Origin of the sequence: Nonomuraea sp. NPDC048882 (assembly GCF_040649755.1) — a bacterium.
In the GTDB taxonomy this organism is placed as follows: domain Bacteria; phylum Actinomycetota; class Actinomycetes; order Streptosporangiales; family Streptosporangiaceae; genus Nonomuraea; species Nonomuraea maheshkhaliensis.
The window spans coordinates 55,222-909,735 of record NZ_JBEZGB010000002.1 but is presented as its reverse complement, the minus strand read 5'-3'; the positions used below and the strand labels follow the sequence as shown (position 1 = coordinate 909,735).

The window sequence follows — 854,514 nt, the reverse complement described above, 5'->3', positions numbered from 1 at the left end:
CGGAGTCACCGTCGGAGTCACCGTCGGAGTCACCGTCGGAGTCACCGTCGGAGTCACCGTCGGAGTCACCGTCGGAGTCACCGTCGGAGTCACCGTCGGAGTCACCGTCGGGGTGGGAGTCGTTGTTGTGCACTCATCGATGTCAACGATGTTGGTGTCGAGGCTGACCTGACCGTTACGGGCCAGGAGCCGACCGTTGACAGTGGCGCCCGTGGTCGCGGAGATCGAGGTCAGGGCAAGAATGTTGCCGACGAAGGTGGAGTTCGTTCCCAGTGTCGCCGAACTGCCCACCTGCCAGAAGACATTGCATGCTTGAGCGCCGTTGATCAAATTGATGCTGCTGCCTGATCCGGTGATCAGGGTAGAGGCGATCTGGAAAATGAAGACGGCATTGGGATCACCCTCGCCGTCGAGAGTGAGCGTGCCCGTCAGACCGAGTGAAGAAGTCGAGGCGTAGATGCCATGTGGGAGTGTCTGGCCGACGAGATCGCCTGAAACGCTGGTTGCCGGAGTCCGGCCCGCAGCATCGTTGTACGCGACGGTCAAGTCGGATTGCGCCTGAAGTGCTACCGCGTCAGCACTGTGCTGCACCCCCCCGACAATGCCAGGCGGGAACCCGGTGATCGCGGTACCTGGGCTCACACCAAGATCGTCCGCGATCACGCTGGGACCGGTGTTGGTGACGGCGGACCCGGCCAGAACTGAGAAGCTGGCGGCCGTTCCCAGGTCAACGGGGGCCACTTGAGCAACGCTCTCACGCGATTGTATGAGAGCGAGAGCGCCTACGATGGCGATGAGTACCGAAGCCGCGGCCAGTCGGGAAAATCCGGGCAGCCCGAGCAAGGTCTGTCTGAAGGTTCCGTTCATTTAGCGAGTCGTTCTCCTTGCAGAAGGGCATCGGATACGCCCGGTTTCGTGTCTACAGAAGGCGAGCCATACACCTGCGCTGAGATACCACCCCACCGGGCTTGCCAACATGGAACGGTTGGCGCCCGAGAGCACTACCCCTGCGACTTGGCACGCTACTTGCAAACGTCAGCAATAGTGAGCACCGACACTTAAAAGGCACATAAACTCGGTTCCATTTTGACTGCCGCTTATACCTCGCACACAAAGGACGGCTACGGCGCACTTAGTCCGGTTTGTCACTTTCATGTGCACTACCGGCGACAAACTCGACGATCCGTGGCGACTCAGGCCGGTCACTGCGCTACAGATATCTGCTTCGACCGCATTCATGGAGCAGCGGTGCTGCCAGAACCGCGACAGGCGTACATCTCATACTGGACATGAGGCGCTTCGGTCGAAAAGGGCTCATATAGGACGATGTGCGGCAACGCGTAATGGAGTCGCATATATGCATTGCCAGCTTGCAGCCGGGCAAGTCTTTGCACTCATAGAGCCGGAGGAAAGGCGATCGACTGCCTTCGACGATGCTATATCTGGAACGCTCTGCAAGCCTGGAGTGGTTGTTCACCACTGCATCCACAAGTACTAGCTGCAGCGTTCATCTTTCCTCCGGGCTCCGTCGTCGAATTCTGGAGAGTTCTTCTTGCGTGATTGTTTCAAGCTGGCCATGCCCGGCTGCGGGGCAGGCTGGTCGACGAAGATTATTGCGTACAGCGCACTGACGGTTATGCCTCTGGCCGCTTCTTGCGGCACAGCCCCGGACAGGCCAACACGTACGGTGGCGCCGGTCGCGGCCACGCACACGGTCAGGCCGGTATCCGTGTCCGCGGAACAAATGGCGCGACTGCCGCGGGCAACCACCTTCACCAAATTGCGCGGAGCGCCGAAGGACACCGACTCTCGCGGTATGGGAGATGGGGTCGTGACACACCCCACGCGACCACAGATCGTTTATGCCCATCCAGGCGGGCCCCCTGTGGGTGTATTGCCGACCACCGAGATGGGAAGCGCGACATGGGTTCCGGTGGTACAGACTCAGCCGGGTTGGATTCGCGTTCTGCTGCCCAGCCGGCCGAACAAGTCGACAGGATGGATCTACAGCGACGGCGGAGGGCTGCAGAATGCCTACAGCCCGTACCGAGTAGAGATCGAGCTGTCCTCTCGCAGACTCACCCTGTTCAAGGCCGGACATCGACTGCGTTCATGGACGGTGGCCGTGGGCGCGACGACCACACCCACACCGACGGGACGGACGTTCCTGATGGCCGTCCTGTCCCCTCCCAATCCGACCTACACCCCACTGATCCTGCCGCTGGGCATGCACTCGACCACACTTGACAGTTTCGACGGCGGGCCCAGCACGATCGCCTTGCACGGATGGCCGGACGCGAGTGTGTTCGGCCAAGCGGTCAGCCACGGTTGTGTGCGAATTCCCGCCACTGCTCTGCGCGTATTGTCGCGAATCCCGCTGGGTAGTTCCGTTCTGGTCACTGCCTGACCATGACAGGTGAGAATGAGGCGGCCGCCGGCTGATCAGGCATCCGCCTCACTCCATCCAAGCAACACGAAAGCCTGCTGATCAGCTGCACTCGTATGATAACTCAGGAAAACGTCAACCGGCCCTGCCAGCCCCCACTTCGCTGGTGCGACGGGATGGGCCGGCAGGGCCGGTTGAAACTGTGATCGGTTTTCGAATTTCTAGCAGATATTCTGAACGCCGCCGGGACCAACGGATCCCATGTTCTCGGGTGCAAGCAATGGCAGTTCGATGGTGATCAGCTGGTATGCGAGAGCATTCATGGGCGGATCACAGGGGCTGACAGCAATGGTGCGACTGGCGGAGGCGGGTCCTGCGGTCAGCAGAGGAACGGCCAGAGCGGCAGTCGCAGCAGCCAGTGCGAGCATACGGGAAGCGAAACGCATGAGCGGTTGATTCCTTCCTTCGATGGGGTCGCCACAACACTACTTCGGCGATCAGGCAACGCTGCGCCCGACATGCCCAAGCAGAGCTATATACCGTTCAATCACTTAGTGTGGAGATGCTTATTGGGTTCCCATGGGTCCATCTCCGCGGCGTGGCAACATATTGCACATGCGGTCAGATCTGGCGTTCTCGGCTAACTAGAGATTGCTACACAGGTTGAATTCGTAGCTTCGTCGAGCCCTTCGAGAGATTCGGCGGCAAAGCTCGCCGGGGCTCATCCGCGATCGATGGCACCTCTTTCGAACTCGCCAGAGCCATGCGCGATGTGCTTCTTGGGGCGGACCCACCAGTACGGCTCACGCAGCGTGCGACGACTGCGCTTTCCACGGTTCGTGAGGACTCCATCGCCACCGTGCATCCAGGGGGAACGGTGATCGTTCGAGATGGCGCCGCCCTTCGCTGGTGGACGTGGGCGGGCTTCAGGGCCAACATGTCGCTCAAAGCGAGTCTCGGATCGCTGGTCGATGAGGCTCAGCGGGTAGATGACCTTTGTATCCGGTTGCGGAACGACCTGACGCTTCATGTCGACGACGCGTGAATACTGGGTCAGGCACACATTCCGTGATCGGAGCCGCTGAGTAGATCACGGTTCGGGCGTTCCAGCCGGTAGCCGAGCCTATAGTCACGAGCATCTGCAGCGTGTTGAGGCGGCCAGGTAGGCCAGCGCGCCGCCGCGGTCGTAGTCGTAGTCGTGGTTGACGCGCATCGCCCGGGCGGGGCCGGGCGGCAGGGTGGGATTGCAGCGGCAGCGTGCCTGGATCGAGGTTTTCTCGTCGGTGGAGATCAGGCTCGGTTCGGCTATGGCGATGTTCGCCCCAAGGCTGGCCAGACTGCCGATCATCAACATGATCCACGCCAGGGCACCGCCACGCGACCCGTACCTATTGGCCAGGAGGATGGACATCGAAGCGACCACGATCGCTCCGTCCACCGCGAGCGGGATGAGCACCGCCGCCAACTGATCCTCACCGTGCCGGAGACACAGCTCATGCATGTGCCGGAACGACACGACCGCCGCGACGCCCGCGAGAAGGAGAACCCCCGTGATCGTCGTACGCCGGATGCGACGCACGGCCCCCATAGTCGGCTCCACGACTGTTCAGCCCTCCCGACCAGGGAGAACAAGCGTGGTAGAGGCGCTGAACGGCATGTACGTATCGGCTGTGTCCCCCCTCGGACACCATGAAAGCCCTGAGAATGTGCAGGTCACAGGCTCGGGGCTTTTTCATTTCCGCCTCCAGAACGAGCCGTGATACTCCGCTGATACTTGTGGGCCTGAGCACAAGGGTTACGCGCTCTCGACCAGGGCCGCGAACCAGTCGGCGGCCTCTCGCTGATTGCCGGGCATGACATGAGCGTAGACCCGCAGAGTGATCGCGGGGTCGGCGTGGCCGAGGCGCTCGGCGACCATCTTCAGTGGCTTGCCGCCCGCGATGAGGATCGTGGCGTGGGTGTGGCGGAGGTCGTGAACGCGGATGCGCGGCAGCGCCTCGCGCCCGGCCTTCTCGAACGCCCTCGCGCAGCGCCCAAGCTGGTCCTGGAAACCGCGCGAGAACCGCTCGGGGTGCCGGTGGTCGCCCTCCTGGTCCCCGAAGACGAGCGCATCGTCCCGGGCGAGCAGTAGAGCCATCCCGCCCCGCTCGCGCTTGTACGCCTTGAGTAACGCCACGGTGGCCGTGTCGAGATCGACCACGCGGGGCTTGGCGGTCTTGGTGTCGCCCTCCTTCACGATGGCCCCCTCCCCCTTGACCCGCACGACGCCCACCGACCGGCGAACGTTCTTCAGCCGGTTGATCGCCCGTTCGACGACGTTGCGCGCTTTGTAGCGTTCGGCGTCGAAGCCGGTGGGCCGTCCCCCGGCCGAGCCGCGCCGACGGCGGTTGGCGCGTTGATCGCGTGGTTCGGGGATAGTGTGGCGGATCTTGCGGCGGCGCAGGTGGGCGCGGTTGGCGCAGGAGGAGTAGGCCTTGTCCGCGGCCAGGCTGTCGGGCCGGGTGCGCGGGCGTCCCGGTCCGAGCCGGGGTATGCGGATGTTGCCCAGCACCCGCCGGAACGGGGGGCTGTCGCCGTACTGACCCGGTGTCAGGACCAGCGACAGCACCCGGCAGTGGCCATCCGCCGACGGGTGGATCTTGGTGGTGAATCCGCCCCGGGAACGGCTTGAGCACTCCCCAGCCTGACCACCTCCGCCAGCCGGGCGGCCAGAGTGTTCAGCACCGGATCACCCCGGTTCGTCCCGGCGACGTCCCCCTTTTCGCCTCCCGGTGCGGGCGACGGCGAAGACGACGGCGGCGGTGTACGTGGCGCGCCGGCGGAGTGCTGGTGCGCCCGGACCGTAGTGGAGTCGACAGAGATGTCCCAGTCCACCCGCCCCTCGGCGTCCTGCTCGGCCTGGATCGCGGTCAGCAGCATCTGCCAGGTGCCATCTGCCGACCATCGTCGGTGCCGCTTGTACACCGTGATCCAGGAGCCGAACCGTTCGGGCAGGTCACGCCAGGGCAGCCCGGTGCGGGCCCGGTACAACACGCCATCGATCGTCGTGCGGTGGTCATTCCACCGCCCGCCCCGACGACCCCCCTCGGGCAGCAGCGGCCTGAGCCGCTCCCACTCGGCGTTCGTTAAGTCACCTCGACCCATACACCAATCGTGACAACCTAACCACGATTGGTCAGCAGATCTAAGAACCAGCTCTTAGGCCTTCCGCGCAGCCAATGGTCATCGGTGGCTTGATCGCCGCGGTGGTCGCCAGCGCGGCGACCGCGGCCATCGCAGCGGTGAGTTCGTCGGGATCAGCCTGGTTGTCGGCGGCGCGCCGATACCGGTGCCCGGGTTCGCCGTGCTGACCGTCATCTTCTCCGCGGTGGGGTTAGTGCTGGCGCTGGTGCTGGCTCGCTCGGTTGGCCGTCCGCGCACGATATTCGTCCGAACCACCATGGTGCTCACCGTGTTGTCGCTGGTGCCGGATGTGCTTGTGGATGCGGCCCCGGGCACAAGGGTGCTGCTGATGATGACGCACGTGGTCGCCGCCGCGATCGTGGTCCCGGCCATTGCCCGCCGCCTGTCCGCCTGATCCTTTCCAAGAGTTCGCGCCAGACCGCGCCGGCCACCGCAGGGCAGCAGCGCGATCACCGGTGGCGCGTCGAGCTCGCGCACCAGCCGACGCAGTGCCGTGACGAACGGCCCAAACGGCAAGCCGTCGACGCCGAGAGCAGCCGCCAGCGCCGCACGTTCGCGTCCGCCCCACCAGCACGGGACTCATCAGCCGACCGGACACGGGCACTGACCGCGCTCCTCATCCCCGCCGAACGCCGAGGCGAAAGCCTCGTCTGGACCCGGTGACCGGTGTTCCCACCGAGGAGGGTTTCCGGCTGGCGTTCGTCATCGGTGCCGCCGTGGCACTTCTCGCGCTGGTGGGGGCGCTCGCCGTATTTCCGATCGACTCCGGTTGTGCCCCGACCGACCGGTAGGTAGTCTACTCTCTCGAAGCCGACCGACCGGTCGGTCGAGAGGAGCATGGTGAAAGACACTGATATCCAGGGAACCGTCGCCAAAGGCTTCGAGTCGGTGAGGGACGCCTTCCAGCGCAACTTCACCCAAGGCGCGGAGGTCGGCGCAGGGCTGACCGTCTACCAGAACGGACAGCCGGTGGTGGACGTGTGGGGTGGCGAGGCCGACCCTGACACGCGCCGTCCGTGGGAGCACGACACGATCGCGGTCCTGGCCTCGACCACCAAGACCTTCGCGGCCGGGGCGTTGCTGCTGCTGGTCGAACGCGGACGGGTGGAGCTGGATGCGCCGGTGGCGCGCTACTGGCCGGAGTTCGCCCAGAACGGCAAGGGCGAGATCACCGTACGCGTGCTGCTCAGCCACCGCGCCGGGCTGCCGTCGATGGAGGCCAGACCGGTCACCTGGGAGGACCTGCGCGACTGGACACCGATCACCGACACCCTGGCCGCCGCGGCGCCCGAATGGCCGCCCGGCACATCGCACGGCTATCACGGCGTCACGTTCGGCCACCTGACCGGTGAGATCGTCCGGCGGGTGTCCGGCATGAGCCTGGGCGAGTTCTTCGCCCGCGAGATCGCTGCTCCGCTCGCTCTCGACTGCTACATTCGCGTGCCCGACGCCGAGTTGTCCCGGATGGCCACCATGGTGGTTCCCGACAGCGAACAGCTCATGCTGGGAATGGAGGTGCCGGAGCTGCAGGACATGGTCCAGGCGTTGAACGATCCGACCTCGCTGACCTACCGGTCGATGTTCGGCAGCGTCGCCATCGGCTGGGACGCCACCAACGACCCGAGCACTTACCAGGTGGAGAGCCCGTCCATGGACGGAGTCGCCTCCGCGCCATCGCTGGCCCGTTACTACGCCGCACTGATCGGCGAGGTGGACGGCGTCCGGCTGCTCGGCCCTCAGCTCATGGAGCAGGTACGGCACTCCTATGGCGATGGCGTCGACGAGATTCTGCAGGTGCGGACCTCGTGGGGGCTGGGCTTCGCGCTGCCCGGCGGCCCGATGTGGCCGGTACCGGAGGAGATCCCGGGCTTGTTCGGGCACAGCGGCGCCAGCGGCTCCTTCGCCTTCGCAGACCCCGAGCGCGGCCTGGCCTTCGCCTACGTTCCCAACCGTGGTTCCGAGCTTCTCGAAGGTGGCGACTTCCGGGTTCGTGGCCTGATCGCCGCGCTGTACGAAGGGAGGCTCTGACGGTGCTGGAACCGCGTTTCTCCGCCGTCGCCGAGGTGTTCGAGCAGATCGTCGGAAAGGGCACCGACCGGGGGGCGGCGCTCTGCGTCTACCACCGGGGTATCCCCGTGATCGACATCTGGGCGGGCACCGCCGATGTCAAGACGCGCCGGCCGTGGGCCGCCGACACGATCGCCCCGATCACCGGCGCCACCAAGGGGCTGCTGACGGTCGCGGTGCTGTCACTCGTCCAAGACGGCGTCCTCCACCTGGACACACCCGTGGCGGAGTACTGGCCGGACTTCGCCGCCGACGGCAAGCAGGGCATCACCGTGCGGTGGGTGCTGACGCACCGCGCCGGAGTTCCGGCGCTCGACAAGCCGGTCTCCTCGCGCAACCTGATCGCCGGCGACAGCCCGGCCGAGGCACTCGCGGCACAGGTCCCCGCCTGGCAACCCGGCACGGCACACGGCTACCACCCGAGCACCGGCGCCTGGATCCTCGACGAGGTCGCCCGCCGGGTCACCGGGTCCGGCATCGGCAAGGTCCTTTCTGACCGGATCGGCGAGGATGTGTTCATCGGGCTCGACGAAGGCGAGGCCGTACGGTTGGCGCCGCTGATCTTCCCGATCATGGAGCTGATGCGGGCCCGGCCCAAGGAGCCCGAGTTCGCCGAGTTCAGCAAGGCGGTCTTCTCCTCCAAGACGCTACTGGCCAGGTCGCTCAACGCGCTGTCCATGTCGAAGGTGGATCAGTTCAACGATCCTGCCTTCCTGGCCGTCGGCGAGCCGTCGATGAGCGGTGTGGCCAGCGCCTCCGGCCTCGCCTGGCTGTACGCGTCACTGATCGGCGAGGTGGCCGGGCACCGGTTGATCAACCCCGATCTGCTGGACGCCACCGTGCGGGAAGAGTCCCACGGCCACGATCAGGTCCTGCTCATGAACACCCGGTTCGGCCTGGGGTTCATGCTGCCCGGCGGGCCACTGTGGCCGGGCGAGACCCGTACCCAGTTCGGGCACGGCGGCACCAGCGGTGCCCTCGCCTTTGCTGATCCCGCGAACCACTTGGCCTTCGCGTACGTGCCTAACCGCATGTCCGGCTACATCGAAGGCGCGGACGCCAACGCCAGGCGACTGGCGGTGACGGTGTACGAGGCGCTCGCATAATCACCCGTCGGCGGCGCTCTGCGTTCTATCAGCGACGGCCGGACTGTGGTGTACCGCCCTGGCGGGCGATCACTCCGATGGCGCTCGTGCCCAGCATGTCAGGCCGAGGGCCAAGCCCGATGGGAAGTCCATCGCGAAGTCGGGCTCCGGCCGCCCGTTGTGTCGAGCGCTTCCGTGAGCACCGGCGAGGTGTAGCACGCACGTCCTCGCGGAGTGCGGGATGTGATCGGTCCATGACGAACCTGATCGCCCTGATCGGTCGGTCAGGTGGGACTGCCGATCTGAGCGCGAATCTCAGCCGTCGACTTCGCTGCCCGTACGGCGAAGATGCCGCTTGCCGGGGTGGTGCTCTGCCATAGCGCCGGTCGTATGGGCCGCTGCGTCGTGCTCGACTGCCAACCGACCGATTGGTAGGTAGGCTGATAGGCTGCGATGAACCGAACGCCGAATGTGGAGGATAACCGTTGTCTCGTCACGAGCCGGGCGACACCCGCAGCCGCATCATCGAGACAGCACGGGAGCTGTTCACCGCGCAAACCTACCGCGCGGCCTCCATGCGCGACATCGCAGAACGAGTCGGCATCACCAAGCCCACGCTCTATCATCATTTCCGCAGCAAAAGCGAAATTTTGGCCAACTTGGTCGGCCCGCCGATCGCCCAGCTAGAGGCTACGGTCGACGACGCGGCCGCTCGCCTCACCCAGGTCGAGATCAGGCAGCACGTGTTGGGCGGTTGCTTGGACGTCATGCTTGCTCACCGCGAGATCATGGCCATGCTCCTGCGCGACGCCTCGGTCTACGGCGAAGAGACGACCGAAGTCATGTCACGCATGGTTGCCATCGTGAATCGGGCCATCGACCTGCTCGCCGGACCCAATCCTGACTGGCGTCGACGCGTCCGTGCAGCCCAGGCATTCGCAGCAGCCACCGACCCCGTCAGTCAGTTCGCAGACGTGCCGGTGGACGACCTGCGTGCCGAACTCCTTCGCGGGGCAAGCGCCATTCTCGACCCCGAACCGATCGACTGACCCGGCGAAATGATCGGCAAGGTGCAGAACTTGCCATCGGTATCCGCAACATCATGGTCTGTGGGATCTTCACCGCCGGGCGGGACCGCACGCCACGCTGTGAGGCTCGAATGCTCGACTCACTTGGTGACCTGCAGCTTTTGGCAATCGGGCGGATGGTCACGATGCGGCCGGTCCCGGCGGTGGCGCACCGATCATGCAGGCGGCAGGTGGCGCACAGGCCGGTGAAGGTGGCACGGCGTTGCTGGTAGCGGCCTCCTGGTGCGGCGAGGGGACGGTGTGGCCGGCGGGCGGGCGACCGTGCCGGCCCTGGTGTCGATGGCGAAGTCGTCCAGGGCGAACCCGCCAGGCACGGCCGGCTTGAGCGCGGGCGGCTTGATCAGCAGCCGGTGTCCCGCCTGCGGTCAGGTCAACGCGCAGTTCAGCGGCGGCGTAGGCGGCATCGGCCAGGATCTGCAGCGGGCCGTCCGCATCAGCGAGCAGGTCGGGGGCCACGGCGGCTTCGTGGTGGTCGATGCCGGCGCCGATCCGCAGCGCGACCTCGGTGAACAGGCCGATCTCCGGCTCGATGGCCAGGTGGGGCCTTGTAGCCGTCGTCGCGCTGGTGCGCGCTTTTGTGGATGTGGCGGGCCTCAGGGCCGGCGGCAGAGAGGATCCGATCGATCCTGCCCTTCTGTCACATCTCCTTCGCCGTCCGCCGGAAAAGTGTTCGCGGGCGAGGCGATCACCACGGTGGTGCGGCACCTGCAGGGGTTCCTGGAGTTCTGCTGCTACCTGCGCAGCTTCTACCCGCTGGAGGTGCGCATCGCGATCATCTGTGACAACTTCAGCCCGCATCTGACGACCAAGAAAGACCAGCGGGTCGGTGAGTGGGCAGAGGCGAACAACGTCGAGATCGCCTACACGCCCACCAATTCCTCGTGGTTGAACCGCATCGAGGCGCAGTTCACCGCATTGCGCGAGTTCACCCTCAACGGCACCGACCACGCCGGCCACCGAGAGCAGGGCAGCATGATCCGCCGCTACATCGCCTGGCGAAACCGCAACACCGATGATCCTCGCCTACGCCGCATCGTGAAGAGGGCAAACGTGGCCTGACGCGGCACTAGATCCCGAAGCAGCGAGAACATTCTTCGTCGATTATGACCGAATCGCCTCCGACGTGGCCGCGAAGCTACGCATGGAAGCCGGCCGCAATCCGCACGACCAGGAGCTGATCGCCCTGGTCGGTGAATTGTCTACCCCCGGTGAACTGTTCCGGCGGCGGTGGGCGTCTCATGACGTCCGGCTCCACCGGTCAGGCCGCAAGCGTGTGCACCATCCGGTAGTGGGCCGGCTCGACCTGGACGTCGAGTCGATGGAGATGCTTGCAGAACCCGGCCTGCTCCTGAACGTCTACACCGCGCCCGCCGGCACGGCGACCGCGGAGGGTCTCGCCCTGTTGGCGTCGTGGGCGGCCAGCCAGGGGAGGCCGGCGACCGGGATTCAAGCACCCAGCTGATATTCCACCTTGCCGGGCCGCCCGGGGTGCGCCGTGCAGGCGGTGTGCGATGATCTCGGCTTGCCGTCCCCGGGCTGTCTAGGCCAGGTCGACGGGCCGTGTCCGCAGTTTGGCGGCGATGTGTGCCAGTGCCTTCTGGTCGGCGGCGGTGAGCAGGTCGAGCACGGACTGCCGCACCGAGCGTACGTGTGTGGGCGCGGCGGCGACGACCACCTCGAAGCCGAGGTCGGTGAGGGCGGCGATGGTGTAGCGGCCGTTGTCGGGGTCGGGCGAACGCTCCACCCAGCCCCGCTGCTCGAACCGCTTGACGACGTTGGACAGGCGGGAGAGGGAGCCGTTGGCCAGGTAGGCCAGCTCGCTCATCCGCAGGCGGCGCCCGGGGGCCTCCGAGATGTGGCTGAGGGTCAGGTACTCGAAGAGGGTCAGACCCGCCTCCTGTTGCAGCGGCGCCTCCAGGCGGCCCGGCAGCAGCAGCACCAGGGAGACCAGCCCGGTCCAGGCCTCTTTCTCGTCCGCGGTCAGCCACAGCGTCTCGTCAGGGGGGTTCCCGCCGGGTTCCGGGGTCGCGGTGACGGCCATGAGGTCACCCTACCGAGCACTCATGACTTTACGCGTGAAGTGAGAGCCTGATACGTTCACTTCAAACATGAAGTCAACTCGAGGGGATCGCCATGAGCAAGCCGGAGTTCTTCGCCACACCCGGGTACGGCGAGACGCAGCTGGCCGACATGCATTACCACCAGGCGGTTCGTATCGGCGACCGCGTCGAGACCTCAGGTCAGGGAGGGTGGGACGATGACTGGAACTTCCCCGAGTCCCTCGAAGACGAGATCGTTCAGGCCTTCGAGAACGTCGAGCGGACCCTCGCCACGGCCGGCGCCACCTGGCGCGACGTCATCGCCGTGAACTCGTACCACGTCCCCAGCTCCGTCGACTTCATCGGCGAGGTCCACAACCGGGTCATGGTCGAGCAGTTCCGCAAGCGCATGGGCGACCGCGCACCCATCTGGACCGAGATCGGCGTCCTGGCCCTCGGCGCCCCGAAGATGCGCGTAGAGATCCGCGTCACCGCCGTGATCGGGGGCGATGACTGATGGGCACGCCATGCGACCGGAGCCGGCCGGGTTGGTGGTGACAGGGCGCGGGTGCCGTCCGCCGGCCGAGGGCCGGAGGCGTCGCTGCGGAGCAGGCATCATCGCTCCCGTACCCGCAGCGCCCTGGCCAGGTCGTCGAGTTGGTCGGCCAGGCCGCGGCGGAGCATGGGGGTGGGCGCGCCGTTGCTGAGGCACTCCTGGCCGAGGCGGAGGGTTTCGGCGTTGATGGCGTGGATGGGGAAGGCGTGCTTGGCCGCTGCTTTGGCGATGGCGGGGCCGCGGCGGGCGGCGAGGGCGATGGCGTCGGGGTAGTAGCGGGGGACGTACGTGAGCAGCAGGTCGAGTTGCTCGGGCTGCCAGAAGCCCTGGGCGGTGGCGGTGAAGAGGTAGTTGGACAGATCGTTGCCGGCGTCCGTGGCGAACATGGCCTCCCAGGCCTTCGCCTTGGCCTCCTCGTCCAGCAGAGCGGCCCGACAGCGAGCGGCACCCTCCTGGCCGGTGGCGCTCGGGTCGCGCCGCAGTTCGGCGGCGATGGCCGCTTCGTCGGCGGCGCCGAGCACGGCGAGGCGGGCCAGGATGCGCCAGCGCAGTTCGGGGCCGCCGGGAACGGTCCCGTCGGTGAGCCAGCCGGCGATCGTGCCGGAGTGGGCGGCGACGTCGATGAAATGCCGTACAGCGATCAGGCGCAGGCCGGGGTTGTCGCCGCCAGTGCGGTGGATGAGGTCGCTGCACAAGGCGGAGAGCGTGTTCAGCGCGGCGGGCCGCTCGTCGGCAGGGAGGTAGCGGTCGGCGATGTGAGCCGATGCGAAGGCGAGGACGCCCTGGACGATGGCCGGGTCGGTCTCGTGCGGAAGGTGGGCCAGGGCGGTCTCCAGGTAGGCGGCAGCGGCCAGTTCGCCGTCGCGCAAGGCGTTCCATACGACCGCGCGGGTGAGCGGGTCGGGCAGGCCGGCGAGGCTCTTGTGGACAGTGTCGAGGGATCCGGGATCGAAACGGACCTTGGCGTAGGTCAGGTCGCCTTCGTTGAGCAACAGCAGGGCCGGGCGCTCGCCGATGGGCTGCGCGCCGGTCTGCGGGACGTCGATGTCAAGGCGTTCCCGCAGAGCGAGGCGGCCCTCGTCGTCACCGAGATCCCGGTCGTACAGGCCCACGGCGACGCGGTGCGGGCGGTCGCCGGCGTGGCCGACAGTGAGGGCGTAGGTGCCGTTGTCGCCGGGCGTGACGGCTGGGGTGAGGGTGTCGACGCCGGTGGTGCGCAACCAGCTGTCGGCCCAGGCATGGACGTCGCGCTGGGTGGAGGTGGCGAGGGAGTCGATGAAGTCGGCAAGGGTGGCGTTTGCGTACTTGTGGCGGGCGAAGTGGGTGTTGATGCCGGCCAGGAAGTCCTTCTCGCCCAGCCAGGCCACCAGCTGACGCAGCGCTGAGGCGCCCCTGGCGTAGGAGATGCCGTCGAAGTTGAGCAGCGCGGCCGCGGTGTCGGTGACGGCGGAGCGGAAAAGACGCTCTTCGGCGAAGGTGACCAGACCAGGGTTCTCCATCGCCAGGGTGTTGAACTCCGGCACGAAAGCCTGATCGTAGGAGTCGAAGGGATAGGGTTCGTCGAATTTCTCGTGGTAGCGGTCGAAGCACTGCCTGGTGATCTCGAAGAGTTCGTCGGCGTCGAGGTACGGCGCCATCGAGCGGCGGCAGTACCAGCCGAAGGGGACGCCACGATGCTCGGTGCGCACAGCGTGCCACGGGCCGGCGGCGACGGCTATCAGGCAGGTGGACAGCAATGGAGTGGGGGCGGCCTGCCAGCGGCCGTCTCCCACCTGCTCGGTGACGCCGTTGGACAGTACGGTCCAGCCCATGGAGGCGGTGACGCTGACGTCGAAGACGGCTTTCAGATCGGGCTGGTCGAAGGCGGGGAAGACTCACTGCACGTCGTTCATGAACAGCTGGGTGTAGACGTAGGTCTCGCCATCGGCGGGTCGGTGAAGCGGTGCATGCCCTCGCTGGTGCGGGAGTAGCGCATGGCGGCGTCGACGCGCAGTTCATGCTCGCCCGCTGCCAGATTCTGCAGCGGCAGGCGGTTGCCGTCGAGTGAGGCCGGGTCGAGAGGCCGGCCGTCGAGCATGGCGCTCCGCAGATGAGCGGGCTGAAGTTCGACGAAGGTGTCTCGCGATCGGGCGGCGGGTCGGGAAGGTGGACCGCGACGGGCGACGGCGGCCGATGTCAAGATGCGCCTGTTGGATGCCCGGCGTGGCAGGGGGCTGACGAATGGAGGCAGAGGGGCAGCCGGCTTTTCGCGTCCAGCACCACTCGATCGCCCAGCGGCTCTCCGAGACGCATGACGCCCTCGCCAGACTTTCCGACACCGGCGCATAGGCCCTTGGACGCCTGCTGGTGAACCTCTATTCCTAGGACCACGACATCGGATCGCTCGTCCGACCGCAGGCGGACCGTCGGTGTTCTCCGGCCGAGGCAGATGCCGTAGTCATAGTTCACCCGCAGTGTCTGTTCGTCGATTATTTGGAAGCCGGTGATGTCGTGGGGCCGGTCGTCGCCGACGGCGTCCTCGACGGTGCCGAGCGTTGCTCGGTCGACCGCGAGGTGATCGATGGGGCCGGGCAGATTCGAGAAGTGCAGCCGCCACGCCGGTACGGTGGCGATGCCGCGCACGGTCCGCAGACGCATGGTCGTGAAGACGGCAGAGGTCATCTTGTACGCCTGCTCGTCCTGCGCTGAAGCCTCGGATTCGTACGGGGACAGCGCAACCAGCGCCTGGCGTGCACTGATCAGGGGGACCTGCATGGTGGAGCCGTCGTCCCAGCGGATCCGCGCCTCCTTCGGGGTGGCGGGCAGGGGGCCGGCCACGGCGAAGCCGTACTCCTCATCACGCAGAATCTGCTTCTTCACGTTCTGCTGCATCTGGGTCGGATCGCCCGTGGGGACGAAGCCGTCGTCCCAGATCTCGGCCGCACCGCTGAGCCGCCAGGTCCAGACGGCGCGGGTGGCGTCGTCGTGGAACGTGAGGCTTTGGAGAAGGAGGTGGTCGCCTCTGGCGAGTGCGGTCACCGCCAGCAGTGTCACCAGTAATCGCAGCATCCGCAGAGCTTAGGACGCACGCGCCGAAACGCCCGGACGGCCATAACCGATGATGTCCTCACGTTGGGCGTGGTGGCCTCAACCGCCTTCTTGCCAGTTGAGTTGGCGCCGGCACTCGTCCGCCAGCGCCGGGTATGTGGAGGCGATGGTTTCGTAGGTGCGCCGTCTGAGGAGGCGTGTGCCAGCGTTCGGAGGGGCGGGCGGGCTCTAGCCTTGGACGATCTTCTGGTGCAGGTGGCGGAGCTCCGGTCCCGGCTCCAGGCCGAGTTCCTGGTTCATGGCCTGTCTCGCCTGTTGATACGTCATCACAGCGAATGATCGATTGCCCGATCGGGACAACGCCAGCATCCGCTGCGCCCAGAACCGTTCGTGCAGCGGGTGCATCTCAAGATGCAGCGAGAGTTCCTCCACCACCGTCTCGTAGTGGCCGAGTCCCAGCTCGGCCTCCATGAGGCTCTCGATCATGAGCACCTTCTGGCTTTCCAGCCGGTTCGCCTGCCCACGCCAGGCCTCGCGGTTGGGGAGATCCGCCAGGAGCGGTCCCCGCCACTGCGCCAGGCCGTGGCGCAGCGTGGCGCAGGCATCCTTGAAACGACCTTGGGTGACCAGCAGCCGTCCCTGCCTCAGCTGTTGCTCGAAGACGTCCACGTCTCGCTCGTCCGGCGCGATCTTCAACGCGTAGCCGGTGGGTCGGCGCTCGATCCTCTCTCGGCCGAGCAGCGTCCGCAGATGGCAGACGTGGGTCTGGATGTTCTTGACAGAGCTGGACGGTGGATTTTCGCTCCACAAGACGTCGGCCAAGCGCTCCTGGGTGACCAGATGTTCGCCCTCCACTATCAGGGCGGCCAGAATTACATCCAGCCGTTACCTCGTCTCCGTACCGGGGCGAATCGCCTTGCGGTTGAGGGGCTGGGATGAGCGTAGATAAGGCGGCTTTCGTTCTGCTATGGATCACTTCCGCCTCGGATGAGCCTGGAAAGTTGTGCGAGAAATCCGGGAGGCGTGTCGGATCGGGGCGGTGATGTTCGTAGCAGGGGTAAGGCCGCCGCAAGGCGCGGGCGACCAGCTTCCCGCAAGGAGACACCGTGACCGCCACCTACACCTTCGACATCTTCTCCACGCTTGACGGCTTCGCCAACCACAACGGCGACTGGGGCGGCTACTGGGGTAAGCAGGGCCCCGAATTCCTCGCCTATCGCGCCGCTGCCTACCGCGACCCCCTGCGCATGGTGCTCGGGGCCAACACCTACTTGTCGAACGCGCCGTTCCTTGACGCGGGCTTCGACCGCAGCCTGTTCGACGGGTGGATCACGCGTATGTTCGACTCCCCGGTCACGGTGCTCTCCAGCCGGCTGACCGAGCCGCTCGCGTGGGCGGGCACGACCATCGAGTCCGGCGATCCTGTCGAGGTGGTCACGCGTCTGAAGGCCGAATCCAATGTGCCGCTGCGCTCCCACGGCAGCCTGACGCTCAACCGGGCGCTGCTGAACGCCGGTCTGATCGACACCATCGAGGTGACGGTCTTCCCGGTGATCTCCGGGACGACCGGCGTGGACCGGATCTTCGACGGTGTGGACGACTTCGACCTTGAGCTGTTCAACGCCCGGACCTTCGACGGCCGTACGCAGGTGCTGACCTATCGGCCGACCCGGCACAGTTGATCGGCGACGGGGCGACGTTGCGCCATCCCGGGTCGTTGTCCTCGCCGCCCACACGGAGCCGCATCGGGCGTGGCCGGCTCAGGTCGGCAGCCGGCACGATGAGCGCGCGTTTGAGCGTGGTCATGCGGCCTGCTCGAGGATCTGGAACTCCTCGTCGGTGAGGTCGATCGCCGCGGCCGCGAGGTTCTCCTCCAGGTGGGCGATCGAGGAGGTGCCGGGGATCGGCAGCATCACCGGCGACCTGCGCAGGAGCCACGCCAGAGCCAGTTGGCTGATCGAGGCCTGGCGGCGGGCGGCGACCTGCGCAACCGCGCCCACCGGGTCGGGCAGATCGGTCCCGGCGAGCGGGAACCACGGGATGAACGCGATGCCCAGCTTCTCGGCGTGAGCCTGGTCGACCGTTCTTCGCGGTCCAGCATCAGGAACGGCCGGACGTCGGCCGGCGCCGCCGAACATGGCGGCGATGGTGTTCCTGGACGACGCGGTACGCGGCCTCTACGTGAACTGGCGGCGCAAGGCACAGGCGGTCGTCGGCAATCTGCGCATCTCCTGCGCTCGGCATCCGGAGGACGAGAGCCTGGCGCGCCTGGTCGGATCGCTCACCATCCGGAGCACGGAGTTCGCCGCGCTCTGGCAGGACCATCGGATCGAGCCCTGCGCCGCGATGGACGTCGAGCTGCGCCACCCTGAGCTGGGGACGTTCACGGTCCTGCAGCAGTCTCTGCGCTCCGGAGCGAGCCCGGAGCAGGTGCTTGTCGTCCACACCGCGCCTCAGGGCTCCGCCGGGGCGGACGCCCTCGCGTTGATCACTCACGTGCAGGCTGACACGAACAACGCGACGACGCAGCTGTGATCGGCGCCTCTAGGCGCCACGCGAGGGCCGGCCGCCTCCGGCGCTGCGAAGGTCGCCCTTGCGCAGCGCCGGCGTCCGCCTACTGCGTCTGGTCGGTCGGACGGATGAGGATTTCGTTGACCGCGACGTGCTGCGGCTGGGTGACCGCGTACACGACAGCGTCGGCGATGTCCTCGGGCCGCAGGGTATGCATGGTCGCGGCCATGTTCTGCGCGGCGGCCCGCATCGCGGGGTCGGTGATGTGGCCGGCCAGTTCGGTGGCGACGAAGCCGGGCTCGACGACCACGACCCGCACGCCCAGGGCGGTGACCTCCTGCCGCAGCGCCTCGGAGAAGGCGGTGACGCCGAACTTCGTCGCGGCGTAGACACCGTTGTACGCGGACGCGATCCGGCCCGAGGTCGAGGAGATCTGCACAATGGTGCCCTTGCGCTCCAGCAGGTGCGGCAACGCCGCGTGGACCGCGTACATCGACCCGAGCAGGTTGGTCTCGACCATGCGCGTCCATTCCGTGGTGTCCGCTCCCACGATCGGGCCGGCGAGCATCACCCCGGCGTTGTTCACCAGGACGTCGAGGGCTCCGAAGCGTTCGACGGTCTCGGCGACCGCCGCTCGTACCGACTCCTGGTCGGTCACGTCCAGTTCGAGGGCCAGCACCTCGCCGGGCGCCTTGGCCACCAGGGACTTCAACCGGTCGGCGCGCCGAGCCCCGACCGCGACACGAGCTCCTTGCGCTGAGAGAGCCAGCGCGGTGGCCTCGCCGATGCCCGACGACGCTCCGGTGACGAGGACGGCCTTTCCCTGCAATGTGGTGCTCATGTGCTTCCTTCGCTCTTAGTCGTCCGCCGGGACGGGCATCAATCGCCTCACCGGCGCGTACGAGCCGATCCGGCTCGCACGCCGACTAAGACCGGACAGCCTCCAGACTTGTGACGGGTGCCGCGACCTTCTTCTCAGACCGCTGTCAACAGTCTCGTTCCCGGCTGGTGAGCTGCGGGAAGGGGTCCAGTAGGCCGTTGCTCGGTGGCTCTCGCCTACTGACGGCTGCCGTGGAGTTTCGCTCGGACGTGTTCGGCGTCGGGGCTGCCGAGTTCGTCGAGGACGGTCAGGGCGTCCTGCCACGCCTGTCGCGCGGACTGGTCACTGCGCAGGGCGGCGTACGCGTCGCCGAGGTGCACCAGCGTTTCGGCCTCTGTCGCGCGATCCCGCCCGACGCGGAGGAGTTCGAGGGCCTGGTGGTAACGCGTGATGGCGTCGTCGTGGCGGCCGAGGTGGTGGTGGGCGTAGCCGAGGCCGGCCCAGGCCTGCCCCTGCCCCTGGAGGTTCTCGACCTGCTGGAACAGCGCGAGCGCCTGCCCGCAACAGCGCAGGGCCTGGTGACATTCGCCGAGCTCGACGTAGAGGAATCCGAGCCCGTTGAATATGTCGGCCTGCCCGTGCGGCACGTCCGCGGCGCGGTACAGGTCGAGGGCGAGCCGCATGTGGCGGATGGCCTCGTCGAAGTCGCCGCGCTGCCGGTAGATCCAGGCGAGTGTGTGGTGTGCTTCCGCCTGGCCCTCCTTGTCGGTCTGCGACGCGGCGGCCTCCCGCTCCCTGCCCTGCGCCGCCGCCTGGCGGCCCGCCTGGAGGTGCTCGGCCCATTCCAGCAGGTCGAGCGTCTCGGGCCCGGCGTTCAATGCATAGCCACCGGCCATGGTCGTGATCACGTCGGGGCAGCCGGCCGCGGTCAGGGCTTTGCGCAGCCGTCCCGCTGTGTTCTGGACCTGGCGCCGCGCCGAGGGCGGGACCCGACCGGAGAAACTGAACTCGACCAGGTGGTCCAGGGTTACCGTCTCGTTCGCGCGCAGCAGCAGGACTGCGAGCAGCTCGCGCTGGCGGCGCCCGAGATCGAGCATCTGACCGCCCGCGTTGAGCTCGACCCGCCCGAGAATCTGAAACCGCACCACGCGCCGACCCTTTGCCCATTCCGTCCTGTCGGCCAATAATCGTCGTCCACGGCCGCCGTAGGTTCAGGGATTTCCGTCATAGCTTAAAGCTGAATGGAACAAATCAGCGGGGAGTGGGCCCCAACCAATGGCTGTTCGGCCGCGGACGTGAGGGTCTGGACGTGAGGGTCTGGACGTGAAGGTCGCCTGGCGCCAGGAAACGGAAGCGTTCGCTTTCGAAAGCAAACGTTCGCGGTACGATGCCGGAGGAAGACGCGCAGAACCGGAAGGAGCCCCCCGTGCTGGCCGAGGAGCGACACGAGGCGATCTTGCAGGAGCTGAGCCGCAAGGGCTCGGTCAAGGTCGCCGAGCTGGCGGCCGGCCTCGGCGTCTCGGCCGTCACCATCCGGCACGACGTGCGCGAGCTGGCCGGGCGCAGGCTGTTGGTCCGGGTGCACGGCGGCGCCGTGTCCATGCCGGACGCGCCGCCTCGGGAGGCGCCGCCCGAGGCGGCGGTACCCGGAGGGCAGGGCAGGGAGCGCGCGGAGCCTGACAAGGCGCGGACCAGGAGTGAGCCGTACGTGCTCGGGATGCTCGTGCCGCAGAACGCGTACTACTTCCCGGCCGTGATCAGAGGCGCGCAGGCGGCCGCGCGCGAGCTCGGCGCGCGGGTCACCCTCGCGGTCTCCCGCTACGACCTGGACGAGGACCGCCGCCAGGTGGCGCAGCTACTGTCGTCCGGTGTGGACGGGCTGCTGCTGACGCCGAGCGAGAATCCCACGCTCTCCCCCGCCACGCAGCAGTGGGTCAACGAGCTCGACGTGCCGGTGGTGCTGGTCGAGCGGAAGGCCGCCTGGTCGATGCCGGCGGTGGAGCAGGTGGCCACCGATCACGCGTACGGCGCCTATCTGGCCACCTGCCATCTCGCCCGGCTGGGGCACGAGCGGGTGGCCCTGCTCGCCTGCGAGAGCAGGACCACCCCGTGGATCCGCGAAGGGCACGAGCTGGCCCAGCGCGCCCTCGGTCTGCCGGCCGGGGTCGTGCGCATGTTCCCGCGGGCGGCCGTGGGCGCGCCGACGGAGATGGGCGAGCACGTCGGCGAGTTCCTGGAGGAGGGCGTCCGCGCGGCCCTCGTGCACAACGACGTGGACGCGCTCTCCCTGGTCAGGCAGTTGCGCGGGCGTGGGGTCTCGATCCCGGAGGACATGGCGATCGTGACGTACGACGACGAGGTCGCCTCGCTCGCCGACATCCCGCTGACCGCCGTGTCGCCGCCCAAGGAGGAGGTGGGGGCCGCGGCGGTGCGGATGCTCGTCGACCGGCTGAACGATCCGGACCGGCCGCTGCGCAGCCTGCTGCTGCGGCCGGAGCTGCGGATCCGGGCCTCGTGCGGCGGTACGCCCGCCTGAAGGCGCGGCACCGCCCGAAGGCACGGCACACCATCTGAAGGCGCGACACCCACCCAACCTCCTTTCGTTTTCTTTCGCATTTCCGGCATGTGACGGGATTGTGACCGACACAGGCGCCGCAGTCCGTTGACAGGCTTCGTTCGAAATCAAATGATTGCACCAGCCTTCATCCCCCTCCCTGGAACGGTGCGTTATGAAGCCAAGAGGCCTGCGGATCATGGCCCTTCTCTCGGGCGCCGTCGTGTCGGTGTCGGCACTGACGGCCTGCGGGGGTGCGGACCCGGGTGCCTCCGGCACGAAATCGGGGGCGGACGTCATCACGTTCCGCTCCTTCGTCAAGGCCTCCGACGTCGTCACCGCCGCCTTCAACAAGACCCACAAGGACTTCCAGGTCAAGTGGGAGAACGTGCCGAGCGGCACCGACTACTACACCAAGCTCGCCAGCTCGGTGAAGGCCGGAAACGTCCCGGACGTGGCCGTCGTCGAGTACAACCAGCTGCCAGACGTGGTCAGCCAGGGCGGGCTTGAGGATCTCACCGAGACGGCGGGCCAGGTGGTCACCGGGAACTTCCCGCCGCAGGTCCAGCAACTGGTGACCCTCGGCGGCAAGACCTGGGGCGTCCCCCGTGACGTGGCCCCGCTGGTGCTCTTCTACCGCAAGGACTTCTACGCCAAGCACGACCTCGAACCGGCGAAGACCTGGGACGAGTACACGAAGCTGCTGGAGAAGGTGAAGAAGGCCGACCCCAAGGCCCGCGGCGGGATCTTCGCGACCGCCGACGCCAATCTGCTGGCCGCGCTCGCCTGGCAGGCGGGCGGACACTGGTACGGCACCGAGGGCCAGTCGTGGAAGGTCTCCATCGACGACGAGCCCTCCAAGAAGATGGCCGCGTACTGGACAGAACTGGTGTCGAAGGGGCTGGTCGGCAGCTACAACTCCACCAGCGACGACGCCTTCTTCCAGGCGGTGCAGAAGGGCGAGGTCGTCTCCTACATCTGCGCGAACTGGTGCGCGGGCGCCCTGCAGTCCACCGTTCCCGACCAGAAGGGCAAGTGGGCCGTCGCGACGGTGCCGAGCTGGGACGGACAGCCGGCCTCCGCCATGTTCGGCGGCTCGGCCTTCACCGTCCCCAAGGGCGCCAAGCACCCCGAGCAGGCCCTTGAGTTCATCAAGTGGATCACCACGGATCCCGAGGGCATGAAGGCCTGGCTCTCCAGCGGCACCAGCAGCATGCTCCCGGCAGCTCCTGCCCTGCTCTCGACCACCAGCGCCTTCAAGACCGACTTCTACGACGGCCAGGACATCTTCGCCCTCGCCTCGAAGTCGTACGAGTCGGTCCCGTCCGGCTGGATGTGGGGGCCGAGCGCCGGTGTGACGGGGACGGCGATCTCCGACTCGCTCGGCAAGGTCGCCGGCGGTGAGATGACGCTGGCCGACGTGCTCACGAGCGCCCAGCAGGCCACCGTGGCGGACTTCAAGGGCCGCGGCCTGAGTGTCGTCCAGTAAGGAGATGACGTGGTGACCCGTCAGGCCCAGCGGCAGGGGCGCACCGCCGCCCTGCTCGTCGGCCCGTTCCTGCTGCTCTTCCTCACCTTCTCCGTCGCGCCGCTCGTGTACGCGGCCTGGCTGAGCCTGTTCACCGAACGCAGTTCCGGACTCGGGTTCGGCGGGGTCGAGACCCTCTTCGTCGGCCTCGGCAACTACACCAGGGCGCTCGGCGACGCGGCGTTCCGCGACAGTTTCGTGGTGATCGCGACCTACGTGGTGCTCTACATCCCGGTGATGATCGGGGGCGCGCTCCTGCTCGCCCTGCTGCTCGACTCGGCCATGGCGCGGGCCAGGCGCTTCTTCCAGCTCGGCCTGTTCCTGCCGCACGCCGTACCGGGCCTCATCGCCGCGATCATCTGGGTGTACCTCTACACGCCCGGCCTCAGCCCCGTGATCGACGCCCTTGAGTCGGCCGGGGTGAAGTGGAGCTTCCTGTCCGCCGATCACGTCATGTTCTCGGTGGTCAACATCTCCACCTGGGAGTGGATCGGCTACAACATGGTCATCCTGTACGCCGCCCTCCAGGCGGTCCCGAGGGACGTCCTGGAGGCCGGGAAGGTCGACGGGGCGAGCGGGCTGCGCATCGCCCTGCGGATCAAGATCCCGCTCATCCGCCCGGCCATCGCGCTCAACCTGCTCTTCACCGTCATCGGCGCGCTGCAGCTCTTCACCGAGCCGAAGGTGATCTACCAGGCGTCGACCGAGATCGGCAGCGCGTGGAGCCCGAACATGTACGCGATGCGCGCCGCCTTCGAGAACCACGACTACGGTCTGGCCGCGGCCGCCTCGATCCTGGTCGCCCTGCTCGGCGGGATCCTGTCGTTCATCGTGACCCGGTTCTCCGCACGGAGGAGGCAGCCATGACGCTCACCGCCACGCCCGCACCTCCGGTCCCCGCCTCCCGGCGGCACGGGAGGCGGCCCGGCCGCCCGGCGCCGCGCCTGCTCTCCCACGCGGTCGTCAACGGCGTGCTGATCATCGCCGTGCTCTACACGGTGATGCCGGTCCTGTGGCTGCTCATGGCGGCCACGAAGAACATGCGCGACCTGTTCGGCACCGGCGGCTTCGTCTTCGGGCGCACCTTCGCCCTCGGCGAGAACCTGGCGCACCTGTTCACCGCGCAGGACGGCATCTATCTGCGCTGGCTCGGCAACACCGCGCTGTACGCCGTGGGCGGCGCCCTCATCGCCACCACGCTGTGCGTCGCGGCGGGATACGCCTTCGACAAGCTCTCCTTCCCGTTCAAGGAGAAGATCTTCGGGTTGATCCTGCTCGGCGTGCTCGTGCCGGCCAGCGCGACGGCCCTGCCGATCTACCTGCTGGCCTCGAAGGTCGGCATCGTCAACACCTTCTGGGGCGTCTTCCTGCCGAGCCTGGTCTTCCCGTTCGGGGTCTATCTCGCGCGGGTGTTCAGCGCCGCGTACGTGCCGGCGGAGGTGATCGAGGCGACCCGCGTCGACGGTGCCGGTGACCTGCGCACCTTCCTCAGCGTCGGCTTCCCGATGCTCCGCACGGCCTTCGTCACCATCTTCCTGTTCCAGTTCACCGGCATCTGGAACAGCTTCTTCCTGCCGCTCGTGATGCTGACCGACCAGCACCTCTATCCGCTCAATCTGGGCCTGTACACCTGGCAGACCACGTCGCTGAACCAAGGTCATCCGGAGGACTACCTGCTCGCCATCACCGGCTCACTGGTCGCGGTCGTGCCGCTGGTCATCGTCTTCGTGACGCTGCAGCGGTACTGGAAAGCCGGCATGACGGCCGGAGCCGTCAAGTGAGCCGTCCCCGCGCGTTGCTCGCCATGGCCCCGCGGTTCAAGGACGCGCTGTTCGGGCCGGACGAGCTCGACCGGCTCACCCGGCTGGTCGACGTCGATCCCGGCCTGGTCGTCAGCGACTTCGCCAGCGTGCCGGACCTGGCCTCGGCCGAGCTGCTCATCACCTGCTGGGGCTGCCCGGTCATCGACGACTCCGTGCTGCGCCGCGCACCCGGGCTGCGCGCGGTCGTCCATGTGGCGGGCACGGTCAAGGGCCTGATCACGGACGCCTGCTGGGAACGCGGCATCGCCGTCTCCTCGGGGGCCGCCGCCAACGCGCTCCCGGTGGCCGAGTACACCGTCGCCGCGATCCTGTTCGCGGGCAAGCGGGTGCTCGGTCTGAGGGACCTCTACCGCAGGGAGCGCCGTTCCCTCGACTGGGCCGCGCACTTCCCCTCGCTCGGCAACTACCGCAGAACGGTCGGAATCATCGGGGCCTCGCACATCGGCCGCCGGGTGCTCGACCTGCTCCGCCCCTTCGACCTCGACCTGCTGATCTACGACCCGTACCTCGCCGAGGAAGGAGCGGCCGCGCTCGGCGCGCGGCCGGCCAGCCTGGACGAGCTGCTGGCCGCATCCGACGTGGTCTCCGTGCACGCCCCGGCGCTGCCGGAGACCCGGCACCTGCTGGACGGGCGGCGCCTGGGGCTGCTCTCCGACGGCGCCACGCTCATCAACACCGCGCGCGGCTCGCTGGTGGACATGGACGCGCTCACCAAGGAGCTGGTCTCCGGCCGCATCGACGCCGTGCTCGACGTCACGGAGCCCGAGGTACTCCCGGCGAACTCTCCGCTCTACGACCTGCCGAACGTCCTGCTCACCCCGCACATCGCGGGCTCGGTCGGCGGCGAGCTGCGCCGGCTGACCCACTCCGTCCTCGACGAGCTGGATCGGTACGTACGGGGCCTGCCGTTCGCGCATCCTGTACGTGCCGACACGATCAGCCGCCTGGCGTGACACGGAAAGCGAGCCCGATGACGAATCCCCTCGCCGGCAACCCCCTGCGTACCCGTGCGGACCTGCAAGAGGCGGTACGTTCCCTGTGCGCGCCGCTCGCCCCGCGATTCAGCCCCGGCGGCGCGCGGGTACGGCTCGGCAGCTCGGGAGCCGCCTTCGACGACACCGCCGCGGAGCTGGAGGGATTCGCCCGCCCGCTCTGGGGGCTCGCCCCGCTGGCCGCCGGAGGAGGCGAGTTCGACGGCTGGGACGCCTACGTCCGAGGGCTGGCGAGCGGCGCCGATCCCGGCGGACCGGAGTTCTGGGGCGACCCCGCAGACCGCGACCAGCGCCTGGTGGAGATGGCCGCCATCGGCTTCGCCCTGGCCCTGGTCCCCGAGCGGGTGTGGGAGCCGCTCACGCCGCAGGCGCGCGACCACCTGGCGCGCTGGCTCTCCCAGATCAACCGGCGGCAGACCCCGGACAACAACTGGCTGTTCTTCCGCGTGCTGGTGAACCTCGGCCTGGCCAGGGTCGGCGCGGACCACGACCCCGGCGCGACGCGGGAGGCGCTGGACCGCTTGGAGAGTTTCTCCCTCGGGGACCACGGCTGGTACTCCGACGGGCCGACCAGGCAGCGCGACTACTACGTACCGTTCGCCATGCACTTCTACGGCCTGATCTACGCCGCGCTCGCCGACTCCTCGGAGCGGGCGGAACGATTCCGTGAACGGGCCGCGTTGTTCGCGCGGGACTTCGCGCACTGGTTCACCGCCGACGGCGCGGCCGTGCCGTACGGGCGCAGCCTCACCTACCGCTTCGCCCAGGGCGCCTTCTGGGGCGCACTCGCCTTCGCCGACGTGGAGGCGCTGCCCTGGGGCGTGCTCAAAGGACTCGCGCTGCGGCAGCTGCGCTGGTGGAGCCGCCTGCCGATCTTCCAGCCCGATGCGACGCTCTCCATCGGGTACGGCTACGCCAACCTGATCATGGCGGAGGGCTACAACTCGCCGGGCTCGCCGTACTGGGCGTTGAAGTTCTTCCTGCCGCTCGCGCTGCCGGAGACCCACCCCTTCTGGCTCGCGGAGGAGTCACCCCTGCCCGATCTGCCACGGGTGCACGCGGTGCCGGAAGCCGGCCTGCTCCTGGTCAGGGACGAGGAGGGCCGCCAGGTGACCGCCCTTTCCGACGGCGGCCAGTGGGCGGACTGGGAGCCGCGGCACGTGGCGGAGAAGTACACCAAGTTCGCCTATTCCTCCGCGTTCGGCTTCAGCGTTCCCGCCGGGAGCCGCGGCCTCGCGCAGGCGGCGGCCGACAACATGCTGGCCCTGTCGGAAGACGGCGTGCACTACCACGTACGCGCGCGTTCGGAAGAGGCGGCGGCGGAAGGTGAGGCGCTGCGCTCGGTCTGGTGGCCCATGCCCGGCGTCGAAGTGGAGACCTGGCTGGTGCCCGGCCCGCCGTGGCACCTGCGCGTCCACCGCGTACGCTGCGAGCGCCCGCTGACGGCGGCGGAGGGCGGCTTCGCCGTCGGCCGCTCCGGCCCGCTCGACACGCTGGAGATGGTGGGCGGCACCTGGGCGTGCGGCCCTTCCGGCGGGAGCGGCCTGCTCGATATGTCCGGTACGCGCGACGGGCGCGTGATCCTCACCGAGCCCAACACCAACCTGATCACCCCGCGCACCGCCCTGCCCACGCTCGTCTCCCGCCATGAGGCGGGGGAACACTGGCTGGCCTGCGCCGTCCTGGCCGACCCCGACCGCACCGCCTGGCGATCCGCCTGGTCCCGGCCGCCGGCGCTGCCCGCCTGGCTCGCCGAACGGATGAGCACGAGGTCGCCTTGAGATCGCTTTGAGCTGGGCGGATCAGGCGTCGGCGATGCGCGGAACGCGGACGGCCTCGACCCAGGCGGGCGGCGCCGGCGGATCCGCGCCGATGAGCGCGGCGACGAGCCTGGCCGACGACGGCGCCTCGGGCCACGGGGTGAAGCCATCGGTCAGCACGATCACGACGCCGGGCCGCTCCGGCAGGGCCAGGGCCGCCTCGATGCCGACCCGCATGTCGGTGCCGCCTCCGCCGGCCAGGGTCACCTGCTGCGCGGACGTCACCCGGGCCGCGGTGTGCACGTCGGCGTCGCAGGCGAGCACCGTGACCCGGTTGCCGCCGACGCCGACCTCCCGCAGCACGCCGGTGACCTCGGCGAGGGCCGCCGCCAGGTCGTCCTCGCCCATGGACCCCGAGGTGTCGATGACGATCGCGACGACCGGCAGCGGGCGGCGCAGGCTCGGCAGCACGACGCCGCGCAGCGCGGCGGTGCGGCGGGACGGCCGGTGATAGGTGTAGTCGATCGCCCCAGCGGCCCAGGCGACCGCCTCCCTTACGGCGCCCGCGAGCACCCGCCGCCAGTCGACCACCGGTTCCAGGACCTGGTCCGCCCAGAGCCGCCAGCCGGCCGGGAGGCTGCCGCGGTTGCGCTGATGGGCGCGCATCGCCTCGGCGGTGTGCCGGCGCAGAGCATCGGCCTCGACCGGGCTGACGCCGCCCCGGTCGCCGGTGATCTCCCACTCCCCCGCTGCGCCGTGGGCGCCGGAGCCGCAGTCGGAGCAGACGACGGACGGTGGCAACTGCGGGAGATACTCCTCGAACAGCCGTCCGGTCGCCAGTCCGAAAAGGCCGGGTTCCATCCGGCCTTGCGGCAGTGTCAGCCCGTCGGCGAGCAGGTCGTCGTTGATCTCGCAGTCCTGGGCGACGTTCACCCGCAACCGGTCGCGCTGGTCGGCGGCCGGCAGCCGGTCCGCCCGGCCGTGGTGGTCGCGCAGCACGTGAGCCAGCTCGTGGATCCACACGCCCGCGAGCTCGGGAACGGACGTCGCCGCGACGAACGCCGGTGACACGTAGCACCGCCAGTGCCGGTCGACGGCCATCGTCGGCACGCCGTCGCTCGGCACGACCGTCAGCGAGTAGAGCGCGGAGGCGAGGTAGGGCCGCTCGCTCGCGGCACGGTACCGCGCGGCGAGCAGCTTGACCTGGTCGAACGCGGCCATGGTCAGGAGGCGCCGGGCAGCGCGCCGGACAGCTGGAGCAGGTCGATGAACGCGTCGATGCCGCTCGGCACCGGCCAGTCGGTGTCGCGCAGCGCCGCGAGATCCGCGGCGGCCCTGGCCGCGACGTCGGGTACGCCGGCGTCCACGGCCTTGGCCAGCACCGTCCAGCCGGCCTCCCAGCGCCGCCGCGTGAGGTCGCTCTGCACCGCCGAGACGACCGCCGTCAGGAAGGCGAGCTGCCGGTCGCCCCTGGCCGGCAGCGCGAAGGCGTCCGGGTTGGCCAGCACGCGGTCCGGGTCGGGCAGGTCGAGCTGTTCGAGGTAGTTCAGCAGCTCAAGCCCCGCGCCGTCGCCCACCGCGCCGATCACCGCGGTCGCGAGCGCCTTCTGGTCGGCGCCGGCGGCGTACCCGACCGCCAGCAGGCGCAGCGCCATCTCCCAAGTACGCGGCGACGGCCAGGCACGCCCCCTGCTCTCCGCGTCGGCAGGCAGGTGGTGGGCCAGGCCGGGCCGGGCGGTGAGGAACCCGGAGATCACCCCTCGGGCGCGGGCGACCGCGCTGGGCACCCGGGCCGGGTCGATGCGCGGCAGGGGCACGGCCGGCCAGGTTCCGGCCATGCCCCGGGCGACCGTCCGCGGATCGTGCGTCCACTGCAGGTGGACGAACCGGTTCGCCAGCGGCGGGCTGAGGTGCCAGCCGTCCGCGGCGCTGGACGGCGGGTTGGCGGCGGCCACCACGCGGACGGACTCAGGGAGCGGCAGGCTGCCGACCCGGCGTTCGAGGACGACCCGCAGCAGCGCCGCCTGGACGGCAGGGGGAGCCGAGGACAGCTCGTCGAAGAACACGACGCCGCGCCCGGCCTCGGCCAGCCGCACCGCCCAGTCCGGTGGGGCCATCGGCACCCCGGTGGTGGCCGGATCGTCGCCGATGATCGGCAGGCCGGCGAAGTCGGAGGGCTCGTGCACGCTCGCGATCACCGTCTCCAGCGGGACGCGGAGCCCGGCGGCCAGCTGCTGGAGGCCGGCGGACTTGCCGATGCCCGGCTCGCCCCAGAGCAGCACGGGCAGGTTCGCCGACACCGCGAGCGACAGCGCCTCAAGCTGCGGGTTCGCGGCCGGCTCCGTACGTCCGGACGCGAGCCGGCGGACCAGGTCGTCGGCCGCGGCCAGCGGATCCGGTGCGACGTCCTCGTCGGTGACGTTCACTGTGCCTCGTCCTTCCAGGTCATCCGGCGGGCTCGTCCTGCTCCAGCAGGGTCAGGACGAAGTCCAGGTCGGTGCGCTCGATGTCGTCGATGAGCTCGGAGATCGACACGTCCCGCTCGTCGGTGACGCGGGGGTTCGCTCCGGCGGCCAGCAGCGCCCGTACCAGGGCTGGGGAGCCGTCGTCCGCGACCGCCACGTACAGCGCCGTACGCTCCTTGTAGTCCACGGCCTCGAGGTCGAGCCCGGCCGCCAGCAGGCGCGGCAGCAGCACCTCATGGTCCAGGTGGATCAGCGCATGCAGGAGCGTGCGGTCCCGGCCGTCACGCAGCCGCGGGTCCACCCCGGCGTCGAGCAGCTTGAGCACGCCCGGCGTGTCACCGTGCTGGACCCGCAGGAACAGCTCCCGCCGCAGCTCCCGCAGGGCCTTCGGCAGCCGGCCACCCTCGGAGCGCATCGCCCGCTGCACCGCGAAGCAGCCGGCGATCCTGCCGCCGAAGGCCAGTAGCGCCTGCTCACGCCGCTGCTCCTCCGCGCTGTGCGGCATCCGCAGTGCGCCGTCCTGGAAGGACAGCTCGTGCCACTCGCCGCGGCAGCGCACCCGGAACGGGGACGGGAGCCGCGGATCCGGCGGCCCGACCGGACCGGCGGGCTCCGCGCGCAGCGGGAACAGCGCCTCCCTGACCAGCGGATGCAGCCAGTCCGGATCCACGTCGCCCTGCCGGAGCACGTCGAGGTCCGGCAGCCGCCGCCAGCACGCTTCGGGCAACATCGCGGCGCCGCTGGCCTTCTTTCCGCCGACGAGCCGGATGCGCAGTCCGCCGGCTCGCTCGTCGCCTTCGAGGAGCAGGGAGCCGGGGAGGGGCTGCTGGATGAAGAAGCGGTGCCCGAGGCCCGCGCGGATGAGCCGCCGGAGCTCCGGCTCCAGCCTGGCCGGCGCCACCGGAAGCTTCTCCAGGACGCGTAAGGGATCGATCAAGCCGGCGTAGCCGGACTGGAGCGGTGACGGATCCACCTCGATCCCCACCGCCGCGAACGCCGCCTCGACCTCCCCTCGCTCATGCAGCAGGGTCACCCATTCGGTGTGGGCCGACGGGTCGGCGGGACCGGGGTCGGCCGTGGGCAGTTTCCCGGCGGGCCGCAGGGTCCCGTCCGCGTCGAAGAACGGCGGCCGGTCTCCGCCACCATGGCGTTCCAGCAGCTCGCCGGTGTGCCGCACATCCCACAGGTGGCGCAGCGTGGCCCAGTTGTGCGTGCCGGCCCAGTAGCCGCCCGAGCCGGCGATCCGCTCGAAGCTCAGGCGCAGCCGCTGCGGCCGCTCCCACGTCGCCGGTGTGGTGACGCGCAGACAATACTCTTCTCCGGCCGCGCTCAAGGTCACCCGCTGAAAGTTGCGGATCGTGGTCCATCCTCCCCCCAGTACCCGCGGCAGATGCCAGCGCAGCAGGTCCGGTGCGAAATGGAGGAGGTCGTCCTCGACCGCGGCCGCGACGGCGCCGCCGTGCTCGTTCGCGATGTCGGCCAGGTCGAACGCGACGTCGACGTTCGCCGCCGCGCAGGCGCCGCGCCAGTCGCCGGTGAGCCGTCGCTCAGTGGCCCGTTCGATCATCCACCGGGGGACGGCGTAGCGCAGGATCCGGCGCCGGCTCGACGCCTCGTGCGGTGGGTACGACGGCGTACGGCGCGGCGGCGGCGCATCCGTGGCGGGAATCGGCGTGCGGCGCGGCATCGGCGTATCGGTGGCGGGGACCGGCATCGGCGTATCGGTGGCGGGGATCGGCGAGTTGACGGCGTTCATTCTTCCTCGGTGAGTTCCGGATGCTCGCGTTCGATGCGATCCGTGATGAAGTCCAGGTCATCGCGATCGAGCCAGGCGATCAGGCGGTGGAGCGAGACGGGCTGCCCGTGGATCTCGCCGGTCAGGTCGATCCGCGCTCCCGCGGTGAGCAGCGCCTGAACGAGCGCCACCGAACCGTCCCCGCAGATCGCGGAGAACAGCGGCGTGCGCCGGTCGCCATCCCTGGCGTCGATGTCCAGGCCCGCCGCCAGGAGCCGCCCGAGCAGACCGTCATGGTCGAGGTGCCGCAGCAGGTGGGCCTGCTCGCGCCTGCCACGGCCGGGCACCCTCGGATCGGGGCCGGGGTCGAGCAGGTGCAGCAGGTGGAGCAGGGTGCGCCCGCGGCCGTCGCGGACGCGTGGATCCACGCCGGCGTCCAGCAGCCGGAGTACGCCAGGGAGGTCGCCGTGCTGGACCCGCGCGAAAAGGTCCCCCCGCTGGTCGCGCAGGGCCTTGGGCAGCCGTCCTGTTCCGGAGGTCCACGTGTGCCGGGCGGCGAAGCAGCCGGCGACCGCGCCGCCGAACGCCCGCATGGCGTCCTCCCGCTGCTGCTCCTCCGCGCTGTGCGGGATGCGCAGGGCGCCGTCGTGGAAGGAGACCTCGTGCCACTCGTCGCGGCAGCGGATCCTGACCGGCCGCGGGAGTTCCCGGCCGGACGGCTCGGCGGGAACGGCGGCGCGGCCGGGGAACAGGGCTTCGCGTACGAGCGGATGGAGCAGCTCCGGCGGATGCCCGTCCCGCAGCAGGTCGAGGTCGGGCAGGCGGCGCCAGCACGCTTCTGGGAGCACCGCGTCCGCAGGCTCCGTGCCCAGCTCGAAGGGGACGATCCGGACGCGCAGCCCCGCATCCGACGTCTCGAAGAGGAGCGCCGCGTACTGCCGGTAGGGAAGCCAGAAACGGCGGGTTCCCGCCGAGGCCGCGAGGCGGCGGATCTCCGCCTCCATCCGGGTCAGGGCGAGGGGCATCCGCGCGAGAACGTCGAGCGGGTCGACGAGCTGCACCGAGAAATAGGGCTCGACCTCGAGCGGCTCCGCGTCCAGCTCGATGCCGGCGGCGGCGAACGCCGCTTCGACCTCGCCGCGTTCGTGCGACAGCGTGACCCACTCGGTGCGCGAGGCCGGATCGGCGTGGCCCGGGTCGGACTTGGGCAGCTCCTCCGCGCCGCGCGGCGTGCCGTCACCGTGGAGGAACGGGGCTCGATCCTTGCCGCCGCCGCAGCGCTCCCGCAGGTCGCCGGCCTGGCGGGCATCCCACAGGTGACGCGATGAGCTCCAGTCCTGGACGACATCGCGCCAGAACGCGCTGTACGCCCAGTCGGTCTCCAGACAGGCGTTCTGCCGGCGCACCGGCCCGACGTGCAGCCGCAGCCGCTGCGGGCCGTGGGCCATCCAGCGGGGCGTCAGGAGGTGGAGGTACGGGGCGTTCGGGGCGTCACCCGGCCGCCCCAGGATCATCACCTGGTCGGGCACGATCGTCGTACGGCCGCGGTCCAGGCGGGGCAGGTGCCAGCGCAGCAGGTCCGGGGCGAAGTTGCACAGGTCGTCTTCCAGCGCGATGGCGACGGCCTCGCCGTGCTCGTTCGCGATGCCGGCCAGGTCGAAGGCGACGTCGACGTTGGCCGCTGCGCAGGCGCCACGCCAGTCGCCGGCGAGCCGTCGTTCGGTCGCCTCCTCGATCATCCACGAGGGCACCGCGTACCGCCGGATCCGCCGTAACCGGGACGCCTCGTGCGGCGGGTACGAACGGGACGGCGTACGCGCCGGCGGGGGCGCCGCACTCATCGGTAGAGGCTTCCGATCGCGTGCAGGTCCGGATGGGTCCGGGCGGCGGGACGCAGCCGTGGCGCCAGCGCACGCTTCACCTGACGGGGCACGCCGGGGCCGAACCCGACGTACTCCAGCCGCGTGTCCTCGGGAACGGCGGCCAGCAGGGCCTTGGCGCCCCGGCCGGTGACCCCGGTGCGGCGCAGCTCCAGCCGCCGCAGCGGGCTGCCGGGCAGAGCCGCGGCCAGCGCGGCCGCGCCCGTGTCTCCGGTGACGTTCGCGGGCGCGCCGAGGGTCCGCTCCGACGGCGGACGTCCCAGGTCGAGCGCCTCGATGCCGCCGAGCGCGCCGGCCAGCGCACGCGCGCCCTCCGGCCCGATGCCGTTGCCGCCGAGGCCCAGGCGTACCGGCCGGTCGGGGTCGGCCGCCGCCGCGAGCGTGGCCGCGCCGGCGTCGCCGAGATGGTTCGCCGGAAGGTAGAGCTCGCGTACGCCGGCGTCCCTGATCAGCGCGGCCAGCAGGTCGCCGGACTCGGGGCCCAGCCCGTTCCCGCCCAGGAACAGCCGCTCGACCGGGGTCGGCCGCTCGGTGAGCACGCCCAGCAGCGCCCGCAGCCCCTCCCGCGAGAGGCCGGTGTTGACCAGGTCGAGCGTGCGGATCGTGGTGTTGCGACGCAGCATCGCGGCCAGGGCGAGGACTCCGCCGTCGCCCACCGGGTTCCGCTTGAGCCACAGGGCGCGCACGGTGGTGTCGGTGGCCAGCCGATCGGCGAGCGCCCGCGCGCCCGCCGACTCGATGCGGTTGCAGCCGAGGTAGAGCGTCTCCAGGCCGTGCCCGGGAACCAGCGCGTCGGCGATGGTCCTGGCTCCGTCGTCGCCGATGGCGTTGGTGCCCAGCAGCAGATGAACGGCGTGCGGCGAGGCCACCGCGGCCGGGAGCAGCCGCGCCGCGCCCGCCGGTCCGAGGCCCTGCTTGCACAGGTCGACCCGGCCGTCGGGCCGTACGGTGCCCAGCGGGAAGGTCTCGTCGGCCGCTACTCTGGCCGGTGCGGCCAGCCGCGCGACCAGCGGACCCAGGTCCGCCGGATCGGCCGGCGGCACGTCGGGGTGCTCGATCGCGGGGCAGCGTACGGGCGTCGGCACGTCGAAGTGCTCGATCGCAGGGCGGCGTACGGGCGTCGGCTCCATCTTCACCACTCCACCGGTCGGTAGTCCTTCAGGAACAGGCCGGACACCCGATCCCCGCCCACCCCGCGCACGATCGGGTCGTAGACCCGGGCGGCGCCGTCGATGACGTCCAGCGGCGGGCGGAACCCCGCCTCCCGCTGCGCGATCTTGTCCGGATGGGGGCGTTCGTCGGTGACCCAGCCCGTGTCGACGCTGTTCATGTAGATGCCCGAGGCCGCGTAGTCCGCGGCGGCGGTGCGGGTCAGCATGTTGAGTGCGGCCTTGGCCATGTTGGTGTGCGGATGGCGGACGGTCTTCTGCTCCCGGGAGAAGCTGCCCTCCATCGCCGACACCTGCACCACGTACCGGTCCGGCCACGGCGACGCCTCCAGCAGAGCGCGCAGCCTGGACGTCAGCAGGAACGGCGCGAAGGAGTTCACCAACTGCACCTCCAGCCACTCGGCCGGGTCCACCTCGTGCAGCCGCAGGCTCCAGCTGTTGCGGTCGCGCAGGTCGAGCGGCTGACCGGTCTCGTCCGTCTGGCCGGCGGGGAACCACTCCTCCAGGGCGTCCCGCTGCCTGACGGCGGGGTGCGAAGGAACCGGCGCGACCTCCAGCCGCTCCGGCACGTCGATCCGCGCTGCCAGGCCCCTCAGCGGCACGCTCTCCGCGGTGCGAACCTCGCGATGGTAGGCGGCGGGCCGGCGGATCGTCTGGGCCGCGTTGTTGACCAGGATGTCGAGATGGCTGAAACGCCGCTGCACGGACTCCAGCAGCCCCGCGACGGCCGTCAGGTCGAGCAGGTCGACACCGTGCACGTGTAACCGGTCCAGCCAGGCTCCGGCGTCGGGCACGGCCGCGAACCGGCGCGCGGCATCCCTCGGGAAACGGGTGGTGACCAGGACGTCCGCGCCGTCGCGCAGCAGCTTCAGCGCGAGCTGGAAACCGATCTTCACCCGTCCCCCGGTCACGATCGCCCGGCGGCCACGCAGGTCGCAGCGGGCGTGCCGGCGGGCCATGCTCTCGTCGGCGCAGGCCGGGCAGAGCAGGTGGTATTCGGGATGCAGTTGCCGGTAGGCGGACTTGCAGACGTAGCAGCGCCGCGTACCCACCAGCGAGCGACGAGGCGGCGCGGCCCGATCACCGGACGAATCCGGCTCCGCGACACCGGCCTGATCGCTGGGACCAGCCTGAGCCCGGGGACCTGCTTGATCCCGAGGACCGGCTGAGATCGCCGGCGGGACGAGCGCGGGGGACGGATCCTGCTCTCGATAGCGCACCGTGGCCGCCGTGACCTCGTGGTCGCGCCGCCTGCGCTCGGCGTGCCGCGACGCCTTGCGCGACTTCTTCCCCGCCCGGTACAGGTGCGCCGCCGCCTCGTGCACGGCCGCCCATCGAGGGTCGGCCGGATCGGCCGCGCGCGCCTGGGCCATCACCCGCAGACAGGTCTCGATCTCAGTCTGGCCGGTCTCCGACCCGGGCGGCGGAGCCCCGGCCACGTCAGGATCGACGACCGACACCCGCACCCCCACCGATGACCTCAAGAGTTGGGGCAAGGCTGGTCGGATTCGAACCGACGTCCTCCAACCTGCTGTAAGGCGCGACGACCTCTGCGCTACAGCCTTGCCGCTGCAGAGCTTAGCGAATAGCACTGACATTCGAGGGCCGTTCTCGGCGTACGGGACCCGGTGGCCACTCGAACGACCTCCTAAGGCGCCTTGACCGCAGAGGTGTTCGCTTGAGGCGCGACCACCTGAGAAGCGGCGGCGCCCTTCCTGAGATCACCGGAGAGCCGATGAGAACCGATCACTGGAAGAACTCGACGAACGTGTCGCTCTACGACCGCGTCGTCGAACGCCAGCGCCTGGCACGCGTCATGGCCTGGCTGCTCTGGGGCGCCAGGCTGAGGCCGTGGTACGCGGAGCTGGACGAGCTGGGAAGACTGGCGGCGAGCAGATCGGTGCTCGACGTGCCGTGCGGGGGCGGCGTGGCGTTTCGCGGCCTGCGAGCGGCCTCCGGTCCGCGTTACGTGGCCGCCGATCTGTCCTCCGTGATGCTGGACAGGGCCAGGGCGGAGGCGGTTCGCCGTGGGCTGACCCACATCGAGTTCGCGCAGGCCGACGTGACGGACCTGCCGTACCCGGACGAGAGCTTCGATCTGTGCGTCAGCTACAACGGGCTGCACTGCTTCCCCGATCCCGGGTCCGCTGTCGCCGAGATGGCGCGGGTGCTTCGGACCGGCGGGGAGCTGATCGGCACAGCCATCGTTCTGGGTGCGGGCCGCCGCCAGGACGCCGTGATCGCCAAGAATCGCGAGCTCGGCATATTCGGGCGGGTCGGGACGGGCGCGGAGGTGCGCGGCTGGCTGAGTGCCGCCGGGTTCGGCGAGCTGCGGATCAGGCACAGCGGCGCCATGATGTTCTTCCGCACGACCAGGAACGGCTCAGCCGGCTTCCACTGACGGGACGCGCAGGTGCTGCTGCCCCCCTTCACCGCTTTTCAGTACGGCCCGCTGGAGCTGCTGGAGATCGAGAGAAGGCTCGATCCCCAGCTCTTCCTGGAGGGTCCGCCTGAGCACCTGGTAGACCTGGAGGGCTTCGCCGCGGCGTCCTGACCGTTGCAGCGTTCTCATGAGCTGCGCGTAGAACCATTCGTTGAGCGGATATTCGGCGATGAGCTGCTTCAGCTCGCCCACCATGTCGCGATGGCGGTCCATCAGCAGATCCATCTGTATCCGCATCTCCAGGGCCTGGAGGCGCTGTTCCTCCAAATGCGCGACATGCGCTCTGAGCAGGGGGCCCAGCGGGATGTCCTCCAAAGCGCCGCCGCGCCACAGCCGCAACGCCCGCCATAACAGGCGGGAGGCCTCCACGCGGTTGTCCTTCTTGAAATGCGCCCGCGCGTTGGCCAGATGCTCGCGGAACACCGCCACGTCGAGTTGTTCAGGGGCGAGATGGAGGATGTAGCCAGGGGAGGCGGTTTCGAGCAACTCGCTTTCCGGGCCGTCACACAGCCGGCTGAGGTTTTTGCGGATCTGGTAGACGTACGTCTGAGCCGTGGTCGTGGCGCTGCGGGGCGGTGTGTCGCCCCAGAGTTCCTCGATGATCGACTCCAGCGACACGATCCGGTTGGCGCAGACCGAGAGCAATCCCAGGACCTGACGCTGCTTGGGCGGGCGTGGCGAGTAGATTTTATCTTGGATTTCCAGCTCTAAGGTGCCGAGTACTCGCAATCGAGTCATTTCAGTGCTCCAAGATGGGCGCGGAGGCCGGTGCCGGCATGACTTTCAGCGGCGGAGCATTCATGACACGTCACCTTGCGACGGTGGGCTCCCCCGTTGGCGCAGATATTTGATCTTTGTTAAGTTTTCATTCATGCTAGGACAATTGATCTGGGTAGGCAAGGACTCTGCACCGCACATCGCCCATCGGCGGTTGTGTGCGGCGGAATATCCGCGGGATTGCCCTCCCAGCTGCCTTCATTAAGGCAGTCGGGCACGGCCATGACAACGAGACAATTCCCTGTTTTCCCAGCTCGAAGCGGCGTGACAACGACCTGGAACGCTTTAAGCCCGCCAGGCGGAGCGCCCCGCCGTATACTCGCCGTATACTTTTCATATACCAGCTCTATACCGAAACACTCCATCCTTCTTTCCGCCTCCTACCGCTCCTTTCTCTCGGAGATCAGCTTCTGGACGAGCGCGGTGGTGTGTTTTCCGTCCTGATAAGCCGGATGTGTAATCACCTCCTCGATGAATGCGAGTGTTGTTCGGATTCCAGGTCCCGAGACCCGGAGCTCGCCGAGGGCGCGGATCATGCGGTTGAGCGCCTGCTGGCGGTCGGGCCCCCATGACACGATCTTCGCCATGAGCGAGTCGTACTCCGCGGGAATCGTGTATCCGGTGCCGGCATGGCTGTCCGTCCTGATGAACGGCCCGGCGGGCGGCACGAACTCGGTGAGGGTGCCCGGCGTCGGCGCGAACCCCTTCTCCGGATCCTCGGCGTTGAGCCTGCACTCGATGGCCACGCCACGCAGCGATATGTCGCTCTGGGACACCGAGGCCGGCAGTCCTCCCGCGACTCTGATCTGCTCGCGTACCAGGTCGAGCCCCGTCACCATCTCGGTGACCGGGTGCTCCACCTGGATCCGGCAGTTGATCTCCATGAAGAAGAAGCGCCCGAACTCGTCGACGAGGAACTCGAAGGTGCCGAGTCCTCGGTAACCCAGCCGCCTGGCCGCCTCCATCGCCCCCAGCGCCATCCTTTCCGCCAGGTCCGGAGCCAGGCCGGGCGCCGGGGTCTCTTCGACCAGCTTCTGGTGCCGCCGCTGCACCGAGCAGTCGCGCTCGCCGAGATGCAGCACGTTGCCGTGGTTGTCGCACAGCACCTGGATCTCGATGTGCCGCGCGTTCTCGACGAAGCGCTCCAGGTAGACGCGGCCGTCGTTGAAGGCCGCGTTGGCCGTGGCGCGGGCGTTGCGGTAGGCCTGCGGGAAGTCCCTGAGGCTGCGGACGACGTTCAGCCCGCGCCCGCCTCCGCCCGCGCAGGCCTTGAGGATGACGGGAAAGCCGATGGCGTCGGCCAGCTCGCGCGCCTCGGTGCTCTCCAGGGCGCGCTCGCTCCCCGGCACCACCGGCAGGCCGGCCTCGGCCATCAGCTTGCGCGCCTCGGCCTTGTCACCGAACTGAGCGATGAGGCCGGCCGGAGGACCGATGAAGGTCAGCCCCTCCATCTCGCAGATCTCCGCGAAGTCCGGGTCCTCGGACAGGAAACCGTACCCCGGATGGATCGCCTCGGCCCCCGTGGCCTTCCCCGCCTCGATGATCGCGGGGATGTTGAGGTAGCTGTGCCTGATGGCGGCGGGGCCGATGTGCACGGCCTCGTCCGCGAAGCGCACGACGGGAGAGTCGCGATCGGGGGTGGAGTAGACCGCGATCGTCCGTAAGCCCATCTCCCGGCAGGTCCGCGCGATCCTCAGCGCGATCTCGCCGCGGTTGGCTATCAGTACGCTGTTGAACATCTCACCCTGCCATCGCGATCTCGATCAGTGGGTGGTCGTACTCCACGGACGTCGCGTCCGGCACGAGAATCCGCCGGACGATTCCCGCACACTTGGTCTCGATCGGTGTCATGAGTTTCATGGACTCGATGACCCCCACCTGCTGGCCCGCGACGACCTCGGCGCCCTCCTCGACGAAGGGCGGCGCGCCTGGCTTGGCAGCGCGGTAGAAGGTGCCGATCATCGGCGCGCGCACGTACTCCGTCCGCTCGGCCTCGTCGTCCGGCGCGTCGTCCGGCGCATCGAGCGGCTCGGCGGCCGGAGCCGGGCGGGTGGGTCCGGTGGCGGTGTCCGGCCACTCCACCTCAAGGCTGTTGGAGCCCTGTCGTACGCGGATTCGCGTGGGCGTCTCCGGCAACTGCCGCAGCAACGTCACCAGCTGATGGGCCAGGTTCTCGGCGTCGTTCACAGGCTGACCTCCTTCTTGACCGACTGCGCTCCGAAGCGGGCGAAACGGGCATGACGCCTGCGTACGAGTGCGTCGGCGTCCCAGGGGGTGAGCTCGTCGAGAGCCGCGGTGAGGTGCGCCCGCAGGATCTCCGCGGCCCGCGCGTGGTCGCGCTGAGCTCCCCCCGGCGGCTCGGGCACCATGTCGTCCACGATCCCCAGGCGCAGGAGATCCGGCGGGGTCACCTTCAGCGCCCGGGCGGCCGTCGGGGCGGCGTCCCGCGACCGCCAGAGGATGCTCGCGCATCCCTCGGGTGAGATGACCGAGTAGACCGCGTGCTCCAGGGCCAGGACGCGGTCGGCGAGCGCGAGAGCCAGCGCTCCGCCGCTCCCACCCTCGCCGGTGAGCACCGCGATCAGCGGAACGCGCAGTCCTGACATGAGCCGGAGGCTGGCCGCGATGGCGTTCATCTGCCCGTGCGCCTCGGCCTCCATGCCTGGATAGGCGCCGGGTGTGTCGATGAGCGTGATGATCGGCAGGCGGAGCTTCTCCGCCAGCGTCATCAACCTGGCGGCCTTGCGGTAGCCGGCCGGTGAGGCCATCCCGAAGTTCCGCCGCGCCAGCTCCGCCGCGTCATGGCCCTTCTGCTGGCCGATGATGGCGACCGGTCGTCCGGCCAGGTGGCCGAATCCGGCGATCATGGCGGGGCAGTCTCCGGAGACCCGGTCCCCGTGCAGTTCCTTGAACCCGTCGTACATGTGGTGGATGTAGTCCAGCGTGGTGGGCCGCTCCAGCTCGCGCGCCCTGCGCACCCGCTGCCAGGGGTCCGCCGCCTCCGGCTCCCCGAGCGGGCCGGGCGGCGTCGCCGGCGGGAGGTCGTCGCCGCCGGACGGCGGATCCGTGAGGGAGAGCAGCCTGGACAGGACCGTGCGCAACCTGACGCGGGGTACGACGTCGTCGATGAGACCGTGCTCCATCAGGGAGGACGCGGTCTGGAAGTCGGCGGGCAGCCGTTTTCCGATCGTCTGCTCGATGACCCGCTTCCCGGCGAACCCCATGCGGGCGCCCGGCTCGGCGATGATCACGTCCGTCTGTGTGGCGAAGGAGGCGGCCACGCCGCCGAACGTGGGGTCGGTGACGACGGTGATCGTCAGGACGCCCGCGTCGTTGAGCGCGGCCAGCGCCTGGCTCGTCCTGGCCATCTGCATGAGCGCCAGGGCACCCTCCTGCATGCGGGCACCGCCGGACGCGGTCACCACGATCAGCGGGATCCGCTCGTGCCGAGCGGCGTCCGCCGCGCCGACCACCAGATCACCCACGCTGGTGCCCAGGCTGCCGCCGAGGAACGCGAAGTCCATCACCAGGAGGATCACCCGCCGGCCCTCGATCGTGCCCCGCACGCTGACCGCGGCATCGCGCAGGCCCGTGGCCGCCCGCGCCGCCGCCAGCCGGTCGGGGTAGGCCAGCCGGTCAGTGAAACCGAGCGGATCCCCGGCCGGGATCCCGAAGTCCATCTCGCCGGCCGAGCCCTGGTCGAGGAGTTGCCCGATCCGCTGGAACGCGTCGAGCCTGGCGTGGTGGCCGCACTCGCGGCACACGTGGAGCTCCTGCTCGAACCTCTTCCGGTAGAGGCGGATGCCGCACTGCTGACAGACGATCCATACCGGGGATTCCGTCACCGATCCGTCCTCTCTTCCGTCTCAGGCGGGAACGGGATCATGGGGCCGAAGATGCCGTAGTCCCATTGGTGCCACGTGGCGCCGAACTCCTGGAACCCGCGCAGCAGGGAGGCGCCGATGCGACGGATCAGGTGGCGGACCGAGGTCTTCGCGAAGCTCATGCGCCGGTGTCACCTCTTTCTGCCGCACGTCAGATGAGCAGGGAGACGGCGGCCACGTTGACCGCGAACGCCAGGATTCCGCAGACGGTTCGGGCCAGGTTCCAGGCGGCCCACGCGCGCCGTGGGTCCAGCCGCTCCCAGTCGGCGGGCAGGTTGTGCGCGTCCAGGCGCATCACCTTGCGCTTCAGCGGGACGTTCCTGAAGCGGGAGATGATGATCACGGCGAGCGCGGCGACGGCCGACACGGCGAAGAGCGCACCCGCCGGTTGCGCCGGCGCGAAGATCGCCAGGAGCACGCCCAGGACCACGGTCACGCTGACGAGCAGCGGCTGGAGCCCGTCGAAGCGGTTACCCCAGAACTGGTGAATCTCGACGTACCGCTCCGCGGGCAGGCTGAGCAGCAGCGGGACCCCGCCCATGACCGACCAGAGCAGGACGCCCGCGGCGATGCCGCTGGCCAGGAGCGCGACTGCGATGAGGATCGGAAGAAATGCCTGCATGTCCGTCTCCTCGGTCACCGATCGCTCAACGGGACGGCCGCGGCCTCGACCTGCTTCTTGATCCGGGCCATCTGTACGACGGAGTTGCGGTTGATCCGATCCTCCATCGTCGCGTCGTCGACGGGAGCGTCGGACCTCATCGCGAACTCCTGCAGCCAGCGCATCTCCACGCCGCCGGGCACCTCGCGATACTCCCAGCGGATGTTCATGAACTCGAACACGCCCTTCTCCACCCGGTGCGCGGTGACGGTGCGCGACTCGGGATCAGGCGTACGCTCGGACACCCAGGTCCACTGATTGCCGTTCTCGTCGGGGTGCATGGTGAGCCGGAAGCGGATCGTCGCGCCACGCGTCTCCAGGATCTCGGCCGCCGCGTATTCGCTGAACAGCTCCGGCCAGGTGGGGACATCGTTGGTCATGCGCCAGACCAGGTCCATCGGAGCGTCGATGACGACGGCGTTGTCGGTGTGCACGCTCATCGGCCGACCGCCTCACGCAGCCGCGCGTTCACGAAGTCGACCACGTCCGCGGGCGTGGGCAGTTCCTGGACGGCGGTGTCGGGCACGACCACGGCGTACTCGTCCTCGACGCGGCTGGCCAGTTCGAGGACGGCCAGGGAGTCGTAGCCGAGATCGCCGAAGGCGATGTCGCCGATGTCGCCGTCCAGCGAGGTGATGTCGGTCTCCCCTCCGCTCGCTCGGAGGATTCGCTTGAGATCATCGAGCGTGAACTCTCTCACGGTGCGTTCTCCCCTGGTGACGTGTCGTTTCCGGTTACGGTGAAACGACCATTGGTGATCCTGGTAAAAGCGGGTCGGTTACCGAACGATGTTCAGTCGAGGATCAGTCGAACGATCAACGCGGCGTTGAATCCACCGTGGCCGCGCGCCACGACGAGCGCGGTGCGGAGGCTGGCGGGGCGGGCCTGATCGACGACCAGATCGAGGGCGGACGCGAAGGCGGGGCGGTGGACTCCCACCGTGGGCGGGATGATCTGGTCGCGCAGCGACAGCAGCGCGGTGGCGACGTCCAGCGCGGCGCCGCCGGCGTACAACCGGCCCGTCATGGTCTTGGGCGCGGTCACCGGGACGCTCCGCGCGCCGAACAGCGAGACCAGGGTCTCCGCCTCCAGCCGGTCGGCTGACGGCGTCCCGTGGGCGTCGGCGAACACGACGTCGATGTCCCCGGGGGTCAGTCCGGCGTCGTCGAAGGCGAGCTGGATGGCGCGGCGCAGGTTGGGAGGCCGCCGCGCATCGGGAGGGGGGTCGAAGGTGGCGCCGTAACCGACGATCTCGCCGTACATGTCGGCGGCGCCGCGCCGCCGCGCCTCGTCGAGCTCCTCCAGCACCATCATGGCGCCGCCCTCGCCGGGCACGTAGCCGCAGGCGCGCAGGTCGAAGGGCAGGTAGGCCTGTTCCGGGGCGGTCGAGCGGCTGATCTGCCCGTTGGCGAACTGGGCGACGACCCCGTACGGACACAACGAGGCATCCGTGCCGCCGGCCAGCACCAGGCGGGCGCCGCCGCGCAGGATCCGCCTGGCCTCGGCCAGCGCCTCGATCCCCCCGGTCTGCTCGGTGGCCAGCACGCGGCAAGGGCCGCGCATCCCGTACCTGATGGAGGTCTGTCCGGTGGATGCGGCGTAGAACCAGGCGATCGACTGGTAGGCCCCCACGGACCGCGGTCCCTTGCTCCACAGCTTCTGGATCTCCCGCTGGCCGAACTCCGTGCCGCCGGAGGAACTGGCCGTGACCACGGCCATGTCGTATTCGGGGAAGGCGGCCGGATCGGCCTCGGCGTCGGCCAGAGCCATGGCCGACGCGGCCAGGCCGAGGTGCGTCCAGCGGTCGGTCTGGACCGCGACGCGCCCCGGCACGTGATCCTCGGCGGCGAACGCCGGCACCTCCCCCGCCAGGCGGAAGGGGTAGGACGAGGCGGCGAGCCGGGTCATGGGGGCGATGCCGCTCTTGCCGCTCAGCGTGGCCGCCCAGTAGTCATCGAGGCCGGCGCCGTTGGGGGCGACGACGCCGATGCCCGTCACCACGGATCGAGCTCTCATCCCCGGACCGCCCCCAGCCGCTGGAGGATCATCGCGCTCTGGAAACCGCCGAAACCGCTCGCCACGCTCAGCACGCCAGCCACCCGGCACTCCCGTGCCGTGAGCGGAACGTAGTCCAGATCGCATTCGGGGTCGGGGGTGTGCAGGTTCGCCGTGGGCGGGACCACGCCACGGTTGATCACCAGGGCGCAGGCCGCCAGCTCGATGGCGCCGATCGAGCCGAGCGAGTGTCCCACCATCGACTTGATCGAGCTGACCGGGATCTCGCGCGCCCGGTCGCCGAGACTCCGCTTGAAGGCGGCGGTCTCGTGCCTGTCGTTCTGTTTGGTCCCCGAGCCGTGGGCGTTGATGTAGTGAACGTCCTCGGCGGACGCCCGGGCCTCATGCATCGCGCGCGCGATCGCCTCGGCCATCTCGCGCCCGTCTGGTTTGAGCCCGGTCATGTGAAAGGCGTTGCTGCGGGTGGCGTAGCCGGTGATGGTGGCATAGACGGATGCGCCGCGCCGCCTCGCCTCCTCCTCCGGCTCCAGGACGAACGCGGCCGCCCCCTCACCCAGCACGAACCCGTCACGGTGCAGGTCGAAGGGCCGGGAGGCGTGCTCGGGATCGTCGTTGTTGGGCGAGGTGGCCTTGATCGCGTCGAAGCACGCGACGCTGATCGGGGAGATGGGGGCGTCGGTCGCCCCCGCGACCACCACGTCGGCGGCCCCCTCCTCGATGATGCGGGCGCCGTGGCCCACCGCGTCCATGCCGGAGGTGCAGCCCGTCGAGATCAGGGCCACCGGGCCCTCGGCGCCGCAGGTCCAGGCCACTTCGCGGGCCAGCGTGCTGGGCACCATGTAGTCGTACAGGTGCGGCACGGCGTAGGAGTGGTCGACGTCCCAGTGCCTGCCGTGGTCGCTCAGCACGACGTACTCCTGCTCCAGCCGCATCGTGCAGCCCACGGCGCTGCCGAGCGCCACGCCGACCCGGTGCGGATTCAGCCGTTCCGGCTCCAGCCCCGAGTCGGACATCGCCTCCCGTGCGCTCAGCACGGCCAGCTGGGCCGCGCGGTCCATGCGGCGGATCTCCCGCGGGGTGAGCCCCAGCGCCGCCGCGTCGAAGTCGCACTCGGCGGCGACCCTGGACCGGAAGCCGGTGGGATCGAACAGCGAGATGGTGCGCGTCGCCGTTTTGCCGGACGTCACCAGATCCCAGAACGCCTCCCGGCCCGTACCGCCCGGTGCCATGACACCGATGCCGGTGATGACGGCCCGCCGGGAACTCATCGAGCCGGCTCCCCGTCGGGTCGGCCGCCCGGCGGTTCCTCGGTGTCGACGTGCCCGAGCTCCGGTCTGGGAGCCAGCGGGCACAGGTGGAAGAGGACCTCGACCGGGTCGTCCGAGGGGTTCTCCAGCCGGTGGCGGACGCCCTTGGGGACGAGGATCGCCTGGCGCGGCGCGAGCGGAACGGGGCTCCCCTCGATCCGCAGCACCGGCCGCCCGGCCATCACGTAAAGGTGCTCTTCCGAATAGGGGTGGTAGTGCTCGGAGACGAACTCTCCAGGCGCCAGCGTGACCACACCCATCAGGCCCGTGGAGGAGCCGCCGCTCTTCGGGCTGAGCAGGATGCGGATCTCGCCGCCGCGCTTGGTGTTGACGACGGCGTCACTGAAGTCGATCACAGTGTCCATGGTCGGCATGAGACTCCCTATGAGCGCGCAGATATCCCCTCAATGTGGACGAGGCGCTTCGAAGGCCGTTAGGGAATGGTTCGTGAGACAGGCTCGAACCGTCTCCAAGCGGATCGCGAGCCGCCGGTGCTTCACTCGCAGACCTCCGCAACGCGACGTCAGGACTCCGAGGAGGAACGATGAGGCACGAGACGACCGAGGTGCTGATCGTGGGGGGTGGACTCACCGGGCTCTCCGCCGCCGCCTTCCTCTCGGCCCAGGGCGTGGCCACTCTCCTCGTGGAGAAGCACGAAGGGCTCTCCGTTCATCCGCGGGCCCGGGGTCTCAACCCCAGGGGCGTGGAACTGCTCAGGGCGCTCGGCCTGGAGGAGGAGCTGCTCGCCGGCACCAGCGGGTTCGCCGACTTCGTCACCAGAGCGCGGGTGGAGTCGCTGACGGGGCCGGAATTCGAGAGCGTCACGCTGCCGCTCCGCGCCGACCTGCGCGACATCAGCCCGTCGCGGTGGTGTCTGACCAGCCAGGACCGGGTCGAGCCGCTGTTGTACGCGCGAGCGCGGGAACTGGGCGCCCGGCTGTCGTTCGGCACCGAGCTGGCCGGGCTGGAGCAGGACGACGAGGGAGTCCTCGCCCGGCTGCCGGATCGCACGGTACGCGCCCGGTACGCCATCGCCGCGGACGGAGCCCAGGGCGGGGTCCGCGAGCAGCTCGGCATCGCCCGCACCGGCCCCGGCGTGCTGGCGAACCAGATGAGCATTCTGTTCCGCGGTGACCTCAGCGGCCCGTTGCGCGGCCGCCGCTTCGCCGTCTGCCAGATCGTCAACCCCGAGGTGCAGGGGATTCTCGCGCACGACGACACCCTGAGCGTCGGCACCCTCATCGTGCGGTGCCGGCCGGAGGACAGGAGCTTCACCGGCGAACGGTGCCTGTCCCTGATCCGCGGGGCGGTGGGCGACCCGGCCTTCGACGCCCAGATCATCGCCGCCATGCCATGGGAACTGGCGGCCTGGTCGGCCACGCGGTACCGGGCGGGCCGGGTCTTCCTGGCCGGGGACTCGGCGCACGTCCTGCCCCCGGTCGGGGGCTTCGGCGCCAGCCTGGGCATGCAGGACGCGCACAACCTGACGTGGAAGCTCGCCCATGTGCTCCGCGGCGAGGCCGGAGCCGGCCTGCTCGACACGTACGACGCCGAACGCCGGGCGGTCGGAGACCTGACCGTGGCCTACAGCCATCGCCGCATCGCCGCGGGACGTGGAGTGACCGCGGGCGCGGCGCCGCTCGACGGCCTGGACGAGCTGACCATGACCTTCGGCTACCGGTACGGCGCGGATCCGGAGGACCCGCACCGCCCGGCCGCCTGTCCCGGCGCGCGTGCCCCGCATCTCGTTCTCGAGCGGCGGGGTGAGCCCATGTCGGTGATCGATCTGTTCCGTCGCGACCTGGTCCTGCTCGCCGGGCCGCAGGGCGACCGCTGGCGGGAGCCGGCGCGCAGGACCGCGCGACGCCTGTCGGTCCGCCTCGACGTCCACGTGCTCGCCGGGGAACTCCTCGATGTGGAAGACCGCTGGGAGAAGGCCTACGGCCTGGGCGGCGACGGAGCGGTGCTGGTGCGCCCCGACGGCTTCGTGGCCTGGCGGAGTGATCTGGAGGAGCCGCTGGACCGGGCCGTGGAGCGGGTGCTGTCGCTGAACGCGTGACCCGGTTACGCGCAGCCTCCCTTGTCGGTCAGCAGGGCGGCCACCGCGCCGGCCACGGGGCCGGCCACGGGGCCGGCCGCCGGGACGGCGAGCGGGTCGGCCGCCCCGGCGGCCGCGGCGGCCAGGGCCTCTTCCTCGGGCATGCCGACGAAGTGCACGACCTCCTCGTGGTTCGTGGAGCCGATGAAGTTCTCCGCGCCCGCACGGTAGTACAGGGTCACCGCGGTGCGCACGGGCTCGATGCGGGGCTTCCCTCCGGCCCGCAGCTCACGGATGATGCCTGGCGCGTCATAGCTCAGCACGAGGCCCTCACGGACGAAATAGGTCTCCCCCCGGACCGAGCGGGTCGGGAGAACCTCGGCGGGAGTGCCGGCCTTGGGGTGGTGGTAGAAGGGCTGAGTCAGCAGGTCGTAGTCGAAGATCACTTCCAGAACGGGCCGTGACTCCGGTTCCAGCAGCGGCGTGACCGCCTCGTCCCACCATCGACGCAGGAGCCGCCGCGCCTCTGGGTCGCCGAACAGATACTTGACCGCGTCGCCGTAGGCGACGTCGCTGTTGGCCTCCGTGGCGGCGGTGACCGCCGTCTGGAGCGGGAGCGCGGCCGGATCGTCGGTCCTCGACACCCACGCGTCCAGCGTGCGCAGCACCCGCGACTGGGAGACCCCGCCGATCTCGCGCAGGCCGACCCAGGTGTGCCGCAGGACCGCGTTCTCCGCGACGACGCGGCTCCAGAACAGGAAGCGCTTCATCAGCTCGTTGTCGGAGAAGGAGACGGTGTTGTGGGCGAGAATGTACTCGAAATCGTCATGGTCACCGCGGACCGAGATGATCCCGTGCTCGGCCTTCTTCTCCGCGTATTCGGTGTTGGGCAGCAGATGGAGCGGATAGACCGCGATACGTGAGACGTGCCGCGAGAGCCGGTCGTAGCCTTCGAAGAAGGTGCCCAGCGTCTCACCCGGCGCACCCCAGATCAGCTCGGCGTAGGCGTCGAGTCCCTCCCGGTCCAGCCATTCCGCGAGGTCCTCCCAGTCGTTGACCTTCATGTTGCGCCGGTTCATCAGCTGGAGCGCGTCGTCGGTGAGCGTCTGGAGGGCGAGGGTGAAAGAACTGCGCAGTCCTTCGCGCTTCATGGTGCGCACGATGTCGTAGAAGACCTTCGACTTGTTCTTGGCCCACGAGGTCTCCAGGGCTCGCGGGTAGCCGTAGCGGTCCCTGACCGCCAGCAGGTCCGTCACGAACTCCGCGTCGATCGGCAGCATCCCGAAGTTGGCGTCGCACAGCACGACCGTGTGCACTCCGTGGCCGGCGAACAGCTCCAGCTCCGCGCGGAGCCGCTCGCGGGAGAACGCCCGTACCCGCTGGCCCACCGCGCCGCCCCAGTAGCAGAAGGAGCACTTGTACGGGCAGCCGCGGTTGGTCTCCATGAGCGCGACGTCGTACCTGAAGCGGCCGGCGGCGTCGGTGAGCTCGATGGCGCCGGTCAGGAAGGGGGACGGGATGACGTCGAGGTCGTTGATCCGCTCTCTGGGCGGCGTGGTGACCACTTCCCCCTCGGCGTTCACGAACGAGATGCCGCCGATGCCGCCGAGGTCGGTCGCCGGGACGCCGGCCAGCCGGGCCTTGAGCAGCTCGACGAACACCTCCTCCCCCTCACCGTTGACGATGACGTCCACGTCGGGAAACATGCGGAAAGTCCGCTCGGCCTGGTTGGCCACATGGGTGCCACCGAAGATCACCCAGCCGTCGGGGTTCATCTGCTTGAAGGTCTCGGCGAGCGCGCCGAATTTCTGGTAGTTCCAGCCGAGCACCGAGAAACAGATGACGTCCGGCGCGCCGTCGTGGAAAACCTCGACGGCCATCTTCATGAGCGTCACGCCACCGCGGAAATTGTGGATCGTCGCGTCCACCCGCGAGCGCAGATGGTCATCGGACGACACCATGGCCTTGAGGTAACCCGAGGCGAGTGGCATCGACTCCAGCGGCATGTCCCAGACGCCTTGTTGCAGGAGATACACAGACAGCTTGCGTTGATCGGCCACCATCGCGTGCTCCTCTTGAATGTGCCTGTGAGTGATGACGAGATGGTGAGCGCAGCGATTAGAGCGTCATTCAATTCTTGGTGGAAGGCCTCGCCGGAGCGGGGCTGAGGAAATCCCTGAAGCGCCGGGCGACGTCGGCGGGATGCACGGTGGGCCGCCCCAGCGAGGCCGGGGATCCCGGCCTGATCGACAGATGGATGAAGGCCGGTCCCGATCCGAGCACGGCGGCCCGCAGGGCCTGGCCCAGCTCGTCGAGGCTGCGGCAGCCGTGGACGTACTGGTAGCCGCTGGCCATGGCGATCGCGGGCAGGTCCGCCTGGTGCGCCAGCGTGCGCTGGCCGCCCGTCGAGTCATGGACGCCGTTGTCCAGCACGACGTGCACCAGGTTCCGTGGCTGGCACGCGCCGACGGCCGTGAGCGTGCCGAGCCGCATCAGGGCGGCGGCGTCGCCGTCGATCACCACCACGGACCTGGAGGTGCTCAGCGCCGCACCGAGCCCCACCGCCGCCGCCGACCCCATCGCGCCCACCAGATAGAAGTGCTGGGGGCGGTCCGCGAGGGTGAAGAGCTCACGGCTGGTCATGCCCGTCGTGGAGATGATCGCGGCGTCGTCGGGCACCACTTCCAGGATCCGGTTCAGGGCGGCGGTCCTGGTGGGCCCCTTCCCCTGGGCGACCGCGGGCCACCGTACGCACTCGGTCTGGGTCCTGGCGGGCGAGGGCTCGTGCAGCGTCGTGGAGAGGAACGTCCCACGCCGCACCACCCACGCGTACGGCACGGAGCGCTCCTCCATCTGCCTCCATCCCTCGTCCAGGGTGGCGGCGACCCGGTCCGGCTCCGCGGGCAGCACCTGCCAGCCGATCCGCAGCAGGTCGAGCAGGTCACGGGTGATCTCGCCCATGAGTGCGTGCTGCGGCTCGTCGGGCTGCCGCGGCTCGCCCCGCCAGGTCACGATCAGCGGCACCGGGATGCGATGGGGATGGGTCAGTGACGTCAGCGGGTTCACCATGTTGCCCAGCCCGGAGTTCTGGCTGAACACGCACGCGGTCGAGCCGGCCAGCCACTGTCCCGCCGCGATGGCCAGCGCCTCGCCCTCCTGGGTGGCCCGGACGTAGGCGACCTCGGGGAAGCCCGCCACCGCGTTGATCAGCGACGCCACATGGGAGCAGGGAACGCCGGTGAACGCCGTCACCCCTCGTCGCCTCAGAGCGGAGAGGAACGCGGTGGGGTCGAGCACCGCCTCACGCCCCCAACTCGGCGTAGCCGTTGAGCTTGGTGAGCAGCTCCGCGTAGTGCTGCTCCTCGCGTTCGAGCTCCTCGTACTCCAGCAGCGTGAAGATCTCCTTGAGCGTGCTGATCGAGTCGTCCAGCCCCGTGGGCCCGTTCTCGCGCAGGACCAGGCAGGCGCGCCGCATGGCGGCCGTGGCCGCGCGCAACGCCTGGTTGGCCCAGATCACCCCGCTGATGCCCAGGCTCTGGAACTGGCTCATGGGTGTGCTGTGGTAGGTCGTGGGCGCCACGATCAGGGGCAGCCGGTCATCCCAGAGGGCGCAGAACTTCGCGATCTCCGCGACCGTCGGCTGCCTCGAATGGATGAAGATGGCGTCCGCGCCCGCGGCCTTGTAGGCGGTGGCCCGCTCCAGGGCGGCGTCCATGCCGGCCCCCGCGATCAGGGCCTCCACCCTGGCCATGATGACGAAGTCGGGATCGGTCACGGCGTCCCGGCAGGCGGCGATCTTCCCGCACATCTCGGCGATGGGGGCGAGGGCGTGGGCGTCGCCGACGAAGGAGTTCATCTTGGGCGAGGCCTTGTCCTCCAAGCAGATGCCGGCCGCGCGCGCCCGCTCGGCCCGGCAGGCGAACCGCCGCGCGGTGTTGAAGTTGCCGTGGCCCGTGTCGCCGTCCACCAGCACGGGCGCGTCCGTCACCGCGGTGATGTGCTCGACGACCTGGATCAGCTCCGTCCACGACGCCTCCTCGCAGTCGCGCACGCCGAGGGCGGTGGACATGCCCAGCCCGGAAGCCCACAGAGCGGGAAACCCGCAGTCGCTCCCGATGCGCGCGGACAGCCCGTCGTGCACGCCGAGGAGCGGGAACACCGCCGAATTTCGCATGAGATCGCGGAGCCGGGCTCCCTGACCTTGGACGGCACGGCGGTCGGAATGGGGTGACGACACGGTTCCTCCTCGCGAGGGCGATGACTGGCCGGGTCATTGTCATTCGCGCGATTCGAGTCTCGGTCGAGATCCGAGCCGAGCGTTCCTCGACCGTCTCTCTAGAGCGCCCATGCATGCTCTGCCTCAGCTTCGGCGAGAAGAAAGGACTTTCACATGGGCGGGATGGCCGGATGGATCGACTACCAGCGTGACCTCACACCCGCCCGTGACATCGTCGCCACCATGGCCGGCCAGGTCGCCTGGCGAGGGCCCGGCGGATACGGGATCTGGAGTTCCCCCCGCGCCGTCATCGGGCACCACCGGCTCGCTCTCGTCGACGTGGCGGGCAGCGCTCAGCCCCTCGTCGTCGAGGAGGACGGGCACCCGCTGGTCGTGGTCGCCCTCGACGGCGACATCCACAACCACCGCGAGTTGCGGGCCGCGCTGAAAGGTCACGGGCACGACTTCCGCACCTCGGGCGAGGCCGAGGTGGTGGCCAGGGCGTACCTGGAGTGGGGGATCGAGTGCGTGAGCAGGCTGGACGGCGTGTTCGCGATCGCGATCTGGGACGTGCGCGGCGAGGAACTGGTGCTGGTGGGAGACCGGCTGGGGCTGAGATCCATCTACTACCAGACCACCCCCACCGGGGTCCTGTTCGGCTCGGAGCCCAAGGCGCTCCTGGCCCATCCGGAGATCGACGCCGTGGTGGAGGAGGACGGGCTGCGGGACGCGCTGTCCTTCACCGTCGTCCCCGGCAGGTCGGTCTACAAGGACATGCGGCGGCTCAACCAGGGACACCTGGTCAGGATCACCGCCGGAGGGGTCAAGGAACAGCGGTACTGGACCCTTGAGGCCGCGCCGCATCCCGACTCCGCGGCCCGTACCGCCGCGACCTGGCGCGAGCTGCTGGAGGCGGCAGTGCACGCGCGGCTGGACGTGGACGTCCCCGTCGGCGTGCTGCTGTCGGGCGGTGTGGACTCCAGCGCGCTGGTGGCGCTGGCGGCCCGGGTGATGCGTGAGAGAGGCGGGCCCGCCCTGCGCACCTTCACCCTGGACTTCGCCGGCACGCAGACGGGTCCCGGGCTGCTCCAGGTGTCGCGGGACGCGCCTCACGCGGCCATGGTCGCCCGCGAGTTCGGCACCGACCACACGGAGATCGTGGTCGACCGGGCCGAGCTGGAAGACCCGGTGCTCCAGCGGACGATGGTCGCCGCGCAGCAGGACCGCCCGACACCGACCAGCGACTTCGCCATCGCCCTGCGCTTCCTGTGCCGGACGGTGAGCTCCAGCGTGCCGGTCGTGCTGAGCGGACAGCAGGCGGGGCTGATGTTCGGCGGCGCCTTGGGCATGAGCGACGAACAGAGCACCGGCGGCGCCACCTTCCCCTGGATCTCCTTCACCCAGCGCCGCACCCACCGGAGCGGCATCGGCACCGGCCTGCTCGCGCCCGGCCTGCTGGAACGGCTCGACCTGCCCGGATACTGCGCCAGGAGGTACCGGGAGACCGTCGCGGCCGTGCCCGTGCTCAAGGGGGAGAGCGAGTCCGCCAGGAAGGCGCGCGAGCTGCGGTATCTCAGCCTGTACGGCTGGCACGAGTACGTCACGGTCTTCGACACCGGGCTCACCCAGACGGCCGGCCTGTCGGCCCGCTGGCCGTACTGCACGCCCGAGATGATCCAATACTGCTTCAACATCCCGTACGACATGAAGGGTGAGGACGGCGGGCCGCTGAACGTGGCCTCCGCGGCCCTGCGCGACGACCTGCCCGAGGCGATCCTGAACAGGACGCCGAGCCCCTTCCCCATCGGGGCCGGCCCGCACGGCGGCGCGGCCATGCGGGAAAGGCTGGCCGCGCTGATCGAGGACGGCGGCAGCCCCGCACTGGACCTCATCGACGTCCCCGCGGCCCGGGAACTGCTCGATTCGCCGCCGCGGCCCGAGCGCGCGTGGCGCGACCGCACCGACATCCACATGGTCCTGCAGCTCGACGCCTGGCTGAGCGGTTACCGAGTGCGGCTCGTCTGATGGCGGCGGAACCGGGAACCATCGAGCCGGCCAGGGCCGCTCCCGCCGCTCATCCCGCTCGCCCGACGGCGATCGAGGTGCGGTCCCTGGTCAAGACCTACCCGCGCGGGGTGCGGGCGCTGGACGGGATCTCCTTCAGCGCCGCCCGCGGGGAGATCACGGCCGTCCTCGGCCCCAACGGGGCGGGAAAGTCCACGCTGATCAAGGCGATGGCCACGCTGACGGGGTTCGAGGCGGGAAGCATCGGCGTGGACGGCGTCGACGTCCGCGCGCGGCCCGCCGAGGTGCGGCGCAGGATCGGGGTGGTCAGCCAGGCTTACTCCTCCGACCCCTCGGCCACGGGATACGACAACCTCCGGCTCCAGGCCAGGATCTACGGCCTGCGTGGCGACAGGTTGCGCGGCCGGCTGCACGAGCTGCTGGAGTGGATGGATCTGGGCAGCGCCGCCGGACGCCTGGTGCGTACCTATTCGGGCGGCATGCGGCGCAGGCTCGAACTCGCCATGGGGCTCGTCCACGAGCCGGCCGTCCTGGTGCTGGACGAGCCGACCGCCGCGGTGGACCCCGTGGCGGCCGAAGGGCTGTGGTCGCTGGTCACCGAGCTGTGCCGGGACCGGCGGATGAGCGTCCTGCTCACCACGCACCAGCTCGACGAGGCGGACCGGCTCGCCTCATGGGTGGTGATCCTCAACAAGGGCGCCGTGGTCGTCCAGGGATCACCGCGGGATCTGAAGGAGGAGCTCAGGGGCGACGTGGTCTCGGTGCGGCTGACCGACTCCGCCACGGCAAGGCGGGTCAAGGCCGCGATGCGGCGGGTCGCGCAGGTCAGGAACGTGGCCTGGGCCGGGACGGAGTTGCGGGTCGACGTTCAGGGCGACGCGCGGGCGCTCGGCTCGGTCCTGGAGGTGCTGACGGCTCACTCGGTCACGGGGCCGGTGTCGGTGAGCCGCCCGTCGCTGAACGACATCTACTTCCGGCACGCCGGGGGCCGGCGATGAGGGCGGTGGCGGAGCACTCCCTCCTGCTCTCGACGCGCCAGCTGCGCGTGTTCGCCGGCCGCTCCTGGTATCTGGCCGCCACCCTCGCCCAGCCGCTCATCTGGATGGTCTTCCTCAGCGGCCTGCTCAGTGGAGTGGCCCGGTTGCCGGGATTCCCTGCGGCGAGCTACCCCCAGTTCCTCACGCCGGGGATGGCGGCCGTGGGCGCCATGTTCGGCAGCGCGTGGGCCGGCCTGACCATGCTCATGGACCTCGAACGCGGTGTGCTGGACCGGCTGCTGATGTCGCCGGTCAGGCGCGTCGCGATCATCACGGGCAACCTGATCCCCCAGGCGCTGATCGCCGTCGTGCAGACCCTCGTCCTCCTGGCCGCGGCCCTGCTGCTGGGGGTCCGCTATCCGGGAGGGCCGGCCGGCCTGGCGGTGATGACGGCCGCGGTCATGCTGCTGGCGCTCACGGTCGCGGCCCTTTCCAACACGCTCGCGCTTCGGGTCCGCAGCCGGGAAGTGCAGATCACCGTCATCCAGTTGCTGATCTTCCCCTTCGCCTTCCTGTCCACGGCTTTCATGCCGGAAGGTCTCATGGCCTCGTGGTTGCCGACCACGCTGAACCCGGTGAGCTGGGCCGTGGACGCAAGCAGGACGGCACTGAGCGCCCATCCGGACTGGCCGGCCGTCTGGCTCGGGCTCGGCCTGCTGACCGCCGCCTGCACCGTATCCATCCTGATCGCTGTGAACGCCTTCCGCTCCTACCAGCGATCCGCATGAAGGAGACACCCATCATGAGTTTCGACGATTCGATCGATGCCGGGCCGATCCTCGGCCTCAGCCACCAGTACTTCGCCTACACCACCGCGCTCGCGGCCGTGGAGTTGCGGCTGTTCGACCTGCTGGCCGACCGCACCCTGAGCGAGGCGGAGATCAGGGCGGAGCTGGGCCTGCACCCCAGGCTGACAGCCGATTTCCTCGACTCGCTGGTGGCCGTCGGCCTGCTCACGCGCGAGACGGGCGACTACGGCAACACCCGGCTGAGCGATCACTACCTGCGCGAGCAGTCCCCCACGAACGTGATCAGGTACGTCAAGGGCGCGCAGTTCCGCTGGCAGAACCTCCTGCAGGCGCTGCGCTCCGGAGAGCCGCTCGTCACGATGAAGCCGGCCGGCGCGACCATGGACAACCTGCGCCAGGGCAAGGACGACTGGCGCAAGTTCTTCGCCTGGGCCGACTACCTGGCCTCCGCGCGCAATGTCGCCCTGGCACGCCAGGTGGACTGGAGCGGAGTCGTCGACTTCGTGGACGCCGGCGGCGGCAACGGCACCGCCGCGGCGCACGTGGTACGGGACAACCCGCACGTCCGCGCCGCGGTCTTCGACCTGCCCAACGCCAAGCCCGCCTTCGAGGAGCAGATGGCCAGGCTCGGCACGCAGGGGAAGGTGTCCTTCCAGACGGGCGACCTCTTCGCCGACCCGCTGCCGCGGGCCGACGCCGTCCTGTTCGGCGGGATGCTCATCGACTGGAGCGAGGAGCAGCGGCTGGCCATGCTGCGCTCCGCGTACGAGGCGCTCCGTCCCGGCGGCGTCGTCCTGGCGGCCAACCACATGCTCGACGACGCCCGGTCCTCGAACGTGGCCAGCTTCATGGTCAGCCTGAACATCATGCTCGTGTCCAAGGACGGGCGGGTGCCGCTGATGGAGGACTGCCGCTCCTGGCTGCTTCAGGCGGGTTTCGCCCGCGTCGAGATCCGGCCACTGGCCCAGGGCGAGTCCCTCATCGTGGGACACAAGGACAAGTGAGGTAGTGACCATGGCGTTCGACGACACCCTGGACCGCTCTGCCATCTGGAAACTGGGCATCTCCTTCTTCGGGTACATGTCCCTGCTCACCGCGATGGAGTTGCGGCTGTTCGACCTGCTGGCCGGCCGCACCGCCACGGTGGAGGAGATCAGGGCGCGGCTGGAGCTGCACCCCAGGCTGCTGCCCGACTTCCTGGACGCGCTGGTGGCCGTGGGGCTGCTGCGGCGTGAGGGCGACAGGTACGCCAACTCCCCGCTGGCCGAGGAATACTTCCGGTGCGACGCGCCGACCAGCATCGTCCGCTTCTTCCAGGGCGCGAGACGGCGCTGGGAGGGGCTCCCGGGGGCGTTGAAGACCGGAGAGTCGCAGGTGCTGGTCAGGGGCGGCAGCGACATGTTCGCCTCGGCCCACCGCGGTCAGGAGGTGTGGCGCTCGCTCATGTCCTGGTTCGACTACCTGGGCGCGATGAAGAACCCCGAGCTGGCGCGCGAGTTCGACTGGAGCGGGATCGTCGACTTCGTGGACGCGGGCGGCGGCAGCGGCACCGCGGCGGCGCATGTCGTACGGGAGAATCCGCACGTCCGGGCCACGGTCTTCGACCTGCCTCACGCCGAGCCCGCCTTCGAGGAGCAGCTGGCCAGGCTCGGGATGCGGGAGAAGGTGTCCTTCCACGCGGGCGACTTCTTCACCGACCCGCTGCCGCGGGCCGACGCCATCCTGTTCAGCGCGATTCTGCACGACTGGGACGACGAGCAGCGGGCCGTGCTCCTGCGGCAGGCCTTCGACGCGTTGCGTCCCGGCGGCACCGTCCTGGTGACCAACCACATGATCGATCCCGACCGCCGGGGCAAGGCCTCCAGCCTGCTCGTCAGCCTCAACATGATGCTGATCACGCCCGGCGGCGGTGGCTACACGACGGAGCAGTGCCGATCGTGGCTCACGGCCGCGGGGTTCGTCGACACCGCCGCCCGGCCGCTGGGCGAATTCGAGTCGCTGGTGACCGGTCGCAAGCCGAATGATCGTTGACCCGGTCGGCCGGGTTTCCTAGCGTTCCCGGCAGAAACGTCAACAGTCCGCAACAGAGGATGAACTCCATGGCCGCCATGAGCGCGATTTCTGTCAGGCTGGGTGGCGTGTGCGCCGTCCTCGGCGCGGTCGGCTACCTGGCCGCCGGCGCGTTACACCGAGACCTGCCGAGCGGCGCGGCGAACGCGGTTCCGCACGTCGCCGCGCACCCCGAGTGGCATGCCATCCATCTGCTGGCCATCCTCGCCGTGGCCCTCTGGCCGATCGCCTTCGCCGGCCTCGCCGCCGCGCTCACCGAAGGATGGAGCGGAGTCCTCGCGCGGATCGCCACGGGTGCGGTTCTGGTCGGCTTCGTCATCTACGTCCTCGACACCGCCTTGGACGGGTACGTACTCAAAGTGGTCTCCGACGCGTGGGCCGATGCCTCCGGCGCCGGGAAGCAGGAGGCCTTCCTGATCGCGTCGGCGGTGTACCGAGCGCTCCAGGCCACCTTCGTCGCCGCCATCATCTGGCTGGTGGGCGTCCCCTTCCTGGTGATGGGCCTGGCGGTGGCCCTGGGCCGGGCCTTCCCACGCTGGCTCGGCTGGGCCGCCTTCCTGGTGGGGCTGCTCGTCACGGTGGCCGGAATCACGTACTACCTGGGCCTGGACGTCATCCCGCACCTGGCCGGATTCGTCGGCCCGAGCGGCGTCCTGATGATCTGGATGCTCGTCATGGGGATCCTCATGGTGCGGTCGTCCGCGCGGGCGAAGGTGTGAGCGACGATCATTCAGCCGTCCACGCGGGCGTCCTCCTTGACCGGGGGGACCGTCTCTCGTACGCGGAGCGCCGTGGCCATCCACCGGGGCAACCACCACGTGGCCGCGCCCGTCAACGCCACCAGGGCGGGCACGAGGATGGCGCGCAGCACGGTCGCGTCGAGCAGGATGCCCGCGCCCAGCCCGGTAGCCGCGATCTTGAGATCCACCACCGGGATCGTGGAAAGCAGGACGAAGGCCAGGAACAGGATCAGCGCCGCGCTCGTCACCAGGCGCCCCACCTGGCCGAGGCCGGTGAGGACAGCGGTGCGGGTCGAGCCCGTGGCGTCGTACTCCTCCCGCATCCTGGCCAGCAGGAACACCTCGTAGTCCATGGACAGGCCGAACAGGAAGGCGAAGACCACCAGCGGCACCCACAGCGCGATGGCGCCGGTCGCCTCGACTCCCCAGAGGAGTCCGGAGCCGTGCCCCTCCTGCCAGACCAGGGCGAGAATGCCGTAGGAGGCGGCGATGGAGATCATGCCGAGGATGATCGCCTGGCCGGCCAGGATGACGGAGCGGAAGGCGCGGGACAGCACGATGAAGGTGAACACCAGGATGGCGGCGAGCATGTACGGGAAGTCGCGGTAGAGCGCGGAGGCGGAGTCGATCGTCAGCGCGCCACGCCCGCCTATCTGGACGCCGGGGAAGTTCCGGGCGAACGCCGTGACGCGCTCCACCGTGTCCTGTCCTGCGGGAGTGCTGGTCTCGGCTGCCGGCAGCACACTGACCATCGCCGTGCCGCGCTGCCGCCAGGCGGGTGAGTCCGGAGCGACGGCCGCGTGCACGCCCTCCACGGCCGCCAGCCGCTGGGCCACCGTCTCCGGTGCGACACCGGACGGTGCCAGGACCTCGATGGGCGTGAGCACGCCGCGCGGCACGCCGCCGCGTTCGAGTTCGGTCAGCGCCGTGCCGGCGCTGCCCTCGCTCTGCAGCGCCGTGGACACCGGATCGCCCAGCCGCATCGTGGTGGCGGCGACCAGCAGCGGGGAGAGCACGGCCAGTCCCACGAGCAGGGATATCAGGGGCCTGCGGACGACGAACCCCGCCCACCGCCGCCACACCGCGCCCGACGGCACGCCGCGACCCCGGCGTGGCCATTCCAGCACCTTCCCGATCGAGGCGAGCAGCACCGGCACCAACGACAGCGTCACCAGGGTGCTGACCAGGGGGATCAACATGCTGCCGAGCCCGATGCTGCGGATGAACGGCACGGGGAGCACGATCAGGGTGCCCAGGCCGCCCGCGACGGTGAGGCCGCTGAAGACCACGGCCCGTCCCGCGGATTCCATGGCCCGGTGGATGGCCTCCTCAGCGGACATTCCCTCGGTGCGCCGTTCCTCCCGCCACCGGTTGACCAGCAGCAGGGAGTAGTCCACCGCCACCCCCAGCCCGATCAGCGCGATCAGGTACTGGATGGTGGCGTTCACGTCGGTGATCTCGGTCAGGCCCAGGGTGAGGAGGAAGGAGACCATGATCGACACTGTCGCGACGACGAGAGGAAGGACTGCAAGCGCCGAGCCGAACACCCAGAGCAGCACGATCAGCGCGCCGGCCCCGGCGATGAGCGTCTCGATGACCACGCTGTCGGTGGTGACTCCCTCGACCTGGTCTTCGAGCTCCTTGATGCCCGTCATCGCGACCTCGCTGCCCGCGGGCAGGGAAGCTCGCAGCGCTTCGGCGACGATGGGGGCGTACTCGATGGGCTCCCCCCACCTCTCCTCGGGAAGCAGGGCCAGCGCGTACGGCAGGCCGCCGTCATCGGGCCGGGGCAGCAGCCGTACTCGCGCCTGCTGGAAGAGGGCCGCGCTCGCCCGCTCCATACCCTCCTTGACAGCCGGTGAGCCACCCCTCTGGCCGGCCGGCAAGTGGATCACCGCCACCAGGGGTTCGGTCGCCCCGCCGTTGCCGTAGAGCTCCTGGATCGCGGTGTTGGCCTTGAACGCCGGTTCGTCGGGGAAGGAGTAGTCGTTGGCCAGCCTGTCGGGGACGATCGAAGCGGCCCAGCCGCCGAACACCGCCGTGACGGTCCAGAACAGGATGACCCAGATCTTGTGCCGCAGCACGAACGCCGACAGCTGTCGCATCACTCACTCCGTGCGGGAAAAGGGAGAGCTTCCGACGCTAGGTCCGGAGGTCGCGCGGGGGCGTCCACCCGTGAGCGGGTTCTCGATCCGGCAAGGGAGCAGGCGGCGTACACCCAGGGGTGTACGGGGTCACAGCCAGCGTGGCCGGACCAGCCCCACCTCGTACGCCTGGATCACCAGCTGGGCGCGATCGCGCGCGTCCAGCTTGGTCATGATGCGGTGCAGATGGGTCTTGACCGTCGCCGGGCTGAGGAAGAGCCGGGCGGCGATCTCGGCGTTGGACAGTCCCTCGGCCACCAGGGCGAGGACGTCGCGCTCGCGATCGGTCAGCGCCGACAGCCCCTCCGCGCCGTCGCCGGCCGGCCGGACGAACTGCTCGATGAGGCGCCGGGTGACGTTCGGGGCGAGCAGGCTCTCTCCGCGCACGGTCGCACGCACCGCTTGGCGCAGGCGGTCCGGCTCGATGTTCTTGACCAGGAAGCCGCTGGCGCCGGCCCGCAGGGCTTCGAACACGTACTGGTCGAACTCGAACGTGGTGAGGATGAGCACGCGGGTGGCGGCCAACTCCGGGTCCGCCCGGATCCTGCGGGTCGCCTCCAAACCGTCCGTTCCCGGCATCCGGATGTCCATCAGCACCACGTCGGGCAGGCTGGATCTGACCACGCTGACGGCCTCTTCGCCGTCGGCGGCCGCCGCCACGACCTCCATGTCGGACGAGTTCTCCAGCAAGGCCCGCAGCCCCGCCCTGACCAGGGGCTGGTCGTCGGCCAGCACGATCCGGATCACGAGGACCCCCGCCAGCCCGAATCCTCCTGCGGGGCGGGTAACCAGGCACGCACCTCGAAGCCTCCTCCCTCGCGGGGGCCGGCCTCGGCCCAGCCGTCCACGGTGCTCGCGCGCTCTTTCATGCTGACCAGGCCGTAACCCGTACCGCCCGTCGGTCCCCTGCCGTCGTCGCTCACCCGTACCGCCAGTCCCCGTTCGTCATAGGCGAGATCGACCTCCGCCGTCCTGGCCGCCGCGTGGCGCAGGGTGTTGGTGAGCGACTCCTGGATGATCCGGTAGGCCGTCAGATCCACCATCGGCGGCAGCGGCCTGGCCGTGCCCCGCACAGTCCGCCGCACCTCCAGCCCGGCTTCGGCGGCCGACGTGATCAGGCGTTCGACCTGGGCCAGGCCGGGCATCGGCTCCGACTCGCAGGCGCCCGCGCGCAGCACTCCGATCGCCGCCTGCATCTCGTTCATGGCCTCCTTGCTCGCGACCCGGATGACGTCCAGGGCCGTGCGCGCCGCATCCGGGCACGCGGCGCAGTCTCGCAGGGCCTCCTTGGCGACGCTCGACTGAATCACGATGACCGAGATCGTGTGGGAGGCGATGTCGTGGATCTCGCGCGCGATGCGCATCCGCTCCTCGTCCGTACGCCTGCGCGCCTCCTCCTCCCGGAGCCGCTCGGCCTCCTTCATCTGGTTCTCCACCATGACCAGTTGCTCCCTGCGCATCCTGGTCAGCTCGGCGAGCACCACCACCCCGCCGACGACGACGGCCCAGACGAGCAGGGTGCCGGCCGCGTAGTCCGAATCGTAGACGCCCAGCGGCAACCCCATGGCGGGGTAGAGGACCAGGAACGCCGCGGCGACCAGGCCGACGGGCCGCAGCCGGCTTCCGGGCTCCGCGATCACGCTGTAGGTGGCGATCAGGGCCGGGACCACGGCCGACCCGTACGGGAAGGCCAGAGCGTGGTAGAGCACCAGCGCCGAGAGGGTGACCAGCAGGGTGACCACCGGCCGGCGCCGCCTCAGGGGCAGGATCAGGCACGCCCCCGCCAGCAGCGCGCAGGCCGTCCAGTCCACGGTCCTGCCGTCCTGGTTGAGGCCGGCGATGACGGAGCCGAGGATGGTCATGACGGCCATGCCGATGACGAGCACCGTCTCCGCCAGGAACTCCCTGCGCAGCATCACCACGCCTTGAGCGTAAACCAGGCCACTCCATACGCCTTCGAGTCCGGCTTGAAGGCGGCTTGACATCATCACAGCTCCGGTACGGCTTCCTAAGGAGCGGGTGATGGCTCACCGAACCCTGATCGTCGCGCGGATGAACCCGGAACAGGCGGACGAGGTGGCCGCCGCCTTCGCCGCCTCGGACGCCAGTGAGCTCCCGCACATGATCGGCGTCTCCCGGCGCACGCTCTTCCGTTTCCACGGCCTGTACATGCATCTGGTGGAGGCCGATCAGGACATCACCGCCTCGCTGTACAGTGCCCGCGGCCATTCCCTCTACCGCGACATCAACCAGGCCCTCACCAAGTACATCAGTCCTTTCGACCCGAACTGGAAGGAGCCGAAGGACGCCATGGCGGAGCCGTTCTACACCTGGTCCGCGCCCGGTGGCGGAGCCTGCGGCTGCGGAGGGCAGGCGGCATGTTCCGGGTGATCCTCCGGTTCGCCGTCAAGGAGGGCACGGAGGCCGGGTTCGAGCGGGCCTGGGAAGACATCGCCGCAAGGGTCTCGGCGAGCTCCGCCAACCTCGATCAGTGGCTGCTCAGAGGCGACGAGGCGGAGCCGGTGTACTACGTGGTCACCGACTGGCGGGACGAGGCCGCTTTCCGGCGGTTCGAGCACAGCGCCGAGCACGTGGACAACCGGCGCGTGCTGGACCGGTTCCGGGCCGGCTCGACGATGACGACCATGCGCCTGGTCACCCACCTGCGGGGCAAGGGGGCCGCGGAGTGATCGACGGCGCGCTCACCCTGCTGACCCCGGGCCCCGCAGGCACCTCCAAGCGGGTGCGCGACGCCCTGCTGCGGGGCGATCTGTGCCATCGTGAGCCGGAGTTCGCCGAACTGCTGGAGCGGATCCGGGTGACGCTGCCCCGCTGCCTGCACCTCGGCGGCACGCACGAGACGGTGCTCGTGACGGGCTCGGGCACCGCGGCCATGGAGATGGCGCTCATCGGCTCGGTCCGCCGGGGCCGCGCGGCGCTCGTCGTCAACAACGGCGTCTACGGCGAGCGGCTGGCGCAGATCGCCCGGGTCCACGGAATCACCTGCCACGAGGTCAGGAACGCGTGGACGAGACCGGTGGATCCCGGGGCGGTGCGGGCGGCCCTGGCCGAGCACGACGACATCGACGCCGTGGCGTGCGTGCACCATGAGACCACGACCGGTCTGATCAACCCGATCGAGGAGATCGGCGCCGCGACGGCGTCCGCCGGACAGGCGCTCTTCGTGGTCGACGCCATCAGCGGCACCGCCATCGAGGAGCCTGACCTGGCGCGGGTGTCCGCCGACGTGATCTGCGGCACCGCCAACAAGGGCCTGCACGGCGTGCCCGGGGTGTCGTTCGTCCTGCTCGGTGCCAGAGCCGTGGAACGCGTCGGTGAGGTGCCGTCCAGGTCCCTGTACCTCGACGCCGCCACGCACCTGGCGAGCCAGCGTCGTGGCGAGGTCGCCTTCACCCCCGCGGTGCAGGCGTGCTACGCCCTGGACGCGGCGATCGCCGAGTACGAGGAGGCCGGCGGCTTCGCGGCCCGCACGCGGCTGTACCGGGAGCGCGCGGCGCTGGTCCGCGGCCAGTTCGATCGGCTCGGCCTGCCGATCCTGGTCGGTGAGCCGTTCAGGTCCAACTCCGTGACGATGCTGCGGCTGCCCCGCGGAGTGCTTTACCGGGCTCTGCACGACGAGCTCAAGAGACGGGGCTACGTGGTGTACGCCGGTCAAGGCCACCTGTCCGGCGAGTACTTCCGCATCTGCACGATGGGCGAGATCCCCTGGCACCGGCTCGAAGAGCTGGAGCGGAGTCTCGCCGACGCCCTCGCCGCCGTCACCAGGTGACGGGCAGCTCCGCCAGGCCGCGGATGAGCTGCCCGTCCTGTACGGGCAGCCGCTCCACGGGCATGGCGGGGCCGAGCCGGGGGAGCTTGCGCAGCGTCACGGCCAGGGCGAGCTCCAGTTCGCTCCGCGCCAGCCGCGCGCCGAGACAGTAGTGGAAGCCCAGGCCGAACGTCAGGTGCGGATTCTCCGCGCGCGTCACGTCGAACCTGTGGGCGTCCGGGAACACGCCGGGATCACGGTTGGCCGCCGAGATGGCGGGCAGCACGGCCTCTCCCGCCCGGATCCGCACGCCGCCGAGCTCGACATCCTCGGTGGCGATCCGCAGCAGCCCACCCCCCGTGGTCAGGGCGTTGTAGCGCAGGAGCTCGTCGACCGCGGAGTCCAGCAGCTCCGGGCACTTGACGAGCAGGTCGAGCTGGTCGGGATGGCGGAACAGGCACAGGAACGACAGGGCGATCTCGCTGGCCGTGCTGAGGAATCCGCCGGCGAGCACGGTCGTGCCCATCATCACCAGCTCCTCCTCGCTGAGCCTGCCTCCGGAATCGCGGGCCGCGATCAGCTCGCTGAGCAGGTCGTCGGCCGGCTCGTCGCGCTTGGCGGCCACCAGCGAGGCCAGATAGTCCTTCAACTCCGCCCTGGCGGCGGCCACCTGAGGCGGTGGGAACCGGGTCAGGCTGAGCATGATGCCGACCCAGCCGGAGATCCTGCTCCTGTCCTGGGCGGGAACGCCCAGGAGCTCGCAGATCACGGCGATGGGCAGGGGGCCGGCCAGCCGCGACACCAGATCGGCGGGCGGCCCCTCCTCGACCATGGCGTCGACCAGGTCCTCCACCTTGCGCTCGATCACTGGCTGGAGGGCCGCCACGCGGCGGTTGCCGAAGGCGGGGTTCACCAGCCTGCGCAACCTGGTGTGATCGGGGGGATCCATGCTGACCAGCGACGACGGATCCGACGGGATCGGCTGCAGCCTCGGCGCGTCGGGCCTGGTGGTCAACGCCCGGCTGAAACGCGCGTCGCTCAGGACGATCCTGTTGGCCTCGTACCCGGTCACCAGCCAGGCCTCGTCACCCGTGGGCAGGCGTACCCGAGTGACCGGCTGCCTGGCCCTGAGCAGGTCGAACTCCGGAGCCGGCTCACCCGGAAGCTCGGACGTGAAGGGGAACGCGTACGTGCTCATGCGGCACTCCTACCGGTGAGGAGGGCTCCATCCTCGCCACGGCCGGTCGCGTCGCCTTCGAGGAACGTTGGAGACCTTCGAGCAACGTCTGGAAGGACGTCGCGTACCCGCTCAAACCCCGCAGGACGAAACGCCCGGCGGCACCAGCGGGACACCAACGCGATACGAGTCCCCGCTGGCACCGTCGTCAGGACGGAGAGCCACGGGGTGATGATGGACCTGTTGCTGTTGTCTCGACTGCAGTTCGCCGCCACGGCGTCGATCCACTTCCTGTTCGTGGCCCTTTCTCTGGGTCTCGTGGTGTTCGTGGCGACCATGCAGACGATGCACGTGATCACCGGCAAGGACGTCTACTCCCGGATGACGCGCTTCTGGGGCACGCTGTACGTGATCAACTACGCGGTCGGCATCATCACGGGCCTGGTGATGGAGTTCCAGATCGGGCTGAACTGGAGCGGGCTGGCCAGGCTCACCGGCGATGTCTTCGGCGTCCCGCTGGCGCTGGAGACGTTGATCGGCTTCGTGGCCGAGGCGACGTTCCTCGGCATGTGGATCTTCGGCTGGAACCGGCTGCCCGCTCCGGTGCACCTGTGCCTCATCTGGCTGGTCGCCGCGGCAAGCTACGTCACCGCCTTCTGGATCATGGTGGCGAACTCGTTCCTGCAGCACCCGGTCGGCTACGAGCTGCGGGAAGGGCAGGCGCGCCTGACGGATTTCGGCGCGCTGCTGACCAACCCCGCCCTGACCGACGCCTTCCTGCATCTGATCTCCGCCGCGCTGCTGACGGGTGCCCTGTTCGTCGCGGGGATCAGCTCCTGGCAGCTGCTCCGGCGTACCGCCGACGCCGATGTCTTCCGGCGGTCGCTGCGCTGGGGGCTGCTCGCCGCTCCGCTCGGCGGGTTCTCCGCCATCCACTGGGGCTTCGTCCAGGAGAACGTCGTCGAGCGGTACCAGCCGGTGAAGCTGGCCGCCATGTCGGGGACGCTCGACGGAGCGGGGCTCGCGCCGCCGTCCTGGATCATCGTCCCGTTCGAGATCATGAAGGACGTCGCCTATGTCGTGTCGTGGGGGACGTTCCTCTTCCTCCTCCTCACCATCGGCGGCCGGATCCTCCGGATGCGCTTCCCGCTCTACGTGCTGATCGGGATGCTGCCGCTGCCTTTCCTGGCGGTGTCGATGGGCTGGCTGGTGCGTGAGGTGGGCCGCCAGCCCTGGGTGGTGTGGGGTGTGCTGAGAACCGACCAGGCGGTGTCCGACCTCGAACCCGTCGCGGTGGCCGTGTCGTCGGCCGGCTTCGTCACGGTGCTCGTCTCGCTGGCCGTCATGGACTACTGGTTGCTCGCGAAGTTCGCCCGGCGCGGAGTGAGCGCCGCGACCTTCGGGGCGGCGGCCGTCGGGGACGAGGTCCTGCCGCTCCGCTACTGATGGCGAGGAAACCCATGGACCTTCTCTGGACCGTCCTGCTGATGCTGTTCCTGAACCTGTACGCGGTGACGGACGGGTTCGCCATCGGCGTGGGCATGCTGCTGCACCGCGTGGGGAGGACGGGCGAGCAGCGGCGCACCCTGCTCACCACGATCGGCCCCTTCTTCCTCGGCAACGAGGTCTGGCTGGTCGTGGCCGGCGGCGTGCTGGCCGGGGCGTTCCCCCGTGCCGAAGCCCGGCTGGCGGAGTGGCTTTATCCGGTGGTGGTGGCGGGCCTGCTGATCTGGGCGGTGCGGGACGCGTCGGTCTGGTTCCGCAGCAGGCTTCCGTCCGCGCGCTGGCGGGTCGGCTGGGATCGCGTCCTGAACGTGGCCAGCCTCGCCTTCGCCGCCTTCTGGGGAGCGGCCGTGGGTGCGGCGCTGCACGGGATGGGGCCTTTTGTGCTGGTGTGGGCCGTGGTGGCGGTCGTGCTGCTCGCCGCGCATGGTGCCGTGTTCGCGGCCCTGAGATCACCGGCCGAGCTCGCCGAGGCCGCGAAGACCCTGGCGTCCGGCTTACTGGGGCCGGCGGCGCTCCTCCTGGCGCTCGTCCCGCTCACCGGATTCCTGATCAGCGGCCTCCCCGGCGAGAGCCTCCCGCTCGCCGCCCCTGTCGCGGTCGGCGGAGCCGGCGCTGCGGCCTTGTGGACAGCTCGGACGGCTGTCCGCGCGGAATCCTTCGGCCGTGCGGTGGCGCTGACGTCGGCTGCGATCACCAGCGTCACCGTGCTCGTCGGCGTGCGGCTCGGACCGGAGCTCATCCAGGCCGCGGCGGGAGCGGAGACTCTGCGGGTGCTCGGCGGGTTCGCGCTGATCCTGCTGCCCCTGCTGGCGGGCGCGCAGGTGTGGATGTGGCGGACGTTCCGGCGACGCGTGGATGCGAGGACTGCCCTCTTCTTCTGATGCGTCCCTAGCGCGGGCCTGCGATCCGCCGCCCGCTCCCGTCTGTCGCCTGTCCGATTCAACGCCACTTCGCACGAGGAGTGCTTCTACAAGTGATCGCGGTCGGCGTTCGCCCGGCACTTCTCATAGTTCGTGTGACGGATGGTGCGGAAGTTGTCGACCGACATCCATCCGTACGTCCTCGTCCCCTTCACCCGGCCGAAGACCCAGATCGCGCCGGTTGTGACCAGCATTCCTACTGCCTTGGCCGCGAATCGCATGGTGCCTCCTTTGTCCTGTTGCCCGACTGGCTATCCATATCGTGCGCGGGGCGGTGTTGTGAATCTGTTGAGTGTTCGTTGAGAGGGCGGGGAGCTGCCGATTCGGCGCAGTCGACTTGAGGCGCGGGCCGTTTTAGGAGCGGCAGGATAAGGCTGCGCACATCCAGGCCGCTAGCATGATGGATACCAAAAGCCGTAATTCAAAGGACGTTACCTCGTGCTTGAGATGTCCGATGCTGTGGACCTGCAGGTGGTTGTCGAGGGTGCGGAGGCCGAGACCCACGCGCTGGGGTTGTTCAACTGGCTCGGTTCCGAGGACGAACTGCGCGGACGGGTACGGCCTCAACGGCGGGCGCCGGAGCCGGGAGAGATGGGCTCGGCGGTGGAGTTGCTGACGGTGGCGGTGGGCTCCGGTGGCGCGGTGGTGGTGCTGATCCAGTCGGTGTGCACCTGGCTCACCTCCCGCGGCGCCGATGTCAAGATCACCGTCACCGCTGCCGACGGGCGGCGGGTCGAGGTGGATGTCCGTCGTGCCGCGGACCCGGCGGCGGTGCTGCGGGAGGTGGCGGAGCAGTTCCCGGCGGCTGTCGAGCGGCATGGTGAGTCGTAAGCCGTTTCCGGATGGCAGGGGCAGCCGGGCGGTGCTCATCGGGGCGGGTACCTTCCACGACCCGGAGTTGCCTGACATCCCCGCCGTGCGCACGAATCTCGAAGACCTGCGTCAGGTGCTGACGCATCCCGTCCATGGCCTCCTCGAAGCCGATCATTGTCAGACATTGGCCGATCCGGCGGATCAGGCCGCTGTCGGCGTGGCCCTGACCGCCGCCGTCCGCGAGGCGGAGGATCTGCTGCTGGTCTATTACTGCGGGCACGGGGTTCTCGACGACACCGGAGCACTGCATTTTGCTTTGACCGGCACCAACGCCGAACACGTCGGCTTTTCCGCCATTCACGTGGACCTGGTCAAACGCATGGTCGGCAGCGCTCGCGCCAAAGCCCGCGTGCTTCTCCTGGACTGCTGTTTCTCCGGCCAGGCCGTCACCGTCATGAGCAACCGGCGGAGCCTCGCCCTGGGGCAGCTCGATCTGACGGGCACCTATACCCTGACGTCCACGCCTGCCAATTCCCTCTCGCACGCTCCACTCGGTGCCCGGAACACCGCATTCACCGGAGCGTTGCTGAACGCGCTACGCGAACCCGGCCCGCTCACCTTGGATGAGATTCACCGCCACATCGACCGGGAACTGGTCGGCCGCGGCTTCCCCCGTCCGCAACGCCGCTCCGTCGGCAGCGCCGGAAATCTCGCCGTGACGCGGGGGCCGATCAAACCTCCACCTGCTTCCCGTCCGGCCACTTCCCGCTCCGGCAGGAAGCCGCCGAGCGCCGCGGCGAAGACCGGCCGTGCCCTGCTCGCGATGTTGCCGCTCGCCTTGCTCCAGGGCAGCACCTACGCACCCCTGGTGCCGGAACCATTCCTCGATGCCCCGCGCGTGGTGGTGGGAGTCTGGCGAGACGAAGGCAATCGCACCAACGGACCAGAGTCCAGCTACAACCACGACGTCATCACAGAATTGCTTCGACTTGCCGGCTTCAAGGGAGAAATAACCTTCAGGGAGGTTGCGCGAGAAGACGCGATAAGAACGGTGGCGAGGAAAGACGTCAACATCGCCGGCACGCTGGGCATCACCCCGTCCAGAGAAAGAGAAGTCGATTTCGTCGGTCCGCTCGCATCCTCGCGACTGGGCGTATTAGTACCTCGCGGCAATAAAGGCATCGAAAAAATTGGCGACCTCTCCTGGAAGCGTGTATGCGCGATAGCCGGATCGACAACGGTCGACTCTATGATGAAGGCCGAAAGAAGGGCACAGATCTCCGTGGCAGCGAGTCTTGATGACTGTCTCGCCAGCCTATGGTCGGGCAAGGTGGACGCGATCGTCGGAGACCGGTTGACACTCGCCGGCATGCAGTTGGCGATGCAAGACCGAACTAAACTTGTCCCGGGTATCAGGTTCGGCCATCTCGAATCCACGGGATTCGCGATAGCCAAGGGTAATAATGATACTTGCGAACGCCTCCGAGTCGCCTTGCAAAAATACGTCAGCAGCCAGGACTGGCGGGAACGCTTCAGCGAACGCCTGCCTTTGACGAAGGATATACTCGAAGCGCTTCCCACTTCTGAAGAGATCGACGAAATGTCTTGCCGAGCAGGCGCGGCAGGCTGAGTGGCCTGCGATGACGTGAGTTCTGCGCCAGGCCCGGCTCACCGGCCGGCCGCCTGGATGTCAGGGGAGCCGGGCGACGACGAAGTCGTCGAAATAGGTGCGGGTCTCGGCGACGCTCTCGACGAAGAGCCCGAAGCGGGGCGGGCCGACGGCCTTGCTCGCCTCGGTGTCGGCCAGCCGGATGACGAGCTGGTCGTCGGCCCACAACGCCAGATCGACCCGCCCGTCACCGCGTACGCACTCGGCGCGGAGCAGCGCGTTCCCCCTGGCGACGCCCTCCGGCAACGGGATGTCGCCGGTCATGTTCCGCGGGACGCCGCCGACGACCTTGGCGATCTTCCCGTGCCCGTCGCCGCGGATCTCCATGACGTACAGGATGTCGTTGGCGACCTGGTCGTCCTTGGAGTACTCGCAGTAGACCCCGTTCCAGGTCTCCGCGCCGGCGTCCGAGAAGTTCATCTTCACCGACGCCAGCGCGTGGTCGGGGAGTCCCTTCTTCGCCGGCGCCGGGCTCCAGCGGTGCCCTGCGCCGCGCTTCAGCCTGATCGTGTAGCGGCCGTCGCCCGTGTAGCCCTGACCGGTGTCCACCCCGGTGCCCTCGTTGTTCCAGCCCGAAGTGTCGGTGGCGAACGTCTCGCGGTACACCATCTCGCCGCGGGGAGGCGTCTCCGGCGCCGAGTTCACCACCCACACCATCACGGCCGCGGCGACCAGCGCGCTCACGACCAGGGCCGCCCCCGCTCCGATCAGCACGTCCCGCAGCCTGCGCCGTCTGGTCTCCTCCGGTAAACGGTGCCGCGCCGACCGGCCTCGGCTCCGGCTCTCCCGGCCCTCCTTCTTACGCAGCGGGCTCAGGTCGAGCCGTACGCTGCTGGCGACCTGGGCGGAGTCGACATCCGGCCGCTGCACCAGCGCGCCCAGCAGCTCCTGCGCGGTGGGACGGCGCGCAGGATCCTTGCTCAGCGCCGCCGCGACGATCGGCCGCAGGCCGGGGTCGAGGCGCCGCAGATCGGGTTCGTCATGGACGACCCGGTACATCGCGTGCGGCAGGTTCGAGGAGGCGAACGGGGAGGCGCCCACGGTGGCCGCGACGACCACGCAGCCCCAGGCGAAGATGTCCCCCGGCGGGCCCACCTGTTCCCCTTGGACCTGCTCCGGCGCCATGTAGTCGGGGGTGCCGACGACCATGTCGGTGGCGGTCTGCCGGTCACCGGCGTCCAGGGCGCGGGCGATGCCGAAGTCGATCACGCGCGGGCCGAGCGGCGACAGCAGCACGTTCGCGGGCTTGAGGTCGCGGTGCACCAACCCGGCGTCGTGAATGGCGGTGAGCGCGGTCGCCACGCCCACCGCGAGCGCCTCCACGTTCGAGCCCTCCAGCGGCCCGTTCTCGCGCAGCACACGACCCAGATCGGGCCCGGCGACGTATTCGGTGACGACCCAGAGCGGCTCGGCGTCTAACTGCGCGTCGAGCACGGGCGCGGTGCAGAACCGCCGCACCCGGCGCGCCGCCGACACCTCGCGCCGGAACCGCGCGCGGAACTCGGGGTCGACGGCGAGCAGGCGGTTGATCACCTTGATCGCCACCGGCCCCGCCGGCCCCTCGGCGAGGTAGACCGTGCCCATGCCGCCCTGCCCCAGCCTGCTGGCGATCCGGTACGGACCGATCTGCACGGGATCGGACGTTTCCAGGGCGAGAGGGGGATGCAGTCCATTGGACGTCACAATGGCCGATCCTAAGATGACTTATGCCGCAAAGTACCCACAACATGAAAGTGCTTGATAAGGTTCCACGTTTGACTTGATCCAAGATCTTCCCGGGCCGTCGTCTCGGGCACCGGATCACCCATGAAGAGTTCGTCCTGAGGGGCGGGCTCTTTCTTGTTGAGCGCGGCACCCGGGCCTCCCGTACTCAATGCGCGGCGAAGCCTTGCGCGGCGCGAGTACTCGTGTTTGAGTAGTCATATGCGAGCAACTCGTCTCTTCATCCTCGGCGCCCTGGCGGACGGCGGTCCCATGCACGGGCACAAGATCCGGGCCGCCGCCCAGATGGATCGGGTCGAGCTGTGGGCGGACGTCAAACCCGGATCGTTGTACGGGGCGCTGCGCCGGATGGCGGACGAGGGCGTCGTCGAGGTGGTTCGCACGGAGCAGGAGGGCAACCTGCCCGCCCGCACGGTGTACGGCATCACCGGCAAGGGCCGTACCGAGCTCGTCTCGCTGATCAGGTCGGTCCTCGCCGACACCAGGCTCCGGCCGGACGCGATCCAGTTGGTGCTCCTGCACAGCGGCGAGATCGGCCAGGACGAGCTGCGCACGGCCGTTGAGCGGCGGCGCGACTCCTTCGCCACACAGCTCGGCTTCTGGCGCAATCTGCGCGGCGAGGCCGAGCCGCATCTGAGCAGGCTGGAGGCCGTCGCCTTCGACTACACGCTGATGCGGCTGGAGACGGAGCTGGCCTGGCACGAGCGCTTGCTCGCCGAACTCACGCCCCAGGAGTGACCGCCCGGATCCGCCCTATAAGCCCGAATCCGCCTCCACCAGCGCGGGTGCGTCCCCATCGGAACATCGGAACATCGGAACATCGGAACATCGGAACATCGGAAGGAGAGTTTGCATGTCCGCTCGGCTCAAGCACGTCGCCGTGATCGGCGGCGGGATCGGCGGGCTCTGCCTCGCTCAAGGACTACGGCGAGCCGGCATCCCCGTCACCGTGTACGAACGCGACCGATCGGCCGACTCACGGCTCCAGGGCTTCCGGCTGAACATCGAACCCACCGGAAGCACCGCCTTGCGCGCCTGCCTGCCGCCCGCCCTGTGGGAGGTGCTGGTGGCCACCTCGGGCGACCCCGGCCCCGGGATCAGCTTCCGCGATGAACGCATGCGGCCGCTCGTACGCATCGGCCGGGACGACGGCAGGAAGCCGGATCCGCTGGACCCCACGGCCGGCCGGCATGCCGTCAGCCGCGTCACCCTGCGCAAGATCCTGCTGGCCGGCCTGGACGACGTCGTCCGCTTCGGCAAGGAGTGCACCGGTTTCGTCCGGGCGGACGACGGGACGGTGACAGCGGCGTTCGCCGACGGGACCACCGCGACCGCGGACGTGCTCGTCGCGGCCGACGGCGCCGGCTCCCGCGTGTGGGGACAGCTCCGCCCCGAGGCCGGCCGCACCACGCTGCCGGCGACGGCCGTGGCCGGCAAGCTCTTCCTCACCGAGGAGAACCGCCGCTGGCTGCCGGAGCCGTTGCTCGCCGGCATGAACGCGTTCTGGCCCCGCCAGGACTTCCTGTTCACCGCGGTCTTCCGCAGGCGCGAGAACCCGGCGGCGATCAACGCCAGGCTCGGCGACCGCCTACGCGCGCTCGGGCTGGAGCCGGAGCGCCTGCTGGAGGACTCCCACGACGACGACTACATCCTGTGGGCCTTCATCGCCCACCGCGACGCGCTGCCGGGCTTCACGGCGAAGGACCAGGTCGATCCGGTCGCGGTACGGGAGATGCTGGCCCGGCGGACCACCGGATGGCACCCCGACCTGCGCCGGCTGCTCGCCGACTCGACCCCGGACACCCTCTACCAGACCGAGTTCAGAGCCGCCCAGCCGCTCCGGCCGGCGGAGACGGGCAACGTCACCGGGCTCGGGGACGCCGTCCACCAGATGCCGCCGGTCGGTGGGCTCGGCGGCAACACCGCCCTGCGTGACGCCCACCGGCTCCGCACCGCCCTCATCGCCGCCGATCGTGGCGAGCAGCCGTTGTCGCGGGCGTTGCACGACTACGAGACGGACATGCTGCACCACGGTTTCGACACCGTGCGCGAGGTCGTGCGCAACACCGACGCCGCGATCGACCGCAACCCGCTGCGACGGACGGCCATCCGATGGTTCTTCCGCACCTGCGGAGCCGTCCCGCCCCTCGGCCGGGCGGTGTTCGGCGAGGGCTGACCTGGAGCTCGACACCTGGCTGCGTCCGGAGGGCCTGGGCTCGTCGGTACGGAACGGGATAGTTCAGGCGTCCGACGGGTCGGCGCGGTCGGCTGGGAGAAGATCGAGAGACCGGGCCCTCCGCAGTGCCATCACCCGGTCGTGCACGCCGAGCTTGCGGTAGAGGTTCTCCTTGTGCTTGTTCACCGTCGCCTCCTTGATGTTGAGGCGGCGGCCGATGGCGTAGGCGGTCAGCCCTTCGCTCAGGAGCTTCAGGACCGCCATCTCGCGCAGGGTGATCCTGAACTCGGCCGGGTCAGCAAGCGCGGGCAGGCTGAAGACCACCTTCTCGTGCGCTTCAACCGTGTCAAGGAGTGAGCGCGCGAGACCGGCGTACTCGAGATCCCGGCCGCTGTAGCCAGTGCCGTCGCGGCTCATGATGACGCCGCGGATCTGACCGGGCAGGGAATTCAAGGGCAGGGCGATCTGGCGATCGATGCCGATCGCTTCTCTGCCGGCGCGGTAGGCTTCGCTCCCCCACCAGTCGCCGCCGGCGACGTCGTCCATGGTCAGAGGCGTCCGGTCACCCGTCCGTGCGTAGTGGCGGAGCAGCGGGTGCGCACGCATGTGGGAGCGGATCAGGGCGTCCAGCGGTGCTTGGTGCAGCCAGTCGGGCGATCCGGTCAGCGCGTGCCCGGTGCCCGCCGCCCAGTCCAGGTCGATGAGCACCGCCAGATCTCCCGGCAGATCCTTTGTCAGCCGCTCCATCAGCAGAGGCCATACGCGTACGGGCGCTCTCGTCGTGAGGATGTCCATTGCCAGGTCGTGGATACGTCTCGCATCCGCCTTGAACAAAGACGCCATGAGCGCATTGTGCATGAACGGCTACCAGCTGACACAGCAAATGGGAAGTACGCACTTCTTCGTATTCATCGGCACGGCCGACCGGCGGGACAGTGTGGGTGACATGCACGAGAGGAGCCCGCATGAAGCGAAGAACTGCCCGTCTCGGATCACGTCTGGCGGGGGCCGCACTGCTCGTCGCCACCACGCTGACGGCGGTGACGGAGGCGCCCGCCCACGCCGGCACCCTCGACGCGATGCGCCGTTGCGCTGAGGGCCAGGTCGCGAACCACGACATCCCGCACCTGCTCGTCTGGGGCAACGGCGGCGGCGGCGTTCCCGTCGGCCGCAACCCGAACAACATCATCGAGCCGGGCGACGTGTTCCAGATCATCCCGGACATGAACTCGCGAGTGGATCCCGATGACTGGGAGGGCGGTAGCGTCGGCCCCGCCGGCAACGGGCAGGTCGCGCCGCAGGGATGGCCCTTCCCCGGGCTGGCCCAGTACTCCGCGGTGCTGCGCTTCAACAACAACCCCGCAGGCTGGACGAGCGACGCGCGGCAGGCAACTGCGTTCAACAGGTGCACAGTCTTCCGTGACAACGCCCCAGCCAGATTCTCGTTCGGCGTGAACGACCCCGGGCCGGGCGACAACGACGGCGCCTGGACCTTCCGCGTACTGATCTGGAAGGCGTCCGCCCCGGCCACCGGCCCCATGGACCGGTGCAGCCGGAACCTGCCGGCGACCGGACCACGCGACCGGGCCGACACCTCCATGGGAGTCGCCGGGAACGGCAGTTTCGGCAGTTTCCCCTCGGGAGCCACACCGGGCAACGTCCTGCGGCAAGGGGACGTCCTGCGCCTCGAACCCGATTACGCCAGCAGAGCCCGCATGGACTACTTCTTCGCCGACCACGGTCCCAACGGCACCAACAGGCCGGCTGTCACCTCCGGCTGGCCATACCAGGACCTGTTCGAGTTGTCGCCCATCCTGCGCTTCAACAACAATCCAGCCGGCTGGGTGGGAGATCCCGTGCAGGCGACGGCCCTCGGAGGATGCATGCTGTGGGCTGATGCCCAGCCCGTCCGGCTGCTGTTCGGCGTAAACGACCCCGATCTGTCCGACAACTCCGGACAGTGGCGCTTCCGTCTCCGGATCTACGGCCGCGACTAGAGCACGTCTTAAACGTTGGAGCGGCCGGTCGTTGACGGCAACGACGTGGGAGAAGGTCTCGAAGGGTGACGTCGTCGAGTCGACGGACTACACCTCGGTGACCGCGGACCTATCGCTACCTGCAGTGACGGCCTTCCGTTTCAGCTGGCTGCCAACGATGCAACCCAGGAGGACCGAACAAATGCCTTTCGATGACTACCAGCGGGAGAGCTCACGGCGGATAGACCAGCAATGCGAAATGGTCCGTCGCTCCAACGAAGAGTCGGCACGTAGACGCAATCGCGAAGATTGGCGTGCCCGCCGTAACAGCGACGAGGACGACTTGAGCTTCGGGACACAAGTCATCCTCGCCATTGTGGCGCTCGCTGTCTTCTTCCTCGTGGTATACCCGCAGTTGCCCCACCGCTGAGGAGCCGACAATCCCGATAGTCGAGCGACTGGCTCAGCAACGACGGTGAGCCAGAGGAGCCACAGTACTTCCCGAACAACCGTCCGTCGCACCACTGCGGGCCAGAGCCAGAGCCAGAGCCAGGGTGATGACCTCGGACGAGGGGGTCATGGCCATGCCCGCAGTTCCGCGCCGCGTGGGTCGTTCGCCACGGTCTCTTCCCTGTCGATGATCTTCGTGGTGCGGTGGGTCACGTCGTAGCGGTTCCAGCCGGGGTCGCCGGTTCCGGCGAAGGCGATCCAGGACGCGTGCGTACGGGCGGCGAGGTCGGCGGGTGGCTCGTCCGGGCCGAGCAGGGCGTCGGGCCCGCGCAGTCCGGGCAGGGCGGTGGCGTCGAAGACGAACGGCAGCTCCACGGTGTGGGCCGCGCCGAGTTCGCCTCCCAGTGCCGGCGAGCGCCAGGCGAAGTTGTAGACGTAGGTGGCGGATGAGCGATGCGCGGCGTGCGCGTCGGCCAGTCGCCGGTTGCCCACGCGGAAGAGGGCGTCGCCCATGATCGCCGAGCGCAGCTCGCCGCTGGACGCGAGTGGCCGCGCCTTGCGGTAGGTCTCGACGAGGTGGCCGGGCTCGGGGTGGGAGCGGGTCGCGGCGGCCGTGACGTCGGCGTCGGTCGAGGAGGACAGGGTCCCGAACGGCGCCAGGTAGAGGTTGCCCTCCTCGGTGGTGGTGCCCGCCAGCAGGTCCACGGCGGCTCCGCGGCCGGCGGCGACAGCCTCGGCGGGCTGCTGGTCGAGCACGACGCTGAACGGGCTGAGCCCGATGAGCGGGTCGTAGTGGGTGGCGGTGCGCAGGTCGATGCCCGACAGTTCGGGAATGACCTCGACGAGGCGCCGGTCGGGGACGTCGGCGAAGGACTCGGCGCGGGGCTCGACGCCCAGTGCCGCGGCGGCGGCGCGGGTCACACGGGCGGCCTGCTCGGTGGTGAAGGCTCCGAGGCCGCTGCCACTCTGGACGATCGCGCGGCGGAACAGGCCCTCCGCCTCGGGCGTCGCCAGCACCGCGCCCACGATCGTGGCGCCGGCGGACTGGCCGGACAGCGTGACGGTCCCAGGGTCGCCGCCGAACGCCGCGATGTTCTCGCGTACCCAGCGCAGGGCGGCGATGACGTCGAGCAGGCCCCGATTGTCGGGTGCGCCGGGCAGGTGGAGAAAGCCCGGGATGCCGAGCCGGTAGTTGAGGGTGACGAGGACGACTCCGTCTCGGGCGAAGGCGGCGCCGTCGTACAGGGGCGACCGGGTGGATCCGGCCACGAAGCCGCCTCCGTGCACGAAGACCAGCACGGGCAGGCGCGCGTCGGCGGCGGCGGTCTCGGGTGTCCACACGTTGAGGGTCAGGTAGTCGTCGCCGGTGATCCAGCCGGGTCCGAAATATGGGGACATATCTAGGCGACCGAGTTTGCGTTCGGACTGCGGCGCGTTCGATCCCGGCTCGGTGGCGTCCCTTATGCCCGTCCATGGGGCGTGCGGGCGCGGCGCCTGGAAGCGGCCGGCGCCCACCGGGGGCGCGGCGTACGAGATGTTCAGGAAGACGACGGAGTCGTCGCCGCGCCGTCCCCGGACGGTGCCCTGCGCGGTGACGACGTCCACGTGCTGCTTCATCAGATTTCCTCGAAGTACGGTGAGAACGGGGCCCAGCCCTTGACGGCGAACCCGCTGCCCTCCCTGATCACCTCGGCGGCGCCGTGCCCGCCCAGGTGCGCGGGGATGACCAGGGCGTTGTTGTCGGCGGCCCAGCCGAAGACCTTGGCGCGGGAGGCGCGGGCGGCCGCGGGGTCTTCGCAGAAGCAGCTGTTGACGTCCGGCTCAATGAACTGCACGGGGCTGTGCATCATGTCGCCGACGAACACCGCCCGGTCCGCGCCCGACAGCAGGGTGAGCACGGACGATCCCGGCGTGTGCCCGGGCGCGAGGTCCAGGCGCAGGTTCGCGTCGATCTGGTACGAGTCATCCCACAGCAGGGTCAGACCCGCCTCGTGGACGGGCAGGACGCTGTCCTCGAACACGTTCTGATTGCCCCGCCCGAAGACCGACTTGTGGTCGTTGGCCGGGTTCCAGAAGTCGAAGTCGGGCTTCGGCATCAGGTACGTGGCGTTGGGGAAGGTGGGCACCCAGGCGCGGTCGTCCTGAAACGTGTTCCAGCCGACGTGATCGATGTGCAGGTGGGTGTTGACGACGAGATCGACGTCCTCGGGCCGGACGCCGGCGCGGGCCAGGTTGCCCAGGTAGCCGGTGTCGAGGTAGCTCCAGACCGGCGCGTAGGGTCGGTATCTGTGGTTGCCGACGCCGGTGTCGACGAGAATGGTCCTGCCTTCGCTGCGCAGGAGCCAGGTCTGGATCGCGCTGTTGACGATGCCCGTTTCCGGGTCGAGGAACTGCGGCGCCAGCCAGGAGGAGTTGTCCTCCCAGGTCCGCGGCGAGGTCTCGGGGAAGAACTGCTCGGGCGTCATCCCGACCGGGCCGTGGTGCTCCCAGACGCGGGTGATCGTCACCTCGCCCAGGGTGATCTGGTCGACCGTTTCTCTGACCATGGGGAATCCTCCGTTGGATGGGTGGGGTGCCGGGGAACGCCTCCGCCCGACCATCGTGCGTGGCGGCGGCGGATCATCGGTATCCGTCAGATGACTGCACCCGATGTGACCGAGCGCGCTGGATGTGGCCGCCCCGTCGCTGCCGGCACTCGCTCGCGGCATGGTGGCGGCGGGTCGGTGGTGGGGGCGGGCTCGGACGAGGAGGTGGGTGATGAGGGGTGAACGTGCGCACGGACGTGCGGCGGGTCTCCCCGCCGCGGATGAGCCGGCGATCGTCGCACGGGAGCCGATGAGTGTCGAACGGGAGCCGTCGAGCCTCGGGCCTGAGCCATCGGGCCTCGGGGCGGAGCCGTCGATCGTCGGGCGGGACGCCGAGGTCGAACGGCTCGCCCGGCTCATCCGGGTCGGGGCCGGTATGCCGCACGACGGCGACCTGCGCGAAGCCGACGTGCCGCGTGGCGGTGTTCTGATCGTCGCCGGTGAGCCGGGGGCGGGCAAGAGCACCCTGCTGGAGGACGCCGCCCGCCGCGCCGCTCATGCGGGTCACCGTGTGCTGCGCGCGACCGGCCGCGAGTCGGAGCGGGATCTCGCCTTCGCGGGGCTCCACCAGCTTCTGCGGCCCGTACTGGACCAGGCGGACGCGCTGCCCGAGCGGCAGCGCCGGGCTCTGCTGGGGGCGTTCGGTTTCGAGGAAGCTCCCGGCGCACCCGACGATCCTGACGTACGCGACGCTCGCGACGTACACGATGCTCCCGACCTACACGACGCGCCCGACGCTCCCGACGTACACGACGTACACGACGTACACGACGTACACGACGTACCGAACGAACCCGAGCCCCTGCTGACAGGACTCGCGGTCCTGACCCTGCTGTCCCGGCTGGCCGACCAGACGCCCGTGCTGCTCGTGATCGACGACGCCCACTGGATCGACGCCGCCTCCGCCGGCGTGCTGTCCTTCGTGGCCTGGCGGCTGGACGACGACCCGGTCACCCTGCTCGTCGCCGTACGCGACGACGAGCCGCTCTCCGGGTTCGAGCACGCGTTCCCGGCGATCACGCTGGCGCCGCTCGACGACGCGACGTCCCGCCGACTGCTCGGCCTGCGCGCGCCGGAACTGCCGGCCGGGGTCCGCGAACGGGTGCTCGCCGAGGCCGCCGGCAACCCGCTGGCGCTGCTGGAGCTGGCGAAGGCCGCCCGTTCCCGCGACCCCGGCGACCTCGATCCTGGCCCGTTGCCGGTCGGCGAGCGGCTGGCGGCCGGCTACGCCGCCCAGGTGGCGGAACTGCCCGAAGCCTGCCGCCGTACGCTGCTGCTGCTCGCGGCCGCCGACGTGGAGGATCCCCCCGACGCCGTCCTCGCGCTGCTGCCCGACACCGGCGACAAGACGTGGATCACCCTCGAACAGGCGGGGCTGATCACCCAGGCCGGCCGGCGGGTGCGGTTCCGCCATCCGCTGATCCGTTCCGCGCTCTACCAGTCCGCACCCTTCGACGCCCGCTCGCAGGCCCATCGCGCGCTCGCCGACGTCCTCGGCGACGAACCGGACCGCCGCGCCTGGCATCTCGCGGCGGCCACGCCGTACCCGGACGCGGAGGTGTCGGCCGCCCTGGAGCGTACGGCGGACCGGGCCCGTCGCAGGGGCGGCTACGCGGCGGCGGCGAAGGCGCTGGCCCGCGCCGCGGAGCTGAGCCCCGTGCCCGGCGACGGCACGCGGCTGCTGGTCGAGGCGGCCGGCCTGGCCGTGCTCACCGGCCGCCTGGCCTGGGTGGAGGAGCTGGCCGAACGCGTGCGCGCCCGTACCGACGACCCCGCCGTACTGGCTGCCGCGACCCTGCGCGTCGGACGGCTGACGGCGCTGAGCCGGCAGCACAACGCCGTCTTCGCCGAGCTGATCGGGATCGCCGACGATCCGGCGGCCACGCACCCGGCGACCGCGCTGGACGCGCTGGCCGCCGCAGCCGTGCTGCGCTTCTACTCCGGCGACGAATCGCAGCGGCGCGAGATCGACCGGATCCTGCCGCGCCTGCCCGACGGGCCGCTGCGTGACTGGGTACGGATGGTGGCGGACCCGTTCGGCGCCGGGCGCCGGCTCGTCCCCCGGCTGCCGGGCATGATCACCACGGCCAGGGGCCGTCCGGAACGACTGACCGCGCTCGCCGTCGCCGCCTGGATCATGGACGAGACCGCGCTGGCCGTACGGACGTTCGACGAGGCGATGCGGTCATGGCGGGTCAGGGGACCGATCCCCGACGGGATGGGCGGCGTGGCGGCGCTCGCCTACTTCGAGTACGGCCGCTGGGCGCAGGCGCGCGAGGTGTGCGCCGACATCGGCGCGCTGGCCGCCGGGAAGCTCGACCACGCGGCGGCATGCGTGCTCGCCACCGACGCCATGGTGCTGGCCGCCCAGGGCGACACGGGCGAGGCCCGCGCCCTCGCCGAGCGGGCGTTGCACCTGGTCGATCCGCTGGAGAGCCGATCGGTGGCCGTGCACGCCCGCCGCGCCACTGCTGCCGCCGCCGCGGCCGAGGGTGACTACGAGAGCGCGTACGAGCAGTACCGGACGCTCTTCGACCGCGACGGAGATCCCGTCCACTACCACGCCTCGTACCCGGCGCTGCCGGAGCTCGCCGCGGCGGCGGCCCGCACCGGCCGTTCCGCCGAGGCGGCCGAGATCGTCGAACGTTCGGCCCGCGCCCTGACCGAGGGCGGATCCGACCGCCTGCGTGCCCTCGTCGAACGCAGCCGTGCGCTGCTGGCCGGCCCGGAGCAGGCCGAACGGGCTTTCCTGGCCGCGCTGGCGGAGCCGGCGCTGGAACACCGGCCCTTCGAGCAGGCCCAGACGCGGTTGGAGTACGCCGAATGGCTGCGGCGGCGGCGCCGCATCGCCGAGGCGCGACCGCACCTCGCCGCCGCACACGAGGTCTTCGCCCGGCTGGACGCGCGCCCGTGGGCCGAACGCGCACGGGCCGAACTGCGGGCCGCCGGTACGGACGTCACCGTGCCGGACGCGCTGGGCCTGGCCGAGCTCTCCCCGCAGCAGCGGCAGATCGTCCGGCTCGCCGCCCGCGGGCTGACCAATCGCGAGATCGGGGAGCGGCTCTACCTCTCGCCGCGGACTGTCGGCTCGCACCTTTACCGCGTGTTCCCCAAACTGGGCGTCACCACCCGCGCCCAGCTACGCGACGTGGTGGACGCGGGCGGCGTACCCCGGGACTGACACGCGGCGGCGGAATCGGCACGATCTTCACCAGTGCGGGTGCTGGGCCAGCCATCCGAGATGCCCCTCAGAGGGCGGCGTGAGGCAGATAGTGCTCGCCGAGGATGTGCGACACGAGCCGGCCCCGACTGCGTACACCAACCTTGGCGAAGAGCGACTTGAGGTGGTCCTGCACAGTACTGGCGGAGATGTGCAGCTCGGCGGCGATCCCGGCGGACGGCACCCCCGCGATCACCCGCTGCAGCACCTCCCGCTCGCGCGGGCTGAGGGCGTACGCGAGCATCAGCATTTGCGAGATCTCCGAGGTCGGAGCCGCCTGGATGACTACCGAGACGTCCCCTTCGCGGCCACCCTCCAACGGAGACCCCCAAAGCGACAACCACCGCCCGGTACGCGACCGTACCCGCGCATGGGCTTCGGCGCCGTGACCGGCACGAGCGGCCGCCGCCACCTCGTGCACAGCCATCCGGTACGGCGACAGTTCGTCCAGCTTTCCCCGCCCGGCCTCGTTCGCCGCCAGCACCACTCCACCCCGATCCACGATCAGCACCCCAGGACCGCCCGAATCGGCGCTCACCCCCACCCCAGCACCAGGCCGGCACGCGGCCCGCCGCAGCGCCACCGCGACGGAAGCGGAGACGGCCCGCACCAGCTCAGCGTCACCGTGCGTGAAATCGGGCCGTCCACCGTTCCGGAACAGGGCCACCCCGCCCCAGCACCTGCCGTCGGCCACGAAGACGGCCCGCAGCTCATGCCGCGCGCCGATGACGGGCAACACCGACCGGTACCGGTGGCTGACCTCAGGATCCCCACCGGTGCTCTGGCTGAGGATCGCCACGGTACGGCCGGACCGGGCCAGGTCCGCGAACTTGTCCACGTCCGCGACCAGGTATTCGTTGGGCGCCGCGATGGCGGCGGCGGCCGAGGGGATGCCGTCGGAGACCTCGTCGGTGATCAGCAGCGTCCACGGGTCGATCGTGCCGAAGCAGAACGCGTCCTGGGGAATCACGCGACGCAGCCGCTCGGCGATCCTGGCTCGCAACGTCCGCGAATCCAGGTCGAGGGAACAGATCGTCACAATGTCGCGTACGGCTTCACGCTGTGCGACAGAAAGCCCCATGTGCTGACAGCCTACCGACCGTGCCTTGAGCGAGATCCCAGAAATCTGGGATGCCGAAACCAAGGTCGGGCCCCTTACCGTGGCGATCGATTCGTACCTGTTCTGAAGAAAGGACCCCTCGTGACCCTCCCCTACCTGGCCCAGGCCGCCGACCACGAGCAGTTGGAATGGCTCGGCGGCGGCATCATGCAGATCCTGCTGGACGCCCGGCACACGGAGGGCCGGCTGACGATGTTCCGCTCGGCGGCCCCCGAGGGCTCCGCCGCACCGGTCCACGTTCACGCCGACGAGGACGAGATCATCGTGCTCCTGTCCGGCAGCGGCATCGTCTGGGCCGGCGACCAGCGTTACGAACTCTCCGAAGGCGGCGTCGCCTTCCTGCCGCGCCGGGTCCCGCACACGTACCGGATCACCTCACCGACGGCGGACATGCTGGCCGTCAGCACGCCCGCAGGCATGGAAGGCTTCTTCCGCACCGCCGGCCGCGCCCTCTCCCAGCCCAAGCCGGAGGGCTGGACGATCACCCCCGCCGACCTGGCCGCCGCAGCCAGAACCCACGGCCAGACCATCCTCGGCCCACCCCTCGCCACCGACGACCCGATGCCCGCCGCCTACCTCGACTGATGGCGTCGAATCGCCATACGAGCGATGACCATCGTGGCCCGCTCCAACCGAGTCCCGGCCGAAGAAGCCCTGGCCGAGGACCTTCCGTGGCTCACCTGGCTTCCTGAGCACGAGCGGCTGCAGTGTGTCCGCGAGCTCCTCGCCCACCTACGGGCCAGAGCGGACACCGGGGAGTTCCTGCCCTATGCCCGCACCCGCCGTTCGTGGAGGTCCACCGCTCTGGTCTGGAGCGACCCGGAGATCGCCCGCGACCTCGCCGACCCGTTCGACGGCAGCGGCGGGCAGCTCGTCGACGGCGCCGAGTGCTGAGCAGCCGGGTGGTGCGCTGCATGGTGCTGCCCGTGACGGTCTCGGTCGTCACGGTGAGCTGGCGGGCGCGCCGATCGCGGTCGAAGAAGAGGCTGTAGGAGACGGCCAGGCTGCCGTTCCAGCCCGCGCGCAGGCCGAGCAGCGTCGGCCCGTTTCCCGACGATCCCGCCCCGGCCTCGCCCCGCCAGGCCCGCGTCACCGCGAAGCCCTTGTCCGGGTAGAGGACCACTTCGGCGGCGGTCTCGGCCTCGCCGTCCACCTCCACGCCCGCCATCGGCCCCGCGCCCAGGGACGCCGACCCGGCCGCTCTGGCGCTCAGGCCGATCGCCGCGCGGTTCCAGCCGTCCGGAGGCACAACATGGCTGAGGACCTCGCGGGCCGAGCTCGCGTTCGGCCGCTCGTACACGAACGTCGCCGCCGCGTTCGCGGCGATCGAGCCTTCGAGGCCGGGGCCGATCTCGTTGATCCAGCTGCCGCCGTCGATCCAGGGGGCGAACGCGGAGGTGAAACGCCGGCCCGCACCCAGTTCGTACGACAGTGCGGCCGCGTACGTACGCTTCCCCCGTTTGGGATCCTTGACCTTCGTCGCCGTCGACCGTGCAGCCTGTCTGGATCAAGAGGGGCAGGGCTGCCAAGAAACATCTGCGGAGCTGAGCCATCGCCTGACCTCCCCACGCCCGTGGCCTTTCTCAATATGGCTGCTCCCCCGGTCGCCGGTAAAAGGAATATTCGGGGTGGAGGACCGATATAGCGGCTTCGTCCAGCCGAATGCCGGGCCGGGTGCTTTGTCGGTGGCCACCAAAGGTCGGTGCCGGGTTCAGCGGATCCGATGAACTGCTGGACGGTGTCGTCGTCGCAGGATGCTGGTATGACGACGACCTTGGTGATCAGCGGTGGCACGGTTCACGACGGCAGTGGCGGCCCCGGCCGGGTGGCCGACGTTCTGGTCGAGGGTGACCGGATCACCGCCGTGCGCCCCGGCGTGGGCGAACTCGACGGCGTGCCGGTGCTCGACGCGACCGGGCTGGTGGTCGCGCCTGGCTTCGTGAACGTGCTCAGTCACGCGTACTTCACCCTGGAGAAGGACGGCCGCGGCCTGTCCGACCTCTACCAGGGCGTCACCACGCAGGTCTTCGGCGAGGGCACCTCGATCGGGCCCCACACCCCTGAGGTGCGGGCGGAGCTCGAATCGGGCAACGCGCCGGACGATCCGCCGCTGGTGTGGGACCGGCTGTCGGAGTTCCTCGCCCATCTCGAAGGCAAGGGGGTCGCGCAGAACGTGGTGAGCTTCGTCGGCGCGCACAACCTGCGCATGATCGGGGCGGGTTCGGACGACCGGCCGATGACCGCGGCCGAGCTCTCCCGCGTCCGCGGCGTGCTGGACGAGGAGCTGGCCGACGGTGCCCTCGGGATCGGGTCGGCGCTCATCTACCCGCCGGGCTGCTTCGCCTCCACGGACGAGCTGGTCGCGCTCTGCGAGGTCGTCGCCCGGTACGGCGGCACGTACGTCTCTCATCTGCGCAGCGAGGGCGATCACTTCCTGGACGCCGTGGACGAGCTGATCACGATCGGCCGCCGGGCCGGGGTGCACGCGGAGATCTATCACCTCAAGGCCGCAGGGCAGCACAACTGGCCGAAGATGGCGCGGGCCGTCGAGCGCGTCGAGGCCGCCCGGGCGGCGGGGCAGCCGGTGACCGCCGACGTCTATCCCTATCTCGCCGGGCAGACCCAGCTCGGCTCCTCGATCCCGCCGGACTTCCACGAAGGCGGCCACGAAGCTCTCGCGTCCCGACTGGCCGATCCGGCCGAACGAGCCCGCATCCGCGCAGCCGTGACGACCCCGTCAGAGCGCTGGGAGAACCTCTACCTGGCTGCGGGCGGCGCGGACGGCGTCATGCTGCTCCCCGACCCGAACGGGCCGGCGGTCGAGTATCGCGGGCTCAGTCTGCGGCAGGCGGCCGACCAGCACGGCACGGACCCGGTGGAGATGCTGCTGCGGCTGGTCGAGCTGGAGCCGACGCTGCACGCCATGTACTTCATGATGAGCGAGGAGACGCTGCGCACCGCGCTGCGCAACCAATGGGTCTCCGTCGGTTCCGACGCGCCGACCTTCGCCACCGAGGCGCCGTACGCCGACGTGCCCACCCATCCTCGGGCGTACGGGACGTTCGCCCGCATTCTCGGCCGGTACGTACGCGAGCAGTCCCTGCTCACCCTCGGCGAGGCGGTGCGCCGGATGACCAGCCTGCCGGCGGGCAACCTCGGCCTGCGGGATCGCGGCCTGCTCGCCCCGGGCAAGTACGCCGACATCGTGGTGTTCGACCCGGAGACGGTGGGCGATCACGCGACGTACGAGGAACCGCACCGGTACGCGACCGGGGTCCGGCACGTGGTGGTCAACGGGCGTCCCGCGCTCGCGGACGGCGTACCCACCGGGCAGCTCTCCGGTCGGGCCCTGCGGCGCGGGCGCTGACACCTGCAGTTCCGAAGGGCCTGACGACCTGCTGTTTCGAAGAGCGCTGTTTCAGGCGGTGCCGTACATGTACATTCGCGGAAGATCCCGGGGAATCTCGCGGCGTACGAGTCGCGCTTCAGGAGGAAATGCATGCACGCACGGCCGCGAATGCTCCTCGCTGTTCTGCTGGGCGTCGCGATCGCGTCCGCCGGGTGCGGCCTGAGCGGCGGCGGCGTTTCAACGGCTGTATGTATGGACACGGCAGCGAAAGAAACCGCGAAACTCAGAAGCGCTGTGGAAGGATTGCTGCCGCCCGAAGTGGCCCGGACCATGACCGAGAACAATGGCTGCGATGCGGGCTCCAGCGATGCTTACCTTCTCTTCGAAGCAGGTCGCGCCGTGTCGGGGTACCAGTTGCTGGAGCCGTTCCGCGAGGACGAGTGGGAGGTGCGGGACGCGCCTACCGGCGATTGTTCCTACTGTGTCGCGGGCGTCAGCAAGGCACATGCCGGGCGGACGGTGGAGGTCTGGGTTTATGACCGGTCGAGCACCTCGCCCATGGAAGTCGAGGTGCGATCCCGCTGAGCGACGATTACTGGGAGGCCGTTTATGCCGTGCCGCCGCTCGACGAACTGGAGCGTCGCGACGAGTCAGCCGTTTTCGGATGGATCAGCCGTCACTTTCCGGCCGACGGGACCAAGATTGCCTGGGAGCGCGTCGAAGGCAAGCATGCGCACTGGAGAATCGCCGACGACCAGCGGCCGGCCGCCAAGGCGGCGGAAGAGGTGCGGCGGCGCTTGGGCCCCGGCTCCGTGGTCGAACACGTCGGCGACTCGCTCTCGCCTTATGGCGTGCGCTTCACCGATGAGAACGCCCTCGCGGTCGTGGCCGCGCTGCTCGAAATACCGGAGCACCACTATTTCCTCGCCGAGGACCGATCGTGGATCGTGGTCGTCACCATGGAGGGAGATCTGGACGTGTTGGACCGACCGCGATAGGTGACCCCGCGGCCCCCGTATGGGACGATCACTCGGGCTTATGCGCTCCACCCGCCCAATGGCTTTGCCCGCGTTGTCGTCGTGAGCGGAGGAAACGGTTGTGGGGAATGGCGGACAGGCGCTGCGGAGAAGGCACACGATGCGCCGGCCTGGAGCGGTGCTGCTGGTTGCGGTCGTCTTCGTAGGCGGATACTCGCTCGCCGGAATACTCGAACGTGAATATGTGGACTTCCTGTATGCGCGGACGCCCCCGGGAGAGGTCCCGTATCTTGCCGACACGGTGCAGTTGGCGGGCATGCGACTGTTCATGGTCGTGGGGATCGGGTTGTTGTCCCGGTTCACGTCCTACCGGCTGCGCGATTCGTTGCTGGGTCTCATTCCGGTCTATGGCGAGATCCTGCTCATCAAGCTGTGCTGGCGGGCGGTGTTCTTTCCCTATGTGGACTGGGTGCCGCGGGAGAGTGAGCGCGAGGGGCTTGAGGCCACGTCCGGACGGGCAGCGGCAGGAGGAAGGGTGGTCTGGCTGCGACGGCGGAGTGAGCAACCGGGCTGAGCGGCCCGAGCCGCGGCATGGTGATGCGCGAACAGCTGGGCCGCTCAGACCTGATCAGTGGTGGCGGGCCGGCGAACCATACGCAGCCGGGCTCACGTCCAGCTCCGATACTCGTCGGCGGGCAGAGGATGATCGACCGGGACGACGCGCGAGTGCACCGCCGTCAGGCAGCCGGGGCAGAACAACTGCCGGAAGACGATCTCCGCGTCCACGTACTCCCCCGGGTCGGGCCAGATGTGCGGACCCGCCTCCGCCGGCGGCGAGTCGCGGCGGGCCAGGCCCGTGACGAACGCGCCGCCCGCCAACGGCCCGATCCAGGTGCCGCAGTGCACGCAGACCACGGTTCCGCCGTCCGGTGACGACGACGACGGTGACGGGGACGGGGACTCCACGACGGCGAGGTTGTCGTCGAGTCGGCGGGCCGTGGTCAGGTCGGGCGCGCCGATCGGGGTGAGCCGCGTGCCGGACAGGCCGGCGTCGGACGCGCGGCGGTGCCGCAGCTTCTCGCGGGTCTCGTCGGTCGCGGCCGGGTCCACCTCGCCGTCCTCGTCGAGCACGACCCCGTAGACGTCCCGAGCCGCCCGCACTGAGACGCGGGCCTGGCGCACGTCCTCCCCCACCTGCCCGGCCGGCCGCAGCAGCGGGTCGCCGTAGCCGCCGCCCGCCTGCCAGTGCAGGTAGAGGGCGTCTCCGACGCCGAGGGTCGACTCCCCTTCGCAGGGCAGCACCTCGGTCTCGCCGCCGAGCTCGTCCAGGCCGGCGGGGATGGTGGCCGTCCGGGCGAGCTGGGGCGTGTCGATGCCGCGTACGACCAGGTCGAGCTGGGAGTTGCCCGGGTAGCCGCCGGCCAGGCCGACGTTCTGGTTCGCGACCTTGCCGGTGCCGGAGACGACCAGCGACATCGTCCCCGTCTGGGCAGGATGCTGGACGTAACAGACCGAGCCGCTCATCCCGCCCCGCTGCCGGCCCGGCCCGCCGGAGTCGGTCTGCTCGCGGCGCCACAGGGCGACGAGGGGGTAGAGGTACTCGGTCATCTCGACGTCAGGGGCCCGGGCGGAGGGGATGATGAGCCTGCCGCCGGTGTCGACGCCGTCGTAGTGCACCTGGGCTCCGTAGCCGCCGGCCATGACGTCGAAGACGGGCGAGACGAAGCCCTTGGCGCCGCCGCCGCGTTCGTCCACGCCGGAGACGACGCACAGGTCCGTGGTGCCGTTGCAGATCGACTGTACGTCGCCGCGATGGTCGGGTTCGGCGTCCAGCATCCTGGCCAGCACCTCGGCGACCAGGTTGCCCGCTCCCCACGCCGGCCCGAACGGCCCCTTCCCGACCGCGGCGGGGAAGGACGCGTTGGTGATGGTGTCCTCGTCGGTGATGATCTCGAAGCAGCGCATCAGCCCACCGGCCGCCCACGGGATGTCCCCGGCCAGCAGGGGCAGCATGGTGAAGACGATCCCGGCTCGTAATCCCGGGTACGGGCAGTTGATGATGCCGGTCTGCCCGGCGGTGCCGCGGAAGTCGAAGACGAGCCGATCGGCTTCCTTGGTCATCGCGACCTTGATCGCGTGCAGGCCGCGGTCGCCGGTCTGCGACTGTTCCTGGTAGCCGACCGCGGTCCAGGTGCCGTCGGGCAGGGTTTCCAGCTTGGCCCGCAGCCGGCGTTCGGCGTCGTCCATCATCCGGCGCATGACGATCTTGACGGTGTCGGCGCCGTACTTGGCGATGAGCCGCAGGATCTGCTCGGCCGCGTTCTTGTTGGCGGCGATCTTGGCCCGGAGGTCGAGACCCACCAGGTGCGGCAGCCGCGAGCGCCGGACCCAGGCGTCGGCGACGTCCCGTTGCAGCACCCCGCCGCGCACGACCTTCAGCGGCGGCGTCGGCACGGCCTCGCCGAACACGTCCTGCGCGGACGGGCTGAACGAGCCGGGCCGGGGCCCGCCCAGGTCCACCTGGTGCGCGATGGCGGTGGTCCAGCCGAACAGCTTGCCCTCGTGGAAGATCGGCGCCAGGATCGCGGCGTCGTTCTGGTGCAGCCCGCCGCCGATCCACGGGTCGTTGCAGAGGAACATGTCGCCCTCGGCGATGCCGGGATTGTCGCTGCGGTTGCGCAGCGTCCAGACGATGGCCAGGTCCATCGAGCCAATCAGGCCGATGTTGTACGTGCCCACCTGCACCTGCTCGCCGAGCTCGTCGCAGATGGAGAAGTTGAAGTCGTTGGACTCGGTGACGACGTGCGAGCCCGACATCCGCCGCAGGGTCTCGCCCATCTCCTGGGTGATGGCCCAGAGCCGGTGCCGGACGACCTCGTAGGTGAGGGCGTCGACCTCCCCATCATCGTCCACCTGGTGCAGCGACAGCGCCGGCGAGATCTGCCGCAGCAGCTCGGCTCGGGGAAGGGGCCTGCTGGTGAACTCGTCCGCCCCGGGGATCCTTGATGCCATGGAACGTGTCCTCACTGGTAGCTCAGCACGAGGTTGCCGAGGCGGTCGACGCGGCCGGTGACGCCGGCGGGGACGACGACCACGGTGGTCGGCACGTCGACGACGGCCGGGCCGACGAGCTCGTGGCCCGCGCGCAGCCGGGCGTAGTCGTAGACGGGGGTGGGCACGTAGCCGAGCTGCGAATCGAGGCAGACGGAACGTTCCTCGACGAGCGCGGCGGAGGGGTCGGGGCCGTCGGCCGCGGGGATCTCCGGCAGCCCGACGGGGAAGCCGAGCCCGGCCTTGGCGCGAACGCGGTAGGTGATCGCCTGCACGCCGGCCTCGCGGTAACCGGCGCCGCTGCCGTTGATGCGCTCGTACTGCCTCTCGAAGCGTTCGAGGATCTCCTCGCCGGTGCGCTCGGTGAATAACGCGTCGGGGACGGCCGTGGCGAGTTCGGTGACCTGCATCGAGTAACGCAGATCGACCTCGCGCTGCAGCGTCACGTCATGAAATTTCACCTTCTGCTGGTCGAGGCCGCGCTGCAGGTCGGCCTCCAGCCGGGCGAAGTGCGACTCCAGCACCGCGTGATGCACGGGGAACGACGACGGGTCGGACAGCTCGGCGCTCAGCACGACGTCCGAGGCGGCCAGCCCGTACGCGGAGAAGGCGGAGGCGACCGGGCCGAGCGGCACGACGACCTCGCTGACGCCCAGGTCCTGGCAGTAGCCGGCGCAGTGGGCCGGTCCCGCTCCGCCGAAGGCGTAGACGACGAAGTCGCGGGGGTCGTGTCCGGCCTGCACGACGGCCCGGCGCAGCAGGTCTCCGGCCTGCGCGTTCTGCACCTCGTGGATGGCGATGGCCGCCTCCTCGACGGTGAGGCCGAGCGGCTCGGCCACGTGCTCGCGGATCGCCTCGCGCGCCAGGTCCAGCCGCAGCGGCTTGCGCCCGCCGAGCAGCCCGCGCTCGCTCAGGATGCCGAGCACCAGGTTGGCGTCGGTGTTCGTGGGCCGGGTGCCGCCGTTGCCGTAGCAGGCAGGGCCGGGGACGGCCTCCGCGCTCTGCGGGCCGAGCCGCAGGTTGCCGCCCTCGTCCACGGACGCGAGCGCGCCGCCGCCCGAGCCGATGGTGTGCACCCGGATCGTCGCCGCGTTGATCGGGAACTGGTTCACGATCGAGCCGGGCGCCATGACCGGCTCCCCGTCCACGATCAGCCCGGCCAGGAACGTCGTGCCGCCGACGTCGGTGGTGATGACGTTGCGGTGCCCGAGCTGCTCGGCCAGGCGCATGCCGCCGACGACGCCGCCGGACAGGACGGAGCCGACCGTGGTGATGGCGTGCTCGGGAGCCCGGTCGGCGGTGATGGTGCCGCCCTCGCTCTGCATGACCAGCAGCGGCCCCTTGAGCCCGCGCTCCTCCAGCTGCTTCTGCAGCGGCAGCAGGTACGTGCGCAGCCGCGGCCCCACCTGGGCGTTCATGATCGTCGTCGAGGTCCTGGCGAACTCGCGGATGCGCGGGCTGACCTCGGAGGAGAGCGTGACGTACATGTCGGGGGCGATCTCGTGGATCAGCTCGCGGACCCGCTGCTCGTGGGCCCCGTTCTTGAACGACCACAGCAGGCAGACGGCGATGGCCTCGACCCCCTGCGCCACCAGGGTGCGGGTGACCTGGCGGACCTCGTCCTCGTCCAGCGGCACCAGGACCGTTCCCGCGTAGTCGATCCGCTCGGTCACTTCGAGCGCCCGGTACTTCGGGATCAGCGGTGCGGGCTTGCGCTGCCGCAGCGTGTCCTGGATCTCGTGGGCCGAGCGGCCGAGCGTGCGGCCCTCGGCGTTCATGATGTAGATCGCGTCCCTGTGCCCCTTGGTGGCGATGAGCCCGACGTCGGCCACCTGCCCCTGGACCAGGGCGTTGATCGACGCCGTGGTGCCGTGGGCGATGTAGTCGGTCTGCGCCAGCAGCTCGCCGACGCCGATGCCCAGCTCGCCGGCGAGGTCCTCGATCGCGCGCATGACGCCGACCTCGCGGTTCGGCGGGGTCGTCGGCGTCTTGGCCGACACGATGCGGCCGGCCCCGTCGGAGGCGACGGCGTCGGTGAACGTGCCGCCCACGTCGATGCCCAGTGCGTATGGCATGTGCGTTTCTCCTGGTGATCTTTACCGCTGGTGGGCGATGACGCGCCCGGTGACCGTGTGCAGGAGCTCGCGGGGGCGGGCGTCCGCGCCGCCCATCCAGGCGACGTGCTGGTCAGGGCGTACGAGCAGCAGCGCGGTGGGATAGCGCTCGCGGTGGTCGCCGGGCAGGTCGGCCACGGTGAGGGGGATCCCGAGGTCCCCAGCGGCCTCGGTCCAGGGGGTGACGTCGATGCCGGGGTCGGTGCGCAGCAGGGTGAAGCCGGGCCCGAGCACGTCGAGCGCCGAGCGGCCGTCGGCGAGCCAGACGTGCGGCAGCCGGAACCCGGGCCTGGCCCGTTCCTGGTAGTCGCCCATGGTGATGGCCGCCTGCTCCTCCCCGCCGGCCACGAGGGGGGAGCCGGCGTAGTGGTAGCCGAAGCTGAAGCCGTCGGGTGAGTACCGGTGCGGCTCGGTGACCGCGAGCCGCTCGGCCAGCTCGGCGCGGGCCTTCTCACCTTCGGGGCCCGGCAGGTGGATGTCCGGCGAGACGTCCGCGAACGACTTGCGCGCCGCCGCCCCCACGGCGCCGGCGAACTGCTCCCCCACGGGCTTGCGCTCCAACTCGTACGCGCTCAGCAGCCCGGGCGGCGCCCACCCGTGATGCACGGCGGCGAGCATCCAGCCCAGGGTGGCCGCGTCCTGGATGCCGGCGTTCATGCCGAACCCGCCGACGGGGATCCAGATGTGGGCGGCGTCCCCGGCCAGGAACACCCGGCCGTCCTGGTAGCGCTGGGCGACCAGCTTGCGTCCGGTCCAGCGCACGACGCCGAGCACCTCGTGCTCGACCGGGCCGCCTGCGGCCTCCTCCAGCAACCGCTGGGAGTCCTCGGCCTCGGTGTCGTGATCGGGCGGGAAGGCGGCGTGGTTGAGCCAGTGCTCGCCGCCGTCGATGGCGATCAGCGCGGCGGGCCGGCGGCCGTAGGTCCAGTACGTCCACGCCCGGTCCTTGGCCGCCAGCCGGCCCAGTTCGGGTGAGCGGACGAAGGTGGAGACGAACCGCTGGATGGCGTCGATGCCCTCGTACCGGATGCCGAGCGCGCGCCGGACGGCGCTGTGGGCCCCGTCGCAGCCGATCACGTACGCGTGGCGGAGGGTGCGGCGGGTGCCGCCGGACTCCACCACCGCCTCGACGTGGTCGTCGTCCTGCCGCAGCTCCACCAGCCGGGTGCCCCGGTCGAGGGTGATCAGCGGGTGCCGGCTTGCGTGCCGTTCCAGGATGGGTTCGAGGAACAGCTGCGAGATGCGGTGCTGCGGCTCCGGCGTGGGCCAGTCGTCCCGGCCGGCGCCGGCCAGCACGTCGCCGGCCGACGGCAGGTCGATGCGGAAGATCTGCTCGCCGCGCAGGCTCGTCCGGTACTGGATCGAGGTCGGGTAGTCCTCCGGCAGGCCGGCCCGGCGGATGTCGTCGGCCAGCCCGAGCCGCCGGAAGATCTCCATCGAGCGGGCGGAGGTGGTGTTGCACCGGGGGTTGACGCTCCGCTCCTCCGTGGCCTCCACGACGTGGCACGGCACGCCACGCCTGGCGAGGTCGATCGCGAGGGTCAGACCGGTGGGGCCGGCGCCGACGACGAGGACGGCCGGCTCATCGGGGGTGGTGGGTTGCGGTGTCATGCGCTCAGGAACTCCCCTACCAGGGTGCAGAACTCATCCGGCCGGTCGACGTGGATCCAGTGCCCCGCCCCCGCCACCACCTCAAGGCGGCCGTGGGGCAGGGCTGCGGCGAGCCGCTCGGAGACCTCCACCGGTTGGACCCGGTCCCGCTCCCCGTGCAGGGCGAGGACCGGGGTGGCGATAGTACCGGGATCGACGGGCGGCGGCCCGCCCGCGACCTCGGCGAACATCGATCGGAAGGCCGCTTCGGCGCCGGGGCGCAGGGCCTGCTCCAGCCGTAGGCCGGCCAGGTCGTCGAGGAGGTCGCGGTGCACGCTCTCGTCGGCGACCAGGCGGGCGAGGGTGGCGCGCATGGACGCCTTCGTCGGCTCGTCGTAGAAGGGGACGGTACGCGGCAAAGGCCCCGTGCCCGCGCCGCCCATGAGCACCGCGCGCCCGACCCGGTCGGGCGCCGCGGCGAGGAGAGCGAGTGCCGCGGCGCCGCCGGCGGCCGAGTTGCCGACGACGTGCACGCGGTCAAGGCCGTGCTGGTCGAGCAGGGTGAGGACCTGCCAGGCGCGGGACCGCGCCCACGCCCGCGGCCCCCGGAGGCCGGCCGTCCCGTCGCCGCTGATCCGCGTGCCGAAGCCGAGCAGGTCGGGCGCGAGGCAGTGGAACCGGGCCGCGAGCCTGGTCCGCACCCCCGTCCAGTTGCTCGCGGCGTCCACCCCCGGCCCGCCGCCGTGCAGCAGCACGAGAACGGGTCGCGCGCCCGCCTGCTCCGTCATCATGCTTCGGCCACCGCCGCCCTGGGCTCGGGCGAAGCGTCCTCGGTCGTACGCCGGAACCGGGTGAGCAGGAACACGGCGGCGGCCCCGATCAGGCCCGGGATCGCGAAGACCTGGAACATCGATCCCGGGGTCCAGCCGGCCTCCAGCAGGAATCCGGCGATCAGCGGCGCCAGCACGGCGCCGAGCCGGCTCACCGCGACGGCCAGGCCGAGCGCCGTCGCCCGGGACTCGGCCGGGTAGAGGCTCGGCACGATGACGTTGATCCCGGACACCGAGCCGTTCAGGAACAGCCCGACCAGCACCGCCACGACCAGCGCGGTGGCCAGCGTGCCGAGCGAGAACGAGAAGAGGATGAGCATGAGCGCGCCGGCCACGAAGTACGCCGCCGTCAGCCGGCGCGGTTCGAACCGGGAGGCCAGCACGCCCAGCAGGATCGCGCCCGTGACGCCGCCGAGGCTGAACAGCACGCCGCCGCTGATGCCCTGCTGGTTGGACATGCCCGCCTTCAGCAACAGGCTGGGCGTCCACGAGCTGCCGAAGTAGAAGACCAGCTGCGCGATGGTGAACGCCACCCAGACCAGCACGGTCCTGACCGCGTTACTGCCGCGGAACAACGACTCCAGCGCCACCTTGCCCGCCCCCGACCCCGATGGGGCCGGCAGGGTCTCGACGGGGGCGCGTCCCATCGACACCATGAGCCGGTTGAAGCGCTCCAGCGCGTTGGCGGGGCGGCGGGCGACGAGGTAGTCCATCGACTCGGGCAGGTAACGCAGGCCGACCAGGAAGAGGACGGCGGTGACGACGCTGCCGAAGACGAAGACCGAGCGCCAGCCGTACGAGCCGATCAGCAGGCTGGCCGCGATGCCGGCGATGACCGAGCCGATGCCGTACCCGGTGGTGATCAGCGCGACGACCAGCCCTCTGCGCCGGTTGCTGGCGAATTCGGAGGTGAGCACCGGCAGGCTGGCGGCCATCGCCCCGACCGCCGCGCCGGTCACCAGGCGGCTGGCGAGAAGCTGGTTGAAGTCCTGCGTGAGGGCCGCGGCGAGCATGCCCACCGAGGCCAGGGCGAGACAGATGAGGGTGAGCCGGCGGCGGCCGATGCGGTCGGCGAGCGGCGCCAGGAAGAGCGCGCCGATGGCCATGCCGGCCAGTCCGCCGCTCAGCAGGACGCCCACGCCGGAGGCGGACAGGCCCCACTCGCGGGTGATCGTCGGCCCGACGTAGGAGGTCACCAGGAGATCGAACCCGTCCACCAGGTTGATCACGAGGCACAGCGCGACCGCCCTGATCTGGGCGGGACTCATCGGTGAGTTCTTGACCTGCTCGAGAACGTTCAAGGGAAACCTCGCTTGGTTGCGCGATGGTCGAAAAGCCCCCGAGGAAGCCTGGACCGGCGCCCATGAGGGCGCCGCAGGCTGTGTATGTAGCGTTCGCTCTACAACAGTGGGGGTGCGCCGGCGGTGCCGAGGACGTCAGGGGCGCCCGTGCCCACCGGCGGGGATGAGCGTCAGGCCGCGTCGCGGTCAGCGGTGTGGACGGCTCGCTCGGTGAGCGGGGCCGGCCGGGTCACGACTTCGGTGCGGCGAAGGGGTTGGCGTTGGCGTGGTGGTGTCCCCAGACGTCAGGGCGGCCGAAGTCGTGCGGGACCCAGTCCTCGCCCACCTCGATGCCCGCGCAGCCGATCTCCAGGTGGAAGCCGCTGGGGTTGCGTACGTAGAAGGAGATCGCCTTGTCGTTCATGTGCCGGCCGAGGCTGATGGAGATCGGTACGTCGTTCTCCTTGGCCCGGTCGTAGGCCCGGCCGACGTCGTCGATCGAGCCGTGCTCGAACTCCAGGTGATGGATGGACGCATTCTCCGCACTGGCCAGGGCGATGCTGTGGTGGGTGCGGTTGCAGCGGAAGAAGAACAGGCCGGGGGCGCGGTAGTCGGTCAGCTTGAACTCCAGCACCGACTCGTACAGCTCGCGCAGCTCCTGGAGCTTGGGGCTGGCCAGGACGAAGTGCCCTAGACCGGTCGTGCCGGGACCGCCGGGCGGGCGGGCGGCGGCGATGCGTACCTTGGCCTCACCGACCGCGAGTTCCACGCGGTAGCCGACCGGGTCGGTGAACCAGCGCAGGTGGGTGGCGCCGCGCAGCTCCCTCTCCTCCGCGGTGCCCTCCGCGACGGTGAAGCCTGCGTCCGTGAGCCGCCGGGTGAGCCGGTCGAGCTCGCCCGGCGTGTCGACGATCCAGCCCAGCTCGCGCGGGCTGTCCTCGGTGGACGGATAGAGGGCCACGCGGTATTTGAACTCGTCGAGCTCGGCCAGGGCGACCTCGTCGGTGCCGGACTTGGCGAGGGTGACGCCGATCCCCAGAGTACGGCCGAGCAGGTCGGTCCACGCCTCGACGTCGGTGACGTTGAGGCCGACGTAGCCCAGCTTCCTGATACCCACGGTGTGTCATCCCTCCGATGCGGCGGCTGCTCCGCCCTGCAGAAACTCGCGGACGATGTGGTTGAACTCGGGCGCGCGCTCGTACTGGACCCAGTGCCGGCAGTGCGGCAGCACGCGCAGTTCCGCGTCCGGGATCCCGTCGAGGATCTTGGGCGCCCAGGTCAGGGGGACGGTCTGGTCCTCCCTGCCCCACACGAGCAGCGTGGGGGCGGCGATGAGGCCCAGGTCGTGGGTCAGGTCGCCGAAGTTCGGGGGAATCGGCAGCTCGGGGTGGGCGCGCAGGCTCGCCTCGTAGCGCTCGTCGATGAGTTCCTCGGTCGCGAGGCTCTCGTCGTAGACCATGAGCCGGACGAACTCGGCCATGGCCTCGCGCGACGGCTTGGCGGCGGCCATGTAGGCGAAGAGGCGGTCCAGGCCGACGGGCCAGGGCGGCGCGTCCGCCGGGAGGACTCCGCCCGGCGCCATGAGAACGAGCCGGTCCACGCGCTCCGGGTGGAGCATCGCGATCCGCATCGCCACGGCGCCGCCGTAGGAGTTGCCGACCAGGTGGGCCCGCTCGATCCCCAGCGCCGTCATCGCCCGGCACACCCGTTCTGCGGCGTGGAAGATCAGCGGCTCGTCCAGCTCGGGTCGCGGGGTGTCTCCCCATCCCGGCAGGTCGATCACGATGTTGCGGTAGTCGTCGAAGGCGGGCAGGTTGCCGCCGAAGTTGCTCAGACCGGTGGCGCCCGGTCCTGAGCCGTGCAGCCACACGACCGGGGCGCCGGCGCCGGCCTCGGTGTAGGCCAGGCGCAGGTCACCGACATCCAACGTGTTCGTCACTCCGCCGCCTCTCAGCTGGTGTATGTAGCGTTCACTATACAAATTTCGGCAGTGTTATCAAGAGTGACTTCGGTGCGGATTTCCTGAGGTCAGGCCTCGCTGTCGTCGAAGAGCCGCTGCGCGCCGTCGCGGTGCTCCGCGAGGCCGCGGACCAGGGCGACGAACGGCGTGACCTGCGAGCTGTAGGACATCTCGTCGAAGCTGTTGGTCACCGACAGACCGTCGGTCAGGGCGCGGCCGAGGATGGCCAGCCGCTGGACGAGGGCCTCGGCGGCCTCGCCGCCCTCGGGCGCGAAGATGGGCGTGAGCGCGTCGACCCAGGACGCGTGGGCGTAGTCGCGGATGCGGCGCACGGTCTTGCGCACCACCTCGGCGTCCTTCTGCGGCCCGACGCTGATCGCGACGAGCAGCCGGAGGTAGTCGGGCCGCCGGTCGAGCGAGCGGCACGCGGCTGAGAACCACGCTTCGAGCCGCTCCAGCGGCGCGAGGTCGTCGAACGAGGACGGATTGGGAAACAGCGCGTGCAGCTCGTCGAAGGTGCGCTCAAGGAGCGCCGCGAGGACGCCGAGCTTGTTGCCGAAGTGGTAGTAGATCGAGCTGGGCGGCAGCCCCGACTGTGCGCACAGGTCGGAGATGGCCATGCCGTCGTAGCCCTTTTCGCCGATGAGGGTGCGCGCCGCGTTCAAGATGACCTCGCGGCTGCTCAGACCGGCAGCGGCCGGCGCGGAGCCGGATTCCCTGACCATGCGGCCATGATAGATCCGCTCGGACGGCGGCACCCAAACGATGATCACAGAGCGCGGGGTGGAGCCGGTGGCCGGGCCGAAGGGGTCCGCAACGGCCCGGCCACCGGGGTTCAGGCGACGGTCGCGTCCAGGGTGACCGGGATGTTGCCGCGCGTCGCGTTGGAGTAGGGGCACATCGCGTGGGCGCCGTCGACGAGCGCGTCCGCCGTCGCCTGGTCCACGCCGGACAGCTCGATGTGCAGAGCGGCGCTGAGCGTGAACCCGCCCTCCGGAGTCGGGAGCACCTGCACCTCGGCGATGACCGCCGAGTCGGTGATCGGCGTCTTCCGCTGCGCGGCCACGGCCTTGAGCGCCGAGTGGAAGCAGGAGGCCCAGCCGGCCGCGAACAGCTGCTCCGGGTTGGTCGCGCCGCCGGGGCCACCCATCTCCTTCGGGATGGCCAGGGTGACGTCGAGCAGGCCGTCGTCGGTCCGCGCGTTTCCTCCCGCCCTGCCGTCCCCGGTAGAGGTGGCGATGCCGGTGTAAAGGGGTTGGCTCATGGTCGCGGTTCCTTCCTTAGAAGACCGAACGTTCTCCCTCAACGCATCATGACGGCCTACGACTCGAACGTCAAGACCGAACGTTCTACCTTTTTGAAATCAACTCCGGCGCAGTGTGCGGGAGAGCCCGAGCGCGGCCGTGCGCACCGCCGGAGCGAGGTGGGCCGGCCGGAAGTGCTCGCGCGGCACCGCCACCGACAGCGCCGCGACGGGCTCGCCCGCACCGGCGAACACCGGGGCGGCGATGCAGCTGATCCCGAGCGCCGCCTCCTGCTCCTCATACGCGAGCCCCGACACCTGGGTCTGCTCCAGCGCCGTACGCAGCCGGAACGGATCGGTGACCGAGTACGGGGTCAGCCGCGGCAGCGGCGCGGCCAGGATCGCGTCCGCCAGCTCGGGCCCGGAGAACGCGAGCAGCGCCTTGCCGATCGCGGTGCACGTGAGCGGCAGCCGGCCGCCGATCCGGGACGGCAGGGGGACGGCGTCATGACCGTGGATGCGTTCGAGGTAGACGACGTCACGATCGTCGCGGATCCCGAAGTGCACGGTCTGGCGGGTGCTCTCGAACAGGTCCTGGAGGAACGGCAGCGCGCTCTCGCGCAGGTCGTGCCGGCGCGGGACGAGCGAGCCCAGCTCGAACAGCGTGCCGCCGAGCCGGTAGCGCTCCCCGTCGCGCTCCAGCAGGCCGAGCCGGACGAGGTCGCCGATCAGGCGGAAAGCCGTGGTCTTGGCCAGCCCCGCTCTGGCCGCGAGTTCCGTCAGACGGAACGAGCCACCGTCAGGGCGGTAGACGTCCAGGATGGACATGGCCTTGTCCAGCATGTTCACAGGTGGGCTGTTCCGGTGCACGGAACGAACTTTGGCACACGCCCGCTCCGCCGCCTATACCTGGGACGTTCACAGCCATCCCTTCGGAGGTCCGCCGATGCCCTCGACCCGCTCGCACCGGGAGCCACGATGAGCGCCACCGTCCAGAAGGCCGCGGACCTGCTCGCCACCGCGACCGCCACCGGCACGCCGTGCCCGCCGATCCGCGACCTGTTCGCCGACGGCGACATCGACGCCGCCTACGACGTCCAGCGGCGCAACAACGAGCGCCTGATCGCGGCCGGCCATCGCCTCACCGGGCGCAAGATCGGCCTGACCTCGCCGGCCGTGCAGCGCCAGCTCGGGGTGGACCAGCCCGACTTCGGGGCGCTGTTCGCCTCCATGGCGCTGGCCGACGGCGGCTCCGTACCGGCCGGGCGGCTGCTCCAGCCCAAGATCGAGGCGGAGATCGCGCTGGTCCTCGGCGCCGACCTGACCGGTCCCGGCTGCACGCCGGCCGACGTACGCGCGGCGACGGCCTCGGTCCGGCCCGCGCTGGAGATCGTGGACAGCCGGATCGCCGGCTGGGACATCACGATCGTCGACACGGTGGCCGACAACGCCTCCTCCGGGCTGTTCGTTCTCGGCGACGATCACCTGTCCATCGAGGAGGTCGAACCGGCGGACGTCTCGATGCGGATGTACCGGGGCGATGAGCTGGTCTCGGAGGGCACCGGCCGCGACTGCCTGGGCGACCCGCTCAACGCCGCGGCCTGGCTGGCCTCGACGCTGGCCCGCCGCGGCGAACCCCTGCGCGCCGGCGACGTCGTCCTCACCGGGGCCCTGGGCCCCATGGTCCCCGCCGTGCCCGGCGACGTCTTCACCGCGCGGATCTCCGGCCTGGGCTCCGTCACCGTCGGCTTCGGGGAAGCGGCGTGAGCGCGCTCGCCAAGGTGGCGATCATCGGCTCGGGCAACATCGGCACCGACCTCATGATCAAGGTGCTGCGGCTGTCGGACCGGCTCGGCCTGGCCGCCATGGCCGGCATCGACCCCCAGTCCGACGGGCTGGCCAGGGCGCGCCGCCTCAAGGTCGCCACGACCCACGAGGGTGTGGACGGACTCGTCCGGCTGGACGAGTTCGCCGAGGTCGAGTACGTCTTCGACGCGACCTCGGCCGGCGCGCACCGGCGCCACGACGAGATCCTGCGCCCCCTGGGCCGCACCGTCATCGACCTCACCCCGGCGGCGCTCGGGCCCTACGTCGTGCCGCCGGTCAACCTGGACGAGCACCTCGACGCCCCGAACGTCAACATGGTCACCTGCGGCGGCCAGGCGACGATCCCGATCGTGGCGGCGGTCGGTGCGGTCACCCCGGTGCACTACGGCGAGATCGTCGCCTCGATCTCCTCCCGTTCTGCGGGACCGGGCACGCGGGCCAACATCGACGAGTTCACCGAGACCACCGCGTCGGCGATCGAGCGGGTCGGGGGCGCGGCGCGGGGCAAGGCCATCATCGTGCTCAACCCGGCCGAGCCACCGCTGATCATGCGTGACACCGTCCACTGCCTCGTCTCCGACGCCGACACCGAAGCGATCACCGCATCGGTCGAGGCGATGGTCGGGCGGGTGCAGGCGTACGTGCCCGGCTACCGGCTCAAGCAGAAGGTGCAGTTCGAGACCGTCGCCGCCGACGACCCGCTGCACCGGCTGATCCCGCCCGCCGCGCCCGGCGGCGGGATCAAGGTGTCGGTGTTCCTGGAGGTCGAGGGCGCCGCGCACTATCTGCCCGCCTACGCGGGCAACCTCGACATCATGACCTCGGCCGCCCTGCGGGCCGCCGAGCGGATCGCCGCCCACCGCAAGGAGAGCAGCTCATGACGGACCAGCCGACGAGCCGGACAACGAGCCGGCCTTCAACCGGCCAGCCGATCACGAGCCTTTACGTCCAGGACGTGACCCTGCGGGACGGCATGCACGCCATCCGGCACCGCTACACCGTCGAGCAGGCGCGCTCGATCGCCGCCGCGCTGGACGCGGCGGGCGTGGCCGCCATCGAGATCGCGCACGGCGATGGACTGTCCGGTTCGAGCATCAACTACGGGGTCGGCGCGCACACCGACTGGGAGTGGATCGAGGCGGTCTGCGACGTCACCCGGCGGGCCGTGCCGACCACCCTGCTCCTGCCCGGCATCGGCACCCTGCACGACCTGCGCCAGGCGCACCGGCTCGGCATCCGCTCGGTCCGGATCGCCACGCACTGCACCGAGGCCGACATCTCCGCGCAGCACATCGCTGCCGCCCGCGAGCTGGGCATGGACGTGGCCGGCTTCCTGATGATGTCCCACATGGCCGAGCCGGCCCAGCTCGCCGCGCAGGCCAGGCTCATGGAGTCCTACGGCGCGCACTGCGTCTACGTGACCGACTCGGGCGGGCGGCTCACCATGGACGGCGTACGGGACCGGGTCCGCGCGTACCGGGACGTTCTTCGGCCGGAGACCCAGATCGGCATCCACGCCCACCACAACCTGGGGCTGGGCGTGGCCAACAGCGTGGTCGCGGTGGAGAACGGCGCCTGCCGCGTGGACGCCTCCCTGGCCGGGCAGGGCGCCGGGGCCGGCAACTGCCCCATCGAGGCGTTCGTCGCGGTGGCCGACCTGCTCGGTCTCGATCACGGCTGCGACCTGTTCCCGCTGATGGACGCCGCCGACGACCTCGTCAGGCCGCTGCAGGACCGCGAGGTGCGCGTCGACCGCGAGACGCTGACCCTCGGTTATGCCGGCGTCTATTCGAGCTTCCTGCGCCACGCCGAGGCAGCGGCGGCGCGTTACGGCCTGGACACCCGCTCGATCCTCGTCGAGGCGGGCCGGCGCGGCATGGTCGGAGGTCAGGAGGACCTGATCGCCGACATCGCCCTCGACCTCGCCGCGTCGTCCTCGTGACCGGACCGGACGATGATCATCCAAGGTCGGACAGGTCGGGGCCAGGCGAACCGTCCCCTCAGTCCAAGTCGGACAGGTCGAGGACGAAGCGGTAGCGGACGTCGTTGCGGCCGAGCCGGTCGAGCGCCTCGTTCACCCGCGCCGAGGGCAGCAGCTCGATCTCGGCCGTGATGCCGTGCTCGGCGCAGAACTCCAGCATGGCGGCGGTCGCGGGACGGCCGCCGCTGCCGGCGGAGCTGAGCTTCTTGCGCCCGACGAGCAGGTCCATGGTGTCCACGGTGACCGGCCCGAGGTGGCCGAGGTGGCTGAGCGTGCCGTCCATGGCGACCAACCGCAGGTACGGGCCGAGGTCGTGCGGAGCGGAGACGGTGTCGATGACGACGTCGAACGTGTCGCGCGCGGCGGCCAGTTGATCGGGATCGGTGGACACGACGAACCCCTGAGCGCCGAGCCTGCGGGCGTCGCCGGCCTTGCCGGCCGAGCGGCTGATGACCGAGGTCGTGGCGCCGAGTGCCACGGCCATCCTGACCGCGAGATGCCCGAGGCCGCCCAGCCCCGCCACGGCGACCCGGCTGCCGGGGCCCACGCCCAGGGCGCGCAGGGGCTCCCAGACGGTGACGCCGGCGCAGAGGAGCGGAGCCGCGACGGCCGGGTCGAGGCCGGGCGGAAGCGGGTACGCGAAGCCTTCGCGGACGACGTACTCGCGGGAGAAGCCGCCCAGCGTGGTGGATCTGTCCTGCCGGTCGGTGCCGCCGTAGGTGAGGGTCGGGAAGGCGCGGCAGAAGTTCTCCTGGCCCGCCCGGCACATGGCGCACTCGCCGCACGAATCGACGATGTTGCCGACCGCGACGGGGTCGCCGGGGGCGAAACGGGTGACGGCGGGCCCGGTCTCGGTCACCACGCCGGTGAACTCGTGGCCCGGCACCAGGGGCTCGCCGGCGGAGCCGTCGTGGTGGCGGATCGCGTGCAGGTCGCTGTGGCAGACGCCGCAGTAGTCGATCCGGACCGCGAGGTCGTCGGGGCGCAGGTCGCGCCGTTTCAGCTCGGTGCGCCGCAGCGTCGCCGGGCCGTTCAGCTGCCATCCGGTCGTCGTACGCACAACGGTTCTCCCTAAACAGACTGTTCGGTTTATTCGATCGTAGGCACGCTCGGCCGCCGAAAGCAAACCAACTGTTCTGTCTGGTAGCGTGAACGACCATGGCGGACCAGCCCCTGACCACACGCGGCGCCGCGACGTACCAGCGCATCCTCGACGTGGCCACCCAGGAGTTCGCCCGGTACGGCATCGCCGGGGCCCGCATCGAGCGGATCGTGGCCGCGGCGCGCACCAACAAGGCCCAGCTCTACGGCTACTTCGGCAACAAGGAACGGCTCTTCGACGCGATCTTCTTCGCTTCGCTGGAGCGGATCGTCAACGTCGTCCCCATCGACGCCGCCGACCTCGCCGACTGGGCCGTGCGCCTCTACGACGAATACCTCCGCCGCCCCGATCTCATCCGGCTGGCCACCTGGGCCCGGCTGGAGCGCCGGCCGACCGGCCTCCTCGTGGCGGAGCACGACCGCCTCGACGACCACAAGCTGCGGGCCATCGCCGAGGCCCAGGCGGCGGGGCGGGTGCGTCAGGGGGATCCGTTCGATCTGATGGCGCTGGTCATCGCGATGTCCATGGCCTGGTCGCCGGTGAGCAACGTCTACGCCGCGTCCGACGATGAGCCCGCCGAGGTGCACGAGCGCCGCCGTGACCTGCTCAGGGAGTCCGTACGGCGCGCCGTCGCGCCCGGCTGACGTCCCCTGGACGCCTTTCACCAGCTCAGCACCTTCGGACGTCCGGCAGGAATCGTCAGCCGGTCCTGCAGCATCCGCACGCCCAGCGGGACCAAGGCCACGCAGAGCAGGCCGGTGACCAGCACGTCGGGGATGGAGGCGCCCTTCAGCACGCCCATCCACGTGCCTCCTGCCAGCAGCACCATCACGGCGCGGGCGGTGCCGAAGACGCCTGAGCGCCAGGCGGCGACGGCCAGGAGGAGCGAGCCCGCGTACTGGCCGGCCGAGGCCCAGACGGGCACTCGCCACGGTCCGTAGGAGATGTCGACGTATTCCCGCATGATCGCGTTCGTCGCCTGGCCCGGCCCGAGGACCTCGGTGAGCTGGAAGGCGGTCTGGTCGGCACCGGCGAAGTACAGGCGGGCGAAGAGTCCGGCGACCAGCAGCGTGGCGCCCCAGAAGGCGAGGCCGCCGCCGACCCGCTGAGCCAGGGCGACGAAAGCGGGGAAGAGCGCCAGCGCCCCCAGTGCGAAGATCGCGTAGGCGAGAGTGAGCAGGGCGGGATCCGAGGCGTAGGCGAGGAGCTGACCGTAGGCGGCGAACGGCCGCGCCTCGGCCCAGGCCTGCTGCTGAGGGGTGAGAGCGGTGATCGTGCTCAGGTGGCGCAGCAGGTACCCGGCGCACAGGACGACCGGGCCCAGGACGAGCGTCGCACCACCGATCCACCGTCCGGGAAAGTGAGTGGTCACGGCGGTGAGCCTGTCAGGGGCGAGCCGGGTGACTCATCTGCCGATCGTCACCCGGCACCCCCTACGAAAGTCAGCTCCTTGAACACCAGCGGCCCCGTGATCACGAATGTGATCACGGGGCCGCTGCTTCTTGATCTGCTTCGCCAACGGTGTCTCACGAACGGCATCGGCCGCGCTTCACGAGGAGCTGGTACGGCGGCGGGGCCGGATCTGGCCGGTGCGCTTGGCCCGCCGCAACAGCACGATCGTGGGGACCAGGCAGACCACCAGGGCGAGCAGGCTGGCCTCGGGGCCGAAGATACCGCCGGTCAGCGCGGACGGGCCGGTCAGCGTGACGTTCAGCAGGCCGTGGACCGGGGCGTCCGAACCGGAGAGCGTGACCCCGAAGATCCCGACATGGGTGAAGTTCCAGGCGAAGTGCAGGCTGATGGGCAGCCACAGCGAGCGGGTGGCGACGTACGCGGCGGTCGTCATGGCTCCGCCGGTCAGGGCGATGGACAGCACACCCCACAGCGTGGCGTTGACGTTCACCAGGTGGGTCGCGCCGAACAGCAGCATGGACACGACCAGCGAGATCACGGTGCCGAGCCGTTCCTCCATGATCCGGAACAGGACCCCGCGGAACAGCAGTTCCTCGGCGACGGCGACGCTCGCCATCATGCCCACGGCGCCGAGGAGGCCGCCGAAGGAGCCCCAGGAGACGGCCTGCCAGCCGCCGAACACCGCGATCAGCGCCATCAGCCCGGTGAACAGCCCGAACCCGAGCAGCGTCCCCTGCCGCAGCCGAGCCCGCCGGTCCGCCTTGTCCAGTTCGGGGATGTCCTGGCGGAGCTCGACGGCGCCGGAGAGGCGGCGGTAGGCGACGACCGCCGCGACGGCCAGGCCGACGCCCACCGGCAGGGCCAGCACCGGGACGGGCGCGACGAGCTGGTTGATCCCGGCGATCACCGTCATCACGGCGAACAGCGCGACCAGCAGGACGGGAAGGCGGAAGGTACGCAGCCGGCGCCGGGTCGTGGACAGGCCGGCCTGCGGATGGATCTCCTGGTGCTCCGTGGACGCCACGATCGTGTTCCTCTCGGTCAGGTCTCCGCGGCGTTTTCCGCGGTGAGAAAAACACTAGAGATCGGGGTTTGACCTGCCATCCCCCTGTGACGGGCTTCGTACGGTAGCTCGTACGGGGGATCGCAGGCCTGTCAGTCCACTGGCGGGGGGTGGCTACACCAGCCCCGGCACCACGAAGGCGACGTCCTGGGGCAGCGCGAACAGACCCCGGCTCGCGCCCGTCCGCACGTCCACCGCGTAGACCACCGCGGCACCCCGGCTCGGGCGCCTGGCTCCGCCCGGGGTGACGTTCGCGGGCTCGGCGACGGCCATCAGGGTCACCTCCGTGGCGCTCAGCCAGCCGCCCAGCCGCGCGGGATACTGCCCTTCCGGCAGCCCGGAGACCGGGATACGGCGCTCCTCTCCGCCCCGCGTGGCGTCGATGGTCACGATGGATCCGTCCGGCCGCACCATCGGCCGCCGGTCCCGGTCGTAGGTCTGCCCCACCCTGGCCAGGGTGCGTCCGTCGGGCGCCAGGGCGCTGTAGTGGTAGGTGAAGTCGGGGATGGTGATCGGGTCGTGGCCGAGCACCCACACCTGGCTGGTGTCGTCGTACGGCTTGGCCAGCACCACGGGGCCGGAACCGTCCGCCACGCTCACCGGCCACCATCCGCGGGCTAGGTCGGTCACCGTGCCGCGCCGCACGTCCACCAGCTTGTTCGGCGCTCGCCGGCCGCCCCATCCTGACACGATGAACCGCAGCCCGTCGGGCGACAGGCGCAGCGCGTACTCGACCTCGAAGTCCTCCTCGGGCTGCTTCAACGGCGACCGCCACGTCTTGCCGCTCGCCAGGTCGCGCACGACGATCCTGCCGTGCTTCGTGCTGTAGTACGCGATCCTGCGACCGTCCGCCGTGACCTGCAACGGCCCGGCCAGGTCGTCCCCGAGCCGGTAGGTGTCGCCCTGGTTCGTCACGATCCGCCAGGGGGTCTTCCCACAGGGGTCGCTGGAGCATGCCGCCCGGTAGGCGTACTGCACCGGCTCGACCCCGTCGGCGGGCAGCGGCAGCACCTTCGTCTCCGGCGGCGCCATCACGATCGGGGGCGCCGGACGAAGCCACGCCGACACGACTCCGCCTCCCACCACGGCCAGGCAGGTCAGCACGGCGCCGGTCAGCACGGCCAGCCGGGTCGTGCGCCTCCTGCGCGCGCCCCGCACCGCCCGCGCCGCCAGATCGACGGTGGGTGCCTGCTCGGCCAGCGCGTGCAGGTCCTCGCGCAACATGTCGTTCATCGGTACACCTCCTCGGGGGTGAGCCCGCGCAGCTTGGCCAGCGCGTAGTTGGTCTGGCTCTTGACGGTGCCGATCGAGACGCCCATGAGCCGGGCGGTCTCCCGCTCCGAGCGGTCCTCGTAGAAGCGCAGCACGATCACCGCGCGCTGCTTCGGCGTGAGCTTGGCCAGCGCGTCGCGGAGGGCCAGCCGGCGTACGGTCGCCTCGTCGTGCGGCTGTCCCGGCGTGGCCGACTCGGGGAGTTCGGCTCCCGGCAACTCGGCCCGCTTGCGTCTGCGCCACGAGATCGTCTGGTTCACCAGGGCCTTGCGGGCGTAGGCCTCGGGGTTGCCGCCCTTGGCGAGTTTCGCCCAGTGGGAGGCGACCCGGGTGAAGACCGTCTGCAACAGGTCCTCGGCGAGGTGGGGGTCTCCGGTGAGCAGGTACGCGGTCCGCATCAGCGACTGCTGCCGGGCGTGCACGAACTCATGGAACCCCTCGTATCGGTCCATGTACGTGAACAACTCCGCCGAGGGACTCAGGGTTGGAACGCCCAACGTATGACCCGGGCCGCGCTAGTGGCGCGCTAGCGGGCCGGGCGAGCATCTGAGGTCATGGTTCACGTGCTGGTGGCGAGTCAGGCCCTGCTCGCCACGGTCTTCGTCGTCTCCGCGTACACGAAGCTGCGCAGCCGTGCCGCGCTGCGGTCCTTCGCCGCCACGCTGGGGGCGCTGCCCGGCCCGATCCGGTTCCCCGCCGCGCTGGCGACGGCGGTCGTGGAGGTCGTCGCCGCGGCCGGCCTGGTCGTGCTTCCGTGGGCGGGGCTGGCCGCCGGCGGGGGGCTGCTGGTCGCGTTCTCCGCGTGGATCGCCTTCTCCCTGCGCGGGGGGCGGCGCGAGCCGTGCCGGTGCTTCGGCGCGTCGGTGACGCCGCTCGGCCCGGTGCATCTGGTTCGGAACGGGCTGCTGCTGCTCGTGGTCGGGGTGGGTGCGGTGGCGCTGGCGTTCACCGGCGGGACCGTGACCGGGGCCGGTCTCGCTCTGGCGGTGCCGGCCGGGCTGGTCGGCGCCGTCCTCCTGATCGCCTTCGACGACCTCGCCGGCCTGTTCCTGCCGGTTTCTGGGAGTACGTGACGCCGTACGTGATCGCCGTCGTCGTCACCACAGGTGACGGCGAAAGCCGCCGCAGGGGGCGGCCCTGCGGCGGCGGGTCTGGGGATGCGGCCCGTGGCCGGTCAGCGGTGGCGGGTGGCCTGGGCGGCGACGCGCTGGATGGCCTTGACGGCGACCTCGGGCTGGTCGACGTAGATGTAGTGCTCGCTGTTCTCGGCCGTGGTCAGCCTGCTGCGGGTGGACAGCTTGAGCCAGGCGCGCTGGCCCGCGGACCAGGCCCGCTCCAGCTTCGGCCCGTACGTGGGAATGGCGGCGAGGTACTGCTTGCCGTGCTTGAGCACCTCGACCGGGATCCGGCCGGCCGAACGGACCCTGCCGTCGGGGATGACCAGCTTCTCCGGGTTCTGCCCCGAGAAGATGGCGAGGTTCTGGGCGCGCAGTTCGGCGGCCGGGCCCGTGGCGGAGGCCGGGATGGCCTTCTTGAGGTCGGCGATCATGGTGGCCGGGGTCGCGTCCATCAGCACCAGGCCCTTGACCCGGTCGCGGTGCTCGGGGGCGTACCTGGCGGCGATCAGCCCGCCCAGCGAGTGCCCCGCCAGCACGACCGGCGCGTCACCGGCGATCCGGTCGAGCACCCCGGACAGGATCTTCCCGGTGCTCGTGAAGCTCTGCGGGCCGTCGGGCTGGTCGCTCGCCCCGGCGCCGAGCCGGTCGTAGGAGCACACCCGGTTCCTGCTGCTCAGCGTCTTCTGCAGCGCGGCCAGCTTCTCCACCCCGTCACCCGCGCCGTGCAGCAGCACCACGACCGGCTTGCCCCGCCCCTGGCGGCCCGAGCAGGACACGTTCACCTGCTTGCCCTCGACCTTGATCTTCTTGGTGCCGACGAACGGGTCGGCCTTGCGCCCGGCGAAGGGGTCCCAGCTCTCGGCGTTGGTCTTCGCGAAGGGGTCCCACTCGTCAGCCGAGGCAGCCGGTGCGCCAGCGATCCCCACGCCGACGACGGTGCAGCACAGTACGGCCGCAGCTGATGCCTTGAACGTGCGGAGCATGGCGTTCTCCCAGGTAGCTCATCGGCGCCGGGCGGATTCGCACCGGCGGTGGCGGGAAGCGGCTCGAACCGCTGTCGTCACGTCGACAACGCTAGGGAACCGGGGCACCACGGGTCGTCCCCGCACGGTGGACATTCGGGGATAGCTCGCACGGGGGACAAAGGCGCCGTACCTCGCTCCCCACGCTGTGAAGGGCCGTACGCCAGAGCGTGGCGGAATGCTTACCCTCGCCCTACTTTGAGCGCGCCGTTTGCGGTAAAGACATCCAGCATTCGACAACGGCTTCGGGGGGATCTGTGCCGGATACGCCATCCGGGCGCGCTCATGAGCGGCACGCGTCCGCCGCGCGGAGCCGGGCGGGAGGCGGGCCACCCGGACCGTTTCGTCCAGGATTCTGGCGCAACCCTCCCGGACCCTTTCGTCCGGGCTTCTGGCGCAGCCCGCTGCGCGGTCCCTGGCTCACGTCGGTGCTCGGCCTGGTCCTGCTCGCCGGTTTGACCGTCGTCGCGCTCACCGGTCTGCTGTCGTACGCCGCGTACGACCCCCGGCTGCCCGGCAACGACACGACCCCGGGCAAGGGCCTGCTGGGCTTCTACCTGTTCGACTGGCCGACAAGCCCGGCCTGGCTGTACCGGGTCACCCAGGGCGCCCACGTCATCCTGGGGCTGACGCTGGTGCCGGTGCTGCTGGCCAAGCTGTGGTCGGTGATCCCCAAGCTGTTCGACTGGCCGCCGACGCGCTCGCTCGCCCAGGCCGTCGAGCGCGTCAGCCTGCTGCTCCTGGTGGGCGGCGCCGGGTTCCAGTTCGCCACCGGCATTCTCAACATCCAGCTCTTCTACGTCTTCCCCTTCTCCTTCTACCCGGCGCACCTGTACGGGGCATGGATCTTCCTGGCGGCGCTGGCCGTGCACGTGGGCGTACGGCTGCCGGCCGCGATCCGCGCGGTGCGGTCCAGGGACCTGCGCCGCGAACTGCGTACGGGCCTGGCCGGCACGCGGCCCGAGCCGCCCGACCCCGACGGCCTGGTGCCGGTGGACCCGGCGCCGCCCACCATGTCGCGGCGCGGCCTGCTGGCGTTCGTCGGCGGCGGCTCGGCGCTGATGTTCGGCCTGTCGGCGGGGCAGACGCTCGACGGGCCGCTGCGGCGCACGGCGTTGCTGGCGCCGCACGGGCGCGAGTACGGGACGGGGCCCAACGACTTCCAGGTCAACAAGACGGCGGCGAGCCTCGGCGTCACCGAGGCGGACACCGGTGACGCGTGGCGGCTGATGCTCGTAGGCGCCGGGCGGGCGCTGCTGACCAGGGCGGATCTGCTGGCGCTGCCGCTGCACACGTACGCGCTGCCGATCGCCTGCGTGGAGGGCTGGTCGACCGAGCAGGTCTGGACCGGCGTACGGCTGGCGGACCTGGCCCGGCTGGCCGGCATCCCGCCCGGGGCGGCGGAGGTCACGGCCAGGTCGGTGCAGCGCGTGGGCTACTTCGGCCAGGCCTCGCTCAGCGCCGGCCAGGTGTCCGACCCTCGTTCGCTGCTGGCACTGCGGGTGAACGGCGCCGATTTGTCCCTCGACCACGGGTTCCCCTCGCGGATCATCGTGCCGAACGCCCCGGGCGTGCACAACACCAAGTGGGTGCGGGAGCTGGAGTTCCGCCGGGAGCCCCGGTGAACCGCGACGCCGGTCGGCGGACGGGCCGCTGGACACGCCGGCGGGCTCGCCGGCGGGCGGACCGAGCGGCGGACCGAGCGGCGGGCCAAGGGGCGGGCGCGTGGGCGAGGGTCTACGGGGCCGGGCCCTGGCATCTGCTGGGGCTGGTGGCCTGCTTCGTGGTCGCCGGTTACGCCGTCACCCGGGTGGTGGGGGCCGGCATCTGGCTGGGGTTCGCCGTGTGGTTCGTCGGCGCCGCCGTCTTCCACGATCTGGTGCTGTGGCCGCTGTACTCGGCGGCCGACGCCGTGCTCCGATCCCCTTCCAAACTCCGGGCGCGGCCGGACGGGCGGCCCCCGTTGATCAACCACGTGCGGGTGCCGGCCGCGCTGTCCTGCCTGTTGCTGCTGGTGTGGTTCCCGCTCGTCCTGCGCGGCGCCGAGCGCAACTACGTGGGCGCGGTCGGGCTGAGCACCTCCCCCTACCTGGCGCGGTGGTTGTGGATCACCGTGGCGCTCTTCGTCGTCTCGGCCCTGCTCTACGCGGTACGACGCTGGGCCGCGGGACGGCCGGATCGTTGAGCGGCGGCGCGATCGGCGATCCCGCGACGCTGTCGGACTGGCGGTCCTGCAGCGCGGTCTACGAGCACGGCCTGCGCGGCGGGCACGTGGAGGTCGAGTACGCCGACGGCCGCGTCCGGCCACTGGCCGCCGAGCGCTGGCTGCGCCCGATCGAGGGCGACGAGGACGTCCTGGCCCGGTGCGGCGGCCCCACGCTGGACGTCGGCTCGGGCCCCGGCAGGCTGACCGTGGCGCTCACCCGCAGGGGCGTCCCCGCCCTCGGCATCGACGTCACGCCCCTCGCCGTCGAACTGACCCGCCGCGCGGGCGGCCCGGCCCTGCTGCGCTGCGTCTTCGACCCCCTTCCCGGCACGGGACGGTGGGCGGAGGCCCTCCTGACGGACGGCAACATCGGCATCGGCGGCGATCCGGTGGCGCTGCTCACGCGCCTGCGGCAACTGCTCAGACCGGGCGGAACGGTCATCGCCGAGGTACGCCCGCCCGGCTCGAAGAGCACGGTGGACCGGGTACGGCTGCGTCACGACGGCCGTACCGGCGACTGGTTCGCCTGGGCGACGGTCTCCGCCGACGACATCGGCCCGCTCGCCGCCCGCTGCGGGTTCCCCACCACCGAACGCTGGAACGCGGCCAGGCGCTGGTTCGCCGTCCTGTCATGACCGTTCCGGCAGCGAGAGCGCGGGCCAAACCCGCCTCGCCCGTACGACGGAGCCCGTGACCACCGCCAGGGCGGCGACCGCGTAGGCGACCGTGCCGACGTGCTCGTGGACACCCAGGTACGCGGCGGCGCCCGCCAGCGGGATGCCGAGCCACTCCCACCGCCCGTCGAAGGCGGCGAGCGCGACGATCAGCAGGCCGTACCAGGAGTAGCCGGGCGTGAACAGCAGGAACGCGACCCCGGTCACCACCAGGGCCCCGTGCCACGGCCGGTCGGGGTCACCCCGGCGCAGCACGAGCACGGCAGCCACCGCGAGCAGGACGAGGGCCGCGGGCAGCGCCGCCGCGCCGGGCAGGACCAGCCGCAGCAGCGCGTACCTGGCGCCGCCGCCGGTGTCCGTGTCGTCGTACCCCTCCTCGTCCAGGTAGCCGAAGAGGTAGCCGAGGACCGAGGCGCGGGACGCGAGCACGTACGGCAGATAGGCGAGCGCCACGACGAGGACGGCGGGCCCGACGACCGCCGGTGCCCCGAGCACCCGCCGCCGCGCGGAGAGCGCTCCTGGCAGGGCCAGCGCGGGCAGGAACTTGACCGTGATCGCCCCACCGAGCAGCAGGCCGCCCCAGATCCTGTGCCGGCTCAGCACGGTCATGGCGGCGACGGTGAGCAGGACGCCGAGGATGTCGACGTGGGCGTTGTTCACCGCCTCCAGCGGAACGGCGGGACACCACGCCCAGCACGCGGCCCTTCGCTTGACCGCCGCCAGCAGGACCAGCGACGTCCCGAACGCCAGCAGCGCCCCGCCGATCTGGAATGGTTCGTACCGTGCGCCTTCCGGCGAGAGCCGATACACGACCAGGAAGTACAGCTCGGCCAGCGGCGGGTAGATCGTGTGCACGTCGGGCCGGTTGATCAGCGTGCACGTGCGGGCGGCCGGCCCCGAGTGGACGGCGTAGCGGTAGGGAAAGTCGCAGTCCACGCCCTCGGGGAAGAGCCAGCGCTCCCGCAGCGGGATGAGCGCGGGATCGGCGGGCGCGTGGGCGTAAGGGGAGACACCCGCCGCCTGCACCCGGCCGTCCCAGACGTACCGGTAGGAATCGGTGCTGGTCGTCGGCGGCGCGAGCAGGCCCGTGGCGGTCACCGCAGCCGCTCCGGCGATCACCAGGAACGCCGCCTGACGGGCCGGCACCCTGCGCAGCGTCCACACCGCCGCCGCGAACAGCACCCAGGACACCGCGTACCAGCGGATCAGGCTCGCGCGCTCAGCGGGGTGACCGGCGCTCATCGTCAGCACGAGCGCGCCGACCAGGGCGAACAGCAGCACGACCGTCCCGGCGACCCGGCGGCGGGCCGCGCCGTCGAGCGTCATCTTCTCTCACCGCGTCTCGTGGAAACCCCTCTCCGGTGGCGCGGCCCGTCAGGCCAAGGGGGCGGTGGCGAACTCCTTCATTCCCTCGGTGAAGCCGATGCGTGCGTGGAAGCCGAGCTCAGCCCCCGCCCGGTCCGGCGCGGCCACGATGTGGCGGACGTCGCCCAGCCGGTACTCCCCGGTGACGACCGGATCCGGGCCCCCGTGCTGCGCCGACAGGGCCGCGGCCAGCTCGCCCACGGTGTGCGGGTGCCCGCTGGCGATGTTGTAGGCGGCCAGCGTTCCCGGCGCGCCACCGGCCAGGGCGGCCACGTTCGCGTCGGCGACGTCACGGACGTGGACGAAGTCGCGTCGCTGGCCCCCGTCCTCGAACACGCGCGGCGCCCGCCCCGCCTCCAGCGCCGACCGGAAGATCGCCGCCACGCCCGAGTACGGGGTGTCCCGCGGCATCCTGGGCCCGTACACGTTGTGGTAGCGCAGGGCGACGGCGGTGCCGCCGGTCTCACGCGCCCAGTTGGCGGCCAGATGCTCCTGCGCGAGCTTGGTGGTGGCGTAGGCGTTGCGCGGGTCCGTCCGCGCGTCCTCGTCGATGGCGGCCGGGAGCACGTCCGCGCCGCAGCGGGGACAGCGCGGCTCGAAGGAGCCCTTCGACAGGTCCTCGGCGGTACGGGGGCCGGGGCGGACCCGGCCGTGCCCGGCGCAGTCGTAGGCGCCTTCGCCGTAGACCACCATGGAGGAGGCCAGCACGAGCCGCCCCACCCCGTGGCGGGCCATCGCGGCCAGCAGCACCGCCGTGCCGTACACGTTGGCCGCGGCGTAGTCGGGCAGATCGGCCACGTCGACGCCGAGCCCGACCTTGGCCGCCTGGTGCACGACCGCGTCGGCGTCCGCCAGCGGCCGGGCGAGCGCGGCTGCGTCGCGTACGTCGTCGCCGCACCGCAGGTCGAAGGCGGTCACCTCGTGGCCCCGCGCCTCCAGCGCCTCGACCACGTGACTTCCGATGAACCCGGCCGCACCCGTCACCAGCACCCTCATCGCGGCACCCCCAGCCCGGCCAGCGCGGCGGCGTAGCGGGACCCGGGGACGAGCGCCGCCACCTCGACCGCGTCCGCCATGGTGTCCACGTCGGTCAGGGAGGGCAGCGTGGCCACGCTCATCCCGGCCTCCTTCAGTCCGCGCAACAGGATCTCTCCGGTGGACGGCGTCGACATCGGCACTCCCACCAGCAGTGCCGGGTCGGGGTCGCGGAGCCCGAGCAGCCAGAAACCGCCGTCGGTCGCGGGGCCGAACACCGCGTCGTGGCCGCCGAGCAACCCCAGGGCGTCGGCCACAAGGGAGGCGGTGACCTGCGGGGTGTCCATGCCGATGAGCACCGTGGGTGCCGGCCGCAGCCGGTGAGTGTCCTCGAAGGCCGCGGCCAGCCGTTCGTCCAGACCACCGCCCCGCTGCGGCAGCACGGTGAAGCCTGGAGGAAGCCAGGGGCCGGGGGCGCCGTCGAGCGCGAGCACCCGGCCGGCGGCCGGCACCCGGGCGACGGTACGCAGCGTGTCCTCCAGCGCGGCGCGGGCCAGCCCGGCGGCCTCTTCGGGGGTGAGCGGCGGCACGAGCCGCGTCTTCACCCGCCCCGGCACGGGCTCCTTGGCGATCACGATGATCTGCCCGCGAAGAACACCGTCTTCGCGATCCGCGTTCACGCGCCGCCGCCCATCGCGCCACCGTGCGTCGCGCCGGCGCCGTTCGCCCGGCCGTACGCCGCGTTCACGCGGTCCCGTTCTGGCGGAGCATGACGCGGCGCATGTCGCCGACCGCCCGCAGCGTGCCGCGTACCGTACCGGTGACCTTGGATCTGCCCTGGCGGGGCAGGTAGTCGACGTCGGTCTCGCCGATGCGCCAGCCCGCCGCGCCCGCCCGCAGCACCATCTCCAGCGGGTAGCCGAAGCGCCGGTCCACCAGCCCGAGCGCGAGCAGTGGCAGGCGTTCGCAGGCCCGCATCGGCCCCAGGTCGCGCAGCCGGACCCCGGTACGGCGGTGCAGCCCCCTGGCCAGTACGGCGTTGCCGAGCCGCGCGTGCACCGGCCACGACGCCCCCGGCTTCAGGACCCGCCGGCCCAGGATCAGATCGGCCTCCCCCGCCACCACGGGATCGCACACCCTGGACAACTGCTCGGGATCGAGCGACGCGTCGGCGTCCATGAAGCACACGACGTCCGACACCGCGGCCGCGAGGCCCGCGTGGCAGGCGGCGCCGAACCCGGGCCGGGGCTCGCGCACCACCGTCGCGCCGAGCTCGGCCGCGATCCGCGCGGAGCCGTCGGTCGAGCCGTTGTCCACGACGATCGGATGGAAGCCGTCCGGCATCCGCCCGAGCACCCACGGCAGGGCGGCCGCCTCGTTGAGGCAGGGCAGCACCACGTCGATCTTCATGTCACCGACGTTATGGAGACATCCGCCCGCACACCCTGACGAACGGTGCCGTCTTTCCGAGTGTTGACCTGCCCAGAAGGCATTCCTGGCCGTCGCAGAGGCGCCGGACGGTACCCCTGGCTATACCCCCATTGGCCCGTACGCGGGAACGACTCGAAGGGCCCTCCGCTGATGTGCTGATCACTGTCAGTCAAGCGCTCCCCAAGGAGAGAGAGAAATGACAGTCGACAGCCGGCCGGTGGCCGAGCAGCATCCGGGACAGGCCGGTCTCGGGGGTTTCATCCGCCGGCGTCCGCTGGTCAGCTTCTTCGTCCTGGCCAACCTGCTGAGCTGGGTCGCCTGGGTGCCGTACGTCCTGTCCACGAACGGCCTCGGCGTCCTGAACTTCGGCTTCCCCGAGTTCCTCGGCACCTCGCAACTGCTCGGCGTGCTCCCCGGCGCCTACCTCGGCCCCATCTTCTCCGCCTACCTGGTGACCAGGGTCGCGGAGGGCAAGGAGGGCGTGCGCCGATGGATCGGGCGGATGACCAAGTGGCGGGTCAGCTGGGTCTGGTACCTGGTGACCGCGCTCGGTGTCCCCGCCGCCATCGTCGTCACCGGTCTCGCGCTCTCCGACGAGAAGATCAGCATGCCGTCCGTCGCCGTGCTGGTGGCGTACGTGCCGGGTCTGCTGCTCCAGATGGTCACCACGGGTCTGGCGGAGGAGCCGGGCTGGCGTGACTTCGCCCTGGCCCGCATGCAGCGCAAGTTCGGCCCGCTGGGCGCCACCGTCATCCTCGGCCCGCTGTGGGGTGTGTGGCACCTGCCGCTGTTCCTGAGCGAGTGGGGCGGGTGGCCGGACGTCACCTGGCTGCGGGTCGCCGAGTTCGTCGCCTTCGCCTGCGTCTTCAGCGTGGTCGTCACCTGGGTGTTCAACCGAACCGGCCAGAGCCTGCCCCTGATCATGCTGCTGCACGTCAGCGTCAACAACTTCATGTCGATCGCCTACTCGGAGGTGTTCCCGACGCTCGCCACGGCCGAGCAGGCGTCCCGCGTCACCCTGCTGGCCGGCACCGCGGCGGCGATCCTGGTGCTCGCCGCGACCCGAGGCCGCCTCGGCTACCGCCCGCCCGCGGAGCCGGCGCATCAGAGCTGAACGCGAGCGGGTGCGGGACCGAGATCGGTCCCGCACCCGCCGCGCTCGTCCGGACGGTCAGGGAGAGACGACTTCCAGGTCACCCGAGTCGCTGGTCAGCTCGATCAGGCGGGGCGCCGAGTCGTCGACGGAGGCCTTGATGTTCTTGCCGCCCGAGTCGGTCGTGGCGACCACCTTGTACGGCCCCTCCGGCACGTGGACCGAGATCCGGCCCGAGTCGGTGGTGGTGGTGACCTTGTCGGGCGCCCCGGTGAACGTGAGCCCGACCTGACCGGAATCGGTCTTCGCGGCGACCTGCCTGCCGGACAGCCCTTCGGCCTCGATCGCCCCAGAGTCGGATCGCGCGTCCAGCTCGCCGGACAGGCCGGTCAGCGTCAGGGCGCCGGAGTCGGAGGTGACCTTGACCCGCAGCCCCTTGGGCACCTCGACCTTGTAGCTCACGTCGCAGGACGTGCCCGCGGCCCCCCATCCCCAGGTGGAGGGGCAGTCGAAGCTCAGGGCGAGCGTGTCACCCCGCACCTGGTGGCTGGTCTCCGGCTTGTTCTTGCGCCAGCTCAGCACCTCGGTCACGTGGATGCCCTGCCGCTGCGACTCCACCACCTCGATCGAGCCGGAGTCGGTCTCCACCTGGAGGGCCGCCACCTTGTCGGCGACGTCGTACGCGACGGTGTCCTGCTCCGCCGGACCGCCGATCCCGCACCCCGTCAGCGCCACCGCCACGCCCAGCAGACCCGCGATCGTGGCCACACGCTTCATCCTCATGTCCCCCGATTCTGCGGCACGCGGGCGGCGCGGGCGTCGGGGAGGTCCCTGAGAACGTCCCTGACCCGCCCCTGGGGGCACCGGGTCCGCATCGAACCCCCGCCCAGCACTGGACAACCCGGCGTTTACGTGATCTGACGGAAGAGGTAAAAGCACCGACGATCGCGAACAGGAGTACCGGAAATGAGTGACACACCACAACTGAACACCGCCGGTACCGCGCTGCTGGAGCGGGCCCGCGACCTGCGCGCGCTGATCGACCGGGAGGCCGGGCAGGCAGAGGCCCAGGGCAGGCTCACCGACCCCGTCGTGGACGCCCTGCACGAGGCCGGGATGTTCGGCATGTGGGTGCCGGCCCCGCTGGGCGGCGCCGAGCTCTCGCCCAGGGAACTGCTGGACGTGCTCGCGGAGCTCTCCTACGCCGACCCCTCGACCGGCTGGGTGGTCATGGCGGCCAGCCTGGCGAACGGCACGGGCGGCGCGTACCTGGGCGACGACGCCGTCGAACGGATGTACGCGGGCCCGCGGATGCCGCTCATCGCGGGCCAGGGCACCCGGCCGGGCGTCGCCGTCCGGGAAGACGGAGGGTTCCGTCTCAGCGGGCAGTGGGGCTTCGCCTCCGGCATGCTGCACGCCCAGTACTCCCACAGCCTGGGCATCATCGAGGGCACCGACGAGGGACGGATCTTCATCACCCCCATCGACGAGGTCAAGCAGCTAGGCAACTGGGACGTCCTCGGCCTGCGCGCGACGGGCAGCATCGACTACGCCATCGACGGCGTCTTCGTACCGGAGTCGCGCAGCCACGTCTTCGACCTGAACGAGCCCCTGCGCGGCGGCGCGATCTACCGGCTGGGGCTGCTCGACCAGGCGCTGATCTGCCACTCCTCCTGGGCGCTCGGCGTCGGACGGAGGCTGCTCGACGAGCTCGCCAGGCACGTGGGGACCCGCGCGGGGCGGCCGGGCCAGATCGCGAGCAGTGACGCCTTCCACACCGACTTCGCCCGCGCGGAGGCGGGGTTCCGGGCGGCGAAGGCGCTGGTGCACGAGACGTGGGACGACGCCGAGCGCACGCTGGCCGCGGGCGGGCGGCTCGACGTGCGGCAGGAGACGATGGTGCGGCTCGCGCTCAACCACCTCACCTGGACGCTGGCCGAGGTGGCCGACTTCGTCTACGCCTCGGGCGGCACCTCGGCGCTGCGCGACGGGCTGATCCAGCGGCTGTTCAGGGACGTCCACGCGGGCACCCAGCACATCACCTCGGGCCCGCAGGCGCTGCGCGAGTGCGGGCGCGAGCTGGCGGGGCTGGCCCCGGGCGAGACGTGGCACCTCTTCGCCCTGGAAGCGTGACAGCGTCTGGGGTCAGCGTCTGGGGTGCGCGCCTGGGGTCAGCGCCAGATCTCCGCGACGCGAGTCGCGGCGGCGCGGCCCTGGGCGTAGCCGGCTTCGGCGCTCGGCGTGCGGGACGACGGGTCCAGCGCGTCGGCGCCGAACGCGGCCAGCGCGGCCTCGTCCGGCTCGATCACCTCGACCGTGCCCGGGAGCCGCCCCCACGACGGCTCCTCCGGCTCGGGCATGGGAGCGAGCACCACGACGCGATCGAACCCGGCCGCCAGGTCGGCGTTGACCATCGTGCGTATGCCGCCGTCCATGTACCGGGCCCCGTCGATGGTGACGCACGGCCACACACCGGGAACGGCGCAGCTGGCCGCCACCGCGTCCACCAGCTCGACCCCGGAGCCCGGGTCGAACAGCCGCGGCTCTCCGGTGGCGGCGTCCACGGCCACGATCACCAGGTCCCGCTCGGGCCACTTGTGCACGGGCAACCGCGCCTCGATCACCTCACGCCGCGCGGCCTCGGGGACCGTGGCGGCGGCCAGCGCCATCGCGCCGATCGCACGCCGCTGCTCCCCGGCGTCGAGCGAGCTCTCGGAGATGCGCTCGAACATGGCCCACAGCTCCTCCATCGGCACGCCGGACTGGAGCTCGGCGTTCTGCAGGCCGGGGTCGGTCTGGCGGGCGAGCAGCTCGGTCAGCGTCAGGCCGCTGGTGACCTGGGCGGCCACCGTGGAGCCGGCCGAGGTGCCGATGATCCGGTCGGCGCCCGTGACGTCTGCCCCGCCGTCCGCGAGCCCGGCCAGCACGCCGGTCTCCCACGCGATCCCGGCGAGTCCCCCGCCGCCCAGCACCAGTGCCCGCCTGATCTCACTCATCGGTCCTCCACACGTGGCCGCTCATCCGGCATCTACCCGCTCATCGCAACACCGGCCACCCGCGATGCCATCCCCCATCGGACCCGAAAGGACCGGCCGCCCACCGAGCCGAGCCGGGCACGGGGGCGGGCCGGGCACGGGGGCGGGCCGGGCACGGGGGCGGGCCGGGCACGGGGTGGGCCGGGCACGGGGTGGGCCGGGCGCGAGGACGGGCCGGGACCTGTTCCTCATGCGAGGCGCACGCGAACCGTCACAGAGGCGCCCTCCCGGTCGGCCAGGCGCCCGAACCTGAGCCCGCCCCGGGCCGCGACCGCGTCCCCTTCCAGCACGCCGGCGACAGGCCGGGGCAGCGTGACGGACAGTTCGCCCAGGTCGCGGCGGGGATCGGCGACGGTCACGGTGGCGCTCCCGCCGGGCCGCTCGCGCACCAGCACCGCGCACGGGGCCGAGACGGTCAGGCCGCCGGCGGTGCCCGCGTTCCAGAAGCAGGCCGCCGTCAGCCCCAGCGCGGGCACCTGCACGGCCTGCACCCGGGCGGTGTTGGCCGGCACGCGCACCCGTCCGGGATCCGCGGCGCGTAACCGGGTCTCCCACGGCGTCGCGCCGGGCAGCAGCGTGTAGGCGTAACCGGCGTCGCGCGGATCGACGCCGTGATCCAGCCAGAGCGTCGTGTAGTCCCTGCTCACCCCGCCGCCCGCGCGGCGATCCCGCAGCGTGCGCAGGACCTGCGGGCCCGGCACGAGGTAACCGCCGTGCCCCTCGACGTGCGCCCATCCCTCCCCCGTGGTGAGCGCGGCACTCGTCCTGCGGTTGTCCACGATCGTCTCGACGGCCACGCCGTCGCCGGCCGTGATGCCCGCGCCCAGGCAGACGACGGCGTCGTCGAGGAAGAACCACGACTTGAACGCCTCCATCGTGCTCTCCAGCCCGCTGAGGTGCTGGCCGACGGCCGCGTACGTGCCGTCGCTCGCCCCGCCCACCCACCGCCACGGCGTACGGGTGTCGCCCCATCCCGCCCCGGCCCCGTCGGGCAGCCGCCGGGTGGAGACGGTCGTGCCCGGCAGCCGGTAGGGGTCCACGGTCGGCCAGAACGCGTCGGAGTATTGATCGCCCGAGCCCTCGGCCCACCAGTAGAGCATCCCCGAGCCGGTGTGCCAGCCGCGCAGGTTCTCGCCGTTGCCGTGCTCGTAGTGGCCGATCCGGTGCGAGGCCATGCTGAGCGCCGCGCACCAGCCCGGCGCCCGGTGCACGGCCCTGGCGCTCATGGGCAGCAGCCGGTGCCCGAGCGGCTCGGGCGCCGCGGGCACGGCGTCGTCGTCCATGATCACCGTCAGGCGGGCGTGCAGCGCGGGGTCGGCGTGCCGCAACACCGGCCGGTACGTGCCGCGTACCGCCCAGCCCTTCACCATCGCCTGCCAGCGCGCCCGCACCTCGGTCGGCGCGCTCTCCCCCAGCAGCAGCACCGCGGCCGCGATGGCCCGCCCGCTCTCGTGGTCGCCGAACGCCCTCCTGCCGACCGACCGGCCGCGGACGAGGTCCATGCAGGCGCCGTCGCGGACGAAGGGGGCGAATGACCGCTCGACCGTGTCGAACACGTTCGTGTCGGTGAGCTCCCAGGGTGATCCGCGCAGCACCGCGTACAGCGTGGCCAGCCCCGACAGCAGCGTCACCCCGTAGGTGCCCTGGTAGGGCACGTAGGAGTGCTGGATGTACGACCCGTCGCGGTAGAACCCGTCGCCGTCGGAGACCAGCCGGAACACCGGCGCCAGCGCGGCGACGGCCGCCCGCGCCCGCTCGTGGTCGTCGTCGAGCATGGCCCGCAGCAGCGTCACCAGGCACAGGTCCACCCGGTTGGCGGCGGTGCTGGTGCCGCCGTAGGAGGCGAGCCGGCTCAGTGGCACGAAGTGGTCGACCGCGTCCCTCAGCTCAGCACTCGCCTGCCCCGTCAACACGGCCGCGTCGAGCAATGCCTTCGGCACGCCGATCTGCCAGTGCCACCAGTTGCCTGCGGGCTCGGCGCCGGCCGCGTAGACATGCCGGACATAGTGACTCATGCCCTCGGCGACCGCCCTCGCCAGCTCAGGACGCTCGTCCAGCGCGTACGCCAGCGCCATGACCCGCAGCCGCCGCGGCGTGGCCGTGAACGAGGGGAACCGCTCGTCCGGCCAGAGCCAGGACGGCCCCGGCGCCATCGTGTCGCGGTAACGGGCGGCGGCCCGCGCCAGCTCACGGTACGGCCGCGCCCTCGGATCGCCCGGCGGCCCCGTCGCCACCTCCCGCCAGCGGTGGCGCAGCAGCGTGAACGTGTCGTCCGGCGTGTGCGCGGCCCGTGCGGGCGTCAGCGCCCCCAGCGTCCCCGCCGCGCCCACGCCGCCGAGCCGGAGGAACGATCGCCTGGATGGCAGCGGCACGCCTCGATTATCACGCGCCGCGCAGGCCGGTGAACCAGTCGAGGATGCGCGGCAGGGCGCGGAACGGAGAGGTCATGTGGTCCACGTTCCCGACGTCGGTGAACGTCGCCTTGACCCCGCTCGCCTTCAGCTCCTTCAGGCAGAGGCGGGAGTTGGCGACGGCCACGTCCTTGTCGCCGCGCCCGGCGTAGAGCCGGACGGGCACGCCGGGCCGCCAGCCGGCGCAGGTGACGTCGTTGACCAGCATCGCGTGCAGCAGCGAGCCCGACGGCTCGGCCATGCGCTTGAGGTAGGCGGCGGTGACCAGGTCGCGGGGCGAGGCGGGCAGCCCGGCCGCGATCTCCTCGAAGCTGTGGTGCCCGTCGAAGAGCCGCTCCACGGCCGGGTCCTAAAACACCTCGGACGGGGAGTCATACAGGTGGTGCAGCCGGTTCATCGAGACCGTCCAGTACGCCAGGTAGAACGTGGCGCTGTGGGGGTCGAGCCGGCCCTTGAGCAGCGCGGGCATCTCGGCCCTGCACACGTGGAACGGCCCCGCGATCGGTGCGACGTGGTGGGCGTGCCGTCCACGGCGACGGTGCGGTAGACGACCGCGTACAGGTCGGCGCCCTGCGGCCGGGGCGGCACGGGGAAGCCGCCCTCGGTGAGCGTGGCCTCGACCTGCTCGGCCGACAGCCGCGCCAGCAACTCGGCGGAGACCACCGAGCCTCTGCCATCGACGGTCACGCTCCTGGACGATGTGGTGGAGGACATCTCGGATCGGGTCAGGTCGGACGTCCCCGATCGCGAGGCGGAGGACGTCCCGGTCGCGGCCAGCGCGGCCGGAGCGGTCGCGGTGGCCAGGACGAGCCCGGCGCAGGCGAGGGCGAGCAGCCGGGTCTTCATGGAGGTCTTCATGGCACGAAACGCTAGGGATCGCGGCGTCCGAGCCTCATCCCGCGCTCCGCCCAGCTCATGGTGGTGCCCGCCCCCTTTACACCGGCAGGACCGCCCCCGCCCGTTTCATGGTCCTGATGATCGGCCCCGTCTCGATGTGCCGGATGGCGGGCAGCGCGCCCACACTGTCGGTCAGGTAGCGGTAGAGCGCGGCGTCGTCACGGCAGACGATGCTGGCCGTCAGGTTGGTCGGCCCCGTCGTCGCGCCCGCGAACGCCACCTCGGGATGCTCCGCCAGCGCCCGCCCCGTCGCGTCGAGCTCGGCCGGCGGCACCGACATCCACAGCTGGGCCTCCACCTGATAGCCGAGCAGCGTGGGCAGCACGTCCATGTCGAAGAAGAGGGCGCCCGCCGCGCAGAGCTGTTCCATCCGGCGCTTGACCGTCGACTCCGACCAGCCCGTCACCGCCGCCAGGTCCGCGTAGCCGGTACGCCCGTCGCGCGACAGCGCGTCCACCATCGCCTGGTCGCCGGGCCCGAGCGTGAGCCGTTCGCCGTCGCCGCGCGGCCCGCGGACGCGCTCCGCCGCCAGGTGCGCCACCTGGTCGGGCGAGAGCACGGCCAGCCCCGACCAGCCGATCCGCCCGCCCACGAACGTGTGCAGGGTCCGGTGCGCCGACACCGACAGCACCCGGTTGGTCCGCGCGAGCTTGTCGAGCAGCAGCGACTCGCGCTCCTTGGCGGTGCGGTGCAGCGTGCCGCTGGAGATCTCCGTGCCGCCGGACAGCAGGTGTACCCAGAACGTGTCGGAGCGCCGCGCGAGCGCCTCGGCGATCGACACCGCCGCGTCGGGGGTGCAGCGCAGCCTGATCGCCCACGACTCGTAGCCGAGCCGCCGCCCGTCCACGACGCCGACCACCCGCAACATGCCGCTGGAGCGCAACCGGCGGTAGCGGCGCGCCACCCGCTGGTCGGACACCCCGAGCACCTCGGCGATGCGGTTGAACGAGGCCCGCCCGTCGACCTGGAGCGCGTGCATCAGGCCCCGGTCCACCTCGTCCAGCTCAACGATTTCCACCACCACAGGCTAGCTCACACGGAAAACCTGCAGAACAGCCGCTGTTGCTGGTGGGAACCCGCATCCGGGCCGCACTGTGGTCGCCATGACCCAAACCCGGATCCCCGAGACCGCGACCACCTCGTGGTCGCCTCTGGTGGCCGCCTGCCTGGGAGCCTTCATGCTCCTCGTGGACGTCACCATCGTCATGGTCGCCCTCCCCGACATCACCGCCGATCTCGGCATGTCCTTCACCGGCGGGCAATGGCTGCTCGACGGCTACGCGCTGGCGCTGGCCGCCCTGCTACTGGCCGCAGGATCGTTCGCCGACCACACGGGGCGGCGCAAGGTGTACCTGGCGGCGCTGGCCGTGTTCGCGCTGGCCTCGCTGGCCTGCGGGCTGGCCCCCTCCGGCGGCGTGCTGCTGGCGGCCCGCGTGGTGCAGGGGGCGGCGGCCGCGGCCATGATGGCCACCACCCTCGCCCTCATCAGCGCCACCTACCACGGCCGGCGGCGCGGCATCGCGTTCGGCGTGTGGGGCGGCGTGAACGGGGCCGCCGCGGCCGTCGCGCCCGTGCTCGGCGGCCTGCTCACCGAGCACCTGCACTGGCGGGCCATCTTCCTGGTGAACCTGCCCATCACGCTGATCGCCGGCTGGCTGACCGTGCGCGGCGTGGAGGAGTCGCGCCTGCCCGGCGGGGCCAGGCTCGACTGGATCGGCATGGCCACGTTCACGCTGGCGGCCGGCGGGCTCACGTACGGGCTGATCGAGGGCGGCGAGCACGGCTGGACGGCGGCGCGGACGCTGGTGCCGCTCGGCGCGGCGGCGGTGGCGCTCGCGGCCTTCCTCGTCGCCGAGACGCGCGGCGCGAACCCCATGCTGGACCTGCGCCTGTTCGCCGACCGGTCGTTCAGCGGGATCATGGCGGGCGCCGGGCTGCTCATGCCGGCCGCGTTCGCCTGCCTGGCCTTCACCTCGCTCTGGCTGCAGCAGGACCTGCGGCTCGGCCCCGTGACGGCGGGGCTGGCGCTGTCGCCGATGGCCCTCTCCTCGCTGGTGACCTCCGTGGCCGCCTCCCGGCTGCTGCCGACGCTGACGCCGCGCGCCGCGCTCGGCGGCGGGCTGCTGCTGATCGGCGCGGGTTCGTTCCTCCAGGGCCTGCTCGGCGCGGAGTCGGACTGGCCGGCGCTGGCGCCCGGCCTGATCGTCGTCGGCGTCGGCGTCGGGCTGGCCGTGCCCGCGCTCAGCTCCGCCGCCATGGCCCACGCCCCGGCCGGACGCGCCGGCATGGCGGCCGGCACGGTGAACACGGTCAGGCAGCTCGGGTACGCGCTCGGCATCGCGGTGCTCGGCATCGTGTACCAGGGCGGCGGACCGGCGTACGCCATGCTCAACGACGTCTACCGGGTCAGCGCGCTCACGGGTGTGCTGGCGGGCCTGCTGGTCCTGGTCACCATCACGGGAGCGGCCACGCGCCGCGCTTGAGCCGGGCCTGCGCGGTCCTCAGACCCCGGCTCTGATCGGCACGACGTTGCCCGCCGTGCCCTGGCGCGGGAGCGCGAACCAGGTGGCCTTGCCGACGAGGTCGGGGCGGGTGACGTAACGCTGGGGGTGGCAGCCGTAGAAGCCGTCGGAGAGCCTGGCGATGATGCGCAGGCCGCGTCCGTGCTCGGCCGCGAGGTCGTGGGGGGCCTGGGCGGGCAGCAGCGGGCTGCTGTCCACGACCACGCACATGATCTCTCTGGCGTCCACGTGCAGCCCGAGTTCGTACGGTTCGGCGCCGTACATGAGGGCATTAGTGATCAATTCGCTCACCATGAGAACGGCGTCGTCCATGACCTCGGAAGAAAGGGAGAGTTGTGACAATTCCGTGCGAATGACAGCTCGTGCCCGCCCCACTGTCCTGACGTCGTCGTGCAGCGGCCACGCGTACTGCATCCGGCTCCGCCGAGTCGATCGCAGCCTGGTCATGGCATCTGTCTCCTGTGCCGATGGGCAACGGATGCGCGTTTCGCTTAACAAGAGGACCTGCCCGGGGGTTGTCGTACATCGCCGTCGAAACATGTACGTACGGGAAGGCGTTTTGGGTCGATTCTTCGGCGAGAAATCGCCATTGTTTTGCCGGTCGCTCGAAACGGCGGCGCCGTGCCGGGTACTGACTCCCGCATGAGCAGTCCTGACGAGCACAAGTCCAAGATCGACGGCAAACGCGAACGCCACCGCCCCGCCGAGCCCGTGCCCGCCGGCCGCAAGGCCCTGGAGCAGGCGCTGTCGGAGTCGGGCATGGCCATCGAAGATCTCATCGGCCCCGGCGGCCCGGCATGACCCCGCACGACACGAACCCTGCAGCGAGGTCGCCGCGCGACACGAGCCTCGCGGACGGAGAGCCGCACGGCACGAGCCCCGCGGCGGGGGTGCCGCAGTCCGCCGGCGTCAGTTCCGCAGCAGGGACCACACGACGGCCGGCGTCAGAGGGACGTCGGTGACCCGGTCGGCGATCTCCGGGAGCGCGGCGGCCACCGCGTTGGCGATGGCGGCCGGCGGCCCGATCGTGCCGGCCTCCCCGACGCCCTTCATCCCGCCAGGGGTGAGCGGCGACGGCGTCTCCAGCAGCACGACCTCGATGCCGGGCACCTCCCGCGTGGTCGGCGGCAGGTATTCGGCGATCGGCTGCCCGTCGTCGGTGTAGCCGATCTCCTCGGTCAGCGCCTGGCCGATGCCCTGGGCCACGCCGCCCGTGAGCTGCCCCTCCACCACGGCGGGGTTGACCAGCACGCCGGCGTCGTTGACCACCCAGTAGCGCTCCACCTCGACCGCGCCGGTCTCGGGATCGACGGCCACGGCCGCCGCGTGGGCCCCGTACGCGAACGCGTAGCCCTCCGGGTCGTAGCTGACCCGTTCCTCAAGGCCGGGCGCGAACCCCTCGGGCAGGTCCCAGCCGCGCCAGGCCGAGGTGGCCAGCTCGCGCAGCGTCAGCGACGCCCGCGGATCGCCCTGCACCCGTACCGCCCCGTCGGCGATCTCCAGGTCGCCGGCGTCGGCCTCAAGCCGGTGCGCGGCCAGGGCCAGCAGCCTGGCCCGCAGCCGCGCGGCGGCCCGCACGAGCGCGCCGCCGCCGACCGCCAGCGAGCGGCTGGCGATCGCCCCGATCGACGAGTACGGCGTCGTCGCCGTGTCCCCCAGCACCACCCGCACCCGCTCGATGGGCACCCCCACCCGGTCGGCCGCGATCTGGGCCAGCGCCGTCTCGATCCCCTGCCCCATGGAGACCACCCCGGACGACACCACCACGGACCCGTCCTGCTCCATCCGGAGGATCGCCGTCTCGTAGCCGCCCGCCGCCGCGTTGATGGCCTTCATGTCCATCGACGGCCCCATGCCGGTGCTCTCCACATGGCAGGAGAAGCCCACGCCGCGCCGGCGCCCGTCGTCTTTCTCGACCGGCCGGACCAGGTCGCGCAGCGTGCGCAGGGCGCGCGGGTAGTCGCCGGAGTCGTACGTCTGGAAGACGCGCGTCGTGTACGGCAGCTCCTCCGGCCGCAGCATGTTGCGCAGCCGCAGCTCGACCGGGTCCAGGCCGAGCCTGCGGGCCGCCTCGTCGATCAGCCGCTCCCTGGCCAGAGCGGCTTCCGGCTGGCCGAAACCGCGGTAGGAGCCGGTCGGCGTGGTCGTGGTGACGACGCCGCGCACCCGTACGGCGAAGCGGTCGAACCGGTACGGCCCGGGCAGCAGCGTGGCGGTGACCGCGAACGTCGAGCCGCCCACGTTCGACGGATGGGCGCCAAGGTCGCCGAGCACGTCCACGTCCATGGCCACGAAGCGCCCGTCGCCGTCGAGCGCGAGCCGTCCCCTGTGCACGCCCTGCCGGGCGGGCAGCGTGGCGAACAGCCGGTCGCCCGGCGACTCCGACCAGCTCACCGGCCGGCCCAGCCGCATCGCGGCCAGGCAGGCGAGCGTCTCGTCCGGGTAGACGTGCTCCTTGCCGCCGAACCCGCCGCCGGTGTCGCGGCTGATGACGCGGACCCGGTCGTGGGACAGCCCGAGCGCGTCGGCCAGGTGTTCGCGGGCGTGGTGCGGCGCCTGGGAGGACAGGTGGACGGTCAGCTCGTCGTCGGCGTAAGAGGCCACCACGCCGCGCGGCTCCAGCGGGTACGGCGAGACCCGGCCCATCCTGAAGGTCATCTCGACGACGTGCTCGGCCCCCTCGACAGCGTCGGCGCAGTCGTCGTCGCCCATGGTGAAGTCGAAGAGCACGTTGCCGCCGAGCTCGGGATGGAGCGGCGGCGCGTCGGCGGCCAGCGCCCGCTCGGCGCCGACCACGGCGGGCAGCTCGTCGAGGTCCAGGTCGAGGAGGTCGCCGGCGTCCCTGGCGGCCTCCGGGGTCTCGGCGACGACGATGGCGAGCGGCTGGCCCACGTATCTGACGGCGTCGTCCAGCACGGGGTAGGACGTCATCGGCTGGCCTGGCATGACGGTCACGCAGGGCAGGCGGAGATCGGCGGCGTCGGCGGGGAGTATGACGTCGAGCACGCCCTCGACGGCCCGCGCCGCCTTGACGTCGCAGCCGAGCAGCCGGCCGTGCGCGACGGGGCTGCGCACGACGTGCGCGTACGCCATGCCCGGCAGGCGTACGGAGGCGACGTATCTGCTCTTTCCCGTCAGCAGTCTGGCGTCTTCCCTGCGTGGCGTCCGCGCGCCGACATACCCGTTCCCCATGGGCCGATTGTGCGCGCTGCCCGGGCGGCGGTCTATACGATCCGCGGGAAAGAGCACGTCAGCGGGGGGTAACGATGCAGACTTTCCTGCCATATCCGGATTTCGCGGCTTCGGCTGCGGTGCTCGACCCGCTGCGGCTGGGCAAACAGCGCGTCGAGACGTTGCAGGTCCTGCGCGCCCTCACCGTCCCCGGGTACGGCTGGCGGCACCACCCCGTCGTGAAGATGTGGGCCGGTTACGAGGAGGCGCTCGTACGCTACGGGCTGGAGATGTGCCGCCACTGGTGCTCACTCGGCCGCGCCGACACCTGCGCGGACACCATGACCACCGAGATCGCCCTGCTGCGCGGCACGCCCGTGGTCCGCGCGCAGGCCGAGCTGGCGGCGGCCGGGGAGCTGCCGCCCTGGCTCGGCGATGAGAAGCTGCACCTCAGCCACCGCTCGGCGCTCCTGCGCAAGGACCCCGGCTTCTACCGGCCGGTCTTCGGCGACGACGACCCCGACGACCTGGACTACGTCTGGCCCCGCTCCGACCGCCTGCCCGCCTGACCGTCCCGCCGTTCATTCGCGGGCCATCACCCGGATGAGCTGGGCGACACCGCCGCCGAACAATGCCACCCCGATCGGCAGGTGAAGGACCGTCATGTGCGCCAGCCCCAGGAGCGCCGCCGCGACCGTGAGCACCAGCAGCGCCGCGGCCGGCCCGACGAACCTGGCGGACCCGCCGCCGGGCCGCCAGACCAGGATCGCGGCGACCAGGTGAGCGAGCCCGATGACGCCCAGGGCGATGCCCGAGTTCTCGTGCAGCGCCCGTCCGCCGGGCGAGGAGAGCAGCATGCCCGCCGTCACCGCCTGGAACAGCAGCGCGACGACGTGCAGGACGACCACTGCCTTGAGCGCCTGCATCGGCCAGGGGGCGGTGGCGGGCGGGGTGGCGAGGGTGTGGTGCGCGGTCATGATCGCTCTCCTTGAATGGTTTCGGCCTGTACGCCGCCCGCCCCGCTCCGAACGGCCCCTTCACCAGCTCCCCCGCCGCCGGCCTTGCCGCCACCGGCGTGCCCGGCACCAGGACGTCCGGCTGCTGTGATGCGGACCTCCACGTGCGCGGCGGCCAGGATCGCCCCGAAAGCGCACAGCCGTACCAGGTCCTCGTCCGTACGGGCGCCGCCGCGCCAGGCGGCCACGTCGGCGTCCGTCACCCGGTACGGCGCCAACGCGGTGAGCAGGACCAGCCGCGCCCCCGCGCGGTCACCGGCGGGCAGGCCGGCCAGCGGCTCGTCCAGCCAGGCGGTGCCCATCGGCGGATGCGCGCCGTCCCAGCCCGCGACCGCGCGGGTCACGGCCGCCCGCGCCGGACCGCTGAGCAGGTCGCCACCGGCTTCCGCGACGGCCTTGAGCGTGGCGTACGCGGTCCCGGCCGGAGCCCCGTCCGCCCAGCCGGGCTCAGCACGGGCGGGCAGCCCGGCGATCAGCGGCAGCCCCGCCCCGGGAGCCGCCGACCTGCGCACCGGGCCCGCCATCGCCCGCCCACCCACACTCCTGACCAGGCGGAACCTCTGCAGGTTGCCCGGCATGAGGTTCTCGGTGAGCAGCGCGGAGGCGATCCGGTTGATGAAGTGGAAGCTCAGCGCGGTCCCGACGTACTCGGGCGCGAGCGCGTCAGGGTACGGCCGCGCCGCCCCGGGCGACCTGGCCCAGGCCAGCAGCGCGGCGTGCCCGGGATCCGCGGGCACCTCGCCACGGGCGATGCTCTCGCCCAGCCGGTGGTCACCGGTGGCGTGCAGCAGCGTCGTGTGCGCGGCCACGCAGAACGTGCACTGGTTGGCCAGCGAGACCCCCAGTGCCACGACCTCCTTGCCGGTCCTGGGCGCCGCCCCGGCCAGCAGCGACTCGCGCAGCGTGACCCAGGTCGCGGCCAGCACCTCCTCGGCAGGCGACAGGGTCAGGAACACCGCCATGCGCGCCATGCCGAAGTCCTCGGCGAGCTGGGCGTACACCTGCGCCGTCCGGCCGGTGGCGAGCCTGGCCGGTATGGGGGTGACGTAACGGAAGGAGCCGGCCATCATCGGCTCCCGCACCGGATCGTGTCCATGGCCGAATCGTCCTGCGCGGACCCGCCGCCGGTCATCGGCCGTGGGGAGACTTCCGTGGCTACCGCCGGCGGCCGGGAACCGGAACGCGTACTTCGCCGGTAGTAGTGCGGAATCACTTCCCCGCGCCGATGAGCCCGCCCGGAACTCGTTCTAATCTGCAGGGATGAGCTCTGTGCACGCGTGGCGGCCGGTCGCCGTGGACGGCGCGCTGGCCGTCGTGGTGGCCGTCCTGCAGTCGGTCACCGTGCTGGCCAACCCCGACGCGGGCGCCCTCGACCTCGTCGCCGTGCTGGCCGCCTCGGCCGCCCTCGTCGCCTGGCGGCGGGCGCCCCTGGTTCCGCTGCTGGTCAGCACGCTCGGCATGCTCGTCTACGCGGCGCACGCGCAGCCGGGCCCGCCCGCCGCCTTCCCGGTGATGGTGGCGGTCTTCGGCGCGGTACGCGCGGGGCACCGGGTGCTGCCCGCGCTGGCCGGCACGCTCTTCCTGGGCGTCACGCTGGCGGCCAACCTGGCCGGCGCGGCGTCCGGGCAGGACCCCCAGACGCTCGTCCAGGGGACGGTGCTGCTGCTGGGCTGGTTCCTGGCCGCCGGGGTGGGGGGCACGGTGACCAGGCACCGGCAGGCGTACCTGGAGCAGGCCGAGCAGCGCGCCGCCGAGGCCGAGCGGACCCGCGAGGAGGTGGCGCGGCGGCGCGCGGGCGAGGAGCGGCTGCGCATCGCCAGGGAGCTGCACGACACGCTCACCCACAGCATCTCCGTGATCAAGGTGCAGGCCGGGGTGGCGGTGCACCTGGCGCGCAAGCGCGGCGACGAGGTGCCCGCGGCGCTGCTCGCCATCCAGGAGGCCAGCGGCGACGCCATGCGCGAACTGCGCGCCACCCTGGAGGTCCTGCGCGACGACGACGCACGGGAGCGGGACCCGCACGACAGCCCAGACGGGGGCCCGCACGAGCACCTGCACGAGCGCCTGGACGAGCATCTAAACGGGGGCCCACGTGAGCGGGCGGAGCCGGTCAGACCTGAGCCGAGCGGGCTCGACCGGCTCGACGACCTGGTGGACCGGGCCCGCTCGACCGGCCTGCCCGCGACGGTGACCGTCTCGGGCGAGCGCAGACGGCTGCCCGTGGAGGTCGACCGGGCCGCGTACCGGATCGTCCAGGAGGCGCTCACCAACGTCTCCAGGCACGCGGGCGGCGCCGCCGCCTCGGTGCGCATCGACTACGGAGGGACGGAGCTGGTCGTGCAGGTGGAGGACGACGGCGCGGCCAGGAGCGACGCGCCGCCCGTGCCGGGCGTGGGCCTGGTCGGCATGCGCGAGCGCGTCACGGCGCTCGGCGGCCGGCTGCGGGCCGAGCCCCGCGCCGAGGGCGGCTTCACCGTACGGGCGGAGCTGCCTCTGGGGGACCCGTCGTGATCCGGGTGCTCCTCGCGGACGATCAGGCGCTCATCCGGGGCGGTTTCCGCGCCCTGTTGGAGGCCGAGGACGACATCGAGGTGGTGGCCGAGGCCGCGAACGGCGAGCAGGCCGTCGCGCTCGCCCTCGCGCACCTGCCCGACGTGGCGCTCGTCGACGTGCAGATGCCGGTGATGGACGGCATCGAGGCGACCCGGCGCATCGCCGGCGACGAGCGGCTGAGCGGTGTGCACGTGGTGATCCTGACCAACTACGGCCTCGACGAGTACGTCTTCGACGCGCTCAGGGCGGGCGCGGGCGGCTTCCTGGTCAAGGACACCGAGCCGGTGGACCTGCTGCAGGGCGTCAGGGTGGCGGCCAGGGGCGACGCCCTGCTGTCGCCCTCGATCACCCGCCGCCTGATCGGCGAGTTCGTCGCCCGCCGCCCCGAGCCGGACCACCGGGGCCTGGACGTGCTGACCAACCGTGAGCGCGAGGTGACCGCCCTGGTGGCCCGCGGCCTGTCCAACGACGAGATCGCGGCGCACATGGTGATCAGCCCGACCACCGCCAAGACCCACGTCAGCAGGGCCATGACGAAGCTGCACGCCCGTGACCGGGCCCAGCTCGTGGTCTTCGCGTACGAGTCGGGACTGGTCGTTCCCCGGGCGGGTCGCTGAGCCCCCTTTCGCACCCCTCGTGGTGGAATGGGCTCAGGAGGCGACGTGGGCATCATTTCGCGCGGTTTTCAGGGCAGGCGCAGAGACGCGGGCGACCGGCTGCCACCCGGCCAATACCTGGTGGACGACTTCCCCGTGCTGTCGGCGGGGCCGACGCCCCGGGTGCCGCTCGACCGGTGGGAGTTCGCCATCGACACCGAGGCGGGCGAGACCCACCGGTGGTCGTGGGAGGAGTTCCTGGCGCTGCCGCAGCAGACGCCCACGGCCGACATCCACTGCGTCACCAAATGGACGAAGCTCGACACCACCTGGGAGGGCGTCTCCCTGGACGTGCTCATGGAGGACGTGGAGAGCGCCGCCGAGTACGCGTTGATCTACTCCTACGGCGGCTACACCACGAACCTGCCGCTGGAGGACCTGCTCGACGGCCAGGCGTGGATCGTGCACCGCTTCGACGGCGAGGAGCTGGAGCCCCGCCACGGCGGCCCCGCCCGGCTGATCGTGCCGCACCTGTACTTCTGGAAGTCGGCCAAGTGGGTCCGCGGCATCCGCCTGCTGAACGAGGACTATCCGGGCTTCTGGGAGACGGCCGGCTACAACAACTACGGCGACCCGTGGCGCGAGCAGCGTTACGAGGGCGACTAGGGTGCGCCGCCTGGTCTGGCGGCCGGCCGAGCTGATCTCCGTCGTCGCCGAGACCGCGAGCGCGCGCACGCTGCGCTTCCGGGTGCCCGGCTGGCCGGGGCACCTGGCGGGCCAGCACGTGGACGTACGGCTGACCGCCGACGACGGCTACACGGCGCAGCGCAGCTACTCGGTGGCCAATCCGGCGGACGGCGACCTGGTCGAGCTGACCGTGGAGAGCGTGCCCGACGGCGAGGTCTCCCCCTACCTGACCGAGGTGATGGAGCCCGGCGACCGGCTGGAGCTGCGCGGACCCGTCGGCGGCTGGTTCGTCTGGCGGCCGGAGAACACGGCGCCGGTGCTGCTGGTCGGCGGCGGTTCCGGCATCGTGCCGCTGATGGCGATGATCCGAGCCCGGCGGCTGGCGGGCGGCCGGGTGCCGTTCCGGCTGCTGTACTCGCTGCGCGACCCCGGCCGCCGCTACTACGCCGAGGAGCTGCGCCGCCCCGACCCCGGGCTCGACGTCACCTACCTCTACACCCGTTCGGCGCCGGAGGGGGTGTCCCGCCCGGCCCGCCGCCTCATGCTGGAGGACCTGGCCGAGGGCGGCTGGCCGGCCTCGTTCGAGGCCGACTGCTACGTGTGCGGGCCGACGGGCTTCGTGGAGGCGGCGGCCGACCTGCTGCTGGCGCTCGGGCACGCCCCCGAACGCATCAGAACCGAACGTTTCGGTCCCACCGGAGGCTGACGATGACCGCAGAACACCTGGACGGCAACGCGCTCGCGGGCCCGCTGGGCGAGATCTTCGCCGTGGACGTGACCTCCGCGACGGGCCGCTGCGCCCACTGCGGCCTGGCGGGCCCCGTCGCCTCGCTGCTCGTCTACGGCCCGGAGCCCGGCTTCGTGGCCCGCTGCCCCGGCTGCGAGGAGGTCGTGCTGAGGGTGGTCCGCGGCCCCGGCGCGGCCTGGCTCGACCTGCGCGGCACGGTGTCCCTGCGGGTCAACCTGCCCGACTGAGGCCACGCGGGCACGCCCGACTGAGTACACTCAGGCACGTTCAACGGCCGAGATCAGTACGGCGTGGCTCTTGGCCAGGGGCGGCGGCCCTCGGCCCCGTCTCTGTGGGGAGTGACGTGAGCAGCGGGCTTGTCGACGCGCCTCCGTCCGGGCCGGACACGCCGCCACGGCGGCGCCGCCCGTGGCTGCGCTGGGTGATCGCGGTCACGGTGACCGTCGTCCTCCTGATCGCCGGCGCTGCCGTCGGCGTCTACGCGCGGCTGACGGGAAACCTCAAGCAGCAGGACGTCACCGCCGACGACCTCGGCGCCACCCGTCCGCCCAAGGTGGCCGGCACGGCGATGAACATCCTGGTCGTCGGCTCCGACCAGCGTGACGGCAAGAACGCCAAGTACGGCAGGGTCGCGGGCGAGCGCACCGACACGATCATGCTGATGCACGTGTCGTCCAGGCGCGACAACGCGATGGTGATCAGCTTCCCGCGCGACTCGGTCGTCCAGTTGCCCGCCTGCCGCGCCACGCGCGGCCTGCCCGGCCAGCAGGCCCACGTCGGCATGATCAACGAGTCGTTCAACTCGGGTGGCATCGCCTGCACCTGGAAGACGATCGAGTCGCTCACCCACATCCGCATCGACCACTTCGTGAAGGTCGACTTCACCGGCTTCAAGGGCATCGTGAACGCGGTCGGCGGCGTCGAGGTCTGCCTGCCCGAGCCGGTCAACGACAAGAAGGCGCTGCTCCACCTGCCGGCCGGGCGGCAGACGCTCAACGGCGAGCAGGCGCTCGGCTACGTGCGCGCCCGCTACTCCCTCGGCGACGGCTCCGACATCGGGCGCATCCAGCGGCAGCAGATGTTCATCGCCTCGATGGTGAAGAAGGCGATGAGCGGCGAGACGCTCACCGACCCGGCCAAGCTGCTGGCCCTGCTCGACGCCGGGACCAAGGCCATCACCACCGACAGCGGCCTGACCACCGGCGTGATGAAGGACCTCGCGACCAGCCTCCAGGGCCTCGACATCAGCAAGATCCGCTTCATCACCACCCCGTGGCACTACTCCCTCACCCAGCCGGGCCGGGTGGAGTGGGAGCGGACGCAGTCCCACCGGCTGTTCCAGATCGTGGCGAAGGACCAGAGCGTGGACGGCGTCAAGGGCGGCCAGGCGAAGGTGGGCCGCTCGAAGATCCAGATCGAGCTGCGCAACGGCACCTGGCGCACCGGCCTGGCCACCGAGGTCGCGGCCTACCTGGAGCAGCGCGGCTACCACATCGCCAAGATCGGCGACACCGAGCGCAAGCCGCAGCCGAAGACCACGATCGTCTACGGCCCCAACGGCGAGACCCGCGTGCCCACGCTCACCAAGGACCTGCAGCGCGCCGCCCTGCGCCAGGTGCCCGGCGCCGCCACCAGCCGGCTGATCCTGGTGCTCGGGGACGACTGGAAGGGCCTCAAGCCGCTGCGTACGGACGACACCGAGGCCATCAAGGGCTTCGACGCCACCCACGACACCTGCGCCACCTGACCGCCGGACCCTGACCACCGGACCCTGACCACCGGACCCTGACCACCGGACCCTGACCACCGGACCCTGACCACCGGACCCTGACCACCGGACCCTGACCGCCGGGCCCGATCACTGGGCCCGATCACTGGGCCCGATCACTGGGCCCGATCACTGGGCCCGATCACTGGGCCCGATCACTGGGGCCCTGATCACCACGTCCGATCGGGAACCCCGATCACCGACCTCCTGATCAGCGGGCTTCTGACAGGCCGCCCGCGTCGATGGCGGTGAAGCCGGCGTCCTCGATGAGCGGCACCACGGCCTTCTTGGCCTCGTCGTCGTCACCCCAGTAGGGCATGTCGGCCCGTGCCCCGCCCCGCTGCCCCGCGAGGCCGAGGTCCAGCAGCTCGTTCGGGTACTTGGTGTTGAACGTGCGCACCACGCGTACGCCCGCCCCCAGAACATGCTGCTGGTACTGCGGACTGGTCAGCCCGCACGGGACGGCCACCATCACGGCCGCGCCGTCGCGCTCGCCGATCGGGTTGCTCGGATCGATGACGATCTTGCCCGCGAGCGCGGCGCCGAGCTCCGCCACCACCGTGGGGAACGCCTCCCAGCCGACCGCCAGGACGAGGACCTCGCCGAACGCCGCGGCCTCGGCCGGCGGCCCGCTCCTGGCCCGGCCGTCGGCGCTCCCGGCGGGCACCCTGACCGCGGCACCGGCGGCGGCTTCGGCAAGAGCGAGGTCGGCGTCACTGAAGAGCACGTCGTGGCCCGCCGCGGCGAGCAGGCGGCCGAGCCGCGAGCCCAGCCTTCCGGACCCCACGATTCCTACGCGCATGTCTCGATCTCCTCGTCCTCCGTGGGTGTGCCCATCCCCACGGACGACATTCCTCCCGACCGACACCTTTTGCCGCCCGATAGCCCGCAACCGACGGCCCTCAGACGCCGTCCCCGGACAGCAGCTCTCGAACGACAGCCGTCAGGCGACGAAGGCGCCCAGCGCGGCCAGGACGTCCACGACCTGCCGGGCGTCCGGCGTGGCCTCGGGGTCGAGCAGCCACTGCAACATCAGGCCGTCGGAAATCGCGATCACGACCGACACCAGCGCCGCCGGCTCGACCGGCAGCTCCGTCTCCAGGCGCTCGGCGGCCCTGCGCAGCATGTCGGTGCCGGCGACCCTGGCCCTGGCGTAGGCGTCGGCCAGCTTCGCCCGCAGCAAGGGCTCGCGCACCGCCGCCGGGAAGCTCTCGACGCAGAGCACGAGCTGCGGCCGCATCTCGCCGAACACGTCCACCAACTGCTCCAGCGCACGCTGGAGCAGATCTCTCGGCGTGCCCAGCTCGCTCCCGAACAACGATCGCTCGACGCGCGCCGTCCACTGCTCGAAGAACTCCGCGATGGCCTCGTTGAGCAGCGCCTCCTTGCCGCCGAAGTGGTAGCCGATGGAGGCCAGGTTGGTGCCGGACGCGGCGACCAGGTCTCGTGCGGTCGTGCGGGCATAGCCCTTGTCCTGGAGGCAGCTCACCGCTCCAGCCAGCAGTCGTTCGCGGTATCCACCGGCCTCTGTGCTCGCCACGCGATCCATGCTACAGAGATAATACAAGCGTCTATGACAGACGTACGTATACGACAAGGAGAGCGACGATGATCCCTCCAGGGCCGAGAGTGCCGTCGATCGTCCAGACCGCACGGTTCGCGACGGACACGGAGCGCATGTTCGAGAGCTGTCACCGCAGGTACGGGCCGATCTTCACGCTCCGCTACGCCGGCTTCCCGCCGGAGGTCTACGTGACCACCGCCGAACTGGCCGCCGAGGTCTACCGGACCGACCAGGGCGGCGGGCAGGCCGGCGCGGCCCGCAAGGACTTCCTGGAACACCTGGTGGGCGCCCACTCGGTGCTGACGCTGGACGGCGAGCCGTGGTGGCACCACCGCAAGACGCTGAACCCGCCGCTACGCGCCAAGCAGGTCGCCGGCTACCACGACGACATCGCCGCCATCGCGGCCGAGAAGATCGCGACGTGGCCGCTGGGCCGGCCGTTCGCGCTGCGCGAGCGCATGCAGGACATCACGCTGGAGATCATCATCCGGCTGATCTTCGGCATCAGGGACGCCGGGCGCACCGGCCGGCTACGGGAGTTGCTGCCCGGCCTGCTCGCGACGGGCGGCTCCATGCAGGTCGCCCTGCTGCCGGAGCGGCTGCGCCCGATGGCGGCGCGGGTGCGGTTCCTGCCCTACGCGCGGTTCCTGCGGCTGCGCGCCGAGGTGGACACGATCCTGTTCGGCGAGATCCGCCGGCGCCGGGAAGCCCCCGGGGGCACGGACGTGCTCGGGCGGCTGCTGGAGACCGAGCTGGACGACCAGGAGATCCGCGACGAGCTGATCACCATGCTCATCGCCGGCCACGAGACCACCGCGACCGGTCTGGCCTGGGCCTTCGAACGGTTCCTGCGCATGCCCGAGGTGCTTGAGCGGCTGCCGGACGACGAGCCCTATCTCGACGCGGCGGTCAAGGAGGTGCTGCGGGTCAGGCCAGTGGTCTACGAGGCGCCGAGGCTGCTCGACGCGCCGCTGCGGCTGGGCGGGTACGAGATCCCCGCCGGATGGTACGCCGGACCGTACATCCCGCTCGTGCACCGTGACCCCGCCGCCTTCTCCGAGCCAGAACGATTCCGTCCTGAGCGGTTCCTGGAGGGGCACCAGAGCAGAGCCTGGATGCCCTTCGGCGGCGGGCGGCGCTTCTGCGTAGGAGCGCAACTGGCGCTCCTGGAGATGCGCGTCATCATCCGCGAGGTGCTGCACCGCCTGGAGCTCACGGCGCCCGATCAGGCACCGGAGGCCAGGCGGCTGCAGAACGTCACCTTGGCACCCGCGAAGCAGACCCGCGTCACCGCCCGCGCTCGGACTCCTGCTCGGACGGCGTAGGCGGGTAGTGATCCTCGCGTCGCGTGTCCGTGCCCAACTCCTCGCGGAGCCGGTCGTAGTCGATGTTGTGGTTGGTGTACTTCAGCTGGCGAGCGACCTTCGTCTGCTTCGCCTTGGCTCTTCCTCGGCCCATGGCAACTCCCTAGTCCCCGCTGTCATGCTACCCGACAACATAGCGACTTGAAGAATTATGCAACTGAACTGGATTACGCTAACCATATGCACGTGGAGGTCTACCAGGCCAAGGCCGACTTCTTCCGAACGCTCGGCCACCCCGCTCGCATCCGAGTGTTGGAGCTACTCCAGGAAGGGCCACTCCCCGTCAGGGACCTGCTGGCCCAGATCGACATCGAGGCTTCGAGTCTCTCCCAGCAGCTCGCCGTTTTGCGACGGGCGGGCATCGTCAGCGCGATCCGCGAGGGCAGCACCGTGGTCTACACCCTGGCCACGCCCGAGCTGGCCGATCTGCTCGGCGCCGCCCGGCGCATACTGACCGAGATGCTGGCCGACCAAGGGGAACTGCTCGCGGAGCTGCGCGCCGAGGTCACCTAGCGAGCGCCCGCCGCCTCAGGTGCCCGGGGTACCACGCGGTGAAGACGGCGGGTGCGACGAACGAGAGCACCTTGATGGTGATCACCAGCGTGGTCGCGTGGAGCGAGACGGACAGGACGAGCGTCAGAGCGAGCGCGGCGACGGTGAAGGCGGCTGCCCAGACGCCACTGATGATCACGTTGGCCCGGTGGAAGGCGGGGGTGCGCCACACCTTCTCGGGCGTCGTGGCGCGGGCGATGCCCAGCGTGAACGGCCTGCGGATGGCCAGCGAGCCCCAGGCCGTGCCGGCCAGCCAGACGTCGACGAGCGCGGGCCCGTACGGCGTGAGCGGCGAGCCGGGATCGAGCAGGGACAGCGCGGTGAGCAGGGCGAAGAACACCACCGCGCTGGTCTCGATCACCATCATGTCCCACGACCTGCCCGACCTGCGGTCCACGGCCACGAGCACCAGGGCGACGACGAGGCCCGTGATCGCGCCCCAGCGCCACTCGTCGCCGGTCGCGACGAAGCCGTAGACGATCCAGGGCAGAAAACCGAGCAGGCCGCGCATCAGGCATCCTCCGACATTCCTAGACAGACATGTCGAAGGTAGAATTTCCTCTGGAGACATGTCAACATAGGAATATGAGTCTTCGACATGCCGTGCTCGGCCTGCTGTCAGAGGGGCCGGCGAGCGGCTACGACCTGCTGAAACTGTTCGACGTCTCGCTCGCCAACGTGTGGCCCGCCACGCAGAGCCAGCTCTACACCGAGCTCGGCAAGCTGGCCGAGGCGGGGCTCGTGGACGTGACGGCGCAGGGCCCGCGCGGCCGCAAGGAATACACGATCACCGAGGCGGGCCTGGCCGAGCTGCGTCACTGGATCACCGACGTCGAGCCCACCCGGGTCGTGCGCAGCGACATGCTGCTGCGCGTGTTCTTCCTGGCCCAGGTCTCGCCCGAGCAGGCCAGGAGCTACCTGCGCCGCCAGGCCGAGCTGGCCGCCAAGCAGCTGGAGCACCTCGCGAGCATCCGCGCGTTCGTCGAGAGCGGCGAGGACAACCTGTCGGTGTACGGCCGGCTCGCCCTCGAATACGGCCGGCGCCTGGCCGAGAGCCAGGGCGAGTGGGCCGAGTGGGCGGAAGGGCGAATCCGTTAGGCTTCCGGCCATGGTCTCCGAACTGTTCGATCCCAAGGCGTGGCAGGCGGTCGAGGGATTCGACTTCACCGACATCACCTACCACCGTGCGGTCGACCAGGGCACCGTGCGCATCGCCTTCGACCGGCCCGAGGTCCGCAACGCCTTCAGGCCGCAGACGGTCGACGAGCTCTACCGCGCGTTCGACCATGCCCGGCAGAGCACCGACGTCGGCTGCGTGCTGCTGACCGGCAACGGCCCCTCGCCCAAGGACGGCGGGTGGGCCTTCTGCTCCGGCGGCGACCAGCGCATCAGGGGTAAAGACGGCTACCAGTACGCCGACGGCACCCCGTCCACCGGCCGGCTGCACATCCTGGAGGTGCAGCGGCTGATCCGCTTCATGCCGAAGGTCGTGATCTGCGTGGTGCCCGGCTGGGCCGCGGGCGGCGGCCACAGCCTGCACGTGGTGGCCGATCTCACTCTGGCCAGCGCCGAGCACGCCCGCTTCAAGCAGACCGACGCCGACGTGGCCAGCTTCGACGGCGGGTTCGGCTCGGCCTACCTGGCCCGGCAGGTGGGCCAGAAGTTCGCCCGCGAGATCTTCTTCCTCGGCGACACCTACAGCGCGGCCGACGCCCACCGCATGGGCATGGTCAACGCCGTGGTGCCGCACGAGGAGCTGGAGGCGACGGCCCTGGAGTGGGCCCGCAAGATCAACGGCAAGTCGCCGACCGCGCAGCGGATGCTCAAGTTCGCCTTCAACGCCGTGGACGACGGGCTGGTGGGGCAGCAGGTGTTCGCCGGTGAGGCGACGCGGCTGGCGTACATGACGGCCGAGGCGGCCGAAGGCCGTGACTCGTTCCTGGAGAAGCGCGAGCCCGACTGGTCGCCCTTCCCCTGGCATTTCTGAGCCCGTGCCCCTTGAGGTCCCCGGCGCGCTGGCCGCCGCGCACCTGAAGTACGGCGGTGAGGCCGGCGCCGCGTGGACGGCCGCGCTGCCGGCCCTGGCCGGGCGCTATCTCGACGAATGGGACCTGAGCCCGGACGGCGCGCCCCGGCACGGGATCATGGCGCTGGTCCAGCCCGTGGTGCGCGCCGACGGCACGAAGGCCGCGCTCAAGCTGCAGCCCGTCACCCCCGAGACCGTCCACGAGGGCCTGGCCCTGCGCACGTGGGCGGGCGACGGCGCGGTGCGGCTGCTCGACGCCGACCCCGAGACCGGCACGATGCTGCTCGAACGGCTCGACGGCAGCCGTTCCCTGGCCGCCGTGCCCGACGTCATGCAGGCCCTGGACGTCCTGTCCGGGCTGCTGCGCCGGCTGGTGGCCCGTCCCGCGCCCGAGGGCCTTCGTCGGCTGGACGACATCGCGCGGGCGATGCTGGAACGTGCGGAGAAGGCCGCCGTGCGGCCGATGCCCGAGGAGGAGCGCTACTGGGTCGGGCTGTGCGCCTCGGCGGTCACCGACCTGCTCTCCGACCCCGGGGAAGGCGCCGGGGAAGGCGCCGGGGAAGACACCAGGGACGGCGACCGGCTGCTGCACTGGGACCTGCACTACGACAACGTGCTGGCCGGCGAGCGGGAGCCGTGGCTGGCCATCGATCCCAAGCCGCTGGCCGGCGACCCGGCGTTCGAGCTGCTGCCCGCCCTGCACAACCGCTGGGACGAGGCGCTCGCGACCGGCGACGCGCCGCGCGAGGTGCTGCGGCGCTTCGACTTCATGGTGGACGCGCTCGGCCTCGACCGGCGGCGGGCCGCCGGATGGACGCTCGGCAGGGTGCTGCAGAACCTGCTGTGGCGCCTGGAGGACGGCCACGGGCCGGACGGCGTCCAGGAGCAGGTGGCGCTGGCCATGCGCGCTAGATGGTGAGCACGATCTTCCCCTGGCCGTGGCCGGTCTCGACCTCGCGGTGCGCGTCCGCGGCCTCCTCCAGCCGGTACGCCCTCCGTACCGGGAACGTGAACTCCCCCTCCGCGCACAGCCGGGCGTAACGCCCGAGCCGCTCGGCCGTGCGGTCGCCCCTGACGAGCCTGACGCCCAGCCCGGCCGCCTTGTCGTGCTCGACCAGGGTCACGATGCGCCCGCGGTCGGCGACCAGGTCGAGCGAGACCTCCAGCGCGTGCCCGCCGGCCCCGTCGAGTACCGCGTCGATCCCGCCGGGCGCGAGCGCGCGCACCCGGCCGGCCAGGCCCTCCCCGTACACGACGGGTACGGCCCCGAGCGCGCGCAGGTACTCGTGGTTGACCTCGCGCGCGGTGCCGATGACGGTGGCCCCGCGCCTCCTCGCGATCTGCACGGCCGCCGTGCCCACGGCGCCGGCCGCGCCGTGCACGAGCAGCGTCTCGCCCTCCGCCAGCCCCAGCCCGTCAATGGCCAGCTCGGCCGTCTGCACGCCGGCGGTCAGCCCGCCGGCCACCTCCCACGGCACGGCCCGCGGCTTGGGCGTCACGTTGGCCGCCGGCACGACGACGTACTCGGCGTAGGCGTTGAGTGCGGTGAACCCGAGCACGTCGCCGCCCGCCGCCACCCCGGTCACGCCCTCGCCGACCTGGTCCACCACGCCGGCGAACTCGTTGCCGGGAATGCGCGGATAGCCGGGGTCCTCGATGTACGGCGGCAGCCAGCCCTGGCGTACGGCCGTGTCGAAGGGCTGCACGCCGGCCGCCCGCACGCGCACCCGCACCTGGCCTGGACCCGCCTGCGGGGCGGGCAGTTCCATCACCTTCAGCACCTCGGGGCCGCCCGGCTCGGTGAACGCCGCCGCCCGCATCAGTTCGCTCATGCCAGCGAGCCTGCATGCTCAACCACGGTTGAGGTCAAGTGCCTTAACCGTTTCGGGAACTTTCTTCTTTAGTTGCGCTTTATCTAGATATAGTCCGACAGGACGTACACAGGGGGATCAGGTATACCGAGGCGGGATGACCGACTTCTTCACCATCGCACTGAGCTTTCCGACTGTCATTTTCAGCTTTCTTCTCGTGGTCGTCGCCGCTTACTGGCTGACCGTCATCACCGGCCTGTTCGAGCTGGAGGACGACGCCACGTGGCTGGGACTCGGGGGAGTTCCCGCCGGGATCACGCTGTCGCTGCTCATCGCGTTCGCCTGGCTGCTCTGCCTGATCGGCAGCGTGGTGGTGGCGAGCGGTGGCCTGCTGATCGCCGTCCCCTTCGCCGCCGCGGCGGGCGCCTGGTTCGCCGTCCGCGGCCTCGTGGTGCCGTTACGCAGGCTGTTCCCCGAAGGGGACCGGCACTCGCGCGGCGACTTCGTCGGCCAGATGTGCGTGATCCGCACGGGCACGGCCACCCCGGACTTCGGCCAGGCCGAGGTCACCGCCGCCGACGGCTCGTCCGCGATCGTGCAAGTCCGCACGACCGGTCAGGACCGCCTCGCCCGCGGCCAGAACGCACTCATCTTCGACTACGACAAAGACGGCGAATTCTTCTGGGTCATGCCGTACGAAAGTGAGCATTGATGGACGTCATCTCCACCGGGTTCGGCGTATTCCTCGCCGTCATCCTGATCATCGTGATCGGTCTCCTCCTCGTCGTCGGGCGATTGTTCCGTAAGGTCGAGCAGGGCAAGGCGCTGATCGTCTCGAAGGTCAACAAGGTCGACGTCACGTTCACCGGCGCCGTGGTCCTGCCCGTGGTGCACAAGGCCGAGATCATGGACATCTCGGTCAAGACCATCGAGATCGAACGGACCGGCCGCGACGGCCTGATCTGCCGGGACAACATCAGGGCCGACATCAAGATCACGTTCTTCGTCCGCGTGAACAAGACCGCCGAGGACGTCATCAAGGTCGCCCAGGCCATCGGCACCGCCCGCGCCAGCGACGAGACGACGCTGCAGGAGCTGTTCAACGCCAAGTTCTCCGAGGCGCTCAAGACCGCGGGCAAGCACCTCGACTTCGTCGATCTCTACACCAAGCGCGACGAGTTCCGCGACGAGATCGTCCGAATCATCGGCACCGACCTCAACGGCTACAGCCTTGAGGACGCCGCCATCGACTACCTGGAGCAGACCGCGCTCAGCCAGCTCGACAAGAGCAACATCCTCGACGCGCAGGGCATCCGCAAGATCACCGAGCTGACGGCGATCGAGCACGTGCGGACGAACGAGTTCCAGCGCAACGAGGAGAAGGAGATCACCCGCCAGAACGTGGACGCCCGCGAGGCGATCCTGGAGCTGGAGCGCCGCCAGGCCGACGCCGAGCTCAAGCAGCGGCGGGAGATCGAGACCGTCAAGGCCCGCGAGGAGGCCGAGATCGCCCGCGTCCAGGCTGAGGAGCGGCTGCGCGCCCAGGCCGCGCACATGAAGACCGACGAGCAGCTCGGCGTGCAGAACGAGAACCGGGCCCGCGAGATCGCCGTCGCCGAGAAGAACCGCGAGCGCGTGATCGCCATCGAGTCCGAGCGCATCGAGAAGGACCGCCTGCTGGAGGTCATCTCCCGCGAGCGGGAGACCGAGCTGTCGCGCATCGCCAAGGACAAGGAGGTCGAGTCCGAGAAGCGCTCGATCGCCGAGGTCATCCGCGAGCGCATCGCGGTCGACAAGACCGTGGCCGAGCAGGAGGAGTCCATCAAGCGGCTGCGCGTGGTCGAGGAGGCCGAGCGCACCCGCCAGCAGGTGATCATCGCCGCCGAGGCCGAGGCCCAGGAGAACCTGGTCAAGGACATCAAGGCGGCCGAGGCCGCGGAGGCCGCCTCCAAGTTCAAGGCCCGCGAGGAGCTGGTGCTGGCCGAGGCCAGGCAGCAGGCCGCCGAGCTGGACGCCAGGGCCAAGATCCGGCTCGCCGAGGGCATCCAGGCCGAGACGGCCGCCGGCGGGCTGGCGCAGGTCCAGGTCAGGGAGCGCGACGCCGAGGCCATCGAGAAGGTCGGCCGCGCCGAGGCCGTGGCGCTGAAGGAGAAGCTCGCCGCCGAGGCCGACGGCGCGAGGGCCATGGCACTGGTCGAGGGCGACCGGCTCAAGGCGCAGGCCGAGGGCGAGCAGGCCATGGCGCTGGCCGGGGCCGCCGCGGTGGGCGAGAAGCTCAAGGCCGAGGCCGAGGGTCTCACCGAGAAGGCGGCCGCGCTGGCGGCGCTGGACGAGGCCAGCAGGGCCCACGAGGAGTACCGCCTGCGGCTGGAGGCCGACAAGGAGATCCGGCTCAAGCACATCGACGTCAGCCGCCAGGTGGCCGAGTCGCAGGCCAGCGTGCTGGCCGCCGGGCTGGCCAAGGCCAACATCGACATCGTCGGCGGCGACACCATGTTCTTCGATAGGGTCGTCGGCTCGATCACCGCGGGCAAGGTGGTGGACGGCTTCATCGGCCACTCGGAGATCGCGGGCGCCGTCGCCGCCCCGTACGTCAACGGCACCGCCAGCCTGGCCGGCGACCTGGCGAGCGTCATCAGCGGCGTGAGCACCGCCGACCTGAAGAACCTGACCGTGTCCGCCCTGCTCATGCGGCTCATCCAGGACGGCGGCCCGCAGTCGTCGGCCCTCGGTGAGCTGCTGGAGACCGCCCGCAGGCTCGGCGTCGCGGACTCGCCGGTGGCGGCGCTGGCCGGGGCCAAATGAGCACGATCGAAGCGGGGCTGGAGGCGGGGACGTACGAGGTTCTCAGGAACCGCCTCCAGGCCCAGGCCAAGGCCCTCGCGGCGGCGGCCGAGGGGGTCAACCAGGAGCGGCTGCGCGTCTTCGGCGGCGCCGAGCTGCGCCTGCTGGGGACCGAGCGGATCCGGACCGAGAACAACTGCGTCCCCAGGGACATCGTCTCTCTGGGCGACGTGATGCTGTTCGGCTACAACGTCTTCATCGGGCTCAAGCCGGAGACGACCGTGGCCGACGTGTTCGCGGTGCACCGCTTCTCCAGGGACGGCGACGCCTTCAGGTTCGACGCGGACAAGCTGGAGACGCTGGCCGACCCGGCGTTCAAGAAGGACTTCGCCGAGCTGTACCGGTACTACAAGGAGACCAGGCTGCAGCAGCTGCGGCGGGTGGACGGCAAGCTGCTGGCCGTCTTCCGTACGGGGCCCGCCGACATTCGGGTGCTGCGCTGGACGGTCAGCAACGGCGGAGTCCCGAAATATGTGGACAACAGGGGTGAGCGCGATCACGTGTTCCCCCCGTCCCACGACTTCGAATGGACGGTCACCACCCGCGACGACCACGTGCTCGGCCGCCATCCGCACGTCTCCATCGAGGGCGAGGTGTTCGTCGAGACCCTCGGCGGCGACCTGACCATCAAGGTCGAGAACAACACCGAGACCGGGGCCGGCATCTACGCCGAGCCGGTGGCCGAGCCGCTGCAGAGCCTGGCCGACGCCGGCATCGACTACGCCCGCGTCGGGCCGCTCATCCTCATGCGGATCAAGCCGTACAAGGAGGAGGACTGGCGCCACCTGGTCTTCAACACCCGCACCAAGGCCGTGGTGCGGCTCGACGGCGTCGGCCAGGCCTGCCAGCGGCTGCCCGAGGACCAGGGGCTCATCTTCCCCGGCGGCTACTACCTGGCCACGGGGGTCAGCAAGACGTTCGACACCGACGTCAGCGACCTGGAGTTCGAGCGGGTGGTGCGCTCGCCCAACGGCGAGGACGTCCTGTACGTCTTCCACGCGCGGGGTGACGGGCGTTCGCTGCTGCTGCCGTACAACGTGATCAGGAAGGAGGTGGCCACCCCCATCGTCTGCCACGGCTACTCGCTGTTCGACGACGGCACGATGGTGGTCTTCCGCGCCACCTCCGAGGAGCCCACCCGGGTGCATCCGATGCAGGTGTGGCAGACGCCGTACGTGTCGGACACCTACGCCGCCGCCCAGCCGGCCGGGACCGGGCCGCTGGAGCGCATCGGCAACGCCGAGCTCGTCCGCGGCATTTCCGACTGCCTGTCCGTGTCGCGGATGGTCGAGGAGATGGCGCCGTCGGCCGGCACGTTCGAGGGCCTGATCGCCGCCTGCACCCGTACCTTCGACTCCTACCACTGGCTCGGCGAGCACGGCCTGCTCGGCCCGCTCACCGACGTACGCGCCACCGCCGAACAGGTCCTCGACGAATACGAGAACGTCGAGCAGCTCACCCGCCACGCCGCGCAGACCCTGGCCACGGCCACGGAGGAGACCACCCAGCTGGTCCGCCGCGCCAGGGCCGACACCCCCGTCACCGCCGACGCCTGGGTCACCCTGCTGGCCACGCTGCGCCGCGCCCAGGGCCGCCTGGTGACGCTGCGCGAGGTCCGCTACATCGACCTGGCCGCCATGGACAGGCTGTCGGCCTCCGTGGCGGAGGAGCTGGACTCGGCCGGCCGGCGCGCCGTGGACTTCCTGTCGGGTCAGGACGCCTTCACCGCCTACCACGCCGCCGTCGAGACCCTGGCCGCCGACGCCGCCGCCATCGCCACGGTGGCCGAGGCCGCGCCCGTGGCCGACCGGCTGGAGGAGCAGAGCGAGGGCCTGGAGGTGGTCACGGAGGTCGTCGGGTCGCTCGACATCGCCGACGCCACCGTGCGCACCTCGATCCTGGGCCGCATCGCCGAAGTGCTCAGCGGCGTGAACCGGGCCAGGGCCGTGCTCGACGGACGCCGGCGCGACCTGCTCGGCGCGGAGGGCCGCGCCGCGTTCGCCGCCGAGTTCGCCCTGCTCGGGCAGGCCATCACCGGCGCGCTGGCGATGGCGGACACGCCGGACAAGTGCGACGAGCAGCTCGGCCGGCTGATGCTCCAGGTCGAGAACCTGGAGTCCCGCTTCGGCGAGTCCGACGACTTCGCCGCGCAACTGGCCGCCAAGCGGGAGGACGTCTACGAGGCGTTCTCGGCCCGCAAGCAGACCCAGCTCGACGACCTGGCCCGGCGCGCCGACCGCCTCTTCGCCTCCGCCGAGCGCGTCCTCGGCAGCATCACCAGGCGGCTGGCCTCGCTGTCGTCGCCTGACGAGGTCAACACCTACTTCGCGACCGACCCGATGGTGGCCAAGGTCCGCTCGGCGGCCGGGGAACTGCGCGCGCTCGGGGACGCCGTACGGGCCGAGGAGCTGGACGGGCGGGTCAAGTCGGCCCAGCAGGAGGCGGGACGCGCGCTGCGCGACCGGCTCGACCTGTTCTCCGACGGGGGCGAGACGCTGCGGCTGGGCCGCCACCGCTTCGCCGTCAACACCCAGCCGATCGATCTGACGCTGGTGCCGCACGACGGGTCCATGTACTTCGCGATCACCGGCACCGACTACCGCGCGCCCGTGCCCGCCTCGTTCGCCGACACGCGGCCCTTCTGGGACCAGTTGCTGGTCTCGGAGACGCCGGAGGTCTATCGAGGGGAGTACCTGGCCGCCTCGCTCCTCGACTCGGCCACCCCCGCGGACGAGCTCGGCGAACTGGTGCGGCGGGCGGCCGAGACGCGGTACGACGAGGGATACGAGCGCGGGGTGCACGACCACGACGCGGCGGCCGTGCTCGGTGCGCTGGTGCGGTTGCGGGAGGGGGCCGGGCTGCTGCGGTATCCGGCCGAGGTCCGGGCGGCGGCTCAGTTGTTCTGGGCGTTCGGGGTGGACGAGGTTTCACGTAAAACATTCACCACCCGGGCCGTGTCGCTGGTGCGGGCGCGGACGGTGTTCGGACTGTCGCCGGCGCTGAGCGACCTGGGGCACGAGCTCGGCGACCTGATCGCCGCCTTCCTCTCCGAGAACGGGGGCGCGGGCGTCGGCTCGGGTCCGGGCGCCGACTCGGGTGCGGACTCGGGCGGCGGCGCGGGCGTCGGTGCGGGTGCGGGTGCGGGTGCGGGCGGCGGCGCGGGTTCTCCCGCGGACGCCGGGGTGGCTCGGGTCGCCGGTGAGTACCTGGTCGAGGAGCTGGGCTCCACGCCGACCGGCTTCATCACCGCCAAACAGGCCCGCGACCTGCTCGACGGCTTCCGGCAGACGCTCGGCCCGGCCAGGACGCGTGAGTTCGAGGACGACCTCAAGGCCCTGCCCCTGCCGGAACGCCTCCAGCTCGCCCGCGCCTGGCTGACCGCCTACCACCAGGGTCCCGAGGTCGCGGAGACCATCGCCGTCCTGCTGTGCGACCTGCCCCGCCACGACTCCAGCGCCGCGACCACGGCGACGGTGGACGGCCTGCTCGGTGCCAACCCTCGCATCAAGGACCGCAAGCTGGAGATCCGCCTGGACGAGATCCTCACCAGGACGCGCACGTTCGCCCGGGAACGCGTCCCCGCCTACCGCGCCTACCAGCGCCGCAGGAGCGAGCTGATCGAGTCCGAACGCCGCCGCCTGCGCCTGGACGAGTACCGGCCCAAGGTCATGAGCGCGTTCGTCCGCAACCGCCTGCTGGACGAGGTGTACCTGCCGCTGATCGGCGACAACCTGGCCAAGCAGCTCGGCGCGGCCGGCGCCGGCAAGCGTACCGACCAGATGGGCCTGCTCCTGCTCATCTCCCCGCCCGGCTACGGCAAGACCACCCTGATGGAGTACGTGGCCAGCCGCCTCGGCCTCGTCTTCGTCAAGGTGAACGGCCCCGCCCTGGGCCACGAGGTGACCTCGCTGGACCCGGCGGACGCCCCCGACGCGACGGCCAGGCAGGAGGTGGAGAAGATCTCGTTCGCGCTGGAGACGGGCAACAACACCCTGCTCTACCTGGACGACATCCAGCACACCTCGCCGGAGCTGCTGCAGAAGTTCATCTCCCTCTGTGACGCCCAGCGCCGCATCGAGGGCGTCTGGAACGGCCGCACCAGGACCTACGACCTGCGCGGCAAACGGTTCGCGGTGTGCATGGCGGGCAACCCGTACACCGAGTCGGGCAGGCGCTTCCGCATCCCCGACATGCTGGCCAACCGGGCCGACGTGTGGAACCTGGGCGACGTGCTCTCCGGCAAGGAGGAGCTGTTCGCGCTGAGCTACGTGGACAACGCCCTCACCTCCAACCCCGTGCTCGCTCCCCTGTCCGGGGGCGACCGGGCGGACGTGGAGCTGCTGGTACGCCTGGCCAAGGGCGACCCGACGGTCCGGCCCGACCAGCTCAAGCACCCGTACACGAAGCCGGAGCTGGACCAGATGCTCAGCGTGCTGGCCAAGCTCGTCCGGGTGCAGGAGGTGGTCCTGGCCAACAACCAGGCCTACATCGCCTCGGCCGCCCAGTCCGACGCCGCCCGTACGGAGCCGCCGTACCGGCTGCAGGGCTCGTACCGGAACATGAACAAGCTGGCCGAGCGGATCGTCCCCGCCATGAACGACGCCGAACTGGAGGCGGTGATCGACGACCACTACCTCGGGGAGGCGCAGACGCTCACCAGCGACGCGGAGGCGAACCTGCTCAAGCTGGCCGAGCTGCGCGGCCGGCTGACCCCGGCCCAGGCGCAACGCTGGGCGGAGGTCAAGGCCGCCTACCTCAAGGCGCGGGCGCTGGGAGGGGCGGAGGACGACCCGATGGTGCGCGCGGTGGGCGCGCTCGGCCTGCTGGCCGACCGGGTGAGCGAGGTCGGCACCGCCATCAAGGACTCGGCCGGCTGAGACGCCACCACCACGGCCACCCAGGACCGAAAGGGAGTACCTACTCCTCCATCAGCCCCTGGGTGGCCTCGCGCTGGAGGGCCGCCGAACGGTTGAGCCAGTCGAGGATCAGCTCCAGCTCCTCATCGCTGTACCGCTCGTACAACTGCGACAACGCCACCACGAACGGCTCGAACAGCTCCGAGAACCCGGCCACCCGCTCATAGTTGATCTCGACGATGACCCGCCGCCGGTCCTTGGTGTCGCGGACGCGCCGCACCAGCCACTTGCCCTCCAGCCGGTCGATCAGCCCGCTGACCGTCGCCGGCGCCAGGCCCGTGTGCTGGGCGATCTCCCCCGCCGTCAGGGGCCCCAGGCGTTGCAGCAGGTCGAGCGTCTTCTCCTCGGTCATCCCCAGGCCGAGCCGCCCGCCCATGGCGCTGTGGTACATCACGGCGGCGTTGCTGTGCTCGCGTCCCGCGACGGTGAGAGCCTCCAGCAATTTAGTTCGTCGATCCGAAATACCTCTCGACACCGCCCACCGCCTCTGCCTCTGCCTAATATTTCGTTCGGCCGAACGAAAGGTTATCACTACGCCGCCCACGCCACCTCGCCCAGCTCCGGCCAGGGCGCCTCGCTCGCCATCGAGGACGCGATCGTGCTGGCCCGGTGCCTGCGCGACAGCGGCGGGCACGAGGAGGCGTTCCGGCGCTTCGAGGCCGAGCGGCGCCCGCGCGTGGAGCGGGTCGTCGCCTACTCAAGGACCATCAGCAAAGCAAGGCCGCGGGCCCGGTCGCCCGGGTGGTCCGCGACCTGATGCTGCCGTTCTTCCTCAGGCGTGGCGCGAGCCAGGAGTCATTCGCCTGGATGTACCGCTACCAGGCGAGCCTGTGACACCGACTCCGCGCCGGCAGGCACGAGCGGCAGGCGCACGTCCGGGGTCGGGATCAGGCCCTGGGCGTGCAGCACGCCCTTGATCACCGTCGGGTTCGGCTCGGCGAACAGCGCCGCCGACAGCCGGGCCAGCCGGTGCCCGAGCCGCCGCGCCCGTACGGCGTCCCCGTCATGCCACGCGTCGACCAGGTCGGCGAAGCTCCCGGTCTCCAGGTGCGCGGAGGCGAGAATGCCGCCCGCCGCCCCGAGCGCGAGCAGCGGCGAGATGAACGCGTCGTCCCCGCCCAGCACCTCGAACCCGTCGGGCAGGTCACCCAGCAGGCTCACCGCGTCCTGGTCGATCCCGCCGGCCGCGTACTTCACCCCGGCGATCCTCGGGTGCTCGCCGAGCCGGCGCAGCGTGGCGGCACTGACGCTCTGCCCGGTCCGGTAGGGAATGTGGTAGATCACCAGCGGCACCGGCGTCTCCTCCGCCAGCGCCTCGAAATGCGCGACGACACCGCGTTCGCCGGGACGCAGGAAGTACGGCACGATCACCAGCGCCGCCCCCACCCCCGAGGGCAACTCACGCAGCGCCCGCGCGGTCGAGCGCGTGTCGTTGCCGGTCACCCCCACCGTCAGCAGCGCCTGGCGCTCGGCGCAGACCCGTGCGCACACCTCGATCACCCGCGCCCGCTCCCCGGCGTCGAGCGTGGCCACCTCTCCGGTGGTGCCCAGCGCCACCAGCCCCTTCGCGCCCTGGTCGAGCACCTGGTGGGCGAGCTTCTCAATCGCGTCCACGGCCACGTCGCCCGACGTGTCGAACGGCGTGATCAGCGGTACGTGGATTCCTCTCAACATGCTTCGAGCCTCACCCCTGCCGACCCGTTAGGTCCAGCACGGATTTCTTCGTTCGAGATTAAGCTCACCTTATGCTCGACCCGCGCAAGCTCCACCTGCTCCGCGAACTCGCCCGGCGCGGCACGATCGCCGCCGTGGCCGAGGCGGTCACGTTCACGCCGTCGGCCGTCTCCCAGCAGCTCAGCGCGCTGGAACGGGAGGCGGGCGTGCGGCTGCTCGAACGCACTGGGCGCACGGTGACGCTGACGCCCGCCGGGCACCTGCTCGTGGAGCACGCGCAGGCCGTACTGGAACAGCTCGAACGTGCTTCGGCCGCCCTCGCCGCCGTCCGTGGCGGCCCTTCGGGCCCGCTGCGGATCGGCGCCTTCCCCACGGCCGCCCGCGTCCTCCTCCCGCCCGCCCTCGCCGGCCTGACCGCCGCGCACCCCGGCCTGGAGCCCATGGTGTCCGAGATCGACCCGGCCGACGTCTCGGCCGCACTGCGGGCGGGCGAGCTGGACCTGGCCCTCGTCCACGAGTACGACTTCGTCCCGCCCGTCACCGACGCGTCCACCGAGACCGAGCCCCTGTTCACCGAGCCGATGTACCTCACCGACCGCCCCTCCGTGGCCGCCGCCCGCGCCGACGCCTGGATCATGAACAAGCCCGGCACGCTCTGCCACACCATGGCGATCAGAGCCTGCCAGGCGGCCGGCTTCGAACCGCTCGTCCGTCACCACATCGACGACTTCGACACCGTCCTCGCTTTCGCCGCCGCAGGTCAGGGGGTCGCGCTCGTCCCCCGCCTGGCGGCCGTCGACCCGCCGCGAGGCGTCCGGCTCACCCGGCTACCGCTGAGCCGGCGCACGCTGGCCGCGTTCAGGAGAGGCAACGGCGAGCACCCGGCCATCAGAGCCGCCATCACCGCCTTCCACACCGCCCTCCCCCACCTCCCCCTCTGACCCGGAACATCGGCAACCGCCCGAGCACCTGGAGAACCGGACACGGCCCGTACAGCCGTCGCCGCGACAAGACCGATCACCAGAATCACCACCGATCGCGGACACAACCAGGACGGCTACCGATGGGGGACCGCCACCGGAGTGCCTACCGATCGAGAACGGCATCGAGCACGGCGCCCGCACTGGTCTGAGCCTGGTCATACTCCCCGGCCGTAACCGCCACCACCAGCCCCTCCTCCGGAACCACGAGCAACCGCTGCCCGCCGTTCCCGATGCCCTCGACCCAGCGACGCTCGCCGGTGCTCAGGTACCACTGGTAGCCGTACTCGAACCCGTCCTCGATCACCACCCGGGGCCGCAACATCTCCTGGATCCAGGAGCCGGGCACGACGTCCCGCCCGCCGTCGAGCACGAGCTGCCCGATGGCGGCCAGGTCCACGGGCCGCAGCCGCAGCCCGGACGCGGCCGCCGCCACGCCGTCGCTCCCCTTGGCCCAGGCGTACCGGGTGATGCCGAGCGGCTTGAAGAGCCGTTCCGCCGCGTACTCCTCGATCGGCCGCCCGGTCCCCCGCGCGATGATCGCGCCGATCAGCGCCGACGCCCCGCCGCAGTAGTTCCACCGCGTGCCCGCCGCCTCCACGAGCGGCCGCCCCAGCACGTAGCGGTACCGGTCGGGCGCCAGCTCCATCGCGATCTCACCGTTGGCCGGATCGGTGTAGGGCAGTGACTCGTCCCACTCCAGCCCGAGGGTCATGGTCAACGCATGCTCGACCGTGAGCCGCGCCCGCCCAGGATCCGCCCCCAAATCCCGATATTCCGGAAATTGCCGCATCAACGACTCCTCCGGCCCCGGCACCAGCCCCTCACCCAGCGCGATCCCGTACACCAGCGCCACCACACTCTTGGACACGGACCGCAGATCGTGCAGCGTGTCCCGCTCGAACACGACCTCCCCCAGATCCTCACCGAGATGATGATCGCGCCCAGCACCGTACCGCTCGACCTCGACCCGCCCGCCGCGCATCACCACCAGCCCATGCAGCTGCGGCGCCCGCCCCGCCCGCACCACCTCGTCAACCCGCTCAGCCACTCCCACGGCACACCTTCCTTCGCCATCGACCTGTCCAGATCTACAGCCTTTTGGAGGGGCTTGGGCCGAGTTCCTTCATAGCGCGGTCCCAGGCGTAGGGGGCGGTAGTGGGGTCGGGGTTCGGGACGATGCGTACGCCGTCCGCGCGCAGATCCTCCAGGCTGCGCCGGTACGGTGTGCGTGCGGCGAGGGCGCTGTTGACGAACGGCAGGACGACGACCGGGATGCCCAGGCCCGGAGCCTCCGCCAGGACGCCGAGGGCGTAGGTGTCGGTGATGCCCTGGGCGAACTTGTTGATCGTGTTGTACGTGGCCGGCGCGACGATCATGGCGTCGGCCCTGGGCGGTTTGGGTTCGTGGGGCTTGCGGTAGCGGCTGCGTACGGGGCGGCCGGTCTGCTCTTCCAGGGCGGCCACGTCGATGAAGTCCAGGGCGGACGGTGTGGCCACGATCTGCACGATCCAGCCCGCGTCCTGGGCCAAGGTGACCAGCCGGCCGACGTCGCGGGCCGCGCCGGCCGCGCAGACGACGAGGTAGAGGACTTCGTCCGATGTCTCGCTCACGCGGTGCACTCACTCTCCAGGGAGGCGACAGGGTTCGCTCCCCTCCAGGATCCTCCGCGGGGACGCCTGCTGAGAGGGTCCTCAGTGTGTCTCAGGTGCTCCACAGCGGCCGGGGCGCAGGCTGGGCGGCATGGAGCAACTGCTGCGCAGCCCGGGCGTCATCGCGGGGCTGGTCAAGGTCGAGGCCAGGATCCGGCGGCTGAGCGGGTCGTCCGTGCTGCCGGACATCAACGCGGGCGCGGAGCGGGTCGTGTCCGCGGGTGGCAAGCGGCTGCGGCCCGCGCTGACTCTGGCCGCCTCCATCGCGCTCGGCAAGGCGCCCGATCGCCGGGTGATCACGGCGGCGGCGTGTGTGGAGCTCATCCACACGGGCTCGCTCGTGCACGACGACCTCATGGACCGGGCCGACCGGCGGCGCGGGCAGCGGACGCTCAACGCCGAGCTGGGGGACGGCAAGGCGCTGGTCATCGGGGACTTCATGCTGGCCAGGGCCGCGCTGGCGGCGATCGTGAACGTGTCGCGGCCGGTGGCCGAGGTGCTGGCGGCCACGGTGGTGGAGCTGGCGGAGGGCCAGTATCTGGAGACGGCCGATCTGTTCGACACCGGCCGTACGCGGGAGAGCGCGGTGCGGTCGATCACCGGCAAGACGGCGGCCCTGTTCCGGGCGGGCTGCCTGGCGGCGGCGTTGTGCGCGCACGCCCCGGCCGAGGACGGGGCGCGGATGGCGGCGTACGGTGAGCGGTTCGGGCTGATCTTCCAGGTGCTCGACGACCTGCTCGACCTGACCGCGTCGGACGAGCAGCTCGGCAAGCCGGCCGGGAACGACCTGCGCCAGGGCGTCTACAGCCTGCCCCTGCTCATGTCCGGGATCGACCTGGCCGGCGACGGTCTGGTGGGGCGGGACATGAGCGAGGAGCAGGTGGCCCGCGCGCTGCGGGTGCTGCGGGCGAGCCCGATGGCGGGCAACACGATCCGGTACTGCCGGGGCCTGGCCGCCGAGGCGCTGGCCGCCCTGCCGGTGCTCCAGGATGAGGAGATGGGGGTGGTGTTGCGTCGCCTGCCTTCCGCCTATATCGACAGTGTCGAACGCCAGGTGCTTCTTGCTTCCGTCCCCAGTCCCTAGAGGGCGTATCCGGTTCACAACGTTCTGGAGGTGGTGGTGCCGGGCATCCGTCGAAGGTGCCGTCACGTGGCCGGTTCGGTCTCCGCCTTCGAGAGTGGGGCCGCGATCTCCTCCAGCCCCTTCCGTTCGGCCTTCACCCCGAGGAACAGCTCCACCAGCCCACCGATGATCATCACCACCGCCCCGATGCAGAACGCCAGCGCCGTGTTCCCCGGCACCCCGCTCTCGACCAGGGAGGCGAAGACGAGCGGGCCGGCGATGCCGCCCGCGGCCGTGCCGATCGCGAAGAAGAAGGCGATGGCCATGGCCCTGGTCTCCATGGGGAAGATCTCGCTGACGGTCAGGTACGCCGAGCTCGCCCCCGCCGAGGCCACGAAGAGCACCGCGCACCAGCACGCCGTCAGCGTGACCGCCGTGAGCACCCCCTGGTTGAACAGCCAGGCCGTGCCCAGCAGGAGCACCCCGGAGCCGATGTACGTGGCCGAGATCATCGGCACCCGGCCGACGGTGTCGAAGAGGTGGCCGAGCAGCAGCGGGCCGAGGAAGTTGCCGATGGCGATGACGGCGAAGTAGTAGCCCGTGTGCGTGTCGATGCCGTAGAAGGTGGACAGGATCTGCGCGTACCCGAAGGTGATGGCGTTGTAGAGGAACGCCTGCCCGATGAAGAGCGACAGCCCCAGCACCGTCCGCTTCGGATAGAGCGCCACCATCGTGTGCGCGATCCGGACGAACCCGATCGACTTGCGCGTGTGAATGGTCATCGACTGCTGCGGCTCCGGCAGCTTGTCCTCGCCGATGTCGTGCTCGATGTCGCCGACGATCTTCTCGGCCTCGTCGCCCCTGCCGTGGATGAACAGCCAGCGCGGGCTCTCCGGGACGTTGCGCCGTACGAGAAGAATGGCCAGGCCGAGCACCACGCCGAGGCCGAAGGCGACCCGCCAGCCGATGTTGACCGGCAGGTCGTTCAGCAGCGGCACGGTCAGCAACGCGCCGCCGGCCGCGCCGAGCCAGTAGCTGCCGTTGATGATGATGTCGATGCGCCCGCGATGCCGGCTCGGGATGAGCTCGTCGATGGCGGAGTTGATGGCCGCGTACTCGCCGCCGATGCCGAAGCCGGTCAGGAACCTGAACAGGAAGAACCACCACGCGCTGAAGGAGAACGCGGTCATCAGCGTGGCCAGCAGGTAGACGACCAGCGTGATGATGAACAGCTTCTTGCGGCCGAACTTGTCGGTCAGCCAGCCGAAGAACAGCGCTCCCGTGCAGGCGCCTGCCACGTAGAGCGCGGCGGCGACGCCCGCGACCTGGGCCTGGGTGATCTCCAGGCCGCTGCCCGGTTTGGCGAGCTGCGCGGAGAGGTTGCCGACGATGGTGACTTCGAGCCCGTCGAGGATCCAGACGGTGCCGAGTCCTATGACGATCATCCAGTGCCAGCGTGACCACGGCAGCCGGTCCAGCCGTGCGGGCACTTTCGTGGTGACGGTGCCGGTTTCCACGTCGCTCATAGGATCTTCCCGATACCCGGGAAGCGGCGCGCAAACGTCGCGTCAGGCGGCCGGTTTCCTGGCCTCCACGATGCCGGTGGCGAACCACGGGCCGCCGTACCAGAACCGCCAGCCCGCGTTCCGCCTGCGTACGTCGATCACACCCAGGTCGCGCAGAGTGTCCTCGTAGGCGGGCGTGTGCTGGAAGTCCGCGATGAGCACCAGCCCGCCGGGCCGCAGCACGCGCAGCGCCTCACGGACGGCCTGGGCCCGTCCTTCGGCGTCGGGGATGTTGTGCACGGACTGGCTCGCGACCACCACGTCGTACGAGTCGTCGCAGAAGGGCAGGTCGCGCAGGTCGCCGGTGACCAGTCGCACCCGGTCGGAGACGCCTTCCAGCTCGGCGTTGCGCCTGGTGACCGGCGCGCGGTTGCCTGACTGGTCCTTGGTGCGCCATCGGTCGACGCCGGTCGCGCTGCCCCGCTCCAGCCGTCCGGCCGCGAGCAGCAGCACCGCTCCCCTGCCGCAGCCCAGGTCGAGCAGCCGTTCGTCGCCGCGCAGCCGCCGCAGCTCCCTGTCCCAGACGACGAACTTGCCGCGCCTGGTCGTGTAGAGGTAGCTGACCGCGCTGGCGAGCGTGTAGAGCCCGCCGAAGAGGAAGGCGACGCCGGCGGGGAGGACGTCGAGGGCGAACGAGATCCCGGCCAGGCCCAGCAGCACGATCGCTCCCAGGAGCAGACCGGCCAGTGCCCAGGGTGCGTCGAACCCGTAGCTGCCGTGACGCTTGCTCATGCTCACGTTATATCTCAATGTGTACTTGACGGTGATTTGACCGAACCCTTGCCCTTAGCAACGCCTGACACGCACCGCGCATTACTAACGTGCTTGGGATGGGCGCACATTGGGGGTTTGACCAGGCATGACGGGAGAGGACCGGCGATTCGGACCGGGCGCGAGCATCGCACTGACGCTGGCCTCGACCCTGTTGTGGGGCGTGGCACACCTGGCCGCCGAGCGCCGCAAGACCGGTCTGGCCCTGATGGCGGCATACGTGCTGATGCTGGCCGGCGTGCTGACCGTGTTCACCGCCTTCAGCGCGAACCTGCTGTCGCTGGCCGTGCAGCCCCGCTGGCTCACCTGGCTCACCGTCGCGCTGGTGGCCGTCGCGCTCGCCTGGACCGGGGTGATCGTCTGGTCGTTCCTGCTGGTACGCCCCGCCCGCTCCGACACCGTCGGCCGCTTCCTGACCACCACGCTCACGGTCGCCCTGTGCGCGCTCGTGCTGGCTCCGACCGCGTACGCCACCCGGCTGGCGTACCTGTCGCGCGACGTCGTGAACACCCTGTTCCCGCGCGGCACCACCGCCACCACCCCCGTCATGGCCCAGGACCCGTGGAACGGTGCGGAACGGGTGAACTTCCTGCTGCTCGGCGGCGACTCCGCGCCCGGCAGGCCCGGGGTGCGTACCGACAGCATGACCGTGGCCAGCGTGAACGTGGCCACCGGCGCGACCGTCCTGTTCGGCCTGCCGCGCAACCTGCAGCAGGTCCAGCTGCCCGCGGGTCCCGCCAGGGACCGCTTCCCCTACGGCTTCACCGGCGCGGGTCCCGACACCCCGGGGCTGCTCAACGAGGTGTTCCAGTACGCCGAGGACCATCCCGAGGTTGTGCCGGGCGTACAGAAGGGGCAGCGCGGTCCCACTCTCATCAAGAAGACCATCGCCGACATCCTCGGCATCCCCGTGGACTACTACGCGATGGTGGACATGAAGGGCTTCGCCGAGATGGTCGACGCCATGGGCGGCGTCCAGGTCACGATCAAGGACCCCATCGTGTACGGCCGTTACCGCGAGGGCCTGCTGCCCGCCGGCACCCGCAAGCTGTCCGGCCAGGAGGCCCTCTGGTACGGCCGCTCCCGCACCGACAGCGACGACTACGTCCGCATGGGACGCCAGAAGTGCCTGCTCAACGCGGTCGCCAAGCAGGCCGACCCGATGACCGTGCTGAACAGCTTCGAACGCCTCGCCGCGGCCACCAAGCGGGCCATCTCCACCGATCTGCCCCAGGACCTCCTGCCCGCGGTGGTCGATCTGGCGCAGAAGGTCAAGGGCGCCAAGATCCGCAGCCTGAACTTCGTGCCGCCGCTGGTCAACACCGCCGACCCGGACTGGTACGCGATCCGGCGCGAGGTGGACGACGCCCTGGAGGAGCGCTCCGCCTCGACCAAGACCTCGGGCCCGCAATCGCCGTCCCCGACGCCGACCGACGCCCCGGTCAGCCTCGACGCCACCTGCGCCTGAGCCCAGGGTCTCACCGAGGCCCAGCCCTTGTCCGCGTCTCCCGTGTCTCCCGCGTCTCCCGCGCGTTCCGAGAATGAATCTCATTTCGGCGTGCCCGCCGTTTCCCGTGTCTCCGCGCGACGCCTGTGGCATGATGGTGATCGTCCCCAACGGAAATGATTTTCATCCTCATCTGGAGCAACAGTGAGAGTGGCGTTCGTCGGAAAGGGCGGCAGCGGCAAGACGACGATGTCGGCCTTGTTCGCGAGACACGTGGCGAGCCAGGGCGGCCCGGTGGTGGCCATGGACGCCGACATCAACCAGCACCTGGCCCTCGTGCTCGGCCTCGATGAGCAGCCCGAGCCGCTCGGGGCCCACCTCACCGAGATCAAGGACCGGCTGCGCGGCGACAACCCGCGCATCCCGTCCGCCGAGGTCATGCTCAAGACCACCCCGCCCGGCCGCGGCTCCCGGCTGCTCCGCTTCGACGACCTGGCCGCCGACCCCTACGGCCTGACCACCCCCGACGGCCTGCGCCTGCTGGCCACGGGCCCGTTCAGCGAGGACGACCTGGGCGTGGCCTGCTACCACTCGAAGGTCGGCGCGGTGGAGCTGCTGCTCAACCACCTGATCGACGGCCCGGGCGAATACGTCGTGGTCGACATGACCGCAGGCGCCGACTCCTTCGCCTCCGGCCTGTTCACCCGCTTCGACCTGACCTTCCTCGTCGCCGAGCCGACCAGGCAGGGCGTGAGCGTCTACCGGCAGTACCGCGAGTACGCCGCCAAGTACGACGTCGCCCTCGCCGTCGTGGGCAACAAGGTGCACGGCCCGTCCGACGTCGACTTCCTGCGCGAGCACGTGGGTGACGACCTGCTCACCTGGATGGAGCACTCCGCCGCGGTCCGCGCCATGGAGCAGGGCCGCCACTTCACCCTCGACGACCTGGAGCCGGCCAACGCCGACGCCCTCGCCGTGCTCCGCAAGACCCTCGACGAGCAGGAGAAGGACTGGGCCCGCTTCGGCCGCCAGACGGTGGAGTTCCACCTGCGCAACGCGAAGGCTTGGGGCAACGAGCGGACGGGCGCCGACCTCGCCGAGCAGGTCGACCCGGGATTCGTCTACGGCCCCTGAACGCGGGCGAGATCACGCGACTGTTCCCGTCGGGAATCTGGAGCCCTTCCCTTTTCCGACCTAGCGTCAGATTCAATTCCTTTCGAGAGGAGACAGCATGTCGCTGACCGTTCCGAACGATCTGCTCGACCAGGCCAAAGCCGGTGAGGTCGACGACGCGGCCTTCCTCGCCTGCGTCCGCGACTCACTGCCCTACGCGTGGTCGCTGATCAGCGAGCTGGTCAAGCAGCGTGAGCACAGCGGGGCCGAGTTCGCCGACAACGAGGTGCCGCCGCCGTCAGAGGAGGCGCGCGGCCAGCTCCTTCGCTGCCTGGCGAGCGACTCGATGCGTGGCGCGCTGGAGCGTCACTACGGCGTGCGCCTGGCCTTCCAGAACTGCCACCGGGTCGCCGTCTTCGACCCGACGGCCACGAAGGCCCTGGCCGACTTCGTCACCCCGCGCGCTCAGATCCTCAACCAGAAACCGGAGCTCGTCGACTGCTGAGCCCCTGCCCCGGCGGGCCGGTCCAAGGCCGGCCCGCCGGATCAGCCGCAATCAACCGAAGCAGTCGGATCAGCCGGATCAGCCGCGCAACAGCGGCAGCACCTCGGCGCCGAACCTGGCGATGTTCTCCAGCGTCCGCCGATGCTCGCCCAGCCCCTCCACGAGCAGGATGAAGTGCTCGATCCCGGTGCTCTCCGCCGTACGCCGCAGCGTCTCGGCGCAGTGCTCGGCCGACCCCACCGGATGGATCCCGGTCAGCAACTCGACGTACGCGCCGGCGTCCCGAGCCGTGCGCGGCCGATCGTTCACCGGCACATATCCGGCCAGACCGGGCCCCAGCCAGGACGGCATCCGCTCCTTGAGCTCACGCACCGCCTCGGCCGTGGAGTCACCCACCAAGGCCACCCCGGCCGCGACATGGCCCCCAGGCGACCCCCCGTGCTCGCGGTACCGCCGTACCAGCGCCGCCTTGTCCGCGTCCCCGATGTGCATGCCCAGCAGCATCGGCAGCCCGCGCGAGGCCGCCAGATCGACGGTGCCGGGTGAGGTGCAGGCGACGACCGGCCGCAGCCGCGCCCCCGGCACCATCGGCACCTCGCGAAACCGGAAGAACTCCCCGTCGGCCGCCACCGACGCGCCCGACAGCGCCGACATCAGCAGGTCGAGCGACTCGGCGAACCCCCGCTCATACCGATCGAGCCCCGTCCCGAACACCTCCAGATCCACCCACGGCCCGCCCCTGCCCACCCCCAGCGTGAACCGCCCGCCGGACAGGTGGTGCAGCACGGCGGCCTGCTCGGCCAGCGCCACGGGATGCTGGGTGGACAGCACGCTGACGGCCGTGCCGAGCCCGATGCGGGTGGTCCTGCCGATCGCGACCGCGGCCAGGGTGAGCGGCGAGGGGCAGACGCCGTACGACATGAAGTGGTGTTCGGCGATCCACGCGTCGTCGAACCCCGCCTCCTCGGCCGCGACGATCCACTCCACGGCGTCCGCGAGCGTCGGCCCGGCCTGCCGGCCGGGGAACAGGCCCGCGACCACGAAAATGCCGATGCGCACCCACCGAATGATGGCCGATCGGCGCGACTACGCGAAGAGGCTGGCCTGCCCCTCGCCCGCCAGCGGGTCACGATGGTGCTTCAAGTGTCGCCATTGGGGCAGCTCGTCTAGGTATGACCAGGAGAGCCGATGGTGCGGGGTGGGCCCGAGACGGGCGAGCGCCTCCTGATGCACGGGTGAGGGGTAGCCCGCGTTCTCCGCGAACCCGTACTCGTCGCAGCCGATCGTCCCCATGTACGCATCGCGCCGCACCTTGGCCAGCACCGAGGCCGCGGCGACGGAGATGCTCGCCGCGTCACCCTTGACCTCAAGCCGCACCGGCCACGGCGCGCCGATGTAGTCGTGCTTGCCGTCGAGGATCACCGCGTCGGGACGGACCGGCAGCGACTCCAGCGCCCGGCGCGCGGCCCTGCGCAGGGCCTCCGTCATGCCGAGCGTGTCGATCTCCTCGTGCGTGGCCTCGCCGAAGCCGACGCCCGCCGCCCAGACCGCCAGTTCGGCGGCCAGCGGACCGCGTCTGGCCACGGAGACCTGCTTGGAGTCGGTCAGGCCGGCCGGCGGCTCGGACAGGTCGGTGACGACCGCGCAGACCGTGACCGGCCCCGCCCACGCGCCCCGGCCCACTTCGTCCACGCCCGCGACCGTCCGGACGCTGGGCTGGGAGAGCAGCAACTGCTCGATCTCGTACGTCGGCGCCATGCCCGCAGACGCTATCGCCTCACAGGACCATGACCGCACAGACCGAAGAAGAAGCAGCAGCAGACCCATACCGACCGTCACTCACCGAACGACCTCCCGACGACAGAGCCCGCCGACCGCACCGCGCCGCCCTCCCACCCGCCGCCGGAGTCGGAGTCGGCGGGGTCGGCAGAACGGTCCTTTCGCGACCGCTCAGCCAGCCGTACCGGCTCCAGGTCGGCCGCGATGTAGCGGGCGGCGACGTGGATGGCGCGCAGCGTCACGTGCACCGACGGCCGGTGCACGCTGGACCCGCGCGCAACCGCGTGCACGTCGCGCGCCACCGGATCGCCGGGGAACTGCCGCACGGCCAGCCCGCGCACACCGGCGGCCAGGGCCAGCGCGGGCACGGCGGCGATGCCGATGCCCTTGGCGACCAGCGACAGGATCGTTCCCAGCCCCTCGAACTCCCACGGCGTCGGCCGGGTGCCGCCCACGTCCACGAGCAGCCGGTCCACCGCCAGCCGCGAGGGCTCGCCGTCGGGGGTGGCCATCCACGGCTCGTCGCGCAGCTCCCGCAGGTCGAGGGGCACGTCGGGGTCGGCCAGGCGGTGCTTGCGCGGGACGACCAGCACCATGGGGTCGCGCAGCAGGGGGAAGGCGCGCAGGCTCTCGCTGTCGCGGACGCGGCCGTACCAGTCGTCGACGAGCGCGATGTCCACCTCGCCCGACTGCACCTCGCGCATCCCCCGCCCCGACCTGCTCTGTCCCAGCCGCAGCGTGAGCTCGGTGTGACGGCGCAGCGAGCGCGCCAGCGCGGGCGCGAACGCCACCGCCGCCGTCGGGAAGGCGCTCACCACGACCCGCCCGGACGGTGTGCCGGCGTGCGCGGAGAGGTCGGACTCGGCCTCCTCCACCATCGACAGGATGCGCTCGGCGTGCAGGACGAGCCGGCGACCGGCGTCGGTCAGCTCGGCGCTGCGCGCCGTCCTGTCGATGAGCGCCGTGCCGGTTTCGCGTTCGAGCGCGACCAGCTGTTGAGAGACGGCCGACGGACTGTAGCCGAGCGCTTCTGCCGTCGCCGCGATACTTCCCTTCCTTGCGAACTCGCAGATCAGGACCAATCGCCGCAATTCGAGCATCAGACTTCCTTATGCCTACCCACAAAAAGCTCCGCTTGTGCTGATGCCTTCATCCAACCACTCTGGGAACGTGACAAACATGACCGTAACTCTGTCCGCCACCCTGGCGGCGAATGAGGACATCGAGCGAAGACGACGCGCCGGGGAGCGCGTGCTGCACCTGGCCTTCGGTGAAGCCGGTCTGCCCGTCCACCCGGCGCTGCGCGACAGGCTGGCCGCCGCCTCCGAGCGCAACGGCTACGGGCCGGTCGCGGGGGCGCCCGGCCTGCGGGCCGCGGCGGCGGGCTACTGGACACGACGGGGGCTCACCACCGACCCCGACCTGGTCGTCTGCGGTCCCGGCAGCAAGTCACTGCTGTACGGCCTGCTGCTGGCGATCGGCGGAGACATCGTCCTGCCCATGCCCAGCTGGGTCAGCTACGCCGCGCAGGCCGACCTGGTCGGCTCACGTCCCCTCCTGGTGCCCGCACCGCCAGGAGAGGGCGGAGTGCCCGATCCCGACCTGGTGGCCGCCGAGGTGCGCCTGGCCAGGTCACAGGGCAGGACCGTCAGCTCCGTGCTGGTGACCCTGCCCGACAACCCGACCGGACGCCTGGCCACGCCCGAGACCATCGCCCGCCTGGTCCGGGTCGCCCGCGAGTTCGACCTGACCATCATCTCCGACGAGATCTACCGCGACCTGCTGCACGACCCCGACCTGCCCTACACCTCACCGGCCGATCTGGCGCCCGAGCGCACGATCATCACCACCGGGCTGAGCAAGAGCCTGGCCCTGGGCGGCTGGCGGATCGGCGTGGCCCGGCTGCCCGAGAACGGTCACGAGCTGCGCAGGCAGCTGCTCGCGGTGGCCAGCGAGATCTGGTCGGCGCCGGCGGCTCCCGTACAGGAGGCCGCTGCCTACGCCTTCGGCGATCCCGAAGAGCTGACCGAGCGCATCGCCCGCAGCCGCCGGTTGCACGGCGTGGTCGCCCGCGCGGTCCACGACAGGTTCACCGAGATCGGCGCCTGCGTGCCCATGCCGCAGGGCGGCTTCTACCTCTATCCCGACCTCAGCCACCTACGGCTCGGCGGCTCCGCCGAGATCACCAAGCTGCTGCTCGAAGAGCACGGCATCGGCGTCCTGCCGGGACACGCCTTCGGCGACACGCCGACGGCCGCCCGGGTCAGGGTCGCGGTGAGCCTGCTCTACGGCGACTCCGCCGAGGAGCGCGGCGCCGCCCTGAACAGCCCCGATCCACTCCAGTTGCCGTGGATCGCCGCCAATCTGGACTTCCTGTCGGCCGGGCTGAGCAGGCTGTCGCCGGTACGCCACAGCGTGGTGGGCGAACGGCCCGCCACCCTCGTGCCGACGGCATGTCACGGTTAGGCGAATCTTTCCCCAAGAGCGGGTTTACCCTCCCCCAAAAGGGGGCTCTGACCTGCGGAAACACCACATCCGCAATTCGGCCGGGAAGATGGTTGTGACTGCCTGGTGACGCGCACGCTCCGTAGCCCTCATCATGTGCTCATGCCCGCTCTTGTCACCCTGTCCGGGCGCCTCGTGCGCCTGGAACCTCTCAGCCTGGCGGCGGTCGAGGACCTCGTCGCCGCAGCGAGTGAAGACCGCTCCACCTACGCCTTCACTCGCGTCCCGCATGGCCGGGACGAGGTCGTCTCCTACGTGGAGGCGGCCATGGCTGAGCAGGCGGAGGGCCGCTCATTGCCCTTCGCCATCCGGTGGCTGAACACCGACCGCGTGGTCGGTGCCACCCGTCTCATGCACCTGGAGTACTGGCAGGGCCCCATGCCCTGGCCGCCGGGTACACGAGGTGCGGTGGGCGACACCCCGTCCGTGGCCGACATCGGTTACACCTGGCTGGGCGCCTGCGCCCAGGGCACCGGGGTCAACCGGGAGAGCAAATACCTCCTGCTCTCGCACGCCTTCGAGACGTGGCACGTCCACCGCATCACCCTGAAAGCAGATGTACGCAACACCAGATCCCGGGCCGCCATCGAGGCTCTCGGCGCACACTTCGACGGGGTGCGACGAGCGGATAGCCGAGGCGCCGACAACACGGTCCGAGATACCGCGTTCTACTCGATCCTGAACTCCGAATGGCCGCTCGTCCGCGAGCGCCTGGCCATGAGGCTCGGTCTGGTCGAGGCAGCCTGAGAACCCGTCCGCAATAACCCCGCCCGATTTGATCGGGCGGGGTCGTATTTTTTCCGGCCTACATTCCCTCTACATGACACACGCCCCCGCGATGCGTGTCACGCCTCACAGACCACCATCGGGGGCGCCGCTCAACACCCAATCAAAGGCGGATCAACGCTTCGGCGAACGATCAACCTGGATCTAGGTGACGAGAAGGTATGGATCTATCATTTGGTAACAAATCGTTCCATTGGCTTGGAGACATACGGCATGGTCGGTCAGAGCGTTGAAGGCGGGCTGCGCTTCGCCGTGCTCGGTCCTGTCCGCGCGTGGCGAGACGGCCGGGAACTCGACCTGGGCACGCCCTTGCAGCGTTCCATCCTCGGCATGCTGCTGCTCCGGCAGGGTCACGCGGTCACGCCCAACGAGATGATCGACGCGGTTTGGGGCGAGGAGGCGCCGCCGCGGGCCCTGGGGGCGCTGCGCACGTACGTCTCCCGGCTGCGTACGGTGCTGGAGCCCGACCGCCCCGCCCGCTCACGCCCCGAGCTGCTCACCTCCATCGGCCGCGGCTACGCGCTGCGCCTGCCGGACGACGCGCTCGACCTGGCCAGGTTCGAACGCGGGATCGGCCAGGCCGAGGCCGCGCGCAAGTCCGGCCGGCTGGCCGAGGCCGCCAGGGAGCTGCGTTCGGCGCTGGCGCTGTTCGAGGGCGAGCCGCTGGCCGGCACCGTCGGCCCCTACTCCGAGCACCAGCGCGACCGGCTCATCGAGCGGCGCATCAGCGTCACCGAGACGCTCATGGACGTTGACCTGGAGCTGGGCAACCACGCGGAGGTCGTCTCCGAGCTGATCGCCCTGACCGCCGACCACCCGCTGCGCGAACGGCTGCGCGCCCAGCTCATGCTCGCCCTCTACCGCTGTGGCCGGCAGGGCGACGCGCTGAGCGTCTTCACCGAGACCCGCGAGGCCCTGATCGACGAGCTGGGCATCGAGCCAGGACCCGAGCTGAGCGCCCTGCACCAGCGCATCCTGGCCGCCGACCCCGCTCTGGCGCTGGAGACCTCTGACATCCCGCAAGCGGATGAGCCCGCGCAGGAGCAGGAGGAGCAGCCGCCCGCTCCCGAGCTGCCCAGGCCGGCGCAGCTCCCCGCCGCCGCCGGCGACTTCACCGGCCGCAAGGAGATCGTGGTACGGCTGCGCACGCTCCTGTCGGCCCACTCCCCGGCTCCGCTGTCCACCACCAGGTCGGCGCCGGAAGGCGTGCCGGTGGCGGCCATCTCCGGCATCGGCGGCGTCGGCAAGACCGCGCTCGCCGTCCACGTGGCCCACCTGCTCGACGACGCCTTCCCCGACGGCCAGCTCTACGCCGACCTGCGCGGCTACAGCGACGAGGCCACCGCGCCCGCGTCGGCGCTCGGCGGCTTCCTGCGTGCGCTCGGCATCCCGCCCGATGTCATCCCCGACGGTGAGGCCGAGCGTTCGGCGCTCTTCCGCTCGCTGCTGGCCGAGCGGCGCATCCTCGTGCTGCTCGACAACGCCCGCGACGCCGAGCAGGTCAGCCCGCTGCTTCCGGGCGCCCCCGGCTGCGCCGCCATCGTCACCAGCCGGGGCAAGCTGGCCGACCTGCCCTCGGCCAAGCTCATCGACCTCGACGTGATGGAGCCGGACGAGGCGTTGCAGCTGTTCGCCACGGTGGCCGGCGCCGAGCGGGCCTCGGCCGAGCACGGCGCGGCCATGGACGCGGTGGCCGCGTGCGGGTTCCTGCCGCTGGCGGTGCGCATCCTGGCCGCCCGGCTGGCCGCCCGCCCGTCCTGGACGGTCGCCTCGCTGGTGTCGCGCCTTACCGACGAGCAGCGCCGCCTCGACGAGCTGCGCGTCGGCAACCTGGCCGTCGAGGCCACGTTCGCGCTCGGGTACGGGCAGCTCACCCCCACCCAGGCCCGCGCCTTCCGGCTGCTGTCGCTGCCCAACGGCCCCGACGTCTCCACGGGGGCGGCGGCGGCCGTGCTGGCGACGAGCGTCCTGGAGGCCGAGGAGGTGCTCGAATCGCTGGTGGACGCCAGCCTGCTGGAGGCCCCGGCGCCCGGCCGCTACCGCTTCCACGACCTGCTCAAGCTCTTCGCCAGGCGGACGCTGGACAAGGCCGAGCGGCCCCAAACGCGTACGACGGCGCTGCGCCGGCTGCTCGACTTCTACCTGGCCTCGGCGCGCTCCGCGCACACGCTGGCCTACGAGGGCAGCATGATCCCGGCCAACCTCGCCGTGGCCGGCACCGGGCTCGACTTCACCTCGGTCGACGAGGCCGTGGCCTGGCTGATCGCCGAGGGCGACTCGTTGTTCGCGGCCATCTATCAGGCCGCCGCGTCGGCCCGCGCGCCCGGGCAGCTGCTGCCCGCCGGCGACCTGCTGGTGGCGATGGAGCCGCTGCTGGAGTCGGGCACCCACACCCGCGAGTTCGACCAGAGCACCCGTGCCGTGCTCGCCGCCGCACAGAACATCGGCGACGAGGGCGGCGAGCTGCGCGCCCGCTACGTGCTGGGCCGGGTGCTGTTCGCCGGCAACCGGCTCAAGCAGGCCGAGGAGCAGTTCAGGGTGGTGGACGAGCTGTCGCGCGCCCGCGGGGAGAAGGTCGTCACCGGCGAGGTGCTCAACGCCCTGGCCGTCGTGGTCGGCAGGCAGCGGCGGCACACTGAGGCGCTGGCCCTGTTCGACGCGGCGTCGCGCTTCTACCGCGAGAACGGCGTGCCGGCCGGCGAGGCGCTGGTGCTCAGCTACTCGGCCCGCGACCATCTGGGCCTGGGCCGGCCCGAGGACGCCATCGCCGCGGCGGAGAAGGGCCTGGCCATCTTCACCGAGATCGGCAGCGGCGCCGGCACCGCCAGGGCCCGCTATCACCTCGGCATCGTGCTCAGCCGCGTCGGCCGGATCACCGAGGCCGTCCACCACCACGCCGAGTGCCTGGCCTTCTTCCGGGCCAGCAAGCAGCGGGTGTGGGAGCAGCGGGTCTGCTCCCGGCTGGCCGAGACGTTCATCGCCGCGGAACGGTACGCCGAGGCGGTGCGCCATGCCGAGGAGGCCCTGGTGGTCGCCCGCGACATCGGCCATCCCTACGGCGAGGCGCTCTCGCTCACCGTACTCGGCAAGGCGCTGCACGGCCTCGGCAGCAGGACGAGGAGCATCGACTGCCTACGGAGGGCGTTCGAGATCTTCGCCAGGCTCGGCGCGCCCGAGGCCGGCGATCTCAAGGCCCTGCTCGACGGCGCCTCCGCCGGCGAGTCCGTCAGCGGTCCCGTCGGCGGGTCCATGAGTGGCCCCGTCAGTAGCCCCGTGAGCGAGCCCGCCGATTCCGTCGTCGAGTCCTGAGTACAGCTCGTCGTCCAGACGTGTCATCCACACATGGTTGATCAAGGCTGTCCTTAGGGAGTCACGAACACCTCGTGATCGGTTGTGTTCAGCCCGGCCGGCCATCTCATAGGCCACCACACGTCGCTAGGGGGCCCGGTTATCCGGATGCTCCGCGTAGTGACCAGCCGCCTCACTTAAGACGGCCGGCCGGACCCGACACGGCCCTCGAACCCCCCAGGTCCGTGTCCTGGCTCAGAGCCTCCACCCTGGAAATTGACATCCAATCAACGGCGGATAAACCCTCGGATCAGAGCAGGAAGTAGCCCTCGGCGATGAGCGGCCTGATCGCGTCGGAGTTGGCGATCTCGCCGTCGCCGACCAGCTCGGCGATCACGTTGAGCAGGGGTCCGAGCGCCAGCTCGCCGTCGCACACGCCGGCCAGCGCGGCCTCCACCGTGCCGACCTCCTTGCTGCGGCGCAGCCCCTGGGTCTGGCGCAGCACGATGCGGATCGGGTCCTCGGCGCCCGGCAGCCCGACCCGCTCGTCGAGCAGCCCTTCGGCGGTACGCAGCAGCGCGCCGTCGAGGTCGTCGGCCCGGTGCGCGGCGGCGATGGAGTCGATGACGGAGTCGACGTAGTCACCGACCGGGAGCGCGACCTGGTGGGCGAGGTGCTCCACCCGGACGACCGGGTCGAGCGTGCCGGAGTTGCGCATGGTGATCCAGCCGAACCCGACGCCCTCCACCCCGCGCTCCTCGAACCAGGCCAGCCACCGGTCGTAGTGCTCCGCGTAGTGCCTGGTGCCCTGCTCGGCCGCGTCCTTGAGCCACAGCTCGACGTATTCGGCCGGGTCCTGCACGTCGCGCTCGACCACCCAGGCGTCGCAGCCGCTCTCGCTCAGCCAGCCGCCGACGCGGTCGCGCCAGTCTTCTCCCTCCACGTGCAGCCAGTTGGCCAGGAAATGGGCCTGACCTCCCGGGTTGAGGTAGCGGGGCGTCTCGCGGACGAGGTCGCGGCAGAAGTCGTCGCCGTCACCGCCCGACTCGCGGTAGGTCAGCTTGCCCTCGCTAGCCGGGGCGATGACGAACGGAGGATTGCTCACGATCAGGTCGAACAGCTCGCCCTCGACCGGCTCGAACCGCGACCCGGCCCGCGTCTCGACGCCCTCGACCCCGGACAGCTCCCAGCTCAGCCGGGCCAGCTCCAGGGCCCGCGGGTTGAGGTCGGTGGCCACGACGTGCTCGGCCCGGCCGGCCAGGTGCAGCACCTGCACGCCGCAGCCGGTGCCGAGATCGAGCGCGCGGCTCACGGGGCGGCGGGTGACCAACTGGGCCAGGTTGGCCGAGGCTCCGCCCGCGCCCACCACGTGGTCGGGCCGCAGCGCGGGGTCGCCTGGGCGTACCTTCCTGTCGGAGACCAGGTAGCCGCCGGTCTCCCAGGGCTGCAGGTGGACGGTGGCGACGATCTGGTCACCGTCGGCCGTGACCAGGCCCGAATCCAGCACCTCAGGCGGCACGCTCTTGGCCGGCACGGGGACGCCGAGCCACCAGAGCCGGATCAGCGTGGCCAGCGGGTCGCCGTCCGCGGTCGCGCGCAGGGCCGGGGTCAGCTCCTCCCTGGCCAGGGCTGAGGCGGCCATGGCGCCCAGGCGCTCGCGTACGCCGTCGATCGAGTAGCCGGTTTCGAGGAGGTGATGGCGCAGTCGTTCCACAAGGCCATCCTTTCACCGTGAAATCTTCCGCATGATCCGATACCGACAGTGCTCATACTGTTACTTAAGGACCCAAGCGTTCTGCAAGCGGGGGACAAGCCGCGCGCGATATCACTGTCGGTGTCGGCACGTCACCCCGAGGAGCGCGCCCCATGCTGATCCCATGCCTGGCCTGCGAGTCCCGCTTCGGTCCTGACGAATACTTCAACGCCTGCTCCGACTACAACCGGGGCATGGACCTCGTCTCCTGGACGTGCCCGCGCTGCGGCAACCGCGACGACCTTCGGGTGCTGCCCGGCGAGCTGGGCTTCGGCTATCCGCATCGGGGCAGGTTCGACGTGCACGACCGGCTCCGCGTCCCCGGCCTGCGCAGGCAGCGGGGCGATCTGCGGCTGGACATCTCGCTCGACCGGGCGAGCTGGCACGTGGCCACGCGCCTGCGCCAGCCCGCCTGACCCGCCGTCTCCCGGCCGCCCTTTCGCGGCGGCCGGACGCTCTGAGGGCCTTACGCGGTCGCCGGCGCGTACGCGTGCGCGGGCTCCTCCCCGCGCAGCAGCCGGGCGATGTCCTCCACCAGGGTCCCGGCCAGCTCCTCCCGGCTCTCGCCCGTGGCGTCGCCCAGCCGGGGCGTCAGCACCACGTTCGGCAGCCGGGTCAGCGGATGGGCCCGGTCGAGCCACTCCCCTTCGAAGTGGTCGAGCCCTGCGCCGCCCACCCGGCCCCAGCGCAGCGCGTCGACCAGCGCCTTCAGGTCGTGCAGCGCCCCGCGTGAGGTGTTGAGGTAGACGGCGCCCTGGCGCATCGCGCCGAACTCGGGGTAGCCGAAGAAGCCCCTCGTCTCGGCCGTGAGCGGCAGGTGCAGCGACACCACGTCGGCCTCGTCGAGCAGCGCCGGCAGCGAGTGGGTGGCCTCGGGCACGAACGGGTCGCAGACGATCACCCGCATGCCCAGCCCCTCGCAGCGCCAGCGCAGGGCCCGGCCGACGCGGCCGAGGCCCACGATGCCGATGGTCCTGCCGCTCAGCCGGCGGCCCCTGTGGCGCTGTGCGGGCGGGACCCGTCCCTGGTAGGCCCGGCCGCGCCGCACCTCCCGGTCGGCCATGACGATGTTCCTGCTGACGGCGAACAGCAGGGCCAGCGTCAGCTCGGCCACCGCCTCGGGATCGCGGGCGGGAGCGTGCAGGACGGTCACGCCGCGTTCGGCGGCCAGGTCCAGATCCACGCTCGCGGGCGGTCCCATGGTGGCCACGACGTCCAGGTGCAGCCCGAGCACCGACGTGCGCACCTGGTCGCCGTCGGTGATGAGCACGGTGGCTCCGGTCTCGATGACCAGATCGGCCAGCTGCTCGTCGGTGTAACCGAGGTTCGGTCGTGCGGGAGCCTCGGTCAGGTCGGCGATCTCGCCCAGGCGGGCGAGCGCGCTCTCCGGCAAGGTGGGCAGTACCAGCGCCCGAGGTCGTCTCACATTTGGACAATAACACCACAGACGGTGCTCAGATCATTGCTCCCCGCGCTGGCGCAGGCTCTGCCATGCGGCCTCGCCCAGGCCCTTGATCTCCTCGTCGGTGGGGGTGTGGGCGCCGGCGAACCACAGGCGGCACATCTCCTGCGAGGGGCCCAGCCACAGCACGTAGCACATGGTCGCGTGGACGGGCTGGAGCCGGCCGTTCTTCATGTGCGGCCGCCACCAGTCGGAGACCTGGCGGAAGAACGCGCGCCGCGCCTCGGCCACCTCGGCGCCGCCAGGCTCCTGCTTGCGCGGCGGGCGCTCGCTGATCAGCAGCCGGGCCCGCTCGGGGTGCTCGCCCGCCCAGCGCATGTGGAAGGCGACGATGGCCTCGATGCCGGCGCGGGCGTCGTCGTGGCGGACCAGCTCGGCGAGGAACTCGCGCTGGTAGGCGTCGAGGATCTCGGCGTAGAGGACCCCGAAGACGTGCTCTTTGCTGGCGAAGTGGTGGTAGAAGCTGCCGACGCTGACGCCGCTTTCCTCACGGAGACTGGCCAGGGTGGTGGCGGAGACGCCGTCCTGACTGAAACGGCGGAGTGCGCCCTCGATGATGCGCGTACGGCCGTCGCGTCCGTTCTTGACACTCTTCACACGGTCAATGGTGTGCTACCAGAACCTTGTTCCGCAAATAGGCCCGCCTCATCGATCGTAGCGGTCACTTCCACCGAACCCGAACTCACCTTCATCGTGGCCCGCGGCCACAGTCTGCGGATGAGCCTGAGCACCCGCCGGTTCTCGCCCAGCACGTCCATGCCCACGGTCTTCGCGCCCTTCACCGAGGCCCTCAGCAGCAGCGCGGCGATCAGCTCGGGGCCGAGCCCGCGCCCCTGCCACGCGTCGGTCACCACCACGGCGATCTCCACGTCGGCGCAGCCGCCCCGGTAGCTCATGGCATGGCCGATGATCTCCCCCTCGCCGGTGGTCACGACCAGCGCGTCGCGGCGGTCGTCCACCGCCAGCAGCGCCCGCACCAGCGGGGCGGCGGGGACGGTGACGCCGGTGAAGAACCGGAGCGTCTGCGTGTGCAGCGACAACCCCGCCAGGAAGCGCCTGATCCGCTCCTCGTCGTCGGGGCGGGCCGGACGGATCTGGGTTCCACACATAGACCCAGCCTGCCCGGCGAGGCTGAGTCTGTCAATCGAACTCAGGTATACTGCGATGATGAACGTGCCGATCCCTATGGGTCTCCGGGCGGACAACTGCTCGATAGAGCGCACTCTGGACGTCGTCGGAGAGAAGTGGACGTTCCTGGTGCTGCGCGAGGCGTTCAACGGCGTGCGAAGGTTCGCCGACATGCAGTCACTCACCGGCGCCCCCCGCCAGGTGCTCAGCGCGCGCCTGGCCCGGCTGGTCGACGAGGGCCTGCTGCGCAAGGAGCCCTACCGCGAGCCCGGTCAGCGCAAGCGCGACGAATACCGGCTCACCCAGAAGGGCCGCGACCTCTATCCCCTGCTGGTCGCGCTCATGCACTGGGGGGACAAATACCTCGCGGGCGACGAGGGGCCGCCGGTGCTGCTCACCCACCGCGACTGCGGCGCGCCGATCGAGCTGCGCTTCCGCTGCGCCGACGGCCACGAGGTGGGCGGGCCGCGCGAGGTGACGCCGGTGCTCGGCGAGGGCTCCGACCGCAGGAGCGCCTGAGCAGGTCGCGTTCGGGACCACCGGCCCCGGTGCCTAACCTTGGAGGCGTGTACCGGTTCCTGCTGACGCCCAGATGGCTCGCGCTCCACGTGGTGGTGCTGCTGGTCATCCCGGCCTTCGTGTTCCTCGGGCGCTGGCAGTTCGGGCGCTTCGAGGAGCGCTCGGCCAACAGCGAGCGGGTCACCGCCAACATCGAGGCCGCGCCCGTGCCGCTGGAGCGGCTGGCGGCGCTCGGGCGGCCGGTCAAGGAGGACGACCGGTTCAGGAAGGTCACGGTCGCGGGCACGTACGACCAGGGCCACGCCCTCGTCGTGCGCCGCCGCCCGCAGGAGGGCCGCAACGGCTACTACGTGCTGACCCCGCTCGTCACCGGCCCGGGCACGGCCGTGATCGTGAACCGGGGCTGGGTGCCGGCCGGCGCCACCGCCGACGCCGCGCCCGAGGTGCCGGCTCCGCCGGCCGGGCAGGTAACTGTAACCGGACGGCTACGGCCGAGCGAGACCGAGGAGTCCAGCGGCATCAGGGAGCGGCCCGGGCTGCCGCCGGGCCAGGTGCTGCTGATCAACGCCGGGAAGATCGGCCAGGGGCTCCCGTACCGGCTGGTGGACGGCTACGTCGAGCTCACCGAGCAGCGGCCCGAGGCGGGTGCGGCGCCCGCGCCGGTGCCCGCGCCCGACGTCGGGTCGGGCGGCGGGCTCAACCTCGCCTACGGCGTGCAGTGGTGGCTGTTCATCGGGATCGCGGTGGGGGGCTGGATCCTGCTCATTCGGCGCGAGGTGGCCGAACGGAAGGCGCAGGAGGGGCAGGAGGCACCTGTCGCCTCGAACGCGCCCACGGCCGCCAATTAATGTGTGGAGGGTGATCCGCCACATTGAGTTCACCAATCTCTGCAACTTCCGCGACATAGGTGGATATGCCACCCAAGACGGGCGCACCGTCAGGTGGCAGCGGCTCTACCGGGCCGACTCGCTCGGCTGGCTGGACGGAGACGATCTGACGACCTTCCGGGCGCTGCGCGTACGCAGTGTCATCGACCTGCGGCACGCGTACGAGGTCGAGAAGGCCGGGCGGGTCCCCGAGAGCGAGGGACAGCACTACCAGAACCTGCCGATCGAGGGCCGCCGCTGGCAGAAGGACCTGTTCGACGAGGAGCTCGGCGTCGCCCGCTACCTCGCCGACCGCTACCTGGAGATCAGCGAGGACGGCGTCCAGAACCTCAGGACCGCGCTTGAGACGATCGCGCGCTCCGACAACGCCCCCGTGGTCATCCACTGCGCCGCCGGGAAGGACCGCACCGGCGTGCTGGCCGCGCTGGTGCTGTCGCTGGCGGGGGTGAGCGAGAGCGACATCGTGGCGGACTACGCGCTCACCGGGTTGGCCACAGAGCGCTTCGTGGCCGACTGGACCAGACGGCATCCGGGCGCGCCACTGTGGCCCGGATTCGGGCTCGCGCCGGCGGAGGCGATGCGGCATTTCCTCACCGATCTCACCGCGCGGCACGGCTCGATCGAGCAGTACGTACGCCAGGAGCTCCAGCTATCCTCCACCACGATAGCCGAACTTCGCGCCCATCTGCTGACTGATCAGGCGAAGGAGGGGTAGTGGCCCACCGGGTCCGTCCTGCGCGATCGGGCCTTCCCACTCCCGGGATCGCCAGCCATCCCCCTCCCGGCGGTCCCGGGTCAACCCTCTCGGAGACCCAACGGATACGTCGCAGCTTGTTCGACGTTATCCGGCCGTCGTACGGTTACGTGCGTGACTACGCCGCTGCTCCCCGACCCTGACCCCAGGCGGCGCGACTATGTGATCATCTCAGCTGACGATCACCTGATCGAGCCGCCCGACCTGTTCGAAGGCCGGCTGCCCGAGAAATACGCCGAGGCCGCGCCCAAGGTCGTGGAGACGGAGGCGGGTCACCAGGTCTGGCGCTACGGCGGCGCCACCTACCCGTGCGCCGGCATCGACGTGGGCGCCGGGCTCCCCCGTGAGCAGTGGACGCTCGACCCCGTGCGGTTCGAGCAGATGCGTCCCGGATGCCACGACATCGAGGCCCGCGTCCAGGACATGGAGACCGCGGGCATCTGGGCCGCGCTCTGCTTCCCCGGCATGCTGGCCGGGCAGTCCGGCATGCCGTTCGCCAGGACCCGCGACCAGGAGCTCGGCCTGGCCCTGGTCAAGGCGTGGAACGACTGGCACATCGAGGTCTGGGCGGGCACCTACCCCGAGCGGATCATCGGCCTGCAGCTCCCGTGGCTGCCCGATCCCGACGTGGCCGCCAAGGAGATCAGGGCCAACGCCGCCAGGGGTTTCAAGGCCGTGGTCTTCCCCGAGTTCCCCACGCGGCTGCGGCTGCCCTCGATCCACTCGGGCCACTGGGACCCGTTCTTCGCCGCCTGCGAGGAGACCGGCACCGTGGTGTGCCTGCACACCGGCGACGCGTCGTGGTCGCCCGTGCCCTCGCCCGACACGCCCATCGAGGCCATCACCACGCTGATGCCGACCAGCGCCATGTTCGCCTGCGCCGACTGGCTGTGGTCGGGGCTGCCGCTGCGCTTCCCGTCGCTGCGCATCCTCATCGTCGAGGGCGGCGTGGGCTGGCTGCCGATGCTGGCCGAGCGCGCCGACTACGCCCTCGACCACCCGGTCGCCGGCGAGGCGCAGTGGGAGGGCGGGCTCAAGCCCAGCGAGGTGCTGCGCCGCAACTTCTTCTTCGGCACGCTCGACGACCACGCGCTGTCGGGCGTGCGGCTCGCCGTCGGCCTCGACCACGTGCTGCAGGAGAGCGGCTATCCCCACTCCGACTCCACCTGGCCCGACACGCAGCAGTCGGTCGCCCGCAACCTCGGCACGCTGCCGCCCGCCGACATCGCCAGGGTCGCCTACGGCAACGCCGCCCGCCTGTTCGGGCATCCACTGCCGTCACGCGCCTGGCTGCGGATGGAGGAGATCTAGCCTCCCTCCACCTGTCCCTTCACCGGGGCCTGGATGACCGTGTGCTCATGGTGCACATAACGCCCGCTCTCACCGAGCAGCGAGGCCATGAGCCACAGGAACACGCCGAAGTCGTCGGCCACCCCGATCAGCATGAGGAAGTCGGGGATCACGTCGATCGGTGAGACGAGGTAGACCACGCCCATGCCCATCAGGGCGAGCTTGCCCTTACCCATGCCGGTGTACTGGCCGCGCATCACCGCGCCGACCATCCGCGGGATGGCCCGGACCCTGGTCATCAGTTTGGGCGACCCGGGCTTGGTCACCTCGCGGTAGGTCTTCCACGCCGCCGCCGCCCGTGCTGCCTTCGCCATCATGTGCTTCCCCCTACCCCCGGCTCTTCACGACATAACGCGTCGAAAGGGCCAGGGGTTCCTGCCCTGGAAAAGTGCCACAGGCCCGATCAGCCCGGCCTGTCTAGGGAAGGGCCGCGTGTTCGAACGGCCTGGCCCGCTCGATCTGCGCCGCCACCCGTACCAGCAGGTCCTCCCGGCCGGCGGCGGCCACGAGCTGCACCCCCACCGGCAGCCCCGCGCCGGTCCTGTGCAGCGGCAGCGACACCGACGGCTGGCCCGTCGCGTTGAACGGCGAGGTGTAGGCCACCGCCCGCGTGGTCCGGCCGAAGGCGGTGCTGAGGTCGTCGGGCGGGATCCAGCCCAGCGGGAACGGCGCCACGCCCAGCGACGGCACCACCAGCAGGTCGTGTCCCTCGCTCCACCAGGCGGCCATGCGGCGGCGGAAGCCGTCCAGCCACTGCAGCGACAGGATGTGGTCGGCGGCGCCGCGCTCGCGCCCCGCCTGCGCCATGGCGGCGTTGCGCACCTCCAGCTCCTCCGGCCGCACCGGCTTGCCGCGCAGCTCGCCCAGACCGGCCACGTGGGCGGCCAGGTTGCCGGCCACGACCGCCCCGAAGTGACGGGGGAAGGCGGGCTCGCCGAGCGCCTCAGGGCCGCCAGGGGCCACGTCGTGGCCGAGCGACTCCAGCAGCGCGGCGGTCGCGGTGACGGCCTCGGTCAGCTCGGGCTCCGGCGGCACGTCGCCCCTGGGGTGCGTGGTGAGGAACCCGATCCGCAGCCGTCCCGGCTCGCGGCCCACCTCGTCGGCGAGGCTGCCGGGCAGGGCGGGAGCGGTGTACGGGTCGCCAGGGCGGAAGCCGGAGATCAGGTCGAGCGCCGCCGCGGCGTCCCTGACGGTCCTGGTGACGAAGCCGGGGGTGGAGAACCCGCTCCACCCCTCCCCGAGGGCCGGTCCCAGGCTGACGCGGCCCCGCGCCGGCTTGAGCCCCACCAGGCCGCACATGGAGGCGGGGATGCGGATCGACCCGCCGCCGTCGCTGGCCGTGGCCAGCGCGACCATCCCGGCCGCCACCGCCGCGGCCGAGCCGCCGCTGGAACCGCCCGCCGAGTACGCCGGATCGTACGGGTTCCGCGTCGCCCCGAACGCCACCGGCTCCGTGGTGATCGTGCTGCCGAACTCCGGGGTGTTGGTCCGCCCGAGCAGCACGAAGCCGGCCTCGCGCAGCCGTACGACGCCGTGGTCGTCACCGGCGTCCTCGACGCCGTCGCGTACCGCCGAGCCCGCGCTGTACGGCTCGCCCGCCTCCCGCCAGCCCAGGTCCTTGAGCAGGATCGGCACCCCGCGGAACGGCGCCCCGGCCGGGATGGCGTCGATCTCGGCCAGCGCGCGCTCGAAGCGGCGGTGGACGACCGCGTTCAGCTCGCCGTCGGCGGCCTCGATGCGCGCGATGGCGGCCTCGGCGAGCTCGCGCGCCGACACCTCACCCCGCCTGACGGCCTCGGCCTGCCCGATCGCGTCCAGTCTGAGCAACTCGTTCATGTTCACCTCTTCGTTCACCTCTCCGGAGCCAGTTCGCGCACCGCCTGGTCGATGGGGACATCGCCGCCCGGGATGGGGGCGAGTACGGGGGTGTCGAGACCGTTGGCCACGTATTCGCTGATCCTGGCCCGGCAGGTGGCGGCGTCGCCGTGGACGACGAGGGAGTCGACCACCTCGTCGGGGATGGCCTTGAGCGCCGCCTGCCGATCTCCCGCCGCCCACGCCTCGTGCATCGGGCGCAGCACCTCGCCCCGGCCGAGCCAGTCGTGGAAGGCGGCGTAGACCGGGACGGTCAGGTAGCTGGCCAGCATCCACCTGGCGGTCGCGCGCACGCGTTCGGTGTCCTCGTCCACGCAGACGAACAGGCGCGCGATCAGCTCGGTATCGGGGCCGATCTCCGCGCGCACCTTGCGTACGTCGGCGGGCGAGAGCCAGTTGGTGATGGCGCCGTCGGCCTCCTCGGCGGCCAGGCGCAACATCCTCGGCCGCAGCGCCGCCAGCACGATCTTCGGCGGCGTCTTCGGCGCCCGTTCCAGCTTGAAGCCCTTGATCTCGAACGTCTCGTACTTCTCCGAGACCTTCTCCCCCGCCAGGGCCCGCTTGAGGAACCGCAGCGTGTCACGGGTGCGCGCGTAGGGCTTGGCGAACGTGCCGGCGTTCCAGCGCTCGACGATCGCCGGCGAGGAGGCGCCGATGCCGAGCGTGAACCGTCCCGGCGCCAGATCGGCCAGCGTCGCCGCCGACATGGCGAGCAGGCCGGGCCCGCGTGTCGAGACCGGCACGATGGCGCTGCCCAGCCGCAGGCCCGGCGCCCACTGCGCGGCCATCGCCAGCGGCACGAAGCCGTCGACGCCGTTGACCTCGGCCGACCACGCATCGGTGTAGCCGAGCTGCGGCAACTGGGCGATCAGATCCTGCGAATTGCTCAGTGAACGGTCGTAGAAGGGGATCGTCATGCCCCAGCTCTGCGTCATGCCCGGCCTCCAGATCGTCGGAGACCAAACCTACCAACCGACCGGTATGCACTCCAGGCGCACAACCCGCTCCAGACGCGGCCCGCTTTAGGCGCGCAACTCGTGAACCGCCGCGATGAAGTCCTTCGTGATCCCGCGCAGGCCCGGCAGGTGCGACAGCCCGACCAGCCGGTCCACCAGCGGCACCGTCACGTCGATCAGGCGGTAGGTGCGCTCGCAGCCCGGCGAGGTGTCGTGCACCCAGAACAGCACCATGCCCATCGACAGCAGCCAGAGCAGCTCGGGCAGCTCCTCGCGCAGCTCGGCGTTCATCCGGTCGCGCGAGCCCTCGACGACCTGCCGGTAGATGGCGATGGACGCCTCACGCGCCGGCGAGGAGTGCTTGCTGAACGGGCTGAGCGGGTTGGTCGGCTCGGCCGCGTGCTTGAAGAACTTCACCGCGAACTCGTGGTACGGCTCCGAGACGCGCACCCACTCGCGCAACACCCCGCTCAACCTGGCCGCGAACGCCTGCTCCGTGGCCAGGAAATCCCGGCAGGCCGCCTCGTGCTCGGCCTGGGCGCGGTCGTAGTACGCCTGGATCAACGCTTCCTTGCTGTCGAAGTAGTAGTAGGCGTTACCCACGGAAACCCCCGCCTCGGCGGCGATGGCACGCATCGTGGTCGCGTCGAAGCCGCGCTCCCTGAACAGTCGCAACGCCGTCTCGACGATGACCTCTCGGGTGCTCTCCGCTCCGCGGTTTCGGGCTTCGGACACGTCCGTCACTTTACGTCGTCGAGCGAGGTTAGGTCATGCAGCCGCACGGTGATCACCGCCACAAGGCAAAGTTGCCCTCGCGGGATGAGTTATCTCCTGTGAAAGGTGGGATTGTCGTTTCAGGCGGAAGGGCTATTTCCGCGAAAAGGCATCGACATGTGGATACGTGGAACTGTGCGGCTGATCGTGGTCGCGCTCCTCGGCATTGAGATCACCATAATCGCGCTGGCCTCGGCCGCCTCCGCCGCCACCCACCCCGAAGGGTCACCGGTCCAGGGCAGCTTGTACGAGGTCGGGCAGCACACATGGGAGGACGCCCCTGCGGTGGCCACCGTCTTCGCCGACCCGTACGAGGTGGGGCCGCATCAGGCCGACGCCTGGGTCCTCGATCGGTTCGCACTCGGCCGGGAGAAGCTCGATGCCAGGCGTGGCTGGCCCAGGCTCGGCACCCGCCGGCCCGCGGCCCGTACACACTCGCTCATGGACGGATCCCGTACGGACGCGCCGCGTCTGAACAGGCGCCGTACGGACTCGCCACTCCTGGACTCTCGTACGGACTCGCCACTCATGGACGGGCCCCGTACCGACCAGGCACATGTGGACCGGACGGACGACTGGACGGACGACTGGACGAACACTGACGGGGCGCACGAGGGCTGGGACGACCTGGACCGGGTCCTTCCTGACCGGTCGTGGGCGGCGTTCGAGCACCGGCCGGCCGCCGACGCGCTGGTTCGCCCGCGCAAGGACGTGGCCCGCGCCGAGAAGGCCAGGACGCGGTCCTCGGCCACGAAGGCGGCCAAGCGCCACGTACGCACCGGAGTGGCCAAGATGCCCCGTACGCGGTCCCACGTCGCCCACAGGCGCGCTCAGGTCGATCTGACGCGGGTCCTGCCGCGCACGGCCGCCGTGCACATGTCGCACGCGACCGCCCAGGGCTGGCTGGACAGCGCCGGGCTGCGGACGCGGTCGACCGGCAACTGCACCAGCAAGCACAAGCACCACTGCACGTCACTCGACCGGGTGCGGACCGGGACCATCGCCAAGGTGATCCAGCTGAAGCGCGAGAGCGGCTGCCCGATCATGGTGACCGGCGGCACCGAGCGGGGCCACGCCTCGGGCCACTTCAGCCACGGGAACGGCTACAAGCTCGACATCTCCCACAATGCCTGCATCGACCGGCACATCACGAAAAATCATGAAAAGGTCGGGGTGCGGAGCGACGGAGCCCGGATCTACAAGTCAGACTCCGGCACCACGTTCTACGACGAGAGCGACCACTGGGACATCCTCTTCCGGTGACAGAGCCCGCCGTCCGTGCCCCGCACACAAGTGTGGCGCCGCACGGACCGCACGGCGCCACAACTCGGACATTCTCTAGAACTCGGCCGCCACCAGCTCGGCGATCTCCGCCGCGTTGAGCGCCGCGCCCTTGCGCAGGTTGTCACCGCAGACGAACAGGTCGAGCGTGTTGGGGAAGTCGATCGCCTGACGGACACGGCCCACGTAGGTCGGGTCGGTGCCGACCACGTCGATGGGCGTCGGGTAGACCCCGTTGGCCGGGTCGTCCATGAGCACCACCGTCGGCGCCGCCTCCAGCACGCGGTGCGCCTCGGCGACCGTGATCTCGCGCTCGAACCGCGCGTGCACGGCCAGCGAGTGCGTGGTGATCACCGGCACGCGGACGCAGGTCGCGGAGACCTTCAGCTCCGGAATGCCGAGGATCTTGCGGGACTCGTTGCGCAGCTTGAGCTCCTCGGAGGCCCATCCGTCGGCCTTGGCGGAACCCGCCCACGGCACCACGTTGAACGCGATGGGCGCGGGGAACGGCGACTCCTCCGGCAGCTTGTTGGCCAGCACCTTGCGTACGTCACCGACGCTCTGCCCGATCGTACGGTCGCCCGCCAGCGCCTCGATCTCGTCGTAGAGCCGCGCAGAACCCGCCACCCCGGCCCCTGACACCGCCTGGTAGGAGGCGACGACCAGCTCGGTGAGGGTGAACTCGGCGTGCAGCGCGCCCATGGCCGCCATCATCGACAGCGTGGTGCAGTTGGGGGTCGAGATGATGTTGCGCGGCCGGTCGCGCGCGTCGAGGGGGTTGACCTCGGGCACGACCAGCGGCACGTCGGGCTCCATGCGGAACGTGCCCGACTTGTCGATGGCGATCGCGCCGCGCTCGGCCGCGATCGGCACCCAGACGGCCGACACCTCGTCGGGCACGTCGAAGATGGCCACGTCGATGCCGTCGAACACCTCGGGCGCCAGCGCCTGCACCACAACGTCCTCATCGCGTACGCGCAGCACCTTGCCCGCCGAACGCGGCGAGGCGACGAGACGGATCTCGCCCCAGATGTCCGCCCGCGTCGACACGATGTCGCGCATGACGGTGCCCACGGCGCCGGTCGCGCCGATCAGAGCCAGACTCGGCCTCTTGCTCATCGTCCTGAACCTCCGTACACCACGGCTTCGACCTGGTCGGCGTCGAGATTGAAGGCCCGGTGGGCGGCCGCCACGGCCGCGTCGACACCGTCCTGCTCGACGACCACTGAGATGCGGATCTCCGAGGTGGAGATCATCTCGATGTTGACCCCCGCGTCGGCGAGGGCCGCGAAGAACGTCGCGGTGACGCCGGGGTGCGAGCGCATGCCCGCGCCGATCAGCGACACCTTCCCGATCTGGTCGTCGAACAGCAGCGACTCGAACCCGATCGTGGGCTGGATCTTCTTCAGCGACGTCAGGGCCGTCTGGCTGTCGGCCGTGGGCAGCGTGAAGGAGATGTCGGTGCGGCCCGTGGCCGCGGCCGAGACGTTCTGCACGATCATGTCAATGTTGATCTCGGCGTCGGCCAGCGTTTTGAAGATCGAGGCAGCCTCGCCGACCTTGTCGGGGACCCCGACAACAGTGATCTTGGCCTCGCTCCGGTCGTGCGCGACGCCGGAGATGATCGGCTGCTCCATCTCGGTTCCTTCGGTGTAAGGGTCGGAGACGACCCACGTGCCTTCCTTCATGCTGAAAGAGCTGCGTACGTGAATCGGCAGGTTGAAACGGCGAGCGTATTCGACGCAGCGCAGGTGCAGAATCTTCGCGCCGCAGGCCGCCATCTCCATCATCTCGTCGTAAGAGATCTTGGGGATCTGGCGGGCCGCGGGCACGATGCGCGGATCGGCGGTGAAGATGCCGTCGACGTCGGTGAAGATCTCGCACACGTCGGCGTCGAGCGCCGCCGCCAGCGCCACGGCCGTGGTGTCGGAGCCACCCCGGCCGAGCGTGGTGATGTCTTTGGTGTCCTGCGAGACGCCCTGGAAGCCGGCCACGATCGCGATGTGGCCCTGGTCGATCGCCTCCCGGATGCGGCTCGGCGTCACGTCGATGATGCGCGCCTTGCCATGGGTGGAGTCGGTGATCACGCCCGCCTGCGAGCCGGTGAACGAGCGCGCCTCGTGGCCGAGGTTGGCGATCGCCATCGCCAGCAGGGCCATGGAGATGCGCTCGCCCGAGGTCAGCAGCATGTCGAGCTCGCGGCCAGGAGGCAGCGGCGACACCTGCTCGGCCAGGTCGAGCAGCTCGTCCGTCGTGTCACCCATCGCGGAGACGATCACGACCACGTCGTTGCCGGCTTTTTTCGTCGCGACGATCCGCTGCGCCACCCGCTTGATGCAGGACGCGTCGGCGACGGACGAACCACCGTACTTTTGCACAACGAGTGCCACGAGAGTCTCCCGGTCTGGACTGTGAGGTGCCAGTCTACTTGGGGCCTCTCATGCGCCCGATGGCTCGTACCACTATGTGGGATCGGACGTGGGACCGGACGGTGGGCGCGGACCGGGCGCGCGATCAGACGGTGGTCGCTTCCTCCGCCACGTCGAGCCGCGAGTGCGCGGCCAGGGCCTGCAGCGCGCGCATCGCGGCGCCCGCGTGGTTGCCCCAGGTGTTGAAGTAGGAGTACTGCCACCACCACAGCGCCTCGTGCGGCCGGCCCGCGTGGTAGTGACGCAGCCCGTGGATGAGGTCGGCCGCGACCGCGGTCAGGTCGTCGGACAGCCGGTACGCCGTGACGCCGGTGTCCTTGTACGGGTCGAACACCTCGGCGTAGTCGTCGACCGCCTCCAGCCGCTCGGCCAGCGCCGTGCGCACCCCGTCGATGTCGGGATCCTCGCTCATCGGCGGCTCGTAGTTGCCGGCCAGGATGACGTCCTGGTTGGCGCCGAGTTTGGCCCCCGCCAGGCTCACCTGCGCGACCTCCACCAGCAGGATCGACCAGATGGCGTCACCGCCCTCGCCACCCGCCATGCGGGTCAGGCCGTCCACGTAGTTCTGTGCGTGCGCGGCGATCTCTTCCGCCAGCGTGCTCCACTGGTCAGACATCCAGCAGCCTCCGTCCTTCGAACGCGCGGCCCAAGGTCACCTCGTCGGCGTATTCGAGGTCACCGCCCACAGGCAGACCGCTGGCCAGTCGTGTCACTTTGATGCCCATCGGCTTGACCAGACGGGCGAGGTAGGTAGCCGTCGCCTCGCCTTCGAGATTAGGGTCTGTGGCGAGGATGAGCTCGGTGACACGGCCGTCGGCGAGGCGTGTCATGAGCTCGCGGATGCGCAGGTCATCGGGGCCGACGCCGTCGATCGGGCTGATCGCGCCGCCGAGCACGTGATAAGTGCCCCTGAACTCGCGCGTCTTCTCGATCGCGACGACGTCCTTCGACTCCTCGACCACGCAGATGACATGCGTGTCGCGGCGGGTGTCGCGGCAGATGCGGCACTCCTCCTCGGCGGCCACGTTGCCGCAGACCCGGCAGAAGCGGACCTTCTCCTTGACCTCCAGCAACGCGTGCGCCAGCCGCTTGACGTCGGCGGGATCGGCCGCCAGGAGGTGGAACGCGATCCGCTGCGCGCTCTTGGGACCGACGCCGGGCAGCAGCCCCAGCTCGTCGATCAGGTTCTGGACGACCCCTTCGTACATGCCTAGAACCCTGGCAACTGTCCGAGGCCGCCGCCACCCAGCCCCTGGGCCAGCGGGCCGAGCTTCTCCTGCTGCAGGTCGGCGGCCGCGCGCACCGCGTCGCGAACCGCGGCGATCACCAGGTCGGCGATCGTGTCCGCGGTGTCCTGCGCGTCGCCGGAGTCGATCACGCTCGGGTCGATCTTGAGTTCGAGCAGCTCGCCGGAGCCGTTGACGACGGCCGTGACCAGGCCACCGCCCGATGAGCCCTCGATCTGCGCATCGTTGAGCTCCTGCTGGGCGCTCACAAGCTGCTGCTGCATGAGCTGGGCCTGCTCCAGCAGCTGCTGCAGGTTGACATCCCCTGGGTTCACCGTCGTGCGCTCCTCGTGGCTCCGCGTTCTTGACTGCCACGAGCCTACGGTGTTTGGGCGGCGTCATGTACTGGGGTGTCCCCCTGTTTCCTGCCCGGGCCTCGCCCGGGGTGGTCGCCCCGCCTCCGTGGGCCGTCCCGGACGGGGGATTCCCGCCGCCCGGCACGGCTCTCGCGTCCGCGGTCCGACCCGCGTCGGCGTGTTCTGACGTGCTCCGGCGTCGCCGCCGGGCGCGGTTCTGGCCGGATCTCGGCCCCCCTCCAGCGTCCGAGACCCGGCCACCACGCCGGCGGAGCGGCCGCACCACGCCGACGCGTTGGTAAAGGACGCTAGCCGGGTGAACGTTGCACACACGTTGCGCTCATTCAATCACCCTCTGCAATCCCCCTGAACGGGTTGCGCGAAGGGCGCTCAAGACGGATCCTCTAGTTGACTACTTGGAGTGACCGATGAGTTACGCCCATCTCGACGCGTACTCCCGCCTTCTGCGCGGAGCGCATGAAGCCGCGGTGACCGGTCTGCCCTGGCCGGAACCGCCACGTCACCTGATCAAGGCATCCTGGCGCCGTTCGCTGGACGCCGGGGTCGATCCGGAGGGCCACAGCGCCCCGCTCGTGTGCGATCCCGCCCGCATCAGGGACATGCGCGAGTCCCACCCGCTGCAGGGCCTCCTGCCGCTGCTCGCCCACACCCTGTCCGGGCTGGCCGGCGAGACCGGCCACATCATGATCGTCACCGATGGCGACGGCCGCGTCCTGTGGCGCGACGGCACCCCCACCACCCTGCGCCGCGCCGACCAGGTCGGCCTGTCCGACGGGCACCAGTGGGCCGAGGGCGACGTCGGCACCAACGGCATGGGCACGGCCCTGGCGACAGGCGAGCCCGTTCACGTCTATTCGGAAGAGCACCTGATGCGCGTCCTGCACATCTGGTCGTGCAGCGCCGCCCCCATCACCGACCCCGACTCCGGCCGGGTCATCGGCTGCGTCGACGTCAGCGGCACCGCCCGCAGCCTCCACCCCGCCACGCTCGCCCTCGTCGCCGCCACGGCCAAGCTCGCCGAGACGCAACTCGCCCTGAGCATGCACGAACGCGACGAACGCCTGCGCCGCCGCTACGAGTCGCTCCACGGCCGTCCCGGCATCCTGCTCTCCCCCACCGGCCGCGTCATCTCCGGCGACCCCGCCGGCGGCCTCGGCGAACGTGTCCACCTCGGCGAGCAGAGCGCCCGCAGCCCCGGCCGGCGCATGATCCTCAGAGACGGCACCGTCGCCCAGCTCGAACCCTTCTCCGACGGCTTCCTCCTGCGCGCCACGCCGTCCGCCGCCCCGCAGCCCCTGACCCTCACCTTCCTCGGAGCCGGCGTCCCGTCCGCCGCCTTCTGCGACCGTGACCGCCCCCTGTCGCTGCGGCACGCCGAGATCCTCACCCTCCTCGCCCTCAACCCCCACGGCCTGACGGCCGAACAACTCTCCTTCCACCTGTACGGCGACGCCGGCAACCCCGTCACGATCCGGGCCGAGATCCACCGGCTACGCGCCCAGCTCGGGGAGGCCATCGCGGCGAAGCCGTACCGGCTGACCTGTCCGGTGGAGGCCGACTTCCTGACCCTGCGCCGCCTGCTGACGGCCCGCGACCCCCGCGCCCTGGCCCGTTCCTACGCCGGCCCGCTGCTGCCCCGCTCGGAGTCGCCGGAGATCCGCCGCGAACGCGACGAACTGGAGGCGCAGGTGCGGGCTTGCCTGCTGCGGGAGGGGTCGCCCGAGGATCTGTGGGCGTACGCGCAGACGTGCAACGGGCGCGACGACTACGAGGTCCTGGAACGCCTCGCCGCCCTCCCCTCCACCGACCCCCGCTCCGCCGCCGCCCGCTCCCGCCTCCTGTCCTGACACGAGTCACCGAGGGCCAGGCCGCACCACCATCGGCACGAGTCACCCGGGGTGAGGCGCTCGCCCACGACCACGTATCACCCACAAGGCAGTGCCATGCGGATGCGGCGGCATACCCGCATCACCCATCACCGATACGCGGACCCGCGCACCCCGAACTCACCCTCAGCTGTGATCGATTTCGCCGATCACCTGGGCGCCGAGCTCCCTCTCCAGCAGGGCCATGCCCGAGACGGCGTCCACATCCGCGTCCGCGTCGTTGAGCGGGTCCACCTCGTCGGAATCGGGGCTCTTGTCACGCCCTGGGACCTTGTCGGGCCAGGCGGCGGCACCGCCACGGGCCATCGGGACGCGCGGACCCGCCTGCGCGGCGGCCTTGGCGGCCGATCGGGCGGCGGCCAGGCCGGATCCCGCGGCCACGCTCGGACCCGCTGCTGCGGACTGAGCGGCGGCGACGGTGCGGGTGGGGTCGGGGTTCGGCGGAGCGCCGGGTCCGAAGTCGTCGGGGGCGTCGGGCCAGGACTCGTCGGTGGCCAGAGGTCCTGCCGGGGCGGCAGGAGGCTGGCCGGGGTCCTGCCCGCCCTTGTCCTCGGCGGAGTCTCCGTGGGACGCCGTACGCCCCTGGGGACCCGTCGTGCCCTGAGCCCCCTGAGGTCCGGGCGCCGTCTGACCCCCCACCACCTGCGGACCGCTGGGCCCTGAAGACTGGCCGGGCCCGGCCGCGTTCGGCCCTCCCGGCGCGGAACCGTGACCACCCTGAGCCGGACCGTGCGACGGGGCGTGGGACGGGGAACGGGCGGGCCCGCGCGCGGCCTGCGGAGCCGGCGAGCCGCCGACGACCGCCTCGACGCGCCACGTACCCCCCAGAACATCGCCCAGCGCGGCCGCCACCACGGCGTCCTTGCCGCCACCGGTGAAGTTCTTCATCGCGCCGACCTGGGCGAACCCCAGCGTGACCAGGTTGCCCTCAACCCCCACGACCTGGGCGTTGGTGCTCACGTTCGCCCAGACGACGATGCTGCGCTGCTTGAGCGCGGCCAGCACCGCGGCCCACTGCGCCTGCATGGCACCGGCCCCACCCGGCGTCGGCCCACTGGGACCGCCCGGGGCAGCCTGCTGAGCCCCGCTACCCGCCGCCGACGTCGCGCCACCTGCGGAGGCCGGCCCCGCAGTGGGAGCGGACGCACCGGGACGCACCGCCTCGGGCCAACCGTCACCACCATGAGCGGGCGCAGGGGACGACTCAGCCGCGCCCACGGGAGCCGCGGACCCACCGGCGGGCACGGCGGAAGCAGGCGTACTTGAGGAACCCTGCACTCCCGCAGCCGTACCGCCGACAGCAGGTGGAGCAACAACAGACGGTGGAGTAGGAGCAGCAGTGGGAGCAGTGGGAACAGCCGCCCTCGCGGCCATCTGAGCGACCGCGCCACCACGTTCGAGCCGTTCCAGCCGCGCCAGCAACGCACCCTCACCCTGCGCCGCCCCCGGAAGCAGGACCCGCGCGCACATGAGTTCGAGCAGCAGGCGCGGCGAGGTCGCGCCGCGCATCTCGGTGAGGCCGGCGTTGAAGATCTCGGCGGCGCGGGTCAGCTCGGCCGGCCCCATCGAGGCCGCCTGCTGCACCAACCGCTCCAGCTCGTCGGCGGGCCGGTCGAGCAGCCCGCTGGAGGCCGCTTCGGGAACGTTGGCCAGGATCACCAGGTCGCGGAAGCGTTCGAGCAGGTCGGAGGCGAAGCGGCGCGGGTCGTGACCGCCCTCGATCACCCGGTTGACCGTGTGGAAGACCTGGGCGCCGTTGCGCGCCGCGAACGCGCCGACGACCTCGTCGAGCAGGTCGCCGTCGGTGTAGCCGAGCAGGGAGACGGCCTTGGTGTAGGTGATGCCGTCCTCCTCCGCCCCGGCGAGGAGCTGGTCGAGGATCGACAGCGAGTCACGGGCCGAGCCGGCGCCCGCGCGCACGACCAGAGGCAGCGCGTTGGGCTCGAACGGCACGCTCTCGGAGGTGAGGATCTCCTCCAGCAGCGCCCGGAGCGTCGCGGGCGGCATCAGCCGGAACGGGTAGTGATGCGTACGCGACTTGATGGTGCCGATGACCTTTTCCGGCTCCGTCGTCGCGAAGATGAACTTCAGATGCGGCGGGGGCTCCTCGACGAGCTTGAGCAGCGCGTTGAAACCCTCGCGGGTCACCATGTGCGCCTCGTCGATGATGTAGATCTTGTAGCGCGCGGACACGGGCGCGAAGAAGGCCCGCTCACGCAGGTCGCGCGCGTCGTCCACACCACCGTGGGAGGCGGCGTCGATCTCGATGACGTCGAGGTGACCAGGCCCGGTCGGAGCCAGCGCGACACACGACTCGCACTCGCCGCACGGATCGGGGGTCGGGCCCTTCTCGCAGTTGAGGGAACGCGCCAGGATGCGGGCACTGGACGTCTTGCCACACCCACGGGGGCCGCTGAACAGGTAGGCGTGGTTGATGCGGCCGGTACGCAACGCCTGTCGCAGCGGGTCAGTGACGTGTTCCTGACCCTTGACCTCGGCGAAGGTCCCGGGTCGGTACTTGCGGTAAAGCGCAAGGCTCATACGACCATCCCGCCTGCGAGGGGGCTCCCAACGAAGAGACCCCCCGCACACCCGCCAGAGCCCGCTTATCCTTGCTGCCTTCCGGCCCTGGGGAGGTTCACAGGATGACGCCGCGCGAGGGGTCCCTGGACAGTCTAGCCGGATGCCGCAGTGCTCGCTCCACCCTGAGCCAACCCGCCGAAAACGTGGTCCGCACCGCTCGGGAAGTCCGGTAAGCTCGTCGGCGGAGGATTCGCCTAGTGGCCGAGGGCGCACGCTTGGAAAGCGTGTATAGGGCAACCTATCAGGGGTTCAAATCCCCTATCCTCCGCCAGCAGAGCAGGGGTGCACCGTGATGACGGTGCACCCCTTCTTGCTTTCCGGCCCCTGCGGAGGGCTCTCCTCCTCCGGGACGACGGCCTGAGGCGTCCAGGCTCGCTGGTGTACTCGCCGTCGAGCAGAGAAAGGTCGCTCATGGTCAAGCGCTTACTGGCGGCACTGTGCCTGTTAGTCGCCGTTTCCGGTTGCGATGCGACATGGTGGCCCGAGACAGTGATCAAGGTCGATCCTGGCGCGCTCACGGAAGTGCGAAGCGTGGGCCGCGTCGTAACGCAGACCTTCACGGACCCGGTGTACGAGCGGACTGTACAAGTCGATGAGATTCTGGTGGTCGACTTGCGGGCCGCCGACTTCCCCGAAGCACTCGACCTCGTGCGCAATCGACTGAAGCAGCTCGGGTAGAACGAGGTCAGCTCTATTGAGACGGTGGTCCACATGGAATCGAGTCGCTGGAAGGGGACGACCACGAGCCTTGGCCCTGTGGAGGATCTGGAATCGTTCGGGGCACAACTGGAGCCGGCGGCAGAAAAAGCACGGCAAGCTGATCCGAAGAAGTGGGCAACTTACGTCCTGGTGTCACTATCCAGCGTGAACGAGTAGACGTGTACTGCGACCGCTGAAACCCCTGTTTCCAACAGGGCACAAGGATGCTCAGGCAAGTCAGACCCCTCAAGAGTCGATCTGGAGACGCCGCGGTTCCGGCGGCGACCCGTACAGCTCGCGATAGACCTCACGAAGCTCGACGTCCGAGGTCGAGGTCTACGCCGGACGCATGCCGCCCAACCCTCCGGTCGTACGGATCGCCCGTTTAACACCGCTTCCGGTCGTGAATGATGTGCTAGGTGAACATTTCATCCCGCTCTTCTGTCAGCGCCGTCGCGCTCGTATTCGTGGCCCTTTTTCTCAAGGGATCGACCGTCCACGCCGACACGGCCGAGACGATGACCCCTCCTCAGAAGACAACGCTCATGAGTGTCCCCATCGCAGTCGGCAAGCCTCGACTCTTAACGACGGGCGGTATGGGCGGAGTCAGTGATCAAAACGGCTTCGAACTCTCAGTGGACTTCGTCAACGCGGGCAAGGAATCCGTGACCATAGTCGGAATCGGACGCAGCGGGCCTGGACTGAAGCTGCTCAACGCCGAACGGCGAGGGCCGTATGTGCTTCTCCCCGGCGAGAGCATCGCGCTCCAGCTGAAGTATCGCGTGACCAACTGCAAGACCGCCCCGCGTGGGAAATGGCCGGTACCCCTCCGTGTCCTCCGGCCGAAGGGCGAGGAGACCGTCTATCTGGATCGCTCCATCGCTGGAACGCGGGATACGTGGCTCCAAGGTTTCGTCAAGCACGCCTGTAGTTCGAGATAGCCCGGCCCCAGGTACCGTCCCGCCTCACCGTACGGTGAGAACCAGCTTGCCCGTGGTGCGGCCCGTCTCCCCCAGAGCGTGGGCGCGGGCGCCTTCGGCGAGGGGGAAGGTGGCGGAGACATGGGCGCGGAGGCTGCCCTGGTCGGCGAGGGCGGCGATGGCGCGCATCCCGGCCTGGTCGTGTTCGACGATCAGGGTGACGGCGCGGACCTGTGCCTTCTCGGCCGCGGCCGGGGTGTCCTCGGCGCCCGGCACCAGGGAGACGAGGACGCCGCCGGGGCGGAGCACGCTCACCGAGCGGGTGGCGGTCTCCCCGCCGAGGGGGTCGAGGACGACGTCGTAGCGTTCCTCGGTGTCGGTGAAGTCCTCGGAGCGGTGGTCGATGCAGGCGTCCGCGCCGAGTTCACGCAGGAAGGCGTGCTTGGGGGCGCTCGCCGTCCCCGTGACGTGGGCCCCGCGTTCCTTGGCGATCTGTACGGCGAGGTGACCGACACCGCCGGCCGCGGCGTGGATCAGCACCCGCTGCCCGGACCGCAGGTCCGCGGTCTCGACGAGGGCCTGCCAGGCGGTGAGCGCGGCCAGCGGCAGAGCGGCCGCCTGGATGTGGTCGATCCCGGTGGGCTTGGGGACGAAGGCACGGGTGGGGCCGGTCACGTACTCGGCGTGGGAGCCGGCCCCATCGGGGTAGGGCAGCATGCCGAACACCTCGTCGCCGGGCTGAAAGAGGGTGACGCCAGGGCCGGTCTCCGCCACGGTGCCGGAGACGTCCCAGCCGAGGGTCAGCGGCGGGGGTGGCAGGAAGATGCTCAGGGCGCGGTGCTTGTAGTCCGTGGGGTTGAGTCCGGCCGCGTGTACGGCGACGAGGATCTCCCCCGGGCCGGGCGTGGGCCGGGGAAGCTCGGTCAATCGCAGCACTTCAGGGCCGCCGAGGGTCGTCTGGTGCAGGGCGAGCATCACAGGGGCAGCAGGGTTCGGGGAGCCGAGATCGTCAGGGGTCATGCCTTGATCCTGGCGTCGCGGTCCAGCCCAGGGCGATGGCAAGAAGGTCACCCTCCGATACATTCTTGCCATGCCCATCGACCCTGCCGCCCACCGCGCGTCGGCCCGGGCCCGTGACCTCTCTGAACGCGCGGCCGCACTGGACCAGGCCCCGCGGCCCGGCGCGCACAAGGTCGTCGTCCTCGCCCTCGACGGCGTCTACCCCTTCGAGCTCGGCATCCCGCACCGGGTCCTGGGATCCGCCGACGGCCGCTACGAGGTGCTGTCCGCGAGCGTGGACGGGCAGCCCGTACGTACCGACGCGGACCTGACCGTCACCCCCGGGCACGGTCCCGAGGTGCTGGCCGAGGCGGACACCGTGATCATTCCTCCGTACGGGATCTCGCCGGCCACGGCCGCCGAGCCGGACCCGCTGGCCCTGGCCGCCCTGTCCCTCGTCTGCCCCGGCACCCGCCTGGTGTCCATCTGCACCGGCGCGTTCCTGCTGGCCGCCGCCGGTCTCCTGGACGGACGCCGAGCCACCACCCACTGGGAGCTCACCGGCATCTTCCAGGAGCTGTTCCCCCGGGTCGAGCTGGACGCCGGCGTGCTCTTCGTCGACCACGGCGACGTACTGACCTCCGCGGGAGCGGCCAGCGGTGTCGACATCTGCCTGCACCTGGTGCGCCAGGACCACGGCAGCGAGGTGGCCAACCAGGTCGCCCGCCGCTGCGTCGTGCCGCCGTACCGGGACGGCGGGCAGGCGCAGTACATCGAACGACCGCTGCCGCCGGCGAGCGAAACCGGCACGGGACCGACCCGCGACTGGGCCCTGGAGCGGCTGGACCTGCCGCTGTCTCTGGAGGAGCTGGCCGCGCACGCGGCGATGAGCACCCGCACCTTCGCCCGGCGCTTCCGGCAGGAGACCGGTCTGAGCCCTGGCCGCTGGCTCACCCAGCAGCGGCTGCGGCGGGCGCGGCACCTGCTGGAGTCCAGCGACCTGCCGGTGGAACGGGTCGCGCACGAGGTCGGCTTCGCCACCGCCACCTCGCTGCGGCGGCACCTGGCGGCGGAGACGGGGGTGGCCCCATCGGTGTACCGGCGCACGTTCCGCGTCTCGGCTCCTGCCGCGGGCGAGGTCGGGGAAGCCTCAGGGCCTGGGCGCTGAGGGGAACCGGTGGCGGACGGGCAGCGTCTGCAACGTGTGAAACCCATCCACTGGATCGGCGTCGTCGTGGCCGCGGTTCTGCTTCTCGTCGCGGTCGTCCTGGTTCCTGGCACGGCCGGCGCGCCCGTGCCGGCTTCGTGTCCGCAGCGATGGGACAGCGACCGGATCGGTCGCTGGGTGCCGGCTGCCGCCGACCTCGACGGGGTCGCCGACTCGCTCGTACCCGGCGAGCCGGCCGGCGCGTTGATCTGCGCCTACCCCGGGCACAACACGAAACCGGGCCGGCCGCTCGCCGGATCACGGACCTTGACCGATCAGGCCGCGTCGATGGCCCACGACCTGGGATACCTTCCGGTCACCACCGATCCCCCGGAAATGGTGTGCACATTGGTGGGCGGGCAGGTGACCAACTACCTCATCCGGTTCGCCTACCCCGACGGCCAGGCGCTGTGGGTGGGCAGTGCCGAGGAGGTCAACTCCTGTGTCATGACCACCAACGGCACAGTCGTCAGCAACGCCTACGTCGGGCCCAGCATCACCGCCGCCTACCGCACCGGGACCTGGAGGCTCCTGCCGCCCAAGGGCCCGTGCGAGCCGGCGACCGGACGGCGGGGGCAGGATGAGCAGATGGTGCCCGATGGGGCGATCAAGGTGCTGATTTGCCGGCAAGTACCGAGGAACTCCACGCCGAGCCCGTCTCCCGGGCGGGAGTACGGGGAACGACAGGCGCGCGAGCTGGCGGCGGAGCTGAACTCGCTGGACGCCGAGCCGAGCCGGAGCGTGTGCGAGGAAGTCGGCGGCCGACGGCGCGAAGTGCTCCATCTGCACTTCGGTTACGCGGAGGGGCCGCCGGCTTGGGTGCGGATCCTTCCTGCTTGCCGGCCTTCGGTGGACAACGGGATGCTCATGAGTGATGCGAACGTCGCGTTTCTCGATCGGATAGGTCGGCTGGCGCCTGCCTGAGATCGGTGATCGCCAGCTACGATGACGGGCCGTGGGGACGGATTGGGTGCCTGCGGCCGTGCGCGACGTCGCCCGAAGGGATCCCGGTGAGCTGGTACGGCTGACCCGCGCCCACGCTCGCCTGGCCCACGCACTGCGTACGGGCCCTCTTGAAGAGACCGGCCACGACCTCGCGCGGTGGCGGGATCTTGACGAGCGGTTGTGCTCGATGCTGGTGCTCGATTCGGGCCGTTCGCATCGGGTCAACGTCATCGGCGCCAATCCCGTCTTTCCGCCCGAATGGCGGGAGGCGGCCTGAACGACGCTCCTTCCCGATGAGCTGGCGGAGTGGGCGGTCAGGTGGCGGCGCTGGTACGACGAGACCAGCGCCGGCGGGTTCCGCCACTACCGCGAGCGGCTGCGTACGTGGGACACGAGCCGCCTGATCGCCGAGACCCAGGAAGATCTGCTCGCCACGGCGCGGGCCACCCTGGACCGTACGAACGCCTGGACCCGTAAACCCGCCTTCGTCGAAGCCCGCCACCATGTGTTCGTCCTGCCCAACCCGCCCATCGCGCCCACCCCGGGCCCGCCGCCGCAGACCGTCCGGGACGACGTCGCGGTGCCCGGCCAGCGGGAGCAGCATGAGGCGGTGATGCGGCACGGCGTGCTGCTGGAGCAGGCCACTCGCGGGTTCAGCCGCGTGGTGCCGGGTGCGTTCAAGCGCCGTCCGCCCGCGTCACCGGGCGATCCCGTGCGGGATCCGTGGGTGGAGGAGTTCTTCGACTGGCTGGATCCGGTCGTACGGGCCGGTCAGGGGCTCTACCTCTGGACCTGAGTACGTCCCTCTGACCAGGACCGACGCGGTTTGTCGGCGGCGGGTGCGATCATGCCGCTCAGGCGATCAAGGAGTGACCATGACAGAGGCCCCCGATGACCTTCCCTGCTTCCCCGGTTACGAGACGTTAGGTGAGATCTACTGCGTGTCCTTCGTCCGCGACCTGTCCCCGGAGGAGGCGCTCCGCCGGTTCGGCGTGGAGGAGGAGACCATGGAAGAGGTGACGTTCGAGGAACTGGACTATCTCTCGGCGGAGAGCATGAGGGACGACGCGGCCGGTTACATCGGCGCCGCCCGGGTCGGCGACTGGACCGTGGTCATCGAACCGGGGGGATGGATGATGGCCGTCGCCACCGAGATCTACAACCCGGTCTCGCGGGGAACCGAGGTCGTGGCGGTCTGCCGCCACGACTACGCCCAGGACACCTTCGCCTACATCGTCGACGGCGCGCCGGTCGTCTGGTTCGACCCGATGTACCCGGAGGAGCGATCGGGCAGCGATCCGGACCGCCTGGTCACGAAGATGCGCGAGGCCGGGCTGGATCCCGATCACGACATCGACGGACCGGGGATCGAGCATCCGATGGAGCGTTCGTTCGCCCTGGCGAGCGACATCACCGGGCTCCCGCTCACCACGGACCTGCGAAAGCTGCGCTACCTCGGCGCGGAACCCCACAGGGGCCCCAGCCCCAAGCAGAAGGTCTCTTCGCAGAGTCTTGCCGACGTGCTACGCGCGCAGGGTCTGCTGTAACGACGGCTGCGCGTCCGGTGAGCCGCCGTACGCCCGTTAGACCGGTTGAGGATCGTCCGGAGCGCTTAGGGTCGGGGCATGGATCATGAGCCGATGCGGCGGGTCGCCGAGTTTCGTGAGGTGTTCGACGGTGTGGCCGATGCGGCGCGGCCCGAGGTGGCGGAGCAGCGGCGGACGTTGCTGGTCGAGGAGGCGCGGGAGGCGGCCGAGGCTCTGACCGAGCTCGCGCAGGCGCTGCGGGCCGGCGGCGATCCGCTCAGCGCGTACCGGGCGGTGGCGAAGGAGCTGGCGGATGTCCTGTATGTCACCTACGGCGCGGCGGACGCGCTGGGGATCGATCTGCCGGCCGTGTTCGTCGAGGTTCATCGGTCCAACATGAGCAAGCTCGACGCCGACGGACGGGTTCTCCGCCGGGCGGACGGCAAGGTGCTCAAGGGGTCCGGGTACCGGCCACCGGCTCTGGACAAGCTCGTCGAGTGGCCGGTCTGAGAGCCCCCTCCGGGCGGCTTCGTCAAACTCCAGAAACCATGTCCAGCCAGGAGAAGTCGCGTGCACAACCACGCCCCCGCCGACTACCACTGCCCGTTCTGTCACCTCACCCCGGACCGGGAGCCCGACGTGGTCTACCGGGACGAGCGCGTCTTCGCGATGATCTGCCCCCGCTGGTGGCCGCGGAACGCGGGGCATCTGCTGATCATCCCCGTCGCCCATCACGAGAACCTGTACGACCTCCCCGCCGCCGACGGGCACGCGATCTTCGACGTCACCCGGCTGCTGGCCAGGACCATGCGCACCGCGTACGACTGCGCGGGCGTCTCCACGCGGCAGCACAACGAGCCCGCGGGCAACCAGGACGTCTGGCACTTCCACCAGCACCTCTTCCCCCGCTACCCCGGCGACGACCTCTACCGCACGTCGCCGGAGCCCGAGTGGCTGCCCGCCGGTCGTCGCCGGGCCTACGCGGAGCGGCTGCGTGCCGCGCTCAACCCGTAGCGCTTTTCCGAATGAGCTCAGCGCTTAGCGATGTGGAATTCGATGGTGTATTGCCGCGCTCCGCAGCAGCCGGGGTGACTCGGGTTGGGAGTCGTGATCCAGAGCTGCCCGAGGTCTCTCCCTCTTCCTCTGACAATTCTGTTGACCCGGTACGCCTTCGACTGGCCGTCGCAGATCTTGCCGTATCTGCGTCGCTGTGCCTCCCAGTTGTTCGCGTTCGCGAAGTAGAGGTCAGGGAAGATGCACGCGCCCCTGGGGAAGCCGTTCTCCCGGATCACGATGGTCCTTAACTGCGCGGACCTGGCATTCCGGTAGTCCCAGGTGGTGGTCACCTTGATCGGGTACTTCCGGCCGCGGTGGTCCTTGATCCTGACCTTCGTGACCACGGACTGGATCGGGCCGACCCGCTTGATGATGCTGATCTTCGCGTCGGGCGCGGCGTGTGCGGGGGCGTCATGAACAGCCCGGCTCCGAGGGTGGCGGTGAGCGCCACCCCGATCGTGGGAATCCGGAGTCGCGTGAGGGGTCGCATTGATTCTCCTTCACCGTTCACGGCATTTCCGAAAAGCGATCTTCCGACCGATCGGAAAACTTCGAGGAGCGCGATGATCAAACTCCTTTACGCAAGGAGTCCTGCGCCGAACGAACCCTACGAAATTTCGGTATGTACGGAGAATATGAAGAGCACACGGGCCGGAACGGCGCGGGTCAGAGCATGTTTCTGATCGGCTGAGGGGTTTCCGGCACGGCCTGGGCGAGGATGTCGCCGGCCTCCCCCGGCGTCAGCAGGCGGGCGTCGCGCAGGAGGCGGACGGAGTCCTCCCACTGCCGCCGGGCTTCGGCGTGGCGGCCGAGGCCGTGCAGCGTGGTGCCGAACCACCACCGCGACACGGCCTCCTTCAGGTGGTATCCCGCCTCGCGCAGCAGTCGTACGGCCGTCGTGTAGCTCTCCGCCGCCTCCGTGAGCCGGCCGGCGTGGCGGTAGGCGTCGCCCAGCGAGCCGTGGGCGATGCCCGCGTCGGCGAGCGGGCCCGTCGGCGGCGCCTGCTCCACGAGCAGGCGGGCTTCGGCGATGGCCTCGTCGAAGCGGCCCTGGCGGTAGTAGACGTGCACCCGGTTGTTGCGCAGGGTGGCCGTGGCCACGGGGCGTTCGGCCTCGTCGTTGAGCTCCAGCCCGGACTCCAGGTGGCCGAGCGCCTCGTCGAGGCGGCCCACGATGGCGTTGATGACGCCGAGGTTGTTGAGCACGCCGACCTTCCTGCGTGGCAGGCCGGCCCGGTCCCAGTCGGTGAGCGCCGTCCTCAGCTGCGCTATCGCGTCGTCGTAGCGACCCTGGTCCCGGTACACCCAGCCGAGGAAGCTGCTGAGCTGGGCCTTGTCCTCCCAGGCTCCGATGCGGTGGGCCACCTCGATGGCCTGCGCGTAGACGCCGTCCAGTTGCGTGTGCCAGCCCTGGAAGCAGAAGGGCCAGTGGAGTCCGATGACGAGGCCGACGACGGTCGCCGGGTCGGGGCCGGCCAGCGCCTGCTGCGCGGCGGCGAGTAGATTGTCACGTTCGTCCTGGACCCATCGTCCCGCCTCCGCCAGGTCCGCGAAGGGGCTGTCGGGCAGTTCGACGGGGGCTCGCAGGACGGCGTCGGGGTTGAGCATCGTGCTCGCCGTCCAGAGGGTGGCGACATAGTGGTGCAGCGCCCGCCGTACGGCGGCGGCGCGTTCTTCCTCCGGCAGGTCCTGGTGGGCCCGTTCACGGGCGTAGAGGCCGACCAGGTCATGGAAGCGGTAGCGGTCGGGGCCGGGTTCGAGGAGGCGGGCGTCATGGAGGCGTTCGAGAGCGGCCTCCGCGCGGTGGTACGGCCAGCCGGTCAGGGCGGCGGTGGCGGCTGGGGTGTGGGTGGGCAGGTCGAGCAGGCCGAGCCGGGGCAGCAGGTGGGCGGCGTCCCGGCCGGCGGGCTCTTCGCGCAGATGGTGGTGGCTGACGGCGATGCTGGCGCGGATGGCCAGGTCGGCGTACTCCAGCGTGTCCAGGCGGCGGGTGGCGTCGGCCAGCCGTGCCTCCAGGCCGGACAGGGTCAGGTCGGGGCGGGCGGCCAGGCGGGCGCCGATGATCCGCAGGGCGAGGGGGAAGCCGCCGCACAGGCCGACGACCCGCTCGACCGCCCGCGGTTCCGCGCGGGTCCGGTCGGGCCCGGCCAGGCGGGACAGCAGCGCGGCGGCGTCGGCGGCGTCCAGGGCGCCCAGATGCAGGTGGCGGGCGTTGTCGAGGGCGGCCAGCGGTTCGCGGGAGGTGATCAGGACGCGGCAGCCGGGCCCTCCGGGGATGAGCGGGCGGACCTGGCGTACGTCGCGCGCGTTGTCCAGGATGACCAGCAGGTTGGAGCGCGCGGTCAGTGAGCGGTAGCGGGCGGCGGCCTCGCCGGCGGTGGCGGGGGCGGCGGCGCCGTCCAGGCCGAGGGAGCGCAGCAGATGGCGCAGGGCCTGCTCCGGCGTCACCGGGTCGAGCCCGGGGGTGGACCCGTGCAGGTTGACGTAGATGACGCCGTCGGGGAACCCGGGTGCCACGGCGTGCGCGACGTGGACGGCCAGGGCGGACTTGCCGATACCGCCGGGCCCGTCGATCACGGTGACGGCGGGCCCGCCGTCGGGGCCCAGTGCGGTGCGCAGGTGACTGACCTCAGTGGCGCGGGCGGTGAAGGTGTGGGTGTCGGCGGGCAGTTCGGCCGGCGGGTACGACTCCCCGACCGTGACCTGCTGGGCCGGGGTGGTCAGGTCGAGACTCGGGTCCTTGGCCAGCACGGCCTGGTGCATGCGGCGTAGTTCGGCGCCGGGTTCGAGGCCGAGCTCGGAGATCATCACCTGGCGGGTTGCCTGGTAGACGGCGAGCGCCTCCGAGGGGCGGCCGGCGCGGTGCAGGGCGAGCATGAGCTGCGCGACCGGGCGTTCGCGCAGGGGATGAACCTGTACGTGCACCGCGAGTTCGGCGGCCACAGCGTGGTGATCGCCCGCCGCGAGGCGGAGATCGGCGTGGTCCTCCAGGACGGTGAGGTGCTCTTCCTCCAGGCGGGTGGCCTCGATCCTGGCCCAGGGGTCGGTCAGTTCGGCCAGCGGATCGCCCCGCCACAGCCCCAGAGCCTGGCGGAACAGCGCGTCCGCGCCGGCCCCCTGTGCCTGGGCGGTGCGGGCGCGTCTGGCCAGGCGCAGGAACAGGTGGGCGTCGACGTCGTCCGGTTCGAGCGCGAGCCGGTAGCCCCCTGGCACGGTCTGGAGGATCTCTCCGGTGGTGTGCGGGCCGAGGGTCTGGCGTAGTTTGGAGATCACGATGTGGAGCTGTTTGGCGGCGGTCACCGTGGAGCTTTCTCCCCAGATGTCGGTGAGGATGCGCTCGGCGTGTACGGCCTGCCCGGCGTTCAGCGCGAGCCTGGTCAGCACGCCGATGCGTCGGCGCCCGGCCAGCCGGACCGGTTCGTCACCGGCGAATACCTGCCACGGGCCGAGAAATTTGATCGCCAGCGTCACTAGGAGCGCTGCCCTCCTTCAACGGAGTCGACAATGAGCGGACCGGTCCCGCAATACCGGATTCAACGCCATAAATGCGGAAACTTCTGGCGCTTGAGTGCACACGTGCATGTATAGGAGTGCGGGCTTACAGCTCCCTTACAAACGACTCGCGAGGCGCCTGATCACCGGGGGACGCCCAAGCTCGGAGGGCGGGATCGACCGGCCTCGCGCCTGACGTCACGGGCGTTTTGTCGGGTGTTCACCTGACATCGTCATTTCGCGCCATGCGTAGGCTCGACCCCGGGGCGTGCACGAAACCTATTGTGTCGTGATCTCTGCGTCCAATACCCTTCACCCCCGCACGTTCGTAACGCGATGGAGGTCTTGTGACAAACGCCAGCCTGCTCAAGAAGCTCGCCCTGGTGGCCGCCGCCGGGCTCATCGGGCTCGGCATCGGCGCCGCGGCCGCCTCCTCGGCATGGGCTGTCGACCCGGACACCTTGCTCGACCGGCCCACGCCTTCCGGAGAGATCTCCGACTCGACCCAGCGGTGATCAGTCCTTGATGTTCGCCTCCGCCCGGTACTTGTCCGTCATGCGGGCGACCGCGGTCAGCTGCGCCTGCGCGTAGTCCTCGCGGACCTCACTCGCGCGGGCGGCGGCTTCCAGGGTCGGCCGCGACTGGCCCTGGAACTCGGGCATCACGTGCTGGGCGATGAGCTCGTACGAACGGTTCGTCGCCGCCGGATCGGCCCACTCGTGGGCCATCAGCAGCATCACCCCGAACCCGCCGGACTGGTCGAGTAGCCGCTGCACCTGGGCCTTGGCATCCTCGACGGTGCCGACCACGCCGATGCCCGACCCACGCACGAAGTCGATCATCTCCTTCAGGTCCCCGCCCTGGACGCCCATCTGCGGGAACGCGGCCACCTTCTGGAAGTAGCGGAACCAGGGCTCGATGCCGTACTCCACGTCCCGCGCGGCCTGCTCGCGGGTCTCGGCCACGTGCATGATCCCGACCAGCCGCCAGGCGGCGCGGTCGACCTCGGTCCCGTACGTGGCCGCGCGCTCCTCCATGACGTTCCAGTGGTGCGCCAGCGCGTCGAACCCGTCGGCGGTGAGCGTCGCGCCGATCGACAGCAGGCCCAGGCCGTGCCGTCCGGCCAGGCGCGGCCCCGTCGGCGAGGCCACCGCGGCGACGGCCACCTCGAACCTGGGCTCGGTGTACGGCCGCAGCTGCAACCGCGCGTCCACCAGCGTGTGCGTACGCGTCTGGGCCGTGACGCTCTCCCCGCGCAGCAGCCGCAGCACGATGTCGAGGTTGTCGTCGAGCAGCTCCCGCGTATCGGTGGGGTCGAGGCCGATCATGGCCGAGTCGGTGGGCAGCGAGCCGGGCCCCACGCCCAGCATCACGCGCCCCCTGGTCAGGTGGTCGAGCAGCACCATGCGGTCGGCCACCCAGAGCGGGTTGTGGTAGGACAGCGAGGTCACGCCGGTCCCGAGCCTGATGTGCCGGGTACGCTGCGCCGCGGCCGCGATGAAGATCTCCGGTGACGCGATGATCTCGCTGCCGGCGGAGTGGTGCTCCCCGATCCACGCCTCGTCGTACCCGAGCCGGTCGAGATGCTCCATGAGGGCCAGATCGCGGTCGATGGCCAGGGTGGGGTTCTGTCCCGCGGTGTGGAACGGGGCCAGGAAGACACCGAAACGAAGCCTGCTCACCGCTCCTCCTCTCGACGTGGGTAGGACTTCAGTCCACTCCGCGATTCCCGAGTCGGCAATCCCCGTCACGTATGCCGGTTCGGCCTGGTTCGCGGCCACGGCCATGTGGGGCGGCCTATGCTCGGCCCGTCGATCACTCTTCCCCGAGTCGAGAGGCTCGCCGATGTCCGAGGCTTACGCCGTCGAGGCGATGCCCCGCTCCGTGTCCGTGGCCAGGATCTGCATGGGGGTCCAGGCTGTCATGGGAATGGTGGGGCTGTTCCTGCTGTTCGTCCTGCTGGGCAGCGTGCCGCTGAGCACGATGGTGAGCGCGGCGGGCGGAGCCGTGCTGGTCGCGCTCGCCGTGCCGCTGCTGACGATCCTGCTGATCGGGTTCCTGGCGCTGCGGATCCCGACGCGCCGCTCGTGGGTGCGCGCGTGCGGGCTGGTCGTCGAGCTCCTGGTCACGTTGCTGGGTCTGTGGCAGCTCCTGGGCAGCGTCAGTCTCGGGAACGTGCTGGGCGTGCTGCTGGCCGGGGTCGCGTTCGGGCAGCTGTGCCGGTCGTCGTCCGCGTCGTGGTTCGACCGCTGAGCCCGCACGTTCAGACTCAGGCCCAGAATCAGGCGCTGACCAGGGCCTTGGAGCGGTCGGTCGCCATGCTGACGGCGAAGGCGCCGAGGATCGTGCCGGTGACGTAACGCTGCACCCGCACCCAGACGGGGCGCTTGGCCAGGAACGCGGCCAGGGCGCCCGCAGAGAGCACGATCAGGCCGTTGACGATCGTGCCGACGGCGACCTGCACCGAGCCGAGCGCGAGGCTCTGCAGCAGGACGTGCCCCATCGACGGGTCGATGAACTGCGGCAGCAGCGACAGGTACAGGATGGCGATCTTGGGGTTGAGCAGGCAGGTCAGCAGCCCCATGGAGAACAGCCGGCCGGGGCGTTCCACCGGCAGCTCGCGCGCCTCGAAGGCGGACAGGCCACCCGGCCGGATGGTGTTCCAGGCCATCCAGAGCAGGTACGCAGCGCCGGCCATCTTGAGTGCGGTGTAGGCGGCGGGCACGTACACGAAGACAGCGGTGAGCCCGAGGCACGTGGCGGTGAGGTAGGTGGCGAAGCCGAGGAAGACGCCCGTGAGCGAGATCAGCCCCGACCTGCGGCCCTGCGTGATCGAGCGGGACACCAGATAGATCATGTTCGGCCCGGGGGTGAGCACCATGCCGAGAGACACCAGGGCGATCCCGATCAAACCAACCGTCATAAGCCGCACATTAGCCGATATTTCGGTAGAAATCTTACAATATTGACTGCGGTGCGTATTCGTCGCGTCACAGGGGAGAACTGCGTCAGGGGGAGACATGCAGTTCGACGACGACAAGTCCCTCGACCCGTCGCAGGTCGAGGACGCACGAGCTTCGGGCCCGCAGCGCGGGGGCGGAGGCGGGGGCGGGTTCGGCCGGATGCCCGGCGGCTGCATGCTGCCCATCGGCGGCCGGGGCGGCGGCTGCCTGCTGCTGATCGTGGCGGTGGCGGCGTTGTTCCTGTTCGGGCTGGTCCCGACGCCCTTCACCGGCGACGAGGGCGGGCCGCAGGGCGGCGGTCAGCAGCCGAGCGCGCCGCCCCGGGCCACCGGCAACCTGGCCGAACGCTGCCGGACCGGCGCGGACGCCGACCAGTCCGAGGACTGCCGCGTCGTCGGCACGGTCAACAGCATCCAGTCCTACTGGCGGCAGGCGTTCGGGGACGAGGGGCGCAGGTCGTACACGCCGGCCAAGACCGTGCTGTTCACCCAGGCGGTCGACACCGCCTGCGGCGCGGCCGACTCCGCCGTGGGGCCGTTCTACTGTCCCGCCGACCGCCGGGTCTACCTCGACCTGACCTTCTTCGACACGCTCCAGCGCGACTTCGGGGCCGAGGGCGGGCCGTTCGCGCAGGCGTACGTGATCGCCCACGAGTACGGCCACCACGTCCAGAACCTGCTCGGCACCATGAACCGGGTCGGCCGCGACCACCGCCCCGGCGCCGGCAGCCCCTCCGTACGCCTCGAACTCCAGGCCGACTGCTACGCCGGCGTGTGGGCGCAGAACGCGGTCAAGACCGGCTTCTACGAGGAGCCGTTCAGCAAGAACGACATCGACCAGGCGCTCAGCGCCGCCGCGGCCGTCGGCGACGACAGCATCCAGCGCCGCACGCAGGGCCGCGTCACCCCCGACGGCTTCACCCACGGCACCTCGGCGCAGCGGGCGAAGTGGTTCAGCACCGGCTACGACACCGGCGACCCCGAGCGCTGCGACACCTTCTCCGGCGCGATCTAGCCCGATATCCCCGCCCGCCACGGGGAAGTGGTCCTTCTGGCAGTGCCCAGAGAGGATCTCAGCATGGACTTCAGAGACCAGGCCGACCTCGACGCCTCGCAGGTGGAGGACGCCGGTGCCGGCGGGGGCGGCGGTGGCGGCCTGTCCGGCTTTCCCAGCGGGATGATCGTCGGCGGGGGCGGGATCGTCAGCCTGATCGTGCTGGTGCTGGTCGTCGTCCTGAACAACGTCGGAAGCGGCGCGGAGCCCGCGCAGCGGCGGCCGCCGTCGAACCTCTCCGAGCAGTGCCAGACGGGCAAGGACGCCGACCAGTCCGAACGGTGCCGCGTGGTCGGCGTGGTCAACAGCATCCAGGACTACTGGAAGACGGAGGTCTCCGGCTACCGCCCGGCCAAGACCGTGCTGTACTCGGGCCGGGTGCGCACCGGATGCGGCTCCGCGAGCTCGGCGGCCGGTCCCTTCTACTGCCCCGGCGACCAGCGCGTCTACCTCGACCTGAGCTTCTTCGACACGCTCCAGCGCGACTTCGGGGCCGAGGGCGGGCCGTTCGCGCAGGCGTACGTGATCGCCCACGAGTACGGCCACCACGTCCAGAAGCTGCTCGGCGCCCTCGACGGGGGCAGCTCGGTCGCCGTCGAGCTCCAGGCCGACTGCTACGCCGGCGTGTGGGCGCGCAACGCGTACGAGACCGGCTTCTACGACCAGCCCTTCACCGCCACGGAGATCTCCGAGGCATTGGACGCCGCGGCCGCGGTCGGCGACGACAGAATCCAGCGGCGCGGCACCGGCAGAATCGATCCTGAATCGTTCACCCACGGCAGCTCCGCGCAACGCGTCAACGCCTTCCGGCGCGGATACGAAAAGGGCGCGCCCACCGACTGTGCCGGTGCCGACGCGGCCGGATAGCGCGAGGAATCGGAATCTCTCCTAAAATCAGGGGGGTGATCTTCAAGCTAGTCGGCGACGGACGCCCTTATCCCGACCATGGTCTGAGCCACCGAGAGTGGGCCCAGATTCCTCCACGGCAGGTCCGGCTCGACTCGTTGATCACCACGAAGGCCATGCTGGACCTGCACTCGCTGCTCGCCGCCGACTCCACCTTCTACGGGGATCTCTTCCCCCACGTGGTGCAGTGGCAGGGCGAGCTCTATCTGGAGGACGGCCTGCACCGCGCGTTGCGGGCGGCGCTGCACCAACGCTCGATCCTGCACGCCAGGGTCCTTGAGCTACCCAACTGAGAAAGGAAAAGAAACGGAGCCGCCGATTCGCCGCGGCTCCCTTTCTTTTCCGGGGTGCGGGGCGGCGCCGGGGGGATTTTCCGCACGATTATGATTATCAGCCGCTTTTCGGCGAGATCATTAAGCCGCGCCGTCCGGCCTCCGAACCCGGGGCGGACAGCCGAAAGGGCCCCCGACCCGGAGGTCGGAGGCCCTTCGCTGTGGCGGTGGTGGTGGGATTTGAACCCACGGATGAGTTGCCCCATCACACGCTTTCGAGGCGTGCGCCCTCGGCCACTAGGCGACACCACCGCGAACGAGCTTACCGGATCCTGCGAGTGGCGAAGAACCGCTTTAGCACCTCGCCGCATTCCCCGGCGAGCACTCCCATGACGACCTCGGGCCGATGGTTGAGCCGGCGGTCGCGGACGACGTCCCACAGTGAGCCCACGGCCCCGCCCTTCTCGTCCACGGCGCCGTACACGATCCGGTCGACCCTGGCCAGGACCGCGGCCCCCGCGCACATCGTGCACGGCTCCAGCGTGACCACGAGCGTGCAGCCGGTCAGCCGCCACTCGCCGCGCAGCCGGGCGGCGCGGCGCAGTGCGAGCACCTCGGCGTGGGCGGTGGGGTCGGCGGAGGACTCGCGGTCGTTGCCCGCCGCGGCCAGCACCTCGCCGTCCGGGCCGAGCACCACCGCTCCAACGGGGATCTCTCCCCTGTCGCCGGCCATGACGGCCTGCTCCAGGGCCGAGCGCATGGCGTCCTCGTACGTCACCGCAACCGGTCGAGCTCGTCGGCGAACGACAGCCGCTCGGCGATGACAGACAGGATGTCGGCGGGCAGGTTGCCCTCCTCCATGCTGAGCTCGATCAGCTCCTCGCTGCTCAGGCCCAGATCGCTGAGCAGCTCGAAGTCGCCCGCCGGGCGGACGCCGAGGCCGTTGCTCTCCTTGTCGGGAGCCACCCCGGCGAACTCGGCGAACAGCTCGCCGAGGCCGTTGGAGACGATCGCGTGCGCGTCGGACAGGAACACGCGTGGCTCGTCCTCGCCCCGGTATCGGGCGATGGCGAACCATTCGTCCTCGACCTCGACACAGAGCAACGCCAGCTCGTCGCCGGTCAGCCCCAGCGACTCCATGACCGCGTCGCCGAGGTCATCGACGATCTCGGCGTCCCCGAGATCGACCTCGGCCCCGCTCCAGCCGTCGGACGTTCTGACAAAAGCCGCAGAGAAGGTGTTGGACGCCATGTCCCTCGCTCCAGGGGGTCAGCCGAAGACCGATTCGATGGCACGCTCGAACGGCTCGGAGAAGCCGAGTCGTGCGGCGATGCTGGACAGCACGTCTTCGGGCAGCAGATCGATGTCGCCGGAGAGGATGCCCAGCTCCATCTCGTCCAACCCGAGATCGCTGAAGATCGACAGGTCTCCGGCCGGGAGCGCGGTCTCCTCGTCCTGGAGGATCTCGTCGAGCTCCTCCTCGTCGGGAACGGGCACGTCGAGATAGTCGAGCACCTGGCGCGCCAGCGGGAAGTCCCACGAGGCGGCGATGTCGGAGAGGAACACCTCCACCCGCTCGCCCAGGACGCGCAGCGCCACGAAGAACTCGTCGCCCACGGCGACCAGCCCGATCGTGCCGCTCTCGCTCGGCTGCTGCTTCATGGCATGGATCAGCCCGTGCAGGTCCGACGTGAGAGTGGCCGGCAGCAGCTCGGCATCCCAGCGGTCGTCCTCGCGATAAACCACGATGGCGAAGTCGAGAGCGTCTTCGTCTGTCATCGCCATCCCCACCCGACCTCTGACACGACAGATATCATCTGGACCCAATCGTTTCAGACCCAGCCACTGGGCGTGTGCCTCTCGGGCCAAATTGTGATCAAAACCAAAGATCTGAGGTGCCGGGCGACCGTGTGCCCGATTCCGTGAGGCCCGCGCGGCCCGCCGGGATCCGCTCCGTGAGGCGCGCGCGGCCTGCCGGAGTCCGCTCCGTGACGCCCGTGCGGCTTGCCAGAGCCCACCCCAGGTGAGAGGGGTCGGCAGCAGCGTTCACCAGGAGATAGCGTGTGGTCCCATGGAGACCCTCGTCGTCGATCATCCGCTCGTCGCCCACAAGCTCACCACCCTGCGCGACGTCCGCACCGACTCGCCGACCTTCCGCAGGCTCGCCGACGAGCTGGTCACGCTGCTCGCGTACGAGGCCACCCGCGACGTGCGCGTCACCGAGGTCACCGTCGAGACTCCCGTCTCCCCGGCGGCGGGCGTGCGGCTGGCGAAGCCGTACCCGCTGGTCGTGCCCATCCTGCGGGCCGGGCTCGGCATGCTCGACGGCATGACCAGGCTGCTGCCCACGGCCGAGGTCGGCTTCCTCGGGATGATCCGCAACGAGTCCACGCTGAAGGCCGAGACGTACGCCACCCGCCTGCCCGACGACCTGTCGGGGCGGCAGTGCTACGTGGTCGACCCGATGCTGGCCACGGGCGGCACGCTGGCGGCGGCCGTGCAGTTCCTGTTCGACCGGGGCGCCGTCGACGTCACCGCCATCTGCCTGCTGGCCGCGCCCGAGGGCCTGGCCTACATGGACAAGGTGTTCGCCAACTCGGGCAAGCCGATCCGGGTGGTCACGGCGGCGCTCGACGAGCGGCTCAACGAGCACGGCTACATCGTGCCGGGGCTCGGCGACGCCGGTGACCGGCTCTACGGCGTCGTCTGAACCGTCGTCTGAACCGTCGTCTGAAGGCGCATTTTCGTCACGCCGAGTCACCTCTTCGTTACATACTGTGGTTGAGTGGGTACGAAGAGAGAGAAGGAAGGCAACTTCCGTCATGCGCGTGGGGGAGCACGATGAGCGATCACACCGAGGCGGACCCGACTCCGTACGCGGACGTGGAGGCGGCGCTGTGCGACGAGTTCGCCGGCGTCCACTCCACGACCACCGTAACGCGCTGCGTGGAGGCAGCGCACTACGGCGCGCTGGAGGTCACCGGTTACGCCCATCCGAGCCTTGTCGAGCGCATCGCGCGCAAGCATCTTCACGTCCTGGCTCTGGTGGCCAGCGAACGCGGCTAAGCAAGATCAGAACTTACCCGCCAACTTACCTTTACCCCGGCATCCAGGTGGGTAATGTATACGGCGGGTGGAGTGGGTAAGTGGCACGGAGGCGACGGTGCAGGTCAAAAAGGTCCTCACATACGGTGGTATCGCATTTGTTGCGTACTACCTGTTCGCGCGACCAGCTGACGCCGCGGACGCGGTGAGAGGAGCGTTCGACACGGTGTTCAACGCAGCCGACTCTCTGGCTCAATTTGTGAACAGCCTCTCATGAGACTTGTGACCCACGGGGACTCAGCTCCATCGTCGGTCAACCGCTACCTCCTCCCCCACGAACAACAGGTCATCATGGTGCGACGGCACCCTGCCATTCTGCTGCGTCCCGTCGCCGAAGTGCTCGGCGGTCTCATCATCGCCGGACTGCTCAGCAGGTTCTTCGGCGGCGGCGAGGCGGGCGGCACGGCGCTCGTGGTCGTCTGGTGGCTGTGGCTCCTGCTTCTCATCCGTTTCGTCTGGAAAGTCGCGGAGTGGTCGGTCGATTACTTTGTGGTGACGTCGAAGCGGATGTTGCTCACCACGGGTCTCATCACGCGCAAGGTCGCGATGATGCCCTTGGGCAAGGTCACCGACATGAGCTTCCAAAGATCTCTGCTCGGGCGCATGCTCGGCTACGGTGAGTTCATCCTCGAGTCGGCCGGCCAGGATCAGGCTCTGTCAACGGTCGAGTACATTCCGTATCCGGAAACCCTGTACCTCGAGGTCTGTCAGATGCTTTTCCCCAGCAAGGACGACAGCGACGATTAATCACAGCGTGGCAAATTCTTCACGCGGGGATACCAGATTCGGCTACTTCATGCAATCATTGCGTGTTGTTGACCCTTCCCCGCCTTGAGAGATGAGATGCCGAGTCAGGGAACCATCGGTGACCGCGTCCGCGGATTGCGGCTGAACAGGCGGATGTCCCAGGCCCAGCTGGCCGGACCCGACCTGTCTGACAGTTATGTCTCGCTCATTGAGTCGGGTAAGCGCACGCCGACTCCTGTTGTGGCCAGACTCCTGGCTGAGCGGCTCGGATGCACGACGGAGTTCCTCCTTCACGGGATCGAACCTCGCCAGCGCATCGACACGGAGCTCGGATTGCGTCACGCCGAGCTGGAGCTGCAGCACGGCGACCCGTCCGTGGCCGCCGACCGCTTCACGGAGATCGTGAAAGCGGCCGACGAGGAGAACGCCATGCTGACCGCGCAGGCGCGGTTCGGCAGGGCGCGCGCACTGGAGGCGCAGGGCCGGCTCGGCCAGGCCGTGGAGGCCTTCGAGCGGCTGCGCAGGGAGGCCGCGGCTCATCCAGAGCGACTGGCCGACCTTCCGCTGACGATCGCGCTGAGCCGCTGCTACCAGCGGGCGGGCGACCGGCTGCGGGCGCGCGACCTGGCGAGCGCCGCATTGGCGCACGCCGAACGGCTTTCCATCACACAGGGCGAGCTCGCCACCGACCTGGCCGGTGCGCTGGTCGAGGCGCGCGGCGAGCGTGAGAGCGACTCCCCCGAGCTGACCTACGTCAAGCACGTCCTGGACATGGGCGGCTCTCCTGAAGTTGTGGACCGTTCCGGGGAGATCAAGGCGCTGTGGCACGCCAGTGCCGCCGCGGCCGCGGGCGAGGACTCCGCCCTGGCCGTGCGCCTGGCCGACGACGCGATCACGGCGGGCCGCCAGACGCGGCTCGCGCTGCAGCTGGCCCGTACGGCCATGCACTGGGCCCGGATGGCCTCGGCCCCGATCGACGAGGCCGAGCGGCTCGTCGCGGGCGCGGTCAAGGCGTTCGGCGTGTTCCCCTCGACCGCACGCGAGCACGGCGAGAGCCTCATCGTGCACGCGCGGGTCAAGCTGCGCGCCGGCGACTCCGCGAGCGCGGCCGAGCTGGCCGTGGTGGCTCTGGGCGTCTCCCAGGACCACCCTGGCACGACGCCCGCCGAGGCCCACCTCGTGCTGGCGACCGTGGTGCTGGAGCAGGAGGGCGACGCCTCGACCCATCTGCGCAACGCGCACGAGCTGCTCGGCGGGCTCGACCGTCCGGTGTTCGGCTCCGACCGTCAGGCCGCTCGTTGCTGGCGTGAGCTGGGCGACCTCTACGGCAGGGCCGGTGACCGAGCACAGCAGACCGCCGCATATCGTAAGGCCCTCGAAGCTGCCGGAGTTCGCTCCGCCATGGCGGGGGTGACGGTTGACGCGACAGTCTCCGGTTGATCCTCCGGGAGCTCCAGATTTGGCCTTTTGAGTCTGGAATAATTAGGGTCGACCAGTCATTGACTCATAGGATGATTGGTTTCCCCGGAGGAGGCGGACTGTGAGTCTGCGTACGGCGCAGCGGGCTTCGCTCGTCGACCAGGTCATCGATCAGCTCAAAGAGCAGATCACGTCAGGGTCGTGGCCGATGAACGGCAAGATTCCCACCGAGACGGTGCTCGCTGAGCAACTCGGAGTGGGACGTAACACCGTTCGTGAGGCTGTACGCGCGCTCACGCACGCCGGGCTGCTCGAGTGTCGCCAGGGCGACGGCACCTACGTCCGGGCGACCAGCGAGCTGTCCGGCGCGATGCTGCGGCGGCTGCGCCAGGCGGAGCAGCTGGAGATCCTCGAAGTGCGTCGCGCGCTCGAAGTCGAGTCCGCGCGCCTGGCCGCCACCAGGCGCACGGACGACGACATCAAGCGCATCGAGGCGGCGCTGGCCGAGCGCGATCGGGCCTGGGAGCTGGACGACCCCGACTTCTTCGTCGAGGCCGACCTGGCCTTCCACATGGCCGTCACGCACGCCACGCACAACCTCGTGCTGATCGACCTGTTCGAGGACTTCTCGGCCGCGCTGCGGGCCAGCATCACGGCGGCCGGTACGTCGCTCAACAGCAGCTACATCCCGCACGACGCCATCGCCAGGGCCATCGCGGCCGGCGACGCGGCGGCGGCGGAGCGGGCCGGGCACGCCTGCATGGAACACATCCTCATCGCCCTCACCGAGGCCTGATCCCCCGGCCCCCTGTCCTCAAGGACCGGGGGCCGCGGCGTCACCACACCGAGATCCAGCGAGGGGGTGCGTGGTGCGCAGGCAGGAGGACCCCGACCTCGGCGTGCTCTCCGGCCGGACCCTGTTCAGTCTGCAGCGTGAGCTGTTCGCCAAGCTCGCCGAGCAGGGGCATCCCGACGTCCGGCCGCGTCACGGCGCCGTGCTGGCCTACCTCGACGAAGAGGGCAGCAGGGCCACCGACCTGGCCGCCTGGTCGGGCCGGCACAAACAGGTGATCGGCACGCTGGTGGACGAGCTGGTCGAGCTCGGCTACGTGGAACGGCGGCCCGCCCCAGGCGATCGGCGGGCCAAGCTGATCGTGCCCACCGCCAAGGGGCGCGATCACATCGCCAAGTCGGACGCCATCCTCGCCGAGCTGGAGTCCGGGCATGCCCGGGTCGTGGGCGAGGAGGCGTACGCCGAGTTCAAGCGGGTGTTCCGGCTGGTCGCCGAACTCCAGACAGGCGAACGCGCACCGAACGGCGAACCCGCCGAACGGTAAGCACACCGCCCGCCACAATCCCCGTCGCGCGTCCTCAGGACTGGCGCAGTGACATGACCAGGTAGCGGAAGGCGGGCTCCGCGTCGCCCGGCACGTCCTGGATGAGGGCCGGCCTGGTGGGCGACTCCAGGTTGATCCTGGCCAGCTCGCTCTCGATCCCCGTCAGCCCGTCGAGCAGGAACTGCGACTGGAAGGCGATCTGGATGTCGTCGCCGCGCAGCTCGCACGGCACCACCTCGGCGCCGCGCCCGATGTCGCCGCCGCCGGCCTGGATCAGCACCTGGCCCTGGCTGAACGACAGCCGGATCGCGGTGTTGCGCTCGGCCACCAGCGCCACCCGCTTGATCGCCCCCACGAACGGCGCCACCGCCACGTCGGCCCTGATGGACCAGTCGGAGATCAGCCTGGCCCGGTAGTCGATGAACTGCTCGTCGAGCAGCCGCACGGTCGTGCTGCGCCCCACGCTCTCGAACCCGGCCACCCCGTCGCCCATCGCGACCGAGACCTCGCCGCCCCGCAGCGACTTGGCCACCTCGACGAGCACGCGGGCGGGCACCATGGCGGAGACGGCGACGTCGGGCCCGGCCGGACGCCAGGCGAAATCGCGGGCCGCGATGCGGTAGCGGTCGGTGGCCGCCATCGCCACCGCCTCGCCCTCGATGTCGATCCTGATGCCGGTGAGCATGGGCAGCGTGTCGTCGCGGCTGGCCGCGGGCGCCACCTGGCCGACGGCGGAGGCGAACACACCGCCGCCGATCGCGCCGATGCTCGGCGGCATGGCGGGCAGCGTCGGGAAGTCTTCAACCGGCATCGTGATCAGCCCGAACTCGGCGCTGCCGCAGGTCAGGACCGCTTCCTGGCCGTCTGTGGTGATCTCGACGTCTTCGGCGGGCAGGCTGCGGCTGATCTCGGCCAGCAGGCGGCCGGGGATCAGCACGCGACCCTCCTCGGCCACGTCGGCCTCGATCGTGGCCCGCGCGGAGACGTCGTAGTCGAACGCGGACAGCGTCAGGTCCTCGCCCGCCTCAAGCAACAGCCCGGACAGGACGGGCACCACGGGGCGGCTGGGCAGGACTCGGGCAGCCCATGCCACCGCATCTGCCAGAACATCGCGGTTAACCCGGATTTTCACCTGATACCACCTCTTCGTCGCACCGTGCCTCTATGAAAATAGCCGGTGCCACCGACAACTCCGTGCGGTTCGCCCCAGGTCGAGCCCGGGTGTTCAGCGGCTGTTGAGGTAGGCGAGCACGGCGAGGACACGGCGGTTGTCGTCGTCGGAAGGGGCCAGGCCGAGCTTGGCGAAGATGGAGGCCGTGTGCTTGGCCACGGCGCTCTCGCTCAGGTAGAGGCGCTGGGTGATGGCGGCGTTGGAGCGGCCCTCGGCCATGGCCTCCAGCACCTCGCGCTCGCGCGGCGTGAGCGCGGCCAGCGGCTCGTTCCTGGCGTTCCTGGCCAGCAGCTTGGCGATCACCTCGGGGTCCATGGCCGTGCCGCCCGCGGCGACCCTGCGTACGGCGTCGATGAACTGCTCGGCGTTGAAGACGCGGTCCTTGAGCAGGTAGCCGATCGCGCCCGAGCCGTCGGCCAGCAGCTCGCGGGCGTAGAGCTGCTCGACGTGCTGGGACAGCACGAGGACGGGCAGCCCCGGAAGCTGCTGCCTGGCCGCGAGCGCGGCCTGCAGCCCCTCGTCGGTGAAGGTGGGCGGCAGCCGCACGTCCACGATCGAGACGTCGGGACGCAGCTCGAGCAGCCCCTTCAGCAGCTCGGGCCCGCTCTCCACGGCGGCGACGACGGTGAAGCCGTGGGCCTGGAGCAGGTGGACCAGGCCGTCTCTGAGCAGGTAGAGGTCTTCGGCGATCAGTACGCGATTCATCGGCACCAGGGCTTCAACGGGGATGCTTCTTCCATGAACCGCTCCCGGTCGTGCGTGGCGGGGATGCGGATGGCCATGACGTGCATGAGGAGGCCGATCAGGGTCATGGCGATGATAACCGGCCACTGCCACGGCTCGGGCAGGTGCAGGGCCAGGAACCAGGCCTTCTCGTCGATCCCGAACGCCTTGAAGACGCCGGCCACGATGCCCTGCGGGAACGTGGGGCACCAGGCGGTGGCCCAGAGGACGACGAGCGTGATCGTCTTCCAGCGCGGCAGCCCGAGCAGGTTGCCCGCCCAGTGGCCGGGCAGCACGCTGGGCAGCTGCATGGTCACGGTCGTGGGCCCGCCGGGCGGGCTGTTCAGGGCGAGGACGCCGTCGAAGGCGGCCAGCCGCCGTTCGATGCCGGACAGGCCGCTGCCCTTGGCCGGGTCGGCGCCGCCGAGGCCGTCGTCGGTGACCGTGACGCGCAGGTCGGGGCCGTTGCCGCTGATGTCCACGGACGCCGTGCGCGCGTCGCCGTGCCGGGCGGCGTTCGACAGCAGCTCGCTGACCGCGAAGTAGACGGCCGCCTCCACCGGCGCCTCCGGCCGGTGCTCCAGCTCCACGTCCACGGTGACCTGCATGACGCTGTCCATGGCCAGGGCCCGGATGGCGTCGGCCAGCCCGCGCTCGGCCAGCACGGGAGGATGGATGCCGCGGATGACCCGGCGCAGCTCCGCGAGCGTCTCGGAGGAGGCGTCCCGCGCCTTGGCCAGCAGCGCCTTGGCCGCCTTCGGGTCGTCGTCGACGAGCTGCTCGACCGCGCCGAGCGTCATGCCGATCGCGACGAGCCTGGCCTGCGTGCCGTCGTGCAGGTCGCGCTCGATCCTGCGCATCTCGGCGGCCTGCGAGTCGGCGGCCAGGTTGCGGGTGCGCTGCAGGTGGCTCACCTGCCCGGCCAGGCGGCTGGCGGCGGTGGGGGCGAGCAGCAGTTCGCTCCACAGGCCGTACACGCGCAGGCCGCGTTCGGTGAGCAGCACGAACAGCGGCACGAGCGCGATCTTCACCGGCGGGTCGAGCAGCAGCCAGAGCTCGTCGCGCCAGGTCGCGGGATCGCTGACCAGCCACTTCCACCGGTTGTTCCACGCGGGCACGCGGGGCGTCTTGTAGAGCATGCGCTCCGAGCGGTACATGCCGTCCGGCTGCGGGACCGGCGGGGCGGGCGCCGGCAGGTAGGGCGACGGGATGTCGATTCCCGTCCATTGCCGGACGAGCCGCCGGTTGAGCTCCGCCAGCCGCCGCACCATGATCGCCTGCGGCGGGAACAGGAACACCATGCCGAGGGCGAAGGACAGCAGCAGCATGACCACGGCCGCGAGCAGCACGGGCACCTGCACCAGCGTGAACGCGAGCAACGTCGCGGTGCGACCGAGCCTTCGAAGCATGGCACCAGTCTGCGCCACCGGCAGTTCGCCGTCACTGCACCTAAGTACACCCTTGCCCGGCATCCACCCAGATTCCCCGGTGAACACCGCTTTTCTAGCGTCAGTGGCATGAAAATCATCGAAGTCGAGAACCTGCGCAAGCAGTACCCGAAGCACCTCGCGGTCGACGACGTGTCGTTCGAGGTGGCCGAGGGTGAGATCTTCGGCATTCTCGGCCCGAACGGCGCCGGCAAGACCACCACCGTGGAGTGCGTGGCCGGCGTGCGGCCCCATGACGGCGGCACCGTACGGGTGGCCGGCCTGGACCCGCGTACGCAACGCGCCGAGCTGCGTCACGTGCTGGGCATGCAGCTGCAGAGCGCGGCGCTGCCGGAGAAGATCAAGGTGTGGGAGGCCCTGGACCTGTACGCCTCCTTCTACCCCGATCCCGCGGACTGGCGCGCCCTCCTGACCAGGGTCGGCCTGGACGCCAAGCGCGACACCACGTTCAGAAAGCTTTCCGGCGGGCAGCGGCAACGCCTGTCTGTCGCGCTCGCGCTGGTGGGACGGCCGCGCGTGGCCGTGCTCGACGAGCTGACGACCGGGCTCGACCCCCAGGCGCGCCGGGACACATGGGAGCTGATCGCGCAGATTCGCGAGTCGGGCGTCACCATCGTGCTCGTCACCCACTTCATGGAGGAGGCCGAGCGTCTCTGCGACCGGGTCGCGCTCATCGACGCGGGCAAGGTGGTCGCCACCGACACGCCCGCGGGGCTCATCGCGCAGGTGGGCGGCGATCAGCGGGTGCGGTTCAGGCCGTCGGCGCCCGTGGACGACGCCGTGCTGCTGGCCCTTCCCGAGGTCCGTGAGGTCACCAGGAGCGGCGAGCAGATCGTGGTCAGCGGCTCGGGCAACCTCGCTCCCGCCGTCACCCTGGCCCTGGCCCACCACCAGGTCGTCCCCGGTGACCTGCGCATCGAGCAGGCCAACCTGGACGACGCGTTCCTCTCGCTCACCGGAAGGAAGCTGTCATGAAGCTGCTCCTCGTCGAGACCAAGCTGCACCTGCGGGAGTGGCCGTTCCTGATGTTCACCGTCGCGCTGCCGCTGCTGCTGCTGATCGTGCTGGGGACGAGCATCCCGCACTTCACCGAGGTCGGGGAGGGCGGGGAACGGTTCGTGGACACGCAGATGCCGACCATGATGACGCTGCTCTCGCTGCTGACGCTGGCCTGCAACGTCCTGCCCGCGGTGATGGCCACCTACCGTGACCAGGGCGTGCTCAGGAGAATGTCCACCACTCCCGTGCATCCCGGGCGGCTGCTGGGGGTGCAGTTGCTCATCAACCTGGCGGTCGCTGTCGTGAGCGTCGTCCTGCTGATGGTGGCCGGCTCGCTGATCTTCGGCTCGTCCGCGCCGCGGCTGTGGGTCTGGTTCGTCCCGGTCTTCCTGCTCGGCACCGCGGCGTTGATGGCCATGGGGCTGGTGATCGCCGCCGTGGCGCCGAACGGCAAGGTCGCGCCGGGGATCGGGTCGGCGGTGCTGTTCCCGCTGCTGTTCCTGGCCGGGATGTGGGTGCCGCGCGACGTCATGCCCGACGCGCTGCGGGTGATCAGCGACTATTCGGTGGCGGGGCCGTTCGCCCAGGCGCTGAAGGACACGTGGGCGGGGCAGCCGCCGCAGCTCATGCACGTGGTCGTGGTCGCGGCAGGGCTGGCCGTGTTCGGCGGCCTGGCAGTGCGGCTGTTCCGGTGGGAGTGATCCACGCTTTCGTCACGGTCTGCCTATCGTCTGCCCGCCGCCGCAGGGGCGCGGCGGGCAGCGACGTGTCAGCGCCCGGCCCACACCGGGCGCGCCCCTGTGACGTTGGTCATGAGGGAGTACAGCGAGGACGCGGCCGTGATGAACATGCGGTTGCGCTTGAGCCCGCCGAACACCAGGTTGGCGGTGAACTCGGGCAGCCGCAGCCGGCCGATCAGGGTGCCGTCGGGGTCGTAGCAGAGCACCGCCTTGCCGGCCGCGGCCCAGACCCGACCGGTGTCGTCGAGCCGCAGGCCGTCGAAGTTGTCGCCCTCGACGCCCTCGGCGAACACCTTGCCGCCGCCCAGCGTGCCGTCGTCGCCCACCTCGAACACCCGCAGGTGCCTGGCTCTGGTGTCGGCGACGTAGAGCCGCCGCTCGTCCAGCGAGAAGGCCAGGCCGTTGGGCCGGACGAAGTCGTCGGCCACGATGCGCACCTCGCCGGTCGCCGGGTCGACCCGGTAGACGTGGCAGCCGTCGATCTCCTGCTCGGCGGCGACGCCCTCGTAGTTGCTGATGATCCCGTACGGCGGGTCGGTGAACCAGATGGAGCCGTCGGAGCGCACCACCACGTCGTTGGGGCTGTTGAGCCGCCTGCCCTGCCAGCGGTCGGCGATGACCGTGATGGAGCCGTCGTGCTCGGTGCGGGTGACGCGCCGGTTGCCCTGCTCGCAGGAGATCATCCGGCCTTCGCGGTCGAGCGTGTTGCCGTTGGTGTAGCCGGACGGCTGCCGGAACGGGCCCACGGCGCCGGTCATCTCGTCCCAGCGCAGCATCCGCTCGTTGGGGATGTCGCTCCAGACCAGGAAGCGGCCGGCCGGGAAGTAGACCGGGCCCTCCGCCCAGCGGGTGCCGGTGTGGAGGATCTCGATCTTGTCGTCTCCGCCGATGCCGGCGAATCGCTCGTCCAGCACCTCGAACTCAGTGGGGATCGTGTCCGTCATACCGAACACCATACGAAGTTCGGCTTCGCCGGTGAATCTCCGGATAGCATCCTGTTGTGGATGACATCGACAGAATGTTGATCGGCCTGCTGCAGGAGGACGCGACGCGCTCGTACGCGATGCTCGGCAAGGCGGTGGGGCTGTCCAGCGGCGCGGCGCACGAACGGGTGCGCAAGCTACGCGAGCGCGGCGTGATCAGGCGGATGACAATCGAGGTGGACCAGGCGGCGCTCGGGCGCACGGTGACGTCCTATGTGATGGTGGACGGCGGGTCGTGGATGGGCGACAGCGCGGCGGAGCTGGCGGTGATCCCGGAGATCGAGGAGGCGCACGTCATCGCGGGTCCCGCGTCGGTGCTGCTGAAGATCCGCACACCCGGCACCCGCGAGCTGCAGGACGTGCTGCGCCGGGTCTTCCAGGTGGACGGCGTGACCGGGACGCGGACGATCGTCGTCCTGGAGACGTTCTTCGAACGCACCCTCAAGTAACCTTCAGGTATGACTGCTACGACGAAGGTGGCCTGGAACGCCAAGGAGCTGACGGTCGGGCAGCTCGCCGAGCGCAGCGGCGTCGCCGTCTCCGCCCTGCACTTCTACGAGGCCAAGGGGCTGCTCTCCAGCCGGCGCACGGCCGGCAACCAGCGCCGCTACTCCCGCGACAGCCTGCGCAGGGTCGCCTTCATCAGGCTCGCCCAGCGCATCGGCATCCCCCTGAAGGTCATCAAGGACGCCCTCGCCGAGCTGCCCGACGAACGCACCCCGACCCGCGCCGACTGGGCCAGGCTGTCGGCGGCCTGGCGGAGCGAGCTGGACGACCGGATCGAGCAGCTGCAGCGGCTGCGCGACGACCTCACCGACTGCATCGGCTGCGGCTGCCTGTCGCTGGACCTGTGCCCGGTGGCCAACCCGCACGACCGGCTGGGCGACGAGGGGCCGGGCGCGCGGCGGCTCGACACCCGGATCTGCCCGCCGCAGTACTGCTCACCCCCGCCCGCGTAACCCGGGTTTCACGCCTTCGCGGGAGGAACGATGAGCGTGGGCCGGTGGGCGTGGTGCAAGACGTGGTTGGAGACGCTGCCGAGCAGCACAGAACGCACTCCGGCCAGCCCGCGCGACCCCGTGACCACCAGCGAGGCGTCCACCTCGTCGGCCACGTCCACGATCGTCTTCCAGATCGACTCGTTGTCGGCCACCGCCCGGTAGGTGACGTCGCTCAGCCCCGCCGCGATGGCCAGCTCGGCCCCCTCCTTGGCGTGCTGCTCGGCCTGGGCCTGCGCCTCCTGCTCGGTGTCCGGGTCGATCGCGCCGGTGGCGGCCAGCGGGTACTTCTTCAGCTGGACGAGCAGCGGCTCCCACACGGTCAGGACGAGTGTGGGCTCGGCGGCGAGATGCTTGGCGGCGAACTCGATGGCGGCGCGCGCGTCGGCCGAGCCGTCGTAGGCGACGAGGATGGTCATGGTTTTTCCCTTCGCTTCACTCCCTCGCTAGAGCACCGAAGCGATCAGATGCCATACCTGAGATCAATGTCTGCTTTGTCACACCGTACGGTGCTAGCGGGCGGGCACCTCGACGGGACGTCCCGCCACGAGGGCGGCGACCGCGCAGGCCGTACGGACGAAAGCGGCGACGGCCGGGGAGCGCGACTCCTGCGGCCAGGCCAGCGCGAACTCCAGCGGCGGCAGATCGCTCACGCTCCGGTAGGCGACCCCGGGACGGGGATGCAGGCGAGCGATCGACTCGGGGACGAACCACACGATGTCCCCCAGCTCGATCAGGTTGAAGATCTGAGCCAGGTCCAGGCTGCGCGCTTGGCCGCTCCTGGGCGGCGCGGACTCCTCGCGGTCGGCGGGAGCTCCGTCGGGCAGCACCCGGCCCGCGAGGTCGGCCACGCGCAGGCTGGTGTGCGCGGCCAGCGGGTCGTTCGCCGCGACGGCGAGCAGGCGTGACTCCGTCAGCAGCGGCTCGACGTCGAGGTCGCGCTCGTCGAACGGCCGGACCAGCAGCGCGAGGTCCGCGCGGCCGTCGCGCAGCGCCGGCTCCTGCTCGGCCCGCCCGCCGAGCACGAGCCGCACCGGAAGGGCGGCCGGCTCCTGCTGGTACGCGGCCATGATCTGCGGCAGCAGCCCGCCGTCGTAGTCGGCCTTCAGCGCCAGCCGCAGCGCGGGCTCAGGGCGCCCCGCGTTCCTGGCCCGCCGGGCCGCCGCCGCGACCGCGTCGAGCGCCGTCCTGGCGTCGCGCAGCAGGGTCTCGCCGGCCGGCGTGAGGGTGACCCGGCGTGTCGTCCGCTCCATCAGCGTGACGCCGAGCTGCCGTTCCAGCTCGCGGATCGCCCGTGAGAGCGGGGGCTGCGCCATGCCCAGCCGCTCCGCCGCCCGCCCGAAGTGGAGCTCTTCTGCGACGGCCACGAAATAGCGGAGCTGCCTGACCTCCAGATCACTCATACCTGCACAGTATCAATGGCGTCCGAATCGGTCCTTCAGGTCCGCCGCCGCCGCGGGTTCACTGAAGAGCGTCATCGGCGGGGCACTCCCCCGCTCACCTGCACCGTCACAGAGGTGAATCATGATCGTCGTCACCGCTCCCACCGGCCGGATCGGCCGGCTGACCCTTGAGCGCCTCCTGGCCGCCGACGCGTCCGTCCGCGTGATCGTCCGCGACCCCGCCCGCCTGCCCGCCGCCACCCGTGAGCGGGTCGAGGTGGTCCAAGGCTCGCACGGCGACCCCGAGGTGGTGAACGAGGCTTTCGCCGGGGCGGACGCCCTCTTCTGGCTGGTCCCGGCAGACCCGCGCAGCCCCAGCGTCGAAGAGGCGTTCGTAGGCTTCAGCCGCCCCGCGAGCCAGGCCGTCAAGGACCAGGGCGTCAAGCGGGTCGTCAACGTCTCGGCGCTCGGCCGGGGCACGCCCGTGGCGGACACGGCCGGGTTCGTCACCGCCTCGCTCGCTGTGGACGACCTCTTCGCGAGCACGGGTGTCAGCCTTCGAGCGCTGGCCATGCCCTCGTTCATGGAGAACCTGCTGCGCCAGACCGAGCTGATCAGGACCGAGGGCCGCTTCACCATGCCGGCCTCCGGCAGCGTCAAGTCGCCCACCTGCGCCGTCGCGGACATCGCCGCCGTCGCCGCCGGCCTCCTGCTGGACGACACCTGGACCGGCGTCGGAGAGGTCCCCGTGCTGGGGCCGGAAGACCTCTCCTTCGACGAGATGGCCCAGATCATGTCCGACGAGCTCCAGCGGCCTGTCCGCTTCCAGCAGGTCTCCCCCGCCGACGTCAAGGACCGGATGATGGAGGTCGGCATGTCGGAGCCGATGGCTCAGGCGTACATGGACATGGCCGTGGCCAAGGACTCCGGGCTCGACAACGGCGTGACCCGCACCCCTGAGGGCAGCACGCCCACCAGTTTCCGTCAGTGGTGCCGGGACGTGCTCAAGCCCGCCGTCCTCGGCTGATCCCTCACGGCCACGTCATGTTGATCGACCGCTCGAAGTTGACGTATCCGGCACGCAGGAAGGCGTTCGCCATGGGGACGTTGCCCACGTCCGTGGCCGCCCGGATGCGCGGGACGTCCTTGGCGGCCAGGATGCGGGTGCCTTCTGCGAGGATGTCGTCGATGTACCCGTTGCCCCGGTGCTTGGGCAGCACGCCGATGTAGCCGATGATGGGGTTGTAGTCGTTGCGGGCCGGCGTGACGAACCCCACCGGCTCGCCGTCCGGCAACGTCGCGACCCGCCACCAGTCCTGCGGGGTCCGGTAGCGGGCGAGCTCCTCCTCGTAGTGGGCGACGGCCGCCTCACGGGCGGACATCCTGCTCAGCTCGTCCCTGCTGTGCGCGTCGAGCGTCCCGTCCAGCACCGAAATCATCAGGGAGATCATCTCCTCGGTGTCGCGGACCGGCCGGAACGCCAGCCGCCCGCTCTGCTCTGGCACGGGGGTGCCGGGACGCCACTCCAGGCGCAGCCGTTCGACGAGCAGGGCGGCGCCCAGCTGTTCCAGCGCGGTCATCCGGTCCTCGACGACGCGCCTGGCCGCCGGGGTCTCGCGCCAGTCGGGCGGCACCATGCGGATGTACTCGGGCGGCCGGGCGCCCTGCGGGAGGACCTCGGCCATGGCGGTACGCAGCAGCCGCGCGCCGACGTCTATGCCGTCCCCGTCGCTGTCGTCCAGGTCGAAGACGTCGAGGAGGAACGGCTCGGTGTCGCCGGTCGGGCACCACCAGGCGGCTCTGGCCACCAGCCGGTCGCCGCGCAGCGCCACCCACATCCATTCGGGCAGCCGGCGGCCGGCGGTGAGGTCGTCCGCCAGTTCGTCGTCGAGGACGTACGGGAGGCGGGAGAAGAGGTCGAGTTCTTCGCGCCCGGTGATCGGGCGCATGGTCAGGTCATGCGGTTCTACGGTCAAGGCACGCTCCGGTGAAGGCGCCCGTCCGCTCCGGGGGTCAGACTCGGTCCGCGCCCCGGGAGGGTACAAGCGCATTGATCTGGGACATCATCGGCTTATCCCTCCTTTCGCTGTCGTGGCCCCCGCGGTCCTGCCGCCGGGTTTCCAGCCGCAAGATCTATCCGATCACCCATCCCCACCGCAAACCCTTTTCCGGGGAGGGGACTCACGCGGGCGAGGTGCGTCCAGGCATCAGGGGAAACCTCGCGTTCGAGATCCATCCGGCGGCGAGGCCCCCGAGCAACGCGAATCCGTGCAGATCCCGCAGCGCCATCAGCACGACCGCCGCCGCGCCGAACACCGCCACCGGCAACCACCCCGGCAGGCGTTCGCGATGGTTGACCAGCTGCGACGCGGCGACGACCAGGACGACCGTGACGACCCAGCCCCACGTGTCACCGGACGCGGCCGGCAGCCAGGCGCCGGAGACGACCGCGTAGAACGCGCCGAGCGCCCGTTCGAACCGGCCGGACGCCAGCATGAGCCCGCCCGCCAGCCCGCACAGGGCGACGGAGTTCCCCGCGCCCGGCTGGTCCAGCAGGAACCCGGCGGCCTCACCCACCACCGCCCCGCTCAGATAGAGCACCGCCCAGCGAGCGGGCCCGAGCGCCCGCTCGGCCACGTACCCGAGCACGGCGAGAAGGCCCAGGTTGAACAGCGTGCCGAGCACGCCGCCGTCCTGCACGACCAGCGCCGTCCCCAGCCGCCACCACTCGCCGCCGGCGATGGCCGCCGGATCCCGCATGAGCGCCGGCTCCAGCCCCGGAATCACGAACTGCAGCAGACTCGGTACGGCGGTGACCACGAAAACGGCAGCCGTCAGGAAAGGCTTGACCACCGCACAAGCCTCGCACACCCTCCACAACCGACTCCGCCGGGCTGACACCTACGGCTTGGCCGACGAGATCACCGGTGGTCCGGCGCCCCTGCGTAGTCGGGCAGCTCGACGCCGTTGATCGCCCGCCCGATCAGTTCGGCGAACCATTCGCCGGCGAAATCGGGGCTCGGCTCGGCGTCCTGCCCCGTGATCCCGAGGCTGCGTACGTGCAACCGGCCCATCTCCTGGTTGGCCTCCACATACGAGCGCATCCGAGCCTCGTAGCCGGCGAACCCGGCCTCAGGGTCCCACCCGGCGGCGGCCAGCTCTCCGGCCAGCAGGTAGGCGCCGACCAGGGCCAGCCCGGTGCCCGCCCCGGACATCGGCGAAGCGCTGAACGCCGCGTCCCCGAGCAGCCCCACCCGTCCGCTCGACCAGCGGTCCATCACCACCTGAGCGACCTGGTCCAGATAGAAGTCCGGGGTGTCGTCCACGTGCGCGAGGATGCGCCGGGTCAACCAGCCGAAACCGTCCATCCGCTCGCGCAGCAGGCGCTTGTGCGCCGCGACGTCGCGGTGATCGACGTCGAAGCCGGCCGCGGGGAAGGAGAACATGGCCATCGCCCGAGTGGGGTCCGGGACGGGCCGCAGACCGGCGGACCGTCCGGCCTCCTGATGATCGATCATCCAGCGGTCCACTCCGAACTCGTTGGGCACGCTGAAGAAGGCCAGAACGAGCCCGAGATGGCGGACGAAGTGCTCGCGCGGCCCGAAGACCATCTCTCGCAACTGCGAGTGCAGCCCGTCGGCCCCGACCACCAGGTCGAAACGCCGCCGGTCGCCGCCGGCGAAGACCACGTCGACCCCGTCCGCGTCCTGGCCGAGCTTGGCGATCCGGTCACCGAAGACGTACTCGACACCGTCCCGGGTGTCGTCGTAGAGCACCCGGGACAGGTCCCCGCGCAGGATCTCGATGTCCGCGATGAACCCGTCGCCGCCGTGGTCGTCCGCGCGGTGGGTCTCCAGCACGTTCCCGTCCGCGTCCACGATGTACGCGCCGGCGGTGTCGGTGCGGGCCGCGCGCACCGCCGCGTCCAGCCCCATGCGCTCGATGACCTCCTTGGCGACCCCGCGCGCGTCCACCGCCTGCCCACCGGGACGCAGCTCAGGAGCCCGCTCCACCACGGTCACCTCGGCCCCCCTCCGGCGCAGCCAGTGGGCCAGCGCCGGCCCCGCGATGCTCGCCCCCGCCACCAGCACCCTGGGACCCTTCACCCGCTTCCCCTGCTCGCCGGTCCGGCTGTCGTGCTCCCGCTTGGAGTCGTCGACGCTCACCACTGCCTCCACGTGCTTCCGCCTGCGCAGGGACGTTCCCCGCACAGGCCCACCGCTGTCGGTGTGTCCAGCCGTACAGACCTCGGATCCGCCCAAAAGTCATCGTCAGGTTGCCGGCGCGTCCTCGATGATCCACTGGATTCCATGCGGGATGAGAAAGTCGAGGAAGGCGGTCGGATGGTAAGCCTGGGCGGGTGCGAGTACTCCCGGCTTGGCAGGATCGGCGATGAGACGGCGGGCGCTTTCGACGGCGATCACCGCGGTCGTGCCATAGGTGTCGGGACCCTGGACGATGCCGCGGGCGCGGCGGCCGTCGGCACTGGTGGCGTCGAGCACATAGGTGAAGTGCTGGGTGCGGCGGCTGTCCTCATCGGGTCCCTCCGGCAGGCTTTCGATGATCTCCGGTGTGAGCGGGGTGTTCAGCCGGTCACCCAACGCCGCCTCGGTCAGGCCCTCGACATGCCGAACGCGGACGTGACGGGGAATGGTCACCACCTCCGGCACCGGGAAGGCCATGACCGGGGTCGCCTCCGACTGTCCGGGCAGCCTGATCGCGGTGTGGCGGGCGGGCATGCCGGGGCGCCAGTCGCCGTCGTCGTAGGTCATGCCTCCCGCCTTGACGGCGTCGATCGTTTCGACCAGCGAGCGCAGCGAGCCGCGCGACATGCCGCCGCCCCCGACGATCACGTGGGTGGTGATGATCTCTTCGACCGGTTCAAGGCGGTCGGCCAGGATGTGGGCCACGAGGTCTACCGGGACGCAGCCGTCGGTGGCGGCGGGTACGACGGTGACCCCGGCGTTCTCCGCCTCCGTGGTGAAGGTGTCGAAGACCTTCTTGACGTAGAGCTGCTCACCTGAGGTGTCGACGTAGTGACAGCCGGCGGCGATCGCGGCGCGGACCACGGCCTCACCTGACGAGGTGAACGGTCCGGCGCAGTTGATGACGCCGTCGCAGCCGCGGAACGCACTCACAAGCGCCTCATCGTCGCCGGTGTCGGCCACGCGCCGTTCCGCGTCGGGGAGACCGATGACGGAGGCGGCCTCCTCCAGGCGCGCGAGATCACGTCCGGCCAGAACCATCTCGATGTCGCGTCGCGCCAGTTCGGCGAGTACGAGCTTTCCCTGGTATCCACTCGCGCCATAAACGGCGATCTTCATGTCGTCTCCTCACGATGGAGCCGCGCGGTAGCTCGGCCCATCAGCACAGTAAGGCGCTGACACAAGACGATTGAATGCATGATCCGCTCGAATATTTGCGTCATCGTCTTCACCGAGATCGTCTTTGGTTACACTGGCTGCGTGGATGTTCTGTCTGATGTGGTGAGTGCGGCGCGTACCGGTCGACCCCACTCGGGCCGGGTGACCAAGTCCGCTCCCTTCGCCGAGTGGTTTGCGCCGGTGCCGTCCGCCGGGTTCCACATCGTTCTCCAGGGAACGTGCTGGCTTCTCCCGTCGCAGGGTGAGCCGATCGCGCTCGGGCCGGGCGACGTGGCGTTCCTGCCGCGCGGATCCGCACACGGCCTGGCCAACGAACCGTCCACGCCGGTAAGCGAGCCGCCCGCAACGCTCACCGGAGTCCATGGCGACCGCGACGACCGGCCGCCGACGGTGGTCATGCTCTGCGGCGCCTACCTCCTGGACGGATCCGCGCCGCATCCGCTCCTGAACGACCTGCCCGAGGTCATCCACCTACCGACGCGGGTAGGGCGGCACAGGGAACTCCGCGCCGCGGTCGAACTCCTCGGCGTGGAACTGGACAACGATGCCCGCCCAGGCTCCGACACCGTTCTGCTCACCCTGCTGGATCTTCTCCTGCTCTACATCCTGCGCGCGTGGTTCGAAGAACAGCGCGTCTCCGGCCACTCCGCCACCGGCTGGGCCGCGGCCCTGCACGACCCCGCCGTCGCCGCCGCCCTCCGCGCCATCCACGGAGACCCCAGCCGGCAATGGACCGTCGAGGAGCTGGGCGCGCAGGCACGTCTGTCCCGCGCCGCCTTCGCCCGGCGGTTCACCCAGTTGGTCGGCCAGCCACCGCTCACCTACCTGACATGGTGGCGGATGACCACCGCAGCCCGGCTCCTGCGCACCTCCGACGCCCCCGTCAACACGATCGCCCAACAGGTCGGCTACAGCTCGCAGTACACCTTCACCCATGCCTTCAAACGCCAGTACGGGTCACCGCCCGGCAGTTACCGGCACCACGCCGGCTGAAGCGTAAGGATCTTCCTACGCGTGCGGTCACGCGCGAACCCGCAGCTGTCACCCGATCGAGTCAGCAAGCCGACCTGCCTCAGTGCTGCGCCATGTCCACGAAGCGGCTGTAGTGACCCTGGAAGGCGACTGTCACGGTGGCGGTGGGGCCGTTACGATGCTTGGCCACGATCAGGTCGGCCTCACCGGCCCGGGGCGACTCACGCTCGTAGGCGTCCTCCCGGTGCAACAGGATGACCATGTCGGCGTCCTGCTCGATGGATCCACTTTCGCGCAGGTCGGAGACCTGGGGGCGTTTGTCGGTGCGTTGTTCGGGGCCTCGGTTGAGCTGGGAGATCGCGATGACGGGGACCTCGAGCTCCTTGGCCAGCAGCTTGATGGCACGGGAGATCTCCGAGACCTCGTTCTGGCGGCTCTCCGTCTTCTTCGGTGAGCTCATCAGCTGGAGGTAGTCGATGACCACGAACCTCAGCTCGTTGCGTTGCTTGAGGCGGCGGCACTTGGCCCGGATCTCCATCATCGACATGTTGGGCGAGTCGTCGATGAACAGCGGCGCCTCGGCCACCTCGCTCATCCGGCGGGCCAGGCGGGTCCAGTCGTCGTCGCTCATCGTGCCCGAGCGCATGTTCTGCAGCGAGACGCGGGCCTCGGCCGACAGCAGACGCATGGTGATCTCGTTGCGGGACATCTCCAGGGAGAAGATGACCGTGGTCATTCCGTACTTGATCGCGGCGGAACGGGCGAAGTCGAGGCCGAGCGTGCTGTTGTGGGTGGGGACGCAGGCGCGGGAGGCGAGGTAGAGGTGATCGGCGTTGTCGACCTCCACGCAGCGGACCGGGCGCGAGGGGATCGGCCGTACGGCGACGATGTGGCGGACGCGGGTGGCCGCGGGGGCTGCGGTGGCCTGCGTGGCGGCCTTTCTGGGGAGCCGGAAGACCTGGCCGGGCGCGGTGAAGTCGATCAGATGGCAGGCGGGGGTCTCGGGCGTGGGGTCGGTGTTCGGCCCGGTCATTGGCCCGGTCATCGGCCTTGTCATTGGCTCGGTGCGGAGTGTCGCGGTGTGGCCGAGGCTGTGGATGAGCTCCAGCGTGTCGTACGCGAGGCGCCGGTTCGTCAGGGCGAGTTGGATGTGCCCGTCTGCGTCGATGTGTCCGGTGGTGTCGAGCAGGCCGGCCAGCAGGTCACGCCGTTGCTGCTCCGAGGCGCGAAGGTAGGCGGCGGGGATGTGCTTGTCGTGGAAAATGCCCAGTTCAAGGAGGATGTCGGGGACGTCGCCCCTGGAGGATGACCGGGGTGGCTGCTCCCCCACTGCTGGCTGCTCCCCCGCCGTTGGCTGTTCGGCCGGTGGCTGGGTGGCCGGTTCTGGGAGGGACAGGTCGTAGGTGAGGGCGGTGTCGGCTTCGGTGACGTGCAGGCCCTCGGACTCCAGGTTGGCGATGATCTCGGGGTCGGCGGTGCTGATGCGGGCCGTCGCGGTGTGGCCGTCACCCAGCCAGACCCCCAGCGCGTACGGCGGCAGCGGCACGGCCTGGGGTGTGAGCTGGAACGGCGCCGCCACGGGCACCGAGTAATTCGGCCGGCCGGTGGACGGGTCGAGGAGTGAGGCGGCGATCTCTTCCGTAGTGAGTACTGCTTGCCGCTCGGCCACCGTCGTGGTGTACGCAGGAAGAGCGCTGGAGACGGTGGTCGTGGCCGCCGCCAAAAAGGCACTGGACACGACAGGAGTGGCCGTCGTCAAGAGGGTGCTGGACGGTGCGGTGACTGTTGCGAGCTGGGGGTGGAGTGGGCTGGAAGCGGTAGCCGGTTCCGGTCGGGCTGAGGGCCTGGGGGTGTGGATGGTTGTGCGCCACTGGTGGTGGGCGTCGGCGATGATCACGGTGCCGTCGTCGAACTCCACCTCGTAACACGGCCGCCCCCGCAGCACCTCGGTCGCCGCGACCACCCCGGTCGGGCGGCCGTCAGCGTCCAGGAGCAGGTCGCCCACTTGGACTTCGCCCATCGTCGTCCAGCCGGTCGGCGTCGGCAGGGGGGTGTCGAGGGACAGGGCCTTGCCGATGGCGGGGCGGGCGGCGACGACGATCATCTGGCCGGGGTGCAGGCCGTTGGTGAGCTGGTCGAGGTCGGCGAAGCCGGTCGGGACGCCCACCATCTGGCCGCTGCGGCTGCCGATGGCCTCCAGCTCGTCGAGGGCGCCGGGCATGATGTCGGCCAGGGGCGCGTAGTCCTCGGAGGTGCGCCGCTCGGTGACCTTGTAGACCTCCGCCTGGGCGCGGTCGACGAGGTCGTCGACCTCTTCGTTCTGGCCGCCGTAGCCGAAGGAGACGATGCGGGTGCCGGCCTCGATGAGGCGGCGCAGGATGGCCTGCTCGCGGACGATCTTGGCGTAGTAGCCGGCGTTGGCGGCCGTGGGGACGACCGCCGTGAGGGTGTGGAGGTAGGCGGCGCCCCCTACCCGGGCCATCTCGCCGCGTTTCTGCAGCTCGTCGAAGACCGTGACGGCGTCGGCCGGCTCGCCGCGGCCGTAGAGGTCGGTGATGACCTCGTAGACCATCTGGTGGGCCGGGCGGTAGAAGTCGTCGGCGCGCAGGATCTCGACGACGTCGGCGATGGCGTCCTTCGACAGCAGCATGCCGCCGAGGACCGACTGCTCCGCGTCGATGTTGTGAGGCGGTGTGCGCTCGAAACCTGGGCCTCCGCCGGCCTCTTCCTCGTCAATGCTCACCGCGCCCCCTCAGACACTTGCAGGCGGTCGCACCACCCCCATATGTAGTCGACCGGTGTGACAGTTTCTCGGAGTCGCGGGCAGACGGCAACGTGGCCTGTGGACAACCCTGTGGTCAAGCTGTGCACTATCCCGCTGAAGGTGTGAACGACCTGTGGACGGCCCTGGGGATAACTCTTTCGGATATCCACAGAACCCCGGGTGAGCAGGGCGAACAGTGTCCACCGGCTGTGGACTAAAGAAAGTTGGCCCGACACGCCGAGTAAGGTCCATACTGGACGAATGCCCATTACCTCCAGAGATCGGGAGATTCTGCGGCTCGCCGTGCCCGCGTTCGGGGCCCTGGTGGCCGAGCCGTTGTTCCTGCTCGCCGACTACGCCATCGTGGGACACGGCCTGGGCACCACGGCGGTGGGCGCCCTAGGGGTGGCGGGCACGGTCCTGACGACGCTGATCAACCTGTGCGTCTTCCTCGCCTACGGCACCACGGCCTCCGTGGCCCGCCAGTCGGGCGCGGGCAACCACGCGCGGGCCATGCGCAGCGGTGTGGACGGCATCTGGCTGGCACTGGCGATCGGGGCCGGGCTGATCCTGGTGTGCTGGCCGCTGGCGCTGGCGATCGTGGAGCTGATCGGCGCGACGGGCACACAGGCCGCGCAGGCGGTGACGTACCTGCGGATCAGCCTGATCGGCGCGCCCGGCATGCTCGTCGTGCTGGCCGGCACCGGCGTGCTGCGCGGGCTGCAGGACACGGTGACGCCGCTGGTGGTGGCCGTGGGGTCGTTCGCGTTGAACGCGGGGCTGAACGCCTGGTTCGTGCTGGGGCTCGGCTGGGGCATCGCCGGGTCGGCGTGGGGCACGGTGATCGCCCAGGTGGCGGGGGCGGCCGTCTATCTGGTCGTGGTGGCTCGGGGGGCGATCCGGCTGGGTACGTCGCTGGCGCCCAGCATGGACGGGATCAGGCAGGCGGGCACGGCCGGGGTCGCGCTGCTGATCCGTACCCTGTGCCTGCGGATCGTGCTGATCGTGGCCACCGTGATCGCGACCAGGATGGGCGAGGCCGAGCTGGCCGCGTACGCGCTGGCCACGCAGGTGTGGACGCTGCTCGCCTTCGCGCTGGACGCCATCGCCATCGCGGGGCAGGCCATCACCGGGCGTTCCCTCGGCGCCGGAGATGTGCCCGCCACCAGGGCCGCGACCAGGCGGATGACCCAGTGGGGCCTCTGGTCGGGCGTGGTGCTCGGGCTGCTCGTCGTGGCCGCCAGGCCGGTGCTGCCCGGCCTGTTCGACGCCGATCCGCGGGTGGCCGAGCTGCTGCTGGCGCTGATGTGGCCGGTGGCGTTGTTCCAGCCGTTGTGCGGGGTGGTGTTCGTGCTCGACGGGGTGTTGATCGGGGCGGGCGATCAGCGGTACCTGGCGTGGGCTGGGGTGTGGACGACGGTGGCGTACCTGCCGGCGGCGCTGCTCGCGTGGGGGTTCGGGGTGGTCGCGCTGTGGTGTGCGCTGGGGGTGTGGATGGTGGCTCGGTGGATCACTCTGACCCGGCGGGCGGCCGGCACCGCCTGGCTGGTGACCGGCGCATAGACCTGTCAACGACATCCGCCTGACCGCCGCCGCTCCCCGCGCTCGGACCGCGCCTCCGCGCCTCCGCGCCTCCGCGCCTCCGCGCCTCCGCGCGCCCGAACGCCCGAACGCCCGAACGCCCGAGCGCGACGCCGCACGGTAGCCCTGGTTGGAGTGCCAACGTGATGGTTTCGTGCTTGCTGTTGTCCGAGGGGTGAGACATTGTGGGCGAGTTCCCTGAGCGGGGTGTTCCTTGTCCACGATCCTGCGGCGCTTACCGCCTTCCGAGGCGACCGGCCTGCGTACCGGCGCCCGGCACAGCCTGGCTGAGCTCTACCGCCCGGCCGACCTGGTGGTGCTCGGACTCGGTGTGATGATCGGCGCCGGCATCTTCAGCATCGCCGGCCGCCAGGCCGCCACCACGGCGGGGCCCGGCGTGATCCTGTCGTTCATGATCGCGGGGATCGCCTGCCTGCTCGCGTGCCTGTGCTACGCCGAGCTCTCCTCCACGATGCCGACCTCGGGCAGCGCGTACACGTTCACGTACGTCATCTTCGGCGAGGTCTGGGCGTGGATCATCGGCTGGGCGCTGATCCTGGAACTGCAGCTGGCCGCGGCGGTGGTGGCCAGGGCCTGGGGCGAGATCGCCGTCGGCGCGGTGGCGAACTTCGGCGTGCGCGTCCCCGCCTCCGGCATCGTGCAGGACCTGCTGGTGTTCGTGATCCTGGTGCTGCTCACCGGCATCGTGGCGCTGGGCGCGCGGATCGGGCTGCGGGCGCTGTGGATCATGGTATCGGCCAAGTTGCTGGCCATCGGCGCGGTCATCGTCGTCGGGGTCATGCACATCGACGTGGCCAACTACGGCGAGTTCTACGTCCCGCCCAAGACGCTGGAGGTCGCGCCGGCGACCATACTGGAGATCTTCTACGGCGAGAGCCAGGCGTTCGGCTGGTTCGGCATCTTCGCGGCGGCCTCGGCGATCGCGTTCGCCTACATCGGCTTCGACATCGTGGCCACCTCCGCCGAGGAGACCGTGAACGCGCGCAGAGCCGTGCCCAAGGGCATGATCCGCAGCCTGGTGATCGCCACCGTCATCTACATCGCGGTGGCGCTGGTCATGGTGGGTCTGGCCCCGTACACGCGGATCTCCGAGGACGCGCCGCTGGCGAGCGCGTTCAGGGCCGTGGGTGTGGATTGGATGGTGCACGTCATCGACGTGGGCGCGGTGCTCGGGCTGACCACCGTGATCCTCGTGCTGATCGTGGGGCAGACGCGGGTGCTGTTCTCGATGGCCCGCGACGGGCTGATCCCGAGCGGCCTGGCCACGGTCAGCCGCCGCTATCACACGCCTTCGCGAGTGACGCTGGTGATCGGGTTCGTGGCGATCGTGCTGGCCGAGTTCGTGCCGGTGCTCACGATGCAGGAGCTCGTGGTGCTCGGGACGCTGTTCGCGTTCGCGTTCGTGGCGGCCGGGGTGATCGTGATGCGGCGGCGCATGCCGCACCTGGAGCGGGGTTTCCGGGTGCCGCTCTCGCCGCTGCTGCCGGCGCTGTCGCTGCTGGCCACGCTCTGGCTCATGGTCAACCTGCGCGTCCTGACCTGGGCCTGGTTCGTCCTGTGGATGGCCTTCGGCCTGCTCGTCTATCTCGTGTACGGCCGCCGCCACAGCCTCCTGGCCCGCCCGAACCCGCCCCCGCGGCCGGTGCACGGCCGGCACAGGCGCTGAAACACGGCCGCTAGAACCGGCCCGACTCCAGCACGCTGCGCAGGAACTCCTGGGTACGCGGCTGCTCAGGCGCGGTGAAGATCTGCTCGGGAGGGCCCTTCTCCAGCAGCACGCCCCCGTCGAGGAAGCACACCGTGTCCGAGATATCCCGACAAAAGCCCATTTCGTGGGTCGTGAGGATCATCGTCATCCCCGACTCCTTGAGCTCCCTGATGATCCCCAGCACCTCGACGACCAGGGCCGGATCGAGCGCCGAGGTGACCTCGTCCAGCAGCATCAGCCTGGGCTGGGTGGCCAGCGCCCTGATGATGGCCGCCCGCTGCTGCTGGCCGCCCGAGAGCTGGTCGGGGTAGGCCCGCGCCTTCTCCGCCAGCCCGAACCTGGCCAGCAGGTCGTACGCCTGCTCCTCGGCCCGCGCCCGCTCCACCCGGTGCACCTGGCGGGGCGCCAGCGTGATGTTGTCGAGCACGGTCATGTGCGGGAACAGGTTGAACGCCTGGAACACGATGCCGAGCCGCTTGCGCACCTGGTCCACGTTCGCCCGCGGGTCGGTGATCTCCTCGCCGTCGAGGTAGATGCTGCCGTCGTCCACGGTCTCCAGCAGGTTGATACAGCGCAGGAGCGTGGATTTGCCCGAGCCGGAGGCCCCGATGAGGCTGACCACCTCGTGCGGGGCCACCTCCAGGTCGATGCCGCGCAGCACGTGGTGACCCTGGAAGTTCTTCCACACCCCTTCGATCGTCAGCAGGCTCATGCCGCCTCCCCTGCGGGGCTGTGGGTGGTCGTCGGCTCGCTCATGCTCCGCGCCTCCTGCGCGTCCGGGCGGCCAGGTGGTCGGTGAACCTGGCCATGGGGATGGTGAGCAGGATGAACAGCAGCGCGGCGACCAGATAAGGCGTGTAGTTGAACGTGCTGGACGCGTGGATCTGCGCCTGCCGCAGGGCCTCCAACGGCCCGATCGTGGCCACCAGGGCGGTGTCCTTCTGGAGCGAGACGAAGTCGTTCAGCAGCGGTGGCACGACCCGGCGGGTGGCCTGCGGCAGCACCACGAACCGCATCGTCTTGACGTGGCTCAGCCCGAGCGAGCGGGCCGCCGCAACCTGGCTGGGATGCACGGACTCGATGCCGGAGCGGAAGACCTCGGCCACGTAGCCGCCGTAGGAGAGGGTCAGCGCGATGATCCCCAGCGTCGCCAGATCCGTGGGGATGCCCTGCAGCCTGAGCGCCGGCAGCCCGAACCCGATGAGATAGATCACCAGGATCGTCGGCACGCCGCGGAACACGTCGGTGTAGAGGGTGGCCAGGGCCCTGATCGGGAAGAAGGCGGGCGTCCTGACGCCTCTGGCCAGCGCCACCAGCAGACCCACGATGAGGATCAGCGGCTCGGCGATGAGGAAGATCTTGATGTTGAGCAGGAAGCCTTCGAGCACGTCGGGCAGCGCCTCGGCGAACTGGCCGCCGTCGAAGAACGTCGCCCGCACCCGGGGCCAGCCCGGCGAGCGGGAGACCAGCCAGACGAGCAGGACGATGAAGACGATCGTCGAGGCCGTCGCGATCGAGGCCGAGCGCCGCGCGTACGACCTGCGGACCTGCTCCCGCTTGACCTGGCGCTCGGACTTGACCCACTCGCTCATCGCAGTTCGGGGGCGCCCGCCGCCGAGCCGAGCCACGCCTGCTCGATCTTGGCCAGTTCGCCCTTCGTCTTCAGGGCGTCCACGGCCTTGTCCACGCACGGCTTGAGCGCGCTGCCCTTCTCCATGACCAGCCCGAACTCCTCGGGCGTGCCGCCCGTCGAGCTGAACTGGCCGACGATCTTCGACTTCTCCACCTGGGCCGCCGTCACGTAGAACGCCGTCGGCAGGTCCACGACGAGCGCGTCGACCTGCTTGTTCTTCAGCGCGTTCACCGCGTCGATCTGCTCGTTGTAGACGTTGGGGTCGGCTGAGGGCTGGATGACGTTCTTGACCGCTTCGAGGGAGGTCGTCCCGACCTGTACGCCGATCTTCGCGTCCTTGAGCTCGGCCAGGCTCTTCGCGCCGGCGTACTTCCCGCCCTCGACCGCCACGATGGCCTGCTTGACGGTGTAATAACCCTTGCTGAAGTCGACCGCCTTGGCCCGGTCAGGGGTGATCGAGACCTGGTTGACGTCGAAGTCGAACTGCTTCTCCCCCGGCGCGAACGCGGTGTCGAACTTCACCGTGTTCCACTGCACCTCGGTGCGGTCGAAGCCGAGCTCCCCCGCCACGGCGAACGCCACCGCGCTCTCGAACCCCTGCCCGCTGGCAGGGTCGTCGTCCTTGAACCAGGGCTCGTAGGCGGGCTTGTCGGTGCCGATCGTCAGCTTGCCCGGCGTGACCAGGGCGAGCTGTTCCTTGGTGCAGGCGGTGGAGGTGGTGGGGGCGGCCGTGGTCGCCGTGTCGTCGACCGGTGCGCAACCGACGAGCGCCACGGCCAGCGCGAGCAGCATGAGGGGACGGCCCATGGCCAAGCCTCCAGGGGGAACGTGCCAGAACGAGGGCATTCTACGCCGATCAACTAGGGATTAGAGTGCCGGGGGCCCAGCTGACCACGGTAATCGGCCCACCTGGGCTCGCGTCACGGCGGCCCGCCGGTGAAGGGTCAGAGGCCGTTTCCTGGAGGGCCCTCGGCCGAAGTGCGGCGGGTGGTTCGCGGTGGCCTGCCGTAAAGGAAGAGAGCCTGAAAAAAAGAAAAGACCCCCGCAAGCGAGGGCCTTCTCAAAAACAGTCGTCAGCCTGCGACGACCTCGACGTCGACCGAAGCCGACACCTCGGGGTGCAGCTTGACGGTGACCTTGTGGGAGCCGACGCTCTTGATCGGGTTGACGATCTCGATGCGGCGGCGGTCGAGGATCGGGCCGCCGGCGGCCTTGACGGCCTCGGCGATGTCGCCCGTGGTGATCGAGCCGAACAGGCGGCCGGAGTCGCCCGCGCGGGTGGCCAGGCGGACGCGCAGCGCGCCGATCTGGCCGGCGACCTCCTTGGCGGTGCCGAGGTCGCGGATCTCGCGAGCGTCGCGAGCCTTGCGGATGGTCTCGATCTGCTTCTCGGCGCCGCGCGTCCAGCGCATGGCGTAGCCGCGCGGGATGAGGTAGTTACGGCCGTAGCCGTCCTTGACCTCGACGATGTCGCCCGGGGTGCCGAGGCCGGAGACCTCGTTGGTGAGGATGAGCTTCATTTCGACAGGCCTCCTTAGCGCGCGGTGCTCGTGTAAGGCAGCAGAGCCACCTCACGGGCGTTCTTGATCGCGGTCGCCACGTCACGCTGGTGCTGGGTGCAGTTGCCCGTCACCCGGCGCGCACGGATCTTGCCGCGGTCGGAGATGAACTTCCGCAGCAGCGCCGTGTCCTTGTAGTCGACGTAGGAGATCTTGTCGTGGCAGAACAGGCAAACCTTCTTCTTGGGCTTGCGCAGTGCCGGCTTGGCCATCGTGGTGCTCCTTTCAGAGCCCCGCCGTCAGAGCGGGAATGGACTCGGGCTTGTGGACTGGGATTTAGAAAGGCGGTTCGTCGCTGAAGTCGTTGCCGCCGCCGCCGAAGCCGCCGCTCTGCTGACCACCGCCACCGCCGCCGAACCCGCCGCCTCCGCCACCCTGGAAGCCGCCGCCCTGAGGCGGGGCGGGGGTGGCCGAGGCCCACGGGTCGTCGGCGGGACCGCCGCCGAAGCCGCCGCCGCCGCCCCCACCCTGACGGGAGGTGCGGTTGACCTTGGCGGTGGCGTTGCGCAGAGACGGGCCGACCTCGTCGACCTCGACCTCGTAGACCGTGCGCTTCTCGCCTTCCTTGGTCTCGTAAGACCGCTGCTTGAGCCGCCCCTGCACGATGACCCGCATGCCGCGCTGGAGGCTCTCGGCGGCGTTCTCCGCCGCCTGCCGCCAGACGTTGCAGGTCAGGAAGAGACTCTCGCCGTCTTTCCACTCGTTGGTCTGTCGATCCATGAACCGCGGAGTGGACGCGATGCGGAATCGAGCCACCGCTTGCCCCGTCGGGGTGAAGCGCAGCTCCGGGTCGTCGACCAGGTTGCCGACGATGGTGATTACGGTGTCGCCTGCTGCCATGGCTAGCGCTCGCCTTCCTGCACGCCTTCGCTTGGATTACGGCTCAGAGTACGGGGCTCCCCCGACAAAAACCGGAGGTTAGTGCACGTCCGGACGCAGGACCTTGGTGCGCAGGATGCCCTCGTTGAGGTTCATCTGCCGGTCGAGCTCCTTGACCGTCGCGGGCTGCGCGGACAGGTCGATGACGGCGTAGATGCCTTCCGACTTCTTGTCGATGTCGTAGGCGAGACGGCGACGGCCCCAGACGTCGACCTTCTCCACGGTGCCGCCGTCGTTGCGGACCACGGTGAGGAACTGGTCGAGGGACGGCGCGACGGTGCGCTCATCGAGCGAAGGGTCCAGAATGACCATTACTTCGTAACGACGCATGCGGGACTCCAACCTCCTCTGGACTCTTGCGGTCACGACACTCTGCCGTGACAGGAGGACGCTGACGTCTTGCCCCGGGCGGGCCCCTTTCGGCAGCCCGGGCTGATGGATCACCCATCACAACGCAGCGTGCCCAAGGTTACCAGCAGCGAGTAGGTGGGAAGGCCTTGAGGAAACCTAGGGGGTGGTGGTCGTGCCACATGTGCTTCAACCCTCCGAGAGGGAACGCTTCAGGCTCACGCTCAACACCGACGGACGCCCGCATCCGGTGGAAAACGTTCTCGCCGTCGTCACCCTGGTGTGCGGCGTGGTCGCCTTCGTCGCGACGTTCTGGACCTCGGCGCACATGATCGCGTCGTGGTTCGGCACGCTCGGGTTCGGCGTGGGGCTCTACTCACAATACGTCTCGGCGACGACGCCGCAGCGGGTGCTCAACATCATGGGGCTCGTCGGCGCGTTCGTCGGAGCCGCGCTGGGCATCGCCCACGGCGGCTTCCTCCCCCACCCATAAGCCTTGCGCACACGAGCGATGGCCCCGGCGACACGTCTGCCGGGGCCATCCGATATGTGACTCACGCGCCGATGTGCAGGTCTATGCCGAGCAGGATCAGGAACCAGAGGAACACCGCGAGCAGCGCCTCCGCGAGGTCCCGCAGCAGCCCCGGTGTGATGTAGTCGTAGACCCAGGCGACGTAGATGCCGACGATCACGTAGACCAGAACGATCAGCGCTCGTAAGCGCCAGCGGCTCATAGGGTTTCTCCTCGGGGTAGGGGGCGCCTCCCGACTGCCCTCCGGCGCGCCGGCCAAACGCCGCTCACCGGGCTCGAGACAGGGCTCGGGTTCAGGGGTCACGACAAGGGCTCGGGGCAAGCGCTCCGGGACCAGGGCTCGGGACGAAGGGCGCGGGATAAGCTCGTCGGCATGGTGCGTATCGGAGCTCATGTCGGTCAGGACGACCCCGCCGCCCACGCCGCCCAGGTGGGGGCCGAGGTGGTGCAGTTCTTCCTGGGCGACCCGCAGGGTTACGACAAGCCCGTGCTGCCCGAGCAGCCGGTCGAGGGCGTCGACATCTACATTCACGCGCCCTACCTGGTCAACGTGGCGACCACCAACAACCGCATCAGGATCCCCAGCCGCAAGCTGCTCGAACAGCACCTGAAGGCGGCCGCCGGGCTCGGCGCCAAGGGCCTGATCGTGCACGGCGGCCACGTCAACAAGAGCGACGACCCGCAGGCCGGGTTCGACAACTGGCGCAAGGTGTTCGAGCGCATGGAGTGCCCCATCCCGGTACTGATCGAGAACACGGCGGGCGGCGGCAACGCGATGGCGCGCAAGCTCGACCGCATCGCCCGGCTGTGGGAGGCGCTCGACGGGTTCGACGTGGGCTTCTGCCTCGACACCTGCCACGCGCACGCCGGCGGCGAGGAGCTGGTCGACGTGGTCGAGCGGGTCAAGGCCATCACCGGCCGCATCGACCTCGTCCACTGCAACGACTCGCGCGACGACTTCGACTCGGGCGCCGACCGCCACGCCAACCTGGGCCAGGGGAAGATCGACCCGGAGCTGATCCTCGCGGTCTGCCGGGCGGCCGGGGCGCCGATCGTGGTGGAGACGCCCGCCGAGGGCCAGGCCGACGACATCGCCTTCCTGCGCAAGAACCTGTGACCCACCAGTCCATGGCCGGTTGCACACAGCCTGTGGATAACTTCCCTGGATTACCGAGACGAAAAAGTGGGTAGAGGTCTCAGCCCGCCCACGCGCCACTCAGGAAACGCCCGGCGTTGACCAGCATCAGCGGCCCCGAGATCAGGGCATAAAGGACGATCACCCACGTCCGCCTGGTCGCGACCCTGGCCACCAGCACCCACAGCGGAAACCACAGCAGCAGCGAGCGCGGGATCGACAGGTAGTAGGCCGAGGTCATCAGCGCCGCCGCCTGCGTGCCCGTGTAGACGGCCTCGCTCCACCGCCGCAGGACGAGCAGCCAGACCAGCCCGACGACCACCACCACGGCCCCGGCCAGCTCCATCCTGAAGGCCACCGCGAAGTCGCCCCCGCCCATGGCGGTATGCCAGGTCGTCGCCCACGCCTCCCACGGCCAGGCGAAGTCCCGCCCCCAGCCGGCCTCCTGCGCGTGCTTCCAGGCCAGCCAGTCGCCGGTCCTGCCGTAGTGGTAATACGAGTACGCCACCAGCGGAAGCACCGGCACGACCAGCCACCCCACCCGCCGCAACGACTCCCCGCGCATCGCGAACTCCACCACCAGCGCGACCGCCAGGAACAACCCCGTGATCCGCACGCACGAGGCCCCCGCGGCCAGCAGCACGGCGGCCGGCCAGCGCCCCTGCCTGGCGGCCAGCCACGCCGGGATCGCGAAGGCCAGAAACAGCGACTCGCTGTATCCGGCGGCCAGGAACACCGCCACGGGAAAGAGCAGCAGCGCCAGCACGGCCATCCAGCCCGACGCGCCCTCGACCTCGGCCAGCCGGGCCAGCGCGACCATGGCCACCGCCCCGGCCACCAGCGAGACGATCAGCCCGGCCGTCGCCCAGTCCGGCACCACGAGGTGGACCAGCCGCAGCGCCACGGGCAGCCCGGGAAGGAACGCGGGCAGGCCGTCGTCCACCGGCTGTCCCGGCTCGCCGTCGTATCCGTGCTCGGCGATGGTGATGAAGAGCGTCGTGTCCCACTTGCGCCACTTGTCGGCGTACCCGGACAGCGTCGCGCCGAGCAGGGTCGCCATCAGCAACCCAGCCCGTGAGCCGAACCAGAGCAGCAGCGCGTCCCGGCCGGTGGAGCGGGTGATCATCCGGCCGGGGCCGCCGGCGCGCGGCGGGTGCTCATCGGACCAGGGACGCCAGCGTGAAGCGGTCCTGGGCGCCGTCGAACACGCCACCCGTCTGGTCGTCGATGCCCGCCTGGCGCACCGTGTCCTTCTCGGGGCGCAGGATGTCCCGCACCACGAACGCCATCATGATCCCGATGGTGATGATCCGGCCCCAGACTGCGGTGAAGTACGTGTCGTCACCGATGCCCAGGTCGTCGCGGTCGAGCGGCGACTGGCCGACCAGATAGAGCCAGATGGCCACGAAGTACCAGATCTCGGCCAGCTGCCACAACACCAGCGGCTTCCAGTTGGGCCTGGCCAGCACCGCGAGCGGCACCAGCCACAGCACGAACTGCGGCGACCACACCTTGTTCGTCATCATGAACGCGGCCAGCGCCAGGAAGCAGATCTGCGCCAGCCGCGGCCGGCGCGGCGCCGCCAGCGTGAGCACGGCGATGCCGGCGCACATGATCACCAGCGACGCCATCCCGAGCACGCTCACGTCGCCGGTGCCGAGGACCGGCCAGTTCTTGTTCTGGAAGAACAGCCAGGCCGAGCCCCAGTCGACCCCGCGTTCCTCGGAGAAGACGTAGAACCTGCGCCAGCCGTCCCACGCGAAGATCATGAACGGCAGGTTCACCGCCAGCCACGCGCCCGCGGCCGCGGCGGAGGTCACCAGGAACGGCCTCCATCGCGCGGTGCGCAACGTCAGCAGGAACAAGGCGCCCACGAACATGAGCGGATAGAACTTGGTCGCGATGGCCAGCCCCAGCAGCACCCCGGCCGTCACCTGCCGCTGCTGCTTCCAGGCCAGCAGCATGCCCATGGACAGCGCGCCGGCGACCAGGTCCCAGTTGATGTAGGCGGCCAGCACCACGGCCGGCGAGATCGCGTACCAGAGGGAGTCCCACCGGCGCGTCGGGCCGGCCACCGCGGCCATCAGCAGCACGCCGATCACGAGGCAGACGCCGAGCAGGACCACGGTCAGGTCGTAGAAGCGCACGGCCTGTGCGACCTTGTCCAGCTCCAGCGCCCGCGAGATCCAGCTCATCACCTGCATGACCTCGCCCAGCACCACGGGGTATTCGACCTGCTTGTCGAACGGCACCTGGGCGAAGTAGGGGTTCTGGGTGGCCAGCTCCCTGTCGAAGTAGAGGGGGTAGATGTCGGTGTAGCAGAAGTTCGTGTACGTGGTGACCTGGTCGTTCCAGCCCCCGGTGCGGCAGGGCAGGCGCACCACGTACGCCAGGCTCGCACCGAGGGCCGCGATCAGGCCGAGGGGCAGATAAGGCACGGCACGCGTCACCCAGGTGGCGCGTGCCTCTGTGCTCATCACTGGTCCTCTGGCCTGAAGTACATCGGGCCGGTCCCTGTGGGTCTGGCGTCGGGAGCGGAGCCACCGCCCGAGAAGTCGAGGTCGCCCGACCCCGGGCCGCCGGTGTCCTCGTCGAGGCCGTCGTCGATGGAGGCGTCGTCATCGGTGCCGGCGTCGTCGCCGCAGTTGATGAAGCAGTCCTCGTCACCCTGGTCGAACGGGTTGTCGCTGTCGAACGGGTTGTCGCTGTCCGGCGTCGGCGTCGGGGTCGGCGTCGGGCTCGGCACGATGTTCTCCGGCACGCCCACCTCGGCCCGGTCGGGGAACTGCTCGACGGGCAGGTTCTCGTGGGCGAGCTGCATGAACTTCTGCCAGGCGATCGTGGGCGGGCCGGCGCCTTCGAACCGGAGCGAGACCTCGTAGGGCCGCGTGTACGGGTTGTTCCACCCGTACTTCTTGCTGCCCTTGCGGAAGACCGGGCAGTTGGAGTGCTGGGGCGGAACGACCTTGCCCGACTTGGTCCTGCACTCCTCGCGGTAGAACCCGACCGCCGTGGAGATCTGCGGCGTGTAGCCGACGAACCAGGCTTCCTTCTCGTCGTTGTTCGTACCGGTCTTGCCGGCGGCCGGCCTGGCGCCGAGGCCCTTGCCCGCCGCGGTGCCGCCCGGCTTGAGCACCGCCTGCATGGCGACCGTGGCGTCGGCCGCCACTTGGGGGTCGATGACCGACTTGGCGACGGCCTGCTCGGGGTAGGCGACCTTGCCCTTGAGCTCGACCTTCTGCACCACGTGGTAAGGGGTGTACTTGCCGCCGTTGGCGAAGATCGAGTATCCGGCCGCCTGCTCCACCGGTGTCACCAGCGCGCTGCCGATGGCGAACTGGTAGTGGTGGACCTTGACGTCGTCCTCCATGCGCTGGGTGTTGAACCCGGCCGCCTCGACGAGGTTCTTGACGTCGTCGAGCCGGTTGGGCAGCGCGTACGCCATCGACACGAACGCCGTGTTGACCGACGCGGCGGTGGCCTTGATCACGTCCACGGCCGCACCGACGTTGTGGCTGTTCTTGATGCCGCCGGCCTGCTGTCCGGGCAGCTCCTTGGGCACGGTCTCGTTGCCCGGCACGTAGCTCTTGAGCGAGTAGCCGGCCTGCAGCCAGGCGGCCAGCACATACGGCTTGAACGCGGAGGCCGCCTGCTTGGTGGACTGGAAGGGCTCGTTCCACGGGTCGGTGAGGTAGTTGTCGCCGCCGTAGAAGGCGAGGACGCGCCCGTTCTTCGGGTTCACCGCGGCCAGGCCGCCGTGGAACTCGGTGGACATGTTGAAGGCCTGGCGCGTGCTCTTCATCGCGGTCTTCGCCGCCTGCATGAGCTTCCTGTCGAAGGTCGAGACGATCTTGTAGCCGCCGCTCTCGACCTCCTCACGGGTCAGGCCGCGCTGCTTGAGCTCCTTCAGCACGAGATCGACCATGTAGCCGTTCAAGCCACCGAGGCCGCCGTTGGGGTTGTTCTTGACCGTCTTGGGGAACTTGGCGGTCTTCGGCAGGTTGCCGTACTTCTCCGGCCACTGCTCGGACATGTACTGGATGACCGTGTTGAAGCGCTCCTTGAGCGCGGGGGCGTCGGGCTCCCATGCGGGCTGCTGGATGCGCGCGGCGAGGTAGGCGCCCTGCTCGGGGCTCAGCTTGGCGGCGGTGACGCGGGGGCCGAAGTACGCCTTGGCGGCGGCCTCCACACCGTAGGCGCGGCCGAAGTTCACCGTGTTGAGGTAGGTGGCGAGGATGTCGTTCTTGCTCATGGTGTCGTCGAGCTTGACCGCGACGAAGATCTCCATGATCTTCCGCTTGATCGACACCTCCTGGCTGAGGCCGTCGAAGTAGCCGCGGGCCATCTGCTGGGTGATCGTCGAGGCGCCCTGCAGCTGCTGACCGGTCGCGGTCATCCAGGCCGAGCGGACGATGCCGGAGATGGAGATGCCGGAGTCCTCGTAGAAGGTGTCGTTCTCGATGGCCACCGCGCCGTCCTTGACGCTGTCGGCCATCTTCTCGATCGGCACGATCTCGCGCTTGTAGCCCAGGTGGGCGATGACGTGCTTGCCGTCGCGGTAGTAGACCGTGCTCTGCTGGGCCAGCGCCTCGGCCTGCGCGGCGCTGGGCACCGGCGTGTTGGCGTACGCGACCATGATCATGCCGAACAGGCCGGCCGCGAGCACCACGGCGCCGGCCACCACGATCTTCCAGCTCGGGACGAACCTGCGCCAGCCGCCTTTGCCGCCGTCGTCGCCGTCCTTGCGTCTGGACGGTCCGGGAGGTCCGGGAGGTTCGGGCGGGCCGCCCGAGCCGCGACGGCGCGAGCGCCGCGGCCCGTCGCTGACGATCGTCTCCTGGCTGCTCATCCCGCGCGTGTCCTGGCGCGCGCGGGAGCGCGGCGGCTGCTCGCCACCGCGCTGGTAGGGGTCACCAGGGCCTTGGTGGTGCTCGGCGCGCGCCTGCCGCGGCTCGGGACGCCGAGGCGGGCTCTCGTCGTACGGCTGCGCGGCCATGGCGCCGGTCTGCTCGTACGCGGCCTCCGCGCGGCGTGGCGGTTGCCTGGAGTCCCAACTCTGGTCGCTGGTTTGGGGTGCGCCATTTTGCGGCAAAGAACGGGGTGAGCTGGAGCGTCGGCGTCTCCCCGGGCGGCCGGTCCCCTCGTTCATGCTGTTACTCACACGTCCTCGCAACGTCATCGGAACAGAAACGGCGGTCGGGCGTGAGGTTTCTCGCCGCCCTCGGTCATCACGCTTGGCCGACGAGGTCAGGCGGTCCGTTCCCGAGGACGTACGAAACCGTCAGGTGATTCCAGGAACAACCTTGGCAGACCTCGACCACGTACACCCGGAACTCATCGTAATCATGGGCCATTGCGGCGAGTTCTGATGCGACCTTTGCCTGACCGGCATGCCTTCCGAGGCAATCGCCGTAGACATAGGTCACGTTGGTGACGTTCTCCCTTTCGCAGACCGGGCAGGGGCGTTCGGTCGGTTCGCCGAAGTGGCGCGCCGCGCGAAGGAGGTAGGGCTGTGCGTCACAGACGTCGCCGCGCGAGGCGCGCCCCGAACGCAGGGAGCGGACCACCGCCCGTTTCGCGAGGCCGTAATCCACCACCCTTCTCTGTGACCACATGGGCGCCAGACTACGGCGTTTTTCGGGTTGATCCCAACGGCTTGGCAGATTCAGAGATTGCCGTCATATAGCGGCTCGACGTATCCTCGTGATGTATCGGCTCGATACATCGACGCGAGAGGGGACGGTTCCCATGGCCGGCGGACAGGGCAGAGTCCTGGAACTGGCCGTGCTCGGGTCGCTGCACGAGACTCCGCTCCACGGCTACGAGCTGCGCAAACGGCTCAACGCCCTGCTGGGGATGTTCCGTGCGTTCTCCTACGGGTCGCTGTACCCGTGCCTGCGCTCGCTCCTGGCCCAGGGCCTCATCGCGGAGGAGCAGCCCGCTCCCGCCGCGATCGTCGGCGGCAGATCGAAGATCGTCTACAAGCTGACCGCAGAGGGCAAGGAACGACTGCAGGACATGCTGACGCAGGCCGGTCCTTCCGCCTGGGAGGACGAGAGCTTCGGGGTGCACTTCGCCTTCTTCCGCCACACCGAGGCGGAGGTGCGCCTGCGCATCCTCGAAGGCCGCAGGAGCCGGTTGGAGGAGCGGCTCGACGCGGTGCGCACCGCGCTGGCGCGCACTCGGGAGCGTCTCGACAGTTACACACTTGAGCTGCAACGCCACGGGCTCGAGTCCGTCGAACGCGAGGTGCGCTGGCTGAACGAGCTGATCGCAACTGAGCGTCGGGCCTCGTCGGAGGACAGGCCCGAAAGAGATACGTCAACTGATGAGTAAAGGAGCGAGTGCGATGGGTTCGGTTCGCGTGGCCATTGTCGGTGTCGGCAACTGCGCGTCGTCACTGGTCCAGGGCGTTCACTACTACAAGGACGCGGACCCGGACACACGGGTGCCGGGCCTCATGCACGTGAAGTTCGGCGACTACCACGTCGGCGACGTCGAGTTCGTCGCCGCCTTCGACGTGGACGCCAAGAAGGTCGGCCGCGACCTGTCCGAGGCCATCGTCGCCAGCGAGAACAACACGATCAAGATCACGGATGTGCCGCCCACGGGGGTGACCGTCCAGCGGGGCCACACCTTCGACGGCCTGGGCGAGTTCTACCAGGAGATCATCGACGAGTCCGACGAGGCGCCCGTCGACGTGGTCCAGGTGCTCCGTGACAACCGGGTCGACGTGCTCGTCTCCTACCTGCCGGTGGGCTCGGAGGAGGCCGACCGCTTCTACGCGCAGTGCGCGCTGGACGCGAAGGTGGCCTTCGTCAACGCGCTGCCGGTCTTCATCGCCTCCGACCCGGTGTGGGCGGAGAAGTTCACCGAGGCCGGCGTGCCGATCGTGGGCGACGACATCAAGTCGCAGGTCGGCGCCACGATCACGCACCGCGTGCTGGCCAAGCTGTTCGAGGACCGCGGGGTCGAGCTGCTGCGCACGTACCAGCTGAACTTCGGCGGCAACATGGACTTCATGAACATGCTGGAGCGCAAGCGGCTCCAGTCGAAGAAGATCTCCAAGACGCAGTCGGTCACCTCGCAGATCCCGCACGAGATGGGCAAGGCCGACGTGCACATCGGCCCGTCGGACCACGTGCCGTGGCTCGACGACCGCAAGTGGGCCTACGTCCGCCTGGAAGGGCGCTCGTTCGGTGACACGCCGCTCAACCTGGAGTACAAGCTGGAGGTGTGGGACTCGCCCAACTCGGCGGGGATCATCATCGACGCGGTGCGGGCGGCCAAGATCGCGCTCGACCGGGGCATCGGCGGGCCGATCCTGTCGGCGTCCTCGTACTTCATGAAGTCGCCGCCCAAGCAGTACTCCGACGACGAGGCCCGCGAGTACGTCGAGAAGTTCATCAGGGGCGAGGTCGAGCGCTGAACCGCTCCTTCTGAGGCGCCGCACCCCCGGTCTGCGGGGGTGCGGCCCAGTCGTTACGGGCGAGCCGCCGGCGGCAGCTCGTCGAGGGAGGCAGGCGACCAGGTCAGCGGGTCGGAGCCGAGCTCGATCAGCAGCGGCACCTGCTCCCTGCACCACGGCGAGATCGCCAGCAGCCCGTTGCGCGCCGCGTCGGCGAACTCCTTCCACGGCATCCACCACGTCTCCCCCACCTCCTCCGGGTTGGGCGCGACGGGCGCGTCGACGAGCACGCGGTAGACCGGGCACAGCTCGTGCTCGACGATGCCGTTGGCCATCACCGCCCGATAGGAGAAGCCGGGCAGCAGCAGGTCGGCGCGCTCGGCCACCAGGCCCAGCTCGTAGGAGAGCCGGCGCACGACCGCGTGGTCGAGGGCCTCGCCCGGAAGCGGATGGCCGCAGCAGCTGTTGGTCCACACCCCCGGCCAGGTGAGTTTGTGATCCGCCCGCTTGGTGAGCAGCACGCGGCCTTCCCCGTCGAAGACGTAGCTGGAGAACGCCAGGTGAAGGGGGGTCTCACGGCCGTGCACCGACGTCTTGGGCGCGGTGCCGAGCGCATGGCCGTCGCGGTCGACCAGCACAACGTGTTCCTCTGTCGTCACGCTATGAAGCGTACGAGATCAGCTACACGCTTAGGAACCCGCTGCCCACCTGCTGCACCAACCTCTGCCGCATCCTAGACGACGGGGGCGGGGCTAGGCTGTCGGCGTGTCTTTCGTCGCCGATCTGCGTGTGGTCCTGCGGGGCAGGGACTTCAGAAGGCTTTTCGGCACCCGGCTGATCTCCCAGTTCTCCGACGGGATCTTCCAGTTCGCGGTGACCGGTTTCGCCTTCTTCAGCCCCGAGAACCAGACGACCGCGCTCGAGGTCGCCGCGGGCCTGGCCGTGCTGCTGCTGCCCTACAGCGTGCTCGGGCCTTTCGTCGGCGTCTTCATCGACCGATGGTCGCGGCGGCAGATCCTGATGGTGGCCCCGTTCGTGCGCGGCACGCTACTGCTGGTGGCCGCCGGGTTGGTGGCCGCCGACGCGCCCGACGCGGCCTTCTACGGGGCGGCGCTGGCCGTGCTGGGCGTCAACCGGTTCTTCCTGGCCGCACTCGGCGCCTCGCTGCCGCACGTGGTGCCCTCCGACCGGCTGATGGCCGCCAACGCGGTCACGCCGACGTCGGGCACCGTGGTCACCTTCGTGGGCGCGGGCGTCGGCTTCCTGCTGCGCGAGCTCGTCGGCGGCGACGACTTCGGCGTCGCGCTGCTCCTCGTCATCTCCGGCGTGGTGTTCGGGATGAGCGCGCTGGTCGCCCGGCTGATGGACCGGCGGCTGCTCGGCCCCGAGCCCGACCCGGAGCGGCCGCAGGCCCGCCAGGCCATGCGCAACGTGGTCACTGGCCTGGCCGACGGCGCCAGGCACCTGCTCCACCGGCGCACCGCCGCCGCCACCATGGGCGCGATGGCGGCCCACCGCTTCCTGTACGGCATGTGCACCGCGCTCGGCATCATCCTCTACCGCTACTACTTCACCGACGGCGACTCCGAGGCCGCGCTGCGCGGGATCAGCGTCGTGGTGGCCGTCTCCGGCTTCGGCTACTTCCTGGCCGTGATCATCACCCCGTACGCGACCGAGCGGTTCGGCATCGAACGCTGGGTGACGATCGCGCTGAGCGTGGCCGGGGTGCTGACGGCGGCGCTGGTGCTGCCGTTCCAGGAGTGGGGGCTGCCGCTGGCCGGGTTCGTGCTGGGCGTGGCCGGGCAGAGCGTCAAGATCTGCGCCGACACGACCGTGCAGCGTGACGTCGAGGACCTCTACCGCGGCCGCGCCTTCTCCATCTACGACATGCTCTTCAACGGCATGTACGTGCTCGCCGCGGCCCTGTCGGCGGCCATCCTGCCGCCGGACGGCAAGTCGTACCTGGCCGTGATGATCATCTCGCTGGGCTATCCCGTGGCCGGGCTCGCCTACCGGATGATCACCGCGCCCTCACGCGCCAAGGTCGTTTGACCTGGCCCACTCCCGCAGCGCCTCGGTGGCGGCCTCCTTGCCGATCAGGCCCTTGTCGAGCCTGAGCTCCAGCAGGAACTTGTAGGCCTGCCCCACCACCGGCCCAGGCCCGATGCCGAGCACGCCCTGGATCTCGTTGCCGTCGAGCTCGGGCCGGATCTTGGCCAGCTCCTCCTCCTCGGCCAGCCTGGCGATGCGCTCTTCGAGCTGGTCGTAGGTCCGCGACAGCGCCGCGGCCTTGCGCTTGTTGCGGGTGGTGCAGTCGGCCCTGGTCAGCTTGTGCAGCCGGCTGAGCAGGGGGCCGGCGTCGCGCACGTAGCGGCGCACCGCGCTGTCGGTCCACTCGCCGGTGCCGTAGCCGTGGAAGCGCAGGTGCAGCTCGACGAGCTGGGAGACGTCGGACACCACGTCCTTCGGGAACTTCAGCTCCGTCATGCGCTTCCTGGTCATCTGCGCGCCGACCACCTCGTGGTGGTGGAACGACACCCGCCCGCCGGCCTCGTGGCGGCGGGTCTTGGGCTTGCCGATGTCGTGCATGAGGGCCGCCCAGCGCAGGATGCGATCGGGCTTGCCGTCCTCTTCCTGGGCGATGGCCTGGTCGAGCACGGTCAGCGTGTGCTCGTAGACGTCCTTGTGCCGGTGGTGCTCGTCGATCTCCAGGCGCAGCTTGGGCAGCTCGGGCAGCACGTGGGCGGCCAGCCCCGTCTCCACCAGCAGCCGCAGGCCCTCGCGCGGGCCCGCGCCGCAGATCAGCTTGTCGAGCTCGTCGCGGATGCGCTCGGCCGAGACGATCTCGATCCGCTCGGCCATCGCGGTCATCGCCGCGGTCGCCGCCTCGTCGACGGCGAACCCGAGCTGCGAGGCGAACCTGGCGGCCCGCAGCATGCGCAGCGGGTCGTCGGCGAAGGACCGCTCGGGCGGGCCCGGGGTTCGCATCAGCTTGGCGCGCAGGTCGTCGAGGCCGCCGTAGGGGTCGACGAAATGGTGCCCCGGCAGGCGTACCGCCATCGCGTTGACGGCGAAGTCGCGCCGCTCCAGGTCGGCTTCGAGCGTCTCGCCGTACATGACGTCAGGCTTGCGCGACTTCGGGTCGTAGGACTCGCTGCGGTACGTCGTGATCTCGATCAGCCAGCTGCCCTTGCGCAGGCCGACCGTGCCGAAGTCGATGCCGATCGTCCACACGGAGTCGGCCCAGTCTCTGACGATCTCCAGCACCCGTTCGGGGTGGGCGTCGGTGGTCAGGTCGAGGTCGTTGCCGACGCGGCCGAGCAGGAGGTCACGCACGGGACCACCGACGAGGGCCAGCTCATGGCCGTGCGCGGCGAACAGGCGGCCGAGCTCGTCGGCCACCGGGGCGATCTTGCGGAACAGGTCGTTCATGGCCTGCTGCTGGCTTTCGGTCAGAGTTGTGTCGGACAAACTGAGTCGGCCTTCGTCGTGTGAGGTGGCTTCCCGAAACATATCCCCCGAGCCACACCAGGTCCGGGTTACCGTCGGTCCAAGGACCGTCGGGGGCCATGGAATGCGGCAAGGAGGACTATATGAAGGACGCCCTCGCGATCCACCGCTGGCTCCTCGCACACCAGGTCCATCATGAGATCGTACGCCTTCCGCGTCCCATGACATGCGCGGAAGAGCTGCCGGAGGCGGTCTCCGCGGCGCCCGCGCGGTGCCTGACGGTCACGGTGCTCGACGTCACGACCAGGGTCGGCAGCGAGGTCGTCATCGGGGTCACCTCGCCCGTCTCCTCGCCGCTGCGGCCGGGAGCCGTCGGCGCCCTGCTCGGCGCCCGCCAGGTACGCCCCGCGCCCGCTCGCGTGGTCAACGCCGCCACCGACTACGCCGACGGGCTCGTGTGCCCGCTGCTGCTGCCGGAGTCGCTGCCCATGTTCGTCGACGACCGGCTCGTCCTCGACGACGAACTCGTCTTCACCGCCACCGGCGAGCGGCACACAGCCCTTTCTCTTCGTGCGCTCGACCTGCTGACCGTCCTGCCAGGCAAGATGGTCGACCTACGCGGTCCACGCCTGCGAGGATCACGTGTGGCGGTCGCACGACGGCACTGAGCCCGTACCATTGCGGGCGTGCGTCGTCGTAGTCCAGGCCGGGCATTCGCGTGATCCGTAAGGCCACGCTGCTCGCCGCGTTGTCAGCCGCGCTGCTCGCCCCCCTGGTGGCGGCGGTGCCGGGCGCGGCTGCCACGAAGACGAGCGCCTCCCTCGCGGCCCGCCAGAGTCTCACCGTGTCGATCACCTCGATCACGCCGGACGTGCCGAAGAACGTCACCGATGTGATCAAGATCACCGGTACGGTCCGCAACGGCACCGGCGCCCCCATGTCCGGCCTCCAGGTGCGCCTGCGTTACGACGCCCAGAAGGTCACCGACCGCGCCGCCATGGCCGCCTACCTGAGCGACCAGAACAACCAGACGCTCCCCTTCAACGTGTCCACGCGCAACTCGTTCATGGACATCCCGCCGCTCGCCGCAGGCGCCTCGCAGCGCTGGGAGATCACCGCCACGCCCGTGCAGCTCGGCCTGCGGGAGTTCGGCGTCTACCGGATCGCCGTCGACGTCGCCCAGTTCCGCGTGCCGGTCACGGCCGAGCGCACCATGCTCACGTACGCGCCGGTCACGCCGCAGCGTCCCCCGCGCAACAAGCTCGCCGTCGCGCTGCCCGTCATCGACCAGCCCCACCGCGCCGCCGACGACAACCTGTTCGTGGACGACAAGCTCAGCCAGTCGCTCGCGGGCAAGGGCCGCCTGGCCGACCTGCTGCAGATCGCGCAGTCCGCGCCCGCCAGCGTCACCTGGGTGGTCGACCCGGCGCTGCTCGACGACCTCAACGCGATGACCAAGGGTTACAAGGTCAAGACCAAGGACGGCGATCAGGCCAAGCCGGCCAGCACTGCGGCCGGGCAGTGGCTGACGGGCATGCGCACCGCGCTGGCCTCCTCGCCCGTGGCCGCGCTCCCGTACGCCGACCCCGACGTGGCCGCGCTGGCCCACCAGGGCTTCGACACGCAGACCAAGCGGGCCATCGAGCTGGGCGGGCAGAGCACCAGGGCGCTGCTCAGCCGCAACGCGAAGACCAACGTCAACTGGCCGGCGGCGGGCGTGCTCGACGCCGACGCGCTCGACCTGCTCGCGGTCAGCGGCGTCAACAGGGTGCTGCTCAACTCCACCAACCTGCCGCCGCAGCAGCCCGTCACCACCACGCCCGACGCCGCCGCGACGCTCGACTCGGTCAGCGGCCCCGTCACGGCGCTGGTCGCCGACGCCGAGCTGAGCAAGCTGTTCGAGCCGGCCGCAGGCACGTCGGTGGTGCTCAGCACGCAGCGCTTCATCGCCGAGACCGCGATGATCTCCAGCGAGGCCGGTCAGCTCCTGCCGCGGTCGCTGGTCGTCGCCCCCTCGCGGCGCTGGTCACCCAACCCCACGCTCGTCACCGCGCTGATCAAGACGGCCGGCCGGCTGCCGTGGCTGCAGCTGGCCCCGCTGGAGTCGCTCAAGCCGGGCAAGGCGTCCGTGCCGCGGGCCGGCCTGACCTACACCGACCAGGACCGCAAGGAGGAGCTGAGCAAGAAATACCTGGCTCCGGTCGCGGACGCCTGGTCGAAGGCCCAGCTCACCTCGCTGATCACGGCCGAGAAGACGCAGTCCCGCTTCGACGCGGCGGTGCTGCGGCTCACCTCGTCGGCCTGGCGCAACAGCACCCGCGCGGGCCGCGCGGCCACCAAGCTGGTCAGCGCGGCGGTGGACGCCCAGACGAACAAGATCCAGATCACCGGCTCCGGCCCCGACCGGCCGCGTACGCTGGCCGGCAGCAACGGCGTCGTGCCCATCAGCGTGAAGAACTCGCTGTCCACCCCCGTCGAGCTCTACATCGAGGTCAGGTCGAACAACCCCGAGCTGCTGCTGGTCAACTGGCGCAAGGAGCTGCCGATCGGCGGCGGCCAGATCGGCACCGTCCAGGTCCCGATGAGCGCCGCCCCCGACACCAGCGGCGACGCCACGGTGACCGTGGAACTGCGGACCGCCGACGGCCAGGTCTACGGCAAACCGCAGCGCCTGACCATCCGCACCACCGGCTACACCGGGATCGCCCTGGTGATCGTGGGTGCGGCGCTGACCGTGATGCTCGCGGCCGTGGTGACGCGGCTGCTGCGGCGCCGCTCTCAGCGTAGACTCGCGCGGGCCAAGACCCGGGAGAGTGAATCCGTATGAGCCGCATGCTTCGGGCCAGCGCCATCATGGCGGCGGGCACCATGGTGTCCAGGGTCACGGGGTTCGTGCGGACGATGGTGCTCGCCTACGCCATCGGCACGGCGGCGCTGGGCGACGCCTACAACGCGGCGTACGCGATCCCGTACAGCATCCTCGACCTGCTGCTGCTGGGTGTGCTGAGCAGCGTCGTGGTGCCGATGATCGTCCGTGCCCAGCAGAGCGACGAGGACGGCGGCCGGGCCTACGAGCAGCGGCTGCTGACGATCTCCACGGTCGCGCTGGTCGTGGTCGCGGTGGCGGCCGTGCTGGCCGCGCCGCTGCTGATCGACCTCTACACCGACTGGGACCCGGGCAGCAGGCGCTTCGAGGTCGCGGTCACGCTGGCCCGCTTCATCCTGCCGCAGCTCGCCTTCTTCGGCGTCGGCGCGGTGGCCGGGGCCATTCTCAACACCCGTGACCGCTACGGCGCCCCCATGTGGGCCCCGGTGGTCAACAACCTCGTCGTCATCGTGATGTTCGTGCTCTACGCGGTGGTCGGCACCGGCGGCGACATCGACAAGGTCACCAACACCGACCTCGCGCTCCTGGGCCTCGGCACCACGGCGGGCATCGTCGGGCAGGCCGTGGTGCTCATCGTGGCGCTGCGGCGGGTCGGGTTCGCCTTCGTGCCCCGCTTCGACCTGCGTAACGCCCGGCTCGGTGAGATGGGCAGAGCCGGGGTGTGGACGATCGGCTACGTGGTCGTCACCCAGCTCGGCTTCATGCTGACGACCAATCTGGCCAGCTCGGCGGGCAACGTGGTCGACGGCCACGGGATCAGCCCGTACACGTTGGCGTTCCAGCTTTTCCAGCTTCCCTACGGCGTCATCGGCGTCTCGGTGATCACGGCGATGCTGCCGCGGATGAGCCGGGCGGTGGCCGACGGGCGTTTCGCCGACGTGCGGAGCGAGTTCGGCTCCAGCGTGCGGCTCGTCTGCTCGCTGATGGTGCCGGTGTCGCTGCTTCTCATGGTGCTCGGGCCGGCGATCACCGTGCCCATCTACGGCCACGGCGCCAACAGCGTCGCCGACGCCGTCTACATCGGCAACGTGCTACAGGTCTACGGGCTGGCGCTGGTGCCGTTCGCGGTGTTCCAGCTGCTGCTGCGCGTTTTCTACAGCTTCGGCGACACGCGCACGCCGGTCTTCATCGGGGCGGGCACGACCGCGGTCAACGCGCTGCTCATGGTGCTGTTCTTCGTGATGCTGCCGGCTCGTTACGCGGTGATGGGGCTGGCTCTGGCGTACGCGATCGCGTACGGGCTGGGCGCGGGCCTGGCCTGGATCCTGGCCTCCCGCCGGGTCCAGGGGCTGGGCGGCTGGGCCGTCGGCATGGCGATGACCAGGATGTATCTGGCCGCCATCCCCACGGCCGTGCTGGCGCTGGCCTCGGTCTGGCTGTTCACCACGGTCTTCGGCGGGCTCGACTTCCTCAACTCGGTGATCGTCCTCGCGATCGGCGGCGGCCTCGGCATGCTGCTCTATCTCGGCGTTGCCCACAGAATGCGCATCCCTGAGGTCAACTCGATCGTTGGGATGGTCGCGAGGCGGGTAGGTCGGTAAAGAACGCGGGCGGAATCTTCTCGGCACTACCATGGAGCCCGACACGCGCGAATGGAAGCAGGAGGGGCGTGGGCGGATCCATCCGACATAACGTGCCTTCGTGGGACACCACCACGCAGGCGCGTCCAATAATGAGCACGCCCGATCGGCGCAGCGGAGTGAGCCAGTGAGCAGCACGTCGGCCGTCGAACCCGGCACTCGTCTAGCCGAGCGGTTCAGGCTCGAGGACCGCGTGAGCGAGTCCGAAGGCGCCACGTTGTGGAAGGCCATCGACGAGATCCTCGCCCGGCCCGTGGCCGTGCACACTTTCGACTCCTCTTTCCCCCGTGTCCACGAGGTCGTCACCGCCGCGCGCGCCGCGAGCCGGCTGACCGACCCCCGCCTGACCCAGGTGTTCGACGCCGCCGAGGACGAGAAGGCCTCCTACGTCGTCAGCGAGTGGGTCAACGGCGAGTCCCTGACCGACCTGCTGGCCTCAGGGCCGCTGGAGCCCGACCGGGCGGCCGGGCTGGTCGCCGAGGCCGCCGAGGCGCTCGCGCACGCCCACGAGGCGCAGCTCTACCACCTGTGCCTGCAGCCCTCCCACCTGATCTGGACGACCGGCAACACGGTCAAGGTGCTCGGCGTGGCCGTCGACGCGGCGATGTACGGCCTGACCACCGACCAGCCCGCGCTCGACGACGCCGAAGGGCTGGGCCGGCTGCTGTACGCGGGGCTGACCGGCCACTGGCCGGGCGACGAGGAAGAGGGCGGCCTGCCCGCGGCCCCCATGAGCGACGGCCACTTCTGCACGCCCCGCCAGGTCACCGCCGGCGTGCCCGGCTACCTCGACGCCGTCACCGTGCGGGCCTGCCTGCCCGAGTCGCGCCGGGGCCAGAGCCCGCTGACCACCCCGTCCGAGGTGGCCGAGGCGCTGGCCGACGTGGCCAGGCCGATGCCGATCCCCATCAGCTACCCCTCGACGCCCGCGGTGGCCTCGGCCTCCCACACCGAGGGCCTCGACATCGCCCACCGGCACAAGGCCGCCGCTCCCCCGCCCCTGCCTCCCGCGCCGCCGCGCCGCCCCTCCAACGGCGGCGGCAGCACGCTCAACCGGGTGCTGATGACGCTCGTCGTGCTGCTGGTCATCGCCGCGGTCGGCGTCGGCGCCTGGACGATCGGCCGCAGCCTGGGCAGCCCGTCCCCGCCGGGGACGGCCAGCGCCGAGCCCACGACCTCCGCGTCCGCCTCCGCCGCGGCCGAGACCGTCAAACCGGACAGGGCGCGCGGCTTCGACCCGCTGGGCGACGGCGACGAGAAGCCCGACCTCGCGAAGCTGGCCATCGACGGCAAGCCCAGCACCCTGTGGAAGACCGAGACCTACACCAGCGCCGACCTGGGCCGCCTCAAGGACGGCGTGGGCCTGCTGCTCGACATGGGCAAGTCCGTGCAGATCAGCGACGTGGTCGCTACGCTGTCGGATGCGCCGGGCGCGAACGTCGAGCTCAAGGTGGGCGACTCAGCCGATCTCGACTCGTTGAAGACCGTGGCCACCAAGAAGAACGCCGCAGGTAAAACCACCCTTACCCCTGATGAGACGGCAAGCGGTCAGTACGTTTTGATCTGGTTTACGCGTGTTCCGACGGATGCAGGCACTTTTCATGGCACCATCTATGAGGTAGTGGTGCACTCTCCCGGATCGGCATAATCAGGAATCTCTCTTGTGAACTCCCCACCCGAGACACCCTCAGCAGCGGAGCGGCCGGCGGTCACAGACGCCGAGCTGCTGACCGCGCACATCAACGGGGATCCACACGCCTTCAGTGAAATCGTCAAGAGGCACCGCGACCGCATGTGGGCGGTCGCCCTGCGTACGCTCGGTGACCCCGACGAGGCCGCCGACGCCGTGCAGGACGCCTTCGTCTCCGCATATCGAAAAGCCGCCACGTTTCGCGGCGAGGCGGCCGTCACCACCTGGCTGCACCGGATCGTGGTCAACGCCTGCCTCGACAGGATGCGCCGCAAGTCCGTCAGACCGGTCGCCGACGACGAGCTCATCGAGGCCGCCGAGCGCGAGACCCCGCTGCCCGACCAGACCGTCGAGCGCGAGGTCTCCATGGAGGTTTCGGCCGCGCTCAAACGGCTGCCGGCCGACCAGCGCGCGGCGTTGGTGCTGGTCGACATGATGGGCTATTCGGTCGAAGACGCAGCTCAGGTGCTCCAGGTGCCGAGCGGGACGGTGAAGAGCAGGTGTGCCCGAGGACGCGCGAAACTTGCCCCAATTCTTTCGCATCTGCGGAACCGATCGGAACTCAATCGCGTCTCATCCGCGAAGGGAGCAGAACTTCGTGACGGGTGATACGCACTACGATCTTGAGATCCTCGCCGAACTGGCCGAGGACCTCTTGGACGTCAGCACGGCACGCCAGGTCCGGGAGCATCTCGCGGTCTGCGACCCCTGTGGGGAGCTACTGGCCGACCTGGCGGCGGTTCGCGAGGTGCTGGCGGCGACCCCCACTCCGGCCATGCCGATGGGTGTCGCACTGCGCATCGACAAGGCCCTGGCCGCCGAGGCGGGCTCCAGGCGCGGCGGAGGTGTCGGCCTGGCGGAAGCACCGGACTGGGACGAGCTCATGCGGGACTCCCCCTGGGAGCGGCGGGCCGCAGAAGCACCGCGGCCCGCGGGTCCAGACCCGGATGACGTCCTCCAGCCGGTCCGGCTCGGCGTGGTCTCCGACGACGGCAACATCGTCCCGGCCAGGAGCCGGACGATCCGGCGGCGCCGATGGGCGATGCCGGCGGTCGCGGCAGCGGCGGCGGCCGTCGTGGTCGGCACGGCCGTGGCCTCCACCAACCTGCTGGCCGCGGGAGGAGGCGGCGAAGGCGGCGCGGCACCGATCGCCCTGCCGGCGCAGACCCCGCCGCAGCAGTCGCAGCCGACGACCCCCCAGCAGCCGACGAGAGACGCGGTGAGAGCCAAGTCCTACGCGCTGACCGACAGCAACCACAACTACAGCGACCCCGAGCTGCGGATGAGCCTGCAGAGCTTCCTGGGTCCCGCGCCCATCATCGGCAGCTCCTCCGGTGCCGACGAGGTCGCCAAGTGCGTCACCACCGTGTCGCGGCGGGCCAAGCTCGACGTGTTCGCGGTGGACCAGGGCCAGTACAACGGCCAGGAGGCGCTCATCGTGGCCTCGTGGAAGCAGCGGGCCGCCAAGAAGGTCCGCATCGACGTCGTCGATCCGTTCAGCTGCAAGAACCTGCGCAAGCCCTCCCTGGGCCGCTGGTAAGCAAAGCTCCACGTCAGAGCCCGCTTCGGCGGGCTCTTTCGTTTTGTCTCGGCCGTGTCATGGCGTTGCCCGGTAGGGGCGGGAATCTCGGCGGCCTAGGATCTGTTGACGCCGGTGGCAACAGCAGACGAGGAAGGCGTGGGAGCGTTGAGCGACGTTCGTAACGTGATCATTATCGGATCCGGCCCAGCAGGCTATACCGCGGCCGTCTACTCCGCGCGCGCCGAACTCAAGCCGTTGATCTTCGAGGGTTCCGTCACCGCCGGTGGTGCGCTGATGAACACCACCGACGTGGAGAACTTCCCCGGGTTCCCCGACGGCATCATGGGCCCCGACCTGATGGACAACCTGCGCAAGCAGGCCGAGCGGTTCGGCGCCGAGCTGGTCGCGGACGACGTCGTCGAGGTCGACCTGGAGGCCAACCCCAAGGTCGTCAAGACCCACACCGAGACCTACTACGCCAAGTCCGTCATCCTGGCCATGGGCTCCGGCTATCGCGAGCTCGGCCTGAAGAACGAGAAGCGGCTGTCCGGGCACGGCGTGTCCTGGTGTGCGACCTGTGACGGATTCTTCTTCCGCAACAAGGACATCGTGGTCGTGGGCGGCGGCGACACCGCGATGGAGGAGGCCACGTTCCTGACCAGGTTCGGGCGCATGGTGACGGTGGTGCACCGCCGCGACACGCTGCGGGCCAGCAAGATCATGCAGGACCGGGCCATGGCCAACGACAAGATCCGCTTCGTCTGGGACTCCGAGGTCGTCGACGTGCTCGGCGACAGCAAGGTGGAGGCGGTGAAGCTGCGCAACGTCAAGACCGGCGAGGAGTGCGAGCTGGCCGCCGACGCGCTGTTCCTGGCGATCGGTCACGATCCCCGCACCGAGCTGGTCAAGGGCCAGATCGACCTCGACGAGGACGGCTACATCAAGGTCGCCTCGCCGACCACCGCGACCAACATCGACGGCGTCTTCGCCGCGGGTGACGTGGTGGACCACACCTACCGTCAGGCCATCACCGCGGCCGGCACCGGCTGTGCGGCCTCGCTCGACTCCGAGCGCTGGCTCGCTAACCACGAGAAGTAAGGAGCGCTACCGTGAAGGCTGTCACCGACGCCACATTCCAGTCCGAGGTCCTCAAGAGCGACAAGCCCGTGCTGGTCGACTTCTGGGCCGAGTGGTGCGGCCCGTGCCGTCAGGTCGCGCCCATCCTTCAGGAGATCGAGAAGGAGCACGGCGACAAGCTGGAGATCGTCAAGCTGAACATCGACGAAAATCCTGAGGTTCCGCGCGAGTACGGTGTGCTCCAGATCCCCACGATGAACGTCTACAAGAATGGCGAGGTCGTGAAGCAGATCATCGGCGCCAAGCCGAAGGCCATGCTGCTTCGCGAGCTCGAGGGCATCATCTAGCACGCCCCCTGCGGGGGCTCGCCCGATCTCGGGGCGCGCTCGGCCCGCCGAAAGCCCCTCGTTCTGGCTCACGAGGGGCTTTCGCGTATCCGGGGCTGCCTGCCTGGCGACCGCGTTCGTCTGTGCGGCTCTGAGGTGCTCTCAGACGGGACGTAGCGCCCGTTCCGGGCTCATGGAGCCGAGCAGGCGCTCCAGCGCCACCTCGACGTCCTCGCGCCACGAAACGGCGCTCTTCAGTTCCAGCCGGAGCCGCGGAAATCGCAAATGCGGACGAACCGTCTTAAACCCCACAGAAAGCAGATATTCGGCCGGAACTACGCAACTAGGTTCTTCCCACTTGAGGTCCCCGAAAGCTTCAATGGCTTTCACTCCGCGCCGGGTCAGGTCTTTGGCCACTCCCTGAATCAGCATCCGGCCCAGCCCGCCGCCGGAGAACTCGGGAATGATGTGCGCCGTCATCAGCAGCACCGCGTCGGCGCTGACCGGCGAGGTGGGAAAGGCCACCGAACGCGGCGTGTAGAGCGGCGGGCTGTAGAGCACGAACCCGGCCGGCACCCCGTCAACGTAGGCGATCTTCCCGCAACTGCCCCATTCGAGCAGGGTGCCGGAGATCCAGGCCTCCTTCTCCAGCGCAGGATCGCCTGAATCGACCGCCCGCTCCCCGCTCATGGGATCGAGCTCCCAGAAGACGCACCTTCGGCAGCGCCGCGGTAGATCTTCCACATTGTCCAGGGTTATGTTGACCAGCCGGCGCGACAACTACGGCCCCTATCCTTGACCCGGAAAAGCGCGCGAAAACCGCGTCTACAGGTGGCATGGTAGCTCAGTGAAGATGCCGCCAGCGGACACCACCACCGGCGAGCCCGGCGACGGGCGACATGTCCGTCTGGCGTAATCTGGTATTTCCGTCCGATATGAACCTAGGAGGTGGGCCGTGACGGAAGAGCGGGATCACGGTCAGACACCCGCGACCCAAGGGTCGCGCATCGACGCCTACGTCGATCGGTATGCCGCGCGAGCTACCGGGATGGTCGCCTCCGAGATCCGAGCTCTCTTCGCCGTCGCGTCCAGGCCCGAAGTGGTCTCGCTCGCCGGCGGCATGCCGTACGTCACGGCGCTCCCCCTCGACATGGTCGGCGCGCTCGTCTCCGAGCTCGTCACCCGGCGCGGCCCCGTCGCGCTTCAGTACGGATCCGGCCAGGGCGACCCGCATCTGCGCGAGCAGATCTGCGAGGTCATGCGGCTGGAGGGGATCAACGCCGGGGCGAACGACGTCGTCGTCACCGTCGGTTCGCAACAGGCCCTCGACCTGATCACCCGGATCTTCATCGACCCGGGTGACGTGATCCTGGCCGAGGGGCCCTCGTACGTGGGAGCCCTGGGGACTTTTGCCGCCTACCAGGCGAAAGTGGTCCATATCGCCATGGACGATCAGGGCATCGTGCCCGAATCGCTGGCGCAGACCATCTACGCGCTGGAGACGGCCGGGGCGCCGGTCAAGTTCCTCTACACGATCCCGACCTTCCACAACCCCGGCGGCGTCACGCTCAACATCGCCCGCCGGCAGCAGGTGCTCGACATCTGCCAGCGGGCCGGGATCCTCATCATCGAGGACAACCCGTACGGGCTGCTCGGCTTCGACGGCGATCCTCTGCCGGCCCTGCGGGCCGACAATCCCGACGGCGTGGTCTATCTCGGTTCGTTCTCCAAGACACTGGCCCCCGGCTTCCGCGTCGGCTGGGCGCTGGCTCCCCACGCCATCCGCGAGAAGCTCGTGCTCGCCATGGAGTCGGCCGTGCTGTCGCACTCCTCGTTCACGCAGCTCGCGGTGGGGGAATACCTGGCCACGCAGCCGTGGCAGGAGCAGATCAAGACGTTCAGGGAGCTGTATCGGGAGCGCCGCGACGCGCTGCTCGACGCGCTCGAAGCGCTGATGCCGCCCGAGGTCACCTGGACCCGGCCTGGGGGCGGCTTCTTCGTCTGGGCCACACTGCCGGAAGGGCTCGACTCGAAGGCGATCCTGCCCCGGGCCGTGGCCGAGCGGGTGGCGTTCGTCCCCGGGACCGGGTTCTTCTCCGACGGCAGCGGGGCGCGGCACATGCGGCTGTCCTACTGCTATCCCGAGCCCGACCGGATCCGCGAGGGGGTGCGGCGGCTGGCCGGGGTGATCGATCAGGAGATGCAGCTGAGGGACACGTTCGGCACGTCGTCCGCCCGTGACCACCAAGGCGTCGACACGCCCGGGCCCGACCTGGCCTGACCGCCGCGAGCACGTAGGGGGCCGGCGGGCGACGCCGGCCCCCTTTCTCGTTCGCCGGGAGGGGATTTCGCTGGGAGGGGAGAAGACACCGCCGCGTACACCCTTCACCGCCCACGCCGGTACGGTTGGACAGCGTGCCATCAGCGGCATCAGCAGAGGAGATGTGATGAGCGATCTGGGCCACGTGCTCGTGCTGGCCGGAGGCCTCTCCTATGAGCGGGAGGTGTCTCTGCGCTCGGGTCGCCGGGTCAGCGAGGTGCTGCGCGCGGCGGGCGTCGACGTCGAGGCCCGCGACACCGACGCCTCACTCGTCCCCTCGATCCTGGCCGACCCGCCGGACGCGGTGTTCGTGACCCTGCACGGCGGCGCCGGCGAGGACGGCGCCATCCGATCCGTGCTGGAGCTCCTCAACGTCCCCTATGTCGGTGCCGATCCCGACGCCTGCCGGGTGGCCTTCGACAAGCCCACCGCCAAGGCCGTCGTCCGCTCCTTCGGCGTGCGCACGCCCGAGTCCGTCACGCTGCCGAAGGAGACCTTCCACGACCTCGGCGCCACGGTGGTGCTCGGGCGCATCGTGGAGCGGCTCGGGCTGCCCCTGTTCGTCAAGCCCGCCCGTGGCGGTTCCGCGCTGGGCGCCTCCATCGTCCGTACCGCGGAGGAGCTGCCCGCGGCAATGGTCGGCTGCTTCGCGTACGGCGACACGGCGCTGATCGAGCGGTACGTGGAGGGCGTGGAAGTGGCGGTCTCCGTCGTCGACTTCGGCAACGGCCCCGTGGCCCTGCCCGCCGTGGAGATCGTCCCGGACGAGGGCGTCTACGACTACGCGGCCCGCTACACCGCCGGCCACACCGAGTTCTTCGCCCCGGCCCGCCTGTCCGCCCAGGCGGCCACCGCCTGCGCCGAAACGGCGGTCACCGCACACACCGCTCTGGGATTGCGAGACATCTCCCGTACCGACCTGATCGTGGACGCCGACGGGGTGCCGCACTTCCTGGAGGTCAACGTGGCGCCCGGGATGACGGAGACCTCGCTGCTGCCGATGTCGGCGGAAGCGGCCGGCCAGGATCTGGGCGACCTCTGCCGCACCCTCCTCCAGAACGCCGCCTCCCGCACCTGACCTCACTCCCCCGCGCCGATCGAGGGGCACCCCCGCGGAGCCCTCCGAGCCGCACTCAACCTCAGGCCAGGACAACGGAACCGAGACGCCCGATCCAAGGGCCGACCCCAGACATCTGAGCGGCGACATCCGAGTGGGCGACGTCCCAGCCGAGAGCAACCCGGCAGAGACATCCGAACGGAGCCGACCCCGGGCCCGAACAACGGGACCAAGACGACCAAATCCTTGCGGTGCGGGTCCGGGGCAGGCGACCTTCGTCCCATAAGTAGCCTTACCCATGTGCTGATCGATTCGATGTACCCCAAGAGCTTCGCCAGCGACAACCACGCCGGCGTCCACCCCACCATCCTCGAAGCCATCGCCGCGGCGAACCAAGGAGACGCCCCCGCGTACGGCGACGACAGTTGGACGTCGACGTTCGAGACCAAGGCGAAGGAAACGTTCGGCCCGCAGGCGCAGGGGTTCGCCGTACTCAACGGGGCGGGCGCCAACATGGTCGGCCTCGCTCTCATGCTCGGCCGCTACGACGCCATCCTCTGCGCCGACAGCGCCCACATCGCCACCCACGAAGCGGGGGCGTCGGAGCGGCTGCTCGGGGTGAAGCTCATGACGATCCCGACGGAGGACGGCAAGCTGCGCCCGGCCGACATCGAGTCACGCCTCGGCGGGATCGGCAACCCGCACGAGTCTCAGCCGACCGTCGTCTCCATCTCCCAGGTCACGGAACTCGGCACCTGCTACACCCCCGCCGAGATCGTCGCCCTCGCCGAGACGGCACACGGCAACGGGCTCCGGCTACACGTGGACGGCGCCAGACTCGCCAACGCGGCCGCGCACCTCGACTGCGATCTGAAGGCCATCACGACGGGCGCCGGAGTCGACGTGTTCAGCTTCGGCGGCACCAAGAACGGCGCCCTGGCCGCGGAGGCCGTCGTGGTCCTCGATCCGTCCCTGGCGGATGGCGTCCCGTTCCTTCGCCGCCAGTCACTCCAGCTCGCCTCAAAGATGCGCTTCATCTCGGCGCAACTCTCAGCACTCCTCACGGACGACCTCTGGCGCCAGAACGCGGCCCACGCCAACAGCATGGCCGCCCGCCTGGCGGATGGACTGACCGACGTTCCCGGCGTCTCCCTCGCCTACCCCGTTGAGGGCAACGCCGTCTTCGCCACCCTCCCGATCGCCGTCGCCGAGACACTCCGCCAGCGCTACCTGTTCCACTACTGGGACGAGACCGCCGGCACGGTCCGCTGGATGACCGCCTTCGACACCACCCCGGAACAAGTGGACGACTTCCTCGACGACCTCCACAAGACCGCCTCCGCCTAACACCGCCACGACACGGACCGGCGGGAAAGCCAAAGCCCCGCAGACTGAGGCACCGTAGAAGCCGATCGCCACCACGTCCAATGCCCGACACCGCAGAGGAACGGGTTCTGCGCCAGCACCGCCAACGACCCCCGCAAGACCGGTGCACCCGCATGCTCCACTTCTTCAGCCCGCACCTCCAACCGGCGACCCTGACCGTCCAACGCGACGCCCGCCAACCGGCCAGCGCCCCGCACACACCAGCGGCATGCATGGCGGACGGCGACACGGCCGCCAGACGACCCGCGCCTCGGACGGCGTGTACGCCGATCGACGCAAACGTGAGGCGGCCCACCCGCCCAGCAGCGTGCCCGCCGGACGGCGCAAACGCCGGACGACCCGCACGCCGGGCAGCGCGGACGGCGCCTACTGGCGGCAGCACCGGCAGACGCCTCGGGCAGCACACCCAGCGAGCGGCGGCATGAACGGCGGGCGCCCCGCACGCCCGGCGTTGCATACGTCGGGCGATGTGCACGTCGAACGGCGCACACAGCGGGGGGCGACACCGCCACCCGCCGGACCCGCAGACCGAGGGTGCGTACCCGAGCAGGGTGCACGCCGCACGCCAGGCGGCGCCCGTACGCCGCACGCCAGGCGGCCCGGACGTCGCATGGCACGAACGCCCGGCAGCACTGGCACACACGCTGGACGGCACACCCACAGCGCGCGGCAGCACGAACGTACGGCGCATGCACGGCTGCCCTGCACGCCCAGCGCCCCGCATGCCCGCAGACCGAGGGTACGTTCCCGGACAGCGCGTACGCCGGGCGATGTGCACCTCGCACGGCACACACAGCGGGCGACGACACGGACTCCCCGCGGCTCGCAGGCCGGGAGTGCGCACCCGAGCAGCACGCACTCCGGGCGGCCGGGACGGCTCACGCCAGGCGGCCCGGGCGGCGCACACCGGGCGATCCGGGCGGCGCACGCCGGGCGATCCGGGCGGTCGCACGCCAGGCGGCGCCCGTACGTCGCACGGCACGAACGGGCGGCAGCATCAGCACGCGTCCTGAACGGCACACACAGCGGGCGGCGGCACGCACACCGGACGCGCTATACGCGGACGGCGCGGACGGCGCGGACGGCGCGGACGGCGGGCAACGTGGACGCCGCACGCCGCACGACCCGGACGGGCGCCAGCGCCGACACGCGCCTCGGATGACCCGCGCATCAGGGCGGCACCTGCGGGCGCCGATCCTCACGCGCGCCTTCTGTTCGCCCCGCTCCCCCATCCCTCACGCCTCTAGGTTTCACGTGAAACATGCCCGCGCGGTCGGCTCGGTGACTGCCCCCGGACGTGTTTCACGTGAAACATCGGCGAGCAAGCCGCCCATCTACGTGGGAATGACACCCACTTACGCCCTCCGCTTCGTCTCTGACGTGAGGATGCAAGGTGGGGTGCCGTGTCACGTCGACCCCATCGCACCACGCATCAGTCAACGTGGGCAGCCGCGGATCAACTCAACAGGCCCACCCGAAAGGCGCTGCGATCGAGAGGGCAGAAAGTCTGCTGGACCACCCACACGCCGCGATACCCGGATCCCGCCGGGCGAAGGCCGAGGGGTGAAGGCCGAGGGGTGAAGGCGCTGCGAGGCGGGAGATCTCGGAGTCCGGAGAGGAGATGAGTGGCTGCGGCGGGAAGTCAGGGAGCCGAGACAACAGACGGCAGACGACGATCAGAAGCGTGGCGAAGACGGCGCTGCCTTCAACGAGGTAGGCGAGGGAGACGGTGAACGGCCGAGCACCCGGACGAGCGAGACGCCAGAAGGGGCGGAGATGGCGGACGCGCCGGACGGCGGACACCGCGGGAGGCGGACACCGCGGGAGGCGGACACCGCGGGAGGGGTTGTGGGGTTCGGAGGTGTGTGGCGACGGTGGAAGGGAGGGCGCACTGGCGAGAGGCATCACGGCGGCAGAAGGGGTTTGCGGTCAAGAAGAGAGGGTGGCGAGGGCGGAAGGGAGGGCAATTTGGGGAGAGGCGTCGCGACGGCGGGAGGGGTTGTGGGGTCCGGAGGTGCGTGGCAGCGGTGGAAGCAAGGGCGAACTGGCGAGAGGCATCACGACGGCGGAAGGGGGTGGGCGGTCAAGTGGAAAGGGTGGCGAGGGCAGAGGGGGGTGTGCGGTCTGGGGAGAGGCGTGGCAACGGTGGAAAGGGCGTGCGGTCGAGGGAGAGCTTGGTGACGGCGGGAGAGACATGGGTCTAGGAGGGGTGTGGCGGCCGTGGGAGGTCGGGGGCGCGGAGGGTGGCCGACAAGACGAAGGGCGTGTGTTTCACGTGAAACACACGCCCGCCCTACCCTCGAACGCTCACTCCTCAGAATCCCGCATCGCCCGCACAGCCTCCGGAGCCATCGTCCCGATGATGCGCTCAAGGTCGTCGATCGTGGCGAACTCCACGACGATCCGCCCCTTCCGCCGCCCCAGGTCCACCTTCACCTTGGTCTCGAAGTGATCCGAGAGGCGGTCGGCCAGATGGGTGAGGCCGGGGGCGGTGGGCTTGGCGGGCTGGCGCTCCCGGGGTGTCTTCTCGGCCCCCGCCGGGCTGCCCGTGGCGCTGCCCGTGGCGACGATCTCCTCCACTGCTCGTACCGAGAGGAGCTCGGCGACGATGCGCTTGGCGAGCTTCAGTTGCGCTTCGGGGCTTTTGAGCCCGAGGAGGGCGCGGGCGTGGCCGGCGCTGATGACGCCGGCCGCCACCGTACGCTGGACTTCGGGCGGGAGGCCCAGCAGGCGGAGAGTGTTCGTGATGTGAGAACGGGAGCGGCCGACCTTCTTGGCGAGCTGGTCATGCGTCGCCTGGAAGTCGTCAAGCAATTGCTGATAGGCCGCCGCCTCTTCAAGAGCGTTCAGTTGCTCGCGCTGCAGGTTTTCGATCAGCGCGTCCCGCAAGAGATCGGTGTCCTGGGTGTTGCGCACGATCGCCGGCACCGGATCCAAGCCGACCTGCTGGCAGGCCCGCCAACGCCGCTCCCCCATGATCAGCTCGTACTGACCGCCGCCCACCGAACGGACCACGATCGGCTGCAACAGACCGACTTCGCGGATGGACGCCGCCAACTCCTCCAAGCGCTCCACGTCGAAGACGTCACGTGGCTGACGTGGATTGGGGACGATCGCGGACAAGGCGACCTCTTTGAAGTACGCCCCGGCGATCGGCTTCGGCCCCGTCTCCCCCGTTGAACCGTTAGCAGGGGACGGCGCCGTCCCCGTGCCGTCAACGATGGGACCGGTCGGGATGAGCGCCCCGAGCCCCTTGCCCAATCCCCGCCGCTGCTGACTCACTGCGTCTCCTCATCCAGCCGGTCGATTCCGGTCACTCCAGGAGAGGTTACCGTCGCGGGCCCGACGTAGTGCCCCCTCGCCACACACCGCCCAGTTGGATTTACACCGACACGGTCACAAACCTGCCCAACTCGTGACCGAGCCCCAAGATGCGGATCCAGTGGATGCACCCCGTTTCAGCCCGTGCCCGCATGAGAGTGCCTGCACGCCGGTGCCCGTACGGGGTTGCCGCACGCCGGTGCCCGCACGCCGGTGCCCCCACGAAGGTGCCGAACGCAGCTCCCCGCGCGTTGGTGTCCGCCGGAGATGCCGCCTGCTGGTGCCCGTGCGTGGATGTCCGCACGGATATGCCCGCGCGAGAGTGCTCACACGGAGGTGCCTGCACGCGGGCGCCTGCAGGGCAGTTCTCACACGTGGGTGCCTGCATGCGGGTGCTCGCGGGGCAGCTCTCACCCGGGGATGCCTGCACGGGTTTGCGCAAGAGTCGCAGTGCGGGCCGTCGGTGATGAAGGTGACGATGACCGGCCACCGCATGGGGCGTGACGTGACCCTCGTCCAGGGCCCGAGCGGGGTACTCGCAAGCGGTGCTCATGCGCGCCATCCGGGGACGTTTCCATTCATGCGCAACGCTCAGAGGGCTGTCCGGAGACACCGCTCGCACGGCGGAGCATGGCCGACGCGGCACAGCACCGTCGGCGCGGCAGAGCATGCCCAGCGCAGCACTGCACGGCTGGCGCAGCGGAGCGGCCGGTGCGGTAGAGCACGACCCAGCACATGGCTCCCCCAAAGCGCGCATGACGACGCCGTCCACGACGCTATGCACCCATGACGATGCCGGGCCTCGGTGCCGTGGGAGCAGGCACCTGGATGCCCCATGGCCAGGGCGAAGGGCTGACGAGATCGTTTCGTCGGGATGGCGCGTCGCGACACCCGCGAACCCGCCCGTCCCCCGCCCAGATCAGCCAGCCTCGGGAGGCCGGCAAGCGCGGACGCCCAGGCGTTCTCAGCGGCGCCACCGCTCAAGCAGCCGAGCGGTGAAGGTCAGGCGACGGTGGCGCGGTGGGCTATTTCGCGGGCCGCGTCCATGTACGCCATCGCCCCACTCGACCCCGGATCGTACGTCATCACCGACTGCCCATAACTGGGCGCCTCCGACAGCCGCACGCTCCGCGGGATCACCGTGTTGAGCACCGTGTCCCCGAAATGCGCCCGTACTTCGTCGGCCACCTGCGACGCGAGCCGGGTGCGGCCGTCGTACATCGTCAGCACGATCGTCGACAGGCGCAGCGTCGGGTTGAGGTGGGCCTTGATCAGGTCTACGTTCCTGAGCAGCTGCCCGAGGCCCTCAAGGGCGTAGTACTCGCACTGGATCGGGATCATCACCTCGTCCGCGGCCACCAGCGCGTTGACGGTCAGCAGGCCGAGGGACGGCGGGCAGTCGATGATGATGTAGTCGAGCTCCATCGCCTCGTACGCCGCCAGCGCCCGCCGCAGTCGCGCCTCTCTGGCCACCAACGAGACCAGCTCGATCTCAGCACCAGCAAGATCAATGGTGGCGGGAGCGCAAAAGAGGTTCGGCATCTCCGGCACCTGCTTGACGATGTCCGCCATGGGGAGATCGTCCACGAGCACCTGGTACACGTCGGGCACATCGCCACGATGCTCGGTCGCCAGGGCGGTGGAAGCGTTGCCCTGGGGGTCGAGGTCCACCACGAGGACTCGCTGGCCGTGCATCGACAGGGCGGCGGCGATGTTGACCGAAGTGGTCGTCTTGCCCACGCCACCCTTCTGGTTGGCCACGGCGACCACTCTGGTCTTGGACGGGCGCGGCCAGGTGCCGTCGCCATCGCCGGAGGTTTCGCCGGTCTGGGCGGCCGTCTGGGTTGCAGATGTTTCACGTGAAACCACTGAGCTGAGCGCCTCTCGTACCAACGGCGAATCACCGGGGTTCAGGGGGGTCTGGGTCACGTTCGCCATCCTTTCAACCAGTGGTGTGCCGGTGCCGGGAATTTGCTGTCGCGACACGCCCATTTCGGGCCAGCCAACTCCGGTTGGGCTCTCAGACGGACGGTTGTCCGGCCAGCCAAGACCACTTGACGCGACTGGCACAACCGTCACCTCCTTCGTCGCCGCCTGGCACGCTCCGGCGCGCGACCCGCTACCACCCGAACCAATGTTGCAGGCGGCTCGACCTTACCGTGCCCGACGGTCACAAGCTCGGCCGTTCGTGCTCCGCTGGCCTGCAATTGCGACTGTGCCTCGGCGAGTTCACCGGCGGCCCGCTCCCCCTTCATGGCGATCAGCTCGCCGCCCTCACGCAGCAGCGGCATCGCCCACGTGAGGAGGCGGTCGAGCGGCGCGACCGCACGAGCGCTGGCCACGTCGAACTCGCGCTGCCCGGCCAGCTCCTCCGCCCGGCCGCGCAGCACCTCGACGTTGTCGAGCTTGAGCGCCTCGACACATTCCTCCAGGAACACGGTACGACGCAGCAGCGGCTCCAGCAGCGTAACCGTGATGTCCTGCCGGACGATCGCCAGCACCAGCCCGGGCAGCCCGGCGCCGGAGCCGATGTCCACCAGCCGCACCTCCTCCGGTACGGCCTCGGCCACGACGGCGCAGTTGAGCAGGTGGCGATCCCAGATCCGGGGCACCTCCCGCGGACCCAGCAGCCCGCGGACCACGCCGGGTCCCGCGAGCAGCTCGGCGAACGCGCGTGCGCGATCCCAAGCCTCCCCGACGAAGACGTCCCGCGCTATTTCCGGAGGCTCCGGAAGCTCATCGCTCACTGGTCGGTGGCCTTTCTGGGGCTGGTCGCCCATGCTCGGTGTTTCGCTGGAACGGGGTTCGCCGCCCGGTCTCGTGACCCCCGACGCGAAAGAAGCGGGGTCAACACGGTAAGGCGACGGTGTCTGAGAGTCCGGTCTTCACCCAAGGCTAAGGGTGAGATCACAAGGGAAGACTATCGGGCCCGGATGAAGGTGGCCTGTGAGCACGCCGTCAGCCAACCCTGGGTGTGCGGGTGCTCCTGGTCCCGGTACCCCTTCCAGGTGCGGCCGACCCCTCGGTCCGGGTGAGCTCCTCGGTGCTGCCGACCCTCCGGTGTGCGACCGGCCCCGCTGAGGGTGGACACCCGATCTGAGCGGCTTCCCGAGTGGGTGATCCGCGGCGCCGACTGCCGGCCGCTCCTCCGTACCGGGACAAAGGCTACGTACCAAAACAGAAGGGCAGGAACGCGAAACGGCCGTCTGCCGCGCGCGACGGCGGGCAGACGGCCGGATCGGATGGCGGGACGCGCCTCAGGCGGGCAAGACCACCACGTACCGCTGCGGCTCCTCGCCTTCGGACTCGCTGCGGAGCCCGGCGGCGGCCACCGCGTCGTGGACGATCTTGCGCTCGAACGGGGTCATCGGCTGCAGCGACTTGGGCTCGCCGCGCTCCTTGACCTGGTTGGCGATCTCGGTGCCGAGCTTGGTGAGCTCGGCCCGGCGCCGCTCGCGGTAGCCCGCCACGTCGAGCATCAGCCGAGAGCGCTCCCCCGTCTGCCGGTGCACGGCCAGACGGGTCAGCTCCTGCAGCGCCTCGAGGACCTCTCCGGCGGGCCCAACCAGCTCCGTGCCTTTCAGCCCGACGACGGAGACCAGGGCGCGATCGCCTTCGACGTCCATGTCGATGTCGCCGTCGATGTCGGCGATGTCGAGAAGCCCTTCGACGTAGTCGGCAGCGATTTCGCCTTCCTGCTCCAGCGCATTGAGATCAGGAGCCTTCTCCTGCTCGGCCTCGGTCATGGCCGGCCTCTCCTTCGTGTTCACGACTTCTTGCTGCCGGTGCGCTTGCTGCGGCTCTGCCTGCTCGGCTGCTGTCTGATGATCTTAGGCTCCGGAGGGGGCGGAGGGGCCTGTTCTTCCGGAGTGGTCTTGCGGAGCTTGGCGATCAGACCGGCCTTCGGCTCGACCGGGATCACGTTGCCCTTGGCGTCGTACTGCGGCATCGGGTGGCGGCTGTAGAACCAGTGCTGCTGACCGAGCGTCCACAGGTTGGTGGTGACCCAGTACATGATCAGACCGAGGGGGAAGTTCAGGCTGAAGAAGGCGAACAGCGGCGAGATGTACATGAGGATCTTCTGCTGCTGCGCCATGGGGTTGTCCGGCATCTGCGCCATGGAGCGGGTGACGCTCTGCCGGACGGTGAGGAACGTGGTCAGCGAGCTGACCGCGACGAAGATCCCCAGGACGATCTTGGTCTGGATGTTGCCGGCCCCGAACGTCTGGAGCTGCGCCTCCGACATGAAGAAGTTGGCGGGCAGCGGCGCGCCGAAGATGTGCGCCGCCCGGGCGCTGTCGACCAGCTCCTGCGTCATCCCGTACTTGGCGTGCCCGTCGGCCATGTTGTGCAGCACGGTGAACATGGAGATGAAGATCGGGAACTGGGCCACGACCGGGAGGCAGCCGCCGAGCGGGTTGGCGCCGGCGCCCTGGTAGAGCGCCATGACCTCCTGGTTCATCCGCTGCTTGTCGTTCTTGTAACGCTTGCGCAGCTCCTGAACCTTGGGGGCGAGTTCCTGCATCTTCCGCGACGAGCGCATCTGCTTCAGAAAGAGCGGGAAGATCAGGATCCGCATGAACACGGTCAGCGTGATGATCGTCAACGCCCAGGTCAGCCCGCTGTCCGGGTTGAGGACCGTGCTGTATGCAGTATGGATCCAGATGATGACTTGGGCTACGGCTTGGTACAGCCAGCTCAGCCAGGACAGCTCCACCGAGCTATCTCCCTTGCGTTTCGTGGGACCGGACCGGGCGTGGGGGCACCGGGTCAATACCTCCGGGATGGAATGGGTGGCACCGCCCGATGCGCCGGACAGTCAGCCAAATGCCGCGCAATGCTCCATGTACGGCGATCGCTTCGAGTCCGTACGCGCTGCAGGACGGGTAGAACCGGCAGCGTGGACCGAGCATGGGGCTGATGAACGCCCGATAGAACCGGATGGGGACGATCAGCGCCCGGGCCGCCAGGCCCGGCGCCGCCCCTTGCGGTTGCTCCGTCATCTCTGTCCACCCGTCGAGGACTCGCGCCGCCTGAGCAAACGAGCCAGCGCGAGATCGAGTTCGGCGGCCAGTTGCTCGAATCCCGCGGACGCGGCCGGTGGATTGGCGCGTACCACAAGCAGGCTACCTCGTGGCAGCGCGTCGAGACGGTCCCGCATGAGGTGTCGAAGCCGCCGCTTGACCTTGTTCCGGGTCACTGCGCCACCGACGGCCTTGCTCACGACGAAACCGACCCGGGGTGGCTCTTCCCCGGAAATGGTGAAATGCACCACGAGAGTCGGGCGGCCGGCGCGTTTGCCGCGCTTGACCGCCGCATCGAACTCCTCCCCGCGGCGCATGCGGGATTGACGGGACAGCACCGTATACGTCTAACGCCCGCCGGTATGAGGCACCGGCGGGCTGCTAACGCGAGGGACGATCAGGCCGACAGCTTCTCGCGGCCCTTACGGCGGCGAGCGGCGAGGATGGCGCGACCGGCCCGGGTGCGCATCCGCAGCCGGAAGCCGTGGGTCTTCGCGCGGCGACGGTTGTTCGGCTGGAAAGTACGCTTGCTCACGGGTGGGCTCCAGGCTTGATGGTGCGCCACGAAGGCGCCTAACACTCATGGATGGCCTGCCAAGGAAGCGAGGGCACGGCAAATAGCCGTCGCGTGACAAGCCGACCGTCGTACGTTACGGGGCAAGCACCGTCCAGGTCAAACCGGACCGGTTATCCACTAATCCACAGGCCACTTGTCCACCGCCGGCCCCACGTCCACAGTATGTGTACCCAGCTACCACTAGGCTGTGGACAACGTCTTGAACACAGCTGTGCACATGGATACTGTCGGCCCTTCCAGGCCCGCTCAAGCGCTGTGGACAGTCTGTGGATCTCCTGTGGAGAGCGTGGGCGGGATGCCCGGCCGCCACGTGTGGACGAAGGGCCGTCGATCATCAGCGGGCGGTCGTGCCATGTGGATAAACGATCGCGGGGGGCCGCGAGATGGAGGAGGGGAACCGCACCATGAACGGTGTCGACCTCGGCACGGTATGGGCGAGCGCCCTGAGCAACTTCCTCAACGAGAACGTGCCCATCCAGCAGCGCACCTGGCTGTCGATGGTGCGTCCGATCGCCCTGGCCAACGACACGATCGTGCTCGGCGTCCCCAACGACTTCCTCAAGGACCTCATCGAGGGCAAACTGCGCCCGCTGGTCGCGCACGCGCTCTCCCAGGAGCTCGGCCGGACCATGCGCCTGGCCGTGATGATCGACACCACGGCCCCCGAACAGCCGACGGTCGACTCTCATCAACAGCCTGTGACTCAGAGTTATCCCCAGGGTGTGGAGAGTCAGCTGCGTTATGCACAGCCTGCGCAACCGCAGCACAACCAGGCTTCCGAGCCCCCTCAGTTCTATTCTCCACAGCCCGAGCCGCCGCAGATATCCACCGAATATCCACAGCAGGGCTTCTCTTTTGAACAGGCGCAGCCGTACACACCGCCTGTGGAGAAGACGCCGGAACCGGCGCCCAATCGGTGGGAGGCGAAGAGCAACAAGCCCAGCGAACCGGCCAGGCTCAATCAAAAGTACACATTTGAGACATTCGTCATTGGTGCCAGCAATCGCTTCGCGCACGCGGCGGCGGTGGCGGTGGCCGAGTCGCCGGCGAAGGCGTACAACCCGCTGTTCATCTATGGAGACTCCGGGCTGGGCAAGACGCACCTGCTGCACGCCATCGGGCATTACGCCCAGAGCCTGTACGACGGCGCCCGGGTCAGATACGTGAGCTCCGAGGAGTTCACCAACGACTTCATCAACAGCATCCGCGACCACAAGGCCGACGGCTTCCGCGGCCGCTACCGGGCGATCGACATCCTGCTCGTGGACGACATCCAGTTCCTGGAGGGCAAGGAGCAGACGCAGGAGGAGTTCTTCCACACCTTCAACACGCTGCACAACGCCAACAAGCAGATCGTCATCTCCAGCGACCGGGCGCCCAAGCAGCTCATCACGCTGGAGGACCGGCTGCGCAACCGGTTCGAGTGGGGCCTGATCACCGACGTCCAGCCGCCCGAGCTGGAGACCCGGATCGCCATCCTGCGCAAGAAGGCCATCCAGGAGGGCCTGGCCGCGCCGCCCGAGGTGCTCGAATACATCGCCAGCCGCATCTCCACCAACATCCGTGAGCTGGAGGGCGCGCTGATCAGGGTCACCGCGTTCGCCAGCCTCAACCGGCAGGGCGTCGACCTGCAGCTGGCCGAGGTGGTGCTGAAAGACCTCATCACCTCGGAGTCCGACACCGAGATCACCATCGCGGCGATCATGAACCAGACCGCTCAATACTTCGGCATCAGCATCGACGACCTGTGCGGCACCTCCCGCAGCAGGGCGCTCGTCAACGCCAGGCAGATCGCGATGTACCTCGCCCGCGAGCTGACCGAGCTGTCGCTGCCGAAGATCGGCCAGCAGTTCGGCGGCCGCGACCACACCACCGTGATGCACGCCGAGCGCAAGATCCGCTCGCTGATCGCGGAGCGCAGGTCGATGTACAACCAGGTCAACGAGCTGACAATGCGGATCAAGCAGACACAGCGTGGATCTTGAGTTCATACACAGCCTGTGGAAAACGCTGTGGACCAGCGCAAACGCAAAAATTCACTCGCCGTTCGCCCGGCAATGGTGGGAAAAATCCGTCCACATTGGTTGGGGACAAGGGTGGGGACATCCTGGGGAGAACCTGGGGACTACCAGTGGACAGTGTGTGGACAGACTGTGAACAACGGATCTGGGGCTCCAGAAGGGCCCGTTTTACCCCGTGGACAACCTGTGGAAACCTCGTGGATAACCCCGGTCTGACGGTGGATGAAGGCACCATGATCTGGGGACGGCCTGTGGGCGAAGAATCGTCATCCCCAGGCGCGGAAGTTCTCCCCAGGCGTCACCCACATCCCCAGTGGATGAAAATATGGCCGCTGACCAGCCAAGACGCCGGTTGTCCACAGTTCCCACAGCCCCTAGTGTGATGACCTCTATATCTCTAACTAGGAAACTCAAAGACCCATAGAGGGGTTCTCCCGGAGCGCGAGTCCGGGAGGGTGGATCCTTGAGATCCTTGAATCAACGACGACCCAGGAGGCTGATGACCGTGATGTTCCGAATCGAGCGAGACGTCCTCGCTGAGGCGGTGGCATGGACGGCACGCAGCCTCCCGGCGCGTCCGTCGGTGCCCGTTCTCGCCGGCATGCGCCTGGAGGTCACGGAGGGGACTCAGCTCAAGCTCTCCGGATTCGACTACGAGGTCTCCGCCGAGGTGACGCTGGAGGTCCACACGGGCGAGCCGGGCGTCGTGCTGGTCTCGGGCAAGCTGCTCGCCGAGATCACCCGCGCCCTTCCCGCACAGCCTGTGGACTTCGTGGTGGACGGAGCCAAGGCCGTCGTCACGTGCGGCAGCGCCCGCTTCACCCTGCTGACCATGCCTGTGGAGGACTACCCGTCCCTGCCGGCCATGCCCCCGGCCGCCGGCCGCGTCGGCAGCGACGTGTTCGCCTCCGCCGTCGGTCAGGTCGCCGTCGCCGCGGGCCGCGACGACACGCTGCCGATGCTCACCGGCGTACGGATGGAGATCGAGGGCGACACGGTGACCCTCGCCGCGACCGACCGCTACCGCCTGGCCGTGCGCGAGCTCAAGTGGCAGCCGGACCAGCCCGACTTCTCCGCCATCGCGATGATCCCCGGCAAGACCCTCGCCGACACGGCCAAGGCGCTCGGCGCGACCGGCGCGGAGGTCGAGATCGCACTGAGCTCCGCAGGAGGCACCGGCGAGGGCATGATCGGCTTCTCCAGCGCCGGACGCCGTACGACGACGCGCCTGCTCGACCCCGAGTTCCCGAAGTACCGCTCGCTGCTGCCGACCGAGTTCTCCGCCCGGGCCGACCTGTCCACAGGCCCGTTCGTCGAGGCGGTCAAGCGCGTGGCCCTGGTCGCCGAGCGCAACACCCCCGTACGGCTGGCGTTCAAGAGCGGCGAGGTCGTGCTGGAGGCCGGCAGCGGCGACGAGGCGCAGGCCGTCGAGGCGCTTCCGGTGGATTACGAGGGAGATGAGATGAACATCGCCTTCAACCACCAGTTCCTGCTGGAAGGTCTCGGGGCCATCGACTCCGACGTCGCGCGGCTGCAGATGACCACGTCCACGAAGCCCGCTATCCTCACCGGTGGCAAGCCTGTGGAGGACCAAGCCACCACGGACTACCGTTATCTGATCATGCCCATCCGCCTGTCAGGCTGAACCGGTCGTCGGGAATGATGGAAGCCTGACAAGGGGGTAGAGGACAGTCATGCAGATCGGCATGGTGGGACTGGGCAAGATGGGCGGCAACATGGCCGAGAGGCTGCGCCGCGGCGGTCACGAGGTGATCGGCTACGATCGCGACCCGGCGGTCAGCGACGTCGGCAGCCTCAAGGAGCTGGCCGGGCGCCTCGAGACGCCGCGTGCGGTCTGGGTCATGGTCCCGGCGGGCAAGGCCACCCAGAGCACCATCGACGATCTCGGCGAACTCCTCAGCGAGGGCGACCTCGTGGTCGACGGCGGAAACTCCCACTATGTGGATGACCAGAAGCACGCCGCCGAGCTGTCCAAGAAGGGCATCGGCTTCGTCGACTGCGGCGTGAGCGGCGGCGTCTGGGGCCTGCAGAACGGCTACGCGCTCATGTGCGGCGGCGACAAGCCCGACGTCGACCGCCTCATGCCGATCTTCAACACGCTCAAGCCTGAGGGCGAGGACGGTTTCGTCCACGCCGGCGACGTCGGCGCGGGGCACTTCGCGAAGATGGTCCACAATGGCATCGAATACGGCATGATGCAGGCCTTCGCCGAAGGCTGGGAGCTGCTCGAAGCCTCCGACGTGGTGAAGGACGTCAGGGGCTCCTTCAGCAGCTGGCGCACCGGCACCGTGATCCGCTCCTGGCTGCTCGACCTGATGGTCCGGGCGCTCGACGACGACGAGCACCTCGAACAGCTGCGCGGCTACGCCCAAGACTCCGGCGAGGGCCGGTGGACGGTGCAGGCCGCGGTCGACCACGCGGTCCCGCTGCCCGTGATCACCGCCGCGCTCTACGCCAGGTTCGCCTCGCGGCAGGACGACTCCCCCGCGATGAAGGTCGTGGCGGCGTTGCGCAACCAGTTCGGCGGCCACGCCATCACCTCGGCCGAGGGCGGCACCGAGAAGGGCGCGGACTCCCCCGGCGCCGACGTGAAACCGCCGCGCGAGGCCGAGCGCTGACCGTGCGGGCCGTCCTGACCGTTCCGGCCGCTCTCCGGTCCGGAACCCCGCGCCGCCGGCTTCCGACAGCGAGGTTTTCCACAACGGCCAGGGTTTTCCACAAGAACGCATGCCGGTGACCCCGGTGACCCGCGAGGCCCACTAACCTTCGTGGGGTGCATGTCGCCCACCTCTCGCTGACCGACTTCCGGTCCTACGCGTCCGTGGAGCTCGGCCTGGAGCCGGGCGTCACGGCCTTCGTGGGGCCCAACGGCCAGGGCAAGACCAACCTGGTCGAGGCCCTCGGCTACGTCGCGACGCACTCCAGTCACCGGGTGGCGGGCGACGCGCCGCTCGTACGGCAGGGCGCCGCCAGGGCGATCGTGCGCTGTGCCGTCCAGCGGGACGACCGGCGGGCGCTCATCGAGCTGGAGATCAACCCGGGCCGGGCCAACCGCGCCCGGCTCAACCGCTCCCCCGTGTCCAGGGCCCGCGACGCCATCGGCCTGCTGCGCACCGTCCTGTTCGCCCCCGAGGACCTGGCGTTGTCCAAGGGCGACCCGTCCGAGCGCCGCCGCTTCCTCGACGACCTGCTGGTGGCCAGGGCCCCGAGGTTCGCCGGGGTCCGCGCCGACTACGACCGCGTGCTGAAGCAGCGCGGCGCCCTGCTGCGCACGGCCGCGCAGGCCCGCAGGGGCAGCAGGAGCGCCCGGCGGCAGGAGGGCGACAGCGGGTTCGCGGCGGCGGGCGCGGGCGACGTGCTGAGCACTCTGGAGGTCTGGGACGCCCACCTCGCCCGGTACGGCGCCGAGTTGCTGCGGGCCCGCCTTGAGCTCATCGAGGCGCTGCGTCCGCTGGTGGCCGGGTCCTATGCCGCGCTGGCCCCGTCGAGCGCTCCGGCGACCCTCGCCTACCGCAGCACGTTGTCCACAGGTGGGGACCAGGCTGAGGGTGATCAGGAGGGCGAAGTCCCCGGTGAGCGGGGATCTTTCGATACACAGACGTTATCCACAGACTTGGGGAAAACCCTTGAAGAACGTCTGCGGGAGCGGCTATTGGAGGTCCGCCAGTCGGAGCTCGACCGAGGCGTCACCCTCGTCGGGCCGCACCGCGACGACCTGATCCTCGGCCTCGGCGACCTGCCCGCCAGGGGCTATGCCAGCCACGGCGAGTCGTGGTCGTTCGCGCTGGCGCTCCGGCTGGCCGCCTACGACCTGCTGCGGGCCGACGGCGGAGACCCCGTGCTGATCCTCGACGACGTGTTCGCCGAGCTCGACAGCCAGCGGCGGCGCCGGCTGGCCGAGATCGTCGCGCCGGCCGAGCAGGTGCTGATCACCGCGGCCGTGGCGGACGACGTGCCGGGGGAGCTGGTGGGAGGCAGGTACGACGTCGCGGAAGGGAGCGTGACCCGTGTCCGATGACGACAAGCCCGGCGTCGGCGCCGGCCCGCAGGCGGGCGCCGACGCGGGCGGCGCCGCAGGCGGCACGAGCGGATCCGGGGCCGTTAGTGACGGAGCTGTCGGGAACGGAGCCGCCGGATCCGGGGCCGGTCGTCCACAGGCTGGGGACAACGGCACGGCGGCCAGGGGCGTGGCGCTGGCGCGGGAGAAGCTGGCCCAGGCCAAGGCCGACGCCGCCAAACGCGGTCAGCTCCCCCGGCGCGAGCCCAGACGCAAGGCGACGGGGCCGCGCAGAGACAGCGGCGATCCCCAGCTCTTCGGCCGCGCCATCGCCGACCTGCTGGCCGACCGCGGCTGGGAGCGCTCGGCGGCGGTCGGCGCGGTGTTCGGCCGGTGGGCCACCATCGTCGGCCCTGACCTGGCCATGCACACCAGACCCGAGTCCTTCGACGACGGCGAGGTGCTGATCGCGGCCGACTCGACGGCCTGGGCGACGCAGGTGCGGCTGCTCGCGCGCACCCTCGTGCGCAGGCTCAACGAGGAGCTCGGCGACGGCACCGTGACGAAGGTCAAGGTCAGAGGCCCGCAGAACGCGCCCCGGCCGTCAGGCGGGTTGCGGGTGACCGGAAGCCGGGGTCCCGGCGACACCTACGGCTAGCCTGTCAAGGGCGATCAGACCGCCGCAGACGCGATAAGCCCCCTTTCCGGAGGGGGGATGCTCGGCAGGGGGCAAAACGAGCTAGAGGGCATCACAGGCGCGTTCATTGCCACCTTGACCCTCCGGAAGCGGTAGAATGAAAAAGGATTCCGGACACGTCCGCTTGCGTGTCACCCCGGCAGCAAGCCGACTCCCCCGGGTGACCGCGCATCGGGGCACTCACGACGGTGACGGGCACGGCAGGGGCAGCTTTCGAACGTTGAACGCCTACCCAGCCGCGTGTCCGCGGCAGGAGGATTTCGCAGTTGTCCTACGACGCTAGCTCAATCACCGTACTCGAGGGGCTTGAGGCGGTTCGCAAGCGCCCGGGTATGTATATCGGCTCCACCGGCGAGCGCGGCCTTCACCATCTCGTCCAAGAGATCGTGGACAACGCGGTGGACGAGGCCCTGGCAGGTTACGCGACCAAGATCGACGTCACACTGCTCGCCGACAACGGCGTCCGCGTGGTCGACGACGGCCGAGGCATCCCCACCGGCATCCACCCGGTGGAGAAGATCTCCGCGGTCGAGGTGGTGCTGACCACGCTGCACGCGGGCGGCAAGTTCGACAGCCAGTCGTACGCGGTCTCCGGCGGCCTGCACGGCGTCGGCTCGGCCGTCGTCAACGCGCTGTCCACCGCCATGGAGGTGGAGGTCAAGCAGAAGGGCCACTACTGGCGCCAGCGCTACGAGATGTCCAAGCCCACGGCCCCCCTGGCCAAGGGCGAGGAGACCGACGAGACCGGCACCACGATCACGTTCTGGCCCGACCCCGACGTCTTCGAGACCACCACCTGGAACTACGAGACGCTTTCGCGACGCTTCCAGGAGATGGCCTTCCTCAACAAGGGCCTGACGATCTCGCTGGTCGACGAGCGCCCCGACCACATCAACGGCGAGCCGCACTCCGTCTCCTACCACTACGAGGGCGGCCTGGCCGACTTCGTGCAGCACCTCAACGCCAAGAAGGAGCCGGCGCACGCGTCGATCATCTCCTTCGAGGAGGAGAGCGACGGCCTCGCGGTCGATATCGCCATGCAGTGGAACAACTCCTACTCGGAGTCGGTCTACAGCTTCGCCAACGTCATCAACACCGCCGAGGGCGGCACCCACGAGGAGGGCTTCCGCGCGGCGCTGACGTCCATCGTCAACCGCTACGCGCGCGAGCAGAAGTTCCTCAAGGAGGGCAAGGACGACAACCTCTCCGGCGAGGACGTCCGCGAGGGGCTGACCGCGATCATCTCGGTCAAGCTGTCCGACCCGCAGTTCGAGGGGCAGACCAAGACCAAGCTCGGCAACACCGAGGCGAAGTCGTTCGTCCAGAAGGCCTGCAACGACCACCTGCGTGACTGGTTCGAGCGCAACCCCGGCGAGGCCAAGGACATCATCAACAAGTCCTTGCAGGCCTCACGCGCCCGCATCGCGGCCCGCCAGGCGCGCGACCTGACCAGGCGCAAGTCGCTGCTCGAAGCGGGCAGCGGGCTGCCGGGCAAGCTGGCCGACTGCCAGTGGAACGACCCGGAGAAGTGCGAGCTGTTCATCGTCGAGGGCGACTCGGCCGGCGGCTCGGCCAAGGGCGGCCGCGACTCGCGTTTCCAGGCGATCCTGCCCATCCGCGGCAAGATCCTCAACGTCGAGAAGGCGCGGATCGACAAGGTCCTGAAGAACAACGAGGTCCAGGCGCTGATCACCGCCCTGGGCACCGGTGTGCACGACGAGTTCGACATCACCAAGCTGCGCTATCACAAGGTCATCCTCATGGCCGACGCCGACGTCGACGGCCAGCACATCAACACGCTGCTGCTGACGCTGCTGTTCAGGTTCATGAGACCGCTGATCGAGGCAGGTCACGTCTACCTGTCGTGCCCGCCGCTGTACAAGATCAAGTGGGACCGGAAGGGCGAGGACGCCTCCTACGCCTACTCCGACAGCGAACGCGATGCGGTCATCGCCGAAGGCATCGCCAACGGCAAGCCCGACCCGCGGCCCCGCGACAACGTACAGCGCTTCAAGGGACTGGGCGAGATGAACGCCGGCCAGCTCTGGGAGACCACGATGAACCCGGAGACCCGGCTGCTGCGCCTGGTCACGCTCGACGACGCGGCCCAGGCCGACGACCTGTTCAGCGTGCTGATGGGGGAAGACGTGGAGGCGCGGCGCGACTTCATCATCCGCAACGCGCGCGACGTGCGCTTCCTCGACGTTTAGCCACAAGAAGGACCTTTACCTGTGACGGACGTGAACACCACTCCCCCGGCTGACCGCATCGAGCCTGTGGACATCCAGTCCGAGATGCAGCGCAGTTACATGGACTACGCGATGTCCGTCATCGTGTCCAGGGCGCTGCCTGACGTGCGCGACGGGCTCAAACCGGTGCACCGGCGGGTGCTCTACGCGATGTACGACGGTGGCTACCGTCCCGACCGCGGCTACTTCAAGTGCGCCCGCGTCGTCGGCGACGTGATGGGCACCTACCACCCACACGGCGACACCTCGATCTACGACGCGCTGGTCCGCCTGGCGCAGTCGTGGTCGCTGCGATATCCGCTGGTCGACGGGCAGGGCAACTTCGGCTCGCCCGGCAACGACCCGGCGGCGGCGATGCGCTACACCGAGTGCAAGCTCGCGCCCATCGCCATGGAGATGCTGCGGGACATCGACAAGGAGACCGTCGACTTCCGCCCCAACTACGACGGCAAGTCGCAGGAGCCCGACGTCCTGCCGGCGCGCATCCCGCAGCTGCTGGTCAACGGCTCGGGCGGCATCGCCGTCGGCATGGCCACCAACATCCCGCCGCACAACCTGCGCGAGGTCGCCAGCGCGGTCAAGTGGGCCCTGGAAAACCCGGAGGCCAGCGAGGAAGAGCTGCTCGAAGCGGCCATGAGGCTGGTCAAGGGGCCCGACTTCCCGACCAAGGCGCTCATCGTGGGCCGGCGCGGGATCGAGGACGCCTACCGCACCGGGCGCGGCTCGATCACCATGCGGGCCGTGGTCGAGGTCGAGGAGGACAAGGGCCGGCAGGCTCTGGTCGTCACCGAGCTCCCGTACCAGGTCAATCCCGACAACCTCGCGCTGAAGATCGCCGAGCTGGTGCGCGAGGGCAAGCTGACCGGCATCGCCGACGTCCGCGACGAGAGCTCGTCGCGGGTCGGGCAGCGCCTGGTCATCGTGCTCAAGCGCGACGCGGTCGCCAAGGTCGTCCTCAACAACCTCTACAAGCACACCCAGCTCCAGGACACCTTCGGCGCCAACATGCTGGCGCTGGTGGACGGCGTGCCGCGGACCCTGCGGCTCGACCAGTTCATCCGCCACTACGTGGCGCACCAGATCGAGGTCATCGTCCGCAGGACCCGCTACCTGCTGCGCAAGGCCGAGGAGCGGGCCCACGTCCTGAGCGGCCTGCTGAAGGCCCTGGAGCGGCTCGACGAGGTCATCGCCCTGATCCGGGCCTCCGAGTCCGCCTCGCACGCCCAGCAGGGCCTGATGGGGCTGCTGGACATCGACGAGATCCAGGCGCAGGCCATCCTCGACATGCAGCTGCGCAAGCTGGCCGCCCTGGAGCGGCAGGCCATCCAGGACGAGCACGACGCGCTGATGACCCAGATCGCCGAGTACAACGCGATCCTGGCCAGTGAGAGCCGCCAGCGGGAGATCGTCAACGACGAGCTCGCCGAGATCGTCGGCCGCTACGGCGACGAGCGCAAGACCGAGATCATCGCGTACGACGGCGACATGTCGATCGAGGACCTCATCGCCGAGGAAGAGATCGTCGTCACGATCACCAGGGGCGGCTACGCCAAGCGCACCCGGACCGACCTCTACCGGGCGCAGAAGCGCGGCGGCAAGGGCGTGCGCGGCGCGCAACTGCGCCAGGACGACATCGTCGACCACTTCTTCGTCACCACGACGCACCATTGGTTGCTGTTCTTCACGAACAAGGGCCGGGTCTACCGCGTCAAGGCGTACGAGCTGCCCGACGCGGGTCGCGACGCGCGGGGCATGCATCTGGCGAACCTTCTCGCCATGCAGCCCGACGAAACAGTCATGGAGGTTCTCGACCTACGCGACTACAACGTCGCCCCCTATCTCGTCCTCGCCACCCGCAGCGGGCTGGTCAAGAAGACGCGCCTGTCCGAGTACGACTCCCCCAGGTCCGGCGGTCTGATCGCGATCAACCTGCGGGACGACGACGAGGTCATCGGAGCCCGCCTGGTCTCCGAGTCCGACGATCTGCTGCTCGTCTCCAAGGGCGCGCAGTCGATCCGGTTCACCGCCTCCGACGAGGCCCTGCGGCCCATGGGGCGGGCGACCAGCGGTGTCATCGGCATGAGGTTCCTCGAGGGTGACGAACTTCTGGCCATGAATCGCATCGCCGACGGTCAAGATGTGCTTATCGCCACGAAGGCTGGGTACGCAAAACGGACGCCAGTGGATCAGTATCCGGTTCAAGGACGTGGCGGTAGGGGTGTGCTGACTGCGAAAATCGTATCTTCCCGTGGCAAGCTGGTCGGAGCCGTCATGGTCAACCCAGAGGACGAGGTCTTCGCGATCACGTCAGCCGGCGGGGTGATCCGGACGAGTGCCGGCGAGATCAAGCAGTCCGGCCGCCAGACCATGGGAGTGCGATTGATGAATCTCGCCGAAGGCGACAGCGTGGTAGCCCTCGCCCGGAACGCGGAGTCCATGGAGACTCCGATGGAGAGTGAGGAAGACGGGGGAGGAGAGTAAATCATGAGCGCCCAGGGTGGCACCGCCAGGACAAAGGCGGCTGCGGGTAACGGTCAGCAACCGAAGAAACCCGCAGAGACCGAAATATTCACGCCGGTCGAGGAAGGCAAGGACACCTCGCCCGCGCAGGGCCGGCCCCTGCCCGGGCAGGAGGCCGGCAAGACCGCGCCTCCTCAGCCCGGTCCTCCGCCCGGTGGCGGGCCCAATGGTCCCGGCGGGTCCGGTCCCGGTGGGCCTGGTGGGCCTGGTGGGCCTGGTGGGGCGCAGCCGCCGGAGGGCAGCGAGACCGTCCGGTTGCGTCCGTCACTGGCCACCGAGGCCCCGCCGGCCCTCGAACTGCCCAAGAAGAAGTCGTCCAACTCCGCGGGGGGTCGGCTCCCCCGAAAGGCCCATTTGGTCCTGCGCCGCGTCGAGCCGTGGTCGGCCATGAAGTTCAGCTTCGTGGTCTCCCTCGTCTGCTTCGTGGTGCTGTTCGTGGCCGTGGCCGTCCTGTACGGCGTGCTGTCGGCACTGGGCGTCTTCGACTCCATCGTCGACCTGGTCAACCAGCTCGGAAAGGGCGAGCAGGGCCAGAGCTCGATCCCGATCGACATCGCCACGTGGTTTGAGCCGGTACGCATCCTCGGCTACACGGCCCTGATCGGGGCCGTGAACGTCGTCCTGATCACGGCCCTGGCCACCTTGGGCGCGGTCATCTACAACATCGCCTCCGACCTGGTGGGCGGCGTTGAAGTGACGTTCAGCGAGGCCGAATAGGCATGGAGGCTCGCGCCGCGCGCACGGATCGCGCGGCGCGAGCAGCCTGCCGGACGCGGTAAGCTCTTCTCGTCCGAACAACCGGTTCGCCTCACTGGGGCGAATGCGATAACGTTCGGTGTGCGAGCGGGGCTATAGCTCAGACGGTTAGAGCGCTTCCCTGATAAGGAAGAGGTCCCAGGTTCAAGTCCTGGTAGCCCCACATAGTCCACAGGCCATTTCCGTAAATCGGAAGTGGCCTTTTTGATCTTCTGAGTGCCTATGGGGTTGACGCTCACCGAGTGACGTCGGTGAGCGGCACACCGTTCGCTGTGGCGGAACGGGCACACGCCTATGTGCGGGTTGCAGATGATCTGCGGGAGAAGATCCGCTCTGGCACGCTCACCGCCGGGGCTCGCCTGCCGGCCCACCGCGTCATGGCCGAGGAGTACGACGATGCCGTAGAAAGGCTGCTCAGCGGGTGCCTGCCGCACCTCGAAGGGGAACTTGCACCGCCCGGTCTCGTCTCGCCGACCCGCCTTCAGCACCCCGAGCAGGAACGCGGGCGCGCCGATCGCGAGTACCAGGAGCAGCAGTCCGTTCCTTGATCGTGGAGATCAGGCGTTTCGACTGAAGCATCCGATCAGGAAGATGCCTCAGGCTGAAGTCCTGGTAGTGCACCTAGTTGACCAACGACGAAGCCACTGTCCGGTATTCGCAGAGTGGCCCTTTTGCTGAGTGCGTGACCCAGTCTGGCACCGGCTGGCGATCACGCCCTACGAGTCGACGGCGGTGTGCCGTAGGACACCGGGGTGGAGCCGGAAATGGGCTGTCCCCGATGTCCTCGGTGAGGGCAGAAACGCTGAGGGCCTCTCTGGCGTCGACGTGCTCTGAGAGGGTCAGGACATATGCGCTGGGGCTTCTGCGTTGCTCAGGGCGCGTCTCCTGCTCAGCCTTGATCGCCTTCGCCGGCCTCTGCGCCTCGCCTCGAGAAGAGCGTCTTCAGCCATTGGAGCAGGGAGCGGCGGTTCGGCCTAGCTTTTGCTTGAAGAGCTCGGTTCCTCCGGCGGCTCTTCTGCCTCCGAAGAGGGCGGCTGAGGCGGGGGTTCCTCGACGACAGGCGTGGAGTGAATCTCCGGCTCGGGTGTCGCTGCGCTGCCACGGGTGAGATCGGTCAGGTTCTGGAAGAGGCGTGCGCTCTCCTGGTGGGCGGCTTCCGCACTTATCGCGATCTGTTCGTGTGCGATCCGCTGATGTTCCGCGATCTTCTCGTGAATGGTGGCTATGCGCTTCGTGTGTTCTTCCTGGGCGGCTGCCATGCGTCCGACGCCGTCACGGATTTGAACGAGCACGTCGTAGGGAATCGCCGTGCGCTCTTCGGTCTCCTGCTGCTCTACCAGGCCCCGCAGGTGCGACAGCTTTGCCTGGAGTGCCTGAAGACCCTCGTAGTAGTCGGTGGCCGTGGTGGCGATGCTCTCGTTCCAGCCGTTCTCGTTGCAGTGGGCCTGGAGATCTTTCGCTGCCTGCGTGGCCGATGTCAAGGCTTCGGTCTCTGAGTCGATCTTGGCTTTGGTCCATTCGAAATTGGGCATGAATGTGCTTCCCCCTGCTTCCAGGAATCGATGATCGGGAAGAGTGGCACCCCCAACTATCGGCCTGAAGCAGTTGATCGGAAAGCCTGGCCCTTCGACATATTCGCTGATCCGGGCGGACGGTCCCACCATGAGTGCCGTCCTGACTCTGGAGCAAACAGGAGCTAACAATAGCGGTCGGCATACATGTGGTCTTTGTGTGTTCGCGCTGTGGATTTGTGTGTGCGGATTTCAGGGATACGGCTTGTCTTCCGTTCCTGCGGCGCTGTCGTTGGTGTCAGGGGGTGCGGAGGCGGAGGTGGTGGCGTTGGGCCTTGGTGCGGTTGCCGCAGCGGCTCATCGAGCACCAGCGGCGTCTGCCTCCTTGTGAGCGGTCCACGAAGCGCAGGCCGCAGCGGTCGGAGGCGCAGACGCGTACGCGGGTCACTTCTGGAGAGACCAGGAGGTCGATGGCGTCGCGGGCGATGAGGCCCAGGGCGGCGGTCGCGTCGTTCACCGGGGTGTCGGTGCTGCTCGTTGTGAGGTGGTCGTCGGTGATCGTGAGTTGGAGGAGGGGGCGGGGTGCGGCCGCGACCGTTTCGTTGATCAGGTTGATGTCGTCCTGGGTGGGGAGGCGTCCTTCGGCTGTGGTCAGGACGGCGCGGTCGATGGCCTCTCGCAGGAGTCGGGCCTGGTGCAGTGTGGCGTCGCTTGGGCTGGGGAGACCTTCCGTTGCCAGCAGGCCGGCGCCGTAGAGCCAGCGCGTCAGGTCTGAGGGGTCGACGAGGGTTTCGTGGGGCACGCTCCAGCGGTCGCGGAGGGTGTTCGCCAGGTCGAGACACACCCGGCCGCCGTCCCGGATCCACTCGTCGGTCGGTGCCATGTCTTCCATTGTCGTCTCGAAAGCGCGTGCTAACGTCTCTAACCCTATGAAAAGGTTAGATGAAGAAGGAGCGCGTTCATGGAAGTGAAGGCCGGTACGGCCCTTGTCGATGGTGTTCGGCTGCACTACACGCGGGCCGGGTCCGGGCCGCTGGTGGTGCTGTTGCATGGGTGGCCGCAGACCAGTCTGTGTTGGGAGCCCGTGCTCGGGCGACTGGCTGCCGATCACACGGTCGTCGCCCCGGACCTGCGTGGGTACGGGCACAGCGACAAGCCCGCGAGTGGCTACGACAAGCGGCGGATGGCGATGGACATGGCCGGGCTGGTGAGGTCGCTCGGCTTCGACCGGGCGTCGGTGGTGGGGCACGATCGGGGCGCGCGGGTCGCGCATCGCTGGGCGCTCGACCGGCCCGAGCAGGTCGAGCGGCTCGCCGTGCTCGACGTGGTTCCCACTCGTGAGATGTTCCGCCGGATGGACGGGTTCGTCGCGGCGGGCTACTGGCACTGGCTGTTCCACCTGCAGCCGGACCTGCCTGAGCGGCTGGTCGGGAATGATGTTCGTGGGTATTTGGAGTACTTCTTCGAGCGTTGGAGTTACAACCGGGACGGGCTGACTCCGGAGGCGGTGGACGCCTACGTGCGGGCGTTCTCCAGGCCCGGTGCGCTGCGGGCCGGGTTCGACGACTACCGCGCTCACGAGCAGGACCTCGCGCTGGACGACGAGGACGCCGCCGCCGGCCGGCGGCTGACGATGCCGGTGCTGGCGCTGTGGGGGTCCGTGGGGCTGCCTGCTCGGCTGCCTACGTTGGAGATCTGGCGTGAGTACGCCGATGACGTGACCGGGGCTCAGATCCCGGAATGCGGCCATTTCATTCCTGAGGAGCGGCCGGAGGTTCTTCTGGACCACCTCCGGGACTTTTTGGCCTGACTTCCTGAGCTGATTTCCGCCGGGCCGTCGTGGGCTCGTCGGCCTGGCGGGTCGTGCCGGTCGCTGTTCGGTTCGTCGGGCATGGGGCGGGACGTGCGGGTGGTGGGTGGTTATTCTGGGCCTTCTTCGATCTTGTACTGCTTCGATGTTGGGGATGGCCCATGAGTGATCGTGATCTGTTTGTCTATGTGTGGTTAGCCGGTGCTTTCGCGCTCGCCGTCGCCATTCTCGGCGTGGTCTTCGGCAACGTGGCGAGAGAGCCGGGATTCGCGATCTCCTGTGCCCTGATCGGCATCGGGTTCATGGTCGGTGCGGTCGCTCTTGCCATTTACGGGCAGCGCGACAAATGAGTGAACGTTATGACGAGGTGATCGGGGCCCTGCGGGCAGCTTACGACGGGGGCGCCGAGCGTCGGGACGGCGCGGGTAAGCAGCGGTGGAAGCTGGCGGAGCGGGAGGCGTTCCTGGGCCGGGTTCTGGACGACGGTGGCGGGCGGCTGCTGGAGGTCGGTGCCGGGACGGGTCAGGACAGTGTGTTCTTCCGGGACGGCGGGCTGGACGTCGTCGCCGTCGATCTGTCGCCCGTGATGGTGGCGTTGTGCTGGGAGAAGGGCCTCGACGCTCACGTCATGGATTTCCTGGGGCTCGACTTCGAGCCGGGGTCGTTCGACGCGGCGTACGCGCTCAACTGTCTGCTGCACGTGCCCAACGCTGATCTGCCGGCGGTGCTGGAGACCGTTCGTACGGTGCTGCGGCCTGGTGGGCTGTTCTTCCTCGGTGTGTACGGCGGCGGCGCCCTGCACGGAGAGGGGATCTTCGAGGGGGACGATCACGAGCCGCCCCGGTTCTTCTCCTTCCGTGGGGACGAGGAGTTGCAGGAGTTCGCCGGGCGGGTGTTCGAGATCGTGGACTTTCATGTTGTCGGAGCGGATGAGACGCGGTTCCAGTCGTTGACCCTGCGTCGTCCGCGGTAGGGCTCAGGGGCCGACGTCGAGGAAGATCCACTTGTCTTCGCGGCTGTCTGCCCCGGGTAGCGGCGATCCGTCCGGGATCGAGATGACGACCTCGTCCACGTACTCCGTCGATGGGCCTCTGTCGAAGACCGTGTTTTCGAGCGCCTGGGTGGACAAGGCCAGGAGGAGCAGGGTGCCCGCGAACACGGCCCAGCGGGTGAGGCGGCGGCGGGTCGCCCTCGTCAGGGGCTCGCGTGGGTGGCGGGGCGCGGCCGGTGGGCGGTCCAGGACGGAAGGCTTGGGGGTGAAGCGCTTGAGGTCCGCGGCTGTGGGGGTGCCGAGGATCGGGACGGGGGCCGGCCGTTCGACTGAGGGCTCGGGGCCAAGGGTGGCGCGGGTGATGGGGATGGCGGGCGGTGGTTGGGTGATGGTGTCTCGGGGGCGGCGTCGTGCTGCCAGGAGTGCCGCCACGAGTGCCACGGCTGTCGCTAAGGCCGCTGCGAGGGTGAGCCGGGCTGCCCGGGAAGTCGTTAATCGCCGCACGTCCGGCAGGGTAGCTGGTTTCGATCATCATGGAGATCACGAATGGGGGTGGGGACGTGCGGACGGCGGGTGATATTCGGGTGGATACGACGCGGTTGTCCGTTCGGGAGGTTGTCGCGCGGGTGAGAGAGGTCTGGGTCTCCCAGAACCAGTGATCTCGGCTGTTGCTCAGGTGACGATGGGGGCGCACAATCCACGGGTGACGCCCAATCCGTGCCTCCCCTAGGAGCGTTCATGAGCAGCGTTGCTTTGATCACCGGCGCGGCGAGTGGCATCGGGGCCGCCGTGGCGCGGCGGCTGGCCGCAGGCGGGGCCAACTGTGTGCTGGTCGATCGGGACGCCGAGGGCGTCGAGCGGGTCGGCAAGGAGGTCGGCGGTGTGTGGGTGGTGGGTGACGTCAGCTCCGAGGAGACGTCGGTACGAGCTGTGGCGCTCGCCGGTGAACGTTACGGCCGCCTGGATCTCGTGCATCTGAACGCCGGCACCAATGGTGGCGTCGACTTCTCCGCGTTCGACGCCGAGCGGTACCGCACGGTGATGGGGATCAACGCCGACTCCGTCGTCTACGGCGTCGCGGCGGCGCTTCCGCTGCTCAAGAGCTCCGGCGGTGGCTCGATCGTGGTCACGTCGTCGATGGCGGGGCTGGTCGGGTTCGGCCCTGACCCGATCTACTCGATGAGCAAGCACGCCGTGATCGGGCTGGTCAGGGCGCTCGTGGAGCCGCTGGCGGGGGCGGGGGTCAGGATCGGTGCTGTCTGTCCTGGTTTCACCGATACGCCGTTGATCGCGCCTGCCAAGGACTTCCTGCTGGCGGCCGGGCTGCCGATGATGACCGCCGACGAGGTGGCGGAGGCCGTGGACGGGCTGTTTCGGGACGAGTCGTCAGGGACGGTGCTGGTGGTGCAGGGCGGGATGGAGCCGACGCCGTACCGGCACGCGGATCTTCCAGGACCGACCGGCTGACGGCGGGCTCAATCCGTGCGGCGGCGGAAGATGCCGTAGAGGCCGCCGGCCAGGGAGAGGCCCACGATCGCGATGAGCCGGATCACGTCGGGGCCGCCGGTCACGGCGAGTTCGCCGGTGGGCGGGATGAGGAAGCCGGTGGCCAGCGCCCAGGCCGAGACTCCCGTCACCGCGGCGGCCCACAGGTCGGCGGCGGCCAGTGCGTACGCGCATCCGGCCAGGCCCATCACGAAGAACCGCAGCTCGAACTGGGCGGCCGGGATCAGCACCGCGGTGATCGCGCAGGCCGCGACCGCCACGAAGAAGCCGATGCCGATCAGGAGCTCGGTGGGGCGTGAGGTGGCGGGTTTGAGGCTGCGGAGGGGCATGAATCCCCATTCAAGGGTGAGATGGTCTTCAGGGCAAGCGATCTCGGCGGCGGCCGGGGTGATGAGGCAGGGCTTTCTGGGGCTGCGGACGGCCTATCCAGTATCCCCGTGGTGGTGCTGTCGGGCCCGGTGTCAGGTCAAACCGGTCTCCACCGTGGCCGTGCTGTCGAAGGTTCATGGGCCGGTAGGTGAATCTGGTCTCCACTGCGGCGGTGTTACTGGGGCCGGCCTCTTGCGGTGGCGGGACAACAGGAGGAGTGTGCCGGCGACGAGGCCGAGTGCCACGGTGGCCAGGCCCGAGCTGCCGAGGGTCGGGCGCGGGCCGAGGGCCGAGGTGAGTGGTCCGCCGAGGGCCGTGCCGATGGGTGACGCGGTGAGCAGTACCGCGCTGCGGGCGGCGAGCATCGCGGTCAGGTGCTGCGGCGGCGCCTTCGTCTGCATGAGCGTCACCGAGAGCGCCACGAACGGGCCGTAGATCATGCCGCCGAGCGCGAAGCCCGCGACGGTGACGGGCACCGGCACGTCGAACCAGAACGGCAGCAGGCACAGCCCCCAGCCGATCACCACGCCGATCGTCACGGGCCAGAGCGGCAGTTGCCGCAGCGCGCCGGTCGCGAGCCCGCCGAGCATCGCGCCGATGCCGAACAGCATCCAGTACAGGCCCAGCAGGGTGCCGGGCGCGTGCAGGTCGCCGGTCACGTGCAGCGGCAGGGCCACCTCGACGGGGCCGTACAGGAAGTTGAAGAACCAGGTGAGGGCGAGCAGGCCGAACAGTTCGGGGTGGGAGCGCAGCAACGCGAGGCCGCCGCGGGCGGCCGTCCGATCGACGGGTGACACCTGCGCGTCGGGGTCCGGTTCGGGCAGCGGGTCGGCGGGTGACACGTGCGCGTTGGGGTCCCGTTCTGGCAGCCGGGTCCGTACGACGAGCACGGCGAGGAACGCGTACGTCAGGGCGTCCAGGCCGAGGACGAGGGCCGCGTCCACGTACGTGACCAGCACTCCGGCGATGGCGGGACCGGCGATCGTGGCGGCGAAGGCGAGCGAGCTGAGGAGGGTGTTGGCGGCGAGCCGCTGCTCCCCCGGCAGCAGCTCGGCCAGCAAGGTGAACTTGCCCGCACTGCCCCACGCGTGCAGCAGGGACGAGAGGGCGAGCAGTGTCACGTACAGGGGCAAAGAGAGCAGACCGGCCAGCCAGCACAGTGGCACGGCGCCGAGGAGCACGCAGCGCAGCGCGTTGTCAGCGAGCAGCAGCCGCTTGGCGGGCACGCGGCGCAGCAGGCGGCCGAACGCCAGCGCCCCGACCACCCCCGGCAGCGTGCACGCGGCCACCGCGGCGCCCACCCACAGGCCCACGCTCCCCGGCGGCGCCAGCTCGATGGCGAGCCAGGCGACGGCGACGAAGCTCATGCCGTCGCCGAGGTAGGAGACGCCGAAGCCGAGGGTGAGCCGCCGGAACAAGCGGTTGGCCAGCACAGGACGGTAGGCGGAGGGAACGCGGATCAGGGGCATCGGCGGCTCAGGCACCGGGGGTGCGGGTGGGGGTAAACGGCATCGGGCGGCTCAGGCGCCGACGTACGCGGCGAGGTGTTCGCCCGTGAGGGTGGAACGGGCCGCGACGAGGTCGGCCGGAGTGCCTTCGAACACGATCCGCCCGCCGTCGTGCCCCGCCCCCGGCCCGAGGTCGATGATCCAGTCGGCGTGCGCCATGACCGCCTGGTGATGCTCGATCACGATCACCGACTTGCCCGCGTCCACCAGCCGGTCGAGCAGGCGGAGCAGTTGTTCGACGTCGGCGAGGTGGAGGCCGGCGGTGGGCTCGTCGAGGATGTAGACGCCGCCGCGTTCGGCCATGTGGGTGGCCAGCTTGAGCCGCTGCCGCTCGCCGCCGGACAGCGTGGTGAGCGGCTGGCCGAGGCTGAGGTAGCCGAGCCCGACGTCGGCGAGCCGGCCGAGGATGGCGTGCGCGGCCGGGGTGCGCGCCTCCCCCGCGCCGAAGAACTCCGCGGCCTCCTCGACCGACATGGCCAGCACCTGGCTGATGTCGCGCCCGCCGAGGCGGTGGTCGAGCACCGACGGGTCGAACCGCTTGCCCTCGCAGTCCTCGCAGGTGGTGGTCATGCCGGCCATCATGCCGAGGTCGGTGTAGATGACGCCGGCGCCGTTGCAGCCGGGGCAGGCGCCCTCGGAGTTGGCGCTGAAGAGCGCCGGCTTGACGCCGTTGGCCTTGGCGAACGCTTTGCGGATCGGGTCGAGCAGCCCGGTGTAGGTGGCCGGGTTGCTGCGCCGCGAGCCGCGGATCGCGCTCTGGTCGATCGACACCACGCCCGCGCCCGCCGGGATGGACCCGTGGATGAGCGAGCTCTTGCCGGACCCGGCCACGCCGGTGACCACGACGAGCACGCCGAGCGGGATGTCCACGTCGACGTTCTGCAGGTTGTGCGTGGTCGCGCCGCGGATCTCCAGCGCCCCGGTGGGCTTGCGCGTCTTCTCCTTGAGCGTGGCGCGGTCGTCGAGGTGGTGGCCGGTGATGGTGTCGCTGGCCCGAAGCCCTTCGACGGTGCCTTCGAAGCAGACGGTGCCGCCCGCCGTGCCGGCGCCGGGGCCGAGGTCGACGACGTGGTCGGCGATGGCGATCGTCTCCGGCTTGTGCTCCACGACCAGCACCGTGTTGCCCTTGTCGCGCAGCCGCAGCAGCAGGTCGTTCATCCGCTGGATGTCGTGGGGATGCAGCCCGATGGTGGGCTCGTCGAAGACGTACGTGGTGTCGGTGAGCGAGGAGCCGAGGTGGCGGATCATCTTGACGCGCTGCGCCTCGCCGCCCGACAGCGTGCCGGAGGCGCGGTCGAGGGAGAGGTAGCCGAGCCCGATCTCCACGAACGAGTCGAGGGTGTGCAGCAGCTTGCCGAGCAGCGGCGCGACCGACGGTTCGGCCAGGCCGCGGATCCACGTGGCGAGGTCGGTGATCTGCATGGCGCACGCCTCGGCGATGTTGACGCCGCCGATCCGGGAGGAGCGGGCCTCCTCGCTGAGCCGGGTGCCGTCGCAGCCGGGGCAGGTGGTGAACGTGACCGCCTGGTCCACGAAGGCCCGGATGTGCGGCTGCATCGACTCGCGGTCCTTGGCGAGGAACGTCTTCCTGATCTTCGGGATCAGCCCCTCGTAGGTGAGGTTGACGCCGTCGACCTTCACCTTCACCGGGTCCCGGTAGAGGAAGTCCTGGAGCTCCTGCTTGGTGTAGTCGCGGATCGGCTTGTCCGGGTCGACGAAGCCGGACTCGGCGTAGACGCGCACGGTCCAGAAGCTGTCGGACTTCCAGCCGGGGATCGTGAACGCTCCCTCGGCGAGCGACTTGGAGTCGTCGTAGAGCTGGGTGAGGTCGAGGTCGGTGACCGCGCCGCGGCCCTCGCAGGTCGGGCACATGCCGCCGATGCGGGTGAAGCTCGCCTTCTCGGTCTTGCGGTTGCCGCGTTCGACGGTGATCGCGCCCTTCGCGCGTACGGTGGGCACGTTGAAGGAGAACGCCTGGGGCGAGCCGATGTGCGGTTGCCCGATCCGGCTGAACAGGATGCGCAGCATCGCGTTGGCGTCGGTGGCGGTGCCGACCGTGGAGCGGGGGTCGGAGCCCATCCGCTGCTGGTCGACGAGGATGGCGGTGGTCAGCCCGTCGAGCACGTCGACCTCCGGCCGCGCCATCGTCGGCATGAAGCCTTGGACGAACGCGCTGTAGGTCTCGTTGATCAGCCGCTGCGACTCGGCCGCGATCGTGCCGAACACCAGGGAGCTCTTGCCCGACCCCGAGACGCCGGTGAACACCGTGAGGCGGCGCTTGGGCAGCTCGACGCTGACGTCCTTGAGGTTGTTGACGCGGGCGCCGTGCACGCGGATCAGGCCGTGGCTGTCGGCGACGTGCTGCTCGGACGACTGCTGAGGGGGCGTGCTCATCGTTTCTCCATCGTGTCGGGGGCTGCCTGGGCGGTCTCCGCCGGTGTTGACTCGAATTTAACCAGCTATGAGCGATATGTCCGTTTGCCTTCCGCTCCCGCCGCGAAGCGGGAGCGGAAGCGGGCCGCTCACTTGTCCTGCAGCAGCCCGAGAACGTTGCCGTCGGGGTCGGTGAACGTGGCCACCACGCGAGTGCCGCCCACCTTGCGCGGGGCTGACTTCACGGTGGCGCCGGCCGCGGTCACCTCCGCCAGTTTGGCGTCGATGTCGTCGACCTGCCAGTAGACCGTGGGCGAGGACAGGTCCTCGGTCTTGCCGCCGGGCACCAGCCCGATCTGCTCGTTCTCGCACTCGAAACCGACGTAGTAGGGGTCGTCGGTCTGCGGCTGGAAGCCGAGCAGCGCGGCGTAGACCGCCTTGGCGGCCTGGATGTCGGACACGGGGTGCAGCACGGTCTTGATGCCCTGGTTGGAGGTCATGCTCGCTCCTGGATTCGTGGGTTCACCAGCCCGGAGACGGTGCTCCGGGCTGTTCGTGACCTTCACGCTAGGGGCGGGGCGAGGGGTGGCGCTTCTCGAATCCTGCTCGCTTGGTTTCGCCCTCCGCGAGCTGCTCAGCGAAGGGCTCAGAGAGAGAACGTCATCGTGCCCGCGCCGTGGACGCCGGTGATCCCCCGGGTGGCGCAGGTGCTCACGTTCGAGGTCGGGGTCGCGGTGCCGGCGGTACGGGCGCCCGCCAGCGGACCCCTGACGATCTTGCCGCTGAGCAGCATGTCGCCGGGGTTGTGGCTGCGTACCTGGCCGGCCTCCGGGCGCAGGGTGGACACGCCCGCCTCCCGGCCGTCCGCGCCGTACCAGGTGATCTGGCCCTTGCCGCGGATGTTCTGCACACCGGTGCAGAAGGCGCGGCCGGTTCCGTGGACGGTCAGGCGGCCGGAGCGCAGGTTCGCCGCGGACGGAGCGGTGCCGGAGCAGCCGGTGAGAACGAGCGTGCCCTGGGCGGTGACCGTACGCGGGAGGAAGCCCACGGCCGGCGTGAACGTCACCGGCTGCCCGGCCGCGGTGCTGATCCGGCAGGTCAGGACGGTCTGCGCGGCGTGCGTGGACCCGCGCGTGGACACCGGCGGCGCAGCCGCGGCCATGCAGGCGACGGCGGCGAAAAGAATCTTGGACATGTTCGTGCTCCCTCGGTACGGGCTACCAGCGCAGCAGTACGGTTCCGGCGCTCACCCCGCTGGCCAGCCCCACCAGGGCGACCAGGTCGCCGCGCTGCACACGCCCGGCTCGGATCGCCTGGTGCAGCTGCGCCGGCAGGCTGGAGGCGACCAGGTTGCCGTGCTCGACGATCGTCACCTCGACCTTGTCGAGCGGGATCCCGGCCAGCTCGCAGATCAGGTTCAGCGACGCCAGCGACGCCTGGTGCACGCAGATCGCGGCCAGGTCGTCCCATTCGAGCCCGCGCTCGGTCAGCGGCCCGGTCAGCGCGGCGCGGTCGAGTTTGCGCACGCCGACGGCCAGGTCCACGAAGTCGACCCGGAAGGGGGCCACCTCGAAGCCGCCCTCGGGGGCCGGCGTGATCGGCATGACGGCGGCCGGCCAGTGGCTGGAGTTCGCGCAGAAGCGGTGGGCGACGACGCCGGGCGCGGCGGCGGCCTGCAGCAGCAGGGCCGTGCCCGAGTCGGAGACGGTGTAGGAGGGGATGGCGGCGACGAAGTCGTCGGGCGACTCCACCCGCCAGCGGATGGAGGAGGTCGCGATCTCGCCGCAGGCGATGAGGATCGTCCGGTACAGGCCGGCCGCGATGAGCGCGTCGGCCAGCTCGATCGCGTTGAGCACGCTGTTGCAGGCGTTGCGCACGTCGAACACCGGGCAGCCGGCGCCCAGCTCGGCGGCGACCATGTGCGCGGTGGCGGGCTCGACGGCGTCGCAGCTCACCCCGGCGAAGATGATCAGATCGAGGGACGGCGCGGCCAGGCCGGTCTCCTCCATCACCTGGCGGGCGGCGGCGACGGCCATCGTGGCGGCCGTCTGGCCGGGGCCGGCCAGGTGCCGCCGCTGCACGCCGGTGGCCTGCTCGATGAGGCCGCGCGGGATGCGCACGCCGGGGCTGCTCTCGGTCAGCCGCTCCTCCAGCTCGGCGGTGGTCATGCTCCGCTCGGGCAGGTGCACGGCCACCCCGGCCACGTGCGCGTAGTTCATGCTCATCCCCCTCGTGTCCCCGTGCGGCCACGATAGGGAGGGGGCGGGATCGCGGCCGGTGCGCGAATCGCCGCACCGGCAAACTTGATCAATTCCTTAACGGGTGGCGTCGCGTCACAAGTGATCATCTTTCCCGCCATCGGCGAGGCTGGGCGACACAACGGTCAGCACGCCCGGCGGAAGGAAGCGGACATGAGCGACGAGGAGATCATGACGTTGGTACGCGAGCGCTGCGCGAGCATCCTGAAGGTCCACCCGAGCAGGGTCACCGAGGACGCGCGGCTGCGCGAGGACCTGGAGGCCGACAGCCTCGACCTGGCCGAGCTCCATGTCGTCATGGAGGAGGAGTGGGGGTCGATGCCGCGCGAGGCGCTCGCCGACGTGCGGACCGTGGGCGACGTCATGGTGCGCGCCCGCGAGTTGGTCGCGGAGCGCACGGGATGAGGCCGCACCAACGGATCGCCGTCACCGGCATGGGCGTGCGCACGCCCGCCGGCTCACGGCTCAAGGAACTGTGGAACGCGCTGCTGTCCGGGCAGTCCACCGCCCGGCGCATCACCTCCTTCGACACCACCGGCATCGGCACCGAGTTCGCCTGCCAGATCCACGACCTGGACATCACGGACTACCTGACGCCCAAACAGGCCGCCCGGATGGACCGCGTGACCCAGCTCGGGGTGTGCGCGGCGGCCGACGCGCTGGGCGACGCGGGCGCCTTCCGGGTGCCGGCCGAGCGGCAGGCGGTCGTGACCGGCAGCGGCTTCGGCGGCACCCTGACGTACGAGGACTGCCTGCTGGACGCCAAGGCTCCGGGGCGCGGAAACCCCGGGCCGCTGCACGTGCCGATGGTCATGCCGAACGCCCTGGCCGCCGCGATCAGCATCCGCCACCGGATCCTGGGCCCCAGCCTGTCGGTGGCCACCGCGTGCGCGTCCGGCGCCCATGCCGTGGTCGAGGCGGCCCGGCTGCTGCGCGACGGCACCGCGGACGTGGTCGTCGCCGGGGGCGCGGAGGCGTGCGTCACGCCGACCGTGCTGCTGGCCTTCCACCGCTGCCGCGCCCTGTCCGAACGCAACGAGGCCCCTGAGCTGGCCAGCAGGCCCTTCGACCGCGACCGCGACGGGTTCGTGCTGGCCGAGGGCGCCGCGTTCCTCGTCCTGGAGAACCTTGAGCACGCGCTGGCCCGCGACGCCCACGTCTACGCCGAGCTGACCGGCTGCGGGCTCACCTCCGACGCCCACCACATCACCGCGCCGCCCGCGCAGGGCGACGGGGCCGCCCGCTGCATGCGTGCCGCGCTCGCCGACGCCGGGCTCGGCCCGGAGGAGATCACGCACGTCAACGCGCACGGCAGCGGCACGCCGCTGAACGACCTGGCCGAGGCTCAGGCGATCAGCGCCGTGTTCGGGGCCGGCGCGGTGCCGGTGACTTCCACCAAGGGCATCACCGGGCACGCCATCGGGGCCGCCGGGGCGATCGAGGCCGTGGCCGCCGTGCTGGCGCTGAACGAACGGACGATTCCGCCCACGGCCAATCTCCATTCGATCGATCCGGAGTGTGCTGTGGATGTCGTCGGGCAGGTGCGGCCGATGGCGGCTGGGCCGGTGATGTCCAATTCGTTCGGGTTCGGTGGTCACAATGCCACTCTGATCTTCGCGCCGGTCTGAGGAGAGCTTTCATGCGCGCTTACACCGCCGCCTGCTGTGTCGCCCTCTGTGCCGCCCTCTTGCCGGCTGTCCCGGCGGTCGCTGATTCCGAGGACTCCTTGGTTCCCGTGGAGCCGGTGCCGGTCGGTGGGGATGTGCTGGGCAAGTTCTGCATCAGCGTTCCCGTGAACACGCTCGCCCAGACCTTCGCCGCCTTCTTCGGCCTGGCCGGCACGGGTGGCGGGACGGTGACCGCAGCACAAGCCGGGGTCCAGTCTGCGGTCCCCGCTCCGGCTCCGGTTGCGGTGCCGGCTCCGGTGAACGCCTCGCTCGCCGGTACGCAGTCGCTCGCGGGCGTTCCGCTGATGGAGCGGCTTCTCCTGGATACGGGCCTGCCGCGGGACCTGACCATCCTCGAGGCCGTGCCCTGCTAGGCGAGGCCGCCTATCGGCGAGTTGTTGTAGAGGCCGCCGACGCAGATCAGGCGGCTGGAGCTGGCAGCGCTGGGGAGGACCACGCCGGCCCCCAGCACGCAGTCGATCGCGGTCACGGTGCCCGGCACGGGCGCGGCGGCGGCCTGGGCCTGGCCCGCGGCGGCCAGTGACAGCACGGCTCCGGCGGCTCCCGTGACGATGGCGGCGGCAAATCGGTGCATGGCTACTCCCATCACTCTTGGTTATATTTCGCTACAGATCGTTACCAATGGTGGATCATCCAAAACGCTTGGAGGAGGTGGCATCGGTGGGTTCAGGGCTTTTCGACGTCGTGGCGATGACCGAGCGATGGGTGCACACCCGTCCCGACGCCGTCGCCTGCCACATCGACGGCCGCCGTCACGCCGAGACGCTCACGTACACGGAGCTGAACGACCTCATCGACCGCACCGCGCGGACCCTGGTGGGCGCGGGGGTGGGCGCGGGGACGAGGACGGTGGTGCTGGTGCCGCCGGGGCGGGAACTGGTGGCGGTGGTCATGGCGCTGTTCCGGCTGCGGGCGGTGCCGATTCTGGTCGATCCCGGGCTCGGGGCGCGCGCCATGGGTGCGTGCTTCGCGGAGGCGGCTCCCGAGGCGTTCGTCGGGGTGCCGCGCGCCCACCTGGCGCGGGTCCTGCTGGGGTGGGGGCGGGGCAGCGTACGTACGACGGTCACGGTGCGCTCGCATGGCCGCCGGCCGGCAACCGGGCTAGCGGTGGAGTCCGGGACGGGTGGTGCCGAGGACTTGGCGTTGATCGCTTTCACCTCCGGGTCCACCGGTCCGCCCAAAGGGGTGCCTTTCCGGCGTCGGCATCTGGCGGGGCAGACGGAGTTGCTGGCCCGGCTCGGTGCGCTGACGCCCGGCGCGGTCGTCTACTCGACCTTTCTGCCGTTCGCGCTGGCCGCGCCGTCGATGGGCTGCGGATCGGTCATCCCCCGGCTCGACCCGCGTCATCCCGAGCGGGGTGACCCGGCCGTGATGGCCGGCTCCATCGCGGCCCATGGCGTCACCGGACTGTTCGCCGCGCCCGCGTTGCTGGATCGGCTCGCCCGTCACTGCGTCGAACGCGACCCGCGCCTCGCCACCGTCGAGACCGTGCTCACCGCGGGCGCGCCGCTGCCCTTCTCCGTGCTCCAGCGCGCCCAGCGGTGCCTGCCCGCCCACGCCGAGGTGTGCTCGGTGTATGGCTCCACCGAGTGTCTGCTGGTGAGCGCGGCGGACGCGGCCGAGCTGACCGCGACGGCCCCCGCGACCGCGCACGGCGCGGGCACCTGCCTGGGCAGGCCGCTGCCGGGCAACCGGGTACGCGTCATCGCCGTCACCGACGAGGCCATCTCCGAGTGGTCGGACGATCTGCTGGTCCCGCCGGGAACGGTGGGGGAGATCACCGTGGCGGGCCCGGCGGTGAGCGACCCGTACCTCGGCCGTCCCCATGACACGGCACTCGCGCGCATCGCCGGCGAGGACGGGCCCGTGCACCGCATGGGGGATCTGGGCCGGTTGGACGAGCAGGGACGGCTGTGGTTCGCCGGCCGCAAGAGCGAGCGGGTGCGTACGCCGGACGGCGATCTCTACACCGACCAGGTCGAACCCGTCTTCAACGCGCTGCCGGGCGTGCGCCGCACCGCGCTGGTCGGCGTAGGCCCGGCGGGAGGCCAGATTCCCGTGCTCTGCGTGGAGTGCGAGCCGGGCACGTCGCGGCGCGAACGGCGCGAGATCGCGGAACGGGTCCGCGCACACGGCCCCGACCTGGGCGAGGTGCTGCCGCACCGAGGTTTCCCGATGGACGTCAGGCACGCCAGCAAGATCCGCCGCCCGCTGCTGGCCCGGTGGGCGGCCCGCGAGCTGGGCCGGTGCGGCCGATGAGGGTCCTGGTGACCGGCGGCGGAGGCTTCCTCGGCCGCGCCGTCTCCCGGCTCCTCGCCGAACGCGGTCACGAGGTCGCCACCTTCCAGCGCCGAGTCCTCGACCCGGCCATACGGGACATCGTCCATTTCGCCGGTGATGTCCGTGACCCGGATGCCGTGTACGCCGCCGTCCAGGGCCGCGATGCCGTGGTGCACTGTGCCGCCCTGGCCGGTGTCTGGGGCCCGGCCCGCGACTACCGCGAGGTCAACGTCGGCGGCACGGCCAACGTGATCCACGCCTGCCTGCGGGCCGGTGTCCCCCGCCTGGTGCACACCTCCTCGCCCAGCGTCGTCCACGACGGGCGGGATCTGGAGGGCGTGGACGAGTCGGCCCCGTACGCCCGCCGCTTCCTCGCCCCCTACCCGGCGACGAAGGCCAAGGCCGAGCGGCTGGTGCTGGCGGCCGATGGCGGGCGGCTGGCCACCGTGGCCCTGCGTCCGCACCTGATCTGGGGGCCGGGGGACCCGCACTTCCTGCCCAGGTTCGTGGAACGGGCGCGGCGCGGCCGGCTGGTGCTGCCGCGCGTGCCGGGCAAACGCGTCGACACCGTCTACATCGACAACGCCGCACGAGCACACGTGCTGGCGCTGGAGGCGCTCTCCCCCGGCTCGCCGGCCGCCGGCCGGGCCTACTTCGTCGCGCAGGACGAGCCGGCGCCGATCGCGGACTGGATCAACGGCCTGCTCGCGGCGGCGGGGCTCGCCCCGGTCACGCCCCGGGTGCCGGCCCGCGTGGCCCGGCTGGCGGGCGGCGTCGTCGAGCACGCCTACCGGCTCGCCCGCGTACGGTCGCAGCCGCCGCTGACCCGGCTCACCGTCGTGCAGGCCACCACGTCGCACTGGTTCGACCTCACCGCCGCCCGCCGCGACCTCGGCTACGAACCCCTGGTCAGCACGGCGGAGGGCCTGTCACGGCTGACCGCTCACCTCAACGGCCACCGGAGTTAAGAGCGTCATGACCCTGCCCGGTTACCCGTTCGCCTCGCACTTCCTCACCCGCGCCGGCCTGACCCAGCACTACGTGGACGAGGGCGACGGCGCGCCCGTCCTCATGCTGCACGGCAACCCGTCGTGGAGCTACCTGTGGCGCCGCCTCATCGTGGCGCTGCGGGCCGAGCACCGCTGCGTCGCCCCCGACCACATCGGCATGGGCCTGTCGGACAAGCCGGACGAGGACCGCTACGCGTACACGCTCGCCTCCCGCGTGGACGACCTGGACGCGCTCACCGATCACCTCATCGCCGCGCAGGGCGCCCCGGAGCGCGGGTGGACGGTGGTGATGCACGACTGGGGCGGCCCGATCGGCATGGCCTGGGCGAGCCGACACCCCGAGCGGGTGGCCCGCCTCGTGGTGCTCAACACGGCCGCCTTCCCCAACCCGCACGGCGCACGAGTACGCCCCGCGCTCCGTCTGCCGCTGTGGCTGCTGCGCGAGACCCGGATGGGCGCCCGGCTGTTCCTGCGCCACCACGCCTTCGCCAGGCTGGCCACGCTGCCGCCGTTCGGGGTGCGGCGCCGCCTGCCCAAGGAGGTGCGCGACGCCTTCCTCGCCCCTGACGACGGACGGGGGCACCGGGTGGCGGTGCGGCGGTTCGTGGGGGACATCCCGCTCGGTCCCGGCGACCAGGCGTGGCCGTTGCTGACGCGGACGGGGGAGAGCCTGGGGGAGTTCGCCGACCGGCCCGTGCTGATCGGCTGGGGGCTGCGAGACCCGGTCTTCGACCCGCTCATGCTGACCGAGTGGCGGCGTCGCTTCCCCGGCGCCGAGGTGCACGCCTTTCCCGACGCGGGCCACTACGTGCTGGAGGACGCGTACGAACGGCTCGTCCCCGCCATCGAGGAGTTCCTGCGGCGCTGACCCGGCAGCCACCAGTTGTGCCGGCCGAGCAGCCGCATCAGCGCCGGGACCAGCACCATCCTGATGAGAGTGGCGTCGAGCACGATCGCGACGGCCACGGCGAACCCGCCCTGCTGGAAGTCGAGCCGCCGGGTGAACATCAGCCCGGAGAAGGTGACGGCCATGATCGCGGCGGCCAGCGTGATCGGGCGCGCGGTGTGCCGCAGCCCGTGCAGCACGGCGGCCGTGTTGTCACCGGTACGGCGGTAGTGCTCGTGGACGCGGTGGACGAGGAAGACCTCGTAGTCCATGGACAGGCCGAACACGATGGTGAAGACGATCAGGGGGAGCAGCGCGTTGACGTCCGTCGCCGGATCCTGGAAGGTCAGCGTGAGCAGGCCGAACGTGGCGCACACGCAGAGCAGGTTCATCGCGACCGCCTTCAGCGGGATCAGCAGGCTGCGGAACGTGATCAGCAGCAGCGCGAACGAGGCCAGCAGGACGACGAGGAGCACCCGCCACAGCCCGTCGAGCGCCCCCGCCGTCAGGTCGCGCAGCCGCGTCGCCGGCCCGACGGCGAGCACCCGCTGACCGGCGGGCAGCAGGCGCGCGGCCCGTTCGTGCACGTCCCGCAGGAAGGCGACGGCGGCCGCGCTGTCCGGGGCGGACCGGTCGGCGACCAGCATCAGCGTCAGGTCCCTGCCGTTGTCGAACTCGCTGACCACGGACACCCTGGGGTCGGCCCGCAGCGCGGCGCTCAGCGCGCTCGTGTCCACCGGGCCCGAGCCGGGCGGATGCGGCAGGGCCAGGCTGGTCAGGCTGGCCACCTTGTCGGCTTCCAACTGCTCCAGCCCGGTGCCCATGTCGGTGCCGGCCAGCGTGGCGCGGTCGTAGTGCAGCCCGGTACGCAGGTGCAGGGCCGGCAGGGCGAGCAGGAGCAGCACCGCGACGGCCGCCGCCGCGTACGGCACCGGATGACGCATCAGCTGCCGCGCGCCCCGCACCCACCTGGGCTCCCGCTCACCCCGCGCCCACGCGGGCTCGCGTTCCCGGTCGCGTCGCCGCCAGGGGAGTGTGCCCCACGCGAGCAGGCCGTCCAGCCGGGGGAGCAGCGCCGGCGCCAGGGTCAGCGCCGCCGAGAGCGTGGCCAGGGCGGACAGCAGACCGGCCAGCGCCATCGAACCCGCCCACGGCACCCCGGCCAGGAACAACGCACAAGAGGTGATCATGATGGCCAGGGCGCACCAGGTCACCGTGCTGCCCGCCGTGGCGACGGCGTGCCCGGCCGCGGACTCGGGGGACCGGCCGCCGGCCCGCGCCTGGCGGTACCGCAGCAGGATGAGCAGGCTGTAGTCCAGGCCGAGGCCCAGGGTCATGGTGACGGTGTAGGTGAGCATGGTCGAGTCGGCGTGTCCGTACGTACCGGCCAGGGCGAGCGCGCCCATCGCGGTCAGGATCGCCGCACCGCCCACCAGCAGCGGCACCAGGGCCGCGCCCACCGCGCCGAGCCCGAGCACCAGCAGCAGCACGGCCACCGGGACGGTCATGGTCTCCATCGCCCGCAGATCGGCCATGTCGGTGTGGGCGAGCTGGGCGAACGCGCGGCCGGCGCCCAGGATCGTGACCGAGACGGCTCCCCCCGACGCCTGTCTCGCCGCCTCCTGAGCGGTCGCGAGCTGGGCGGGCAGGTTGCGCTGCCGGGCCCGCTCGTCGCCGTGCACGCCGGTCAGCACGTACGCGTGCCCGGGATGCTGGCCGGCGACCTCGGGCAGCGGCAGCAGCGCCCCGACGTCCTGACGGGCGGCCATCGCGTTCATCACGGCGGCCATCACGCGCTGGTACCCCGGCTCGGCGGCACGCAGCGTGGCCGAGGTGAAGGCCAGCACCACCTGCTCGGTGCCCTGCTCGGGGAAGCCGCGCGCGATCACGGCCGCCGCGACGGCCGACTCCGAGCCAGGCACCTCCAGCGAGGGCGGCGCCAGCCGCGCCGGCAGCCCGGGCAGCAGCGCCGCCGCGCCGGCGGCCAGGACCAGCCACAACGCGATCACCAGCCGCCCGCGGCGGGCCATGGCGGACCCCCACCTGCCCAGCGCGCCCGGCGTGGGTTCGACGAGGGCCGGATCACGACGGATGCTCCCGACCGGCATGAGTCCCGCCTTTCCCGATCAATCGGGGGCTCACAGTAGGCAAAGCAGCGGCGGCGGACCCGGCTCACCCGCCCGGCCGCGCACACACGTTTGCCGGGGCATTGACCAGCTTTGATATCGGCTCCGCTATCGACGCGCGGGGGATCTCAATATTGGACGCCCCTTGATCGGCTCTGCTCTGCTGGAGCGACGTCGCATCCGGGCGAGTGAAAGCAGGTACGAGGCGAATGTTCCTTGCGCAGTCCACCACGTCCCGCCGGGCCCTGCTGTCGGCCGCGGCCCTGCTGCCGCTGGCGGGCGGCACCCCCGCGCAGGCCACCACCGCGCAGGCCGCCGCGCCGGGGAGCGCGCGCGACCACTACGCCAGGGCGGCGAAGCTGGCCGGCCGCGATCCGGTGCTCAAGTCCCTGGTCAAGGCGCTCACTCCGGGCGTGACAGCGCCCAATCCGAAGGCGCCGGAGCCGCTGCGGATCTTCGACAACGTGGCCGTGGTGAGCACCGGATTCGTCTCGGTCACGGCCCTGCTCACCTCGGGCGGCGTCATCCTGATCGACGCGCTGGGATCGCCTGACGAGGCCGCGAAGGTCATTGTCCCCCAGCTGAAGTCGCTGGGCGTCGAGCCGTCGGCGATCAAGTACGTGGTGGCCGCCCACGGGCACGCCGACCACTTCGGCGGCGCCCAGTACCTCGCCGACCGCTACGGCGCCCGCGTCATGATGAGCCCGAAGGACTGGGATCTCCTCGCCGCGGAGAAGCCGCAGCACGCCCCCAAGCGTGACCTCGACATCGCCGACGGCCGCCGCCTGACCCTCGGCGACACGACGATCTCCTTCCACCACACCCCCGGCCACACGCCGGGCACCGTCTCGATGATCTTCCCGGCGCGGTGGAAGGGACGGCGGCACACCGCGATGTTGTGGGGCGGCACCAACCCGCCTGCGGCCGTCGCCGACAAGCGGGTCTACCTCGCCTCCGTGCTCGCCTTCGCCTCCCGGATGCGCAAGGCGGGGGTGGAGGTGGAGCTGAACAACCACGGGTCCGCCGATCACGGCCTGGCGCGCATGGAGGAACTGCGCGCGGGGGCGGCGGCGAACCCGTTCGTCCTCGGACGGGCGCGGACGCAGCGGTTCATGAAGGTCATGGAGGCCATGATGCGCGGCCGGATCGCCACGGACCTGGAGGCCGGGAAATAACCGGTGGACGTCGGCGGACAGGCTGTTCTAGCCTCGCCCGGACGACTCTCGAGCCACGCGATGAGGTGCTTTGTATGAAGGTCCAGGCGCGTTCGGCCGGTGCGAACCGGTCCAGTCACGTACGAATCGCGTCTACGACCCGAAGGAACCTCAGAAGTGGATCTTCCACGTAGCATCACCATCCGCGAGCACAGCCACCGCATCCTCAACCCCGTCACCGCCGGCAAACTCGCCACCCTGGGCCGGGCGCTCGACCTGCCGGCCGGCAGCCGGCTGCTCGACCTGGCCAGCGGCAAGGGCGAGATGTTGTGCACCTGGGCCCGCGACCACGGCGTACGCGGCACCGGAGTCGACGTCAGCACCGTGTTCACCGCGGCGGCGCGCGCTCGGGCCGCCGAGCTGGGCGTCGGAGCGGCCGTCACGTTCGTGCACGGCGACGCCTCCACCTACGTCGCCGACGAGCCGGTCGACGTCGTGTCCTGCATTGGCGCGACCTGGATCGGCGGCGGCCTGCGGGGCACCGTCGAGCTGCTCGAACGCAGCCTGCGTCCCGGCGGCCTGATGCTGATCGGGGAGCCGTACTGGCGGCTCGACCCGCCCGACCAGGCCACCGTCGAGGGCTGCCACATGCGCGACAAGGGCGACCTGCGCTCCCTGCCGGGGCTGGTCGGGCAGTTCGGCGAGCTCGGCTGGGACGTCGTCGAGATGGTCCTGGCCGACCAGGACAGCTGGGACAGGTACGTGGCTCCGCAGTGGCTCAACCTGCGGCGCTGGCTCGACTCGAACCCCGATGACGAGCTGGCGGCCGAGCTGCGCGCGGAGCTGGACGAGTCGCCGGTGCGGCATGTCCGCTACCAGCGTGAATACCTCGGCTGGGGCATCTTCGCCCTCATGAGGCGGTCCGGCTGACCCGGGGCGGGGCCCCGGTCCTTCGCGCCGGGGCCCCGCCGACCACCACTGATCAGTTCGAGAAATTTTGATCCGACGGGGTGACGCGCGGGCCCGCCGATACCATCCGGCCGGTGATGATCCAGAAGATGAGCGTACGGACCGGCGCCGTCGTGGGCGCGGTCGCCGTGCTCGCCGGCATGAGCGCCCCGGCCCAAGCGGCGGAGAACTACGGCCAGTACTCCATGTTCGGCGCGCGCAGCGCCGGCCAGCACTGGGCCGACGGGCAGGCGGCGGGGCAGTGGACCTGGAAGCCCCTGTCGTCCACGACGTCGGAGATCAGCTGGGGCGATCCGAAGAAGTGGCCGCCCGCGTCCGCCGAGAAGTTCGTCCGCACCGGCGGCTGGCTGATGCTGGACGGCTGGCGCGACAACGGCACCTACTACACCGTACGGGTCACCAAGGAGCAGATCGGTGACGCCAAGTGCGGAAATCTCACGACTATCGCCACCTCGGGGCGGCAGCACTACGTCAAATGGGCGATTCCCGCACAGGGCTACTGCATGAAGGCGTGGGGGACGATCACCGAGCAGTCGTCGGGCAAGACCATCGACTTCGGGCACACCCAGATCTGGTCGCCGCCGGCCTCCTGCTCGAACCAGTACCTGGGGGCTCAGACCTGCGTCAAGCAGTGGGAGTCCTGGTGGGACAACCGGGGCAACCCGGGCGAGCCGATCGTCAGGAAGCTCGAACGCGATCAGTACATCGCGCGGGGCCAGGGCATGGCGTTCAAGATTCACCAGTACTTCCCGAAGGAGTGGAAGTCCGAGGCGCGGTCGTACTGGAACTGGTGACGGAGGCCGCTCCACCGGGTCGTTCGTCCACAGGGTGTGGGGTGCGGGCTGGGGAGGGGCGCGTACCCGTCCCCATACAGGTACGGGCCCCTTCCTCGCCGCCGTTTCAGGCAGCTTTTGAGGTGTGGTACGGACACTCGTTGCCCGCCGAAAGCATGGCCCTGACCTGGGAGAACACACTTCTTGCCGAGGTGGGGCCATGGGGTCGCCCGAAGTCGCGGCCGTCACCGGCGGACGGGCGGCCGCGGGAGCCGTCCGGCGCGGAGGCCGAAACGACGTTATCCACAGGAGAGGCCAGTTATCCACAGACTGTGCATCGTGTGGAAAAGAGCCCCGCCGAGCCCCTCTTCAGCCGCCGGCCGCGCGCCTGAGTTGCCGGGCCCGCGCGCCGGCGTCCGTGGGCAGGCCGCGCTCGGCCAGCCCGGCCGAGACCCGCTCGCGCACCTCCGGCCGATGGTCGTCGAACTTGAACTTGGCCCGCACGTCCACCACCCGCAGCCGCAGCCCGCGCAGCGCCGACAGCAGCTTGTGGTACGGCCCCGCGCCGGCGGCCATCTCGCCGTGATCGCCGTCCGGCTGGTGGTGGGCCAGCTGGCGGCGCACGATCTCCGCCTTGCCCTCCCTGTCGTCCACGATCTCGGCCTGGCAGACGAGCTGGACGGAGGCGTAGTAGCTGGTCGGCACGCCCGTCTCGGGAGAGTCGCCACGCCAGCCGCTCGGGATGAAGGCGTAGTCGTCGTACACGCTCACCACCGCCGCGGGGTTCGCCTCCAGCGCCGCCCAGATCGGGTTGGGCCGGGCCAGGTGCAGCACGATCTCCTCCCCGTCGAACAGGAAGTGGGTCGGCACCACCACGGGGGCCGCGCCGCCCACGCCGTTGACCGCGATCTGGCCGAAGTCGCGCGTACGCAGCCACTCACGCCACTCGTCCTCGTTCCTGGCGGCGTCCCATGGGTTGATGAGCATGGCGAACCTCTTTGTATTAGTACATACTTAACATTGTGCTAGAAACATATCCGTTCACCGGCGGAACGGCCAGCGAGATCGCGTCCGGAGTCGAGGTCGCCGTGTCCGAGGGCCGGCTGCCACCAGGGGCGGTGCTGCCGCCGGTGCGCGAGGTGGCCGAGCGGGCGGGGGTCAGCCCCGGCACGGCGGCGGCCGCGTACCGGCTGCTGCGCCAGCGCGGCGTCGTGGAGACCGCGGGCCGGCGCGGCACGCGGGTCAGGCCGCGACCCGCCAGCACGTTCCGCGAGGAGATCCGCATCGAGGCGCCGCCGGGCGTGCGCGACCTGTCCCGGGGCAACCCCAATCCCGCCCTGCTCCCGCCGCTGCACGAGGCACTCGCCGCCGCCGCGCGGGCGCACGAGGAGAGCCCCGCCATGTACGGCACCGGCGACGACGAGGAGCTCATCACCCTGGCCAGAGCCCGGCTGCGGGCCGACGGCGTACCTGCCGAGGCGCTGGCGATCACCTCCGGCACCCTCGACGCCGTCGAACGCGTGCTCACCGCCCACCTGCGTCCCGGCGACCCGGTCGCCGTCGAGGACCCGGGCTGGACGGCCCTGCTCGACCTGGTCGCCGTCCTCGGGCTGCGCCCGGTGCCGATGCGGCTGGACGAGGAGGGCCCACTGCCGGACGAGCTCGCGCGGGCACTGCGGGCAGGGGTGCGCGCCGTGGTGATCACCGCTCGCGCGCAGAACCCGACGGGAGCGGCCCTGTCCGCCGCGCGGGCGCGGGAGTTGCGGGCGCTGCTCGCGGCCAGTCCTGAGGTGCTGCTGATCGAGGACGACCACGGCTCCGGCTTCGTGGACCTGCCGCCGTATCCGCTGGCCGGGGCCACCGCGCGCTGGATCCACACCCGCTCCACCGCCAAGGCGTTCGGCCCCGACCTGCGCCTCGCCCTGATCGCCGGCGACCCGGTCACGCTCGACCGGCTGCGCGGGCGGCAGCGGCTGGCCGCGGGCTGGGTTAGTCATCTGCTGCAACGCGTCGTCGCCCACCTCTGGCGGACGGAGGCGGTGGACTCCGCGGCGGTCGCGGCGGCGTACGGGCTGCGCAGGAACGGCCTGGTGGCGGCGCTGGCGGCGCGCGGCGTCACCGCGGACGGCCGCAGCGGGCTGAACGTGTGGATCCCCGTCGCGGACGAGAGCACCGCGATCACCCGGCTGCTGGCGCGCGGCTGGGCGTGCGCGCCCGGCGCGCGCAACCGCATCGGCTCGCCGCCCGCGCTGCGCCTGACCGTCTCCACCCTGACCCAGGAGGAGATCGAGCCGCTGGCCGACGACCTGGCCGCCGCCCTGCGCCCTGCCTCGACGGGCAGGTACGGCTAGGACGGCGGCCAGCCTGATGATCAGGAGAGCAGGGTCTCCCCGATCCACCCGCCGGGCGCGCACCCCGGCGGGATGGCGAACACGGCCGACCCGATCGCGCTGATCCACTCGTTCAGCAGGTCACCCTCGGCCAGCATGCGCTGCACCGGGACGAACTGCCGGCCGATGTCCGCCTGGAAGGAGGCGAACAGCAGCCCCGAGTCCGACTCGCCCTCGGCGCTCAGCCCCTCGTCGTAGTTGTAGGGCCGCCGGAGCAGTCGCGACGCGGGATCGGCCACGTGCGCCCGCCGGATGTGGGCGAACTCGGAGATGACCGGGAACCCGAGGGCGTTCTTGCGCGCGTAGTCGGGCGCGTCGCGCTCGGCCGCGCCGGTGAGCGGCGCGCCGTCGCTCAGCCGCCGCCCGATGGTGAACTCCCTGGCCACCCGGTCGGCGGCGTCCCAGGTCTCCAGTTTCATCCGGATCCTGCGCAACACCATCGTGGTGCCGCCGCGCATCGGGCCCTGGCCGATCCAGACGGCCTTGTCGAGGTCGGTGGCGTTGCCCGTGCCCTCGATCTGGCCCATCAGGTTGCGCCTGGTGGGGCTGTGGAAGCCGCGCTGCGTCCACCGTACGCGGGCGAAGGAGCGTGCGTCCTTCACGATCATCCGTACGGCGTGCGCCACGCTCACGCTGTCGTCCGCGCACACCTGGACCAGGAGATCGCCACCGCTCCAGCGCTTGTCCAGCCGGTCCGTCTTGAACGCGGGCAGCGCGGCCACCGGCGAGTCCACCCCGGCCGCCGCGAACAGCCCCGGCCCGAACCCGAACGTGCACGTGAGCCCGCCCGGGGTCATGGCCAGTTCGGGCTCGGTGTCCGCCAGCGCGGGCCGCCCCTGGGTGAGGCGGGCCGCGTCGTCGGTCAGGAGCTGGAGCAGCCGCACGATCGCCTCCTTACGGGTGCGCGGCAGCAGGTCGAAGCCGAGGAACACCGCGTGCGCCTGCGGCGGTGTGGCCACGCCCGCCTGGTGCGTCCCGTGGAACGGCGTCACCTCGGTGGAGGTGAGCCTGATCACCTGCCGCTCGGCCCGGTGCGGCCCGAGCACGCCGGCGGCGGTGACGGCGCCGCCGGTGATCAGCCCTCTGCGGCTGATCACTTGTGCCCCGGCTGGTAGTCCTCCTCGCCGCCGGCGAAGTCCTTGCCCACGGCGGTGAACTCCAGCGGCGCGCCGCCCTGAACCTGCAGCGTGAACGAGATCCTCGCCCCCGGCCGCACCTCCTCGGTGACGCCCATCAGCATGATGTGGTCACCGCCGGGCTTGAGCTCGTGGGTGCCGCCCGCAGGCACGACGAACCCGCCCTCCTTGGGCTGCATGACCATCTTGCCGCCGGATTCCACCACCTCGTGCAGCTCGATCTTGGGCGACAGCGGGGAGGCGCCGGAGACGATCGTGACGGGCGCGGCGCCGCTGTTGACCAGCGTCCCGAACGCCGCGGTCATCCCTTCCTTCGTGGTCTTCACCCAGGGGTCGGTGATGCTCAGTCCGGCGGCCGGGGCGGTGGCCGGAGCGGTGGCTTGGGCTGAGGTGGTGGCCTGGGCCGAGGTGGTGGCCTGTGCGGCGGGCTCGTAGGCGTCGGCGCAGGCGGTCAGCGCCACGGCGGTGGCGGCGAGTACGAGGGCATGTCGAACGAACATGGCAAAAGGCCTTTCTCCGCCCGGCATGCCGAAGCAGACCCTGCCGGGCGGCGGGGGTCGTCATAGAGGGGAGAACGTCTTGCCGGACCCGGAGGTCAGGCGGCGACGGCCCGCGGCGGGCCCCTTCTGCTGACGACGTGCCGCAGCACGGCCGAGCGCAGCACGCGCGGCTCGGGCGTACCCAGGGATGCGGAGAAAGGAGTGACGAGCAGCGGCAGCCGGACGACGACCAGCAACCGCACGGCCAGGCGGCGCAGCAGCGCCCAGAGCGCGGCCTCGCCGCGCGCCAGCCAGAGCGCGGTCAGCCCGACCGCCCAGCCGTGGGCGGCGAGCATGCCCAGGCCCGGCACCAGCCCCGAGTGCAGGTGGATGGCCGGCGCCGCGGGCGAGACCGTGTGGGACAGGCTGAACAGCAGGTGCAGCAGCACCTGGAGGCCGGCGAGCAGCGGCAGGATCAGCGCGAGCGAGCGCTCACGCCCCGCCAGTGGGTACGCGGCCCCGAACGCCAGTCCTAACGCCACCACCATGGCGGGGGCGGGCACGGACGAGCCGCCGAGCACGTGAGCCGCCACGCCGAGCCCGAGGCACACGACGGCGAACACCGCGGTGCGGGCGAGACGGAGCGACAGCGCCATGGATCTAGCATTCCACGCCGGCCCGGCGGTCCGGGCGTCGATCCCGATTCACGTGAAACCATCGCCCTCGCCACCAAGACCCGGATAATCGAGTCTGATGCCTAAATTTCGGGACTTGTCGGAGTATGCGGCGGAAATCGCCCCGGTCATCAACGTCGCCCACGTCAATGTGCACGCCTCGGCCGCCCAACCCCTCGCCGACCTGGCCGCCGCCTCGGGCCTGACCCCCGCGTACCTGTACGACCTGCGCTTCACCCTCCCCCTCCGTCCGCTGCCCCGCACCGGCCTGGCCGTCCTCTACCGGTACGCCTCCGACCAGGAACGAACCCTCCTTCAGCACCTCGACGAAGGCACCTTGACCGAGGACGGCGACGGGCTGCTGCGGCTGACGGACAAGGGCCTGGATTTCGTCCACCACGTCTACGACCTGCACGCCGCCGCTGTGGCCCGCGTCTGGGCGGGCCACGACCTGGCCGGGCCCGCCGAGCTGGTGGGCCGGGTGCTCGCCGCCGCCGAACGGCTGCCGGGCGGGGCACTGGAGCTGGTGGCACCGCCGTACGAGCCGGAGGGCACGGGGCCGGGGCTGCGTCTGTTCAACCGTCTCGCCGCCCTCCGCTACCATCGCGCCGACGCGCATGCGGCGGCATGGCGTTCGGAGGGCCTGTCCGCGTCCGAGATCGTCGACCTGCGGGACGGCCCCGAACGCACCGCAATCGAGGCCGAGACAAACCGGCGCGCGTCGGCACCGTACGGGGCACTGTCCGAGACGGAACGCGACACCCTGTACGACATCCTCCTCAAACTCATCTGACCGCCCCGCGCAAGCCGTCCCGACCTGAGACGGCCTGCGCAGGTCGATCTGGATGTCTGCTCACAGGGCGGTCAGCAGGCGGGCTACCTGTGTGCGGTCGTTCACGCCGAGCTTGTCGTAGGCGGCCTGGAGGTGGTTGGCCGCTGTCCGGGTGGAGAGCGTCAGCCGGTCGGCGATCTGCCGGTTGGTCAGCCCGGCCGCCGCGAGCTGGACGATCTCCCGCTGCCGTGGCGTGAGTTCGGGCGTGGCCAGCTCGACCAGCGCCGGTGTGCTGATCCCCGAGCAGCGCCTGGCCAACGCCCATGCCCGGGTCCGCGCACCCCTGGCCAGGGTGCCGCGCCCCGTCTCCCGGTACGCCACCGCCTCGTGCGCCGTGGCCTCGGCCGCGTACAGCAGCAGGCCCCGGCGCTCGAACTCCCCGGCCACCTCCCGCAGCGCGCCCGGATCCCCCAGCGCCCGCGCGTGCCGGGCGAGCAGCTTCACCAGCGGCCCTTCCACCAGGGCAGCCAGCTCCCGCAGCCGCTCCACGGCGGCAGGAGCGGCCCCGAGCCGAACCAGGTCGTGCAGCGCGAACATCAGGTGACCGCGCAGCTCGTGCCGCTCCGCGTGCTCGGCCGCCGCCAGGCACCGCCGTACGGCGTCGGCCACGTCACCGCCCGCCGCCGTCACCCAGACGGAGGCGTGGAGCACGTGCTGACGGGTGAAAGCCCACCGGGACGCCGCCTCTTCGGCCTCGGCCAGCGCCCGCGTGGCCTCGCCCAGCCTGCCGAGCAGCGCGAACGCGTGCGCCTGCTCGGCCAGGCACCGCCCCAGGTACGGCTCGCGTTCCGGCAGCCTGGCCAGATCGTCCCCGCACCGCCGCACCGCCTCCGCCGCGTCGCCCCTCAGCCTGGCCGCCATCGCCAGATGCGCCGCGAACCCGGTCACCGGCAACTCGGCGGCCGGCAACTCCATGCCCCGCTCCGCAGCACGTGCCGCCTCCTCCAGCCGCCCGGAGAACAGGTGCGCCACACACAACGCGTCGAGCAACGTCGGCAACGCGTGCGCGGACTCCAGCACGTCCGGCACAGCCAACAGCGCGTGCGCGGACTCCCGTGCGTCCAGCGACGCGGGAGCGTGCGGCCGGTCCAGCGACGCCCGAGCATCTGCCCGGTGCAGCGGCGTCGGAGTATTGGGCCGGTTTGCTCCGGTGTCCGCCGTTCGGCCGGCTCGGGCGAGGGTGCGTTCTTGGCGGCCCGCGTAGGCGTCCACCCAGGTCTCCAGTGCCGCCGCGTGGGCGCGGCCGCGGGCGGTGGCGGGCACGCAGGAACGGGCTCCGGCCAGCGACTCGGCCGCGTCGCTCAGCCGGCCAGCGAAGCAGTCGGCGACGGCGCGGTAGACATACGCCTCCTGCCGCCACCCCGGCTCCGTCAGCGTCGCGACCGCCGTGTCGAGCACCCGGCACGCCTCGGCGTCCGCACCCGCCCACGCCAGGTTCATCCCCAGGCTGCAGGCGTGCTGCGCCCGCTCGCCCTCGGTCATCGCATCCCGAGCCCCGGCAGCCCTCTGCGGCCCAGCAGTCCCCTGCGCCGCCGACGTTCCCGAAATTCCCGAAACGCCCGACGCCGACAGCGTCCCCGACGCCCCTGCCCCTGACTCCGACACCGACGTTCCCGACGACAGCGTCGACACCGACGACAGCGCCGACGACAGGGCCGACAGTGCCGGGCCGGTCTCGCCCAGCACCGTGAGGACCTCGCCGAGCACCGCCACCGCCCCCACACCCGCCCCCGCCTCGATCGCAGCCCTCGCCAGCCGAGCCGCGAGCCGAGGATCCTGCCGGCTCCACGCCTGCCGCGCCGCCGACGTGAGCAGCCCGGGGTCGGTGGGCGAGCCGCTGTCCAGCCGCCACACCGCAGCCCGCAGCTCGTCCTCGCGCCGCCGCAGCCCCGCCGCCTCCAGCCCTTCGGCCAGTGTCCGCAGCCGCCGCCGCGTCCGCAGGGTGCCGCAGTCGCCGCGGATCACCTCACCGTAGAGCGGGTGGCCGAGCCGCAGGTTCTCGCGCCGGCCGTCGGTCACGGTCACGACCAGGCCGCGCGCCTCGACCCGCTCGACCGCCCGCGCCGAGGTGAGCGCCGTCAGCAGCTCGATGCCCACCGGCTCACCGAACGCCACCAGCTCAAGCACCTCGCGCTCGTCCTGGTCGAGATGGCCGATCCGGTCGCCGACCAGCTCGCGTAGCCGGGTGGTCATGGCCGGCTCGCCGCTCCACCGCCACGTGCCCCCGCGTTCGGCCAGGCAGCCCGAGTCGCGCCCCGCGTGCACGAGCTCGCGCAGGTAGAGCACGTTCCCTCCGCTCACCCCCGCGAGCTGCCGTACGGTCCGCGCCGAGACCTCCCCGCCGAGCGCCGCTTCGAGCACCTGACCGACCTCCGCCACCGTCAGCGGCGGCAGCTCGATCCGCCGCAGCAGCTCGTCCTTCCACAGGGCGGTGACCGGAGCCGGCTGCGGCTCCTCCGACCTGACCGTCACCAGCAGTTGCGCCTCCCCGCTCTCGGCCAGGTAGTGCACCAGCGCAGCCGACGCCTGGTCCAGCCGCTGCGCGTCGTCCACGCTCACCAGCAGCCCCCGCCGCCCCGCCTGTCCGCGCAGGTGCCGCGCCGCCCAGCGCAGCAGGTTCTCGCCGCTGCGCGGCGGCCCCGTCAGCACGTGCGCGAACGCGCCGAACGGGATCGCGGCCGCGGTCTCCGTCCCCAGCGCGTGCACCACCGCGTATCCCGGCAGCCCAGCCACGGCCTGCGCCGCCAGCCTGCTCTTGCCCACCCCTGCCGCCCCGGCGATCATCATGCCCGCTCCCGACCGCAACGCCTCCCGTACGGTCGTGAGTGACCCCCCTCGCCCGACGAACGGCCAACAGCTCCCGTGCTCGCTCATCGTGCCTCCTCTCGTCACCCATCGTGGCGAGAGGTGTTCGCGGGAGGTTCAGGTCGAATCTCTGCGTAGTCCCGCGGCCACCATCAGCATCTCGATGACGGCTTCCGGGCCGCTGAACGGCACCGGTTCGCCTCCGACCTCTTCGAGCAGCCCACGGAGCTGGCCGCCGGACTGCTCGGGCTCGACCAGCCGGACGATGACCGTTCTCATCTGTGCACGATCTCGCCAGGCGGTTCAGGTCTGGTTCAGGTCGGGATGCTAGCCGGGGTACGGTGCGGGCTCGACCTCCAGCTCGCGCATCAGCTCCGCGTAGAACTGGTAGCGCCTGCGGGCGTCGCCGCGCCGGCCCGCCAGGTCGAGCACCCGTACCAGGCCCAGGTGGGCGCGCTCGTCGTAGCGGTCGCGTTCGAGCAGCCGCAGCCAGTAGCGGGCCGACTCGTCGTAGCGGTGCGTGCCGGCCCGCTCGGTGGCGAGCCTGGCCGCCGCCTGCACGTACGCCAGCCGGGCCTGCTCACGCAGCCCCACGGCCCAGTCGGCGTAGGGGTCCTCCTCGCAGAACTCCCCGCCGTACGCGTTCTCGGCCGCCGCCCACCGTTCCAGCGCCTCCGCCGTACGTCCGGCCTGATCGAGCCGTACGGCCTCAGCCACCAGATCCAGAAATATCTCTACATCGACCTGTACGTTGGCCAGCTCCAGCCGCAACGCCCCCTCCTCCGAGACCACGATCTCGTCCGCCGGCCATTCGTGCCCCGGATCCAGCACGGCGCGCAGCGTGGACACCATCACGTTCAGCCGCCGCAGCCCCACCGCCTGGTCCTCCTGCTCCGGCCAGATGATCTCGACCAGCCGCTCCCTGCCGATCGCGCCGCCCCGGCGGCTGACCAGGATCTTCAGCAGGTCACGGGCCTTGCGCGACTGCCAGGCCGTACGCGGTACGGGCACCGCGCCCCTGAGCACGCGGAACGTTCCCATCGTCTCCACGACCACCTTCGCCTGGCGTGGAGGAGCGGCGCGGGCCACCAGCGCGTCGATGCGGTCGTCGAGCGCCCGGCAGCCGATCGCGTGCACCCGTTCGCGCACCGCCACGGCCACCTCGACGCCGGTCGCGGGGTCGGCCAGCGCGGCCCTGACCAGCTCGGCCCTGGCTCGGCCGATGGGGTCGCCGAGCATCGTCCACCGGCGCACCGCCTCGTCGGCGGAGGCGACGTCGCCGTCCAGCTCCGCGCGCACCTCCGCGACGGCCGCCAGCGCGGCGTGGTCCCTGCGGCCGGCCGCGACCGGCTCGACCTGCTCCAGCAGCGCCCTGGCCTCCTCGCGCCGCCCGGCCGCCAGCGCCACCCGTACGGCGGCTATCCTGGCCGCCACCCCGGCGATCCCGTCGGCGTACCGGAGCGCCTGCCGGGCGACGCGCGCGGCCTCGTCGGGATCCTCGTACGCGAGCAGCTCGGCCAGCCCGTTGAGCGCGTGCGACAGCGCCTGCACCTCCCCCGACGGCTCCGCCTGGGCGATCACCCGCCGGTAGAGCGCCGCCGCGGCCCCTCGGTCGCCGCGCAGCGCGTGCACGGTGGCGAGCTGGTTCATGCCGGTGCCGGTCAGCCTGGAGCCCATCGCCTCCCACCTGGCCACCGCGTCGGCGGCCTCGGTCAGTGCCTCCTCCAGGCGGCCCAGCCGGGTCAGGGCCTGGGCGCGGTTGGCCACGTTCAGGGCGGCGAAGGGGGCGAAGGCCACCAGATCCGACAGCCGGCCGGCGATCTCCGTCTCGGCCAGCGCGTCCTCGTACGCGGCCTCGTCCAGGTGGCGTGAGGCCCGGTTCGCGTGGATGCGGATCAGCTGGACCAGGTCGCCGGCCCGCTCGGCGTAGGCCAGCGCCCGCACGTAGTAGGCGTCGTTGGCGCGGCGGTCGCCGTCGAGCGCGGCCAGCATCGCGAGGACCGTGTTGGCCATGGCCAGCGCGCCCGGATCGCCCAGGCTCCTGGCCTGCTCCAGCGCCTTGTCCGCCAGCTCGGCGCAGGACACCCGGTCGCCCTTCAGCCAGTGCACCGAGGCCATCGAGGCGGTGCACATGGCCGCGTCGGCGGGCGGCAGGCCGAAGGCGTGACCCTGCTCGTACATGGCCAGCGCCCGGTCCAGCTCGCCGCGCAGGTGGTCGATGAAGGCCAGCCGCCTGGCCACGGAGGCGTCGAAGGCCGGCCCATCGGCGGCCTGGGCGAGCAGCTCGCGGGCCCTGGTCCAGTGGCCGCGGTTCTGCTCGGCGAAGCCGGCCAGCTTGAGCATCGGGGGAGAGCGCCTGGCGGGCTCGGGCAGCAGCTCCAGCGCGGCCGGCACGTCGCCGCGTTCGGCCAGGCGCGGGCCGTGCGCGTCGAGCAGCGAGGCGGCGAGCACGGAGTGGGCGGTCGAGATCGCCGCGCGCAGGGCCAGCTCGGGCCGGTCGTGCTCGACGTACCAGCGGGCCGCGACCGCCGCCACGTCGTGCGCCTCGTGCCGGTCGAGCGGGGCGTGTTTCGCCAGCACCTGGCCGCCCTGGGAGGTCAGCCGGCAGCTCTCGCGGCCCGGCTCCAGGAATTCGAGGAACAGGCCGCGGCCGGCCAGCGCGTCCAGCGTGTCGGGCGGTGCGCCCAGCGCCCCGGCCAGGTCCGGCGTCAGCACCGGCAGCACCGTGGCGGCCCGCAGCAGCTCACGCATGGCGGCCGGCAGGTCCTCGAACGCGGCCACCGTGAGCCGGTCGAGCGTGGCCGAGTTCGCCGTCAGCCCGGCCACGGTGCCGCGCCAGGCGGCGGGGTCCTCGCGGGCCAGCGCGTCGAGCGCCGCCTGCACCGCCGCGGGCCAGCCGGCGCACGTACGGTGCAACTCGGCCGCGATATCGGCGCCCGCCTCGCCCAGCAGGGCCCGCGCCCAGGCGGCGGTCTCCTCCGGCGTCAGCGCGAGATCGGTGGCGTCCAGGTCGAGCACCTCGTGGTCCTGCCGCAGCCGGGCCGTCGGGAACGGCAGCGGCGCCCGCGACGCGGTGACCAGGTGAAGGTGGCGGGGCGCGGCACGTACGAGCGTCTCCACATACCGGACGGGACCCGGCGCGCCCGCGATCACCTCGACACCGTCGAAGACCAGGACCAGCCCCCGCCGCAGCCGCCGCGACAGAGCCTCGGCCAGCGCGCCCGCCAGCGCCGCCGCCCTGGACGCCTCGTCGGCGCCGGGCCCGAGCGGCGCCCCCGCCGCGGTCACCAGCTCGGCGGGCAGATCGGGCACCTTGGCCGCCACCGCCGAGGCCACCGCCGCGGCCAGCGTGGGCAGGTCACGATCGGCGCTCCCCAGCCGGTGCAGCACCGCACCCACGGCCTGGCTCCAACCAGCCAGAACGGTCGACTTCCCGTAGCCTGTCGTCGCCACGAGCGAGGTGAGCCGGTGTACGAGTGCGCCGTCGAGCCGCCGGTCGAGGGCGGGACGAGGCCGCACCCACCCTCGTTCCACCCCCGCATGCTACGCCCGGCCTCGCCGGGGGACTCCAGAGTTCGCAAAGTGCCACCTCCCGGTAACCAGCGGGCAGGCGCACTATGGTCGTACTTCGACAGGAGGCACCGTGGAACAGGATCTGCCCGGCGGTGCGCGGCTGATCGTCGGGGTGGACGAATCCCCGGCGGCGCGCTGGGCCCTGGCCTGGGCCATCGGCGCGGCGAGGCTGCACCGGATGGCTCTCGTGGCCGTGCACGTCAGCCGCGCGCCCGTCCACCCCTTCCCCGAGGCGCTGCCCGTGCAGCACGCCGTCCGGGCGGGTGAGGAGGCGCGCTGCACCGAGGTGATCGCGGGCGTGTTCGAGGACGTGGCGGGCGGGGTGCCCGACGACCTGGCCACCTTCATGGTCGGCCGCGTCGGCGACCCCGGCTACCACCTCGTCGACCTGGCCCGCGAAGGCGACCTGCTGGTGCTCGGACGGGGGAGACGCGGCGTGCTCAGCCGCATCTTCCTACCCTCGACCAGCATGTACTGCGCACGGCACGCTCGTACGACGGTCGTGATCGTGCAGCAGCCCTCCCCGCCCGACGACCCCGAGATGTCGGGGGAGCGCAACCGCAGATTCTGGACCCGCCGACATCCCTGACCAGGGCCTCTAGCGAATCGTCGACCTGAGCAGGCGCAGTCCCTCCGGGATGGCTTCGGTGCCGATCCCGCCGTACCCCAGCACCAGGCCCGGCTCGGGCGTGCTCCCGTCGTAGTACGCCGCCAGCGACTCCACCGCCAGCTCCGGCACCGGACGCATCATCACACCCGGCGCGAACCGGGCGCACAGGTGCAGCCCCGCCGTTGACGGCACCGGCAGCAGCCGGTCGTCTCCCGCCAGCGCCTCGGCGATCAGAGCGTGCCTGGCGGCGTACTCGCGGGTCGCCTTCCTGATGTGCCTGGCCAGCAGCCCCTCGTCGATGAAACGGGCCAGCGCCGCCTGCGTGGGCAGCTCCCCGTGCCAGTCGGACAACTGCCTGGCCGCGCGCAGGGCCGGCGCGAGCGAGGCGGGCGCGACCAGGAAGCCGAGCCTGAGCATGGGCAGCAGTGTCTTGGAGAACGAGCCCACGTAGATGACGCGGCCCGCCCGGTCGAGACTCTGCAGCGGCTCCAGCGGCCGCTCGCCGAAGCGGAACTCGCTGTCGTAGTCGTCCTCGATCACCACCGCCCTGCGGCGCTCGGCCCAGGCCAGCAGGGCGGCGCGGCGGGCCAGCGACATGGGCGTGCCCAGCGGGAACTGGTGCGACGGCGTGACGTACACGACGCGGGCCTCACCCGGGATCGCCGTGACGTCGATGCCCTCGCCGTCCACGGGAACGCCGGCCACGCGGGCGCCCAGCGAGCGGAACAGCAGGCGGGCCGGGGGGTAGCCGGGCTCCTCGACGGCGACGACCGCGCCCGGCTCGATCAGGACGCGGCCGATCAGGTCGAGCGCCTGCTGGGCGCCGTTCGTGATCAGCACGTCGCCGGGGCCCGCGTGCACCGAGCGGCTGAGGCCGATGTGACGGGAGATCGCCGCGCGCAGCGGCTCGTGACCGGCAGGATCGCCGTAGCCGGCGGCGCTCACCCGCAGCTCGCGGGCCACCAGGCGGCGCCAGGTCTCCATGGGGAACAGGCGCGGGTCGGGGACGCCGGCGCGGAAGTCGTACCGGGCGGGGGTCATGGGCTGCGGGAGGGGCAGGTCATTCCACACCGGACGCGGGCGTACGACGCCTTTCGGGGCGGCCCGGCCCCTGACCGGCTCCGCCGAGACGAACGTGCCCGCGCCCGCGCGACCGACGAGGAAGCCGTCGGCCACCAGGCGGTCGTAGGCGAGGGCGACCGTGTTCCTGGAGATCTCCAGGCTGCGGGCCAGGTCTCTGGTCGGGGGGAGGCGTTCGCCCGATCTGAGGCGGCCGTCGAGGATGGCGTCGAGAAGCTGGCGGTAGACCTGTGCGGCCAGGTCACCGCGGCCTTGGAGGGTGATGTGGACGTCCATCTTGGCCCAATCATTTGGGGGATAATTGGAGCTTATCTCGGGACAAGTGCGGGGCCAGGATGAACGTATGACACCAGCCTCGGCCGTTGCGACTCCCGCCTCCGACTCCCTCGCCACCTCCCCTACCGGCTCTCTCCTTGTAGCCGGGTCGCCGAGCACCGGCGGCGGCCCTGGGGGCGTCGATTTTGGGGGCGTGAGCCGCGGGGACTTGAGCCCTGGGGGCGTGGGCCCCCAAATCCCGAAATATCGCCGCATCCTGGCACAAGCGCAGCTTGCGAACTCCATCGGCGACGGCCTCTACCTCGTCACCTCGGCGTTCTACTTCTCCCAGATCATCGGCCTGTCGGCGGCCCAGATCGGCCTAGGGCTCACCCTGGGCTGGGCGGTCGGCCTGGTGGCCGGTGTACCCCTGGGCCACCTCGCCGACCGGCGCGGCCCCCGCGGCGTCGCCGTCCTGCTCGCGCTCACCACCGCCGTGGCGGTGGGCTCGTTCCTGTTCGTCGGCTCGTTCGTGCCGTTCGTCCTCGTGGCCTGCCTGTACGGCACCGCCCAGACCGGCCTGTCGGCCGCCCGCCAGGCCCTGCTCGCCGCCCTGGTCGAGCCTGCCGAGCGGACCACCGTACGGGCGACGCTGCAGGCCACGCTCAACGGCGGCCTGGCCGTCGGCGCCGGGCTCGGCGGGCTCGCGCTGCACCTCGGGACCCGCGAGGGCTACCTGGCCGCGTTCGCGGTGGACGCCCTCGGCTTCCTCCTCGCCGCCGCCGTCCTGCTCCGGCTGCCTTCCGTACGGATCACCGCCCCCTCCGCCGGCCCCCGTCTCGCGGTGCTCAAGGACCGGCCGTACGCGCTCGTCACGCTGGTGAACGCGGTGATGCTCTTCTACATGCCGCTGCTCAGCCTGGTGGTGCCGCTGTGGATCGCCGGGCGTACCAGCGCGCCCACGTGGGTGGTCGCCGTGCTGCTGCTGCTCAACACGGGTGGCGTGCTGCTGTTCCAGGTACGGGTGGCCAAGCGGGTCAAGAGTCTGCGGGACGCCTCGGTGGCGGTGCGGCGGGCGGGGGTGACGATGTTCGCGGCGTGTGCGGTGTTCGCGCTGAGCCCGTACTGGTGGGGGTTCCTGATCGTGGCGACGGCGCTGCTGGTGGCCGGTGAGATGCAGCTCGCCTCGGGCTCGTGGGAGATCGGCTTCGGCCTCGCCCCCGACGACCGGCAGGGCCAGTACCAGGGCTTCTTCGGCAGCGGCGTGGCCGTGGCCAGGATGCTCGGCCCGGTCGTGCTCACGACGGTCGTCCTGGGCGCGGGCACGCTGGGATGGCTCCTGGTCGGCGCCATGTTCGTCCTGGCCGGCGCTTCCATGACCCCGGCCGTCAACCGCGCCCGGCGAACCCGTGCCTGACGTTCAACCGCGCCCCGCGAACCCGCGCCTGACGTTCAATGGGTGTGGTCATGGGTGGCGGACGGGGCGTGCCCATCGGACAGCGTGGCCGTCGCCGTGAAACTCGCCGTCCGCACCTTCCCCTCGTGCTTGAAGTCGAGGAACAGCCGGTAGTCGCCCCGGCTGGGCGCCTCGGCGACGAACGTGATCTCAGGCCCCGCCTCGTCGCTCTCCTCCGGATGCACGTGCAGGTACGCGAGATCGCCGGCGCGCAGGGCGACCAGATGGCCGTACGCGCCCAGGTAGGGCTCCAGATCGTCGACCGGCTCGCCGTCCTTGCTGACGGTGAGCACGAGCTTGCTCGCCTGGCCGGGAACGATGTTCCCCGCGAGGTTCACGGTGTAGTCGTCGACGGCGGCCGTACGACTGACGTGCGGCAGCGGCTCGGGCCGGTAGTCGCCCGCGGCCTGCAGATCCACCCCCAGCGTGAGCTTCTGCTTACCTTTGGGGACGAAGTCGGCGAACGCCCGGTACGACCCCGCCTTCGGCACTGAAAGGCCGACCGCCCAGGTGCCGTCGGGGGCCATGCTCGGGTGCACGTGCTGAAAGCTCGTGAGGTCACGGGAGGCGACGATGAAGTGCATCTTCTTGTCGTGCGCGACCTCGTAGTCGGTGACCGGGGTGCCGTCGGGGCCGATCACGGTGAACCTGAACTCCGCCGGGGCGCCGCCGGTCGTGATCGAGGTGATCGGGTTGAGCGTGTAACCATCCTGGGAAACCTGCAGCCCACCGGGCACCGTACCGGAGTTGGCCCTGGCTTCATGTCCAGCATGCTCCCCTACCGTCACACTCGCACTTGGGCGGGGAGCCGGCGGACCGACCATGGCCCCCGCCCCCACAGCACCACCGAACACCACAACCAACACCAGACCGTACGGACCGAACCTGGCCGCCGCCTTCATGACCGCCCCACCCTGCAGTTCCACGTGAAACCTGGCACCGTACCCCCTGGGGATGAACAGCGAGCCGCCGACTTCAGGGACCCACATCACCTTCTTCTCGACTTCAGATACGGCGGAAGCACCCACTACGGACGGGCAGATCCGTACCGACTTCCCGAGCCCCCCTCACCTCCCGCACCCAACCCCCACCGGACCAGCACAAGAGTGGGCCACCGGATACCCCGTCCCCGCGCCTGCGCATCAAGCTGGGAATTTTGGCATGATCGAGCTGTTGTCCATCCATGAACCATGAACCGTGGAGCATGAACCACGGCGCATGGAGAATCTTGACCTGCAACGCTCGAACCATCGTCACTGGGATGTTGTCCAAGATGGGACGGGTAGTACGGCCCCACCAGGGGCTGAACACCCGCCCTTCGCACATTCCACACATCTGGTCCGTGCGCAACACAGGGAGCCCGGCCATCCCTTGCTAGGCTGCTTGTCAACCGTTGGGTCTCACCCCGGCAGGTGAGGCCGTCGAAGAAGTGGGGTCACACCGTGAAGAAGCTGCTCGTTCTGGCGCTGATCGCCCTTGGGGGGTTGCTGATCTGGCGTAAGGTGCAGGCCGACCGCGCAGAGCTCGATCTCTGGACCGAGGCGACCGGCAGCGAGAACTAACCGACGGCGAGGCGATGAGTGACGTCGTCCCCATCAAGCTGGTGTGCCTGGACCTGGCAGGCACCACAGTCGGTGACATCGCCATGGTCGAGCGCGCCTTTGCCGAGGCGATCGCGACCCAGGGCATAGTGCCCGGGACCGGAGCGTACGCGCGAGCCATGGTTCACGTGCACCGGTCCCGGGGCTGCCCCAAGATCGATGTCTTCCGTGGGATCTTCCCCGGCAACGAGGCCCAGGCACAGGCCGCGAACCTGACGTTCGAACGCTCCTACGAGGGAGCGCTGGAGCGGGCGGGTCTCGTACCCATGCCCGGAGTCATGGAGGTCCTCGACAAACTCCGTGGCAACGGCATCAAACTAGCCCTGATCACGGGCTTCAGCCGCACCACCCTGAGCCGCATCCTGAGCGTCCTGGGCTGGCACGACAAGATCGACCTGGCCATCTCCCCCGAAGACGCCGGCGGCCGCGGCCGCCCCTGGCCCGACATGGTCCTCCACGCGGTCCTCCGCTCAGGAGTCCCCGACGTCCGACAGGTGGCCGTCATCGGCGACTCGGAAAGCGACATGCTCTGCGGCAAACGCGCGGGCGCCTCCATCGTGGCGGGGGTGATGACAGGCGTACACAGCAAGGAACGCCTGCTCAAGGGCGGCGCAACTCACATCCTCGACTCGATCGCCGACTTCCCGAATCTGGTCCTGAGCGATGACCTTGGTACGACGCAGGTAGCTTCCTCCGCCCGGTAAGCTATCTTCGTCGAAGGGGCCTTAGCTCAGTTGGCAGAGCGCCTGCTTTGCAAGCAGGAAGTCAGGAGTTCGAATCTCCTAGGCTCCACCAGCGACAACGCACCCCCACCTAAGATCACTAAGTGGGGGTGCGTGACTTACTGAGTGACTACGCCTCTTCTTGTACTGGGAAGATACTGTCCATGGCCTCCGCTCCTTCCAGCAGCACCGGCCGGAGCTGGAACCGGTAGACCGTCTCCGTGACCACGGTGTTCGCGTGGCCCACCAGCCGCGAGATGTCCTCGATCGGCACGCCGGAGTCCGACAGGAGCGACACGAAGCTGTGCCGCAGCTCGCGGGGCGTCCACTCGCCACCCGCCAGGCCCGCGCTCACAATGACCTTGCGGAAGTCCCGCCGCACGTTGGTAGCGCTCAGGGCCGTGCCGTTCTTCGTGCAGAACACCAGGCCCTCTGTCCCGCCGACCACCGCGGCCGGCGCCTTCTCCTGGTCCTCCATCAGCAACTGCAACGCCTTCACCGCGCGAGCGGGCAGCTTCAGCGTACGGCGCGACTTCACAGTCTTCGTGTCGCCCTTCTTGCGCACTGATCGCCAGACGTACATAGCGAACTCCCGATGCGCCCACCCGGCCCCAGCGACCGGAAGCCACGCCTGGCGGCTCTCGTCGAAGGCCACGACGTGCGACCACGTCAGCGCCCGTACCTCTTCCGTACGAGCTCCAGTGAGCAGCGAGAGCAGGACGTACGCACCGATCCGGATGTCTGCCCGTTCGGCCGCGACGATCACAGCTTCAGCCTGCGCCACGGACAGAGCTCGGGAAGGCCGGCCAGCCTGCCCATCGGGCACGTCGCACAAGTCGACGACATTCCGCCGCACCTTGTCTCGCTTCATCGCGTTCCTGATCGCCCGGTTGAGCACGGAGTGGAGCAACTTGAGCGAGCGGGTGCTCAGTACGGTGGCCTTGTCGGCCAGCCACTTGTCGACATCCTCCACCGACAGGTCACGGAGCTTACGGCGGCCCAGAGCCGGGACGATATGGAGCCGGGCGAAGTCGGTGTAGAGCCTCACCGTCTTCTCGTCCCGGCCCCGGAGTCCGTGTTCCACCCAGTAGGTCACGGCGTCCGACACGGTGTAGTCGTGCGGCGCGATGGCCAGGCCGTCCTCGTGGTCGCGAAGGATCTCCTTCAGCTTGGCCTTGGCCTCGGTCTTAGTCTTGCCGCTGCCCTTCTTGACGATCCGCTTCCCGGCCGAGTTGTAGCCGATCGTCACTGAGGCGATCCAGCGCTGCCGCCCCTCATCCCAATGAAGACCGCCGTCTCCTGGGCTCCTTCTCTTGGCCATCATCGAGCCTCCGCCTCACGTTCGAGGAGAGCGATGTACTCGCAGATGGCGGTCGAGGGAATCAGCCGAGTCCGTCCTTCCTTGACCGAGCGCAGGCGGCCTGAACGGATCAGCTCATAGATCGACGAACGGCTCTGCCCCAGGAGCGTCATGGCATCCTGGACCCGATAAAGCCGCACGTCCTCGGTCGTGTTCATGATGGAGGGCCCTCCTTCGGTGGGTCGAGAGAGTCGATGAGCAGGGATTCGCCCGGGGTGTAGCCCTGGCCGGCGAAGCTCCAGTGAGCGAGCACGAGCGTGCTGCCGTCCTCCTCCGGCATCAGGCCCGCCGCGCGCAGCTGCTCATGCCGGTAGTCGGTACGTTCCTGCCGAATGGCGCCGAGCGTGGTCGAGTAGGCCCGGGACCGGGTTGAGAAGTGACCGCGGAACCCGAGCATGTGAGCCCACTTGCGCAGCCGTAGGCCGGTCAGCTCGGGATGGGTGCCGGGGTGGCCCAGCTCCCAGGCTGTGCGGATCAGCCGAGCAGCGTGGGCGGTGGCGCCGCGCTCGTGCAGGTGGGTGAGATCGTGTTCATGGATACGGCGATCGAGCGTGCCGGAAGACTCGGCGGCTTTGGTGGCGTATTTCGCGATGTAGCCCGCCACAGCCTGCTCTGACAGCTGGCCGGCGAGGTCGCTCCCGTGGATCGGCTGGACGTCGACCTGACGACCCCAAACGAGATGCCGCGTCGGCTGGCCGACCGTAGGTGCGTCGAGTTTTACGGCGGCGGCGGCCGAGCGGATCGCGTCGTCGAGCAGCTGCACGGTGGCCCAGTGCGGCGGTTCAAGGACGTCGGCCGGATCGGTGGTCCGGGCATCGAGACGGATCACGGCGTGGAAGTGCACGACGCCGCGGGCCTGGTACTCGGCGACTTTGGCGAAGGAGACCCGAACCGCCTTGTTGAACGCGGCCTGGGTCAGGCCGACCGAGGCGGCCAGGCGGCGCCGAAGGTAGATGGTGAAGCGACGCCAGAGATCACCAGCGTGCGCGTTCCACAGCACGTGCCCGATGTAGTCGTAGGTGTCCGGGTCGAGCGGTTGCCCGATTCTGGTGTCGTCGGCCTTGTGGCGCTGGAAGCAGGCCAGACCGGTACGGCGTGGATGGCAGACCTGAGGCTTGCCATCCTTTCCGGCACCGCGATGCACCGGCCCGAACGAGGGCGCCGTCAAAGTGGCGAACACCTTCGGGTGCTCCCGGACGGTCGCCGGCACGCCCTTGGCACCGCCGAGGAGACCAGCCCGGATCAGATGGTAGGTGTCGCGGCGGTAGAGCTCGGAGCAGGACGGGCAGCGAGAGGCACGACGGTTGCCGCACCGGATGAGCAGTTGCCCGTGCGGCTCGTTGTCAGTGCGGTAGTGGGACAGGACTTCACCGGAGATGGCGTTCAGGGTGAGGCTTTCGCCGGTCAGCCGGACTGGTTCCGCGCAGCCGCGCAGGCGGTGGACTTGGTCCAGCCAGCGGGCCAGGTGGGTGCTCGAATGCCGGGCCAGGTCGCGGACGACCGGCCCGGCCAGTTCGGCGAGCGCCCCCGCGTCGCTCACTGAATGATCCTCCTCACGTCGACAATGACGGTGTGCGTGCGACAGGCCGCGCACTGCTGGTCGGCGGGCAGCCGTCGAGCGCAGGCAAGTAGCCGTGCCTGGCCGCAGCCGCGGATGGTGACCGGGTGCTCGCACCGGCCGCTTCGGTCGTGGCCTACGACCTGCCGTGACACACTCCACGGGAGGTCAGCGCCACGGGCGTACGTCTCGATGACGCGGACGCGATACTGGTTGACCATCAACGGCGACGTCTCCTTTGCGATCTCGAAGCCATGACGTTCCGGGCACCCGCCCAGCGGATCGAACTGGGCAAGCTGGGCGGGCACCCGCAACCTCAGCCGTCGCGATCAGTCGAGGAACTCGGCGTCGCTGTCGGCCTGGCTCAGGCAGGCCGGGCAGTCGCCGCAGCCGTGCCAGGAGCCATCGATGAACTCGGGATCGCAGTCCTCAAGCGGTTCGGGCATGGTCAGTCCCTCCCTTCGGAGTGGAGCGATTGATCTCAGCCGTCGCGATCAGTGGAAGGTGACCCAGAACGAGTAGCGGCAGTTCGGGCAGCCGACCTGAAGCCCGTGTTCGCCTACCAGCAGCGCTTGGAAGCGCGCGAGCCGGGTTTCATAGCGGCAGCCAGGGCAAGTCACCCGGTGGTCGTTGACGCCGGTCGGTGTCGACATGGTGGTGGCCCTCCCTTCTAGCGATCGCATTTGGGGCAGGTTTGGGTCCGGACGTACAGGTAGCCGTGGCAGATCGAGCACCGGAGCAGCGGCCGCGGCGGCGGGAGTTTTCTGCTCACCCGAACCAGCGCCCCAGGCCCTTGCCGCGAGCGCCGGCCTGTCGCAGGGCGTTCTCACGCAGCCGCTTGGCCTCCTTCGTACCGACCGCGGCCTGCAGTTCGGCCTCAGCCTTACGCCGCTCAGCGGCGGTCACGCCGTGACCGTTGGCGGCACGGGCCAGCTCGTTCAGCTCATTGGCGTTCTGCGTCCTGGCCCTCAGCTCGGCCAACTGCGCAGCGCTCATCCGATCTCTCATCGCTGCGCCCCCCGAGCCTGCTCACGCTCGGTACGCTCCGCCTCTTGCTGAGCGAGTAGCTCGTCGTAGGCATCGCGTATGGCCTGGGGTTCACCGCCGGGCCAGATACCCGGCTTGCCAGGGTGGAAGATCTGCGTCTTTGCTGCCATCGTGGAGTTCTCCCTTGTGGAGCCTCCAGGGCCGGGAATCTTTGCCGGATGAGCGGCCCTGGAGGAATCTTCGTCGTCTGCCTTCGTTGAAGCTGATCGGTGCTCACGTTCGGCTCCAGGGATCGCTAACCGCCCTGGTCGATCGCGTCGAACATGTCTTCCTCGCGGGCCTTCAGATCGGCCTGCGCTTCGGCGAACGCTTGCCGGCGAGCCTGGGTGAGGCTGTAACCGTTCTGCTCACGGAGCTGTCTGACGCGCTGGTCGAAGTTCATGGCCGTCTCCTCCCTTCTGCCGTTTCAGTCGTCGACGTGGTTGTCGATCCCGGTGCCGGTGCAGTCGCGGCAGGTCTGGTTCTCGCCGTCGATGCCGGTGCCGTTGCAGGTGCAGCACTGGAAGGCCCAAAGAGCCATGGGTTCCTCCTTTGTGGCTCAGAGCCGCGGTTACCGCTTCGGCCGAATCTCCGTGATCATCACGTTCTCGCTGGTGAACGGGAGGTCGTCGTAGAACGCCTCCTCGTGAGGAGCGGCGTTGACCTCGATCTGTTCGCCGTTCTTGGTGTGGATCGTGACCTTCGACATGGCAGTCATCCCTTCGTCTGGGGCCAGTCGCCCCGGGCACCCGCCCGATGAAAGGGGAGACACCGGGCGAGCACCCTGGGCGGTCGGTCACAGCGGTAGGGGATGTGCGCTGAGTTGGTCCATCAGCGCGTCACCTTCGTTCGGGCTTGCCGAGGTCGGTCCACCAGCACTGGTCTGCCTCGCATGTGATCGGCGGCGGCGTGCTGCTACTGGTGGGGGTCGTGGCCGAGATGGTGGGGGCTGGTGCAGCCGGGTCACTCTCGCCGAAACCGCCGGACAAACCCAGCGCAACGAGCGCCACGCCACCGACGGCCAGCAGCGCAACCGTGCCCCTGAACGTCCGGCCCTGCTCAGGCAGGTAAACGCTCACGTCGTCACCGCCCCTTGGTAACTCAGGGCCGCGGTGTACTCATTTATGGCTTGCTCGCTGATCGCGATCGCGCGGTAGGCGATCGGCCCGAAGTCCCGTGCCGTCTGGTAGTGCGTGCCACCACTCGTGGGTGCGCCGATGAGCTCCGCCACCCGATCCACCGCCGCGTGCTGCTCCTGCTCGGTGCCGCTGGCATGCACGCTGACCGTCTCGCCGTAGCTCGGGACGGGCACCTTGGGGTTGTCAGCCAGAAACCGCGCCAGCGCGCGCAGCCCGGCGATGAACTCGGCACGGACGGTCGAGTCGGTGGTCATCATCAGGGAATCTCCTCATCTGTCGATGTCGGTCGAAATTGATGCCTCAGTCGCCGTCCACGCCCAGCCGGTCCACCAGTGCGGCGGCCAACTCCGGGGCGACGTTCATCCGGGTGCGCAGCACTTCAGCGGGAATCCGCCTGCCGTGAGCTGCCTCATACTCGGCGGCCACGCGGCGCGCGTAGCCCACCAGCGCAGGCGCCGGCACTGGCCCGTCCTTATCTGGGGCAGCAAGCGAAGGCGGACCCTGTTCGAGCTGCGGAGGCGCCTCGTTTTCCAGCGCAGCCGTCAGCTGCTCCCGCTGCGCAGGTTCCTCTTCTGCCGGAGCCTCCTCGTACGCGGACACAACCGGGCGAGCGCGGACCGCCACCGCGTCAGATTTGGGATGACTCGCCCGGCGCTCCAACATCGACATGGCGATGAGGAACGCTCCGGCCGGAGTCGCCGCGAGGATCCAGCCCCAGCTGGTTTTCGGAGCTTCGGCCAGGTTCGCGGCCAAGGTCAGCACGATCCCGCCAGCCAGCACCAGAGCAGGCCACGACAGCAGCCCGCGGCGGCGCCGGCCGGTGCGCTTGTCGCGCTGGATCTCCCGCGCAGCCATCACGCACAGCAGGTCGATACAGACGGCCACCGCCCACGCCCGCCAGCCGTGCTGGCCATACTTACGCGCCAGGCTGGAGATGTGATCGAACGATCCGACAGCCGCGATCACAGCCAGGACCGTCACCGGTGCCGAGTCGACCACCACCGAGCGGAGCCGGTTCATCGCGCGCTCTTTCACGTTGGTACTCCCGAATCAGGCATGGATCAGGTAGGGACATGGCGTGATCACGGCTCACGTCAGGCCACGGGGAAGAAGGTCCGCTCTGCAGCCGAGGTTGCGGCTACAGCCACACGTTCCAGCGGTCCTCACACGTCCGGCAGAAGTAGTCGACCCGCAAGACGTCCCGGGCAAACCGGCTGAGGCCGACGCAGGTCACTTCGGTGTCGCTACTGCCGCAGGTCTCGCACACGACGTCATCGAGCTGCAACTTCACCGGCCTCCTTTCCGGCTAGACGGGCATGTCCTCAAGGTCGGGTTCGGTGAACTCCTCCACCGCCCGCTCCAGCTCCGTCGCGTCGGCCACCTCGATCGCCGGTCCGCCAGTCAGGAGCGCCCACGATGGAGCCAACTCCGCATGCTCCTCAGCCGCGGCTTCGGCTTCCTCCTCGGTGACGTGCACCGAGCGCTCCATATGCCAGCGGCTATCAGCCCCCAGCACCACCGCCGTGCCCGGCCGGTCCGCAGAGATCTGCCGAGCCGCCGCCACCGCGCGCGAGTCCATGTCGCCCAGGCACATCTTGGCCGTCTCGTCATCGTTGACCATGTGGCAGATCCGGCCGGTCAGCTGCGCACGCAGCGCGGTCACCCCCGGCCCCAGATCCGAGCCCACGCGCTGCCCGCACACCACCAGGTAGATCCCGAACGCGCGGCCCAGCTGAGCGATGCGCAGCAGCCGGGTAGCGACCGCGGCGACCTCTTCCTTCTCCGCCTTGGGATCGGCCATCAGGAACAGCTCGGCCACCTCATCGACCAGCACCACGATGGGCGTTGGCCGTGCCTCCTCCGGCAACCTCGGATGCCAGATGTTCTTGACCCGGTGCTGGCGGCACAACGCCATGCGAGACGTGATGATCCCGACCAAATCGGCCAGCAGCCGCGCACACTCGGCACGCTCAGTGGCCAGCGCCGAAAGCCGCCGCTGATACGGGGTGAACTCGACCCCGCCCTTCAGATCGAATCCGACCAGCGCCACCGGCTGCGGAGCCAGCCCCGCGATCAGGGCGTTAGCCAGGTTGGACTTCCCGGACTGAGTAGCGCCCACATTCAACCAGTGCGGCACCTTCCGGAAATCGATCACAAACCACTCACCGGAGTCCAACCGGCCGACCCGCACTCGCAGCAGCCCATCGGCCAGCGAATGCCCGCCGGCTACCGTCTCCAGCGGATCGGTCATCGTGGCGGCCAAGGTCACCTTGCCCGGCCGCCAACCGACCAGGCGCACATTGTGCACCCGCCAGGCGTGCGCCAGCTTGTCCAGCACCCGCTCGTAGTCGTCGGGAGTCTGCCCATCGTGCAGTCGCACCGTCACCCGGAACCCCGTGGACGTCGGCCGCAACAGCCCCAGCCGCGGAGCCCGCTCGACCTCCACCCGTCGCAGGCCACGACGCTGCTTGGCAATCATCAGGCCTCTCACCCGGGGTACCTCCCCTTGGCATAGGCGATGGCGTCCAGCACCGCACCGCTATCACGGTCGGCCAACCACGCCAGCGCACAGTCAGCCTGCTCCGGCGTCAGCTCCGCCAGTTCCTCGTTGAACCGCTTCCAAAACTCCCCGAGTTCCATACCTCAGCCCCCCAACCCGGGGAAGCCGGGGAAGGTCCACCGCCAGCGACGCCGACGCTTGGACAGACCGCAGCCCGAAGCCACCGCCCGCCACGTCCCGTATACCGCCAGCGCCTTGGCCGGGAACCCGATCACGTACCAGAACGAGGTCGGCGCCCACCGCCGCCACGCCCAGAAGCCCACGCTGGCAGCCAGCAACGCCAGCCCCAGCCAGACCGCGAAGTCGGCCATACTAGACCGGTCTCCTCTCCTCTTATCTGGGTGGACGGAGACCCCGGAGCGGCCCAAGCCGCCAAGCACACGGCCGCTCCGGGACCTCTTGGATCAGGCCGCCTTCTCCGCGGCCGGACGAATCGCCTCGCAGCGAAACCCCATCCCGGAACGCCCGTTCATCTGCCAGTAGAAGCAGGTCAGCCCCACCGGCTTGACCTTGCTGCCGACCACGATCTGCGGGAAGGTCGCGGACGGGAAGGTCACCGTGATCACCGGGTTGCGCCGGTCGTCGTTCGGCATGGGCAACAGCGGCAGCGTGTACAGCTCACGCCCCTCCGCGTCCTTCTTCACCTCACCGGTCGCCCGATCCACGATCTTCGGCTCAGCCTCGCCAGCGACCGTGAACGACATCGACGCGATGTCCACCGGAATGTTGCGCATGTGTTCTCCTCTGATCTCTTGGTCCTCGGCAAGCCGTGGTTTCGAGGTTCTATCGCAACCATACTGCCTTTTCGATAAGGCAGCAAGGCGTTGGGTAGACTTCTTTGAGGGCAGGGGACAAATCCATCCTTATCGCCTTGCCAGTAAGGTGGCTAGGTGGTGTTCCTGCGGGATGAGCTGGTGAGGAGTGGTGGGTCGTGGCCGACCAAGAGAGCTGGAGCAGCGTCTCAATGCCGTACGTGCTACCCCGAAGGGCGGACCAGCCGGACGCTTGGGCAGAGGAGGCCGCTGAACACGGCCACACTGGCAGCAACGTCCTCCGTGAAGTAACAGTGCTGCGCCCTCCGGCCAACGTGGGAGCAGCGCTCGGCATCCGTGAGGACGAACCCGTAATCGTCAGACGTCGAACCGTGCTCCTTGACGAGCAGCCCATCGAGCTGGCCGATTCGTACTATCCCGTGTCCATAGCTCAGGGAACCCGCCTCGCTGACAAGAGAAAGATCCCTGGAGGAGCACCAACGCTCCTCGCCGAGCTGGGTCATCAACTCGTCCACGTCGAAGAGGACGTATCTACTCGGCCGGCCACCGATGAGGAGCGGAAGCTGCTCCGGCTCCAGGAGCACGAGTGGGTGCTTGTTCTCTTCCGGCTATCGCGATCTCGCGACAACACGCCAGTCGAAGTCAGCGTGATGACCATGGTCCCTTACGGGCGCCACCTTCGCTACAAGCTCTCCCACTGAGCAGAGAGGCTCTCCCTTGGTCCAGTACCAGGACACCCGTCCGAAGCACCAGCAGATTGCCGCCGCCATTCGAGCAGACATCATGGCCGGCCGACTGTCTCCTGGCGCGCAGCTCCCATCGACTCAACAGCTCGTGAGTCAGTACACGACCGCGAACGCCACAGTTCAACGTGCGCTCTCACTGCTGAAGGACGAAGGCTTCCTGGAAGGCCGTCCTGGCAAGGGTGTCTTCGTCCGCGCCAAGCAGCTGGCCGTTGTCGAGGTCTCTTCCTACTTCGCACCATCGCCGCGGGGCTACAGCTACGAGCTACTCAGCGTTGACGAAGTCGTTCCGCCCCGTGACGTGGCGGAAGCCCTTGGCCTCGGTGATGGTGACAAGGCCGTTCTGCGTCATCGCCTGCTTCTCCACGATGGTGACCCTGTCGAGCTCTCCTGGTCGTACTATCCATCGACTCTCGTACGAGGCACGCCCTTGGCAGGCTCTAAGAAGATCAAGGGAGGGGCGCCCCAGGCGTTGGCCGACCTCGGCTACCCGCAGCGTGAGTTTACGGATCTCCTGTCGAGCCGCCCTCCAACAGTCGAAGAGGCTGAAGGGCTGGAACTCCCAGAGGGAGTACCCGTGATGAGGCAGTTCAGAGTGGTCTACGCCGACAATCAGCGCCCTGTTGAAGTCTCAGTGCTGGTCAAGGGCGGACATCTCTACACGTTGCAGTACCACCAGCGCACCACCTGACGAAGGCAAGCGCATGACCCGTTCTATGCATTCGGTGAGTGTCGCCGGCATCGTTGTCGACGACGCTGGCCGAGCCCTGTTGACTCGCAGGGCCGACAACGGCGAGTGGCAAGCTCCAGGTGGCGTACTCGAAATCGGAGAGACCATCCCGGACGGTGTTCGTCGCGAGGTCCTCGAAGAAACCGGCCTGATCGTAGAACCCTTGGCCCTCACTGGCGTCTACAAGAATATGACCCGCGGCGTCGTGGCCCTCGTGTTCCGCTGCAAGGCCACCGGCGGCCAGCTCATCATCAACGACGAGGTCACCGCTTTCCACTGGGCGTCCGAACCTGAGATCCACGACATGGTTACCGAGGCGTTCGCGGTTCGCATCCTTGACGCTCTCCACAAAGGCACCCCAGCGATCCGGCACCACGACGGATTGAACCTCATGTGACCTCTGGTCAGGCTGTTACAAGTTTCCCTGCGGTTTCAAGCCCGCCGCGCAGCGGCGGGAACCACGTGATCATGCAGAAGTGACGCACTGGTCGCGCAGTTGAGGGCCGACGAGGAAAACATAGGACACGTCTCCGGGAAGAAGCGGTGAAGGGGCGCCGTCACGGGCACGGGCTTGGACCGGCAGCTCCTTCGGACCCTCCATCGCCGAGAACGACGCGAGTCCCAGCAAAGCAAGCGCCAGCCAGCCTCTGCACTCGTCTCTGTCAGTCCGCCCGCCGGCAGCGCACCACCGCGGCGAATTGACGAAACGTCGCCGCGGCCTCGCGCGCCCGCTCGCGGCGGGCTGCGGCTCTTCGGCCGGTCCCGCCGCGGCGGCGCGCATGCCGGCAAGCCGGCACCTCCAGAAGACGACCCACAACAGTCGCCAGGCGCTGCGCTTTCCCCCAGAACTCCGCATCCCCATCAGGTGATAGACGGGACCAGAACGAGCTAGCCAGGTCTCAAGCCTCAGTGCCCTGTAACTCCGCCTGGAGGAGCCGAATGGCATCCAACTACACGAGGACATCGGGAGCTGGGAGAGGGAAAGGCATGAAGACCTTGGGGCTCTGCCCCAAACCCCGGCCCTCCTCGGAGATGAGCCAGGCCGCGCCGACCATGGGGAATGGTTGAGGTCCTGTGCGGTCATCTCCTCGCCGGCCACCCTAGGGACACCAGACCAGCCGCACCAGGGCAAGCCGTCATGTGCAGGCAGGACAACCAGCGCGCGAGGAAGCTCGCCGGGACACATGTACACGCGAATGACGGCTTGCCCTGGCACGTCCGGCCCGGTATGGCTACGCCTGCCCGACGAGGAGATGACCACACAGCACATACGCGTGTGGATCAGAGGTAATCGCTCTTACCCGACTGGTCTCAATCGAGGCTGAGCCGCGGGGAAGAGTTCGTTGTGCTCCGGCGTAGCGAAACCTGCGAGATAGGCAATATCGCCCGCAGCCAACCCTTTGCGCGACAGAGCGTTACCGATGTCGACAGGCAGCGTTGGATGCTCAGGAGCGAGCTCGCCACTGAGCGGTTCAGTGGTTCGCCATCCTCTGGCGCTGAAAGCCTTGTACATGTTGGAACGCTCGGTAGCACTCATCAATCCGCTGCCATGTGCTCTCTCCACGAGAGCCTGCATAGATACGCCCCACTCGCGCTTCAGATCATGCAACCTCCCGATCTTCAGGTTGCGAAGTTGTGGCCGAATAACCTCGATTGGCATCAGAAACTCAGCCGCGAACTCGTTCGCTTCTGCCTCAACATGTTCCGAGACATCGACTGAATGCAGGCACAAGTGTCCCAGCTCGTGCGCCAGCGTCATGCGCTTACGATCAATGGGAGCCCTCATATTGATCAGAATTATCGGGTGATCATCGATCCATTGGGATAGGCCATCGACCCGAGTAGTGCCGAAGTCTTCCTCAATGACCAGACATCCCGCAGACTCAAGCCAGCGAATCAAAGACCGCACTGGCCCCAATGGCATACGCCATTGCATGCGCACGAAACGTGCCGCGTCAGCAGGAGTCAGCTCTATTGGATCAAGAGTCGGAACACGCTGCTCCGCACGAAGTGATACCTCCTCAAACATCATCCGGGCGTGCAGGCGATACATATTGAGCTTGGCCTCTAGTTGCCGCCAGACCGTGGGCTTGGCAGTCATACGCCGGCGCATATGCGCATCAATCGCCATGCCACCATGCACACGTCCCGCCCGGGCCAGGAACGTCTCAGTGACGCCCAAGGCCCGAGCCAACCGCGCAAGAACCTCAGGCTCGGGCTGTCGAAGATCGTTTTCGTATCTCGACAGCGCCGCCTGTGTAACTCCTGCTGCGGTCGCAAGCTCTTCTTGCGTCAATCCGCATGCCCGGCGAGCTGTGATTAGCACCTCGCCGAGGTCTTCCATGATTACGGGCTATCCTCTCCGTTGGTCTCTTGAGCCGCATCTTCCTGGCCAACGTCGATGATCGGAGCGGACGGTTCCGGAGCGGCTGGCACGGGCGTGACCGTAGCGCCGCCATACCCGGTTCCTGCGTCGGGAAGCTCAATGAGCCACACGATGTCGTTGCGGCCGTCTCGGAGAGACAAGACCGCTTGCCCCATCTCCCGGCTTTCCTTATCCCAGATGTAGCCGACTATGAGTCGAACCTCCTCCATCCCAGCCAGCGTCGGCTGGGATGGAGGTTGGAACAGGAAGTCCTTCGCCCCGGAGGTGAGGTAGGTGCTGATGTCGCCGTCATCCCCATGCCGCTTCGCTCGAAGGCGGTAGCGAATACCGACGTAGATCTCTCGCGTTGGCTCCTCGTCTACAAGCTGGACGCCGGGAACATCATCAAGCAAGACGGTCAGGTGATACCAGAGTCGATCATGAATCCAGTTCGCCAGTCCCCGCTCGCTCGCCTGCGACACAAAGGAAGGCATGCCCTGGCGATACTTCACCAGGTCATCCGCCGCACGCGCTACCGACCGAGCGAACGCCTCGACGACCTTGTCGCCAAGGTCAGCCTTGACCTCGTCCGGGTCTGGGTACGAATTCATACCGGAAAATATACCATCAGCGATCTTGGCTCGGGTCACGATGAGGTATCAGCGTGTCCAAGCTTCCACTCCCTCCTATCAAGACGGCCGTCCCGTGCCACAGCAAGGTGTGTAGCAACCTCACCAACACCAGCGACCACGTCGCGATCGGCCCCGAGAGCCTGACCACCACAACGACCGCCAACGACCCTCACGTCACGAGCTCACACCCAAGGAGTCATCCGTCGCGGGGTGACATGATTCGTCGAATCTACAGACGGCACGTCAAGGGCCGGCGTCCCGCGCCACCTCGCGGCCTAGAGCTGCTGGTGGCGATCGGTGCCCAAAAGACATGCCCCCAATCACCCGCGGATGATGGGATGTGTTCATTATGTCCGATTTCGGCTATTCACGGTCAGAGAGGGATCCCCGGCTTAGGCCTCTCTTGCTGGAACAGTTCTGTCGGTCTCGTCGGGTACTCTGCCTAACTGCACAAGCCGTATGTGAACAAGAGCTCTAAATCGTCGTAGACGCATGGATGAGGGCTGGAGGGCCTTGTGGCAGCATCGAGCATATGGGACAAAGTCGATCTCACTGTTTTGGCGGAACGCGCCAACGTGACTCAGTCGTCATCAAGGAAAAGTCGTCATGCCGCGCGTAAGCGTCGAAAGTTGAAGCGTACGATATGGATACTGGATTTCATTGCTATCCTGCTTTGGGTTTATGCGTTGAGCAAGCTATTCGTCTTTGATGTAGATGAGTATATCCTTGCCCGAATCGCCCCCGGCATGATGGAGGCACTGAACTATCGCGTTTTCATATTCTTGCTGGCCTTCACGTTCGTCGTGATCTTCTTCAGACGATACTATCTAGGTATGGCCTATATTCTTTTCTTCCCTCTAGTGGTATTGGTTTGGAAGATTCCTCGCCTTGTTTATCGAACGCGTAGCTGGGTGGCCGCACTTGGCGTCATCAATATGGCTGCCACTCTCATAAGGGACTTCAAATTCAACCTTGTCGCACTTACTGCTACTGCCATCTCAGTAGTGCTGGTAGCTGTTTCCGATAAGGCATATATCTTGGTTCCTGCGGTGCTAGTGCTCGTCGCTGTGCTGCTTTGGACTAGCGTTAGAGTCGTCAAATGCTCGTTGACCCCATCTCGATTTCTGTCGCTACAGCAAAAGTTGATCGATCGTGCAGCAAGCTCTACTTTTATTGCCCAGGTGACCGAAGTTAATTCCGAGCTTAGGAAAGCTGAAGTAGAAAGATTCAACCATACACAACTGTCCACGTTTCAGGCGAGCCTGTCGACTGCGATACTCGTTTGCAAGTTCAGCTACTACTGGGCGTATCAGCTAGAGTGCTATCGCCGTAGTGCGCTAATACACCTGTTCGGCACCCTTTCTTATTTTAGGCTATTTATTCAAACCGCCTTGACGTTCGCCTTGGCGAATTACGCTTTGCTCAAGGCTTCGCCCGAGTCATTCTCTTTCGATTCGCAGCCCACCTTTATTAGGGTTTTTTGGTATTCGCTTAGCGCACTGTTTGTGAACGGCATCGATGGGCTCGCGCCAGCTTCTGATATGGCTATTGTGATCGTAGTTGTCCAAGGGGTATCGGGGCCATTGATCCTTTCCATGCTTGTGCTGCACTATGTTCAGAGTTTTCGCCAGGCGCGACGTGAAAGCGAAATTAAGGAGGTAGTGGCAAAGATCAAGGCCAATGGTGATCTACTTGAAGTGCGATTGCGGGAGCAGTATGAAGTCGGCGCGGATGAGGCTTGGGTGCGCCTCCAGGCCTTCGGACAGGGAGCTTTCTCAACGGCGATCGAGTATTTGTTGGCGAGAATTCCCGTCGATTTTCTCAGAGTCCCTGATTGATCTATCGATGTGCTGTCATCGGAGTATGGCTGGGAAGCACAACGGGGTAACTGAGCGGCAGGGCCGGGGAAGACACTGATGGTGAGGGGCACCATCCTCGCCGACCAGCCAGACCCGCCTGCGTCTGAGTGTCGAACTGAGTGACAACGACCTATCATGAGCGCGCACGTGCATGGACGCCCATGGAAGTCATGCCGACGCGGCTACTGATGTCCTCCAAGCTGGACGTGCTTCGACTTCGTTTGCAAGCAGGAAGTCAGGAGTTCGAATCTCCTAGGCTCCACTGCACTTCGAAGGCGAACGGGTAGGTGGTCCATGGCCACCCACCCGTTGCCCGTTTTCGTGGTTGCCTGCCGGGACCCCACCCCGATCGGTCCTCGCTCCGCTCGGGCTGTCTCGCCTGGGGCGCGCCTCCGGCCCGCAATGTCTTCGCGATGGGAGCGCTTCGCGCACGGGGGCTCAGCCGTCGCTCCCAGTCGAGCCCAGCCTCGACCCCTGCAAGCCTTCGCTCCGCTCAGCCGTTTCTTCTCTTGACAGGCGCAGGCTACGCCTGCGTCTCAGTCAAGTCTGACGGCGCGTCACGCTACGACAAGCAAGATCCATTCTTTTTGTAGGTCCCGGGTTATGGGTGTATCCACGGGATCCACGACGGCGCCGCCCCCGCACGCAAGGGAGCCGCGCCGTCTCAGTGCCGCCTACACCTTCTGACTTGCCAGCACGGCGGCCCAGATCTCGGCGGCCTCGTCGCAGGACCACCGATGCGTCTCGTAGATCGTCTTGCCGCCGTCACCGCCGTATTCGGTCTTGCGGATGTAGGACTGGCCGCCCAGATGACGCAGCTCGTACACAGGTGAACGGCAATCGCACGACCAGGCCACCACCCGAGCATGGTCGCCGGCCCTCGACGGCTTGTGCCAGACCAGTTTCATGTGCCCCTCCTGAGCCTGGTTGACGTGCGGACTGATGCAGCCGGTGATGATCTCCACTAGGTCGCCTGCTTTCTACCGACTCCGGAACACTCGAAGCAGGTCACCTGCACACGCTCGACCCCCGTCCCGTCGAGCCAGCACAGCGCGCCGGCACGGCTCTTGCGCATCCACCGCCATCTCTTGGCCCGGCAGGCCCGGCACCTCTCGCTTGTCAGTTGATCGCTCCGAGTCATGGGACAAGGGTGTTCACCTGGGGCAAGGCAACCCATCCCGCGCCGGAATCCTCAGGTGGGATCAGCACTATCCCTGACGGGATAACTCCTATCCGTGAGCGTTTAGTTACCGGCAGTCCAAGGACGCAAGGAGAACCCGCATATCCCCGCAGGCGGGGCCGAATCGGTCTTGTGCGCGCGGTTGCGACAAACTCACGGTCTTCGTCAAGCGCTATCGAGCCATGAAGCGATAGGCAGCGTTCCACTGCGGGCGAAGGTTCTGGGAGATGGTCCCTTCAAACGCCATCCCATCCCTTCCACCCGTACCAAGGACCAATAAGGTGCCTGTACTGGTCGTCCCAGTTGTCGGTCGGGAGCTGACCGCTGGGCAACCAGACGAATCCTCTCGACGCCATGAGCGGCCAGTCCGTTACAAGGAACCGGGAGCCACCGGGGATGGCTTCACTAGCGCGCTCCGAGTGGTCTGATTGGGACATACCTCCGCCATACCGCGTCTCCGTATGGTCTCACCTCGACGGGGAAATCAACGGAGGGAACCATATGAAGATCATGCGTACCGCGGTCGTCGTCGGGGCCATGGGGGCCGTGGCCATGATGGGCGCGCCCGCGTCGGCGTCGGTGACTGCGTCCGCCTCGGCGTCCGCGCCGGCGGCGTCGGTGACCACGTCGGCAGCCAAGGCCCTCGTCGCGACCTGTTCGAAGGGGTCCTACAGGCTGAAGGTGACCGTCACCTACATCAACACGACATTTGGGCACCGCTTCAGCCGTGTCCACTGGACGGCCTCCGGAGGTCGCACCACCGTCAAAGTCAGCCTCGTCCAGGATCGGGGCGGCCGTCCGGACGCCGAGTTCCTGGCGACCGTGATCACGGGCAACTCCGGCAGCAGGGCGATCTCGGCGACCCGGCCGATGGCGCATCGGGTCTTCGTGAAGCTGGCCGGTAGGAAGGGTGTCACGAGCTGCGTCGGGCAGAGCGGCGTCATCTGATCCGGACCGCTCGGCGCCCGCCGTCGTCAGACGGCGCTGGCGTTCCTGCGTGGTGCTGTACGGCACCCGGATACAGCAACGTGCAAGGTCAACTCGATGGGGCGCTTTCGCGCACGGAGGCTCAGCCCGCTACTCCCAGTCGAGTCAAGCCTCGGCCCCTGTAGGCCTTCGCTCCGCTCAGCTGTCCTTTGTGGGGGGCGCAGGCTTCGCCTGCGCCCCCGGTGAGCTGGTCAGGTCTCGCGGCCGTCGCGCCACCCAAAGAAAGATCCACTTTCATGTGTAGGTCCCCGGCTTGTGGGTGCATCCCCGGGCACCGGCAAGGGTGCGGCCCCTCCATCCAGGGGGACCGCGCCGTCCACCACCACCTACACCATCTGACCTTCCAGCACGGCGACCCAGATCTCGGTGGCCTTGTTGTAGGACCACCGATACGTCTCGTAGATCGTCTTGCCGCCGTCATCGCCGTACTCCGTCCGGCGGATGTAGGACTGGCCGCCCAGGCGACGCAGTTCGTACACGGGTTACCGGCAGTCGCACGACCAGTCCACCACCTGGGCACGGTCTTCGGCCCTCGCCGGCTGGCGCCAGACCAGCTGCATGCGCCCCTCCTGTGCCTCGCTGACATGTGGGCTGATGCAGTCCGTGATGATCTCCACTACATGGCCTGCCTTCCGCCGACTCCGGAACACTCGAAGCAGGTCACCTGCACACGCTCGACCGTCGTCCCGTCGAGCTGGCCCAGCGCGTCAGCGCGGCTCTGGGCTTCGCTCGATTCCGCGATCAGCTCCGAGGCGGCCCGTTGGCCGGTTGGGGGGCGGCCAGGTGCCGGATCGCGCGGGAGGGCGATTCCACGCGATCCGCCGTCAAGCGGGCTCGGGATCCGTAGGGGTCACCTGTCAAACGTTGCCGCCTGGTAAGTGGTTGGGAAAGAACGTATGCGGCAAGATAACTCAAGGATCAAGGCGGTTCGGAGCCGTTGCCAGCACCGGGAAAGGGCGCGCAACATGACTGACATCGAATCGGAAAAAGTGTACAGAATACGGAACGCGAAGTCCGGCACTTATATCGATATCACTGAGGACGGCGGCACAGTCCATGCCGTCGGAAATCCTTTGAATGACAGCGAAACCCAGATGTGGCAGCTCAACCGGATCGGACCGGGGTGGACCCTGCGGAACGTCGGAACAGGTACATACCTCAGCACCAATCTTGAGCCGAGGAATGACGACGGCGCTCTTCTGCAGGAATCCCCGTTCGAGTGGCTTGTGTGGGAGGATGATGCGGTCACGCAGTCCTGCCGCTTGTGTGTCCCCCACTGCAAGAAAGATCTCGAAGTTACGAACCACGGGTCCTCCGGCCCGGGAACGCGGATAGCGGTGTGGGGAAGATGGGCGGGGCAGAGCCAAATGTGGTTCTTCGAAGAGTGTAAGTCATAGCGCCGATCACGCACCTTGACCGCCCTGGTCGTCCACGACCACAGCACGATCTGGGCCTGGCCGCTCGCTGTCTGGGGCACCTGGCCAAGCGGGCGCTGGTCCACAGCGGACGCGGTGAAACCCGTGTGCTGGAGCGACGCGGGACGGCTCGACTTCGCTTCCCTGCCCATGGGCGGGCCACCTAGTTGGGCTTCGCCCAGGCGCAAGCCGAGGACGAGCACCAGGACGCAGGCCGGGTACATCGGGTCCTCGTTCAGACGCGAGAAGTTCGGAGAGCGCCGAAACGCTCACTGCCGGGGTGCCGACCGTACGGTCGCGCCAGATACGGTTCCTGATCGTGGTCGACGATTCGACATGCCCGCGTAAGTTGCCCGTCCTTCGGACACCCTTGCCATGCCTTACCCTGAGCCCGCTCACCGTGGCTGACGCCGGGACCTACTACGACCTCATCGCGAAGAACCGTGAGCACCTGACTCGCAACGGTGACTATGAGGAGGTCAAGACCGCCACGCGCGAGTCTGTCACGGAGTACTTCATGAGCCCGCCTGACCGCACCATCAAGTACGGCGTGTGGGAGTGCGATCGGCTTGTCGGCAGAGTGGATCTCAACCCAGTGAATCCGCCCCGGTACTCAATCGGCTACTGGCTCGACGAAGCCGCGACCGGCCAGGGCTACATGACGGCCGCTTGCAGTGCGTTGATCGATTTTGCGCGCACCACCCTTGGCGCAACAGATGTCTTCGCCGGGGTAACGCATGGCAATTCAAAGAGCGTCGCTGTCCTTGAGCGCCTGAGGTTCAGCCCTGCTGCTGATTTCGAGCACTACACAAGATTCCGCCTCCCACTGAGCTGAGGCACATGTGGGCGGAAGGAATGCAGGACGCGCATGGCAACCTCCGTAGGCTGTACACGTGATCGCCACGCCATTCGTGGGCCATCCATCAGGCGAGGAGGGGGCAGCGCGGTGATCAGTGAAGAAGGTCTCCGGCTCGGTGTGCAGGCCGCGCGTCGACTGGTGGAGTTGGACTGCTGCGAGATCGAGGAAGGACTCTCCGAGGCGGAGCTGGCGCGGATTGAGAAGGAGTACGGATTCGCGTTCGCCGACGATCATCGGGCTTTCCTGACGGCAGGGCTGCCGGTGCGTCAGCCTTGGGAGGAGGGGCAGACGTGGAAGAACCCCTGGCCCGATTGGCGGAACGGTGATCCCGAGGCTCTGCGAAAGCACGTCGCCTGGCCGATCGACTGTCTCTTGCGGGATGTCGAGCACGGCCACTGGCGATCGAGTTGGGGCGAGCGGCCGAGTGATCTGTCGGAAGCCGTCGAAACGGCCCGGCTCCTGCTGGCGGGCGTCCCCAGAATGGTTCCGGTCCATGCACACCGGTTCCTACCGGCCGGCCGTGGAACGCACGGGCATCCCGTCCTGTCCATGTGGGGCTGGGACATTATCTACTACGGCACTGACTTGGCCGACTACATCACCCAAGAGTTCCAGGAGCCACGCCCCGAACGTGACGGGGAATGGCAGCCACACGCCACGGTCCCGTTCTGGCGAGACTACCTGTGAGCGCAGGCCGCCCGTACGTGGGAGTCGGATCAAGATCCGGGATATGCGCGGATGATGCCGTAGGCAGAAACCATGGCGAAGGCTGTAAGGCCAGCTCAGCGGCCCGTCGGGGTCTTAATTGCCGACGCGCTGTGAAACCGTCGGCGGTTGGCGCCTCGTCCTTATCACCCGGTCTGCGGCGAGTTGTCATAGGTGGTCGAGGGCGGGCGAACCCGTAGCTCGGGTGTGCTGGACGCCAGGCATGGGCCCCGTGCGAAGAGGCATGTCGAGGCGTGGTCGTGCGGGCCATCAGCGTGCTTTCGCGCATGGAGGCTCAGCCGCTACTCCCAGTTGAGCCAAGCCTCGACCCCTGTAGGCCTTCGCTCCGCTCAGCCCTTCTCGACAGGCACAGGCTGCTCCTATGCGCGCCGGTTACGTCCCGTCGGGTGGTTAACTCCGCTTCGGTTTCCCCATCCACTTGGGCTCCGCCGTCCAATAGCAGCGTCAGTTGATAGCTCACACGGATCTGGATCACCTGCATGCCACGGTACGGCGTCAACCAGCGGTCCTCCAGTTCGACCAGGTCTCTCGGCCGGTCCATGTAATGCCTCCGTGGCAGTCAACCGCATCGAGGGTTTGATCGCCTGGCTCTGACCCGGTTTCCCTTCGAGTAGGTCGATGGCAGACGGGTGATCGGGCGGGGACTCGTGGAGTGGATCACCACTCGCGCCATTGGTCGGTGATCTCCGAGCGCTCGATTCCTCGACGGGCAGCGAGTCCGTCGAGATCGATCCCAGCCTCGCTGAGCACGCCGTCGATGAACTCGCACAGCTCTTCTCTTTCGATCGTGTCGTAGTCGTGATCGTCATGGGCGCCGTCGACGTCGTTGAGCCCTTCGACCACCCGTTGGATCGCTGCGAAGACCTCTCCATCGGAAGGCGTGTCAAAGCCCCGTACCTCATGCTCGAAGGCTGTGAGGACGTGCTCGGTCGCCACTACCAAGGGCTCTGGATACAGCGCGGCGAAGTTCGAGTCCTCGACACTCCTAAGGCCGGCGGCACGCTCAGCGAGTTCCTCGGCGACGTGCTCGCGCCAGATGTCTGTTGGTCTTTTCGCCACTGCGTGATCGTATGACCAGACACTCGCCGGCCGACAGCCTGAGATGCGAGGGCAGTGACTGACAACCGCTTGCTCTGAACATCCCGCTCCAGCGGCCGCTGAGATCGCCACGAAGGCGGCAATGGGATCGGGAGAAGCACCAAGAGGACCGCGAGGGCGGTATTTGCGTACTCCAAGCACGACAAGAACGCTCATCGCGTTACGGTGGGCACCGATGAGGTCATCGTAGGTTTCTCGAAGCATTTCGCCAGCAGCCTGGGCCTGGCAAACGAATCACGATGAACCTCAGCGAACAGACGTGCCCGTTGCGTGCCCGTCAGCCGTTCAGACGGTTCTCCAGGCCGCCGCCGACAACGCCGGGGCGGCCGTCGAGTACTCGTTGCAGGTTGAGTACCCGTTGCACAAAGAGGGCCCGCCGGCGCGACGATGCTCGGCGGGCCTTCCCGTGCCCGGATCAGGCGCGAATGTGCTCGGCGGCCTTCGCCTGGAACGCCTCGGTGGAGGCGGTGGAGGCGGGCGATGAGCGGGCCGTGCTCACTCGGGACGGGTCCCGATGCGGCGGTCAAGAGATACTCGGGCTGGCGGCACCAGTGAAGACCGCATGGCCAACTTCGCCGCCTACTACATGGTCGAGGAACTGAAGTCTCGGCTGCTGTCCGCTTTCCCTGCACCACAGGCCCGAATACCTCTCAGGCCGCTGATCGTTTCAACACGAGCTGCGACCTGAACGAAAAGGTCCGCGCCGCCGTACAGAGCGCCGGTGGCAACGTCAGCGCAATCCACGGGCGGGTCGTGCTGGTCAAGCACCCGGACGGATCTCTTGAACTGTTGACGCTCTTCGTGGCCAACGGGAAACTGATCGACGCCACCGGCGAACCTATGCTGATCTTGACGACTTCCGCGCGAACAACGACCTTCTCAGCTCGGACGACGTCATTCTGGCACCGCGCAACATCACCGCCGCGCCGGGCGAGGGCGAGATCGTCACGGTGTGGGGTAAGGAGTAGCGCCGGCGCGCTCGGCTGCGGGCCGGTTACAGCACTCCCGCGTCCCGCGCTGTCCATACCGATGGGATTAGAGGGCGGTAGCCCAGTTCGTGACGGATACGAGTCGTCGACATCACGCCGTGCCACGGATCCGGGGCATCCTTGTCGTAGGCTTCCTGCGGCACCGGCAGCCCCTGGAACAGGATGAGGTCGACCATGGTGACCGGGGCGTCGTCGGCGATGTTGTAGATACCGTGTGCCCCGGGCGCGTACAGCAGCCGCCGCAGGCCTTGCGCCACATCAATGTGGTGGCCCATGTGCAGGCGCTGCATGGCGGGCCACTTCAGCACCCACTCCATCACATCGGCCAGATGCGGGTCCCCGTCGCCGTACACGAACGGCAACCGTCCGATGCGGAGGTCATCGAGGCCGTCCAACGCCATGAGCGCACGCTCGGCTTCCCGTTTGGACTCGGGGTAGGCGCCCCACAGTTGACCGCCCGGCATCGTCTCGTCGCTCTCGACCAGCGCCCTGCCCCGCCCCTTGCCGTACACGAGACCGGTGCTGACCTGTACGAACCGCCGTACGCCTGAAGCCACCGCGGCCCGGCCGAGCTCGATGGCCGCGTCCCTGTTGACCGCCCGCGCCTCCTCGTCCGGTACCCCGCGGAACGCGGCGGCGACGTTCACCACCGTGTCCACGCCGGCCGTCGCTTTGCCGAGCGCCTCCGTGTCACGTAGATCGCCGATCAGCACCTGGGCGCCGAGTTCCGCGAACCGCTCGCCGCGCGCCGCGTCCCGCACCAGGACCCGTACCTGGTCGTCGGGCGCCGCGCTCTGCAACAGCCGCGGCACGAACCGCCGCCCGACCTGGCCCGTCGCTCCTGTCACCAAAGTCAGCATGGCCGCCTCCTCGTTGTCGTAGCCACCTTTGAAGCGTGTGGGAAGGACGGGATCGGCGGGAGAGACGCGGTCATCCAGGGATCGGCGCTCCCTGGATACATGGCCGGGAGCAGGGCATCCTCGAACAGTGGACCGTACCGAACTCGCCGACTTCCTGCGCCGGGCCCGCACCCGGCTGGCCCCCTCCGACGTGGGCCTGAACGCGGGTCCGCGGCGCCGTACCCCGGGCCTGCGCCGCGAGGAGGTGGCGCAGCTCACCGGGATGTCCACCGACTACTACACGCGGCTGGAACAGCGCCGCGGCTCCCACCCGTCGCGGCAGATGCTCACCGCTCTCGCCCGTGCCCTGCGGCTCACGGACGTGGAGCGCGACCACCTGTTCCACCTGGCGGGCCAGGAGCCGCCCCGGCCCGGCGACTCCTCGGACCACGTCCGCCCGGGGCTGCAGCTGATCCTGGACCGGCTGCACGACCTCCCTGCGTCGGTGCTGAGCGACTGGGGCCAGATGCTCGCACAGAACACCATGTCAGTGGCCCTGACCGGCGACCATGTAGGGACGAATCTGATCCGCCGCTGGTTCATGGTGCCGGGCGCACGGGACCTGGCCCCGCCCGAGAAACACGAGGAGCATGCCCGCGCACACGTAGCGACCCTGCGTGCGGTCACTGCGGCACGCCCTCACGACCCCGGCCCCGCCGCCCTCGTGGCCGAACTCCGCGCCGCGTCGAACGAGTTCGAGAAACTCTGGGAGTCGCATGACGTCGTGGTACGCCGCCCGTCGCCGAAGCGTTTCCTGCACCCCGTGGTCGGTGTCCTCGACCTCGACTGCGAGGTACTGGTCAGCGATGGCCACAGCCAGCAACTCATCGTGCACTCGGCGCGGCCGGGCACCGAGACATACCAGCGGCTCGAACTACTGCGGGTCGTCGGCCTCCAGAACCTGACCCCCAGCTCCTAGTAGGAGAGGTAAAGCGAGACCTGGCGACCACAGTGAGGAGGGTGTCTGCCACTGCAGGGCGGCACGCGACGGCCGCACATCACCGCTGACCTTGGACGACGTCACGGACCAGGGCAGTCGGTCTGCCCGAAGCGGAAGGTCGTCATGCTTTGCATGCTGGACTCCGTCGTCGGTCTGTACGTGGACGCTCTGCGAGGTCATGAGCAAGATCGATCGGATGAGGCAGGCGCAAGGTTCGGCCGCCGCTTCCAGGCAGCGGAACGTGTAAGGGCTCGGTCCAGTTGGCTGGAATCGCCGACGTGGCCGAGATGATGATCGACGAGCCCAACAGGCATCTGTGGCGTGTGGTGGACGCCGCATACAACCGGCTCATCTGCACCGAGTGCGGCAGCAGGCTGAGCCGGGGGCCAGCTGGCTGCACCGCCTGTGACCTGGCGAACGGGTTCCGGTACGTCGCCGTCGAGATCGACCGGCCCGGCGTTCCGCCAGGCAACGAGCACGCGCTACGGGTCAATGTGTCGGTGGTGCGCAGGCCGTCCGGAATTTCGTGGCGTGAGGTATTGGCACGGCGGCTCTTGCTCCCCTTCCTCCTCGACGGGCACCTGCCCACGATCAGGCAGGCCCAGGCAGTACGGGCTCTCCTCGATAAAGGGGGCACGGCTGAGGATTTAGCGGAGCATCTCAATCTTGTCTGGGGTAACGACGACCGCTAGCTATGGCCAGGCGTGCGGAAGCGAACAGATGGCAGTCGTGATCGCCGTGCCATTAAATCGCCGTGCCATTAGAGAGCAATTAACGGGAGTCAGTTTGCAAAATCCTCGCCGACCTAGCCCCACCAGAAGTCAGCGGATGGGAGGCCGGCGGACGTATGGTGGCGTGCCGGCAAGGGCGGTCAAGCTGAAGCTACGTGTCCAAGGCACTCCGTATTCTGGCGGCCAGGGCAGCGGTCTCCTCAGGGGTGCGCTCGATGACCCCGTTCTCCGACATGAGAGCGTGGTACTGCTGCTGCTCGTACGGCACCCCAGGCGGCAGGCCCGCGATGTGCCAGTGCAGGTGGGCGTTCCCCTGCTGGCTGCCCAAGGACAACAGATACGTCCGCTCGCACGGCACGCATGCCTCCACGGCCAGCGCGATTCGACGCACTACTCTCATCACCGCGACGAACTGATCCTCGGGAAGGTCTCGGACGACGTGCTCGACATGGGCCTTGGGCGCCACGAGGACGTACCCCGGCAGTACGAAAAAACGGGGCAGAAACGCGATGTGCTCCCCGTCGTCGTAGACGATTTCCTCCGGCTGGTCGGAAACTCCGTTGACCATCGCGCAGATGAAGCACGGTCTCGTCTGCGAACGACGGCTGTAGCTTTCCACGTCGAACGGCACCCGCTTGATCGAACCCGTCATCATCGCCCTTCCTGGGTGGAGCTCTCGGCCCGGACCACGCCATGATCATCGTGCCATCGAGGCCGTACAAGGCCGCGGTCGATCGCGGACCGTCGCCACCGATCTGATCACCTCCACCAGTCCCGGTCAGGAAGCCTGAGCCACACATCAGGCTCGAATGAGATGGATCGGGCATCGGTCGGCCGCAGGCCCGCGCCGGCGAAGCAGTACGCCACCGCTTCGCCCTGGTAAAGGTAGGTGGCGAGGATCTCCTCCGCGGGTTCGTCGGCGGAGACGGCGCCCCCGCCCGGATGGGTGTCCCATCCTTCGGTGGAGCCGTCGCGGGCGACGACTCCCTGCTTGCCGCTTTTGGCGTTGGCGAACATTCCGTAGCAGACAGAGCCGACCGACAAACGCCGCACGACGCCGGGAACGTACGCGTTGTATCCCCATGGCTGGAAGACGACGCATCCCCCGGGCACGTCCGTGACGCCGATGAAGCCCAGGCTGTCGTCGAGATCCGCGAACGGATCGTCCATGACCTCCTCGATGTCGTCCTCGTCAGCCGGTACGGCTTCCAGCCGCCGCGCCACCTCGGCTGCGGTGATGCCACCCGCGCAGGCGAGGCTGAACCCGTCGTCCACCAAGTGGTCCAACGCGGCGATCAACTGCCGGGCGTCGACCACGGCGGCGGCCTCGTCGGCGGACAAACCGGCTTTCCCGGCCGGCAGCGTGAACAGATCAGGGGTCGGAGTGGCCAGACTGAGCCGTCCGGGCGACCAGCCGTTCATCATCGGCCGCCACGGGTCCGCCCCGGCCTCGACCAGGACGCGGGCGTTGTCCGGGCGGTTGTTGAAGACGGCGGCCCAGAGGGCGGTACGGCCCTCGTGCTCGGCATCGACATCGTCCACCCGCCGGGATAATTCCGCGACCACCTCGGGCGAACCCACTCCGGCGGCGGCGTGCAGCGGCCGTACGTGGAAGCTCACACCCGTGTTGGGATCGGCGCCCGCGTCGAGCCGGGCGCGGATCAGACTCAGATCTTTCCAAGAATCCCACCCGATTCCGGACCATCCGGGCCCATCGGTGACGACCATAACCCCTCCTCGCAGGACGTCGGGGAGCTGTCTTCGAGGGCCGATCATGGCGTACGGGACCGACAGTTTCCGGGACGGGCAGGGCGTGAGCAGAGCGAAGGTTGGGCCAGTATTACCGCATGGACCTTCAGAAACTTCGCGAATCCATCACCCAGGCCTGGGCGACGGACGTGCTGCCCAGCCTCTCCGGCTTGGTGGAGATTCCCGCCGTGTCGCCCGCCTACGACGCCGCCTGGGAGGAGAACGGCCACCTGCGGACCGCCGTAGAGCACGTACGGAACTGGGTGGAGTCGCGCGGCCTGTCCGGCGCGCGGTGCGACGTCGTGCAGCTCGACGGCCGCGCGCCGCTCCTGCTCGTGGACGTGCCCGCGACGCCGGGCGCGGCGGCGACCGGGACCGTGCTGCTGTACGGGCACCTCGACAAGCAGCCGCCGCTCGGCGACTGGTCGGAGGGGCTGGGCCCGTGGCAGGCGGTGATCCGCGATGGCCGGCTCTACGGCCGCGGCGCCGCGGACGACGGGTACTCGGGTTACGCCGCCACGACCGCGCTGGAGGCCGTACGCGGGGCAGGTGGCGAACACGCCCGTGCCGTCATGCTGCTGGAGACCGGTGAGGAGTCCGGCAGCCCGGACCTGCCCGCGTACCTGGAGCATCTCGGCGACCGGCTCGGCGAGGTGTCGCTGGTGGTCTGCCTGGACGGCGGCGGCGGAGACTACGAACGGCTGTGGCTGACCTCCAGCCTGCGCGGCGCGGTGCAGGCGACCGTCACAGTGCGCGTCCTCGAGTCGGGCGTCCACTCAGGGCTCGCGAGCGGCATCGCGCCGAGCTCGTTCCGTGTCATGCGCCAGCTGCTCGATCGGGTGGAGGACCCGGAGACCGGCGAGGTCAAGGTGCCCGAGATGGTGGTGCCCATTCCGGACGAACGGCGCGCGGAGGCGGCGGAACTCGTCGCGCATCACCCGGAGGTCGCCGTGCCCCGGCTCCCACTGCTGCCCGGAATGAGGCGCGTCTCCGACGACGACGTCGAACTCGTCCTCAACAACACCTGGCGGCCGACCCTGTCCCTGACCGGCGCCGCCGGGCTCCCGGACCCCGCGGTGGCGGGCGCCGTGCTGCGACCCTGGACCTCCCTCCGGCTCAGCTTCCGCCTGCCTCCCTCGGCCGACGCCGAGGCGGCGCGCGCCGCACTGGAGAAGATCCTCACGACCGACGTGCCGTACGGGGCGCGGGTCGAGGTCGGCGACTTCATGGTCATGAACGGCTGGCACCTGCCGGCGACGGCCCCCTGGCTGGCCACGGCGTTGCAGCAGGTCGGTGATCGCGTGTTCGGCAAGCCGTGCCAGAACCTGGGCATCGGCGGCGGGATCCCGTTCATGGAGATGCTCGGCAGGCGGTACCCGCAGGCGCAGTTCGTCGTCACGGGGGCGCTCGGTGCGGACTCGAACGCGCACGTACCGGACGAATGGCTGAACATCCCGTTCGCCACACAGGTGACCGAAGCGGTCGCACACCTCCTCGACGCGCACGCACACGAGAACGGGCCTGCCTGACCCGACGGGATGGGTCATCACCGTTCTGACGACCATGCTGGATTACTACGGACTCCCGGCCGACGCGCCCGGCATGGCGACACGTCCCTCGGGGTCGCCGTACGACCGGGTGACTCATGTCGAGCGTGCCATGGCTGACACCATTGGTCATTCTCGCTTTCTGCCACACCTGGTACTCCACGAACTGGAGGCATGGGTTCTGGTGGGTCATGAGGCGCTTGGCGAACTCACTGGCGATGACGCGCTCGCCCAGGCCGTGCGAGCCATGGTGACGCACGCCAGAGGCGCCGAATTGGTCAACGACGGGGTCAGCACAGCGCCTTCCAAGCGTCTGCTTCGTCTATATCCGCGATATCGCAAGACCTCTGACGGCCCGCTCGTCATAGCCGAGATCGGCATCGACACCATCAGGAGCACCTGTCCGCACGCGGACGCCTGGTTCTCCGCGATGAACGCTGTGCTCACGAAAGAACTCTGACGTATCGGGGCCCAGGTGCCTGGGCGGGCCGGCCACGTTGCTGAGTGGGGTGGCCGGCCCGTTCAACGTCAGTTCTGGAGCCGCTTCTCGTGCCAGGTGTAGTAGATGTAGGTGCTGCCGGGCCCGGTCAGTGTGCCGTAGACCTGCCAGAAGCTGTCGGGTGGGAGTGAGAAGCGGAAGATCTTGTCTCCGGGCCGATCGTCCACGAACGTGCTCGGCACCGTGTTGGTCCAGCTCCGTACTTCGATGGTGAATCGCTCGTTGTCGGGGATGTCGAGGCAGATTTCGTACGTGTACGCCGACGGGCCGCCGATGTTGTAGGTGCGGCCGTCGATCGCGGGCCTTTCGACGTTGGTGGGGACGTAGCTGTTCACGACCCGGGTGTAGCCGCCTGCGGTGCAGTCGATGGGGGAAGTGGCCGCGGAGGCGGGGCCGTTGCCGGTGAGCGTGGCGCCGAGGACGCCGGCGGCGACGAGAATGGGGATGGTGCGCTTCATACCTCTCCTCATCCGTGCGGTGACGCTCCAACCAAGTAGTTGAAGGCGAAACTGATTCTGGCTTGGTCGCCGCTTTCGGACAAGGCCGGGAAAGATTTTGTGCAGTGGTGAGTAAAGTCGGTGCCTTCTGGGCTCTACCCGTCAAAAACGCTCTGCGATTGAGCAGGTGACGGGACGTTCGTGCCGTTAGCATGCGCGGGGCAAGTGCTCCACGGTCCCATGCGTGTCTTGAGGCCGGCGTCGGAGCGGGATGATCAGCGAGTCCAAAACTGGATCTTGTTCAGCTCGATCCGAGCGACCACATGGGGAAAATCCGGCTCCTGCTCGGTCTGCAGAACCTTGGTGGCTACCCGGGTGGACCAGGCCTGGCCGCGTTTTCCCAGGTCGAACTCCATATCGTGGGAATAACCGGCTGCTCCCCAGGCTTCGACGCCGATCAGTTCGGATTTCAGTGAGAGCCGGCCCGCCCACAACTCTTCCCAGTCGTCCTCAGGTGGCGGCCCGTCCCAACGCTCCAACCGGTTGTGGACGGCATTCAATTCGCGATCGCCGTACGCCGTCCGAATGATGAGCCCGTCGTGTCCCGCCGCTATTCTGCCGTCCGGTGGATCCATCCGCCCTTCGACCGCCGAACCGATTGGTTCGCCGTCGATGATGCCGGCGACGGCGAAGAGTCGGTAGTTGGGCCATAGCTCGTTCGTGAGTTTGCGGGTACCGGTTCCAGGTCAGGCTGAGCGCGCCGAACCCCAGCGTGTACGGCACGAAGGCCACCCCCGCCTGCAGCGGTGAGAAGCCCAGCGTGGTCTGGAGATGCAGGGTGAGGGTCAGGACGAAGACGGCATAACACCCCATGGTGATCCAGCAGGCCGCCATGCCCGGCTTGACCCCGTTCGAACGCAGCACCGCCGGGTCCAGCAACGGATGCCGTGCGCGCGCCTCATGACGGAAGAACCCCGCCAGCAGCACCCCGCCGCACCCCAGCGAGCCCCAGGCCCAGGCGGGCCAGCCCTGGTCAGGGCCGAAGATGAGCGGCACGGTCACCGCGGCCATGGCCACGGTCAGGACGGCCACTCCGCCCGGATCGAGGCGCGCCCGCCCGTCCGTACGGGAGTCAGGCAGCAGCCGCGGACCGAGCACCAGCAGCAGCACCCCAATTGGGACGTTCAGCAAGAATACGGGCCGCCAGGACAGGCCGAAGAGGTCGGCACCGACCACCAGCCCGCCGACGACCTGCCCCAGCGCGACCCCGAGGGCGAGCACCATGCTGTAGAGGCCGATCGCCCGGCGGCGGGCGGCCCCGTCCCAGTGCAGCTGGATGAGCGCGAAGATCTGCGGAGTGAGCAGCGCCGCCCCCACGCCCTGCCCGACCCGGGCGAGCACCATCGCGGCCGCGTCAGGGGCCAGCCCGCACAGCAGCGACGAGCAGGTGAACCAGCCCAGCCCGAGCAGGAACGCCCGCCGCTGCCCGACGACGTCACCGATCCGCGCGCACGTGACGAAGAGCACGCCGGTGGTCAGCAGGTAGCCCGACACGATCAACTGGATCGCGGCGCCGCCGGCGTGCAGATCGTCACGAATCGTCTGCGCCGCCACCGACACGATCGAGCTGTCCATGGTCGCCATGACCTCGCCGGTGAGCAGCACGGCCAGCATCCGGCCCCGGCGGGCGGCCGTCGCCGATGTGGAGGCGAATGTAGTCATTCGCCCAGCATTGGGGGTACGTACGCGCTCGGTCTTGAAGAAATATGCGGAACGGAATTGTCGGTGCCGGTACGTAGGGTCGTGGGGTGCGTACCGCGAAGAGGGTGATCGAAAACCCGCACGTCGTGATCAGGAGCGTTCGGTGCACGGACGACCGGGTCCGCTGGTCGGAGCCCGAATCATCGCATGCCGGCCCAGATCGTGCTGGTCCGGCGGGGCCGCTTCCAGGTGGAGTCCCGAGGGCGGCGCGTGACCGTGGAGCCCGCCACGGGTTACCTGCACCGAGCGGGGGAAGAGCTGCGTTTCGCCCATCCCGCGGGAGGCGACGTGTGCACGGCGGTCACCTTCGTCGACGACGAGCTGACGACTGGCCTCGATGCCGCCCCTTCCCCCGCGATCCACGTGGACGCCCGGCTCGAACTCGCCCACAGCCTGCTCCTGCGCGCCGCCCCCGAGGCGCGGACGTCGCCGCGGTTGAGGCGGTCCTCGACCTCTTACGGCTGTCCCTGCGCGGCCGGTTCCAGGCCACACCCGCGCCCGGCCGGGAAGACCTGGCGAACCGGGCCAAAGAGGCGATCCTCGCCGACGAGCCCGCCGGCACCGGCCTCGTCGCCCTGGCCCGCCTGCTGCGGACTTCGCCGTCCCATCTGAGCCGTACGTTCCGCCATCACGCGGGCATGCCGTTGAGCCGTTACCGCAATCGCGTACGCGTCAGCCGGGCACTGACCTCCCTGGAACAGGGCGAAACCGACCTGGCCGCGCTCGCGGTCAGGCTCGGCCTCAACGACCAGGCCCACCTGACCCGCGTCATGCGCGACGAACTGGGACACACCCCCGGCCGCGTCCGCACCCTCCTCGCGCGGCAGGGCTATCCGTTGGACGGGAGGGTCGTCGTGGGAGTGTCGGTCGGCGGCTGAGCCGCACCTTCGCCGCGAAGGGTGACGAGGGACGGGTGAGCGCCGACGTTGTGGTGGATGACCAGCGTGGCCTGCGTCGTGCCACCCTCGGCCGGCGCACTGAAGCTCACGCCGAACGAGCAGGACACGCCGGCGGCCAGATTCTTGCGCTCGCAGGTGGCGTCGTGGCTGAAGTACGCCTTGCCGTCGCCCTTGATCTCCATGTAGGTGACCTTCAGCGTGGCGTCGCCGACGCTTTCGATGTGCACCTCGCTGTCGCAGCCGCCCTCGGCGGTGCAGGTGATCTCACCCGGGGTGACCTCCACGCCCGCCTTGCCGCCGGGCACCTGGATGATCTGCTTGTCGCCTCCGCCACGGGGGCGCTCCTCAGCGGTCCCCTTGTCGGTGCCGCAGATGAAATCGGGGCAGATCGGCGCGCGCGACGTGATGAGCGCCGCGGTGATGACCGCCCCCGCCCCGATGAGAGCGACCGCGATACCCGCTCCCTTACCAGACACGAACTCCTCCGATGTCCCTTATGAGGGCCGAAAAGCGTAAATGATCGGCGGAAGAGCCGAGCCGCCGTCAGTACCGGATTCCTTCACAAAAGGGAGAAACCGGCGTATCCGCGCGCGGCCGTCCCCGCGACGGCCGTCCTGCCATGCGAAATCGGGCTCCGGCGCCCAGCCATCGAGAGCCCCGGCCCGAACCCGCACATGTCAACGATAAACACTTCGCGGTTGCAATTCACATAAATAATTCTTGGCGCACGCTGTTCCGGCCGGCATCGGGCTGAGGGCGCGGGTGCTCTCGACGCCCGCGAACCCGTCAGACGGCGGCGGGCGGCGCCGGCTGCGCTTCCTGGACCGCGGGGGTGAACCAGGTTCGTGCCGGAGGAAGCAGGAGCAGAGTCACGATGAGCGCGGACCAGGGGGCGGTGATGATCCAGTCAAGGGTGCCCTCGATCAGGAAGTAGACGAGGTCGAACAAGGGGATCGCGAGCTGGACGGCGATGGTGACGAGCCGGACTCGGGGGTGCCGGGTGCGCCACCGGTTCGCCAGCAGACCGGTCGCGAGTGACAGGGCGTAGGAGGGGGCGTAGAGCAGGTGCTCAAGGTTCTCGTCGAAGCCGGCGGCCAGCGCCAGGATGAGCATGACGACGCTGATCAGGGCGATCGTCGCCTGGAGCCAGATCAGGTTCCGGGCGAACTTCAAGGACAGGGGCATGTCGGGAGGGCCACCTTCGGTTTTCGGGGGGTACGGCGGAGCCTGTCGTGAACGGCTCCGCCGTACCTATGGTTTCACCTCCACCACCTGTCGCTGTAATGGCGAGTGACGCGTTCGCGGAATGGGACGAATATCCCTTTAATGGGTCCTATTAACCGACGAGGGCTTGGGTGATCTGGCGGGTGGTTTGGGTGGCGATTCTGGGGTTGGTGGCGGCGTAGGTGGTGTAGGCGTTCAGGCCGGTGGCGAGGGCCCAGCCGCGGCCCCTGGTCCAGGTGGCGTCGTCGAGGTCGAGGGTGGTGCGGAAGGCGGCTCGGCTGATGGGTGACATCAGGGTGAAGGCGATCATGAGGTCGCAGGCCGGATCGCCGATGCCGAGGCCGCCGAAGTCGATGACCGCGCCGAGACGGCCGTCGATGGTCAGCAGGTTGCCGGTGTGGAAGTCGCCGTGGAACCAGACCGGGCTTCGATCCCATTCTGGGGCGTTCAGGGCTTCGTTCCACAGGGCCGTCATGGCGGTGGGGTCGAATATGTCGCTGACCGCTGTGATGGCGGCCCGGGTGGCACGGTCTCTGGCGGCCAGCGGCTGGGTGGTGAGGTCCGCGTGGGGTTCCCTGGCGTATTCGGGGCCGAAGCGCTGCAGGGCGGTGAGGAATTCCGCCAACTGGACGGCGGCCGTGGACGAGTCGGCCAGGGCCTCGACCGTGGCCACCTCGCCCTCCAGCCAGCGGGACACCGCCCACCGCCACGGATAGCCGAAGTCGGGCTCACCCACTCCTACCGGTACGGGGATGGCCAGGGGAAGGTGCGGGGCCAGGCGGGGTAGCCACTCGAACTCCTTCTGGGCCTGGCGGATGGCGCCGCCGTGGCGGGGCAGCCGGACGGACAGCTGCTCGCCCAGCCGGTAGATCACATGGTCCGAGCCGGCCGGATCGAGCAGTTTGAGAGGCAATGCGGCCCACTGCGGGAACTGCGTGTCGACCAGCTTTCTGACCAGTGCGGCAGTGATCGTGGGGCGGTCGTTCGCGGTTCTCGCGGTCGCCAAGAGCAACTCCTGCGATCGGCCCGCGCCATACGAGCGGGCGGTTGGAGCATCACCGTGCATGAACCGCGGCTGTTCTGTCGATCGAATTTCCCCCTGGCGTACTGGCCGCCTCAATGAGGTCGTCAGCCGGTATTGGTCGCCGCCGTCGCGTGACAACTGTCATGTCGTCCTCATGACTGCGACGTCTACGCCGTTACGCGCTTCTGCACGAAGATGGAACCATGACGAGCGGCAAGAAATCCTTCAATGGGAAGGTCGGCATCTGGCCGGGCATCGCGATGGGGATGGCCCTGGGTGTCGCGTTGGACAACTTCATCCTCGGCACGTCGATGGCCGTGTGCCTCGGAATCGCCCTCTCGTACGCGCTCGCGACGAACGAGAGGGCCGAAGGAGAAGACGAGTAGAAACCGCCTCGGTCGCATGCCGGCCCGTTCCGAGGCCGGTCGGTTGGTGATGAGTTTTGGGCGCGTGAGGAGTCTCCTTTTCGAGTGCGGAGTGATTCGAAAGGAGCGGTTTCGTGGACATGCACAGCGTCGTGTGCGTACGTGATCGGGCGGTGTCGCTGAAGTGGTACGAGGTGTTCTTCGGGCGGCCGGCGGACGAGGTCATCGGCGAGGAGTACCTGTGGCAGGTGGGTGAGAACGCGTACCTGGTCATCGACGATCGGGACGTCCGGGCCGCACGCGTCGGCGGCACCATGATCACGTTCGGGGTCACCGACCTCGATGACTTCCTGGCCCGGCTGGCCGCGCACGGTATCGAGCACGAGCCTGTGGAGACCTACTCCAACGGGGTGCGGCACGTCGAAGTTCTCGATCCGGACGGCAACAGCATGTCGCTCGCGGGGATCCCCCAGGCCACTGAAGAACCATCAGGAGGGTGACTCGATGCGGTCGATGAGCTGCTCGCTCCACGCGCGGATGGTCGTGGCCTGCTCAGGGGTGAGTGAGTCGAGGAAGTAGCGGCGGATGTTGCCGGCGTGCCCGCGTACGGCGTCCTGGATGAGGCGGCGTCCCTGGGCGGTCAGGCCGATCCGGGTGCGGCGGCCGCTGGGACCGCCCTCGGTGCGCGCCACGAAGCCGCGGTTCTCCATGCGGGTGAGCTGGTGGGAGACGCGGCTCTTCTCCCATTCGAGGGAATCGACGAGTTCGCCGACGCGCATCTCCCCGCCTGACGCCCGCGACAGCGTCACCAGCACGCTGAACTCCGCCTTCGAGATGCCGTGGTCGCGCTGCAGGCCGCGGTCGAGTTCGCGGACGAGCAGGCGCTGGGCGCGCATCCAGGTGTCCCAGAGGTTCCACTCGTCGGGTTCCAGCGTCTCCGGCATGGCGGAATCGTACCTGGTGAGCTGCAGTTGACGCGACAACTTTGCCCTCCTAGAGTTGATGCATCAACTTCAAGGGAAGGACGCGCATGGCCGTGAGGACATTGGTGCGTGGTGGCATGGTGGTCAGCGTGGATCCGGAGGTGGGGGATCTGCCGCGGGGGGACGTGCTCATCGAGGACGGGCGGATCGCCGCGGTCGGTGCGACTGTGGACGCGGCCGGCGCCGAGGTGGTGGACGCCACGGGCAAGATCGTGATGCCGGGGTTCGTGGACACCCACCGGCACACCTGGCAGACCGCGTTCCGTGGCATCGGCGCGGACTGGACGTTCGACCAGTACCGCGTCGCCGTGCACGGCACACTCAAGCCCCACTACCGTCCTGAGGACGTCTACCTGGGTAACCTGCTCGGCCGGATCGAGGCGCTGAGCTCGGGTGTCACGACCATGCTCGACTGGTTTCACTGCTCCGACCGTCCCGAGAACGCCGACGCCGCGATCCAGGCGCTGCGCGAGGCGCCCGGCCGCTCGGTGTTCTGCTACGGCGCCATCGGGCCGGACATCACGCCGGAGATCACGCGCGTACGGGCACAGCTGTCGGACGACGGCATGGCGCTGGGCCTGCGCGGACCGCAACTCAGCACCATGGACGACACCGCCGCCGACGTCGCCCTGGCGCGCGAGCTCGGGCTGCGGGTGAGCGTGCACGTGCACGGCGCCACCGGCTGGCCCAGCGGCCGCCGTCCGGTCGCCGGCATGCGTGATCGAGGGCTGCTCGACGACCGTACGACCTTCGTGCACGCCAACGGCCTGTCCGACGACCAGGTGGCGATGCTGGCCGACGCGGGCTGTTCGGTGTCGATCAGCCCGGACGTCGAGCTGAAGATGGGCCTCGGCTGGCCGGAGACCGGACGCATGCTGGCCGCCGGGATCCACCCGTCGCTGTCGATCGACGACTGCCCGTCCGTGGGGGGTGACATGTTCTCCACCATGCGTACGGCCTTCTCCGTGCAGCGCGGCCTGGTGACAGGGGGTGGTCTTACGGCGCGGGACGTCCTCGGGTTCGCCACGGTGGAGGGCGCGCGGGCGTGCGGGCTCGATGCGAGGACCGGCAGCATCACCGTCGGCAAGGACGCCGATTTGGTCCTGCTCGACGCCGAGGACCCGTCGATCTTTCCTGTCGGCAACCCCGTGGGCTCCATCGTGGCCGCCGGTCATCCGGGGCTGGTGGACAGCGTCTTCGTCGCCGGTAAGGCGGTCAAGCGGGGTGGCCGGTTGCTCGGCGTGGATCTGCCGGCGCTGCGCGCCCGGCTCCTGGAGTCGCGTGAACGCATCGCGGCGGCGGCCGGCATCCCGATCGGCGGATCATGGGTGCCCGAGGCACGGTGAGCGGCCGGCCGACGCATCGGGGGGTCTGTCGCGGTGGTCCTCGGGCAGGCAGGCCTCGGGCAGGTGGGCTCCGGCCACCCGCCCGGGCTCGAAGGACCGCTCAGTTGTACGGGTTGTCGTAGGTGAGGGACTTGGTCCGGCTGTTGTACGTCTGGCCGGGGTAGAACCAGCCGCCCTGCACGTACACGGTGATGTTGGCGATGGTGGAGGGGTGGGTGTACTCACCGTCGTGGTGGTACAGCGACAACTGGCAGCCAGCCGGAGCTGGCGAGGTGCTCGTCTGGCCCGGATAGAACGTGCTGCTGCCGTTGACGGAGACGTACAGGTTCGGCCTGGGGTAGGACCCGCTGCCCCAGCACAGCCGGAGCGAATACCTGAACTTCGTGTTCCCGTCGTCGAACGCGACCGTGCCTGTCACCTGGGCGAGCATGAGGGGCGGACCGGCGTTCGAGGTCACCGTGATGGAAACGGGCAGGTCCGCGCCGTAGGTGGCGTGGGCGGGGGTGACGGGCATCAGGATCGCCACGAGGGTGGCGATGACGATGGCGGCGGAGCCGGCCGCACGACGTGCTGGCGAACGTGTCAATTCCAACCTCATCTCGTCAATGATGTCGGTGAAGCCCGCCCGGAGAGTACGGTCGGGACCCCAGACCGTCCAGAGATCCGGTCGCGGGCGGCTGATTCGGCCCGGCGCTAAGGGCTGCGAGGGAGCCTGGGCGGACGGGGCGAGGTGTGCTCACCAGGCCGGGAATCGGGCCCGCGCGGCCGTATTGCCCGCGTAAAGGTTGAAAGTTTCATCGACGCGGCCCCGGGGACGACACGGCACACGGGGCCGAGGGGCAGGGCTTAGGGTCGGCGGATGGTGAAGATCCTGATCACGGGGATGTCGGGCACCGGCAAGTCCACGGTGTCGGAGCTGCTGGCGGCCAGGGGGCATCGCGCCGTCGACACGGATACCGACCGGTGGAGCCGCTGGGAGACCCTGCCCGACGGGACGGCCGACTGGGTGTGGCGGGAGCCGGCCATCAGTGAACTGCTCGCCGGCCACCGTGACGGTGCTCTCTTCGTGGTGGGCTGCAAGTCCAATCAAGGACGGTTCTATCCGCAGTTCGACCAGGTCGTCCTGCTCAGCGCCCCCGCTGAGATCATGCTGGCCCGCATCGCGACCAGGACCAACAACCCCTTCGGCAAGCGTCCTGCGGAACGTGCGGCCATTCTGCGGGATCTGGCCGACGTGGAGCCGCTGCTCAGAGCGACGTGCACGGTCGAGATCGACACATCCGCGCCGATCGACGAGGTCGTGGGGCAGCTTGAAGGGCTGGCGGGCGGTCCCGAGGCTCCAGCCGGTACGGCAGGACGGTGAGCGCCGTCGTAGGCTGCCGACACGGGACAGAACGGACAGGAGGCTGACGTGGCTCGGACGACGGTGGCCAAGACCCCAATCCAGACGACTGCCCAAGCTCAGGCGACGGTGGCTGAGCTGATGGCCGAGCTGGCCGGGCTCGAAGACCCCCGGGCGCGTGAGGTGAACGAGCGGCACGGCGACGACCACGGCGTCAACCTCGGCAAACTCCGCGCCGTCGCCAAACGCCTGAAGACGCAGCACGACCTCGCCCTCCTGCTCTGGGCGACCGACGACACCGCGGCCCGGCTGCTCGCGCTGCTCATCTGCCGCCCGAAGGCGTTCTCGCAGGCCGAGCTGGACACCATGATCCGCCAGACACGCGCGCCCAAGGTGCACGACTGGCTCGTCAACTACGTGGTGAAGAAGAGCCCGCACGCCGAGGAGCTGCGTCGAGCCTGGTTCGCCGATCCCGATCCGGTGGTCGCGAGTGCCGGCTGGGCGCTGACCACCGAACGGGTGGCGAAGAAGCCGGAAGGTCTCGACCTGCCCGCGCTGCTCGACGTCATCGAGGCGGAGATGCGAGACGCCCCGGATCGCCTGCAGTGGGCGATGAACCACTGTCTGGCCCAGATCGGCATCGACCACGCCCAGCACCGCGCCCGTGCCATCGACATCGGCGAGCGCCTGGAGGTGCTCAAGGACTATCCGACGTCCCCGGGGTGCACGTCTCCGTTCGCGCCGATCTGGATCGACGAGATCGTCCGCAGGCGGCAGGGCGAATAAACCGGATCACGCGTCCCAGGTGACGGGGAGGCTCTTGAGCCCGTGGATGTCGGCGGTCTCGGGACGTAGCGGAATCTCTTCCGCGGGTACGGCCAGCCGCAGGCCGGGGAGGCGGTTGAGCAGCGCGGGGAAGGCGACCCGCATCTCGACGCGGGCCAGCTGCTGGCCCAGGCACTGGTGGATGCCGTGGCCGAAGGCCAGGTGGCCGCCGTCCTGCCGGCCGAGGTCGAGCACGTGCGGGTCGGTGAAGCGCTCGGGGTCGCGGTTGGCGGTGCTGTACGACAGCAGAAGCGTCGTACCGGCCTTGATGCTCTGCCCGCCCAGCTCGACGTCCTCCAAAGTCACCCTGGTGAACATCTTGGCCACGCTCAGATAGCGCAGCAGCTCCTCCACGGCCGGCTCGGTGAGCGTGGGATCGGCGCGCAGCGCGGCCAGCTGCTCCGGGTTGCGCAGCAGCGCGAAGGTGCCCAGGGCCAGCATGTTCGCGGTGGTGTCGAAGCCGGCCGACAGCAGGATCAGCGCCATCCCGCGCAGCTCCTCGTCGGTGAGGTCGCTGTCGAGCAGGTCGCTGAGCACGTCGTCGGTGGGGTTGGCGCGCTTGGCGGCGACCAGTTCGGCGAGGTACTCCTGGGTGGCGAGGTAGGCCGCGTACAGCTCCTCGTCGGCCGCCTCCCCGCCGAGGAACTTGTCGATGTGCTCCTGGAAGGAGCCTCTGTCCTCGTACGGGACTCCGAGCAGCTCGCAGATGACGACGGCGGGGATGGGCTTGGCGAACGCGGTGACCAGGTCCGCCGGCGGCCCGGCCTGCTCCATCGCGTCCAGGTGCGCGGCGGTGACCTGCTCGACCCGCTCGGTGAGCAGCCGCATCCGCCGCACGGTGAACTTGCCCACCAGCGGTTTGCGGTAGCGGCTGTGCTGGGGTTCGTCCATCAGCAGGAACTCGCCGGGCGGCGCAGGAGGGACCTCGATGTCGCCGTAGTCGATCAGCGGGTGGTGGCGCATGAGCTCCTTGCGCGAGCTGAACCGGGGGTCGGCCAGCACCGATCGGACCAGGTCGTAGCCGGTGACCAGCCAGCCCTCGTGCCCGCCGGGGAAGGGGTAGCGGCTGATCGGGCCCTGCTCGCGGGCCTGGAGCAGCTCCTTGGGCGGGTCGAAGGGGCAGCCGGACGGCCGCGCGGCCGGCAGCGCCGACGCGGTGTGGACGGTTTCGCTCATGGCCGTGCCTGCTTTCGCGATAGTACGTGTTCGGCTCAGCATGAAAGCTACGTTGCATTCGGAATGAGGTCAATCGGCGACAGGGAGTTTGCCCAGCTAAAGGCCGATAAATTGATGCAATGACCCTGTCCGTGAACGCAATGCTGCGTTGCAATGACTGGCGGCGAAGGCAATACTGACGGCATGCCAGGAGGACGGTTGACCCAGCGCGAACGCCAGCGCATCGCCGCCGGACTCGCCGGCGGGCTCTCCTACGCCGAGATCGCCCGGCGGCTTGACCGGCCGACGTCGACGGTCAGCCGCGAGATCGCCCGCAACGGCGGCCCCGGCGACTACCGGCCCCAGCAGGCGCACCAGGCGACGGTCCGGCGGGCCAGGCGGGGCACGCCGGCGCCGCCGCGCGCGGACGAATCGCCGGACAGCGTCGTGGAGGCGGAGATCCTGGAGCTCGCGGTCAAGACGGGCCTGCCGAAGCTGACGGCGCGCGTCCACTTCGACCTGCTGCTGTCCGAGGACGGCAGACGCACCGCGGCCGAGCTGACCACCCGGCTGAAGGTCAGCCCCGCGTTTGTCTCCGTGGCCGTCAACTTCCTGGTCGAGCAGGGGTACGTCCGGCGCGAGCGCGACCCACGACGGCGCCGCGACATCTACGTCGTCGACGACGAGACCTGGTACCACTCGGTCATGATCAGTGCCCGGCAGACGCTGGATACGGTGCGGGCCGCGCTGGCGGCGAAGGAGACGTTCGACCCCGACAGCCCCGTGGGGCAGCGGCTGGCCAAGGGCGGGGCGTTCCTGGAAAGGGTCTGCCTGGACATCATGGAGTCGGCCGAACGCTCACGCCACCTCCTCGCCTGACGTTCAGCTGAGAGCGGGACTCGAAGGAGCAGCGGGCCGGGCGTAATGGGCGGCGACCGCGGTGAACGCCTCCTTGGGCTCCCACGGCATGTCGGGATAGGTGACGCCGGTGCGGCCCGGTTCGTAGACCTTGACGATGCCGGGGCTGGCGAGGTCGAGGTCGTCACGGGGGTCGCCGTCGGGGCGGTGCGGGTAGTTGTAGAGGGCGAAGAGGTACAGGAAAGCGCTGTCGACGCCCTCCTCGTCGAAGATGTCGAGCAGTTCGGTCAGGTACGCGGCTTGTCCGGCCTCGTCGCGCTCGTACGCGCCGTCGATGCGGGTGCGGCCGGTGACCTCGTCGTGGCGGGCGATCTCCATGCTGCGCGGGGCGACGTCGGCCGCCCCACGCCAGGTCGCGCAGGCGAAGCCGGTGATCGCGACGGGCTTCTGCCGCGCGGTGACGATGGCGCGTACGCCGTCGCGGAACCGGTCGGCGACCTCGGCGGAGCGGATGAGTTCGAGCGTGACGAAGTCGAACAGGTCCCAGTCGACCTGTTCGAACTGGATGGCGGCGTACGTCACCTTCCCGTGGAAGCGCTCACGTACGGAAGGCACGACCTCGCGGAAAAAGGCGTTGAGCCGGCTGCTCACGGTGGCGAGCCGTTCCGGCCTGCCGTCCGGGTCGGCCAGCAGGTGGCCGAGCCGCTCGGCGATGGTGTCGCCTTCGACGAACCCCCGGTTCATGATGCTCAGCTCGACGCCGGCCACGAACACGACCTCCGCCCCCTCGGCCCTGAGTCGCTCGGCCCGCTCCGCGCAGTCGGCGAACAACGTGCGGATCTCGCCGAGAGTCAGCTCCAGCGGGTACGGCGAGAACCAGACCTCCAGCCCGAGCCGGGCGGCGTGACGCGCGGCGATCTCCAGCCGGTCGGGGTCGCCGCCGACGAGGTGGACCGCGTCGCAGTGCAGGTCGTCGCGGATGATGGTCAGCTCCCGCAGGACCACGTCGGGGTCGAAGGGCTCGCGGGAGCTGGGGTGGCCGGGAAGGCCGATGAAGCCGGTGTCGTAGGCGATGCCTCTGGCTCGCATGGGGTGGGTCCTTTCGTACGGATGATGGCGGATCGACCGTACCGCAAAAAGATGCGTACGCGCAAAATTGCGTTTACGTAAATTTGCGCGGGAGTAGGCGATCCTGGGAGGGTGGAGGGGTGACTACACGCCGTCCGGGTCTGCGGGAGCGGAAGAAGCAGGCCACGAGGGAGGCGCTGCGGGTCGCCGCCCTGCGGCTCGCCCTGGAGCAGGGGCCGGAGAACGTCCGCGTGGACGACATCGCCGAGGCCGCCGGCGTGTCCCCGAGGACGTACAACAACTACTTCTCCAGCCGTGAGCAGGCGATCGTCGCAGCCGTCACCGCGGACAGGGAGTCGCGCATCGCCGCGGCCGTGACCGCCCGGCCGGCCGGCGTCAGCCTGTCCGAGGCCGTGATCGACGCCGTCGTCGAGCAGTTCACGGATCCGGGTGACGAGGCGCGGGACGCGCTGCTGATGATCACAACCAGCCCCGCACTGCGCGAGACCTACGCCGAGACCGCCGGGTCGCTGGCCGGGCCGCTCGCGGAGGCGCTGGTCGAGCGCACGGGCGGCATGGACCGGCTCGCCGCCGAGGTGCTGGCCGCCTGCGTCGGCACGGCGGCCAAGCTAGCGCTCCAATCGTGGCTGTCGTCGGTCGGGGCGTCGTTCGGAGCGTCGGCGGGCGGGCTGGAGAGCGCGTCGGCCGGCGGGCTGGTGGTGCCATCCGGCTCGCTGCCCGACTTGATGCGGGCCGCCTTGTCGCCGCTCGCCCCGGCACTCGACGCCGCCGCCCCGGCGAGTCCGGTCCTTGAACAGAGCGAAGGTGATCGGGAATGAACAGGATCGAGCCGCTGGTGCTCGCCGGGGTCCTTCTGCTGGTGGCGGCGGGGTGTGGCGGTCAGGAGCCTGTGAGCGTACGGGCGACGCCCGCCGCGACGCGCCCCGGCGAGCTGACCACCTCTGCGCCGCCCGCCGATGTTGGGCTGCGCAAAAGTGACATTCGCTGGAACGGCGAAGGCGATCCGTACAACGCCATGGCCGAGCTGGACGACGGCCGGCGGGTGGCCATGCACTATCGACGTGGCAAGGGCCTCTATGAGCAGCACTCCAGCGGCCCGACCGGCACCTGGACGCGGCCGCGCCTGATCTACGGCACGAAGACCGAGGCGTGCCAGGGCATCGAGCTCCGGGCCTTCGGAAAGACCGTCGCGGCCATCGCGGACTTCGGCGACTACTGCTCGGACGGCGAGCCGCCGATGGAGTCGATCGCCGCCGTGGGCGTGAGGGACCTGCGCACGTGGGCGCACCATCTCACGCGGAGCTTCGACGGCTGGGAACGGATCTCGGCGGGCGACGGCGGGAACCAGATCACCTTCAAACGCGGATCGTCCGTGTTGCGGTGGAGCAGGACCGGCGGGTTCACGAAGTGAGCGCGAAGGCGGCCGTCCGCAGGACAGGCGGAGCGAGCGTGAAGGCGGCCGTCCGTAAGGCGGGCGAAGGATCGCGGCTCAGCCGGCGGGCGGTGCTGCTGGCCGCCGGAGGCGTGCTCGCGGGCTGCTCCTCCCCGCGCTCCGCCGCCGGTGTGACCGACATACGCCTGGCCACCGGACCGGCGGGCGCGGTGTACCGGCGCATCGGCGGGGCGCTGGCCGCGCACATCTCCGAGCAGGTGCCCGGCGCCACGGTGGTCACCGTGCCGAGCGGGGCGTCCACCGACAACATCCAGATGTTACGGGCGGGCGAGGTGCACCTGGGCCTGACCAGCCTCGACGCCCTCATCACGGCCGACGGCAGCGCGCCGCGCGGACTCTCGGCGATCTGCCGCCTGTACGACAGCCACCTGCACCTGGTGGTCATGGCCGGATCGAAGATCGAGAAGTTTCGTGACCTTCAGGGCAAGCGCATCTCTCTCGGCGCCCGCGACTCGGGCACGGAGTTCACCTCGCTGCGGCTGCTGCGGCTCGGCCGGGTGGAGACGGAGAGCCGCAACCTCAGTCAGGCCGAGTCGGCGGCAGCGCTGCGCGACGGCGCGATCGACGCGATGTTCTCCCTGACCGGCGTCCCGACACCGGCCATCACGGAGCTGGCGCAGCAGCACGCGATCCGGCTGATCCCGATGGACGCGCAGGCTGACGGGCTGTTCACGGCGTTCCCCGGCCCGTACGCGCCCGCCATGATCCCGGCGACCGCCTACACGGGTGTCCCTGCCACCCGTACCGTGGCGGTGCCGAACGTGCTGCTCGCCCGTGACGACCTGCCCGCCGACCTGGTGTACGCCATCACCGACACCATCTTCACGCACACCCGCACGATCACCTCGGCCAGCCGCGACGAGGCCGAGGCCGTTCCGGAGGCGTGGCAGATCAACGTGCGCACCGGGATCGCCACCGCCTCGGCCCCGCTGCATCCTGGCGCGGCCGCCTGGTTCAGAGAACGCAAACGCTGACCGTTCAGTGTTGAACGCAAACGCTGACCGTCACCGTTGAACGCGAACGCTGAGGTCAGCTCGGCGCGAGCCACCAGCCACCAGCCTCAGTCCGTTTCGGTCACGACCGGCAGCGCGACGACCGCCGCGAACCCGTGCCCGTCCCCGCCGGGCCGAGGCAGGCCGTCCTCCAGCCGCAGCTCACCCCCGGCAGCCCCCACCAGATCGGCACAGATCGCCAGCCCCAGCCCGGTCCCCGGCACGTTCTGATGCCGCGGCGACCGCCAGAACCGCCGCACCGCCTGAGCCCGTTCCGACACGTCGATCCCCTGACCGTCGTCACGGACGGCGATCTCAACGGCTCCACCGGCGACGCGGGCGCTCACCGCGACCAGCCGCGCGTCCGACAGCCGCAACGCGTTGCTGATCAGCTCGTCCAGGATGCTGCCCAGCCCCCCGGGCGGCTCCAGCAGCCGCAACCCGGCCGGCACCTCGACGGTCAAGGTCTGCCCCGCCGTCGCCGTCAACGCCCGCCACCGCTCCACCCGGGTCGCCAGCACCGCGTCCAGATCCACGGGCGACGCCGTTCTGATGCTCTCCATCCGGGCGCTGGCCTGCAGCGAGTTCAGCATCCGCTGCATCGCCTTGAGCTCGTCCACGGCGACGTCGTACACCAGACGCCCTTCGCCGTTCTGCCGCAGGTGCGGCTCCAGGCTCTCGACGGCCAGCCGGAGGCTGGTCAGCGGGTTGCGCAGCTGGTGCGAGGCGTCCGAGACGAACGCCCGCTGCCGCTGCACGGCGTTCTCGACCGCGTCCATCATGGTGTTGAACGACTCCGCCAGCCGCCGCAGCTCGACCGGGCCCGCCTCGGCGTCGGCTCTGGTGGTGAGGTCGCCCTGGGAGATGCGTGAGCTGGCCGCGTCCAGTTCGCGCACAGGCCGCAGCACCCACGCCGACACCGGCCAGGCCACGGCCGTCAGCGCGACCAGGGGGAGCAGGCCGAGCGCGGCGAGCTGGGCCCACTGGAGGAGGATGCCCTGCCGGGTCTTCGACAGGTCGGAGATGGTCACGACGGCGCCGACGACCTCGCTGTCGCGGCCCACCGGCTCGGCGACCACGAGCGCGGAGTCGTCCCACGGCGTCCAGTCGCCTGACGGCTCCGGCCGCGTCCCGGCCAGCGCCGCGGTCACGATGCGGGGCAGCGCGGGCTCGTTCCTGGCCGCCTTCTGGTACGCGCCGACCGGCCCGATCAGCACCGTGCCCGAGGTGTCGATGACCGCGACGGGGATGCCGTAGAGCTCGTGGTAGCGGGCCAGTTCCCGGTGCAGCGCCTCGGTCCGGCCGGTCGAGAGCGCGGTCTCGGCCAGGGAGGCGAACCTGCCGACGTCGTTGAGCCGGTCGACGTACGTCTCCTGGATCTCCCGCTCGGCCACGCTGACGCTGAGCGGCAGCCCGAGCGCGGCGACGAGCAGCACCGCGAGGGGCACGAGGACGACCAGCAGGCGACGATGCACGGGAGATCAGCCGATCAGCTCCGGATGGTCGGCCAGGAGCCGATATCCGACCCCGTGGATCGTCCGGATGATGACGGCGGGCCCGACCTTGTGGCGTAACGCGGCGATGTGGGTGTCGAGGGTGCGGCTGGAGGATTCCCAGGTCGCGCCCCAGATCTGGTCGAGGATGACGTCGCGGCTCACCACGTTGGGCGCCCGGCGGGCCAGCAGCAGGAGCAGCTCGAACTCCTTGCGGGTCAGCGTCACGGGAGTGTCCTCGACGGTGACCTCGCGCGTGCCGACGCCGATCCGCATCGGGCCGAGGACGAGCGGCTCGTCGGGATGGCTCAGGGCGCGGGCGACCCGGGTGCGCCGCAGGACGGCGTCGATCCTGGCCAGCAGCTCGGGGATGCCGAACGGCTTGACGATGTAGTCGTCGGCGCCGGCGCGCAGGCCGCGGACCCGTTCGTGCTCCTCCGAGCGGGCGGTCACGGCGATGACGGCGGTCTCGGGGCGGTCGCGCAGCTTGCGGATCACGTCGAGCCCGTCGCCGTCGGGCAGGCCCAGGTCGACGAGGACCACGTCGGACGGTGCGGCGCGCACGGCCTCGGCCGCGGTGGCCAGGCGATGGACCTCGAAACCCGCCTGAGCCAGGACCGTGACCAGGCCCCGCGCCACGCGGTCGTCATCCTCGATGATGGTGATCCGCATACCGGATTGTACGACCAGCGTCGCCACCGGCGTTAGCCCCCGAGTTCTTGGGATTTCTCTGACATCTCGCACATTCCTTGGGATTCCTCTGACACCATCCGCGCCCCCGCCATTCGACACTGAGTCGGCGCACTCACCGACAAATGCGCATGCGCTGACGAGGAGGCCGCGACATGAGAACGTTCAGCAGGTACAGGACCGCCACGCGGATGATCACCGCGATCGGTGTGGTCACGCTCGTCGCGGCCTGCTCCGGCAACGGCGGCACGGGTGGGGGCACGACGGCCTCGACCGGCGCCGGCTACCCGGAGCAGAACATCACGTTCGTGGTGCCGTTCAGCGCGGGCGGCCCGACCGACACCGTCACCCGCCTGATCGCCACCCCGATGGCGGCCAAGCTCGGCGGCAAGATCGTCGTGCAGAACGTCGAGGGCGCGGGCGGCACCGTCGGCGCCGGCGAGGTCTCGCGCGCGGACCCCGACGGCTACACCGTGCTGATGCACCACATCGGCATGTCCACGGCGCCCGCGCTCTACCAGAACCTCGGCTACAAGCCGGTCGAGAGCTTCGAGACGATCGGCCTCGTCACCGAGGTGCCGATGACGATCGTCGCGCGCAAGGACTTCGAGCCCAAGACCCTGCAGGAGCTGGTCACCTACGTGAAGGCGAACTCCGGCAAGGTCACGCTGGCCAACGCCGGCATCGGCGCCGCCTCCCACCTGTGTGGCCTGCTCTTCCAGAGCGCCACCGGCGTCAAACTGCAGGAGGTCCCGTACGAGGGCACAGGACCCGCGCTGACCGACCTCGTCGGCGGCCAGGTCGACTTCATGTGCGACCAGACCACCAACACCAGCGGCCAGATCACGGCGGGCGAGGTGAAGGCGTACGCGGTCACCACGCCTGAGCGGGTGAAGAGCCTGCCCGACCTGCCCACCACGACCGAGGGCGGGCTGCCCGACCTCAAGGTCAGTGTCTGGCACGGCCTCTACGCGCCGAAGGGCACGCCGAAGGAGGTCGTCCAGAAGCTGTCCGAGGCGTTGCAGGCGGCGCTGACCGACCAGAAGGTCATCGACCAGATGGCCAAGCTCGGCACCGCCCCGGTCCCGGCCGCGGACGCGACGCCGCAGGCGCACCTGACCAAGCTCCAGGAGCAGCTCGGCACCTGGGCGAAGGTCATCGCCGACGCCGGCGTGAAGGCCTCCTGAGTGGAGCGCCGCCGGTCTCTCCCCGACGTCCTCGCCGGGGGGATCTTCGTCCTGATCGGTGGCGCGTTCGTGGCGGGGTCGCTCGGCTACGAGCTGGGCACCCCGCTGCGGATGGGCCCCGGAGCCTTCCCGCTGCTCGTCGGCCTGATCGTGGCCGGGCTGGGCCTGGCCATCGTGGTCAAGGGCCTCGTCGCCGGCGAGGTGATCACGTTCGGGCCGATCCCGTGGCGGGCGGTCGCCGCCATCACGGTCGCGGTCCTGTTCTTCGGCTTCACCGTACGCGGCCTCGGGTTCGTGCCGACGTCGGCGGTGACGGCCCTGCTCACCACGCTGGCCAGCACGCGCGTACGTCCGCTCATGGCCGTGGCCGTGGCGGCCGGGCTGACCGCGGCCAGCACGCTCATCTTCGTCGTCGGACTCCAGTTGCGGATCCCGCTCGTGGGCCCGTGGCTGGGATTCTGACGCGGCTTCCGGATTGAGGCATGGAACTCCTCGACAACCTCGCCCTGGGCTTCTCCACCGCCCTCCTGGTCCAGAACGTCCTCTACTGCTTCGTGGGAGTGCTGCTCGGCACGGCGGTCGGCGTACTGCCCGGCATCGGCCCGACGGCGACGGTGGCGATGCTGCTGCCGATCACGTTCAGCTTCGAGCCGGTCACCGCGCTGATCATGCTGGCCGGCATCTACTACGGCGCCCAGTACGGCGGCTCGACGACCGCCATCCTGATCAACCTGCCCGGCGAGTCGTCGGCGGCGGTCACCGCGCTCGACGGGCACGAGATGGCCAAGCAGGGCCGGGCCGGCGCGGCGCTGGCCGCCGCCGCGGTCGGGTCCTTCGTCGCGGGCACGATCGCCACCGTCGCGCTCGCCGTCGCCGCCCCGCCGCTGGCCCGCGTCGCGCTGCAGTTCGGGCCGGCCGAGTATTTCGCGCTGGTGCTGCTCGGCCTGATCGTCTCGATCGCGCTGGCCCGCGGCACGGCGCTCAAGGCGCTGGCCATGATCGCGCTCGGCGTCCTGCTCGGCACCGTCGGCCAGGACATCTACACCGGCACCCCCCGCTTCGTGTTCGACCAGCGCGAACTGTACGGCGGCATCGACTTCGTCTCCGTCGCCGTCGGCATGTTCGGGCTGGCCGAGATCCTGCGCAACCTGGAGAACGAGCAGACCCGCACGGCGATTGTGGGCCGGGTGAAGAACCTCTGGCCCACCCGCGAGGACCGGCGCAGGATCATCGGCCCCATCCTGCGGGGCACCGGACTCGGCGCCGCGCTCGGCGTCCTGCCCGGCGGCGGCCACGTGCTCGCCTCGTTCACCTCGTACGCCGTCGAGAAGCGGATCTCGAAGCGGCGGCACGAGTTCGGCAGCGGCGCGATCGAAGGCGTGGCAGGCCCCGAGTCGGCCAACAACGCCGCCGCGCAGACCTCGTTCATCCCGCTGCTCACCCTGGGCCTGCCCGCCCACCCGGTGATGGCGCTGATGGTCGGCGCGTTCATCGTGCACGGCATCACCCCGGGACCGAACGTCATCACCGACGAGCCCGCGCTGTTCTGGGGCCTGATCGCGTCGATGTGGATCGGGAACGTGCTGCTCGTGCTGCTGAACCTGCCGCTGATCGGGATCTGGGTGCGCATGCTGCACATCCCGTACCAGGTGCTGTTCCCGATGATCATCCTGTTCGCGTCGATCGGCACGTACTCGCTGAGCTTCAACGCCTACGACGTCTACGCGATCGTCTTCTTCGGGCTCCTGGGCTACGTGCTGATCAAGTGCGGCTGCGAGCCGGCGCCGCTGCTGCTCGGCTTCGTCCTCGGGCCGCTGCTGGAGGAGAACCTGCGCCGGGCGCTGATCATCTCCCGCGGCGACGCGTCGGTCTTCCTGACCCGGCCGATCTCCGCGGTGCTCCTGGCCCTGACCGTGGCGGCGCTCGTCGTCGCCGTGCTGCCCGCGATCCGCCGGCGCCGCGAGGTCGTCTTCACGGAGGAGGAGTCGTAGTGCTCAACGCCGCCAGACGAACTCCAGCCATGGCGGTGCCACCGCCATGAAATGGTGCCAGCTCCCCGGCTCCGCCTCGGCGTCGCCGTCGTCGACCTCGGCCAGGAAGCGCAGGGTGAAGCCCTCGGCGACCAGGCTGTTGACGATGCGGCTCAGCGTCTGCCGGTATTCCCTGGGCCGCTGCACGGTCCGGCCGCCCGGCTCGCGCTCGTAGACCCAGTCCTGGTCGGGGTAGCTCGTCTCGGCCCCGTCGGTGTAGGGCTGGTCGAGCGGGTAGCCGGCGCCGTTCCAGGCGTGGTGGGTGAGCCCGGAGTAGAACGGGTTGGCGCACATCAGGTAGTAGTGGCCGCCCTCGGCGACCACCCCGGCCACCTCGCGGAAGACCACCCGCGCGTCGGGGACGAAGGTCAGCGAGTACGGATGCCAGACCAGGTCGAACGCGGAGCCGCCGAGGGCCGACAGGTCCCGCATGTCCCCCTGGACGGTACGGACGGCGACGTCGTAGTGGTCGGCCGCCTGGCGGTCGCGTTCGAGCTGGCCCGAGGAGATGTCGAAGACGGTCACGTCGGCGCCGAGCAGGGCGAAGGCGGCGGACTGCTGGCCGCCTCCGCTCGCCAGGCAGAGCACCTTCGCGCCCGCCACGTCGCCGGGCAGGCCGAGTCGTTCGAGGCCGAGATAGGCGCGGGCGCTGTGCTGGTCGAGGTCGAGCATGGGCCTGGTGAACAGGGCGTCCGCCGCGACCAGGGCCTGCCAGCGCTCTTCGTTGTAACGATAGACACCGTCCCGCATGGCCGACAGCGTAGCGATCTTCTTGGTACGCGGTCGAGCGCATTGTTGACAGCCGGGGGCGGGCGCCGCTTCAATGGCCGGGCGTGTCGTGTGACGCCGATCGGGAGGACGTCGGCGGGTGGGCGGCACCGTTCACCAAGGGGATGATCATCGTGGACTCACACGTCACAGGTCGCGCCTGAGCGCTCAGCGCCCGCGCGTCATCCCCGGCTGACCGGCTCCTTGCCGACGCACTGATCAGGTGTCGTCGGCGTACCGATCAGGTCTTGTCGACGTACCGATCAGGTTGGTGCGTGCTGTCCGGGCGATGATGATGCGCCGTTTCCGGCTATAACCGCATTTTCCCGGTTACCGGCTCTTTCACCGCGTCTTCGCGGCGTCCGGTTGTTTCGCCGCGCTCGCGCGGTGCCCGGATTTCGCCGCGTCTTCGCGGCTTCGGCCTTCCCACCGCGAATCTTCGCGGTCATCTCAGCGTGCCCGTGTGCCCCTGCGTGCCTCGGGCGATCAAAGGACCTCCTTCTCATGAACATCACCCACATCCCCGCCACCCCGCAGGAAGCGGACGGCGTCCGTGCCCAGATGGGCGGGCTGTTCTCCGCCCCGCCGTCTCTCGGCGGCGACGCGAGCCTCGACCCCGTGCTGCCGTCCGTCGGCGGCGTGCCCGGCGCCTGGGTCACGGCCGGCGGAGTCACTCCGGAGGCCGGCGTCACCCTGTACGTGCACGGCGGCGGCTTCTCCATGAGCAACCCGCCGATGGAACGGATCATGGCTCACCGCCTGTCCAAGGCCACCGGCCGCCCTGTCTACGCGGTGGACTACCGCCTGGCGCCCGCCCATCCGTACCCGGCCGCGATCGAGGACGTGCTGGCCGCGTACCGGGGGCTGCTCGGGCAGGGGGTGCCGGCCGGCCGGATCCTGCTGGTCGGCGAGTCGGCCGGCGCCACGCTGATCCTCTCGGCCCTGCTGCTGCTCGCCGCCGCCGGGGACCCCATGCCCGGCGGAGCCGTCCCCGTCTCGCCGATCACCGACTTCGCGACCTCGTTCCCCGCGCCGGGCGAGGGCGGCGGGCGCGACTCGATCGACCCGTCCATCATGGAGCCGATCGCCGCCCAGTACCTCGCCGGCGCCCGCCCCGACGAGGCGCCGCAGTCGCCCGCTTACGGCGATCTGCGCGGGCTCGCACCGCTTCTGCTGTCGGTCGGGGGCGACGAGATCCTGTTGCCGGATGTACGCCGCTTCGCCGAGGCGGCGTCGGCGGCGGGAACGCCGGTGGACCTCGACGTGTACGAGGGGATGCCGCATGCCTTCCACGCGGCCGTACTGGTCGCCGAGGGCGAGCACCTGCCCACGACCAGGACCTTCCTGAGCCGGCTGGCCACGTGGGCCGGACGGCGCTGACGTAAAACCTCCGCTGAGCAGGGCGGGCAGGACTGGTTTCCCGGCAGGGTGCTCGCCCCGGACTTGAGACGAGTAGGCTGTCTACATATAGACGTCTTCGACCCACCGGAAAGGGGCATCCCGATGAGTGATGACCAGCACACGGCATCCGTCGTCCCGGCCGTCCGGCTCATCGCCCTGCTCATCGCGGGGATCGTCGTCGGCAACGTGCTCGTCACGCTGCTGATGGACCGGAACCCCGCCCTCGGTGCGGACGAGCTGATCGCCTTCGGCGGCGGCGCCCTGCTGGGGCTCGTCGCCGAGTTCGGCATCTTCCGCCGCAACCGAGGACGGGCCGGTCGTACCCACTGATCGGCCCGCTGACCGGCCCGGCTCAACCGGTCGAACCCGCTGACCGGCCGGAGCGGCGCGGTGTCCGCTTTGGGATGAGTTGGGACGGGTCGGTTCCGCTCTGGGATGAACGGGACCGTCCGCTGTCCGCTCTGGGATGAACGGCCGGGGGCGGGCCGAGCGGGCGGGTTAGCCTCGGATCATGACGTGGGAACCCGCTGCCGAGGGAGTGCTGAGGCTGCCCTCGGGGCGTCTCGTCCGGGGCAGGGGTCTGCGATATCCGCTGCCATCGGGGCCGCTTCCGGCCTTCGCCCTCTACCTGCTGGGCAAGCCGCCGCCACCGGTCGAGTGGGAGCACCGGTGGTTACGCTGGCCCGACTTCTGGCTTCCCGCCGACCGGGCGGCCACCGTCGAGGCCCTGCGCGAGGCGTGGGAGCGGGCCGGGTCCGAGCGCGTCGAGGTCGCCTGCGGCGGCGGGCGCGGCCGCACCGGCACCGCCCTGGCCTGCCTGGCCGTGCTCGACGGCGTGCCCTCTGACCAGGCGGTGGCCTACGTCCGCGAGCACTACGCGAAACACGCCGTCGAGACCCCCTGGCAGCGCCGCTTGGTAGCCCGCTTCGACGCGGGCCGGCCTGACCACCCCTGACCGCCGACCTTCGGCTTACTCCACCGTTCGTAAGATCTGCTCGATCGTGGTGGTGCGTGCGCGAAGTTCCGCCAGGTCGGCGGCTACCCGTTGCTGGGCGTCCATGGTGTTCTCGGCCAACTGCTCGAAGCGCTGCACGAGCCGGCGCAGGTCGTCCGCCTGAGCGGCTTGAAGCTTGGACTTGCGGGACTCGAACAAGCCCACGATGACCACGCTGATGAGGAATGTGACGAGGATCAGCACACCGAGAAAGAAGATCACCTCGGGCCAGGTCATGGGCATCGGGAGGGCTCCTAGCGTCCGGGACCCTCGGCGGGGTCGGGGGTGGTGAGTGTCTTGGCCGCCTCGGCCAGTGTCGACGCGGTCAGGTGCAGGCTGAAGTCGGTGACCTGGTAGTACTTCATGGCCTTGCCGTCGTCCGACAGTTCCAGGCTGCCGGCGATGAGACCGGCGGCCTCCAGCCGGCGCAGGTGCATGTGCAGGAGCGGGCGGCTGATGCCGATCACGCGGGCCAGGTGGCTCACGTAGTCGCGTCCGGCGGCCAGTTGCGCGACGATGCGCAGCCGCAGGGGGTTGGCCAGCGCCGCCAGCATCTCGACCAGGTCGTCACCTGTCGGCCCGGCCTCCGTCATAGCTTCCCATCACGTGTAAGTGCGCTGTTACAGGTGCAACGGTAACACCGGCCGCCGTGCGCCTGCCAGCACGCCGTTTCGCGTTGTGGCTACGCGACCTCGGCCGGTTCTCGCTGCTCGGCCTCCGCCCGTCGGCCGATGAACGGGGTCCTGGTGCCGGCGAAGGTCAGCCCCACCGCCAGGCACACGAGTGGGATCGCCGGGATCACGTACCGGACGTCGAACGCGGCCAGGAACGGCGGCGAGACGGCCAGGGCGAGCGCGGCGACCCCGGGCAGGAGCGCGTCCCACCGTCGCCGGAGCGGCGCCGCCACCAGCGCGCCGACCAGGGCCAGCATGAGCAGTGGGAACGGCACGTACCCGAACCGCTGGTACGCCCGCAGCCACCCGGCGAACGGCTCCACCACCCGCGTCGCGGCCGGCCCGGCCTCGTACGACTCGGCCACGCCGCGGACGGACCCGCTGATGGGCCGCTCCGAGGTGGGCAGCTTGTACGGCGTCTTCTCGTCCACGGCCGTCCGCTCCCAGCGCAGCAGCTGGGTGAGATCCGTCGCGACGGCCCCGAGGTAGCCCCCGGGCTGGGCGAGAATGGCCTGCCTGGCGAACTCGCCGGCCAACTGGTTGCGGTTGGCCGCCCCCGGCACCTTGAGCAAGGGCGAGAAGCTCTCCCACAGCCAGTGCGGCGGATAGGGCCGCTGCGCCACCGGCATATCGGGGCAGAGCACGGCCAGTCGTTCCGGCGGCTTGATCACCGCGCAGTCGGCGAAGCTCATGGTCCTGGACCACAGGAAGTTGCCGTCGGCCTCGGTCAGGCCGAACTTGCCCTTCTCCACCTTCATCCAGGTGGCGTACGCGCCCAGCGGAATCACCCCGGCGACCAGCAGCGCGACGAGGGGGCGCCAGCCGTACCGCCTGATCAGCAGGTAGGCGGCGGTCAGGATGAGCAGCGGCAGGCCGACCGTCCTGGTGATCCCGGCCAGCCCGAGCAGCAGCCCGCCCACGGCCGCCGTGGTCGGCGAGACGCGCCAGACGATGAGTGCGACGGCCGCCGTGACGAGCACGACGAAGACCGCGTCGGCCATGATCATGTGTTCGAGCAGCAGGAGGAACTCGTCGTACAGCAGCGGGGTGACCAGCAGCGCGGCGCCCCAGCCCGGCAGGCCGCGGCGGCGCAGCAGCGCGTACACCGCGACCGCGAGCGCCAGCCCGAGCAGGTGCTGCAGGACCGTGACCAGGGTGAGGCTGTGCGCGGGCCGCAGCACGGCGAGGAGCAGCGAGTATCCGGACGGTCGCGTCGTCCCGGGCGTCAGCTCCTCGCGCAGGAACGCGAAGGAGTCGCCGTAGAAGAGGATGGCGGGAGGGAAACCGAGCACGGCCAGCACGCGCAGCCCGATCGCCGGCAACATGGTGATCATCAGGGCGCGATGGGCCAGCATGATCCGCTTCCTCCGTGTGTCCGAGCCACCACAATAGTGGACATCTCGCTCAGGTAATCGGGCGTTTCACTGCGCCCCTCCGCGACCGCTCACCGCGCCTCGCCACGACCGCCGGGGCGGCCGGCTGCGTGCAATCGCGGCGCGGAGCTTGTCGGAGGCCATTTCCGAATGACATTCTGGAATTGTTGTCGCCCCGTCCCCGTCTCCGGAGGGATGCATGACAGAGCGCCCGACCATCGAGAGGGACGCCCTTCGCCGCAAATACCGCGAAGAGCGCGACAAGCGGCTCCGGCCGGACGGCAACGACCAGTACCTCCGCCTCACCGGCCGCTTCGCCCACTACCTCGACGACCCCTACACCCCGATGACCGAGCGCGACCCCAAGACCGACCACGTGACCGTTGCCTTCATCGGCGGCGGCTTCGCCGGGCTCGTCACCGGAGCCAGGCTGAAGGAGGCCGGCATCGACGACGTGCGCATCGTCGAGAAGGGCGGCGACTTCGGCGGCACCTGGTACTGGAACCGCTACCCCGGCGCCCAGTGCGACACGGCGTCGTTCGTCTACATGCCGCTGCTCGAAGAGACCGGCCACATGCCGACCGAGAAGTACGCGCACGCCCCCGAGATCCTCGAACACTGCCGCCGCATCGGCAAACACTTCGGCCTGTACGACAACGCCCTGTTCCACACCGAAGTCCTGGACCTGACCTGGGACGAGGCCCGCTCCCGCTGGATCATCAGAACCAACCGCGGCGACGCGTTCACCGCCCAGTTCGTCGCCATGGGCATCGGCCCGCTGCACGTGCCGAAACTGCCCGGGATCCCGGGGATCGAGGAGTTCGGCGGCCACTCGTTCCACACCAGCCGCTGGGACTACGACTACACCGGCGGCGACCCCACGGGCGCGCCCATGGACCGGCTGGCGGACAAGCGGGTCGCCGTCATCGGCACCGGCGCCACGGCCGTGCAGTGCGTCCCGCACCTGGCGCGGGCCTGCGCCGAGCTGTACGTCTTCCAGCGCACGCCCTCCTCGGTCGACGTACGCGACAACCGGCCGACCGACCCCGGCTGGTTCGCCACGATCGCCACGCCCGGCTGGCAGCAGCGCTGGCTGGAGAACTTCACCGCGAACCAGACCGGCGGCGCGGCCGACGAGGACCTGGTGATGGACGGCTGGACCGACATCGCCCGCCGCTACCGCTCCAAGATCAGCGCCATCCCGCGAAGTGAGCTCACCCAGGAGAACATGCTGGCCGCGTTCGAGGACTCCGACTTCGAGAAGATGGAGGAGATCCGCGCCCGCGTCGACAGCATCGTGCGTGACCCGGAGACCGCGCGGCGGCTGAAGGCGTGGTACCGCCAGCTCTGCAAGCGGCCCTGCTTCCACGACGAATATCTGCAGGCGTTCAACGTACCCGGCACCCACCTCGTGGACACCGACGGCAAGGGCGTGACCCGGATCACCGAGAAGGGTGTGCTGGCGGCGGGGAAGGAGTACGAGGTCGACTGCGTGATCTACGCCTCCGGCTTCGAGGTCGGCACCGACTACACCCGCCGGGCCGGCTACGACCTGACCGGGCGCGACGGGGTCCTGCTGTCGGAGCGCTGGGAGCGGGGCATGCGCACGCTGCACGGCATCCACGCGCACGGCTTCCCGAACGCCTTCCTCGTGCAGCCGACGCAGGGCGCCAACCTCATCTCCAACATCCCGCACAACCTGACGGAGGCGGGCAGGACCATCGCCGCGACCGTCAAGCACGCGGTCGAGCACGGGTACGCCCAGGTCGAGGCGTCGGCGGAGGCCGAGCAGGGCTGGGTCGAGCTGCTGCTGTCGGGCGCAGGCCGCATGCTCGGCTCCCCCGACTGCACCCCCGGCTACTACAACAACGAGGGACGGGACCTCGGCATGAAGGACCGGCTCAACGTCGGCCACCCGCACGGGGCGGTGGCGTACTTCGCCTTCATCGACCGATGGCGGACGTCGGGTGCGTTCGAGGGCCTGACGTTCCGCACGTAACCACCAAGATCCGGCACCTAGTACCTTCGTCCCCCATGAGCTACGACCTTTACTTCACCCGCCGCGCCCCCGGCCAGTCATGGGACGAGGCGCTGGAGGCCGCCGACGCGCGGGCGGAGCCGCTGCGGCCCGACCTGGAGGCATGGGAGAACATCGTCGGCCGTACCCGCGAGCTGCTGGGCGAGGTGCGCATCGTCGAGTACCCGCCGAACTGGGAGCTCGACCACGAGGACACCGGCATCTCGGTCAATCACTGGGAGGGCGGCTGGGAGATGAGCGTCCCCTACCGGACCCATGGCGAGGAGGCCCGCCGGGTGGTCGGGCTGCTGTACGAGGTGGCGGCCGTGGTGGCGGGCGAGTCGGGGTTCGAGTGCTTCGACCCGCAGCTCGGGCAGCCGGCGGCGGAGGTCGGGGATCTGGGACGCGCGGTGGAGCTGTTCGACGCCGTGGCGGACCGGTACGGCCGCCGGGGCACCGTGACCGCCTGACGACGCGCGGTCCGTACCCGGTGAACGGACGCGACGATCGGGCGTGCTGAACGGGGTGTCGTGAGCGGGCTCGGGTGGGCGAAATGCTCTACCCAGCACTACTGTCTGCCCTCCCACCAGCGGATACGGTCACAAGGTGCTCAACAGGACCGCCCTCGAAGCCCTGACGCGGCGCCCCCTCCCGTTCCTGGCCTCCGCCTGGCCGTGGCGTGGCGCGGCGTACCTGGTGGCCGGAGTCGTTCCAGGGACGGCCGCCGGGCTCGTCGCCGCGGCGGCCTACGGCGGCACGCTGATCACCCCGGCCCTGGGCGTCGTGACGGGCCTGGCCGCCCTGGTCGCGTCGGTCCCGATCGTCGCCCCCTTCGAACGCGCCCGGCTGCGCCTGGTGGACGCCGTCCCGCTGCCGGTGACCCAGGACAGGCGCGGGCGCGAGGCCGGGCTGGTCGTCATGACGCTGCTCGCGCTGTGGTGGATCGACCTGGTCATGCTGGTGGTCACGGTCGGCGGCCCGCTGGTCGTGGCGCTCACCTGGTTCGTCCAGCCGGAGGCGACGCGGGTCGCCGGGGTCCTGGCCTTCGTCGCGGGTGTCCTGCTGCTGCCCGTGGCCGCGTACACGATCACCGCCTGGGCCGGGGCGAGAGGGGCCATGGTGCGTGCGGTGCTGGCGCCGCAGGGCTCCGAGCTGAACGAGGTGCTGCGGTCGCGGGCGCGGCTGGTGGACGCGTACGAGACGGAACGCCGCAGGATCGAGCGGGACCTGCACGACGGCGCGCAGCAACGGCTGGTCGCCCTGACCATGACGCTCGGGATGGCCGGGCTGGACCTGCCCGGGGACTCCGAGGCGGCCCGGCTGGTCGGGGCGGCCCAGGCGGAGGCCAAGCAGGTGCTGGCCGAGCTGCGCGAGCTGATCAGGGGCGTGCACTCCCGGGTGCTCACCGACCGAGGGCTGGCGGCGGCGGTGCACGACGTGGCGGGGCGCTCGCCGGTGCCCGTGGACGTGGACGTGTCCCTGCCGGGCCGGCTGCCCGCGCCGGTCGAGGTGACCGCGTACTACGTCGTCAGCGAGGCCCTGACGAACCTGGCCAGGCACGGCCGGGCCACCAGAGGGCACGTCACCGGCCGAATCGAGGCGGGCACGCTGGTCGTCGAGGTACGCGACGACGGCGTCGGCGGCGCCGATCAGGCGAAGGGGACGGGGCTGACCGGGCTGGCCGACCGGCTGGCGGTGGTGGGCGGAAGACTGTCCCTGTCCAGCCCGCCCGGCGGCCCGACCCTGGTCCGCGCGGAGATCCCCTGCCCATGAGCGCGCGAACCCGTGCCGGGCAGAGTTTTCCTGTCCGTGAGCGCGAACCTGTACCAGACGGACTGTCAATGAGCGCGAACCCGCAGACCGCGAAGGGAAGGAAGAGCACGTGCGCGTGGTGATCGCCGAGGACGCCGTCCTGCTCCGCGAGGGCCTGGCCGGGCTGCTCGAACGCTTCGGCCACACCGTCGCCGCCGCCGTCGGCGACGCCCCCGCCCTGATCGAGGCCGTCGCCGCACACCGCCCCGACGTGGTGGTGACCGACGTGCGGATGCCGCCCGGCTTCGCCGACGAGGGGCTGCGGGCCGCGCTGGAGCTGCGCCGACGGGATCCGGCGCTGGCGGTGCTGGTGCTCAGCCAGTACGTCGAGCAGACGTACGCCAGCGAACTGCTCGAAACAGGAGCGGGTATCGGTTACCTGCTGAAAGACCGCATCGGCGACGTACGCGAGTTCGTCGAGGCCCTCGACCGGGTGGCCGCGGGCGGCACGGTGGTGGACCCCGAGGTGGTGCGCCAGCTCCTGCGGCGGCGGCGCGATCCGCTGGCCCGGCTGACCCCGCGCGAGCACGAGGTGCTGGGCCTGATCGCCGAGGGCCGGTCCAACGCCTCGATCGCCAAGGAGCTCTACGTCACCGAGGCCGCCGTGGCCAAGCACATCGCCGGCATCTTCGCCAAGCTCGACCTCCCGCCCGCCGCCGACGGGCACCGGCGGGTGCTGGCCGTGCTGGCGTACCTGCGCGGCTGACGCGGGTAGGTCCCCAAGGCATATGCCATTCACCGCGGCTAAAAGTAGGGTTCCTTGGCATGAACGAGCAATGGCATGAGGTCGGCGACCGGGTATACGTCCGGCGTCATCGGTCGTTCGACCTGAACACGGGGCTGATCGTGGGCGACGGGCACTGCCTGGTGCTCGACACGCGCAGTTCCCACCAGGAGGCGGCGGATCTGGTCGAGGCGGTCAGGCGGATCACCGCCGCCCCGTGGACGGTCGTCAACAGCCACTCCCACTTCGACCACTACTTCGGCAACGCGCTCTTCCGTCCCGCCGAGATCTGGGGCCACGCCAGGTGCGCCGAGGAGATCGAGCGGTTCGGCGAGGAGAGCCGGGCCGGCGTGATCAAGCATCACCCCGAGCGGCGCGAGGAGATGGAGGAGGTCACGATCGTTCCGCCCGACCACACGTTCACGGCCGCGGCCAGCCTCGACATCGGCGGGCGCATCGTGCATCTGCGGCACTTCGGGCTCGGGCACAGCAGCAACGACATCGTGGCGCAGGTGCCGGACGCGGGCGTGGTGTTCGCCGGGGACCTGGTGGAGGAGGGGGCGCCGCCGGCGTTCAGCGACTCGTACCCGCTGGACTGGCCCGCGACGACGGCCGCGATGCTGGCGGAGATGCCCGAGCCGGTGATCGTGCCGGGGCACGGCGCGGTGGTGGACCGGGCGTTCGCGCAGGAGCAGCACGACGAGCTGGTGCAGGTGGCCGAGCTGGCCAAGCGGGCCCATGTGGAGGGGTTGCGGGACCTGATCAAGCTCTTCCCCTATCCCGAGGACGTCACCAGGCAGGTCATCGAGCGCGCCTTCATGCAACTGGATGCCTGAGACGGTCCGCCACACTCAATAGTGCAACTTGCAATATAGGAAGTAGCGCTATAGCGTCATGCCCTGACGACCTGGCGTGGTCTCATCGACCGCGCCGCGGCAGAAGGAGCCATGACATGTCCGCCGAGATCATCCGACTGACCGAGCGCATGACCGAGACCTGGAACGCCGGGGACGCCGCGGGCTACGCCGGCCTGTTCACCGAGGACGCCGACTACATCACCTACTTCGGGCTGCACCTGGAGGGCCGCGAGGCCATCGAGGAGGTGCACAGGAAGCTGTTCGAGACCCCGATCAAGCTCGCGGGCGGCGACCGGGAGCCGCGGATCAGGCAGCTCACCGACGACGTCGCCGTGCTCGTCATCGGCGGCACCTCCACCCTGAACGGCGAGCCCGACCCCAGCCGAGCCTCCGTCATCACGCTGACCGCCCTGCGCACCCCAGAGGGCTGGCGCTTCGCCTCCTTCCAGAACACGCGGATGAGCCGGCCATGAGGAAGAAGCTCATCACCGAGGTCTCCGGCGTGGTCGCGGCCGACGGGCTCGTCCGCATCGGTGATCGGCTGGGATGTTCCGCCCGGCTCGCCTAGGCTGCCCGGCATGAGGTGGGGATCGCTGGAACCAGGGGACGCCGGAAGGCTGGCCGAGCTCTACGCCGCGGTGGAGGCCGAGGACAGGACCGGTGAGTTGCACGGCGTGGACGAGGCCGCCGAGCGACTCGCCCACCCCCTGATCGACCTGGCCGAGGGCACGATCGCGGCCAGGGACGGCGACCGCATCGTGGCGTTCGGCTACCTGCCGGTCCGGCAGTCCGCCGAGGGCGGAAAGCACTATCTGCGCTTCTCCGGCGGGGTGCACCCCGCCTACCGCAGGCAGGGGTTCGGCCGCCGGATCGTGGACTGGGCCGTCCGTACGGCGCCGGGGCTGAGCGCCAGGGCGTTCCCCGGCGCGGAGGCGGAGCTCCATCTCCTCGCCCACCACGACAACCACGGCCTGCGGGCGCTGGCCGAGCGGACCGGGTTCGCCGTCGCCCGCACCTTCGCCGACATGGAACGCCGCCTGCCGGGCGAGCTGCCCCCGCTCAGGACCCCGGAAGGCGTGCGCATCGCCACCTGGACGCCCGAGCTGGACGACGGGGCCCGCCGCGTGCGCGACGAGTCGTTCCGCGACCACTGGGGCTACGTGGCGCACACGCCGGAGAGCTGGAGGAGCCAGATCACCGGCTCCGTGAACTTCCGGCCGGAGTCGTCGTTCCTGGCGCTGGCCGGTGACCGGGCCGTGGGCGTGCTGATCACGCACGTCTTCGAGACCCAGAACGCCCGTCGCGAGGAGCGCCAGGCGTGGATCCAGATCGTCGGCACGCTCAAGGAGTGGCGCGGCAAGGGCGTGGCGGGCGCGCTGATGGCGCACGCCCTGGCCGTCCTCTCCCGTCAGGGCTATCACAGCGCCGGGCTGGGCGTCGACGTCGACAACCCCACGGGGGCCGTCGGCGTCTACGCGCGCGCCGGGTTCGCGATCGCCAGGCGGCACATCACCTACGCGCTACCCGTCGTACAGGGGGAAGCGCGCGACGAAGCCGGAGCCGGCGTACACGAGTGAGCCCTCGTGCAGGAGCGCGATGTCCCGCGCGATCGGCAGCCCGAGCCCCGCGCCGCCCGCGTCCCTGGCCCGCGCCTCGTCCAGCCGGGTGAAGCGGTCGAACACCGCCTCCCGGTGCTCCGGCGGGATCCCCGGGCCGTCGTCGCACACCTCCAGCACCGCCTGGCCCGCCTCGGCGGCCACGCGCACCCGTACGGTCGAGGCCGCGTGCCGTACGGCGTTGTCGGCCAGGTTCGTCACCAGACGGTCGAGATGCGCGCTCGATCCCCGCATCACCACGTCGGGCTCGACGTCCAGCTCGACCCGCACCTCCGGCCGCCGCCTGGCCCGCAGCGACGCCTCCGCCGCCACCTGGCCCAGGTCCAGCTCGGCGGCCCGCAGCGGCTCGCCCGCGTCCAGCTTGGCCAGCATGAGCAGGTCGGCGGCCAGCGACTGCAGGCGTTCGACGTCGGCCAGGGCCTCCACGGTCAGCTCGCTCGACTCGGCCAGCTCCAGCCGGGCCCGCAGGGTCGCGATGGGGCTGCGCAGCTCGTGCGCGGCGTCGGCGACGAAGCGCTTGTGCCGCTCCACGGCCGTCTCCAGCCGGTCGAGGGTGCCGTTCACGGTGGTCGCCAGCGCCGCGATCTCGTCCTTCGAGCTCGGTACGGGCACCCGCTGGTGCAGATCGCGGGCCGTGATGTCGGCCACCTTGGCCCTGATCGCGGCCACGGGGCCGAGCGCGCGGCCCACCGAGAGCCAGGTCATGCCGGCCACCACCAGCAGCAGCGCGGGCACGCCGGGCAGCAGCGCACCGTACAGCGTGTTCAGCGCCTCCTCCGCGCTCTCCAGCGAGGCCCGGCCGATCACCACGGCGGGGCCTGCGGCGGTGGCCACCTGGGCCCTGGCGACGGCGTACTGGCCGGGCTTCGCCCAGCCCTCCGCCGCGTCGGCCCGCCTGGTCAGCAGGACGTCGGGGTCGGCGATCCGCGCCACCGTGCCGTCCTTCGGATTCGCCTGGTAGACCCTGATCGGAGCGGTCATCCCCGCCTCCGTGGGTTGTGTTCTGACGGGTGGGCTCAGGGGCTCCGCGGTCCGCTCCTCGGTTCGCCCAGGGGCCGGCTCGTCGGTCCGCCCGGAGGTCGGCTCCTTGGTCCGCGCGCCGGCCCGCCCGTCTGTCGGTTCGGTGGTCCGCTCGAAGATCCCGCTGGGCGGCGCCTCCGCGGAGTAGAGCTCGATCGTCTCCGCGTACGGCAGCACCGCCGAGACCTTCCTGGCCGCCGCGGCGTCGGCGCTGTTCTCCAGCGTGCCCCGCAGCGCCGTGATCAGTACCAGGGCCGCCACTCCCAGGGCGAGCGCCACGACCAGCGTGGCCGCGACGGTCGCCCGCACCCGCACCGACGAGAACCCGCCTGCGGGTCCGCTCGCCAGCCCGCCCGATGACTGCTCCCGTCGCATCCAGGCGGGCCAGGTGACCAGCCGGAGCGGTGCGCGCCAGGTGAACCGCCGAGCCGCGCTCACGCCGCCTCCAGCCGGTAGCCGGCCCCGCGGACCGTCATGAGAGTCGCCCTGCCGAAGGGCACGTCGATCTTCCGCCGCAGAGCGCTGATGTAGACCTCGACGATGTTCGGGTCGCCGTCGTAGGAGAAGTCCCACGCCTGGGAGAGCAGTTCGCTCTTGGAGACCACCTCGCCGGGCCGGCGCGCGAGCGCGTGCAGCACCGCGAACTCCTTCGGCGTCAGCCCGATCTGCACCTCGCCTCTGCGGCAGCGCAGCCCGGCCGGATCGATCACGAGGTCGCCGACGCTGATCGACACGGGCCGCTCGCGCCCGCCCCGCCGGACCAGCGCGCGCAGCCTGGCCAGCAGCACCACGTACGAGAACGGCTTGGCCAGGTAGTCGTCGGCTCCGTTGTCGAGCGCCTCGGCCTCGTCGTAGATGCCGTCCTTGGCCGTGAGCATCATGATCGGCGTCCAGTCGCCCGCCTCGCGCAGCTTGGAGCAGACGGCGTAGCCGTTCATCCTGGGCAGCATCACGTCCAGGACGATCACGTCGTAGGTGTTCTCGGTGGCCATCCACAGCCCGTCGCGCCCGTCGTGGGCCACGTCGACCGCGAAGCCCTCGCCCGCCAGCCCGCCCTTGACCAGGTCGGCCAGCCGCTCCTCGTCCTCCACCAGTAACACTCGCACATCGTCCAGGGTGCCTCACGGGACCTAAAGCCAAGCTGAAGATCATTTGAGCCCTCTTCAGGATCACTTCAGGTACGGCAGGTCAATCTCGGAGACGTTCGATCGATTCCCAGTGAGGAGCCCCCATGTTCAAGAGACGTCTCGCGGTGCTCGGTGCGGTCGCCGTGCTCGCCATCACCGGTGTGGCCGGATCCGCGATGGCCGACCAGACCCCCGCGCCCACGGCCGGCTCGAAGGTGGTCTGCACGACGAGCGACGGCAAGACCATCGAGCTCACGCCGGCGCTGCCGGCCAAGGACGTCCTGACCGTACCCGACGGCAAGGCGGTGCCCGCCGGAGCCGAGGGGGTGGCCCTGCGGGTGGTGGAGCCGGGCGACGGGGCCGAGGGCGAGCCGCAGATGGTCATCAAGGCCAGGAAGCTCGCGCCGGGTGAGGTCCCGGAGAAGGGCGCCATGCTCCCGGTCGAGGCGGAGGCGGGCCACGCCGTGGCGGCCGAGCCGGCCGAGCCGAGCCACACCGAGGCGGGTCAGCCGCCGAAGGACGGTGTGGCCAAGACCGTCTCGATCCACTGCAAGAAGGCCGAATAACGGCTCAGTCCGTGAACGACGGGTGCGGCCCCAGGGCCCAGTACTCGTAGAGTCCATGGCCGACCAGGCCGTCGTACTCGAAGCGCCCGACGGCGTCGACCAGGCCCCACATCCTGGCCGCGTCGTCGGGCAGCCGATGCGTCACGCCCTGCACGACGGGCTCGGGCCCCTGGTACATCCCGTGGCGCCACTCCTGCTCAAGCCCGTAGCCGGTGCCGACCATGAGGTGGACGGGGAGCAGCGGCGTGCAGCGCACGTCGAACGGCTTGCCGCCGGGCGGCGCGAACGTGATCGTGGCCTCGACGACGTCGCGGGTGCCGGGGGCGTAGACCGGACGGTACTCCGGCCTGCCGAGGTATTCCTCCTCGCGTCCGTCGGACCAGACGCGTACGGCCTCCTCCAGCAGCCGGCGGCCCCGCTCGTCCTCCTGGATGATGCAGAGGATGGCGTGGTCGTCGAAGCGCATCGGCGTGTAGAGCCAGTAGAACGTGCCGGAGTTCTTGGCCTGGATGCCGGGCGGCTCGGGTTCGCCGACGGGCCTGATGCCCCAGCTCCGGTCCCTGGTGCCCATCCAGCGGTCGGAGGTGACCGGTATCTCCTCGTCCGCCCCGATCCTGATGTGTCCTGACCAGCGGCCGGTCTGCGCCATGCGTACGGAGTCGAAGACGATCCGCTCCTGCCAGCGCAGGAAGTGCCGGGGCTCCAGCACGGCCGGGATCGTCCCCTCCCAGGTGAGGTCGAAGGACAGGCCGTGCTCGTTCGGCTCCAGGACCACCCTGAGCCGCTTGAGCCCTTCGATCACCTCGACACGGAAGGGGCCGACGCTCGTGTCCATCCGGTCGGCGCCCAGCTCGCGCGAGGCCCGGACGACGCGGTGCAGGTCGCGGGTGCGCAGGCAGGCGAAGGCGTCGGTGACGCCCAGGTTGGGGTACTGGCCGAGGCCGACGATCAGCATCAGCTCGTCGGAGGCGGCGTGGCAGTTGAAGTAGTAGCGGTCGTAGAAGTTGCGGTCGCCGGTGGTCACGTGCCGCATGACCTGGGCCGCCTGATGCACCGGGAAGTCGTCGAGGGGTGACAGCGCCATAGCGGGGTTGTAGCAAGCGCTTGGTCGTACGTCAACGCTCCCGTACGCGACGGAAGCGCCCCGCGAACGACGGAAGCGCGCCCCCGTTCGCATTCGGGGGCGCGCTTCCAGCGAGATCAGGACATCTTGCGAGACGTCTCGTCCGCCTTGTTCGACACGTCGGTCGCCATCCGGTCCGTGGACTCGGAAGTCTGCTCCGCCTTCTCATTGACCCATCGTGAGGCATCGGAGGCGGAGTCCTTCATGTGCTCGGTCCACTGCTGTGCGTTGCGGCGGTAGAACATGTAGCCGATCGCCCCCACCGCGAGACCGGTGAGCAACATCAGCATCGGCCAGCGCCGCGACCGCGACGGCGTGGGGTCGATCTTCCTGGCCGCGGTGGTCAGCATCTCGCTGACCCTGGGCGCGACCTGGTCCTCGAATCCGTGCGCCGCGGACTCCAGCCGCGGCGCCGCCCAGTATCGGGCGTCTTCGATGCGCTGGGCGGCGACCACCTTGGCCTGGTCCGCCATGGGCTGCATCCGGTGGCCGGTTCGCACGGCCTGAGCCTTCATTCGGCCCATCCACGTGGCGGGAACCTCTATGACCACGCGGCGTCTCTTCATTGTCAGGGACACGACAACCTCCCCTGTCTATCGGGGCCCCGAGCCTGACCTTCCCTGGACAAGGCGGCTCAATCATGGCCGTCCATGGGAGGATGGCTCAGAAGGCCAGACGGCCATAAATGTCAAAACACCACAAAACCAACCCTGTACATAGAGGGGGGCAGCTGTCTCGTGGCTGAGAAGCTGATCGCAAATCTGAAGACCAACCGCGGCAATATCAAGGTAGAACTCTTCCCCACCAAGGCCCCGAAAACGGTGCGAAACTTCGTGGAACTGGCCGAAGGCCAGCGCGAGTGGACCCACCCGGGCACCGGTGAGAAGAGCACCGGCCGCTACTACGACGGCACGATCTTCCACCGGGTCATCCCCGGTTTCATGATCCAGGGCGGAGACCCGCTCGGCCAGGGCATCGGCGGCCCCGGCTACGAGTTCGACGACGAGATCCACCCGGATCTCTACTTCAACCGCCCTTACCTGCTGGCCATGGCCAACGCAGGAGTCCGTGGCGGCAAGGGCACCAACGGCTCGCAGTTCTTCATCACGGTCGTGCCGACGCCGCATCTCAACGGCAAGCACTCGATCTTCGGTGAGGTCATCGAGGGTCAGGACGTGGTCGACGCCATCGCCAAGACCCGCACCGACCACCGCGACCGCCCGGCCGAGGACGTCGTCGTCGAGTCGGTCACCATCGAGCAGGTTCCTGCCTGACCTGTCCCGATCGCGGACCCCCGGCTCGCCTGAGCCGGGGGAGTCCGCGCTGCCCTTCAGGGCCCGCGCAGCACGCTTCGGCAAGCCTTAGGCTTCGGTCATGACCAGCCAGCCGCCCAGCCCGCCCCCGCAGCCCGAGCAGCCCGAGCAGGCGGTGCCCACGTGCTACCGACACCCCGACAAGGAGACGTGGGTACGCTGCCAGCGATGTGAGCGTCCGATCTGTCCCGACTGCATGCGCGACGCCGCGGTCGGCTTCCAGTGCCCCGAGTGCGTGGCCGAGGGCAACAAGGGTCTGCGCCAGGCCAGGTCCACCTTCGGCGGCAACGTCGTGCGCACGCCGATCGTCACGTACGCCATCCTCGCGCTGAACGTCCTGGTCTTCGGCGCCCAATACCTGACCGGCGACCAGGTCACGGCCGAGCTGGCCATGTGGCCCGCCGGCGTGGCCGTCTACGACCAGTACTACCGGCTGATCACCGCGGCCTTCGTGCACGGCGGCGTCTTCCACATCCTGTTCAACTGCTGGGCCCTCTACGTCGTCGGCCCCTACCTGGAGCGCGCCTTCGGCCACGTCCGCTACACGGCGCTTTACCTGGTCAGCGCGCTCGGCGGCTCGGTGCTCGGCCTCTGGCTCGACCCGCTCACCCAGCCGACGGTCGGCGCGTCCGGCGCCATCTTCGGCCTCTTCGCCGCCGTCTTCGTGGTGGGCCGCAAGCTCAACCTCGACGTGCGCGGCATCGCCGTGCTCATCGTGATCAACCTGGCCATCACGTTCCTGGTCGCCGGCATCAGCTGGACCGGCCACATCGGCGGCCTGATCACCGGAGCGCTGCTGTCGGGAGCACTGGCCTACGCCCCCAAGAACAACAGGACCCTCTGGCAGGTGCTGGCGATCGCGGGAGCGCTGGCCGTGCTGGCCGTGCTCGTGGTGGTCAGGACCTCGGCCATCCTGGGCGCGGTCTGACTTCCCCAGCCTGTGGAAAAGACTGTGGAAAGAACTAACGCCAGCGGGTGGAAAGCACCACTCCGAAGATGATGAAAACGAACCCGATCAGCAGGTTCCAGTTCTGGAGGTCGCTGAAGAAGGGCGCCTGCGGTGCGACGTAATAGATCGAGATCCACAGGATGCCGACGATCCATGCGACGACCATCGTGGGCGCCAGCCAGCGCGGGCTGACCTTGACCTGCTGTGATCTCTGCGGCGGGGTGTAGACCGCCTTCTTGCGAGCCTTGGACTTGGGCACTGGATAACTCCTGCTGAGGGCCTGGGCTTCCGGATCGTCCACAGGCTCTTCGATAAGCGTAGTTGAAGCGTGCCCCAGGATAGTCGCCACGCGCATGACATGGCGATCCCCCTGGGCCTCTTCGCCGCCGAATACGCTGACCGGATGCGGGCCATGCTGCGGGCCGTGGGGGAGATGTGCATCACCGCGGGCCTGATCCTCATGCTGTTCTGCGCCTACCTGCTCTGGGGCACCGGCGCCTACACCGAGAGCCAGCAGCTGCTGCTCCAGCGCCAGCTCGCGGAGAAGAAGGCCGGGCAGCCCAGGCCCGAGCGGCCGGTCGAGCCGGGCCAGGCCGTCGCGCTGCTGCGCATCCCCAAGCTGGGCCGCGACTATCGCTACGCCGTGGTCGAGGGCGTCGGCGCCGACCAGCTCAGGAAGGGCCCTGGTCACTACCCCGACACCGCCATGCCGGGCCAGGTCGGCAACTTCGTGCTGTCGGGCCACCGCACCACGTACGCGGCGCCGTTCAACGAGATCGACGAGCTCGAACGCGACGACGAGATCATCGTGGAGACCCGTGACGCCCGCCACACCTACCGTGTGACCTCCCAGGACATCGTGCGGCCCGACGAGGTCGACGTGCTGGCCCCCGTGCCCGGCAAGCCCGACATCCGGCCCATCCGCGCCTTCATCACGCTGTCCACCTGCCACCCCGAATACTCGGCCGCCGAGCGGCTCATCGTCTACGGCGTCCTCAAGGACAGCGAACCACGCGAGGAGTGACATGTACGCCTGGCTCTGGCGCAAGCTTCCCGGCCGCCCGCGCACCCGGGTACTGACGGCCCTCGTCCTGGCCGGTGTGGCGGTGGCCGTACTCTGGTATGTCGTGTTCCCGCTCCTGGAGCCCGTGGTGACGCTGGACGAGGTGACCGTAGAGAAATGAGCCGCGTGCTGGTCGTGGACAACCACGACAGCTTCGTGCACACCATCGTGCAATACCTGCGCGAGCTGGGCGCCGACTGCGACGTGCGCCCGCGCGACGACGTACGCGTCCACGACGCCGACGGCTTCGACGGCGTGCTGATCAGCCCCGGCCCCGGCCCCCCCGAGGCGGCCGGCGTGAGCGTCCCCCTGGTCCACCACGCGGCCGGCAGGCGCCTGCCGCTGCTCGGCGTCTGCCTCGGCCACCAGGCCATCGCCATCGCGTACGGCGCCACCGTGACCCGCGCCCCCGAGCTCTTCCACGGCCGGACCAGCGCCATCGCCCACGACGGGCAGGGCGTGTTCGAGACGCTGCCCTCACCCGTGCGGATGACCCGCTACCACTCGCTGGCCGTGCTGCCCGACACGGTGCCCGCGGCGCTCGACGTGACCGCGCGCACGGAGGACGGCGTCATCATGGGCCTGCGGCACCGTGAGGCCCCGATAGAGGGCATCCAGTTCCACCCCGAGTCCGTGCTGTCGGAGCACGGTCACCGCCTGCTCCGGAATTGGCTGTGCGGAATCGTGTAACGAACCTCTCGCCCGGAGCGAGGTACATGTGAGCGTCCCCGCCGTTGCCCCCGAGCGGCGGGGGCGCTTTTTTTCATGCCTCTGCCTTCATGCCAGGCACAGCCGAAGGGCCGCCCTCCCCCCGCCGGGGAAGAGCGGCCCTTGGCGCGTACGCGGGACCTCAGCCGTTCAGGCCGCCGCCGAGGCCGTCGTCGCCGGTGTCACCGTCGCTGGGCGGCTCGTCCTGGTCCGGGAAACCGTCGCTCGGCTGCTCGTCCGTCGGGACCTCGTCCGTCGGGACCTCGTCGGTGGGCGGCGGCGCGCTCTCCTCGGGACCGGTGGACACCACGATCGTGACCGTCGTGTTCGCCGGATACTTGGCGCCCTCACCCGGGTTCTGCTGCACGACCGTGCCCTCCGGCACGTCGTTGCTGGGCTGCGGGTTGACCTTGACCTTGAAGCCCGAGGACTTGAGCTGCGCGGTGGCGTCGGCCTGGGTGAGGCCGATCACGCTGGGCACCTCGCCGAGCTCCTTCGGGATGAAGAGCGTGACCGTGCCGTTGAGCTCGACCGAGGCTCCGGCCTTCGGGTCGGTGGCGATGACCGTGTTCTGTGGCCTGGTCGAGTTTCTCGTCTTGATGACGGCGCGCAGCTTGGCCTCGGTGAGGATCGCCTCGGCGTCCTCCTTGGACTTGCCGATGAGACCGTCGGGGACCTTCACCTTCTCCGTGCCCTTGGACACGATGAGCTTGACGCCCGACTCCTTCTCGACCTTGGTGCCCTCGGCGGGCTCCGTGGCGATGACGGCGCCCTTCTCGACCTCCGAGCTGAACTTCTGCTCCAGCGTGACGGTCAGCCCGAGTTTTTCCAGCTCGCCCTTGGCGTAGGAGCCCTCCTGGGAGGCGAGCGACGGAATCGTGACCATCGTGTCGGACGGCGAGTCCTTGCCGGCGAACACCACGTAGCCGACCGTGATGAAGCCACCGATGATGAGCAGCGGAATGATGATCCACAACGCGGTCTTGAGCACGGTGTTGCCGCCGCCGTTGTTGGCCCGGCGCCGGCCGCCGCGGCCGCCCTCGTCGTACTGGTAGTCGGGGATCGCGCCCGTGCGCTGCGTGGCCGGGCCGCCGGCCGTCTGGGTCGCGGTCATCATCCGCGTGCCCTGGTAGTTGCTCATCGCCATCGTCTGGGCGTCGACCGGCATGCCGGACATCGCCCGCTGGATGTCGGCCCGCATCTCGCCGGCGTTCTGGTAGCGGTGCGCCGGGTCCTTGGCCATGGCCTTGAGCACGATCGCGTCGGCCCACGCCGGGATCTCGGGGTCGATCTGCGACGGCGGGATGGGCTCCTCGCGCACGTGCTGGTAGGCGATGGCCACGGGGGAGTCGCCGGTGAACGGCGGCTGGCCGGTGAGCAGCTCGTACAGCAGGCAGCCGGTGGAGTAGATGTCGCTGCGCGCGTCGACCCGCTCGCCGCGAGCCTGCTCGGGCGACAGGTATTGGGCGGTGCCGATCACCTGGGCCGTCTGCGTCATCGTGGCCGCCGAGTCGGCCATCGCGCGGGCGATGCCGAAGTCCATCACCTTGACGTCGCCAGCGCGCGTGATCATGACGTTGGCCGGCTTGATGTCGCGGTGCACGATGCCGCCGCGGTGGCTGTAGTCGAGGGCGCGCAGGATGCCGTCGACCAGCTCGACCGCGCGCTCGGGCAGCAACCGCCGATCCTGGCGCAGCAGGTCGCGCAGCGTCCGGCCGTCGACGTACTCCATCACGATGTACGGCACGGGGTTGCCGTCGGTGGAGTCTTCGCCGGTGTCGTAGACCGCGACGACGGCCGGGTGGTTGAGTGAGGCCGCCGACTGCGCCTCACGGCGGAAGCGGGCCTGGAAGGTGTGGTCGCGCGCCAGGTCGGAGCGGAGGGTCTTGATCGCGACTATGCGGTCCAGCCGGATGTCTCGGGCGCGATACACCTCGGCCATGCCGCCGCGCCCGACGACACCGTCGAGCTCGTAGCGACCTCCGAGTAGCCGAGGCTGAGTCATTTCCTGCACTGTCCCTTACCGTTCATCTTGGGTACCGGCCGGCTCGGGGGGCCGCCGGTGTCCATCATCGACCCCGTAGCGCATCACGTCTCCTCTTTGGGCGGGTTTGTTTCACCCGGGTCCGGCGAGGCGGTGGGTGTCGGACTTGTCGGTGTATCTGTGGGCGTTGGGGTCGGGGTGGGCTTAGGGGTAGGGGTGGTCCGGGTCGGTTTCGGCGTCGGCTTCTTGGTACTAGGAGCCGTCTTGCTTACCGTAGCCGAAGGTGAGGCTATAGGCCTCTGCGTCTTCGTCGGAACCACCGTGGGCCGGCGTGTGCGCGGCTTCGCCTTCGACGGTTTCACCCGCTGGGGCGAGGGCGCCTTCGTCGTCACGCGTGCCGTCACCGACGGCTCGGCCACCTCGGGCGGCGCCGGTGGTTGCCGGTTGGCGAAGGAGATCGCCGTCAGCCCCACCGCCGCGGCGCAGCCCGCCGCGGCGACCAGTGCCAGCGTCCTGGCGCCCCTCCTGCGGCCGCCAGGACGCTCCTGCATCGTCGCGGCCGGTTCGAGGTTGTCGGTCGCCCGCTCGTCCTCAGGGGCCGGCTCGCGTACGCGGAAGCCCCCCGGGTCGGTGAGCATGCTGAGCTCGGCGCCGTGTGCCACGCTGGCCAGCGACTCGCGCAGCACGTAGGCGCGGTCGGCCAGCTCCAGAGCGGTCGCGGGACGCTGCGCGGGATCCTTGGCCAGCAGCGACATGACCAGCTCGCGCACCGGCGCCGGCACGTCGACCCCGAGCGGCGGCGGCTGCTCGTTGAGGTGCTGCAGCGCGATCGCCACCTGGCTGTCGGCCCGGAACGGCGTGCGCCCCGCCAGGCACTCGTAGGCCACCACGCCCAGCGAGTAGAGGTCGGTCGACGGCGTGAGCGCGAAGCCCTGCGCCTGCTCGGGGCTGACGTACTGGGCCGTGCCGAGCACGGTGCCCGTCTGCGTCACCGGCGCCGCCTCCAGGGCGCGCGCGATGCCGAAGTCGGTCACCTTGATCGTGCCCTCGGGCGTGACCAGCAGGTTGCCGGGCTTGATGTCGCGGTGGATGATCCCGGCCGAGTGCGCCGCGTGCAGCGCCTTGGCCGTCTGGTGCACGACGTCGAGGGTCACCTCGGGCCCGATGGCGCCGTTGCGCGCCAGGATGGCCGACAGCGGCTCCCCGTGCACCAGCTCCATCACGAGGTAGGCCAGGTCGTCCTGCTCGCCGTAGTCGAAGATCTGCGCCACGCCCGGGTCGGCCAGCGCCGCGGTGATGCGCGCCTCGTTGCGGAAGCGCTCGCGGAAGGTGAGGTCGGCGTAGATGTGGCTGCGCAGGATCTTCACCGCCACCTCGCGGCCCAGCAGCTCGTCGCGGGCACGCCAGACCTCTCCCATACCGCCGGTGGCGATGCGGGAGATCAGCAGATAGCGGTTACGGAGCCGCATGATGCAGCAGGTTACCGTCACTCACTTGTTCAGCACCGCCTCCAGCACAGCCTTTGCGATCGGCGCGGCGGTGTGACCGCCGGTCGCCTCCGCGCCGACCGAGGCGGCCCCGGACTCGACGATGACGGCCAGAGCCACCTTCGGGTCCTCCGCGGGCGCGAAGGAGATGAACCAGGCGTGCGGAGGCTTTCCGTCACTGGTCTCCGCGGTGCCCGTCTTGCCCGCTACTTGGACGCCCGGCACCTGCGCCAGGTTGGCCGTGCCGTTGGAGACGACGCTCACCATCATGTCGCGCAGCTTGCCCGCCGTCTCGGAGCTGACGGCGGTGGTCAGCTCCTTGGGGTCGGCCGCGTCGAGCTCGTCGCCCTTGGAGTCGGTGATCTTGTTGACGAGGTACGGCTTCATCACGGTGCCGTCGTTGGCGATGCCCGCGGCGATCATGGCCATCTGCAGCGGCGTCATCCGGTTGCTGCGCTGCCCGATGGAGGCCATGGCCACGGCCGCCTGGTCTTCCTTCGGCCCGAAGTCGCTCTTGGCCACCGGCATCGGCACGGCGACCGGCTCGCCCATGCCGAACTTCTCGGTCTGCTCCTTCATCTTGTCGTAGCCCAGCTCCATGCCGATCGAGCCGAACGGCGTGTTGCAGGACTTCTCCAGCGCGTAGACCAGGGTGACCTGGCCGCTGCCGCAGGCCGCACCGCCGTAGTTGGGCAGGCTGATGTTCGTGTTGGGCAGCGGCAGCCGCTGCGGGGCTTCCACGGTGGTGTCCGGGCCGCGCGAGGAGTCGTCCTCCAGGTACGCCGCCGTCGTCACCACCTTGAACGTCGAGCCCGGCGCGTACGTCTGGGCGATGGTCCGGTTGAGCAGCGGCTGGCTCTTGTCCTTGGCCAGCTCGTCGTAGCGGGAGAACACCTTGCCCTTGTCCGTGCCCGACAGCTCGGTGGGGTCGTAGGTGGGCAGGGAGACCATCGCCAGGATGCCGCCGGTCTTCGGGTCGAGCGCGACCAGCGCGCCGCGCTTGCCGCTCTGCCGCAGCGCGTCGTAGGCCGCCTTCTGCGCCTTCGGATTGATCGTCAGGTCGACGTTGGCGCCCCTGGTGGGCTCGCCCGTGAACAGGTCGATGCTCCGCCGCAGCAGCAGGTCGGCGCTGGAGCCGTCGAGCAGCTTGTTCTCGGTCGACTCGATCGCGTCGGCGCTCTCGGGGGAGAAGAAGCCGGTCACGTGGGCGTAGAGCTTCGCGTCAGGATATTTCCTGACGAAGCGGAACTCCTTGTTGCCGGTGTCGACCGACTGGGCGATCACCTTGCCGCCGGCCGTGATGCGGCCCCGCTCGATCGCGTACCGCTCGAAGAAGTTGCGCCGGTTACGGGCGTCGCTCTGCAGGTTCTCCGCACGTACGGCCTGGATGATGTTCACGTTGACCATCAGGAGCGCGAACATGGCCAGACAGGCCACGGCCGCGCGCTTCAATGTCCGGTTCATCGCTGGAACACCTGCGTCAGTCCTTCGTTCTGGATCGCCTGGGGCGGGGGCCTGCGCGCCGCGTCTGACATGCGTACCAGGAGCGCGATAAGGATCCAGTTAGCCAGCAGCGCCGAGCCGCCCTGCGACATGAACGGCGTCACCAGGCCGGTCAGGGGGATCAGGTTCGTCACGCCGCCGACGATGATGAAGACCTGCCAGGCCAGGATGAACGACAGGCCGCCCGCCAGCAGCTTGGAGAACGGGTCGCGGGCCGCCAGCGAGGTGCGCAGGCCCCGCTGCACCAGCAGCGCGTAGAGCATGAGCAGCGCCATCAGGCCGGTCAGGCCCAGCTCCTCGCCGGTCGCGGCGAAGATGAAGTCGGAGAAGCTCAGCGGGATCAGGTAGGGGTGTCCCTGGCCGAGCCCCGTGCCGAGGATGCCGCCGGCGCCGAAGCCGTAGAGCCCCTGCATGATCTGGAAGCTCTTGCCGCACATCGAGTCGCCGGGCGGGCTGGTCTGGCAGATGTCGGCGTTGCCGTAGTAGACGTCGTTCGTCGGGTCGAGCCAGGAGTCGAAGCGGGCCCCCACGTGGTCGAAGACCTGCCCGGCGAGGAACGCGCCGCCGACGAACAGCAGGACGCCGATCAGCACCCACGAGGTGCGCTGCGTGGCGATGTAGAGCATCGCGATGAACGTGCCGAACAGCAGCAGCGAGGTGCCCAGGTCCTTCTCGAACACCAGGACCAGCAGGCTCAGCACCCACGTGGCGAGCACCGGGCCGAGGTCTCTGGCCCGCGGCAGGTCGATGAAGAGCAGCCGCCGCCCGGCCAGCGCCAGCACGTCGCGCTTGGCCACCAGGTAACCGGCGAAGAAGACCACCAGCGCCAGCTTGGCGAACTCGCCCGGCTGGATGGAGAAGCCGCCGATCCTGATCCAGATCTTCGCGCCCTGCACCTCGCTCAGGCTGGCCGGCAGCAGCGCGGGAATCGCCAGCAGCACCAGTCCGACCGCGCCCGCGGTGTACGTCAGGCGCTGCAGCATGCGATGGTCACGCAGCACGACCAGCGTGATCGAGAACATGACGACGCCGAGCGCGGTCCACATGATCTGGCTGTTGGTGGAGGCGCCGCCCATCTTGGCCGCCTCCAGCCGGTAGATCATCACCAGGCCGAGCCCGTTGATCAGCGTCACCAGCGGCAGGATCAGCGGATCGGCCCACGGGGCGAACTTGGCCAGGACGAGATAGGCGGCCAGCATCAGGGCGCCGAGCCCGAGCCCGTAGGCGAGCATGCCGGCGGGGATCTGGCCGTCGACGGCCAGGCCCACGTTGGCGTAGGCGCCCATGATGACCACGACCGCCAGGGCGAGCATGACCAACTGGGCCACGCGCCGCTTGGCGGGCATCGCTACGGGGGTGGCGGCGACTTCGCTCATCTATCGCTGTTTCGTCTTGGTGGCGGAGGCGGTGGGAGTCGGGCTCTCACTCGCCTCGGGTGGGGGTTCCTCGTTGTCCTTCTGCTCTTCGGTGAACTTCAAACCGTTGATCTTCGTGATGCCTTCGGCCTCGGTGGTGACGGGGATGCCACCCTTGATCAGTGCCTGATCCGCCTCTGACAGCTGGGAGATCTTCCTGCCAGTGGCCTTGGTGACGTGAAAGAGCGGGAAGGGGCCCAGCTCCTTCTGTATCCCCTGGAACACGACCACCTCGTCGCCCCTAGCGCCGACGAAGAACTGGTCCTGAGTCCACTGATATCCAAAGTAACCGCCGACGCCCACCGCGACGACGCCCACACCGAGCACGGTGACCAGCACGGGCCAAACCCGACGACGTTTGCGGGTGCGCCGGGGCGCCGCCTCGGCGACCGGCTCCTCGAACGCGTCATCGGTGAGCACCGGCTGGGGTGCGGTCACCGCGCCGGCTCGCCCCGGCGAGGTTTCCTGCGGACTTCCGTGCAGCCTGGTCATGCCCGCGGCGCCGACCACAGCGGCCTCCACGGGCACCTGCTGCCCGTCGGTGATCTCCAGCACGTCGGCCAGAACGCAGGTGATGTTGTCAGGCCCGCCACCCCGGTTCGCCAGATCGATGAGCTGGCGGACGACCTCTTCAGGATCGTCGATGTTGGTGAGCGTGGCGTGCATCGTCTCCGCGCTCACCACCCCGGAAAGGCCGTCGGAGCACAGCAGGTAACGATCGCCTATCTGCGCCTCGCGCAGCGTGAGGTCCGGATCGACCTCGCCACTGCCGTCGAGAGCGCGCAGCAGGATCGAGCGCTGCGGATGGGTGGCCGCCTCTTCCGGCGTGATGCGCCCGTCGTCCACGAGCTGCTGCACCAGCGTGTGGTCATGGGTGATCTGGTACAGCTCACCACGTCTCAGCAGATAGGCGCGCGAGTCGCCCACGTGGACCAGAGCGACCTGGGTGCCGTGCCAGAGCATGGCCGTGAGAGTCGTGCCCATGCCTTTGAGGCTGGGATCCCGCCCCACCATCTCGTGCAGCTTGCGATTGGCGTCGCGTACCGCGGCCTCGATGGCGTTGAGCAGGTCACCCCCCTGTTGGGCCTCGTCAAGAGAGGCCATGGCGGCGATGGCGACTGAGCTCGCCACCTCGCCGTGTGCGTGCCCGCCCATGCCGTCGGCGACGGCGAGCAGGCGGCCGCTAGCGTACGCCGAGTCCTCGTTTCCTTCGCGGAGGAGGCCGACGTCCGAGCGGGCGGCGTAGCGGAGTGCGATGGTCATTTGCGCAATTCAATGACTGTCTTGCCGACGCGGATCGGAACACCGAGCGGCACCGGGGTCGGGCGGGTGACTTTCGAGCGGTCGAGATACGTGCCGTTGGTGGACCCAAGATCTTCCACGATCCATTGACCGTCCTGAGGGAAGAGCCGGGCATGCCGGCTGGAAGCGTAGTCGTCGGTGACTACCAGCGTGGCGTCATTCGCCCGGCCAATGGTGATGGGCGTCTCCGTGAGAGTGATGGTGGTGCCTTGGAGGGGGCCACCGGTGACGATGAGCTGGCGTGGCTCGCCCTTCTTGCTCTTGGGCTTCGCCACGGGTTTGGCGGGTTTCGCGGCTTTGAGTGCGCCTGCGGTGGCCGTGCGTGAACCGAACAAGTCAGTCCGGATCACGCCGACTGCGGCAATGACGAAGAACCACAGCACCGCCAGGAATGCGAGCCGGATCAGCAGCAGCGTGAGCTCGGACATGGACCGTCTGTCTACCCCTAATCGCGCCGGAACACCAGAGTCGTACGCCCCAGAGTCACTCGCGTGCCGTTCTGAAGCTCGATCCTGCGTACCGGCTGGCCATTGACGAAAGTGCCGTTCGTCGATCCGAGATCCACGAGGGCCACCAGCTGGCCCTCGACACGTAGCTCCGCGTGATGCCGAGAGACGCCCGGATCGACTAGACGAAGATCGCAGTCCGTGCCCCTGCCGAGCAAGGTCACCGGAGTGGTGAGCTCGTAAGAGCGGTCACCCTGCGGATCGTCCTGGGTGGACACGAGCAGCCGAGGCCGCCCGTTGAACGCGTGCGGCCTCGACGGAGGCAGGTCGCTCGCCGGCTGGCGAATCTCGTCCTGCTCCACCGTTGCGCCACGGATGACCCCAGACCGGATGCGGAACAAGCCCACAGCCAGATCGCCTGCGGTTTCGAAACGGACCCGGACCGGTCCCACGAAAGAGTAGCCCTGTTCTTTGGCGTACTCCCTGGCGAGGTTGGCCAGCTCGTGGCTGATGCTGTCGGCGTAGACCTCAAGCCGTTCGCTGTCGGTCGTGGACAACTCAACCACGAAGTCGTTGGGCACGAGCGTGCGACCTTGGGCGACGATCGCCGCACGCTCATCCATCTCCCGCTGAACCGCGCTGGCGACCTCGACCGGCTGAAGGTCAGATTTGAACGCCCGCGCAAAGGCTCCCTCAACCAAGCCTTCGAGCCTTCGCTCGAAGCGCTGAAGGACTCCCACCGGGTACCTCCCTTCCTCCGTGCATATGATCGCGGCCCCCAGACGCTCCGGCGCCCGGTTTCCGCTCGTTCCCACGTCACGGCCTTCCAGACGCTCATCGGCTGTCGCGCCCAGCTCCTCCGCTCCCGTGTCTTATGCGATCGTATCCGGGTTCAGTACCAGTGACTGTTCCGTGCTACTGTTCTTTCCGCACCCACAAGGGCGGGTGGCGGAACGGCAGACGCGCACGGTTCAGGTCCGTGTGTCCGAAAGGACGTGAGGGTTCAAATCCCTCCTCGCCCACTCGGTGACTGGGGATCCTTGGTCGCCGACCTTTGGTCGGCTTTCCTTGGGTCCCCTCGTCATGTCTGACCGGGGGGTGACCCCCGGACCCCCAGTGTTTTCGCTTTGCTCCTGGGGCCGGAGGCCCCAGACCCCCATCACAACCCCGTTCGGGTTCCGGATTGGGTGGTTCTTTCCTTTTTGGGTTTGTTGGGTTCTAGCTGGTCTTGGGAGAGCTCTCGCGGCTTGAATGCCTGGCCCCCCGTCTGGGCGTCTTCGTCTATGTGCCGGTTGCTGGCTTCACCACCTTGGCGAAGGTTGGGGAGGGTGGCAAGAGGGTGCGTCTTTCTTTTCTGGCACCTGTTGGTAACGGCTGTGGGCGCCTTCGGAGCTTGAGCCCGGGTGGTTGCAAGGTGGTTTCTGGTTGCTTGCTGCCACCCGGGCATTTTGTGGGTTAGGTCACAATTAAGCGGCTCTGGTGTCCAGGAGTTCGCCCACCAGGTCGGTGAGGCTGACCATTCCTATGACGGTTCCCTCCTGATTCGTTACCAAGGCCAGGTGGGATCGCTGCTCCTGGAGGGTGGTCACCGCCTCCGGGACCTGGGTTGTGCAGGGCAGTTTGGGCAATGGTCTGGCTAGCTCTCCTGCCGTGCTTGCCGGGGTCAGCAGGGCGTCTCTTACGTGGAGTGCGTGGTCTATGCCTGTGGGGCTCTCCACCAGGAGGCGGAGGTGGGCGCTGCCTGCTGCTGTCTTTCTGATTTCCGCCGCTGTCGCTGTTGCCTTGACCTTGATCGCCCTGTCTATGGGGACCATGAGGCGTTCTATGCCCTCGTCGTCCAGGCGTAGGGCTCTGGTGAGGAGGTCGTGTTCGGCTCGGTCCAGGAGGCCCATTCGGCCTGATTCGCCTACCAGCAGGGCCAGTTGGCGGGGGGTTCTGGTCGTTGCCAGTTCGTTTTTTGGCTGGACGCCGAAGAGGTGGAGGATCAGGTTGGTCACCGCGTTCAGCGCTGAGAGCAGGGGGCGCATGGCCGTGGTGAAGGCTCTGAACGGGAAGGTGAGGATCAGGGCCGCGCGCTCGGGATGGGTGAGGGCCCAGCTCTTCGGGGCCATCTCGCCTACCACCATGTGGAGGAAGGTGACCAAGGCCAGGGCCAGGGTGAGGGCGATGGGGAGCCTCATCGCCTCGGGGATGCCGACCGCCGCGAAGACCGGCTCCAGATAGTGCTCGATCGCCGGCTCCGTCACCTGGCCGAGGCCCAGGGTGCAGAGGGTGATGCCCAGCTGGGCGCCGGCGAGCATGAGGGACAGCTGGCGGCTGCCGCCCGCCGCCGACTTGGCCGCCAGCCTGACCAGGCGGTTGCCGCCCGTCGCCATCTCCTCCAGACGGTGGCGTCTTGAGGAGACGAAGGCGAACTCCGCGGCCACGAACAGGGCGTTGAGCGCCAGCAGCGCGAGGCTGAGAACGATCATGGTCATCGGCGGGTCGCCTCCGCGTGCTGGATGGGAGTCAGGCGCACCCATTCGGGCACCCGGCGGTTCAGCGACATGACCGTCAGCTCGGCCTGGTGCTCCTGATCCTCTTCCGCGAACGGATCTGTGTTGTCCGGCGTGACCGGCACCGTTACCGTGTCGCCGGGGTTCGGCATTCGGCCCAGGCGGGCCAGCACCAGGCCGGCGAGGGTGTCGTAGTCGTCGCTCTCGGGCAGCGAGAGGCCCGTCGCGCGTTCGACCTCGTCGAGCCGGAGGGTGCCCGGCACCTCCCAGACGCCGCCCGGCTGCTCCACCGCTCCGGCGGGCTCCGGGTCGTTCTCGTCGACCAGCTCGCCCACCAGCTCCTCCGCCAGGTCCTCGATCGTGATGACGCCGGCCAGGCCGCCGTACTCGTCGATGACGAGGGCGATGTCGTCCTTCGCCACCCGCATCCGGTCGAGGACGGCGGGCAGCGGGACGGAGTCCGGCACCATGAGGGCGGGCCGGGTGATGCGGGCGACGTCGCCGGTCTCCAGGCCGGAGGCCAGCAGTTCGCGTACGCCCGTCACGCCCGCGACGTCGCCGTCCTCGCTCACCACCGGATAGCGGGAGTGGCCGCAGGTGCGCATGGCGTCGAGCAGGTCGGAGATGGGCTGTGAGCTGCGCAGGGCCACCACCCTGGGGCGGGGGACCATGATCTCCTCAGCCGTGCGGTCACCGAACTTCAGAGCCCGCTCCAGCAGGTCCGACAGCCGCGGCGGCAGCTCGCCCGCCTGCGTCGACTCCGCGATGATGCGGGAGAGCTCCTCGGGGGTGGCGCCGTGCTCCACCTCCTCCACCGGCTCGATGCCGACCCGCTTGAGCAGGCCCGTGGCGGCGGAGTCGAACAGCTTGACCACCGGGCCCACGACGGCGAGATACGCCAGCGTCGATCCGGCCAGGAACTTGGCCACCGGCTCCGGCCTGGCGATGCCCAGGTTCTTCGGGGCCAGCTCGCCGAAGACCATCTGCACGACCGTCGCCACGAAGACGCCGGCGGCCACGGAGACACCCGTGATCATGGCGTCGGGCAGGCCCGCGTCGGTCAGCCACGGCCGTACGATGACGGCGATCGCCGGCTCGGCCAGGAAGCCGACCAGCAGCGCCGTCACCGTGATGCCCAGCTGGGCGCCGGAGAGCATGAAGGACAAGCGGGAGGTCACTTGCAGCGCCTTCTCGGCGGCGGCGTCGCCGGCGGCGGCCTGCTCACGCAGCAGGGAGCGGTCGGCGGCGACGAAGGCGAACTCCTGGGCGACGAAATAGCCGGTCGCCGCGGTGAGGAGCAGGAGGGCCAGCAGCCCGAGATAGGCGCTCACCGGAGTGAGCCCTCAGGGGAACCCGTGCCTGAGCACGGGCGAAGATCCCACGGGTCCGGATCGGACACGATCATCCCTTCGATAGACGTCGTCCATAACCGTAACGACGCTGTCGGCATCTATGTTTCCGCAGTGACTCTCAGCTAGTTCCGCGTACTTTTCCGTGGGAAAACCTTGCCGGAACGTCTTCACTGCTGAGGGGTTCGACGTAGCGTTTATGACAAAGCGAAGGGAAGTAGGCGAAGTGACTGAGGACGACCGTACGCGGGCGATGCGCTCACCAGGCGACGGCCGCCCGCTGCCACCACGGCCCGGTGACGTGCCGCGTTCCGGTGGCGCGCCCGCGCATCGCATGCCCGGAGCAGGCCCAGTGGGAGGGCCCGTGGGAGGGCCCGTGGGAGGGCCTGCCGGAGGTGCCGCGGCGCCCACGCACAAGCTTCCCGTCGCCGGCTCCCCCGGGGCCCAGTCCGGGGCCCAGTCTGGGGCCCAGTCCGGGGCCCAGTCCGGGGCCCAGCCGGGCTCCCAGGAGCCTTCCGCGCCGGGGTCGCGGTCGCGGGTCTACGGGCGTGCGCGGTCCGGCCGGAGCCCGGTCAAGCCGTTCGGGTCGCGGAGCGAATCCGGCGAGTCCGACGAGCAGGCTCCGAGACGGCCGCGCAGGAAGATCTCCTGGAAGCTCATCGTGGGAGGCGTGGCCGGGTTACTGGTTCTGCTGCTGGTGGCCGCGATCGGCATGTTCTTCTACATCGACTCCCGGCTGGCCGGCATCGACGGCGTGCTCGACGACTACGAGGGGCGCCCGGCCGACACCCCCGGCACCAACTGGCTGCTGGTGGGCTCCGACAGCCGCAAGGGGCTGAGCGCGGCCCAGCGCAAGAAGCTCGCCACCGGGCGGGCCGCCGGGCAGCGCACCGACTCGATGATGTTGCTGCACATCCCCGAGGGCAGCGACAAGCCGACGCTGGTCAGCCTGCCGCGCGACTCCGCCGTCACCATCCCGGGCAGGGGCCGCGACAAGCTCAACTCGGCGTACGCGCTGGGCGGTCCCAAGCTGCTGGTCCGCACCGTGGAGACGGTGACGGGGGTGCACGTCGACAACTACATGGAGATCGGCTTCGCGGGCTTCGTGGACATCGTGGACGCCGTCGGCGGCGTCGAGATCAACGTACGCGCGGCCGTCAACGACCCCAAGGCGGGGCTCAAGCTGAAGAAGGGCCCCCAGGTGCTCACCGGCTCCCAGGCCCTCGGCTACGTGCGCACCCGCAAGGGCGGCGCGCTGCCCGACTTCGAGCGCACCAAGCGGCAGCGGCAGTTCCTCGGCGCGGTCGTGAAGAAGGCCGCCAGCCCCGGCGTGCTGATCAACCCGTTCACCTCGATCCCGCTGGCGTTGAGCGCCACCGACGCGGTCGAGGTCGACTCCAGCACGGGAGCGTTCAACATGCTCTCCCTGGGGCTGGCCATGGGCGACAGCCCGGTGACCACGGTGGTGCCGTTCGGCGGCAACGAGACGGTCCCGAGCGGCGGCACGGCCGTCAAGTGGGATCGCACCAAGGCGCTGGCGCTGTTCAACGCGCTGAAGGAGGACAAGCCGGTGCCGAAGGAGATCGTGGACGCCGGATGAGCCCTCGTCAGGGGCCCGCGCTTCGCGACTAACCTCCTGACCATGAGCATTTCCGACAAGCTTCATGCCATTGGGCGGCCCCTGCTCCAGGACCAGCTCGCGCATCCGACCGTGGCCGGGATCGGGCGTGGCGACCTGCCGGAGCAGGTGTTCCGGTCGTGGCTGGAGCAGGACTACCTGTTCCTGCTGGACTATGTACGGGTCTTCGCCCGGCTGGCCTGGCAGGCGCCCGACGGGCATCTCGGCGACCTGGTGGATCTGGCGCACGCCACCTACCACGACGAGCTGAGCCTGCACCGGTCTATGTCGGCGGGGTTCGGGGCCGATCTGGAGGGGGCGGTGAAGGGCCCCGCGTGCGCGGCGTACACGACGTTCCTGCTGGAGTCGGCGGCGTCGTACGGGGAGGGGCTGGTGGCTCTTTATCCGTGCATGTGGGGATATTCGAGTCTCGGGCGGATATTGGCGGAGAATCCGCCTGCTGAGCCGAGATATCGGGCCTGGGTGGACACGTACGCGGACCCGGGGTTCGTGACGCTGACCGAGCGCATCGCGAGCATGATCGACGAAGTGGATCCGGACCCGGCGCGGGCGGAGGCCCTGTTCAGGACGGGAATGGCGCATGAACTGGCCTTCTGGGACGTGCCGTAGAACAGTCGGTGGCGCGTCGTAGTCTGGGGGCATGCCCGAACTTCCCGAGGTGGAGTCGCTCACCCACTTCCTGCGCGAGCGGGCGGTGGGCCGCACGGTCCTGGGGGTCGACGTGGTCGCCTTCCAGGCGCTCAAGACGTTCGATCCGCCGGTCAGTGCGCTCGGCGGGCTGACCGTCACCGGCGTGACCAGGCACGGCAAGTTCCTCGACCTCGACTGCGACGGTCTGCATCTGGTCATCCATCTCGCCCGCGCGGGGTGGCTGCGCTGGCGTGACGACCTGTCGGGGGCCAAGCCGGTGCGGCCGGGCAAGGGGCCGCTGGCCGTGCGGGTGCGGCTGGCGCCCGACGACGAGGGCCTGGCGCCGGGGTTCGAGCTGACCGAGGCGGGGACGCAGAAGCGTCTCGCCGTCTATGTCACGAAAAGTCCGGACCAAGTGCCCGGCGTCGCCGCCCTCGGCCCCGACCCCCTCGCCGACTCCTTCACGGTTGAGGCGCTCAAGCGCATCGTGAGCGGCAACCGCACCCAGATCAAGGGGCTGCTGCGCGACCAGAAGGTCATCGCCGGCATCGGCAACGCCTACTCCGACGAGGTGCTGCACGCCGCCAAGATGTCCCCGTTCAAGATCGCCGCGAGCCTGACGGACGCCCAGATCGCCGACCTGCACGAGGCCATCGTCACCACGCTGGCCGACGCGGTCGAGCGGGCCCACGGGCTGGCGGCCAAGGACCTGAAGGCGGAGAAGAAGTCGGGGCTGCGCGTGCACAACCGGGCGGGGCAGCCGTGCGACGTGTGCGGCGACACGATCAGGGAGGTCTCGTTCGCCGACTCCTCGCTCCAGTACTGCCCCACGTGCCAGACAGGCGGCAAGCCGCTGGCCGACCGCCGCCTGTCCAAACTTCTCAAATAGCCGGTTCGGACCGGCCCCTCCTGGCCGCGTGCCCCGATGGCTTCACGCGGCGCTGAGGGCGCAGTCTCTCGTTCGCGTACGCAGGCCGCTCACGGCGACGAGCGCGCCCAGCAGCGTGGCCGTGACGGGCACCAGCAGCGCCGTCCGCATCGCGGCCAGCCCGGCCTCGGGGTCTGTGGCTCCGCCCAGGGCGGCCACGTTGACCGCGGTCACCATCGACAGGCCCAGCGCCGCCCCGAACTGGAACGAGGAGTTGATCAGCCCGCCCGCCAGCCCCTGCTCGTGCTCGGCGACGCCGTCCGTGGCCACGATGGTCACCGGGCCGTAGACGAAGGCGAACATCAGGCCGATGAGCAGCATGGAGGGCAGCATGGCCGCGTACGTCCAGTCGAGCCCCACCCCGAGGAACAACGCGTAGGCCAGCAGGCCCGACAGCAGGCCGCCGAGCACGACCCTGGCGCTGCCGTACCGGTTGACCAGCCAGGGCGTGAGCACCGGGGCGAGCACCACGTCGATGGCCGCCGCCAGCAGGGCCAGGCCGGTCTGCACGGTCGACCATCCGCGCAGCTCCTGGAGGTAGAGCGTGACCAGGAACTGGAAGCCGAAGAACGAGGCCGTGAGCAGGGCGGCCATCACGTTGGCCCGGATCAGCGGCGCCGAGCGCAGCAGGCCGAGCCGGACGAGCGGGCTGGCCGACCGGCGCTCGACGGCGGTGAACGCCGCCACCAGCGCGAGCCCGCCGGCGAAGGCCGCCACCGTGAGGGGCCAGCCGTCGGCCGGGTGCTCAAGACGTACGACGCCGTACGCCAGCAGCATCATCGCGCCCGTGATCGTCACCGCGCCCAGCACGTCGAACCCGCCGGCCGCCGGCCGGTGCTCCCTGGCCGGCTCCCTGATCAGGGGGACGGCGGCGATCAGGATGAGCAGCGACATCAGCACGGGCGCGAAGAACACCCAGCGCCAGCCGATCGCGGTCAGCAGCCCGCCGGCCACGAGCCCGAGCGCGAAGCCGCCCGCCGCCGTGCCCGCGTAGATGAGCAGGGCCTTGTTGCGCAGCCGGCCCTCGGGAAAGGTCGTGGTGATCAGCGAGAGCCCGGCCGGCGTCAGGAACGCGGCGGCCACCCCCGTGACGAACCTGGCCAGCAGCAGCACCCACCCCTCGTTCGCGAAACCGCCGAGTCCCGAGAAGACCAGGAACACCACCAGCCAGAGCAGGAACATCCGCCGCCGTCCCAGCAGGTCGGCCGCCCGGCCGCCGAGCAGCATGAAACCGCCGTAGCCGAGCACGTACGCGCTCACGACCCCGCTCAGCATGCCCGTGGACAGCCCCAGATCGGCCCTGATGGCCGGCAGGGCGATGTTCAGCATGGCCACGTCGATGCCCTCAAGGAAGATGGCGCCGCACAGAACGATCAGCACGCCCCACGATCGGGCAGGAACAGACATCGCAAGACCCCCGGTTACTTTTCTGCATATCGGTTATCTCTTGTAACCGTCCTCATCATGGGTCAGCATGAAAGACGATGGAAGACGGCACTTTCGAATCACTCGGTTACCGCGAAGGCACCATGGACGACTACGACGTTTGGCAGTGGGACACCCGGGAGGACTGTGAGGTCAGGCAGATCCTCGACCGCATCGCGGACAAGTGGTCGCTGCTGGTCATCGCCCTGCTCGACTGCCAGAGCCTGCGCTTCACCCAGTTGCGCCGCGAGATCGACGGCGTCAGCCAGCGCATGCTCAGCGTCACCCTGCGCCAGCTCGAACGCGACGGCCTGGTCAGCCGCACGGTCCACCCCGTGGTGCCGCCCCGGGTGGACTACGCGCTGACGCCGCTCGGCCGTACGCTGCACGAGACCATCAAGTCCCTGGTCACGTGGACCGAGGCGCATCAACAGGAGATCGCCGCGGCGCGTGCCGCCTACGACGCGCGGCGCGAGATGATGGAGTCATGACCGTTCCCGAGATCGAGGCGGGCGCCGTTCCCGCCGATGCCTACCTGCTCGACGTCCGCGAGCAGGACGAATGGGTGGCGGGCCACGCGCCGCAGGCCGTCCACATCCCCATGACCCAGATTCAGGGCCGGGTCGACGAGGTCCCCGCCGACACGACCGTCTACGTCGTCTGCCGCGTGGGCGGCCGGTCGATGCAGGTCGCGGCCTGGCTCAACCAGCTCGGGCGCGAAGCGATCAACGTCGGCGGCGGCATGCAGTCGTGGGAGTTCTCCCGCCGGCCGATGGTGAGCGAGACGGGACAACAGCCGTTCGTCGCCTGAATCGGTAACAAGGCCCCCACTATGGCGGTTCTGCCGTCATTAAGGCATGATGAGGGCGCAAATTACATATCGTCGCGGGAGCTCGGGGTGCCGGGCTGAGAGGGCAGCCACATCTGCTGCCGACCGCCGGAACCTGTCCGGATAATGCCGGCGTAGGGAGTGTGCGATGTCGCACGGCGTCGAAGAAGTCCCCCTGACCCTCGAAGGCGAAGCGCCGAAGACTCTGGGCGTGCTCGATCAGGGTGCGCTCTGGGCGAATCTCGGAGTGAGCCTCCTCGGCTTCTCCGGCGCCCTGTTCCTGATCAACCCGCTGGGCGATGCCCCGCTCACCCTGGGCGCCGCGCTCGTGGCCACGGTGGTGGGCAGCCTGATCGGCACCGCCATGGTGGGCCTGTCGGCCATTCCCGGCACCCGTACGGGGCAGCCGGCCATGGTGCTGCTGCGCGGCCTGTTCGGCGCCAGGATCTCCTACGTGCCGACGGTGCTGAACATCGTCCAGATGCTCGGCTGGGGCGCCTTCGAGCTCTGGGTGATCGCCAAGGGTGCCACGGCGATCTTCGGCTCGGTGCCGTACCAGGCGTGGGTGATCGTGGCCGGGATGCTGACCACCGCGCTGACCATCTGGCCGCTCGGCTCGATCCGGCTGCTGCGCCGGTACGTCACCGTCGGTGTGATCATCGCGATGGTCTGGTTCACGGTGTTCTTCCTGCGTGAGGCGCCCCCGCAGACCGGCGGGACGTGGACCGCCTTCCCCGCCGCGGTCGACTACGTGATCGCATTGTCGGTGTCCTGGGTGCCCATGGCCGCGGACTTCGCCCGCCACTCGCGCTCCAGCAGGGCCGCCTTCACCGGCGTGGTCGGCGGCTACACCCTGGCCCAGGTCGCCTGCCTCGGGCTCGGCGTCTACGCGGTGGCGCTGGCGGGCGTCGCCGCGGTGCAGGCCGACGGGACCGCGGTGTTCGGCCCGTTCGTGGCGATGCCGCTGGGCGCGCTGTTCTTCGGCATCCTGGTCCTGCGCGAGACCGACCAGTCCTTCGCCAACGTCTACTCGACCACGATGTCGCTGCAGAACGTGCTGCCGCGGATGGACCGGCGCGTCTTCTCCGTGCTCATCGGCGTGCTCACCGTGGTGATCGCGCTGCTGGTGGACGTCACGTCCTACGGCGCGTTCCTGGGCGTGATCGGGGCCGTGTTCGTGCCGATGTTCGCCGTGCTGGCCGTGGACTACTTCGTGCTGCGCCGCGGCGCCGGCTGGAACACCGCGGAGGACGCGCCCTCACGCTGGTCGATGGTGGTGCCGTGGGCGCTCGGCTTCGTGGCCTACTGGCTGACCACCTCGACGCCGACGGTCGAGGCGTGGGACGGGATCTGGGCGAGCCTGCGCGAGGCCATCGGCTTCACCCGGCAGACGTGGATGAACGGCGCGCTCGGCGGGGCCTTGGTGGCCGCGCTCGTCACGCTGCTCATCGGCCTGGCGCTGCGCCGGCCCGCTGTTCGACGTTGAGCAGGTGCTGCTTGGCGACGGGCCCACCCGCGTAGTCGCCGAGCGCGCCGTCCTCGCGCACCACCCGGTGGCAGGGCACGATCACGCAGACGGGGTTGGAGGACAGCGCGTTGCCGATCGCGCGCAGCGCGCGCGGCCGGCCGATGCTCTGGCCGATCTCCTCCAGCGTCGTGGTCGTGCCGTAGGGGACGGCCATCGTCTTCTGCAGCACCGTACGCGCGAACGGCGTCGCCAGCGCCAGATCCACCGGCAGCGTGAACGCGCGCAGCCGCCCGGAGAAGTAGGCGTCCAGCTCTCTGCGTACCGGGTCCAGCCGCCTCGCCTCGGGCCCGATGAAGCTGCCCACATGCCTGCTGACCAGCTCGAAGACGTCGTTTTCCGCCTCGAAGCTGCACGCCGCGACACCCTTGCCCGTCACGGCCAGCACCAATCGGCCCACGGCGCCGTCATAGGTGCCGAAAGCGATGTCAGGCGGCGTATCACCTCGATAGGTGCTAGAGGTCACACGCAGCAGGGCATCGAGATCGTTGCTCGACATACCCTCAACCTCCACCCGCCGGAATCACCGTGACCGCAGCGTATCGGACGGATCGCCCGACGCACCCACCGCGCCACGTGCACTATGGAGGAGTGGGGGACGAATGGGCCGGTAGTGACGATGAGATCGCTCGCGCGGCGCTTGACAGCTCGCCCAACGCCGTCGTGGCGCTCGACAGGGACCAGAGCGTCCTGGTGTGGAACGCCGCCGCCGAGCGCGTGTTCGGCTGGGCGGCCGAGGAGGTGCTCGGGCGCAGGGCGCCGATCGTGCCCGACGAGCTGACCGCGGAGCACAACGCCGTGCTGGAGCGCGTACGCACCGGGGAGCCGGTGTCGCTGCGCACCAAGCGGCTGCACAACGACGGCGCCCTGCTCGACCTGCGCGTCGACATCAGCGCGCTGCGGCTGGGCAGCGCCGTGGGCGGCTACGTGTGCGTCTACCACCCGGCGCAGGCCGACGAGCTGGCCAGGAACCGGATGGCGCGCCGGGCCAGGCTCGTGCGCCGGCTCACCGACGTGGTCGGCGACATCAACTCCGAGCTGGAGCTGTCGGCCGTGCTCGACCGGATCTCGGCCAACCTCACCGAGCTGACCGGGGCGGACGCCGGCGGGTTCGTGCTCATCGAGGGTGACCGGCTGCGGCTGGTGAGCACGTACCAGCTGCCCGACTCGATCAGAGGCACCACCACCGACCTGCGTACGAGCCTGGTGGACCGGCTCTTACGCACCGGCAAGACCGTCATGCTGGAGTCCGACGGGCTCGACGACCTGGTGTGGGCCCAGCTGCGCGGCCTGCACACGGTCGCGCTGGGACTGGCCGCCGTGGGCGGGCGGCCGTACGGCGCGCTGTACGCGCTGTTCGCCCGGCGCAACCCCGGCCACCTGGAGCTGGAGCTGCTGGAACTGCTGGCCGGGCACGCGGGCATCGCCGTCGGCAACGCGGTGGCCTACCAGGAGGCGGTGCGACAGCGGGCGCACGAGCGGGCCGTGTTCGACGCCAGCGCCGACGGCATCGCCGTGCTCGACCAGGACGGCCTGGTGGTGCGCTGGAACCCGGCCGCGGCCGGCCTGACCGCGCTGGCCCCCGAGTCCGTCATCGGCGCGCCGCCCCCGTTCCCGCTGCCCAAGCCCGGCGAGAAGGTCACCTTCCAGATGGAGAACGGCAGGTGGCTGGACGTGGTGAGCGCGCAGATCGAGGAGACGGGCGAGGTGGTCGTCGACTTCCGCGACGTCACCTCGGCCAAGGAGCTGGAGGAGGCCAAGGACCTCTTCCTGGCCACGACCAGCCACGAGCTGCGGACGCCGATCACGATCGTGCGGGGCTTCGCCAGCACGCTGGACGCGCGCTGGGACAAGATGGCCGACGCCGAGCGCCGCGCCGCCGTGCACACGATCGCCGAGCGCTCCAGGTCGCTGGGCGAGCTCATGGACCACCTGCTGCTGGGGGCCAGGGCGGGGGCCGAGGAGCTCAAGGTGCGGATCGAGGAGGTCGATCTGGCCGAGCGGATCGACGCGGCCACGCTGGGCCTGCCGGCGCTGTCGGACAAGCACCGCGTGGAGGTGGACATCGCCCGGGGGTTGCCGCACGTGCTCGGTGATCCCCTGGCCACGGACATCATTCTCGGTCAGCTCTTGGAGAACGCCTTCAAGTACTCGCCGAAGGGCGGGCTCATCAGCGTGGCCGCCTGGCCGGACGGTGAGAACGTGGTCGTCGTCGTGGACGACGAGGGCGTCGGTATCGCCCCTGGTGACCGGGAGCGGATCTTTGAGCGCTTCGTCCAGGTGGACAGCGGCGACCGGAGACGGTTTGGTGGAGTGGGGCTCGGTCTCTACATCGTCCGCAGTCTCGCGCGCGCACAGGGAGGAGATGTGAGCGCTCATCCGCGACGGGAAGGGGGCACCAGGATGCGACTCGTGCTGCGATGCGCTTCCCCTATCGGATCCGACACACCGATGCGGTAACGAGGTGGTCACGGTTGAGCTGATCTATCGTCCAATGAGTACAAGCTGTGATCGCAATGCGGTTTCTGGGATCGAGTAACGGGGCATTTCGGTCGTACCGGGGAGTGTTCCCGCGGGGGGCACAGGTAACGGGGAGGTGGGTGTGTCAAGCGTGGTGCTGCTGCCGTACGCGCCGTCCAGCGTCGCCGTCGCCCGCCAGCGTCTGAGCACAGATCTGCAGGACAGTGGGGTCTTCACCGCCGCGATCGACGACGCGGTGCTCGTGGTGAGCGAGTTGCTGAGCAACGCGCTGCGTCACGCGCATCCGCTTCCGTCCGGCATGGTGAGAGTGGCGTGGCTGCGAAGCGACGAACACGTAGAGGTGGCGGTGAGCGACGGAGGTGCGGCGACCGAGCCGCGCGCGGGCCGCCCGACCCTGTCATCGCTCGGGGGCCGGGGGCTCGGCATCGTGGAATACGTGGCGGAGAGCTGGGGGGTCAGGCACGACGGTGACACGACGACGGTCTGGGCCATCCTGCCCGCCCCCAGCCAGACGGTGAACGGGCAGGTGGCGGCACTCAGAGAGGCCGGCTAGCGAGCACCCCGCGCTCGCCTGTGGCCCACGCCGTGGAGACGAGCAGATAGAGCCCGGCGGCCAGGGGGAGCACCAGCGCGGCCAGCACGGAGCCGTACGGCATCAACCGCATGATCTTCCGCATCACCTCGGGCTGCCCGCCCGCGATCTCGCCTTGCCTGGCGGCGTTCGCCGCGATCTGCCGTGAAGACCACCATGCCACCGCCGCGACCAGCACGATGACCAGTATGAAGACCGAAAACGGCAGGCTGACCAGACCGTAATTGGCCACAATGCCCGCCACCTGCTGACCCAGCGGAGCCCCCAGCAACGAATGACCGGCCAGTGCGGTCGGATGCGTGGCGACCCGGAACATCAGCCACATGAACGGCAACTGCGCCAGCATCGGCAGAATCCCGGCGAACGGTGAGCTGCCCTCCTTCGCGTAGAGGGCGTTGAGCTCCTTGGCCAGGCGCTCGGGATTGCGGCTCCAGCGCTTGCCCAGCTCCTGCTGCTTGGGTGCGAGCCGTTCACGGATCTTCGTCGTGCGGGCCTGGCGCACGTTCAGCGGGAGCAGAAGCAGCCGTACGGCCAGAGTGAACAGCACGATGCCGAGGGCGGCACTGCCGCCGGACATGCCGATGACGAACGTGACAAGAGAATCGATCATGAGCCCTGTTTTCTCGTAGGTGTCTCGTGGACTCGTGCAGAGTCGAGGGCTCACCCGTACGAGGGAGCCCCGCTTGACGGGAAGCGGGGCACGCCTAAGGAGCTCGTGGACGCGAGCGACCGGCCGCGTCAGGATCGCGCTGCCGCTGGAAGGCGGTGCGGCGCGCGTAGGACAGCGGGAAGCCCGGTGGCTCTCCGCCGAGGACGGGCAGCAGCGTGGCCGCCCACATGGCCAGCAGCAGGATCGCCATCATGGTGATCCCGACCAGCCACGGATCGAACAGGAACTGCATCAGTGTGAGCGGGAGGACTTGCTCACGACGGTGACCGCGATGAAGGCGACGAGGGCGATCACGCCGACGATCAGGGCCAGCTTGACCAGGCCTACCAGCATCGGCAGGAGGAAGTTGAAGAGCACGAAGAGACCCAGGAGAGTCCCGACGACGAGCATGACGACTTTACCCATGAGGCAACCGTACGTCCTCGGCGGATGATCTGCGAGGCTTACGAAGCAACGACGCGGATGATCGGCGAGGCCCGCGCGCCGATGACCTCGCGAGGCTTACGAACCGGTGACGTGAACGCGGCTTCCCTGGGTTGTGGCCGTACGGTGAAGTGGTGAACACGCGCATCCTGGTGGTGGACGACGATCCCACGGTCTCCGAGGTCGTGGCGCGCTATCTGGAGCGCGACGGGCACGAGGTCGAGTGCGTCGGCGACGGCGCCGAGGCGCTGCGCAGGGCGCTGGCGCACCCGCCGGACCTCATGGTGCTCGACCTGATGCTGCCCAAGATCGACGGGCTGCAAGTGTGCAGGAAGCTCAGGGAACGCTGGCCCGTGCCGGTGATCATGCTGACCGCGCTGGGCGAGGAGATCGACCGGGTGGTCGGGCTGGAGACCGGGGCCGACGACTACGTGACCAAGCCGTTCAGCCCGCGCGAGCTGGCGCTGCGGGTGCAGTCGGTGCTGCGGCGGGCGCGCGGGGCCTCCGTCACCGGCGGCACCGGCGTGCTGCGTGACGGGGACCTGGTCGTGGACGTGGGCGCCCACGAGGCCCGGCTGCGGGGCGGCGAGGTGATGCTGACGGCCAGGGAGTTCGATCTGCTCGCCTACCTCATGCGCAACCCCCGGCAGGCGTTCAGCCGGTCGGCGCTGCTCAACCAGGTGTGGGGCTGGTCGTTCGGCGACTCGTCCACCGTGACCGTCCACGTGCGGCGGCTGCGGGAGAAGATCGAGCCCGATCCGACCGAGCCGCGAAGGATCGTCACGGTGTGGGGGGTCGGATACCGGTACGAGCCGTTGGAGGGCTCCTGATGCTCGGTCCGCGTGCGGCGGTCGCCCCGGCCGTGGCGGCCGGGGAGCTGCCGATGGTCGTGGCGGTCACCGCCGGGTTCGGGCTGCTGATCGCGCTGGCCGGCATCTGGGTGATGTGGCGGCTGCGCACCAGGTCGATCGGGGTGATGCTGGCCGTGGTCGTGGTGGTCGCGGTGGCGGCCACACTGGCAGGCGTCGTGGCGATCATCCAGAAGATGATCATCGAGGGGGAGATCAAGGACTTCGTGCTCAGCGTCGTCGCCGTGGGCGGGCTCGTGGGATTGGGGGTGGCGTTCGTGCTGGCCAAGCGGGTGGTCGGGGAGAGCAAGAGGCTGATGGACGCCGTACGCGACCTGCCGTTCGTGGCGCCCCAGGGGCTGCCGGCCGAGCTCCAGACGATCGCCAACACCCTTGAGGAGGCGTACGCGCGGGAGCGGGCCCTGGAGGAGGCCAGGCGGGAGCTGGTGGCGTGGGTGAGCCACGACCTGCGTACGCCGCTGGCCGGGATGCGGGCCATGGCCGAGGCGCTGGAGGACGGCGTGGTGTCCGACCCCGAGACGGTCGCCCGCTACCACGGGCAGATCAAGCTGGAGGTCGAGCGGCTGTCGGGCATGGTGGACGACCTGTTCGAGCTGTCCAGGATCCACGCGGGGGCGCTGCGGCTCTCGCGGGCCAGGATCGGGCTCGCCGACCTCGTCGCCGACACCCTGGCCGGCGCCGAGCCGCTCGCCAGGGCCAAGGGCGTGCTCCTCACCGCCGAGGCGTCGGCGGCCGTGCCCGTGGAGGCCGACGCGGGGGCCCTGGGGCGGGCCCTGGGGAACCTGGTGGTCAACGCCATCAGGCACACGCCGTCCGACCGCGGCGTGGTGCTCAGGGCCGGGGTGGACGACGAGGGCATGGCCTGCCTGTCGGTCACCGACTGCTGCGGCGGCATTCCCGAGGAGGACCTGCCCCGGGTGTTCGAGGTGGCTTTCCGGGGGGAGGCCGCACGTACCCCTACCGCCGATGGCGGGGCCGGGCTGGGGCTCGCCATCGCGCAAGGGATCGTGGAGGCGCACGACGGGATGATCGGCGTGGTCAACGACGGGCCGGGGTGCCGGTTCGAGATCCGGCTGCCCCAGATCGGCGGCTGACCACCGGTCAGACGTTCTCCTGGAGGTCGCGGGTCGCACCGAACGACTCCGACATGGCGCGAAATGTCGGGCACGGCCAGCGCCACATGCAGCTCCGGCAGCGCAGGATCGGATGCGCGGTGTCACTCGTGATCCCGCCCGCGTCACGCGGCTGGTGCAGGTCGAGCAGCCTGAGCCCGAGCTCGGAGAACCTGAGCAGCTCGGTGCGGGCCCCGCCGAGGAAGTCGAGGTCCTCGATCCCGAGCCGGGTGCTGATCGGCACGTAGCCCTCGTGGTTCACCAGGCCGCGCAGGCGGTCGGCTTCGTCATGCCATGGCGTCGCCTTCTCTGTGTTGATGAGGATGGCCTCCAGACGTTCTCGGAGCCCCTGACGCTGAGGATCTTCGGGTTTCTCTGCGTTCATCGATGCGGGGCCCGTCGGTCGCGCCCCAGCCCCTCCCTCGCCGCGAAGATGTGCCGCTTCCGGTGTCACGCTGTCAAGCTTCGCGTACTCTCCGTTTTCATGGAGCCCAAACGGAGGACAAAAACCTGTGGTTCCCCTATCGGCGTGACAACGTGACCGGAAGCCATCGCCCCGCTAGCCTGCCCATGTGGAGCTCAAGGTCTCGACTCGATCACATGCCGGGTGCGCGCTCGTCGCCATCACCGGAGAAATCGACCTCTATACGGCGCCCCACCTGCAGTCCGAGTTCACTCGGCTGCTGCAGGACGGGCCCAGCCGGGTGGTCATCGACATGTCCGCCGTGGATTTCTGCGACTCCACGGGGATGAACGTGCTGCTTTCGGCACTCAAACGCATGAAAGAGCAGGGCGGGTCGCTCGAAGTCGCCGCGCCGCGTCCTGCCGTACGCAAGATTCTGCAGGTCACCGGGCTCGACTCGGTGTTCACCGTGCATGATGAGGTGCCGCAGGAATTCCTCATCGCCGAGGGATCATGACCGGATCGGCGGGCGCGGGTCGCGGCCGCTCCAGGGTCCCGCGGTCGGCGGGCGTGGAGCGCGGTCGTTCCGAGGTCCCGCGGTCGGAGCGCGGCCGTTCCGGGGTCCCGCGATCGGCGAGTGCGGAGCGCGTCCGTTCCGAGATCTCGTGCAAGGGAGGTGAGGGCTCGTGAGCGGCGACACCGCCGTCGTCATCCCGGCCGCCAACGAGGCCGATCGCATCGCCTCGACGGTCAAGGCCGCCGCGGCCCTGCCCGGCGTCGATCTCGTCGTGGTTGTCGACGACGGCTCGTCCGACCAGACCGGACGGGTGGCGCGCGCGGCCGGAGCCCGGGTGGTGCGGCACAGCCGAAACCGGGGCAAGGCCGCGGCGATGGAGACCGGAGCCGAGGCCGTGCGCCTCCTCGACGAGGACGCCGAGCCGCGCCATCTCCTCTTCCTCGACGCCGACCTGGGCGAGACCGCCCAGGCCGCGGCCCCGCTCATCGAGCCCGTACGCGCGGGCACCGCCGACATGACGATCGCGGTGTTCAGCACACGGGTGAAGCTCGGGGGCCACGGCTTAGTCGTACGCCTGTCGAAAGAGGGCATCCGCCGGGCCACCGGCTTCGACGCCGCCCAGCCGCTCAACGGGCAGCGCTGCCTCACCAGGGCCGCCTTCGAGGCGGCCAGGCCGCTGGCCCACGGGTTCGGCGTCGAGACGGCGCTGACGATCGACCTGCTGCGCAGGGGATACCGGATCACCGAGGTCGAGGTGGAGATGGCCCATCGGGCGACGGGCACCGACTGGCGGGCTCAGCTCCACCGGGCCAAGCAGTTGCGGGACGTGGCGCGGGCGCTGGCCGCACGGGAGCATCTGGTCGCCCACAACCTCGACAAGCTGCTGCGTCCCAAACGCTGACCCTGTCGCGCCGAGGGCCCTGTGATCTAGACTCACCGGCCATGACAGACCTGGACGAGCAGGGCCGTCCCGAACCTCCCATCGCCGCCGACGAGACCGGGATCCTGCTGGGCTTCCTGGAATTCCAGCGCGCGACCTTCGCATGGAAGTGCGGCGGGCTGGACCGGGCCGCCCTGAAGGCGACCGTCGGGGCGTCGACGATGACGCTGGGCGGCATGCTCAAGCATCTGGCGTACGTGGAGGACTACTGGTTCTCCCGGACGCTGCACGATCGCGAGGGGCAGCCGCTGTGGAGCACGGTCGACTGGAAGGCCGACGTCGACTGGGACTGGCACTCGGCCGCCGACGACTCCCCCGAGGAGATCTACGCGCTCTGGGACGATTCGGTGTCCCGCTCGCGGGCGGCCGTGGAGGAGGCGCTGGCGGGCGGGGGCGGCATGGGCCAGCTCGCCCAGCGCACCCGGTCGGACGGGACGGCGCCGAGCCTGCGGTGGCTCGTGGTGCACATGATCGAGGAGTACGCGCGCCACAACGGCCACGCCGACCTCATCAGGGAGTCGGTGGACGGGCTCGTCGGCGAGTAGCCGGCCGCCGGCCCCCTCCTGCCCCGGACGGACTTCTTCGGGTGTTGACGGCCTCTTCCGAGGGTTCGGCCACCTGGCCGAGGGTTCAGGAGGAGGCCTGCTCACCGGTCTCGGCCGCGCCGGCCGGGTGAGGCTCAGGAACTCCCGGACGCGGCCCGCCACAGCCGGCCTGCTGAGGCTCATGTGTTCCCGGGCGCCGGCCGCCACACGAGAGCGCGCCGCGAACCGTCGGGGGCCACGCCCATCCGGTGATCTCGCCCCGCGCGTTGACGGAATCGGCCATCGTGGCGGTGCCGGTCGCCGGGTCCGGGATCGGACTCTTTGTCTGAGCGCCTGAGCCGGATCCACCGGAAGATGGGCGACGGATCCACAGGAGTGCACGGAACCCGCTCGTAGTCATCCACAGGTTGGGCCGTTATCCACAGGCGAGCCAGGTCTGGCGGTGACCCTTCCGCGAGTGTGCTGGAATTTCCCGGTGACTTCGGAGACGTGGCAGGAAAGGGTCAGAGACCGGCTCGCCGGGCCGGCCATGGCGGCGATCGGCATGGCGGCGATCGGCGTCTCGATCCTGCTGACGATCATCATCGGCCTCATGGGCCCGTCACCGATGGTCCCCGCCCTGCCAGGGCCGGCCTGGCACCCGCCCTACTCGCTCGCCCTCGCCCCTGACCCCCACCTGGTGGTCATCCTCGCGACCGCCGCCCTCATCCTCGGCGGCCTCGGCCTCCTCACAGCCCTGTACGCGACAAGATCTCCCGCCCACCTGCCGACCCCCCGTGTCCAACCACAAGGGAAGGCCCGCTCCCTACCGCAAGGGAAAGGCCGTTCCCAACCACAAGGGAAAGTCGGGTCCCAAGCCGCAGGCCGACAACGGATCGGGGTGTTCTCCGGTGGGGCCCAGACACTGGTGCTCATCGGCTGCACGGCCGCCGCGATCCTGGCCTTCCTGCCGCCCTCCGGTTCCGGCGACCACCTCAACTACGCCGCGTACGGCCGCATGGTGACACTGGGCCTCAGCCCCTACACCCACGGAGCGGCCGACCTGCCCGGCGACCCGATCGCCGACGCCGTGGAAAATCCATGGCGAGAGGAGCCCAGCGTCTACGGCCCGGTGGCCACCGCCCTGCAAGCGGTGGCGAGCTGGATCGGCGGCGACTCGCTCCGGCTGACGATCTTCGTTCTGGCCCTGTTCAACGCCGCCGCCTTCATCGCGACAGCCCTGCTCATCGACCGCTTCACCAGAGCCGACCCGGCCAGACGCCTGCGCGGAGCCCTGCTGTGGACGGTCAACCCGCTGCTGCTCTACCAGTTGGTGGCGGGCATGCACGTCGACACCCTCGCCATCGCCTGCATGGTCGCCGCACTTCTGGCTAGGGCCCGGCCGGTCGGCTCCGGCGTCCTGCTCGGCCTGGGCGTGGCGATCAAGGTCAACGCGGGCCTCGTGGCGCTGGGCCCGGCCTGGGAGCTGCGGCGCCGCCCCGCCCGGCTGGCGGTCATGGCGGGGTGCGCGGTCGCGGTGGTGGCGGTGGGATACGCGATCGTCGGGCCGGACGCGTTCGAGCCGATGACTCGTACGAGCAAGTCCATCTCGCACGTCTCGTTCTGGAAGCTCGTCCAGGGGTGGTTGCAGTCGATCGTGGGCCTGGGCAGCGCCTACCGGGGGGAGATCCAGATCGGCTCGCTCCTACTGCTCGCCCTCATCGCCTGGTCCCTCCTCCGCCACCACGCCCCCGCCCACCCAGACTCCCTCCCGCCCACCGGCGCTTACCGCACGGGCTCCCTCGCGCAGGGCCCTCATCCTTCCCCCAGCGGGGGGCTGGAGGCGCCGGTGGTGGCGGTCGGGCTGATGGTGGCCTACCTGTTCGCGACGCCGTACATCCTGCCCTGGTACGACGGGCTGGCCTTCGGGTTGCTGGCCCTGGTCGGGGTTTCGGCGCTCGACGGGTTCGTGGTCGCGCACCTGCTGGTCCTGTCGCTGGCCTACCTCCCCGCGAGGGTGGACGGGCAGCCCGACGACCTGCTGTGGCTCAGGGAGGTGGTCAGGCCTCAGCTCGCCTGGGCTCTGCTGGCTCTGACCGTGGCGCTGGTGGTGTGGGCTTGGAGAGTTGCAGGGCGCGAACGCACGCCGCCAGCGTTAGCGGAACGGCCACGGTCAACGCCATAGCGGGGATGGCGATGCCCGAGTCGTTCATCAGGAAGCCGACGAAGGCGGACGTCAGGGCCCCGAAGAGGCCGGCTCTGAGCGTCGGGGCCAGGCGGTAGGCCTGGCCGAGGGCGGGGGCTCCCCAGCGCGAAGGACGGGCCAGTACCAGGAACAGGAAGGCCAGAGCGACCAGCGAAAGGAGCGTCAGTGACCAGTTCCCCACGGTTACGCCGATCATGGCGCCGAACTTGCGGCCGACCACGGTCCACGCCTGCCCGTCGATGACCTGCTGGACGAAGGTGCCCAGATGGGTGCGTTCCGCGTCGGGCCGCAACCAGTCGAACACGGAAAGGGCGCCCACCAACGCCACCCCGGCCAGGCCCACGAGCGCGAGCCGGAACAGGGAAACTCGCTTGCCCGACAGCAGGATCAGGAAGACGGCCAGACCGATCACGAACGCCGGCACCCCACCGAAGTCCGCACCCCAGGAGGGCCATCCGTCCGCGAACACCGCGAATCCCCCGTACAGACCACACAAAACCACGACCAGGACCCTGGGCAGCCCCCGGCGCAGCAACCACTGAGCCACCCCCGCGAGCCCCAGAACGGTGCCCGTGGCGTAGATGGCGAAGGCGATGTTGCTGAAGCCGTAGAAGCGGCCTCCGGTCACAGGCTCGTAACCGGACACGGCATTGACCTGCAGTTTCGAGCCGGTCATGACATCGAGGAGGAGGGCGACCGAGGTGACGGCGGAGACGACGGTGAGCGGGCCGAGCACGTCCGCACGCCACGGACCGGCGAAGGCGGCGGCGGTGATGAGCCCGGCGATGGCCAGGATCGTCACGATCACCGACACCATCGGCACGGGCAGGCTCCACCAGGGCACGAGCTGGGCCAGGAAGGTGGAGACGGCGATGGCGCCGCTGACGACCGCGACGATCTGCACGGAGACGAGAAGCTTGGACGTGCTCGCATGCGGCCGGCCACCTCCCCCGAGCTCGCCCGCGGAGGCGTCCACGTCATCATCCCCTGCCCGAGCGGCGGTGCCGTCCGCGTCACTTCCGTCCTGTGCCGCGCGATCCGGGGTGGACGCAGGCTGGGTCCGCGGGACGGGCTCGGAGGCCGGTACGGCTGAAGCTCGCGAGGAGTCCGCTTCTTGGACGAGGGGTGATGAGGCGTGGGCGGGGCTGGAGGGGGCGGCGCCGTCAGCGGTGGTACGGCGGCGGCGGAGGGCCAGGGCGGCGAAGGCGTAGAAGAGGAGCTGGATCGTGACGAAGACGGCGAAGAACGGGCCGCGTACCTCACGCAGGACCTGGCTGGCGAGGTCCTCGTCGGCGAGCTCGCTCACCGTGCCGGACGGCGTCGCAGGAGCCGCGCCGCCGGGGCGCCACGGGCGGCCGACCACCGCACGCTGGGCGGGCAGGCCCAGGAGGTCGATGGCGGTGGCGGTCAGGTCGGTGATGGCGACGAGGCCGTCCTGGCGGGTGGAGGTGGCGGTGAGGAAGCCGTGCGGGTACGGCCGGCCGTCCGGGGCGGGGCCGGTGGCGATGGCGACGTGGAGGTGGGCGTTCGGGGTCACGTCGGAGATGCCGGCCACCAGGACGGTGGTGTCGGTGGGGAGCCGCCCGAGCAGGGCGCCGATCTGCTGGTCCGCGCGTTTCGTCGCCTCCTGGCGAGTGGCGGGGGCGAGGGAGGCCGGGACTCCGTACTCGTCGAGCGGCTGCTTCGCCCAGGCGTTCGCGAGGTCGGCGGCTTCCAGGACGATCAGGTTGTACGGGGCGGGGTCGCCGAGGTCAGCAGGGGTGGGGGCGTATTTAGCGATATTTCCGGACTTGTCGGCTGCGGCCAGTGCGGCACCCGGGCCGATGGCGGCGACCTTACCGCCGCCGTCCGTCACGAGTTGCCCCAGCGTGCCCAGCTGCGCGTTGTAACCGGTCTCCGCCTGGTGCGCGGCCAGAGCACTCCAGCCGGGCACCGTGGCGCCACCCTGCGGGGTGGGCTCGGGCTGTGGAGGTGCCGGGCAGCCCTTGCTCGCCGTACCGGCCCGCTGACCTGCCGATACGGTCAGCCACCCGGCGATGGGGCAGGTGATGCCACGGTCAGGCGGCGGCACGGCACGGGTCGAGAGCGAGGCCGAAGCGCCTTGGTCGACGAGACGCCACAGGTTGGGGGTCCTGGCCTCGTCCAGGTCGCTCCACTCCAGTCCCGGCACGCCGACGATGACCACCCGCCCGGCGACCGCGGCCTGCGCCTGAGCCGTACTGGGGCCGGAAGAGGAAGTGACGACGGCGGGAAGCCCGGGGGACGCGACTGAGGCGGCGGACGCGGAGGAGCCGACAACGGAGGAGCCGACAACGGAGGAGCTGACAACGGAGGAGCTGACAACGGAGGAGCTGACGGCGGAGGAGCCAGCAGCGGAAGCGATGAGGGCGGCCGAGGCGGCGGAGGAGGCGACGAGTCCGGAGGGGGTAGCCGAGGCGGCGGAGGAGTCGGAGATGGAAGGGGCGCCCGAGACAGCGGATTTGGGTGCGTTGCCCGCGTGCGCGCCTGAATGCGTACCGGAATCTGCGCCTGAATGTGCGCCTGAATGTGCGCCTGAGTCGGACGACGGGGTGGCTGCGGCGGGGGCGGCCAGGAGGGGGGTGAGGGCGAGGGCGAGCAGGGCGGTGGTGAGGGAGCGGGCGAGTCTGCGGCCAGGAAGGGGAGAAGGCAGGCGAGGGCCGGGGTGGTGGCGCGCTCCGTGCCGGCCCTGGAGCGGGTGCGGCGTGGCGTTCGGCATGTACGGACTCCCCATGTGTGCCCCTCGATCAACAACAGCCACGGTAACGTGCCACACCGTGACAAGTGGCGAGGTGCGGGTGACGCAGCGGCAGTGGTGGGCGTGGGTGATCGTGGCGCTCGCCGTCGCGGCGGCCGTGGCGCCTCTGGTGCACACCTGGCTCACCAATCCCGACGACCAACGGCTGGTCGACCTGGACGTTTACCGTACCGGCGGGCAGATGCTGCTCGAAGGCCGGCCGGTGTACGACTACGTCACGCCCGCCCCGCAGTTACTGCCGTTCACCTACCCGCCGGTCGCGGCCATGCTGGCCGTGGCGCTGGCCGGGATGTCGTGGGTCACGGCGCAGTGGGTGTGGACGGCCGGGATCTACGTGGCGCTGGCCGTGACGGTCGGATTCTCGTTCCGGCAGGTGCTAGAGGGGCCGCGGCTGCGGAAGTACGCGCCGTGGGTGTTCGGGCTGCTCATGGTGGCGTGCGCGTACCTGATGCCGATCAGGGACCAGGTGCGGTTCGGGCAGGTGGACATCCTGCTGGTCGCCCTGTGCGTGGCCGATTGCGTGGCCAGGCGGCCCTGGTGGCCGCGCGGGTTCCTGATCGGGCTGGCCACGGCGGTCAAGCTGACTCCCGGCGTCTTCCTGATCTACCTGCTGATCACCAGGCAGTGGCGGACGTTCTTCATGGCGTCGTTCGCGGCGGCGGTGCTCACGCTGCTGCCGTTCGCGGTGATTCCGCAGGACGCGGCCGACTTCTGGTTCTCGGCGCTGCTCGACCCCGAACGGCTCGGCGCGAACGCGGCCACCACCAACCAGTCGATCAGGGGCATGTTGATCCGGTTGTACCTGCCCGACCTGCTCACGTCCGTGATCTGGGTGGTGGTCGTGGCCGCCGTCGGGTGGTACGGCTTCAGGGGGGCGCGGGAGGCGTACCGGACGGGTGATTCGCTCACGGCGGTCGCGCTCGTGGGGCTGATGGCCGTGCTGCTGTCGCCGGTCGCGTGGATCCACCACCTGGCCTGGGTGGTCGTGGTGCTGGCCGCGATCGTGGGCGACGGCCGCGACCCGGTCAGGCTGCGCGTCGCCGCCGGGGTGTGGCTGTACTACGTGGTGCCCGTCCCGTGGTGGGGGGTCTCGCTCAAGGCGGCCGACATTCCGGGCGTCAGCCTGGTGCTGGGCAAGATCGTGCAGAACGGGTTCGGCTTGGGAGCGCTGGTCCTGGTGTGGTTGTTGGTGTCCTGGCTGCCGAAACGCCGTGAGCCGGCTTGACACAGCCATTACCCTCTGTGCCGTGCTCGTTACCACTTGGGTGATCGTGGGCGTGGTCGCCGGGGTCACCGGCGTGTCGATCGGCTTCCTGGCGTTGCGGCAGGCCAGAGCCACGATGGAGGAGTGCCGGCGCATGCTCGTCCGGCAGAGCAGCGAGGCCCCGGGCGACCTCAGAGCCATTCGGGACGTGGCCGTGTGCCGGTACGACGCGCTGTCCGAGATGACCGGGCGGCTGTCGTTCTCGGTGGCGATGATCAACGGGCTGGGCGACGGGATCGTGCTGACGTCCATCAACGGACGCAGCGAGACGCGCACGTACGTACGGCCTGTGGTCGGGGGGCGAGGGCAGCAGCCGCTGTCGCCGGAGGAGGAGGACGCGGTACGGGCCGCCCGACTCGGCCTGGGCCCCTTCGTCACCCCCCGCCCTTCCGAGACCTACTGACCGCCGGGCCAGGCTGCCGCCGGGCGACGCCGACCGACACCTCCTCCCGAGGTCTGTCGACCACCCGCGCAGGTTGCCGCTTGGAAGTGCCGACCGGCCTCTTCCCGAGACCTACTGAACGCCCGCGTAGGTTGCCGCCTGGAGGTGCCGAGCGACCTCCTCCCCAGATCCGCAGAGCGCCTGCGCAGGGCCTTCGACCTGCGGATACGCCGTGGGAAGAAACGGCCGCAGGCGCTCTCCACCTGCGGATACCCTGGACGCATGCCCAGACTCGCCTACCTCGGGCCGGAAGGGACCTTCACCGAAGAGGCCCTGCGCCTGCTCGACCCCACCGCCGAGCGGCTGCCCTGCGCCACCGTGAGCGCGGCGCTCAACGCCGCCCGCGCGGGCGACGCCGACGGCGCGGTGGTGCCGCTGGAAAACTCGATCGAGGGCGCGATCACCACGACGCTCGACGAGTTCGCCTGGGGCGAGCCGTTGCTGATCACGGCCGAGCTGCTGCTGCCGGTGCAGTTCTCGCTGCTGGCGCCCCCGGGCACCGAGATTCCGCACATCAAACGGGTCTACACGCATCCCGCGGCCATCACCCAGACCCGCGCCTTCCTCGCGCGTGAGCTGCCCGACGCCGTCGTGGTGGCCGCGCCCTCGACCGCCGCCGCCGCGCAGGAGGTCTCGCTGCCCGGCTCGCCCTATGACGCCGCCATCGCCGCCCGCATCGCCGGCGAGCACTACGGGCTGGTGGAGCTGGCCACCGACATCGGCGACAGATCCGACACCGTGACGAGGTTCGTCCGAGTCGGCCGTCCAGGCGCGCTACCCGACCCGACCGGCTCCGACCGCACCTCGCTCGTGGTCTTCCTGGCCGACGACCACCCGGGCGCGCTGCTGGAGATGCTGACCGAGTTCTCGGTGCGCGGGGTCAACCTGACCCGCATCGAGTCGCGACCGACCGGGGGCGGCATCGGGCGCTACTTCTTCCACTTCGACTTCGAGGGCCACGTCGCCGACGCCCGCGTCGGGGAAGCCATCGCCGGCCTGCACCGCATCTGCGGCGAGGTCCGCTTCCTCGGCAGCTACCCCCGCGCCGACGGCATCGCACCCCAGATCAAACCGGGCACCTCCAACCTGGAGTTCACGGAGGCCGGCGACTGGCTGACCAGGATCCGAGCCGGCAAGGTCTGAGCGAGGGCGGTCGGTTGCCTGGTCTTCGGGCCAGGGCCGGCGCTCCGCGTCGGCACATGCCTTATGCCGGCCCGTGGCTCCGGTCATGAGCGGTTCGGGCGGAAGGCGGCTGGCCCGCGTTCACCCCGCCAACCAAACGACTCACCAACCCCATTGGGACGTGACCCCCAGCCAACCAAGCGACTCACCAACCCGCCAGCCGGAACGACTTTCCGGCTCCAGGCTGCTTCAGTGACGTCGGCCCGCCGCGTCGGACCTCGTCCGACCTGCCCGTCAGACCGACTCCTCACCACGAGCCCAGCTCAGCAATCGGAACCACATTCCCGACCAGAGCCGGTCCCCAACACCGGGAGTCGTTCCATGGGGGGATCGGGTGGTTCGGTGGCGCGGGTGGGAAAGCAGGGGCGGAACGCCTCCGTACGCCGGTAGCCTTTGTTTGTGATTGACCTGCGTACCCTTCGTGAGGACCCCGACCGGCTACGGGCGTCGCAGCGTGCCCGCGGTGAGGACGACTCGATCGTCGACACGCTGCTCGACCTCGATGAGCGCCGCCGATCCGCGCTGACCTCGTTCGAGTCTCTGCGTGCCGAGCAGAAGAGTATGGGCAAGTCGGTCTCCAAGGCGCAGGGTGAGGAGAAGGCCGCGCTGCTCCAGCGGGCCAAGGAGCTCGCGGGTCAGGTGAAGGCCGCCGAGTCCGAGGCGGAGAAGCTGGCCGCCGAGCTGGACGGCGTGCTTCAGACGGTGCCCAACATCGTCGAGGAGGGCGCACCGGAGGGCGGCGAGGACGACTACGTCGTGCTTGAGACCCACGGCGAGCCCCGCACGTTCGACTTCGAGCCGAAGGACCATCTGGAGCTGGGCGAGGCGCTCGGCGCGATCGACATGGAGCGCGGCGCCAAGGTGTCGGGCTCGCGGTTCTTCTTCCTCAAGGGCGTCGGCGCCCGGCTGCAGCTCGGCCTGCTCAACATGGCCATGCAGCAGGCGATCGAGGCCGGGTTCATCCCGATGATCACTCCGGTGCTGGTCAAGCCGGAGACCATGCAGGGCACCGGCTTCCACGTCGCCCACGACAAGGAGATCTACCGGCTCCCCGAGGACGACCTCTACCTGGTCGGCACGTCGGAGGTGTCGATGGCCGGCTACCACGCCCAGGAGATCCTCGGCGGCGACGAGCTGCCGCTGCGTTACGCGGGCTGGTCGTCGTGCTTCCGGCGCGAGGCCGGCTCGTACGGCAAGGACACCAGGGGCATCATCCGGGTCCACCAGTTCGACAAGGTCGAGATGTTCTCCTACGTGCGCCCTGAGGACGCCCAGGAGGAGCACAAGCGCCTGCTCGACTGGGAGAAGGAGATGCTGGCCAAGATCGAGGTGCCGTACCGGATCATCGACACGGCCGCGGGCGACCTCGGCATGTCGGCGGCGCGCAAGTTCGACTGCGAGGCGTGGATCCCGACCCAGGGCCGCTACCGCGAGCTGACCTCGACTTCCAACTGCACCGAGTTCCAGGCGCGCAGGCTGGCGGTCCGCTATCGCGACAAGGACGGCAAGCCCCAGCACCTGGCCACCCTCAACGGCACGCTGGCCACGACCCGCTGGATCGTCGCCATCCTGGAGAACCACCAGCAGGCCGACGGCTCCGTGGTGGTCCCCGAGGCGCTGCGCCCGTACGTGGGGCTGGACGTGCTCACCCCGGGCAAGTGATCGGAGCCGCGTGACCGGCTTCGCGTGACGGGTGACTCTGTTTCGAGTGACCGGACAGGGTGACTGGACAGGGTGACTGGATGCGCGTGGCCGGCTCCGGGCCGCCGGGCCGCTGACCACCGAGCACTGCTTTCGGCCACCGGTTTCGGTCGCAGACTGCGGGAGACCGGATTCGCGCGGCCGATTCCGGGGACCGGCTGCGTGAGACCGGGATCTGGGGGACCGGATCGAGGTGGGCGGTAGGTCCGGAAGCGGTTATTCGTCCGGGAAGTGCTTCGGGTGGCGGGCGTCGCGTCTGATGAGGGCGGCGCTCGTCAGGACGACGACGGCGGTCAGGAGTGTCGCGAGGGCGGCCGCGGCCGAGTACGACTCGGGCGTCCCCCGGGCCCACCCCTCGAACGGCAGGTAGACGCTCGCGTACACCAGCGGTGCCGCCAGCACCCCCACGGCCGCCGCCGCGGGTCGTGTCCGGCCCGTCGCCGCCAGCACGACGCAGATCACGCCGCCCGTCAGTAGGGCGAGGAAGCCGAGGACCCGCAGCGGGAGCCAGTCGTCCGAGGATGCCACCGGCCAGCCGTTGAGCAGGAGCAGCAGGCCCAGACAGGCGGCCACCGCGGAGCCCGTGTACGCGCGGGTGTACCGGCGCAGACCAGCCCCCACTCCGCCGAACAGCACGCAGGCGGCGAGGAAGAGTGCCACGCCCCATTCGGGATCCATGTCCACCTCGACCGTTCTGAGCCCCGGCCAGCCGATCCGGCGCCAGGTGCCCGATGTGTCGCGGATCGCCAGCCCGTCCATGCCGTTCGCCACGATGACGACGTGCCCGCCGGGCCGCGCCTGGACGGCCAGGGCCTTGGAACGCAGGTCGGTGGGCAGGCCCCCGTACTGCCTGGACACGCGCTCCAGCGCGTCGCCGGTGACCTCCCAGGAGGGCTGCCACGTACGTCCCCCGTCGTCCGACTGCTCCACGCCCAACCGGTTTCCGATGATCCGGTAGCACCTCGTGGCCTGCCCGGGCACGCACTGGGCGCTCTGGCCCGGCCTGGGGTCGTGGTCGCCGGTGATCTGCGACCAGCTGAGCCCTCCGTCGTCGGAGATCCACGTGGTCCTGCCGTACGTGAACACGCTGATCCGGCCGCCCGAATCCACCTCGACGGACTCGGCCGAAAACGGGGGCGTCGCGGAGGAGGTGGCGGTGACCGCGATCAGGGCCAGCGGCATCGTCACGATGATCCGCCACCGGGACGAGGAGGGCTGTCTGAGGCTGCGGGCGCGTACCCACCAGGCGAGGGCGAGGGCGGGCAGCGCCAGGAGGTCCGTAGGATCGGCCAGGACGCGCGAAGGGCCCGCGACGAGGGTCCAACCCTGGGAGGCGAGCTCAGCGCCCGTCTCCGTCGTCTTCACGAGCGCGAAGGCCACCCCCGTCACCATGATCGCTGCCAGGTCCGCCCGGCGCGGCAGCAGCGGTGCCAGCAGGGCCGGCGCCACGACGAGCCCCGCGACGTCGCTGAGCTTGCCGGTGACGAAACCCGGCCAGGTGTGTTTGAGCAGGTGGTCGTTGATCAACAGCACGAGCACCCCGGCAACGGTCACGGGGTGACACAGCCACGCGTACCTCATAAACAGGACGACCGCTACGGGCGTCCGGTGGTTCAAGGGTTACGTGAGTCGAGTCACAGCCGTGACCAACCCGACACCAGCACAACCAGGGAGCGGGCCGGCCGGCAGATGAACTTGTGGACGCCGCCGGGGTACCCGCAGGGGTGGCCGCAGGGGTGGCCGCAGGGGGTGAGCGTGACCGGTCCGATGTCGGTGAAACCAGTCGGATGCACCTGCGGGGCCGGGTCCGACGCACGCGGGATGGGGTTCGGCGCAGGCGAGGCTGACCCGACACGGGCGTAACCGGCTCGATGCCAGTGGGACCGACCCGACCCACCAGCGGGACCGGTCTGAGGCAAGCGTGATCGCCCTGGCCTCAGCGTGATCGGCCCGACGCAGGTGGGACTGGCCGGACACCCGCGTGGTCACCCCGACGCAGGCGCTCCGCCGGCGGCGCGGCCGGACGCAAGCGTGGTCCCCCGACATCGGCGTGATCGGGCCGACACTGGCGGAACCGACCCGACCCGACCCGGGCGGAACGCGGAACCAACCCGACCCGGGCGGTACCGACCCCACAAGGGCGGAGTCGAACCGACACGGCCGGAGCCGACCCCACGCGGGAGCCGACCCCACACGGGCGGACCAACGGATGCGCTCGGACCTGTCTGATGCAGGCGGGGCCGGCTGGATACACGTGGAACCGGCCCCACACGGGCGGGCCGGCCCCACACGGGCGGGGCAGGCCCCACACGGGCGGGGCAGGCCCCGTACAAGCAAAAGACCGGAGCCCGCTGGAAGCGAACTCCGGTCTATCTCGCTGCTACAGGTTAGAGGGCTCGGACCTGTGAGGCCTGCGGCCCCTTCTGGCCCTGCGTGATCTCGAACTCGACCCGCTGGCCGTCTTCAAGGCTGCGGTAGCCGTTGCCGACGATCTCGGAGAAGTGCACGAACACGTCCGGCGCACCGCCGTCCGGGGCGATGAAGCCGAAGCCCTTCTCGGCGTTGAACCACTTGACGGTTCCCTGAGCCATAAAAGCTCTCCCTCAGGATGTGAATCTATGGGACCCACACCTCGTGGGTCCCGGTGTGTCGTACAGCAAGCACCCGGGGTGGCTCAGACAAAGTCATGCTGGTTTTCACTACGGGATCAGCTAATACAACGCCATCACATCTAACACCATTCTGGAGCGTTGGTGTTCCCGTCCCAACGAAGATTTCTGTCAGGCGGCATCACCGGGCAAACTGGAACCTGTTATGCAGAGCCTTCCCGCACCGCGCCTAGTGGCCACCGACCTCGACGGTACCGCGTTGCGCACCGACGGAACCGTGTCTCCCCGCACGGTCGCCGCCTTCGCCAAAGTCGAGGAATCCGGGGCCGTGCTGGCGTTCGTGACGGGGCGTCCGCCCCGGTGGATGGGCGGTGTGGCGAGTGCGGTACGTCACCGTGGGCTGGCCGTCTGTGCAAACGGAGCGCTGATCTACGATCTCCATACCGAACGGATAGTGGAATCTCACCTGATCACGGTCGAGGTACTCGAGGAAGTCGTCGCTCAGCTAAGAGCGAACGTGTCGGATCTCGTATTTTCGGTCGAGTATGAAGCGGGTTTTGCGCATGAGTCGGATTTCCTGCTGAGTGACCGGGACAGGCGCCCGGGAGCCGTCGGCGCCGCCTCGATGACCTCGCGCCCGTGCGCCAAGCTGCTGGCGCTGCATCCGATCATGGGCGCGGACGAGCTTCAGGCCACGGTGGAGGAACTGGTGGGGCATCTGGTGACGGCCACGCACTCCAGCGGGAGGGGCCTGATCGAGATGAGCGCCCTGGGCGTGACGAAGGCGACGGCCCTGGCGGCGCTCGCCGGGCAGCACGAGATCAAGCCTTCGCAGACCGTGGCCTTCGGTGACATGCCGAACGACCTGCCCATGCTGAGTTGGGCAGGCACGTCGTACGCGGTCGCCAACGCGCACCCGGCCGTGCTGGCGGCGGTCGATCACGTGACCGCGACCAACGACGACGACGGGGTCGCGAAGGTGATCGAGGAGCTCTACGCGTAGCCCCCGCCCGCCGAGCGATGAGCTCTACGCGTAGCCCCCCGGCCGCCGAGCGATGAGCTCTACGCGTAGCCCCCCGGCCGCTACACAGCCGGTCGCTACACAGCCGGTCGCTACACAGCCGGTCGCTACACAGCCGGCCGCTACAAAGCGGACGGCAGCTACACAGCGGTCGGCGGCTACAGGTAGGGGCCGGAACCGCCGTGGGGTCGCTGGGGGCCGCCGTCGTCGCCCTGCGGCACGCCCGGCAGCGCCCTGCGCATCTGCTCCAGCTGGGCGCGCGCGGCCATCTGCTGCGCGAACAGCGTGGTCTGGATGCCGTGGAACAGGCCTTCGAGCCATCCGACCAGCTGGGCGTGCGCGATGCGCAGCTCGGCCTCGCTCGGCGGCGTGCCGTTCTCGTCGGTGAACGGGAGCGACAGCCGCTCCAGCTCGTCGACCAGCTCGGGCGCGAGGCCGTCCTCAAGCTCCTTGATGGAGGACTCGTGGATCTCCTTCAGGCGCTTGCGGCTGGCCTCGTCGAGGGGAGCCGCGCGGACCTCCTCGAGAAGCTGGCGGATCATGCTGCCGATGCGCATCACCTTGGCGGGCTGCTCGACCAGGTTGGTGACCGAGCGGTCGTCCTCGCCGCTATCGCCCTGACCTTGGAAGTCAGGACCCACCACCACGATGTGGGGGGTGTTGTTGTCCTCAGCATTCATAACACTCACCGTACTAGCAGGATCTTGCCGACGTGCTCCCCTGAATCCAACATTCGGTGAGCTTCGGCGGCATCTGACATGGGCACCTCCGCGTAGATCACCGGACGTACGGCACCGGCCCCGACCAGGGGCCAGACGTTGTCGACGACGCTGCGGACGATGACGCCCTTCTCGTCCACGGGACGCGAGCGCAGCGCCGTGGCGTGCACGGAGGCGCGCTTGGCGAGCAGCATGCCGAGGTCGAGCTCGGCCTTGCGCCCGCCCTGCAGCCCGATGATCACCAGCCGACCGCCGGTCTTGAGCGCGCGCACGTTTCCGGCCAGGTATTTCGCGCCCATGATGTCGAGGATGACGTCGGCGTGAACCTTGTCCGCGAAGTCCTCCTCGCGGTAGTTGATCACCTCGTCGGCGCCGAGCTCCCTGACGCGCTCGGCCTTGGCCTCCGAGCCGACCGTGGTGACGACGTACGAGCCGAGCGCCTTGGCGAGCTGGATCGCGAAGCTGCCGATGCCGCTGGCGCCGCCGTGCACGAGCAGCGTCTCGCCCCTGCGCAGCCGTCCGAGCATGAACACGTTCGACCAGACCGTGCACGCCACCTCAGGCAGCCCGGCGGCCGCGTGCAGCGGCACCCCTTCGGGCACGGGCATGACCTGCTGCCACGGTACGGCTACGCGCTCGGCGTAACCGCCGCCCCCGAGCAGCGCGCACACCTCGTCCCCCGGCTTGAACTGCTCCACGTCCGCCCCGACCTCGGCCACCACGCCCGAGACCTCCAGCCCCAGGTACGGTGACGAGCCGGGAGGAGGGTCGTAGAATCCCTGCCGCTGCAGGACATCGGCCCGATTCACCGCCGAGGCGGTCGTCTCGATGAGCACGTCGCCCCGCTCGACGCTCGGCTCCGGCACCTCGTGCCACTCCAGGACCTCGGGTCCGCCCGGCTTGACGATCTCAATGGCTCGCATGCGAACCACGGTAGCCGGGCAAAGAAGTTCTGGGTTGCCGGGCTGTGCCGGAGCATGTGGCGTTAACCTGCAATGTATTTGCTGCCCCTTTAGACCCACCCGAGGGGGAACACGGTGGCAAGACACGATCGAGAAGAATCTCTCGAGGAACAGCTGGCCTGGCTCGACGCGATCAAGGAGACGGAGGAGGCGCCCGTTCCGGTCAGCGCCTCGGCCGCCGTCGCCGACGAGCCGGTCGCTTCGCCGTACCCCAAGGACCCCTGGCTGCACGTGCCGCAGCAGCACGACACGCCGACGCCGCCGCTGTTCCGCGCGGCGGTCGACTCCGTGTACGGCCCCGAGGCCGCCGAGGACCTTCCCCAGGCGGAGAGCGAGGCCACCCAGTGGCTCGACCGGGCCGCTCTTCAGGACAAGCCCGCCCCGAGCGTCGAGGATCCCTTCCACGCGCCGCTGAAGCCGCTGCCGCGCCCCGACGACACCGACGCCTTCTCGCTGCCGCTCACGCCGCCCCAGCCGGCTGAGAGCAAGCCCCAGCCGGCCGCGAGCAAGCCCGAGGCGGCCGGGAGCGGCACCGAGACGTCGGGGAGCAGGGCCGAGGCGGCGCAGGACGAGCCGTGGCCGCACATCCCCGACTGGGCGCGGGAGTCCACGGAGAGCGAGGAGACGCGGCGTCCCGAGGCCGTCAAGGAGCCCGCGGACGACGAGTCGGCGGGTGCCGAGTCGGCGGGTGCCGAGGCCGCTTCTGTCGAGCCCGCTCATGTCGAGTCGGTACGCGACGAGCCGGCCGTGACGGAGACCAAGTCCCCGTGGGCGGACACCCAGCCGCGCAACGAGGCCCCGTCATGGGCCCAGGAACAACGCGACGAGGAGCCGGGCGCAGCAGCGGGTACGGCGGAGGCGCCGTCTTCCGCGGAGCGGCCGCCGTGGGCCGAGCCGTCCGAGACGCTGCCGCGCAGCGAGCGCCCGCAGTGGGGCGAGCCCGAGCCGCGCTCCCAGGAGTCGTCCCCGTCGTTGCGGACGCCGCTCCACGGGTCCCAGGAGCCGTCGCGTGACGAGGCCGCGGAGCCCGAGCGGCTGTCGTGGAGCACGGAGCAGCCCGCCAAGTGGGGCGACGAGCAGCGGCTCACCTGGTCCGACGAGCCGTCCGCGTGGTCCGGCGAACACCCCGCGTGGTCCCAGGATCGTTCCCAGCAGGATGACGAGCGGGCGCACAAGGACGAGCGTCCGCAGCGGGACGACGAGCGTTCCGCCGGCGACGAGGCACGACCCCAGCAGGAGGAGCCCCAGCGCTCTCCGTGGGACGAGCCACAACGTTCCCCATGGGACGACCCGCAGCGGTCCCAGCGCGAGGAGCCGCAGGGTTCCCAGCGGGACGAGCCGCGCCGTTCGCGACGGGCGCAACAGCCCGACAACCCGGCCAGGAGCGAGCCGTCCGAGCGCCCCCAGTGGGCCGACCAGCCGCAGTGGGCCGACCAGCAGGAATGGCGGCCCGCCGAACGCGAGATCCCGCCGCCGACTCAGCCTCGCCGCCGCCCGGCCCCCATCCCCGTCTTCACCGCCCCGCCCAGGCCCCCGGTCACCGGACGCCCGACGGCGGAGAGCCTCGACCCGGAGTCCCTGCTACGCGGACGGCGTAACGCGCCCTCCAAGGGCTGGCGCCGTGTCGTCTACAAGGCGTCCGGCGGCTGGATCAAGCCGGGCGAGCCCCCGGAGGTGCGCCGCCGCCGCGAGCTGCTCACCAGGGCCCGCACCCCGGTGACGGCCGGGCACCACCGGGTGGCCGTGCTGAGCCTGAAGGGCGGCGTGGGCAAGACCACGACCACGGTCGGCCTCGGCGCCACGCTGGCCTCCGTACGCGGTGACCGCGTCATCGCCGTCGACGCCAACCCCGACCGGGGCACGCTGTCCGACAAGCTGGCCCTGGAGACCTCGGCCACCGTGCGCGACCTGCTCAACGAGCGCGACCAGGTCAAGCGGTACGTCGACATCAGGGCGTTCACCTCGCAGGCGCCCTCGCGGCTTGAGGTGCTGGCCTCCGACCGTGACCCTGCGGTCTCCGAGGCGTTCAGCGGCTCCGACTACCAGGACGTCTCCCAGGTCCTGGAGAACTTCTACTCGATCTGCATCACCGACTGCGGCACCGGCCTGCTCCACTCCGCCATGGGCGGCGTGCTCGGGCTGGCCGACCAGATCGTGCTGGTCAGCTCCCCGTCGGTCGACGGCGCCAGGGCGGCCTCGGCGACGCTCGACTGGCTGGAGGCCCACCACTACGCCGACCTGGTCAAGAACGCCACCGTGGTGCTCTGCAGCGTCAGGCCCAGGTCGAAGTCGGCCGTCGACATCAGGAAGCTGGAGGCCCACTTCGCCGCACGGTGTCGTGCGGTGATCAGGGTGCCCTATGACCCGCATCTGGAGGAGGGCGCGGAGATCGACCTGGACCGGCTCCAGGATGCGACGAGGGAGGCCTACCTGCAGCTCGCCGCCAGTGTGGGCGATGCCTTCGCGGGGACCCGCGAGTGAGCGGAGGGTGTGGGATTCGAACCCACGAGGCCATCGCTGACCTGGCCGCTTTCAAGGCGGCTGCACTCGTCCACTATGCGAACCCTCCCGTGCGGAAACCACGATAGCGGCTGTGGTGGCAGGGGTGTACGTTCAGGTGGTGGCGGATCTCGACGTCGAGGTGCAGCGCGGCGCCTGCCGAGCGCTCGTGCGCCTGAGCGGTGACCTCGACAAGCTCACGGCTCCGCTGCTGAAGGACTGCCTGGTGACGCTGTTCACCGAGGGGCGCGTGGAGATCGTGATCGACGCGGCCGAGCTGGAGTTCTGCGACTCCAGCGGCCTGTGGGTGCTGGTCGAGCACCAGCGCAGGATCTCCGCGCACGCCGGGAGCCTGGGCCTCGTCGGCGTGCACGGCGTCTTACAGCGGGTGCTCGACGTCACAGGGCTCAAGGCCGCCTTCGACCGCGTGGTCCCCGCAGAGCTCTGACCCGCCGGAGACCTGACCGCACGAAGACCGCATGAAGCGAAGACCGCGCGAAGACCGCACGAAGCGAAGACCGCGCGAGCCCGTCCGACCGGCGCGAGCTCAGCCGCCGAGCTGCGTGAGCAGCCACTTGGGGCCCACGGTTTCCGCGCCCAGCTCCCCGACCCGCTCCTTCAGCCCCCGGTCCGCCGTCACGACGAGCACCCGCTCCCACGGCTTGGCCTGACGCACGACGTCCACGATGGCGTCGTCGCCGCTCCCCGTAGCCGCCACCACCTGGATCCCCGGTACGGCAGGAGCCTCACGGGCCGCCCCCTCCACGACCGCCACCATCCGCGGATACCACTGCGCCAGCACCGGATGCGTCAGCCGCAGCCCCGACACGTCGTTCAGCAGCCGCGTCGCCGCCCCCAGCCGGTCGTTCCACCAGCCGCGCTCGGCCCGCGCCCCGACGATGTTGGCCACGTCGAGCACCAGGGTCTCGGGGTGGATCGCGCCCTGGATGTCGCTCCACGTGGCGGCGAAGCCGGGATGCAGCTCACGGTCGGCGATCTCGGGCAGCGCCAGCCAGCGCAGCTCGGTGCTCTCGCCGTTGGCCGGCGCGGCGGCCAGCAGCTCGGCCGAGGCGGCGATCACCGTCTCGAACGTCCACCCGCCGTGGTCGTCGAGGTAGACGCCCCGCACGCGCAGCCCTTCGCCGCCGAGCGCCGCCTCCTCGCGGGCCTCGCGCAGCGCGCTGGTGACGGCGTCCTCGTGGCTGTCGCGGGCGCCGCCAGGCAGCCCCCAGGTGCCGCCGTGGTGACTCCACAACGCGCGCTTCTGCATGAGCACGTACGGCACGCCGAGCTCGTCGTGGTGGACGACCAGCAGCCCGGAGGCCCCATGGACGCCCCAATGCCGATGGCCCTGCGCGCACTCGGTCCAGCCGTCGCCGTCCTTAGCTGCCATGAGGGGATTGTCTCAGCCTCCGCCCTTGGAGAAATGCTGGTAGTCCTTGGTGCCCGACCAGTAGCCGCCCCACTCCCAACCGACGCGGGAGAAGGCCTTGACGACCTTGTCACCGGGGTTTACTACACCTTTACCGCTTACAGGCCGTTTAGCGAACTTTTTCGCATTCTGGTGTGCCGTGCTGCCACTTGCGGTGACATATGGGTTCTCGCGGGGATTGATGTCTATCGCTTCCCCATAGGCGTGATTCGACCAGTTGCTCGACCCGGTCGCCGGGCGGCAGTTGAAGGCCGAGGTGTTGTCGGCGTCGATCGAGTCGTAGTCGTCGCCCTTGTACGCGTCCACCAGCTTCATCTGCTTGATGGGCCAACGCCATCCGTACAACCTCTTGAAGACCGTCACGATGTCGCCGGTCACCGTCTTACGCACGACCAGCTGCCCGGTGTGCGCCTTGTCGTCGAAGCCCCAGTACGTCAGCGTGACCAGCCGCAGGTCCCGGTAGTGGACCGGGCAGCCGGGACGCCAGGAGTACGGGAGCTGGTCGCGCGCGACCCGGGAGACCTTCGCGCTGAACGGCGGCGGCCCGGTCGGGCTGGGGGCCGGAGTGGACTTCTGCCCGGCGGAGGCGGGCACGGACATGGGTGATTCGGGCGTCTCGTGGACGGAATCCGAGGTCGCGGGCGAGGCGACCGGCTCTCCCGCGCCGCACGAAACGGACGCGAGCACCACGAACGCCATGGCGGCAGCACGTTTCATCTCGCCACCATATGCGACATCCGCCCTGGTCAGGGCACTATCAGCACAGTACGGCGAGCCCGCTTCGCCAGCCCGGAGGAAACCGAGCCCAGCCACGACCTGCGCGAGCGGCCCACGACGATCGCGTCGGCCCGGTACGCGCTGGCCAGCGTCTCCAGCTCGCGCGCCGCGTCACCCCGCACGCTGACGAACTGCCACGGCACCCCGGCGCCGCGCAGCTCGTCCCTGAGCTCCTCGGTCAGGTCGCAGGCCGAGTCGGGGATGATCGGCGACCCGGCCCAGAACCAGAGGGGGGTGGCGTAGAGCGCCTCGACGAAGGCGATGAGCAGCGCGGCGTCGTCCCTGCGGGCGAGCCCGGCCGCGTACGCGAGTGCGTTGCGGCTCGGGCCCGATCCGTCGAAGCCCACGACGAGCAGGCCGGCGCCGTCCTTGCCGATCTCGAAGCGCCCTTCGGGGAGCTCGCCTTCCAGCGGCTCCCACCGAGGGTCCGCGCCATTGCCGAACACGGCATGTCTCGCGTCAGGACTCGGTGCGCCTGCCGCGCGAGGCCAGCTCGCGCAGGGCATCGGCGGCGTAGACGACGAGGGTCACGAACGACACCGCGGCGATCCCGCCGCCGAGCCACAGGTCGTTGACCGTCGCGTCCGCGTAGGTGGCGCCGCGGGGCTGGTAGCCGACCGCGAACGGCGCGGCGACCAGCCACAGACCGCCGAGGAACAGCAGGACGAGGGCGGACACGCCCAGCTTCGCCGTCATCGGTTCTCCTCCACTCCAACGAGGGACGTCTTGCCGTTGTGGCGGTGCTCGCCGCCGCCGGGACGGGATCCGGTGCTCAGGTCCTCACGCAGCGCCTCGACGAGCGGCGCCAGCAGGCTGGCCAGCTCCGCGGAGGACGCCTGCGGCGCGGGGACCGGCACCGGCTCGGGCTCAGGCTCGGCCTTGCGTGGCTTGGGCTCCACCAGCCCGCGCAGTACGAGCTCCTCGCGGATGGCCAGCACGAAGGCGATGGCGCCGATCAGTCCCACGACCGCCACGCCGAGCCCGGTGAAGAACTCGGACTGGGTGGCGTTCGTCCAGTCGGCGTCCTCCGGCTGGCCGCCGAGGGCGAAGGGCGCGATCATCAGCCACAGCCCGGCCGGCACGGCCAGGGCCGCGGCGACGGCGCCCACGAACTTGCGAATCATTGCGAGATTCCTCCTGTTACGAGGTCCTTCTGTGGCGGCGTGGCCTGCGCGATCAGGGTGCGCGAGGTGGGCCGCAGCACGTCGTGCACGACCGCCCTGGCCCGTTCGCGCTCGGAGCGCTCGTCGGGTGGCGCCAGCCTGGCGACCGCGCTCAGCAGCGCCGAGCGCTCGCCGTTCACCCGTTCGATGCGCTGGGAGATGAGTTCGAGCAGGAGGCCCGCCAGGACCAGGTCGTCCTTGCTGAGCGGCTTGGCCGCGGGCTCGGGCGGCAGGCTCGAGCCCCGCAGCGGCAGTTCCTTGAGGAAGAGCGTGGCCAGGAACCCGAGCAGGGCGATGGGCACGCCCACCAGGAACACGGTCTCCAGGCCGCGGGTGAACGACTCCAGCACGATGTTCTTGATCGGCGTGGGCAACAGCTGGATGGCGTCGGGGCTGCCGAGCTTGACGTCCCCGCCGCCCGGCAGCGAGATGTGCGCGGCCTGCAGCATCTCGGCCATCTCGTCCTTGAGCCGGCCGGTCAGGATCGCGCCGAACGCGGAGACGCCGACGGCGCCGCCCAGCGACCTGAAGAACGACACGCCAGACGTGGTCGCGGCCATGTCGCGCAGCTCGGAGCCGTTCTGCGCGGCCAGGATGAGCATCTGCATGGACAGGCCGAGACCGGTGCCCAGCACCGCCACGTCGGCCCCGATGAGCCACTCGCTGGAGTCGACGTGCAGCCTGGACAGCAGGAACAGGCCGGCCGCCACGATGAGCAGGCCCATGACCGGGAAGATCTTCCACCTGCCGGTCTGGGTGACGATCTTGCCGGAGATCACGCCCGACAGGAACAGCGCCACCACCATGGGCAGCGTCATCAGGCCCGAGTTGGTCGGGCTGAGCCCCTTGACGATCTGCAGGTACTGCGGCAGATAGATCATCGCGCCGAACATCGCCATGCCGACGAACAGCGAGGCCAGGCTGGTGAGCACGAACGTCGGGTTGCGGAACAGCCGCGGCGGCAGGATCGGGTTACGCGCGGTGCGCTCCGACAGCACCGCCAGAGCCAGACTGAGCAGCGCGATCGCGGACAGGGCGTAGGTCCAGAACGAGTTCCACTCGAACTCGACGCCGCCGAGCGTCAGCAGCAGCATGAGCGCGCTCGCGCTCGCCGTGATCGTGGTGGCGCCCCAGATGTCGATCGACGTGCTGCGCTTGATCCGCTCCAGCTTCAGCACCTTCTGGATGACCACGAAGGCCACCACCGCGAACGGCACCACCACGTAGAAGCACCAGCGCCAGCCCAGCCAGTCGGCGTCCACGATGAATCCGCCCAGCAAGGGGCCCGCGACCGTGGAGATGCCGAAGACGGCGCCCATGTAGCCGGAGTAGCGGCCGCGCTCCCTGGGAGAGACGATGTCCCCCAGGATCACCTGCGACAAGGCCGACAATCCGCCCACACCCAGGCCCTGGATGGCCCGCGCCGCGATGAGCTGTCCGATGTCCTGCGACAGGCCGGCCACCAGCGAGGCCGCGACGAACAGCCCCAGCGCGGTCTGGAACAGGAGCTTGCGTCCGAAGACGTCGGACAGCTTGCCCCACAACGGCGTGGACACCGTCATCGTCAGCATGGTCGCGCTCGCGACCCATGAGTACTGGTCCTGACCGCCTAGTTCCCCCACGATCGTCGGCAGCGCGGTGCCCACCACAGAGGTCGAGATCATCGACGTGAGCATCGCGAGCATGAGCCCGGACATGATCTCGAGGATCTCGCGGTGGGAATAGTGCCGCTTCGCGGGAGATGCGGCCTGCGCCTGGGCTACCAAGACACCCACATCCCCTTCTTACAGACATAAACCACTTGAGTATACGCATGTTTACTAGCCGCGCGGTTAGTGGGGTGTGGGTTGAGTAGAGTGCGGGCATGAGTCCCCAGGTGACTGAGGTCAGGCCACGCGATCGCGAGGCCACCCGGGAGCGGATTTTGCGGGCCGCCCGCATGTTGTTCGGCGAGCAGGGCTATGAGCAGGTGACCGTACGCATGATCGCGGCGGCGGCCGATGCCAACATCGCCCTGGTGGGCCGGTATTTCGGCTCGAAGGCCGGCCTCTTCGCGGCAGTCCTTGAGGGCGAGCCGGCCTTCAGCGCGCTGTTCGAGGGCGACGAGCGGGGGCTGCCCAGGCGGCTGGCCGAATACGCGGCCGAGCGCATGCGGCAGCCGCCGGACAGCCCGATCCTGCGCACGCTCGAACGCTCGGCCCGCCACCCCGAGGTGCAGGCAGTGGCCAGGGAGCGGCTGATCTCGGCGGTGCTGATCCCACTGGAGGCCAAACTCTCCGGGCCCGACGCCCGGTCAAGGGCCCGCATGGCCGCGTCGGTCTTCCTCGGCATCGGGGTCATGCGCCGCAGGGTCGGCCCCGAGCAACCCACGCCGGCCGACGTCGACCGGCTGACCGCCGTCTTCGAGGCCTGCCTGACGGAGTGAAAGTTTCACCCGCTTCCTCGGGTTTGACCTGCGGTGACGGCTAAAGGATCGATCCGATGTCTTTGTCCGGCGAGCCCGGCTCCCTAGCATCCGGGGTGCCGGTGGGAGCGCTCCCACACGACGGACGGAGTTATCCACATGTCTCGCAGCAGGTCCGTGCTGGCGGTGCTCCTCGCGGCGGCCGCCTCGGCCGTGGCGGGGGCGGTCGTCCTCTCCTCCTCCACCGCCCAGGCCGCCGACTCCGCTTTCTACGTGGATCCCCAGACGAACGCCGCCAAGTGGGTGGCGGCCAACCCGAACGACAGCCGTACCGGAGTGATCAGGGACAGGATCGCCGCGGTGCCGCAGGGCCGGTGGTTCGCCACCTACAACCCCGCGACCGTGCGCGGCCAGGTGGACGCCTACGTCGGCGCCGCCGCGGCGGCCGGCAAGATCCCGATCATGGCCGTGTACGCCATGCCGAACCGCGACTGCGGCGGCCCCAGCGCGGGCGGCGCGCCCGACCACGCGGCCTACCGGGCCTGGATCGACCAGATCGCGGCCGGGCTCGGCGGCCGGCCGGCCACCGTCGTCCTCGAACCCGACGCCCTGGCGATCATGACCAACTGCATGAACTCCTCCGAGCAGGCCGAGGTGAAAGCCTCCATGGCCTACGCCGGCAAGCGGTTCAGGGCGACGTCGCCGCAGGTGAAGGTGTACTTCGACATCGGGCACGACGCCTGGCTGTCACCCTCGGAGGCCGCCTCCCGGCTGACCGGCGCGGACGTGGCCAACAGCGCCGACGGCATCGCGGTCAACACCTCGAACTACCGCGCCACGGCGGGGCTGGTGTCGTACGCGAAGAACATCATCGCGGCGACCGGCGTCTCCCGGCTCAAGGCGGTCATCGACACCAGCCGCAACGGCAACGGCCCCGCCGGCAGCGAGTGGTGCGACCCGGCCGGGCGCGCCACGGGCACCTGGAGCACCACGGACACGGGCGACTCCGCGATCGACGCCTACCTGTGGGTCAAGCCGCCCGGTGAGGCCGACGGGTGCATCGCGCAGGCGGGGCAGTTCGTGCCGCAGCGGGCGTACGACCTGGCCATCGCCGCGCCGCCTCCCACCACTCCTACGGTGACGCCCACTGTGACCCCGACTGTGACCCCGACGGGCGGACCCGGCGGCTGTACGGCGACGTACAGCGTGACCAGTCAGTGGAACAACGGCTTCCAGGCCGAGGTCACCGTGCGGAACACCGGCACGTCGCCGCTGAACGGCTGGCGGGTCGGCTGGACGTTCCCGAACAACCAGACGATCTCCCAGCTCTGGAACGGCAACCTGTCGACGGGCGGCGGCTCCGTCACCGTCACCAACCTCGACTGGAACGGCGCGGTCGGCGCCGGCGCGACGGCCACGTTCGGCTTCCTCGGCGGACACTCCGGACAGAACGGCACCCCCGCCACGCTCTCCTGCACCGCCTCCTGAACGCCTTCCGATCCCCCACGGCCGCGCCGTGGGGGATCAGTCATGAAATAACGCCGCATTAGATGCTGTTGCATAGAGCTGGTCACACCGCTCTGCGAAAGGCGCGTACTCATGGCTCTGCCGCTGTCCATCCTCGATCTGGCGCACATCGGCGAGGGCGAGACGGCGGGCGACAGCTTCGCCGCCAGCGTCGCCCTGGCACAGCGGGCGGAAGAGCTCGGATATCAGCGGGTCTGGTACGCCGAGCACCACAACATGGCCAGCATCGCCTCCTCCGCGACCAGCGTCCTCATCGCCCACGTGGCCGCCCACACCAGCACGATCCGCCTCGGGGCGGGCGGCGTCATGCTGCCCAACCACTCGCCGCTGACCATCGCCGAGCAGTTCGGCACGCTGGAGACGCTGCACCCGGGACGCATCGACCTCGGGCTCGGCCGGGCGCCGGGCAGCGACCAGCAGACCATGCGGGCCCTGCGGCGCACGCACTCCTCGGCGGACTCGTTCCCGCAGGACGTGCTGGAGCTGCAGGGCTACCTGACGGGGGAGTCCCGCATCCCCGGCGTGGACGCCACCCCGGGCAAGGGCACGAACGTGCCGCTCTACATCCTCGGGTCCTCGCTGTTCGGCGCGCAACTCGCCGCGGCGCTGGGCCTTCCGTACGCGTTCGCCTCCCACTTCGCGCCCGCCGCGCTTGAGGAGGCCGTGGCCATCTACCGCCAGGAGTTCAAGCCCTCCGCGCAGCTCGACCGCCCCCACGTCATCGCGGCGCTCAACGTGATCGCGGCCGAGACGACGGAGGAGGCGCAGGAGCAGTTCCTCGACTCCAAGCGGCTGCGGGTCACCAGGTTCCTCGGCAGGGGGCGCACGTTCACGACCGAGGAGGCCGACATGATCCTCCAATCGCCCGCGGGTCAGCAGCTCGTGCAGATGGCCAAGTACTCGGCCGTCGGCGACCCGGCCGAGGTGAAGGCGTACGTCGACTGGTTCGCCGAGCACGCCCGCGCCGACGAGCTCATCGTGGCCTTCTCCGCGCCCGACAGGAAGGCGTGGATGCGGTCGGCCGAGCTGCTGGCGCAGGCGTACGGGGACTGAGGTTCAGTCCGCGACCAGCCGGGCCCTGGTGCCCTCGTGCTCGCGCTGGCGTCTGACCACGTACGTGCCCGGCGCGCAGCCCGAGCCCCCGTGCTCAGGATGGAGCAGGTAGACCGGGGCCGAGGCGGTGAAGACGCCGATCGCCAGGCCGTGGGAGTCCATGACGTTCGTGGTCCAGCGGCAGGTGCCGGGGTCGGCGACGAGGGTGTGCGGGTTGCCGCCGGCCGCGCCGCGCAGCAGCTCGACGCCTTCGGCCCGCACCGGCTCCCATCGGTCTTCTGGAATCAGTGTCACCGACGTGGCGACGAGCGGGAGCGGGATGACGATGAGGTCGCCCTGGGCCTGGAGGCCGTCGACGACGGGGATGCGGACCGACTGCTCAAGGTGGTCGAGCACGGCGAGTCCGGTTCGCTGGGTGAGAGAGGCGAGTGTGACAGTCATGGGCATCACCTAGGTTCTGCGGAGGAGTGTGGCGTACTGCTCGCCGGACAGCCCGTACGTCCATCCGGCGGCCTCGATCGGATCGTTGAGATAGGCGGGCACGGTGAGCCCGTACCTGCGTCGGTGGCCGTCGCGCTCGACCGAGCCGTTGACCGCGAGGAGCACCCTCGTGCCCCGGCGCACGTCGTAGAGCCGCAGCTCGGAGCCGGGATTGCCCGGGTCGGGCGCCCCTGAGACCAATCTCAGACCGGCCTGCTCGATGTAGGCGCCCCAGCCGAGATGCTCGATCGCGCACCGCCTGACCTCGACGTTGACCTCGTCGGCGATGCGTTCGGCGGTCGGGTTCTCGATCACCCAGGACGGCACCTGCGTGCCGTGCCAGGCGTGCACGGTCCATCCATCCGCGTACCGGACGGCCGGGCCGCGCGCGTGGTGCAGCCTGACCTCGTCGTCGTCGCCGATGACCTCGGTGCGCAGGTCGACCGGCCGTTCGGAGACGACGCACACGTGCCGGTCAGGCCACCACCAGTGGGACGAGCCGAGCGCGGTCGCCCACACCTCGAACCGGGCGTCGAGCGCCAGGCCGGCGATGCGGCGCAGCGCGTCGTAGCGGGCGAGCCAGGAGACGTACTGGGCCTGCTCCCAGCGCATCCGGCCGGGCGGCCCCCAGCTGTGCGCCCGCCGCAGCGGCGGGATCAGGCAACTGCTGATCGAGCGCTGGAGCGGGAAGAACACCTCCTGCTGGACGATACGGTCGAACGCCCAGTGTTGCTTGCGCATGCCCGCGTCGACGGACCGGCACCATTCGTCCCTGAGCTCGGCGAACCGGGTCAGGAGCGGCCACTTGTCCGGATGCTCGATGGAATGCGACAGGCCGGGGGGAACGGTCGCCAGGGCCGCCAGCGGTGAGGCGACCCAGTGGAACCGGGGTGGGGACAGCCCCGCCAGACGGTAGAGGGCGGAGACGGCGGCTTCGACGGCCGGGCGGTCGGTGGGGAGCGTCGACAGCGCCCGGCTCAGCCATTCGTGGCGAATCGCGGCAGCTTCCCGCTGCACGAGCACGCTCACCGGTTGAGGGCGGAAGCGCCCTCCTTTCGCATGATCATGCGATAAATGGTGACAGACGCCGGCAACTCTTGTCCACCACCCCTCGCTTCGGCGAGCCGCTCGGGTCATTCCATCCGGGGGTGCCGGCGCTGGTAGGGCCCGGTCGTCTCGGACGCGGGCGCCGGGGCCAGGCCCGCCGAGATGAGCTGCGCACGCAACGTGACGACCGTGCGTTCCAGCGCCCTGATCTGTGCCTGGAGCCGGTTGATCTGGTCGCGCATCGCGGTGGACGCACTCTGCTCGGTGGCCAGGTCGGTGCTCACCTGGGAGGTGTGCGTCTGCATCCGGACCAGCTGTTTCTCCAGCTGGCTGAGCGCGTCCTCGTAGATCGTCTTGGCCCTGATGAAAGCCTCGGCGTCCACCTTGGAACGCTCCAGCTCGGCCTGGCGCTCGACCTGGAGCAGCGAGGTCTCGTGGGTCTTCTTGTTGGCGTCGGTGGCCGACCGGAAGGCCATGTACGCCACTCCGAGCGGGACGGCGCCCACGGCGATCTGAATGAGAATGTCAGTCAGGCTCGGCATCGCCACCTCCTCCGACGGGCCGGATCACGCCCGTGTAGGCGATCCCGTCCTCGTGATGCCAGGCGTTCACGGTCAGCGCGATCGGAAACTCGGTGCCGTCGCGCCGCAGGCCCACCAGAGGGATGATGCGCCCGGACAGCTCGGAGCGGCCGGACGTGCTCACCCGGACCAGCCCGGCGGAGTGCTGCTCGCGCAGGCGGCGCGGCATCAGCATCGTCAGCGGCCGCCCCACGGCCTCCTCGGTGCTCCAGCCGAACAGGTCGGCCGCCTGGAGGTTCCACGACTGGATGATCCCGGCGGCGTCGGCGACCACCACGGCCGCCGCCGGCTGCAGGGCGCCGGGCAGCCGTCCGGGCGGCCGAGGCGCCTCCGGCCAGGTGGCGATCAGCGCGATCCAGCTCCCGAACGCCAGCCAGACCGCCCCGGCGACCCAGCCGCGCTGGTTGGCCCCGGTCAGGGTGGAGACCATGTGCACCAGCCCGTACAGCAGGAGCAGCGCGGTGGCGGCGGCGAACGCCATCCGGTCGGAGCGCATGAACATCTGCACCAGGCACAGGGTGCCGACGAGGAACCAGGCCAGCGCCCAGACGTTCAGCGGGACGACGGCGGTGAGCGTGGTGTAGGCCGAGGTGTTCCGCTGGGAGGCCGGGGCGAACGCCAGCGAGACGGCGATCACCTGCCCCAGCAGGCCGACGAAGGCGAGCGACGCGCCGCGCCGACCGATGCGGTGCAGGACGCGGCGGATTAAGGTCGCCCTGACGACGACTCCGTTACTCACGGTCGCTAGATTAATACATATAGTTAGTCCTAGATGGCTTTATCGTAACCTCTGCTCAGCGGGTTTTCCGCTGGGGTCGAGGTCAGGACATCGAGGGCTGGACCGGTCGCCGTATGGCTCGTTAGAGTACCCGTATGACTACTCTGGGTTACGACATTGATGCGCTGCGTAGTGCGTTCCCCGGCTGGTCCTTCTTCTACAGCGACGAGGGTGTCCTGTACGCGACCAGGCGCGGTGTCCGGCTGGATGACGACGAGATACACCGCGGCCTGCACCAGACGGTGAGCGCCAACGACATCGAGACGGTCGTCGACCTGCTCCAGGACCAGCAGCGCGTCGAGGCCGCCTGACCTGCCGCGCCCCTCTCAACGGCCTCTCAACGGATCCTCGACCTCCGCCGGCGGACGATTCGCGCCAGTGATGGACGACGAGGGAAAGAGGCACAGCATGAGGCAGGCGATCGTACGTCTGGGCACCACCGTCGCCGCGATGGCCCTTCTCGGCGCCACCCTGGGCGGGACGCCCGCCCAGGCGAGCGCTCCGGGCGGCACGTGCACCGGCTGGTCCCACGGCAACTACGACGACAACTGGGACACGATCGAGTCCTGTTAGCGGCTTCCTTTCCGAGAGGTCCTAGGATATACCTAGGAAGTCTTGGAAATGAGGAGGGCGCATGGCGCGGGCCGGGCTGACGGCGGAGCGGGTGACGGTCGCGGGCGCCGATCTCGCCGACGAGGTCGGGCTCGACCGGGTGACGATGTCGGAGGTCGCGCGGCGGCTCGGCGTGAAGGACGCCAGCCTCTACACGCACGTCCGCAACGTCGAGGACCTGCGCGGGCGGATCGCGCTGGTGGCCGCCGACGAGAAGACCGTGCGCATCGCGGAGGCGACCGCCGGGCTGGCGGGCAAGGAGGCGCTGGTCGCGTACGCGAACGCGTGGCGGGAGTTCGCCCACGAGCATCCTGGGCGCTACATGGCGACGCAGGTGCCGATCAAGATCGATCCAGAGCTGGCCGCCAAGGCGACGGGGCCGCGGCGCGCGGTCGAGCTGACATACAGCATGCTGCGGGCGTACGGGCTGGGCGAGCCCGATCTGACCGACGCCGTACGGGTGCTGCGCAGCACCTTCCACGGGTTCGTCGCCCTGGAGGCCGCGGGCGGGTTCGCCCACGCGCGCACCCCGCAGCAGACCTGGACCCGCACGCTCGACGCCCTGCACGTCCTCCTGGAGAACTGGCCGGAAGGAGAGCCCGCATGAGCGGTCTCCTGGACAACCGGCCGAGAGGAGCTCGCATGAACGACAGCCTGCGTGTGCGCGGTGCCACCCTGCACTACGAGGTGTGCGGCGAGGGGCCGCCGCTGCTGCTGATCCCCGGCGGGACGGGCGGCGCCGCCTCTCTGGAGGCCGTCGCCGCGGACCTGGCCGCCGAGTACACGGTCGTGACCTACGACCCGCGCGGCCTCGGCCGCAGCCCGCTCGACGACCCGGAGGCCGAGCAGCGGGTGGCCGAGCACGCCGACGACGCGCTGCGCCTGCTGGACCTGGTGGCGCCCGGCGAACCGGCCCGCGTCTTCGGCTCCAGCTCGGGCGCGATCGTCGCCCTGCACCTGCTCACCGCCCACCAGGAACGCCTCGAACGGGTGGTCGCGCACGAGCCGCCGGTGGTGGAGGTGCTTCCGGACGCCGCGGTCCACCGCGCCCTCGTCGCCCGCGTACGCGAGACGTTCCGTACGGAAGGGCTCATGCCCGCGATGGCCGTGTTCGCCGCCGGGCTGAGCAAGGACGGCGAGCCGTCGGCCGAGCCGGTTGAGCCGCCCGAGCCGGCTGAGGCGCGGCTTCCGCCGCAGGCGGCGGCGCGGGCCGAGCAGACCATGGCCGGCCTGCCGTTCTTCGTCGGCCGCATCGTGCCCGCTTTCATGTCCTACGTCCCGGACGTCGACCGGCTGGCGGCGCTGTCGGACCGGCTCGTGCTCGCCGCCGGCCAGGACTCGCGCGGCGAGCTGCCCTACCGCCCGGCCGCCTGCCTGGCCGAGCGCTTCGGCGCCGAGCTCGTGCACTTCCCCGGCGGGCACACGGGCCTGACCACGCATCCCGCCGAGTTCGCCGAACTGCTCAGGAAGACCCTGCGCGCCTGAGGCCGGTACGCGGACGAGCCACCCGGGACGCACCCGGGTGGCTCAGGACGGACCGGGCCGGTCAGACCTCCTGGACGTTGGCGGAGCGCACGGTCCACGGCGGCCCGCACGTGCCGCGCCCGGTGAACCGGTTACCGGCGAAGATGATCGGGCTGGCGAACGTGTAACCGTCGGAGCAGGTCACCACGATCCTGATCGCCCCGCTGAACACCGAGCAGTCGATGTCGATGTAGTACGCGGGGATGGGGACTCTGCGCGAGCACGAGTACTGGGCGTTCAGCGACGCCCCGCCGTCCTTGCCCGGCACGTCCGCGAGCTCCGAGGTCGACTGGTCGGTGAAGCCGCGTTCCGGCGCCGCGGTGGCCGTACCGGTGTGCAGCGCGACGGAGAACAGCAACGCCGCGATCGCGCCGAGCACGCCGATGAGCATTCTTCTTGCATGTACTGCCATGTCGTCGAAACCTTTCGCTGGTTTCCCTTTTCCGGCCCGGCCGAGCCCTGCGCCGTTACTTTCGCCGAGCCCGGGACTCCCGGTCATCGTCACTTCGCGAGAAACGCCGTCGTGGCGACTGGGCGGCGATTGTCACTCGTGCCAAAACAGGCCCGGTAAAGGAACCGGACAGGGTCAGATAAGGGTGTGTTCGTTCCACGCGCCCGCCAGCAGTCTGGCCACGGTGGTGCTCAGCACCCGGACGCCGTGGGTGGAGCCGGGCTCGATCCCCACCAGTTCCCGCACCCGCCGCAGCCGGTAGTCGAGCGTGCGCGGATGGATGTGCAGCGACTCGGCCGTACGCAGGCGGTTCATGTCGTGGCGGTAGTAGGCGTCCAGCGTCGGGACCAGGTCGGGCCCGTCGCCGAGCCGGCGCGCCGTCTCCCGCAGCCACTGGTCCACCTGCGGCGTCTCCACCGCGCCGAGCTCGGCGAACACGTCCGCCACTCCGTACGAGCGGCGCGGCACCCGCTCCATCGGCGCCACCCGGCTGACCTTCCGAGCCAGCGCGGCCGCCTGGGCCAGGGTGTGGCGGCGCCCGTGCGCGGTGCCGGTCGAGCACGGCCGCCCCACGATCTCGGCCACCGTCCGCGCCAGCGCCAGCCCCGCCCCCTCGGCCGCCGTACGGTGCTCGGGCCGCGTCCCGTGGTACGGCACCAGCGCCACCAACTCGTCCGGCTCCTGCCACCCGAACGGCACCCGGTGCCGCCGCAGCAGGGCGGACACCACCTCCTCCCTGTGCTTCGGCGGCGGCGCCGCGGCCACCCGGACGACCGTGACCAGGTAGTGCTCGGCCGTCGGCACCCCGAGGTGATCGGCCAGTTCGGCGGCCATCGGGTCGTCGTGCAGCACCATGGTGGCCAGCAGGTGCACGCGCGAGGCCATCGGCAAATACCGCTCGTACCCGCGGAAATAGCCGCGCGTGTAGGCCGCCTGCGCCGTCGTGCCGTTGCGGCCCAGCCAGTCGATCAGGCGCATCGTGTCGGCCAGATCGCCCGGCCCGGCCGCCTCCGAGATCTCCCGCAGCGTGAAGGCGGCGTGCAGCGCGAGCGCGCCGCGCTGGCAGGCGGGCGCCACGCCCTGCGCGCCGCGCTGCTCGCCGACGGACTCGATGAAGGCCAGGTCGCTGTCCAGCAGCGGCTCGCCGGACGCGGCCAGCTCGGCCGTACGCCTCCGTACGACGACCGCGAACTCCATCATCGACGCCCGCGCCCTGGGCTCGGCCGCCTGGAAGCCGGCGATCTCCCTGGCGCAGGCGTCCACCACTTTCCTGGCATTGTCGTCGGCCCGGCTTTTGAGCATGCCGAAGAGGTCCCCCATGTCGAATTCTCCCCGTGACGTCGCCGTGTCTCCATGAAACGCGCAGTTCCGTATTCGCCGGAGCGACGCCCGCGTATCAAAGGAATTTTCCGGCGCCACTGACAACGTGTCGGAACGCGGCGCGGGACCAGGAGAATGAGCCCGATCCCGAATTTCGGCCGGCCGTTCCACGGTGAAAGTTTCACGACGCCGGCGCCCCGTGAAACCCGGCCGAGGGTGCCGTGAAACCGGCGCCGCCGAGAGTGGCGCCATGAGCATCACAGAACTCGACCCGCCCCCCGACGTGGCCGTACGTGCGCGGGGCTTGGCGAAGACGTTCGGCGGCCACCGCGCGGTCGACGGCATCGACCTGGACGTGCGGACCGGCGAGATCTTCGGCGTGCTCGGCCCGAACGGCGCCGGGAAGACCACCATGCTGCGGATGCTGGCCACCCTGCTGAAGATCGACGCGGGCCGGGCCGAGATCTTCGGGGTCGACGTGGTCGATCAGCCGCACGTCATCCGCCAGCTCGTCGGTGTCACCGGACAGTACGCCTCCGTCGACGAGAGCCTGACCGCCCGCGAGAACCTCTGGCTCTTCGGCCGGCTCCAAGGCGTCGCCAGCCCGCGCGCCCGGAGCATCGCCGCCGAGCTGCTGGCCCAGTTCGGTCTGGAGGAGGCCGCCGACAAGCCGATCGCGCAGTTCTCCGGCGGCATGCGGCGCCGCCTCGACCTGGCGGCCAGCCTGATCACCAGGCCGCCGCTGATCTTCCTGGACGAGCCGACCACCGGGCTCGACCCGCGTACCCGCGGCCAGATGTGGGAGACCATCCGCGGCCTGGTCGCCGACGGCTGCACCGTGCTGCTGACCACCCAGTACCTGGACGAGGCCGACCAGCTCGCCGACCGCGTCGCCGTCATCGACCACGGCCGCAAGGTCGCCGAGGGCACGCCCGACGAGCTGAAGACCGCGGTCGGCAACTCGACCCTGCAACTGCTGCTCGCCCGGCCGGACGACGTACCCGCCGCCGTGCAGGTGGTGCGGCGCGTGCTCGGCTCCGACCCCGTGCTCAGCCCGGAGCAGGGGCGGCTCAACGTCGCGCTGGACCAGGCCGACCTGGCGGCGGAGGTGCTGATCGCGCTGCGCACCGCCGGATTGTCGATCACCTCGGTGAGCGTGGCCAAGCCCAGCCTGGACGAGGTCTTCCTCGCCCTCACCGGCCACGAGACGGAAGACGGCACGACCGGCCCCACGGAGGAGAACCGATGAGCACCACGATCGCACCCGCCCGCGAGGCGGTCCGCGCCACCGACCGCGTGGCCGCCGCCCGTCGGCGTGTCACCGTCGCCGAGACGTTCGGCCAGACCATGACGCTGGCCTGGCGGGCGCTGAAGCGGATGCGGCGCAACCCGGAGCAGTTCTTCGACGTGGCGTTGCAGCCCATCCTGTTCACCGCGATGTTCGCCTACATCTTCGGCGGCGCCATCGCCGGCGACGTCGAGAGCTACCTGCCCCTGATGATCCCCGGCATCCTCGCCCAGACCGTGCTGACGACCTGCATGGCCACGGGCACGCAACTGCGCGAGGACATGGAGAAGGGCGTTTTTGACCGGTTCAAGTCGCTGCCGATCGCCAGGATCGCGCCACTCGCCGGCCCCATGGTCGCCGACCTGCTGCGGTACACGATCGCGGCCACGTTGACCTTCGGCATGGGGATCGTGATCGGCTATCGCCCGGGAGGCGGAGCGGTCGGCGTGCTCGCCGCGATCCTGCTGTCCATCTTCACGGGCTGGTCGCTGGCGTGGATCTTCACCTGGATCGGCACCATCGCCAGGAGCGCCCAGGCCGTGCAGGGCATCTCGATGATGATCCTGTTCCCGCTGACGTTCCTGTCGAACGCGTTCGTCCCGGTCGAGACCCTGCCGGACTGGCTGGCGGCGTTCGTCCGGATCAATCCGGTCTCACATCTGGTCACGGCCGCTCGTGACCTCGCCAACAGCGCGGTCGTCACCGGGGAGGTGGCCTGGACGCTGCTCGCCGGCCTGATCTTCATCGCGGTCTTCGCGCCCCTGTCGGTACGCAGCTACAAGCGGCACATGTGACCCGGGCCTCGGGGCGGCCCGCTCCACGAGCCGCATCGCCTCGGCCAGCAGGTCGGAGCCGCGCCGGGCGCCGTACTCGGCCCGCACCGCGGCGAACGTCCCCGGCGCGATCCGCTCCGCGCACGGCTCGATCCGCTCGATGGACATGCTCGGCATGGTGCCGTTGTACGCGAACCGCTCGGCCAGCAGCAGCAACCTGATCGCGTCACCGGGATCCATGGCCCCCCGCAGCAGCCCCCAGGCGCCGAGCCCGAAGAGCATCGAACCGCACATCGGGTAGTCGAGGACGGGGTTGTCGGGGAGCAGCAGGTCGTAGCTCCTGACGACGGCGAACAACTCCTCGCCGTACGGGACGTCCTCCGGCGTCGCGTGGTAGGCGTACGCCGTCAGCGCGATCGACTCGGCGATCACCGTCCACGGCGCGTGCTCCATGCGCGGCACTTCAGGCATGCGCAGGTCGCGCGCCCGTTCGACGGCCAGCCGGTACTCCGCGAGCGCGGCGGACGTCCGGCCGCGGGCCAGCGAGAGCTCGGCGGCGCACAACGAGACGATCGCCATCCCGCCGATCACCGCCTCGCTGTCGTTGATCCTGGAGACCGCCGCCAGCTCCGCCTCCGCGCCGTCCAGGTCGCCCTCGGCGATGGCGCAGGCCACCAGCACCGCACGCAGCTGCGCCTCGTCGTCGCCGGCGCTGAGCCGGCTCAGCACCGGGATGGCGAGCCGGGCGTACTCGACCGCCCGATGGCGCTCGCCGAGGTTCAGGGCCAGGTGGGCCAGCATGGCGTGCAGGATCGCGACCAGCCACGGACCCTCGTCGCCGCGGACCAGCTCCAGGGTCCGCTCGGCGGCCGCGATGGCTCCGCGCACGTCGCCCGCGTTCTCCAGGATGTGGGCGATCTGCCGCGCGGCCGCGAACGCCACGTTCCTGTCGGGGCTCTCGGCCAGCGCCGACAGCCGCTCCAGCATCTCGGGGCCGCCGAGCCCGTCGCACTCGAGCATCACCCACCCCAGCGCCGCGACGCGCGGATCCGTCGTCTCCGTGATGGGCAGCGAACGGAGCAGCTCGCGCAGCACCACCCCGTGATCGTCCACGATGATCATGATGTTGACCAGCGCGATCAGCAGCGCGCTCCTGGTCACCTCGACCAGGTGAGGCGGTGGTGTCCAGCCGGCGAGCACCTGATTGATCGCGTCCCGATGGGCGAGGACCCGCGTGTGGTCGCCGCGGATCGACCACAGCGCGCCGATACCCGTGAGCAGCCGCACCGTCATGACCGGATCGGACTCGCCGAGGGCCTGTCTGAGCAGGTCGGCGAGGTTGCTCTCCTCCGCGCGCAGCGCGTCGGCCGCCGCGAACTCCTCCGGGCTGAACAGCCGCGAAGCGTGGTCGAGCGCGTACGCCGTCGCCCACGCCCGCTGCGCCGCGCGGGCGGGCTCCTCCTCGCCGGCCTCCCTGAGCCGCATCCGTCCGAACTCCCTGACGGTCTCCAGCATCCGGTAGCGCAGGCCGTACGCGGTCTCGCGGACGCTCAGCATCGACTGCTCGGTCAGCGCGGCCACGGCGGGCAGGGCGTCAGGGCCCAGGACGTCCTCGGCCGCGGCCAGCGTGAACCCGTCGCCGAACAGCGACAACCAGCGCAACGCCCGCCGCTGCGGCTCGTCCAGCAGGTTCCACGACCAGTCGATGACCGCGAGCAGCGTCTGATGCCGGTCGGGGGCCGTCCGGTTACCGCCGCGCAGCAGCGCGAACCGGTCCGCCAGCCGCCGCGCGATCTCCTCCACCGACATCACCCGCACCCGCGCCGCGGCCAGCTCGATCGCCAGCGGCAGCCCGTCCAGCCGGGCCACGATCTCCGCGACGACTTGTTCGTCGATCCGCACGTCGGGGCGGGCCGCCGTGGCCCGCTGGCGGAACAACTCCACCGCGTCACCGGTCGGCAGCTCGCCGAGCAGGTAGACGCGTTCGGCCGGGATCGACAGCGGCGCCCGCGAGGTGACGAGCACCCGCAGGTCGCGGGTCGTCACGGTGAGGAACGCCACCAGGTCGGCGACGGCCTCGATCAGGTGCTCGCAGTTGTCCAGGATCAGCAGCGCGGGAGCCTGGTCGAGATGCCGCGCGATCCGGGCGCGGACGTCCGTACGCTGCTCGGCGGTCATCACCCGGCGGCTGCTGACCGAGTCGCGTACCCCCAGCACCGAGCCCACCTCGCCCACCACGCCCTCCGGCGAGGAGACGCCCACGAGCTCGACGAAATGGGCGACGGGCTGGGCCGCGTTCCTGCCCACCACATGAGCCAGCCGCGTCTTGCCCAGCCCACCCGGGCCGATGATCGACACCACCCGGTGGGTGTGCAGCAGCGCGTGCACCGCGCGGATGTCATCGTCCCGGCCGAGCAGCGACGAGCCGTCGTACAGGATGCCCTGACGCACCGGCCGATCGGCGGCCAGCAGCTCGGCGTGCACGCGGGCCAGCTCGGGCCCCGGCTCCGTACCCAGCCGCGCGACCAGCCCGGCGCGATACCGCTCGTACCGCTCCAGCGCGGGCCCAGGACCCCGTACGGCGGCCTCGCTGCGCAGCAGGCAGGCGAGCAGCTCCTCGTCCTGCGACCGCCCGGCCGCGACCTGCTCCAGCAGGGGCAGCGCACCCTCGTGGGCACCGCTCCGGCTCAGGGCGACGGCCGCGATCCGCCGCGCCTCACCCACCCACCCAGCCGCCACCCCCCGCAACTCACCGAGCGCCCCGACCTCCTCAGCGACCACGGCGCCATATGCATCACCGGCCCTCGAAGCACCACCACCGATACCACCGGCCCTCGAAGCACCGCCACCGGCACTACCAGACCTCGAAGCACTCCCCACACCATCAGCCATGATCATCATGGCCTCATCGGCACGGCGGCGCGCAAGCACCATGTCACCCTCGGCCAGCGCCTCCCGCGCCTGCTCCACCAGCCCGCCGAGCAGCAACGCGTCCACCTCGTCAGCCGGCAGCCCGAGCCGATACCCGCGCGGAATCCGTACCACGACATCGGCCCCGGTCGCCGCCCTCGTCCGCGAGACGACCACCTGCAGCGCCTTCGTCGGATTGGCCGGCGCCTCCTCGGGCCACAACTCCTCGACCAGCCGCTCGTCACTCACCCCCGCGCGCCCGTGCAGAGCGAGCACGGCCAGCAGCGTATGGGCGCGATCCCCGACCACGCGCACACCCCGCCAGCGAACTCCGTCCAGCAGGACCAGGGCAGGGGACATACACACAGCTTACGGACGACCGCCCGCCAAGGCGCGGCCCGGAGCCCGCCTCATGATCCCCACCGCACCCGAACCCCCACCCGATCGCCCGGATCAGGTGGCCGGATCGATGATCATATGCTTGAAGACGAGGTCCAGCGCCGCTTCCGCGTGCTCGGCGACAATCGGTGCAGGCGGGCTGAGCTGCACGATGTTGCGGTGATCGTGATGCAGCCGGTATAGCCACTGATCGTCGAACGCCAAGTTGCCGCTGGTCTCCAGAGTTTCCCGAGCCTCGGCGATTTCACTGCTTATCCGAACGATGAACCGGCGTGACATCGATGGCAGCGCTGGAGGCGAATCTCTTGACGCGTTCCCGATTGCTCACCCGCCGAACGGCCCAGTCGCCGGTCGAAGGACTTCCGGCAATGGCGCCGACGTTGACGAATTCCCCGGTCCGTGGGGCAGGGAGACAGCGAACGATGGAATAGAGATACCCGCTCACTGGGTCTTACGCTCCCTTCAGGACCAGCGCTCGGAGACGGCCTGCCACGGCGGGTGCCCGATGCATCAGGAACCAGCCGAGGGGCTTCGTCTGGCACTGGCCACGATGCCGGCACGGCACGCAGGATCTTGACGTCGATATGTGAATAGTCCCCCGAGAATTGATCATGGCTCTCTGAGAGACTTACCGCATCCCCAGCCCAGCGTGGCGACTGAATATCGGACCCTTCGCCGGAATAAGGGTTTCCCCTCCAGAAAGGTGGATGCATGAGCGTTGTTCTGGCGTTGCTCGGTGTTGTTGCGTCGATCGCCGGAATTGTCCAAACCGTGGTCGTCATCATCGAGCGGGCCGAGCGCAAGCGCCGAGAACTGCAGACAACCACATCGGACGACAGGAGCAGTGGGGCCGGTGACCAGGCGGCACCTCGCGTCGACTCCGCGGCGTTCAGCATAGAGGCGCCCTGGAATCCGGATCTTGTCAGCAGCTCATGGCGTTCGGCCCTCGCATACCTTCTCGGGTTCGTCGGAGGATTGATCTTCTGCCGCAATCGCCGGCCTCAGGTGCGTTTTAACGCCGTGCAGTCGATTCTCATCGACATCGTCTCCGTCGTATATTTCTTGGTCAGTCTGGTGTTGGTGGTCGTCTATATTGCAATTCGATATCAGGGCGCTGAGATCCCACCAAGCGACATCGTCATGTGGACCTGGACGCTCGCATCCCTGCTCGGACCGCCGGCCCTGCACCTTCTCCTGACCATCCTGGCGCTCACTGGCCGGAACCCCCGTATCCCGCTGCTCTGGAAGGTCGCGGCCTCCGTCACCGCTCGTCCGGCCACGGACGCCGGCCCGGCGAGACCCGTCTCCTCCCAGCCCCGGCCGAGGCGGTCCCAGGGCGCCGGTCCGGCGAAGACCGGATCGGCCGCTCATTCCTTCGACCCCGTCTGGGGCCGAATCAGACGGCACGCGGGCGAGGCGTTCCAGCTCCGCCGCGGTGCCACCTTCACCTATCGGCTGAGCGAGAACGAGATCTACCCAGACCGGACGAAGATCGGCATTCACCGCTCCAACTTCGCCCGCGCATGGGACCGGCGCCCGCTGTCGGGCCCTGGGCAGCTCAGCAAGGACATCATCGGTCCTTCGTACGTGTACGCGATCCTCACCGACCCGCGGATCACAGCCGAAGGAGTCGGATCACGCCCCATGGCAACCGAACTGGTCGAGGAACACCCGTACGAACCGGCCCTGCACCGCGGGCGCCGCGCTGCCGAGGGCGGATGTTCCTGGCACGGCAGTACCTGCGAAGACCCTGTGGTCGCCAGCGTCCTGACCCGGGACAAAGGCGGAGAGACGTGGCACGCCGTCTGCCGTCGAGCCTTGAACGCCCTTCGCGGCGGCAACTGACGGGCGAGGCCGGCCAGGTAGGTGATCTGTTCTGGCCTGAGGTGTTCGTTCGACGATGAGGGGCATCGCGTGATCAGCCGTCGTCGCGGCACAGGCAGAAGGGGTGGCCGGCCGGGTCGAAGAGCACCCGGACGTTGTCCTGTGGCTGTTCGGCGGCGACCGAGGCTCCGAGAGCGACCGCCTCGGCGACCGCGGAGTCCAGGTCTCCGACCTGGAAGTCGAAGTGCATCATCGGGCGCTGCTGCCCGGCGGCGGGTGGCCAGACGGGAGCCTGGTATCCGGTCGCCTGCTGGAACACGACATAAACGGATCCCTCGGGGGCTGCGAGAATCGTTGTTCCCGGCTCCTGATGGCCGATGGGCCACCCGAGCAGTTCGGAGTAGAACTTCGCCAAAGCAGCGGGGTCGGGTGCCTCGATGGCGGTGCCCCACCACATGCCCTTGGTCCGAGATCGCACGGGTGCACCTTCCACGTAGGCGTCGGTCGTGGAGGCACGCTACCGCCGGTTGCGGACGATCTACTTCCGGAAAGGTGCACCATTGGGTCGCTCGCCCGAGAATCGATCACCTCCGGCGTCGTCCCGCCGACCACGGTCGTGTCCCCGTCGACGACCGTGAGCATGGGAACGCCGTGACCGCGAAGGCGGTGGCGGCAGGTTGAGGGCCGCGAGCACGTACGGCTGCTCGAAGCGAACCGGACGGTGACCATGGTCTGATCACCGTCCGTTCCGACTACGGGCGCCGCAGCACCGGGGTCAGGTCAGGAGACGCACTTGGCGCCGTCCTCGTTGGACTGCTTGTTGGACGGGCCGATGCCCTTGACGTCGTCGACCTTGATCTTCCCGTCGATGTAGTCCTGGAGACCGGCCTGGTCGCCGTGCTTGAGCATGACGTCGACCAGACAGTTCAGGGCCGCCTCGGGGACGCCCTGAGCGTCCTTCTCCGTCTTGAACTTGGCGAGAAGGCTCGCCTTGTCGACCCCGCTCCCGCCCGTCCCGCCGCAGGCGGCGAGGCCCGAGGCGAGGGACAGGGCGACGACGAACAGAGCGGCGGGACGGGCGATGTCAGAGAAGGACATGGATGTTCTTTCTTCGAAATGAGATGGGATGACGTGCTGCCTGCGGCAATTCAGCGGACGGCGACCAGGGGTCGATCGCCGTTCCGTGATTCGGTCAGGCGACGCTTTCGGCCACGGAGATCGTGCTTTCGGCCACGGAGATCGTGGCATCGGCGCAGATAGGCGTCGTATACGTCCCGTATATGCGCCCGGCCGCATGACCTACCGGACGGGCGCGCCACCGAGCCGGTCGAGGTGATCGCGCACCACACCGGCCTTGTCGTGCCCGAGCTCTTCGTAGACGGCCAGCGCCGCTTCGAGGTGGGCCGCCGCCTCCTTGACGCGCTCCCGTGCGACGTGCGCGAGACCGAGCGCCTCGTGGGACTCCGCGCGCAGCACGGTGTCACCCGCCCGGGTGGCCAGCGCCAGGGCGCGCCGGCCGCACGACACCGAGCTCTCGTACGCGCCCATGTCGCGGTGCAGCGCACTCATGCTGACCAGGATCTGGGCGATGTCCCGGTCACCGCAGCCCGTCTCGCTGATCTCCAGCGACGTGCGATAGTGGCTCATCGCCTGGTCGAGCCGCCCGACGAGGTGGTGCGCCTCGCCCAGATTGCTGTGCAGCAGGGCGTGGAAGTGGTGGGCGTCCGGCAGGGACGTGCCCAGGGCGGCCGCCTCGTCGAGCCGGCGGATGGCCTCCTCGGGGCGGCGGGCGTTGACGTACACGGCGGCGAGATTGAGCAGGGCCGTGGCCGCGCCCAGGGTGTCTCCGAGCCCGAGCCGGAGCCGGTGCGCCCGCAGGCACGCCGCCACGGCGCTGTCGGTGTCGCCCAGCAGGCTGTGGGCGACGGCGAGCCGGCCCGTGATCATCGCCTCGCCCCCGGGATCCCCGGCCCGCACGGCCGCCTCCGCCGCGACGGTGTAGAGGTCGGCCCACTGCTTGGTGTGGTGGCGCCGTTGCAGCCAGCCGTACATGGCCGCCGCGATCTGCCAGGCCGGCGCCGGATGCGTGTGCGCCGCGGCCCGTACGGCGGCGTTCAGGTTCGCGGCGTCGGCGTCGAACCAGGCCAGGGCCGCGTTCTCGTCGGCGAACTCCACGGGGCCTGCCGGGGAGGTGAAGTTGGGGCGTTCTTTCGGCCGGAGCACCCGGTCGGCCGCGTTCGCGGCGTCGCGGTACCAGGTCAGCATCGCGGTCATGGCCTGGTCACGCCGCTCCGCGCTCTCCTCGGCCAGGCAGCGTTCGTGGGCGTAGATCCGTACCAGATCGTGCATCACATAGTGGTCGCCGGAGACCGGCTGGAGCAGGTGGGCGGAGACGAGGCGGCCGAGGAGCTCCCTGGTCTCGCCGGCCGATCCGCCCGCCAGGGCGACGGCGACGGACAGGGACGGCTTCGGGCCGGGGTGGAGCCCGAGCAGGTGGAACGTCCTGCGGGCGGCCTCGCTCAGCGGGCGGAGCGAGGCGCGCAGCACCGCGCGGACCGAGATCTCGTCCTCGTCGACGGCGAGCCGGTCCAGGCGTACGCGTTCGTCGGCCATCTCCGCCACCAGCTCCGCGACGGCCGAGTCGTAGGTCGACATCTCCAGGCGGGAGGCGGCGATCCGCAGGGCCAGGGGGATGCGGTCGCACAACTCGGCCAGCCGCTCAGCGCCTTTCCCGTGGTATGGGAGCCGTTCGCGGATGAGGGCGACGGCGTCGGCCATCGGCAGCGGCCCGAGCGATAATCGCGGCACGCCGTGCGTGGTGGCCAGACCGTCGAGGCGGAGCCGGCTGGTCACCAGCGTCAGTCCCCGCGCGGCCCCCGGGAGCAGCGCGCGCACCTGCGCGGCCGAGGCGGCGTTGTCCAGCACGACCAGCATCCGCCGATCGGCCATCAGCGAACGGAACACCGCTCCCCGCTCCTCCGTCTCGGCGGGGATCCGCCAGGGCGGAACGTCCAGGGCACGCAGGAAACGCTCCAGCACCAGCCCGGGATGCAGCGGCGCCTCGGCCCCGAATCCCCGCAGGTCCGCGAAGAGCTGCCCGTCGGGGAACAGATGGCGGGAGAGCTGAGCCCACCGGACTGCCAGCGCCGTCTTCCCCACCCCCGCCGGCCCCACCACGGCGACGACCCCGGCGCCCTCGGTGATCTCGTTCAGCCGGTTGATCTCGGCGTCGCGTCCCACGAACCCGAGGGGGCTCCCCGGCAACTGGGCCGGCACCGGCCCTCTGGCCGGGACCTCCGTAGCGTCCGTCCGGCGAAGCTCCGGGTCGGAGGTGAGGATGGCCCGCTCCAGGGAACGCAGCTCCGGGCCCGGCTCCAGCCCCAGCTCGTCGACGAGGACGCCACGCGCCCGCCGATAGGTCTCCAGCGCGTCCGCCCGGCGGCCGGACCGGTAGAGCGCGAGCATCAGGTGTGACCACAGCCGCTCACGGAAGGCATGCCGGTTCACCAGGGCGGACAGCTCGGCCACCAGCGAGGCGTCCTGCCCCAGGCGCAGGTCCGCCTCGATCCGCTGCTCCAGGGCGACCAGGTGCCACTCCTCCAGGCGGGACCGCTCCTCGCTCAGCGCGGACGTGGCCGAGAGGTCCACGAACGGGGGTCCCTGCCACAGCTCCAGCGCCGCGCCCAGCTCCCGCCGGGCCCTGGCGGGGTTGTCGGCCGCCAGGGCCTCCTGACCTTCCCGTACGGAAGCGACGAACCGGCAGGCGTCGACCTCGGCGCAGTCGACGTCGAGCCGGTAGCCGGCGCCCCGCTCGCGCACGACCCGATCGGGCCCGAGGATCACGCGCAGGCCCCGCGTGTACAGCCGCAGGTTGGCCCCCGCCGAAGGCGGAGGCTCGGAGCCCCACAGCGCGTCGACCAGGTAGTCGGCGGAGAAGCTGCCGTGCGGGTGGCCGAGCAGCACCGCGAGCAGGAGCCGCTGCTTGCGCGGCCCCAGGACCGGGACGACGTCGCCGGACCTGACCCGCAGCGGACCCAGAACCTCGAACTCCACGATCACGCTCCCTCCGCGTGTCGCGTATGGCAGCACCCGCGCATGACGGCAACGGCGACGTCATGGCGGAACGCTCAGAGAGGACACCGGAAACGCCCGCCGGAAGGAGCCCCCACTCGCTCGGCGGTCATCCGTCACCTTAGCCGGAGTAGATCATCCGGAGTGGCGGATGCGGGAAACCCCTCGGTGGATCACGCGCCGGAGGGCAGGCGGGTGTGCCGGGGGATGCTGCCGAACTTGCCCGAGTGGAAGTCACGGTAGGCCTGCTCGATCTCGGCGCGGGTGTTCATCACGAAGGGGCCGCTGGCGTACACGGACTCACCGATGGGCCGCCCGGCGAACAGCAGCACCTTGGTCCGCTCGTCGCCGTCACCGGTGGCCAGGGTCAGCGTGGTCGGGTCGCCCGGCCGCGACACCGGATCCGACCAGGCGATCTGCCCGGTGTGCACGGTCCGGCCGGCGATCGTGAGCTGTCCCGAGAGCACGTACGCGAACGCGCGCTGGTCACCGTCGAGCACCTGCCGGTACGCGGTCCTCGGATCGAGTGTGATCACCATTCCCAGGATCGGCCAGTGATTGAGCGCCAGTCCACGCGCCCGCCCGGTCTCTCCCGAGATCAACTGGACCAGCACGCCGGGCTCGGTGTGCACGGCGTGCGTGCCGGCCCGCAGGTCCTGATAGCGCGTGGGTACGAGCTTGCGATCCGCCGGCAGGTTGACCCACATCTGGATCACGTGCGCCCGCTCCGACCTGGCGGCGACCTCCCGGTGGATGATGCCCCGCCCCGCGGTCATCCACTGCACGTCCCACGGGCCGAGCACACCGGCGTTGCCCAGGCTGTCGCCGTGCTCCAGCGCCCCGTCCAGGATCAGGGTCACCGTCTCCATCCCACGGTGCGGATGCCAGTCGAACCCCGGCTGGTTGACGAGTTCCTCGCCCATCACCAGGAACGGATCGGTCCAGGCGTCGCTTCCCGGCGCGATGATCATCGAACTGTGGTCGGACATCGGGGTCGGACCGAGGTCCGTCTTGTCGAGAACCCGGTCCACCCTCCGGCTCACTGACGCGGTCATGATGACCTCCCTTTCGTCGGTCAAGGGAAGTATCGGTCCGCTGACCAGCGTTGACAAACGTCGGCAAAGTTACTTACTTTTGGCAAGTGACTACGCCGTCCGACAGTCCGGTGGACGAGGAGAGCTGCCACCGCATCCTGCGCGCGATCGACATCATCGGGGTCCGCTGGGTCGGGCCGATCCTTCTCGCCGGGGCCCGCGGCGCCCGCCGGTTCAAGGAGTACCGGGCCATGGTGCCGGGCATCTCCGATCCACAGCTCACGCTGCGGCTCAAGCAACTGCAGGAACGGGGGCTCGTCGAACGTACGGTGATCCCCAGCACGCCGGTCCAGATCACGTACGCCCTCACAGCCGAAGCCGAGGAGCTGATCTCCGCGCTGCAGCCGCTGGCGCACTGGAGCGAGCGACACCTCCTCACCTGACGGTGCGTCTTATTGCGGCAGGTCGGTGAACGCCCGGACGAACGAGGACACGCAGACGTCCGGAGCCACCAGCGACGCGACGATGTGCCCGTCGATGCTCAACGGCGGATCGAGCGGCAACGCGCGGATCCGGCGGGCCGCGAACCCGGACAATTGCTCGGCGGTCAGCAGCGTCCACGCGCCGTGCCCCGCGCCGATCTCGATCAGGACGGTCAGCAGCGAGCCGCCCGACCGGCCCGTCGAACCCCCTCCGGCCTGGTGCAACGACGAGGTGACCGCGTCGTGCAGCGCCGGGTCCTCCTCGCGCGCGGGCAGGCGCAGCGCGGCGCGGTCCAGGTCCGCGAGCGTCGCGACGGGGAGGCCGGCCATGGGGTGCCGGTCGGACACCACGGCCAGCAGCGGCTCCGACCATGCGCGTACGACGCGGACACCGGTGGCCTCCACCCGGCCGCGTACCAGCGCGAGATCCAGCTCACCGTCACGGACCGCGGCGAGCCGCGCGGGCACCGGCATGTCCACGAGCACCGCCTCGGCGGGCCGTTCGCCGTCGTGCAGGAGCTCGGCAGCGCGCTCCAGGCGCGCGGTCAGGCCGGGGGCGACGCCGATCCGCACGCGGGCTTCCTCTTCCCCGGCGACCACGCGGACGCGGGCCGCCGCGGCGAGCGTCTCCTGTGCCGCCTCCAGCACGCGCCGGCCGGCGGGGGTGAGCCGGACATGGCGCGGGGACCGGTCGAACAGCCGGGTGCCGAGCTCCCGTTCGAGCCGGGCGATCTGGTGGCTCACGGCCGGCTGCACGATGTTCAGCCGCTCGGCCGCCCGGCCGAAGTGAAGCTCCTCGGCGACGGTCACGAAGTACCGCAAAGCACGCAGCTCCACGTCTCACGCTCCTACGATGACAAAAAGTAATCGCTGGACAGTCTAACTGGGGCTGGTTCCGCCGGGCATCCGGCCGCTGGGATGGAGGCATGCACTATGGCACTAGTTTGATCACTCCCACGTCCCCCGCCGAGGTGGTGGCCGCCGCGGCCGACGCCGCCGAGCGCGGGCTCGACAGCTTCTGGACCAACCAGAACCCCGGCGGATGGGACCCGCTCACCCTGCTGGCGTCCCTCGGCCGCCGACCGGCCGAGGTGGGCACGGCGATCGTCGCCACCTACCCCCGTCATCCGGTGACCACCGCGACCGAGGCGCTGACCTTGCAGGCCGCCTTGGGCGGCGGTCTCGCCCTGGGCGTCGGCCCGAGCCATGCCTGGTACGTCCAGGACCAGCTCGGCCTCCCCTACACCTCACCGCTGCGGCACACCCGCGAATATCTGACCGTGCTGCGCCCCCTGCTGGCCGGCGAGCATGTCCGGTACGCGGGCGAGTTCTTCACCGTCGACACCCGCCTTGACATCTCCGCCCCGCCTCCCAGCCTGCTGATGTCGGCACTCGGCCCGCGCATGCTCGAAGTGGCCCGCGATCTCGCGGACGGGGTGGTCGTCACCTGGATCACGCCGGAGATGATCGCCAAGGACATCGCGCCCCGTACGGCTCCCGGCGCCCGCATCGTGGCCCAGGCCATCACGGTGCTGAGCCCGGACCCCGACGCCGCCCGAGCCGGCTACGCCGAACGACTCGCCGCGGTCGGCCAGTTGCCCGCGTACCGCGCCTCGCTCGACCGCGCCGGGCTCGCCAATCCCGCCGACACCATCGTCATCGGGGACGAATCGACCATCACGGACGCGCTGAAGCGCTACGCGGACGCCGGGGTGACCGACCTGGTCGTCACACCCCTCAACGAAAGGAGCCGTACCTTGGACCTCATCGCAAGGGCTTGATCAGGCCGGCCGAGCGGACCACCGCGGTGAGGGCATCGGGATCGCCGGTGCGCCGGTGGACGTCCAGGGCCGTGTCGGCGAGCTTGATCACATGCTCGTTCCCGTGCCGGATCGCGAGCTCGAACACCTCCTCCGCCTCCGCCGATCCGACGGGCAGATCGCCGCGGGGAGCGGGCTCGTCCGGCGCGTAGGCGGCCGTCACCGCGGCACCCGCTGCCCAGGCCGCGTTGAAGCTGGCCACCCACACCTCGGCAGGCAGCGCGGGCAGGGCCCGCAGCACGGCCGTCGGCGCCGTCGCGGTGTGGACCAGCATGATGGCGTTGCCGTGCGCGTGCGTGGCGTACCGCAGGGTCGCCGCGTCCGCGAGCTCGGTGAGGTACGCCCGAGCCTGCTCGGGGTCGGCGGCCGGCTTGAGCGCGGCGAGCGAGGAGCCCCACCCCGGGAGGTCGGCCAGTTGTCCGAGGCGATGATTGATGCCCGCACTCTGGTCCGGCACCCGGGGCACTCCGGCCAAGGCCCGCTCCGGCCCGTCCGTACCGGCCGGCGCGCCGGCGCGTTCGGGCCCGGCCGTACCGTCCGGCGCGCCGACCCCCGCGATGACCTGCCACCGCGCCGCCCAGTACCCGAGCGCCTGCCCCAGCTCCGCGATCCGCGGCTCGTCCTCCTGCCCCAGCAACGCATGGATCGCATGTCCCGTGCGAATCACCCCGTGCGTGGCTCCGGCCGCGATACCGGGCAGCAGCCGCGGCCACCAGGTTCCCAGCACGGCCCGCCACGGCTGCTCCCTGAGCTCCCTGTCGAAGTACGCCAGCCAGTCGCCCAGCCGGGTCGGATCGCCGAGCGCCTCCCGCCATTCGGCGGCCTCGATCGGCGAGCTGCCGCGGGGGAGATCGTCCAGGCGGCTGACGTACGTGTCGAGCCAACGGTGCACTTCCCGGCCGTAGCCGTGCCTGACCATGGATTCGACCGCCATCGGACCGTGGTTGGACAGCCATCCGTCGAACTCGGGTCCTGTCGTGTGCAGCCGTACGTACGCTTCGTCCAAAGTCCCAGTGTCATTCATGACAAGGGACGCTAACCGCCGATCGCCGACGAGCACCTCGGCCGTCCGACCGACCGGCCCTACTGCTTTGGACCTACGCACCGTCCCTAGTAGTCGAGGTGGCGTACCTACCTGCTGTGGCCACAGATCGTGATCAATGCGTGTGCGTCGCGAGACGGCCGGATCCGATGCTGGCAAGTGTGGATACGACCAAGACGAGCGTCTCACCGTTCGCCTACCCAGTGGCCACCCTGATGAGCTCGCCACGCCTGTCGTGGCGGGGCCGCAGCTTGGTTCTGGCCCTCTTCGCGCTGTTCTGCGCCTTCCTGGCACTTTCGTAGAGGTAGCGGTTCAGGCCGCAGGTACGGTCCGCTGCTCCCACGAGAAGACCTCGGGTGACTTCGGCTTGACGGTGACGCGCAGCCACTGGCTCGCGGTGTCGCCGAACGTCTCCAGGCGGGTCAGGTTGGGCACGCCGGCGTAGTTGGGCTCCGCCTCCTGGACGTGCTCGTCGCCGTGCACGAGCAGCACCGGCTTGCCGTACGCACGGGAGCGCTCGACGATCCGCTCGCGGATCTCGGTGAAGCCGTCACTCGCCGTCGGCTCGGCCTGCAGCATGAGCAGCACACCGGGGGCGTGGGTACGTTCGGCCGCGTCGAAGGTGCCGTCGATCCAATCGAGCGCGGCGGCCTTGCGCGCCTCATACTCCGCGAGCCGGAGCTCGGGCCGGTCGCCGCCGGGCAGCTCGTTCCACGGGGCCAGGCCGTTGGCGCTGCCCACCACGTGCGCGGTGGCGAAGACGACACGCTTCTCGGTGAAGCGCGTGTTCTCCACATAGTCGCTGTGCTTGCGGTCGCGCGCCTGGGTCTCGACCTTCATCGGGTGGCCGCCGATGGTGCGCCCGGCCACCGGGTAGAAGATGCGGCGCATCGCTTCGAGCCGCTCCGTGGGCAGGAAACCACCGGCCGCGGCACGGTGGCAGTCGGTCCAGTCGTTGTCGCCCGGGGTCAGCACGAAGGGGTCGTCGAAGGTCTGGTAGAGCTCTTTTGTCGCGGTCAGGTGGGCGTCTTCGCACGAGGTGGAGCCGCTCTTGACGTCACCCGCATGCAGGACGAGCCGAACGTCCTTGGCGGCGTTGACGTCCTTGACCAGCTGGGGGAACACCGCCTCCTGCGCCTCACCGTAGGGCGTGTCACCGAGCAGCGCGAAGGTGAACGAAGGACCCTGGCCAGCCGCAGAGGCCAGGCCGGGTGAGACGAGCCCGGCAGCGAGGGAGGCGGCAACCATGGCGGCAGTGAGAACAACGTTACGCATGTAACCATTTCCTGCCCCTCCGGCCTCCACCCGGCGACAACCAACCGACACCCTGACGAACCTTGGCTGACGATTTCCAACGTCGACCCAGCTCGATGGGAGGTGGAAAGTACCTTGGCCCGCGCGGCTCAGCCGTCGGCGTCTTCGCGGAGGCGATCGGTGAGTGAGGCGGACCCGCGTTAAGCAGGGGTGCCGGCAAGATCGCGAAATTGTCCTGACAAGCACAAAGGCCCGCTCCAGAGGATCCCTGGTGGCGGGCCTTTCATGCTGTGCGCGGCCGACAGGAGTCGAACCCGTAACCTTCTGATCCGTAGTCAGATGCTCTATCCATTGAGCTACGGCCGCTCGCTGCGTAAGCAAGCATAGCGGGTTTTCTGCAGTGCCTCGAACCGGATACGGGCTCAGGGCTGACGTTGGTTCCGGGGTGGGGGTGGATGTGGGGTGGTGTGTGGGGGTTTGAGCTGGGGGAGCTCGTGGGGATCAGAGGGTGCGGGCTCCCTTCTCCGTTATGTGGTGTCCGTCTGTTTCAGGAGGACGTCCAGCAGGATGGCCATGTCGGTCAGTCTGCGGAGGATGTAGGCGTACTGGTCGTGGGTCTGGATGCGGATCTTGGTGAGCTCGTCGGCCGTGTGCCTTCTGAAGCTTTCGATCTCGTCGTTGAGTGCGGAGAAGTCTTGGTTGAGCTCCGCTTGTAGGCATTTGACCTGGGTCTTGGTGTCGAGGTGCGGGTCTCCTGCCGGTGTTCGGGGGTGTCTGCGTCGGCGGCGGGCTCTCAGGCGGGTGGAGGCCGGGTCGCCGGTACGTACGCTTGCCTCAAGGGCATCTGCGCGGAGTTTCAGTTGGCGAATCTCCGTCTCTATATCCACGTACCTCTACCTTCGCGGTCGTTGGAAGGGAACCGCTTGCGAGGGCGGTCTGCCAGTGGTCCCACGTTCTGTGAGCACATGGTGGCAAGGAGTGGGGGAGGTGGGAAATCAAGCTGCGTGTGGCGGGGTGAGGACTTTCCCCTGGGGGTGTAGTGGAGATCACCGTGGGGGTTGGTTCTCTGCTCGAGGGGTGGGTGGCGAAGGTGGCATCTGTGGTGAGAGCTGGCAAAACGCTGGTTCAGGCCTTGGACTTGGACGTCGCCGGTGGTGGTGCTTGTCGGGCATCCCTACGTGCCCGTGCCCTCGGGCGGCGTTTCTACGTGCCCTCTGAGTAGTAGATGGCGGCTTGGACGCGGCTTTTCAGGCCGAGTTTGTGGAGTACGCGGCTTACGTGGGTCTTCGTGGTGGCTTCTGCCATGTCGAGTTCTCGGGCGATCTCGGCGTTGGACAGGCCCCGTCCGATGCAGGCCAGGACTTCTTGTTCCCGGGGGGTCAGCCCGGCTGGGTCGGTGGCCGGGTCTCTGCGGGCGGGGAGTTGTTCGGCGAAGGCCGCTATCAGGCGGCGGGTGACGCCTGGGGAGATGAGCCCCTCGCCGCGGGCCACCACGCGGACCGCCTCCAGCAGGGATTGGGCGTCGGTGTTCTTCAGCAGGAAGCCGGCCGCGCCGGCGCGCAGGGCGCCGAAGACGTATTCGTCGACGTCGAACGTCGTCAGGATGAGCACGTCGCAGACTCCCGCCAGTGCGCGCGTGGCGGAGATGCCGTCGAGCCGGGGCATGCGTACGTCCATCAGGACCACGTCGGGGCGTAGCTCCGACGCCATGGCGACGGCGCGTTCGCCGTCCTCGGCCTCGCCCACGACCTCGATGTCGTCGGCCCCGTCCAGGATCAGCACGATTCCGGTCCTGACCGCGGCGTGGTCGTCGGCCACGAGCACCCTGATGGTCACCGTCCGCCTCCAGCGTTCTTCTTCTCGGCGGCCGAGTCGGACCAGGCCCGGCTCGGGCTCGCGTTCAGTTCGGTCGTCGGGAGGGCTGCTGAGACGCGCCAGCCTTGCCCGTCGACCGCTCCGGCCTCGAACCGGCCTCCGACCAGGGCGGCGCGTTCGCGCATGCCGATCAGGCCGGCGCCGGCTCCGGGCAGTCCGCCTCGCCGGTCGGCGCTGAGCGTGTTGTCGACGCGGAGCACGACCTGGTCACGCTCGTAGCCGACCACCACGGAGACCGGGGACTCGCCGTGTTTCATGGCGTTGGTGAGGGCCTCCTGCAGAATGCGGTAGCCGGCGAGATCGACGGACGGGGGCAGCTCGCGTGGCTCGCCCTCGATTCGGCTCCGTACGTCCATTCCTGCTTGCCGTACGCGCTCGACCAGGGGATCGGCGTCTCCAAGGCGGGGCCGGGTCGTCTCGCTCTCGGCCTCGTCGCCTTCCTGTCTCAGCAGGCCGATCATGGCTCGCATCTCGGACATGCCCGCCACACTGTTCTCCCGTACGGACTCCATGACCTTCCGCACCGTCTCCCGATCGAGATCCTGGCGGGACAGGGCGGCGGTGGACTGGATGGCGATGGCGCTGAAGTGGTTGGCGATCATGTCGTGCAGCTCGCGGGCCATCCGGGTGCGTTCGGCGGTGATGGCGGCCTGCCGGTCGAGCTCCGCCAGGCGCGCCACCTGCTCGGCCCGCGCCCGCTCGGCCGCCGCCCGATCTCGCTGCTCTCGCAGGTAGACCGCGGTGAGAACGGGCGTGACGAGCACCAGCCCCGCCTGCACTCCCATCACGGCCAGCGCGCGCCAGTCGGCGGCGAGGAACCCGGCCGTGGCCCCCGCCCCGACCGCGAGCACGGAGGTGGTGCCCAGCAGGATCCGGGTCAGGCCGGCCGGGCCGTAGAGCGCGGCCGCGTACAGGTTGTCGGTGAAGATCAGCACCGCCCCCAGGGACGGGCCCACGAACCCGTCGATCGTGATCCCGACGATGCCCAGGCCCAGGCAGAGCAGCGGGGCGCGCGTGCGCACCACGACTCCCGCGCAGGTGAGCGCCAGCGGCACGAACAGGAGCCAGGTGGGCGTGCCACGATGGACGTACGACCCGCCCGCGATGAGCAGCGCGCCCACCGCGAAGGCAAGCGCCGCTCCCAGCGTCACCCGGTTCATAGAAATCTCCGAGGAAGCCCTCGCCTTCAGGCGGGGGAGGAATCGGGCCCCTGCGGGGCAGGACAGGGGCAGGCGATTCGCCGTCAGGCGGACCGTCGTCGAAACGCGGTGCGATGCCGCGAGGTTCGATAATGTGTTCGGCAGCGGCGATGACCAAGCCGCCGGAGCAACGATCGGAAATATCCTCGCCGCCGGGCTGGCGGAGAGGTGAAACGCCTGTGGAGCTGGTGTAAGACCTCAACGAGAGATCCTTTTCTCGGGCGGGCGACCGGCGATGAAGCAGGAAACCTCACGGGCGACCGTGGGGATCCCCTCCTTCAGGAGGGGGGAGGATGTCAAGGCTTCATCCCATCACCTCTGGCCAGCGTTTTCCTCCTGCGTAGGTCCGCCTGTGGATACACCGTTCGATGTATCCACAGGTTGAGGATCTGTGTGTGCTGGCGTCTCGGGAAGAGTCGTTCTGGTATGTCTGGTGCGAGCGCGATGGCGTTTGTTCGGGGTTTGGGGGCGAGCGCGTCGTACTGTGTGGGGGTGAGCGAATTGCCGCCTCCGCCGGGTCCGCCGTCTGACTCGTCCTCGCCCTCGTCGTCGGGTGGTGAGCCGCCGCCTCGGCGGACAGGGGTGGTGGTCGGGCTGGCGCTGGTCGGGATTCTCGGCTATCTCGTGGTCAACGTGTTCGTGGGGGTCGTCGTTCTGAGCCTGGAGTCGACGGTGGCGATCGGGGTGGGGGCGGGGGTGCTGGCGGTTCTGGGGATCGGGGCCGGGGTGGTGCTGCTCGGGCTGCGGAGGTCGTGGTCGGTGGGATTGGGGCTGGGGTTGATGATCGGGTGGGGGCTGGCGTCGATCGTGTCGGCGGGCTTCTGTACGGGGCTCAACCCTGAGATGTATACGTAGGCCTACGAACTGTTGTGCGTGTGATGATGACGGTGTTGAGCGGATGTCGGTCGCGGGCTCGGCTCCTGGTCTGATCGCGACTAGGGGGTAGAGCAAACGAATGAGTACGAGACCACCGACGCCGCCGACCCCACCACCACCGTCGTCGTCCGGGGATCCGGAGGAGTCGGGCCAAGGAGCGGGGTCGGAGCTGGAGGGGGAGCCGGAGTTTCTGCCGCCTCCGACCGGGGAGAGGGTGGCGCCGCCTGTGGCCGGTGAGCGGGCTCCTGCGCCGGCGCCGCCTCCCAGCGGTGAGCCATCGCTGCTGCCGCCGCCTCCGACGGGACGGCCGGTGTCCCTGCCGCCGCCTGCCGACCCGACGAAGCTGTTGCCGGCGGGTGGAGGGGAGTCGGGTGAAGCGTCACCGTCGGTCGGGCGGTCGGGTGGTTCCTCGTCGGCCGCGCAGAGGCCCGGTGTTCCGCCTGGTGCGGGGCGGCCGTCCTTCATCGCGCCCGTGGTGAAGCCCGCGTCTGCGGGGCAGCCGGGTTCGGGCGGGCAGACGCCGGGCCAGGCAGGTCCGCAGCACGGGCAGTCGCCGTACGGATATTCCGGAAATGTCGCAGGAGGTCAGGGGCAATCGCCGCAGGGGCCGCCACCCGGGCACGGAGGCCCGCCGGAGTATGGTCCCCCGCCTGGTTACGGCCCCTCGGCCGGTCACGGTGGCCCACCTTCTCACGGAGGCCAGCCTTCTTACGGTGGCCCGCCTCATGGCGGTTCGTCCCCTTACGGTGGCCCGTCCGCTCAAGGCGGCCCGTCCGGCGGCCCGCCTCCTCAAGGCCCCCCGCAGTACGGCCCCCCGCCTCCAGGCCCGCACCCCGCCCCCTCCTCAGGAAGCGGCGGCGGCACAGGCGCCCTGATCGGCTTCCTGTTCGCGGGCCTCGCCGCCTACAGTGCCCTCAACATCGTCATAGGCTTCTTCGTCTTCTTCGCCGCCATGAGCACCCCCGCCAACTCCACCCCTTACCTGGCCATCGGCGCCATAGCCCTGGCCCTGGCCGGACTGGGCGCGGGGATCGGGCTGTGCTTCGTCCGTAAGACCTGGAGCCGAGGACTGGGGCTGGGGCTGATGATCGGCTGGGCGCTCTGGTCGATCCTGTCCGCCGGCTTCTGCACCGGCATCAACCCGGGCCTGTACGGCTGACATGCCCTACCACGAGATCTTCGTCGGCCTGGGCGTCTTCGTGGCCTCCGTCGTCTTCGTCAAGGAGGCCAGGAGGCGTGGCGCGCTCAACGAACAGTCCCTGATCGCGGTGGCCGGCGCCCTGGTCGGCGGCGCGATCGGGATGCGGCTGGCCGGCTGGCTGGAGACGCTGGAGCTGCGCGACCTCTGGCTGTACGGCTCCCGCAGCATCCTCGGCGGCCTGACCGGCGCGTACGTCGGCGTCCTGGTCGCCAAGCGGATCATCGGCTACAAGGAGCGCACGGGCGACCTGTTCGCCCCGGCGGTGGCGCTGGGCATGGCCGTGGGCAGGATCGGCTGCCATCTGACGGAGGCGCCGGGCCGGCCCACCGACCTGCCCTGGGGCGTGCACGCCTCGCCGGCCACCCCGGAGTGCCCGGGCTGCCTCACCGGGCAGGCCATGCACCCGTCGTTCATCTACGAGATCGTCTTCCAGTTGGCCGCCTTCGCCGCGCTGCTCTGGGCCCGCAAGCGGCTCACGCAGCCGGGCGAGCTGTTCACGCTCTACCTGGCCGGGTACGCCGCCTTCCGCTTCCTCGTCGAGTTCACCCGGGCCAACGAGACGGTCTGGCTCGACCTGACCAGGCCTCAGTGGTTCCTGATCCCGGGGCTGCTGCTGCTCGGCGCTCGGCTCGCGTACGGCTGGCGGCGCGGCTACTACGATCCCCTTTTCGAGCGGAAGGTCATGACATGAGTGCAGGCATGGGATTGCGGGGTGACCGCATCCTCAGGTACGTCAACGCGTTCTGCCCGCGCTGCCACGACCGCGAGCTGTCGCAGGTGGAGCGGCTGAGCGGCTATCTGGCCGAACGCGACGGACTCGTGTGGCTGGAGCGCGGGTGCCGCGAGCACGGTCTCATCAGCACGTTGTACGACGAGGACCCGGAGATCCTGGCGTACCTGGAGGAATGGACCGCCCCGACAAAGCAGCACGTACCGGATATATCCGGAAATTTTGACCCCGTCCCCGCCGCCTACCTGCGCGGCCTCCCCGAGCTCCAGACCCAGCACACCTGCATCCTCCTTGAGGACATCGCCGAAGCCTGCAACCTGCGCTGCCCCACCTGCTTCGCCGACAGCTCGCCCGACCTGGCCGGAATCGTCCCCGTCGAAGACGTCCTGGCGAACGTCGACCAGCGCCTGTCCAGGGAGAACGGCAAGCTCGACGTCCTCATGCTGAGCGGCGGCGAGCCCACCCTCCACCCCGAGCTCGACAGACTCCTCGCCGAGCTGGCCGAACGCCCACCCGCATCCTGATCAACACCAACGGCGTCCGCGTCGCCAGGGACGACGCCCTGCTCGACCTGCTCACCGCGCACAGGGAGCGGGTCGAGGTCTATCTCCAGTACGACGGCAGCTCGGCCGACGCGTCGCGACACCACCGGGGCGGCGACCTGACCAGGATCAAGGCGAGCGCCGTACGCCGCCTGTCCGAGCGCGAGATCTTCACCACGCTCGTCATGACCGCCGCGCTCGGCGTGAACGACGACGAGATCGGCGACGTCGTCCGCCTGGCCCTGGACACCCCGTACGTCGGCGGCGTCTCCCTGCAGCCCCAGTTCGGCTCGGGCCGGTCGGCCGCCATCGACGAGCGGGACCGGCTGACCCACACCGGCGTGCTCAAGCGCCTCGGCCCGCAGACCGACGGCTTGGTGACCTGGCGCGACCTGACCGCGCTGCCCTGCTCACACCCCCACTGCTGCTCGGTCGGCTACCTCATCCGCGACGACTCCGCCCGCTGGCGCTCGCTCACCGAGCTGATCGGCCACGACCGGCTCAAGGCGAACCTCGGCCTGGTCTCCAACCGCATCGCCGACAGCGAGATCCCGCGCGAGCTGCGCATGGCCGTACAGGAGTCGCTGCTCGGCCTGCTGTCCGAGCAGTCGTCGCTGTCGCATCCGCAGGTCGGAGACCTGTGGCGGACCATCTGCGAGAACTGCGACCTCGGCGTCTCCACCCTGCTCACCCTCGCCTCCTCGGCCCTGCCGGGCCGGCGCAGGAAGCTGCGCGCGATGCTCGGGGAGCGGGTCGTGCGCATCACGGTCAAACCGTTCATGGACCTGTCCACCATGATCGAGGAACGGCTCACGCAGTGCTGCGTGCACGTGGGCACGCGGGCCGAGCAGGACCAGTGCGCGCCGTTCTGCGCCGTGCAGGCGTGGCCGCAGCTGTCCGGGCAGCGGCTGTCGGCGGTGGCCTCCAAGTCGAGGGGGCCGTTCGAGGTGGTGCTGTGAAGGAGGGGGCCGTTCGAGGTGGTGCTGCGAAGGAGCCGTACGATCCGCTCCGCCTGTGCGTGTACGCGACCGTCGCGCTGCTCGCCTGGCTGCTCGGGCCGTGGGCGGTGCTGGGGTTCGCGGCGCTCGGGTTCGCCGGGTACTGGCGGGCGCGGCGAGCCGGCTGACCAGGAGCAAGTGCTTCCTGCGCGACACCCGGCTCGTGCTGGCCTACCTCGGCCTCATCGGCCTCGCCGCACTGACCGCGATCATCCTGGGATGGCTTTGAGGTTGAGCACCGTCTGCTGCTTCCCGTCCCCCCAGAAGAGCACGCTCGACGGCCTGGAGGAGGTGTCGTGCGACTGGACGGGCCCGATCGCGGCCATCGTCCCGGTGCTCAGGTCGTACAGAACGGGCTGCTGCCGGCCGGGCATGTTCAGCAGGAAGAGCGCGAAACGGTCACCGTACAACCACCGGAACCCGACCCGGACGAGCGTGCCGGGCAGCGTGCGCCGTGCCGATCCGTCCACCCGCTGCACGACCAGCCGGCTGTCCCGCATCCCTGCGCACCACTGTGGATGGCACTGCATCATGTCGACACCCTGCGGGATCGGCACGGTGGTGGCCAGGCCGGTCTCCAGGTTGACCATCTTGGTCATGTTCAGCCCGGTTTCACCTTCATGGGCCCAGGGCCAGGCCGACAGATGCAGTCCGTCGCTGCCCGGCAGCCGCTCAGGCGTCCCGCCGGTCAGTGGCATCCGGTAGACGCCGCCGCCCTTCTCCAGCGACCAGACGAGGTGGTCGCCCGCGATGCCGGTCCTGTCCACGTCTGCGGCGACCTCGCCGACACGCCGCGCCCGGCCGCCCTCCCTCGGCATGATCCAGAAGTCGGCCCGGTCGCCGTTCGCGCCCTTCTCGGCGTGCCAGGCGATGTACTTCTCGCCGACGTCGAGTGACTGCGGGTAGTAGTCCTTCTCCGGGTACGGCACGTCGCCCAGCACCCGGGTCCTGCCGGTCGCCGCGTCGTACACCTCCAGCCGCTCGGCCTTGCCCTCCCCGGGCATGGCGTACATGAGCAGCTCGGTGGCACTGACGGCGGTCACCGGCGTCGTCCGCCAGCCGTCGGCGTCCACGGTGGGCACCTGGAACAGCGCCCGCGGCCACACCGAGGCGACCGGCTCGATGGCGCCGGGAACCGGCGACGCCACCGGTGGGGGCTCCCGCAGGACCGCCGTCGTGCCGCCCGCGACGATCACCACCGCGGCGGCAGCCAGCGCCGCCCCCAGCCTTCTCCTGGTACGCCGGGCCCGCCGCCGTCCGGCCACCCCGTCCGCGAGGTTCGCGGGACCGGCCTGCGCGGCGGCCGTCCGCAGGGTCTGGACCAGGTCCTCTTCGCTTCTCATCGCGCCTCCCGCAGCACAGGTGTCTCTCGCTTGATCCGGAGCTTGTCCAGGGCGCGGGCCGCCTGGCTGCGTACGGTTCCACGTGAAACGCCGAGAATCTCGGCGATGTCGTGGTCCGGCAGGTCCTCGTAGTACCGCAGCACGAGGACGGCCCGCTGCTTGCGGGGGAGCTCCTGGAGTTCGGCCCAGAGGTCCGCGTCGCCGTAGCGGTCGGGTTCGCCCCGCTCCGGCACGGCGGCGACCAGGTCCTCCCGGCGCCGCCGGCGCCACGACCTGATGTGCAGCCTGACCATGGTCGTGCGCACGTACCCCTCGGGGTCGTGTTTGTTGCGCACGCGGGGCCAGGCGTCACCCAGCCGGGCCAGGGCCTCCTGTACGAGATCGGCCGCGTCCTCCGTGTTGCCGGCCAGCACGTAGCCGTACCGGAGAAGCGCGTCGCCCCGGGTCCGGACGAACTCGTCGAAATCCTCCACGAACCCAGGGATCACGTCACGCGGGCTTCTGTTGCACGCGGGCGAGAGATTGCGCGGGAGAGAGATTGCCCAGGCGAGGTTACGGGGCGGGGACGTACAGGCTGAGCGTCTCGGCGATGCAGGCGGGCCGCTTCTCGCCCTCGATCTCGACCGTCACCTTGAGGTTGGCCAGGTAGCCGGCCGGCGTGCCCTTGACGTCGGTGAGCTCGCCGAGCGCCCTGATCCGCCCGCCGACCGGCACCGGCCGCGGGAAGCGGACCTTGTTGAGGCCGTAGTTGACCCCCATCGCGATGCCCTCCACCTTGAGCAGGGCGAACATGAACGACGGCAGCAGCGACAGCGTCAGGTAGCCGTGGGCGATCGTGCCGCCGAACGGCCCCTCCTTGGCCTTCTCCACGTCGATGTGGATCCACTGATGGTCGTCGGTGGCGTCGGCGAAGAGGTTGACCTGATCCTGGGTGACGGTGCGCCACTCGGTCGGGCCGAACGACTCGCCGACGGCCGCCTTGAGCTCCTGAACGTTCGCGAAGGTCCGCATGGTGTCGAACGCTATTGCGCGCGCGGGACGGCTGCCAAGTTCGGGTCTCTTCCGGACTCGTCACGAAGATCTTTACTCGAAACCATCGCATAGGTGTTCGAGTCCGCGCTACAGTCTTAGGTACCGCAATCGAACAGAGGTTCGGCCTGGTGAGAGGGGGTGTGTCCGGATGACGGTGCTCGCGCTCGCCCCTGCTCGGACACGCCGTAGCACTTTCTTCCCAAATCTAAGACGGCCGCTATATCCGGCAATAAAGTCCGAGAGCGTGGACCCTGTGCGAAACCCCTACGCTCCCGGCGCCGGGCAGCGCCCGCCGGAGCTCGCCGGGCGTGATCGCGAGCTGCAGCAGTTCGAGGTCGTGCTGGAGCGGGTGGCCCGCGGCCGTCCCGAGCGCAGCATGGTCGTGACCGGCCTGCGGGGCGTCGGCAAGACCGTTCTGCTCAACACGTTCAAGTCCATGGCCATGCAGCGGCTGTGGGGCACGGGCAAGATCGAGGCCCGGCCCGACCAGTCGATCAGACGGCCGGTGGCGGCCGCCCTTCACATGGCCATCCGCGAGCTGGCGCCGCGTCATCGCGCGCCCGAGCGCATCGAGGAGTTCCTCGGCGTGCTCAAGGCGTTCGCCATGCGCGATCCGGCCGCGGCCAAGGGCACCTCCCACTGGTCGCCCGGCATCGAGGTGCCCGCCAGCCGCGGGCGCGCCGACTCCGGCGATCTGGAGATCGACCTCACCGAGTTGTTCGTCGACGCGGCGAGCGTGGCCACCGACCTGGCGGTGGGCATCGCACTGTTCATCGACGAGATGCAGGACGTGCAGGCCGCCGATGTCTCGGCGCTCTGCGCGGCCTGCCACGAGCTGTCGCAGTCGGGCGGCCCGCTGATCGTGGTGGGGGCCGGCCTGCCGCACCTGCCGAGCGTGCTGTCGGCCAGCAAGAGCTATTCCGAACGGCTCTTCCGCTACGCGCGCATCGACAAGCTCGACCGTGACGCGGCCGACCTCGCGCTCATCCTTCCCGCGCGGGAGGAAGAGGTGGAGTTCACCCAGGAGGCGCTCGACGCCCTCTACGAGGCGGCCGACGGCTACCCCTACTTCGTGCAGGCGTACGGCAAGGTCGCCTGGGACCTCGCCCCGCGCAGCCCGATCACCATCGACGACGTCAAGGTCTCCGCGCCGGAGGCCGAGGAGGAGCTCGCGGTCGGCTTCTTCGGAAGCCGCTACGAGCGGGCCACCCCGGCCGAGCGCGACTACATGCACGCCATGGCGCAGATCGGCGACGAGCCGGTCGCGACCGCCGAGGTGGCCGACGCCCTCGGGCGTAAGCCGTCCAGCCTCTCACCCGCCCGTGACAGCCTGATCAAGAAAGGGCTCATCTACAGCGCCGAGCGCGGCCTGATCGCGTTCACGGTGCCGCATTTCGGGAGATTCCTGCGCGCTCAGCCGATCTGAGCGACGCCCCTAGACCTCTATTGGGCTGTCTAGTGGGGAAGCTAGACAGCCCAATAGAGCTATATCGCCATGCCTGTCGAGGGAAATCTAGTGCTCTCTAGCGTCAGGCCGATACGGGGATATAGTCCGGCAGAGAGTCGCTGCCCTCCCTGCTGACCACGGCCATCCGCACCGCCGGGCGGCGCCCGCTCAGATAGACGGCGAAGACCACGTCGTCGTCCTCGTGGTTTCTGAAGGCGAAGAAGCGCCAGCACAGCTCCCGCCAGCTGTCATACGGCTCCGCCGAGGCCAGCTCCTGCCGGTGGGCCCGCCAGGCGCCGCTCGACCTCAGCCTCGACAGGGTCACCGACTCCGCCGGGCCGCGGCGCTGCTCGCAGGGGGCGCGATACCGTACCCGGTCGATCAGCTCCTCGATCTCGGGCGAGAGCAGCGCGAGCAGGGCCACCCCCGCGGCGGCGTACCACGGCGGCCCCGCCTCCACCCACCCGGTCGCGGCCGCCCACCCCGTCACCGGCGACCACACCGACACGCCGGCCAGGCCGGTCAGCGCGACAGTCCGGCCGATCGAACGCCACCCGACCGGCGCCGAGCTCACCTCGCCGAAGCAGCCGCAGCCCGCGTCGGGCACGCGCCGGCGCAGCTCCAGCAGCACGTACGTGGACATCGCGAAGAACGCGACCGTGCCCCAGCGGAAGAACGGATGCGTGCTGAACAGCAACCCCGCCGCCAGCATCAGTTCGCCGGCCGCGCACACCAGCAGCGCGGGAGCCTGCATGCGCCCGGGCACCAGCACCGCAGGCCCCAGCCTGGACAGCGCTCCCGGTTCGCCTCCCGAGCCGACGGTGCGCACCTTCGCCACCGTGCCCAGGATGAGCATGACGATCAGGAGCGGGAGCTGCGATTCCAGCACGAGCGTCACCCTAATCCGATCTGCGCGTTGAAGCACCCTTTGATCAACTCGCCGCCGAGCTCCACGTAGGAGGACGGCGACAGCTCCGCGATCCGCCCGCGCGGCGAGGTGTCACATTCGACGCAGCGGTCGCAGAAGCGCCCGGCCATGCATCCGCAGGCGACCACGGGCACGTTGGCGGAGCGGTTGGAGCAGACGTTCCTGACCTGGAGCAGCGAGCCGACGGCCAGATACGGCAGGCCGGCGCACGAGACGCCGGTCATGGGACAGCCGGTGTCGGTACGTTCCAGCATGGGGTACGCCGCGCCCCGCTCTTCCTCGTCGAACGTGTCCGACCAGGTCGCGGTGCCGGCGATGCGCGCCTGCGTGCCCGCGTAGGCGGGCGGCGGGGGCGGCACGGACCGCGCCGGGTAGGGCGGCTGCGAGGTCGCGGGCAGCAGGGCCAGGCTGGCGCCGTCGCGCCTGATGCCGATCGCGTCGAAGAGGTAGCCGGGTTCGAACTGGGGATGGCGCACCTGGAGCCGTCCCGACGCGCGGTAGGGGATGACGACCGAGCGGTGGCCGCGATGGGGCCCGCAGTCGAGCTCGACTGTCAGGTCCTTCTTGCCGGCGATGGAGATGATCGTCCCGGTGATGCGGGTGGTGTCGGCCCAGATGCGCTCGACCACGCGGCCGTCGCGCAACGTTCGCATCAGCACCATGGAGCCCACGTCCAGATCGCCCGGCGTCGTGTCGGAGCCGTTCCACGCGGTCGCCCACGGCGCGATCACGAGCCGCTCCTGGGCGCCGCCGGGAGTCTCGATGGTGATCAGGTGCGGGCTGATGTCCAGGACCTCGCCGACGACGGCCCGCAGGGGCTCCGCGTCGCCGGGATCGGCACCGGGGACGCGGCCCTCGCGGCCGAGCACGGCCGCGGCGAGCACCCGGCGGCGCTCGACGCTCGGATGACCCATGAACCCCTCCCTCGTCGGGTACTAGATTCACATGACTTGGGGGCGGGCCACACCGTAGTAGTTCAGATGGGAGCAAAATACCCATCCCCGGGGAAGGGAGTTCACCTACGGCGTCGTACAAACCGCCACCGACCTATACGGACCTTTATCGTCGGCGGGCCGAAACCTGAATTGCGGTTCCGGCACAAACGGGCATCAGGCTGCGATTCTGGCCACGATGCAGACCACGAGCTGGGAAGACGAGTTCCGCGAGTACGTCACGGCGCGCGGTCCCGCGCTGCTGCGCGCGGCCCATCAGCTCACCGGCCATCCGCTCGACGCCGAGGACCTGCTGCAGAGCGCGCTGGCCAAGACGTACCTGGCCTGGGACCGCATCGAGGACCGCAACGCGCTGGACGGATACGTGCGGCGGGCCATGGTCAACATCAACATCTCGCAGTGGCGGCGGCGGAAGCTGGAGGAGTACCCGTCGGACGAGCTGCCCGAGCCGGCCGCCCGCGAGGCGCTGCCGGCCCCGGAGATCCACGAGGCGCTCGAACAGGCCCTGCGCGAGCTGCCGGAGCGGATGCGGGCGGCGATCGTGCTGCGGTACTACGAGGACATGACGGAGCCGGAGATCGCGAGGACGCTGGGGATCAGCGTGGGGACGGTCAAGAGCACGGTGTCGCGCGCCATGGCCAAGCTGCGGACGTCACTGGGCCTTTCCTAGGGCTGCACAGGGGGACCAGACGGGGGATCCTAGGACTCGCAGGGGGACGTCTCCGGCGGGGTCTCCGCCCCGGCGGTGGCACACGGCCGTACGATGGTCCTGATCTTGCGCAGCGTGCCCAGGAACGCCTCCAGCTCGTCGGGGCTCAGCAGCCCGGTGAAGAGGTCCTCGATGTCCTGGAGGTGCTGCGGCAGCACGCGCTCCAGGCGCTCGGCGCCCGCCGCGGTGAGCACGGTGTAGGACGTCCGCCGATCGGTCGCGCAGGCCTCCCGCTGCACCAGCTCCTCGCGCTCCAGCCGGTCCACCACCCGGGTCACCCCGCTCGTGGACAACCCGGTCTGGCCGGCGAGATCGCTCATCCGCAGCCTCTGCCCGGGGGAACGTGCCAAACGAATGAGCGTCTCGAAGTCGATCTCCGACAGCCCCGCGGCGCTCAGCGCCGGTGCGAACCTGCTCGTCAGGCCCGCGTGCACCTCGGCGAACAGCCCGATGGCCGTCAGCCGGGAGTCGTCGTACAGCCGGTGGGCGTCCACCCGGGGGTTGTCGTACTTCATCACACTCATACCTTAGACGACGATAGTTGACGTGCGGAATATTCCTCATGTAGAAAGTTGTTGCCGCAGACATCCGCACAGCAACCTTCTACTAGGAGCCTCCGATGACCACCCGCACCTGGGAATCCCTGACCATCCCGGCCGCCGGAACGTACAACCTGGACGTAGCGCACACCAGCATCGGCTTCGTCGTCAAGCACATGATGGTCAGCAAGGTCCGCGGCCGTTTCGAGAAGTTCGAAGGCGCGGTCACGATCGCCGAGAACCCGCTGGAGTCGACCGCCGAACTCACCATCCAGACGGAGAGCATCACGACGGGCGTCGCCGACCGCGACGGCCACCTGCGCAGCGACGACTTCCTGTCCGTCGAGAAGTTCCCGACCATCACCTTCAAGAGCACCCGCGTGGCCGGCCACAAGGGCGACGAGTTCACCGTCGTCGGCGACCTGACCATCCGTGACGTGACCCGGGAGGTCGAGCTCACGGTCGAGTACGGCGGCGCCGGCACCAACCCGTGGGGCCAGGCCGTCTGGGGCTACACGATCACCACGGAGTTCGACCGCGAGGACTTCGGCCTGACCTGGAACCAGGCGCTGGAGACCGGCGGGGTGCTGGTGGGCAAGAAGGTTAAGATCGAGATCGAGGGCGAGGCCAACCCGGCCGCCTGACGTTATCCACAGCCTGGAAGCCCGCCCTAGCTCTGGGCGGGCTTCATCCACAGATAGTTACCCACAGGCTGTTGATAACTCTTGGTGAAGGCGTGCGGCGCAATCGCTTTGCCGCCTCGCCAGAAGGCCGGTACGCTGTGCTTGCCGCGATGGCTTCCAGGAGGATTCGCCTAGTCAGGTCTATGGCGCCGCACTGCTAATGCGGTTTGGTGGCAACACCATCCGGGGTTCAAATCCCCGATCCTCCGCAGATGAGAGGCCCTCTTCCCACGTACGGGGAGAGGGCCTTTTTGATCTCTGTGGACAGCAGGGTTGCAGTTCGGGTTGCAGTTGGCCTCAGGGCGATCCCCAGAGCGCGGCGCCCATGCGTTCACTGGCGTCCTTCATCTGGAGGGTTGCCACGTGGGTGTAGCGCTCAGTGGTGGTGACCCGAGTGTGCCCGAGGATCTCCTGTACGACACGGATGTGGACGCCTTGCTCTATCAACAGGGTCGCTGCGGTGTGCCTGGCGTCGTGCACCCTGGCGTCTCTGACGCCGGCCTGTTTGAGGATGGCCTTCCACTGCTTCCAGTCCTCCGTACGCTCGATCGGGCCGCCGAGCTTCGTCGTGAAGACCAAGTCATGATCGGTCCACCTGTCCCCCGCCGTCAGCGGTTCGGCGGCCTGGACCTCCTTGTGGGCCCGCAGGAGGGCCAGGAGCGCCGGAGGGCATTGCAGGGTGAGCTTGCTCTTGCCCTTGCGTTGCCGAAAGACGAGACCTCCGTCCGCGCGCTTCTGGCACTTGTCGGCGTGGCTCGTGCAGTCCTTCGGGCACGGGCGCTTGCAGCAGCGGTGAGCACGCTTCTTACAGGTGGGCTGGCAGTCGTTCTCATGCCGGTGTTCGATGTACGACCAGCGGAGTCCGATGGCCTCGCCCTGACGAATGCCGAGAGCGAGGGCGACCGACCAGCGCGCGCCATTCCTCTTCGTCTTGGCAGTCCGAATGCCGGTGTGCGGGCGGTGATCGCCAGACGGTGGGAAGCCGCGGGCGCGAGCACGAGGAAGGAGCTAGATGCATTGCCGACCGAGATGCGGACGTTCAGAGCCGTGCGGCATCGTCACGGTATGACGCATCCCAGCATGGAGGAGATCCGCGAGCGCACCTCCACCTCGCCGTCGGGTGGCCTGTCCCCGTAGGCAGTCGCAGGTCGCTGGAAGCCGTCCGCCGTACAAAGCATTCGTCGCACTGACGCGTACTTACCGTCCCAAGGCGCTCTGTCGCCGACCATGCGGCCTCGCCAAGATCCGTGGGTGCGCCGGCGCACTAGGACGATCAGCCCTATCTGAATGACAAGTAGCACCAGCGCGATCAGTCCCGATGTGGCGGTCATCTCTTCCTCTGAAAGTCCGCCAGCACATTCCGTAATGTTGCCGCCCTCGTATAAGAAGGCGCAGTCGCGTCCAAAGGATCATGGCAGCGATGAACCAGTTGGCAAGCAGAAGGGGGACCGCGCTCAGGACAAAGAGCAGTGGGATGTAGTTCATCCTCCCACCTGCCGGGTTCACCTTCGCCGGAACAGGTTCGAGACGCCCGCCTATATCGGAATCACGACTCACTCCGAACACATAAGCATAGGCAAGCGATCAGGACAAGGTCGGTACGGTGCACTTCCTGTGCAATATACGTGCAATGATCATGGTTCGCATCGTGGTGAGACATGGTCATGCCGCAGCTGAAAGGCCCTCTCCCTTGATCGGGGAGAGGGCCTTTTTGATCCTCGGAAGCGTCGTAGTTGCAACGGCTAGGGATTTCCCCAGAGCGCGGAGGCGAGCCGCTCCCGCGCATCAGGGGTGTGGATACGTGTCCCCTGGATCCCCTCGCTTCGGGACCCGGCGCGGCCAAGGTGGGTAAAGCAGGCCGGCCCGCTCCGACCTCGACTGCTTCGTCCCGAAGCCACACCACCGGAGCGTCGACCTGACTCAGCAGGAAGTGGTCGTCTCGGCTATGCAGGAATCGGTGCCCGGCCCGCCGTTAGCGGTGTCGGTGCCCGGCCCGCCCAGGATCCGGTCGTTGCCGGCTTCGCCGTCGAGGGTGTCGTTGCCGTCGTCGCCGCTGATGTCGTCGTTGTCGTTGCCGCCGAAGACGGTGTCGTTGCCAGAACCGGCGGAGACCCGGTCGTTGCCCGCAAAGGAGAGGATGACGTCGTTGCCGCCCAGCGCGGCGATACGGTCGGCGAACGGTGACCCGCAGATGACATCGGCGCCTGATGTGCCGACGATGGTCTGCCCCGAGGTGGCGGTGCGCCGGTCGATGGTGCAGCCCGGTCCGTTCTGGAGCGTCCCGTCGACACTGCTGGTGTTGAAGTAGCCGCTGCCGGTCTCTGCGGGGTTGTTGGTGAGGACTAGGCTCGTCACCCCGTTCAGCGCGCGGGTTGCGCCCTGCGCCGACGCCACGTCGTGAAGCAAGATCCGGTCGGAGAAGACGTACGCGTCGTCGTGTGGCCCCGAGATCTGCGAGCGAACCGACTGAGCCGGGACGGGAGCACCGCGGAAGTTGTAGTTTGCGCTCTGTGTCGCGCTCATCCCTGCTTGGTCCATGAGCGCGTAGCCCTGGTAGGAGAACTCGGCGGTGGAAAGCGAGGTCCCCGGCGGCGTATGCACGTTCAGCGAGAGCGTGCATTCCTTATTCGAAGCATCAGTACCGGGTTCGATGAGCGTCTCGTATGAGCTGAATGTAACGGTGAACGACTTCCCGTCGGGGCTGATCGCCGCCTCCCATGTCCCGGGCGGGCACCCGTTTCCGTTCGCACTGACGCTCGAGATGTATGCCTCGGCCGGGTTGGGGGCAGAGGATGCCGCGACCGCGGGCGTCATGACCACTGCGGTGAGGACGGCGGCGGCGAGTGTACGTGCGGCCAGCTTGGGGAGTGTGTTGCGCATGATGAATGGCATAGGGTATTCCTTTCCGTGGTGAGCATTCCCCGCGAGAACGTCAGGCGATTTCCTGAGGCTCGTTGACCTGTGTCAGATCGAGCTCGTGAATGGTGTCGCGGTAGCGCGGATGCCGGAGCCGTTTTTTCGTATCCGCCCACACCGCTGCGATAGTGCGACAAGGGAGATACCCCAGCGTCAAGCATGAAAGACGCGCGCACGCTTATAAGCGGGCAAATAATCAGCAAGGAGCGAAAAGGGGGAGTGTCCTTGATGTCCGAATATCCGCCATTAGAATGGATGTTATCCTGACGCGTAGCTCCCGAAAATTCCGATTCGCGCAGATATGCCATGATTCCGAGAATCTGGCCCCTGGCGCGGCGGCGGGCCGGGGGCAGCAACCGCGCCATATCCGGGCGACCTTGAGCGGCCGTTAACGACCCCTGCGAGCAACGCAAACGACCTGTAGCGATCTCGCTGCCGGAATTTCATGGCTCTGGGGTTTCCGCGCTGGACTCGGCGTCGGCCTGGGAGACGGTATCCCACTGCTCGGCTTCGTCCCCCTCGACGCACAAGCTCGTGCTCGTCGGGGCCGCTTTGGTTTGCCGACAGTCTTAATGGCTGTGCGACTTCTGCGGCACGCCCACGGTCCTCAGCCCGGAAGGCGACGGCGTGGTCATGGATGTCAGGAGCGCGGTCACGCGCTGTAAAACCGTCGGCTCAGCCTACGCAAGTGCGAACCTTGCGCCTGCCACGAGCAGTAGTGCAGCTCAGATGCCTCTTCTCTTAGTCGAACCAGACCACCAACCGCACGCCATCGGGCCTGAAGCGCCGCCCCAACGCCTCCATCACCCCGAAGACGTGTTCCCAGCCTGTTCCGGGGCCCAGCACGGCCTGCCGTGTCAACGGGCCATACTCGAGCGTCACATCGGGAAGGTCCCATCGACCAGCCAAGGCTTGATCAGGCGAGACGCCGAAGGGCGGTATGGAATAGAGGTCCACGAGCTCTTCCGGCCACTGATCGTCGATTCGATACTGATGGATCACCGATTTCGCCGAGCGGATCTGCAGTACTCCGCGAGCGGCGGGTCGGACACTCAGGTCCAGGTCGCGAAGCTCCGCCCACGCAACCCATGTGCAGCCGTGCACGGCGGTATCGATGTTCGCCGACTTCTCGTAGTCATGACGGATCGCTTCCGAAGCGTCGGCCGGTAGGCCTCGGCCGGCCGCGACGGGAGTCCAGCCGAGCCGGTTGCGGACGCCGAAGAGACAACCGAAGGCGTCGTAATCGCGGCCGTCATAGAGGGGATAAAGGGGCGTCGATACCGACCAGGGCTCTCCGTCGTACCAGTCCTCGTCAGCACACGGGTGACGAGTTTCGATGAAGCCGTAGATGTCGGTTCCCACGGTGACAGAGTAGGGACACGGATTCCTTCGGGCACGCAGAATAGTTCACCACTCACGCCATTCGTCTGTGATCTCAAATCGCTTGATTCCCGACGAGCGGTGAGTCCATCAAGATCCCAGCCTCGCTGAGCACGTCGCCGATGAACTCGCACAGCCTCGCGTCGGCGAGCCGTCAGAGTTGCAGGTCGAGTTGCCATGCAAGGCCGTTCAAGGCCGTTCAGCATGGACCCTCCCGTGCCCTTGGACCTGCATTGAACTACCTGGAACGGCCGGAAGTGGATCCTTCAAGCCGTAGGTTCAGATTTCGAGCGCCTGCCACAATCAGGATGTGGACCTGGACTCCTCGCTGTTGAAGGCCGCTCAGTTCTGCTCCCCCCACATCCGGACCGAGGCCGGTGCCAGCCTCTCCGATGGGCTGGAGTACCTGGAACACGGCGAATGGGAGATGGTCCTTCTTGTGCTCGAGGAGCTCGGCGACGCGCACCCCCAGCCGCCCGAGTTCTGGGATCTGCTGGCTGATGCCGCCCGAGTGATGTGGCTCGAGTCGCATGTCGCCTGGTACGAGTGGCGGGGCAGCGAGGCCCGGAACGGTGCTCTTCGGGCTGAGCTTTGCCTCGTGCCCACCGAGGAGGGAGGCCGCAAGGTGCCGATACTTCCCGGAAAAGGGCTTCGACCCATGTGGGACGTCGGACAGCGCACGCCTGAGGGGGAGCTGTCGGTCAGTATCGCCCTTCTCTGGGTGGAGGGTCGTACTCCGCTGGAACCGGGAGAGTGCGCACCTGTGCGACTCCTTCCTTTGACCCCTGAACACTGGCGACACCTCACACCGGGTGACGTGATCACCATGCACGAGATGCGACCACCCAGCGGAACGGCCCGCATCGTCGAGGTAGTGCCGCCCGTGGCGACCGTTCCCTAGTCGCAGTCGTACGGGCATCAGGAGTAGCGGGAAGGGAGATGGCGGAGGACCGCGCGGACGGCTTGGTTGATGTCAGGGAGCATGTCGCCGGCCAGGATGGGGTCGTGCCCGGGATGATCACGGTCATCACAGTAGGCTGTCCACCCCTCGACCGTGCGGCCGAACATCCCGCTGCGACGGAAGCTCTCTCGCTCCACCCGGCCGACGGGAAGTCCGCCATCGCCATCGCGGTCGTCCCAGCACACGAGGATGGTGTCCTCGTGTAACTCGCGGAGGGAGATACTGCGGCTCTCCATCAGTGTCGTGAGGGACGGCTCTATGTTGTCCAGGTGACCCATTCGTCTTTCCTCCAGGCATCGGCGGCATCACAGGCGTGGTCGGTCGCGTACTCGACGACGTGGCACGAAGCCTAGGTTCTTTGCCGGTGGGCCTACGTGCTTTCCTCTCATCGTCTTGATGGCGCACACGGTGGTGGAAAGCAGGAGATCCGACCCGCCAAAGCCTGCTTGCCGGGCGCCCTTGCGTCAGCCCCTAGGCTTTGCCGTTGTGACGGACGAATTGGACCCCGTGGCCTATAACCGTGCTGCCTGGGATCGCGAGGTGGAGAGCGGTAACGAATGGACCCGGCCGGTCGGGCCGGAGGTCATCGCTCGGGCGCGGGGCGGCGATTGGGCCGTCATTCTGATCGGTCACGAGGCGGTGCCGCGCGACTGGTTTCCGGCTGAACTGGGCGGTGCCGAGGTGTTGTGCCTGGCTTCCGGGGGAGGGCAGCAGGGGCCGGTGCTGTCGGCGGCGGGTGCGGTCGTGACGGTGCTGGACAACTCGCCGCAGCAACTGGCCCGCGACCAGGAGGTGGCCGCCCGCGAGGGATTGGCCGTCCGTACGGTGCTCGGCGACATGCGCGACCTGAGCGCGTTTCCCGATGGCAGTTTCGATGTCGTCTTCAATCCGGTGTCCAATGTGTTCTGTCCCGATCTCGCACCGGTCTGGCGGGAGTCGTTTCGTGTGCTGCGTCCGGGCGGGATCTTGATGGCCGGGTTCCTGAATCCTGACGTCTTCATTTTCGATGTCACGGCGATGGAGGAGCGGGGTGAGCTTGTAGTGCGCCATTCGCTCCCGTTCAGCAGCCTCGATCTTCCGGATGCCGAGCGGCAGCGCTCGTACGGGACCGGGCCGATCGAATACAGCCACTCACTCGCCGGGCAGATCGGTGGTCAGCTCGCGGCCGGCTTCACCCTGACCCACTTCGACGAGGCCCCGCACCACGCGGATGCCACCGCGCGGTATATGCCTGGTTACTTCGCGACCCGGGCCGTCAAGCCCCTGTGAACGCCGCTTTCCTGTACGCCCGCACCCCTCTAGTCTGTCCGTGCGCGACACGCTCGCTGACGTTCCCGATGAGAGGCTGGTCGAGCTGGGTGAGCGGTGGGCGGAGAGTGACGAGGACTCCATGTTCGGCGCCGAGCCCGCTCAGTTGGCCGAGTTGATCGCCGAGTTGCGTGGGCTGGCCCGGCGGGCCCGTGACGAAGGTCAGTTGATCTATTGCTGGAGTTCTCTGTGAGCGGTCCGGCTTCAGAGGTCGCGGGGGCGCTGGTAGCGGAGGTAGACGATGCCGTTGCTGGAGGGGGTGCTGGAGACCAGGTCGAGCTGGTACGACTCGGGGACGCCGTCGAACAGGCGGGTGCCGGCGCCTGAGATGTAGGGGAACATGCTCAGCCGGAGTTCGTCGATCAGGTCGAGCCGCATGAGTGAGCGCCAGAGGGTGACGCCACCCCAGACGATGATGTGGCCGTCGCCGTCCAGTCTGAGCTTGTCGATCTCTTCTGTCGTGTCGCCGGCGGCGATGGTGGTGTTGGTCCAGTCGGCGGTCTTGAGGGTGCGGGAGAAGACGATCTTGCGCCCGGGGTTCAGGATGTCGGCGAACGGGTGGTCGGCGGATGCCCGCATGCCCGCGGAGATGCCCTCGTAGGCGGTGCGGCCCATGACGTGGGCGTACGCGTTGTGGAGGAAGTCGAGGTGGGCCTGGTCGGCGGGCTCGCGGTTCTCGGGCAGGTCGAAGCAGAACTTCCAGAAGTCGGTGCCCTCGTCGGCGAGCAGGCCGTCGAGGGAGTAGTTGAACACTGTCGCTATCAGTTTCCGCATGATGGGGGCTCCGGGGTCTGGGGCGTCGTTGGAATCGTGCTCGGCAGGGGAAGTACGGGTTCCGGTGCCGGGGTGATGGCGTGGTTTGGCGCCGAGGTTGTAGACGGGCCTGGTGGCCGGAAGTCATCGGTGCCTGCTGGTGTCGCCGGTGTTCTAGACTCGGCGCGCATGCGGGTGAAGATGATCTTCGCGTTGGTCGCTGTCTACGCCGTCGCGGCCGCGCCCGCGTTCCTGCCCGGTGGGTGGCGCGTGATCGTACAGCCCGCTACGGAGGACGCGGTCGAGGTCTACTACCAGCCTGTGTCCCCCGAGAGGTTCAGGTCGTACGAAGGCATCCGGCCGTTCCAGCGTGCTCTGGAGGCGGCTGAGCGGCGGGTCGAGGCGCACCCGTACGATCTCGCTCCGCCGTACATCCTGCATGGGCCGTACCGGCTGATCGCCCCCTATGTCACCGAGCGGGGACGTGAGCTGGCCTCGCCGCTGATCTCAGGAATGGACTGGCCCGAAGGGGTGGCCACCCCGTACGCGGTCGTGCCTCAGGTGCGGCCGGTGGTGAACAGTCAGGCTGAGCTGCGGGCGCTGGTGCTGATGAGGGGCTGGGTGTTCCACGAGCCAGCGGTTCTCGGCATGGGGATCGAGCCGGAGCTCAATCGGGTCGTCATCAGTACGAACGCCTTCGACCAGGGTCTGCGTCACAGGCTGGCCAGGGAGTACGGGAGCCGGCTCGTGGTCGTCGAGTGGGATCCCCTCGCCCGGCCGATGCGGCTGCTCTGAGGCCGGTCAGCGAATGATCTGGGTGACGAGGAAGTCGAGGCGTTCGTCCTGGGGCTCGGACGGGATACGGCCGCTGTCGGACAGGACCGCCATGCCGTGCAGCGCGCTCCACGTGACCTCGGCGAAGAGTTCGCGGCGCTCGTTGGCCGGCGGGAAGCAGTTGACGAACTCGTCGAAGCAGGCCCGGAGCGGGGGCGGGGTCTCGGCGCTGGCGAACTTGAGGTCGGTGGGCATGATGAACATGGCCTGGTACAGGGCGGGGCGGTCGGTGGCGAAGTCGAGGTAGGCGCGGCAGACGGCACGCAACGCCTGGCCGGTGTCGGCGACGGACTGCCCGGGGCGCAACGCCTGGCCGGGGTCAGAGGCGGGGTCGGAGGCGGACTGGCGGGCGCGGCGCAGGTGGGTGGCGAGTTCGGTGAAGCCGTCGAGGGCGACCGCGCTCACGATGGCGTCCTTGCCGTTGAAGTGGCTGTAGAGCACCGGCTGGCTGTATTCGACGCGTTCGGCCAGCCGGCGCGTCGTCACCGCCTCCCAGCCCTCCGACTCCGCCAGTTCGCGCGCGGCTGTGATGATCAGCTGGTGACGGTGGGCGCGTTCACGTTCGCGGCGCTCGCTGATGGCGGACATGAGGACACTCTAGCGCTGCTTGTGATTCTGTCGAAGCTAGAATCTCCGGTGGTCCACAGGCGCCACACGTGTTCGCCAGCGGTCGGGTAGGTGCGTTCGATCCGGACGCTCTTGGTCTCGGGTGAGACGGTCATGATGCTCCCTCTGAGGTGGGGTACCCGATCCTCCGCGTGAGCGCCCGGAGCGAACAGCTGCAAATGTCCGATGAGTTACGTCACCGTGGTGCTAGCCGCACTTGGTCGACACCAGCCGGCCGGTCCGCTGGTCCACGCACTTCTCGCAGACGCGCTTCGGGTTGGTCGTGCTCGGTGCCGGGGTCGAGGTGCACTCGAGCTCCACCGGGCGCCTCTCCTTGGCCTTCTTCTCGCAGTACTGGCGCTTCCAGCCGCCGCCCCGCTTCTTCTTCTGCTTGCAGTAGAAGCAGCGCTTGTTGCCGTCCTGCATCCACTTGCAGACGGCGGAGGTGCAGGTTCCGGTGACGGAGGCGGCCTTGGCGTGGGTGGCCGGGGCCGTGGCCCGGGCCGAGGAGGCGGACGTCGGAGCGAATATGGCGGCCGCGAGAACGGCGGCCGCGCATGCTTCTTTCAGCATGGATCCTCCCGCTGGAGTTCCTCCCTCTGTGTTTCTCATCGTCGCGCTTCGCGCTCGGGAGTCGTCAAGGCGTCCTGCCGGGTTTTCTTTTCCGGACGGAACGGGTTTCGGCCGGGTCAAACAATTCTCCGGCCATTCTTGGGCGGTCATTTGAGAAATGATTGGCTGTTTTCCAGGGCCGCGGGAGCCGGGACTCCGGCCAGGCGGTCGCGCAGCAGCGCGTGGCGGAACTGGAACGCGCCGCCCACCTGACGCAACGCGCCCCGCCGTACGCCGTCCTGGAGGAACGCCATCGCGTGCCACGGCATCCGGCCGGCCACCGACAGCGCCATGCGGGCCAGCAGGAACTGAGTGGACGCGGTGGCCAGGCACGCGGCGAGGCCGCCCGCGACGCCCAGGCGGGCCGCGGCGGACGTGATCAGCCGCCAGTCGCGGGTCTCGCCGAAGCTGAAGACGACCGCCAGGAACAGCAGGGTGACGGCCGCGGTGACGAGGCCGCCTGCCAGCGCGGTGACGAGGGTCCAGACCCGGTCCGCGCGCAGCACCTCGTCGGGCAGCCGGCCCTGCCCCAGCTCGACGTCGTGGAACATCGTGACGAACTCGGCGGCGAAGCCCACGGCGAGCCCGTACACGAAGCCGCAGGTGAAGCCGAACAGGAAGGCGTGCAGGGCGGCGACGGCGAAGAGTTCGGCGTGTCCGGCCGGGCCGGGCTCAGGCGCGGCCAGAGCGACGATCGCGAGGACGATGAACGTGACGGGCACCCCGCTCCGCGCCCCGTCCGTCGCTCCGCGCCACAGCCCGCTGCCCAGCGCGCGGCACAGGCGCCACCACAGCGGCCTGCCGGTCCGGCGGACGGTGCAGCGGTAGAGCCTCGGCGCCCTGGGGAACAGCGGTGTCCACAGGCTGTTGACCGCGCCCATCAGCAGCCCGCCGCCGGCTCCCCAGCGCAGGTCGGAGAGCACGCCGGCGGCCGGGTCCGGCCCGGTGAGCTGCCACGGCAGGCCGACGAGGACGTTCGCGGCGGCGAAGACGACGGCGGCCACGACGGCCCAGATCGGCATCCTGGCCCGCAGCGGCACCGCCCTGGCCAGCTCCCACCAGGGCAGGTCGTAGGCGTCGCGGCGGTGCAGGTGGCGGGCGAGGAAGGAGAGCCAGCGGTGCGCGTCGCGCAGGGTCCAGGCGCGCGTGCCGGCGGCAGGATCGGGCACGTCGGGATAGAGGACGCTGATGAGCTGGTCGAGCAGGTGGCCGCGCAGCGCGGCGGTGCCGGACAGGCGCAGCAGCAGGCCGGGGTCGCCGGGGCCGTCGGCGTAGGTGAGGCGGGTCAGCGACAGGTTGAGCGGGGTCGAGAGTGTCCGCGCCAGCAGGCCCTCCGGCTCGCCGCTCATCCGGTCGAAGACCTCGTCCCAGGCCGCGCCCCGGTCGGAGCGGGTGGCGGTGGCCAGGTAGTCGCGGATCACGCCGGGGGTGAGCGGGTCGAGCTCGATCACGGCGGCGCCGGTGAGCACGTCGGCGTCGCGTACGGCCTCGTGGTATTCCGCGCCGCGGCTGGTCACCACGAGCGACAGACCGGGCGCGAATGTGCTGTTGACGGCCCGCAGGGCCGCGCCGCGCGCCGCGGGCGGCATCTCGTCGAGCCCGTCGAGCACCGGCAGCAGCTCGGCGTCCCACGTGACGCCGCCGACGCCGTAGTCGAGCTCCACCTGCTCGGTGATCCACCGCCGCAGCGTGCGGGCGGCCGGGTCCCACGTGGACAACCGCAGGATCACCGGTACGGGCCCGGCCCCGGACGCACGGGCGGCCAGGCAGGCGCGGGCCAGCCTGACGACCAGGCTGGTCTTGCCGGACCCCGGCCCGCCGAGCACGACCAGCCGCCCGGTCGGCACCGTCGCGCTCACGACGCGGTGCAGGTCGTCGAGGGTGCCGTCGAGCCGCAGCGGCGTGTCGCCGGCCCCCTGGCGGATGACCGACCAGTGGTCGGAGTGCGGCGGGCCGAGGGTGTGCCAGGTGACCGGCAGCGGATAGGGATCGAGGAGCCGGCGCTGCTCCTCCTCGGTGGTGCAGTGATCGCCCATCCTGGCGGCCAGCCAGTCCAGCCGGCGCGCCCGTTCTGTCTCGTCGCCGGTGTCGTCGTCGCGGCGCAGCCGGCCGATCAGCGTCGCCGAGCCGCCCAGGACGGCGACGCACGCCGACATCACGCCCGCCCACTCGTCGGCCGCCCCGGCTCCGTCCAGCAGGAGCACCACCCCGAGGCCGAGCAGCCCGGCGCCGGCCATGACGGCCACCGCCGCCACGGTGAGCGGAGAACGGTCACGTCGGCTTCGCACGCACCAAGGATGCCGCATCTTCGGGTTCGGACGGTAATGCTTTGACAGCGGAAAGTCAGCGGCGGACCTGGGCCCAGACGACGCGTTCGCCCTCAGCGTTGACGGTCGTGTCCCAGCGGCCCTCGGTCAGCGCGTCCACGATCAGCAGGCCGCGGCCCCGTTCGTCACTCGACCGGGAATGGCGCGGAGGCTGGGTCTTGCCCGAAGGGCCCGGGTCCGTCACGGTGAGCCGCCAGGAGTACGGCTCGCGCTTCAGGCTCAGGCGCACCCAGTCGGCGTCGGCGTGCAGGATCGCGTTGGTGATCAGCTCCGAGGCGATCTCCTGGAGGTCGGGCAGGGCCTTGTGGTCCGGGCCCAGCCACTTCGCGAGTTCCTTGCGGGCGAGCGAGGGCACGCGTTCCGGTCCCACCTCGCGGGTGGCCCACACCTTGACGCATTCGTGCAGGGGATCGGACACGGTTATTCGCATGGTCGCCTCGGAGCGTGCATAGCTCAACTGTATTTGTGTGGATACACAATCAAGAATGACCGGGTGGAATGGTCATGTCTTAGCGAGGCGCTGGCGAATCTTTACCTGTTAGGGCTGCTTTTTTCGATTATTCGCAGAGGGTGTACGACGGCGCGGCGCCCCTCCCCGGAGGGAGAGGCGCCGCGGGGGGTGCGAGGGGTCAGCCGGTCCTGAGCGTGAGGCCGTACACGCTCAAAGCCTCGTTGACCGGCTGGTGGTACGTCGTGCCGCCGACCGAGCAGTTGCCGGAGCCGCCGGACGTCATGCCCTGGGCCTGGTTGCCCGAGATGAACGAGCCGCCGGAGTCGCCGGGCTCGGCGCACGCGGTGGTGCGGGTCAGGCCGGAGACGGTGCCCTGCGCGTAGGTGACGCTGGCGCCGTGCTGCCTGATGACGCCGCAGCGCCATCCGGTGGTCGAGCCGGAGCGGCAGATGGACGCGCCGACGGCGGCCTGGGTGGAGCCGCGGACGGTCACGTTCGCGCCGCCGGAGCCGCGTACGTACGGCGTGGCAGTGTTGTTCGGCGCGGCGACCCAGGCGTAGTCGTTGCCAGGGAAGGACGAGCCCTGGAAGGTGCCCGTCGGGCTCGTGGTCCTGGAGCCGGCCCGGCCGCAGTGTCCCGCCGTGGTGAAGCCGGGAGTGCTGCCCCTGGTGACGGCGAAGCCGACGCTGCACCGGCTGCCGCCGATGTAGTAGGCCGCGCCGCCGATGATGTTGATGAACGTCGTCGGACGCTCGGCCGTGGCCGAGACGGTGACGGCGCTCTTGTCCACGTCGGCGGCGGCGACGAGGGCCTGCGCGGCCTCCACGGTCGGCGCCTGGACGGAGACGAGGTTGGTCGTCACGTCGACGAACCAGAGAGCGGCGCCGGACTTGACACTCTGCGGAGCCTGGTCGAGCTGACGCATGACGCCGTTGAGCTGGTCCATGGAGCGGGCGACGACGACGGGCTGCGCTCCCTGAGCCTCGATGGTCTTCGTGGCCGCCGGGTCGGTGGTGGCGACCATGAGCTTGGAGGCGTCGTCGTTCAGCCAGGCGCCGCCGAACGACCCGCCCAGTGCGGTGGTCAGGTTCGCTTCGACGGCGGTGGCGCGCTCCTCGTTGGCCAGGCGGGTGTGCACCTGCTCCTCGGAGAGGCCGAGGTCGCGTTCGAGCGCGTCCACCATGGCGGGTGGCGCCTTGGGTGTGGGGTCTGCTGCTGCTGGGCTGAGGGGGGTGGCCACACAGACGGCGAGGATGATCGCGCCTGTCAGCGCACAGCGTTTACTCAACATGTGCACTCCTCGGGTGGGGGTGCTGTCAAGCTAACGGTTGCTGGGGATCCTGCTCAGATACCAATAAGGCCCTATTTCGGTGTTATGGGGTCGTTTTGGCCCTAGTCCTTGATGCGGGATTCGCCGCCTATAAGGCGAAGGCGGGGAGAGGTGAGTAGTGTCCCGAGGCTGGAGGTGTTCTCTGTGCGTAATGGTGTTCGTCATCTGCTCGGCGCCGGCGCAGGACTGCTGGCCACGCCGCTGATCGCGGCGGGTTTCGTCTCCCACGCCGGCCTGGACGGCTGGCTCGCCACGAGCCTGCTCGCGGGGCTCATGGTCGTCGTCGGCGCGCTGGCGGGGTCCAGGATCTCGCCGCTCGCCTCGCTGCTGCCGGGACTCGCGCTCGGGGTGCTGGCCGGGGCCTTCCTGGCCGGCGCGCCCTGGGTGACGCCGCAGGGGGTGGTGCCGCTCGCGTACGAGGCGGGGTACCGGGCGCTGCTCGCCGACTGGGCCCTGCCGGTGGCGTGCGTGCTGGTGGTCGCCTCGCTCTTCCCCTCCCGCTGGCGGGGCGCCCCACGCCCGGTCGAACTGGTCGAGCCGGTCGAGCCGCCTGCGCAGCCCGAGCCGCCCGCCTCAGAAGAGGAGCCGCCACCGTTGCCCAAGCGGATCCCGTCCCGTTACTGACCGGCCCGGCCGCTCAGCACCGCGACGAGCACGTACGGCAGGGTCAGCAGGGCGAACGTCACCCCGTTCGACACGTACGACGACGCCGCCCCGTACGCGGTGAAGACCCCGACCGTCACCACGTTCGTGCCCAGCCCCGCGACCGAGGTGACGGTGGCCCGCGCCGGGCCGCTGATGCGCGCCTGCAACCGCACGTCGGCCAGCACCTGGGCGAGCTGGAACGCCCCGAACGCCAGCGCGACGGCGACGAACCCGGCGGGATGACCGCTGAGCGCGCCGCCGGCCATGGCCAGCGCCGCCAGGCCGAGCAGCGGGCCGTACAAGCGGCCCGGCAGGCGCTCGGCAGGGCCCGCCAGCAGGCCGCCCGCGGTGGCGCCGACCCAGACCAGGAGGATGACCAGCGGCACGGCGGTCCAGGCCATGCCCTTCTCGACCGCCAGGTACGGCACGTACTCCTCCAGCGCGCCCCACACCGCCGTCACGAACGCGACCAGCAGGATCGCGTGCAGCACGCGGCGATCACCACGGGCCAGGGCCAGCCCTTCCCGCAGGACCGCCAGGTAACCGGGCGCCTCGCCGCGCGTCCTGTGCTCGGGCAGCGTCAGCGCCGTGGCGGCGCACAGGACGCAGGCCAGCACGCTGGCCGCGCCCACGAGGGGGTAGCCGCCGGCCGCGAGGGCGGGGGAGGCCAGGCCGATCGCGGTGGCGCTGGCGACCAGGCCGAGCGAGGTGGCCCGGCCCATCACGCCGGCGTAGCGGCCCTCCTGGCCGCGCCGGGCCAGCTCCTCGTACGCGAGCGCTTCGTACGAGCCCGAGATGAGCGCCTCCCCTGCCCCCCACACCACGAACCCGGCGGCGAACACCCAGGGGGAGGGGAAGAGGGTCCACGACGCGAAGCCGAGGCCGATCAGCAGCGGCCCGAGGCACAGCAGCAGCCGCCGGGAGAAGGTGTCGGCCCAGGCGCCGGACGGGATCTCCAGCACCATGCCGGTCACCGACCAGATGACGAACAGGGTGGAGGACTGGGCGACGGAGAGCCCGGTGTCGGCGAACAGCAGCGCGTACACCGGATAGAGCAGGACGAATTCGCTGAGGAACGCGTAGACGTAGAGCGAGATGACAAGCATGGGGCCTTCCAGGGGGACGAGCAGGGACTCCGGGGGCGTTTCGCCCCGGAGGCCCGCGCGTCCCGCGCCGGCCCCTTGTTATGGATCAATGTCGCCAGGTCATGCGATGAATTCTACGGGGAGACGTCCCCGATGCGCGCGCCAAAATCGCGCCGCTCCACCGCCCGCGAAGCCGCCGTCATCAACTGCTCCAGCGAACGGGCGGCGCGGCTCGGCGTGGTCAGGCGGACTCGGCCGCCTCAGGCACCGGGATCCACTTGTGCGACCAGGCCAGCAACTGGTCGAGCGCGGGCCGGAGCTCCTGGCCCATCTGGGTCAGGTGGTATTCGACCCGCACCGGCGAGGTGGGCAGCACCCGCCGCTCGACGAGGCCGGCCGCTTCGAGCTCACGCAGGCGCCTGGCCAACATCGTGTCGTTGATGCCGGGGATGGCCGCCTTGAGGTCGGCGTAGCGGTGAGCGCCCTTGAAGATCATGTGGATCACGGCCCCCGACCAGCGGGCGCCGATCAGCTCTAAGGCGATGTGGAAGCGGGTGCAGACCGAGTCGAGGCTCATGAGGACATCCTAGCGTTTGCTAAATAATGTGTAGTTACTCAATACTGTTGAGCATTCAACCGCTTGCACAACGCTGGGAGCAGCCATGACCGAACCCGTTCTGCAGATCATCGTCGGAAGCACCAGGAAGGGGCGCGTCGGACGAGCGGTCGCCGACTGGTTCCGCGGCAGCGCCGAGGCGTACGGCGCGTTCAAGGTGGAGTTCACCGACCTGGCCGAGCTGGACCTGCCGTTCATGGACGAGCCGCACCACCCCAGGCTGCGGCAGTACGAGAACGCGCACACCAAGGAGTGGAGCGCGATCGTGGACCGCTCGGACGCGTTCGTGTTCGTGACCCCCGAGTACAACCACAGCTTCTCCGCCCCGCTGAAGAACGCCCTGGACTACCTGCACCACGAGTGGAACCACAAGCCTGCCGGGTTCGTCAGCTACGGCGGCCTGTCCGGCGGTACCCGCGCCGTGCAGGGGCTGCGTCAGGTGGTCAGCACGCTGAAGATGGTCCCGGTGCTGGAGGCGGTGAACATCCCGTTCGTGATGCAGCTTCCGATCGAGGACGGCGTGCTGCGGCCGAACGAGATCTCCGAGGCGGCCGCCGCCGAGATGCTGGCCGAGCTGGCCAAGCTCACCGGCCCGCTGCGCGCGATGCGGCTGTCGGAGTCGTGATGCCGAAGTCATGATCTCGGAGTCGTGACGGCGGGGGCATGATGTCGGGGGCCTGAGCTACGCTGCCGGACGTGGCACTGGCAGTGAGCGTGGTGGTCCGATACCGCAAGGCGGTGACCTACGGCGTGCACGCGCTGCTCGCCGCCCTCGACAGCGCGCGGGTCGAGCACGACCTGCGGCTCGGCACCACGCCCGAGGAGACCGCCCGGCACATCCGCGACAGCGAGGCGGATCGGGTGCTGGTGCTCTGGTCGTTCTACTCCCCCGACGCCGAGGCCATGGCGGCCGAGCTGGCCACGGTCAGGTCGCTGAGCGGCGGCAGGGGGCTGCACATCGCGGGCGGTGTGCACGCCACCGCCGAGCCGCAGCAGGTCATCGACGCCGGCTGGGACCTGGCGGGCATCGGCGAGGGCGAGAGCACGATCATCGCCCTGGTCCGGGCGCTGCGGGAGGACCGGCCGCTCACCTCGGTCCCCGGGCTGGCGGTCAGGGACGCCGACGGCGTCGCCCTGCGCACGGGGTCGGCGCCGCAGCTGCCGCTCGACGCCTTCCCCTCGTTCACCGGCCGCAACGGGCCCATCGAGATCACCAGAGGTTGCCGCTACACCTGCCGCTTCTGCCAGACGCCGTTCATGTTCGGCGGGCAGTTCCGGCATCGGTCGGTGGCGAGCGTGCGTGAGCACGTGCGCGAGATGGCCGGGCGGGGGCTGCGCGACGTGCGCTTCATCACGCCGACCTCGCTGTCCTACGGCTCCCCCGGCCCCGATCCCGACCTCGGCGCGGTGGAGGAGCTGCTGGCCGGGGTCAAGGAGGAGTTGCCGCCGCACGGCCGGGTCTTCTTCGGCAGCTTTCCCTCGGAGGTGCGGCCCGAGCACGTCAGCCCCGAGGCGATGCGGCTGCTCAAGCGCTACGTGGCCAACGACAACCTGATCATCGGCGCCCAGTCGGGCTCCGACCGGGTGCTGGCGGCCTCGGGGCGCGGCCACGACACCTCGCCCGTGCGCGACGCGGTCAGGATCGCCGTCGAGCACGGGTTCCGGCCCAACGTCGACTTCATCTTCGGGATGCCCGGCGAGTCGGAGGAGGACCAGGAGCAGTCGCTGGCGCTCGCCGCCGACCTGGCCGACCTGGGGGCGCGCATCCACACCCACACGTTCATGCCGCTGCCCGGCACGCCGTGGCGCGACGCCGAGCCCGCCTTCATCCCGCTGGCCACGATGACCGAGCTCGACCGGCTGGCCCAGCGCGGCGACGCCTACGGCCACTGGCGCAAGCAGGCCGAGCACGCCGTGCGCCTGGCCGAGACGGCCAAGGCCTACCCCCGCAGGGCCCGCCGCCGCCGCGCCACCTGACCCGGAAGGGCTTCAGTCGCGGGGGCCGTCGCGCTCTTCCAGGGAGTCCAGTACGCGTTCGAGTGCGTCGCCGATCGGGCGCAGCGCCTGGGAGAACGCGTTGACGAGCGGACCGAAGATCTCGCTCACCTCGGTCAGCAGATCAGGGGTCTTGCTCTCGGGAGGAGCCCAGCGCATGGCGTCCGCGCTCAGCGTCTCCCACTCGTCGACGACGCCGTCGATGGCGTCGAGCACGTGATCAGGATCGCTTGACATGACCGTTCTCCGTGGAGTCAGCCGTGGAGGTCCTCCGCCGCGGGAGGGGTCGATACCTCCACGGTACTTCAGACCGGGACGGACACGCCCACACCGCCGCGAGTCTGTGCGCCGAAACGCCGCTTCTCGGCGTCCAGGTCGAGGGGACGGATGCTCGCGCGGCCGGCCAGCAGCTCCTCGGTCAGCAGCGCGGCGGGGACGAGCCAGGACACCTCGAACTCCAGGCCGTCGGGGTCGCGGGCGTAGAGGGCCTTGGTGGTGCTGTGGTCGGAGGCGCCGACGAGCGCGTTCAGCTCGGCGAGCTTGGCCTGGACGCGTTCGAGCTCGTCGAGCGTGTCGACCTCCCACGCCAGGTGGTAGAGGCCGACGGAGGTGCGCCCGGCCGGAGAGGGGGCCGCGTTCTCGCCGATCTGGAACAGGCCCAGGTCGTGATCGTTCGATGAGCCGGGGGCCTGGAGGAACGCGGCTCCGCGCATGCCCATGACGACCTCGAAGCCGAGGGCCTCCCGGTAAAAGGCGACGCTGCGCTCCACGTCGCGGACGTAAAGGACGGCGTGGTTGAGTCGCTGGACCGGCATGGGCAGCCCCTTTCAGCGGTGTCCCAGGGTAAGTATATGAGCCTTCAACTAAATTGCGGCTGCTCCGACCGGCCCGCCGGGCAACACGCTGGAGGGGGATCGAGCGAAGTGTCGGGCCCAGGCCGTAGCGTTCTCCGGGTATCTGACCCCGACCGAGGAGAGGCCGATGCACGACACCGAAGAGGCGCTGTTCAGGGCGGTCCACGGCATCGCCGGCAGGTTGGCCGGCCAGCCCGTTCCGGTGGTGATGGAGGCGTTGCTGCGCAACCTGCCCAAGGCTCCCGGCCTCGAGGTGACGGAGCTCCGCAAGATCGCGGAGGAGATCAGCGTGGGGCGTGATCCCTCAGGGTTGTGAGACGAGCGCTTGTGAACAAGTGCTTGTGAACAACCGATCGCCAGGGGAGCATCGAATCATGTACGAGCCAACCCCTGACGATCGATTCACGTTCGGTCTGTGGACGGTCGGCTGGCAGGCGCGCGATCCGTTCGGGGATGCCGCCAGGGCGCCCCTCGATCCCGTCGAGAGCGTGCACCGTCTGGCCGAGCTGGGGGCCTACGGTGTCACTTTCCACGATGACGACCTGCTCGCCGTCGAACCCGATCGCGAACGGGCGATCGCGTCGTTCAGGAAAGCACTCGCCGAGACCGGGCTGAAAGTGCCCATGGCCACCACGAACCTGTTCACGCACCCCGTCTTCCGCGACGGGGCCTTCACCAGCAACGACCGCGACGTGCGGCGTTACGCGCTGCGCAAGGTCACGCGCAACCTCGACCTGGCCGCCTCGCTGGGCGCCTCCACCTACGTGTGCTGGGGCGGCCGCGAGGGGGCCGAGTCGGACGCGGCCAAGGACGTGCGGGCCGCGCTCGGTCGTTACAAAGAGGCCATCGACCTGCTCTGCGGCTACGTACGCGAGCGCAACTACGACATCCGCTTCGCCCTTGAGCCCAAGCCGAACGAGCCCAGGGGCGACATCCTGCTGCCGACGATCGGCCACGCGCTGGCGTTCATCGGCGAGCTGGAGCATCCGGAGATGGTGGGCCTCAACCCGGAGGTCGGTCACGAGCAGATGGCCGGGCTCAACTTCGTGCACGGCATCGCGCAGGCGCTGTGGCACGGCAAGCTGTTCCACATCGATCTCAACGGCCAGCACGGGCCCAGGTTCGACCAGGACCTCGTCTTCGGCCACGGCGACGTGATGAGCGCGTTCTTCCTGGTGGACCTGCTGGAACACGGGGGCTACGACGGGCCGCGGCACTTCGACTACAAGCCCCTGCGCACGGAGGACTCCGGCGACGTCTGGGTCTCAGCCGCCGCCAATATGCGTACATATCTGATCCTTCGCGAAAAAGCCCGAAATTTCAGGGCTGATCCGGAAGTGCGCGAGGCGCTGCGGGCCGCCCGCGTCGACGAGCTGGGCCTGCCCACCCTCAACCGCGGCGAGACGCTGGCCGACCTCGCCTCCGACGACTTCGACCCTGACGTGGCCTCACGGCGCGGATACCATTTCACCCATCTGAACCAGCTTGCGCTGGAGCACTTGTTAGGAGTTCGTGGGTGACGCTGGTCGCTGGGGTCGATTCCTCCACGCAGAGTTGCAAGGTCGTCATTCGAGAAGCGGAGACGGGAGAGCTGGTACGGCAGGGCCGCGCCGCGCATCCCGACGGCACCGAGGTGCATCCGTCCCACTGGTGGAGCGCGCTGCTGCGGGCCCTTGAGGAGGCGGGCGGGCTGGACGGCGTGGCCGCCATCAGCGTGGGCGGGCAGCAGCACGGCATGGTCTGCCTCGACGAATCCGGAAATGTCGTACGCGACGCCCTGCTGTGGAACGACACCCGTTCCGCCCAGGCCGCCGCCGACCTGATCGCCGAGCTGGGCGGGCCGCAGGCGTGGGCCGACGCCGTGGGCTCGGTGCCCGTCGCCTCCTTCACCGTCACCAAGCTGCGCTGGCTGGCCGAGCACGAGCCGGACAACGCGCGGCGCACGGCCGCCGTCTGCCTGCCGCACGACTGGCTGACCTGGCGCCTGGCAGGCGCGCTCGGGTCCGGCGTGCCCTTCGGCGTCGCGGCCTGGGAGAACGCGCCTCTGCCGCCCCTCGACCGGCTGGTCACCGACCGGGGCGACGCCTCGGGCACCGGCTACTGGTCGCCGGCGACCGGCGCGTACCGTCCCGACCTGCTCAAGGCGGCCATCGGCGCGCTCCCGCTGCTGCCCAGGGTGCTGGAGCCCGCGCAGGCCGTCCCCGACGTCGCGGGGCCCGTGCTGATCGGGCCGGGCACCGGCGACAACATGGCCGCCGCGCTCGGCGTGGGGGCCCGCTCCGGCGACGTCGTGGTCTCGCTCGGCACGTCGGGCACCGTGTTCGCGGTCGCCGAGCGGCCCAGCGCCGACCCCACGGGCGCGGTCGCCGGGTTCGCCGACGCGACCGGGCGTTTCCTGCCGCTGGTGTGCACGCTCAACGCCGCCCGCGTCATGGACGCCGCCGCGCGCATCGCCGGGGTCGGGCTGGACGAGCTCGGCGCCCTGGCCCTGGAGGCTCCCGCGGGGGCAGGCGGGCTCACGCTGGTGCCGTACCTGGAGGGCGAGCGCACGCCCAACCGGCCCACGGCCACCGGCTCCATCCACGGGCTGACCCTGGCCACCTCGACCCCGGCCCACCTGGCCAGGGCGGCGGTCGAGGGCATGCTCTGCGGGCTGGCCGACGCGCTCGACGCGCTGGCCATGCGCCCGGAGCGGGTGCTGCTGATCGGCGGCGCCGCGCGCTCGGAGGCGGTGCGGCGGATCGCCCCCACGATCTTCGGCGTGCCGATCACGGTCCCGCCGCCGGCCGAGTACGTCGCCGACGGGGCCGCCTACCAGGCCGCGACGCTGGTGACGAGCGCGCCCGACTGGCGCTCCGGCGACACGGCCACCTACGAGGGCGAGGCCGTCCCGGCCATCCGCGAGCGCTACGCCCGCGCCACCGGGCACATCCTCGACTGATCCCGGCCCCTGACGCACCCCTGAGAGCCCTGACTCTCAGGGGTGCGTTTCGTAGGGGTCGGGTCAGGGACGTATCGGGGCAGGAGCCGGATGTGAGACCTCCCCCGCACGGGGAGAGTAGGCCCCATGACCGCAGCGAAGAGGCTCTGCCCCCTGATCGCCTGTGCCTCGATCCTGTTCTCGGTGGTCGCCGTGGTGGCGGGCCAGCTCGGCCCCGACCCCTACCTCGACCCCATGAACGTCACCGTCAGCGAGTACGCCGTGTCCGACCGCGGGGGCGTCACGGAGATCGCGATGGCGGTGCTCGGGATCGGGTCCCTGGCGCTGCTCCTGGGGCTGCGGTCGGCGGGGGCTCCGGTGCGGGGGATGCCGGAGCGGTTGCTGATGGTGTGGTCGGGTGCCCTGGTGGTGGCCGCGGTGATCCCGACCACGCCCATCGGCCACGACCTGGATCTCGCCGCCCAGATCCACCGCTACGTCTCCGTCGCCGCCTTCGTGAGCCTGCCCGCCGCGGGCGCGCTGCTGGTCCCCAGACTGACCGCCGACGCCGCCTGGAAGCCTGTGGCGCGTACCGTGGAGTGGGTGGCCCTGGCCGGCGGGTTCGGGCTGCTGGCGATCACGTACGTGGCGATGCCGGGCGAGCGGGTGCTGATCGGGCTCGTCGAGCGGTTGCTCCTCGGCGCCGAGGTGACGTTGCTGGCGGTGCTGGCCGGTTGGCTCATGTGGCTGACGTGGGGACGGGCCACCTCAGCGGCGCTCAATTTCCCGACATATCACAGATTTATCGCTAATCGATCTTAAAACCATCTGTTTCGATGCTATTCTCTCCCGCGATCTTCTATCCGGGAGCAGGTGTCATGGCATCGGGCAGATCCATCAGATTCAAGATCTCGACGCTGCTCGTCATCCCCTTGGTCTCCCTGATCGCGCTGTGGGGCTTCGCCGCGGGCACCACGTCGGGAGAGGCGCTCAGCCTGCTCAAGGTCGAGACCATCTGGACCGGGGTCATCAACAACACCGACCGCCTGGTCTCCGACGTCCAGACCGAGCGCCTGGCCTCCGCCGAGCGGCTGGCCGGCGACGTGAGCGACCCCGAGGCGCTGACCAAGGCCCGGGCCAAGGTGGACGACAGCGTCAAGCTGCTGCGTACGCACGCGCTGGCCGAGGACACCCAGGCCGCGCTGACGCAGGACATGAAGACGCAGCTCCAGACGGTGTTCGAGACCATCGACCGGCTGCCGGACATCCGCGGCAAGGTGGACGGCCGCCGGCTCACCCCCAGCGCCCTCATCACCGAGTACGCCAAGGTCGCCGACGAGGTCCATCTCCTCTACTCCCGCCTGACCATCAGCACCGACCTCGAACTGGCGCTCCAGGCACAGGGCCTGATCGCCGCCGACGAGGTACGCGAGCTGCTGGCCCGCGAGCACGCCCTGATCATTGCCTCGAACGGCCGGGCGAACATGCACGACGTTCACATGCTGTCCGCGATTGACGGATCCAGGACGTACCTGTTCCCCAAAGCCCTGGCCAACCTCGACACCGAGCTGCGGGCCCCGTTCGAGAAGCTGTTCTACTCGCCGCGCTACATCACGATGGAGAACCTGGTCGAGAGTTACATCGGCGGCCGGCCGCTCGACGTGGACCTGTGGCGGGGCGTCTACGACCAGGTGCAGCAGCAGTACCGCGAGGCCGTCTCGCGCACCGGTGACAAGCTGCTGGCCAGGATGGAGCCGGAGGGTGTCGCCGTCGTCGTGCGGGCCGGAGTCGCCGGCGCGCTCGGCCTGATCGCGGTCGTGTTCTCGATCTTCATCTCGGTCCGGGTGGGCCGCAAGCTCACCCGCGAGCTGGGGGCGCTGCGCCGTACGACGCTGGACCTGGCGGAGATCAGGCTGCCCGACGTGGTGGACAAGCTGCGCAAGGGCCAGAGCGTGGACCTGGCCACCGAGGCGCCGCGCATCCCCGTCGACCAGAAGTCCACCAGCGAGGTCAGGGACCTGGCCTCGGCGTTCGACAGCGTGCAGAGCACGGCCGTGGACGCGGCCGTCGAGCAGGCCAGGATGCGGGAGGGCGTCTCCGAGGCGCTGCGCAACCTGGCCCGGCGCAGCCAGTCGCTGCTGCAGCGCCAGTTGCGGCTGCTCGACGAGATGCAGCGTCAGACGGAGGAGCCGGAGGCCCTGGAGCGGCTGTTCCGGCTCGACCACCTCACCACCCGCATGCGCCGTCACGCCGAGGGCCTGGTGCTGCTCTCCGGCGGCACCGCGGGCCGCAGGTGGCGCGGGGTCATCCCGGTCGAGGACGTGCTGAGCGGCGCGGCGGCGCAGGTGGAGGAGTACACGCGGGTCCGCGTCTATCCGATGCCCGAGTGCGGCGTCTCCGGCGCGGCCGTGGCCGACCTCATGCACCTGTTCGCCGAGCTGATCGAGAACGCCACCACGTTCTCCTCGCCCGGCAACGAGGTCTCCGTACGCGGCGAGATGGTCGGCAGGGGCTTCGCCGTCGAGGTGGAGGACCGCGGCCTGGGCATGGACGAGGGCACCCGCAAGGCCATCAACGACCGCCTGGCCAGCCCGCCCGAGTTCGACCCCTCGCAGACCGAGCGGCTGGGGTTCGCGGTGGTGGGCATGCTCGCGAACCGGCACGGGGTGAAGGTCACGGTCAAGCCCTCCCCGTACGGCGGCACCACCGCCATCGTGCTCATCCCCGCCGCGCTGGTCGAGCCCATGACGGCCCCGGTGCGGCCGCTGGAGTTCGAGCCCGTGTCCGTGTCGGTCGTCAGGGAGGACACCGGGCCAGGCGAGCTGCCGCGGCGCGTGCGTACGAGCAAGCGGGCCGCCGCCACCCACTCCGTTCCGCAGCAGACCGCGCCGCAGGACGACCCGATCACGCCGCCGCAGCAGCTGCCGCGCCGTGAGCGCACCCAGGACGCCCCCCAGCGGCCCACAGAGCTGCCCCAGCAGCGTGACAGGACCGGGCGGCAGCGTGACGGGCAGCTTGACGGGGAGCCTCAGCGCGACAGGAGCGACGGGCTGCCCCAGCGCGAGCGGCCAGGGGGATTGCCGCAACGGGAGCGGCAGGCCGGTCTGCCGCAGCGGCTCAAGCAGGCGCCGCCGCCCGTGCCGCCGGCCGAGGAGCGCTCGCCCGAGGAGGCCAGGGCGCTGCTCTCCTCGCTCCAGTCCGGCTGGCAGCGCGGACGGCAGGAGAGTGAGCAGGATGGGGGAGCTGAATCGTGAGTCGCGAGCACGAGTGGGTCGACGAGGAGGCGGGGCCGGTCGTGCGGCCTTACGCGATCGCGCGCGGGCGCACCAGGTCCGCCGCCTCCTCCGAAATCGACCTGCTGGCGACGGTCGTCTCCACGGGGCTGCCCGCCCCGTCCAAGGCCGAGCTGAGCACGCAGCATCGCCGGCTGCTGGGCCTGGTGTCGGGACAGAACAGCCCGGTCGTCGAGGTCGCCTCGGATCTCGGCCTGCCCGTCGGCGTCGTGCGCGTGCTGCTGGGGGACCTGGTCGAGCACGGCCTGGTGACGATCAGGCCGCCGCGCGACAAGGCCGCCACCCCGTCGGAGAGCCTGCTCCGCGAGGTGATCAACGGCCTGCGCGCCCTCTGAGCGGGGCACTCGGCAGAGGTTAGTTCGCCGAGGTGAGCGTCCTCAGGGAGTGCTCCACCAGCGTGATCATGACTTCCTTGGCGGAGGTCCTGCGCCGTACGTCGCACAGCATGACCGGCACGTCGTCGTCCAGGTCGAGCGCGATGCGCACGTCGTCCACGCTGTGCCGGTCCGCGCCGTCGAAGCAGTTGACGGCCACCACGAACGGCGTGCCGCGCTGCTCGAAGTAGTCGACGGACGGGAAGCAGTCGGTGAGCCGCCGGGTGTCGGCGATCACGACCGCGCCCAGCGCGCCGTAGGACAGCTCGTCCCACATGAACCAGAACCGCTCCTGCCCGGGCGTGCCGAACAGGTAGACGACCAGCCCCTCGCGGATCGTGATCCGGCCGAAGTCCATCGCCACGGTGGTGGTGGTCTTGGCCTCGACGCCGTCGAGATCGTCCACGCCGATGCCGCGGTCGGAGAGCACCTCTTCCGTGCGTAGCGGCCTGATCTCGCTGATCGACCCGACCAGGGTGGTCTTGCCGACGCCGAACCCCCCCGCGATCAGGATCTTGAGCGCGACAGGGTCGTCAGAGAGCACGGAGTCCATTGATCACTTCCTTGAGAATGCGCTCATTCGACCGCGACCCTCCGGCGGAGGGCGACGTCACCGAGATGAGGCCGTGGTCACGCATGTCACCGAGCAACACCCGGATGACGCCTACGGGCAGATCGAGCTCGACGGCCAGATCGGCCACCGAGATCGGACTACGGGCTGCCCGCAGGATGAGCTGCTGTTCCGGCCCGAGCTCGCCGGGGGCATCGCCCACGGCGCGCACGGTGGCCACGAGGTCGAACCCGTCTCCGGAGGAGCGGGTGCGACCGCGGATGAGAGCGTAGGGCCGGACGACCGGACCCGCCTCCTCATCGAACCACTGCGGGCTATCGCTCATGACGCTCCAGCGCGCGGGTTGGTGGTGATGTGCTGGCCCACCCGCTTGACCAGCATCGCCATCTCATAGGCGATCTGGCCGACGTCCACGTTCGCCTCCGCGATCACGGCCAGGCAGGTGCCCTGGCCGGCCGCGGTCACGAACAGGAACGCCGACTCCATCTCCACGATGGTCTGACGCACGTCGCCGCCGCCGAAATGACGGCCGGTGCCGCGGGCCAGGCTCTGGAAGCCGGCCGCCACCGCTGACAGGTGCTCGGCGTCCTCGCGGATCAATCCCTTGGAGTAACCCACGGCCAGGCCGTCGGTCGACAGGATGACCGCCTGGCGCACGGCGGCGACCCTGGTGGCAAGGTCGTCCAGCAGCCAGTTCAGCTCACCGGTGTTGGTGGTCGGCGCACTCATGCTTCCCCCTTACTCATGGCCCCTCCTCAGAGGCTTCTTCTCGGGCGCGTTGCGTTCCCCGCTGGAACGCGGAGAACAGGTCGCGTACCTCGTCGGGAGAGCGTTCGGGCTGTGGCTCAGACTGGGGCTCAGGCTGTGACTCAGACTGGGGCTCTGACGGCGCCTCTTTGAGCTGCGGCGCCAGGTGGGCCTGGCGCACCCGCCTGGGCAGCCCGGCGTGCGTCCCCGACGACACGACCGCGAGCGCCTTCTTGCGCGTACGGCTGGGCAGGTCGGCCCGGCCGTCCCCGCCCGCCGCCTCCAGCGCGCTCTGCTCGGTCACGATCGAGCGGGGCGCGAGCACGATGGCCGTGGTGCCGCCGAACGGCGAGCGGCGCAGCAGCACCTGGATCCCGTGCCGCTGAGCCAGCTTGGCCACCACGAACAGGCCGAGCCGGTCGCTGTCGGCCAGGTCGAACTCGGGCGGATCGGCCAGCAGCGCGTTGACGCGGGCGTAGTCGGCGGGCGGCAGCCCGAGCCCCTTGTCCTCGACCTCGATGGCGTAGCCGTTGCTCACCAGGTCGCCGCGCACCTGCACGATGGTGTCGGGGGGCGAGTAGATGGTGGCGTTCTCGACCAGTTCGGCCACGAGGTGGGTCAGGTCGGCCGCGACGGTCCCGTCGATGGCGCTGACCGGTATCGCCTCCACGGCGATCCTGGTGTAGTCCTCGACCTCGGCGACGGCGGCCCGGACGATGTCGATCACGGGCACCGGCTTGCGCCAGGCGCGTCCAGGGGCGGCGCCCGACAGCACGATGAGGCTCTCGGCGTGCCGCCGCATGCGGGTGGTCAGGTGGTCCAGGCGGAAGAGCTCCTCCAGCCTGTCGGGGTCGTGCGTACGCCGCTGCATGCCGTCGAGCAGCGCGAGCTGGCGGTGCAGCAGGCCCTGCTTGCGCCGGGCGAGATTGAGGAAGACCTGGCCGACCCCGTGGCGCAGCGCGGCCTGGCCGACGGCGGCCCGTACGGCCGTGCGCTGCAGGGATCCGAACGCCCTGGCCACGTCGGTGATCTCCGCGGAACCGCTCACCTTGATGGCCTTGGTCTCCTTCCGTACGTCGACCTCGTCGCCTCTGCGCAGCCGGGCCACGATGTCGGGCAACCGGCGCTGCGACAGCTCGACCGCGGCGGTACGCAGCCCGGCCAGCTCTCCGGCCAGGCGACGACCGAAGCGTACAGAGATGATGATCGACGCGAGCACGGCGATCAACCCGACGCCGCCCGCGGCGGAGATCTTGACCACGGTGGAGGTGGCGGCCTCGGACGTGCGGGTCGCCAGGGTGCTGGTGGCGCTCGCGCCGAGGACGTCGAGCCGCGCGGTGAGCCGGTCGACGGCCTCGTGCCAGGCTTCGGCGTCGGGGGGCGGCGTGCCCGTCTTGATGACCCGCGCCTCCATGGTGGCGAAGGTCAGGAACGGCTCGGTGGCGAAGATCTGCTCGTACGGCCTGCGCACCGACACGTCGAGCCCGGCCATGCCGCGCGAGTGCAGGAACCGCCTGGAGGCCGCGTACTCGGTGAAGGCGGCCGTCTCGGGCGCGGTGAGCTGCTTGTCGGCCAGGGCGCCGAGGACGAGGGCGTGCTCCCTGGCGACGTACTCCCTGGCCATGCCCATGGCCTGCAACGACGACGCCTGCTGGAAGATCGTCAGGTCGGGGACGGAGACCAGGTGGTCGTAGACGAGGAAGATCGAGTCGAGGATGCGGTTGTACTCGTTCAGCCCGGTCAGGCGCGAGCTGACGCCGCCGTCGATGTCGGAGCGGATCGTGCCGAGGCGGTCGAGCGCCCCCTGAAGGCCGCGCAGCGGCTGGCGCAGGTTGCCGTCGGCGGAGTCGCCGGCCTCGGTGACGGCCTGGCGGAACTCGGTCACGGACCTGTCGGTGCGGGCGCGCTGCGAGCTGAGCGCCTCGGTCAGCTCACGCGTAGTGAGCGACTCGGAGGAGCGCGCACGTTCGGCCTGCAGCTGAAGGCCCAGGTCGGTGGAGGTGATGCCGATGGTCCGGTAGAGGGTGTTCGCGCGGAGTAGTGATCGAGCGTCGCCCATGGTGAGGTTGAGGACGAAACCCCAGAGCGCGCTCAGAGACAGGAGGGGTAGCAGTAGCAATAAGAAGATCTTGAACCGAATTGACCGGTTTCGCGAGCCCATGTCCCAACCTCGAGTCGGGGGCATTTCCACACCTTGTGTAAATACACCTCCGGAAGATCGCACAGGAGACTAGCACCGATTATGCTTCCGGCGCAGTGGGAGCAAGGCGTTCATTACCGTGATTATTGGGACAAGATCTCGCGCTCGCGGCGGGACGAGACGGCTATCGTCCACAGCCACAGGAGCGCTACCAGCGAAATCACGAGAAGTCCCGCCCAGTTGAGCACGGTGTAGACGTGTACCTGCCACTGCGTCACGTTTGGCACACGCCCGATCCGCAGCAGCTCGAACTGCCACCGTCGCCCGGTCAGCACCAGCGTGATCGCGATGGCGATGGCGCTCATCGAGTCCCACAGCGCGTGCAGCAGCGAGACGCCCAGGTAGGTCAGCAGCACCGGGCCGGTGAGCCGCCCGCGCGCCGCGAACAGCGCGCCACCGGCGATGGCCGTCCACAGGCCGTGGCCGACGGGCGTCAGGATGCCGCGCAGCACCTCGGTCTCCACGAGCTGGGCCAGCGACAACCCCGAGGCGGTGAACAGGGCGTTGAAGGCGTAGCCCGCGCTCTCGAAGGCGGCGAAGCCGAAGCCGACGGTCGCGCCAAGCACCAGGCCATCCCTGGTGAAACGCCTGGTCATGTGCCTGGTGACGACGATCAGGGCGGCCAGCTTGACGCCCTCCTCGATCAGGCCGACCAGCACGTACATGAGGATCGACGGGCGCAGCAGCCAGCTCTCCAGCAGCGAGGCGCCGAGCACGCCCAGCACGCCGCCCACCACGAACGCCTGGAACAGCAGCTCGACCGTCACCCCCGGCGAGCGGCCCCGCCCGTACGCCCAGACCACGAACGTCACCGGCACCAGGAAGCTGCCGAACAGCACCACGGTCGGGACCAGGTTGGAGTTCCCGGTCCAGGCGGTGACGGCCACGGTGGCCAGCCAGAGCGCGAACCCGGTCACGAAGATCCGCAGCCAGAGTGTCCTGATCACGTCAGTTCCTCCACAGCCCTGATCGCGGCCACCACGGCGGCCTCGCCGCGCGCGGCCGGCTCGCTGTCGGACCCCGCGATGGCGATCCGGCCGAACGGACCCCGCGCCGCGTCGGAGGGGAAGGGGCCGTCGGGGTAGAACGCGTCCCACGGGCGGCAGTACTCGGGCGACAGCGCGTGCCCCCACCGGCGTACCTCGATCGCCTCGATGCCCTGGCCCGGGTCGAAGCCGACCGGGCCGAGCAGCCGGGCCAGTTGGTCGCGTACGGTCCGCTCCAGCACCTCGTACGGCGTCGCGAACAGTTCGCGCCGCCCCGCCGCCGACCCGGCGCCGGGGCCCAGCTCCGACCGGCACGGCGTGGCCAGCAGCCGGACGCCGTCAGGCGGCACGAACGCCGACTCGTTCCAGTACGCGCCGGTCCACCGCACCCGCCCGACGCCCAGCCGCCGCCACGCCCCTGGATCGCGCAGGCGTACCACGGCCTCCAGGAGCGGTACCCGTACGGCCCTGCTGAGCGCGGCCCGCCGCCCCGCGGGCAGGTCGGGCACCAGGTAGGGGACGACCGCGCTCGGGCAGGCGAGGATCACCGCCCCGGCCTCGACGGTGAGCACCTGGTGGCCGTCGAAGTAGCCCACGACCCCGTCACGCACCGACACCACGGGGCTGGACGTCCGCACCGAGATCCGCTCGTCGATCCGCTCGTCGCGCGGGAGCGCGCCTGCGGGTGCGGGCCCGTGCCACTCCCGCCGCACGGTGGGCGAGTTGAACCGGGAGGGCTCGCCCCGGTCGAGCCCGAGCCCGGCGAACCCCGGATACCCGGTCCCCCAGGCGTCGATCGCCCCGAACGCCCGGGTGTCGTACCCCCAGCCTGAGCTGGGCATCGTCCGCGAGAAGCGCTCCACGTCCCGGTGCACCCCGCACACCTCGCGCAGGAACTGCGCGTACGTCAGCCCGGCCAGCCGCTCCTGCTTGGCCTGTGCGGGCAGCCCCGGCAGCCAGTCGGGCGGGTCGTCGTGCAGCATGAGCAGGTCCCGCCGCGCCCGCACGGCGATCGGCAGCCGGCCGATCCAGCCGGGGGAGGTGAGCTTGACCAGGGTGTCCGTGCCGAAGCTCTCCTCGTCGCACATCACCGCGTCGGCCCCGGCCCGCCGGCACAGCGGCGCGTGCCCGCCGGAGCCGTCGTGGTTGTCGAGGACGAGCACCCGGTCGTGCGGACGGCGGCGCAGCCACTCGGAGGCCGCGCTCAGCCCGCCGCGCCCGCCGCCGACCACCACCAGGTCGTGCCGCTCGCCCGTGGGGACGAACGGGCCCGCATGCTCCCAGAACCGCCCGTCCCGCAGCGCGTGCGGCACGCTGAGCGCCGCACTCGTGTCCCCGCGCATGACGAAGCCCACCGGCTGTCTCAGGGCCTTCTGGGCCGCCTCCGCCCGCCCCGGCGCGCCGCCCGAGATCACGCATCCGAGGGCCACACCGTCGAAGAGGTCCCTGCGGGAAATGGTGACATCCATCCCGAGATCGCGCGGAGTCAAGCTCATGGCGCGATCATCGGCAGGCCAGGAGAAAAGCCGCGCTCAGGCGCGCAGCGCCTCGAGAAACATTTTGCGTGCCCTATTACGGCGAATGCCCGTTTGCGACCTCGCGTCCCGCGGCGGCCCGAAGCTCGTCGTCCGTCCTGGAGGAGCGGCTCAAGCTGCGCGAACGAGAGTCAAGATCATCGCCGGGCGGCTCATGGGTATCCGGGCGGGTACGAGCCGCTCCGTCCAGCCGGTCAGGCGCTGGACGGCGGAATCCCGCCGCGGGCGAATCGGAAATCATTCGTGAAGCCACCGATTACCGCGAATAGCGACGTTACTCGGCCCCTTACTCTCCGCTTCCTCTAGCGTTTCCAGAAATGCTGACGGAGTGAAATGGAGACCCCATGCACAAAGCGATTCCCGGCATATTTCTGAGCACACTGGTCATCGCCGGATGCTCATCCACGGAGGCGAGCCCGAAGGCCGCCGCCCCCGCGCCCGCCGCCACGACGCCGTCGTCCGCGGCCGACGCCAGGCTGCGGGCAGCCCTGCTGCCGGTGCCCAAGGGCATGCGCATCGCCTACGGGCCCGAGCTGGGCGCGTTCGGCTCGCTCAAGTCCACCCAGCAGGGGCTGGCCGCCCTGCGCCAGGCCAAGCTGCAGCACCCCGAGTGCGCCGGAGCCGCCCAGCTCGACGCCGACCGGCCCGACGTCGCCAAGTCGCCCGCCGCGGTGATCGCGTTCTCGGCCGACCGTGGCTCGATCACGCAGGCGGTCGTGTCGCTGCCCGCGGCGGCCTTCCCCGAGCCGCTGCCCAAGCAGTGCGTCGACTACACCGCCGACGTCGCCGGCACGAAGGTCAGCTACAAGACGCGCACGCTCGGCATGCCGGCCAAGGGCGACCAGTCGCGCGCCTACCTCACCACGGCGACGGGGGACAAGAAGAACGCGCAGATCGGCTCCGTCATGATCAGGCGCGGGACGATGATCATGTCGATGCTCGTGGTCGGCCAGCGGGTCAAGCCGCAGGGCCTGTACGAGCTGGCCGACCTCGCCGACCAGAACCTGGCGAGAGTCACCAGGTAGCGGGCATACGTCGAGGGCGTGCCGGACGTGGCCGGGACGCCCATGGACTCAGATCAGCACGTGATCGTCCGGGCGGCCGACGAAGGAGAACTGGGCGTTTCTGGTCAGCTTGATGTGGTCGGCCTGCCAGGTGTGCATCGCGGTGTCGGCGCTGCGCCAGTAGACGAAGTTGAAGCGGTCCGCCGAGTAGATCTTGACGGAGTCCTCCTTGAGGCGCCGTACGAGGTGGGTGTCCTCGCCCCTGGTGATGTCGGCGAAGCGGTACGAGCGGAACAGGTCCGCCTTGCCGAGGAACGTGCCGCCCTGCACCAGCCACGAGTAGCGGTGCTCCAGGCCGGGCAGGCGCAACATCGTGGTGTTGCTGCCCTCGAAGTACGCGTAGTGCGCGCCCTTGCCCGTCAGCTCCGCGTCGGAGTAGTCGAAGGCCCTGACCAGGTCCGACAGGTAGTGCTCGCCGTAGAGGTTGTCGTCGTCCATCTTGGCGATCAGCTCGCCCTCGGCGGCGTCGATGCCCAGGTTCATGCAGGCGCCGAGCGACAGTTCGGCGGCGGCGGGCAGCACCACGACGTCAGAGATGCCCGCCATGCGAGCCTTGTCGGCCACCACGACCGGGTCGATGTCCAGGCCGTGCAGCACCATGATCAGCTGGAGCGGGCGGTGCCGCTGCTTGGCGACCGACGAGATCGCGTGCTCGATCTGCGCGGCGCGGTTGGTGGGCAGCACGACCGAGATCGAGCGCGACCTGGGCTCCACGTGGTGCCCGAGGTCCTGGAGGATCTGGTCCACCCGGTGCGAGAACAGGTGCTTGTCGAACACCTCGCGCATCGCCAGGTGGCCCATCCTGGCCCGCAACTCGGGGCTGTTCATCAGGTGCAGGACCTGGTTGTAGGACTCGATCGGCTCGCGCGCGATCGGCACCAGGTCGCCGAAGGTCTCCTCGATCGCCCGCGACCAGCCCGACACGACGGGGGTCGAGCAGGCCGACAGCTCGAAGACGCGCCTGGCGCACATGGTCGGGGAGTCGAGCACGGAGTTGACGTTGAGGAAGACCTTGTACATCCGGTACGCGGCCAGCATCTGGTCATAGGGCAGCTCGCCCACGATGTGCGGCCGGTACTTCTCCGGCCAGGCGTACTTCTCGTCCACCTCGCCGTTGCGCGCGAAGATGTGCAGGCCCAGCTCCCTGACCGGGTCGAGCACGGTCTCCATCTGCTCGCGGCGCTCGGGATGCTTGTCCCTGAAGTACATCCCGGCGAAGACCACGTCGTGCAGGCGGCCCTTGTTCTGCTGGATCGGGTTGTGCACGCGGGGCTGGGCGGCGAACTGCAGCACGTCCACCCGATCATGTCCCAAAATTTCCCGATATTTCGGCAGCATGTCACCGTCGCAGGTGAACACGTAGTCGAACAGCTTGGCCGTGTCGATGAAGAAGTCGAAGTTGGGCGGGTCCTCCTTGTTCCAGAAGACCGTGGGGATGCCCTCCTGCTTGCACCACGCCACCAGCTCGCGCAGCGGCTCCTTCGGAGCGTTCGTGCCGGTCATCTGGTAGCGCCAGCGGCCCTGGTTCCCGTGCCAGGCCGACTCGCAGAACAGCAGGTCGGGCCGCTTGTCGGCGAAGATCTCCGGCCAGTCCTTGAGCCCGAACTCGATCTGGTCCCACTCGTAGCGGAAGGCCGCCCTGGAGAAGTCGTCGAGGATCACCGCGACCTTGAGGTCAGGCCGGGCCACCGGGCCGTTCGGCCACTTCACCGCGGGCACCTCGACCAGGGGAGGACGGTTGCCGGCCAGTGCGGCGGCCTCGCTGACCGGCAGCGGCGGCTTGGGCGCCCGTTCCTTCGAGCGGACCGCCTCGACGATCCGCCCCGGGCTCTTCGAGCCCAGCGCCTCACCCAGCTTGAACGTCCGCTTGGCCTGGGTCGCCTCCAGCTTCCAGGTCGCGTACGCCGCCTTCGCCTCGGCGATCTCCAGCCGCCTGCGCAGCTCCGTGACCTCCGCCTCGTACCGCTCGACGAGCTTGCGCTCTTCCGGCAGCCAGTTGACGGGGCCGAGTCGCTGGTAGGTGGGCTGTTCTGGAGTATCGGCCATGGTGGTACGCCTATCGCTTAGCGGAGGGAACTCATAGTACGGCGGACATTGCCGCTATTCGCGGCGTTTGCCCTGAGAGGCAGGGGCGAGGTTGTCGCCCTCCAACCAGGCGGCGATCACCGTGGCGATGCGCGGCCCGGCCTTGCCGTCCCACAGCACCGGCAGCTCACCGGCCGGCGTGGCCGCGCCGTCGGCCAGCGCCTTCTCCGCCGCCGCGGGCAGCAGCGCGGGGGTGACCAGGCGGTTCGTCCCGTGGGTGATCGTGATCGGCCGCTCGGTGTTGGGCCGGACGGTCAGGCAGGGGACGCCGAGCATGGTCGTCTCCTCCTGGACGCCGCCGGAGTCGGTGACGACCAGCGCGGCGCCGCGGACGAGTGAGAGGAAGTCCACATAGCCCAGCGGGTCGACCACCTTGATCGACTCGCCGTCCACCAGGCCCGCCTCGGCCAGTCGCGCCTTGCCGCGCGGGTGGATCGGCACCACGATCGGGATCTGCCGCGAGACCTCCAGCACCGCGTCCACCAGCTCCTTGGCGGCCTCCGGGGTGTCCACGTTGGCCGGGCGGTGCAGGGTGGCCACCGCGTAACGTGCGGGCAGCGCCAGCCGCGCCACCACGGGCGCCGGGTCCAGCGACGGCAGCGCCGCGTACAGGCTGTCGATCATGGGGTTGCCCACCAGGTGCACCTTCGAGGCGGGCACGCCCTCGCCCGCCAGGTACGACAGCGCCTCCGGCGAGGTGGCGAACAGCAGGTCGGCCAGTGCATCGGTGACGACCCGGTTGACCTCCTCCGGCATGCCGCGGTCGTAGGAGCGCAGCCCCGCCTCGACGTGCGCGGTCCGTACGCCCAGCTTGGCGCAGACCAGGATCGCGGCCAGCGTGGAGTTCACGTCGCCGTAGACGACGACCAGGTCGGGCTCGTGCTCCTGGACGACCTCCTCAAGGCCGACGAGCAGGGCGGCGGTCTGCTTGGCGTGGCTGCCTGAGCCGACCCCGAGGTTGGCCACCGGCTCGGGCAGGCCGAGATCGGCGAAGAAGACGTCGGACATCAGCGCGTCGTAGTGCTGACCAGTGTGGATGATGCCCTGCCGCACGCCGAGCTCGCCGAGTGCCCGCACCACCGGGGCCGCTTTCACGAAATTGGGACGAGCGCCCAAAACGTGCAGGACCAGGGGGTTTTCCCTCATTGACCTCGCCTTTCATAGCGGAAGGGAAAAAACGCTGCCTATGGTACGGTCCCAGCGTGGCATCCGACGCCAGTCGTCAAGACTCCTCCCGCAGATCTGACGGGGTCTCCGCGAAGTCCGCCCGTGCCGGCGTCGGTGGACTTCTCAAGGGCTTCGTCCAGCACCCGATCATCGTCTCCCGCGTGGTCGTGACGAAGGTCAAGTCCGACCCCGTCCGCGTGGCGCAGGCCGCCGCCGACGCGCTGCCCAAGGGCCTGCGCCCCATCGTCGGCAGCGTCGCCTGGCCGGCCGCCCGCCGGGCCAGGCGCATCGTGCGCAAGTTCGGCATGCGCGTGGTCAAGGGACCGTGGAACGAGGCCAAGGAACTCTGGGACGCCGGCCGGGTCAGTGAGGCCTCCGTCGTGCTGGACGCCCACGCCAAATACCCGTTCGTCAAGCGCAGGGCCGCCTACTACCGGGGCGAGCTGGCCGCGATCAGTCCCGACCCGATCCCGCCGGGGCCCAAGGTGGCCATCCTGGAGCGGGTCAAGGGGCGCGTGCTGCACCTGGTCACCAATGCGCTGCCGTACACGCAGGCCGGCTACACGGTCAGGACCCACCGCATCGTCACCGCGCAGAAGGCCGCGGGCATCGACCCGCACGTGGTCACCAGCTGGGGCTGGCCCATGTTGCAGGGGCACGCGGACGCGACGCCGTACGACGAGATCGACGGCATCCCCTACTACCGACTGCTGCCGGGCGCTCACGGCGAGATGCCGTTCGAGATGCAGGGGCGCATGATCAAGGGCGCCGACCGGGTCACCAAGCTGGTCACCGAGCTGCGCCCGCAGGTCCTGCACGCCGCCACCGACCACCGCAACGGCTCCGTCGCCCACGCCGTGCGCGACAGGACGGGCACGCCGTACGTCTACGAGGTGCGCGGCTTCCTTGAGGAGACCTGGGCCTCGCGCGACCCGATCAGGGTCGGCAGCCAGCGGCACGTGCTCCAGCGCGAGCGCGAGGCGTTCCTCATGCGCGAGGCCGACGCCGTCGTCACGCTGGCCGAGACGATGGCCACCGAGATCGTCGAGCGCGGCGTGCCGCGCGAGCGGATCCACCTGGCGCCCAACGCCGTGGACGACGAGCTGCTGTCGGCCCACTACGACGGGGCGTCGTTCAGGAGCGCGTACGGCATCGCCGACGGCGAGATCGTGGTCGGCTCGGTGTCCAGCATCGTGGCCTACGAGGGCTTCGCGACCCTGCTGCGCGCCGCCGCGCTGCTGCGCGACCAGAACACCCCCGTGCGGGTGCTGATCGTCGGCGACGGCACCGAGCGCGACAACCTCCTCGAACTCGTCGAGGAGCTGGGCCTGCGCGACGCCATCCTGCCCGGCCGGGTCGGCCCGGACGAGGCGCTGCAGGCGCAGGACGCCATCGACATCTTCGCCTGCCCGCGTGAGGATCTGCGCGTCTGCCGACTTGTTACGCCATTGAAACCCGTCGAGGCGATGGCGCTCGGGAAGCCCGTCGTGCTCAGCGATCTGCCCGCGCTGTCCGAGCTCGTCGGCTCCGACGGAGCCGGCCTGCTGGTCCCGCCCGGTGATCCCGCCGAGCTGGCCAAGGCCATCGCCGGGCTCCGTGAGGACCCGGCGCGGCGGGCTGAGATGGGTGAGGCGGGACGTGCGGAAGTGGCGGCGAAGCGGACTTGGAGCCGCGTTGCCGAGACTTATCAAGCTCTATACCGGTCCCTTGCCGAATGATGACCTTCGCGTTGGCTGTCTCTTACGACAGGTTCGGTCGCATTAGGCGTGAGCTAGGTGGACTTGAGATAACCTTTGCGACCATGAAGTGTTGTTTCCGGCTCCCAAAGGCACAGCTGTGACAGAAATCGACTTGGCTGTCATCGGTCTGGGCTACGTCGGCATGCCTCTCGCCAAGGAGGCAGTGGCCGCCGGCCTGCGGGTCGTCGGCGTGGACGTGGACCCGGCCAAGGTCGACGCGCTCAACGCCGGGCAGTCCTACATCGATGACCTGACCGACGCCGACCTTGAGCACATGCTGGCCAGCGGGTTCAGCGCCACGCTCGACGAGGGCGTGCTGGCCAGAAGCAACACGATCGTCATCTGCGTCCCGACCCCGCTCGACGAGGACCACCGCCCGGACCTGTCCGCGGTGGAGGGTGCGACCAGGGCCGTCGGCCGCAACCTGAGCAAGGGCACGCTCGTCGTGCTCGAATCCACCACGTGGCCCGGCACCACCGACGAGGTGGCCAGGCCGCTGCTGGAGAAGTCGGGGCTCGTCGCCGGTGAGGACTTCTCGCTGGCGTTCTCGCCCGAGCGCATCGACCCGGGCAACCCCAAGTTCGGCCTGCGCAACACACCCAAGGTCGTCGGCGGCTTCACTCCGGCCTGCCGCGACCGGGCCACGGCGTTCTACGGGCAGTTCATCGAGCAGGTGGTGCCGGTCAGCGGCACTCGCGAGGCCGAGATGGCCAAGCTGCTGGAGAACACCTACCGGCACGTCAACATCGCCCTCGTCAACGAGATGGCGATCTTCTGCGACGAGCTCGGCATCGACCTGTGGGAGTCCATCGAGGCGGCGGCCACCAAGCCGTTCGGCTTCCACAAGTTCCTGCCGGGGCCGGGGGTCGGCGGGCACTGCATCCCGGTGGACCCGTCGTACCTGTCGTACACGGTGCGCAAGCTCGGCTACCCGTTCCGGTTCGTGGAGCTGGCGCAGGAGATCAACGAGCGGATGCCCTCGTACGTGGTCGCTCGCGCACAACGGTTGCTCAACAGGCATAAAAAGGCCGTCAACGGCGCCAAAGTCGTTATGCTCGGCGTCACCTACAAACCGGATATCGCCGACGAGCGTGAGACCCCGGCCCTCCCCGTAGCGCGTGCGCTGCTGGAGCTGGGCGCCGAGCTCTCGTTCGCGGACCCGTACGTCAAGGAGTGGTCGGTGGACGGCACCCCGGTGCCGCGTGAGGAGGATCTGGCCGAGGCCGTGATCAACGCGGACGTGACGCTGCTGCTTCAGCAGCACGCCGCGTTCGACCTCGACATGGTCGAGGCCAAGGCCAGGCTCGTGCTGGACACCCGCGGCGTCCTCGCCGAGGGTGAACGCGTCGAGCGGCTGTAGCGACGGAGGGTTGCGCGCAGTGCACGTGCTCGTCATGACGGTGGTGCATAACCCCGAGGACGCGAGAATTCTGCATCGGCAGATCCGTGCCCTTGTGGATGCCGGTCATGAGGTCACGTATGCGGCGTCGTTCACGGCGCACGGCGTCGTGCCCCGGCCGTGGGTCACCGGTGTGGATCTGCCCAGGGCCGCCCAGCGCAAGCGGATGGCCGCGGTGTGGGCCGCGCGGCGGCTGTTCAAGCGCATGCGCGACAAGGTCGACCTCGTCCTCATCCACGACCCCGAGCTGCTGTTCGCGGTGTGGGGTATGCGGCACAGCCCGCCCGTGGTGTGGGACGTGCACGAGGACACCCCCGCCACGCTCTCGCTCAAGCCGTGGCTGCCGGCGCCGCTGCGGCCGCCGGTGCGCTTCCTGGCGCGCATGCTGGAGGGTACCGCGGAGCGGCACATGCACCTGCTGCTGGCCGAGACGGCCTACGCGGGCAGGTTCAAGGACGCCCACCTGATCGTCCCGAACGAGACCTGGGTGCCCGACTCCGTGACGCCGCCGGGCGACGACCGTGTGGTCTACCTCGGCTGGCTGTCCAGGGCGCGCGGCGTGTTCGAGGCCATCGAGGTGGCCAAGCTGCTGCAGCCGTACCGGGTGACGGTGGAGCTGATCGGGTACGCCGACCCGCAGAGCCGCCCCGTGCTCAACCAGGCCGTCACCGAGGGCCTGCTCGAATGGCGTGACTTCATGCCCAACGACGAGGCGCTCAAGCGGCTCGACGGGGCACTGGCCGGGCTGTCGTTACTGCACGACGAGCCCAACTACCGGCACTCGATGCCCACGAAGATCGTGGAGTACATGGCGCACGGCATCCCGGTCATCACGACCCCGTCACCGCGGGCGGTCGAGCTGGTCGAGCGCTATGACAGCGGCGTCGTGGTGCCGTGGGAGGACCCCAAGGCGGTCGCGCAGGCCGTGCTGACCCTGCGCGACGACGTCAGGGAGCGGCGGGCGCAGGGCGCGCGAGGCTACGCGGCGGCCCGGGCCAACCACCACTGGCCCAACTCCGCCAAGCGGTTCGTGACACAGCTGGAGTCCTGGGCCGGGGTCAAGCCGTAACTCACGAGAACTGACGAGGGCGGGTAGGTTCCTGAACGTGCGCTGGCTCTTCCTGGTCGTGGGCGCCGCCATCCTGGCCGTGATCGCGGCCGTGATCATCGTGCTGCCGGACTCCGCGGAGAAGACGGTCCCCACGGCCGTCGCCTCGACGCCGGTCAAGACGACGGCCGCGCCGACGCCGGCGGTGAGCGAGTTCACCGACGACTGTGGAACGTTCGACACCGGCGAGAAGGCCCCCTACGCCGTCACCGGCTACTGGATCACCCCCAAGTCGAACCCCTGCACGTGGCGCAAGCAGCTGCAGGAGATCCACCGCGTCGGCGGCGACACGATCATCAGGATCGGCTACGGCCTGCAGTTCCGCACCGTCACCGACACCGGGCAGATCAAGGCCAAGGACGGCTCCGTCGACTCGCTCTACAAGGGCTGCGTCGAGAACGGCATGACCTGCTACGACGCCGCGCTGCACGACCTCCAGCAGGCCCATCCGGACAACCGGATCGGCCGCATGTACGTCTACCGCACCGACGAGTCGTTCGGCCCCGACCTGTTCCGCTGCCCCCAGATCGAGCACCCGATCGTGGCAGGCAAGCGCATCTACTACCGGCTCATCACCCAGGCCGACGGCTCCGACGACGCCACCTGCGACTTCAGCGGCAAGCCCGGCTCGTACGACATGATCCTGGTCGCCGGCTCCGAGACCGACAGCCTGACCAAGCTGCTCGACCTGGCCGACCAGTTCGGCATGCGTGTCTTCCCCGCACTGCCGCTGGCCCCGCGCGACGCGAAGTCGCAGATCAGGGCCGAGAAGCGGCACCTCGGCACGCTCACCACGCTGACCCGGCGCATCCTCCAGGACTACGGCGCGCGCTTCGGCGAGCGCGACGCGCTGGGCGGCGTCTACCAGCCGTTCGAGGTGCAGATGTCGGCCACGCTGGCCACGAACCCGACGCTTGAGGTGTACGCCGACCAGCACATGATCGTCGAGCAGGAGTTGTCCGGCAAACCCATCTTGATCAGTCCCTATCTCGACGCGCGCAAGGAGGTCGCCTTCGGGCAGACGCCCAAGCAGGTGGCCGAGGGCTTCAAGGCGCTGGTGAAGGCCGGGGTCGGCATCATCGCGCCGCAGGACAGCCGGGGCACGGGCAAGGTGGGGCTGTTCTGGCCCGACGAGCGCGACGACGAGGTGGACGAGCGGCTGCGGTCGGTCCGCGGGGTGGGCGAGGAGGCGACGTACGGCGACGCGTACCACGGGTCCACCCGCGACTACTACCGCGAGATGGCGGCGGCCCGCCAGGAGATGATCGACTCCGGCTACCACGTGCAGCTCTGGGCGAACGTGGAGGCGTTCGAGCCCTCCGGCGACCCACCCTGCGCCCCGCAGGGCACGCGCGGCAAGACCGACAAGAAACGCCTGGACCAGGCGGTCACGATGGCCGGACGGTACGTGCAGAAGATCGTCTCCTACATGTGGAGCGATTTCATGACCTGCGGCCGGCCGTCGCTGGAAGAGGAGATCGCCAAGGACTGGGGCCGGCCGATCGCGGTGGACGCGATCAGGCGCCCGCGCGACGTCCAGGACGGCGTGGAGGTGCGCGGCTACAACCTCAAGAACAGCACGATCACGCTCACCTGGTCGGGCGGCACCAAGGAGATGGCGGTCTCGGCCGTGGGCTGGCTGAACGAGGACCCGTTCGAGGAGGAACTGCCGGAGGGCATGGCGACGGCGTGGGTGCCGTTCGACTGGAGCCAGGTGCCGGGCGGGGAGTGGGTCAGGATCGGGGTCAAGGTGCCGTCGGGGCAGTCGGCCACCGAGCCCCTGCACGTACGCATCGTCACCTAGCCGGGGGCGGAGCGCTCAGGGGTGCGCGTCCGGATCGGTGGCCCAGCAGGCCGGGGCGCACGGTTCGCTGCCCGCCCACGACTGCGTGTAACGTGCCTGCCATGGTCCCGAGCATCCCGGTCAGTGTCGACCTGGTCGTGCTCACTGTGCGTAACCAGGCGTTGAGCGCCCTCGTGTGGCGCCGCGACAATCCGCCGTTCCTGCGCCGCTGGTCGCTGCCCGGCGGCTTCATCCAGCTCGACGAAGACCTGCCCGCCGCCGCCCACCGCGTGCTCGCCGAGCGGGCCGGCCTCCCCGGCGCGCCGGTGCACCTGGAGCAGCTCCAGACCTACGGTTACCCCGACCGCGACCCCCGCCAGCGCGTGCTGAGCGTCGCCTACCTGGGCCTCGCCCCCGACCTGCCGGCCTCGGAGAAGGCCCACATGAGCTGGCAGCCGGTCGGCTCGCTCACGGTCATGGCCTTCGACCACCGGCGCATCATGCTCGACGGGATCGAGCGGGCCCGGGCGAAGCTGGAGTACACCTCGCTGGGGGCGGCGTTCTGCCCGCCGGAGTTCACCGTGGCCGACCTGCGGCGGGTCTACGAGATCGTCTGGGGCCGTCCGCTCGACCCGCGCAACTTCCACCGCAAGGTCACCAAGGCGAAGGACTTCCTGCTGGAGACCGGCGACACGACGACCAGAGACGGCGGCCGGCCGGCCAAGCTCTACCGCCGCGGCCCCGCCGAGCTGCTGCATCCGCCCATGCTGCGCAGCCTCAAGGAGTGAGCGGCGGGCCCGGAGGATGCCTCATCGCCCCTTGCCTTCTAAGGTGAGGGCATGCCTCGTTTCCGCCAGATCCTGGACACCATGGCTGCCTACAAGGCGGGCAAAGCGGTCGTCGCTCCCGACGGGCGCTCCTACAAGCTGTCCTCCAACGAATCTCCCTACGATCCGCTGCCCTCCGTGGTCGAGGCCATCGCCGAGGCGGCGCGGGAGATCAACCGCTACCCCGACCCCGGCTCGGTCAAGCTGACCGAGGCCATCGCGGAGCGGTTCGGCGTGCCCTTCGACCACATCGCGCTGGGCGCGGGGTCGGTCACCGTGGCGCAGCAGCTGTTCGAGGCGGTGGGCGAGCCCGGGGCCGAGGTCGTCTACGCGTGGCGCTCGTTCGAGGCCTACCCGCTCCTCGCCGACCTGGCCGGGGTCACCTCGGTCACCGTGCCGCTGGCGGGTGAGGATCACGACCTCGACGCCATGGCCGCGGCGATCAACGAGCGCACCCGCATGGTGTTCCTGTGCAACCCCAACAACCCGACCAGCACCGCCATCCGCCGCGACGGGCTGGAGTCGTTCCTCGCCCGGGTGCCCGAGGACGTGCTGGTGGTCATCGACGAGGCGTATCACGAATACGTGCGCGACGAGGACGTGCCCGACGGGCTCACCCTCTACCGCGACCGGCCCAACGTCTGCGTGCTGCGCACGTTCTCCAAGGCGTACGGGCTGGCCGGGCTGCGCGTCGGCTACCTGATCGCGCCCGAGCCGGTGGCCACGGCGGTGCGCAAGACGATCATCCCGTTCGCGGTCAACGCCCTCGCGCAGGTCGCCGCCATCGCCTCGCTCAAGGCCGAGGACGAGCTGCTCGAACGGGTGGAGCGAGTGGTCAAGGAGCGCACGCGTGTGCGTGAGGCGCTCATCGCGCAGGGCTGGACGGTGCCGCCCACCGAGGCGAACTTCGTCTGGCTGCGCCTCGGCGAGCGCACGCTCGACTTCGCCGCGGCCTGCGCGGCCGAGGGCGTGGCGGTGCGACCGTTCCAGCCGGAGGGGGTGCGGGTGTCGATCGGCACGCCCGAGGCGAACGACGCCTTCCTCGCCGCCGCCCAGGCATTCCGGCGTTAGCCGCGAGCTGTTGGCCGTCAGGCGGCGGCGGCCGTCACGGCCGCTCGCCGCCTGGTGACGGTGCCGGTCACGGCCGCTCGCCGCTCAAGGGGAGGTCGGGCTGCTCACGGGCGCGGGCTCGGTGGTGACGGCGGGAGTCCTGGATCGTCCGCGTCGCTCGGTGGAGACCACCAGGGCGACGCCGACCAGGATCACCAGCCCGCCGACCAGGATCTGGGGCGTCACGTGCTCGTCGACCACGAGCACGCCGAGGACGACGGCCACGATCGGGTTGACGTAGGCGTACGTCGAGACGAGTGAGATCGGCGCGTTGCCGAGCAGCCAGGTGTAGGCGGTGAAGCCGACCAGCGAGCCCACCAGCACCAGGTAGGCCAGCGCCAGCCACGACCGCCCGGAGACGGCGGTCAGGTCGAGCCGCTCGCCGAGCGACAGGCCGGCCACGGCCAGCCCGAGGCCGCCGGCCAGCATCTCGATCGTGCTGGCGGTCCAGGCGTCGCGGGGCATCGGGATCCGGCCGGCCAGGAACGAGCCGACCGACCACGACACCGACGCCAGCAGGATCACCACGATCCCGCTGGTGTCGGCCGCCTCGCCGCCGCCGTTCAGCGACAGGGCCGCGACCCCGCAGAACCCGACCAGCACCCCGGCCAGGGTCAGCACGGCGGGCCGGTCTCTGAAGGCGAGCCTGAGGACTACCAGCCAGAGCGGCACCGCGGCCACGAGCAGCGCGGCCAGGCCCGAGGAGATGTGCTGCTCGGCCACGGCGACCATGCCGTTGCCGCCCGTGAGCAGCAGCACTCCGACGAGCGCGGCGCCGCCGGCCTGGCGCCAGGACATCCTGAACGCCCCCCGGCCCTTCCTGATCATCAGGAACCCGCCGAGCAGCAGCCCGGCCGTCACGAACCGCAGTGTGCCCTGGAGCATCGGCGGCAGGGTCTCGATGGAGATCCTGATGCCGAGGTAGGTCGAGCCCCACACCACGTAGACGATCGCCAGGGCGCCCCAGACAAGCAGTGGAGACCGGCTGTCAGTAGCGTTTGAACTCATGGCTCGTGACTCTACCGAGTGTCTCCGACAGAATCCCAGCGGGTATCGGACTCGGCATGCGCCGGGCCGACGGCGCGCGTTCTCCGCAAGCGCTGACGGCCTCGATGGCGGGCCTTGTGCGCGCCCGCAGAACCTGGAGCCACTGTCGCCACGGAAGCGCTCCCAGCTACCCCACAGCCCCGCGCAGCAGCCCTTCACGCGGGGGAGGTGGTCCGAAAGGCCCGAAATGCCGCCAAAGGCGGCCGTAAGGCTGCGTCGTGGCGGCAGGAAGAGGGGATTTGGTGCCCCCGTCCGAATCGCGTCGATCGGGGGCGTGGGAGAACATACCCCCCATTCACCCTCGTCAACCAATTAGTTCACAAGAGTCAACGTTCTTGTTGGCTGTCCTGACACCCTCCGTCAATGCGGTGGTCACGCGAGGGTGCGGGCCCGCCGTGCCGCGACACGGCGGGCCATACTTCCACCCCAGGTCAGCCCCAGGGTCAGCCCCAGGTTCAGCGGGGCCCCAGCTTCTCCACGATCAGCCGGTACAGCTGCCTGGGACGCCCGGGTTGCGGCGTACGGTTCGGCGGAAGCGGCCACGCGAGTCCCTCGTCAACCAACGTGCGCAGCAACCGCCGGGCCGTACGGGGCGTGACGCCGAGCATCTTGCCCGCGCCCTCGGCATCGACCACGGTGTCGCCGCCTTCGAGCTTCGCCGCCAGCCTGGCCAGTACCTCCACCCCCTTGGGCTTGAGTGCGGTGGCCCCGGTAGGGGGCATCCGGGGGGCCGGGATGAGCGCCCGCCCCTCGCGATCCACCGCGAATCCCTGTGCTTGTTTACCCGCCTGGGTCCGCGCGAGCGCGGCCCTGGCGTGCGACTCCGCGTCATGCGTCGTACGCCCCATGCCCACGCCGACCTCGACCGCCAGCCCCAGTTCGTCCCTGATCCTGGCGGCGAAGGGCAACACCCTGAATCCGTCCGTCGCAGCGGCGATCGAGCCCCTGGTGGCGGTCACCAGGTAGCTGTGATCGTCGATGGGCCAGACAGTGGCGTTGATCCGGTTCGCCTCCTGGACCAGGAGCCGGTGCAGCGACAGCCGCAGCTCGTCGCGCCAGTAGCGGGGGGCGGCGCGGCGCACGGGTTCGCGCAGCGTCGGCACCTCCACCAGCACGACCGTGAGCTGTGACTCCTCCAGCCGGTGATGCGCCCCGAGCAGCGCCGCGGTGTGCAGCGCCGTTCGGACCGCAGCCGACGTCGGCCTGATCCTGATGACCGGTACGCCCGCCGCGTGCAGGCGCTCGGCCACCGCGGGCAGGCACGTCAGCGCTCCCGTGGTGGCTCCCTGACGGGCCAGGCGTTCGTGGTAGGCCGCGATCGTGCCGGTGGCTCCCGGCTCGTCGCGGCTGTGCACGTCCGCGGCGGGGATGCCGAGGTCGGTGTACGCCTCCTCGACATCGGCCCTGCTGACCACGTCGATGCTGACCTTCTGGGGATCCATCCGGGTGTCCAGCGCGGCCTTGGCCAACGCCGCCACCAGTGCGGCTCCGCCGAGTTGCACGTACGTCGCGGGCATCGTCAGCACGCCGGATCGCCTGGCCAGGTCATAGGGGACCGGGCTGGCGAACAGACATGCGTCGACACCGGGACCGAGCCGCGTCACCTTGTCGGGCGCCTCCTGTTCGTCGCGGTACGCGGCCGCGACCAGGCGACACGGCAGCGGCGCCGCGGCGTGACCCATCAGCATGACTCGCTCGACCAGGTCGTGGGGTCCGACCACGCCGATGGTGAGGTCCGGTGTCATAGCGCCCGGGCGTGACACTCGGGGAGTTTCTTCGGCCCTCTCGACCAATGTTCGTCCCATCCTGCCGTCCGTTGCAGTGCTCTCTTTTGGAACGATCGCTCGCGGGGGCCGTAATGTCACGCCCGACTTTTCCGGAAAGCCGTTCTGGTTGACCGCCCGACATGATGTTCTGGCAGCTCAAAGCGGATTTTCTACCGTTTTTTAGCGCTCTGAAATCTCTCGTGTAATGTCCGCGCCGAGTGCGCGCATTCGCGCGGCGAGATGCGCGTGGCCGCGATCGATCAGGTATCCCGAGTCGATCTGGGTCTCCCCTTCGGCGGCCAGGCCGGCGAGAACGAGCGCGATCCCCGAACGCAGGTCGTGCGCCGTCACCTGGGTGCCGGTGAGCGGGGTGCGGCCGCGGACGACGGCCCTGCTCCCCTCGACCTCCACGTTGGCGCCCATCTTGTTCAGCTCGCCGGCCAGTGCGAAGCGACCGTCGAAGATGCGCTCATGGATGTAGCTGGTGCCGTCGGCGAGCGCCGCGACCGTCATCATCGGGGACTGCAGGTCGGTGGCGAAGCCCGGATAGGTGTCGGTGATGATGTTGATCGGCCGCAGCGGGCCGCCGCAGCGTACGTGTAGAACGGCCCCCTGGCGGTGGAACTCCACGCCCATCTGCTCCAGCTTGTAGCGCACGACGCCGAGATCGAGGCCGGTGCCCACGAGGCTGACCTCACCGCCGGTGATCGCCGCCGCCATCGCGAAGACGCCGGCGTCGAGGCGGTCGGGCATGACCGTGTGCTCGACCGCGTGCAGCTCCTCGACGCCCTCCACGGTGATGAAGCCGGTGCCGCCGCCGCTGATGCGCGCGCCCATTTTGGTGAGCATGTCGATGACGTCGAGCACCTCGGGCTCCAGCGCCGCGTTCTCGATCACGGTGGTGCCCTTGGCCAGGGCGGCGGCCATGATGAGGTTCTCGGTGCCGGTGTGGGAGGGGGTGTCGAGGTAGAGGGTGGCGCCGGTCAGGCCGGAGGCCTTGACGTGGATGACGGTCTCGCCCTCGTCCACGATCGCGCCCAGCCGCTTGTAGCCGAGATAGTGGAAGTCGAGGTTACGGCTGCCCAGGTTGCAGCCGCCGACCCCCTCCACGATCGCCTCGCCGAGGCGGTGGAGCAGGGCGGGGGTGAACAGCACGGAGCCGCGGAAGCGCCGGGCGATCTCGGCGGGCAGGACCGGGCTGTTCACCTTGGAGGCGTCGATGACCAGCGTGCGCTCGGACTCGTGCAGCTCGACGTACGCGCCGATCGCCTCGGCCAGCTCGACCGCGCGGCGGACGTCCTCGATGATCGGCACGTTGCGCAGGACGGTGCGGCCCGTCGGGGCGAGCAGAGCCGCGCCGATCATGGGAAGCACGGCGTTTTTCGCGCCCTGGATGAACGCGGTTCCACGCAGTGCGTTGCCACCGCGCACGCGGTAACGGACCATTCGTGCGGCTCCTTGATTCTGGCGGTGAGGCTCGATCGGGCCAACAGTAGTCGCTCACACCACATGACCCAGCCGAATCATCCGCTAAAGGAAGCCCCCGTGATGCGCTCATACGCTTCTAGGTATCGCTGCCTGGTCAGCTCGACGATGTGGTCGGGGAGCCGAGGTGGGGGGTTTCCTGAGTCTTTGTCCCATCCAGATTCGGGCGATAGTAGCCAATCGCGTACAAATTGCTTGTCAAACGACGTTTGGGAACGGCCGGGTTTCCATTCGTCGGCCGGCCAGAACCGCGAAGAGTCGGGCGTCAGCACCTCGTCGCCCAGTGTCAGCACGCCGTCTGCGTCCCAGCCCAGCTCGATCTTCGTGTCGGCCACGATGATGCCTCGCTCGCTGGCGATCTCCGCGCCGCGCGTGTAGACCGCCAGCGTGATCCGCCGCAGCTCCGCGGCCGTCTCCGCGCCGACCAGCGCCACGACCTGCTCGTACGAGATCGGCTCGTCGTGCTCGCCCTGGGGCGCCTTGGTGGACGGCGTGAAGATCGGCTCGGGCAGCCGCGAGCCGTCCTCCAGCCCGGGCGGCAGCGCCACCCCGGACACCGTGCCGCTCGCGCGGTATTCGTTCAGCCCGCCGCCCGCCAGATAGCCCCTGGCCACGCACTCGACCTGGACCATCTTCAGCGGCCGGCACAGCACGCTGCGGGAGTCGTCGCCGCGGCCCGCGACGTGGTTGGGCACGACGTCCTTGAGCTGGTCGAACCACCACAGCGACATCTGCGTGAGGATGGCCCCCTTGTCGGGGATGTCGGGCTCCATGACGTAGTCGAAGGCCGAGATCCGGTCGGAGGCGACCATGAGCAGCAGGCCCTCGTCGGTCTCGTAGAGGTCGCGTACCTTGCCGGAGTGCACACGCTTCATCGGGCGATGTCCGTTCTGTGGAAGGAGCCGCGCAGGCCGATCCCGGCGACCAGGTCGTAGGCCGCCCGGCGCGCGCTCTCCTGGTCGGGCCCGTGGCCGACCACGTTGAGCACCCGCCCGCCGTTGGAGACGATGTCGTCGCCCGACCGTTTCGTGCCGGCGTGGATGACGTACGCGTTCGCGGTCTCGCGCAGCCCCGTGATCACGTCGCCCTTGGCCGGCGACTCCGGGTAGCCCTCGGCCGCGATCACCACGGTCACGGCCGCGCCGTCGCGGAAGACCGGGTCGAGCCCGAGCTCACCGGTCGCGCTGGCCATCAGCAGCCCGCCCAGCGGCGTCTCCAGCCGGTCGAGCAGCACCTGCGTCTCCGGGTCGCCGAAGCGGGCGTTGAACTCGACCACCTTCGGCCCCTTCGCGGTCAGCGCCAGGCCCACGTAGAGCACCCCCTGGTACGGCAGCCCGCGCCGGGCCAGCTCGCCGATCGTCGGATGCACGACCTCCCGCATGACCTGCTCGGTCAGCCCCTCCGGCGCCCACGGCAGCGGCGTGTAGGCGCCCATGCCGCCGGTGTTGGGACCCTCGTCGCCGTCGTAGGCCCGCTTGAAGTCCTGCGCCAGTTGCAGCGGCACGGCCGTGCTCCCGTCGCACAGCGCGAACAGCGACACCTCGGGCCCGTCGAGGAACTCCTCGATCACCACCCGCTCGCAGGCCCGCGCGTGGGCGAGCGCCTTGTCGCGGTCGTCGGTGACGACCACGCCCTTGCCCGCGGCCAGCCCGTCCTCCTTGACCACGTAGGGGGCGCCGAACTCGTCGAGCGCCGCGGCGGCCTCCTCCTCGGTCTCGCACGTCCTGGCCCGCGCGGTCGGCACGTCGGCCGCCCGCATGATCTCCTTGGCGAACGCCTTCGACCCCTCGATCATGGCCGCGTCACGTGAGGGCCCGAAGCAGGCGAAGCCCGCCTCGCGCACCGCGTCGCTCACGCCCGCCACGAGCGGAGCCTCCGGCCCCACCACGACGAGGTCGACCCGCAGCCGCGCCGCCAGCTCGGCCACCTGCCCGGGGTCGAGCGGATCGACCGGATGGACGGTCGCGACCTCCTCGATGCCAGGATTGCCTGGCGCACAGTGAAGCTCGCTGACCTGGGGATCGAGCTTGAGTGAACGGCACAGGGCGTGCTCACGCCCACCGGATCCAATGACTAGAACGCGCACGCGCTCCATTGTCGCAGGCCCGCCGCCTGACGCGCCCTCCGGTCACCGAGGACGGCGCCCGCTGGACGGCACGATCAGCGTCCGCCGGACGGGTTGGGACGGCATCTGCCGGAATAGGCAAGAAACTTTGTGGAGTTCTACCTGAGCGGAAGGACTGCGGGCGGGTATCGTCATTGAGGTTCACCCGCCTGTGGTAGCTTGAGGCGGCTTCGCGGCGTCCCCATGCGATTGGAGGTGGTCCGGGATGAATCCTGGTGATCCCAGCAGTACGTGCTCGCACACGTACGACCTGAATACCCCCGACCACTCCAATTCGGCAGCCTGATCGTGCCTCCACGCAATCCGTGTTGATTGAGGTGACTTCATCGCGCGTGGAGCGTCCCTGGTCGGGCGGAAAGGGACTGCCATGCGCTCGTCCACCCTTTTCCGTCGCATCAACCGGCACCCCGTGCCCACGCGGGTTCCGCACCAGCTCGTCAAGCCCGTACGCGAGGTGTGCGTGCCGCCCGTCGACTCGATAGTCGAGTTCGGCGCCTACGTACAGGGCGAGAAGGTCGACGCCTCCGGCATCGTCGAGGCGCTCGACCTCGTCCGTGAGCACAACAAGAGCTCCGACGGCGTCAACGCGTTCGTCTGGGTCGGGCTGCACGAGCCCGCCGCCCCCGAGGTGGAGTGGCTGGCCGAGGTCTTCGGGCTGCACCCGCTGGCCGTCGAGGACGCCGTCAAGGCCCACCAGCGGCCCAAGGTCGAGCGTTACGGCGAGTCGCTGTTCATGGTGCTCAAGACCATCGCCTACCTCGACCACGACGAGCTGACCGCCAACAGCGAGATCATCGCCACCGGCGAGATCATGGTGTTCCTCGGCGTGGACTTCGTGGTCACGGTGCGGCACGGCGAGCACTGCCCGCTCACCGGCGTCCGCGAGCGCCTCGAAGACGAGCCCAAGCTGATGGACCGGGGTCCGGCCGGCGTCCTGCACGCCATCGCCGACCACGTGGTCGACCAGTACCTCCAGGTGGCCGACCTGATGCAGCTGGAGCTCGAAGAGGTCGAGGCGACCGTCTTCGCCGACGTCAGCTCCCGTGACATCAACCGGATCTACCAGCTCAAGCGCGAGATGCTGGAGATGAAGCGGGCCGTCACCCCGCTCCAGGCCCCCTTGTCGGCGCTGCCCCAGCGCCGGGTCGTCCCCTCCGCCATGCGTGAATACTTCCGCGACGTCGGCGACCACCTGTCGCGCGTGTGCGAGCAGGTCGAGGCGTCGAACGAGCTGTGCAGCTCGATCCTCCAGGCCGCGCTGGCCCGCTCCAACGCGCTGGCCAACGAGGACATGCGCAAGATCTCCTCCTGGGTGGCCATCCTGGCCGTGCCCACGATGATCGCCGGAATTTATGGCATGAACTTCGACTTCATGCCGGAGACCAAGCAGGTCTGGGGCTATCCGGCCGTGCTCGCGGTCATGATCACGGCCTGCGTCCTGCTGCACCGCGGCTTCCGCCGCAACGGCTGGCTCTGACAGGCGGAACCCGCCGGTCGGCTCAGACGCTCACAGGCCGGAGCGGGGCGACCGGCAGGGGCAGCGGAAGCCCCCGCTCCCGCCACAGCTCCCGCATCCGGTCGGGATAGTCGGTGACGATCCCGGCCGCTCCCAGGTCCAGCATCCTGGCCGCCAGCTCGGGCTCGTTGACCGTCCAGACCGCCACGTCGAGCCCGGCCGCCTCGGCCTGCGCCATCAGGCTCTCGTCCACCATGATGTGCTCGGGCGAGAGCGTGGTGGCCCCGGCCGCACGCGCGGCGGCGGGCACGTCGTCGCCCACGCCGTCGTTCCAGTGCAGGGTGTCCAGCTCGATCAGCGCGAAGCGCCGCGTGCCCGGCGCCAGCTCGGCGGCGTGCGTGATGATCCGCCAGTCGAAGCTGAGGATGGCAACGTTGTCGAGCCGGCCGTGCCGGTCGAGCTCCTCGACGACCAGCGCGGTGAACAGCTCGGGGTCGGGGGTGACCTCAGGCCGCGTCGGGTCGGACTTGAGCTCGACGTGCAGCCGTACGCTCTCCGCCTCGTAGGCGTTGACCAGCCCCAGCACCGCGCCGAGCGTCGGCATGCGGGTCTCGGGCATGGGGACCTGCGTCAGCGCGAACGGGTCGTCGGGGTGGCGCGGCAGCCGTACGCCGACGTCGAGCATGCGCAGCTGGGCCAGGGTGAGTGCGTTGATGGGCTTGCCGACGTACGGGTAGAGAGGGTCGCCGGCGTAGACCGGACGCCGGTCGGCACTGGTCACGGCCGACACCGTGAGGTCGTGCGTGAGCACGAGGCGCCGATCGGCGGTGAGCGCGACGTCGAGCTCGAGCGCATGCACGCCCAGCTCCATCGTCCGGCTCATCCCCGGCAGGGTGTTCTCCGGCCAGAGGCCGCGAGCCCCCCGGTGGCCATGTATCTCAACGTGCACAACCGGGACCCTACCTGGCGCGGGGCACGACCAGGCGCCGCCACGCCGTGTCCTTTTTATCCTGCTACGCCCGGTCGGATGAATCTGGGCAGACAATAGGCTGTTCTCCATGACGGAGGTTCTCAAACAAGCCCATTCCCCCGTAGTTCGGGCATGGGTTGAAGGATGGGTCATCTCCCGCAGCGTCCCCCGGCCCGTACGCGAGCCGTGGGGTCTGCGCGTGGACGTCGGCCTGCCCGGTCATGTGGCCCGCCACGTCCTGGCCACCCCGACGCCCGAGATCCTCCGCCACCTGACCCGCACCCTCACCGTCCCCGGCACCTGGCTCAAGCTGTGCGCCCCGGTCGAGTCCGTCGCCCCGCACCTGCCGCCCGGCTGGGCCGTGCAGGAGCCCGAGTACATGATGACCACCCCGCTCGTCCGTGACGCCCCCGCCGCTCCCCCCGGCTACACCCTGGCCGTCACCACCCGATCGGGCGTCACCGCCGCCCGCCTGCTCACGGCGGCGGGCGAGGTCGCGGCGCGGGGCCAGTTCGCGGTGGCGGGCACGACGGCGGTCGTGGACCGGGTGGAGACGGCGGCCGGCCACCGCCGCCGCGGCCTCGGCACGATCGTCATGAAGACGATCGCGGCCACGGCGGCCCTGCGAGGCGCCCGCACCGGCGTCCTGGTCGCCACCGCCCAGGGCCAGGCCCTGTACGAAACCCTCGGCTGGCGCCTGCACACCCCGGTGACCGCCGCCGTCCTGACCTCCGCCTGAACGACGCGCGGTCCCTCGGAGGGAGCTCAGACCAGGGGGCGGACCACGACGGTCTGGTCGCGGCCGGGGCCGACGCCGATGGCGGAGATCGGGGCGCCGCTCATCTCCTCCAGCGTCCGCACGTACGCCTGCGCGTTCGGCGGCAGGTCGTCGAACGCCTTGGCGCTGGTGATGTCCTCCTGCCAGCCGGGGAACTCCTCGTAGATCGGCTTGGCGTGGTGGAAGTCGGTCTGCGTCATCGGGATCTCGTCGTGCCGGACCCCGTCCACCTCGTAGGCCACGCACACCGGAATCCGCTCCAGGCCCGACAGCACGTCGAGCTTGGTCAGGAAGTAGTCGGTGACGCCGTTGATGCGGGTCGCGTACCGGGCGATCACCGCGTCGAACCAGCCGCAGCGGCGGTTGCGGCCGGTCGTGACGCCGTACTCGCCGCCGGTCTGGCGCAGCCAGTCGCCCATCTCGTCGGTCAGTTCGGTCGGGAACGGGCCGGAGCCGACGCGGGTGGTGTACGCCTTCAGGATGCCGATGATCTTCGTCAGCCGGTTCGGCGGGATGCCGGCGCCCGCGCACGCGCCGCCCGAGGTGGGCGAGGACGACGTGACGAACGGGTACGTGCCGTGGTCGATGTCGAGCAGCGTGCCCTGCCCGCCCTCCAGCAGCACGAACTTCCCGTCGTCCAGCGCCTTGGACAGCACCAGCGAGGTGTCGGCGATGTGCGGCTTGAGCCGCTCGGCGTAGGCGAGGTATTCGTCGAGGACGGCGGCCGGCTCGATGCCGCGCCGGTTGTAGACCTTGGTCAGCACCTGGTTCTTCTCGGTCAGGGCGACCTCGATCTTCTTGGCCAGGATGCCCGGGTCGAGCAGGTCCTGCACGCGCACGCCCATGCGGGCGATCTTGTCACCGTACGCGGGACCGATGCCGCGCCCGGTGGTGCCGATCTTGGCCTTGCCGAGGTAGCGCTCGGTGACCTTGTCGAGGGCCTTGTGGTGCGGCATGATCAGGTGCGCGTTCGACGAGATCAGCAGCCGCTCGGCGGAGATGCCCCGCTCGGCCAGCCCGTCGATCTCGCCCAGCAGCACGCCCGGGTCGATCACCACCCCGTTGCCGATGACGGGGACCACCTCCGGCGACAGGATCCCGGTGGGCAGCAGGTGCAGCGCGTACTTCTGGTCACCGATGACCACGGTGTGTCCCGCGTTGTTGCCACCCTGATAGCGGACGACGTAGTCGACGTCGCCACCGAGCAGGTCGGTGGCCTTGCCCTTGCCCTCATCGCCCCACTGGGCACCAACGAGAACGGCAGCCGGCATGGTTCAGTCTCCCGAGCACAAAACGAAAACCCCTGACGCAAGCGCGGCAGGGGCTCTTGCGTAGAGAGACTACCCGAACGTGTCTATTCGTCCCAAGAGCTATCCCTTGGTCAGCGCGTCGTACCCCGTTTCCGTGCTGTCCTTGAGGAACTGCAGACACCGTTCGGCCTCGTCCTTCTCACCGATCGCCTGCGCGGCACGGGACAACGCGTACAGGCAGCGCAGGAAGCCCCTGTTGGGCTCGTGCTCCCACGGGATGGGCCCATGACCCTTCCAGCCGCTGCGGCGCAGCGCGTCGAGCCCGCGGTGGTAGCCCGTACGGGCGAAGGCATAGGAGGTGACGGCGTGTCCCTGCGCGAAGTATTCCTCCGCGAGCGCGGCCCACGCCGCCGGGTAGGCGGGGAAGCGGGCGGCCACGTCGGAGGCTTTGGCCCCGGCCTCCAGCGCCTCCCTGGCCTCGGGCAGGTCCGGCAGGTGAGTCGGGGGCGGCCCGGCGAGAAGGTTATCCATAGGACAAGTCATACCCGCCGAGCCGCTGAACTGGCTAGGAGATCTTCGTCCCAGTGCTCTTCAGGCTCTGGCACGCCTCCACGACGCGGGCGGCCATCCCGGCCTCCGCGGACTTGCCGTACGCGCGCGGGTCGTAGGCCTTCTTGTTGCCGACGTCACCGTCGACCTTGAGCACGCCGTCGTAGTTCTTGAACATGTGGTCCGCGATCGGGCGGGTGAAGGCGTACTGGGTGTCGGTGTCGACGTTCATCTTGACCACACCGTAGGAGATGGCCTCCTGGATCTCCTCCAGCAGCGAGCCGGAGCCGCCGTGGAAGACCAGGTCGAACGGCTTCTCCTTGCCGTACTTGGCGCCCACCGCCTCCTGGATCTCCTTGAGCACGCTCGGCCGCAGCTTGACGTGACCGGGCTTGTAGACGCCGTGCACGTTGCCGAACGTGGCCGCCAGCATGTAGCGGCCCTTCTCGCCGATGCCGACGGCCTCCGCGGTGGCCAGCGCGTCCTCGGCCGTGGTGTAGAGCTTCTCGTTGATCTCGCCGACGACGCCGTCCTCCTCGCCGCCGACGACGCCGATCTCCATCTCCATGATGATCCGCGCCCTGGCGCACTTGTCGATGAGCTCCTTGGCGATCTCCAGGTTCTCGTCCAGGGGTACGGCGGAGCCGTCCCACATGTGCGACTGGAACAGCGGGTCGAGGCCCTTGGCCACCCGCTCCAGCGAGATGTCGATCAACGGCCGCATGAAGCCGTCGAGCTTGTTCTTCGGGCAGTGGTCGGTGTGCAGGGCGACCGTCACGGGGTATTTGGCGGCCACGACCCGCGCGTACTCGGCCAGTGCCGTCGCGCCCGTGACCATGTCCTTGACCGTCGCGCCCGAGAGGAATTCGGCGCCGCCCGTCGAGACCTGCACGATGCCGTCGCTCTCGGCCTCGGCGAAGCCGCGCAGAGCGGCGTTCAGGGTCTGCGAGGAGGTCACGTTGATCGCCGGGTAGGCGAATCCGCCGGCCTTGGCCCGGTCGAGCATCTCAGCGTAGACCTCTGGAGTCGCAATAGGCATGATTCATCTCCCTGAGAAGTTACGGCTTCGCGCCAGGGCCCAGTATCCCGGCTCACTACCCGCTGTGGTAGTGACAACGCCTCTCGGATGGTCATGTCGCGCATGCCCGCTCCTAGTAGGCTCTCGGCGTGGACTGGCTTCTGAATCTCCTCGACCCGACTTGGTGGCTCACCATTCTCGGTGCATTCGCCACCATCGGCGTTCTCGCCATCATCTTCGCCGAAACGGGTTTGCTGCTCGGGTTCTTCCTGCCCGGCGACTCGCTGCTCGTGGCCGCGGGGATTTTCAGCTCGGCCTCGGTGGCGGCGGGAATGGGCATCGCCCCGCTCTCCCTGCCCGTGCTGCTGATCGGCACACCGCTGTGCGCCATCGCCGGCGCCCAGCTCGGGCATTTCCTGGGCGCCCGCTTCGGCCGCCGGCTCTTCGACAAACCCGAATCGCGGTTGTTCAAGAAGGAGCACGTGCTGCGGGCGGAGGAGTTCTTCGAGAAGTTCGGGCCAGCCAAGGCCGTGATCCTGGCCAGGTTCGTGCCGATCGTGCGCACGTTCATGAATCCCGTCGCGGGCGTGCTGGAGATGAGCCCCAAGCGATTCTTCGTCTGGAACGTCGTCGGCGGCATCGTCTGGGTCGAGGGCCTCATCCTGGTCGGCCATTTCCTCGGCGGCCAGGTCGATCCCAAGCAGATCGACAAGTACATCCTGCCGGGCGTCTTCGTCATCGTGTTCATCTCGCTGATCCCCATCTTCGTGGAGGCGATCAAGCACCGCAGGGCGGCCAAGTCGCTCCCCGTGCCCAACGGCAAGCACCACCGCGTGGGCCAGGCCGGCGACAACCAGCTCTGAGACGGGGCTGACGGCGCTGGGGCGGAGGATCATCAGCGGGTACGCTGCCCATGTGGGACGCCACAGCTCAGAACCGATGGGCATCGCCCGATTAGCGCTCCTCCTCGTGGCGGCGGGGGTCGTGGTGACACTGCTGGTCATCGGCGGTGTCGCGCTGGTCGCCTCGGACGTCACGGCACCGCCCGAGCGTGAGCCCGCCTCAGCCCCGGCCACGGACACCACCCCCGGGGCCGCGGAACCGGCTGCCACCGCGCAGGCGCCGACCGTCCGGATCGAATGCCTCGCGGAGACCTGCCCCCTCGTCACCGTCCGCGTGCCCGGCGGCGACGTGCTGCAGTACCGGGAGATGAGCAGGGGCGAGGAGGTCAGTTACTTCGAGCCGGAGCTCGACGTGGTGCTCAGCGATGCCGGCACGGTCCGCGTCACGGAGAACGGCGAACTACGCGAACCGGGCAAGCCGGGCGCCCGCGAAGCCTTCACCGTCCGGGGCCCGGAGAAGTCCGCCACCCCGGCAGAGTCCGACTCCGACGACGGCTGAGCATCGTTTGATCGCCGGCTGATCGCGGTCCTGGCCGGTCGGTCGGCCGGAGCCCGAGCCAGGCCGGGGCCTGAGGCAGGCCGGAGCCCGAGCCAGGCCGGAGCCCGAGCCAGGCCGGAGTCCGCGGGCGGTCAGAGGCCGAGGTCGGTGAGGGTGTAGGCGGTGCGGTAGTCGAGTCCCTCGGCGGTGACGCGCTCCCTGGCCCCCCGGTCGACGATGGTCGCTACGGCCACCACCTCGGCGCCCGCCTCGCGCAGCGCCTCCACGGCCGTCAGCGGTGACGAGCCCGTCGTCGAGGTGTCCTCGACGGCCAGCACCCGCCGCCCCTTGACCTCCGGCCCCTCGATGCGCCGCTGCATGCCGTGCGCCTTCTGCGCCTTGCGCACCACGAACGCGTCGAGCGAACGCCCCCGCGCCGCCGCCGCGTGCAGCATCGCGACGGCCACCGGGTCGGCCCCCATGGTGAGCCCGCCCACCGCCTCGTAGTCGAGGTCGGCCGTCAGGTCGAGCATCACGTTGCCGACGAGCGGCGCGGCCACCCCGTCGAGCGTGATCCGCCGCAGGTCGAGGTAGAAGTCGGCCTCCTTGCCCGAGGACAGGGTGACCTTGCCGTGCACGATGGCCTTGCGCTTGATCTCGGCCAGGAGGTTGTCGCGATCCGTCATGGGTCCAAGCTTATGGTCCTGATCAGCGCGAGAGCCCGCCGCCCATGCCTCCGCCCATGCCTCCGGCCAGGACGTCCCCGTCCGCTCCGCGAGTAAAGCCGCCGACGCGGTTTAGCCACGACAGGGAATGCGGAATGATTGCGCGGGGCAACCCCGTGTAATCGTGAGGTCACTATGGGTGTCGAAACGCCGCAGAGCGATGCGGAGCTGCTACAGGCGGTGAGGGCGGGTAACGCCGCCGCGTACGGGGAGCTCTACGAGCGCCACGTCGCCGCCGCCCGCGCGCTGGCCCGGCAGCTCGTCAGGGGCGCCGAGGTGGAGGACGTGGTCGCGGAGTCGTTCACGAAGATCCTCGACCTGGTGGGCAGGGGCAGTGGTCCCGACTCCGGTTTCCGCACCTACCTGCTCACCGTCGTCCGGCGCACGGTCTACGACCGGTCCAGGGTCGAGAGCCGCCAGGTGACCACGGGAGAGATCGAGCTGTACGACCCGGGGGTGCCCTTCGTCGACCCGGCGCTCGTCGGCCTGGAGAAGTCGCTGATCGCCAGGGCCTTCCTGTCGCTGCCCGAGCGCTGGCGGGCGGTGTTGTGGCACACCGAGGTCGAGCGGCTCAAGCCGGCCGGGGTGGCGCCGCTGCTGGGGCTGTCGGCCAACGGCGTGGCGGCGCTGGCGTACCGGGCCAGGGAGGGGTTGCGGCAGGCGTACCTGCAACTGCACCTGGGGACGCTGCCTGAGCACGAGTGCCGGCCGATGCTGGCCAAGATGGGCGCCTACGTGCGCGGAGGGCTGGCCAGGCGCGACTCCAAGGCGATCGACGAGCACGTGGACGGCTGCGAGGAGTGCCACGGCGTGCTGCTTGAGCTGACCGACGTCAACCGCGGGCTGCGCGTCATGGTCGGGCCGCTCATCGCCGGGCCGCTGTTCGGCGGCTACGCGGCGGCGCTGGCCAGGATGTCCGTCGCCGGCGGCGGCGCGGGCGGCGTGCTGCGCGCCTTCGGCCGGCTGCGACGGGCGCCGAAGGGGCGGCAGGCGGCGGTGGCCGGCGCCACGATGAGCGTGGCGGCCGCGGTGGCTGCGGCCGCCGTGCTGCTGCCGGTCTCCAGTGAGCGGCCGGCCGTGCGGCCGTCCGAGGCGCCACGGGTCGCGCAGCCTCCCGCGAAGGACGACCCGGCACGGGTACGCGTGCGGGTGCCGCCGCCGAGCGAGCGGCCGGCCCAGGTGCCGCCCCCGGTCAGGAAGGACCGGCCGGGCCGGGCCCGGCTGCGGGCCACGATCGACGCGCTCGGCTCCCTCGTACGTGCCCAGCCCGGCATCGTCGCCCTGCGCCTGCGCAACTACGGCGACGCCCCCAGCGAAGAACTGGCCGCCCAGGTGGACCTCCCACCCGGCGTCACCCTCGTCCCGACCGCACGCCACGCCCACAGGGCGGCGCACCCGGGCTCCTCGGGTGCGACGGGTTCTACCGGCTCTACCGGCTCTGCGGGCGCTGGGGGCGCTGGGGGCGCTGCGGGCACAGAGGGCTCTGCGAAGGCTACGAGCGCTGCGAACACAGGGGGTTCCGCGGGCACAGGGGGTTTCGCGGGCGTTGTGCGTTCCGCGGGTCCAGGGGGCACGGTGGGGACGGTGGACGGCTGGGCCTGCCGCCCGGCCGAAGGCGGCGCGCGGTGCGTCAGGAAGGCGCTGGCCGCCGGGCAGGGCACGACCGTGTTCCTCCGGGTGCTGGTGGCCGACGAGGCGCCGCAGGGCCCGGGGCCCGCCGTCAGGATCGCGGCGGGCCCACTGCGGCTGCTGGCCAAGGCCGAGACGGGCGTACGCGGGTCGGGCGCGCCCGCCAGGTTCGCCACCGACGGGAAGGTGACCGTGCGGGCGATCGGCAACGCGCTGCTGAGCTGCCCGCAGGAGCGCGCGGGCTGCCTGGAGGCCAGGCGCCGCGAGGGAGCCCAGCGCGACAACGACCTGTGGCCGATGACCGCGCTCGACCAGGACGACCGGTCCGACACCGCTTCCTCCAGCGGCGCCGAGCTGTCCGTGCCGAAGGGCGGCGAGGTCGTGTGGGCGGGGCTCTACTGGTCGGCGACGGGCGAGCGGGCCGGGCCGATCAAGCTCAGGCCGCCGGGCCGCAAGAAGTACCTGACCGTGCGGCCCGGCCAGGTGACGGTGCGCGAGCTGCCGCTGGGCCCCGTCTACCAGGCGTTCGCCGACGTGAGCGAGCTGGTCGGCGACGTACGCGCGAACGGCACCTGGTGGGCGGCCGACGCCCCCATGAAGGAAGGGGTGTCACGCCATGCCGGATGGAGCCTGGTGCTGATCGTCACGGATCCGGCGGAGCCGTACAGCCAGGCCGTGGTGCTGGACACGGCGGCGGTGATCGGCGGGGGCGCGCGGCGGGCGCGGATCCCGCTCGGCGGGCTGAGCCCGGCGGCCGCGCCCGCGCGGGTCGAACTGGTCACGTGGGAGGGCGACGCCGACCTCAAGGGCGACAAGGTCTCGCTCGGGTCCGGCGCGCTGACCCCCGCCGGCGGCGAGCGCGCCCTGGCGAACGTCTTCGACGGCTCGTCGAGCGGCGCGGGGGAGCTGACGTTCGGCATGGACGTCGACACGGTCGGCGCCGAACTCGGGGTGGATCCCGCGCTGACGATCCTCACGGACAAGGACGTGGTGCTGTTCGGAGTCGCCGCGCTGAGCGTGCGAGCGCGCTCGTGACCACGAACAGGACAAACTGGTACGGTTCGCCTGATTGCTCTGGCGCACCTATGCGCGAGTGCCGAATCGTCGGGATTAACCCTCGCGCGATCACCTGCTTTCATTACCCTGAGAGAGGGCCGCCGAGTCCGGTCTCTGACGGTGCAGAGCCAGCAAGGTCGGACCACCATGAAAGGGGCGGTGTCAGTGGATCGCTGTGCGCTGTTCGTGGACGCTGGCTATCTGCTGGCTGACGGGGCGATGGCCGTGCACGGCACGCGTCATCGCGAAGCGGTCTCCTGGGACTATCCAGGGCTGCTGGCGCTTATGACCAACCTGGCGCGCGAGCGCACCGGGCTGCCGCTGCTTCGGTGTTACTGGTACGAGGCGACAGTCGAGGGCCGGCGCACTCCCGAGCACGACGCGCTGGCCGACATACCGGGCCTCAAGCTCAGGCTGTCCCGCATCCGGCCGGGCCGGCGCGAGGGCGTCGACGCCCAGGTGCACCGCGACCTCATGACGCTCGCGCGCAACAACGCCATCTGCGACGCGGTGGTGGTCAGCGGCGACGAGGACCTCGCGCAGGTCGTCTGCGACGCCCAGGACCTCGGCATCAGGGTGAGCGTCATCCACATCGCCGCCGACGGCGGCTGGGCCGTCTCGCGCTCGCTCCGGCAGGAGTGCGACGACCTGGTCGAGCTCGGAGCGGTCCACCTGCGCCCCTACGTCAGCACGCTGACCGGCATCACCGAGTCGTCCAACGGCCACCACCAGCCCGCCGGCAACGGCCACGCCTCCCACTCGCTGCCGCCCGCGCCGCAGCAGTCGTCGCTGCCGCCCTCCTCGCTGCCGTCCGCCACGGGCTCCACCATGGGCTCCACCATGGGCTCCACCACGGGCGGTCACAGCGGCGGCCACACGACGAGTCACACGGGCGGTCATTCGGGCAGCCACGCCGCCGGCTCCTCCTCGCACAACGGCCAGCCCTCGTCCAACGGGCACTCCTCAGGACGTGCGCAGACGCCGCCCGCGCTGCCCACGTACACGTCCTACCAGCAGGAGCAGCCCACTTACCAGCAGGAGCAGCCGACCTACCAGCAGGAGCCGCCGCCCGCCGCCCCGGCCACCGGGCCGATCCAGGCGCAGTCGCAGCAGTCGAGCCCCACCACCGGCCAGTTCTCCTCGCCGTCGAGCGGTGCCTACCAGCCCGCGCAGCTCGGCCCCTACACCGGGCCGCAGCCGGCCCCCGTCGCGCAGCCGGCGGCCACTGCGGGCGCCACCACGCTGTCCGACGCCGTCAAGGCCGCCCACCGTGAGGGCCACGACTTCGGCGACTCCGTCGCCCGCGACGCGCCCGCGCTGTGGCTGGAGGCCGTCCTGGCGCGCAAGCCGCGCATGCCGTCCGACCTTGAGGCGCGGCTGCTGCAGGGATCGTCGTTGCCGATCGACTTCCTGCTGCACGACGAAGTACGCCACGCCCTGCGACGCGGCTTCTGGGACGCTTTGGAACGCGCCCGTCAGTAACCCCTCACAGGTCGCCGGGACCGGCCTCGCCCGTCGCCGAGGCCCGCGCGACCGCCTGACCCCACACACCGAAACGCCCCCGGGCGGTGGATGTCCCGGGGGCGGAGCGTGGGAGATCAGGAGAGCGCGTCGAAGCCGGCGCGCAGGTGGCTCAGGCGTTCGTTCAGGTCGGCCAGCGGCACCGACAGCGCCGGATCCTGCGACTTGCGGGCCAGCTCCCTGACCCGGGCCAGCTCGTCCTCCACCGCCGTCAGCCGCCGCGACAGCTCAGGCAGCACCGACGCCTGGTCGCCCGCACCCGGCGGCAGCTCGCCGTTGAGGCGGTCGCGCAGCAGGCTCGCCTGCTCGGCCAGGCGCTTGTTCATGTTGTACAGCTCGGAGAAGACCGACACCTTCGCCCGCAGCACCCACGGGTCGAACGGCTTGGTCAGATAGTCCACGGCGCCGGCGGCGTAACCGCGGAAGGCGTAGTCGGGAGCGCTGTCGACCACGGTCAGGAAGATGATCGGGATGTTGCGGGTGCGCTCGCGCCGCTTGATGTGCGCGGCGGTCTCGAAGCCGTCCATGCCGGGCATGCGCACGTCCAGCAGGATCAGCGCGAACTCGGTGTTGAGCAGCGCTTTGAGCGCCTCCTCACCCGACCTGGCGCGTACGGGCACCAGGTCGAGTGAGCTGAGGATGGCCTCGAGGGCGATCAGGTTCTCCTCGCGGTCATCGACGAGGAGGATCTTGGCACGATCCGGCATCGATCACGACCCTTCGGCTGACGAGGCGGACGGTGAGGAGTCGGACGCGGCACCCCGTCCGCGGCTGAGCCAGCCGCGCAGGCGTTCGAGCAGGCGGTCCACGTCGACCGGCTTGGGCACGTAGTCGGACGCGCCCGAGGCGATGCTCTTCTCCCGATCGCCCCGCATGACCTTGGCGGTCAGCGCGATGATCGGCAGGTCCGCGAACTGCGGCATGCGGCGGATGGCCGAGGTCGTGGCCCAGCCGTCCATCTCCGGCATCATGATGTCCATCAGTACGAGCGCGACGTCCTCGTTGCGTTCGAGCTGCTCGATACCCTCCCGTCCGTTTTCAGCGTAGACGACGGTTGAACCGTGTCGCTCCAGCACGCTGGTGAGTGCGAAGACGTTACGGATGTCGTCGTCCACGATGAGGATCTTGGCGCCGCTGAGCGGATCGTCGCCCTGCCACTGGCTGGGCGTCTCGACCGGCGGCTCGACCAGCTCGGGCATCGGCAGGTCGAGCGGCAGCGGCGGCTCGGGCGTGGCCGCGGAGCTGTCGTCCGACGGCGGCGTCATGAGCTGGCGGCGGGTCGCCGCCCCGCCGTCGGTCGCGGCCAGCGGGCCGGTGTAGGAGGCCGGCAGGTAGAGCGTGAACGTGCTGCCCTTGCCCAGCTCGCTGTCCACGTGGATCTCGCCGCCGAGCAGCCGGGCGATGTCGCGGCAGATCGCGAGGCCGAGGCCCGTGCCGCCGTATTTCCTGCTCGTGGTGCCGTCGGCCTGCCTGAACGCCTCGAAGATGACGTCGCGCTTGTCGGGCGCGATGCCGATCCCGGTGTCGATCACCTGGAACGCCATCAGGTCGTCGGCCTCGTGCAGGGTGTCGTCGTCGAACTGGACCCCGGCCGGCGGCGTCGTGATCCGCAGTTTCACCTCTCCGCGCGGCGTGAACTTCACCGCGTTGGACAGCAGGTTGCGCAGCACCTGCTGCAGGCGCTGCTCGTCGGCGCGCAGCTCGTGGGGCACGTCGGAGTCGACCTCGACGCTGAACGACAGGCCCTTGTCCTGGGCCAGCGGCGCGAACGCGGCCTCCAGCAGATCCACCATCTTCGGCAGCGACACCTGGATCGGATGGATGTCCATCCGGCCCGCCTCGACCTTCGACAGGTCGAGCATGTCGTTGATCAGCTGGAGCAGCGCCGAGCCCGCGCTGTGGATCGTCCTGGCGAACTCGACCTGCTGCGAGGTCAGGTTGCCCTCGGCGTTCTCGGTCAGCAGCTTGGCCAGCACCAGCAGGCTGTTGAGCGGCGTGCGCAGCTCGTGGGACATGTTGGCGAGGAACTCGGACTTGTAGCGCGAGGACACCGCGAGCTGCTCGGCTCGCTCCTCCAGCGTCCGCCTGGCCTGTTCGATCTGGAAGTTCTGGATCTCGATCGCGCGGTTCTGCTTGGCCAGCAGCGCCGCCTTGTCCTCCAGCTCGGCGTTGGACCTGCGCAGCTCCTCCTGCTGGCGCTGCAGCTCGTCGGAGCGCTCCTGGAGCTCGCGGGTGAGCCGCTGGGACTCGGTCAGCAGGTCTTCGGTGCGGGAGTTGGCGATGATGGTGTTCATCGTGACGCCGATGGTCTCGACGAGCTGTGTCAGGAAGTCGAGGTGTACCTCGCCGAACGGCGTGAACGAGGCCAGCTCCAGCACGCCGAGCACGCGGTTCTCGAACAGGATCGGCAGCACCACGATCTGCGCCGGCGTGGAGCGGCTGAGCCCGCTGTCGATGGTGATGAACTGCGGCGGCACGTCGTCGAGGACGATGTGCCTGCCCTCGGCCGCGGCCTGTCCGACGATGCCCTCGCCGATTCCGAAGCGCTGGCGCGGGCCCCGGTCGGGCCGCACGCCGTAGCCGCCGATCAGGATCAGCTCGTGGTCGCCCTCGGGGTCGATGCTGTAGAAGGCGCCGTAGCGGGCGGAGACCAGCGGTGTCAGCTCGCTCATCGTCAGCTTGGCCACTTCGAGCAGGTCGCGGTGGCCCTGCATGAGCCGGGAGATGCGGGCCAGGTTGGACTTGAGCCAGTCCTGCTCCTGGTTGGCCTGCGTGGTCTCGCGCAGGCTGCCCACCATCGAGTTGATGTTGTCCTTCAGCTCGGCCAGCTCGCCCTGCGCCTCGACGGCGATCGAGCGGGTCAGGTCGCCGCGGGCGACGGCGCTGGTCACGGTCGCGATGGCGCGGATCTGCGTGGTGAGGCTCTCGGCCAGCTCGTTGACACTCTCGGTGAGCCGCTTCCAGGTGCCCTCGACGCCCTCGACCCGGGCCTGACCGCCGAGCTGGCCGTCGGAGCCGACCTCGCGGGCGACTCGGGTCACCTCGGAGGCGAACGAGGACAACTGGTCGACCATCCGGTTGACGGTGGTCTTGAGCGCCAGGATCTCGCCCTGGGCATCGACGTCGATCTTGCGGGTCAGGTCGCCGTTGGCGACCGCTGTGGTCACCTCGGCGATGTTGCGCACCTGATAGGTCAGGTTGTTCGCCATGGAGTTGACGTTGTCGGTGAGGTCCTTCCAGACGCCCGACACGCCCTTCACCCTGGCCTGGCCGCCGAGCTGCCCCTGCGTGCCGACCTCGCGGGCCACTCGGGTGACCTCGTCGGCGAAGGAGGACAGCTGGTCCACCATCGTGTTGAGGGTGTCCTTGAGCTGCAGGATCTCGCCCTGCGCGTCCACCGTGATCTTCTTCGACAGGTTGCCCTGAGCCACCGCGGACGACACGGCCGCGATCTGGCGCACCTGCGAGGTCAGGTTGTTGGCCATGGAGTTGACGTTGTCGGTGAGGTCCTTCCAGACCCCGGACACGCCGCGCACCTGCGCCTGGCCGCCGAGCTGCCCCTCCGTGCCGACCTCGCGGGCGACTCGGGTCACCTCGGAGGCGAACGAGGAGAGCTGCTCGACCATCGTGTTCATGGTCGACTTGAGCTCAAGGATCTCGCCCTGGGCGTCCACGTCGATCTTGCGGGTGAGGTCGCCGTTGGCCACGGCCGTCGTCACCTGGGCGATGTTGCGGACCTGATAGGTCAGGTTGTTCGCCATGGAGTTGACGTTGTCGGTGAGGTCCTTCCAGACGCCCGACACGCCCTTCACCTCGGCCCGGCCGCCCAGCTTGCCCTCGGTGCCCACCTCGCGGGCGACGCGGGTGACCTCGTCGGCGAAGGAGGACAGCTGGTCCACCATGGTGTTGAGGGTGTCTTTCAGCTGCAGGATCTCGCCCTGCGCGTCCACCGTGATCTTCTTCGACAGGTTGCCCTGGGCCACCGCCGTCGCCACGGTCGCGATGCTGCGCACCTGGGAGGTCAGGTTGTTGGCCATGAAGTTGACGTTGTCGGTCAGGTCTTTCCAGACGCCCGACACGCCGGTCACCTGCGCCTGGCCGCCGAGCTGTCCTTCGGTGCCGACCTCGCGGGCGACTCGGGTCACCTCTTCGGCGAAGCCGGACAGCTGGTCGACCATCGTGTTGACGGTGTTCTTCAGCTCGAACATCTCGCCCACGGCGTCGACCGTGACCTTGCGGCTCAGGTCGCCCTTGGCCACCGCGGTGGTCACCACGGCGATGTCGCGCACCTGGGCCGCCACGCGCGACGACATCGTGTTGACGGCCTCGGTGAGGTCGCGCCAGCTCCCTGACATGCCGCGCAGGTTGGCGCTGCCGCCCAGCCGGCCCTCGGTGCCCGCCTCGCGCGCCACCCTCGTGACCTCGGAGTTGAACAGCGCGAGCTGGTCGACCATGCCGTTGATGGCCTTGCCCAGACGGCGCACCTCGCCGCGCGCGGAGCGGTCGAGGTCGATCCGCCGCGACAGGTCTCCCTTGGCGACCGCGTCGATGACGTCGGCCGCGCCGCTCACCGGGCTCACCAGGGCGTCGATCAGCATGTTGACCGACTCGACGCTCTCCGCCCAGGCGCCGACGCCGGGGCCGGGCGTCAGCCGCTCGGCGAAGCGGCCCTCCTTGACCACTTCTTTACGCACGCGTACGAGCTCGTTGGCGAGGTGCTCGCGACGGTCGGCCACTTCGTTGAGCAGCAGCCGCACCTCGCTGAGAATGCCGGGAGGCGCATGAGGAACCCGCCGCCGGAAGTCGCCGTCACGCCAGGAGAAGAGAGTCTCCAGGATGGGCACGAGATCCGACTCGGTGTAAGTCCTCTCCTCCGGGCTTGGCGCGGCCTTGGCCGTGGTCATGGGGCCTCCTTCACTCGCACCTGGCTCCGGCGAGTGATTCAAGTCTGTCACGATGAGTAGCTCGTAGTCCTGCCCTTGGATTTACCCCAAGTCAGCGGGAAGTGTGGTAGGCACGGTGGGATGACTGCTTCTCCCCATGCGGTACTCGCTGCGACGTTCGCGCCCGGCGAGACCGCTGTGACGTCTGCGATGAGGTTCACGCGCGAGGTGATGACCGCGTGGGCCACCGGAGGCGTGCTCCATACCGCCGAGCAGGTCGCAGGAGACCTGACCGAACAGGTCGCTGACGAGCCGTTTGAGGTGATTTGGAAGCATTTCGGGGACGCAGTCCAAGTGGAGTTGCGGCAGCGAAACCTTTCCCAGGGCGATCCGAAACCCCCTTCTGTCAACGTAGAGGAGTGGGGAGTCACCTTTGCGGGTGATTCCCGTGTCCATTGGGCTAGGCTCACGCTACCTGGCTCCGTGGACCGGGTGGCCGCCGAATGGCTGGAGGAGAGCAGCAGAGGGCCCCACTGGCTGGGGTTTCTCGCCGACGCCAGCGACCTGCTGGCGGGCACCCTCGACCCCGACATGGTGCCGGCCATCATCGCCCAGGTCGTGGTGCCGCGCCTGGCCAACTGGTGCGCCGTCTACACCTCCGCCAACTCCGGGCCGCTGCGGCTGGTCTACCTCTGGCACGCCGACGAGGCCAGGATCGACGGCCTGCGCGAGCAGCTCGCCGGGATGGACATCGACGCCGCCGACACCAGGGTCACCTCCACGATCCATCTGCCCGACTCGCAGGTGCTGGCCGTGCCGCTGACCGCGCGCGGGCGTGGCCTCGGCATGATGTGCCTGGGCCGGCCCGACCGCTTCCCCGACGAGGTCATCCAGTTCGCCGAGGACATCGGCAGGCGCGCCGCCCTCGCCATGGACAACGCCAGGCTCTACGCCCAGCAGGCCGCCGCCAACCGGGCGCTGCAGCGCAGCCTGCTCCCGCCCAACGAGCCCGAGGTCCCCGGGCTCGACTACGGCGTCATCTACGAGCCCGCGGGCGAGGCCAACGAGGTCGGCGGCGACTTCTACGACCTGTTCAAGGCGGGCGACGACTCGTGGCGCTTCGCGATCGGCGACGTCTGCGGCACCGGCCCCGAGGCCGCGGCCGTGACCGGGCTGGCCCGCCACACGCTGCGACTGCTGGCCCGCGAGGGCTACGGCGTGGCCGCGGTGCTCGGCCGGCTCAACCAGGCGATCCTGGAGGAGGGCGAGCGGGCCAGGTTCCTCACGCTGCTCCACGGCGACATCACGCCCGTGCCCGACGGGCTGGAAGTGCGTCTGGTCTCGGCCGGTCACCCCGAGGCCCTGCGGCTGCGGCCGGGCGGCAAGGTCGAGGCCGTGACCACGCCGCAGTCGTTGCTCGGGGTCTTCCACGAGGTCATGTTCGAGGCCGACACCATCCATCTGGACCCCGGTGACGTGCTGCTCGCGGTGACGGACGGGGTGACGGAACGGCGCTCGGGCGGGCGGCTGCTCGACGACGACGGCGGCCTGGCCAAGCTGCTGGCCGAGTGCGCCGGGCTGTCGGCCAGGGCGGTGGCCGAGCGCATCCGCAGGGGCGCGGCCGACTTCGCCTCCGAGCCCAGCGCCGACGACCTGGCCATCGTGGTCCTGCGCGCCCGCTAGATCGGTTCGCGTGCCGCTGTGGCTCCACGCCGGGGGCGTGGGGTCGTGCGGGGGTGCCGTGGTCCTCACGGGCGCGGGCGGTCCTGGGATGTCGCCGACCGGCTCGGGCCCTTGGGGGTGGTGCTCATGGTGTGCCCTCCGGCTACTTGCGGTGGCCGTGATGATGACAGGCGGAACGGCCGCTGGTCAAGGGCATGGTCAGGGAGCACACGGGCCTGAGGACAGCATCCGGAAGCGTGCGGCCGGGAGGTCGGGGCCCGGGAGGGTCAGCCCACCGGCCGCCAGGCCGGGCTCACGTGCTTGCGGGCGAACTCCAGTTGCAGCGCCGTCTGCGCGAGCCGTTCGGCCACCACGAGCGCGCCCCGGACGGAGTCGTACATGTAGACCTCGTGTTCGAGGCCGTTCTCCGCCAGCTTGGCCACGTACTTCTCGATCTGGCGCAGCGGGCAGCGCGCGTCGTTGTCGCCGGCCAGGATCAGCAGCGGGCTCTTGACCTGGTCGACGTAGGTGATCGGGGAGCTGGCCGCGTACCGTTCCGGCTGCTCGTCGGGGGAGCCGCCGAGCAGGGCGCGGTGGAAGGCGCGCAGGCTCTCGGCCTCGTCCTCGTACGACGTCTGGTGGCAGGCGATCGGCACCGCGGCGATGCCGCACGCCCACAGGTCGGGCTGGGTGCCGAGGCCGAGCAGGGTGAGATAGCCGCCCCACGCCGAGCCCGCCAGCACCGTCCTGGCCGGGTCGGCGATGCCCTGGTCGACCACCCACTGCCGGACGGCGGCGACGTCCGCCAGCTCGATGTGCCCGACGTCGCCGTGCAGCGCGTCGCGCCAGGCCGAGCCGTAGCCGGTCGAGCCCCGGTAGTTGACCCGCACCACGGCGAAGCCGGCGTCCACCCAGGCGGCGACCTCCGGCGAGAACGCGTCGCGGTCGTTCGAGGTCGGGCCGCCGTGCAGCAGGAACACCGTGGGATACGGCACGGCGCCGGTCTCCGGCCTCGAGACCAGCGCGTGGATGCGGCCGCCCTCGCCCTCGACGTCCACGTCCTCGACGGGCACGCTCGGCGGGGCGGGCGGGCCGCTGGGGTTGACCACGACCTGGCCGGTGCTCGACCGGATGACCGGCGGGCGCGAGGCGCTCGACCACGAGTACTCGATCTGGCCGCCCGGCCGGGGAGCGGCCTCCTCGATCACGCCGTGCGGGGTGTCGATGAGGGTCAGGCCACCGCCGGCGAGGTCGTAGCGGTGCAGGTAGCTGCGGCCGCGGTCGTCGCGCAGGATGAGCAGGCCGCGGCCGTCGTCGTACCACTCGGCGTTCAGGTCACCGGAGTCGCGCAGCCAGATCTCGCGCTGCTCGCCGGTGACCGGGTCCCAGACGAGGGGCTCGTGGCGCTGGCGGCGCTCGTGCAGCGCCAGCAGGCGCCGGTCGCCGACGACCGGGGCGAACGCGAGGCCGGTCACGCCCTTGCCGACGCCGTCGTGCAGCTCGCCGACCGTGCGGCCGTTCTGGCGGACGACGCGCAGGGCCGGGTGGCGGAAGTCGCCGTACTCGCCGTGGTTGATGGCGATCAGGGAGCCGTCGAGTGACATGGCGGCCACCCACGCGGCCTCCGTGTGCTCGTACAACAGCTCGGTGGGCTCGCCCTCGCGGACGAGGTGGACGCGGAAGGCCCGCTCGGCGGCCAGGCTGATCGCGGCGACGCCCGTCGTGGACAGGGCGATGCCGCCGGGCTGGCCGGGCGGCAGGTCGGGGGCGACCGGCTCGTCGAGGCCGCCGGTGAACGGCTGGCGCCGCCACTCGCCGAAGTCGGCGCCGGTGTCGGCGAACCAGTAGATCCACTGGCCGGTGGGGTCGATGGCGGCGTACGCGGTGCCCATGGGCCGGTCGGTGACCTGGCGGGTGGTGCCGGTCAGCCGGTCCCAGGCGTAGACCTCCCACTTTCCCGTGGCGTTGGAGCGGTAGATGGAGCGGTTCGGGGCCTGACGCGCCCAGGACGGCAGCGTCATGCGCGAGGCCCGGAACCTGGCCTGCCAGCGTTCCTCCGCCTTCATCCGACGCGCCCCCTCCCTTGAGTGACCCGCGCCTCCCGGCGCGGGATGCCGTCCAGTATTGCGCCTGCGTCGGGGAAATACTCCAAGAATGTGGGGGAATTTCGGACTAAATGCCCCATCAGTAACACCGGTCGCACATGCCCGTCAAGCAACGGGTCTTGATCGGGGGGCCGGTTCGAAGATAGACAGCTGGAACGCCGCACGCGTCACCACTTTTCGCTGTCCTTCTGTGACGTTTCGAGCGACAAATGCGGCGATTCGCTCATCAAGCCCGGCCGGCTCGTTATGCCATGCATTCGGTCCCATCCCGATGACTTTGGCGATGTCGCCATGTTCCAGTTCCATCTCGAACGCGATCGAGCGCCGCTCCGACTCGGCGAAACCGTCCAGGCTGCGAGCCACCCTGCGCTCTTTCTCCTCATCGACCGAGAGCAGGCCGAGTTCCTCGACCAGCGGGCTGAGATGCGACGGTGCGGGGGTGACGACGACCGCGACGCCGCCGGGACGCAGGATCCGTCGGAACTCCGGCCCGTTCCTGGGCGCGAAGACGTCGATCACCACGTCGGCCACCCCACTCCTGATGGGAAGCGGACGCCACACGTCGGCCACGAACGCCCCTGCCCTCGGATGCACCCGTGCCGCCCGGCGTACAGCGTGCTTCGACACATCGAACGCCATCCCGATGCCATCGTTGATCGCGGTGAGCACAGCCGCCAGATAGTGTCCGGTGCCCGTGCCCGCGTCGACGATCACCGGCGCGGCCCTGCCCTCCGCGCGACGATCTTCGACGAAACCCGGTTCTCGCCCGGGACCACCTTGTCCCACGCCGAAACCGGCCTCCACTCCCGCAACACGGTACGCCCTCAACTCCCCGCCGTCATTCGTTTCGGTAGAGGACTCATGTTTTTCGGGAACGTTGTCGCTTGCCGTATATGTTCGCGCTGCTTCCGAGGCTGCTTCGGCAACCGCGTCCGCGAGCGGCGCGTAGTGGCCCCGGTCGAGGAAGGCGGCCCGCGCGGCCACCATTTCCTGGCTGTCGGCGGTGCCCGGCGGCCGGTTTCCGACCAGCAGGCTCACGTATCCCTGCTTGGCCACGTCGAACGAGTGGCCTGCGGCGCATCGCAGCGTGCTCCCGTCGAGCCGCACGTCGGCCCGGCAGACAGGACAGATGAGGTAGTCGACGATGTCAGCCAGCATGCGGCCCATTGTCGTGCACCGTCCGTCGTGCACCGTCCGTCGTGCACCGTCCGTCGTGCACTGTCCCGTACGCAGGCGCGTGAGGCGTGCTCAGGCGGCCTGCGCTTCAAGGAGGAAGGCGGCGTTGGAGGGGGTGGAGCGGAGCCGGTCGACCAGGACTTCGAGGCCCTGACGCTTGTCCAGCGAGGCGAGCATGCGCCGCAGCCGCCAGACGACCTGCCGCTCCTCGTTGTGGAGCAGGATCTCCTCGCGCCGCGTGCCCGAGGACTCCAGGTCCACGGCCGGGAACAGCCGCCGCTCCGCCAGCTCGCGGGTCAGGTGCAGCTCCATGTTCCCCGTGCCCTTGAACTCCTCGTACAGGCTGTTGTCCATCCGCGATCCCGTGTCCACGAGCGCGGTGGCGAGGATGGTGAGCGAGCCGCCGCCCTCGACGTTGCGGGCGGCGCCGAAGAAGCGCTTGGGCGGATACAGGGCGGCGGCGTCGATGCCGCCGGTGAGCACGCGCCCGCCGCTGGGCGCCACGTTGTTGTAGGCCCGTCCCAGCCTGGTCAGCGAGTCGAGCAGCAGGACCACGTCGCGTCCCGACTCCACGAGCCGCTTGGCCCGCTCGACGGCGAGCTCGGCGACGGCGGTGTGGTCGCGGTCGGGGTGGTCGAAGGTCGAGGCGAAGATCTCGCCGCTGATGGAGGCGCGCATCTCGGTGACCTCCTCGGGCCGCTCGCCCACCAGCACCACCATCAGGTGCGCCTCGGGGTGGTTGCGGGTGACGCCGGCGGCCAGCGCCTGGAGCACCATCGTCTTGCCGGCCTTGGGCGGCGCCACGATGAGGCCGCGCTGGCCCTTGCCGATGGGGGCGAAGAGGTCGATGACGCGGGTGCTGAGCGACTCGGTCTCGACGTTGAGCCGCTCGGTCGGATGGACGGGGGTGAGCTCGGCGAAGTGCGGCCGGTCGCGCCAGTCGTCGGTGCCGTTGACCGACTCGACGCCGACGAGCTTGTTGCCGGCGAAGGAGGCGACGACGTGGTCGCCGGGGCGCAGGCCGTACTGGCGGGCCTTGTCGGCCTGCAGCCGCATATCGCCGGGGCCGGGGAGTTGCCCGGCCCGGATGAAAGCGGATTTGTCGCGCAGGTCGAGCAGGCCGCTGACCTGCTCAACCGGCACGGCGGAACGCTGCCGCGGAATGGTTTGCACAGACATGATGGAACCCCTCAGGGAAAACGCGCCTGAGCCAGGTGAAGGCCCGGCGAAGGATGAAGACGGCTGGGCCCGAGGAAACGGGGCCGAACCTGATGAAGATCGGCGGAGCTGGAGCTCTACGCCTGGTGGCAAAGTACCACATCTTCCGGCCCATACAACGCCTAGCCCTCTTGGGCTATTCCCGGGCGGTTCTGGTGTGTTGAGCCGCGTCTCCCGGGCAGGTGCGTGACAATGTTCTTCTCGGCACCGAACGGCGAGGAAAATTACCGCACTCCGGTGTACCGAAAGGCGCAGAACCCCCATCGACGCGGCGTCATCGTGTCAAGTGGCATGCAGGATCTCTGCAACTCGATGAGGGTTCCATAGGAACCGACAGAAAACTCCTTGGGGGAGCAGCATCATGAAGACCGTCAACTGCCCGCGCTGTCACCACGAGCTCGACGAGGGCCCGATCATGTACCGGTGCGCACACTGCCGCCGCGCCGTCTTCGCGGCCGACGTCGAGAACGAGTACGTTCCGCGTCAGCCCGTCGCCGCCTAGTCTGGCCGGGTGCCACACAAGCCGATAACCGTGTCGGGCGTCGAAGTGACGCCTCTCTGCGACGCCGTGGGTCCCATGGGAGCGGCCATCCGCCGCCCGCCGGCGACGATGTTCGCCGGGTCCGCTCTTCCCGACGAGCCGTGGGTCCTGCACTTCCACTGCTATCTCATCCGTGCGGCGGACGGACGGCTGACCCTGGTCGACACCGGCATCGGCGCCGCGGACTCCCCGGCCGCGAGCTGGGCGCCGGTCCCCGGCACCTTGGCGGGTGAGCTGGCCGCCGTGGGCGTCGAGCCCGCCGAGGTCACCACCGTCATCCTCACCCACCTGCACAGCGACCACGCCTCGGGCGCGATCGCGGACGGCGGGCCGGCGTTCGAGAACGCCCGCTACGTCGTGCAGCGGGCCGAGCTGGACGCGGCGAGCGGCCCGATGCTCGACGAGGTCGTCACCACCATCAAGGGGCAGCTCCACGTCGTCGAGGGCGACGCCGAGGTCGCGCCGGGCGTCCACGTCCACGCCGCCCCCGGGCACACCCCCGGCCATCAGATCGCCCGGGTGGGCGAGGTGGCCATGACCGGCGACCTGGTCCTGCATCCCGTGCAACTGGCGGATCCGGGCATCCGCTACCTGTACGACGACGACCAGGAGGCGGCCGCGCGCACCCGGACCGAGGTGCTCGACCGGCTGCGGGCCGAACACGCCATTCTCGCCACCGCCCACTTCAGCGAGCCGTTCCTGCGCCTGTGAGCGTGCCTGTGAGCGCGCCCGTGAGCGCGCCTCTGAGCGGGCCTGTGAGCGGGCCTGTGAGCGGGCCTGTGAGCGGGCCTGTGAGCGGGCCGTTCCCGCGTCCGTGAGAGGGCCGGGCGGGCTTGACGCCACGGAATCGCGACCCGCCACGGCGAAGCCGCGGGCGTCGCCACCCGCTCTGCCATAGTGCCTTTGTGAGCGATGACTTCTGGACCACGGTGCACCGCGCCATCGCGGGGGCGTCGGCGTACATCACCGACGAGCACGGCCGCGTGCTCCTGGTCGATCCCAACTACAGGGAGCACTGGTCGTTCCCCGGCGGCATGGTCGACGCCGGCGAGCATCCCGCGCAGGCGTGCGCCAGGGAGGTGGCCGAGGAGGTGGGCCTCTCGGTCGAGGTCGGCAGGCTGCTGACCGTGAGCTGGGTCGACGGGCTGCCCAACGTGCCCTACCCGGTTGTCACCTTCATGTTCGACTGCGGCGAGATCCCGTCGGGCACGCCGATCTCGCTGCAGGCCGAAGAGCTCGACGACTACGGCTTCTTCACGGTGGAGGAGGCGGAGGGGCTGCTGGCCGGCCACGCGTACGAACGCCTGCTGGCCACCGCCGCCGCCCGCGCCTCCGGCGGCCTGACCTACCTACCGCCCGGCCATCGCGGGCTGGTCGGCCAGGAGAGCTGACGGCAGCGCGACCATGGCGGCCAGGCCGCCGTACGGCGACGGCGCCAGGGTCACCTTGATGCCGTGCCTGGCCGCCAGCCTGGAGACCACGAAGAGGCCGAGCCGGTCGCTCTGGGCCAGGTCGAACTCGGGGGTCTTGGAGAGGCGGTCGTTCAGCTCGTCCAGCTCGGTGCGCGGCAGTCCCAGGCCACGGTCCTCGATCTCCACCATGAGCCCGTGCGGGGTGGTGCCGCAGCGCACGTCCACCCTGGTCTGGGGCGGGGAGAAGAGGGTGGCGTTCTCGATCAGCTCGGCCATGAGGTGGGCCACGTCGGTGACCGCCGCGCCGACCAGCGCGACCGGCGGCGGCTGCACCACCTCGACCCGCTCGTACTCCTCCACCTCCGCCACGGCCGCGCGCAGCACGTCGTGGATCGGCACCGGGTTGCGCCAGCCCCGGCCGGGGGTCTGGTCCGACAGGATGATCAGGCTCTCCGCGTGCCTGCGCATGCGGGTGGTGAGGTGGTCGAGCTTGAACAGGTCCGCCAGCGTCTCTGGCGCCTCGGTGGCCCGCTCCATGCTGTCGAGCTGCAACAACTGCCGGTGCAGCAGCGACTGGTTGCGCCTGGCCAGGTTCACGAACACCTGGCTGACGCCGTGGCGCAGCCTGGCCTGGTCCACGGCGGCCTCCACGGCGGTGGACTGGACGTCGTTGAACGCCTTGACGATGTCGACGATCTCCGACGTCTGCGCCTTGACCTCCAGCGGCGCCACCTCCTCGGCCGAAGGCGGCCCGGCGTCGCCGCGCAGCCGCTTGACCAGCCCGGCCAGCCGTACGTCGGCCAGCTCCGTGGCGGCGTCGCGCAGCCCGGCCAGCTCTCGCACCAGGCGCTTGCGGAAGCGCAGGGAGATCATGATGGAGGCGATGACCGCGATCAGGCCCACACCGCCGGCGATGCCCAGCTTGACCAGCATGCCGATGGCGGTCGGGGTGACCCGCTGGGTGATGCCCCGCACGGCCAGCGCCTGGTCGCGCTCGACGGCGTTCCACAGGTTCTGGGCGTCGACGGGCCAGGTGGCCGCGCTCGCGGGCAGCCCGTTGACGGTCGCGGGCCCCTTGATGTCGTCCTCGGTCCGCAGGAACTCGGTGTAGACGGGAGCGGTGGACAGCTTCTCGTACGGCCCGCGCAGGCTGGAGTCCAGGTGCGACAGCGCCTGTGTGAAGAGCAGCCGCCTGGTGGCCGCCATCCCGGTGAACGCCTCCCGCTCGCGCGGATCCACCTGGCCCTTGGCCAGCACGATCGCGATCAGCGCCTGCTCCCTGGACAGCAGGTCCTTGGCCTCGCCCATCATGGTGACCGCTCTGGCCTGCTGGTAGAGGACCATGTCGGGCACCAGGACCATGGCGTCGTACATGCGGAAGGACGCGTCCACGATCTGGCTGTAGCCGTCGATGACGTCGAGCGGCGCGACGAGGGTGCCGTCCACCTCGCGGCGGAGGTCGGCGAGCTGGTCGAGCTTGCCGAGCAGCAGGTTGAGCTGCATGGTCATCGGGGGCGTCAGCTCGTGCTGCTGCTTGGCCAGCGCGCGGAACGCGTGCACGGCCCGGTCGGTCCTGCCGCGCTGCCTGGCCACCTCGTTCGCGCCCTGACCGGTGACCAGGAACTCCACCGAGGCCAGCCGCTCCTTCTGCAGGTCGATGTTGATCTGCTCGGACGGGGCGGCCAGATTCGTGGCCATTTCGTTGATCGCGAGCAGGCGGACGCCGTCGCCGCCGGTCAGACCGGCCGCGAACGCCCACAGACCCACCAGGGACAGCAGCGGGACGAGCAGGAGGATGAGGAGTTTGAGTGCGATGGGACGGCCACGCGTGGGGGGCATGCGACCTCCGGGTGCATGATGAGATCGCCTCGCAGAGTACACCCCCCTTTGGAAGGATTTCTGTGCGTCTTCCGCGTTCTTTCTCCGGCTGGACCATGTGGGTCTTCGGCGTGCTCGCCTTCGCGCTCGGCCTGCTCGGCCTGATCTCACCCGGAACCCTGCTCGTCATGCTGGGCTTCGAGGTGCTCGACGTCAGGGCCGCCGGGGACTACACGCTGGTCTATATGGCCGCCTCGTCCATGGCGGCCGTCAACATGGGCGTCTACTACGTCTTCGCCGCGGCGGCCGACTACACGCCGTTCTTCCGCTGGACGGTGCCGTTCCGGCTGGTGACGTTCACCGTCTTCACCACGCTGGTGGTCACCGGCGCGGCGCCCGCCGAGTTCATCGGCGTCGGGCTCTGGGAGGGGCTGGGGGCGGTGATCACCGGGATCGCGCTCTGGCGCGAGGGCAAGCTGCTGCCCTCGCGCCAGGTGGCCGACGCCTAGATTCGCTCGGCCGCACGGCTGCCTACTGTTGCTCGCCGCGGGCGACGAGATGGTCGCCGTCGGACGCGGTGTGCTCGCGCTCCAGCTTCCGCTCCAGGTCGCGCTTCTCCTCCTCCAGCTGGGCCACCCGGCTGGAGGTCTCGGCCCTGGCGCTGCGCAGCCGGCGGCGCTGCCTGGCGGTCCTGCGCGAACCCGAGCCCATCAGCCACAGACCCAGCAGCAGCACGGCCGCGGCGGCCGCCCCCGCCAGGAACATGCCCACGTGGTTGAACTCGAAGGTGTAGCCGAACAGGATGTACCTGGCGCTCTCTTCCGAGAGCACCAGGGCGAAGGCACCGCCGGCGAGCAGGATCAGGATCAGTCCCAATACGATCATCCAACTCACCCCTTGTCGTAAGAGGGGTCTCCCCTGCCCCTAGATCGACGGTCCATGCGCGAAAATGGCGCTCATGAGACCTGAGCAGGGGGAAGTGCTGCATTTCTCGGAAGACCCCACCATCGAACGGTTCGTCCCGCACGTGGCGCCGACCAGCGTCCGCAGCGAGCCCTACGTGTGGGCGGTCGGCTCGGAACGCTGCCCTGACTACTGGTTTCCGCGCGCCTGCCCGCGGGCGATGGCCTGGGTCGGCTCCCGCACCACCGAGGAGGACCGGGACAGGATCATCGGCTCGGGATGCGGCGAGCGGGTGCACGCCATCGAGTACGGCTGGCTGAAGGCGATCATGGACGTGCGGCTGTTCGCCTACCGCCTGCCCGCCGGCACCTTCGCGCCCATCGGGGACCCGCCGCACGCGGTCGTCTCGACCGTCCCCGTGCGGCCGCTGGGCCCGCCCGAGCCCGTGCGGGATCTGTTCGAGCTGCACGAGGAGGCGGGGATCCAGCTCAGGGTGCTGGACAATCTGTGGCCGTTCTGGAACGAGGTGACGGCCAGCACCCTGGAGTTCAGCGGGATCAGGATGCGCAACGCGCGCCGGTGAGCGGGACCAGGGTGCGGGACGCCCGCCGGTGAAGGGGCAGGGTGCGGGATACCCGCCGGTGAAGGGGATCAGGGCCGCGACCGCACCGATCAGACCGCGGAACGCTCCTCGATGAGGGCGAGCAGGCTCTGCGCGGGCATCGAGCCGGGCGGCAGCTTCTCGCGGGCGACCCGGTTGGCCTCGCGCCTGAGCACCTCGTTGACCGGCGCCGGGACGCCGTGCTCACGGCCGATGAGGACGATCTCGCCGTTGAGGTAGTCGGTCTCGATCGAGCCGCTGCCCCTGGCCAGGCTCTGCCAGGACGATCCGCCGGTGCGCTCCATGCCCTCGATGGGAAGGATGTCCACGTTGTGGCCGCGTACCTCGGCCTCGTCCTCGGGGGTGGCGTACGGGATGCCGGCGGCCTCCAGCACGTGCTTCGCCTCGGTCCTGGACAGCCGGGCCACCTCGGTGCGCTCCGGCGCCTGGCCGATGAGCGCCTCGACGGCGTTGCCCAGGTTGCTGAGCAGCTTGCCGTACTTCCAGCGCATCACCTCGGGCGAGCTGCGGGCCAGGAGGCCGTGCTTGCCTAGGTCGGTGACGATCTGCTCGCCGAGGTCGTCCACACCCTGTGGATAGCGGCCGACGTGCAGCATCCCCGAGTACGGGTGCCCGGAGGCGGCGATGGCGCCGGGGTGCGGGATCTGGGCCGGCAGCCACACGCACATGCCGTAAACCCGCTCGAACCGCCGCAGCGCCATGCGCTCGTTGGCCACGCCGTTCTGGGCGCACACCACCGGCAGGTCGGAGGACCAGGGGGCCAGCGCGGCGATCGTGTCCTGCGACTTGGTCGCCACGATCAGCACGTCGTCATCGCGCGTGGGCACGGGACCGTCGGCGGCGGGGACATGGAGGGTCTCGTCGGAATCGGGCGTGACCAGGCGCAGCCCCTCATGCTTGAGGGCCTCGTAGTGAGGCCCTCGCGCGATGAGCAGCACATCATGCCCGCCCTGGTGAAGGCGGGCTCCGATCGTGCCCCCGACTGCTCCTGCTCCGATCAGTATGTAACGCATTACCCGAGGATGTCACTCCTCACTTGCCACGTGCCACCGGGGCCCTGCGCCGTCACCTGGCGGGTGTCGTCCGGACCTGGGGCCGTCATCTGGCGGATGTCGCCTGCGCCCGGTGCCGTCACTTGGCGAGGGCCACTTGGGCGGCCTGCGCCGTCACGGCGGTCCCGCGGGTGCGCTCGCGCCAGATCGTCCTGAGCACGCGCCAGCCGTCGCGCACCGCGTGCAGGTTGCTCACGCCGTGGATGCGGGAGCGCTCGTGACTGGGGACCTCGCGGATGACCAGGCCGGCCTGGGCGGCGCGCACGTTCATCAGCGTCTCGATCTCGAAGCCGTCGCAGTCGAGGTCGAGCACGTCGAGGTGGCGGGCCCAGAAGGCGTTGTAGCCGTAGCAGAGGTCGGTGTAGCGGGTGCGATAGAGGACGTTGGTGATCCCGGTGAGGACCTTGTTGCCGAGCGAGCGGATCGGACTGAGGTCGTCCGAGCCGCCACCAGGGGCGTACCTGGAGCCCTTGGCGAAGTCGGCGCCGTTGATGAGCGTGGCGACGAAGGAGCGGATCTCCCTGCCGTCGGTGGACCCGTCGGCGTCGATCATGACGATGATGTCGCCCCGCGCGGCCTGGAAGCCCTCGATGAGCGCGTTGCCCTTACCGCGCCTCGTCTGCACGACGACCCGGAGGTCGGGGCGCAGCCTGCGCGCGACGGCGATGGTGTCGTCGGTCGAGTTGCCGTCGACCAGGATCACCTCGTCGATCCAGTCGGGCAGCGTGGCGAAGACATGGGGAAGATTCTCGGCCTCGTTCATCGCGGGGACGATGACACTGACGCTGGCGGCGAAAGGCTGCTTGTTCATGTAAGTAAGGATCTCCCGAACGCATGCAGTCCGCTTGAAAGCGCCTTGCATAGATCACGTTAATCGGGGATCAGGAGGGATTCTCGCTTCTTCCATCCTGGAAAGGATCTACGCAACGGTCTCCTCGACCTTTTGCCGGGAGGTGTCCAGCCATAGTCCAATGCGCGGGGTTTCGAGCCACCGCACCGCGCTGACCTGGGTGGTCGTGCGCGGCGTCCATGAATGGCTCGCTCCGATAAACCGTTCCAAAACCGTGACAATAACTATGTAGCGAACTAATGGCGTGAATCCGGCATCTCACTACATGTCAGCCATAGTGGTGGCTATTCGGTGCTGTCGGCATACGAACTCTGCTACTGATTACGGTGTCGTCCCGGCCTGTGCATGATCAGGACGACACCGTTCACGCGCCCACCAGCTTGCGGACGCGGCCGGCGCCCACCGCCATGAGCAGCGTGGGCAGCCTGGGGCCCGTGTCGCGGCCGACGAGGAGCCGGTAGAGCAGGGCGAAGAAGGCGCGCTGTGCCGTCTTCAGCTCAGGGGTGGCCTTGGCGTCGGCGGGCAGCCCGGCCTGGAGCTTGGGCACGCCGTACACCAGCGCCGTCAGCCCCTCCAGCGTCCAGTCGTCGAGGCCGTCGGCGAGCAGTCGCAGCCCCTCGCGCTCGCCGGCCCCGAGCGAGTCGAGCAGCTCCTGGTCGGGCGTTTCGCGTACGCGCGTGCGCTGGTCGGCGGGCACGTGGTCGTCCACCCAGCGCTGGGCGCGGTCGAGCCGGGGCCGGGCCGCGTCGAGCGATTCGACCCCGTCGAGATCGCTCAGGATGCGCAGCGTCTGCTCGGCGTGGCCGGTCGTGATGTCGGCCACGGAGGCGAGCGTGCGATAGGACACCGGGTGCGGGGTGGCGGGCAGCGGGCCGGAGGCGGTGCGCACCGCCCGGTTGTAGGCGGCCAGCTCGGCGGGCTGCGTCTGCCCGGCGGCGACCTTGCGGCCGAGGGCGTCCCACTCGTCGTAGAGCCGCTGGATCTCCTGGTCGAAGGCGATCTTGAAGGACTGGGCGGGCTTGCGGCGGGCGTACAGCCAGCGCAGCACCGGCGCCTCCATGATGGCCAGCGCGTCGGACGGGGTCGGCACGTCGCCCTTGGAGCTGCTCATCTTGGCCATGCCGGTGATGCCGACGAACGCGTACATGGGGCCGATCGGCTGCTGCCCGCCGAACACCTCGCCGACGATCTGCCCGCCGACGATCCACGCCGATCCCGGCGAGTGGTGATCGACCCCGGACGGCTCGAAGATCACGCCCTCGTGGGCCCAGCGCATCGGCCAGTCGACCTTCCACACCAGCTTGCCGCGGTCGTGCTCGGCCAGGCGCACGGTCTCGCCGAAGCCGCACTCGCAGGTGTAGGCCAGCTCGGTCGTCTCGTCGTCGTAGGCGGTGACCGTGGTCAGGTCACGCTCGCACAGGTCGCAGTAGGGCTTGTACGGGAAGTAGTCCTCCGGCTCGGAAGCCTGCCCGGATGCCTGTCCGGACGTCTGCTTGGTCCGGTAACGCGACAGCACGGCGTCGATCCTGGCCCGCTCGCGCACCGCGGTCAGGATCTGCTCCCGGTAGGCGCCGGAGGTGTACTGCTGGGTCTGGCTGATGCCGTGGACCTCGACGCCCAGCTCGGCCAGCGCCTCGATCATCGGCGACTTGAAGTGCTCGGCCCAGTTGGCGTGCGGGCTGCCGGGAGGCGCGGGCACCGAGGTCAGCGGCTTGCCGATGTGCTCGGCCCACGACGGGTCGATGCCCGCGGGCACGCGACGGAAGCGGTCGTAGTCGTCCCACGACAGCAGGTGGACGCACTCGCGTCCGCGCCGCCTGATCTCGTCGGCGACCAGGTGAGGCGTCATGACCTCGCGCAGGTTGCCCAGGTGGATCGGGCCGGACGGGCTCAGCCCGGAGGCGCAGACGATCGGGCGGCCCGGGGCGCGGCGTTCGGCCTCGGCGATCACGTCGTCGGCGAACCTGGAGACCCAGTCGGTCTCGGCACTGTCCATCGCGCCATTCTTGCGGTTCCGCCGAGCACAAGCCAACGCGTTAGACATCCCCCGGCTCCTGCGGCTCGACGCGGGGATCGGCGAAGACAGTCGCGAGGTCGTGGCTTACCCGCCTGGCCGCCTCCTCGGTGACGCGCAGCACCTGGAGCCCGGGGGCGACCGCCACCAGCCCGTAGTCCGCGTCGGCGTCCTCCTCGGACAGGCCGAGCAGGCACAGCGCGTCGGCGAGTGTGGCTTCCTGTGGCAGTCGCACCTGGATCATGGCCATGTCAGGCGGCGCGGGTCCGGTTCTGCCGGCCGAGGGCGGCCAGGACGGCGAGCGGGTCGATGACGCCGTACCCGTAGTCGTGGTCGAAGCCGACCGTGCTGCGGTCGTCGGCCGTGCGGTGCAGCAGCGTGCGCAGCTGCGAGGGCGACAGCTCGGCGGCGGACCTGCGCGTGCGCACGGCCGCGACCACCCCGGCGGCGACGGGGCAGGAGGCGGAGGTGCCGGTGTCGGCGTCCCCGACGGCCTGCGAGCCGGCGAAGTGCGTGTACGCGCACAGATCGGGCTTGCGGTCCGACAGCCGCCCGGGCCCCTGCGAGGAGTAGCCGACCCGCTCGCCCAGCGTGTCGACGCCGCCCACCGACAGCACACGCGGATGGGAGTTGGCGCCCACGATCGTCCGGTCGGGGTAGCCGCAGCGCTGGTCGGGGCAGTCGCCGCCGCAGTTGCCCGCCGAGAACAGAATGTCGGCCCCCTCGCCCTCCAGGCTGCCGACGATCACGTTGAACGGGTGCGCCGGGTTGTCGGAGTAGTTGCCCGGATGGCCCGGCGGGAAGTCCATGCCGGGCGTGAACAGCCCCCAGCTGTTGCTGACGACCAGGGACCTGGACTCGGCGGGCATGGCCCTGATGACGGAGCCGAGATGGGCGTAGGCGGCGACGGCGTCGGACAGCAGGCCATCCACCCCCGACCCCGGCTGCCTGCTGAGCAGGACCGGGATGTCGAGCAGAGTCGCCTTGGGGGCGGCGAGCAGCACGTCGAAGGCGCACATGGAGCCGTGGGAGACCGGGTAGCGGCCCGGGGTCTTGCGCACTCCCGTCGGGCTCCAGCTCCGGTCGGCGTCCACGGTCACGTCGTGGCCGATGCGCGCCCCGACGTGGTCGGCGTTGACGCCGGTGTCGACGACCGCGACGCACACGCCCTCGCCGTCATGGCCGGCCGCCCACAGCTCGGACGCGTGCAGCAGCCGCCTGACCTCTTCCCAGTCGCCCACGGGCCCGTCGCCGCCGCAGGCCGGGTGCGGCTGGATGGCGGGGTCGGCGAAGACGCCCGCGACCTCGCGTACGGAGGAGGACAGCAGCACGGACCGCGTGGACAGCTCGTCGTCGGGGATCTCGCCGCGCACGAGGACGGAGGCGTCTTCAGGCGCGTGCGAGAACCCCACCCGCTGGTGCAGCGACAGCGGCGCGCCGTGGGCGGGGACCGGCCGCGGCACCGGCACCGGTGTGTACGCCTCGTCGAGCAGGACGCCCGGCAGCTCGGTGACGACGTCGGCCACCGAGCTGCGGACTCCTGGATCGATCACGGACGCGACGACGTCGGGAGCCGGGCGGAGCTGGATCAGTACGCGCATGGATTCCCCCTTGGGATTGCAGTTACCGAGCGATTACGCAATGTAGTGATGCCCGGTCATCCCATGGGGATTCCTATGTGAAACGGGTATGTGACTTTCCGTCGGCTGGGCGGAGGAGGTCCCCGCCGCCCAGCCGGCGAGAGCGTCAGGTCAGCGTGGCCGCGTGCGGGTCCCAGTCCGCCGGCAGCGGCTCCGGCGCGGTCGTGGAGGAGGAGATGGCGCGAAACTCCGACCGCTCGCCCGACTCCGTGATGGCCGACATGAGTTCGAGCACGTGGTGGGCCAGCTCGCCCGAGGCGCGGTGGGGTGTGCCCGCCCTGATCGACCTGGCCATGTCGAGCACCCCGATGCCGCGCCCGGCCGTGGTCCCGGTCACCGGCAGCTCCCGCCAGTCGCTGTCGGTCAGCCCGCGGGCCAGCAGCGGGCCCTCGAACGTGTTGGGGTCGGGCAGCGACAGGGCGCCCTCGCTGCCGATGATCTCGATCATGCGGCGGTTGACGGCCGAGTCGAAGCTGAACGTGGCCGCCGCCGTCGCCGTGCCGGGGAAGTCCAGCAGGGCGTTGACGTGGGTGGGCACGTCGACGGGGAAGATCGTGCCCGCCTTGGGCCCCGATCCGACGCTCCGCTGGTCGCGGGCCCTGCGCGTGCCGGCCGCCACCCGCGCGACGGGGCCGAGCAGCGACACCAGGGCGGTCAGGTAGTAGGGGCCCAGGTCGAACAGCGGCCCGGCGCCCGGCTGGTAGAAGAACTCGGGGTTCGGATGCCAGGACTCAGGACCCATGCTCTGCGTGGCGGCCGTGACCGCGACCGGCGTGCCGATGAGGCCGGAGCGCAGGGCGTGCAGGGCCGACTGCAGCCCGGCGCCGAGGAAGGTGTCGGGGGCGCCGCCCACCCGAAGGCCACGGTCGGCGGCCTCGGCCATCACCTTGGCCGCCTCGTCCATGTTCATGGCCAGCGGCTTCTCGCCGTACACGTGCTTGCCGGAGCGCAGGCTCTCCAGCGCGACGGCCGCGTGCGCCGAGGGGACGGTGAGGTTGACCACGATCTCGACCTCGGCCAGCGAGAGCACCGCGCCGAGGGTGCCCGACACCGGCACGTCGTGCTCCCTGGCCACGGTGGCGGCCCGGTCGGTGTCGAGGTCCGCGACGGCGACCACGCGCACGTCGGGGAAGGAGTTGAGGTTGCGGAGGTACTGGCCGCTGATGACTCCGGCGCCGACCAGTGCGACGCCGACCGGGCCGTTGCTCAAGAGCGCTCCAAGGAGGTGAGGTAAGCGTGGCTGTCCGCGAGCGCGGTGAAGACGTCGGTCGCGCACTCATCGAGCTCGACGACGCGCCAGGCGCCCGGCGCGGCGGCGAGGATCTCGGGCACGGGCATGACGCCCGCGCCCACCGCCGTGTGCGGCTCGCCCTTGACGACGGGGCCGTCCTTGACGTGCAGCGCGTCCACCCGGCCCGCCAGTCGGCCGAGCAGGGCGGGCACGTCGGCGCCGCCCACCGCCGCCCAGTAGGTGTCGATCTCCAGGAACACCTCGGGCGCCAGCAGGTCGGCCAGCACCTCGATGGCGTGCCGGCCTTCCACCAGCGGTTCGAGCTCCCACCAGTGGTTGTGGTAGCCGATCCGCATCCCGGCGCCCGCCGCCTGCTCGGCCAGGCCGTTGAGCAGGTCGGCGGCCCGCTGCAGGCCGTCGCGGGTGGTGAACTGCTCGGCCGCGATGCCGGCCGGGACGATCACCTGGTCGGTCCCGAGCGTGGCGACCGCGTCGAAGACCTCCGCCGGCTCCCGGTTGAGCAGCGCGGACGCGTGCGTGCCCGACACAGTGAGCCCCAGGTCGTCGGCGACCTGGCGGAAGCCCTTCGGGTCATTTGTGGGGTCGTAGGGCTCGACGGCCCGGTATCCGATCTCCGCGATCCGCCTCAGCACGGCATCACGGTCGGCGGCCAGCGGTTCCCTGACGGTGTAGAGCTGGACACTGATCGGTCGAGTCATCCGCGTACCCCCATGAGGTGCTCAAGCGCGAGCTGGTTGAGGTGGGTGAAGTGGAAGCCGCGGGCGGCGGCCGCCTCCGGGTCGAAGTCGTCCTTGGCCAGGTCCTGCCAGGTCTCACCGGCGGCGAGCGTGGACTGGCCCAGCTCGTCCACCCGCGAGGCGCTGATGGCCTGCTGGACCTCGGGGTCGGCGCGGAAGGCGCGCGCCTTCTCCTTCAGGATCAGGTACGTGCGCATGTTCGCCGCCGCCGAGACCCACACGTCGTCGGCGTCCTCGGTGCGCAGGGGCTTGTAGTCGAAGTGACGGGGGCCGTCGTAGCCGCCGTTCTCCAGCAGGTCGACCAGGAAGAAGGCGCTCTTCAGGTCGCCGTGGCCGAAGACGAGGTCCTGGTCGTACTTCGGGCCGTGCTGGCCGTTGAGGTCGATGTGGAACAGCTTGCCGTGCCACAGCGCCTGGGCGATGCCGTGCACGAAGTTGAGCCCGGCCATCTGCTCGTGGCCGACCTCGGGGTTGAGGCCCACCATCTCAGGGTGCTCCAGGTCGTTGATCAGCGCCAGTGCGTGGCCGATCGTGGGCAGCAGGATGTCGCCCCTGGGCTCGTTCGGCTTGGGCTCAAGGGCGAAGCGGATGTCGTAGCCCTTGTCGATCACGTACTGGCAGAGGAGGTCCAGGCCCTCCTTGTAGCGGTCGAAGGCGGCCTTGACGTCCTTGGCCGCGTCCGACTCCGCGCCCTCGCGCCCGCCCCAGCAGACGTACGTGCGCGCGCCCAGCGAGGCGGCCAGGTCGAGGTTGCGCATGACCTTGCGCAGCGCGTACCGGCGGACGTCGCGGTCGTTGCTGGTGAAGGCGCCGTCCTTGAAGACGGGGTGGGTGAACAGGTTCGTGGTGGCCATCGGGACCTTCATGCCGGTCTCGTCGAGGGCCTTCCTGAAGGCGGCGATGGCCTTGTCGCGGTCGGGCTCGACGGCGAGCAGGTCGTCGTCGTGGAAGGTGACGCCGTACGCGCCCAGCTCGGCCAGGCGGTGCACGCTCTCGACCGGGTCGAGCGCCGGGCGGGAGGCGTCGCCGAACGGGTCGCGCGCCTGCCAGCCGACCGTCCATAGGCCGAAGGTGAAGCGGTCGTCAGGGGTGGGTGTGTAGGTGGACATTGTTGTGCGGCTCCTTGTTTAGTCCATAATCTGTACATAATCCTGAGGAGGTGACCGGGGTGTCGTCAAGAGGGGTCCGGCATGATTCCATGCGCGCCCGTAACCTGGCCGTAGTCCTCGCGACCATTCACCGATCAGGACCGCACACCCGCGCGGAGCTGGCTGAGCGGACCGGGCTGACCAAGACGACCGTGTCCAGCCTGGTCGCCGACCTCATCGAGGCGGGGGCGGTGAGCGAGAGCGGCGCGGTGCAGAAGGGCGAGCGGGGCCGGCCGGGCATGGCGGTGAGCCTCAGCGGGCACCGCGTGGCCGCGCTGGGGCTGGAGATCAACATCGACTACCTGGCCGCGTGCGTCGTCGACCTCACCCGTACCGTACGGCTGCGCCGGACCCGGCCCGCCGACAACCGCAACTCCGACCCCGCCGCGATCCTGGAGGGGCTGCGCGTCCTGGCGAAGGAGATCACGGCCGAGGCCGAGGCGGCCGGGCTGCGGGTGATCGGCGCCGCGCTCGCCGTGCCCGGCACGGTCGAGGGCGGGGTGCTGCGCAGCGCGCCGCATCTGGGCTGGCGCGACGTGCGCGTGGACGGCCTGGTGGAGTTGCCCGTCACGATCGACAACGAGGCCAATCTGGCGGCGCTCGGTGAGCTGTGGTTCGGCTCGCGCGAGAGCGACTTCCTCTACGTGTCGGGCGAGATCGGCATCGGCGCCGGTCTGGTGGTGGACGGGGCCGTGTTCAGGGGCACGTTCGGGCTGGCGGGCGAGCTCGGGCACGTGGTCGTCGTACCGGACGGGCCCGCGTGCCGGTGCGGGGGGCGGGGCTGCCTGGAGGTGTACGCCGGCCAGGACACCCTGCTGGGCGAGCTCGGCTCGGTGGGCGAGCTGGTCGCGCGGCTGGAGTCGGGCGACCCCGGGGCCGTGCGGACCTGCGAGCGGGCCGGGCACGCGCTCGGCGTGGCGCTCACCTCGGCCGTGCACCTGCTGGACCCCGGCCGGATCGTGCTCGGCGGGATCTACGCGCCGCTCTACCGCTGGCTGGAGGGGCCGGTCTCCGATGGGCTGGGGGCCAGGCTGGCGCAGATGCGCGGCGCGCCGCCCGCCCTCGTCGTCTCCGGGACCGGCCCGGACGCCGCCGTGCTGGGGGCGGCCGGGTCGGTCATCCAGAGCGTCATCGCCGACCCGGCCCAGCTGCTCGGGTTGTGAACGCTTCGGTCAGGGTCTGGTGCTTCTGTCAGGGTCTGGTGCTGAGGGCGAAGACCTTCAGGTTGGGCGTCGCGGGGCTGGTGAACGAGACCGCCTCGCGGGCCGGATCGGCCGGCACGGAGACCCGCCAGATCGTCACCTTCCGGCCGTCGGCCGTGCCGTTGACGTTGTAGCGCGTGCCGGCCGTGAGCGCCGCCGTCTCCCCGAAGTGGGCCGACGTGGCGGCCCAGTCCGTCACCTTCAGCGGGGCCGTGGAGGTCGTGCCGTCCGCGTACGTGATCGTCAGCTCCGTCTGCCGGTCACCGTTCACGGCCGTGACCAGCAGGTCGAACGCCTGGTAGCGGCCCTTGGACAGGTAGGTGCGCTGGCCGCGCAGGCTGTGGAAGTTGCCCGCCGTGCCCTTGGTGTCGGGGATCAGGAACCCGTCGTGCGCGCCGGGAGCCGGCAGCTGCTCGGCGGGGAAGCTCCAGCCCTTGCCGTCCAGGTTGCCCTGCGTCTTGGCGTCGGCGGTGGCGACGCCGTCCACGTCGTACTGGAGCCGCTGGGCGCAGGCCGCGCCGACCGGCTCGCACGGCCCCGGCAGGTTCGGGATCGCGTCCTGCGCGGCCGGTACGTGATCGACCGGCAGGTCGGCCGCACCCGTGGCCCACGACGTGTTCGGGGCCGCGCCCACGTTGACGACCACCTCGCCGCCCCGGTTGAGCAGCGACTCCGGCAGCCATGAGCGCGTGTACGGCCGGCCGTTCACCTTCACGTCCTGGACGTAGATCGCGTCCGCGGACGCCTGCGGCGCGCTCACCGTGATCGTGCGCCCGTTGCCCCGGTTGATCCACGCCGTCGTGAACATGGGGCTGGACAGCAGCATCTCCGCCCGGCTGGGCACCTGGGGATACATGCCGAGGGCGGCGAAGACGTACCAGGCGGACATCGTGCCGAGGTCGTCGTTGCCCGGCAGGCCGCTGGGGCCCGTCTTGTAGACCAGCGCGGCCATCGCCCGTACGGTCTCCTGCGTCTGCCACGGCCGGCCGAGCGCGTTGTAGAGCCACGGGACGTGGATGCCCGGCTCGTTCGTGGGGTCGTAGCGGAAGCCGTCGCCGCCGGTCGCCCACGAGCCGTCGGCGCGGTGGAAGAACGCGTCCAGCCGCTCGGCCGCCCGCTCCCTGCCGCCCATCGCCGCGGCCAGGCCCGACACGTCGTGCTGCACCATCCACGTGTACGTCGCGCTCGTGCCCTGCGCGAAGCCGGAGTCGGAGGTGGGCGAGAACGGCCACTGCCAGCCGCCGTCCGACCTGCGCGCCTGCTGGTAGCCGCCCTCCACGCCGGCCTGCGGGTTGAAGGTGTTACGCCACCAGCTCGCCCGCGGTAGCAGCGCGGCCCGTTCCTCGCCGCGCCCGATCCGCCCGGCCCAGTCGGCGAGCGCGAAGTCGGCCGTCGCGTCCTCCAGCGTCTCCGCCGCGCCACCCCAGCAGTGGCAGGTGTCCTGCGGGGCGTAGTGCAGGCGCAGGTGCTCGGCCAGGTTCGGCCGCTGGCCCTCGCACTGGCCAGGACAGCCCTTGTCGGACAGACCGGACTCGTGCGGGACGGTCGCCTGCCGGTAGAGGGAGTCGAAGGCCCCCTTCACGTCGAAGTTGCGCACGCCGAGCGCGTGGAAACCGGCCAGCGCGGGCGCCGACGGGTCGCCGGTCATGACGTGGGTGGGGCCGTTGACGTGCACCCACCGGTCCCAGACGCCGCCGTTCTGCCCGGCCAGGTTGAACAGAGACTGGGCGTAGTCGCCGGCGACGTCCGGTTCGAGCAGGGCCAGGAGCTGGGTGTGGGCGCGGTACTGGTCCCAGCCGGAGAAGTTGCCGTACTGCGCCCGCTGGCCGCGCGCCAGCCGGTGCACCTTGCCGTCGCTGCCGAGGTAGGTGCCCGCCACGTCGCCGGAGACGTTCGGCTGCAGGTAGGAGTGGTACATCGCGGTGTAGAACGTGGTCAGCAGGTCCGCGGAACCGCCCGCCACCTCGATCGAGCGCAGCCGGTCGTTCCAGGCGCGGGTGGCCCTGGCCGCCACCGAGGCGACGTCGTCGTGCCGGGACACCTCCTCCGCCAGGTTCCGCCTGGCCGCGTCGAGGCTGGTGTAGGAGATGCCGACCTTCATGCGTACGTCGGCGTCGGAGGCGGTGTCGAAGCTGACGTACCCGCCGGAGCCCCTGCCCGCGCGGTCGGCGCCGGTCGCGTACCCCTCGCCGCCGCTCGCCGTGGTCGTCCCGGGCTTCAGCTCGCCGTTCACCCACGTGCCCGTGCCGGAGAAGGCGCGGTCGAACGTGGCGGCGAAGTGCAGGCGATAGTAGCTCTTGCGGTTGTTCACACCGCCGTTGGCCCGCCGGCCGCAGAACGCGCCCGTCAGGACGGAGCCGGTGACCGTACGCCGGGCCGGGTCGATGCTGATCTCGGCGTCCTCGCTGCCGTTCAGCGAGTTCGACACCCGGAACAGCAGGCTGGCCGGTGACACCTTCGGGAAGGTGAACTCGCCCACGCCCGCGCGGGTGGTCACCGCCAGGTCGGTCTTGACGCCGGAGTCCAGCGTGACGGTGTAGCGGCCGGGGCTCGCGCTCTCACGGTCGTGGCCGAAACCGCTGGCGTAGACCGCGTCCTTGGTGTCCGCCGTCGGCGACGAGGTGACCTCACCCGCGAACGGCATGATCGGCACGTCCCCGGCCGCTCCCGGATGGCAGCCGGCGCCGTTGACATGGGTGAGCGCGAACCCGCGCACCCGTGGCGTGTTGTAGGCGTAACCGTTGGCGCCGGCGGCGTTGGTCTGGTCGCCGGCCGTGTTGGTGGGACTCCACGAGATCATCCCGAACGGCATGACGGCACCGGGGTAGGTGTTGCCGCCACCCGCCGAGCCGATCAGCGGATCGACGTGCCGTACGGGATCTTTGACCTTCGCGGTGCTTGTGGCCTGGTGGAGGGTGGGAGCGGCGGTTGCGGGCACGGCGAGACCGGCGGCGAGAAGCGCGCCGGCCATCGCGGTGGCGAGCCACGAGCGGGGAGAGAACACCTCGTGATCACACTGCTCCACCTTAACCAGACGATGAACACCCCAGTAAGCAGGGAAAAATCTTCACCCCGCACGCCCCGGTCTCGCGCCACTCACTTCGCGCCACCGCTGTCGTGCGGCGTCGCGGGATCCCGCCGGGCCAGCGGGCGGGGCCGGGCGGCCAGCTTCGTCACGACGTCGGACCTGCCGGCCAGTTCGCGGCGGGCGAGGTTGGCGAACGCGAGCCGCGCCGCCTCGATCGATGCGCGGATGCGGTCCCAGTCCTGCGCCGATGACGCCTGTCCCGCCTCGATCTCGTCCGTCGTGTGCCAGAAGGTCTCGTCGATCGCCAGGGCCGCGTGAACGAGTCCGCTGGGCGCGGTCAGGCTGATGGTGGCCAGCGCCTCGTTCCAGGAGATCCAGTCCGGCCTGTCCTTGCCCCGCTGGTAGCGGTGCAGAGCGATCTGGATGCGGGACGACTCGTTCATGATCAGCAGGCAGGCGTGCGCCAACCGGTCGCGGGACCACTGCTGCGCCTGCGCCCGCCTTGTCAGCACGCCGCCGAGCATCACACCGGCCAGCGAGGCCAGCATGCCGATGACCGCCAGCAGGATCGTGCTCAGCTGCATGCTTGACCAGTCTGACGGTTACGGCGCTCCGGAGAAAGAGCCCCGCACCCCCGCCGGGCCGGACGGGGTCAGTTGTCGAGATCGAGGCCGGGTGGGCAGGCGGCGGGCTGGAAGGAGCCGTCGGCCTGGCGGATCTCGCACTGCGCCGGGCCGCCGCCGCTGCTGCCCGTCGTGACGTCCGTGACGCCGGAGAAGGCCGAGAAGAAGGCCAGGCCGATGCCGAGCGCGATGACCCCGGCGACGATCCCGCCGTAACCGGCGGCCGTGTCGGCGGGCATGGCGCTGGTCGGGTCCTGCGGGTCGTAGAGGACCTCGGTCGCGTTGCCGACGCCCAGGTCGGAGGCGGTGGACGCCTCCGTGGTGATCTCCCGCCCGTCCACGGTGGTGAAGGTCAGGACCGGCCGGTGCGTGGCCTTCAGGCCCTAACCCCGTCCGGCGAACGTGGTCCGTACGTCACTCACGACGCCCGGCACCCGCAGCGCCCGCTGCGCGAACCGCTGGAAGCCGATCAGCCCTTTGACCGACACCCCGATGACCACGATGCCGAATGCCACGAACAGGAGCGGAAAGTACTCGAACACGCCTTGCACCGCGGACCCCCTTGAGTCGTCCTGTTCATTTAGAGGCTCATGGGGCCACAGAGGTTTGCGTCACGCGCCGACTTTTCCGCCCGTCATACGTGTTGATCAGCGGATACGGCCTGCCGCTCGTTCAGCCGGCCGGACCTGACCCCGCACCGCCGTCCTCACCGATGCGGCGGCGGCGGGCGCGCTGCCGGCAGGTCGGGCCGCAGTAGCGGGCCGGCCTCCCGGTGGTCCTGGCCCGTAGCCGAGCGCCGCACTCCACGCAGTGGCCGGCGCCGGTTTCGTGACGCTGAAGGGCGCGCGTGTCACGAAACGTGGAAGGTTCCGTGACGGCGGGGGTGCGCAGCCCGTCCAGCAGCACCCGTACCAGCTCAGTGCCCCGAGCCCGGTCCCGGTGCGCCGCCCGCAGCGCGGAGCCGCCGACGGCCAGCGCGGCCAGGTCCTCGACCCGCACATCCGCGCGGATCGCGCCGGCCCGCTTCGCGTCGTGCAGCAGGTGCTCAAGGGCCTCGCGGAACCGCTGTGCCGCCGCGGCCAGCAGAGCGCGCGGCCAGCTCTGGTCGGCGGTCAACGCGTCGCAGACGTGCCGGCGACCGGCCGACTTCTCGATCACCTCGAGCAGGAACCCGAACAGCGCGTCCCCGGGCGCGGCGCGGGCGGCCCACTCGCCCGCGGCGACCACGAAACCCTGGACCTGCTCGGCGAGCACCGCCTCGACCAGGATCTCCTTGCTCGGGAAATGCCGGTAGACGGTCCCGGCGCCGACTCCGGCGCGCTGCGCGATCCGGCCCAGCGACACCTCCAGGCCCTCCTCGGCGAACACGCGCATCGCGGTACGCAGCACGATCTCCCGATTCCTGCGGGCGTCGGAGCGCCCGGAGACCACCGCGCCCGGTACCACTGTCATGTCACGTAATCCTTGTCCAGGGATGAAAGGGGGTGGAGCATTCCGGATCGTTGTCAGTATCCACCGTCTCAGAAAGGGACGCCATGACGGACTCCCTCATCCTGGTCACCGGCGCCACCGGCAAGCAGGGCGGCGCCACCGCCCGGCGGTTGCTCGCCGCGGGCCGGCCGGTGCGAGCCCTGGTGCGTGACCCGGCCGCACCCGCCGCGGCCGCACTGGCCGCCGCCGGCGCCCAGCTCGCACGCGGCGACTTCGACGATCCGGCCGGCCTGCCGCCGGCACTCGACGGCGTCACCGCCGTGTTCGGCATACCGCCGGTGCGGTTCACGCCCTCAGGACCCGATACGGCGCTCGAAGCGGCCCGCGGCCGGGCGCTGATCGACGCGGCCGCCGCCGCGGGAGTCGAGCAGGTCGTCTTCAGCACCGTCGCCTCGGCCTCCGCCGCTTCGCCGGGCTGGGAGGGGAAGGTGATGATCGAGGAGTACCTGCACGACCACATCACGCTGTCCACCGTGCTGCGTCCCGTCCGGTTCATGACCAACTACCTGAGCGACAGAACGTTCGCCATCGACGGACTCGCCAACGGTGTGCACCGTCATCTGTTCCCCCCGGACGAGCCCATGCAGATCATCGCGCTGGAGGACATCGCCGACTTCGCCGCGCTCGCGTTCGCGGAGCCGGAACGGTTCGCGGGCAGGACCCTGGAACTGGCCGGTGACCAGCCGACCCCCGTCGAGGCCGCCGCCGCGATCACCGCGGCCACCGGCCTCCCGATCCGGTACGAGCAGCTCACCGACGATGAGGCCGCCGCGATCAGCGCGGACATCGCCGAGACCAGGAAACGGTGGATCGCCGGTCACCGCTGGCACGCCGACATCGAGGCCCTGCGCGTGATCCATCCCGGGCTGCGTACCTTCGCCGACTGGCTCACCGAAGGCGGCGCCGCCGCCATCCGAGCCCGCCTCGCTCCGTCCTGACCGCCCATCGTCCTCGACGGCTTACGGGGTCTCGTCCAGCCAGGCGACGATGCTGCGCGCGTACACGTCGACGTTCGTCAGCGGGCGGCCGTCGAGCACCCCGACGAGATGCCCGACCCCGATCGGGGCGTCGTAGATCCGGGCTCGCCGGTAGGTCTCGGGGTCCACGGCCGCCTTGACGTTGTCCCAGCCGTGCCAGGCCATCAGGGCGGCGTCGATCGCCGGGTCGAACAGGTGGGCCTGATCCCAGTCGAGGACCCCGATCAGGCGGCCGTCGGAGCTCCAGTGCACGTTGGCGCCACCCAGATCGCCATGAACCAGCACATCCGGTACGGGCTCCAGATCCCGCGCCGCTTCGAGCCCCCGGCGGCACTCGTCCCGCCACCGGTCGGGCAACCGCGGCACCACCTCGTCGAGCAGCCCCTCAGCCCATCCCGCCGCCCTCGGCACGTGCAGCAGCCCTCGCAGCCGCGGAGTGACGGGGACTTCCCGCACCGCGCGCAGCAACGCCCCGATCTCGCCCGGATCGCCCTGCCCCTCGGGCAACTCCGCGCCCTCGATCCACGACACGGCGACCGCCGCCCGCTCGCCGAACCAGGTCACCGGCGTCAGCGGCTCCGGCACCGCGAACGGCAGCCCGGCCCCGGCGACCTCCCGCAGCACCTCCACGCGGCGGGGCATCTCCCGCGCCGACGACGGCCGCCTGCTCACCCGTACGGCCGCGGTGCCGGGAACGAGCACGACGTGATGCAGATTGCCGCCGCCGACCCGAGCATCCGCGAGGGAATGTCCGGGCAGGAGCGCGGCGGCGATCTCCAGCAGTTCGCCGGGGGTGGGATCAGTGGTCATGTCCTCACGTACATCCAGGTCGAGACATCCAGGTGGAGCATCCAGGTCGAGGCGGACTTCCGGACGGCCTCGACGTCGCGGCCGAGGCCGTCACCGGATGGTCAGGGTGTCGCGGCCGGGGCCGGCACGCGGGCCGGAAGCAGGATGTCATGCTGGCAAAGGTTCCGCACACACCGTCTGCCCGCCGCCGCCTCGCGAGCGATGAGGCGTCGTAGTGTGGCGCACATGCTCGATCTTCCTTCGGACGCGGAAGCGGTGCGGCTGCTGGAGCGCCTGGGCGTCTCGTCCCGGGACAGGGACGAGACGCTGGCGGCGCGGCCCGACCCTCAGGGGCACCCGGAGCTGTGGCGGAGCCTGGAGCAGTGCCACCGGGACCTGACCTCGCATCTGGGCGCGGCGCTCCCGGCCGACGGATATCGCGCTTTACCGGCTTTCCCCGCCGACGCCGGCCCGGTGGCCCTTCATCTCTACGTCTGGCTTTATCTCGCCGTCCTGCCGCGGACGCTCCGCTATCACGCCGAGCGCGGCATCGACCGCCGGACGTCCTGGGAGACGCTGTCCACGCTCGGGCCCATGATGGCCGAGCACCGGTCCGTGCACGGCGTCGGTGGGGTCGGCGGATTCGACCAGTGGTGCCCGCCGCTGAAATTCCGGGGCACCGAATACAAGCTCGGCCGCCTGGAGTACGACCGCGGCCACGGCGAACGCCCGGACGGCACGACCGGATCCGTCCTGCACTTGCACATCCCGTCCGGCACGCCGCTGTCCCCGGATTCCTGCGACGAATCGTTCGACCTGGCGCGAACGTTCTTCGAGCGCCATTTCCCCGACGAGCCGGTCTCCCACTTCGCCTGCCATTCCTGGTTGCTCGACCCGCAACTCGCCGAATATCTCCCCGAGCGGTCGAACATCCTGCGGTTCATGCGCCGCTTCACCTTGAAGCCCCTGACGTCGGGCGACGCGGATCTCGCGGACGGCGACCTGCTGGAATACCTCTTCAGCGAGCCGAGCCGGCAAGAGCCGGTCACCGAAAGCCGGCTCGCGGATCTGCCCCAGGAGACGTCCCTGCAGCGGGCGTACGTGGCCCACCTTCGCTCCGGACGCAACTGGCGGGCACGCACCGGCTGGATCCCGTACCGGACGGCTCGCTGACGCCGATCGATGGGCTACAGTCGTCCGCCATGGCCGAATCCCCCTCCTACCTGACCACGACCGCGGACGCCTACGACGCCGTCGCCCAGCTCTACGCCGACCTCGTCCGGGACTCGCTCGACCGCCTCCCCATGGACCGCGCGATCGTCTCCGTGTTCGCCGAGCTCGTCCGGGCAGGAGGACCCCGTCCCGTCGTCGAGGCCGGCTGCGGGCCCGGGTACATGACGGCGCACCTACGGGACCTCGGCCTGGACGCCTTCGGCATCGACGTGTCTCCCGCGCTGCTCGACATCGCCCGCAAGGACTATCCCGGCCTGCGTTTCGAGCTCGGTTCGATGGACGCCATCGACGTGGCGGACGGCGCGCTGGGCGGCCTGCTCTCCTGGTACTCCGCCATCCACGTCCCGCCGCCGCAGCTGCCGTCGTACTTCGCCGAGTTCCGCCGCGTGCTGGCCCCCGGCGGTCACCTGCTGCTCGGGTTCTTCGAGTCCGAGGGCGGGCCGGTGGAGGAGTTCGACCACAAGGTCACGCCGGCCTACCGGTGGCCGATCGACGAGCTGGCCGAAATGGCGCGTAAGGAAGAGTTCGTCGAGGTGGGGCGGATGTTGCGCGAGCCGCTGGAGGACGAACGTTTCCGCCGCGGCAACCTACTGATGCGCCGGCGAACCGCCTGAGCCCTGGGGCGGCGGCGCACTAAGATCGCGTTTCATGTCTTCGGCTGGTTTATGGCGGATCATCAGGCTTGGAGCGGTAGGTCTGGTTCTCGCGGCGGCGGTCGCGGGGCTCGTTCTCGGCGACGAATGGCTCTGGATGGCCGTCGAATGGTCGCCGCTGGGCGGTGTGTGGCTCTACACGGACGCGGGATTCGACACCCCGACGACGGTGACACTGATCGTGGCCGCCCCGGTGAAGGCCGCGCTCCTGTGGCTGATCCTGCGCACCCCCAGGCGGGGAACGCTGGACCGCCGGGCGAAGGCGCTGCGCGCGCTGCTGTACCTGATGGTGGCCTACACCCTCGTGCTGTGGTTGCCGATCGAGCTGCTTCCCGACGTGGTGGACGCGGTGTTCTCCCTCGTCCTGTGGGCCGCTGTCTACGTGCTCTACCTGCTCGTCATCCGCTGGCGGTCTCCCGGGTTGCGTGCGGCGGCCGGAGTGGTGTTCGCGGTCGAGCTGGCACTGACGGCCAACGGCGTCCTCGACCGGCTGGACCTGCCGGAATTCGGTCCGAGCGACGTCCTCGCGGTGAGCTCGGCGCTGAGCCCGGTGGTGGCGACCGTCCTCACGGTCGTCGGGCAGTGGCGCGACGGCCGATGGAGCCGCGGCACGCTGGTCGCGGGGTGGTCGTCGGTGGGCCTGTACGCGCTCATCCTCCCGTTCGACCGGCTCATGGACGAGATCTTCCGCGACGGCACGGTGGCGATGCCGGTCGTCTGGAACACGATTGCGCTCGTCACCACCGTGTGGCACGCGGCGACCGCCCGTGAACTGGCCGCCGAGAGCCGCCCGGCGGCCGGCCCTTCGCCCGCGCGGCGGCGGGTGAACCGCGTTCTCGTGGCGGCGGTGACCGTACTGCCGCTCACCGTGCTGATCCAGCCGGAGCAGGCCGCGCACCTCACGTACAGCGGCGGGTCGAGCGACTGTTACTACCGGCCGGCCTTCGGCGACCTGAAACCGGAGGAACGCGACGCCGCGTTCCTCTGCCGGGCGCGCAGCACAGAGGGCGGGGTTTCGCCCATGTTCCCGGACAGCATGTCCGACCAGGCGATCCTCGCGTACGGGCGGGTGTTGTGCCGGACGGACGACCGCGACGAGCAGCAGGCGATCTTGGCCCGCGCCGGGAGCGTGCGGTCCACCTGGGGCGTGGATTTGTGGGACCTCGTCTACGTCTGCCCGGAGACCGTCGGCGCGACCCGACCCGACCTGCTGCGCTCGACCGCGGAGACGCGGGCGGACTACGCCGATGACATCGCCGAGGCGAACGCGAGGTGCCGCGACCCGTGGCCGCGGACGAAGGGCGTCGTCCAGGCCACGGCCAACTATTTCCTGTTCGTCGACGGCGACCCCGGCTATCTGGTCTACGACCCTGAGCTCGAAGAGGCGGCGGAGGAGGCGACGGACAGGAGCTACGACGACAGCACCGGGATCGGGGTGGCCGGCACCGCGGCGCTCGTCGGGCACGTCGCGGACGTCTCCGACGTCTGCCTGACGGTGAAGGCGTTCCGCACCGCGCCGCCACCGCGGACGGCGGGCTGGGACCAGGTCAGCGAGGTGCCGCTCATCAGCCGCAGCGGCCGGCTCAGCGTGCCGGAGATGGACGGGGGAGAGGTGGGCGCGGGCGCCCCGATGCCGAACCTGGCGATCAAGGGCAAGGGCCGTTACCGGCTCCGTGTTTATATCCGGGTGAATGACGTGGCGGAGGAGCATCTGGTCGTCGTGTTCCCGGGCGCGTCGAGGAAGAAGCTCAAGCTGAAGTCGTGAACGGCCTGCGGCCCTGTCGAACCCTTGCTGGTGCCCGGCAGTGGCGGCAGCTTCCCCGGCGGCGCAGGGCGTAGGCGTACGCGGCGAGGCCGAGGCCCACGCCCCAGAAGATCCACAGCACCCCGGGCGCGTTGAGGCCCCACGATTCGCCCAGGCCGGCATCGAAGCTCATGCGGAGGTTCATGAAGCCGGCGGGAATCGCGGCGAGCGCCACGAGGGTCGCCGGGACGACGGCGAGCGCGGGCGGCACCCGTTGGCCCGCCCTGAACCAGATCCAGCGCGGATAGACCTCGCCCCAGTGCCGGATCAGGCCCTGGGTCAGGACGGCGCCGCCGATCGAGGCGAGCGCGCAGCCGAGACCCACCTCCAGCATGCCGGGCGTCTCCCGCATCATGCGGAGGAAGTCGTCGGTGATGCCGAGCGGGATGCCGGCGTACCAGGCGATCCTGGTGATCTCGTACGGGACCGGTGCGGCGCAGGCCACGTAGACGGCCCACCGGCCCCAGCGGCGCGCCGCCTCAGGAGTGGTCCAGCGCGCGATCGTCGCCTCGCCCCGGCCGCAGTGCGCGCAGACCTGCCTGGTACTGGTACGCCGCTGGTAGGCGAGGGTGGTCAGGGCCCACAGGACGCCGATGACGAAGAGGATGATCAGGTTCGTCCGGTGCCAGTACAGGATGTCCCCGATGCCCTCCTGCGGTCCGGGAACGCCGGTGAAGGCGAACACCAGCAGCAGGGGTGAGAAGGCGATCAACGCGAGCAACGAGAAGTCCGGAATTATCAGGACAAGCAGCCCGGCCAGACCCCACCCGAAGCCGATCAGCGCCTTACGCACCCCGTTTCGTCCCCACTGCCGAGTCATCGTCAGGGCCGCGACCGTACCGATCAGCCCGACCACGGCCATGACAGGCGCGACGGCCCCGGCCTCGCTGCCCTCAAGGATCGAGCCCGACGCGAGGTCGTCCTCGACGGGCGCGAACGGAAAACCACCGCCGCCCATCGCCCAGAACACCCCCAGCGCTCCGTAGAGCGCCGACCCTCCTGCCGCGGCATACCCCGACCACACCGGCCAGTGCGCCGACCAGCGAAACCATCGCCTCATCACGTCCACCACCTCCTCGGCCCAGCATCGAGGAGCCCGAGGCCACCGGCCGAGGTGCCGAACGGCACATCTTGGGCGCGGATGCGCGCGCAAGATGTGCCGTTCGGCACTGGCGGCGTGCCGAACCCGCCTGGCTAAGCTCGAAACATGCCCCCAGGAAGCAGCCCGACCGTGCGGTGGCGTGCGCGGGCCGGCCTGGTCGCGATCGTCGTCGTGACGCTGACCGGACTCGCGGCCGCGCCCGCGTTCGGCGCGCCGGCCACCGTGCCGGTGGCGTTGACGACGGCCGCCGTCATCAGGGTGCTGTCCGCGTGGCCGGCCGATCGCGGCCGGATCGCGCTCATCACGGGCGCGGCAGGCGTCGTGTCCCTGGCCGCGACCGCCGGCGTCGTGTCGCTCGACGCGGTGGGCCTGAGCTCAGCGAGCGGGTGGCTCTTCGTCGAGTCCGCCGGGCTGCTGATTTTGATCCTGCTGACGGTACGGGCCGCGCCCGTCCGCCCGGCGATCGTCTCCGCGGGGCTGGCCGGGGTTGCCGTGCCGATCCTGTTGGTACGGGTGGGCTTGGGAACGCCGGATCCGGCGGCGCTGGCGGGGTTCGCGGTGTGGGCGTTGTTCGCGGTGCTCGCGGCCATGGTCGGGCTCTATCTGCGGTCACTGGACGATCTCCGGGCGCGTTCGGTACGGGTGGCCCGTCAGGAGCAGCGGCTGCAACTGGCCCGCGACCTGCACGACTTCGTCGCCCACGACATCAGCGAGATGCTCGCCCAGGCTCAGGCCGGTCAGATCGTCGCCGGGCATGACCCGGAGCAGGCGGTGGCGACGTTCGGACGGATCGAGCATGCCGCCTTGCATGCGCTGGGCTCGATGGACAGAACCGTACGGATGCTGCACGACCCTGACCCCGACCCCGACCCCGATCTCGGACTCGATCCGGACGCTGACGCCGATGCCGGCTCCGGCTCTGGCCTGGGCGGCGCGGTTGGGCAGGCGGCGCCGCGCACGCCGGTGCCGAGCCTCGCCGACCTCGCGGAACTGGCCGAGAGGTTCTCGTCCTCGGGCACAGCCACGGTCCACCTCGACCTTGAGGAGGCTCTCCACGAGCAGGGGACGGCCGATCGGGTGCCCCGGGACGTGGCCGCGACGGCGTACCGAGTCGTCGTCGAGTCGCTGACCAACGTGCGCCGCCACGCGCGGACGGCGAGCCGGGTGGAGGTGAGCATCCACCGCATCCGAGACGACGCCGGGCCCGCCCTTGAAATCAGCGTCACCAACGACGCCCGCACCGGCGCGCCACCCCACGCGGCCACGGCTGGCGCGGCCACATCCGACTCGGCCACGGTTGGCGCGGACATGACCGGGACTGACCTGGTCGACGGCGTCGGCAGGCGTGGCGGCCTCGGCCTGGCCGGCCTGACCGAACGCGTCGAAGCACTCGGCGGCACCCTGACCGCCGGCCCCCACACCCCGAGCAGCGGCTGGCGCGTCACCACCACGTTGCCCTTGGACCCCACACCGGCGAACCTGCGCCCCACCCGAGCCGGCACATGACCACCGAGCCTGATGACCGCCCAGATCAGCGCATGACCAGCGGCGAGCCCGATCACGCCACGGATCAACGGACGACCAGCAACCCGACGAACAACCCGCCCAAGGGTGTGACCAAGGGCCCGACCCGCATCCTTCTCGCGGACGACCAGGAGAGCATCCGCCACGCCTTCCGCATCATCCTCGACAGCCAACCCGACATGACCGTCATCGCCGAGGCCGCCACCGGCACCGCCGCCGTGGAGCAGGCCCGTCACCTGCGCCCGGACGTCGTGCTCGCCGACATCCGCATGCCCGGCCTCGACGGGCTCGAAGTCACCCGCCTGCTCGCCGGCCCGAACGTCCCCGACCCCATCCGCGTCGTGGTCGTCACCACGTTCGACCTCGACGAGTACGTACACACCGCACTACGCAACGGCGCCTGCGGATTCCTGCTCAAACGCTCGGGCCCGGCCCTGCTGACCGAAGCCGTGCGCGCCGCGATGTCCGGCGACACCCTGATCAGCCCGCAGGTCACCGTACGACTCCTGCGCCACCTCACCACGCCGCCACCCCGACCGGCCCGTACGGGAACGGCCCGCCTCACCGACCGCGAACTGCAGATCACCCGGCTGGTAGCCCGCGGTCACACCAACGCCGAGATCGCCACCATCCTGTTCATCTCCCCCGGCACCGTGAAAAACCACATCGCCGGCATCCAGAACAAACTCGGCACCCGCAACCGCGTCGACATCGCCGCCTGGGCATGGGAAAGCGGCATCATAACCCCATGATCACGGATCCGGGCGCGCGATGGCTGCTGCTCGGCCTCGCGGCCGGCCACGACGTGGCCAGCCGGAATCTCGTCCCCGGCTACGACCGGCCCACCCACGACCTGCGGTACTGGAACCCGAAGATCGTCCTGGACGACCTCCTTGAGCTCTTCTCGGAGCACGATGTCGAGGTGAGCCAAGGTGAAAATGTCCGGCGAATGCCCTCATAGCTGCCCTGGCCCTCCGAGAAGCTCATAGGGAAGTATCACTGCACAGAACCCCGCGTCCGGGAGGTGCAGATGGACACATCCGCGTATGTGCAGGCCGTTGCCGAGCAGACGAGGACGTTCGCCGACTGGGTGGACGGCAGGGATGCGACGGCCCCGGTGCCGACCTGTCCGAAGTGGACCCTGGCCGACCTGGTCGACCACGTCGGCGCCGTACAGCGCATGGTGGCCATGCTCGTCGGCGAGCAACTGTCCGAGCCGGACAGCGCCTACGCCCGCTACATCCCGGCCCCGGCAGATTCGAGCCAGTGGCGCACCTGGCTGACCGAAGGGGCGGCAGAAGCGGAGCGCGCCTTCGCCTCCGTCACCGACGACACGCCGGTGTGGGATCCGTCGGGCGCCGCCGCGGGCGTGCCGTTCTGGTCACGCCGGCTGTTCGGCGAGGCGTGCGTGCACCGCGCGGATGCGGCCGCGACCCTCGGCCAGCGGTACGACCTGGCCCCGGACCTCGCAGTCGCGGCCACCGAGGACTGGCTGGCCACGATGACATCCCGCGGCTACTGGGAGAACCGGCCCGCCTTCGCCGACGCGCTCCGCGGCAACGGCCAGACCTTGCACTTCCACGCGACCGACGCGTCCGGCGAGTGGACGGCCCGCCGCGAGCCGGACGAGGTCGCACTGGAGCGCACCCACGCGGACGCGGACGTCGTGGTGACCGGCCCGGCCACCGACCTCCTCCTGGTCCTCAGCCGCCGCCGCGCGCCGGCGGCTTCGACCCTGGACATCCAGGGCGACCGGGCCATGTTCGACCTCTGGATCGAGCACATGAACTGGGTCACCGACGCCTGAGCCCGCCCGGACGCCCGTCGAAGGGGACATATCGCGAGTCGCGACAGCAGGACAGCAATGCGTGACAACCTGATCACAGAGTGGGACGTCTCATCTCCGTCACCTCCCGCTCTCAGCCACAGGAGTACACGTTGCTCAAGCGCCTGGCTCCCCCTGTCCTCGTGACCGCCTGCCTGACCGCGTGCGGCAGCGCCACTGCGCCGGCCGCACCTGTCGTGACCGTCACCGCGACCGTCCAACCGCCCTCAAGGACCAGCGACGACGAAACCGGCACGCCCAAGCGGCAAGACACCGCAAACGAGAGTGTGGCAACGAAGAAAAAGCTGCCCGACGTGGTCGGCATGAACCTGCAAAAGGGCCAGGACACGCTGCAGGCGGCGGGCTTCTACGTCCTCAACGACAAGGACGCCACCGGGCGGAACCGGCTGCAGGTGTTCGACCGCAACTGGGTCGTGACCGAGCAGTCACCCGCTGCCGGCCGGAGGGTGAGCACAGACACGCTCATCACGTTGTACGCCAAGAAGATCGGCGAATAGCGCGAACACAGGCGGCAGGCCCCTCTGCCGCGTCGCCGCTAGCGAGATAACCGAAAACCACGTTCGCGCCCCGCGACATCAATTTTCGCACGATACAGCGCGGTGTGGGTGCCCACGAACGATTCACCACGTCCCGTGGCAGGGTGGTCGCATGACCAACTTCCCGTTCTATCGCACCCTTTGTGACCGGGAGAACACCGGCTTTCGAAGACTGGGCCTGCTGGCCGAAGCGCAGTATGCGGCGGCGCTCCAGGACGCCCGAACGATTCTCGTCCCGGTGGCCGACCAGTTGGTGCCGGCCCTTTGCCCGATCGAGTACGCAACCGGTTACGACGCAGGCCGCACACGAGAGCTGACCGCCCAGAAGAACACCTTTCTCCTGTCGCTACCACCCGCATATCTCCAGCGACAACGGAAAGGGACGCTACCCACCGAGTACGCCGTGCTCGTGGAGAACGACCATCGCGACACGGATCACCTGAAGAAGGAACTGACGGAACACTTCCCTGGAGCCGTCGCCTGCGATTTCCCAGACCCACGCGCCCGGGGCAGCGCCGCCTCTCTGATCGCCTACTCGGCAGCGCTCCACAGGGACCCGACCCCCCGCGCCCCGGCAGAGGCGAACGCCACAATCCTCGACGCCACCTCATTACGCGCCGATCCGCACCTGGCAGAGCAACTGTGGGCGCTTTACGGCGAGCGCTTCGACTGGCTGGGCAAGCATCATCCCATCTCCATGGAGGAGTCACAGTCCACCTTCAACGCGGCCATCTTCCACCGCGAAACCCAAACCTTGGTGACATTCGAGCAGGGCCGGCTGGTCTGCATCGGATTGTTCATGTCTGGCCTGGCCGCCTGCGACTGGCTCTCCCCGGAATTCCGCGCGAGCCTCGAAGAACAGGCCGCCACCGCCAACGAAATCCTGATCTATTTCTACGGTCTGGCGAGCAGCACAAAAGCCTCCGCGACGCACGCCGAGAAGATCATGGCCACCTTCGCCCGAACGCTGTGGCGCGCGGAAAAGCCATGCCGCCTCATCTTCGAGGCGACCAACCTGTCCAGCCGCTACATTCCCCGCCTGGTCGGAAAGTGGGTCCATGGAAGCGGGTACGGCACCATCGCCCCGGGAACGTCCGTCGAAGCACTCGCTCAGGTGGACTTCTGGTACCTCAAAGCAACCTCTTGACCACCCACTGGGGTCATGGCTATGGGTTTCGACCGAAGCTTCCAGTGGTATGAGCGTCGTCGAGGCTCGCGGAGATCAGGCCGGTGTGGGCGTCGGAGATGACCAGTCGCACCCCGTGCAGGCGGCGGGCGCGCAGGGAGCGCAGGAACTCGGTCCAGAACGCCTTGTCCTCGCTGTCGCAGACGGCCAGGCGGAGCACTTCGCGGTGGCCGTCGGCGGTGATGGCGGTGGCGATCACGACGGCCATCTCACGCCAACCCCCCGATAGTAGGGCTGGCACTACCTAGAAGATGGCAGGAGTCCTCATCTTCGGCATCTGGGCCGTCTGACAGGCTGAACACATGTCGATCTTTCACTCTCGGCGCGACTTCGTCCGATTGACCGCCGGCGCTGCCGCTGGTTTGGCATCCGTTGGCATCTCAGGTACGGCACGTGCCGCAGAGCTTCCTCGGATCACACCGTTACGGATTCGCACTGCAGCCGGCACCTTCGATGCTGTCGCCGCGGGTCCGCAACGCGGCCGGAAAGTGCTCTTGCTCCACGGCTTTCCCGAGGCCGGCATCGAGTGGGAGCACCAGATACGGGCACTCGCTGCGCGTGGTTATCGAGCGGTAGCTCCTGACCAGCGGGGCTATTCGCCAGGTGTACGGCCTGCCGAGATCGAGGCATATCGGCTGGACTATGCGGTTCGGGACGTTCGGGCGATGGCTGATGCTCTGGGCTGGCGCAGGTTCGACCTTGTCGGGCACGACTGGGGCGCTGCGGTTGCATGGGTCGCCGCAGCGAAGTACGCGCGGCGGGTGCGTTCGCTGACCGCTGTTTCTGTGCCGCATCTCGGCGCGTTCGCCGAAGCACTACGAACGGATCCTGTGCAGCAGGAGGCTTCCAAGTACATGGACAACTTCCGGCAGCCCGCCCCGGGCCCCGAGGACATGATGCTCGCCTCAGGGCCGCTCAAGCTGCCGGGCGTTGACCCGGCGAAGTGCGCGAAGTACTTCCGACGGCTTTCCCGGCCGGGTGCCTTGACCGCCGCTCTGAACTGGTATCGGGCCAATGATTTCGAGGGCTACGAGCAGCGGGTTTCGGTGCCGACGCTCTTCATAGCGAGCACGAAGGATCCGATGGTCGCGCCGTCGGGAGTGCAAGCGACGAAGAATTGGGTCACCGGACCATATCGGCTGGAGAACCTCAAGGGCATCGGGCACTTCATTCCCGAAGAGGCCTCTGACATCACGAGCAAGCTGCTCCTCAGGCACCTTGCCTCGGTGCGTTCTTGACAGCCCACGCACCGCGGTGACGAGCGACCTTGCTCCGAGCACGGCCGGTCAGCCCTACCTCGCAACCGTCACTGTCGCTTGTCCTGGAAGCAATGCTCAACAACTGAGGCGTCTCGACGACTCCGCCGCGTTAGCGGGGCGTCTGCCGGGCAAGGGCCTTCGTTTGAACCTGCCTCTGCTGGCCGCCCGCATAGCGCAGGGATCACGGTGCCCCCTGAAACCCGTGTGAACCCGTTAGCGCCCATGGGCGGCGTTCATATGGACGGTCATATGACGGTAAAACGATCAAGGACCTGGTTCTCGATCATGAGAACCAGGCCCTTGACCTGCGATACAACTGTCGGGGTGGCGGGATTTGAACCCACGACCTCTTCGTCCCGAACGAAGCGCGCTGCCAAGCTGCGCTACACCCCGGTGCACGCCGTGCTGCGCGTGCTTGGAAAAGTCTAGCGGACTTCCAAGGTGGTTGTGACCGCCTTTATCGCCGCGGTACGAGGGTCAGCAGGGTCGCCTCCGGGAAGCAGGCGAAGCGGGCCGGGGCGTACGGGGAGGTGCCGAGGCCGGCCGAGACGTGGAGCCAGGCCGAGTCGTGGTGGCTCAGGCCCTTGACCCGGGCGCGGTCGATGCCGCAGTTGGTGACCAGGGCGCCGTAGAACGGGATGCAGAGCTGGCCCCCGTGCGTGTGGCCGGCGAGCAGGAGCTGGTAGCCGTCGGCGGCGAAGCGGGTCATGTTGCGGGGCTCGGGCGAGTGCATGACGCCGAGCCGCAGGTCCGCGTCGGCGGGGGCCGGGCCGGCCACGAGGTCGTAGCGGTCGCGGTTGATGTGGGAGTCGTGGATGCCCGCCACGGCCACGTCGAGGTCGCCGACCTTGATGCGGGCCGTGGTGTTGTTCATGTCGAGCCAGCCCTCGGCCGCCATGCCCGCCCCGAGCTCCTCCCAGGGCAGGTTGGGCACGTGCTGGCGGCGGTCGTTCTTGGAGGTGCGCCACAGGTAGCGGGCCGGGTTCTTCGGCTGCGGGGCGTAGAGGTCGTTGCTGCCGTAGACGAACAGGCCGGGGCGCGATAGCAGGGGCTCCAGGGCGTGCAGGAGCGAGGGCACGGCCTCCGGGTGCGCCAGGGAGTCGCCGGTGTTGACGACCAGGTCGGGCTCCAGGGCGCCCAGCGACCGGACCCAGTTGATCAGCATCGTCCGGCGTGGCGTCAGGTGCAGGTCGGACAGGTGGAGGACGCGTACGGGCCGCTGACCGCGCTCCAGCACGGGCACGTCGAAACGGCGCAGACGGAACCAGTTGCGCTCCACCACGGAGGCGTAGCCCAGCCCGGCCAGGCCGAGCCCGAGCAGGGACAGGGGCAGTGCGACGGCTTTCCTCACGTACTCATGATGCCCGAGATCCGGCGCGAGGCGACCTGGTGGTCCGCGCAGACGGCAAGATGGAGCGCATGAGCGCATTGAAGGACAAGCTGAAGGCCGATCTGACGGCCTCGCTGAAGAGCCGGGACGAGGTACGCCTCCGGACGATCAGGATGGCACTCGCCGCGGTGAACGTCGAGGAGGTCGCCGGCAAGCAGGCCCGCGAGCTGACCGACGACGAGGTCGTCAAGGTCCTGACCAAGGAGGCGAAGAAGCGGCGCGAGGCGGCGGAGGCGTTCGGCAACGCGGGGCGGGCCGAGCAGGCTCAGGCGGAGCTGGACGAGCAGGCGGTGCTGGAGGAGTACCTGCCGGCGCAGCTCTCCGACGAGGAGCTGGCCGCGCTGGTCGAGGCGGCCGTCGCCGAGACCGGGGCCTCGGGGCCGCAAGCCATGGGGCAGGTCATGAAGGTCGTCAACCCGAAGGTCGCCGGGCGGGCCGAGGGTGGCCGGGTGGCGGCGGCGGTGCGGGCGAAACTGGCCGCCGGCTGACCCGAGGCACACCACGCCCGGCCCCGCCCGAGGGGCTGAGGGCTTCTCTGCGGGCCTGTGGGGCGCTCCTGGTCATCGCCAGGTCGAGTCCTCCTCCCACGCCGTGGGCGGAGGACTCAGCGGCTTCAGCGGACCGGTGTGATCGGGGCCGTGTCCCCGAGCGGGGCCACCGGGCCGGCGTCCCCGCCGCGACCGCGGCCGGGGCCGTCGTCGAAGCGGTCGGGGCCGCGCCCGTCGCGCGGCCCGTCCCTGTCGCCGTTGCCGAAGTCGAAGATGTCGAACGGGTCGCGCGGCCCGTCGCCGTCCTTCTTCTTCTTGGGCGGCTTGGGCGCGCAGTTGTCGGTGCAGCCGCCGAATCGCGACCGGTCCACCGAGGCGAAGTCGGCCGCCTCGACCCCCTTGAGTGCCTTGATCATGGAGTCTTTCCAGATGCGCCCGGAGATGGACGAGCCGTACACGTACGGGTAGTACTGGCCGCCGATGGTGATCCCGATCAGCTTGTGGGCCGAGGTGCCGCGCGGGTCGCCCAGGCTGACGGCGGAGGCCAGGTTGGGGGTGTAGCCGGAGAACCAGGCCGACATGTAGTCGTCGGTCGTGCCGGTCTTGCCGGCCGCGTCGCGCCCGATGCCGCCGACGTCGGACATGGTGCCCTTGGTGAAGACGCCGGACAGGATGCCGTTGACCGCGTCGGCGACCTCCTCCTCCAGCACCTGGGAGCACTTCGGCTTGTACTGCTTGGCCTTGCCGTCCCGGTCCTTGATCTCGGTGATGGCCAGCGGCCTGCAGTACTGGCCGCGCGAGGCGAAGACCGCGTAGGAGCTGGCGATCGTGACGGGGTCGACCTCGTTGACGCCGAGCGTGAACGTCTCGACCTCCTGCAGCTTCTGGCCGTCGGCTCGCTTGACGCCGAGCTTCTTGGCCATCTTGACCACGTCGCAGAGCCCGACCTTCTGCTGCAGCTTGACGAAGAAGGTGTTGACCGAGCCCCAGGTGCCGCTCTCCAGGGTCTTGAAGCCGCCGCCGCCCTCGCTGGAGTTGCGCACGGTGTGACTGGGGTCGCCGACGTTCTGGCCCTTGCAGTTCTTGAACGAGCTGTAGGAGCCGGCCTTGTAGCCGGACGGCGCCGGGAAGCCGTCACCGTACTTGAGGCCCTCCTCCAGGGCCGCGGCAAGCGTGTAGACCTTGGCCGTCGAACCCTGCTGGAACCCGCGGCCGCCACCGTGCGCCCCGTCGGCGACGATGTTGTAGCTCATCTCGTTCTTCTTCTTGCTGCGGCCGAACTTGCGCGAGGCGGCCATCGCCTTGATCTCGCCGGTGCCGGGGACGACCATGGCCTGCGAGGCCACGGGCTTGTCCTTGGAGCTGACGTACTTCTTGATCGCCTGCTCGGCGGCGGCCTGCATGTCGCGGTCGAGCGTGGTCTTGATCCTCAGGCCGCCGCGCTGGAGCAGCTTCCTGCGCTCTTCCTGGTTCTTGCCGAAGTCCTCGTTGTTGAGGATCTCGTACTGGACGTAGAGGCAGAAGTACGGATATTTGCTGGCCTCGCAGCCGCCGGGGACCTTGACGTCCTTCCAGCCCAGCTTCTTCGCCTTGGCCGCGGCGGCCTCCTGGACGGTGATCTTGCCGATCTCGGCCATCCGGTCCAGGACGAGGTTGCGCCGCTCCAGCAGCCGCTTGCGGGCGTCGGCGCCGACGTTGGGGTCGGTCCTCGCCGGGTTCTGCACCGCGCCGGCGAGGGTGGCGGCCTCGACCAGGTTGAGCTTGGAGGCGGGCTTGTCGAAGAAGCGCTTGGCCGCCGCCTGCACCCCGTGGGCGCCCGCGCCGAAGTAGGCGATGTTCAGATATTTCTCAAGAATCTGGTTCTTGGTGTACTTCTTCTCTATCGCCATCGCGTAACGCAGCTCGCTCAGCTTGCGCGACACCGTGGGGGCGATGGCCGCGGCCTGCTCCTCGGGCGTCTCGGCCGCGTTGACCAGCACCTGCTTGACGTACTGCTGGGTGATCGACGAGCCACCCTGCATCACGCCGCCGCTCGTGAGGTTTTTCACGAGCGCTCTGGCCGTTCCCTCCACATCGATCGGCCCGTGCTGGTAGAAACGGAAGTCCTCGATCGCGATCAGCGCGGTCTGCATGATCGGGGCGACCTGGTCGAGGCGGACGACCTGCCGGTTCTCGAAGTAGAACTGCGCAATCTGCTTGCCATCGGCGTCGTACAGTTCGGTGCGCTCGGGCAGAGGAGGTTCGTCGAGGTTTTCGGGCTTGAGGTTGAGCCCTTCGACCGCGGTCTTCGTGGACATGCCCGCTCCGCCGATCGCCGGCAGAGCCACTGCGGCAGCGAGTACCCCCGCGGCGGCCCCGGCGATGACGAGCCGCAGGACGTTGAGTACGGGGTTAGAGCGATCTTTGCGCTGCGCTTGCACGGTACCAAGGGTACGTCGAAAGACTGACCTATCCGGTAGCACGACACCATTTCGCCTTGACTGACGGGGGTGACTAGTCATTCCCGGTCAAGACTGCTGCGAGAAATTGGTCCTCTGGGGTCTGTCGGCCCGAACGTCTAGTTGCGTACGTTCTCCCTGCGGCAACTGAATACGGAGGCTCGGCGCCCGCGCCCGTCGGCCCCAAATGACGACTGACCACCTAAGGGGAGTGGGGTCGAACAATGTGGATCACGGATTGGACCTCCCGTGCCGCCTGTAAGGGTGCGGATCCGGATGCCCTGTTCGTGCAGGGCGCCGCGCAGAACAGAGCCAAGCTCATCTGCCGGGGTTGCCCGGTTCGTACCGAATGCCTCGCCGATGCACTGGACAATCGCATCGAGTTCGGGGTGTGGGGCGGTATGACCGAACGGGAACGACGTGCGCTGCTTCGACGGCGACCTGACGTGGACTCGTGGCGCGAGTTGCTCGAGTCCGCCAAGGAAGAGTACGAACGAACCAACGAGCTGATCGCGGGCTGACCCCAGCCCGGCGACCGTTGTACGGCCGGCGCCGCACGCCGGCCGTACTTCTATGCGGTCGCCAGCAGAGTCCCGATCTGTCGTAGACCCGACAGGTCGTGGACGTCCTCGGACATGGCGCGAACCTGGACCACGGGCACCGTGGGGTGAGCCGAGACGAAATGCTCCTGCTCGCGGCTCTCACGAGCGGCGAGTTGCATCCGCCCGGCGTGCAGCCGCAGCACGGCGGCGGTGAGCTCGTGCTCGCCCCTCGACTCAAGGTCCTCCGCGGCGGCGGCGCTGCGGGCCGCCGAGAGCGTCGGGGCGGGAGATTCGTGCACCCGGTTGACCACCAGGCCAGCCAGGGGCATGCGCTCCTCGGCCAGGCGCTCGACGAAGTAGGACGCCTCGCGCATCGCATCGCGCTCGGGCGCGGCCACCACCACGAAGGCCGTGCCCGGCGCCTGGAGCAGCCGGTACGTCATCTCGGCCCGCTGCCTGAACCCACCGAACACGGCGTCGAGCGCGGACACGAACGTCTGCAGGTCCTTGATCACCTGGGCGCCGAGCAATTTGGTCATCGCCCCGGCCATCAACCCGAACCCGGCGTTGAGCAGCCGGAACGCACTGCGCCCTCCGGCCTTGGCCGGAGCGGTCAGCAGCTTGATGAACCGGCCGTCGAGGAAGCGCCCCAGCCGCTCGGGCGCGTCGAGGAAGTCGAGCGCCGAGCGCGAGGGCGGCGTGTCGACGATGATCAGGTCCCACTCGTCCGAGCGGCGGAGCTGGCCGAGCTTCTCCATCGCCATGTACTCCTGCGTGCCGCTGAAGCTGGAGGACAGGGACTGGTAGAAGGGGTTCGACAGGATCTGCCTGGCCCGCTCAGGGTCGGCGTGCGCCTCGATGATCTCGTCGAACGTGCGCTTCATGTCAAGCATCATGGCGTAGAGCTGGCCGTCGCCCTCGGGCGAGCTGACCAGGCGCGGGGTGTTGTCCAGCTCGGTCAGCCCCATCGACTGCGCCAGCCGTCTGGCCGGGTCGACGGTCAGCACGACCGCGCATCTGCCGCGTTCCGCGGCCCGCAGGCCGAGCGCCGCGGCGGTCGTGGTCTTGCCCACCCCGCCGGCGCCGCAGCAGACGATGATCCTGGTGCCGGGGTCGTCGAGGATCGCGTCGACGTCGAGTCTGGCGGGCTTCTTCACGCTGCTCCCTGGGTGCGCATGCTCTCGGCGAGCTCGTACAGGCCGGCCAGGTCGACGCCGTCGGCGAGCAGGGGCAGCTCGTAGCTCTTCAGCCCGGCCCCGGCCAGCGTCTCGCGCTCGGCGCGCTCCAGCTCGGTGCGGCGGGCGTGCTCGACCACCTCCTCGGCGAGCGCCTCGGCCAGCGCGGTGGCCTGCGCGCCGTCGGCCACGCCGCTCGCCTTGAGCCCGAGCGCGAGCTCTCCGGCGTCGAATCCGCCCTTGACAGCCGTGTCAAGAGTCGCCTTCGGCAGCAGTGACTCGCGCACCATGTTGATGAAGACGCCTCCGGCAGGCAGGCCCGCGGCGTGCAGTTCGGCCAGGCCGTCGAGCGTCTCCTGGACCGGCATCTCCTCCAGGAGGGTGACGAAGTGCACGGCCGTCTCGGGTGACTTGACCACGCCGCTGACCAGGTCGGAGTGGTTCTTGATCGGCCCGACCCTGGCCAGGCCCGCCACCTCCTGGGTGACGTTCAGAAAGCGCGTGATGCGGCCGGTGGGCGGCGCGTCGAGCACGACCGCGTCGTAGATCCTGCGGCCGTTCCTGCCGCGCCTGCGCACCGCCTCGGTGGTCTTGCCCGTCACGAGCACGTCGCGGAAGCCGGGGGCCACGGTGGTGGCGAAGTCGACGATGCCCATCTTGGTCAGCGCCCGCCCGGCCCTGCGCATCCCGTAGAACATCTCCATGTATTCGAGCATGGCCTCTTCTGGATCGATGGCCAGCGCGTAGACGTCGCCGCCCGAGGGTGCGACCGCGATCTTGCGCTCCTCGTACGGGAGCGGCGGCAGATCGAAGATCTGCGCGATGCCCTGCCGGCCCTCCACCTCGACGAGCAGCACCTTGCGGCCGCCCGAGGCGAGGGCGAGAGCGAGCGCGGCGGCCACGGTCGTCTTGCCGGTGCCGCCCTTGCCGGTGACGACGTGGAGTCGTACGTCGGTCCAGTCCGTGTCCGGAGAGTCCACGTCTCGAGGCTACCGAACGGTCACTTGTCGTAAGCCGACGACCATCCTTTGAGATTGCTCACACTAATCTGATCCCCATGAAGAAATGGGAGTACCTCACGGCCCCCGTGCTGATCCACAACACGAAGATGATTCTCGACAACTTCGGGGCCGACGGCTGGGAACTGGTCCAGATCGTCCAGGGCGCCACGCCCGAGCAGCTCGTCGCCTACTTCAAGAGGGAGAAGCAGTGACGCCCGAGCAGAAGATCCAGGAGCTGGGGCTCACGCTGCCCGAGCCGGTCAAGCCGGTGGGCTCCTACCTGCCCACCGTCCGTACGGGCGACCTCGTCTACACCTCCGGCCAGGTGCCGATGCTGGAGGGCAAGCTGCACCAGACCGGCAAGCTCGGCGTCGACCTGGGTGTCGACGAGGGCAGGGCGCAGGCCCGCATCTGCGTGCTCAACGCGCTGGCGGCGCTGAAGGGCGAGCTGGGTGACCTGTCGAAGGTACGGCGGATCGTCAAGGTCGTGGTCTTCGTGGCCAGCGCGCCCGACTTCACCGAGCAGCCCCAGGTCGCCAACGGGGCCAGCGACCTGCTCGCCGAGGTCTTCGGTGATCAGGGCAAGCACGCGCGCAGCGCGGTGGGGGTGGCCGCGCTCCCGCTCGACGCGCCGGTCGAGGTGGAGCTGATCGCCGAAGTCGGCTAAGTGGGCATATGTCACCATGACCGAGTGATGTTCTAGGAGGAGGTCATGTGACTGGATTGCCGCTTCCAGCCGAGCTAGCCGCCCGGGCTCGGGACGTCCTGGCCGGGCGGGTTCAGCCGGTGCCGGCGCGGGACGCCGCCACGGTGGTGCTCCTGCGCCCGGGGCCGGAGGTCTACCTGCTGCGGCGCAAGGCCACGATGGCCTTCGCCGCGGGCGCGTACGTCTTCCCCGGCGGCTCCGTCGACGCCCGCGACACCGACCAGGCCGTGGCCTGGGCCGGGCCGTCCCCGGCCGAGTGGGGTGAGCGTTTCCGCGCCGACGAGCGGCTGGCCAGGGGGCTCGTGTGCGCGGCCGTACGCGAGACGTTCGAGGAGTCGGGCGTGCTCCTGGCGGGCCCCGGGCCCGGCTCCGTGGTGGCCGACACCACCGGGGACGACTGGGAGGCCGACCGGCTGGCGCTGATCGACCGTAGCCTCGCCTTCGCCGAGTTCCTCGCCCGGCGCGGCCTGGTGCTCAGATCCGACCTGCTCAAGCCGTGGGCCCACTGGATCACGCCCGAGATCGAGCAACGGCGCTTCGACACCCGCTTCTTCGTCGCCGTGCTGCCCGAGGGCCAGCGCACGCGCGACGTGGGCGGCGAGGCCGACCAGGTGGTCTGGCAGCGGCCAGGCGCGGCGATCGAGCTGGCGCACAAGGGGGAGATCTTCCTGATGCCGCCGACGTACACGACGCTGAGCGAGCTGAGCGCGTACGACGGCGTGGCCGGCGTGCTGGCCGAGCACCGGGAGATCGAGACGATCATGCCACGGGCCGTGGAGATCGAAGGCGAGATGCGGCTGGTGACACGATGATCAGGGGGTTCAAGTGAGCGGGCTGCACATCCCGATCGACACGCCCGACGGATCCCGTACGACGCACGCCGAGAACCTGCTCGCCCCCAACCCGTCGGTGATGACGCTCGACGGCACCAACACCTGGGTGATCGGGGCCGGCGACGAGGTGATCGTCGTGGACCCGGGCCCCGAGGACGAGTCGCACCTGCGCCGCGTGGCCGGGCACCTGGGGGAGCGCCGGGTGACCCAGATCCTGCTCACCCACGGCCATTTCGACCACAGCGGCGGCGCCAAGCGCTTCGCGGAGCTGGTCGGCGCGCCCGTGCGCGCCCTCGACCCGCGCCACCGGCTGGGCGACGAAGGGCTCGCCGACGGCGACGTGGTGACCGTGGCCGGTCTGGAGCTCCACGTGTACGGCACCCCTGGCCACTCGTTCGACTCGCTGTGCTTCTGGCTGCCCGCGGACCGGGCGATGCTGACCGGCGACACGATCCTCGGCAGGGGCACCACGATCATCGCCCGCGACGGCGGCCTGGCCGACTATCTGCGCAGCCTCGACCGGCTGAGGGCGGTGGCCGAGAGCCTGGACGCGCGGGCGCTGCTGCCGGGACACGGCCCGGTGCTGCCCGACCCGATCGGCGCGCTCGACGGCTACATCGCGCACCGGCGGCAGCGGCTCGACCAGATCAGGGCGGCCAGGCAGCAGGGAGCGAAGACGCCGCGCCAGATCGTCAAGATCGTGTACGCCGACGTCGACCGCTCGCTCTGGCCCGCCGCCGAGATGTCGGTGGCGGCCCAGCTCGACTATCTGGACCGGTTGTAGAGCCGGTCGATGTCGAGGATCACCACGGCCTTGGCCTCGATGCGCAGCCAGCCGCGCTGCGCGAAGTCGGCCAGCGCCTTGTTGACCGTCTCCCGCGAGGCGCCGACGAGCTGCGCCAGCTCCTCCTGGGTCAGGTCGTGGTGGACCCGCGTGCCGTCGTCGGTCTTGGTGCCGAACCGCTCGGCCAGGTCGAGCAGCTGCTTGGCCACCCGTCCAGGCACGTCGGTGAAGACCAGGTCGGCCAGCACGTCGTTGGTGCGCCGCAGCCGCTGCGCGAGCGCGCGCAGCAGGTGGAGCGCCACCTCGGGCCGGCCGGTCAGCCAGGGCCGCAGGTCGTCGTGGCCGAGACCGGCCAGGCGCACCTCGGTCAGCGCCGTCGCCGTCGCCGTACGCGGCCGCGGGTCGAACAGCGACAGCTCGCCGAACATCTCGCTCGGCCCCAGCACGCTCAGCAGGTTTTCGCGCCCGTCCGGGGAGGTGCGGGAGAGCTTGATCTTGCCTTCCAGCACGACGTAGAGGCGGTCGCCCGTCTCGTTCTCGTGGAAGAGCGTCTGCCCCTTGGACAGCTGGACCTCGGTGATGCTCGTCCGCAGCGCCGCGGCGCTCTCGCGGTCCAGCGCGGCGAACAGGGGGGCCTTGCCCAGCACATCTTCGGTGTTCACTCTGCCTCCTCTGCTGCCATTGTGACTCACCCCACTCCGGGCGGCACACACAGGTTATGGGAATGCCGGAGTGTTCACGGCATGCCCGGTGCGTGGCGTCCCGGGGGAAACGTACAGGATGGCCGTGCCCGTTCTGTGACCGGCACCGAACCGTCTCAACCGGCGGCGCGTGACCGTCTCATCCGGCGGTACGCGGCGGTCTCAGCCGGCGGTGCGCAGCAGGCCGTCCACCGAGGCCACCGCCGCGGACATCGTGCGGCTGAGCAGCACGCGCAGCACGTCCACTGACTTCGGGCGGGAGGCGGGGTCGGGGTGGCGGCAGCGCTCGACCGCGATGCGCAGCGCGGGCGTCAGCGCGGCGGTGTCGCCGTGCTCGGCGCCGGTCGCGGCGAAGACCACCAGGTCGGCCCAGTCGCGTACGTCCCGCGCCTCGCGCAGGTCGTCGCCACCGTCGCCACCGTCGTCGCCGTCGTCGCCGGTCCGCCAGCCGATGAGCACCTGCCCGCGCGTGCCGAGCGCCACGCTCTCGGGGCTGAGCCGCAGCCCAGCGGTGCCGTGGGCGTGCAGCTTGGCCATGGCCGCCACACAGCTCACGGCCAGCCGGTGCAGCGCCTGGCCGCTCAGCGGCCCACCGGTCCTGACGAACTCCGCCAGCGTCGCTCCCTGATCGCCCACGGCCGACCCCCTTTCACGCGTCAGGTTGTACGCCGCCGAGGTTGTCCTGGGTTCAACGGCCGGCCAAAGCTTCTACTCTTGCCGCATGGCGACGAACGCGGCGGGGCGCAAGCCGGAGACCCAGCTCGCACTGGTGCGGCGCGCGCGCAAGATGAACCGCATCCTGGCGGAGACCTACCCTGACGCCCACTGCGAGCTCGACTTCAGCACCCCGCTGGAGTTGCTGATCGCGACCATCCTGTCCGCGCAGTGCACGGACAAGCGGGTCAACATGGTCACCCCCACCCTCTTCGCGAAATATCCCACGGTGGAGGACTATGCGGCCGCCGACCGTTCGGAGATGGAAGAGATCATCCGCTCGACCGGCTTCTTCCGCGCGAAGACCAACAGCATCATCGGCATGGCCCAGGCCGTCTGCGAGCGTTACGGAGGCGAGGTCCCCGGCAAGCTGAAAGACCTGGTCACGCTGCCGGGCGTGGGCCGCAAGACGGCCAACGTGGTGCTCGGCAACGCCTTCGGCGTGCCGGGGCTGACCGTCGACACCCACTTCCAGCGGCTCGTGCGCCGCTTCGGCTGGACCGAGGAGACCGACCCGGTCAAGATCGAGCACGTCGTGGCCGAGCTGCTGCCCAAGCGCGAGTGGACGATCTTCTCCCACCGGGTGATCTGGCACGGCCGCCGCATCTGCCACGCCCGCAGGCCCGCGTGCGGCGTGTGCCCGCTGGCCGCGCTCTGCCCCTCGTACGGGACCGGCCCCACGTCGGCCGCCCAGGCGGAGAAACTTGTCAGACCCGGCCCCTTCTCCTGAACGCGGGAAGTCATCGGGGGCCCCGCGTGTTGGAGGTTTCGTGACTCAAGTGCCCGACTGGCTGGAGACCCTGGCGGCGCAAGCGCAGCGGATCCACGTGCCCCGCATCCTCCGGCCACCAGCCGGGCGCGGGCGCTCCGCGGCGGTGCTGATGCTGTTCGGCGACGGTCCCAACGGGCCCGACGTGCTGCTGATCCAGCGCAGCACGCGCGGGCGCAGGCACGCCGGCCAGCCGGCCTTCCCCGGCGGCGGCGTCGATCCCGAGGACGCGGGGCCCGTCGAGGCGGCGCTGCGGGAGACCGAGGAGGAGACCGGGGCCGATCCGGGCGGGGTGCGCGTGCTGTGCACGATGCCCGAGCTCTACCTGACCCACAGCGACAACCGGGTCACCCCCGTGATCGCCTGGTGGCGCGAGCCGTCGGCCGTGCACGCCGCCTCGCCCGACGAGGTCGACTCCGTCGAGCGGGTGCCGATCGCCGAGCTGGTCGATCCGGCCAACCGCGTCACCCTCCGGCATCCGAGGGGCACGGCGGGGCCGGCGTTCCGGGTGCGCGGCATGCTGGTGTGGGGGTTCACCGCGATGCTGCTCGACACGGTGCTGCGGGAGGGCGGGCTCGAACAGCCCTGGGACCCCGACCAGGTCGAGGACCTGCCGCCGGAAGTGGTCGCCCTCGCAGCACGGGGCTGATCAGCGGGCCGATCGCAGCGCCACCCCGAGCGCGGCCCAGCCGGCCACGTCGGCGTCGCTGTCGCAGGCCAGCGCCCGCAGCGTCTCCAGCCCGGCCCGGTCGGGCGGCTCGCCCAGCACGTGCTGCAGCGCGTACGCGGCCCCGTACCTGACCCTGGCGTCCCGATGGCCCGCGAGGTCGATCACCGACGGCAGCGAGCGCGGATCGGCCAGATGCCCGAACGCGATCAGCACCGAGTAGAGCACCATCGCGTCGTCCTCGCTGGCGGCCAGATAGCGCAGCACCGGCAGCGTACGGTCCGCGAAGGGCCGCAACATGCCCATGATGTCCACGCCGAGCAGCCGCTCGGCGACGCTGTCCGCGGCGCACAACCGCCGTGCCTCGATGAAGGACTCCAGGTCACCGCGCTGGCGCAGCAAGGAGATCACGTGCCAGCGCAGGGGACCGTCGGGATCGGTGTCGCCCAGAGCTGCCTGGATGAGATCGTGCACTGTTCCCTCGTCCGGCGGCATACCGCTCAAGATAGCCAGCAGGGTGACGCCGTCCTGATCGAAGACGTGCACACTTGACCGTATCGCTGGTTACCTTTGAAGCGTGCGCGGTGATCTGCTTGACCTCATCTTGATCGGCCTCGTGATCGCCTTCGGCATCTCGGGTTACCGCCAGGGTTTCATCATCGGGGCGATGAGCTTCGTGGGGTTCGTGGGCGGTGCCGTGCTGGGCGTCTTCATCGCGCCCCCGATCTCCAAGGCCGTCGTCGACGGCGACACGCCGCAGGCGCTGCTGGCCATCGTGATCGTCTTCCTGGCCGCGACCATCGGCCAGTTCGCCTCCTCGACGCTCGGCGCCGTCGTGCGCAGCCACGTCACGTGGGAGCCGGCCAAGGTCGCCGACGCGGTGGGCGGCACGTTCGCCAGTGCGCTGTCCGTGCTGGTCATCGCCTGGCTGATCGGCTCGCTGATCGTCTCGACGTCGTTCAGCCCGCTGGTCGACCAGGTCAAGAACTCCGCGCTGCTGACCACGGTCGACGATGCCATCCCGCAGGGCGCGCGCAACTGGCAGCAGCCGTTCAAGAAGTTCATCGACCGCTCGGAGTTCCCGCCCGTCTTCGACGCGATCGGCGCGGGGCAGCTCATCGATGTGCAGCCGCCCGACCAGAGCGTGCTCCAGGGGCCCAACCTGCGGCGCGCCCGCCGCGCGATCGTCAAGGTCCAGGGCAACGCGGAGAGCTGCAACAAGCACATCGAGGGCACCGGCTTCGTCTACGCCCCCGGGCGGATCATGACCAACGCCCACGTGGTCGCCGGCGTCACCCGCGACCTCCAGGTCATCGACTCGGAAAACGTCCGCCACAACGCCATCGTGGTGCGCTACAACCCGCGCCGCGACATCGCCGTCCTCTACGTGCCCGGCCTCAACCTGCCGCAGCTCAACTTCGACGGCGACGGCAGCCGCGGCGACAGCGCGATCATCGCCGGCTTCCCCAAGGGCAAGGGGTTCACCGCCGAGCCGGCCAGGATCGGCGGCCAGCTCGACGCCGAAGGCCCCGACATCTACCGCGAGAACACCGTGCGCAGGAAGGTCTACGCGATCAGGGGCCAGGTGCTGCCGGGCAACTCCGGCGGGCCGCTGCTCACCGTCAGCGGGCGCGTCTACGGCGTGATCTTCGCCGCCGCGATCAACGAGGAGCAGACCGGCTACGTGCTGACGGCGGAAGAAGTCGCCCCCGACGCCTCGGCGGGCCGCAACGACACCAGCCCGGCCAGCACGCAGGAGTGCGACTAGGGGAGTTTGCTCAGGATGAGCGCGATGGCCTCGCTGGGGTCGCTGTCCTGGGTCAGCCCTGAGGCCGCCTTGCCGACGGGGTCGTACGCGCCTCCGTACGACTGCGCCCTCGCCGCCCCCCGGCTGAACAGCGTCACCGCGCCGCGCCCGTTGCCGCGCTGCAGATGTGTCAGCCCGACGCAGATCTGCGCGAGCCCCTGCCACAGCTCGCGCTCCTCCTCGGGCGCGCACTTCCAGCGGCCCTCGAACACCTCGTGCGCGTTGAACGGCAGGCCCTCTTGCAGGAAGCGGCGGCCGTCGGCGAGCGCCTGCTCGGTGGTGGGGGCGTACTCGTCGGGGACCCGGGACAGGCCGGGGGAGCCGTAGGGGAGCGGCCTGCCGTACGCGTCGCGCGGTCTGGCGTTGCGCGGCCTGCCCTCGGGGTCGCGATCTCTCATCGGTCGGGCTCCGGATCGTTCAGCCAGCCGAGCAGTTCGGTGTCGAACACGTCGGGGATCTCCTCATGGGGGAAGTGGCCGGCTCCTTCAAGCAGCCGCCACCGGTAGGGTGCCGCCACGTAGCGGCTCGAACCCTGCGCCGTACGGGGCAGGACGCTCGGGTCGAGCGCCCCGTGCAGGTGGAGTGTGGGGGCCTCGACCTCCGTACGCATCGCCCTGGCGTAGCGGCGGCCGTCGGGACGCAGCTGGGAGCGGCCGAACCAGCGGTGATACTCCAGCGCCGAGTGCGCGACCGCCGGGATCCTGAACGCCTCCCGGTACGTACGCGACTCCTCCGGCTCCGGCCAGCCCGGCCGGGACCAGGTGTCGAGCAGCCGGCCGACCAGCGCCGCGTCATGGCGGGTGAGCCGGCGCTCGGGCAGCAGCGGAAGCTGGAAGCCGAGCCTGCGCCCGCTCACCTTGAGCTGCCCGAAGGGGTCGGTCAGCAGCGCGTTGCGCAGCCGCAGCGGATGGGGCGCCGACACGGCGACCAGCCGGTGCACGCACTTGGGGTCGAGCACGGCCATCGTCCAGGCCAGCAGCCCGCCCCAGTCGTGGCCCACCACGATCGCCCCGGTCTCGCCCAGCGCCCTGATCAGCCCGGTCGCGTCGGCGGCCAGCGTGGGCAGGTCGTAGCCGCGCGGCGGCTTGTCGCTGCCGCCGTAGCCGCGCAGGTCGGCCGCCACCGCCCGGAACCCGGCCCCGGCCAGCGAGGTCAGCTGGTGCCGCCAGGTCCACCAGAACTGCGGGAACCCGTGCAGCAGCAGCACCAGCGGCCCCTCACCGGCCTCCACGACGTGGAACCGGGTGCCGCCCGCGTGGACCGCGCGGTGCGTCCACGGGCCCTGGATCTCTACGACCGACTCGTCAGGTGCCATCGCGGGTCACCGGCTCGCGATCCGGGTCGAGCGCGGGCAGCGCCTGCTCGTCAGGCGTGGCGATCTCCTTGAGCCCCTTGATCGACCTGGCGGTGCGCTTCATCCCGGCCAGGCCCTTGAGCTTGCGGATCCCGATGAACACCAGCAGACCCGCGACCAGCAGGTAGAACACGGTCACGATGAGGAAGGCGAGCCAGGTGGGCATGACCTGGGCCAGCGCGTACGCGATCGTGAACGAGGCGAGGATCAGGCACAGGTGCGCCATGAAGGCGGCGGCGGCGAACAGCCCGCCGGCCATGCCGACCCGTTTGGCGTCGAATCTGAACTCGGCCTTGGCCAGCTCGATCTCCGAGCGGATCAAGGACGAGATGTGGCTGCTCGCCTGGGCGACCAGCGAGCCCAGCGATTCTTCTTCCTCGGGGTTCTGCGGCATGAACGTCTCCTATCGGGGCTCGGTGGCCGTGTCAAACATCATCCAGCGTGATGCGGCGCGTACTGACAGCCGGGCACCGCCGAACTTATCTGGCACGAGTCCCGCCGGCACTCTCAGAACTACCCGATGGAAGGAGATCGCGCCTGGGCTCGACCCGGCGGGCATGACCATGAGGGGGCCGAGGCTTTCCCGCTGGGTGTGTCGTACGTCTCTCGGGCACGGTTTCGGCCTGGGGCGGGGGCTTCCGGATATTTCCGGTATGCCCCGTATCCACGGAAGCCCCACGTCCCGAAATATCGGGACATGGGGCCTCTGTGATGTTTGTCGCTAGTCCTCCGCCTTGGCGGAGGGGAGCTTCTCCGAGATGAGGTTCATCACCGTGCTGTCGGCCAGCGTGGTGACGTCGCCGATGCTGCGGTTCTCGGCCACGTCGCGCAGCAGGCGACGCATGATCTTGCCGGACCGGGTCTTGGGCAGCTCGGGCACCACCAGGATCTGGCGCGGCTTGGCGATCGGGCCGAGCGTCTTGGCCACGTGGTTGCGCAGGTCGGAGGCGATGTCGTCGTTCTCCTCCGCCGAGCCGCGCAGGATGACGAACGACACGATGGCCTGGCCGGTCACCGGGTCAGTCGCGCCCACGACGGCCGCCTCGGCCACCTTCGGATGACTGACCAGCGCGCTCTCCACCTCCGTGGTGGAGATGTTGTGGCCGGAGACCAGCATGACGTCGTCCACCCGGCCGAGCAGCCACAGGTCGCCGTCGTCGTCCTTCTTGGCGCCGTCGCCGGGGAAGTACATCCCGTCGAAACGGCTCCAGTAGGTGTCGATGTAGCGCTGGTCGTCGCCCCAGATGGTGCGCAGCATCGACGGCCACGGCTCGCGTACGACGAGGAAGCCGCCGCCGCCGTTGGGGACGCTGTTGCCCTGGTCGTCCACCACGTCGGCGCTGATGCCCGGCAGCGGGCGCATGGCCGCGCCCGGCTTGGCCGAGGTCACGCCCGGCAGCGGGCTGATCATGATCGCGCCGGTCTCGGTCTGCCACCAGGTGTCGACGACGGGGCAGCGGTCGCCGCCGATGTGCTCGCGGTACCAGACGTACGCCTCGGGGTTGATCGGCTCACCGACGGAGCCCAGGACCCGCAGGCTGGACATGTCGTACTTGGCGGGGATGTCGTCACCCCACTTCATGAACGTCCGGATCGCCGTCGGCGCCGTGTAGAGCAGCGTGACCTGGTACTTCTGCACGATCTCCCAGAAGCGGCCGCGGTGCGGCGTGTCCGGGGTGCCCTCGTAGATGACGCTGGTGGCGCCGTTGGCCAGCGGGCCGTACACGATGTAGGAGTGACCGGTCACCCAGCCGATGTCGGCCGTGCACCAGTAGATGTCGCTGTCCGGCTTGAGGTCGAAGACCGCGTTGTGGGTGTAGGCCGTCTGCGTCAGGTATCCGCCGGTGGTGTGCAGGATGCCCTTCGGCTTACCGGTCGTGCCGCTGGTGTAGAGGATGTACAGCGGGTCCTCGGCGTCGTGGGGCTCGGCGGTGTGCTCCTCGCTCTGGCGCTCCACCACGTCGTGCCACCACACGTCCTTGTCGCCGGAGGCGACGTCCTGGCCGGTGCGGCGTACGACGAGGACGTGCTCGACCTGCGGGCACTCGGCGACGGCCTCGTCCACGGTCGGCTTGAGCGCCGACGGCTTGCCCCTGCGGTAGCCGCCGTCGGCCGTGATGACCAGCTTGGCGTCGGCGTCGTCGATCCGGCTCTTCAGCGCGGTGGCCGAGAACCCGCCGAACACCACCGAGTGGATCGCCCCGAGCCGGGCACAGGCCAGCATGGCGATCGGCAGCTCGGGGATCATCGGCATGTAGATCGCGATCCGGTCGCCCTTGCGCACGCCCAGCTCCAGCAGGGCGTTCGTGGCCTTGTTCACCTCACGCTGGAGGTCGGCGTACGTGAGCGTGCGGGTGTCGCCCTCGGGCTCGCCCTCCCAGTGGTAGGCGACCTTCTCGCCGCGCCCCTCCTCCACATGGCGGTCGACGCAGTTGTAGGCGACGTTGAGCTCACCGCCGACGAACCACTTGGCGAACGGAGGATTCCACTCGAGCGTCGTGTCCCAGCGCTTGGTCCACGTCAGCCGGTCGGCCGCCTGCTCCCAGAAGGCCAGGCGGTCCGCGGTGGCCTCGGCGTACGCGGCCGAGGTCACGTTGGCGGCGGCCGCCAGCTCAGCCGGTGGCGCGAACCGGCGATTCTCCTTCAGCAGGTTGGACAGCGCCTGGGTCTCGTTACCAGCGGGCTCCGGGGCCACCTCATGCTCCTTCTATGGCCAGATTGGACAGGTTCGTGTCCCACTTCACCAGCTCACGGCCTCCGTACACAAGAGGTCTAGACAGGTCTGTACCGTCCATACGGGCCGAGCGCGATCTTATCCAGGTGAATGACAAACGCTATTGAAACGTTGTCATCTCGAAATGGAGCTATGTAGTGGGGCGCGTTATGGGCGGATGATCGATAGCAATCCTCAGGCGTGCGGGGGCTCAATTTCCCGGTTTCCCGGGCGCCGGGCACCCGCTTCCCGAGCGTCGGCTCCGCCACTGACAGCCACCACCCGTGGCGGCTGCTCGCTCTTACCCATGGGTAAGGTCAGGTCTCGTGAGTGACCCCTTGGCCGTGATCGCCCAGTTCCCCGGCGTGCGGGAAGCGGTGGACGAGGCCCGCCAGGCGGTGGACCGGCTCTACCGCCACCGCGTACTGCGCCGCGCCAGCCCCGCCGTCTCCACGGAGTCGTCCCTGCGCGGGGCCCGCGCCTCGGCGGCCATCGAGGGCGTGGACGTGCCGCTCGACGCGTTGCGCCGCGACGAGGCGCACGACCCGCTCGTCCAGGGGGCGCTGCGGGCCTCGGCGGAGATGGGACGCCTGGGCTCGACCTGGCGTTCCGCGCCCAGACAGGTGCTGGCCAGGCTGCACGCGGTGGCCGCGGCCGGCCTCGCGCCCCAGGACTCGCTCGGCCGCCCCCGTTCGCTCGACGAGGCCCCCGACCCCCTCTCCCTGGGCCCCGCGCCCTCCGCCGCGGACGCCGCCGCCCGCATGGAGGGCCTGCTCGGGCTGCTCGAACAGCCCACGAAGGCGCCCGCCGTGGTGCTGGCCGCCGTGGTGCACGCCGAGCTGGCGGTGCTGCGGCCGTTCGGCACGGCGGACGGGATCGTGGCCCGCTCGGCCGGGCGGCTGACGCTGGTGGAGTACGGGCTCGATCCGAAGTCGCTGGTGGCGGTGGAGGTGGGGCACCTGGAGCTGCCGTACGGGGAGGCGCTGCGGGCGTACCTGAGCGGGACGCCGGAGGGTGTGGCGGCCTGGGTACAACACTGTGCCTCTGCGGTAACCCTGGGAGTGCGCGAGACGACTGCGATCTGTGAGGCCATGCAGAGAGGCTGACCGGGAAGCGCTGCTCGCCGGCCGCTTGGGATTGGCCGCTTGGGCGCGCTCGGGAGTTTGGACGCTTGGGCGCTTGGGCCTGAAACCGGGTCTAAAGGAAGAAATCTGACACAGCTGACGGCGTCTCAGTCATGAGACGCCGTCTGCAGTGCATCACACCGGGTTACCAAGCGTGCACCTCAATCCGTCGGAGCGGGTCAAGCCCGTCACGACGCGCCTCCCGCGGCTGGTCGCGCGTGGGTGCCCGGCTGATGCACCCGGACATGTAGTCCGGTGACACCTTTCTACGTCGGATTCGCCCTGATGGGAACCCCTCGAGTCAAGACCTTTACCCGCCTATGGCCTCTCGCCTCCTGGGCGGGGCTTGAAGGCACTCGCGGGGGTCGGTTATCAAGCCGTGACGATCACTCTCCGCGATCGTCTTTATGTGATCGTTATGGCGTTACGAAAAAACTTGGCGAAAATACGAGATTGCTCCTCGACGAAACTTGAGTGGATCGGGCAGCATACGGGGGTATCGCCAGAAACTGGAGCGAGCGTGCGGGGGATACCTTTGCGAGTCCCTTGCCAGGCTCCGGTGAAGTGATGAAAGCTTTCTTCTGAAACGGGACCGGCTCTACCCCCCCGGAGCCGGACCGATCAGGCGACCCCCGCTCTCCCCCCCGGCGGGGGTCGCCCCTTTTTCCCACCGTCTCCCCGCTTCGGCCTTGCCCTCCACGGCCTGCTTGCCGCGGTCTGCGGTCTGCTCCCTGAGGTCTGCTTCTCCCTGACATTCGCTTCGCACGGCCTGCTGCCCACGGGTCTGCGGTCTGCTTCTTCGGCCCGCTTTCTCCTACCTGGTCACTGCGGCCTACTCCCTGCGGCTTGCGACCTGCTCTCCGCGACCTGCCCCTACTCCTGATCCCTGCGGTCGTATATGTAGACCCGGCCGCGGCCCTCCGGCGCGCCTGCCCGCGCGATCATCCGGGTGCGGTCTCCCGACCTCCTCCCGACGCTGCCTTCACCGTCTCCCACAAGGAGCATCCACCTCCAGCACGGTCGCACCCGTGGCCTCCCACACCTCCCTCAGAATCGACTGGGCACGCCACACCCGCCATGCCTTGGTGAGCACCGCGCTAGCCCAGACAGATGCCGCACCGTCGCTCCGGACGGGTGCCGCATCGTCAGCTCAGACTGGGTGCAGTACCGCCAGTCCGGACGGAGCCATACCGCCAGCTCAAACAGATGCCGCACTGCCACGGACACACTTCGGACAGATGCTGCACCGTCGGTCCAGGCGGATGCCCCACCGCCAGTCCGGGCACATGCCCCACCGCCGGTCCGGACACCATCGGCTCACCTCTCGTATCGCCCGATCCAACCCACCTTGGTCCGCTACCGCGCCGACCCGTCTGACCTGCTACCTGCACAGTTCCGCACCGGCCCGCAATCCGCGCCGACCTGCCCTTGCTTGCAATCGGGTTAGCCCCGCACTGCGCCTGTAGCCCCCACTGACCTGCCCTGCCTTGCTACCCCCATCGATCCGCACCGGCCTGTTACCCGCGCTGACCCGCCTGGCCTGCAACCGCATCGACCCGCCGTGACCCGCAACCCACCCCGATCCGCGCTGCGCCTGTTACCCGCACCGGCTGCTCCGGCCCGTCAGCCTGGACTCGCCTCCTGCCTTCGCGCCCGCCCGCGCTAACTCGCACGTCGTCCTGAGCCGGTTTCCACGCACGATCACCTTCACCCACGCGGGCTGTCCTCACCCACGCCGGCCGCCTTCACCCACGTGCCGTCACCCTCACCCCTGCCACCCGTTATCCACAGCCCCCACCACCCACCCACCCGTAATCCCCAGAACCGCGTTCGGAGCCCCTCCACCTCCCGCCCTTCCACCAGAGTTGCCCTCCCAACCTCGCCCCGCCACCACCCACTTACCGATGCACCCACCGATGCACTGGTGGATCGATGCACCGGTGCGCCGATCGACGACTTACCCCCTTTCCGGCTGGGAGGCCGACCATGAACCGCCCGTTGGTCATCACCGAAGACCATGCCCTGCTCGACGACCTCGTCCGCATAGCCGCCGCAGCCGGCGCCCAGCTCGACGTGGCCCAGGTCCCCGCCCACGCCCGCCCCTTCTGGAACCTGGCCCCACTCGTCGCCATCGGCGCCGACCAGGCGGACGCGGTGGCCACGACCTCACCCCCGGCCCGAGACCAGGTCCTCCTCGTCACCCGAGACCCGGAAGACCAGGACAGCTGGCGAAAATGCGTGACGGTAGGCGCCCAGTCCGTCGTCACCCTCCCGGCCGACGAACGCCGCCTGGTCGACCTGTTCGCGGACGCCATGGAACCCGACCCCCGCTCAGGCTCCGTGATCTGCGTGATCGGCGGCCGGGGCGGAGCCGGCGCCAGCGTGCTCGCGGCCTGCCTGGCCCTGAGAGCGTCAGCCGACCACCTCCGTACCCTCCTCGTGGACGCCGACCGCCTGGGCGGAGGCATAGACGCCCTGCTGGGTCGCGAGGAGGCGCCGGGCGCCCGCTGGGGAGACCTGGTGGCCAGAGAGGGCCGGATCAATTCCAGTGCACTGCAGGCGGCGCTCCCCGCGTTCGGAGACCTGGCCGTGCTGTCCTTTCACAGAGGCGAGGTGCCGGCGATCCCGGCCCAAGCCATGCGTTCGGTCCTCGAAGCGGGCAGACGGGGCTTCGACCTCGTCGTGGTAGACCTGCCCAGACACCTCGACCCGGCCGCCATCGAAGCCCTGATGAGGGCGAAGACCACGCTGACGGTGGCCACGGCCGACGTGCGCGGCGTCCTGTCGACGGTCCAGATCCTGTCCGAGGTACGCAAGCACACCGCCGACGTACGCGCGATCCTGCGCCCGGGCGTCGTCGACGACGAGACGGTCATGATCTCTCTGGGCATCCCGTCCGCCGGCACCCTCCCCGACCAGCCCAGGCTCACCGCCACCCTCAACCGGGGCGAACTCCCCAGACTGGGCCCCCGCACCGTACTCGGCGCCCTGTGCACCTCCCTCCTGCGCGACCTGCTACCGACGCCATGACGACGCCCGATACCCTCCGCACCAGACAGGCTTCCCCACCCTCCGACGGCGTCGTCTCACCTGACCTGGTCGAAGCCGTCCGCATCCGCCTGGCCCGTACCGGCGTGGAGCCCAGCGCCGCCCAGGTGGCCGTGGCTCTGCGAGCCGAGAAGTCGGTGTACGGCGACGCGGAGATCCTCGCCGTCGCCCGAGCCCTCTGCGCCGACCTGATCGGCGCAGGCCCGCTGGAGCCCCTCCTGGCCCGGCCCGACGTAACGGACGTCCTGGTCAACGGCCCCCGGGAGGTGTGGATCGACGACGGCACCGGCCTGCGCCGCACCTCCGTCACCTTCGCCGACGACGGAGCCGTCCGCAGACTGGCACAACGCCTCGCGACCGCCGCGGGCAGACGCCTGGACGACGCCTCCCCTTACGTGGACGCGCGCCTTCCAGGAGGCGTACGCCTGCACGCCGTACTCCCACCCGTAGCCTCCGGCGGCACCTGCGTCTCCCTGCGCCTGCCCCCACGCCGCACCTTCACCCTGACAGACCTGGTCGCCGCAGGAACGATCGCCCCAGCCGCGATCCCGGTGCTCACGGCCATGGTCACCGCCCGGCTGGCCTTCCTGGTGACCGGCGGCACCGGCACAGGAAAAACTACTTTGCTGTCCGCCCTGCTCTCCCTCGCCGACCCAGGCGAGCGCCTCCTCCTGGTGGAGGACTCAGCCGAACTCCGCCCCCTCCACCCGCACGTCGTCCGCCTGGAAACCCGCCCAGCCAACCTGGAGGGCGCGGGCGGGGTGGAGCTGCGTGATCTCGTACGCCAAGCACTCCGCATGCGCCCCGACCGCCTGGTGGTCGGGGAGGTGAGAGGCGCCGAAGTAGTAGACCTGCTGGCCGCCCTCAACACCGGACACGAGGGCGGCTGCGGCACCCTCCACGCCAACACGGCCGCCGACGTACCCCCACGCCTGGAAGCCCTGGGATGCGCGGCCGGCCTGACCAGAGAAGCCGTACACAGCCAGCTCGCAGCAGCCCTGGACGCAGTCATCCACCTCACCCGCAACCGCTCAGACGGCCGCCGACGCATCGCGGAGATCTGCCTCCTGTCCAGAACACCCTCGGGCCTCGTCGAGTCGATTCCAGCCTTGACCTTCACCCCCACAGGCCACCCCCACCCCGGCCCCGCCTACGAATACCTAAAAACCCAAACCCACCCCCCACCCCCACCCAACCTCCCACCTCGTTCGCCCTCGCCCAGCTCCTCACCCCGCTCACCCCGGCCCAACTTTTCGACCCGCCCCACCTCCACCCAGCTCTTCAACCACGAACCTCAGCCCAGCACTCGACCTGGAACTCCGACGGCGCCCAAACTCAGCACCCGGCTTAGCGTCGCACCCGACGTAGCGTCCGGCGGCGACCTTCGACCCAACACCCACCCAATTCCCCTCGCGAAGCGAACCCCATGACCAGCGCATTTCTAGCCGCACTGTCCACAGCGTGCGCCATCTGGCTGTGGACAGGCCCCACCGTGGCCACCACCCGCCTGAGCAGACTCCTGAGGCCCTCACATGACTCCAACCGGCCGCACAACGCATCCCTGTCCAAGCTCCTCACTCGTCCCAGCCCTGCCCGCCGAGCCGAAGCCTGGCGACGAGTCTCGATCGAGCTGTGCCAGTCCCTGTCGGCGGAGCTCTCCGCCGGCCGTACTCCAGGCGAAGCCCTCACCAGAGCCGTCACAGCGGTGGAGTTCCCCGACCCCGACCTCCTCCGCCCGATCATCGCCGCAGCCAGGGACGGCGGCGACGTACCAGCAGCATTGACCTCGTCGGCCCCACCTCAGGGAGGCGAGGGCCTACGTCAACTGGCCGCCTGCTGGGAAGTCGGCACCACGGTCGGCGCCAGCATGGCCTCCTTGGTCGACCGGGTGGCGCACACGTTACGGGTGGCCCAAGCCCACCGCCAGGACGTCGCCGCACAACTGGCAGGCCCACGCACCACAGCCAGAATGCTGGCTCTACTCCCAGCCCTCGGCCTGCTCATGGCAGGAGCCCTGAACATGCACCCCCTGGACTTCCTGTTCGGCAGCATCCCGGGCTTCATGTGCCTGATCGCGGGCATCGCCCTCGACGCCTGCGGCCTGTGGTGGACCAACCGCATGGCCACCCAAGCCCAAGCCTGACCTCACCTCAGCCGCCCTCGACTCGAACCGCGTCCGCCCACCCTGTGTTGGCTCCGCGTCCGCCCACCCCGTGTTGGCTGACCGGTGCATTTCCACCTCACCCCTGCATGAACACGAACACGAACCTCCACCACCGCCCGACAACGAAGGCGCCGAGTTCACGATGATCCAGCTGCTGTCCGCTCTGTGCGCCGGAATGGCCGCCTGGCTGTGGTTCTCCTCAAAGACCCCCACAGAACGCCTAGCCCGCCTACACCCACAGACCGATGCACCACGCACCCCCACCACACCCCATCCCCAACATCCCCAAAGTCCCATAAGCCAGTCCAACCACCACTCCCCAGATGGCAACCAGCCCCCTCCGTGGCTCACCACCCAAGACCCACGCCGCCGCCCGAGCCGCAAAACCCTGCTCATGGCCACCTGCACGGGCCTGATCTCCGGACTCCTGATCGGCGGCTACACCGGCCTGGCAACTGCCGTCGTCATCACCCCGGCAACGGCACTCGTCCTCCACAGAAAGGAACCCCAGCAGAGCCACCACGACCGCCGCCGCATCACCACAGACCTGCCCTTCGCCGCAGACCTGATGACCGCCTGCCTACGAGCGGGCCGCCCTGTGAGCACCGCCACCGAAATCACCGCCACCGCGATAGGCGGCCCTCTGGGCGAACGCCTGACCTGGGTGAGCAGCCAACTACGTCTTGGAGCGGACCCCGAACCAACCTGGGCCGCCCTGGCCGCAGATCCCGCCATGGGCCAGCTGTCCCGAGCCATGAGCCGAGCAGCTCAGAGCGGCGCCCCCGTAGCGGACGTTCTGACCCGCCTGGCAGACGACGCCAGGGAGGCAGCGCGAGCCACGTCCGTCGCCGCAGCAAGAAGCGTAGGCGTCAAGGCAGTAGCCCCCTTGGGCCTGTGCTTCCTCCCCGCATTCGTCCTGCTCGGCATCATCCCGGTCATAGCCGGCTTGGCCTCCACCATCACCCTCCCATAACGCCCCCATCCGACCCCCGAACCTGCGACCCCCGAGCCCGACCCGCGAAACCCCGAACCCGCGAATGACGAAGGGCGCGGCTCTTCCTCACCGGTGACAGACCCTGAACTGCGCGCACCCAGAGCGCGAGCCACACACGAATCCTTTGAGGCCATAGCCAAGCGCCGACTACGTTGATCCGACATGGGTCGAAGCCGTCCTCCCCGCCGCCTTGTCGTGGGATCGCTCACCTACCACTGGAGAGCAGGTCACCGTCACGAGCGCTACCAGGACGAAGCAGATCTCCCACGGAACGACGACTGCCGGGAGGTTCTGAGTCTCCGGCAGGCGGGGGCCCGGGGCCGGTTGGTGATCGTCTTCCGTAAAGGGCCCGGCCGTCTGGTCAACGACGGCATGTTCCACGACGGCGGAGTGCTACGAACCAGCGACCGCGCCTACCTCAACCTGCACCGCCCAGGGGTCGCCCGTGCCTTGCTGGACGAAGCCCTGGAACGCGGCCACGACTTCGCACCTGCCGAAACAATCGAAATCGACGGGTGGGAACTCATCGACGGCGCGCTGAGACGCCTGCGCCCACCCGATCAGCCTGCACCGCAGGATGATCAACCCTGACCATCCAGACCCGCAACGGAGGTAGCCACCGCTCCGCTGGTAGACCTCAACAACCCAGGTCAGACAGTCCCTGAGAACGAGCTACCCCGAGGACGAAGAAACCCCGATGGACAGAACCCCGACGGACGCGCGAGGTGTTCGGCCACCTTGTCCGCCTGCACCTTGTCCACCTGCACCTTGTCCACCTACTGCACGAGCCGACCCCGAAGTGCGGTGAGATCCCCGTCCTCCAGCCCGTGCGCACGCAGATGAGCTTCAACATCCAACCCATCCAGCGCGCCCAGTAGAGCAGCCCGGGCGGTCGTGTTCTTACTCGCGAGGATGTCGCGAATCTTCTCGGTCTGGTCATCAATACCGAGCACCTCGAACAGCGGCGGCAGCCGCTCAGTGCTCAGCTCGTAATCCGACGCGATGTCAGCAGGCGCCACCCCGGCCAGAGCCAGCAACAACATCACGACGAGCCCGGTGCGATCACGCCCAAGCCCACAATGAACGAGCACTCCGCCCGGCCGCGCACGAGCAACGGCCGCGACAGCAGCCGCGCACTGCCGCGCCTTCCGCTCGATGAAGACCCGGTAGTAGAGCGGCGAACCATCGAGCTGGTTGTCCCACAGGTAGTTCCAGAACGCAGCATCCGCGGCATCATCCAGCGGTACGCGCACAGTGGTCAGGCCGGTCGGCCGATCCCACTGATCCTCCCGCCGTTCGTCGTCGTTGCGCAGATCGACCACCGTCCGAACGCCGTGTCCGACGAGCGCCGACCACCCCTCTGAAGTCAGCCTTTCCGGATTGTCCGAACGAACTACGGCCCCACCACGAATCGCGCCGCCTCCGGCCACCGGTATGCCGCCGAGATCCCGCACGTTGAAGCATCCCTCCCAATCGAGATGCCGTACAACGTTCACAGAGCCCTCACCTGCAGAAACCGCACCCACTTCGGGCATATGCGTGGATTCCTTCATGCATGCTCAGACGCGCCTCCGCAGACCTTTGTTGTCTTGCGCCAATCAATTAGGACCGTCCGCCAGACACGGTGACGCCAGCCGCCAGCCGCACCCCGCCCCGTTATCCACAAGCGAGCACTCAACGCCGCACTTATCCCCAGAAGAAGGATAGGCGGCTGTGGATAGAGAAAAGAGATCGCTTATCCCCTGGTCGGGGGGTTGTCGTGTGTCTGACCTGCGGAAAGACGGGAAGGGGGGAATCGGGGTGTCTCGTAGGGTCTCGCTAGTGCTCACTGTGGCTGACTGTTCGCGGGCCATACACGGGCCAAGCTTTCGGGTGGTGAGCTGGGGTTTTCCGGCTACGCGCCTCTCCCCGTCGTAGCCTTCCCGTCTGTCGTCGCCCACCTGCCGGGAAGCGTGCCGGGGCTTGGGGGGAAAGATGGAGCTCCCTACTGGAAGAACGATCTTTCCCCCCAAGCCCCGGCATGCTCGGCTTTGGTGTGGGGCGACGACAGGAGGGAAGGCGGGTCCCCACCGCAACCCTTCAACAGCCTTCAAGGTCAAGATCATCGCCATCCCGGAGTCTGAGCCCCCGCCGGAGGCGGGGACCTTCAGGCCTTGCCGCGTTCTACGGTGAGTCCAGCGGGCCAGAGGCACGCAGTGCGGTGCCCCGCCCGAGGGGGTTCCCAAAATTAAGAACTTGTAGTTTCAGGGGCTAGCATTCCATGCAACCTCTCGCGCGCAATGTGAACTTCCGGGATTCTCTCCCATTGCTTCGTGCGGTTAAGGATCTCTCGTACGCGCGTATTAACGCGGGCTGAGCTGATGAAGGGCAATGCCCGTGTGAGCGTACCCATGTATTCGGCCGTGAGACCTGGGCGACCTGCTCTGATGGCGGTCTGAGCTTGGCGGCCTAGATATTGGGCCTGGAATAGCGGTGAGTACTGGCCCATAGCATCAGCGGCTTTGCGGAGGAGGACATTGGCATGATCGTACTCCCCCAACTGGCTCAACCCGATAGCGACGTCGCCACCAAGCGCTGCCTCGGCAAATGGGCTCAGCCCGTGCGCGTCTAGAGCCGTTTCGAGCGCATTCCTCGCGTCCCGATCATGGCCTCTGATGCTGACCAGCGCACGCCCTAGTCGCATGTAGAGACTGGATGCCCTGCTGGCGGGTAGATCCGGAATCCGTAGCCCTCGCTGAGCGTACTGAAGGGCGCGTGTCGAGTCGCTCCGGTAGAGAGCTACTCGGCTCAAGGCGTCGTAGGCGCGGGCCTGCGCCGGGAAGTCCTGCGCGTGATGGGCAAGCTCAAGTGCAACGGTGCCTGCATGCTCAGACTGAGCTAACTGTCCAGCGTCGTAAAGCGTGACACTGACCTGGTACATCAAATCTGAGGCTGCTTCTTGGAGCTGCGTGCTCAGAGACGAAATACGCAGAGCACCCACATGTCTGGTGTGCACGAGAGCGCGAGATATCAGAGGCATTCCGCCGAGCTCGTATCGGCTACGCGCCAGACTGTCAGTCAGAGTCCTTACATAGTTGTGATCAAGGTAAGGGTCAGCGTTGGCAGTCGAAGGCACGAATACGACAGAGGCGGCGGCGGCCAGAAACTCCCTGCGCTCCACAGGTTCCTCCACAGATGGCGAGAAGCGAACCTCCCAACCGACCCGCGAGAGAAGCTCTTGTGCTCTGGCCAGCCCTGTATCGGCGACGCCCCGGCAGACCTTTGAGATCCAAGCTTGAGACACCCCCAACTGTTTGGCGAGCTGGGTCTGTGTCCAGCTCCGCTGTTCCATGATCGCCTTGAGCGCGTCGGGGAGAGTCCGGACTTCCACTAGCTGAGCGTATAGCGGAGAGGTATTGGCTTCACAGAGTTCTTTTCCTCTGAGGAATACCCCCGCTGGTCTCGCGAAAACTGAAGCGAGAGCATGGCAGCCCCAGTGAGAACCATCACACCAACACGTGACGGCATCCACGGGTGATCTGCCAGGAGCTGAAACGGCCCCGGCCCCGGTGCACGAACACCGGGGTAGTCCCGGGGCCTTGATCAGGAATGAGGTCCTGACCCATGGCACAGCATAAGGCGAGAGACGGAGCGGGGAAGTACGGCAAAGACAGCCGTACGGGGTTGGATGCGGATCTGCTGGGGCATCGCGCGAAGGTGCAGCCTCCGGCCGTGGTTCCGGCGGTGCCGAATGTGGCGCGGATGTATGACGTGTTGCTGGGGGGTAAGGACAACTACGCGTGTGATCGGGCGGCGGTTCAGGGGGTGTTGCGGTCGAATCCGGCTGCGAAGCTGTGCGCGCTGGAGAATCGGGCGTTTCTGTGTCGTGTGGTGCGGTTCCTGGCTGGGGCGGGTATCCGGCAGTTCCTGGATATCGGGTCGGGGTTTCCGGGTGAGAGCAACGTGCATGAGGTGGCGCAGCGGGAAGCGCCGGATGCGCTCACGGTGTACGTGGACTATGACCCTGTGGTGCTGACGCATGCGCGGGCGCTGCTGGCGACGGATGCACGGACGGTTGTGGTGTGTGAGGACATGCGGCGTCCGGAAGAGATTTTGGCGGGCGCGGCGGGTCTGCTGGATTGGCGTGAGCCGGTGGCGGTGCTGCTGGTGGCGAGCCTGCATTTCGTGACGGCGGCGGATGATCCGTACGGGATCGTGGCGACGCTGATGGGTGCGACGGTGCCGGGGAGTTATCTGGTGGTGTCGCATGTGCTGGAGACGGCGGGTACTCGTGCGGCGGTGGGCGGGTATGAGGGGGCGTCCGCGCCGGTGGCGCTGCGTACGCCTGAGGAGATCGCGCGGTTCTTCGGGGTGGCTGGGACGGATCTGGTGGAGCCGGGTTTGGTGCGGGTGCCGTTGTGGCGGCCGGAGATGCATCCGGAGTTTGCGTGCAGGGACGCCGAGCTGGTGGATGTGCTGGGCGGCGTGGGGCGGCGGGCGTGATGGCGCGGGCGCTGGTGGCGAGTCCGGCTGGTGAGCTGGCGCGGGCGTTGTCGGCGGAGCTGGGGCGGCGTGGTATCGCCTCTCAGGTGTCGGAGTGCGAGGGGATAGCGCTGGTCGGGGTGTGGTCGGTCGGGCTGGCGGTGTGGTGTGAGTGGAGCGGCAGCGGGTGGCGTTTTCGGTGGGGTGTGGACGCGTCGGGTCCTGGGGGCCGGTTGCGTTACACGGCTTGTCCGGGGTCGGCGGTGGAGACGGCGGGGCGGCGGATCGCGTCGTTGTGCAAGGACCGGCGGAGGTGCGGAGGTGAGTGAGGATCCGGGGTATGTGCTGGTGCGGCGGGATGCGTGCGGCCCGTTCGTGCAGATCCGGTATGGCCTGGATGTGCTGGTGAGTGTGCGACTGGAGGTGTGGGCGGGCTTTGTGGATGCCGTCTGCGGTGGCCGGTACGTGCCGCAGCGGCTGCCGGAGCGGCGGGGGTGGGTGAGGTGCACGCTCGATGAGCGGTGGGAGGTGCCTTCGGATGCGCGGCTGGTGGTGACTCCGGTGGGGTGGCGTCCGAAGGTGTTCGAGGTCCCGATGAAGGTGTGGAAGCGGTTCGAGGGTGCTGCGCGGAGTGAGGCTTTCGCGGGTCTGGGCGTGGAGTGGACAGGTGGGCCGGAGACGGGCGGCGGTCAGCCCTCCAGTTCGGAGCAGCCCGAGGCGACGTAGGCCGTGGGCCCTGTGTGCATGCTCGTGTGTCCTTGGTGATCGGCTGAAAGGGCGCGTGCTTCTCTCTCCCGCGCGCGTCCGTGGGGCCGGTCGATTCCCCCTGGTTGACCGTCGCCGCTCGCTGGTGACGGCTGGCCCGCGACCGGGGGTTGGCGGCCCCCGTCTGGGTCCCTGGGCGGGGGCCGCTTCATGAAGTGGGCGAAGTTCACGAGAGGAGTCCTTCGTGGGTAAGTCAGGTAACCGTGCGCGGTGCAAGAGGTCGGGGAAGCTGTGTTTCGTTTTGGAGGGTGAGGTGCTGCGCGAGTTACGGAGCATCCGTGCCAATGCTAGATGGCGGCCTTACCCGCTGGTGGGGGGTCGCACGTTTAGCCGGATCGCAAAAGGAGCGTGGGCGAGTGGTTCTGCCTCACCAGATTCAGGCCATAGGAGTTATGGCCTTACGTGTCACTGGAGTTGAGCCTGAGTGGGCGATTCGGGGCCGCGTGTATTCGATGACGCTGGTGAAGGGATCAAGGGTTCTCAGGTACACGCTCTATCTTCCGGTCAACGGGCTGAGGCGGGAGTTCTACAGCCTGACGATCGACGGTGAGGAGATCGACATCGGGAGCGTGGGGGAGGCTATGCGGGAGTTTGCCGGGAAGAGCCGTGAGAGCAGGCTTCCGGCGTCTGCCCCGCAGAAGACCCCGCAGCAATTACGCCGGGGGGTCGTCATGCGGAACTAGGGGCGTGGAGAGAACTTCCTGCGTGATGCGCCGTTGGTCGAATCTGGCCCCATCCGCAGGGGTGGGCCGTGGAACGCAGTCCGTCAAAGGAAGGGCAAGGATATGGAAGGGGAAGGGAATGAGCGCGAGGCTGACTGAAGTCGTTGCTGAGCCGGAGGAGTTGACGGAGGTGGAGGAGACCGAAGAGAGCGCCGAAGAATTGTCAGAGGTGGCGACTAACGACCACTGAACGATTTAGCAGTCAACGGCCCCCGTCCATCATCCCGGACGGGGGCCGCTCTTATGACGTGGGCGGAGTGTCCGCCTGGAGTGCGAGCCGGGAACAGGTGGCCGGGGGATGGACTGTCACCGGGGTTTACGTGTGGTCGAGCGAGGTCAGCGGTCGGTGTCGGTGAGCGCCGGGCGCTCGTGGGTCTGGTTAAAGGGACGCAGTCCCGGTCCAGATCCGGTCCGGTGTGAACGACGCCGATCGCCTTCGCTCGACCCCAGCCCGGTACACCCCCTCACGGGCAAGTCAGGTTCGTGCGCGCGGATGGTGCGCAATCCCAGCACGGGCGCACACCACGCCAGGCATGGTTCGCGGGCGGGGCGGGACGGTCCGCAGCGGGCTAAGCGCCTCCGCAGGGGGTCTGGGCGTCGGTGGGTGCGGGGCGGTTCGGCGGCCGGGGGTGAGGGCGTGCCGTCGGACGGCGCGGGCGAGCACGGCGCGCTAGCGCCGCGCGCAGTCCCGTGTCCGGTCCGCCGGCGCGTCCCGATACCCCCGGGTCGCCTGGGCGCGGTACCGGGGTGACGGTGAGTGCTCTCGACGATCCCGCATGGCCGCGCGGGGTTTGGTTGTTGGCCGCGAGCGGAGCAATGCGGCCGGGGCGCGAGCGCAGCGATGCGCCAAGGGAGGGGGCAAGGGGAGGGCAGCGCCCTCCCCCTTGGGGAGGGGACCGGGGAGGGGCACGACCCCTCCCCGTGGGCGTGGCCGGGAGTGGAGTGCCGGGTCTGCCGATCGCCTGGGTTCTGGAGTGTGTAAGTCCGCTGTCCCCCTTCTTGAGGATGGGGGCGGTGACGCGGGCGGGTGTGGGGGGTGGGTGGCGGGCTGCGTCCCCGTGATCACTCATATCAAGATCGTTCCCGCGGGGGTGGCCCGGCTCGGCCGGGCGCTTGATCTAGTAGGGAAACTCATCACACAGCACCGCGTCGGGCCTGGGCGGGCTGGGCGGGCTGAGGGGGGCGCGCTCGCCCGACCTCGGGATCGGGCCGGGCCAGCGCTCGGGCGGAGCGGAACCCCCTCAGCCTCCAAACCGCCCGTCTACGGATAGTAGTCGTCCGGTTGCGGCGAGCAAAAGGGCTTATAGCAGGCGTGGAGTTTCTAGGCGTGGCTCATGCCGTACCGGTATCGCGCTGAACTATTCGAACACATATTCGAGTACTGCTTTCCAGAGTGGGGGTCATAGGGGCCCCCGGGATGGGAGGCACAGATGCGGTTCCCGATCGACACGAGTCAGCTCGCCTTCACGGTGACGTCCCCGCCGATGGCGGCGAAGGACTTCGCCACGAAGAAGGTGAAGGTGACCGAGGACGGTCAGCCGGTCATGGTGGTGAAGCTGCTGGCGATGGACGGCACCGACTCCACCACGATCAAGTTCAACATGCCGGGTGAACAGCACCACCTGACGCCGGGCATGCCGGTGCGGGTGGAAGGGCTCGCCTACGGCATGGCCAAGGACGGCGATGTCCGGTGGTGGACGGCTGCGGCGGTGGTGCCGATGCACGCGGCCGGTGCTGCGGCCGGTGCTCCGGGGGGGCGTAACCCGCACGGGGCGGCCGGTAGTGGGGCGGCCGGGGCTGGGTCGGCTCGGCACTCGACGGCTCGTCCGGGTGAGGGCGAGGGCTGATGGATCTGGTCATCGGTCCGGCCGGTACCCGGGTCCATCTGTGGCGGGTGCCGCACGGGTGGCCGCTGCTGAGCTTCACCAGCTTCACGGGACAGCTCGTGGTGGTCCGGGTGGATCATCTGTCGCCGGGGGTGGCGCGCTGGTTCGCCGCGACGCTGGCACAGGCGGCTGAGGCGTTCGCCGGTGAGGTGGACGGCTGCGCGGAGATCGCGGCGGGTGAGCCGGGGTGGCTGCGGCGGGCCGGTACGGCGGAGCTGTCCGGCGCGATGCCGGTGGACCTGGGCGACCCTGCCGGGGCGGCCGGGGTGCCGTCGCTGACGCACTGGCCACCGACACCAGAGCGCGGAGGCCCGTCATGAGCGCCATGTTCGGGCCGCAGGTTCCGGGGCGTCCCTCCGGCCTGCCCCCTGCGCTGGAGACCCCGGCAGTCCCGATCCGGGCACAGTCCACGCCGGGGTCCCGGCTGACGGTCTACCTGCTGCGTCCGGCGTGGCTGTGGCGGCGTGAGCTGGCGCTGACGCTAGCCGTGCTCGCTGCGGTGGGCGGTAGCTGGCTGGTCGGGGACTGGCTGTTCGCGGTGATGATCGCGGTCAGTCTGGGATCTCTGCTGAGCGTGCCCGACGTGCGGAGCTGGCTGGCCGGTCTGTTGTGGCGGGCGCGGGTGATCCGGCGCTGGGATGCCGCGTGCCGGTTCGCGGGCTTGGCCACGCACAACGATCGGGTGCCCCGGATCGTGGTGGCGGTGCGGACTCCGGCTGGGGAACGGCTGCGGGTGCGGCTGCCCAAGGGCGGCGCTGCGGTGGATGTGGCCGATCGCGGGCCGTGGCTGGCCTCGTCGCTGGAAGCCTCCCGGGTGGAGGTGGAGGCCGATGAGGACAACGCCCGGTTCGCGGAGGTAGAGGTGATCCGCCGTGATCCCCTCGACGGCTTCGGGGTGCTCACCTGGCCCTGGGCACCGGCTCCGGATGAGGGGTGGGTGGCCAGTGCCTGGGATCCGGTGCCGGTGGGGCTCGGCGAGACGGGCGAGCTGGTGACGGTCGCGCTGCTGGGCAACGCCAGTACGCCGGAGATCGGGCGGGGGGCGCAGCGGTGAGCGTGCATGTGCTCCTCGGAGGTGCCCCCGATGCGGGTAAGTCCGTGGCGCTGCACACGCTGACGGCGGGCCTGATGCTCGACCCCAACACGCAAGGGCTGTTCATCGACGGCAAGGGCGGGGTGGAGCTGGCCGCGTGGGAGAAGGTGGCCCATGGCGGGGTGCGCTGCGACATCGACAGCGCGACCGAAGGTCTGGAGTGGGCGCGCAAGCGGATGGACGAGCGCTACGCCTACCTCAGCTCGGCCGGTGCCCGGAAGATCACGCGCGGAATGGGCTTCGGTCTGCTGGCCGTGGTGATCGATGAGCTGTCGGCGTTCACGCTCCACCCGGACAAGAAGAAGCGGGAAGCGTTCCTGGTGCCGCTGCATGATCTCGGCGCGCGGGGCCGCGCGGCGGCGGTGCGGGTGATCGCGGCGACGCAGAAACCCGGCAGCGACGTGGTGCCGACCTACATCCGGGATCTGTTCGATATCCGGTGGGCGCTGCGCTGCACCACCAAAGAGGCTTCGGACACGGTGCTGGGCTCCGGCTGGGCCGCACGCGGCATCGACGCCTCAACCATTCCGCTGGAGGCGGCCGGGGTCGGCTACCTGCTGGCCGGGCGCTCCGGCCCGGTCCGCGTCAAAGGGTTCCACCTGTCCGACGCGCAACTGTCGGACCTGGCGGCGTACGCGGCTGAGCTGCGCACCGCCGCCGCCTGGGAGTGAAGGCGGGTCTGCCGGCTTCGCTCACCTGGGAAAACACGCAAGTTCACATCCAACAACAGGGGATCAGTCCCCGCATAGAGAGGAATCACCATGTTCAAGACGTCCACGCTGTTCGCCGCATCCGTCATCGCCGCGCTGGTGGCCGTGAGCCCCCTCACCTCCTCCTCGGCGAACGCCACCAGCACGACCAGTACCACGACCAGCGCGACGGGCAGCACGGCTAGCGCGAGCACGACCAGCGCGACCAGCGCGACCGGGAAGGCGCGGGCGTCGGCGTGCCGGAAGATCGTCATCACCGGCGTCCGGGTCGCCGTGCGGGAGTTCGCGTTCACCAACGGGGACGTTCTCCGGGTCCGCGACACCGGGAGCACGCTGACCTCGTGCGGGGTTTTGCGGGGCGGCGGCGCGAACGGTTACGCCGACAAGTGCGGTCGTACCGGCCACGATTGGTTCCAGGTGATCATCCCGGCCACCCGCAACTGGCTCGGGCAGAGCGTCACGCGGGGTTTCGTGCCCGTGACGTGCGCTCGCGTCCGCTGACGAGTGTGCTCGTGCCCTAGCGGCTGCGGGGCCGCGTAGAAAGCCGGTGAGCTGCCCGGAAGGTCATCACCGACCGGGCGGCTTTCCGGAAACGGCAATTACCTGCGGAAATGTCGCGGAGAGATCGAACCAATCGGGTGCTTGGTGCGTATAACCGGTATCTGACAAGCCCTTACCACTGTGGCGAAGGGTGCATGTAAGGCCGGGATGATCCCGCGTGATGGGAGCGGGAGCGGACCGGTGCCGAGACACGAGGGAGAGGACGCACAGTGAAGGTCTGGACGATCACAGGCCGGGAAACCACGCCGGTGGAGATCAGCGACGAATATGCCGCTGAGCGCTTCGTGGCGTGGCTGTTTAAAGCCGGGCGGGCGGAACTGGAGCACACCTTGAAGACGTTCGCGCACGCGCCGTGGAGGGACGGCGGGCTGGGCGCGTCCTTCCTGGAGGGGCCGGAAGACCTCGACGCGTTCGCGCGCGTGGTGCGGGAGCGGTGGCATCCGCTGACGGCGGGCGAGGCCGCAGCGAAGTAGCCACCCGAGGCCGGGGCGATCGGTGAGGTTCCGGCACGGATCGGGGACGCGACGCAGCCAACGAGGGGCGGGCCGGTGGGGACCCGCCCTTTGGCGTCTGCGGGACAGGAGCTTGTCAGATGAGTACGACGTTACAGACACACGTGCGGACACAGACGGTGCTCGGGCAGATGATCGCCCGGGTCGCCGATGAAGACGCCTACCGCCGATGGGCCGGGCAGGTGGAACGGGCCGGGCACTGCGTGCGGCCGATCCAACTGGCCGGATCGGCGGCGACGGTCAACACGCAGACCGGTGAGGTAGAGGCGGCCTATTCCAGCGCGGGTGAGCCGGGCGGGGTGTTGCTGGTGGCGTGCAAGGATCGGCGCGAAAGCGTGTGCCCGCCGTGCGCGGCGCGCTACCGTGCCGATGCCTGGCACGTGTTCGCCGCTGGTGTCAGGGTGAACAGGGTAGATCAGCACGGCGGGCCTGCGCAGAGGGTAGCGAATCCGCTGGTGCTGGCCACGTTCACCGCGCCGAGCTTCGGCCGGGTGCACGCGGCGCGGGACGGTGGGGTGTGCCGGATGCCGCGTCGGACGACTGGGGACGGCAAGCGTGCCAGGAGAGTGTGCGAGCACGGTAAGCCGTTGTGGTGCCCGGCCCGGCACGATGCTCGGGATGGGCTGGTCGGCGCTCCGCTGTGTGTGGACTGCGCGGACCTGGCGGGGATGGTGCTGTTCAACGCGAGCGTCGGAGAGCTATGGCGGCGCACGGTCATCTACGTCTACCGGGCGCTGGCCGCGCTCGCGCCTGCTGTCGGCGGGCGGCCGGTGGGGGTGCGCCAGATCCGGGAACTGCTGCGGCTGAGCTATGTCAAGGTGGCCGAATTCCAGAAGCGGGGCGTGGTGCATCTTCATGTGCTGGCCCGGCTGGATGGGGTGAACCCCGACGATCCCGACGCGGTGACGGCTGCCCCGGCGTGGGCGGGAGTGGAACTGCTGACAGCGGCCCTCGGGCGGGCGGCCGGTCGGGTGAGTGTGGAGCTGCCCGTGGTCGATGGGCACACGGCGGCGGTGGCGCGGTGGGGCAGGCAACTGGACATCCGGCCCGTGCAGGCCGATGAGGTGAACGGCGCGCGGGTGGCGGGGTACCTGGCCAAGTACGCGACCAAGACCGTGTCCGACAGTGTGAGTGGTCTGCCCGCCTCACGTCCCCCCGCCGGTGAGGCGGGCGAGATAGGGACGGTGCCGGAGCACGTGGCGGCGCTGACGGACACGGTGCGCAGGCTGGCGCGGCTGGCCACCTGCCGATCCCTGCGGCTGGGGCGGCACGTGCACACGCTGGGCTTCCGAGGGCACGTCACGTCCAAGAGCCGCCGCTACTCCACCACGTTCACCGCGCTGCGGCAGGCTCGGCGGGCCTGGCGTCAGGCCAACAGGACGCGTGAGCACGACCCGTGGGCGCAGCAGGACGACGGGGCGGAACGGGTCATCGTCGGTGAGTGGCGGATCGCCGGGGTCGGGTACCGCAACCTGGGCGATCGGGTCTGGGCCGAAGTGCTCGGCCGTGAACATCGCCAAGCCCGCGAGGCGCAACGCCTCGGGCTGACCGCCTGAAGGTCGCGGGCGGACCCGCCGGCCGAATCGGCGAGCCTGCGACCAGGCAAAACGCGCGAAGCACCCTTCAATGGTTCGGGTTGCTGCTATTGGGGCTGGGTCTTGTTCCCTGATGCCTGCCTTCGCTGCGCGTGCGGTGCTCAACCACCACCTTGGGTGGGTGGGTGGGCCCGCCCCAGAATGGGAAAGGAGTCTTACCGACTGCGTAATCTCCGGCGATACGACATTCCCCGAATGCAAAAGACGCAATTCCCTTCAACGAACTTCGGAAGTGACTGATAAGGCGGGCCTGTTCTGGCCTGCAACTGGCCCGTAGCTGGCCCGTGGCCGCTGGGAGAAAGGTGAATGAGAATGAGTCAAGAAACGTTCCTGACGATCGCTGATGCCCGTCGTATCCTGCGGGTTCCCCGCTCGACGTTCTATCGATGGCTGGCCACCGGACGCGGTCCGGAAACATATCGGATCCCTAATGGAGAAAGGCGGATAAAGCACGATGATTGGTTAAAATGGTTAGAGGGTCAAAAAACGGAAACAGGAGGCGGTTAGCATGACGGCGATCGACATTCAATTCTGGAAGATCCGCAAGCGTGAGGGGCGTAAGAAGCCGTGGGAATTACGGTGGAGAATCAACGCGAACCCCTATTCTCTGTCCTTCCTCACCAAAGTACTAGCCCAGAAATTCCAGTCGCAGCTCACCCGGGCGGCCGAGACCGTAGGGGAGGAGTGGGACCTGCGCACCGGGCAACCGGTCTCCTGGACCCGCCAGCAACGCACCTGGTTCGACCACTCCTGCGACGTGGCATCGGCCGAATGGGACGGTTCTGCTGCCAACAGCCGTAAGCGGCTGGCCGATTCCCTGGCCGAGATCACCATGGCCATGTTGCAAGACTCCATCACAGCCCGGCGCACTCGGCCCCCGGACGCGACCCTGCGCAAAGCCCTCAAGCAATGGGCCTACCGGCCCGGCCGGATCGCCTCCGAAACCGTGCCCGACGACGTCGCCGCAGCACTGGCCTGGCTCGGCAACCACTCACGGCCGGTCGCTGAATTAGCCGATCAGGAACACCTGCGTACCCTGCTGGCAGCGATCAAGAAACTCCAGAACGGCAAGCAGGCGGCAGCCACTACCGCGCGCACCCGCCGGGCGATCCTGTACAAGTGCCTGGATCGCGCCCTGTCGGCCAAGCTGATCGGCATCAACCCGCTGCCCGCGATGAAGACCCGGCGGCGTCACCTCGATGACGCGGTCTCCCCGGTCACCGTGCCGACCCTGGCGCAAGCGCGACGGCTGCTGTGGGCGGTGCGCGAACTACGCGGTCACGGCCAACACCGTGACCGGGGACCGCATCTGTTCGCCCTGTTCTGCCTGATGTTCTTCGCCGGGGTTCGCCCATCGGAGGGGCTGGATCTGAAGGTCGCACAGTGCCACCTGCCCATGGGCGGTGGCTGGGGCAGCATCACCCTGGAGGGGGCCTGCCCCGATGTCGGCGAACTGTGGACCGACGACGGCGAACGCCACGACACGCGTGGGCTCAAACACCGCAGCAACAAGACCGTCCGCCCGGTCCCGATCCCCCCGGAACTGGTGGTCGTTCTGCGCCTGCACCTGCTGACCTACCCCCCGGCCCCGGACGGGCGGCTGTTCTATGACGGCCCCGACCAGGGCAAGGTGCCCGGTCAGGTGTATCGGTCGGTGTGGCGACGTGCCCGCAAAGCCGCTCTCGACCCGTCAGAGCATGCCTCCGACGTCGCCAGACGGCCCTATGACCTGCGGCACGCCAACGCCAGCATGCTGATCGCGGCGGGCGTAGATACAGCCGAGATCGCGCGGCGGCTGGGCCACTCCATCCGTACCCTGCTCACCACCTACGCCCACTGGATCCGGGGTGGTGAAGAGGCGGCCAACGCCCGGATAGAGGCGGCTCTCTCTGCCGAAACGATCACCGACAACGCCCTGACCTGCGAAAACGGAAACGACGGGCCAGTCACGGGCCAACCGGGCAAACACGGGGCAGCATAGCCGTAAAACCCCAGATCAACCCCCTGATTGTGGATAAGCGATCGTTCTCCCCAGAACGCCGTTCGGCTGCTCAGCGCCACCCCCGCTTCAGCGACCCTTGGACTCCCGCCGGGCAATCCACCGGCCCTCAACACCTGGAGGCAAGATGCAGAGTCCCGCCACCACGCCAGACAACATCGAAGCCACGCCAGACCACGCCTACCTGACCAAGCCCGCTCATCCACGCGGCCACTTCATCCGCAGCCCGACAGCCACCCCGTCCTCGCGCCCCAACTCGAAGCCCACAGCGACACGCCCCCAAACACCCAGCCTCATCACCAAGGCCCACAAACCCCACACAGCTCCACAAGCCGCCCCCGTCCAAACCTCAGCGCAAGCGCGACCCTCAGCCCAAACGCACAGGCGATCCCAAACACGCAGGTCCGCTTCAGCCCGACAGCAAGCCCCGGCCTCAACTCGAGCCTCGGCCCAAGCCCTCACCCCAACGTCAGCCCAAGCCTCAACTCATGCGTCAGCCAAGGCATCGACTCGGGCGTCCGCTCAAGCGTCGACTTCAACGCCAGTACAAGCCGCCAGCTCACCGTCAGCTCAAGCGACAGCGGCAGCGCCGACTCGGGCGTTCGCTCGCGCGTCGAATCGAGCGTCCACGCAAGCTCCCATCCAAGCGTCAGCGTCAGTCCCTGTGCCCACGTCAGCCTCAACCCACAGCCCCGTGCCCAGCCGGCCCCGGTCCGCCCGAATCACATGGCCGCGTTTCAGCAAGTGGGTCCATTACGCGACCGTCAATCGAGAGCGCGGCATGTCCACAGCCGAGTACGCGGTCGGAACCATCGCAGCCTGCGCTTTCGCCGCTCTCCTCTTCAAAGTCGTGAGTAGCCCCGAAGTGCAGGAAATGCTGACAGCCCTCATCAATCGAGCACTCAACACCACCAAGGAATGACACCCCGCCACACGGGGACCTCCATGAGCGCCAAGCGGACGGCATCGCGCGGTTCGGTCACGGCCGAGACCGCCGCGATGCTGCCCGCGCTCATGGTCGTCCTGGCGGCCGCTCTCTGGGCCATTCAGACGGTCAGCGTCCAACTCGAATGCGTGGACGCGGCCCGCGCCGCCGCCCGAGCCGCAGCCAGGGGCGAGCCGCTGGACCAGGTCCACGACTACGCCCGAGCAGTCACGAGCCCGAAGGCGCAAGTGGTCATCACCCGCGACACAGAGTTCACGAAAGTGCAGATCACCGTGGATGTACACCCCTCCTGGGCGCAGTCCCTCCCGGCGGTCAACGTCTCGGCCACGGCCACTGCGAGGACCGAACCCTGGCCCGACAAGGGCGATGCTCCCGACCGGTAGACCTCAACGTCCATCCTCGACAGACAGGAGCTGTCCCAGCATGCAGCACGAACGAGGCTCGGCCACCCTCTGGGGCGTGGCGCTCATGGGCCTGCTGATGGCGATCGCCACGGCGTTCGCGACCGTGGGTTCCGTACGCGTCGCCCGCCATCACGTCAACGGCGCTGCCGACCTCAGCGCCCTGGCAGCCGCCAAGCTGGCGTTGACCGATCCAGAGGGCGCCTGCGACAGAGCTTCCGCGGTGGCCGCCCAGAACGACGTCGAGCTGACGCGATGCGTGGTCAACGACGACTTCGCCGACGTCTGGACCACGCTCCCGATCTCGCTCCCGTTATTAGGCACCCGCACCCTGACGGGCAGATCCCGTGCCGGCCCTGCAGGCCCCACCCCTGGGCAAACCCTCACCGTTCACGTACAAGCTGAGCACCCCTGACGGCGAGTGCTCATCGGCCAGAACATGCCCGATACGAAGCCGCGGACCCTCGCACCACGACACGATGTGCGTGATTGCGCTCGGCGCCGGATCTGCGAGGACATGACTGCTTGGGCGGCCAGGTGCCCTGTGCGGTTATGGACGTGCCGGGTGATCCGCAGAGGAGATGTTGATTGCGGCGCCACCCAGTGGCTGATCAACGGGCCGGCCCACACCGCCAATCGGTCGGCCCACGCTGCGCCGCAAGCGTCCGGCCCACGCTGCGCCGCAATCGGCTGGCCCACACCGCGCCGCATGATCAAGCTCGGCGTCCTGGCCGCCCTCGCTCAGCGCATCGTGGCCCGCTATCACGTAAATGACATGACCTGCGAAGAGGGCGTGGATTACCTCCGTCACAGCCTTGCCCTGGCCGGCCGCACCTGATCTGCTCCTCACCCGGCACGGCGTACACCGCCCGGCCTCTCGGGCACCTGGCCGAGCGGCTACGACGACGCTGGCGAGCCCTACGCCTCCGCCTGGCAGGTCGGGTTGGGCCGTGCACCGACGGGTCGGGCCGTGCGCAGTTGGGTCGGGTCGTGTGCTGTCGGGTCAGGTCGGGTCGGGCGCAGACAGCCGGCCGGGTCGTGGCGGGTTGCATGCCCAGAAACCCGACCCGTGCTTTGTGACGGTTGGGGCTTGCGGGGCTAGGTCGCAATCGAGTCACGACTTCTTGGACGTGGTGTCCAAGAGTTGATTATGTCCCGTAAGGTTCCGCTTACCCTCGGTCCATGCCGTATGTGACAGGGAGTCTGGGAGAGCAGGAACGCAGTCGCTAAGGTGCGGGTCGAGGGACGGTCGGTGACCGTATCGGCCGGCGCACACTGCACTTCCGGTCGTCGCGTGAACGCCCCGAGGGTGCTCAGGCGGCGCGAGGCTCTCGTTGGAGGGAAGCGTCGTGACGGTAGTCGGCAGAATGGTGGCCGCGGGGACGATTGCGGCTGGATTCCTCGCCTTTTGCGGACCCGCCCATGCGGCCGTTGCGACAGGACAAACGGGTTATACGGGGCATGGTGCGACCGCCGGTTGGGCTCAGTCAGCGTGGAGAGCCGGTCCTTCCGGCCTGGCCAGCTCGACCTGGCAGGCTGGCTCGACCCAGCAGACTGACTCGACCCGGCGGGCTGACTCCACCTCGCGGGCTGACTCTGCGGGGCAGATCACCTCGCCGTCTGACGGTCAGGTGGTTTCCAGCTCTTCCGTCACTGTTTCCGCGCGTACTGGGCTGATGCAGTTGACCGTAGGGCTGTACGTGGAAGGGCCCTCCACGCCCAGTCAGAAGGTCGCCTCCGGCGGAGCCAACCAGACGATCTCCGGGACGTTCGAGGCCGGCGATGCCCCCAACGGCTCGTTCACCGTGATCCTCAAGGGAGAGATCACCGGGACCAGGTACGCGAGCAGCACGTTCAAGCTGCGCCGGCCCGCGGAGGCGCCGGGGAACGTGCAGGCGAGCAAGCAGGGGGCCGAGAAGGTCGTCGTGACCTGGAGCAAGGGATCCGAGCCCGACCTCCAGTCCTACGAGGTCTCCAACACGCAGTCCGGCGTCGTCGGGAGACTGCCTGCCGACAGCGCGTGCTCCGGCTCCTCGTGCAAGGCGGTGCTCGCCGTGCCGCCCAAGGCGGCGGGGCAGCGGGTGGGCTTCACGGTGAAGGCCTTCCGAGGGGACGGCGACGGCGGGTCGATCGCCTCGGACGACTCGGCGGCGGCGTACATCGCCTTCCCCGCCGCACCGTCCGCCCAGCCGACGAAGAAGAAGACGACGACCGACGGGCGGCAGACGACGAGGAGCCGAGACTCCAGGGGTGTCGAAGCGCTGCCCACTCTGCCCGCCAGGAGGCAAGCCGTTCCGTCGGCCAAGCCGACGACCCGTAAGCCGGCGACGACGAAGCTCCCTGGTATCCCCGATGCCGATCCGAGCGGGAACCTGCCGATCCCCGACGCAGACCAGCAGGGCGAGAACGGTGGACTGGTTCCGGCGGACGCGAAGGGTGGCGATGAATCGGCTCCGGTGCAGAGCGACGGAGTGAAGGCCCAGTCGAGCGAGTCGCCGATCGGGAACATCGGGCAGTACGGACTGTACGTGGCGGGAGGAATCGTTCTGCTTCTGCTCGGCGCCCATGCGGGTGCGTGGGCGCGGCGGCGCGCGCTCGCCACCGAAGGAGGCGGTTCTACTCGTCCACCTGCGGGCGCTGTCCAGACGAGCGCGCCGACCGGTGTGGTGCCGCCGACCGCCAAGGTCGTCACCGGTGCGGAGAGCGTTCAGGCGGATGGCGGTCCATCACCGGCGGCGTCGGTGCGGCGCAGGCCCGCCGTCATTCTGGCGGTGGCCAGGACGCGCGTTCCCGAGGCGGCGCCGGCCCGAACCGCGCGACCGGACCTGGACCTGGACCCGGACCCGGACCTGGGCGTCGGCCTCGGCGTGAAGGAGTCTCCGTCGTCGGCGTCGGGCATGGAATCGCCGCAGAACGTTCTGGGACGGCAGCAGGCGGTGGCCGGTGAGTTGCCGTGGGAGATGCATGAGCGTCAACTGGATGACGCCGATGGGTCCCCCTTGGAGGGCGGAGGGCACGAGGGGGAATCGGTCGATCGTCCGTCCTCCAAGGCTCGTCGGCAGGAGGGGGAAACGACTGGTCGTTTGTCGGCCGACGCTCGTAGGCAGGAGAGGGCGGAGGATCGGCTGTCGTCCGGTGATCGCGGGCATCGGCAGGGGACGGCTGATCGGGTGCCGCCGGAGGTTCGAGGGCATCAGGGGGAGACGGTTCGGCGGTTGTCGTTGGAGGCGCGGGGACATCGGGAGGAGACGGCTGGTCGGCTGTCGTCTGATGCTCGTGGGCAGGAGCAGGGAGCCGTTGGTCGGTTGCCGTCCGATGCTCGTGGGCGGGAGCGGGAGGCGGCTGGTGAGGCGCCTTCCGGGCCGACTGGGCGGGCGGCGAGGACTGTTGGTGAGCCGCCGTACAGCGCTCGGAGGCAGCGTCTGTCGTCGGGTGCCGAGCAGCCGTCGTATGGCGAAGAGTCGGTGGGGTCGTCGTACGACGAGGGGCTGGGGCGGTCGTCGTATGGCGAAGAGTCAGTGCGGTCGTCGTTCGGTGAGGGGGCGGGGCGGGCGCGGGTTGCGGGGGCGCCGTCGGATGGTGCTCGGCGGTCGGCGCATCTTGCTGACTCGGGGTTCTACCTGCCCGGGCCGTCGGCGCGGGCTGCGGCTCCGTCGCCGTATGTGGCCGGGGCGTTCTCGGTGCACGTCGATGTGGAGCACGTACGGACGAAGGACGTTGAGCACGTACGGGCGCGGGACGAGGTGCGGGGAGGGCAGGAGGCGCAGGGGGTGGCGGTGCGGCTCGCGCTTCCTCGGTCGGCGGCGACGGAGGTGTCCGAGCCGGCTGCGGCGGCGCTTCCCGCGCGTCTTGAGGAGCGGTGGGACGACTACCTGCCGCCCGCGCCCAGGTCCATGGAGGACAGCGGGTTCTGGGAGCGTCCGCAGCCAGGGGCGGCTGATTTCTGGGCTGCCGATGATGAAGCGGTTGAAGGTGACGATAAGGACGGGTCGCGGAGTGCCGTGGGACGTCGGCATATAGGGGGCGAGAGTTAGCGGGTTTGCCGGATTGTGGAGGTGTTGGTCAGATTTGAGGGGCCTTCGGGGCTTCCTTCCTCGTTCGCTCTGAAGTCTCCCGAGATCCGGCAGGTGGCGGTTGTCGGGGACTCGGAAAGCGATCTGTTCGTGTTGGTGTGCTTCGCCCGGCATTCCTTGTCGGGGTGAGTCGTCGCGGTTTGTGGTTCATCGAGGGGTGAGGAGGGTGTCGAGGAGGCGGACGGCGCCGCGCTTGTGCAGGGGTTCGTTGCCGTTGCCGCACTTCGGGGACTGGATGCAGGACGGGCAGCCCCGTTCGCACTCGCAGGACAGGATCGCCTCGCGCGTGGCCGTCAGCCAGTCCGTGGCGCGGGCGTAGCCGCGTTCGGCGAAGCCGGCGCCGCCCTCGTGGCCGTCGTACACGAAGACGGTGAGCAGGCCGGTGTCGGCGTGCAGTTCGGTGGAGACGCCGCCGATGTCCCAGCGGTCGCAGGTGGCGAAGAGCGGGAGCAGGCCGATGGAGGCGTGTTCGGCCGCGTGGGCCGCGCCGCCGAGGTCGATGCCGGCTTCGGCGAGTGGGGTCACCGCGGAGGCGGGGAGTGTCCACCAGACCGCTCGGGTGCGGAGGGTGCGCGGCGGCAGGTCCAGAGGCTCGTCGCCGAGCATCTCGCCCGACTGGAGGCGTCGTTTGAGGTAGGAGACCACTTGGCGGGTCACCTCGACCTCGCCGAAGTGCAGGGTGCCGGAGCCGAGAGCGGTGGAGCGTTCTGTGGCGAGGATGGAGATGTCGGTGATGTCGCGGGCGAACGTCGTGTAGTCGGGATTCGCGCTGGAGACCAGAGCCACGCCGGCCTCCAGGTCCAGGAGCTCCACCAGGAACGTTTCGCCCTGGTGGAGGTAGATCGCGCCGGTGTGGACCGTCGTGTGCGCCGAAGGCTCGTCCACACTGCCCAGGAGACGGCCTGTGGACGACTCCACGACCTGGATGGGGGCGCCCCCGCCGCCGCGGATGTCGGCGAGGTCGGTGGCGCGCTCGCGCCTGGTCCAGAACCAGCCCGCCGGACGCTTCCTGAGCAGGTTCTGCGCTACCAGGTCCTCGAGCACGTCGGACGTGGTCGGGCCGAAGATCGGCAGGTCGTCCTCGGTCAGCGGGATCTCGGCGGCGGCGGCGCAGAGATGCGGGCCCAGGACGTACGGATTGCCCGGATCGAGGACGATCGCCTCCACGGGCTGGCCGAACAGCGCCTGGGGGTGGTGCACCAGGTAGGTGTCCAGCGGGTCGTCCCTGGCGATCAGCACGGCGAGGGCGTCCTGCCCGTCGCGGCCCGCTCGGCCCGCCTGCTGCCAGAGGGAGGCCCGGGTGCCCGGCCAGCCTGCGATCAGGACGGCGTCGAGACCTGAGACGTCTACGCCGAGTTCGAGGGCGTTCGTGGTGGCCAGGCCCATGATGGTGCCCGCGCGCAGGGCCTTCTCCAGGAGGCGGCGGTCTTCGGCGAGGTAGCCGGCTCGGTAGGCGGCGATCTTGTTGGGGAGGTCGGCCAGGTCGGAGGAGTCGAGGTTGGAGCCGTGGTGTGGAGCGTCGGGGATTGCCCAGGTCAGGGGGCTTTGCGGGGCAATGGGGTCTTGCTGCCCCTGCTGTGCTTGGTGTCCTTGCCGGAGAGGGGAGTCGGTGGGGTGGTCGGCTGCGTGCGCGGCTGGGGCGTTTGTGGGGGTTGGGAGGGGAGCTGGCGGGGTGTGGGGGGTGGTGGGGGTTGGGGTGGGGAAGGGCGGGGAGATGGAGAAGGCTACGTCGGCTAGTTTGGCGCGGGCGGACAGGGCGACTGTTTCGGCTCCTCGGCGGGAGCGGATGAAGGCGAGCGTGCGTACGTCGGCGAGGACGAGGTCCGCCAGGAGGTCGGCCGCCTCGGCCGTGGCCGTCCGCCGTACAGGAGCCCCTCCCTCGCCCCGTAGTTCCGTCAGAGGCGGCTCCCACAGCGCGATGGTGGTTGACCCCTTGGGTGAGGCGTCCACCGTCACCTCGTCCATCTCAAGCCCCGTCAGCCTCATCGCGAACGCCCCGGGCTCGCTCGCCGTCGCGGAGGCGAGCAGGAACGTGGGGCGGGAGTTGTAGCGGGCGCAGGCGCGGCGCAGGCGGCGCAGGATCTGGGCCACGTGCGAGCCGAAGACGCCGCGGTAGCCGTGGCACTCGTCCACGACCACCATGCGCAGCCGGCGGAGGAACGACGACCACTGCGCGTGGCGGGGCAGGATGCTGCGGTGGAGCATGTCGGGATTTGTTAGGACGTAGTTGGCGTGCTGGCGTACCCAGGTGCGTTCCTCGAACGGCGTGTCGCCGTCGAAGCAGGCCGCTCGCACCTGGGTGATGCGCAGTTCGCGCAGGCCGCGGAGCTGGTCGGCGGCCAGGGCCTTGGTCGGCGCCAGGTACAGGACGGTGCCGCCGTCGAGGCACGAGGCGACCGCCGGAGTGAGGTACGCCAGGGATTTCCCCGACGCCGTGCCCGTGGAGATGATCACGTTTCGGCCACGGAATGCCAGGTCGGCCGCTTCGTGCTGGTGAGGCCAGAGTCCTGTCACCCCGCGGTTCGCCAAGCGCGTAACAAGTACTTCAGGCGTCCAATCAGGCCATTGGACTTGACCCGCCTGACGTGCTGGAACATGCTCCACATGGGTGACACGCTCGTGACGTGCGGGAACGCCGAGCAGGTGCTGGAGGAGTGGACCTGCCTGTTGTGGGGAGGATCCGGAGGAAGTCACTGTTTCCAGTCTCGCATCGGTGGGCAGAGTCGCCGGGAATCGTGATTTCGTATAGACACAAGCCAGGCGCGTGGTTGAATGCCGCGCGTCGGGGTCGGACAGTCTGGGGCCACGCTCCAGACTGCCAGGCCCGCAAGAGTACTTTCGCAGGCGAGGCGCTGGAGGATCTGTGGATCTGAAGTTGGATCACCGCACCGAAGATCGACTCACCATCGTGGAGGTCGAGGGTGAGATCGATGTCTACACGGCGCCGAGATTGCGTGAGCTTCTCATCGACCTGGTCAACAAGGGCAACTTCCACCTTCTTGTGAACATGGAGAAGGTCGACTTCCTCGACTCCACGGGCCTCGGGGTCCTGGTCGGGGGGCTCAAGCGGGTTCGCGCGCACGACGGCTCCCTGGAGCTGGTCTGCACGCAGGAGCGCATTCTCAAGATCTTCCGGATCACCGGTCTGACCAAGGTCTTCGGGATCTACGCTTCGGTCGACGAGGCCAAGGAAGCTCACGGCAAAGACAAGTAGCATGGCTACCGTCGAGCTGACGTTCAGCGCCCTTCCCGCACACGTGCGGACCGCCCGGCTGGTCGCCACGGCGATCGCCCGGCGCACCGGTGTGGAGGAATCCCTGCTGGACGAAGTCAGGCTCGCTGTGGGGGAGGCGTGTTCCCGGGCAGTCGAGGCGCATCGAGCGCACTGTCCGGGCGAGCCCATCCGCATCGAGCTACGTGACGACTCCGGGCGGTTCGAGGTCACGGTCAGTGACTCGGCCCCCAGCGATGACATCAAGCAGGAACAGCCCCTCGACCTCGGCATGCTCTCCGACTCCTTCATGTCGAACTTCGGCATCGCGGTCATCGAGGGTCTGGCTGATGACGTCGAGGTGTTCCCCAGCCCCAAGGGGACGAACATCCGGATGAGCTGGCCGGCGGCCGTCGGCGTTTGATGGCGGCGTCTGAGCACGACGTCTGATGGCGGTGTGCGATCGGCCGGGTCGGTTTGGGTCGGTTTGGTTCGGTCGGGCCAGGCGGGTGTCAGGTCGTTCGGCCGTTCGGGCTTCTCGGGCGGTTTCGGGTGGCCTGGTGGGGTTTCCTTGGTGTTCCACGGCCCCGTCGGTGTTCCACGGCCCCGTCTCACGTGGCCGGTGTCGTTGAGGGGGGCTGAGCTGGCATGGCTTGCGGAGACGCTCGTACGGGGGCGAGGGGATGCATACGGGTGGGCCAGCCGCGAAGGACGCAGGCGGTTCCTGTGCGGCCGGCCGTGAGCCCCTCATGACGTCTGGAACTCGGACGCGTTCTCCTTGGTCGCCACCTTCACCGGCACCGCCACCGTCTTCTCGACTGTCTCGCCCTTGGCGAGCTTGACGGCCGCGTCCACCGCCTCCTGACCCAGCAGGCGGGGTTGCTGGGCGATGGTGGCGGCCATCGTGCCGGCCTGGACCGCGGCTATGCCGTCCGGGGTGCCGTCGAAGCCGATCACCTTGACCTGCTGCCCGGCCCTCGCGCCGAGTGCCTTGATCGCGCCCAGGGCCATCTCGTCGTTCTCCGCGAAGACGCCCGTCACGTCGGGGTGTGACTGGATGAGGTTGGTCATCACGTCCAGGCCCTTGGTGCGATCGAAGTCGGCCGGTTGTTTGGCCACGATCTTGATCCCGGGGTAGGCGGCGATGCCTTCGGTGAAGCCCTGGCCTCGGTCGCGGGAGGCGGAGGTGCCGGGGGTGCCCTGGAGGACGACCACGGTGCCCTTCTCGCCGAGTTGCTTGGCCAGCTCCTGCGCGGCCAGCTTTCCGCCCGCCACGTTGTCGGAGGCGACGGTCTGCGCCACCTCGGCTCCGTTGACGCCTCGGTCGGCGGCCACCACCGGGATGCGCACGCGTTCGGCCGCCTTGACCGCCGGTGCGGCGGCGTCGGAGTCGACCGGGTTGATGATGACCGCCTTCATGTTCTGGCTGGTGAAGTTCTGGACCTGGTTGACCTGCTGCGAGGCGTCGTTCTGGGCGTCGGTGACGGTCAGCGTGGCCCCGAGCTTCTTGGCCTGGGCCTGGGCGCCGTCGCGGAGCTGGACGAAGTACGGGTTGTTCAGCGTCGACACCGACATGCCGATCTTGATGTCGCCCGCGCCCGCACCCGGGGAGGCGGTGGAGCCGTCCCCGCCCCCGGAGGTCCCGCAAGCCGCCAGTCCAAGGCACAGGCATAGGGAGAACATGGTCAGGCGGAGTGCGCCTGGAGACGTTCCGGGTAGTGCGCCCTGAGGTGGCGCGGGCCTGTGGCGCGCGGGTTGCTGCCGGGGTACGGCCAGGTCAGGTGCGGGTTGATGGCGGGTCGGCTGGCTGGGCTTGGGTGGGTTTGGTATGGGAAAACGCATGGTTTCGCTCCTAAGTGGTGGTCCTGCGGCGGAGGGTGTCGACGAGGACCGCGAGTGCGATGACGACGCCGATCACGACCTGCTGCCAGAACGCGGACACCGACAGCAGGTTCAGGCCGTTGCGCAGGACGGCCAGGATGAGTGCGCCGACGAACGTGCCCAGCGCCCGGCCCTTCCCGCCGGACAGGCTCGCTCCGCCGATCACCACGGCGGCGATGGCGTCGAGTTCGTAGCCGGCCGCCGCCTGGGGTTGCGCCGAGGCCAGGCGGCTGGCCAGGACGATCCCGGCCACTGCGGCAAAGCCCCCGGACAGCGCGTACGTGATGAGCTGCTGCCGGTCCACCTTGATGCCCGACAGCCTGGCGGCCTCGGCGTTGCCGCCGATGGCGTACATGGCGCGGCCGGGGTAGGTCCGGTTGAGGATCACGGCCGTGACCACGCCCATGATCACCATGACGATGACGGGGATCGGCAGGTAGAGGCCGATGGTGTCACCCAGGTGGGAGACGGCCTCCGGCATCGCGATCGGGCTGCCCTGCGAGACGACCAGGGCCAGGCCGCGGGCGATGCCGAGCATGGCCAGCGTGGCGATGAACGGCGGCAGCTTCCCGTACGCGATCAGTGCCGCGTTGACGAGGCCGCACACGACGCCCACGGCCAGCGAGATCACGGTGGCCAGCGGCCACGGCACCCCGGCGGTGGTGGCGGTCCAGGCCAGCGTGATCGCCGACAGAGCCGCCACCGAGCCGACGGACAGGTCGATGCCGCCGGTGACGATCACGAACGTGGACCCGAACGCCAGGATCGCGGTGACGGCGGCCTGGACGCCCACGTTGAGCAGGTTCGTCACGCTGAGGAAGTCGGACGACAGCAGCGACAGCGCCACGACCAGCACGACGAGCGCCGCCAGCGCGCCGTTCTCGGCCAGCCAGGCGGCGGCCGGTGACCGGCGCGCGAGCACGTCAGCGGACATGGGGAGTCTCCATCGGCTGCACGTCAGTGGGCGTGGGAATCCTCCGTCGTGGCCAGGTCAACGGGCTCGGGACCTCTCCATCGCGGGCATGAAAATCCTTCGTCGCGAGCAGGTCAGCGGGCACGGGATCCCTCCACCTCCGTGACGGCCAGGGCCATCACGTCGTCCTGGGTGGCCTCGGTCGCGCGCAACTCGCCGACCAGCCGTCCCCGTGCCATGACCAGGATCCGGTCACTCATCCCGAGCACCTCCGGCAGATCGCTGGAGATCATCAGCACCGCGTGCCCCGAGTCGGTGAGGGCGTTGACGAGCTGGTAGATCTCGACCTTGGCCCCGACGTCGATGCCCCTGGTCGGTTCGTCGAGGATGAGCACGTGCGCGTCGGCCACCAGCCACTTGCCGATGACCACCTTCTGCTGGTTGCCGCCGGACAGGGTGCGTACCTCCTGGTCGAGCCCCGTCATGCGGATGCCGAGCCGCTCGGCCACCTGGGCGGCGGCCGTGCGCAGCCGGGTGCGGTCCACGAAGCCGGCGCGGGTGGCGTCGCGCATGGTGACCAGGCCGAGGTTCTCGCCGATGCCGGCGCCCAGCACGAGGCCCTGGCCCTTGCGGTCCTCGGGCACCAGGCCGAGCCCGGCCTCCATGGCGGCGTGCACGTCGCCGGGCGGCAGCCGTTCGCCGCGTACGACGACCTCGCCCGCGTCGTAGCGGTCGGCGCCGAAGACCGCGCGGGCCACCTCGGTGCGGCCGGCTCCGACGAGCCCCGCCACGCCCACCACCTCGCCCGCGCGCACCTCGAACGACACGTCGTCGAACGCGCCCGCGCGGGTCAGCCCCGACACCCGCAGCAGCGGCTCACCCCGAGGGGACGGGCGGCGCGGGTACTGCTGGTCGATGGGCCGGCCGACCATGAGCCCGACCAGTTCGTCACGGCGGGTGTTCGCCGGGACCTCGGCCACGGACCTGCCGTCGCGCAGCACGGTCACCCGGTCGCCGATCTCGGCGATCTCCTCCAGGTGGTGGGTGATGAAGACGATCGCGACGCCCTCTTCGCGCAACTGCCGCACGATGGTGAACAGCTTGGCGACCTCGCTCGTGGTGAGCACGGCGGTGGGCTCGTCCATGATCAGGATGCGGGCGTGCAGCGCGAGTGCCTTGGCGATCTCCAGCATCTGCATGCGGGCGATGCCCAGCCGGGCGACCGGGGTGCGCGGGTGCACGTCCACGCCGACCCGGTCGAGCAGCCGGGCGGCGTCGCGTTCCATGCGGGCGACGTCCACGAAGCCGAATCTGCGCGGCGGGCGGCCGAGCGCCAGGTTCTCCGCGACCGTGAGCTGCGGGACCAGGTTGAACTCCTGGTAGATGGTCGCGATGCCGAGCCGCTGGGCGTCGCCGGCCGAGTGCGGGTGCACGATGCGGCCGTCCATGCGGACCAGGCCGCCGTCGGGGCGGTAGGCGCCGGAGAGGATCTTGATGAGGGTGCTCTTGCCGGCGCCGTTCTCGCCCAGCAGAACGTGGACCTCGCCGGTACGCAGGCTCAGGTCCACGCCGTCGAGGGCGACGACGCCGGGGAAGACCTTGCGCAGGCCCTCCGCTTTGAGAATCTCCTCCCCGCTCACATAGTGTGATTATCCGTTACGGCGGGTGATGAACCATCGAGTGGTGAGCGGCCCGCGTCCGGGAGGGGTCGGGCGCGGGCCGCTTTCACCCGAGGGGGGTCAGGGCTTGCTGATGCGGACCGCGTCCGCGATGACGTAACCGGTGCCGGACGTCCACCGGCTCACGCCGACCACGTTCTGCGTGCCGGCGCTCAGCGAGAACGTGCCGATGCTGCGCCAGGCCCCGCCGCCGGAGCGCTGGTCGACGTAGACGGTCTGGTTGCCGCTCGACGTCGCCACGATGTACGGCGCCGAGCTGTTGTAGCCGGCATCGGCCGGGTACCAGACCTCGACCTGGTAGGTGCCGGCGCTGGGGATCGTGGCCGAGTACCAGGCCGGGTCGCTGGCGGCGACCGGGTCGGCGAAGCGGTAGTCGGCGCCGTGGCGCTGGCTGGAGTAGGTGGAGGTGCCCCAGTTGGCGCTGGCGGTGAACTGGCCGGAGGTGGTGTTGTCGACCGTGGTGGTCCACGAGGGGGTGCCGCCGCCACCGGTCACGTAGTTCATGTACGTGGTCCAGTTCCAGTGCGAGCCCGGGTCGGTGTGGGTCGCGCCGGGGACCTCGTTGTGGCCGATGATGCCGGTCCGGTTCTTGGGGATGCCGTACTTGTCGCACAGGGCGCGGGTCAGTGCGGCGGAGGCCCGGTACATGGCGTCGGTGAACCACGAGGCGTCGTTGACGAAGCCCTCGTGCTCGATGCCGATCGAGCGGTTGTTGTAGGAGGAGTTGCCGGCGTGCCAGGCGACGTCCTTGTCGCGCACCATCTGGGTGATGGCGCCGTTGGAGGACTTGACCACGTAGTGCGCGGAGACCTGGGCGCTCGGGTTCTGGAACCAGGAGATGGTGCCGGCGTACGAGCCCTGGGTGACGTGGATGACGACCTTGTCGATGTTGTAGCTGGTCTCCCGGTTGGAGACGCGGTAGTTGCTGGAACTGGCCGCGACCCAGGCGGCCGGCGGGTAGTCGGGGCTGGCCACGGCGGCTTGGGCGTCCACGCCGCGGGCGTTCAGGTCACGGGCCTTGGCCAGGTCGCCGCGGTCGGCGGTGACCTCCTGCGGCTTGACCCGCACGCCGCGCAGGTCGATGCCGAGGCCGAGCCCCTCGTAGACGGCGTCGGCGTACAGGCGGGCCAGCTCGGGAGAGGAGGCGTTGCCGTACGCGGCCACGGCGGAGTACCAGCGGCCGGCGTCCTTCCTCGCGGTCTCGTCGAGGCCGAGCTTGTCGGCGTGGGCGCGCAGCACGGCCGCGCCGCCGAGGATGTTGGCCGCGTCGTCGGACTTGAGCTTGTCGGCCGGGAGTCCGGTGAGGTCGGCGGCTCGTTCGAGCGAGTGGTTGGTGGGGTTGCTGACCAGGTGCATCACGCCGTAGCCGCCGCTGGCGCTGGGCTCGCCGGCGTGGCCGTCGAGGTGGGTCTCGGCGTAGGCGAGGGCGACGAGCAGGTCACGGGGTACGTCGTGCGCGGCGGCCGCCTTGTCGAACGCGGCCGGCAGTGCGGGCTCCTTCGCCTGCGACCAGGCGGGCTGGCCTGCGGCGATGAGGATGACGGCGAGGATCGAGGTGGCGAGGGCTGCTAATCGCGTGCGGGCGAGAGTCATTGGGGTGCTCCTCGTTCACAGGTGACGGGTGCAACTTACGGCAGCTTCTGACTTATGTCGATAATTGACATTAACTCGGAGTTAGGTGAAACTTTTCGCCCAGTCATGCGGCGCCCGAGATTGGGCCCCCGCGAAACTGCTGAAAACTATTGCGCTCGCCGACGAATGCGCTGAAACTTCCCTTCGTGACCGCGCTCCTGCGTACCCTCATGGCGGCGCTCACCGCCGCCGCACTCGTCAGCATCGTGGCCCCATCCCAGACGACCCCCGCCGCCGCGACGACCGCCGCCTGCGCCGTCGATCCCGCCACCCCGAAGCGCCAGCTCAGAGCCATGTGGATCTCCTCGGTGGCCAACATCGACTGGCCCAGCCGCACCGGGCTGAGCGTGTCGGCGCAGCAGGCCGAGTTCCGCGCCTGGCTCGACCTGGCCGTGGCCAAGCGCATGAACGCCGTGGTCGTGCAGGTCAGGCCGACGGCCGACGCGTTCTGGCCCTCGTCGTACGAGCCGTGGTCGCAGTGGCTGACCGGCACCCAGGGCGGCAACCCGGGCTACGACCCGCTGGCCTTCATGGTCGCCGAGGCCCACGCCAGGGACCTGGAGTTTCACGCCTGGTTCAACCCGTACCGGATCGCCAACCACGACGACCCGTCCCGGCTGATCTCCAGCCATCCCGCGCGGCGCAACCCCGGCTGGCGTTTCGCCTACGACGGCAAGCTCTACTACAACCCGGGCATCCCGGAGGTCCGCGACTTCATCGAGGACGCGATCATGGACGCCGTCTCCAAGTACGACGTGGACGGCGTGCACCTCGACGACTACTTCTACCCCTATCCGGCGAGCGGCCAGACCATCCCCGACGCGGCGGCGTACGCGCAGTACGGCGGCGCGTTCTCCAACGTCGCCGACTGGCGGCGCGAGAACGTCAACCTGCTGATCCGCGAGCTCGACCAGCGCATCCACGCGGCCAAGGCGCACGTGTCCTTCGGCATCAGCCCGTTCGGCATCTGGCGCAACAGCGGCACCGACCCGCTCGGCTCGCGTACGTCGGGGCTGCAGTCGTACGACGCGATCTACGCCGACAGCAGGAAATGGGTCAAGCAGGGCTGGGTGGACTACCTCGCGCCGCAGATCTACTGGCACATGGGCTTCGCCACCGCCCCCTACGAGGTGCTCACCGCCTGGTGGTCCGACGTCGTCCGGGGCACGGGCGTGCAGCTCGTCGTCGGGCAGGCCGCCTACCGCGCCGGCGCCTCCGGGCAGGACGCCGCCTGGCAGGACCCGGCCGAGCTGAGCGACCACCTGACCGACAACCGGCAGCATCCCGAGGTCGCCGGCGACATCTTCTTCAGCGCCAAGGACGTCAGGGCCGACCGGATCGGCGCGTTCACCAGGGTCGTCAACGCCCACTACACCAGGCCCGCGCTGCTGCCGGCCCGCGGCACGGCCGCCGCCCCCGCCGCGCCGTCGATCACCTCGGCCACGCGGGGCTCGAACGGCGTCCAGCTCGCCTGGACGGGGTCGGCCACGTCGTACGCGGTCTACCGGGTGGATGGCAGCCCGTCGGCCGCGGACCCCTGCTTCTTCGCCGACGCCCGCAACCTGGTCGGGACCACCCGGCAGAAGACGCTCACCGACACCGGCGCCGGCGGATCGGCCTACACCTACTACGTGGCCGCGCTCAACCGCACCCACCAGGAGAGCGCGCCCAGCGCGGGCCGGGCCGTCGGCCAGGGCGGCGGCGGCGCGTTCAGCGTGGTGATCGACAACGCCGGGCCCGGGTTCGCCGCCGGCTCGGCCTGGGGCACCTCCGCCTACTCCCCGCAGCTCCACGGCGCCGACTACCGCTTCGCGGAACCGGTCGCGGCCAGCGATCCGGCCTGGTTCAGCACGGCCGTGCCGAGCACCGGCGACTACCGGGTGGAGGTGTGGCATCCGGCCGATCCCGGCTACAACAGCGCGACGCCGTACATCGTCGCGGCTTCCGGTGGGAATCGGACGGTGACCGTCGACCAGCGCACGGGGGGCGGCGCGTGGCGCGGCCTCGGCACGTACCGGCTGGACGCGGGGACGTACAACGTGGTCGGGGTGAGCCGCTGGACCTCCACGACCGGGTACGTCATCGCGGACGCCGTCCGGATCACCCGGCTCTGACCGGCTACGAAAGTAGGGGTGGGCACGTACGGCGGGTGATCGTACGATGAGGCCGTGGACGGTGCCCGCCCGCGGCCGATCGACGCGGTCGCGGTCCTGGCCGCGGCGGGTCTGACGCCGGTGGCCGGCTATTCGGGCACGGGGCTGGTGCTTCTGCTGGCAGGGGCGCTGCCGGTGTTCTGGATGCGCCGGGCGCCTCTGGTCGTGGCCTGGATCGGCGCCGGCACCGCGGTCGCCGTGCCCGCCCTGTCGTTGCTCGCGCCGTCCGTCGTGCCCCTTCCGTCGCAGGACGCGCTGATCTGGCCGCCCCTGGGGCCGTTCGCCGCGTACGCCGCGATGGCGTACGCCCGCGACAGCCGCCCGCTCTGCCGCCGGCTGCCGGTGCTCGTGCTGGTCCTCGGCGTCCTGACCCTGCCCGACCGGTTCGGGCTCGTCGCCAGGTCCGAGGCGGTGATCGCGCTCGCCGTCCTGTACGGCCTGTACGTCTCCGTCAGGGAACGCCTGCGTGCCGAGCTGGCCGAACGCGAACAACGGATCGAACGCGAGCGCCTGGCCGGCCAGCTGCACGACGTCGTCACCCACCGGGTCGGCCGCATCGTGCTGGAGGCCGGCACGCTGGCACTGGCGGCCGGCGACGAACGCGCCAGGGCGGCGGCCGAGGACATCCGCACGACCGGCTGCGAGACGCTGGAGGAGTTGCGACACATGACCGCCCTGTTGCGGCGGGGTACCGGGGAGGGCTTCGACCTGGGGCTGCCGCTGCCGGACCTGCGGCCCCTGGTGATCGACTCGGCGCAGGCGGGGGTGCCCGTCGAGCTGTCGGTCGAGGGCACGCCCGTGCCGGTGCCCGGGCCGGTGGGGCGCAGCGCGTACCTGGTGGTCGAGGCGGCCCTGGCCAACGTGCGCGAGCACGCGCCGGGGGCGGACGTGCGGGTACGCGTCCGCTACCCGCCCGGCTACGTGCGGATCGGCGTGCGCAGCTCCGCCGGGCGGCCCGGCGCCTGGGTCGGCGTCGCCGGGCCTGGGCCGAGCCTGCTCGATCTGCGGCGGCGGGTGGAGGTGGCCGGGGGGACGTTGGAGAGCGGGCCGCTGGAGGACGGCGGCTTCCACGTCGAGGCCACCTTCCCGGCCGCCTGAACCGGCGCCGCGCCGCCGGCCGCCGGAGCCCGCGGCGACCCCTCCCGCCTGAGCCCACGACGCCCCTCCCCGCCTGAGCCCGGGCGGGCATCCCCTCCCGGCTGCCCGAGCGCGCGGGTTCAGGATCCGTAAATCACCGACAGGAAGCGCACCAGCACCGCCTCCCGCGAGGCGGGCGGCAGCGCGTCCAGCACCGCGTTGACCATCGCCATCTCCGGTTGCCCCGCCCCCGGCCGCAGGTCCACCCCGACAGAGGCGCTCAGCTCGGCGAACGACGCGTCGTCGATGGCGTCCAGGTCCAGCCCCGCCACCAGCTCGACCAGCCCCTCGGGCAGCACGACGGGACCGCGTTCCCTGGCCGCATCGGCCGACTCGGCGATCACCTTGAGCATGGCCTCCACCCCGGAGAGCGTGACCCCGGTGACCGTGATGTGCAGGTTCGCGGGGATGCCGGCGTACGAGAGCTGCGGCTGCAGGAACCAGCCGCGAGCCCGCGCCTCGTCGGCCAGCACGAACACGTCGATGTCGTCACCCGCGAAGGCCACCAGCGACGACTCGGGCTCGCCGAGCACCCGCAGCCCCGGGACGGCGGCCAGGCCGGCGCGCAGCCTGGCCGTCGCCTCCAGCGTGGCCCGGCCCAGCTCCACGTACCCCTCCCGGCCCAGCGCCTGAAGGGTGGCCCAGGCGCCGCCGAGCGGGCCCGCCGACCGTGAGCTCTGCACGGTCGCGTTGATGATCGTGTACCCGGGCCAGGCGGCCGAGGCGAAATACGCCCGCCGCCGCATCGCCGGATCGGCGAACAGCAGGACCGAGGCACCCTTGGGCGCGTAGCCGAACTTGTGCAGGTCGCAGGAGATCGAGGTCACCCCGGGCACCGACAGATCGAACGGCGGCACCGGCGCACCCGCCTCGCGTAACCACGGCAGCAGCCAGCCGCCCACGCACGCGTCCACATGGAACGGCACCCCCGCCGCCGACGCCACGGCGGCCACCTCCTCGATCGGGTCGATGACGCCCTGCGGGTAGGAGGGCGCGGAGGCGACGACGAGGACGGTGTCCGGGGTGATCGCCGCCTCGACGTCGCGGGCGCGCACCTTGTACGTCGAAAGGTCCACCGGCAGGGCGACGACCTCGACCCCGAGGTAGTGCGCCGCCTTGTGGAAGGCCGGATGGGCGGTGACCGGCAGGATGAGGTTGGGGCGGTCCCGTCCGGCCAGGTCGCGGGCCGCCTTGACGGCCAGCATGATCGACTCGGTGCCGCCGCTGGTGAAGACGCCGTGGCCGCCGCCGAGCAGGTCCGACACCGCGCCCACGACCTGCCGCTCCATGTCCACCACGCTGGGGAACGCGGTCGGGTCGAGGCAGTTGACCTCCAGCATCTCCAGGTAGGCCCGGGTGGCGGCGTCGTTCACCTCGGACCGCCCGGTGTCGTAGACGTAGGCGGTCACCTGACCGCCGCGTACGGGCAGGTCGTGCTCCTTGAGCCGGGCGACCTCAGCCAGCAGGTCTTCCGTGGTCCTTCCGGCCGGGGGCAGGTTCACGCGGCCTCCTTCGTTCTCGTGGGGGTGAGCCTTCCGTACCTGACGACGAACGGCAGGCTGATCAGCATGAGCAGGGCGGGCAGCGCGGTGAAGCCCAGCAGGAGCCCGGTCAGCGCGCCGGGCGACTGCGCGACCGGCCCGCCTGCCGCTGCTGAGGTGAAGCCCGACAGGGTCAGCACCAGCGCGAACAGCCCGGGTCCGAGCGCCAGCCCCGCCGTCTCGCCCGCCGTCCACAGGCCGGTGAACGCGCCGGACTGCGCGTGTCCCGTACGGGCTGCGTCGGCGTGCACGGTGTCGGGCAGCAGCGACAGCGGCAGCAGTTGCAGCGCCGCGTAGCAGACCCCGGCCAGGGCGGTCAGCGTCAGCGTGGCCACCAGGGCGCCCGAGGCGATGGCCGGGATCAGCGCGAGCGCGACGCCGCAGAAGCCGGCGGAGGCGGCCAGGTAGCAGCGCACCGGCCCGTGCACGCGGGCCAGCCAGGCCCAGCCGGGCACGGCGAGCATGCTCGGCCCGACGAGGCAGACGAACATCACCGACGTCAGCCCGTAGTCCCCCAGCCGGTACGACGCCACGTACGGCGCGCCCGCCAGCATCACCGCCACGGCCAGCGCCTGCGCCACGAACGCCGCCAGCAGCACGAAGAACGGCCGGTTGCCCCTCGCCAGCCGGAAGGCCGCCACGGGACCGAGCTGCCTGGGCCCCGGCCTCGACGGCACCCAGCGGGTGGCCAGCGTCGCACCGGCCAGCGCCGCCGCCATGATCGCGCCGATCGTCACGCCCATCACGGCGTATCCGGCCCGGCCGCCCCCGGCCAGATCGACCACGGCCGGGGCCAGGCCGCCGGCCACGAGGATGCCGACCGTCAGGCACACCACCCGCCAGGACATGATCCTCGTCCGCTCGCCCGGGTCGGGGGACATCTCAGCCGGAAGCGCCACGTACGGGACCTGGAAGCAGGCGAAGGCCGTGGCCGCCAGCAGGAACGCCGCCCCGGCCCAGACCGCCCCCGGCACGTCGCCCGGCACCGCGAACATCAGCGCGAACGTCACCGGCAGCGCGACTGCGCCGATGGTCAGCAGGCGGGTCCTGTGGCCGGTGCGGACGGCCTCGCGGTCGCTGGCGGCGCCGATCAGGGGGTTCAGCAGCACGTCCCAGATCTTGGGCGCCACCAGCACGGCGCCCGCCACGGCGGCGGGGACGCCGAGCAGGTCGGTCAGGTAGTAGAGGAGCAGGAGGCCGGGGACCGCCGAGAACACGCCGGTCCCGACGGAGCCGACGCCGTAACCGAACAGCCGGCCTCGCCCCAGTTGGGTCACCTGGGGTCGCCGGGGAGGCCGAGGGTGCGGTGGAGGCTGGTGTGCAGGTGGGCGCGGAAGCGGCGCAGTGCGGCCCGGTCGCCGGCGCCTCTGCGCCGCCCCTCCGCGTCCAGCACTCCGCCCTTGGCGAAACCGTGCACGGACCAGATCACCGTCCACACGGTGTACTCCAGGTCGATCTCGCCGGAGATCAGCCCGGACTCGACCGCCGGCCGCAGCGCGCCGGTCACCGTGGCGAGCAGCGGCTGCACGTACTGGCGCTCCAGCTCGGTGATGTCACTGGCGTCGGAGAGCCAGCGGTGCATCCACAGGGCGGGCACCTCGGGGTTGTCCACGCAGAAGTCGAGATAGTCGTCGGCCAGACGGTGGATGGCGGCGACCGGGTCGGCGCCGGGCAGCCGGGCGAGCGCGGTCTCCAGCGCCGCCTTCTCCGCCTGGTGGGCGCGCTCCATGACGGCCAGGTACAGCTCGCGCTTGCCGCCCACGTGGTAGTTGACGGTGGCGATGTTCAGCCCGGCGGCCTCGGCGATCTGCCGGGTGGAGGTGCCGTCGTAGCCGAGCGCCGCGAACAGGTGTGTGGCCACCTTGAGAATCAGGCCGGCCTGGGTGCTTTCGCCGGGAGTCATACCACCGAAGGTAGTTCGGCCGACCCGTCTCGGTCAATCGCTTGATGGAAGATCAGGTCAGTCCGGGGCCCAGTACTTCTCCATGATCTGATCGAGCAGCCGCACCACGGGCTGCCAGCTCGCGGGCAGCCGGTAGCGGGCGGCCCTGCGGTGGTCGTACGCGAGCGTGTACTTGATGAAGTCCGCCCCCTGCGGTGGCCGCTCGGAAGCGCCGATGCGCAGGTTACGCAGGTGGCCGTGGAGCTTGCGCCGCTCCTTGGCGGTCAGGCACTTGTCGATCGTCGGCCCCGTACGCCGGCTGAGCCGTACGCACCCGTTGCCGTAGACGATCACGCGGTCGTTCAGCCCCGCGAAGCCGCCCTGCTTGCGGAAGTCCACCAGCGCCCGCTTCGACGCGACCTCCGCCTGCGCCGGCGCCATCGACGCGCTCAGCGCCAGGAGCAGCACGGGCAGGAGCACTATTCGCCAGATCCTCATGCTCCTACGACGTACGCCGGCCGCGAACGGCTCACCGAACGCGTCTACCTGGAGTCCCCTGGGCGTCCGAAGGTGCCCGCGACGCCCAGGGGACCCCTCGCGGCTACCCGCAGCGGGCGCCGTTGAGGTGGAACACCTCGGGGGCCGGGTTGGGGCCTGAGGTGTTCGTACCGGTGAAGCCGAAGGTCACCGACTTACCGGGCTTGATGCGGCTGTTCGCGCCGAGCCCCTTGGCCGTCACCACCGAGCCCGACTGCGACAGCGACGCGCCCCAGTCGTCACGCACCCGCTGGCCGCTCAGGAACGACCAGCGCAGGTCCCAGCCGTCCACACTGTGCCTGCCGGTGTTCTCGATCACGACCTGGGCGGTGAACGGACGCGAGCCGAACGCCGTGTAGCGGACCCGGCAGTCCGAGCGCCCGCCCTCGTCGGTGAGGAACGCGGAGACCCAGGCCAGCGGGGAGTTCCAGTTGATGGTCAGCTCGTTCGTCGACCACGACTCGATGTCGTCCACGTAGCAGAACTGCGGCGCGCAGCCCTGCAGCAGCCGCTGCGCGAGCGGGTCCTGGATGCTGGAGTTCGGGCCGCCCGACAGCGTGCCGCGCGGCGGGTTGGGCAGGGCGGGGTCGAGCTGGCGGGCGTACCAGCGGCTGTGCTGGTTCTTGGAGGCGACCTCGCCGTAGCCGGTCACGTACGACTGGTTGAGCGCGTTGCGGCCGAGCAGGTAGTCCATGCCCTCCCGTACGGCCGCGCGGTACTTCTCCTGGCCGGTCAGGTCGTAGGCCGTCGCGATGACGACCAGGTTGTTCAGCACCAGGTTGTTGGAGCCCCAGTCGAAGTCGGGCGGGTCGTAGGCCAGCCCGTACGGGTGCGCCCGCTGGATCGCCAGATACTTCTCGGCCCCCTCGACCACCGACTTGCGGACCCGTGCCCGGTCCGGCAGCGCGTTCGGCACCGTCGCCAGGTCCAGGCGGCCGAGCTGGGCCGTGTTGCCCCAGTCGAAGCCGCGATCACGCCAGATGTCGCCCGTGTGGTGCGGCGAGGCCAGCACGAAGTCCTTGAACTCGCGCTCGCCCGTGGTCAGGTACAGCTCGGCCGCCGCCCAGTAGAACTCGTCGCTCACGTCGTTGTCGTTGTAGGCGCCGCCGCCGGTGCCGTCGGTCGGGTCGGCGTACCGCTCCGGGTTCGCCTTGGCCGCCGCCCACGCCTTGCGCGCCGCGGTGAGGTTCCTGGCGGCGAACGCGGCGTCGTACGGGGCGAACAGCCGGGCCGCCTGCGCCGACGTCGCGGCCAGGTTCAGCGTGGCCGCGGTGGAGGTGGGGTGCAGCTCGCGCAGTTGCGGGTCCAGGTGGGGCAGGAGCGGGAGGCCGGTCCAGTTCTGGTCGTGGATCTTGTGGTGCGCCATGCCCGCGTCCGGCTTGCCGTCCGGCACCTGCATGCTCAGCAGGAACTCCTGCTCCCAGCGGGCCTCGTCCAGGATGTCAGGGCGGCCGTTGCCGCTCTCCGGGATGTTCAGCTGGCCGTCCTTGAAGGCGGTCTTGTCACGTTCGTACGCGGCCATGAGCTGAAAGGCCGAAATCCCGCCGTTGACGACGTACTTGCCGTGGTCGCCGGCGTCGTACCAGCCGCCCTTGACGTTCAGGCTGTAGTCGCAGACGCCCGGCTGGCACGGCACGCTCACGTCACCCTGGTTCGGCGCGACGCCGACATGACCGGCCGGCCTGCCGTAGCCGGGGCGCAGGCTGTCGAGGATCTCGATGCCGCTGCGCTGGGTGTAGTAGAACTTCAGCGCGTCCGTCGGAAGCTGCGCGTACAGGTCGGCCGCGATGTCGAACGGCCTGCTCGTCTCGCCGTCCGCCGTCACCGTGTAGCCCTTGCCCGGCTTGCGGTAGGTGCCGAAGTCGAGCGTGTGCACGTTATGGCCGGAGCTGGCGTCCACGCCTCTCGGGGTGGTTCTGCCGCGGGCCACGGTGGTGCCGGCGGCGTTCTTGAGCTGCCAGTCCAGGGGCGTGGTCGCCTCGGTCACGACCGTGGCCTTCTTCGGGCCCGTGGGGAGGTAGCCGACCATGTTCACGCGTACGCGGGGGCCCGTGTCCGGTTCGTACACCTCGGGCTCCGCGCCGCCCTTGAGCGACACGTCGTCCATGCAGAACCTCCAGGGCTCGGGACTGCCTCCCAGCTGGAAGACGGCCTGGGCGTCGGGCAGCGACACGGGGGCGGTGAACGTGTAGGTGTAGGAGTTGCCCGAGACGCTCATCTCCGGCGCGGCCGCCAGATACTGCGTGTAGGGGTCCACGGGGAGCTGGATCAGCGCCCTTCCGACTCTGCCCGGGGTCGCGGTGGCGAAGAACCGGTAGGCGTACGTCTCGCCCGCCACGAGCGGGAGGTCGTTCTGGCCGATGATCACGTCCCAGGGGTTGGTGGTGCCACCGGGGATGTCGGCGCACAACCGGCCGTCGTCCACCGCGAGGGTGACGTTGCCGGTGCCCCACCAGGGGGCGGTGCCGGTGTCGAAGGTGCCGTTCACGATCTGCTCGGGTCCCTCGTCGGCGGCTTGGGCCGCTGGGGCGGGGGACAGGGCGACCATGGTGAAGAGGGCCAGTAAGGCGGCCCGGCGTCGGGTCATGGAGGTCCTTAGGGGGTGGGAGCGCTCCCAACAGGGCGACCCTGATCCTCCATTCCCTGCGCTTCCGCGTCAACGGGCGCGGAACTCCTGGCTGAAATTTTCCCGTGACGGCGACACGCCGCTCTCTGTTCCGTGGTCGGGCTGCCGGCCGGATGGTCGCCTGGTCGTGGGGCGGGTGAGGTGCAGGAGGATCTCCTCGGCGCGGTCGCGGTCGTACGGGGTGGCCAGGCGTTCGGCGGCGGCCAGCGCGCGGTGCGCCGCCTTTTCGGCCGGCCCGTTTCTGCCCGCGACGGCCAGCACGAGCGCGCGGGCCCAGCCGATCCTGGCCGCGGCGCCCGGGTTCCTGGCCTGGTATCTGGACAGGTGCTGGTGCAGGCGCCGCGCGGACGCCCGGTCCGGCGGGCCGGGCAGCGCCCAGAGCAGCTCCGCCAGCCCGGCCCAGCACTCCAGCATGCCCCGCTGCCCCACCGGCAACCGCTCGGCCAGCCCCAGCACCTCCCGCACCTCCCGCACCGCCGCCACGTCGTCCGGTGGCTGGGGAACGCCGACCGTCAGCGCCCGGTCGTCAGGCCCGTGGCGGAGGACGGCGTCGCCGGGCCCGTGGTGGAAGGCGGAGTCTTCGGGGTGCTGGGTGCGCAGGTGCAGGCGGGCGGTGGCGGTGAGGAGGCGCATGTCCTGGATCGTGCGCATGACCGGGCCGTCCCGCAGGCCGAGCTCCTTCTCGCACGTACGGCGGCGCTCCGTGGACGCCCTGGCCGCCTCCAGCACCTGCCGGATCCGCTCCGGAGCCGTCCCGTCGATCCGCAGCATCGCCTCGACCTGGCCGGTCAGGCACCAGTGCCGGCCGATGTCGTCCCCGCCCACGCGCCTGGCCGCCTGCTCGGCCGTGTCGGCGAACAGCTCGGCCGCCGCCGTGAAGTCCCCCTGCCAGAGCGCGGTCTCGGCGAGCATGCCCGTGCAGTTCTCCGCCACGCGGGGCGTCAGCGTCCTGGCGCGGCACTCGGTGAACGAACGCCTGGCCGCCTCGAACGCCCCGGCGTGCAGCTGGTCGAGCCCCCGAGCCAGCCGGGCCCGATTCGCGGCCTCCACGGCCAGTTCGACCGGCCTGCCGCCCACCGCCCCACCGCCTGCCGAGCCCGCCGAGCCGGCCGATTCCGCTGATCCTGCTGACCCCGCCGGCTCCAGTCGGGCGTGCTCGACCTCGGCCAGGGCGCGGTCTGCCAGCGTGCCGTAGCGGGTGGCCGTCCGGTGCAGGCCCGCGACGCGGGCGATGGTGGCGGCGTTGGCGTAGGACTCGGCGCGCAGGGCGGGGTCCTGGGTCCGTTCTGCGGCGTTGAGCTGGCGTAACGAGGCGGCCAGCATTGTGAGCAGGTCCTGCTGGTGGTAGGCGAGCCTGGCCAGCATGGTCAGCGCCTGCGCGGCCTCCCGCCCACCGGCCTCCCGCCCACCGGCCTCCCGCTCGCGTCCGCCCGGATCGTGGTCGCCGGAGCCGTGTCGGTCGGAGGCCGGCCGGTCGGGGGCGCGTCCGAGGCTGGGCGGGAGGGTGAGGCGGGGCGGGGTCAGGCGGTGGGCGCTCTGGCGGGCCGCTGCGGTCAGGCAGGTGACGACCAAGCCGGTACGCGACTCCGGCAGCGGCTCGCCCAGCGTGGCCAGGGCCGCCCTGGCCAGGCGGGTGGCGTCCAGGTCCCTGGCCAGATGGTGCTCGCTCGTTCCCGCCATCCACAGGTGCCGGGCCCGGAGCAGCCGGTTCTCCGTCGCGCCTTCGAGGTGCCGGCGCAGGATGGCCACCGACTCCTCGTACAGGTGCAGCCGCAGGCACAGAATCCAGTAGTGGTCCAGGAAACCCGGGTCGCCCGACGCGGCCCAGGCCGGCCTGATGTTGTCCAGCTCCGCCCCGAGCACGGCGGTGACCTCGGTGTCGGAGGCGTCCTGCAACGCGTCCGCGTGCCGGTCGAGCAGGCGGGCGAAGTAGGCGGCGTGGCGCCGGCGTGCGGCCTGGAGGTCCGCCGGGCTCTGGCGTTCGGCGGCGAGCTGCTGGATCAGGGGGTGGATCACGTACCGGCCGGAGGAGGTCAGCCGGATCATGCTGTGATCCACCAGGCGGACCAGCACGTCGAGGCTGGTGCGGGCGACCTCAAGCGCCGCCTCCAGCGTGCACCCGCCGCCGAACACCGACAGCGCCGCCAGCGCCCGCTGCCCGGCCGGGTCGAGCAGGTGCCACGAGGTCTCGAAGACCGTACGCATGCAGGCGTGCCGCGGCCGGGCGGCGGGCCCGGCGGCCGACAGTAGCCCGGGGTCCACGCCGAGGCGCCGGGCCAGGTCGGCGCAGGGCACGGCGCGCAGCAGGCCTGCCACCAGCTCGATGGCCAGGGGCAGGCCGCCGGTGGCCGCGCAGATCGCCGCCACCGGGGCCGCCTCGCGGTCGGGGTCGAACGCCGGTCGCGCCGCGCGTGCCCGTACCGCGAACAACGCCTCGGCGGCCGGTCCCGGCAGCCCTTCCACGGTGACCGTCGCCTGGCCGGGCAGACTCAGCCGCCGCCTGCTCGTGGCGAGGACCCGTACGGACGGGGCAGCGTGCAGGACGGCGCCGATGACCGCGTCGAAGGCGGGAAGGTGTTCGAGGTTGTCGAGGACGAGCAGGAGCCGCCGGCGGCGGGCTGCGAGGTGGGCCAGGAGCAGGTCGAGGGCGGGACGCGGCGGCGCGAGATCCACGTCCAGACGGCGCGCCAGCGTCGTGACGGCCGCCTCCGCCCGCACCCCGGCGAACGACACGAAGACCGTCTCCACGGGCAAGCCGTTCCCTCCGGTGCCCGGCGAGGCCGCGGGGCCGGCTCGGGCCTTCGTACCCGCGTCGAGACGGGACTCCGGGGCGGTGGCGGCGATGGCGAGGCGGGTCTTGCCGATACCGCCGGGCCCGAGCAGCGTGACCAGCCGCTCGCGCGCCAGCAGCGCCCGCAGCGCGGCCACCTCGGCGTCCCGGCCGATCAGCTCCGTGCCGGGAAGGGGCGGACCGGGCCGGGCCGCAGCACGGGGCGCGAGCTCCCACCGCAGGGCCTGGGTCGGCGGTGCGGGGGCGACTCCCAGCTCGTCCGCCAGCCGCCGGCGCAGCTCGTCGTAGCAGGCCAGGGCGGCGGCCCGGTTCCCCGTCCCGGCCAGGGAGGCCATGAGCACCCGGTACGCCTCCTCGTCGTACGGATCGAGCCCGGTGATGATGCGGGCCAGCCGCGTCACCTCGTCGGACGCCGCCGACCCGGGCGGCGGGAGCAGCGAGCGCAGCAGCGTACGCATCCGCTGCCGTTCCACGCTCACCCACTCGCCGAACGCCGGCGCGTCGCAGAACGCGACCCCGTCCATGAAGTCCCCGCGCCACAACCGCAGCGCCGTGGCCACGGCCGGGGCCCCGCACAGCACCCGGTGGTCCACGAAGCACTCGCCGGCCTCGCGGAACCGTACGTGCGTGCGGGTGATCTCCAGCCAGCCGCCCACCTCCGCGCGCAACTCGGACAGCGCCAGCCGCAGACTGCCCCTGGCGTTGGCCTCGGGACGCTCGCCCCACAGCAGCGTGGCCAGCGTGGAGCGCGGCTGTGGGCCGGTCGTGGTGGCGAGGTGGCAGAGCAGCGCGCGCGTCTTGGCGGAGCGGATGCGCAGGGGCATCCCTCCGACGGACACGTCCGGTGAGCCGAGCAGGAGCATGGTCAGCGACTGCCTCATAGCGGAGCAGGCTAGGCGTGAGCCGGCCGGGCGACTGTTCGAAAAGGCACATATGGGTTGTGTTCTGCGTGACTCACCTGGGGGTTAACGGTGTGCTCACGGTGGCGTGGCCACTCTGATGCCGCGCTCGGTGAATGTCGCGGGGCGTTCGACATCAAGGCATCCAGGCATCAAGGAGAGAACAAGAGCATGCGCACTCCTCAGCTCATCGCCGCACTCACCCTCGCCGCGGGCATGATCGGGCCGGCGGTGGCCGCCGCGCCGGCCCACGCCATGGCGTCTTCGTGCGTCGTGACGCTCTATGACATCGACCTCAGCAACCCCAGGGAGAAGGACGGCGTCGACGAGCTCCGCTTCAAGGTCGACGGGAACTGGTTCCCGCAGAACGGACACTTCGACATGAGCATCGCGCGCTCGGACGGCGACCCGGGGGACTTCGGCAACCCGTCGACCATCGTCCAGCGGCAGGAGAACAAGTACTTCGAACTGCGCGAGGTCAACCCGCCGATCATCACCGGCGGCCAGAACCTGGGCGAGGCGTGGGCCTTCGGCTACGACTGCGACAATCTCGGCGTGGGGGACATCCACATCGAGGACACCGTCCTGTCCAGCAGCAAGTACGCCTACACGGTCAGGCTCAAGCTGACCGGCCAGTGACCGTCCCTTCTCCGCCGATCGGCCGCCTGCGAGGTGGCCGATCGGTTCACGGCGTCAGCACCCGTTCCGGCGAGTCGAGCCAGATCGAGTGACCGCCGTCCTGGGAGACGGTCAACCCGAACCGCTCATGTCCGGGCTCGCCCCACGACACCCAGCGGAAGTAGGCGTCCACCAGCTCGTCCCACAGGGACCGATCGCCCAGCTGGTACACCTGATGGTCTCGCTCGCCGCCGGGCCGGACCTGCTCGACCCACGGGTACGGCACCCGCCGGATCCCGCACGTGACGTGCACCCGATCGAACGGGGCGAAATCTGGACACCCCTCCGCACCGTCACCGACGAGCACCCGCGGCCGGCACCCGGCCTCGCGCAGATTCCCGGCCGCGTGCTCGGCGACGACAGCGTCCACTTCGACCGACGTCACCTGGCCGTGCTCACCCACCACATGGGAGATCAGCGCCGCCGTCTCCGCGGGGCCTTTATTGATGTCGCGCGATCTGGGAGTGTTCGAGCGTGGCTCTCACTCTGGCCGGGTGCCCCGTGCACGAGTTGCTCGAGCGTCAGTCCGCCAAGCTGGCCCGGCTGCTCGTACGTGGGTTCGCCGAGCAGATCCCCGTCTACCGGCGGCTGCCCCAAGAGGAGCTGGACGGGGACATCACGGCCATCACCGAGCATAACCTGCGCCTGATCGCCCGGGTGTTCCGTGATCGGCGGCCGCCTGCCAGGGCCGAGTTGGCGCCGTTGCGGGTGTCGGCGGTGCGCCGGGCGCAGGAGGGGGTGCCGCTGGAGGCGTTGCTCGCGGCCTATCACCTGGGGGCGCGGATGGTGTGTGAGCGGCTGTTCGCGCAGGCGGGGCCGGACGACCTGGGTGACGTGCTGGAGGCGAACCGGATCATCCTGCGGTACATGGAGTCCGTGACGGCCGCCGTGTGCACGGCGTACCTGGAGGAGAGGGAGAGCGTGCTCAGCCAGGAGCAGCACGCCATGCACGCCACCGTGGCGGCGCTGCTCGGCGGTGACCGGGCGGCGCTGGCGGGGATCCGGCTGGCGCCGCGCTACCTGGTGCTGGCCATCGCGGTGGGGCGGCATCCGGACGAGGACGGGCCTGGTGCGGCGGTGGCGGGGCGGCGCAAGTTGCACCGGATCAGGAGTGCGCTGCAGCGGCACGTGAGCGAGCCCGTGCTGACCGCGCTGGACACGTCGGGTGGGGTGGTGCTTCTTCCGCTGCAGGAGGCTGCCGATCCGGACGTCGGAGAGCTGGCGGAGGCGGCGGGGCGGGCGGCGGGCGTGCCCGTGTGGCTGGCGGCCGAGCCGGCGCCACCGGACGACGTGCCGGCGGCGGCGCGGCTGGCCGAGGAGGTGCTGGAGGTGGCGCGGGTCTTCGAGCAGCCGCCGGGCGCCTACCGGCTGGCCGATGTGCTGCTCGAATACCAGCTGACCCGGTCGAGCCAGGCCACGGCGTTGCTCGCGGGGCTGCTGGACCCGCTGCTCGACAATCCCGACCTGCTCAGGACGCTCACGGCGTACCTGGACACCGGGCTCGATCGGCGGCGTACGGCCGAGTTGCTGCACGTGCACCCGAACACCGTCGACTACCGGTTGCGCCGGGCCGCCGCGCTGACCGGGCTCGATCCGATGGATTCGGCTCACCTTCAGCGGATCGGGGCCGCGCTGGCCGCTCGCCGCCTCACCGGATCCCGGTAAGGCCCGCTGCTCCAGCGGATCGCGGTAAGGCCGCCGCCCCGGCGGATGCCGGTAATGCCGCCGCCTCACCGGATCCTGGTCAAGCTGGTGCTTATAGGACGCCGGTTACCGCGGACGTCACGATGGTGGCGAAGTTGCGCATGCCGAGGGCGTTCGGGTGGAACGGCGCGGCGGGCGCGGCCGGGACGTACGGTTCGATCCACCGCACGCCGGGCGACGCGCACGGGTCGTGGCCCGCGCTCGGCGTCTGCAGGTCGATGAAGCCCGCCCCGGCCGAGGCGGCCTGTTCGGCCAGCATCTGGTTGAAGTACATCAGCGTGGCCCTGATGTAGTTCGCGTCCGCGCGGATGATCGGGACGCGCGGGTAGCAGCCGTTCTGCCGCGCGTACGTGGCGTAGCCCACCACGAAGATCCTGGCCTGCGGGGCGCGGGCGCGGATGTCGGAGACCAGGGTGGTGAGGCGGGGGCGCAGCGCGTCGGTCGCGACCCGCCACTGATCCTGGCCGCCTGAGTTGTAGTCGTCGTTGCAGGCGTCGCCGATCGGGGGCGGCAGCAGGTTCAGGCAGTCCTCGATGAAGTCGGTCAGCCCGACGTCGTTGGCGCCGATCTGCACCGTGACGAGTGTCGTGTTCTGGCTGAGCGCGTCGAGCTGGGGTGCCACGTCGCCGAGTTCGGTGTCCTGCGACTCGTACATGTCGGTGGTCTTGGCGCCCGAGCACGTCACGTCGCGGAACGTGCTCGCGCCGATGGCCCGTGCGGTCAGGTGGGGGTAGTTGCGGTCGGAGCGCAGGCAGCCGTAGTCGGGGCCGATCTGGTTGGGCACCAGCGGGCCGGCGGCGGCCGAGTCGCCCAGCGCCACGTACACCTCGGCCTGGGCGGCGTGCGCGGATGACATCGTGAGGCTGAGACCCAGAACGAGGACGAGGCAGGTTGCGGTGAGTGTGCTGAGCGTTCTCCGCGCAGTTCTCCGTGCTGTTCTCCGGGCCGTTCGTAATGCCGATTTCCGGGCCGTTCGGGGCGTTCTGGCCGGTCGCGCCATGAGGACTCCTTCGGCAGGGGGTGGGGGGTGCGGAATCCGTGGGTCGGTCAGCTGCGGAAGGGGCCGGTCACCTCGTACGTGATGCCTCCGGTGCCGGCGGACTCGCCGCTGGTGCCGCGCTGGGAGGAGAAGTAGAGCCGGGTGCCGTCGGGGGAGAAGGCGGGGCCGGTGATCTCCGAGCTCGCGTGGCCGTCGAGGCGCATGATCGGGGCCACGACGCCGTCCGGTGTGATGATGTTGATCTCCATGTTGCCGCCGTCCTCGGCCACGTAGAGATCGCCCGACGGCCGGCCGGTGATGTTGTCGACGCCGTCGAGAGTGCCCGTGCCGTCGTAGATCGTGGTCACGGTCTGGCGGGCGGTGTCGTACGCCCAGACCCTGCGGTCCCCCTTCGCGGTGAAGTAGCAGACGCCGGCGGCGTAGTGGCAGCCCTCGCCGCCGTTGAAGTGCCTGGCCGCGGCGACCTGGTGCCTGGTCTGGCGTTCGAGCACGCCGGGCGTGGGGTCGGGGACCTGGCGCCATTCCACGGCGTCGTCGCCGAGGCCGCAGAGCACGTCGAGCCGGCCGCTGGACAGATCACCCCAGGTCGTGGGCGTGAAACGGTAGAAGCAGCCGTCGCTCTCGTCCTCGGTCAGGTAGATCACGCGGTGGTCGGGGTCGCACGCGGCGGCCTCGTGCTTGAAGCGGCCCATGGCGGGGCGGGCGCGGGCCTCGCCGCCGAGCGGGTACGTCTCGTACACGCGGCCGCGGAAGATCTCCTCGCACGACAGCCAGGTCTGCCACGGGGTCGCGCCGCCGGCGCAGTTGATGTTCGTGCCGCTGAGGATCCGGTACGCGCGCTCCACGGACCCGTCGGCCCTGAACTTGATCGCCGAGGCGCCACCGATCAGCGGCACCTCGGAGTTGGAGACGTAGATCCAGCCGGCGCCGTCGGCGAAGCAGGCGCCGCCGTCGGGGGCCGGGTGCCACAGCGTGCCGCCGACCAGCCGGCCCGACCGGGCCACGACGCGGCCGGTGAACCCGGAGGGTAACGCCATGCCGTTGGCGTCGGGCGCGCCGAGCGGCCCGTACGGGCTCGCCCCCGCGGACACCGACGAGATCGACGCCGCCGCCTCGTGCCACACCGCCCCCGAGAACGCCACCGCTACCGGCACGGACATGAGGAAGGTACGGCGGCGCATGGAGGCTCCCCACTGGTCGCGGTTCGATTCGCAGACAAACGATGAGCCATGCTCGTCATTCTGTGAACTGGACCGTGGAGTAAATGTGGGCGGTCAAATCTGTGACGCCTCACAAAAGGGCATGCGCCACTGTGCGTCAGCAGTCGGCCTGCCGCCGCGACGGCCGGCTCTGGGTCAGGCGTCGCCGGGCCGCCGCGACGGCCGAATCAGCGGGTCAGGCGTCGCCGGGGCGCCACATCGGCCAGAAGAGCGCGCCGTCCGGCAGCGCGAACGGCTGCCGTGCCTGGTAGCCGTGCCGCGCGTACAGGTCGCGGTTGCGCGGGTCGCTGGCCGCCAGGTACGCCGGCGCGCCCGCCAGCCGGGCGTGCTGGTACTGCAGCAGGGCCGTGCCCAGCCCCTGGTTCTGCCGGTCGGGATGGACCGCCAGGAAGGCCAGGTGGTGGTACGGCGGCTGCGGCTGGTTCTGCTCGGACAGCTCGTCGAGGGCGCGGAAGCGCTCGGCCCACTCGCCGGTGGCCTCGCTCAGCCGCCGGTCGTAGTCGGCCGGCCCGGGCAGGTCGGCCGTCCGCTGGAACCACACGGCGACCGCCTGGCCGTCGTCGGCGAAGTGGACCTCACCGTGCTCCAAAGCGTGCTCGACGAAGATGCGGTAGTCGGCGGCGAGGATCCGATGCCGCGACCGGCGGTCGGGCACGAGGTAGGCCGAGCATCTCAGCCCGGCGAACGCGGTGGCGATCAGCTCGGCCGCGGCCGCTCCTTCGTCGGCCGCGGCCCTGCGGACGGTCACCCGCAGCGCGAAGGGTCCTCCTGATGTGCGGTCCATGACCGGCCAGGCTTCGAACGTATCTTTCACGAGGCCCAGGTCTCCTCTCATCAGTCATGCGGTGTCCTGGGCGGTGGCCGCCTCGGCGTCCATCCCCAATCGCAGCGTAAACGGAGGGCGTACGGGAACGCAGCACGAGGGTCCTCGCCGCCCTGTCGCGCGGGCGTGCGGGAGTCGACCTGCTGCCCCGGCGTGACCTCGGCCGGCTGCCCGGCGTGACCTCGGGCGGTTGCCCGGCGTGACCTCGGGCGGTTGCTCGGCTGACGGGTCCCTTACGTGGTTGGGAGATCCACTTGTTCTGGCCGTGGGTATCGGTGCCCGTGATCACGATCAGGAGGCATCGCGATGGCTGACTTTCCCATTGTTGTCGGTATAAATCGTACGCAAGATGGTTCCATCGCCGTCGCGGTGGGCGAGTCGGGCATGTACAGCCTGCAGAAGGAGCGCGTCAGCCGCCGCGAGCACCACTGGGGCCGCCTCGGCGACCTGCCGGACCGGTACGTGCCCGCCATGCCGCTGCTCAAGGAGCGGGTCGACCTGGTCGTGGAGGGCTACGCCGCCGACACCGAGATCGAGCACGCGGGCGCGTACGAGCAGGAGACCCGCCAGGTCCTCGGCCTCGGGGACGAGACGCCGATCGTGATGGTCTCCTCCCACCTGTCCCACATCTACGGCGCGTTCCACCCGTCGCCGTTCGAGGAGGCGGCGGGGCTGGTGATCGACGCGCGGGGCAGCCGGATCGGGGACCTCGTCGAGCAGGTCGAGTTGCCGTTCGACGCGGACGAGGACCTGCTGGAGGTCGCCTCCTACTACCGGTGCACGCGCGGGCGGATCGAGTGCCTGGCCAAGCAGTTCTGGGACGGCGACTGGGCCAGGCCCGCCGGGCTCGGCTGCTTCTACGCGTTGCTGGCCGAGGTGACGTGGCCGGGGAGCGAGGGCGACGGGACCAAGGTGATGGAGCTGGCCCCGTACGGCGACCCGGACGCGCTGGGTCTGCCCGACCTGGACGTACGCGGCCACGAGGTGCACATCCCGCCCGCCTGGACGGAGCTGTTCCGTCACGCGGGCGCTTTCGGGGAGGAGCCGGGCGGCGGGGAGTTCCGGCGACCCGAGCCGGGCGGTGGCGAGTCCCGCCGTACCGAGCCAGGTGGTGGGGAGCCCCGCCGTACAGACTCCTTCCGGTACGAGCCGGGCGGTGAGGAGTTCCGGCGGGCCGCGAATCTGGCCGCCGCCGGACGGCGGGCCTTCGAGCGGGCGCTGCTCCAGGTCGTCGCCTGGCTGCACGCCGAGACCGGCCTGGACGCGCTGGCCTTCTCCGGTGGTGCGGCGCTGAGCGGCTCGGCCAACGGACGGCTGATCCGCGAGTCCCCGTTCCGCGAGCTGTTCGTCCCGCCCGCCCCGCACACCGGCGGCACCGCCGTGGGTTGCGCCCTGTACGGGCTGGCCGCCTGCCTCGGGGTACGGCCCGGGTTCCGCTGGACGGACGACTTCCTCGGCCCCGACCGGGACGAGCGCGAGATCGAGGCCGCTATCCGCGGTCTGCCCGCCGACCTGTACGTCGAGCGGCCAGAGGACCTGACGGCGGCACTCATGGCGTTGCTGGAGAGCGGCCGGGTGATCGGGTTGTACCAGGGGCGCAGCGAGTCGGGCCCGAGGGCGCTGGGCCATCGCAGCATCCTCGGCGACCCGCGCGACCCCGACCTCCAGGACTACGTCAACTTCGAGGTGAAGGGCCGCGAGTGGTTCCGGCCGCCGGCGCCCGTGGTGACGGCCGAGCACGCGGAACGGATCTTCGAGCTGGACCGGCCGTCCCCGTTCATGCAGTACGCCGTCGCCGTCCGCCCGGAACACCGCGACCTGCTGCCGGGCATCACCCACGTGGACGGCACGGCCACGCCGCAGACGGTCGAGCGGGAGAGCCTGCCGTTCCTGCACGCCCTGCTGACGGCCTGGCACGCGCGTACGGGCACGCCGGTGCTGGCCGGCGTCACGCTCTCCGGCCCGGGGGAACCGCCGGCCGAGACGCCGGAGCACGCGATCCAGACCCTGCGCGAGACGGGCCTGCACGCGCTGGCGATGCCGCCGTACGTCATCCGCAAACGCGAGGAGCCGCCACTGCCGGGCGCGTAGCCGCGTCCGCGTCCATGGGACACGGGAGCCCGCGCCGACGGAAGCGTGATCGCCAAGCTGGGCGCGCGACACGACAGCGCAGGTCAGAGAGGTCTTGGGATTGTCGTCCCGCTCCGGGTACGGTCGATCACATGCGCGTCTACCGAGCCGGATCCGTGACCCAGCTCACCCTGGCCGCGTCGATCGCGCTGATCGCCGGATGCGGCGGCGCCGCCGTGCCCGCCGCCCATGAGGCGGCGCTGCCCGCGTCCCCGCCGCCGGCCGCCACTCCAGGTCGTCCGCTGGAGGGCAAGACCGTGGTGATCGACCCGGGGCACAACGGCGGCAACGCCTCGCACCCGAAGGAGATCAACCGGCTGGTCGACGTCATCACCGGCAGAAAGCCGTGCAACACCACCGGCACCCGGACCGACGCCGGCTTTCCCGAACACGCCTTCACCTGGGACGTCGCCGGCCAGCTCAAGCCCATCCTGGAGAAGATGGGCGCGAAGGTGGTGCTGACCAGGCCCAACGACAAGGGCGTTGGCCCCTGCGTCACCGAGCGGGCCGCGATCGGCAACGAGGCCAGGGCCGACGCGGTCGTGTCCATCCACGGCGACGGCGCGGCGCCGAGCGGGCACGGGTTTCATGTGATCATGCCGGGGCTGCTCCCCGGGCACAACGACGACGTGGTGCGGCCCTCGCGCCGGCTCGGCCTGGCCGTTCGTAACGCCTACCGCGAGGGCACGGGCATGCCGTACGCCGACTATGTGGGGCGCAGGGGCCTGACGACCCGCGTCGACCTGGGCGGCCTCAACCTGTCGACGCGGCCGGCGATCTTCATCGAGTGCGGCAACATGCGCAATCCGGGCGACGCCGCCAAGATGTCCGATCCCGCTTTCCGCAAGCGGATGGCCGGCGCCCTGGCCGACGGGGTCAGGAACTTCCTGAACTAGCCGGCACGAGGCGCGGAGGTCAGCCGTCGCGGCAGAGCGGTGAGCCGCCGACCACGCAGGCGATGTCGTCGAGCTGGCAGCTGAGCAGGGTGCCGTCCATCCCGAGCACGAGCACGAGGTCGCGCCGATGGGGATGGGCCAGCACGACCCTGCCGACGACGCCGTTATCCAAGATCACGGTGGGGCGGCCTGCCGCGTTGTCCATGCCCTCGTGACTCCTCTCAGGTCCGGAACGAGGCCCGCACCGGACCCGTCACCACCAGGATGCACAGGCTCGGGCCCTGAGCGCATCGGTCCGGCGGCTGTATTTCCGGTCCGTCCTGGGGAAGACGTTCGGACACCGGACCTCCTGCCTGGTCAACTCCACGAGAACTTGTTCTATTTCGCTCGCCTGGCGGATCGAAGAAGATCCTCGGTAAGCAGCGAGTAATATGACGTCCAAGTTGTTCGCGGCGGAGGGGGCGAAACACCGTGACCGATCTAGAACGCGTTCCGCCCGGCGTCAACCCGAAGATGCCGAGCTCGGCCAGGGTCTACGACTACCTGCTCGGAGGCAAGGACAACCTGGCGGTCGACCGCGCCGTGGCCGAGAAGCTGCTCGCGGTCGCGCCCGACACCCGCCTCGTGGCCAGGGCCAACCGTCGGTTCCAGATCGAGGCGGTCGGTCATCTCGCCGAGCGGGGCGTCAGGCAGTTCATCGACCTCGGCACCGGCATCCCGACCGCGCCCAGCATCCACGAGACCGTCCGCGCGGTGCATCCCGCCTGCCGGGTGATCTACGTGGACAACGATCCCGTGGTGCGCAGGCACGCACAGGTGCTGCTGGCCGACTCTCCCGGCGTCGCCGGCATCGAGGCCGACCTGCGCCGTCCTGGTGACATCCTGGCCGACCCGCACGTCACCGGGTTGATCGACTTCGACCAGCCGGTGTGCGTGCTCATGGTCGGGGTGCTGCACTTCGTCATGGACGAGGAGGATCCCGAGGGGATCGTGGCCGCCTTCAGGAAGCACATGGTGGCGGGCAGTCATCTGGTGCTTTCGCACGCCATGGCGGAGAGCGCGCCCGAGGCCGTCGCCCAGCTCCAGCTCGCCACGGCCGGTTCGCCGGCGCAGTCCAGGTTCCGCACGAGGGCGGAGGTGCTGCGCTTCTTCGACGGGTTCGAGCTGATCGGGCCTGGATTCGTACCGGTCCAGGACTGGTGCGCCGATCCGGCCGAGGCGCGGGTCCCCTTCATGGACGCCCCACCGCACCTGCTCGTGGAGGGCGGGGTCGGCCGGATCAGAGCGTTCAGTAGGACTTGAGGTCGATGTGAGTGGCGTACTTGTCGGTCATTTTCATCATCAGGCCGAGCAGGAACTTCGACTTGAAGGTCCAGTTGCGCATCAGCATCCTGGCGCCGCCGCTGGGGGCCAGGAAGGGGCCGGCGTTGCCGTTCTCGGCGATTTTGGCGTAGGGGCGTAGCTGCCGCTCGTACTCGGCGAAGGCCGCGCGGTGGTCGCCGTTCGCCGCGGCCAGCTCGCCCGCCAGCACGTACGCGCCCACCATGGCCAGGCCGGTGCCGAAACCGCCCAGGGTGTTGCCGTACGCCGCGTCGCCGAGCAGCGCCACCCGGCCCGCGCTGTAGCGGTCGATCCTGACCTGGCTGAGCGAGTCGAGGTAGACGTCCTCGGCGGTGCTCACCGCCTTCATGATCTCCGGGGTACGCCAGCCCATGCCCTCGTACCTCCGCGCCAGGATGGCCTTCTGCTGCTCGGCGTCGTAGCGGTCGTAGTCGAGCGGGTCGGAGGCGAAGACGAAGAACGCGGTCGCCTTGGTGCCGCCGACCGCGACCATCCGGCCCGGCTCGTTGTACATCATCGCCCGCTCGCCGAAGTCCGCGTCCAGCTCGACCAGGGCGTAGTAGTGGCCGAGGAACTTGACGAAGTCGGCCTCGGGGCCGAAGGCCAGGCGGCGCACGTTGGAGTGGATCCCGTCCGCGCCCACGACCAGGTCGAAGGTACGGGGGGTCGCGCGTTCGAAGGTGACATGCACGCCGGCCGGGGTCTCGGTGAGCGAGGTGATCGAGTCGCCGAAGACGTACTCGCAGTGGGGGGCGGTGCGCTCGTAGAGGAGCCTGGACAGGTCGCCGCGCCTGATCTCCAGGTCGCCGCCGGTGAACTCGCCGGGGATGACGGCCAGCACGCGGCCGTTCGCATCCACGATCTCCTGGTCGGCGCCGCCGGTCTGCAGGCGGCGGACGTCGTCGAGGATGCCCATCCTGGTCAGCACGGTCTGGTGGGTCTCGCCCTTGAAGTCGACGGCCTGCCCGCCCTCGCGCAGGGTCCCGGCCTTCTCCACGACGGTGACCTTGAAGCCGTAACGGACGAGCCAGTGGGCGAGGGCGGGGCCGCCGATGCTGGCTCCGGAGATGAGGACGTTGACGTTTCGCATGCCAGTGAGCCTCGCCGCACCCGCTGACAACCCGGCGACACCCGGCTGACAGCACCCCCAGGTGCTGTCAATGCGGGCTTAGCGGCCGGTGGTGCTGCGCAGGACGGTCACGGTCTCGTCCCGCTTCATGGCGGCGCCGCTCGCGTACGCGGCCGCGAACGCGTCGGGGCCGAGGACGCGGGTGGCCTCGGCGGCGGTGGCGGCGACGTCGCGGTCGCCGACCACGGCCATCCCCCGCACCGCCGCTCCCACCCCGAGCAGCACCGCCGCCCCGACCGCTGCCCGCCGCCGCTCGTCCCCTCCGTCACCGGGGCCGGGTGCGGCGGCCGTGAGGACGTGGCCGGCCAGGCCCTCCGCCGCTTCGGCCAGGTCGTTGGCCAGGGGGGAGCGCAGCGCGATGGCCACGGCCTCGGCGTGCATGCGTGCCGCCCGGTCCACGTCCCCCTGGGCGGTCGCCAACCGGCCCAGCGCCGTGTGCACCCGTGACGTCGTTCCGCCGGCGGTGAACGTGCCGGCCCCGGAGCCGGACAGCGCCGCCTCAAGCCGCTCGGCCGCCCCGGGAAGGTCGCCCTGGAGCCGCAGCATGTCCCCCAGTTCCAGCCGCACCCAGGCCAGCAGCTCCGGCCGGCCCAGCCGGCGCTCCAGCTCGCCCGCCCGCTCGCAGTCGGCGCGGGCCGCCTCGGCGTTCCCCGAGCGCCAGTGCGCGTTGCCGCGTCTGAGCAGGATGTCGGCCAGCTCGTCCAGCGCCCCGAGCTCCGCGACCATCGCCAGCGCCCGGTCCCACAGCTCCATCGCACGGGCCCAGTCGCCGCGCCAGCTCGCGAGCAGGGCCAGCCAGTCGAGCGCCTGCCCGGTGCCCCAGCGCTCGCCCACCGCGCCGAAGTCCGACAGCACCTCCTCCAGCTCGGCCTCCGCCTCGGCGAGCCGGCCGTCGTGCAGGGCCATCAGGGAGAAGCCGAGCCGTTCGAGCGCCCGGCTCCACGGGTCGGCCTGCGGGATCCGCCGATCCCGCGCCGCCCCCATCCCGCCTCTGGGCGGGCCTGCGATCATGCCCCAGAGCGCCACGCCGAATCGGTGCCGCAGCGGCCGGTCGAGCGACTCGACGATGGTCCGCGCCCGCTCCCAGTGCGGCGAGTCCGCCCCCGGGACGGCGTGCAGCACGGCCATCACGTACTCCTCGGCCAGCTCGTCCCCCGGCTCTGGGCCGTCGAGCAGGCGTTCGGCGTGCGGGGTGGCCTGGCCGCGCCGCCCGCTCAGCCACCAGTACATGGCCAGCGCCGTCATCAGCCGGAACGCCGTCGGCCTGTCGTGCTCGACACCCCAGCGCAGCGCCGCCTGCAGATTGGCGTTGTCGGCGGACAGCCGGGCCAGCCACTCCAACTGCTCGGCCCGGTAGAGCCGGTCTTCCGCGCGCCGCGCGAACGTCAGGAACCAGGCCGCGTGCGCCCGCCGCAGCGCCTCCTCCTCGCCCGCCTCCGCGAGCCGTCCGGCGCAGAACAGGCGGATGGTGTCGAGCATCTGGTAACGCTCGCCGTCGGTCTCGACGAGCGATTTGTCCACCAGATCCGCCAGTACGTCAGCCAGTTCCTCCGCCTCGACGATTTCCTCCGTCTCGGCCACTTCCCCACCCGCCGACTCCTCGGCCTGAGTCGGTGCGGGCGTGGCGCAGACGTGTTCGACCGCCTCCAGGGTCGCGCCGCCGCTGAACACCGAGAACCGCCTGGCCAGCGCCTGTTCCCTGGCGTCCAGCAGGCTCCAGCTCCACTCCACGACCGCGTGCAGCGTCTGATGGCGCGCGGCGGCCGTACGGTCGCCGCGCGAGAGCAGCCGGAACCGGCCGTGCTCGGCCAGCCGGTCGGCGATCTCGGCCACTCCGAACGTGCGCACCCGTGCCGCCGCCAGCTCGACGGCCAGGGGCAGGCCGTCGAGTGCCGCGCAGATCCGCAGCACCGCGTCCAGGGTGCCGGGATCGAGCGTGAACCCCTGCCGTACGGCCGCCGCCCGGTCGGCGAACAGCCTGACCGCCGGATAGTCGGCCGGGTCGGCCTCCCCTGGCGGCGGTGTGGGGAGGGGAGCGAGCGGGACCAACTGCTCGCCGGTGATGCCGAGTGGCTCCCTGCTGGTGGCCAGGACGTGCAGGCCGGGGCAGCGGGCGAGCAGGCGGCGGGTGAGAGCGGCGGCTGCGGCGATCACGTGTTCGCAGTTGTCCAGGATGAGGAGAACGTCCTGATCGGCCAGCGCGGCGATCAGGCGGTCCGCGGGATCGAACTCGCCGGCGGCGGCGGGCGGCTTGAGCGCGGACTCGCGCAACCCGAGTGCACCCAGCACCACCCGCGCCACCTGCCCGGTCGCGCCGTCCGCGAGCGACAGGTCCACGAACGCCGGCCCGCCGTCACGCCCAGAGGAGGCGCGGCGGGTGGTGAACTCGATGGCGAGGCGGGTCTTGCCGGTGCCGCCCGGCCCGACGATCGTCACCAGCCGGGCCCCGCGCAGCGCGTCCAGCCGGGCCAGCTCCGCCTCGCGGCCCACGAAACTCGTGAGCTGCGCCGGCGGCGGGATCCGCGTGCTGCTCTCCCGCTCCCCGCGCAGGATCTCCAGGTGCAGGGCCGCCAGCTCGGGCGAGGGGTCGGCCCCCAGCTCGTCGGCCAGCAGCCGCCGGCCCTCGTCGAAGACGGCCAGCGCCTCCGCCTGCTGTCCCGCCGCGTGCAGCGCGCGCATCAGCAGCCCGCGCGCCCGCTCCCGCAGCGGATGCGCGGCCACGAGCTCGCGCAGCCCGCTCACCGGGCCGGCCTCGGGCAGCGACAGCTCGGCCTCGAACAGGTCCTCGGTGGCCGCCAGCCGCAGCTCCTCCAGCCGTACGGCCTGCGGTCCCGCGAACGGCGCCTCGGCCACGTCCGCGAACGCCGGCCCGCGCCACAGCTCCAGCCCTTCCCTGAGCACGGCGGCGGCGGCCGAGTGACGTCCCGCGGCCAGCAGCCCGCGCCCCTCGCGCGACAGCCGCTCGAACCGGTGTGCGTCCACGCTCTCCCGGTCGACCGCCAGCCGGTAGCCGGAGCCGTGGAACTCGATCAGGTCCGCGGGCAGGTTGCGCCGCAGGCGGGAGACCTGTGCCTGGACGGCGTTGGCCGCGCCGGAAGGGGGCCGGTCGCCGTACTGGCCGTCGATGAGGCGTTCGATGCTGACCAGCCGGCCCGCGTCGAGCAGCAGCATCGCGAGCAGCGCACGCGGGCGGGGCCCGCCGACGGCGAGCGGGTCACCGGCGGGCGGCCGGACCACGAGCGGGCCGAGGACGCCGAACTGCACGCCCCGATTGTCCCGCACGTCGCCGGCACAAAAGCGTGTCTACAGATGTAGACACCGTTCGGGGTAAGCTGACCGGCATCATGGAAAGCACGCTGGGGCTGCGCGAACGCAAGAAGGCCGAGACCCGCCAGGCCGTCCACGAGGCGGCCCTGCGGCTGGTGGTCGAGCACGGGCTCGACGCCGTCACGGTCGAGTCGATCGCCGACGCGGCGAACATCTCGCGGCGGACGTTCTCCAACTACTTCTCCGGCAAGGAGGACGCGCTGCTCTACGGTGAGGAGCAGCGCATCATGGCCCTGGTGGGGCGGGTGCGGGCACAGCCGGAGGGGATGCCGGCCTGGCAGGCGCTGCGCGAGGCGATCGAGGAGCTGCAGCGGGAGGAGGGCGAGCCTGAGCGCGAGTGGGCGCTGCGGACCCGGCTGGCCAAGCGGCACCCCTCGCTGCTCGCCCGGCAACTGGCGAACCACGCGGCCCTGGAGCGAGACCTGTCGGCGGCCGTCGCCGAGCGCTACTGCCCGGTCTCGCCCCGGGTGCTGGCGGCGGCCTTCCTGGTGGGGCTCCGGCTGGCCACGCACCTGTGGACCGAGGAGGAGCAGGCCCGCACGCTGCTCGAGGTCATCGACGAGACGCTCGACCAGATCGCCCAGCCGTTCGCCTGACGCATGTCCAGGAGGACCCCCACCACGAGGGTGAGGGTCCTTCAGGAGATCAGGCGGGCAGGTTCCACTTCTGCGGGTCGAGGCCGTTGCAGTCGTAGATCTGCAGCTTGGTGCCGTTGGCCGTGGCGCCGCCGGGCGCGTCGAGGCAGCGGCCCGACTGCGGGTTCAGCAGCGAGCCGTTGGCCTGGGGCACCCACCTCTGGCCGCCGTTGGCGTTGCACTCCCAGAGCTGCACCTTGGTGAAGTTGGCGGTGCCGTTGGCGTCGATGTCCAGGCACTTGCCGAAGGCGCGCAGGGTGCCGTCGGGGTGTCTGGACCAGCGCTGGCCGGTGGCGACGCCGCAGTCCCAGAGCTGGGCGGCGTTGCCGTTGGTGTTCGTGTTGGTGTCCACGTCCAGGCACTTGCCGGCGCCGGCCGGGCCGGTGATCTGGCCCGCCCGGCCGGGCAGCGTGCCGATGCCGTACCTGACCTGGCACTGGTTGCCGGTGAGGTGGGTGGCGGCCAGGTACAGGAAGTCGGTTCCGTTCGCGGAGGGCACGATGGGGGAGCTGTAACCGGGGCAGGACGGCACGCCGGGGGCGTAACCGCCGGTGGGCGAGATGTTCACCGGAGCCTCGATCTCGGTCCACGCGCCGGCGCCCAGGTCGGTGTTGGCGAACAGGACCTGGCCCGACTCACCGAGCACGGTCTTGTTGCCGGTCGGGCCGGCCACGACGCGCTGTCCCGACAGCAGCAGCGTGCCGTTGGCGCCGCCGCCCGGCAGCCAGGCGACGTACGGGGTGTGCAGCAGCTCACGCTGGTCGGACGTGCGCACGAGCGTGCCCGCCCCCGAGCCCCAGCTCAGGCCGTTGGAGCTGGTCTTGGTGTAGACCTCGCAGGCGTGGTCGGCGTTGGTGGCGTCCCTGCACAGCTCGTACGCCATCAGGAACGTGCCGTTCGGCAGCGCCGTCACGATCGACATACCGGGCCTGGCCAGGTTGTCTGCGGGGAAGACGACGTCCTGCGTCATCGTGGCGCTCCACGACTGCCCGCCGTTGGTGGAGGTGTAGTGGCCGATGACCTGGTTGTTCGTGGGGGTGTTCGCGGGCCGCTCGTCGGAGATGAAGCAGGCCAGCGTGTTGTTCGGGGTCAGCAGGAACCACGGCTCCCAGATGCCGTGCCCGATGGTGTTGGGCTGGCCGCTGGTCTGGGTGCAGTTGGACAGGTACGTCCACGTCGCGCCGTGGTCGGTGCTCTTGAACACCTCGACCTTCTGGGCGGTGAAGTTCCCCTCGGCCCAGGCCGTGCCGGAGGCCAGCAGGTCGCCCTGGTTGAGGCCGTTCGCGGTGCGCGGCACCTCGTACAGGACGGGGGCGCCGAGGTCCCAGCCCGGCGTGTTCGAGGTGATGGTGGAGATGGGGTTCGCCGACCACGTACGCCCGCCGTCGGTACTGCGGTGGATCGGGAACGACGCGCGCGCGTTGTGCCCCCGGCGGGCGTAGGTGGCCAGCATGGTCTCGTTCGGCGAGCCGTCATGGTCCAGCCTGATCGCCCTGGGGTAGCTGGCGTCGCCCTGGGGGAACGTGGACAGGTTCGGGGAGTAGAGCACCTGGCCGGCGGGGGCCGCGGAGGCGGCGCCGGCCATCGGGCCCGTCAGTCCGACGAGACAGGCGGCGGTCAGGGCTAAGGCGGACAGGATCCGCGTGGGGGGTGTGTAGCGCACTGATTGCTCTCCTTTGTTGGGGAGGGGGGTGATTGAGCGGGAGGGATCGGTCAGTGCTGGTCGCCGATGACGCGGCCGGTGAAGGTGTCCACGTCCACGGCCGAGCAGGCCACGATCGTGCCGTCGCTGACGAGGGCGACGTGCAGCCGGCCGCTGCTCCAGCCCTTCGGCAGCGCGGCGCGGACCTCGGCGGGGCCGCTGAGCAGGAACGGCTTGGCCTCAATCCAGGGGTCCTCGGAGGTGGTGAAGGCGTCAGGAGCGGGGGCGGCGCCGAGCACGGGAGTCCAGGCGGTGCGCAGGTGCCCGTTGACCGGCTCGCTCCCGTGATGCGAGACCCGGACCGGCACGCTCACCTCGCCCGACTCGCTGAGCAGGTCACGCCCCGGCGCCACGGGGACGACGTCGAGCACGAGCGTGGTCGTGGCGTTCACGTCGGCAGGGGCGACGCCGCCCAGGTCCTTGGCCCGGCGCTCGAAGTCCAGCAGCCCGGCCGACTCGTGCTCGATGTCGTACATCTCGGTGTAGACGTAGCCGGCCACGCGGTCGTGGCGGCGCAGCTCCTGGGTCTGCCAGCGCAGTTGCCAGCCCCGCTCGACGGAGGTGAAGCCGGTGCCGTACTCGCTGTTGAGGTTGGGCAGGCCGCGCAGTGGCTGCTCGGGCGTGCCGGCCAGCTTCTTGCGCACGACGAAGCCGGGGCCGAGCCCGACGGGGAAGTCGTCCTGCTCGCCGTTGAGCAGCGCGGCGACGGTCCTGCCCCAGGAGGCGGCGGACTCGTCGTAGTAGTGCCAGTCGAGCAGGTCGGTCTTGACGTGCGTCCAGCCGGAGTTGTCGACCGCGGGCCGGCTCGCGTCGAGCGACTTGAGCAGGTCGTACGCCGCTGCCGCCGCCGCCTGCTTGGCCGGGTCGCCGGGAATGTCCCAGTCCAGGCCCCACTCCTCGTTGTACAGGCCCCAGATGACGATCGCGGGGGAGTTGCCGTCCCGCTCGACCATGGGCGCGACCTGCTCCTCGAACGCCGCTACCGAATCGGCGGAGAAGCGGCCGGTCGCGGCCGGCTCGGCCCACAGGAGCATGCCGAGCACGTCGGCGTGGTGGACGAAGCGCGGATCCTCCAGCTTGAGGTGCTTGCGCACCAGGTTGTAGCCGGCCGCGGCGGCCAGTTCGATATCCCGGCGCAGCGCGGCGTCGTCGGGTGCGGTGATGCCGGTGCGCGGCCAGTAGCCCTGGTCGAGCACGCCGCGTACGAACAGGCGGGCGCCGTTGAGGTAGAGGTCCTCGCCGATCACCTCGATCCGGCGCAGCCCGGTGTAGGCGGCGACGGTGTCGGTGCCGTCGGCGGAGGTGAGGGTGGCGTCCACGTGGTAGAGGTGCGGGTCCTCCGGCGACCACAGGCGCGGCCCGGCCACCGGGATCACGGCCTTGACCAGGCCGTTCTCGACGGGCACTTCGACGCTCGTATCCGTGCCGCGCAGGCGCAGCACAAGCGCGGCCTGCGCCGCCCCCGAGACCTCCGCCTCGACCTCGATGGCGTCGAGCCCGGAAGAGGGGCGCAGCCGCAGCGCCGACACGTAGGTGGCGGGCCTGGCCTCCAGCCAGACGCTCTGCCAGATGCCCGACGACGGGGTGAAGCAGACGCCGTCGAAGTCGTCGCGCGGAATGCTGCGCTGCTTGCCGTGCGCGATCTCCCGCTTGTCCAGCGGGGCGGAGACCCGGACCACGACCTGCTGCGGGCCCGTGCCGTCCAGCGCGTCGGTGACGTCGGTCTCGAACGGGGTGTAGCCGCCCCGGTGGGAGGCCACCTCGACGTCGTTGACGTAGACGGTCGCCTCGTGGTGCACGGCGCCGAAGTGCAGCACGACCCGCTGTCCGGCCCAGCCGGCCGGCACGGTGAACGAGCGGCGGTACCAGGCCACGGGCAGCCAGTGGGCCTCGATGCCCGACGCGGGGGTCTCCCAGGCGAAGGGCACGGTGATGGTCCGGTTCCAGCCCGGCTCGGTGTCGGCCCGGAAGTCCCAGTCTCCGTTGAGGCTCGACCAGGTGTGCGACCGGTCGAAGTGGGGCCGGGGGTATTCCGCACGCGGCGACATAGTGCTCTCTTTCATGATCGGGGTCAGCCCTTGACGCTGCCCGCGAGGATGCCGTTGATGAAGTGGCGCTGCAGCAGGACGAAGATCACCAGCAGGGGCAGCATGGCGATGCTCCCCGCGGCCAGCAGCTCGCCCCAGACGGTGGCGAAGTCGGCGCCGATCCGGTTGCCGGTGACGTTCTGCGCCAGCGTGGACAGCACCACCTGGAGGGTCTGATGGGAGGTGTCGTTGACGGCGACGACCGGCCAGACGAAGTCGTTGTAGACGTTCATCGTGGTCAGCACCGCCAGCGCCGCCAGGCCCGGCCTGATGACGGGCAGCACGACCTTGGCGAAGATGCCGAACTCGCCGGCCCCGTCCACCCGCCCGGCATCGATGAGCTCGTTCGGGATGGCGGCGATGGTCTGCCGCATCCAGAAGATGCTGAACGCGTCGATGCTGCCCGGCAGGATCAGCGCCTGGTAGGTGTTCACCCAGCCGAGCGCGCTCATCTCCAGCAGCAGCGGGATGATCAGCACCAGCGTCGGCAGCATCAGCGTCAGCAGCACCGTGCCGAAGAGCAGGTTCTTGAACGGGAAGTCGTACTTGGCGAACGCGTAGCCGGCCAGCGGCGCGAAGAACATCGTCATCGCGCCCTTGACCAGCAGCACCAGCGCCGTGTTCGCGAACCCGGTGCCGATCGGCACGTCGGCGAACATGGCCCGGTAATTGGCCAGGGTGAGCTCGCCGATCGACAGCGGGCTCGTGATGATCTCCGCGGCGGGCTTGAACGAGGAGCTGAGCGCCCACCAGATCGGATACAGGAACACGATCGCGAGCAGCGCCAGCACCGCGTACTGCGCGATGCCCGGCCTGGTGTTGTTCATGACACCTCGTCCTTCGGGCGCAGCAGCCTGACCGACACCAGCGACAGCCCGAAGACGAGCAGGACCAGCAGGAACGAGTTCGCGGCGCCGGTGCCCAGGTCGGAGGCGGTGATGTGGTTGTAGAGGTAGAGCCCCGCGGTGGTGGTGGAGCCGTACGGGCCGCCCTGGGTGACCACGAACGGCTCGGCGAACATCTGGAAGACCGCCAGCGTCTGGATGACCACCAGGAAGGCCATGCTCCGCCGCACCAGCGGCACGGTGATCGACCAGAACTGGCGGGCACGGGAGGCGCCGTCGAGCGCGGCGGCCTCGTACACGCCGCCGGGGACGGCCTGGAGGCCGGCCAGCAGGATGATGATCGCGAACCCGGTGGTCTTCCACAGGAACAGCAGCGCCAGCGTCGGCTTCGACCACGTCGTGGAGGTCAGCCAGGCCACGTCGGGCAGTCCCGCCAGGTTGAGCAGGTAGTTGATCAGGCCGTAGTCCTGGTCGAACACCACGATCCAGACCTGTGCCATGGCCACCAGCGGGGTCACGAACGGCGCGATGAAGGCCACCCGGAAGAACCCGCGCAGCCGCAGCCTGGCGTTGGCCAGCAGCACCGCGCCGCCCAGCCCGGCCACGACCTGCAGCGGCACGATCAGCACCCACATGACGGCGCTGTTGCCGAGCGAGGCCCAGAAGTCCGGGCTGGTCAGCAGGTAGAGGTAGTTGTCGATCCCGACCCAGCGGGCCGCGCCCGCCCCGCGCCAGCGCATGAAGCTGAGCTGCAGGGCGTAGATCAGCGGATAGATCCCGAACGCGGCGAAGACCACGAAGAACGGGGCGATGAACAGATACGGCGAGAGCCGGGCAGACCTCATGAGCGGTCGATCAGGTTCCGCTGGATCTTCTCGGCCGACTCCGAGATCACTTGGTCGGGGGACATCTTGCCTTCCATCAGGCGCTGCATGTTGTTGCCGAGGTAGTCCACCGACTGGGCCCACCACCACGGGATCGGCGTGGCGGCCGGGATGGTGGCGCCGGCCTCGACGGCGACCTTCCACAGGTCCTGGCCGCCGAGCGCCTCGATGGGCTGGAACAACGGCTTGGCCGGGTCGGCCGCCGGGGTGTAGCTGGGGATCGAGGTGGACAGGCCGCCGGGGTAGACGTCGTTGGGGCCGTACACGGCGGTGTAGCCGGGCTCCTTGAAGCACAGGAACTCGTACAGCAGCCAGGCCAGCTCGGGGTTCTTGGCCTTGGCCGGGATGACGAAGCTGCTGCCGCCCATCGCGCCGCTGCGCGCGCCGCCGGGCGTCCAGGCCGGCAGCGGCGCGGCGCGCCACTTGCCCTTGGTGGCCTTGAGCAGCTGCTGCGGCGCGAACGACCACCAGATCGCCCACGGCACGAACACCTGCCTGCCGTCGTCGAGCGACTTGACGTCGGCCGGCTCCAGGTAGGGGGCGTGGGTGACCAGGTCGTCCTTGACCGCCGTCTGGATCCAGGTGAAGATCCGCCGGTACTCCTCGGAGTCGAGGCGCAGCTTGCCCTGTGCGTCGGTGAGGCTCGTGCCCTGCTGTCCTGCCAGCATCTCCAGCCAGAGCTGGCTGAGGAACGGCGTCTTCTCCAGGTGGATGGGCTGGGTCTTTGGGTCCTTCTCCTTGACGGTCCTGGCCGCCGTGATGAGGTCGTCGTACGTGGCCAGGCTCGCGGGATCGACCCCGGCGCTCTCCAGGATGTCCTCGCGGTACCACAGCAGGCCCGGGTCGAGGTCCCACGGAACGCCGAAGATCTTGCCGTCCACGGTGTTCACCGACAGCTTGTACGGCGAGGTCTGATCCTTGTACGGCGCGATCAGGTCGGTCAGGTCGAAGAGGTGCTCGGCCTGCCCGCCGATCTTGGCGTCGTCCCAGAAGCTGCCGTCGGGCACGTCGGTGCCGCTGATCAGGGTGTTGGCGAGCTTGGCGTCGATGTCGACGGCCTGATGGTTGACCTTGACGTTCGGGTACGCCTCGCGGAACTTGGCGATGGCCGCGTCGAAGACCTTGAACAGGTCGCCGGACCGGTTCCAGATGGTGATCTCGCCCTTGGCCGCCGAGGCGGACGCGCTCGGCGCGGCGAGCTTGCTGGGCTGCGTGGCCGTGCCGCCGGGGGCGCACGCGGCGAGGGAGCCGGTGGCGGCGAGTGCGCCGATGCCCAGGGCTCCCTGGAGAAACCCACGACGGCCAAGAGGGGGTGTGGACATGTGCGACTCCTCGCCGGACAGGAAATGACGTTGTGAGGGCTCTGCAACGATGCAGACATCATGCATACTTGTCTGCAACGATGCAAGACCGGGTTTAGGATCTTCCCAACACGAGCGGTCGGAGGTATAGGAGACGCATGGCCGGTCCAACCCTGCGTGACGTCGCCAAGCGGGCGAACGTGTCCATCCGCACGGTGTCCAACGTGGTGAACGGTTACGCGCCGGTCTCCGACGAGCTGCGCGCCCGGGTGCAGGCGGTGCTCGACGAGCTCGACTACCGTCCCAACCTCATCGCCCGCAACCTCAAACAGGGACGCACCGGGATGATCGCCCTCGTGGTGCCCGAACTGGACGTCCCCTACTTCGCCGAGCTGGCCCGCGAGGTGATCACCGCCGCCAGGACGCGCGGTTACGTGGTCATGATCGACCAGACCGACGGCGACGGTGACAGGGAGCGCGAGCTGCTCGGGCGCGACTCGCGGGCCACCATGTTCGACGGTCTGGTGCTCAGCCCGCTGTCGGTCACCGCCGAGGAGCTGCGCGGCAGGGGCAACCGGGTGCCGATCGTGCTGCTCGGCGAGCACATCTTCAACGGCAGCTTCCCCCACGTGGCCATCGACAACGTGGCCGCCGCCCGCGACGCCACCGACCATCTGCTCGGGCTCGGCCGCCGCCGGGTGGCCGCCATCGGCGATCAGCCGTACGCGACCGGCGAGACCGCCCAGCTCCGCACCGCCGGCTACCGGCAGGCCCACGCCAGGCACGGCCTGGAGGTCGACGAGGCGCTGATCATGCCCACCACGCACTTCCACCGGCGGCTGGGCGCCGAGGCCATGGAGCGGCTGCTGGCCCTGCCCGACCCGCCGGACGCCGTCTTCTGCTACAACGACCTGCTCGCCCTCGGCGCGATCAGGGCGCTGATCAGGGCGGGCCGCCGCATCCCCGAGGACGTGGCGGTGGTGGGTCTCGACGACATCGAGGAGGGCCAGTACAGCACGCCCAGCCTGACCACGGTCGCTCCCGACAAGGGCGAGATCGCCCGCCGGGCGGTGGACACGCTGCTGGAGTCGATCCGCGGCGAGCTGGGCTCACCACCCGAGATCGTGGTGCCCCACCGGCTGATCGTCAGGGAGAGCAGCGCGGGCGAGGTTCGCCCGCCGGACTGACCGCCGCCTCGCGCCTCAGCCGACGAGGAGCTTGGTGATCGCCAGGACGCCGATGACCACGATCGTCGCGCGCAGCACCGGGGCGGGCAGCCGGCGACCCAGGCGGGCGCCGAGGAAGCCGCCGGCCGTCGAGCCCAGCGCCACCAGCAGCACCGCCAGCCAGTCCACGTCGGCGACCAGGGCGTACAGGATGGCGGCGGCGCCGTTGACCACGACGACGAGCACGTTCTTGGCCGCGTTGATGCGCTGGAGCTCCTCGTCGATGAGGATGCCCATGAAGCCGATGAGCAGGATGCCCTGCCCGGCGCCGAAATAGCCGCCGTACGCGCCCGCCGCGAGCGCGCCGAGCCACAGCCACGGGCCGCCGTGCGCGCGACGGGGCCGGGCGGCCAGCAGCCGGTTGAGCCTGGGCTGGATCACGACCAGCGTGCACGACAGCGCGATGAGCACGGTGACGACCACCGTGAACGTGCGCTCGGGCAGGTTGAGCAGCAGCAGGCCGCCGGTCAGCGCGCCGGCCAGGGAGGCGGGGGCGAGCCGGAGCAGCCGCTCGCGCTGGCCCTTGAGCTCGCTCCGGTAGCCCATGACACCGCTCAGCCCGCCGGGGACCAGGCCGATGTTGTTGGAGACGTTGGCGGTGATCGGCGGCAGGCCCACGGCGAGGAGCGTGGGGAACGTGATCAGCGATCCCGACCCGACCACGGTGTTGATGGCCCCGCCCGCGATGCCGGCCACGAGCACAGCAACCATTTCCCAGGGTGTCATGCCTGGCCACTTTAGATCTCATCTTACTGAATAAGATGATTAATACCGCTATGTGAGATATCTCGCTCTTGAGATCAACCGGAGCGGCCGCCGGCGGCCGGGCGGGTCAGCGCCCGCTTGAGGATCTTGCCGGTCGGGCTCATCGGCAGCTCGTCCACGAACGACACCCGGCGCGGATACTTGTACGCCGCCACCCGCTCCCGTACGAAGTCGCGCAGCTCCTCCCCGGTCACCGGCGCGCGCAGGGCCACCACGGCCTCGATCTCCTCGCCCAGCCCCGCGTGCGGCACGCCGATCACCGCCGCCTGCCGCACCGCCGGATGCTCGTAGAGCACCTCCTCCACCTCGCGCGGATAGACCGTGTACCCGCCCCTGATGATCACGTCGCGGCGGCGGTCCACCAGGAAGAAGTAGCCGTCCTCGTCCACCCGGCCCAGGTCGCCGGTGTGGAACCAGCCGTCGTGGACGGCCTCGGCCGTGGCCTCGGGGTCGTTCCAGTAGCCCTTCATCACGTTCGGGCCGCGCACCACGATCTCGCCGATCGCGCCGGCGGGCAGCTCGCGGCCGTCCTCGTCGACCACCTTCATCTCGACGTCCCTGATGGGCCAGCCGATCGAGCCGGGCCTGCGGTGCCGGCCGCCCCGGTTGGTCGCGGCGACGGGGGAGGTCTCGCTGAGCCCGTACCCCTCGATGATCTCGCAGCCGAACCTGGCCTCGTACGCGCGCAGCACGTCCAGCGGCAGCGCCGCCCCGCCCGACGCGCAGACCCGCAGCATCGACATGTCGGAGGCGCCGGGATGGTCGAGCAGCGCGATGAACATGGTCGGCACGCCCTGGAAGACCGTCACCCCGTCGCGCCTGATCACTTCGAGCGCCCGGCCCGCCTCGAAGCGGCGCAGCAGCGTCAGCCGCGCGCCCGCGTGCACGGTCGCGTTGAGCGAGCAGGTCTGGCCGAACGTGTGGTAGAGCGGCAGCGCGCCCAGCACCACGTCGTCCACGCCGAGCGCGTGCATGCGGGCCACGGTCGCGGCGTTGCCGCCCAGGTTGGCGTGGGTCAGCTCGATGCCCTTCGGCCGGCCGGTGGTGCCCGAGGTGTAGTGGATCACCGCGGTGGTGCCCGCCGCCGTGGGAGCGATCTCGCGTTCGGCCGCCACGCCCCGCAGCAGCCGCCTGAACTCGCCCGGCACCACGAAGAAGCAGTCCGCCTTCGTGCCCGCCGAGCCCGCCTCCGCCGTCTCCGCGAACGCGTGCCAGGCGATCAGCAGCCTGGCTCCGCAGTCGCCCAGGTAGGCCGAGATCTCCCGGCGCCGGAGCAGCGGGTCCAGCGGCACCACCACGGCCCCGAGCCGCAGCACCCCGTAGTAGACGACGCCGAACTCGGGTACGTTCGGCAGCATGATCGCGACCCGGTCGCCGGGACCGATCCCGCGGCACCGCAGCAACCCGGCGAGCCGCGCGCTCAGCTCCTCCAGCGCGCCGTAGGTCAGCTCCGCCTCGTCCAGCGTGAGCACCGCCCTGCCGCCCAGCCGGTCGGCGGCGGTGTGGAGCCGGTCAGCGAGGTTCATGGAAAGAAGGTACGTCCGCTCTCCCGCGCCCCTCATTGGTCGCGGTGCCCAGTCTTTCCCGCCCGGTATTGGTGGGAAGTGTGTCCTGGAGGGCTATGGCCACCAGCAGTTCGACCAGATCGTTGATCGAGCGCAGGCTCCGCCCGGTGCGCTCCTGGATCCGCCGCATCCGGTATTGGGCGGTGTTGGGATGGATCTGCAGCCGCTCGGCCGCCACCCGCAGGTTCAGGTCCGCCTCGGCGAACGCCCTGATCGTGGCCGTCAGCACGCCGCCGCGGGCTCGGTCCTCCGACAGCAGCGCGGTGATGCGCGCGTCCACCAGGTTGCGCGCGGTGTCGTCGGCCTTGAGCGCCAGATACTGGAACGGCGTGATCCTGGGCAGCGCCGCCACCCCGCCCTCCTCAGGCAGGAAGTCCAGCACGGCCCTGGCCTCCTGGTAGGCCTGCGGGAGCTGCGCGGCGCCCGTCGCCACGGTGCTGACGCCCATGGCCAGCCTGATGCCCTCCGTGGCCAGGCCGCGCAGCACCCCCTGCAGCCGGTCGCACAACTCCTCAGCGCTCTGATGGGGGCTCTGATGGGGGCTCTGGTGGGGGCCGAGCACGGGGATGGCCACGATCTCCGACTGGCGCACGACCGACAGCGTGCGCACGCCGTTGCCGCCGGTCCTGGCGATGGCCGCGCACGCCGCGTGCAGCGCGTCGGCGCCCTGGTCGGGGCCGCTCGGCACCGGGGCGGGCGGCCCGGCCAGCACCGCGATCACCACCAGCAGCGGCGTGCGGGTGTCGGGCACCAGGCCGTGCGCCTGCGCCGCGGCCAGCTCCCTGCCCCGCGTGGGCAGGCTGCCGGCCAGCAGCGTCTCCAGCAGGTCGCGGCTCTCCCGTACGGCCTCCGCCGCCGCGTACTGCTGGAACTCCATGTACGCGTTCGCCGCGTGCGTGCTGGCGAAGTCGCAGTACCGCATCAGCGGCGTGGCCAGCGACAGCGCCGCCTCGCGCCCGGCGTACGTGTGCCCGGCCCGTTCGACCACGGCCTCCCAGAAGACCTGCTGCCCGACCCTGAAGGCGTTGATGTAGTCGGCCAGCGCCATCCCGGCCCTGGCCCGGCGCATGGCGGCGCGCCGGGTGAAGGAGATGTCGTCGGGGGTGACCGTCCGCTCCTCCAGCAGCACACCCAGTTTGGCCCGGTAGTGCTTGACCACCTGGTCGCGCACGTCGGTGCGGAAGGCGGCGTCCTGCGCCGCGTATGCGGGGATCTCCTCCAGCATGGTCGAAACGGCGACGACGGCCAGGTCGGGAAGGTCGTTCAGCAGCTCGGACAGGATTCGGGTGCGTTCCGCGCGGACGGCGGCTGCCACGGTGCTCGAACCGGTGGACATGCCGGGATGATCCATGCCCGTCGCCGGGCGGTCAACGGGTCGTAACCGGTCCGAGACCCTCCCTGTGCTCAGAGGACAACTTGCCGGAAACATCTTGGGTCACCGTGCCCAATGCGGCTCCTGACGAGCGGCTCCTACGCTGAGCGCAACTTCAGAACATTGTTCTCCAGGAGGCCGGATGCTGGAGGTGCACGATCTTACCGTTCGCTTCGGCGGCATCACCGCGCTGGACGGCGTGGGGTTCGAGGTGGCGGCCGGCGAGATGGTGGGACTCATCGGGCCGAACGGCGCCGGCAAGACCACCCTGTTCAACTGCCTGACCCGGCGCTACGACGCCGACTCGGGCACGATCGCGTACGAGGGCCGCGACCTCATCGCCGTGGCCCCTTACGCCATCGCCCCGCTCGGCATCGCCAGGACGTTCCAGAACCTGGGCCTGTTCCCGCGCCTGTCGGTACGCGACAACGTGCTGGTCGGCGCGCATCACCGGGGCCGCGCCGGCTTCCTGTCCGCCGGGCTGCGGCTGCCGGGCGTGCGCCGCGAGGAACGCGAGCTGCGCGCCGACGCGGACGCGGTCCTGGAGCGGCTGGGCCTGACGGAGGTGGCCGGCCATCCGGCGACCGGGCTCCCGTTCGGCACCCTGAAGCGGGTGGAGCTGGCCCGCGCGCTCATCGGCCGGCCCCGCCTGCTCCTCCTCGACGAACCGGTGAACGGGCTGAACGCGGCCGAGGTGGAGGAGTTCGCGGGCACGCTGGGCGCGATCCGCGCCGAGAACGACCTGACCGTGATCGTGGTCGAGCACCACATGGGGTTCGTCATGGGGATCTGCGAGCGCATCGTCTGCCTGGACTTCGGCCGCAAGATCGCCGAAGGCCCGCCTGAGGACGTCCAGCGCGACCCCGCCGTGATCGAGGCGTACCTGGGGACGGCGGCATGAGCGACCTCGTGGTGGCCGACCTGGTCGCCGGTTACGGAGACGCGCGGGTGCTGCACGGTGTCGGCTTCACCGTCCGTGAGGGCGAGGTCTGCGCCATCCTCGGCCCCAACGGCGCCGGCAAGACGACCCTGCTGCGCGCCCTGTCCGGCGTGGTCAGGGCCCGCGGCACGATCACGCTCGGCGGCACCACGCTGGCCGGCCGCTCGCCCGACACGATCGCCAGGCACGGCGTCGCCCACGTGCCCGAGGGCCGGGGCACGTTCATGCCGCTGACCGTCGAGGAGAACCTGCGCCTCGGCGCGTACGTCCGGCGCCGTGGAGCGGAGGTCGAGCAGGATCTCGCCCGCATCTACACCTACTTCCCGGTGCTGAAGACCCGGCTCAAGCAGGCGGCGGGCAGCCTGAGCGGCGGCGAGCAGCAGATGCTGGCCCTCGGCCGCGCCCTCATGCTGCGCCCCCGGCTGCTGCTGCTCGACGAGCCGTCCCTGGGCCTGGCCCCGCTGGTCACCCGGGAGCTGTTCCGCATCGTCCAGGCCATCAACGCAGAGGAGCGGACCACCGTGGTCGTCGTCGAGCAGAACGCCCATCTCGCCCTCGGCATCGCCCAGCAGGCGCACGTCCTGGAGACCGGGCGCATCGTGCTGTCGGGCACGGCGGCGGAGATCAGGGCCGACGAGCAGGTCGCGCAGTCCTACCTCGGGTACCGGGTGTAGCGCGATGGCCGGATTCGTGCAGCAGGTCGTCGAGGGGCTCGGCGCGGGCGCCATCTACGCCAGCCTGGCGCTGGCCCTGGTGCTGATCTACCAGTTCACCGGCATCGTCAACTTCGCCCAGGGCGAGCTGGCCATGTTCTCCACCTACGTCGCCTGGCAGTGCGTGGCCGCCGGCCTGCCGTTCTGGCTGGCCCTGGTGCTGACGCTCGCGGTGTCGTTCGCCGGCGGCATGCTCATCGAGCGGGTGATCATCCGGCCGGTCGAGGGTGCTCCCGAGCTCACCATCGTGATCGTCACCGTCGGGCTGTTCATCTTCGTCAACGCGGCGGCCGGCTGGATCTGGACGTTCCTCATCAAGGACTTCCCCAACCCCTTCCCCGGTGGCGCGCTGGAGGCGGCCGGGGTCAGCGTGAGCTTCTCCACGCTCGGCGTGTTCGGCGTGGTCGCGGTGGTCATGGGGCTGCTCTACCTGCTCTTCCAGCACACCAAGATCGGGCTCGGGATGCGCGCCGTGGCCACCAACCCCGCCTCGGCGCGGCTGGTCGGCATCCGCGTCGGCCGGACGCTGGCGCTCGGCTGGGGCCTGGCCGCCACCGTGGGCGCGGTGTCAGGGGTGCTGGTCGCGCCGCTGCTGTTCCTGGAGCCGAACATGATGGGAGGCGTCCTCATCTACGCGTTCGCGGCGGCCACGCTCGGCGGCTTCGACAGCCCGCTCGGGGCGGTCGCCGGCGGGCTGATCGTGGGCGTCGCGGAGACGCTCGCCGGGGCGTACGTCGGCGTCATCGGATCCGACCTCAAGGTGGGGGTGCCGCTGGTGATCATTCTCGGGGTCCTGCTGCTGCGGCCGCAGGGATTGTTCGGCCGAGCGGTGGTGGAGCGGGCATGAGCGCCACCAAGGTCGTCACCGAGCCGGCCCCCGTACGCGCGCGGCGCCCGCCCGACCCCAGGTGGCGCTGGGCCGCGCTCGCCCTGCTGCTGGCCGCCGCCGTCTACGCGCCCTTCCAGCTCGCGCCCTTCCACGTCTTCCAGCTCACGATGGTGCTGGTGTACGCGGTGGCGCTGCTCGGGCTCAACCTGCTCGTCGGGCACGCCGGGCAGATCTCGCTCGGGCACGGCGCGTTCTTCGCCGTGGGGGCGTACACGGGGGCCATCCTGCTCGACCGCTGGGACCTGCCGTACCCGCTGACCCTGCCCGTGGCGGCCGGGGTGGCGTTCGTGCTGGGGCTGGCGCTCGGCGTGCCCGCGATGCGGCTGCGCGGCCTGTACCTGGCGCTCGTGACGCTCGCCATCGCGATCTTCCTGGTGCCGCTGCTCAAGCGGTTCGAGGAGGTGACCGGCGGCTCCATGGGGCTGACGCTGGCCAAGCCCGCGCCGCCCGCCTGGAGCGGCCTGGCCGAAGACCAGTGGCTCTACTTCCTCACCCTGGTCGTCGCCGTCGCCGCGTTCCTGCTGGCCGCGGGCCTGCTGCGCTCGCGCGTGGGCCGGGCGCTGCACGCGCTCAGGGACAACGAGACGGCGGCCGAGGTCATGGGCGTGCGGCTGTCGTTCTACAAGACGCTCGCGTTCGCCTGGAGCGCCATGTTCGCCGGAGCGGCCGGCTGCGTCTACACGTGGGTGATCGGCTTCGTCTCGCCCGACTCGTTCACCGTGAACCTGTCGATCACCCTGCTGGCCGGGCTGGTCGTCGGCGGGCTCGGCTCGCTGTCGGGGCCGGTGCTGGGCGGGCTGTTCGTGATGTTCGTGCCGAGCATCTCGCAGGACGTCAACGACGCCGCGCCCGGCGTCATCTTCGGCCTGCTGATCATCGTGGTGATGTACGTGGCCCCCACGGGGCTGGCCGGCCTGGCCGGGCGCTTGGTCAAGAAGATTCCCCGGAAGGAGTAAGAGGTATGCGAGTAACCGCCATCGGCTGCACGGCGCTGCTCCTGCTCGCCGTCGCCGCCTGCGGGGGACGGGACGGCGGCGGTGACACCGGAGGCACGGCCGCGTCGGGCCAGTGCGCCGGGCAGCAGACCACCGGCATTACCGACAAGAGCATCAAACTGGGCGGCATCTATCCGCTGTCCGGCCCCGCCTCCGCGTACGGGGACATCCCCAAGGGCATCAAGGCGTACTTCGACTACGTCAACGCCGAGAAGAACGGCATCGGCGGGCGCAAGGTCGAGTTCGTCGTCCGCGACGACGGCTACCAGCCGCCCAAGGCCGTCGAGGAGGCCCGCAGGCTGGTGGAGCAGGAGCAGGTCTTCGCCCTGTTCCAGACGCTCGGCACCCCCTCGACCTCCGCGACCTGGGACTACGCCAACCAGCGCAAGGTCCCGCAGATCTTCGTGGCCACCGGCGCCTCCAAGTGGGGCACCGACACCACACATCCGTGGACCATCGGCTGGCAGCCCAACTACATCTCGGAGGCCCGCGTCTACGCGGCCTATCTGAAGAAGGAGAAGCCCGAGGCCAAGGTCGCCGTCCTCTACCAGAACGACGACTTCGGCAAGGACCTGCTCGGCGGCTTCAAGCGGGCACTGGAGGGCTCGCAGGTCAAGGTGGTGGCCGAGCAGAGCTACGAGGTGACCGACCCCAGTATCGATCCGCAGATGCGCAACCTGGCCGAGTCGGAGGCGGAGGTGTTCCTCAACATCACCACGCCCAAGTTCGGCTCGCAGGCGCTGGCGGCCGACGCCAAGAACACCAAGTGGAACCCGCTGCACATCGTCAACAACGTCGCCGCCTCGATCACCGTGCTGAAGCCGGTCGGGTTCCCGAACGTGCAGGGTGTCGTGTCGGCCACCTACTACAAGGACCCCAACGACCCGACGTGGGCGGACGACGCCGAGATGAAGCTCTACAAGGACAAGATGCGGCAGTACGCGCCGCAGGCCGACCCCAACGTGCCGTACCACACGTTCGGCTGGGCCGTGGCGAGCAGTTTCCACAAGGCCATGGAGGCGGCCGCGTGCCCGACCCGCGAGGGGCTGCGCGACTCCGTGCGCAACCTCAAGGGGGTGCAGGTGGACATGCTGCTGCCGGGGGTGACGATGGACACGGCGCAGGGTGACGGGTTCCCGATCGAGTCGATGCAGCTCATGACGTTCAAGGGCGAGCGGTGGGAGCTGTTCGGCGACGTGATCGACACCCGCAAGGAGTTCGGCCCTCTGACCGGGTGATCTAGGGCTTGATGGTGCCCGCGCGCACCAGCCATTCGACCGCCTCGCGGATGGCCTCCAGGGAGGTGTGGCGCGGCCGGTGGCCGAGCATCCGCTCGGCCTTGGCCATGCTGCAGTGGGGGCTGTGCGCGATGTGGTCGTAGGTCACCTGCGCGTCGTGCTCGGACACCGTCTCCCGCCACCGCTCCCACGGCAGGAACGCCAGCCGCGCCGGCTTGCCGAACCAGCCCGCCACCGCCTCGGCGTACCCGCGCAGCGTCAGGGCGGTGGTGGCGACGGAGTGGAAGCTCTCGCCGACGGCGGCGGAGCGGCCGGCCATGGCGTCCATGAACAGCCGGGCCACGTCGTCGGCGTGCACGTGCTGGACGGTCTCCATTCCCAGGTTGGGCAGCGTCACCTCGGCGCCCTCGGCGAGTGCCTGGAACACGCCGGGATCGACGTTGCCCGCCGGGTTGACCGGCACCCAGCCGGGCCCGGTGATGTGGCCGGGATGGATGATCGTGGCCGGGAACCCGTCACGCTGGGCCCGGTCGAGCAGGAACGCCTCGATGGCCGCCTTCTGGACGCCGTAGTCACCGAACGGCTCCCGCTTGGCGTCCTCGGTGGTCGGCACCTGGGCGCTGGGGCCGTGCACCCAGACCGTGCCGCAGTGCAGGAACTGGCGCACCCGGCCGCTGAGCGCGTCGGCCAGCGCGCGGGCGCTGTGCTCGGTGAAGCAGATCAGGTCGATCACGACGTCGGGGTCGAGCTCGGCGATCCGCCGGCCGAACGTGCCGTCGGCCTCCTCGGCCTCGCGGTCGGCGGTGACGGTGATGACCTGCTGCCAGGCGCCGTGAGGGCTGTAGGGCTCGCGCTGCCCCCGGCTGACGTTGACCACCTCGTGCCCGACGCCGACCAGCCTCGGGATGAGGTACGTGCCGATGTGTCCACTTCCGCCGATCACCACTACGCGCATGTGAACAGCGTAGACCGGGGGTCAGGAGAAGCCGAGGGCCATCCGGAGCGCGCCCGAGGGGTGGCCGGCGCGCCAGGCCACGTGCTGGTCGGGGCGGACCAGGGCGAGGGGCTCACCGGGCAGGTCCACGACGCGCAGCGGCACGCCCAGCTCCCGCGCCTCCGCCACCAGCACGTCCGCGCCCGGCGCGTTCCGGTCGCCGACCAGGCTGAACGCGGGGCCGAGCCGGTCGTACAGGGACTCGCCGGGCGCGAGCCAGCGGTGCGGCAGGCGCTCGCCGCAGCCGGGCGCGACGATCGGGGAGCCCGCGTAGGTGTAGCCCAGCACCAGGTCCAGGCTGTGGAACTCGCGGTCCTTGGTCCTGCGCACCGCCTCGGCCACGGCCGGACGCACCCGCTCGAACTCCTCGTCAGGGCCCATCAGCGCCGGATCGGCCAGTTCCGGGGCGAGGGTGGACATGTTCGCGGCGGCGGTCTCGATCGTGTCGGCGGCGATGGGGCGGCGCTCCCGCTCGTACGTGCCCAGCAGCGCCTCCGGCGCCCACCCGCGCAACACGGCGGCCAGCTTCCAGCCGAGGTTGACCGCGTCCCCGATGCCGGTGTTGAACCCGTGCCCGCCGTAGGGCGGGTTCTGGTGCGCCGCGTCGCCGGCCAGGAACACGCGCCCGCTGGCGTAGCGGTCGACCAGCAACATCCGGGCGGTCCACGGGTCGGTGGCCAGGATCTCCACCTCGATGTCGGCCCCGGCCAGGTTCCGCACCAGCCGTACGGGGTCGGCGTCCTGCTCGCGCACCCCCTGCGCGATGCACCACCAGGTCTCCTTCAGGTCCAGGCGGCCGACCATGCCGGGCTGCTCCGGGTTCAGCACCCAGTAGTGCACGGCGGGGCCGTGCGGCATGCGCTCGGCCAGCCCCGGGGCGCGGAAGACGATGTTGTAGTTGGGCCTGGCGTCCTGGCGGCCCTCGTACCGGGCGCCGATGGCCTCCCTGGTCACGCTGCGCGGGCCGTCGCAGCCGACCACGTACTGGGCGCGTACCTCCTGCTCGGTGCCGTCCTGCGCCGCGATCGTGACCGTCACCCCGTCGGGGTCTTCGCGCAGGCCCGTCACCCGCCATCCCGTCAGCAGCGCGTCCCCGACCGCCTCGCGCAGCACCTCCTCGACCAGCGGCTGCGGCGCCTGCTGGCCGGACTCGGCGGCCAGGTCGGAGCCGACCAGGTCGAGGCCGAAGCAGCCGCCGATCCTGGTGATCTCCCGCCCGAGCAGGCTGTCCACGAACACCGCCTGGTCCGACCACGACACCGCCAGCGGCGCCCGCGCCCGTAGCGTCTGCGCCAGCCCCCACCTGCGCAGCAGCTCCATCGAGCGGGCCGAGGTGGTCTTCGCGCGCGGCCGCAGCCACGACACCTGCTCGCGCGGCTCGACGACCAGGCATTCGACGCCCTGGTACGCCAGCTCGACGGCGGTGGCCAGGCCGACGGGCCCGCCTCCGGCCACCAGCACCGGTACGGAGTCGGGCACGCGCGGAACCAGGTCCATGGACGTCCTATTCGTCAGAATGATGAGAGGTATATTCCTGACGGCGTACGGCCCGCGTCAATGCGGCATTGATTCTGGTACGACCGCACAACGATTGAAGATCGCTTCTAGAGAGCCCGGCGTCCCGATCAGTAGCGTGCAAGCCAAAAACCGGGACCATCCAGGGGACTGCATGAGCGAGACCTCGACGATGCCGCTGCACATGCGGCGGGTGGAGTTCGATCCAGCGCCGGAGTTGGCGGCCGCGCGCGACGAGGAGCGGGTCAAGAGGGTACAGACGGCATTCGGGGCCGACGCCTGGCTGGTGACGCGGTACGCGGACGTCCGCGAGGTGCTGGGCGACGCCGAGCGGTTCAAGGTCGCCCCGCAGACCATCGCGCGGCTGCCGGGAGCGCCGCCGATGACGGAGGAGCAGCTCGCCAAGGTGCGCGCGGGCAACCTGCTCGGCCTCGACCCGCCCGAGCACACCCGGCTGCGCCGGATGCTGACGCCCGAGTTCACCATCCGGCGCATGCGCCGCCTCGAACCGCGCATCGAGGCCATCGTGAACGACCACCTCGACGCCATGGAGGCCGCCGGGTCGCCCGTGGACCTGGTGCCGTCGTTCGCGCTGCCGATCCCGGCGCTGGTGATCTGCGAGCTGCTCGGGGTGCCGTACGAGGACCGCGAGGACTTCCAGCAGCGGACGAACAGGATGCTCGACATGAGCGTGCCGGGCGAGGAGCGGATGATGCTCCAGTTCCAGCAGCGCTCGTACATGGAGGGGCTGGTCGCCCGCATCCAGCAGGACCCCGGCGAGGAACTGCTGGGCATGCTCGTCCGCGAGCACGGCGACGACCTGACCACCGACGAGCTGGTCGGGATCGGCGGGCTGCTGCTGTTCGCCGGGCACGAGACCACCTCCAACATGCTCTCCCTGGGCACGCTCGCCCTGCTGCGCCACCCCGAGCAGCTCGACCTGCTCAGGAAGGAGCCGCAGCGGATCGACGCCACCGTCGAGGAGCTGCTGCGCTGGCTCAGCATCGTCAACTCGGGCACCACCAAGGTCGCGACCGCCGACACGGAGATCGGCGGGCAGGCGATCGCGGAGGGTGACCTGCTCCTGGTCTCCCTGCCCGCCGCGAACCGGGACAAGGGGCTCATCCCCGACGCGGACACGTTCGACCTCACCCGCGGCGCCCCCGGCCACGTCGCCTTCGGCCACGGCGTGCACCACTGCCTGGGCGCCCCGCTGGCCCGCATGGAGCTGCGCACCGCGCTGCCCGCCCTGCTCAGCCGCTTCCCCGGCCTGCGCACGACGGACAACACGCCGCAGTTCCGCACGTCCAGCATCGTGTACGGCATGGCCTCCCTGGAGGTGGCGTGGTGAGGCTTCCCTAGCGGCCGGGCACACTCACAGGGACGGCACGCGGCTCGTACCCGGAGATGGCGATGACAGGCGAAGACAGCCGGCGGCCGACGGTGTCCGACCGGGACCGGCCGCGCGCCCGCGAACTCACCGCACGGCAGCGTGACGAGCAGGGCGACACGCGCGACCGAGCCGCCGCCGAACGCGACGAGGCGGCGCGGCGGCGCGACCTGCGGGCCACCGCCAGGGACGAGGAGGCGTTGCCGCGTGTCCGGCAGTTGGAGCGGCTGCGCCAGGAGAACGACGAGCACGACCGCCGCGTGCACGACCTGCTCTGGGAGGCCGAGCGTCGCGACCGGGCGGCCGAGGAACGCGACCGGGCCGCCGCCGACCGGTACCGAGCGCTGGCCGAGCGGGGCGAGGGCACGGACGAGCTCTGGCGGCTGCTGGCCCTGGACCGTGACGCGGCGGCGGCCGACCGGGAGCGCAACCGGCTCGACCGGGCCGCGATCCGCGACGAACTGTCCGCCCTGCGCGCCGACCGGGTCCAACTGGAACGCGAGCAGGGCCAGGAGCGACGCGTCGCCGCGCTGGAGCGTTCGGCGAGCGCGGACGACCGCCGGGCCAGCGCCCGCGACCGCCGCGCCAGCCTCCTCGACCGGCTCGCCAGCGCCCGCGACCGCCGCTACGCACGCCTGTACCGCTTCAGAACGCGGGCAGCCCGGCGAGCGAGCGTCGGCTACTACGTCAGATGGACACCCGGCCACGCGGTCACCGACAGAAACCCCTGGACCCGATCACCCTGAACGGCCCGACCGGGAGCGCGCTGTCCGACGCGCTCCGGCCGGCGTGACGGGCACCCCGCCCCCGGCGGCCGGGCGCAGGGTGTAGCCGACGCCGCGGACGGTGTGGATCATCGGCGCGCGCCGGGCGTCGATCTTCCTGCGCAGGTACGAGATGTACAGCTCGACCACGTTGCCCCGGCCGCCGAAGTCGTAGGCCCAGACGCGGTCGAGGATGTGCGCCTTGCTGAGCACCCGGCCGGGGTTGCGCATCAGCAGGCGCAGCAGTTCGTACTCGGTGGGCGAGAGCCGGATGTCCTCGCCGTCCCGCCGCGCCCGGCGGGTGCGCTGGTCCAGCGTGAGGTCCCCCACCACGAGTCCGGCGCCGTCCCGCCGGGCCACACGCGCGCGGCGCAGCAGCCGGTGCAGCCGGGCGACGACCTCCTCCACGCGGAACGGCTTCGTCACGTAGTCGCCGGCCCCCGCGCCCAGCCCGGCCAGCTCCTCGTCCAGGCGGTCCGTCGTGGTCAGGTACAGGACGGGCACGCCGGGCAGCCGGACGTCGGCCGCGCCGGGCATGGTGGCGTCGAGCACGACCGCGTCGGGGCGGGCGCACCGGGCCGCGCGGGTGGCCGCGCCGCCGTCGTACGCGCCGCGGACCCGCCACGACTCCTGCCGCGCCAGCGTGGAGCGGAGCTTCGTCAGTGCGGGCTCGCCGGCCACGACGAGGATGTCGGCGGCGCCGCCGCCGGGCCGGCGCACGGGCTCGGCCGAAACGTTCGCGCTGGACGTGTGCATGCTCGTGACGATGACGTCCTTGCATGAGCGTTCGATGAACGCCGCTTAGTAATCGGCTGTGAACCGCGCCCGCCGCACCCTCAGGCCGCCCTGCGGGGGCTTTACCCGGAACAATACACCCCCAGAGTAATTGAATCACTACTCAACGTTACGATGGCGAAGTTCGCTCATCTATCACTCCAGGGGGCTGGAAAATGACTGACGAGACCCGGGCCGGCAAGGTCGGGACCGACACGGCCGAGGAGTCGGCGCTCGATGGTGAGGCCGTTCTCCTGCACTCCCAGGACGACCCGGTGGCCTCCGCCGCCGTCGACGCGGCCGTCGAGACGGAGTTGCTCGACGACGCCCCCGCCCGCCAGGCGGCCGACGCCAGGCGGGAGAGCGAGCGGCAGATCGCGGCGCTCACCCCCAAGGAGCGGGAGCGGGTCCAGCGCCTCCAGCGCGAGCTGCGCACGATGGGCGCCGACGTCTGGCCGGTGGCCAGGTGGTGGGGTTACGAGATCCACCTGAACGAGTCGGCCGCGCTGCTGGCCGCCGAGTTGCCGCAGCTCATCGGCGAGACCGCGGGCGCCGTGATCGGCTCCTGGCTCGCCCCGCTCGTCGAGCGCTCCGTGCGGGCCAGGTCGGACTGGATCGCCTCCATCGCCCGCCCGTACGGGGTCAGGCTCGTCTCGCCGTGGACCGCGCCCGGCATGCTCGTCCCGGCCCGCCAGGACGGCAGGCCCGCCGGTGACACCAGCCTGTACTGGGCGGTTCACGAGCCCGGCGAGGGATGGAGCCGCGACCAGCGCTTCGTCGACCACTTCAGCGGGTCGAGCCCCGCCCTGGCCCAGTTCCAGGACCGGCTCTTCCTGACGCACCGCGGCAAAACGGGCGACTCCAGCCTGTGGTGGACGGTCTACGACGCCGAGCAGGGCTGGAGCGACGACGAGCGCTTCCCCCGGCACCTCAGCGCCGCGACTCCCGCGCTGGCGGCGTACGACGGGCAGCTGTTCTGCGTGCACAGGGGCGCCGGTGCGGACGAGTCGCTGTGGTGGACCCGCTGGGACGGGGCGAGGTGGAGCGACGACGAGCGCTTCCCGCAGCACTTCAGCAAGACCGCTCCCGCGCTGGCGGCGTACGACGGGCAGCTGTTCTGCGTGCACAGGGGCGCGGGCGCGGACGAGTCGCTGTGGTGGACCCGCTGGGACGGCTCCCGGTGGAGCCAGGACCAGCGGCTGCCCGGCCACGCCTCGCGCTCGAACCCGGCGCTGGCCACGTACCGCGGTCACCTCTACTGCGTGCACCGCGGCGCCGGCGGGGACACGGCGCTGTGGTGGACCCGCTGGGACGGAGGGAAGTGGAGCGCCGACCAGAAGCTGCCCGCGCACCACGCCACCGAGGGCCCGGCCCTGACCGTCTACAAGGACCGGCTCTACTGCCTGCACCGCGGCGCGTCCGACCAGAGCCTGTGGTGGAGCAGCTTCAACGGCTCCGGCTGGCTCGCCGACGAGCGGCTGCCCGACCACCACAGCGCCGAGGGCCCGGCCGTCATCGCCTACCGCGACAAGAACGCCACCCGCGACCAGCTCCTGTGCGTGCACCGGGGCGTGCGCTGAACGGCCGCGTGCGGCGGGGCGCGCGCTGAACGGCGAGTGCCGGCTCGCGCGGCGAGCCGGCACTCTCCTTCTTCGCTCTACCAGCCGGCCAGCTGCTCAAGGAACCACTCGATCAGCGGCCTGGACACCGCGCTGTGCTCGGTGTTGGTGGTGTCGCAGCAGAACGCGTCCAGCTGCGTCTCGTCCTTCGGCAGGTCGCTGAGGTCCAGGTGCAGCTCGGACGGCCACTGGTACAGGTCCCTGGCCAGGGCGACCGCGCTGACCGCGGGGACGAAGCAGCTGCTGCGGAAGCGCGGCTCGATCGTCAGCCCCATCGCGTCGGCGAGCCGGCCCCACGCGTCCAGCGTGCCGCCGGGCGCGCCGTCGAACGCCGGGACGTGTGAGGTGGCGCTCGTCCACACCGGGGCGCCGAAGCGCACGGTGCCGATGTTCTGCAGCTCGCCCAGGTCCGGCTGGAAACGGGCGACGAGCTGAAGCGCGTCGAGGTTGAGGTCGAAGACCGGGGTGCCGGCGGGCAGGCCGTTGCCGACGCCGTTGCCGGTGGCGTTGGCCATGCCCAGCTTGTACGGGCGCATCGGGAACCAGCCCACCCTGCGCAGATCCTCGATCCACTCCTGGCGCAGCGCGTTGTCCGTCACCGGGCCCGAGTAGTCGGCGCTCTCGACCCAGCCCCACAGCAGCTGCTGCGCGGCGGGGCTGCGGATCAGCTCGGCCTGGCCCGGCCCGTCGGAGCGCGGGTCGAGCGCCTCGTGCAGGTAGGCCAGCTGCTGGAGCACCAGCGGGATCCAGGCGCCGAGGTGCGGGCTGTCGTAGGAGAAGTACTTCTCCGTCTGGTGGTCGATGCGCTCGGTCTCCATGCGGGCCAGCGCGTACCTGGTGATCAGGCCGCCCATGCTGACGCCGCCCACGACGAGCTGGGCGTCGCCGATGCGCTCGGCGATGGCGCGCTGCACGGCGGTGACCGCGACGGCGGCGTTGGCCTGGACGGCGATGTGCCGCTGGTCGAAGCCCAGCAGGATCACGTCGATGCCGAGCGTGCTGAGCTGGTCGAGGAAGCCGGGCTTGCCGGGCGCGTACGGCTTGTTGAAGTGGCGCCACAGCTCGTCCAGGTCGCTCGGACCGTAGTTGAAGCCGTCGGCCAGGATCAGCGGCCTGGTCAGCGCGTCGTGCCCCTCGGCCAGGTGCACGGCGGCGCGGCCGGTGGCCAGACGGCCGTGGTGCGGGCTGTCGCCGACCAGCTCCCAGACCTGCTCGGGCGGGCGGGTCTGACCGGAGCGCTCCGGCGGGCCGGCGAACCAGACGCCCTGGTGGCCGAGCGCTTCGGCGATCCGCTCGACCTGTTCTGCGGACAGGCTGCTCTCGATCCCGTGGGCTCTGGTCTCGACGTCGATTCTCGGTTCCTGCGGCATTTCGATCCTCTCGCTTGCGGAGGGGCCACCTGGGGCCACTGACTTCACCATACGGTCACTCTCCGTAATTAACCGAGGACGACACGTGTTGCCGCAGAAGGGTGTATTCGCCGGTCAGGCACCTGCTGGAAGCAGGTCCCGCAGGGCCGGGGTTCTTGCGCTCCGTACGGGGGTAGGCGGCTGCCTGGAGGGGCCGACCGGGGGAGGAAAGCCGATGTCTTCCATGTCTGTGATCGACAAAGAGTGCGTCCGTGAGCTGCTCGAATCGCGTCATCCTGACGCCACGCTGGTGTTCGTCCGCGGTGACTGCGTGGTGCTGCCCGCCTCCGACGTGGACGAGGCGCACAGGGGCCTGGTCATCGCGCGGCGCGACGAGGTGATCGCCCAGTTGCCGGCGGGCGAGCCGACGGAGGACGAGCTCGACCGGCTGGCCATCCGGCTCGACAACGTGGTCCGCGACCTCGGCGCCTGAAAGCGGTTGAGCGTTTTCGAGGTACGGTGGCGGTCAGGCGCTTTCGAGGTACTGCAGCACGGCCGCCACCCGCCGGTCCGTCCCGTCGGTCGGCGCGAGGTCGAGCTTGGCGAAGATGCTGCGGATGTGCTTGTGCACGGCGCCGTCGGTGACGAACAGCCGCTCCGCGATGGCCGCGTTCCCGAGCCCCTCCGCCATCAGCGCGAGCACGTCGCGCTCACGCGGGCTCAGCCGTTCCAGCCGGTTGTCCGGGCGGCTGCGGGTCAGCAGCTGCGCGACCACCTCGGGGTCGATGGCGGTGCCGCCGTCGGCCACCCGGTGCAGCGCCGTCAGGAACTCCCCGACCCGGCCGACCCGCTCCTTGAGCAGGTAGCCGAGGCGGGAGCTGCCGTGGGAGAGCAGGTCGGTGGCGAACGCCTGCTCGACATAGGCCGACAGCACGAGCACGGCGAGCCCGGGCAGCCGCCGCCTGGCCTCGACGGCCGCCACGATGCCCTCGTCGGTGTGGGTCGGCGGCATGCGTACGTCCACGATGGCGACGTCCGGCTTGTACGTGTCCACCGCCTCCAGGAATCCGGCGGCGTCGGGGGCGGTGGCCACCACGTCGAGCCCTTCCGCGCGCAGCAGCAGCGCGAGGCCCTCGCGCAGCAGGGCGTCGTCCTCGGCGATCACTATCCGCATGGAAGGCTCACATTCATGGTGGTCGGCCCGCCCACAGGGCTGGTCAGGGTGAAGGTGCCGTCGAGCGCCTCGGTACGGCGGCGGATCCCGGCCAGCCCGGACCCGCCGTCCTCGACGGCCCCGCCGCGGCCGTCGTCCACGATCTGGATGCGCAGCCGGTCGTCGGTCCGCCGCACGGTCACGGTGGCGCGCCGCGCCTTGCTGTGCTTGGCGATGTTGGTGAGGGCCTCGGCCACCACGAAGTAGGCGGTGGCCTCGACGGAGACCGGGCAACGTCCCGGCACCTCGGCGTCGACCTCGCACGGCACGGGGCTGGCCGCGGCCAGGCCGCTCAGCGCGTCGGCCAGGCTGCGATCGGCCAGCACCGGAGGCAGGATGCTGCGCACGACCGCGCGCAACTCGGCCAGCGCCTGCTCGGCGGCGTCCTGGGCCCGTTCGAGCACGGCGTCGGCGGTGGCCGGGTCACGTTCCACCGCGCGGCGGGCCGCGCCCAGCAGGACGTTGACGGCCACGATCCGGTTCTGCGTGCCGTCGTGCAGGGAGCGCTCGATCCGGCGCAGCTCCGCGGCGTGCGCGTCCAGCGCGGCGGCTCGGGTGGCGGTCAGCTGGGCCACCCGCAGGGCCAGGTCGGTGCCCGGATCGGCGGCCAGCAGCCGGCGGCCGGGCCACGCCTGCAGCCGGGCCATGCCCGGGATGAGGGCCAGCGCGAGCCCGAGCCAGAACAGGCTCATCGGGCTCACCAGGAGCGCGCTCGGCAGGTCGTCGGCCGGCCAGATCTCCAGGATGGCGCCGGCCCGATCCTCCGGCCCGAGCAGCGGCCAGTAGAGCGGGAACACCAGGTCGAGCGCCGCCCGGAACGGCAGCGTCAGCCCGATGGCGCCCAGCAGCAGCCCCATCGTGGCGTGCCAGGCCAGCCAGAGCAGCTCCCGGCCGGTGGCGGGCTGCCTGACGGCCACCCGCCAGTCGGCGGGCACCGGATCGGGGTTGATGATCTCCGGGCCCCAGCGGGACAGCCGGGCCCGTTCCCTGTTGGCGACCGTACGCAGCCCACGCAGGGAGATCGGCACCAGGCGCAGGCCCACGCCCGTGAGGCAGAAGGGCAGCACGGCGGCCAGCCCGATCAGCGCGATGAGCGCCAGGGCGCTGGTGCCCATGCCGCCCACGAGGTGTTCCAGCCCGTCGAGGGTGGTGCGGGCGCGGGCGAACACGTCCCACGAACGGGCCCGCCGCTGCTCTGCCGCCGGCTCCTGGGCCTGCATCCGCACCTCCTTCGTCCGCGCTTCGTCCGCTCTTCGTCCGCTCGGACACGCACAGACACTAGGACAAGAGGTGGGACATCAGGCAATCGCCGGCCGAAAAGTACAGCTAGCTGTACCTCCGGCTGTCCCGCTACTGGGATCGTCGCGGCCCGCGCCGCTCCGTAGCGTTCTCGACATGACGAACGGATCGATCGAGGAGCGCATGATGACCGATCACACCACCGAGACCCGTCCCGCCGGCGTCCTCTCCCGGATGCGCCGCCCCGTGCTCTGGCTGCTGCTGGCCGTTTTTGCGGTCTGCAACGCGGTGTCGTCCATCGCCGACGTCAACGTGTTCATCGGGGTCGGGTTCGGCCTGGCCACGCTGGGGTGCGCCGCGGCGCTGATCGCCCAGCACTACGAGACCCGCAGGAACGACCGGAGCTGAAGGACTTGCGGATCAGCCGATCCTGGTGTCGGATTCCGGACGACAAGCACCGATATTGCCGGAGGGGCCGAGCATGCCGGAGAGCACCGAGGTCGTCGTCATCGGAGCCGGCCCGGCCGGCCTGACCCTGGCCAATCTGCTGCGGCAGGCGGGCGTCGCGTGCGTGGTGCTGGAGCGGCAGAGCCGGTCCTACGTGGAACGGCGGCAGCGCGCCGGCGTGCTCGATCACGCCGCGACCCGCGTCTTCGAGGACTGGGGCCTGGCCGAGAGCGTGCTGGCGGGCACGCACCGGGACTCCACGATGGAGATCAGGGTGGACGGCGAGCCGCGCTTCCTCGACGTGGTCGCGCTGGCCGACGGCAGATCGGGGCGGATCGTCCCGCAGCAGGTCCTCGTCGGCCGGCTCGTCGCGGCCTTCGAGGCGGGCGGGGGAGACCTGCGCTTCGACGCCGCCGAGGTGACGCCGCGCGGCGTCGAGGGTGACGCCCCCGTCGTCTCCTACCGGGAGCAGGACGGCACCGTACGCGAGATCGCCTGCTCGTACGTGGCCGGCTGCGACGGCCACCACGGCGTCAGCCGGGCGAGCGTGCCGGAGCAGGCGCTGACCACGTACACCTACGACCACGGCATCGGCTGGTTCACGGTGATGGCCGACGTGACGCCGCCGCGGCACCCGATGTTCGCGATCCACCCGGCGGGCTTCGCCGCCCACTTCCCGAGAGGGCCGCAGGCCAGCCGCTTCTACCTGGAGTGCGCGCCCGCCGACGCGCTCGACGACTGGGACGACGCCCGGATCTGGGCCCAGTTACGGCTGCGCCTCGGCGACCCGGGACTGCCCGAGGGGCCGATCACGGAGAAGGCCGTGGTGGACATGCGCAGCTTCGTCGTCGACCCCATGCGGTACGGGCGCCTCTTCCTGGCCGGGGACGCCGCCCACATCATCACCCCGATGGGCGGAAAGGGGATGAACCTGGCCATCGCCGACGCGGACGTCCTGGCCCACGCGCTGCGGGCGGCGCTGCGCGAGGGGGACGGCGGGCCGCTGGAGGCGTACTCGGCCACGTGCCTGAAAAAGGTGTGGAACGCCCAGGAGTTCTCGCGCTGGCTGACCGAGATGACCCACGAGTCCGGTGACGCGACGCTGGCGGGGCCGTTCCGGCGGGAGCTGGCCAGGGCGCGGCTGGAGCGGCTGTTCAGCTCGGGGGCGGCGGCTCGGGCCTTCGCCGACCTGATGGCCGGCGGGTAACATTTCCCCTTCTAGGGTCATGTTGCGCTATGTGGGGATATTTGTGGATAAAACCTCTCAGGATCTGACCGAACAGGAAATCTTCATCCGCAAGGAGCTGCAACGGCTCCGCGACAGCATCGACAACCTCGACGCCGCGCTCGTCCATCTGCTGGCCGAACGCTTCAAGTGCACGCAGGAGGTGGGCCGGCTCAAGGCCGAGTACAGGCTTCCCCCGGCCGACCCCGAGCGGGAGGCGGCCCAGATCCGCCGCCTGCGCGCCATGGCCGAGGAGTCGAAGCTCGACCCCGTCTTCGCCGAGCGCTTCCTGAACTTCATCATCGCCGAGGTCGTCCGGCACCACGAGCTGATCGCCAGCAACCACGCGGCCTCCCGCGGCAACTGACCCGCTGCGCGGGCCCGCTCCGAGCGTCCACACGCCCTTGAGCGTTCCCGGGCTTCAGACGTTCGAGCTTCAGACGTTCACCAGGGCGACTTTGACCGCGTGCGGGTCGTCGCCGACGAGGGGGACGGCGAAGACGGCCGTGCGGTCGCGGGCGCCGTAGACGACGAAGCGCAACCCGTCCTCGTCCCACGTGTCGCGCACGTCCGAGGTGAGCTGGGCCGAGGCCGAGCAGTAGGCGGGGCTGCGGCGCAGCAGGTGCAGCGATGCCTCCAGCGGAACGCTCCCGGTGGGTGTGAGAGCGAGCGGTCGGCGCAGGCGGACCAGTAGGCGGCGCAGCGGGACGAGCCAGTAGCGGTCCAGCTCCGATGACAGAGCCAGCAGCGCCGCGATCTCCGCCAGGACCACGACCCCCGCCAGACCGCCCGCCAGACCACTGGGCAGGGTCTCGGCCGGGAGCAGGCCGGGCGCCGCCGCGAACAGCACGGTGACCAGCGCGGCGGCCAGCAGCAGCCCCGCCCGGGCGAAGGAGCGCGCGTCCACGGGCTTGGCATGGGTGCCCAGGCAGCCGCACGACGCGGCGGGCGCGGCGACGTGGGCGTAGGCGAGATAGACGAGGAAGCCGGCCGACAGCAGCGCGGCGGCGACCCCGCCGGGAAGATGCGCGGGCGACGGCGCGGCGCCCCCATCGAGGAGGTGCGCGGTCGCCCCGCCGAAGAAGAGGGCGGGGAGCAGCAGGGCGGTGGCCACGGCGACCTCGGCCAGTCCGACGAGCCGCAGGACCGGGACCGCGCGCGCCGGGCCGGTGAGCCGGGCCAGAGCGGTCTGGCCGGCCTGTGCCCGCATCCGCCGGCTGAGCAGCTTCAACAGACCTGCCCAGAGGAGGAAGAAAGCGATCACGTACGGCTGAGACGCGGCGATCCCGTTCACGAACTGCCTCCTAGTGCGGGGAGAAGACCGTTGCGATGTCCACTTCGTTCGTGTCCGGCCGCCAGGCGCCCAGGATCTGCACGTGCTGGCTCACTTTCAGCATCGACAGGTCCTCGGTGGGCGGCGACTCGGAGTGGATGGCCACCGACTTGCCGGCGACGACGTGGCACAGCACTTCGTGACCGTTGTGGTCGAGGTGGAGGGTCTGTCCGGTGATGTTCTTGATGTGGCCCTTGATGTTGACGATGTTCAGCCACACCGACTCGGCGGCCAGCATCCCGTCCGGCATGCGCACACCCCTGGCGTACAGGCCGTCTCCCGGCTTGGCCTGGTCGAACGCGACCGGTCCCAGCTTCCACAGGCTCGTGCCGTCCACGACCCTGATGGTGTGGAAGACCATGTTCGAGCCCAGGACGAGCAGCGTGTTCTCCTTGATCGAGCGGATCCGGCCCTCGGCGAAGTCGGGGTCGGGCGCGCCCGGCTCGACCTTCTGCGCGGGCGCGGACGCGGTGGCGGCGAAGGCCGCCTCGGGCCCGAGCGAGCCCATCGCGGTGGCGGCGACGACGCCGGCGCCTCCGCCGAGTACGGCGGACCTGAGCACGTCCCTTCTGCTGCGCATCTGCTCCGCCTCCTCAGGCCGTCGAGATCTCGGCCGGCCGCAGGCCGGAGGAGAGGCTGGCGATCTGGCTGTAGGCGGCGGGGGTGAGGTCGATCAGCCGGTTACTGGCGCAGGTCGCGCCGCAGCAACTGCGCTCGCCGCAGAACAGGTCGGTCTGCGGGCCGCAGTCGGCGATGGCGGTGACGACGCTGGAGCCGCTGCACAGGGCCGTGATGCGGTGGCGGAACCCGCACGTACGGCGGGACAGGCCGACGCCGCAGCTGTCGGGGCGGGTGATGGCCCAGCAGGCGTCGGAGGTGTTGGGCCAGGCGTGCTGGAGGTTGCCGGAGTTGCAGGTGCCGCAGGCTCCCTTGCCGGTGCTGCTGCACGGGCCCCAGGCGGTGCCGCAGCAGAACCAGGAGACCTCTCCTTGGACGGGGCCGAGTAAGTCGGCGGGCGGGTCGGTGGCCGTGCTTCGCGCCATGGCGCGTCCTCCTTGGGTGAGCTCTGGACGATCTCAACGAGGGGTTTGAAGCTTTCCGACTCGATCTACAACTACCATGTAAGGATTTTTCGTCAATGCCCGAATTTGTCAGGGCATGCGGCGGCCGGGAGGCGCATCCGGGCGGGTGGATCAGGCGCAGAACTCGGCGATCGTCGCCGCCAGCACGTCCGTGACCAGCTCGACGGAGGCCATATCGGCCCACTCCGTGTCGGCGTGCGCGCCGCCGCCGTCCACCCCGAAGAGCAGGCACGGGATCCCGGCGCGGGCCAGCAGGGCGCAGTCGGTCCAGAACGGCTCCGCGCGGATCACCGGCGGCCGGCCCAGCGCCCGCTCCACGTGCCGCAGCAGCACCCGCGCGATAGGAGATTCCTGATCGGCCTCGAACGGATCGCGGTGCAGGCCACCGCGCAGCTCGTACCGGAAATCGGGGACGGTGGCGGCCAGCCGGTCGAGGATCTCGGCCAGCTCGGCCCGTACGGTCTCGGCGCTCTCACCGGGAACCGTGCGCCGCTCGACGGTGATCCGGCAGCGGGCCGGATACGTCGAAGGGCCTTCCCCGCCCTCGATGAGCGAGGCGTGCACGGTGCCGGGCCCGAGCAGCCGGTGCCCGCCCGAGGCGGCCAGGCGCAGGCCCAGCTCCTCCAGGGCGACGAGGAAGTGACCGGCTTTGGCGATCGCGTCCACGCCCAGGTCGGGGCGCGAGCCGTGGGCGGCCAGGCCCAGGACGTCGATCTCGAACCAGGCGAACCCCTTGTGCGCGAGCGTCACCTCCAGCAGGCTCGGCTCGGTCACGATCGCCGCGTCCGCGGTGAACCTCTCCAGCACCTCCTCGGTGCCGAAGCTGGCGTGCTCCTCGTCGGCCACGCAGGCCACGATGACGTCACCGCGCAGTGGGCCGGCCGCGATGGCGCGGGCGGCGGCGGCCATCATGGCGGCCACACCGCCCTTCATGTCGAAGGCGCCGCGGCCGTATATCCGGCCGTCCTGGACGCGCGGGGTGAGCGGGTCGCCGTCGTACGTGCCGTACGCGACCGTGTCCAGATGGCCGTTGAGCATCAACGACCGCCCGCCCCCGGTGCCGCGCGCCACGGCCACCAGAGACGGGCGGCCGGGCCTTCGTTCGAGCCGGTGGAGCTCGAAACCGCGCTCGCCCAGCCACTCCGCGCACAGCTCGGCCACCGCCGACTCGCCGGCGCCGCCGGGGGAGAGGTCGGGATTGACCGAGTCCGCAGCGATGAGACGTTCGAGCAGCGGCAACGGATCGCCGGCGGACGATCCGGTGGATGGTACGGCGGGCGGCACAACGGGCGGCATGGCGGGCCTCCTGGGGGATCCAGGCCCATCATGCCGCACCGCTTCCCAGCCGGTCCGAACCGCTTCCGGCCGGTCGGCACCGCTTCAAGCCGGCCGCATCGCGTGTCGGCCGGCTCGTGCCGCTCAGGTGGCCTGCGAGTTCTGGGCCGTCTGGTAGACGGCCATCGCCTCGTTCCCGAAGAACGGGCCGAACATGAAGTTCGGGGCGAAGTTGTAGGTGAAGCTGTTGAGCGAGTTCAGCCAGCCGAGCCCGGTCGCCGGGTCGAACCCCTGGAACCACGGCCCACCGCTGGACCCGCCGGTCATGTTGCAGCGCAGCCCCTGGTCGTTGGTCGAGACGGTGTCGTTGAACGCGCGCCCGCTGCAGTAGATCAGCTCGGAGCCGTCGAACGGATCGGCCGCCGGATAGCCGAACGCGAAGTTCTGCCGCTGCCTCGGCTGGTTGAACGCCACCCCCTGCCCGCCCACGACGTCGGTCAGCGTGCGGCCGTTCAGCGGCGCGACCACCACCGCGGCCACGTCGAAGTTGATGTCCTCGCGCGCGTTCCACTGCGGCGTGGTGAACATCTCGCTGGCCACCCAGGTGCCGAACGGGCGCCGGCCGTCGTCGAAGGCCGGGACGAACGCCCAGTTGCGGTGCGCCGCGCCGTTCAGCTTCACACAATGTCCCGCCGTGATCACGACGCTCTCGTTCGCGCTGGTCACGGCCGAGCCGGAGCAGGATGAGTTGCGGCCGTCGGCGGTGGTGAAGAAGACCCGGCCGGTGGTGCGCACGACGGCGCCGCCGTCGGTCCACTGCAGGCCGGGGCTGTTGGCCACCGCGGCCTGCAGCCTGCCGTTGCTGCTGCCCGAGGTGCCGCGGGTCGCCCACGGTCTGCCCTGGGACGGTGTGCGCGACCGGACGCCACGCCGGGGCGCGGGCGCCTCCAGTGGTTGCGCGGCGACCATGCGACGCGGGGTCCAGTACTGCGAGACGGACCTGCGCTCCGACCAGGAATCCGTGGCGGACCAGGTGACGGGCCTGCTGGGATCGGCCTGGGCGGCGCCCGCGGGGATGAGGGAACCTGCCAGGGCGAGCACGAAAGTGGAGAGCAGGGCGACTCTGCGGTGCATACGTACCTCCTGAAACGCGGAATCTGCCGTAGGGAGGTACGTACGGGGTCATCCATCCGCCTCAACGCATGCACATTTAGATATGGCGTCATACCTGTACGAAAGCGCCCGCGCACGGAGGGTAACTTCTGGATCGCTGCCCGGGGTATGTGCTTTCTTTGCCGAATAGGCGTCGATTGATGACGCTTTTTCATCGCTCTTTTCCGGATACGGGAAATTCGACTTCGGCGTGGCGTTGTCATCTCGCTCGCGGCAACTGTAAGCATCGTACCGGTCTGGCGACTATAGGTCGCATGCGGAAAGGAACGGTAATGTTCACCCCACTGAGAGAAATGGCGAAGCCCGCACTGCGCGGTCTTCTCGCGGCGACACTGGCGGTCACCATGGCACCGGCGGCGAACGCCGACTCCAAGGACGACGACCACCACCACCGCACCAGTGACAGGGGATTCGTCGATCACCACGATGACGATGACGACGGCGGAAGAAACTGCAGGCCACGCACCTTCTTCCGGATCCACCAGATGTCGCCGCGGAACTTCTACCTGCCCCGCACCCGCTACATCGACGGCCCCGGCGGCTCCATGACGGTGTCGGTCACGCGCGAGGCCGAAATCACCGCATTCCTCGAAACGGAGAACGAGAAGGCGAAGGACTTCTCCAAGACCATCGACACCAAAACCGTCGTCGACCATTTGCGCCGGCTCGGGCTGCCGCACCTGGAAGAGCGGCACATGGTCTTCTCCGGCCATGAATTCACGAAGGAAATCAGCGACGGCATGTACGGCAACATGTGGTACCGGGTATTCGGTTACCGCGTCGGCTGGTCCGCCTGGTCGGTGCTCGGCACCTGCGAGCGTAACAAGGTCGCCGCCGGCATCGCCAGCGTGCCGTCCCGCGTCGAGGGCTGGCGCTACTGGGAGACCAAGCACCCGATGTTCAAGCGGCGCAAGCTGTCGGTCAAGTAGGGGAGGGGCTGAGACGCAGGTCAGCGGGATAGCCGGGTGCGTTTCCGGGTAGAGCGTGACTCAGTCCGGTAGTGGCCGGACGCGCAGCCGTCCGGTGCGCCGAACCTCAAGGGCTTCATGAGGGGGAACACCATGGCCATCCAGCGATATCTGGGTCTCACATCGTTCCGACTTCCCATGCTCCGGTACCACGAGCCGCCTTGGGGCGGCGACGACGAAAGCTACAGCCGCGCACGGCGCAGGCGCCGTCGCCGCCGCTGAGCGGATCCGCCGGAAGAGGTGAGGGGCCCCGCCCTCACCTCTGGCGTCTCGGCCGCTTCCGCTGTCTCGCCGGGCGCTTGCGCTGTCTCGATCAGGAGAGCGCGGCCGGGATTCTCATCAGGAGAACGCCGCCACCGAGATGCCCATAGCCCGCTGGTTCTGGCCCGAAGCCTTGGCGTCGGTGGAGTTGACCGAGTAGACGAGCGTCCTGGCCAGGTCGCGCGTCGCACCGACGCCGGCGGAGTAGCCGTAACGGGCTCCGCTCTTGCCGTACGCGACGAGCCCGCCGGGCAGCACCAGCCTCGTCATGCCGGAGGTGTACACGGCCGGCTTGTCGCACGCGCCGAACATCGTCACGTCCGGCACCGTGAACATCGGCTCCAGCTGGGCGGGCGGCACCACCTTGCCGGAGAACAGCGCCTTGACGAACTTCTCCAGGTCGGCGGCCGTCGAGATCAGGTCGCCCGAGGCCCAGGTCGAGGTGACGCTGGTCTCGGTCATGTTCACCACGTGCCCGTCGCCGTACGGGACGGCGTCGTCGAAGCCCGCGGGCACGGACTGGTAGCCCTCGTGGTGCGGGCCGCGGATGCGGACCGAGGCGCCGGGCAGGTAACTGTTCTTCATGCCCACCGGGCGCAGGATCCGGGTGGTGACCTCGCGCTCGTACGACCTGCCCGTGACCTGCTCGATCAGCAGCCCCGCCACGAACGTGTTGGTGTTGAGATAGTGCTGCGCGGTGCCGGGGGTGAACTCGATCGGGTTGCGCACGGCCAGGGCCACGTACTCCTCGGGGGTCCACTTCTTGAACCTGGTCCGGTAGGCGTACTCGAACGTACCGGGCACGGTCGGCGCGGGCAGGCCGCTGGTGTGGTCGAGCAACTGGCCGACGCGCACCTTCGGGTACGAGGCGGGCAGCAGTCCGGGCAGCCGGTCCTGCACCGCGTCGTCGAGTGACAGCTTGCGCTCGGCCACGAGCTGCAGCACGACCGCGGCGGTGAACATCTTGGTCACGCTGCCCGCCCGGAAGCGCGCGCCGGCCGTGGCCTTCCGCTTCGTCGTCAGGTCGGCCACCCCGCGCACGGCCCGCCACGAGCCCTTGGTGCCGCTCACCCGGACGATCGCCGCCGTGGCGTCGGCCGCGGGCAGCCCGGCGATCGACTCGCGCAGCGCCGCGTCGTTGATCGGCGGCACCTTCACCGGAGGGTCGGTGCGGACGGCGGCCGGCGCCGGGCACGGCGTGGGTGTGGGTGCGGGTGTGGGCGTGGGCGTGGCGGCCTGGGCGGGTGCTCCGACGAGCAGGGTGACGAGGGCGAGGCCGGCGGCAGCGGTCTTGATCATGGTGAACTCCGGGTTGTCGCGGGATGGTCCTGTGGGATGTGGCAAGCCTGCTGGGCGCACCCCCCTCCGCGGATCGCCGGTACGACCCATTCGTCCTCGCCTCTGAGAGGGAGCCGCCAGATCCCTCTCACCGGCGATGCCCTTCCCCCGGCCCGCGAGGAGGATGTCGCACCATGAGTGCTGGATCCGTCTTCCCGGCCGGACGGGCAAAATGGGGCGTTATGACCGAACCGCGGTATGTCATCCGGCTCCGCGGCTGGGTGGCCACGCTGCCCCCCATGCTGGTTGACGGCGCGCTCGCGGCGCTCGTGCTGGCCGCGCAGCTGTGGCCGTTCGTCAGCGCGGACAACCCGTGGGGCCGGCCGTGGCACTGGTGGGGCTACACCGTGGTGATCGCCGCGTCGATCCCGCTGATCTGGCGCCGCCGTGCGCCCGTGGCCGTGCTGCTGGGCGTGCTCGTCCCGACCGGCTGCTACGACTTCGTGGACGAGGTGGTGCGCCAGCCCGTCTGGTACGGCAGCCTGGTGGCCTTCTACACCGTGGCGGCCCACAGCACCCGGTGGATCCGCCGGCTCATGTTCGTCGTCACGATCTCCGGCGGCCTGCTCGTCGTCGGCTCGTCCGAGACCGCGCTGCGCGGGATCGTGCTCTTCGTCGCCGCGTACGCCATCGGCCGGGCCGCGGCCGCCTCCCGCGCGCACACCGCCGCGCTGGAGGAGCGCGCCGCTCAGCTCGCCCGTGAGCGCGAGGCCGAGGCGGAGCGGGCCGCCGAGCGGGAGCGGGCCAGGATCGCCCGCGACATGCACGACATCCTCGCCCACGCGGTCAGCGTCATGGTGGTCCAGGCCGAGGCCGGGCCGGTCGCGGTGGCCGCCGCCCCCGACCGGGCCGTGGCCGCCTTCGACGCCATCGCCGCCGCCGGGCGCGACGCCATGGACCAGTTGCGCCGCATGCTGAACGTGCTCAAGGAGGAGCAGGGGCCACGCGGGCCCCAGCCGACCATCGCCGCGCTGCCCGCCCTGGCCGAGCAGGTCAGGGCCGCCGGGGTGCACGTCACCTGCTCCACGTCCGGTGAGCCGGGGGCGCTGTCGCCCGACGCGGAGGTGGCCGCATACCGGATCGCCCAGGAAGCCCTCACCAACATCGTCAAGCACGCGGGCGCCGCCCGCGCCCGCATCGCCCTCGCCTGGCAGGACCACGCACTCATGATCGACATCACCGACGACGGAGGTCCCGCCGCGAGCGGCCGGGACCAGGAGTTGCCCTCAGGAGGCAACGGCCTGATCGGCATCCGCGAGCGCGCCGCGGCCTGCGGCGGCAGCGCCGTGGCCGGCCCGCGCGAGGACGGGCCCGGCTTCCGGGTGCGCGTCCTGCTCCCGCTGGCGGCGTCATGACGCTCCGCGTGGTGGTGGCCGACGACCAGGAGCTGGTACGCGCCGGATTCAGCATGATCCTGGACGCCCAGCCGGACATCGAGGTCGTCGCCGAGGCGGGGGACGGGGCGCAGGCCGTCGCCGCCGTCCGCGAGCACCGCCCCGACCTGCTCCTGCTCGACATTCGTATGCCCGTCATGGACGGCATCGAGGCGGCCAGGATCGTGTGCGCGGACGGCGGCTGCCGGGTGCTCATGCTGACCACGTTCGACCTGGACGACTACGTCTACGACGCGCTGCGGGCGGGCGCCGCCGGGTTCCTGCTCAAGGACGTGCGCAGGGACGACCTCGTGCACGCCGTACGGGTGGTCGCGGCCGGAGAGTCGCTGCTCGCCCCCTCGGTCACCACGCGGCTGATCGCCGACTTCACCTCAAGAGCGCCCAGGCCCGCCGTGCCGCCCTCGGAGCGGCTGGCCGTGCTGACCGGGCGCGAGCGGGAGACGCTGCGGATGATCGCGCGCGGGCTCTCGAACGCGGAGATCGCGCGGGAGATGGTGGTCAGCGAGCACACGGTCAAGACGCACGTCAGCAACGTGCTGACCAAGCTCAGGCTGCGCGACCGGGTCCAGGCGGTGATCGTCGCGTACGAGACGGGGCTGGCGGTCCCCGGCGAGCCCGCCTGAGCCCTCAGGGCCGGCGGTGCCCGGCGAGCCGGACCGGGATCTTCACCTGTGGACCTGACCTGGTGATCGGGTTAGGGTCAGATCGCTTCGCGAGACCCGCGAACGATCACGCGACCGACGGGAGCGCGCCATCCACGCCGAACCGATCACCCGCCTCCTCCTGGGACTGTCCGTCCCGCTCGCCCTCCTCATGGCGGCCCCGCCCGCCCGCGCGGACGTGCCCGTGTGCCTGCCCGAGACCCAGGTGTGCGCCGGCCTCGACGACGGCCGCTTCGCCTTCACGATCAGACCGCGGCCTGTCACGCTCGCGGTGGACGCCACGGTCAACGGCACGCCGGTCACCGGCAACCTCACGCACTTCACGGGGGAGGACTACGTCCAGGGCTGGTACGAGCCCTACCCGCCGCTGGTCCCCGGCGACGTGATGTGCCTGTCGTTCACCGCGCCGGGGGTGCCGCCTGGGCCGTACTGCGACACCGCGCCCTAGATTTTTTTTCCGGCGGTGACGCATCGCCGCTGCCAGGGGCGATAAGGCAGGTGTCAGGGCCGCAGCGGCCGGGAGATCGTCCGCTTAGCGAGGATTTACTTCGTGTTGAGCAACCTGGTGTCCTCGGGACACTAGGAGATGACATGGACGCGAACGAGCCGCGCACCGGCGGTTGGAGCCAGTTCGGCGACAGGCCGCCCACCGCCGGAGGGTTCACCCGGCCGACGAGCCCGTTGCCTCCGCCTCCGCCGATGCCGCCGGCGCCACCGAGGACCGGTTTCGTGCTGACCCGCAAGGCGATCGCCGGCCTCGCCCTGGCCGCCGTCGCCGCGATGTCGGCGGCGGCGCTGGGCGGCGGCGCGGTGGGCGCGTCCCTCGCGGGAGGAGGCGCACCGGCGGTGGTGACCGCCACGCCGGCCAACCCGAGCCCGGTGTTCCACACCGCCTCCGACCAGTACACGGTCGCGCAGGTGGCGGCGAAGGTGCAGCCGTCCGTGGTGATGATCCAGGGGCAGTCGAGCGAGGGCTCGGGCGTGGTGCTGTCGGAGGACGGCCAGATCCTGACCAACAACCACGTCGTGTCCGGGCAGAACTCCGGCCTGACCGTGAAGTTCAACGACGGGAAGACGGCCAAGGCCACCGTGCTCGGCACCGACCCGGCCACCGACCTGGCCGTGATCAAGGCCGAGGGCGTCTCGGGGCTGGCCAAGGTGGCGCTCGGCGACAGCGACCAGCTCAAGGTGGGTGACGACGTGCTGGCCATCGGCAGCCCTCTGGGTCTGGACGGGACGGTGACGTCGGGCATCGTCAGCGCGCTCGACCGCACCGTGACCTCGGGCAACGCCCCGAACGAGCAGCAGCTCCCGCCGGGCTGGGGCGGCCGGCAGCAGGGCCAGGAGGAGACGACCACGCTCGGTGGCATGATCCAGACCGACGCGGCGATCAACCCGGGCAACTCAGGCGGCGCCCTGGTCAACGCCGCGGGTGAACTCGTCGGCATCAACAGCGCGGTGGCCGCCGACGGCGTCAACCTGGGCTTCGCCATCCCGGTCAACACCGCCAAGCACGTCTCCGAGCAGCTCATCAGCAAGGGGACGGTGAGCCACGTGTACCTCGGCGTCAGCGTCACCGACGCCGCCGGCGACGTGTCCGGCGCGCTCGTCCGCCAGATCACGGCGGGCAGCCCGGCCGAGAAGGCCGGGCTCAAGGAGGGCGACCTGATCACCAAGATCGGCGCGACGCCGGTCCAGGGCGGCGACACGGTCGTCGGCCAGGTACGCGGCTACAAGGTCGGCCAGCAGGTCGAGATCACCTACCTGCGGAACGGCAAGGAGAGCACGGTGACCGTCACCATGCAGGAGAAGAAGAACTAACCCGGATCACGCTCCACGACCGCCGCCCGCCCGCCGCCCTCGCTCCTCGATCGCCCTCTGTCCGCCGGCCGCGGGCAGGGGGCGATCCGCGTTCGCGTCGGCACTTAGGGCGATGATCCGCGAAAGATGCCCGATCCGTGGCGATTAGGCCCTCGTCGATCGGCGAAACTCGGGTTACATTCACGTTACTTTGCCCTCTCTTATCCCCCCGAGTAAACCGAAGGAGAGAGGCATGCGAGTGAGAAGCACGATCGCGGCGTTGACTGCTGCGGCGATCCTCATGCCGCAGGCCGCACTGGCCGCCGACGCCGGCGCGCCCTCGGGCGCCGCGGCCCCGCCGCCCGACAGTCAGTTCCAGAAGGTGACGCTCAACGACAACCCCGGTGAGCCCATGGACCTGGCGGTGTTACCCGATTCGAGGGTGTTGCACACGACCAGGCCCGGCGAGGTCTGGTTACACGACCCCAAGACGGGGCTCAACACGCTCGCCGCCAGGCTCGACGTCTACCAGCACGACGAGGAGGGCCTGCAGAGCATCGCGCTCAGCCCGGGCTTCGGCAAGGGCTCCAAGAAGGACGACTGGATCTACCTCTACTACTCGCCACCGCTCGACACCCCCGTCGACGACCCGACCACCCCGGACGTCAACGAGGGCGACGCCCCGTTCACCGGGACTCCGGAGGACTTCGCGCCGTTCAAGGGCCTGATCCGGCTCTCGCGGTACCGCTGGAGCGGCAGCACCATCGACCTGCGCACCGAGCAGCGCATCCTCGACGTGCCGGTGGATCGCGGAATCTGCTGCCACGTCGGCGGTGACATCGTCTTCGACGCCGCGGGCAACCTGTACCTGTCCACCGGAGACGACACGAACCCGTTCTTCTCCGACGGCTTCACCCCGATCGACGAGCGGGCCGACCGCAACCCGGCGTTCGACGCCCAGCGCAGCTCGGGCAACACCAACGACCTGCGCGGCAAGATCCTGCGCATCAAGCCCCGTGACAACGGCTCCTACTCGATCCCGCACGGCAACCTCTTCCGGCCGGGCACGAAGAACACCAGGCCGGAGATCTACGCGATGGGCCTGCGCAACCCGTTCCGCATCGAGCTCAACCGCCGCACCGGCGAGCTGTACGTCGGCGACTACTCGCCCGACCAGCAGCAGGCCAACCCGCAGCGCGGCCCGTCGGGCACCGGCAAGTGGACCACGATCCGCAGGGCGGGCAACTACGGCTGGCCGTACTGCGCGACGGCGCGGCTGCCGTACGTGGACTACGACTTCGGCACCGGCGCGTCGGGGGCCACCTTCGACTGCGCGGCACCGGTGAACGAGTCGCCGCACAACACCGGGCTGCGCCGGCTGCCGCCGGTGACGCAGCCGGACGTCTGGTACTCGTACGGGGCGTCGGCGGAGTTCCCCGCGCTGGGCACCGGCGGGATCGGCCCGATGGGCGGGCCCGCTTACGACTTCGACCCGGCCGACACCCGCGGACCCCGCGCCGTGGCCTGGCCGAAGTACTACGACGGCGTCCCGCTGTTCTACGAGTGGACCCGCGACTACGTCAAGGCGATGTTCGACCGTGGACAGCGGATCGAGAGCGTGCTGCCCTCGATCGTCTTCGACAACCCGATGGACATGGAGTTCGGCCCCGACGGCGCGCTCTACGTGCTGGAGTACGGGGACGGCTTCTTCAGCGAGAACCCGGACGCCCAGCTGGCCAGGATCGACTTCACCGGCCACACCGGCAACCGCACGCCGATCCCGGCGGCGCAGGCGTCGGTGACGGGCGGGCTCGCCCCGCTGACCGTCGCCTTCACCAGCACCGGTACCAGCGATCCCGACGGCGACCGGCTCCGTTACGCGTGGGACTTCGACGCCGACGGCAGGGTCGACTCACGCAGCTCTTCGGCGTCGTTCACCTACCGCGAGAACGGCCTCTACCAGGCCACCCTCAAGGTCACCGACGACGCGGGCATGTCCGCCTCCACGTCGGTGCGGATCGTCATCGGCAACGCCGTCCCGGTCGTCGAGCTGGTCAGTCCCGTCGCGGGGCAGCCGTTCCGCTTCGGCGACCTGATCGAGTTCGAGGTACGCGTCACCGACGACCAGCCGGTGAACTGCGCGAACGTGGCCGTGAACTACATCCTCGGTCACGACGACCACGGCCATCCGCAGACCACGGCGCGCGGCTGCACGGGCTCGATCCAGACCACCGTGCCGAGCGGCCACGACCCCGAGAACGACGAGCTGACCGGCGTCTTCGTCGCCACCTACACCGACCCCGGCACCGGCGACCTGCCGGGGCTGACCGGCAGCACCGAGGTCGTGCTCCAGCCCACGAGTTAGGAGATCACCATGTGTTACGGCTACGAGCCGAGCAGACGCTCCCTGCTCGCCGCGGGCCTCGGGCTCGGGGCGGCCGCGCTGGCCGCCGCGTCCCCCGCCGCCGCCGCGGCCACGCCACCGCACCACCACCATCACCCCAAGCGACGCGTTCCGCCGGGCCAGATCAGCATGCAGCTCTACACGGTGCGTGCCGACCTCGCCCAGAACTACGACACCACGCTGGCCTACCTGGCCGAGATCGGCTACCCGAAGGTCGAGGTCGCGCTCGGCTACTTCGGGCGGACGGCGCAGCAGCTGCGTACGTTCTTCGACGGGCTCGGGATCAGCGCCACCTCCAGCCACGACGGCATCAGTCCCGACGACGCCGCCCTGGACACGAAGATCCAGAACGCGCTGACCCTCGGTCAGTCGTACATGGTCGTGCCATTCCTGCAGTCCAACAGCCTGGACGAGTGGAAGGGCTGGGCCGAGCGGATGAACGTCGAGGCGCGGGTCGCCCGCTCGGCCGGGCTCCGGTACGGCTACCACAACCACGCCCACGAGTTCACCACCGACCTCGGCGGCGGCGTGACGCCGTGGGACGTGCTCACCCGTGAGCTCGATCCGCGCCTGGTCCACCTGGAGATCGACATCTACTGGGCGGTCACCGGCGGCGTCGGGCGCGGCGCCAGGGACCCGATCAAGTTCGCCATCGACGTGATCCGCAGGGCGCCGCAGCGCGTGCTGCAGTACCACGTCAAGGACCGGCACCTCGACGGCGACCACGCCGACCTCGGCACCGGGACGATCGACTTCCGCCGGGTGTTCGACGCCCACCAGGTGCGGGAGTACATCGTGGAGAACGACAGTCCGGACGTGACGCCACGGCGTACGGCGGAGATCGGTTACCGCTACCTGCGCAAACTGCGGTTCTGATCCGATCTGATCGACCCGAGCCCGGTCCGCACCGCGGGCCGGGCTCGGCGTGTGCGGCGAGCCCGATTCCTGGCCCGCATTCCTGGCCCGCATTCCTGGCCGGCGCCACGGGCGGGGCTCGGTGCGTCGCGGTCCCGCCGCGGGCGGGGCCGACCGGTGGCTCGTCTCCTCTGTCCCAAATTTTCGTGCTGACCTCCGCTGAAAGCGGTCTTTGACCCCTTTCTGGGCACATTTCCGCATAACTCGACATGCGGGAGCACGCCTGGGGAGGACCATGTACCGCTCGCTCGGCGTCGCCGCCGCCACCACCTTGATCCTCACCGCCAGTCCGGCCCTCGCCTCGCCCCTCACGGCGCCGCTCGCAGTGCCTCTCACTGCGCCTCTCGCCTTGCCGCGCCGCGTCGACAACATCGCCCATCGGGGCGGTGCCGCGCACGCGCCGGAGAACACCATCGCGGCCTGTGCCCTGGCCAGGGCACAGCGCGCGGACGTGTGCGAGTTCGACGTCCAGCAGACCAAGGACGGCCGGCTCGTGCTGATGCACGACGAGACGCTGGAGCGCACCACCAATGTGGAGAAGGTCTTCCCCGGGCGCGCACCGTGGCGGGTCGCGGACTTCACCCTCGCGGAGATCCGCCGCCTGGACGCCGGCTCCTGGTTCGCCCCGCGCTACCGGGGCGAGGGAGTGCCGACGCTGACGGAGGCCCTGCGGTCGGTACGCGGCACCGCCACGAGGCTGCTGGTGGAGGTCAAGCACCCGCCGCACCGCCCGGACATCGACCGGCGGGTGGCCGCCGAGCTGCAGGACGCCCGCGAGCTCTGGAACGCCGAACGGCTGACCGTGCAGGCGTTCGGCTGGCAGTCGATGCGGGTCCTGCACAGCATGGTGCCCGGCCTGCCCATCGCGCTGCTCGGCAAGCCCGCCGCCGATCGGCTCTCCGAGCTGGCCCGCTACGCCGACGGGCTGACCGTGCCGCACGCCGGGCTCACCGCGGGCTACGTCAGGAAGGCCCACAAACGGGGCATGCGGGTCTACACCTGGTCGGCGGACCGGTCGGCCCTCATCCGCCGGCTGGTCTCGTACGGGGTGGACGGCATCATGACCAACAGGCCAGACCGCCTCCACGAGGTCACAGCGCCGCGGACCGCACGTTCCGCCAGCCGAAGGTGAGCGACCCGCCCAGCAGCACCACGCCGGACAGCACGCCACTGATGAACGGCACCCACGCCAGGGCGGATCCCATGGCCGCCAGCACCAGACCGGCGCCGCCGAGCAGGGTGAGCACCACGCCGGGCACCGCGATGCCCCACTCCTTCCACACCGGCGCCAGCGCGATGAAGTGCACGCCGACCACGAACGCCACCCAGCCCACGTTGGCCTGCGCAGGCGCCCCCATGGCGGCCATCACCCGCAGCCCGCCGAAGAGCAGGACGACCTCGGCGGCGACCACGATCAGGTAACCCCGGCCGAACATGCTCTTCGGCCGCTCTTCCTGCCCGCCCGGCCGCTCTTCCCGTACGGCCGAGCGCTCCTTCCTGGCCGTCGTGAACCACATGGCGATCACGCCCGCGGCCGCCAGGCAGGCGGCCACCCGCAGCACGAGCGACACCGGCGCGCTCAACGGGCTCTGCGCGTTGACGAGCACGAAGACCGCGCCAAAAATCGCACCCACCAACAAACCAGACATTCGTTGCATGGATCCATCTAAGCGGTCATCCGTCCACGCTCGCGCTGGGGGTGGCACGAGGACGGGGTAGGTCTGGCCCTACCTGGCCGCGCCTCTCAGATAGGCCAGCACCGCCAGCACCCGCCGGTTGTCGTCCTCGCTCGACGGCAGGTCGAGCTTGGCGAACACGCTGGCCACGTGCTTGCCGACGGCCGCCTCCGAGATCGACAGGGTGCGGGCGACAGCGCTGTTGGAGCGGCCCTCCGCGATCAGGGCCAGCACCTCGCGCTCGCGTGGGGTCAGCCGCTGCGCCGGCTCCGTGACCTCCCTGGCCCTGATCCACGTCTGCTCGAACAGGTCGATGAGGGTGGTGATCAGACTCTGCTGGCGGATCACCAGCGCGCCGGGAGCATAGGGAACGGGGGTGATCCGGACGAACGCCACCGAGCGGTCGAAGACCAGCAACTGCTGGATCGGCTCGTCGATCAGGCGGTGCAGATCGCCGGCGGCGTGCAGCTCCCTGATCCTGGCCGCCTTGCGCGGGTCGTCCAGCACGCTGGAATGGATGATCGTCCGCATCGACAGGCCCTGCCGCAGCGCGTCGAGCACGTGACGCCTGCTCCGCTGCTCGTCGCGGCCCGTCTCCGTCGCGCCCAGCGGCTGCATGGCCCGCAGCTCGCGGGACGAGTCGGCGGCCTGGGCGATCAGCCGGCGGACCAGGTCGTTGTCCTCCACCCGCTCGACCTCGACGGGGATGCCGCGCAGGTCGCCCACCACCTCTTCCAGCCGGCGGGCCAGCCGGGCCAGCGAGACGCTCTCCTCCACGCTCAGCTCCTCCTCTCACCCACAGATCCTGCCAGGCAGGAACCCCGCGCGGCCGGGCTCAGACCATCGCGCTCTTGTAGAAGATGCTGGCCTTGCGCGCCTTCTCGACGCCCGAGGCCAGGCCGAGGCACAGGCGCGGGAGGCCGGCGGCGATCTGGATCGCCATGCCCTCGGGCTCGCGGTAGTCGAGCGACTTGCCCGCCTCGGTGAGCTCCCGCTGGACCTGCCCGCCCGTACGCAGGTCCAGGCAGGTGATGTGCGTGTTGCCCGGCGCGGGGTTGGCGTCGCTGTAGGCCTCGCCGGTCAGCAGGTAGAGGAAGTTTCCGAAGGCCGCGTACCCCTGGAAGACGCCAAGGCCCGCCGGCTGGGCGATGTCGAACAACGCGCTGACCGTGCCCGCCTTGAGCGCCGGCAGCGAGTAGACCGCGAAGCGGAAGGCGCCTTCGGACCGGTACCGCATGATCAGCCGGTTTCTGGACGGGTCGATCGCGCACGTGGTGTTGTCCGCGCTCGCGATCGGCTTGTACTTGGTGAGCGCCGGCGACGACGTGTCCAGCGTCTGGCCGTCCGCGAACCTGAACCTGGCCAACTGGCTGCCCCTGGCGCTGCCGTTCTCGGTCACCCCGTCGGTCTCCGTCCACAGGTACGCCGACGACCCCGACGGCTCGACCCCGAGCTGCACGCCGTGGCCGAAGCCCATGAGGTACATGTGACCGAGCACCGTGCCGGTGAGGCTGAGCTTGGTCAGGCACAGGTTGCCCGCGGCGTTCTGGCCGGTGCCGTTCCGCAACTGCAGCGTGTAGATGTGCCCGTGGACGTTGTCGAAGGCGAACGACTGCAGGACGGTCTGGTCGTACAGGTCCTTCTTCCAGATCAGCGGCGACGACGAGCCGGTCAGGTCGAAACGGCCCTCGGTGGCGGCGGCGGGTCGCGCCGCCAGCGCGGCGGTCGCGGCGGCGCCGGCGCCGAGTTTGAGCAGATCTCTGCGGGTCACCGGCATGTGGGAGGTCATTCACGGTCCCCTTCACCTGGAAGTGATTACTTGATCAACCCCATTTCAACCTGGGAGTCCGTTCTTGATCAACACCATGGTCCGGGGCGAAGGTGCTGATTTGGAGATCTCGGCACCGCCCTGGTACCGTTCGGGCCATGTTGATCAGTCGATTTTGGCGCTATGTGCCGGCTCCGGGTGGAGCCCAGAGTCACATGCGCTGACTTACTGATCATCCGGAGCCACGAAGCAGAGACGACCCGTCTCTGCTTTTCGTCATTTAGGCGGTCGGTTCCGGAGATCTGGGCGTGGGCCGTACCGCCGTCGAGCACGAGGGACACGACCCATGACCGTAACCAGCGATCTGCGCATCACCTCGTTCGAGGCGCTGCCGACGCCGACAGAGGTGCGCACGGAACAGCCGCTGGGCGAGGAACGCGCCGCGCTGGTGGCCGCCAGCCGCCGCGCCGCCCGCGAGGTGCTGACCGGCGCTGACGACCGGCTGCTGCTCGTCATCGGGCCGTGCTCGGTGCACGACCCGGAGGCGGCGCTCGACTACGCCCGCCGCCTGTCCGAGGCCACCAGGGACATGGACGACGCCCTGGTCGTGGTCATGCGCGTCTACTTCGAGAAGCCGCGTACCACGATCGGCTGGAAGGGGCTCATCAACGACCCCGACATCGACGGCGGCCACGACGTGCGGCGCGGCCTGCGCACGGCCCGTACGGTGCTGCTCGACGTGCTGAGTCTCGGCCTGCCGGTCGGCTGCGAGTTCCTTGAGCCCACCAGCCCGCAGTACATCGCCGACGCCGTCACCTGGGGCGCGATCGGCGCCCGTACGCCGGAGAGCCAGGTGCACCGGCAGCTGACCTCGGGCCTGTCGATGCCCGTCGGGTTCAAGAACGCCACGGACGGCGACGTGCAGGTGGCGATCGACGGCGTGCAGGCCTCCTCCCACCCGCAGGTCTTCTTCGGCATCGACGACGACGGCCGCGCCGCGGTGGTCAGCACCACCGGCAACCCCGACTGCCACATCATCCTGCGCGGCGGTCGCGGCGGCCCCAACTACGACGCCGGCTCGGTCCGCGACGCCCTCACCCTGCTGGCCAAGGCGGATCGCCCGAAGCGGCTGGTCGTGGACGCCAGCCACGGCAACAGCGGCAAGAACCACGTCCGGCAGGCCGAGGTCGTCAGGGAGGTGGCCGCCCGCATCGCCGACGGCGACACCGGGATCGCCGGGCTGATGGTGGAGAGCTTCATCGTGCCCGGCCGGCAGGAGCCCGGCCCGCGCGAGACCCTGACCTACGGGCAGAGCATCACCGACGCCTGCGTGGGCTGGGACGAGACGGAGCGCCTGCTCGACGTCCTGGCCGAGGCCGTACGCGCCCGCCGCGCGAACGCCGGCTGACCCTCTTCACGCGTCAGCGACGCCACAGAAGGGCCGCGGCCTCGATCGCGGCCCGGTGGTAGGGAGGCAGGTCGTCGCCGCTCCAGTAGACCTCGACCCGCGGATCGTTCTCGCCGAGCTGCTCCGCCTCGGTCTGGCCCTCCAGCGCCGCCTCCCAGGCCGGCACGCCCGGATCCACCTCCACCAGGAAGACCCGGCGCGGTTGTGGCGAGTCGTCGCGCCAGGCCCGCCGTACCGCGACGACGCCGGGGCGTTCGCTCAGCGCGTCCACCACGAGCTGGTCGGTGAGGTCGAAAAGGTCGTCCTCCAGCTCGTTGGGGACGCCGCCGGACAGGTCGATCCCGGCGGGCACGCGCGGGGGCGTCGCCGAGTCGGGGGAGAAAGTGTGACCGGTGCCGGGAGTGGTGGTCGTCAGCGTGACCTCGCCGGCCGCCGCCGGCTCGCCGTCGAGGCCGAGCGCGGTGAAGACCTCGCGCAGCAGCTCGACCTCCGCGGCCGTCAACGGCACCCCGCTCTCGGCCGCGGCGATCGTCACCGCGTCGGGCAGGCGGGCCAGGTCGCCCTCGGCCAGCAGCGCGCGGGCCCGGCTGATCAGCTCGTCGGGCAGCTGCCCGGCCAGCCGGAGCAGCATCCGGTGCAAGCGGGTGTAGAGCCGCAGGCCCCGATCGTCGAGCTCGGCCCATGGGGCGCTCACGTCAGCCCTCCTCCATCACGATGATCTCATACGAGCGCGGCGCCTCCGGGATGACGCCACGGGCGACCATGTCCGCCGCCAGCGCGTCCGCCTCGACGCGCAGCCGGGCGGTCAGCTCGGGGGCGTGGACCCGGTGCGTACGCGAGTGCGGCGGGAAGACGGCCTCCTGGTCCTCGGAGAAGGAGGAGAAGATCGAGATGTCCTTGGCCTGCTGTCCGGTGAGCTGATAGGCCACGAGGACCTTGCGGTCGCCGGCCGGGTTCTCGGCCATGAACCTGATCGCCACCTCCAGCAGCATGCTGACGCTGAGGAACTCGCGGGCCACCCCGTACGGGTGCAGCCTGGAGCCGTAGATGGGCGAGTGCACCGGCGTCAGCCAGTCCCCGCGGTAGGCCTGCACCGGCTGCTCCGGCGAGCCCACCCTCGGGAGCTGCGCCATCGCGTCGTGCACCATGTCGGCGTGCCAGCGCATCTCGTCCCACAGACGCGGCGTGACCCCGCCGAGGCGCTCTTCCAGCGCCTTCCACGCCGCCTTCGCGTCCTTGCGGGCCGCCCTGAGGTCGTCGCCGGCCCGCCTGGCCTCCTGCTTGTCGCCCGCTTCCCGTGCCTGCTCGAAGCGTCCCTTCGCCTCGTCCGTACGGCGGACCGCGTCGACGTAGGCGTCGCTCAGCGGGTGCAGCGGCGAGTCCGACTTCAGGTGGCCCTCGCCCAGGTGCAGGAGCGGGCGCAGAGCCAGCGGCAGCGGCAGGGCCTTGGCCCCGGCCGCGAGGTTGTCCAGGTAGTTGCCCACGAGGGTGTGGACCTTGCTCACCATGCCCTTCCTGACCACCGGCTCCGACACCCCGCCGGTCCACAGCTGGGTCCGCGTCACGTTGTTGATCAGGTAGTGGCTGTGCCTGGTGTAGACGGTCAGCGCCATCACGTGCGCGGGCGAGAGCCGATCGCTCAGCGCTCGTACGGCGGCCGGGTCGGCCGGGTCGACGCCCGAGAGGTCGAGCCAGGCGGCCAGGTCGGGATCGACGACCCGGCCGCTCTCCAATTGCGGCCAGAGGCGGTCCACGGTCTCGCGCACCACCGGGTGCTGGGTCTCCGAGAAGCCGGCGACGTCCCTGGCGTTCGCGGCGTAGCGGGACTCGTGCGGGAACATGCCGTCGGGCAGGATCTCCCGCCGCAGCGTGGCCAGGTCCAGGCCGGGCAGGCTCCGGTAGAAGTCCACCGCGCCCGGCCTGGAGCGCGGATCCAGCCGCAGCCCGCCGACGTCCGCGATCTGCGCGCCCCTGGCGATCTCGAACAGCGAGTGGTCCTGGCCCGGCAGCATCCAGCTCATGAGCGCGCCCAGGAACCGATCGGTCGTCACCGGGCCCAGGTCGAGGAACTTGACCGCGGTGAGCATCTTCGCCGTGGTGCCCGAGACGCCGTCCACCACAGGGAAGCCGGCGTCGCTGATCTTGCGCGCCCACCGGCTGCTCGTCGTGTCGTGCAGCGTTCCACCCTCGCGCCAGGGCAGCGGCGTGTCGGCGTCGACCGGCCGGTTGAGCTGCTCCTCCACGAACGCCCGCTCGAACCGGCCCAGCGGCGCGTTCAGCCGGTCGTAGTGACCGGGCGTGGTGTTGAGTCCGAGCTCCTGGATCTCCGTGTGCGTACGCTCGCGCCGGCTGAGCTGGCTGCTGACGATCTCGGCCACGTCCCTGACACCCCGCTCCGAGAGCATGCCGACGTTGCCGGTTCCGAAGGGGTCGCGGGCGAAGGTGTGCATGTAGGGCCGGAACCTGGCCTCCAGTTGCCCGAGCACCGGACGGTGCAGCCGCTCGTCGAGCTGGTGCTGGGCTCGCCGTACCAGTCGGGCACGAGGATCCCGTCGAAACTCATGGTCGCGTCAGGAGCCCGGCTGCCGCGGTTGTTCGGCCAGCTCGTAGGCGCTCGCGGTGGTGTGCAGGCCGGTGGAGGTGTCGTCCAGCTCGGTGATGAGGTCCTGCAACGCCGTGAAGACGACCACTTCGATCGCGGGCAGCTTCTTGGCCAGCTCGGCGCCGTACTCGTCCGTGCCGAGGGTGTTCCTGTCGCGGGCGAAGGCGGCGCGCAGGGTGTCGCGTACCTGCTCCACGTGGGTGCGCTGCTCCTGGTAGCGGCGGGTCTGGCCGCGCAGCGTGCTGGGCTGGACGTGGTAGCCGCTCACGCGCCCGCGTCCACGGGCGAGGGCAGGAACGCGTCGAGCGTGACGTTCTCGCCGAAGACCTGGTCGTAGGGCAGTCCCTCCGGCATGAGCGGCTCCATCAGCCGCCGGCGCCGCTCGGTGACGTCGGCCGTGGCACGGTCGATCTGCCGCATGAGCGCGTCGGCCAGCTCTTTGGCGGACAGCTTGCGGTAGACGCGCGCGTTCAGGTCGATGGAGCGAACCTGGCCCTGCGGGCCCACGGTGACCTGGATCAGGCCGTCGGGGGAGGTCGCCGTGGACTCGATCGCGTTGATCTCCTCGTACGCCTCCCGCACGCGCCTGACCTGCTGATCGACCCGCCCCGCGAGCTCCTCGACCGTCGCTCGGAACACACCCGTCACCGCTGCACCGTCCGCCTCCTGAAGGAAATTGACACCACATTACATAAAGGTGAAAAGTTTTCACACAGGTGAATCGACGGAAGTTAAGACGCGGTGGAGCGCTCCACCCAGTTGCGTACGGCAGGGAGGTAGCCGTCCGGCTTGTCCCCGACCTTGGCGCCCGGATTGACCAGCAGGCTCTGGTAGCCGCTGGTGAACATCCGGTAGACAGAACGAGCCGGCTCCGCGCTCGCCTGGTCGAGCTCGGCCCGCAGGTCGGCGGGCAGCTCGAAGTCGAGCGCGGCCAGGTTGGCGTCGAGCTGCGCCGCGCTGCCCGCGCCGACGATCGCCGCGGCGATGCCGGGCTGGGTGGCGACCCAGTTGAGCGCGACCTGGGCCATCGGCACGCCCAGCTTCCCGGCCACCCTCTCGACCGCCGCCAGGATCCCCCACTCCCGCTCGGACCACTCCGGCCCCTCGCCGCTGAGCCGGCCAGGTCCGGCCAGCCCTCGTCCGGCGGGCCGGTACTTGCCGGTGAGGAATCCGCCGGCGAGCGGGCTCCACGCGGTGACGCCGAGCCCCAGCGCCTGCCCCATGGGGACGTGTTCGCGCTCGATCTCCCTGTCGACGAGGGAGTAGGGCAGTTGCAGGCTGACCATGGGTTCGAGGGCGTGGGCCTCGGCGTAGGTCTGGGCGCGGGCGGCGTACCAACTGGGCACATCCGACAGGCCCGCGTGGCGGATCTTCCCGGCCCTGACGAGGTCGTCGAAGGTGCGCACGACCTCCTCGACCGGGGTGATGCGGTCCCAGGTGTGCAGCAGGAACAGGTCGATGTGGTCGGTGCGCAGGCGGCGCAGTGACTCCTCGACTGCCCTGATCAGGTGTTTGCGGCCGTTGCCGCCCGCGTTCGGATCGCCGGGATCGACGCTGTTGGTGTACTTCGTGGTCAGCACCACCCGGTCGCGCACGCCGGCCTCGGCGATGAGCCGGCCGAGGATGGTCTCGCTCTCGCCCGCCGTGTAGAAGTCGGCGGTGTCGATGAGGTTGCCGCCGGCTTCGAGGTAGCGGCGGAAGATCGGACGGGCCTCCTCCTCGGTCTTGCCGTAGGCGGCGTGGTAGCCGCCGGTGCCGAAATTCATCGTGCCCAGCGCCAGCGGGCTGACCCGCAGCCCGGAGCGTCCGAGCAGGTAGTAGCGGTCCATGGACATGACGGTGCCTCTCTTTCCGATGTGGTGCGTTCAGCCTGCACATCAGAAAATGGACTAGCAAGTCCAGAAATGGCCGGTCAGGCGACGAGACGGCGGACGGCCTCCACGACCGCGGCGCGGTGCTGCCGCACGTCCTGGCCGGTGGCGGCGACGGGGCTGGTCGGCATCCAGGCGTTGGTGAGGGCCAGGGTGAAGGCCAGTAGGTCCTCGGGGGTGAAGGCGGCCGGCACGCGCCCCTCGGCCTGGGCGTGCGCGATCGACTCCGTCTTCTGTCGCATCGACGCGCGCAGCCCCTCGGTCTCGTGGCCGGTGCCCGAGCGTTCGAGGCGGTGCCAGGTGGCCAGGCGGAGCTGGTCGGGGTTGGCGAGCAGGTAGTCGAACAGGCGGCCCGCGTAGCCTGGCAGGTCGTCGGCGGTGAAGGGCACCTGGTCGAGCACGCGGGACACATGAGCGTCCATGACCGCGTCGAACAGTTGCTCCTTGTTGCCGAAGTGGGTGTAGATCAGCGCCTTGTTGGCGTTGGCGGCGGCGCCGATGCGATCGACGCGGGCGCCGGCGATGCCGTGGGCGGCGAACTCCGCCGTGGCCGCCTGGAGCAGGCGGGCCCTGGTCGCCTCGGCGTCGCGGATCTTGGCGGGCCGGGGTTGCATGCACTCAGCATATGGCAACTAACCGTTTATTTGACAACTTGTCCCGCCCCGACGCAGCATATAAATGACTGTTTAGTTACAACGGGAAGCAGGAACTCTCATGAGCAAGGTCTGGCTCATCACCGGTGGCTCGCGCGGCTTCGGGCTGGCGCTCGCGCGGGCCGTACTCGACGGCGGGCAGCGCGCCGTCGTCACCGCCCGCCGCCCCGAGCAGCTCGACGACCTCGTCCGTCGGTACGGCGACCGCGTCCGCACCACGGCCCTCGACGTCACCGACGCCGCGGCGGCCGAGGCCGCGGTGCGGCTGGCGCTCGACGCGTTCGGCCGGCTCGACGTCGTCGTCAACAACGCCGGCTACGCCACCAGCGCCTCCATCGAGGAGATGCCGGACGAGGAGTTCCGCGCCCAGATGGAGGCGAACTTCTACGGCGTGCTCAACGTGACCAGGGCCGCCCTGCCGACCCTGCGCGAGCAGCGCTCCGGGCACTTCATCCAGTTCTCCTCCATCGGCGGACGCGTGGGCGGATCGCCCGGCCTGGCCGCCTACCAGAGCGCCAAGTTCGCCGTCGAAGGCTTCTCCGAGGTGCTCAACGCCGAGCTGAAGCCGCTGGGCGTCAAGGTCACCATCATCGAACCCGGCGGATTCCGTACGGACTGGGGCGGTTCATCCATGACCGCCCTGTCAGTGGGCGAGGACTACGAGGCCACGGTCGGCGAGATGAACCGCTACCGCGAAAGCACCGTCGCGACCTGGCGCGGCGACCCGGTCCGGGCCGCGCGGATCATCACCGACCTCGCCGAGCTGGACGAACCCCCGCTGCGCCTGCTGCTCGGCGCGGGGGCGGTCGACATGGCGGAAGCCTCGTCCAAGGCCCGCGCCGCCGAGGCCGAGCGCTGGGCCGAGGTCAGCCGCTCGGCCGACTTCCCGCCGGGTGAGTAGTATGCACCGCTAAGTCCAGTTTTGGGAGGAACGATGCCCACGCTGACCCGCAAGGGCGCCGCGACCAGGCAGCGCATCCTCGAAGGCGCGGCCGCCCACATCCGCGAGTTCGGCGTGGCCGCCACGACCCTCGACGACGTGCTGAGCAGGACGGCGACCAGCAAGAGCCAGCTGTTCCACTACTTTCCCGACGGGCGGGAGGAGCTGCTGCTGGCCGTGGCCCGGTTCGAGGCCGCCCGCGTGCTGGAGGACCAGCAGCCCCAGCTGGGCTACCTCACCTCCTGGCCGGCGTGGCAGGAGTGGCGGGACAAGGTCGTCGAACGTTACCGTCGGCAGGGCCGCCATTGTCCGCTCAACACGGTCATGTCCTACCTGGGCAACACCACGCCCGCCGCCCAGGCCGTGGTCTCCGAGCTGATGAACCGGTGGCAGGGGGAGATCGGCGCCGGCGTACGGCACATGCAGGCCGCCGGCGAGATCGACGCCGGCCTCGACCCCGACCGCGCGGCGGCTGCCGTGCTGGCCTGCATCCAGGGCGGGGTGCTGCTCCAGCTGTCCACCGGCGAGATCACGCACCTGGAGGCCGCGCTCGACATGGCCATCGCCTATCTCCGAGGCTCGGCCGCAGCCTGAGTACGGGGGTACTCATGCCCGTCCCGCCCCTCTCTCTCATCGTGGGGAAACCGGCGTATTCGACGGTCGAGGAGGGGTCCCATGATCAGGGACGGACGATACGAGGGGCGGAGCGGCGACCTCTCGGTCACGCTGCGGGTGGACGCGGACGGCTCGGGCGTGATCAGCGCGGACGTGTTCCGCACGGAGGGACGGCGCTACCTGGCGTCGGCGCGCACCGCGCCGGGGGCCAAGGTGGCGCTCGACGACGGGAGGTGGCCGGCCGTCTGGCAGGCGAGCCCCGCGAACAAGACGACGGGCTCGCTGGCCCTGGACTCGGCGCCGGATGGCACGGTGTCGGCCACGTTCGTCCTCGACGCCCCGCTGAACGGGCTGCCCGCGCGGACCGACGTGATCGTCCCCGTTGAGCACCGGGACGACGCGCTGCGCCCGCTCGGCCTGGAGATCGAGCTGGAGCAGGGCATCCCCGCGCCGAGCCCGGTGGTCGTCGAGGGCGTCGAGCGCACGGTCAACGGATGCCTGCGGGCCGCCGGCTTCGCGGTCGAGGAGATCGGACGGCAGAGCCCGATCCCCACCGGGATCGCCGGCGCCTGGGACGACTCGCTGCTCTACACCATGCTGAGCGACCTCATGCTCATCACGGGCGACGCCTCGCTCCGGGGCCGGGCGTGGGAGCTGCACCTGCTCCTGCTGTCGCGGGCGGCCATCCCCGGGCTGGCCGGGGTCATGTTCGACGCCGACGGCCTGCTCCAGCGGCAGGGCGCGGCCGTCTTCACCTCCGGCTTCGCGGGGGCGTCCAGGGACCAGCGGATCATCAGGACGATCGTCCACGAACTGGGTCACGCGCTCAACCTCGCCCACCGCTTCGAGCGCGCCGTGGGCCGGGCCGACTCGACCTCGTTCATGAACTACGACTGGCGTTACCTGGGCGGCGGGCACGAGGCGGACTACTGGCGGAACTTCGCGTTCACCTTCGACGCCGACGAGCTGGCCTTCCTCCGGCACGGGCCGCTGACGTCGCTGATCCCGGGCGGCGAGCCGTTCCACTCGGTGCGGTACTGGGCCGACGGGGCCGGCGGGCACTCGCCGTACGCGCCGGAGATCCCGTTCGACGGATACCGGCTGGCGCTCACCGCGCCCGAGGCGGGGCCGGTCTTCGCCTTCGGGCAGCCCGTGTTTCTCAAGGTCACCCTGGAGAACAGGACCGCGACGGATCTGCAGGTCGAGCGCTGGGTGCTGGACCCGAAGGCGGGCCCGCTGGAGCTCCTGGTACGCCGCCGTGGCGCTCCCCAGGACGAGACGGCCGCGTTCACCCCGATCGCCCAGCGGTGCATGGCCGCCATGGACGCCGAAGCCACGCTCACCCTGCCGCCCGGCGCGTCACTCAGCAACAACGTCAACCTCACCTTCGGCTCGGCCGGTTTCACCTTCGCCGAACCCGGCGAGTACGACATCACCCCGGTCCTCGCCATCCCGGGCCGCGATCCGGCGGGCGAGCCCGTCCAGTGGCTGGTCTCGGGTGAGCCGCTGCGCGTCCGCGTCGCGCCGCCGCTGGGCGCGGCCGAGGAACGTGACGCCGAGGTGCTGCGGCAGGCGGACGTCGGCGCGTGGTTCGCCCTCGGCGGCAGCGACGCGCTCGGCTCGGCGAAGCAGGCATTGGAGGAGGTACGCGAGCGCCGCCAGGCCGAGGCGGGGACGGCGGACCCGGTCGTCGCGGCGATCACCAGGACCGCCGCGCTCGACGCCGCCCGGCTCTCGATCCGGTTCACGGACCGCGCGTTCGTCCGCCACGACGGCGACCCGGAACGGGCCGCGCGGCTGCTGGACGGGCTGGGCGCGGAGGCGCTGCGCACCTTCGATCCCTACACCGCCCAGCAGACGGCAGCCCTCGCCGACCGCTACCGCGACGCGGCGGAGGAGTAGCGGTCCCGCACTTTCGCAGGGATACGCCCGGCCGGCGCCTCATCCCTCCGGCGGCGGCAGGCGTACGACGGGCGGCGCCGCCGGATCGGTCTCAGGCGCCGCCGGATCGGCCTCAGGGGACGCCGCTGTGCCGGGCTGCCTGCCGAGCAGGGGCTTGATCACCGTGAGCTGGGCGACGGCCAGGAGCAGGCAGGTGAACGCCAGGCCGCTCCACAATCCCGCAGGTCCGGCGCGGTCGAGCAGTTGGGTGCTGCACAGGGGGGCCACGACGGTGGCGATGCCCCAGGACGTGCCGAAGACCGACAGGTAGCGACCGCGGGCGTGCTCGGGCGCGATGTCGGCCACCAGCGCGTAACTGCGCCCGAACATCAGCACGTCCCCGACGCTCCAGACCACGGTGGCGGCGAGATGTCCGGGCAGGCCGTCCGAAACGGCGTAACCGGCGAGGCCGGCGGCGAGCAGCAGGTAGCCGCAGGCCATCGCCGCGTGGTGGGACAGCGCCGCCGTCCGGCGCAGCAGCGGCTGGCAGAGCACCATGACGACGGCCGACAGCGCCGACAGCAGCCCGGCGTCGGCGGCCTCAAGGCCGTGCCGGGTGAGCGCCAGCGGCAACGCCATGACGACCTGCATGTAGATCAGCGCGAAGAACGTCCCGGACGCCAGCAGCACCAGCAACGACCGATCCCGCCACACCGCACCTACGCCCGCGCCCGCTTCCGCCCGAGTCCCCGCGTCCTCGGGCTTGAGCGGGGTGGCGCTGCGCCGGACGGGCGGGTCGGCGGGCAGGACGAGGTGGATCACGACGGCGCAGGCCAGGCAGGTGACGGCATCCACGACGAAGAGCCAGCGCAGGTCCCAGCGCCCCAGCCCGGCCGCGATCAGCCCGGCTCCCATGCCGCCCACCGCCAGCGCCGTGTTGAACAGGCTGAACGCCTGCGCCCGCCGCTCCGGCCGTACGGCGTCGGCGATCATCGCCTGGGACGGCGGCTCGTAGATCTCGAAGACCAGCCCGAGCAGGACGGCGAAGACGGCCACCATCGCCACGGACCCGGACACCGCGATGCCCGCCTGCGCCAGCGCGCATCCGGCCAGCCCGGCCACGATCGTGCGGCGACGGCCGAACCGGTCGGCCAGGACGCCGCCGAGCAGCCGGGAGGGGATGGTGGCCACGCCGAAGGCGGCGGAGACCAGGCCGGCGGTCACCGTGTCCGCTCCGAAGCCAGTGGTGATCAGCACGGTGAGGAAGCCCAGAGAGAAGGCGCCCAGCCGGTTGATCGCCCGGGCCAGGACGAGCCACCACACGGTACGCGGGAGGCCCAGGGCCGGCATGCCGCACTCCTTCTCGCGTGACTAACGAAACTGCTAACGTTGGTCACGGACCTTACGATGTTAGGAGTGACCGGTCAAGTGATGTTCGATAGTCACGTGGCGATCCTGCTCGACACCGCGGCAGGGCTCGTGAACGTGCTGACCGACGGCGGCGACCGCGGCCGGCCCTACACGGCGCCCAGGGCGGACGCGCTGCCCGAGGCGATCGCCGCCGTGCTGCCGGGGGAGCCGGCGGTCTCGATGGAGGAGGCCCTCTACCTGGCCGGCACCACGCTCAAGGTCCGGCGCGTCTTCGAGGCCATGGACGGCCGACGCGACGACGAGGCGGCCGAGATCGTCAACGCGCTCGTCATCAGCACGGGCGCGCGCCCCCAGCTCAACCGGGTACCCGGCGAACCCTGGCAGGTCCACTTCCACGGGGCCGACGACACGCTGTCGGTGGGGTGGAGCGCGGGCTTCGCCTCCGCGCTGACGCTGGCCATCGGCAGCGACCTCGGCGGGCGGCTCGGCGTGTGCCAGGCCAAGGGGTGCGATCGCGTGTACGTGGACGCCTCCCGCAACGCGGTGCGCCAGTTCTGCTCCCGCTCCTGCCAGAGCCGGACGAAGGCGGCCGCCTTCCGCGCCCGCTCGGCCACCCGCCCACCGGTCTGACCCACTCCGGTCCGCCGGCCCGTCTGACGTTCATGTCGCCGTACGCACCACTCAAACCAGAGGACCCCAAGCGGCTCGCGGACTACGAGCTTCTGGGCAGGCTGGGAGAGGGCGGACAGGGGGTCGTGTACCTGGCGGCGGCCGAGCCGGACCAGCAGGTGGCGATCAAGTTAGTGCGCCCCGAGGTGTCGTTCTACCCGGTCATCACCCAACGGGGCCGTCGTGCTCGCCGACTGCCCGACCGGTGGCTACCAAGGCGTCGGCAGTGCTCCGCCCTTCAGGGCGGAGGTGAAGCCGACTCTTCCGCGCAGTGGGGGCAGGGGTGGACGAATCGCTGTCAAGGCGATTCGGCGTCTCCGCTTACGGTGTTGAGCGCCACCTCGATCAGGTGCACGATCTCGGAGTTGAGGGACCGGCGATCGGTCTGGGCCTGGGTGAGCAGTCGGGCGTGTACGTCGTCGGGGAGTCTGAGCGTGATCCGGATCATGACACCACTGTAGTGTCATCAGCGGTAAGATCGGATGGTGCAGCTCCGATACACTTCCGCCTCTACCCGGCCGCCGGTCAGCGTCAAGCGCTGGCCAGGGCGTTCGGGTGCGCGCGGACGGTGTTCAACGACGGGCTGCGCATGCGGCGGGAGGCTCGCGAGAACGGGCTGCGGTATATCTCGGACGGGGACCTGTCCAAGCAGGTGATCACGCAGGCGAAGAAGACGCTGGAACGGGCATGGCTGGGCGAGGTGTCGGCCGTGGTGCTTCAGCAGGCGCTCGCCGACCTGAACCTCGCCTGTCGCAACTTCTTCGCCTCGATCACCGGGAAGCGACGCCGCAGGACGGTACTTCGCGTCGTTCGTGGTCGAGACGGCCGGCGAGCCACTGCCGGAAGTGGCGTCCGAGGTGGGCATCGACCTGGGTCTGACGCACTTCGCGGTCATGTCGAACGGCCGGAAGGTGGACAACCCGCGCCTGCTGCGCCGCGCCGAGCGGCGTCTACGCAAGGCACAGCAAGCGCTGAGCCGCAAGGAGAAGGGCTCGGCGAAGCGGGCCAAGGCCAAGCCGAAGGTCGCCAAGGCTCACGCCCAGGTGGCCGGCACGCGCCGGGACTTCGCGCATAAGCTCTCCACACAGATCATCCGCGACAACCAAGCGGTGTACGTGGAGAACCTTGCCGTGAGGGGTATGGCGCGTACGAAGCTGGCCAAGTCGGTGCACGATGCCGGCTGGTCCCGGTTCGTGAACATGCTGGAGTACAAGGCGAAGCGGTACGGCCGCACCTTCGCCAAGATCGACCGCTCGGACGTCGTGGGGAAGACCCTGCACGAGTTCAAGACGGAGTGCCAGGACCTGCTCGGCTGGTACGACGACGCCCACCTCTACTGCTACGCCAAGGTACAGCAGAAGGGGACGATCCAGGTCATCGACTTCAAGGGGCAGTTCGTCCGCAAGCTCGCGGACACCGACGACTACCCCCGGCTCACCCTGACCTACGCCCAGAAGCCGACGTGAGCCGGAGGTCCGCGCCGACCGCCCTCAGGACTCCTCGGCCAGACCCAGGTACATCACCCTCGGGTTCGACGGGTTGAACGCGATCGAGGTGACCCGGTCGTGGGGGTTGTGGTTGGTCGTGACCCGGCCGCGCAGCGCGTCGTACCGGTAGATGTCGGTGCCGAGGTTGGACCAGCCGGTGCCCCACGCGAAGTAGAGCACGCCCGGGTTCGTCGGGTGCGCGGCGAGCAGCGGGCCGTTGGGCAGGGTGATCCCGTCGCCCTGGTCGACGACCGGGGTGAAGCGGCGGCCGCCGTCGAACGAGCGGTAGATGTGCCGGCCGCCGGACGGCGCGTGCTCGTCGTTCTCCGCCAGGTTGAGGCCCATGGCGTACACGACGTTCGGCGCGGCGGGCGAGATCGTCGCGCTGAACACGTTGACCCTGGTGCCGGTCTTGCTCAGGCCGGTGGCGGCGCGCCAGCTCCGCCCGCCGTCGTAGGTCACGCGGGCGCCGTCGCTCGCCGCGCCCAGCAGCACGTGGTTCAGGTTGTACGGGTCGAACGCCGCCGTGTAGATCATCAGCAGCTCGCTCTCGGGGAAGGCACGCCTGCCCACGGGCTTCCAGCTGCGTCCGCCGTCACGCGATTCGTGCAGCTGCCCGTCGCCGTCCGCCACCCGCAGCCGGTCGCCGCGCAGCGGGTCGGTGCCGAGCCCGGCGACCTCGTCCGCCGGTGAGGTGAGTGGCGTGATGCCGTCGGGCGTGACCAGCGACAGGTTGCCGTCCTGGTCCCAGGCGTAGGCCCGGCCGCCGCGGGCTGCCGTCAGCGTGAGGTTGGCGCCCTGCACCTCGCCCACGCGCGTCCAGGTGCAACCGGCGTCCTTCGAGGTCAGCAGCACGTTGTTCGACATGGCCAGCAAGTGGTCAGGACGGTCGAGTGCGACGAGCCCGCGGGTGTAGACGACGGGCCGCGGCGTCTGGCTGGTCGGCGTGAGGGTCCTGCCCTCGTCGCGGGTGAAGGTCACCGTCCCGTCGCCGGTGACCGTCGCGCAACGCGGCTGGTGCCAGCGGCCGAAACCGTCAAGACCCGCCGCCGCCGGGTCTCCGGCGGCCGGAGCCGGCACCGCCGGGTCTTCAGCGGACGCGGCCGGCACCGCCGGGTCTCCCGTGGCGGCGGGCGGCAGCGCCGGGTCGTCGGCGGCGGCCGGAGTCGCCGCCGACAGGACCGCGAACGCGGCCGCGACTCCCAAGGTGATCATCTTTCGCACGACTGCCTCCATGACAGGCTCAAACGGGAACATCCCGTCGTCCCGTCCTACCGGGCGGAGAATCGCCTAGGCTAGGCAATGCACTGGCAGATTTGTGACATTTCATGAAGAGGACACAGCGAGAGACCGTGAACGCCGACGACAACGCACTCTCGGCCGTCGGCGTCGACGCCGACGACGAGCGCGTCTACCGAGACCTGCTCCGCCGCCCGCGCGCGACCCTGCCCGAGCTGGCCGAGCACACCGGCCGCACCACCGTGGCCCTGCGCCGGGCCTTCACCCGGCTGGAGGCGCTCGGGCTGGTCAGCCGCATGGCGGGCCGCCCGGCCCGGTTCCTGGCGACCAGGCCCGACGTCGCGGTGGCCGCCCTCATCTCACGCAGGGAGGAAGGGCTGGCCCAGGCCCGGCTGGCCTCGATCGCGCTGCTCGCCGAGACGCCGCGGACGGAGAACCAGTCACCGGAGGAGCTCGTCGAGGTCGTCCAGGGCCAGGCGGCCGTGGTGCAGCGCTTCACCCAGCTGCAGCAGACCGCGACCGAGGAGCTCCTGGTGCTGGACCGTCCTCCTTACGCGCAGAACCCCACCGAGCAGAACGCCGAGGAGATGAACCGGCTCGCGCACGGCGTACTCGTACGCGGCATCTACGACGTCTCCGCCCTGGAGGTCCCCGGCAAGCTGCGCCTGGCCCAGGAGGCGGCGGCGGCCGGCGAGCAGGCCAGGATCAGCCCCGAGGTGCCGATGAAGCTGGCCATCGCCGACCGCAAGAGCGCGATCCTGCCGCTGAGCACCACCGAGCCCGCGCACGCCGACAGCGCGGTCATCGTGCACTCCTCCACGCTGCTCGACGCCCTGGTCGCGCTCTTCGAGATGTTGTGGCGTGCGGCGCTGCCGCTGCCGTCCGCCCCGTCCACCGGACATCCCGAGCTGCCCGATCCCGAGCTCTTCACCCTGCTCGCCGCGGGGCTCAAGGACGAGGCGGTGGCGCGGCAGCTCGGGGTGAGCCTGCGCACGATCCACCGGCGGGTCAGCGAGCTGATGGACCTGCTCGGCGCGCGCACCCGCTTCCAGGCCGGCCTGCTCGCCGCCCGCCGCGGCTGGCCCGGCTCGGCCTGATGTCCGGCATGTCTTTTATGTTGGGGGGATGAGCGCTTCTGAGATCCGTACGGTGACGACCGAGGCCGAGCTGCGGGAGATCGTCGCGGCGCCCCCGCAGCCCATCTGGGACAAGGACATCGCCAGGATCGACGAGCACGCGCGCACGATCATCGCCCACTCGCCCTTCCTGCTGCTGGCCACCGCCGACGAGAACGGCACCTGCGACGTCTCGCCGCGTGGTGACCCCGCCGGGTCGGTGCTGGTCCTCGACGACCACCGGCTGGTGATCGCCGACCGCCCCGGCAACCACCGCCTCGACGGCCTGCGCAACGTGCTCACCAACCCCCAGGTGGGGCTGCTGTTCATCGTGCCGGGGATGAACGAGACCCTGCGGGTGAACGGGCGCGCCACGCTCGTCTCCGACGCGCCGTTCTTCGACGACCTGGTGGTCAAGGGCAAGCGGCCCCGGCTCGCGCTGCTCGTCGAGGTCGAAGAGCTCTACATGCACTGCGCCAAGGCGTTCCTGCGCTCGTCGCTGTGGCAGCCGGACACCTGGCCCGACCGCAAGAGCCTGCCCACGCTCGGCCGCATCGCCAAGGACCACCTCGGCATCAAGGAACTGTCCGCCGAGGCGCTCGACGAGGGGCTCGACCGCGACGCCGAACAGAACCGGTACTGAGGCCGATCAGGGGCCGATCAGGGTCGCGGTCAGGGGCGCGGTCAGGGGGAGGCGGCGACGTGGACACGGTCGGAGGCGCCGTCGGACAGGAACGACGCCATCGACCGGCCCTCCTCGGCCACCGCGTCCCGCTCCTCACGGGAGAGTCGGCCCAGCGGGGTGACGGTCACGGTGTCGTCCGCGACGGTCCAGGTCGCGGCCACCCGGCCGTCGACCAGCGCGACGCGGGCGCCGCTGACCGACAGGTTGCGGTGGGCGTCGTCGATGATCCGGCCGCGGTCCTGGTAGCCGAGGATCGCGTTGTCGAAGGCGGGCAGGAACCGTACCGGGGCGGGCGTGTCGGGGTCGGGGCGCGGCGCGTCGGGCAGGTCGAGCAGCTCCCTGCCCCGCTCGTCGCGGAAGGAGACCAGCTCCTCGCGTACGGCGGCCACCGCGGCCGGCAGCCCGGCCAAGCCGGACCAGGCACGCAGGTCGGCCGTGGCGGCGGGCCCGTACGCGGCCAGATAGCGTCGCACCAGCTCCTGCCCGACCGGGTCCGAGCCGTCCTGGGCCGGCGGGGCCGGCTCACGTCCCAGCCAGGCGGAGAGCGGGACATAACGCACCCCCGCCCTGGTACGCCACAGCCCGCGCGGCGGCAACTGCACCATCGGGATGAGGGCGGCGGTCAGCATCTCGCCCAGCGGGCGCGGCCCCGCCGCCGGCCAGCGCCCGGCCACCGCCCGCGCCAGCTCGCCCATCGAGCGGGGCTCGCCGTCGGCCATGACCGCCAGGCCCGCGCCGGCCAGCTCGTCGAGGTCCACCCCGGTCAGCTCGCGGCGGTAGGTCCCGAGGACCCGCTGGCGCAGCATGCCCTCGTACCGCGCCCGCCAGGCCACGACGTCGTCGGCCGTGAGGAGGTGCATCGTACGGCGCATGAGGACAGTGCGCACCACGCGGCGTCCCGTCAGCAGGTCCGAGAGCGCCGCCGGGTCGAACGCGCGCAGTCGCGACCAGAGCCCGACGAACGGCTCCTGCGGCTCCTGCGCCTGCAGCCCGCACAGGTGCGCGACGGCGTCGAGGACCGGCAGGTCGGCGCGATCGAGCAGTAACTGCCGGGCGAGCGTCGCGCGGTTGAGCGCCCGGGTGCCGAGGACGGTCATGCGCGTGCCCGCAGGTCGAGAAGCCGTGTGGTCATGGTGGTGGTTCCTTCCGATATCTGGCCGGTGTCCGGGCGGGTCAGCCGTGGTAGGTGCTCGTGACGTTGACCGCCCAGACCACGCCGAAACGATCCTTGAGCATCCCGTAGAGCGGCGCCCACGGCGAGGGCTCCAGCGGCTGCACGACCTCCGCCCCGGCGGAGAGCCGCTCCCAGTACGCGGTGATCTCCTCCGCGTCCTCGCTCGTCAGCGAGACGAAGAAGGAGTTCTCGCCCCGCTCGTACGGCATGCCCGCGGGCACGTCGTACGCCATCACGTGGAAGCCGTTGTCGCCGGCGACCTGGCCCCACATCACGTGGTCGGCGTCGGCGGGGTCCGAGGCGGTGCCCGCGTCCTTGTACGTGACGACGCCGAGGTCACCGCCGAACACCGACCGGTAGAACTCCAGCGCCGCCCGGGCCTCGCCACGGAAGTTCACATGAAGAACGGATTTGACCGACATATCGCTACTCCTGATTCTGCGGTGGACGCCCGGGGCGGCGCCCGAGATGAATGCTCACAGGAGTAGCGGCCAGGTTGTGGCCTCTACTTGCGGCAGGATAAATTTCGTGCCGAAAACCTCAGCGCGCCTGCTGGCCCTGCTCTCCCTGCTCCAGACCCGCCGGGACTGGCCGGGGGCGCTGCTCGCCGAGCGGCTGGACATCAGCCCGCGCACCGTGCGCCGCGACGTCGACCGCCTGCGCGAGCTCGGCTACCCCATCGTGGCCTTCAAGGGCCCCGACGGCGGCTACCGGCTGGAGGCCGGCACCGAGCTGCCCCCGCTGCTGTTCGACGACGAGCAGGCCGTCGCCCTGACCATCGCGCTCCAACTGGCCACCGGAACGGGCGCCGGCATCGAGGAGGCCGCGGCCCGCGCGCTGCACACCATCAGGCAGGTCATGCCCGCCCGGCTGCGGCACCGGATCGACACGTTCCAGGTCACCGCCGTCGACCGGCCGACCTCCCGGCCGGACGTCCAGGTGGACAGCGGCGTGCTCATGACGCTGAGCGCCGCCGTCCACGCCCGCGAGGAACTGCGCTTCGACTACACGGGCGCGCCCCCCGACGCCGGCGCGGCCTCCCGCGCCGGCGCGGCCTCCGCCGGTGGCGAGCCGGGCCCGCCGGAGCCGCCGCGTCCGCCGCGCCGGGCGCAGCCGCATCACCTCGTCACCTGGGGCGGGCGCTGGTACCTCATCGCCTGGGACGTCGACCGCGCGGACTGGCGCACCTTCCGCGCCGACCGCATCACCCCCCGCACCCCCTCGGGCCCCCGCTTCACCCCGCGCGAGCTGCCGGGAGGCGACGTCGCCACGTACGTGACCAGCAAGTTCCGCGGCTCGGGCGGCACCGGCGACTGGCCGTGCCAGGGGGAGGTGATCCTCGGCCTGCCCGCGGCCGAAGTGTCCCGCTACATCCGGGACGGGCTCGTCGAGGAGCTCGGCCCGGGCCGCTGCCGGCTCGTCATGGGCTCGTGGTCCTGGCCCGCCCTGGTCGCCGCCATCGGCAGGTTCGACGCCGACATCGAGGTGGTCGGCCCGCCCGAGCTCAGGGACGCGTTCGCCCGCCTGGCACGACGCTACGCAGGCGCCGCAGCCGGTCGGAACGTGCCAGCCGGCGACCCACCCCCTGCCCGGGCAGCTCGATGAAGCGGTGACTGACGACGGCGCAGGCGACCACCGCCGCCAGCAGCACCCAGAACCAGGTGATCCGCCAGCCGAGCGGCACGGGCACCGGATCGGGGATCGACCGCCGCAGGACCTGGATCAGCAGCGGATGCAGCAGATAGACGGAGTAGCTGATCAGCCCGAGGCGCACGATGAGGGCCGGCCACGCGGACGACCGCAGCCGGCGGCCGATCAGGAACGTCAGCCACGCGGCGGCGACGGCGGTGGACCAGCTCCACCGGAACGCCACCGCCTGCTGGTGGGCCATGGACCAGCCGGGCCCGAACCACGCCGCCGCGCCGACGGACACGACCGGCACGAGCCCGATCACCCACCCGGCCACACCCCGCCTGACCTGCCCCTGGTCCAGCCGGTAGAGGGCCGTTCCCGCGAACATCGTGGCGACCACGGCCACGCTCTGCCAGGCGCCGATCCGGCTGTTGACGACGAGCAGCACGACGGCCATGGCGGCCACGGTGGCCGCGCCGCAGAGCCGTACGCGATGAGCCCCGGCGACGACCGCGGCCAGTCCCGCCACCATCACCCCGGTCACCACCAGCACGACGACGTCGGAGCCGAAGGCGCGCGACAGGGCGCCGGCCGGCAGCAGACCGCCGACGAGCACGCCCGCGACCGCGACGGCGAGCACCCCGGTTGTGCGCACCCGCCGCGCCCCGATCACGAAGATCGCCGTCACCAGCAGGTAGAACACCATCTCGTACGAAAGCGTCCAGAACACGTTGACGACGCTGACCACCTGGAGGAAGTCCTGGAGCATGGTCACGTGCGCCAGTCCGGCCAGGACCGGATGCTCGCCCAGTTGGGCGGGCAACTCCGCGTAAACGGGGACGAGCGCGAACGCGGTGCCGATGGCCGCGGCCACCAGCCACAGCGGGTAGATGCGGAACACCCGGCCGATCCAGAACCCGGTGACGCTGCCCCGCCGTTCGAGCGAGGCGGGCACCACGTAGCCGCTGATGATGAAGAACAGCATGACGCCGTACTGGCCGAAGTCGAACCAGGGGCTGGCGCCCGAGCGGACCTCGGGGAAGAGGGGGTCGAGCAGGTGTTCGAAGAGCACGGCGAGCACAGCTAGCCCGCGCAGGGCGTCCAACCAGGTCTGCCGGCGGGCCGGCGGGGCCGCCTGGGCCGTCCTCGTCCGGTGTCCGATCCGCAGCTCACCGCCGCCTCCGCGAGCGGCCAGGTCGATGGGCATCGTGTCAGGCTAGGTGGTCAACCTGAGCGAAACCTTGGAGTGTGTTCAGGCAGCATGAGTGAGCACGCCTTCTCCGCCGGAAGGTGTTGTCAAGTTCACTGGTCAACCGCCGATTCTGGCCGGTTGACACGTGTCCGGCGGCTGTGGCTACATCGGGACGAGCGCGGATCTTCCCCGCCGGACCGGAGGTAGCGATGTCGCGAACGGCCGTACTCGAAGTGATCTCCCCCTTGGGCGAATCACGTCGATACGACCTGACGGGCACGCAGTACACGATCGGCCGCGCGGTGGCCGACCACCGCCCCGACGTCGTGCTCGGACCAGACCCGCAGGGCTGGATCAGCCGGTTGCACTGCATCCTCGACTACGAGCACGGCCGCTGGTGGGTGACCGACCACGCCCGCAACGGCACCCTCATCGAGCGCGACGACACCCCCGGCGGGCCGCGCCCGGTGAGCGGCCGCCAGATGCTGCACCACCAGGACCGCCTGCTGATCATCGGCGACATGGCCGACGGCGACGTCCCGCTGCACTGGCGGCTCGTCTACATCGACGCCGACGAGCGCACCCTGCCCGCCCGACAGTGGTACACGACCACCACCCCCGCGCGGCTCGACCTGCCCGCGCCCAGGGCCCGGCTGCGTTACGACTGGGTGGCGAGCCGGGCGTACCGGGTGGACCCGTCGGGCGCCGAGACGCTCATCGAAGGGCTGCGCCCCAAGGGGCACCAGTTGCTGCGCTTCATGGTCGGACGGGGTCGCAGCCAGTCCTCCGACGAGGTCGCCTGCGACCACGCCGAGCTCATCACCGCACTGTGGGGCCCGAGGGAGGACTGGCCGGTGGGCCGCACGTACGACAACTCGGACGTCGCGGCGGTCGTGTACGCGGTCCGCAAGTGCGTCGAGCCCGAACCGGGCAACCCGGTCGTCCTGGAGACCGTCCCCACCCTCGGTTACCGCCTGCACATCTACCACGCCAGGTGACCCGGCAGCGATGGCGAATCTACGCATTGCGTACGCTTTGTCGCTGACGTTGGGATGATGAAGGGGAAGCGATGACCGCGCGCGTACGGATCAGCGGCGGGATGACCACGCGCGCACGGATCAGCGTCGCGCTGGCCGTATGGGGTCTGCTCTACAGCGCCTACCGGGCCTACTACGCGCTGGGCGGGACCGCCGGCATGTTCGGCACGCCTGTCTCGCAGGCACAGTGGCTGGCGATCAACGCGGTCGGAGCGGGAATCCTGCTCGTCGCCGCCGTACTGCCGGTGGCGGCACTGCCGCTGTGGCGGCGCCGTTCCGGACGGCGCGCCATGCTGGCCCTCTGCTGGGTGGCGGCGGTCGGATGCGTCATGCACGCCCTGGTCGACAGCGTGCAACGGGCGTTGAGCCTGGCCGGGCTGCTGCACATCGAGCTGCCGTTCTGGCGGAGCCTCGACCGGCGCACGGCCGACCTGCAGGATCTGCTGTTCAACGAGCCGTGGTTCCTGATCGAGGGCCTGCTGTGGGCGGCGCTCGCGCTGACGAGCCTGAACGCGGGAACGCAGCGGCGCCGGTGGCTGGCCGGCGCCGGGATCGCGGTGGCCGTGCTCACCGCGGTCGGCCTGCTGAGCGCGACCGGGGTGATCGGCACGTTCATCGTCGGGTAGAGGGATCAGGGCTGCTCGGCCGTCATGGAGGGATCAGACCCCTCGCCGGTCATGGAGGATCAGGCTCCTTGGCCGCCGTGCTCGCCCTCCAGCTCCTCCACCGCGTCGAGCGGCGTCCTCGTCTTTCGGAACGGTCATCTTCTCTCCATGGGTGTGGGGGTCAGCTGGTACGGCTGATCGCGTGGATCAGGCGTACCGCGATCTGGCCGGAGGCGAACAGCCGGGCGAAACGTTCGCCCTGGTGAGCGGCCAGGCGGAAGGCGGGGTCGGTACGGTGGCGGCTGGCCACCACCTCGGCGACCTGCTCGGCCCGCCGCGTCCAGGACAGCGGCGCGTCGGTGGGCTGGTCGATCTGCTCGACGACCTCGAACCCGGCCCCGGCCAGCAGCCCGAGCAGCTCCCCGCCGGTGGGGAAGTGGTTGCCGTCGGGCGCGGGCAGGACTTGCGGGCCCCTGGCGAGCACCACCAGCAGACCCAGGGAGGCCCCTGGCGTGAGCACCCGGCGGATCTCGGCGAGCATCGCCGCCTTCTCCCGCACGGTGCACAGCACTCCGAGGCACCAGGCCGCGCCCACCGACGCCGTACGGAGCGGGATGCGCCGCCCGTCGGCCGCGACGACCGGCAGCCCGAACAGCCGGACGGCGGCCCGGCCCGCGGCCGGCATCGGCTCCAGCAGGATCGGCGTCACCCCGAACCGCTCCGCCGCCCAGGCGGCCGGGCCACCGGCTCCCGCGCCCACGTCCAGCAGCCTGATCCCCGGCGCGAGCTCGCACGCCTCGGCCAGCCAGGCCAGCGCGGCCGGGCTCGCGCTGCCGCGGCAGGCGGCGGGGATGGCGTGCCGCTCACCGAGCTGTTCGACGGCCTCGGCGGTCCAGCCGGGGACGTCGTCGAACTCGGCGGACATCGCCGATCCGATCACCACGCGCCTCCTGTGTCGTCGGGCAGGCGCTCAGGCGGGACGGGGAGCGCGGCGGTCAGTGCGCTGGGCCAGCTCCTCCTCGTCGACCAGGGTGAGCATCGGCTTGCCCGGCTCGCACAGCATGGTGACGGTGAACCGGAGCCGCACGTCGTCGCGGTTGTTGCCGTCCTGGTAGTGGATGACGTCGCCGCCCGGCTCCCAGAACACCTCTCCGGCCTTGACCACCCGCTCGGGCTGGCCTTCCAGCTCGAACAGCATCTCGCCCTCCAGCACGTAGCCGAACGCGGGCCCCGTGTGGCGGTGCGGCGGCGTGCCAGGATCGCCGGGCGGGTACTCGATGACGATGGTCATGGCGTGCGCCCCGGCCGGGATGAACGGGGGTTCGGCCTCCTGCAGCACGGTCAGCGCCGTCTGCCAGGCGGTCGAGCGCGGTTCACTCGTCTGCGATGTTCTGTCGGACATGAGGTTCACCTTTCGTGGGCCGCTACGAGCAGGTCGGGCTCGTGGCGGAGGCCGTACGGACCGGTCGGTTCGTACGGCGGCCGGAGGGCCGGTGGCGCGGCGCGAGCGGTCGCGCCGCGCCTTTCAGCGGCCGTCGGCGTCGCGGCCGGGCCAGTCGGCGTAGCGGATCGAGCCGAGCGCCGCGCCGTCCTCCGGCACCAGCGACCGCTCCTTCAGCTCCGCGCCGAAGTAACGCGCGTGCGGGTCGGTGACCACCTGGCGCGGGTCGCCCCAGCCGGCCAGCGTCTCGCGGAAGAAGTCGTCCATCCGGAACAGGTCGGGCCCGGCGATCTCCATCCGGCCGTTCAGCGGCTGGCCCACCGCGACCCGGCCGACCGCGGCGGCGACGTCGTCGCCCGCGATGGGCTGGAAGAGCACGGGTGCGATCCGTACGACGTCGTCCCGCGTGGCCTCGTCGGCGATGCCCCGGACGAACTCGAAGAACTGCGTCGCGTGCACGAGCGAGTACGGGATCCCCGACTTCTGGATCAGCTGCTCCTGGGCGATCTTCGCCGCGAAGTAGCCGTTGTCCGGCATCCGATCCGTGCCCACCACCGACAGGGCGACGTGGTGGCCGACCCCGGCCTCCGCCTCCGCGGCGAGCAGGTTGCGGGTGGAGGTCTCGAAGAACTCCATCACCGCGGCCGGCTCGAACGACGGCGAGTTCGACACGTCGACCACGACCTGCGTGCCCGCCATCACCTCGGCCAGTCCTTCACCCGTGAGCGTGTTGACGCCGGTGCTCGGCGCCGCCGCCACCGCCTCGTGGCCGTGCTCGCGCAGCTTGGCCACCAGCTTCGACCCGATGAGGCCGGTTCCGCCGATCACGACGACCTTCATGACATCCCCTTTCTGCCGCCGGGGCATCCTTTGCCCTACGGACGCCAGCTAAGACAGGACGCCTTTCTCACTTGTGACAGCCGCCGTTAAATTCTTCGCAAGACGGCCCATCAAGGCCGCCCGCCGACGGGTGGTGGGGTTGTCACGCGCGTGCGGCTGTTCAGACGACGGCAGGCCTTGGGGGGTCGCGGACGGGTGGCCGGGCGTTCAGGCGACGGTGGGGCGTGGGGTGTCCTGCGTGCTCACCTGGCGTCCGACGTCCTGCTCGTCGGCCGCGGTCAGCACCGCGCGGAGCAGGCCGGGGAAACGTTCGCGCAGGTCCTGGACGCGTAAGGTGACGAAGCAGCGCGTACCCTCCTGACGGGTGCGGGTCAGCCCGGCATCGCGCAGCACGCGCAGATGATGGCTGAGTGTCGACTTGGCCACCGGCGCCCGCAGCTCGCCCCAGCCGCGCTCGCGCCCATCGGCCAGCACCCGCACCAGCCCGACCCGGATCGGATCGCTGAGCGCCCCCATGACCGCGGTGAGCGAGATCTCGCCGACTTCGGGGTGGTGCACCTGTCTCATTTGTCCATGGTAGCTTGTTCGACGTTTCACGAACATCGAACAAAGAGGTGACATGACCGCCCAGCCCATCGCCCATGAGCGGGAACGCGTCGCGATCGTGACGGGGGCCGGCTCCGGGATCGGCCGCGCCACCGCCATCGCCCTGGCCCGCGCGGGAACGCGCGTCCTCGGCGTCGGACGCCGCGCCGAAGCACTGGAGCAGACCGCCGCGGGTCACCCCGGCATCGTCGCCCTGCCCGCCGACATCACCGCCGACGGCGTGCCGCGGGAGGTCGTCGCGGCGGCCGTCGATCGCTGGGGCCGGCTGGACGTGCTGGTCAACAACGCCGGCGCGACCGCCGTCATGTCACTGGCCGACACCGACGCCGAGCGCGTCACCGGCCTGCTGGAACTCAACGTGGTCGCGCCCAGTCTGCTCGCCCAGGCCGCCCTGCCGCACCTGCGGAGCAGCCGGGGCACGATCGTCAACGTCTCCAGCACGTACGGCCATAGCCCCCTGCCAGGCGCCGCCCACTACGCCGCCAGCAAGGCCGCCGTGGAGCAGCTGACCCGGAGCTGGGCGCTGGAGCTGGCCCCCGACGGCATCCGCGTCAACGCCGTGGCCCCCGGGCCGACGGAGAGCGAGGCCCTGAGCGCCGCCGGGCTGCCCGAGGCGACCGTGGAGCAGATCAAGCAGGACGAGGCCGCCCGCATCCCGCTCGGCCGCCGCGGCCGGCCGGAGGAGGTCGCCACCTGGATCGCCCACCTCGCCGACCCCGATGCCACCTGGATCACCGGCCAGATCCTCACCGTGGACGGCGGCCTCGACCTCACCGGCTGACGCCGCACGTCGCCACGCCGGTCACACGAAGGCAGTGCGTTGCGGCAACCGGGCGCTCGCTTCGGGCCCAGCGTCGCCGCAGACCTGCGGCAGGGTTCAGGAGCGGCCGCCGAACTGCCAGTTGTGCACCTCGATGTCCGCGTACCGGTCGGCGGTCAGGACGGCGCGGGCCGTGTCCGCGTCCGGGGCCAGGACCAGCGCCGCCGTGCCCAGCCAGGCGGTGCCGTCGTCGGACGACAGCGGCCCGTAGGCGATCAGCGTCTCCCCGGCGGGTGGCAGAGCCAGGTCGGCGGGCTCGCCCTCCCCGAGGCCGAGCACCAGGTAGCGGTTGCCGCCTTCCCGGCCGCCGGGAAAGTCCCACATCGTCCGGCCCAGCGTGTTGCGCCACCGTCGCAGCAGCACGTCCCGGTAGGCGCCGGCCTGGTAGTTAGGCTCGTCGAAGGCGAACGCGCGGGCGGCGGCGGGATCGGGCAGGTCGATGACGTGCACGCTGCCGGTGGGCGTCTCGCCGTCGTCGGCCATGGTCGGGCCCCGGGCGATCAGCTCCTTCGCGTACCGGTCCATGTAGCTCCAGTGCGCTTCCAGCAGTTCCTCACGCAGGGGCAGCGAGCCGGTCCGGTCACGGTGGTAGCAGAAGAACTCCATGCCGCGCAGTCTCCCACCCGCCCGGCCACCCGGGTCATCCGCGGGGCAGCCCGCTCGGCCGGGCCCGTCCAGCCGCCCCGTACAACCACACGCGCGGGCGCCCTCGTACGAGGACGCCCGCGCGCACGTTACCCCAGGGCCGGGTTACTGCCCGACGTTGGCGTTGTACTTCTGGATGGCCGTCTGCAGGCCGGTCGCCGCCGTCTGCATCGCCTGCTCCGCCGACGTCTTCGGCTCCTGACCCTCGCCCGCCGGCACGGCCTGCTCCAGGCCGACCTCGGCCGCCTTCCTGGCCTCGGGCATGATGCCGAGCAGGCAGCCCGACGTGGCCGCCGACGGCTGCTGGGAGCGCAGCTGCGTCACCGCGACCTGGAAGTTGGGGTTGTCGTTCGACTTGGCCTGCGGGTTGACCGGCACGTAGCCCGTCGCCGCGTGCCACTTCGCCTGCTGCTCGGGCGTGTTGGAGAACTTCACGAACTCCCAGGCGGCCCGCTTCTCCGCGTCGCTGTGACCGGCGGCGTTGATCCACAGGGAGGCGCCGCCGATGATCGTGCCGCCGTTGGAGGAGGCGGACGGCTTGGGGAACGGCGCGGTCTTCAGCTCGAACTTGCCCTCGGCGGCCTGGGTGTAGCCGCCGAGCGCGGAGGTCGACTCCAGGTGCAGGGCCACGGTCCCGGTCTTGAACGCGTTCTGGGCCTGGTCGGTGGGCCGGCCGGTGTTGGTGGCGTAGCCCTCCTTCACCAGGGTGCCCAGCCACTGGGCGAACTTGGGCCCGGCGCCGGTGCCGAAGTTGACCTTGGTGGCCAGGCCGTTCCTGCCGTTGCCGTTGTCGCAGTATTCGGCGTTGTCCTGGGCGGTCAGCTGCTCGACGAACCAGCCGTAGAGCGCGGCGTTGAAGCCGTACTGCTTGACCGTTCCGCCCTCCTTGACGGTGAGCTTCTTGGCCCACTCGCCGATCTCGTCGAGCGTCGCCGGCGGCTTGTCCGGGTCGAGCCCGGCCTTCTTCACGGCGTCGGCGTTCATGTAGAGCAGCGGCGCCGAGGAGTTGAACGGCATCGACCAGAGCTTGCCCTTGATCGTGTAGTAGCTGGCGATGTTGGGCTCGATGTTCGCGTTCTGGTCGAACTTGTCGGCCTCGATGAACTTGTACATCGGCACGACCTGCTGGGCGTCGTACATGAAGCGCGAGCCGATGTCGTAGATCTGCACCAGCGGCGGCGTGGACTCCTGCTGGACGGCCTGCTTGTACGCCACGACCATCTGGTCGTAGTCGCCCTTGAACACCGGCTTCACGGTGATCTTGGGGTTGGCCTTCTTGAAGTCCTCCACCATGGCCTTGATGGCGAGCTCGTTCTTCTCCTTCATGGAGTGCCAGAACTCGATCTCGACCGGTTCGGTGATCGCGTCGGCACCCGGTGCGGTGGCGGCCTCGCCGCCCTCGCTGGAACCGCCGTCGCCGCCGCAGCCCGCCAAGGTGAGTGACAGCGCGGCCACCGCGGCCAGTGCGCCGCGCGTTCGCCGGGATCGGGGTAGTGCCATGGGGGAACTCCGTTTCTGAATCACGATCATTTCACCGCGCCCGCGGTGAGCCCGCGGATGATGAAGCGCTGTCCGAAGATCACGAGAGCGAGGGTGGGGAGCAACGCGAGGGTGACTCCGGCCAGGATGAGCGTGGGGCTGGACGACTCGGCGTCGTTCAGCATGGACACGCCGATCTGCAGCGTCTTGTACCGGTCGTCGTTGCCGAGGATCAGCGGCCAGAAGTACTGGTTCCACGTGGTCATGAACACGTAGACGCCGACCGCCGCGATGGCCGGCTTCGACAGCGGGAGCAGGATGCGCCACAGGAACCGCAGGTGCCCGCAGCCGTCCATCACCGCGGCGTCGCGTACCTCGACCGGGAACTGCAGGAACGACTGCCGCAGCAGGAACGTGCCGAAGGCGTGCGCCAGGAAGGGCAGCGTCAGACCGAGGTACGTCAGCGGCCCCTTGGTCAGGCCCAGGTCCGAGATCAGCAGGTAGTTGGGCAGGATGATCGCTTCCCACGGCACCATGAGCGTCACCATGAACAGCGCGAACATCGCCGTCTTGGCCCACATCCGCAGGAACGCGAACGCGTAGGCGGCCAGGACGCTCGACAGGAGCTGGCAGATGGTGACGATGCCGGTCTGGATCGCCGAGTTGAGGTACTGCCTGCCCAGCGGGATCGTGTCGAGCGCCGAGGTGAAGTTGCCGAGGTCGATCGCCGTCGGCAGCAGCTTCGGCGGATAGCTGGACAGGTCGCCCGGCGTCATGATGCCGCCGATGAACGCGTAGTACAGCGGGAAGACCACGGGGATGGCGCACACGATGAGCACGAGATAGACGATGATCTTGCTCGTGACCGAGGAGGTGGCGGATCTGCTCATCGGTAGTGGACCTTCCTTTCCAGCACGCCGAACTGGATGCCCGTGCAGACCAGCACGATCACCAGCAGGACGATCGCCGCGGCGCTGGCCGTGCCGAAGTCGGATGAGCCGTAGCTGAAGGCCTTCTCGTAGATCCAGTAGACGAGCGTGGAGGTGGCGCCGTCGGGGCCGCCCTTGGTCAGGATGTGGATCTGCCCGAAGCTCTGCAGCGCGTGGATCGTGGAGATCACGACGAGGAAGAAGAGCTGCGGCGACAACATCGGGATGGTGATGCGGCTGTGCAGCCGCCATCCGGTGGCGCCGTCGAGCCTGGCCGCCTCCACCACCTCCGCCGGGATCGCGCCGACCCCCGCCGAGAGGACGAGGACGTTGTAGCCCAGTGTCATCCAGACCGTGGTGATCGAGATGGAGATCAGGGCCAGGTCCGGCTCGGTGAGCCAGCCGATCCGGTCCACGCCGAGGTAGCTGAGCGCGCCGTTGGCCATGCCCACGGCCGGGTTGTAGATCAGCGCGAAGATCACCGACGCGGTCGCCACCGAGAAGGCGAACGGCAGCGCGAACACCGTCCTGAACATGCGCTGCCCGCTGATCCGCGACTCCAGCAAGAGCACGACCACGAGAGCGCCGGCGATCGCGGGGACCACCGTGAACAGGACGAAGAGCGCGGTCGTCCCCAGCGCCTTGAAGAATCCGGGGTCGCCGAACATGGCCGTGAAGTTGTCGAGACCGACGAACTTGTTGGCCCGGCCGATGATGTCGGTGCCCATCGTGGACAGGTAGAAGGTCCTGCCCAGCGGGTAGAAGACGAAGATCGCAAATATGATCAGCGAGGGCGCCAAATACAGCAGTGCTAACCGGCGTTCGCCCGTCGGTCCCCGTTCCCTGGTAGCGCGGGCTTCCATCGTCGTGCCGTCCTACTTTCGTTCACTGACCATTCACAAACGTGCTTGCTGGATTCTGCCTACCCAGGTCAGCTCGCGGTAGGTCTGACCAGTGACTTCACAGCGAACGTTCGCGGAACGTTATCCGCGATGCCCCTCCTGACCTGGTGCGCTGCCCGCGACCGGGGGCGGCCGGGCGGTGTTCTTGTTACTCTCGTGGACCATCGGGCCTACCGCACGTGACGACGCGGCCGCCCGGACCGCGGGGAGGCGGATGGTGGACGAAGAGCCCGCAGACAGGCTCGGCGCGCGATTCCGGGTGGAGGAGGCGTCCGTCGCCGAGGGCAGGGGCAGGGTGCTGTTCGCCCACGACGAGCAGCTCGGCCGCCCCGTCGTGCTCAAGCGCACCGATTCGGTCGAGACCCGCGCCCTGGCACCCTCACCCACCCCCACATCGTCACCGTCCACGACGTCCTGACCCTCGACGACGGGGCCTGGGCGGGCACGTGGCTGGTCCTCGAACGCATGCCGAACGGCAGCCTGTCGGAGCGCACGTTCTCCCCTCGGGAGGCGGCCAGGATCGGCGCGCAGATCGCCGACGCGCTGGCGGCGCTGCACCGCAAGGGGCTGGTCCACTGCGACGTGAAACCGGCCAACATCGTCACCGACGCCGAGGGCACGGCGAAGCTCACCGACTTCGACGCCGTGTGGCGGATCGGCGGCGTGGAGACGATCTCGCCCGACCGGCCGATCTCCTACACGCCCGACTACGCCGGGCCCGAACTCGTCGGCGGGCGCCCGGGCGCGGCCTCCGACGTGTTCTCTTTAGGCGCCACCGTGTACGCCCTGGTCGCCGGCCACCCCCCACGTCCCTGGGCCCACGACGGCGATTCCGCCGCGGCCTCGCGCCGGGCGGACGGCGGCGGTTCCCTTGACGCGCGCATCGTCGGGCGGGCCGCGCACCACGGGGTCATCGAGATGGCGGTGGACGTGGGGCCGTTACGCCCGGTGCTGGCGGCGATGTTGCGCAGCGAGCCGGAGCGACGCCCGGCCGCCGCCGAGGCCCGCGACGCCCTGCGTGACGTCGCCGACCCGCCGCCGCTGTGGCGCAAGGCGCGCGACACGGCCTTACGCCGGTGGCCGGTGCTGGTGGCGGTGGTGGTCGCCCTGGCGCTGGCCGCGTCCGCGACGGCCTGGCTCACCGGCTCCCCGGCCGCGACCGCACCCCCGCTGTCCGCCACACAGCCCGCCTCACCACCCGTCACCCAGCCCGCCTCGCCATCGTCATCCGCAGGGGAGCTGCGGATCGTCGCGTCCAAGGGCGCGCCGACCAAGTACGGTGTCGAACAAGTTCACCTGGACCGCCGGCTGAGCCGGTGGCGGAGCGAGATCAGCGGACGACCGCTGAGCCGGTGGCGGAGCGAGGTCAGCGGACGACCGCGCACGCGTCCCGGTTGAGCGAGAACCGGGCCGGCGCCGACGCGTCGCCCGTGTGGGCGACCAGGTAGCCCAGGGTGACGCTGCTCCCCGGGGCGATCGAGCCGTTGTGGCCCGCGTCGGCCGCGGTGATCATGTCCCCGCTCTGGGTCAGGTCGGTGTTCCAGTCCCCGATGACGCTCTGCCCCCGCGCGAGGGGGAAGCGCAGCGTCCAGCCGTCGATCGGGGTGGCGCCGGTGTTGGTGACGGTGAGGTCGACGGTCATGCCGCCGCCCCAGGTCCGCGTGGTGTACGCGATCCGGCAGGTCGGCTCGGCGCGCTCGAACGAGACGCGGTGCAGGCCGCCGGGCAGGTCGTTCACGACGTAGAGCTCGCCCTCGGGCGTGGCGCCGAACGCGGTGACCTGCGTGGGCGTCTGGCCGAGCTCGGCCTGGTCGTAGCCGCCCGATCCGTTCTCACGCAGCGCCCACACGGTCGAGTAGCAGTAGTCGGTGGCGAGGTAGGTGCCGCCGACCAGGCCGGCGAACTGCTTGCCGCGATACACCTGCCCGCCGATGACCGCGCAGCCGCCGGTGTGCGGGGAGTAGGTGAAGACGGGCGCGGTGTACGCGGCCCCGGCACGGCACTGGGCCCGGTCGAACACCTCTAGCCCTTCGTAGCAGGACCAGCCCAGGTTCGCCCCCGCCTGCCGTCCCTTCCGCAGGTGGTTGATCTCCTCCCACCGGCCCTGGCCCACGTCGGCCACCCACAGCGAGCCGTCGGCCGGATCGACGGAGAACCGCCAGGGGTTGCGGCCGCCGTACAGCCAGATCTCCCCCCGCGCCCCCTCCACGCCGGCGAACGGGTTGTCGGCGGGCACGCAGTAGGCGAGCTCGCCGCAGCTTCTGCTGACATCGACCCGGATGACCTTGCCCAGGAGCGTGTCCAGGCGCTGGCCGCTGTCGAACGGGTCACCGGCGCCGCCGCCGTCGCCGATGCTCATGTAGAGGTGGCCGTCGGTGCCGAAGGTGATCTGGCCGCCGTTGTGGTTGCTGTTCTCGGCGTGCTCCTGGGCGAGCAGGGGTTCGAGGCGGGCGTCGTCCAGCCGGTACCTGGCCAGGGTGACCGCGCCGTCCGGGAGCGCGGTGTAGGCCAGGTACAGGTCCTGGCTCTGGGCGAAGTCGGGGGAGAGGGCGATGCCGAGCAGGCCCCGTTCGTTGCCGGACTCGTCGACGGAGGCCGTGATGTCGATGATCGGCGTCTGCGCCAGGCCGGTGTCCGGGTGGTAGACGCGTACCGTGCCGCGCTTCTCGGTGATGAACAGCCGCCGCGTGCCGTCGTCGGGGGCGGCGATGGCGGTGGGGCGGCGCAGCCCGAACGCGACCTGGGTGGTGGTCGCGTCGATCTCCTCCAGCGGCACCGTGGCGGCGGCGCGCGCGACGGGCGAGCCGGTCGTCGCGGCGACCGGCGGAGGGTTGAGCGGGGCGAGAAGTGGCAGGGACAGGGCGAGCAGCACGGGGGCCGCCCAGCGTCTTCCTGGCATGTCGAACTCCAGACCGGGGCATCGTCGGGATCCGCAGACCGGACGGTAGCGGCTCGCCCGGCGTCCCAACCAGGCCCGCGATCACCGCGCCCGCCCGGTGCGCCGGCTCCGGGCCGCTGACCGGCGACGACGCGCGTACGCCCGGCGCCGAGCCATGAAACGTACATTCGCCGCATGCCCGGATGCCCCGGCCCGCGTACGACGGCATCGGTTCGCCGACCGCCCGTGTGGGACAGAGGCGCGCGGGAGCGGGCGGCGTATGGTGGATGGACTGGGATCTTCAGCCTGTCGGCAACCGCGCCGGCGTCGCCCCGGCCGCAGCCGCCCTCACCTACCGCGACGCCCGCATCCTGGCCGAGCACCTCCATACCCGCCTCCACCTCGACGAAGGGACACCGATCATCGCCATTCCTGCCGTTCCCCCGTCCGAGGAGCCGGCCCGGCGGGTACGCCCCCACGTGAGCGAGGCGAAGCTGAGCCCGCGCGGCCAGCCGGCCCCCGACGCCCTCCACTGGACCTGCCCCCACGGACGCCACGCGGGCAAGGGCTGCGTCGCCTGCTACGAGGCCTCGACCGACGCCGACCCGGCGCTGCCGCTGTGGCGGATCGCGGTGTGGTTCACCTCGGAGCGGCCGATGCCGATCAGGGTGCTGAAGGACGTGCGCCGGCACGGCCGCAACTTCGCCCTCGACCAGCCGTCCACCCCGCTCGTCTACCTGCTCAGCGGCCAGGCGCGGGCCGCCACGAGCGCGGAGGCCATCGCCGGCCTGGTCGGATTCCTGGTCGGCAACCGGCACATCGTGGACGCGTTCACCGTGACGGAGATCCGCGCCGTCATCGCCTCCTGACCGGCCCGCCGCACCAACGCGCCACACCGACCCGCCACACCGACCCGCCGCACCGACCCGCCGCACCGGCCCACACAGGCTGCTGAACGGCCATGAAGTAGACTCAAAGCACCGAGGACTATTCGAGCGTCGGCACCCAGTCAGCGTCGCCCCCGGCGAACCACACCAGCGGCCCCATCTCGGCGGGCCTGGATGGGGCTAGCGACCATGACGCAACAACCGATCAGTGTGCACCGCTCAGCACAGCTTCGTCCTCGCACTCCTCCTTCGGCTCAGATCCAGGACCGCCACGAGAGCACCGCCATGGTGCCGGGCGGCCGCGCACCCGTCGACTTTTCCTTCACCGTCGTTCCGCAGAGGAGACGTATGACCATCACCAATGCCATGAAGCCGCACGAAGCGAGCACCCTCAAGCCCACCCTGATCCACCTGTCGGGTGACATCGACATCTTCACCACGGCCCAACTGCGCCAGCGGCTGCTCGACGCCCTGAGCCGCACCACCGGCACGCTCGTCCTCGACCTGTCCCGGGTCACCTTCTGCGGCGCCGGCGGGCTGGCCGTGCTGCTCGGCGTACAGGCCAGGGCCCGCGCGCTGGGCGTCACCCTGTCGCTGACCGGCATCCCACCCTTCATGACCCGCCTGCTCCGCATCACCGGTCTGGCCCCCCACTTCATCCGCGCGGCCTGACCGGCCCCTCTCCCTCCGCGGTCGAAGAGGAACTCCGGGTGGAAGGAACACCGGGTGGCCCGCGGGTTGTCCCCCGTGCGAGCTACCGGCGATTGTCCACCGAGTGGTGACGCTGCCGGGGTGATCGGATCCGTAGCGTAGCGGCATGGCCGCGGCGCTTCGGCCGCATCCCGCCGCCGGGTGAACCGCCCCGGTGTCACCGCTCTCCCTGGAGGACTCGAATGCTCCGCACGATCAAGCGGTCCGTGGTCGTCGCACTCTGCTGCACCGCGATCGGCGCGGGGCTCGCCGGTTGCGAGAGCGACGCGATGGACGACTGGGACCCCCTCGCCGGCACCGAGCAGACCGAGAAGAAGGCCGACGCCGCCCCGATCAACGGCACTCAGAAGATCAAGGTCGAGGGCAAGCAGGTGAACGTGTCGTGCTCGGGCGACGCGGCGGAGGGCGAGCTGGTCATCGTGCTGCTGCACGGCGCCGGTGACGGGGTGGAGAAGCTGGCGGCGCTGCAGAAGACGCTGAGCGGCAAGAACCGGGTCTGCTCCTACGACCGGCTGGGCTCCGGGGCGAGCGACCAGCCCGACGGCCCGCAGACCTTCGCGAGCAGCGGGAAGGTGCTCACCGGGGTGCTCGACCGGGTCGCCGGCGAGTCGCCGGTCGTGCTGGCGGGGCACTCGCTGGGCGGGCTGATCGCGGCCAGGTACGCCCCCGAGCACAAGGACCGGATCAAGGGTCTGGTGCTGATGGACGCGACGCCGTCCACGATGACCGCCGACATCAAGAAGGCCATCCCCGAGTCGGCCAAGGGCCCGGCGGCCGAACTGCGGGCCCAGAACCTGGCCATCTTCGCCGGGCAGAACCCCGAGAAGCTCGCCGTTCCCGACGGCAAGGTGGAGTCCGCCGGGGACATCCCGGTCGAGGTGCTCACGCACGGCAAGCCGTACCTCGCCGCGCTGCCCACGTACGGGCCGCTGCTGGAGAAGGCGTGGTCGGCGGGGCAGCGGGACTGGCTCGCCCTGTCGACCAGCAGCAAGCTGACCACGGCCGAGAAGAGCGAGCACTACATCTACGTGGACCAGCCCGAGATCGCCGTCAAGGCCATCGAGAGCGTCGCGGCGCTGGCCGGATGACGTCGAAAGTTTCGCTCGGAAAGAGAAACTTTACATAGATCGTCAAAAGCTCAATAATTCACGCGTAAGCCATCCCATCGCACGAAGCGTCAAGGAGGCAGCCGTGAGAAGGATCCACCGAGTCGCCAAGCTCGCCGTCGGCACGACGGCCGGGCTGGTGCTGGCGCTGGCCGGCAGCACCCCCGCCTCGGCGTCCACCTGGGAGCTGCGCGACCTGGAGCAGCGGATGTGCGTCACGTCGAGCTTCGGCCATCCCAACACGTACTTCGTGGCCGCGGTCGTCGGGAAGTGGTCGAAGACGGTCCGCGTCGGGCTGCGTAACCTGCCTCCCGGCTCGACCACCCTGGGCGACGACGCGATCCCGCCCGGTTCCAACTACCCCAACCCCGAGAACGGGGCGACGACGATCAACGGCTGGCTGCAGATCTCGATCGCTCCGCTCCCGGTCGGGGTCTACACCCCGACGCTGATCGCGTACGACGGGAAGGAGACCCAGTCGACCCCCATCACGATCACCTCGAAGACGGTCTGCTAGGAGTATCGGGGTGTGGCCCGCGATCCGGGCCACACCCCGAGTGCCGGAATTCGCATGAACCATGCCGTCCGAACCCTTCTTTACTAGGCTCGACCGGTGATCGATACGCGGCGAGTCAAGGATCTGTGGCGGCGGTGCGACGTCACGGTGCGAGATTTCCCGGTGGCGCTCTTCCTGACCATGGTGCCGCTCCTGCCGGAGTTCCAGGGCAACGGCACCCAGATCGGCGGCCTGCCCACTCGGCCCTATGACGCGCTGGCCATCCTGGTGGTCGCGCTGGAGTGCCTGCCGCTGACCGTGCGCCGCCGGTGGCCGATCGTCTGCGTCGCGCTGGTGTCGGTTGGGTTCGCCCTGGACCAGGTCTTCGCCTACCACTCGCTGGGGGGCACCGCGCTGCCCTTCGCGCTCGTCAGCGTGGGCGCCCATCTGCGGCGGGGCCGGCGCGTCGTCATGGTCCTGCTGTCGCTGGCGTACCTGGGGTTCGCGTACGCGCTCGACCGGGCCGGCGGGCAGGAGACGCCGGCCAACCACGCGCTGTTCTACCTGTCGATGGTGCTCGCGTGGGGAGTCGGCGCCTGGCTGCGCAACACCAGGGCGGCCGAGGCCGAGCGCCGCCGCCATGTCGCCGAGGCCACCCGTGCCGCGGAACGCACCCGCATCGCCCGCGAACTGCACGACGTGGTGACCCACCACGTGACCGCGATCGTCGTACAGGCCGAGGCCGCCCGCTATCTCACCGCCGCGCCCGATCGCCTCGACGCGACCCTCAGCGCCGTCACCGACACCGGCCGGCGGGCCATCACTGACCTGCGGCACATGCTCGACGTGCTCGATCCCGGCCATGACTCAGGTGACGAGACGCCGGCCTCCGGCGACCTGCGTGCCCTGGTCGAGCAGACGCGCCAGGCGGGGCAGCCGGTGGAGTTCGTCGAGGAGGGCGAGGCCGCGGATCCATCCGGTGGCGGGCATTTCGTGATTTATCGGGTGGTGCAGGAGTCGCTGACGAACGCCCTCAAATACGCCCACGGCGCCCCCACCGTGGTTCGTGTCCGCCATGGTGAGAACGTGATCGAGGCGGAGGTCGCCAACGACGGCACCGGCTCGCGGTCCGGCTCTCCCGGCGGGAGCGGGCGCGGCCTGGCCGGCCTCCGCGACCGGGTCGAGGCCCTGGGCGGCGAGTTCAGCGCGGCTCCGCAGGCGGACGGCGGCTTCGTCGTACGGGCTCACGTCCCCACGCAAACAGCGCAAGCCGGCCGGTCCGGTCAGCTCAGTGAGGCGGTGGCCGCGCGGAGTTCGTCCAGGGCGGCCAGGGCGTAGCCGGCCAGGTCGTCATCGCCGTCGCGCTCGCCCTCCGCCCATTCCTGGTAACCCCGCTTGAACGCGAGCACCCCCAGCTCGCCCGCGAGAGCCGCGATCGGATCGGGTACGCCCCGGGCGACCAGCGCGGTGGTCATCGCGGCAGCGAGGCTGACGGTCTTGAGCGCGTCACGTGCCTGCAGTTCGCCGCTGGCGGCGATGGCCGCCTTCAGCCGGGGGGCGAACTCGCGATTCGCCGGCCCCATCGTGCTCGACGCGCGCCGGAGACCGGCGGCGACCGCCTCCAGCGGGCCGGCGTCGGCGGGCGCCTCGGCGATGCCCTCGGCCAGCAGCCGGCTCAGCGTCTCCTGGCCGGCCACCAGCAGCTCCCGTTTGTCGGGGAAGTGGCGGAAGAAGGTGCTCTTGGTGACTCCGGCGCGCTCGGCGATCTGCGCGACCGTGGTGGCGTCGTATCCCTGCTCGGTGAACAGGTCGACGGCGGCCACGACGAGGCGTTCGCGCGCACCTGGTTCCCATCGGCCCATGGCTCCATCGTAGCGTGATGAGACCTTTGTCCCATCACCCTGCTACAGTGATGGGACAAAAGTCTCATCACTTGTGGGAGTGTTCCATGCGCGTCTTCATCACCGGCGGCACCGGCCTGATCGGCTCCGCCGTCGTCGCCGAGCTGCTCGGCCACGGCCACACCGTCCTCGCCCTCGCCCGCTCCGACGCCTCGGCGCGGGCCGCCAAGGAGGCCGGCGCCGAGCCGCTGCGCGGAGGTCTCGCCGATCTGGACGTCCTGCGCGCCGGCGCCGCCCAGGCCGACGGCGTGATCCACCTGGCCTTCGCCAACGACTTCAGCGGCGCCGACGCCCTCGTGAAGGCGGTCGCCGAGGAGAGCGCCGCCCTCGCGGCCCTCGGGGAGGAGCTCGTCGGCAGCGACCGCCCTCTCGTCGCCGCCTCGGGCACGCCCCTCGCGCCGGGCCGCGCCTCCACCGAGGCCGACCCCGCGATGACCGAAGGACCGGTCGGCGGTCGCGGTCGCGCGGTCACGGCGATCCTGGACCTGGCCGAGCGCGGGGTCCGCAGCACGGCCGTACGCCTGCCGCGTACGGTGCACAACCAGGGCCAGGGCGGGTTCGCCGGCCTGCTCACCGGCATCGCCCGGCAGGCCGGCGTGTCCGGCTACCTGGGCGACGGCACCCAGCGCTGGCCGGCCGTGCACGCGCTCGACGCGGCGGTCCTCTTCCGGCTCGCCCTGGAGACGGCACCGGCCGGCACGGCCTGGCACGCCGTCGCCGACGAAGGCGACCAGGTACGCGACATCGCCGCGGTCATCGGCCGCCGGCTGGGCCTGCCGGTCGAGTCGGTACCGCCGGAGACCTACGGCCCGCTCGCCCCGATCTTCGCCGCCGACCAGCCCTCGTCCAGCGCCCACACCCGGCAGACGCTCGGCTGGGAGCCGAAGCACCCCAGCCTGCTGGAGGACCTGGAGCAGATCCAGCCCTGAGGACCGGGTCGATACGATGGCAGGGTGGCGACGGCACACGACCGGACAGGCGACCTCGCCGCGCTCGATCCCGAGTCGGCCGGGTGGGTGCGCGCGCTGCGCGGCCCTGAGCCGAATCGGCAGGCGGCCGTCGAGCGGCTGCACGCGCTGCTCCTGCGCATCGCGAGGAACGAGGTCCGCAGGCGGAGCGCGCGGCTCGGCGTCACCGGCCCCGAGCTCGATGACCTCGCCCACCAGGCCGCGGCCGACGCGCTGCTGGCCATCACCGGCAAGATCGGCGACTTCCGGGGCGAGAGCAGGTTCACGACCTGGGCCTACAAGTTCGTCATCCTGGAGGTGTCGGCGAAGGTCGGGCGACATTTCTGGCGCAACCCCCGCGTACCTTTCGATACCGAGGACTGGGAGCGGCTGCCCGACCGGTTCGGGCTCGACCCGGCCGCGGAGTCCGAATGGCGCGACCTGCTCGCCGCGCTGCGCCGCGCCGTCGAGGAGAAGCTGACCGAACGGCAACGCCGGATCTTCGTCGCGCTGGTGCTCGCGGAGGTGCCGCTGGACGCCCTGGTCGTCGAGCTCGGCACCAACCGCAACGCGATCTACAAGACGATGTTCGACGCCAGGCGCAAGCTCAGGGCCGCGCTCGTCGCGGCCGGTCACATGGATCACGACATGGTGAGGCGATCGTGAACGGCTGGGCTGAGCTGGACCGCTTCCTGGAGACCGATCCACGCGACGTGGGCTGCGAGGAGGCGATGGCCCTGCTCCACGTGTACGTCGAACTGGTGGCTCGGGACGCCGGAGCCGAGCGGCATCATCCGGGCATCGCCGCCCACCTGCGCGCGTGCGGCCCGTGCTCGGACGACTTCGAAGGCCTGCTGGCCGCGGTCACCGGCCAAGGGCCCTGAGCCCGGATGCGGTGGCGCTGTGGCGCGCGTCACATGGGGGTAAGACCTCGCCGGTGGCCGCCGCGAACCAGGTATGACCGATTCGTTCAACGGCAAGACCGCTCCGGCGGCTCTGCTGCACCCAGGTGACGCATTCCCGGCACTCACGCTGTCGCTGCCCGGCGACGAGACGCTCCGACTGCCCGACGCTCTCGCCGGCGGCTTCGGCGTGGTGCTCTTCTACCGGGGCTCGTGGTGCCCGTACTGCAACGCCCAGCTCCGCGCGTTCCAGCGGTCGCTGGACAAGCTCGCCGAGCTGGACGTCAAGGTGGTCGCGGTCTCGGTCGACGACGAAGCCACCACCAAGGAGCTGGTCGGCAAGCACGGCCTGACGTTCCCGGTGGGGCACAGCGCCGACGCGGCCGCCTTCGCGGCGGTGACGGGCGCGTTCGTGCACACCGACCCCACCTACCTGGAGTCGACCGGCTTCGTGCTCGACCCGGACGGCAGGGTTCTCGTCAGCGTGTACTCCAGCGGGGCCATCGGCCGCCTCGTCCCCGAGGACGTCGCCGGCCTGATCCGGTACGTACGAGAGCACGCGGCCGGTTGATCAGAGGTCGAGCACCAGGTCGTGGCGCGGTGTGGCGCAGCAGATGAGGACCTCGCCGGTGGGCGGTGGCTCCAGCGGGTCGGGGGCGTAGGACACGTCCCCGGCCAGGAGCGGCGTCGTGCAGGTGTGGCAGACCCCCGTACGGCAGGACCAGCGCGTCGGCACGTCGCAGGCGTCCGCTAGATCGAGCACGGAACGGTGGCGTGGTGACCAGCGGACCGACAGGCCGCTGCGGGCGAACGTGATCAGCGGCCCGGTGCCCGGCTCGCCCGGCGGCTGGTGCGGCGCCACCGCGGGGCGAGTCGTGAGGCCGGGGTTGATGGCGGCCAGCGCACCGAACAGTTCGGTGTGGATCCTGTCGTCCGCCAGCCCGATCGTGGTGAGCGTCGCGCGCATGGCGTCCATGAAAGGGGCCGGGCCGCACAGGTAGGCGCCGGCGTCGGTGGGCAGCCCGAGCCCCGCCACACTCTCCAGACCGGGCCGGCCCCGATGAACCTCAGCCCGCACCCCGTCCCCGCCGTCGCTGCTGCCGTCGCCAGGGCTGGGGCCGGGGCCGCTCGCGCGATCCGAGCCGTCGCCGGTCGCGCCGTTCTTCGCCGTGTAGAAGATGTGCTCGTGGGCCTCGGGCAGGTCGCGGAGCAGGGCGTGCGCCTCGTGGGCGAAGAGGTGCTCGCTGCGGTTGCGCGCCGCGTGGATCCACCAGACGGGCCGCGCGGTACGTTCGGCGGCCAGGCGGTGCAGCATCGCCATGACCGGGGTCGCGCCGACGCCGGCCGAGACGAGCACCACCGGCCCGTCCCCGGGGACGAGCACGAAGTCGCCGCGCGGAGCCGCCACCTCCAGCACCGCGCCGACCCGCAGCCCGGCGTGCAGGTAGCGGCTGACCAGGCCGTGCTCCTCGCGTTTGACACTCACCCGGTACGCGGACGCGCCAGGCGCGGAGGAGAGAGAGTAACTGCGTACCGGCGGCGGATCGCCGGCCCCGTCGACCCGGAGGGTGAGGTACTGACCGGCCTCGGCGGCGGGCAGCGCGCCCCCGTCGGCCGCTTCGAGCTCGACGGAGAGCACGGACGGGGTCTCGTGCACGAGCCCGGTGACCCGCAACGGCCGGAACCCCGGCCAAGCCTCCGCACGTGGCCCGGCCTCAGCAGCCCCGCCAACCTCAGCAGTCCCAGCGGCAGCCGCCATATCGCGGAACGACTGCTGCCACCCAGGACTGAGCGCCGGAATGGCGAGCGCTCTGCGAAGTTTGTCCGGATCGCGCCCCGGAAGATAGAGCAACGCGTCGATGTCGGCCACGCTGAGCGCCCCCGGCCCGGTCCGCGTCTTGACGATGGCGTCCCCCGCCCGCACCACCCCCTCGGTGATGACCCGCAGGTAGAAGCCCGGCCGATGGTGAGAGACGAGCAGGGCGGGCAGTTCGGGCTCGCCGAGCCGCATGCCGACCCGGTAACAGGTGACCCGAGGCTGGGTGACCTCGAACTCCGCCTCTCCGATGCGGTACCGGTCGCCGACGCACACCTCGTCGTCGGGCAGCCCGTCGACGGTGAAGTTCTCCCCGAACTGGCCGTACTCGAAGTCGGAGCGGCCGAAGTGCTCCTGCCAGTGGGCGTACGACTCGATCTGGTAGACGAGCACGGCCCGCTGCTCGCCGCCGTGTCCCTGGAGGTCGCCCTGGCCGTCGCCGTCGATGTTGAGCCGCCTGACCAGGCGCGGGCCGGTGACGGGATGTTTCCACACGCCCGTGTGCACAGTCCTGCCCTGCCAGGACACGTCCTTCGGCATCCCGACGTTCACCGACAAGAGCTTCGCCGTCATGATCCTCGCCGTGGTGTGGCCCACCCCAGGTCGCCGTTCACCTCCACCCTAACCAGCGGCTTCCCGGAGACCGCGACCGCCACGCGCGCAGCGGCCGAGGCCCGCGCCCGCCGCACTTCTTACGGACCGCGGACGGTACCGCCCGGGACGGCCACCGGAGCGCTCGGCGGTGTCAGGCTTCGAGACATGAGCAGGCGCCTGACAAGCATCGCGGTGACCTTCGGCCAGTCGTTGGCCGGCAGGTTCACCAGCCGGCTGCGTTCGGAACGGGTGGCGGCCAAGCTGGGGATGTGGCTGGGGATCAGCTTCACCGTCGCCTTCGCGACCGGCCTCTTCAGCCACTTCACCCAGCATCCGCCCACGTGGCTGCTGTGGCCGTCGCGGCCGGTCAACCTCTACCGGGTGACGCAGGGCCTGCACGTCATCGGCGGCATCGCCACGGTCCCGCTGCTGCTGGCCAAGTTGTGGACGGTCTACCCGAAGCTCTGGCAGTGGCCGCCGTTCCGCTCCGCGGGGCACGCGGCCGAGCGGCTGTTCGTGCTGCTGCTGGTCGCGGGCGCGTTGTTCCAGCTCGTCACGGGGCTGCTGAACATCGCCTACACCTACCCGTGGCCGTTCGGGTTCGTGCAGGCGCACTACTGGACCGCCTTCATCGTCTACGGCGCGCTCGTCATCCACGCCGTCAACGAGTGGTCCAAGGTCAGGCGGCATCTGTGGGTACGCGTGGAGGACCCCGACCGGCGCCGCTTCCTGACCACGGTCGCCGCCGCGTGCGGCGTGGCGGCGCTGGTCACGGTGGGTGAGGCGGTCACCCCGCTGAAGGGGCTGGCGGTGCTGGCGCCGCGCGATCCTGACGCGGGGCCGCAGGGTGTGCCGGTCAACCGGTCGGCCGCGGCGGCGGGGGTGCGGGTGGCGCCGGGCGATCCGGCGTACCGGCTGGTGGTGACGGGAGCCGTGCGCACGGAGCTGTCGCTCGCCTACGCCGACCTCGCCGCCCTGCCCCAGCACACGGTACGGCTGCCGATCGCCTGCGTGGAGGGCTGGAGCGTGGAGTGCGAGTGGACGGGCGTACGCCTGCGCGACCTGATCACCCGGGCAGGCGCCGCGCCGGACGCGTTCCTGACGATCGAGTCGCTCGAACGCACCGGCTACTACCGCACCAGCGAGGTACGCCCCCCGCACTGGAACGACCCGCTGACCCTCCTGGCACTCCGACTGAACGGCCACCCGCTGGACGCCGACCACGGCTACCCGGTGCGGCTGATCGCGCCCAACCGGCCCGGCGTCATGCAGACCAAGTGGGTCGGCACGGTGAGGGTCGCATGAGGTGGGTCCTGTACGCGGCCGGCGCCGCGCTGGTGGGCCTCGGGTTCACCGGCCTGTTCCTGGACAGCGGTCCGATCGGCTGGGCGCTGTGGTTCGGCGGCGTCGTGGTGGCGCATGACGGGATCCTGGTTCCCGTGGTCCTGCTGATCGGCCTGGCCGTGCGCCGGGCGGGCGGTGCGGTGCGGGCGGTCGCGATCGTGGCCGGCACGGTGACGCTCGCGACCCTGCCGACCGTGCTGGCGCTGGGCCGGCGGGCGGACAACCCGTCGATCCTCCCCCTCGACTACGTCCGCAACCTGCTGCTCGTCCTGGGCGTGCTCGCTCTCGCCGCACTGGCTCCCCGGTTGTGGCGGGCGGCACGACGGAAGCGCGGGGGCCGCGCGCCCGAGTCGGATCGCTGACTCCGTCCCGACCACGACACGAGGTCCGGTACGGGCGGAGTACGGACAGCGCCGCGCCAGCGGCGGTCCCTAGCGTTCTCGTCAAGACGCCCAAGATCTGGACCTCGACCGGACCCGCGGCCGGACAGCCGTACACGTACGGCACCGCGTGACGTCACTGTGCTCACGTTCTCCCAAGTGACTCTTCGTGAATCGCGCCGATCTGTCGTTCATCGACTTCCGCCATGAAGGGAAACCAGTGAAACCAGGAATCATCGCGTCGGTCGTGGCCTTCTTAGTCGCGACCACCAGCGCCGTCTTCGTGAACGCGCCCTCCGCCTCCGCCGACGGCCTGAGCAACCCGAGCGGCACGCTCACCACCGAGTGCGACGGCGCCAGCAGCTTCCTCCAGGTCGACTGGAAGGCCGGCGACAAGGTGACCATCCGCTGGCGGGTCGACGACACCGGCACGGCGAGCAACTTCTCCCCGGTGCTGCGGATCCAGGCTCACGACGCCGACCACAGCTCGGCGCCGTTCACGTTCCCCAGCGGCGACGCGCACTTCGTCCTCAACAGCGGCAACGGCACCCATGACGTGGGCCTGAAGTCCGACTGGAACCCGGAGGCCATCGGCAACATCAACCACCTGCGGGTGCAGATCCAGAACGGCACCACCGCCCAGGGCACCAACTGCGTCGAGGTGCGGGAGATCTACAACTGGAGCATGATCGGCCACAAGAACGCCATGGCGAAGCGCGGCGTCGACTACGTGCTCGGCGGTGAGGGGACGCCGGCCAAACCCGGGTACGACTGCTCGGGCCTCGTCTACGCCTCCTACAACCCGATCGGCAACTTCCCCGGCTGGCCCGTCCGCCGTGCCGTCGACATGTGGAGATGGGCGGAGAGCCACCAGTCCCCGTCGAAGTTCTACGCCAAGTCCGTCGCCTGGTCCGACCTGAAGGTCGGCGACCTGATCTTCTACAAGACGACCGATGAAGCCGTCGGCCACGTCTCGTTCTGGGAGGGGGACGGCAACGTCCTCGACGCGCTCGAACCGGGCACCAAGGTTTCCGTCCATCCCGAGGGCGGCCTGCGCAACGTCCGCGTCGCGGCCTTCCGCATCCTCGGCGTGGCGACCGTGCCCACAGACTGACATCGTTCCCGCCGCGAGCCCAGTGTGCCGAGCCAGGCACTCTGGGCCTCGGCGGGTTCCTGACCTAAGATCGTGCAGTGCCCCCAAGGCCGTGGATCGACGTTCTGCTCACTCGGTGCAGGCACGAGTGACGCGGACCAGCTTCGGCGGGCTGTTGCGCGCCCATCGCCGCCGTGCCGGGCTGACCCAGCGGCAACTCGCCGAGCGGGCGGGCGTGAGCGCGGGCGCGATCCGCGACCTGGAACAGGGCAGGACGAGAAGCCCGAAACGGGACTCCGTCCAGGCCATCGCCGGCGCGCTCGGGCTGAGCGGCTCCGACACCGAGCAGTTGCACGCCGCCGCAGAGGCGCGTCGCGTCCGGCGCGACGAAACCGATCCGGCCCGTGGCGGCCCGCTGCGCGTCCGCGTACTCGGCCCGATCGAGGTCTGGCACGGCGAGGTCCAGGCGCCGCTCGGCTCCGACCTGCAACGCACGCTGCTCGCCCGGCTCGCCCTCGGCGCCGGCGCGGTGGCCGGGCAGGACGAGCTCATCGAGCTCCTGTGGCCCCACAGCGGCGGCCATCGAACGGCGCGTCGCACGGGCCGGCGCGCGGTCAGCCTGCTGCACACGCACGTCGCCAGGTTGCGGCGGCTGCTGGACTCCGGTTCCGGCGCCGCGAGCGTGCTCCTCGGCGGCCAGAACGGGTACCGGCTCGCGCTCACCGCCGATCAGCTCGACCTGCTGGAGTTCCGCGACCTCACGGCGCGGGCGGCGTACGACGCGCCGGAGGAGGCGCTGGCCAGGCTCGCCGCGGCCGTCGCCCTGTGGCGCGGCGAGATCGACGCGGAACGGGTGGCGGCGAGCCCGCTCTACACCGCGGTGACCGGCGAGTACGCCGCCACCGTCCAGGCATTCGCCACCCTGGCCCGCGACCTGGGCCGGCCGGAGCGGGCACTGCGGCCGGTGCGGCAGCTCGCACTCCGGCACGAGCTGGACGAGCCGCTGCACGCCGAGCTGATCCTGACGCTGGCCGCGAGCGGCAGGCAGGCGGAGGCGCTGGCGGCGTACGAGCGGATCAGGTCGGCACTGGCCGACCAGCTCGGCATCGATCCGGGAGAGCGGCTCAGGCACGCCCAGCTCGCGGTGCTGCGGCAGCAGGAGCGGCAGGCCCGGCGGGCGATGGGACGCACCGCGATCCAGCAGGCGCCCGCCGCGCCGCCCGACTTCGTCGGCAGGACGGACGAGTTGACCGGGATCGAGGCCGCGCTCGCCAGGTCGGACCTGGATCCGGGACCGGCCGCGCCCCGGATCGTGCTGATCGACGGCATAGCGGGAGTCGGCAAGACCGCGCTCGCGCTCGCCGCCGCGCACCGATTACGCGGGGAATATCCCGATGGTCAGTTGTACGCCGATCTGCGCGGCACCACCGCGACCGGGCCGGAGCCGATGCGGGTGCTCGGCCGCTTCCTGCGCGCGCTCGGCGTGCCGGGCAGGCGGATCGGGACCGACGAGACTGAGGCGGCCGCGGTGTTCAGAAGCGAGCTCGCCGACCGGCGGATGCTGGTGCTGCTGGACAACGCGCACGACGCCGGCCAGGTGCTGCCGCTGCTGCCCGGAGCCGGCGGCAGCGACCTGATCGTGACCAGCCGGCGCCGGATGCCCGGCCTGGCCGGCGCGAACGCCGTCCACCTCGAACCGCTCAGCCCGCAGGAATCGATCGCCCTGATCGCCGCGACCGCGGGAGCGCACCGGATCGAGGCCGATCCCGGCGCGGCCGGCGCGCTCGCCGAGGCGTGCGCCCGGCTGCCGCTCGCGCTGCGCATCGCGAGCGCGCGGCTGGCCACCCGGCAGGCGTGGACCATCGGCGACCTGACCCGGCGGCTGCACGACGACAACCGCAGGCTCACCGAGCTGTCCACCGGCGAGTCGAGCGTGCTCACCAGCTTCCAGCTCAGTTACGCCGACCTGAGCGCCGCCGCCCAGCGCGCGTTCCGGCTGTGCGGCCTGCATCCCGCCGACGACTTCGGCGCCGACAGCACGGGCGCCCTCCTCGACCTGCCGGCGCTCGAAGCCGACCGCCTGCTGGAGGACCTGCTCGAAGCGAACATGCTGATGCAGTACGCGACCGACCGCTACCGGCTGCACGACCTGCTCGGCCTGTACGCCCGGCGGCTGCTCGCCGACGACGCCGAGGGCGAGATCGCCCGTTCGCGCCTTTACACCTGGTACGCCGACGCGGTGACGGCCGCGATGGAGTGGGTCTACCCGCAGCTCGTCCGGCTCCAGACGCACACGGCGCGGGAGTCGGTCTTCGCCACCGAGACCGACGCCCTCACCTGGCTGGACGCCGAGTTGCCCGCGCTCGTCGCCGTCGTCAAGCACACCGCAGGGACCGCCGACCGCGCGCTGGCCTGGCGCATCACCGACCAGCTACGCGGCTACTTCCTGATCCGCCGGCACATCGACGGCTGGTTGCCCGCGGCCGAGGCGGGCATGGAGGCGGCCGTCCTGGCCGGGGACGACGTCGCGCGTACCGCGATGCTGATCAGCCGCGGCCAGGCGCTGTGGTCGGTCGGCCGCGACGAGGAGGCGCTGGCGGACTCGCTCGCCGGTGAGCGGCTCGCGGCCGCCACCGGCTGGACGACGGCCGCGGCGTACCTGTCCCACCACATCGGCTGGCACCACCTGGAGCGGGGCAAGCTCGCCGACGGGGAGAAGTGGATGGGCCGCGCGCTCGACCTGACCGAGGACGACCCGCTCGGTCACGTACGCGCGGTCGCGTTCAACGGGCTCGGGGTGCTACGGCTGCATCAGGGCCAGCTGGTGGACGCCGCCGACCTGCTCAACGCGGCACTGGAGATCAACGAGACGACGGGCAGGGAGACCTCGGCGCTGGCGAACCGGGGCAACCTGGCCAGCGCGCTGCGTCAGCTCGGCTCGGAGCGGCACGCCTTCGAGCTGCTCACCGGCGTGCTGGCGGCGTACAGGAAGGGGGCCAACCTGCGCGGTGAGCTGTCCACCCTGGACGAGCTGAGCCGGCTGCACCTGCAACGCGGGGACGCGGCCACCGCGCTGGAGGTGGCGCGGCGGGCGTACGACATGGCGATCGCGGTGCACGACAGGAAGGCCACGGCGCAGACCGCGGCCACCGCGGCCCAGGCCTACCACGCGCTGGGTGAGGTGCGGGCCGCCGTCCAGTGGTTCGAGCGCTGCGTGACGATCGCGCGCGACACCTACCCGTTCGTGGAGGCGCGGGCCCTGGTCGGCCTGGCCACCACCCGGCTCTCGGACGGCGATCCGGCGTCGGCGCGGCGGATCGCCGAGCGGGCCCTGGCGATCGCGGGCTCGTGCGGTTTCCGCCTGCTCGAACGCCGCGCCCTGGCCGTGCTGGACGCCTCGAAACAGTGAGCACCCGCCCCGTGTTCAGGCTCGGCCGAGGTCACGGGGAGGGGTCACGGGGCCGGCTGGGGATGCAGGGCGTCCACGAGCAGGTCGAGCAGCCGGCCGATCTGCTCGGGCGTGTCGAGGGCCGCCGTGGCCAGGAAGATCCCGAGGATCATCATGGTGACCTGTTCGGGCTCGACGTCCGCGCGCAGCGCGCCCGTGGCGGCGCCCGCGGTGAGGAACGCCGTGATGGCGGCGGTGATGCGTTCCCTGGTGGTGGTGGTCGGGATGCGGCCCGCGGTCTGGCCGGCCCGAATCGCGTCGGCCATGCCGTGCTTCATCACCGCGAACGCCGCGTACCGCTCCATCCAGGCACGCAGCGCGAGCAGTGGCGGAAGCCGTTCGAGCAGGTCGGGGACGCACGCGCTGAGCTCGTCGAGCTCGGCGGCGTAGACCGCCTCCACGAGCGCCTCGCGGGTGGGGAAGTGGCGATAGAGGGTGCCGATCCCGACCCCCGCCTCACGGGCGATGGTCTCCAGCGGAACGCTGTCGTCGGACGCCGCGAACGCGGTGCGGGCGACGGCGACCAGTTTGTCGCGGTTGCGCTGGGCGTGGGCGCGCAGCGGGCGCTGGGGTGCGGCCGGGGTGGGCGTGGGTTCGAGCGCGGCCAAAGTGGAGGAACCTCCGGTATTGCCCTATAGTCGATCGAGGATAACGGAGGGTCCTCCGCTATCTCTGGCATTCTACGTGGACGGGATTCCCATGCCCTCAACCAGCTCTCCCGCTTCTCCCGATGCTCCCGGCGGGCGGGACGCCGCGCCGCGGCCCGGTGGCGCCGCTCCGTTCGCCGGCCGTACCGTGTCGCGGATCGGCTACGGCGCCCTGCAGCTCGAACGCCTGCGCGGCGACCGTGACGCGGCCCTGGCGCTCGTGCGCCGGGCGATCGACAGCGGCGTGGACCACATCGACACCGCGCAGTTCTACGGCGACGGCTACGCCAACGAGATCCTCCGCGCCGCGATCGGGCCGGAGGACGACGTCATGATCGTCAGCAAGGTCGGCGCCACCGCCAATCCCGGCGGCCCGGTCCCGCTGCGGCTGGCCCAGCAGCCGAAGGAACTGCGCGCCGGCGTCGAGGACAACCTCACCGCCCTCGGCGTGGACCACATCCCCGTCGTGAACCTGCGCCGCCTCGACTCCGGCCCAGGGCTGCGGCCCGAGGGCGATCAGGTGGCCGACCTCGACGACCAGCTCGCCGAGATGACCGCGATGCGCGACGAGGGCAAGATCGGCGGGATCGGGCTGAGTGGCGTCGGCATCGACGGGTTGCGCCGGGCGATCCCCGCCGGCCTCGCCTGCGTGCAGAACGCCTACAGCCTCGTCTGCCGCGACGACGAGGAGCTGCTGCGGCTGTGCGCGGCCGAGGGCATCGCCTGGGTGCCGTTCTTCCCGCTCGGTGGGAGCTTCCCCGGCATGCCCAAGGTCACCGACGAGCCGGCCGTCCGCGCCGTGGCCGAGTCGCTCGGCGTCACGCCGTCCCAGATCGGGCTCGCCTGGCTGCTGCACCACGCCCCGAACGTGCTGCTCATCCCCGGCACCGGCGACCCTGCCCACCTGGAGGCCAACCGGGCGGTCGGCGACATCACCCTCGACGCCGCGGCCATGGCCGCCCTCGATGCCGTCGAGTCGCGCTCCAGCGACGTTCCGCTCGGCTGATCGGCGTTGGGCGGGTAAGAGATCGTTGCCGAGACATCAGCACTGAGCGAGCAAGGACAAGACGATATGAAGGCCATCATCTACCGCGACCACGGCGACGCCGACGTTCTGCAGCTCGTCGAGCGTGACGTGCCCGAGCCCGGCCCCGGCGAGGTCCGCGTCCGGGTCGCCGTGTCCGGGGTCAACCCGACCGACTGGAAGAGCCGCTCCGGCGCGACCAACAGGAAGAGCTTTCCCGAGGTCACCCCGCACCTCGACGGCGCCGGCGTGATCGACGCCGTCGGCGAGGGGGTCGACCCGGGCCGGGTCGGCCAGCGGGTCTGGCTGTTCATGGCCACCGTCGGGCGGCCCACCGGCACCGCCGCCGAGTTCACCGTCGTGCCCGCCGCCAACGCGGTGCCGCTGCCCGACGCGGCCGGGTTCGACCTCGGCGCGTCGCTCGGGGTCCCCGCCCTCACCGCGCACCGCGCGCTCACCGTCGCCGAGGACGGGCCGCGCCGGCTGGGCCCCGGCGCGCTCGACGGCAAGGTGGTGCTCGCCGCCGGTGGGGCAGGAGCGGTCGGGCACGCGGCCATCCAGCTCGCCCGCTGGGCCGGAGCCACCGTGATCAGCACGATCAGCGGCCCGGAGAAGGCCCGGCTGGCCACCGCCGCCGGCGCCCACCACGTGATCAACTACCGCGAGGGCGACGCGGCCGCCCGGATCCGCGAGCTCGCCCCGGACGGCGTCGACATCGTCGCAGAGGTGGCGCTGGGGGCGAACCTGGACCTGGACCTGGCCGTGCTGGCCACCCGCGGCACGATCGCGATCTACGCCAACGACGGTGACAAGCCGGTCAACCTGGACGTGCGGCAGAACATGATGCTGAACACGCGCTATCAGTTCCTGGTGCTCTACACGGTCGGCACGCAGGCGCTCACCGCCGGCGCCGAGGACGTCGCCGCCGCCGTCCGCGACGGGGCCCTGCCTGTCGGTGAGGAGCACGGCCTGCCGCTGGTCCGCTTCCCGCTCGACCGTACGGCCGACGCGCACCGGGCGGTGGAGGGCGGCGCGGTCGGCAAGGTCCTGGTGGACATCGCCCCGTGACGGCCGCGCGTGACGGCCGCGCGTGACGGCCGCGCGTGACGGCCGCGTGGGACGGCATCGCGGGGACGGTCCCGCGAGGTGGCGGCCTCGCGATGGGGCGGCCTCCGCGATGTGACGGACGCGGGCCCTGCTACGGTGCTCCTCACGAGCTGGAGATCGTCCCGGCCGGCTCCCCGTTGAAGGAGAGACTCTGCGACGAGACAGGCCGCGGCGCCGGCTCCCGCTCATCGCGCTCGTCGCAGTCGTCGTGGGCCTGCTCCTGTCGAGTGGCTGCGCCATCGACAAGGGCACCGCGCTCGCCGCGGACTTCGACGCGGACTGGGCCGGAACGCCGGACGTCACCAAGATTGACACGACCAGGAACAACACGCTCCCGTTCGCGGGCTCGGCCTCCGGCACCCTGATCCTCAGGGACGGCACGCCGGCCGACCGGGTGAGCGTGCTGGCGAACGACCTGCGGCGCTACGTCGCCGAGCACCGGAACGTCACCGGCCGGATCACGGCGGGCGCCGTCAGCTTCACCGTCGTCGCCGACCGGCGCCGCGCTGACGAGGCACTGTCGTTGTGGCGGTCACTGACGACCGACGACCGGACGCTGACCGGCGACCTGCACGACGCGCCCACGAAGGGGGTCGTCCGCTGGCGGATCGAGCTCACCGCGACCGACGCCGCCGCCGCGATGACGCTGTTCGAGGACCTGGTCACCGACGGCGGACGGCATCGGCCCCTGTCGGACGTGGTGTCGCTGAAGGTCGGTACGGGCCGCACCGCCCGGCCCGCGCTCTCCGTCGGCACCGACTTCAACGGCGCCCGCCCCACCGAGGCCATCGCCGCCTACCAGGCGGTGGCCGCCCGGTACGCCGTCGCCGCCGCCTCACTGATGCCCGACCGCGCCGCCATCGTGGTCGCGAAGCAGGCCGACCTGGCCCGTGCGAGCGAACTGGCCGGAAAGGCGGCTCCGGGCCTCGGGGCCACACTCAAGGTCACCAGCGCCGACAACCCCTGACGCTCACCAGCGTCGGCGGCCCCTGACGCTCACCAGCGTCGGCGGCCCCTGACGCTCACCAGCGTCGGCGGCCCCTGATGGTCACCAGCGTCGGCGACCCCTAATCCCCTTAAGCCCGCGCCGGCTCCGGCCGGCACAACTCATCGTTCATGACGCGCCTTCGTTCCCGTTGGCCGGCACGGGCGTCACGGGGATGACGCCGTCCGGCAGGGAGACGGGCCTCGCCTTGCTCTGCACGAACGTGCGCGGCACGTGCACCCAGGCATGTCCCCGGTACTCCTTCTCCAGCACCTGGACCCGGCGGAAGTCGTCGAGGTGGTAGGTGGTGTAGCCCTGGCTGATCGTCCCGTCGTAGATCTCGTCGGAGACGATCACCGCGAGGGACGTGTCGGAGGTCTCCAGCGTCTGCCTCAGCGCACTACACGAGAGCAGCCGCTTGACCTGGACGACCGCCTGTCCTGCGAAGCCGTTGGCCGCCTGCGAGACGACGCCTTCGTGCACGGCCATCCGCAGCCGCAGCCGCGCCTCCTCGATCCTGGTGGCGTTGCACTGGTTCAGCAGCCGGTGCAGGTGCCTGACGAAGTCGTCGACGAGGCGGTGCTCCGGTTCGGAGGTGGGGAGGATGGCGAGCTCTCCGTCGCCGGACGGCTGGGTCGTCCACAACTTCCTGTGCAGCACGGCCGCGTCGGCCGCCTCGTGCAGAATGTCCACCAAGGTGCGCTGAATACTGCGATGACGCTGGGCGTCCCCGCTGCCGTAGCCGGCGATGTCCGTCGCCAGCAGCAGATATCTGCCGGTGTTTATCGGATTTGTCGGCATTTGCTTTCTCCAGGAAGGAATTGCCGCTTAATTGATGAGGAAACCCTGGCATATGATCCAGCCGGACAAGACCTATCCATACGTTTTCGAAGGTCGGTCGTGACCTTGGCCAGGGCGCCGGGCCTCGTGCCGGTCGGGGACAGGAGGAAGACGCGCCGGTCGGTCTGTTCGCCCTGCCTGATCAGAACCCTGCCGGCGGGCTGGATCGTGGCGGGGGTGAGGGAGAGCAGTTCCTGGCCGGGGGTGGGGCTCAATTCGGCCATAAAGGTATTCGAAGGCCATTCGATGGGATAACGACGTTGCACACTTCCTCCGACAGGTCCACTCCCGCGAGGCCGATGGGTCGCCTGGGAGAATCATTCACTTCTGGGTCGGATGTCGCAACTAGAATCCCATTTCTCCTTTACTGCCACAGCATCTTCAAGGGGGACAGCGGGCGCGATATCAGACAGCACACTTGAATACCGTGAATTATCGGCGTAATACATGCCAAAGTGGCTCTACGCCTTGCCGCCTCGCGTGGCGGCGGGGTGGCGGTCGAGCTGCGGCCGGCCGGGTGATCAGCCGAACGAGGCGCTACGGCGCAGCGGCGACGGCCGCCAGGCGGGGTGCGAGGCGCTCGGCCATGAGGCGGTAGCCGTCGGCGTTCGGGTGCAGGGCGTCCGGTAGCAGAAGGTGGGCGTCGTCGGGGCCGAGGACGCTCGGGCCGTCGATGAGGTGCAGCCGGGTCTCGCCGCACCGCCGCAACGTCCGTACGGCGTCCGCGACGGCGGTGCGGACGTCGTTGAGGGTCAGATGCACCGGGTTGACCAGCCGTTCGCGAGGCGGTGAGGTCATCGGCGAGATCACGGCGATCGGCACCCGTGGTTGTGTGTCGCGAATCGTCTGGATAAATCCGGACACCTGGCCGGTGAACGTCCGCAGGCTCATGCTCGCGAAGCCATGGACGTTGCCCCCGAGACACAGCGAGATCAGGTCCGCCGGCGTGCGCGCGATCGCTCTGGCCGCGACGGGATCGAGGTGGCACTCGCCGGCGAAGCCGAGACAGGTCAGGTCCCAGCCGAGGCGCCGCGCGACCAGGGCGGGCCAGGTCTCGCTCGGTCCGGCCGCCGAGCGGCACTGCGTGATCGAGCTTCCGTACGTGACCCAGCGCGGCCCCTCGTCCCCGGCCGCGGTCGCGTACGTCGCGTCGTGCAGGACGAGGGGTCCCGTCCTGACCTCGCCGAACTGGGGCAGCCAGACCTCGACGACCTTGGCGCCGGGCGGCAGTTCGACGCGGCTCGTCACCGCCCCCGCCGCCAGCGCCGTCCGCCGCCAGAGCATGCCGTCCACCGTGACGTCGAGCGACGTCACGTCGTCGGCCGCGGCGTAGGTGCGCAACTCCAGCGCGGCCGCGTCGGTACGGACGACCGCGCGCACGCCGGCCGGCATCCGCGCCCGCGTGACCAGGACGGGTGCGTGGGCGGTGGCGATCCGGTCCGGCGGCAGCCGCCACGGCTGCCAGGCGCCGCCCTCCTCCGTCCAGGCCAGAGCGCCCCGCCAGACCGCCGGCCCGGCGCCGGGGATGAGCCGGATCACCGCCATGCGAGTCCAGTGCGGATCAGGGCCGGGGTCGGTGTCATGAGGGCCGGGTCAGACCTTGGGGCCGAGGACGACGTTGCGCCAGGCGGCTCCGTCGGAGAGCGCGAGGCCGCGCTTGCCGGTCTTCGGGTCGCGAACCATGACGATCCCCCCGGCCTGGCCGGCCGCGTCCGGCAGGGTGTCCGGGGTGTGCTCGGCCAGGACCACCTGGTGCGCGTAGACGGTCCGCATCCGCTGCGTGGTGCTGCCCAGGTCCCGTGCGTTGTCGGCGGGCGGCACCAGGCCGGTGGCGTTGGCGGCCATGGACACCAGTTCGTTCGTGGACGTGGTCGAGCAGAGCAGCTCGGTGGCGGCCGATCCCGACTGGTTGACCGGCACCACCCGCACCCCGCCCTTGACGCCCGGGTTGGCGTTGCTGCCCTCCACGACGAACGACCCGTACCGGTCCGTGCCCACCTTGACCGGCTCGGTCGAGGTGCTGACCACCTTCGCCGCCGCCCCCAGGGGCCCGGCCACCTCGATCCGGTTGAACCGGCCGGGGGTGGCCTGGACGAACGAGTCCGCCCCCACAGGGCCCGCGACCAGCGGCACCTGCTCGGAGGCGTTGCCGATCACGTGGGAGCCGTGCAGCCCGCCGGTGGTCGTGATCGGCGGCCGCTTCGCGGGGTCGGGCGAGATGACGTTGCCGATGACGCTGAACGCGCTCGCCTTTCCGGCCACCGCGATGGCGGCGTTGTCGTTCCTGCCGGAGAGGTTCCAGTTGTCGAACGAGTTGTTGGCGATGGTGATCCGGCTGGCGTCGTTCTCGAAGCGGATCGGCGAGCCGTTGAGCCAGTTGAAGGTGTTCCCGCTGATGGTGACGTTGTGCGCCTTGACGCCGCTGGAGAATTGGATCGCGCGGGTGCCGTTGTTCTGCGGTGGTTCGAACCCGCCGAGGACGTTGTCGCCGATCGTCAGGTTGTGGCCCCCGCTGGTGATCTCGATGATCGCCCCGTTGTCCGCCTTCTCCACCACGTTGCCGCTGATGGTGGAGTTGGTGAGGCTGCCGATGAACAGGCGCCGGCCGATGTCGAGCAGGTTGCCCTGGATGATCGCGCCGCGGAAGTCGCTGCTCTCTGCGCCCTGGGTGACGATGGCCTGGAACGGGCTGTGGAAGTGGTTGTTGGTGATGAGCCACTTCCGCAGCCCGTACGGCGGGACGTGGTCGGCTCCGCCTTCCACGCCGCTGGTGGGCCAGGCGAGGCTGACGCCGGTGGTGCAGAGCGCGACGAGGTTGTGCGAGAAGTACAGCCCGCGGCCGACGTGTTCGACGGCGAGCTTGAACGACACGAACGTGCACTCCAGGATGGCGGCGTCGGTGTCGTCGGTGTTGACCTCGCCGGCGAAGCGCAGCGCCACGTTGCGTTCGGTCTTGGCGGGGGCGACGAAGGCCAGGCCGTAGATCGCGGCGAGCGAGCAGCGCACGTCGATGCCCACGCCGTCGTGCGTCACCTGGATGATCGACGCGCGGTTCGTCATGGTGCTGTAACCGCGGAGCTGGATGCGGTTGAAGGACTCTCCGGCCACGTCGGGGATGACGATGGTCCTGGTGATCCGGTAGGTGCCGGGCGGGAAGACGACGATCCGGGTGGTCCGGGTCCGCGTGGCGAGGATGGCCTGCTCGATGGCGTCGGTGTCGTCGTGCTGCCCGTCGGCCAGCGCGCCGAACTGCTGCGGCGTGATGATGTCCGCCGGGTCCGCGTCTTCCGGGCCCGCGGCCGCCGCGGGTGCGGCTCCCCAGGTGGCGGTGGCCGCGGCGGCGCCGAGCGCCGCACCGCCGATCCGTAGGAGCGCTCGACGATCGGTCCACTCGGGCATGGCCGTTACCTCCGGCTGCGCGGATTGATACGTATTGATCGGGGATCGTACATACGGCCAATCCGGCTCACAAGAGCTAATAAATGCTGATAATTGGATGACATCTAGACATCTGACGGCAACGTTCGTGAAATTTCCCCCTTGTGGTGAGCGTCGACAGGTGTCTAGAGTGCCCCGGAGTCGTTACGTATTAGTCAACTGGATCCCCATGCGCAAACGAGCGGGGCCACGACGCCCCACCCAAGTCGAGATCGCCCAGCGAGCCGGCGTCTCCCAGGCCACCGTCTCCCTCGTGCTCAGCGAGCGACCCGGCGTGCCGGTCGCCGAGGAGACCCGCCAGCGGGTGCAGCAGGCGATCGAGGAGCTCGGGTACGCCGTCAACCCCGCCGCCCGCGCGCTGCGCGGGATGAGCGTCAAGACCATCGGCCTCTACACGTTCGAGTCGGTCTTCCCCGTCGACCAGCGCGATTTCTACCACCCGTTCCTGGTCGGAGTGGAGGAGGAGGCGGCCAGGCTCGGGTACGACCTGCTGCTGTTCACCTCGGCCAACACCGCCCATGGCGGGGTCTACGCCAGAGGGCGCAACGCGCTGCTGAAGGCCGACGGCTGCGTGCTGCTGGGCCGGCACATCTCGCGTGACGACCTGACGAACCTGGTCGACGAGGGCTTCCCCTTCGTCTTCATCGGCCGGCGCGACATCGAAGGCACCGAGCTGTCCTACGTCGCCCCCGACTACGTCGCCCCGACCGCGGCTCTCGTGGAGGAGCTGGCCGCGCTCGGCCACCGGCGGATCCTGCTCCTGCGGCAGAGCGACGGCGCCGAGCCTGGCGACGACCGTGAGCTCGGCCTGCGGCGCGGTGCCGAGGCCGCGGGCCTGAGCCAGGACGACCTCCTGGTGGAGTACTCCTCCGGCGCCGGGGACCTCGGCACCGACCGGGTCACCGGATGGGTGGACGACGGCGTCACGGCGGTCCTCGTCGAGCCCTCAGAGGACAACGCCAGCGGCCTCGCCCTGGCCGCGGCCGCCGAGGCCGCCGGCGTGCGGATCCCCGACCGGTTGTCGGTCGCCTTCCTGGGCTCCGCACCGCCGCCGACCGCGACCAGGATCTGGACCTCGTTCGAGATCCCCCGGGTCGAGATCGGCCGGGCGGCCGTGCAGTTGCTGGTCACCCTGCTGGAGGACGCGGAACGGTCGCCGCTGCAGCTCGTGGTGCCGTGCACGGACGTACGCGGCAACTCGATCAGCCGGGTGGTGCGGCGATGACCCGGTACGCGCTGCGCACGGCGGCCACCGGCGTTTTGATCATCTTCGGCGCCGCCACGCTGGTGTTCTTCATCATGCGGATCGCCCCGGGTGACCAGGCGCTGGTGCTGCTCGGCCCGGACGCCACGGGCGCCGAAGTGGCCGCCGCCAGGACCAGGCTCGGGCTGGATCAGCCGTTGCCGGTGCAGTACTGGCACTACCTGACCCAGCTCGCCACGCTCGACTTCGGTGACTCCTACCGCTTCGGCCGGCCGGCGTTCGAGCTGGTGCTGTCGCGGGTGCCCGCCTCGGTGGAGCTCACGCTGGTGGCCACCCTCATGGCGATGACGGGCGTCGTCCTCGGCGCCCTGGCCGGGGCCTACCGGGGTCGGTGGATCGACCGCGGGATCTCCGGTCTGGCCCTGTTCCTCTACTCGATGCCGCCGTTCTGGATCGGGATCATGCTGATCCTGGTGATGGCGTTGCAGCTGCGGCTGCTGCCCAGCGCCGGCACCGGGACCCCGGCCCACATCGTCCTTCCCGCGCTCACGCTCGCCGCCCCGTTCACCGCGCTGCTGACCCGGATCACCCGGAGCAGCGTGGCCGACACCATGGCGGAGACCTACGTGCAGCGCTCGTACGCCAAGGGGCTCAGCACCCGCGAGGTGGTGACGGGACACGTGGTGCGCAACGCGGCGACGCCGGTGGTGACCGTCGGCGCGCTGCACGTGAGCACGTTGCTGGGCGGCGCGGTGATCGTGGAGACCGTCTTCACCTGGCCGGGCCTCGGCTCGTTGCTGGTGACGGCGGTGGCCAACAGGGACTACTCGATCGTGCAGGCCGCCGTGCTGCTCATCGCGGTCATCGTGGTCTGCTGCAACGTCGCGGCCGACCTGATCGCCGCCCGGCTCGATCCGCGGGTACGGCTGGGGGCGAGGGCATGAGCGCGATCACCGTACGGCCCAGGTTGTGGCCCGTCCGCCTGCGGTCCACGCCGGCCGTCGCCGCGGTCGCCACCGTCGTGCTCGCCTGTTACGTGCTCGTCGGGCTGATCGGCCCGCTGCTGATCGCGTACGACCCGGTGGCGACCAGCGTGGCGGACCGGCTGCTGCCGATCGGGGCGACCAGGGCGGACGGCACGCTCGCCCTGCTGGGCACCGACGGAGCCGGCCGGGACATGCTCGGCCAGCTGGTCTATGGCGCCAGGACGTCGATCATCATCGGGATCTCCGTGGTGGCTGCCTGCCTGGCGGTCGGGCTGGCCTTCGGCACGCTCGCCGGTTACCTGGCGGGCTGGACCGACATCGCGATCTCCCGGCTGATCGACATCCTGATGGCCTTCCCCGGCATTCTGCTGGCGATCGTGATCGCCGGCCTCTTCCAGCGCAGCATGCTGGTCGTGGTGCTGTCGCTCTCGGTGGCCGGCTGGGTCGGCTTCGCCCGGCTGACCCGCGGCGTCACCCTCTCGTTGCGCGAGCGGCCGTGGGTCGACGCCGCGCGGCTGATCGGGGTGCCCACTCCGATCGTGATCATCCGGCACATCATCCCGTTTGTGATCGGTCCTGTGACGGCGCTGGCGACCACGGAGTTCGCCGGCGCGGTGCTGTCGGAGGCCGGTCTCAGCTTCCTCGGTCTCGGTCTGCCCTCGGCCACGGTCTCCTGGGGCCAGGTCATCGCGAACGGCAAGGACTATCTCGACACCGCCTGGTGGATCTCAGCGCTACCGGGGCTGGCGCTGACCGGCCTCGTGGTGAGCACGGGCCTGCTCGGCGACCACCTCACCCAGCGTCTCGGCACGAGCCGCTGACAGCACAGCCAAGGTCAGGAGGAATTCCATGAGGCCCGTTCGGCTTCGTCGGGCGGCGGCACTCGCCGCCGCGGCATTTTCCATCGTGGGGCTGGTCGCCTGCAGCACCACCACCGGCGGCGGCTCGTCCACCGGCGGTGACGCGCCGCAGGAACTGGCCGTCGCCGTCTGGACCCCGATCGAGAACCTGGACCCGCACGGCGCGTCAGGGATGGACAACGGCACCCAGGTCGCCGCCAAGGCGATCTTCAGCCCACTGGTCAGCACGTCGGGGAAGGGCAAGTTCGACGGCGTGCTGGCCGAGTCGTGGGAGGCCGACGACGACGCCACGGAGTGGACCTTCAAGCTGCGCGACGGCGTCACGTTCTCCGACGGCACCCCGGTCACCGCCGCCGACGTCGTCGCCTCCTTCGAGCGGGTGCTGGAGCTCAAGGGCGCGATGGCCAGCAACTACGCCGGCCACAAGGCCGAGGAGGGCGACGCGGGCACGGTCGTCATCACCTCCAAGGACCCCGACCCGGCGCTGCTGGGCAAGCTGATCACCTTCTACGTCACCCCGAAAGCCCACCTGAACGACGGCTGGACCAAGCCGGTCGGCTCGGGCCCGTTCGTCGTGCAGCAGTTCACGCCGGGCCAGAGCCTGGTGCTCGCCCCCAACCCCGGCTACTGGGGCGGCAAGCCGGCGCTGAACCGCCTGGAGCTGCGCAGCATCGGTGAGATGGCGGCGCGGATGACCGCGCTGAAGACCGGCGAGGTCGCCATGACGTGGGCGGTCCCCGACGACCAGTTGCCCGGCCTGAAGAGCAACCCGGACCTGGTGGTGGAGAAGGACTCGGGCAGCGGCGTCGTCACCATGTGGATGAACGGCTCCGTCAAGGGGCTGAAGGAGGCCGCCGTCCGGCGCGCGCTGTGGCAGGCGGTCGACTTCCCCACCATCATCAAGTCGCTGTTCCCCGAGACCGGCTCGGTGGCGGACTCGGTGGTGACGCCCAGCGTGCTCGGCTACGCGCCGCAGACGCCGGTGACGTACGACCCGGCCGCGGCCAAGAAGGCGCTCGACGACGCCGGCTGGGACTACGGCCAGACGATCCGGATGCAGTTCTCCCAGCCCCAGTTCCAGCAGTTCGCCGACGCGGTGGCGAGCGACCTGGCCAAGATCGGGGTCAAGGCGGAGCCGACGCAGAAGGAGCCCGCGGTCTTCCTCCAGGACCTGCTGGCGCTCAAGTGGGACCTGAACATCCAGCAGCTCGGCACCGCGGGCTTCGACGCGGCGACCAACCTCGGCCGGCTCTACACCTGCGCGGCCAAGCGCACCGGCTACTGCAATCCCGACCTCGACAAGGTGCTCGCCCAGGCCGGCTCCACCAGCGACAACGCCAAGCGGCAGGAGCTGTACGGGCAGGCCAACAAGATCATCTGGGATGACGCGGTCGGCATGTACCCCATGTTCGTGCGCAACGCGTTCGTCCGGAACAAGTCCGTGCAGGGCCTGGTCATCCCGCCGGACCTGACGCCGGACTTCTCCACGGTCAAGATCGGCAATGGTGGCTCATGAGCCGGTCGTCGAACATGACGGACCCGGCGCCGGTCGGCAGCGGCGCCGAGCCGGCGCCGCTGCTCCGCGTCGAGCACCTGTCGATCGACCTGCCGGGTCCGGCCGGCCCGGTCCGCGTGGTGGACGACGTCTCGTTCACCGTGGCCGCGGGCCGGACCACCGGCCTGATCGGCGAGTCGGGCAGCGGCAAGACGATGACCGCGACGGCGATCATCGGCCTGCTGCCGCCCGGCGCGGCGGTCTCGGGGCGGATGATGTGGCACGGCGAGGACCTGGTCACCATGGCCGAGCAGGACCGGCGGCGGCTGCGCGGGCGCGGCATCGGGATGATCTTCCAGGATCCCCAGGCCGCGCTGGACCCGACGCAGACGATCGGCCGGCAGGTCGGCGAGATCCTGCGGCGCGGCGGGATGCCCAAGAAGGAGGTCCGCAGGACCGTGATCGACCTGCTCGACCGGGTGGGGATCCCCGAGCCGGAGACGCGGCACGCCCAGTATCCGCACCAGTACTCGGGTGGGCTGCGGCAGCGGGCCATGGTCGCGACGGCGCTGGCCGGCTCGCCCGAGCTCATCCTGGCCGACGAGCCGACGACCGCGCTCGACGTCACCGTCCAGGCCCGCATCCTCGCCCTGCTGCGGCGCGTCCGCGACGAGGAGGGCATGGCCATGCTGCTGGTCAGCCACGACCTGCGGGTGATGGCCCATGTGGCGGACGAGGTCGTCGTCATGTACGCCGGCCGGATCTGCGAGATCGGCAGCGGCCGTGAGGTGCTCAACAGCCCGGCGCACCCGTACACGCGGGCGCTCGTCGTGAGCGTCCCGGCCGTCCGCAGCAAGACGGCCATCGCCGAGCCGCTGCCCGGCAGCCCGGCCAGCCCGGCCGAGCGCCCTAGCGGCTGCCCGTTCCACCCGCGCTGTGCCAAGGCCCAGGACAGGTGCGCGAACGAGGTGCCCAGGATGCGCCAGGTCGCCGCGGGCCGGCAGGTCGCCTGTCACTTCCCGGAGGAGACGTGAGCGCATCGCCCCTGGTCGAGGTCAGCGACCTCGTGGTCAACTTCCACAGCCGCAGGGAGCGCAGGGCCGGCAAGCCGAACGCCGTGGACGGCGTCTCCTTCGCCCTGCGTCCGGACGAGACCCTGGCGATCGTCGGGGAGTCGGGCTCCGGGAAGACCACGGCCGCCCGCTGCGTCGTCGGGCTGCAGGCCCCTCAGGCAGGCGTGATCCGGTTCGACGGGGCCGCTATCGGCCCGGTGTCGAAGCGGTCGCCGGCCACCCGGCGGGCGATCCAGATGGTCTTCCAGGACCCCGCCGCCTCGCTCAACCCCAGGATGACCGTCAGGGCGATCATCTCCGAGACCTGGCGGACCCACCCCTCGGTCGCGCCCGAGGGCCGGACCTGGGAGGCCGCGATCGACGAGCTCCTCGGGGACGTCGGCCTGGATCCCGGCGTCGCCGACCGGCGGGCCGCGGCCCTGTCGGGCGGGCAGTGCCAGCGGGTCAGCATCGCCCGCGCGCTCGCCCTGCGGCCCCGGCTGCTGGTCTGCGACGAGGCCGTCTCCGCGCTCGACGTGTCGGTGCAGTCGCAGATCCTGCGGCTGCTGGCCGGCCTGCGCGCGGCCCGCGGGCTGGCCATCCTCTTCATCACCCACGACCTCGGCGTGGTCAGGCAGATCGCCGACCGGGTGGCGGTCATGCACCGGGGCAGCCTGGTCGAGACCGCGACGGCCGACGACCTGTTCGAGCGGCCCGGCCATCCGTACACGAAGACACTGCTCGAAGCCGCCCTCGACCTAGAGGGCGCCTGAAACACATATGCGATCAGGGGGAACACGGTGGAATCGCGGATCAGTGACGCGGACCTCGCCATCATCGGCGGCGGCGTCGGTGGAGTCGCCGCCGCGCTGGCGGCGCTCCGGCACGGGCTGCGGGTGGTGCTGACCGAGGAAGGCGACCGGATCGGCGGGCAGTTCACCAGCCAGGGGGTGCCTCCTGACGAGCACAGGTGGATCGAGCAGTTCGGCTGCACCGCCTCCTACCGCCGCTACCGGAACGCGGTCCGCGATCACTACCGGACCTGGTACCCCCTCACGGTGGCGGCCAGGAACGAGCCCTACCTGAATCCCGGGCTGGGCCGGGTCGGCGCGCTGTGCCACGAGCCGCGGGTCAGCGGGGCGGTGCTGCGCGCGCTGGTCGATCCCTACCTGAGCAGCGGCCGGCTGCGCATCCTGCTCAACGCACGACCGGTGGCCGCCGAGACCGACGGCGACCGGATCACCGGCGTGACGGTGCGGCGCGCGGACGACGATCTGGTGCATCTCGTGGCTCCGTACTATCTGGACGCCACCGAGCTCGGCGACCTGCTGCCGCTGGCGGGGGTGGAACACGTGACCGGGTTCGAGTCCCGGCACGAGACGGGGGAGCCGAGCGCGCCCGAGGTGGCGCAGCCCGGCAACATGCAGGCCTTCTCCTGGGTGTTCGCGATCGATCACCGGGAGGGCGAGGACCACGTCATCGACCGGCCGGCCGACTACGACCACTGGCGCGCCTACCGCCCGGACTACTGGCCGGGCACGCAGATCGGGCTGACCGCGCCGGACCCGCGCACGCGGGAGCCGTTGACGCGGACGTTCACCCCCAACCTCACGTCCGGCCCCGTGCTCGCCGACCAGAGCCAGGACCCAGGGGACCGGGAGCTGTGGGAGTTCCGCCGGGCCGTCGCCCGCGAGCTGTACGAGCCCGGCTTCGTGACCAGTGACGTGACCCTGGTGAACTGGCCCATGATCGACTACGTGGAGGGGCCGATCATCGGGGTGAGCGAGCAGGACAAGGCCCGCCACCTCGCCGGCGCGCGGGAGCTGTCGGAAAGCATGCTCTACTGGCTGCAGACCGAGGCTCCCCGGCCGGACGGCGGCCGTGGCTGGCCGGGCCTGCGGCTGCGGCCGGACGTCATGGACACGCCCGACGGCTTCGCCGCCGCGCCGTACATCCGCGAGTCCCGCCGGATCAGGGCCGAGTACACGGTGGTCGAACAGGACGTCTCCCTCGCCGTACGGGGTGACGCGGGCGCGGCTGCGTACGACGACACGGTCGGGATCGGCATGTACCGGATCGACCTGCACCCCTCGACGGGCGGAGACAACTACATCGACGTCCCCAGCAGCCCGTTCCAGATCCCGCTCGGGGCGCTCCTGCCCGTACGCGTGCGCAATCTGCTGCCGGCCGGGAAGAACATCGGCAGCACCCACATCACCAACGGCTGCTACCGGCTGCACCCGGTCGAGTGGAACATCGGGGAGGCCGCCGCCTCGCTGGTGGCCTACTGCCTGGGGGAGACGGTGGAGCCGCACGACGTCCGGCGCAAGGACGGGCATCTGCGGGCGTTCCAGAGCGCGTTGAAGGCCGACGGCGTCGAGCTCGCCTGGCCGGAGATCAGGGGGTACTGATGTTCGTCTCCGATGTGATCGTTCCCGCCGTGACCCCGATCGGGGCGGACGGCCGTCCCGACCTCGCGGCCGGCACTCGCTACTTCGGCGCGCTCGCCGCCTCGGGCGTCGAGAAGATCATGCTGCTCGGCACCAACGGCGAGGGGCCGCTGCACCAGACGACCGAGATCGGCCCGTTCCTGCGCGAAGCCGTCGCCCACTGGCGCGGGCTCGTTCCAGGCGGCGTCGTCATCGTCAACGTCTCCGCCGCCGGCACCCGCGAATCGCTCGCGCGGGCCGAGGTCGCCGCCGAGGCCGGCTGTGACGCGGTCGCGCTCAGCCCGCCCTGTTACTTCCGCCATGACGAGCGGGACATCGTCGAGCACTACCGGGCGAGCCGGGCGGCGGCCGTGCCGGTGATCGCGTACAACATCCCCCGGTACGCGGCGCCGTTCTCGGCGGGCCCGATCGCCTCCGTCGGCGACATGGAGCACGTCGTGGGCATCAAGGACAGTTCCGGCGATCCGGACATCCTGCGCCGGTGGCTCGACGTCAAGCGCGATCGGCCGGACTTCGGGGTGAACCAGGGAGCCGAAGGCGCGCTGCTCGACGCGCTGGCCGCCGGCGCCGACGGGATCACGCCGGGCATCGCCAACCTCGCCCCGCGCGTCGCCCTGGAGCTGGTCGCCGCGTACCGGGCCGGCGACCTGGAGCGGGCCGCCCTGGCCCAGAAACGGATCGATCGGCTGCTCCCCGTGCACCGGATCCGCCCGGGAGTCCCGGTCGTCAAGGCGGCGCTGGCCCTGCGCGGTCTGTGCTCCGCCGCGGTCGCACCGCCGCTGCGGACGCTGAACGACGGAGAGCTGACGGCGCTGCGCGACTTCCTGGCGGGATTCGAGCCGGAACTGATCGGAGCCGCCGATGACTGACGCCGAGTGGTGGCGCCGCGCGGTCATCTATCAGATCTACATCCGCTCCTTCGCCGACGGCGACGGCGATGGGATCGGGGACATCGCCGGGATCCGCGCCCGCCTGGGCTATCTGGCCGGGCTCGGCGTGGACGCCCTGTGGATCACGCCCTGGTACGAGTCGCCGAACAACGACGGCGGCTACGACATCTCCGACTACCGGGCCATCGCCCCCGAGTATGGCGACGTACGCGCGGCCGAGCAGCTGATCGCCGAGGCGCACCGGCACGGCCTGCGGGTGATCCTCGACATCGTGCCCAACCACACCTCCACCGAGCACCCCTGGTTCCAGGCCGCGCTCGCCGCCCCGCCGGGCTCCCCGGAACGCGCCAGGTACCACTTCGCGGACGGCCCCGCCGAGGGGGTCAGGCCCAACGACTGGCGCAGCACGTTCGGCGGCCCGGCCTGGACCCGGGTGCCCGACGGTCAGTGGTATCTGCACCTGTTCGACCCCACCCAGGCCGACCTCAACTGGTCGAATCCAGACGTCCGGGCGGAGTTCCTGGACCTGCTGCGCTTCTGGTTCGACCGGGGCGTGGACGGGTTCCGCATCGACGTGGCCACCGGCCTGGTCAAGCACCCCGGCTATCCCGACCTGGGCTACCGGGAGGAGGACCTGCTCGTCCTGACCGACGTGCCGGACCACCCGCACCGCGACCGCGACGAGGTGCACGAGATCTACCGGGACTGGCGCGCGGTGGCCGACGCGTACGACCCGCCGCGGATCTTCGTGGCCGAGGCGTGGGTGGCCGATCCGGAACGGCTGGCTCGTTACGTGGCGCCGGCCCAGCTCCACACCGCGTTCAACTTCCCCTTCCTGCAGTCCGCGTGGGACGCCGGCGACCTGTTCAAGGTGATCGACGCCACCCTCGGGACGATGTCCCTGTCCGGCGCGCCGCCGACCTGGGTGCTGTCCAATCACGACGTCGAACGTACGGTGACCCGGTACGGTCGCGCCGACACCCGCAAGCACCAGGGGAGGTCCGGCCACGAGCTGGGCCCGGTGGACGAGGACCTGGGCCGCCGCCGGGCCAGGGCCGCGCTGCTGCTGATGCTGGCGCTGCCCGGCGTCGCCTACCTCTACCAGGGCGAGGAGCTGGGCCTGCCCGACTACCTGGACATCCCCGACGACCGGCTCCGCGACCCGATCTGGACGCGTTCCGGCGGGCGGCGCCGGGGCCGAGACGGTTGCCGGATCCCGCTGCCCTGGACGCCGGAGCCGGACGGCGCCGGATTCGGCGCCGCGGACCCGTGGCTGCCGCAGCCTCCCGGCTGGGGGCGGCTCTCGGCGGCCGTCCAGATCGACGACCCGGGCTCCACCTACAACCTCGTGGCGCGGGCGCTGCGGATCCGGCGGGAGCTGGATCTTCCGCAGGAGCTCGAATGGGCCGGCCGGGGCGGCTCCGTGCTGCGTTTCCGGCGCGGGCCGGGCTTCGAGTGCGTGGTCACCTTCGGCTCCGCCGAGGTGCCGCTGCCCGAGGGTGCGGTGACCCTGCTGCGCAGCGACACCCGTGCCTCGGGCGACCCGCTCGGCCCGGACACGGCTGCCTGGCTGCGGATGCGGGACGACCGTACGACATGAGACGGCCTGACGCGAGAAAGCCCGACACGAGCCCGGCCATGAGACCGCGCACCATGAAGCAGCCCAACATCGTGCTGATCCTCGCCGACGACCTGGGCTACTCCGACCTCGGCTGTTACGGCGGCGAGATCCGCACGCCGAACCTCGACCGGCTCGGACGGTCAGGGGTGCGGCTGACGCAGTTCGCCAACACGGCCCGGTGCAGCCCGTCGCGCGCGTCCCTGCTGACCGGGCTGCACCCGCACCAGACCGGCATCGGCGTGCTGGCCGGCAACGGCACGCCAGGAGGGTACCCGGGCAGCCTCGACGACCGCTGCGTCACCGTGGCCGAGGTGCTCGCCGACGCCGGGTACGCCACCGGCATGTCGGGCAAATGGCACCTGAGCGGGCCTTTATGGGAGCCGCACGAATCCTGGCCGACCCGGCGCGGATTCGCCGACTTCTTCGGCACGCTCAGCGGGTGCGGCAGCTACTACGATCCGGCGACCCTGTTCCGGGGCGAGACGGACGCGAGCGCCGAGACCCGCGACCCGGACTTCTTCTACACCGACGCGATCACCGAGCACGCGGTGGAGTTCATCCGCGGGCAGGCCGCCGCCGCCCGCCCGTTCCTCTCCTACGTCGCCTACACCGCGCCGCACTGGCCGCTGCACGCGCCCGAGGAGGACGTCGCCGGGTACGACGGCGTCTACGCCGCGGGCTGGGACGAGCTGCGCGCCCGCCGCCTCGACCGGCTGCGCGCGGAGGGGCTGCTCGGGGCCGAGTCGGCGCTGTCCGGGCGCGATCCGGCGCAGCCGCCCTGGGCGGTGGTGCCGGACCAGGCGTGGGAGGCGCGCCGCATGCAGGTGTACGCGGCCCAGGTGGAGCGGATGGACCGGGGCGTCGGCCGGATCCTCGACCAACTCGCGGCCTCCGGCGTGCTGGAGGACACCCTGGTGGTGTTCCTGTCGGACAACGGCGGCTGCGCCGAGATCCTGCCGCTCGGCGACCCCGAGGAGTTCCGCGCCAAACGGCACATCGTGCCCGCGCGCACCCGCGACGGCGGCGAAATGCGCGTCGGCAACCTCCCCGACGTCGATCCAGGGCCGGAGCACACCTACGCGAGTTACGGTCCCGCGTGGGCCAACCTGTCCAACACCCCGTTCCGCTTCTACAAGCGGTGGGTCCACGAGGGCGGCATCGCGACCCCGTTCATCGTGCACTGGCCGGCGGGCGACCTGGCCGGGGGCCGGATCGTGCGGACGCCGTTCCAGCTCACCGACGTGCTGCCCACCCTGCTCGACGCCACCGGCGTCGCCTACCCGGCGCGACGCCGGGGGCGGGCGGTGCCGCCCCCGGAGGGGCGTTCCATGCTGCCCGCCCTGCGCGGGGCGCCGGTCCCCGACGCGTGGCTGTTCTGGGAGCACCTGGGCAACGCCGCCGTCCGCCGGGGGCGGTGGAAACTGGTCCGCGAGCACGCCGCGCCGTGGGAGCTCTACGACCTGGACGCCGACCGCTCCGAGCTGACCGACCTGGCCGGCCGGCACCCCGCCCTCGTCAGCGAGCTGGCCGGCGCGTACCGGCGGTGGGCGGAGCGGGTCGGCGTCCTGGCGAGGTCGTGAACGGGTCAGCTGCGGTAGCCGGGGGTGAACTCGACCGGCAGTGACTCCAGGCTGCGCATCTGGATGGACGAGCGCCACTCCAGCGACGACTGCGGCACCGCGAGCACCACGTCGGGCAGCCGGTCGAGCAGGGTCTCCACCGCGATGTGGGCGATGATCTCGGCGATCTCCGGCGCGGGATGCGGGCAGCCGTGCGCGCCGTACCCGAACGACATGTGCGCGTGGTTGCCCACGGAGCCCTCGTGGAAGTCGGGGCGCACCTTCGGGTCGAGGTTGGCCGCGGCCAGGCCGGAGACGAGCAGGTCGCCGGCCTTGATGCGGCGGCCCCCGACCTGGGTGTCCATGATCGGCCAGCGGCCGATGGCGATCTGTCCAGGGGCCTCCTTCCACAGCACCTCGTTCAGCGCCTGGCCGACGCTGCGCCGCCCGCCCGAGAGCGTCATGGCGAAGCGGTCGTCGGTCAGCATGAGCTGCAGGGTGTTGCCGATCCACGTGGCCGTCGGGTCGTGGCCCGCGGTCATGGTCAGCAGCAGGTCCTGAATGAGCTCCTCGTCGGTGAGGTTCGCCGGGTGGGCGAGCAGCCGGGAGGGCAGGTCGGGCCCGGGGTGGTTGCGCTTGAGTTCGAGCAGGTTGGTCATGATGGCCTGGACCCGGCCGTAGGCCTCCATGGCGGCCGGGCCGCCGTTCAGCGTGGTGGCGACCTCGCCGACCAGGGCGCGGGTGTCGGAGTCCGGCAGGCCCAGCATGGAGCCGAGGACGAGCAGCGGGATCGGGTTGGCGTACTGCGCCATCAGGTCGGCCCGGCCCGAGCCGATGAACGTGTTGATCAGCCCCTCGGTGACCCGCTCGCAGTTGGCGCGCAGCTCGAACTGGTCGGCCGCGGCCAGCGCCTCGCTGACCGCGCCCGCCCGGCGTTCGTGGGCCTCGCCGATCTCGAACAACATCGACGGCTGGTAGCCGACGTACGCCATCAGCGGCCAGTCGGGCGGGATGTTGTCCCACTGGTTCCAGTAGCGGGAGTCACGGACGAACAGCTTCGGATTGCTGAGCACGTACCGCAGCTCGCGGTAGCCGAGCACCAGCCAGCCCGGGACGTCGCCTTCCAGCAGGATCGGCACCACGGGCCCATGCCGGCGCATCTCGTCGAAGGCGGCGGCCGGGTTCTGGTGGTAGGCCCGGCCGTACATGGGGAAGGCGCCCTCGAACGCGTTCTGGTCCGGCCCTTCCGCTGGGTTGGCGAACCAGGAGGATTGCGTGAAGTCAGTCATGAGGTCACCTACCGGGCGGAAGACAGAGCGTAGAGATGGTTGACGAGCGTGATCAGCACGGACTTGCTGGAGTCGCGCTGCCGCGCGTCACACGAGACCAGCGGCACGTCCGGGGACAGGTCGAGCGCCTCGCGGATCTGGTCGAGGGTGTGCGTGCTCTCGCCGAACCGGTTGTGGGCCACGACGAACGGCATGCGGTGGTGTTCGAGCCGGTCGATGGCGTACCAGGAGTCGGCCAGGCGCCGCGTGTCCACCAGGACCACGGCGCCGAGCGTGCCGGTGAACAGGCGGTCCCACAGGAACCAGAAACGTTCCTGGCCGGGCGCGCCGAAGAGGTAGAGCACCATCTCCGGATTGAGGCTGATCCGGCCGAAGTCGAACGCGACCGTGGTGGTGGACTTCCACTCCACGCCGCGCGGGTCGTCGATCTCCACGCCGGCCCTGGTCAAGGTCTCCTCGGTGCTCAGCGGGCGGATCTCGCTGACCGACCTGACCATGGTGGTCTTTCCCACGCCGAACCCGCCGACGATGACGATCTTGAGTCCGGTGGTCGCGGAACTGGCCAGTGGAGTTCGCGCGGCCACATCAGAGATTTTCGAGTCCAACGAGCACCTGTCTGAGAACGTCGGGGTCGGGCAGACGCGACTCGGCCGGCGCCGGACGCGGGTTCCTGGCGGTGATGCGTCCCATGTCGAGCAGGTCGCAGAGCAGGATGCGGACCACGCTGACCGGCAGCCGCAGCTCGGACGCGATCTCCACGACCGCCGTCGGACTCGTGCACATCCGCAGGATCCGGACATGCTCGGACTGCATGCCTGGAGTGGGGTCGCACTCGCTCACGATGAGCGTGACCAGGTCGAGGCCGTCGTCGGCCACGTAGCTGCGCCCGCCGGTCACCATGTAGAGGCGGTCCGGGTTCTCGTCCTCCAGGCGCGGGGCCATCAGCTTCGGCTGCTCGTCTGTGGCGCACGAGGTGGCGCGGTCAGGTGTTCGCCGATCTGCTCCACCAGCTCGTTCATGTTGTGGCCGATGACGCCGGGGTCAGCCTCGTCACCGGCCACCACGGCCAGGTGCGCGCCCTCTCCCGCCTCCACGATGAACAGTAAGCCGCCGTGGAACTCGGTCATCGACTGGCGCAGGCCGCCGGTGCCGTCGCCGAACTCGATCGAGGCGCCGTACGACAGGCTCTGGATCCCGGAGGCGATCGCGGCGAGCTGGTCGGCGCGGTCCACGGACAGCGCGGCGGTGTGGGAGAGCCGCAGGCCGTCTCTCGACAGCACCACGGCGTACCTGGCCTGCGGAGTCCTCTCCAGGAGGTTCTCGAGCAGCCAGGCGAGTTCCTGGTCCGAAGTTCTCATCGAGTCTCTTCCTCACCCATCTGTCGTGCTTCGCTCGCCTGACTCTGCCGTGCCTTGCCGGCCTGGTGGAAGGCGCTGAACTTGCTGCCGGCGTCCGACGGCGCCCGCCGCGGCTCCTGCGCGGGGGCCGGGCGGGACGGCGTCTGCGCGGACGAGGCGGCCGCGAACGTCTGCCCGCGGCGGCGGCGCGGCAGGCCGTGCAGCTCCCCGTCCGGCTCGGGGGACACCTGCGCGGGGACCTCCTGCCTGGCTGTGACCTGCTTGTCCGGGACCTGCGTGGCCGGGACCTGCGTGGCCGGGACCTGCGTGGCCCCGGCGGGCCGTGCCTGCGCCGGCACCGGGGCCGGCACGTTCTGGCTGATGAGCTGCTGCGGGATCATGACCACCAGCCCGGTGCCGCCACGGGAGGACGGGCGGAAGGAGACGGTGAGCCCGTGCTTGCGGGCCAGGCAGCCGACGACCGCGAGGCCGAGCCGCGAGCCGGACAGCGTGGTGAAGTCCAGCGGTTCGGCCGAGACGGCCCGCTCCGCCCTGGCCAGCGCGGACGGGCTCATCACCAGGCCGCAGTCCTCGATCGTGACCACGATGCCCGCGGTGACCTCCTCCACGTAGACGTGGACCTCTTCGGTCGGCGGGGAGAAGCTGGTGGCGTTGTCCATCAGCTCGGCGAGGGCGTGCATGACGCCCTCGGCGGCGTGCCCGGCGATGGCGAACGTGCTGGTGGAGTGGACCCGGACCCGCTGGTAGGCGCTGATCCGGCCGATCGCCCCGCGCAGGATGCTCTCCATCACGATCGGCTTGGTCCAGCGCCGTCCCGAGCGCGCCCCGGTCAGGACGGCGATGCTGTCGGCGAGCCGTCCGGCCTGGGCGGTCGTGTGGTCCAGCTTGAGCAGGTCGCCGAGCGTGATCTGGTCGTGCCGGTCCTCCATCTCGCGCAGGTCGGCCAGCATGCTGGTGGCCAGGGCCTGTACCCGGCCGGCGGCGCTGGCGCAGGCGGAGGTCGTGGCGGCGCGGACGCGTCCCTCCCTGCTCACCTCGCTGACGAACGAGCGCAGGATCTGCTGCTGCGCCTTGTTCGCCGGACGGTGGATCCTGGCGAGGACGGACTCGGCCGACATCCCCGTGCGGATGAGCTGCACCGTTTCGGGGAGCGTCTCGGCGGCGAGTCTGGTGAGTTCGGCGTCTCCGAGGGCCATCCTGCCTCTGAGCTGCTGGATCTGCCGTCTGTTGGAGGCCGCGAACGTGATCGCGGCGCAGACCAGGACGGCCGCGACGCCGAGGGCCCAGGCCAGGTGGCCGCGCGAGGAGGTCGGGGCGGTGAGGACTGCCGTCAGCGACGCGGCCCCCATGACGGCGGCGGTGATAGCCAGGACGACCAGGGGATCACCCAGCCGCGGATGTGCCGCGCGATGGCGAGTACGTACCGATGCTGACATCTTGAGTTCCTCGTCGGCGAGTGGATCACGGTCACCGCGAACCCGACGGGGCCGAACGCGTAGCGACGACCGGTTCCCGACCTCCATGATCGCGGGGCGAGTGACATGGGATCTTACGACATTTCACTCCATGTGGTCATCAGGTTGCAGATTTCTCGACATATTGATCAACGCGAAGTACGGTGCCCCTTTCTGTCCTTCGGAACAATCTTGGAGTCGCTCGCAAATGGCAGGTTCTCTCCTTGACGGCAGAGCGGCACTGATCACGGGCGCGGCCTCGGGCATCGGCGCCGCGACGGCTCTGGTGTTCGCGCGGCACGGGGCCAGGGTCGTGGTCGCCGACATCAACGAGGAAGGCGGCAGGCGTACGGTCGCCGAGGTCGAGGCGATCGGCGGCGAGGCCGCCTTCGTCTGGGCGGACGTACGGAGCTCCGACGCCGTCAGGGACATGGTCGCCTTCACCGTGGAGCGCTTCGGCCGCCTGGACTGCGCGGTCAACAACGCCGGCGTGGACACCGCGGGCGACGGCCGGTTCCACGAGGTGAGCGAGGAGTCCTTCGACGCCTCGTTCGAGGTCAACCTCAAGGGCGTCTGGTGGTGCATGAAGCACGAGCTGGCCCAGATGGTGGCGCAGGGCTCGGGCTCCATCGTCAACGTGGCCTCGGTGGCCGGGCTGGTGGGCATCGAGGCGCCGTTCGTGTCGCCGTACATCGCGGCCAAGCACGGCGTCGTGGGGCTGACCAAGGCGGCCGCCCTGGAGTACGCCACCTCGGGCATCAGGGTGAACGCCGTGTGTCCTGGCGCGGTGCGTACGCAGATGGTGGACGACCTGATCGAGCAGGGCATCATGACGCTGGAGCAGACGGCGGCCTACCACCCGGTCGGCCGCTACGCGAACCCGCCGGAGATCGGCGAGGCGATCGCCTGGCTCAGCTCCGGCGCCGCGTCGTTCGTCACCGGCCTGCCGATGGCGGTGGACGGCGCCATGACGGCCCGCTGAATCGGTCGGGGGGCGGTGATTTCTCCGTTCGCCGCCCCATCGGCGCGAAGGATTTCCTTGTGTACGACATTTCCGAATAAAGCCCCGAAAAGGGATTCTTGGCGGGTAATACTCCGTTTTCCGGCGAAGAGTGCCAGTCGCATGGTGAGCCCCCAAGGCGACATCAAGCCGACGACGCCGCTAGGGTGGCCGCGATCACCTGAAAGGATCACTCCATGCTGCGCATCGTTCGGCGTTCCGTCCTCACCAGCGCGCTCGCGATGGGGGTCGCTCTGGCCGCCATCGGGCTCGCTCCCGCCTCCGCCTCGGCGACGCCGCCGTACGCGCTCGTCAAGTTCTCCTTCAACTGTTCGCGCGTGGGCCCGGTGACGGTCACCGTCAAGGGGCCGGGCGTCGCGGGCTCCGCGCGTAGAGTGACGGGCACCAGCTACTTCCGCGGCCGGCCCGGCCTCTTCAAGATCGAGCGCCTGGCCAACGGCCGGATCGCGCCGAAGAAGAAGTACTTCAGGATCACGAACTCCTCCACCCGCCGGATCCCGGTCTGCTCCACCAAGTGGTGACGCCAGGGTTGATCGGCTCTGGCTTGTAGATCGTTTTTGACGTACAAACCCCATATGAGATCGTTTGTACGTCGTACGCGCCTGCTGTCCGTTACCGGAGCGGTCGTGGCGGTCCTCGCCTCCTCGGCGGCGCCCGCCGCCGCTTCGGACGGGAGCGGCTTGACCCTCACCGTGCTGTCGTCCCGCCCGCAGGCCGTGTCCGCGCACGACGCTCTCATCCGCCTGGAGCTCCCGCGAGGGGTCCCCGCGGCGAAGGTGCGGGTGAAACGTGACGGCACGGACGTGACAGGAAGCTTCGTGCGCGCCGGTGCTGGGCTCGAAGGGCTGGTCGCCGGCCTGCGTACCGGGCGCAACGTGCTCACCGCGACGGCGCCGGGCGCCCGATCGGCCCGGCTCGTCCTCGACGACCACCCGGTCACCGGACCGGTCTTCTCGGGCCCGCACGAGCAGCCGTTCATCTGCGACACGGCGGCCTTCACCACCGTCACCGGCGGCAAACTCGGCCCGCCTGCGGACTCGGACTGCTCGGTCGCCACCCGGGTCGACCACGTCTACCGCACCACAGCCGGGAAGTTCGCGCCGTTACCCGCGAACGAGACCCGCCCCGCCGACCTCGCCTGGACGACGACGAGCACCGGTCAGCGGGTGCCGTACATCGTGCGGGTGGAGACCGGCACGATCAACCGGGCCGTCTATGAGCTGTCGATGCTGGCCGACCCCGCCGCCGAGCCGCCGGACCCGTGGCGGCGCTCGCCCGGCTGGAACGGCCGGCTGATCTACACCTTCGGCGGCGGCTGCACCGGCGGATGGTACGTCCAGGGCCGCAACACCGGCTCCGTCATGGACGACCGGATGCTCCGCCAGGGGTACGCGGTGGCGTCGTCGTCGCTCAACGTCTTCGGCAACAACTGCAACGACCTGCTGGCCGCCGAGTCGGCGAGCATGGTCAAGGAACGCTTCGTCGAGGCGTACGGGGCGCCGGCGTTCACGATCGGGTGGGGGTGCTCGGGCGGGTCGTACCAGACGCACCAGATCGGCGACAACTACCCCGGCCTGCTCGACGGCATCGTCTCGGGATGCAGCTTCCCCGAGGTCGGCTTCGCCACCGTCAACGCGATCACCGACGCGCGCCTGCTCAACCACTACTTCCGTGAGGTCGCGCCCGGCGCCTTCAGCCAGGAGCAGCAGCAGGCGATCTCCGGCTTCGGCCGGTGGGAGAGCATCGCGAACCTCGCCGCGGGCGGCGGCCGGATCGACCCGCGCATCTTCTGCCCCGGCCAGCTTCCGGCGCCGCTCCGCTATCACCCGGAGACCAATCCGACCGGCGCCCGATGCGACGTCTACGACCACACCGTGAACGTCTACGGCCGCGACCCGCGCACCGGCTTCGCCCGGCGGCCCCTGGACAACACCGGCATCCAGTACGGGCTCGGCTCACTGCGCGACAAGACGATCACCGTCGACCAGTTCCTCGACCTCAACGAGGGGATCGGCGGCTTCGACGCCGACGCCAACCACGTACCGGAGCGCACCCGGGCCGACCTGGCCGCGACGCGGGCGGCGTACCGGAGCGGGCGGCTGCTCAACGCGGGCGCCGGCCTGGCGAGCATGCCGATGATCGACTACCGCGCCTACACCGACGACGCGCCGGGCGGCGACATCCACATGCGCTTCCACTCCTTCGCCACCCGCGAACGGCTGCTGAAGGCGAACGGCACGTACGCCAACCAGGTCATGCTCGTCGAGGACAACCGCTACGGCGGCTTCTCACTGTCGAGCCCCGTCCTCATGGAGGCGCTGACCCGGATGGACCAGTGGCTCACCGCCATCGCCGCCGACCACCGCCCCGGCCCCAAGGCGGTCCGGAACAAACCCCAGGACCTCACGGACGCCTGCTGGACCCGCGACGCCACCCCTCGCAAGATCGCCGAACCCCAGGTGGCCGGCAGCGGCACGACGACCTGCAACACGCTGTACCCGGTGTGGACCTCACCGCGCCTCGTCGCAGGCAGCCCGATGGCGGGCGACATCGTCAAATGCCACCTCCGCCCCCTCGACCCCACCGCCTACGGCACTCCGCTGACCCAGCCCCAGCTCGACCGCTTGAGGCGCATCTTCCCGCAGGGCGTCTGCGACTGGTCCAAACCCGGCATCCAGCAACAACCCCTCGCCGGCACCTGGCAGTCGTTCTGACAACTCAGCCGGCGGGTGCGGGCTGAAAGCCGCCGCTCCTTGAGCGGCCCCGTTCAGCCGGCGGCGGGTCCTTCGAGTGGGACGACGCGGCTCAGCAACCCCGCGAGCTGCCGCAGTTCGCTGTCCGACAGCACCCCCAGCGGGGTCTTCTCCAGCGTCGTCCTGAGCAGCTCTGCCCGGACCTCGCGGCCCTTGGCGGTCATGACCAGGACGCGGGAGCGGCGGTCGGACGGGTCCACGGCGCGTTCCACCAGGCCCCGTTCGGTGAGCTGGTTGGTGATGAAGGTCAGGTTGGGGGCGTTGCAGTAGAGCCGCTCGGCCATCACCTTCATGGACGGCGGCGGTTCGTCCGGGTCGATGGCCCACAGCGCCTGGAACGTGGCCGGCGTCAGCCGGTGGCCGGCCAACGCCTCCATGATCAGCGCGTTGGTCCGCATCCAGATCTCGTACGTCGCCGTGACCGCTGCGGTGAGCTCGTGCCCGGACATGCCGCCATCCTACGACGTTTCGAGTATCGAAGTATCGTGCTAGCGTTTTGCTTCGAGACTCGAAACAATGGAGGATCGGATGAGAGACGACGACTATCGAGGCGTCACCGCGCTCGTCACCGGCGCGTCCAAGGGGCTGGGGCGGGCGTACGCGCTGGAGCTGGCCCGCAGGGGCGCGCGGGTGATCCTGCTGGCCCGCTCGGAAGCGGACCTGCGCGAGCTCGCCACCCGGATCGACGAGGCGCACGGCGGGCCGGGCACCGAGGTGATCGTCGGCGACCTCACCGCCCAGGACGGTCCCGAGCGGATCGTACGGGAGCTGCACGACCGCGGCCTGACCGTGGACCTGCTGCTCAACAACGCCGGCATGGGCAGCGCGGGCCCGTTCCTCAGCCGCCCGCTCCAGCCGCAGCTGAGCTCCGTCAGCCTGAACGTCAGCGGCCTGCTCGCGCTGACCCACGTGATCGGGGCCGAACTGGTCGCCCGCGGCTCCGGCGGCATCATCAACGTGTCGTCCACCGCGGCCTTCCAGCCCCTGCCCTACCAGGCCAGCTACGCCGCGACCAAGGCGTTCGTGCTCTCCTTCAGCGAGGCGCTGGCCGAAGAGCTGCGCGGCACCGGGGTGCACGTCATGGCCGCGCACCCCGGCGCGATCGCGACCGGCTTCTTCGACGGCACCTCCGCCACGATCGACCCCCGGGTGGCCGACACGCCGGAGGCCATCGCGGCCCGTACGCTGGACGACTACGCCAGGCGGCGCGCGGTGTCCTACCCGGGCCGGGCCGTGACCCGGGCCATGACCTGGCCCGCGCGGCTGCTGCCACGCACCGCCGTGGTACGGATCGCCGCCGCGTTCAACCGCCGCCTGCGCCTGCACGAAACCGTCGACCTCACCTGAACGGCCGCTCACAGCAGACGGCGCCCAACAGGCCGCTTATGGCTGACGGGCTGCTAACGGCCGACTGGCTGCTCACGGTGCGACCGGCTGCTCACGATGCGACGGGCCTCGTCCTGCGGGTGGCGATCAGCAGGACGATCAGCGCGTACGCGCAGAGCAGGGCGAGCCCGGCCGGCCAGGGCAGCGGGAAATACCCGGCCGACGGCGCGTAGTGCTGCGTCACCTGCGGATACTCCACCAACGTCTGCTTGACCGCGAACCCGGCCGCCGGCGTGAGCCGCAGCAGCCAGTCGGAGACCGTGTCGGGCAGCAGCGGGAATGCCGTGACCACGTACGGCAGGGCGATCAGCGACACGCCGGCGACGATCGCCGTCCACCCGCGGCGGAGGAGCACGCCGAGTCCGTACGCGACGACGGCGCAGAGGGCGAGCACCGCCGCGAGACCGGCGATCACCCGGACCCCGGTCGGCACCGGCAGCGGCGGCACCACGATGCCGTTGCCCTTCATGATCTCCAGCCCCACCGGCAGGACGACGCCGACCGCGACCAGCCCGGTGACGAAGACGGCCCCCGCGACGACGAGCGCCCGAGCGGCGATCACCCGCCGGTACACCGCTGTGCCGGCCGTGCGGGTGCCGTCACCGGTCGGCGAGTCGCCCGTGCGGGCGCTGGAGCCGGCCACCGCACCGGCTGTGCGGGCACCGTAGCGGGCGGTCGTGATCACCAAGACGATCAGGGCGATCGGCAGGCCGGGCAGCGTGTTCTCGACGGCCCGCGTCCCCTCCTCACTGACCGGCCCGATGTCCCCGGTGCCGCTGACCGTGATGACGCCGTCCTTCACCACGGCCCCCGACGCGTTGTGGAGTTTCTCCCAGTCGGTGTGGTTCATCGCGCCGACCGGCTCGCTGTCCCACCCGCCAGCGCCGCCCTTGACGGTGACGTGGTCGAAGACGCCCACGGCCTGGGTGAACCTGACCTCCTCGATCGCCCCGCCGAGGCCGGTCTCGCGCAGAGTGAGGTCGCCGGGCGAGGTGGCGAAGAGGCCGACCCGCACGGTGTCCGGCAGCCCGTCGAGCGTCGCGGTCGCGACGGTGCGCCACCGGCTGCCGTCGGCCGACTCGGCGCCGGTGATCACGTCGCCGGAACGGGTCAGCCGCAGCCAGCGTGGGGAGCGCGCCGAGACGCCGCCGGGGCCGCCGGCGACGTCGTACCGGTAGTCGTGCTGGAAGCGCACGCCGTGATGGCCGGTCATCATCAGCGCCGCGTACCGCGAGCCCTGCCGCGTGCCGTCCTTGACGATGATCCCGGCCTTCGCCCACGGCACCAGCCCGGACACGATCCGGTCGTGTTTCGGCGGCGGATACGTGATCGTCCCCGTCATCGAGGTCATCCGTACGGTGATCGAGCCCTCGCGGCCCAGGTCACGATGGAGGAGCCAGAACGTGTCACTGACCACGGACCCGTCGGCGGCGACGGGCACGGCCGGGCAGGGTCCCGAGCAGGACGAACGGTTGTTCAGCGCGAGCAGCAGCCCCAGCGCGACGACGGTGAGGGCCGCGCAAACCAGGGCGATCAGCCGCCCCGGGCGGCGGAACCCGGTCCATTCCCGCCGGAGCAGTTCGGTGGTCGACATGCGGTCGGTTGTACGTCCGCGCGCATAACACGGCCCGAACCGGCCCCGTCATGCTGGTGTTATGTTCGCCGGGGCATGCTGACAGCATGGTCGGGCCGCGCAGTGGGACCGTGGGCACACGGTTCACGATGATGTACGCCGTTGTGTTCCTGCTGTCGGGCGCCGGGCTGCTGGCCCTGGCCTTCCTGCTCTCCGGCGGGGGCAGCCTGAGCGAGACCGCCCCGGCGGAAGGCCCTCCGGCCCAGGGCGACGTCACCGCGGCGCACGAGCGCATCAGGGTGCTGGAGGATCAGCTGGCCGCGGTGCACACGCAGCAGTCCCGGCAACTGCTGGTCGGCTCGCTGCTCGCGCTGGTCGTGATGGCGGTCGTCTCGGTGCTGCTCGGCCGGGTGCTGGCCAGGCGCGTCCTGCGGCCGCTGCGGCTCATCACGGCCGTCACCCGGCGCATCTCCGCCGACAGCCTGGACCGCCGCCTGGCCGTCACCGGCCCGGCGGACGAGGTCAAGGACCTCGCCGACACCATCGACGAACTGCTCGGACGGCTGGAGGAGTCGTTCACCGCGCAGCGGCGGTTCGTCGCCAACGCCTCCCATGAGCTGCGTACGCCGCTGGCGACCATCCGGGCCTCGCTGGACGTCGCGGTCGCCAAGCCCGACCCGGCCCACTCGACGGTGGCGCTCGCGGCCCGCGTACGCCGGCAGCTCGACCGGCTCGACCACCTGCTCGACGGCTTCCTCGTGCTGGCCAGGGCGCAGCACGGCCCGCCGGCCGACACCGCGCGGGTCGACCTCGGCGACCTCATCGACGCCGCGCTGCGGGAGAGGTCCGCGGACGTCGGGCGCAAGGAGCTGAGCGTGGCGGTGGACGTGCCGCAGGAGACGGCGGTCGTGGGCAGCCCGGCGCTGCTGGCGCGGCTGGTGGGCAACGTCGTCGACAACGCCGTGACCCACAACGAGCCCGGCGGCTGGATCGGGATCACCGGATCCGTGGACGAGCGGGAGACGACGCTGGTCGTCGAGACCGGCGGGCCCATACTCGACCAGCGGGAGGTGGCCCGGCTGGCGCGGCCCTTCGAACGGCTGGGCGGCGAACGTACCGGCTCATCCGGCCTGGGCCTGTCGATCGTCGCCGCCGTGGCCGCCGCCCACGGGGGCCGGCTCGACCTGCTGGCCCGGCCGGAGGGCGGGCTGCGCGTCTCGATCACCCTGCCGATCACCGGAGGGCCGGTCGCTGGGGTGTTGGTCGCTGAGGGGCCGGTGGGGGCATGAGGATCCTGGTGGTCGAGGACGACGACGCCCTCGCCGAGGTCGTCGCCGAAGGGCTGCGCGACCAGGGGATGGCCGTCGACCTGGCCTACGACGGGCTCACCGCCGCCGCCAAGGCGGACCTCACCGCGTACGACGTGGTGGTCCTGGACCGCGACCTGCCAGGACTGCACGGCGACCTCCTGTGCCGGCTGCTCGTCGAGCGGGCGGAGCGGCCGATGGTGCTGATGCTGACCGCGGCCGGCGCGCCCGGCGACCGCGTCAGCGGGCTGACCCTGGGCGCGGACGATTATCTCGCCAAGCCCTTCCACTTCCCCGAGCTGATCCTGCGCATCCGCGCACTGGCCCGCCGCCGCCCGGACGCGCGCCCCCGGACGCTGCACGTGGCCGGGATCCTGCTGGACCCGGTACGCCGCACGGTCGTCCGCGACGGGCGGCAGCTCGACCTCTCGGTGAAGGAGTTCGCCGTGCTGGAGGCACTGCTGCGGGCCAGCCCGGGCTTCCTGAGCGCGGAAACCCTGCTGGAACGGGTGTGGGACGAGAACGCCGACAGCTTCACCAACACCGTCACGGTCACGGTCGGCCGCCTGCGCCGCAAACTCGGCGACCCACCGGCCATCACGACGGCACGAGGAGTCGGCTACCGAATCGCCTGATCACCTCGCCCAGGGTTTCGAACCGGCGGTCGCGCAAAAGCATCCAACAGGGATGATGATTCGCAAACGCACCCCACGCGCCACCCCGCGGGTCGAGGTGACGCGCCTGCCCGAGGACGTCGTGGCGCTCATCGACGCCCTGGAGCCGGGTGCGGAGATCATCCTCACCCGTGACGGCGCGTCGATCGCGACGATCTCCAGCACGATCGCGGTGGTCGAGGGCGCCGTCGTCGATCGTGCGGCCTCGGACGAGACCGGCGATGAGGCGCCGCCCGACTACGACGGCGTGACGGTCGTGGTCACCGCCATGGAGCTGTCGAAGGCGGCCAGGGTCGCGCTGTCCACCCAGCTCGGAGCCGATTACGTGGTCCTCGACCTGCACGCGGCCCCGGCGACGGCCGATGTGCTGCTGGTGCCCCCTGGCAGCCCGCAGCTGATCGCGGCGCTGCGGGCGAGCTTTCAGCGGGCTCGCGTCGTCGTCGCCGAGATCGAGGATCACGAACTCGGGGTCCAGTATCACGGCCCGGTACGACGGCTGCTCGACGCCGGCGCCGACGTGTATCTCCCTCCGGCGACCGTTCCGCTGCTGGCCAGGCAGCTCGAATACACCCTGAACCAGGGACGCGAGCTCGCCGCCGGCTCCGCCGCGCCCCTGCGGCTCGCGCCTGCCCCCGAACCGGACGCCGAATGATCCCGCCCCCTGCTATTCGGGGCAGTTCCGGGGGTCGACGTTCTTGTCGGTGCCGGTGACGGTGACGTCGGCGGTGCCTTGCGGTGTGGCGGTGGCGGCCGTGCAGACGATCTGCTCGACCGCCCGCGTGGACAGCCCGCCGGCGCCGGCGGACACGGTCACCACGACGCGGCCGGCCGGGCCGGTGGTCACCGAGAACGGGCCAGCTTCGAGGGGGATGTCGGTGGTGAGGCCGCGGGCCTGTTCGGCGGCGGTCGGGCCGGCTGCCAGCAGCGCGAGCGTGTCCGTCTGGGAGAGTCGGCGGCCGGGCCGCGTCACCGGGCTGAGCTTGCCCTTCTTCACCAGGTAGAGGGTGATCGGCCGGGTCGGCGCGACGGCTCCGCTCGGCGGAGGGCCGACGGGGATGACGTCGCTCGGCCGCACGCCGCAGCCGGCCACGGCGACGAGCGACACCAGGCTTGCCGCGAGTACGCGGCGGGCCCTGCTCACTTGGAGCCTCCCACGTCGGTCCGCCCGTCCGGGGTCTCCGGGCCGTCCGCCGGGTGTGCTGGGCGGTCGGCCCGCTCGGCGGGGCCGTCCTGGCCGTCCGCTGAGCATCCGGTCCGCTCGTCGGGGCTGGCTTGGCCGTCCGCTGGGCGTTCGGTCCGCTCGTCGGGGTCGGGCGTGAGGCGGGGCAGGCGCAAGGTGAAGACGGCACCGCCGTCCTGGGCGTTGGCGGCGGTGAGGTCGCCTCCGTGCAGGCGGGCGTTCTCGCGTGCGATGGCCAGGCCCAGCCCGCTGCCCTCCGACCTGGCCCTGGCCGCGCTGGCCTTGTAGAACCGGTCGAACACGTGCGGCAGCGCCGCCTCGTCCAGCCCGGGGCCGTGGTCGCGCACCTCGACGGTGACCCAGGACGAGTCGGTGGAAAGCCGTACCGACACCGGTGGCTCGCCGTGCCGCAGGGCGTTGCCGACCAGGTTGGCGAGGATGACGTCCACTCGGCGCGGGTCCAGCCGGGCCGTCACCCCGGCGGGCAGTTCGGTCCGCACCGACTCCGGCCAGCCCCGGGTGCGCAGGGTCGCGCGTACCAGCTCGGCCAGGTCGATCTCGTTCAGCGCGAGGGCCGCGACACCCGAGTCGAACCTGCTGATCTCGATCAGGTCGTTCACCAGCGCCGTGAGGTTGAGCGTCTCCTGGCTGACCAGCCTGGCGGCCCGGCCGGCCGGCTCGGGCAGCTCGGCGGCCTCCTCGTCGAGGACGTCGGCGACGGCGGCGAGCGCGGCCAGTGGCGTGCGCAGCTCGTGGGACACGTCGGCCACGAACCGGCGCGCGTCGGCCTCCATCTCACGCAGCTGCGCGACGTGCCGTTCCAGCTCCGCGGCGGTGTGGTTGAACGTACGCGCCACGTCGGAGAGCTCGTCGGAGCCGCGGATCGCGATCCTGGTACGCAGCTCGCCCTCGCCCAGCAGGCGGGCCGCATGGCCGAGCTCGCGCACCGGGCGCAGCACGCCACGGGTGGCCAGCGAGGCGAGCAGGACCGCGAACGCGAGGGCCGCCCCGCCGGCGAGCCAGGCGTACGCGGCGAGTTCGTCGATGCTGCGCTGTTCGGGAAGCAGGCTGAGCGCGGTGTAGACCTCGATGCCGGACACGCGGGTCGTCCGGTCCGATTCGGTGATCAGCAGTGGCGCGCCGATGATCAGGATGGGCTGCTCGTGCCGCACCAGGCGTTTCCACGCCATTTCGCCGCCGGCCACCGTCCGCCGCAGCCCCGCCGGGATCATGGAGAGATCGGCGACCGGCGCGTCCGCCGGCATGGCCGGCAGCCGGGGCCTCAGCGGGCCGTCCTGGTTCGGGTCCTCCTGGAGCCGGCGGTCCTGGGTCGGCTCGTCCTGGGTCGGGCCGTCCCCGAGTGGGTCGTCCTGGGGTCGGCGGTCCTGGGACTGGTGGTCCGCCGGCGGGCGGGCGGGGCGGGTCAGGGACGGTGCGTGCATGTCGCGGTAGACGGCGATCGTGAAGGTGTTGCCCTCGGTCATGGCGCGGGCGATCTCTTCGAGGTCGGCCGGCCCCGGCGTCGCGGTACGCAACGGGAAGAGCGCTTCCAGCCGGCTCCGCATCGCCTCCACGGCGGCGTCCTGGGCCCGCTGCAGGATGGCGTTGCGGGCGCCGACGTAGAACCCGCCGGCCACCGCCGCTGCGGTGACCACACACAGCAGCGCGAACGCGAACAGCAGCCGGGCGCGCAGCCCCGGGCTCGGCCGAGGTGTCACGGGCGGCTCACACCGGCCCGAACCGGTAGCCGAACCCACGCACGGTCTGCACGTAGACGGGCGCCGCCGAGTCGTCCTCGATCTTCGCGCGCAACCGCTGCACACAGGCGTCCACGAGGCGGGAGTCGCCGAAGTAGTCCTGCTCCCACACCGACTCCAGCAGTTGCTGGCGGCTGTGCACCCGGCCGGGCGTGCCGGACAGTTCGAGCAGCAGCCGCAGCTCCGTCGGGGCGAGGCTGACCGGCTCGCCGCGGTTGGTCACCACCAGCCCGGCCCGGTCGATGGTCAGATCCCGGTAGCGCTCCAGCTCCGCCTGGTCCCGGCCGATCCGCCGCAGCACCGCGCGGATGCGCGCCTCCAGCACCCTGGGCTGCACCGGCTTGACCACGTAGTCGTCCGCGCCCGCCTCCAGCCCGGCCACCACGTCCATGTCGTCGCCGCGCGCGGTCAGCATGATGATCGGCACCTCGCCGATGGCCCGGATGCGGCGGCAGACCTCGAACCCGTCCATCCCGGGCAACATCAGGTCGAGCACGACGACGTCGGGAACGTCCGCACGCAGCCGGTCGAGCCCCAGCTCGCCCGACTCCACCGCGCGCACCCGGTGCCCGTGCCGGCTCAGGGCCAGCTCAAGGCCCTCACGCACGGCCGGGTCGTCTTCGATCAGCAACACTCGCGACACGCCGCCGAGTTTCACCACACGCTCCGTCACTCGTCCGCCGGTCAACCCCCGTCCATTGTCGACCGGCCGTGTCTCCGCCTCGTCCGCGCGATGTCATGGTCGTGTCACGGCCGGGTCCCCGCCAAGTCCCAGCCGGGCGGGGCGCCCTCGGACGGCGGCCGCCGTCGAGAAACGGTGACATGCGGCGGACGGCGCGCGCACATTCGCCGCCAATCGTAATCGGCATGGACGAACCCCGCATGATTCCACCCCGGCCCCGAGATCGGGTGTATGCCGTGGTCACGCTGGTGCTCGCCGTGCTGCTGCTGCCCGCGGCGCTCGTTCGCGACCCGGGCCGCGCCCGCGAACTGGCCTGCCGCTGGGCGTTGCGGCTGCGCTTCCCCGCCGAGGATCTGACCGGGCTCACCGAGGGCGCCCTGGCGGCGTTCACTGCGGCGCGCACCGAGGCGCTCTGGCGTCACGGCCAGCTCATCGGCCTCACCTCGGGTTACCGCGATCCCGCCGCCCAGCAGCGGCTGTTCGACGAGGAGGTACGCCGCTCCGGCTCGGTGGCCTCGGCACGCATGCTCGTGCTGCCGCCGGCGCTGTCCCCGCACGTCAGGGGCCTCGCCCTGGACGTACGCCCGCACGAGGGCGCGCGCTGGCTGGAGCAGCACGGCGCCCGCTACGACCTCTACCGCATCTACGACAACGAGTGGTGGCACTTCGAGTATCTTCCCGGCCGCGGCGGCACCCCGCCACCCCGGCGGCCCCACCCCGGCGTGATCACAGGACCGCTCTGAAGGCACTGGACGCCGCGGACGCTCCCGAATCTAGCGCCGCTAGCGTGAATGTCGTAGCTATGCTAGCTTTGTTCCTGTTCCTAGCGACGCTAGATATCGGAGACGTTCATGCTCACCGTCATCGCCTACGGCCTTGCCATCGCGCTCAACCTCATGATCCTTTTCATCGGGTTGCGCTTCCTGTTCACGCCGGTGGCCGCGGCCACCGGCTACGGCGTCCCCGCCGAGACGGATCGCGCCTACCTGTCCATCAAGGGAGTACGTGACAGCACGTACGGTCTGGTCGGCCTGGCGCTGCTGGCCTTCGTCGGCGCCTACGCCGAAGCCTGGTTCATGCTCGTCGTGGCCCTCGCGCCGCTCGGCGACACCTTGATCGTGTTGCGCAACGGCGGCACCAAGGCGGTCGCGTTCGGTGTGCACTTCGCGACCGCCGTGGTCGTCCTGATCAGCGCCGCCCTGCTCTTCGCCGTCTGAACCGTGACACCGCGTAGCCGGACGCGTCCCGTCAGACGTCCTGTCATGCGGATCGCCGGGCATCCAGGCGGTATCGGTTGAGCGGGGCTGCGGGTGCTGTTACCTTCGCACGGTGGGCGACAGGCGTGCACGAGTGGAGGCGATCGAGGGCTTCGCGGCGACTCTCAGGGAGTTGCGCAACGCGGTCGGCAACCCACCTTTTCGGGAAATGTCCGGTAGGTCAGGGGCGATCTCCCACACGACGCTGCACGAGGCCACCAAGGGCAACCGGCTCCCGAGCTGGGAGACCACAGTCGAGTTCGTCAAGGCCTGTGACGCCGACCCAGCCGCGTACCGTGAACGCTGGGAGACCGCGAACCGCACGGTCAGATCCGTGACCATCGGGGATCCCGCGACCAGCGCCGGCACGTCGGTGGCGCCCGGTGAGCTCGCGACCTCCGCCACCGGCGGCGCGAACCTCCGTGCCGCGCACCTCGCCACCGGGGCGCCGGCCGCTTGGCCGGCCGGCGAGACCTCAGCTTTCCCGCCGCCACCACCGTCCGCCCCGTTCGCGGGCGGCGCACAATCCGATGCACCGCCCCCGTCCGGCTTCCCGGGTGACGTGAAGCCGCCGGGGAGCGGGAGGCGGTTCCGGCTGACCCACCCGGCCGTGCTCACGGCGGCGGCGGCCGTCGTCGCAGGAGCGGCCGTCCTCGTCGCGACCGTGATCAACAGCGGCACCGAGCCGGAAGTACGCAGCCCGAGCCCCACCGCCGCCCCGTCGCTCGCCGCGCTGACCCCGGCCGACTGCCCCGTGCACACGACCAACCCGCCCTGGGCCCCGCCGCGGCACAAGGACGACAAGGCGGTGTTCATCACGGACGTCACGTACTCCGACTGCACGCGCGTCGCCGGCGGCCAGACCGTGACCAAGGTGTGGCGGCTCAAGAACGCCGGGTCGGTGCCGTGGCAGGGATATTCGCTGCGCCGCCTCGACCATCCCACCCAGCAGGCCGACCAGTGCCAGACCATTACCGACGTGCCGATCAAGGACACGATGCCGGGCGAGACCGTCGACATCAAGACCGTCGTCACCACGCCCAAGAAACCCGGCCTGTGTTATGTGCGCTTCAAGATGGTGGACGCTTCCGGAAAGGTCGCGTTCCCCGGGAACCGGCCGATCAACTTCCAGCTCATCGTCGACTGAAACGGAAAATCCCCGCCGTGCGGAACACGACGGGGAATTTCAGCGCCGGACGATCTCGGCGATCAGGAACCGATGGCGATTCCCGTGTAGTACTTCCGCAGGATCTGCGCGTAGTTCCAGCCCTCGTTGGCCCTGTCGCGAGAGCCCTTCTGCGACATCCAGTCGCCGTCGACCCAGTTGCCGCAGTCCGTCGTCGTGGCGCAGTACTGGGCCCGGAAGATCTTTCCGTTGCGGGTCAGCCGCATGCCCCAGGTGGCGTCCACCGCGGCGCTGGTCGTCGACTTCGCCGAGCCGGGCTTGTACACCTGGCTCGACGTGTGGTCGTAGACGTCGAAGCACTGGCCGCTCGGAGTCTTGCGGTTGGAGTGCAGCGCCCAGTACCAGCCGAAGTTCTTCACCGCCATCGCCCCGGCCTTGAGCGATTCGGCCGGCCAACTCGCCACCCACTCATTGGGCAGGACGTCCTTGACGTAGCTCTTGAACTCCACCCGTTCCACCCGGTCGAGCGACTTTCGGTAGACGAGAATCGTCGTGGGCAGCCGGGTGTCCGTGCCGTCGGTCTTGCACCCGGTCGGCGACCCCGAGGTCACGAACTGGTGCGAGGCGTTCTGGTTCTTCAGCGCGGCTTTCAGGTTCGCTTTCGCGCCGGGGGCGAAGTCCTGGTACGTGCCGGAGTAGCCGCTGTTGAAGTAGACGCGGACGGTTTTGCCGCTGCGGTTCCAGGCGGAGGCGGCGGCGTTCTTGATGCACTTGCCTTTGCCGGCGCCGGGGCCCTTGTAGTCGTAGCAGGTGGGCTGCTTGGTGTCGTAGTTGGCGACCGACGTGGTGAAGTCGGAGAGCGAGCCCTGGAGGTTGCTGTTGAAGTAGTAGCAGAACTCGCCGCTCTGGCAGACGCCGTCGCGCGCGGCGGCCGAGGCGGGCGCCCCGGCGGCGAGTAACGTCCCGCCGAGCGCCGCCGCGACGCTCGCCGCGCCGAGCCGCGAGATCAGCCGTGCTGTACGTGCAGACACAGGAGTCTTCCTTCTGTCCGGAGGTCCAGGATGGTCAGCGGCAGCGCCGAGACGGCCGGGCCGAGGCAGCGCTGACGCTGGGCCGAGGCGGGCCGTGTCATCGCACGGTGTAGCCCTGGGAGTTCCAGAACGAGGTCGGGTTCGGGTTCTGCAGGTGCGGGTCGCCGACGCTCTTGGCCGCGCGCGTCTGCCGGCCGGGGCGCATCTCGACGTGGGTGTGGGCGGCGCCCTTGCTCGACACGCCGTTCCACGACTCCTTGGCGATGACCTGGCCGCGACGGATCGACTGGCCGACGCGCAGGGAGGAGAGCGGGGCGGAGTGCAGGTAGATGACCGTCTTGTTCAGCGAGGAGCTGTAGACGGCGATCGTGGACAGCCCAGACCGGCCGGTGCTCCCGCGCTGGACGTTGATGAGCTGGCCCGCCGTCAGGGCGTAGACGTTCGCACCGACGCCCCTGGCGATGTCGATGCCCTCGTGCCGGCCGGAGGTGTTCCGGTAGCCGTCGAAGCCGCAGGTGATCGTGCCGGCGGCCGAGTAGAGCGAGAACGACATGTTCTTGCGCGACCCCCCGCCCCCGGACGACGGGCCGATCTGGTGCGAGGCGTTCTGGTTCTTCAGCCCGGCCTTCAGGTTGGCCTTGGCGCCGGGGGCGAAGTCCTGGTAGGCGCCGGAGTAGCCGCTGTTGAAGTAGACGCGGACGGTCTTGCTGCTGCGGTTCCAGGCGGAGGCGGCGGCGTTCTTGATGCACTTGCCCTTGCCGGCGCCGGGGCCCTTGTAGTCGTAGCAGGTGGGCTGCTTGGTGTCGTAGTTGGCGACCGACGTGGTGAAGTCGGACAGCGAGCCCTGGAGGTTGCTGTTGAAGTAGTAACAGAACTCACCGCTCTGACACACGCCGTCGCGCGCGGCCGCCGAAGCCGGCGCCGCGGTGGCGAGCAGCGAGCCGCCGAGCGCCACTGTGGCGGTCGTCGCGGTGAGGATCTTGGTGAGCATGGACATGCTGTTTCTCCTGTCTGCGGAGTTCGTCTTCCGAAGAGTCGGGAAGTTCGTGTGCTGCGGGGCGGCGGAGCCCGGGGTGTCAGCGGCGCCGGCGCTCCTCCCAGGTGCGGATGGTCACCTTCGGGCCGTCGTCGGGCGCCCGGCCGGCCAGGCCGTTCAGGCCGAGGTAGTAGTCGCCGACCTGGTGCTGCGCCTGACCGGAGAGACTGGTGTCGCTGATGGCGACGGCGTGGATGTGCCACGGCCAGTCGTCCTGCTGAGGGTTGCGCACCCACGCCGCGAAGCCGGCCAGGCGCAGCGCGCGGACGGCCGCGGTCCTGGTGGCGGCGCTCATCCCCTTGACCGAGATGTCCACGACGCCCCCGCCGTCGTGGGTGCCGGCCGATGTGGGATCGCCGCCCGGGTTGTACGACCCCTGATCCAGCTTGAAACCGCGCCCGAACAGCCGCTTCGCCTCGGCCAGCATGTCCCGGGTACGGGTGTTGACCACGAAGCCGCCGAACGGCACCCGGGGCCCGGGATCGAGGACGGCGGTGACCTTGAAGCGGCCGGCCCCCAGCTTGGCGAGCGACATCTTGCCCGGCAGCCCGTTGGCGTCCAGACCGGTGAGGCCCAGAGACTTCTGGTACTTGGCGTAGGCGGCCACCGTCGTGGTGCCGAAGTAGCCGTCGACCCACTTCGCGTCCAGGAGTTTCCGGTCGCGCAGCGCCTGCTCGACGAGGAGCACGCCGGCCTTGGCGCCAGGGGTGAGCGTGTTGTCGGGCCGCCGCGGGTCGATCTGGGCCGCCTTGACGGTGGCCTCCATGTTGACGCGCGGAAGGGCCCGGGACTCCGCCTGCGCCGCCGACGCCCCGAACGCGCCACTCAGCGAGGCGAGCAGGACGCTCGGCATGAGGGCGGCGGCGTATGCGGGCAACTTCATCATCACTCCTGGTGCGAAAGGCTGAGGCGGTGCCGGTGTGGCGGAGTCCACGTTGGCGGGTCGCCTCACGTGTCCGCCAGGAGATCGGTGTTGTCAGCCTGTTCGACGATCTCCGCTTACCGGCATAAGCGCAGGTAGCGGGCAAATCTCCAGCGGACGTGACACCCGGATGCGCGACCGGTCTGACGCTCATGTGCACGACGGATCTGACGCCCGCGGGCCTGGCGGGCCGGGCGCCCGCGGGCCTGGCGGGCCGGGCGCCCGCGGGTCTGGCGGGCCGGGCGGGCGTGGGCCTGGCGGGCCGGGCGGGCGTGGCCGTCCTGGCCGTCCTGGACGTCCTGGCCGTCCTGGCGGTCCGGCGGCAGGGCTAGGATGCCGCGCATGCAGCGCCCCCTCGCCCTCGTGTCGGCCGTCGGCCTGCTCGTCGTCGTCTGGCTCGGCCTCATCGGTGGCATCGCGCTCGTCTGGCAGGGCGCGGCCCCCTTCGAGCTCTTCGCGGGCTCGTTCTGGAGCTTGGTGTGGTTCTTCTGGATCGCCCGGATCTGGCTGGGCGGTCCGATGGCGATCGGGCTGATGCGCAAGGCGCTCTTCGGGCTCGGCCCGATCCTGATCTTCGCCACCGGGCTGGCCGTCGGGATCGGCGGCGGTGAGGTGTACCCGTCGCAGCTGGTCGCCTTCGCGGTCGCGGTGTGCGGGATCTTCGCCGGGGTGCTGCTCATGCGCGGTGAGGTCCAGCGGTGGAGCCTGGCCACGGTCGCGGTACGGGTGGTCCGGCAGCCGCCCGACGGGACCGCCTTCGACCTGCGGTCCGCCGCGCTCCGACAGGGCAGGGGCAAGTTCGGCTGCCTGATGATCGTGGTCACTCTGCTCATGCTGTTCGTGGTCGGCGCCATCGGCGCGACGCTGCCGGCGGACCGGGGAACGGACGCCCCGGACTATATCGCCTTCATGGTAGGCGTGGTGCTGGTGATTCTGGGGGGAATTGCCGGATACGTCTGGATTAATGTCCGGGCCGGGGCCATGGGCGTGCTGACCGTCACCGGCCGGCAGCTCAACGAGCATCCGTGGTCCAGGCTCCGTTCGGTGGCGCTGTCGTACAAGGGCGAAGCCAAGGTCGTGAACGGGGTGCGCCGGCACCGGTCGGCCCGGCTCGATCTGTCCCTCTACGACGAGCCGGACCCGCGCCGGCTCCGGTTGCCCGACGACGCCGCCCTGCACGGCTCGATCGCGGCGGCGCTGGCGGCGCACAGCCCCGAGGGCGTCTTCCTCGGCTGGGTTTCGCGAACTGGATCTACGACATCCGGTCAGGTATCCAGTTGACGCCCTGCGGCCCCCTCCGGGAGAGGACGCGCAGGTCGTGAGCGGGCGGCGGACACGGGGCCGAGCGCCGCACCTGTCCGCTGAGGTGCTGTGAACGGAGTGACGGAACTACACACAGTTGACTAACGCGACTTAAGCGGAATACTGGTCACCCGATTGGGCCGTCGTTCTAGTGAGACGAGGATTCCCATGTCGTCGTTCGGCCTCGCGATGCCTCAGGCAGAGCCATATCTGGCACAGCCGTATCAGGCGGAGCCACGCCAGGCGGAGCCGTATCAGGCGACGCCGCACCGGGCGGAGCCGCACCAGGCTGCCGGCGACGCCGACGACGCGGAGAGGCACGCGCCAGACCGGCGCGGCCCCGACCGGCCACCGGACGGGACCGGCACCCACCGCTAGCGCAGCCTTTCGCGGCGGTCGACAGATCCCGCAGACTCCCCCCGACCCCAGGACTTTCATGCCGCCAGACTCCTTCAGCGTCCCGACGGTGATCGGCATCGCCGTCCTCGTGCTCGCCCTCGCGGGCGTCCTGATTCTCTACCTGCGCGTACGCGGCCAGCTCGCCCAGGCCCGCGGTCAGCTCGCGCAGAACCGTCAGGTGCAGGATCACCTGACCCGAGAGTCCAGTGCCTGGAGCCAGCGCCTGCTTCAGGCGGAGCGCAAGGTCCAGGAGAACGCGGACCAGGTGCGTGACGCCCGCGCCCAGCACGACCTCCTACGCGCCGAGACCGACCATCTGATCAACAAGCGCATCCCCGCCCTGCTGTCCCACCTGCGCGCCCCGCACGTGATCGTGCCCGGCATGCAGAACCAGGCCCTCGCCGGCACGGACGTCGACCGGCAGCACCGCGCCGTCCTCGACGCGCTCACCCGCGGCATCCGCGAGGAGGCCGAGCGCATCGACGAGAGCGCCCAGGCCGTCATCAGAGGCGCCATGTCCCGCGTGCAGAGCCAGGCCCTGCGTGCCCAGGACCTGCTCGCCGGCGTCCAGCAGCGTTACAGCGGCGACGAGCACACGGCGCTGCTGCGCGAAGTGCTCGGCCTCGACATGTTCAACGAACTGATCATCCGCCGGATGCAGGTCACCGGCATCGCCTGCGGCGCCACCCCGGGCCTGTCGCGTGACGACACCTACCTGGTGGACCTGGTGGTGGGCGCCGTCTCGCGGGTGGAGAACTTCGAGCTGCGCATCGACGGCCCGGCCAACCACCTGCGCCGCCGGATCGGCGTCGCCGCCCGTGCCGCGGAGTCGATCCTGTTCATCACCGCCGAGCTGCTGGCCAACGCGGTGCACCACTCGCACGGCACGCTCAAGGTGACCATCGCCGTGCACGAGACCAACAACGGCGCCGCCATCGTCATCGACGACGCCGGTGTCGGCCTCAACGAGGACCAGTACGCCCGCGCGAGCCGCCTGCTCAGCGGCAACCACCCGGTCCGCCTGGTGGACCTGGGCAACCCGCCCCGCACCGGCTGGGCGGCGATCGGCCGCCAGGTCGCGCACTACGGCATGCAGGTCACGGTCAAGAAGAGCGCCTTCGGTGGCGTGCAGGCCGTGCTGAACATCCCCTCCGCGCTGCTGGTGGAGATGCCGGAGGACAGCCGGCCCTCGGTGCTGGCGCCCGAGCCGGTGCGCGCGGTCGCCCCGGCCGCCGCCACGGCCATCCGCAGGGATCCCATCCCCGCCTCCATGGCCCCCCGGCCGGAGCCCGTGTCCGTTCCCACCGCCCGGCGGGAGCCGGCGCCGGCCCCCCGGCCCGAGCCGGTGGCCCCCGCCGTCCGGCCCGAGCCGGTCGCCTCGGCCTCCCGCCCCGAGCCGGCCGCCTCCTCCGTGCGGCCCCAGCCCGTCACGGCGCCCCAGCAGTGGACGGCCGAGGACTTGGCGCCGCTGCCGCAGCGCCGCCGCCAGCAGCCGCGTGACGCCGGCCCGCCGCCGGCCGGCGGGGGCAGCGGTTCCGGCGGTACGGGCGGCAGGTTGCTCACCACCCCGGAAGAGGCCCAGAAACGATGGGGTGACTTCCAGGTCGGAGCCGAAGCGGGCCGCCGCGAAGCGCTCCCCACCGAGCAGCACGACGCAACCGAAGGGAAATGACCGTTCCATGGACGCTCACAGCGCTTCCGGCCGGGTCCAGGCCAAGGGTCGCCCGTTGCCCCTCGACGTGTCCTGGGTCCTTTCACCCCTGCTCGCGCTGCCCGGTGTCGCCAGCGGCGTGGTGCTGAGCCGGGACGGGCTGATCCTCGGCGGCTCGGCCAACGTGACCACCGAGAGCGGCGAGCGGGCCGCCGCCATGACCAGCTCCGTGCTCGGGGCCGCGCGCGCCCTGTGCGCGGGCCTCAGCAACGGGGCCGACGACGAGGTGGTGGACATCGTCATCTCCGCCGGCAACGGCTACTACTACGTCGCCCCGGCCGGCGACCGCGCCGCCATCGTGGTCGCCGCCACCGGCGGCGTCAACATCGGCACGCTGGCGTACGAGGTGCAGCTCCAGGTGCAGAAACTGATCAAGGCTCTTGACGAGGCCAGTGCGGCCAGGACGCCAGGCGTCCGGGCATGACCTCCGGACGACAACGGCGGCGGGTCGTCCCGGACTACATGGCCGCCGCGCGACTGACCGTTCCCGAGAACATCCACGTCGAGCGTACGACGCTGGTCTACATCGCGCCCGACGCCACCACCAACGGGCTCGACCCACCGGGGTCCCATCTGCTGACCCTGCTGGGGGACGGGCCCCTGTCGGTGTACGAGTGCGCCGCGCACCTGGGCCTGCCGTACTGCGTGGTGCGGTTGCTGGTCGCCGGGCTGGTCGGAAGCGGAACGCTGCTGACCCGCGATCCGCCCGCCACCGACCTGCCCGACATTGAGATCTTGGAGTTGGTGCTCAGTGGCCTCCGCGCTCTCTGAAAGCCGTATCAGTACCGAACACATACCGGTCAAGCTGGTCATCGCCGGGCCGTTCGGCGTGGGCAAGACGACCCTGGTGGACGCTCTCTCGGAGATCAAGCCCCTCAACACCGAGGAGGTGCTCACCCAGGCGGGCACGCTGGTGGACGACCTCACCGGCGTGAACGAGAAGACGACCACGACCACCGCGATCGACTTCGGCCGCCTCACCATGCCCGGCGTGGTGCTGTACCTGTTCGGCGCGCCGGGGCAGACCCGGTTCCAGGTGCTCTGGAACGAGCTGGTCCGCGGCGCGCTCGGGGTCCTGGTGCTGGCCGACACCCGCAGGATCGACGACAGCTTCGCCGTCCTGGACCTGGTGGAGAGCGCCGGCCTGCGTTACGCGGTGGCGGTCAACCACTTCCCCGACTCGCCCGACTACCCGCCGGACGCCCTGCGCCAGGCGCTGGACCTCCAGCCGAGCACGCCGCTGGTGGTGTGCGACGCCCGCGACCCCGTCTCCGCCCGTGCCTCGCTGATCGCGCTGGTGGAGCACATCAAAGAGCTGGTGCTGTCATGACGATGCGCTACATGCCCGACGCCGGTCGCCTCTACGGGCCGGAGTACGCCAAGGACCCCCAGGCCGTCTACGCCGAGCTGCGCCGGCGGCACGGCGCGGTCGCGCCCGTGGAGATCGCCCCCGGCATGGAGGCGCATCTGGTGATCGGCTACCAGGCCGCGCTCGACGTGCTCACCAACGTCGGCGGCGTCTGGATCAAGAACGGCACCGCCTGGCAGGCCCGCGTCCCCGACACCCCCGAGGCCGCAGGACCCGTCGCCATGCTCGGCTACCGGCCGAACGCGCTGATGTCCGACGGGGCCGAGCACGCCCGGTTCCGCAAGGTGATCTCCGACTGCTTCGACCTGGTCCAGCCGCACAAGCTGCGCCAGATGGTGATCGAGGTGTCGGACTCGCTGATCAGCCAGTTCGCCGCGAGAGGCGAGGCGGACCTGGTCTCGGAGTTCTCCCAGCCGATCCCGGCCCGCATCTTCAACTCACTCTTCGGCCGGCCGGACTCCGACAGCGCCGGCCTGATCAAGGCCATGGCGGACCTGATGGAGGCCGACGGCGAGCGGGGCAAGCAGGGCAGCGACGCGTTCAGCCGCTACATCGGCGAGCTGGTCCAGTCCAAGCACGCCCAGCGGGGCGACGACCTGACCTCCTGGTTCATCGACCATCCGGCCGCGCTCCAGCCCAACGAGCTGGCCGAGACGCTCGTGCTGGTGATGGCCGCCGCGTACGAGCCCACGGCCAACCTGATCTCCAACACGATCTCCCGGATGGTCAGCGACGACCGTTACTACAGCTCGCTGACCAACGGCGCGCTCGGCACGTACGACGCCCTGATGGAGGCCCTGCGCGCCGAGCCCGCCATGTCGAACTACGGGCCCTATTTCGTCCGGCAGCCCGTGCACTTCCACGGCACCTGGATCCAGCCGGCCGAGCTGGTCCTCGTCTCCTACGCCGCGGCCAACACCGAGCCCACCAACGTGCCCGAGGAGCTGCGTTCCGACGGTGGCGCGTACTTGGGCTTCGGTGCCGGGGCGCACCGCTGCCCGGCCAGCGACCCGGCCATGATCATCGCGATGACCGCGATCGAACGCCTGACCTCTCACCTGTGTGACCTGGAACTGACCGTGCCGCGCGAGGAGCTCTCGTGGCGGCCGGGCCCGTTCCACCGCGCGCTGGCGCATCTGCCGGTGCGTTTCACTCCCATTCGACCTGACCAGCCAGGAGAATCCCCTTGGGCAGTTCAGCCCCCGTCGTCCTCGACCCCTTCGGCACCGACCTCCCAGGGGAGGTCCGGCGACTACGCGACCTCGGCCCCCTGGTCCTCGTAGAGCTCGCCGGAGGCATCCCCGCCTGGGCGGTCACCCGGCACGACCTGCTCAAGCAGCTCATCCTCGATCCACGGGTGAGCAAGGACAAGCGGCACTGGGGCAAGCTGGACCAGGCGCTCGTCACGCCGGGCTGGTCCTGGATCCTCACCTGGATCGGCGTGTCCAACATGTTGAGCGCGTACGGCGACGAGCACCGCCGGCTGCGCAAGCTGATCGCCCCCAGCTTCACCGCGCGTCGCAGCAAGGCCATGCAGCCGATCGTCGAGCAGATCGTCGCCGAGCTGCTGGACACGATGGCCGCGCAGCCGCCCGGTCAGCCCGTCGACCTGCGCTCCTTCTACGCCCACCCGCTGCCGATGCGGGTGATCTGCGAGCTGTTCGGCGTTCCCGCGCACATGCGGGAGGAGATGGCCCAGGTCATGGAGGCCATCATGGACACCACCGCCACCCCTGAGCAGGCGCAGGCCACGGCCGCGAAGATCGCCACGGTGCTGCCCGCGCTGGTCGCCTACAAGCGCGAGCACCAGGGCGACGACCTGACCACCGAGCTGATCAACGTCCGTGACAGCGGCGACTCGCTCAGCGAGACCGAGCTGTGCGACACCCTGCTGCTGCTGATCGCGGCCGGGCACGAGACCACGGTCAACCTGATCGGCAACGCCGTGCACGCCCTGCTCACCCATCCCGACCACCTCCGGCGGGTGCTGGCTGGGGAGATCACCTGGGACGCGGTGATCGAGGAGACGCTGCGCTGGGCGCCGTCGATCGCCAACCTGCCGCTGCGCTTCGCCATCGAGCCGATCGAGATCGGCGGCGTCACGATCGAGGCGGGCGACGCGATCATCACCAGCTACATGGCGGCCGGGCACGACCCCGACCAGCACGGCGAGGACGCCGACCGGTTCGACCCGACCAGGGACACCGCCGAGCACCTGGCCTTCGGCATCGGCGTGCACCGCTGCATCGGGGCTCCGCTCGCCCGCCAGGAGGCGTTGACCGCCCTTCCTGCCCTGTTCGCCCGGTTCCCTGACCTGCGGCTGGCCGTGGATGAGGGCGAGGTGCCGCACGTGCCGTCGTTCATCGCGCACGGGTGGGGCAGCCTGCCGCTCACGCTGCACCCCTGACACACGAAGGCGGGCGTCTCCGTGCAGGAGACGCCCGCGTTCGCGTTACCGTACGCTGCGTACTCTCATGATCATGAGTGCTCCGACGAGCGAGAGCAGGCCGCCGGTCACGAACAGGGCCGGATAACCGCCGAGGTGGGCGACGACCAGCGAGCCGCCGAACGGGGCCACGACCTGGGGCGCGTTCAACGCGATGTGGAAGACGCCGAGGTCGCGCCCGCTGTCCTCAGCGGCGGGCAGCACCAGCGTGACCAGCGCCTGGTCCACGGAGAGATAGGCGCCGAAGCCCACCCCGCCGATGACGGCGCCGGCCAGCTGCACGGTCCAGGTCGGTGAGACCAGCGGCAGCGCCACCGACACGGTGACCAGCAGCGAGGAGATGAGCACGAACAACTTGTGCCGCCGCAGCTTGTCCGCCAGCGGGCCCGCCACGATCGTCCCGAGGACGAGGCTCACCGTCTGGACCGTCACCTGCAACGTCAGCGCGTTCTTCGGGTCCAGCCCGGCAGGCAGGTGGATGTAGTCCTGGAGGATGTAGAGGTTGAACGAGGAGACGGCGAAGTAGCCGAGGAACATCACCGCCCGCGAGCTGAACGCCCACGCGTAGTCCCGCGAGCGCAGACTGGCCAGCGCCGACCCGAACTGCGCGCGCAGCGGCACGCGTTCATGAGACTCCTCGCCGGTCAGCCGCTCCCGGCTGAACAGCGCGAGCAGCGCCGACGTCGCCAGGAACGCCACGCCGAGCAGCGTGTACGCGAGCAGCGCCGAAGAGACGGTGGCGCCGACCGCCGTGCCCGCCAGCGAGCCCACCGGCACGCCCAGGCCGCCCACGGTGGAGGCCAGCCCGCGCCGGTCCTTCGGCACCTGGTCGGCCACCACGGCGATGAGGATGTTCAGCCCGATGTTGACCGTGCCCTGCACCAGGAACCAGCCGATCAGCAGGCCGGCGACGGTCGACATCCAGCCGAGCAGGACGAGGGAGGCGAGGGTGGCGACGCCGCCGTACAGGATCCAGGGGGAGCGGCGGCCCCACCGGCCGCGGGTGCGGTCGGACATGGCGCCCACGATCGGCGGCACGCACACCGACGCGATGGCGCTGACGCCGGTCACCAGCCCGAACGCCGAGAGTTTGCCCACCGGGTCGGCCGCCTCGACCTGGGTGGGCAGCAGGACTTGCAGTGCGGCGCCGACGGCCGCGTAGCCGGCGACGTTGAACAGGAACATCGCGCCCAAGAGCGCGCCGAGACGGCCGGTGCGGGCACCTGCGTCCCGGCCGTCTCGGCCGGAGGTGATGGTCATGCCTACTCCATGAGAGGGGGAAGGTCCAGCCCGAGGTCCAGTCGCTGCAGGGCTTCGTCGACGAGGCGCGCGCAGGAGTCGGGGTCGGCGTCGGGGGACCCGGCCCACTCCTGGAACGCGATGCGCAGGGCGGCGAAGGCCGTCGAGGCCAGCAGCCGGGCATGGAAACAGTGACCCGCGCTCGATCGTTCGGCCAGGTGGTGGGCGAGCAGTTCTTCGCGTACGGCGAAGCGCCGCATGTTCTCGCCCATGAGCGCGGGATTGTCGGCCAGCAGGAGCTGGACGCGCTGCATCCTGGGCAGCTCGTGCCGGCGCCAGTGGGGATCGGCGAGGAGGGCCTGAAATACCGCGCGCAGGGCGGTGACCGGCGACTCGCCGCGCGGGCGGCCGTCGATCGCGGCGAGCAGGTCCTCCATGACCTGGTCCTCGTGGGCGAGGACGACGTCCTCCTTCGAGGTGAAATAGCGGTTGAAGGTCCGCCGCGCCACCTGCACCTCGTCGGCGATCTGCTGAACTGTCGTGCCGTCGAAGCCTTGCCGTTCGAACAGGGTCAGCGCGGCCTCGATGAGGGCGCGGCGGGTGCCGGCCTTCTTGCGCTCTCGTAGTCCCGTAGACGTCTCGCCGCTGGTCATGGGCATACGGTAGAGCAAAAGTGTCTCATTGGGACAGTAGGCTCAGCGGGAAATTTCCGGGTGCGCTATAAAGTGTCCCATTGAGACACTTCGACCCCTGGAGTCAGCGATGAGCACGCCCGATTGGATCCCCGCGGCCCAGGAGTCGCTGCGCAGACTCGCCGGCCCGCTCGCCGACGCCTTCGACGTCCGCGCGCTTCCCGGAACGGACGATCGCTTCGAGATCCGTGCGGAGGGCGGCAGGACGGTGCTCGCCGGCACCGGCCCGGTCGCCGTGACCAGCGCGTTCGCACACTACCTGCGGCACGTGGCCCGCGGCCAGGTCGGCCGCTGGGGAGACAATCTCCCGTCCACCGCACCACCGCCGGCGACGACCCTTACGGCGACGTCGCCGTACCGCTATCGGGTCGCCTACAACCTCACCGTTGCCGGGTACACGACGCCGTTCTACGACTGGGACCAGTGGCAGCGCGAGCTCGACCTGCTCGCCGCCTCCGGTGTCAACGCCGCCCACCTCACGCTCGGGCAGGAGGCGGTGTGGCTGGAGGCGTTCGGCGAGTTCGGTTACACCGAGGACGAGCTGCTGGCCTGGATCGTGCCGCCGTCGCACCAGCCGTGGCAGTGGCTGAACAACATCCACAGCTTCGGCGGCGGCACCACCCGCGGGCTGATCGAACGCCGCGCCGAGCTGGCCCTGCGAGTGCTGGCGCGCATGCGCGAACTCGGCATCAGACCCATTCTGCCCGGCTTCTCCGGCACCGTCCCCGGCGGGTTCGCCGACCGCAACCCCGGCGCCACCGTCGTCCCGCAGGGCCTGTGGTTCATGGACGTGGCAGGCCCGGCCCGCCCCGACTGGCTCGACACCTCCACCCCCCACTACGCGCGGGTCGCCGAGGCCTTCTACCGCCGCCAGCGCGAACGCTTCGGCCAGAGCGGCACCTGGGCGGTCGACCTGCTGCACGAGGGCGGCCGGATCGGCGACGCCACGCTTGCGGGCGCCGCCTCGGGTGTCGAACGGGCGATGCGCGCGGCCGACCCCGACTACCTGTGGGTGGTGCAGGCGTGGGCGGGCAACCCGCGCGAGGAGCTGTTCGAGGCCTGCGACCGGGACCGCATGCTCGTGCTCGACCTGACCGGCGACACCTGGCGCGGCCAGGGCGGGTTCTGGGGCGCGCCGTGGGGCTTCGGCATCCTGCCCAACTACGGCGGCCGCCAGGGCCTGTACGGCTCCCTGCCCGACATCGCCGGCGCCCCCGGCGAACTGGCCGGCCCGCTGGCCTCGGGAGAGCTCGTCGCCCTGACCAACATGGCCGAGGGCGTCCAGACCAACCCGGTGGTCTGGGATCTGTTCGCCGACCTCACCTGGACCCGTGAGCCCGTCGACCTGGACGCCTGGCTGGCGGACTGGGTCCACGCCCGCTACGGCGCCGCCGACCCGGACGCGCTGGCCGCCTGGCGGCTGCTGCGTACGTCGGCGTACGCGACCTGGGGCGGGATCATGCCCATGGAGGAGGAGTTCGGGGATTTCGACGAGAAGCTGAGCGACTTCAAGGTCTACGCCTCCACCGACAGCGTCTTCGCCGCCACCCCCTCCCACACCGCCGACCAGGCCTCCGCCGTCGGCCCGCACCGGCTCCACTACGACCCGGCCCAGGTGGAGGCCGCCTGGCGGCTGCTGCTGGCGGCGGCGCCGCGGCTGCGCGACCGCGACACGTACCGGCACGACCTGGTGGACGTCACCCGCCAGGTCCTCGACGACCGCGGCCGCGCCCTCGTGCCCGACCTCGCCTCGGCGGACGCCCAGCAGCGATTCCTGCGCCTGATCGACCTCCAGGACCGGCTGCTCGCCACCCGCCCTGAGCACCTCCTCGGCCGCTGGCTGCGCGACGCCCACCGCTGGGGTGCCGACGAGGAGGAGAGCCGTCAGTTGGAACGCGCGGCCAAGCGGCTCGTCACGGTGTGGGGCGGCCCGGACGCCGCCATCCTCACCGAGTACGCCAACCGCAACTGGGCGGGCCTGATGGGCGACTATTACCGGAGCCGCTGGCAGACCTTCTTCGACCAGGGCTCCATCGACTGGAACGCCCACGGCCAGCAGTGGGCCGACCAGCCCACCGAGTATCCGACCGAACCCCAGGGCGACCCGATCGAGATCGCCTCCGAGCTCCTTCAGGGCTCGCAGGGCTAGACATGAAACCAAATGGTTTCCTATAGTGGTGCGCGTGGAACTGGTCTTCAAGGCGCTGGCGGACCCGACCCGCCGCGAACTGCTCGACGAGCTGTTCGAGCGGGACGGGCAGTCGCTCAACGCGCTGGCCGGCCGGTTCGCGATGACGAGGGTCGCCGTGGCCAAGCACCTCCGCCTGCTTGAGGAGGCCGGCCTGGTGGTGTCGGACCGGCGGGGCAGGGAGAAACTGCACTTCCTGAACGCTGTGCCGATCCGCCTCGTTCATGACCGATGGGTCAGCAAGTACACCTCGACCTGGGCCGCCGGCCTCGTCGACCTCAAACGAGAACTGGAGGCACGCGTGGAGAAGGTGTTCGAGATCTTCATCCGCACCACGCCGCAGCGGCTGTGGCAGGCGATCACGGATCCCGAGACGCGGGCGCGGTTCCAGTTCGGCGCACGCGTGGACTCGGACTGGACCGCCGGGTCCGCCTACCGGGTCACGCACGAGGGCGCCGGCGGGTTGATCGAGGGCGAGAACCTCGAGGTCGACCCGCCGTGGCGGCTCGTGCAGAGCTACCACGCGATCTGGGACGACGACATCGCCGCCCAGGGCACCAGCCGGGTGACCTGGGAGATCGAGCAGGTCGGTGACAGCTGCCGGCTCGTCGTCCGGCACGACCAGCTCACCGCCGACGCCGACGAGCACCTCTACGGCGGCTGGCCGATGATCATGTCTGGGCTCAAGACCTGGCTGGAGACCGGCACCGAACTCACCACACCCGGCTCACTCATGTACGGAGGCGACCACTCATGACCGCACCGGCAAGCACCGAACTGGACAAGACGTTCACCGCCACCCTGCGCAAAAGCCCGGCCAAGGGCGGCTGGACCTATGTCGTGATGCCCGGCTCGGCCGACTTCTTCGGCACCCGCGGCCTGGTGAAGGTCCGGGGACGCGTCGACGGCGAGCCGTTCCAGGGCTCGTTCATGGCGCTGGGCGACGGCACGCACAAGCTCGCGTTCACCGCCGGCACCCGCGCCCGCATCGGCAAGCAGGCCGGCGACACCGTCACCGTCACCCTCGACGAGCGGATCGCGCGATGAGCGCGCCGGCGAAGCTCATCACCGGCATCAGAACCGTCAGCGTGCCTGTCACCGACCAGGACCAGGCGCTGCGCTTCTACACCGGCGCCCTCGGCTTCACCGTACTGCGCGACGCCCCGATCCCGACCGGGCGATGGATCGAACTCGCCCCCGGCACCGACGACGTCATCGTCACCCTGGACCACGCCACCACGGACGTCACCCGCGGCCCGATCATGATCCGCTTCACCAGCACGTCGCGCACGATCGTCAGCGGCGCCCGGCCGTAGGCCGGCTTCCACTCGAAGGTCCCGCCGCCGCCGTCCACGATCTCGGCCCGGCGGGAGAGTACACGGAACGCGGAGGTGAGGGTTCCGTCCCCTAGCACGGCGCCCATGGCCCAGGCGTGCTCGGCGTTCCTGCCGTGTTGGCCCGATCATGCCCGGTGCCACGGCGGAAGCAGTCGTGAAAAATCCGGCTTTGGCGCGAAATGATGGTCCGACTCCTTACATAGGCACAGATGTCGATAAGCCAAAGCCATGAAGGAGGCCGCCATGGGGATGCCGGGGCAACCGGACGCGGGACCGGCCCGTGGGTAGCGAGCCGGACCGGTTCGAGGCCGTCTACCGGGCGACGTACGGCCTGATCACGGCGTACGCGGCCCGCCGCTGTCACTCGCCGCAGGACGCGGCGGACGTCGTGGCGGAGACCTTCGCCATCGCCTGGCGGCGGATGGGCGAGGTGCCGGAGGGAGAGCAGGCCACCCTGTGGTTGTACGGCGTGGCGCGCAAGGTGCTGGCCAACCACTATCGGGTCGAGGTGCGCCGCCTCACCAGGAACCCCGTCTACGGCGGTCCACGCGACGACGTGATCAAGGGGTAGAACGCGTGGGAGCAGCCGGACTGCTGTTCCCATCGGAGATCGCGCCGGTTATCGTTGACAGCGGTGCAATTCCAGGTGCGGCGGTGACAGCCCCCGGTTTCTCCCCAGGGAGGAACGATCCGGTGCGATTCCGGAGCCACGCGGTGATACCCCGCCCCCTCTCGGACCCCATGACGGTCCCTGACGCCACCGGCCGCGACGGACGCGGCCGACGCCGGCACGAAGGGAATGGGCATGTTCACCGGACGAATCCACGAGATCGGCGTGATCGAGTACGCCGACGCGAGCGGCCTCGGCATCCGGGCGGCCAAGTCCGCGGGGCGGCTGGTCCCCGGCGGCTCGCTCAACGTCGCCGGGGTCTGCGTGACCGCGGAGAGCGTGGAGCACGACCTGATCCGTACCTCGATCAGCGCCGAGACCCGGCGCCGGACCACGTTCGACGAGCCCCCGGAGCCCGGCCGGCCAGTGAACCTGGAGACGCCGCTGATCGTCGGCGACCCGCTCGACGGGCATCTGGTGCAGGGCCACGTCGACGGCGTCGGCAAGGTCGTGCGCGTGGACGACGAGCCCGGCAGCGGGCGGCGGCTGTGGATCCGCCCGCCGGACCGGTTCCTGAGCAGGATCGCGGCCAAGGGGTCGGTCGCGGTCGAGGGCGTGAGCCTGACGGTGGCCGAGATCGTCAAGGACCGGTTCTCGGTGGCGCTGATCCCGGCCACGCTGGCCGGGACGACCCTGGCCGGGCTGGCCGAGGGCGACCGGGTCAACCTCGAATCCGACCTGGTGAGCCGCCTGGCCGAGGCCGGGCCCGCCTCCGCCGGCGCGAACGTCGCCCGCGCGGTCGCGGCGCTCGGCTGGGCCGGGCACCTCTCGGGCCGGGTCGGGGTGGAGAAGGCGGTTCGGCAGATCGCCGCCGGCGGCGCGGTCATGGTGTGGGACCCCGATCGCGAGGTCGAGGGCGACGTCATCTTCGCCGGCGAGAACCTGCGCCCGGCCGCCTTCACGTTCCTGCTGACCGAGGTGTGCGGCTACCCGTGCGTCCCGTGCGCGCCCGAGGTCCTGGACCGGCTGGAGATCCTGGCGCCGTCCGGCGAGGGGGATCACCACGGGACGGCCTTCCGCACGCCGGTGGATCTGGCCGCCGGCACCGGCACGGGGGTCAGCGCCGCGGAACGTGCGGCGACCGTACGGCGGCTCGCCCATCCCGAGGCCAGGCCGGCCGACTTCGTCGGGCCCGGCCATGTCGTCCCGGTCGCCGCCAGGCCGGGTCTGTTGAGCGAACGCGGCGGGCACACGGAGGCGACGGTCGCCCTGTGCTTGGCCGCCGGCCTGCCGCCGGTGGGGGTGTGCTGCGAGGTGATGCGCCGCGACGGCGTCATGGCCGGCGCGGCCGATCTGGAGGCGTCCGCCCTGCGCTGGGGACTGCCGCTGGTCGACATCGACGCCCTCCGCACCTGGCTGTGAGAGAACGCTCTCTGTGAGGTGACGCTCCCGGCACCTGGCTGTACGGCGTGCCCGGAGCGTCCCCGCCCTCGCTGATCGGCGGGCGGCGTACGGCGTGCCGGGGCGGCTCAAGCCTTCCTGATCGTCTCGCCCACCTCGGCGGGTGAGACGCGCCAGGGAGCGCCGTGGCCGGGAAGCACCCAGGACGCCTTCAGCCCGGCGATCCGGTCGAGCGAGGCGAGCGCTTCCGCCGGGTCGTCGGTGAAGGGGGCGGGCTGCGGGCCCACGCGCCCGGTGAGCACGTGCCGCGTGGTCAGCGCGTCGCCGACGAAGACCGCGTCGGCCACCGGCACGTGCACCGCCACGCTTCCCGGCGAGTGCCCCGGCATGCCGATGATCACTGGGCTGCCCGGCAGGTCGAGGACGTCGCCGTCGCCGATCTCGACGACCTCCTTGACGTAGCGCGTACGCAGGCCGTTCTTGCCGACGGAGTAGCCGAAGAAGCCGAGCGTCGGGCCGATCCGCATGGGGCCGAGAGCGGTCTTGGGCTTCTCTCCCGTACGGGTGCGGACGGCGTCGGCGGCGTGCACGAACACCGGCACGCCGTGATCGCGCCGCAGGCGTTCGGCGAAGCCGATGTGGTCGGAGTCACCGTGGGTCAGCACGAGCCCGCGGATGTCCTCGACCGATTTGCCCAGGGAGCGGAGTTCGTGCTGAAGGTCCCGCCAGTGGCCGGGCAGTCCGGCGTCGATGAGCGTGATGCCGTCGGGGGTGTCGACGAGATAGCACGCCACAAGATCGTTACCGAGGCGGTGCAGGTTGGGCGCGAGTTTCATGGTCTTCTTCCCCAAGGTGGACGGGACTGTTGATAGCTACGATAATTAGCTATGATGGCTAACGTCAATAGCTTTCCCCTCGGGAGGATCAACGGTGCCGACCCCAGTGAAGACCTCGCTCGACCGCATCGTCGCCGCCGGACGCGACCTGCTGGAGGAGGGCGGCGGTCAGAAGCTGACGATGCAGAACGTCGCCGCGAAGGTCGGAGTGCGCGCCCCGTCCCTCTACAAACACGTCGCCAACCACGCGGCGCTGCTGACCGCCGTCGCCGAGGCCACCATCGAGGACCTGATCACCCGGTTGGAGGCCACCGACGGGTCGATCGACGCGCTGGGGCGCTGCTACCGCCGGTTCGCCCAGGACTGGCCGGCCGGGTTCCGGCTGATGCTCACCGCGGACGTGGCGCCCGAGGTCCGCGCCCGCGTGGCCGATCCGGTGCTGCGCGTCTCCAGGGAGATCGTGGGCGAACAGCATGCGCTCGAAGCCGCCCGCTTGCTGACGGCGTGGATCACCGGCTTCATCGAGATGGAACTCCTCGGCGCCTTCAAGCTCGGGGGCGACGTCGAGCAGGCCTTCGAGTACGGCCTGGCCGGCATGCGCCGCGCGCTGGCGCCCGATCACTAGGTAGGGGCAGGGCCGTGAGCGCCCCTCCCTCAAGAAGGGGCGCCGGCGCCGGAGCGCTCGGTCCGAGCCGTCAGGAGGTGATCAGGCCTGGGCCCGCGCGGACCTCCATCTCCTCCAACGTCACCTCATGACCCTCCGCGCACACCAGCCGGACCCCCACGTCAGCCCCGCATCCCCGATGCACCGAGCGCAGTGGCGGGCCGGCAGCGTCGGCCGCCCACGCGTCTCCCCATTCCCGCAGCGCCGCGATCACCGGGAACAGGGCCCGGCCCTTGCCGGTCAGCTGGTACTCGTATCGCGTCCGCTGGCCGGGCTCGCGATACGGCACCCGTTCCAGCAGCCCCAGCGCCGTCAGCTCCTTCAGCCGCGCCGCCACCGCGGGCTCGCCGACCTCCACCCGGCGGACGAAGTCGTCGAACCGCCGGGCGCCGAAGAACGCCTCCCGCAGCACCAGCACCGCGGAACGCGAACCGATCACCTCGAACGCCCGCGCGATCGAGCAGTTCTCCATCGACCACGCGTCCCGATTCTCCAGCACACTCCCCATGTCCCTCATTGTACCGAGCTGACTTTTGTCGAGGCTAGTCTGTCCTTACGGGTGGATGCCGAAGGCGCCGAGGACGCCCTGGTCGATGCGGGCGGAGTTGACCAGGGCCGCCGCGTTGGAGGTGGTGAAGACGTCCGCGCCGGCGAGCAGCCCGCTGTACTTCGCGACGACCGGGGCGGCGGCCTGCGCGGCGGCGGCGTCGAGATACGACCTGAAGACGGCCCAGGCGTTGCCGGTGGGGCCGTACTTGGCGAAGAACGGCGTGGGGTCCAGCTTGCCGATGGTCGCACGCGTGCTGCTGGACAGGTCCCGCACGTAGTCGCGTTGCAGGGTCACGTCGGAGCGCCTGCCGAGGCGCCCGAGATGCCCGCCGACCAGTGTGCTCCATGAGCTCGCCAGCACCGTGTCATGGGCGGCGATCCACGCCGGGATGTCCTGCGACTCGGCGAGGTTCTTGAACGGCACCCAGCCGGGGAAGATCACGTCCACTACCATCAGCGTCGCCGCGGACGGCACGTGGATGAAGATGTTGTCGGGGCTGTGGTTGGGGCCGTGGTAGGTGAGCACCAGCCGCTCGCCGCCCACCCGCAGCTCGTGGCGGTCGTCGAACGTGACGGCCGGGAGCGGGCGGTTTGCGTCCCTGGCGGTCTTGAGCAGGCGCTTGGTCTCCGAGTGCGCGACGCGGGTGACGCCGCTGCCGAAGATCGAGGCGGCGCCGATGTGGTCGGCGTGCGAGTGGGAGTAGACCAGGTGCGTCACGCGGCTGGGCCGGTGGCGGGCTTCGGTGACCTCTTCGATCGCGCGCAGCAGGTTACGGCCGATGGTGGGCGGCGCGTCGACGACCACGACGCCTTCCGTGGTGGTCAGGAACATGGCCTGGTAGAAGCCGTCGGTGACCCAGTACAGGTTCCCGCGCACGCGTTCCACGAAATATCCGGACTCGTTGACGGCTGGGCCCAGGGCGCCGGCCGGCACGGGCGCGTAGTCCGGCAGCTCGCCCGCCGCGGCCGAGGCGGCGGACGCGGCACGGGGCAGGCTGAGGCCGAGGAGGCCGGCCGCGGCGGGAACGGCGGCCGCGACGGAGGCCCGCCGCAGGAAGGCGCGCCGATCGGAGGAAGTGGGGGAGGAGGTCATGATGCGCTCCAAGTAGTTGCGTTGTGAAATAGTTTCCGCCCGTAGATGGCAGAAGTGGAGTCGGGATTGCTGGTCGGGAGTCGCTAGAGTGCGCGGCTATCCCAGGATGAAGCCGGTGTCACGATCGTCAGTATGCGCCAGATTAGTTGCGGAAGCAAGCAACTATATGCCGACAAGCATCCCGCCGCCGGAAGCAGGATCGGGTCGGTCAGTCGTCGCCCGCGGCCTCGCGTAGCGCCACCAGGACCCGGGAGAGCGCCTCCGTCATCGTCCGCATCTCACTCCTCGTGACATGGTCGAAGACCAGCGAACGCACCCGGGCGAGATGTCCCGGATAGGCCGCCGCCAGCACGGCCGCGCCGGCCGGGGCGATGGCCGCGAGCGAACTGCGCGCGTCCTGCTCGGACTTGCGCCGCGTCACCAGCGAGCGGCGGACCAGGTCGTCGACGACCCGGCTGATCCGGCTGCGGGACAGCGCGGTCGCCTGGGCGAGCTCCCCCATGCGCAGCTCGCCGTCCGGCGCCTCGGACAGCGCGACGAGGACCGAGTACTCGGTCATCCCCACCTGGGCCTCCCGGGTGAACTGCTCGTCGAGCAGGCGCGGGAGTCGTACGAGCACTTCGATGAGGGAGCGCCAGAGGATCTCCTCTTCGCGGTCCAGGCCGGTCACCGGGGTCGTCATCCGAGCAGGTTACCCTCTCGGTTGCGCCCGGCCGCAACTATCTCGGCGGGCCGGCGAGGAAGCGTACGACCTGCCGCGCGACCTCCGGATCGCGGAGGATCCGCTGGTGGCCCAGCCCTTCGGTGTGCAGCAGCTCGGCTCGCGGCCACGCCTTCGTGATCGCCTCCGCGCCGCCCAGATCAACGACCTGGTCGTCCCGGTCGTGCACGACCAAAAGTGGGGGCAGCTCGCTCATGGTCGCGGCCCGGGCCGCGAGATCGAGGTCGGACAGGGGCCGGCCGTTGCGGCGCTCCACCCGTTCGAGCAGGCCGGCCCGGACGCGCTCGCCGAGGCCGAGCACGCGGCCGAACGTGCCGGCGAACGCGAGCGGGCTCGCCATCGGCGCGACGAGAGCGACCCGACCCGCCGGCACGCCGTCCAGGACGACCAGCGCGGCGGCGGCGCCCCCGAGCGAATACCCCACGATCCCGTACGCCGGCCCGCACTCGGCGATCAGGCACCTGAGCGCCTCGGCGAACTCGGCCGCCACCGCCCGCCGCCGCCCGTGCACGCCCGGGGCCGAGGCGCCGTGGCTGGGCGCGTCGAGCGCCACGACGCGGTAACCGGCCTTGATGAGCGGAGGGATGAACGTCTCGAACCGCCCACGCGAGCCGCCCCACCCGTGCATCAGGTAGACGGTCGGCCCGTCGCCCCAGATCTCGGCGGCCACGGCCCGGCGGTTGACGGAGACGGTGATCCGTTTTCCGGGCAGGACGTTCGCCGGTCTGACCGTGCGGCGCGGCACGGTGCACCACAGCCGCTCGGCCAGCGCCGAGCCGGGCCCCGGCGCCACGCGCTCCAGGACCGCGAACGTCGTCCGCAGGGTGATGAAGGCCAAGAAACCGCTGACCTTGCGCGATAAGGCACGCATGTTGCTCCCTTTCCGCGGCGGTCAGCGCAGGAAGGCCAGGACCTCCCGGCCGAAGTCCTCGACGTGCTGGAACAGGAAGCCGTGACCGGCGTCGCCGTAGATCACCAGCTTGCTGTTCGGCAGCTTCTGCGACATCACCCAGCTGCCCCAGGCGTCGATCATGACGTCGTGCGCGCCGTTGGCCACCAGGATCGGCAGCGTCAGCTCCTCGATCCGGTCCCAGTACCCGCCGAACGTGGCGGCGGCCCGCATCTGCGCGGCGAGCGCCGCCGGGCTGACGCCCGCCTTGGTCTCGCTCAGCCGGGTGTCGAGGCGGCGCAGCGACCGCAGGCCCGCCGCCCGGCCCGCCTCGTCCTCGGGGAAGAAGAGGTAGAGGAAGTCGTCGTCCACGTTCTCCGGCTTGGTCGCGGTCAGCCACGTCTTCTCGCTCATCCGCGGCATGTCCGGAATCGCGCCGCCCGGCCCGCTGCCGGCGATGACGAGGCGCCGGACGAGGTGGGGCCGGCGAAGGGTGACGCCTTGGGAGACGTACCCGCCCAGGGACCAGCCCAGCAGATCGACCTCGCTCAGACCGAGCCCGTCGAGGAAGTCGATGACGCCTTCGGCCAGACCTTCGACGGAGTCGGCCGGCTCGCCCGTGGAGTGGCCGAGGCCGCGGTTGTCGAAGACGATCACGTCACGCTCGGCGGCCAGGACGTCCAGCAGCGCCGGGTCCCAGTAGTCGATGGTGCCGCGGAAGCGCAGCACCATGACCAGCGGAACGCCTCCCGCGGGCCCCATCCGGCGATAGCCGTAGGTGGCGGTGGCGGAGGTGACGTAGCGGGTCTCGGCCTGGTCGGCCGCGTACGTGGTGGTCATGGAGTCTTCTCCGGACGGAGCGCGAGCGCGCCGCTCCAGATGGCGCCGGGGTTGAGCAGCGCGGGGAAGCGCTCGAGCATGGCGTCGAAGAAGCCGCGAGCGGTCTCGTGCCGCGGGAGGAGCTCGTCCACCGTGTCGAGGTAGCGGCGGGTCTCGGCGATGGCGCGCTGGGCGTCGTCGTCGAGGTCCTTGTTCTTGTGGCCGGTCACGATGAAACGGGGCCGCAGGCCCTCGACGATGTCGATGGCCTTGCGCCAGGCGTCGACGCCTCCGTCCTTGGACTCGACGAGGTACTGGTGGACGCCGTTGTAGATGACGTCGCCCGCCACGACCAGGTCGAGGTCGGGCACGTGCAGGACGCTCGTCTCGTCGGTGTCGCTGTGGCCGACCTCGACGATGCGCAGTTCGTGGCCTTCGAGGTTGATGCGGTTCCCGTCCGGCACGGTCGCGGTGACGGGCGCGTCGGGGATCTGGCCGGGCAGCAGCGCGTCCCAGAACTGCGGGCGGATGGCGACGTTGCGCCGCATCTCCTCGATCGTGCCCGCCGAGGCGACCACCTGGGCGTCGAAGCGCTCGGCGAGCAGGCTCGCCGTGAACCAGTGATCACCGTGGCCGTGGGTGGCGAAGATGTGGGTGAGGTTCTTGCCGGTGGCCTCGACCCACCGCGCGACGTCGTCCGCCTGGTTCCGCGTCAGAGGCGGATCGACGAGGACGGCGTCGCGGTCGCCGTACACCAGCGTGATCGACAGGGGGGAGAACCTGCGCTCGTCGCCGTTGGGTACCCGCTCCCTCACGTTGAGCGGGATGGGCTCGGCGATGAACACGTCGTAACTGAGTGACATAACTGCTTGACCTTTCTTGCGTACCTAGGAGCGGACCGGGCCGGCGTTGCTCATGGGAGCACCGGTACCGGTACCGGGCCGGGCGTCGACAGCGTGGCCTTGACCGCGGCGGTCTGGGGGTCGGCGAGGACCTCCTCGTGCCCGGACTCGACGCCGTCCAGGGCCCGCGTCGCGACGATGGCGGGGTCGATCTTCGCGTCGGCCGGCACCCGGGCGGCCATGTCGGTGTCCATGAAGGCCACGAACAGCCCGGTGACCAGCACGCCGTCGGGCCGCAGCTCCTCGCGTACGGCGTCCGTCAGCGCCAGCCCGGCCGTCTTCGAGGCGCTGTAGCCGCCTTGTGCGGCGAGGTGCAGCCACGACGCGGTCGACAGCACGTTGAGCACTCCCGCGCCGTCCGCCGCCGCCCCGTTGCGGGTCAGGATCGGGGCGAAGGCCCGCAACATGTTCAGGGTGCCGTAGTAGTTGGTGTCCATGAAGGCGCGGATGCGGGCCATGTCGCCCGTGAGCAGCGATTCGCGGGCGCCGATGCCGGCGTTGTTGACCAGGAGGGTGACGTCGCCGGCCACCTCGGCCGCGCGGGCCACGTCGTCGGGGTCGGTGATGTCCAGCCGCAGCGGTACGACGCCGGGCAGGTCGATGGTGGCGGTGTCCCTGGCCGCCGCGTAGACCTTGGCCGCACCGCGTTCGACCAGCTGGGCGGCCAGGTGCCGGCCGAGGCCCCGGTTGGCGCCGGTGACCAGCGCGACGGAATTACGGATTCGCATGGCAGCTCCCCCAAAGTCGTCAACCGTCGGGCGCCGCCCATCGGGAGGCGGCGACCTGACTTATCTCAACACAAGTTAGCCCCTGACTATTGCGGGAGCAAGCCAGAAGCGCAAAGAAACGGCGCCGGAAGAGTTCCGGCGCCGTTCCTCGTCGTCTCCGTGTCGCCCGGCCTGGGCCTTCATCTCCGTGTCACCCGGCCTGGGCCTCCGGGTTCGTGTCACCCGGCCGGGATCGCGCCGACCTCCCACACCCGGGCGAAGTTGTCGGCGTACGCCCGGACGATCGAGCGTTCGGACAGTTCGATCATCGCCTCGTCGTTGCGTCGCAGCGAGGTGGCGTTGAAGTTGTGGCTGCCGGTCATCACCCAGCTCCGCCCCGGCGCCCGGTCGGTGACCACGATGTACTTGGAGTGGATGCGCCCGGCGGAGGTCGAGCCGTCGAGCACCCGCCGCCCCACGCCGGCCGCGTCCAGCGCTGCGGTGACGGCGTCGTCGGCCAGGCCGTGCACCACGCGCACCTGGCAGCCGGCGCTCACCAGCGCCGCGAGCCGGTCGACGATCGCGAGCCGGGTGTCGTCCCACTCGGACTGGCCGATCTCGACCCGGGTGCCGTTCCCTGGCGCGCAGCGGACCTGGCCGAGCCGCTGCTCGATCGGGTCGCGGTCCGCGACCGGGTAGAACTGGGCGGTGATCCGGCCGCCAGGCCCGGCGGCGCTGACGGTGGTGTCGTAGTCGGGGTTCTGCACCTCGGCGGCGAGGTCGTCGAAGTACTTCCCGTACCCCTGGAAGAGCTTGCGGTTGCCGGGCAGCACGACCAGGTTGTTCCAGTAGCTGGTGGAGTTGACGTCGGTGAGGTTGTTCGAGGCCTGGACGACCACGTCGCGCCGGCCGCCGGTCCGCGAGAAGAGCGAGAACTTGTTGTGCATGCCCTTCGTGCCCTGGCAGGAGGTGGTGTTGCCCTCCGGGCTCATGTGGCCGCAGACGTGCACCCACGAGGCGGCCGACCTGTCGGTGCCGAGGGTGGCGATCAACTGCTCGGCGGCGGGGTTGTCGATCTGGTAGCCGTCGATGACCATGCGCACCTGGACGCCGCGCCGGTACGCGTCGAGCAGCACCGCCACGTAGTCGGCGCCGGCGTCGCCCGAGATGACGAACTCGGCGATCTCGATCGACGACCCGGCCGGGGCCTGCTTGATCAGCGAGCAGATCCGTTCCACGACGGCGGTCGGGGTGCCGGCGACGGGGTCGTTGAAGGCGGCGCCGGTCGTGACCGGCACCTCGGCGGCGTTACGGCAGGCGCTGCGGGCGGGCTCGGGCAGGGCGGCCTGCGCGGCGGGAACGTCGATCGTCTGTACGGACAGAGCGGCGAAGGCGGTCAGGGCGGCGAGCCCGGCCAGGACGGCGGGGCGGATTCGAGGCATGGGTGTTTCCTTGCGCTGTGCTGAGGGTGCTGTGTCGAGGGCGAGGGTGGGCGGAGGCGCTATTCGACGGACACCAGCGAGAAGTCCGGCCGCCCGCTGACCGGCATCTCCAGCCCCTTGACGTTGTCGCGGACGGCGTAGTTGTTCTTCAGGTCCACCGGGAAGATGCCGACCGCCTCATCCCAGATGGTCTTGCTGGCCTGGGCGTACAGAGTCTTGCGCTCGTCCTGGTCCAGGGACGCGCGCGCCTTGGCCAGGATCGAGTCCAGCTCCTTGTTGCAGTAACCCATCCGCTTGGCGTCGCAGGTGTAGAGCCGGTTCAGGGTGAAGTCGGCGTCGCCGGTGCCGGTGGTGTTGGTCTGCAGGTTCATGTCCCAGTTGAGCGCGCCGAAGTCCTTGAGCCAGGTCGCCCGCTCCTTCTCCAGCGGCTGCACCTTGATGCCGACCTTCTCCCAGGACGAGATGAACGCCTGCGCCATGGCCCGGATGTTCGGCCCGCCCGCCAGCGGCCACTGGATCGTGGTGCTGATCCCGTCGGGATGCCCGGCCTCGGCGAGCAGCTTCTTGGCCAGTTCCGGGTCGTAGGCGTACGGCTCCAGCTTGGTCGATCCGAAGACCGCCTGCGTGATCGGCGACTGGGCCACCGTGCCGAGGTCGCCGAACAGGCTGGCGACGACGCCCTTGACGTCGATCGCGTGCAGCATGGCCCGGCGGACCTTGACGTCGTCGAACGGCTTGTTGTTCTGGTTGAACCAGATGAAGTAGTAGTTGAAGCTCGGCCCGGTCCCGTACGTGATGCCGTCCACGTCGGACACCTCGGCCACCTGGTCCGGCGGGATCGAGGCGAGCACGTCCACCTCGTCGTTGTTCAGCGCGGTGATCCGGGCCGAGACCTCCGGCATGTTGAGGATCTCCAGCTTGGCCACCTTGGCCTTGGCGCCCCAGTAGGTGTCGTTGCGGCTGAGCTCCACCTTGTCGTCGGGGCTGAACGCGTCGAATGTGAACGGCCCGGTGCCGATCGGCCGCTGCCAGTACGCGTCGCTCGCGACCTTGTCGCCCTGGCCGATGAAGACCAGGGACAGGGTGCTGGGCAGCGTGCCCAGCGGTGCCGAGGTGCGGAACGTCACCGTGCGGTCGTCGGTGGCCTCCACGCCGGTGATGGAGGCGAGCAGCGGGGCCAGCGAGCCCTTGAGGCTGATCAGCCGCTCCACGGACGCCTTGACGTCCTTGGCGGTGAACGGGGTCCCGTCGCTGAAGGTCACCCCGTCGCGCAGGTGGAACACCCACGTCTTGTCGTCGGGGCTCTCCCACGACGTGGCCAGCTTCGGCGCCGGCTGACCGTCCTTCATCACCGTGAGCGTCTCCAGCCCCTGCTGGACGGTGGTCTGAACGGCCTCTTCCGCGGGGAACTGCTGGACGTCGAGCGACACGGGGAACAGCTGCGGCGCGTACCGCAGCACCTGCCCGCCGCCTGCGGCGTCGCCGGCGCCGCCGGAGCCGCCGCAGGCCGCGAGGCCGAGCACGAGGGCCATCGCGACGAGGCCGCCCTTGGCCCGGGAACGTGCGATCATTGCCTGTCTCCTTGCTTGGTTCTACGCCGTCACGGACGGCAGGGTGAAGGTCGCGGCGACGGGCTTGTGGTCCGACGGGGCGGTGCCCGCTGAGAAGAAGTCGACGACCTCGCTGGCCCGGGTGGTGATCGGGCCCCTCGCGAAGATCCAGTCGATGGCCTTGGACGGGGACCCCAGAGGTGACAGGCGCGTTCCGCGCTCGGTGACGAACGGCAGCGGCGACACCGGGTGGGTGACCGGCGACGTGCGTCCCAGGGCGGTGAACGAGTCGAGGAAGCCGCTGTTGCCGAGCACCCACAGCGGCTGGCCGATGTCGTTGATGTCCACGGTGAACAGGCAGACCTCGTCGCCGGCGATCTCGTCCAGGGCGGCCGCCACCTGCTCCGCCTGCCCGGTGCGCAGGTTGCGGCGGTCCTCCCGCTCCCGCTCGTGGCCCGGCCAGGTCAGGTGCGCGGTGGCGAACACCAGCGGCCTGGCTCCCTCGGCCCGGGGGCGCAGCCGTACCCAGAACAGCCTGGCGTCGGCGGCGAGGATGCCGACGTCCCGCGTCCCGTACTCCACCAGGTCGAACAGCTCCCGCCGCCACCACAGGTTGCTCTGCGTGCCCCAGCCGGGGAAGTCGTCGTGCACCCGGGCGTGTCCCGGCATGGCCTCGTCCACCACCGCACGTGAGCGCGGGCGGAGCTCCTGGGTGGCGAGGAGGTCGGGCGGCCGGGTGGTGAACAGGTCGCGGATCGCCGGTTCGCGCTGCTCCAGGTGCCAGTCGCCCCACAGGTTGTAGGTCATGGCGACGAAGGTGAACGATCCGGTCAGCATGCTGATCCCTTCCGATTCAGTCGGCCCGCGCGGCCTGCGCGGCCCAGGTGGTCGGCGCGTTGTACTCGACCACCGCGTGGTCCTGCCGCTCGCCCGCGTAGCCGATGACGGTCAGCGAGGTGTTCACCGGCGGGGCGAAGCTGAGATGGCCGGGCACCGGCAGGCGCAGCGCGGCTGCGGCGGCCACCCGGATCGGGCCGCCGTGGGTGAACACCACGACGGTCGCGCCCCCGACCGCTGTGTCCGCCGCCTCGGTGAGCGCCTGCCACACCCGCCGGCGCAGTTCGGCGAACGTCTCGCCGCCGCCGCGCCGCACGTCCTCCCCGCGCCCGACGGCCGCGAGCACGTCCGGGTACTCCGCGGCGATCTCGGTGAACGGCCGCCCGGCCCACGAGCCGATGTCCGCCTCGCGCAGCCGGGCGTCCAGCCTGGCCTCGATGCCGAAGTGACGAACGTACGCCTGCGCCGTGTCCATGGCCCTGGGCAGATCGCTGGAGACGACCAGGTCGGGCGTACCGAAGCGGGCCAGCAGCGCCGCCGCGGCCACGTCGGCCTGTTCGCGACCGGTGGCGGTGAGCCCCGAGTCGGACTGCCCCTGGTAACGCTCCTCGACGTTCCACACCGACTCGCCGTGCCGGACGAGGACGAGACGCACCCGGCCGCTCATCGCGCACCCGCCGGGGCGACCGGCAGTTCGGGGAAGTGACAGGCGGCAGGATGATCGCCCAGCCGATCGACCAGCGCCGGCTCCTCCGTGGCGCACCGTTCCTGCGCCTTCCAGCACCGGGTACGGAACCGGCACCCGGACGGCGGCGACACCGGCGATGGAATGTCACCTTTGAGGAGGATCTGCCGCCGCGGCGGCGCGGCCCAGGGGCGGGGCACCGGCACCGCCGACAACAACGCCTGCGTGTACGGATGCACCGGAGCGGCGAAGATCTGCGCCGTCGTCCCCCTCTCCACGACCTTGCCGAGGTACATCACCGCCACCTCGTCACTGATGTGCCGCACCACGGACAGGTCGTGGGCGATGAACAGGAAGCCGAGCCCGAGCTCCCGCTGCAGATCGACGAGCAGGTTCAGCACCTGCGCCTGCACCGAGACGTCCAGCGCCGACACCGCCTCGTCGCAGATCACCAGCCGGGGCCGCAGCGCCAGGGCCCTGGCGACGCCGACCCGCTGGCGCTGTCCGCCGGAGAACTGGTGCGGGTACCGGTCGGCGTGGTCCGGGTTCAGCCCGACCCGGTCCAGCAGGTCCTTCACCTCGGCGGCCCACCGGTCGCGGGGCACCACCCCGGGGTTGATCAGCCACGCCTCGCTGATGATCTGTTCGACGGTGAGCCGGGGGTTGAGCGACGCGTACGGGTCCTGGAAGATCATCTGGATCTGCCGGCGCGCCTGCCGCAGCTCGGCAGGGGGCAGGGTGAGCAGGTCCCGGCCCTCGAAGAGCACCTGGCCTGACTCCGGCGGCTCCAGGCCGATGACGGTCCGGGCGAGCGTGGTCTTGCCCGAGCCGGACTCGCCGACCAGGCCCAGCGTGCGGCCCGCGGGCAGGTCGAACGAGACGCCCGAGACGGCCTGAACGGCTCCCGTCCTGCGCCGCAGCACGCTGGAGCGGATCGGGAAGCTGGTGTGCAGATCTCGTACGGACAGGAGCGGGTCAGCCGGGGACGACATCGGCGGCGACCTCCTTCGCGTGGTGACAGGCGGCGCGGTGCGACTCGGGCCGGCCGGGCACCCGGACGAGCTCCGGCCGCTCGGCGTCACAGACGTCGGTGGCGAAGTCGCACCGGGGCTGGAACGGGCAGCTCGCGGACAGCCGGGTGAGGTCAGGCGGCGAGCCCTTGATGGGCGTCAGCCGTTCGCGCGGCCCGTCCAGCGCCGGGATCGAGGCCATCAGCCCGCGTGTGTACGGATGCCCGGTCGTCTCGTAGACCTCGCGCAGCCCGCCGGTCTCCACCACGCGGCCCGCGTACATGAGCATGACCCGGTCGGCGACGCCGGCCACCACGCCCAGGTCGTGGCTGATGAGGATCATCGCCATGCGGTGCTCCGCCTTGAGCTCGGCGAGCAGCGCCATGACCTGCGCCTGGACCGTGACGTCCAGCGCGGTCGTGGGCTCGTCCGCGATGAGCACGCGCGGCTGCAGGGCGATGGCCATCGCGATCATCACGCGCTGCCGCATGCCGCCGGAGAACTGGTGCGGATAGTCGTCCACCCTGCGCTCCGCCGCCGGGATGCCGACCCGGTCCATCAGCTCGATCGCCCGGCGCCGCGCCTCGGCACGGGAGGCGCCGCGCCGGCGCCGGAACAGCTCGCCGATCTGCGCGCCGACCCGGAACACCGGGTTGAGCGAGCTGAGCGGGTCCTGGAAGACCATCGCCAGGTCGGTCCCGTTGAGCCGGCGGCGGTCGGCGCGCGGGCGGGTCAGCAGATCGGTGCCGGCGTAGACGATCCGGCCGCCGGTCACCTCGCCCGCCGGCCGCGGGACCAGCCCCATCAGGGCCTGGGCGGTGACGCTCTTGCCGCTGCCGGTCTCACCCAGGATGGCCAGGGTCTCCCCTTCGGCCAGGTCGAAGCTCACCCGGTCGACGGCGGTGACGGTGCCCGCCCGGGTGCGGAAGCGTACCGTCAGGTCCTGCACCGACAGCAGTGGGTCGTCCATCACATGCTCCTCAGCCGCGGGTCGAAGCGGTCGCGCAGCGCGTCGCCCAGCACGCCGAAACTGATCACCAGGACGGCCAGGCCGATGCCGGGGATCGTGGAGATCCACCACGCGTTGGACAGGTAGTCGCGGCCGTTGGCGATGGTCAGCCCCCAGCTCGGCGTGCTGGCCGGGGTGCCGAGGCCGAGAAAGCTCAGCGACGCCTCGGCCAGGATCACGTGGCCCAGCTCCACCGTCGCGACCACCAGGATCGGCGCCGTCACCGACGGCAGGATGCTGCGCGTCACCAGGTGCCAGGTCCGCGCGCCGAGAGTGCGGGTGGCGTCGACGAAGTCGCGGCTCTTGAGCCCGAGCACCTGGCTGCGGGTGACCCGGGCGAACGTCACCCAGTTGGAGATGGACAGGACGATGACGACGTTCACCACGCTGGGCCCGAGGATCGAGGCGATGAAGATGGCCAGCAGGATCGACGGGAAGGTGAGCTGGATGTCGGCCAGCCGCATCAGCACCATGTCGAGCCAGCCGCCGAAGTACCCGGCGGCGACGCCGGCCGCGACGCCGATGACGCCGGCCAGGACCAGGGTCGCCACGCCGACGGTGATCGACACCCGGGCGCCCTGCAACATCTGGGCGAACACGTCCTGCCCGACCTGGTCGGTGCCGAAGATCGCGGTGTGCCCGTCCGGCAGGACGAAGCCGGGCGGTTTCAGCCGGGAGCCGAGGTCGGTGGCGACCGCGTTGAACTCCAGCACCATCGGGCCGACCACCGCGGCGACCACGTAGAGGGCGACCACCGCCAGCGAGACGATGATGCGCAGCCGCCCGATCCTGACCCGGCTTCGGCCCGCCGCCGGGCGGGCGTCGCCGGCGGGGTTCTCGCCGGGGAGCGGGGCGTTCTGGGGCAGAACCTGCCCGGTCGACCTGTCCATGGTCACCGTCCCAGCCGAATGCGCGGATCGAGGTAGCCGTACAGGACGTCCACGACCAGGTTGATCAGGACGAAGCCGCCGGCGATCAGCAGGATCGCGGCCTGCACCACGTTGTAGTCGCGGGCCGAGATGGAGTCGATGAGCAGCCGTCCGACGCCGGGCCAGGAGAAGACCGTCTCCACGATGACCGCGCCGCCGAGCAGCTTGCCGAATTCGAGCCCGGCCACCGTGACGATCGGGATCAGCGCGTTGCGGATGGCGTGCTGGGAGATGACCAGCCGCTCCGGCAGGCCCTTGGCCCGCGCGGTCTGGACGTAGTTCTCGTGCACGACGTCGAGCAGGCCGCTGCGGGTCAGCCGGATCAGCACCGCGACCAGTGGCAGCGCGAGCGTGACGCCCGGCAGGATCAGCCGGTCGAGGCCGCCGTACCCGCCGCTGGCCAACACGTGCAGCTGTCTGGCGAAGACCAGGATGAACATGATCCCGATCCAGAACGACGGCATGGACTGGGAGAGCAGCGCGAACACCGAGACCACCCGGTCGGCCAGGCGGTTCACCCGCAGCGCGCCGACCACGCCGAGCGCGATGCCGAGCACCAGGCCGATCAGCATCGCCACGACCGCCAGTTGCAGGGTGAGCGGGAACTTCTCCGTCACCAGGCCCATGGCGTCACTGTGGTAGCGGTAGGAGTCGCCGAAGTCGAAGCGGGCCACGTCGCCGAGATAGATCCCGTACTGCACCGCCAAGGGCCGGTTCAGCCCCATCTGCTCGCGTAACTGGGCGATCTCGGCCTGGGTGGCGTCGGAGCCGAGGATGAGCTGGGCCGGATCGCCGGGAACCAGCCGGAGCACCAGGAACACAATGGTCACGGCGCCCCACAGCACGAAGACGGCGAACAGCGCGCGCCGGATGAAGTACGCGGTCATGGCCGGTCCGATCGCGGTCGGTCGGCGTCCCGTTTCAGCATCGCCAGGCAACTCCTGGGTGAGCCATGACGCGGCAGGCGTCTGGCGGTGACGGCTTGAGGGTGGGGGATGGCCCGGCCCGCGGAGCCGGCCGGACTTCTGGAGGGTGGTCCACAGAGGCGGCGAGCCGTCGGCCGCAGGGGAGCGGCAGGATGACCGGCTCGCAAACATTAACGTTAATGCGATTGGTGGCTGATGCTAGGACCGAGGACTCTGATCGTCAAGGGTCCGGCTCGTCTCTTCTGCCTGTCGGCGGGCTCGATGATCTCTCTACTATGCCTGTGACCTGCCTAAATGAGAATCACGATGGAGTCTGGCGGGACGTGAGGAGGATCGGCGGCGGTCGTCGGCACGGTTGACGTCCGTCCAGCATGAACGTTAATGTCCGAGCAACCGTGTGATCCGCTCCGGTCGATCGGCCGGGCGTGGACCTTCGCCATTCCGAATGGCCTCAACATCTCCCAGGAGCCTCCGGCATGACCATGACGGAGCGGCCAGACCTGGCCGCAGAACTTCGCGCCGCGATTTTGTCGGCGGACCCGAGGCTGTCGAAGTTCTCCCCGCTTCGGCGCATTCTGACCTACGACGACTTCAACTCCGGCGCCCATGGCTGGACCGAGCTGCTGGGCAACTACAACGGCAACGGCGACCTGTCCACGGTCGACGACCACATGCGCGACTTCCGGCCGCCGCAGCTGTCCAACTGCTCGTTCTTCGACATCGGCAGCCACGGCGCGATGACCGGCTCGTACGCGCTCAAACTGGCCACCCGGCCCTACGAGGGCCACACCGCCACCGCCATCAGGCGGCTCACCATGAGCGGGCGCGGCCTGCTGCAGATCGAGGCGTACTTCACCTTCAAGGCCGAGGCGACCATCGACGGCAGCGCGGGCGACCAGTTCGGCGATGTCACCTGGGACGGCAACCTGCACCCGTCGGAGGCGCAGTTCGGCTGCTTCACCGTGGCGACCGACCTGTGCGGCGACGGCGGCCTGCGCTATCACACGGTGGCTCGCTACCTGAACACCACGCTGGACAACACGCTGTCGCGGCAGTGGGTCTACCCGACCGTGCCGGAGCCGACGCCGCGCGAGCACCTTGAGGGCAAGGTCAAACTGGCCTACGGGGCCGACTTCACCGCGCCCAACCCCGAGGACTGGCAGCCGTTCGGCGAGCCGCAGGAGCTCTGCTACAACGAGGTGCCGACGAAGGTCAACTGGCACTACCTGCGCTGGGTCATCGACACCGGCGCCCGGCGCAACGTCGAATTGCAGATCAACGACCGGGTGATGGACATGTCCGCGATTCCGGTGCCGCCGTACAAGGAGCGCTACGACTCGCTGGAGAACCTGCTGAACTTCTACTTCTCGGTGCGCACCCATTCGTCGGTGCGCAATTTCCTGTTCCTCGATTCGGTACTCATTTCCACGGAGTGGTGACGTTCATGCGGCAGGTGCAGACGGCGGTTCTCGAACGGGACACGACGTTCGACTCCGATTTCGCGACGGAACCGTACGAGGTGGCGTGGGCCGGTGAGGCGCGCTGGTTCGTGCACACCCTTTCCGCGTCCGGTGACGACGTCGCGGTGCGGCTGGTCACCCAGATCTCGCCCGACGGATTGACCTGGTGCGACCTCGACGGCCACGAGCACGTCGTCACCGGCCCCGGCCTGGTGACCTGGCCGGTCGAGCATTTCGGCCAATGGCTGCGGCTGCGCGGCACGGTGACGGGCGGAAATCCGTCGGCGAAACTGCGCATCTATCTCACCGCCAAGAGCTGAGCGCGACCGGGAAAAGGCACGGGAGCGAGCGGGAGAAGGGCATGCGCAGGGCCGGGGGCCGGCGTCACACACTGCGGGACATCGCCGCGGCGTTGAACCTGTCGGTCAACACCGTTTCGCGTGCCCTCTCGGGAAAGGACGGCATCGGGGAGAAGACCAGGGCGCTGGTACGGGCGGAGGCGGAGCGGGTCGGTTACGTGCCGAACTCCATGGCCAGGTCGCTCGTGACGGGCTCGGCGATGACCTTCGGGCTGGTCATCACCAATCCGTCGAACCCGTTCTACGCGCAGCTGATCTCCAGCATCGAATTACGCGCCAGGGCGCACGACTATTCGCTGCTGCTGACGGTGACCGACGAATCGGCGGAGAACGAGGCGCGGGCCGCGGAGTCGCTGCTGCGGTCGTCGGTGAGCGGGGCGATCGTCGTACCGGTGCAGGCGAGCGCCGATCCGTGGCGGCGGCTCGGCGCGGTCGGCGTGCCCACCGTGCTGCTCAACCGGGACCTGCCCGACCTGGGTTACCGCTTCGTCGGCACCGACAACGAGCTCGGCGGCTATCGCGCCACCGCGCACGCGATCTCCCGCGGCGCCCGCTCGATCGTGGTGCTGGAGGAGGACCTGCCGATCACCACCATCGCCGACCGGATCGCCGGTTACCGCCGCGCCATGACCGAGGCCGGTCTCGCCATGCCGCGCGGCAGCGTCATACGGGTGCCCACCCGCCGCCACGACCAGGCCGCCCTGCCGTGGCAGCCGCAGCAGGCGTACCAGGTGGCCCGCCGCATGTTGCGCCGGGCCAGGCTGCCGGACGCGGTCGTGGTCGGCAACGACTACTTCGCCCTCGGCCTGTATCGCGCGCTGGCGGAGCACGGGCTCAAGGTGCCGGACGACCTGATGGTGATCGGCTTCGGCGACCACCCGTTCTCGGCGTTCCTGTCGCCGTCGCTGACCACGGTCCGGCTGCCCGCGGAGGAGGTCGGCGAGATCGCGGCCGACCTGCTGCTTGAGGAGATCGCGGGCGGGCGGAGCGCCCGTCCGCTGAAGCAGCTGATCGCCCCCACGCTGGTGGAACGCGACTCGACCGCCGGGGCCTCTCGCGCGGAGCGCCGCGGGCAGGCCGGTGACGCTAGTCCAGCGTGAACGCGAGCAGCGCCTTCGCCACCTCGTCCGGGTGGGTGAGGATCGTCTCGTGGGTGCCGGGCAGGAGCACCGGCTCGACGCCGACGCGGGCGGCGAGTTCGGCGCCGGGCGCGGCCAGCGCCTGGTCCCCCTCGGCGAGGAGGTAGGCGATCGGCAGGCCCGTGAAGTCCACGGTGTCGAGGGCGTCGAGCATGTAGTTCCCGGGCTGCGGGACCAGCAGGTCGTGCACGAGCCGCTGCACGTTCTCCGGCTCGTCCGGCATGAGGGACCGGCGGAACGACTCGAAGTCCACGGAGACGGTGTGGTCAGGTGACGCTTCGATCGTCGCGCGGAGGAAGGCACCCACCTCCGGGCCCATCGCGTCGGCCATCGACTCACCGGCGCGCGGGACGAACGCGCTGACGAAGACGATCCCGCGCAGGCGGCCGCGCAGCCGCGGCACGGCGCCGGCGATCGGGATGCCGCCCCAGCTGTGGCCGACCAGCACGACGTCGGTGAGGTCGCGGCGCTCGACCTCCTCGACCAGGTACGTCACCGCGTCGGCCAGCCGCGGCTCGCCCGCGCCGTCACCCGCCGAGAGGCCGGGCATGGTCAGCGCGATGCCCTGGTGACCGGCCTCGGCCACCCGCTGGGCCACCGGATGCCACGACCAACCGCCGTGCCAGGCCCCCGGAACGAAAACGTAGTTCACCTGCGACTCCAAGCCCGTATCCGCTGAATAGGGAGATGCTCTGTTGATCAGAGTCTAACTCTGATCAACAGAGCGAGTAGCATGCCTCCCGTGCCGACCAGGTCATCGAAGAACGCGGGAGAGAGCAGGCGGGCCGAGTACGCCGCGGCGACCCGCCGGGCGATCCACGACGCCGCGCGCGAGTTGTTCGGCGCCAAGGGCTACTTCGCGACCACCGTGGACGACATCGCCGCCGCCGCCCGGGTCGCGCCGGCCACGGTGTACGCGGTGGGCGGCGGCAAGCAGGGCCTGCTCAAGGCGATCATCGAGGCCAGGACGACCGCGCCGGACGTGGCGGAGGTCCACGCCCACATCGCCGCCGCGACGGACGCGGGCGAGCTGCTGGGCTTCATCGTCAACGCCACCCGGGTCCGCTTCGAACGCTCCCGCGACCTGATGCGGGTGGTCGCCGACACCGCTCCGCACGACGCCGGCGCCGCCCAGGCGCTGCGGACCGCGCAGGCCAGCCTCCGCGACGGCCTCACCCGCACCGCCCGGCGCCTGGCCGAACTGGGCGCCCTGCGACCGGGCACCGACGCGGAAGAAGCCGCGGAGACGCTCTGGTTCTACCTGAACAACAACGCCTACTTCACCTTGACCGACGACAACGGCTGGTCGCTGGAGAAGGCCGAGCGATGGCTGCGCGACTCACTCCACCACGCCCTGCTGAACGGCTCGGACACCTAGCCCCCCGCTGCCGCGACGAGCCGACGACTCGTCGTGCCGCGGCCACGGTCAGGCTCGCTGCCGGGCGATCCGCCGTCCGCGCACGAAAAGGAGCAGACCGAGCGGCGTGAACACCACGCCCAGGCCGCCGGTGATCAGCGGGCCGAGGAAGGCCGACCAGAACGAGGAGATCCGGGCGTCGCGCGGATCAGCCGGGTCGTAGGCGACGGGTACGGCTTCGCCTTCCGCGTAGGCCGGCGGGTTGCTGCCCGTGGAGCTCTCGAACGAGTACTGCCTGCCCGCGGCGGTGAACGTGACGGTCGGGTGCCACGTGGTGCTGCGGCGATGACGACCGTCGGAATCCCGGGTCGTGCTGGTGCGTGCGGTCAGCTCGACCACGGTCCCGTCCGTTCGCTGCGCCGAGGCCAGGAAACTCGCCGTGGAGGCGGCCAGCGCGATGGTGACGCACAGCAGAACCAGGCCGATCAGAGCGAACAGTCCGCCGACGCGTGTGATGAGCCGTTCGTTATGCATGGGACGAGTCTGTCCTTCAGGATGCATGGGACGAGTCTGTCCTTCAGGATGCATGGGACGAGTCTGTCCTACAGGATGCGTGCCGGACGCGGCGGGCACGTACGCGCGGTCATAGGCTGAAGCCGGTCCGCAGGCGGGCGACCGTGTCCTCCAGCACGGCGGGCAGATCGAGCGCGGCGCCGCTGCGGGCGGCGAGCCACGCCATCGTCATGGCTCCGCACAGCATCCTGGTGAGGCTGAGAATCTCCGGGTCGCCGGCGTCGCGTCCGGCCCGTTCGGCGAACAGCTCGGCCATCCCGCTCATGCTGGAGGCCAGGCTGTCCATGTTCGCCGCCCACACCTCGGGAATGGTCACCACCAGCCGGGCCCGGTCCTGGATCTCCACGTGTTCAGGGCGAGAGGCGCCGGTTTTGTCGAACGCGGTGCGTACGGCGTTGTGCAGCGCGGCGAGCACCCCCAGCTCCGGCGGCTGCGCGCGGAAAGCCTCGATGAACGGCCTGATCATGAGCAGGTCGTCGTCGAGCACCACCAGATCGTGCTTGGTGGGGAAATAGCGGAAGACCGTGCTCGGCGCGAGATCCGCGGCCGCCGCGACCTGCTCCACCGTGGTCGCGTGATAGCCCTGCTCGCCGAACAGCCGCAGTGCGTGCCGCTGGATCGCCTGCTTGGTCCGAGCCCGCTTGCGCTCCCAGGGCCCTTCGGGCGACCCGTCTCCGGGCAGTTCACTCGTCACCACGTCGCGTTTCACTCCTCAACGCACGACCACAGCTGCAGCGGTCATCGTACGCCCCGCGTCCACGACGACCCCCGTCAAAATCTTGGTGTAATCTCCTACTATGGGAGTTGACTCCCAAACTAAAATAACACTCTAAAGATTGGGCGGGAGCCTGAGATGACGACCACG

At 70.2% G+C, this 854,514-nt stretch carries 840 protein-coding genes, 10 tRNA genes, 1 other RNA gene, 8 pseudogenes and 1 riboswitch (1 of these 860 only partly in view); of the genes and pseudogenes, 424 read left to right on the top strand and 435 right to left on the bottom strand.

All coding sequences use genetic code 11. The features are described 5' to 3' along the window. A partial coding sequence (locus AB0C27_RS09640) for an ice-binding family protein (RefSeq protein ID WP_357840362.1) occupies positions 1-867 on the bottom strand: 867 nt, incomplete at its 3' end. A gap of 627 nt (positions 868-1,494) precedes the next feature. Further along, complete coding sequence (locus AB0C27_RS09635) at positions 1,495-1,803, bottom strand: hypothetical protein (protein WP_357840359.1); 309 nt, start codon at positions 1,801-1,803, stop codon at positions 1,495-1,497. Between the two features lie 91 nt (positions 1,804-1,894). Between AB0C27_RS09635 and AB0C27_RS09630 the strand changes: the two genes are divergently transcribed. Beyond that, the gene (locus AB0C27_RS09630) at positions 1,895-2,407 is read left to right on the top strand and encodes a L,D-transpeptidase (RefSeq protein WP_357840356.1); all 513 of its coding nucleotides are present in this window, start codon (positions 1,895-1,897) and stop codon (positions 2,405-2,407) included. A 1,108-nt stretch (positions 2,408-3,515) separates the two neighbouring features. Here the strand turns inward: AB0C27_RS09630 and AB0C27_RS09625 are convergent. The 3 genes and pseudogenes from AB0C27_RS09625 to AB0C27_RS09615 all read right to left on the bottom strand — a co-directional run. Then, positions 3,516-3,965 carry a DUF2637 domain-containing protein gene (locus AB0C27_RS09625; protein WP_357840354.1) on the bottom strand — a complete coding sequence of 150 codons (450 nt, stop codon included), beginning with the start codon at positions 3,963-3,965 and terminating at the stop codon, positions 3,516-3,518. A gap of 216 nt (positions 3,966-4,181) precedes the next feature. Further along, positions 4,182-4,616, bottom strand: a pseudogene (locus AB0C27_RS09620) (tyrosine-type recombinase/integrase); the annotation flags it as partial. 57 nt (positions 4,617-4,673) lie between these two features. Beyond that, a pseudogene (locus AB0C27_RS09615) lies at positions 4,674-5,530 on the bottom strand (IS5 family transposase); the annotation flags it as partial. Positions 5,531-5,681: 151 nt separating this feature from the next. On the opposite strand from AB0C27_RS09615, the gene AB0C27_RS09610 reads away from it, so the two are divergent. The 7 genes and pseudogenes from AB0C27_RS09610 to AB0C27_RS09580 form a co-directional block, all read left to right on the top strand. Next, complete coding sequence (locus AB0C27_RS09610; protein WP_357840696.1) at positions 5,682-5,963, top strand: DUF6069 family protein; 282 nt, start codon at positions 5,682-5,684, stop codon at positions 5,961-5,963. Between the two features lie 265 nt (positions 5,964-6,228). Beyond that, positions 6,229-6,360, top strand: a complete 132-nt coding sequence (locus AB0C27_RS09605) for a hypothetical protein (protein WP_357840351.1) — start codon at positions 6,229-6,231, stop codon at positions 6,358-6,360. A 49-nt stretch (positions 6,361-6,409) separates the two neighbouring features. Beyond that, positions 6,410-7,597 (top strand): serine hydrolase domain-containing protein, encoded by a 1,188-nt coding sequence (locus AB0C27_RS09600; protein ID WP_357840348.1) that lies wholly within the window; start codon positions 6,410-6,412, stop codon positions 7,595-7,597. Between the two features lie 2 nt (positions 7,598-7,599). Continuing rightward, positions 7,600-8,742: a serine hydrolase domain-containing protein gene (locus tag AB0C27_RS09595; RefSeq protein ID WP_357840346.1), complete on the top strand. Its 1,143-nt coding sequence runs from the start codon at positions 7,600-7,602 to the stop codon at positions 8,740-8,742. Positions 8,743-9,206: 464 nt separating this feature from the next. Continuing rightward, positions 9,207-9,770, top strand: a complete 564-nt coding sequence (locus AB0C27_RS09590; protein WP_357840344.1) for a helix-turn-helix domain-containing protein — start codon at positions 9,207-9,209, stop codon at positions 9,768-9,770. Positions 9,771-10,049: 279 nt separating this feature from the next. Continuing rightward, positions 10,050-10,868 carry a hypothetical protein gene (locus AB0C27_RS09585; RefSeq protein WP_357840342.1) on the top strand — a complete coding sequence of 273 codons (819 nt, stop codon included), beginning with the start codon at positions 10,050-10,052 and terminating at the stop codon, positions 10,866-10,868. Between the two features lie 16 nt (positions 10,869-10,884). Then, positions 10,885-11,271: pseudogene (locus AB0C27_RS09580) on the top strand (transcriptional regulator); the annotation flags it as partial. Between the two features lie 78 nt (positions 11,272-11,349). Here AB0C27_RS09580 and AB0C27_RS09575 read toward each other — a convergent pair. Further along, entirely contained in the window at positions 11,350-11,850 is a 501-nt protein-coding gene (locus AB0C27_RS09575; protein ID WP_357840340.1) for a MarR family transcriptional regulator, read from the bottom strand. Positions 11,851-11,942: 92 nt separating this feature from the next. On the opposite strand from AB0C27_RS09575, the gene AB0C27_RS09570 reads away from it, so the two are divergent. Beyond that, a complete protein-coding gene (locus AB0C27_RS09570) occupies positions 11,943-12,365 on the top strand; it encodes a Rid family hydrolase (protein WP_357840337.1) in 423 nt (140 codons plus the stop codon). A gap of 98 nt (positions 12,366-12,463) precedes the next feature. On the opposite strand, the gene AB0C27_RS09565 is transcribed toward AB0C27_RS09570, so the two are convergent. The 4 genes from AB0C27_RS09565 to AB0C27_RS09550 all read right to left on the bottom strand — a co-directional run bounded on the left by AB0C27_RS09565 (position 12,464) and on the right by AB0C27_RS09550 (position 16,253). Beyond that, on the bottom strand, positions 12,464-14,215 hold the full coding sequence (locus AB0C27_RS09565) for an ERAP1-like C-terminal domain-containing protein (RefSeq protein WP_357840334.1): 1,752 nt from the start codon (positions 14,213-14,215) through the stop codon (positions 12,464-12,466). A 77-nt stretch (positions 14,216-14,292) separates the two neighbouring features. Beyond that, the gene (locus AB0C27_RS09560) at positions 14,293-14,481 is read right to left on the bottom strand and encodes a hypothetical protein (protein WP_357840332.1); all 189 of its coding nucleotides are present in this window, start codon (positions 14,479-14,481) and stop codon (positions 14,293-14,295) included. A 98-nt stretch (positions 14,482-14,579) separates the two neighbouring features. Beyond that, positions 14,580-15,452: a hypothetical protein gene (locus AB0C27_RS09555; RefSeq protein WP_357840329.1), complete on the bottom strand. Its 873-nt coding sequence runs from the start codon at positions 15,450-15,452 to the stop codon at positions 14,580-14,582. A 207-nt stretch (positions 15,453-15,659) separates the two neighbouring features. Further along, positions 15,660-16,253, bottom strand: coding sequence for an AfsR/SARP family transcriptional regulator (locus AB0C27_RS09550; RefSeq protein WP_357840326.1), 594 nt, complete (start codon positions 16,251-16,253; stop codon positions 15,660-15,662). A gap of 284 nt (positions 16,254-16,537) precedes the next feature. Between AB0C27_RS09550 and AB0C27_RS09545 the strand changes: the two genes are divergently transcribed. Beyond that, a complete protein-coding gene (locus tag AB0C27_RS09545; protein WP_357840323.1) occupies positions 16,538-17,113 on the top strand; it encodes a dihydrofolate reductase family protein in 576 nt (191 codons plus the stop codon). Positions 17,114-17,233: 120 nt separating this feature from the next. Here the strand turns inward: AB0C27_RS09545 and AB0C27_RS09540 are convergent, their stop codons facing one another. Then, complete coding sequence (locus AB0C27_RS09540; RefSeq protein WP_357840320.1) at positions 17,234-17,569, bottom strand: aldo/keto reductase; 336 nt, start codon at positions 17,567-17,569, stop codon at positions 17,234-17,236. Between the two features lie 7 nt (positions 17,570-17,576). Between AB0C27_RS09540 and AB0C27_RS09535 the strand changes: the two genes are divergently transcribed. Further along, positions 17,577-17,966 carry a hypothetical protein gene (locus AB0C27_RS09535; protein WP_357840317.1) on the top strand — a complete coding sequence of 130 codons (390 nt, stop codon included), beginning with the start codon at positions 17,577-17,579 and terminating at the stop codon, positions 17,964-17,966. Positions 17,967-18,045: 79 nt separating this feature from the next. On the opposite strand, the gene AB0C27_RS09530 is transcribed toward AB0C27_RS09535, so the two are convergent. Then, a complete protein-coding gene (locus tag AB0C27_RS09530) occupies positions 18,046-18,783 on the bottom strand; it encodes an SDR family NAD(P)-dependent oxidoreductase (protein WP_357840314.1) in 738 nt (245 codons plus the stop codon). A 215-nt stretch (positions 18,784-18,998) separates the two neighbouring features. Then, positions 18,999-19,910: a tetratricopeptide repeat protein gene (locus AB0C27_RS09525; protein WP_357840311.1), complete on the bottom strand. Its 912-nt coding sequence runs from the start codon at positions 19,908-19,910 to the stop codon at positions 18,999-19,001. Positions 19,911-20,188: 278 nt separating this feature from the next. Here AB0C27_RS09525 and AB0C27_RS09520 point away from each other — a divergent pair, with 278 nt between their 5' ends. The 6 genes from AB0C27_RS09520 to AB0C27_RS09495 all read left to right on the top strand — a co-directional run bounded on the left by AB0C27_RS09520 (position 20,189) and on the right by AB0C27_RS09495 (position 27,440). Continuing rightward, the gene (locus AB0C27_RS09520; protein ID WP_357840308.1) at positions 20,189-21,298 is read left to right on the top strand and encodes a substrate-binding domain-containing protein; all 1,110 of its coding nucleotides are present in this window, start codon (positions 20,189-20,191) and stop codon (positions 21,296-21,298) included. Positions 21,299-21,515: 217 nt separating this feature from the next. After that, a complete protein-coding gene (locus AB0C27_RS09515) occupies positions 21,516-22,805 on the top strand; it encodes an extracellular solute-binding protein (RefSeq protein WP_357840305.1) in 1,290 nt (429 codons plus the stop codon). Positions 22,806-22,814: 9 nt separating this feature from the next. Further along, positions 22,815-23,711, top strand: a complete 897-nt coding sequence (locus AB0C27_RS09510; protein ID WP_357840302.1) for a sugar ABC transporter permease — start codon at positions 22,815-22,817, stop codon at positions 23,709-23,711. Next, complete coding sequence (locus AB0C27_RS09505; protein ID WP_357840299.1) at positions 23,708-24,625, top strand: carbohydrate ABC transporter permease; 918 nt, start codon at positions 23,708-23,710, stop codon at positions 24,623-24,625. Before AB0C27_RS09510 ends, AB0C27_RS09505 begins: the two co-directional genes overlap by 4 nt. Then, positions 24,622-25,620 (top strand): hydroxyacid dehydrogenase, encoded by a 999-nt coding sequence (locus AB0C27_RS09500; RefSeq protein ID WP_357840296.1) that lies wholly within the window; start codon positions 24,622-24,624, stop codon positions 25,618-25,620. The genes AB0C27_RS09505 and AB0C27_RS09500 overlap by 4 nt, the downstream gene beginning before the upstream one ends. Positions 25,621-25,637: 17 nt before the next feature. Next, positions 25,638-27,440 (top strand): DUF2264 domain-containing protein, encoded by a 1,803-nt coding sequence (locus tag AB0C27_RS09495; protein WP_357840293.1) that lies wholly within the window; start codon positions 25,638-25,640, stop codon positions 27,438-27,440. A 21-nt stretch (positions 27,441-27,461) separates the two neighbouring features. Here AB0C27_RS09495 and AB0C27_RS09490 read toward each other — a convergent pair whose 3' ends face one another. The 7 genes from AB0C27_RS09490 to AB0C27_RS09460 all read right to left on the bottom strand — a co-directional run bounded on the left by AB0C27_RS09490 (position 27,462) and on the right by AB0C27_RS09460 (position 36,233). Then, positions 27,462-28,640: a VWA-like domain-containing protein gene (locus AB0C27_RS09490; RefSeq protein WP_357840290.1), complete on the bottom strand. Its 1,179-nt coding sequence runs from the start codon at positions 28,638-28,640 to the stop codon at positions 27,462-27,464. 2 nt (positions 28,641-28,642) lie between these two features. Continuing rightward, entirely contained in the window at positions 28,643-29,845 is a 1,203-nt protein-coding gene (locus AB0C27_RS09485; RefSeq protein WP_357840287.1) for an AAA family ATPase, read from the bottom strand. Positions 29,846-29,864: 19 nt separating this feature from the next. After that, entirely contained in the window at positions 29,865-31,640 is a 1,776-nt protein-coding gene (locus AB0C27_RS09480) for an ankyrin repeat domain-containing protein (protein ID WP_357840284.1), read from the bottom strand. Further along, entirely contained in the window at positions 31,637-33,460 is a 1,824-nt protein-coding gene (locus tag AB0C27_RS09475; RefSeq protein WP_357840281.1) for a hypothetical protein, read from the bottom strand. The genes AB0C27_RS09480 and AB0C27_RS09475 overlap by 4 nt, the downstream gene beginning before the upstream one ends. Further along, positions 33,457-34,629, bottom strand: a complete 1,173-nt coding sequence (locus tag AB0C27_RS09470; protein WP_357840278.1) for a gala protein — start codon at positions 34,627-34,629, stop codon at positions 33,457-33,459. The genes AB0C27_RS09475 and AB0C27_RS09470 overlap by 4 nt, the downstream gene beginning before the upstream one ends. Positions 34,630-34,631: 2 nt before the next feature. Further along, positions 34,632-36,164 (bottom strand): SDR family oxidoreductase, encoded by a 1,533-nt coding sequence (locus AB0C27_RS09465; protein ID WP_357840275.1) that lies wholly within the window; start codon positions 36,162-36,164, stop codon positions 34,632-34,634. Next, positions 36,162-36,233, bottom strand: a tRNA-OTHER gene (locus tag AB0C27_RS09460). Before AB0C27_RS09460 ends, AB0C27_RS09465 begins: the two co-directional genes overlap by 3 nt. 170 nt (positions 36,234-36,403) lie before the next feature. On the opposite strand from AB0C27_RS09460, the gene AB0C27_RS09455 reads away from it, so the two are divergent. After that, complete coding sequence (locus AB0C27_RS09455; RefSeq protein ID WP_357840272.1) at positions 36,404-37,069, top strand: class I SAM-dependent methyltransferase; 666 nt, start codon at positions 36,404-36,406, stop codon at positions 37,067-37,069. Here AB0C27_RS09455 and AB0C27_RS09450 read toward each other — a convergent pair. The 11 genes from AB0C27_RS09450 to AB0C27_RS09400 form a co-directional block, all read right to left on the bottom strand. Further along, positions 37,052-37,849 (bottom strand): AfsR/SARP family transcriptional regulator, encoded by a 798-nt coding sequence (locus tag AB0C27_RS09450; protein ID WP_357840269.1) that lies wholly within the window; start codon positions 37,847-37,849, stop codon positions 37,052-37,054. The two genes, AB0C27_RS09455 and AB0C27_RS09450, sit on opposite strands and share 18 nt — an antisense overlap. A 419-nt stretch (positions 37,850-38,268) precedes the next feature. Beyond that, entirely contained in the window at positions 38,269-39,627 is a 1,359-nt protein-coding gene (locus AB0C27_RS09445) for an acetyl-CoA carboxylase biotin carboxylase subunit (RefSeq protein WP_357840266.1), read from the bottom strand. A gap of 1 nt (position 39,628) precedes the next feature. Next, a complete protein-coding gene (locus tag AB0C27_RS09440) occupies positions 39,629-40,075 on the bottom strand; it encodes a biotin/lipoyl-containing protein (RefSeq protein ID WP_357840263.1) in 447 nt (148 codons plus the stop codon). Then, positions 40,072-41,733, bottom strand: a complete 1,662-nt coding sequence (locus AB0C27_RS09435; protein WP_357840260.1) for an acetyl-CoA carboxylase carboxyltransferase subunit alpha — start codon at positions 41,731-41,733, stop codon at positions 40,072-40,074. Before AB0C27_RS09435 ends, AB0C27_RS09440 begins: the two co-directional genes overlap by 4 nt. Beyond that, positions 41,730-41,894 (bottom strand): hypothetical protein, encoded by a 165-nt coding sequence (locus AB0C27_RS09430; RefSeq protein WP_357840257.1) that lies wholly within the window; start codon positions 41,892-41,894, stop codon positions 41,730-41,732. The genes AB0C27_RS09435 and AB0C27_RS09430 overlap by 4 nt, the downstream gene beginning before the upstream one ends. Before the next feature lie 29 nt (positions 41,895-41,923). Next, positions 41,924-42,394: a DUF1772 domain-containing protein gene (locus AB0C27_RS09425; protein ID WP_357840254.1), complete on the bottom strand. Its 471-nt coding sequence runs from the start codon at positions 42,392-42,394 to the stop codon at positions 41,924-41,926. A gap of 14 nt (positions 42,395-42,408) precedes the next feature. Beyond that, positions 42,409-42,873, bottom strand: a complete 465-nt coding sequence (locus AB0C27_RS09420) for an SRPBCC family protein (RefSeq protein WP_357840251.1) — start codon at positions 42,871-42,873, stop codon at positions 42,409-42,411. Continuing rightward, positions 42,870-43,133, bottom strand: a complete 264-nt coding sequence (locus AB0C27_RS09415) for an acyl carrier protein (RefSeq protein ID WP_357840248.1) — start codon at positions 43,131-43,133, stop codon at positions 42,870-42,872. The genes AB0C27_RS09420 and AB0C27_RS09415 overlap by 4 nt, the downstream gene beginning before the upstream one ends. A 92-nt stretch (positions 43,134-43,225) precedes the next feature. Further along, on the bottom strand, positions 43,226-44,449 hold the full coding sequence (locus AB0C27_RS09410) for a ketosynthase chain-length factor (RefSeq protein ID WP_357840246.1): 1,224 nt from the start codon (positions 44,447-44,449) through the stop codon (positions 43,226-43,228). Beyond that, the gene (locus AB0C27_RS09405; protein WP_357840243.1) at positions 44,446-45,717 is read right to left on the bottom strand and encodes a beta-ketoacyl-[acyl-carrier-protein] synthase family protein; all 1,272 of its coding nucleotides are present in this window, start codon (positions 45,715-45,717) and stop codon (positions 44,446-44,448) included. The genes AB0C27_RS09410 and AB0C27_RS09405 overlap by 4 nt, the downstream gene beginning before the upstream one ends. Continuing rightward, the gene (locus AB0C27_RS09400; RefSeq protein ID WP_357840240.1) at positions 45,714-46,121 is read right to left on the bottom strand and encodes a cupin domain-containing protein; all 408 of its coding nucleotides are present in this window, start codon (positions 46,119-46,121) and stop codon (positions 45,714-45,716) included. The genes AB0C27_RS09405 and AB0C27_RS09400 overlap by 4 nt, the downstream gene beginning before the upstream one ends. Positions 46,122-46,300: 179 nt before the next feature. Here AB0C27_RS09400 and AB0C27_RS09395 point away from each other — a divergent pair, with 179 nt between their 5' ends. Continuing rightward, positions 46,301-47,815 (top strand): FAD-dependent monooxygenase, encoded by a 1,515-nt coding sequence (locus AB0C27_RS09395; protein ID WP_357840237.1) that lies wholly within the window; start codon positions 46,301-46,303, stop codon positions 47,813-47,815. 5 nt (positions 47,816-47,820) lie between these two features. On the opposite strand, the gene AB0C27_RS09390 is transcribed toward AB0C27_RS09395, so the two are convergent. The 3 genes from AB0C27_RS09390 to AB0C27_RS09380 form a co-directional block, all read right to left on the bottom strand. Beyond that, on the bottom strand, positions 47,821-49,857 hold the full coding sequence (locus AB0C27_RS09390; protein ID WP_357840234.1) for a KedN5 family methylcobalamin-dependent radical SAM C-methyltransferase: 2,037 nt from the start codon (positions 49,855-49,857) through the stop codon (positions 47,821-47,823). 67 nt (positions 49,858-49,924) lie between these two features. Beyond that, positions 49,925-51,091: a phosphonopyruvate decarboxylase gene (aepY, locus tag AB0C27_RS09385; protein WP_357840231.1), complete on the bottom strand. Its 1,167-nt coding sequence runs from the start codon at positions 51,089-51,091 to the stop codon at positions 49,925-49,927. A gap of 4 nt (positions 51,092-51,095) precedes the next feature. Then, complete coding sequence (locus tag AB0C27_RS09380; protein ID WP_357840228.1) at positions 51,096-52,031, bottom strand: isocitrate lyase/phosphoenolpyruvate mutase family protein; 936 nt, start codon at positions 52,029-52,031, stop codon at positions 51,096-51,098. A 153-nt stretch (positions 52,032-52,184) separates the two neighbouring features. Between AB0C27_RS09380 and asnB the strand changes: the two genes are divergently transcribed. The 6 genes from asnB (at position 52,185) to AB0C27_RS09350 (ending at position 58,610) form a co-directional block, all read left to right on the top strand. Then, positions 52,185-54,035 (top strand): asparagine synthase (glutamine-hydrolyzing), encoded by a 1,851-nt coding sequence (gene asnB, locus AB0C27_RS09375; RefSeq protein WP_357840225.1) that lies wholly within the window; start codon positions 52,185-52,187, stop codon positions 54,033-54,035. Next, the gene (locus tag AB0C27_RS09370; protein WP_357840222.1) at positions 54,035-55,033 is read left to right on the top strand and encodes an ABC transporter ATP-binding protein; all 999 of its coding nucleotides are present in this window, start codon (positions 54,035-54,037) and stop codon (positions 55,031-55,033) included. Before asnB ends, AB0C27_RS09370 begins: the two co-directional genes overlap by 1 nt. Before the next feature lie 5 nt (positions 55,034-55,038). Beyond that, positions 55,039-55,800 carry an ABC transporter permease gene (locus AB0C27_RS09365; RefSeq protein WP_357840219.1) on the top strand — a complete coding sequence of 254 codons (762 nt, stop codon included), beginning with the start codon at positions 55,039-55,041 and terminating at the stop codon, positions 55,798-55,800. Between the two features lie 14 nt (positions 55,801-55,814). Continuing rightward, a complete protein-coding gene (locus AB0C27_RS09360; protein ID WP_357840217.1) occupies positions 55,815-56,825 on the top strand; it encodes a methyltransferase in 1,011 nt (336 codons plus the stop codon). Between the two features lie 10 nt (positions 56,826-56,835). Further along, positions 56,836-57,852, top strand: a complete 1,017-nt coding sequence (locus AB0C27_RS09355; protein WP_357840214.1) for a methyltransferase — start codon at positions 56,836-56,838, stop codon at positions 57,850-57,852. 77 nt (positions 57,853-57,929) lie between these two features. Then, entirely contained in the window at positions 57,930-58,610 is a 681-nt protein-coding gene (locus tag AB0C27_RS09350; RefSeq protein ID WP_357840211.1) for a hypothetical protein, read from the top strand. Between the two features lie 11 nt (positions 58,611-58,621). On the opposite strand, the gene AB0C27_RS09345 is transcribed toward AB0C27_RS09350, so the two are convergent. From AB0C27_RS09345 to AB0C27_RS09335, 3 genes are all read right to left on the bottom strand, one after another. Then, positions 58,622-60,736 carry an MMPL family transporter gene (locus AB0C27_RS09345; protein ID WP_357840208.1) on the bottom strand — a complete coding sequence of 705 codons (2,115 nt, stop codon included), beginning with the start codon at positions 60,734-60,736 and terminating at the stop codon, positions 58,622-58,624. A 129-nt stretch (positions 60,737-60,865) separates the two neighbouring features. Beyond that, the gene (locus tag AB0C27_RS09340; RefSeq protein ID WP_357840205.1) at positions 60,866-61,522 is read right to left on the bottom strand and encodes a response regulator transcription factor; all 657 of its coding nucleotides are present in this window, start codon (positions 61,520-61,522) and stop codon (positions 60,866-60,868) included. Beyond that, positions 61,519-62,691 (bottom strand): histidine kinase, encoded by a 1,173-nt coding sequence (locus AB0C27_RS09335; RefSeq protein WP_357840693.1) that lies wholly within the window; start codon positions 62,689-62,691, stop codon positions 61,519-61,521. Before AB0C27_RS09335 ends, AB0C27_RS09340 begins: the two co-directional genes overlap by 4 nt. Positions 62,692-62,797: 106 nt before the next feature. On the opposite strand from AB0C27_RS09335, the gene AB0C27_RS09330 reads away from it, so the two are divergent. From AB0C27_RS09330 to AB0C27_RS09320, 3 genes are read left to right on the top strand one after another with little or no spacing between them, the layout of a single operon-like run. Continuing rightward, positions 62,798-63,166, top strand: a complete 369-nt coding sequence (locus AB0C27_RS09330; protein ID WP_357840202.1) for a TcmI family type II polyketide cyclase — start codon at positions 62,798-62,800, stop codon at positions 63,164-63,166. After that, positions 63,154-63,465, top strand: a complete 312-nt coding sequence (locus AB0C27_RS09325; RefSeq protein WP_357840200.1) for an antibiotic biosynthesis monooxygenase family protein — start codon at positions 63,154-63,156, stop codon at positions 63,463-63,465. Before AB0C27_RS09330 ends, AB0C27_RS09325 begins: the two co-directional genes overlap by 13 nt. Beyond that, a complete protein-coding gene (locus tag AB0C27_RS09320; RefSeq protein ID WP_357840197.1) occupies positions 63,462-64,565 on the top strand; it encodes an aminotransferase class V-fold PLP-dependent enzyme in 1,104 nt (367 codons plus the stop codon). The genes AB0C27_RS09325 and AB0C27_RS09320 overlap by 4 nt, the downstream gene beginning before the upstream one ends. On the opposite strand, the gene AB0C27_RS09315 is transcribed toward AB0C27_RS09320, so the two are convergent. Beyond that, a complete protein-coding gene (locus tag AB0C27_RS09315) occupies positions 64,555-65,742 on the bottom strand; it encodes a cytochrome P450 (protein WP_357840194.1) in 1,188 nt (395 codons plus the stop codon). The genes AB0C27_RS09320 and AB0C27_RS09315 overlap by 11 nt on opposite strands. Before the next feature lie 213 nt (positions 65,743-65,955). Between AB0C27_RS09315 and AB0C27_RS09310 the strand changes: the two genes are divergently transcribed. Both AB0C27_RS09310 and AB0C27_RS09305 read left to right on the top strand, forming a co-directional pair. Continuing rightward, positions 65,956-67,167 carry a cytochrome ubiquinol oxidase subunit I gene (locus AB0C27_RS09310; protein ID WP_357840690.1) on the top strand — a complete coding sequence of 404 codons (1,212 nt, stop codon included), beginning with the start codon at positions 65,956-65,958 and terminating at the stop codon, positions 67,165-67,167. Between the two features lie 14 nt (positions 67,168-67,181). Then, a complete protein-coding gene (locus AB0C27_RS09305; RefSeq protein ID WP_357840191.1) occupies positions 67,182-68,108 on the top strand; it encodes a cytochrome d ubiquinol oxidase subunit II in 927 nt (308 codons plus the stop codon). Positions 68,109-68,194: 86 nt separating this feature from the next. Here the strand turns inward: AB0C27_RS09305 and AB0C27_RS09300 are convergent, their stop codons facing one another. Next, positions 68,195-68,368 carry a hypothetical protein gene (locus AB0C27_RS09300; protein ID WP_357840188.1) on the bottom strand — a complete coding sequence of 58 codons (174 nt, stop codon included), beginning with the start codon at positions 68,366-68,368 and terminating at the stop codon, positions 68,195-68,197. A gap of 226 nt (positions 68,369-68,594) precedes the next feature. Between AB0C27_RS09300 and AB0C27_RS09295 the strand changes: the two genes are divergently transcribed. Next, positions 68,595-68,978, top strand: coding sequence for a hypothetical protein (locus AB0C27_RS09295; protein ID WP_357840687.1), 384 nt, complete (start codon positions 68,595-68,597; stop codon positions 68,976-68,978). 31 nt (positions 68,979-69,009) lie between these two features. Next, positions 69,010-70,590 carry a transporter substrate-binding domain-containing protein gene (locus tag AB0C27_RS09290; protein WP_357840185.1) on the top strand — a complete coding sequence of 527 codons (1,581 nt, stop codon included), beginning with the start codon at positions 69,010-69,012 and terminating at the stop codon, positions 70,588-70,590. A gap of 60 nt (positions 70,591-70,650) precedes the next feature. Here AB0C27_RS09290 and AB0C27_RS09285 read toward each other — a convergent pair whose 3' ends face one another. Beyond that, positions 70,651-72,312, bottom strand: coding sequence for a serine/threonine-protein kinase (locus AB0C27_RS09285; RefSeq protein ID WP_357840183.1), 1,662 nt, complete (start codon positions 72,310-72,312; stop codon positions 70,651-70,653). Between the two features lie 240 nt (positions 72,313-72,552). Here AB0C27_RS09285 and AB0C27_RS09280 point away from each other — a divergent pair, with 240 nt between their 5' ends. Together AB0C27_RS09280 and AB0C27_RS09275 are read left to right on the top strand one after the other, a co-directional pair. Further along, positions 72,553-73,089: a PadR family transcriptional regulator gene (locus tag AB0C27_RS09280; RefSeq protein WP_357840181.1), complete on the top strand. Its 537-nt coding sequence runs from the start codon at positions 72,553-72,555 to the stop codon at positions 73,087-73,089. 115 nt (positions 73,090-73,204) lie between these two features. Then, positions 73,205-74,527 (top strand): FAD-dependent monooxygenase, encoded by a 1,323-nt coding sequence (locus AB0C27_RS09275; RefSeq protein ID WP_357840179.1) that lies wholly within the window; start codon positions 73,205-73,207, stop codon positions 74,525-74,527. 63 nt (positions 74,528-74,590) lie between these two features. On the opposite strand, the gene AB0C27_RS09270 is transcribed toward AB0C27_RS09275, so the two are convergent. Next, complete coding sequence (locus AB0C27_RS09270; protein ID WP_357840176.1) at positions 74,591-75,370, bottom strand: LuxR C-terminal-related transcriptional regulator; 780 nt, start codon at positions 75,368-75,370, stop codon at positions 74,591-74,593. A gap of 122 nt (positions 75,371-75,492) precedes the next feature. Between AB0C27_RS09270 and AB0C27_RS09265 the strand changes: the two genes are divergently transcribed. Continuing rightward, entirely contained in the window at positions 75,493-76,524 is a 1,032-nt protein-coding gene (locus tag AB0C27_RS09265) for a hypothetical protein (RefSeq protein ID WP_357840173.1), read from the top strand. A gap of 181 nt (positions 76,525-76,705) precedes the next feature. Next, positions 76,706-76,933 (top strand): hypothetical protein, encoded by a 228-nt coding sequence (locus tag AB0C27_RS09260; RefSeq protein ID WP_357840170.1) that lies wholly within the window; start codon positions 76,706-76,708, stop codon positions 76,931-76,933. Between the two features lie 146 nt (positions 76,934-77,079). On the opposite strand, the gene AB0C27_RS09255 is transcribed toward AB0C27_RS09260, so the two are convergent. Then, positions 77,080-78,570: a carboxylesterase family protein gene (locus tag AB0C27_RS09255; protein WP_357840167.1), complete on the bottom strand. Its 1,491-nt coding sequence runs from the start codon at positions 78,568-78,570 to the stop codon at positions 77,080-77,082. Beyond that, positions 78,570-79,499, bottom strand: a complete 930-nt coding sequence (locus AB0C27_RS09250; RefSeq protein WP_357840164.1) for an MBL fold metallo-hydrolase — start codon at positions 79,497-79,499, stop codon at positions 78,570-78,572. The genes AB0C27_RS09255 and AB0C27_RS09250 overlap by 1 nt, the downstream gene beginning before the upstream one ends. Positions 79,500-79,788: 289 nt before the next feature. On the opposite strand from AB0C27_RS09250, the gene AB0C27_RS09245 reads away from it, so the two are divergent. Continuing rightward, positions 79,789-82,719 (top strand): AAA family ATPase, encoded by a 2,931-nt coding sequence (locus tag AB0C27_RS09245; RefSeq protein ID WP_357840161.1) that lies wholly within the window; start codon positions 79,789-79,791, stop codon positions 82,717-82,719. Between the two features lie 67 nt (positions 82,720-82,786). On the opposite strand, the gene AB0C27_RS09240 is transcribed toward AB0C27_RS09245, so the two are convergent. Continuing rightward, entirely contained in the window at positions 82,787-83,839 is a 1,053-nt protein-coding gene (locus tag AB0C27_RS09240) for a LuxR C-terminal-related transcriptional regulator (protein ID WP_357840157.1), read from the bottom strand. A 120-nt stretch (positions 83,840-83,959) separates the two neighbouring features. On the opposite strand from AB0C27_RS09240, the gene AB0C27_RS09235 reads away from it, so the two are divergent. From AB0C27_RS09235 to AB0C27_RS09210, 6 genes are all read left to right on the top strand, one after another. After that, positions 83,960-84,463 carry a cupin domain-containing protein gene (locus tag AB0C27_RS09235; protein WP_357840154.1) on the top strand — a complete coding sequence of 168 codons (504 nt, stop codon included), beginning with the start codon at positions 83,960-83,962 and terminating at the stop codon, positions 84,461-84,463. Between the two features lie 24 nt (positions 84,464-84,487). Beyond that, a complete protein-coding gene (locus tag AB0C27_RS09230) occupies positions 84,488-84,772 on the top strand; it encodes a hypothetical protein (RefSeq protein WP_357840151.1) in 285 nt (94 codons plus the stop codon). 868 nt (positions 84,773-85,640) lie between these two features. Further along, complete coding sequence (locus tag AB0C27_RS09225; protein ID WP_357840148.1) at positions 85,641-87,245, top strand: D-aminoacylase; 1,605 nt, start codon at positions 85,641-85,643, stop codon at positions 87,243-87,245. 132 nt (positions 87,246-87,377) lie between these two features. Continuing rightward, complete coding sequence (locus AB0C27_RS09220) at positions 87,378-87,812, top strand: hypothetical protein (RefSeq protein WP_357840145.1); 435 nt, start codon at positions 87,378-87,380, stop codon at positions 87,810-87,812. Between the two features lie 29 nt (positions 87,813-87,841). After that, positions 87,842-88,225, top strand: coding sequence for a hypothetical protein (locus AB0C27_RS09215; RefSeq protein ID WP_357840142.1), 384 nt, complete (start codon positions 87,842-87,844; stop codon positions 88,223-88,225). A gap of 157 nt (positions 88,226-88,382) precedes the next feature. Further along, positions 88,383-88,778, top strand: a complete 396-nt coding sequence (locus AB0C27_RS09210) for a hypothetical protein (RefSeq protein WP_357840139.1) — start codon at positions 88,383-88,385, stop codon at positions 88,776-88,778. Positions 88,779-88,870: 92 nt separating this feature from the next. On the opposite strand, the gene AB0C27_RS09205 is transcribed toward AB0C27_RS09210, so the two are convergent. The 10 genes from AB0C27_RS09205 to AB0C27_RS09160 all read right to left on the bottom strand — a co-directional run bounded on the left by AB0C27_RS09205 (position 88,871) and on the right by AB0C27_RS09160 (position 101,142). Continuing rightward, positions 88,871-91,216, bottom strand: a complete 2,346-nt coding sequence (locus tag AB0C27_RS09205; RefSeq protein WP_357840136.1) for a hydantoinase B/oxoprolinase family protein — start codon at positions 91,214-91,216, stop codon at positions 88,871-88,873. A gap of 11 nt (positions 91,217-91,227) precedes the next feature. Beyond that, on the bottom strand, positions 91,228-93,330 hold the full coding sequence (locus tag AB0C27_RS09200) for a hydantoinase/oxoprolinase family protein (RefSeq protein WP_357840133.1): 2,103 nt from the start codon (positions 93,328-93,330) through the stop codon (positions 91,228-91,230). Between the two features lie 21 nt (positions 93,331-93,351). Then, on the bottom strand, positions 93,352-94,980 hold the full coding sequence (locus AB0C27_RS09195; protein WP_357840131.1) for an FAD-dependent monooxygenase: 1,629 nt from the start codon (positions 94,978-94,980) through the stop codon (positions 93,352-93,354). Then, the gene (locus AB0C27_RS09190) at positions 94,977-95,750 is read right to left on the bottom strand and encodes an alpha/beta hydrolase (RefSeq protein WP_357840129.1); all 774 of its coding nucleotides are present in this window, start codon (positions 95,748-95,750) and stop codon (positions 94,977-94,979) included. The genes AB0C27_RS09195 and AB0C27_RS09190 overlap by 4 nt, the downstream gene beginning before the upstream one ends. Continuing rightward, positions 95,747-97,057, bottom strand: a complete 1,311-nt coding sequence (locus AB0C27_RS09185; protein WP_357840126.1) for an MFS transporter — start codon at positions 97,055-97,057, stop codon at positions 95,747-95,749. Before AB0C27_RS09185 ends, AB0C27_RS09190 begins: the two co-directional genes overlap by 4 nt. 262 nt (positions 97,058-97,319) lie before the next feature. Continuing rightward, on the bottom strand, positions 97,320-98,186 hold the full coding sequence (locus AB0C27_RS09180; RefSeq protein WP_357840123.1) for a VOC family protein: 867 nt from the start codon (positions 98,184-98,186) through the stop codon (positions 97,320-97,322). A gap of 6 nt (positions 98,187-98,192) precedes the next feature. Next, positions 98,193-99,008, bottom strand: coding sequence for an alpha/beta fold hydrolase (locus AB0C27_RS09175; protein ID WP_357840120.1), 816 nt, complete (start codon positions 99,006-99,008; stop codon positions 98,193-98,195). Between the two features lie 89 nt (positions 99,009-99,097). After that, a complete protein-coding gene (locus AB0C27_RS09170; protein WP_357840117.1) occupies positions 99,098-99,754 on the bottom strand; it encodes a TetR/AcrR family transcriptional regulator in 657 nt (218 codons plus the stop codon). Positions 99,755-99,864: 110 nt separating this feature from the next. Continuing rightward, complete coding sequence (locus tag AB0C27_RS09165) at positions 99,865-100,293, bottom strand: organic hydroperoxide resistance protein (protein ID WP_357840114.1); 429 nt, start codon at positions 100,291-100,293, stop codon at positions 99,865-99,867. 99 nt (positions 100,294-100,392) lie between these two features. Then, positions 100,393-101,142 (bottom strand): IclR family transcriptional regulator, encoded by a 750-nt coding sequence (locus AB0C27_RS09160; RefSeq protein ID WP_357840111.1) that lies wholly within the window; start codon positions 101,140-101,142, stop codon positions 100,393-100,395. Between the two features lie 108 nt (positions 101,143-101,250). Here AB0C27_RS09160 and AB0C27_RS09155 point away from each other — a divergent pair, with 108 nt between their 5' ends. Genes AB0C27_RS09155 through dmpG form a run of 3 tightly spaced genes read left to right on the top strand, consistent with a single transcriptional unit; the run spans position 101,251 to position 104,041 of the window. Then, positions 101,251-102,039, top strand: coding sequence for a fumarylacetoacetate hydrolase family protein (locus AB0C27_RS09155; RefSeq protein WP_357840108.1), 789 nt, complete (start codon positions 101,251-101,253; stop codon positions 102,037-102,039). Continuing rightward, positions 102,036-102,980, top strand: a complete 945-nt coding sequence (locus AB0C27_RS09150) for an acetaldehyde dehydrogenase (acetylating) (protein ID WP_357840105.1) — start codon at positions 102,036-102,038, stop codon at positions 102,978-102,980. The genes AB0C27_RS09155 and AB0C27_RS09150 overlap by 4 nt, the downstream gene beginning before the upstream one ends. Continuing rightward, positions 102,977-104,041, top strand: coding sequence for a 4-hydroxy-2-oxovalerate aldolase (gene dmpG, locus AB0C27_RS09145; protein ID WP_357840102.1), 1,065 nt, complete (start codon positions 102,977-102,979; stop codon positions 104,039-104,041). The genes AB0C27_RS09150 and dmpG overlap by 4 nt, the downstream gene beginning before the upstream one ends. 58 nt (positions 104,042-104,099) lie before the next feature. Here the strand turns inward: dmpG and AB0C27_RS09140 are convergent, their stop codons facing one another. Next, the gene (locus AB0C27_RS09140) at positions 104,100-105,140 is read right to left on the bottom strand and encodes an NAD(P)-dependent alcohol dehydrogenase (protein WP_357840099.1); all 1,041 of its coding nucleotides are present in this window, start codon (positions 105,138-105,140) and stop codon (positions 104,100-104,102) included. Positions 105,141-105,238: 98 nt separating this feature from the next. On the opposite strand from AB0C27_RS09140, the gene AB0C27_RS09135 reads away from it, so the two are divergent. After that, the gene (locus AB0C27_RS09135) at positions 105,239-105,826 is read left to right on the top strand and encodes a TetR family transcriptional regulator (RefSeq protein WP_357840097.1); all 588 of its coding nucleotides are present in this window, start codon (positions 105,239-105,241) and stop codon (positions 105,824-105,826) included. Positions 105,827-105,843: 17 nt separating this feature from the next. On the opposite strand, the gene AB0C27_RS09130 is transcribed toward AB0C27_RS09135, so the two are convergent. The 4 genes from AB0C27_RS09130 to AB0C27_RS09115 form a co-directional block, all read right to left on the bottom strand. Continuing rightward, the gene (locus AB0C27_RS09130; RefSeq protein ID WP_357840094.1) at positions 105,844-106,554 is read right to left on the bottom strand and encodes a hypothetical protein; all 711 of its coding nucleotides are present in this window, start codon (positions 106,552-106,554) and stop codon (positions 105,844-105,846) included. A gap of 177 nt (positions 106,555-106,731) precedes the next feature. Then, entirely contained in the window at positions 106,732-107,619 is an 888-nt protein-coding gene (locus AB0C27_RS09125) for a CPBP family intramembrane glutamic endopeptidase (protein WP_357840091.1), read from the bottom strand. Between the two features lie 153 nt (positions 107,620-107,772). Further along, positions 107,773-108,891: a hypothetical protein gene (locus AB0C27_RS09120; protein ID WP_357840088.1), complete on the bottom strand. Its 1,119-nt coding sequence runs from the start codon at positions 108,889-108,891 to the stop codon at positions 107,773-107,775. Next, positions 108,888-109,382 (bottom strand): SigE family RNA polymerase sigma factor, encoded by a 495-nt coding sequence (locus AB0C27_RS09115; RefSeq protein ID WP_357840085.1) that lies wholly within the window; start codon positions 109,380-109,382, stop codon positions 108,888-108,890. Before AB0C27_RS09115 ends, AB0C27_RS09120 begins: the two co-directional genes overlap by 4 nt. A gap of 102 nt (positions 109,383-109,484) precedes the next feature. On the opposite strand from AB0C27_RS09115, the gene AB0C27_RS09110 reads away from it, so the two are divergent. Continuing rightward, positions 109,485-110,003, top strand: coding sequence for a MauE/DoxX family redox-associated membrane protein (locus AB0C27_RS09110; RefSeq protein WP_357840082.1), 519 nt, complete (start codon positions 109,485-109,487; stop codon positions 110,001-110,003). A gap of 101 nt (positions 110,004-110,104) precedes the next feature. Here the strand turns inward: AB0C27_RS09110 and AB0C27_RS09105 are convergent, their stop codons facing one another. Beyond that, positions 110,105-111,031, bottom strand: a complete 927-nt coding sequence (locus AB0C27_RS09105) for an alpha/beta fold hydrolase (protein ID WP_357840079.1) — start codon at positions 111,029-111,031, stop codon at positions 110,105-110,107. Between the two features lie 467 nt (positions 111,032-111,498). Between AB0C27_RS09105 and AB0C27_RS09100 the strand changes: the two genes are divergently transcribed. From AB0C27_RS09100 to AB0C27_RS09090, 3 genes are read left to right on the top strand one after another with little or no spacing between them, the layout of a single operon-like run. Continuing rightward, entirely contained in the window at positions 111,499-112,695 is a 1,197-nt protein-coding gene (locus AB0C27_RS09100) for a molybdopterin-dependent oxidoreductase (protein WP_357840076.1), read from the top strand. Continuing rightward, positions 112,692-113,255, top strand: coding sequence for a hypothetical protein (locus AB0C27_RS09095; protein ID WP_357840073.1), 564 nt, complete (start codon positions 112,692-112,694; stop codon positions 113,253-113,255). The genes AB0C27_RS09100 and AB0C27_RS09095 overlap by 4 nt, the downstream gene beginning before the upstream one ends. Further along, positions 113,252-113,911: a class I SAM-dependent methyltransferase gene (locus tag AB0C27_RS09090; RefSeq protein WP_357840070.1), complete on the top strand. Its 660-nt coding sequence runs from the start codon at positions 113,252-113,254 to the stop codon at positions 113,909-113,911. The genes AB0C27_RS09095 and AB0C27_RS09090 overlap by 4 nt, the downstream gene beginning before the upstream one ends. On the opposite strand, the gene AB0C27_RS09085 is transcribed toward AB0C27_RS09090, so the two are convergent. The 4 genes from AB0C27_RS09085 to AB0C27_RS09070 form a co-directional block, all read right to left on the bottom strand. After that, positions 113,906-115,276: a glycosyltransferase 87 family protein gene (locus tag AB0C27_RS09085; RefSeq protein WP_357840067.1), complete on the bottom strand. Its 1,371-nt coding sequence runs from the start codon at positions 115,274-115,276 to the stop codon at positions 113,906-113,908. The genes AB0C27_RS09090 and AB0C27_RS09085 overlap by 6 nt on opposite strands. A gap of 48 nt (positions 115,277-115,324) precedes the next feature. Next, on the bottom strand, positions 115,325-116,311 hold the full coding sequence (locus tag AB0C27_RS09080; protein ID WP_357840064.1) for an NAD-dependent epimerase/dehydratase family protein: 987 nt from the start codon (positions 116,309-116,311) through the stop codon (positions 115,325-115,327). Then, positions 116,308-116,925, bottom strand: coding sequence for a TIGR04282 family arsenosugar biosynthesis glycosyltransferase (locus tag AB0C27_RS09075; protein ID WP_357840062.1), 618 nt, complete (start codon positions 116,923-116,925; stop codon positions 116,308-116,310). The genes AB0C27_RS09080 and AB0C27_RS09075 overlap by 4 nt, the downstream gene beginning before the upstream one ends. A 109-nt stretch (positions 116,926-117,034) precedes the next feature. After that, complete coding sequence (locus AB0C27_RS09070) at positions 117,035-117,700, bottom strand: glycosyltransferase family 2 protein (protein WP_357840059.1); 666 nt, start codon at positions 117,698-117,700, stop codon at positions 117,035-117,037. A gap of 217 nt (positions 117,701-117,917) precedes the next feature. Here AB0C27_RS09070 and AB0C27_RS09065 point away from each other — a divergent pair, with 217 nt between their 5' ends. After that, entirely contained in the window at positions 117,918-118,835 is a 918-nt protein-coding gene (locus tag AB0C27_RS09065) for a type II CAAX endopeptidase family protein (RefSeq protein WP_357840056.1), read from the top strand. A 57-nt stretch (positions 118,836-118,892) separates the two neighbouring features. Here the strand turns inward: AB0C27_RS09065 and AB0C27_RS09060 are convergent, their stop codons facing one another. Next, the gene (locus AB0C27_RS09060) at positions 118,893-119,597 is read right to left on the bottom strand and encodes a DUF4097 family beta strand repeat-containing protein (protein WP_357840053.1); all 705 of its coding nucleotides are present in this window, start codon (positions 119,595-119,597) and stop codon (positions 118,893-118,895) included. A gap of 183 nt (positions 119,598-119,780) precedes the next feature. On the opposite strand from AB0C27_RS09060, the gene AB0C27_RS09055 reads away from it, so the two are divergent. Further along, the gene (locus AB0C27_RS09055) at positions 119,781-120,947 is read left to right on the top strand and encodes an acyl-CoA dehydrogenase family protein (RefSeq protein ID WP_357840050.1); all 1,167 of its coding nucleotides are present in this window, start codon (positions 119,781-119,783) and stop codon (positions 120,945-120,947) included. A 38-nt stretch (positions 120,948-120,985) separates the two neighbouring features. Here AB0C27_RS09055 and AB0C27_RS09050 read toward each other — a convergent pair whose 3' ends face one another. The 5 genes from AB0C27_RS09050 to AB0C27_RS09030 all read right to left on the bottom strand — a co-directional run bounded on the left by AB0C27_RS09050 (position 120,986) and on the right by AB0C27_RS09030 (position 126,175). Next, positions 120,986-121,810: a patatin-like phospholipase family protein gene (locus tag AB0C27_RS09050; RefSeq protein ID WP_357840047.1), complete on the bottom strand. Its 825-nt coding sequence runs from the start codon at positions 121,808-121,810 to the stop codon at positions 120,986-120,988. Positions 121,811-122,037: 227 nt separating this feature from the next. Further along, on the bottom strand, positions 122,038-124,221 hold the full coding sequence (locus tag AB0C27_RS09045) for a polysaccharide lyase 8 family protein (RefSeq protein ID WP_357840046.1): 2,184 nt from the start codon (positions 124,219-124,221) through the stop codon (positions 122,038-122,040). 10 nt (positions 124,222-124,231) lie between these two features. Further along, positions 124,232-124,600, bottom strand: coding sequence for a hypothetical protein (locus tag AB0C27_RS09040; RefSeq protein ID WP_357840043.1), 369 nt, complete (start codon positions 124,598-124,600; stop codon positions 124,232-124,234). A gap of 53 nt (positions 124,601-124,653) precedes the next feature. Further along, positions 124,654-125,118 (bottom strand): hypothetical protein, encoded by a 465-nt coding sequence (locus AB0C27_RS09035; RefSeq protein ID WP_357840040.1) that lies wholly within the window; start codon positions 125,116-125,118, stop codon positions 124,654-124,656. Positions 125,119-125,194: 76 nt separating this feature from the next. Next, a complete protein-coding gene (locus AB0C27_RS09030) occupies positions 125,195-126,175 on the bottom strand; it encodes an Lrp/AsnC family transcriptional regulator (protein ID WP_357840037.1) in 981 nt (326 codons plus the stop codon). 85 nt (positions 126,176-126,260) lie between these two features. Here AB0C27_RS09030 and AB0C27_RS09025 point away from each other — a divergent pair, with 85 nt between their 5' ends. Then, positions 126,261-127,640: a DHA2 family efflux MFS transporter permease subunit gene (locus AB0C27_RS09025; RefSeq protein WP_357840034.1), complete on the top strand. Its 1,380-nt coding sequence runs from the start codon at positions 126,261-126,263 to the stop codon at positions 127,638-127,640. A gap of 18 nt (positions 127,641-127,658) precedes the next feature. On the opposite strand, the gene AB0C27_RS09020 is transcribed toward AB0C27_RS09025, so the two are convergent. Beyond that, positions 127,659-128,093: an ATP-binding protein gene (locus AB0C27_RS09020; protein ID WP_357840684.1), complete on the bottom strand. Its 435-nt coding sequence runs from the start codon at positions 128,091-128,093 to the stop codon at positions 127,659-127,661. A gap of 228 nt (positions 128,094-128,321) precedes the next feature. On the opposite strand from AB0C27_RS09020, the gene AB0C27_RS09015 reads away from it, so the two are divergent. Further along, positions 128,322-128,480 (top strand): hypothetical protein, encoded by a 159-nt coding sequence (locus AB0C27_RS09015; protein ID WP_357840031.1) that lies wholly within the window; start codon positions 128,322-128,324, stop codon positions 128,478-128,480. Positions 128,481-128,588: 108 nt separating this feature from the next. On the opposite strand, the gene AB0C27_RS09010 is transcribed toward AB0C27_RS09015, so the two are convergent. Further along, a complete protein-coding gene (locus AB0C27_RS09010) occupies positions 128,589-130,871 on the bottom strand; it encodes a xanthine dehydrogenase family protein molybdopterin-binding subunit (protein WP_357840028.1) in 2,283 nt (760 codons plus the stop codon). A 74-nt stretch (positions 130,872-130,945) separates the two neighbouring features. Between AB0C27_RS09010 and AB0C27_RS09005 the strand changes: the two genes are divergently transcribed. Continuing rightward, a complete protein-coding gene (locus AB0C27_RS09005; protein WP_357840025.1) occupies positions 130,946-131,419 on the top strand; it encodes an MSMEG_6728 family protein in 474 nt (157 codons plus the stop codon). Positions 131,420-131,431: 12 nt separating this feature from the next. Here the strand turns inward: AB0C27_RS09005 and AB0C27_RS09000 are convergent, their stop codons facing one another. Beyond that, positions 131,432-131,827 (bottom strand): hypothetical protein, encoded by a 396-nt coding sequence (locus AB0C27_RS09000; RefSeq protein WP_357840023.1) that lies wholly within the window; start codon positions 131,825-131,827, stop codon positions 131,432-131,434. After that, positions 131,824-132,948, bottom strand: a complete 1,125-nt coding sequence (locus AB0C27_RS08995) for a carboxymuconolactone decarboxylase family protein (RefSeq protein ID WP_357840021.1) — start codon at positions 132,946-132,948, stop codon at positions 131,824-131,826. Before AB0C27_RS08995 ends, AB0C27_RS09000 begins: the two co-directional genes overlap by 4 nt. 178 nt (positions 132,949-133,126) lie before the next feature. Here AB0C27_RS08995 and AB0C27_RS08990 point away from each other — a divergent pair, with 178 nt between their 5' ends. The 6 genes from AB0C27_RS08990 (at position 133,127) to AB0C27_RS08965 (ending at position 138,197) form a co-directional block, all read left to right on the top strand. Then, on the top strand, positions 133,127-134,377 hold the full coding sequence (locus AB0C27_RS08990) for a sensor histidine kinase (RefSeq protein ID WP_357840018.1): 1,251 nt from the start codon (positions 133,127-133,129) through the stop codon (positions 134,375-134,377). Beyond that, complete coding sequence (locus AB0C27_RS08985; protein WP_357840015.1) at positions 134,374-135,036, top strand: response regulator transcription factor; 663 nt, start codon at positions 134,374-134,376, stop codon at positions 135,034-135,036. Before AB0C27_RS08990 ends, AB0C27_RS08985 begins: the two co-directional genes overlap by 4 nt. Before the next feature lie 45 nt (positions 135,037-135,081). Beyond that, positions 135,082-135,681: a sulfite oxidase-like oxidoreductase gene (locus AB0C27_RS08980; protein ID WP_357840012.1), complete on the top strand. Its 600-nt coding sequence runs from the start codon at positions 135,082-135,084 to the stop codon at positions 135,679-135,681. Between the two features lies 1 nt (position 135,682). Continuing rightward, complete coding sequence (locus AB0C27_RS08975; protein WP_357840009.1) at positions 135,683-136,408, top strand: ferredoxin reductase; 726 nt, start codon at positions 135,683-135,685, stop codon at positions 136,406-136,408. A 2-nt stretch (positions 136,409-136,410) separates the two neighbouring features. Further along, positions 136,411-136,677, top strand: a complete 267-nt coding sequence (locus AB0C27_RS08970; protein ID WP_346101594.1) for a DUF6510 family protein — start codon at positions 136,411-136,413, stop codon at positions 136,675-136,677. 116 nt (positions 136,678-136,793) lie between these two features. Then, positions 136,794-138,197 (top strand): LCP family protein, encoded by a 1,404-nt coding sequence (locus AB0C27_RS08965; RefSeq protein ID WP_357840006.1) that lies wholly within the window; start codon positions 136,794-136,796, stop codon positions 138,195-138,197. Between the two features lie 232 nt (positions 138,198-138,429). On the opposite strand, the gene AB0C27_RS08960 is transcribed toward AB0C27_RS08965, so the two are convergent. Together AB0C27_RS08960 and AB0C27_RS08955 are read right to left on the bottom strand one after the other, a co-directional pair. Then, positions 138,430-139,020, bottom strand: coding sequence for an NAD(P)-binding domain-containing protein (locus AB0C27_RS08960; RefSeq protein ID WP_357840003.1), 591 nt, complete (start codon positions 139,018-139,020; stop codon positions 138,430-138,432). A 141-nt stretch (positions 139,021-139,161) separates the two neighbouring features. Further along, positions 139,162-139,758, bottom strand: a complete 597-nt coding sequence (locus AB0C27_RS08955; RefSeq protein WP_357840000.1) for a TetR family transcriptional regulator — start codon at positions 139,756-139,758, stop codon at positions 139,162-139,164. 68 nt (positions 139,759-139,826) lie between these two features. On the opposite strand from AB0C27_RS08955, the gene AB0C27_RS08950 reads away from it, so the two are divergent. Then, complete coding sequence (locus AB0C27_RS08950; RefSeq protein WP_357839998.1) at positions 139,827-141,107, top strand: cytochrome P450; 1,281 nt, start codon at positions 139,827-139,829, stop codon at positions 141,105-141,107. Here AB0C27_RS08950 and AB0C27_RS08945 read toward each other — a convergent pair. Next, positions 141,070-141,240, bottom strand: a complete 171-nt coding sequence (locus tag AB0C27_RS08945; RefSeq protein ID WP_357839995.1) for a DUF3073 domain-containing protein — start codon at positions 141,238-141,240, stop codon at positions 141,070-141,072. The genes AB0C27_RS08950 and AB0C27_RS08945 overlap by 38 nt on opposite strands. Before the next feature lie 86 nt (positions 141,241-141,326). Between AB0C27_RS08945 and AB0C27_RS08940 the strand changes: the two genes are divergently transcribed. Beyond that, positions 141,327-141,659, top strand: coding sequence for a metalloregulator ArsR/SmtB family transcription factor (locus tag AB0C27_RS08940; RefSeq protein ID WP_106243058.1), 333 nt, complete (start codon positions 141,327-141,329; stop codon positions 141,657-141,659). Here the strand turns inward: AB0C27_RS08940 and AB0C27_RS08935 are convergent. Beyond that, on the bottom strand, positions 141,652-142,209 hold the full coding sequence (locus tag AB0C27_RS08935; protein ID WP_357839991.1) for a hypothetical protein: 558 nt from the start codon (positions 142,207-142,209) through the stop codon (positions 141,652-141,654). The two genes, AB0C27_RS08940 and AB0C27_RS08935, sit on opposite strands and share 8 nt — an antisense overlap. A 74-nt stretch (positions 142,210-142,283) precedes the next feature. Here AB0C27_RS08935 and AB0C27_RS08930 point away from each other — a divergent pair, with 74 nt between their 5' ends. Genes AB0C27_RS08930 through AB0C27_RS08920 form a run of 3 tightly spaced genes read left to right on the top strand, consistent with a single transcriptional unit; the run spans position 142,284 to position 144,643 of the window. Then, positions 142,284-142,796: a PadR family transcriptional regulator gene (locus tag AB0C27_RS08930; RefSeq protein ID WP_357839989.1), complete on the top strand. Its 513-nt coding sequence runs from the start codon at positions 142,284-142,286 to the stop codon at positions 142,794-142,796. Positions 142,797-142,806: 10 nt separating this feature from the next. Then, positions 142,807-143,685 (top strand): 1,4-dihydroxy-2-naphthoyl-CoA synthase, encoded by an 879-nt coding sequence (locus tag AB0C27_RS08925; RefSeq protein WP_357839986.1) that lies wholly within the window; start codon positions 142,807-142,809, stop codon positions 143,683-143,685. A gap of 4 nt (positions 143,686-143,689) precedes the next feature. After that, the gene (locus AB0C27_RS08920; RefSeq protein WP_357839983.1) at positions 143,690-144,643 is read left to right on the top strand and encodes an aminoglycoside phosphotransferase family protein; all 954 of its coding nucleotides are present in this window, start codon (positions 143,690-143,692) and stop codon (positions 144,641-144,643) included. Here AB0C27_RS08920 and AB0C27_RS08915 read toward each other — a convergent pair. After that, a complete protein-coding gene (locus AB0C27_RS08915; protein ID WP_357839980.1) occupies positions 144,633-145,556 on the bottom strand; it encodes an NADP-dependent oxidoreductase in 924 nt (307 codons plus the stop codon). The genes AB0C27_RS08920 and AB0C27_RS08915 overlap by 11 nt on opposite strands. Before the next feature lie 196 nt (positions 145,557-145,752). Here AB0C27_RS08915 and AB0C27_RS08910 point away from each other — a divergent pair, with 196 nt between their 5' ends. The 3 genes from AB0C27_RS08910 to AB0C27_RS08900 are packed head-to-tail and all read left to right on the top strand — an operon-like array spanning position 145,753 to position 153,256. Beyond that, positions 145,753-146,247: a hypothetical protein gene (locus AB0C27_RS08910; protein ID WP_357839977.1), complete on the top strand. Its 495-nt coding sequence runs from the start codon at positions 145,753-145,755 to the stop codon at positions 146,245-146,247. After that, positions 146,247-148,340: a flotillin family protein gene (locus AB0C27_RS08905; protein WP_357839975.1), complete on the top strand. Its 2,094-nt coding sequence runs from the start codon at positions 146,247-146,249 to the stop codon at positions 148,338-148,340. The genes AB0C27_RS08910 and AB0C27_RS08905 overlap by 1 nt, the downstream gene beginning before the upstream one ends. Next, on the top strand, positions 148,337-153,256 hold the full coding sequence (locus tag AB0C27_RS08900; protein ID WP_357839972.1) for a DNA repair ATPase: 4,920 nt from the start codon (positions 148,337-148,339) through the stop codon (positions 153,254-153,256). The genes AB0C27_RS08905 and AB0C27_RS08900 overlap by 4 nt, the downstream gene beginning before the upstream one ends. Before the next feature lie 40 nt (positions 153,257-153,296). Here the strand turns inward: AB0C27_RS08900 and AB0C27_RS08895 are convergent, their stop codons facing one another. Beyond that, a complete protein-coding gene (locus AB0C27_RS08895; RefSeq protein ID WP_346101608.1) occupies positions 153,297-153,737 on the bottom strand; it encodes a MarR family transcriptional regulator in 441 nt (146 codons plus the stop codon). 156 nt (positions 153,738-153,893) lie between these two features. Here AB0C27_RS08895 and AB0C27_RS08890 point away from each other — a divergent pair, with 156 nt between their 5' ends. Then, the gene (locus tag AB0C27_RS08890; RefSeq protein WP_357839969.1) at positions 153,894-154,052 is read left to right on the top strand and encodes a hypothetical protein; all 159 of its coding nucleotides are present in this window, start codon (positions 153,894-153,896) and stop codon (positions 154,050-154,052) included. A 38-nt stretch (positions 154,053-154,090) separates the two neighbouring features. On the opposite strand, the gene dapA is transcribed toward AB0C27_RS08890, so the two are convergent. Beyond that, positions 154,091-154,969: a 4-hydroxy-tetrahydrodipicolinate synthase gene (gene dapA / locus AB0C27_RS08885; RefSeq protein WP_357839966.1), complete on the bottom strand. Its 879-nt coding sequence runs from the start codon at positions 154,967-154,969 to the stop codon at positions 154,091-154,093. Between the two features lie 71 nt (positions 154,970-155,040). Between dapA and AB0C27_RS08880 the strand changes: the two genes are divergently transcribed. Next, on the top strand, positions 155,041-155,910 hold the full coding sequence (locus AB0C27_RS08880; protein ID WP_357839963.1) for a LysR substrate-binding domain-containing protein: 870 nt from the start codon (positions 155,041-155,043) through the stop codon (positions 155,908-155,910). Between the two features lie 145 nt (positions 155,911-156,055). Here the strand turns inward: AB0C27_RS08880 and AB0C27_RS08875 are convergent, their stop codons facing one another. Then, positions 156,056-157,000, bottom strand: coding sequence for a serine hydrolase (locus AB0C27_RS08875; RefSeq protein WP_357839960.1), 945 nt, complete (start codon positions 156,998-157,000; stop codon positions 156,056-156,058). A gap of 40 nt (positions 157,001-157,040) precedes the next feature. Continuing rightward, positions 157,041-157,562: a flavoprotein gene (locus tag AB0C27_RS08870; RefSeq protein ID WP_357839957.1), complete on the bottom strand. Its 522-nt coding sequence runs from the start codon at positions 157,560-157,562 to the stop codon at positions 157,041-157,043. Positions 157,563-157,692: 130 nt separating this feature from the next. On the opposite strand from AB0C27_RS08870, the gene AB0C27_RS08865 reads away from it, so the two are divergent. Then, positions 157,693-158,685: a polyprenyl synthetase family protein gene (locus AB0C27_RS08865; protein WP_357839954.1), complete on the top strand. Its 993-nt coding sequence runs from the start codon at positions 157,693-157,695 to the stop codon at positions 158,683-158,685. Between the two features lie 62 nt (positions 158,686-158,747). Here AB0C27_RS08865 and AB0C27_RS08860 read toward each other — a convergent pair whose 3' ends face one another. Both AB0C27_RS08860 and AB0C27_RS08855 read right to left on the bottom strand, forming a co-directional pair. Then, entirely contained in the window at positions 158,748-160,190 is a 1,443-nt protein-coding gene (locus AB0C27_RS08860) for an MFS transporter (protein WP_357839951.1), read from the bottom strand. Between the two features lie 42 nt (positions 160,191-160,232). Further along, the gene (locus AB0C27_RS08855; protein WP_357839948.1) at positions 160,233-160,961 is read right to left on the bottom strand and encodes a class I SAM-dependent methyltransferase; all 729 of its coding nucleotides are present in this window, start codon (positions 160,959-160,961) and stop codon (positions 160,233-160,235) included. A 127-nt stretch (positions 160,962-161,088) separates the two neighbouring features. Between AB0C27_RS08855 and AB0C27_RS08850 the strand changes: the two genes are divergently transcribed. The 3 genes from AB0C27_RS08850 (at position 161,089) to AB0C27_RS08840 (ending at position 164,065) form a co-directional block, all read left to right on the top strand. Beyond that, a complete protein-coding gene (locus tag AB0C27_RS08850) occupies positions 161,089-162,468 on the top strand; it encodes an LCP family protein (RefSeq protein ID WP_357839945.1) in 1,380 nt (459 codons plus the stop codon). A gap of 183 nt (positions 162,469-162,651) precedes the next feature. Further along, entirely contained in the window at positions 162,652-163,581 is a 930-nt protein-coding gene (locus AB0C27_RS08845; protein ID WP_357839942.1) for an ATP-binding protein, read from the top strand. Positions 163,582-163,678: 97 nt separating this feature from the next. Next, on the top strand, positions 163,679-164,065 hold the full coding sequence (locus AB0C27_RS08840) for an SCO5389 family protein (protein ID WP_326632854.1): 387 nt from the start codon (positions 163,679-163,681) through the stop codon (positions 164,063-164,065). 78 nt (positions 164,066-164,143) lie between these two features. Here the strand turns inward: AB0C27_RS08840 and AB0C27_RS08835 are convergent, their stop codons facing one another. From AB0C27_RS08835 to AB0C27_RS08825, 3 genes are all read right to left on the bottom strand, one after another. Continuing rightward, complete coding sequence (locus AB0C27_RS08835; protein WP_357839939.1) at positions 164,144-165,124, bottom strand: LLM class flavin-dependent oxidoreductase; 981 nt, start codon at positions 165,122-165,124, stop codon at positions 164,144-164,146. 27 nt (positions 165,125-165,151) lie between these two features. Then, positions 165,152-165,823 (bottom strand): ribonuclease HII, encoded by a 672-nt coding sequence (locus AB0C27_RS08830; protein ID WP_357839936.1) that lies wholly within the window; start codon positions 165,821-165,823, stop codon positions 165,152-165,154. A gap of 77 nt (positions 165,824-165,900) precedes the next feature. Then, positions 165,901-166,944 carry a LysR family transcriptional regulator gene (locus AB0C27_RS08825; protein ID WP_357839933.1) on the bottom strand — a complete coding sequence of 348 codons (1,044 nt, stop codon included), beginning with the start codon at positions 166,942-166,944 and terminating at the stop codon, positions 165,901-165,903. A 79-nt stretch (positions 166,945-167,023) separates the two neighbouring features. Here AB0C27_RS08825 and AB0C27_RS08820 point away from each other — a divergent pair, with 79 nt between their 5' ends. From AB0C27_RS08820 to AB0C27_RS08810, 3 genes are all read left to right on the top strand, one after another. Further along, entirely contained in the window at positions 167,024-168,310 is a 1,287-nt protein-coding gene (locus tag AB0C27_RS08820; protein ID WP_357839930.1) for a pyridoxal phosphate-dependent aminotransferase, read from the top strand. 141 nt (positions 168,311-168,451) lie between these two features. Beyond that, positions 168,452-169,096 (top strand): GNAT family protein, encoded by a 645-nt coding sequence (locus AB0C27_RS08815; RefSeq protein WP_346101625.1) that lies wholly within the window; start codon positions 168,452-168,454, stop codon positions 169,094-169,096. Positions 169,097-169,348: 252 nt separating this feature from the next. Further along, positions 169,349-172,444 carry a BTAD domain-containing putative transcriptional regulator gene (locus AB0C27_RS08810; RefSeq protein ID WP_357839926.1) on the top strand — a complete coding sequence of 1,032 codons (3,096 nt, stop codon included), beginning with the start codon at positions 169,349-169,351 and terminating at the stop codon, positions 172,442-172,444. Between the two features lie 289 nt (positions 172,445-172,733). Here the strand turns inward: AB0C27_RS08810 and AB0C27_RS08805 are convergent, their stop codons facing one another. Then, positions 172,734-174,137 (bottom strand): class I SAM-dependent methyltransferase, encoded by a 1,404-nt coding sequence (locus AB0C27_RS08805; RefSeq protein WP_357839923.1) that lies wholly within the window; start codon positions 174,135-174,137, stop codon positions 172,734-172,736. 152 nt (positions 174,138-174,289) lie between these two features. On the opposite strand from AB0C27_RS08805, the gene AB0C27_RS08800 reads away from it, so the two are divergent. Continuing rightward, complete coding sequence (locus tag AB0C27_RS08800) at positions 174,290-174,592, top strand: hypothetical protein (protein ID WP_346101628.1); 303 nt, start codon at positions 174,290-174,292, stop codon at positions 174,590-174,592. 50 nt (positions 174,593-174,642) lie between these two features. Here the strand turns inward: AB0C27_RS08800 and AB0C27_RS08795 are convergent, their stop codons facing one another. The 3 genes from AB0C27_RS08795 to AB0C27_RS08785 are packed head-to-tail and all read right to left on the bottom strand — an operon-like array spanning position 174,643 to position 176,747. Continuing rightward, complete coding sequence (locus AB0C27_RS08795; RefSeq protein WP_357839919.1) at positions 174,643-175,602, bottom strand: NAD(P)-dependent oxidoreductase; 960 nt, start codon at positions 175,600-175,602, stop codon at positions 174,643-174,645. Between the two features lie 33 nt (positions 175,603-175,635). Next, positions 175,636-176,235 carry a TetR/AcrR family transcriptional regulator gene (locus tag AB0C27_RS08790; protein WP_357839916.1) on the bottom strand — a complete coding sequence of 200 codons (600 nt, stop codon included), beginning with the start codon at positions 176,233-176,235 and terminating at the stop codon, positions 175,636-175,638. Beyond that, positions 176,232-176,747, bottom strand: a complete 516-nt coding sequence (locus AB0C27_RS08785) for a GNAT family N-acetyltransferase (protein WP_357839913.1) — start codon at positions 176,745-176,747, stop codon at positions 176,232-176,234. The genes AB0C27_RS08790 and AB0C27_RS08785 overlap by 4 nt, the downstream gene beginning before the upstream one ends. A gap of 58 nt (positions 176,748-176,805) precedes the next feature. Between AB0C27_RS08785 and AB0C27_RS08780 the strand changes: the two genes are divergently transcribed. The 4 genes from AB0C27_RS08780 to AB0C27_RS08765 all read left to right on the top strand — a co-directional run bounded on the left by AB0C27_RS08780 (position 176,806) and on the right by AB0C27_RS08765 (position 180,237). Further along, positions 176,806-177,285: a helix-turn-helix domain-containing protein gene (locus tag AB0C27_RS08780; RefSeq protein WP_357839910.1), complete on the top strand. Its 480-nt coding sequence runs from the start codon at positions 176,806-176,808 to the stop codon at positions 177,283-177,285. Between the two features lie 47 nt (positions 177,286-177,332). After that, entirely contained in the window at positions 177,333-178,133 is an 801-nt protein-coding gene (locus tag AB0C27_RS08775) for an SURF1 family protein (protein ID WP_357839906.1), read from the top strand. A 10-nt stretch (positions 178,134-178,143) separates the two neighbouring features. Beyond that, positions 178,144-178,887, top strand: coding sequence for a tyrosine-protein phosphatase (locus AB0C27_RS08770; RefSeq protein WP_357839903.1), 744 nt, complete (start codon positions 178,144-178,146; stop codon positions 178,885-178,887). 153 nt (positions 178,888-179,040) lie between these two features. Then, a complete protein-coding gene (locus tag AB0C27_RS08765) occupies positions 179,041-180,237 on the top strand; it encodes an amidohydrolase family protein (protein WP_357839900.1) in 1,197 nt (398 codons plus the stop codon). Here AB0C27_RS08765 and AB0C27_RS08760 read toward each other — a convergent pair. From AB0C27_RS08760 to AB0C27_RS08745, 4 genes are all read right to left on the bottom strand, one after another. Further along, the gene (locus AB0C27_RS08760; protein WP_357839897.1) at positions 180,234-180,593 is read right to left on the bottom strand and encodes a YkvA family protein; all 360 of its coding nucleotides are present in this window, start codon (positions 180,591-180,593) and stop codon (positions 180,234-180,236) included. The two genes, AB0C27_RS08765 and AB0C27_RS08760, sit on opposite strands and share 4 nt — an antisense overlap. Positions 180,594-180,693: 100 nt before the next feature. Continuing rightward, positions 180,694-182,112 (bottom strand): amidase family protein, encoded by a 1,419-nt coding sequence (locus AB0C27_RS08755; RefSeq protein WP_357839894.1) that lies wholly within the window; start codon positions 182,110-182,112, stop codon positions 180,694-180,696. Positions 182,113-182,126: 14 nt separating this feature from the next. Next, positions 182,127-183,086, bottom strand: coding sequence for an LLM class F420-dependent oxidoreductase (locus AB0C27_RS08750; protein ID WP_357839891.1), 960 nt, complete (start codon positions 183,084-183,086; stop codon positions 182,127-182,129). A gap of 87 nt (positions 183,087-183,173) precedes the next feature. Beyond that, positions 183,174-183,842 carry a TetR family transcriptional regulator gene (locus tag AB0C27_RS08745; RefSeq protein ID WP_346101640.1) on the bottom strand — a complete coding sequence of 223 codons (669 nt, stop codon included), beginning with the start codon at positions 183,840-183,842 and terminating at the stop codon, positions 183,174-183,176. 156 nt (positions 183,843-183,998) lie between these two features. Here AB0C27_RS08745 and AB0C27_RS08740 point away from each other — a divergent pair, with 156 nt between their 5' ends. Next, on the top strand, positions 183,999-185,144 hold the full coding sequence (locus AB0C27_RS08740) for a hypothetical protein (RefSeq protein WP_357839888.1): 1,146 nt from the start codon (positions 183,999-184,001) through the stop codon (positions 185,142-185,144). 75 nt (positions 185,145-185,219) lie between these two features. Here AB0C27_RS08740 and AB0C27_RS08735 read toward each other — a convergent pair whose 3' ends face one another. The 5 genes from AB0C27_RS08735 to AB0C27_RS08715 form a co-directional block, all read right to left on the bottom strand. Next, positions 185,220-186,281 carry an aspartate-semialdehyde dehydrogenase gene (locus AB0C27_RS08735; RefSeq protein ID WP_357839885.1) on the bottom strand — a complete coding sequence of 354 codons (1,062 nt, stop codon included), beginning with the start codon at positions 186,279-186,281 and terminating at the stop codon, positions 185,220-185,222. Continuing rightward, positions 186,278-187,552: an aspartate kinase gene (locus AB0C27_RS08730; protein WP_346101645.1), complete on the bottom strand. Its 1,275-nt coding sequence runs from the start codon at positions 187,550-187,552 to the stop codon at positions 186,278-186,280. Before AB0C27_RS08730 ends, AB0C27_RS08735 begins: the two co-directional genes overlap by 4 nt. 124 nt (positions 187,553-187,676) lie before the next feature. After that, complete coding sequence (locus AB0C27_RS08725) at positions 187,677-188,207, bottom strand: DUF5063 domain-containing protein (protein ID WP_106242963.1); 531 nt, start codon at positions 188,205-188,207, stop codon at positions 187,677-187,679. Continuing rightward, a complete protein-coding gene (gene recR, locus AB0C27_RS08720) occupies positions 188,200-188,799 on the bottom strand; it encodes a recombination mediator RecR (RefSeq protein WP_344488129.1) in 600 nt (199 codons plus the stop codon). The genes AB0C27_RS08725 and recR overlap by 8 nt, the downstream gene beginning before the upstream one ends. A 2-nt stretch (positions 188,800-188,801) precedes the next feature. Continuing rightward, a complete protein-coding gene (locus AB0C27_RS08715; protein ID WP_192788958.1) occupies positions 188,802-189,152 on the bottom strand; it encodes a YbaB/EbfC family nucleoid-associated protein in 351 nt (116 codons plus the stop codon). 449 nt (positions 189,153-189,601) lie between these two features. On the opposite strand from AB0C27_RS08715, the gene AB0C27_RS08710 reads away from it, so the two are divergent. Then, a complete protein-coding gene (locus AB0C27_RS08710; protein ID WP_357839879.1) occupies positions 189,602-191,041 on the top strand; it encodes a GAF domain-containing protein in 1,440 nt (479 codons plus the stop codon). Positions 191,042-191,206: 165 nt separating this feature from the next. On the opposite strand, the gene AB0C27_RS08705 is transcribed toward AB0C27_RS08710, so the two are convergent. Then, positions 191,207-193,621 (bottom strand): DNA polymerase III subunit gamma and tau, encoded by a 2,415-nt coding sequence (locus AB0C27_RS08705; RefSeq protein WP_357839876.1) that lies wholly within the window; start codon positions 193,619-193,621, stop codon positions 191,207-191,209. A 31-nt stretch (positions 193,622-193,652) separates the two neighbouring features. Beyond that, positions 193,653-193,748, bottom strand: an RNA gene (gene ffs, locus AB0C27_RS08700) — signal recognition particle sRNA small type. 98 nt (positions 193,749-193,846) lie between these two features. Between ffs and AB0C27_RS08695 the strand changes: the two genes are divergently transcribed. The 3 genes from AB0C27_RS08695 to AB0C27_RS08685 all read left to right on the top strand — a co-directional run bounded on the left by AB0C27_RS08695 (position 193,847) and on the right by AB0C27_RS08685 (position 195,303). Next, positions 193,847-193,934: transfer RNA gene (locus AB0C27_RS08695), tRNA-Ser, on the top strand. Positions 193,935-194,074: 140 nt separating this feature from the next. Beyond that, entirely contained in the window at positions 194,075-194,341 is a 267-nt protein-coding gene (locus tag AB0C27_RS08690; protein WP_357839873.1) for a hypothetical protein, read from the top strand. A 440-nt stretch (positions 194,342-194,781) separates the two neighbouring features. Then, positions 194,782-195,303 carry a hypothetical protein gene (locus AB0C27_RS08685; protein WP_357839870.1) on the top strand — a complete coding sequence of 174 codons (522 nt, stop codon included), beginning with the start codon at positions 194,782-194,784 and terminating at the stop codon, positions 195,301-195,303. 24 nt (positions 195,304-195,327) lie between these two features. On the opposite strand, the gene AB0C27_RS08680 is transcribed toward AB0C27_RS08685, so the two are convergent. Beyond that, positions 195,328-196,257 carry an NADP-dependent oxidoreductase gene (locus tag AB0C27_RS08680; RefSeq protein ID WP_357840681.1) on the bottom strand — a complete coding sequence of 310 codons (930 nt, stop codon included), beginning with the start codon at positions 196,255-196,257 and terminating at the stop codon, positions 195,328-195,330. Between the two features lie 115 nt (positions 196,258-196,372). Between AB0C27_RS08680 and AB0C27_RS08675 the strand changes: the two genes are divergently transcribed. The 7 genes from AB0C27_RS08675 (at position 196,373) to AB0C27_RS08645 (ending at position 200,973) form a co-directional block, all read left to right on the top strand. After that, positions 196,373-197,449: a helix-turn-helix domain-containing protein gene (locus tag AB0C27_RS08675; RefSeq protein WP_357839867.1), complete on the top strand. Its 1,077-nt coding sequence runs from the start codon at positions 196,373-196,375 to the stop codon at positions 197,447-197,449. A gap of 9 nt (positions 197,450-197,458) precedes the next feature. Then, positions 197,459-198,412 carry a hypothetical protein gene (locus tag AB0C27_RS08670; protein ID WP_357839864.1) on the top strand — a complete coding sequence of 318 codons (954 nt, stop codon included), beginning with the start codon at positions 197,459-197,461 and terminating at the stop codon, positions 198,410-198,412. 31 nt (positions 198,413-198,443) lie between these two features. Beyond that, positions 198,444-198,710 (top strand): hypothetical protein, encoded by a 267-nt coding sequence (locus tag AB0C27_RS08665; protein WP_357839861.1) that lies wholly within the window; start codon positions 198,444-198,446, stop codon positions 198,708-198,710. Between the two features lie 228 nt (positions 198,711-198,938). Further along, positions 198,939-199,229 carry a hypothetical protein gene (locus tag AB0C27_RS08660; RefSeq protein ID WP_357839858.1) on the top strand — a complete coding sequence of 97 codons (291 nt, stop codon included), beginning with the start codon at positions 198,939-198,941 and terminating at the stop codon, positions 199,227-199,229. Positions 199,230-199,308: 79 nt separating this feature from the next. Then, positions 199,309-199,980, top strand: coding sequence for a DUF6461 domain-containing protein (locus tag AB0C27_RS08655; protein ID WP_357839855.1), 672 nt, complete (start codon positions 199,309-199,311; stop codon positions 199,978-199,980). A gap of 78 nt (positions 199,981-200,058) precedes the next feature. Then, a complete protein-coding gene (locus tag AB0C27_RS08650; RefSeq protein ID WP_357839852.1) occupies positions 200,059-200,469 on the top strand; it encodes a hypothetical protein in 411 nt (136 codons plus the stop codon). 60 nt (positions 200,470-200,529) lie between these two features. Further along, the gene (locus AB0C27_RS08645; RefSeq protein ID WP_357839849.1) at positions 200,530-200,973 is read left to right on the top strand and encodes an HIT family protein; all 444 of its coding nucleotides are present in this window, start codon (positions 200,530-200,532) and stop codon (positions 200,971-200,973) included. A 17-nt stretch (positions 200,974-200,990) separates the two neighbouring features. Here AB0C27_RS08645 and AB0C27_RS08640 read toward each other — a convergent pair whose 3' ends face one another. Further along, positions 200,991-201,359 (bottom strand): hypothetical protein, encoded by a 369-nt coding sequence (locus AB0C27_RS08640; protein ID WP_357839846.1) that lies wholly within the window; start codon positions 201,357-201,359, stop codon positions 200,991-200,993. A 322-nt stretch (positions 201,360-201,681) separates the two neighbouring features. Then, complete coding sequence (locus AB0C27_RS08635) at positions 201,682-204,486, bottom strand: BTAD domain-containing putative transcriptional regulator (protein ID WP_357839843.1); 2,805 nt, start codon at positions 204,484-204,486, stop codon at positions 201,682-201,684. Positions 204,487-204,854: 368 nt separating this feature from the next. On the opposite strand from AB0C27_RS08635, the gene AB0C27_RS08630 reads away from it, so the two are divergent. Beyond that, positions 204,855-205,022 carry a hypothetical protein gene (locus tag AB0C27_RS08630; protein WP_357839840.1) on the top strand — a complete coding sequence of 56 codons (168 nt, stop codon included), beginning with the start codon at positions 204,855-204,857 and terminating at the stop codon, positions 205,020-205,022. On the opposite strand, the gene AB0C27_RS08625 is transcribed toward AB0C27_RS08630, so the two are convergent. Further along, positions 205,023-206,189 carry an LLM class flavin-dependent oxidoreductase gene (locus tag AB0C27_RS08625; protein WP_357839837.1) on the bottom strand — a complete coding sequence of 389 codons (1,167 nt, stop codon included), beginning with the start codon at positions 206,187-206,189 and terminating at the stop codon, positions 205,023-205,025. Positions 206,190-206,352: 163 nt separating this feature from the next. On the opposite strand from AB0C27_RS08625, the gene AB0C27_RS08620 reads away from it, so the two are divergent. Continuing rightward, positions 206,353-206,760 carry a hypothetical protein gene (locus AB0C27_RS08620; protein WP_357839833.1) on the top strand — a complete coding sequence of 136 codons (408 nt, stop codon included), beginning with the start codon at positions 206,353-206,355 and terminating at the stop codon, positions 206,758-206,760. A gap of 28 nt (positions 206,761-206,788) precedes the next feature. Here the strand turns inward: AB0C27_RS08620 and AB0C27_RS08615 are convergent, their stop codons facing one another. Next, positions 206,789-207,430 (bottom strand): LysE family translocator, encoded by a 642-nt coding sequence (locus tag AB0C27_RS08615; protein ID WP_357839830.1) that lies wholly within the window; start codon positions 207,428-207,430, stop codon positions 206,789-206,791. 97 nt (positions 207,431-207,527) lie between these two features. Here AB0C27_RS08615 and AB0C27_RS08610 point away from each other — a divergent pair, with 97 nt between their 5' ends. From AB0C27_RS08610 to AB0C27_RS08600, 3 genes are all read left to right on the top strand, one after another. Further along, positions 207,528-208,484, top strand: a complete 957-nt coding sequence (locus AB0C27_RS08610; protein WP_357839827.1) for a neutral zinc metallopeptidase — start codon at positions 207,528-207,530, stop codon at positions 208,482-208,484. Positions 208,485-208,547: 63 nt separating this feature from the next. Further along, a complete protein-coding gene (locus tag AB0C27_RS08605) occupies positions 208,548-209,390 on the top strand; it encodes a neutral zinc metallopeptidase (protein WP_357839824.1) in 843 nt (280 codons plus the stop codon). A 35-nt stretch (positions 209,391-209,425) separates the two neighbouring features. Then, complete coding sequence (locus AB0C27_RS08600) at positions 209,426-209,722, top strand: type II toxin-antitoxin system VapB family antitoxin (RefSeq protein ID WP_106242934.1); 297 nt, start codon at positions 209,426-209,428, stop codon at positions 209,720-209,722. A gap of 201 nt (positions 209,723-209,923) precedes the next feature. On the opposite strand, the gene AB0C27_RS08595 is transcribed toward AB0C27_RS08600, so the two are convergent. From AB0C27_RS08595 to AB0C27_RS08580, 4 genes are all read right to left on the bottom strand, one after another. Further along, positions 209,924-210,013: transfer RNA gene (locus tag AB0C27_RS08595), tRNA-Ser, on the bottom strand. 10 nt (positions 210,014-210,023) lie between these two features. Further along, complete coding sequence (gene tadA / locus AB0C27_RS08590; RefSeq protein WP_346101754.1) at positions 210,024-210,461, bottom strand: tRNA adenosine(34) deaminase TadA; 438 nt, start codon at positions 210,459-210,461, stop codon at positions 210,024-210,026. Positions 210,462-210,475: 14 nt separating this feature from the next. Then, complete coding sequence (locus tag AB0C27_RS08585) at positions 210,476-210,952, bottom strand: tRNA adenosine deaminase-associated protein (protein WP_346101676.1); 477 nt, start codon at positions 210,950-210,952, stop codon at positions 210,476-210,478. Positions 210,953-210,970: 18 nt separating this feature from the next. Beyond that, positions 210,971-211,480, bottom strand: a complete 510-nt coding sequence (locus tag AB0C27_RS08580; RefSeq protein ID WP_357839820.1) for a tRNA adenosine deaminase-associated protein — start codon at positions 211,478-211,480, stop codon at positions 210,971-210,973. Between the two features lie 292 nt (positions 211,481-211,772). On the opposite strand from AB0C27_RS08580, the gene upp reads away from it, so the two are divergent. From upp to AB0C27_RS08550, 6 genes are all read left to right on the top strand, one after another. Further along, on the top strand, positions 211,773-212,411 hold the full coding sequence (gene upp / locus AB0C27_RS08575) for a uracil phosphoribosyltransferase (RefSeq protein WP_346101679.1): 639 nt from the start codon (positions 211,773-211,775) through the stop codon (positions 212,409-212,411). Positions 212,412-212,542: 131 nt separating this feature from the next. Beyond that, positions 212,543-212,767: a hypothetical protein gene (locus AB0C27_RS08570; protein ID WP_357839815.1), complete on the top strand. Its 225-nt coding sequence runs from the start codon at positions 212,543-212,545 to the stop codon at positions 212,765-212,767. Positions 212,768-213,019: 252 nt separating this feature from the next. Further along, positions 213,020-213,553 carry a PH domain-containing protein gene (locus tag AB0C27_RS08565; protein WP_346101683.1) on the top strand — a complete coding sequence of 178 codons (534 nt, stop codon included), beginning with the start codon at positions 213,020-213,022 and terminating at the stop codon, positions 213,551-213,553. Between the two features lie 96 nt (positions 213,554-213,649). After that, positions 213,650-214,993, top strand: coding sequence for a helix-turn-helix transcriptional regulator (locus tag AB0C27_RS08560; protein ID WP_357839812.1), 1,344 nt, complete (start codon positions 213,650-213,652; stop codon positions 214,991-214,993). 100 nt (positions 214,994-215,093) lie between these two features. Next, complete coding sequence (locus AB0C27_RS08555) at positions 215,094-215,768, top strand: FadR/GntR family transcriptional regulator (RefSeq protein ID WP_357839809.1); 675 nt, start codon at positions 215,094-215,096, stop codon at positions 215,766-215,768. A 73-nt stretch (positions 215,769-215,841) separates the two neighbouring features. Beyond that, complete coding sequence (locus AB0C27_RS08550; RefSeq protein WP_357839806.1) at positions 215,842-216,309, top strand: MarR family transcriptional regulator; 468 nt, start codon at positions 215,842-215,844, stop codon at positions 216,307-216,309. A 34-nt stretch (positions 216,310-216,343) separates the two neighbouring features. On the opposite strand, the gene dnaN (AB0C27_RS08545) is transcribed toward AB0C27_RS08550, so the two are convergent. The 3 genes from dnaN (AB0C27_RS08545) to AB0C27_RS08535 form a co-directional block, all read right to left on the bottom strand. Next, positions 216,344-217,441 carry a DNA polymerase III subunit beta gene (gene dnaN, locus AB0C27_RS08545; RefSeq protein WP_357839803.1) on the bottom strand — a complete coding sequence of 366 codons (1,098 nt, stop codon included), beginning with the start codon at positions 217,439-217,441 and terminating at the stop codon, positions 216,344-216,346. A 93-nt stretch (positions 217,442-217,534) separates the two neighbouring features. Beyond that, complete coding sequence (locus AB0C27_RS08540; RefSeq protein WP_357839800.1) at positions 217,535-218,185, bottom strand: response regulator transcription factor; 651 nt, start codon at positions 218,183-218,185, stop codon at positions 217,535-217,537. Continuing rightward, positions 218,182-219,612: a histidine kinase gene (locus AB0C27_RS08535; protein WP_357839797.1), complete on the bottom strand. Its 1,431-nt coding sequence runs from the start codon at positions 219,610-219,612 to the stop codon at positions 218,182-218,184. The genes AB0C27_RS08540 and AB0C27_RS08535 overlap by 4 nt, the downstream gene beginning before the upstream one ends. Positions 219,613-219,720: 108 nt before the next feature. Between AB0C27_RS08535 and AB0C27_RS08530 the strand changes: the two genes are divergently transcribed. Beyond that, positions 219,721-220,626, top strand: a complete 906-nt coding sequence (locus AB0C27_RS08530) for an ABC transporter ATP-binding protein (RefSeq protein ID WP_357839794.1) — start codon at positions 219,721-219,723, stop codon at positions 220,624-220,626. Further along, complete coding sequence (locus AB0C27_RS08525) at positions 220,623-221,351, top strand: ABC transporter permease (RefSeq protein ID WP_357839791.1); 729 nt, start codon at positions 220,623-220,625, stop codon at positions 221,349-221,351. The genes AB0C27_RS08530 and AB0C27_RS08525 overlap by 4 nt, the downstream gene beginning before the upstream one ends. Before the next feature lie 68 nt (positions 221,352-221,419). On the opposite strand, the gene AB0C27_RS08520 is transcribed toward AB0C27_RS08525, so the two are convergent. Next, a complete protein-coding gene (locus tag AB0C27_RS08520) occupies positions 221,420-222,334 on the bottom strand; it encodes an SMP-30/gluconolactonase/LRE family protein (RefSeq protein WP_357839788.1) in 915 nt (304 codons plus the stop codon). Positions 222,335-222,390: 56 nt separating this feature from the next. Between AB0C27_RS08520 and AB0C27_RS08515 the strand changes: the two genes are divergently transcribed. Together AB0C27_RS08515 and soxR are read left to right on the top strand one after the other, a co-directional pair. Continuing rightward, on the top strand, positions 222,391-222,822 hold the full coding sequence (locus AB0C27_RS08515; RefSeq protein ID WP_357839785.1) for an Lrp/AsnC family transcriptional regulator: 432 nt from the start codon (positions 222,391-222,393) through the stop codon (positions 222,820-222,822). 9 nt (positions 222,823-222,831) lie between these two features. Continuing rightward, a complete protein-coding gene (soxR, locus tag AB0C27_RS08510) occupies positions 222,832-223,332 on the top strand; it encodes a redox-sensitive transcriptional activator SoxR (RefSeq protein ID WP_357839782.1) in 501 nt (166 codons plus the stop codon). Positions 223,333-223,340: 8 nt separating this feature from the next. Here soxR and AB0C27_RS08505 read toward each other — a convergent pair whose 3' ends face one another. Further along, complete coding sequence (locus AB0C27_RS08505) at positions 223,341-223,790, bottom strand: universal stress protein (protein WP_357839778.1); 450 nt, start codon at positions 223,788-223,790, stop codon at positions 223,341-223,343. 93 nt (positions 223,791-223,883) lie between these two features. Beyond that, a complete protein-coding gene (locus AB0C27_RS08500; protein ID WP_357839775.1) occupies positions 223,884-224,774 on the bottom strand; it encodes a LysR family transcriptional regulator in 891 nt (296 codons plus the stop codon). A gap of 121 nt (positions 224,775-224,895) precedes the next feature. Here AB0C27_RS08500 and AB0C27_RS08495 point away from each other — a divergent pair, with 121 nt between their 5' ends. Further along, the gene (locus AB0C27_RS08495) at positions 224,896-225,780 is read left to right on the top strand and encodes an NAD(P)H-binding protein (protein WP_357839773.1); all 885 of its coding nucleotides are present in this window, start codon (positions 224,896-224,898) and stop codon (positions 225,778-225,780) included. Between the two features lie 4 nt (positions 225,781-225,784). Here AB0C27_RS08495 and AB0C27_RS08490 read toward each other — a convergent pair whose 3' ends face one another. From AB0C27_RS08490 to AB0C27_RS08475, 4 genes are all read right to left on the bottom strand, one after another. Continuing rightward, the gene (locus tag AB0C27_RS08490) at positions 225,785-226,729 is read right to left on the bottom strand and encodes a GNAT family N-acetyltransferase (RefSeq protein WP_357839771.1); all 945 of its coding nucleotides are present in this window, start codon (positions 226,727-226,729) and stop codon (positions 225,785-225,787) included. Positions 226,730-226,934: 205 nt separating this feature from the next. Further along, positions 226,935-227,606, bottom strand: a complete 672-nt coding sequence (locus AB0C27_RS08485) for a rhomboid family intramembrane serine protease (protein WP_357839768.1) — start codon at positions 227,604-227,606, stop codon at positions 226,935-226,937. Between the two features lie 68 nt (positions 227,607-227,674). Continuing rightward, positions 227,675-228,919: an FAD-dependent monooxygenase gene (locus AB0C27_RS08480; RefSeq protein WP_357839765.1), complete on the bottom strand. Its 1,245-nt coding sequence runs from the start codon at positions 228,917-228,919 to the stop codon at positions 227,675-227,677. A gap of 105 nt (positions 228,920-229,024) precedes the next feature. Beyond that, positions 229,025-230,077, bottom strand: a complete 1,053-nt coding sequence (locus AB0C27_RS08475) for a saccharopine dehydrogenase NADP-binding domain-containing protein (protein WP_357839762.1) — start codon at positions 230,075-230,077, stop codon at positions 229,025-229,027. A 141-nt stretch (positions 230,078-230,218) separates the two neighbouring features. Here AB0C27_RS08475 and AB0C27_RS08470 point away from each other — a divergent pair, with 141 nt between their 5' ends. Further along, positions 230,219-231,130 (top strand): AraC family transcriptional regulator, encoded by a 912-nt coding sequence (locus AB0C27_RS08470; protein ID WP_357839759.1) that lies wholly within the window; start codon positions 230,219-230,221, stop codon positions 231,128-231,130. Positions 231,131-231,209: 79 nt separating this feature from the next. Here AB0C27_RS08470 and dnaB read toward each other — a convergent pair whose 3' ends face one another. After that, complete coding sequence (gene dnaB / locus AB0C27_RS08465; RefSeq protein WP_357839756.1) at positions 231,210-233,852, bottom strand: replicative DNA helicase; 2,643 nt, start codon at positions 233,850-233,852, stop codon at positions 231,210-231,212. Positions 233,853-234,134: 282 nt separating this feature from the next. Here dnaB and AB0C27_RS08460 point away from each other — a divergent pair, with 282 nt between their 5' ends. Next, on the top strand, positions 234,135-235,436 hold the full coding sequence (locus AB0C27_RS08460; RefSeq protein WP_357839753.1) for an MATE family efflux transporter: 1,302 nt from the start codon (positions 234,135-234,137) through the stop codon (positions 235,434-235,436). Positions 235,437-235,668: 232 nt separating this feature from the next. Beyond that, a complete protein-coding gene (locus tag AB0C27_RS08455; protein ID WP_357839750.1) occupies positions 235,669-237,141 on the top strand; it encodes an amino acid permease in 1,473 nt (490 codons plus the stop codon). Positions 237,142-237,151: 10 nt separating this feature from the next. Here the strand turns inward: AB0C27_RS08455 and AB0C27_RS08450 are convergent, their stop codons facing one another. The 7 genes from AB0C27_RS08450 to rpsF form a co-directional block, all read right to left on the bottom strand. Further along, complete coding sequence (locus tag AB0C27_RS08450; RefSeq protein WP_357839747.1) at positions 237,152-237,895, bottom strand: amino acid ABC transporter ATP-binding protein; 744 nt, start codon at positions 237,893-237,895, stop codon at positions 237,152-237,154. A gap of 40 nt (positions 237,896-237,935) precedes the next feature. Further along, entirely contained in the window at positions 237,936-238,775 is an 840-nt protein-coding gene (locus AB0C27_RS08445; protein ID WP_346101727.1) for an amino acid ABC transporter permease, read from the bottom strand. Beyond that, the gene (locus AB0C27_RS08440) at positions 238,772-239,623 is read right to left on the bottom strand and encodes an ABC transporter substrate-binding protein (protein WP_357839744.1); all 852 of its coding nucleotides are present in this window, start codon (positions 239,621-239,623) and stop codon (positions 238,772-238,774) included. Before AB0C27_RS08440 ends, AB0C27_RS08445 begins: the two co-directional genes overlap by 4 nt. A gap of 266 nt (positions 239,624-239,889) precedes the next feature. After that, on the bottom strand, positions 239,890-240,336 hold the full coding sequence (rplI, locus tag AB0C27_RS08435; RefSeq protein WP_357839739.1) for a 50S ribosomal protein L9: 447 nt from the start codon (positions 240,334-240,336) through the stop codon (positions 239,890-239,892). Between the two features lie 14 nt (positions 240,337-240,350). After that, positions 240,351-240,587 (bottom strand): 30S ribosomal protein S18, encoded by a 237-nt coding sequence (gene rpsR / locus AB0C27_RS08430; protein ID WP_020543048.1) that lies wholly within the window; start codon positions 240,585-240,587, stop codon positions 240,351-240,353. 64 nt (positions 240,588-240,651) lie between these two features. After that, a complete protein-coding gene (locus AB0C27_RS08425) occupies positions 240,652-241,215 on the bottom strand; it encodes a single-stranded DNA-binding protein (protein WP_346101734.1) in 564 nt (187 codons plus the stop codon). A gap of 78 nt (positions 241,216-241,293) precedes the next feature. Beyond that, positions 241,294-241,584 carry a 30S ribosomal protein S6 gene (gene rpsF / locus AB0C27_RS08420; protein WP_106242878.1) on the bottom strand — a complete coding sequence of 97 codons (291 nt, stop codon included), beginning with the start codon at positions 241,582-241,584 and terminating at the stop codon, positions 241,294-241,296. Positions 241,585-241,777: 193 nt separating this feature from the next. Between rpsF and AB0C27_RS08415 the strand changes: the two genes are divergently transcribed. After that, a complete protein-coding gene (locus tag AB0C27_RS08415; protein ID WP_357839736.1) occupies positions 241,778-242,095 on the top strand; it encodes a hypothetical protein in 318 nt (105 codons plus the stop codon). Positions 242,096-242,156: 61 nt separating this feature from the next. Here the strand turns inward: AB0C27_RS08415 and AB0C27_RS08410 are convergent, their stop codons facing one another. Beyond that, entirely contained in the window at positions 242,157-242,336 is a 180-nt protein-coding gene (locus tag AB0C27_RS08410; RefSeq protein WP_346101737.1) for a hypothetical protein, read from the bottom strand. A 171-nt stretch (positions 242,337-242,507) separates the two neighbouring features. On the opposite strand from AB0C27_RS08410, the gene AB0C27_RS08405 reads away from it, so the two are divergent. Further along, positions 242,508-243,251, top strand: a complete 744-nt coding sequence (locus AB0C27_RS08405) for a deoxyribonuclease IV (protein ID WP_346101739.1) — start codon at positions 242,508-242,510, stop codon at positions 243,249-243,251. Between the two features lie 79 nt (positions 243,252-243,330). Here the strand turns inward: AB0C27_RS08405 and AB0C27_RS08400 are convergent, their stop codons facing one another. The 4 genes from AB0C27_RS08400 to AB0C27_RS08385 all read right to left on the bottom strand — a co-directional run bounded on the left by AB0C27_RS08400 (position 243,331) and on the right by AB0C27_RS08385 (position 248,884). Further along, the gene (locus AB0C27_RS08400; protein ID WP_357839732.1) at positions 243,331-244,395 is read right to left on the bottom strand and encodes a mannosyltransferase family protein; all 1,065 of its coding nucleotides are present in this window, start codon (positions 244,393-244,395) and stop codon (positions 243,331-243,333) included. Between the two features lie 31 nt (positions 244,396-244,426). Beyond that, positions 244,427-245,746 (bottom strand): glycosyltransferase 87 family protein, encoded by a 1,320-nt coding sequence (locus AB0C27_RS08395; RefSeq protein ID WP_357839730.1) that lies wholly within the window; start codon positions 245,744-245,746, stop codon positions 244,427-244,429. After that, on the bottom strand, positions 245,746-248,265 hold the full coding sequence (locus AB0C27_RS08390) for a transglycosylase domain-containing protein (protein ID WP_357839727.1): 2,520 nt from the start codon (positions 248,263-248,265) through the stop codon (positions 245,746-245,748). The genes AB0C27_RS08395 and AB0C27_RS08390 overlap by 1 nt, the downstream gene beginning before the upstream one ends. A gap of 232 nt (positions 248,266-248,497) precedes the next feature. Continuing rightward, complete coding sequence (locus AB0C27_RS08385; RefSeq protein ID WP_346101746.1) at positions 248,498-248,884, bottom strand: DUF5318 family protein; 387 nt, start codon at positions 248,882-248,884, stop codon at positions 248,498-248,500. A gap of 133 nt (positions 248,885-249,017) precedes the next feature. Here AB0C27_RS08385 and AB0C27_RS08380 point away from each other — a divergent pair, with 133 nt between their 5' ends. Together AB0C27_RS08380 and AB0C27_RS08375 are read left to right on the top strand one after the other, a co-directional pair. Further along, positions 249,018-249,605 (top strand): PadR family transcriptional regulator, encoded by a 588-nt coding sequence (locus AB0C27_RS08380; RefSeq protein WP_346101748.1) that lies wholly within the window; start codon positions 249,018-249,020, stop codon positions 249,603-249,605. 13 nt (positions 249,606-249,618) lie between these two features. Continuing rightward, the gene (locus AB0C27_RS08375; protein ID WP_357839722.1) at positions 249,619-250,698 is read left to right on the top strand and encodes an inositol-3-phosphate synthase; all 1,080 of its coding nucleotides are present in this window, start codon (positions 249,619-249,621) and stop codon (positions 250,696-250,698) included. Between the two features lie 53 nt (positions 250,699-250,751). Here AB0C27_RS08375 and idi read toward each other — a convergent pair whose 3' ends face one another. Next, positions 250,752-251,336, bottom strand: a complete 585-nt coding sequence (gene idi / locus AB0C27_RS08370) for an isopentenyl-diphosphate Delta-isomerase (protein WP_357839719.1) — start codon at positions 251,334-251,336, stop codon at positions 250,752-250,754. Between the two features lie 106 nt (positions 251,337-251,442). Here idi and AB0C27_RS08365 point away from each other — a divergent pair, with 106 nt between their 5' ends. Next, positions 251,443-252,729, top strand: a complete 1,287-nt coding sequence (locus tag AB0C27_RS08365; RefSeq protein ID WP_357839716.1) for an MFS transporter — start codon at positions 251,443-251,445, stop codon at positions 252,727-252,729. Here the strand turns inward: AB0C27_RS08365 and AB0C27_RS08360 are convergent. Beyond that, on the bottom strand, positions 252,709-254,109 hold the full coding sequence (locus AB0C27_RS08360; protein ID WP_357839713.1) for a CCA tRNA nucleotidyltransferase: 1,401 nt from the start codon (positions 254,107-254,109) through the stop codon (positions 252,709-252,711). The two genes, AB0C27_RS08365 and AB0C27_RS08360, sit on opposite strands and share 21 nt — an antisense overlap. A 161-nt stretch (positions 254,110-254,270) precedes the next feature. On the opposite strand from AB0C27_RS08360, the gene AB0C27_RS08355 reads away from it, so the two are divergent. The 8 genes from AB0C27_RS08355 to trxA all read left to right on the top strand — a co-directional run bounded on the left by AB0C27_RS08355 (position 254,271) and on the right by trxA (position 263,230). Further along, positions 254,271-254,795, top strand: a complete 525-nt coding sequence (locus AB0C27_RS08355; protein WP_357839710.1) for a YbaK/EbsC family protein — start codon at positions 254,271-254,273, stop codon at positions 254,793-254,795. A 50-nt stretch (positions 254,796-254,845) separates the two neighbouring features. Continuing rightward, positions 254,846-256,954 carry a DUF6049 family protein gene (locus tag AB0C27_RS08350; RefSeq protein WP_357839707.1) on the top strand — a complete coding sequence of 703 codons (2,109 nt, stop codon included), beginning with the start codon at positions 254,846-254,848 and terminating at the stop codon, positions 256,952-256,954. After that, complete coding sequence (murJ, locus tag AB0C27_RS08345; protein ID WP_357839704.1) at positions 256,951-258,555, top strand: murein biosynthesis integral membrane protein MurJ; 1,605 nt, start codon at positions 256,951-256,953, stop codon at positions 258,553-258,555. The genes AB0C27_RS08350 and murJ overlap by 4 nt, the downstream gene beginning before the upstream one ends. A 232-nt stretch (positions 258,556-258,787) precedes the next feature. Then, entirely contained in the window at positions 258,788-260,242 is a 1,455-nt protein-coding gene (locus AB0C27_RS08340) for a protein kinase family protein (RefSeq protein ID WP_357839701.1), read from the top strand. A 15-nt stretch (positions 260,243-260,257) separates the two neighbouring features. Continuing rightward, a complete protein-coding gene (sigM, locus tag AB0C27_RS08335; RefSeq protein ID WP_357839698.1) occupies positions 260,258-260,893 on the top strand; it encodes an RNA polymerase sigma factor SigM in 636 nt (211 codons plus the stop codon). After that, positions 260,883-261,824 carry a hypothetical protein gene (locus tag AB0C27_RS08330; protein ID WP_357839695.1) on the top strand — a complete coding sequence of 314 codons (942 nt, stop codon included), beginning with the start codon at positions 260,883-260,885 and terminating at the stop codon, positions 261,822-261,824. The genes sigM and AB0C27_RS08330 overlap by 11 nt, the downstream gene beginning before the upstream one ends. A 147-nt stretch (positions 261,825-261,971) precedes the next feature. Beyond that, the gene (gene trxB, locus AB0C27_RS08325) at positions 261,972-262,904 is read left to right on the top strand and encodes a thioredoxin-disulfide reductase (protein WP_357839692.1); all 933 of its coding nucleotides are present in this window, start codon (positions 261,972-261,974) and stop codon (positions 262,902-262,904) included. 11 nt (positions 262,905-262,915) lie between these two features. Further along, the gene (gene trxA / locus AB0C27_RS08320) at positions 262,916-263,230 is read left to right on the top strand and encodes a thioredoxin (protein ID WP_326633025.1); all 315 of its coding nucleotides are present in this window, start codon (positions 262,916-262,918) and stop codon (positions 263,228-263,230) included. Between the two features lie 141 nt (positions 263,231-263,371). On the opposite strand, the gene AB0C27_RS08315 is transcribed toward trxA, so the two are convergent. After that, positions 263,372-263,989 carry a GNAT family N-acetyltransferase gene (locus AB0C27_RS08315; RefSeq protein ID WP_106242832.1) on the bottom strand — a complete coding sequence of 206 codons (618 nt, stop codon included), beginning with the start codon at positions 263,987-263,989 and terminating at the stop codon, positions 263,372-263,374. Between the two features lie 268 nt (positions 263,990-264,257). Between AB0C27_RS08315 and AB0C27_RS08310 the strand changes: the two genes are divergently transcribed. The 3 genes from AB0C27_RS08310 (at position 264,258) to AB0C27_RS08300 (ending at position 267,933) form a co-directional block, all read left to right on the top strand. Next, positions 264,258-265,490: a PLP-dependent aminotransferase family protein gene (locus AB0C27_RS08310; RefSeq protein ID WP_357840678.1), complete on the top strand. Its 1,233-nt coding sequence runs from the start codon at positions 264,258-264,260 to the stop codon at positions 265,488-265,490. Between the two features lie 166 nt (positions 265,491-265,656). Further along, entirely contained in the window at positions 265,657-266,607 is a 951-nt protein-coding gene (locus AB0C27_RS08305) for a D-alanine--D-alanine ligase (protein ID WP_326633027.1), read from the top strand. Positions 266,608-266,886: 279 nt separating this feature from the next. Further along, positions 266,887-267,933, top strand: coding sequence for a beta-eliminating lyase-related protein (locus AB0C27_RS08300; RefSeq protein ID WP_357839687.1), 1,047 nt, complete (start codon positions 266,887-266,889; stop codon positions 267,931-267,933). A 2,346-nt stretch (positions 267,934-270,279) separates the two neighbouring features. Here the strand turns inward: AB0C27_RS08300 and AB0C27_RS08295 are convergent. The 8 genes from AB0C27_RS08295 to rpmH form a co-directional block, all read right to left on the bottom strand. After that, positions 270,280-271,254, bottom strand: a complete 975-nt coding sequence (locus AB0C27_RS08295; protein ID WP_357839684.1) for a ParB/RepB/Spo0J family partition protein — start codon at positions 271,252-271,254, stop codon at positions 270,280-270,282. 1,041 nt (positions 271,255-272,295) lie between these two features. Further along, positions 272,296-273,231, bottom strand: coding sequence for a ParA family protein (locus tag AB0C27_RS08290; RefSeq protein WP_357840675.1), 936 nt, complete (start codon positions 273,229-273,231; stop codon positions 272,296-272,298). 137 nt (positions 273,232-273,368) lie between these two features. Further along, positions 273,369-274,073, bottom strand: a complete 705-nt coding sequence (rsmG, locus tag AB0C27_RS08285) for a 16S rRNA (guanine(527)-N(7))-methyltransferase RsmG (RefSeq protein ID WP_357839681.1) — start codon at positions 274,071-274,073, stop codon at positions 273,369-273,371. Positions 274,074-274,550: 477 nt separating this feature from the next. Beyond that, positions 274,551-275,039 carry a R3H domain-containing nucleic acid-binding protein gene (locus AB0C27_RS08280; RefSeq protein WP_346109300.1) on the bottom strand — a complete coding sequence of 163 codons (489 nt, stop codon included), beginning with the start codon at positions 275,037-275,039 and terminating at the stop codon, positions 274,551-274,553. A 20-nt stretch (positions 275,040-275,059) separates the two neighbouring features. After that, positions 275,060-276,010 (bottom strand): membrane protein insertase YidC, encoded by a 951-nt coding sequence (gene yidC / locus AB0C27_RS08275; protein WP_346109209.1) that lies wholly within the window; start codon positions 276,008-276,010, stop codon positions 275,060-275,062. A gap of 4 nt (positions 276,011-276,014) precedes the next feature. Further along, positions 276,015-276,296 (bottom strand): membrane protein insertion efficiency factor YidD, encoded by a 282-nt coding sequence (gene yidD, locus AB0C27_RS08270; protein ID WP_357839678.1) that lies wholly within the window; start codon positions 276,294-276,296, stop codon positions 276,015-276,017. Next, positions 276,293-276,655, bottom strand: a complete 363-nt coding sequence (gene rnpA, locus AB0C27_RS08265; protein WP_357839675.1) for a ribonuclease P protein component — start codon at positions 276,653-276,655, stop codon at positions 276,293-276,295. Before rnpA ends, yidD begins: the two co-directional genes overlap by 4 nt. A 59-nt stretch (positions 276,656-276,714) precedes the next feature. Continuing rightward, entirely contained in the window at positions 276,715-276,852 is a 138-nt protein-coding gene (gene rpmH, locus AB0C27_RS08260) for a 50S ribosomal protein L34 (protein ID WP_043614899.1), read from the bottom strand. 446 nt (positions 276,853-277,298) lie between these two features. Here rpmH and dnaA point away from each other — a divergent pair, with 446 nt between their 5' ends. From dnaA to AB0C27_RS08210, 10 genes are all read left to right on the top strand, one after another. Next, complete coding sequence (gene dnaA, locus AB0C27_RS08255; RefSeq protein ID WP_357839672.1) at positions 277,299-278,879, top strand: chromosomal replication initiator protein DnaA; 1,581 nt, start codon at positions 277,299-277,301, stop codon at positions 278,877-278,879. Between the two features lie 541 nt (positions 278,880-279,420). After that, positions 279,421-280,560 carry a DNA polymerase III subunit beta gene (gene dnaN / locus AB0C27_RS08250; protein WP_357840672.1) on the top strand — a complete coding sequence of 380 codons (1,140 nt, stop codon included), beginning with the start codon at positions 279,421-279,423 and terminating at the stop codon, positions 280,558-280,560. A gap of 49 nt (positions 280,561-280,609) precedes the next feature. Continuing rightward, a complete protein-coding gene (gnd, locus tag AB0C27_RS08245; protein WP_357839669.1) occupies positions 280,610-281,554 on the top strand; it encodes a phosphogluconate dehydrogenase (NAD(+)-dependent, decarboxylating) in 945 nt (314 codons plus the stop codon). A 155-nt stretch (positions 281,555-281,709) separates the two neighbouring features. Further along, positions 281,710-282,954, top strand: coding sequence for a DNA replication/repair protein RecF (recF, locus tag AB0C27_RS08240; protein ID WP_357839666.1), 1,245 nt, complete (start codon positions 281,710-281,712; stop codon positions 282,952-282,954). Continuing rightward, on the top strand, positions 282,944-283,591 hold the full coding sequence (locus tag AB0C27_RS08235; protein ID WP_357839663.1) for a DciA family protein: 648 nt from the start codon (positions 282,944-282,946) through the stop codon (positions 283,589-283,591). Before recF ends, AB0C27_RS08235 begins: the two co-directional genes overlap by 11 nt. Positions 283,592-283,896: 305 nt before the next feature. Beyond that, entirely contained in the window at positions 283,897-285,840 is a 1,944-nt protein-coding gene (gene gyrB / locus AB0C27_RS08230; protein ID WP_357839660.1) for a DNA topoisomerase (ATP-hydrolyzing) subunit B, read from the top strand. Positions 285,841-285,861: 21 nt separating this feature from the next. Beyond that, the gene (gyrA, locus tag AB0C27_RS08225) at positions 285,862-288,360 is read left to right on the top strand and encodes a DNA gyrase subunit A (protein ID WP_357839657.1); all 2,499 of its coding nucleotides are present in this window, start codon (positions 285,862-285,864) and stop codon (positions 288,358-288,360) included. A 3-nt stretch (positions 288,361-288,363) separates the two neighbouring features. Beyond that, positions 288,364-289,116, top strand: a complete 753-nt coding sequence (locus AB0C27_RS08220; protein ID WP_357839654.1) for a DUF3566 domain-containing protein — start codon at positions 288,364-288,366, stop codon at positions 289,114-289,116. A gap of 128 nt (positions 289,117-289,244) precedes the next feature. Then, positions 289,245-289,318, top strand: a tRNA-Ile gene (locus AB0C27_RS08215). Positions 289,319-289,397: 79 nt separating this feature from the next. Then, on the top strand, positions 289,398-289,703 hold the full coding sequence (locus AB0C27_RS08210; protein ID WP_357839652.1) for a GntR family transcriptional regulator: 306 nt from the start codon (positions 289,398-289,400) through the stop codon (positions 289,701-289,703). Between the two features lie 426 nt (positions 289,704-290,129). Here AB0C27_RS08210 and AB0C27_RS08205 read toward each other — a convergent pair whose 3' ends face one another. Together AB0C27_RS08205 and AB0C27_RS08200 are read right to left on the bottom strand one after the other, a co-directional pair. Continuing rightward, positions 290,130-290,687 carry a hypothetical protein gene (locus AB0C27_RS08205; RefSeq protein WP_357839649.1) on the bottom strand — a complete coding sequence of 186 codons (558 nt, stop codon included), beginning with the start codon at positions 290,685-290,687 and terminating at the stop codon, positions 290,130-290,132. Between the two features lie 277 nt (positions 290,688-290,964). Beyond that, entirely contained in the window at positions 290,965-291,549 is a 585-nt protein-coding gene (locus AB0C27_RS08200; RefSeq protein ID WP_357839646.1) for an ABATE domain-containing protein, read from the bottom strand. Positions 291,550-291,627: 78 nt separating this feature from the next. Between AB0C27_RS08200 and AB0C27_RS08195 the strand changes: the two genes are divergently transcribed. From AB0C27_RS08195 to AB0C27_RS08185, 3 genes are all read left to right on the top strand, one after another. Further along, entirely contained in the window at positions 291,628-292,476 is an 849-nt protein-coding gene (locus tag AB0C27_RS08195) for an alpha/beta hydrolase (RefSeq protein WP_357839644.1), read from the top strand. A 161-nt stretch (positions 292,477-292,637) separates the two neighbouring features. Continuing rightward, positions 292,638-292,826, top strand: coding sequence for a hypothetical protein (locus AB0C27_RS08190; RefSeq protein WP_357839641.1), 189 nt, complete (start codon positions 292,638-292,640; stop codon positions 292,824-292,826). Beyond that, positions 292,823-293,449: a class I SAM-dependent methyltransferase gene (locus tag AB0C27_RS08185; protein ID WP_357839638.1), complete on the top strand. Its 627-nt coding sequence runs from the start codon at positions 292,823-292,825 to the stop codon at positions 293,447-293,449. Before AB0C27_RS08190 ends, AB0C27_RS08185 begins: the two co-directional genes overlap by 4 nt. 3 nt (positions 293,450-293,452) lie before the next feature. Here the strand turns inward: AB0C27_RS08185 and AB0C27_RS08180 are convergent, their stop codons facing one another. Continuing rightward, positions 293,453-293,971, bottom strand: a complete 519-nt coding sequence (locus tag AB0C27_RS08180) for a hypothetical protein (protein WP_357839635.1) — start codon at positions 293,969-293,971, stop codon at positions 293,453-293,455. A 234-nt stretch (positions 293,972-294,205) separates the two neighbouring features. Between AB0C27_RS08180 and AB0C27_RS08175 the strand changes: the two genes are divergently transcribed. After that, positions 294,206-294,934, top strand: coding sequence for an SDR family oxidoreductase (locus AB0C27_RS08175; protein WP_357839632.1), 729 nt, complete (start codon positions 294,206-294,208; stop codon positions 294,932-294,934). A gap of 8 nt (positions 294,935-294,942) precedes the next feature. Here AB0C27_RS08175 and AB0C27_RS08170 read toward each other — a convergent pair whose 3' ends face one another. The 6 genes from AB0C27_RS08170 to AB0C27_RS08145 form a co-directional block, all read right to left on the bottom strand. Then, positions 294,943-295,302: a hypothetical protein gene (locus tag AB0C27_RS08170; RefSeq protein WP_357839629.1), complete on the bottom strand. Its 360-nt coding sequence runs from the start codon at positions 295,300-295,302 to the stop codon at positions 294,943-294,945. 174 nt (positions 295,303-295,476) lie between these two features. Further along, positions 295,477-296,811, bottom strand: coding sequence for an MFS transporter (locus AB0C27_RS08165; RefSeq protein ID WP_357839626.1), 1,335 nt, complete (start codon positions 296,809-296,811; stop codon positions 295,477-295,479). A gap of 51 nt (positions 296,812-296,862) precedes the next feature. Continuing rightward, a complete protein-coding gene (locus tag AB0C27_RS08160) occupies positions 296,863-299,244 on the bottom strand; it encodes an excinuclease ABC subunit UvrA (protein WP_357839623.1) in 2,382 nt (793 codons plus the stop codon). Between the two features lie 128 nt (positions 299,245-299,372). Continuing rightward, positions 299,373-299,723 carry a VOC family protein gene (locus AB0C27_RS08155; protein ID WP_357839620.1) on the bottom strand — a complete coding sequence of 117 codons (351 nt, stop codon included), beginning with the start codon at positions 299,721-299,723 and terminating at the stop codon, positions 299,373-299,375. A 146-nt stretch (positions 299,724-299,869) separates the two neighbouring features. Then, complete coding sequence (locus AB0C27_RS08150) at positions 299,870-300,418, bottom strand: hypothetical protein (protein ID WP_357839617.1); 549 nt, start codon at positions 300,416-300,418, stop codon at positions 299,870-299,872. A 22-nt stretch (positions 300,419-300,440) separates the two neighbouring features. Continuing rightward, positions 300,441-301,442 (bottom strand): 3-oxoacyl-[acyl-carrier-protein] synthase III C-terminal domain-containing protein, encoded by a 1,002-nt coding sequence (locus tag AB0C27_RS08145; RefSeq protein WP_357839614.1) that lies wholly within the window; start codon positions 301,440-301,442, stop codon positions 300,441-300,443. 192 nt (positions 301,443-301,634) lie between these two features. Here AB0C27_RS08145 and AB0C27_RS08140 point away from each other — a divergent pair, with 192 nt between their 5' ends. The 3 genes from AB0C27_RS08140 to AB0C27_RS08130 are packed head-to-tail and all read left to right on the top strand — an operon-like array spanning position 301,635 to position 303,522. Beyond that, positions 301,635-301,886 carry a phosphopantetheine-binding protein gene (locus tag AB0C27_RS08140; RefSeq protein ID WP_357839611.1) on the top strand — a complete coding sequence of 84 codons (252 nt, stop codon included), beginning with the start codon at positions 301,635-301,637 and terminating at the stop codon, positions 301,884-301,886. Then, positions 301,883-303,109 (top strand): beta-ketoacyl-[acyl-carrier-protein] synthase family protein, encoded by a 1,227-nt coding sequence (locus AB0C27_RS08135; protein WP_357839608.1) that lies wholly within the window; start codon positions 301,883-301,885, stop codon positions 303,107-303,109. The genes AB0C27_RS08140 and AB0C27_RS08135 overlap by 4 nt, the downstream gene beginning before the upstream one ends. Before the next feature lie 11 nt (positions 303,110-303,120). Then, positions 303,121-303,522: a hypothetical protein gene (locus tag AB0C27_RS08130; RefSeq protein WP_357839605.1), complete on the top strand. Its 402-nt coding sequence runs from the start codon at positions 303,121-303,123 to the stop codon at positions 303,520-303,522. Here the strand turns inward: AB0C27_RS08130 and AB0C27_RS08125 are convergent. Then, the gene (locus AB0C27_RS08125; protein WP_357839602.1) at positions 303,519-303,743 is read right to left on the bottom strand and encodes a hypothetical protein; all 225 of its coding nucleotides are present in this window, start codon (positions 303,741-303,743) and stop codon (positions 303,519-303,521) included. The two genes, AB0C27_RS08130 and AB0C27_RS08125, sit on opposite strands and share 4 nt — an antisense overlap. A gap of 86 nt (positions 303,744-303,829) precedes the next feature. On the opposite strand from AB0C27_RS08125, the gene AB0C27_RS08120 reads away from it, so the two are divergent. Genes AB0C27_RS08120 through AB0C27_RS08110 form a run of 3 tightly spaced genes read left to right on the top strand, consistent with a single transcriptional unit; the run spans position 303,830 to position 307,327 of the window. Further along, positions 303,830-305,428 (top strand): fatty acid CoA ligase family protein, encoded by a 1,599-nt coding sequence (locus tag AB0C27_RS08120; protein ID WP_357839599.1) that lies wholly within the window; start codon positions 303,830-303,832, stop codon positions 305,426-305,428. After that, positions 305,425-306,417, top strand: a complete 993-nt coding sequence (locus AB0C27_RS08115; RefSeq protein WP_357839596.1) for an NAD-dependent epimerase/dehydratase family protein — start codon at positions 305,425-305,427, stop codon at positions 306,415-306,417. Before AB0C27_RS08120 ends, AB0C27_RS08115 begins: the two co-directional genes overlap by 4 nt. A 7-nt stretch (positions 306,418-306,424) precedes the next feature. Beyond that, complete coding sequence (locus AB0C27_RS08110) at positions 306,425-307,327, top strand: alpha/beta fold hydrolase (RefSeq protein ID WP_357839593.1); 903 nt, start codon at positions 306,425-306,427, stop codon at positions 307,325-307,327. On the opposite strand, the gene AB0C27_RS08105 is transcribed toward AB0C27_RS08110, so the two are convergent. Then, positions 307,264-309,453 (bottom strand): MMPL family transporter, encoded by a 2,190-nt coding sequence (locus AB0C27_RS08105; RefSeq protein WP_357839589.1) that lies wholly within the window; start codon positions 309,451-309,453, stop codon positions 307,264-307,266. The two genes, AB0C27_RS08110 and AB0C27_RS08105, sit on opposite strands and share 64 nt — an antisense overlap. A 227-nt stretch (positions 309,454-309,680) precedes the next feature. Between AB0C27_RS08105 and AB0C27_RS08100 the strand changes: the two genes are divergently transcribed. The 3 genes from AB0C27_RS08100 to AB0C27_RS08090 all read left to right on the top strand — a co-directional run bounded on the left by AB0C27_RS08100 (position 309,681) and on the right by AB0C27_RS08090 (position 312,388). Then, positions 309,681-310,646, top strand: a complete 966-nt coding sequence (locus AB0C27_RS08100) for an MBL fold metallo-hydrolase (RefSeq protein ID WP_357839586.1) — start codon at positions 309,681-309,683, stop codon at positions 310,644-310,646. A 156-nt stretch (positions 310,647-310,802) separates the two neighbouring features. Beyond that, complete coding sequence (locus AB0C27_RS08095; protein WP_357839583.1) at positions 310,803-311,555, top strand: class I SAM-dependent methyltransferase; 753 nt, start codon at positions 310,803-310,805, stop codon at positions 311,553-311,555. Between the two features lie 113 nt (positions 311,556-311,668). Then, positions 311,669-312,388, top strand: a complete 720-nt coding sequence (locus tag AB0C27_RS08090) for a hypothetical protein (protein ID WP_357839580.1) — start codon at positions 311,669-311,671, stop codon at positions 312,386-312,388. A 348-nt stretch (positions 312,389-312,736) separates the two neighbouring features. Here AB0C27_RS08090 and AB0C27_RS08085 read toward each other — a convergent pair whose 3' ends face one another. Further along, positions 312,737-313,354 carry an FMN-binding negative transcriptional regulator gene (locus AB0C27_RS08085; protein WP_357839577.1) on the bottom strand — a complete coding sequence of 206 codons (618 nt, stop codon included), beginning with the start codon at positions 313,352-313,354 and terminating at the stop codon, positions 312,737-312,739. 35 nt (positions 313,355-313,389) lie between these two features. Between AB0C27_RS08085 and AB0C27_RS08080 the strand changes: the two genes are divergently transcribed. Next, entirely contained in the window at positions 313,390-314,718 is a 1,329-nt protein-coding gene (locus AB0C27_RS08080) for an aminotransferase class I/II-fold pyridoxal phosphate-dependent enzyme (protein ID WP_357839574.1), read from the top strand. A 20-nt stretch (positions 314,719-314,738) separates the two neighbouring features. Here AB0C27_RS08080 and AB0C27_RS08075 read toward each other — a convergent pair whose 3' ends face one another. The 3 genes from AB0C27_RS08075 to AB0C27_RS08065 all read right to left on the bottom strand — a co-directional run bounded on the left by AB0C27_RS08075 (position 314,739) and on the right by AB0C27_RS08065 (position 317,028). Beyond that, positions 314,739-315,803, bottom strand: a complete 1,065-nt coding sequence (locus AB0C27_RS08075) for a Dyp-type peroxidase (RefSeq protein ID WP_357840670.1) — start codon at positions 315,801-315,803, stop codon at positions 314,739-314,741. A 47-nt stretch (positions 315,804-315,850) separates the two neighbouring features. Continuing rightward, a complete protein-coding gene (locus tag AB0C27_RS08070; RefSeq protein WP_357839571.1) occupies positions 315,851-316,393 on the bottom strand; it encodes a copper chaperone PCu(A)C in 543 nt (180 codons plus the stop codon). A gap of 95 nt (positions 316,394-316,488) precedes the next feature. Then, positions 316,489-317,028: an MFS transporter gene (locus AB0C27_RS08065; RefSeq protein ID WP_357839568.1), complete on the bottom strand. Its 540-nt coding sequence runs from the start codon at positions 317,026-317,028 to the stop codon at positions 316,489-316,491. A gap of 115 nt (positions 317,029-317,143) precedes the next feature. On the opposite strand from AB0C27_RS08065, the gene AB0C27_RS08060 reads away from it, so the two are divergent. Next, positions 317,144-317,839, top strand: coding sequence for a hypothetical protein (locus AB0C27_RS08060; protein ID WP_357839565.1), 696 nt, complete (start codon positions 317,144-317,146; stop codon positions 317,837-317,839). Between the two features lie 60 nt (positions 317,840-317,899). On the opposite strand, the gene AB0C27_RS08055 is transcribed toward AB0C27_RS08060, so the two are convergent. From AB0C27_RS08055 to AB0C27_RS08045, 3 genes are read right to left on the bottom strand one after another with little or no spacing between them, the layout of a single operon-like run. Continuing rightward, on the bottom strand, positions 317,900-320,752 hold the full coding sequence (locus AB0C27_RS08055; RefSeq protein WP_357839562.1) for a LuxR C-terminal-related transcriptional regulator: 2,853 nt from the start codon (positions 320,750-320,752) through the stop codon (positions 317,900-317,902). Between the two features lie 48 nt (positions 320,753-320,800). Continuing rightward, on the bottom strand, positions 320,801-320,962 hold the full coding sequence (locus tag AB0C27_RS08050) for a hypothetical protein (protein ID WP_346109279.1): 162 nt from the start codon (positions 320,960-320,962) through the stop codon (positions 320,801-320,803). Positions 320,963-321,010: 48 nt separating this feature from the next. Then, positions 321,011-324,217, bottom strand: a complete 3,207-nt coding sequence (locus AB0C27_RS08045) for a BTAD domain-containing putative transcriptional regulator (protein ID WP_357839559.1) — start codon at positions 324,215-324,217, stop codon at positions 321,011-321,013. 109 nt (positions 324,218-324,326) lie between these two features. Here AB0C27_RS08045 and AB0C27_RS08040 point away from each other — a divergent pair, with 109 nt between their 5' ends. Further along, positions 324,327-324,845 (top strand): universal stress protein, encoded by a 519-nt coding sequence (locus AB0C27_RS08040; protein ID WP_357839556.1) that lies wholly within the window; start codon positions 324,327-324,329, stop codon positions 324,843-324,845. Between the two features lie 9 nt (positions 324,846-324,854). Here the strand turns inward: AB0C27_RS08040 and AB0C27_RS08035 are convergent, their stop codons facing one another. Continuing rightward, positions 324,855-326,222: a PLP-dependent aminotransferase family protein gene (locus tag AB0C27_RS08035; RefSeq protein WP_357839553.1), complete on the bottom strand. Its 1,368-nt coding sequence runs from the start codon at positions 326,220-326,222 to the stop codon at positions 324,855-324,857. Positions 326,223-326,445: 223 nt separating this feature from the next. On the opposite strand from AB0C27_RS08035, the gene AB0C27_RS08030 reads away from it, so the two are divergent. After that, positions 326,446-327,618, top strand: coding sequence for an MFS transporter (locus AB0C27_RS08030; RefSeq protein WP_357839550.1), 1,173 nt, complete (start codon positions 326,446-326,448; stop codon positions 327,616-327,618). A gap of 35 nt (positions 327,619-327,653) precedes the next feature. Here AB0C27_RS08030 and AB0C27_RS08025 read toward each other — a convergent pair whose 3' ends face one another. After that, the gene (locus AB0C27_RS08025; RefSeq protein ID WP_357839547.1) at positions 327,654-328,445 is read right to left on the bottom strand and encodes a hypothetical protein; all 792 of its coding nucleotides are present in this window, start codon (positions 328,443-328,445) and stop codon (positions 327,654-327,656) included. A gap of 654 nt (positions 328,446-329,099) precedes the next feature. Between AB0C27_RS08025 and AB0C27_RS08020 the strand changes: the two genes are divergently transcribed. The 3 genes from AB0C27_RS08020 to AB0C27_RS08010 all read left to right on the top strand — a co-directional run bounded on the left by AB0C27_RS08020 (position 329,100) and on the right by AB0C27_RS08010 (position 330,053). Beyond that, positions 329,100-329,219 carry a DLW-39 family protein gene (locus AB0C27_RS08020; RefSeq protein WP_020542320.1) on the top strand — a complete coding sequence of 40 codons (120 nt, stop codon included), beginning with the start codon at positions 329,100-329,102 and terminating at the stop codon, positions 329,217-329,219. Positions 329,220-329,233: 14 nt separating this feature from the next. Further along, the gene (locus tag AB0C27_RS08015; protein ID WP_346109290.1) at positions 329,234-329,962 is read left to right on the top strand and encodes an HAD-IA family hydrolase; all 729 of its coding nucleotides are present in this window, start codon (positions 329,234-329,236) and stop codon (positions 329,960-329,962) included. Positions 329,963-329,977: 15 nt separating this feature from the next. Then, positions 329,978-330,053 (top strand) — tRNA-Ala (locus AB0C27_RS08010). A 57-nt stretch (positions 330,054-330,110) separates the two neighbouring features. Here AB0C27_RS08010 and AB0C27_RS08005 read toward each other — a convergent pair. The 16 genes from AB0C27_RS08005 to AB0C27_RS07930 form a co-directional block, all read right to left on the bottom strand. Further along, positions 330,111-331,229 (bottom strand): tyrosine-type recombinase/integrase, encoded by a 1,119-nt coding sequence (locus AB0C27_RS08005; RefSeq protein ID WP_357839542.1) that lies wholly within the window; start codon positions 331,227-331,229, stop codon positions 330,111-330,113. Between the two features lie 71 nt (positions 331,230-331,300). Then, positions 331,301-331,498: a helix-turn-helix domain-containing protein gene (locus tag AB0C27_RS08000; protein ID WP_357839539.1), complete on the bottom strand. Its 198-nt coding sequence runs from the start codon at positions 331,496-331,498 to the stop codon at positions 331,301-331,303. Further along, positions 331,495-332,880: a replication initiator gene (locus AB0C27_RS07995; protein ID WP_357839536.1), complete on the bottom strand. Its 1,386-nt coding sequence runs from the start codon at positions 332,878-332,880 to the stop codon at positions 331,495-331,497. The genes AB0C27_RS08000 and AB0C27_RS07995 overlap by 4 nt, the downstream gene beginning before the upstream one ends. Next, positions 332,877-333,206 carry a hypothetical protein gene (locus AB0C27_RS07990; protein ID WP_357839534.1) on the bottom strand — a complete coding sequence of 110 codons (330 nt, stop codon included), beginning with the start codon at positions 333,204-333,206 and terminating at the stop codon, positions 332,877-332,879. Before AB0C27_RS07990 ends, AB0C27_RS07995 begins: the two co-directional genes overlap by 4 nt. A gap of 186 nt (positions 333,207-333,392) precedes the next feature. Further along, positions 333,393-333,551: a hypothetical protein gene (locus AB0C27_RS07985; RefSeq protein ID WP_357839531.1), complete on the bottom strand. Its 159-nt coding sequence runs from the start codon at positions 333,549-333,551 to the stop codon at positions 333,393-333,395. A gap of 115 nt (positions 333,552-333,666) precedes the next feature. After that, positions 333,667-333,894, bottom strand: a complete 228-nt coding sequence (locus tag AB0C27_RS07980; RefSeq protein WP_357839528.1) for a hypothetical protein — start codon at positions 333,892-333,894, stop codon at positions 333,667-333,669. Positions 333,895-334,180: 286 nt separating this feature from the next. Next, complete coding sequence (locus AB0C27_RS07975) at positions 334,181-334,327, bottom strand: hypothetical protein (protein ID WP_357839525.1); 147 nt, start codon at positions 334,325-334,327, stop codon at positions 334,181-334,183. A 168-nt stretch (positions 334,328-334,495) separates the two neighbouring features. Continuing rightward, the gene (locus AB0C27_RS07970; RefSeq protein WP_346101268.1) at positions 334,496-334,633 is read right to left on the bottom strand and encodes a hypothetical protein; all 138 of its coding nucleotides are present in this window, start codon (positions 334,631-334,633) and stop codon (positions 334,496-334,498) included. Between the two features lie 130 nt (positions 334,634-334,763). After that, on the bottom strand, positions 334,764-335,003 hold the full coding sequence (locus AB0C27_RS07965) for a hypothetical protein (protein WP_357839521.1): 240 nt from the start codon (positions 335,001-335,003) through the stop codon (positions 334,764-334,766). Then, a complete protein-coding gene (locus tag AB0C27_RS07960; RefSeq protein WP_357839518.1) occupies positions 335,000-335,320 on the bottom strand; it encodes a hypothetical protein in 321 nt (106 codons plus the stop codon). Before AB0C27_RS07960 ends, AB0C27_RS07965 begins: the two co-directional genes overlap by 4 nt. 43 nt (positions 335,321-335,363) lie before the next feature. Then, positions 335,364-336,098: a DUF2637 domain-containing protein gene (locus tag AB0C27_RS07955; protein ID WP_357839515.1), complete on the bottom strand. Its 735-nt coding sequence runs from the start codon at positions 336,096-336,098 to the stop codon at positions 335,364-335,366. Positions 336,099-336,201: 103 nt separating this feature from the next. After that, the gene (locus tag AB0C27_RS07950; protein ID WP_357839512.1) at positions 336,202-336,354 is read right to left on the bottom strand and encodes a hypothetical protein; all 153 of its coding nucleotides are present in this window, start codon (positions 336,352-336,354) and stop codon (positions 336,202-336,204) included. Between the two features lie 15 nt (positions 336,355-336,369). Beyond that, entirely contained in the window at positions 336,370-337,542 is a 1,173-nt protein-coding gene (locus AB0C27_RS07945; protein WP_357839509.1) for an FtsK/SpoIIIE domain-containing protein, read from the bottom strand. A gap of 8 nt (positions 337,543-337,550) precedes the next feature. Next, the gene (locus AB0C27_RS07940; RefSeq protein WP_357839506.1) at positions 337,551-337,703 is read right to left on the bottom strand and encodes a hypothetical protein; all 153 of its coding nucleotides are present in this window, start codon (positions 337,701-337,703) and stop codon (positions 337,551-337,553) included. A gap of 3 nt (positions 337,704-337,706) precedes the next feature. Beyond that, a complete protein-coding gene (locus AB0C27_RS07935; protein WP_357839504.1) occupies positions 337,707-337,934 on the bottom strand; it encodes a hypothetical protein in 228 nt (75 codons plus the stop codon). 93 nt (positions 337,935-338,027) lie between these two features. Then, a complete protein-coding gene (locus AB0C27_RS07930; RefSeq protein WP_106252637.1) occupies positions 338,028-338,357 on the bottom strand; it encodes a hypothetical protein in 330 nt (109 codons plus the stop codon). 197 nt (positions 338,358-338,554) lie between these two features. Here AB0C27_RS07930 and AB0C27_RS07925 point away from each other — a divergent pair, with 197 nt between their 5' ends. Genes AB0C27_RS07925 through AB0C27_RS07915 form a run of 3 tightly spaced genes read left to right on the top strand, consistent with a single transcriptional unit; the run spans position 338,555 to position 340,266 of the window. Continuing rightward, a complete protein-coding gene (locus AB0C27_RS07925; RefSeq protein ID WP_357839500.1) occupies positions 338,555-339,097 on the top strand; it encodes a UTRA domain-containing protein in 543 nt (180 codons plus the stop codon). 16 nt (positions 339,098-339,113) lie between these two features. Continuing rightward, positions 339,114-339,830: a GntR family transcriptional regulator gene (locus AB0C27_RS07920; protein ID WP_357839497.1), complete on the top strand. Its 717-nt coding sequence runs from the start codon at positions 339,114-339,116 to the stop codon at positions 339,828-339,830. A 25-nt stretch (positions 339,831-339,855) separates the two neighbouring features. Then, positions 339,856-340,266, top strand: a complete 411-nt coding sequence (locus tag AB0C27_RS07915; protein WP_357840667.1) for an NUDIX domain-containing protein — start codon at positions 339,856-339,858, stop codon at positions 340,264-340,266. A 900-nt stretch (positions 340,267-341,166) separates the two neighbouring features. Here the strand turns inward: AB0C27_RS07915 and AB0C27_RS07910 are convergent. Together AB0C27_RS07910 and AB0C27_RS07905 are read right to left on the bottom strand one after the other, a co-directional pair. Next, positions 341,167-342,213 (bottom strand): XRE family transcriptional regulator, encoded by a 1,047-nt coding sequence (locus tag AB0C27_RS07910; RefSeq protein WP_357839494.1) that lies wholly within the window; start codon positions 342,211-342,213, stop codon positions 341,167-341,169. 2 nt (positions 342,214-342,215) lie between these two features. Then, complete coding sequence (locus AB0C27_RS07905) at positions 342,216-342,845, bottom strand: hypothetical protein (RefSeq protein WP_357839491.1); 630 nt, start codon at positions 342,843-342,845, stop codon at positions 342,216-342,218. 536 nt (positions 342,846-343,381) lie between these two features. On the opposite strand from AB0C27_RS07905, the gene AB0C27_RS07900 reads away from it, so the two are divergent. Beyond that, the gene (locus tag AB0C27_RS07900; protein WP_357839488.1) at positions 343,382-344,704 is read left to right on the top strand and encodes a hypothetical protein; all 1,323 of its coding nucleotides are present in this window, start codon (positions 343,382-343,384) and stop codon (positions 344,702-344,704) included. Between the two features lie 695 nt (positions 344,705-345,399). On the opposite strand, the gene AB0C27_RS07895 is transcribed toward AB0C27_RS07900, so the two are convergent. Continuing rightward, positions 345,400-345,690, bottom strand: a complete 291-nt coding sequence (locus tag AB0C27_RS07895; protein ID WP_357839485.1) for a hypothetical protein — start codon at positions 345,688-345,690, stop codon at positions 345,400-345,402. Between the two features lie 716 nt (positions 345,691-346,406). On the opposite strand from AB0C27_RS07895, the gene AB0C27_RS07890 reads away from it, so the two are divergent. Next, on the top strand, positions 346,407-346,853 hold the full coding sequence (locus AB0C27_RS07890; protein ID WP_357839482.1) for a hypothetical protein: 447 nt from the start codon (positions 346,407-346,409) through the stop codon (positions 346,851-346,853). 365 nt (positions 346,854-347,218) lie between these two features. Here the strand turns inward: AB0C27_RS07890 and AB0C27_RS07885 are convergent, their stop codons facing one another. Further along, a complete protein-coding gene (locus tag AB0C27_RS07885) occupies positions 347,219-347,371 on the bottom strand; it encodes a hypothetical protein (RefSeq protein ID WP_357839479.1) in 153 nt (50 codons plus the stop codon). Between the two features lie 486 nt (positions 347,372-347,857). On the opposite strand from AB0C27_RS07885, the gene AB0C27_RS07880 reads away from it, so the two are divergent. From AB0C27_RS07880 to AB0C27_RS07870, 3 genes are all read left to right on the top strand, one after another. Next, positions 347,858-348,289: an RICIN domain-containing protein gene (locus AB0C27_RS07880; protein WP_357839476.1), complete on the top strand. Its 432-nt coding sequence runs from the start codon at positions 347,858-347,860 to the stop codon at positions 348,287-348,289. Positions 348,290-348,587: 298 nt separating this feature from the next. Further along, complete coding sequence (locus AB0C27_RS07875; RefSeq protein ID WP_357839473.1) at positions 348,588-349,142, top strand: GNAT family N-acetyltransferase; 555 nt, start codon at positions 348,588-348,590, stop codon at positions 349,140-349,142. Between the two features lie 111 nt (positions 349,143-349,253). Continuing rightward, on the top strand, positions 349,254-349,853 hold the full coding sequence (locus tag AB0C27_RS07870; protein ID WP_357839470.1) for a hypothetical protein: 600 nt from the start codon (positions 349,254-349,256) through the stop codon (positions 349,851-349,853). A gap of 696 nt (positions 349,854-350,549) precedes the next feature. Here the strand turns inward: AB0C27_RS07870 and AB0C27_RS07865 are convergent. Next, complete coding sequence (locus AB0C27_RS07865; protein WP_357839467.1) at positions 350,550-350,951, bottom strand: hypothetical protein; 402 nt, start codon at positions 350,949-350,951, stop codon at positions 350,550-350,552. Between the two features lie 1,033 nt (positions 350,952-351,984). Then, positions 351,985-352,839, bottom strand: coding sequence for an NAD(P)-dependent oxidoreductase (locus AB0C27_RS07860; RefSeq protein ID WP_357839464.1), 855 nt, complete (start codon positions 352,837-352,839; stop codon positions 351,985-351,987). 127 nt (positions 352,840-352,966) lie between these two features. Here AB0C27_RS07860 and AB0C27_RS07855 point away from each other — a divergent pair, with 127 nt between their 5' ends. Next, a complete protein-coding gene (locus AB0C27_RS07855) occupies positions 352,967-353,797 on the top strand; it encodes a helix-turn-helix transcriptional regulator (protein WP_357839461.1) in 831 nt (276 codons plus the stop codon). Positions 353,798-354,105: 308 nt separating this feature from the next. Then, positions 354,106-354,510 carry a hypothetical protein gene (locus tag AB0C27_RS07850; protein WP_357840663.1) on the top strand — a complete coding sequence of 135 codons (405 nt, stop codon included), beginning with the start codon at positions 354,106-354,108 and terminating at the stop codon, positions 354,508-354,510. A 190-nt stretch (positions 354,511-354,700) separates the two neighbouring features. Here the strand turns inward: AB0C27_RS07850 and AB0C27_RS07845 are convergent, their stop codons facing one another. Together AB0C27_RS07845 and AB0C27_RS07840 are read right to left on the bottom strand one after the other, a co-directional pair. Continuing rightward, positions 354,701-355,180: an HIT family protein gene (locus tag AB0C27_RS07845; RefSeq protein ID WP_357839458.1), complete on the bottom strand. Its 480-nt coding sequence runs from the start codon at positions 355,178-355,180 to the stop codon at positions 354,701-354,703. Positions 355,181-355,308: 128 nt separating this feature from the next. Next, positions 355,309-356,277, bottom strand: a complete 969-nt coding sequence (locus AB0C27_RS07840; RefSeq protein WP_357839455.1) for an ankyrin repeat domain-containing protein — start codon at positions 356,275-356,277, stop codon at positions 355,309-355,311. Positions 356,278-356,396: 119 nt separating this feature from the next. Here AB0C27_RS07840 and AB0C27_RS07835 point away from each other — a divergent pair, with 119 nt between their 5' ends. Both AB0C27_RS07835 and AB0C27_RS07830 read left to right on the top strand, forming a co-directional pair. Further along, positions 356,397-357,827 carry a M20/M25/M40 family metallo-hydrolase gene (locus AB0C27_RS07835; RefSeq protein WP_357839452.1) on the top strand — a complete coding sequence of 477 codons (1,431 nt, stop codon included), beginning with the start codon at positions 356,397-356,399 and terminating at the stop codon, positions 357,825-357,827. Next, the gene (locus tag AB0C27_RS07830) at positions 357,820-358,305 is read left to right on the top strand and encodes a DUF4276 family protein (RefSeq protein WP_357840660.1); all 486 of its coding nucleotides are present in this window, start codon (positions 357,820-357,822) and stop codon (positions 358,303-358,305) included. Before AB0C27_RS07835 ends, AB0C27_RS07830 begins: the two co-directional genes overlap by 8 nt. A 68-nt stretch (positions 358,306-358,373) precedes the next feature. On the opposite strand, the gene AB0C27_RS07825 is transcribed toward AB0C27_RS07830, so the two are convergent. From AB0C27_RS07825 to AB0C27_RS07815, 3 genes are all read right to left on the bottom strand, one after another. Then, a complete protein-coding gene (locus tag AB0C27_RS07825; protein WP_357839449.1) occupies positions 358,374-358,802 on the bottom strand; it encodes a hypothetical protein in 429 nt (142 codons plus the stop codon). Between the two features lie 254 nt (positions 358,803-359,056). Next, on the bottom strand, positions 359,057-359,320 hold the full coding sequence (locus AB0C27_RS07820) for a hypothetical protein (RefSeq protein WP_357839446.1): 264 nt from the start codon (positions 359,318-359,320) through the stop codon (positions 359,057-359,059). Continuing rightward, positions 359,292-360,503 carry an MFS transporter gene (locus AB0C27_RS07815; protein ID WP_357839443.1) on the bottom strand — a complete coding sequence of 404 codons (1,212 nt, stop codon included), beginning with the start codon at positions 360,501-360,503 and terminating at the stop codon, positions 359,292-359,294. The genes AB0C27_RS07820 and AB0C27_RS07815 overlap by 29 nt, the downstream gene beginning before the upstream one ends. Before the next feature lie 86 nt (positions 360,504-360,589). On the opposite strand from AB0C27_RS07815, the gene AB0C27_RS07810 reads away from it, so the two are divergent. Then, a complete protein-coding gene (locus AB0C27_RS07810) occupies positions 360,590-361,420 on the top strand; it encodes a helix-turn-helix domain-containing protein (protein ID WP_357839440.1) in 831 nt (276 codons plus the stop codon). Here AB0C27_RS07810 and AB0C27_RS07805 read toward each other — a convergent pair. The 3 genes from AB0C27_RS07805 to AB0C27_RS07795 form a co-directional block, all read right to left on the bottom strand. Next, a complete protein-coding gene (locus AB0C27_RS07805; protein WP_357839437.1) occupies positions 361,372-361,917 on the bottom strand; it encodes a hypothetical protein in 546 nt (181 codons plus the stop codon). The two genes, AB0C27_RS07810 and AB0C27_RS07805, sit on opposite strands and share 49 nt — an antisense overlap. Positions 361,918-362,227: 310 nt before the next feature. Further along, positions 362,228-362,626: a hypothetical protein gene (locus AB0C27_RS07800; RefSeq protein ID WP_357839433.1), complete on the bottom strand. Its 399-nt coding sequence runs from the start codon at positions 362,624-362,626 to the stop codon at positions 362,228-362,230. Between the two features lie 151 nt (positions 362,627-362,777). Next, positions 362,778-363,671, bottom strand: coding sequence for an aminoglycoside phosphotransferase family protein (locus AB0C27_RS07795; RefSeq protein WP_357839430.1), 894 nt, complete (start codon positions 363,669-363,671; stop codon positions 362,778-362,780). Between the two features lie 221 nt (positions 363,672-363,892). On the opposite strand from AB0C27_RS07795, the gene AB0C27_RS07790 reads away from it, so the two are divergent. Both AB0C27_RS07790 and AB0C27_RS07785 read left to right on the top strand, forming a co-directional pair. Next, positions 363,893-364,075 (top strand): hypothetical protein, encoded by a 183-nt coding sequence (locus tag AB0C27_RS07790; RefSeq protein ID WP_357839427.1) that lies wholly within the window; start codon positions 363,893-363,895, stop codon positions 364,073-364,075. Between the two features lie 119 nt (positions 364,076-364,194). Next, the gene (locus tag AB0C27_RS07785; protein ID WP_357840657.1) at positions 364,195-364,554 is read left to right on the top strand and encodes a VOC family protein; all 360 of its coding nucleotides are present in this window, start codon (positions 364,195-364,197) and stop codon (positions 364,552-364,554) included. Here the strand turns inward: AB0C27_RS07785 and AB0C27_RS07780 are convergent. Further along, positions 364,543-364,998: a MarR family transcriptional regulator gene (locus tag AB0C27_RS07780; protein ID WP_357839424.1), complete on the bottom strand. Its 456-nt coding sequence runs from the start codon at positions 364,996-364,998 to the stop codon at positions 364,543-364,545. The genes AB0C27_RS07785 and AB0C27_RS07780 overlap by 12 nt on opposite strands. Before the next feature lie 92 nt (positions 364,999-365,090). Here AB0C27_RS07780 and AB0C27_RS07775 point away from each other — a divergent pair, with 92 nt between their 5' ends. Continuing rightward, the gene (locus AB0C27_RS07775) at positions 365,091-366,383 is read left to right on the top strand and encodes an amidohydrolase family protein (protein WP_357839421.1); all 1,293 of its coding nucleotides are present in this window, start codon (positions 365,091-365,093) and stop codon (positions 366,381-366,383) included. Between the two features lie 100 nt (positions 366,384-366,483). On the opposite strand, the gene AB0C27_RS07770 is transcribed toward AB0C27_RS07775, so the two are convergent. Continuing rightward, positions 366,484-366,981 (bottom strand): hypothetical protein, encoded by a 498-nt coding sequence (locus AB0C27_RS07770; RefSeq protein WP_357839418.1) that lies wholly within the window; start codon positions 366,979-366,981, stop codon positions 366,484-366,486. A gap of 261 nt (positions 366,982-367,242) precedes the next feature. Between AB0C27_RS07770 and AB0C27_RS07765 the strand changes: the two genes are divergently transcribed. Then, the gene (locus AB0C27_RS07765; protein WP_357839416.1) at positions 367,243-367,746 is read left to right on the top strand and encodes an AAA family ATPase; all 504 of its coding nucleotides are present in this window, start codon (positions 367,243-367,245) and stop codon (positions 367,744-367,746) included. A 120-nt stretch (positions 367,747-367,866) separates the two neighbouring features. Further along, positions 367,867-368,511, top strand: a complete 645-nt coding sequence (locus AB0C27_RS07760) for a DNA alkylation repair protein (RefSeq protein ID WP_357840654.1) — start codon at positions 367,867-367,869, stop codon at positions 368,509-368,511. Positions 368,512-368,517: 6 nt separating this feature from the next. On the opposite strand, the gene AB0C27_RS07755 is transcribed toward AB0C27_RS07760, so the two are convergent. Next, on the bottom strand, positions 368,518-369,726 hold the full coding sequence (locus AB0C27_RS07755; protein WP_357839413.1) for a cytochrome P450: 1,209 nt from the start codon (positions 369,724-369,726) through the stop codon (positions 368,518-368,520). A 198-nt stretch (positions 369,727-369,924) separates the two neighbouring features. On the opposite strand from AB0C27_RS07755, the gene AB0C27_RS07750 reads away from it, so the two are divergent. After that, a complete protein-coding gene (locus tag AB0C27_RS07750) occupies positions 369,925-370,584 on the top strand; it encodes a helix-turn-helix domain-containing protein (protein ID WP_357839410.1) in 660 nt (219 codons plus the stop codon). Between the two features lie 3 nt (positions 370,585-370,587). Here AB0C27_RS07750 and AB0C27_RS07745 read toward each other — a convergent pair whose 3' ends face one another. Then, positions 370,588-371,652, bottom strand: coding sequence for a hypothetical protein (locus tag AB0C27_RS07745; RefSeq protein ID WP_357839407.1), 1,065 nt, complete (start codon positions 371,650-371,652; stop codon positions 370,588-370,590). 119 nt (positions 371,653-371,771) lie between these two features. Here AB0C27_RS07745 and AB0C27_RS07740 point away from each other — a divergent pair, with 119 nt between their 5' ends. The 3 genes from AB0C27_RS07740 to AB0C27_RS07730 are packed head-to-tail and all read left to right on the top strand — an operon-like array spanning position 371,772 to position 374,079. Beyond that, positions 371,772-372,470, top strand: coding sequence for a TetR/AcrR family transcriptional regulator (locus AB0C27_RS07740; protein WP_357839404.1), 699 nt, complete (start codon positions 371,772-371,774; stop codon positions 372,468-372,470). Then, positions 372,467-373,063, top strand: a complete 597-nt coding sequence (locus AB0C27_RS07735; protein ID WP_357839401.1) for a hypothetical protein — start codon at positions 372,467-372,469, stop codon at positions 373,061-373,063. The genes AB0C27_RS07740 and AB0C27_RS07735 overlap by 4 nt, the downstream gene beginning before the upstream one ends. Before the next feature lie 38 nt (positions 373,064-373,101). After that, the gene (locus AB0C27_RS07730) at positions 373,102-374,079 is read left to right on the top strand and encodes a TAXI family TRAP transporter solute-binding subunit (protein ID WP_357839398.1); all 978 of its coding nucleotides are present in this window, start codon (positions 373,102-373,104) and stop codon (positions 374,077-374,079) included. Positions 374,080-374,165: 86 nt separating this feature from the next. On the opposite strand, the gene AB0C27_RS07725 is transcribed toward AB0C27_RS07730, so the two are convergent. Together AB0C27_RS07725 and AB0C27_RS07720 are read right to left on the bottom strand one after the other, a co-directional pair. Continuing rightward, entirely contained in the window at positions 374,166-375,572 is a 1,407-nt protein-coding gene (locus tag AB0C27_RS07725) for a HAMP domain-containing sensor histidine kinase (RefSeq protein ID WP_357839395.1), read from the bottom strand. Positions 375,573-375,578: 6 nt separating this feature from the next. Next, entirely contained in the window at positions 375,579-376,262 is a 684-nt protein-coding gene (locus AB0C27_RS07720; protein ID WP_346102073.1) for a response regulator transcription factor, read from the bottom strand. A 173-nt stretch (positions 376,263-376,435) separates the two neighbouring features. Here AB0C27_RS07720 and AB0C27_RS07715 point away from each other — a divergent pair, with 173 nt between their 5' ends. Genes AB0C27_RS07715 through AB0C27_RS07705 form a run of 3 tightly spaced genes read left to right on the top strand, consistent with a single transcriptional unit; the run spans position 376,436 to position 379,458 of the window. Beyond that, positions 376,436-377,467, top strand: a complete 1,032-nt coding sequence (locus AB0C27_RS07715) for a tripartite tricarboxylate transporter substrate-binding protein (RefSeq protein ID WP_357839392.1) — start codon at positions 376,436-376,438, stop codon at positions 377,465-377,467. After that, positions 377,468-377,929 (top strand): tripartite tricarboxylate transporter TctB family protein, encoded by a 462-nt coding sequence (locus AB0C27_RS07710; protein ID WP_357839389.1) that lies wholly within the window; start codon positions 377,468-377,470, stop codon positions 377,927-377,929. A 20-nt stretch (positions 377,930-377,949) separates the two neighbouring features. Beyond that, complete coding sequence (locus tag AB0C27_RS07705) at positions 377,950-379,458, top strand: tripartite tricarboxylate transporter permease (protein ID WP_357839386.1); 1,509 nt, start codon at positions 377,950-377,952, stop codon at positions 379,456-379,458. Between the two features lie 3 nt (positions 379,459-379,461). Here the strand turns inward: AB0C27_RS07705 and AB0C27_RS07700 are convergent, their stop codons facing one another. Further along, positions 379,462-380,247, bottom strand: a complete 786-nt coding sequence (locus AB0C27_RS07700; RefSeq protein ID WP_357839382.1) for a class I SAM-dependent methyltransferase — start codon at positions 380,245-380,247, stop codon at positions 379,462-379,464. A 522-nt stretch (positions 380,248-380,769) separates the two neighbouring features. On the opposite strand from AB0C27_RS07700, the gene AB0C27_RS07695 reads away from it, so the two are divergent. The 3 genes from AB0C27_RS07695 to AB0C27_RS07685 all read left to right on the top strand — a co-directional run bounded on the left by AB0C27_RS07695 (position 380,770) and on the right by AB0C27_RS07685 (position 382,621). Continuing rightward, positions 380,770-381,645 (top strand): alpha/beta hydrolase, encoded by an 876-nt coding sequence (locus AB0C27_RS07695; RefSeq protein ID WP_357839379.1) that lies wholly within the window; start codon positions 380,770-380,772, stop codon positions 381,643-381,645. A 123-nt stretch (positions 381,646-381,768) separates the two neighbouring features. Then, on the top strand, positions 381,769-381,996 hold the full coding sequence (locus AB0C27_RS07690) for a hypothetical protein (protein ID WP_357839376.1): 228 nt from the start codon (positions 381,769-381,771) through the stop codon (positions 381,994-381,996). 181 nt (positions 381,997-382,177) lie between these two features. Further along, positions 382,178-382,621, top strand: a complete 444-nt coding sequence (locus AB0C27_RS07685) for a protein-tyrosine phosphatase family protein (protein WP_357839374.1) — start codon at positions 382,178-382,180, stop codon at positions 382,619-382,621. Between the two features lie 15 nt (positions 382,622-382,636). On the opposite strand, the gene AB0C27_RS07680 is transcribed toward AB0C27_RS07685, so the two are convergent. The 3 genes from AB0C27_RS07680 to AB0C27_RS07670 all read right to left on the bottom strand — a co-directional run bounded on the left by AB0C27_RS07680 (position 382,637) and on the right by AB0C27_RS07670 (position 384,689). Next, positions 382,637-382,903: a hypothetical protein gene (locus AB0C27_RS07680; RefSeq protein WP_357839371.1), complete on the bottom strand. Its 267-nt coding sequence runs from the start codon at positions 382,901-382,903 to the stop codon at positions 382,637-382,639. Positions 382,904-382,914: 11 nt separating this feature from the next. Beyond that, positions 382,915-383,253 carry a winged helix-turn-helix domain-containing protein gene (locus AB0C27_RS07675; RefSeq protein ID WP_357839368.1) on the bottom strand — a complete coding sequence of 113 codons (339 nt, stop codon included), beginning with the start codon at positions 383,251-383,253 and terminating at the stop codon, positions 382,915-382,917. 89 nt (positions 383,254-383,342) lie between these two features. Further along, positions 383,343-384,689: a hypothetical protein gene (locus AB0C27_RS07670; protein WP_357839365.1), complete on the bottom strand. Its 1,347-nt coding sequence runs from the start codon at positions 384,687-384,689 to the stop codon at positions 383,343-383,345. A 217-nt stretch (positions 384,690-384,906) separates the two neighbouring features. On the opposite strand from AB0C27_RS07670, the gene AB0C27_RS07665 reads away from it, so the two are divergent. From AB0C27_RS07665 to AB0C27_RS07635, 7 genes are all read left to right on the top strand, one after another. After that, positions 384,907-386,706: an NAD(P)/FAD-dependent oxidoreductase gene (locus tag AB0C27_RS07665; protein ID WP_357839362.1), complete on the top strand. Its 1,800-nt coding sequence runs from the start codon at positions 384,907-384,909 to the stop codon at positions 386,704-386,706. A 35-nt stretch (positions 386,707-386,741) separates the two neighbouring features. Then, a complete protein-coding gene (locus AB0C27_RS07660) occupies positions 386,742-387,194 on the top strand; it encodes a hypothetical protein (RefSeq protein WP_357839359.1) in 453 nt (150 codons plus the stop codon). Positions 387,195-387,330: 136 nt separating this feature from the next. Continuing rightward, entirely contained in the window at positions 387,331-388,497 is a 1,167-nt protein-coding gene (locus AB0C27_RS07655; RefSeq protein WP_357839356.1) for a histidine kinase, read from the top strand. A gap of 109 nt (positions 388,498-388,606) precedes the next feature. Then, entirely contained in the window at positions 388,607-389,242 is a 636-nt protein-coding gene (locus tag AB0C27_RS07650) for a response regulator transcription factor (RefSeq protein WP_357839353.1), read from the top strand. A gap of 59 nt (positions 389,243-389,301) precedes the next feature. Then, complete coding sequence (locus AB0C27_RS07645; protein ID WP_357839350.1) at positions 389,302-390,096, top strand: MBL fold metallo-hydrolase; 795 nt, start codon at positions 389,302-389,304, stop codon at positions 390,094-390,096. Between the two features lie 116 nt (positions 390,097-390,212). Further along, positions 390,213-390,590 (top strand): SgcJ/EcaC family oxidoreductase, encoded by a 378-nt coding sequence (locus AB0C27_RS07640; RefSeq protein WP_357839347.1) that lies wholly within the window; start codon positions 390,213-390,215, stop codon positions 390,588-390,590. Between the two features lie 105 nt (positions 390,591-390,695). Further along, positions 390,696-391,694: a GNAT family N-acetyltransferase gene (locus AB0C27_RS07635; RefSeq protein WP_357839344.1), complete on the top strand. Its 999-nt coding sequence runs from the start codon at positions 390,696-390,698 to the stop codon at positions 391,692-391,694. Here AB0C27_RS07635 and AB0C27_RS07630 read toward each other — a convergent pair. Together AB0C27_RS07630 and AB0C27_RS07625 are read right to left on the bottom strand one after the other, a co-directional pair. Next, positions 391,638-393,191, bottom strand: a complete 1,554-nt coding sequence (locus tag AB0C27_RS07630; RefSeq protein ID WP_357839341.1) for an ATP-binding protein — start codon at positions 393,189-393,191, stop codon at positions 391,638-391,640. The two genes, AB0C27_RS07635 and AB0C27_RS07630, sit on opposite strands and share 57 nt — an antisense overlap. Next, positions 393,188-393,859, bottom strand: coding sequence for a response regulator transcription factor (locus tag AB0C27_RS07625; protein ID WP_346102107.1), 672 nt, complete (start codon positions 393,857-393,859; stop codon positions 393,188-393,190). Before AB0C27_RS07625 ends, AB0C27_RS07630 begins: the two co-directional genes overlap by 4 nt. Before the next feature lie 125 nt (positions 393,860-393,984). On the opposite strand from AB0C27_RS07625, the gene AB0C27_RS07620 reads away from it, so the two are divergent. Beyond that, positions 393,985-394,446, top strand: coding sequence for a hypothetical protein (locus tag AB0C27_RS07620; RefSeq protein ID WP_357839338.1), 462 nt, complete (start codon positions 393,985-393,987; stop codon positions 394,444-394,446). A 4-nt stretch (positions 394,447-394,450) separates the two neighbouring features. Here the strand turns inward: AB0C27_RS07620 and AB0C27_RS07615 are convergent, their stop codons facing one another. Beyond that, on the bottom strand, positions 394,451-395,530 hold the full coding sequence (locus AB0C27_RS07615) for a hypothetical protein (RefSeq protein WP_357839335.1): 1,080 nt from the start codon (positions 395,528-395,530) through the stop codon (positions 394,451-394,453). A gap of 116 nt (positions 395,531-395,646) precedes the next feature. Continuing rightward, entirely contained in the window at positions 395,647-396,069 is a 423-nt protein-coding gene (locus tag AB0C27_RS07610) for a YtxH domain-containing protein (RefSeq protein WP_357839330.1), read from the bottom strand. A 249-nt stretch (positions 396,070-396,318) separates the two neighbouring features. On the opposite strand from AB0C27_RS07610, the gene AB0C27_RS07605 reads away from it, so the two are divergent. Both AB0C27_RS07605 and AB0C27_RS07600 read left to right on the top strand, forming a co-directional pair. Further along, positions 396,319-396,843 (top strand): peptidylprolyl isomerase, encoded by a 525-nt coding sequence (locus AB0C27_RS07605; RefSeq protein WP_357840651.1) that lies wholly within the window; start codon positions 396,319-396,321, stop codon positions 396,841-396,843. A 100-nt stretch (positions 396,844-396,943) separates the two neighbouring features. Then, positions 396,944-397,810, top strand: a complete 867-nt coding sequence (locus AB0C27_RS07600) for a rhomboid family intramembrane serine protease (protein WP_357839327.1) — start codon at positions 396,944-396,946, stop codon at positions 397,808-397,810. Between the two features lie 34 nt (positions 397,811-397,844). Here AB0C27_RS07600 and AB0C27_RS07595 read toward each other — a convergent pair whose 3' ends face one another. Next, positions 397,845-398,090, bottom strand: a complete 246-nt coding sequence (locus AB0C27_RS07595; RefSeq protein WP_106247376.1) for a cell division protein CrgA — start codon at positions 398,088-398,090, stop codon at positions 397,845-397,847. A gap of 99 nt (positions 398,091-398,189) precedes the next feature. Here AB0C27_RS07595 and AB0C27_RS07590 point away from each other — a divergent pair, with 99 nt between their 5' ends. Genes AB0C27_RS07590 through AB0C27_RS07580 form a run of 3 tightly spaced genes read left to right on the top strand, consistent with a single transcriptional unit; the run spans position 398,190 to position 399,584 of the window. Continuing rightward, complete coding sequence (locus AB0C27_RS07590; RefSeq protein ID WP_357839324.1) at positions 398,190-398,855, top strand: class E sortase; 666 nt, start codon at positions 398,190-398,192, stop codon at positions 398,853-398,855. 1 nt (position 398,856) lies between these two features. Beyond that, entirely contained in the window at positions 398,857-399,015 is a 159-nt protein-coding gene (locus AB0C27_RS07585; protein WP_357839323.1) for a hypothetical protein, read from the top strand. Next, a complete protein-coding gene (locus tag AB0C27_RS07580; protein WP_357839320.1) occupies positions 399,012-399,584 on the top strand; it encodes a gamma-glutamyl-gamma-aminobutyrate hydrolase family protein in 573 nt (190 codons plus the stop codon). The genes AB0C27_RS07585 and AB0C27_RS07580 overlap by 4 nt, the downstream gene beginning before the upstream one ends. A gap of 160 nt (positions 399,585-399,744) precedes the next feature. Here the strand turns inward: AB0C27_RS07580 and pknB are convergent, their stop codons facing one another. From pknB to AB0C27_RS07545, 7 genes are all read right to left on the bottom strand, one after another. Beyond that, complete coding sequence (gene pknB / locus AB0C27_RS07575; protein WP_357839317.1) at positions 399,745-401,607, bottom strand: Stk1 family PASTA domain-containing Ser/Thr kinase; 1,863 nt, start codon at positions 401,605-401,607, stop codon at positions 399,745-399,747. 83 nt (positions 401,608-401,690) lie between these two features. After that, positions 401,691-403,055, bottom strand: a complete 1,365-nt coding sequence (locus tag AB0C27_RS07570; RefSeq protein ID WP_357839314.1) for a serine/threonine-protein kinase — start codon at positions 403,053-403,055, stop codon at positions 401,691-401,693. 21 nt (positions 403,056-403,076) lie between these two features. Continuing rightward, entirely contained in the window at positions 403,077-404,537 is a 1,461-nt protein-coding gene (locus AB0C27_RS07565) for a penicillin-binding protein 2 (RefSeq protein ID WP_357839311.1), read from the bottom strand. Next, positions 404,534-405,952 carry an FtsW/RodA/SpoVE family cell cycle protein gene (locus AB0C27_RS07560; RefSeq protein ID WP_357839307.1) on the bottom strand — a complete coding sequence of 473 codons (1,419 nt, stop codon included), beginning with the start codon at positions 405,950-405,952 and terminating at the stop codon, positions 404,534-404,536. The genes AB0C27_RS07565 and AB0C27_RS07560 overlap by 4 nt, the downstream gene beginning before the upstream one ends. Further along, positions 405,953-407,254: a Stp1/IreP family PP2C-type Ser/Thr phosphatase gene (locus AB0C27_RS07555; protein ID WP_357839305.1), complete on the bottom strand. Its 1,302-nt coding sequence runs from the start codon at positions 407,252-407,254 to the stop codon at positions 405,953-405,955. It lies immediately after the preceding gene. Next, positions 407,251-407,721: an FHA domain-containing protein gene (locus tag AB0C27_RS07550; protein ID WP_346102131.1), complete on the bottom strand. Its 471-nt coding sequence runs from the start codon at positions 407,719-407,721 to the stop codon at positions 407,251-407,253. The genes AB0C27_RS07555 and AB0C27_RS07550 overlap by 4 nt, the downstream gene beginning before the upstream one ends. A gap of 17 nt (positions 407,722-407,738) precedes the next feature. Next, on the bottom strand, positions 407,739-408,479 hold the full coding sequence (locus tag AB0C27_RS07545) for a DUF3662 and FHA domain-containing protein (RefSeq protein WP_106247387.1): 741 nt from the start codon (positions 408,477-408,479) through the stop codon (positions 407,739-407,741). 199 nt (positions 408,480-408,678) lie between these two features. Here AB0C27_RS07545 and AB0C27_RS07540 point away from each other — a divergent pair. Then, positions 408,679-408,761, top strand: a tRNA-Leu gene (locus AB0C27_RS07540). Positions 408,762-409,205: 444 nt separating this feature from the next. Here the strand turns inward: AB0C27_RS07540 and AB0C27_RS07535 are convergent. Further along, on the bottom strand, positions 409,206-410,216 hold the full coding sequence (locus AB0C27_RS07535) for a hemolysin family protein (RefSeq protein WP_357839301.1): 1,011 nt from the start codon (positions 410,214-410,216) through the stop codon (positions 409,206-409,208). Continuing rightward, positions 410,213-411,565, bottom strand: coding sequence for a hemolysin family protein (locus tag AB0C27_RS07530; protein WP_357839298.1), 1,353 nt, complete (start codon positions 411,563-411,565; stop codon positions 410,213-410,215). Before AB0C27_RS07530 ends, AB0C27_RS07535 begins: the two co-directional genes overlap by 4 nt. A 688-nt stretch (positions 411,566-412,253) precedes the next feature. Here AB0C27_RS07530 and AB0C27_RS07525 point away from each other — a divergent pair. Genes AB0C27_RS07525 through AB0C27_RS07515 form a run of 3 tightly spaced genes read left to right on the top strand, consistent with a single transcriptional unit; the run spans position 412,254 to position 414,741 of the window. Beyond that, positions 412,254-413,183: an LCP family protein gene (locus AB0C27_RS07525; protein ID WP_357839295.1), complete on the top strand. Its 930-nt coding sequence runs from the start codon at positions 412,254-412,256 to the stop codon at positions 413,181-413,183. A gap of 42 nt (positions 413,184-413,225) precedes the next feature. Next, positions 413,226-413,831, top strand: a complete 606-nt coding sequence (locus AB0C27_RS07520) for a TenA family protein (protein WP_357839292.1) — start codon at positions 413,226-413,228, stop codon at positions 413,829-413,831. Between the two features lie 31 nt (positions 413,832-413,862). After that, positions 413,863-414,741 carry a DNA-formamidopyrimidine glycosylase family protein gene (locus tag AB0C27_RS07515; RefSeq protein ID WP_357839289.1) on the top strand — a complete coding sequence of 293 codons (879 nt, stop codon included), beginning with the start codon at positions 413,863-413,865 and terminating at the stop codon, positions 414,739-414,741. A 42-nt stretch (positions 414,742-414,783) separates the two neighbouring features. On the opposite strand, the gene AB0C27_RS07510 is transcribed toward AB0C27_RS07515, so the two are convergent. Beyond that, complete coding sequence (locus AB0C27_RS07510) at positions 414,784-416,187, bottom strand: MFS transporter (RefSeq protein ID WP_357839286.1); 1,404 nt, start codon at positions 416,185-416,187, stop codon at positions 414,784-414,786. Between the two features lie 77 nt (positions 416,188-416,264). Here AB0C27_RS07510 and AB0C27_RS07505 point away from each other — a divergent pair, with 77 nt between their 5' ends. The 3 genes from AB0C27_RS07505 (at position 416,265) to AB0C27_RS07495 (ending at position 418,520) form a co-directional block, all read left to right on the top strand. Further along, positions 416,265-416,696, top strand: coding sequence for a helix-turn-helix domain-containing protein (locus tag AB0C27_RS07505; protein ID WP_346102144.1), 432 nt, complete (start codon positions 416,265-416,267; stop codon positions 416,694-416,696). After that, a complete protein-coding gene (locus AB0C27_RS07500; RefSeq protein WP_357839282.1) occupies positions 416,693-417,016 on the top strand; it encodes a rhodanese-like domain-containing protein in 324 nt (107 codons plus the stop codon). Before AB0C27_RS07505 ends, AB0C27_RS07500 begins: the two co-directional genes overlap by 4 nt. Positions 417,017-417,080: 64 nt before the next feature. Continuing rightward, a riboswitch (TPP riboswitch) is annotated at positions 417,081-417,193 on the top strand. Further along, positions 417,183-418,520, top strand: coding sequence for a cytosine permease (locus AB0C27_RS07495; protein ID WP_357839279.1), 1,338 nt, complete (start codon positions 417,183-417,185; stop codon positions 418,518-418,520). It overlaps the preceding riboswitch by 11 nt. On the opposite strand, the gene AB0C27_RS07490 is transcribed toward AB0C27_RS07495, so the two are convergent. After that, a complete protein-coding gene (locus tag AB0C27_RS07490; RefSeq protein WP_357839276.1) occupies positions 418,480-418,959 on the bottom strand; it encodes a methylated-DNA--[protein]-cysteine S-methyltransferase in 480 nt (159 codons plus the stop codon). The two genes, AB0C27_RS07495 and AB0C27_RS07490, sit on opposite strands and share 41 nt — an antisense overlap. Positions 418,960-419,150: 191 nt before the next feature. Between AB0C27_RS07490 and AB0C27_RS07485 the strand changes: the two genes are divergently transcribed. Together AB0C27_RS07485 and AB0C27_RS07480 are read left to right on the top strand one after the other, a co-directional pair. Further along, a complete protein-coding gene (locus AB0C27_RS07485; protein WP_357839273.1) occupies positions 419,151-421,019 on the top strand; it encodes a PAS domain S-box protein in 1,869 nt (622 codons plus the stop codon). A gap of 142 nt (positions 421,020-421,161) precedes the next feature. Beyond that, positions 421,162-421,593 (top strand): ATP-binding protein, encoded by a 432-nt coding sequence (locus AB0C27_RS07480; RefSeq protein ID WP_357839270.1) that lies wholly within the window; start codon positions 421,162-421,164, stop codon positions 421,591-421,593. Here AB0C27_RS07480 and yidC (AB0C27_RS07475) read toward each other — a convergent pair. From yidC (AB0C27_RS07475) to AB0C27_RS07465, 3 genes are all read right to left on the bottom strand, one after another. Beyond that, positions 421,577-422,242: a membrane protein insertase YidC gene (gene yidC, locus AB0C27_RS07475; RefSeq protein WP_357839268.1), complete on the bottom strand. Its 666-nt coding sequence runs from the start codon at positions 422,240-422,242 to the stop codon at positions 421,577-421,579. The two genes, AB0C27_RS07480 and yidC (AB0C27_RS07475), sit on opposite strands and share 17 nt — an antisense overlap. 94 nt (positions 422,243-422,336) lie before the next feature. Continuing rightward, complete coding sequence (locus tag AB0C27_RS07470) at positions 422,337-422,534, bottom strand: DUF6412 domain-containing protein (RefSeq protein ID WP_357839265.1); 198 nt, start codon at positions 422,532-422,534, stop codon at positions 422,337-422,339. Further along, the gene (locus AB0C27_RS07465) at positions 422,534-422,707 is read right to left on the bottom strand and encodes a hypothetical protein (protein ID WP_181308202.1); all 174 of its coding nucleotides are present in this window, start codon (positions 422,705-422,707) and stop codon (positions 422,534-422,536) included. Before AB0C27_RS07465 ends, AB0C27_RS07470 begins: the two co-directional genes overlap by 1 nt. A gap of 152 nt (positions 422,708-422,859) precedes the next feature. Here AB0C27_RS07465 and AB0C27_RS07460 point away from each other — a divergent pair, with 152 nt between their 5' ends. Beyond that, the gene (locus AB0C27_RS07460) at positions 422,860-423,555 is read left to right on the top strand and encodes a response regulator transcription factor (RefSeq protein WP_346102159.1); all 696 of its coding nucleotides are present in this window, start codon (positions 422,860-422,862) and stop codon (positions 423,553-423,555) included. Continuing rightward, entirely contained in the window at positions 423,555-424,688 is a 1,134-nt protein-coding gene (locus AB0C27_RS07455; protein ID WP_357839260.1) for a HAMP domain-containing sensor histidine kinase, read from the top strand. The genes AB0C27_RS07460 and AB0C27_RS07455 overlap by 1 nt, the downstream gene beginning before the upstream one ends. 7 nt (positions 424,689-424,695) lie before the next feature. On the opposite strand, the gene AB0C27_RS07450 is transcribed toward AB0C27_RS07455, so the two are convergent. After that, positions 424,696-425,091 carry a hypothetical protein gene (locus AB0C27_RS07450; RefSeq protein WP_357839258.1) on the bottom strand — a complete coding sequence of 132 codons (396 nt, stop codon included), beginning with the start codon at positions 425,089-425,091 and terminating at the stop codon, positions 424,696-424,698. 187 nt (positions 425,092-425,278) lie between these two features. On the opposite strand from AB0C27_RS07450, the gene AB0C27_RS07445 reads away from it, so the two are divergent. The 8 genes from AB0C27_RS07445 (at position 425,279) to serS (ending at position 436,622) form a co-directional block, all read left to right on the top strand. Further along, positions 425,279-425,626: an STAS domain-containing protein gene (locus AB0C27_RS07445; protein WP_106247413.1), complete on the top strand. Its 348-nt coding sequence runs from the start codon at positions 425,279-425,281 to the stop codon at positions 425,624-425,626. A gap of 169 nt (positions 425,627-425,795) precedes the next feature. Further along, on the top strand, positions 425,796-426,527 hold the full coding sequence (locus tag AB0C27_RS07440) for a glycosyltransferase (RefSeq protein ID WP_357839254.1): 732 nt from the start codon (positions 425,796-425,798) through the stop codon (positions 426,525-426,527). 41 nt (positions 426,528-426,568) lie between these two features. Then, positions 426,569-427,111, top strand: coding sequence for a DinB family protein (locus AB0C27_RS07435; protein ID WP_357839252.1), 543 nt, complete (start codon positions 426,569-426,571; stop codon positions 427,109-427,111). A 475-nt stretch (positions 427,112-427,586) separates the two neighbouring features. Then, the gene (gene mptB, locus AB0C27_RS07430) at positions 427,587-429,275 is read left to right on the top strand and encodes a polyprenol phosphomannose-dependent alpha 1,6 mannosyltransferase MptB (RefSeq protein WP_357839249.1); all 1,689 of its coding nucleotides are present in this window, start codon (positions 427,587-427,589) and stop codon (positions 429,273-429,275) included. Positions 429,276-432,091: 2,816 nt separating this feature from the next. After that, entirely contained in the window at positions 432,092-433,297 is a 1,206-nt protein-coding gene (locus tag AB0C27_RS07425) for a glycosyltransferase 87 family protein (RefSeq protein ID WP_357839246.1), read from the top strand. Between the two features lie 22 nt (positions 433,298-433,319). Further along, positions 433,320-433,739 carry a DUF4446 family protein gene (locus tag AB0C27_RS07420; RefSeq protein ID WP_357839243.1) on the top strand — a complete coding sequence of 140 codons (420 nt, stop codon included), beginning with the start codon at positions 433,320-433,322 and terminating at the stop codon, positions 433,737-433,739. Positions 433,740-434,000: 261 nt separating this feature from the next. Next, positions 434,001-434,921, top strand: a complete 921-nt coding sequence (gene pheA / locus AB0C27_RS07415) for a prephenate dehydratase (RefSeq protein WP_357839240.1) — start codon at positions 434,001-434,003, stop codon at positions 434,919-434,921. A 438-nt stretch (positions 434,922-435,359) separates the two neighbouring features. Then, positions 435,360-436,622 (top strand): serine--tRNA ligase, encoded by a 1,263-nt coding sequence (gene serS / locus AB0C27_RS07410; RefSeq protein ID WP_357839238.1) that lies wholly within the window; start codon positions 435,360-435,362, stop codon positions 436,620-436,622. A gap of 255 nt (positions 436,623-436,877) precedes the next feature. Here serS and AB0C27_RS07405 read toward each other — a convergent pair whose 3' ends face one another. Both AB0C27_RS07405 and AB0C27_RS07400 read right to left on the bottom strand, forming a co-directional pair. After that, on the bottom strand, positions 436,878-438,200 hold the full coding sequence (locus AB0C27_RS07405) for a hypothetical protein (RefSeq protein ID WP_357839235.1): 1,323 nt from the start codon (positions 438,198-438,200) through the stop codon (positions 436,878-436,880). An 848-nt stretch (positions 438,201-439,048) separates the two neighbouring features. Continuing rightward, on the bottom strand, positions 439,049-439,252 hold the full coding sequence (locus AB0C27_RS07400; protein WP_080043977.1) for a cold-shock protein: 204 nt from the start codon (positions 439,250-439,252) through the stop codon (positions 439,049-439,051). 223 nt (positions 439,253-439,475) lie between these two features. Here AB0C27_RS07400 and AB0C27_RS07395 point away from each other — a divergent pair, with 223 nt between their 5' ends. Continuing rightward, the gene (locus tag AB0C27_RS07395; protein ID WP_357839232.1) at positions 439,476-440,273 is read left to right on the top strand and encodes an HAD family hydrolase; all 798 of its coding nucleotides are present in this window, start codon (positions 439,476-439,478) and stop codon (positions 440,271-440,273) included. 176 nt (positions 440,274-440,449) lie between these two features. Here AB0C27_RS07395 and AB0C27_RS07390 read toward each other — a convergent pair whose 3' ends face one another. Then, on the bottom strand, positions 440,450-440,971 hold the full coding sequence (locus AB0C27_RS07390; protein WP_106247429.1) for a bacterial proteasome activator family protein: 522 nt from the start codon (positions 440,969-440,971) through the stop codon (positions 440,450-440,452). 5 nt (positions 440,972-440,976) lie between these two features. Continuing rightward, positions 440,977-441,933 carry an NAD(P)H-quinone oxidoreductase gene (locus AB0C27_RS07385; RefSeq protein ID WP_357839228.1) on the bottom strand — a complete coding sequence of 319 codons (957 nt, stop codon included), beginning with the start codon at positions 441,931-441,933 and terminating at the stop codon, positions 440,977-440,979. Between the two features lie 114 nt (positions 441,934-442,047). Between AB0C27_RS07385 and AB0C27_RS07380 the strand changes: the two genes are divergently transcribed. After that, positions 442,048-444,453, top strand: a complete 2,406-nt coding sequence (locus AB0C27_RS07380; protein WP_357839225.1) for an AAA family ATPase — start codon at positions 442,048-442,050, stop codon at positions 444,451-444,453. Position 444,454: 1 nt separating this feature from the next. Here AB0C27_RS07380 and AB0C27_RS07375 read toward each other — a convergent pair. Continuing rightward, a tRNA-Ser gene (locus AB0C27_RS07375) sits at positions 444,455-444,541 on the bottom strand. Between the two features lie 51 nt (positions 444,542-444,592). Between AB0C27_RS07375 and AB0C27_RS07370 the strand changes: the two genes are divergently transcribed. Continuing rightward, positions 444,593-444,919, top strand: coding sequence for an STAS domain-containing protein (locus AB0C27_RS07370; RefSeq protein ID WP_357839222.1), 327 nt, complete (start codon positions 444,593-444,595; stop codon positions 444,917-444,919). Between the two features lie 99 nt (positions 444,920-445,018). Here the strand turns inward: AB0C27_RS07370 and AB0C27_RS07365 are convergent, their stop codons facing one another. From AB0C27_RS07365 to AB0C27_RS07340, 6 genes are read right to left on the bottom strand one after another with little or no spacing between them, the layout of a single operon-like run. Next, positions 445,019-445,864, bottom strand: coding sequence for an NUDIX domain-containing protein (locus AB0C27_RS07365; RefSeq protein ID WP_357839220.1), 846 nt, complete (start codon positions 445,862-445,864; stop codon positions 445,019-445,021). 12 nt (positions 445,865-445,876) lie between these two features. Further along, complete coding sequence (locus tag AB0C27_RS07360; RefSeq protein ID WP_357839217.1) at positions 445,877-446,620, bottom strand: M15 family metallopeptidase; 744 nt, start codon at positions 446,618-446,620, stop codon at positions 445,877-445,879. 29 nt (positions 446,621-446,649) lie between these two features. Next, a complete protein-coding gene (locus AB0C27_RS07355; protein ID WP_357839214.1) occupies positions 446,650-447,126 on the bottom strand; it encodes a universal stress protein in 477 nt (158 codons plus the stop codon). Between the two features lie 13 nt (positions 447,127-447,139). Continuing rightward, on the bottom strand, positions 447,140-447,376 hold the full coding sequence (locus AB0C27_RS07350; protein WP_357839211.1) for a hypothetical protein: 237 nt from the start codon (positions 447,374-447,376) through the stop codon (positions 447,140-447,142). After that, positions 447,373-447,804 (bottom strand): hypothetical protein, encoded by a 432-nt coding sequence (locus tag AB0C27_RS07345; RefSeq protein ID WP_357839208.1) that lies wholly within the window; start codon positions 447,802-447,804, stop codon positions 447,373-447,375. The genes AB0C27_RS07350 and AB0C27_RS07345 overlap by 4 nt, the downstream gene beginning before the upstream one ends. Then, positions 447,801-449,618, bottom strand: a complete 1,818-nt coding sequence (locus AB0C27_RS07340; protein ID WP_357839205.1) for an MDR family MFS transporter — start codon at positions 449,616-449,618, stop codon at positions 447,801-447,803. Before AB0C27_RS07340 ends, AB0C27_RS07345 begins: the two co-directional genes overlap by 4 nt. A gap of 89 nt (positions 449,619-449,707) precedes the next feature. On the opposite strand from AB0C27_RS07340, the gene AB0C27_RS07335 reads away from it, so the two are divergent. The 3 genes from AB0C27_RS07335 to AB0C27_RS07325 all read left to right on the top strand — a co-directional run bounded on the left by AB0C27_RS07335 (position 449,708) and on the right by AB0C27_RS07325 (position 452,827). Next, positions 449,708-450,268: a TetR family transcriptional regulator gene (locus AB0C27_RS07335; protein WP_357839202.1), complete on the top strand. Its 561-nt coding sequence runs from the start codon at positions 449,708-449,710 to the stop codon at positions 450,266-450,268. A gap of 138 nt (positions 450,269-450,406) precedes the next feature. After that, a complete protein-coding gene (locus AB0C27_RS07330; protein ID WP_357839199.1) occupies positions 450,407-451,735 on the top strand; it encodes a glycoside hydrolase family 6 protein in 1,329 nt (442 codons plus the stop codon). A gap of 111 nt (positions 451,736-451,846) precedes the next feature. Then, on the top strand, positions 451,847-452,827 hold the full coding sequence (locus AB0C27_RS07325) for an LLM class flavin-dependent oxidoreductase (protein ID WP_357839196.1): 981 nt from the start codon (positions 451,847-451,849) through the stop codon (positions 452,825-452,827). Positions 452,828-452,830: 3 nt separating this feature from the next. On the opposite strand, the gene AB0C27_RS07320 is transcribed toward AB0C27_RS07325, so the two are convergent. The 4 genes from AB0C27_RS07320 to AB0C27_RS07305 all read right to left on the bottom strand — a co-directional run bounded on the left by AB0C27_RS07320 (position 452,831) and on the right by AB0C27_RS07305 (position 455,674). Beyond that, on the bottom strand, positions 452,831-453,268 hold the full coding sequence (locus AB0C27_RS07320; protein WP_357839193.1) for a hypothetical protein: 438 nt from the start codon (positions 453,266-453,268) through the stop codon (positions 452,831-452,833). Between the two features lie 9 nt (positions 453,269-453,277). Next, positions 453,278-454,336: a DUF6745 domain-containing protein gene (locus AB0C27_RS07315; RefSeq protein ID WP_357839190.1), complete on the bottom strand. Its 1,059-nt coding sequence runs from the start codon at positions 454,334-454,336 to the stop codon at positions 453,278-453,280. A gap of 104 nt (positions 454,337-454,440) precedes the next feature. Further along, positions 454,441-454,896: a hypothetical protein gene (locus tag AB0C27_RS07310; RefSeq protein ID WP_357839187.1), complete on the bottom strand. Its 456-nt coding sequence runs from the start codon at positions 454,894-454,896 to the stop codon at positions 454,441-454,443. After that, positions 454,880-455,674: a PAS domain S-box protein gene (locus tag AB0C27_RS07305; protein ID WP_357839185.1), complete on the bottom strand. Its 795-nt coding sequence runs from the start codon at positions 455,672-455,674 to the stop codon at positions 454,880-454,882. The genes AB0C27_RS07310 and AB0C27_RS07305 overlap by 17 nt, the downstream gene beginning before the upstream one ends. Positions 455,675-455,808: 134 nt before the next feature. Between AB0C27_RS07305 and AB0C27_RS07300 the strand changes: the two genes are divergently transcribed. The 4 genes from AB0C27_RS07300 to AB0C27_RS07285 all read left to right on the top strand — a co-directional run bounded on the left by AB0C27_RS07300 (position 455,809) and on the right by AB0C27_RS07285 (position 457,810). Then, the gene (locus AB0C27_RS07300; protein ID WP_346102210.1) at positions 455,809-456,024 is read left to right on the top strand and encodes a hypothetical protein; all 216 of its coding nucleotides are present in this window, start codon (positions 455,809-455,811) and stop codon (positions 456,022-456,024) included. Between the two features lie 97 nt (positions 456,025-456,121). Further along, entirely contained in the window at positions 456,122-456,286 is a 165-nt protein-coding gene (locus AB0C27_RS07295; RefSeq protein WP_357839182.1) for a hypothetical protein, read from the top strand. A gap of 61 nt (positions 456,287-456,347) precedes the next feature. Then, positions 456,348-456,932, top strand: coding sequence for a TetR/AcrR family transcriptional regulator (locus AB0C27_RS07290; protein WP_357839180.1), 585 nt, complete (start codon positions 456,348-456,350; stop codon positions 456,930-456,932). 35 nt (positions 456,933-456,967) lie between these two features. Then, complete coding sequence (locus AB0C27_RS07285; RefSeq protein ID WP_357839177.1) at positions 456,968-457,810, top strand: alpha/beta hydrolase; 843 nt, start codon at positions 456,968-456,970, stop codon at positions 457,808-457,810. A 61-nt stretch (positions 457,811-457,871) separates the two neighbouring features. Here AB0C27_RS07285 and AB0C27_RS07280 read toward each other — a convergent pair whose 3' ends face one another. Together AB0C27_RS07280 and AB0C27_RS07275 are read right to left on the bottom strand one after the other, a co-directional pair. Next, positions 457,872-458,261 (bottom strand): hypothetical protein, encoded by a 390-nt coding sequence (locus AB0C27_RS07280; RefSeq protein WP_357839174.1) that lies wholly within the window; start codon positions 458,259-458,261, stop codon positions 457,872-457,874. A gap of 174 nt (positions 458,262-458,435) precedes the next feature. Beyond that, the gene (locus tag AB0C27_RS07275; RefSeq protein ID WP_357839171.1) at positions 458,436-459,620 is read right to left on the bottom strand and encodes a helix-turn-helix domain-containing protein; all 1,185 of its coding nucleotides are present in this window, start codon (positions 459,618-459,620) and stop codon (positions 458,436-458,438) included. A 250-nt stretch (positions 459,621-459,870) separates the two neighbouring features. On the opposite strand from AB0C27_RS07275, the gene AB0C27_RS07270 reads away from it, so the two are divergent. After that, a complete protein-coding gene (locus tag AB0C27_RS07270) occupies positions 459,871-460,869 on the top strand; it encodes an ATP-binding cassette domain-containing protein (protein WP_357839168.1) in 999 nt (332 codons plus the stop codon). Further along, complete coding sequence (locus tag AB0C27_RS07265) at positions 460,866-461,702, top strand: ABC transporter permease (RefSeq protein WP_357839166.1); 837 nt, start codon at positions 460,866-460,868, stop codon at positions 461,700-461,702. The genes AB0C27_RS07270 and AB0C27_RS07265 overlap by 4 nt, the downstream gene beginning before the upstream one ends. A 1,683-nt stretch (positions 461,703-463,385) precedes the next feature. Here the strand turns inward: AB0C27_RS07265 and AB0C27_RS07260 are convergent. The 3 genes and pseudogenes from AB0C27_RS07260 to AB0C27_RS07250 form a co-directional block, all read right to left on the bottom strand. Next, positions 463,386-464,951: pseudogene (locus AB0C27_RS07260) on the bottom strand (BTAD domain-containing putative transcriptional regulator); the annotation flags it as partial. A 93-nt stretch (positions 464,952-465,044) separates the two neighbouring features. Next, on the bottom strand, positions 465,045-465,269 hold the full coding sequence (locus tag AB0C27_RS07255; protein ID WP_357840716.1) for a hypothetical protein: 225 nt from the start codon (positions 465,267-465,269) through the stop codon (positions 465,045-465,047). Beyond that, positions 465,235-465,435, bottom strand: coding sequence for a DUF3037 domain-containing protein (locus tag AB0C27_RS07250; protein ID WP_357839163.1), 201 nt, complete (start codon positions 465,433-465,435; stop codon positions 465,235-465,237). Before AB0C27_RS07250 ends, AB0C27_RS07255 begins: the two co-directional genes overlap by 35 nt. Before the next feature lie 266 nt (positions 465,436-465,701). On the opposite strand from AB0C27_RS07250, the gene AB0C27_RS07245 reads away from it, so the two are divergent. Beyond that, positions 465,702-466,835, top strand: coding sequence for a hypothetical protein (locus tag AB0C27_RS07245; RefSeq protein ID WP_357839160.1), 1,134 nt, complete (start codon positions 465,702-465,704; stop codon positions 466,833-466,835). Positions 466,836-466,908: 73 nt separating this feature from the next. Here AB0C27_RS07245 and AB0C27_RS07240 read toward each other — a convergent pair whose 3' ends face one another. The 4 genes from AB0C27_RS07240 to AB0C27_RS07225 all read right to left on the bottom strand — a co-directional run bounded on the left by AB0C27_RS07240 (position 466,909) and on the right by AB0C27_RS07225 (position 471,940). Then, a complete protein-coding gene (locus AB0C27_RS07240) occupies positions 466,909-467,292 on the bottom strand; it encodes a VOC family protein (protein ID WP_357839158.1) in 384 nt (127 codons plus the stop codon). A 302-nt stretch (positions 467,293-467,594) separates the two neighbouring features. After that, a complete protein-coding gene (locus AB0C27_RS07235; protein ID WP_357839155.1) occupies positions 467,595-467,912 on the bottom strand; it encodes a hypothetical protein in 318 nt (105 codons plus the stop codon). Between the two features lie 201 nt (positions 467,913-468,113). Next, a complete protein-coding gene (locus AB0C27_RS07230; RefSeq protein ID WP_357839152.1) occupies positions 468,114-470,867 on the bottom strand; it encodes a BTAD domain-containing putative transcriptional regulator in 2,754 nt (917 codons plus the stop codon). 191 nt (positions 470,868-471,058) lie between these two features. After that, entirely contained in the window at positions 471,059-471,940 is an 882-nt protein-coding gene (locus tag AB0C27_RS07225) for a pirin family protein (protein WP_357839149.1), read from the bottom strand. Positions 471,941-472,026: 86 nt separating this feature from the next. On the opposite strand from AB0C27_RS07225, the gene AB0C27_RS07220 reads away from it, so the two are divergent. Then, positions 472,027-472,362 (top strand): helix-turn-helix domain-containing protein, encoded by a 336-nt coding sequence (locus AB0C27_RS07220; RefSeq protein ID WP_357839146.1) that lies wholly within the window; start codon positions 472,027-472,029, stop codon positions 472,360-472,362. 9 nt (positions 472,363-472,371) lie between these two features. On the opposite strand, the gene AB0C27_RS07215 is transcribed toward AB0C27_RS07220, so the two are convergent. After that, positions 472,372-473,238 (bottom strand): LysR family transcriptional regulator, encoded by an 867-nt coding sequence (locus AB0C27_RS07215; RefSeq protein WP_357839143.1) that lies wholly within the window; start codon positions 473,236-473,238, stop codon positions 472,372-472,374. A gap of 107 nt (positions 473,239-473,345) precedes the next feature. Between AB0C27_RS07215 and AB0C27_RS07210 the strand changes: the two genes are divergently transcribed. Next, positions 473,346-474,182 (top strand): LLM class flavin-dependent oxidoreductase, encoded by an 837-nt coding sequence (locus AB0C27_RS07210; protein ID WP_357839140.1) that lies wholly within the window; start codon positions 473,346-473,348, stop codon positions 474,180-474,182. Here AB0C27_RS07210 and AB0C27_RS07205 read toward each other — a convergent pair. From AB0C27_RS07205 to AB0C27_RS07180, 6 genes are all read right to left on the bottom strand, one after another. Continuing rightward, complete coding sequence (locus AB0C27_RS07205) at positions 474,166-475,245, bottom strand: questin oxidase family protein (protein ID WP_357839137.1); 1,080 nt, start codon at positions 475,243-475,245, stop codon at positions 474,166-474,168. The two genes, AB0C27_RS07210 and AB0C27_RS07205, sit on opposite strands and share 17 nt — an antisense overlap. Positions 475,246-475,575: 330 nt before the next feature. Next, complete coding sequence (locus AB0C27_RS07200) at positions 475,576-476,538, bottom strand: metallophosphoesterase (RefSeq protein ID WP_357839135.1); 963 nt, start codon at positions 476,536-476,538, stop codon at positions 475,576-475,578. Positions 476,539-476,810: 272 nt separating this feature from the next. Then, positions 476,811-476,883: transfer RNA gene (locus AB0C27_RS07195), tRNA-Arg, on the bottom strand. A gap of 161 nt (positions 476,884-477,044) precedes the next feature. Beyond that, positions 477,045-477,404, bottom strand: coding sequence for a hypothetical protein (locus AB0C27_RS07190; RefSeq protein ID WP_357839132.1), 360 nt, complete (start codon positions 477,402-477,404; stop codon positions 477,045-477,047). Between the two features lie 316 nt (positions 477,405-477,720). After that, on the bottom strand, positions 477,721-478,353 hold the full coding sequence (locus AB0C27_RS07185; RefSeq protein WP_357839130.1) for a response regulator transcription factor: 633 nt from the start codon (positions 478,351-478,353) through the stop codon (positions 477,721-477,723). Next, positions 478,350-479,552 (bottom strand): histidine kinase, encoded by a 1,203-nt coding sequence (locus AB0C27_RS07180; protein WP_357839127.1) that lies wholly within the window; start codon positions 479,550-479,552, stop codon positions 478,350-478,352. Before AB0C27_RS07180 ends, AB0C27_RS07185 begins: the two co-directional genes overlap by 4 nt. A gap of 621 nt (positions 479,553-480,173) precedes the next feature. Between AB0C27_RS07180 and AB0C27_RS07175 the strand changes: the two genes are divergently transcribed. From AB0C27_RS07175 to AB0C27_RS07150, 6 genes are all read left to right on the top strand, one after another. Continuing rightward, positions 480,174-480,446: a hypothetical protein gene (locus AB0C27_RS07175; RefSeq protein WP_357839124.1), complete on the top strand. Its 273-nt coding sequence runs from the start codon at positions 480,174-480,176 to the stop codon at positions 480,444-480,446. Positions 480,447-481,419: 973 nt separating this feature from the next. Continuing rightward, on the top strand, positions 481,420-481,626 hold the full coding sequence (locus tag AB0C27_RS07170) for a hypothetical protein (RefSeq protein ID WP_357839121.1): 207 nt from the start codon (positions 481,420-481,422) through the stop codon (positions 481,624-481,626). Position 481,627: 1 nt separating this feature from the next. Beyond that, positions 481,628-482,359, top strand: coding sequence for a prolipoprotein diacylglyceryl transferase family protein (locus AB0C27_RS07165; RefSeq protein WP_357839119.1), 732 nt, complete (start codon positions 481,628-481,630; stop codon positions 482,357-482,359). Next, a complete protein-coding gene (locus AB0C27_RS07160) occupies positions 482,356-482,922 on the top strand; it encodes a radical SAM protein (protein ID WP_357839116.1) in 567 nt (188 codons plus the stop codon). The genes AB0C27_RS07165 and AB0C27_RS07160 overlap by 4 nt, the downstream gene beginning before the upstream one ends. Before the next feature lie 203 nt (positions 482,923-483,125). Continuing rightward, a complete protein-coding gene (locus AB0C27_RS07155) occupies positions 483,126-483,899 on the top strand; it encodes a hypothetical protein (RefSeq protein ID WP_357839113.1) in 774 nt (257 codons plus the stop codon). Then, positions 483,896-484,066 (top strand): hypothetical protein, encoded by a 171-nt coding sequence (locus AB0C27_RS07150; RefSeq protein ID WP_357839110.1) that lies wholly within the window; start codon positions 483,896-483,898, stop codon positions 484,064-484,066. Before AB0C27_RS07155 ends, AB0C27_RS07150 begins: the two co-directional genes overlap by 4 nt. Positions 484,067-484,147: 81 nt before the next feature. Here the strand turns inward: AB0C27_RS07150 and AB0C27_RS07145 are convergent, their stop codons facing one another. The 3 genes from AB0C27_RS07145 to AB0C27_RS07135 all read right to left on the bottom strand — a co-directional run bounded on the left by AB0C27_RS07145 (position 484,148) and on the right by AB0C27_RS07135 (position 486,292). Beyond that, complete coding sequence (locus AB0C27_RS07145; protein ID WP_357839108.1) at positions 484,148-485,281, bottom strand: hypothetical protein; 1,134 nt, start codon at positions 485,279-485,281, stop codon at positions 484,148-484,150. Continuing rightward, the gene (locus tag AB0C27_RS07140; RefSeq protein WP_357839106.1) at positions 485,278-485,769 is read right to left on the bottom strand and encodes a SigE family RNA polymerase sigma factor; all 492 of its coding nucleotides are present in this window, start codon (positions 485,767-485,769) and stop codon (positions 485,278-485,280) included. Before AB0C27_RS07140 ends, AB0C27_RS07145 begins: the two co-directional genes overlap by 4 nt. A gap of 64 nt (positions 485,770-485,833) precedes the next feature. Continuing rightward, a complete protein-coding gene (locus tag AB0C27_RS07135; protein ID WP_357839103.1) occupies positions 485,834-486,292 on the bottom strand; it encodes a MaoC family dehydratase in 459 nt (152 codons plus the stop codon). Positions 486,293-486,557: 265 nt separating this feature from the next. Here AB0C27_RS07135 and AB0C27_RS07130 point away from each other — a divergent pair, with 265 nt between their 5' ends. Then, the gene (locus AB0C27_RS07130) at positions 486,558-487,739 is read left to right on the top strand and encodes an ATP-binding protein (RefSeq protein ID WP_106247498.1); all 1,182 of its coding nucleotides are present in this window, start codon (positions 486,558-486,560) and stop codon (positions 487,737-487,739) included. 103 nt (positions 487,740-487,842) lie between these two features. On the opposite strand, the gene AB0C27_RS07125 is transcribed toward AB0C27_RS07130, so the two are convergent. Both AB0C27_RS07125 and AB0C27_RS07120 read right to left on the bottom strand, forming a co-directional pair. Beyond that, entirely contained in the window at positions 487,843-488,649 is an 807-nt protein-coding gene (locus AB0C27_RS07125; RefSeq protein ID WP_357839100.1) for a MauE/DoxX family redox-associated membrane protein, read from the bottom strand. Positions 488,650-488,654: 5 nt separating this feature from the next. Then, positions 488,655-489,602, bottom strand: coding sequence for a hypothetical protein (locus AB0C27_RS07120; RefSeq protein WP_357839097.1), 948 nt, complete (start codon positions 489,600-489,602; stop codon positions 488,655-488,657). A 217-nt stretch (positions 489,603-489,819) separates the two neighbouring features. On the opposite strand from AB0C27_RS07120, the gene AB0C27_RS07115 reads away from it, so the two are divergent. After that, positions 489,820-490,311, top strand: coding sequence for a SigE family RNA polymerase sigma factor (locus AB0C27_RS07115; protein ID WP_357839094.1), 492 nt, complete (start codon positions 489,820-489,822; stop codon positions 490,309-490,311). Between the two features lie 29 nt (positions 490,312-490,340). Here AB0C27_RS07115 and AB0C27_RS07110 read toward each other — a convergent pair whose 3' ends face one another. After that, a complete protein-coding gene (locus AB0C27_RS07110) occupies positions 490,341-490,874 on the bottom strand; it encodes a MarR family transcriptional regulator (RefSeq protein ID WP_357839092.1) in 534 nt (177 codons plus the stop codon). A gap of 95 nt (positions 490,875-490,969) precedes the next feature. Here AB0C27_RS07110 and AB0C27_RS07105 point away from each other — a divergent pair, with 95 nt between their 5' ends. Both AB0C27_RS07105 and AB0C27_RS07100 read left to right on the top strand, forming a co-directional pair. Beyond that, complete coding sequence (locus tag AB0C27_RS07105; RefSeq protein WP_346102265.1) at positions 490,970-491,533, top strand: YceI family protein; 564 nt, start codon at positions 490,970-490,972, stop codon at positions 491,531-491,533. Positions 491,534-491,692: 159 nt separating this feature from the next. After that, positions 491,693-491,781, top strand: a tRNA-Ser gene (locus AB0C27_RS07100). Between the two features lie 88 nt (positions 491,782-491,869). Here AB0C27_RS07100 and AB0C27_RS07095 read toward each other — a convergent pair. From AB0C27_RS07095 to AB0C27_RS07085, 3 genes are all read right to left on the bottom strand, one after another. Beyond that, a complete protein-coding gene (locus tag AB0C27_RS07095) occupies positions 491,870-492,220 on the bottom strand; it encodes a tyrosine-type recombinase/integrase (RefSeq protein ID WP_357840647.1) in 351 nt (116 codons plus the stop codon). A 1,272-nt stretch (positions 492,221-493,492) separates the two neighbouring features. Further along, the gene (locus AB0C27_RS07090; RefSeq protein ID WP_357839088.1) at positions 493,493-494,464 is read right to left on the bottom strand and encodes a DUF4360 domain-containing protein; all 972 of its coding nucleotides are present in this window, start codon (positions 494,462-494,464) and stop codon (positions 493,493-493,495) included. Positions 494,465-495,229: 765 nt separating this feature from the next. Continuing rightward, a complete protein-coding gene (locus AB0C27_RS07085; protein ID WP_357839085.1) occupies positions 495,230-495,850 on the bottom strand; it encodes an ABC transporter permease in 621 nt (206 codons plus the stop codon). A 328-nt stretch (positions 495,851-496,178) separates the two neighbouring features. Between AB0C27_RS07085 and AB0C27_RS07080 the strand changes: the two genes are divergently transcribed. Next, positions 496,179-496,769 carry a hypothetical protein gene (locus tag AB0C27_RS07080; protein ID WP_357839082.1) on the top strand — a complete coding sequence of 197 codons (591 nt, stop codon included), beginning with the start codon at positions 496,179-496,181 and terminating at the stop codon, positions 496,767-496,769. A gap of 17 nt (positions 496,770-496,786) precedes the next feature. Here the strand turns inward: AB0C27_RS07080 and AB0C27_RS07075 are convergent, their stop codons facing one another. Beyond that, on the bottom strand, positions 496,787-497,107 hold the full coding sequence (locus AB0C27_RS07075) for a hypothetical protein (protein WP_357839080.1): 321 nt from the start codon (positions 497,105-497,107) through the stop codon (positions 496,787-496,789). Between the two features lie 208 nt (positions 497,108-497,315). Here AB0C27_RS07075 and AB0C27_RS07070 point away from each other — a divergent pair, with 208 nt between their 5' ends. Then, on the top strand, positions 497,316-498,098 hold the full coding sequence (locus tag AB0C27_RS07070) for a class I SAM-dependent methyltransferase (protein ID WP_357839077.1): 783 nt from the start codon (positions 497,316-497,318) through the stop codon (positions 498,096-498,098). 40 nt (positions 498,099-498,138) lie between these two features. Then, the gene (locus AB0C27_RS07065; RefSeq protein ID WP_357839074.1) at positions 498,139-498,330 is read left to right on the top strand and encodes a hypothetical protein; all 192 of its coding nucleotides are present in this window, start codon (positions 498,139-498,141) and stop codon (positions 498,328-498,330) included. A gap of 11 nt (positions 498,331-498,341) precedes the next feature. Here the strand turns inward: AB0C27_RS07065 and AB0C27_RS07060 are convergent, their stop codons facing one another. Continuing rightward, the gene (locus AB0C27_RS07060; protein WP_357839071.1) at positions 498,342-498,911 is read right to left on the bottom strand and encodes a dihydrofolate reductase family protein; all 570 of its coding nucleotides are present in this window, start codon (positions 498,909-498,911) and stop codon (positions 498,342-498,344) included. A gap of 168 nt (positions 498,912-499,079) precedes the next feature. Between AB0C27_RS07060 and AB0C27_RS07055 the strand changes: the two genes are divergently transcribed. Beyond that, positions 499,080-499,685 carry a hypothetical protein gene (locus AB0C27_RS07055; protein WP_357839068.1) on the top strand — a complete coding sequence of 202 codons (606 nt, stop codon included), beginning with the start codon at positions 499,080-499,082 and terminating at the stop codon, positions 499,683-499,685. A 6-nt stretch (positions 499,686-499,691) separates the two neighbouring features. On the opposite strand, the gene AB0C27_RS07050 is transcribed toward AB0C27_RS07055, so the two are convergent. From AB0C27_RS07050 to AB0C27_RS07030, 5 genes are all read right to left on the bottom strand, one after another. Further along, on the bottom strand, positions 499,692-500,312 hold the full coding sequence (locus tag AB0C27_RS07050) for a TetR/AcrR family transcriptional regulator (protein ID WP_357839065.1): 621 nt from the start codon (positions 500,310-500,312) through the stop codon (positions 499,692-499,694). Between the two features lie 225 nt (positions 500,313-500,537). After that, entirely contained in the window at positions 500,538-500,903 is a 366-nt protein-coding gene (locus tag AB0C27_RS07045; protein ID WP_357839062.1) for a hypothetical protein, read from the bottom strand. Positions 500,904-501,049: 146 nt separating this feature from the next. Beyond that, the gene (locus AB0C27_RS07040) at positions 501,050-503,230 is read right to left on the bottom strand and encodes a hypothetical protein (protein ID WP_357839059.1); all 2,181 of its coding nucleotides are present in this window, start codon (positions 503,228-503,230) and stop codon (positions 501,050-501,052) included. 55 nt (positions 503,231-503,285) lie between these two features. Beyond that, positions 503,286-503,687: an ATP-binding protein gene (locus AB0C27_RS07035; protein ID WP_357839056.1), complete on the bottom strand. Its 402-nt coding sequence runs from the start codon at positions 503,685-503,687 to the stop codon at positions 503,286-503,288. Between the two features lie 211 nt (positions 503,688-503,898). Then, positions 503,899-505,011 carry a S1 family peptidase gene (locus AB0C27_RS07030; RefSeq protein ID WP_357839053.1) on the bottom strand — a complete coding sequence of 371 codons (1,113 nt, stop codon included), beginning with the start codon at positions 505,009-505,011 and terminating at the stop codon, positions 503,899-503,901. A 183-nt stretch (positions 505,012-505,194) separates the two neighbouring features. On the opposite strand from AB0C27_RS07030, the gene AB0C27_RS07025 reads away from it, so the two are divergent. Then, entirely contained in the window at positions 505,195-505,674 is a 480-nt protein-coding gene (locus AB0C27_RS07025) for a hypothetical protein (protein ID WP_357839051.1), read from the top strand. On the opposite strand, the gene AB0C27_RS07020 is transcribed toward AB0C27_RS07025, so the two are convergent. After that, on the bottom strand, positions 505,668-506,801 hold the full coding sequence (locus AB0C27_RS07020) for an MFS transporter (RefSeq protein WP_357839048.1): 1,134 nt from the start codon (positions 506,799-506,801) through the stop codon (positions 505,668-505,670). The genes AB0C27_RS07025 and AB0C27_RS07020 overlap by 7 nt on opposite strands. Positions 506,802-507,021: 220 nt before the next feature. Further along, on the bottom strand, positions 507,022-507,357 hold the full coding sequence (locus AB0C27_RS07015; RefSeq protein WP_357839046.1) for a helix-turn-helix domain-containing protein: 336 nt from the start codon (positions 507,355-507,357) through the stop codon (positions 507,022-507,024). 85 nt (positions 507,358-507,442) lie between these two features. Here AB0C27_RS07015 and AB0C27_RS07010 point away from each other — a divergent pair, with 85 nt between their 5' ends. Together AB0C27_RS07010 and AB0C27_RS07005 are read left to right on the top strand one after the other, a co-directional pair. After that, positions 507,443-508,021 (top strand): NAD(P)H-dependent oxidoreductase, encoded by a 579-nt coding sequence (locus AB0C27_RS07010; protein ID WP_357839043.1) that lies wholly within the window; start codon positions 507,443-507,445, stop codon positions 508,019-508,021. A gap of 71 nt (positions 508,022-508,092) precedes the next feature. After that, positions 508,093-509,373: a TIGR04013 family B12-binding domain/radical SAM domain-containing protein gene (locus AB0C27_RS07005; protein WP_357839040.1), complete on the top strand. Its 1,281-nt coding sequence runs from the start codon at positions 508,093-508,095 to the stop codon at positions 509,371-509,373. Positions 509,374-509,385: 12 nt separating this feature from the next. Here AB0C27_RS07005 and AB0C27_RS07000 read toward each other — a convergent pair whose 3' ends face one another. Both AB0C27_RS07000 and AB0C27_RS06995 read right to left on the bottom strand, forming a co-directional pair. Continuing rightward, complete coding sequence (locus tag AB0C27_RS07000) at positions 509,386-509,628, bottom strand: hypothetical protein (protein WP_357839037.1); 243 nt, start codon at positions 509,626-509,628, stop codon at positions 509,386-509,388. Between the two features lie 68 nt (positions 509,629-509,696). Then, a complete protein-coding gene (locus tag AB0C27_RS06995) occupies positions 509,697-510,206 on the bottom strand; it encodes a VOC family protein (protein WP_357839035.1) in 510 nt (169 codons plus the stop codon). Between the two features lie 166 nt (positions 510,207-510,372). Between AB0C27_RS06995 and AB0C27_RS06990 the strand changes: the two genes are divergently transcribed. From AB0C27_RS06990 to AB0C27_RS06965, 6 genes are all read left to right on the top strand, one after another. Beyond that, the gene (locus AB0C27_RS06990) at positions 510,373-510,561 is read left to right on the top strand and encodes a hypothetical protein (protein WP_346102303.1); all 189 of its coding nucleotides are present in this window, start codon (positions 510,373-510,375) and stop codon (positions 510,559-510,561) included. Positions 510,562-510,619: 58 nt separating this feature from the next. Beyond that, positions 510,620-511,765, top strand: a complete 1,146-nt coding sequence (gene xylA, locus AB0C27_RS06985) for a xylose isomerase (RefSeq protein WP_357839032.1) — start codon at positions 510,620-510,622, stop codon at positions 511,763-511,765. Continuing rightward, entirely contained in the window at positions 511,762-513,186 is a 1,425-nt protein-coding gene (locus AB0C27_RS06980) for an FGGY family carbohydrate kinase (protein ID WP_357839029.1), read from the top strand. Before xylA (AB0C27_RS06985) ends, AB0C27_RS06980 begins: the two co-directional genes overlap by 4 nt. 126 nt (positions 513,187-513,312) lie before the next feature. Continuing rightward, positions 513,313-513,987, top strand: a complete 675-nt coding sequence (locus AB0C27_RS06975) for a DUF998 domain-containing protein (RefSeq protein WP_357839026.1) — start codon at positions 513,313-513,315, stop codon at positions 513,985-513,987. Positions 513,988-514,043: 56 nt separating this feature from the next. Next, entirely contained in the window at positions 514,044-516,419 is a 2,376-nt protein-coding gene (locus AB0C27_RS06970; protein ID WP_357839024.1) for a nitrate- and nitrite sensing domain-containing protein, read from the top strand. Beyond that, on the top strand, positions 516,416-516,793 hold the full coding sequence (locus AB0C27_RS06965; RefSeq protein WP_357839021.1) for a DUF742 domain-containing protein: 378 nt from the start codon (positions 516,416-516,418) through the stop codon (positions 516,791-516,793). The genes AB0C27_RS06970 and AB0C27_RS06965 overlap by 4 nt, the downstream gene beginning before the upstream one ends. 19 nt (positions 516,794-516,812) lie before the next feature. Here AB0C27_RS06965 and AB0C27_RS06960 read toward each other — a convergent pair whose 3' ends face one another. From AB0C27_RS06960 to AB0C27_RS06935, 6 genes are all read right to left on the bottom strand, one after another. Further along, positions 516,813-517,385, bottom strand: a complete 573-nt coding sequence (locus tag AB0C27_RS06960; protein ID WP_346102315.1) for an ATP/GTP-binding protein — start codon at positions 517,383-517,385, stop codon at positions 516,813-516,815. Continuing rightward, on the bottom strand, positions 517,366-517,728 hold the full coding sequence (locus AB0C27_RS06955) for a DUF742 domain-containing protein (RefSeq protein ID WP_346102317.1): 363 nt from the start codon (positions 517,726-517,728) through the stop codon (positions 517,366-517,368). Before AB0C27_RS06955 ends, AB0C27_RS06960 begins: the two co-directional genes overlap by 20 nt. Further along, positions 517,725-518,132 carry a roadblock/LC7 domain-containing protein gene (locus AB0C27_RS06950; protein ID WP_357839018.1) on the bottom strand — a complete coding sequence of 136 codons (408 nt, stop codon included), beginning with the start codon at positions 518,130-518,132 and terminating at the stop codon, positions 517,725-517,727. The genes AB0C27_RS06955 and AB0C27_RS06950 overlap by 4 nt, the downstream gene beginning before the upstream one ends. Positions 518,133-518,145: 13 nt before the next feature. Next, the gene (locus AB0C27_RS06945; protein ID WP_357839015.1) at positions 518,146-520,269 is read right to left on the bottom strand and encodes a nitrate- and nitrite sensing domain-containing protein; all 2,124 of its coding nucleotides are present in this window, start codon (positions 520,267-520,269) and stop codon (positions 518,146-518,148) included. A gap of 164 nt (positions 520,270-520,433) precedes the next feature. Further along, entirely contained in the window at positions 520,434-521,297 is an 864-nt protein-coding gene (locus tag AB0C27_RS06940; protein ID WP_357839012.1) for a PrsW family glutamic-type intramembrane protease, read from the bottom strand. Next, positions 521,294-522,832: an FAD-dependent oxidoreductase gene (locus AB0C27_RS06935; protein WP_357839009.1), complete on the bottom strand. Its 1,539-nt coding sequence runs from the start codon at positions 522,830-522,832 to the stop codon at positions 521,294-521,296. The genes AB0C27_RS06940 and AB0C27_RS06935 overlap by 4 nt, the downstream gene beginning before the upstream one ends. Before the next feature lie 383 nt (positions 522,833-523,215). On the opposite strand from AB0C27_RS06935, the gene AB0C27_RS06930 reads away from it, so the two are divergent. After that, the gene (locus AB0C27_RS06930; RefSeq protein ID WP_357839006.1) at positions 523,216-523,896 is read left to right on the top strand and encodes a hypothetical protein; all 681 of its coding nucleotides are present in this window, start codon (positions 523,216-523,218) and stop codon (positions 523,894-523,896) included. Positions 523,897-523,944: 48 nt separating this feature from the next. Here the strand turns inward: AB0C27_RS06930 and AB0C27_RS06925 are convergent, their stop codons facing one another. Next, positions 523,945-525,981, bottom strand: coding sequence for a glycosyltransferase (locus AB0C27_RS06925; protein WP_357839003.1), 2,037 nt, complete (start codon positions 525,979-525,981; stop codon positions 523,945-523,947). A 54-nt stretch (positions 525,982-526,035) separates the two neighbouring features. After that, positions 526,036-527,166 (bottom strand): UDP-N-acetylglucosamine 2-epimerase (non-hydrolyzing), encoded by a 1,131-nt coding sequence (gene wecB / locus AB0C27_RS06920; RefSeq protein WP_357839000.1) that lies wholly within the window; start codon positions 527,164-527,166, stop codon positions 526,036-526,038. 56 nt (positions 527,167-527,222) lie between these two features. On the opposite strand from wecB, the gene AB0C27_RS06915 reads away from it, so the two are divergent. The 6 genes from AB0C27_RS06915 to hisC all read left to right on the top strand — a co-directional run bounded on the left by AB0C27_RS06915 (position 527,223) and on the right by hisC (position 535,114). Then, positions 527,223-528,905, top strand: a complete 1,683-nt coding sequence (locus AB0C27_RS06915) for a glycosyltransferase family 4 protein (RefSeq protein WP_357838998.1) — start codon at positions 527,223-527,225, stop codon at positions 528,903-528,905. Positions 528,906-529,038: 133 nt separating this feature from the next. Next, on the top strand, positions 529,039-530,286 hold the full coding sequence (locus AB0C27_RS06910) for a nucleotide sugar dehydrogenase (RefSeq protein ID WP_357838995.1): 1,248 nt from the start codon (positions 529,039-529,041) through the stop codon (positions 530,284-530,286). 19 nt (positions 530,287-530,305) lie between these two features. Then, positions 530,306-531,394 carry a glycosyltransferase gene (locus AB0C27_RS06905; protein ID WP_346102372.1) on the top strand — a complete coding sequence of 363 codons (1,089 nt, stop codon included), beginning with the start codon at positions 530,306-530,308 and terminating at the stop codon, positions 531,392-531,394. 37 nt (positions 531,395-531,431) lie between these two features. Further along, positions 531,432-533,237: a DUF4434 domain-containing protein gene (locus AB0C27_RS06900; protein WP_357838992.1), complete on the top strand. Its 1,806-nt coding sequence runs from the start codon at positions 531,432-531,434 to the stop codon at positions 533,235-533,237. A 101-nt stretch (positions 533,238-533,338) separates the two neighbouring features. Continuing rightward, positions 533,339-534,004, top strand: a complete 666-nt coding sequence (locus tag AB0C27_RS06895) for an NUDIX domain-containing protein (RefSeq protein ID WP_346102338.1) — start codon at positions 533,339-533,341, stop codon at positions 534,002-534,004. Positions 534,005-534,055: 51 nt separating this feature from the next. Then, positions 534,056-535,114 carry a histidinol-phosphate transaminase gene (gene hisC, locus AB0C27_RS06890; protein WP_357838989.1) on the top strand — a complete coding sequence of 353 codons (1,059 nt, stop codon included), beginning with the start codon at positions 534,056-534,058 and terminating at the stop codon, positions 535,112-535,114. An 84-nt stretch (positions 535,115-535,198) separates the two neighbouring features. On the opposite strand, the gene AB0C27_RS06885 is transcribed toward hisC, so the two are convergent. The 5 genes from AB0C27_RS06885 to purD all read right to left on the bottom strand — a co-directional run bounded on the left by AB0C27_RS06885 (position 535,199) and on the right by purD (position 541,537). Next, positions 535,199-536,161, bottom strand: coding sequence for an EamA family transporter (locus AB0C27_RS06885; protein ID WP_357838985.1), 963 nt, complete (start codon positions 536,159-536,161; stop codon positions 535,199-535,201). A 494-nt stretch (positions 536,162-536,655) separates the two neighbouring features. Beyond that, positions 536,656-537,945 (bottom strand): GTP cyclohydrolase IIa, encoded by a 1,290-nt coding sequence (locus AB0C27_RS06880; RefSeq protein ID WP_106247572.1) that lies wholly within the window; start codon positions 537,943-537,945, stop codon positions 536,656-536,658. A 201-nt stretch (positions 537,946-538,146) separates the two neighbouring features. After that, a complete protein-coding gene (gene murA / locus AB0C27_RS06875) occupies positions 538,147-539,412 on the bottom strand; it encodes a UDP-N-acetylglucosamine 1-carboxyvinyltransferase (RefSeq protein WP_346102344.1) in 1,266 nt (421 codons plus the stop codon). A 77-nt stretch (positions 539,413-539,489) separates the two neighbouring features. After that, positions 539,490-540,326: a phosphoribosylaminoimidazolesuccinocarboxamide synthase gene (locus AB0C27_RS06870; RefSeq protein ID WP_357838982.1), complete on the bottom strand. Its 837-nt coding sequence runs from the start codon at positions 540,324-540,326 to the stop codon at positions 539,490-539,492. Beyond that, the gene (gene purD / locus AB0C27_RS06865) at positions 540,323-541,537 is read right to left on the bottom strand and encodes a phosphoribosylamine--glycine ligase (RefSeq protein ID WP_357838979.1); all 1,215 of its coding nucleotides are present in this window, start codon (positions 541,535-541,537) and stop codon (positions 540,323-540,325) included. Before purD ends, AB0C27_RS06870 begins: the two co-directional genes overlap by 4 nt. 406 nt (positions 541,538-541,943) lie before the next feature. On the opposite strand from purD, the gene corA reads away from it, so the two are divergent. Continuing rightward, positions 541,944-543,053, top strand: a complete 1,110-nt coding sequence (gene corA, locus AB0C27_RS06860; RefSeq protein ID WP_346102349.1) for a magnesium/cobalt transporter CorA — start codon at positions 541,944-541,946, stop codon at positions 543,051-543,053. 22 nt (positions 543,054-543,075) lie between these two features. Here corA and AB0C27_RS06855 read toward each other — a convergent pair whose 3' ends face one another. Beyond that, positions 543,076-543,981, bottom strand: a complete 906-nt coding sequence (locus tag AB0C27_RS06855) for a glycerophosphodiester phosphodiesterase family protein (protein ID WP_357838975.1) — start codon at positions 543,979-543,981, stop codon at positions 543,076-543,078. 109 nt (positions 543,982-544,090) lie between these two features. Between AB0C27_RS06855 and AB0C27_RS06850 the strand changes: the two genes are divergently transcribed. After that, positions 544,091-544,741, top strand: coding sequence for a GNAT family N-acetyltransferase (locus AB0C27_RS06850; RefSeq protein ID WP_357838972.1), 651 nt, complete (start codon positions 544,091-544,093; stop codon positions 544,739-544,741). A gap of 26 nt (positions 544,742-544,767) precedes the next feature. On the opposite strand, the gene AB0C27_RS06845 is transcribed toward AB0C27_RS06850, so the two are convergent. The 3 genes from AB0C27_RS06845 to fbaA form a co-directional block, all read right to left on the bottom strand. Then, entirely contained in the window at positions 544,768-546,051 is a 1,284-nt protein-coding gene (locus AB0C27_RS06845) for an adenylosuccinate synthase (protein WP_357838969.1), read from the bottom strand. A gap of 99 nt (positions 546,052-546,150) precedes the next feature. After that, positions 546,151-546,561 (bottom strand): DUF3151 domain-containing protein, encoded by a 411-nt coding sequence (locus AB0C27_RS06840; protein ID WP_357838966.1) that lies wholly within the window; start codon positions 546,559-546,561, stop codon positions 546,151-546,153. A gap of 34 nt (positions 546,562-546,595) precedes the next feature. After that, on the bottom strand, positions 546,596-547,618 hold the full coding sequence (gene fbaA / locus AB0C27_RS06835; RefSeq protein WP_357838964.1) for a class II fructose-bisphosphate aldolase: 1,023 nt from the start codon (positions 547,616-547,618) through the stop codon (positions 546,596-546,598). A gap of 128 nt (positions 547,619-547,746) precedes the next feature. Between fbaA and AB0C27_RS06830 the strand changes: the two genes are divergently transcribed. Both AB0C27_RS06830 and AB0C27_RS06825 read left to right on the top strand, forming a co-directional pair. After that, the gene (locus tag AB0C27_RS06830; RefSeq protein WP_357838961.1) at positions 547,747-548,460 is read left to right on the top strand and encodes a VTT domain-containing protein; all 714 of its coding nucleotides are present in this window, start codon (positions 547,747-547,749) and stop codon (positions 548,458-548,460) included. Between the two features lie 52 nt (positions 548,461-548,512). Then, the gene (locus tag AB0C27_RS06825) at positions 548,513-548,998 is read left to right on the top strand and encodes a hypothetical protein (protein ID WP_357838958.1); all 486 of its coding nucleotides are present in this window, start codon (positions 548,513-548,515) and stop codon (positions 548,996-548,998) included. Between the two features lie 131 nt (positions 548,999-549,129). Here the strand turns inward: AB0C27_RS06825 and pyrE are convergent, their stop codons facing one another. After that, the gene (gene pyrE / locus AB0C27_RS06820) at positions 549,130-549,663 is read right to left on the bottom strand and encodes an orotate phosphoribosyltransferase (RefSeq protein WP_346102362.1); all 534 of its coding nucleotides are present in this window, start codon (positions 549,661-549,663) and stop codon (positions 549,130-549,132) included. Between the two features lie 174 nt (positions 549,664-549,837). Between pyrE and AB0C27_RS06815 the strand changes: the two genes are divergently transcribed. Together AB0C27_RS06815 and AB0C27_RS06810 are read left to right on the top strand one after the other, a co-directional pair. Then, positions 549,838-552,366 (top strand): sigma-70 family RNA polymerase sigma factor, encoded by a 2,529-nt coding sequence (locus AB0C27_RS06815; protein WP_357838954.1) that lies wholly within the window; start codon positions 549,838-549,840, stop codon positions 552,364-552,366. A gap of 186 nt (positions 552,367-552,552) precedes the next feature. After that, positions 552,553-553,869: an NYN domain-containing protein gene (locus AB0C27_RS06810; RefSeq protein WP_357838951.1), complete on the top strand. Its 1,317-nt coding sequence runs from the start codon at positions 552,553-552,555 to the stop codon at positions 553,867-553,869. A 116-nt stretch (positions 553,870-553,985) separates the two neighbouring features. Here AB0C27_RS06810 and AB0C27_RS06805 read toward each other — a convergent pair whose 3' ends face one another. Together AB0C27_RS06805 and AB0C27_RS06800 are read right to left on the bottom strand one after the other, a co-directional pair. After that, positions 553,986-554,615 (bottom strand): response regulator, encoded by a 630-nt coding sequence (locus AB0C27_RS06805; protein ID WP_346107323.1) that lies wholly within the window; start codon positions 554,613-554,615, stop codon positions 553,986-553,988. Positions 554,616-554,618: 3 nt separating this feature from the next. After that, the gene (locus AB0C27_RS06800; protein WP_357838948.1) at positions 554,619-558,812 is read right to left on the bottom strand and encodes a HAMP domain-containing protein; all 4,194 of its coding nucleotides are present in this window, start codon (positions 558,810-558,812) and stop codon (positions 554,619-554,621) included. A gap of 462 nt (positions 558,813-559,274) precedes the next feature. Here AB0C27_RS06800 and AB0C27_RS06795 point away from each other — a divergent pair, with 462 nt between their 5' ends. After that, positions 559,275-560,474: a SpoIIE family protein phosphatase gene (locus AB0C27_RS06795; protein ID WP_357838945.1), complete on the top strand. Its 1,200-nt coding sequence runs from the start codon at positions 559,275-559,277 to the stop codon at positions 560,472-560,474. Positions 560,475-560,740: 266 nt separating this feature from the next. Here AB0C27_RS06795 and AB0C27_RS06790 read toward each other — a convergent pair whose 3' ends face one another. The 3 genes from AB0C27_RS06790 to rho all read right to left on the bottom strand — a co-directional run bounded on the left by AB0C27_RS06790 (position 560,741) and on the right by rho (position 564,913). Then, positions 560,741-562,519 (bottom strand): prolyl oligopeptidase family serine peptidase, encoded by a 1,779-nt coding sequence (locus tag AB0C27_RS06790; protein ID WP_357838942.1) that lies wholly within the window; start codon positions 562,517-562,519, stop codon positions 560,741-560,743. Positions 562,520-562,663: 144 nt separating this feature from the next. Then, the gene (locus AB0C27_RS06785) at positions 562,664-563,716 is read right to left on the bottom strand and encodes a putative RNA methyltransferase (protein WP_357838939.1); all 1,053 of its coding nucleotides are present in this window, start codon (positions 563,714-563,716) and stop codon (positions 562,664-562,666) included. Positions 563,717-563,806: 90 nt separating this feature from the next. Then, positions 563,807-564,913 (bottom strand): transcription termination factor Rho, encoded by a 1,107-nt coding sequence (rho, locus tag AB0C27_RS06780; RefSeq protein ID WP_357838936.1) that lies wholly within the window; start codon positions 564,911-564,913, stop codon positions 563,807-563,809. 400 nt (positions 564,914-565,313) lie between these two features. Here rho and AB0C27_RS06775 point away from each other — a divergent pair, with 400 nt between their 5' ends. The 3 genes from AB0C27_RS06775 to AB0C27_RS06765 all read left to right on the top strand — a co-directional run bounded on the left by AB0C27_RS06775 (position 565,314) and on the right by AB0C27_RS06765 (position 566,884). Continuing rightward, positions 565,314-565,454: a hypothetical protein gene (locus tag AB0C27_RS06775; RefSeq protein ID WP_346107312.1), complete on the top strand. Its 141-nt coding sequence runs from the start codon at positions 565,314-565,316 to the stop codon at positions 565,452-565,454. 75 nt (positions 565,455-565,529) lie between these two features. After that, positions 565,530-566,204, top strand: coding sequence for an MBL fold metallo-hydrolase (locus AB0C27_RS06770; protein WP_357838933.1), 675 nt, complete (start codon positions 565,530-565,532; stop codon positions 566,202-566,204). Positions 566,205-566,398: 194 nt separating this feature from the next. Next, a complete protein-coding gene (locus tag AB0C27_RS06765) occupies positions 566,399-566,884 on the top strand; it encodes an NUDIX hydrolase (RefSeq protein WP_357838931.1) in 486 nt (161 codons plus the stop codon). On the opposite strand, the gene AB0C27_RS06760 is transcribed toward AB0C27_RS06765, so the two are convergent. Then, the gene (locus AB0C27_RS06760; RefSeq protein ID WP_357838928.1) at positions 566,843-568,744 is read right to left on the bottom strand and encodes a nitrate- and nitrite sensing domain-containing protein; all 1,902 of its coding nucleotides are present in this window, start codon (positions 568,742-568,744) and stop codon (positions 566,843-566,845) included. The two genes, AB0C27_RS06765 and AB0C27_RS06760, sit on opposite strands and share 42 nt — an antisense overlap. 62 nt (positions 568,745-568,806) lie before the next feature. Between AB0C27_RS06760 and AB0C27_RS06755 the strand changes: the two genes are divergently transcribed. Next, entirely contained in the window at positions 568,807-569,232 is a 426-nt protein-coding gene (locus AB0C27_RS06755) for a hypothetical protein (RefSeq protein WP_346107304.1), read from the top strand. A 22-nt stretch (positions 569,233-569,254) separates the two neighbouring features. On the opposite strand, the gene AB0C27_RS06750 is transcribed toward AB0C27_RS06755, so the two are convergent. Then, complete coding sequence (locus AB0C27_RS06750) at positions 569,255-569,608, bottom strand: hypothetical protein (protein WP_357838924.1); 354 nt, start codon at positions 569,606-569,608, stop codon at positions 569,255-569,257. A 73-nt stretch (positions 569,609-569,681) separates the two neighbouring features. Between AB0C27_RS06750 and AB0C27_RS06745 the strand changes: the two genes are divergently transcribed. After that, positions 569,682-570,209 carry a DUF6886 family protein gene (locus tag AB0C27_RS06745; protein ID WP_357838921.1) on the top strand — a complete coding sequence of 176 codons (528 nt, stop codon included), beginning with the start codon at positions 569,682-569,684 and terminating at the stop codon, positions 570,207-570,209. 89 nt (positions 570,210-570,298) lie between these two features. On the opposite strand, the gene AB0C27_RS06740 is transcribed toward AB0C27_RS06745, so the two are convergent. From AB0C27_RS06740 to xylA (AB0C27_RS06705), 8 genes are all read right to left on the bottom strand, one after another. Beyond that, complete coding sequence (locus tag AB0C27_RS06740) at positions 570,299-571,261, bottom strand: 2-dehydropantoate 2-reductase N-terminal domain-containing protein (RefSeq protein WP_357838918.1); 963 nt, start codon at positions 571,259-571,261, stop codon at positions 570,299-570,301. A gap of 118 nt (positions 571,262-571,379) precedes the next feature. Beyond that, entirely contained in the window at positions 571,380-572,111 is a 732-nt protein-coding gene (locus AB0C27_RS06735) for a glycosyltransferase family 2 protein (RefSeq protein WP_357838915.1), read from the bottom strand. A gap of 403 nt (positions 572,112-572,514) precedes the next feature. Then, on the bottom strand, positions 572,515-574,146 hold the full coding sequence (lysS, locus tag AB0C27_RS06730; RefSeq protein WP_357838912.1) for a lysine--tRNA ligase: 1,632 nt from the start codon (positions 574,144-574,146) through the stop codon (positions 572,515-572,517). 40 nt (positions 574,147-574,186) lie between these two features. Beyond that, entirely contained in the window at positions 574,187-574,408 is a 222-nt protein-coding gene (locus tag AB0C27_RS06725; RefSeq protein WP_357838910.1) for a hypothetical protein, read from the bottom strand. Between the two features lie 7 nt (positions 574,409-574,415). Next, on the bottom strand, positions 574,416-575,765 hold the full coding sequence (locus tag AB0C27_RS06720) for a S8 family serine peptidase (protein WP_357838907.1): 1,350 nt from the start codon (positions 575,763-575,765) through the stop codon (positions 574,416-574,418). A 145-nt stretch (positions 575,766-575,910) separates the two neighbouring features. Further along, positions 575,911-577,014: a Gfo/Idh/MocA family oxidoreductase gene (locus AB0C27_RS06715; RefSeq protein WP_346107287.1), complete on the bottom strand. Its 1,104-nt coding sequence runs from the start codon at positions 577,012-577,014 to the stop codon at positions 575,911-575,913. Next, positions 577,011-577,754, bottom strand: a complete 744-nt coding sequence (locus tag AB0C27_RS06710; protein ID WP_357838903.1) for a sugar phosphate isomerase/epimerase — start codon at positions 577,752-577,754, stop codon at positions 577,011-577,013. The genes AB0C27_RS06715 and AB0C27_RS06710 overlap by 4 nt, the downstream gene beginning before the upstream one ends. Continuing rightward, entirely contained in the window at positions 577,751-578,902 is a 1,152-nt protein-coding gene (xylA, locus tag AB0C27_RS06705) for a xylose isomerase (RefSeq protein WP_357838900.1), read from the bottom strand. Before xylA (AB0C27_RS06705) ends, AB0C27_RS06710 begins: the two co-directional genes overlap by 4 nt. Positions 578,903-578,991: 89 nt before the next feature. Here xylA (AB0C27_RS06705) and AB0C27_RS06700 point away from each other — a divergent pair, with 89 nt between their 5' ends. Beyond that, a complete protein-coding gene (locus AB0C27_RS06700; RefSeq protein ID WP_357838897.1) occupies positions 578,992-580,104 on the top strand; it encodes an ROK family transcriptional regulator in 1,113 nt (370 codons plus the stop codon). Positions 580,105-580,132: 28 nt separating this feature from the next. Here the strand turns inward: AB0C27_RS06700 and AB0C27_RS06695 are convergent, their stop codons facing one another. From AB0C27_RS06695 to AB0C27_RS06675, 5 genes are all read right to left on the bottom strand, one after another. Then, positions 580,133-583,147, bottom strand: coding sequence for a GH92 family glycosyl hydrolase (locus tag AB0C27_RS06695; protein ID WP_357838894.1), 3,015 nt, complete (start codon positions 583,145-583,147; stop codon positions 580,133-580,135). Positions 583,148-583,239: 92 nt separating this feature from the next. Next, positions 583,240-583,755: a hypothetical protein gene (locus tag AB0C27_RS06690; RefSeq protein WP_357838891.1), complete on the bottom strand. Its 516-nt coding sequence runs from the start codon at positions 583,753-583,755 to the stop codon at positions 583,240-583,242. Positions 583,756-583,823: 68 nt separating this feature from the next. Then, positions 583,824-584,174 (bottom strand): DUF3592 domain-containing protein, encoded by a 351-nt coding sequence (locus AB0C27_RS06685; RefSeq protein ID WP_357840643.1) that lies wholly within the window; start codon positions 584,172-584,174, stop codon positions 583,824-583,826. Positions 584,175-584,177: 3 nt separating this feature from the next. Beyond that, entirely contained in the window at positions 584,178-584,345 is a 168-nt protein-coding gene (locus tag AB0C27_RS06680; protein WP_357838888.1) for a hypothetical protein, read from the bottom strand. Between the two features lie 121 nt (positions 584,346-584,466). Continuing rightward, positions 584,467-585,246 carry a helix-turn-helix domain-containing protein gene (locus AB0C27_RS06675; protein WP_357838885.1) on the bottom strand — a complete coding sequence of 260 codons (780 nt, stop codon included), beginning with the start codon at positions 585,244-585,246 and terminating at the stop codon, positions 584,467-584,469. Positions 585,247-585,329: 83 nt separating this feature from the next. Between AB0C27_RS06675 and AB0C27_RS06670 the strand changes: the two genes are divergently transcribed. Further along, positions 585,330-586,223 (top strand): NmrA family NAD(P)-binding protein, encoded by an 894-nt coding sequence (locus AB0C27_RS06670; RefSeq protein WP_357838882.1) that lies wholly within the window; start codon positions 585,330-585,332, stop codon positions 586,221-586,223. A 21-nt stretch (positions 586,224-586,244) separates the two neighbouring features. On the opposite strand, the gene AB0C27_RS06665 is transcribed toward AB0C27_RS06670, so the two are convergent. Further along, positions 586,245-587,072 carry an aminoglycoside phosphotransferase family protein gene (locus AB0C27_RS06665; RefSeq protein WP_357838880.1) on the bottom strand — a complete coding sequence of 276 codons (828 nt, stop codon included), beginning with the start codon at positions 587,070-587,072 and terminating at the stop codon, positions 586,245-586,247. Between the two features lie 225 nt (positions 587,073-587,297). Here AB0C27_RS06665 and AB0C27_RS06660 point away from each other — a divergent pair, with 225 nt between their 5' ends. Genes AB0C27_RS06660 through AB0C27_RS06650 form a run of 3 tightly spaced genes read left to right on the top strand, consistent with a single transcriptional unit; the run spans position 587,298 to position 590,702 of the window. After that, positions 587,298-588,224, top strand: coding sequence for an acyltransferase domain-containing protein (locus tag AB0C27_RS06660; RefSeq protein ID WP_357838877.1), 927 nt, complete (start codon positions 587,298-587,300; stop codon positions 588,222-588,224). Positions 588,225-588,253: 29 nt separating this feature from the next. Next, entirely contained in the window at positions 588,254-588,898 is a 645-nt protein-coding gene (locus AB0C27_RS06655; RefSeq protein WP_357838874.1) for a class I SAM-dependent methyltransferase, read from the top strand. Between the two features lie 34 nt (positions 588,899-588,932). After that, on the top strand, positions 588,933-590,702 hold the full coding sequence (locus AB0C27_RS06650; RefSeq protein WP_357838871.1) for a hypothetical protein: 1,770 nt from the start codon (positions 588,933-588,935) through the stop codon (positions 590,700-590,702). Here AB0C27_RS06650 and AB0C27_RS06645 read toward each other — a convergent pair. Then, a complete protein-coding gene (locus tag AB0C27_RS06645) occupies positions 590,686-591,801 on the bottom strand; it encodes a hypothetical protein (RefSeq protein ID WP_357838868.1) in 1,116 nt (371 codons plus the stop codon). The two genes, AB0C27_RS06650 and AB0C27_RS06645, sit on opposite strands and share 17 nt — an antisense overlap. A gap of 147 nt (positions 591,802-591,948) precedes the next feature. Between AB0C27_RS06645 and AB0C27_RS06640 the strand changes: the two genes are divergently transcribed. The 6 genes from AB0C27_RS06640 (at position 591,949) to AB0C27_RS06615 (ending at position 596,896) form a co-directional block, all read left to right on the top strand. Next, on the top strand, positions 591,949-593,349 hold the full coding sequence (locus AB0C27_RS06640) for a histidine kinase (RefSeq protein ID WP_357838865.1): 1,401 nt from the start codon (positions 591,949-591,951) through the stop codon (positions 593,347-593,349). 32 nt (positions 593,350-593,381) lie between these two features. Further along, positions 593,382-594,119 (top strand): response regulator transcription factor, encoded by a 738-nt coding sequence (locus AB0C27_RS06635; RefSeq protein ID WP_357838862.1) that lies wholly within the window; start codon positions 593,382-593,384, stop codon positions 594,117-594,119. Then, the gene (locus AB0C27_RS06630; protein WP_357838859.1) at positions 594,116-594,328 is read left to right on the top strand and encodes a hypothetical protein; all 213 of its coding nucleotides are present in this window, start codon (positions 594,116-594,118) and stop codon (positions 594,326-594,328) included. The genes AB0C27_RS06635 and AB0C27_RS06630 overlap by 4 nt, the downstream gene beginning before the upstream one ends. Positions 594,329-594,397: 69 nt before the next feature. Then, on the top strand, positions 594,398-595,174 hold the full coding sequence (locus AB0C27_RS06625; protein WP_357838856.1) for a maleylpyruvate isomerase family mycothiol-dependent enzyme: 777 nt from the start codon (positions 594,398-594,400) through the stop codon (positions 595,172-595,174). Positions 595,175-595,305: 131 nt separating this feature from the next. Further along, the gene (locus tag AB0C27_RS06620; RefSeq protein WP_357838853.1) at positions 595,306-595,710 is read left to right on the top strand and encodes a PASTA domain-containing protein; all 405 of its coding nucleotides are present in this window, start codon (positions 595,306-595,308) and stop codon (positions 595,708-595,710) included. 151 nt (positions 595,711-595,861) lie between these two features. Further along, positions 595,862-596,896: a hypothetical protein gene (locus AB0C27_RS06615; RefSeq protein ID WP_357838850.1), complete on the top strand. Its 1,035-nt coding sequence runs from the start codon at positions 595,862-595,864 to the stop codon at positions 596,894-596,896. A 67-nt stretch (positions 596,897-596,963) separates the two neighbouring features. Here AB0C27_RS06615 and AB0C27_RS06610 read toward each other — a convergent pair. Beyond that, positions 596,964-597,140, bottom strand: a pseudogene (locus AB0C27_RS06610) (transposase); the annotation flags it as partial. A gap of 97 nt (positions 597,141-597,237) precedes the next feature. Here AB0C27_RS06610 and AB0C27_RS06605 point away from each other — a divergent pair. Beyond that, entirely contained in the window at positions 597,238-598,173 is a 936-nt protein-coding gene (locus tag AB0C27_RS06605; protein ID WP_357838847.1) for an alpha/beta hydrolase, read from the top strand. 340 nt (positions 598,174-598,513) lie between these two features. On the opposite strand, the gene AB0C27_RS06600 is transcribed toward AB0C27_RS06605, so the two are convergent. Together AB0C27_RS06600 and AB0C27_RS06595 are read right to left on the bottom strand one after the other, a co-directional pair. Beyond that, a tRNA-Pro gene (locus tag AB0C27_RS06600) sits at positions 598,514-598,587 on the bottom strand. Positions 598,588-598,651: 64 nt separating this feature from the next. Beyond that, on the bottom strand, positions 598,652-599,545 hold the full coding sequence (locus AB0C27_RS06595) for a metallophosphoesterase (protein ID WP_357838845.1): 894 nt from the start codon (positions 599,543-599,545) through the stop codon (positions 598,652-598,654). Positions 599,546-599,613: 68 nt separating this feature from the next. On the opposite strand from AB0C27_RS06595, the gene AB0C27_RS06590 reads away from it, so the two are divergent. Beyond that, positions 599,614-600,072 carry a GatB/YqeY domain-containing protein gene (locus AB0C27_RS06590; RefSeq protein WP_357838842.1) on the top strand — a complete coding sequence of 153 codons (459 nt, stop codon included), beginning with the start codon at positions 599,614-599,616 and terminating at the stop codon, positions 600,070-600,072. A gap of 125 nt (positions 600,073-600,197) precedes the next feature. On the opposite strand, the gene AB0C27_RS06585 is transcribed toward AB0C27_RS06590, so the two are convergent. After that, the gene (locus AB0C27_RS06585) at positions 600,198-602,369 is read right to left on the bottom strand and encodes a transglycosylase domain-containing protein (protein ID WP_357838840.1); all 2,172 of its coding nucleotides are present in this window, start codon (positions 602,367-602,369) and stop codon (positions 600,198-600,200) included. A 365-nt stretch (positions 602,370-602,734) separates the two neighbouring features. Here AB0C27_RS06585 and AB0C27_RS06580 point away from each other — a divergent pair, with 365 nt between their 5' ends. Beyond that, the gene (locus AB0C27_RS06580) at positions 602,735-603,031 is read left to right on the top strand and encodes a WhiB family transcriptional regulator (RefSeq protein ID WP_020542548.1); all 297 of its coding nucleotides are present in this window, start codon (positions 602,735-602,737) and stop codon (positions 603,029-603,031) included. 50 nt (positions 603,032-603,081) lie between these two features. On the opposite strand, the gene AB0C27_RS06575 is transcribed toward AB0C27_RS06580, so the two are convergent. Both AB0C27_RS06575 and AB0C27_RS06570 read right to left on the bottom strand, forming a co-directional pair. Beyond that, a complete protein-coding gene (locus tag AB0C27_RS06575; protein ID WP_357838837.1) occupies positions 603,082-604,209 on the bottom strand; it encodes an ArsA family ATPase in 1,128 nt (375 codons plus the stop codon). Beyond that, complete coding sequence (locus AB0C27_RS06570; RefSeq protein WP_357838834.1) at positions 604,206-605,207, bottom strand: ArsA-related P-loop ATPase; 1,002 nt, start codon at positions 605,205-605,207, stop codon at positions 604,206-604,208. The genes AB0C27_RS06575 and AB0C27_RS06570 overlap by 4 nt, the downstream gene beginning before the upstream one ends. 77 nt (positions 605,208-605,284) lie before the next feature. On the opposite strand from AB0C27_RS06570, the gene AB0C27_RS06565 reads away from it, so the two are divergent. Genes AB0C27_RS06565 through AB0C27_RS06550 form a run of 4 tightly spaced genes read left to right on the top strand, consistent with a single transcriptional unit; the run spans position 605,285 to position 607,551 of the window. Continuing rightward, complete coding sequence (locus AB0C27_RS06565) at positions 605,285-605,440, top strand: DUF4177 domain-containing protein (RefSeq protein WP_148438127.1); 156 nt, start codon at positions 605,285-605,287, stop codon at positions 605,438-605,440. Then, on the top strand, positions 605,437-605,895 hold the full coding sequence (locus AB0C27_RS06560; RefSeq protein WP_357838831.1) for a RidA family protein: 459 nt from the start codon (positions 605,437-605,439) through the stop codon (positions 605,893-605,895). The genes AB0C27_RS06565 and AB0C27_RS06560 overlap by 4 nt, the downstream gene beginning before the upstream one ends. A 56-nt stretch (positions 605,896-605,951) precedes the next feature. Further along, the gene (locus AB0C27_RS06555) at positions 605,952-606,746 is read left to right on the top strand and encodes an NUDIX hydrolase (protein ID WP_357840640.1); all 795 of its coding nucleotides are present in this window, start codon (positions 605,952-605,954) and stop codon (positions 606,744-606,746) included. 13 nt (positions 606,747-606,759) lie between these two features. Beyond that, a complete protein-coding gene (locus AB0C27_RS06550) occupies positions 606,760-607,551 on the top strand; it encodes an MBL fold metallo-hydrolase (protein ID WP_357838829.1) in 792 nt (263 codons plus the stop codon). Here the strand turns inward: AB0C27_RS06550 and AB0C27_RS06545 are convergent. Then, on the bottom strand, positions 607,533-608,168 hold the full coding sequence (locus tag AB0C27_RS06545) for a Crp/Fnr family transcriptional regulator (protein WP_326645726.1): 636 nt from the start codon (positions 608,166-608,168) through the stop codon (positions 607,533-607,535). The two genes, AB0C27_RS06550 and AB0C27_RS06545, sit on opposite strands and share 19 nt — an antisense overlap. Positions 608,169-608,414: 246 nt before the next feature. Beyond that, positions 608,415-608,888 (bottom strand): hypothetical protein, encoded by a 474-nt coding sequence (locus tag AB0C27_RS06540; RefSeq protein ID WP_357838826.1) that lies wholly within the window; start codon positions 608,886-608,888, stop codon positions 608,415-608,417. Positions 608,889-608,973: 85 nt separating this feature from the next. On the opposite strand from AB0C27_RS06540, the gene nth reads away from it, so the two are divergent. After that, positions 608,974-609,696 carry an endonuclease III gene (gene nth, locus AB0C27_RS06535; RefSeq protein ID WP_346107238.1) on the top strand — a complete coding sequence of 241 codons (723 nt, stop codon included), beginning with the start codon at positions 608,974-608,976 and terminating at the stop codon, positions 609,694-609,696. A 40-nt stretch (positions 609,697-609,736) separates the two neighbouring features. Beyond that, entirely contained in the window at positions 609,737-610,384 is a 648-nt protein-coding gene (locus tag AB0C27_RS06530) for a CoA pyrophosphatase (protein WP_357838822.1), read from the top strand. Here the strand turns inward: AB0C27_RS06530 and AB0C27_RS06525 are convergent, their stop codons facing one another. Further along, a complete protein-coding gene (locus tag AB0C27_RS06525) occupies positions 610,385-610,897 on the bottom strand; it encodes a hypothetical protein (RefSeq protein ID WP_357838819.1) in 513 nt (170 codons plus the stop codon). It abuts the gene before it with no gap. Positions 610,898-610,979: 82 nt separating this feature from the next. Here AB0C27_RS06525 and AB0C27_RS06520 point away from each other — a divergent pair, with 82 nt between their 5' ends. Continuing rightward, a complete protein-coding gene (locus tag AB0C27_RS06520; RefSeq protein ID WP_357838816.1) occupies positions 610,980-612,170 on the top strand; it encodes a MarP family serine protease in 1,191 nt (396 codons plus the stop codon). Here AB0C27_RS06520 and AB0C27_RS06515 read toward each other — a convergent pair. From AB0C27_RS06515 to acs, 4 genes are all read right to left on the bottom strand, one after another. Continuing rightward, the gene (locus AB0C27_RS06515; RefSeq protein ID WP_357838813.1) at positions 612,167-612,607 is read right to left on the bottom strand and encodes a DUF309 domain-containing protein; all 441 of its coding nucleotides are present in this window, start codon (positions 612,605-612,607) and stop codon (positions 612,167-612,169) included. The genes AB0C27_RS06520 and AB0C27_RS06515 overlap by 4 nt on opposite strands. Next, on the bottom strand, positions 612,604-613,524 hold the full coding sequence (locus AB0C27_RS06510; protein ID WP_357838810.1) for an alpha/beta hydrolase: 921 nt from the start codon (positions 613,522-613,524) through the stop codon (positions 612,604-612,606). Before AB0C27_RS06510 ends, AB0C27_RS06515 begins: the two co-directional genes overlap by 4 nt. Next, positions 613,514-613,957, bottom strand: a complete 444-nt coding sequence (locus AB0C27_RS06505; protein WP_357838807.1) for a phage holin family protein — start codon at positions 613,955-613,957, stop codon at positions 613,514-613,516. Before AB0C27_RS06505 ends, AB0C27_RS06510 begins: the two co-directional genes overlap by 11 nt. A gap of 327 nt (positions 613,958-614,284) precedes the next feature. Continuing rightward, entirely contained in the window at positions 614,285-616,258 is a 1,974-nt protein-coding gene (gene acs / locus AB0C27_RS06500; RefSeq protein WP_357838804.1) for an acetate--CoA ligase, read from the bottom strand. 344 nt (positions 616,259-616,602) lie between these two features. On the opposite strand from acs, the gene AB0C27_RS06495 reads away from it, so the two are divergent. The 6 genes and pseudogenes from AB0C27_RS06495 (at position 616,603) to AB0C27_RS06470 (ending at position 624,197) form a co-directional block, all read left to right on the top strand. Beyond that, positions 616,603-617,382, top strand: coding sequence for an oxidoreductase (locus AB0C27_RS06495; RefSeq protein WP_357838801.1), 780 nt, complete (start codon positions 616,603-616,605; stop codon positions 617,380-617,382). A 2,004-nt stretch (positions 617,383-619,386) separates the two neighbouring features. Next, positions 619,387-620,430: a septum site-determining protein Ssd gene (gene ssd / locus AB0C27_RS06490; protein ID WP_357838798.1), complete on the top strand. Its 1,044-nt coding sequence runs from the start codon at positions 619,387-619,389 to the stop codon at positions 620,428-620,430. After that, positions 620,427-621,569 (top strand): annotated as a pseudogene (locus AB0C27_RS06485) (TadA family conjugal transfer-associated ATPase); the annotation flags it as partial. The gene ssd and the pseudogene AB0C27_RS06485, both read left to right, overlap by 4 nt. 305 nt (positions 621,570-621,874) lie before the next feature. After that, on the top strand, positions 621,875-622,591 hold the full coding sequence (locus AB0C27_RS06480) for a type II secretion system F family protein (protein WP_357838795.1): 717 nt from the start codon (positions 621,875-621,877) through the stop codon (positions 622,589-622,591). 415 nt (positions 622,592-623,006) lie between these two features. Continuing rightward, positions 623,007-623,585: a type II secretion system F family protein gene (locus AB0C27_RS06475; protein WP_357838792.1), complete on the top strand. Its 579-nt coding sequence runs from the start codon at positions 623,007-623,009 to the stop codon at positions 623,583-623,585. Between the two features lie 348 nt (positions 623,586-623,933). Further along, a complete protein-coding gene (locus AB0C27_RS06470) occupies positions 623,934-624,197 on the top strand; it encodes a hypothetical protein (RefSeq protein WP_357838789.1) in 264 nt (87 codons plus the stop codon). Positions 624,198-624,382: 185 nt separating this feature from the next. Here the strand turns inward: AB0C27_RS06470 and AB0C27_RS06465 are convergent, their stop codons facing one another. Both AB0C27_RS06465 and AB0C27_RS06460 read right to left on the bottom strand, forming a co-directional pair. Then, entirely contained in the window at positions 624,383-625,159 is a 777-nt protein-coding gene (locus tag AB0C27_RS06465; protein WP_357838786.1) for a tyrosine-protein phosphatase, read from the bottom strand. 674 nt (positions 625,160-625,833) lie between these two features. Continuing rightward, positions 625,834-626,937 (bottom strand): helix-turn-helix transcriptional regulator, encoded by a 1,104-nt coding sequence (locus tag AB0C27_RS06460; RefSeq protein ID WP_357840637.1) that lies wholly within the window; start codon positions 626,935-626,937, stop codon positions 625,834-625,836. A gap of 272 nt (positions 626,938-627,209) precedes the next feature. Here AB0C27_RS06460 and AB0C27_RS06455 point away from each other — a divergent pair, with 272 nt between their 5' ends. The 12 genes from AB0C27_RS06455 (at position 627,210) to AB0C27_RS06400 (ending at position 637,892) form a co-directional block, all read left to right on the top strand. Further along, complete coding sequence (locus tag AB0C27_RS06455) at positions 627,210-628,088, top strand: SAM-dependent methyltransferase (protein ID WP_357838783.1); 879 nt, start codon at positions 627,210-627,212, stop codon at positions 628,086-628,088. Between the two features lie 300 nt (positions 628,089-628,388). Continuing rightward, positions 628,389-628,793, top strand: coding sequence for a hypothetical protein (locus AB0C27_RS06450; protein ID WP_357838780.1), 405 nt, complete (start codon positions 628,389-628,391; stop codon positions 628,791-628,793). 395 nt (positions 628,794-629,188) lie between these two features. After that, the gene (locus AB0C27_RS06445; RefSeq protein WP_357838777.1) at positions 629,189-629,515 is read left to right on the top strand and encodes a hypothetical protein; all 327 of its coding nucleotides are present in this window, start codon (positions 629,189-629,191) and stop codon (positions 629,513-629,515) included. 1,469 nt (positions 629,516-630,984) lie between these two features. Continuing rightward, the gene (locus AB0C27_RS06440) at positions 630,985-631,401 is read left to right on the top strand and encodes a hypothetical protein (protein ID WP_357838774.1); all 417 of its coding nucleotides are present in this window, start codon (positions 630,985-630,987) and stop codon (positions 631,399-631,401) included. Beyond that, positions 631,401-631,760, top strand: a complete 360-nt coding sequence (locus tag AB0C27_RS06435; protein WP_357838771.1) for a hypothetical protein — start codon at positions 631,401-631,403, stop codon at positions 631,758-631,760. Before AB0C27_RS06440 ends, AB0C27_RS06435 begins: the two co-directional genes overlap by 1 nt. Next, positions 631,757-632,494 (top strand): hypothetical protein, encoded by a 738-nt coding sequence (locus AB0C27_RS06430; RefSeq protein WP_357838768.1) that lies wholly within the window; start codon positions 631,757-631,759, stop codon positions 632,492-632,494. The genes AB0C27_RS06435 and AB0C27_RS06430 overlap by 4 nt, the downstream gene beginning before the upstream one ends. Beyond that, positions 632,491-633,204, top strand: coding sequence for an FtsK/SpoIIIE domain-containing protein (locus tag AB0C27_RS06425; protein WP_357838765.1), 714 nt, complete (start codon positions 632,491-632,493; stop codon positions 633,202-633,204). The genes AB0C27_RS06430 and AB0C27_RS06425 overlap by 4 nt, the downstream gene beginning before the upstream one ends. A 90-nt stretch (positions 633,205-633,294) precedes the next feature. Then, entirely contained in the window at positions 633,295-633,744 is a 450-nt protein-coding gene (locus tag AB0C27_RS06420; protein WP_357838762.1) for a hypothetical protein, read from the top strand. 269 nt (positions 633,745-634,013) lie between these two features. Continuing rightward, on the top strand, positions 634,014-634,277 hold the full coding sequence (locus tag AB0C27_RS06415) for a hypothetical protein (RefSeq protein ID WP_357838759.1): 264 nt from the start codon (positions 634,014-634,016) through the stop codon (positions 634,275-634,277). Positions 634,278-634,396: 119 nt separating this feature from the next. Next, positions 634,397-635,872, top strand: a complete 1,476-nt coding sequence (locus AB0C27_RS06410; RefSeq protein ID WP_357838756.1) for a replication initiator — start codon at positions 634,397-634,399, stop codon at positions 635,870-635,872. A 345-nt stretch (positions 635,873-636,217) separates the two neighbouring features. Further along, entirely contained in the window at positions 636,218-636,418 is a 201-nt protein-coding gene (locus AB0C27_RS06405; RefSeq protein WP_357838753.1) for a helix-turn-helix domain-containing protein, read from the top strand. Position 636,419: 1 nt separating this feature from the next. Continuing rightward, on the top strand, positions 636,420-637,892 hold the full coding sequence (locus AB0C27_RS06400) for a tyrosine-type recombinase/integrase (RefSeq protein ID WP_357838750.1): 1,473 nt from the start codon (positions 636,420-636,422) through the stop codon (positions 637,890-637,892). A 476-nt stretch (positions 637,893-638,368) separates the two neighbouring features. Here AB0C27_RS06400 and AB0C27_RS06395 read toward each other — a convergent pair whose 3' ends face one another. Next, positions 638,369-638,593, bottom strand: a complete 225-nt coding sequence (locus AB0C27_RS06395) for a hypothetical protein (RefSeq protein WP_357840714.1) — start codon at positions 638,591-638,593, stop codon at positions 638,369-638,371. On the opposite strand from AB0C27_RS06395, the gene AB0C27_RS06390 reads away from it, so the two are divergent. From AB0C27_RS06390 to AB0C27_RS06370, 5 genes are all read left to right on the top strand, one after another. Continuing rightward, positions 638,575-638,832, top strand: a complete 258-nt coding sequence (locus AB0C27_RS06390) for a DUF4244 domain-containing protein (protein ID WP_357838748.1) — start codon at positions 638,575-638,577, stop codon at positions 638,830-638,832. The two genes, AB0C27_RS06395 and AB0C27_RS06390, sit on opposite strands and share 19 nt — an antisense overlap. A gap of 23 nt (positions 638,833-638,855) precedes the next feature. Continuing rightward, positions 638,856-639,239 carry a TadE family type IV pilus minor pilin gene (locus tag AB0C27_RS06385; RefSeq protein ID WP_357838745.1) on the top strand — a complete coding sequence of 128 codons (384 nt, stop codon included), beginning with the start codon at positions 638,856-638,858 and terminating at the stop codon, positions 639,237-639,239. A 40-nt stretch (positions 639,240-639,279) separates the two neighbouring features. Beyond that, complete coding sequence (locus AB0C27_RS06380) at positions 639,280-639,672, top strand: Rv3654c family TadE-like protein (protein ID WP_357838742.1); 393 nt, start codon at positions 639,280-639,282, stop codon at positions 639,670-639,672. A gap of 294 nt (positions 639,673-639,966) precedes the next feature. Next, complete coding sequence (locus AB0C27_RS06375; protein WP_357838739.1) at positions 639,967-640,095, top strand: hypothetical protein; 129 nt, start codon at positions 639,967-639,969, stop codon at positions 640,093-640,095. Positions 640,096-640,933: 838 nt separating this feature from the next. Beyond that, on the top strand, positions 640,934-643,291 hold the full coding sequence (locus tag AB0C27_RS06370; RefSeq protein WP_357838736.1) for a hypothetical protein: 2,358 nt from the start codon (positions 640,934-640,936) through the stop codon (positions 643,289-643,291). 186 nt (positions 643,292-643,477) lie between these two features. Here the strand turns inward: AB0C27_RS06370 and AB0C27_RS06365 are convergent, their stop codons facing one another. Then, complete coding sequence (locus AB0C27_RS06365) at positions 643,478-645,784, bottom strand: DEAD/DEAH box helicase (RefSeq protein WP_357838733.1); 2,307 nt, start codon at positions 645,782-645,784, stop codon at positions 643,478-643,480. A gap of 409 nt (positions 645,785-646,193) precedes the next feature. Here AB0C27_RS06365 and AB0C27_RS06360 point away from each other — a divergent pair, with 409 nt between their 5' ends. Both AB0C27_RS06360 and AB0C27_RS06355 read left to right on the top strand, forming a co-directional pair. Next, entirely contained in the window at positions 646,194-646,544 is a 351-nt protein-coding gene (locus tag AB0C27_RS06360; RefSeq protein WP_043629845.1) for an STAS domain-containing protein, read from the top strand. Between the two features lies 1 nt (position 646,545). Further along, positions 646,546-646,965, top strand: a complete 420-nt coding sequence (locus AB0C27_RS06355) for an ATP-binding protein (RefSeq protein WP_357838730.1) — start codon at positions 646,546-646,548, stop codon at positions 646,963-646,965. Positions 646,966-647,288: 323 nt separating this feature from the next. On the opposite strand, the gene AB0C27_RS06350 is transcribed toward AB0C27_RS06355, so the two are convergent. The 4 genes and pseudogenes from AB0C27_RS06350 to AB0C27_RS06335 form a co-directional block, all read right to left on the bottom strand. Continuing rightward, the gene (locus AB0C27_RS06350) at positions 647,289-648,116 is read right to left on the bottom strand and encodes a D-ribose ABC transporter substrate-binding protein (protein WP_357838728.1); all 828 of its coding nucleotides are present in this window, start codon (positions 648,114-648,116) and stop codon (positions 647,289-647,291) included. A gap of 286 nt (positions 648,117-648,402) precedes the next feature. Further along, positions 648,403-649,356: pseudogene (locus tag AB0C27_RS06345) on the bottom strand (ABC transporter permease); the annotation flags it as partial. A 113-nt stretch (positions 649,357-649,469) separates the two neighbouring features. Further along, a complete protein-coding gene (locus AB0C27_RS06340; RefSeq protein ID WP_357838726.1) occupies positions 649,470-650,975 on the bottom strand; it encodes a sugar ABC transporter ATP-binding protein in 1,506 nt (501 codons plus the stop codon). Between the two features lie 99 nt (positions 650,976-651,074). Beyond that, positions 651,075-652,607, bottom strand: coding sequence for an N-acetylmuramoyl-L-alanine amidase (locus AB0C27_RS06335; protein WP_357838723.1), 1,533 nt, complete (start codon positions 652,605-652,607; stop codon positions 651,075-651,077). A gap of 185 nt (positions 652,608-652,792) precedes the next feature. Between AB0C27_RS06335 and AB0C27_RS06330 the strand changes: the two genes are divergently transcribed. Then, positions 652,793-654,760 carry a family 10 glycosylhydrolase gene (locus AB0C27_RS06330; RefSeq protein ID WP_357838720.1) on the top strand — a complete coding sequence of 656 codons (1,968 nt, stop codon included), beginning with the start codon at positions 652,793-652,795 and terminating at the stop codon, positions 654,758-654,760. 54 nt (positions 654,761-654,814) lie between these two features. Next, entirely contained in the window at positions 654,815-655,897 is a 1,083-nt protein-coding gene (locus tag AB0C27_RS06325) for a histidine kinase (protein ID WP_357838716.1), read from the top strand. A 119-nt stretch (positions 655,898-656,016) separates the two neighbouring features. Here the strand turns inward: AB0C27_RS06325 and AB0C27_RS06320 are convergent, their stop codons facing one another. From AB0C27_RS06320 to AB0C27_RS06295, 6 genes are all read right to left on the bottom strand, one after another. Then, positions 656,017-657,438, bottom strand: coding sequence for an aspartate aminotransferase family protein (locus AB0C27_RS06320; RefSeq protein WP_357838713.1), 1,422 nt, complete (start codon positions 657,436-657,438; stop codon positions 656,017-656,019). Then, on the bottom strand, positions 657,435-658,754 hold the full coding sequence (locus tag AB0C27_RS06315; RefSeq protein WP_357838710.1) for an MFS transporter: 1,320 nt from the start codon (positions 658,752-658,754) through the stop codon (positions 657,435-657,437). Before AB0C27_RS06315 ends, AB0C27_RS06320 begins: the two co-directional genes overlap by 4 nt. Further along, a complete protein-coding gene (locus tag AB0C27_RS06310; protein ID WP_357838708.1) occupies positions 658,751-659,380 on the bottom strand; it encodes a TetR/AcrR family transcriptional regulator in 630 nt (209 codons plus the stop codon). The genes AB0C27_RS06315 and AB0C27_RS06310 overlap by 4 nt, the downstream gene beginning before the upstream one ends. A 57-nt stretch (positions 659,381-659,437) precedes the next feature. Beyond that, entirely contained in the window at positions 659,438-659,857 is a 420-nt protein-coding gene (locus AB0C27_RS06305) for a hypothetical protein (protein WP_357838705.1), read from the bottom strand. Positions 659,858-659,960: 103 nt separating this feature from the next. After that, entirely contained in the window at positions 659,961-662,483 is a 2,523-nt protein-coding gene (locus AB0C27_RS06300) for a glycoside hydrolase family 9 protein (protein ID WP_357838702.1), read from the bottom strand. Between the two features lie 69 nt (positions 662,484-662,552). Next, positions 662,553-666,194 (bottom strand): BTAD domain-containing putative transcriptional regulator, encoded by a 3,642-nt coding sequence (locus AB0C27_RS06295; protein ID WP_357838699.1) that lies wholly within the window; start codon positions 666,192-666,194, stop codon positions 662,553-662,555. A gap of 189 nt (positions 666,195-666,383) precedes the next feature. Here AB0C27_RS06295 and AB0C27_RS06290 point away from each other — a divergent pair, with 189 nt between their 5' ends. Further along, positions 666,384-666,851, top strand: a complete 468-nt coding sequence (locus AB0C27_RS06290) for a hypothetical protein (protein WP_357838696.1) — start codon at positions 666,384-666,386, stop codon at positions 666,849-666,851. Between the two features lie 46 nt (positions 666,852-666,897). On the opposite strand, the gene AB0C27_RS06285 is transcribed toward AB0C27_RS06290, so the two are convergent. After that, positions 666,898-667,338, bottom strand: coding sequence for a hypothetical protein (locus tag AB0C27_RS06285; protein WP_357840634.1), 441 nt, complete (start codon positions 667,336-667,338; stop codon positions 666,898-666,900). 26 nt (positions 667,339-667,364) lie between these two features. On the opposite strand from AB0C27_RS06285, the gene AB0C27_RS06280 reads away from it, so the two are divergent. Next, the gene (locus AB0C27_RS06280) at positions 667,365-668,555 is read left to right on the top strand and encodes a helix-turn-helix domain-containing protein (RefSeq protein WP_357838693.1); all 1,191 of its coding nucleotides are present in this window, start codon (positions 667,365-667,367) and stop codon (positions 668,553-668,555) included. Between the two features lie 91 nt (positions 668,556-668,646). Here AB0C27_RS06280 and AB0C27_RS06275 read toward each other — a convergent pair whose 3' ends face one another. The 3 genes from AB0C27_RS06275 to AB0C27_RS06265 form a co-directional block, all read right to left on the bottom strand. Then, positions 668,647-669,450, bottom strand: coding sequence for an SGNH/GDSL hydrolase family protein (locus AB0C27_RS06275; protein WP_357838691.1), 804 nt, complete (start codon positions 669,448-669,450; stop codon positions 668,647-668,649). 191 nt (positions 669,451-669,641) lie between these two features. Next, the gene (locus AB0C27_RS06270) at positions 669,642-670,775 is read right to left on the bottom strand and encodes an alkaline phosphatase PhoX (protein WP_357838688.1); all 1,134 of its coding nucleotides are present in this window, start codon (positions 670,773-670,775) and stop codon (positions 669,642-669,644) included. 214 nt (positions 670,776-670,989) lie between these two features. After that, positions 670,990-671,628, bottom strand: coding sequence for a GNAT family N-acetyltransferase (locus AB0C27_RS06265; RefSeq protein WP_357838684.1), 639 nt, complete (start codon positions 671,626-671,628; stop codon positions 670,990-670,992). A gap of 315 nt (positions 671,629-671,943) precedes the next feature. Here AB0C27_RS06265 and AB0C27_RS06260 point away from each other — a divergent pair, with 315 nt between their 5' ends. Both AB0C27_RS06260 and AB0C27_RS06255 read left to right on the top strand, forming a co-directional pair. Continuing rightward, the gene (locus AB0C27_RS06260) at positions 671,944-673,728 is read left to right on the top strand and encodes a carbamoyltransferase C-terminal domain-containing protein (RefSeq protein ID WP_357838681.1); all 1,785 of its coding nucleotides are present in this window, start codon (positions 671,944-671,946) and stop codon (positions 673,726-673,728) included. A 131-nt stretch (positions 673,729-673,859) separates the two neighbouring features. Further along, on the top strand, positions 673,860-674,663 hold the full coding sequence (locus AB0C27_RS06255) for an N-acetylmuramoyl-L-alanine amidase (RefSeq protein WP_357838678.1): 804 nt from the start codon (positions 673,860-673,862) through the stop codon (positions 674,661-674,663). 19 nt (positions 674,664-674,682) lie between these two features. Here the strand turns inward: AB0C27_RS06255 and AB0C27_RS06250 are convergent, their stop codons facing one another. Further along, positions 674,683-674,868 (bottom strand): hypothetical protein, encoded by a 186-nt coding sequence (locus AB0C27_RS06250; RefSeq protein ID WP_346108514.1) that lies wholly within the window; start codon positions 674,866-674,868, stop codon positions 674,683-674,685. Between the two features lie 266 nt (positions 674,869-675,134). On the opposite strand from AB0C27_RS06250, the gene AB0C27_RS06245 reads away from it, so the two are divergent. Further along, the gene (locus AB0C27_RS06245) at positions 675,135-675,965 is read left to right on the top strand and encodes an SAM-dependent methyltransferase (protein ID WP_357838674.1); all 831 of its coding nucleotides are present in this window, start codon (positions 675,135-675,137) and stop codon (positions 675,963-675,965) included. On the opposite strand, the gene AB0C27_RS06240 is transcribed toward AB0C27_RS06245, so the two are convergent. Together AB0C27_RS06240 and AB0C27_RS06235 are read right to left on the bottom strand one after the other, a co-directional pair. Then, positions 675,952-677,094, bottom strand: a complete 1,143-nt coding sequence (locus AB0C27_RS06240; protein WP_357838671.1) for an FAD-dependent monooxygenase — start codon at positions 677,092-677,094, stop codon at positions 675,952-675,954. The two genes, AB0C27_RS06245 and AB0C27_RS06240, sit on opposite strands and share 14 nt — an antisense overlap. A 78-nt stretch (positions 677,095-677,172) precedes the next feature. Further along, a complete protein-coding gene (locus AB0C27_RS06235) occupies positions 677,173-680,397 on the bottom strand; it encodes a BTAD domain-containing putative transcriptional regulator (protein ID WP_357838668.1) in 3,225 nt (1,074 codons plus the stop codon). Positions 680,398-680,477: 80 nt separating this feature from the next. Here AB0C27_RS06235 and AB0C27_RS06230 point away from each other — a divergent pair, with 80 nt between their 5' ends. After that, positions 680,478-681,056 (top strand): TetR family transcriptional regulator, encoded by a 579-nt coding sequence (locus tag AB0C27_RS06230; protein WP_357838665.1) that lies wholly within the window; start codon positions 680,478-680,480, stop codon positions 681,054-681,056. Between the two features lie 49 nt (positions 681,057-681,105). On the opposite strand, the gene AB0C27_RS06225 is transcribed toward AB0C27_RS06230, so the two are convergent. Genes AB0C27_RS06225 through AB0C27_RS06205 form a run of 5 tightly spaced genes read right to left on the bottom strand, consistent with a single transcriptional unit; the run spans position 681,106 to position 687,935 of the window. Continuing rightward, entirely contained in the window at positions 681,106-682,758 is a 1,653-nt protein-coding gene (locus AB0C27_RS06225; RefSeq protein WP_357838662.1) for a ricin-type beta-trefoil lectin domain protein, read from the bottom strand. Between the two features lie 50 nt (positions 682,759-682,808). Next, positions 682,809-684,845, bottom strand: a complete 2,037-nt coding sequence (locus tag AB0C27_RS06220; RefSeq protein WP_357838659.1) for a sugar-binding domain-containing protein — start codon at positions 684,843-684,845, stop codon at positions 682,809-682,811. A 23-nt stretch (positions 684,846-684,868) separates the two neighbouring features. After that, on the bottom strand, positions 684,869-685,711 hold the full coding sequence (locus tag AB0C27_RS06215; RefSeq protein WP_346108499.1) for a carbohydrate ABC transporter permease: 843 nt from the start codon (positions 685,709-685,711) through the stop codon (positions 684,869-684,871). Further along, positions 685,708-686,574: a sugar ABC transporter permease gene (locus tag AB0C27_RS06210; protein ID WP_357838655.1), complete on the bottom strand. Its 867-nt coding sequence runs from the start codon at positions 686,572-686,574 to the stop codon at positions 685,708-685,710. The genes AB0C27_RS06215 and AB0C27_RS06210 overlap by 4 nt, the downstream gene beginning before the upstream one ends. Further along, positions 686,571-687,935 (bottom strand): extracellular solute-binding protein, encoded by a 1,365-nt coding sequence (locus AB0C27_RS06205; protein WP_357838652.1) that lies wholly within the window; start codon positions 687,933-687,935, stop codon positions 686,571-686,573. Before AB0C27_RS06205 ends, AB0C27_RS06210 begins: the two co-directional genes overlap by 4 nt. A gap of 137 nt (positions 687,936-688,072) precedes the next feature. Between AB0C27_RS06205 and AB0C27_RS06200 the strand changes: the two genes are divergently transcribed. Beyond that, positions 688,073-689,101, top strand: a complete 1,029-nt coding sequence (locus AB0C27_RS06200; protein ID WP_357838649.1) for a LacI family DNA-binding transcriptional regulator — start codon at positions 688,073-688,075, stop codon at positions 689,099-689,101. A gap of 15 nt (positions 689,102-689,116) precedes the next feature. Here AB0C27_RS06200 and AB0C27_RS06195 read toward each other — a convergent pair whose 3' ends face one another. The 3 genes from AB0C27_RS06195 to AB0C27_RS06185 all read right to left on the bottom strand — a co-directional run bounded on the left by AB0C27_RS06195 (position 689,117) and on the right by AB0C27_RS06185 (position 692,806). After that, on the bottom strand, positions 689,117-689,866 hold the full coding sequence (locus AB0C27_RS06195; protein WP_357838646.1) for a sulfite exporter TauE/SafE family protein: 750 nt from the start codon (positions 689,864-689,866) through the stop codon (positions 689,117-689,119). Positions 689,867-689,940: 74 nt separating this feature from the next. Further along, entirely contained in the window at positions 689,941-691,431 is a 1,491-nt protein-coding gene (locus AB0C27_RS06190; RefSeq protein WP_357838643.1) for a long-chain fatty acid--CoA ligase, read from the bottom strand. Beyond that, a complete protein-coding gene (locus tag AB0C27_RS06185) occupies positions 691,418-692,806 on the bottom strand; it encodes a helix-turn-helix domain-containing protein (protein WP_357838640.1) in 1,389 nt (462 codons plus the stop codon). Before AB0C27_RS06185 ends, AB0C27_RS06190 begins: the two co-directional genes overlap by 14 nt. 178 nt (positions 692,807-692,984) lie before the next feature. Between AB0C27_RS06185 and AB0C27_RS06180 the strand changes: the two genes are divergently transcribed. The 5 genes from AB0C27_RS06180 to AB0C27_RS06160 are packed head-to-tail and all read left to right on the top strand — an operon-like array spanning position 692,985 to position 697,617. Next, complete coding sequence (locus tag AB0C27_RS06180; RefSeq protein WP_357838637.1) at positions 692,985-693,743, top strand: ABC transporter ATP-binding protein; 759 nt, start codon at positions 692,985-692,987, stop codon at positions 693,741-693,743. Beyond that, positions 693,740-694,456 (top strand): ABC transporter ATP-binding protein, encoded by a 717-nt coding sequence (locus AB0C27_RS06175; protein WP_357838634.1) that lies wholly within the window; start codon positions 693,740-693,742, stop codon positions 694,454-694,456. Before AB0C27_RS06180 ends, AB0C27_RS06175 begins: the two co-directional genes overlap by 4 nt. Positions 694,457-694,460: 4 nt before the next feature. Further along, the gene (locus AB0C27_RS06170; protein ID WP_357838631.1) at positions 694,461-695,342 is read left to right on the top strand and encodes a branched-chain amino acid ABC transporter permease; all 882 of its coding nucleotides are present in this window, start codon (positions 694,461-694,463) and stop codon (positions 695,340-695,342) included. Beyond that, positions 695,339-696,340 (top strand): branched-chain amino acid ABC transporter permease, encoded by a 1,002-nt coding sequence (locus tag AB0C27_RS06165; RefSeq protein ID WP_357838628.1) that lies wholly within the window; start codon positions 695,339-695,341, stop codon positions 696,338-696,340. Before AB0C27_RS06170 ends, AB0C27_RS06165 begins: the two co-directional genes overlap by 4 nt. Before the next feature lie 5 nt (positions 696,341-696,345). Further along, positions 696,346-697,617: an ABC transporter substrate-binding protein gene (locus AB0C27_RS06160; protein WP_357838626.1), complete on the top strand. Its 1,272-nt coding sequence runs from the start codon at positions 696,346-696,348 to the stop codon at positions 697,615-697,617. Between the two features lies 1 nt (position 697,618). On the opposite strand, the gene AB0C27_RS06155 is transcribed toward AB0C27_RS06160, so the two are convergent. Both AB0C27_RS06155 and AB0C27_RS06150 read right to left on the bottom strand, forming a co-directional pair. After that, positions 697,619-698,572 carry an NAD-dependent epimerase/dehydratase family protein gene (locus tag AB0C27_RS06155; protein ID WP_357838624.1) on the bottom strand — a complete coding sequence of 318 codons (954 nt, stop codon included), beginning with the start codon at positions 698,570-698,572 and terminating at the stop codon, positions 697,619-697,621. 21 nt (positions 698,573-698,593) lie between these two features. Next, the gene (locus tag AB0C27_RS06150; protein WP_357838622.1) at positions 698,594-700,108 is read right to left on the bottom strand and encodes an FAD-dependent monooxygenase; all 1,515 of its coding nucleotides are present in this window, start codon (positions 700,106-700,108) and stop codon (positions 698,594-698,596) included. A gap of 172 nt (positions 700,109-700,280) precedes the next feature. Between AB0C27_RS06150 and AB0C27_RS06145 the strand changes: the two genes are divergently transcribed. Next, entirely contained in the window at positions 700,281-701,477 is a 1,197-nt protein-coding gene (locus tag AB0C27_RS06145) for a cytochrome P450 (RefSeq protein WP_357838620.1), read from the top strand. A gap of 62 nt (positions 701,478-701,539) precedes the next feature. Then, positions 701,540-702,262 (top strand): hypothetical protein, encoded by a 723-nt coding sequence (locus AB0C27_RS06140; RefSeq protein WP_357838618.1) that lies wholly within the window; start codon positions 701,540-701,542, stop codon positions 702,260-702,262. Here the strand turns inward: AB0C27_RS06140 and AB0C27_RS06135 are convergent. Further along, complete coding sequence (locus AB0C27_RS06135; protein ID WP_357838616.1) at positions 702,254-703,036, bottom strand: response regulator transcription factor; 783 nt, start codon at positions 703,034-703,036, stop codon at positions 702,254-702,256. The two genes, AB0C27_RS06140 and AB0C27_RS06135, sit on opposite strands and share 9 nt — an antisense overlap. Positions 703,037-703,230: 194 nt before the next feature. On the opposite strand from AB0C27_RS06135, the gene AB0C27_RS06130 reads away from it, so the two are divergent. Continuing rightward, positions 703,231-704,634 (top strand): hypothetical protein, encoded by a 1,404-nt coding sequence (locus AB0C27_RS06130; RefSeq protein WP_357838613.1) that lies wholly within the window; start codon positions 703,231-703,233, stop codon positions 704,632-704,634. Between the two features lie 77 nt (positions 704,635-704,711). On the opposite strand, the gene AB0C27_RS06125 is transcribed toward AB0C27_RS06130, so the two are convergent. Beyond that, positions 704,712-706,043, bottom strand: a complete 1,332-nt coding sequence (locus tag AB0C27_RS06125; RefSeq protein ID WP_357838610.1) for a hypothetical protein — start codon at positions 706,041-706,043, stop codon at positions 704,712-704,714. Positions 706,044-706,257: 214 nt separating this feature from the next. Here AB0C27_RS06125 and AB0C27_RS06120 point away from each other — a divergent pair, with 214 nt between their 5' ends. Then, positions 706,258-706,515: a hypothetical protein gene (locus AB0C27_RS06120; RefSeq protein ID WP_357838607.1), complete on the top strand. Its 258-nt coding sequence runs from the start codon at positions 706,258-706,260 to the stop codon at positions 706,513-706,515. 33 nt (positions 706,516-706,548) lie between these two features. On the opposite strand, the gene AB0C27_RS06115 is transcribed toward AB0C27_RS06120, so the two are convergent. Both AB0C27_RS06115 and AB0C27_RS06110 read right to left on the bottom strand, forming a co-directional pair. Next, positions 706,549-707,196, bottom strand: a complete 648-nt coding sequence (locus AB0C27_RS06115; protein ID WP_346108464.1) for a response regulator transcription factor — start codon at positions 707,194-707,196, stop codon at positions 706,549-706,551. Further along, positions 707,187-708,455, bottom strand: a complete 1,269-nt coding sequence (locus AB0C27_RS06110) for a sensor domain-containing protein (protein WP_357838604.1) — start codon at positions 708,453-708,455, stop codon at positions 707,187-707,189. Before AB0C27_RS06110 ends, AB0C27_RS06115 begins: the two co-directional genes overlap by 10 nt. Positions 708,456-708,630: 175 nt before the next feature. Here AB0C27_RS06110 and AB0C27_RS06105 point away from each other — a divergent pair, with 175 nt between their 5' ends. From AB0C27_RS06105 to AB0C27_RS06095, 3 genes are all read left to right on the top strand, one after another. Continuing rightward, entirely contained in the window at positions 708,631-708,882 is a 252-nt protein-coding gene (locus tag AB0C27_RS06105) for a hypothetical protein (RefSeq protein WP_357838601.1), read from the top strand. A gap of 73 nt (positions 708,883-708,955) precedes the next feature. After that, positions 708,956-710,128, top strand: coding sequence for a 4-hydroxybenzoate 3-monooxygenase (locus AB0C27_RS06100; RefSeq protein WP_357838598.1), 1,173 nt, complete (start codon positions 708,956-708,958; stop codon positions 710,126-710,128). 43 nt (positions 710,129-710,171) lie between these two features. Beyond that, positions 710,172-710,513, top strand: a complete 342-nt coding sequence (locus tag AB0C27_RS06095) for a chorismate mutase (RefSeq protein WP_357838595.1) — start codon at positions 710,172-710,174, stop codon at positions 710,511-710,513. A gap of 69 nt (positions 710,514-710,582) precedes the next feature. On the opposite strand, the gene AB0C27_RS06090 is transcribed toward AB0C27_RS06095, so the two are convergent. The 5 genes from AB0C27_RS06090 to AB0C27_RS06070 form a co-directional block, all read right to left on the bottom strand. After that, positions 710,583-711,440: a MauE/DoxX family redox-associated membrane protein gene (locus tag AB0C27_RS06090; protein WP_357838592.1), complete on the bottom strand. Its 858-nt coding sequence runs from the start codon at positions 711,438-711,440 to the stop codon at positions 710,583-710,585. Between the two features lie 10 nt (positions 711,441-711,450). Next, on the bottom strand, positions 711,451-712,059 hold the full coding sequence (locus AB0C27_RS06085; protein ID WP_346108452.1) for a cell wall protein: 609 nt from the start codon (positions 712,057-712,059) through the stop codon (positions 711,451-711,453). A 13-nt stretch (positions 712,060-712,072) separates the two neighbouring features. Continuing rightward, entirely contained in the window at positions 712,073-712,522 is a 450-nt protein-coding gene (locus AB0C27_RS06080; protein ID WP_346108450.1) for a hypothetical protein, read from the bottom strand. Positions 712,523-712,672: 150 nt separating this feature from the next. Further along, positions 712,673-713,857 (bottom strand): M20/M25/M40 family metallo-hydrolase, encoded by a 1,185-nt coding sequence (locus tag AB0C27_RS06075; protein ID WP_357838588.1) that lies wholly within the window; start codon positions 713,855-713,857, stop codon positions 712,673-712,675. A gap of 123 nt (positions 713,858-713,980) precedes the next feature. Then, a complete protein-coding gene (locus tag AB0C27_RS06070; protein WP_357838586.1) occupies positions 713,981-714,970 on the bottom strand; it encodes a peptidase in 990 nt (329 codons plus the stop codon). 311 nt (positions 714,971-715,281) lie between these two features. On the opposite strand from AB0C27_RS06070, the gene AB0C27_RS06065 reads away from it, so the two are divergent. After that, positions 715,282-715,938 (top strand): hypothetical protein, encoded by a 657-nt coding sequence (locus AB0C27_RS06065; protein WP_357838583.1) that lies wholly within the window; start codon positions 715,282-715,284, stop codon positions 715,936-715,938. Positions 715,939-716,316: 378 nt separating this feature from the next. On the opposite strand, the gene AB0C27_RS06060 is transcribed toward AB0C27_RS06065, so the two are convergent. Further along, positions 716,317-717,537 carry a serine hydrolase domain-containing protein gene (locus AB0C27_RS06060; protein WP_357838581.1) on the bottom strand — a complete coding sequence of 407 codons (1,221 nt, stop codon included), beginning with the start codon at positions 717,535-717,537 and terminating at the stop codon, positions 716,317-716,319. Positions 717,538-717,758: 221 nt separating this feature from the next. Here AB0C27_RS06060 and AB0C27_RS06055 point away from each other — a divergent pair, with 221 nt between their 5' ends. The 7 genes from AB0C27_RS06055 to AB0C27_RS06025 all read left to right on the top strand — a co-directional run bounded on the left by AB0C27_RS06055 (position 717,759) and on the right by AB0C27_RS06025 (position 725,883). Next, the gene (locus AB0C27_RS06055; RefSeq protein ID WP_357838578.1) at positions 717,759-718,931 is read left to right on the top strand and encodes a histidine kinase; all 1,173 of its coding nucleotides are present in this window, start codon (positions 717,759-717,761) and stop codon (positions 718,929-718,931) included. Next, positions 718,928-719,593: a response regulator transcription factor gene (locus tag AB0C27_RS06050; protein WP_357838575.1), complete on the top strand. Its 666-nt coding sequence runs from the start codon at positions 718,928-718,930 to the stop codon at positions 719,591-719,593. The genes AB0C27_RS06055 and AB0C27_RS06050 overlap by 4 nt, the downstream gene beginning before the upstream one ends. 190 nt (positions 719,594-719,783) lie before the next feature. After that, a complete protein-coding gene (locus AB0C27_RS06045) occupies positions 719,784-720,080 on the top strand; it encodes a hypothetical protein (protein ID WP_357838572.1) in 297 nt (98 codons plus the stop codon). 143 nt (positions 720,081-720,223) lie between these two features. Beyond that, a complete protein-coding gene (locus tag AB0C27_RS06040) occupies positions 720,224-721,453 on the top strand; it encodes a trypsin-like peptidase domain-containing protein (RefSeq protein ID WP_357838569.1) in 1,230 nt (409 codons plus the stop codon). A 232-nt stretch (positions 721,454-721,685) separates the two neighbouring features. Next, on the top strand, positions 721,686-723,797 hold the full coding sequence (locus AB0C27_RS06035; RefSeq protein ID WP_357838566.1) for a PQQ-dependent sugar dehydrogenase: 2,112 nt from the start codon (positions 721,686-721,688) through the stop codon (positions 723,795-723,797). A 9-nt stretch (positions 723,798-723,806) separates the two neighbouring features. Continuing rightward, a complete protein-coding gene (locus AB0C27_RS06030; RefSeq protein ID WP_357838563.1) occupies positions 723,807-724,712 on the top strand; it encodes a sugar phosphate isomerase/epimerase in 906 nt (301 codons plus the stop codon). A gap of 274 nt (positions 724,713-724,986) precedes the next feature. Further along, the gene (locus tag AB0C27_RS06025) at positions 724,987-725,883 is read left to right on the top strand and encodes a glycerophosphodiester phosphodiesterase family protein (protein WP_357838560.1); all 897 of its coding nucleotides are present in this window, start codon (positions 724,987-724,989) and stop codon (positions 725,881-725,883) included. Here AB0C27_RS06025 and AB0C27_RS06020 read toward each other — a convergent pair. The 3 genes from AB0C27_RS06020 to AB0C27_RS06010 form a co-directional block, all read right to left on the bottom strand. After that, positions 725,843-726,385: a hypothetical protein gene (locus AB0C27_RS06020; protein WP_357838557.1), complete on the bottom strand. Its 543-nt coding sequence runs from the start codon at positions 726,383-726,385 to the stop codon at positions 725,843-725,845. The genes AB0C27_RS06025 and AB0C27_RS06020 overlap by 41 nt on opposite strands. Positions 726,386-726,478: 93 nt before the next feature. Beyond that, entirely contained in the window at positions 726,479-727,204 is a 726-nt protein-coding gene (locus tag AB0C27_RS06015; protein WP_357838555.1) for a LuxR C-terminal-related transcriptional regulator, read from the bottom strand. Between the two features lie 58 nt (positions 727,205-727,262). After that, positions 727,263-728,216 carry a teichoic acid biosynthesis protein C gene (locus tag AB0C27_RS06010; RefSeq protein WP_357838552.1) on the bottom strand — a complete coding sequence of 318 codons (954 nt, stop codon included), beginning with the start codon at positions 728,214-728,216 and terminating at the stop codon, positions 727,263-727,265. A 325-nt stretch (positions 728,217-728,541) separates the two neighbouring features. Between AB0C27_RS06010 and AB0C27_RS06005 the strand changes: the two genes are divergently transcribed. Further along, the gene (locus AB0C27_RS06005) at positions 728,542-729,603 is read left to right on the top strand and encodes a 3-deoxy-7-phosphoheptulonate synthase (RefSeq protein ID WP_357838550.1); all 1,062 of its coding nucleotides are present in this window, start codon (positions 728,542-728,544) and stop codon (positions 729,601-729,603) included. A 13-nt stretch (positions 729,604-729,616) separates the two neighbouring features. On the opposite strand, the gene AB0C27_RS06000 is transcribed toward AB0C27_RS06005, so the two are convergent. The 6 genes from AB0C27_RS06000 to AB0C27_RS05975 all read right to left on the bottom strand — a co-directional run bounded on the left by AB0C27_RS06000 (position 729,617) and on the right by AB0C27_RS05975 (position 734,690). Continuing rightward, a complete protein-coding gene (locus AB0C27_RS06000) occupies positions 729,617-730,297 on the bottom strand; it encodes a hypothetical protein (RefSeq protein ID WP_357838547.1) in 681 nt (226 codons plus the stop codon). Position 730,298: 1 nt separating this feature from the next. Continuing rightward, the gene (locus AB0C27_RS05995) at positions 730,299-732,089 is read right to left on the bottom strand and encodes a hypothetical protein (protein ID WP_357838544.1); all 1,791 of its coding nucleotides are present in this window, start codon (positions 732,087-732,089) and stop codon (positions 730,299-730,301) included. Positions 732,090-732,173: 84 nt separating this feature from the next. After that, positions 732,174-732,473, bottom strand: coding sequence for a hypothetical protein (locus AB0C27_RS05990; protein ID WP_357838541.1), 300 nt, complete (start codon positions 732,471-732,473; stop codon positions 732,174-732,176). Beyond that, the gene (locus AB0C27_RS05985) at positions 732,470-732,853 is read right to left on the bottom strand and encodes a YbaB/EbfC family nucleoid-associated protein (RefSeq protein WP_357838538.1); all 384 of its coding nucleotides are present in this window, start codon (positions 732,851-732,853) and stop codon (positions 732,470-732,472) included. The genes AB0C27_RS05990 and AB0C27_RS05985 overlap by 4 nt, the downstream gene beginning before the upstream one ends. Positions 732,854-732,936: 83 nt before the next feature. Then, positions 732,937-734,034, bottom strand: a complete 1,098-nt coding sequence (locus AB0C27_RS05980) for an aldo/keto reductase (RefSeq protein ID WP_357838535.1) — start codon at positions 734,032-734,034, stop codon at positions 732,937-732,939. Between the two features lie 83 nt (positions 734,035-734,117). Next, positions 734,118-734,690 (bottom strand): TetR family transcriptional regulator, encoded by a 573-nt coding sequence (locus tag AB0C27_RS05975; RefSeq protein ID WP_357838532.1) that lies wholly within the window; start codon positions 734,688-734,690, stop codon positions 734,118-734,120. Positions 734,691-734,790: 100 nt separating this feature from the next. On the opposite strand from AB0C27_RS05975, the gene AB0C27_RS05970 reads away from it, so the two are divergent. From AB0C27_RS05970 to AB0C27_RS05960, 3 genes are all read left to right on the top strand, one after another. Further along, the gene (locus AB0C27_RS05970) at positions 734,791-735,630 is read left to right on the top strand and encodes an oxidoreductase (protein WP_357838529.1); all 840 of its coding nucleotides are present in this window, start codon (positions 734,791-734,793) and stop codon (positions 735,628-735,630) included. A gap of 33 nt (positions 735,631-735,663) precedes the next feature. After that, entirely contained in the window at positions 735,664-736,263 is a 600-nt protein-coding gene (locus AB0C27_RS05965) for a TetR/AcrR family transcriptional regulator (RefSeq protein ID WP_357838526.1), read from the top strand. 81 nt (positions 736,264-736,344) lie between these two features. Further along, entirely contained in the window at positions 736,345-738,186 is a 1,842-nt protein-coding gene (locus tag AB0C27_RS05960; RefSeq protein ID WP_357838523.1) for a hypothetical protein, read from the top strand. A 39-nt stretch (positions 738,187-738,225) separates the two neighbouring features. Here AB0C27_RS05960 and AB0C27_RS05955 read toward each other — a convergent pair whose 3' ends face one another. Continuing rightward, positions 738,226-739,515: an MFS transporter gene (locus AB0C27_RS05955; protein WP_357838520.1), complete on the bottom strand. Its 1,290-nt coding sequence runs from the start codon at positions 739,513-739,515 to the stop codon at positions 738,226-738,228. Between the two features lie 66 nt (positions 739,516-739,581). On the opposite strand from AB0C27_RS05955, the gene AB0C27_RS05950 reads away from it, so the two are divergent. Further along, the gene (locus AB0C27_RS05950; protein ID WP_357838517.1) at positions 739,582-740,166 is read left to right on the top strand and encodes a CGNR zinc finger domain-containing protein; all 585 of its coding nucleotides are present in this window, start codon (positions 739,582-739,584) and stop codon (positions 740,164-740,166) included. 337 nt (positions 740,167-740,503) lie between these two features. Here the strand turns inward: AB0C27_RS05950 and AB0C27_RS05945 are convergent, their stop codons facing one another. Then, positions 740,504-740,653 carry an Arc family DNA-binding protein gene (locus AB0C27_RS05945; protein WP_357838514.1) on the bottom strand — a complete coding sequence of 50 codons (150 nt, stop codon included), beginning with the start codon at positions 740,651-740,653 and terminating at the stop codon, positions 740,504-740,506. Between AB0C27_RS05945 and AB0C27_RS05940 the strand changes: the two are divergent. Both AB0C27_RS05940 and AB0C27_RS05935 read left to right on the top strand, forming a co-directional pair. Then, positions 740,615-740,767 (top strand): annotated as a pseudogene (locus AB0C27_RS05940) (helix-turn-helix domain-containing protein); the annotation flags it as partial. The gene AB0C27_RS05945 and the pseudogene AB0C27_RS05940 sit on opposite strands and share 39 nt — an antisense overlap. Positions 740,768-741,017: 250 nt before the next feature. Then, on the top strand, positions 741,018-741,671 hold the full coding sequence (locus tag AB0C27_RS05935) for a transposase (RefSeq protein WP_357838511.1): 654 nt from the start codon (positions 741,018-741,020) through the stop codon (positions 741,669-741,671). A gap of 24 nt (positions 741,672-741,695) precedes the next feature. On the opposite strand, the gene AB0C27_RS05930 is transcribed toward AB0C27_RS05935, so the two are convergent. After that, positions 741,696-742,916, bottom strand: coding sequence for a hypothetical protein (locus tag AB0C27_RS05930; protein WP_357838508.1), 1,221 nt, complete (start codon positions 742,914-742,916; stop codon positions 741,696-741,698). A 128-nt stretch (positions 742,917-743,044) separates the two neighbouring features. On the opposite strand from AB0C27_RS05930, the gene AB0C27_RS05925 reads away from it, so the two are divergent. Beyond that, positions 743,045-744,028 carry a helix-turn-helix domain-containing protein gene (locus AB0C27_RS05925; protein WP_357838504.1) on the top strand — a complete coding sequence of 328 codons (984 nt, stop codon included), beginning with the start codon at positions 743,045-743,047 and terminating at the stop codon, positions 744,026-744,028. A 28-nt stretch (positions 744,029-744,056) separates the two neighbouring features. Beyond that, positions 744,057-744,689, top strand: a complete 633-nt coding sequence (locus AB0C27_RS05920) for a pyridoxamine 5'-phosphate oxidase family protein (RefSeq protein ID WP_357838501.1) — start codon at positions 744,057-744,059, stop codon at positions 744,687-744,689. Positions 744,690-744,730: 41 nt separating this feature from the next. Here AB0C27_RS05920 and AB0C27_RS05915 read toward each other — a convergent pair whose 3' ends face one another. Together AB0C27_RS05915 and AB0C27_RS05910 are read right to left on the bottom strand one after the other, a co-directional pair. Beyond that, positions 744,731-745,828 carry a winged helix DNA-binding domain-containing protein gene (locus tag AB0C27_RS05915; RefSeq protein WP_357838498.1) on the bottom strand — a complete coding sequence of 366 codons (1,098 nt, stop codon included), beginning with the start codon at positions 745,826-745,828 and terminating at the stop codon, positions 744,731-744,733. A 76-nt stretch (positions 745,829-745,904) separates the two neighbouring features. Further along, positions 745,905-746,327, bottom strand: a complete 423-nt coding sequence (locus tag AB0C27_RS05910) for a VOC family protein (protein ID WP_357838495.1) — start codon at positions 746,325-746,327, stop codon at positions 745,905-745,907. 106 nt (positions 746,328-746,433) lie between these two features. Between AB0C27_RS05910 and AB0C27_RS05905 the strand changes: the two genes are divergently transcribed. Beyond that, positions 746,434-747,510 (top strand): WYL domain-containing protein, encoded by a 1,077-nt coding sequence (locus AB0C27_RS05905; protein WP_357838492.1) that lies wholly within the window; start codon positions 746,434-746,436, stop codon positions 747,508-747,510. On the opposite strand, the gene AB0C27_RS05900 is transcribed toward AB0C27_RS05905, so the two are convergent. Continuing rightward, positions 747,410-748,744, bottom strand: a complete 1,335-nt coding sequence (locus AB0C27_RS05900; RefSeq protein WP_357838489.1) for an acyltransferase — start codon at positions 748,742-748,744, stop codon at positions 747,410-747,412. The genes AB0C27_RS05905 and AB0C27_RS05900 overlap by 101 nt on opposite strands. Before the next feature lie 194 nt (positions 748,745-748,938). Here AB0C27_RS05900 and AB0C27_RS05895 point away from each other — a divergent pair, with 194 nt between their 5' ends. Next, positions 748,939-749,727: an FHA domain-containing protein gene (locus tag AB0C27_RS05895; RefSeq protein WP_357838487.1), complete on the top strand. Its 789-nt coding sequence runs from the start codon at positions 748,939-748,941 to the stop codon at positions 749,725-749,727. Positions 749,728-749,798: 71 nt separating this feature from the next. Further along, complete coding sequence (locus AB0C27_RS05890) at positions 749,799-750,392, top strand: hypothetical protein (protein WP_357838484.1); 594 nt, start codon at positions 749,799-749,801, stop codon at positions 750,390-750,392. A gap of 160 nt (positions 750,393-750,552) precedes the next feature. On the opposite strand, the gene AB0C27_RS05885 is transcribed toward AB0C27_RS05890, so the two are convergent. The 4 genes from AB0C27_RS05885 to AB0C27_RS05870 all read right to left on the bottom strand — a co-directional run bounded on the left by AB0C27_RS05885 (position 750,553) and on the right by AB0C27_RS05870 (position 753,219). Further along, positions 750,553-751,314 carry a methyltransferase domain-containing protein gene (locus AB0C27_RS05885; RefSeq protein ID WP_357838481.1) on the bottom strand — a complete coding sequence of 254 codons (762 nt, stop codon included), beginning with the start codon at positions 751,312-751,314 and terminating at the stop codon, positions 750,553-750,555. A 27-nt stretch (positions 751,315-751,341) separates the two neighbouring features. Beyond that, on the bottom strand, positions 751,342-751,773 hold the full coding sequence (locus AB0C27_RS05880) for a cupin domain-containing protein (protein WP_357838478.1): 432 nt from the start codon (positions 751,771-751,773) through the stop codon (positions 751,342-751,344). 123 nt (positions 751,774-751,896) lie between these two features. Then, the gene (locus tag AB0C27_RS05875) at positions 751,897-752,652 is read right to left on the bottom strand and encodes an SDR family oxidoreductase (RefSeq protein ID WP_357838475.1); all 756 of its coding nucleotides are present in this window, start codon (positions 752,650-752,652) and stop codon (positions 751,897-751,899) included. A gap of 207 nt (positions 752,653-752,859) precedes the next feature. Further along, positions 752,860-753,219, bottom strand: coding sequence for a helix-turn-helix domain-containing protein (locus AB0C27_RS05870; RefSeq protein WP_357838472.1), 360 nt, complete (start codon positions 753,217-753,219; stop codon positions 752,860-752,862). A 52-nt stretch (positions 753,220-753,271) separates the two neighbouring features. Here AB0C27_RS05870 and AB0C27_RS05865 point away from each other — a divergent pair, with 52 nt between their 5' ends. After that, entirely contained in the window at positions 753,272-754,039 is a 768-nt protein-coding gene (locus tag AB0C27_RS05865) for an SDR family oxidoreductase (RefSeq protein ID WP_357838469.1), read from the top strand. Between the two features lie 96 nt (positions 754,040-754,135). Here the strand turns inward: AB0C27_RS05865 and AB0C27_RS05860 are convergent, their stop codons facing one another. The 4 genes from AB0C27_RS05860 to AB0C27_RS05845 all read right to left on the bottom strand — a co-directional run bounded on the left by AB0C27_RS05860 (position 754,136) and on the right by AB0C27_RS05845 (position 757,994). Further along, entirely contained in the window at positions 754,136-754,684 is a 549-nt protein-coding gene (locus tag AB0C27_RS05860; RefSeq protein WP_357838466.1) for a YciI family protein, read from the bottom strand. A 144-nt stretch (positions 754,685-754,828) separates the two neighbouring features. Further along, positions 754,829-756,223, bottom strand: coding sequence for an ABC transporter substrate-binding protein (locus AB0C27_RS05855; protein ID WP_357838463.1), 1,395 nt, complete (start codon positions 756,221-756,223; stop codon positions 754,829-754,831). Between the two features lie 26 nt (positions 756,224-756,249). Beyond that, on the bottom strand, positions 756,250-757,092 hold the full coding sequence (locus AB0C27_RS05850) for a carbohydrate ABC transporter permease (RefSeq protein WP_357838461.1): 843 nt from the start codon (positions 757,090-757,092) through the stop codon (positions 756,250-756,252). After that, positions 757,089-757,994, bottom strand: coding sequence for a sugar ABC transporter permease (locus AB0C27_RS05845; protein WP_346108386.1), 906 nt, complete (start codon positions 757,992-757,994; stop codon positions 757,089-757,091). Before AB0C27_RS05845 ends, AB0C27_RS05850 begins: the two co-directional genes overlap by 4 nt. A 253-nt stretch (positions 757,995-758,247) precedes the next feature. On the opposite strand from AB0C27_RS05845, the gene AB0C27_RS05840 reads away from it, so the two are divergent. Then, a complete protein-coding gene (locus AB0C27_RS05840; RefSeq protein ID WP_357838456.1) occupies positions 758,248-758,451 on the top strand; it encodes a hypothetical protein in 204 nt (67 codons plus the stop codon). Continuing rightward, a complete protein-coding gene (locus AB0C27_RS05835) occupies positions 758,427-759,431 on the top strand; it encodes a serine/threonine-protein kinase (protein WP_357840631.1) in 1,005 nt (334 codons plus the stop codon). The genes AB0C27_RS05840 and AB0C27_RS05835 overlap by 25 nt, the downstream gene beginning before the upstream one ends. Here AB0C27_RS05835 and AB0C27_RS05830 read toward each other — a convergent pair. Further along, the gene (locus tag AB0C27_RS05830) at positions 759,400-760,932 is read right to left on the bottom strand and encodes a PQQ-dependent sugar dehydrogenase (RefSeq protein WP_357838454.1); all 1,533 of its coding nucleotides are present in this window, start codon (positions 760,930-760,932) and stop codon (positions 759,400-759,402) included. The two genes, AB0C27_RS05835 and AB0C27_RS05830, sit on opposite strands and share 32 nt — an antisense overlap. A 266-nt stretch (positions 760,933-761,198) precedes the next feature. Here AB0C27_RS05830 and AB0C27_RS05825 point away from each other — a divergent pair, with 266 nt between their 5' ends. The 5 genes from AB0C27_RS05825 to AB0C27_RS05805 all read left to right on the top strand — a co-directional run bounded on the left by AB0C27_RS05825 (position 761,199) and on the right by AB0C27_RS05805 (position 765,449). Further along, positions 761,199-761,780 carry a hypothetical protein gene (locus tag AB0C27_RS05825; protein WP_357838451.1) on the top strand — a complete coding sequence of 194 codons (582 nt, stop codon included), beginning with the start codon at positions 761,199-761,201 and terminating at the stop codon, positions 761,778-761,780. 366 nt (positions 761,781-762,146) lie between these two features. Continuing rightward, a complete protein-coding gene (locus AB0C27_RS05820) occupies positions 762,147-762,470 on the top strand; it encodes an STAS domain-containing protein (protein ID WP_357838448.1) in 324 nt (107 codons plus the stop codon). A 221-nt stretch (positions 762,471-762,691) separates the two neighbouring features. Next, complete coding sequence (locus AB0C27_RS05815) at positions 762,692-763,597, top strand: alpha/beta hydrolase (RefSeq protein WP_357838446.1); 906 nt, start codon at positions 762,692-762,694, stop codon at positions 763,595-763,597. 103 nt (positions 763,598-763,700) lie between these two features. After that, positions 763,701-764,132: a DUF5980 family protein gene (locus tag AB0C27_RS05810; RefSeq protein ID WP_357838443.1), complete on the top strand. Its 432-nt coding sequence runs from the start codon at positions 763,701-763,703 to the stop codon at positions 764,130-764,132. A gap of 96 nt (positions 764,133-764,228) precedes the next feature. Further along, on the top strand, positions 764,229-765,449 hold the full coding sequence (locus AB0C27_RS05805; protein ID WP_357838440.1) for a histidine kinase: 1,221 nt from the start codon (positions 764,229-764,231) through the stop codon (positions 765,447-765,449). Here AB0C27_RS05805 and AB0C27_RS05800 read toward each other — a convergent pair. Further along, complete coding sequence (locus AB0C27_RS05800; protein ID WP_357838438.1) at positions 765,395-765,973, bottom strand: helix-turn-helix domain-containing protein; 579 nt, start codon at positions 765,971-765,973, stop codon at positions 765,395-765,397. The genes AB0C27_RS05805 and AB0C27_RS05800 overlap by 55 nt on opposite strands. Positions 765,974-766,059: 86 nt before the next feature. Here AB0C27_RS05800 and AB0C27_RS05795 point away from each other — a divergent pair, with 86 nt between their 5' ends. The 4 genes from AB0C27_RS05795 (at position 766,060) to AB0C27_RS05780 (ending at position 768,432) form a co-directional block, all read left to right on the top strand. Next, the gene (locus AB0C27_RS05795; RefSeq protein WP_357838435.1) at positions 766,060-766,941 is read left to right on the top strand and encodes an SDR family oxidoreductase; all 882 of its coding nucleotides are present in this window, start codon (positions 766,060-766,062) and stop codon (positions 766,939-766,941) included. Between the two features lie 24 nt (positions 766,942-766,965). Further along, positions 766,966-767,625: a sigma-70 family RNA polymerase sigma factor gene (locus AB0C27_RS05790; protein WP_357838432.1), complete on the top strand. Its 660-nt coding sequence runs from the start codon at positions 766,966-766,968 to the stop codon at positions 767,623-767,625. After that, positions 767,622-767,843 carry a hypothetical protein gene (locus AB0C27_RS05785; RefSeq protein WP_357838429.1) on the top strand — a complete coding sequence of 74 codons (222 nt, stop codon included), beginning with the start codon at positions 767,622-767,624 and terminating at the stop codon, positions 767,841-767,843. Before AB0C27_RS05790 ends, AB0C27_RS05785 begins: the two co-directional genes overlap by 4 nt. Positions 767,844-767,916: 73 nt before the next feature. Then, complete coding sequence (locus AB0C27_RS05780) at positions 767,917-768,432, top strand: peroxiredoxin family protein (protein ID WP_357838426.1); 516 nt, start codon at positions 767,917-767,919, stop codon at positions 768,430-768,432. Here AB0C27_RS05780 and AB0C27_RS05775 read toward each other — a convergent pair whose 3' ends face one another. Further along, entirely contained in the window at positions 768,433-770,250 is a 1,818-nt protein-coding gene (locus AB0C27_RS05775) for an MOSC and FAD-binding oxidoreductase domain-containing protein (RefSeq protein ID WP_357838424.1), read from the bottom strand. 186 nt (positions 770,251-770,436) lie between these two features. Between AB0C27_RS05775 and AB0C27_RS05770 the strand changes: the two genes are divergently transcribed. The 4 genes from AB0C27_RS05770 to AB0C27_RS05755 all read left to right on the top strand — a co-directional run bounded on the left by AB0C27_RS05770 (position 770,437) and on the right by AB0C27_RS05755 (position 776,497). After that, the gene (locus AB0C27_RS05770; protein WP_357838421.1) at positions 770,437-771,576 is read left to right on the top strand and encodes a molybdopterin-dependent oxidoreductase; all 1,140 of its coding nucleotides are present in this window, start codon (positions 770,437-770,439) and stop codon (positions 771,574-771,576) included. Then, positions 771,573-771,977: a hypothetical protein gene (locus AB0C27_RS05765; RefSeq protein ID WP_346110801.1), complete on the top strand. Its 405-nt coding sequence runs from the start codon at positions 771,573-771,575 to the stop codon at positions 771,975-771,977. Before AB0C27_RS05770 ends, AB0C27_RS05765 begins: the two co-directional genes overlap by 4 nt. A gap of 265 nt (positions 771,978-772,242) precedes the next feature. Next, positions 772,243-773,109 (top strand): NlpC/P60 family protein, encoded by an 867-nt coding sequence (locus tag AB0C27_RS05760; RefSeq protein ID WP_357838418.1) that lies wholly within the window; start codon positions 772,243-772,245, stop codon positions 773,107-773,109. 115 nt (positions 773,110-773,224) lie between these two features. After that, entirely contained in the window at positions 773,225-776,497 is a 3,273-nt protein-coding gene (locus tag AB0C27_RS05755) for a BTAD domain-containing putative transcriptional regulator (RefSeq protein WP_357838415.1), read from the top strand. A 44-nt stretch (positions 776,498-776,541) separates the two neighbouring features. Here AB0C27_RS05755 and AB0C27_RS05750 read toward each other — a convergent pair whose 3' ends face one another. After that, complete coding sequence (locus AB0C27_RS05750) at positions 776,542-777,144, bottom strand: helix-turn-helix domain-containing protein (protein ID WP_357838413.1); 603 nt, start codon at positions 777,142-777,144, stop codon at positions 776,542-776,544. Between the two features lie 91 nt (positions 777,145-777,235). Here AB0C27_RS05750 and AB0C27_RS05745 point away from each other — a divergent pair, with 91 nt between their 5' ends. The 3 genes from AB0C27_RS05745 (at position 777,236) to AB0C27_RS05735 (ending at position 780,281) form a co-directional block, all read left to right on the top strand. Continuing rightward, positions 777,236-778,189 carry an aldo/keto reductase gene (locus AB0C27_RS05745; RefSeq protein WP_357838410.1) on the top strand — a complete coding sequence of 318 codons (954 nt, stop codon included), beginning with the start codon at positions 777,236-777,238 and terminating at the stop codon, positions 778,187-778,189. A gap of 66 nt (positions 778,190-778,255) precedes the next feature. Continuing rightward, entirely contained in the window at positions 778,256-779,275 is a 1,020-nt protein-coding gene (locus tag AB0C27_RS05740) for an NADPH:quinone reductase (protein WP_357838407.1), read from the top strand. 247 nt (positions 779,276-779,522) lie between these two features. Then, a complete protein-coding gene (locus AB0C27_RS05735) occupies positions 779,523-780,281 on the top strand; it encodes a hypothetical protein (RefSeq protein WP_357838404.1) in 759 nt (252 codons plus the stop codon). A gap of 147 nt (positions 780,282-780,428) precedes the next feature. Here AB0C27_RS05735 and AB0C27_RS05730 read toward each other — a convergent pair whose 3' ends face one another. The 3 genes from AB0C27_RS05730 to AB0C27_RS05720 form a co-directional block, all read right to left on the bottom strand. Continuing rightward, positions 780,429-781,100: a hypothetical protein gene (locus AB0C27_RS05730; RefSeq protein WP_357838401.1), complete on the bottom strand. Its 672-nt coding sequence runs from the start codon at positions 781,098-781,100 to the stop codon at positions 780,429-780,431. 576 nt (positions 781,101-781,676) lie between these two features. Next, complete coding sequence (locus tag AB0C27_RS05725; protein ID WP_357838398.1) at positions 781,677-782,684, bottom strand: GDSL-type esterase/lipase family protein; 1,008 nt, start codon at positions 782,682-782,684, stop codon at positions 781,677-781,679. A 48-nt stretch (positions 782,685-782,732) separates the two neighbouring features. Further along, entirely contained in the window at positions 782,733-784,538 is a 1,806-nt protein-coding gene (locus AB0C27_RS05720; protein ID WP_357838395.1) for a glycosyl hydrolase family 28-related protein, read from the bottom strand. A gap of 208 nt (positions 784,539-784,746) precedes the next feature. Between AB0C27_RS05720 and AB0C27_RS05715 the strand changes: the two genes are divergently transcribed. The 10 genes from AB0C27_RS05715 to AB0C27_RS05670 are packed head-to-tail and all read left to right on the top strand — an operon-like array spanning position 784,747 to position 796,715. After that, positions 784,747-785,802: a LacI family DNA-binding transcriptional regulator gene (locus AB0C27_RS05715; RefSeq protein ID WP_357838392.1), complete on the top strand. Its 1,056-nt coding sequence runs from the start codon at positions 784,747-784,749 to the stop codon at positions 785,800-785,802. Further along, positions 785,799-786,725 carry an ABC transporter permease gene (locus AB0C27_RS05710; RefSeq protein WP_357838389.1) on the top strand — a complete coding sequence of 309 codons (927 nt, stop codon included), beginning with the start codon at positions 785,799-785,801 and terminating at the stop codon, positions 786,723-786,725. The genes AB0C27_RS05715 and AB0C27_RS05710 overlap by 4 nt, the downstream gene beginning before the upstream one ends. Continuing rightward, positions 786,722-787,588: an ABC transporter permease gene (locus AB0C27_RS05705; protein WP_357838386.1), complete on the top strand. Its 867-nt coding sequence runs from the start codon at positions 786,722-786,724 to the stop codon at positions 787,586-787,588. The genes AB0C27_RS05710 and AB0C27_RS05705 overlap by 4 nt, the downstream gene beginning before the upstream one ends. Positions 787,589-787,616: 28 nt before the next feature. Continuing rightward, positions 787,617-789,143 (top strand): ABC transporter substrate-binding protein, encoded by a 1,527-nt coding sequence (locus tag AB0C27_RS05700; protein WP_357838384.1) that lies wholly within the window; start codon positions 787,617-787,619, stop codon positions 789,141-789,143. After that, on the top strand, positions 789,140-790,156 hold the full coding sequence (locus tag AB0C27_RS05695) for an ABC transporter ATP-binding protein (RefSeq protein WP_357838381.1): 1,017 nt from the start codon (positions 789,140-789,142) through the stop codon (positions 790,154-790,156). Before AB0C27_RS05700 ends, AB0C27_RS05695 begins: the two co-directional genes overlap by 4 nt. Beyond that, entirely contained in the window at positions 790,153-790,947 is a 795-nt protein-coding gene (locus AB0C27_RS05690; protein ID WP_357838378.1) for an ATP-binding cassette domain-containing protein, read from the top strand. Before AB0C27_RS05695 ends, AB0C27_RS05690 begins: the two co-directional genes overlap by 4 nt. A 27-nt stretch (positions 790,948-790,974) precedes the next feature. Beyond that, positions 790,975-792,585, top strand: a complete 1,611-nt coding sequence (locus AB0C27_RS05685; protein WP_357838375.1) for an FAD-dependent oxidoreductase — start codon at positions 790,975-790,977, stop codon at positions 792,583-792,585. Continuing rightward, on the top strand, positions 792,585-793,493 hold the full coding sequence (locus tag AB0C27_RS05680; RefSeq protein WP_357838372.1) for a dihydrodipicolinate synthase family protein: 909 nt from the start codon (positions 792,585-792,587) through the stop codon (positions 793,491-793,493). Before AB0C27_RS05685 ends, AB0C27_RS05680 begins: the two co-directional genes overlap by 1 nt. Continuing rightward, on the top strand, positions 793,486-795,114 hold the full coding sequence (locus AB0C27_RS05675) for an alpha-amylase family glycosyl hydrolase (RefSeq protein ID WP_357838369.1): 1,629 nt from the start codon (positions 793,486-793,488) through the stop codon (positions 795,112-795,114). The genes AB0C27_RS05680 and AB0C27_RS05675 overlap by 8 nt, the downstream gene beginning before the upstream one ends. 38 nt (positions 795,115-795,152) lie before the next feature. Then, complete coding sequence (locus AB0C27_RS05670) at positions 795,153-796,715, top strand: arylsulfatase (protein ID WP_357838366.1); 1,563 nt, start codon at positions 795,153-795,155, stop codon at positions 796,713-796,715. Between the two features lie 5 nt (positions 796,716-796,720). On the opposite strand, the gene AB0C27_RS05665 is transcribed toward AB0C27_RS05670, so the two are convergent. The 5 genes from AB0C27_RS05665 to AB0C27_RS05645 are packed head-to-tail and all read right to left on the bottom strand — an operon-like array spanning position 796,721 to position 800,777. Then, positions 796,721-797,983 (bottom strand): cytochrome P450, encoded by a 1,263-nt coding sequence (locus AB0C27_RS05665; protein ID WP_357838363.1) that lies wholly within the window; start codon positions 797,981-797,983, stop codon positions 796,721-796,723. Between the two features lie 8 nt (positions 797,984-797,991). Continuing rightward, entirely contained in the window at positions 797,992-798,567 is a 576-nt protein-coding gene (locus tag AB0C27_RS05660) for an ATP/GTP-binding protein (RefSeq protein ID WP_357838360.1), read from the bottom strand. Between the two features lies 1 nt (position 798,568). Next, positions 798,569-798,925 carry a DUF742 domain-containing protein gene (locus AB0C27_RS05655; RefSeq protein ID WP_357838357.1) on the bottom strand — a complete coding sequence of 119 codons (357 nt, stop codon included), beginning with the start codon at positions 798,923-798,925 and terminating at the stop codon, positions 798,569-798,571. Beyond that, on the bottom strand, positions 798,925-799,341 hold the full coding sequence (locus tag AB0C27_RS05650) for a roadblock/LC7 domain-containing protein (protein WP_106241442.1): 417 nt from the start codon (positions 799,339-799,341) through the stop codon (positions 798,925-798,927). The genes AB0C27_RS05655 and AB0C27_RS05650 overlap by 1 nt, the downstream gene beginning before the upstream one ends. Continuing rightward, positions 799,338-800,777: an ATP-binding protein gene (locus AB0C27_RS05645; RefSeq protein WP_357838353.1), complete on the bottom strand. Its 1,440-nt coding sequence runs from the start codon at positions 800,775-800,777 to the stop codon at positions 799,338-799,340. The genes AB0C27_RS05650 and AB0C27_RS05645 overlap by 4 nt, the downstream gene beginning before the upstream one ends. A 226-nt stretch (positions 800,778-801,003) precedes the next feature. On the opposite strand from AB0C27_RS05645, the gene AB0C27_RS05640 reads away from it, so the two are divergent. The 3 genes from AB0C27_RS05640 to AB0C27_RS05630 all read left to right on the top strand — a co-directional run bounded on the left by AB0C27_RS05640 (position 801,004) and on the right by AB0C27_RS05630 (position 804,530). Continuing rightward, on the top strand, positions 801,004-801,777 hold the full coding sequence (locus AB0C27_RS05640; RefSeq protein ID WP_357838351.1) for a glucose 1-dehydrogenase: 774 nt from the start codon (positions 801,004-801,006) through the stop codon (positions 801,775-801,777). A 215-nt stretch (positions 801,778-801,992) separates the two neighbouring features. Then, the gene (locus AB0C27_RS05635; RefSeq protein ID WP_357838348.1) at positions 801,993-802,337 is read left to right on the top strand and encodes a hypothetical protein; all 345 of its coding nucleotides are present in this window, start codon (positions 801,993-801,995) and stop codon (positions 802,335-802,337) included. A gap of 54 nt (positions 802,338-802,391) precedes the next feature. Beyond that, the gene (locus AB0C27_RS05630; RefSeq protein WP_357838345.1) at positions 802,392-804,530 is read left to right on the top strand and encodes a DUF6351 family protein; all 2,139 of its coding nucleotides are present in this window, start codon (positions 802,392-802,394) and stop codon (positions 804,528-804,530) included. Positions 804,531-804,583: 53 nt separating this feature from the next. Here the strand turns inward: AB0C27_RS05630 and AB0C27_RS05625 are convergent, their stop codons facing one another. Further along, on the bottom strand, positions 804,584-805,018 hold the full coding sequence (locus AB0C27_RS05625) for a MarR family winged helix-turn-helix transcriptional regulator (protein ID WP_357838342.1): 435 nt from the start codon (positions 805,016-805,018) through the stop codon (positions 804,584-804,586). Between the two features lie 79 nt (positions 805,019-805,097). Here AB0C27_RS05625 and AB0C27_RS05620 point away from each other — a divergent pair, with 79 nt between their 5' ends. Next, positions 805,098-805,916, top strand: coding sequence for an SDR family oxidoreductase (locus AB0C27_RS05620; protein WP_357838340.1), 819 nt, complete (start codon positions 805,098-805,100; stop codon positions 805,914-805,916). 91 nt (positions 805,917-806,007) lie between these two features. On the opposite strand, the gene AB0C27_RS05615 is transcribed toward AB0C27_RS05620, so the two are convergent. Then, on the bottom strand, positions 806,008-807,549 hold the full coding sequence (locus AB0C27_RS05615; RefSeq protein ID WP_357838337.1) for a hypothetical protein: 1,542 nt from the start codon (positions 807,547-807,549) through the stop codon (positions 806,008-806,010). A gap of 128 nt (positions 807,550-807,677) precedes the next feature. On the opposite strand from AB0C27_RS05615, the gene AB0C27_RS05610 reads away from it, so the two are divergent. Genes AB0C27_RS05610 through AB0C27_RS05600 form a run of 3 tightly spaced genes read left to right on the top strand, consistent with a single transcriptional unit; the run spans position 807,678 to position 810,161 of the window. Further along, positions 807,678-808,817, top strand: coding sequence for a HAMP domain-containing sensor histidine kinase (locus AB0C27_RS05610; protein ID WP_357838334.1), 1,140 nt, complete (start codon positions 807,678-807,680; stop codon positions 808,815-808,817). Continuing rightward, a complete protein-coding gene (locus tag AB0C27_RS05605) occupies positions 808,814-809,470 on the top strand; it encodes a response regulator transcription factor (protein WP_357838331.1) in 657 nt (218 codons plus the stop codon). The genes AB0C27_RS05610 and AB0C27_RS05605 overlap by 4 nt, the downstream gene beginning before the upstream one ends. 52 nt (positions 809,471-809,522) lie before the next feature. Beyond that, complete coding sequence (locus AB0C27_RS05600) at positions 809,523-810,161, top strand: hypothetical protein (RefSeq protein WP_357838329.1); 639 nt, start codon at positions 809,523-809,525, stop codon at positions 810,159-810,161. Positions 810,162-810,173: 12 nt separating this feature from the next. Here the strand turns inward: AB0C27_RS05600 and AB0C27_RS05595 are convergent, their stop codons facing one another. Genes AB0C27_RS05595 through AB0C27_RS05585 form a run of 3 tightly spaced genes read right to left on the bottom strand, consistent with a single transcriptional unit; the run spans position 810,174 to position 813,089 of the window. Then, a complete protein-coding gene (locus AB0C27_RS05595; RefSeq protein WP_357838326.1) occupies positions 810,174-810,650 on the bottom strand; it encodes a hypothetical protein in 477 nt (158 codons plus the stop codon). After that, complete coding sequence (locus tag AB0C27_RS05590; RefSeq protein ID WP_357838323.1) at positions 810,647-812,407, bottom strand: HAMP domain-containing sensor histidine kinase; 1,761 nt, start codon at positions 812,405-812,407, stop codon at positions 810,647-810,649. Before AB0C27_RS05590 ends, AB0C27_RS05595 begins: the two co-directional genes overlap by 4 nt. Before the next feature lie 7 nt (positions 812,408-812,414). Next, positions 812,415-813,089, bottom strand: coding sequence for a response regulator transcription factor (locus AB0C27_RS05585; protein WP_326634011.1), 675 nt, complete (start codon positions 813,087-813,089; stop codon positions 812,415-812,417). A gap of 224 nt (positions 813,090-813,313) precedes the next feature. On the opposite strand from AB0C27_RS05585, the gene vanY-N reads away from it, so the two are divergent. The 3 genes from vanY-N (at position 813,314) to AB0C27_RS05570 (ending at position 815,531) form a co-directional block, all read left to right on the top strand. Further along, entirely contained in the window at positions 813,314-813,871 is a 558-nt protein-coding gene (gene vanY-N / locus AB0C27_RS05580; protein ID WP_357838319.1) for a D,D-peptidase/D,D-carboxypeptidase VanY-N, read from the top strand. A gap of 108 nt (positions 813,872-813,979) precedes the next feature. After that, a complete protein-coding gene (locus tag AB0C27_RS05575; protein WP_357838316.1) occupies positions 813,980-814,345 on the top strand; it encodes a DUF4267 domain-containing protein in 366 nt (121 codons plus the stop codon). A gap of 112 nt (positions 814,346-814,457) precedes the next feature. Next, the gene (locus AB0C27_RS05570; RefSeq protein WP_357838314.1) at positions 814,458-815,531 is read left to right on the top strand and encodes an NBR1-Ig-like domain-containing protein; all 1,074 of its coding nucleotides are present in this window, start codon (positions 814,458-814,460) and stop codon (positions 815,529-815,531) included. Between the two features lie 62 nt (positions 815,532-815,593). Here AB0C27_RS05570 and AB0C27_RS05565 read toward each other — a convergent pair whose 3' ends face one another. From AB0C27_RS05565 to AB0C27_RS05555, 3 genes are all read right to left on the bottom strand, one after another. Further along, the gene (locus AB0C27_RS05565; RefSeq protein WP_357838311.1) at positions 815,594-816,541 is read right to left on the bottom strand and encodes a SpoIID/LytB domain-containing protein; all 948 of its coding nucleotides are present in this window, start codon (positions 816,539-816,541) and stop codon (positions 815,594-815,596) included. A 97-nt stretch (positions 816,542-816,638) separates the two neighbouring features. Continuing rightward, complete coding sequence (locus tag AB0C27_RS05560) at positions 816,639-817,538, bottom strand: peptidase inhibitor family I36 protein (RefSeq protein ID WP_357838308.1); 900 nt, start codon at positions 817,536-817,538, stop codon at positions 816,639-816,641. A gap of 79 nt (positions 817,539-817,617) precedes the next feature. Then, a complete protein-coding gene (locus AB0C27_RS05555; protein ID WP_357838306.1) occupies positions 817,618-818,460 on the bottom strand; it encodes a peptidoglycan-binding protein in 843 nt (280 codons plus the stop codon). Between the two features lie 191 nt (positions 818,461-818,651). On the opposite strand from AB0C27_RS05555, the gene AB0C27_RS05550 reads away from it, so the two are divergent. From AB0C27_RS05550 to AB0C27_RS05515, 8 genes are all read left to right on the top strand, one after another. After that, the gene (locus AB0C27_RS05550) at positions 818,652-818,831 is read left to right on the top strand and encodes a hypothetical protein (RefSeq protein WP_357838304.1); all 180 of its coding nucleotides are present in this window, start codon (positions 818,652-818,654) and stop codon (positions 818,829-818,831) included. A 10-nt stretch (positions 818,832-818,841) separates the two neighbouring features. Continuing rightward, positions 818,842-819,780 carry a hypothetical protein gene (locus AB0C27_RS05545; protein WP_357838301.1) on the top strand — a complete coding sequence of 313 codons (939 nt, stop codon included), beginning with the start codon at positions 818,842-818,844 and terminating at the stop codon, positions 819,778-819,780. A 457-nt stretch (positions 819,781-820,237) separates the two neighbouring features. Then, positions 820,238-821,872: an ATP-binding protein gene (locus AB0C27_RS05540; protein ID WP_357838299.1), complete on the top strand. Its 1,635-nt coding sequence runs from the start codon at positions 820,238-820,240 to the stop codon at positions 821,870-821,872. A 7-nt stretch (positions 821,873-821,879) separates the two neighbouring features. Further along, on the top strand, positions 821,880-822,335 hold the full coding sequence (locus tag AB0C27_RS05535) for a roadblock/LC7 domain-containing protein (protein WP_345575691.1): 456 nt from the start codon (positions 821,880-821,882) through the stop codon (positions 822,333-822,335). Then, positions 822,332-822,682 (top strand): DUF742 domain-containing protein, encoded by a 351-nt coding sequence (locus AB0C27_RS05530; RefSeq protein WP_357838296.1) that lies wholly within the window; start codon positions 822,332-822,334, stop codon positions 822,680-822,682. The genes AB0C27_RS05535 and AB0C27_RS05530 overlap by 4 nt, the downstream gene beginning before the upstream one ends. Then, on the top strand, positions 822,663-823,241 hold the full coding sequence (locus AB0C27_RS05525) for an ATP/GTP-binding protein (RefSeq protein ID WP_357838294.1): 579 nt from the start codon (positions 822,663-822,665) through the stop codon (positions 823,239-823,241). The genes AB0C27_RS05530 and AB0C27_RS05525 overlap by 20 nt, the downstream gene beginning before the upstream one ends. Beyond that, on the top strand, positions 823,238-824,563 hold the full coding sequence (locus AB0C27_RS05520) for a cytochrome P450 (RefSeq protein WP_357838291.1): 1,326 nt from the start codon (positions 823,238-823,240) through the stop codon (positions 824,561-824,563). Before AB0C27_RS05525 ends, AB0C27_RS05520 begins: the two co-directional genes overlap by 4 nt. Then, positions 824,467-825,687 (top strand): cytochrome P450, encoded by a 1,221-nt coding sequence (locus AB0C27_RS05515; protein ID WP_357838288.1) that lies wholly within the window; start codon positions 824,467-824,469, stop codon positions 825,685-825,687. Before AB0C27_RS05520 ends, AB0C27_RS05515 begins: the two co-directional genes overlap by 97 nt. Positions 825,688-825,732: 45 nt before the next feature. Here AB0C27_RS05515 and AB0C27_RS05510 read toward each other — a convergent pair whose 3' ends face one another. Both AB0C27_RS05510 and AB0C27_RS05505 read right to left on the bottom strand, forming a co-directional pair. Continuing rightward, positions 825,733-826,986 (bottom strand): MFS transporter, encoded by a 1,254-nt coding sequence (locus AB0C27_RS05510; protein WP_357838285.1) that lies wholly within the window; start codon positions 826,984-826,986, stop codon positions 825,733-825,735. A gap of 2 nt (positions 826,987-826,988) precedes the next feature. Then, positions 826,989-827,618 carry a TetR family transcriptional regulator gene (locus tag AB0C27_RS05505; RefSeq protein WP_346114262.1) on the bottom strand — a complete coding sequence of 210 codons (630 nt, stop codon included), beginning with the start codon at positions 827,616-827,618 and terminating at the stop codon, positions 826,989-826,991. Between the two features lie 109 nt (positions 827,619-827,727). Here AB0C27_RS05505 and AB0C27_RS05500 point away from each other — a divergent pair, with 109 nt between their 5' ends. From AB0C27_RS05500 to AB0C27_RS05475, 6 genes are all read left to right on the top strand, one after another. Beyond that, the gene (locus tag AB0C27_RS05500; protein ID WP_357838281.1) at positions 827,728-829,806 is read left to right on the top strand and encodes an alpha-N-acetylglucosaminidase TIM-barrel domain-containing protein; all 2,079 of its coding nucleotides are present in this window, start codon (positions 827,728-827,730) and stop codon (positions 829,804-829,806) included. Positions 829,807-829,840: 34 nt separating this feature from the next. Next, positions 829,841-830,602 (top strand): metalloregulator ArsR/SmtB family transcription factor, encoded by a 762-nt coding sequence (locus tag AB0C27_RS05495; RefSeq protein WP_357838278.1) that lies wholly within the window; start codon positions 829,841-829,843, stop codon positions 830,600-830,602. Continuing rightward, positions 830,599-830,892, top strand: a complete 294-nt coding sequence (locus AB0C27_RS05490; protein WP_357838275.1) for a DUF1905 domain-containing protein — start codon at positions 830,599-830,601, stop codon at positions 830,890-830,892. Before AB0C27_RS05495 ends, AB0C27_RS05490 begins: the two co-directional genes overlap by 4 nt. Next, positions 830,889-831,161 (top strand): VOC family protein, encoded by a 273-nt coding sequence (locus AB0C27_RS05485; protein ID WP_357838273.1) that lies wholly within the window; start codon positions 830,889-830,891, stop codon positions 831,159-831,161. Before AB0C27_RS05490 ends, AB0C27_RS05485 begins: the two co-directional genes overlap by 4 nt. Before the next feature lie 301 nt (positions 831,162-831,462). Next, positions 831,463-831,753, top strand: coding sequence for a sigma factor (locus AB0C27_RS05480; protein WP_357838270.1), 291 nt, complete (start codon positions 831,463-831,465; stop codon positions 831,751-831,753). 234 nt (positions 831,754-831,987) lie between these two features. Further along, entirely contained in the window at positions 831,988-833,214 is a 1,227-nt protein-coding gene (locus tag AB0C27_RS05475) for a riboflavin synthase (protein WP_357838267.1), read from the top strand. Positions 833,215-833,321: 107 nt separating this feature from the next. Here the strand turns inward: AB0C27_RS05475 and AB0C27_RS05470 are convergent, their stop codons facing one another. After that, positions 833,322-834,029, bottom strand: a complete 708-nt coding sequence (locus AB0C27_RS05470) for an MBL fold metallo-hydrolase (protein ID WP_357838264.1) — start codon at positions 834,027-834,029, stop codon at positions 833,322-833,324. A 94-nt stretch (positions 834,030-834,123) separates the two neighbouring features. Between AB0C27_RS05470 and AB0C27_RS05465 the strand changes: the two genes are divergently transcribed. Beyond that, a complete protein-coding gene (locus AB0C27_RS05465) occupies positions 834,124-834,654 on the top strand; it encodes a WHG domain-containing protein (RefSeq protein ID WP_357838262.1) in 531 nt (176 codons plus the stop codon). Positions 834,655-834,724: 70 nt separating this feature from the next. Here AB0C27_RS05465 and AB0C27_RS05460 read toward each other — a convergent pair whose 3' ends face one another. From AB0C27_RS05460 to nikB, 15 genes are all read right to left on the bottom strand, one after another. Then, positions 834,725-835,201, bottom strand: coding sequence for a helix-turn-helix domain-containing protein (locus AB0C27_RS05460; protein ID WP_357838259.1), 477 nt, complete (start codon positions 835,199-835,201; stop codon positions 834,725-834,727). Positions 835,202-835,246: 45 nt separating this feature from the next. Continuing rightward, a complete protein-coding gene (locus AB0C27_RS05455; protein WP_357838256.1) occupies positions 835,247-836,335 on the bottom strand; it encodes an MBL fold metallo-hydrolase in 1,089 nt (362 codons plus the stop codon). 208 nt (positions 836,336-836,543) lie between these two features. Beyond that, complete coding sequence (locus tag AB0C27_RS05450; RefSeq protein WP_346114276.1) at positions 836,544-837,017, bottom strand: MarR family transcriptional regulator; 474 nt, start codon at positions 837,015-837,017, stop codon at positions 836,544-836,546. Between the two features lie 37 nt (positions 837,018-837,054). Beyond that, positions 837,055-837,927, bottom strand: a complete 873-nt coding sequence (locus AB0C27_RS05445) for an alpha/beta fold hydrolase (RefSeq protein WP_357838253.1) — start codon at positions 837,925-837,927, stop codon at positions 837,055-837,057. Between the two features lie 21 nt (positions 837,928-837,948). Next, positions 837,949-838,785 (bottom strand): alpha/beta hydrolase, encoded by an 837-nt coding sequence (locus tag AB0C27_RS05440; protein ID WP_357838250.1) that lies wholly within the window; start codon positions 838,783-838,785, stop codon positions 837,949-837,951. Next, a complete protein-coding gene (locus AB0C27_RS05435; RefSeq protein WP_357838247.1) occupies positions 838,782-839,627 on the bottom strand; it encodes an MBL fold metallo-hydrolase in 846 nt (281 codons plus the stop codon). The genes AB0C27_RS05440 and AB0C27_RS05435 overlap by 4 nt, the downstream gene beginning before the upstream one ends. A gap of 50 nt (positions 839,628-839,677) precedes the next feature. Then, the gene (locus AB0C27_RS05430; RefSeq protein ID WP_357838245.1) at positions 839,678-840,394 is read right to left on the bottom strand and encodes an SDR family oxidoreductase; all 717 of its coding nucleotides are present in this window, start codon (positions 840,392-840,394) and stop codon (positions 839,678-839,680) included. A 218-nt stretch (positions 840,395-840,612) separates the two neighbouring features. Beyond that, positions 840,613-841,815 (bottom strand): phospholipase D-like domain-containing protein, encoded by a 1,203-nt coding sequence (locus tag AB0C27_RS05425; protein ID WP_357838242.1) that lies wholly within the window; start codon positions 841,813-841,815, stop codon positions 840,613-840,615. 59 nt (positions 841,816-841,874) lie between these two features. After that, the gene (locus tag AB0C27_RS05420; RefSeq protein ID WP_357838239.1) at positions 841,875-843,386 is read right to left on the bottom strand and encodes an ABC transporter substrate-binding protein; all 1,512 of its coding nucleotides are present in this window, start codon (positions 843,384-843,386) and stop codon (positions 841,875-841,877) included. Between the two features lie 21 nt (positions 843,387-843,407). Then, positions 843,408-844,202, bottom strand: coding sequence for an endonuclease/exonuclease/phosphatase family protein (locus tag AB0C27_RS05415; RefSeq protein WP_357838236.1), 795 nt, complete (start codon positions 844,200-844,202; stop codon positions 843,408-843,410). Positions 844,203-844,218: 16 nt separating this feature from the next. Continuing rightward, a complete protein-coding gene (locus AB0C27_RS05410; RefSeq protein ID WP_357838233.1) occupies positions 844,219-844,857 on the bottom strand; it encodes a histidine phosphatase family protein in 639 nt (212 codons plus the stop codon). 8 nt (positions 844,858-844,865) lie between these two features. Beyond that, positions 844,866-845,879 carry a dipeptide ABC transporter ATP-binding protein gene (locus AB0C27_RS05405; RefSeq protein WP_357838230.1) on the bottom strand — a complete coding sequence of 338 codons (1,014 nt, stop codon included), beginning with the start codon at positions 845,877-845,879 and terminating at the stop codon, positions 844,866-844,868. Continuing rightward, positions 845,863-846,867 carry an ABC transporter ATP-binding protein gene (locus AB0C27_RS05400; protein ID WP_357838227.1) on the bottom strand — a complete coding sequence of 335 codons (1,005 nt, stop codon included), beginning with the start codon at positions 846,865-846,867 and terminating at the stop codon, positions 845,863-845,865. Before AB0C27_RS05400 ends, AB0C27_RS05405 begins: the two co-directional genes overlap by 17 nt. Then, on the bottom strand, positions 846,867-847,796 hold the full coding sequence (locus AB0C27_RS05395) for an ABC transporter permease (RefSeq protein WP_357838224.1): 930 nt from the start codon (positions 847,794-847,796) through the stop codon (positions 846,867-846,869). Before AB0C27_RS05395 ends, AB0C27_RS05400 begins: the two co-directional genes overlap by 1 nt. 2 nt (positions 847,797-847,798) lie before the next feature. Further along, on the bottom strand, positions 847,799-848,722 hold the full coding sequence (nikB, locus tag AB0C27_RS05390; protein ID WP_357838221.1) for a nickel ABC transporter permease: 924 nt from the start codon (positions 848,720-848,722) through the stop codon (positions 847,799-847,801). Between the two features lie 515 nt (positions 848,723-849,237). Here nikB and AB0C27_RS05385 point away from each other — a divergent pair. Genes AB0C27_RS05385 through AB0C27_RS05375 form a run of 3 tightly spaced genes read left to right on the top strand, consistent with a single transcriptional unit; the run spans position 849,238 to position 851,680 of the window. Continuing rightward, on the top strand, positions 849,238-850,200 hold the full coding sequence (locus AB0C27_RS05385) for a DUF6772 family protein (protein WP_357838218.1): 963 nt from the start codon (positions 849,238-849,240) through the stop codon (positions 850,198-850,200). A gap of 5 nt (positions 850,201-850,205) precedes the next feature. Then, positions 850,206-850,541 (top strand): hypothetical protein, encoded by a 336-nt coding sequence (locus AB0C27_RS05380; protein WP_357838215.1) that lies wholly within the window; start codon positions 850,206-850,208, stop codon positions 850,539-850,541. Between the two features lie 41 nt (positions 850,542-850,582). Next, the gene (locus AB0C27_RS05375) at positions 850,583-851,680 is read left to right on the top strand and encodes a LacI family DNA-binding transcriptional regulator (RefSeq protein ID WP_357838213.1); all 1,098 of its coding nucleotides are present in this window, start codon (positions 850,583-850,585) and stop codon (positions 851,678-851,680) included. On the opposite strand, the gene AB0C27_RS05370 is transcribed toward AB0C27_RS05375, so the two are convergent. Then, on the bottom strand, positions 851,667-852,371 hold the full coding sequence (locus AB0C27_RS05370; protein WP_357838210.1) for an alpha/beta hydrolase: 705 nt from the start codon (positions 852,369-852,371) through the stop codon (positions 851,667-851,669). The genes AB0C27_RS05375 and AB0C27_RS05370 overlap by 14 nt on opposite strands. Before the next feature lie 90 nt (positions 852,372-852,461). Here AB0C27_RS05370 and AB0C27_RS05365 point away from each other — a divergent pair, with 90 nt between their 5' ends. Beyond that, on the top strand, positions 852,462-853,097 hold the full coding sequence (locus tag AB0C27_RS05365; RefSeq protein WP_357838207.1) for a TetR/AcrR family transcriptional regulator: 636 nt from the start codon (positions 852,462-852,464) through the stop codon (positions 853,095-853,097). A 48-nt stretch (positions 853,098-853,145) separates the two neighbouring features. Here AB0C27_RS05365 and AB0C27_RS05360 read toward each other — a convergent pair whose 3' ends face one another. After that, complete coding sequence (locus tag AB0C27_RS05360; protein ID WP_357838205.1) at positions 853,146-853,610, bottom strand: DUF3592 domain-containing protein; 465 nt, start codon at positions 853,608-853,610, stop codon at positions 853,146-853,148. Between the two features lie 109 nt (positions 853,611-853,719). Next, positions 853,720-854,346, bottom strand: coding sequence for a TetR family transcriptional regulator (locus tag AB0C27_RS05355; protein WP_357838202.1), 627 nt, complete (start codon positions 854,344-854,346; stop codon positions 853,720-853,722). 156 nt (positions 854,347-854,502) lie between these two features. Here AB0C27_RS05355 and AB0C27_RS05350 point away from each other — a divergent pair, with 156 nt between their 5' ends. Beyond that, a protein-coding gene (locus tag AB0C27_RS05350; protein WP_357838199.1) for a hypothetical protein crosses the window boundary here: on the top strand, positions 854,503-854,514 show its beginning. The gene runs 1,389 nt beyond the window's last position; only the first 12 of its 1,401 coding nucleotides appear in the window; its start codon is at positions 854,503-854,505; its stop codon lies beyond the right edge, outside the window.

What these genes read in the sequence shown, in the direction of transcription:
- AB0C27_RS07465 (WP_181308202.1), bottom strand. Translation starts at nt 422,707, where the DNA reads ATGGGTAAAGTCGTCATGCTCGTCGTCGGGACTCTCCTGGGTCTCTTC.
- AB0C27_RS08565 (WP_346101683.1), top strand. Translation starts at nt 213,020, where the DNA reads ATGAGACTTGTGACCCACGGGGACTCAGCTCCATCGTCGGTCAACCGC.
- AB0C27_RS06110 (WP_357838604.1), bottom strand. Translation starts at nt 708,455, where the DNA reads ATGCAGGCCCAGGAGCCGGCGGCAGAGCAGCGGCGGGCCCGTTCGTGG.
- AB0C27_RS08290 (WP_357840675.1), bottom strand. Translation starts at nt 273,231, where the DNA reads ATGGCGAACGTGACCCAGACCCCCCTGAACCCCGGTGATTCGCCGTTG.
- AB0C27_RS06200 (WP_357838649.1), top strand. Translation starts at nt 688,073, where the DNA reads ATGGCCGGTCCAACCCTGCGTGACGTCGCCAAGCGGGCGAACGTGTCC.
- AB0C27_RS06275 (WP_357838691.1), bottom strand. Translation starts at nt 669,450, where the DNA reads ATGTCATCCGCGCACGCCGCCCAGGCCGAGGTGTACGTGGCGCTGGGC.
- AB0C27_RS06995 (WP_357839035.1), bottom strand. Translation starts at nt 510,206, where the DNA reads ATGCCGGTCCAGCGACTCAACCACGCCGTCCTTTACGTCCGCGACGTG.
- AB0C27_RS05450 (WP_346114276.1), bottom strand. Translation starts at nt 837,017, where the DNA reads ATGACGACCCCGGTGACCGGCCTGGACCGCGAAGAGGAGATCCTCTGG.
- AB0C27_RS07245 (WP_357839160.1), top strand. Translation starts at nt 465,702, where the DNA reads ATGAGCGTTGTTCTGGCGTTGCTCGGTGTTGTTGCGTCGATCGCCGGA.
- AB0C27_RS06725 (WP_357838910.1), bottom strand. Translation starts at nt 574,408, where the DNA reads ATGATCCAGGTGCGACTGCCACAGGAAGCCACACTCGCCGACGCGCTG.
- AB0C27_RS06800 (WP_357838948.1), bottom strand. Translation starts at nt 558,812, where the DNA reads ATGACCACGGCCAAGGCCGCGCCAAGCCCGGAGGAGAGGACTTACACC.
- AB0C27_RS05490 (WP_357838275.1), top strand. Translation starts at nt 830,599, where the DNA reads ATGACCGCACCGGCAAGCACCGAACTGGACAAGACGTTCACCGCCACC.
- AB0C27_RS08585 (WP_346101676.1), bottom strand. Translation starts at nt 210,952, where the DNA reads ATGGCGTCCAACACCTTCTCTGCGGCTTTTGTCAGAACGTCCGACGGC.
- AB0C27_RS08305 (WP_326633027.1), top strand. Translation starts at nt 265,657, where the DNA reads ATGAGCGATCTGGGCCACGTGCTCGTGCTGGCCGGAGGCCTCTCCTAT.
- AB0C27_RS06260 (WP_357838681.1), top strand. Translation starts at nt 671,944, where the DNA reads ATGGCTGACTTTCCCATTGTTGTCGGTATAAATCGTACGCAAGATGGT.
- xylA (WP_357838900.1), bottom strand. Translation starts at nt 578,902, where the DNA reads ATGTCCACCTACACACCCACCCCTGACGACCGCTTCACCTTCGGCCTA.
- AB0C27_RS06155 (WP_357838624.1), bottom strand. Translation starts at nt 698,572, where the DNA reads ATGCGCGTAGTGGTGATCGGCGGAAGTGGACACATCGGCACGTACCTC.
- AB0C27_RS06205 (WP_357838652.1), bottom strand. Translation starts at nt 687,935, where the DNA reads ATGTCCACACCCCCTCTTGGCCGTCGTGGGTTTCTCCAGGGAGCCCTG.
- AB0C27_RS07560 (WP_357839307.1), bottom strand. Translation starts at nt 405,952, where the DNA reads ATGAGCGAAGTCGCCGCCACCCCCGTAGCGATGCCCGCCAAGCGGCGC.
- AB0C27_RS07255 (WP_357840716.1), bottom strand. Translation starts at nt 465,269, where the DNA reads ATGTCACGCCGGTTCATCGTTCGGATAAGCAGTGAAATCGCCGAGGCT.
- AB0C27_RS07960 (WP_357839518.1), bottom strand. Translation starts at nt 335,320, where the DNA reads ATGATGACCACCGACTCGACCGTCCGTGCCGAGTTCATCGCCGGGCTG.
- AB0C27_RS08015 (WP_346109290.1), top strand. Translation starts at nt 329,234, where the DNA reads ATGAGTGACGTCGTCCCCATCAAGCTGGTGTGCCTGGACCTGGCAGGC.
- AB0C27_RS05575 (WP_357838316.1), top strand. Translation starts at nt 813,980, where the DNA reads ATGCTCACCGTCATCGCCTACGGCCTTGCCATCGCGCTCAACCTCATG.
- AB0C27_RS09495 (WP_357840293.1), top strand. Translation starts at nt 25,638, where the DNA reads ATGACGAATCCCCTCGCCGGCAACCCCCTGCGTACCCGTGCGGACCTG.
- AB0C27_RS08880 (WP_357839963.1), top strand. Translation starts at nt 155,041, where the DNA reads ATGCTCGACCCGCGCAAGCTCCACCTGCTCCGCGAACTCGCCCGGCGC.
- AB0C27_RS07020 (WP_357839048.1), bottom strand. Translation starts at nt 506,801, where the DNA reads ATGCTTGTCATCTCGCTCTACGTCTACGCGTTCCTCAGCGAATTCGTC.
- AB0C27_RS06505 (WP_357838807.1), bottom strand. Translation starts at nt 613,957, where the DNA reads ATGCCGCAGAACCCCGAGGAAGAAGAATCGCTGGGCTCGCTGGTCGCC.
- AB0C27_RS05475 (WP_357838267.1), top strand. Translation starts at nt 831,988, where the DNA reads ATGTTCACCGGACGAATCCACGAGATCGGCGTGATCGAGTACGCCGAC.
- AB0C27_RS06070 (WP_357838586.1), bottom strand. Translation starts at nt 714,970, where the DNA reads ATGCACCGCAGAGTCGCCCTGCTCTCCACTTTCGTGCTCGCCCTGGCA.
- AB0C27_RS08865 (WP_357839954.1), top strand. Translation starts at nt 157,693, where the DNA reads ATGGAGCAACTGCTGCGCAGCCCGGGCGTCATCGCGGGGCTGGTCAAG.
- AB0C27_RS05865 (WP_357838469.1), top strand. Translation starts at nt 753,272, where the DNA reads ATGACCGCCCAGCCCATCGCCCATGAGCGGGAACGCGTCGCGATCGTG.
- AB0C27_RS07945 (WP_357839509.1), bottom strand. Translation starts at nt 337,542, where the DNA reads ATGATTGCCAAGCAGCGTCGTGGCCTGCGACGGGTGGAGGTCGAGCGG.
- AB0C27_RS07515 (WP_357839289.1), top strand. Translation starts at nt 413,863, where the DNA reads ATGCCCGAACTTCCCGAGGTGGAGTCGCTCACCCACTTCCTGCGCGAG.
- AB0C27_RS05555 (WP_357838306.1), bottom strand. Translation starts at nt 818,460, where the DNA reads ATGAAGTTGCCCGCATACGCCGCCGCCCTCATGCCGAGCGTCCTGCTC.
- AB0C27_RS06880 (WP_106247572.1), bottom strand. Translation starts at nt 537,945, where the DNA reads ATGACACCGGACCTCACCATCGGCGTGGTCGGACCCCACGACCTGGTC.
- AB0C27_RS08525 (WP_357839791.1), top strand. Translation starts at nt 220,623, where the DNA reads ATGAAGCTGCTCCTCGTCGAGACCAAGCTGCACCTGCGGGAGTGGCCG.
- AB0C27_RS05645 (WP_357838353.1), bottom strand. Translation starts at nt 800,777, where the DNA reads ATGTCAGCATCGGTACGTACTCGCCATCGCGCGGCACATCCGCGGCTG.
- AB0C27_RS07565 (WP_357839311.1), bottom strand. Translation starts at nt 404,537, where the DNA reads ATGAACCGGACATTGAAGCGCGCGGCCGTGGCCTGTCTGGCCATGTTC.
- AB0C27_RS05820 (WP_357838448.1), top strand. Translation starts at nt 762,147, where the DNA reads ATGACCATCACCAATGCCATGAAGCCGCACGAAGCGAGCACCCTCAAG.
- AB0C27_RS05655 (WP_357838357.1), bottom strand. Translation starts at nt 798,925, where the DNA reads ATGGCCCCGCGCCTGGAGGACGAGAACCCGGACCGCCTCTACATGGTG.
- AB0C27_RS07695 (WP_357839379.1), top strand. Translation starts at nt 380,770, where the DNA reads ATGAACATCACCCACATCCCCGCCACCCCGCAGGAAGCGGACGGCGTC.
- AB0C27_RS06700 (WP_357838897.1), top strand. Translation starts at nt 578,992, where the DNA reads ATGCGCGCCCGTAACCTGGCCGTAGTCCTCGCGACCATTCACCGATCA.
- AB0C27_RS09230 (WP_357840151.1), top strand. Translation starts at nt 84,488, where the DNA reads ATGACCATCGTGGCCCGCTCCAACCGAGTCCCGGCCGAAGAAGCCCTG.
- AB0C27_RS05435 (WP_357838247.1), bottom strand. Translation starts at nt 839,627, where the DNA reads ATGTCACTCAGTTACGACGTGTTCATCGCCGAGCCCATCCCGCTCAAC.
- AB0C27_RS07860 (WP_357839464.1), bottom strand. Translation starts at nt 352,839, where the DNA reads ATGCTGACTTTGGTGACAGGAGCGACGGGCCAGGTCGGGCGGCGGTTC.
- AB0C27_RS05640 (WP_357838351.1), top strand. Translation starts at nt 801,004, where the DNA reads ATGGCAGGTTCTCTCCTTGACGGCAGAGCGGCACTGATCACGGGCGCG.
- AB0C27_RS08780 (WP_357839910.1), top strand. Translation starts at nt 176,806, where the DNA reads ATGAACGTGCCGATCCCTATGGGTCTCCGGGCGGACAACTGCTCGATA.
- AB0C27_RS09115 (WP_357840085.1), bottom strand. Translation starts at nt 109,382, where the DNA reads ATGGACCGATACGAGGGGTTCCATGAGTTCGTGCACGCCCGGCAGCAG.
- AB0C27_RS08540 (WP_357839800.1), bottom strand. Translation starts at nt 218,185, where the DNA reads ATGAATCGCGTACTGATCGCCGAAGACCTCTACCTGCTCAGAGACGGC.
- AB0C27_RS07060 (WP_357839071.1), bottom strand. Translation starts at nt 498,911, where the DNA reads ATGCGGAAACTGATAGCGACAGTGTTCAACTACTCCCTCGACGGCCTG.
- AB0C27_RS08750 (WP_357839891.1), bottom strand. Translation starts at nt 183,086, where the DNA reads ATGACGCAGAGCTGGGGCATGACGATCCCCTTCTACGACCGTTCACTG.
- AB0C27_RS06970 (WP_357839024.1), top strand. Translation starts at nt 514,044, where the DNA reads ATGGCATCGGGCAGATCCATCAGATTCAAGATCTCGACGCTGCTCGTC.
- AB0C27_RS06210 (WP_357838655.1), bottom strand. Translation starts at nt 686,574, where the DNA reads ATGAGGTCTGCCCGGCTCTCGCCGTATCTGTTCATCGCCCCGTTCTTC.
- AB0C27_RS05675 (WP_357838369.1), top strand. Translation starts at nt 793,486, where the DNA reads ATGACTGACGCCGAGTGGTGGCGCCGCGCGGTCATCTATCAGATCTAC.
- AB0C27_RS07105 (WP_346102265.1), top strand. Translation starts at nt 490,970, where the DNA reads ATGACCACCCGCACCTGGGAATCCCTGACCATCCCGGCCGCCGGAACG.
- AB0C27_RS07135 (WP_357839103.1), bottom strand. Translation starts at nt 486,292, where the DNA reads ATGCGGACCTTCGCGAACGTTCAGGAGCTCAAGGCGGCCGTCGGCGAG.
- AB0C27_RS05470 (WP_357838264.1), bottom strand. Translation starts at nt 834,029, where the DNA reads ATGAAACTCGCGCCCAACCTGCACCGCCTCGGTAACGATCTTGTGGCG.
- AB0C27_RS06750 (WP_357838924.1), bottom strand. Translation starts at nt 569,608, where the DNA reads ATGATCGTATTGGGACTGATCCTGATCCTGCTCGCCGGCGGTGCCTTC.
- AB0C27_RS05560 (WP_357838308.1), bottom strand. Translation starts at nt 817,538, where the DNA reads ATGTCCATGCTCACCAAGATCCTCACCGCGACGACCGCCACAGTGGCG.
- AB0C27_RS08425 (WP_346101734.1), bottom strand. Translation starts at nt 241,215, where the DNA reads ATGGCAGCAGGCGACACCGTAATCACCATCGTCGGCAACCTGGTCGAC.
- AB0C27_RS06135 (WP_357838616.1), bottom strand. Translation starts at nt 703,036, where the DNA reads ATGCACACGTCCAGCGCGAACGTTTCGGCCGAGCCCGTGCGCCGGCCC.
- AB0C27_RS08135 (WP_357839608.1), top strand. Translation starts at nt 301,883, where the DNA reads ATGAGGCCGCACCAACGGATCGCCGTCACCGGCATGGGCGTGCGCACG.
- AB0C27_RS06590 (WP_357838842.1), top strand. Translation starts at nt 599,614, where the DNA reads ATGAGCGCATTGAAGGACAAGCTGAAGGCCGATCTGACGGCCTCGCTG.
- AB0C27_RS09275 (WP_357840179.1), top strand. Translation starts at nt 73,205, where the DNA reads ATGTCCGCTCGGCTCAAGCACGTCGCCGTGATCGGCGGCGGGATCGGC.
- AB0C27_RS06840 (WP_357838966.1), bottom strand. Translation starts at nt 546,561, where the DNA reads ATGGATAACCTTCTCGCCGGGCCGCCCCCGACTCACCTGCCGGACCTG.
- AB0C27_RS07735 (WP_357839401.1), top strand. Translation starts at nt 372,467, where the DNA reads ATGAACAGGATCGAGCCGCTGGTGCTCGCCGGGGTCCTTCTGCTGGTG.
- rpsR (WP_020543048.1), bottom strand. Translation starts at nt 240,587, where the DNA reads ATGGCCAAGCCGGCACTGCGCAAGCCCAAGAAGAAGGTTTGCCTGTTC.
- AB0C27_RS06790 (WP_357838942.1), bottom strand. Translation starts at nt 562,519, where the DNA reads ATGAAGGCGGAGGAACGCTGGCAGGCCAGGTTCCGGGCCTCGCGCATG.
- AB0C27_RS07310 (WP_357839187.1), bottom strand. Translation starts at nt 454,896, where the DNA reads ATGCCGAGCCTGACTGACATTCTCATTCAGATCGCCGTGGGCGCCGTC.
- AB0C27_RS08450 (WP_357839747.1), bottom strand. Translation starts at nt 237,895, where the DNA reads ATGAGCCTGCTGACGATCGAAGGGGTGTGGAAGAACTTCCAGGGTCAC.
- AB0C27_RS06115 (WP_346108464.1), bottom strand. Translation starts at nt 707,196, where the DNA reads ATGCGGATAGTGATCGCCGAGGACGACGCCCTGCTGCGCGAGGGCCTC.
- AB0C27_RS06295 (WP_357838699.1), bottom strand. Translation starts at nt 666,194, where the DNA reads ATGAGGCAGTCGCTGACCATGCTCCTGCTCGGCTCACCGGACGTGTCC.
- AB0C27_RS08810 (WP_357839926.1), top strand. Translation starts at nt 169,349, where the DNA reads ATGGTCGGTCAGAGCGTTGAAGGCGGGCTGCGCTTCGCCGTGCTCGGT.
- AB0C27_RS06430 (WP_357838768.1), top strand. Translation starts at nt 631,757, where the DNA reads ATGAGCGCCATGTTCGGGCCGCAGGTTCCGGGGCGTCCCTCCGGCCTG.
- AB0C27_RS06935 (WP_357839009.1), bottom strand. Translation starts at nt 522,832, where the DNA reads ATGAGCTTGACTCCGCGCGATCTCGGGATGGATGTCACCATTTCCCGC.
- AB0C27_RS06615 (WP_357838850.1), top strand. Translation starts at nt 595,862, where the DNA reads ATGACCAACTTCCCGTTCTATCGCACCCTTTGTGACCGGGAGAACACC.
- AB0C27_RS07585 (WP_357839323.1), top strand. Translation starts at nt 398,857, where the DNA reads ATGTACGCCTGGCTCTGGCGCAAGCTTCCCGGCCGCCCGCGCACCCGG.
- AB0C27_RS07225 (WP_357839149.1), bottom strand. Translation starts at nt 471,940, where the DNA reads ATGACCGCGTCAGTGAGCCGGAGGGTGGACCGGGTTCTCGACAAGACG.
- tadA (WP_346101754.1), bottom strand. Translation starts at nt 210,461, where the DNA reads ATGCGCTCGGCCCTGGAGCAGGCCGTCATGGCCGGCGACAGGGGAGAG.
- AB0C27_RS07840 (WP_357839455.1), bottom strand. Translation starts at nt 356,277, where the DNA reads ATGGTCGTCACCGATGGGCCCGGATGGTCCGGAATCGGGTGGGATTCT.
- AB0C27_RS07535 (WP_357839301.1), bottom strand. Translation starts at nt 410,216, where the DNA reads ATGACCATGATCGTTCTCAGCCTCGCGCTGCTGGCGCTCAACGCCCTG.
- AB0C27_RS07825 (WP_357839449.1), bottom strand. Translation starts at nt 358,802, where the DNA reads ATGAAGCGCACCATCCCCATTCTCGTCGCCGCCGGCGTCCTCGGCGCC.
- AB0C27_RS08620 (WP_357839833.1), top strand. Translation starts at nt 206,353, where the DNA reads ATGTCCGAGGCTTACGCCGTCGAGGCGATGCCCCGCTCCGTGTCCGTG.
- AB0C27_RS05445 (WP_357838253.1), bottom strand. Translation starts at nt 837,927, where the DNA reads ATGCGTGCCTTATCGCGCAAGGTCAGCGGTTTCTTGGCCTTCATCACC.
- AB0C27_RS08945 (WP_357839995.1), bottom strand. Translation starts at nt 141,240, where the DNA reads ATGGGCCGAGGAAGAGCCAAGGCGAAGCAGACGAAGGTCGCTCGCCAG.
- AB0C27_RS09540 (WP_357840320.1), bottom strand. Translation starts at nt 17,569, where the DNA reads ATGTTCGGCGGCGCCGGCCGACGTCCGGCCGTTCCTGATGCTGGACCG.
- AB0C27_RS07780 (WP_357839424.1), bottom strand. Translation starts at nt 364,998, where the DNA reads ATGCCGGAGACGCTGGAACCCGACGAGTGGAACCTCTGGGACACCTGG.
- AB0C27_RS08915 (WP_357839980.1), bottom strand. Translation starts at nt 145,556, where the DNA reads ATGAGCGAACTGATGCGGGCGGCGGCGTTCACCGAGCCGGGCGGCCCC.
- AB0C27_RS09575 (WP_357840340.1), bottom strand. Translation starts at nt 11,850, where the DNA reads ATGGCCGTCACCGCGACCCCGGAACCCGGCGGGAACCCCCCTGACGAG.
- AB0C27_RS07635 (WP_357839344.1), top strand. Translation starts at nt 390,696, where the DNA reads ATGAGGTGGGGATCGCTGGAACCAGGGGACGCCGGAAGGCTGGCCGAG.
- AB0C27_RS07160 (WP_357839116.1), top strand. Translation starts at nt 482,356, where the DNA reads ATGAGTGCAGGCATGGGATTGCGGGGTGACCGCATCCTCAGGTACGTC.
- AB0C27_RS05770 (WP_357838421.1), top strand. Translation starts at nt 770,437, where the DNA reads ATGAGCAGGCGCCTGACAAGCATCGCGGTGACCTTCGGCCAGTCGTTG.
- AB0C27_RS05765 (WP_346110801.1), top strand. Translation starts at nt 771,573, where the DNA reads ATGAGGTGGGTCCTGTACGCGGCCGGCGCCGCGCTGGTGGGCCTCGGG.
- AB0C27_RS05955 (WP_357838520.1), bottom strand. Translation starts at nt 739,515, where the DNA reads ATGCCGGCCCTGGGCCTCCCGCGTACCGTGTGGTGGCTCGTCCTGGCC.
- AB0C27_RS06195 (WP_357838646.1), bottom strand. Translation starts at nt 689,866, where the DNA reads ATGACACCCTGGGAAATGGTTGCTGTGCTCGTGGCCGGCATCGCGGGC.
- AB0C27_RS05895 (WP_357838487.1), top strand. Translation starts at nt 748,939, where the DNA reads ATGTCGCGAACGGCCGTACTCGAAGTGATCTCCCCCTTGGGCGAATCA.
- AB0C27_RS05415 (WP_357838236.1), bottom strand. Translation starts at nt 844,202, where the DNA reads ATGCTGACCGGATCGTTCACCTTCGTCGCCATGACCTACAACCTGTGG.
- AB0C27_RS05620 (WP_357838340.1), top strand. Translation starts at nt 805,098, where the DNA reads ATGAGAGACGACGACTATCGAGGCGTCACCGCGCTCGTCACCGGCGCG.
- AB0C27_RS07940 (WP_357839506.1), bottom strand. Translation starts at nt 337,703, where the DNA reads ATGGAACTCGGGGAGTTTTGGAAGCGGTTCAACGAGGAACTGGCGGAG.
- AB0C27_RS06410 (WP_357838756.1), top strand. Translation starts at nt 634,397, where the DNA reads ATGAGTACGACGTTACAGACACACGTGCGGACACAGACGGTGCTCGGG.
- AB0C27_RS06140 (WP_357838618.1), top strand. Translation starts at nt 701,540, where the DNA reads ATGACAGGCGAAGACAGCCGGCGGCCGACGGTGTCCGACCGGGACCGG.
- AB0C27_RS08860 (WP_357839951.1), bottom strand. Translation starts at nt 160,190, where the DNA reads ATGAGCGACGTGGAAACCGGCACCGTCACCACGAAAGTGCCCGCACGG.
- AB0C27_RS05960 (WP_357838523.1), top strand. Translation starts at nt 736,345, where the DNA reads ATGATCAGGGACGGACGATACGAGGGGCGGAGCGGCGACCTCTCGGTC.
- rpsF (WP_106242878.1), bottom strand. Translation starts at nt 241,584, where the DNA reads ATGCGTCGTTACGAAGTAATGGTCATTCTGGACCCTTCGCTCGATGAG.
- AB0C27_RS06185 (WP_357838640.1), bottom strand. Translation starts at nt 692,806, where the DNA reads ATGTCCACCGGTTCGAGCACCGTGGCAGCCGCCGTCCGCGCGGAACGC.
- AB0C27_RS07205 (WP_357839137.1), bottom strand. Translation starts at nt 475,245, where the DNA reads ATGAATGACACTGGGACTTTGGACGAAGCGTACGTACGGCTGCACACG.
- AB0C27_RS08070 (WP_357839571.1), bottom strand. Translation starts at nt 316,393, where the DNA reads ATGTTCGTTCGACATGCCCTCGTACTCGCCGCCACCGCCGTGGCGCTG.
- AB0C27_RS07435 (WP_357839252.1), top strand. Translation starts at nt 426,569, where the DNA reads ATGACAGACCTGGACGAGCAGGGCCGTCCCGAACCTCCCATCGCCGCC.
- recR (WP_344488129.1), bottom strand. Translation starts at nt 188,799, where the DNA reads ATGTACGAAGGGGTCGTCCAGAACCTGATCGACGAGCTGGGGCTGCTG.
- AB0C27_RS05610 (WP_357838334.1), top strand. Translation starts at nt 807,678, where the DNA reads ATGATGTACGCCGTTGTGTTCCTGCTGTCGGGCGCCGGGCTGCTGGCC.
- AB0C27_RS06735 (WP_357838915.1), bottom strand. Translation starts at nt 572,111, where the DNA reads ATGAACAAGCAGCCTTTCGCCGCCAGCGTCAGTGTCATCGTCCCCGCG.
- dmpG (WP_357840102.1), top strand. Translation starts at nt 102,977, where the DNA reads ATGACGGACCAGCCGACGAGCCGGACAACGAGCCGGCCTTCAACCGGC.
- AB0C27_RS06010 (WP_357838552.1), bottom strand. Translation starts at nt 728,216, where the DNA reads ATGACCTCCCACATGCCGGTGACCCGCAGAGATCTGCTCAAACTCGGC.
- AB0C27_RS06625 (WP_357838856.1), top strand. Translation starts at nt 594,398, where the DNA reads ATGGACACATCCGCGTATGTGCAGGCCGTTGCCGAGCAGACGAGGACG.
- AB0C27_RS05840 (WP_357838456.1), top strand. Translation starts at nt 758,248, where the DNA reads ATGGTGGACGAAGAGCCCGCAGACAGGCTCGGCGCGCGATTCCGGGTG.
- AB0C27_RS07915 (WP_357840667.1), top strand. Translation starts at nt 339,856, where the DNA reads ATGCATTCGGTGAGTGTCGCCGGCATCGTTGTCGACGACGCTGGCCGA.
- vanY-N (WP_357838319.1), top strand. Translation starts at nt 813,314, where the DNA reads ATGGACGAACCCCGCATGATTCCACCCCGGCCCCGAGATCGGGTGTAT.
- AB0C27_RS06605 (WP_357838847.1), top strand. Translation starts at nt 597,238, where the DNA reads ATGTCGATCTTTCACTCTCGGCGCGACTTCGTCCGATTGACCGCCGGC.
- AB0C27_RS08200 (WP_357839646.1), bottom strand. Translation starts at nt 291,549, where the DNA reads ATGGCACCGACCGACGAGTGGATCCGGGACGGCGGCCGGGTGTGTCTC.
- AB0C27_RS08935 (WP_357839991.1), bottom strand. Translation starts at nt 142,209, where the DNA reads ATGCGCGGCCTGCTCGGTTTTCTGCCCTGGATCGTCTACGGCTTCGTC.
- AB0C27_RS06035 (WP_357838566.1), top strand. Translation starts at nt 721,686, where the DNA reads ATGCGAGTGAGAAGCACGATCGCGGCGTTGACTGCTGCGGCGATCCTC.
- AB0C27_RS07910 (WP_357839494.1), bottom strand. Translation starts at nt 342,213, where the DNA reads ATGGAAGACCTCGGCGAGGTGCTAATCACAGCTCGCCGGGCATGCGGA.
- AB0C27_RS05635 (WP_357838348.1), top strand. Translation starts at nt 801,993, where the DNA reads ATGCTGCGCATCGTTCGGCGTTCCGTCCTCACCAGCGCGCTCGCGATG.
- AB0C27_RS09360 (WP_357840217.1), top strand. Translation starts at nt 55,815, where the DNA reads ATGAGTTTCGACGATTCGATCGATGCCGGGCCGATCCTCGGCCTCAGC.
- AB0C27_RS08740 (WP_357839888.1), top strand. Translation starts at nt 183,999, where the DNA reads ATGTGGATACGTGGAACTGTGCGGCTGATCGTGGTCGCGCTCCTCGGC.
- AB0C27_RS08905 (WP_357839975.1), top strand. Translation starts at nt 146,247, where the DNA reads ATGGACGTCATCTCCACCGGGTTCGGCGTATTCCTCGCCGTCATCCTG.
- AB0C27_RS06240 (WP_357838671.1), bottom strand. Translation starts at nt 677,094, where the DNA reads ATGCGAAACGTCAACGTCCTCATCTCCGGAGCCAGCATCGGCGGCCCC.
- AB0C27_RS05890 (WP_357838484.1), top strand. Translation starts at nt 749,799, where the DNA reads ATGACCGCGCGCGTACGGATCAGCGGCGGGATGACCACGCGCGCACGG.
- AB0C27_RS08675 (WP_357839867.1), top strand. Translation starts at nt 196,373, where the DNA reads ATGCCCATCGACCCTGCCGCCCACCGCGCGTCGGCCCGGGCCCGTGAC.
- AB0C27_RS05375 (WP_357838213.1), top strand. Translation starts at nt 850,583, where the DNA reads ATGCGCAGGGCCGGGGGCCGGCGTCACACACTGCGGGACATCGCCGCG.
- AB0C27_RS06055 (WP_357838578.1), top strand. Translation starts at nt 717,759, where the DNA reads ATGACCGAACCGCGGTATGTCATCCGGCTCCGCGGCTGGGTGGCCACG.
- murJ (WP_357839704.1), top strand. Translation starts at nt 256,951, where the DNA reads ATGAGCCGCATGCTTCGGGCCAGCGCCATCATGGCGGCGGGCACCATG.
- AB0C27_RS05855 (WP_357838463.1), bottom strand. Translation starts at nt 756,223, where the DNA reads ATGGCACTACCCCGATCCCGGCGAACGCGCGGCGCACTGGCCGCGGTG.
- ssd (WP_357838798.1), top strand. Translation starts at nt 619,387, where the DNA reads ATGAACCGCCCGTTGGTCATCACCGAAGACCATGCCCTGCTCGACGAC.
- AB0C27_RS08190 (WP_357839641.1), top strand. Translation starts at nt 292,638, where the DNA reads ATGAGTGATCGTGATCTGTTTGTCTATGTGTGGTTAGCCGGTGCTTTC.
- pyrE (WP_346102362.1), bottom strand. Translation starts at nt 549,663, where the DNA reads ATGACGGATCGCGACAACCTCCTGGCCGAGATCAAGCGCAAGGCCATC.
- AB0C27_RS07850 (WP_357840663.1), top strand. Translation starts at nt 354,106, where the DNA reads ATGATGATCGACGAGCCCAACAGGCATCTGTGGCGTGTGGTGGACGCC.
- AB0C27_RS09355 (WP_357840214.1), top strand. Translation starts at nt 56,836, where the DNA reads ATGGCGTTCGACGACACCCTGGACCGCTCTGCCATCTGGAAACTGGGC.
- AB0C27_RS08755 (WP_357839894.1), bottom strand. Translation starts at nt 182,112, where the DNA reads ATGAACGAGTTGCTCAGACTGGACGCGATCGGGCAGGCCGAGGCCGTC.
- AB0C27_RS09300 (WP_357840188.1), bottom strand. Translation starts at nt 68,368, where the DNA reads ATGCGATTCGCGGCCAAGGCAGTAGGAATGCTGGTCACAACCGGCGCG.
- AB0C27_RS08925 (WP_357839986.1), top strand. Translation starts at nt 142,807, where the DNA reads ATGGTCTCCGAACTGTTCGATCCCAAGGCGTGGCAGGCGGTCGAGGGA.
- AB0C27_RS05400 (WP_357838227.1), bottom strand. Translation starts at nt 846,867, where the DNA reads ATGGACGACCCACTGCTGTCGGTGCAGGACCTGACGGTACGCTTCCGC.
- AB0C27_RS08395 (WP_357839730.1), bottom strand. Translation starts at nt 245,746, where the DNA reads ATGAGCACAGAGGCACGCGCCACCTGGGTGACGCGTGCCGTGCCTTAT.
- AB0C27_RS07815 (WP_357839443.1), bottom strand. Translation starts at nt 360,503, where the DNA reads ATGACTACATTCGCCTCCACATCGGCGACGGCCGCCCGCCGGGGCCGG.
- AB0C27_RS08960 (WP_357840003.1), bottom strand. Translation starts at nt 139,020, where the DNA reads ATGCGCGTAGGAATCGTGGGGTCCGGAAGGCTGGGCTCGCGGCTCGGC.
- AB0C27_RS06655 (WP_357838874.1), top strand. Translation starts at nt 588,254, where the DNA reads ATGGCCGAATCCCCCTCCTACCTGACCACGACCGCGGACGCCTACGAC.
- AB0C27_RS06785 (WP_357838939.1), bottom strand. Translation starts at nt 563,716, where the DNA reads ATGCTGGCTGACATCGTCGACTACCTCATCTGTCCTGTCTGCCGGGCC.
- hisC (WP_357838989.1), top strand. Translation starts at nt 534,056, where the DNA reads ATGCCTCGTTTCCGCCAGATCCTGGACACCATGGCTGCCTACAAGGCG.
- AB0C27_RS08355 (WP_357839710.1), top strand. Translation starts at nt 254,271, where the DNA reads ATGAAGGACGCCCTCGCGATCCACCGCTGGCTCCTCGCACACCAGGTC.
- AB0C27_RS06085 (WP_346108452.1), bottom strand. Translation starts at nt 712,059, where the DNA reads ATGCGCAGCAGAAGGGACGTGCTCAGGTCCGCCGTACTCGGCGGAGGC.
- AB0C27_RS05910 (WP_357838495.1), bottom strand. Translation starts at nt 746,327, where the DNA reads ATGTCGGTCAAATCCGTTCTTCATGTGAACTTCCGTGGCGAGGCCCGG.
- AB0C27_RS05600 (WP_357838329.1), top strand. Translation starts at nt 809,523, where the DNA reads ATGATGATTCGCAAACGCACCCCACGCGCCACCCCGCGGGTCGAGGTG.
- AB0C27_RS09250 (WP_357840164.1), bottom strand. Translation starts at nt 79,499, where the DNA reads ATGGTCAGAGAAACGGTCGACCAGATCACCCTGGGCGAGGTGACGATC.
- AB0C27_RS09310 (WP_357840690.1), top strand. Translation starts at nt 65,956, where the DNA reads ATGGACCTGTTGCTGTTGTCTCGACTGCAGTTCGCCGCCACGGCGTCG.
- AB0C27_RS09295 (WP_357840687.1), top strand. Translation starts at nt 68,595, where the DNA reads ATGTCCGATGCTGTGGACCTGCAGGTGGTTGTCGAGGGTGCGGAGGCC.
- AB0C27_RS08390 (WP_357839727.1), bottom strand. Translation starts at nt 248,265, where the DNA reads ATGGCCGCGCAGCCGTACGACGAGAGCCCGCCTCGGCGTCCCGAGCCG.
- AB0C27_RS08650 (WP_357839852.1), top strand. Translation starts at nt 200,059, where the DNA reads ATGGATCATGAGCCGATGCGGCGGGTCGCCGAGTTTCGTGAGGTGTTC.
- AB0C27_RS05800 (WP_357838438.1), bottom strand. Translation starts at nt 765,973, where the DNA reads ATGGGCCGATGGGAACCAGGTGCGCGCGAACGCCTCGTCGTGGCCGCC.
- AB0C27_RS07510 (WP_357839286.1), bottom strand. Translation starts at nt 416,187, where the DNA reads ATGTCTGTTCCTGCCCGATCGTGGGGCGTGCTGATCGTTCTGTGCGGC.
- AB0C27_RS09165 (WP_357840114.1), bottom strand. Translation starts at nt 100,293, where the DNA reads ATGAGCCAACCCCTTTACACCGGCATCGCCACCTCTACCGGGGACGGC.
- AB0C27_RS07880 (WP_357839476.1), top strand. Translation starts at nt 347,858, where the DNA reads ATGACTGACATCGAATCGGAAAAAGTGTACAGAATACGGAACGCGAAG.
- AB0C27_RS08495 (WP_357839773.1), top strand. Translation starts at nt 224,896, where the DNA reads ATGATCGTCGTCACCGCTCCCACCGGCCGGATCGGCCGGCTGACCCTT.
- AB0C27_RS07765 (WP_357839416.1), top strand. Translation starts at nt 367,243, where the DNA reads ATGGTGAAGATCCTGATCACGGGGATGTCGGGCACCGGCAAGTCCACG.
- AB0C27_RS07365 (WP_357839220.1), bottom strand. Translation starts at nt 445,864, where the DNA reads ATGGCAGCTAAGGACGGCGACGGCTGGACCGAGTGCGCGCAGGGCCAT.
- AB0C27_RS07320 (WP_357839193.1), bottom strand. Translation starts at nt 453,268, where the DNA reads ATGACTGTCACACTCGCCTCTCTCACCCAGCGAACCGGACTCGCCGTG.
- AB0C27_RS06480 (WP_357838795.1), top strand. Translation starts at nt 621,875, where the DNA reads ATGACCAGCGCATTTCTAGCCGCACTGTCCACAGCGTGCGCCATCTGG.
- AB0C27_RS07985 (WP_357839531.1), bottom strand. Translation starts at nt 333,551, where the DNA reads ATGTCGACACCGACCGGCGTCAACGACCACCGGGTGACTTGCCCTGGC.
- AB0C27_RS09370 (WP_357840222.1), top strand. Translation starts at nt 54,035, where the DNA reads ATGGCGGCGGAACCGGGAACCATCGAGCCGGCCAGGGCCGCTCCCGCC.
- AB0C27_RS05505 (WP_346114262.1), bottom strand. Translation starts at nt 827,618, where the DNA reads ATGACCAGCGGCGAGACGTCTACGGGACTACGAGAGCGCAAGAAGGCC.
- AB0C27_RS09270 (WP_357840176.1), bottom strand. Translation starts at nt 75,370, where the DNA reads ATGGCGTCTTTGTTCAAGGCGGATGCGAGACGTATCCACGACCTGGCA.
- AB0C27_RS07400 (WP_080043977.1), bottom strand. Translation starts at nt 439,252, where the DNA reads ATGGCTCAGGGAACCGTCAAGTGGTTCAACGCCGAGAAGGGCTTCGGC.
- AB0C27_RS09065 (WP_357840056.1), top strand. Translation starts at nt 117,918, where the DNA reads ATGACAGTCGACAGCCGGCCGGTGGCCGAGCAGCATCCGGGACAGGCC.
- AB0C27_RS07395 (WP_357839232.1), top strand. Translation starts at nt 439,476, where the DNA reads ATGCAGAGCCTTCCCGCACCGCGCCTAGTGGCCACCGACCTCGACGGT.
- AB0C27_RS08830 (WP_357839936.1), bottom strand. Translation starts at nt 165,823, where the DNA reads ATGGCGCCGACGTACGAGATCGAGCAGTTGCTGCTCTCCCAGCCCAGC.
- AB0C27_RS08785 (WP_357839913.1), bottom strand. Translation starts at nt 176,747, where the DNA reads ATGTGTGGAACCCAGATCCGTCCGGCCCGCCCCGACGACGAGGAGCGG.
- AB0C27_RS07285 (WP_357839177.1), top strand. Translation starts at nt 456,968, where the DNA reads ATGAACGACAGCCTGCGTGTGCGCGGTGCCACCCTGCACTACGAGGTG.
- AB0C27_RS07980 (WP_357839528.1), bottom strand. Translation starts at nt 333,894, where the DNA reads ATGAGCGCTGCGCAGTTGGCCGAGCTGAGGGCCAGGACGCAGAACGCC.
- AB0C27_RS07290 (WP_357839180.1), top strand. Translation starts at nt 456,348, where the DNA reads ATGGCGCGGGCCGGGCTGACGGCGGAGCGGGTGACGGTCGCGGGCGCC.
- AB0C27_RS07050 (WP_357839065.1), bottom strand. Translation starts at nt 500,312, where the DNA reads ATGTCCGCCATCAGCGAGCGCCGCGAACGTGAACGCGCCCACCGTCAC.
- AB0C27_RS08310 (WP_357840678.1), top strand. Translation starts at nt 264,258, where the DNA reads ATGGTCGCCTCCGAGATCCGAGCTCTCTTCGCCGTCGCGTCCAGGCCC.
- AB0C27_RS09120 (WP_357840088.1), bottom strand. Translation starts at nt 108,891, where the DNA reads ATGAACGACATGTTGCGCGAGGACCTGCACGCGCTGGCCGAGCAGGCA.
- AB0C27_RS07010 (WP_357839043.1), top strand. Translation starts at nt 507,443, where the DNA reads ATGACCGAACCCGTTCTGCAGATCATCGTCGGAAGCACCAGGAAGGGG.
- AB0C27_RS07645 (WP_357839350.1), top strand. Translation starts at nt 389,302, where the DNA reads ATGAACGAGCAATGGCATGAGGTCGGCGACCGGGTATACGTCCGGCGT.
- AB0C27_RS06145 (WP_357838620.1), top strand. Translation starts at nt 700,281, where the DNA reads ATGAGCGAGACCTCGACGATGCCGCTGCACATGCGGCGGGTGGAGTTC.
- AB0C27_RS07520 (WP_357839292.1), top strand. Translation starts at nt 413,226, where the DNA reads ATGAGCATTTCCGACAAGCTTCATGCCATTGGGCGGCCCCTGCTCCAG.
- AB0C27_RS06025 (WP_357838560.1), top strand. Translation starts at nt 724,987, where the DNA reads ATGTACCGCTCGCTCGGCGTCGCCGCCGCCACCACCTTGATCCTCACC.
- AB0C27_RS07145 (WP_357839108.1), bottom strand. Translation starts at nt 485,281, where the DNA reads ATGAGAAGCGAAGAGGACCTGGTCCAGACCCTGCGGACGGCCGCCGCG.
- AB0C27_RS08570 (WP_357839815.1), top strand. Translation starts at nt 212,543, where the DNA reads ATGAGCGATCACACCGAGGCGGACCCGACTCCGTACGCGGACGTGGAG.
- AB0C27_RS09565 (WP_357840334.1), bottom strand. Translation starts at nt 14,215, where the DNA reads ATGGGCTGGACCGTACTGTCCAACGGCGTCACCGAGCAGGTGGGAGAC.
- AB0C27_RS09080 (WP_357840064.1), bottom strand. Translation starts at nt 116,311, where the DNA reads ATGAGGGTGCTGGTGACGGGTGCGGCCGGGTTCATCGGAAGTCACGTG.
- AB0C27_RS09315 (WP_357840194.1), bottom strand. Translation starts at nt 65,742, where the DNA reads ATGAGCACGTACGCGTTCCCCTTCACGTCCGAGCTTCCGGGTGAGCCG.
- AB0C27_RS08165 (WP_357839626.1), bottom strand. Translation starts at nt 296,811, where the DNA reads ATGCCCCTGATCCGCGTTCCCTCCGCCTACCGTCCTGTGCTGGCCAAC.
- AB0C27_RS06420 (WP_357838762.1), top strand. Translation starts at nt 633,295, where the DNA reads ATGTTCAAGACGTCCACGCTGTTCGCCGCATCCGTCATCGCCGCGCTG.
- AB0C27_RS06030 (WP_357838563.1), top strand. Translation starts at nt 723,807, where the DNA reads ATGTGTTACGGCTACGAGCCGAGCAGACGCTCCCTGCTCGCCGCGGGC.
- AB0C27_RS06310 (WP_357838708.1), bottom strand. Translation starts at nt 659,380, where the DNA reads ATGACTCCCGGCGAAAGCACCCAGGCCGGCCTGATTCTCAAGGTGGCC.
- AB0C27_RS07720 (WP_346102073.1), bottom strand. Translation starts at nt 376,262, where the DNA reads ATGCGGATCACCATCATCGAGGATGACGACCGCGTGGCGCGGGGCCTG.
- AB0C27_RS08150 (WP_357839617.1), bottom strand. Translation starts at nt 300,418, where the DNA reads ATGTCCAAGATTCTTTTCGCCGCCGTCGCCTGCATGGCCGCGGCTGCG.
- AB0C27_RS07345 (WP_357839208.1), bottom strand. Translation starts at nt 447,804, where the DNA reads ATGATTCGCAAGTTCGTGGGCGCCGTCGCCGCGGCCCTGGCCGTGCCG.
- AB0C27_RS05900 (WP_357838489.1), bottom strand. Translation starts at nt 748,744, where the DNA reads ATGCCCATCGACCTGGCCGCTCGCGGAGGCGGCGGTGAGCTGCGGATC.
- AB0C27_RS09225 (WP_357840148.1), top strand. Translation starts at nt 85,641, where the DNA reads ATGACGACGACCTTGGTGATCAGCGGTGGCACGGTTCACGACGGCAGT.
- AB0C27_RS05625 (WP_357838342.1), bottom strand. Translation starts at nt 805,018, where the DNA reads ATGTCCGGGCACGAGCTCACCGCAGCGGTCACGGCGACGTACGAGATC.
- AB0C27_RS09475 (WP_357840281.1), bottom strand. Translation starts at nt 33,460, where the DNA reads ATGAGTGCGGCGCCCCCGCCGGCGCGTACGCCGTCCCGTTCGTACCCG.
- AB0C27_RS07235 (WP_357839155.1), bottom strand. Translation starts at nt 467,912, where the DNA reads ATGTCCTTCTCTGACATCGCCCGTCCCGCCGCTCTGTTCGTCGTCGCC.
- AB0C27_RS08000 (WP_357839539.1), bottom strand. Translation starts at nt 331,498, where the DNA reads ATGAACACGACCGAGGACGTGCGGCTTTATCGGGTCCAGGATGCCATG.
- AB0C27_RS05945 (WP_357838514.1), bottom strand. Translation starts at nt 740,653, where the DNA reads ATGATCCGGATCACGCTCAGACTCCCCGACGACGTACACGCCCGACTG.
- AB0C27_RS09200 (WP_357840133.1), bottom strand. Translation starts at nt 93,330, where the DNA reads ATGCCATACGCACTGGGCATCGACGTGGGCGGCACGTTCACCGACGCC.
- AB0C27_RS07030 (WP_357839053.1), bottom strand. Translation starts at nt 505,011, where the DNA reads ATGTTGAGTAAACGCTGTGCGCTGACAGGCGCGATCATCCTCGCCGTC.
- AB0C27_RS07660 (WP_357839359.1), top strand. Translation starts at nt 386,742, where the DNA reads ATGAGCTACGACCTTTACTTCACCCGCCGCGCCCCCGGCCAGTCATGG.
- AB0C27_RS05780 (WP_357838426.1), top strand. Translation starts at nt 767,917, where the DNA reads ATGACCGATTCGTTCAACGGCAAGACCGCTCCGGCGGCTCTGCTGCAC.
- murA (WP_346102344.1), bottom strand. Translation starts at nt 539,412, where the DNA reads ATGGTCCGTTACCGCGTGCGCGGTGGCAACGCACTGCGTGGAACCGCG.
- AB0C27_RS07165 (WP_357839119.1), top strand. Translation starts at nt 481,628, where the DNA reads ATGCCCTACCACGAGATCTTCGTCGGCCTGGGCGTCTTCGTGGCCTCC.
- AB0C27_RS09105 (WP_357840079.1), bottom strand. Translation starts at nt 111,031, where the DNA reads ATGCTCCGCACGTTCAAGGCATCAGCTGCGGCCGTACTGTGCTGCACC.
- AB0C27_RS06215 (WP_346108499.1), bottom strand. Translation starts at nt 685,711, where the DNA reads ATGAACAACACCAGGCCGGGCATCGCGCAGTACGCGGTGCTGGCGCTG.
- AB0C27_RS05395 (WP_357838224.1), bottom strand. Translation starts at nt 847,796, where the DNA reads ATGGACAGGTCGACCGGGCAGGTTCTGCCCCAGAACGCCCCGCTCCCC.
- AB0C27_RS08560 (WP_357839812.1), top strand. Translation starts at nt 213,650, where the DNA reads ATGCCGAGTCAGGGAACCATCGGTGACCGCGTCCGCGGATTGCGGCTG.
- AB0C27_RS07265 (WP_357839166.1), top strand. Translation starts at nt 460,866, where the DNA reads ATGAGCACCACGATCGCACCCGCCCGCGAGGCGGTCCGCGCCACCGAC.
- AB0C27_RS08175 (WP_357839632.1), top strand. Translation starts at nt 294,206, where the DNA reads ATGAGCAGCGTTGCTTTGATCACCGGCGCGGCGAGTGGCATCGGGGCC.
- AB0C27_RS08535 (WP_357839797.1), bottom strand. Translation starts at nt 219,612, where the DNA reads ATGCTTCGAAGGCTCGGTCGCACCGCGACGTTGCTCGCGTTCACGCTG.
- AB0C27_RS06165 (WP_357838628.1), top strand. Translation starts at nt 695,339, where the DNA reads ATGAGCGCCACCAAGGTCGTCACCGAGCCGGCCCCCGTACGCGCGCGG.
- AB0C27_RS08445 (WP_346101727.1), bottom strand. Translation starts at nt 238,775, where the DNA reads ATGAGCGAGTGGGTCAAGTCCGAGCGCCAGGTCAAGCGGGAGCAGGTC.
- pheA (WP_357839240.1), top strand. Translation starts at nt 434,001, where the DNA reads ATGCCCAGACTCGCCTACCTCGGGCCGGAAGGGACCTTCACCGAAGAG.
- AB0C27_RS07330 (WP_357839199.1), top strand. Translation starts at nt 450,407, where the DNA reads ATGTCTCGCAGCAGGTCCGTGCTGGCGGTGCTCCTCGCGGCGGCCGCC.
- AB0C27_RS08195 (WP_357839644.1), top strand. Translation starts at nt 291,628, where the DNA reads ATGGAAGTGAAGGCCGGTACGGCCCTTGTCGATGGTGTTCGGCTGCAC.
- AB0C27_RS06350 (WP_357838728.1), bottom strand. Translation starts at nt 648,116, where the DNA reads ATGTCGGTGTCGACGCTGAACAACCCGTACTTCGTCCAGCTCCGCGAC.
- AB0C27_RS06460 (WP_357840637.1), bottom strand. Translation starts at nt 626,937, where the DNA reads ATGGAACAGCGGAGCTGGACACAGACCCAGCTCGCCAAACAGTTGGGG.
- AB0C27_RS05650 (WP_106241442.1), bottom strand. Translation starts at nt 799,341, where the DNA reads ATGAGAACTTCGGACCAGGAACTCGCCTGGCTGCTCGAGAACCTCCTG.
- AB0C27_RS09350 (WP_357840211.1), top strand. Translation starts at nt 57,930, where the DNA reads ATGAGCGCGATTTCTGTCAGGCTGGGTGGCGTGTGCGCCGTCCTCGGC.
- AB0C27_RS09425 (WP_357840254.1), bottom strand. Translation starts at nt 42,394, where the DNA reads ATGCAGGCATTTCTTCCGATCCTCATCGCAGTCGCGCTCCTGGCCAGC.
- AB0C27_RS09445 (WP_357840266.1), bottom strand. Translation starts at nt 39,627, where the DNA reads ATGTTCAACAGCGTACTGATAGCCAACCGCGGCGAGATCGCGCTGAGG.
- AB0C27_RS05815 (WP_357838446.1), top strand. Translation starts at nt 762,692, where the DNA reads ATGCTCCGCACGATCAAGCGGTCCGTGGTCGTCGCACTCTGCTGCACC.
- AB0C27_RS09345 (WP_357840208.1), bottom strand. Translation starts at nt 60,736, where the DNA reads ATGCGACAGCTGTCGGCGTTCGTGCTGCGGCACAAGATCTGGGTCATC.
- AB0C27_RS05550 (WP_357838304.1), top strand. Translation starts at nt 818,652, where the DNA reads ATGTGCACGACGGATCTGACGCCCGCGGGCCTGGCGGGCCGGGCGCCC.
- AB0C27_RS08280 (WP_346109300.1), bottom strand. Translation starts at nt 275,039, where the DNA reads ATGACCGAGGCCGAGCAGGAGAAGGCTCCTGATCTCAATGCGCTGGAG.
- AB0C27_RS07770 (WP_357839418.1), bottom strand. Translation starts at nt 366,981, where the DNA reads ATGAGGTTGGAATTGACACGTTCGCCAGCACGTCGTGCGGCCGGCTCC.
- AB0C27_RS09530 (WP_357840314.1), bottom strand. Translation starts at nt 18,783, where the DNA reads ATGAGCACCACATTGCAGGGAAAGGCCGTCCTCGTCACCGGAGCGTCG.
- AB0C27_RS08500 (WP_357839775.1), bottom strand. Translation starts at nt 224,774, where the DNA reads ATGAGTGATCTGGAGGTCAGGCAGCTCCGCTATTTCGTGGCCGTCGCA.
- AB0C27_RS05460 (WP_357838259.1), bottom strand. Translation starts at nt 835,201, where the DNA reads ATGGGGAGTGTGCTGGAGAATCGGGACGCGTGGTCGATGGAGAACTGC.
- AB0C27_RS06250 (WP_346108514.1), bottom strand. Translation starts at nt 674,868, where the DNA reads ATGGACAACGCGGCAGGCCGCCCCACCGTGATCTTGGATAACGGCGTC.
- AB0C27_RS09020 (WP_357840684.1), bottom strand. Translation starts at nt 128,093, where the DNA reads ATGCAGTACGCGTGGCCGCTGCACGACGACGTCAGGACAGTGGGGCGG.
- AB0C27_RS09260 (WP_357840170.1), top strand. Translation starts at nt 76,706, where the DNA reads ATGCCTTTCGATGACTACCAGCGGGAGAGCTCACGGCGGATAGACCAG.
- AB0C27_RS06400 (WP_357838750.1), top strand. Translation starts at nt 636,420, where the DNA reads ATGACGGCGATCGACATTCAATTCTGGAAGATCCGCAAGCGTGAGGGG.
- AB0C27_RS06955 (WP_346102317.1), bottom strand. Translation starts at nt 517,728, where the DNA reads ATGAGCGATAGCCCGCAGTGGTTCGATGAGGAGGCGGGTCCGGTCGTC.
- AB0C27_RS07335 (WP_357839202.1), top strand. Translation starts at nt 449,708, where the DNA reads ATGAGTCCCCAGGTGACTGAGGTCAGGCCACGCGATCGCGAGGCCACC.
- xylA (WP_357839032.1), top strand. Translation starts at nt 510,620, where the DNA reads ATGTACGAGCCAACCCCTGACGATCGATTCACGTTCGGTCTGTGGACG.
- AB0C27_RS05825 (WP_357838451.1), top strand. Translation starts at nt 761,199, where the DNA reads ATGGACTGGGATCTTCAGCCTGTCGGCAACCGCGCCGGCGTCGCCCCG.
- AB0C27_RS08065 (WP_357839568.1), bottom strand. Translation starts at nt 317,028, where the DNA reads ATGGCGCTGTCGCTCCGTCTCGCCCGCACCGCGGTGTTCGCCGTCGTG.
- AB0C27_RS08170 (WP_357839629.1), bottom strand. Translation starts at nt 295,302, where the DNA reads ATGCCCCTCCGCAGCCTCAAACCCGCCACCTCACGCCCCACCGAGCTC.
- soxR (WP_357839782.1), top strand. Translation starts at nt 222,832, where the DNA reads ATGACTGCTACGACGAAGGTGGCCTGGAACGCCAAGGAGCTGACGGTC.
- AB0C27_RS07790 (WP_357839427.1), top strand. Translation starts at nt 363,893, where the DNA reads ATGACGAGCGGCAAGAAATCCTTCAATGGGAAGGTCGGCATCTGGCCG.
- AB0C27_RS07325 (WP_357839196.1), top strand. Translation starts at nt 451,847, where the DNA reads ATGGCTCTGCCGCTGTCCATCCTCGATCTGGCGCACATCGGCGAGGGC.
- AB0C27_RS09085 (WP_357840067.1), bottom strand. Translation starts at nt 115,276, where the DNA reads ATGACGCTCGACGGCGCGGCCCGCCGCCGGGTCGCCGGGACGGTCGTG.
- AB0C27_RS09305 (WP_357840191.1), top strand. Translation starts at nt 67,182, where the DNA reads ATGGACCTTCTCTGGACCGTCCTGCTGATGCTGTTCCTGAACCTGTAC.
- AB0C27_RS07200 (WP_357839135.1), bottom strand. Translation starts at nt 476,538, where the DNA reads ATGCGTAACGTTGTTCTCACTGCCGCCATGGTTGCCGCCTCCCTCGCT.
- AB0C27_RS06745 (WP_357838921.1), top strand. Translation starts at nt 569,682, where the DNA reads ATGAGACCTGAGCAGGGGGAAGTGCTGCATTTCTCGGAAGACCCCACC.
- AB0C27_RS05850 (WP_357838461.1), bottom strand. Translation starts at nt 757,092, where the DNA reads ATGAGCAGATCCGCCACCTCCTCGGTCACGAGCAAGATCATCGTCTAT.
- AB0C27_RS07385 (WP_357839228.1), bottom strand. Translation starts at nt 441,933, where the DNA reads ATGCGAGCCATTGAGATCGTCAAGCCGGGCGGACCCGAGGTCCTGGAG.
- AB0C27_RS09155 (WP_357840108.1), top strand. Translation starts at nt 101,251, where the DNA reads ATGAGCGCCACCGTCCAGAAGGCCGCGGACCTGCTCGCCACCGCGACC.
- AB0C27_RS09245 (WP_357840161.1), top strand. Translation starts at nt 79,789, where the DNA reads ATGAGTGTCGAACGGGAGCCGTCGAGCCTCGGGCCTGAGCCATCGGGC.
- AB0C27_RS05920 (WP_357838501.1), top strand. Translation starts at nt 744,057, where the DNA reads ATGAGCGCTTCTGAGATCCGTACGGTGACGACCGAGGCCGAGCTGCGG.
- AB0C27_RS07470 (WP_357839265.1), bottom strand. Translation starts at nt 422,534, where the DNA reads ATGCAGTTCCTGTTCGATCCGTGGCTGGTCGGGATCACCATGATGGCG.
- AB0C27_RS05380 (WP_357838215.1), top strand. Translation starts at nt 850,206, where the DNA reads ATGCGGCAGGTGCAGACGGCGGTTCTCGAACGGGACACGACGTTCGAC.
- AB0C27_RS05500 (WP_357838281.1), top strand. Translation starts at nt 827,728, where the DNA reads ATGAGCACGCCCGATTGGATCCCCGCGGCCCAGGAGTCGCTGCGCAGA.
- AB0C27_RS08950 (WP_357839998.1), top strand. Translation starts at nt 139,827, where the DNA reads ATGATCCCTCCAGGGCCGAGAGTGCCGTCGATCGTCCAGACCGCACGG.
- AB0C27_RS08615 (WP_357839830.1), bottom strand. Translation starts at nt 207,430, where the DNA reads ATGACGGTTGGTTTGATCGGGATCGCCCTGGTGTCTCTCGGCATGGTG.
- AB0C27_RS08825 (WP_357839933.1), bottom strand. Translation starts at nt 166,944, where the DNA reads ATGCTCGAATTGCGGCGATTGGTCCTGATCTGCGAGTTCGCAAGGAAG.
- AB0C27_RS08140 (WP_357839611.1), top strand. Translation starts at nt 301,635, where the DNA reads ATGAGCGACGAGGAGATCATGACGTTGGTACGCGAGCGCTGCGCGAGC.
- AB0C27_RS05740 (WP_357838407.1), top strand. Translation starts at nt 778,256, where the DNA reads ATGAAGGCCATCATCTACCGCGACCACGGCGACGCCGACGTTCTGCAG.
- AB0C27_RS09450 (WP_357840269.1), bottom strand. Translation starts at nt 37,849, where the DNA reads ATGACTCGATTGCGAGTACTCGGCACCTTAGAGCTGGAAATCCAAGAT.
- AB0C27_RS09470 (WP_357840278.1), bottom strand. Translation starts at nt 34,629, where the DNA reads ATGGAGCCGACGCCCGTACGCCGCCCTGCGATCGAGCACTTCGACGTG.
- AB0C27_RS05695 (WP_357838381.1), top strand. Translation starts at nt 789,140, where the DNA reads ATGAGCCGGTCGTCGAACATGACGGACCCGGCGCCGGTCGGCAGCGGC.
- AB0C27_RS07300 (WP_346102210.1), top strand. Translation starts at nt 455,809, where the DNA reads ATGACTACTCTGGGTTACGACATTGATGCGCTGCGTAGTGCGTTCCCC.
- AB0C27_RS08085 (WP_357839577.1), bottom strand. Translation starts at nt 313,354, where the DNA reads ATGCTCATCAACCCATGGGACGCCGCCAGGAACGAGGACGAGTGGCGT.
- AB0C27_RS05965 (WP_357838526.1), top strand. Translation starts at nt 735,664, where the DNA reads ATGCCCACGCTGACCCGCAAGGGCGCCGCGACCAGGCAGCGCATCCTC.
- pknB (WP_357839317.1), bottom strand. Translation starts at nt 401,607, where the DNA reads ATGACTCAGCCTCGGCTACTCGGAGGTCGCTACGAGCTCGACGGTGTC.
- AB0C27_RS05710 (WP_357838389.1), top strand. Translation starts at nt 785,799, where the DNA reads ATGACCCGGTACGCGCTGCGCACGGCGGCCACCGGCGTTTTGATCATC.
- AB0C27_RS06870 (WP_357838982.1), bottom strand. Translation starts at nt 540,326, where the DNA reads ATGAAGCGTGTGCACTCCGGCAAGGTACGCGACCTCTACGAGACCGAC.
- AB0C27_RS08970 (WP_346101594.1), top strand. Translation starts at nt 136,411, where the DNA reads ATGACCGCAGAACACCTGGACGGCAACGCGCTCGCGGGCCCGCTGGGC.
- AB0C27_RS07390 (WP_106247429.1), bottom strand. Translation starts at nt 440,971, where the DNA reads ATGAATGCTGAGGACAACAACACCCCCCACATCGTGGTGGTGGGTCCT.
- AB0C27_RS06630 (WP_357838859.1), top strand. Translation starts at nt 594,116, where the DNA reads ATGATCACGGATCCGGGCGCGCGATGGCTGCTGCTCGGCCTCGCGGCC.
- AB0C27_RS09395 (WP_357840237.1), top strand. Translation starts at nt 46,301, where the DNA reads ATGAGGCACGAGACGACCGAGGTGCTGATCGTGGGGGGTGGACTCACC.
- AB0C27_RS05705 (WP_357838386.1), top strand. Translation starts at nt 786,722, where the DNA reads ATGAGCGCGATCACCGTACGGCCCAGGTTGTGGCCCGTCCGCCTGCGG.
- AB0C27_RS07550 (WP_346102131.1), bottom strand. Translation starts at nt 407,721, where the DNA reads ATGTCCGAGCTCACGCTGCTGCTGATCCGGCTCGCATTCCTGGCGGTG.
- AB0C27_RS06775 (WP_346107312.1), top strand. Translation starts at nt 565,314, where the DNA reads ATGAAGACCGTCAACTGCCCGCGCTGTCACCACGAGCTCGACGAGGGC.
- AB0C27_RS05730 (WP_357838401.1), bottom strand. Translation starts at nt 781,100, where the DNA reads ATGCCGACAAATCCGATAAACACCGGCAGATATCTGCTGCTGGCGACG.
- AB0C27_RS06170 (WP_357838631.1), top strand. Translation starts at nt 694,461, where the DNA reads ATGGCCGGATTCGTGCAGCAGGTCGTCGAGGGGCTCGGCGCGGGCGCC.
- AB0C27_RS09480 (WP_357840284.1), bottom strand. Translation starts at nt 31,640, where the DNA reads ATGAACGCCGTCAACTCGCCGATCCCCGCCACCGATACGCCGATGCCG.
- AB0C27_RS06120 (WP_357838607.1), top strand. Translation starts at nt 706,258, where the DNA reads ATGTCTTCCATGTCTGTGATCGACAAAGAGTGCGTCCGTGAGCTGCTC.
- AB0C27_RS07690 (WP_357839376.1), top strand. Translation starts at nt 381,769, where the DNA reads ATGAGTGATGACCAGCACACGGCATCCGTCGTCCCGGCCGTCCGGCTC.
- AB0C27_RS07180 (WP_357839127.1), bottom strand. Translation starts at nt 479,552, where the DNA reads ATGAACCGGGTGACGCTGGGAGCGGCGCTTGCCTTCGCGGTGGGCGCG.
- AB0C27_RS09515 (WP_357840305.1), top strand. Translation starts at nt 21,516, where the DNA reads ATGGCCCTTCTCTCGGGCGCCGTCGTGTCGGTGTCGGCACTGACGGCC.
- AB0C27_RS05520 (WP_357838291.1), top strand. Translation starts at nt 823,238, where the DNA reads ATGACGATGCGCTACATGCCCGACGCCGGTCGCCTCTACGGGCCGGAG.
- AB0C27_RS06255 (WP_357838678.1), top strand. Translation starts at nt 673,860, where the DNA reads ATGCGCGTCTACCGAGCCGGATCCGTGACCCAGCTCACCCTGGCCGCG.
- AB0C27_RS08820 (WP_357839930.1), top strand. Translation starts at nt 167,024, where the DNA reads ATGACCGTAACTCTGTCCGCCACCCTGGCGGCGAATGAGGACATCGAG.
- AB0C27_RS06760 (WP_357838928.1), bottom strand. Translation starts at nt 568,744, where the DNA reads ATGCCCCCCACGCGTGGCCGTCCCATCGCACTCAAACTCCTCATCCTC.
- AB0C27_RS06160 (WP_357838626.1), top strand. Translation starts at nt 696,346, where the DNA reads ATGCGAGTAACCGCCATCGGCTGCACGGCGCTGCTCCTGCTCGCCGTC.
- AB0C27_RS05880 (WP_357838478.1), bottom strand. Translation starts at nt 751,773, where the DNA reads ATGTCCGACAGAACATCGCAGACGAGTGAACCGCGCTCGACCGCCTGG.
- AB0C27_RS09400 (WP_357840240.1), bottom strand. Translation starts at nt 46,121, where the DNA reads ATGGACACTGTGATCGACTTCAGTGACGCCGTCGTCAACACCAAGCGC.
- AB0C27_RS09430 (WP_357840257.1), bottom strand. Translation starts at nt 41,894, where the DNA reads ATGAGCTTCGCGAAGACCTCGGTCCGCCACCTGATCCGTCGCATCGGC.
- AB0C27_RS08760 (WP_357839897.1), bottom strand. Translation starts at nt 180,593, where the DNA reads ATGATGGCGAAGGCAGCACGGGCGGCGGCGGCGTGGAAGACCTACCGC.
- AB0C27_RS07555 (WP_357839305.1), bottom strand. Translation starts at nt 407,254, where the DNA reads ATGACCATCGCACTCCGCTACGCCGCCCGCTCGGACGTCGGCCTCCTC.
- AB0C27_RS09185 (WP_357840126.1), bottom strand. Translation starts at nt 97,057, where the DNA reads ATGAGTCCCGCCCAGATCAGGGCGGTCGCGCTGTGCCTCGTGATCAAC.
- AB0C27_RS05725 (WP_357838398.1), bottom strand. Translation starts at nt 782,684, where the DNA reads ATGGCGGTGATCCGGCTCATCCCCGGCGCCGGGCCGGCGGTCTGGCGG.
- AB0C27_RS06670 (WP_357838882.1), top strand. Translation starts at nt 585,330, where the DNA reads ATGACGGACTCCCTCATCCTGGTCACCGGCGCCACCGGCAAGCAGGGC.
- AB0C27_RS06005 (WP_357838550.1), top strand. Translation starts at nt 728,542, where the DNA reads ATGACCGTAACCAGCGATCTGCGCATCACCTCGTTCGAGGCGCTGCCG.
- AB0C27_RS06190 (WP_357838643.1), bottom strand. Translation starts at nt 691,431, where the DNA reads ATGAACCTCGCTGACCGGCTCCACACCGCCGCCGACCGGCTGGGCGGC.
- AB0C27_RS06475 (WP_357838792.1), top strand. Translation starts at nt 623,007, where the DNA reads ATGGCCACCTGCACGGGCCTGATCTCCGGACTCCTGATCGGCGGCTAC.
- lysS (WP_357838912.1), bottom strand. Translation starts at nt 574,146, where the DNA reads ATGGACAGTGCCGAGACCGACTGGGTCTCCAGGTTCGCCGACGACGTG.
- AB0C27_RS09280 (WP_357840181.1), top strand. Translation starts at nt 72,553, where the DNA reads ATGCGAGCAACTCGTCTCTTCATCCTCGGCGCCCTGGCGGACGGCGGT.
- AB0C27_RS09005 (WP_357840025.1), top strand. Translation starts at nt 130,946, where the DNA reads ATGCAGACTTTCCTGCCATATCCGGATTTCGCGGCTTCGGCTGCGGTG.
- AB0C27_RS08840 (WP_326632854.1), top strand. Translation starts at nt 163,679, where the DNA reads ATGTCGCTGACCGTTCCGAACGATCTGCTCGACCAGGCCAAAGCCGGT.
- AB0C27_RS05670 (WP_357838366.1), top strand. Translation starts at nt 795,153, where the DNA reads ATGAGACCGCGCACCATGAAGCAGCCCAACATCGTGCTGATCCTCGCC.
- AB0C27_RS06150 (WP_357838622.1), bottom strand. Translation starts at nt 700,108, where the DNA reads ATGGACCTGGTTCCGCGCGTGCCCGACTCCGTACCGGTGCTGGTGGCC.
- AB0C27_RS08580 (WP_357839820.1), bottom strand. Translation starts at nt 211,480, where the DNA reads ATGACAGACGAAGACGCTCTCGACTTCGCCATCGTGGTTTATCGCGAG.
- AB0C27_RS07350 (WP_357839211.1), bottom strand. Translation starts at nt 447,376, where the DNA reads ATGACGGCGAAGCTGGGCGTGTCCGCCCTCGTCCTGCTGTTCCTCGGC.
- AB0C27_RS08400 (WP_357839732.1), bottom strand. Translation starts at nt 244,395, where the DNA reads ATGATCACCCGCTCCACCGGCCGGGACGCGCTGCTGCTCTGGTTCGGC.
- AB0C27_RS08800 (WP_346101628.1), top strand. Translation starts at nt 174,290, where the DNA reads ATGCTGATCCCATGCCTGGCCTGCGAGTCCCGCTTCGGTCCTGACGAA.
- AB0C27_RS06375 (WP_357838739.1), top strand. Translation starts at nt 639,967, where the DNA reads ATGATCAAGCTCGGCGTCCTGGCCGCCCTCGCTCAGCGCATCGTGGCC.
- AB0C27_RS07295 (WP_357839182.1), top strand. Translation starts at nt 456,122, where the DNA reads ATGAGGCAGGCGATCGTACGTCTGGGCACCACCGTCGCCGCGATGGCC.
- AB0C27_RS08900 (WP_357839972.1), top strand. Translation starts at nt 148,337, where the DNA reads ATGAGCACGATCGAAGCGGGGCTGGAGGCGGGGACGTACGAGGTTCTC.
- AB0C27_RS09390 (WP_357840234.1), bottom strand. Translation starts at nt 49,857, where the DNA reads ATGGTGGCCGATCAACGCAAGCTGTCTGTGTATCTCCTGCAACAAGGC.
- AB0C27_RS07015 (WP_357839046.1), bottom strand. Translation starts at nt 507,357, where the DNA reads ATGAGCCTCGACTCGGTCTGCACCCGCTTCCACATCGCCTTAGAGCTG.
- AB0C27_RS07450 (WP_357839258.1), bottom strand. Translation starts at nt 425,091, where the DNA reads ATGAACGCAGAGAAACCCGAAGATCCTCAGCGTCAGGGGCTCCGAGAA.
- yidD (WP_357839678.1), bottom strand. Translation starts at nt 276,296, where the DNA reads ATGACGGAGCAACCGCAAGGGGCGGCGCCGGGCCTGGCGGCCCGGGCG.
- AB0C27_RS05700 (WP_357838384.1), top strand. Translation starts at nt 787,617, where the DNA reads ATGAGGCCCGTTCGGCTTCGTCGGGCGGCGGCACTCGCCGCCGCGGCA.
- AB0C27_RS07670 (WP_357839365.1), bottom strand. Translation starts at nt 384,689, where the DNA reads ATGCTGGCCCATCGCGCCCTGATGATCACCATGTTGCCGGCGATCGGG.
- AB0C27_RS07360 (WP_357839217.1), bottom strand. Translation starts at nt 446,620, where the DNA reads ATGAAACGTGCTGCCGCCATGGCGTTCGTGGTGCTCGCGTCCGTTTCG.
- asnB (WP_357840225.1), top strand. Translation starts at nt 52,185, where the DNA reads ATGGGCGGGATGGCCGGATGGATCGACTACCAGCGTGACCTCACACCC.
- AB0C27_RS07500 (WP_357839282.1), top strand. Translation starts at nt 416,693, where the DNA reads ATGACCGTTCCCGAGATCGAGGCGGGCGCCGTTCCCGCCGATGCCTAC.
- gnd (WP_357839669.1), top strand. Translation starts at nt 280,610, where the DNA reads ATGCAGATCGGCATGGTGGGACTGGGCAAGATGGGCGGCAACATGGCC.
- AB0C27_RS05360 (WP_357838205.1), bottom strand. Translation starts at nt 853,610, where the DNA reads ATGCATAACGAACGGCTCATCACACGCGTCGGCGGACTGTTCGCTCTG.
- AB0C27_RS06660 (WP_357838877.1), top strand. Translation starts at nt 587,298, where the DNA reads ATGCTCGATCTTCCTTCGGACGCGGAAGCGGTGCGGCTGCTGGAGCGC.
- AB0C27_RS08220 (WP_357839654.1), top strand. Translation starts at nt 288,364, where the DNA reads ATGAGCGCCCAGGGTGGCACCGCCAGGACAAAGGCGGCTGCGGGTAAC.
- AB0C27_RS08850 (WP_357839945.1), top strand. Translation starts at nt 161,089, where the DNA reads ATGACGGGAGAGGACCGGCGATTCGGACCGGGCGCGAGCATCGCACTG.
- AB0C27_RS07045 (WP_357839062.1), bottom strand. Translation starts at nt 500,903, where the DNA reads ATGCTGAAAGAAGCATGCGCGGCCGCCGTTCTCGCGGCCGCCATATTC.
- AB0C27_RS06580 (WP_020542548.1), top strand. Translation starts at nt 602,735, where the DNA reads ATGTGGATCACGGATTGGACCTCCCGTGCCGCCTGTAAGGGTGCGGAT.
- AB0C27_RS06975 (WP_357839026.1), top strand. Translation starts at nt 513,313, where the DNA reads ATGACCGCAGCGAAGAGGCTCTGCCCCCTGATCGCCTGTGCCTCGATC.
- AB0C27_RS06045 (WP_357838572.1), top strand. Translation starts at nt 719,784, where the DNA reads ATGGCGGCCCCGCCCGCCCGCGCGGACGTGCCCGTGTGCCTGCCCGAG.
- AB0C27_RS08505 (WP_357839778.1), bottom strand. Translation starts at nt 223,790, where the DNA reads ATGACCATCCTCGTCGCCTACGACGGCTCGGCCGACGCGCGCGCCGCC.
- AB0C27_RS09325 (WP_357840200.1), top strand. Translation starts at nt 63,154, where the DNA reads ATGTTCCGGGTGATCCTCCGGTTCGCCGTCAAGGAGGGCACGGAGGCC.
- AB0C27_RS06305 (WP_357838705.1), bottom strand. Translation starts at nt 659,857, where the DNA reads ATGAGGATCTGGCGAATAGTGCTCCTGCCCGTGCTGCTCCTGGCGCTG.
- AB0C27_RS07800 (WP_357839433.1), bottom strand. Translation starts at nt 362,626, where the DNA reads ATGCCCCTGTCCTTGAAGTTCGCCCGGAACCTGATCTGGCTCCAGGCG.
- AB0C27_RS07075 (WP_357839080.1), bottom strand. Translation starts at nt 497,107, where the DNA reads ATGGGTCACCTGGACAACATAGAGCCGTCCCTCACGACACTGATGGAG.
- AB0C27_RS06270 (WP_357838688.1), bottom strand. Translation starts at nt 670,775, where the DNA reads ATGCGCCGCCGTACCTTCCTCATGTCCGTGCCGGTAGCGGTGGCGTTC.
- AB0C27_RS05630 (WP_357838345.1), top strand. Translation starts at nt 802,392, where the DNA reads ATGAGATCGTTTGTACGTCGTACGCGCCTGCTGTCCGTTACCGGAGCG.
- AB0C27_RS07620 (WP_357839338.1), top strand. Translation starts at nt 393,985, where the DNA reads ATGTTCAAGAGACGTCTCGCGGTGCTCGGTGCGGTCGCCGTGCTCGCC.
- AB0C27_RS06355 (WP_357838730.1), top strand. Translation starts at nt 646,546, where the DNA reads ATGGCTACCGTCGAGCTGACGTTCAGCGCCCTTCCCGCACACGTGCGG.
- AB0C27_RS08405 (WP_346101739.1), top strand. Translation starts at nt 242,508, where the DNA reads ATGGTGCGTATCGGAGCTCATGTCGGTCAGGACGACCCCGCCGCCCAC.
- AB0C27_RS06230 (WP_357838665.1), top strand. Translation starts at nt 680,478, where the DNA reads ATGGAAAGCACGCTGGGGCTGCGCGAACGCAAGAAGGCCGAGACCCGC.
- AB0C27_RS09110 (WP_357840082.1), top strand. Translation starts at nt 109,485, where the DNA reads ATGGTTCACGTGCTGGTGGCGAGTCAGGCCCTGCTCGCCACGGTCTTC.
- AB0C27_RS06885 (WP_357838985.1), bottom strand. Translation starts at nt 536,161, where the DNA reads ATGAGTTCAAACGCTACTGACAGCCGGTCTCCACTGCTTGTCTGGGGC.
- AB0C27_RS06080 (WP_346108450.1), bottom strand. Translation starts at nt 712,522, where the DNA reads ATGGCGCGAAGCACGGCCACCGACCCGCCCGCCGACTTACTCGGCCCC.
- AB0C27_RS08055 (WP_357839562.1), bottom strand. Translation starts at nt 320,752, where the DNA reads ATGAGCGAGCACGGGAGCTGTTGGCCGTTCGTCGGGCGAGGGGGGTCA.
- AB0C27_RS08725 (WP_106242963.1), bottom strand. Translation starts at nt 188,207, where the DNA reads ATGTCTGACCAGTGGAGCACGCTGGCGGAAGAGATCGCCGCGCACGCA.
- AB0C27_RS08815 (WP_346101625.1), top strand. Translation starts at nt 168,452, where the DNA reads ATGCCCGCTCTTGTCACCCTGTCCGGGCGCCTCGTGCGCCTGGAACCT.
- AB0C27_RS06405 (WP_357838753.1), top strand. Translation starts at nt 636,218, where the DNA reads ATGAGAATGAGTCAAGAAACGTTCCTGACGATCGCTGATGCCCGTCGT.
- AB0C27_RS09335 (WP_357840693.1), bottom strand. Translation starts at nt 62,691, where the DNA reads ATGCTGCGCAGGGAGTTCCTGGCGGAGACGGTGCTCGTCATCGGCATG.
- AB0C27_RS06950 (WP_357839018.1), bottom strand. Translation starts at nt 518,132, where the DNA reads ATGAGTGCGCCGACCACCAACACCGGTGAGCTGAACTGGCTGCTGGAC.
- AB0C27_RS06645 (WP_357838868.1), bottom strand. Translation starts at nt 591,801, where the DNA reads ATGAGGCGATGGTTTCGCTGGTCGGCGCACTGGCCGGTGTGGTCGGGG.
- AB0C27_RS06770 (WP_357838933.1), top strand. Translation starts at nt 565,530, where the DNA reads ATGGGAGCGGCCATCCGCCGCCCGCCGGCGACGATGTTCGCCGGGTCC.
- fbaA (WP_357838964.1), bottom strand. Translation starts at nt 547,618, where the DNA reads ATGCCTATTGCGACTCCAGAGGTCTACGCTGAGATGCTCGACCGGGCC.
- AB0C27_RS05510 (WP_357838285.1), bottom strand. Translation starts at nt 826,986, where the DNA reads ATGACCATCACCTCCGGCCGAGACGGCCGGGACGCAGGTGCCCGCACC.
- AB0C27_RS06845 (WP_357838969.1), bottom strand. Translation starts at nt 546,051, where the DNA reads ATGCCGGCTGCCGTTCTCGTTGGTGCCCAGTGGGGCGATGAGGGCAAG.
- AB0C27_RS07455 (WP_357839260.1), top strand. Translation starts at nt 423,555, where the DNA reads ATGCTCGGTCCGCGTGCGGCGGTCGCCCCGGCCGTGGCGGCCGGGGAG.
- AB0C27_RS06065 (WP_357838583.1), top strand. Translation starts at nt 715,282, where the DNA reads ATGTTCACCCCACTGAGAGAAATGGCGAAGCCCGCACTGCGCGGTCTT.
- AB0C27_RS09205 (WP_357840136.1), bottom strand. Translation starts at nt 91,216, where the DNA reads ATGGCATCAAGGATCCCCGGGGCGGACGAGTTCACCAGCAGGCCCCTT.
- AB0C27_RS05665 (WP_357838363.1), bottom strand. Translation starts at nt 797,983, where the DNA reads ATGACTGACTTCACGCAATCCTCCTGGTTCGCCAACCCAGCGGAAGGG.
- AB0C27_RS09420 (WP_357840251.1), bottom strand. Translation starts at nt 42,873, where the DNA reads ATGAGCGTGCACACCGACAACGCCGTCGTCATCGACGCTCCGATGGAC.
- AB0C27_RS07000 (WP_357839037.1), bottom strand. Translation starts at nt 509,628, where the DNA reads ATGTCAAGCGATCCTGATCACGTGCTCGACGCCATCGACGGCGTCGTC.
- AB0C27_RS07275 (WP_357839171.1), bottom strand. Translation starts at nt 459,620, where the DNA reads ATGGGGGACCTCTTCGGCATGCTCAAAAGCCGGGCCGACGACAATGCC.
- AB0C27_RS07680 (WP_357839371.1), bottom strand. Translation starts at nt 382,903, where the DNA reads ATGCCCATGACCTGGCCCGAGGTGATCTTCTTTCTCGGTGTGCTGATC.
- AB0C27_RS07745 (WP_357839407.1), bottom strand. Translation starts at nt 371,652, where the DNA reads ATGCGAGCCAGAGGCATCGCCTACGACACCGGCTTCATCGGCCTTCCC.
- AB0C27_RS08035 (WP_357839553.1), bottom strand. Translation starts at nt 326,222, where the DNA reads ATGGACGTCCACATCACCCTCCAAGGCCGCGGTGACCTGGCCGCACAG.
- yidC (WP_357839268.1), bottom strand. Translation starts at nt 422,242, where the DNA reads ATGATCGATTCTCTTGTCACGTTCGTCATCGGCATGTCCGGCGGCAGT.
- AB0C27_RS05715 (WP_357838392.1), top strand. Translation starts at nt 784,747, where the DNA reads ATGCGCAAACGAGCGGGGCCACGACGCCCCACCCAAGTCGAGATCGCC.
- AB0C27_RS07760 (WP_357840654.1), top strand. Translation starts at nt 367,867, where the DNA reads ATGGCCGAGCTGGCCGGGCTCGAAGACCCCCGGGCGCGTGAGGTGAAC.
- AB0C27_RS07120 (WP_357839097.1), bottom strand. Translation starts at nt 489,602, where the DNA reads ATGGGTCATCCGAGCGTCGAGCGCCGCCGGGTGCTCGCCGCGGCCGTG.
- AB0C27_RS08375 (WP_357839722.1), top strand. Translation starts at nt 249,619, where the DNA reads ATGGGTTCGGTTCGCGTGGCCATTGTCGGTGTCGGCAACTGCGCGTCG.
- AB0C27_RS05720 (WP_357838395.1), bottom strand. Translation starts at nt 784,538, where the DNA reads ATGCCCGAGTGGACCGATCGTCGAGCGCTCCTACGGATCGGCGGTGCG.
- AB0C27_RS06175 (WP_357838634.1), top strand. Translation starts at nt 693,740, where the DNA reads ATGAGCGACCTCGTGGTGGCCGACCTGGTCGCCGGTTACGGAGACGCG.
- AB0C27_RS07715 (WP_357839392.1), top strand. Translation starts at nt 376,436, where the DNA reads ATGAGAACGTTCAGCAGGTACAGGACCGCCACGCGGATGATCACCGCG.
- dapA (WP_357839966.1), bottom strand. Translation starts at nt 154,969, where the DNA reads ATGTTGAGAGGAATCCACGTACCGCTGATCACGCCGTTCGACACGTCG.
- AB0C27_RS06370 (WP_357838736.1), top strand. Translation starts at nt 640,934, where the DNA reads ATGCAGTTGACCGTAGGGCTGTACGTGGAAGGGCCCTCCACGCCCAGT.
- AB0C27_RS07665 (WP_357839362.1), top strand. Translation starts at nt 384,907, where the DNA reads ATGACAGAGCGCCCGACCATCGAGAGGGACGCCCTTCGCCGCAAATAC.
- AB0C27_RS05775 (WP_357838424.1), bottom strand. Translation starts at nt 770,250, where the DNA reads ATGACGGCGAAGCTCTTGTCGGTGAACGTCGGGATGCCGAAGGACGTG.
- AB0C27_RS07640 (WP_357839347.1), top strand. Translation starts at nt 390,213, where the DNA reads ATGTCCGCCGAGATCATCCGACTGACCGAGCGCATGACCGAGACCTGG.
- AB0C27_RS07090 (WP_357839088.1), bottom strand. Translation starts at nt 494,464, where the DNA reads ATGCCATTCATCATGCGCAACACACTCCCCAAGCTGGCCGCACGTACA.
- AB0C27_RS05875 (WP_357838475.1), bottom strand. Translation starts at nt 752,652, where the DNA reads ATGAAGGTCGTCGTGATCGGCGGAACCGGCCTCATCGGGTCGAAGCTG.
- AB0C27_RS08410 (WP_346101737.1), bottom strand. Translation starts at nt 242,336, where the DNA reads ATGAGCCGCTGGCGCTTACGAGCGCTGATCGTTCTGGTCTACGTGATC.
- AB0C27_RS06990 (WP_346102303.1), top strand. Translation starts at nt 510,373, where the DNA reads ATGCACGACACCGAAGAGGCGCTGTTCAGGGCGGTCCACGGCATCGCC.
- AB0C27_RS06335 (WP_357838723.1), bottom strand. Translation starts at nt 652,607, where the DNA reads ATGACTCTCGCCCGCACGCGATTAGCAGCCCTCGCCACCTCGATCCTC.
- AB0C27_RS05405 (WP_357838230.1), bottom strand. Translation starts at nt 845,879, where the DNA reads ATGTCGTCCCCGGCTGACCCGCTCCTGTCCGTACGAGATCTGCACACC.
- AB0C27_RS06435 (WP_357838771.1), top strand. Translation starts at nt 631,401, where the DNA reads ATGGATCTGGTCATCGGTCCGGCCGGTACCCGGGTCCATCTGTGGCGG.
- AB0C27_RS06075 (WP_357838588.1), bottom strand. Translation starts at nt 713,857, where the DNA reads ATGCCGCCCGTTGTGCCGCCCGCCGTACCATCCACCGGATCGTCCGCC.
- AB0C27_RS05530 (WP_357838296.1), top strand. Translation starts at nt 822,332, where the DNA reads ATGACCTCCGGACGACAACGGCGGCGGGTCGTCCCGGACTACATGGCC.
- corA (WP_346102349.1), top strand. Translation starts at nt 541,944, where the DNA reads ATGCGCTCGTCCACCCTTTTCCGTCGCATCAACCGGCACCCCGTGCCC.
- AB0C27_RS05795 (WP_357838435.1), top strand. Translation starts at nt 766,060, where the DNA reads ATGCGCGTCTTCATCACCGGCGGCACCGGCCTGATCGGCTCCGCCGTC.
- AB0C27_RS09010 (WP_357840028.1), bottom strand. Translation starts at nt 130,871, where the DNA reads ATGGGGAACGGGTATGTCGGCGCGCGGACGCCACGCAGGGAAGACGCC.
- AB0C27_RS08990 (WP_357840018.1), top strand. Translation starts at nt 133,127, where the DNA reads ATGAGCTCTGTGCACGCGTGGCGGCCGGTCGCCGTGGACGGCGCGCTG.
- AB0C27_RS07930 (WP_106252637.1), bottom strand. Translation starts at nt 338,357, where the DNA reads ATGCGCAACATTCCGGTGGACATCGCGTCGATGTCGTTCACGGTCGCT.
- AB0C27_RS08050 (WP_346109279.1), bottom strand. Translation starts at nt 320,962, where the DNA reads ATGAGAACGGTCATCGTCCGGCTGGTCGAGCCCGAGCAGTCCGGCGGC.
- AB0C27_RS09055 (WP_357840050.1), top strand. Translation starts at nt 119,781, where the DNA reads ATGAGTGACACACCACAACTGAACACCGCCGGTACCGCGCTGCTGGAG.
- AB0C27_RS09135 (WP_357840097.1), top strand. Translation starts at nt 105,239, where the DNA reads ATGGCGGACCAGCCCCTGACCACACGCGGCGCCGCGACGTACCAGCGC.
- AB0C27_RS08440 (WP_357839744.1), bottom strand. Translation starts at nt 239,623, where the DNA reads ATGGGCCGTCCCCTCATGCTGCTCGCGCTGGCCGTGGCGCTCGTCGGT.
- AB0C27_RS06130 (WP_357838613.1), top strand. Translation starts at nt 703,231, where the DNA reads ATGACTGACGAGACCCGGGCCGGCAAGGTCGGGACCGACACGGCCGAG.
- AB0C27_RS09025 (WP_357840034.1), top strand. Translation starts at nt 126,261, where the DNA reads ATGACCCAAACCCGGATCCCCGAGACCGCGACCACCTCGTGGTCGCCT.
- AB0C27_RS06105 (WP_357838601.1), top strand. Translation starts at nt 708,631, where the DNA reads ATGACGAACGGATCGATCGAGGAGCGCATGATGACCGATCACACCACC.
- AB0C27_RS09195 (WP_357840131.1), bottom strand. Translation starts at nt 94,980, where the DNA reads ATGACACCGCAACCCACCACCCCCGATGAGCCGGCCGTCCTCGTCGTC.
- rplI (WP_357839739.1), bottom strand. Translation starts at nt 240,336, where the DNA reads ATGAAGCTCATCCTCACCAACGAGGTCTCCGGCCTCGGCACCCCGGGC.
- AB0C27_RS09060 (WP_357840053.1), bottom strand. Translation starts at nt 119,597, where the DNA reads ATGAGGATGAAGCGTGTGGCCACGATCGCGGGTCTGCTGGGCGTGGCG.
- AB0C27_RS06380 (WP_357838742.1), top strand. Translation starts at nt 639,280, where the DNA reads ATGCAGCACGAACGAGGCTCGGCCACCCTCTGGGGCGTGGCGCTCATG.
- AB0C27_RS08360 (WP_357839713.1), bottom strand. Translation starts at nt 254,109, where the DNA reads ATGAACGACCTGTTCCGCAAGATCGCCCCGGTGGCCGACGAGCTCGGC.
- AB0C27_RS06930 (WP_357839006.1), top strand. Translation starts at nt 523,216, where the DNA reads ATGCACAAAGCGATTCCCGGCATATTTCTGAGCACACTGGTCATCGCC.
- AB0C27_RS05385 (WP_357838218.1), top strand. Translation starts at nt 849,238, where the DNA reads ATGACCATGACGGAGCGGCCAGACCTGGCCGCAGAACTTCGCGCCGCG.
- AB0C27_RS09570 (WP_357840337.1), top strand. Translation starts at nt 11,943, where the DNA reads ATGAGCAAGCCGGAGTTCTTCGCCACACCCGGGTACGGCGAGACGCAG.
- AB0C27_RS07615 (WP_357839335.1), bottom strand. Translation starts at nt 395,530, where the DNA reads ATGGCGCTGTCACCCCTCGACGACTTCCCGGTGCATCAGGCGGCCCAG.
- AB0C27_RS06675 (WP_357838885.1), bottom strand. Translation starts at nt 585,246, where the DNA reads ATGACAGTGGTACCGGGCGCGGTGGTCTCCGGGCGCTCCGACGCCCGC.
- AB0C27_RS05975 (WP_357838532.1), bottom strand. Translation starts at nt 734,690, where the DNA reads ATGCAACCCCGGCCCGCCAAGATCCGCGACGCCGAGGCGACCAGGGCC.
- AB0C27_RS09410 (WP_357840246.1), bottom strand. Translation starts at nt 44,449, where the DNA reads ATGAGAGCTCGATCCGTGGTGACGGGCATCGGCGTCGTCGCCCCCAAC.
- AB0C27_RS07700 (WP_357839382.1), bottom strand. Translation starts at nt 380,247, where the DNA reads ATGCGGGACGGTGTCTATCGTTACAACGAAGAGCGCTGGCAGGCCCTG.
- AB0C27_RS05830 (WP_357838454.1), bottom strand. Translation starts at nt 760,932, where the DNA reads ATGCCAGGAAGACGCTGGGCGGCCCCCGTGCTGCTCGCCCTGTCCCTG.
- AB0C27_RS05845 (WP_346108386.1), bottom strand. Translation starts at nt 757,994, where the DNA reads ATGGAAGCCCGCGCTACCAGGGAACGGGGACCGACGGGCGAACGCCGG.
- AB0C27_RS07110 (WP_357839092.1), bottom strand. Translation starts at nt 490,874, where the DNA reads ATGAGTGTGATGAAGTACGACAACCCCCGGGTGGACGCCCACCGGCTG.
- AB0C27_RS05915 (WP_357838498.1), bottom strand. Translation starts at nt 745,828, where the DNA reads ATGACCGTCCTCGGCACCCGGGCGCTCAACCGCGCGACGCTCGCCCGG.
- AB0C27_RS08690 (WP_357839873.1), top strand. Translation starts at nt 194,075, where the DNA reads ATGGTCAAGCGCTTACTGGCGGCACTGTGCCTGTTAGTCGCCGTTTCC.
- AB0C27_RS06440 (WP_357838774.1), top strand. Translation starts at nt 630,985, where the DNA reads ATGCGGTTCCCGATCGACACGAGTCAGCTCGCCTTCACGGTGACGTCC.
- AB0C27_RS08100 (WP_357839586.1), top strand. Translation starts at nt 309,681, where the DNA reads ATGTTCCTTGCGCAGTCCACCACGTCCCGCCGGGCCCTGCTGTCGGCC.
- AB0C27_RS09170 (WP_357840117.1), bottom strand. Translation starts at nt 99,754, where the DNA reads ATGGTCAGGGAATCCGGCTCCGCGCCGGCCGCTGCCGGTCTGAGCAGC.
- AB0C27_RS08130 (WP_357839605.1), top strand. Translation starts at nt 303,121, where the DNA reads ATGCGCGCTTACACCGCCGCCTGCTGTGTCGCCCTCTGTGCCGCCCTC.
- AB0C27_RS09015 (WP_357840031.1), top strand. Translation starts at nt 128,322, where the DNA reads ATGAGCAGTCCTGACGAGCACAAGTCCAAGATCGACGGCAAACGCGAA.
- AB0C27_RS08155 (WP_357839620.1), bottom strand. Translation starts at nt 299,723, where the DNA reads ATGACCTCCAACCAGGGCATCAAGACCGTGCTGCACCCCGTGTCCGAC.
- AB0C27_RS07600 (WP_357839327.1), top strand. Translation starts at nt 396,944, where the DNA reads ATGACCAGCCAGCCGCCCAGCCCGCCCCCGCAGCCCGAGCAGCCCGAG.
- AB0C27_RS05425 (WP_357838242.1), bottom strand. Translation starts at nt 841,815, where the DNA reads ATGCCTCGAATCCGCCCCGCCGTCCTGGCCGGGCTCGCCGCCCTGACC.
- AB0C27_RS06850 (WP_357838972.1), top strand. Translation starts at nt 544,091, where the DNA reads ATGACGGAGGTTCTCAAACAAGCCCATTCCCCCGTAGTTCGGGCATGG.
- AB0C27_RS08940 (WP_106243058.1), top strand. Translation starts at nt 141,327, where the DNA reads ATGCACGTGGAGGTCTACCAGGCCAAGGCCGACTTCTTCCGAACGCTC.
- AB0C27_RS07170 (WP_357839121.1), top strand. Translation starts at nt 481,420, where the DNA reads ATGAGCACCCCCGCCAACTCCACCCCTTACCTGGCCATCGGCGCCATA.
- rho (WP_357838936.1), bottom strand. Translation starts at nt 564,913, where the DNA reads ATGTCTGTGCAAACCATTCCGCGGCAGCGTTCCGCCGTGCCGGTTGAG.
- AB0C27_RS06565 (WP_148438127.1), top strand. Translation starts at nt 605,285, where the DNA reads ATGAAGAAATGGGAGTACCTCACGGCCCCCGTGCTGATCCACAACACG.
- nikB (WP_357838221.1), bottom strand. Translation starts at nt 848,722, where the DNA reads ATGACCGCGTACTTCATCCGGCGCGCGCTGTTCGCCGTCTTCGTGCTG.
- AB0C27_RS07270 (WP_357839168.1), top strand. Translation starts at nt 459,871, where the DNA reads ATGAGCATCACAGAACTCGACCCGCCCCCCGACGTGGCCGTACGTGCG.
- AB0C27_RS08105 (WP_357839589.1), bottom strand. Translation starts at nt 309,453, where the DNA reads ATGCCGGTCGGGAGCATCCGTCGTGATCCGGCCCTCGTCGAACCCACG.
- AB0C27_RS06640 (WP_357838865.1), top strand. Translation starts at nt 591,949, where the DNA reads ATGCCCCCAGGAAGCAGCCCGACCGTGCGGTGGCGTGCGCGGGCCGGC.
- AB0C27_RS09000 (WP_357840023.1), bottom strand. Translation starts at nt 131,827, where the DNA reads ATGACCGCGCACCACACCCTCGCCACCCCGCCCGCCACCGCCCCCTGG.
- AB0C27_RS05860 (WP_357838466.1), bottom strand. Translation starts at nt 754,684, where the DNA reads ATGGAGTTCTTCTGCTACCACCGTGACCGGACCGGCTCGCTGCCCCTG.
- AB0C27_RS08680 (WP_357840681.1), bottom strand. Translation starts at nt 196,257, where the DNA reads ATGCTCGCCCTGCACCAGACGACCCTCGGCGGCCCTGAAGTGCTGCGA.
- AB0C27_RS07580 (WP_357839320.1), top strand. Translation starts at nt 399,012, where the DNA reads ATGAGCCGCGTGCTGGTCGTGGACAACCACGACAGCTTCGTGCACACC.
- AB0C27_RS05745 (WP_357838410.1), top strand. Translation starts at nt 777,236, where the DNA reads ATGCCCTCAACCAGCTCTCCCGCTTCTCCCGATGCTCCCGGCGGGCGG.
- AB0C27_RS06525 (WP_357838819.1), bottom strand. Translation starts at nt 610,897, where the DNA reads ATGCCGCCGGACGAGGGAACAGTGCACGATCTCATCCAGGCAGCTCTG.
- AB0C27_RS08460 (WP_357839753.1), top strand. Translation starts at nt 234,135, where the DNA reads ATGCCCATTACCTCCAGAGATCGGGAGATTCTGCGGCTCGCCGTGCCC.
- AB0C27_RS07675 (WP_357839368.1), bottom strand. Translation starts at nt 383,253, where the DNA reads ATGACGGAGGCCGGGCCGACAGGTGACGACCTGGTCGAGATGCTGGCG.
- AB0C27_RS07685 (WP_357839374.1), top strand. Translation starts at nt 382,178, where the DNA reads ATGACGTGGGAACCCGCTGCCGAGGGAGTGCTGAGGCTGCCCTCGGGG.
- AB0C27_RS06925 (WP_357839003.1), bottom strand. Translation starts at nt 525,981, where the DNA reads ATGGCCGATACTCCAGAACAGCCCACCTACCAGCGACTCGGCCCCGTC.
- AB0C27_RS08160 (WP_357839623.1), bottom strand. Translation starts at nt 299,244, where the DNA reads ATGAGCACGCCCCCTCAGCAGTCGTCCGAGCAGCACGTCGCCGACAGC.
- AB0C27_RS09050 (WP_357840047.1), bottom strand. Translation starts at nt 121,810, where the DNA reads ATGAGTGAGATCAGGCGGGCACTGGTGCTGGGCGGCGGGGGACTCGCC.
- AB0C27_RS07055 (WP_357839068.1), top strand. Translation starts at nt 499,080, where the DNA reads ATGCGGGTGAAGATGATCTTCGCGTTGGTCGCTGTCTACGCCGTCGCG.
- AB0C27_RS05535 (WP_345575691.1), top strand. Translation starts at nt 821,880, where the DNA reads ATGGACGCTCACAGCGCTTCCGGCCGGGTCCAGGCCAAGGGTCGCCCG.
- AB0C27_RS09255 (WP_357840167.1), bottom strand. Translation starts at nt 78,570, where the DNA reads ATGAAGCAGCACGTGGACGTCGTCACCGCGCAGGGCACCGTCCGGGGA.
- AB0C27_RS09240 (WP_357840157.1), bottom strand. Translation starts at nt 83,839, where the DNA reads ATGGGGCTTTCTGTCGCACAGCGTGAAGCCGTACGCGACATTGTGACG.
- AB0C27_RS07975 (WP_357839525.1), bottom strand. Translation starts at nt 334,327, where the DNA reads ATGAACTTCGACCAGCGCGTCAGACAGCTCCGTGAGCAGAACGGTTAC.
- AB0C27_RS07115 (WP_357839094.1), top strand. Translation starts at nt 489,820, where the DNA reads ATGCAGACCACGAGCTGGGAAGACGAGTTCCGCGAGTACGTCACGGCG.
- AB0C27_RS07495 (WP_357839279.1), top strand. Translation starts at nt 417,183, where the DNA reads ATGTCGCACGGCGTCGAAGAAGTCCCCCTGACCCTCGAAGGCGAAGCG.
- AB0C27_RS09265 (WP_357840173.1), top strand. Translation starts at nt 75,493, where the DNA reads ATGAAGCGAAGAACTGCCCGTCTCGGATCACGTCTGGCGGGGGCCGCA.
- AB0C27_RS09070 (WP_357840059.1), bottom strand. Translation starts at nt 117,700, where the DNA reads ATGAAGATCGACGTGGTGCTGCCCTGCCTCAACGAGGCGGCCGCCCTG.
- dnaA (WP_357839672.1), top strand. Translation starts at nt 277,299, where the DNA reads ATGAACGGTGTCGACCTCGGCACGGTATGGGCGAGCGCCCTGAGCAAC.
- AB0C27_RS08385 (WP_346101746.1), bottom strand. Translation starts at nt 248,884, where the DNA reads ATGTGGTCACAGAGAAGGGTGGTGGATTACGGCCTCGCGAAACGGGCG.
- AB0C27_RS06060 (WP_357838581.1), bottom strand. Translation starts at nt 717,537, where the DNA reads ATGATCAAGACCGCTGCCGCCGGCCTCGCCCTCGTCACCCTGCTCGTC.
- AB0C27_RS09455 (WP_357840272.1), top strand. Translation starts at nt 36,404, where the DNA reads ATGAGAACCGATCACTGGAAGAACTCGACGAACGTGTCGCTCTACGAC.
- rsmG (WP_357839681.1), bottom strand. Translation starts at nt 274,073, where the DNA reads ATGGGCGACCAGCCCCAGAAAGGCCACCGACCAGTGAGCGATGAGCTT.
- AB0C27_RS06050 (WP_357838575.1), top strand. Translation starts at nt 718,928, where the DNA reads ATGACGCTCCGCGTGGTGGTGGCCGACGACCAGGAGCTGGTACGCGCC.
- AB0C27_RS08205 (WP_357839649.1), bottom strand. Translation starts at nt 290,687, where the DNA reads ATGCCCAATTTCGAATGGACCAAAGCCAAGATCGACTCAGAGACCGAA.
- AB0C27_RS07155 (WP_357839113.1), top strand. Translation starts at nt 483,126, where the DNA reads ATGACCGCCGCGCTCGGCGTGAACGACGACGAGATCGGCGACGTCGTC.
- AB0C27_RS05605 (WP_357838331.1), top strand. Translation starts at nt 808,814, where the DNA reads ATGAGGATCCTGGTGGTCGAGGACGACGACGCCCTCGCCGAGGTCGTC.
- AB0C27_RS06690 (WP_357838891.1), bottom strand. Translation starts at nt 583,755, where the DNA reads ATGCAGCTGAGCACGATCCTGCTGGCGGTCATCGGCATGCTGGCCTCG.
- nth (WP_346107238.1), top strand. Translation starts at nt 608,974, where the DNA reads ATGGCGACGAACGCGGCGGGGCGCAAGCCGGAGACCCAGCTCGCACTG.
- AB0C27_RS08380 (WP_346101748.1), top strand. Translation starts at nt 249,018, where the DNA reads ATGGCCGGCGGACAGGGCAGAGTCCTGGAACTGGCCGTGCTCGGGTCG.
- AB0C27_RS09560 (WP_357840332.1), bottom strand. Translation starts at nt 14,481, where the DNA reads ATGCTCGACGGCCGGCCTCTCGACCCGGCCTCACTCGACGGCAACCGC.
- wecB (WP_357839000.1), bottom strand. Translation starts at nt 527,166, where the DNA reads ATGAGGGAAAACCCCCTGGTCCTGCACGTTTTGGGCGCTCGTCCCAAT.
- AB0C27_RS08520 (WP_357839788.1), bottom strand. Translation starts at nt 222,334, where the DNA reads ATGACGGACACGATCCCCACTGAGTTCGAGGTGCTGGACGAGCGATTC.
- AB0C27_RS08530 (WP_357839794.1), top strand. Translation starts at nt 219,721, where the DNA reads ATGAAAATCATCGAAGTCGAGAACCTGCGCAAGCAGTACCCGAAGCAC.
- AB0C27_RS08475 (WP_357839762.1), bottom strand. Translation starts at nt 230,077, where the DNA reads ATGAAGATCGCCGTTTATGGCGCGAGTGGATACCAGGGAAAGCTCGTA.
- AB0C27_RS05545 (WP_357838301.1), top strand. Translation starts at nt 818,842, where the DNA reads ATGCAGCGCCCCCTCGCCCTCGTGTCGGCCGTCGGCCTGCTCGTCGTC.
- AB0C27_RS08855 (WP_357839948.1), bottom strand. Translation starts at nt 160,961, where the DNA reads ATGAGCAAGCGTCACGGCAGCTACGGGTTCGACGCACCCTGGGCACTG.
- AB0C27_RS05970 (WP_357838529.1), top strand. Translation starts at nt 734,791, where the DNA reads ATGAGCAAGGTCTGGCTCATCACCGGTGGCTCGCGCGGCTTCGGGCTG.
- AB0C27_RS06585 (WP_357838840.1), bottom strand. Translation starts at nt 602,369, where the DNA reads ATGTCCACGAAGACCGCGGTCGAAGGGCTCAACCTCAAGCCCGAAAAC.
- AB0C27_RS06385 (WP_357838745.1), top strand. Translation starts at nt 638,856, where the DNA reads ATGAGCGCCAAGCGGACGGCATCGCGCGGTTCGGTCACGGCCGAGACC.
- AB0C27_RS08735 (WP_357839885.1), bottom strand. Translation starts at nt 186,281, where the DNA reads ATGAGCAAGAGGCCGAGTCTGGCTCTGATCGGCGCGACCGGCGCCGTG.
- AB0C27_RS07890 (WP_357839482.1), top strand. Translation starts at nt 346,407, where the DNA reads ATGAAGATCATGCGTACCGCGGTCGTCGTCGGGGCCATGGGGGCCGTG.
- AB0C27_RS07970 (WP_346101268.1), bottom strand. Translation starts at nt 334,633, where the DNA reads ATGTCGAAGGTCACGATCCACACCAAGAACGGCGAACAGATCGAGGTC.
- AB0C27_RS06040 (WP_357838569.1), top strand. Translation starts at nt 720,224, where the DNA reads ATGGACGCGAACGAGCCGCGCACCGGCGGTTGGAGCCAGTTCGGCGAC.
- AB0C27_RS08110 (WP_357839593.1), top strand. Translation starts at nt 306,425, where the DNA reads ATGACCCTGCCCGGTTACCCGTTCGCCTCGCACTTCCTCACCCGCGCC.
- AB0C27_RS09405 (WP_357840243.1), bottom strand. Translation starts at nt 45,717, where the DNA reads ATGAGTTCCCGGCGGGCCGTCATCACCGGCATCGGTGTCATGGCACCG.
- AB0C27_RS08655 (WP_357839855.1), top strand. Translation starts at nt 199,309, where the DNA reads ATGACAGAGGCCCCCGATGACCTTCCCTGCTTCCCCGGTTACGAGACG.
- AB0C27_RS05430 (WP_357838245.1), bottom strand. Translation starts at nt 840,394, where the DNA reads ATGCGAATCCGTAATTCCGTCGCGCTGGTCACCGGCGCCAACCGGGGC.
- AB0C27_RS09490 (WP_357840290.1), bottom strand. Translation starts at nt 28,640, where the DNA reads ATGGCCGCGTTCGACCAGGTCAAGCTGCTCGCCGCGCGGTACCGTGCC.
- AB0C27_RS06805 (WP_346107323.1), bottom strand. Translation starts at nt 554,615, where the DNA reads ATGCCGGATCGTGCCAAGATCCTCCTCGTCGATGACCGCGAGGAGAAC.
- AB0C27_RS06960 (WP_346102315.1), bottom strand. Translation starts at nt 517,385, where the DNA reads ATGGACTCCGTGCTCTCTGACGACCCTGTCGCGCTCAAGATCCTGATC.
- AB0C27_RS06515 (WP_357838813.1), bottom strand. Translation starts at nt 612,607, where the DNA reads ATGAGAGATCGCGACCCCGAGGGCAGGCCGCGCAACGCCAGACCGCGC.
- AB0C27_RS05615 (WP_357838337.1), bottom strand. Translation starts at nt 807,549, where the DNA reads ATGTCGACCACCGAACTGCTCCGGCGGGAATGGACCGGGTTCCGCCGC.
- AB0C27_RS09035 (WP_357840040.1), bottom strand. Translation starts at nt 125,118, where the DNA reads ATGAAGACCTCCATGAAGACCCGGCTGCTCGCCCTCGCCTGCGCCGGG.
- AB0C27_RS05870 (WP_357838472.1), bottom strand. Translation starts at nt 753,219, where the DNA reads ATGAGACAGGTGCACCACCCCGAAGTCGGCGAGATCTCGCTCACCGCG.
- AB0C27_RS06895 (WP_346102338.1), top strand. Translation starts at nt 533,339, where the DNA reads ATGGTCCCGAGCATCCCGGTCAGTGTCGACCTGGTCGTGCTCACTGTG.
- AB0C27_RS08115 (WP_357839596.1), top strand. Translation starts at nt 305,425, where the DNA reads ATGAGGGTCCTGGTGACCGGCGGCGGAGGCTTCCTCGGCCGCGCCGTC.
- AB0C27_RS06100 (WP_357838598.1), top strand. Translation starts at nt 708,956, where the DNA reads ATGCCGGAGAGCACCGAGGTCGTCGTCATCGGAGCCGGCCCGGCCGGC.
- AB0C27_RS06635 (WP_357838862.1), top strand. Translation starts at nt 593,382, where the DNA reads ATGACCAGCGGCGAGCCCGATCACGCCACGGATCAACGGACGACCAGC.
- AB0C27_RS05540 (WP_357838299.1), top strand. Translation starts at nt 820,238, where the DNA reads ATGCCGCCAGACTCCTTCAGCGTCCCGACGGTGATCGGCATCGCCGTC.
- AB0C27_RS06180 (WP_357838637.1), top strand. Translation starts at nt 692,985, where the DNA reads ATGCTGGAGGTGCACGATCTTACCGTTCGCTTCGGCGGCATCACCGCG.
- AB0C27_RS08145 (WP_357839614.1), bottom strand. Translation starts at nt 301,442, where the DNA reads ATGAACTACGCGCACGTGGCCGGGGTGGCCGTGCACCTGCCCGAGCGG.
- AB0C27_RS06300 (WP_357838702.1), bottom strand. Translation starts at nt 662,483, where the DNA reads ATGACCCGACGCCGGGCCGCCTTACTGGCCCTCTTCACCATGGTCGCC.
- AB0C27_RS06710 (WP_357838903.1), bottom strand. Translation starts at nt 577,754, where the DNA reads ATGACTCGACCGATCAGTGTCCAGCTCTACACCGTCAGGGAACCGCTG.
- AB0C27_RS08605 (WP_357839824.1), top strand. Translation starts at nt 208,548, where the DNA reads ATGGACTTCAGAGACCAGGCCGACCTCGACGCCTCGCAGGTGGAGGAC.
- AB0C27_RS05420 (WP_357838239.1), bottom strand. Translation starts at nt 843,386, where the DNA reads ATGATCGCACGTTCCCGGGCCAAGGGCGGCCTCGTCGCGATGGCCCTC.
- AB0C27_RS07835 (WP_357839452.1), top strand. Translation starts at nt 356,397, where the DNA reads ATGGACCTTCAGAAACTTCGCGAATCCATCACCCAGGCCTGGGCGACG.
- AB0C27_RS09555 (WP_357840329.1), bottom strand. Translation starts at nt 15,452, where the DNA reads ATGCTGCGATTACTGGTGACACTGCTGGCGGTGACCGCACTCGCCAGA.
- AB0C27_RS07280 (WP_357839174.1), bottom strand. Translation starts at nt 458,261, where the DNA reads ATGGCAGTACATGCAAGAAGAATGCTCATCGGCGTGCTCGGCGCGATC.
- AB0C27_RS07935 (WP_357839504.1), bottom strand. Translation starts at nt 337,934, where the DNA reads ATGGCCGACTTCGCGGTCTGGCTGGGGCTGGCGTTGCTGGCTGCCAGC.
- AB0C27_RS08930 (WP_357839989.1), top strand. Translation starts at nt 142,284, where the DNA reads ATGAGTCTTCGACATGCCGTGCTCGGCCTGCTGTCAGAGGGGCCGGCG.
- AB0C27_RS05680 (WP_357838372.1), top strand. Translation starts at nt 792,585, where the DNA reads ATGTTCGTCTCCGATGTGATCGTTCCCGCCGTGACCCCGATCGGGGCG.
- AB0C27_RS08610 (WP_357839827.1), top strand. Translation starts at nt 207,528, where the DNA reads ATGCAGTTCGACGACGACAAGTCCCTCGACCCGTCGCAGGTCGAGGAC.
- AB0C27_RS05440 (WP_357838250.1), bottom strand. Translation starts at nt 838,785, where the DNA reads ATGACCACCACGTACGCGGCCGACCAGGCCGAGACCCGCTACGTCACC.
- AB0C27_RS06720 (WP_357838907.1), bottom strand. Translation starts at nt 575,765, where the DNA reads ATGCGCGTACTGATCCAGCTCCGCCCGGCTCCCGACGTCGTCGCGTCC.
- AB0C27_RS06665 (WP_357838880.1), bottom strand. Translation starts at nt 587,072, where the DNA reads ATGACCACTGATCCCACCCCCGGCGAACTGCTGGAGATCGCCGCCGCG.
- AB0C27_RS06650 (WP_357838871.1), top strand. Translation starts at nt 588,933, where the DNA reads ATGTCTTCGGCTGGTTTATGGCGGATCATCAGGCTTGGAGCGGTAGGT.
- AB0C27_RS06125 (WP_357838610.1), bottom strand. Translation starts at nt 706,043, where the DNA reads ATGCCGCAGGAACCGAGAATCGACGTCGAGACCAGAGCCCACGGGATC.
- AB0C27_RS09330 (WP_357840202.1), top strand. Translation starts at nt 62,798, where the DNA reads ATGGCTCACCGAACCCTGATCGTCGCGCGGATGAACCCGGAACAGGCG.
- AB0C27_RS08705 (WP_357839876.1), bottom strand. Translation starts at nt 193,621, where the DNA reads ATGAGCCTTGCGCTTTACCGCAAGTACCGACCCGGGACCTTCGCCGAG.
- AB0C27_RS09505 (WP_357840299.1), top strand. Translation starts at nt 23,708, where the DNA reads ATGACGCTCACCGCCACGCCCGCACCTCCGGTCCCCGCCTCCCGGCGG.
- AB0C27_RS06510 (WP_357838810.1), bottom strand. Translation starts at nt 613,524, where the DNA reads ATGGCACCTGACGAGTCGGTCGTAGAGATCCAGGGCCCGTGGACGCAC.
- AB0C27_RS06290 (WP_357838696.1), top strand. Translation starts at nt 666,384, where the DNA reads ATGCGCACTCCTCAGCTCATCGCCGCACTCACCCTCGCCGCGGGCATG.
- AB0C27_RS07905 (WP_357839491.1), bottom strand. Translation starts at nt 342,845, where the DNA reads ATGAATTCGTACCCAGACCCGGACGAGGTCAAGGCTGACCTTGGCGAC.
- AB0C27_RS08710 (WP_357839879.1), top strand. Translation starts at nt 189,602, where the DNA reads ATGAGTTACGCCCATCTCGACGCGTACTCCCGCCTTCTGCGCGGAGCG.
- AB0C27_RS07705 (WP_357839386.1), top strand. Translation starts at nt 377,950, where the DNA reads ATGGAACTCCTCGACAACCTCGCCCTGGGCTTCTCCACCGCCCTCCTG.
- AB0C27_RS09220 (WP_357840145.1), top strand. Translation starts at nt 87,378, where the DNA reads ATGCACGCACGGCCGCGAATGCTCCTCGCTGTTCTGCTGGGCGTCGCG.
- AB0C27_RS09190 (WP_357840129.1), bottom strand. Translation starts at nt 95,750, where the DNA reads ATGATGACGGAGCAGGCGGGCGCGCGACCCGTTCTCGTGCTGCTGCAC.
- AB0C27_RS06465 (WP_357838786.1), bottom strand. Translation starts at nt 625,159, where the DNA reads ATGAAGGAATCCACGCATATGCCCGAAGTGGGTGCGGTTTCTGCAGGT.
- AB0C27_RS07570 (WP_357839314.1), bottom strand. Translation starts at nt 403,055, where the DNA reads ATGCGGCTCCGTAACCGCTATCTGCTGATCTCCCGCATCGCCACCGGC.
- AB0C27_RS06815 (WP_357838954.1), top strand. Translation starts at nt 549,838, where the DNA reads ATGGGTGTCGAAACGCCGCAGAGCGATGCGGAGCTGCTACAGGCGGTG.
- AB0C27_RS06740 (WP_357838918.1), bottom strand. Translation starts at nt 571,261, where the DNA reads ATGCGTTACATACTGATCGGAGCAGGAGCAGTCGGGGGCACGATCGGA.
- AB0C27_RS07755 (WP_357839413.1), bottom strand. Translation starts at nt 369,726, where the DNA reads ATGAGCGAAACCGTCCACACCGCGTCGGCGCTGCCGGCCGCGCGGCCG.
- AB0C27_RS09535 (WP_357840317.1), top strand. Translation starts at nt 17,577, where the DNA reads ATGGTGTTCCTGGACGACGCGGTACGCGGCCTCTACGTGAACTGGCGG.
- AB0C27_RS07590 (WP_357839324.1), top strand. Translation starts at nt 398,190, where the DNA reads ATGGCGATCCCCCTGGGCCTCTTCGCCGCCGAATACGCTGACCGGATG.
- AB0C27_RS05485 (WP_357838273.1), top strand. Translation starts at nt 830,889, where the DNA reads ATGAGCGCGCCGGCGAAGCTCATCACCGGCATCAGAACCGTCAGCGTG.
- AB0C27_RS05980 (WP_357838535.1), bottom strand. Translation starts at nt 734,034, where the DNA reads ATGGACCGCTACTACCTGCTCGGACGCTCCGGGCTGCGGGTCAGCCCG.
- AB0C27_RS08125 (WP_357839602.1), bottom strand. Translation starts at nt 303,743, where the DNA reads ATGCACCGATTTGCCGCCGCCATCGTCACGGGAGCCGCCGGAGCCGTG.
- AB0C27_RS05455 (WP_357838256.1), bottom strand. Translation starts at nt 836,335, where the DNA reads ATGACCTCCTCCCCCACTTCCTCCGATCGGCGCGCCTTCCTGCGGCGG.
- upp (WP_346101679.1), top strand. Translation starts at nt 211,773, where the DNA reads ATGGAGACCCTCGTCGTCGATCATCCGCTCGTCGCCCACAAGCTCACC.
- AB0C27_RS06455 (WP_357838783.1), top strand. Translation starts at nt 627,210, where the DNA reads ATGGCACAGCATAAGGCGAGAGACGGAGCGGGGAAGTACGGCAAAGAC.
- AB0C27_RS06220 (WP_357838659.1), bottom strand. Translation starts at nt 684,845, where the DNA reads ATGTCGCCGCGTGCGGAATACCCCCGGCCCCACTTCGACCGGTCGCAC.
- AB0C27_RS08185 (WP_357839638.1), top strand. Translation starts at nt 292,823, where the DNA reads ATGAGTGAACGTTATGACGAGGTGATCGGGGCCCTGCGGGCAGCTTAC.
- AB0C27_RS07505 (WP_346102144.1), top strand. Translation starts at nt 416,265, where the DNA reads ATGGAAGACGGCACTTTCGAATCACTCGGTTACCGCGAAGGCACCATG.
- AB0C27_RS07785 (WP_357840657.1), top strand. Translation starts at nt 364,195, where the DNA reads ATGCACAGCGTCGTGTGCGTACGTGATCGGGCGGTGTCGCTGAAGTGG.